This window comes from Burkholderia multivorans ATCC BAA-247 (genome assembly GCF_000959525.1).
GTDB lineage: Bacteria > Pseudomonadota > Gammaproteobacteria > Burkholderiales > Burkholderiaceae > Burkholderia > Burkholderia multivorans.
The window spans coordinates 1,200,562-2,123,307 of record NZ_CP009831.1; the positions used below are offsets into that span (position 1 = coordinate 1,200,562).

Annotated in this window: 780 protein-coding genes, 1 tRNA gene, 10 pseudogenes and 1 riboswitch (2 of these 792 cut by a window edge); of the genes and pseudogenes, 364 read left to right on the forward strand and 427 right to left on the reverse strand. The window is 67.7% G+C overall.

Translation table 11 applies throughout. The annotated features are described in order from the left end of the window. Positions 1 to 218, forward strand: the final stretch of a protein-coding gene (polX, locus tag NP80_RS07580; RefSeq protein ID WP_006410422.1) for a DNA polymerase/3'-5' exonuclease PolX. Its footprint begins 1,546 nt before the window's first position; 218 of the gene's 1,764 nt are visible here — the last part of the coding sequence; its start codon lies off the left edge, out of view; the stop codon is at positions 216 to 218. Between the two features lie 36 nt (positions 219 to 254). Here polX and ald read toward each other — a convergent pair whose 3' ends face one another. Then, positions 255 to 1,370 carry an alanine dehydrogenase gene (gene ald, locus NP80_RS07585; RefSeq protein WP_006403699.1) on the reverse strand — a complete coding sequence of 372 codons (1,116 nt, stop codon included), beginning with the start codon at positions 1,368 to 1,370 and terminating at the stop codon, positions 255 to 257. A 313-nt stretch (positions 1,371 to 1,683) separates the two neighbouring features. Between ald and NP80_RS07590 the strand changes: the two genes are divergently transcribed. The 5 genes from NP80_RS07590 (at position 1,684) to NP80_RS07610 (ending at position 8,355) form a co-directional block, all read left to right on the forward strand. Continuing rightward, the gene (locus NP80_RS07590) at positions 1,684 to 2,100 is read left to right on the forward strand and encodes a DUF3995 domain-containing protein (protein WP_006410420.1); all 417 of its coding nucleotides are present in this window, start codon (positions 1,684 to 1,686) and stop codon (positions 2,098 to 2,100) included. A gap of 471 nt (positions 2,101 to 2,571) precedes the next feature. Continuing rightward, positions 2,572 to 3,312, forward strand: a complete 741-nt coding sequence (locus tag NP80_RS07595; protein ID WP_006402393.1) for a gluconate 2-dehydrogenase subunit 3 family protein — start codon at positions 2,572 to 2,574, stop codon at positions 3,310 to 3,312. Continuing rightward, the gene (locus NP80_RS07600; RefSeq protein ID WP_006410419.1) at positions 3,312 to 5,090 is read left to right on the forward strand and encodes a GMC family oxidoreductase; all 1,779 of its coding nucleotides are present in this window, start codon (positions 3,312 to 3,314) and stop codon (positions 5,088 to 5,090) included. Before NP80_RS07595 ends, NP80_RS07600 begins: the two co-directional genes overlap by 1 nt. After that, positions 5,087 to 6,496: a c-type cytochrome gene (locus NP80_RS07605; protein ID WP_045593315.1), complete on the forward strand. Its 1,410-nt coding sequence runs from the start codon at positions 5,087 to 5,089 to the stop codon at positions 6,494 to 6,496. The genes NP80_RS07600 and NP80_RS07605 overlap by 4 nt, the downstream gene beginning before the upstream one ends. A gap of 143 nt (positions 6,497 to 6,639) precedes the next feature. After that, positions 6,640 to 8,355 (forward strand): cation:proton antiporter domain-containing protein, encoded by a 1,716-nt coding sequence (locus NP80_RS07610; protein ID WP_006403691.1) that lies wholly within the window; start codon positions 6,640 to 6,642, stop codon positions 8,353 to 8,355. A gap of 35 nt (positions 8,356 to 8,390) precedes the next feature. On the opposite strand, the gene NP80_RS07615 is transcribed toward NP80_RS07610, so the two are convergent. Both NP80_RS07615 and NP80_RS07620 read right to left on the reverse strand, forming a co-directional pair. Continuing rightward, positions 8,391 to 10,247 carry a peptidoglycan D,D-transpeptidase FtsI family protein gene (locus tag NP80_RS07615; RefSeq protein WP_006409452.1) on the reverse strand — a complete coding sequence of 619 codons (1,857 nt, stop codon included), beginning with the start codon at positions 10,245 to 10,247 and terminating at the stop codon, positions 8,391 to 8,393. Positions 10,248 to 10,640: 393 nt separating this feature from the next. Continuing rightward, complete coding sequence (locus NP80_RS07620; protein WP_006403688.1) at positions 10,641 to 10,988, reverse strand: DUF3564 family protein; 348 nt, start codon at positions 10,986 to 10,988, stop codon at positions 10,641 to 10,643. Between the two features lie 584 nt (positions 10,989 to 11,572). Between NP80_RS07620 and NP80_RS07625 the strand changes: the two genes are divergently transcribed. After that, positions 11,573 to 12,769, forward strand: a complete 1,197-nt coding sequence (locus tag NP80_RS07625; protein ID WP_006409455.1) for an SDR family oxidoreductase — start codon at positions 11,573 to 11,575, stop codon at positions 12,767 to 12,769. A 55-nt stretch (positions 12,770 to 12,824) separates the two neighbouring features. Here NP80_RS07625 and hpaR read toward each other — a convergent pair whose 3' ends face one another. After that, the gene (gene hpaR, locus NP80_RS07630; protein ID WP_006402383.1) at positions 12,825 to 13,271 is read right to left on the reverse strand and encodes a homoprotocatechuate degradation operon regulator HpaR; all 447 of its coding nucleotides are present in this window, start codon (positions 13,269 to 13,271) and stop codon (positions 12,825 to 12,827) included. Positions 13,272 to 13,421: 150 nt separating this feature from the next. Between hpaR and NP80_RS07635 the strand changes: the two genes are divergently transcribed. The 9 genes from NP80_RS07635 to NP80_RS07675 all read left to right on the forward strand — a co-directional run bounded on the left by NP80_RS07635 (position 13,422) and on the right by NP80_RS07675 (position 20,464). Then, positions 13,422 to 14,111: a fumarylacetoacetate hydrolase family protein gene (locus NP80_RS07635; protein ID WP_006409440.1), complete on the forward strand. Its 690-nt coding sequence runs from the start codon at positions 13,422 to 13,424 to the stop codon at positions 14,109 to 14,111. Further along, entirely contained in the window at positions 14,108 to 14,872 is a 765-nt protein-coding gene (locus NP80_RS07640) for a fumarylacetoacetate hydrolase family protein (protein ID WP_006403684.1), read from the forward strand. Before NP80_RS07635 ends, NP80_RS07640 begins: the two co-directional genes overlap by 4 nt. Positions 14,873 to 14,894: 22 nt before the next feature. Next, positions 14,895 to 16,358, forward strand: coding sequence for a 5-carboxymethyl-2-hydroxymuconate semialdehyde dehydrogenase (gene hpaE, locus NP80_RS07645; RefSeq protein WP_006409448.1), 1,464 nt, complete (start codon positions 14,895 to 14,897; stop codon positions 16,356 to 16,358). A gap of 42 nt (positions 16,359 to 16,400) precedes the next feature. Continuing rightward, on the forward strand, positions 16,401 to 17,249 hold the full coding sequence (gene hpaD / locus NP80_RS07650) for a 3,4-dihydroxyphenylacetate 2,3-dioxygenase (RefSeq protein ID WP_006409439.1): 849 nt from the start codon (positions 16,401 to 16,403) through the stop codon (positions 17,247 to 17,249). Between the two features lie 35 nt (positions 17,250 to 17,284). Continuing rightward, on the forward strand, positions 17,285 to 17,677 hold the full coding sequence (locus NP80_RS07655) for a 5-carboxymethyl-2-hydroxymuconate Delta-isomerase (protein ID WP_006409445.1): 393 nt from the start codon (positions 17,285 to 17,287) through the stop codon (positions 17,675 to 17,677). 14 nt (positions 17,678 to 17,691) lie between these two features. After that, the gene (gene hpaH / locus NP80_RS07660; RefSeq protein WP_006402377.1) at positions 17,692 to 18,495 is read left to right on the forward strand and encodes a 2-oxo-hept-4-ene-1,7-dioate hydratase; all 804 of its coding nucleotides are present in this window, start codon (positions 17,692 to 17,694) and stop codon (positions 18,493 to 18,495) included. Positions 18,496 to 18,502: 7 nt separating this feature from the next. Further along, positions 18,503 to 19,309, forward strand: a complete 807-nt coding sequence (hpaI, locus tag NP80_RS07665) for a 4-hydroxy-2-oxoheptanedioate aldolase (protein ID WP_035487732.1) — start codon at positions 18,503 to 18,505, stop codon at positions 19,307 to 19,309. 115 nt (positions 19,310 to 19,424) lie between these two features. Further along, positions 19,425 to 19,892 (forward strand): helix-turn-helix domain-containing protein, encoded by a 468-nt coding sequence (locus NP80_RS07670; protein WP_035946227.1) that lies wholly within the window; start codon positions 19,425 to 19,427, stop codon positions 19,890 to 19,892. Further along, a complete protein-coding gene (locus tag NP80_RS07675) occupies positions 19,889 to 20,464 on the forward strand; it encodes a PIN domain-containing protein (protein WP_045593318.1) in 576 nt (191 codons plus the stop codon). Before NP80_RS07670 ends, NP80_RS07675 begins: the two co-directional genes overlap by 4 nt. 244 nt (positions 20,465 to 20,708) lie before the next feature. On the opposite strand, the gene NP80_RS07680 is transcribed toward NP80_RS07675, so the two are convergent. Next, complete coding sequence (locus NP80_RS07680) at positions 20,709 to 21,518, reverse strand: AraC family transcriptional regulator (RefSeq protein WP_006409450.1); 810 nt, start codon at positions 21,516 to 21,518, stop codon at positions 20,709 to 20,711. Between the two features lie 95 nt (positions 21,519 to 21,613). On the opposite strand from NP80_RS07680, the gene NP80_RS07685 reads away from it, so the two are divergent. Both NP80_RS07685 and NP80_RS07690 read left to right on the forward strand, forming a co-directional pair. Next, entirely contained in the window at positions 21,614 to 21,865 is a 252-nt protein-coding gene (locus tag NP80_RS07685) for a hypothetical protein (RefSeq protein WP_006409444.1), read from the forward strand. 78 nt (positions 21,866 to 21,943) lie between these two features. Continuing rightward, positions 21,944 to 22,909: a quinone oxidoreductase family protein gene (locus NP80_RS07690; protein WP_006409441.1), complete on the forward strand. Its 966-nt coding sequence runs from the start codon at positions 21,944 to 21,946 to the stop codon at positions 22,907 to 22,909. Between the two features lie 58 nt (positions 22,910 to 22,967). On the opposite strand, the pseudogene NP80_RS07695 reads toward NP80_RS07690, so the two are convergent. Beyond that, positions 22,968 to 23,078 (reverse strand): annotated as a pseudogene (locus NP80_RS07695) (porin); the annotation flags it as partial. A 386-nt stretch (positions 23,079 to 23,464) separates the two neighbouring features. Between NP80_RS07695 and NP80_RS07705 the strand changes: the two are divergent. Together NP80_RS07705 and NP80_RS07710 are read left to right on the forward strand one after the other, a co-directional pair. Continuing rightward, on the forward strand, positions 23,465 to 24,523 hold the full coding sequence (locus NP80_RS07705; protein ID WP_226823145.1) for a DUF6402 family protein: 1,059 nt from the start codon (positions 23,465 to 23,467) through the stop codon (positions 24,521 to 24,523). A gap of 13 nt (positions 24,524 to 24,536) precedes the next feature. Beyond that, positions 24,537 to 25,037, forward strand: coding sequence for a hypothetical protein (locus NP80_RS07710; RefSeq protein WP_226823143.1), 501 nt, complete (start codon positions 24,537 to 24,539; stop codon positions 25,035 to 25,037). A 135-nt stretch (positions 25,038 to 25,172) separates the two neighbouring features. Here NP80_RS07710 and NP80_RS07715 read toward each other — a convergent pair whose 3' ends face one another. The 5 genes and pseudogenes from NP80_RS07715 to NP80_RS31885 all read right to left on the reverse strand — a co-directional run. Continuing rightward, positions 25,173 to 26,255, reverse strand: coding sequence for a porin (locus NP80_RS07715; RefSeq protein ID WP_006409451.1), 1,083 nt, complete (start codon positions 26,253 to 26,255; stop codon positions 25,173 to 25,175). Positions 26,256 to 26,427: 172 nt separating this feature from the next. Next, positions 26,428 to 27,495, reverse strand: coding sequence for an ABC transporter ATP-binding protein (locus tag NP80_RS07720; RefSeq protein WP_006409454.1), 1,068 nt, complete (start codon positions 27,493 to 27,495; stop codon positions 26,428 to 26,430). Further along, complete coding sequence (locus NP80_RS07725) at positions 27,488 to 29,260, reverse strand: ABC transporter permease (RefSeq protein ID WP_006409438.1); 1,773 nt, start codon at positions 29,258 to 29,260, stop codon at positions 27,488 to 27,490. Before NP80_RS07725 ends, NP80_RS07720 begins: the two co-directional genes overlap by 8 nt. Before the next feature lie 98 nt (positions 29,261 to 29,358). After that, positions 29,359 to 30,459: an ABC transporter substrate-binding protein gene (locus tag NP80_RS07730; RefSeq protein ID WP_006403667.1), complete on the reverse strand. Its 1,101-nt coding sequence runs from the start codon at positions 30,457 to 30,459 to the stop codon at positions 29,359 to 29,361. A gap of 283 nt (positions 30,460 to 30,742) precedes the next feature. Then, a pseudogene (locus NP80_RS31885) lies at positions 30,743 to 31,000 on the reverse strand (response regulator); the annotation flags it as partial. Between the two features lie 152 nt (positions 31,001 to 31,152). Here NP80_RS31885 and NP80_RS07740 point away from each other — a divergent pair. Together NP80_RS07740 and NP80_RS07745 are read left to right on the forward strand one after the other, a co-directional pair. After that, positions 31,153 to 31,827: a response regulator gene (locus tag NP80_RS07740; protein ID WP_006403664.1), complete on the forward strand. Its 675-nt coding sequence runs from the start codon at positions 31,153 to 31,155 to the stop codon at positions 31,825 to 31,827. Then, a complete protein-coding gene (locus NP80_RS07745) occupies positions 31,824 to 33,245 on the forward strand; it encodes a sensor histidine kinase (protein ID WP_006409443.1) in 1,422 nt (473 codons plus the stop codon). Before NP80_RS07740 ends, NP80_RS07745 begins: the two co-directional genes overlap by 4 nt. 11 nt (positions 33,246 to 33,256) lie before the next feature. Here NP80_RS07745 and NP80_RS07750 read toward each other — a convergent pair whose 3' ends face one another. From NP80_RS07750 to NP80_RS07785, 8 genes are all read right to left on the reverse strand, one after another. Further along, the gene (locus tag NP80_RS07750) at positions 33,257 to 34,123 is read right to left on the reverse strand and encodes an MOSC domain-containing protein (protein ID WP_006409453.1); all 867 of its coding nucleotides are present in this window, start codon (positions 34,121 to 34,123) and stop codon (positions 33,257 to 33,259) included. 74 nt (positions 34,124 to 34,197) lie between these two features. After that, entirely contained in the window at positions 34,198 to 35,160 is a 963-nt protein-coding gene (locus NP80_RS07755) for an ABC transporter substrate-binding protein (RefSeq protein WP_006403661.1), read from the reverse strand. Between the two features lie 37 nt (positions 35,161 to 35,197). Next, entirely contained in the window at positions 35,198 to 36,379 is a 1,182-nt protein-coding gene (locus NP80_RS07760) for a c-type cytochrome (RefSeq protein WP_045593321.1), read from the reverse strand. Positions 36,380 to 36,438: 59 nt separating this feature from the next. Beyond that, positions 36,439 to 37,239, reverse strand: coding sequence for an ABC transporter ATP-binding protein (locus NP80_RS07765; RefSeq protein ID WP_006408741.1), 801 nt, complete (start codon positions 37,237 to 37,239; stop codon positions 36,439 to 36,441). After that, positions 37,233 to 38,324: an ABC transporter permease gene (locus NP80_RS07770; protein ID WP_045593540.1), complete on the reverse strand. Its 1,092-nt coding sequence runs from the start codon at positions 38,322 to 38,324 to the stop codon at positions 37,233 to 37,235. The genes NP80_RS07765 and NP80_RS07770 overlap by 7 nt, the downstream gene beginning before the upstream one ends. Before the next feature lie 4 nt (positions 38,325 to 38,328). Then, positions 38,329 to 39,363 (reverse strand): ABC transporter substrate-binding protein, encoded by a 1,035-nt coding sequence (locus NP80_RS07775; protein ID WP_006403657.1) that lies wholly within the window; start codon positions 39,361 to 39,363, stop codon positions 38,329 to 38,331. Positions 39,364 to 39,398: 35 nt separating this feature from the next. Next, entirely contained in the window at positions 39,399 to 40,238 is an 840-nt protein-coding gene (locus tag NP80_RS07780; protein ID WP_045593324.1) for a class II aldolase/adducin family protein, read from the reverse strand. A 20-nt stretch (positions 40,239 to 40,258) separates the two neighbouring features. Next, positions 40,259 to 41,344: an LLM class flavin-dependent oxidoreductase gene (locus NP80_RS07785; protein WP_006412102.1), complete on the reverse strand. Its 1,086-nt coding sequence runs from the start codon at positions 41,342 to 41,344 to the stop codon at positions 40,259 to 40,261. A 387-nt stretch (positions 41,345 to 41,731) separates the two neighbouring features. Here NP80_RS07785 and NP80_RS07790 point away from each other — a divergent pair, with 387 nt between their 5' ends. After that, positions 41,732 to 43,054 (forward strand): acyl-CoA dehydrogenase family protein, encoded by a 1,323-nt coding sequence (locus tag NP80_RS07790; protein WP_045593328.1) that lies wholly within the window; start codon positions 41,732 to 41,734, stop codon positions 43,052 to 43,054. A 115-nt stretch (positions 43,055 to 43,169) separates the two neighbouring features. Here the strand turns inward: NP80_RS07790 and NP80_RS07795 are convergent, their stop codons facing one another. Further along, complete coding sequence (locus NP80_RS07795) at positions 43,170 to 44,081, reverse strand: LysR family transcriptional regulator (protein WP_006409147.1); 912 nt, start codon at positions 44,079 to 44,081, stop codon at positions 43,170 to 43,172. A 74-nt stretch (positions 44,082 to 44,155) separates the two neighbouring features. Between NP80_RS07795 and NP80_RS07800 the strand changes: the two genes are divergently transcribed. Continuing rightward, positions 44,156 to 44,722: a cysteine dioxygenase family protein gene (locus NP80_RS07800; protein ID WP_006409148.1), complete on the forward strand. Its 567-nt coding sequence runs from the start codon at positions 44,156 to 44,158 to the stop codon at positions 44,720 to 44,722. A 73-nt stretch (positions 44,723 to 44,795) separates the two neighbouring features. Further along, positions 44,796 to 46,424 carry a rhodanese-related sulfurtransferase gene (locus NP80_RS07805; protein WP_045593331.1) on the forward strand — a complete coding sequence of 543 codons (1,629 nt, stop codon included), beginning with the start codon at positions 44,796 to 44,798 and terminating at the stop codon, positions 46,422 to 46,424. An 86-nt stretch (positions 46,425 to 46,510) separates the two neighbouring features. On the opposite strand, the gene NP80_RS07810 is transcribed toward NP80_RS07805, so the two are convergent. Beyond that, on the reverse strand, positions 46,511 to 47,656 hold the full coding sequence (locus NP80_RS07810; RefSeq protein WP_006410497.1) for a glycerophosphodiester phosphodiesterase: 1,146 nt from the start codon (positions 47,654 to 47,656) through the stop codon (positions 46,511 to 46,513). 336 nt (positions 47,657 to 47,992) lie between these two features. Here NP80_RS07810 and NP80_RS07815 point away from each other — a divergent pair, with 336 nt between their 5' ends. Both NP80_RS07815 and NP80_RS07820 read left to right on the forward strand, forming a co-directional pair. After that, positions 47,993 to 49,048 (forward strand): phytoene/squalene synthase family protein, encoded by a 1,056-nt coding sequence (locus NP80_RS07815; protein WP_035948684.1) that lies wholly within the window; start codon positions 47,993 to 47,995, stop codon positions 49,046 to 49,048. Positions 49,049 to 49,501: 453 nt separating this feature from the next. Next, on the forward strand, positions 49,502 to 50,701 hold the full coding sequence (locus NP80_RS07820) for a porin (RefSeq protein WP_035487722.1): 1,200 nt from the start codon (positions 49,502 to 49,504) through the stop codon (positions 50,699 to 50,701). A 109-nt stretch (positions 50,702 to 50,810) separates the two neighbouring features. Here the strand turns inward: NP80_RS07820 and NP80_RS07825 are convergent, their stop codons facing one another. From NP80_RS07825 to pdxR (NP80_RS07835), 3 genes are all read right to left on the reverse strand, one after another. Continuing rightward, positions 50,811 to 51,233 carry a cupin domain-containing protein gene (locus NP80_RS07825; RefSeq protein WP_035948682.1) on the reverse strand — a complete coding sequence of 141 codons (423 nt, stop codon included), beginning with the start codon at positions 51,231 to 51,233 and terminating at the stop codon, positions 50,811 to 50,813. 10 nt (positions 51,234 to 51,243) lie between these two features. Further along, the gene (locus NP80_RS07830) at positions 51,244 to 51,681 is read right to left on the reverse strand and encodes a carboxymuconolactone decarboxylase family protein (RefSeq protein WP_006403645.1); all 438 of its coding nucleotides are present in this window, start codon (positions 51,679 to 51,681) and stop codon (positions 51,244 to 51,246) included. Between the two features lie 93 nt (positions 51,682 to 51,774). Continuing rightward, positions 51,775 to 53,262 (reverse strand): MocR-like pyridoxine biosynthesis transcription factor PdxR, encoded by a 1,488-nt coding sequence (gene pdxR, locus NP80_RS07835; protein ID WP_006412219.1) that lies wholly within the window; start codon positions 53,260 to 53,262, stop codon positions 51,775 to 51,777. 582 nt (positions 53,263 to 53,844) lie between these two features. Between pdxR (NP80_RS07835) and NP80_RS07840 the strand changes: the two genes are divergently transcribed. From NP80_RS07840 to NP80_RS07855, 4 genes are all read left to right on the forward strand, one after another. Next, entirely contained in the window at positions 53,845 to 54,531 is a 687-nt protein-coding gene (locus NP80_RS07840) for a type 1 glutamine amidotransferase domain-containing protein (protein WP_006412218.1), read from the forward strand. Positions 54,532 to 54,655: 124 nt separating this feature from the next. Continuing rightward, the gene (locus NP80_RS07845) at positions 54,656 to 55,765 is read left to right on the forward strand and encodes an NADH:flavin oxidoreductase/NADH oxidase (RefSeq protein ID WP_006411632.1); all 1,110 of its coding nucleotides are present in this window, start codon (positions 54,656 to 54,658) and stop codon (positions 55,763 to 55,765) included. A gap of 104 nt (positions 55,766 to 55,869) precedes the next feature. Beyond that, the gene (locus NP80_RS07850) at positions 55,870 to 56,940 is read left to right on the forward strand and encodes an AI-2E family transporter (protein WP_006411634.1); all 1,071 of its coding nucleotides are present in this window, start codon (positions 55,870 to 55,872) and stop codon (positions 56,938 to 56,940) included. A gap of 135 nt (positions 56,941 to 57,075) precedes the next feature. Then, positions 57,076 to 57,432 carry an osmotically-inducible lipoprotein OsmE gene (locus tag NP80_RS07855; protein WP_006403636.1) on the forward strand — a complete coding sequence of 119 codons (357 nt, stop codon included), beginning with the start codon at positions 57,076 to 57,078 and terminating at the stop codon, positions 57,430 to 57,432. Positions 57,433 to 57,451: 19 nt separating this feature from the next. Here NP80_RS07855 and NP80_RS07860 read toward each other — a convergent pair whose 3' ends face one another. Next, positions 57,452 to 58,246 carry an SDR family NAD(P)-dependent oxidoreductase gene (locus NP80_RS07860; RefSeq protein WP_006403635.1) on the reverse strand — a complete coding sequence of 265 codons (795 nt, stop codon included), beginning with the start codon at positions 58,244 to 58,246 and terminating at the stop codon, positions 57,452 to 57,454. Between the two features lie 170 nt (positions 58,247 to 58,416). Between NP80_RS07860 and NP80_RS07865 the strand changes: the two genes are divergently transcribed. Then, entirely contained in the window at positions 58,417 to 59,265 is an 849-nt protein-coding gene (locus NP80_RS07865) for an AraC family transcriptional regulator (protein WP_006411630.1), read from the forward strand. Positions 59,266 to 59,299: 34 nt separating this feature from the next. Here NP80_RS07865 and NP80_RS07870 read toward each other — a convergent pair whose 3' ends face one another. The 7 genes from NP80_RS07870 to NP80_RS07900 all read right to left on the reverse strand — a co-directional run bounded on the left by NP80_RS07870 (position 59,300) and on the right by NP80_RS07900 (position 68,967). Continuing rightward, entirely contained in the window at positions 59,300 to 59,887 is a 588-nt protein-coding gene (locus NP80_RS07870) for a LysE family translocator (RefSeq protein ID WP_006403632.1), read from the reverse strand. Positions 59,888 to 59,983: 96 nt separating this feature from the next. Beyond that, complete coding sequence (locus NP80_RS07875; protein ID WP_006411633.1) at positions 59,984 to 61,441, reverse strand: heavy metal sensor histidine kinase; 1,458 nt, start codon at positions 61,439 to 61,441, stop codon at positions 59,984 to 59,986. Beyond that, the gene (locus NP80_RS07880; protein ID WP_006403630.1) at positions 61,438 to 62,136 is read right to left on the reverse strand and encodes a heavy metal response regulator transcription factor; all 699 of its coding nucleotides are present in this window, start codon (positions 62,134 to 62,136) and stop codon (positions 61,438 to 61,440) included. The genes NP80_RS07875 and NP80_RS07880 overlap by 4 nt, the downstream gene beginning before the upstream one ends. 11 nt (positions 62,137 to 62,147) lie before the next feature. Then, complete coding sequence (locus tag NP80_RS07885) at positions 62,148 to 63,656, reverse strand: efflux transporter outer membrane subunit (protein ID WP_045593334.1); 1,509 nt, start codon at positions 63,654 to 63,656, stop codon at positions 62,148 to 62,150. Continuing rightward, positions 63,653 to 64,882, reverse strand: coding sequence for an efflux RND transporter periplasmic adaptor subunit (locus NP80_RS07890; protein ID WP_035945993.1), 1,230 nt, complete (start codon positions 64,880 to 64,882; stop codon positions 63,653 to 63,655). The genes NP80_RS07885 and NP80_RS07890 overlap by 4 nt, the downstream gene beginning before the upstream one ends. A gap of 27 nt (positions 64,883 to 64,909) precedes the next feature. Further along, positions 64,910 to 68,077, reverse strand: a complete 3,168-nt coding sequence (locus NP80_RS07895) for an efflux RND transporter permease subunit (protein ID WP_006409181.1) — start codon at positions 68,075 to 68,077, stop codon at positions 64,910 to 64,912. Between the two features lie 146 nt (positions 68,078 to 68,223). After that, on the reverse strand, positions 68,224 to 68,967 hold the full coding sequence (locus tag NP80_RS07900) for a Crp/Fnr family transcriptional regulator (protein ID WP_006409179.1): 744 nt from the start codon (positions 68,965 to 68,967) through the stop codon (positions 68,224 to 68,226). Positions 68,968 to 69,131: 164 nt separating this feature from the next. Between NP80_RS07900 and NP80_RS07905 the strand changes: the two genes are divergently transcribed. Then, a complete protein-coding gene (locus NP80_RS07905; protein ID WP_006409182.1) occupies positions 69,132 to 70,784 on the forward strand; it encodes an acyl-CoA synthetase in 1,653 nt (550 codons plus the stop codon). A 22-nt stretch (positions 70,785 to 70,806) separates the two neighbouring features. Here NP80_RS07905 and NP80_RS07910 read toward each other — a convergent pair whose 3' ends face one another. The 3 genes from NP80_RS07910 to NP80_RS07920 form a co-directional block, all read right to left on the reverse strand. Continuing rightward, a complete protein-coding gene (locus NP80_RS07910) occupies positions 70,807 to 72,786 on the reverse strand; it encodes a methyl-accepting chemotaxis protein (protein WP_035945994.1) in 1,980 nt (659 codons plus the stop codon). Positions 72,787 to 72,937: 151 nt separating this feature from the next. After that, positions 72,938 to 73,369, reverse strand: coding sequence for a YqaA family protein (locus tag NP80_RS07915; protein ID WP_006409178.1), 432 nt, complete (start codon positions 73,367 to 73,369; stop codon positions 72,938 to 72,940). Between the two features lie 71 nt (positions 73,370 to 73,440). Next, complete coding sequence (locus NP80_RS07920) at positions 73,441 to 74,085, reverse strand: LysE family translocator (protein WP_006409180.1); 645 nt, start codon at positions 74,083 to 74,085, stop codon at positions 73,441 to 73,443. Positions 74,086 to 74,364: 279 nt separating this feature from the next. Between NP80_RS07920 and NP80_RS07925 the strand changes: the two genes are divergently transcribed. After that, a complete protein-coding gene (locus tag NP80_RS07925) occupies positions 74,365 to 74,847 on the forward strand; it encodes an Lrp/AsnC family transcriptional regulator (RefSeq protein ID WP_012217040.1) in 483 nt (160 codons plus the stop codon). A gap of 72 nt (positions 74,848 to 74,919) precedes the next feature. Here the strand turns inward: NP80_RS07925 and NP80_RS31310 are convergent, their stop codons facing one another. Together NP80_RS31310 and NP80_RS07930 are read right to left on the reverse strand one after the other, a co-directional pair. Next, positions 74,920 to 75,063 carry a hypothetical protein gene (locus tag NP80_RS31310; RefSeq protein ID WP_162097061.1) on the reverse strand — a complete coding sequence of 48 codons (144 nt, stop codon included), beginning with the start codon at positions 75,061 to 75,063 and terminating at the stop codon, positions 74,920 to 74,922. Positions 75,064 to 75,311: 248 nt separating this feature from the next. Next, entirely contained in the window at positions 75,312 to 76,958 is a 1,647-nt protein-coding gene (locus tag NP80_RS07930; RefSeq protein ID WP_045593337.1) for an IclR family transcriptional regulator, read from the reverse strand. 176 nt (positions 76,959 to 77,134) lie between these two features. On the opposite strand from NP80_RS07930, the gene NP80_RS07935 reads away from it, so the two are divergent. From NP80_RS07935 to NP80_RS07945, 3 genes are all read left to right on the forward strand, one after another. Beyond that, positions 77,135 to 78,094 carry an MBL fold metallo-hydrolase gene (locus NP80_RS07935; protein WP_006403618.1) on the forward strand — a complete coding sequence of 320 codons (960 nt, stop codon included), beginning with the start codon at positions 77,135 to 77,137 and terminating at the stop codon, positions 78,092 to 78,094. A gap of 174 nt (positions 78,095 to 78,268) precedes the next feature. Continuing rightward, positions 78,269 to 79,618, forward strand: a complete 1,350-nt coding sequence (locus tag NP80_RS07940; protein WP_006403617.1) for an MFS transporter — start codon at positions 78,269 to 78,271, stop codon at positions 79,616 to 79,618. Positions 79,619 to 79,718: 100 nt separating this feature from the next. Then, entirely contained in the window at positions 79,719 to 81,074 is a 1,356-nt protein-coding gene (locus tag NP80_RS07945) for an MFS transporter (protein WP_006403616.1), read from the forward strand. A 25-nt stretch (positions 81,075 to 81,099) separates the two neighbouring features. Here NP80_RS07945 and NP80_RS07950 read toward each other — a convergent pair whose 3' ends face one another. After that, a complete protein-coding gene (locus NP80_RS07950; protein ID WP_006403615.1) occupies positions 81,100 to 81,900 on the reverse strand; it encodes an SDR family NAD(P)-dependent oxidoreductase in 801 nt (266 codons plus the stop codon). Between the two features lie 154 nt (positions 81,901 to 82,054). Here NP80_RS07950 and NP80_RS07955 point away from each other — a divergent pair, with 154 nt between their 5' ends. Further along, positions 82,055 to 83,026 (forward strand): GlxA family transcriptional regulator, encoded by a 972-nt coding sequence (locus NP80_RS07955; RefSeq protein ID WP_035488135.1) that lies wholly within the window; start codon positions 82,055 to 82,057, stop codon positions 83,024 to 83,026. Positions 83,027 to 83,061: 35 nt separating this feature from the next. On the opposite strand, the gene NP80_RS07960 is transcribed toward NP80_RS07955, so the two are convergent. Beyond that, positions 83,062 to 83,553 (reverse strand): 2,4'-dihydroxyacetophenone dioxygenase family protein, encoded by a 492-nt coding sequence (locus NP80_RS07960; RefSeq protein ID WP_006411213.1) that lies wholly within the window; start codon positions 83,551 to 83,553, stop codon positions 83,062 to 83,064. 144 nt (positions 83,554 to 83,697) lie between these two features. On the opposite strand from NP80_RS07960, the gene NP80_RS07965 reads away from it, so the two are divergent. Further along, positions 83,698 to 84,177 (forward strand): MarR family winged helix-turn-helix transcriptional regulator, encoded by a 480-nt coding sequence (locus NP80_RS07965; protein WP_006411215.1) that lies wholly within the window; start codon positions 83,698 to 83,700, stop codon positions 84,175 to 84,177. 120 nt (positions 84,178 to 84,297) lie between these two features. Further along, positions 84,298 to 85,548: an MFS transporter gene (locus NP80_RS07970; RefSeq protein WP_006411212.1), complete on the forward strand. Its 1,251-nt coding sequence runs from the start codon at positions 84,298 to 84,300 to the stop codon at positions 85,546 to 85,548. 42 nt (positions 85,549 to 85,590) lie between these two features. Here NP80_RS07970 and NP80_RS07975 read toward each other — a convergent pair whose 3' ends face one another. Then, positions 85,591 to 86,556 carry a LysR family transcriptional regulator gene (locus NP80_RS07975; protein ID WP_045593340.1) on the reverse strand — a complete coding sequence of 322 codons (966 nt, stop codon included), beginning with the start codon at positions 86,554 to 86,556 and terminating at the stop codon, positions 85,591 to 85,593. A gap of 105 nt (positions 86,557 to 86,661) precedes the next feature. Between NP80_RS07975 and aptA the strand changes: the two genes are divergently transcribed. Both aptA and NP80_RS07985 read left to right on the forward strand, forming a co-directional pair. After that, positions 86,662 to 88,020, forward strand: a complete 1,359-nt coding sequence (aptA, locus tag NP80_RS07980) for an omega-aminotransferase AptA (RefSeq protein WP_035487715.1) — start codon at positions 86,662 to 86,664, stop codon at positions 88,018 to 88,020. A gap of 55 nt (positions 88,021 to 88,075) precedes the next feature. Further along, positions 88,076 to 89,593: a CoA-acylating methylmalonate-semialdehyde dehydrogenase gene (locus NP80_RS07985; RefSeq protein WP_006403608.1), complete on the forward strand. Its 1,518-nt coding sequence runs from the start codon at positions 88,076 to 88,078 to the stop codon at positions 89,591 to 89,593. Positions 89,594 to 89,677: 84 nt separating this feature from the next. Here the strand turns inward: NP80_RS07985 and NP80_RS07990 are convergent, their stop codons facing one another. After that, positions 89,678 to 90,052 (reverse strand): COG4315 family predicted lipoprotein, encoded by a 375-nt coding sequence (locus NP80_RS07990; RefSeq protein ID WP_006397138.1) that lies wholly within the window; start codon positions 90,050 to 90,052, stop codon positions 89,678 to 89,680. Between the two features lie 268 nt (positions 90,053 to 90,320). On the opposite strand from NP80_RS07990, the gene NP80_RS07995 reads away from it, so the two are divergent. Then, positions 90,321 to 91,172 carry a dienelactone hydrolase family protein gene (locus NP80_RS07995; protein WP_035948715.1) on the forward strand — a complete coding sequence of 284 codons (852 nt, stop codon included), beginning with the start codon at positions 90,321 to 90,323 and terminating at the stop codon, positions 91,170 to 91,172. Positions 91,173 to 91,269: 97 nt separating this feature from the next. Here the strand turns inward: NP80_RS07995 and NP80_RS08000 are convergent, their stop codons facing one another. Continuing rightward, the gene (locus tag NP80_RS08000) at positions 91,270 to 92,070 is read right to left on the reverse strand and encodes a helix-turn-helix transcriptional regulator (RefSeq protein ID WP_006412258.1); all 801 of its coding nucleotides are present in this window, start codon (positions 92,068 to 92,070) and stop codon (positions 91,270 to 91,272) included. A gap of 123 nt (positions 92,071 to 92,193) precedes the next feature. Here NP80_RS08000 and NP80_RS08005 point away from each other — a divergent pair, with 123 nt between their 5' ends. Further along, positions 92,194 to 93,600 carry an APC family permease gene (locus NP80_RS08005; RefSeq protein WP_035948717.1) on the forward strand — a complete coding sequence of 469 codons (1,407 nt, stop codon included), beginning with the start codon at positions 92,194 to 92,196 and terminating at the stop codon, positions 93,598 to 93,600. A gap of 73 nt (positions 93,601 to 93,673) precedes the next feature. Continuing rightward, positions 93,674 to 94,783, forward strand: coding sequence for a DmpA family aminopeptidase (locus tag NP80_RS08010; protein WP_006412256.1), 1,110 nt, complete (start codon positions 93,674 to 93,676; stop codon positions 94,781 to 94,783). 128 nt (positions 94,784 to 94,911) lie between these two features. Here the strand turns inward: NP80_RS08010 and NP80_RS08015 are convergent, their stop codons facing one another. Together NP80_RS08015 and NP80_RS08020 are read right to left on the reverse strand one after the other, a co-directional pair. After that, positions 94,912 to 95,121: a hypothetical protein gene (locus tag NP80_RS08015; protein ID WP_006412244.1), complete on the reverse strand. Its 210-nt coding sequence runs from the start codon at positions 95,119 to 95,121 to the stop codon at positions 94,912 to 94,914. A 137-nt stretch (positions 95,122 to 95,258) separates the two neighbouring features. Beyond that, complete coding sequence (locus NP80_RS08020; RefSeq protein ID WP_006412243.1) at positions 95,259 to 97,442, reverse strand: FUSC family protein; 2,184 nt, start codon at positions 97,440 to 97,442, stop codon at positions 95,259 to 95,261. Between the two features lie 199 nt (positions 97,443 to 97,641). Here NP80_RS08020 and NP80_RS08025 point away from each other — a divergent pair, with 199 nt between their 5' ends. Further along, complete coding sequence (locus NP80_RS08025) at positions 97,642 to 98,589, forward strand: LysR family transcriptional regulator (RefSeq protein ID WP_006397130.1); 948 nt, start codon at positions 97,642 to 97,644, stop codon at positions 98,587 to 98,589. A gap of 176 nt (positions 98,590 to 98,765) precedes the next feature. On the opposite strand, the gene NP80_RS08030 is transcribed toward NP80_RS08025, so the two are convergent. Together NP80_RS08030 and NP80_RS08035 are read right to left on the reverse strand one after the other, a co-directional pair. Then, the gene (locus NP80_RS08030; RefSeq protein ID WP_006412260.1) at positions 98,766 to 99,068 is read right to left on the reverse strand and encodes a DUF4148 domain-containing protein; all 303 of its coding nucleotides are present in this window, start codon (positions 99,066 to 99,068) and stop codon (positions 98,766 to 98,768) included. A 196-nt stretch (positions 99,069 to 99,264) separates the two neighbouring features. Continuing rightward, entirely contained in the window at positions 99,265 to 100,407 is a 1,143-nt protein-coding gene (locus NP80_RS08035) for a porin (RefSeq protein WP_006412262.1), read from the reverse strand. Positions 100,408 to 100,695: 288 nt separating this feature from the next. On the opposite strand from NP80_RS08035, the gene NP80_RS08040 reads away from it, so the two are divergent. From NP80_RS08040 to NP80_RS08055, 4 genes are all read left to right on the forward strand, one after another. Beyond that, entirely contained in the window at positions 100,696 to 101,157 is a 462-nt protein-coding gene (locus NP80_RS08040; protein WP_006397126.1) for a VOC family protein, read from the forward strand. A gap of 118 nt (positions 101,158 to 101,275) precedes the next feature. Continuing rightward, positions 101,276 to 102,517, forward strand: a complete 1,242-nt coding sequence (codA, locus tag NP80_RS08045) for a cytosine deaminase (RefSeq protein ID WP_035948718.1) — start codon at positions 101,276 to 101,278, stop codon at positions 102,515 to 102,517. Positions 102,518 to 102,665: 148 nt separating this feature from the next. After that, the gene (locus NP80_RS08050) at positions 102,666 to 104,006 is read left to right on the forward strand and encodes a chloride channel protein (RefSeq protein ID WP_035948721.1); all 1,341 of its coding nucleotides are present in this window, start codon (positions 102,666 to 102,668) and stop codon (positions 104,004 to 104,006) included. A 186-nt stretch (positions 104,007 to 104,192) separates the two neighbouring features. After that, entirely contained in the window at positions 104,193 to 105,515 is a 1,323-nt protein-coding gene (locus NP80_RS08055; protein WP_006412259.1) for a TIGR00366 family protein, read from the forward strand. Positions 105,516 to 105,585: 70 nt separating this feature from the next. Here the strand turns inward: NP80_RS08055 and NP80_RS08060 are convergent, their stop codons facing one another. The 4 genes from NP80_RS08060 to NP80_RS08075 form a co-directional block, all read right to left on the reverse strand. Next, on the reverse strand, positions 105,586 to 106,914 hold the full coding sequence (locus NP80_RS08060; RefSeq protein ID WP_006412252.1) for an MFS transporter: 1,329 nt from the start codon (positions 106,912 to 106,914) through the stop codon (positions 105,586 to 105,588). A 223-nt stretch (positions 106,915 to 107,137) separates the two neighbouring features. Then, positions 107,138 to 108,070 carry a 3,5-dioxohexanoate:acetyl-CoA acetone transferase gene (gene kce / locus NP80_RS08065; RefSeq protein ID WP_006403591.1) on the reverse strand — a complete coding sequence of 311 codons (933 nt, stop codon included), beginning with the start codon at positions 108,068 to 108,070 and terminating at the stop codon, positions 107,138 to 107,140. Between the two features lie 35 nt (positions 108,071 to 108,105). Then, on the reverse strand, positions 108,106 to 108,903 hold the full coding sequence (locus tag NP80_RS08070; protein WP_006397115.1) for an SDR family oxidoreductase: 798 nt from the start codon (positions 108,901 to 108,903) through the stop codon (positions 108,106 to 108,108). Between the two features lie 56 nt (positions 108,904 to 108,959). Continuing rightward, a complete protein-coding gene (locus tag NP80_RS08075) occupies positions 108,960 to 109,670 on the reverse strand; it encodes a GntR family transcriptional regulator (RefSeq protein ID WP_006412264.1) in 711 nt (236 codons plus the stop codon). A gap of 389 nt (positions 109,671 to 110,059) precedes the next feature. Between NP80_RS08075 and NP80_RS08080 the strand changes: the two genes are divergently transcribed. After that, positions 110,060 to 110,791 (forward strand): class I SAM-dependent methyltransferase, encoded by a 732-nt coding sequence (locus NP80_RS08080; RefSeq protein WP_035948723.1) that lies wholly within the window; start codon positions 110,060 to 110,062, stop codon positions 110,789 to 110,791. 32 nt (positions 110,792 to 110,823) lie between these two features. Here the strand turns inward: NP80_RS08080 and NP80_RS08085 are convergent, their stop codons facing one another. Then, complete coding sequence (locus NP80_RS08085) at positions 110,824 to 112,242, reverse strand: cytochrome-c peroxidase (RefSeq protein ID WP_035948726.1); 1,419 nt, start codon at positions 112,240 to 112,242, stop codon at positions 110,824 to 110,826. Positions 112,243 to 112,336: 94 nt separating this feature from the next. Continuing rightward, the gene (locus tag NP80_RS08090) at positions 112,337 to 114,007 is read right to left on the reverse strand and encodes a phospholipase C (protein ID WP_006403585.1); all 1,671 of its coding nucleotides are present in this window, start codon (positions 114,005 to 114,007) and stop codon (positions 112,337 to 112,339) included. A gap of 338 nt (positions 114,008 to 114,345) precedes the next feature. Here NP80_RS08090 and NP80_RS08095 point away from each other — a divergent pair, with 338 nt between their 5' ends. Further along, positions 114,346 to 115,203 (forward strand): EamA family transporter, encoded by an 858-nt coding sequence (locus tag NP80_RS08095; protein WP_006412248.1) that lies wholly within the window; start codon positions 114,346 to 114,348, stop codon positions 115,201 to 115,203. A 132-nt stretch (positions 115,204 to 115,335) separates the two neighbouring features. Here NP80_RS08095 and NP80_RS08100 read toward each other — a convergent pair whose 3' ends face one another. Beyond that, on the reverse strand, positions 115,336 to 115,809 hold the full coding sequence (locus NP80_RS08100; protein ID WP_006397107.1) for an Lrp/AsnC family transcriptional regulator: 474 nt from the start codon (positions 115,807 to 115,809) through the stop codon (positions 115,336 to 115,338). A 313-nt stretch (positions 115,810 to 116,122) separates the two neighbouring features. On the opposite strand from NP80_RS08100, the gene NP80_RS08105 reads away from it, so the two are divergent. The 4 genes from NP80_RS08105 to NP80_RS08120 all read left to right on the forward strand — a co-directional run bounded on the left by NP80_RS08105 (position 116,123) and on the right by NP80_RS08120 (position 119,751). Continuing rightward, positions 116,123 to 117,508, forward strand: a complete 1,386-nt coding sequence (locus NP80_RS08105) for an amino acid permease (RefSeq protein ID WP_006403583.1) — start codon at positions 116,123 to 116,125, stop codon at positions 117,506 to 117,508. A 45-nt stretch (positions 117,509 to 117,553) separates the two neighbouring features. Then, positions 117,554 to 118,756 carry an amino acid aminotransferase gene (locus tag NP80_RS08110; protein ID WP_006412261.1) on the forward strand — a complete coding sequence of 401 codons (1,203 nt, stop codon included), beginning with the start codon at positions 117,554 to 117,556 and terminating at the stop codon, positions 118,754 to 118,756. A 146-nt stretch (positions 118,757 to 118,902) separates the two neighbouring features. Further along, complete coding sequence (locus NP80_RS08115) at positions 118,903 to 119,301, forward strand: DUF488 domain-containing protein (RefSeq protein ID WP_006403581.1); 399 nt, start codon at positions 118,903 to 118,905, stop codon at positions 119,299 to 119,301. A gap of 210 nt (positions 119,302 to 119,511) precedes the next feature. Continuing rightward, the gene (locus NP80_RS08120) at positions 119,512 to 119,751 is read left to right on the forward strand and encodes a hypothetical protein (protein ID WP_006397102.1); all 240 of its coding nucleotides are present in this window, start codon (positions 119,512 to 119,514) and stop codon (positions 119,749 to 119,751) included. Positions 119,752 to 119,812: 61 nt separating this feature from the next. On the opposite strand, the gene NP80_RS08125 is transcribed toward NP80_RS08120, so the two are convergent. The 3 genes from NP80_RS08125 to lhpI form a co-directional block, all read right to left on the reverse strand. After that, a complete protein-coding gene (locus NP80_RS08125; RefSeq protein WP_006412254.1) occupies positions 119,813 to 120,592 on the reverse strand; it encodes a helix-turn-helix domain-containing protein in 780 nt (259 codons plus the stop codon). Positions 120,593 to 120,609: 17 nt separating this feature from the next. After that, complete coding sequence (locus NP80_RS08130; protein ID WP_006397100.1) at positions 120,610 to 121,014, reverse strand: response regulator; 405 nt, start codon at positions 121,012 to 121,014, stop codon at positions 120,610 to 120,612. A gap of 177 nt (positions 121,015 to 121,191) precedes the next feature. Further along, complete coding sequence (gene lhpI / locus NP80_RS08135) at positions 121,192 to 122,139, reverse strand: bifunctional Delta(1)-pyrroline-2-carboxylate/Delta(1)-piperideine-2-carboxylate reductase (RefSeq protein ID WP_006412255.1); 948 nt, start codon at positions 122,137 to 122,139, stop codon at positions 121,192 to 121,194. Positions 122,140 to 122,372: 233 nt separating this feature from the next. Between lhpI and NP80_RS08140 the strand changes: the two genes are divergently transcribed. The 6 genes from NP80_RS08140 (at position 122,373) to NP80_RS08165 (ending at position 129,293) form a co-directional block, all read left to right on the forward strand. Beyond that, the gene (locus NP80_RS08140; RefSeq protein WP_035487703.1) at positions 122,373 to 123,107 is read left to right on the forward strand and encodes a FadR/GntR family transcriptional regulator; all 735 of its coding nucleotides are present in this window, start codon (positions 122,373 to 122,375) and stop codon (positions 123,105 to 123,107) included. 117 nt (positions 123,108 to 123,224) lie between these two features. Next, a complete protein-coding gene (locus tag NP80_RS08145; RefSeq protein WP_035948728.1) occupies positions 123,225 to 124,346 on the forward strand; it encodes a branched-chain amino acid ABC transporter substrate-binding protein in 1,122 nt (373 codons plus the stop codon). 66 nt (positions 124,347 to 124,412) lie between these two features. After that, positions 124,413 to 125,420, forward strand: coding sequence for a trans-3-hydroxy-L-proline dehydratase (gene lhpH, locus NP80_RS08150; RefSeq protein WP_006397095.1), 1,008 nt, complete (start codon positions 124,413 to 124,415; stop codon positions 125,418 to 125,420). A 112-nt stretch (positions 125,421 to 125,532) separates the two neighbouring features. Beyond that, positions 125,533 to 128,091, forward strand: coding sequence for a penicillin-binding protein 1A (locus NP80_RS08155; RefSeq protein ID WP_045593543.1), 2,559 nt, complete (start codon positions 125,533 to 125,535; stop codon positions 128,089 to 128,091). Positions 128,092 to 128,333: 242 nt separating this feature from the next. Next, entirely contained in the window at positions 128,334 to 128,648 is a 315-nt protein-coding gene (locus NP80_RS08160; protein WP_006403573.1) for a DUF4148 domain-containing protein, read from the forward strand. A 237-nt stretch (positions 128,649 to 128,885) separates the two neighbouring features. Next, complete coding sequence (locus NP80_RS08165) at positions 128,886 to 129,293, forward strand: lysozyme inhibitor LprI family protein (protein WP_006411124.1); 408 nt, start codon at positions 128,886 to 128,888, stop codon at positions 129,291 to 129,293. 34 nt (positions 129,294 to 129,327) lie between these two features. On the opposite strand, the gene NP80_RS08170 is transcribed toward NP80_RS08165, so the two are convergent. Further along, entirely contained in the window at positions 129,328 to 129,975 is a 648-nt protein-coding gene (locus NP80_RS08170; RefSeq protein WP_006411121.1) for a response regulator, read from the reverse strand. Continuing rightward, complete coding sequence (locus tag NP80_RS08175) at positions 129,972 to 132,083, reverse strand: PAS domain-containing sensor histidine kinase (protein ID WP_167338150.1); 2,112 nt, start codon at positions 132,081 to 132,083, stop codon at positions 129,972 to 129,974. Before NP80_RS08175 ends, NP80_RS08170 begins: the two co-directional genes overlap by 4 nt. A gap of 205 nt (positions 132,084 to 132,288) precedes the next feature. On the opposite strand from NP80_RS08175, the gene NP80_RS08180 reads away from it, so the two are divergent. Then, positions 132,289 to 132,768, forward strand: a complete 480-nt coding sequence (locus tag NP80_RS08180) for a universal stress protein (RefSeq protein ID WP_035947634.1) — start codon at positions 132,289 to 132,291, stop codon at positions 132,766 to 132,768. Between the two features lie 66 nt (positions 132,769 to 132,834). Here the strand turns inward: NP80_RS08180 and NP80_RS30710 are convergent, their stop codons facing one another. After that, complete coding sequence (locus tag NP80_RS30710; RefSeq protein WP_059939664.1) at positions 132,835 to 133,017, reverse strand: hypothetical protein; 183 nt, start codon at positions 133,015 to 133,017, stop codon at positions 132,835 to 132,837. Here NP80_RS30710 and NP80_RS08185 point away from each other — a divergent pair. The 6 genes from NP80_RS08185 (at position 133,016) to NP80_RS08210 (ending at position 140,710) form a co-directional block, all read left to right on the forward strand. Continuing rightward, complete coding sequence (locus NP80_RS08185) at positions 133,016 to 133,522, forward strand: cupin domain-containing protein (protein ID WP_035947636.1); 507 nt, start codon at positions 133,016 to 133,018, stop codon at positions 133,520 to 133,522. The two genes, NP80_RS30710 and NP80_RS08185, sit on opposite strands and share 2 nt — an antisense overlap. 160 nt (positions 133,523 to 133,682) lie before the next feature. After that, the gene (locus NP80_RS08190) at positions 133,683 to 134,708 is read left to right on the forward strand and encodes a DedA family protein/thiosulfate sulfurtransferase GlpE (protein ID WP_006403567.1); all 1,026 of its coding nucleotides are present in this window, start codon (positions 133,683 to 133,685) and stop codon (positions 134,706 to 134,708) included. Between the two features lie 591 nt (positions 134,709 to 135,299). Next, positions 135,300 to 136,679, forward strand: coding sequence for an amino acid permease (locus NP80_RS08195; protein WP_006411119.1), 1,380 nt, complete (start codon positions 135,300 to 135,302; stop codon positions 136,677 to 136,679). Positions 136,680 to 136,910: 231 nt separating this feature from the next. After that, positions 136,911 to 137,849, forward strand: coding sequence for a universal stress protein (locus NP80_RS08200; RefSeq protein WP_006403564.1), 939 nt, complete (start codon positions 136,911 to 136,913; stop codon positions 137,847 to 137,849). A gap of 623 nt (positions 137,850 to 138,472) precedes the next feature. Further along, entirely contained in the window at positions 138,473 to 138,730 is a 258-nt protein-coding gene (locus NP80_RS08205; protein WP_006403563.1) for a DUF3562 domain-containing protein, read from the forward strand. A gap of 180 nt (positions 138,731 to 138,910) precedes the next feature. Further along, the gene (locus NP80_RS08210) at positions 138,911 to 140,710 is read left to right on the forward strand and encodes a methyl-accepting chemotaxis protein (protein ID WP_006411120.1); all 1,800 of its coding nucleotides are present in this window, start codon (positions 138,911 to 138,913) and stop codon (positions 140,708 to 140,710) included. On the opposite strand, the gene NP80_RS08215 is transcribed toward NP80_RS08210, so the two are convergent. Further along, a complete protein-coding gene (locus NP80_RS08215; RefSeq protein ID WP_238542557.1) occupies positions 140,697 to 141,719 on the reverse strand; it encodes a sigma-54 interaction domain-containing protein in 1,023 nt (340 codons plus the stop codon). The two genes, NP80_RS08210 and NP80_RS08215, sit on opposite strands and share 14 nt — an antisense overlap. A 572-nt stretch (positions 141,720 to 142,291) precedes the next feature. Here NP80_RS08215 and NP80_RS08220 point away from each other — a divergent pair. The 4 genes from NP80_RS08220 (at position 142,292) to NP80_RS08235 (ending at position 146,021) form a co-directional block, all read left to right on the forward strand. Further along, the gene (locus tag NP80_RS08220; RefSeq protein WP_006403560.1) at positions 142,292 to 144,253 is read left to right on the forward strand and encodes a hybrid sensor histidine kinase/response regulator; all 1,962 of its coding nucleotides are present in this window, start codon (positions 142,292 to 142,294) and stop codon (positions 144,251 to 144,253) included. A gap of 56 nt (positions 144,254 to 144,309) precedes the next feature. After that, positions 144,310 to 144,720, forward strand: coding sequence for a BON domain-containing protein (locus tag NP80_RS08225; RefSeq protein WP_035488126.1), 411 nt, complete (start codon positions 144,310 to 144,312; stop codon positions 144,718 to 144,720). An 81-nt stretch (positions 144,721 to 144,801) separates the two neighbouring features. Further along, positions 144,802 to 145,347 carry a hypothetical protein gene (locus NP80_RS08230; RefSeq protein ID WP_006403558.1) on the forward strand — a complete coding sequence of 182 codons (546 nt, stop codon included), beginning with the start codon at positions 144,802 to 144,804 and terminating at the stop codon, positions 145,345 to 145,347. Further along, a complete protein-coding gene (locus NP80_RS08235; RefSeq protein WP_045593346.1) occupies positions 145,344 to 146,021 on the forward strand; it encodes a DUF4142 domain-containing protein in 678 nt (225 codons plus the stop codon). Before NP80_RS08230 ends, NP80_RS08235 begins: the two co-directional genes overlap by 4 nt. 45 nt (positions 146,022 to 146,066) lie before the next feature. Here the strand turns inward: NP80_RS08235 and NP80_RS08240 are convergent, their stop codons facing one another. The 3 genes from NP80_RS08240 to NP80_RS08250 all read right to left on the reverse strand — a co-directional run bounded on the left by NP80_RS08240 (position 146,067) and on the right by NP80_RS08250 (position 147,708). After that, positions 146,067 to 146,567 (reverse strand): PRC-barrel domain-containing protein, encoded by a 501-nt coding sequence (locus tag NP80_RS08240; protein ID WP_006403555.1) that lies wholly within the window; start codon positions 146,565 to 146,567, stop codon positions 146,067 to 146,069. A 116-nt stretch (positions 146,568 to 146,683) separates the two neighbouring features. After that, positions 146,684 to 147,115 carry a CBS domain-containing protein gene (locus NP80_RS08245; protein WP_035488124.1) on the reverse strand — a complete coding sequence of 144 codons (432 nt, stop codon included), beginning with the start codon at positions 147,113 to 147,115 and terminating at the stop codon, positions 146,684 to 146,686. A 341-nt stretch (positions 147,116 to 147,456) separates the two neighbouring features. After that, positions 147,457 to 147,708, reverse strand: a complete 252-nt coding sequence (locus NP80_RS08250) for a hypothetical protein (protein ID WP_006397067.1) — start codon at positions 147,706 to 147,708, stop codon at positions 147,457 to 147,459. Positions 147,709 to 147,848: 140 nt separating this feature from the next. On the opposite strand from NP80_RS08250, the gene NP80_RS08255 reads away from it, so the two are divergent. The 5 genes from NP80_RS08255 to NP80_RS08275 all read left to right on the forward strand — a co-directional run bounded on the left by NP80_RS08255 (position 147,849) and on the right by NP80_RS08275 (position 153,927). Next, a complete protein-coding gene (locus NP80_RS08255) occupies positions 147,849 to 148,148 on the forward strand; it encodes a hypothetical protein (protein WP_006403550.1) in 300 nt (99 codons plus the stop codon). 314 nt (positions 148,149 to 148,462) lie between these two features. Continuing rightward, on the forward strand, positions 148,463 to 148,774 hold the full coding sequence (locus NP80_RS08260) for an ATP-binding protein (protein ID WP_006397065.1): 312 nt from the start codon (positions 148,463 to 148,465) through the stop codon (positions 148,772 to 148,774). Positions 148,775 to 148,804: 30 nt separating this feature from the next. Then, positions 148,805 to 149,842, forward strand: a complete 1,038-nt coding sequence (locus NP80_RS08265; RefSeq protein ID WP_006411829.1) for a MipA/OmpV family protein — start codon at positions 148,805 to 148,807, stop codon at positions 149,840 to 149,842. Positions 149,843 to 149,926: 84 nt separating this feature from the next. Then, positions 149,927 to 151,630: a VRR-NUC domain-containing protein gene (locus tag NP80_RS08270; RefSeq protein WP_006411824.1), complete on the forward strand. Its 1,704-nt coding sequence runs from the start codon at positions 149,927 to 149,929 to the stop codon at positions 151,628 to 151,630. Continuing rightward, positions 151,627 to 153,927, forward strand: coding sequence for an ATP-dependent DNA helicase (locus tag NP80_RS08275; RefSeq protein ID WP_006411821.1), 2,301 nt, complete (start codon positions 151,627 to 151,629; stop codon positions 153,925 to 153,927). Before NP80_RS08270 ends, NP80_RS08275 begins: the two co-directional genes overlap by 4 nt. A 38-nt stretch (positions 153,928 to 153,965) precedes the next feature. Here NP80_RS08275 and NP80_RS08280 read toward each other — a convergent pair whose 3' ends face one another. Continuing rightward, positions 153,966 to 154,736 (reverse strand): IclR family transcriptional regulator domain-containing protein, encoded by a 771-nt coding sequence (locus NP80_RS08280; RefSeq protein WP_006403543.1) that lies wholly within the window; start codon positions 154,734 to 154,736, stop codon positions 153,966 to 153,968. Between the two features lie 139 nt (positions 154,737 to 154,875). On the opposite strand from NP80_RS08280, the gene NP80_RS08285 reads away from it, so the two are divergent. Both NP80_RS08285 and NP80_RS08290 read left to right on the forward strand, forming a co-directional pair. Continuing rightward, a complete protein-coding gene (locus NP80_RS08285) occupies positions 154,876 to 155,121 on the forward strand; it encodes a type II toxin-antitoxin system ParD family antitoxin (RefSeq protein ID WP_006397060.1) in 246 nt (81 codons plus the stop codon). Continuing rightward, on the forward strand, positions 155,111 to 155,410 hold the full coding sequence (locus NP80_RS08290; protein WP_006411826.1) for a type II toxin-antitoxin system RelE/ParE family toxin: 300 nt from the start codon (positions 155,111 to 155,113) through the stop codon (positions 155,408 to 155,410). The genes NP80_RS08285 and NP80_RS08290 overlap by 11 nt, the downstream gene beginning before the upstream one ends. A gap of 108 nt (positions 155,411 to 155,518) precedes the next feature. On the opposite strand, the gene NP80_RS08295 is transcribed toward NP80_RS08290, so the two are convergent. Beyond that, positions 155,519 to 156,820, reverse strand: a complete 1,302-nt coding sequence (locus tag NP80_RS08295; protein WP_006403538.1) for a UDP-N-acetylglucosamine 1-carboxyvinyltransferase — start codon at positions 156,818 to 156,820, stop codon at positions 155,519 to 155,521. Between the two features lie 223 nt (positions 156,821 to 157,043). Next, the gene (shiA, locus tag NP80_RS08300; RefSeq protein ID WP_006411823.1) at positions 157,044 to 158,351 is read right to left on the reverse strand and encodes a shikimate transporter; all 1,308 of its coding nucleotides are present in this window, start codon (positions 158,349 to 158,351) and stop codon (positions 157,044 to 157,046) included. Positions 158,352 to 158,705: 354 nt separating this feature from the next. Here shiA and NP80_RS08305 point away from each other — a divergent pair, with 354 nt between their 5' ends. Beyond that, positions 158,706 to 159,833, forward strand: a complete 1,128-nt coding sequence (locus NP80_RS08305; RefSeq protein ID WP_006403536.1) for a 4-hydroxyphenylpyruvate dioxygenase family protein — start codon at positions 158,706 to 158,708, stop codon at positions 159,831 to 159,833. Positions 159,834 to 159,932: 99 nt separating this feature from the next. Here the strand turns inward: NP80_RS08305 and NP80_RS08310 are convergent, their stop codons facing one another. The 3 genes from NP80_RS08310 to NP80_RS08325 form a co-directional block, all read right to left on the reverse strand. Beyond that, the gene (locus NP80_RS08310; RefSeq protein ID WP_006411827.1) at positions 159,933 to 161,267 is read right to left on the reverse strand and encodes a type II toxin-antitoxin system HipA family toxin; all 1,335 of its coding nucleotides are present in this window, start codon (positions 161,265 to 161,267) and stop codon (positions 159,933 to 159,935) included. A gap of 2 nt (positions 161,268 to 161,269) precedes the next feature. Then, on the reverse strand, positions 161,270 to 161,755 hold the full coding sequence (locus NP80_RS08315; protein ID WP_006403534.1) for a helix-turn-helix transcriptional regulator: 486 nt from the start codon (positions 161,753 to 161,755) through the stop codon (positions 161,270 to 161,272). A gap of 463 nt (positions 161,756 to 162,218) precedes the next feature. Beyond that, positions 162,219 to 162,878: a cation diffusion facilitator family transporter gene (locus tag NP80_RS08325; protein WP_006411822.1), complete on the reverse strand. Its 660-nt coding sequence runs from the start codon at positions 162,876 to 162,878 to the stop codon at positions 162,219 to 162,221. A gap of 262 nt (positions 162,879 to 163,140) precedes the next feature. Between NP80_RS08325 and NP80_RS08330 the strand changes: the two genes are divergently transcribed. From NP80_RS08330 to NP80_RS31390, 11 genes and pseudogenes are all read left to right on the forward strand, one after another. Beyond that, positions 163,141 to 164,154 carry a DNA-binding protein gene (locus NP80_RS08330; RefSeq protein ID WP_045593349.1) on the forward strand — a complete coding sequence of 338 codons (1,014 nt, stop codon included), beginning with the start codon at positions 163,141 to 163,143 and terminating at the stop codon, positions 164,152 to 164,154. A gap of 124 nt (positions 164,155 to 164,278) precedes the next feature. Then, the gene (locus tag NP80_RS08335) at positions 164,279 to 164,899 is read left to right on the forward strand and encodes a TetR/AcrR family transcriptional regulator (RefSeq protein ID WP_006408872.1); all 621 of its coding nucleotides are present in this window, start codon (positions 164,279 to 164,281) and stop codon (positions 164,897 to 164,899) included. Between the two features lie 217 nt (positions 164,900 to 165,116). Beyond that, entirely contained in the window at positions 165,117 to 166,160 is a 1,044-nt protein-coding gene (locus tag NP80_RS08340; RefSeq protein ID WP_006408871.1) for an NADP-dependent oxidoreductase, read from the forward strand. Between the two features lie 78 nt (positions 166,161 to 166,238). Further along, positions 166,239 to 166,538, forward strand: a complete 300-nt coding sequence (locus NP80_RS08345; RefSeq protein ID WP_006403529.1) for a putative quinol monooxygenase — start codon at positions 166,239 to 166,241, stop codon at positions 166,536 to 166,538. Between the two features lie 123 nt (positions 166,539 to 166,661). Beyond that, on the forward strand, positions 166,662 to 167,117 hold the full coding sequence (locus NP80_RS08350) for a (2Fe-2S)-binding protein (RefSeq protein ID WP_006397045.1): 456 nt from the start codon (positions 166,662 to 166,664) through the stop codon (positions 167,115 to 167,117). A gap of 1 nt (position 167,118) precedes the next feature. Further along, complete coding sequence (locus NP80_RS08355; RefSeq protein WP_006408867.1) at positions 167,119 to 169,338, forward strand: xanthine dehydrogenase family protein molybdopterin-binding subunit; 2,220 nt, start codon at positions 167,119 to 167,121, stop codon at positions 169,336 to 169,338. A 14-nt stretch (positions 169,339 to 169,352) separates the two neighbouring features. Then, on the forward strand, positions 169,353 to 170,657 hold the full coding sequence (locus NP80_RS08360; protein ID WP_006408869.1) for a c-type cytochrome: 1,305 nt from the start codon (positions 169,353 to 169,355) through the stop codon (positions 170,655 to 170,657). 193 nt (positions 170,658 to 170,850) lie between these two features. Further along, positions 170,851 to 172,296, forward strand: coding sequence for an NAD-dependent succinate-semialdehyde dehydrogenase (locus NP80_RS08365; RefSeq protein WP_006403526.1), 1,446 nt, complete (start codon positions 170,851 to 170,853; stop codon positions 172,294 to 172,296). Positions 172,297 to 172,503: 207 nt separating this feature from the next. After that, positions 172,504 to 173,133, forward strand: a pseudogene (locus tag NP80_RS29070) (ISNCY family transposase); the annotation flags it as partial. 127 nt (positions 173,134 to 173,260) lie between these two features. After that, the gene (locus NP80_RS08370; RefSeq protein WP_006408874.1) at positions 173,261 to 174,235 is read left to right on the forward strand and encodes a DUF72 domain-containing protein; all 975 of its coding nucleotides are present in this window, start codon (positions 173,261 to 173,263) and stop codon (positions 174,233 to 174,235) included. Next, positions 174,232 to 174,402 (forward strand): hypothetical protein, encoded by a 171-nt coding sequence (locus NP80_RS31390; RefSeq protein WP_006397039.1) that lies wholly within the window; start codon positions 174,232 to 174,234, stop codon positions 174,400 to 174,402. The genes NP80_RS08370 and NP80_RS31390 overlap by 4 nt, the downstream gene beginning before the upstream one ends. A 66-nt stretch (positions 174,403 to 174,468) precedes the next feature. On the opposite strand, the gene NP80_RS08375 is transcribed toward NP80_RS31390, so the two are convergent. The 5 genes from NP80_RS08375 to xylA all read right to left on the reverse strand — a co-directional run bounded on the left by NP80_RS08375 (position 174,469) and on the right by xylA (position 181,287). Continuing rightward, positions 174,469 to 175,686, reverse strand: coding sequence for a sugar ABC transporter permease (locus tag NP80_RS08375; protein WP_006397038.1), 1,218 nt, complete (start codon positions 175,684 to 175,686; stop codon positions 174,469 to 174,471). Beyond that, positions 175,683 to 177,242 (reverse strand): D-xylose ABC transporter ATP-binding protein, encoded by a 1,560-nt coding sequence (xylG, locus tag NP80_RS08380; protein ID WP_006409871.1) that lies wholly within the window; start codon positions 177,240 to 177,242, stop codon positions 175,683 to 175,685. Before xylG ends, NP80_RS08375 begins: the two co-directional genes overlap by 4 nt. Positions 177,243 to 177,311: 69 nt before the next feature. Beyond that, positions 177,312 to 178,340, reverse strand: a complete 1,029-nt coding sequence (gene xylF, locus NP80_RS08385; protein WP_006397036.1) for a D-xylose ABC transporter substrate-binding protein — start codon at positions 178,338 to 178,340, stop codon at positions 177,312 to 177,314. A 141-nt stretch (positions 178,341 to 178,481) separates the two neighbouring features. Next, a complete protein-coding gene (gene xylB, locus NP80_RS08390) occupies positions 178,482 to 179,960 on the reverse strand; it encodes a xylulokinase (RefSeq protein WP_006409867.1) in 1,479 nt (492 codons plus the stop codon). 4 nt (positions 179,961 to 179,964) lie between these two features. Then, positions 179,965 to 181,287: a xylose isomerase gene (gene xylA / locus NP80_RS08395; RefSeq protein WP_006409872.1), complete on the reverse strand. Its 1,323-nt coding sequence runs from the start codon at positions 181,285 to 181,287 to the stop codon at positions 179,965 to 179,967. Positions 181,288 to 181,556: 269 nt separating this feature from the next. Here xylA and NP80_RS08400 point away from each other — a divergent pair, with 269 nt between their 5' ends. The 5 genes from NP80_RS08400 to NP80_RS31395 all read left to right on the forward strand — a co-directional run bounded on the left by NP80_RS08400 (position 181,557) and on the right by NP80_RS31395 (position 186,688). Further along, the gene (locus NP80_RS08400) at positions 181,557 to 182,750 is read left to right on the forward strand and encodes a XylR family transcriptional regulator (protein WP_006403516.1); all 1,194 of its coding nucleotides are present in this window, start codon (positions 181,557 to 181,559) and stop codon (positions 182,748 to 182,750) included. A 26-nt stretch (positions 182,751 to 182,776) separates the two neighbouring features. Further along, complete coding sequence (locus tag NP80_RS08405; RefSeq protein WP_006403515.1) at positions 182,777 to 183,865, forward strand: aldose epimerase family protein; 1,089 nt, start codon at positions 182,777 to 182,779, stop codon at positions 183,863 to 183,865. A 314-nt stretch (positions 183,866 to 184,179) separates the two neighbouring features. Next, entirely contained in the window at positions 184,180 to 185,436 is a 1,257-nt protein-coding gene (locus tag NP80_RS08410; RefSeq protein ID WP_035946595.1) for a porin, read from the forward strand. Positions 185,437 to 185,718: 282 nt separating this feature from the next. Continuing rightward, the gene (gene pal, locus NP80_RS08415; protein WP_006409874.1) at positions 185,719 to 186,210 is read left to right on the forward strand and encodes a peptidoglycan-associated lipoprotein Pal; all 492 of its coding nucleotides are present in this window, start codon (positions 185,719 to 185,721) and stop codon (positions 186,208 to 186,210) included. 316 nt (positions 186,211 to 186,526) lie between these two features. After that, on the forward strand, positions 186,527 to 186,688 hold the full coding sequence (locus tag NP80_RS31395; RefSeq protein ID WP_006409870.1) for a hypothetical protein: 162 nt from the start codon (positions 186,527 to 186,529) through the stop codon (positions 186,686 to 186,688). A gap of 80 nt (positions 186,689 to 186,768) precedes the next feature. Here the strand turns inward: NP80_RS31395 and NP80_RS08425 are convergent, their stop codons facing one another. From NP80_RS08425 to NP80_RS08435, 3 genes are read right to left on the reverse strand one after another with little or no spacing between them, the layout of a single operon-like run. Continuing rightward, positions 186,769 to 188,025, reverse strand: coding sequence for a cytochrome c (locus NP80_RS08425; RefSeq protein WP_006409873.1), 1,257 nt, complete (start codon positions 188,023 to 188,025; stop codon positions 186,769 to 186,771). Then, the gene (locus NP80_RS08430; RefSeq protein ID WP_006397024.1) at positions 188,022 to 188,690 is read right to left on the reverse strand and encodes a (2Fe-2S)-binding protein; all 669 of its coding nucleotides are present in this window, start codon (positions 188,688 to 188,690) and stop codon (positions 188,022 to 188,024) included. The genes NP80_RS08425 and NP80_RS08430 overlap by 4 nt, the downstream gene beginning before the upstream one ends. Further along, positions 188,687 to 191,566 (reverse strand): xanthine dehydrogenase family protein molybdopterin-binding subunit, encoded by a 2,880-nt coding sequence (locus tag NP80_RS08435; RefSeq protein WP_006409060.1) that lies wholly within the window; start codon positions 191,564 to 191,566, stop codon positions 188,687 to 188,689. Before NP80_RS08435 ends, NP80_RS08430 begins: the two co-directional genes overlap by 4 nt. A 418-nt stretch (positions 191,567 to 191,984) precedes the next feature. Between NP80_RS08435 and NP80_RS08440 the strand changes: the two genes are divergently transcribed. The 15 genes and pseudogenes from NP80_RS08440 (at position 191,985) to otsA (ending at position 211,198) form a co-directional block, all read left to right on the forward strand. Beyond that, positions 191,985 to 193,526: a sensor domain-containing diguanylate cyclase gene (locus NP80_RS08440; RefSeq protein WP_167338149.1), complete on the forward strand. Its 1,542-nt coding sequence runs from the start codon at positions 191,985 to 191,987 to the stop codon at positions 193,524 to 193,526. A gap of 205 nt (positions 193,527 to 193,731) precedes the next feature. After that, entirely contained in the window at positions 193,732 to 194,004 is a 273-nt protein-coding gene (locus tag NP80_RS08445) for a hypothetical protein (RefSeq protein WP_006403506.1), read from the forward strand. A 100-nt stretch (positions 194,005 to 194,104) separates the two neighbouring features. Continuing rightward, on the forward strand, positions 194,105 to 195,139 hold the full coding sequence (locus tag NP80_RS08450) for a succinylglutamate desuccinylase/aspartoacylase family protein (RefSeq protein WP_006397017.1): 1,035 nt from the start codon (positions 194,105 to 194,107) through the stop codon (positions 195,137 to 195,139). 119 nt (positions 195,140 to 195,258) lie between these two features. After that, positions 195,259 to 195,553 (forward strand): annotated as a pseudogene (locus NP80_RS08455) (type II toxin-antitoxin system MqsR family toxin). A gap of 1 nt (position 195,554) precedes the next feature. Further along, positions 195,555 to 195,956, forward strand: coding sequence for a type II toxin-antitoxin system MqsA family antitoxin (locus NP80_RS08460; RefSeq protein ID WP_006403504.1), 402 nt, complete (start codon positions 195,555 to 195,557; stop codon positions 195,954 to 195,956). A 288-nt stretch (positions 195,957 to 196,244) separates the two neighbouring features. Further along, on the forward strand, positions 196,245 to 196,805 hold the full coding sequence (locus NP80_RS08465) for a GNAT family N-acetyltransferase (protein WP_006409062.1): 561 nt from the start codon (positions 196,245 to 196,247) through the stop codon (positions 196,803 to 196,805). 65 nt (positions 196,806 to 196,870) lie between these two features. Continuing rightward, complete coding sequence (locus NP80_RS08470; RefSeq protein WP_006409064.1) at positions 196,871 to 197,812, forward strand: ABC transporter substrate-binding protein; 942 nt, start codon at positions 196,871 to 196,873, stop codon at positions 197,810 to 197,812. Between the two features lie 31 nt (positions 197,813 to 197,843). Then, the gene (locus NP80_RS08475) at positions 197,844 to 198,905 is read left to right on the forward strand and encodes an LLM class flavin-dependent oxidoreductase (RefSeq protein WP_006403500.1); all 1,062 of its coding nucleotides are present in this window, start codon (positions 197,844 to 197,846) and stop codon (positions 198,903 to 198,905) included. Further along, positions 198,902 to 200,254, forward strand: coding sequence for an LLM class flavin-dependent oxidoreductase (locus tag NP80_RS08480; protein ID WP_006409061.1), 1,353 nt, complete (start codon positions 198,902 to 198,904; stop codon positions 200,252 to 200,254). The genes NP80_RS08475 and NP80_RS08480 overlap by 4 nt, the downstream gene beginning before the upstream one ends. 84 nt (positions 200,255 to 200,338) lie before the next feature. Continuing rightward, positions 200,339 to 202,120: an amino acid ABC transporter permease/ATP-binding protein gene (locus NP80_RS31890; protein WP_080939077.1), complete on the forward strand. Its 1,782-nt coding sequence runs from the start codon at positions 200,339 to 200,341 to the stop codon at positions 202,118 to 202,120. A 41-nt stretch (positions 202,121 to 202,161) separates the two neighbouring features. After that, a complete protein-coding gene (locus NP80_RS08495; RefSeq protein ID WP_045593353.1) occupies positions 202,162 to 203,100 on the forward strand; it encodes an ABC transporter substrate-binding protein in 939 nt (312 codons plus the stop codon). Between the two features lie 502 nt (positions 203,101 to 203,602). Then, positions 203,603 to 205,048, forward strand: coding sequence for a sialidase family protein (locus NP80_RS08500; protein ID WP_035948391.1), 1,446 nt, complete (start codon positions 203,603 to 203,605; stop codon positions 205,046 to 205,048). A 412-nt stretch (positions 205,049 to 205,460) separates the two neighbouring features. Beyond that, entirely contained in the window at positions 205,461 to 207,554 is a 2,094-nt protein-coding gene (locus tag NP80_RS08505; protein WP_172488723.1) for a TonB-dependent receptor, read from the forward strand. A gap of 340 nt (positions 207,555 to 207,894) precedes the next feature. Continuing rightward, a complete protein-coding gene (locus NP80_RS08510; RefSeq protein ID WP_006403490.1) occupies positions 207,895 to 209,529 on the forward strand; it encodes a methyl-accepting chemotaxis protein in 1,635 nt (544 codons plus the stop codon). A gap of 268 nt (positions 209,530 to 209,797) precedes the next feature. Then, the gene (gene otsA, locus NP80_RS08515; protein ID WP_006403489.1) at positions 209,798 to 211,198 is read left to right on the forward strand and encodes an alpha,alpha-trehalose-phosphate synthase (UDP-forming); all 1,401 of its coding nucleotides are present in this window, start codon (positions 209,798 to 209,800) and stop codon (positions 211,196 to 211,198) included. A 67-nt stretch (positions 211,199 to 211,265) separates the two neighbouring features. Here otsA and NP80_RS08520 read toward each other — a convergent pair whose 3' ends face one another. Then, a complete protein-coding gene (locus NP80_RS08520; RefSeq protein WP_006412015.1) occupies positions 211,266 to 211,733 on the reverse strand; it encodes an OsmC family protein in 468 nt (155 codons plus the stop codon). A gap of 152 nt (positions 211,734 to 211,885) precedes the next feature. Next, on the reverse strand, positions 211,886 to 213,853 hold the full coding sequence (gene ftsH / locus NP80_RS08525; protein WP_045593355.1) for an ATP-dependent zinc metalloprotease FtsH: 1,968 nt from the start codon (positions 213,851 to 213,853) through the stop codon (positions 211,886 to 211,888). A gap of 350 nt (positions 213,854 to 214,203) precedes the next feature. Here ftsH and NP80_RS08530 point away from each other — a divergent pair, with 350 nt between their 5' ends. Beyond that, positions 214,204 to 215,868 carry an acid phosphatase gene (locus tag NP80_RS08530; RefSeq protein ID WP_035946874.1) on the forward strand — a complete coding sequence of 555 codons (1,665 nt, stop codon included), beginning with the start codon at positions 214,204 to 214,206 and terminating at the stop codon, positions 215,866 to 215,868. Between the two features lie 174 nt (positions 215,869 to 216,042). Here the strand turns inward: NP80_RS08530 and NP80_RS08535 are convergent, their stop codons facing one another. Beyond that, the gene (locus NP80_RS08535) at positions 216,043 to 217,908 is read right to left on the reverse strand and encodes a phosphoenolpyruvate carboxykinase (GTP) (RefSeq protein ID WP_006410216.1); all 1,866 of its coding nucleotides are present in this window, start codon (positions 217,906 to 217,908) and stop codon (positions 216,043 to 216,045) included. An 871-nt stretch (positions 217,909 to 218,779) separates the two neighbouring features. On the opposite strand from NP80_RS08535, the gene NP80_RS08540 reads away from it, so the two are divergent. The 4 genes from NP80_RS08540 (at position 218,780) to NP80_RS08555 (ending at position 221,911) form a co-directional block, all read left to right on the forward strand. Continuing rightward, a complete protein-coding gene (locus NP80_RS08540) occupies positions 218,780 to 219,475 on the forward strand; it encodes a helix-turn-helix transcriptional regulator (protein ID WP_006410215.1) in 696 nt (231 codons plus the stop codon). A gap of 61 nt (positions 219,476 to 219,536) precedes the next feature. After that, positions 219,537 to 220,517: a threo-3-hydroxy-L-aspartate ammonia-lyase gene (locus NP80_RS08545; protein WP_006410211.1), complete on the forward strand. Its 981-nt coding sequence runs from the start codon at positions 219,537 to 219,539 to the stop codon at positions 220,515 to 220,517. A gap of 90 nt (positions 220,518 to 220,607) precedes the next feature. Next, entirely contained in the window at positions 220,608 to 220,844 is a 237-nt protein-coding gene (locus NP80_RS08550; RefSeq protein ID WP_006403480.1) for a hypothetical protein, read from the forward strand. 248 nt (positions 220,845 to 221,092) lie between these two features. Continuing rightward, positions 221,093 to 221,911 carry a class I SAM-dependent methyltransferase gene (locus NP80_RS08555; RefSeq protein WP_006410213.1) on the forward strand — a complete coding sequence of 273 codons (819 nt, stop codon included), beginning with the start codon at positions 221,093 to 221,095 and terminating at the stop codon, positions 221,909 to 221,911. Between the two features lie 22 nt (positions 221,912 to 221,933). On the opposite strand, the gene NP80_RS08560 is transcribed toward NP80_RS08555, so the two are convergent. Then, complete coding sequence (locus NP80_RS08560; RefSeq protein ID WP_006396988.1) at positions 221,934 to 222,233, reverse strand: hypothetical protein; 300 nt, start codon at positions 222,231 to 222,233, stop codon at positions 221,934 to 221,936. On the opposite strand from NP80_RS08560, the gene NP80_RS08565 reads away from it, so the two are divergent. The 3 genes and pseudogenes from NP80_RS08565 to NP80_RS30720 form a co-directional block, all read left to right on the forward strand. Further along, entirely contained in the window at positions 222,166 to 222,435 is a 270-nt protein-coding gene (locus NP80_RS08565; protein ID WP_006403476.1) for a hypothetical protein, read from the forward strand. The genes NP80_RS08560 and NP80_RS08565 overlap by 68 nt on opposite strands. 19 nt (positions 222,436 to 222,454) lie before the next feature. Continuing rightward, a riboswitch (cobalamin riboswitch) is annotated at positions 222,455 to 222,648 on the forward strand. 282 nt (positions 222,649 to 222,930) lie between these two features. Then, complete coding sequence (locus tag NP80_RS08575; protein ID WP_006409086.1) at positions 222,931 to 224,859, forward strand: TonB-dependent receptor domain-containing protein; 1,929 nt, start codon at positions 222,931 to 222,933, stop codon at positions 224,857 to 224,859. 50 nt (positions 224,860 to 224,909) lie between these two features. Next, positions 224,910 to 225,050, forward strand: a pseudogene (locus tag NP80_RS30720) (3-hydroxybutyrate oligomer hydrolase family protein); the annotation flags it as partial. Positions 225,051 to 225,125: 75 nt separating this feature from the next. Here NP80_RS30720 and NP80_RS08580 read toward each other — a convergent pair. From NP80_RS08580 to NP80_RS08590, 3 genes are read right to left on the reverse strand one after another with little or no spacing between them, the layout of a single operon-like run. Next, a complete protein-coding gene (locus tag NP80_RS08580; RefSeq protein WP_006409085.1) occupies positions 225,126 to 225,470 on the reverse strand; it encodes a copper-binding protein in 345 nt (114 codons plus the stop codon). Positions 225,471 to 225,502: 32 nt separating this feature from the next. After that, positions 225,503 to 226,294: a DUF2182 domain-containing protein gene (locus NP80_RS08585; protein ID WP_006403471.1), complete on the reverse strand. Its 792-nt coding sequence runs from the start codon at positions 226,292 to 226,294 to the stop codon at positions 225,503 to 225,505. Further along, positions 226,291 to 226,935 (reverse strand): DUF1326 domain-containing protein, encoded by a 645-nt coding sequence (locus NP80_RS08590; RefSeq protein WP_006408462.1) that lies wholly within the window; start codon positions 226,933 to 226,935, stop codon positions 226,291 to 226,293. Before NP80_RS08590 ends, NP80_RS08585 begins: the two co-directional genes overlap by 4 nt. A gap of 225 nt (positions 226,936 to 227,160) precedes the next feature. Between NP80_RS08590 and NP80_RS08595 the strand changes: the two genes are divergently transcribed. After that, positions 227,161 to 228,585 carry an MFS transporter gene (locus NP80_RS08595; RefSeq protein ID WP_006409087.1) on the forward strand — a complete coding sequence of 475 codons (1,425 nt, stop codon included), beginning with the start codon at positions 227,161 to 227,163 and terminating at the stop codon, positions 228,583 to 228,585. 128 nt (positions 228,586 to 228,713) lie between these two features. Here NP80_RS08595 and infA read toward each other — a convergent pair whose 3' ends face one another. The 3 genes from infA to NP80_RS08610 all read right to left on the reverse strand — a co-directional run bounded on the left by infA (position 228,714) and on the right by NP80_RS08610 (position 230,430). Continuing rightward, entirely contained in the window at positions 228,714 to 228,980 is a 267-nt protein-coding gene (infA, locus tag NP80_RS08600; protein WP_006396979.1) for a translation initiation factor IF-1, read from the reverse strand. A 103-nt stretch (positions 228,981 to 229,083) separates the two neighbouring features. Next, positions 229,084 to 229,287 (reverse strand): cold-shock protein, encoded by a 204-nt coding sequence (locus NP80_RS08605; RefSeq protein ID WP_006396978.1) that lies wholly within the window; start codon positions 229,285 to 229,287, stop codon positions 229,084 to 229,086. Positions 229,288 to 229,593: 306 nt separating this feature from the next. After that, complete coding sequence (locus tag NP80_RS08610) at positions 229,594 to 230,430, reverse strand: FkbM family methyltransferase (protein ID WP_006403467.1); 837 nt, start codon at positions 230,428 to 230,430, stop codon at positions 229,594 to 229,596. 240 nt (positions 230,431 to 230,670) lie between these two features. Here NP80_RS08610 and NP80_RS08615 point away from each other — a divergent pair, with 240 nt between their 5' ends. After that, positions 230,671 to 232,059 (forward strand): DHA2 family efflux MFS transporter permease subunit, encoded by a 1,389-nt coding sequence (locus NP80_RS08615; protein ID WP_006403465.1) that lies wholly within the window; start codon positions 230,671 to 230,673, stop codon positions 232,057 to 232,059. 25 nt (positions 232,060 to 232,084) lie between these two features. On the opposite strand, the gene NP80_RS08620 is transcribed toward NP80_RS08615, so the two are convergent. After that, the gene (locus NP80_RS08620) at positions 232,085 to 232,462 is read right to left on the reverse strand and encodes a DUF4377 domain-containing protein (protein ID WP_006403464.1); all 378 of its coding nucleotides are present in this window, start codon (positions 232,460 to 232,462) and stop codon (positions 232,085 to 232,087) included. Between the two features lie 309 nt (positions 232,463 to 232,771). Between NP80_RS08620 and NP80_RS08625 the strand changes: the two genes are divergently transcribed. From NP80_RS08625 to NP80_RS08640, 4 genes are all read left to right on the forward strand, one after another. Then, complete coding sequence (locus NP80_RS08625; protein WP_035487658.1) at positions 232,772 to 233,965, forward strand: tyrosine-type recombinase/integrase; 1,194 nt, start codon at positions 232,772 to 232,774, stop codon at positions 233,963 to 233,965. A 154-nt stretch (positions 233,966 to 234,119) separates the two neighbouring features. Continuing rightward, entirely contained in the window at positions 234,120 to 235,808 is a 1,689-nt protein-coding gene (locus NP80_RS08630) for a purple acid phosphatase family protein (RefSeq protein WP_035487655.1), read from the forward strand. Between the two features lie 116 nt (positions 235,809 to 235,924). Further along, a complete protein-coding gene (locus NP80_RS08635) occupies positions 235,925 to 236,185 on the forward strand; it encodes a hypothetical protein (RefSeq protein WP_006396970.1) in 261 nt (86 codons plus the stop codon). Positions 236,186 to 236,463: 278 nt separating this feature from the next. Then, positions 236,464 to 236,766 (forward strand): DUF4148 domain-containing protein, encoded by a 303-nt coding sequence (locus tag NP80_RS08640; protein ID WP_006403459.1) that lies wholly within the window; start codon positions 236,464 to 236,466, stop codon positions 236,764 to 236,766. Positions 236,767 to 236,943: 177 nt separating this feature from the next. Here NP80_RS08640 and NP80_RS08645 read toward each other — a convergent pair whose 3' ends face one another. From NP80_RS08645 to NP80_RS08655, 3 genes are all read right to left on the reverse strand, one after another. Then, positions 236,944 to 238,893 (reverse strand): bifunctional diguanylate cyclase/phosphodiesterase, encoded by a 1,950-nt coding sequence (locus tag NP80_RS08645; protein WP_035487652.1) that lies wholly within the window; start codon positions 238,891 to 238,893, stop codon positions 236,944 to 236,946. Further along, on the reverse strand, positions 238,890 to 240,014 hold the full coding sequence (locus NP80_RS08650) for an ABC transporter substrate-binding protein (RefSeq protein ID WP_006403457.1): 1,125 nt from the start codon (positions 240,012 to 240,014) through the stop codon (positions 238,890 to 238,892). The genes NP80_RS08645 and NP80_RS08650 overlap by 4 nt, the downstream gene beginning before the upstream one ends. 336 nt (positions 240,015 to 240,350) lie before the next feature. Then, complete coding sequence (locus NP80_RS08655; protein ID WP_006396965.1) at positions 240,351 to 241,073, reverse strand: FadR/GntR family transcriptional regulator; 723 nt, start codon at positions 241,071 to 241,073, stop codon at positions 240,351 to 240,353. Positions 241,074 to 241,346: 273 nt separating this feature from the next. Between NP80_RS08655 and uxuA the strand changes: the two genes are divergently transcribed. The 3 genes from uxuA (at position 241,347) to NP80_RS08670 (ending at position 245,409) form a co-directional block, all read left to right on the forward strand. After that, positions 241,347 to 242,405 (forward strand): mannonate dehydratase, encoded by a 1,059-nt coding sequence (gene uxuA, locus NP80_RS08660; RefSeq protein WP_006412064.1) that lies wholly within the window; start codon positions 241,347 to 241,349, stop codon positions 242,403 to 242,405. A gap of 75 nt (positions 242,406 to 242,480) precedes the next feature. Further along, positions 242,481 to 243,791: an MFS transporter gene (locus tag NP80_RS08665; RefSeq protein WP_006412063.1), complete on the forward strand. Its 1,311-nt coding sequence runs from the start codon at positions 242,481 to 242,483 to the stop codon at positions 243,789 to 243,791. A 151-nt stretch (positions 243,792 to 243,942) separates the two neighbouring features. Then, positions 243,943 to 245,409, forward strand: a complete 1,467-nt coding sequence (locus NP80_RS08670) for an aminotransferase-like domain-containing protein (RefSeq protein WP_045593359.1) — start codon at positions 243,943 to 243,945, stop codon at positions 245,407 to 245,409. A gap of 114 nt (positions 245,410 to 245,523) precedes the next feature. On the opposite strand, the gene NP80_RS08675 is transcribed toward NP80_RS08670, so the two are convergent. From NP80_RS08675 to NP80_RS08685, 3 genes are all read right to left on the reverse strand, one after another. Further along, positions 245,524 to 246,804, reverse strand: a complete 1,281-nt coding sequence (locus NP80_RS08675) for a virulence factor family protein (protein ID WP_006403451.1) — start codon at positions 246,802 to 246,804, stop codon at positions 245,524 to 245,526. Next, complete coding sequence (gene mprF, locus NP80_RS08680; protein ID WP_006403450.1) at positions 246,801 to 249,395, reverse strand: bifunctional lysylphosphatidylglycerol flippase/synthetase MprF; 2,595 nt, start codon at positions 249,393 to 249,395, stop codon at positions 246,801 to 246,803. The genes NP80_RS08675 and mprF overlap by 4 nt, the downstream gene beginning before the upstream one ends. Before the next feature lie 314 nt (positions 249,396 to 249,709). Further along, the gene (locus NP80_RS08685; RefSeq protein WP_172488728.1) at positions 249,710 to 250,618 is read right to left on the reverse strand and encodes a LysR family transcriptional regulator; all 909 of its coding nucleotides are present in this window, start codon (positions 250,616 to 250,618) and stop codon (positions 249,710 to 249,712) included. Positions 250,619 to 250,756: 138 nt separating this feature from the next. Here NP80_RS08685 and NP80_RS08690 point away from each other — a divergent pair, with 138 nt between their 5' ends. After that, on the forward strand, positions 250,757 to 251,533 hold the full coding sequence (locus NP80_RS08690; RefSeq protein WP_006403447.1) for an SDR family oxidoreductase: 777 nt from the start codon (positions 250,757 to 250,759) through the stop codon (positions 251,531 to 251,533). A 28-nt stretch (positions 251,534 to 251,561) separates the two neighbouring features. Here the strand turns inward: NP80_RS08690 and NP80_RS08695 are convergent, their stop codons facing one another. Genes NP80_RS08695 through NP80_RS08710 form a run of 4 tightly spaced genes read right to left on the reverse strand, consistent with a single transcriptional unit; the run spans position 251,562 to position 260,087 of the window. Further along, the gene (locus tag NP80_RS08695; RefSeq protein ID WP_045593362.1) at positions 251,562 to 255,773 is read right to left on the reverse strand and encodes a bifunctional nitrate reductase/sulfite reductase flavoprotein subunit alpha; all 4,212 of its coding nucleotides are present in this window, start codon (positions 255,771 to 255,773) and stop codon (positions 251,562 to 251,564) included. Positions 255,774 to 255,789: 16 nt separating this feature from the next. Next, a complete protein-coding gene (gene nirD / locus NP80_RS08700; RefSeq protein ID WP_006403445.1) occupies positions 255,790 to 256,134 on the reverse strand; it encodes a nitrite reductase small subunit NirD in 345 nt (114 codons plus the stop codon). Positions 256,135 to 256,166: 32 nt separating this feature from the next. After that, entirely contained in the window at positions 256,167 to 258,740 is a 2,574-nt protein-coding gene (nirB, locus tag NP80_RS08705; RefSeq protein ID WP_006409092.1) for a nitrite reductase large subunit NirB, read from the reverse strand. Between the two features lie 21 nt (positions 258,741 to 258,761). Continuing rightward, a complete protein-coding gene (locus NP80_RS08710) occupies positions 258,762 to 260,087 on the reverse strand; it encodes an MFS transporter (RefSeq protein WP_035945924.1) in 1,326 nt (441 codons plus the stop codon). Positions 260,088 to 260,433: 346 nt separating this feature from the next. Here NP80_RS08710 and NP80_RS30730 point away from each other — a divergent pair, with 346 nt between their 5' ends. The 7 genes from NP80_RS30730 (at position 260,434) to NP80_RS08745 (ending at position 266,138) form a co-directional block, all read left to right on the forward strand. Then, positions 260,434 to 260,736 (forward strand): hypothetical protein, encoded by a 303-nt coding sequence (locus NP80_RS30730; protein WP_140401777.1) that lies wholly within the window; start codon positions 260,434 to 260,436, stop codon positions 260,734 to 260,736. Continuing rightward, positions 260,733 to 261,494, forward strand: a complete 762-nt coding sequence (gene cobA, locus NP80_RS08720) for a uroporphyrinogen-III C-methyltransferase (RefSeq protein ID WP_006403441.1) — start codon at positions 260,733 to 260,735, stop codon at positions 261,492 to 261,494. Before NP80_RS30730 ends, cobA begins: the two co-directional genes overlap by 4 nt. A 126-nt stretch (positions 261,495 to 261,620) precedes the next feature. Next, positions 261,621 to 262,226 carry an ANTAR domain-containing response regulator gene (locus NP80_RS08725; RefSeq protein WP_006396953.1) on the forward strand — a complete coding sequence of 202 codons (606 nt, stop codon included), beginning with the start codon at positions 261,621 to 261,623 and terminating at the stop codon, positions 262,224 to 262,226. Then, the gene (locus NP80_RS08730; protein ID WP_006409094.1) at positions 262,223 to 263,266 is read left to right on the forward strand and encodes a CmpA/NrtA family ABC transporter substrate-binding protein; all 1,044 of its coding nucleotides are present in this window, start codon (positions 262,223 to 262,225) and stop codon (positions 263,264 to 263,266) included. The genes NP80_RS08725 and NP80_RS08730 overlap by 4 nt, the downstream gene beginning before the upstream one ends. Before the next feature lie 154 nt (positions 263,267 to 263,420). Continuing rightward, positions 263,421 to 264,020 (forward strand): uracil-DNA glycosylase family protein, encoded by a 600-nt coding sequence (locus tag NP80_RS08735; protein ID WP_006409090.1) that lies wholly within the window; start codon positions 263,421 to 263,423, stop codon positions 264,018 to 264,020. A gap of 81 nt (positions 264,021 to 264,101) precedes the next feature. Continuing rightward, positions 264,102 to 265,025: a helix-turn-helix transcriptional regulator gene (locus NP80_RS08740; RefSeq protein WP_035945920.1), complete on the forward strand. Its 924-nt coding sequence runs from the start codon at positions 264,102 to 264,104 to the stop codon at positions 265,023 to 265,025. A gap of 414 nt (positions 265,026 to 265,439) precedes the next feature. Continuing rightward, on the forward strand, positions 265,440 to 266,138 hold the full coding sequence (locus NP80_RS08745; protein ID WP_006403438.1) for a fumarylacetoacetate hydrolase family protein: 699 nt from the start codon (positions 265,440 to 265,442) through the stop codon (positions 266,136 to 266,138). A 277-nt stretch (positions 266,139 to 266,415) separates the two neighbouring features. Here NP80_RS08745 and NP80_RS08750 read toward each other — a convergent pair whose 3' ends face one another. From NP80_RS08750 to pdxR (NP80_RS08765), 4 genes are all read right to left on the reverse strand, one after another. Then, the gene (locus NP80_RS08750; RefSeq protein ID WP_006409686.1) at positions 266,416 to 267,684 is read right to left on the reverse strand and encodes an MFS transporter; all 1,269 of its coding nucleotides are present in this window, start codon (positions 267,682 to 267,684) and stop codon (positions 266,416 to 266,418) included. A 173-nt stretch (positions 267,685 to 267,857) separates the two neighbouring features. Then, the gene (locus tag NP80_RS08755; RefSeq protein WP_045593369.1) at positions 267,858 to 269,987 is read right to left on the reverse strand and encodes a trypsin-like peptidase domain-containing protein; all 2,130 of its coding nucleotides are present in this window, start codon (positions 269,985 to 269,987) and stop codon (positions 267,858 to 267,860) included. A 255-nt stretch (positions 269,988 to 270,242) separates the two neighbouring features. After that, positions 270,243 to 272,009 carry an ATP-binding protein gene (locus tag NP80_RS08760; protein ID WP_006403436.1) on the reverse strand — a complete coding sequence of 589 codons (1,767 nt, stop codon included), beginning with the start codon at positions 272,007 to 272,009 and terminating at the stop codon, positions 270,243 to 270,245. A gap of 248 nt (positions 272,010 to 272,257) precedes the next feature. Further along, positions 272,258 to 273,730, reverse strand: coding sequence for a MocR-like pyridoxine biosynthesis transcription factor PdxR (gene pdxR / locus NP80_RS08765; RefSeq protein ID WP_035945729.1), 1,473 nt, complete (start codon positions 273,728 to 273,730; stop codon positions 272,258 to 272,260). Positions 273,731 to 273,875: 145 nt separating this feature from the next. Between pdxR (NP80_RS08765) and NP80_RS08770 the strand changes: the two genes are divergently transcribed. Continuing rightward, the gene (locus tag NP80_RS08770) at positions 273,876 to 275,075 is read left to right on the forward strand and encodes a GNAT family N-acetyltransferase (protein ID WP_006408789.1); all 1,200 of its coding nucleotides are present in this window, start codon (positions 273,876 to 273,878) and stop codon (positions 275,073 to 275,075) included. 55 nt (positions 275,076 to 275,130) lie between these two features. Here the strand turns inward: NP80_RS08770 and NP80_RS08775 are convergent, their stop codons facing one another. Together NP80_RS08775 and NP80_RS08780 are read right to left on the reverse strand one after the other, a co-directional pair. After that, positions 275,131 to 275,550, reverse strand: a complete 420-nt coding sequence (locus NP80_RS08775; protein ID WP_006408790.1) for a DUF3331 domain-containing protein — start codon at positions 275,548 to 275,550, stop codon at positions 275,131 to 275,133. A 40-nt stretch (positions 275,551 to 275,590) separates the two neighbouring features. Further along, the gene (locus NP80_RS08780) at positions 275,591 to 276,805 is read right to left on the reverse strand and encodes an MFS transporter (protein ID WP_045593375.1); all 1,215 of its coding nucleotides are present in this window, start codon (positions 276,803 to 276,805) and stop codon (positions 275,591 to 275,593) included. Between the two features lie 118 nt (positions 276,806 to 276,923). On the opposite strand from NP80_RS08780, the gene NP80_RS08785 reads away from it, so the two are divergent. The 4 genes from NP80_RS08785 (at position 276,924) to NP80_RS08800 (ending at position 280,330) form a co-directional block, all read left to right on the forward strand. Further along, positions 276,924 to 277,163 (forward strand): hypothetical protein, encoded by a 240-nt coding sequence (locus tag NP80_RS08785; protein ID WP_053298478.1) that lies wholly within the window; start codon positions 276,924 to 276,926, stop codon positions 277,161 to 277,163. A gap of 286 nt (positions 277,164 to 277,449) precedes the next feature. Beyond that, complete coding sequence (locus tag NP80_RS08790; protein WP_006409386.1) at positions 277,450 to 278,511, forward strand: 2,3-butanediol dehydrogenase; 1,062 nt, start codon at positions 277,450 to 277,452, stop codon at positions 278,509 to 278,511. A 187-nt stretch (positions 278,512 to 278,698) separates the two neighbouring features. Then, a complete protein-coding gene (locus NP80_RS08795; protein ID WP_006409383.1) occupies positions 278,699 to 279,355 on the forward strand; it encodes a VC0807 family protein in 657 nt (218 codons plus the stop codon). A gap of 108 nt (positions 279,356 to 279,463) precedes the next feature. Beyond that, positions 279,464 to 280,330, forward strand: coding sequence for a CPBP family glutamic-type intramembrane protease (locus NP80_RS08800; protein WP_006409389.1), 867 nt, complete (start codon positions 279,464 to 279,466; stop codon positions 280,328 to 280,330). A 35-nt stretch (positions 280,331 to 280,365) separates the two neighbouring features. On the opposite strand, the gene NP80_RS08805 is transcribed toward NP80_RS08800, so the two are convergent. The 6 genes from NP80_RS08805 to NP80_RS31400 all read right to left on the reverse strand — a co-directional run bounded on the left by NP80_RS08805 (position 280,366) and on the right by NP80_RS31400 (position 286,424). Beyond that, on the reverse strand, positions 280,366 to 281,346 hold the full coding sequence (locus NP80_RS08805; RefSeq protein ID WP_012216916.1) for an aldo/keto reductase: 981 nt from the start codon (positions 281,344 to 281,346) through the stop codon (positions 280,366 to 280,368). Positions 281,347 to 281,487: 141 nt separating this feature from the next. Beyond that, a complete protein-coding gene (locus NP80_RS08810; RefSeq protein ID WP_006396931.1) occupies positions 281,488 to 282,159 on the reverse strand; it encodes a MarC family protein in 672 nt (223 codons plus the stop codon). A gap of 151 nt (positions 282,160 to 282,310) precedes the next feature. Beyond that, the gene (locus NP80_RS08815; RefSeq protein WP_035946170.1) at positions 282,311 to 283,111 is read right to left on the reverse strand and encodes an enoyl-CoA hydratase-related protein; all 801 of its coding nucleotides are present in this window, start codon (positions 283,109 to 283,111) and stop codon (positions 282,311 to 282,313) included. Between the two features lie 50 nt (positions 283,112 to 283,161). Continuing rightward, positions 283,162 to 284,484: a phenylacetate--CoA ligase PaaK gene (gene paaK / locus NP80_RS08820; protein ID WP_006409384.1), complete on the reverse strand. Its 1,323-nt coding sequence runs from the start codon at positions 284,482 to 284,484 to the stop codon at positions 283,162 to 283,164. Positions 284,485 to 284,533: 49 nt separating this feature from the next. Beyond that, positions 284,534 to 286,090 carry a 3-hydroxyacyl-CoA dehydrogenase PaaH gene (gene paaH, locus NP80_RS08825; RefSeq protein ID WP_045593378.1) on the reverse strand — a complete coding sequence of 519 codons (1,557 nt, stop codon included), beginning with the start codon at positions 286,088 to 286,090 and terminating at the stop codon, positions 284,534 to 284,536. Positions 286,091 to 286,250: 160 nt separating this feature from the next. Beyond that, positions 286,251 to 286,424 (reverse strand): hypothetical protein, encoded by a 174-nt coding sequence (locus NP80_RS31400; protein ID WP_006411451.1) that lies wholly within the window; start codon positions 286,422 to 286,424, stop codon positions 286,251 to 286,253. Positions 286,425 to 286,601: 177 nt separating this feature from the next. Here NP80_RS31400 and NP80_RS08830 point away from each other — a divergent pair, with 177 nt between their 5' ends. Next, positions 286,602 to 287,690 (forward strand): calcium:cation antiporter, encoded by a 1,089-nt coding sequence (locus tag NP80_RS08830; RefSeq protein WP_006403419.1) that lies wholly within the window; start codon positions 286,602 to 286,604, stop codon positions 287,688 to 287,690. Positions 287,691 to 287,811: 121 nt separating this feature from the next. Here the strand turns inward: NP80_RS08830 and NP80_RS08835 are convergent, their stop codons facing one another. Next, the gene (locus NP80_RS08835; protein WP_006411447.1) at positions 287,812 to 288,720 is read right to left on the reverse strand and encodes a LysR family transcriptional regulator; all 909 of its coding nucleotides are present in this window, start codon (positions 288,718 to 288,720) and stop codon (positions 287,812 to 287,814) included. A gap of 113 nt (positions 288,721 to 288,833) precedes the next feature. Between NP80_RS08835 and NP80_RS08840 the strand changes: the two are divergent. Next, positions 288,834 to 289,097, forward strand: a pseudogene (locus tag NP80_RS08840) (hydroxyacid dehydrogenase); the annotation flags it as partial. Positions 289,098 to 289,292: 195 nt separating this feature from the next. On the opposite strand, the gene NP80_RS08845 reads toward NP80_RS08840, so the two are convergent. Next, on the reverse strand, positions 289,293 to 290,264 hold the full coding sequence (locus NP80_RS08845; RefSeq protein WP_006403417.1) for a LysR family transcriptional regulator: 972 nt from the start codon (positions 290,262 to 290,264) through the stop codon (positions 289,293 to 289,295). A gap of 370 nt (positions 290,265 to 290,634) precedes the next feature. Here NP80_RS08845 and NP80_RS08850 point away from each other — a divergent pair, with 370 nt between their 5' ends. From NP80_RS08850 to NP80_RS08860, 3 genes are all read left to right on the forward strand, one after another. Continuing rightward, positions 290,635 to 291,804, forward strand: a complete 1,170-nt coding sequence (locus NP80_RS08850) for an HPP family protein (protein ID WP_012467947.1) — start codon at positions 290,635 to 290,637, stop codon at positions 291,802 to 291,804. 102 nt (positions 291,805 to 291,906) lie between these two features. Further along, positions 291,907 to 292,320 carry a MarR family winged helix-turn-helix transcriptional regulator gene (locus NP80_RS08855; RefSeq protein WP_006396919.1) on the forward strand — a complete coding sequence of 138 codons (414 nt, stop codon included), beginning with the start codon at positions 291,907 to 291,909 and terminating at the stop codon, positions 292,318 to 292,320. Between the two features lie 20 nt (positions 292,321 to 292,340). After that, complete coding sequence (locus tag NP80_RS08860) at positions 292,341 to 294,128, forward strand: chloride channel protein (RefSeq protein ID WP_006411452.1); 1,788 nt, start codon at positions 292,341 to 292,343, stop codon at positions 294,126 to 294,128. Between the two features lie 175 nt (positions 294,129 to 294,303). Here NP80_RS08860 and NP80_RS08865 read toward each other — a convergent pair whose 3' ends face one another. Further along, entirely contained in the window at positions 294,304 to 294,720 is a 417-nt protein-coding gene (locus NP80_RS08865) for a hypothetical protein (RefSeq protein WP_035947906.1), read from the reverse strand. 408 nt (positions 294,721 to 295,128) lie between these two features. After that, entirely contained in the window at positions 295,129 to 307,857 is a 12,729-nt protein-coding gene (locus tag NP80_RS08870) for an autotransporter-associated beta strand repeat-containing protein (protein WP_045593381.1), read from the reverse strand. Positions 307,858 to 308,590: 733 nt separating this feature from the next. Here NP80_RS08870 and NP80_RS08875 point away from each other — a divergent pair. Next, on the forward strand, positions 308,591 to 309,049 hold the full coding sequence (locus NP80_RS08875; RefSeq protein ID WP_006409563.1) for a (2Fe-2S)-binding protein: 459 nt from the start codon (positions 308,591 to 308,593) through the stop codon (positions 309,047 to 309,049). Positions 309,050 to 309,070: 21 nt separating this feature from the next. Continuing rightward, positions 309,071 to 311,554 (forward strand): annotated as a pseudogene (locus NP80_RS08880) (xanthine dehydrogenase family protein molybdopterin-binding subunit). A gap of 400 nt (positions 311,555 to 311,954) precedes the next feature. Here the strand turns inward: NP80_RS08880 and NP80_RS08885 are convergent. From NP80_RS08885 to NP80_RS08910, 6 genes are all read right to left on the reverse strand, one after another. Further along, positions 311,955 to 312,974, reverse strand: coding sequence for a transglutaminase family protein (locus tag NP80_RS08885; protein WP_006409564.1), 1,020 nt, complete (start codon positions 312,972 to 312,974; stop codon positions 311,955 to 311,957). Beyond that, positions 312,968 to 315,574: a circularly permuted type 2 ATP-grasp protein gene (locus tag NP80_RS08890; RefSeq protein ID WP_045593382.1), complete on the reverse strand. Its 2,607-nt coding sequence runs from the start codon at positions 315,572 to 315,574 to the stop codon at positions 312,968 to 312,970. The genes NP80_RS08885 and NP80_RS08890 overlap by 7 nt, the downstream gene beginning before the upstream one ends. A gap of 187 nt (positions 315,575 to 315,761) precedes the next feature. Next, complete coding sequence (locus NP80_RS08895; RefSeq protein ID WP_006409458.1) at positions 315,762 to 319,202, reverse strand: transglutaminase family protein; 3,441 nt, start codon at positions 319,200 to 319,202, stop codon at positions 315,762 to 315,764. A gap of 87 nt (positions 319,203 to 319,289) precedes the next feature. After that, a complete protein-coding gene (locus NP80_RS08900; protein WP_006409460.1) occupies positions 319,290 to 320,279 on the reverse strand; it encodes a transglutaminase family protein in 990 nt (329 codons plus the stop codon). An 8-nt stretch (positions 320,280 to 320,287) separates the two neighbouring features. Beyond that, on the reverse strand, positions 320,288 to 321,229 hold the full coding sequence (locus NP80_RS08905; RefSeq protein WP_006396908.1) for an alpha-E domain-containing protein: 942 nt from the start codon (positions 321,227 to 321,229) through the stop codon (positions 320,288 to 320,290). A 62-nt stretch (positions 321,230 to 321,291) separates the two neighbouring features. Continuing rightward, positions 321,292 to 322,707 carry a circularly permuted type 2 ATP-grasp protein gene (locus NP80_RS08910; RefSeq protein ID WP_035488112.1) on the reverse strand — a complete coding sequence of 472 codons (1,416 nt, stop codon included), beginning with the start codon at positions 322,705 to 322,707 and terminating at the stop codon, positions 321,292 to 321,294. 336 nt (positions 322,708 to 323,043) lie between these two features. Here NP80_RS08910 and NP80_RS08915 point away from each other — a divergent pair, with 336 nt between their 5' ends. Next, complete coding sequence (locus NP80_RS08915; RefSeq protein ID WP_035946235.1) at positions 323,044 to 323,370, forward strand: hypothetical protein; 327 nt, start codon at positions 323,044 to 323,046, stop codon at positions 323,368 to 323,370. 86 nt (positions 323,371 to 323,456) lie between these two features. Here NP80_RS08915 and ppnP read toward each other — a convergent pair whose 3' ends face one another. Together ppnP and NP80_RS08925 are read right to left on the reverse strand one after the other, a co-directional pair. Then, entirely contained in the window at positions 323,457 to 323,777 is a 321-nt protein-coding gene (gene ppnP, locus NP80_RS08920; protein ID WP_006403397.1) for a pyrimidine/purine nucleoside phosphorylase, read from the reverse strand. A gap of 133 nt (positions 323,778 to 323,910) precedes the next feature. Continuing rightward, positions 323,911 to 324,813 carry a LysR substrate-binding domain-containing protein gene (locus NP80_RS08925; RefSeq protein ID WP_006403396.1) on the reverse strand — a complete coding sequence of 301 codons (903 nt, stop codon included), beginning with the start codon at positions 324,811 to 324,813 and terminating at the stop codon, positions 323,911 to 323,913. Positions 324,814 to 324,993: 180 nt separating this feature from the next. Between NP80_RS08925 and NP80_RS08930 the strand changes: the two genes are divergently transcribed. Both NP80_RS08930 and NP80_RS08935 read left to right on the forward strand, forming a co-directional pair. Continuing rightward, the gene (locus NP80_RS08930; RefSeq protein WP_006403395.1) at positions 324,994 to 326,178 is read left to right on the forward strand and encodes a M20 aminoacylase family protein; all 1,185 of its coding nucleotides are present in this window, start codon (positions 324,994 to 324,996) and stop codon (positions 326,176 to 326,178) included. Positions 326,179 to 326,219: 41 nt separating this feature from the next. Beyond that, positions 326,220 to 327,533 (forward strand): MFS transporter, encoded by a 1,314-nt coding sequence (locus NP80_RS08935; protein ID WP_006409459.1) that lies wholly within the window; start codon positions 326,220 to 326,222, stop codon positions 327,531 to 327,533. Positions 327,534 to 327,652: 119 nt separating this feature from the next. Here NP80_RS08935 and NP80_RS08940 read toward each other — a convergent pair whose 3' ends face one another. The 5 genes from NP80_RS08940 to NP80_RS08960 all read right to left on the reverse strand — a co-directional run bounded on the left by NP80_RS08940 (position 327,653) and on the right by NP80_RS08960 (position 332,812). Further along, positions 327,653 to 328,756: a porin gene (locus NP80_RS08940; RefSeq protein ID WP_006409462.1), complete on the reverse strand. Its 1,104-nt coding sequence runs from the start codon at positions 328,754 to 328,756 to the stop codon at positions 327,653 to 327,655. A 56-nt stretch (positions 328,757 to 328,812) separates the two neighbouring features. After that, positions 328,813 to 329,232 carry a DoxX family protein gene (locus tag NP80_RS08945; protein ID WP_006412656.1) on the reverse strand — a complete coding sequence of 140 codons (420 nt, stop codon included), beginning with the start codon at positions 329,230 to 329,232 and terminating at the stop codon, positions 328,813 to 328,815. Between the two features lie 174 nt (positions 329,233 to 329,406). Then, a complete protein-coding gene (locus NP80_RS08950) occupies positions 329,407 to 330,684 on the reverse strand; it encodes a cytochrome c (protein ID WP_006403391.1) in 1,278 nt (425 codons plus the stop codon). Positions 330,685 to 330,686: 2 nt separating this feature from the next. Then, positions 330,687 to 332,306 (reverse strand): GMC family oxidoreductase, encoded by a 1,620-nt coding sequence (locus NP80_RS08955; protein ID WP_006396898.1) that lies wholly within the window; start codon positions 332,304 to 332,306, stop codon positions 330,687 to 330,689. Next, entirely contained in the window at positions 332,306 to 332,812 is a 507-nt protein-coding gene (locus tag NP80_RS08960; RefSeq protein WP_006396897.1) for a sugar dehydrogenase complex small subunit, read from the reverse strand. The genes NP80_RS08955 and NP80_RS08960 overlap by 1 nt, the downstream gene beginning before the upstream one ends. A gap of 275 nt (positions 332,813 to 333,087) precedes the next feature. On the opposite strand from NP80_RS08960, the gene NP80_RS08965 reads away from it, so the two are divergent. From NP80_RS08965 to NP80_RS08975, 3 genes are all read left to right on the forward strand, one after another. Continuing rightward, positions 333,088 to 339,129 carry an alpha-2-macroglobulin family protein gene (locus NP80_RS08965; RefSeq protein ID WP_045593388.1) on the forward strand — a complete coding sequence of 2,014 codons (6,042 nt, stop codon included), beginning with the start codon at positions 333,088 to 333,090 and terminating at the stop codon, positions 339,127 to 339,129. Then, positions 339,126 to 341,372 carry a penicillin-binding protein 1C gene (pbpC, locus tag NP80_RS08970; RefSeq protein WP_045593553.1) on the forward strand — a complete coding sequence of 749 codons (2,247 nt, stop codon included), beginning with the start codon at positions 339,126 to 339,128 and terminating at the stop codon, positions 341,370 to 341,372. The genes NP80_RS08965 and pbpC overlap by 4 nt, the downstream gene beginning before the upstream one ends. A gap of 312 nt (positions 341,373 to 341,684) precedes the next feature. Beyond that, positions 341,685 to 342,374, forward strand: coding sequence for a hypothetical protein (locus tag NP80_RS08975; protein WP_006410351.1), 690 nt, complete (start codon positions 341,685 to 341,687; stop codon positions 342,372 to 342,374). Between the two features lie 13 nt (positions 342,375 to 342,387). On the opposite strand, the gene NP80_RS08980 is transcribed toward NP80_RS08975, so the two are convergent. After that, on the reverse strand, positions 342,388 to 343,635 hold the full coding sequence (locus NP80_RS08980; RefSeq protein WP_006410346.1) for a multidrug effflux MFS transporter: 1,248 nt from the start codon (positions 343,633 to 343,635) through the stop codon (positions 342,388 to 342,390). Between the two features lie 340 nt (positions 343,636 to 343,975). Between NP80_RS08980 and NP80_RS08985 the strand changes: the two genes are divergently transcribed. From NP80_RS08985 to NP80_RS08995, 3 genes are all read left to right on the forward strand, one after another. Next, on the forward strand, positions 343,976 to 344,500 hold the full coding sequence (locus NP80_RS08985; protein ID WP_006408460.1) for a hypothetical protein: 525 nt from the start codon (positions 343,976 to 343,978) through the stop codon (positions 344,498 to 344,500). A 271-nt stretch (positions 344,501 to 344,771) separates the two neighbouring features. After that, on the forward strand, positions 344,772 to 345,632 hold the full coding sequence (locus tag NP80_RS08990) for an urea carboxylase-associated family protein (RefSeq protein ID WP_006410352.1): 861 nt from the start codon (positions 344,772 to 344,774) through the stop codon (positions 345,630 to 345,632). Between the two features lie 73 nt (positions 345,633 to 345,705). Further along, positions 345,706 to 346,380 carry a GntR family transcriptional regulator gene (locus NP80_RS08995; protein WP_006403383.1) on the forward strand — a complete coding sequence of 225 codons (675 nt, stop codon included), beginning with the start codon at positions 345,706 to 345,708 and terminating at the stop codon, positions 346,378 to 346,380. A gap of 66 nt (positions 346,381 to 346,446) precedes the next feature. On the opposite strand, the gene NP80_RS09000 is transcribed toward NP80_RS08995, so the two are convergent. From NP80_RS09000 to NP80_RS09020, 5 genes are all read right to left on the reverse strand, one after another. Next, positions 346,447 to 346,845 (reverse strand): ectoine synthase, encoded by a 399-nt coding sequence (locus tag NP80_RS09000; protein WP_006403382.1) that lies wholly within the window; start codon positions 346,843 to 346,845, stop codon positions 346,447 to 346,449. A 61-nt stretch (positions 346,846 to 346,906) separates the two neighbouring features. Next, positions 346,907 to 348,253: an amidase family protein gene (locus NP80_RS09005; RefSeq protein WP_006410344.1), complete on the reverse strand. Its 1,347-nt coding sequence runs from the start codon at positions 348,251 to 348,253 to the stop codon at positions 346,907 to 346,909. A 19-nt stretch (positions 348,254 to 348,272) separates the two neighbouring features. After that, on the reverse strand, positions 348,273 to 349,775 hold the full coding sequence (locus NP80_RS09010; RefSeq protein ID WP_006403380.1) for an amino acid ABC transporter permease/ATP-binding protein: 1,503 nt from the start codon (positions 349,773 to 349,775) through the stop codon (positions 348,273 to 348,275). 94 nt (positions 349,776 to 349,869) lie between these two features. Next, positions 349,870 to 350,712 (reverse strand): ABC transporter substrate-binding protein, encoded by an 843-nt coding sequence (locus NP80_RS09015; RefSeq protein ID WP_006410350.1) that lies wholly within the window; start codon positions 350,710 to 350,712, stop codon positions 349,870 to 349,872. A 478-nt stretch (positions 350,713 to 351,190) separates the two neighbouring features. Then, positions 351,191 to 352,087 (reverse strand): glutamate/aspartate ABC transporter substrate-binding protein, encoded by an 897-nt coding sequence (locus NP80_RS09020; RefSeq protein WP_006410345.1) that lies wholly within the window; start codon positions 352,085 to 352,087, stop codon positions 351,191 to 351,193. A 267-nt stretch (positions 352,088 to 352,354) separates the two neighbouring features. Between NP80_RS09020 and NP80_RS09025 the strand changes: the two genes are divergently transcribed. The 3 genes from NP80_RS09025 (at position 352,355) to NP80_RS09040 (ending at position 358,250) form a co-directional block, all read left to right on the forward strand. Beyond that, entirely contained in the window at positions 352,355 to 353,998 is a 1,644-nt protein-coding gene (locus NP80_RS09025) for a S8 family peptidase (RefSeq protein WP_035487601.1), read from the forward strand. Positions 353,999 to 354,688: 690 nt separating this feature from the next. Further along, on the forward strand, positions 354,689 to 357,451 hold the full coding sequence (mgtA, locus tag NP80_RS09035) for a magnesium-translocating P-type ATPase (RefSeq protein ID WP_006410280.1): 2,763 nt from the start codon (positions 354,689 to 354,691) through the stop codon (positions 357,449 to 357,451). Positions 357,452 to 357,509: 58 nt separating this feature from the next. Next, positions 357,510 to 358,250: a transporter gene (locus tag NP80_RS09040; protein ID WP_006403306.1), complete on the forward strand. Its 741-nt coding sequence runs from the start codon at positions 357,510 to 357,512 to the stop codon at positions 358,248 to 358,250. A 55-nt stretch (positions 358,251 to 358,305) separates the two neighbouring features. On the opposite strand, the gene NP80_RS09045 is transcribed toward NP80_RS09040, so the two are convergent. Both NP80_RS09045 and NP80_RS09050 read right to left on the reverse strand, forming a co-directional pair. Then, positions 358,306 to 358,590 (reverse strand): transcriptional regulator, encoded by a 285-nt coding sequence (locus NP80_RS09045; RefSeq protein WP_172488722.1) that lies wholly within the window; start codon positions 358,588 to 358,590, stop codon positions 358,306 to 358,308. 87 nt (positions 358,591 to 358,677) lie between these two features. Further along, positions 358,678 to 359,565 (reverse strand): LysR family transcriptional regulator, encoded by an 888-nt coding sequence (locus tag NP80_RS09050; RefSeq protein ID WP_006403304.1) that lies wholly within the window; start codon positions 359,563 to 359,565, stop codon positions 358,678 to 358,680. A 51-nt stretch (positions 359,566 to 359,616) separates the two neighbouring features. Between NP80_RS09050 and NP80_RS09055 the strand changes: the two genes are divergently transcribed. The 6 genes from NP80_RS09055 (at position 359,617) to NP80_RS09080 (ending at position 364,248) form a co-directional block, all read left to right on the forward strand. Further along, positions 359,617 to 359,898: a hypothetical protein gene (locus NP80_RS09055; protein WP_006410274.1), complete on the forward strand. Its 282-nt coding sequence runs from the start codon at positions 359,617 to 359,619 to the stop codon at positions 359,896 to 359,898. 240 nt (positions 359,899 to 360,138) lie between these two features. Continuing rightward, positions 360,139 to 361,233 (forward strand): serine hydrolase, encoded by a 1,095-nt coding sequence (locus NP80_RS09060; protein WP_006410281.1) that lies wholly within the window; start codon positions 360,139 to 360,141, stop codon positions 361,231 to 361,233. Positions 361,234 to 361,274: 41 nt separating this feature from the next. After that, positions 361,275 to 361,523 carry a DUF7661 family protein gene (locus tag NP80_RS09065; RefSeq protein ID WP_035946940.1) on the forward strand — a complete coding sequence of 83 codons (249 nt, stop codon included), beginning with the start codon at positions 361,275 to 361,277 and terminating at the stop codon, positions 361,521 to 361,523. Between the two features lie 190 nt (positions 361,524 to 361,713). Beyond that, positions 361,714 to 362,157 (forward strand): MarR family winged helix-turn-helix transcriptional regulator, encoded by a 444-nt coding sequence (locus NP80_RS09070; protein ID WP_006410277.1) that lies wholly within the window; start codon positions 361,714 to 361,716, stop codon positions 362,155 to 362,157. A gap of 76 nt (positions 362,158 to 362,233) precedes the next feature. After that, positions 362,234 to 362,797 (forward strand): isochorismatase family protein, encoded by a 564-nt coding sequence (locus tag NP80_RS09075; RefSeq protein ID WP_006396870.1) that lies wholly within the window; start codon positions 362,234 to 362,236, stop codon positions 362,795 to 362,797. Next, on the forward strand, positions 362,794 to 364,248 hold the full coding sequence (locus NP80_RS09080; protein ID WP_006410276.1) for a DHA2 family efflux MFS transporter permease subunit: 1,455 nt from the start codon (positions 362,794 to 362,796) through the stop codon (positions 364,246 to 364,248). The genes NP80_RS09075 and NP80_RS09080 overlap by 4 nt, the downstream gene beginning before the upstream one ends. A gap of 58 nt (positions 364,249 to 364,306) precedes the next feature. Here NP80_RS09080 and NP80_RS31935 read toward each other — a convergent pair whose 3' ends face one another. Beyond that, positions 364,307 to 364,618: a hypothetical protein gene (locus NP80_RS31935; RefSeq protein WP_370445542.1), complete on the reverse strand. Its 312-nt coding sequence runs from the start codon at positions 364,616 to 364,618 to the stop codon at positions 364,307 to 364,309. Between the two features lie 287 nt (positions 364,619 to 364,905). Here NP80_RS31935 and NP80_RS09090 point away from each other — a divergent pair, with 287 nt between their 5' ends. Beyond that, complete coding sequence (locus NP80_RS09090) at positions 364,906 to 366,180, forward strand: mechanosensitive ion channel family protein (RefSeq protein WP_006403297.1); 1,275 nt, start codon at positions 364,906 to 364,908, stop codon at positions 366,178 to 366,180. 25 nt (positions 366,181 to 366,205) lie between these two features. Here the strand turns inward: NP80_RS09090 and NP80_RS09095 are convergent, their stop codons facing one another. Continuing rightward, on the reverse strand, positions 366,206 to 367,627 hold the full coding sequence (locus NP80_RS09095) for an aminotransferase-like domain-containing protein (protein ID WP_006403296.1): 1,422 nt from the start codon (positions 367,625 to 367,627) through the stop codon (positions 366,206 to 366,208). A 152-nt stretch (positions 367,628 to 367,779) separates the two neighbouring features. Between NP80_RS09095 and NP80_RS09100 the strand changes: the two genes are divergently transcribed. The 14 genes from NP80_RS09100 to NP80_RS09165 all read left to right on the forward strand — a co-directional run bounded on the left by NP80_RS09100 (position 367,780) and on the right by NP80_RS09165 (position 382,044). Beyond that, complete coding sequence (locus NP80_RS09100; RefSeq protein WP_006403294.1) at positions 367,780 to 370,104, forward strand: FdhF/YdeP family oxidoreductase; 2,325 nt, start codon at positions 367,780 to 367,782, stop codon at positions 370,102 to 370,104. Between the two features lie 12 nt (positions 370,105 to 370,116). After that, positions 370,117 to 371,037, forward strand: a complete 921-nt coding sequence (locus NP80_RS09105; protein ID WP_006410057.1) for a bestrophin family protein — start codon at positions 370,117 to 370,119, stop codon at positions 371,035 to 371,037. 176 nt (positions 371,038 to 371,213) lie between these two features. Next, on the forward strand, positions 371,214 to 371,543 hold the full coding sequence (locus NP80_RS09110) for a hypothetical protein (RefSeq protein ID WP_035488099.1): 330 nt from the start codon (positions 371,214 to 371,216) through the stop codon (positions 371,541 to 371,543). A gap of 255 nt (positions 371,544 to 371,798) precedes the next feature. Further along, entirely contained in the window at positions 371,799 to 372,131 is a 333-nt protein-coding gene (locus NP80_RS09115) for a sugar ABC transporter ATPase (protein WP_006396861.1), read from the forward strand. 100 nt (positions 372,132 to 372,231) lie between these two features. Continuing rightward, positions 372,232 to 373,821 carry an ABC transporter substrate-binding protein gene (locus NP80_RS09120; protein WP_006410063.1) on the forward strand — a complete coding sequence of 530 codons (1,590 nt, stop codon included), beginning with the start codon at positions 372,232 to 372,234 and terminating at the stop codon, positions 373,819 to 373,821. Between the two features lie 348 nt (positions 373,822 to 374,169). Next, positions 374,170 to 375,045 carry a sap1 transcriptional regulator SapR gene (gene sapR, locus NP80_RS09125; RefSeq protein ID WP_006403289.1) on the forward strand — a complete coding sequence of 292 codons (876 nt, stop codon included), beginning with the start codon at positions 374,170 to 374,172 and terminating at the stop codon, positions 375,043 to 375,045. A gap of 16 nt (positions 375,046 to 375,061) precedes the next feature. After that, positions 375,062 to 375,625, forward strand: coding sequence for a D-alanyl-D-alanine dipeptidase (gene ddpX, locus NP80_RS09130; RefSeq protein ID WP_035946761.1), 564 nt, complete (start codon positions 375,062 to 375,064; stop codon positions 375,623 to 375,625). A 55-nt stretch (positions 375,626 to 375,680) separates the two neighbouring features. After that, positions 375,681 to 377,282 carry an ABC transporter substrate-binding protein gene (locus tag NP80_RS09135; RefSeq protein ID WP_006410055.1) on the forward strand — a complete coding sequence of 534 codons (1,602 nt, stop codon included), beginning with the start codon at positions 375,681 to 375,683 and terminating at the stop codon, positions 377,280 to 377,282. 10 nt (positions 377,283 to 377,292) lie between these two features. Beyond that, the gene (locus tag NP80_RS09140) at positions 377,293 to 378,363 is read left to right on the forward strand and encodes an ABC transporter permease (RefSeq protein ID WP_006408454.1); all 1,071 of its coding nucleotides are present in this window, start codon (positions 377,293 to 377,295) and stop codon (positions 378,361 to 378,363) included. Between the two features lie 63 nt (positions 378,364 to 378,426). Then, a complete protein-coding gene (gene nikC / locus NP80_RS09145; RefSeq protein ID WP_006410058.1) occupies positions 378,427 to 379,344 on the forward strand; it encodes a nickel transporter permease in 918 nt (305 codons plus the stop codon). Between the two features lies 1 nt (position 379,345). Next, the gene (locus NP80_RS09150) at positions 379,346 to 380,251 is read left to right on the forward strand and encodes an ABC transporter ATP-binding protein (RefSeq protein ID WP_006403282.1); all 906 of its coding nucleotides are present in this window, start codon (positions 379,346 to 379,348) and stop codon (positions 380,249 to 380,251) included. Further along, positions 380,248 to 381,009 (forward strand): ABC transporter ATP-binding protein, encoded by a 762-nt coding sequence (locus NP80_RS09155; protein ID WP_006403280.1) that lies wholly within the window; start codon positions 380,248 to 380,250, stop codon positions 381,007 to 381,009. The genes NP80_RS09150 and NP80_RS09155 overlap by 4 nt, the downstream gene beginning before the upstream one ends. 117 nt (positions 381,010 to 381,126) lie before the next feature. Then, entirely contained in the window at positions 381,127 to 381,381 is a 255-nt protein-coding gene (locus NP80_RS09160) for a GlsB/YeaQ/YmgE family stress response membrane protein (RefSeq protein WP_006410062.1), read from the forward strand. A gap of 336 nt (positions 381,382 to 381,717) precedes the next feature. Then, positions 381,718 to 382,044 carry a type 1 fimbrial protein gene (locus tag NP80_RS09165; RefSeq protein WP_006410056.1) on the forward strand — a complete coding sequence of 109 codons (327 nt, stop codon included), beginning with the start codon at positions 381,718 to 381,720 and terminating at the stop codon, positions 382,042 to 382,044. Positions 382,045 to 382,069: 25 nt separating this feature from the next. Here NP80_RS09165 and NP80_RS09170 read toward each other — a convergent pair whose 3' ends face one another. The 3 genes from NP80_RS09170 to NP80_RS09180 form a co-directional block, all read right to left on the reverse strand. Continuing rightward, on the reverse strand, positions 382,070 to 382,942 hold the full coding sequence (locus NP80_RS09170) for a LysR substrate-binding domain-containing protein (RefSeq protein ID WP_035487593.1): 873 nt from the start codon (positions 382,940 to 382,942) through the stop codon (positions 382,070 to 382,072). Positions 382,943 to 383,049: 107 nt separating this feature from the next. Beyond that, complete coding sequence (bla, locus tag NP80_RS09175) at positions 383,050 to 383,946, reverse strand: class A beta-lactamase (RefSeq protein ID WP_045593556.1); 897 nt, start codon at positions 383,944 to 383,946, stop codon at positions 383,050 to 383,052. Between the two features lie 210 nt (positions 383,947 to 384,156). Next, on the reverse strand, positions 384,157 to 385,020 hold the full coding sequence (locus NP80_RS09180) for a peptidoglycan DD-metalloendopeptidase family protein (protein ID WP_035946512.1): 864 nt from the start codon (positions 385,018 to 385,020) through the stop codon (positions 384,157 to 384,159). Positions 385,021 to 385,513: 493 nt separating this feature from the next. Between NP80_RS09180 and NP80_RS09185 the strand changes: the two genes are divergently transcribed. Both NP80_RS09185 and NP80_RS09190 read left to right on the forward strand, forming a co-directional pair. Beyond that, on the forward strand, positions 385,514 to 386,410 hold the full coding sequence (locus NP80_RS09185) for a LysR substrate-binding domain-containing protein (protein ID WP_006409764.1): 897 nt from the start codon (positions 385,514 to 385,516) through the stop codon (positions 386,408 to 386,410). 64 nt (positions 386,411 to 386,474) lie between these two features. Beyond that, the gene (locus NP80_RS09190; protein ID WP_006409772.1) at positions 386,475 to 386,861 is read left to right on the forward strand and encodes an ester cyclase; all 387 of its coding nucleotides are present in this window, start codon (positions 386,475 to 386,477) and stop codon (positions 386,859 to 386,861) included. Positions 386,862 to 386,922: 61 nt separating this feature from the next. Here the strand turns inward: NP80_RS09190 and NP80_RS09195 are convergent, their stop codons facing one another. Both NP80_RS09195 and NP80_RS09200 read right to left on the reverse strand, forming a co-directional pair. After that, a complete protein-coding gene (locus NP80_RS09195; RefSeq protein ID WP_006403268.1) occupies positions 386,923 to 387,663 on the reverse strand; it encodes a sulfite exporter TauE/SafE family protein in 741 nt (246 codons plus the stop codon). Between the two features lie 356 nt (positions 387,664 to 388,019). Then, positions 388,020 to 389,030, reverse strand: coding sequence for an aldo/keto reductase (locus NP80_RS09200; protein ID WP_006409774.1), 1,011 nt, complete (start codon positions 389,028 to 389,030; stop codon positions 388,020 to 388,022). 139 nt (positions 389,031 to 389,169) lie between these two features. Between NP80_RS09200 and NP80_RS09205 the strand changes: the two genes are divergently transcribed. Next, on the forward strand, positions 389,170 to 390,081 hold the full coding sequence (locus tag NP80_RS09205; protein WP_006403266.1) for a LysR family transcriptional regulator: 912 nt from the start codon (positions 389,170 to 389,172) through the stop codon (positions 390,079 to 390,081). 24 nt (positions 390,082 to 390,105) lie between these two features. Here NP80_RS09205 and NP80_RS09210 read toward each other — a convergent pair whose 3' ends face one another. Then, the gene (locus NP80_RS09210; protein WP_006409788.1) at positions 390,106 to 391,260 is read right to left on the reverse strand and encodes a porin; all 1,155 of its coding nucleotides are present in this window, start codon (positions 391,258 to 391,260) and stop codon (positions 390,106 to 390,108) included. A gap of 380 nt (positions 391,261 to 391,640) precedes the next feature. On the opposite strand from NP80_RS09210, the gene NP80_RS09215 reads away from it, so the two are divergent. Further along, positions 391,641 to 392,738, forward strand: a complete 1,098-nt coding sequence (locus tag NP80_RS09215) for an OpgC domain-containing protein (RefSeq protein ID WP_006409779.1) — start codon at positions 391,641 to 391,643, stop codon at positions 392,736 to 392,738. A 58-nt stretch (positions 392,739 to 392,796) separates the two neighbouring features. Continuing rightward, complete coding sequence (locus NP80_RS09220) at positions 392,797 to 393,720, forward strand: alpha/beta hydrolase (RefSeq protein WP_006409767.1); 924 nt, start codon at positions 392,797 to 392,799, stop codon at positions 393,718 to 393,720. Between the two features lie 60 nt (positions 393,721 to 393,780). Here NP80_RS09220 and NP80_RS09225 read toward each other — a convergent pair whose 3' ends face one another. Next, positions 393,781 to 395,019 (reverse strand): SfnB family sulfur acquisition oxidoreductase, encoded by a 1,239-nt coding sequence (locus tag NP80_RS09225; RefSeq protein ID WP_035946510.1) that lies wholly within the window; start codon positions 395,017 to 395,019, stop codon positions 393,781 to 393,783. A 285-nt stretch (positions 395,020 to 395,304) separates the two neighbouring features. On the opposite strand from NP80_RS09225, the gene NP80_RS09230 reads away from it, so the two are divergent. Together NP80_RS09230 and NP80_RS09235 are read left to right on the forward strand one after the other, a co-directional pair. Next, complete coding sequence (locus tag NP80_RS09230; RefSeq protein WP_035487588.1) at positions 395,305 to 396,555, forward strand: acyl-CoA dehydrogenase family protein; 1,251 nt, start codon at positions 395,305 to 395,307, stop codon at positions 396,553 to 396,555. Further along, positions 396,552 to 397,943 (forward strand): LLM class flavin-dependent oxidoreductase, encoded by a 1,392-nt coding sequence (locus NP80_RS09235; protein ID WP_006409762.1) that lies wholly within the window; start codon positions 396,552 to 396,554, stop codon positions 397,941 to 397,943. Before NP80_RS09230 ends, NP80_RS09235 begins: the two co-directional genes overlap by 4 nt. 42 nt (positions 397,944 to 397,985) lie before the next feature. Here the strand turns inward: NP80_RS09235 and NP80_RS09240 are convergent, their stop codons facing one another. Then, a complete protein-coding gene (locus NP80_RS09240) occupies positions 397,986 to 399,413 on the reverse strand; it encodes an MFS transporter (RefSeq protein ID WP_006409769.1) in 1,428 nt (475 codons plus the stop codon). A gap of 292 nt (positions 399,414 to 399,705) precedes the next feature. On the opposite strand from NP80_RS09240, the gene NP80_RS09245 reads away from it, so the two are divergent. From NP80_RS09245 to NP80_RS09255, 3 genes are read left to right on the forward strand one after another with little or no spacing between them, the layout of a single operon-like run. Further along, positions 399,706 to 400,698 (forward strand): aliphatic sulfonate ABC transporter substrate-binding protein, encoded by a 993-nt coding sequence (locus NP80_RS09245; protein ID WP_006409784.1) that lies wholly within the window; start codon positions 399,706 to 399,708, stop codon positions 400,696 to 400,698. A 1-nt stretch (position 400,699) separates the two neighbouring features. Further along, positions 400,700 to 401,563, forward strand: coding sequence for an ABC transporter permease (locus NP80_RS09250; protein ID WP_006409780.1), 864 nt, complete (start codon positions 400,700 to 400,702; stop codon positions 401,561 to 401,563). Further along, positions 401,560 to 402,390, forward strand: a complete 831-nt coding sequence (locus tag NP80_RS09255) for an ABC transporter ATP-binding protein (RefSeq protein WP_006409782.1) — start codon at positions 401,560 to 401,562, stop codon at positions 402,388 to 402,390. Before NP80_RS09250 ends, NP80_RS09255 begins: the two co-directional genes overlap by 4 nt. A 299-nt stretch (positions 402,391 to 402,689) precedes the next feature. On the opposite strand, the gene NP80_RS09260 is transcribed toward NP80_RS09255, so the two are convergent. Beyond that, positions 402,690 to 403,904: an FAD-dependent monooxygenase gene (locus tag NP80_RS09260; RefSeq protein WP_006409770.1), complete on the reverse strand. Its 1,215-nt coding sequence runs from the start codon at positions 403,902 to 403,904 to the stop codon at positions 402,690 to 402,692. Positions 403,905 to 404,078: 174 nt separating this feature from the next. Here NP80_RS09260 and NP80_RS09265 point away from each other — a divergent pair, with 174 nt between their 5' ends. Further along, the gene (locus tag NP80_RS09265; protein WP_006409763.1) at positions 404,079 to 405,023 is read left to right on the forward strand and encodes a LysR family transcriptional regulator; all 945 of its coding nucleotides are present in this window, start codon (positions 404,079 to 404,081) and stop codon (positions 405,021 to 405,023) included. Between the two features lie 95 nt (positions 405,024 to 405,118). Then, positions 405,119 to 405,877 (forward strand): SDR family oxidoreductase, encoded by a 759-nt coding sequence (locus NP80_RS09270; protein ID WP_006403252.1) that lies wholly within the window; start codon positions 405,119 to 405,121, stop codon positions 405,875 to 405,877. Positions 405,878 to 405,991: 114 nt separating this feature from the next. Here the strand turns inward: NP80_RS09270 and NP80_RS09275 are convergent, their stop codons facing one another. The 3 genes from NP80_RS09275 to NP80_RS09285 form a co-directional block, all read right to left on the reverse strand. Further along, positions 405,992 to 406,318: a hypothetical protein gene (locus tag NP80_RS09275; RefSeq protein ID WP_006408453.1), complete on the reverse strand. Its 327-nt coding sequence runs from the start codon at positions 406,316 to 406,318 to the stop codon at positions 405,992 to 405,994. 205 nt (positions 406,319 to 406,523) lie between these two features. Beyond that, on the reverse strand, positions 406,524 to 407,618 hold the full coding sequence (locus NP80_RS09280; RefSeq protein ID WP_006409766.1) for a potassium channel family protein: 1,095 nt from the start codon (positions 407,616 to 407,618) through the stop codon (positions 406,524 to 406,526). Positions 407,619 to 407,678: 60 nt separating this feature from the next. Beyond that, entirely contained in the window at positions 407,679 to 409,013 is a 1,335-nt protein-coding gene (locus tag NP80_RS09285; protein WP_006409771.1) for an NAD(P)/FAD-dependent oxidoreductase, read from the reverse strand. Positions 409,014 to 409,250: 237 nt separating this feature from the next. Between NP80_RS09285 and NP80_RS09290 the strand changes: the two genes are divergently transcribed. Both NP80_RS09290 and NP80_RS09295 read left to right on the forward strand, forming a co-directional pair. Next, positions 409,251 to 410,105, forward strand: a complete 855-nt coding sequence (locus tag NP80_RS09290; protein ID WP_006396823.1) for a helix-turn-helix domain-containing protein — start codon at positions 409,251 to 409,253, stop codon at positions 410,103 to 410,105. Between the two features lie 84 nt (positions 410,106 to 410,189). Continuing rightward, positions 410,190 to 411,857 (forward strand): ATP-binding domain-containing protein, encoded by a 1,668-nt coding sequence (locus tag NP80_RS09295; RefSeq protein ID WP_006409761.1) that lies wholly within the window; start codon positions 410,190 to 410,192, stop codon positions 411,855 to 411,857. Between the two features lie 19 nt (positions 411,858 to 411,876). Here NP80_RS09295 and NP80_RS09300 read toward each other — a convergent pair whose 3' ends face one another. Beyond that, a complete protein-coding gene (locus NP80_RS09300) occupies positions 411,877 to 413,436 on the reverse strand; it encodes a methyl-accepting chemotaxis protein (RefSeq protein WP_006409765.1) in 1,560 nt (519 codons plus the stop codon). A 227-nt stretch (positions 413,437 to 413,663) separates the two neighbouring features. Between NP80_RS09300 and NP80_RS09305 the strand changes: the two genes are divergently transcribed. From NP80_RS09305 to NP80_RS09345, 9 genes are all read left to right on the forward strand, one after another. Continuing rightward, complete coding sequence (locus tag NP80_RS09305) at positions 413,664 to 415,178, forward strand: MDR family MFS transporter (RefSeq protein ID WP_006409781.1); 1,515 nt, start codon at positions 413,664 to 413,666, stop codon at positions 415,176 to 415,178. A gap of 145 nt (positions 415,179 to 415,323) precedes the next feature. Further along, positions 415,324 to 415,884, forward strand: coding sequence for a GNAT family N-acetyltransferase (locus tag NP80_RS09310; protein ID WP_006396819.1), 561 nt, complete (start codon positions 415,324 to 415,326; stop codon positions 415,882 to 415,884). Positions 415,885 to 415,893: 9 nt separating this feature from the next. After that, positions 415,894 to 416,733 (forward strand): MerR family transcriptional regulator, encoded by an 840-nt coding sequence (locus NP80_RS09315; RefSeq protein WP_012216835.1) that lies wholly within the window; start codon positions 415,894 to 415,896, stop codon positions 416,731 to 416,733. Positions 416,734 to 416,854: 121 nt separating this feature from the next. Continuing rightward, entirely contained in the window at positions 416,855 to 417,835 is a 981-nt protein-coding gene (locus NP80_RS09320) for a sulfonate ABC transporter substrate-binding protein (protein ID WP_035946506.1), read from the forward strand. A 179-nt stretch (positions 417,836 to 418,014) separates the two neighbouring features. Then, positions 418,015 to 418,686, forward strand: a complete 672-nt coding sequence (locus NP80_RS09325; protein ID WP_035946514.1) for a lysoplasmalogenase — start codon at positions 418,015 to 418,017, stop codon at positions 418,684 to 418,686. 247 nt (positions 418,687 to 418,933) lie between these two features. Further along, positions 418,934 to 420,511 carry a flavin-containing monooxygenase gene (locus NP80_RS09330; protein WP_006409775.1) on the forward strand — a complete coding sequence of 526 codons (1,578 nt, stop codon included), beginning with the start codon at positions 418,934 to 418,936 and terminating at the stop codon, positions 420,509 to 420,511. Positions 420,512 to 420,531: 20 nt separating this feature from the next. Continuing rightward, a complete protein-coding gene (locus NP80_RS09335; RefSeq protein WP_006403242.1) occupies positions 420,532 to 421,470 on the forward strand; it encodes an SDR family NAD(P)-dependent oxidoreductase in 939 nt (312 codons plus the stop codon). Further along, the gene (locus NP80_RS09340) at positions 421,467 to 422,372 is read left to right on the forward strand and encodes a metal-dependent hydrolase (protein ID WP_006403241.1); all 906 of its coding nucleotides are present in this window, start codon (positions 421,467 to 421,469) and stop codon (positions 422,370 to 422,372) included. The genes NP80_RS09335 and NP80_RS09340 overlap by 4 nt, the downstream gene beginning before the upstream one ends. 4 nt (positions 422,373 to 422,376) lie before the next feature. Next, positions 422,377 to 423,288: an alpha/beta fold hydrolase gene (locus NP80_RS09345; RefSeq protein ID WP_006409786.1), complete on the forward strand. Its 912-nt coding sequence runs from the start codon at positions 422,377 to 422,379 to the stop codon at positions 423,286 to 423,288. Here NP80_RS09345 and NP80_RS09350 read toward each other — a convergent pair. Next, positions 423,249 to 423,806 carry a putative glycolipid-binding domain-containing protein gene (locus NP80_RS09350; protein WP_006409777.1) on the reverse strand — a complete coding sequence of 186 codons (558 nt, stop codon included), beginning with the start codon at positions 423,804 to 423,806 and terminating at the stop codon, positions 423,249 to 423,251. The genes NP80_RS09345 and NP80_RS09350 overlap by 40 nt on opposite strands. A 121-nt stretch (positions 423,807 to 423,927) precedes the next feature. Here NP80_RS09350 and NP80_RS09355 point away from each other — a divergent pair, with 121 nt between their 5' ends. The 5 genes from NP80_RS09355 (at position 423,928) to NP80_RS09375 (ending at position 431,313) form a co-directional block, all read left to right on the forward strand. Then, positions 423,928 to 424,824, forward strand: a complete 897-nt coding sequence (locus NP80_RS09355) for an urea transporter (protein WP_045593390.1) — start codon at positions 423,928 to 423,930, stop codon at positions 424,822 to 424,824. Beyond that, the gene (locus tag NP80_RS09360; RefSeq protein WP_006403237.1) at positions 424,799 to 425,575 is read left to right on the forward strand and encodes a class II aldolase/adducin family protein; all 777 of its coding nucleotides are present in this window, start codon (positions 424,799 to 424,801) and stop codon (positions 425,573 to 425,575) included. Before NP80_RS09355 ends, NP80_RS09360 begins: the two co-directional genes overlap by 26 nt. 59 nt (positions 425,576 to 425,634) lie before the next feature. Continuing rightward, on the forward strand, positions 425,635 to 425,823 hold the full coding sequence (locus NP80_RS09365; protein WP_006411948.1) for a 4-oxalocrotonate tautomerase: 189 nt from the start codon (positions 425,635 to 425,637) through the stop codon (positions 425,821 to 425,823). A gap of 198 nt (positions 425,824 to 426,021) precedes the next feature. After that, on the forward strand, positions 426,022 to 426,243 hold the full coding sequence (locus NP80_RS09370) for a hypothetical protein (protein WP_006403235.1): 222 nt from the start codon (positions 426,022 to 426,024) through the stop codon (positions 426,241 to 426,243). 228 nt (positions 426,244 to 426,471) lie between these two features. Then, a complete protein-coding gene (locus NP80_RS09375) occupies positions 426,472 to 431,313 on the forward strand; it encodes an NAD-glutamate dehydrogenase (RefSeq protein ID WP_006411946.1) in 4,842 nt (1,613 codons plus the stop codon). A 3-nt stretch (positions 431,314 to 431,316) separates the two neighbouring features. Here NP80_RS09375 and NP80_RS09380 read toward each other — a convergent pair whose 3' ends face one another. The 5 genes from NP80_RS09380 to NP80_RS09400 all read right to left on the reverse strand — a co-directional run bounded on the left by NP80_RS09380 (position 431,317) and on the right by NP80_RS09400 (position 434,477). Further along, entirely contained in the window at positions 431,317 to 432,177 is an 861-nt protein-coding gene (locus NP80_RS09380) for a class I SAM-dependent methyltransferase (RefSeq protein WP_006411949.1), read from the reverse strand. 10 nt (positions 432,178 to 432,187) lie between these two features. After that, on the reverse strand, positions 432,188 to 432,547 hold the full coding sequence (locus NP80_RS09385) for a VOC family protein (protein ID WP_006403232.1): 360 nt from the start codon (positions 432,545 to 432,547) through the stop codon (positions 432,188 to 432,190). Between the two features lies 1 nt (position 432,548). Next, positions 432,549 to 432,722: a ribbon-helix-helix domain-containing protein gene (locus NP80_RS09390; protein ID WP_006403231.1), complete on the reverse strand. Its 174-nt coding sequence runs from the start codon at positions 432,720 to 432,722 to the stop codon at positions 432,549 to 432,551. Positions 432,723 to 432,847: 125 nt separating this feature from the next. Beyond that, positions 432,848 to 433,678 carry an arylamine N-acetyltransferase family protein gene (locus tag NP80_RS09395; RefSeq protein WP_006411945.1) on the reverse strand — a complete coding sequence of 277 codons (831 nt, stop codon included), beginning with the start codon at positions 433,676 to 433,678 and terminating at the stop codon, positions 432,848 to 432,850. Positions 433,679 to 433,793: 115 nt separating this feature from the next. Then, positions 433,794 to 434,477, reverse strand: a complete 684-nt coding sequence (locus NP80_RS09400; protein ID WP_006403229.1) for a hypothetical protein — start codon at positions 434,475 to 434,477, stop codon at positions 433,794 to 433,796. Positions 434,478 to 434,773: 296 nt separating this feature from the next. On the opposite strand from NP80_RS09400, the gene NP80_RS09405 reads away from it, so the two are divergent. Next, a complete protein-coding gene (locus NP80_RS09405; RefSeq protein ID WP_006403227.1) occupies positions 434,774 to 436,231 on the forward strand; it encodes a carbohydrate porin in 1,458 nt (485 codons plus the stop codon). Between the two features lie 65 nt (positions 436,232 to 436,296). Here the strand turns inward: NP80_RS09405 and NP80_RS09410 are convergent, their stop codons facing one another. Continuing rightward, entirely contained in the window at positions 436,297 to 437,781 is a 1,485-nt protein-coding gene (locus tag NP80_RS09410) for an amidase (RefSeq protein ID WP_006403226.1), read from the reverse strand. A gap of 363 nt (positions 437,782 to 438,144) precedes the next feature. On the opposite strand from NP80_RS09410, the gene NP80_RS09415 reads away from it, so the two are divergent. The 4 genes from NP80_RS09415 (at position 438,145) to NP80_RS09430 (ending at position 442,283) form a co-directional block, all read left to right on the forward strand. Then, complete coding sequence (locus NP80_RS09415) at positions 438,145 to 438,579, forward strand: universal stress protein (RefSeq protein ID WP_006410811.1); 435 nt, start codon at positions 438,145 to 438,147, stop codon at positions 438,577 to 438,579. Positions 438,580 to 439,200: 621 nt separating this feature from the next. Then, the gene (locus NP80_RS09420) at positions 439,201 to 439,449 is read left to right on the forward strand and encodes a hypothetical protein (protein ID WP_006403221.1); all 249 of its coding nucleotides are present in this window, start codon (positions 439,201 to 439,203) and stop codon (positions 439,447 to 439,449) included. Positions 439,450 to 439,706: 257 nt separating this feature from the next. Continuing rightward, complete coding sequence (locus tag NP80_RS09425; protein WP_006403219.1) at positions 439,707 to 440,993, forward strand: NRAMP family divalent metal transporter; 1,287 nt, start codon at positions 439,707 to 439,709, stop codon at positions 440,991 to 440,993. A 48-nt stretch (positions 440,994 to 441,041) separates the two neighbouring features. After that, on the forward strand, positions 441,042 to 442,283 hold the full coding sequence (locus NP80_RS09430; protein WP_006410809.1) for a DUF2252 family protein: 1,242 nt from the start codon (positions 441,042 to 441,044) through the stop codon (positions 442,281 to 442,283). 33 nt (positions 442,284 to 442,316) lie between these two features. Here the strand turns inward: NP80_RS09430 and NP80_RS09435 are convergent, their stop codons facing one another. The 15 genes from NP80_RS09435 to NP80_RS09505 form a co-directional block, all read right to left on the reverse strand. Further along, the gene (locus NP80_RS09435; protein ID WP_035488090.1) at positions 442,317 to 442,721 is read right to left on the reverse strand and encodes a PPC domain-containing DNA-binding protein; all 405 of its coding nucleotides are present in this window, start codon (positions 442,719 to 442,721) and stop codon (positions 442,317 to 442,319) included. 239 nt (positions 442,722 to 442,960) lie between these two features. Continuing rightward, on the reverse strand, positions 442,961 to 444,361 hold the full coding sequence (locus NP80_RS09440) for an MFS transporter (protein WP_006403216.1): 1,401 nt from the start codon (positions 444,359 to 444,361) through the stop codon (positions 442,961 to 442,963). 37 nt (positions 444,362 to 444,398) lie between these two features. Further along, complete coding sequence (locus NP80_RS09445; RefSeq protein ID WP_006403215.1) at positions 444,399 to 445,634, reverse strand: NAD(P)/FAD-dependent oxidoreductase; 1,236 nt, start codon at positions 445,632 to 445,634, stop codon at positions 444,399 to 444,401. Next, positions 445,631 to 446,593, reverse strand: a complete 963-nt coding sequence (locus NP80_RS09450; RefSeq protein ID WP_006403214.1) for a VOC family protein — start codon at positions 446,591 to 446,593, stop codon at positions 445,631 to 445,633. The genes NP80_RS09445 and NP80_RS09450 overlap by 4 nt, the downstream gene beginning before the upstream one ends. An 18-nt stretch (positions 446,594 to 446,611) precedes the next feature. Next, the gene (locus NP80_RS09455) at positions 446,612 to 448,102 is read right to left on the reverse strand and encodes an aldehyde dehydrogenase (RefSeq protein ID WP_006403213.1); all 1,491 of its coding nucleotides are present in this window, start codon (positions 448,100 to 448,102) and stop codon (positions 446,612 to 446,614) included. Between the two features lie 61 nt (positions 448,103 to 448,163). Then, complete coding sequence (locus NP80_RS09460) at positions 448,164 to 448,994, reverse strand: aspartate dehydrogenase (RefSeq protein ID WP_006403212.1); 831 nt, start codon at positions 448,992 to 448,994, stop codon at positions 448,164 to 448,166. Next, the gene (locus NP80_RS09465) at positions 448,987 to 450,654 is read right to left on the reverse strand and encodes a thiamine pyrophosphate-binding protein (protein WP_006403211.1); all 1,668 of its coding nucleotides are present in this window, start codon (positions 450,652 to 450,654) and stop codon (positions 448,987 to 448,989) included. The genes NP80_RS09460 and NP80_RS09465 overlap by 8 nt, the downstream gene beginning before the upstream one ends. After that, positions 450,647 to 451,444, reverse strand: coding sequence for an SDR family oxidoreductase (locus NP80_RS09470; RefSeq protein WP_006409174.1), 798 nt, complete (start codon positions 451,442 to 451,444; stop codon positions 450,647 to 450,649). The genes NP80_RS09465 and NP80_RS09470 overlap by 8 nt, the downstream gene beginning before the upstream one ends. After that, positions 451,441 to 452,295, reverse strand: a complete 855-nt coding sequence (locus NP80_RS09475) for an IclR family transcriptional regulator (protein ID WP_006396780.1) — start codon at positions 452,293 to 452,295, stop codon at positions 451,441 to 451,443. Before NP80_RS09475 ends, NP80_RS09470 begins: the two co-directional genes overlap by 4 nt. Then, entirely contained in the window at positions 452,292 to 453,188 is an 897-nt protein-coding gene (locus NP80_RS09480) for an alpha/beta fold hydrolase (protein ID WP_006403210.1), read from the reverse strand. Before NP80_RS09480 ends, NP80_RS09475 begins: the two co-directional genes overlap by 4 nt. An 18-nt stretch (positions 453,189 to 453,206) precedes the next feature. Next, positions 453,207 to 453,734 carry a cupin domain-containing protein gene (locus tag NP80_RS09485; protein ID WP_006396778.1) on the reverse strand — a complete coding sequence of 176 codons (528 nt, stop codon included), beginning with the start codon at positions 453,732 to 453,734 and terminating at the stop codon, positions 453,207 to 453,209. A gap of 27 nt (positions 453,735 to 453,761) precedes the next feature. Continuing rightward, entirely contained in the window at positions 453,762 to 454,532 is a 771-nt protein-coding gene (locus NP80_RS09490; protein WP_006408452.1) for an SDR family oxidoreductase, read from the reverse strand. Next, a complete protein-coding gene (locus NP80_RS09495; RefSeq protein WP_006403208.1) occupies positions 454,525 to 455,595 on the reverse strand; it encodes an aromatic ring-hydroxylating dioxygenase subunit alpha in 1,071 nt (356 codons plus the stop codon). Before NP80_RS09495 ends, NP80_RS09490 begins: the two co-directional genes overlap by 8 nt. 47 nt (positions 455,596 to 455,642) lie before the next feature. After that, the gene (locus tag NP80_RS09500) at positions 455,643 to 455,954 is read right to left on the reverse strand and encodes a recombinase-like helix-turn-helix domain-containing protein (protein WP_006403207.1); all 312 of its coding nucleotides are present in this window, start codon (positions 455,952 to 455,954) and stop codon (positions 455,643 to 455,645) included. Between the two features lies 1 nt (position 455,955). Further along, complete coding sequence (locus NP80_RS09505) at positions 455,956 to 456,273, reverse strand: non-heme iron oxygenase ferredoxin subunit (RefSeq protein ID WP_006396774.1); 318 nt, start codon at positions 456,271 to 456,273, stop codon at positions 455,956 to 455,958. A gap of 436 nt (positions 456,274 to 456,709) precedes the next feature. Here NP80_RS09505 and NP80_RS09510 point away from each other — a divergent pair, with 436 nt between their 5' ends. Beyond that, entirely contained in the window at positions 456,710 to 457,789 is a 1,080-nt protein-coding gene (locus NP80_RS09510) for a porin (RefSeq protein ID WP_006409825.1), read from the forward strand. A gap of 103 nt (positions 457,790 to 457,892) precedes the next feature. On the opposite strand, the gene NP80_RS09515 is transcribed toward NP80_RS09510, so the two are convergent. The 4 genes from NP80_RS09515 to NP80_RS09530 all read right to left on the reverse strand — a co-directional run bounded on the left by NP80_RS09515 (position 457,893) and on the right by NP80_RS09530 (position 461,518). Continuing rightward, complete coding sequence (locus NP80_RS09515; RefSeq protein ID WP_006409827.1) at positions 457,893 to 458,825, reverse strand: IclR family transcriptional regulator; 933 nt, start codon at positions 458,823 to 458,825, stop codon at positions 457,893 to 457,895. Positions 458,826 to 459,096: 271 nt separating this feature from the next. Then, positions 459,097 to 459,303 carry a hypothetical protein gene (locus NP80_RS09520; RefSeq protein ID WP_006403204.1) on the reverse strand — a complete coding sequence of 69 codons (207 nt, stop codon included), beginning with the start codon at positions 459,301 to 459,303 and terminating at the stop codon, positions 459,097 to 459,099. A 321-nt stretch (positions 459,304 to 459,624) separates the two neighbouring features. After that, complete coding sequence (locus NP80_RS09525) at positions 459,625 to 460,236, reverse strand: alpha-ketoglutarate-dependent dioxygenase AlkB family protein (RefSeq protein ID WP_006409830.1); 612 nt, start codon at positions 460,234 to 460,236, stop codon at positions 459,625 to 459,627. 133 nt (positions 460,237 to 460,369) lie between these two features. Continuing rightward, entirely contained in the window at positions 460,370 to 461,518 is a 1,149-nt protein-coding gene (locus NP80_RS09530) for a metallophosphoesterase (protein ID WP_006403202.1), read from the reverse strand. A gap of 461 nt (positions 461,519 to 461,979) precedes the next feature. Between NP80_RS09530 and NP80_RS09535 the strand changes: the two genes are divergently transcribed. Further along, a complete protein-coding gene (locus NP80_RS09535; protein WP_006403201.1) occupies positions 461,980 to 462,687 on the forward strand; it encodes an MgtC/SapB family protein in 708 nt (235 codons plus the stop codon). 27 nt (positions 462,688 to 462,714) lie between these two features. Here NP80_RS09535 and NP80_RS09540 read toward each other — a convergent pair whose 3' ends face one another. Continuing rightward, a complete protein-coding gene (locus NP80_RS09540; protein WP_006409826.1) occupies positions 462,715 to 463,434 on the reverse strand; it encodes an autoinducer binding domain-containing protein in 720 nt (239 codons plus the stop codon). A gap of 74 nt (positions 463,435 to 463,508) precedes the next feature. Here NP80_RS09540 and NP80_RS09545 point away from each other — a divergent pair, with 74 nt between their 5' ends. From NP80_RS09545 to NP80_RS09555, 3 genes are all read left to right on the forward strand, one after another. Next, the gene (locus tag NP80_RS09545; RefSeq protein ID WP_035946557.1) at positions 463,509 to 463,952 is read left to right on the forward strand and encodes a DUF4902 domain-containing protein; all 444 of its coding nucleotides are present in this window, start codon (positions 463,509 to 463,511) and stop codon (positions 463,950 to 463,952) included. A 205-nt stretch (positions 463,953 to 464,157) separates the two neighbouring features. Then, positions 464,158 to 464,766: an acyl-homoserine-lactone synthase gene (locus tag NP80_RS09550; RefSeq protein ID WP_006409828.1), complete on the forward strand. Its 609-nt coding sequence runs from the start codon at positions 464,158 to 464,160 to the stop codon at positions 464,764 to 464,766. 49 nt (positions 464,767 to 464,815) lie between these two features. Further along, positions 464,816 to 465,568: a hypothetical protein gene (locus NP80_RS09555; RefSeq protein WP_045593393.1), complete on the forward strand. Its 753-nt coding sequence runs from the start codon at positions 464,816 to 464,818 to the stop codon at positions 465,566 to 465,568. A gap of 206 nt (positions 465,569 to 465,774) precedes the next feature. Here NP80_RS09555 and NP80_RS09560 read toward each other — a convergent pair whose 3' ends face one another. After that, entirely contained in the window at positions 465,775 to 466,938 is a 1,164-nt protein-coding gene (locus NP80_RS09560; protein WP_006410473.1) for a M20 aminoacylase family protein, read from the reverse strand. Between the two features lie 209 nt (positions 466,939 to 467,147). Here NP80_RS09560 and NP80_RS09565 point away from each other — a divergent pair, with 209 nt between their 5' ends. Continuing rightward, the gene (locus tag NP80_RS09565) at positions 467,148 to 467,615 is read left to right on the forward strand and encodes an Lrp/AsnC family transcriptional regulator (protein WP_006403194.1); all 468 of its coding nucleotides are present in this window, start codon (positions 467,148 to 467,150) and stop codon (positions 467,613 to 467,615) included. 12 nt (positions 467,616 to 467,627) lie between these two features. On the opposite strand, the gene NP80_RS09570 is transcribed toward NP80_RS09565, so the two are convergent. From NP80_RS09570 to NP80_RS09590, 5 genes are all read right to left on the reverse strand, one after another. Beyond that, positions 467,628 to 468,875, reverse strand: a complete 1,248-nt coding sequence (locus NP80_RS09570) for a diaminopropionate ammonia-lyase (protein ID WP_006410477.1) — start codon at positions 468,873 to 468,875, stop codon at positions 467,628 to 467,630. 53 nt (positions 468,876 to 468,928) lie between these two features. Continuing rightward, the gene (locus tag NP80_RS09575; RefSeq protein ID WP_006410470.1) at positions 468,929 to 470,173 is read right to left on the reverse strand and encodes a Zn-dependent hydrolase; all 1,245 of its coding nucleotides are present in this window, start codon (positions 470,171 to 470,173) and stop codon (positions 468,929 to 468,931) included. A gap of 168 nt (positions 470,174 to 470,341) precedes the next feature. Next, positions 470,342 to 471,127 (reverse strand): HvfC/BufC N-terminal domain-containing protein, encoded by a 786-nt coding sequence (locus tag NP80_RS09580; RefSeq protein ID WP_006410479.1) that lies wholly within the window; start codon positions 471,125 to 471,127, stop codon positions 470,342 to 470,344. Continuing rightward, positions 471,124 to 472,116: an MbnB/TglH/ChrH family RiPP precursor modification enzyme gene (locus NP80_RS09585; RefSeq protein WP_006410472.1), complete on the reverse strand. Its 993-nt coding sequence runs from the start codon at positions 472,114 to 472,116 to the stop codon at positions 471,124 to 471,126. Before NP80_RS09585 ends, NP80_RS09580 begins: the two co-directional genes overlap by 4 nt. Further along, positions 472,113 to 472,415 carry a DUF3331 domain-containing protein gene (locus NP80_RS09590; RefSeq protein WP_006403188.1) on the reverse strand — a complete coding sequence of 101 codons (303 nt, stop codon included), beginning with the start codon at positions 472,413 to 472,415 and terminating at the stop codon, positions 472,113 to 472,115. The genes NP80_RS09585 and NP80_RS09590 overlap by 4 nt, the downstream gene beginning before the upstream one ends. Positions 472,416 to 472,810: 395 nt before the next feature. Between NP80_RS09590 and pdxR (NP80_RS09595) the strand changes: the two genes are divergently transcribed. Further along, a complete protein-coding gene (pdxR, locus tag NP80_RS09595; RefSeq protein ID WP_172488726.1) occupies positions 472,811 to 474,232 on the forward strand; it encodes a MocR-like pyridoxine biosynthesis transcription factor PdxR in 1,422 nt (473 codons plus the stop codon). A 96-nt stretch (positions 474,233 to 474,328) separates the two neighbouring features. Here pdxR (NP80_RS09595) and NP80_RS09600 read toward each other — a convergent pair whose 3' ends face one another. The 10 genes from NP80_RS09600 to NP80_RS09650 form a co-directional block, all read right to left on the reverse strand. Further along, positions 474,329 to 474,835, reverse strand: coding sequence for a YkgB family protein (locus tag NP80_RS09600; protein ID WP_035487560.1), 507 nt, complete (start codon positions 474,833 to 474,835; stop codon positions 474,329 to 474,331). A gap of 183 nt (positions 474,836 to 475,018) precedes the next feature. Beyond that, positions 475,019 to 475,255 (reverse strand): hypothetical protein, encoded by a 237-nt coding sequence (locus NP80_RS09605; protein WP_035947178.1) that lies wholly within the window; start codon positions 475,253 to 475,255, stop codon positions 475,019 to 475,021. 147 nt (positions 475,256 to 475,402) lie between these two features. Then, positions 475,403 to 476,359 carry an AraC family transcriptional regulator gene (locus NP80_RS09610; RefSeq protein WP_006403183.1) on the reverse strand — a complete coding sequence of 319 codons (957 nt, stop codon included), beginning with the start codon at positions 476,357 to 476,359 and terminating at the stop codon, positions 475,403 to 475,405. A 102-nt stretch (positions 476,360 to 476,461) separates the two neighbouring features. After that, the gene (locus NP80_RS09615) at positions 476,462 to 477,670 is read right to left on the reverse strand and encodes a GNAT family N-acetyltransferase (protein ID WP_035947181.1); all 1,209 of its coding nucleotides are present in this window, start codon (positions 477,668 to 477,670) and stop codon (positions 476,462 to 476,464) included. Positions 477,671 to 477,686: 16 nt separating this feature from the next. After that, complete coding sequence (locus NP80_RS09620) at positions 477,687 to 478,313, reverse strand: FMN-dependent NADH-azoreductase (RefSeq protein ID WP_006410467.1); 627 nt, start codon at positions 478,311 to 478,313, stop codon at positions 477,687 to 477,689. 22 nt (positions 478,314 to 478,335) lie between these two features. Beyond that, positions 478,336 to 479,031, reverse strand: coding sequence for a glutathione S-transferase N-terminal domain-containing protein (locus NP80_RS09625; RefSeq protein WP_006410468.1), 696 nt, complete (start codon positions 479,029 to 479,031; stop codon positions 478,336 to 478,338). 143 nt (positions 479,032 to 479,174) lie between these two features. Then, positions 479,175 to 479,720: a carboxymuconolactone decarboxylase family protein gene (locus NP80_RS09630; protein WP_035947187.1), complete on the reverse strand. Its 546-nt coding sequence runs from the start codon at positions 479,718 to 479,720 to the stop codon at positions 479,175 to 479,177. Between the two features lie 143 nt (positions 479,721 to 479,863). Beyond that, on the reverse strand, positions 479,864 to 480,499 hold the full coding sequence (locus tag NP80_RS09635) for a nitroreductase family protein (RefSeq protein ID WP_006403178.1): 636 nt from the start codon (positions 480,497 to 480,499) through the stop codon (positions 479,864 to 479,866). 376 nt (positions 480,500 to 480,875) lie between these two features. Beyond that, entirely contained in the window at positions 480,876 to 481,829 is a 954-nt protein-coding gene (locus tag NP80_RS09645) for an AraC family transcriptional regulator (protein WP_035947190.1), read from the reverse strand. Between the two features lie 316 nt (positions 481,830 to 482,145). Next, entirely contained in the window at positions 482,146 to 482,562 is a 417-nt protein-coding gene (locus tag NP80_RS09650; protein ID WP_006403173.1) for a cupin domain-containing protein, read from the reverse strand. 247 nt (positions 482,563 to 482,809) lie between these two features. On the opposite strand from NP80_RS09650, the gene NP80_RS09655 reads away from it, so the two are divergent. Next, positions 482,810 to 484,207, forward strand: coding sequence for a dihydrolipoyl dehydrogenase (locus tag NP80_RS09655; RefSeq protein ID WP_006410480.1), 1,398 nt, complete (start codon positions 482,810 to 482,812; stop codon positions 484,205 to 484,207). 53 nt (positions 484,208 to 484,260) lie between these two features. Here the strand turns inward: NP80_RS09655 and NP80_RS09660 are convergent, their stop codons facing one another. Continuing rightward, on the reverse strand, positions 484,261 to 484,971 hold the full coding sequence (locus NP80_RS09660) for an SDR family NAD(P)-dependent oxidoreductase (protein ID WP_006411109.1): 711 nt from the start codon (positions 484,969 to 484,971) through the stop codon (positions 484,261 to 484,263). A 281-nt stretch (positions 484,972 to 485,252) separates the two neighbouring features. Here NP80_RS09660 and NP80_RS09665 point away from each other — a divergent pair, with 281 nt between their 5' ends. Next, positions 485,253 to 485,744 (forward strand): DUF3788 domain-containing protein, encoded by a 492-nt coding sequence (locus NP80_RS09665; protein WP_006411110.1) that lies wholly within the window; start codon positions 485,253 to 485,255, stop codon positions 485,742 to 485,744. A 50-nt stretch (positions 485,745 to 485,794) separates the two neighbouring features. Here NP80_RS09665 and NP80_RS09670 read toward each other — a convergent pair whose 3' ends face one another. Continuing rightward, complete coding sequence (locus NP80_RS09670; protein ID WP_006403168.1) at positions 485,795 to 486,226, reverse strand: GNAT family N-acetyltransferase; 432 nt, start codon at positions 486,224 to 486,226, stop codon at positions 485,795 to 485,797. A 91-nt stretch (positions 486,227 to 486,317) separates the two neighbouring features. Here NP80_RS09670 and pdxR (NP80_RS09675) point away from each other — a divergent pair, with 91 nt between their 5' ends. Beyond that, complete coding sequence (gene pdxR / locus NP80_RS09675; protein WP_006411113.1) at positions 486,318 to 487,748, forward strand: MocR-like pyridoxine biosynthesis transcription factor PdxR; 1,431 nt, start codon at positions 486,318 to 486,320, stop codon at positions 487,746 to 487,748. Between the two features lie 248 nt (positions 487,749 to 487,996). On the opposite strand, the gene ribA is transcribed toward pdxR (NP80_RS09675), so the two are convergent. Then, positions 487,997 to 488,647: a GTP cyclohydrolase II gene (gene ribA / locus NP80_RS09680; RefSeq protein ID WP_012216771.1), complete on the reverse strand. Its 651-nt coding sequence runs from the start codon at positions 488,645 to 488,647 to the stop codon at positions 487,997 to 487,999. Between the two features lie 178 nt (positions 488,648 to 488,825). Here ribA and NP80_RS09685 point away from each other — a divergent pair, with 178 nt between their 5' ends. Beyond that, a complete protein-coding gene (locus tag NP80_RS09685; protein ID WP_006411114.1) occupies positions 488,826 to 489,287 on the forward strand; it encodes a CBS domain-containing protein in 462 nt (153 codons plus the stop codon). Between the two features lie 156 nt (positions 489,288 to 489,443). Here NP80_RS09685 and NP80_RS09690 read toward each other — a convergent pair whose 3' ends face one another. Beyond that, a complete protein-coding gene (locus NP80_RS09690; RefSeq protein WP_006396741.1) occupies positions 489,444 to 489,773 on the reverse strand; it encodes a DUF4148 domain-containing protein in 330 nt (109 codons plus the stop codon). A 514-nt stretch (positions 489,774 to 490,287) separates the two neighbouring features. Between NP80_RS09690 and NP80_RS09700 the strand changes: the two genes are divergently transcribed. Next, positions 490,288 to 490,686 (forward strand): GreA/GreB family elongation factor, encoded by a 399-nt coding sequence (locus tag NP80_RS09700; RefSeq protein ID WP_006403165.1) that lies wholly within the window; start codon positions 490,288 to 490,290, stop codon positions 490,684 to 490,686. Between the two features lie 183 nt (positions 490,687 to 490,869). On the opposite strand, the gene NP80_RS09705 is transcribed toward NP80_RS09700, so the two are convergent. Beyond that, a complete protein-coding gene (locus NP80_RS09705; RefSeq protein ID WP_006396739.1) occupies positions 490,870 to 491,961 on the reverse strand; it encodes a porin in 1,092 nt (363 codons plus the stop codon). A 576-nt stretch (positions 491,962 to 492,537) separates the two neighbouring features. Between NP80_RS09705 and NP80_RS09710 the strand changes: the two genes are divergently transcribed. Then, entirely contained in the window at positions 492,538 to 492,879 is a 342-nt protein-coding gene (locus tag NP80_RS09710; protein WP_006403163.1) for a YXWGXW repeat-containing protein, read from the forward strand. Positions 492,880 to 493,048: 169 nt separating this feature from the next. On the opposite strand, the gene NP80_RS09715 is transcribed toward NP80_RS09710, so the two are convergent. Further along, positions 493,049 to 493,660 (reverse strand): cysteine hydrolase family protein, encoded by a 612-nt coding sequence (locus tag NP80_RS09715; protein WP_006403162.1) that lies wholly within the window; start codon positions 493,658 to 493,660, stop codon positions 493,049 to 493,051. 906 nt (positions 493,661 to 494,566) lie between these two features. Next, complete coding sequence (locus NP80_RS09725; RefSeq protein ID WP_006411112.1) at positions 494,567 to 496,012, reverse strand: citrate-proton symporter; 1,446 nt, start codon at positions 496,010 to 496,012, stop codon at positions 494,567 to 494,569. Positions 496,013 to 496,282: 270 nt separating this feature from the next. Here NP80_RS09725 and NP80_RS09730 point away from each other — a divergent pair, with 270 nt between their 5' ends. Then, positions 496,283 to 497,200 (forward strand): LysR family transcriptional regulator, encoded by a 918-nt coding sequence (locus NP80_RS09730; RefSeq protein ID WP_035947627.1) that lies wholly within the window; start codon positions 496,283 to 496,285, stop codon positions 497,198 to 497,200. A gap of 53 nt (positions 497,201 to 497,253) precedes the next feature. Here the strand turns inward: NP80_RS09730 and NP80_RS09735 are convergent, their stop codons facing one another. The 4 genes from NP80_RS09735 to NP80_RS09750 all read right to left on the reverse strand — a co-directional run bounded on the left by NP80_RS09735 (position 497,254) and on the right by NP80_RS09750 (position 504,953). Beyond that, positions 497,254 to 498,771, reverse strand: coding sequence for a purine-cytosine permease family protein (locus NP80_RS09735; RefSeq protein WP_226823139.1), 1,518 nt, complete (start codon positions 498,769 to 498,771; stop codon positions 497,254 to 497,256). A gap of 320 nt (positions 498,772 to 499,091) precedes the next feature. Further along, on the reverse strand, positions 499,092 to 500,567 hold the full coding sequence (locus NP80_RS09740; RefSeq protein ID WP_006409848.1) for an efflux transporter outer membrane subunit: 1,476 nt from the start codon (positions 500,565 to 500,567) through the stop codon (positions 499,092 to 499,094). Further along, a complete protein-coding gene (locus NP80_RS09745) occupies positions 500,564 to 503,737 on the reverse strand; it encodes an efflux RND transporter permease subunit (RefSeq protein ID WP_006409851.1) in 3,174 nt (1,057 codons plus the stop codon). The genes NP80_RS09740 and NP80_RS09745 overlap by 4 nt, the downstream gene beginning before the upstream one ends. A gap of 13 nt (positions 503,738 to 503,750) precedes the next feature. Beyond that, entirely contained in the window at positions 503,751 to 504,953 is a 1,203-nt protein-coding gene (locus NP80_RS09750; protein WP_006409853.1) for an efflux RND transporter periplasmic adaptor subunit, read from the reverse strand. Positions 504,954 to 505,032: 79 nt separating this feature from the next. Here NP80_RS09750 and soxR point away from each other — a divergent pair, with 79 nt between their 5' ends. Further along, on the forward strand, positions 505,033 to 505,512 hold the full coding sequence (gene soxR, locus NP80_RS09755) for a redox-sensitive transcriptional activator SoxR (protein WP_006396726.1): 480 nt from the start codon (positions 505,033 to 505,035) through the stop codon (positions 505,510 to 505,512). Positions 505,513 to 505,551: 39 nt separating this feature from the next. Here the strand turns inward: soxR and NP80_RS09760 are convergent, their stop codons facing one another. Beyond that, positions 505,552 to 506,313, reverse strand: coding sequence for an SDR family NAD(P)-dependent oxidoreductase (locus NP80_RS09760; RefSeq protein WP_035946568.1), 762 nt, complete (start codon positions 506,311 to 506,313; stop codon positions 505,552 to 505,554). Between the two features lie 108 nt (positions 506,314 to 506,421). Between NP80_RS09760 and NP80_RS09765 the strand changes: the two genes are divergently transcribed. Further along, complete coding sequence (locus tag NP80_RS09765; protein WP_006409842.1) at positions 506,422 to 507,333, forward strand: LysR family transcriptional regulator; 912 nt, start codon at positions 506,422 to 506,424, stop codon at positions 507,331 to 507,333. A gap of 24 nt (positions 507,334 to 507,357) precedes the next feature. Here NP80_RS09765 and NP80_RS09770 read toward each other — a convergent pair whose 3' ends face one another. Beyond that, positions 507,358 to 508,011, reverse strand: a complete 654-nt coding sequence (locus NP80_RS09770) for a TetR/AcrR family transcriptional regulator (protein WP_006409835.1) — start codon at positions 508,009 to 508,011, stop codon at positions 507,358 to 507,360. Between the two features lie 148 nt (positions 508,012 to 508,159). On the opposite strand from NP80_RS09770, the gene NP80_RS09775 reads away from it, so the two are divergent. Beyond that, a complete protein-coding gene (locus NP80_RS09775) occupies positions 508,160 to 509,452 on the forward strand; it encodes an NAD(P)/FAD-dependent oxidoreductase (RefSeq protein WP_006409847.1) in 1,293 nt (430 codons plus the stop codon). Between the two features lie 43 nt (positions 509,453 to 509,495). Continuing rightward, positions 509,496 to 509,894 (forward strand): DUF3331 domain-containing protein, encoded by a 399-nt coding sequence (locus NP80_RS09780; protein ID WP_006409845.1) that lies wholly within the window; start codon positions 509,496 to 509,498, stop codon positions 509,892 to 509,894. A gap of 394 nt (positions 509,895 to 510,288) precedes the next feature. Here the strand turns inward: NP80_RS09780 and icmH (NP80_RS09785) are convergent, their stop codons facing one another. From icmH (NP80_RS09785) to tssH, 25 genes and pseudogenes are all read right to left on the reverse strand, one after another. Continuing rightward, positions 510,289 to 511,506 (reverse strand): type IVB secretion system protein IcmH/DotU, encoded by a 1,218-nt coding sequence (icmH, locus tag NP80_RS09785; RefSeq protein ID WP_035946564.1) that lies wholly within the window; start codon positions 511,504 to 511,506, stop codon positions 510,289 to 510,291. A 19-nt stretch (positions 511,507 to 511,525) separates the two neighbouring features. Next, a complete protein-coding gene (tssM, locus tag NP80_RS09790; protein WP_006409843.1) occupies positions 511,526 to 515,623 on the reverse strand; it encodes a type VI secretion system membrane subunit TssM in 4,098 nt (1,365 codons plus the stop codon). A 25-nt stretch (positions 515,624 to 515,648) separates the two neighbouring features. Beyond that, complete coding sequence (gene tssL, locus NP80_RS09795) at positions 515,649 to 516,953, reverse strand: type VI secretion system protein TssL, long form (protein ID WP_035946566.1); 1,305 nt, start codon at positions 516,951 to 516,953, stop codon at positions 515,649 to 515,651. A 2-nt stretch (positions 516,954 to 516,955) separates the two neighbouring features. Then, a complete protein-coding gene (locus tag NP80_RS29190; RefSeq protein ID WP_006409839.1) occupies positions 516,956 to 517,237 on the reverse strand; it encodes a PAAR domain-containing protein in 282 nt (93 codons plus the stop codon). A 24-nt stretch (positions 517,238 to 517,261) separates the two neighbouring features. After that, positions 517,262 to 519,637, reverse strand: a complete 2,376-nt coding sequence (locus tag NP80_RS09800; RefSeq protein WP_006409837.1) for a T6SS phospholipase effector Tle1-like catalytic domain-containing protein — start codon at positions 519,635 to 519,637, stop codon at positions 517,262 to 517,264. Further along, positions 519,615 to 520,166 (reverse strand): DUF3304 domain-containing protein, encoded by a 552-nt coding sequence (locus NP80_RS09805; RefSeq protein WP_045593402.1) that lies wholly within the window; start codon positions 520,164 to 520,166, stop codon positions 519,615 to 519,617. Before NP80_RS09805 ends, NP80_RS09800 begins: the two co-directional genes overlap by 23 nt. Positions 520,167 to 520,324: 158 nt before the next feature. After that, a complete protein-coding gene (locus tag NP80_RS29195; RefSeq protein WP_080596185.1) occupies positions 520,325 to 520,864 on the reverse strand; it encodes a DUF3304 domain-containing protein in 540 nt (179 codons plus the stop codon). Positions 520,865 to 521,024: 160 nt separating this feature from the next. Next, positions 521,025 to 521,567, reverse strand: coding sequence for a DUF3304 domain-containing protein (locus tag NP80_RS29200; RefSeq protein WP_080596186.1), 543 nt, complete (start codon positions 521,565 to 521,567; stop codon positions 521,025 to 521,027). Beyond that, positions 521,564 to 522,448 (reverse strand): DUF4123 domain-containing protein, encoded by an 885-nt coding sequence (locus NP80_RS09810; RefSeq protein ID WP_045593404.1) that lies wholly within the window; start codon positions 522,446 to 522,448, stop codon positions 521,564 to 521,566. The genes NP80_RS29200 and NP80_RS09810 overlap by 4 nt, the downstream gene beginning before the upstream one ends. Positions 522,449 to 522,458: 10 nt before the next feature. Then, positions 522,459 to 524,990 (reverse strand): type VI secretion system Vgr family protein, encoded by a 2,532-nt coding sequence (locus NP80_RS09815; protein ID WP_045593405.1) that lies wholly within the window; start codon positions 524,988 to 524,990, stop codon positions 522,459 to 522,461. Positions 524,991 to 525,110: 120 nt separating this feature from the next. Continuing rightward, a pseudogene (gene icmH / locus NP80_RS09820) lies at positions 525,111 to 525,926 on the reverse strand (type IVB secretion system protein IcmH/DotU); the annotation flags it as partial. 138 nt (positions 525,927 to 526,064) lie between these two features. Further along, positions 526,065 to 526,346 carry a PAAR domain-containing protein gene (locus NP80_RS29205; protein WP_080560084.1) on the reverse strand — a complete coding sequence of 94 codons (282 nt, stop codon included), beginning with the start codon at positions 526,344 to 526,346 and terminating at the stop codon, positions 526,065 to 526,067. A gap of 11 nt (positions 526,347 to 526,357) precedes the next feature. Further along, positions 526,358 to 527,242, reverse strand: coding sequence for a DUF4123 domain-containing protein (locus NP80_RS09825; protein WP_035946643.1), 885 nt, complete (start codon positions 527,240 to 527,242; stop codon positions 526,358 to 526,360). Between the two features lie 67 nt (positions 527,243 to 527,309). Further along, positions 527,310 to 529,535: a T6SS phospholipase effector Tle1-like catalytic domain-containing protein gene (locus tag NP80_RS09830; protein WP_035946645.1), complete on the reverse strand. Its 2,226-nt coding sequence runs from the start codon at positions 529,533 to 529,535 to the stop codon at positions 527,310 to 527,312. Further along, the gene (locus tag NP80_RS29210; RefSeq protein ID WP_080596192.1) at positions 529,535 to 530,125 is read right to left on the reverse strand and encodes a DUF3304 domain-containing protein; all 591 of its coding nucleotides are present in this window, start codon (positions 530,123 to 530,125) and stop codon (positions 529,535 to 529,537) included. The genes NP80_RS09830 and NP80_RS29210 overlap by 1 nt, the downstream gene beginning before the upstream one ends. A 145-nt stretch (positions 530,126 to 530,270) precedes the next feature. Then, complete coding sequence (locus tag NP80_RS29215) at positions 530,271 to 530,870, reverse strand: DUF3304 domain-containing protein (RefSeq protein ID WP_226823217.1); 600 nt, start codon at positions 530,868 to 530,870, stop codon at positions 530,271 to 530,273. Positions 530,871 to 531,006: 136 nt separating this feature from the next. Then, complete coding sequence (locus tag NP80_RS29220) at positions 531,007 to 531,600, reverse strand: DUF3304 domain-containing protein (protein WP_080596194.1); 594 nt, start codon at positions 531,598 to 531,600, stop codon at positions 531,007 to 531,009. A 144-nt stretch (positions 531,601 to 531,744) separates the two neighbouring features. Then, positions 531,745 to 532,338, reverse strand: coding sequence for a DUF3304 domain-containing protein (locus NP80_RS29225; protein WP_080596195.1), 594 nt, complete (start codon positions 532,336 to 532,338; stop codon positions 531,745 to 531,747). Positions 532,339 to 532,469: 131 nt separating this feature from the next. Beyond that, positions 532,470 to 534,992: a type VI secretion system Vgr family protein gene (locus NP80_RS09835; RefSeq protein ID WP_045593407.1), complete on the reverse strand. Its 2,523-nt coding sequence runs from the start codon at positions 534,990 to 534,992 to the stop codon at positions 532,470 to 532,472. 61 nt (positions 534,993 to 535,053) lie between these two features. Beyond that, positions 535,054 to 536,400 carry a type VI secretion system baseplate subunit TssK gene (gene tssK, locus NP80_RS09840; protein WP_006410794.1) on the reverse strand — a complete coding sequence of 449 codons (1,347 nt, stop codon included), beginning with the start codon at positions 536,398 to 536,400 and terminating at the stop codon, positions 535,054 to 535,056. Positions 536,401 to 536,431: 31 nt separating this feature from the next. Beyond that, positions 536,432 to 536,935 carry a type VI secretion system lipoprotein TssJ gene (tssJ, locus tag NP80_RS09845; RefSeq protein ID WP_006410792.1) on the reverse strand — a complete coding sequence of 168 codons (504 nt, stop codon included), beginning with the start codon at positions 536,933 to 536,935 and terminating at the stop codon, positions 536,432 to 536,434. A 78-nt stretch (positions 536,936 to 537,013) separates the two neighbouring features. Continuing rightward, the gene (locus NP80_RS09850) at positions 537,014 to 537,499 is read right to left on the reverse strand and encodes an Hcp family type VI secretion system effector (protein ID WP_006396709.1); all 486 of its coding nucleotides are present in this window, start codon (positions 537,497 to 537,499) and stop codon (positions 537,014 to 537,016) included. 90 nt (positions 537,500 to 537,589) lie between these two features. Beyond that, entirely contained in the window at positions 537,590 to 539,083 is a 1,494-nt protein-coding gene (gene tssC / locus NP80_RS09855) for a type VI secretion system contractile sheath large subunit (protein ID WP_006410784.1), read from the reverse strand. 27 nt (positions 539,084 to 539,110) lie between these two features. Then, positions 539,111 to 539,650, reverse strand: a complete 540-nt coding sequence (gene tssB, locus NP80_RS09860; protein ID WP_006410787.1) for a type VI secretion system contractile sheath small subunit — start codon at positions 539,648 to 539,650, stop codon at positions 539,111 to 539,113. A gap of 36 nt (positions 539,651 to 539,686) precedes the next feature. After that, positions 539,687 to 542,368 carry a type VI secretion system ATPase TssH gene (tssH, locus tag NP80_RS09865; RefSeq protein ID WP_006410790.1) on the reverse strand — a complete coding sequence of 894 codons (2,682 nt, stop codon included), beginning with the start codon at positions 542,366 to 542,368 and terminating at the stop codon, positions 539,687 to 539,689. A 480-nt stretch (positions 542,369 to 542,848) separates the two neighbouring features. Between tssH and NP80_RS09870 the strand changes: the two genes are divergently transcribed. From NP80_RS09870 to NP80_RS09890, 5 genes are all read left to right on the forward strand, one after another. Next, positions 542,849 to 543,553 (forward strand): TagK domain-containing protein, encoded by a 705-nt coding sequence (locus NP80_RS09870; protein WP_006410785.1) that lies wholly within the window; start codon positions 542,849 to 542,851, stop codon positions 543,551 to 543,553. A 109-nt stretch (positions 543,554 to 543,662) separates the two neighbouring features. Next, positions 543,663 to 544,229 carry a type VI secretion system baseplate subunit TssE gene (gene tssE, locus NP80_RS09875; protein WP_006410793.1) on the forward strand — a complete coding sequence of 189 codons (567 nt, stop codon included), beginning with the start codon at positions 543,663 to 543,665 and terminating at the stop codon, positions 544,227 to 544,229. Between the two features lie 35 nt (positions 544,230 to 544,264). Further along, positions 544,265 to 546,154, forward strand: coding sequence for a type VI secretion system baseplate subunit TssF (tssF, locus tag NP80_RS09880; RefSeq protein ID WP_006410786.1), 1,890 nt, complete (start codon positions 544,265 to 544,267; stop codon positions 546,152 to 546,154). After that, positions 546,154 to 547,227: a type VI secretion system baseplate subunit TssG gene (tssG, locus tag NP80_RS09885; protein ID WP_006410791.1), complete on the forward strand. Its 1,074-nt coding sequence runs from the start codon at positions 546,154 to 546,156 to the stop codon at positions 547,225 to 547,227. Before tssF ends, tssG begins: the two co-directional genes overlap by 1 nt. Beyond that, the gene (locus NP80_RS09890) at positions 547,224 to 548,342 is read left to right on the forward strand and encodes a type VI secretion system protein TssA (RefSeq protein WP_006410789.1); all 1,119 of its coding nucleotides are present in this window, start codon (positions 547,224 to 547,226) and stop codon (positions 548,340 to 548,342) included. The genes tssG and NP80_RS09890 overlap by 4 nt, the downstream gene beginning before the upstream one ends. A 50-nt stretch (positions 548,343 to 548,392) precedes the next feature. Here NP80_RS09890 and NP80_RS09895 read toward each other — a convergent pair whose 3' ends face one another. Together NP80_RS09895 and NP80_RS09900 are read right to left on the reverse strand one after the other, a co-directional pair. Next, positions 548,393 to 549,745 carry an ABC transporter ATP-binding protein gene (locus tag NP80_RS09895; RefSeq protein ID WP_045593412.1) on the reverse strand — a complete coding sequence of 451 codons (1,353 nt, stop codon included), beginning with the start codon at positions 549,743 to 549,745 and terminating at the stop codon, positions 548,393 to 548,395. Positions 549,746 to 549,756: 11 nt separating this feature from the next. After that, a complete protein-coding gene (locus tag NP80_RS09900) occupies positions 549,757 to 551,508 on the reverse strand; it encodes an ABC transporter permease (RefSeq protein WP_006411586.1) in 1,752 nt (583 codons plus the stop codon). A 285-nt stretch (positions 551,509 to 551,793) separates the two neighbouring features. Between NP80_RS09900 and NP80_RS09905 the strand changes: the two genes are divergently transcribed. The 3 genes from NP80_RS09905 to NP80_RS09915 all read left to right on the forward strand — a co-directional run bounded on the left by NP80_RS09905 (position 551,794) and on the right by NP80_RS09915 (position 554,349). Further along, a complete protein-coding gene (locus NP80_RS09905; RefSeq protein ID WP_035948030.1) occupies positions 551,794 to 552,732 on the forward strand; it encodes a metallophosphoesterase family protein in 939 nt (312 codons plus the stop codon). Positions 552,733 to 552,749: 17 nt separating this feature from the next. After that, on the forward strand, positions 552,750 to 553,091 hold the full coding sequence (locus tag NP80_RS09910; protein ID WP_006396696.1) for a cupredoxin domain-containing protein: 342 nt from the start codon (positions 552,750 to 552,752) through the stop codon (positions 553,089 to 553,091). Between the two features lie 118 nt (positions 553,092 to 553,209). Continuing rightward, positions 553,210 to 554,349, forward strand: a complete 1,140-nt coding sequence (locus NP80_RS09915; RefSeq protein ID WP_006411582.1) for a patatin-like phospholipase family protein — start codon at positions 553,210 to 553,212, stop codon at positions 554,347 to 554,349. Positions 554,350 to 554,365: 16 nt separating this feature from the next. Here the strand turns inward: NP80_RS09915 and NP80_RS09920 are convergent, their stop codons facing one another. After that, positions 554,366 to 555,244, reverse strand: coding sequence for a LysR family transcriptional regulator (locus NP80_RS09920; RefSeq protein WP_006411590.1), 879 nt, complete (start codon positions 555,242 to 555,244; stop codon positions 554,366 to 554,368). 147 nt (positions 555,245 to 555,391) lie between these two features. Here NP80_RS09920 and NP80_RS09925 point away from each other — a divergent pair, with 147 nt between their 5' ends. The 3 genes from NP80_RS09925 (at position 555,392) to NP80_RS09935 (ending at position 558,250) form a co-directional block, all read left to right on the forward strand. Next, positions 555,392 to 556,636: an MFS transporter gene (locus NP80_RS09925; RefSeq protein WP_006411592.1), complete on the forward strand. Its 1,245-nt coding sequence runs from the start codon at positions 555,392 to 555,394 to the stop codon at positions 556,634 to 556,636. A gap of 163 nt (positions 556,637 to 556,799) precedes the next feature. Continuing rightward, positions 556,800 to 557,108, forward strand: a complete 309-nt coding sequence (locus tag NP80_RS09930) for an ArsR/SmtB family transcription factor (protein WP_006411579.1) — start codon at positions 556,800 to 556,802, stop codon at positions 557,106 to 557,108. An 80-nt stretch (positions 557,109 to 557,188) separates the two neighbouring features. Beyond that, positions 557,189 to 558,250 (forward strand): alkene reductase, encoded by a 1,062-nt coding sequence (locus tag NP80_RS09935; RefSeq protein WP_006411589.1) that lies wholly within the window; start codon positions 557,189 to 557,191, stop codon positions 558,248 to 558,250. Between the two features lie 18 nt (positions 558,251 to 558,268). Here the strand turns inward: NP80_RS09935 and NP80_RS09940 are convergent, their stop codons facing one another. Then, positions 558,269 to 558,802 (reverse strand): GNAT family N-acetyltransferase, encoded by a 534-nt coding sequence (locus tag NP80_RS09940; protein ID WP_006411584.1) that lies wholly within the window; start codon positions 558,800 to 558,802, stop codon positions 558,269 to 558,271. A 74-nt stretch (positions 558,803 to 558,876) separates the two neighbouring features. On the opposite strand from NP80_RS09940, the gene NP80_RS09945 reads away from it, so the two are divergent. Beyond that, positions 558,877 to 559,488, forward strand: a complete 612-nt coding sequence (locus NP80_RS09945; protein WP_006411585.1) for a LysE family translocator — start codon at positions 558,877 to 558,879, stop codon at positions 559,486 to 559,488. Between the two features lie 84 nt (positions 559,489 to 559,572). On the opposite strand, the gene NP80_RS09950 is transcribed toward NP80_RS09945, so the two are convergent. From NP80_RS09950 to ypfJ, 9 genes are all read right to left on the reverse strand, one after another. Next, positions 559,573 to 560,790, reverse strand: coding sequence for a YeeE/YedE family protein (locus NP80_RS09950; RefSeq protein ID WP_035948031.1), 1,218 nt, complete (start codon positions 560,788 to 560,790; stop codon positions 559,573 to 559,575). A 115-nt stretch (positions 560,791 to 560,905) separates the two neighbouring features. Next, positions 560,906 to 562,111, reverse strand: coding sequence for a porin (locus tag NP80_RS09955; RefSeq protein WP_006411591.1), 1,206 nt, complete (start codon positions 562,109 to 562,111; stop codon positions 560,906 to 560,908). Between the two features lie 142 nt (positions 562,112 to 562,253). Further along, the gene (locus NP80_RS09960) at positions 562,254 to 563,273 is read right to left on the reverse strand and encodes a helix-turn-helix domain-containing protein (RefSeq protein WP_006411583.1); all 1,020 of its coding nucleotides are present in this window, start codon (positions 563,271 to 563,273) and stop codon (positions 562,254 to 562,256) included. A gap of 70 nt (positions 563,274 to 563,343) precedes the next feature. Further along, positions 563,344 to 563,928 carry a DUF3156 family protein gene (locus tag NP80_RS09965; RefSeq protein WP_045593414.1) on the reverse strand — a complete coding sequence of 195 codons (585 nt, stop codon included), beginning with the start codon at positions 563,926 to 563,928 and terminating at the stop codon, positions 563,344 to 563,346. After that, a complete protein-coding gene (locus NP80_RS09970; protein ID WP_035948302.1) occupies positions 563,925 to 565,424 on the reverse strand; it encodes an APC family permease in 1,500 nt (499 codons plus the stop codon). Before NP80_RS09970 ends, NP80_RS09965 begins: the two co-directional genes overlap by 4 nt. Positions 565,425 to 565,611: 187 nt before the next feature. Further along, on the reverse strand, positions 565,612 to 566,952 hold the full coding sequence (locus NP80_RS09975; protein WP_006411937.1) for an aspartate aminotransferase family protein: 1,341 nt from the start codon (positions 566,950 to 566,952) through the stop codon (positions 565,612 to 565,614). A 42-nt stretch (positions 566,953 to 566,994) separates the two neighbouring features. Beyond that, the gene (locus NP80_RS09980) at positions 566,995 to 568,497 is read right to left on the reverse strand and encodes an aldehyde dehydrogenase family protein (RefSeq protein ID WP_035948305.1); all 1,503 of its coding nucleotides are present in this window, start codon (positions 568,495 to 568,497) and stop codon (positions 566,995 to 566,997) included. A gap of 218 nt (positions 568,498 to 568,715) precedes the next feature. Further along, a complete protein-coding gene (locus tag NP80_RS09985; protein ID WP_006411939.1) occupies positions 568,716 to 569,450 on the reverse strand; it encodes a helix-turn-helix transcriptional regulator in 735 nt (244 codons plus the stop codon). A 328-nt stretch (positions 569,451 to 569,778) separates the two neighbouring features. Then, positions 569,779 to 570,654 carry a KPN_02809 family neutral zinc metallopeptidase gene (gene ypfJ, locus NP80_RS09990; RefSeq protein WP_035947687.1) on the reverse strand — a complete coding sequence of 292 codons (876 nt, stop codon included), beginning with the start codon at positions 570,652 to 570,654 and terminating at the stop codon, positions 569,779 to 569,781. Between the two features lie 257 nt (positions 570,655 to 570,911). Between ypfJ and NP80_RS09995 the strand changes: the two genes are divergently transcribed. The 5 genes from NP80_RS09995 to NP80_RS10015 all read left to right on the forward strand — a co-directional run bounded on the left by NP80_RS09995 (position 570,912) and on the right by NP80_RS10015 (position 575,842). Beyond that, positions 570,912 to 571,703 (forward strand): SDR family NAD(P)-dependent oxidoreductase, encoded by a 792-nt coding sequence (locus NP80_RS09995; RefSeq protein WP_045593416.1) that lies wholly within the window; start codon positions 570,912 to 570,914, stop codon positions 571,701 to 571,703. A 142-nt stretch (positions 571,704 to 571,845) separates the two neighbouring features. Then, positions 571,846 to 572,931, forward strand: coding sequence for a LysR family transcriptional regulator (locus NP80_RS10000; protein WP_006409550.1), 1,086 nt, complete (start codon positions 571,846 to 571,848; stop codon positions 572,929 to 572,931). Between the two features lie 99 nt (positions 572,932 to 573,030). Continuing rightward, positions 573,031 to 573,714: a DUF4286 family protein gene (locus tag NP80_RS10005; protein WP_006409557.1), complete on the forward strand. Its 684-nt coding sequence runs from the start codon at positions 573,031 to 573,033 to the stop codon at positions 573,712 to 573,714. Positions 573,715 to 573,774: 60 nt separating this feature from the next. After that, complete coding sequence (locus NP80_RS10010; RefSeq protein ID WP_006403089.1) at positions 573,775 to 575,094, forward strand: MFS transporter; 1,320 nt, start codon at positions 573,775 to 573,777, stop codon at positions 575,092 to 575,094. 46 nt (positions 575,095 to 575,140) lie between these two features. Then, positions 575,141 to 575,842, forward strand: a complete 702-nt coding sequence (locus tag NP80_RS10015; RefSeq protein WP_035946307.1) for a DUF2848 domain-containing protein — start codon at positions 575,141 to 575,143, stop codon at positions 575,840 to 575,842. Between the two features lie 45 nt (positions 575,843 to 575,887). Here the strand turns inward: NP80_RS10015 and NP80_RS10020 are convergent, their stop codons facing one another. Further along, on the reverse strand, positions 575,888 to 576,898 hold the full coding sequence (locus NP80_RS10020; RefSeq protein ID WP_006409551.1) for an NAD-dependent epimerase/dehydratase family protein: 1,011 nt from the start codon (positions 576,896 to 576,898) through the stop codon (positions 575,888 to 575,890). Positions 576,899 to 576,991: 93 nt separating this feature from the next. Between NP80_RS10020 and NP80_RS10025 the strand changes: the two genes are divergently transcribed. Continuing rightward, the gene (locus tag NP80_RS10025; RefSeq protein WP_006409556.1) at positions 576,992 to 577,891 is read left to right on the forward strand and encodes a LysR family transcriptional regulator; all 900 of its coding nucleotides are present in this window, start codon (positions 576,992 to 576,994) and stop codon (positions 577,889 to 577,891) included. A gap of 455 nt (positions 577,892 to 578,346) precedes the next feature. Here NP80_RS10025 and NP80_RS10030 read toward each other — a convergent pair whose 3' ends face one another. Further along, positions 578,347 to 579,222 (reverse strand): LysR family transcriptional regulator, encoded by an 876-nt coding sequence (locus tag NP80_RS10030; RefSeq protein ID WP_006396669.1) that lies wholly within the window; start codon positions 579,220 to 579,222, stop codon positions 578,347 to 578,349. Between the two features lie 125 nt (positions 579,223 to 579,347). On the opposite strand from NP80_RS10030, the gene NP80_RS10035 reads away from it, so the two are divergent. Beyond that, positions 579,348 to 580,811, forward strand: a complete 1,464-nt coding sequence (locus tag NP80_RS10035) for an MFS transporter (protein ID WP_006409549.1) — start codon at positions 579,348 to 579,350, stop codon at positions 580,809 to 580,811. 25 nt (positions 580,812 to 580,836) lie between these two features. Here the strand turns inward: NP80_RS10035 and NP80_RS10040 are convergent, their stop codons facing one another. Next, positions 580,837 to 581,034: an oxidoreductase-like domain-containing protein gene (locus NP80_RS10040; RefSeq protein WP_006396667.1), complete on the reverse strand. Its 198-nt coding sequence runs from the start codon at positions 581,032 to 581,034 to the stop codon at positions 580,837 to 580,839. A 559-nt stretch (positions 581,035 to 581,593) separates the two neighbouring features. Here NP80_RS10040 and NP80_RS10045 point away from each other — a divergent pair. Further along, the gene (locus NP80_RS10045) at positions 581,594 to 581,896 is read left to right on the forward strand and encodes an H-NS histone family protein (RefSeq protein ID WP_006409555.1); all 303 of its coding nucleotides are present in this window, start codon (positions 581,594 to 581,596) and stop codon (positions 581,894 to 581,896) included. A 48-nt stretch (positions 581,897 to 581,944) separates the two neighbouring features. Here NP80_RS10045 and NP80_RS10050 read toward each other — a convergent pair whose 3' ends face one another. From NP80_RS10050 to NP80_RS10065, 3 genes are all read right to left on the reverse strand, one after another. Beyond that, a complete protein-coding gene (locus tag NP80_RS10050) occupies positions 581,945 to 582,658 on the reverse strand; it encodes an SDR family NAD(P)-dependent oxidoreductase (RefSeq protein WP_006403081.1) in 714 nt (237 codons plus the stop codon). A 722-nt stretch (positions 582,659 to 583,380) separates the two neighbouring features. Continuing rightward, positions 583,381 to 584,190, reverse strand: coding sequence for an SDR family oxidoreductase (locus NP80_RS10060; protein ID WP_006409922.1), 810 nt, complete (start codon positions 584,188 to 584,190; stop codon positions 583,381 to 583,383). Further along, complete coding sequence (locus tag NP80_RS10065; protein ID WP_006409928.1) at positions 584,187 to 585,017, reverse strand: MoaF C-terminal domain-containing protein; 831 nt, start codon at positions 585,015 to 585,017, stop codon at positions 584,187 to 584,189. The genes NP80_RS10060 and NP80_RS10065 overlap by 4 nt, the downstream gene beginning before the upstream one ends. Before the next feature lie 168 nt (positions 585,018 to 585,185). Here NP80_RS10065 and NP80_RS10070 point away from each other — a divergent pair, with 168 nt between their 5' ends. The 3 genes from NP80_RS10070 (at position 585,186) to NP80_RS10080 (ending at position 588,200) form a co-directional block, all read left to right on the forward strand. Next, on the forward strand, positions 585,186 to 585,980 hold the full coding sequence (locus NP80_RS10070) for an AraC family transcriptional regulator (RefSeq protein WP_006409930.1): 795 nt from the start codon (positions 585,186 to 585,188) through the stop codon (positions 585,978 to 585,980). A gap of 490 nt (positions 585,981 to 586,470) precedes the next feature. Then, positions 586,471 to 587,421, forward strand: coding sequence for a DMT family transporter (locus NP80_RS10075; protein ID WP_172488721.1), 951 nt, complete (start codon positions 586,471 to 586,473; stop codon positions 587,419 to 587,421). Positions 587,422 to 587,624: 203 nt separating this feature from the next. Then, complete coding sequence (locus tag NP80_RS10080; protein WP_006409927.1) at positions 587,625 to 588,200, forward strand: hypothetical protein; 576 nt, start codon at positions 587,625 to 587,627, stop codon at positions 588,198 to 588,200. A gap of 93 nt (positions 588,201 to 588,293) precedes the next feature. Here NP80_RS10080 and NP80_RS10085 read toward each other — a convergent pair whose 3' ends face one another. Further along, positions 588,294 to 588,428 (reverse strand): entericidin A/B family lipoprotein, encoded by a 135-nt coding sequence (locus tag NP80_RS10085; protein ID WP_006409923.1) that lies wholly within the window; start codon positions 588,426 to 588,428, stop codon positions 588,294 to 588,296. Between the two features lie 232 nt (positions 588,429 to 588,660). On the opposite strand from NP80_RS10085, the gene NP80_RS10090 reads away from it, so the two are divergent. Further along, positions 588,661 to 589,956 carry an aspartate carbamoyltransferase gene (locus tag NP80_RS10090; protein WP_035487510.1) on the forward strand — a complete coding sequence of 432 codons (1,296 nt, stop codon included), beginning with the start codon at positions 588,661 to 588,663 and terminating at the stop codon, positions 589,954 to 589,956. Between the two features lie 132 nt (positions 589,957 to 590,088). On the opposite strand, the gene NP80_RS10095 is transcribed toward NP80_RS10090, so the two are convergent. Beyond that, complete coding sequence (locus tag NP80_RS10095; protein ID WP_006409935.1) at positions 590,089 to 590,508, reverse strand: type II toxin-antitoxin system VapC family toxin; 420 nt, start codon at positions 590,506 to 590,508, stop codon at positions 590,089 to 590,091. Next, on the reverse strand, positions 590,505 to 590,678 hold the full coding sequence (locus tag NP80_RS10100; protein WP_174328801.1) for a FitA-like ribbon-helix-helix domain-containing protein: 174 nt from the start codon (positions 590,676 to 590,678) through the stop codon (positions 590,505 to 590,507). Before NP80_RS10100 ends, NP80_RS10095 begins: the two co-directional genes overlap by 4 nt. Before the next feature lie 283 nt (positions 590,679 to 590,961). Here NP80_RS10100 and NP80_RS10105 point away from each other — a divergent pair, with 283 nt between their 5' ends. The 3 genes from NP80_RS10105 to NP80_RS10115 are packed head-to-tail and all read left to right on the forward strand — an operon-like array spanning position 590,962 to position 594,647. After that, positions 590,962 to 593,208: a TonB-dependent receptor gene (locus tag NP80_RS10105; RefSeq protein ID WP_006403070.1), complete on the forward strand. Its 2,247-nt coding sequence runs from the start codon at positions 590,962 to 590,964 to the stop codon at positions 593,206 to 593,208. Positions 593,209 to 593,211: 3 nt separating this feature from the next. Continuing rightward, complete coding sequence (locus NP80_RS10110; RefSeq protein WP_006403069.1) at positions 593,212 to 593,967, forward strand: tetratricopeptide repeat protein; 756 nt, start codon at positions 593,212 to 593,214, stop codon at positions 593,965 to 593,967. Next, on the forward strand, positions 593,964 to 594,647 hold the full coding sequence (locus NP80_RS10115) for a Fe2+-dependent dioxygenase (RefSeq protein ID WP_006409924.1): 684 nt from the start codon (positions 593,964 to 593,966) through the stop codon (positions 594,645 to 594,647). The genes NP80_RS10110 and NP80_RS10115 overlap by 4 nt, the downstream gene beginning before the upstream one ends. Positions 594,648 to 594,660: 13 nt before the next feature. Here the strand turns inward: NP80_RS10115 and NP80_RS10120 are convergent, their stop codons facing one another. Continuing rightward, entirely contained in the window at positions 594,661 to 594,864 is a 204-nt protein-coding gene (locus tag NP80_RS10120; protein ID WP_006403067.1) for a hypothetical protein, read from the reverse strand. A gap of 588 nt (positions 594,865 to 595,452) precedes the next feature. Here NP80_RS10120 and NP80_RS31220 point away from each other — a divergent pair. The 4 genes from NP80_RS31220 (at position 595,453) to NP80_RS31410 (ending at position 598,892) form a co-directional block, all read left to right on the forward strand. After that, complete coding sequence (locus NP80_RS31220) at positions 595,453 to 595,596, forward strand: hypothetical protein (RefSeq protein ID WP_006409932.1); 144 nt, start codon at positions 595,453 to 595,455, stop codon at positions 595,594 to 595,596. Positions 595,597 to 595,689: 93 nt separating this feature from the next. Next, complete coding sequence (locus NP80_RS10125; RefSeq protein WP_006409926.1) at positions 595,690 to 597,717, forward strand: S9 family peptidase; 2,028 nt, start codon at positions 595,690 to 595,692, stop codon at positions 597,715 to 597,717. Positions 597,718 to 597,957: 240 nt separating this feature from the next. Beyond that, positions 597,958 to 598,542, forward strand: coding sequence for a nucleotidyltransferase family protein (locus NP80_RS10130; protein WP_006403062.1), 585 nt, complete (start codon positions 597,958 to 597,960; stop codon positions 598,540 to 598,542). A gap of 203 nt (positions 598,543 to 598,745) precedes the next feature. Next, on the forward strand, positions 598,746 to 598,892 hold the full coding sequence (locus NP80_RS31410; RefSeq protein ID WP_012468001.1) for a hypothetical protein: 147 nt from the start codon (positions 598,746 to 598,748) through the stop codon (positions 598,890 to 598,892). Positions 598,893 to 598,972: 80 nt separating this feature from the next. Here NP80_RS31410 and NP80_RS10140 read toward each other — a convergent pair whose 3' ends face one another. From NP80_RS10140 to panE, 8 genes are all read right to left on the reverse strand, one after another. Then, positions 598,973 to 599,719, reverse strand: coding sequence for an SDR family oxidoreductase (locus tag NP80_RS10140; protein WP_006408902.1), 747 nt, complete (start codon positions 599,717 to 599,719; stop codon positions 598,973 to 598,975). Further along, the gene (locus NP80_RS10145; RefSeq protein WP_035945807.1) at positions 599,716 to 601,263 is read right to left on the reverse strand and encodes an FGGY-family carbohydrate kinase; all 1,548 of its coding nucleotides are present in this window, start codon (positions 601,261 to 601,263) and stop codon (positions 599,716 to 599,718) included. Before NP80_RS10145 ends, NP80_RS10140 begins: the two co-directional genes overlap by 4 nt. A 27-nt stretch (positions 601,264 to 601,290) precedes the next feature. Next, entirely contained in the window at positions 601,291 to 602,379 is a 1,089-nt protein-coding gene (locus NP80_RS10150) for an erythritol/L-threitol dehydrogenase (protein WP_006408907.1), read from the reverse strand. Between the two features lie 55 nt (positions 602,380 to 602,434). Further along, a complete protein-coding gene (locus tag NP80_RS10155) occupies positions 602,435 to 603,448 on the reverse strand; it encodes an ABC transporter permease (protein WP_006408908.1) in 1,014 nt (337 codons plus the stop codon). After that, positions 603,435 to 604,955: a sugar ABC transporter ATP-binding protein gene (locus NP80_RS10160; protein WP_006403055.1), complete on the reverse strand. Its 1,521-nt coding sequence runs from the start codon at positions 604,953 to 604,955 to the stop codon at positions 603,435 to 603,437. Before NP80_RS10160 ends, NP80_RS10155 begins: the two co-directional genes overlap by 14 nt. A gap of 50 nt (positions 604,956 to 605,005) precedes the next feature. Then, complete coding sequence (locus NP80_RS10165; RefSeq protein ID WP_012216633.1) at positions 605,006 to 605,947, reverse strand: ABC transporter substrate-binding protein; 942 nt, start codon at positions 605,945 to 605,947, stop codon at positions 605,006 to 605,008. 177 nt (positions 605,948 to 606,124) lie between these two features. Continuing rightward, positions 606,125 to 607,084: an AraC family transcriptional regulator gene (locus NP80_RS10170; protein WP_006403053.1), complete on the reverse strand. Its 960-nt coding sequence runs from the start codon at positions 607,082 to 607,084 to the stop codon at positions 606,125 to 606,127. Positions 607,085 to 607,450: 366 nt separating this feature from the next. Then, complete coding sequence (gene panE / locus NP80_RS10175; RefSeq protein WP_006408904.1) at positions 607,451 to 608,389, reverse strand: 2-dehydropantoate 2-reductase; 939 nt, start codon at positions 608,387 to 608,389, stop codon at positions 607,451 to 607,453. A gap of 244 nt (positions 608,390 to 608,633) precedes the next feature. Between panE and NP80_RS10180 the strand changes: the two genes are divergently transcribed. Next, positions 608,634 to 610,187, forward strand: coding sequence for a methyl-accepting chemotaxis protein (locus NP80_RS10180; RefSeq protein ID WP_006403051.1), 1,554 nt, complete (start codon positions 608,634 to 608,636; stop codon positions 610,185 to 610,187). A gap of 115 nt (positions 610,188 to 610,302) precedes the next feature. On the opposite strand, the gene NP80_RS10185 is transcribed toward NP80_RS10180, so the two are convergent. After that, on the reverse strand, positions 610,303 to 610,998 hold the full coding sequence (locus tag NP80_RS10185) for a LuxR C-terminal-related transcriptional regulator (protein ID WP_006403050.1): 696 nt from the start codon (positions 610,996 to 610,998) through the stop codon (positions 610,303 to 610,305). Positions 610,999 to 611,365: 367 nt separating this feature from the next. On the opposite strand from NP80_RS10185, the gene NP80_RS10190 reads away from it, so the two are divergent. Beyond that, the gene (locus tag NP80_RS10190) at positions 611,366 to 611,854 is read left to right on the forward strand and encodes a hypothetical protein (RefSeq protein ID WP_045593421.1); all 489 of its coding nucleotides are present in this window, start codon (positions 611,366 to 611,368) and stop codon (positions 611,852 to 611,854) included. A gap of 130 nt (positions 611,855 to 611,984) precedes the next feature. On the opposite strand, the gene NP80_RS10195 is transcribed toward NP80_RS10190, so the two are convergent. From NP80_RS10195 to NP80_RS31730, 7 genes are all read right to left on the reverse strand, one after another. Then, positions 611,985 to 613,406: a sigma-54 dependent transcriptional regulator gene (locus tag NP80_RS10195; RefSeq protein ID WP_035946319.1), complete on the reverse strand. Its 1,422-nt coding sequence runs from the start codon at positions 613,404 to 613,406 to the stop codon at positions 611,985 to 611,987. 102 nt (positions 613,407 to 613,508) lie between these two features. Continuing rightward, positions 613,509 to 614,093: a hypothetical protein gene (locus NP80_RS10200; RefSeq protein WP_006409562.1), complete on the reverse strand. Its 585-nt coding sequence runs from the start codon at positions 614,091 to 614,093 to the stop codon at positions 613,509 to 613,511. A 147-nt stretch (positions 614,094 to 614,240) separates the two neighbouring features. Continuing rightward, positions 614,241 to 615,731, reverse strand: a complete 1,491-nt coding sequence (locus NP80_RS10205; protein WP_045593423.1) for a hypothetical protein — start codon at positions 615,729 to 615,731, stop codon at positions 614,241 to 614,243. 44 nt (positions 615,732 to 615,775) lie between these two features. Then, positions 615,776 to 616,057, reverse strand: a complete 282-nt coding sequence (locus NP80_RS10210) for a hypothetical protein (protein WP_006411470.1) — start codon at positions 616,055 to 616,057, stop codon at positions 615,776 to 615,778. Positions 616,058 to 616,137: 80 nt separating this feature from the next. Next, positions 616,138 to 616,725, reverse strand: coding sequence for a hypothetical protein (locus NP80_RS10215; protein WP_006396623.1), 588 nt, complete (start codon positions 616,723 to 616,725; stop codon positions 616,138 to 616,140). A gap of 110 nt (positions 616,726 to 616,835) precedes the next feature. Further along, positions 616,836 to 617,162 carry a hypothetical protein gene (locus NP80_RS10220; RefSeq protein WP_006396622.1) on the reverse strand — a complete coding sequence of 109 codons (327 nt, stop codon included), beginning with the start codon at positions 617,160 to 617,162 and terminating at the stop codon, positions 616,836 to 616,838. 1,325 nt (positions 617,163 to 618,487) lie between these two features. Further along, a complete protein-coding gene (locus tag NP80_RS31730; protein WP_226823213.1) occupies positions 618,488 to 619,156 on the reverse strand; it encodes a hypothetical protein in 669 nt (222 codons plus the stop codon). 136 nt (positions 619,157 to 619,292) lie between these two features. Between NP80_RS31730 and NP80_RS10230 the strand changes: the two genes are divergently transcribed. Genes NP80_RS10230 through NP80_RS10245 form a run of 4 tightly spaced genes read left to right on the forward strand, consistent with a single transcriptional unit; the run spans position 619,293 to position 625,418 of the window. Further along, complete coding sequence (locus NP80_RS10230; protein WP_006411479.1) at positions 619,293 to 620,300, forward strand: UDP-glucuronic acid decarboxylase family protein; 1,008 nt, start codon at positions 619,293 to 619,295, stop codon at positions 620,298 to 620,300. Continuing rightward, positions 620,297 to 621,286 carry a UDP-glucose 4-epimerase GalE gene (gene galE / locus NP80_RS10235; protein ID WP_006411472.1) on the forward strand — a complete coding sequence of 330 codons (990 nt, stop codon included), beginning with the start codon at positions 620,297 to 620,299 and terminating at the stop codon, positions 621,284 to 621,286. Before NP80_RS10230 ends, galE begins: the two co-directional genes overlap by 4 nt. Positions 621,287 to 621,321: 35 nt before the next feature. Continuing rightward, on the forward strand, positions 621,322 to 622,743 hold the full coding sequence (locus tag NP80_RS10240) for a UDP-glucose dehydrogenase family protein (protein WP_006411474.1): 1,422 nt from the start codon (positions 621,322 to 621,324) through the stop codon (positions 622,741 to 622,743). Between the two features lie 32 nt (positions 622,744 to 622,775). Further along, positions 622,776 to 625,418, forward strand: a complete 2,643-nt coding sequence (locus NP80_RS10245; protein WP_006411471.1) for a glycosyltransferase — start codon at positions 622,776 to 622,778, stop codon at positions 625,416 to 625,418. An 80-nt stretch (positions 625,419 to 625,498) separates the two neighbouring features. On the opposite strand, the gene NP80_RS10250 is transcribed toward NP80_RS10245, so the two are convergent. Further along, entirely contained in the window at positions 625,499 to 626,422 is a 924-nt protein-coding gene (locus NP80_RS10250; protein ID WP_006411469.1) for an AraC family transcriptional regulator, read from the reverse strand. Between the two features lie 182 nt (positions 626,423 to 626,604). On the opposite strand from NP80_RS10250, the gene NP80_RS10255 reads away from it, so the two are divergent. The 7 genes from NP80_RS10255 to NP80_RS10285 all read left to right on the forward strand — a co-directional run bounded on the left by NP80_RS10255 (position 626,605) and on the right by NP80_RS10285 (position 645,371). Further along, positions 626,605 to 627,066, forward strand: coding sequence for a (2Fe-2S)-binding protein (locus NP80_RS10255; protein ID WP_006411480.1), 462 nt, complete (start codon positions 626,605 to 626,607; stop codon positions 627,064 to 627,066). Between the two features lie 2 nt (positions 627,067 to 627,068). Continuing rightward, positions 627,069 to 629,285, forward strand: a complete 2,217-nt coding sequence (locus tag NP80_RS10260; protein ID WP_045593426.1) for a xanthine dehydrogenase family protein molybdopterin-binding subunit — start codon at positions 627,069 to 627,071, stop codon at positions 629,283 to 629,285. 621 nt (positions 629,286 to 629,906) lie between these two features. Continuing rightward, positions 629,907 to 630,305, forward strand: a complete 399-nt coding sequence (locus tag NP80_RS10265; protein WP_006410752.1) for a winged helix-turn-helix domain-containing protein — start codon at positions 629,907 to 629,909, stop codon at positions 630,303 to 630,305. Between the two features lie 347 nt (positions 630,306 to 630,652). After that, positions 630,653 to 631,810: a type III secretion system cytoplasmic ring protein SctQ gene (gene sctQ / locus NP80_RS10270; protein WP_045593427.1), complete on the forward strand. Its 1,158-nt coding sequence runs from the start codon at positions 630,653 to 630,655 to the stop codon at positions 631,808 to 631,810. Positions 631,811 to 631,813: 3 nt separating this feature from the next. Then, entirely contained in the window at positions 631,814 to 632,488 is a 675-nt protein-coding gene (gene sctR, locus NP80_RS10275) for a type III secretion system export apparatus subunit SctR (RefSeq protein ID WP_006411600.1), read from the forward strand. Then, positions 632,485 to 633,291: a lytic transglycosylase domain-containing protein gene (locus NP80_RS10280; protein WP_045593428.1), complete on the forward strand. Its 807-nt coding sequence runs from the start codon at positions 632,485 to 632,487 to the stop codon at positions 633,289 to 633,291. The genes sctR and NP80_RS10280 overlap by 4 nt, the downstream gene beginning before the upstream one ends. 200 nt (positions 633,292 to 633,491) lie before the next feature. After that, positions 633,492 to 645,371, forward strand: a complete 11,880-nt coding sequence (locus tag NP80_RS10285) for an LWXIA domain-containing protein (RefSeq protein WP_045593429.1) — start codon at positions 633,492 to 633,494, stop codon at positions 645,369 to 645,371. A gap of 21 nt (positions 645,372 to 645,392) precedes the next feature. Here NP80_RS10285 and asnB read toward each other — a convergent pair whose 3' ends face one another. The 15 genes from asnB to NP80_RS10360 form a co-directional block, all read right to left on the reverse strand. Further along, positions 645,393 to 647,360: an asparagine synthase (glutamine-hydrolyzing) gene (gene asnB, locus NP80_RS10290; protein ID WP_006410981.1), complete on the reverse strand. Its 1,968-nt coding sequence runs from the start codon at positions 647,358 to 647,360 to the stop codon at positions 645,393 to 645,395. 213 nt (positions 647,361 to 647,573) lie between these two features. Next, entirely contained in the window at positions 647,574 to 648,605 is a 1,032-nt protein-coding gene (locus NP80_RS10295; RefSeq protein WP_006410980.1) for an EscU/YscU/HrcU family type III secretion system export apparatus switch protein, read from the reverse strand. A gap of 25 nt (positions 648,606 to 648,630) precedes the next feature. Beyond that, on the reverse strand, positions 648,631 to 649,440 hold the full coding sequence (sctT, locus tag NP80_RS10300; RefSeq protein ID WP_006410982.1) for a type III secretion system export apparatus subunit SctT: 810 nt from the start codon (positions 649,438 to 649,440) through the stop codon (positions 648,631 to 648,633). After that, positions 649,434 to 650,150: a hypothetical protein gene (locus NP80_RS10305; RefSeq protein ID WP_045593430.1), complete on the reverse strand. Its 717-nt coding sequence runs from the start codon at positions 650,148 to 650,150 to the stop codon at positions 649,434 to 649,436. The genes sctT and NP80_RS10305 overlap by 7 nt, the downstream gene beginning before the upstream one ends. Beyond that, positions 650,143 to 651,531: a type III secretion system ATPase SctN gene (sctN, locus tag NP80_RS10310; protein WP_006409965.1), complete on the reverse strand. Its 1,389-nt coding sequence runs from the start codon at positions 651,529 to 651,531 to the stop codon at positions 650,143 to 650,145. The genes NP80_RS10305 and sctN overlap by 8 nt, the downstream gene beginning before the upstream one ends. Further along, positions 651,528 to 652,157: a type III secretion system stator protein SctL gene (gene sctL / locus NP80_RS10315; protein WP_006409966.1), complete on the reverse strand. Its 630-nt coding sequence runs from the start codon at positions 652,155 to 652,157 to the stop codon at positions 651,528 to 651,530. Before sctL ends, sctN begins: the two co-directional genes overlap by 4 nt. Beyond that, positions 652,139 to 652,870 carry a SctK family type III secretion system sorting platform protein gene (locus NP80_RS10320; RefSeq protein WP_006408403.1) on the reverse strand — a complete coding sequence of 244 codons (732 nt, stop codon included), beginning with the start codon at positions 652,868 to 652,870 and terminating at the stop codon, positions 652,139 to 652,141. The genes sctL and NP80_RS10320 overlap by 19 nt, the downstream gene beginning before the upstream one ends. A 10-nt stretch (positions 652,871 to 652,880) precedes the next feature. Further along, entirely contained in the window at positions 652,881 to 653,762 is an 882-nt protein-coding gene (gene sctJ / locus NP80_RS10325; protein WP_035955342.1) for a type III secretion system inner membrane ring lipoprotein SctJ, read from the reverse strand. 55 nt (positions 653,763 to 653,817) lie between these two features. Then, positions 653,818 to 654,321, reverse strand: a complete 504-nt coding sequence (locus NP80_RS10330; RefSeq protein ID WP_045593431.1) for a hypothetical protein — start codon at positions 654,319 to 654,321, stop codon at positions 653,818 to 653,820. A 139-nt stretch (positions 654,322 to 654,460) separates the two neighbouring features. After that, positions 654,461 to 654,673, reverse strand: a complete 213-nt coding sequence (locus tag NP80_RS10335) for a hypothetical protein (RefSeq protein ID WP_006396586.1) — start codon at positions 654,671 to 654,673, stop codon at positions 654,461 to 654,463. A gap of 143 nt (positions 654,674 to 654,816) precedes the next feature. Further along, on the reverse strand, positions 654,817 to 656,151 hold the full coding sequence (sctD, locus tag NP80_RS10340; RefSeq protein WP_045593432.1) for a type III secretion system inner membrane ring subunit SctD: 1,335 nt from the start codon (positions 656,149 to 656,151) through the stop codon (positions 654,817 to 654,819). After that, entirely contained in the window at positions 656,132 to 658,168 is a 2,037-nt protein-coding gene (gene sctC / locus NP80_RS10345) for a type III secretion system outer membrane ring subunit SctC (RefSeq protein ID WP_006406218.1), read from the reverse strand. Before sctC ends, sctD begins: the two co-directional genes overlap by 20 nt. Beyond that, on the reverse strand, positions 658,168 to 658,446 hold the full coding sequence (gene sctS / locus NP80_RS10350) for a type III secretion system export apparatus subunit SctS (RefSeq protein WP_006396581.1): 279 nt from the start codon (positions 658,444 to 658,446) through the stop codon (positions 658,168 to 658,170). Before sctS ends, sctC begins: the two co-directional genes overlap by 1 nt. Next, positions 658,443 to 660,632, reverse strand: coding sequence for a type III secretion system export apparatus subunit SctV (gene sctV / locus NP80_RS10355; protein WP_035947929.1), 2,190 nt, complete (start codon positions 660,630 to 660,632; stop codon positions 658,443 to 658,445). Before sctV ends, sctS begins: the two co-directional genes overlap by 4 nt. 284 nt (positions 660,633 to 660,916) lie before the next feature. Next, complete coding sequence (locus NP80_RS10360; protein WP_006409313.1) at positions 660,917 to 661,750, reverse strand: helix-turn-helix transcriptional regulator; 834 nt, start codon at positions 661,748 to 661,750, stop codon at positions 660,917 to 660,919. A gap of 292 nt (positions 661,751 to 662,042) precedes the next feature. Between NP80_RS10360 and NP80_RS10365 the strand changes: the two genes are divergently transcribed. Further along, complete coding sequence (locus NP80_RS10365; RefSeq protein WP_006406215.1) at positions 662,043 to 662,939, forward strand: helix-turn-helix transcriptional regulator; 897 nt, start codon at positions 662,043 to 662,045, stop codon at positions 662,937 to 662,939. 80 nt (positions 662,940 to 663,019) lie between these two features. Here NP80_RS10365 and NP80_RS10370 read toward each other — a convergent pair whose 3' ends face one another. Beyond that, positions 663,020 to 664,666 (reverse strand): NRAMP family divalent metal transporter, encoded by a 1,647-nt coding sequence (locus NP80_RS10370; protein ID WP_006409316.1) that lies wholly within the window; start codon positions 664,664 to 664,666, stop codon positions 663,020 to 663,022. 116 nt (positions 664,667 to 664,782) lie between these two features. Then, complete coding sequence (locus NP80_RS31415) at positions 664,783 to 664,920, reverse strand: hypothetical protein (RefSeq protein ID WP_006406213.1); 138 nt, start codon at positions 664,918 to 664,920, stop codon at positions 664,783 to 664,785. 239 nt (positions 664,921 to 665,159) lie between these two features. Here NP80_RS31415 and NP80_RS31315 point away from each other — a divergent pair, with 239 nt between their 5' ends. Next, positions 665,160 to 665,504 (forward strand): hypothetical protein, encoded by a 345-nt coding sequence (locus tag NP80_RS31315; protein ID WP_162137808.1) that lies wholly within the window; start codon positions 665,160 to 665,162, stop codon positions 665,502 to 665,504. 111 nt (positions 665,505 to 665,615) lie between these two features. Here the strand turns inward: NP80_RS31315 and treA are convergent, their stop codons facing one another. Further along, positions 665,616 to 667,334 carry an alpha,alpha-trehalase TreA gene (gene treA / locus NP80_RS10375; protein WP_006409301.1) on the reverse strand — a complete coding sequence of 573 codons (1,719 nt, stop codon included), beginning with the start codon at positions 667,332 to 667,334 and terminating at the stop codon, positions 665,616 to 665,618. A 296-nt stretch (positions 667,335 to 667,630) separates the two neighbouring features. Between treA and NP80_RS10380 the strand changes: the two genes are divergently transcribed. After that, positions 667,631 to 669,019 carry an MFS transporter gene (locus NP80_RS10380; RefSeq protein ID WP_044582764.1) on the forward strand — a complete coding sequence of 463 codons (1,389 nt, stop codon included), beginning with the start codon at positions 667,631 to 667,633 and terminating at the stop codon, positions 669,017 to 669,019. A 455-nt stretch (positions 669,020 to 669,474) separates the two neighbouring features. After that, a complete protein-coding gene (locus NP80_RS10385) occupies positions 669,475 to 670,686 on the forward strand; it encodes a winged helix-turn-helix domain-containing protein (RefSeq protein ID WP_006409290.1) in 1,212 nt (403 codons plus the stop codon). A 24-nt stretch (positions 670,687 to 670,710) separates the two neighbouring features. Here NP80_RS10385 and NP80_RS31735 read toward each other — a convergent pair whose 3' ends face one another. Both NP80_RS31735 and NP80_RS31740 read right to left on the reverse strand, forming a co-directional pair. Next, positions 670,711 to 670,929 carry a DUF1653 domain-containing protein gene (locus NP80_RS31735; RefSeq protein ID WP_006406207.1) on the reverse strand — a complete coding sequence of 73 codons (219 nt, stop codon included), beginning with the start codon at positions 670,927 to 670,929 and terminating at the stop codon, positions 670,711 to 670,713. Positions 670,930 to 670,986: 57 nt separating this feature from the next. Next, complete coding sequence (locus NP80_RS31740) at positions 670,987 to 671,430, reverse strand: GNAT family N-acetyltransferase (RefSeq protein WP_006409302.1); 444 nt, start codon at positions 671,428 to 671,430, stop codon at positions 670,987 to 670,989. Between the two features lie 228 nt (positions 671,431 to 671,658). On the opposite strand from NP80_RS31740, the gene NP80_RS10400 reads away from it, so the two are divergent. Beyond that, the gene (locus tag NP80_RS10400) at positions 671,659 to 672,282 is read left to right on the forward strand and encodes an HAD hydrolase-like protein (RefSeq protein ID WP_006409312.1); all 624 of its coding nucleotides are present in this window, start codon (positions 671,659 to 671,661) and stop codon (positions 672,280 to 672,282) included. A gap of 370 nt (positions 672,283 to 672,652) precedes the next feature. Continuing rightward, entirely contained in the window at positions 672,653 to 673,222 is a 570-nt protein-coding gene (locus NP80_RS10405) for a DUF4142 domain-containing protein (protein ID WP_006396565.1), read from the forward strand. 60 nt (positions 673,223 to 673,282) lie between these two features. Here NP80_RS10405 and NP80_RS10410 read toward each other — a convergent pair whose 3' ends face one another. Together NP80_RS10410 and NP80_RS10415 are read right to left on the reverse strand one after the other, a co-directional pair. Continuing rightward, complete coding sequence (locus NP80_RS10410) at positions 673,283 to 673,882, reverse strand: GNAT family N-acetyltransferase (RefSeq protein WP_006409298.1); 600 nt, start codon at positions 673,880 to 673,882, stop codon at positions 673,283 to 673,285. A gap of 87 nt (positions 673,883 to 673,969) precedes the next feature. After that, positions 673,970 to 674,917, reverse strand: a complete 948-nt coding sequence (locus tag NP80_RS10415; RefSeq protein ID WP_006409318.1) for a LysR family transcriptional regulator — start codon at positions 674,915 to 674,917, stop codon at positions 673,970 to 673,972. Positions 674,918 to 675,019: 102 nt separating this feature from the next. On the opposite strand from NP80_RS10415, the gene lysA reads away from it, so the two are divergent. Then, the gene (gene lysA / locus NP80_RS10420) at positions 675,020 to 676,258 is read left to right on the forward strand and encodes a diaminopimelate decarboxylase (RefSeq protein ID WP_006406201.1); all 1,239 of its coding nucleotides are present in this window, start codon (positions 675,020 to 675,022) and stop codon (positions 676,256 to 676,258) included. A gap of 103 nt (positions 676,259 to 676,361) precedes the next feature. On the opposite strand, the gene NP80_RS10425 is transcribed toward lysA, so the two are convergent. Continuing rightward, positions 676,362 to 677,249 (reverse strand): DMT family transporter, encoded by an 888-nt coding sequence (locus tag NP80_RS10425; protein WP_006409288.1) that lies wholly within the window; start codon positions 677,247 to 677,249, stop codon positions 676,362 to 676,364. Between the two features lie 126 nt (positions 677,250 to 677,375). Between NP80_RS10425 and NP80_RS10430 the strand changes: the two genes are divergently transcribed. Together NP80_RS10430 and NP80_RS10435 are read left to right on the forward strand one after the other, a co-directional pair. Further along, on the forward strand, positions 677,376 to 678,839 hold the full coding sequence (locus tag NP80_RS10430) for an aminotransferase-like domain-containing protein (RefSeq protein ID WP_006409300.1): 1,464 nt from the start codon (positions 677,376 to 677,378) through the stop codon (positions 678,837 to 678,839). Between the two features lie 140 nt (positions 678,840 to 678,979). Continuing rightward, positions 678,980 to 679,438 (forward strand): SRPBCC family protein, encoded by a 459-nt coding sequence (locus NP80_RS10435; RefSeq protein ID WP_006406197.1) that lies wholly within the window; start codon positions 678,980 to 678,982, stop codon positions 679,436 to 679,438. Between the two features lie 416 nt (positions 679,439 to 679,854). On the opposite strand, the gene NP80_RS10445 is transcribed toward NP80_RS10435, so the two are convergent. Then, positions 679,855 to 680,346, reverse strand: a complete 492-nt coding sequence (locus tag NP80_RS10445; protein WP_223852637.1) for a MarR family winged helix-turn-helix transcriptional regulator — start codon at positions 680,344 to 680,346, stop codon at positions 679,855 to 679,857. A 180-nt stretch (positions 680,347 to 680,526) separates the two neighbouring features. Here NP80_RS10445 and NP80_RS10450 point away from each other — a divergent pair, with 180 nt between their 5' ends. The 3 genes from NP80_RS10450 to NP80_RS10460 all read left to right on the forward strand — a co-directional run bounded on the left by NP80_RS10450 (position 680,527) and on the right by NP80_RS10460 (position 684,104). After that, positions 680,527 to 681,963, forward strand: coding sequence for an MFS transporter (locus tag NP80_RS10450; protein ID WP_226823211.1), 1,437 nt, complete (start codon positions 680,527 to 680,529; stop codon positions 681,961 to 681,963). A 41-nt stretch (positions 681,964 to 682,004) separates the two neighbouring features. Further along, positions 682,005 to 682,943, forward strand: a complete 939-nt coding sequence (locus NP80_RS10455) for an alpha/beta hydrolase (protein ID WP_006409292.1) — start codon at positions 682,005 to 682,007, stop codon at positions 682,941 to 682,943. Positions 682,944 to 683,027: 84 nt separating this feature from the next. Continuing rightward, positions 683,028 to 684,104, forward strand: a complete 1,077-nt coding sequence (locus tag NP80_RS10460; protein WP_006409306.1) for a porin — start codon at positions 683,028 to 683,030, stop codon at positions 684,102 to 684,104. 29 nt (positions 684,105 to 684,133) lie between these two features. Here NP80_RS10460 and NP80_RS10465 read toward each other — a convergent pair whose 3' ends face one another. The 10 genes from NP80_RS10465 to NP80_RS10510 form a co-directional block, all read right to left on the reverse strand. Further along, positions 684,134 to 685,066 (reverse strand): amidohydrolase family protein, encoded by a 933-nt coding sequence (locus NP80_RS10465; RefSeq protein ID WP_006409295.1) that lies wholly within the window; start codon positions 685,064 to 685,066, stop codon positions 684,134 to 684,136. A 2-nt stretch (positions 685,067 to 685,068) separates the two neighbouring features. Further along, the gene (locus NP80_RS10470) at positions 685,069 to 686,391 is read right to left on the reverse strand and encodes an MFS transporter (protein ID WP_006406190.1); all 1,323 of its coding nucleotides are present in this window, start codon (positions 686,389 to 686,391) and stop codon (positions 685,069 to 685,071) included. An 11-nt stretch (positions 686,392 to 686,402) separates the two neighbouring features. Further along, a complete protein-coding gene (locus tag NP80_RS10475) occupies positions 686,403 to 687,641 on the reverse strand; it encodes an MFS transporter (protein WP_035946080.1) in 1,239 nt (412 codons plus the stop codon). Then, the gene (locus NP80_RS10480) at positions 687,638 to 688,918 is read right to left on the reverse strand and encodes an MFS transporter (RefSeq protein WP_006409296.1); all 1,281 of its coding nucleotides are present in this window, start codon (positions 688,916 to 688,918) and stop codon (positions 687,638 to 687,640) included. Before NP80_RS10480 ends, NP80_RS10475 begins: the two co-directional genes overlap by 4 nt. Then, complete coding sequence (locus tag NP80_RS10485) at positions 688,915 to 689,961, reverse strand: amidohydrolase family protein (RefSeq protein WP_006406187.1); 1,047 nt, start codon at positions 689,959 to 689,961, stop codon at positions 688,915 to 688,917. The genes NP80_RS10480 and NP80_RS10485 overlap by 4 nt, the downstream gene beginning before the upstream one ends. Positions 689,962 to 689,971: 10 nt before the next feature. Next, a complete protein-coding gene (locus tag NP80_RS10490) occupies positions 689,972 to 691,123 on the reverse strand; it encodes a porin (protein WP_006409293.1) in 1,152 nt (383 codons plus the stop codon). Between the two features lie 43 nt (positions 691,124 to 691,166). Further along, positions 691,167 to 692,546 carry an MFS transporter gene (locus tag NP80_RS10495; RefSeq protein ID WP_006409303.1) on the reverse strand — a complete coding sequence of 460 codons (1,380 nt, stop codon included), beginning with the start codon at positions 692,544 to 692,546 and terminating at the stop codon, positions 691,167 to 691,169. Positions 692,547 to 692,633: 87 nt separating this feature from the next. Next, positions 692,634 to 693,563 (reverse strand): SMP-30/gluconolactonase/LRE family protein, encoded by a 930-nt coding sequence (locus tag NP80_RS10500; RefSeq protein ID WP_006409289.1) that lies wholly within the window; start codon positions 693,561 to 693,563, stop codon positions 692,634 to 692,636. Between the two features lie 22 nt (positions 693,564 to 693,585). After that, entirely contained in the window at positions 693,586 to 694,533 is a 948-nt protein-coding gene (locus tag NP80_RS10505) for an NAD(P)-dependent oxidoreductase (RefSeq protein WP_006409308.1), read from the reverse strand. Continuing rightward, on the reverse strand, positions 694,533 to 695,231 hold the full coding sequence (locus NP80_RS10510; RefSeq protein ID WP_006406182.1) for an RraA family protein: 699 nt from the start codon (positions 695,229 to 695,231) through the stop codon (positions 694,533 to 694,535). The genes NP80_RS10505 and NP80_RS10510 overlap by 1 nt, the downstream gene beginning before the upstream one ends. Before the next feature lie 165 nt (positions 695,232 to 695,396). Here NP80_RS10510 and NP80_RS10515 point away from each other — a divergent pair, with 165 nt between their 5' ends. Then, positions 695,397 to 696,110: an IclR family transcriptional regulator gene (locus tag NP80_RS10515; protein ID WP_006406181.1), complete on the forward strand. Its 714-nt coding sequence runs from the start codon at positions 695,397 to 695,399 to the stop codon at positions 696,108 to 696,110. 140 nt (positions 696,111 to 696,250) lie between these two features. Further along, on the forward strand, positions 696,251 to 697,006 hold the full coding sequence (locus tag NP80_RS10520) for a YoaK family protein (RefSeq protein ID WP_006409294.1): 756 nt from the start codon (positions 696,251 to 696,253) through the stop codon (positions 697,004 to 697,006). Positions 697,007 to 697,071: 65 nt separating this feature from the next. On the opposite strand, the gene NP80_RS29290 is transcribed toward NP80_RS10520, so the two are convergent. Continuing rightward, entirely contained in the window at positions 697,072 to 697,506 is a 435-nt protein-coding gene (locus tag NP80_RS29290) for a hypothetical protein (RefSeq protein ID WP_226823209.1), read from the reverse strand. A gap of 562 nt (positions 697,507 to 698,068) precedes the next feature. On the opposite strand from NP80_RS29290, the gene NP80_RS10530 reads away from it, so the two are divergent. Together NP80_RS10530 and NP80_RS10535 are read left to right on the forward strand one after the other, a co-directional pair. Then, a complete protein-coding gene (locus tag NP80_RS10530) occupies positions 698,069 to 699,844 on the forward strand; it encodes a hybrid sensor histidine kinase/response regulator (RefSeq protein ID WP_006409315.1) in 1,776 nt (591 codons plus the stop codon). 328 nt (positions 699,845 to 700,172) lie between these two features. Continuing rightward, entirely contained in the window at positions 700,173 to 700,802 is a 630-nt protein-coding gene (locus NP80_RS10535) for a response regulator (protein ID WP_006406176.1), read from the forward strand. Between the two features lie 66 nt (positions 700,803 to 700,868). Here the strand turns inward: NP80_RS10535 and NP80_RS10540 are convergent, their stop codons facing one another. Next, complete coding sequence (locus tag NP80_RS10540) at positions 700,869 to 702,197, reverse strand: right-handed parallel beta-helix repeat-containing protein (protein ID WP_035946084.1); 1,329 nt, start codon at positions 702,195 to 702,197, stop codon at positions 700,869 to 700,871. A gap of 98 nt (positions 702,198 to 702,295) precedes the next feature. On the opposite strand from NP80_RS10540, the gene NP80_RS29300 reads away from it, so the two are divergent. The 3 genes from NP80_RS29300 to NP80_RS10550 all read left to right on the forward strand — a co-directional run bounded on the left by NP80_RS29300 (position 702,296) and on the right by NP80_RS10550 (position 703,538). Continuing rightward, entirely contained in the window at positions 702,296 to 702,595 is a 300-nt protein-coding gene (locus tag NP80_RS29300; RefSeq protein ID WP_226823207.1) for a hypothetical protein, read from the forward strand. A 161-nt stretch (positions 702,596 to 702,756) separates the two neighbouring features. After that, on the forward strand, positions 702,757 to 702,984 hold the full coding sequence (locus NP80_RS10545) for a hypervirulence associated TUDOR domain-containing protein (protein WP_006396550.1): 228 nt from the start codon (positions 702,757 to 702,759) through the stop codon (positions 702,982 to 702,984). Next, positions 702,981 to 703,538: a DUF488 domain-containing protein gene (locus tag NP80_RS10550; RefSeq protein ID WP_006409299.1), complete on the forward strand. Its 558-nt coding sequence runs from the start codon at positions 702,981 to 702,983 to the stop codon at positions 703,536 to 703,538. The genes NP80_RS10545 and NP80_RS10550 overlap by 4 nt, the downstream gene beginning before the upstream one ends. 59 nt (positions 703,539 to 703,597) lie before the next feature. Here NP80_RS10550 and NP80_RS10555 read toward each other — a convergent pair whose 3' ends face one another. The 4 genes from NP80_RS10555 to NP80_RS10570 all read right to left on the reverse strand — a co-directional run bounded on the left by NP80_RS10555 (position 703,598) and on the right by NP80_RS10570 (position 716,935). Further along, positions 703,598 to 704,770 carry a beta-barrel domain-containing protein gene (locus NP80_RS10555; protein WP_006406170.1) on the reverse strand — a complete coding sequence of 391 codons (1,173 nt, stop codon included), beginning with the start codon at positions 704,768 to 704,770 and terminating at the stop codon, positions 703,598 to 703,600. After that, positions 704,767 to 706,995, reverse strand: coding sequence for a type I secretion system permease/ATPase (locus tag NP80_RS10560; protein WP_045593434.1), 2,229 nt, complete (start codon positions 706,993 to 706,995; stop codon positions 704,767 to 704,769). Before NP80_RS10560 ends, NP80_RS10555 begins: the two co-directional genes overlap by 4 nt. Then, positions 706,988 to 708,595, reverse strand: coding sequence for a TolC family protein (locus NP80_RS10565; protein WP_006406168.1), 1,608 nt, complete (start codon positions 708,593 to 708,595; stop codon positions 706,988 to 706,990). Before NP80_RS10565 ends, NP80_RS10560 begins: the two co-directional genes overlap by 8 nt. A 225-nt stretch (positions 708,596 to 708,820) precedes the next feature. Continuing rightward, positions 708,821 to 716,935, reverse strand: a complete 8,115-nt coding sequence (locus NP80_RS10570) for an Ig-like domain-containing protein (protein ID WP_045593435.1) — start codon at positions 716,933 to 716,935, stop codon at positions 708,821 to 708,823. On the opposite strand from NP80_RS10570, the gene NP80_RS30775 reads away from it, so the two are divergent. Both NP80_RS30775 and NP80_RS10575 read left to right on the forward strand, forming a co-directional pair. Then, a complete protein-coding gene (locus NP80_RS30775) occupies positions 716,910 to 717,425 on the forward strand; it encodes a hypothetical protein (protein ID WP_139094081.1) in 516 nt (171 codons plus the stop codon). The genes NP80_RS10570 and NP80_RS30775 overlap by 26 nt on opposite strands. Positions 717,426 to 718,236: 811 nt before the next feature. Beyond that, the gene (locus tag NP80_RS10575; RefSeq protein ID WP_006410604.1) at positions 718,237 to 718,974 is read left to right on the forward strand and encodes a sulfite exporter TauE/SafE family protein; all 738 of its coding nucleotides are present in this window, start codon (positions 718,237 to 718,239) and stop codon (positions 718,972 to 718,974) included. A 100-nt stretch (positions 718,975 to 719,074) separates the two neighbouring features. Here NP80_RS10575 and NP80_RS10580 read toward each other — a convergent pair whose 3' ends face one another. From NP80_RS10580 to ftrA, 5 genes are all read right to left on the reverse strand, one after another. Beyond that, positions 719,075 to 719,653, reverse strand: a complete 579-nt coding sequence (locus NP80_RS10580) for an NnrU family protein (RefSeq protein WP_006410594.1) — start codon at positions 719,651 to 719,653, stop codon at positions 719,075 to 719,077. Between the two features lie 277 nt (positions 719,654 to 719,930). Then, positions 719,931 to 720,332, reverse strand: coding sequence for a TfoX/Sxy family protein (locus NP80_RS10585; protein WP_006410611.1), 402 nt, complete (start codon positions 720,330 to 720,332; stop codon positions 719,931 to 719,933). Positions 720,333 to 720,345: 13 nt separating this feature from the next. After that, positions 720,346 to 721,455: a malate/lactate/ureidoglycolate dehydrogenase gene (locus NP80_RS10590; RefSeq protein WP_006410601.1), complete on the reverse strand. Its 1,110-nt coding sequence runs from the start codon at positions 721,453 to 721,455 to the stop codon at positions 720,346 to 720,348. Between the two features lie 87 nt (positions 721,456 to 721,542). Next, positions 721,543 to 722,997: a M20 family metallopeptidase gene (locus NP80_RS10595; RefSeq protein WP_006406157.1), complete on the reverse strand. Its 1,455-nt coding sequence runs from the start codon at positions 722,995 to 722,997 to the stop codon at positions 721,543 to 721,545. A 126-nt stretch (positions 722,998 to 723,123) separates the two neighbouring features. After that, on the reverse strand, positions 723,124 to 724,098 hold the full coding sequence (gene ftrA, locus NP80_RS10600; protein WP_006406156.1) for a transcriptional regulator FtrA: 975 nt from the start codon (positions 724,096 to 724,098) through the stop codon (positions 723,124 to 723,126). A 110-nt stretch (positions 724,099 to 724,208) separates the two neighbouring features. Between ftrA and NP80_RS10605 the strand changes: the two genes are divergently transcribed. After that, positions 724,209 to 724,634 (forward strand): rhodanese-like domain-containing protein, encoded by a 426-nt coding sequence (locus NP80_RS10605; protein ID WP_006410607.1) that lies wholly within the window; start codon positions 724,209 to 724,211, stop codon positions 724,632 to 724,634. An 84-nt stretch (positions 724,635 to 724,718) separates the two neighbouring features. Beyond that, positions 724,719 to 725,045 carry a superinfection immunity protein gene (locus NP80_RS10610; RefSeq protein WP_006396528.1) on the forward strand — a complete coding sequence of 109 codons (327 nt, stop codon included), beginning with the start codon at positions 724,719 to 724,721 and terminating at the stop codon, positions 725,043 to 725,045. A 12-nt stretch (positions 725,046 to 725,057) separates the two neighbouring features. Here the strand turns inward: NP80_RS10610 and NP80_RS10615 are convergent, their stop codons facing one another. The 5 genes from NP80_RS10615 to NP80_RS10635 all read right to left on the reverse strand — a co-directional run bounded on the left by NP80_RS10615 (position 725,058) and on the right by NP80_RS10635 (position 729,122). Beyond that, the gene (locus NP80_RS10615) at positions 725,058 to 726,236 is read right to left on the reverse strand and encodes a cytochrome P450 (protein WP_006410589.1); all 1,179 of its coding nucleotides are present in this window, start codon (positions 726,234 to 726,236) and stop codon (positions 725,058 to 725,060) included. Positions 726,237 to 726,335: 99 nt separating this feature from the next. Beyond that, the gene (locus NP80_RS10620) at positions 726,336 to 726,602 is read right to left on the reverse strand and encodes a YodC family protein (protein WP_006410602.1); all 267 of its coding nucleotides are present in this window, start codon (positions 726,600 to 726,602) and stop codon (positions 726,336 to 726,338) included. Positions 726,603 to 726,877: 275 nt separating this feature from the next. After that, the gene (locus NP80_RS10625; RefSeq protein ID WP_035947288.1) at positions 726,878 to 727,738 is read right to left on the reverse strand and encodes an isocitrate lyase/PEP mutase family protein; all 861 of its coding nucleotides are present in this window, start codon (positions 727,736 to 727,738) and stop codon (positions 726,878 to 726,880) included. A 116-nt stretch (positions 727,739 to 727,854) separates the two neighbouring features. Then, the gene (locus NP80_RS10630; protein ID WP_006410616.1) at positions 727,855 to 728,715 is read right to left on the reverse strand and encodes a MurR/RpiR family transcriptional regulator; all 861 of its coding nucleotides are present in this window, start codon (positions 728,713 to 728,715) and stop codon (positions 727,855 to 727,857) included. 53 nt (positions 728,716 to 728,768) lie between these two features. After that, on the reverse strand, positions 728,769 to 729,122 hold the full coding sequence (locus NP80_RS10635) for a NirD/YgiW/YdeI family stress tolerance protein (protein ID WP_006410600.1): 354 nt from the start codon (positions 729,120 to 729,122) through the stop codon (positions 728,769 to 728,771). 236 nt (positions 729,123 to 729,358) lie between these two features. Between NP80_RS10635 and NP80_RS10640 the strand changes: the two genes are divergently transcribed. Beyond that, positions 729,359 to 730,021, forward strand: a complete 663-nt coding sequence (locus tag NP80_RS10640) for a response regulator (protein ID WP_006410590.1) — start codon at positions 729,359 to 729,361, stop codon at positions 730,019 to 730,021. Continuing rightward, the gene (locus NP80_RS10645; protein ID WP_006410593.1) at positions 730,018 to 731,388 is read left to right on the forward strand and encodes an ATP-binding protein; all 1,371 of its coding nucleotides are present in this window, start codon (positions 730,018 to 730,020) and stop codon (positions 731,386 to 731,388) included. The genes NP80_RS10640 and NP80_RS10645 overlap by 4 nt, the downstream gene beginning before the upstream one ends. Before the next feature lie 613 nt (positions 731,389 to 732,001). Here NP80_RS10645 and blaPEN-A read toward each other — a convergent pair. Beyond that, complete coding sequence (blaPEN-A, locus tag NP80_RS10650; RefSeq protein WP_006410605.1) at positions 732,002 to 732,910, reverse strand: PEN-A family class A beta-lactamase; 909 nt, start codon at positions 732,908 to 732,910, stop codon at positions 732,002 to 732,004. A gap of 127 nt (positions 732,911 to 733,037) precedes the next feature. Between blaPEN-A and penR the strand changes: the two genes are divergently transcribed. Continuing rightward, positions 733,038 to 733,940 (forward strand): beta-lactamase transcriptional regulator PenR, encoded by a 903-nt coding sequence (penR, locus tag NP80_RS10655; protein WP_006410591.1) that lies wholly within the window; start codon positions 733,038 to 733,040, stop codon positions 733,938 to 733,940. Positions 733,941 to 734,409: 469 nt separating this feature from the next. Here penR and NP80_RS10660 read toward each other — a convergent pair whose 3' ends face one another. From NP80_RS10660 to mreB, 3 genes are all read right to left on the reverse strand, one after another. After that, a complete protein-coding gene (locus tag NP80_RS10660; RefSeq protein WP_006406141.1) occupies positions 734,410 to 734,661 on the reverse strand; it encodes a hypothetical protein in 252 nt (83 codons plus the stop codon). A 95-nt stretch (positions 734,662 to 734,756) separates the two neighbouring features. Continuing rightward, positions 734,757 to 736,979 carry an amylo-alpha-1,6-glucosidase gene (locus NP80_RS10665; RefSeq protein ID WP_006410608.1) on the reverse strand — a complete coding sequence of 741 codons (2,223 nt, stop codon included), beginning with the start codon at positions 736,977 to 736,979 and terminating at the stop codon, positions 734,757 to 734,759. 180 nt (positions 736,980 to 737,159) lie between these two features. After that, a complete protein-coding gene (gene mreB / locus NP80_RS10670; RefSeq protein WP_006406139.1) occupies positions 737,160 to 738,194 on the reverse strand; it encodes a rod shape-determining protein in 1,035 nt (344 codons plus the stop codon). A 256-nt stretch (positions 738,195 to 738,450) separates the two neighbouring features. On the opposite strand from mreB, the gene NP80_RS10675 reads away from it, so the two are divergent. Further along, complete coding sequence (locus NP80_RS10675; RefSeq protein WP_045593436.1) at positions 738,451 to 740,859, forward strand: patatin-like phospholipase family protein; 2,409 nt, start codon at positions 738,451 to 738,453, stop codon at positions 740,857 to 740,859. Positions 740,860 to 740,872: 13 nt separating this feature from the next. Here the strand turns inward: NP80_RS10675 and NP80_RS10680 are convergent, their stop codons facing one another. Both NP80_RS10680 and NP80_RS10685 read right to left on the reverse strand, forming a co-directional pair. Next, complete coding sequence (locus NP80_RS10680; RefSeq protein WP_006406137.1) at positions 740,873 to 742,003, reverse strand: ATP-binding protein; 1,131 nt, start codon at positions 742,001 to 742,003, stop codon at positions 740,873 to 740,875. Between the two features lie 70 nt (positions 742,004 to 742,073). Continuing rightward, on the reverse strand, positions 742,074 to 742,781 hold the full coding sequence (locus NP80_RS10685; protein WP_006406136.1) for a response regulator: 708 nt from the start codon (positions 742,779 to 742,781) through the stop codon (positions 742,074 to 742,076). Here NP80_RS10685 and NP80_RS10690 point away from each other — a divergent pair. Further along, on the forward strand, positions 742,780 to 743,004 hold the full coding sequence (locus NP80_RS10690) for a hypothetical protein (protein ID WP_035489042.1): 225 nt from the start codon (positions 742,780 to 742,782) through the stop codon (positions 743,002 to 743,004). The two genes, NP80_RS10685 and NP80_RS10690, sit on opposite strands and share 2 nt — an antisense overlap. A gap of 4 nt (positions 743,005 to 743,008) precedes the next feature. Continuing rightward, positions 743,009 to 743,923, forward strand: a complete 915-nt coding sequence (locus tag NP80_RS10695) for a glutaminase (RefSeq protein ID WP_006410610.1) — start codon at positions 743,009 to 743,011, stop codon at positions 743,921 to 743,923. Positions 743,924 to 744,190: 267 nt separating this feature from the next. On the opposite strand, the gene NP80_RS10700 is transcribed toward NP80_RS10695, so the two are convergent. After that, the gene (locus tag NP80_RS10700) at positions 744,191 to 745,147 is read right to left on the reverse strand and encodes a LysR family transcriptional regulator (protein WP_006406134.1); all 957 of its coding nucleotides are present in this window, start codon (positions 745,145 to 745,147) and stop codon (positions 744,191 to 744,193) included. Positions 745,148 to 745,305: 158 nt separating this feature from the next. Here NP80_RS10700 and NP80_RS10705 point away from each other — a divergent pair, with 158 nt between their 5' ends. The 5 genes from NP80_RS10705 to NP80_RS10725 all read left to right on the forward strand — a co-directional run bounded on the left by NP80_RS10705 (position 745,306) and on the right by NP80_RS10725 (position 749,073). Beyond that, entirely contained in the window at positions 745,306 to 745,866 is a 561-nt protein-coding gene (locus NP80_RS10705) for a flavodoxin family protein (RefSeq protein WP_006406133.1), read from the forward strand. Then, positions 745,863 to 746,162: a hypothetical protein gene (locus NP80_RS10710; protein WP_006406132.1), complete on the forward strand. Its 300-nt coding sequence runs from the start codon at positions 745,863 to 745,865 to the stop codon at positions 746,160 to 746,162. The genes NP80_RS10705 and NP80_RS10710 overlap by 4 nt, the downstream gene beginning before the upstream one ends. Before the next feature lie 133 nt (positions 746,163 to 746,295). After that, positions 746,296 to 747,321 (forward strand): aldo/keto reductase, encoded by a 1,026-nt coding sequence (locus tag NP80_RS10715; RefSeq protein WP_006406131.1) that lies wholly within the window; start codon positions 746,296 to 746,298, stop codon positions 747,319 to 747,321. Further along, positions 747,322 to 747,864 carry a putative quinol monooxygenase gene (locus tag NP80_RS31745; protein WP_006410615.1) on the forward strand — a complete coding sequence of 181 codons (543 nt, stop codon included), beginning with the start codon at positions 747,322 to 747,324 and terminating at the stop codon, positions 747,862 to 747,864. A 588-nt stretch (positions 747,865 to 748,452) separates the two neighbouring features. Then, complete coding sequence (locus NP80_RS10725) at positions 748,453 to 749,073, forward strand: cysteine hydrolase family protein (RefSeq protein ID WP_006410617.1); 621 nt, start codon at positions 748,453 to 748,455, stop codon at positions 749,071 to 749,073. 10 nt (positions 749,074 to 749,083) lie between these two features. Here NP80_RS10725 and NP80_RS10730 read toward each other — a convergent pair whose 3' ends face one another. Further along, positions 749,084 to 750,487, reverse strand: coding sequence for an HdeD family acid-resistance protein (locus NP80_RS10730; RefSeq protein WP_006406128.1), 1,404 nt, complete (start codon positions 750,485 to 750,487; stop codon positions 749,084 to 749,086). 512 nt (positions 750,488 to 750,999) lie between these two features. Here NP80_RS10730 and NP80_RS10735 point away from each other — a divergent pair. After that, a complete protein-coding gene (locus tag NP80_RS10735; protein ID WP_006406126.1) occupies positions 751,000 to 751,557 on the forward strand; it encodes a helix-turn-helix domain-containing protein in 558 nt (185 codons plus the stop codon). 134 nt (positions 751,558 to 751,691) lie between these two features. Then, positions 751,692 to 752,270: an HD domain-containing protein gene (locus tag NP80_RS10740; protein ID WP_006410613.1), complete on the forward strand. Its 579-nt coding sequence runs from the start codon at positions 751,692 to 751,694 to the stop codon at positions 752,268 to 752,270. A gap of 100 nt (positions 752,271 to 752,370) precedes the next feature. Here the strand turns inward: NP80_RS10740 and NP80_RS10745 are convergent, their stop codons facing one another. Beyond that, a complete protein-coding gene (locus tag NP80_RS10745; RefSeq protein ID WP_006410596.1) occupies positions 752,371 to 753,909 on the reverse strand; it encodes an MFS transporter in 1,539 nt (512 codons plus the stop codon). Between the two features lie 178 nt (positions 753,910 to 754,087). Here NP80_RS10745 and NP80_RS10750 point away from each other — a divergent pair, with 178 nt between their 5' ends. After that, positions 754,088 to 755,008: a LysR family transcriptional regulator gene (locus NP80_RS10750; protein ID WP_006406123.1), complete on the forward strand. Its 921-nt coding sequence runs from the start codon at positions 754,088 to 754,090 to the stop codon at positions 755,006 to 755,008. A gap of 46 nt (positions 755,009 to 755,054) precedes the next feature. Here NP80_RS10750 and NP80_RS10755 read toward each other — a convergent pair whose 3' ends face one another. The 6 genes from NP80_RS10755 to NP80_RS10780 all read right to left on the reverse strand — a co-directional run bounded on the left by NP80_RS10755 (position 755,055) and on the right by NP80_RS10780 (position 762,597). After that, entirely contained in the window at positions 755,055 to 756,194 is a 1,140-nt protein-coding gene (locus NP80_RS10755; protein ID WP_006410588.1) for an enoyl-CoA hydratase/isomerase family protein, read from the reverse strand. After that, positions 756,191 to 756,982 carry an enoyl-CoA hydratase gene (locus NP80_RS10760; protein WP_035947285.1) on the reverse strand — a complete coding sequence of 264 codons (792 nt, stop codon included), beginning with the start codon at positions 756,980 to 756,982 and terminating at the stop codon, positions 756,191 to 756,193. The genes NP80_RS10755 and NP80_RS10760 overlap by 4 nt, the downstream gene beginning before the upstream one ends. Beyond that, the gene (gene mmsB / locus NP80_RS10765) at positions 756,982 to 757,881 is read right to left on the reverse strand and encodes a 3-hydroxyisobutyrate dehydrogenase (RefSeq protein ID WP_035947284.1); all 900 of its coding nucleotides are present in this window, start codon (positions 757,879 to 757,881) and stop codon (positions 756,982 to 756,984) included. Before mmsB ends, NP80_RS10760 begins: the two co-directional genes overlap by 1 nt. 73 nt (positions 757,882 to 757,954) lie before the next feature. Further along, entirely contained in the window at positions 757,955 to 759,484 is a 1,530-nt protein-coding gene (locus tag NP80_RS10770) for a CoA-acylating methylmalonate-semialdehyde dehydrogenase (RefSeq protein WP_006410598.1), read from the reverse strand. A 98-nt stretch (positions 759,485 to 759,582) separates the two neighbouring features. After that, complete coding sequence (locus NP80_RS10775) at positions 759,583 to 761,289, reverse strand: AMP-binding protein (RefSeq protein ID WP_006410597.1); 1,707 nt, start codon at positions 761,287 to 761,289, stop codon at positions 759,583 to 759,585. A gap of 174 nt (positions 761,290 to 761,463) precedes the next feature. Then, positions 761,464 to 762,597, reverse strand: a complete 1,134-nt coding sequence (locus NP80_RS10780) for an acyl-CoA dehydrogenase family protein (RefSeq protein ID WP_006410592.1) — start codon at positions 762,595 to 762,597, stop codon at positions 761,464 to 761,466. Between the two features lie 136 nt (positions 762,598 to 762,733). On the opposite strand from NP80_RS10780, the gene NP80_RS10785 reads away from it, so the two are divergent. The 7 genes and pseudogenes from NP80_RS10785 (at position 762,734) to NP80_RS10820 (ending at position 769,134) form a co-directional block, all read left to right on the forward strand. Next, positions 762,734 to 763,771 carry an AraC family transcriptional regulator gene (locus NP80_RS10785; RefSeq protein ID WP_035947287.1) on the forward strand — a complete coding sequence of 346 codons (1,038 nt, stop codon included), beginning with the start codon at positions 762,734 to 762,736 and terminating at the stop codon, positions 763,769 to 763,771. Between the two features lie 115 nt (positions 763,772 to 763,886). Then, entirely contained in the window at positions 763,887 to 765,455 is a 1,569-nt protein-coding gene (locus NP80_RS10790) for an NfeD family protein (RefSeq protein WP_045593437.1), read from the forward strand. Next, a complete protein-coding gene (locus tag NP80_RS10795) occupies positions 765,452 to 766,225 on the forward strand; it encodes a slipin family protein (RefSeq protein WP_006406114.1) in 774 nt (257 codons plus the stop codon). The genes NP80_RS10790 and NP80_RS10795 overlap by 4 nt, the downstream gene beginning before the upstream one ends. 46 nt (positions 766,226 to 766,271) lie before the next feature. Continuing rightward, on the forward strand, positions 766,272 to 767,369 hold the full coding sequence (locus NP80_RS10800; RefSeq protein ID WP_006411894.1) for an Abi family protein: 1,098 nt from the start codon (positions 766,272 to 766,274) through the stop codon (positions 767,367 to 767,369). A 248-nt stretch (positions 767,370 to 767,617) separates the two neighbouring features. Further along, a pseudogene (locus NP80_RS10810) lies at positions 767,618 to 768,129 on the forward strand (metal-dependent hydrolase); the annotation flags it as partial. A gap of 68 nt (positions 768,130 to 768,197) precedes the next feature. Further along, positions 768,198 to 768,485 carry a hypothetical protein gene (locus NP80_RS10815; RefSeq protein WP_006396466.1) on the forward strand — a complete coding sequence of 96 codons (288 nt, stop codon included), beginning with the start codon at positions 768,198 to 768,200 and terminating at the stop codon, positions 768,483 to 768,485. A 253-nt stretch (positions 768,486 to 768,738) separates the two neighbouring features. Further along, positions 768,739 to 769,134, forward strand: coding sequence for a DUF2917 domain-containing protein (locus tag NP80_RS10820; RefSeq protein WP_006406110.1), 396 nt, complete (start codon positions 768,739 to 768,741; stop codon positions 769,132 to 769,134). Between the two features lie 163 nt (positions 769,135 to 769,297). On the opposite strand, the gene NP80_RS10825 is transcribed toward NP80_RS10820, so the two are convergent. Further along, positions 769,298 to 769,579: a hypothetical protein gene (locus tag NP80_RS10825; RefSeq protein ID WP_006406109.1), complete on the reverse strand. Its 282-nt coding sequence runs from the start codon at positions 769,577 to 769,579 to the stop codon at positions 769,298 to 769,300. 933 nt (positions 769,580 to 770,512) lie between these two features. On the opposite strand from NP80_RS10825, the gene NP80_RS10835 reads away from it, so the two are divergent. Continuing rightward, complete coding sequence (locus tag NP80_RS10835; RefSeq protein ID WP_006406107.1) at positions 770,513 to 771,814, forward strand: NCS2 family permease; 1,302 nt, start codon at positions 770,513 to 770,515, stop codon at positions 771,812 to 771,814. Between the two features lie 124 nt (positions 771,815 to 771,938). Here NP80_RS10835 and NP80_RS10840 read toward each other — a convergent pair whose 3' ends face one another. Both NP80_RS10840 and NP80_RS10845 read right to left on the reverse strand, forming a co-directional pair. Beyond that, entirely contained in the window at positions 771,939 to 772,247 is a 309-nt protein-coding gene (locus tag NP80_RS10840) for a DUF1488 family protein (RefSeq protein WP_006396460.1), read from the reverse strand. Between the two features lie 244 nt (positions 772,248 to 772,491). Further along, positions 772,492 to 772,767 carry a DUF2964 family protein gene (locus NP80_RS10845; RefSeq protein ID WP_006396459.1) on the reverse strand — a complete coding sequence of 92 codons (276 nt, stop codon included), beginning with the start codon at positions 772,765 to 772,767 and terminating at the stop codon, positions 772,492 to 772,494. Between the two features lie 275 nt (positions 772,768 to 773,042). Between NP80_RS10845 and NP80_RS10850 the strand changes: the two genes are divergently transcribed. From NP80_RS10850 to NP80_RS10860, 3 genes are all read left to right on the forward strand, one after another. Further along, a complete protein-coding gene (locus NP80_RS10850) occupies positions 773,043 to 774,998 on the forward strand; it encodes a sigma-54-dependent Fis family transcriptional regulator (protein ID WP_006411904.1) in 1,956 nt (651 codons plus the stop codon). A 68-nt stretch (positions 774,999 to 775,066) separates the two neighbouring features. Continuing rightward, on the forward strand, positions 775,067 to 775,369 hold the full coding sequence (locus tag NP80_RS10855) for a 2Fe-2S iron-sulfur cluster-binding protein (protein ID WP_006396457.1): 303 nt from the start codon (positions 775,067 to 775,069) through the stop codon (positions 775,367 to 775,369). 92 nt (positions 775,370 to 775,461) lie between these two features. Continuing rightward, the gene (locus tag NP80_RS10860; RefSeq protein WP_006411901.1) at positions 775,462 to 775,956 is read left to right on the forward strand and encodes an SRPBCC family protein; all 495 of its coding nucleotides are present in this window, start codon (positions 775,462 to 775,464) and stop codon (positions 775,954 to 775,956) included. Positions 775,957 to 776,019: 63 nt separating this feature from the next. On the opposite strand, the gene NP80_RS10865 is transcribed toward NP80_RS10860, so the two are convergent. Then, positions 776,020 to 777,348: a leucine-rich repeat-containing protein kinase family protein gene (locus tag NP80_RS10865; RefSeq protein WP_006411905.1), complete on the reverse strand. Its 1,329-nt coding sequence runs from the start codon at positions 777,346 to 777,348 to the stop codon at positions 776,020 to 776,022. A gap of 135 nt (positions 777,349 to 777,483) precedes the next feature. On the opposite strand from NP80_RS10865, the gene NP80_RS10870 reads away from it, so the two are divergent. Continuing rightward, positions 777,484 to 777,568: transfer RNA gene (locus NP80_RS10870), tRNA-Leu, on the forward strand. Between the two features lie 235 nt (positions 777,569 to 777,803). Here NP80_RS10870 and NP80_RS10880 read toward each other — a convergent pair. The 4 genes from NP80_RS10880 to NP80_RS31225 all read right to left on the reverse strand — a co-directional run bounded on the left by NP80_RS10880 (position 777,804) and on the right by NP80_RS31225 (position 781,246). Beyond that, positions 777,804 to 778,142, reverse strand: coding sequence for a hypothetical protein (locus NP80_RS10880; RefSeq protein WP_006396454.1), 339 nt, complete (start codon positions 778,140 to 778,142; stop codon positions 777,804 to 777,806). After that, a complete protein-coding gene (locus NP80_RS10885; RefSeq protein WP_006411903.1) occupies positions 778,139 to 779,344 on the reverse strand; it encodes a hypothetical protein in 1,206 nt (401 codons plus the stop codon). The genes NP80_RS10880 and NP80_RS10885 overlap by 4 nt, the downstream gene beginning before the upstream one ends. Further along, a complete protein-coding gene (locus tag NP80_RS10890; protein WP_006406101.1) occupies positions 779,341 to 780,780 on the reverse strand; it encodes a UbiA family prenyltransferase in 1,440 nt (479 codons plus the stop codon). Before NP80_RS10890 ends, NP80_RS10885 begins: the two co-directional genes overlap by 4 nt. A gap of 292 nt (positions 780,781 to 781,072) precedes the next feature. Next, the gene (locus NP80_RS31225; protein ID WP_157160136.1) at positions 781,073 to 781,246 is read right to left on the reverse strand and encodes a hypothetical protein; all 174 of its coding nucleotides are present in this window, start codon (positions 781,244 to 781,246) and stop codon (positions 781,073 to 781,075) included. Positions 781,247 to 781,452: 206 nt separating this feature from the next. Between NP80_RS31225 and NP80_RS10895 the strand changes: the two genes are divergently transcribed. Together NP80_RS10895 and NP80_RS10900 are read left to right on the forward strand one after the other, a co-directional pair. Next, positions 781,453 to 782,310 (forward strand): AraC family transcriptional regulator, encoded by an 858-nt coding sequence (locus tag NP80_RS10895; RefSeq protein ID WP_006411907.1) that lies wholly within the window; start codon positions 781,453 to 781,455, stop codon positions 782,308 to 782,310. Between the two features lie 44 nt (positions 782,311 to 782,354). Continuing rightward, complete coding sequence (locus tag NP80_RS10900) at positions 782,355 to 782,762, forward strand: DUF2000 domain-containing protein (protein WP_006411908.1); 408 nt, start codon at positions 782,355 to 782,357, stop codon at positions 782,760 to 782,762. A 39-nt stretch (positions 782,763 to 782,801) separates the two neighbouring features. On the opposite strand, the gene NP80_RS10905 is transcribed toward NP80_RS10900, so the two are convergent. From NP80_RS10905 to NP80_RS31845, 7 genes are all read right to left on the reverse strand, one after another. After that, entirely contained in the window at positions 782,802 to 783,152 is a 351-nt protein-coding gene (locus tag NP80_RS10905; RefSeq protein ID WP_006411910.1) for a VOC family protein, read from the reverse strand. Positions 783,153 to 783,347: 195 nt separating this feature from the next. After that, complete coding sequence (locus tag NP80_RS10910; protein WP_006396443.1) at positions 783,348 to 784,049, reverse strand: ABC transporter ATP-binding protein; 702 nt, start codon at positions 784,047 to 784,049, stop codon at positions 783,348 to 783,350. Continuing rightward, a complete protein-coding gene (gene livG, locus NP80_RS10915) occupies positions 784,049 to 784,822 on the reverse strand; it encodes a high-affinity branched-chain amino acid ABC transporter ATP-binding protein LivG (protein WP_006406097.1) in 774 nt (257 codons plus the stop codon). The genes NP80_RS10910 and livG overlap by 1 nt, the downstream gene beginning before the upstream one ends. Continuing rightward, positions 784,819 to 786,090 carry a high-affinity branched-chain amino acid ABC transporter permease LivM gene (locus NP80_RS10920; protein WP_006413862.1) on the reverse strand — a complete coding sequence of 424 codons (1,272 nt, stop codon included), beginning with the start codon at positions 786,088 to 786,090 and terminating at the stop codon, positions 784,819 to 784,821. The genes livG and NP80_RS10920 overlap by 4 nt, the downstream gene beginning before the upstream one ends. Before the next feature lie 11 nt (positions 786,091 to 786,101). Continuing rightward, the gene (gene livH / locus NP80_RS10925) at positions 786,102 to 787,028 is read right to left on the reverse strand and encodes a high-affinity branched-chain amino acid ABC transporter permease LivH (RefSeq protein WP_006396440.1); all 927 of its coding nucleotides are present in this window, start codon (positions 787,026 to 787,028) and stop codon (positions 786,102 to 786,104) included. Between the two features lie 184 nt (positions 787,029 to 787,212). Next, a complete protein-coding gene (locus tag NP80_RS10930; protein WP_006396439.1) occupies positions 787,213 to 788,331 on the reverse strand; it encodes a branched-chain amino acid ABC transporter substrate-binding protein in 1,119 nt (372 codons plus the stop codon). A gap of 652 nt (positions 788,332 to 788,983) precedes the next feature. Then, complete coding sequence (locus tag NP80_RS31845; protein ID WP_254914523.1) at positions 788,984 to 789,109, reverse strand: hypothetical protein; 126 nt, start codon at positions 789,107 to 789,109, stop codon at positions 788,984 to 788,986. Positions 789,110 to 789,135: 26 nt separating this feature from the next. Here NP80_RS31845 and NP80_RS10935 point away from each other — a divergent pair, with 26 nt between their 5' ends. Both NP80_RS10935 and NP80_RS10940 read left to right on the forward strand, forming a co-directional pair. Then, a complete protein-coding gene (locus NP80_RS10935) occupies positions 789,136 to 789,747 on the forward strand; it encodes a hypothetical protein (protein WP_035948274.1) in 612 nt (203 codons plus the stop codon). 152 nt (positions 789,748 to 789,899) lie between these two features. Further along, complete coding sequence (locus NP80_RS10940) at positions 789,900 to 791,027, forward strand: aminotransferase class V-fold PLP-dependent enzyme (RefSeq protein WP_035489030.1); 1,128 nt, start codon at positions 789,900 to 789,902, stop codon at positions 791,025 to 791,027. A gap of 233 nt (positions 791,028 to 791,260) precedes the next feature. On the opposite strand, the gene NP80_RS10945 is transcribed toward NP80_RS10940, so the two are convergent. The 14 genes and pseudogenes from NP80_RS10945 to NP80_RS10995 form a co-directional block, all read right to left on the reverse strand. Continuing rightward, on the reverse strand, positions 791,261 to 792,520 hold the full coding sequence (locus NP80_RS10945) for an IS256 family transposase (RefSeq protein WP_045593438.1): 1,260 nt from the start codon (positions 792,518 to 792,520) through the stop codon (positions 791,261 to 791,263). A 23-nt stretch (positions 792,521 to 792,543) separates the two neighbouring features. Beyond that, the gene (locus NP80_RS10950; protein ID WP_045593439.1) at positions 792,544 to 792,780 is read right to left on the reverse strand and encodes a PAAR domain-containing protein; all 237 of its coding nucleotides are present in this window, start codon (positions 792,778 to 792,780) and stop codon (positions 792,544 to 792,546) included. Then, positions 792,777 to 793,745 carry a DUF6708 domain-containing protein gene (locus NP80_RS31515; protein WP_170933563.1) on the reverse strand — a complete coding sequence of 323 codons (969 nt, stop codon included), beginning with the start codon at positions 793,743 to 793,745 and terminating at the stop codon, positions 792,777 to 792,779. The genes NP80_RS10950 and NP80_RS31515 overlap by 4 nt, the downstream gene beginning before the upstream one ends. A 385-nt stretch (positions 793,746 to 794,130) precedes the next feature. After that, positions 794,131 to 794,329: pseudogene (locus NP80_RS31750) on the reverse strand (integrase core domain-containing protein); the annotation flags it as partial. A 35-nt stretch (positions 794,330 to 794,364) separates the two neighbouring features. Then, on the reverse strand, positions 794,365 to 794,649 hold the full coding sequence (locus NP80_RS29350; protein ID WP_080596238.1) for a PAAR domain-containing protein: 285 nt from the start codon (positions 794,647 to 794,649) through the stop codon (positions 794,365 to 794,367). Beyond that, positions 794,646 to 795,614: a DUF6708 domain-containing protein gene (locus tag NP80_RS29355; RefSeq protein ID WP_080596239.1), complete on the reverse strand. Its 969-nt coding sequence runs from the start codon at positions 795,612 to 795,614 to the stop codon at positions 794,646 to 794,648. Before NP80_RS29355 ends, NP80_RS29350 begins: the two co-directional genes overlap by 4 nt. An 11-nt stretch (positions 795,615 to 795,625) precedes the next feature. After that, entirely contained in the window at positions 795,626 to 798,187 is a 2,562-nt protein-coding gene (locus tag NP80_RS10960) for a T6SS effector BTH_I2691 family protein (RefSeq protein ID WP_035947463.1), read from the reverse strand. Positions 798,188 to 798,217: 30 nt separating this feature from the next. Further along, the gene (locus NP80_RS29360) at positions 798,218 to 799,021 is read right to left on the reverse strand and encodes a DUF4123 domain-containing protein (RefSeq protein WP_080596240.1); all 804 of its coding nucleotides are present in this window, start codon (positions 799,019 to 799,021) and stop codon (positions 798,218 to 798,220) included. 10 nt (positions 799,022 to 799,031) lie between these two features. Further along, positions 799,032 to 801,584: a type VI secretion system Vgr family protein gene (locus tag NP80_RS10970; RefSeq protein ID WP_006410890.1), complete on the reverse strand. Its 2,553-nt coding sequence runs from the start codon at positions 801,582 to 801,584 to the stop codon at positions 799,032 to 799,034. Between the two features lie 1,149 nt (positions 801,585 to 802,733). Beyond that, positions 802,734 to 803,246, reverse strand: coding sequence for an outer membrane lipoprotein YfiB (gene yfiB, locus NP80_RS10975; protein ID WP_035489071.1), 513 nt, complete (start codon positions 803,244 to 803,246; stop codon positions 802,734 to 802,736). A 44-nt stretch (positions 803,247 to 803,290) separates the two neighbouring features. Next, positions 803,291 to 804,559: a diguanylate cyclase DgcN/YfiN gene (dgcN, locus tag NP80_RS10980; protein WP_006410891.1), complete on the reverse strand. Its 1,269-nt coding sequence runs from the start codon at positions 804,557 to 804,559 to the stop codon at positions 803,291 to 803,293. After that, complete coding sequence (gene yfiR / locus NP80_RS10985) at positions 804,556 to 805,266, reverse strand: regulatory sequestration protein YfiR (protein ID WP_045593441.1); 711 nt, start codon at positions 805,264 to 805,266, stop codon at positions 804,556 to 804,558. The genes dgcN and yfiR overlap by 4 nt, the downstream gene beginning before the upstream one ends. Positions 805,267 to 805,560: 294 nt before the next feature. Next, entirely contained in the window at positions 805,561 to 807,810 is a 2,250-nt protein-coding gene (locus NP80_RS10990; protein WP_045593444.1) for a xanthine dehydrogenase family protein molybdopterin-binding subunit, read from the reverse strand. 1 nt (position 807,811) lies between these two features. Continuing rightward, positions 807,812 to 808,306: a (2Fe-2S)-binding protein gene (locus tag NP80_RS10995; RefSeq protein ID WP_006396429.1), complete on the reverse strand. Its 495-nt coding sequence runs from the start codon at positions 808,304 to 808,306 to the stop codon at positions 807,812 to 807,814. 123 nt (positions 808,307 to 808,429) lie between these two features. Between NP80_RS10995 and NP80_RS11000 the strand changes: the two genes are divergently transcribed. Then, positions 808,430 to 809,323 carry a LysR substrate-binding domain-containing protein gene (locus NP80_RS11000; RefSeq protein WP_006406085.1) on the forward strand — a complete coding sequence of 298 codons (894 nt, stop codon included), beginning with the start codon at positions 808,430 to 808,432 and terminating at the stop codon, positions 809,321 to 809,323. A gap of 1 nt (position 809,324) precedes the next feature. On the opposite strand, the gene NP80_RS11005 is transcribed toward NP80_RS11000, so the two are convergent. Further along, positions 809,325 to 810,215 carry a LysR substrate-binding domain-containing protein gene (locus NP80_RS11005; RefSeq protein WP_006406084.1) on the reverse strand — a complete coding sequence of 297 codons (891 nt, stop codon included), beginning with the start codon at positions 810,213 to 810,215 and terminating at the stop codon, positions 809,325 to 809,327. A gap of 242 nt (positions 810,216 to 810,457) precedes the next feature. Here NP80_RS11005 and NP80_RS11010 point away from each other — a divergent pair, with 242 nt between their 5' ends. The 8 genes from NP80_RS11010 (at position 810,458) to NP80_RS11045 (ending at position 819,939) form a co-directional block, all read left to right on the forward strand. Beyond that, entirely contained in the window at positions 810,458 to 811,360 is a 903-nt protein-coding gene (locus tag NP80_RS11010) for an amidohydrolase family protein (RefSeq protein ID WP_006411333.1), read from the forward strand. 34 nt (positions 811,361 to 811,394) lie between these two features. After that, a complete protein-coding gene (locus tag NP80_RS11015) occupies positions 811,395 to 812,300 on the forward strand; it encodes an amidohydrolase family protein (protein WP_006406082.1) in 906 nt (301 codons plus the stop codon). A 77-nt stretch (positions 812,301 to 812,377) separates the two neighbouring features. Further along, positions 812,378 to 813,772, forward strand: coding sequence for a UbiD family decarboxylase (locus NP80_RS11020; RefSeq protein WP_006411329.1), 1,395 nt, complete (start codon positions 812,378 to 812,380; stop codon positions 813,770 to 813,772). Next, positions 813,769 to 814,371, forward strand: coding sequence for a UbiX family flavin prenyltransferase (locus tag NP80_RS11025; protein WP_006406080.1), 603 nt, complete (start codon positions 813,769 to 813,771; stop codon positions 814,369 to 814,371). Before NP80_RS11020 ends, NP80_RS11025 begins: the two co-directional genes overlap by 4 nt. Next, positions 814,368 to 815,504, forward strand: coding sequence for a CobW family GTP-binding protein (locus NP80_RS11030; protein WP_006411322.1), 1,137 nt, complete (start codon positions 814,368 to 814,370; stop codon positions 815,502 to 815,504). The genes NP80_RS11025 and NP80_RS11030 overlap by 4 nt, the downstream gene beginning before the upstream one ends. A 60-nt stretch (positions 815,505 to 815,564) precedes the next feature. After that, positions 815,565 to 816,938, forward strand: coding sequence for a nucleobase:cation symporter-2 family protein (locus tag NP80_RS11035; RefSeq protein WP_006411334.1), 1,374 nt, complete (start codon positions 815,565 to 815,567; stop codon positions 816,936 to 816,938). Between the two features lie 88 nt (positions 816,939 to 817,026). Beyond that, a complete protein-coding gene (locus tag NP80_RS11040; protein ID WP_006411325.1) occupies positions 817,027 to 818,409 on the forward strand; it encodes an amidohydrolase family protein in 1,383 nt (460 codons plus the stop codon). A gap of 288 nt (positions 818,410 to 818,697) precedes the next feature. Further along, positions 818,698 to 819,939 carry an NAD(P)/FAD-dependent oxidoreductase gene (locus NP80_RS11045; RefSeq protein ID WP_006411328.1) on the forward strand — a complete coding sequence of 414 codons (1,242 nt, stop codon included), beginning with the start codon at positions 818,698 to 818,700 and terminating at the stop codon, positions 819,937 to 819,939. A 26-nt stretch (positions 819,940 to 819,965) separates the two neighbouring features. Here the strand turns inward: NP80_RS11045 and NP80_RS11050 are convergent, their stop codons facing one another. The 9 genes from NP80_RS11050 to NP80_RS11090 form a co-directional block, all read right to left on the reverse strand. Beyond that, positions 819,966 to 820,727, reverse strand: coding sequence for a FadR/GntR family transcriptional regulator (locus tag NP80_RS11050; protein WP_006411326.1), 762 nt, complete (start codon positions 820,725 to 820,727; stop codon positions 819,966 to 819,968). Positions 820,728 to 820,795: 68 nt separating this feature from the next. Then, complete coding sequence (locus tag NP80_RS11055; RefSeq protein WP_035947821.1) at positions 820,796 to 821,686, reverse strand: L-fucono-1,5-lactonase; 891 nt, start codon at positions 821,684 to 821,686, stop codon at positions 820,796 to 820,798. A 73-nt stretch (positions 821,687 to 821,759) separates the two neighbouring features. Next, positions 821,760 to 822,701, reverse strand: coding sequence for an ABC transporter substrate-binding protein (locus NP80_RS11060; RefSeq protein WP_006406073.1), 942 nt, complete (start codon positions 822,699 to 822,701; stop codon positions 821,760 to 821,762). 68 nt (positions 822,702 to 822,769) lie between these two features. Further along, entirely contained in the window at positions 822,770 to 823,807 is a 1,038-nt protein-coding gene (locus tag NP80_RS11065) for an ABC transporter permease (protein ID WP_006406072.1), read from the reverse strand. Between the two features lie 21 nt (positions 823,808 to 823,828). Further along, positions 823,829 to 825,367: a sugar ABC transporter ATP-binding protein gene (locus NP80_RS11070; protein WP_006411331.1), complete on the reverse strand. Its 1,539-nt coding sequence runs from the start codon at positions 825,365 to 825,367 to the stop codon at positions 823,829 to 823,831. An 18-nt stretch (positions 825,368 to 825,385) separates the two neighbouring features. Then, on the reverse strand, positions 825,386 to 826,162 hold the full coding sequence (locus NP80_RS11075) for an SDR family oxidoreductase (RefSeq protein WP_006406070.1): 777 nt from the start codon (positions 826,160 to 826,162) through the stop codon (positions 825,386 to 825,388). Positions 826,163 to 826,220: 58 nt separating this feature from the next. Continuing rightward, on the reverse strand, positions 826,221 to 827,498 hold the full coding sequence (locus NP80_RS11080) for an L-fuconate dehydratase (protein ID WP_006411324.1): 1,278 nt from the start codon (positions 827,496 to 827,498) through the stop codon (positions 826,221 to 826,223). Between the two features lie 23 nt (positions 827,499 to 827,521). Beyond that, the gene (locus NP80_RS11085) at positions 827,522 to 828,364 is read right to left on the reverse strand and encodes an ureidoglycolate lyase (protein WP_006411332.1); all 843 of its coding nucleotides are present in this window, start codon (positions 828,362 to 828,364) and stop codon (positions 827,522 to 827,524) included. 32 nt (positions 828,365 to 828,396) lie between these two features. Then, complete coding sequence (locus NP80_RS11090; RefSeq protein WP_006411321.1) at positions 828,397 to 829,161, reverse strand: SDR family oxidoreductase; 765 nt, start codon at positions 829,159 to 829,161, stop codon at positions 828,397 to 828,399. A 672-nt stretch (positions 829,162 to 829,833) separates the two neighbouring features. Here NP80_RS11090 and NP80_RS11095 point away from each other — a divergent pair. Together NP80_RS11095 and NP80_RS11100 are read left to right on the forward strand one after the other, a co-directional pair. Next, the gene (locus tag NP80_RS11095; RefSeq protein ID WP_006396408.1) at positions 829,834 to 830,124 is read left to right on the forward strand and encodes a DUF3331 domain-containing protein; all 291 of its coding nucleotides are present in this window, start codon (positions 829,834 to 829,836) and stop codon (positions 830,122 to 830,124) included. 256 nt (positions 830,125 to 830,380) lie between these two features. Further along, entirely contained in the window at positions 830,381 to 830,680 is a 300-nt protein-coding gene (locus NP80_RS11100; protein ID WP_006396407.1) for a DUF4148 domain-containing protein, read from the forward strand. A gap of 189 nt (positions 830,681 to 830,869) precedes the next feature. On the opposite strand, the gene NP80_RS11105 is transcribed toward NP80_RS11100, so the two are convergent. The 13 genes from NP80_RS11105 to NP80_RS11165 all read right to left on the reverse strand — a co-directional run bounded on the left by NP80_RS11105 (position 830,870) and on the right by NP80_RS11165 (position 842,576). Then, complete coding sequence (locus tag NP80_RS11105) at positions 830,870 to 831,850, reverse strand: alpha/beta hydrolase (protein WP_006406065.1); 981 nt, start codon at positions 831,848 to 831,850, stop codon at positions 830,870 to 830,872. 17 nt (positions 831,851 to 831,867) lie between these two features. Next, positions 831,868 to 832,356 (reverse strand): thioesterase family protein, encoded by a 489-nt coding sequence (locus tag NP80_RS11110; RefSeq protein WP_006409132.1) that lies wholly within the window; start codon positions 832,354 to 832,356, stop codon positions 831,868 to 831,870. 6 nt (positions 832,357 to 832,362) lie between these two features. Continuing rightward, the gene (locus tag NP80_RS11115) at positions 832,363 to 833,328 is read right to left on the reverse strand and encodes an L-carnitine dehydrogenase (RefSeq protein WP_006406063.1); all 966 of its coding nucleotides are present in this window, start codon (positions 833,326 to 833,328) and stop codon (positions 832,363 to 832,365) included. Positions 833,329 to 833,413: 85 nt separating this feature from the next. Further along, the gene (gene cdhC / locus NP80_RS11120) at positions 833,414 to 834,343 is read right to left on the reverse strand and encodes a 3-dehydrocarnitine:acetyl-CoA trimethylamine transferase CdhC (protein WP_006396403.1); all 930 of its coding nucleotides are present in this window, start codon (positions 834,341 to 834,343) and stop codon (positions 833,414 to 833,416) included. 73 nt (positions 834,344 to 834,416) lie between these two features. Beyond that, positions 834,417 to 835,370: a choline ABC transporter substrate-binding protein gene (locus NP80_RS11125; RefSeq protein ID WP_006406062.1), complete on the reverse strand. Its 954-nt coding sequence runs from the start codon at positions 835,368 to 835,370 to the stop codon at positions 834,417 to 834,419. 362 nt (positions 835,371 to 835,732) lie between these two features. Beyond that, positions 835,733 to 836,956, reverse strand: coding sequence for a porin (locus tag NP80_RS11130; protein WP_006409138.1), 1,224 nt, complete (start codon positions 836,954 to 836,956; stop codon positions 835,733 to 835,735). Positions 836,957 to 837,066: 110 nt separating this feature from the next. After that, positions 837,067 to 838,572, reverse strand: coding sequence for an aldehyde dehydrogenase family protein (locus NP80_RS11135; RefSeq protein WP_006409136.1), 1,506 nt, complete (start codon positions 838,570 to 838,572; stop codon positions 837,067 to 837,069). Between the two features lie 37 nt (positions 838,573 to 838,609). Beyond that, positions 838,610 to 839,083, reverse strand: coding sequence for a c-type cytochrome (locus tag NP80_RS11140; RefSeq protein WP_006409122.1), 474 nt, complete (start codon positions 839,081 to 839,083; stop codon positions 838,610 to 838,612). Between the two features lie 32 nt (positions 839,084 to 839,115). Continuing rightward, on the reverse strand, positions 839,116 to 839,616 hold the full coding sequence (locus NP80_RS11145; protein ID WP_006406058.1) for a c-type cytochrome: 501 nt from the start codon (positions 839,614 to 839,616) through the stop codon (positions 839,116 to 839,118). Beyond that, positions 839,613 to 840,158: a methylamine dehydrogenase light chain gene (locus NP80_RS11150; protein WP_006409135.1), complete on the reverse strand. Its 546-nt coding sequence runs from the start codon at positions 840,156 to 840,158 to the stop codon at positions 839,613 to 839,615. The genes NP80_RS11145 and NP80_RS11150 overlap by 4 nt, the downstream gene beginning before the upstream one ends. A 39-nt stretch (positions 840,159 to 840,197) precedes the next feature. Then, positions 840,198 to 840,833: a methylamine dehydrogenase accessory protein MauD gene (gene mauD, locus NP80_RS11155; RefSeq protein ID WP_006406056.1), complete on the reverse strand. Its 636-nt coding sequence runs from the start codon at positions 840,831 to 840,833 to the stop codon at positions 840,198 to 840,200. Continuing rightward, a complete protein-coding gene (locus tag NP80_RS11160) occupies positions 840,830 to 841,411 on the reverse strand; it encodes a MauE/DoxX family redox-associated membrane protein (RefSeq protein WP_006409125.1) in 582 nt (193 codons plus the stop codon). The genes mauD and NP80_RS11160 overlap by 4 nt, the downstream gene beginning before the upstream one ends. Positions 841,412 to 841,418: 7 nt before the next feature. Next, positions 841,419 to 842,576 (reverse strand): amine dehydrogenase large subunit, encoded by a 1,158-nt coding sequence (locus NP80_RS11165; protein WP_006409121.1) that lies wholly within the window; start codon positions 842,574 to 842,576, stop codon positions 841,419 to 841,421. A 242-nt stretch (positions 842,577 to 842,818) separates the two neighbouring features. Here NP80_RS11165 and NP80_RS11170 point away from each other — a divergent pair, with 242 nt between their 5' ends. The 3 genes from NP80_RS11170 (at position 842,819) to NP80_RS11180 (ending at position 845,290) form a co-directional block, all read left to right on the forward strand. Next, positions 842,819 to 843,781, forward strand: a complete 963-nt coding sequence (locus tag NP80_RS11170; RefSeq protein WP_035489022.1) for a helix-turn-helix domain-containing protein — start codon at positions 842,819 to 842,821, stop codon at positions 843,779 to 843,781. Positions 843,782 to 843,876: 95 nt separating this feature from the next. Beyond that, complete coding sequence (locus NP80_RS11175) at positions 843,877 to 844,821, forward strand: GlxA family transcriptional regulator (protein ID WP_006406052.1); 945 nt, start codon at positions 843,877 to 843,879, stop codon at positions 844,819 to 844,821. A 100-nt stretch (positions 844,822 to 844,921) separates the two neighbouring features. Continuing rightward, on the forward strand, positions 844,922 to 845,290 hold the full coding sequence (locus tag NP80_RS11180) for a YbjQ family protein (RefSeq protein ID WP_006396390.1): 369 nt from the start codon (positions 844,922 to 844,924) through the stop codon (positions 845,288 to 845,290). Positions 845,291 to 845,321: 31 nt separating this feature from the next. On the opposite strand, the gene NP80_RS11185 is transcribed toward NP80_RS11180, so the two are convergent. The 7 genes from NP80_RS11185 to betC form a co-directional block, all read right to left on the reverse strand. Beyond that, complete coding sequence (locus tag NP80_RS11185; protein WP_006409127.1) at positions 845,322 to 846,023, reverse strand: PepSY-associated TM helix domain-containing protein; 702 nt, start codon at positions 846,021 to 846,023, stop codon at positions 845,322 to 845,324. Then, entirely contained in the window at positions 846,020 to 846,703 is a 684-nt protein-coding gene (locus NP80_RS11190) for a Fe2+-dependent dioxygenase (RefSeq protein ID WP_006409129.1), read from the reverse strand. Before NP80_RS11190 ends, NP80_RS11185 begins: the two co-directional genes overlap by 4 nt. A 45-nt stretch (positions 846,704 to 846,748) precedes the next feature. Next, entirely contained in the window at positions 846,749 to 848,953 is a 2,205-nt protein-coding gene (locus tag NP80_RS11195) for a TonB-dependent receptor (protein ID WP_006409146.1), read from the reverse strand. A gap of 563 nt (positions 848,954 to 849,516) precedes the next feature. Next, positions 849,517 to 850,767 (reverse strand): MFS transporter, encoded by a 1,251-nt coding sequence (locus tag NP80_RS11200; protein WP_035489067.1) that lies wholly within the window; start codon positions 850,765 to 850,767, stop codon positions 849,517 to 849,519. Between the two features lie 203 nt (positions 850,768 to 850,970). Continuing rightward, positions 850,971 to 852,110, reverse strand: a complete 1,140-nt coding sequence (locus NP80_RS11205) for a porin (protein WP_006396383.1) — start codon at positions 852,108 to 852,110, stop codon at positions 850,971 to 850,973. 266 nt (positions 852,111 to 852,376) lie between these two features. Next, positions 852,377 to 853,339, reverse strand: a complete 963-nt coding sequence (choX, locus tag NP80_RS11210) for a choline ABC transporter substrate-binding protein (protein WP_006409142.1) — start codon at positions 853,337 to 853,339, stop codon at positions 852,377 to 852,379. Between the two features lie 45 nt (positions 853,340 to 853,384). After that, positions 853,385 to 854,920, reverse strand: a complete 1,536-nt coding sequence (gene betC, locus NP80_RS11215; protein WP_006409134.1) for a choline-sulfatase — start codon at positions 854,918 to 854,920, stop codon at positions 853,385 to 853,387. 228 nt (positions 854,921 to 855,148) lie between these two features. Between betC and NP80_RS11225 the strand changes: the two genes are divergently transcribed. Continuing rightward, positions 855,149 to 856,081, forward strand: a complete 933-nt coding sequence (locus NP80_RS11225; protein WP_006409131.1) for a choline sulfate utilization transcriptional regulator — start codon at positions 855,149 to 855,151, stop codon at positions 856,079 to 856,081. A 143-nt stretch (positions 856,082 to 856,224) separates the two neighbouring features. On the opposite strand, the gene NP80_RS11230 is transcribed toward NP80_RS11225, so the two are convergent. From NP80_RS11230 to NP80_RS11240, 3 genes are read right to left on the reverse strand one after another with little or no spacing between them, the layout of a single operon-like run. Next, the gene (locus NP80_RS11230; RefSeq protein ID WP_006406038.1) at positions 856,225 to 856,983 is read right to left on the reverse strand and encodes an ABC-2 family transporter protein; all 759 of its coding nucleotides are present in this window, start codon (positions 856,981 to 856,983) and stop codon (positions 856,225 to 856,227) included. A 1-nt stretch (position 856,984) separates the two neighbouring features. Beyond that, complete coding sequence (locus NP80_RS11235; protein ID WP_045593449.1) at positions 856,985 to 857,791, reverse strand: ABC-2 family transporter protein; 807 nt, start codon at positions 857,789 to 857,791, stop codon at positions 856,985 to 856,987. Further along, positions 857,784 to 858,692, reverse strand: a complete 909-nt coding sequence (locus tag NP80_RS11240; protein WP_006406036.1) for an ATP-binding cassette domain-containing protein — start codon at positions 858,690 to 858,692, stop codon at positions 857,784 to 857,786. The genes NP80_RS11235 and NP80_RS11240 overlap by 8 nt, the downstream gene beginning before the upstream one ends. A 645-nt stretch (positions 858,693 to 859,337) precedes the next feature. Here NP80_RS11240 and purU point away from each other — a divergent pair. Continuing rightward, on the forward strand, positions 859,338 to 860,222 hold the full coding sequence (purU, locus tag NP80_RS11245; RefSeq protein ID WP_006406035.1) for a formyltetrahydrofolate deformylase: 885 nt from the start codon (positions 859,338 to 859,340) through the stop codon (positions 860,220 to 860,222). A 187-nt stretch (positions 860,223 to 860,409) separates the two neighbouring features. Here purU and NP80_RS11250 read toward each other — a convergent pair whose 3' ends face one another. The 15 genes from NP80_RS11250 to NP80_RS11320 all read right to left on the reverse strand — a co-directional run bounded on the left by NP80_RS11250 (position 860,410) and on the right by NP80_RS11320 (position 883,418). Continuing rightward, on the reverse strand, positions 860,410 to 861,597 hold the full coding sequence (locus tag NP80_RS11250) for an ADP-ribosylglycohydrolase family protein (RefSeq protein WP_006406034.1): 1,188 nt from the start codon (positions 861,595 to 861,597) through the stop codon (positions 860,410 to 860,412). After that, positions 861,597 to 866,201, reverse strand: a complete 4,605-nt coding sequence (locus tag NP80_RS11255) for a DUF6531 domain-containing protein (protein WP_006409133.1) — start codon at positions 866,199 to 866,201, stop codon at positions 861,597 to 861,599. The genes NP80_RS11250 and NP80_RS11255 overlap by 1 nt, the downstream gene beginning before the upstream one ends. Positions 866,202 to 866,212: 11 nt before the next feature. Next, positions 866,213 to 866,635, reverse strand: a complete 423-nt coding sequence (locus tag NP80_RS11260) for a DcrB-related protein (RefSeq protein ID WP_006406032.1) — start codon at positions 866,633 to 866,635, stop codon at positions 866,213 to 866,215. Positions 866,636 to 866,656: 21 nt separating this feature from the next. Further along, positions 866,657 to 868,780, reverse strand: a complete 2,124-nt coding sequence (locus tag NP80_RS11265; RefSeq protein WP_006406031.1) for a type VI secretion system Vgr family protein — start codon at positions 868,778 to 868,780, stop codon at positions 866,657 to 866,659. A gap of 381 nt (positions 868,781 to 869,161) precedes the next feature. After that, complete coding sequence (locus NP80_RS11270) at positions 869,162 to 870,817, reverse strand: trimethylamine N-oxide permease (protein ID WP_006409124.1); 1,656 nt, start codon at positions 870,815 to 870,817, stop codon at positions 869,162 to 869,164. Positions 870,818 to 870,995: 178 nt separating this feature from the next. Beyond that, entirely contained in the window at positions 870,996 to 871,859 is an 864-nt protein-coding gene (locus NP80_RS11275; protein ID WP_006406029.1) for a glycine betaine ABC transporter substrate-binding protein, read from the reverse strand. Between the two features lie 131 nt (positions 871,860 to 871,990). Then, the gene (locus tag NP80_RS11280; protein ID WP_006406027.1) at positions 871,991 to 873,139 is read right to left on the reverse strand and encodes an FAD-binding oxidoreductase; all 1,149 of its coding nucleotides are present in this window, start codon (positions 873,137 to 873,139) and stop codon (positions 871,991 to 871,993) included. Positions 873,140 to 873,168: 29 nt separating this feature from the next. Further along, the gene (locus NP80_RS11285; RefSeq protein WP_006396366.1) at positions 873,169 to 874,410 is read right to left on the reverse strand and encodes an aromatic ring-hydroxylating oxygenase subunit alpha; all 1,242 of its coding nucleotides are present in this window, start codon (positions 874,408 to 874,410) and stop codon (positions 873,169 to 873,171) included. A 45-nt stretch (positions 874,411 to 874,455) separates the two neighbouring features. Then, positions 874,456 to 875,241 carry an electron transfer flavoprotein subunit beta/FixA family protein gene (locus tag NP80_RS11290; RefSeq protein ID WP_006396365.1) on the reverse strand — a complete coding sequence of 262 codons (786 nt, stop codon included), beginning with the start codon at positions 875,239 to 875,241 and terminating at the stop codon, positions 874,456 to 874,458. Then, entirely contained in the window at positions 875,238 to 876,407 is a 1,170-nt protein-coding gene (locus NP80_RS11295; RefSeq protein WP_006409130.1) for an electron transfer flavoprotein subunit alpha/FixB family protein, read from the reverse strand. The genes NP80_RS11290 and NP80_RS11295 overlap by 4 nt, the downstream gene beginning before the upstream one ends. Before the next feature lie 4 nt (positions 876,408 to 876,411). Beyond that, complete coding sequence (locus tag NP80_RS11300) at positions 876,412 to 878,337, reverse strand: (Fe-S)-binding protein (protein WP_006409141.1); 1,926 nt, start codon at positions 878,335 to 878,337, stop codon at positions 876,412 to 876,414. A 2-nt stretch (positions 878,338 to 878,339) separates the two neighbouring features. After that, complete coding sequence (locus tag NP80_RS11305) at positions 878,340 to 880,403, reverse strand: NADH:flavin oxidoreductase (RefSeq protein WP_006396362.1); 2,064 nt, start codon at positions 880,401 to 880,403, stop codon at positions 878,340 to 878,342. Between the two features lie 60 nt (positions 880,404 to 880,463). Beyond that, complete coding sequence (locus NP80_RS11310; protein ID WP_006396361.1) at positions 880,464 to 880,997, reverse strand: DUF5943 domain-containing protein; 534 nt, start codon at positions 880,995 to 880,997, stop codon at positions 880,464 to 880,466. Between the two features lie 140 nt (positions 880,998 to 881,137). Beyond that, the gene (locus tag NP80_RS11315; protein ID WP_006396360.1) at positions 881,138 to 882,109 is read right to left on the reverse strand and encodes a dipeptidase; all 972 of its coding nucleotides are present in this window, start codon (positions 882,107 to 882,109) and stop codon (positions 881,138 to 881,140) included. A 34-nt stretch (positions 882,110 to 882,143) separates the two neighbouring features. Continuing rightward, positions 882,144 to 883,418 carry a serine hydroxymethyltransferase gene (locus NP80_RS11320; protein ID WP_006410995.1) on the reverse strand — a complete coding sequence of 425 codons (1,275 nt, stop codon included), beginning with the start codon at positions 883,416 to 883,418 and terminating at the stop codon, positions 882,144 to 882,146. Between the two features lie 9 nt (positions 883,419 to 883,427). Here NP80_RS11320 and NP80_RS11325 point away from each other — a divergent pair, with 9 nt between their 5' ends. Together NP80_RS11325 and NP80_RS11330 are read left to right on the forward strand one after the other, a co-directional pair. Continuing rightward, positions 883,428 to 883,634 (forward strand): hypothetical protein, encoded by a 207-nt coding sequence (locus tag NP80_RS11325; RefSeq protein ID WP_226823199.1) that lies wholly within the window; start codon positions 883,428 to 883,430, stop codon positions 883,632 to 883,634. A gap of 230 nt (positions 883,635 to 883,864) precedes the next feature. After that, positions 883,865 to 884,890: a GlxA family transcriptional regulator gene (locus NP80_RS11330; protein WP_006396357.1), complete on the forward strand. Its 1,026-nt coding sequence runs from the start codon at positions 883,865 to 883,867 to the stop codon at positions 884,888 to 884,890. A 91-nt stretch (positions 884,891 to 884,981) separates the two neighbouring features. Here the strand turns inward: NP80_RS11330 and NP80_RS11335 are convergent, their stop codons facing one another. Beyond that, positions 884,982 to 886,397 (reverse strand): discoidin domain-containing protein, encoded by a 1,416-nt coding sequence (locus NP80_RS11335; RefSeq protein WP_006410999.1) that lies wholly within the window; start codon positions 886,395 to 886,397, stop codon positions 884,982 to 884,984. A 266-nt stretch (positions 886,398 to 886,663) separates the two neighbouring features. Between NP80_RS11335 and NP80_RS11340 the strand changes: the two genes are divergently transcribed. The 3 genes from NP80_RS11340 (at position 886,664) to NP80_RS11350 (ending at position 890,022) form a co-directional block, all read left to right on the forward strand. Next, the gene (locus NP80_RS11340; RefSeq protein ID WP_006410998.1) at positions 886,664 to 888,085 is read left to right on the forward strand and encodes an aminotransferase-like domain-containing protein; all 1,422 of its coding nucleotides are present in this window, start codon (positions 886,664 to 886,666) and stop codon (positions 888,083 to 888,085) included. Between the two features lie 7 nt (positions 888,086 to 888,092). Then, positions 888,093 to 888,956 (forward strand): PhlB family protein, encoded by an 864-nt coding sequence (locus NP80_RS11345; protein WP_045593452.1) that lies wholly within the window; start codon positions 888,093 to 888,095, stop codon positions 888,954 to 888,956. A 178-nt stretch (positions 888,957 to 889,134) separates the two neighbouring features. After that, positions 889,135 to 890,022 carry a DMT family transporter gene (locus NP80_RS11350; RefSeq protein ID WP_006410870.1) on the forward strand — a complete coding sequence of 296 codons (888 nt, stop codon included), beginning with the start codon at positions 889,135 to 889,137 and terminating at the stop codon, positions 890,020 to 890,022. Here NP80_RS11350 and NP80_RS11355 read toward each other — a convergent pair. Then, positions 890,011 to 890,943: a LysR substrate-binding domain-containing protein gene (locus tag NP80_RS11355; protein ID WP_006410884.1), complete on the reverse strand. Its 933-nt coding sequence runs from the start codon at positions 890,941 to 890,943 to the stop codon at positions 890,011 to 890,013. The two genes, NP80_RS11350 and NP80_RS11355, sit on opposite strands and share 12 nt — an antisense overlap. Positions 890,944 to 891,122: 179 nt before the next feature. Beyond that, positions 891,123 to 892,319: a formaldehyde dehydrogenase, glutathione-independent gene (gene fdhA, locus NP80_RS11360; RefSeq protein ID WP_006396349.1), complete on the reverse strand. Its 1,197-nt coding sequence runs from the start codon at positions 892,317 to 892,319 to the stop codon at positions 891,123 to 891,125. A 315-nt stretch (positions 892,320 to 892,634) separates the two neighbouring features. Between fdhA and betI the strand changes: the two genes are divergently transcribed. From betI to NP80_RS11390, 6 genes are all read left to right on the forward strand, one after another. After that, complete coding sequence (gene betI, locus NP80_RS11365) at positions 892,635 to 893,219, forward strand: transcriptional regulator BetI (RefSeq protein ID WP_006396347.1); 585 nt, start codon at positions 892,635 to 892,637, stop codon at positions 893,217 to 893,219. Between the two features lie 30 nt (positions 893,220 to 893,249). Continuing rightward, on the forward strand, positions 893,250 to 894,719 hold the full coding sequence (gene betB / locus NP80_RS11370; protein WP_006410879.1) for a betaine-aldehyde dehydrogenase: 1,470 nt from the start codon (positions 893,250 to 893,252) through the stop codon (positions 894,717 to 894,719). 22 nt (positions 894,720 to 894,741) lie between these two features. Further along, positions 894,742 to 896,442: a choline dehydrogenase gene (gene betA, locus NP80_RS11375; protein ID WP_006406015.1), complete on the forward strand. Its 1,701-nt coding sequence runs from the start codon at positions 894,742 to 894,744 to the stop codon at positions 896,440 to 896,442. 429 nt (positions 896,443 to 896,871) lie between these two features. Beyond that, positions 896,872 to 897,816, forward strand: a complete 945-nt coding sequence (locus tag NP80_RS11380) for an ABC transporter ATP-binding protein (RefSeq protein WP_006406013.1) — start codon at positions 896,872 to 896,874, stop codon at positions 897,814 to 897,816. A 5-nt stretch (positions 897,817 to 897,821) separates the two neighbouring features. Next, positions 897,822 to 898,592, forward strand: a complete 771-nt coding sequence (locus NP80_RS11385; protein ID WP_006396342.1) for an ABC transporter permease — start codon at positions 897,822 to 897,824, stop codon at positions 898,590 to 898,592. Positions 898,593 to 898,735: 143 nt separating this feature from the next. Then, positions 898,736 to 900,157, forward strand: coding sequence for an MFS transporter (locus tag NP80_RS11390; protein ID WP_006410876.1), 1,422 nt, complete (start codon positions 898,736 to 898,738; stop codon positions 900,155 to 900,157). Positions 900,158 to 900,303: 146 nt separating this feature from the next. Here NP80_RS11390 and NP80_RS11395 read toward each other — a convergent pair whose 3' ends face one another. Next, the gene (locus NP80_RS11395; RefSeq protein WP_006396340.1) at positions 900,304 to 900,534 is read right to left on the reverse strand and encodes a hypothetical protein; all 231 of its coding nucleotides are present in this window, start codon (positions 900,532 to 900,534) and stop codon (positions 900,304 to 900,306) included. Positions 900,535 to 900,719: 185 nt separating this feature from the next. Between NP80_RS11395 and NP80_RS11400 the strand changes: the two genes are divergently transcribed. Continuing rightward, positions 900,720 to 901,151, forward strand: coding sequence for a YciI family protein (locus tag NP80_RS11400; protein ID WP_006410874.1), 432 nt, complete (start codon positions 900,720 to 900,722; stop codon positions 901,149 to 901,151). A 174-nt stretch (positions 901,152 to 901,325) separates the two neighbouring features. Next, positions 901,326 to 902,204 (forward strand): alpha/beta hydrolase, encoded by an 879-nt coding sequence (locus tag NP80_RS11405; protein ID WP_006410882.1) that lies wholly within the window; start codon positions 901,326 to 901,328, stop codon positions 902,202 to 902,204. A 114-nt stretch (positions 902,205 to 902,318) separates the two neighbouring features. Here NP80_RS11405 and NP80_RS11410 read toward each other — a convergent pair whose 3' ends face one another. Further along, on the reverse strand, positions 902,319 to 903,032 hold the full coding sequence (locus NP80_RS11410; RefSeq protein ID WP_006406008.1) for an SDR family NAD(P)-dependent oxidoreductase: 714 nt from the start codon (positions 903,030 to 903,032) through the stop codon (positions 902,319 to 902,321). A gap of 129 nt (positions 903,033 to 903,161) precedes the next feature. On the opposite strand from NP80_RS11410, the gene NP80_RS11415 reads away from it, so the two are divergent. After that, complete coding sequence (locus tag NP80_RS11415) at positions 903,162 to 904,121, forward strand: LysR family transcriptional regulator (protein WP_006410880.1); 960 nt, start codon at positions 903,162 to 903,164, stop codon at positions 904,119 to 904,121. A gap of 15 nt (positions 904,122 to 904,136) precedes the next feature. Here NP80_RS11415 and argC read toward each other — a convergent pair whose 3' ends face one another. After that, a complete protein-coding gene (gene argC / locus NP80_RS11420) occupies positions 904,137 to 905,066 on the reverse strand; it encodes an N-acetyl-gamma-glutamyl-phosphate reductase (RefSeq protein WP_006410872.1) in 930 nt (309 codons plus the stop codon). Between the two features lie 129 nt (positions 905,067 to 905,195). Between argC and NP80_RS11425 the strand changes: the two genes are divergently transcribed. After that, positions 905,196 to 906,080: a LysR family transcriptional regulator gene (locus NP80_RS11425; protein WP_006410873.1), complete on the forward strand. Its 885-nt coding sequence runs from the start codon at positions 905,196 to 905,198 to the stop codon at positions 906,078 to 906,080. A 73-nt stretch (positions 906,081 to 906,153) separates the two neighbouring features. Here the strand turns inward: NP80_RS11425 and NP80_RS11430 are convergent, their stop codons facing one another. The 6 genes from NP80_RS11430 to NP80_RS11460 form a co-directional block, all read right to left on the reverse strand. Beyond that, positions 906,154 to 906,987, reverse strand: coding sequence for an OmpA family protein (locus NP80_RS11430; RefSeq protein WP_006410875.1), 834 nt, complete (start codon positions 906,985 to 906,987; stop codon positions 906,154 to 906,156). A gap of 17 nt (positions 906,988 to 907,004) precedes the next feature. Continuing rightward, complete coding sequence (locus tag NP80_RS11435; RefSeq protein ID WP_006410883.1) at positions 907,005 to 911,063, reverse strand: YadA-like family protein; 4,059 nt, start codon at positions 911,061 to 911,063, stop codon at positions 907,005 to 907,007. Positions 911,064 to 911,712: 649 nt separating this feature from the next. Beyond that, positions 911,713 to 914,070: a CHASE2 domain-containing protein gene (locus tag NP80_RS11440; protein WP_006411481.1), complete on the reverse strand. Its 2,358-nt coding sequence runs from the start codon at positions 914,068 to 914,070 to the stop codon at positions 911,713 to 911,715. 39 nt (positions 914,071 to 914,109) lie between these two features. Then, the gene (locus NP80_RS11445) at positions 914,110 to 914,889 is read right to left on the reverse strand and encodes a response regulator transcription factor (protein ID WP_006411483.1); all 780 of its coding nucleotides are present in this window, start codon (positions 914,887 to 914,889) and stop codon (positions 914,110 to 914,112) included. Between the two features lie 1,227 nt (positions 914,890 to 916,116). After that, positions 916,117 to 916,347, reverse strand: a complete 231-nt coding sequence (locus NP80_RS11455) for a hypothetical protein (RefSeq protein ID WP_006405996.1) — start codon at positions 916,345 to 916,347, stop codon at positions 916,117 to 916,119. A gap of 176 nt (positions 916,348 to 916,523) precedes the next feature. Beyond that, positions 916,524 to 917,429, reverse strand: a complete 906-nt coding sequence (locus NP80_RS11460; RefSeq protein ID WP_006405993.1) for a hypothetical protein — start codon at positions 917,427 to 917,429, stop codon at positions 916,524 to 916,526. A 79-nt stretch (positions 917,430 to 917,508) separates the two neighbouring features. On the opposite strand from NP80_RS11460, the gene NP80_RS11465 reads away from it, so the two are divergent. The 3 genes from NP80_RS11465 to NP80_RS11470 all read left to right on the forward strand — a co-directional run bounded on the left by NP80_RS11465 (position 917,509) and on the right by NP80_RS11470 (position 921,366). Continuing rightward, entirely contained in the window at positions 917,509 to 917,847 is a 339-nt protein-coding gene (locus NP80_RS11465; RefSeq protein ID WP_006396323.1) for a helix-turn-helix domain-containing protein, read from the forward strand. 12 nt (positions 917,848 to 917,859) lie between these two features. After that, complete coding sequence (locus tag NP80_RS30795; RefSeq protein WP_139094079.1) at positions 917,860 to 918,285, forward strand: hypothetical protein; 426 nt, start codon at positions 917,860 to 917,862, stop codon at positions 918,283 to 918,285. Between the two features lie 93 nt (positions 918,286 to 918,378). Beyond that, positions 918,379 to 921,366: an amino acid adenylation domain-containing protein gene (locus NP80_RS11470; RefSeq protein ID WP_006411482.1), complete on the forward strand. Its 2,988-nt coding sequence runs from the start codon at positions 918,379 to 918,381 to the stop codon at positions 921,364 to 921,366. 67 nt (positions 921,367 to 921,433) lie between these two features. Here NP80_RS11470 and NP80_RS11475 read toward each other — a convergent pair whose 3' ends face one another. Beyond that, complete coding sequence (locus tag NP80_RS11475) at positions 921,434 to 921,916, reverse strand: OsmC family protein (RefSeq protein ID WP_006405990.1); 483 nt, start codon at positions 921,914 to 921,916, stop codon at positions 921,434 to 921,436. Positions 921,917 to 921,970: 54 nt separating this feature from the next. Further along, on the reverse strand, positions 921,971 to 922,746 hold the 3' portion of the coding sequence (locus NP80_RS11480; RefSeq protein ID WP_006411486.1) for a 2-hydroxyacid dehydrogenase. Its footprint extends 154 nt past the window's final position; only the last 776 of its 930 coding nucleotides appear in the window; its start codon lies off the right edge, out of view; the stop codon is at positions 921,971 to 921,973.

Sequence of the window (922,746 nt, forward strand, 5' to 3'; positions counted from 1 at the left end):
GCCGCGAGGCCGCGAAGGCCGGCGTGCCGGTCGCGATCGGATCGGACGCGATGAGCGCGGACGAACTCGGCTATCTCGACGGCGGCGTCGATCAGGCACGGCGCGGCTGGTTGACGCCGCGCGACGTGCTCAACACACGCACGCTCGCGCAGCTGCGCCCGCTGCTCGCGCGCGCGGCGGACAGAAGCCCGGCGCAGCGCCGCCGCAACGGCACGTGAACGCAACGGGTCGGCGCGTGCCGCGCCGTCGCGCGATCACGCGAGCACGTCGATCGCCGGCACGTACGGCAGCCGCAGCGCCTGTGCAACTGCTTCGTACGTGATGTGCCCGTCGCAGACGTTCAGCCCCGCGCGCAGATGCGGATCGTCGATCATCGCCTGTTTCCAGCCCTTGTCGGCGAGCGCGAGTGCGTGGCCGAGCGTCGCGTTGTTCAGCGCGAACGTCGACGTGCGTGCGACCGCGCCCGGCATGTTCGCGACGCAGTAGTGAACGACGCCGTCGACGACGAAGGTCGGATCCGCGTGCGTGGTCGGATGCGAGGTCTCGAAGCAGCCGCCCTGATCGATCGCGACGTCGACGACGACCGCGCCGGCCCGCATCGTCGCGATCATGTCGCGCGTGACGAGCCGCGGTGCCGACGCACCGGGTACCAGCACCGCGCCGATCACGACGTCCGCATCGCGGATCGCTTCGTCGATCGTCTGCGCATTCGAGCAGACGGTCGCGATCCGGTTCGCGAAGATCAGGTCGAGCTGCCGCAGCCGGCTCACGTTGGTATCGAGCACCGTCACGCGCGCGCCGAGGCCGACCGCCATCTGCAAGGCGCCGGTGCCGACGACGCCCGCGCCGAGCACGACGACGTGCGCAGCGGGCACGCCGGGCACGCCCGCCATCAGCATGCCGCGCCCGCCGCGCGGGCTTTCGAGATGCGTGGCCGCGACCTGGATCGACATGCGGCCGGCGACTTCGCTCATCGGCGCGAGCAGCGGCAGGCCGCCGCCGGGCCCGGTCACGGTTTCGTAGGCGATGCACACGGCGCCAGACTTCACGAGTGCGGCCGCCTGTTCCGGATCGGGCGCGAGATGCAGATAGGCGTACAGAACCTGGCCGCGCCGCAGCATCGCGCATTCGGCGGGCTGTGGCTCCTTCACCTTGACGATCATGTCGGCGCGCGCAAACACTTCCTCGGCGCCGTCGCACAGTGCTGCGCCGGCGGCGACGTAGTCGTCGTCGAGCAGGCCGATCGCGGTGCCCGCACCGCGCTGCACGAGCACCTTGTGGCCATGCCGCGTGAGCTCGCGTGCACCGGCGGGCGTCAGGCCGACGCGGTATTCGTGGTTCTTGATCTCTTTCGGCACACCGATCAGCATGAGTCGTCTCCAACGGTTGTCGTTATCGTCGCCGTGCCGCGGATCGATGGGGCGATGCAGTTGCGTTCGCGCGTGTCGTTGTGCGACGCGCGTTCCGTCGGCCGGACGCTGCGCGCGCGTCGTGCGCGCGACTGCAGCACAGCTCTAAAAGGTAGCGACGGGCTGACCGAAGTCAAGCCGCAGTGCGGCACGGCTCGCGCGTGTCGATGCACGAACGGCGGCGTTTCGATATCGTGATGCACACGCGTTGCGTGTGCGCGCCGAAGCGGCACGACGCGAAGCACTTGTCACACGATACGAGGAACCGCGCGACATGATCGCTGCGTATTTCAGCGTGCCGACGCTCTGCGCGATCGCGCTTGTCCACGTCTATTGGGCATGCGGCGGACGGCGCGGCAAGCGTGCGGCGATACCCGAACACGACGGCGTGCCGTTGCTGCATCCGAGCACGGCCGGCACCTGCACGATCGCGGCCGCGCTGCTCGCAGCGGCATGCGTCGTCGCCGCGCACGCAGGGTGGGTGTGGCCGGGCCGTTATCCGGGCGCGAGCGGCATCGCGATCGTCGTACTCGCATTGATGTTCGCGGTGCGCGCCGTCGGCGATTTCCGTTACGTCGGCTTTTTCAAGCGGATTCGCGGCTCGCGCTTTGCCCGGATGGACACGCTGTACTACTCGCCGCTGTGCGCGGCGCTCGCGCTGTCGATCGCGTCGATGGCGTGGCGGCGCTGAGCGCTGCGGCGAGCTGCAGCCCACGTGGCCGCCGCCCCGTTTTTTCAATTGTTGCGGTTTTCGCTGCAATCAATTGCATCTGTTTCGATAGAAATGGAACCGGTTCCATATATAATGCGCGGCACTCGTCGCCCATGTCTCGAATGAGGGTCGTGCACGTTGCGCTTGCGACACGCAAGTGCGGCGTCTAAGTTGAATGAGAGCCATGGCGACGACGGACGGACGCGGCCGGCAGGCCCGAGCCGTCCGCCAATCAGGCCCGTGAAGAGGTCGAACCCGCCGCGCGCCGCCGATCGAGCGCGTGGCAGCGTGAGAGGGCGCCGCCGCCTGCGCGGTCGGCGCCCGTGTCGAATTTGCTCGCAGCACACGGAAAAAACAACGACGGCCTGCCGTACGCGGCCGGTCCGTCGGGCACGCCGCATGCGGGATGCGCGTGTTCGAACAACGGTCTCCAACGCCCAACATCCGACCATGTCTACCCCATCTGACAAACCCAATTCGCGCCGCCGGTTTCTGCGCACGTCGGTCGCGCTCGTGCCGATCGCGTCGGTCGCCGGCTGCGACCTGCGTTCGTCGCCGTCTTCCGCGACGACGGCCGGCCACGCGTCGGCTGCGTCGGCCGACGCCGAACGTTCGCCGTACAAGCCGACCTTCTTCGATGCGAAGGAGTGGGCGTTCGTCCAGGCCGCGGTCGACCGGCTGATTCCGGCCGACGCCGAAGGCCCGGGCGCGCTCGACGCCGGCGTGCCGGAATTCATCGATCGCCAGATGGAAACGCCGTATGCGCACGGTGCGACGTGGTACATGCAGGCACCGTTCCAGCAAGGCGTGCCCGAGCTCGGCTATCAGCTGAAGCTCGTGCCGCGCGACGTGTACCGCCTCGGCATCGCGGCCGTCGATCGCTATTGCGAGAAGACGCACGGCAAGGCATTCGCGGATCTCGACGCGGCGACGCGCGACGCGGTGCTCGGCGCGCTCGAAAAGGGCAGCGCGCCGATCGACGACGTGCCGCCCGGCGTGTTCTTCGGCCAGCTGCTGCAGAACACGCGCGAAGGCTACTTCTGCGATCCGGTGCACGGCGGCAATCGCGGCATGGCGGCATGGAAGATGATCGGCTTTCCGGGCGCGCGCGCCGATTTCATGGATTTCGTCAACCAGAACGGCAAGCCGTATCCGTACGGCCCCGTGTCGATCAACGGGGAGCGTAGCTGATGGCCGCAGAGAAAAAGCCGCATGTCGATGCGGTGATCGTCGGCTTCGGCTGGACCGGCGCGATTCTCGCGAAGGAACTGACCGAAGCAGGACTGAAAGTCGTCGCGCTCGAGCGCGGCGAATATCGCGATACCTATCCGGACGGCGCGTATCCGAACACGATCGACGAGCTGACCTACAACATCCGCAAGAAGCTGTTCCTTGACCTGTCGAAAACGACCGTGTCGATCCGCCACGGCATCAGCGACACGGCGCTGCCGTATCGCCAGCTCGCCGCGTTTCTGCCGGGCGAGGGCGTCGGCGGCGCGGGGCTGCACTGGTCCGGCGTGCATTTCCGCATCACGCCCGAGGAGCTGCGGCTGCGCAGCCACTATGAAGAGCGCTACGGAAAGAAATTCATTCCGGAAGGGATGACGATCCAGGACACCGGCGTCAGCTACGACGAACTCGAGCCGCATTTCGACTTCGCGGAGAAGGTGTTCGGCACGTCGGGGCAGGCGTACAAGGTCGGCGGCAAGGTGGTCGGCGACGGCAACGTGTTCGAGGCGAACCGCAGCGATCATTTTCCGCTGCCGCCGCAGCTCAACACGTATTCGGCGCAGCGCTTCTACGATGCCGCGAAGTCGCTCGGGCTGCATCCGTACCGGCTGCCGTCGGCGAACACGTCGGGTCCGTACACGAATCCGTACGGCGTGCAGATGGGGCCGTGCAACTTCTGCGGCTACTGCAGCGGCTACGCGTGCTACATGTATTCGAAGGCGTCGCCGAACCTGAACATCCTGCCCGCGCTGAAGCAGACGCCGAACTTCGAGCTGCGCTCGAAGTGCCACGTGCTGCGCGTCGACCTCGACGACACGAAGAAGCGCGCGACCGGCGTCACCTACGTCGATCCGACCGGCCGCGAAGTGCATCAGCCGGCCGATCTCGTGATCGTTGCCGCGTTCCAGTATCACAACGTGCATCTGCTGCTGCTGTCGGGCATCGGCAAGCCGTACGATCCGATCTCCGGCGAAGGCGTCGTGGGCCGCAATTTCGCGTACCAGAACCTGTCGACGATCAAGGCGTTCTTCGACCGCGATACGTTCACGAACCCGTTCGTCGGTGCCGGCGGCAACGGTGTCGCGGTCGACGACTTCAACGCGGACAACTTCGATCACGGCCCGCTCGGCTTCGTCGGCGGCTCGCCGCTGTGGGTGAACCAGGCGGGCGTGAAGCCCGTCAGCGGGATCGCGGTGCCGCCCGGCACGCCCGGCTGGGGCTCCGCGTGGAAGAAGGCGGTGAAGGATTACTACGCGCACACGATCTCGATGGACGCGCACGGCACCAACATGTCGTACCGCGACGTCTATCTCGATCTCGATCCGACCTATCGCGATTCGTACGGGCAGCCGCTGCTGCGGATGACCTTCGACTGGAAGGACAACGACATCCGGATGGCGCAGTACGTGACGGGCCAGATGAAGAAGATCGCGGAAGCGATGGGGCCGAAGGCGATCAGCGTAACGACGCGCGAGTTCGGCAAGCACTTCGATACGCGTGCGTACCAGACGACGCACCTGGTCGGCGGCGCGGTGATGGGCACCGATCCGAAGACGAGCGTGCTGAACCGCTATCTGCAGTGCTGGGACGTGCACAACGTGTTCGTGATGGGCGCGTCGGCGCTGCCGCAGGGCATCGGCTACAACCCGACCGGCATCGTCGCGGCGCTCGCGTACTGGTCGGCGCGCGCGATCCGCGAGCAATACCTGAAAAATCCCGCACCGCTGGTGACCGTATGAAGAGGATCGTGACCCACCGTATCGCGCGCCGCCTGTCGCGCGCATTGGCCGCGAGCGCTGCATGCGCGGCGCTCGGCTTCGGCAGCGCGGCGGCCGTCGCGCAACCTGCGGCGACGCCCGCCGCCGCATCGGCCGCGGCTGCAGCCGCGCCGCAGTCCGCCGATGCGCTGGTCGCGCGCGGCGCGTATCTTGCGCGCGCGGGCGACTGCGTCGCCTGCCACACCGCGGTCGGCGGCAAGCCGTTCGCGGGCGGGCTGAAGTTCGACACGCCGATCGGCGCGATCTATTCGACGAACATCACGCCGGCGCAGAAGACCGGCATCGGCACGTGGTCGCTCGAGGACTTCGACCGCGCGGTGCGCGCCGGCGTGCGCAAGAACGGCGACACGCTGTATCCGGCGATGCCGTTTCCGTCGTACGCGCGCTTGACCGACGACGACGTGAAGGCGCTGTACGCGTACTTCATGCACGGCGTCGCGCCGGTCGAGCACGAGAACCGCGCGGTCGACATCGTCTGGCCGCTGTCGATGCGCTGGCCGCTCGCGATCTGGCGCAAGATGTTCGCGCCGTCGCCGAAGCCGTTCGACGCGACGCCGTACGCCGATCCGGTGCTCGCACGCGGGGCCTACCTCGTGCAGGGGCTCGGCCACTGCGGCGCGTGCCATACGCCGCGTGCAGTGACGATGCAGGAGCGCGCGCTGACCGACGCGGACGGCCTCGACTTCCTCGCCGGCGGCGCGGCGATCGACGGCTGGGTGCCGACGAGCCTGCGCGGCGAACCGCGCACCGGCCTCGGCACGTGGAGCGAAGGCGAGATCGTGCAGTTCCTGAAGACCGGCCGCACGCTGCGCACGGCCGCGTTCGGCGGGATGACGGACGTGGTCGGCCACAGCATGCAGCACATGAGCGACGACGACTTGACCGCGATCGCGCGCTATCTGAAGACGCTGCCGCCGCGCGTGCAGGGCGAGCAGCCGCACGTCTACGATGCGGCCGCCGCGAAGGCGCTGCAGACGGGCGACACGAGCAAGCCCGGCGCGGCCGTGTACCGCGACAACTGCATGGCCTGCCACCGCAGCGACGGGCACGGCTATACGCGCGTGTTCCCGGCGCTGGCCGGCAACCCGGTCGTGCAGGGCGACGATCCGACGTCGCTGATCCACGTGGTGCTCGAAGGCAGCGCGCTGGTCGGCACGCGCACCGCGCCGTCGACGTTCACGATGCCGCCGTTCGGCTGGCGCCTGTCGGATCAGGAAGTGGCCGACGTGTCGAACTTCATCCGCACGAGCTGGGGCAACACCGGCTCGCCGGTGACGGCCGCGCAGGTCGCGAAGGTGCGCAAGAGCGTGCCGTCGACGCGCCCCGAGCCGCCGCCGGGCGCGCGCTTCCCGCAAGCCGCGCGCTGAGCGGGCGCGGCGGCCTGCCGCGCTTCGCGTCCGACCCGCGCCGCCGCGTGAATTTTTCGCGGCGGCGCGCCATTTGCCCGCCTCATCCCTTATCCTTTCGTTCTTGAACCTTACTAAAGCGTTACACGAACCAGGGAGGGGGGATGCCTCATGACGTCAGCCTGATTGCGTTGCTCGCGGCCGGTTTCGGTCTCGCGATGATCTTCGGTTATCTCGCGTCGCTGCTCAAAATGCCGCCGCTCGTCGGCTATCTGCTGGCCGGGATCGTGATCGGCCCCGGCACGCCGGGCTTCGTCGGCGATCTGTCGCTCGCGCAGCAGCTGGCCGAAGTCGGCGTGATGCTGCTGATGTTCGGCGTCGGCCTGCATTTCTCGCTCGGCGATCTGCTCGCGGTGCGCAAGATCGCGCTGCCCGGCGCGATCGTGCAGATCACGGTCGCGACGCTGCTCGGCGGCGGCCTCGCGCTCGCGTGGGGCTGGAGCATCGGCGCGGCGCTCGTGTTCGGTCTCGCGCTGTCGGTCGCGAGCACGGTCGTGCTGCTGCGCGCGCTCGAAGGGCGCGGGCTCGTCGAAACGGTGAACGGACGGATCGCGGTCGGCTGGCTTGTCGTCGAGGATCTCGTCATGGTGCTCGTGCTCGTGCTGCTGCCGCCCGTCGCGGGGCTGCTCGGCGGCTCGCCGCCGGGTGGCGAGCATGCGGCCGGCGGCGGCGTGTGGAGCACGCTCGGCGTCACGATGCTGAAGGTCGCCGCGTTCATCGCGCTGATGCTGATCGTCGGCAAGCGCGTGTTTCCTCGCATTCTGTGGCTCGTCGCGCGCACCGGCTCGCGCGAACTGTTCACGCTCTGCATGATCGCGGCCGCGGTCGGCATCGCATTCGGTGCGGCGAAGCTGTTCGACGTGTCGTTCGCGCTCGGGGCGTTCTTCGCCGGGATGATGATGCGCGAATCGGAATTCAGCCGCCGCGCCGCCGACGAAACGCTGCCGTTGCGCGACGCGTTCTCGGTGCTGTTCTTCATTTCGGTCGGGATGCTGTTCGATCCGAAGGTGCTGCTCGACGAGCCGCTGCACGTCGTCGAGGTCGCGGCGATCGTGCTGATCGGCAAGACGCTGGCGGCCGTCGCGCTCGTCGTCGCATTCCGCTATCCGCTGAACACCGCGCTGATCGTCGGCGCGGGGCTCGCGCAAATCGGCGAATTCTCGTTCATCCTCGCCGGGCTCGGCCGCTCGCTCGGGCTGCTGTCGGCGGAAGGGCAGAACCTGATTCTCGCGGTCGCGCTGATCTCGATCGCGCTGAACTCGGTCGCGTTCGCGGCGATCGATCCGGCGCTCGCATGGATCCGCAAGCGCTCGGCGTTCGCGCGCCGGCTCGAGGCGCGCGACGATCCGCTCGCCGCGCTGCCGATGTCGACGCCGCAGACGCATCTGACCGGGCAGGTCGTGATCGTCGGCTACGGCAAGGTCGGCACGCGGATCGCGCGGGCGCTCGACGAGCACGGCATCGCGTACGTCGTCGTCGAGCAGAACCGCGAGATCGTCGAGAAGCTGCGCGCCGGCGGCGTCGCCGCGGTGTCGGGCGACGCGATCGAGCCGATCGTGCTCGTGCAGGCGCATATCGCGCGCGCGGGGATGCTCGTCGTCACGCTGCCGGACGTGTTCGACGTGCGGCAGATCGTCGAGATTTCGCGCACGCTGAATCCGACGCTCGAAGTCGTGCTGTGCACGAACAGCAGCGACGAAGCCGCGCTGCTGGCGAGCGAGGGCATCGGCACCGTCTTCATGGGCGAGACGGAACTTGCGCGCGGCATGACCGAGCACGTGCTCGGCAGGATGGCGAAGCCGGTCGCGGCTTCGCATTGACCGCGGGCGGGGCGGCCCGCCGTTTCTTCACGCAATCAGCCGGCTGCAGCGGGTCTCCGCGCCGCGTCGCCCGATTGCGTGGCCGTTCGTACCGGCGCCGCGGCCTTCGGCGCCGCGACCGTCTTCTGCGGCACCTTTCTCGTCGGCGTCTCCGTATCGGCTTCGACCGGTGCGTCGGGCGGCACGCCGAGCAGTTGCAGCGCGCCGCTCGTCACCGACGCAAACACGGGGCCGGCCACCGTGCCGCCGTAATAGCCCTTGCCGCGCGGCTCGTCGATCATCACCGCGACGATCAGGCGCGGGTTGCTCATCGGCGCCATCCCGGCGAACAGCGCGCGATACTTGCCCTTCGCATACGACGAGCCGACCTGTTTGCGCGCCGTACCGGTCTTGCCGCCGATCCGGTAGCCGTCGACGCGCGCGCGCCGCCCGGTGCCGCCTTCGCCGACCGCCATCTCGAGCATCGAACGGATCGCGGCCGCCGTCTGCGGCGACGTCACGCGATGGCCGCGATGCGCGTCGATCGTCTGCTGGTCGGTGCCGTTTTTCAGCAGCGACACCGGATGTAGCGTGCCGTCGCCGGCATACGCGGTATACATCTGCGCGATCTGCAGCAGCGACATCGAGAGCCCGTAGCCGTAGGCCATCGTCGCCTGCTCGATGGGCCGCCAGCGCTGGTAGCTGCGCAGCCGCCCCGACGCGACGCCGGGGAACGTGAGTTCCGGCGCGCGGCCGATCCCGTATTCCTGATATTTGTTCCAGATCGTTTCGGCCGGCAGGTTCAGCGCCAGCTTCGCGAGTGCGATGTTGCTCGACTTCTGCAGCGCCTGCGCGACGGTCAGCGAACCGTGGTTCGACGTGTCGTGGATCACGGCCGGGCCGATCTTGTACGTGCCCGGCGACGTGTTGATGATCGTGTTCGGCGTGACCTTGCGCTGGTCGATCGACAGCGCGACGACGAGCGGCTTGATCGTCGAGCCCGGCTCGAACGTGTCGATCACCGCGCGGTTGCGCAACTGCTGGCCGGTGAGCCGCGCGCGGTCGTTCGGGTCGAACGTCGGATAGTTCGCGAGCGCGAGGATTTCGCCGTTCTGCGCATCGAGCACGACGACGCTGCCGGCCACCGCGTTGTTCTCGAGCACGGCGGCCTTCAGCTGGCTGAACGCGAGCTGCTGGATGCGCCGATCGATCGTCAGCTCGATCGTCGCGCCGTGCTGCGCGGGCACGAGTGGCCGCGTGTCCGACACGATCCGGCCGAGCCGGTCGCGAATCACCTCGCGCTGGCCCGACGTGCCGGACAGCAGCGCGTTCGCCGCGAGCTCGACGCCTTCCTGCCCCTGATCCTCGACGTTCGTGAAGCCGACCACGTGTGCGGCCGATTCGCCTTCCGGATAGAAGCGCTTCGAATCGGCGATCTGCGTGATGCCGTCGATCGCGAGCTTGTCGAGGCGGCTCGCGGTCTCGGCGTCGACCTGACGCTTGAGCAGCACGAACGTACGGTCGTTGCCGAGGCGGCGCTTCACTTCGGCGAGCGGCATGTCGAGCAGCTTCGCGATTTGCGGATAGTCGGTGTCGGATACCTGCTTCGGGTTCGCCCAGATCTCGTAGGTCGCGAGGCTGACCGCGAGCATCGCGCCGTTGCGGTCGACGATGCGCCCGCGCATCGCGTCGAGCTCGATCGTGCGCTGGTAGCGCTTCTGGCCTTGACCGACGTAGAAATCCTGATTCGCGACCTGCACCCAGAAGGCGCGCACGATCAGTGCGGCGAACGCCACGAACACGAGAATCACGACGAGCTTCGAGCGCCACATCGGCAGGCGCGACGCGAGCATCGGATTCTTGGTCGCGGACGCGTACGGGTCGACGGGGTGGGGCTTTTTCTTCGCGCTCATGCAGGGGCCAGGGTCGGTCGCCGGGAGACGGCGGGTCAGTCGGAATAATGGGATTGTAATAAATGAGTAAAGATCATGTGAGGAAACTGTGCGCGCGCGACGCGCATGGGCGTGAAGGCAAGCGGCGATCGCGGTGAAAACGGCGGGTAAACGACGACGTGGGCGCACGATTGCATCGATGCAGTCGCGAACGGCGGCCGGGCGGCGGGGCGGTGGCGTGGACGGAGACGCTGGGCGGTGTCGGTGCGCTACGCCCCATTGGGCACGCATCGGAATGGTGCCGGAATAAAAAAGCGCCTCGGAAACGAGGCGCCAATTTACTGAATATCGAAATAAAAAATCGCCGGGCGGAATAAGCGATTAAATCTGAATCTGATTTTCGTCAACGAAAAACTAGCGGGCCACCGTGATGAATTCCTGATATTCCGGCGAGGTGGTGCAGCGGTCGACCGCCTGCAGGCGCCACGCGCCTTCGCGATGCTCGCCCGCGAGCACCGCCGTGCCCTGGTCGCGCTGCGTTGCGTCGAACGACAGGCCCTGCAACTCGCAAACCGCGTTCCCGCTGTCGGCGGCGCACAGTGCCATCGCGCCCTCGACGTCGCGGACCTTGCCCCAGGTCGGCAGGTCGATGCCCTGATGTGCCTCGCGTGACCACAGCCCTTCGTCGGTGTCGACCCACAGCACTGCGAACGACTGCCGGGTTGCCGCTTCGCTGCCATTAATGCGAATGGTGAGGCGCATTGGATCGTCTCCTGAGAAATGACAAATTGGACCGTTTGAACTTGAACAGTCTAGATAGACTGTGCTGAAACGCAAGTGATAACCGACAATAAATGCGCATTGCGTTTATTCGAGATTCGGATGAAACGACGTCAGACGAGGCTCGTCTAATTTGGCGACAGAATGCGCGCGCAGACACGACGGCGCCGACGGGGGTGCGACCGCCGATCGTGCGCGCGAGGAGATCGGATGACCGCAAGCGCGTGCGACCGGAGCGAGTCGCCCACCGCCCAAGTGCGGCACAGCGAACGCGCGCGCGACGCGTCCGAACGCCGCGCGACAGAGCCGGACAATCCCGTACAAATCCACACATTTTTACGAAACTTTCAGCACAGACTTCCGCGCGATCGCGCCCCACACTGCGCATTGCCCGACGCTGCGCGCACGGCAACGTATCGCGACCTCCGCGCGGCGCGACGTGTTCGCAGCAGCGGCCGGTCGCGATCGCCGACGGCGTACATGCCCGTCGTGCGGCTCGCCTCCGCGCAGTGCGCGACTGCCCTGCGCGCGTCGCCGGTCGGGCCGCTTCCTCGAAGGAGACTACCGTGCTGATCTGGAAAACCGCGCTGCCGCTGAACTGGCGCACGAGCCTCGTCTCGCCCGCGAGCGCGCCGGTCGCGGCGGCGAACGTCGAGCGACTCGTGCTGACCGGTGCAACCGGTTTCCTCGGCAGTACCGTGCTGACGGCGCTCATCAATGCGGGGCTGCTCGAACGCGTCGTCTGCATCGTGCGCGCGCAGGACCGCGGACACGCCGTCGCGCGGCTGCGCGATGCGGCGCTCCGCGCGGGCCTCGCGCCGTACTGGGCGGCGCGCATCGGCGATTCGAACGTCATCGTCGGCGCGCTCGACGACGTGTGGGACCGCGCCGACGCGGGGCGCCTCACGGCCGCGACGCACGTGATTCATTGCGCGGGGCACGCGTCGGTCGCCGACGGCGCGCATCTGCAGACCGATCTCGACAGCACGCTGCGCTTTGCCGCGCGCTGCACGCAGGCGCCGCATCTGCGGCGGTTCGTCTACGTCGGCACTGCATTCGCGGGCACGGCCGGCGCCGGCGTCGTGCAGGAAGAGCCGGAGCGTGCGCCCTGCACGGGCGAAACGCCGCGCGGCGCAGTGCTCACAGCCCGCTATCTGCACGCGAAGGCGGAAACGGAGCGGCGGCTGCGCGCGCTCGGGTTGCCGCTCGTCGTCGTGCGGCCGTCGCACGTCGTCGGTCACACGGTGCTCGGCACGCGGCCGGCGCCGAATTCGTTCTGGATGTTTCGCGTCGCGCACGCTGCGCGTCGCTTCACCGCGCGGCCGATGACGCGCATCGACATCGTGTCGGTCGACGACGTCGCGCGTGCGACGATGCTGCTGGCCGTCAAGCCGACGCTCGCGCATCGCGTCTATCACGTGTCGGCGGGCGAGGATGCACCGATGGTCGCGCAGATCGTGCGCGCGATGGACGAGGCGGTCGGCATCGCGGACGCGCCGCGCTACGCGGCGTGCGCGCCGGCCGATCTGCCGCAGGTGGTGCGCACCGTGCTCGGCCGCGCGGACCCGGCGCGCGAGCGCGTGATCGGCGACGCGATGCGGCGTTTCGCGGAATTCGCGACGGTCGACCGCGTGTTCGACAACCGCCGCCTGCGCGACGAAATCGATTTCGAGCCGTTGCCGTTCGTCGATTATGTGGAAGCGTGCATGCGCACGTCGCGCGGGATCCCGGTGACCGACCTGATGCGCGGCGCGCGAGACTGACGGTACCACGCGCGTACGTACCGTTCACGCACGGCCACGCCGGCACGCAAGGACGTCACGACGACATGCCGTTGCCGAGCTCGATCAAGCGGTCGAGCGCGCGATAGATGTCGTCGAGGCCGTCCTGGCCGAAGCGCGCTTCGAGCAGCCGATACTGTTCGTCGATGCGCGGGCCGATCTCCGTGACGAGCTTTCGGCTTTGCGGCGTCAGGCTGACCACGAGCCGACGCTGATCCTCCTGAGCGCGCGTGCGCGTGATCAGCCCGTCGCGCTCCATGCGTTCGAGCACGCCCGTGAGGCTCGGGCTCAGAATGCAGCAGCGCCGCGCAATCTGTCCCGCTTCGAGGGACTGCCCCGGCTCGCCGTCGAGCACGCGGATGATCCGCCATTGCTGCTCCGTCAGTGCAAATTCCTTGAGAATGGGGCGGAACAGGCCCATCAGCGTTTCGCGGGCCTCGAGCAGCAGCATGGCCAGATTGCGATGGTCGAGCGTACGGTTCATCGGGGGATGCGGTGAATGGGACGGATGAATCTTAACAGCCGACGGTGGTGAAATTCGTCTATCAGGGTAATCGAGGTTGTCAGCGTCGCTTTGTTTACTTAAGATGTTAAGTATTGACGATGCGCCGCGACGCGCGGCAGAGGAGTCCCGATGGAGCTGTGTTGCACGACCGCCGCGGCGCCGCCGCTGCCGGTCGCGGTCGGTACCGTTTATGGCGCACTGCTGAACGAGCGCGCGGCGCTCGCCGCGCTCGGCGACGCGGTGCATGCGGCGCCTTACGGGCGTCCGCCGCAGGCGCCCGTGCTCTACATCAAACCGGCCAATACGCATGCGTCCGACGGCGCGGCCGTCGTCGTGCCGGCCGGCGTCGAGGCGCTGGAGATCGGCGCGTCGGTGGCTGTCGTGTTCGCGCGCCGTGCGACGCGCGTGCCGGCCGCCCGCGCGCTCGACTACGTGCACGGCTTCACGCTGGCCAGCGACGTATCCGTTCCGCATCCCGACTACTATCGGCCGGCCGTGCGCTTCAAATGCCGCGACGGCTTCTGTCCGCTGGGCCCGGCGGTCGTGCCGGCCTCCGCGCTCGCCGACGTCGACGCGATCGCGCTGAGCGTGCGGATCGATGGCGAAGTCGTGGCGCGCACGTCCACCGCGACGCTGATTCGCCCGGTGCGCGAACTGATCGCCGACATCAGCGCGTTCATGTCGTTCGACGCCGGCGACGTGCTGTTGCTCGGCGTCGCGGGCGGCGCGCCGCATGCACGCGCGGGCAGCACGGTCGAGATCGCCGCCGACGGCATCGGCACGTTGCGCCACACGCTCGTCGCGGAGGCGGCACGATGAAGACGGCACGCGTCATCTACAACGGCGCCCTGCATGCAGCCGAACCGGCCGGCGACGGCGCGATCCGCCTCGATACCGGGCGCGTGCTCGCCGAGGAGGCGGTCGCGTGGCTGCCGCCCGTCGCGCCGCGCACGACCTTCGCGCTCGGCCTCAACTACGCGGATCACGCGAAGGAACTCGCGTTCAACGCGCCGAGCGAGCCGCTGATCTTCCTGAAAGGACCGAACACGTTCATCGGCCACCGGTCGCAGACGGTGCGGCCCGCCGATGCGACGCACATGCACTACGAGTGCGAACTCGCCGTCGTGATCGGCCGGCCCGCGCGCAACGTCGCGCGCGCGCAGGCGATCGACTACGTGGCCGGCTATACGGTCGCGAACGACTACGCGATCCGCGACTATCTGGAGAACTACTATCGGCCGAACCTGCGCGTGAAGAATCGCGACACGTGCACGCCGCTCGGGCCGTGGTTCGTGAGCCGCGACGAAGTCGGCGACGCCGGCGATCTCGCGCTGCGCACGACGGTCAACGGCCACGAGACGCAACGCGGCAGCACGCGCGACATGATCTTCGACGTGCCCGCGCTGATCGAATACATCAGCGGCTTCATGACGCTCGCGCCGGGCGACCTGATTCTGACCGGCACGCCGCAGGGGCTCGCCGACACGAAGCCCGGCGATGTGGTGGTGACGGAAATCGAACGAATCGGCCGGCTCGTGAACACGATCGTCGGCGAAGCGGACTACTATCGCGCGGGCTGAGCCCGTCGCACAAGGAGAGCAGATGACCATCAAGCACTGGATCGACGGCCGCGAGGTCGACAGCCGCGACAGGTTCGCGACGCTGAATCCGGCGACGGGCGACGTGATCGACGAAGTCGCGTCGGGCGGCGAGGCCGAAGTCGACGCGGCCGTGCGCGCGGCGAAGGAAGCGTTTCCGAAATGGGCGAACACGCCCGCGAAGGAGCGCGCGAAGCTGATGCGCAGGCTCGGCGAGCTGATCGAGAAGAACGTGCCGACGCTCGCCGCGCTGGAAACGCAGGACACGGGCCTGCCGATCGCGCAGACCGGCAAGCAGCTGATTCCGCGCGCGTCGGAGAACTTCCATTTCTTCGCGGAAGTGTGCGTGCAGATGAACGGCCGTACGTATCCCGTCGACGATCAGATGCTGAACTACACGCTGTATCAGCCGGTCGGCGTCTGCGCGCTGATCTCGCCGTGGAACGTGCCGTTCATGACCGCAACCTGGAAGACGGCGCCGTGCCTCGCGCTCGGCAATACCGCGGTGCTGAAGATGTCGGAGCTGTCGCCGCTGACGGCCGACCAGCTCGGCCGGCTCGCGCTCGAGGCCGGCATTCCGCCGGGCGTGCTCAACGTCGTGCAGGGCTACGGCGCGACGGCCGGCGATGCGCTCGTGCGTCATCCCGACGTGCGCGCGGTGTCGTTTACGGGCGGCACCGTCACGGGCAAGCGGATCATCGAACGCGCGGGACTGAAGAAATACTCGATGGAGCTCGGCGGCAAGTCGCCGGTGCTGATTTTCGACGACGCCGATTTCGATCGCGCGCTCGACGCGTCGCTGTTCACGATCTTCTCGATCAACGGCGAACGCTGTACCGCGGGCTCGCGCATCTTCGTGCAGCGCACGATCTACGACCGCTTCGTGCAGGAATTCGCGCGGCGCGCGAACCAGCTCGTGGTCGGCGATCCGTGCGATCCGTCGACGCAGCTCGGTGCGATGATCACGCGCCAGCATTGGGAAAAGGTGACGGGCTATATCCGCCTTGGCGAACAGGAAGGCGCGCGGATCGTCGCGGGCGGGGCCGACCAGCCGGCCGGGCTGCCCGAGCGGCTGCGCAACGGCAACTTCGTGCGGCCGACCGTGTTCGCCGACGTCGACAACCGGATGCGCATCGCGCAGGAGGAAATTTTCGGGCCCGTCGCGTGCCTGATTCCGTTCGACGACGAAGCGCACGGGCTGCAGCTTGCAAACGACACGGCGTACGGGCTCGCGTCGTACGTGTGGACGCAGGACGTCGGCAAGGTGCATCGCCTCGCGCGCGGGATCGAGGCCGGCATGGTGTTCGTGAACAGCCAGAACGTGCGCGATCTGCGCCAGCCGTTCGGCGGCGTCAAAGCGTCCGGCACCGGGCGCGAAGGCGGCGAATACAGCTTCGAGGTGTTCGCGGAAGTGAAGAACGTCTGCATCTCGATGGGCTCGCATCACATTCCGCGCTGGGGCGTCTGACGCGCGCCGTTGCGCCGCGACAAGAACGATACGGAGACTACGATGGGCAAACTGTCCCTCGCCGCGAAAATCACGCATGTGCCGTCGATGTACCTGTCGGAGCTGCCCGGCAAGCATCACGGCTGCCGCGACGCGGCGATCCGCGGCCATCGGCTGATCGGCGAGCGCTGCCGTGCGCTCGGCGTCGACACGATCGTCGTGTCGGACGTGCACTGGCTCGTCAATGCCGGCTATCACGTGAACTGCAATGCGCGCTTTGCCGGCACGTACACGAGCAATGAGCTGCCGCATTTCATCCGCGACATGCATTACGCGTATCCGGGCAATCCGGCGCTCGGCCGGCTGATCGCCGAGACGGCGAGCACGCGCGGCATCGCGACGCGCGCGCACGAGATCGACAGTCTCGAGCTCGAATACGGGACGCTCGTGCCGATGCGCTACATGAACGGCGACCGGCACTTCAAGGTCGTGTCGATCGCCGGCTGGTGCATGTGGCACACGCTCGACGACAGCCGCCGCTTCGGCGAAGCGCTGCTCGAAGCGATCGAAAAGAGCGATGCGAACGTCGCGTTTCTCGCGAGCGGTTCGCTCTCGCATCGTTTCAACGACAACGGCAGCCCCGAGGAATCGATTCACGAGATCAGCCGTGAATTCTTTCGGCAGGTCGATCTGCGCGTCGTCGAACTGTGGAAGCAGGGCGACTTCAAGACGTTCTGCGCGATGCTGCCCGAGTACAACCAGCACTGCCACGGCGAAGGCGGAATGCACGACACCGCGATGCTGCTCGGCCTGCTCGGCTGGGATCGCTACGACCAGCCGGTCGAAATCGTCACCGACTACTTCGCGAGTTCGGGCACCGGCCAGATCAACGCCATTTTTCCGCTGCGCTGAACGCGCACGCATCCGAGATCCGACCGGAGACTGCCATGCCGCACATCGTCGTCGAATATACGGCGAACATCCGCGCCGACGCCCGCATCCCCGCGCTGCTGCGCACGATCAACGCGACGTTGATCGCGCAGGGCGGCGTGTTTCCGATCGGCGGGATTCGTTCGCGCGCGATCGAACTGCACGACTACTGCGTGGCCGACGGCACCGAAGACGACGCGTTCGTGCACGTGACGCTGAAGATCGGCGCCGGGCGCAGCGAGGCGACGAAGCGCGCCGCATGCGACGCGTTGTTCGATGCGATCAAGGCGCATTTCGCCGAGCTGTATGCGAAGCGTTATCTCGCGCTGTCGATGGAGCTGACCGAGTTCAGCGAAAGCGGCTCGTACAAGCACAACAACATCCACGCCCGCTACAAGCGGGCCGACTGAATCCGAACCCCACCATGCTCGATACCGCCACCATCGATGCGCTCGCGCAGCGTCTGCACGACGCCGAACGCGAACGCACGCAAATCCGCCAGATCTCGCTCGACCATCCGGACATCACGATCGACGACGCATATGCGATCCAGCGCGCGTGGGTCGCGCTGAAGCTCGCGGAAGGCCGCACGCTGAAGGGGCACAAGATCGGCCTCACGTCGAAGGCGATGCAGAACACGTCGCAGATCGACGAGCCCGACTACGGCGCGCTGCTCGACGACATGTTCTTCGAAGACGGCGGCACGATTCCGACCGATCGCTTCATCGTGCCGCGCGTCGAGGTCGAACTCGCGTTCGTGCTCGGCAAGCGCCTGAGCGGCCCGAACTGCACGATCTTCGACGTCTACGACGCGGTGGACTACGTGGTGCCCGCGCTCGAGATCATCGACGCGCGCAGCCAGTCGATCGATCCCGACACGCAGCGTCCGCGCAAGGTGTTCGACACGATCGCCGACAACGCGGCGAACGCGGGCGTCGTCATCGGCGGGCGGCCGGTGAAGCCGCACGACGTCGATCTGCGTTGGGTCGCGGCCATCATGTCGCGCAACGGCGTGGTCGAGGAAACGGGCGTCGCGGCGGGCGTGCTGAATCACCCGGCGAACGGCGTCGCGTGGCTCGCGAACCGGCTCGCGCGCTTCGACGTCGCGCTCGAGCGCGGCCAGATCGTGCTCGGCGGGTCGTTTACGCGGCCGTGCGCGGCGCGCCGCGGCGACACCTTCAGTGTCGACTACGGCCCGCTCGGAACGATTCAGTGCTACTTCGGGTGAACTGACGATGCAGATGCCGACGAATACGTTCAAGGCCGCGCTCGTGCGCGGCGACGCGCAGATCGGGCTGTGGCTCGGTCTGGCCAATCCGTACAGTGCCGAAATCGTCGCGGGCGCCGGTTTCGACTGGCTGCTGATCGACGGCGAGCACGCGCCGAATACCGTGCCGTCGATCGTCGCGCAGCTGCAGGCGATCGCGCCGTATCGGTCGCAGCCGGTCGTGCGCGTGCCGTGGAACGATCCGGTGATCGTCAAGCAGGTGCTCGATCTCGGTGCGCAGACGCTGCTCGTGCCGATGGTGCAAAGCGCCGACGAAGCGCGCGCGGCGGTGGCCGCCACACGCTATCCGCCACACGGGATTCGCGGCGTCGGCAGCGCGCTCGCGCGTGCGTCGCGGTGGAATCGCGTGGGCGACTACCTGCATCGCGCGAACGACGAGATGGCCGTGCTCGTGCAGGTCGAGACGCGCGCGGGGCTCGACGCGATCGAGGCGATTGCGCGTGTCGAAGGGGTGGACGGCGTGTTCATAGGGCCCGCGGACCTGGCCGCCGATCTCGGGCACCTCGGCAATCCCGGGCATCCGGACGTGCAGGCCGCGATCGACGGCGCGATCCGGGCGATCAAGGCGGCCGGGAAGGCGCCGGGGATTCTCAGTGCGGATGAGGCGGCGGCGCGGCGTTATCTGGAAGCGGGGGCGCTGTTCGTGGCGGTCGGCGTCGATACGACGTTGCTGGCGAGGAGTGCGGAGCGGTTGGCGGCGCAGTTCAAGGGGAAGGCGGGCGAGGTTGTGAAGAAGGGGGATGGGACGTATTGAACGATGAAGCCGGCTGCGCTCGGAGTATTTGGGGTTCGTTCAATTTTCGTTTATTGCGAATTTCGTTTATTTCGAATAGACTGCTGAAATCCTGAAATTCCGATTGGAGAACGCAATGCATCACGCCACGACACCCGACATGATCTTGCCCGTCGAGCGCGAGATGCAGGCGGCCGTCGAGGGGCAACGCATGCTGGCGGCTTATCTCGCAACACGGACCGATACGCAGCGCATTCAGATTTTTGATGACGAGAACCGAGCCCATCAGGTCGAGCTGCCGACGTCCGCACTTCGTCTGCTGGTGGATATTCTCGCGGAATTGGCGGATGGCAACGCTGTCAAGGTTGTGCCGGTTCATGCGGAATTGACGACGCAGGAAGCGGCAGATCTGCTCAATGTCTCCCGCCCGCATCTGATCAAGCTGCTTGAGTCGAATGCATTGCCCTATCACCGGACGGGCAAGCATCGGCGCGTGCGGTTTTCGGATCTGATGCGCTACAAGGCTGAGCGCGACCAAGAGAGTGCTGACGCAATGGAAGAACTGAGCAAGCAGGCACAGGATCTGCGGATGGGCTACGAATGACGCATTCGCCATTTACGGCGATCTACGATGCCTGTGTGCTTTATCCCGCGCCGCTTCGCGATTTCCTGATGCGGCTGGCGTTGAGTGGATGTTTCCGGGCGCGGTGGAGCGCACATATTACCGACGAGTGGAAGCGCAATCTGTTGGACAACCGTCCGGATTTGACAGCGGAACAGCTTGATCGAACCTCAAGTTTGATGGATCGAGCGATACCGGATGCCGTCGTGACCGGTTATGAATCGTTGATTGCCGGGCTTGTTCTCCCGGATGCCGACGATCGTCACGTGCTTGCCGCTGCAATCCGTTGCAACGCCAGCGTGATCGTGACGTTCAATCGAAAGGACTTTCCGGAAGAGGCGTTGTTGCCGTACGGCATCGAGGCCCAGCATCCAGACGAGTTCGTCGATGATCTTTTCGACCTCGAACCCGCGGTGGTCGTTGCGGCCGCGCGACGACAGCGAGAGGCGCTTAAACAACCACCGTTGACTGCAGACCGGTACCTCGAGATCTTGCGACGACAAGGCATGGTGCAGACGTGTCAGTCGCTCGACGCCTATCGAGCACTTCTTTGAACGGGTGTTGTGCGGTGCGCGGATTCAGTAATGTCATGTGACCGCGCGTCGATGCTTTCGCCATCTAACGTCCATACGTTCCGGCCGGCGTCGTGTTCTGCGATTGCCGTCACCGGTATGCTTCGCGATCACGAACGCGGCGCACGGGTGGCGAACGACGAATTCGCTGCTTGCAGTTTTCAACAATGCCGTGCGCGTTACATTCGGCGCCGTCTAGCCGATCGGCACCGGCGCTGCATGTGAATCATGACGAAGTTCGCTCCTTGCTGGCTTCAAGTCGCGTCAGCTCCCCATACTTCCCCGGCGTCGTCCCGAGCGCACGCCGAAACATGTCGATGAACGCGCTCACGTTCTCGTAGCCGAGATCGAGCGCGATCGTCGTGACCGGCACACCGTCGGCCACTTTCTCGAGCGCGCGCATCAGCCGCGCCTGCTGACGCCACTGCGCGAACGTCAGCCCCGTCTCCGCGACGAAGCGCCGGCTCAGCGTGCGCGCGCCGAGCCCGGCCCAGCGCGCCCAGTCTTCGAGGCGGCGGTTGTCGGCCAGATCGGCCGCGAGCGCATCGGTGATTCGCACGAGCCGTGGGTCGCGCGGCCGCACGAGCCCGAGCGACTGCGCGTCCGCCGCGGCGATCTCGTCGACGATCACCTCGGCGATCCGCGCCTGCGCGGCGTCGAGCGCCGATCCATCCCAAGTCGCGGCGCGCCGCACGGCTTCGCGCAGCAACGGCGTCGTGCGGATCGCGCGCGGTTCCGACGGCAAGGCGCCGCAGCGCGCCTCGGCCACGAACACCGACCATCCCGAAAACGGTCCGAACGACTGCAGCCCGTGCCGGCAGTGCGGCGGAATCCAGATCGCATGGATCGCCGGTACGACCCAGTCCTGATCGTCGAGCCCGATCGACAGCAGTCCGCTCAGGGCGCCGACGAGCTGCCCACGCGCATGCGCATGCGGCGCGGTCGTACGCGCATCGCGCTGCGTGAGCACGGCCGCGGCGACGAACGGACCATCGTCGCCGAGCACGAGCCGCGCGGGAAGAAGGGGGGCGGACATGGCCGAATCTCCGTATCGAATGGCTTTTATACCGGAGATCGGCAGCGGCCGCACGCGTAAATTGGGCGCTTCAATCACAGACATGGAGCCGGACGATGCGAGCCGAACAATTGCTTCCCGACGATCAGGACCGGCTCGATGCCGGCGACACGACGATCCGCAAGGGCACCGTCGGTGCGTTTCTGATCAACGCGCGCGTGCTGACCGACCCGCATGCGTCGACGGCCGAGCGCGCCCGAGCAGAAGCCGACGTGCTCGACGCGTTGCCGGCGCTGCGCGCGCTCGGGCTGTTCGATGTGCTCGACGTGCGCGATCGCGCGCTGCGCGCGTGGCTTGACGTGCATTGAGGGTTGCGCCGCAGCGCGACATCAGGCGTACGCGTGCGGCCAGCCCGGTATTCACATCAGCACATTCGAGGAGTCGACATGAAGGCAGCAGTCGTGAAGGGTCCGGGCGAAGGGCCGGTCTTTATGGAATTCGACGCGCCGCACGCGCAGCCGGCTCACCGGCTGATCGACGTGACGGCGTCGGCGGTGAGCCGGCTGGCGCAGGGGCGCGCGTCCGGCGCGCACTACTCGTTCGACGGGCGCTATCCGTTCGTCGTCGGCGTCGACGGCGTCGGGCGGCTCGACGACGGGCAGCGCGTCTACTTCTTCAGCGCCGCGGCGCCGTTCGGCGCGATGGCCGAGCGCACGATCGTGCCCGATACGCAGTGGGTGCCGCTGCCGGACGATCTCGACGACGTCACGGCCGCCGCGATCGCGAATCCGGCGATGTCGTCGTGGGCCGCGCTGACCGAACGCGCGCGCATGACGGTTGGCGAGACGGTGCTCGTCAACGGCGCGACGGGCACGTCGGGCCGGCTCGCGGTGCGGGTCGCAAAGCACCTCGGCGCCGCGACGGTGATCGCGACGGGACGCAACACGGCCGCGCTCGATGCGTTGCTGGACGCCGGTGCGGATGCCGTCGTGCCGCTGCAGCAGGACGCGGCCGCGCTCGCGCGTGCGCTCGAGCCCCACTGGCGTGCGGACGTCGACGTCGTGCTCGACTATCTCTGGGGCGAGACCGCGCGCACGCTGCTGGTGAGCGCCGCGCAAAACATGCCGGCGGGCCGCACGCTGCGCTTTGTGCAGATCGGCTCGATGGGCGGCGGCGACGTGTCGCTGCCGGGCGCCGTGCTGCGCGCCGCGGCGATCGAACTGATGGGCAGCGGGCTCGGCAGCGTGCCGCTGCCGCGGTTGATCGCGGTCGCGCGCGGCGTGTTCGACGCCGCCGCACGCGCACGACTGACGCTCGACACACGCGTGGTGCCGCTGTCGGCGGTCGGCGCACACTGGAACGATACGAGCAGTGCCGTTCGTACGGTGTTCACGATGGGAGCGGAACGCTGACCGCCGTGCGGCGCCGTGGGCGACATGCGTGCCGTCGCCCGCGTCGTCCAGCGAGGCGTCAAAACCGCTGCTGAATCCCCGCCGTCACGCCCACCTGTGTCGTGCCATACCCGGCGAAATCGCGCGACACGCCGACCTTCTGGTCGTGCTTCGCGATTGCAAACGCGTTGGACAGGCACCGTATGACGAACTCGCTGTTTGCAGTTGTCGACAATGCTCGTGCGCATTACATTGAGCCGTCCGCTTCTCCACCGGATGTTTCAGGAAATGCGTTTCCTCGCGAAAAGGGCGAGCGTATGCGCGATACCTCTATGCAGAGCCGAAAAGACCCTCGTGCGGGACTCGATCGTGTTGCCCATTCCTGATAAATGGCGGTTGCGCGACATTGCAAGGTTCGGTAAGACGTTCTAAGGTTTCGGATTCTACAGAGCGAATAAATATATGAAACGCGATATTGATAGGATCCCATATTTAAAGATCAACAAGCTCGTTTGAAAATGGAAACTCTGCGAGGGGCAGGACGGAGGAATCCCGGTGTGCGATGTCGGTCTGTCAATGGCAATGGCTCCCCCGTGGAAAGAGTTGCCCGTCAAGCAATCGGCACCCGTTGTCCCGGCCGGTAAGCGCGACTCGCTCGACAAGATGGTGGACGACATCGAAAGGATTGCGAATGCATTTTCACGCTTCCGAAAGTGGCTGGATACGCCTGTCCCACCCGACCAACCGAAGGCGGAAGGAAATAAAAAAGAAGTGCCGCCTTTTGACATTCAGCAGATTCCTGATGCTATGCGCAAAGAGCATATGCCGATTTCTGCAAGGTTGATGGAACGATGGTTTTCCGGGGAACTTAACTATTCGGTTACGTTGGAGGATCAGCGTAACGAGATCAATCAAAAAGGTGAACTCTATTCTGAATCGATGATCGATCGGACCACCATAAAAATGGACTGGGTTCTCAGGCATGCGCGCGCAAAGAAGCAATACGATCGTCTCGTAAATTTCGATATATATGGCTTGCGTGCGTATGAAACCCTTAAGGATATCCTTGGTCGTTACCGTAGTCGCGGAGACGTATCGCCTTGGACGGTCAGCGACTACGATATCCGCAAGCTACACAGGGAATTCCAGTTCCAGCGAGCGGCGGTAGAGAGTTCCTTTGAACAGAAGGCTTTGCAGGCCGCGAGACGTCTACCCGATGCTGGTGTCCCTGACGATCTGACGGGCGCGTTGGGGGCGTTCAACTTCTATGCTGCGGTAGCGGGCGTTACTTTCGACGTCGGTAACAGAAAAGCGACGGTCACGCACATTGTCGTATATGTCCGGGACGGTTATTCCTTTGAAGGGGCCGCGGATTCGCGGTCGCAGTACTTGGGCCACTGGAGCAAAAACGGTGTGGCGATCGTACCGAGCTACGTTGCAGCAAATCTCGCGGATCAGCCGTGGTTCGACTTTCCGATAGTAGTAGGCAGTACGATCGCTAATCTCTATGAGCCAGGGAAAGTCTACTATCCTGTCCGGAATCGCTCGTTCCGCGAATTGCAAGCCACGCACCGTCAAGGCGGCGACTTCATCATATTTTCCGACTATAGGCCGATCATGTTGAATAAACCATAACGGTGCATTTCGAATGAACGGATTGGCGATAGGTGTGCAAGCGGCCGGCATGATCGCACTCGCGGCCGTCGTGCTGCTCGGAATCACGGTAGGTCTGTTGATCGTCGTCCTATACAGCTTCTCGCGCCATGAGGGACGCCTCGAACGAATGAAGTCGGGAATGAAAGCGCTCGGTTCCGCTCTGGCAATTGTCATCTTGCTGTTCTGCGCCGGCGTCTACTACAAGGACGCTCGATTACGCGCACGCGCGACGCAGTTCGTCACCGAACCTTCCCGGGGCGACGGGGGACGCTACACCGCGCGATATGCGTACCTCGGAGGGGAGCGAATCCTTTTGCGGCTCTATCGGACCTCCGATATGCGATTGCTTGCCGAGCGCACGTACGCGTACCCGGATGCCGTTCGCTTGATATGGACCAAGGAATCGCTGATCTTCGATACCGCCGTCGACCATGATGGCGAGATCCCGTTGCCGCCCACCGGCTTTGATCGACTCAAAGCCATGTTGCCGTAGTAGGCGGCGCTCCTGCGTGAGTGACTTCTTGCGAGCGCGGAAGGGCAGCGCACGGCGGCGCGCGAGCGCAAGTGACCGCATCGCATGGAGGCACGGGCGACGTGCGTGCCGTCGCCCGCGTCGTCGAGCGAGGCGTCAAAACCGCTGCTGAATCCCCGCCGTCACGCCCACCTGCGTCGTTCCATACCCGGCGAAATCGCGCGACACGCCGAGCTTCTGGTCGTGCTTCGCGATCGCGAACGCGCCCGACAGATACAGCATCGTACGCTTCGACAGCGCGTAATTGGCGCGCATCGACACGAGCGTCGGATCGGCGTCGGTGCCGCCCTTGATGTCCTGGTGATAGACGGCTGCGATCAGCGAGAACGTCGGCGTGAACTGGTACGATCCGCCGAGCCAGTACGTATCGCTCAACTGGTTCGCGGCACTCGTGTGAAACGTGCGCCGATAGTTGCGATAACCGGCCATCGTCTTCAGGTTGCCGAAGTCGTAGCTGAGGCCCGCGTGGATCCCCTGGATGTAGTTGACCGTGTCGGCGGGCGTCACGCTGTCGGCCGCGCCGTTTTGCCGGTCGAACGTGACCACGGCCGCGAACGGTCCGCTCTCGTAGCCGAGCGCGACGTCGTATTTCGAGCTGGTCTTCACGCTGCCCGGCACGTTGCCGAAGCCGTACAGCGCGCCGAACTTGAAGCCGCTGAACTCGCCGTCGTAGCGCACCGCGTTCGACGAGCGCGTGAACATGCCGTCCTTGCGGCCGCCGGTCGCCATCGACGCGCTCGCCCACGAGTAGTTCTGCGCATAACCCATCGGGTCGAACGGCAGCAGGTAGTCGTAGGTGACGGTGTAGTTGCGGCCGAGCGTCAACTCGCCCCATTTGCCTTTCAGGCCGACCGTCGCACGGCGCGCGAAGATCGAGTCGGGGCCGTCGTCGAGTGCGCCGTTCGCGAGATCGATGCCGCTTTCGAGCCGGAATACGGCCTTCAGGCCGCCGCCGAGATCCTCGACGCCGCGCAAACCCCAGCGCGACGTGTTCTTGTTGCCCGACTTCAGCTTGACGGAGCTGCCGCCTTCTGGCGCCGCGTGGTTCGTGTACTCGATGCCGGCATCCATGATCCCGTACAGCGTGACCGACGATTGCGCGTGCGCGGCGCCGGCCGCGAGACCGGCGACGGCGGCCGAGCCGGTCAGGACGGCGGCGCGAAGGGAACGTGACTTCATTGACGGTGTCTCCTTGGTTCTTGTGGTTGAGGTGAAACGGATGCGGCGCGCAGCCGACCGCGGCGGACGCCGCCGGCCGTCCGCGCGCAAATGTGCACAAGCGCGTGGTGCGATGGGGGGCGGCGTGCAGACGTGCGGCGTGCATACGTGCGCCACGCACACGCCGCCCGGTTCAGCCCGCTTTCGCGAACGCCCAGCAGTCGTTGGCCGGAAACTCGATCCAGTGCTTGCCCGCCGCACGCGGCGCGTGGCCGAACGCGCGCAGCCGCATGTCGCCGCAATGGAACAGGTATTCCCAGCGATCGCCGAGATACATCGACGTGACGAGGTCGGCCTGCAGCCGGTTGGCGCCGGGGCCGTCGGCGACCTGCACGCGTTCGAGGCGGATCACGGCCTGCGCATCCTGGCCCGGCGCGAGCGTGTCGCGCGCGAGCGCGCGCAGCTCCCAGCCGTCGCCGGCGAGCGTCACGCAGTCGCCGTCGACGGCCGCGACACGCGCGTCGATCCGGTTGTTGCTGCCCATGAACTCGGCCGTATACAGCGAGCGCGGCGCGCCGTACAGCTCGGCTGGCGTGCCTTCCTGCTCGATGCGGCCGTTGCGCAGCAGCAGGATGCGGTCTGACATCGCCATCGCCTCGGTCTGGTCGTGCGTCACGCAGAGCGCGGACAGCCCGAGCGACACGATCAGCTCGCGCAGCCACGCGCGCGCTTCCTCGCGCAGCTTCGCGTCGAGGTTCGAGAGCGGCTCGTCGAGCAGGATCACGGGCGGGTTGTAGACGAGTGCGCGCGCGATCGCCACGCGCTGCTGCTGGCCGCCCGACAGCTGATGCGGAAAGCGTTCCGCGAGGTGCGCGAGGCCGAGCTGCTCGAGCGCGTTCTGCACGCGGCGTTTCTGTTCGGCCGCGGCGACGCGGCGCAGCTTCAGGCCGTAGCCGACGTTGTCGGCGACGGTGCGATGCGGCCACAGCGCATATGACTGGAACACGAGGCCGAGCGAGCGCTGCTCGACGGGCAGATCGACGCGCTGCGCGCCGTCGAAGAACACGCGATCGTCGAGCTGGATGCGGCCGTCGGACGGCTGTTCGAGGCCGGCCACCGCGCGCAGCAGCGTCGTCTTGCCGCTGCCCGACGCGCCGAGCAGACACACGACTTCGCCGGCCTTCAGTTCGAACGACACGCCTTTCAGGATCGGATTGGCGCCGTAGCTGAGATGCAGATCGTCGACGATGAGCTTATCCATGAAGTTTCACTCCGAAACGCAGGGCCACGCCGAGACCGACGCCGACCATCGCAATGTTGATGACAGAGAGCGCGGCGACCTGATCGACCGCGCCGGTCGCCCACAGCGACACGAGCAGCGCGCCGATCACTTCGGTGCCGGGCGACAGCAGATAGACGGCGGTCGAGTATTCGCGCTCGAAGATCATGAAGATCAGCAGCCACGCGGCGAGCAGCCCGAAGCGCACGAGCGGCAGCGTCACGTCGAGCGACACGCGGCTGCGCGTCGCGCCGACGCTGCGTCCGGCTTCCTCGAGCTCGGGGCCGACCTGCAGCAGCGCGCTCTGGATCAGCCGCATCCCGTACGCGAGCCACACGACCGTATACGCGATCCAGATGCTCCACATCGAGTTCTTCAGCTCGCGCAGCCCGGGCACGAACAGGAAAATCCAGAGGAACGCGAGACCGGCGAGCAGGCCCGGCACCGCGCGCGGCAGCAGCACGACGTAGTCGAGCAGCTTCGTCGCCCAGTCGTGGCGGCGATGGCCCGCGAACGCGACCAGCGAGTAGAAGCCGACCGCGAGGGCGCCGCCGATCACGCCGATGCCGAGCGTGTTGACGATCGCGCGCACGAGGTTGTCCTGTTCGAACAGCTCGGTGAAGTTCGCGAGTGTCAGCACTTCGCCGAGCGCGACGCCTTCGCCCCAGTTGGTGACGAACGCGCGCAGCACGATCCCGGAGATCGGCACGATCACGGTCAGCGCGAGCCACAGCGCGACGATCGCGAGCGCGACCCAGCGCCACACGCCGAGCGGCAGCACGGTCGAACGGCCGGCCTTGCCCTTCACGGTGACGAAGCGGTTGGCCGTCTTCAGCAGGCGGCGCTGCAGCAGCACGAGCGGAAACGTGATCGCGACGATGCACACCGCGACCGCGGCCATCAGGTGATACGACGGCACGCCGAGCTTGTTGGTCAGCTTGTACAGATAGGTGGCGAGTACGAGATGGCCTTCCGGATCGCCGAGCACGAGCGGCAGCCCGAACACCTCGAAGCCGAGGAAGAACACGAGCACGCCGGCGAACAGCAGCGCGGGCATCGTCATCGGCAGGCTCACGTCGAGCGCGACGCGGAACGGCCGCGCGCCCGTCACGCGCGCCGCTTCCTCGACGTCCGAGCCGAGGTTGCGCAGCGCGGCCGACGAGTACAGGTACACGTGCGGCACGTGCGTGAGGCCGACGATTACCGTGATCGCGAAGATCGAATAGACGTTCCACGGCACGCTCTGCGCGCCGAACAGTTCCTTGAACCACACCGAGTAGAAGCCGACCGGGCCGGCCGCGACCACGTAGCCGAACGCGAGCACCATCGGCGACACGAACACGGGCGTGAGCAGCAGCGGTTCGAGCCAGCGGCGGCCGGGCAGGTCGGTGCGCACCATCAGGAATGCGAGGATGCCGCCGAGCGGGATCGAGATGAACAGCATCCCGCCGGCGATGATGAACGAGTTCTTCACGGCCGACCAGAAGTCGGGGTCGCGGAAGATGAAACGGAAGCCTTCGATGCCGAGCGTCTTGCTGGCGTCGAAGAACGGCGCGGACAGCAGGCTCTGGAACAGGATGAAGCCGAGCGGCAGCGCGACCGCGACGGTCAGCACCGCGACGACGATCCAGCGCAGCATGCCGGCGAGCGGCTGCAGGCTGCGTGCGGGCAGCGCGGGAATCGCGTCGCCGTTGCCGGCGTGAGGCGGAACGGCGGCGGCCGCTCCGCGTGTGCTGGTTGAAAGCATGAGTTCGCCCCTGCGGCCATCGGAATGGCCGCCGCAAGGAAAATCGGAAAGGGGAAGGGTGCGGCCCGCGCGGCGTCGCGCGGGCGGCCGTCAGCGGATCAGCGCTTGATCGCCTGCTGCCATTGCTTCAGGAAGGCGAGCCGCTTCGACTGGTCGAGATAGACGAGCAGGCCCGTGCCGATCGGGATCGGCTTCAGCGAATCGCCGAGTTCCTTCGTGAGGCTCGCGGCCGACGTTTCGCCGGTCACGTCCGTGCGGATCGCGTACAGGTTCGCCTGGTTCGCGATCAGCGTCTGGCCGCGCTTCGACAGCAGATAGTCGACCCACAGCTTCGCGGCGTTCGGATTCTTCGCCTTCTTCGAGATCGTCGCGAGACGGCTCACGACCTGCGTATAGTCCTTCGGAAACACGTAGCCGATCGACTTGTCCTTCTTCGCCTTCGCGTACGCGTAGGAGCCGATGATGTTGTAGCCGATCAGGTTCTCGCCCGACGAGATCCGCTCCATCATCGCGCCCGTGCTCGACTGCAGCTTCGGGCCGGTCGCGCCGATTGCCTTCACGAGCTCCCACGTGACCTTCTCGTTCAGGTGCGCGTCCTGCGTCAGTGCGTTGAAGCCGACGCCGGACTTCTCTACGTCGTACGTCGTCAGCTTGCCCTTGAACCTGTCGGGCTGCGACGCAAGGAGCTTGATCAGGTCGGTGCGCGTCTTCGGCACTTCGTTTTCGGGGATGAGCCGCTTGTTGTAGACGATCGCAAGCGGCTCGAACGTCGTGCCGTACGCCTGCTTCTGGTATTGCGCCCACGACGGTACGTGCGCACTTTCCGGCGAGTCGTACGACGCCATCAGGCCGTCGTTGACGAGCTTCACCTGCAGGTCCATCGCCGAGCTCCACAGTACGTCGGCGCTCGTGCTGCTCGCCGCGTTCTCGCTGATATAGCGGTTGTACAGCTCGGTGCTGTTCATGTCGTTGTACTCGACCTTGACGCCGTACAGGCTTTCGAAGTCCTTGATCAGCGGCCGCACGAGGCCCGTGTCGGTCGTCGAGTAGACGATCAGCTTGCCTTCCTGCTTCGCGGCGTCGATCACGCCTTGGTAGTTGCCCGGATACCCGGCCGGGACCTGCGCGGCTGCCGTGCCGGCGGCCGCGCCCGTGACGATCGCCAGCGCGGCGGCGAGATGCTTCGGTGCAAACGGCATGTCTTCCTCCAGTTACGTTTTCTGTTGTGTCGTTCGAGTGACGCGGATGTTAAGTGCGATGCACTTTCAGCCTGCTTTCATTTCCGTTGACGATTGTGTCGTCCGCGTCATGGATTTCCCGAGGTCGATGCGGCGAGGCCGCAGTTTGTCGCGGCTCGCGGCAGGGATGGCGGGCAGGGCAAGGGGGCGCGTGCCATGCGCACGGCGACGGCACGGCGAGCATCGGCGCGAAAGCCGCCAACGCGCGCGACGCGCGGCCAACGCGTCGCCGCGAGCCGTTACCGACGCCGCGCAATCGATAGCCGCCGCCGCACATGACTTCCGGCATGGCCGAAGCGCCCGCGCATTGGAGCCTCCTGCGCAGCCGGCCGATATGACTGTCGACGGTGCGCTCCAGCGCGTCGGCATCCGCGTCCAGCCCGCGCAGAATCGTGCGGATGCGCGCCACGACGTCGGCCCGGTCGAACGGCTTCGTGATGTAGTCGTCGGCGCCGAAGCGCAGTCCTTGCAAGCGATCGAGGCGATGGCCTGCCGCGGACATGCTTCGATCTGCTTCGCGAGCGCCGTTTCGTGCGTGACTCGCCGGCGATCGGCTGCGCTGCATGCGACCGCGCAACCGGGGTTTGTGCGAGGCGTCGGTGCGGAAAGGATCATGTAATGTAGCGGCCTGACGTTTGCCTGACCGGAATCGCCATGCGTGTGCTGCTCGTCGAAGACAATCCCCTCCTTGCGCAGTCGCTGAACGACGCGCTGAGTGCCGCGCGGTTCGCGGTCGACCACATGGCGGACGGCGAGGCGGCGGACCACGTGCTGCGCACACAGGACTACGCGCTGGTGATCCTCGATCTCGGGCTGCCGAAGCTCGACGGGCTCGAGGTGCTGCGGCGGCTGCGTGCACGCCGCAATCCGGTGCCGGTGCTGATCCTTACGGCGCACGGATCGGTCGAGGATCGCGTGAAGGGTCTCGACCTCGGCGCCGACGACTATCTCGCGAAGCCGTTCGAGTTGACCGAGCTCGAGGCGCGCGCCCGCGCGCTGATCCGGCGCAGCCTCGGCCACGAGCATTCGCGCGTCGAATGCGGGCCGCTCGCCTACGACAGCGTCGATCGCAGCTTCCGGCTCGCCGACGAGCCGCTGCCGCTCACGCCGCGCGAGCGCTCGGTGCTCGAGGTGCTGATCCTGCGCAACGGCCGCGCGATCAACAAGGAAACGCTGTCGGAAAAGATCTTCGGCCTCGACGAATCCGTCAACGCCGACGCGATCGAGATCTACGTGTACCGGCTGCGCAAGAAGCTAGAGAACAGCGGCGTCGCGATCGTCACGCTGCGCGGGCTCGGCTATCTGCTCGAAGCGAAGGCCGACGCGTGAAGCAGCCGAACCTGCGGGCCCAGGTCGCGCTGTGGTTGCTGCTGCCGCTGCTCGGCCTGCTCGCCTTCGATTCCTGGCTCACATACCAGCGCGCGATGAGCGCCGCACACGTCGCGTTCGATCGCACGCTGTCCTCGTCGCTGAAGTCGATCCGCGAAGGCGTACGGCTCAACGATGGCGACATCGAAGTCGACCTGCCGTATCTCGCGCTCGAGATGTTCGAATCCGGCGACGGAGGCAAGATCTACTACCTGATCCGCGAGGACAACGGCCGCACGATCACCGGCTATCCCGACCTGCCGCTGCCGCCCGGCGACGACGCGGCCGGCGATCGCACCCTGTTCGTCACGCACTACTACGACGTCGTCTATCGCGGCGAGCAGCTGCGCATGGCCGCGCTGCGCGTGCCGGTGCACGACGTGCCGACCGCACAGACGCGCATCGTCTGGGTGATGGTCGGCGAGACGATCGAGGCGCGCCAGGCGCTGGCGCGGCAGATTCTCGTCGGCTCGCTGCTGCAGGAAGGGCTGCTCGTCGTGCTCGCGCTCGGCATCGTATGGCTCGGCGTCGGGCGCGGGCTGCGGCCGCTGAATCGGCTCTCGGCGACGGTCGCCGCGCGCAGCGAGGACGACCCGACGCCGCTCGATACGGGCGGGATGCCGAGCGAACTCGCGCCGCTCGTCGAGTCGATCAATCAGTACATCGGTCGCACGCAGCGGATGCAGGTCGCGCGGCGGCGCTTCTTCGCGGACGCCGCGCATCAACTGAAGACGCCGCTCGCGGCCGTGCAGGCCGGCGTCGAACTGGCGCTGCGCCCCGACGAGCAGCCGCGCGTGAACGTGCATCTGCGTCGCGTGAACGGCGCGGTGCGGCAGGCCGCGAAGATCGTCCAGCAACTGCTGTCGTTGTCGCGGCTCGATTCGGACAGCGGCCATGCGGTCGCGCACAAGACGGTCGCGCTGCATCGGCTCGCGCGCAGCGTGACGCTCGACTGGTCGCCGGTCGCGCGCGCACGCGACATCGATCTCGGCTTCGAGCACGATGCGGACGTCACGGTGCTCGGCCAGCCCGATCTGCTCGGCGAGATGATCGGCAACCTGATCGACAACGCGATCCGCTATGCGGGCGACCGCGCGGTGATCACGGTGCGCGTGTCGCGCGAGGGCGAGTGCGCGCGGCTCGACGTGATCGACAATGGGCCCGGTATTCCCGAAGACGAGCGCGATGCCGTGTTCGAGCGCTTCCATCGCGGCAGCACGACGCAGACGGTGGAAGGCACGGGGCTCGGGTTGTCGATCGTGCGCGAGATCGCGCGCGTGCATCGAGGCAGCGTGGCGCTGGCCGGTGCGGCGGGCGGCGGGTTGATCGTCACGGTGAGTTTGCCGGCAGTGGACGACGAGGCGTCGCGCGTGCGCTGAGCGCGACTAAATTAATCGCCGAAGCCGATCTCCGCATCGAGCGGCTGGCCGACCTCGAGCCACGCACCAGCGCCTTCGACGACGATCGCGTTGATGCCGAACGTCAGCGCACCGTCGTAGTTCGGATTCGCGCGATAGGTCTGCAGCGTATCGGTCGGTTCGTGCGGCCATGCCGGATCGGGCGCGCCGGTGCGCTGGTCGATCGTCGGCATCGGGCAGCGCGTGCAGAGCTTCACGAGACGCAGCCGCACGCGCGTCGCGCCGTCGGCATCGAGGTGCTCGACGAAATCCTCTTCATACGCCTCGAGGTCGGACACGACGAGGTTCGGCCGGAAGCGGTTCATCGGAATCGCGGGCGCGCCCTTTGCGGCGAGTCGCGCATTCAGATCGTCGAGCGACGCCTGCCCGATCACAAGCAGCGGATAGCCGTCGGCGAACTGCGTATGCGCGTCGACGTCGCCTGTCCATTTGGCGCTGCACGCGCGCCGCGCGTCGCGCGCGAAGCGCACGAGTTTCGCGGGTTCGCCGAGCCATTCGCTGAACCACGCCGACGTGTCCGTGCCGGTATCGATCGCATCGACGGTGTCGCGCCACACGGTGGCGGCGATCGTCGGCGTGGCCGGCGTCGCGTCGCCGTCGAGCGGCGTGCGCAGTTCGCGCATGCCGGGCGCGTTCAGCACGAGCGTGTCGCCGTCGAACGCGGGCTGCACGAGCGCGAGGCGCGGATGCGTGCGCTGCGTGATCATTCGGCCGTGCGCGTCGGTCACCATCCAGTGGCGGTCGTACGCGAGGCCGGTATCGAGCAGTTGCGCACGCGGCAGCGCGATACCGCCGCAGGATTTGATCGGATAGACGTGGAGTTCGGCGATGGCTGGCATGACGCTGGCTGAGGTGGACGAAACGGTCGAGTCGCGATTGTGCCAGATCGCACGACGGCCGTCCGTGCGGGCGGTCACGCGAGCGGGAAGCCGAGATCGAACGTCGTGCGCACGTCGAGCGGCTGGCGCAGCAGCCCGGACTTGAGGTAGAAATCCGCGGTGCGCTGCTGTTCGGCGATCACCGTTGCATCGATCGCCTGCCAGCGCGTGGCGCGACGCTGGAACTGCAGTTTCGCGGCTGCCGGCGGAATGCCGATGATCCGCGCGAGCGTCGCGGAATACGTGTCGACATGCCGGTACGACCATTGCTGCGCGCGCACGACGCGTTGCAGGAAATCGCGCAGCACGTCGCGCTTCGATGCGATCGCGGCGTCGGTCGCGGCGAGGTAGCTGAGCCCCGACCACAGGCCGCGGCCGTTGACGAGCACGCGCGCGCGGCCGCTCGTTTCGGCGAGCGCCGTATAGGGCTCCCAGGTCGCCCACGCGTCGATCGAGCCGGTCGCGAGCGCGAGCATCGTATCGGCCGGCGGCAGGAAGCGGAACGACACGGCGTCGGGCGGCAGGCCGGCCGCGTCGAGCGCCTTCAGCGTGACGAAATGGCCGATCGATCCGCGCGTGGTGCCGATCTGCTTGCCTTTCAGATCGGCCGCCCGTTTCAGCGTCGCGTCGGGCCGCACGAGCACCGCGGTGCCGAACGGATCCGAGCGGTTCGCGCCGATCACCTTGATGCGTGCGCCCGAGGCGAGCGCGAAGATCACCGGCGCGTCGCCGATCGGCCCGCAATCGACGGCCGCCGCATTCAGCGCTTCGGCGAGCGGCGCGGCCGCCGGAAATTCGGTCCACGCGATGTCGTAGGCGAGGTCGTGCAGTTCGCCGGCCGCTTCGAGCAGCGCGCGCAGCCCGCCTTTCTGGTCGCCGGCACGCAGCAGCGGTCGTGCACCGGCCTGCGCGCGCAGCGCGGCGGGCGCGACGGTCAGCGTGGCGGCGGTGGCGAGCGCACCGGCGTGCGCGAGGAAGTGGCGTCGGGTCGGATTCATCGTCAGGAGCGATCGTCGGAGAGAGGGTTCGGGGAAGTCAATGCGGCAGGCCGGCCTGCACGTCGCGTACGGGTTCGGCGTCGATGCGCAGCAGCAGCGCGGTCAGCGAATCGGCGGCGCCCGTTGCGCGCGACGGGCCTGCGCCGGCGTCCGCGCCGCAGAGCAGATCGGCGGTCGACCAGCCCGTGCTGCCCGGCAACGCACGCATCCGCAGCCAGCCGCGGCGGTCCGCGAACAGCTGCGTGCCGCCGAGCGCATCGGCCGGCACGCCGGCGATCGTCGCGAACGTGCGCCACGCGCCGGGCGTCGCGGCGACGCAGTTGGCCCGCGCGGCCGTCGACGGCGGCATCGGCGCGTCGTCGGTCGTGACGAGCAGCGTCTGCCAGCGCGGGTCTTCGGGCGGCGGCGCGCTGCCGGGCCGCAGCGCGACGATGCGTACGCGCTGTCCTTCGCGCCAGCGCGCGAGCGGCTGCGCCGTCGCCTCGCCGCAGCGCACGTCGAGTGCCGGCAGCGGGACCGGCACCGGCCACGCGCCGGCCGTCCGCGCGCTGCTGCCGGCCGACAGCGCTTTCAGGTAATCGAGCACGGCCCACGTGTCGGCGGCATCGAGCGTCGCGGCGAAGCCGGGCATCGACGGCGCATCGTGCGCGTCGCGCATGCCGTGCCGCACGTGCCAATACAGCTCGCCGTCGAGTCGCCGCGCGAGCAGCGTGCCCGCGAAGGTCGGCGGCCAATGCGCGAGCGTCGCGGCGAGCGGCCCTTCGCCGCGGCCGTCCGCGCCGTGACAGGCCGCACAGTGCCGCGCATACAGATTTGCGCCGTGCATCACGGTCGCGACCGAAAACGGCACCGGGCTGCGCTGGAAACTCGTCGGCACGGCCGGCGCAAGCCACAGCGACGCGGGCGGCCACGGCGTGCACCACGCGAGCGCGAGCGCGCCGATCGCTGCGGTCACGCGCCATCTGCGCGAAGCGACCGCGACGCAGCCGAGCGCCACCGCGAGCGCCGTCGCCGCACAGGCGAGCGCCAGCTGTCGCGTGAGTCCCGCATCGATGCGCAACGTCTCGAGCGCGATCCGCCGTGCCCACGGCCACGCGGCCTGTCCGTCGGCGTCGCCGGTCAGGCCGACCGCGTGCAACGCGCGCGCGAGCGCGACCTGCGCGCGATACAGCGACTGCAGGAACACGAGCGCCCAGTCGGCGAACGGCGGCACCGTCATCGGCGCTCCGATTGCCGCGCACGGCCGATGCTGTCTACCCGGCGAACGACAGCCCGCATCTACCAGCTCGCATCAAGCCCGAGATGCCGCAGCGCTTCGTGACGCAGCGCTGCGAGGCGTGGGTCGCCGCGATGGCGCGGATACGGCAGGTCCACCTGCAGTTCGGCGACGATGCGCGCGGGACGCGGCCCGAACACGATCACGCGCTGCGCGAGGAACAGCGCTTCCTCGACGTCGTGCGTAACGAGCAGCGCGGAGAAACCGTCGCGTTGCCACAGCGCGGTCAGCTCGGCCTGCATCGTCAGCCGCGTCAGCGAATCGAGCTTGCCGAGCGGCTCGTCGAGGATCAGCAGGCGCGGATCGTTGACGAGCGCGCGGGCGAGGGCGACGCGCTGCGCCATCCCGCCGGACAGCTGGTGCGGAAACGCGTTCGAGAACGCCTGCAGCCCGACGCGCGCGAGCGCGTCGTCGACACGATACTGCGCCGTACGCGCCATGCCGCGCGCTTCGAGGCCGAGCGCGACGTTGGCGCGGACGCGGCGCCACGGGTAGAGCGTCGGATCCTGGAACACGACGATGCGCGACGGGTCGGGGCGCGCGATCGGCACGCCGTCCTGCGCGATCGTGCCGGCGCGCGCGGCGTCGAGGCCGGCGACGAGCCGCAGCAGCGTCGACTTGCCACAGCCGCTCGGCCCGAGCAGCGCGACGAATTCGCCGGCGCCGACCGACAGCGACACGTCGTCGAGCACCGGCAGCGAGCCGTCGGGGCCGTCGAATGCATGGCTCACGCGACGAATGTCGATGCGCGCGCCGCGCGGCACGGCAACGGCGGGCGTAATGGTGGGGGCGGCGCTTACCATTGGACGGTTCCCTTTTGCCAGGCGAGCACGCGGTCGCGCAGCGCGAACAGCAACGCGATCAGGCCGGAAAACAGCAGCGCCATCACGATCAGCGCCGCATACATGTTCACGTACGACGCCCAGCCCTGCGCCCAGCTCAGATACCAGCCGAGCCCCGATTTCACGCCCATCATTTCGGCGACGACGAGCACCGTGAACGACGCGCTGAGTCCCATGAAGATGCCGACGAACACGTGCGGCAGCGCGGCCGGAATCGCGACGCGCAGCACGAGGAATCGCGCGCTCGCGCCGAACGTGCGCGCGACGTCGTAGTACTGCCGGTTCACGCTCGCGACGCCGGACCACGTGAGCACGGCGACCGGAAAGCCGGTGGCCAGCGCGATCAGGAACGCGGCGGCCGAATAGCTGGTCGGGAAGAAGTAGAACGTCAGCGGCAGCAGCGCGGTGGCCGGCACGGGGCCGAGCACGCGCAGCACGGGATGCACCCAGTAGCCGATGCGGCGCGACCAGCCGATCGACACGCCGACCGCGAAGCCGACGGCGACGCCGTACGCGAAACCGAGCGCGAGCAGTTTCAGCGTGTTGACGGCGCTGCCCGCGAGGCGCGGCCAATCGTCGACGTAGACCTCGATCAACGCCTGCGGCGGCGCGAAGAACGGCGTAGGCAGCCAGCCGGTCTTTGCGGTCGCGATTTCCCAGGCGGCGAGCACGAGCGGCAGCGCGACGAGCCAGGGGCCCGCACCGTGCACGCGCGCGAGCGGCGCGCGTACGGCCCGCACGAGCGGCCCGAGCGTCGCGGCGACGAGCAGCAGCACGGCGAACGCGCCGGCGGCGATCGCGAACGTGTCCGTGTAGGCCCAGTCGGTGAAGCCGACGACGCGGTTCGGCCACAGCTGTGTGACGGCCGCGAGCAGCGTCCATGCGAGCGCGGCCGCGATGCCGGCGGGCCACACGCGCGTGCGCCGCGCGTCGGCCGCGGATGCCGCGTCGCACGCGCTGCATGCGACGCGCGACGCTGCGGCGCCAGCGCCGCCGGCGGGTGCCGGCGCAGTGCGTGCGGAGGAAGCGGATTCGATCGTCGACATCGCGTCACCCCAGCACGTTTGCATAGACCTGCTGCGCGAAGCGCTGCGGATCCGTGCTCTTTTTCAGCACGTTGATGCGACGGAAATCGTCCGCATAGAACGCGATTTCCTGCTGCAGGTCGACGTTGGTCGGGTGGTGCGTATAGGTCAGCGTCGCATAGAGCTTGCGCAGGTCTTCCGTACTGATCTTCGGCGAATACTTCGCGAATACCTTGGCGGCTTCGTTCGGATTGTCGTGCGTGTATTCGGTCGCCTGCACGATCGAGCGCGCGAGCGCGGCGGCCGCCGGGCGGTCGTTGCGCACGAGATCGCCGCGCGCGCCGATCACGCAGCAGACCTTGCGCGCATATTCGCCGGACAGGTTCGTCGCGAGCTCCGCATAGGCGCCCTGGCTGCGCTTCTCGAGCAGATAGAGGTTCGGGTCGCCGTCGGCGATCGCCTGGATCTCGCCCTTGTCGACCGCGACGCCGAGCAGGTCGGCCGGATACTGCCGCCACGCGATGTCGCGTTCGGGATCGATGCCGTTCTTCGCGAGCAGGATCGAGAAGAAGTGCTTGCCGGGCGCGGCGAGATCGCTGACGCCGACCGTCTTGCCCTTGAGCGCCTGCAGCGACGTCACGCCGGCGGCTTTGGCGCCGACGAGCCGCACGCAGCCGCCGTGCGAGCTGCCGATGATCTTCACGTCGAAGCCGGCTTCGAGCGGCTTCAGCCAGCGATGGATCATCCCGACCGCCGCATCGGCCTTGCCGGTCGCGATCGATTCGAGCAGCTGGTCGGTCGAGCCGCTGTAGTTGATGAGCTCGACCTGCAGGCCGTTGCGTTCGAAGAAGCCGCGCTCCTGCGCGACGACGATCGGCGTCAGGCAGAACGCGTTCTGGTTCCAGGCGAACGTGAGCTTCTTCAGCGGCGGCGCCGACCACGCGCGGCGGCCGAGCGTGATCGCCGGCGCGGCGAGCGCGGCGGCGCCGGCCGCGCGCAGCAGCCGGCGGCGTGTGGCGTCGTGCGCGTCGGAACGCGCGAGAACGGGGGTATCGGTCATCGTGGGTCTCCGGGGCCGGTCGTGCGGAACGGCGCTCAGTCGAGCAGGTCGGGTTCGTCGGCAACGACGCGCGCGTACAGGCTGTCGAACGCATGCAGCGCGCCGTCGGGGCCGCCGATCTGCCCGTGCGTGTGACGCGCGGTCGCGTGATCGATCGGCTGCGGCGTGCCGGCCGCTTCGGCGAGCAATTGCGTATGCGCGGCGTTGTCGAGCGCGATGTACCACCATGCGGCAGCCTCGACCGTCGGGCCGGCCGTCAGGATGCCGTGATTCTTCAGAATCACGCCCTTGTGCGTGCCGCCGTCGGGCTTCGCGAGCGCATGCGCGATGCGCGCACCTTCGCTCGTGTCGACCACCATCCCCGTGAAATCGTCGAACAGCGCATGGTCTTCGTAGAACACGCAGGCGTCCTGCGTGAGCGGATCGAGCGGACGACCGAGCGTCGACCATGCCTTGCCGTAGGTCGAATGCGTATGCGCAGCGGCGACGACGTGCGGATGCGCGTCATGAATCGCGGCATGGATCGCGAACGCGGCCTTGTTGAGCGGCCGCGTGCCGATCACGGTTTCGCCGCGCGCGTTGACGAGCAGCAGATCCGACACGCGGATCTGCGAGAAATGCACGCCGAGCGGATTCACCCAGAAGTGATCGGGCAGCTCCGGATCGCGTGCCGTGATGTGGCCCGCGAGCCCCGACGCGAAGCCGAAGCGCGCGAACAGGCGGAACGCGGCCGCCAGCCGCTCCTGCCGGTGACGGCGCTCGGCCGCGACGTCGATGCGCGGTGCGGACGGATCGAACCAGAAATGCTGGCGCGGCGTATCGGCGAGCACGAGGCCCGACGCGGTGCGCGTGGGCGGGGAAAGGACGGCGGACATCGTCGGCGTCTCCCGTGGAATCAGGCTGCGCGGCGCGACGCGTCGCGTGCGGCGACGGCGCTGCGCACGCGCGGAATCAGTTCGCGGCCGTAGTCGATCGCGTCTTCGAGCGGATCGAAGCCGCGGATCAGGAAGGTCGTCACGCCGAGGTCGTAATAGTCGAGCAGCGCATCGGCGACCTGTTCGGGCGTGCCGACCAGCGCGGTGGAATTCGAGCGCGCGCCGGTGAGCTTCGCGATCTCGGTCCACAGCCGCTTGTCGACGCGCGAGCCGCGTTCCGCGGCGGCGAGCAGGCGCCGCGCGCCTTCGCTCTGCTGCGGGCTGCCGGCGCCGAGGCCGGCCGCTTCGCGCAGCCGGCGCGCTTCGTCGAGGATCCGGTGTGCGCGCGCCCACGCGGCGTCCTCGGTCGCCGCGAGGATCGGGCGGAACGACACCGAGAACCGGACCTGTCGGCTGTGCTTCGCGGCTTCCGCGCGCACGCGCGTCGTCAGGTCGCGCACCTGGTCGAGCGATTCGCCCCACAGCGCATAGACGTCGGCATGCTTGCCGGCGACCGCGAGCGCCGCGTCCGATGCGCCGCCGAAATAGATCGGCACATGCGGCTGCTGGAACGGCTTCACCTCGGAAAAGCCCTGCGTGAAACGGTAGTACGTGCCGGCGTGATCGAACGGCTGGGGCTCGGTCCAGATGCGCCGCAGGATGCCGAGATATTCGTCGGTGCGGGCGTAGCGCGCATCGTGATCGAGAAAGTCGCCGTCGCGCTGCTGTTCGCTGTCGGAGCCGCCGGAGATCACGTGCACCGCGAGCCGGCCGCCGCTGAACTGGTCGAGCGTCGCGATTTGCCGCGCGGCGAGCGTCGGGGCCGTAAAGCCCGGGCGATGCGCGAGCATGAAATGGATGCGCTCGGTCGCGGCGGCCGCGAACGCGATCGTCAGCGTTGCCGACGGGCCGGTCGAATGATGCGGAACGAGGATCCGGTCGAAGCCGGCCGCTTCATGCGCGCGGGCGAACTCGCGCACATAGTCGGGATCGACGACGCGGCCGGACGGCGGATGGATTTCCGACTGCTTCTGGCTCTGGATCATGCCGATGAATTCGACGCTCATCTGGGTCTCCGGGAGAGGTACACGGCCCGCGCGGCCGTCGTCGGCCGCCGGGCGGGAATGGAGCGCAGATTACCGCCGCCATCATGCGGAATGGAAATAATCAATCCCGATTTGAATATCAGATTTGCATGGTTTGGGTGCGAGGGCGTTACGCATACGCTGTGCGCTCGCGATGTCATGTCGGTCGAGACCGAGATCGAGATCGAACCGCTCGCGGAACCGGCACACGGGCCGTTCGTGCCCGGCGGCCGTGAATCGATGAAGATCGTGCGTCGGCCGCGACGCGCACGCAGGCACTGCGTCCGATCGAGGGCGGCGCTGCCGCCGGTATTGCCGTCGTACGCCGCCGCATCCTCCAATTCCCCGTTATCGAGAGAACCCGTACCGATGTCCGTCAGCCTTGCCGCTTCGCTGCCGTCGCGCGAGTCGTCGCTGCGCCGCCTGCCCGACGACGAGACGCGCCTCGCCGCGCTGCTCGACCGTCTCGTGCCCGAACTCGCGGGCGATGCCGCGCGCAACGATGTCGACGGCCGTTTTCCGCACGAGAATCTCGCGCGGCTGCAGCGCGCGGGGCTGATCGCGCAGGTGGTGCCGCGCGAGTTTGGCGGCGCCGGCGCGACGCTCGCGCGCGCGAGCCGGATCGTCGCGGCCGTCGCACGCGCCGACCCTGCCACCGCGCTCGTCCTGACGATGACATATCTGCAGCACCGCGCGCTCGGCCGGCCCGACAACCGCTGGCCCGCGCAGGTGCGGCGCGCGGTGTTCGACAGCGCGGTCGCCGACGGCGCACTGATCAACGCGCTGCGCGTCGAGCCGGCGCTCGGTTCGCCGTCGCGCGGCGGGCTGCCCGACACGATCGCGCGTCGCGACGGCGACGGCTGGCGGCTGTCCGGTCACAAGCTGTACAGCACCGGCATTCCGGCGCTGCGCTGGCTGGCCGTGTGGGCGCGCACCGACGAACCGCAGCCGCGTGTCGGCGTGTTCCTCGTCGGGCGCGATCCTCACGTGGACGACGCACGGATCCGCGTGATCGAAAGCTGGGATCATCTCGGCCTGCGCGCGTCCGGCAGCCACGAGGTCGTGTTCGACGACGTGCGGCTGCCCCTCGATCATGCGGTCGACGTGCGTACGCCCGACGCGTGGTCGGTGTCGGCGGCCAGTCATGCGGACGTCGACGCGCAGACCGACCAGCAGGCGTGGATGGTCGCATTGCTCGGCAGTCTCTACGACGCGGTCGCGCGGGCCGCGCACGACTGGCTGCTCGCGTTCGCGACGACGCGCACGCCGACCGGCGTCGGCGCGCCGCTCGCGACGCTGCCGCGCGTGCAGGAGGCCGTCGGCGAGATCGAGGGCTGGCTGCATGCGAACCGTGTGCTGCTCGACGATCACGTCGCGCGTACCGATGCGGGCAATGCGCCGGCCGTGACGACGAGCGGACTCGTGAAGCGCACGGTGACGGAGCAGGCGATCCGCGCGGTCGAACAGGCGCTGAAGCTGTCCGGCAATCACGGCCTGAGCCGCCGCAATCCGCTCGAACGCCACTATCGCGACGTGCTGTGCAGCCGCGTGCATACGCCGCAGGACGACGCGATCGCGGTCGCGGCCGGACGCGCGGCGCTCGACGCGGCGGCGCGGCGGACGGCAGGCGAGGGCGCGGGCGAGGGCCGGACAACGCCTCGCGCATCGGCATCGGGCCGCTCCGATGCGTGAGCCTCGGGCGAGACGACGTCTCACGCGCGAGTATCGGGCCGACGCAATGCGCGAGCGTTGGCGAGCGACCGCCGGAGAGCGTCGCGCGACGCACGACGTGTGCGCCGGCCGCCGCTTACGCGGCTTCGTCTTGTGCGCTCGGCGTGAACGCTTCGCGCGCCTGCGCGGCGATCGCGTCGAGCGGTGCCGCGAAGCGCGCCGCATCCTGGCGGCGCAGCAGCCACAGATCGATCTGCGGCTTGAAATCGGCGAGCGGCACGATCTCGAGCGCATCGCGCAGCGGACTGCATTCGACGAGCGGCATCGGCATCAGACCGATGCCGATGCCGTTGGCGACGCTCTGCAACTGCAGGTCGCGGCCGTACGCGTCGAGCGCGACCGGCATCGGCAGCCCTTGCGCGTCGAGTGCGCGGCGCAGGCCTGCGCGAAAGCCGCAACCGTCCGGATTGAGCACCCAGCCGCGCGCATGGCAGTCGGCGAGCCGATAGCTGCGGCGCGGCCAGTCGCCCTTGCGGCCGACAGCGACGAGCCGCGTCGCCAGCAGTCGTTCGCCTTCGACTGCCGGCGGCAGCACCATTTCGCGCGCGAGAAACACGAGCGCGGCGTCGAGCTCGCGCCGCGCGATGCGCTCGACGAGCACGCCGCCCCAGGCGGTCGTGACCTGCGTCGCGAGCGCCGGCCATCGGCTCGCGAGCCGCGCGATCAGTTCGGGCAGCATGCGCTCGCCGAGGCCCTGCGTGATGCCGATGCGAAATTCGCCGGCGGGCGGCCGCCGTGCGGCCGTCAGCTCGCGCAGCGCGTCGACTTCGCGCAGGATCGCGCGGCACTGGTCGAACACCTGCCGGCCGATGTCGGTCGGGCGCGGCGGTTTCGTGTTGCGGTCGAGCAGCGTCACGCCGAGCGCTTCCTCGAGGTTCTGCACGCGCCGCGTGATCGCGGGCTGCGTCATGCCGAGCTCGGCCGCGGCCTGGCTCAGCGTCTGGCAGCGAACGACCGCTGCAAAAGCGTCGATATCGCTAATTTTCATGTTTGTTCTGCATGGTATTTCCGGTGCATCATGACGATCCATCATGGTGGCCATCATATTCGAGGAGCCGGTCGATGAGTACGCTTTCGTTGCATCAGTCGCCGCTGGGCCCGTTCGTCGACGGGTTGCGCGCGTTGCTCGCGTCGGGCGCGGACGAGGCGCGCGTCGTCGACGAGGGCCGTGCGCTGCTCGCGGCGCTCGTCGCGCGCGACGACTGGCTGCCCGACGCGTTCGCGCAGCCCGATCCCGAGCGTTATCGCCAGTACCTGCTGCATCTCGACCGCGACGAGCGTTTCTCGGTCGTCAGTTTCGTCTGGGGGCCCGGTCAGTCGACGCCGATTCACAACCATACGGTGTGGGGGCTGATCGGCATGCTGCGCGGCGGCGAGCTGTCGCAGCCGTATCGGCTCGACGAAGGCGGCCGGCCGGTGCCGGCAGGCGACGCGACGCGGCTGCGCCCGGGCGACGTCGAGGCCGTGTCGCCGCGCATCGGCGACATCCATCGCGTGACGAATGCGTTCGCGGATCGCGTGTCGATCAGCATCCACGTGTACGGTGCGAACATCGGCAAGGTCGAGCGCGCGGTGTTCCTCGACGACGGCACCGTGAAGCCGTTCGTATCCGGCTATTCGAATCCGTGACACCGCCTCCTGCACGCAGGAGGCCGCCGTTTTTTCCGTTTTTCCGACATCCCGTTCAACCGACAGAGACATCGTGACGCCAACCGCCGATTCCGTTTCCCGCTTTCCCGTCGCGTCGTACCACGACGTACGCGCACGCCTGCTCGCCCGCGACGAAATCGCGCTGATCGACGTGCGCGAGGAAGATCCGTACGCGCAGGGCCATCCGCTGTGGGCCGCGAACTTTCCGCTGTCCAGGCTCGAGCTCGACGCGTGGACGCGCATTCCGCGCCGCGACACGCCGATCGTCGTGTACGGCGAAGCGGACGGCGAGGATCTCGCGCCGCGCGCGGCCGCCACGCTCGCGCGGCTCGGCTATACCGACGTGCGGCTGCTCGACGGCGGTCTCGCCGGCTGGCAGGCCGCGGGCGGCGAGCTGTTCATCGACGTGAACGTGCCGAGCAAGTCATTCGGCGAATGGGTCGAGGCCGAGCGGCATACGCCGTCGCTGTCCGCGCAGGAAGTGCAGGCGCTGATCGACGCGCGTGCCGACGTCGTGATCGTCGACGCGCGCCGCTTCGACGAGTATCGGACGATGAACATCCCGACGTCGACGAGCGTGCCGGGCGCCGAACTCGTGCTGCGCGTGCGCGCGCTCGCGCCGAACCCGTCGACGCGGATCGTCGTGAACTGCGCGGGCCGCACGCGCAGCATCATCGGCACGCAGTCGCTGATCAACGCGGGGCTGCCGAACCCGGTGGCCGCGCTGCGCAACGGCACGATCGGCTGGACGCTCGCGGGCCAGACGCTCGAGCACGGCGCGGCGCGCCGTTTTCCCGACGAGATCGATCCCGCCTTGCGTGCGGAAGCGCGCCGCGCGGCGCGCGCGGTCGCCGAGCGCGCGGGCGTGGCGCGGATCGCGCTCGCGGACGTCGACGCGCTCGCCGCCGAGCCGGGCCGAACGCTCTACCGCTTCGACGTGCGCAAGCCGGAGGAATACGAGGCCGGCCATCTGCCGGGCTTCCAGAGCACGCCGGGCGGCCAACTCGTGCAGGAGACCGATCATCACGCCCCGGTGCGCGGCGCACGGATCGTGCTCGCGGACGACGACGGCGTGCGCGCGGACATGACCGCGTCGTGGCTCGCGCAAATGGGCTGGGACGTGCGCGTCGTCGAACCGGCGGGCGACGCGGCGTTCGTCGAACGCGGCGAGCCGCCGCGCAATGTGCCGACGCCGCCCGAGGCGCAGGACGTGTCGCCCGCGACGCTCGCGGGCTGGCTCGAAGCGGGCAAGCGCGACGACGTCGCGATCGTCGACGTGACGGCCAGCGCGAACTACGTGAAACGCCATATCCCGGGCGCGTGGTTCGCGGTGCGCGCACAGTTGCGCGACGCGCTCGCCGCGATCCCGCCGGCAACGCGCTATGTGTTCACGTGCGGGTCGAGCCTGCTCGCGCGCTTCGCGGCCGCCGACGCGCGCGCGTGGCTGCCCGACGGCGCGGCGGTGTTCGTGCTCGCGGGCGGGACGGCCGCGTGGATCGACGCGGGGCTGCCGCTCGAAAGCGGCGAAACGCGGCTCGCGTCGCCGCGCATCGACCGCTACCGGCGGCCGTACGAGGGCACCGACAACGCGGCGGCCGCGATGCAGGCGTATCTGGACTGGGAATACGGGCTCGTCGATCAGCTGAAGCGCGACGGGACGCATCACTTCAGCGTGATTTGACCGCGACGGGGCGCGCGGCCGCGCGCCGTGCGAGACGGTGCGTGGCGGATGCGGTGCGCATGTGCCGCACCGCATCCGCCGCCGCTTCAGCGCTTGAACGTGTCGACGGCCGTCCGGCCGACCGCCGGATCGTCGGTAAAGAAGCCGTCGATGCCCGCGCGCAGGTACGCCTGGATCTCGCGCACCGAGCCCGCCGTATTGCGCGTGTCGGGCGTCCCGCCGTCCTTCAGCGATGCCGGCAGGAAATTGTTCTCCGGCCGGAACGTGTACGGATGCACGACGAGCCCGGCTTCGTGCGCGTAGCGCACGTAGGGCGTCGGCTGCTGCAGCGTGCCGTCCGCGGCAACGGCGATGATCGAGGTCTTGTACGGGCCGACGCCGTTCGCGTACGTCGCGATCTCGCGCATCCCGTCGCGCGTCGACAGGTCGCCGTAGGTGCGCTTGTCGTTTGCCTTCACGAAGTCGTACGGGCGCTGCGCGGCTTCGTCCATCAACTGCACGAGCTTCCAGTTCGGCTGGCCCGCGCCGATCCGGTTGCGGATCGCCTTCAGGTTCGCGACCTCGAAGGACTGGATGTAGACGGTCGCCGTGCGCGACGTGTACGGATCCTTCAGCAGCGCGTCGACGAGGCGGTCCTCGAGCGGCAGGCCGATCGACTGGAAGTAGGTCGGATGCTTGGTTTCGGGATAAAGATGAATCGTGCGGCCCGTCTGCGCGGACATCTGCTTCGCGAGCGCGACGATTTCGTCGAGCGTCGGAATCTCGAACTGGTCGTTGTACGCGGCGTTCGCCGGGCGGATCTGCGGAATGCGCTCGCGTGCGCGCAGCGTCTTCAGCTCGGCGAGCGTGAAGTCCTCGGTGAACCAGCCCGTCAGCTGCGTGCCGTCGATCGTCTTCGTCGTCTTGCGGCTCGCGAACTGCGGCAGCGTCGACACGTTCGTCGTGCCCGAGATCTCGTTCTCGTGGCGCGCGACCAGCACGCCGTCGCGCGTTGCCACGAGGTCGGGCTCGATGATGTCCGCGCCGTCCTCGATCGCCTTGCGGTACGACGCGAGCGTGTGCTCGGGACGCAGCGCGCTCGCGCCGCGGTGGCCGACCACCTGGATTTTTGCGGAGATCGGCTGCGTCGGGTCGGGCGTCAGCGTATCGTCGCCGCCGCACGCGGCGAGCACGAACGTGGCGGCACAGGCGAACGGGACGCAGCGCAGGACGCTCGGGCGCTTGAAGAACATGGCGATGGACCTTCGAATCGGGAGCCGGAAAAGGACGCGGTTGCGGCGGCGCGATGCATCATGCCGCGCCGCGCGGCATCGAACGGGACGCGATCGTCGCATCGCATCATTACATATGTATTACTTGTGCCTTTCTTGTTTTTGACGCCCGGCGTGCGTCGAACCGCCGTCGCCCGCGGGGCCCGGCGCCGGATGCACTAAACTTGCGGGAATTTTGCATCGCCGCGCCGGCCCGCGACGCCGTGCGGGCGCGACGATGCGGCGACTCGCGGGCCGGCGCGGGCGCCCATGCGCCGGACGTGCGCGGGTGCCGCGCCGGCCGATTTTTCCGAATCCATGACGACTCATACCGATCCCGCCTATCTGCTCGGCGACCTGCTGAAGAACGTTTCCCGCTCCTTCTATCTGACGCTGCGCGTGCTGCCCGACGGCATGCGCGAGCCGGTCGGTCTCGCGTATCTGCTCGCGCGCGCGGCCGACACGATCGCCGACACGGCGCTCGTCGTGCCCGAGCGGCGCGCGGCGCTGCTGAACGCGCTGCGCGACGAGATCGAGCGGCTCGGCGACGGCGTCGCGCTGTCGGCCGCACTCGACGACGTGACGCGGATGCAGACCGATTCGCACGAGCACGTGCTGCTCGGCTCGATGCAGCCGATGCTCGCGCTGCTGCGCGCGCAGCCGGACGCGGATCGCACGTCGATCCGCAAGGTCGTCGCGACGCTGACGTCGGGCATGGAATTCGACCTGCGCACGTTCCCGGACGAGCAGTCGGGCCAGCTTGCGGTGCTCCCGACGCGCGACGTGCTCGACCGCTATACGTATCTCGTCGCCGGCTGCGTCGGCGAGTTCTGGACCGACATGACGGCCATGCACACGCGCGCGGCGCGCGGCTGGGACGTGCCGGCGATGCGCGAGCGCGGAATCCGCTTCGGCAAGGCGCTGCAGATGACGAACATCCTGCGCGACTGCGCGAAGGATCTGCGGATCGGCCGCTGCTATCTGCCGGAGGACGCGCTCGCCGCGCACGGGCTGAGCGCGGCCGATCTGCTCGCACCCGACGCGTATCCGCGCGCGCGCGGCGTGCTGTTCGACCTGCTGCGCGTCGCGCTCGACCAGTATCGCGATGCCGGTACGTATACGGTGGCGATTCCGCGTCGCTTCGTGCGGCTGCGGCTCGCGTGCCTGTGGCCGATCCTGATCGGCCTCGAAACGCTCGAACTGCTGGCCGGCCACGACGGCTGGCTCGATCCGGCGAAACCGGCCAAGGTGCCGAGAAAGCGGATCTATCGAATCATGGCGTCGTCGCTCGCGTTCGTCGGATCGAACGCGGCGATCCGCGCGCGCATCGCGGCGCTCGTCGACGCGGTCGACGCACGGATCGCATCGCGGTAATCGGCACGGCAAGCATCGCGCGGCGGCGCGGTTGCCGCCGGCGTTCCTCTCTCGCGGCCCGCGTTCGCCGGGCCGCCGCGTTTCCTCCGACCGCGGTCGCCCGACCGCGTTTCGCACGACGATTCGGCTGCCGAAACGGAGGTGTCACGATCGTCAGCGATCCTGCGCGGTTGCGAGCCGCGAAGGCGTCTGACGACTTCGCGCACTCGATGTGCAGCAGTAAAAATGTAAAGCTAGGGTTTTCACCGGGAAATGCCGGAAACGCCCGCGCTGTAAGCGTTTCCGCGCCTTATGTAACCGTTTGGTGAACCCGCGCGTTGCGTCGATCATACGATGACCGACCGCGCGTATTGGGAAACAATCGGTAATCCGTCAGAATTGCGCCGGCATGTACTCGCACATGTGTCACAAGACCACACCAGAAAAGAATCATTCTTTGAGGACGGAGAATCAATGAAAAAGCGCGTCGTCGTCGCCATGACGGCAGCCGGCCTTGCGGCCGCTACCGCCGCCCACGCTCAGAGCAGCGTGACCCTGTACGGTATCGTCGATAACGGTCTGGCGTACCAGAATAACGCGGCACCGTCGACCGGCGCGACGAGCGGCGGTCATTCGAAGGTGTCGATGTCCACCGGCGTGTGGGCAGGCAGCCGCTTCGGCCTGAAGGGCAACGAAGACCTCGGCGGCGGCACGAAGGCGATCTTCCAGCTCGAAGCCGGCGTGAACACGGCAACGGGCGCATCGCAGTGGACGGGCGGCATCTTCACGCGTCAGGCGTGGGTCGGCCTGACGAACGCGGCGTACGGTACGCTGACGGCCGGTCGCCAGTACACGGCGTACTACACGCTGCTGTCGCCGTACAGCCCGACGACGTGGCTGACGGGCGCATACGGCGCGCACCCGGGTGATATCGACTCGCTGGATACGAGCTACCGCGCGAACAATTCGCTCGTCTACATGTCGCCGAAGTTCTACGGCTTCACGGTCGGCGGCTCGTACTCGTTCGGCGGCGTGCCGGGCAGCGTGAACCGCGGCTCGACGTGGAGCGCGGCGATCCAGTACCTGAACGGCCCGGCAGGCATCGCGGTCGGCTATCAGCGCGTCAACAACTCGACGCTCGGCGGCGGCGCGTGGGGCGACAACTCGACGGTCACGAGCGGCGGCCAGCCGGCCGTGTCGGCGATCAACAACGGCTACGCGACGGCGCAATCGCAGCAGCGCCTCGGCGTGACGGCCGGCTACCAGTTCACGCCGGCGTGGGACGTATCCGTGTCCTACACGAACGTCCAGTACATCCCGGGCATCGGCTCGTCGTTCCACAACACCGCGATCTTCAACACGGCCGGCGCCGTGCTGCACTGGAAGGCAGCGGCTCAGTGGGACTTCGCGGCAGGCTACTCGTACACGGCCGCAACGAAGTCGAACGGCATCTCGAGCTCGGCGAAGTACCACCAGGTCACGCTGTCGCAGTACTACAGCCTGTCGAAGCGCACGGGCCTGTACGCACTCGAGGCGTACCAGCACGCGAGCGGCAATACGCTGAGCCGCGCGGGCGCGATCCAGTCGGCAACGACGCAAATCGGCGACGGCGTGGCAGCAGGTGCCGGCCAGAACCAGATCGCCGTCGGCGTCGGCATGATCCACCGCTTCTGATGTCGCGCGGCGCGTCAGCGCCGCCGCGGCCAAGCGGTACGCAGTACGGAAAAACCGGCCTTCGGGCCGGTTTTTCCATTGGTATCGGCACATCGCGCGCGACGCGCGCTCACCGCTCCATCGGCGACTTCAGCGGATCGTGCTCGCCGGTCAGTGCGAACACGACGAGCTGCGCCGGCTCGCTCTCGCTCGCATTGCGCGACACCTGGTGGCGCGCGCCCGGCGGCTCGTACCAGCCTTCGCCGGCGCGATAGCGCCGCAGCGGGCCGTCGTTGACTTGCGACAACACTTCGCCTTTCGACACGACCGCGAAGACCGAGCCGAGATGCCGATGCGGTTCGGATGCCTGACCGGGCGCATAGTCGACGATTGCGACGACCGCGAGCTTGCCCGGCGCTTCGGGCACGGTCTGCCGCATGATCGCGTGCGCGGCGTCGCCTGTCTCGTGTGCGTGCGTCGGCACGACCGACACGGCGCCGAGCGCGAGCACCGCGCCGACGAGCGCGCGGCGCAAGGAGGTGCGGGTCGTCATCGTGCGCACCTCACTCGGGCATCTTGCGGAACGCGATCGCAAAGCGATTCCACGCGTTGATCGTCGCGATCAGCAGCGACAGGTCGAACAGCTCCTCGTCGCTGAAGTGCGGCTTCACCGATTCCCACACCGCATCGGGCACGTGGTCCTCGGCGATCAGCGTCAGCGCCTCGGTCCATTCGAGCGCGGCGCGCTCGCGTGCGGTGAAGAACGGCGTTTCGCGCCAGGCGACGACGGTCGCGAGGCGGCGATCGGTTTCGCCGCCTTTGCGCGCGTCGGTCGTATGCATGTCGACGCAGAACGCGCAGCCGTTGATCTGCGACGCGCGCAGGCGGACGAGCTCCGCGAGCGGCTTTTCGATCGAGCTTTTCGCGAGGAAGTCCTCGGCGTTGCGCATCACCTTGATCGCATTCGGGCTGGCGGCATAGAAGTTCAGACGCGGTTGCATCGCAGGTCCTCTTTCGGTTGGAGCGCACGGTGGCGCGACGGACCTACTTTACGAGTCCTACTGGCCTGCTTGAATGGCCAATTTCCGGAAATATCAGGTGACCACCGGCGTGCGCCGGCTGGCGACGCCTTCGTCGAGCATCGCGGCGAGCCGCGTGAGCGTCGCGTCGATGCGTACCGCGTCGATGCCGCCATACCCGAACAGGAGCCCCGCGCGCACCGGCACGTCGACGTGAAACATCGAGATGCCGTACAGCCCGATGTCCTGCGTGCGCGCCGCGCGGATCAGCGCCGCTTCGTCGAGGCCCGGCTTCAGCAGCGCGGCGAGGTGGATGCCGGCGCTGGGCACGATCGCGTCGAACCACGGCGCGAGCGCGCCGCGCAGATGCGCCACCACCATCTTGCGGCGCGCGTCGTAGTGCTTCTGCACGCGGCGCAGGTGCCGCGCAAAATCGCCGTCGAGCATGAAGCGCGCGAGCGCCGCCTGCGTCAGCGTGCACGTATGCCAGTCGACGATCTGCTTCGCCTTGCAGAGCGCGCCGCGCAGCGCGCGCGGCGGAATCGCATAGCCGATCCGCAGGTCCGGGAAGATCGTCTTCGAGAACGTGCCGACGTAGGCGACGAGCCCCGTGCGATCGAGGCTCTTCAGCGATTCGACGGGCCGCCCCTCGAAGCGGAATTCGCCGTCGTAGTCGTCCTCGATGATCACCGCGCGCCGACGCTGCGCCCATTCGAGCAGCGCGATGCGCCGCTCCAGCGACATCGGCATCCCGAGCGGGAACTGGTGCGAGGGTGTGACGTAGACGAGCCGCGCCTCGTCGGGCAGCCGCTCGGTCACGAGCCCGTGCGCGTCGACGGGCACGCCGATCACCGTTGCACCGACCGACGCGAACGCGGCGCGGGCCGGCGGGTAGCCGGGATCTTCGACCGCGACGATGTCGCCGGGCCGCACGACGACGCGGGCAAGCAGATCGAGCGCCTGCTGCGCGCCCTGCGTGACGATCACGTCGTCCCAGTTGCAGACCACCGCGCGCCGGAAGCCGACGTAGCGCGCGATCGCGCCGCGCAGCTGCGCATCGCCGGCCGGATCGTGATATTGGCCGCGCACGCGCGCCTGCTGGCGCAGCGCGTGATGCAGACAGCGTCGCCACGTGTCGAACGGGAACAGCGTCTTGTCGGTGACGCCGCCGCGGAAGTCGTCGCGCGGCGTGTCGGCCGGCATCGGCATCGGCAGCGCGTCGGGCAGGTCGTTCCACCATGCGCGCGCATCGACCGCGTCGGCGCGCGGCGTGTCGCGCACGAGCGACGGCCCCGGCGCCTCGGCCGCATGCGGGACGCGCGCGAGCCCGTCGGCGACGAACGTGCCGTCGCCTGCGCGCGTGTGCAGATAGCCTTCGGCGACGAGCCGTTCGAACGCATCGAGCGTCGTCTTGCGCGACACGCCGAGCTGCTTCGCGAGATCGCGCGTCGACGGCAGCCGTGCGCCGCCTTCGAGCCGCCCGTCGACGATCGCGGTGCGCAGCTGGCGGTAGATCTGGCCGGTCAGGTCGTGTCGGCCTTCGATGCGGATGGCGATGTCCATCGCAGTGGTTACCTCGATTTGGTCGTTTTGCGGTCGATCGGCATACCGCGAGTATGCACCGGACAGGACGCCGATCGCGACCGTCGCCGCGCGCGGCACGGAGGCAAAGATGAAACCCTGCGGACGGCAGGGTCGAACGGCCGTTTACTAGACGACCGGTCTAATCAGCGGCTATGATCCGAGCTCCTGAACCGGACGAGCCGAACCGTGCGACATGCGGCGCGCCGGATGACGGGACGCGTGCGGCACGCAGACGTGCGCGCGCGGGAAGGGCGGAGCGGCAAAGCGACGCGCTGCCGGCGGCGCACGCCGTGGCGCGACAGGCGCACAATCGGGCTGATGCGGCAACGCAGTCGCCACCGATGCGCGCCGACACCGCGGGTCGCGCGTGGCTTGTAGACGACTGGTCTAATACAGCGACCGGTTTTGTGTATCGCTGCCGCACGTTGCCGCACGAGCGCGGACTAACGGGCACGCACCGCGCGCATGCGGCGCCGCGCGTCGTGCGCCGGCATGCCCGATGCGCGACACGGCTGCCGCCCGTGCGGCCTGTTCCCGTCAATTTCATAGGAGTGTCCGATCATGAAGATTCTGGTTGTCCTGACCTCGCACGACACGCTCGGCGACACCGGCAAGAAAACCGGCTTCTGGCTCGAGGAACTGGCCGCGCCGTACTACGCGTTCAAGGACGCGGGCATCGAGCTGACGCTCGCGTCGCCGAAGGGCGGCCAGCCGCCGCTCGACCCGAAGAGCAGCGATCCGTCCGCGCAGACCGATGCGACGCGCCGTTTCGATGCCGATCCGGCCGCCAAGGCCGAACTCGCGGCGACGCGCAAGCTGGCCGACGTGTCGATCGACGACTACGACGCGGTGTTCTACCCCGGCGGCCATGGCCCGCTGTGGGATCTCGCCGAGGATCTGCATTCGATCGGCCTGATCGAACGCACGCTCGCGGCCGGCAAGCCGGCGGCGCTGGTCTGTCATGCGCCGGGCGTGCTGCGCCACGTGAAGGACCCGAAAACCGGTGAGTCGGTCGTGCGCGGCAAGCGCGTGACCGGCTTCACGAACAGCGAGGAGGCGGCCGTCGGGTTGACCGAAGTCGTGCCGTTCCTCGTCGAGGACATGCTGAAGACCAACGGTGCGCAGTTCGAGCGCGGCGCCGATTGGGCGCCGCATGTCGTCGCCGACGGGCTGCTGATCACCGGGCAGAACCCGGCGTCGTCGGCGCCCGCGGCCGAAGCGCTGCTCGCCGCGCTGAGCCGGCGCTGAACGCGCCGCTGGCCAGGCGCCGTCGCGTCGCGCAAGCGGCGCGGCGGCATCCGTTTCGCGCCGTCGTGCAGCCGCACGACGGCTCAACCCGCCGTTTCGCAGGACCAAGCAAAAGGAGTCGTGGATGTCTGCCTTGTTCGAACCGTTCAAACTGAAGGATGTCACGTTGCGCAACCGGATCGCGGTGCCGCCGATGTGTCAGTACGTCGCCGAGGACGGCGTCGTCAACGACTGGCATCACGTGCACCTGGCCGGCATCGCCCGCGGCGGCGCGGGCCTCGTGATCGCCGAGGCGACCGCCGTGTCGCCGGAAGGCCGCATCACGCCGGGCTGCGCCGGACTCTGGACCGATGCGCAGGCCGAAGCGTTCGCGCCGTCGGTCGCGGCGATCAAGGCCGCGGGCGCGGTGCCCGGCATCCAGATCGCACATGCGGGCCGCAAGGCGAGCGCGAACCGTCCGTGGGAAGGCGACGACCATATCCCCGAAGGCGATCCGCGCGGCTGGCAGACCATCGCGCCGTCGTCCGTGCCGTTCGGCGCGCATCTGCCGAAGGTGCCGCGCGAGATGACGCGCGACGACATCGCGCGCGTGCAGGCCGATTTCGTCGCGGCGGCCAGGCGTGCGCGCGACATCGGCTTCGAATGGCTCGAACTGCATTTCGCGCACGGCTATCTCGGCCAGAGCTTCTTCTCCGTGCACTCGAACCGGCGCACCGACGAATACGGCGGCTCGGCCGAGAATCGCGGCCGCTTCCTCGTCGAGACGCTGGCCGCGGTCCGCAAGGTCTGGCCCGAGCATCTGCCGCTGACCGCGCGTTTCGGCGTGATCGAATACGACGGCCGCGACGAGGAGACGCTCGCCGAATCGATCGCGCTCACGCAGCGACTGAAGCAGGAAGGGCTCGACATGCTGAGCGTGTCGGTCGGCTTCTCGACGCCCGATGCGCAGATTCCGTGGGGCCCGGCGTTCCTCGCGCCGGTCGCCGAGCGCGTGCGCCGCGAAGCGGGGCTGCCGGTGTCGTCCGCGTGGGGCATCGACACGCCGCAACTGGCGAACCGCGTCGTCGCCGACGAGCAGCTCGATCTCGTGATGGTCGGCCGCGCGCATCTGGCCGACCCGCACTGGCCGTACTATGCGGCCAGGCAGCTCGGCGTCGAGCGTCCGTCGTGGACGCTGCCCGCGCCGTATGCACACTGGCTCGAGCGCTATCGCGTCGCCGAGAAGGCAGCGTAAGCCCGCGTCGCGCCGCGCCCATGCGCGGCATCGATGGATAGAATGGCGGTTCGCGCAGTGAGGTTGCTGCGCGAACCGCCATTTTTTCTTTCGACAGAGGTGCGATGGGCACTCACGTTTCGTCGTCCCGCGATGCGGCCGCGCGGCCGCGCGCGCAACAGATCGCGCGCGCCGTGCTGTATGCGGCGCTTCTCGCGCTTGCGCTGTGGGTGATCCGCGCATTCATTCCGGCGATCGCCTGGGCCTGCGTGATCGCGATCGCGATGTGGCCGCTGCTGCAGCGAATCGAGGCGAATGCGCTGCTGCGCAACCGGCCGACGCTGGTCGCGACGATCGTCACGGCGGCCGTGTCGCTGCTGGTCGTGCTGCCGGTCGCGATCGCGCTCACGCAGGCGATCGTGCAGGCGCACGACCTGCGCGAATGGTTCCAGTCGATCCGCGACAACGGCATTCCGCTGCCGGACGTCGTGAACCGGCTGCCGTACGGCGCCGCGCAGATCACGCAATGGTGGCAAACCAACCTCGGCCATCCGCTGCATGCGGCCACCGCGATGCACGGCGCGAGCGGCGAGAAGGTGCTCGCGTTCGGGCGGCAGTTCGGCACGCGCGTCGCGCATGCGGTATTCGAATTCGGCTTCATGCTCGTCACGCTGTTCGTGATCGTGCGCGCCGGACACCGGCTGGCCGGCGAACTGCTGCAGGGCGCGCAGCGCGCGTTCGGCCACGACGGCGCGCATCTGATCGAGCGGATGGTCGCCGCGGTGCAGGGCACGGTCACGGGCCTCGTCGTCGTGGGGCTCGGCGAAGGCGCGCTGCTCGGCGTTGCCTATGCACTCGCCGGCGTCCCGCATGCGGCGCTGCTCGGCGTCGTCACCGCCGTCGCCGCGATGCTGCCGTTCTGCGCGCCCCTCGTGTTCTGCGGCGCCGCGCTGTGGCTGTTCGTGCAGGGCGCGACCGCGTGGGCGGTCGTGATCGCCGTGCTCGGCTTCGTCGTCGTGTTCGTTGCCGAACACTTCGTGCGGCCGATGCTGATCGGCAACTCGGCACGGCTGCCGTTCCTGCTCGTGCTGTTCGGCATTCTCGGCGGCGCCGAAACGTTCGGCCTCATCGGCCTGTTCGTCGGCCCCGCGCTGATGACGGTGCTGACCGTGCTGTGGGCCGAATGGCGCGCGTAAGCGTTGCATCCGGCACGCCGCGCACACCGAATTCGACATTTCTTTGCGATCCGAACCCCAAAGGTCGAGTAGCATGGGGCTTTCGGTCGCGCCGGCAGGCGCAGCAGAACTCTTCCCAGCATGCGATTGATCCGGATGTCCCGTCCCGCTGCAACGCTTTCTCTGGCCGCCGGCTGCCTGATGCTGCACGGCTGCGCGTGGTTCGATGCATGGCTGCCGTTCTCGTATTCGCGGATGCCGGTGCCGAAGGCCGCGTCGCGGCACGGCGCGACGCGCGACACGGTCGTCCACGCCGGCGGCAATCCGCGCAGCGTGTGGATGGTGCGCAACGGCAGCGGCGTTTGCTACAACTATCTGCTCGAACACGGCGACGAGCGCCGGCCGTACTTCGTCGTGTTCGATCGCGCCGGCGCGGTCACGCACCACGGCTTCGACACCTGCATGAACGCCGACCGCAGCGGCCGGCTGCAGGCGCGCAACGGCGGCGCGTAGCGCTGCGGCCGCCGGCGCGCTAGGCGATCGTGTCGACGACGCCGCCGTCGACGCGCAGCGCCGCGCCCGTCGTCGCCGATGCCTGCGGCGAACACACGTAGACGACCATGTTCGCGACTTCCTCGGGCGTCGCGGGCCGCTGAATGATCGAACTCGCGCGATGCTCGCGGACGAAGTCGACCGCGACGTCGTCGACGCTGCGACCGGTCTGATCGGCCGTCTCCTGCAGCATCGTGCGCACGCCTTCCGACAGCGTCGGCCCCGGCAGCACCGAATTGACGGTCACGCGCGTGCCGGCCGCGAGCTTCGCGAGACCGCGCGCGATCGACAGCTGGGCCGTCTTCGAGAAGCCGTAATGAATCATGTCGACGGGAATGTTCAGTCCCGACTCCGACGACACGAACACGACGCGGCCCCAGTCGCGTTCGAGCATCCCTTTCAGGTAGTGCCGCGCGAGCCGCACGCCCGACATCACGTTCATCTCGAAGTAGTGCGTCCATTCGGCATCGTCGATGTCGAAGAACGGCTTCAACCCATAGATGCCCGCATTGTTGACGAGGATGTCGGCGTTCGGCGTGTGCTGCGCGATGCGCGCGGCGCCGGCGGCGCCGGACAGGTCGGCGGCGACGCCGTCGATAGCCGCGCCGGGCGCGGCCGTGCGCAGGTGGGCGATCGCCGACTGGACCGACGCGTCGCTGCGTCCGTTGACGACGACGCGTGCGCCTGCGCGCGCGAGCCCTTCGGCGATGGCGAGTCCGATGCCGGCGGTCGAAGCGGTGACGACCGCGGTCTTGCCTTTCAGATCGATGTGCATGAGCGTACCGGAAGAAGAGGGAACGGAGCCGCCGGCGCATGCCGCAGCGGCCGGAGTTCCAAGCTTAGGCGAAACCGCGCGCGCCGGCAGCGAAGCGATGCGCGCGGCTTGCGCGGTGCGACGCAGTCTTGTACGGTGTGCACTCGTCATTCGCTCCGGGAGGCCGCCGCGTGCGCCGTACTACCGTCCGCTCGTCCACGACGCCGTCGCCGTTCTGGCGCGACGCCGCGCTGCCGTTCATCGAAGCGCGCACCGTCGACGACGGGCGCGAACTCTGCTACGTGAAGCACACGCACGACACGTTCTCGATCGGCGCGATCGTCGGCGGCACGAGCACGTACGTGAACGGCGCGACGAACCAGCACGTCGGGCGCGGCGTGCTCGTGATCATCGATCCGGAGCAGGTGCATGCGTGCAATCCGTACGGGCCCGACAACTGGGCGTACCGGATGGTGTACGTCGACGTGCCGTGGCTCGCGCGGCTGCAGCATTCGCTCGGCCGCGACGCGAACACGGATTTCCACGGTTTTTCGCCGAAATGGACGCAGCGGCGCGATCTGTTCGCGCAGTTCGGTCGTTTCTACCGGACGCTCGTCGCGCCCGGCGTCGACGCGCTCGCGAAGGAGAGCGCGGCCGTCACATTCTTCACGCGGCTGCACGGCGCGCTCGACCGCGCTGTGCCCGACGCGCGGCGCGGGGACGACAACGCGAAGCTCGCGCGGGCGGCCGACTACATCGCCGCGCACTGCCGGCAGCCGCTGACGCTCGACGCGATCTGCGCAGCGGCCGATCTGTCGCCGTCGTATCTGATCCGCGCGTTCGGCGCGCGCTACGGCATGACGCCACATGCGTTCCTGATCGACCGTCGCGTGCAGTACGGGCGTGCGGAACTGCGCCGCGGTCGTCCGATCGCCGACGTCGCACTCGACGCCGGTTTCGCCGATCAGGCGCATTTCCAGCGAGCATTCCGTCGGATCGCGGCCGCGACGCCCGGCCAGTATCGCGGCGCGGCCCGCTGAAGCGCCGCGCGCGCCGCGTGGCGAGGCGTCGCGATTACACGTCGAGCAGATACAACGCGCTTCCCGCCAGCAGCAACGCCATCAGCCGATTGAATACGCGCATCCGGCGCGCGCTCGCGAGCCGCTGCCGCAGCGACGCGCCCGCATACGCCCAGCAGCCGATCGACGCGAAACAGATCACGAGATACAGCGCGGCGAATTGCCAGACCTGCGCGCGATCGCCGTTGGCCGCATACGCGCCCATTGCCGCGACGCACGCGAGCCACGCTTTCGGATTGAGCCACTGCATCGCCGCGCCCGACGCCGCGGACGGCCCCGTGACTTTCGTATCGGCCGGCAGCCGGCCGTCGTCGAGTGCGAGGCGCCATGCCATGTAGAGCAGGAACGCGATACCGGACCAGCGTGTCGCGCTCGTCAGCGCGGGCCAGCGCTCGAGCGCCGCGTGCAGGCCGAGGCCGGTCAGCAGAAACAGCGCGACGAAACCGAGCGTCGCGCCGGCCGCATAGCGCAGCCCCGCGCGCAGCCCGTGACGCGCGCCCGCGCCGAGCGCGACGATGTTGACCGGACCGGGCGTGATCGACGAAGCCAGCGCGAACGCGGCCATCGAAACCAGCATGCTCATCGAATCTCTCCATGCGAATGTCGGAACTCGCATCGAGAGTAAGCATGCGGCGCGCGCGCGTATTGAAGAAAACTGCCGTCGGCGCGTCGCGCGAACTCAGTGCGCCGCGCGCGACGGGCGCGCGTGCGGCAGCGTCGCCGACGCCGGGTGGCCGGATGCGTCGTGCGCGCGCGCCGGTGTGTCGGCGGAAGGTTGTGCGCACACCGAGAAGCCGAACGTATTGACGCCGTCGGCGCACGTGACGAACACGCTGCCGCCGTGCATTTCGGCGACGGCCTTCACGATCGACAGCCCGAGCCCATGATTTTCCATGCTGTTCGCACGCGCTTCCTCGAGCCGGTAGAAACGCTCGAACACATGCGCGCGCCGCGCGGGATCGATCGGCTCGCCGGGGTTCGCGACCGATACGTCGACGAGCGTGTCGCGCGGCGCGATCGTCACGTGCAGCGTCGCGCCGGGCGCCGAATGCTGGATCGCGTTGATCAGCAGGTTCGTCATCGCGCGCCGGAACAGCGACGGATCGACGGCCGCACGCGCGTCGCCGTGCAGTTCGGCGCGCAGTTGCGCTTCGTCGAGCGGGATTTCGAGGAAGTCGAGCATCCGCTGCACCTCGTGCGCGAGCGACACGTATTTCAGATCGGTCGCGCGTTCGCCGCGGTCGCTGCGCGACAGGAACAGCATGTCGTTGATGATCACGCGCAAGCGCTCGAATTCCTCGAGATTCGACTGCAGCGTCTGGCGCAGCCGGTCGGCGGAACGGTCGCGGCTCGTCAGCGCGACCTGCGTCTGGCCGATCAGGATGCTGACCGGCGTGCGCAGCTCGTGCGCGACGTCCGCGTTGAATGCTTCGAGCCGCTCGTAGGTCTGCTGGATGCGCTCGAGCGCGCCGTTGAACGAGGCGGCCAGTTCGCGCAGCTCGGCCGGCAGCGCGTCGGTCTGCAGTCGCTGCCGGCGGTTCGCGACGCTGACGGCCGCCGCGTCCTGCGACAGCCGGTCGAGAGGCGCGAGCCCGAAGCGCGCGACCGCGCGGCTCAGCATCAGCGTGAGGACGGTCGCGGTCGCGATCAGCGCGGCGAGCGTCCAGCCGAAGCGGCGCAGCATCCGCTGCGTGCGCTCGCACGAACTCGCGACGATCAGCTTCAGCGTCGGTCGCGCGCCGCTACCGGCCACCGTGACGGTTTTCGTCATGACGTCGTAGCTGCTGTCGTTGAGCGCGTAGCGCTGGAACGCGCCGAGCGGTGCGCCGACCGGCACGCCGTCGACGGGGCGGCCGAAGCGGAAGTCCGGATTCGGCGTGTCGACCTGATAGCGCGTCGAGCCGTCGGGCGGCTCGAGGTCGGCCAGCTTCTCCTTCATCAGCCGGCCGCGTTCGGGCGTGAGCGCATGCGACACGATCATTTCGGCGACCTTCGCGCGCGTGTCGAGCGTCGCGCGCAGCTCGGCGAACAGCTGGCGCTCCATCATCACGAACAACCCGCAGCCGACGAGCGTAAACACGAGCAGCGACACGATGCCGAACATCGTCGACAGCCGCAGCGCGATCGAGCGTTTCATGTGCGCTTCTCCGCGTCGCCGCCGTCGTCGCGCGCTTCGAGCACGTAGCCCATGCCGCGAATCGTATGCAGCAGCTTCTCCGGGAACGGGCCGTCGAGCTTCGCGCGCAGCCGCTTGATCGCGGTTTCGACGACGTTTGCGTTGCTGTCGAAGTTCACGTCCCAGACGAGCTCGGCGATCGTCGTCTTCGACAGCACCTCGCCGCTGCGCCGCGCGAGCACGCCGAGCAGCTGGAATTCCTGCGCGGTCAGATCGAGCCGCGTGCCGTCGCGCGTCGCGCGGCGGCCGATCAGGTCGACACGTAGGTCCCCGATCGAGATCAGCGTCGATTCCTGCACGCGCGCGCGACGCGTCAATGCGCGCAGCCGCTCGATCAGTTCGAGGAACGAGAACGGCTTGGTCAGATAGTCGTCGGCGCCGCCGCGCAGCCCGCGTACGCGGTCGTCGACGCGGTCGCGCGCGGTCAGCATGATGACGGGCGTCTGCTTCTGCGCGCGCAAGGCGCGCAGCACGCCGAAGCCGTCGAGCTTCGGCAGCATCACGTCGAGCACGACCACGTCGTAGTCGAACTCGACCGCCTTCCAGGCACCGTCCTCGCCGTCGAGCGCGGTATCGACGACCCAGCCTTCCTCGGTCAGTCCGCTCTTCAGATATTCGACGACTTTCGGTTCGTCTTCGATGATCAGTACTTTCATGTTCGGATCCGTTATCGCGTGACCGCTGACGGGCGCGTGCCGGCGGCGTCCGCGGCCGCCATGTCGGAGGAGGCAGCGGCCGCGCCGTTCCAGCCGCCGCCGAGCGCCTTCGCGAGAAAGACCACGAGCGCCGCGCGCTGCCCCTGGATCTGCACGGCCTGCCGCTCGCTCGTCAGCAACTGCTGTTCGGCCGTCAGCACGTCGATGAAGGGCGCGAGCCCGCCCGCGTAGCGGTCCTGCGCGAGCGACACGAGCCGGCGCGCGTCGTCGACGGCGGCGGACGCCTGCTGCGCGGCGTCGGCGAGCACCGACAGCCCGGTCACCGCATTTTGCACCTCCTCGAACGCGGTGAGCACCGTCTGCCGATAGTTGGCCTGCGCGGCGACGTAGCCGGCCTGCGCGAAATCGACGCCGGCCCTCAGCTTGCCGCCTGCGAACAGCGACTCGCTCGCCGACGCGCCGATCGACCACAGCAGCGCCGGCACCGTGAACAGACCGGAGAAGCGCGTCGCGTCCCAGCCGATGTCGGGCGACAGCGCGATGCGTGGAAAATACGCGGCGCGCGCGATGCCGATCTGCGCGTTGGCGGCGGCCATCGCGCGCTCGGCCGACGCGACGTCCGGGCGCCGCTCCAGCAGATCGCTCGGGATGCCGGTCGGCAGCGCGGGCGCATTGATCGGCACCACGCGCGGCGGCAGCGAGAACGCAGGCGCCGGTGTGCCGACGAGCGTCGCGATCGCGGTTTCGACCTGCGCGCGCTGCCGTGCCAGCAACTGCGCCTGCGTGCGCGTCGCGTCGAGCTGCGCGCGCTGCTGCAGCAGGTCGAGGCCCGACACCGCACCGAGATCGTGGCGCGCGCTCACATAGTCGAGCGCCTTCTGCTGCAGCGCGATCGAGCGCTGCACGACGTCGATCTCCGCGTCGAGCTCGCGCAGCGCGAAATAGCTCGACGCGAGATCGGCGCTCAGCACGACGCGCGCGTTCGCGAAATCGTCGCGCGCCTGGTCGGTATTCGCCTCGGCGGCCTCGACCGTGCGCCGCACGCGGCCGAACAGGTCGAGCTCGTAGCTGACGCTCGCGCCGATCTGGATGTCGTTCTGCACCGTCGATACGTTCTGCGTCGCGTAGTTCGTCTGCGGCCTATCGGCCGAGATGCGAAAGCGCTGGCCGCTCGCGTTCAGCGAGACGGCCGGATATTGCGCGGACGCGACCGATGCGAGCGTGGCCTTCGCCTGGTCGTAGCGCGCGGCGACGGCCTTCAGGTTCTGGTTGTTGCGCTGCGCCTCGGCTTCGAGCGCGTCGAGCTGCGGATCGCCGAATGCGGTCCACCAGGTCGCGTCGAGCGGCGCGCGCGCCGGCGCGGCCGGATGCCAGTACGCGTCGGCCGGATCGACGTGCCACGCGGCCGGCGTGTCGACCGCGGGCCGCCGGTAGTCGGGACCGACCGTGCAGCCGGCGAGGGCGGCCGCCGCCGCGATCGCGCAGGCGGCGACGGCGCGGCGCGGGCCGGTCGCGATCACGATCGGGCTCCTGCGGCGGCCGACGCCGGTTGCGCGGTCGGCGTCGACACGACGACCGTGTCGCCGTTCGCGAGCGCGTCGCCCGGGTTCGCGACGAGCCGGTCGTCCGGCGTGAGCGCGCCGTCGACTTCGAGCGTCTGGCCGATCGTGCGCACGACCGTCACGGGCTTCAGATGCACGCGGCCGTTCGCGTCGACGCTCGCGACGGTCGGCCCTTCCGCGCGGAACAGCAGCGTGCTGGCCGGAATCTGCAGGCGGCCGACCGGCGTCATCGGCAGCGTGGCCTGCACGTAGGCGCCGGGCAGCAGCCGCTCGTCCGCGTTCGGCAGCGTGATCTCGACCTGCAGCGAGCGCGTCGCGACGTCGATCGCCTGCGCGGTGCGCGTGATCGTGCCGTCGAACGTGCGCCCCGGCAGCTCGGCCTGCGACACGCTCACGTGCTGGCCGACCTTCACCTGCTGCGCGTACGCCTGCGGCACCTGCACGTACAGGCGCAGCCGGTCGGCCTGCACGACCGTAAACAGCGCGCGCCCCGCGTTGCCGGAGCTGACGAGATCGCCGACGTCGACGTTGCGCTGCGTGACGACGCCGTCGATCGGCGCGACGATGCGCTGGAAGCCCTTCAGCTCGGTGAGCCGGCGCACGTTCGCGTCGGCCGCCGCGAGATTCGCGGTGCCCTGGTTGAACGCGCCCTGACGGTCGTCGAGTTCCTGTTGCGACACCGCATCGCGCTCGCGCAACTGCTGCGCGCGCTCGAACGACGTCCTTGCGAGCGCGAGCGCCGCCTGTGCCTGCCGCCGTTGCGCGCCGGCCTGCGCGAGTTCCTGATCGAGCTCCGGCGTATCGAGTTCGGCGAGCAGCTGCCCTTGCTTCACGTGCGAGCCGATGTCGGCGTGCCAGCGCAGCACGTAGCCGCTCGCGCGCGCGTAGATCGGCGCCTCGACGTAGCCGCGCAGCGTGCCGGGCAGCGTCAGGCGGCCGCCGCTTGCCGCATCGACGGGATGCACGACGGTCACGTATTGCCGCGTGTTCTGCTCGGCGACGGCGTCGAGCCGGCCGCGGTTCAGCACGTTGACGACGATCGTGCGCGCGGCGCCCGCGGCGAGCAGCACGCCGATCACGATCAGCACGATCCGCGCGCGTCGCGACACGGCCGTGCGGGACGGCAGGTGCATCCCGTGGTCGTCCACCTGGATGCCGACGCTGCTGTGATGTTTCTCTTCCATGAATTCAACCGGTCAGGATGCGAGAGGTTAGGGTGCCGCGCGGCGTTCGCGCCGGCGCGCGAGCCGCGCATGCACGCCGCCGAACACGAGCGGCACGAACAGCAGCGTCGATACGGTCGCGAACAGCAGTCCGCCGATCACCGCGCGGCCGAGCGGCGCGTTCTGTTCCGCGCCTTCGCCAAGCCCGAGCGCCATCGGCACCATTCCGATGATCATGGCGAGCGCGGTCATCAGTACGGGGCGGATCCGCGTCGCGCCGGCCTCGAGCGCTGCCGCCAGCGGCGGTGCGCCGGCCGCGAGCCGCTGCCGCGCGAACGACACGACCAGAATGCTGTTGGCCGTGGCGACGCCGACCGTCATGATCGCGCCCGTCAGCGCAGGCACGCTCAGGTGCGTGCCGGTGATGAACAGCATCCAGGCGATGCCCGCGAGCGCGGCCGGCATCGCGCTGATGATGATCAGCGGGTCGAGCCACGACTGGAAATTGACGACGATCAGCAGATAGACGAGCACGATCGCCATCGCGACGCCGGCGCCGAGCCCGAGATACGAGCTGCGCATCGTCTCGATCTGGCCGCGCATCGTCAGGTCCGTGCCGCGCGGCAGCGTCGCGCGCGTGTCCGACACGATGCGCGCGATGTCGCTCGCGACCGAACCGAGATCGCGGCCTTCGACGCTCACGTACAGATCGATCGCCGGACGGATGTTGTAGTGCGTGACGATGGCCGGCCGAGCTTCCGCGCGCATCTGCACGAGGTTGCCGAGCAGTTGCGCAGGCGTGCCCGTACGGCCGTTCGCGGCGACCGGCGTGCCGAGCAGGTCGTCGACCGACGCGATGTCGTATTGCGGGGTCTGGATCGACAGCGGGTACTGCACGCCCGTTCTCGGATTGATCCAGAACGACGGCGTGGTCTGCGAACTGCCGGACAGCGAGATCAGCATGTTCTGCGCGACGTTCTGCGCGGACAGGTTCAGCTGCTGCATGCGCGTACGATCCATGTCGGCCAGCAGGGTCGGCTCGTCATTGCGCTGCAGCACGTGCACGTCGACGGCGCCGGGAATGCGCCTGACCTCTTTCATCAGGCGGCTCGCGATGGTCATGTTACTCGCGAGATCGTTGCCGAGCACCTGCACGTCGATCGCGGCCGGCTGACCGAAGTTCAGGATCTGCGTGATGATGTCCGACGGCTGGAAGAAGAATTCGACGCCCGGAAAGCGCGCCGGCAGCGCCGCGCGCAGCGCGCGCACGTACTCCTGCGTCGAGCGGTGGCCGGGCTTCAGCGCGATCAGGATCTCGCCGTCGAGCGAGCCGATCGTGCCGGCGTTGCTGTACGACAGATTGATGCCGCTCACCGGCAGCCCGAGGTTGTCGACGATCGCGCCGAGCTCGTCGGGCGGCACGATGTCGCGCACGGCACGCTCGACGCGATCCGCGAGGCGCGCGGTCTCCTCGATCCGGTAGCCGGTCGGGGCGCGCATATGCAGGCGGATGTTGCCGGAATCCGCATTCGGGAAGAAATCGCGGCCGAGCACGAACACGAGGCCCGTCGACAGCAGGCAGAAGCCGAGAAAGCAGGTCGCGTAGAAGCGCCGGCGCACCAGCAGCATGCTGAGCAGCACGATGTACCACGCGCGCAGCCGCTCGAAGGCCGCGTTGAACGCGCGATGCAGCCGCGCGAAGCGGCCCGTCGCGCGCTCGGTGCCGACGCTCGCCTGCTGCGGCCGGAACAGCAGCATCGCGAGCGTCGGCACGAGCGTGCGCGACAGCACGTAAGACCCGAGCATCGCGAACACGACGGCCTCGGCGAGCGGCACGAACAGGTAGCGCGCGACGCCCGTCAGGAAGAACATCGGCACGAACACGATGCAGATGCAGAGCGTCGACACGAACGCGGGCACCGCGATCTCGCCCGCGCCTTCGAGGATCGCGTCGTGCAGATTGGTGCCGAGATGCAGATGGCGCTCGATGTTCTCGATCGTCACCGTCGCATCGTCGACGAGAATCCCGACCGCGAGCGCAAGCCCGCCGAGCGTCATGATGTTGATCGTCTCGCCGAGCGCGGACAGCACGATCAGCGACGTGAAGATCGACAGCGGAATCGAGATCGCGATGATCAGCGTGCTGCGCCAGTTGCCGAGAAACAGCAGGATCATCATCGCGGTCAGCACGGCCGCGATCAGCGCCTCGTGGATCACGCCCTGCACGGCGGCGTTCACGAACACCGACTGGTCGAACAGCGGCGTGATCGTCAGCCCTTCGGGCAGCGTCGGCTCGACGCGCGGCAGCAGCGCCTTCAGGTCGGAGACGACTTTCAGCGTCGACGCGTCGCCGCTCTTCTGGATCGATACCAGCACGCCGCGCTGGCCGTTCTGCCGGACGACGTTGGTCTGCGGCGAGAACCCGTCGCGCACCGACGCGACTTCGCCGAGATAGGTCGTCGCGCCGTTCACGGTCTGGATCGGCAGGTGCGTGATGTCGGCGATCGTGTCGGCCGACGCGTTCGTGTCGATCCGGTATTCGGTCGGGCCCATCTTCGCGGTGCCGGTCGGCAGCGTCAGGTTCTGGGCGTTCACGGCATTGACGACGTCGGCCGGCGTCAGGCCCTTCGCGCGCAGCGCCTGCGGATCGATGTCGATCGCGACGACGCGCGTGCGGCCGCCGTACGGAAACGGAATCTGCGCGCCCGGAATCGTGATCAGCTGCGGGCGCAGGAAATTCAGCGCGATGTCGCCGAGCGACTGCTCGCTGAGCGTCTTGCTCGACAGCCCGAGCTGGATCACCGGAATGCTCGACGCGGAATACGTGATCACGAGCGGCGGCGTCGCGCCCTGCGGCATTTGCCGGACGATCGCCTGCGCCGACGCGACCGTCTGCGCGATCGCGGTCTGCACGTTGGCGCCGGGCTGCAGGAACACCTTGACGACCGCGATGCCCGGCAGCGACGTCGACTCGATGTGCTGGATGTTGTTGACGGTCGTCGTCAGCGAGCGTTCGTGCACGGACGTGATGCGGTCGCTCATCTCCTTCGCGGAGAAGCCGTTGTACGACCAGATCACGCTGACCACCGGAATGTTGATCGACGGCAGCACGTCGACGGGCGTGCGCATCAGCGCAAGCGGCGTGGCCAGCACGATCATGATGGCCATCACGATGAACGTGTACGGGCGCCTGAGCGCGAGATTGACGATCCACATGGAGGGGAGGCGGGCAGGCGGCGGTCAGGCGGCGATGACGGGAACCCGAATGATAGGGGCGCACGCGCGACGGTTTGCTGGCGCGAAACTGGCGCAGCCGTCAGTTTCGCGCGCGATGCGCCGGCCGGCGTCGATCGCTTGCACGGTCAGATCTGTTCGAGCCCGACACGCGCGAGCGCGGCCGGATCGACGACGTCGATCTGGTTGTACGCGAGCCGCAGCACGCCGCGTCGTTCGAGCTGCTGCAGCGCCTGGTTGATCCGCTGCCGCGACACGCCGACGAGCATCCCGAGCTCCTCTTGCGAGATCGCGAGCGAGCGGCCGGTGTCGGGATACAGATCGGGGTTGAACAGCTGCGCGAGCGCTTGCGCGACGCGCGCGTCGACGTCGAGCAGCCGGCTGTTCTGGATCGACGCGATGAACTCGCCCATCCGGTTGTTCAGCTGATGAATTACGAAGCGCGTAAACGGCAGGCTGCTGCCGAGCAGCGCGTGGAACGTGTCGGCCGGCACGAACAGCACGGTCGAGCGCTGGATCGCGACGACTTCGTACTTGCGCGGCTCGCGCTTGATCACGCTGCCTTCGCCGAACCAGCCGCCGGACGGCACGCCGGAAAACGTGCAGCCGCGCCCCGACGCGTTGAAGATCGCGAGCTTCAGCAGCCCGCGGTGTACGCCGATCCAGTATTCGGACGGCGCGAGCCGCTGCGCGATCACGCTGCCCGCGTCGTGACGCTCGGCGCGCGACTGCGCGAGCACGCGCGCCTGATCGGCCGGCGCGAGCGCACGAAACCATGCGCAGGCGCCGAACAGCGCCGACAGCGGCGGCAGCGGGCCCGTTTCCGCGGGGAGGTCCGCGGTGCGGAGGCAGGCGTCGGATGCGTCGTGCATGAATGCGGGTTTGCGAGGATAGGGATAACGCGAGGCGCCTGGTCGGCACTCTGTCGTTTCGATGACAGACGGCTCACAATAGCGCCCGTTAGGCTGTCGGCAATTGAACCACATCAAAACGATCCGGGGGGCAGGCCGTTCGGATCGACACGGGAGACAGGATCATGACGCAGATGTTCGAGGCCGGGCTCGGCCGCCGCGAGGCGAACTACGTACCGCTGACGCCGATCGATTTTCTGGTGCGGTCGGCCGAAGTCTATGGCGATCGCGTCGCGATCGTGCACGGCGACGTGCGGCGCACCTGGGCCGAAACCTATGCCCGCGCGCGGCGCCTCGCGAGCGCGCTTGCGGCGGCGGGCGTCGGGCGCGGCGAGACGGTCGCCGCGCTGCTGCCGAACATTCCCGCGATGGTCGAAGCGCACTTCGGCGTGCCGATGGCGGGCGCGGTGCTCAATACGATCAACACGCGGCTCGACGCCGCGTCGGTGCTGTTCATGCTGCGTCACGGCGAAGCGAAGGTGCTGATCGTCGATACCGAATATGCGGACATCGCGCAGCGCGCCGCGCTCGAATTGCCGGCGCTGAAGATCGTCAGCGTCGCCGACGCGATGCCGGCCGACCCCGCGCGCTTCGCGCGCGCGGTTGACTACGAAGCGTTCGTGGCCGCCGGCGATCCCGACTACGCATGGACGCCGCCCGCCGACGAGTGGGAAGCGATCGCGCTGAACTACACGTCGGGCACGACCGGCGATCCGAAGGGCGTCGTCTATCACCACCGCGGCGCGTATCTCGCGGCGATCAGCAACATCCTCGAATGGGACATGCCGAAGCACGCGGTGTATCTGTGGACGCTGCCGATGTTCCACTGCAACGGCTGGTGCTTTCCGTGGGCGGTCGCCGCGCGCGCGGGCGTGAACGTCTGCCTGCGCAAGTTCGACGCGAAGACGGTGTTCGACCTGATCCGCCGCGAGCGCGTCACGCATTACTGCGGCGCGCCGATCGTGCAGAGCGCGATCGCCAACGCGCCGGCCGAGCTGCGCGAGGGCATCGACCATACCGTGCACGCGATGGTAGCCGGCGCGGCGCCCGCGCCGGCCGTGATCGCGAAGATGAAGGAGATCGGCTTCGATCTGCTGCATGTGTACGGACTGACCGAGGTGTACGGCCCGGCCACCGTGTGCGCGAAGCAGGCGCACTGGGACGCGCTGTCCGACGACGAGCGCGCGCGGCTGAATGCGCGGCAGGGCGTGCGCTATCACCTCGAAGCGGGCGCGACGGTGCTCGATCCCGACACGATGGCGCCGGTGCCGGCCGACGGCGAGACGCTCGGCGAAATCATGTTCCGCGGCAACATCTGCATGAAGGGCTACCTGAAAAACGAGAAGGCGACCGACGAAGCGTTCCACGGCGGCTGGTTCCATACCGGCGATCTCGGCGTGCTGACGCCGGACGGCTATATCCGCATCAAGGATCGCCGCAAGGACATCATTATCTCGGGCGGCGAGAACATTTCCAGCATCGAGGTCGAGGATGCGCTGTACCGGCATCCGGCCGTCGCGGTCGCGGCGGTGGTCGCGATGCCGGACCCGAAGTGGGGCGAGGTGCCGTGCGCATTCGTCGAGCTGCGCGACGGCGCGAGCGCGACCGAGGAGGAGATCGTCGCGCACTGCCGTCAGCTGCTCGCCGGCTTCAAGGTGCCGAAGGCCGTGCGGTTCGGCGAACTGCCGAAGACCTCGACCGGGAAGATCCAGAAGTTTCAGCTGCGCCATGCGGTCGGTTCGGCCGGCGCGATCGATCTGGCCGGCGACAAGAAATAGGCGCGCGGCCGCGCGGCGCTGCTCACGCGTCCTGCGCGAGGCGGAACACGCTGACCGCATCGGACAGCTGCGCGGCCTGGTCGCGCAGCGCGACGGCCGCGCGCTCCGCATCGGAGATCAGCGTCGCATTCTGCTGCGTCGCTTCGCCGATCTGCGCGACCGCGACGTTGACCTGCTCGATGCCGGTCGATTGCTCGCGCGACGCGGCGCTGATCTCGCCGATCAGCGTGCGGACCTGATCGACGCGCGCGACGATGTCGCGCATCGTGCCGCGTGCGGCTTCCGCGATCCGATAGCCGTGTTCGACGGTCGTCGACGATTCGGCGCTCAGCGCGTCGATTTCCTTGACGGCCGCCGCGCTGCGCTGCGCGAGCGCACGCACCTCGGCCGCGACGACCGCAAAGCCCTTGCCGTGCTCGCCGGCGCGTGCCGCTTCGACGGCGGCGTTCAGCGCGAGGATGTTGGTCTGGAACGCGATGCCTTCGATCGCGCTCGTGATTTCGGCGATCCGGCGCGTCGTGCGGCCGATCTCGTCCATCGTCGCGACGACGCGCTGCACGGCCTCGTCGCCGCTCGTCGCGGCGACGGCGGCGTCCGCGACGAGCGTGTTCGCCTGCGCCGCGTGCTCGGCGTTCTGCTGCACGGCCGCCGTGATCTGCTCCATGCTGGCGGCCGTCTGCTCGACGCTGCTTGCCTGCGTCGCGATTCGCGCGGCGATGTCGCCGCTGCCGGCCGCGATGCCGACCGTGCCGCGCGCGATGTCGGCCGAGCCGCTGCGCACTTGCGCGACGATCTGCGCGAGCCCGTCGCCGATCCCGTCGACCGCCTGCACGAGCCGGCCGATCTCGTCGTGGCCGATGGCGCCGTGCGCGGCGCCGTCGCGGATCCGCACGCTGAGATCGCCGGCCGCGTAGCGCTCCGACGCGCGTGCCGCCGCATCGAGCGGCCGGCTCACGACGCGGCGCACGACGAACGCGAACAGCACGGCGAACGCGACGACGAGCACCGCGCCGATCAGCAGGAAGCGGTTGCGCGTCGCGCGCATGTCGGCGAGCAGTTCGTCGTCGAGCGCGACGCCGCCGACGAGCCACTGCCACTGCGGAATCGTCGTAAACGACACGAATTTGTCGGTCGGCCCCACGTCGTGCGCGGCCGGATCGGTCGACGTGTACGCGAGACGGCCTTCGCCGGCCGCGAGCATCTGCGTGTACGGCGCGCGGGCGTCGTCGGCGCGCTTGCCGGCCGCGTCGGGGTGAACGACGAACGTGCCGCGCGATGCGCCGTGCGAGGCGTCGAGCACGAAGTAGTAGCCGTTGTTGCCGATCTTCAGCGCGCGGATGCCGTCGCGGACGAGTTGCAGCTCGGCGCCGACGTCGATGCCGACGAACAGCGCGCCGATCACGCGGCCCGTCGCGTCGGTCACCGGCTTGTACTGCGTGATGTACGGGCGGCCGAACAGGTTCGCGAGGCCCGTGTAGGTGCGCCCGGCGACGAGCGGCGCATACGCGGGGCCAGCGCGGTCGAGCCGCGTGCCGATCGCGCGCGTGCCGTCCTGCTTCTTCAGCGACGTCGTCACGCGGACGAAGTCGTCGCCGTCGCGCGCGAAGATCGTCGCGATCGCGCCGCTTTTCTTCAGGAACGCATCCGGAATCGTGTAGTCGAGGTCGAGCACCTGGCCGCCTGCGGACAAGGTCGGCGCGGCCACGCCGTCGATGTCGACGGTGCGCGTCGGATCGAGTGCGAAATCGGGCGGAAGGAAGCTCTCGAATAGCGACATCGCGCGCGTCGCTTCGGCCGACAGCGCATTGTCGAACAGCCCGACCATCGCGCGGATCGACTGCTCCTTGTCGGCGATGCGCGCGTGCGCTTCTTCGGCGAGCTGCCGGCCCGCGAAGTGGGCGAGCGCCCATGCGAAAACGGTGAACAGCAGCGCGACCAGCACGCACGCCAGCGTGGCAAGGCGAGTGCCGACGCTCACCCGGCCCAATTGAATTGTTCTCATACGGCATCCTGAGTGGGGAGGGAGAGGGGCGGAACGCACGCGTCACCGCTCGTCGCCGTTTCAACGGCAAGTTCGGCGGATTCTTTAGCGGGGGCCGCGCGCGTGCGCGGATGCAAGGAGGATCGGCGGGCGCAGCGACGGCCGGCTGCACTCAGTGCAGCACGAGCCACGCGATCGCGAGATACCGCCCGACCTTCGCGATCGTCACGATCGCGAGGAAGCTCGGCAGCGGCTCGCGCAGTACGCCGGCGATCATCGTCAGCGGGTCGCCGATCACCGGCGCCCAGCTGAGCAGCAGCGACCAGCGGCCGTAGCGCGCATACCAGCGCTCGGCGCGCGCGAGCGCCGATGCCTTGACGGGAAACCAGCGGCGCTCGCGGAACCGTTCGATGCCGCGGCCGAGCGTCCAGTTGATCGTCGAGCCCGCGACGTTGCCGACGCTCGCGACAAGCACCAGCGCCCACACGGGTTCGCGCCCGGCGAGGAGCAGGCCGGCGAGGACGGCTTCGGATTGCAGCGGGAACAGCGTCGCGGCGAGCATCGATACGGCGAACAGGCCGCCGTAGGTGAGCAGTTCGGGCATCGCGCGATTGTACCGGGCGCGCTGCCGGCGGCGCGGACCGTGTCTTCGAACGGCGACGCGCGATCGCGCGCTCAGTTCCAGCCGGCCATGATCGCGCCCATGCCGACGAGCAGCCCGCCCGTCACGCGGTTCATCGCACGCATCCGCGCGGGCCGCTGCAAGGTGCGGCTGAGCCGGTGCGAGAACAGCGCCATCGACGCGACGCCGCCCGCGAACAGCAGCGCGAACGTCGTCGCGAGCAGCAGGTACTGGGCGTTGAGGCTCCAGCCGGCGTCGGGGTGGATGAATTGCGGAAAGAACGACGGGAAGAACAGCAGCGTCTTCGGATTGAGTCCGGACGTCGCGACGCCGCGCCAGAACAGCGCGCGGTCGGTGTCGGGCGGCGCGGCGTCGGCCGCGGCGGTCGCATTGGCGGCGGACGCGGTCGCCGGCGTGCGGCTCAGCCATTGCTTCGCGCCGAGCCAGACGAGATAGGCGGCGCCGGCCCAGCGCAGCACGGCGAGCGCGCGCTCGTCGAGATGGACGAGCGAGTTCAGGCACAGCGCGGTGAGTGCCAGTTGCAGCAGCACGGCGAGCGTGCCGCCCCAGACGCACGGCAGCGCGCGACGCCAGCCCGCGCGCAGCGCCTGGTTCATCGTGAGCAGGTTGACGGGGCCGGGGGCGTAGACGAGAACGACGGAAGCAGCGACGAACGACAGGTAAAGCTGGAACGACATGACAGGAAGCGCAGGAACGGGACGGGCGCCGCGCGACCGATCGGATGGATGGGCGCGCGGCGGGCATTCGCACGCCTGCGTGACCGGCGCCGCAACTCGTGATCGCGGCCGCGCGTTCCGGGCGAAAGGGTCGTCGCGGGGAACGTGCCGGGCAACAGGCATGGAGAAAATGTATCAGTCGCGCCGGTTAAAAGGCTTCCTGTTTTCCAGCAAAACGACACCGAAACCGGAAGGTCGTTCAGATAGAATCGGGATTTTCAGTAGAAGATTCTTTTGATCATGGCTACACGCGAACGCTCGCCGAAAACGCTCGACAGTCAGGACCGCAAGATCTTGAGCGCGCTGCAGAAGAACGCGCGGCTCTCGAACGCGGAACTCGCGGAACAGATCGGCATGTCGACGACCGCATGCTGGAACCGCACGCGGCAACTCGAACTCGACGGCTATATCGACGGTTATGTCGCGCTCGTGAACCAGCGGATGCTCGGCTACGCGGACATCGTGATTCTGGAGGTCACGCTCGACCGGCACGAGGACGACGCGCTCGCGCGCTTCGGCGCCGAGCTCGCGGCGCTGCCGGAGGTGCTCGAGGCGTATCTGGTGTCGGGCGAATACGACTACTGGATCAAGGTCGCGGTGGACGGCACCGCCGGCTACGAGCGGTTCCTGCGCGAAAAGCTCTACCGGATATCGAGCATCCGGCACAGCCGCTCGATGTTCGCGCTGCGCTGCATGAAGGACGTGCCGTCGATCCAGGTCTGAGCGCAGCGGCGCGCGACGGCGCGGCGAGCGCGAAAAGGCCGGCAAGCGGGCTGCCCGCCGGGCCGTGGCCGCTCAGCGCGGCAGGCGCGCGTGCGCTTGGGCGATGACTTCGCAGTTTTCGAGGTGCAGGGCCCAAGCTTCGGCAAGCAGCGCGCCCAGACGCGACAGCCAGCCAGTCGATTCGGTGGAACGGTCGGAGACGTTAGTCGTTTGCATCACGAAGCCTCATTGAGGTGGTGAGTTAGGGAATACCCTAATGATAGAGAAAACTCACCGCTTTGTGAAATGCGATTTCGTTATATGAGAATTTCTAACGATTTGTGTTGCTGCTTCGCAACATGAACGGACGTCGCCCGGATGGCGCCGTGCCATGCGGGCGCAGGGGGCTGCCGCGGCGGCCGCGCTGCCTGCGCGCGGCGGCGTACGTCGATCGAAAGAGATAGGAGAAGCGCGGCGCCGCGGCCTTACGCGCCGATCCAGCCGAAGCGCCACGACAGCCGTCGCGTCGCGGCCAGCAGCGTCTGCGCGAGCGCGCTGTCCGGCCCGCGCGGGAAGCCGTGCGACGACCCGATGATCGCGATCACGAGCCGGATGCTGCCCGTGTGATCGAATACCGGCGCGGCGACCGTCGCGATGCCGGGCACCGGCGCATCGAACGCGAAGTCGACGCCGGCCGCGCGAATCGCCGCAAGCCGCTCGCGGAATGCCGCGTCGGGCGGCGTCGCGCGGCCGGCCAGCCGTACCGGCTCGTTCGCGAGCAGGCCGTCGAGCACGTCGTCGGACATGCCGGCCGCGAAGCTGCGGCCGATCGCCGTATGGACCAGCGACATCACGGTGCCGACCTGCAGGCTCACATGCTGCGGCCGCGCCGATTCCTCGAGCCGGATCACGGTCGGGCCGAGCGGCCCGAGCGTCGCGGACGCGACGCTCAGGTCGGTCGCCGCCGCGAGCGCGACGATTTCGGCTTCCGCGTCGCGCGTCGGCGATACGCGCTGCATCGCGATCAGGCCGAGCGCCTGCGCGAGCGGGCCGCCGTCGAAGCAGCCGGCCTCGTCGCGGCTCAGCAGGCCGATCTTCTGCAGGCTGACCAGATGCGGGAATGCCTTCGCGGCCGGCATCGCGGCGGCGGCCGCGAGATCGCGCAGCGGCAGCGCGCGGGCTGCCGACACGAGCGCGAGCAGCAGTTCGCCCGTGCTGTCGAGCGCGTTGATCCCGCGCTGCGCCTTCGCATCGTCGGCGAGCGCGGGCGGCACGCGCGCGACGCTCGCCGCCGCGGCCGGCGGCGCGATGTCCGGTGCGGCGCCCAGCGACGCGGTGGCCCGCCGCGCCGCGTCGCGCAGCGCGGCCGCGATCGGGCCGTCCCAGCCGACGTCGATCGATTCCGACGAACCGATGACGGTCAGCGCGAGCTGCAGGCGTCCGTCCGCGTCGAACACGGGCACGCACATCGCGCTGACGCCCGGGCTCGGCAAATCGACACTGCGCTCGATGCCGCGCGCACGGATCGCGTCGAGTTCGGCCTGCCGCGCGCCGGCGTCCGGCGCCGGCTGCGGCGTGCGCTCGAAACCGGCGAGCGCATCGCCGGCGCCGGCCTGGCTGGCGGCCATTGCCGCGAGTTGCGCGGGATCGCCGAACGCGCGGAATACGCGGCCCGTCGCCGTCGTGTCGAGCGACATTACCGACCCGACATGCAGGTTCACATGCAGCGGATAGCCGCCGTGCTCGATCCGCACGATCGTCGGGCCGAGCGCACCCGGCACCGACAGCGCGACGCTGAGCCCGACCGTTTCCGCGAGCCGTGCCGCGTGCGGCAGCGTCGCGCGATACGCGGGCTGACGCTCGATCGACATGAGCCCGAGCCGCAGCGAGAGCGGCCCCGGCTCGTAGTTGCCGGTGATCGCGTCGCGCTTCACGAGCGCGAGCCGCGTCAGACTGACCAGATACGTATGCGCCTGCGCAGTGGACAGATCGGCCGCGGCCGCGAGCTCCGACAGGCCGAGCGGCTTGCGCCGGCGCGCGAGCGCATCGAGCAGCCGGCCGCCGACCTCGACGCTCTGGATGCCGCGCTGCGCCTTCGGCGCGTCGTCGGCGCTGACTTCGTGGTTCTGCACGCGTTGATCTTCCGTAAACGAAACCCCGCATGGTATCCGACGCCATTTGCAGCGTCGGTCCACAGGTTTACCCGTATTAGACAATAGCAAGCGACTTTGTCATTGACAAATAATCGTTGCAAGACGATGATCGGCCCATTCCCCTCAACACATGGCTCGCAGCCACGGAACGCAACATGGCCAAAGCATTCGCCTCCCAAGCCGATCTCGAAGAGAAGAAGATCACCTGGACGCAGCTGTCCGAGAACGCGTACGCGTACACCGCCGAAGGCGACCCGAACTCGGGCGTGATCATCGGCGACGACAGCGTGCTGATCGTCGATACGACCGCGACGCCCGCGATGGCGCAGGATCTGATCGCGAAGATCCGCAGCGTCACCGACAAGCCGATCAAGCACGTCGTGCTGTCGCACTATCACGCGGTGCGCGTGCTCGGCGCGTCGGCGTACTTCGCGGAAGGCGCGCAGCACGTGATCGCGAGCCGCGGCACGTACGAGATGATCGTCGAGCGCGGCGAGGCCGACATGAAGTCGGAGATCGAGCGCTTTCCGCGCCTGTTCGCGGGCGTCGAAACGGTGCCGGGGCTGACCTGGCCGACGCTCGTGTTCGAGCGCGAGATCACGCTGTTCCTCGGCAAGCTCGAGGTGAAGATCATGCACGTCGGCTCGGGCCATACGAAGGGCGACACGATCGTCTGGCTGCCGTCGCAGAAGGTGCTGTTCTCGGGCGACCTCGTCGAATACGACGCCGCGTGCTACTGCGGCGACGCGCAGCTCGAGCAGTGGCCGGCCACGCTCGAGGCGCTGCGCGCGCTCGGCGCCGAGAAGCTCGTGCCGGGCCGCGGCCCCGCGCTGCTGAATCCGGCCGAAGTGAACCGCGGCCTCGACTACACGAAGGACTTCGTGACCACGCTGCTCGCGCAGGGCCGCAAGGCGGTCGAGCGCAAGCTCGATCTGAAGGCCGCGATGGCGCTCACGCGCGAAGCGATGGATCCGAAGTTCGGCCACGTGTTCATCTACGAGCACTGCCTGCCGTTCGACGTGTCGCGCGCCTTCGACGAAGCGAGCGGCATCACGCATCCGCGCATCTGGACCGCGGAGCGCGACAAGGAAATGTGGGCCGCGCTGCAGGACTGAGCCGCCTCCGGCGGCGCGCCGCGCCGCCGCCTTGCCGCGATGCCGTCCGGCCGCCGCGCAGCGCGGCGGTCCGCACGGCCTGACCCGCTCTCATAGAAAGCAGGGCGCACGAACGCCCTCGGGAGAGCGCTGCCGCGAAACGCGCAGTCCGTTCGAAGAGTTTGGAGAGAGACAATGTCCCGATCGCTTCCCGCCGAAGCGACGCTCGCGCACGCGAGCGCGCCGGCTTCCGCGTCCGCCGACGCGCAGCTGTTCCGCAAGATCGCATCGCGGATCGTGCCGTTCCTGTTCCTCTGCTACGTCGTATCGTTCCTCGACCGCATCAACATCGGCTTCGCGCAGCTGCAGATGAAGCACGACCTCGGCTTCAGCGATGCGATGTATGGCCTCGGCGCGGCCGTGTTCTACATCGGCTACGTCTGCTGCGAGGTGCCGAGCAACATGCTGCTCGCGCGCTTCGGCGCGCGCCGCACGTTCACGCGGATCATGCTGCTGTGGGGCCTCGCGTCGACGGGCATGATGTTCGTGTCGCAGCCGTCGCATTTCTACGTGCTGCGCTTCCTGCTCGGCGTGTTCGAAGCCGGGTTCTTTCCCGGCATCGTGCTGTACCTGACCTACTGGTTTCCCGCGAACCGCCGCGCGGCCGCGATCTCGGTGTTCTTCGCGGGCGTCGCGGTCGCCGGCGTGCTCGGCGGCCTCGTGTCCGGCTGGATCATGCGCGACATGAGCGGCGTGCTCGGGCTGCACGGCTGGCAGTGGATGTTCGCGATCGAGGGCGCACCGGCCATCCTGCTCGCGTTCGTCGCGTTCGCCTGTCTCGTCGATCGGCCGCAGGACGCGGCCTGGCTCAGTGCCGAGGAAAAGGCGCGCGTCGCCGCGCTGTGCGCGCACGGCAGCACGCACGGCGCCGCATCGCACGGGCACAGCGCGCGCAGCGTCGCGGCCGCGCTCGCGAACCCGCGCGTGTATCTGTTCGCGTTCATCTATTTCTCGCTGACCTGCGCATCGCTGACGCTGAACTTCTGGATGCCGCTGATGATTCGCGACTTCGGCGTGACCGACGTCGTCGCGGTGAGCCTGTACACCGTCGTGCCGAATGCGGTCGGCGCGGTCGGGCTGGTTCTGATTGCGCGCCGCTCCGATCGTACCGGCGAGCGGCGCCGGCACTTCGCGGTCTGCACGATCGGCGGCGGCCTCGCGCTAGCCGCGCTGACGCTGCATCTGCACAGCTTCGTTGCGATGCTCGCGTGCCTGTCGGTCGCGGCGACGCTGATCTTCGCCGCGCTGCCGATCTTCTGGGCGGTGCCCACGCGCTATCTGTCCGGCAACGCGGCCGCGGCCGGCATCGCGCTGATCAGCAGCATCGGGATCACGAGCGGCATCGTCAGCCCGTGGGCGATCGGGCTGATCCGCACGCGCACGGGCAGCATGGATCTTGCCGTCTACCTGCTCGCCGCGCTGCTCGCGCTGAGCGGCGCCGCGCTGATGCTCGGCGTCAAGGACGAGCCGGCGCCGCGCGCGTGAGCTCCGCCGGCCGCGGCTCGACGGGCCGCCGCGGCCGGCGCTTCGCGTTCGCGCCCGTCTGTCCGTTCATCCGTTCATCCGTTCGTCGAGGAGACACACGATGTCATCGCCCCTTCAAGCGGACGCCGCGCGCACCGTCGCGCCCGGCGCCGCCGCCGACGATGCGCTGTACCGCCGCATCGGCACGCGTATCGTGCCGTTCCTGTTCGTCTGCTACATCGTGTCGATCCTCGATCGCAGCAACATCGGTTTCGCGCAGTTGCAGATGCGTGAGGATCTCGGGCTGACCGATGCGATGTACAGCCTCGGCGCGGTGCTGTTCTTCGTCGGCTACGTGCTGTTCGAAGTGCCGAGCAACGCGCTGCTGCGCCGCTTCGGGGCGCGGCGCACGTTCGCGCGGATCATGTTTCTGTGGGGCAGCGTATCGGTCGCGATGATCGCGGTCGACAGCGCGAAGCACTTCTATGTGTTGCGTTTCCTGCTCGGCGTGTTCGAGGCCGGCTTCTTTCCCGGCGTCGTGTTCTATCTGACGTACTGGTATCCGGCGCGGCGACGCGCGTCGGTGCTGTCCGTGTTCTATGCGGGCGTCGCCGTGGCCGGCATGATCGGCGGGCTGTTGTCGGGCTGGATCATGCGCGGGATGTCGGGTGTGCTCGGCTTGCACGGCTGGCAATGGATGTTCGCGATCGAGGGCGCGCCCGCGGTCGTGCTCGGCGTGATCGCGTGGTTCTGGCTGTGCGACCGGCCCGAGCACGCGCGCTGGCTGTCCGACGACGACCGGCAGCGGCTCGCCGCCGATCTCGCCGCCGACCGCGCGGCCGCGCCGGCCGGCGGCGCGCGTTCGCTGCGACAGGTCCTCGCGGAGCCGCGCACGTATCTGTTCGCGTTCATCTACTTCTCGCTGACGACCGCACTGCTGATGCTGCTGTTCTGGATGCCGCTGATGATTCGCGAATTCGGCATCCGCGACGTCGTGCAGATCAGCCTGCTGTCGATCGTGCCGAACGCGATCGGCGCGGCCGGCCTGATCGCGATCGCGCGACGCTCGGACCGGCGGCGCGAGCGGCGCCGGCATTTCGCCGCCTGCGCGCTCGGCGGTGCGGTCGCGCTCGCGCTGCTGACGCTGCACCTGCCGAACCTCGTCGCGATGATGGCGCTGCTGTCGATTGCCGCGATGCTGATCTTCGCCGCGCATCCGGTGTTCTGGGCCGTGCCGTCCGCGTACTTCTCGGGCGCCGGCGCGGCGGGCGCGATCGCGCTGATCAGCAGCATCGGCGTGTCGAGCGGGATGATCACGCCGTGGATCGTCGGTGTGATCCGCACGAAGACGGGCAGCATGGATCCGGCGATGCTGATGATCGCCGCGTTGCTCGCCGCCTGCGCCGTGGCGATGCTGATCGGTGTGCGCGCCGCGCCACAGGGCAGCGCGGACGCGCGCGGCTCGGCGGCCGTTTGACGCCGATGCGCGGCGGCGGGCGGCGTCAGCGCGCGGCGGCGTAGCGCGGCGCCGGTGTGTCGGACGACAGGTGCGGCGCCATCGCACGGCGCGCCGCGTCGTAAGCGTCCCATTGCTCGCCCGCGTGCAGCGACGGAATCGTCACGAGTTCGCGCCGCTCGAAGCCGACCAGCGCCGCGTCGACCATATCGGACGCGGACATCACGATCGACTTCGGCAGATGTTCGATCGGCAGGCCGCCCGTCTGCCAGAACTCGGTCGCGGTCGCACCGGGCAGTACGGCCTGCACCTGCACGCCCTTGTCCGCGAGTTCGTGATGCAGCGACTGCGTGAACGCGAGCACGAACGCCTTGCTGCCGCCGTACACGCCGTTCAGCGTTTCCGGCGACAGCGCGACGATCGACGCGATATTGATCACCGCGCCATGCCCGCGCGCGACGAAGCCCGGCACTGCCGCGTACGTGAGGCGCGTGAGCGCGGTGACGTTCAGGTCGATCATCCGCGTCATCGCGTCGACGTCGCTCTCGAGCAGCGGCGTATGCGTGCCGATGCCCGCATTGTTGACGAGCAGCGTGATGCTCGCATCCTGCTTCAGCTTCGCTTCGACGACGGTGAGCGCAGCGCGGTCGTTCAGGTCGGCCTCGATCACTTCGACGCCGCGTCGCGTGTCGCTCGTGATCCGCTGCGCGAGCGCGTCGAGCCGCGTGCGGCTGCGCGCGACGAGGATCAGATCGTAGCCGCGGCGCGCGAGCCGGTCCGCATAGATCGCGCCGATGCCGGACGATGCGCCGGTGACGACGGCGGTACCGCGATGAACTTGACTCATGGTGTCGCTCCGTTCGAGTAAGGGTGGGGTGGAGGCATTCTGGCGCCGAACGCGTGCGACACAAATGACGTAGATGGGTATGATTCAGGACATCGCGCCGACGGACGGTCCGCCGCGCACGCGACGCGCGGCGCACGGCGCGGGAGCAACGGGCATGCACCGGATCGGCTTTCTGATCAGCGACGGGTTTCAGATCATGGCGCTCGCCGCGCAGTCGGTGTTCGAGTACGCGAATCTCGGCATCGGCGAGCCGTTCTATGCGGTCGATCTCTACTCGGTCGATGGCGGCGACGTGCGCTCGTCGCTCGGGCTCGCGATCGCGACGCGGCCGTTGAACCATCGGCTGCGCATCGATACGTGGATCGTCGCCGGCGTCAACGATCCGCTCGCGTCGCCGCCGCCGGACGGCGTCGTCGCGTTTTTGCGGCGTCCGAACGCGCGCGCGCGACGGATCGCCGGCATCTGCACGGGCGCGTTCGTGCTCGCGGAGGCGGGGCTGCTCGCGCAGCGCCGTGCGACCACGCACTGGGCGTACGGGCGCGCATTGCGCGAGCGCTTCCCGGACGTGCGCGTCGAGGACGACCGCATCTTCATCGTCGACGGCCCGGTGTGGACGTCGGCCGGCATGACGGCCGGGCTCGATCTCGCGCTCGCGATGGTCGAAAAGGATCTCGGCGCGGAAGCCGCGCGCTCGACCGCGCACAAGCTCGTGATGCAGCAGCGGCGTGCGGGCGGCCAGTCGCAACACTCCGAACTGCTGACGCTCGCGCCGAAATCGGACCGCATCCAGAATGCGCTGAACTATGCGCGGCAGAACCTGAAGCGCGCGTTGACCGTCGAGGAACTGGCCGACGCCGTCCATCTGAGCCCGCGTCAGTTCAGCCGCGTGTTCACGCTCGAAACCGGCCAGTCGCCGGCCAAGGCGATCGAGCGGCTGCGGCTCGAGGCCGCGCGGCTGATGATCGAGCGCAGCCGGCATTCGCTCGACGTGATCGCGAAGGAGAACGGGTTTCGCGACCGTCGGCATCTGCGCGACGCATTCGTGCGCAGCTTCGGCCTGCCGCCGCAGGCCGTGCGTCGCGACGCGCGCGCCGGCCTGGCGGCGGACGGAGAGGGTGCCGCATAGCGTGCGCCGCGGATCATCGCGCGACTATCGCATGACTATTTCGTGACGAACGGCGCCGCGGCGTCGGGCGCGCTGCGCGCATGCCGGCGCTGGCGCAGCAGCGCGACGCGGCAATTCTCGCGCGCCGTTTCGCGGCCGTCGTCGTCGAGCAGCACCAGATCGCCGCGCATCACGTTGAGCGTGATCACGTCGTCGCCCGGCGCGCCGAGCGTTTCGGGCGTATGCACGGACCCGGCCGGCTCGAGCACCGTCGAGCCCGCCTGCGCGACCCAGTCGTATTCGCGGTACCGCCATGCGCCGCGCAGCGTATAGACGAACACCTGGCCGTCATGACGGTGGCGCGGCAGCGCGCGGCCGGCCGGCATCTTCAGCAGTGCCGTCAACGTGTCCTGCGCCGCATCGATATGCAGATACTTGATCGCGAGGCCGGGCAGCGCGTCGCTCATCGGCAGCCACGGCAGCGCGTCGTCGGGCAGGCACGAGATCGGCGGAAGGTCGGTCGGGAGCGGGGCGCGAGGCTGCGTCATGGTGCGGGACGGCATGGGAACGAAGAGCCGGCATTATCGCAGAGCGCGATGCGCGGGCCGAGGATCGTCGCGTGCCTGCGGCCGGCGTGCGGATATATACAGATAAACTGTACAGTTTCACTGCCGGTGTGCTAGCGTACGCCAATGAACCCGCGCGCCTTCCCTCCCGACACGCCTGACACGCCCGATCCGGCCACGCTCGCCGGCGAACTCCGCATCTCGGTCGGCAAGCTGATGCGGCGCATGCGGGAACAGACCCACGCGAACGACCTGACTTCGTCGCAGAAATCGGTACTGCTGCGGCTCGATCGCGACGGCCCCGCGACGGTGTCCGCGCTCGCGCGCGCGGAGAGCGTGCGGCCGCAGTCGATGCGCGTAACGGTCGCCGCGCTCGAAGCGATCGGCGCGGTCAGCGGCGCACCCGATCCGGCCGACGGCCGGCAGACGCTGATTGCGCTGACGCCGGCGTTCCGCCGGACGCTGCAGGCGAACCGCGCAGCCAAGGACGACTGGCTGTTGCGCGCGCTGCAGGCGCAGCTGTCCGGGCAGGAACGCGCCGAGCTCGCATCGACCGTGAGGCTGCTGCAGCGGCTCGCCGAGTTCGGCGAGCCCGGGCGCCGATGAGCGGCGCCGGCGCGTGCCGCGGGAGGCAACGATGAACGAACGGTTCGGGCACCAGGGGCACCAGGAAACATCGACGATGGGCCGCCGCAGGCCGCGTCGCCGCCTGCGGCGGGAGCGGTCATGAGTGTGCCGTCGACGGGCGTGTTCCGGTCGCTGCGCAGTTTCAACTACCGCGTATGGGCGGCCGGCGCGCTGGTGTCGAACGTCGGCACGTGGATTCAGCGCACGGCACAGGACTGGCTCGTGCTCACGCAGCTGACGCATCACGATGCGTCCGCGGTCGGGATCGTGATGTCGCTGCAGTTCGGGCCGCAACTGCTGATGCTGCCGTGGACGGGCTACGCGGCCGACCGCTTCAACCAGCGCCGGCTGCTGATGACGACGCAGGCGCTGATGGGCGCGCTCGCGCTGGCGCTCGGCGTGCTGACCGTGACGGGCGTCGTGCGGCTGTGGCACGTCTATCTGTTCGCGTTCCTGTTCGGCTGCACGTCGGCCTTCGATGCGCCGGTGCGGCAGACCTTCGTCGCCGAACTGGTCGGCGACCGCGAGCTCGCGAACGCGGTCGCGCTGAATTCGACGTCGTTCAACGCGGCGAGGATGATCGGGCCGGCCGCGGCGGGCTTCATCATCGCGTGGGTCGGCACCGGCTGGGCGTTCCTGACGAACGGGATCAGCTTCGTCGCGGTGCTTGCGTCGCTATCGCTGCTGCGTACCGGCGAACTGCGCGAGAGCGCGCGCGCCGTGCATTCGCGCGGCAGCCTGCTCGAAGGCTTTCGCTACGTATGGGCGCGCGCGGACCTGAAGGCGACGCTCGTGATGCTGTTCCTGATCGGGACGTTCGGCCTCAATTTCCCGCTGTTCATCTCGACGATGGCGGCCGGCGTGTTTCACGTCGATGCGCGCGGGTACGGGATTCTGTCGTCGATGATGGCGGTCGGCACGATTTCCGGCGCGCTGCTGGCCGCGCGCCGCGACCGGCCGCGGTTCCGGCACTTGTGGGCGGGCGCCGCGCTGTTCGGCGTCGGCTGCACGCTGGCGGCGCTCGCGCCCGGCTACTGGCTGTTCGCGGCGGCGCTCGTGCTGACCGGGATCGCGGCGATGACCTTCACGAACTCGACGAACGCGCTGATGCAACTGTCGACCGAGCCCGCGATGCGCGGGCGCGTGATGGCGCTGCGGCTGGCCGTCGCGTTCGGCGGCACGCCGATCGGCGCGCCGGTCGCCGGTTGGGTGGCGAATCACCTCGGCCCGCGCTGGGCGCTCGGCGTCGGCGCGGCGTCGGGTTTCGCGGCGGCAGGCGTCGCACTCTATTTCCTCATGCAACTGCGCGCGCAGCGGCGCAGCGGCGGCGTGCGCGACGACCGCGCGTGACCGTTCGCGGACCGCGCACGTCGAGCCGGCCGGCGCGCGCCGCTACGACGCGCTGCCGCGCGGCTCCCCGCGCGGCGCCGCGTGCGCGGCTTCGAGGCACGACTGGAACAGCAGCGCGGCGCGCGACGGCCGCGGCGAGCGCCGCAGCAGGCTGACGAAGCGGCACAGGTAATTGAAGCGATGCGGCGCGACCGGCTGCATCAGCCCCTTTTTCTCGAAGCTTTCCGCGTAGTGGTCGGGCAGGAAGCCGAGATAGCGCCCCGACAGAATCAACGTCGCGATCGATTCCTGGTCGGACGCGGTCGCGCTGCGCGTGAGCTTCGCGCGATGGCTGAGCTCCATGTTCGGCGAATGGAAGCCGAGCCCGGCAAACGCGTGGTTGCGGATCGTCGTCCAGGTCAGCTTGCCGTGCGGCGCATCGAACAGCGGATGCTGACGGCCGCAGTACAGCAGCATCCGTTCGTCGAACAGTTCCGAATAGACGAGGCTGCCCGAGCTGCGGTGGGCGGGGATGATCCCGACCTGATAACTGCCGTCGATGATCCCGCGTTCGACCTCGTTGATCGACGCGACGTGCAGGTTCAGCGCGACGTCGGGCGCCTCGTCCGCGAACTGGCGGATCGCGTCGCCGAGCCGCGCGCTCGGATTCGTCGCGGTCTTGTCGAACACCGCGACGTGCAGTTCGCCGCCCATCCGGTCGTGAATGCCGTCGATCCGGCTGCGAAACGCCTCCATCGACGCGAGCAGCCGCAGCGTCTCCTCGTAGACGGTCTGGCCTTCGGGCGTCAGCGTGAAGCCGGCGCGGCCCCGCCGGCACAGCACGAGCCCGAGCCGCGTCTCGAGATCCTTCACGTGCCGGCTGATCGTCGAGATGCCGATATTCAGTTCCAGTTCGGCCGCCGCCATTCCGCCGCACTGGACGACGCCCTTGAAGACCCGCAGCAGCCGCAGATCCATGTCGCTGAGCTGCCCGAGCAGCGCGCGGCTCTTCGGTTTCTTTGCTTGCATAGTTGCGCAAGTGAACATTGATATTGCGATATTCAAAAGACTAATTGGCGTCCCGACAATGCGCAACATCATCACGAGGAGGAGGGGCGCGCCGCGCCGACCGACATGACCGACACCATCACCGCTCCGCAACAGGAACAGACGCCCGTGCGCACCGACGCCGCCTGGCTCGACGCGCACTGGATGCCGTTTACGGCGAACCGCCAGTTCAAGTCCGACCCGCGCATGATCGTCTCCGGCAAGGGCGCGTACTACACCGACGCCGAAGGCCGCAAGATCTTCGACGGGCTGTCCGGCCTCTGGTGTACGGGCCTCGGTCATGGCCGCGGCGAAATCGTCGAAGCGGTGAGCCGCCAGGTCGCGCAGCTCGACTACGCGCCGGCATTCCAGTTCGGCCATCCGAAGTCGTTCGAGCTCGCGAACCGGATCAAGGAACTGACGCCGGCAGGTCTCGACTACGTGTTCTTCACGGGCTCGGGCTCGGAAGCGGCCGACACGTCGCTGAAGATGGCGCGCGCGTACTGGCGCGCGAAGGGCAAGGGCACGAAGACGCGGCTGATCGGCCGCGAGAAGGGCTATCACGGCGTGAACTTCGGCGGCATCTCGGTCGGCGGCATCGGGCCGAACCGCAAGCTGTTCGGCCAAGGACTCGACGCCGATTTCCTGCCGCATACGCAGCTGGCCGAAAACAAGTTCTCGCGCGGCATGCCCGAGCGCGGCGCGGAACTCGCCGATCGCCTGCTCGATCTGATCGCGCTGCACGACGCGTCGAACATCGCCGCCGTGATCGTCGAGCCGTTCGCGGGCTCGGCCGGCGTGATCATCCCGCCGCAAGGCTACCTGCAGCGGCTGCGCGAGATCTGCACCGCGCACGACATCCTGCTGATCTTCGACGAAGTCATCACGGGCTTCGGCCGCGCGGGCGCGATGACGGGCGCGGAAGCGTTCGGCGTGACGCCCGACATCATGAACTTCGCGAAACAGGTGACGAACGGCGTGCAGCCGCTCGGCGGCGTAGTCGCGACCAAGGAAATCTACGACACGTTCATGGCCGCGGGCGGCCCCGAGTACATGCTCGAATTCCCGCACGGCTACACGTACTCGGCGCATCCGGTCGCCTGCGCGGCCGGTGTCGCGGCGCTCGACCTGCTCGTGAAGGAAGATGCCGTGGCGCGCGTGCGCGAGCTCGCGCCGCATTTCGAGGCGGCCGTGCACGGGCTGAAGGGCCAGCGTCATATCGCCGACATCCGCAACTACGGGCTCGCGGCCGGTCTGACGATCGCCGCGCTGCCGGGCGAACCGGCGCGCCGTCCGTACGAGATCGCGATGCGCTGCTGGGCGAAGGGCTTCTATGTGCGCTACGGCGGCGACACGATCCAGCTCGCGCCGCCGTTCATCGCCGAAAAGCGCGAGATCGACAATCTGATCAACGCGGTGTCCGACGCGCTGAACGAAGTGGACTGAGGCGCGCGCCGCACGATCCCGACCGTTGAATTGAATTCACGAAAGAGTCTGAACGATGAAACACGATAGCAACGTCACTTCCACGCTGGGCCACCTGATCGACGGCAAGCGCGTCGACGGCGGCAGCCGCGTGCAGCCGGTGTTCGACCCGGCGACCGGCGAATCGGACAAGAGCGTCGCGCTCGCCGACAAGGCGACCGTCGAAGCCGCGATCGCGTCCGCGCAGGCGGCGTTCCCCGCATGGCGCAATACGCCGCCGCTGAAACGCGCGCGCGTGATGAGCCGCTTCAAGACGCTGCTCGAGGAGCATGCGGACGAGCTGTGCGCGCTGATCACGGCCGAACACGGCAAGGTGCTCGCCGATGCGATGGGCGAGCTGCAGCGCGGGATCGAGAACGTCGAATACGCGACCTACGTGCCCGAGCTGCTGAAGGGCGAGCACAGCAAGAACGTCGGCCCCGCGATCGATTCGTGGAGCGAGTTCCAGGCGCTCGGCGTCGTCGCGGGCATCACGCCGTTCAACTTCCCGGTCATGGTGCCGCTCTGGATGTGGCCGATGGCCGTCGCCTGCGGCAACACGTTCGTGCTGAAGCCGTCCGAGCGCACGCCGTCGTCGACGCTGCGCATGGCCGAGCTTGCGCTCGAAGCCGGCCTGCCGCCCGGCGTGCTGAACGTCGTGAACGGCGACAAGGAAGCGGTCGACACGATCCTGACCGATCCGCGCGTGAAGGCGGTCAGCTTCGTCGGCTCGACGCCGATCGCCGAATACATCTACTCGACCGGCTGCGCGCACGGCAAGCGCGTGCAGGCGCTCGGCGGCGCGAAGAACTTCGCGGTCGTGATGCCCGACGCGGACATCGACAATGCGGTGAGCGCGCTGATGGGCGCCGCGTACGGGTCGTGCGGCGAGCGCTGCATGGCGATTCCGCTCGTCGTCGCGATCGGCGAGGACACGGGCGATCGCGTCGTCGCGGGGCTGAAGGCCGAAATCGCGAAGATGAAGGTCGGTCCGGGCAACGGCGCAGGCGTCGACATGGGCCCGCTCGTCACGAAGCAGCACTTCGAGAAGGTGACGGGCTTCGTCGAGGCCGGCATCGAGGCCGGCGCGACACTCGTCGTCGACGGCCGCGCGGTGAAGGTCGACGGCCACGAGAACGGCTACTACCTCGGCCCGTGCCTGTTCGACCACGTGAAGCCCGGCATGCCGATCTATCAGCACGAGATCTTCGGGCCCGTGCTCGGCGTGATCCGCCTGAAGTCGCTCGACGAGGCGATGGCGCTGATCGACGCGCACGAGTACGGCAACGGCACCTGCCTGTTCACGCGCGACGGCGAGGCGGCACGCTACTTCAGCGACAACATCCAGATCGGGATGGTCGGCATCAACGTGCCGCTGCCGGTGCCGGTCGCGTATCACTCGTTCGGCGGCTGGAAACGCTCGCTGTTCGGCGATCTGCACGCATACGGCCCGGACGCCGTGCGCTTCTATACGAAGCGCAAGACGATCACGCAGCGCTGGCCGTCGGCCGGCGTGCGCGAGGGCACGGTGTTCAGCTTCCCGTCGAACCGCTGACGTCGACGTCGCGCGCGCATGGCGTCGCGCGGCGCACGCCCGCACGGATCGGCCGATCCGCGCGGGCTTTTTTACGGGCGGCGCCTACGGCGTCACCAGGTGCCACATGTTCTTGAAGTTGTCGCCGTTGCGGTCGCCCTGTTTCATGTCCTTCGAGAAGAAGTACAGCGGCTTGCCCTTGTACGCCCATTGCGGGCTTCCGTCGTCGCGCTTGACGATCGTGTAAGGGCCGACCGGCACGTCGGTCGCGCTGGCCTTGTACGGCGGCCAGAAGGTTTCGCACTGGCCGGTGCAGGCGCTGGTGCCGGCGTTGGGCGTGTCCTTGTCGAACGTGTAGACCGTCATGCCGTTCGCGGCGACGAGCGCGCCGTTTTCGACTTTGGTGATCGAGCCTTGGGCCGACGCCGAGGCCGAGGCGATCGCGAGCAGGGCGGAGCTGACGAGCAGCGCGGCTTTCATGATTCCCTCCTTGTAGTCCGGTGGACGGCCGCGCGTCGCGCGCACGGGCGGCGTGCGCACGGAACGCGCGAATGGTGCCGGAACGCGGCGCCGCGCCCGCCGGTGCGAGCGACACGGGGTCGAGTGGCGGCAAGCGGCGCGCTACTTTCACGATAGGCGGTTTTTTGCGGCGCTGCGAGCACAACCGATTCGCGTCGCGCGGTGCGCCGTGTCAACGCGTTCCGGCCCGGTGCCGTTGTGGAGTGATCCGATTCCGCCGGAGTTCCCGATGCGCAAGTGGCTGATGCTGACGATGCTGGGCTGCGCGTGTGCCGCCGCGAGCGCGCAGACGCTCGTTCATTTCCCGTCGACCGACGGACCGCCCGCGACGATGCTCGACGGCTACCTGTTTCCGGCACCGGGCGCCGGCCGTCATCCGGCGCTCGTGTTCCTGCACGGCTGCGCGGGCATGTTCGCGCGCTCGGGCCGCGTGACGGCGCGCGAACGCGACTGGGCCGCGCGCTTCAACGCAGCGGGCATCACGGTGCTCGAAGTCGACAGCTTCACGCCGCGTCATCACGGCCAGATGTGCTCGCCCGCCAGCTTCGACGCCGCGATCTATAGCGCGCGGCCGTTCGACGCCTATGGTGCGTTGCGGTATCTGCAGTCGCTCGAGACGGTGATGCCCGACCGCATCGGCGTCGTCGGCTGGTCGCAGGGCGGCGGCACGGTACTGAGCGCGATTCGCGCATCGAGCACGGCCCGGCCCGCATCGCTGCCGGACGGCGATTTCCGCGCGGCCGTCGCGTTCTATCCGGCACGCTGCAGCACGAAGGCGCAGGGCGCCGAGTGGCAGAGTACGGTGCCCTTGCTCGTGCTGATCGGCGAACAGGACGTATGGTCGCCGTTTGCCGCGTGCAAGGCGTTGTTCGATTCGGTCGCGCCGGGCACCGATGCGACGTTTCATGCGTATCCGGGCGCGTACCACGATTTCGACTGGCCCGACATGCCCGTGCATATGGTGCCGGCGTTCACGACGCGTGCGGGTGTCGTGCCGATCGAAGGTACCGATCCGGCCGCGCGTGCCGATGCCCAGCAGCGCGTGCTCGACTACGTCGGCGCGCATCTGCTCGGAAACTGACAAGCATGCAAGGCACGGCCCGTGCATCGACGTCGTTCGTTGCATCGTCGCGTCGACCAGACAAGCCGCCTGCACTCGGCCTTCACGTTCGACGCGTTTATCGGGCGGCGTCTTCGCCCAACGCCTCGATGAACCGCGAAAACAGTTCGGGCTGCGACGAGATGCCGAGCTTCGCGTAAAGGTGGCGGCGATGCACCTTCACGGTCTCCGGTGAAATCGCGAGCCGTTCCGCGATCGCCTTCGACGAATTCCCGCGCAGCACCATCCGCGCGATCGCCATCTCGCGATCGGTCAGCACGCCGGCGCCGAAGCGCGCGAGCGCATGCTCGACGCGCGCGCCGAGATCGTCGTCGCGCGTCGCGCGCGCGGTGTCGCCGATCAGGCGCCAGTGCTGCCGCATCGTCGCGAGCACCCACGGCATCGCGGCCGTGAGCTTGCCGAGCGGCTCGACGTCGAAGCGCGCGGCCGCGCCGAGCGACAGCGACAGCAGCGTGTCGGCGTTCGGGCGCACGAGGATCTGGATTTCGTCGTCGCCGACTGCATCGCGAAAGTAGCTGAGGAAATACTCGCTCTGCCGGAACAGGTCCGGCGCGACTTCCTCGAGCCGGTAGCAGCCGTCGGCGAGCCCGTCGTGCGCGGCCTGCAGGAACGGATCGAGCAGATATAACCCGTTCAGGTAGAGCGGCACCGGCGACGCGCTGTCGCTGCCGCCCGCATCGTATTCGTCGAGCACGAGCGGCACGCCGTCGCGGCCGATCGCGGTCGCGAGCGCGTTGTCGAACGGCACCATCTCGTTGAGCAGCAGTACGAGAAAACGCCAGAAGCGCGGCTGGCCGAGATGGTCGATCGTACGGCCGAGCGCCTGATGCATCGCGATTTCGGAAAACAGACGGTCCATGCCAACTACCGAAGGGCGTAACACGAAGGGGGAATAGCGGTCCTGAATTTGGCTTCCTAGACTGCCACGCAATTCACCGGCCCGAGTATGGGCGTTCAAAAAAGCGCAGCATAGGAGAACGAGATGGCGATGATGTCGGAATCCACGGGCACGCTGCAAGCGACGCCCGACACGCACGACGCGCCGCGCGCGCTGACGCAGACCTTGAGCGTGCGCGACGCGGTGATGATCACCGTGTCGGGCGTGACGCCCGCAAGCTCGATCTTCGTGATCGCGCCGTTCGCGATCCAGCAGGCCGGCAGCGGTGCGGTGCTGTCGTTCGTGCTCGGCGGCGTGCTCGCGTTCGCCTTCGCGCTCTGCTATGCGGAGCTGTGCGCCGCGCATCGCAGCGCGGGCGGCGAATACGTGATGGCCAAGCGCGTGTTCGGCACGCTGCCCGGCTATCTGACCTTCATTGCGGTGCTGTCCGTCAGCGTGTTCATTCCGGCCGTGCTCGCGAGCGGCGCCGCGCCGTACCTGAACAGCGCGCTCGGCACGCATTTCGGCAACCAGTCGGTCGCGCTGACGATCGTGCTGCTCAGCTACGTGCTCGGCATGCTGAACATCAAGACCAATGCGTGGATCACCGGTGCGTTCCTGCTCGTCGAGATCGCGGTGCTGATGCTGATCGCGGCGCTCGGCTTCGGTTCGCCGCATCGCGGCGCCGACGTGCTGATCGCGCCGGTCGTCGCGAGCGGCAACGCGCTCGTGCCGGCGACGCTTGCCGCCATCGTGCCGGCGATCGGCACGGCGATCTTCTGCTACAACGGCTTCGGCTCGGCGGCCTATCTCGCGGAAGACCTGCGCGGCGGCAACCGCAACGTCGCGAAGGCCGTGCTCTATTCGCTGCTCGTGATTCTCGTCGTCGAACTGGTGCCGCTCGCGGCCATCGTGATCGGCGCGCCGTCGCTCACCGACATGGCGAAGAGTGCCGATCCGATCGGCTATGTCGTGCGCTCGCTCAGCAATCCGGTCGTGTCGCGTGTCGTGAGCGGCGGCATCTTCCTGTCGGTGTTCAACGCGATCATCGCGATCGTGATCGCGATGGGGCGCCTGCTGTACAGCAGCGGCCGGCACGCGCTGTGGTCGCGCACGTGCAACCGCGCGTTCTCGGCGATCCATCCCCGCTTCGAATCGCCGTGGCTCGCGACGCTCGCGCTCGCGGTGCCGTCCGCGGGCCTCGTGTTCGTGTCGAGCCTCGACGAGCTGACGGCGTTCACCGTCGACCTGCTGCTGCTGATCTATCTGGTCGTCGGGCTCGCGGCGCTCGCGAGCCGGCTCGTGCGCCGCGACGTGGAGCATCATTACCGGATGCCGCTCTGGCCCGTGACGCCGCTCGTCGCGGTGGCAGGTGCCGCCTACACGCTCTACACGACACTGTCGAGCGCGACGAAGCCGACCGATCTGCTGATCATCGCGGGGCTGCTGGTCGCCGCGCTCGCGATGTACGCGGCATGGGCGCGTCACAGCGACACGTTCCGCGCGCTTTGAGCATCGCGCCCACCGGCTTGAACAGCGACTCTAGCGAGCTTTGAAACAACCGCCACACGGGAGGATTCGCATCATGCGCACGAGGGATCTCGGCATTCGCATCGGACTCGGCACGCCGGGCCGCTTCAACGCAATCACGGACGTACCGGGCGTGCGCGTCGGCCACTGCACGCTGAACGTCGACGACGGCGACGCGTCGGTGCGCACCGGCGTGACGGTGATCGAGCCGCGCGCGGGTGCGGCGCACGCTTCGCCGTGTTTCGCCGGCGTGCACGTGCTGAACGGTAACGGCGACGCGACCGGCCTCGAATGGATACGCGAAGCCGGCCTGCTGACGACGCCGATCGCGTATACGAACACGCATAGCGTCGGCGCGGTGCGCGACGCGCTCGTCGCGAACGAACGCGACGCGGCACGCGGGCGCGTGTACTGGTGCATGCCGGTCGTGATGGAGACCTACGACGGGCTGCTGAACGACATCTGGGGGCAGCACGTCGATGCGTCGCACGTGCGCGCCGCACTCGCGGCCGCACGGTCGGGGCCGGTCGACGAAGGCGGCGTCGGCGGCGGGACCGGCATGATCTGCCACGAGTTCAAGGGCGGCATCGGCACCGCATCGCGCGTGCTCGCCGCGAACGCGGGCGGCTGGACGGTCGGCGCGCTCGTGCAGGCGAACTACGGCGTGCGCGAGATGCTGCGCGTGGCCGGCTATCCGGTCGGCGACGTGCTGCGCCACGTGCAATCGCCGTTTCGCGCGCCGCAGGCGCAGGGCGAGGCCGGGATGGGTTCGATCGTCGTGACGCTCGCGACCGATGCGCCGCTGTTGCCGCATCAGTGCACGCGGCTTGCGCAGCGCGCGAGCGTCGGACTCGCACGCGTCGGCGGTGGCACCGAGGATTCGAGCGGCGACATTTTCCTCGCGTTCGCGACCGGCAACGACGGGCTGCCGGCTGCCGACTACGGCAGCAAGGGCGCCGCGACGACGAACGTGAAGATGGTCAACAACGATCATATTTCCGCGCTGCTCGCCGCCGCCGCCGAAGCGGTCGAGGAGGCGATCGTCAATGCGCTGGTTGCGGCGCGCGATGTCGAATCGCGTGGCGCGCGCGTCGAAGCGATCGGGCACGCGCGGCTGCTCGACGCGTTGCGCGAAGTCGGTTGGCGGCCGGGGCGCGGCGTGTAGCGCGAAGGGGCGACGCGCGCGTTCGTGAGATCGATCGGCGCGCGATGCAGACCGGTCATGTGTGACACGGACATCGCAGGCGGCGCGGCTGCATCGCATGCCGCGCGAACTCGCCCGCCGCGCGCCGCTCAGCTGCCGAAGTAGACGTTGCAGAAGCTGACCGGGCCGACGCAGGCATTCGGATCTTCCGGATTCGATTGCGAACGGTCGACGCGGCCCGCGGCCTTCATCGATTCGGCACGGGGCGCCTGTTGCGGCACGTCGGCCGGCGCCGGTTGCGCATGAGCGACGGCGGCGGCAAGCGACAGGGCAACGACGGCGAGATGCAGCGGCTTCATGGTGACTTCTCCTGGGTAATCGCCAGTCCTGCTGGCAGTGCCCCGACTATAGGCGCGCGCTGCCTGAAGATTAATCACCGGCGCTGGAGAGCATATTTCCATCGTGTACAACGATGCCGTTGCGCACGCATCGATCGTCAGCGGCGCGCGCGGTTGTACGGCGCATCCTTGTCGAGCAGCGCGCTGCGGATGAAGTGCAGGCAGCCGACGATGCGCCGCATGCTGCGACGCTCGTCGGGCACCGCATGCCAGGCGTTCAACGCATGCTGCGTGGCGCGGATCGCGAGATTCACCGATTTCAGCGTGCGCGCATGGCGGTGCGGCGCCGGATCGTCGAAAAAGCGCGGCAGGTCGCGCAGCACCGGGTCGATCGACGCGGTCCATTGCAGCATCTGCGGCGGCTTCGAGGCACCGAACGCGTGCAACTCGTCGCGCAGGTCGATCACCGCATGACCGACTTCGAGCGTCGCGAGCATCCAGCGCAGCGCGTCGCGATGCTGGCGCGTGCGCCGCACGAGCAGCGTGCGCAGCTGCGCCATCAGATCGTGCGTGCTCGACTGAAAGCGTTGTGCCAGGCCGTCGCGCGCGCCTTCGCACGCGAGCGTCACCTGGCGCCGCAGATCGTGTGCGATGCGTGCGGTGAGCCAAGGCATGTGCGTCGGGAACACGACCGCGAACACGATCGCGCACATCAGCATCGCCACCACGACGGCGAGCCCGTTGTTGACCAGCAGCTCAGGGGTATAGGCGATCGTATTGTCGGGGCCGGCAAGCAGGCAGAAGAACACGGCGAAGCCGATCCCGTAGCCGGACAGCCCGGGCCGCGTCGCGAGGAACGCGCCGACGCCGAGCACCGGCGCGAGCGCCGCGCATAGCAGCGGAAAGCCGTCGATGTTCGGATACACGTAGCAGAGAAACAGATAGCCGGCCGCGGTCGCGCACGCGGCGCCGGCAGCCATTTGCGCGACGAACTTCGATGCGCGCGGCGACGTCGAGCTGAGCGCGCAGGCGATCGCCGTCGCGATTACCGCGAGCGCGCCGCTCGGCCATTCCGACGCGATCCAGAAGCAGCTCATTGCGCCGACCGCGACGACCGTGCGCAGAAACGTGAAGCCGATGAAGAACGCATTGGTCTTCACCGCGTAGCGCGTGACCGAACGCTCGAGCGCGTGGTCGTCCCGATCGAGCGACGCGAACGTATCGGCATAGCCGAGATACTCGCCGATGAAGCGGAACATCAGTTCGATCGCGGTATCGAAGTCGAGCAGCCCGCCGGCCGCATGATCTTCGATTGCGCGCCGCGACGCGCGTGCCGCCTTCGGCAGCGCACCGTGAAAGCGGCGCAGTTCGAGCAGCGCGCCCGTCGTCGACGCGACACCGCGCCGGCGCTCGTCGCGCAGCGCTGCAAGCCGTTGCGCGAGCCCGTCGATATGCGGCGCGAGCGCATCGAGCACGGCGTCGGCGCGGTTCGCGCGCACGCGCTTCAGCAGCTGATGCAGCGCGTGCAGCCGCGTGCACGCATTCATGAATTCGCTGTTCAGCCGCGCGAGCCGGCGGCTGCGCGCACGCATGTGCGGATCCTCGAAAGACGCGAATGCGCGGTTCGCCTCGAAGCCGACGATCTCGTCGACGAAATCGGCGAAGCGGCGCTCGAGATCGCCGCGCGCGACGTCGCCGACGAGCGCATCGACCGCGAACGCCGGGAAATTCGCATGACGCGCGCTCAGCGAACGCATCAACGCCTTCGCGGCGCTGAGCGGCAAGATCAGCGCACTGACCGCGCCCGAGCAGGCGATGCCGAGCGCGACTTCGCCGGCGCGCGTCAATGCGGATTCGAACAGCGTCTGCGGCGTCATCACGGCCGGCAGGCCGATCAGCGCGGCCGTATAACCGGCGAGCACGAAGCCGTACCAGCGGAAATGGCGATAGCGGACCGCGAGTGCGATGCAGCCGCCGATCCACAGCGTGATACCGGCCATATAGAGCTCGGGCTGCTGCGCGAACAGGCCGCCGAGCGCGAGTGCGGCGACGAGGCCGGCGGCCGTGCCGAGCACGCGATAAAAGCTTTTCGCGAACACCATGCCGGACATCGGCTGCATCAGCACGAAGACGGTCGTCATCGCCGTGCGCGGCTGCGACATTTCAAGGCGCATCGCAATGCCCATCGCGAGCAGCGCGGCCAGCACGGTTTTCGCGAGATGCAGCCAGATCATCCCGTCGGTGGCAGCCCAGTCGCGTGCGGCCTTGCCGAGCGGATCGAGCCGGGCGCTCCATCGTGGCGGTTCGACGGAAGATCGCTCGATCGCAGAATGTGGCTTCATGAAAGGAGGGGGCGCGCCGCGCGCCGGGCCGTTGCCGCAGCGCCTGCGAACGTGCCCGTTCGACTGATGAGGCGCCGATTGTAGGAGCGCGGCCGGCCGGCATTAACGCAGCTGCGGGGAAACGATAGTTGCAGCGCAAGTAACAATCTGCCGCACAGGCTGGAGGAAAATGGCGGCTCCGCTCTACGTGTGAACAGGAATGGATACGCTTCAAAACATGCGGGTGTTTACGCGCGTGGTCGAGACGGGCAGTTTCACCGCGGCCGCGCAATCGCTGAATTCGACGACCGGCGCGATGTCGCGTGCGGTGTCGGAGCTCGAGGCGCGGCTGCGCACCCGTCTGATGAATCGCTCGACGCGTCGTCTCGCGCTCACGTCGGCCGGCGAGAACTATCTGCGGCGCTGCCGACAAATCCTCGCGGACGTCGATCGCGCGGAAGAAGAGGCCAGCTGCGCGCACGAGCGGCCGGCGGGCGTGCTGCGGATGCACAGCTTTGCTAGCGTCGGGCATCACTATGTCTTGCCGGCGCTCACGCGCTATCACGCGCAGTATCCGGAGGTGTCGATCGAGCTGTCGCTGTCGCAGCGGATGCCGGACCTGTTCGACGGTACGAGCGACATGGCGGTCGTCACGGCGTCGTCGCTGCCCGATTCGGAGCTCGTGTCGCACCTGCTCGGCTCGACGTTCAGCATTCTCTGCGCGTCGCCCGACTACGTGCGGCGGCACGGCGCACCGGCACGCCCGCAGGAACTCGCCGCGCATGCCTGCCTGACGCTGCGCACGCCCGCGTTCCCGACGCACGAGTGGGTGCTCGAAGGGCCGGACGGCGTCGAGCAGATTCACGTGAGCGGGCCGGTGCAGACGAATACGGCCGAATCGCTCGCGCTCGCGATTCGCGACGGGATCGGCATCGGCATGCTGCCGCTCTATGCCGCGATCGATGCGCTGAGCGACGGCACGCTCGTGCGCGTGCTGCCCGAGCACATCCTGCAGAAGATGAACGTGTATGCGCTCTATCCGTCGCGCCGCTACATCGACGCGAAGGTGCGCACGTGGGTCGAACTGCTGCGCGCACAGGTGCCCGCGATGATCGAGCGCGACGTCGATACGCTGAACGCGATCGGTCGCGCATCGCAGGCCGCATGACGGCGATTGCGGCGCGCAGCGGCACGCGGCGCGCAATGGAACGGCAACGTTGAAGCGCCGCGCGCGGCAGGTTTCGTCGCGGCGCGACCGACGCCGCGTACGCGATCGAAGGTTCGCCTGCGGCGCCGATCATCGTGCCCTCGGTGCGCTCGGTGCCCTCGGTGCCCTCGGTGCGCTCAGCGCGTCGGCTTCGCGGCCGGACCCGATTCGGTCGCCGCGACGCCGGCCGGACCGTACGCGGTCTGCGCGACCTTGCGTTCGGCGATGCGCTTCGCTTCGAGCCGTTGCTGCGCGGCGAGCAGGTCGTCGGGATAGTTGCCCGCGTCGCCGAGCGCCGGGTTGTAGCCGACCGACTCGAGGTCGTACAGCTCCTGCAGCACCTGCGCGCGCGTGACGGGCGACTTCGCGGCTTGCGCGAACGACAGCGCCGGTGCGGCGAGCAGAACGGCGGCAGTAGCGGTGACGACGAGCGATTTCACGATGTTCTCCTGTAGGAAAAAGAGCGTTCGGCGCGGCCTCGGCCGGTCGGCTCGAACGATGATTCGACGTCAGTCTACGAAGCGCGGCCGCGCGCAAACAGCCCGATTCCGTGCAAGCTCCCTTCCAGCGCGCGCAACATTGGCGTCGGCGCGCACGCGCGCCGGTACGCGTGCGCCGCCGACGCGCGTGTTCGCGTCAGAACCGCGTGCGCATCCCGATCGTGCCGACGATCTGATTCGGCGTGCTCGACGCGCCGCCGGACCCGTTGATGAATGCCTGGTAGCCGCGGCCGGACGCGTGCTGGTACATCGCTTCCGCATAGACGTCGGTGCGGCGCGACAGCTTGTAGACGGCCTGCAGGTCGACCTGATGCCATTTCGGATCGGTGCCGTGCCGGCTGTCCGGGTTCGACACGCTGGCGTCGGTGTAGACATAGGCGGCGCCGAGGCTGAAGGCCGGCGTGAGCGCATAGCGCAGGTTCACGTCGAAGTTGTTGAACGCGATCTGGCCGGTCGAGCCGAACGCGCCGGTGTTGTCGTACTGCGCGCGCGTATAGACGAAGCCGACCGTCGCGGGCCCGAACGTGTAGCCGATGCCGCCGCCGTACGAGCGCATGCGGTCGGCGCCGATCGACCAGCCGCCCTGATTCACGCCTTTCGCTTCGGCCGCATCGGTCGCGCCGGCGCTCGCGCTCGTCGTGCCCTTGGTGCCGTTCATCTGCAGGTAGGCGCCGGCCAGTTTCAGCGGGCCGTTCGTATAGCTGACGGCCGCGCTGTACGCGCGATTCGCGCCGAAGTTCGTCGCATTCGAGAACGCGTACATCGCGCCGACCTTGAAGCCCGCCACCGTCGGGCTTGTGTACTTGACCGCGTTGTTGATGCGTAGCGAATGGTTCAGGTTGTCGTTGTCGAACGGATGCGCGAAGCCGGCATCGCCGAAATCGCCGGCCGTTGCCGACAGCGGCGCGACGAAATCGACCATCGTGTCGTACTGGCGGCCGAGCGTCAGCGTGCCGTACGCGTCGTGCGTGAGCCCGACGTACGCGTGACGGCCGAACAGCTTGCCGTCCTGACCGAGCGCGCCGTTGTTCGCGTTGAAGCCGTTTTCAAGCACGAACAGTGCCTTCAGGCCGCCGCCGAGGTCCTCGGTGCCGCGAAAGCCGATGCGGCTGCCGTTGATCGTGCCGCTGGTCATGCGCCACTGCGACGCGCCGTTCGCGTTGTTCGTATATGCGATGCCGGCGTCGATCAGCCCGTACAACGTGACGGCGCTTTGCGCGTGGACGACCGGGGCGAACAATGCGGCGACCGATGCGCCGGCAATAAGCGTTTTCTTCATCTCAAGACTCCTGCGTGTGGGATCGAAACGGGCGCAAGTATAGGAACGCGCACCGTGCGTGCGGCGCGCGTGCGGGCGAGCGGTCCTTTGCGGATCGAACAAGAGTCGTTCACAAAACCGACACGTCGAGCGGCGCGCGAGCGATGCGGGCCGTTGTCGCGCAACGGCGCGCCGCGCACAGGGTTCCGCTGTCGCATCGCCGCAACACGCGTGCGTCGGCCGACGACGGTTGATCGGCGCGACCGACGCGCGGAGAATGGGTGTCGTCCCCACCGATTGGAGGCAACGATGCCCACGCCAGCGCCCCTTCCGCCGATCAGTCCCGCCGTCTACTACCGCGATCCGCGTGCCGCGCTCGAATGGCTGGAGCGCGCGTTCGGCTTCGGGCGCGGGATCGTCGTCTATACGCCCGACGGCCAGGTCACGCATGCCGAACTGACGCACGCAGGCGGCGTCGTGATGATCGGCGGCTACTGGGCCGAGTTCGTCGCGAGCCCGCCGGACGTCGGCGGCCGCAACACGCAGAGCGTGCACGTGCAGCTCGCGACCGGCATCGACGCGCACTGCGAGCGCGCGCGGCAGGCCGGCGCGGACATCCTGCAGGAGCCGGCCGACCAGTTCTACGGCGACCGCACGTATCGCGCGCGCGATCCCGAGATGCACGTATGGACCTTCGGCCAGCACGTGCGCGACGTGACGCCGGAAGAAGCTGCCGCGCAAACGGGACTCAAATTCGAAGGGTGGTCGTGACGCGCGGCATCGCGCGTCCGGTTCACCCGTGTTCGTTCGATCGGGTTCACCGCATCCGGCTGCCGCGGCGCGCGTCGATGCGCGCGCGGCCGCTCCGCATCCACGAGGAGAGTTCCGCATGAATCTGTTCAATGCACGCCTGCGCGGCCGCGACGGGCTGTTTACGATCGGCATCGACGCCGGCACGATCGCGCGAATCGACGCGCAGCCTGCGCCGATTGCACCGACCGGCGCCGACGATCTCGACGCGGGCGGTCGCCTCGCGATCCCGCCGCTCGTCGAACCGCACATCCATCTCGATGCGGTGCTGACGGCTGGCGAGCCCGCATGGAACATGAGCGGCACGCTGTTCGAAGGCATCGAGCGCTGGGCCGAGCGCAAGGCGACGATCACGCATGACGACACGAAGGCGCGAGCGCACGCGGCGATCGCGATGCTGCGCGATCACGGAATTCAGCACGTGCGCACGCACGTCGACGTGACCGATCCGTCGCTCGCCGCGCTGAAGGCGATGCGCGAAGTGAAGGACGAGGCGCGCGGCTGGATCGACCTGCAGATCGTCGCGTTTCCGCAGGAGGGGATCGAATCGTTCGAGGGCGGCCGCGCGTTGATGGAGCAGGCGGTCGAGATCGGCGCGGACGTCGTCGGCGGGATTCCCCATTTCGAGAACACGCGCGAGCAGGGCGTCAGTTCGATCCGCTTTCTGATGGATCTCGCGGAGCGCACGGGCTGCCTCGTCGACGTGCATTGCGACGAAACCGACGATCCGCATTCGCGCTTTCTCGAAGTGCTCGCCGAAGAAACGCGCGTGCGCGGGATGGGCGCGCGCGTGACGGCCAGCCACACCACCGCGATGGGCTCGTACGACAACGCGTATTGCTCGAAGCTGTTTCGGCTGCTCGCGCGCGCGGGGCTCAACTTCGTCTCGTGCCCGACCGAGAGCATTCATCTGCAAGGGCGCTTCGATACGTTTCCGAAGCGGCGCGGCGTCACGCGCGTCGCGGAGCTCGACCGGGCGGGGCTGAACGTCTGTTTCGGCCAGGACTCGATCCAGGATCCGTGGTATCCGCTCGGCAACGGCAACATCCTGCGTGTGCTCGATGCGGGCCTGCATATCTGTCACATGATGGGCTATCGCGATCTGCAGCGGTGCCTCGATTTCGTCACCGATCACAGCGCGACCGCGCTGCAGCTCGGCGAGGGATACGGGATCGCCGTCGGCCGGCCGGCGAATCTCGTCGTGCTCGACGCCGACAGCGATTACGAGGCCGTGCGCCGGCAAGCGAAGGCGACGCTGTCGATCCGGCACGGCAACGTGATCATGCGGCGCGAGCCGGAGCGGATCGCGTATCCGGGCTGAGCGCCGGCATGGCGGCAGCGGTATTCGTCGAGCGCATGAATCGATTCTAAAAATACGTTTGTCTCATGGTGGGCGCGCGCCTACGATTCGGTGCTGACGGCGGCGCGCGCGGTGCGCGCCGTGTCGATTTACTCCGGTCACCGAACTCATGCGCGCCGATCTGCCGTCCGCTCCGTCCTCATCGTCCTCCGCTCCCACCGTGAGCCCGTTCACGCGGATCGCGGCCGTCACGATCGTCACCGGCATCGGCGCTGGGCTCGGCGGCATGCTGCTCGCGCTGCTGCTGCACGCGATCCAGCATCTCGCGTACGGCTATGGCGCCGCGCATCTGGTCGGCACCGAAAGCTTTCTCACCGGCGTGACCGACGCCGATCCGCTGCGTCGCGTCGCGGCGATGATCGTCTGCGGCATCGTCGCGGGCGGCGGCTGGTGGACGCTTTACCGCTACGGGCAGCCGCTCGTCGGCATTCGTCGCGCGGTGCAGGCCGGCGACCCGCGGATGCCGGTCGTCAGCACGACGATGCATGCGCTGCTGCAGATCGTCACCGTCGCGCTCGGCTCGCCGCTCGGCCGCGAAGTCGCGCCGCGCGAGATCGGCGCACTGATCGCGGGCCGGCTCGCGCATCGCGCGGGGCTGACGCGCGACGATTGCCGCTTGATGGTCGCGTGCGGCGCGGGCGCCGGCCTTGCGGCCGTGTACAACGTGCCGCTCGGCGGCGCGGTGTTCGTGCTCGAGGTGCTGCTCGGCACGTTCGCCGTGCGCGCGGTGGCCGTCGCGCTCGTCACGTCGACGCTCGCCGCCGTCGTCGCATGGATCGGGCTCGGCAACGAACACCAGTACACGATCGCGCCGTTCGTGACGAGTGCGCCGCTCGTCGCGTGGTCGATCGTCTGCGGGCCGCTGTTCGGCTTCGCTGCCTACGGCTTCGTGCGGCTCACGACGCGGGCGCGCGCCGATGCGCCCAAGGACGTACGGCTGCCGATCCTCTCGCTCGTCAATTTCGCGGTGATCGGCGTGCTCGCGATGCGCTTTCCGTCATTGCTCGGCAACGGCAAGGGGCCCGCATCGCTCGGCTTCGACGGCACGCTGACGATCGGCATCGCCGCGACGCTGCTCGTGCTGAAGGTCGCGATCGAAGCGGCCAGCCTGCGGGCCGGTGCCGAAGGCGGCCTGCTGACGCCGGGTCTCGCCAACGGCGCGCTGCTCGGCGTCGTGCTCGGCGGGCTGTGGAGCGCCGTCTGGCCCGGCGCGTCGCTGGGCGGCTGCGCGCTCGTCGGCGCGACCGCATTCCTGGCCGCGTCGATGCAGATGCCGATCACGGCCGTCGTGCTGCTGCTCGAGTTCACGCGCGCGAATCACGACAGCCTCGTGCCGATGCTGCTCGCGGTGGCCGGTTCGCTCGTCGCATACCGGTTTGCGCAGCAGCGCGCCGAACGGCGCGCGACGACACGCGCCACGCTGGTGACGCGCGCGACCGCCGCGCGCTGATGCGCTGATGCGCTGACGCACGATCGCGGCGGCACGCTCGGCCGCTTGGCGCCTGCCTCGTTTCCCGTCCACGCCGGTTCGCGCGTCGAAGCGCATCGCGCGGTTCTGTGCAAGAATCCGCGCGACCCGCGCTTTCCCATAACCACATGCGCGCGGACGTCCCTATCAGGAAACGAGGAGTACAAGTTGATTCAACGCATTGCCCGCTTCTTCACGCAGGTGGTTCACCGCGTGCTGCCCGACCCGTTGATTTTCGCGATCCTGCTGACGATCGTCACGTTCGCGCTTGCGTTCGGCCTCACGCCGAATTCGCCGGTGCAACTGACGACGATGTGGGGCTCGGGCTTCTGGAACCTGCTCGCCTTCTCGATGCAGATGGTGATGATTCTCGTCACGGGCCACGCGCTCGCGAGTTCGCCGCCCGTGAAGCGGCTGCTCGTCGCGCTCGCGAGCGCCGCGCGCACGCCCGCGCAGGGTGTGATGCTCGTTGCCTTCGTCGGCGCGCTCGCGTGCGCGATCAACTGGGGCTTCGGGCTCGTGCTCGGCGCGATGCTCGCGCGGGAAGTCGCGCGCCGCGTCGCCGGCAGCGACTATCGGCTGCTGGTCGCGTCGGCCTACATGGGCTTTCTGAGCTGGCACGGCGGCCTGTCGGGCTCGGTGCCGCTCGTCGCCGCGACGAAAGGCAATCCGATGGAAAAGACGATCGGCCTGATCCCCGTGTCGCAGACGATCTTCACCGGCTACAACGCGTTCATCACGATCGGGCTGATCGTGATGCTGCCGTTTCTCGCGCGGATGATGATGCCGAAACCGGGCGACGTCGTCAGCGTCGATCCGGCACTGCTCGCCGAGCCGCCGAGCGTCGAGCGCACGCTCGGGCCCGACGCGACGCTCGCGGAGCGCCTCGAGGAGAGCCGCGCGCTGTCGGTGTTCGTCGCTGCGCTGTGCGCGGCGTTTCTCGTGCTGCGGTTCGTGCAGAAGGGCTTCGCGCTCGACATCGATACGGTGAACCTCGCGTTCCTCGCCGCCGGCATCCTGCTGCACCGCACGCCGATGGCTTACGCGCGCGCGGTGGCCGGCGCCGCGCGCGGCGCCTCGGGGATCATGATCCAGTTCCCGTTCTACGCGGGCATCCAGGCGCTGATGGACCATTCGGGCCTCGCGGGCGTGATCACGAAGTGGTTCGTCGACATCGCGAACGTGCACACGTTTCCGCTGCTCGCGTTCCTGAGTTCGGCGGTGATCAACTTCGCGGTGCCGTCGGGCGGCGGTCACTGGGTCGTGCAGGGGCCGTTCGTGATGCCGGCCGCGCAGGCGCTTGGCGCCGATCTCGGCAAGGCCGCGATGGCGATCGCGTACGGCGAGGCGTGGACCAACATGGCGCAGCCGTTCTGGGCCTTGCCCGCGCTCGCGATCGCGGGGCTCGGCGTGCGCGACATCATGGGCTACTGCGTGACGACGCTGCTGTTTTCGGGGGTCGTGTTCGTCGCGGGGATGTATCTGTTCTGAGCGCGTTCGGAACGGCCGGTGCGCGCGGGCGAGCGTCGGTTCCCACGCGCGCCGGCCCGCGCCGCACCCGTCATGCGGCCGAACGCGCGCGCTGCCGTTCGTGTCCGTGACGCAGCGCCAGGCTCGCGAGCGCCGCGACGACGAGTGCGGCCGCCAGCAGCGTCAGGCCGTTCTTCGCATCGCCGGTCGCCTGTTCGATTGCGCCGACGACGGTCGGACCGACGAAGCCGCCGAGCAGGCCGCAGGTATTGACGAGGCCGAGGCCGCCGGCGAGCGCACTGCCGGCCAGCCGCGAGGCGGGAAACGTAAACACGATCGACTGGACGACGAAGAACATCGACGCGGCGACGCACACGCAGAGCAGTCCCGCGAGCGGGGAGGCGTGCGCGGCGCCGACCATGCCGGCTGCCATCACGACGAGGCCCGCGCACAGCAGCGCGCGCGAATGCCGCGATTCGCGCGCGAAGCGCGGCAGCGTCGCGGCGCCGAGCGCGGCGGCCAGCCATGGCAGCGCCGTGAGCAGGCCGACCGCGATCGGCGACAGCCGGCCCGATGCGCCGATGATCGCCGGCAGAAAAAAGATCACCGTGTAGATCGTCAGCTGATGGCAGAAGTACACGAAGATCGCGAGCCAGATCTGCGGGTCGCGCAGCGCGGCGCCGAATGCGTGGCCGCCGTGCGACCCGGCGCCGGCGTCCTGTTCCGCGGCGAGCGCGCGCTCGAGCGCACGACCCGTTTCCGGCGCGAGCCACGGCGCGGCGCTCGGACGGTCCGGCAGCCGTGTCCACACGACGAACGCGAGCAGGATCGCCGGAATCCCTTCGACGACGAACAGCCATTGCCAGCCGTGAAAGCCCAGCGTGCCGTCGAGTTCGATCAGCGCGCCGGCCAGCGGGCCGCCGACCACGTTCGCGATGCACACGCCGAGAAGGAAATAGCCGGTCGCGCGGGCGCGCTGTTCGCGGCCGAACCAGTACGTCAGATACAGCATCACGCCGGGAAAGAGCCCGGCTTCGGCTGCGCCGAGCAGCAGCCGCATCACGTAGAACGATGTTTCGCCGCGCACGAACGCCATCGCAACCGACAGCGCGCCCCACGTGATCATGATCCGCGTGATCCAGAAGCGCGCGCCGACGCGGTGCATGATCAGGTTGCTCGGGATTTCGAATAGCGCGTAGGTCAGGAAGAACAGTCCGGCGCCGAGGCCGTAGGCGGCGGACGAGATGCCGAGATCGACGCCCATCGAATGCTTCGCGAAGGCGATGTTGGTGCGATCGAGAAAGCTGATCACGTAGGCGGCGATCAGCAGCGGCATCAGTTTGCGGAACAGCAGCCGGTTCAGCGACGCGCTTGCGTCTTGCGCGGCGGACGGCAGGGCCTGAGCGTGATGAGTGGACATGCGGACGACTCCGTTAAGGGCGAACCGGCGCGCACGGCAAGCACGACGTGCCGCGTTCGACAGAGGCCGCCGCGCGGGGCGCGGCGAACGAGCAGACGACGGAGCCGCGCGCCGGCGGCGCTCGACGGGAGCGGGGCGATATCGGGCGTCCTGGCGCCGGTTCGGGCCGGCGCCGCGTCTCTGCGCTTGCGAGTCCTGCGTGAGTGGGCGTGCGAGCGCGCGATCAGAAGTTCACTGCGTCGCCGCCCTTGAGCGCGAGCATCGCGCGCGCCTCGGCCGGCGTCGCGATCTCGAGCGACAGCCCTTCGAGCACCTGCCGGATCTTCAGCACCTGCTCGGCGCTCGATTCGGCCAGTTTGCCGGGCCCGATCCAGAGCGAATCCTCGAGCCCGACGCGCACGTTCGCGCCCTGCGCGGCGCCGATCGTCGCGAGCGGAATCTGGTTGCGGCCCGCGCCGAGGATCGACCATACATAGTCGCGGCCGAACAGGCGATCGGCGGTGCGGCGCATGTGCATCAGGTCCTCCGGATGCGCGCCGATGCCGCCGAGCAAACCGAATACGCTTTGCACGAAGAACGGCGGTTTCGCGAGCCCGCGGTCGACGAAGTGCGCGAGGTTGTACAGGTGCGAAATGTCGTAGCACTCGAATTCGAAACGCGTGCCGTTGGCGCCGCAGCGCGTGAGGATCGTCTCGATGTCGGCGAACGTGTTCTTGAACACGAGATCGCGGCTTTTCTCGAGATGCTCGCGCTCCCATGGGTGCTTCAGTTCGCGAAAGCGCTCGAGCATCGGATACAGGCCGAAGTTCATCGAGCCCATGTTCAGCGAGGCGATTTCCGGCTGGAAATGCAGCGCGGGACGCAGCCGCTCCTCGACAGTCATGTGCGGACTGCCGCCCGACGTGAGGTTGATGACGGCATCGGTCTGCGCCTTGATCCGGGGCAGGAATTCCTCGAAGACGGCCGGATCCTGCGTCGGCTTGCCGTCGGACGGATTGCGCGCGTGCAGATGGAGGATCGCCGCGCCGGCGCGGGCGGCCGCAACCGCGGCCGTCTCGATCTCGTGCGGCGTGACGGGCAGATACGGCGACATCGACGGCGTATGGATCGCGCCGGTCGGCGCACAGGTGATGATGACTTTGCGAGCGTTTGCCACGGATCGGTTCCTTTCGTTGGACGGTGCAGGAGGGCTCAGAGCACTTCGACGTTGCCGCAGACGGAGATCGCCTGGCCGGTGATTCCGTGCCCGCCGGGCGAGCACAGGAACAGCGCGGTCGCCGCGATTTCGGCCGGCTCGGTCATCCGGCGCAGCGAGATCCGTTCGAGATAGCGCTGCTCCATCTCGTCGTAGCCGATCCCGAGCTGTTGCGCGCGCGCTTCGATCACGCGGCGGATGCGCGGGCCGCGCACGATGCCGGGCTGGATCGCATTCACGCGAATGCCGAGCGGCCCCAGTTCGATCGCGAGGCTCTTCACGAGACCGACGACCGCCCATTTGGTGGCCGCGTAAGGCGTGCGGTACGCATAGCCGAGCCGGCCCGCGACCGACGACAGCGCAATGATCGCGCCGCCGTGCTTCGACTCGCGCAGCAGCGGCACGGCGCGTCGCGCGAATTCGAATTGGGCGTTCAGATTGATGGCGACCGTCTGCTCCCACTGCGCGGGATCGATCTCGTCGATGCCGCCCGTCGGGCCCGCGATGCCCGCGTTGTTGACCAGTACGTCGAGGCCGCCGAGCGTGGCCGCGACGTCCGCGAACACGCGCTCGACCGCCGCGCGGTCCGATACGTCGGCAAGCGTTGCGCCGATCGCGGCACGCGACGGCCGGTCGGCGAGTGCCGCGATCGCGGCCTGCGACGCGTCGCAGACATGCACGCGCGCACCGCATTCGGCGAACGCATCGGCGATCGCGAGGCCGATGCCGGATGCGCCGCCGGTCACGAGGACGCGAAGGCCGTCATAGGGTTTGAGCAGGTCGGAAGCGGTCATGCGCGGTTGTCTCCATCGTTGATGTTGTCGGATGCGGCGCGCCGCTGCGCGCGGCGTTACGGCTTTGCGTTCGCGCGGCGCGGCGCCTGCTCGGCACGCAGCGTCGCGGCCAGATCGTGCGCGGCACCGCCGATGTCGAGCGCGATGCCGGCGCGCACGCCGGCGCCGTCTCGCCGCTCGAGCGCATCGACGACCGCGCGGTGCGCGTCCATCGAGCGCCGCATGTGCGGGATGTCGAGCGCGACCATGTTCAGGAACGGCCCGACGCGCATCCACAGGTTCTCGACGATCGCGAGCGTGCTGTCGCTCGCGCCGTGCGCATAGATCGCGCTGTGAAACGCGAAATTGCTTTGCAGATATGCGCGCGACCGGCCGGCTTCGGCGTGCGCCTGCATGGCCTCGCAGGTCTTGCGCAGGGCGGCGATCTGGGCGTCGGTCATGCGTGCGCACGCGCGTTCGGCGATGCAGCCTTCGAGCGCGATGCGCACGTCGCGCAGTTCGTCGAGCATCTCGAGCGTCATCGGCGGCACGACGAGCGCGCGGTTCGGGCCGTCGACGAGCGCGCGTTCCGCGTGCAGCCGCGTGAGGGCCGCGCGCACCGGCATCGTCGACGAGCCGACGGCCTCGGCCACGCTGCGCAGGCTCAGCGCCTGGCCCGGTGCGAAGCGGCCGCTCATCAGCGCTTCGCGCAATTGGCGATAGACCTTGTCGGCCATCGTTTCCTGTTCGATGGCCTTCAGTGCGGGCGGGACGATGCGAGGCGCCAAGGTACGGTTCTCCTGGTTTGATCTGCGATCTGTGATCACACTTGCGATGGAGGAAGTGTCGGCGATGAGGCGGGGGTAGTCAAGGCGAAAGGGATTGGGGAAAACGTGGGGGTGGGGAGGGATGGCCGTCATGCGGGACGCATGCGAGGCGGTCGGCGCGTCGTGCTATCGGCAGGCGTCGCCGGATTCGCTGGCCAAGGTGGGCCTGGGCGCGGTGCCGCGAGCCGTCGCGTCGACGCGCGCCTGTGCTGCAGACGCAGAGCAAGCCGATTCCAGCGTCCGGATCGAATTGCGGACGCCGCCTTTCCTGACACGCGCACGCCACCCGATCGCCAGCCGCCCATCGATCATGCAGAATCGAACCCTTCGTGTCCCCCGACAAGCACGCCATGACCGATCGGACCGATGCTCCCGGCCGCCGTGCGTACGCTGAATTTGCCCAGCGCTACGCCGACATCGCGCCGACCAAGCCGCACAACGCGCTTTACGAACGGCCGGCGACGCTTGCGCTGCTCGGCGACGTCGCCGGCCTGACGGTGCTCGACGCCGGCTGCGGACCCGGCATCTGCAGCGAGCTGCTCGCACGGCGCGGCGCGACCGTTCATGCCTTCGACGTGACGCCCGAAATGGTCGCGCTCGCCAGCGCGCGCTGCGCGGGGCTCGCCGTCGATGTCGCGCACGGCGATCTCGCCGCGCCGCTCGACTGGCTGCCCGATGCGTCATTCGACAAGGTGCTGTGTTCGCTCGCCCTCGACTACGTGCGCGATCTCGCGCCGACGCTGCGCGAATTCGCGCGCGTCGCGCGTCCCGGCGCGACGCTCGTGTTCTCGATGGCACATCCGATGCGCGACTGGATCGACGAGCGCACGCGCGGCGATCGCCCGTACTTCGAAACGTCGCGCTTCGGCATGTACTGGTCCGGATTCGGCGAGCCGAAGCCCTATGTCGAGGCGTGGCGGCGGCCGCTTGCCGACATCCTGAACGCGGTCGCCGACGCCGGCTGGCGGCTCGACCGCTTCGTCGAGCCGCAGCCGCTGCCCGAGATGCAGGCCGTGGCGGAGCGGCTGTACGCGGAGCTGTCGCTCGCGCCCGCGTTCCTGTGCGTGCGCGCGCGACGCTGATCACGCGCGTCGTACGACGCGCCCAGCTTCGCTCAGTGCCCCGGCTCGTCGGTCAGCGTGGCGAGGAACGCCTCGATGTCCTTGATGTCCTGCGCCGTCATCGCCGGCGTGTCGCCCGGCTTGCGATCGAATGGCGCGTCGGTCACGTCGACGTTCGCGCGGTACTTCGGCGGAATGTCGTCGTATTGGTCGACCTTGCCGTCCGCGAGGCGCGCATAGAACTTCTGCGGTGCGATGCTGCGTTCGTTGTAGAACGCCATCACCTGATCGAGCGTGTGGTACACGCCGTTGTGAAAGAACACGTGGCGTGTCGCCGCGTTGCGCAGCGTCGGCGTCAGGAACATCCCGCAATATTGCGTCTGGTCCTTCAGATCCTCGCGGAACGGTCCGCACACGCCGAGATCGTAGAACGACGGATCGCGGTTCTGCGCGAGCTGCCGGTTGCGCGGCACGGCGAGCGCTTCGTACTGGTAGTCGGTAAACATCGGCGGCAGCCCGTCGGCGCCGGGCTTCGACAGATGACAGCCCGCGCAGTTCGCCTTGTGCGGATCGTTGAACAGCCGCAGGCCGCGCAGCTCCGCCTGCGTGAGGCGCGCGCGGCCCTCGAGCCAGCGGTCGTACTTGCTGTTGTACGGATGGAACGACGGATCCTCGACCTGATAGCGCGCGATCGCGAACATCGCTTCGGACACCGCGAGTTGCGGACTGTCGAACACGCGCGGGCCGAACAACTGCAGGAACTGCGTCCGGTGCGACGACTGCGAAAGCTTGTGCGCGACCTCGTCGACGCTCGCATTCGCCATCTCGACGGGGTTCAGCAGCGGACCGAATGCCTGCTGCTGCAGCGTGTCCGCGCGGCCGTCCCAGAACATTCCGCCTTGCGGTACGAGCTGCGGTGCAGCCGAGGTGCCGGCCACCTTCTGCGCCTTCACGACGCCGGCCGCCGCGGCCGCCTGCTGCGCGACGCTCGGTGCGTCGTCGTTTTCGCCGGCATCGGGGCCGATGCTGAAGTTCGGCTGTCGATACAGGTACATCAGCGACGGCGGCGGCCGATAACCGTGCTGCGTCATCGCGAGGCCGCCCGGCTGCACGTCGAGCGCGTTCGGCGGCCCGTAGGCGTGATCGGGGTTGTGGCACGACGCACACGACTGCTTGCCGGACGCCGACAGCGACGCATCGAAGAACAGCGCGCGGCCGAGCTGCGCGACCGCGGACAGCGGCTGCACGGGCGGCCGCTGCAGCACGATCGGATGCGGATTCGCGCCGGTCCAGTCCGCGACGATGTCGCCGATCGCGGCCGGCGTATGTGCGGGAAACGCGATCGCGAAGGCGCCGTAGCCGATGACGGCCGCGCCGAGCGCGAGCGCCGCGCGGCGTGCGAAGCGGAAAGGGGCGCGCGGCGCGGCGGCGCCGGGCGTGTCGGGAGACGGAAACGCGGAACGGACTGTCATGCTGTCGCTCGGGAATCGAAGGCCGCACGAGGCGGCGCAATAAAACGAAAACGGCCGGCGCACGCAGCGCCGGCCTGCTGCGCGACGACGCCCGTCAGATCGACGGCGCGGCGCTCAGCGTGGTGCCTTGCGTCGGATCGAGATAGAGCGGCGCGGTATTCGGCTTCGATGCGAAGTCGAACAGCCCGCGCAGGTCGCCCGCCGATGCGTCGAACGAACCGCCGCCGATGCGCTGCCCGCCGAGCCAGTTGTCCTCGATGAAGCGCACGACGGACGCCTGGTCGATCATCGTGTGGTCGACGTAGTTCTGCTTCGCGTACGGCGAGATCACGACGAACGGAATGCGCACGCCGGGGCCGCAACGGCCGTTCACGGTGCCGCCGTTCACGCCGGTCGTGCCGCCGCTGCCGCACTGGCCGTTGCCGCTGACCTGGTCGACAGCGTCCGACGACGCGCGGGTGGGCGCCGTGTACGCATGGTCGTACCAGCCGTCCGAGTCGTCATAGGTGACGATCACCGCAGTGTTCTGCCAGTCGGGCTGCTGCTGCAGGAAGTTGACGACCTTCGTGACGAACGCCTGCTCGTCGAGCGGATCCGAGTAGCCGGCATGGCCGTCCTGCGCGGCCGGCGCCTTCAGGAAGCTGACCGACGGGAAGTTTCCGGCCTTCACGGCGGCGAAGAAGTCGTCGGTGTCGTACTGGTGATTCGCCGGTTCGGGCGTCTTGCCGTCGGTTTCGACGCTCGAGCCGATCGCTGCGATCGAGCTCGGACGCGTGTGCTGCGGATTCGCGGTCGACGCGTAGTACTGGAACCAGTTGTGATGCGGGATGTAGTCGGCGGTCGCGGCGTTCACGGCGGTCGCGACGGTGCTGCGGTTGCAGCCGGTCGTGCCGTTGCTGTTCGTCGTCGACAGGTTGAAGCCGCCCATGAAGCCGCCCCACGTGATGTGGGCCGCGTTCAGCAGGTCGCCGATGTTCTTGCCGGACATCATCGCCTGATCGGTCGTGCTCGAGCAGACGTCGTAGCCGGGATCGACGTCGTTGATCATCGTGTAGCCGCCCTGGCCGTCGTTGATGTAGTACGAGCTCTTCGCGAGCGTCGACGGCTGCGCGGACGTCTTCACGATCTGCATGCCGTTCGTCTGGCCCGACACGACGTTCAGTGCACCGGGCGTCGACGGACCGTAGACCGTCGTGTACGCGTTGTCGCTCATCGCGAAGCGCTGCGCATAGTTCCACAGCGCGGTCACCGTATTGCCGTCGAAGTAGCCCATCACCTGGCCCTTGGTGCCGAACGCGCCGGCGCCGCCGGACGAGCCCTTGCCCGTGTATTTCGGGAACAGGTCGGCAAGGCCGTTGTCCTCGGCCTGCTGTTCGGCCGTGTACGCGTGGTTCTGGTCGGCGGTCGCCGCTTGCGTGCGGTCGAGACGGAACGGGTTCGCGGCGTCGGTGCCGTTCGCCGTGTTCGTAAAGTTCGGGTTCGCCGTGAGCAGCGTGCCCGTCAGGCCGTTGACCGTCGGCGTGCCCGCCTTGGCCGTAAACGCCGGCTCGCCGGCCGGGTTCGTCGCGTTCGGATAGGTGCCGAAGTAGTGGTCGAACGAGACGTTTTCGCCGTAGATCACGACGAGGTGCTTGATCGGCGTGGCGGTCTGCAAGGCGTCCTGCGACGAGACGGGCGTCGCAGTCGGATCGTCGCTGCCGCCGCAGGCGAACAGCGTCAGCGCTGCGCCTGCGCAGGCGGTAACGAGCAAGGCTTGACGGAACATCGGGAAACTCCGGGTAGGTTTTCGACGGTGGAAGCGGCGCCGTCGCCGGGGCGTTGGACGCGGCGCGCGCGATAGAGCACCGGCATTGAAACAGCCTGACGTGAAGATATGGGGACGGATTGGTTTCGCCTGCATTGCGCTGCGGTATCGATTTCATTACTTCGTCGCGCGCGGCGAAAGACAACGGAAAGGGCGAACGGCGCGCGGGGCGCATGATGGGGAGCAGGCGTCGGCACCCGACATGAGCGAGAGGCGGTTTTTGACAACAGCGTGACAGCTTCATAGGATGAACACCCGCCGCGGCGACTTCGCCGTGCGCGTCATCCGGAGCCGTCAGCGTGCCGATCCCCGTCCTGTTTGCCGTTCTGTGTGCCGCCTTCCTGCACGCATCGTGGAATGCGCTGGTGCGCAGCCGCGGCGACCGGTTGCGCTCGGCCACCGTCCTGCAGATCGCGATCGGCGCGTTTGCGCTGCTGTTCCTGCCCGCGGCCGCGCCGATCGCGCCGGCGAGCTGGCTTTATGTGATTGCGTCGGCCGTGCTGCACGTCGTCTATACGCTGCTGCTCGTGCGCGCGTACGAGCACGGCGATCTCAGCGTCGCGTATCCCGTCGCGCGCGGCACGGCGCCGCTGCTCGTCACGCTCGGTGCGGCGGCATTCGCCGGCGAACATTTGAGCGCGGGTGCGCAGGCCGGGCTCGTGCTGATCTGCGCGGGCATCATGGCGATCGGACTCGAGCGCGGCCGCGCCGCGACGCACGCGATGGCGCAGGTCCTGCCGACGGCATTCGCGACCGGCGTGTCGATTGCCGCATACAGCGTGGTCGACGGAATCGGCGTGCGCGAAAGCGGCAGCACGGTCGGCTATACCGCATGGATGTTCGTGCTGACGGGTGCGCTGATGGCCGCGTACTATCGGCTGCGCGCGGGACCGCTGCGAGTTCTGCAGGATGGGGCGGAAACGGCGAAGGCGGCGTGCGGCGGCGTATTCGCGGCGCTCGCGTACGGCATCGTGATCTGGGCGATGGACCGCGCGCCGATGGGGCCCGTATCGGCGCTGCGCGAAACGAGCGTCGTGTTCGCTGCGCTGATCGCACGCGTATATCTCGGCGAGCGGCTGACGCCGCGTAGGGCAGCCGGATGCGCCGTGATCGCGGCCGGTGCGCTGTTGATCAGTACGTTCGCGGCCGTGCGCTGAGTCGCGCGGAATAGTGCGGAATGGCGCGGCGGGGTCGGCGGCCGATGCTCAAACGGAAAGACCGGGCGCCCCGCACATCGCGAGACGAAAGAGCACGACCGCCCGTGCCGCGGCAACGCGCACGATCGCCCGTCACTCTTCGACCGGCATCGCGCTCGTGCACTTGATTTCGTCGAGACAGACGCTCGAATGCACGCCGCTGACACCGGGAATGCGCATCAGCGTCTCGAGCAGGAACCTCGACAGCCCCTTCAGATCGTGGGCGACGACCTTCAGCACGTAGTCGATGTCGCCCGTCACCGAAAAGCACTCCTGGATCTGCGCGAGATCGGACACGAGCTTCTGGAACTTCGACAGGTCGCGGATATGCCCGCGCTCCATCGTCACGTGCACGAACGCCGTGACGCCGAAGCCGAGCGTATCGGGGCACAGCCGCGTCTCGTAGCGGCGGATCGCGCCGATCTCCTCGAGCCGCCGGTGACGCCGCAACGTCTGCGCGGGCGACAGTCCGACCGCTTTGGCCAGTTCGAGATTCGACGCACGGCCGTTCTCCTGCAGGATCGCGAGCAGGTGGCGATCGATGCGATCGAGAACCGGTTCAGGCATCTTTGTTTCCTCATCTGTCTCCTGGATGCAATCTTATCTCATAATGTAGGGTTTGCATGAACGGGTTACGAAACCCGATTTCCCGACCGCGACGCTAAACTGACGCCGGATTTTCGTGTGCGCCCGCCTGCTGCAGCGGCGGGCGACGGCCCGGCGACCGTGCGCAGACACGGCGACGGGCATCGGGCACCGCCACGCGAAGATTGCAGTCCCCAACCCGGCGGCTCCACGAACGGCCGCCGGCACAGCAAAACAGCGCCCGGCACCCCGAAGGCGCACCGCTTCCGGCGGAGGCGGACAGAGTGGAGAAGACATGGTTTCTGGAAACGAGAAGGACGGCCTGAAGCGTGGGCTGAAGAACCGGCACATCCAGCTGATTGCGCTGGGTGGCGCGCTGGGTACGGGGCTGTTCCTGGGCATTGCGCAGACGATCAAGATGGCCGGCCCGTCCGTGCTGCTCGGCTATGCGGTGGCCGGCGTCGTCGCGTTTTTCATCATGCGTCAGCTCGGCGAGATGGTCGTCGACGAGCCCGTCGCCGGCTCGTTCAGCTATTTCGCAGACAAATACTGCGGGCACTTCACAGGTTTCCTCTCCGGCTGGAACTACTGGGTGCTCTACATCCTCGTCAGCATGGCCGAGCTGTCGGCCGTCGGCATCTACGTGCAGTACTGGTGGCCCGGCGTGCCGACGTGGGTCTCCGCGCTCGTGTTCTTCGTCGTCATCAACCTCGTCAACCTGACCAGCGTGAAGTCGTACGGCGAGACGGAATTCTGGTTCTCCATCATCAAGGTCGCCGCGATCGTCGGCATGATCGGCTTCGGCGGCTGGCTGCTCGCGAGCGGGCATGCGGGACCGGAAGCGAGCGTCGCGAACCTGTGGCAGCACGGCGGCTTCTTCCCGAACGGCGTGTCGGGCCTCGTGATGTCGATGGCCGCGATCATGTTCTCGTTCGGCGGGCTCGAACTGGTCGGGATCACGGCGGCCGAAGCCGACGATCCGAAGCGCAGCATTCCGCGCGCGACGAACCAGGTCATCTACCGGATCCTGATTTTCTACATCGGCGCGCTCGGCGTGCTGCTGTCGCTGTATCCGTGGCAAAAGGTCGTGTCCGGCGGCAGCCCGTTCGTGCTGATCTTCCATGCGCTGAGCAGCGACGTGGTCGCGAACGTGCTGAACGTCGTCGTGCTGACGGCGGCGCTGTCGGTGTACAACAGCGGCGTCTACTGCAACAGCCGGATGCTGTTCGGCCTCGCGAAGCAGGGCAATGCGCCGAAGGTGCTGTGCTCGGTCAACCGGCGCGGCATTCCGCTCGCCGCGCTCGGCGCGTCGGCACTCGCGACGGGCGTCTGCGTGCTGGTCAACTACTTCATGCCGGGCAAGGCGTTCGAAGTGCTGATGGGGCTCGTCGTGTCGGCGCTGATCATCAACTGGGCGATGATCACGCTGATCCATCTGAAGTTCCGTCAGGCCAAGCGGGCAGCCGGGGAGGAGACGTCCTTCCGCAGTCTGGGCTATCCTTTCACGAATTACCTGTGCCTGGCGTTCATGGCCGGCATTCTCGTCGTGATGTACCTGACGCCGGATCTCCGCCTGTCGGTGTACCTGATTCCCGTGTGGCTCGCGGTTCTCGCGGTCGGGTATCGCTTCCGTCAGAAGAATGCCGGCTATGCGCTGCGTAACGGCGCATCCGCACGCTGACGCGCGCCGCGCCCGATCATTCCTCCAAACGAGACCGACATAGCCATGTTCGAACATATCGAAGCGTATCCGGGCGATCCGATCCTCACGCTGAACGAGAACTTCCAGAAAGATCCGCGCGACCGCAAGGTCAACCTCAGCATCGGCATCTATTTCGATGCCGATGGGCGGATTCCGGTGATGGGCGCGGTACGCGAAGCCGAAACGGCGCTGCAGCGCGAGAGCGGCCCGAAGCCGTACCTGCCGATGGTCGGTCTGGCCGCGTATCGCGACGCGGTGCAGGCGCTCGTGTTCGGCGCCGATCATCCGGCGCGTGCGGCCGGTCGCATCGCGACCGTGCAGACGCTCGGCGGCTCGGGCGCGCTGAAGGTCGGCGCGGATTTCCTGAAGCGCTATTTCCCCGACGCGCAGGTATGGCTGAGCGATCCGAGCTGGGAAAACCACCGCTTCATCTTCGAGCGTGCGGGCTTCACGGTGAACACGTATCCGTACTACGACGAAGCGACGGGCGGTCTGAAGTTCGACGCGATGCTCGCGGCGATCGACGCGCTGCCGGCGCGCAGCGTCGTGCTGCTGCATGCGTGCTGCCATAACCCGACCGGCGTCGATCTCGACGAAGGTCAGTGGGAAAAGCTGATCGACGTGATCGAAGCGCGCGAACTGCTGCCGTTCGTCGACATGGCCTACCAGGGCTTCGGCGCGGGGCTCGACGCCGATGCGTTCGCGGTGCGCGAACTGGCGCGGCGCGGCGTGCCGGCGCTGGTCGCGAATTCGTTCTCGAAGAACTTCTCGCTGTATGGCGAACGCGTCGGCGGGCTCAGCGTCGTCTGCGAAGATGCGGCCGCCGCCGAGCGCGTGCTCGGCCAGCTTGCCGGCGCCGTGCGCTCGAACTACAGCAACCCGCAAACGTACGGCGCAAAGGTCGTGTCGGCCGTGCTCAATACGCCCGCACTGCGCAAGCAATGGGAAGAAGAACTCGCGGCGATGTGCCGCCGCATCGCGCGCATGCGTCAGGCGATCCACGACGGGCTGCGCGATCACGTCAGCGGCGAAGCGCTCACGCGCTACGTGAAGCAGCGCGGGATGTTCACGTATACGGGCCTGACCGAATCGCAGGTCGAAGCGCTGCGCGAAGTGCACGGCGTGTACATCCTGCGCTCGGGCCGCATGTGCGTGGCCGGGCTGAACGATTCGAACGTCGGCATCGTCGCGGATGCGATCGGCCAGGTGCTGAAGAGCGGCGTCTGAACGCGGTTGCATGCGTCGCGAAAACCGGCTGTCTCCTCGACGGAGGCAGCCGGTTTTTTTATGCTGCCGTCCGCCGCCGCCCCCCTGTCGCGGTCGCAGGCACAGCAGTACGATCACGGAATCGTACGCAGATCGACACGGAACGCATGGGTATACGGATCGTACAGTTGGGATCGCCGCGCGCAGCGGGCGAAGGGGTGCGGATCGGCACGGTGCGGCGGCCGCCGCGCGGCGTGCCGAAAGCCGAATTCGCCTCGCGCGATTATTACGACGTGTGGCTGCCGACGCTGTCGCCGAGCGCCGAACTCGTCGCGCAGGCGCAGGCCGCCGAAAGCGACGCCGAATGGCGCGCGTTCAAGCGTCACTTCCGTGCCGAAATGGCGCATGGCGATGCGGCGAAGGTGCTCGATCTGCTCGCGGCGCTGTCGGCGACGACCGCGTTCTCGATCGGCTGCTATTGCGACGACGAAAACCGCTGCCACCGCAGCGTGCTGCGCGAACTGCTCGCCGAACGCGGCGCGACGATCGAACCGGCTGCACGATGACGGCGCCGCCCGCTTGACGCAGATCAAGCGTGCGGCGGCACGCGCCACTATGCTCACGTGAACGGATGCGGGCGCCCGCCCGCGCAGGCGCGGCCGCCGATCGCGCCGCCGGGCACGGCGAATGCTCGACGAAACCGACGGCCGGCCCATGCCGCAGCTTCAGGCGGCGCGGCCATCGCCGGTTCGACGGCCGACACCGCAGGAGGAGTCATGACACTGCAGGGCAACATTCACGAGCGCGACTGGTCGGTCGAAGTCGAGACGCGCCCGTGCGAATCGGGCGAGTTCCGCTGCCGCGTATCGGTCGAGCACGGCACGGGTGCCGGGCGATTTCACCATACGTTCGAGCACAGCCACGCGTATCCGACCGAGCACGAAGCGATGATCGAAGGTTTGCGCGCCGGGATGACGTGGATCGAACTGAAGATGTCGCAGGCGTTCAACGTCTGAGGTTCACAGGCGACCGCCGGCGGCTGGCGGGCCGCCGCAGCCGCGCGTCGGTTCGCGTGCGTCACACGCGGGAGAGCGCCTGCGCGTCGAGAATGCGCACGCGTTTGCCGCGCGTTTCCACGAGCGCGTCGCGATGGAAGCGCGAGAACATCCGGCTGACCGTTTCCAGCTTCATCCCGAGATAGCAGCCGATTTCCTCGCGCGTCATCCGCAGATTGAATTCCGAGGCCGAATAGCCGCGCGCCTGGAAGCGCGACGACAGATTCAGCAGAAAATGCGCGACGCGCTGCTCGGCCGACATCGTGCCGAGCAGCAGCATCTGGCTCGATTCGCGCACGATCTCGCTGCTGAGCAGCTGATAGAGGAAGTGCTGCATCGGCTTGATCTCGCGGCACGCCGCTTCGAGCGCGTCGAACGGGATGATGCACACGACGCTGTCCTCGAGCGCGATCGCGTCGCAGCAGTGCCGGCCGCTGCCGATGCCGTCGAGGCCGAGCGTTTCGCCGGCGATCTGGAAACCCGTCACGTGCTCGCGGCCGTCGCGATGCATCATCACCGTCTTGAACGAGCCGGCGCGTACCGCGTACAGACTGTGGAACGGATCGTCCGCGCGGAACAGCGCATCGCCCTGACGCACGTGGCGCGTCGCGCAGATGATCGCGTCGAGGCGGCTGTACTCGGCCGCGGTCAGGTGCGGCGGCAGGCACATCGCGCGCATCGCGCACGCGGAGCAGCGCGCGGCTGCCGGCTTGGCCGAATCGGCGCGCGCGATGGCCCGGAACGGGCTCGGTTGCGGGCCGATCACGGGCGCGTCGAGGACGCTGGCGGTAGCAGTGGACATGAGACACTCCGGCACGGTCAGGGTCGGTGCGCGCGTGCGTGCACCAGCGATTCGATCAGGCGGCACGCGGCGTCGAATTCGACGGTCTTGTCGAAGAAATAATCGGCGCCGGCAGCCGCGCACGCCTGTCTGAATGCCGGCGCGGAATGGTTCGTCAGCACGATCGTGACGATGCGCGGGACGGCCTTCGACAACATTCCGATCAGGTCGAGGCCGCTGCCGTCGGCCAGCCGCAGATCGACGATCACGACGTCGGCCCGGCTGCGGTGAATCTGCGTCCACGCGCGCTGGCCGTCCTCCGCTTCGCCGACGACCGCGACGCCGCGGATCGCGCCGACGAGCAGCGCGATCCGGCGCCGCACGGGCACGGCATGGTCGACGAGGAATACCCGCAGCACAGCGGGCGACGGACCGGCATTCATCGAGCCAGTATCGTGCTGCGCCGCGGAAAAGGAAATCGGCGGAATTGGAAGTTGGCGTAGGCCGCTTCGTCGCGTTGTAGGGGTTTTCCTACAACGGATGCGGCGCGACGAACGCGTGCGCGCAGCGGTCACCGCATGCTGCGTGCCGCGGGCGCGGCTCGGCGCCGCGTCGGCAGCTCAGTGTTGCGGGACGTTCAGCGCTGCGCGCGCGGCGAGCGCATCGCGCGCGGTGCGGCATGCGGCGAGATCCCATGCCGCGCAGCCGACCGTCTTGAACAGCATTGGGCCGCCGCGCGCGAATGTGCCGTTCAGCACGTCGGCGAGCGAGGCGACCTGCTGCCAGTCGACGTTCGCGACGATCAGGTCGCCCGCTTCATGGCGTGCGCCGGCCGGATCGTCGACGACGAGCCGGCTGTGCCGCACGGTGTCGGCCGCGATTTCGGCCGCATCCGCCGTGAACGCGCCGACGCCGACCACGAGCCGGCCTTCGCGCGCCGCGTCGCGATAGACGGGCGTGCGGCTCGTCGTCAGCGTAACGACGACGTCGATCGCATCGGGAATCGCATCGCCATCGAGCGGCACGAGCTGGGGCGCGTGCGCGCGATGTGCCGCGCAGAATTCGGCCGCGCTCGCGGCCCGCGAACCGCGCACGTGCAGCCGCGCGTCGGGAAAGAGCGCCGTGAACGCCTCCGCGTGATTCGCGGCCTGCTTGCCCGTGCCGATCAGCAGGATGTCGCGCGGCGTGCCGTGCAGCGCCTGGACGCCGAGCGCGGTGACGGCTGCCGTGCGGCGACCGGTGACGGTCGGGCCGTCGAGCACGAAGCGCATCTCGCCGGTCGTCGCATCGCACGCGATCACCTGGCCGAGGATCGTCGGCAGCCCGCGCGCCGCATTGCCGGGACACACGTTGACGAGCTTGTGGATCGCGAGATCGTGCGCGCTGGACGGCATCGACAGCATCACGCCGCCGGCCTGCAGCGGCACGACGAGCCGCTCGGGGCTGACGATCTTTCCGGCCGCGTAGTCGGCGACGGTGCGGGCGAGCGTGGCGAGCAGCGCGTGGTAGTCGAGCAGCGCGGCCGTATCGGCAGCGTCGAAAACGGGAGTCCGGGAGAGAGCGGTCATCGTAGGCGTCGGTGAGCGTGGACGAGCGCGCGGTGCGCGCGACGGGCTGCCGGATACCGCGACAGGTGGCAGGCTGGATCGAATTTATACCAGTTTGCCGCGCGGCGGCAAGTCCGGAAACCGAGCGTCCGGTCGAGTTTGGTTCTAATATCTGTCCACCGATCGCTGTCGCGCGCCGCGCGGGCGATCGATCCGTTTCGATTCTCATCCGACCACGCAGGAGCCCCCAGACGATGTCCGCGCGTCCCGAATCCCCCGAAGGCGGTTTCCGCCCGCTGCAAATCTACGAGCAGGTTGCGGAGAAGATCCGGGACGAGATTCGTGCCGGACGCTATGCGCCCGACACGCGGCTGCCGTCCGAGCGCGAGCTCGCGGCGCTGTTCCAGGTCGGGCGGCCCGCGGTGCGCGAAGCGATCGGCGCGTTGCAGAACGAGGGGCTCGTGTTCACGAAGCGCAATTCGGGCACCTACGTCGTGTCGTCGCCGCTCGACGTGCTCGCGCAGCGCGGCGACGCGCGCGATCCGTCCGAAGCCGACGTGAGCCCGACGTCGACGCTCGACGTGCGGTTGATCCTCGAACCCGCGATCGCACGGCTCGCCGCCGCGCACGGGCGCGCCGATCCGGTCGCCGAGCGCTATCTCGCGCAGATGGAAACGATCAGCGACATCGACGATCCGCGGCAGCGCGCGCTATGGAACGAGAGCGACCGGCTGTTCCATCGGCAACTCGCGCTGATGACCGGCGACGCATTGATCGTGAAGATCGCCGACGAAGTCGCGAAGACGATGGATCAGCCGTTGTGGAAGCGGCTCAAGGACGACGGCATCTACGACGCAGGCCGGATCCGGCTCTACGTGTCCGAACACCGGCTGATCTACGAAGCGATCGTGTCCGGCGATGCGGACGCGGCCGCGTTCTACGTCGAGCAGCACATCCGGCGCGTTCGACGCGACATCGCGCCGAAATAGCGGCGCGCCGATCTGGTCGTCGCCGGAACCAGATTGCTACCGATTATTTTGAAATTGCTTGCGGGCCGACCACGCGTCGTCTACATTGGTTGCGATCCAACCAGTCGGGAGCGCGTCATGCGATACCTCGTTACCGTGCTGTCGGTTGCCGTCGCGGCCGGCACGCTCGCGTCGGCTCATGCGCAGGAAGTCGTGACGATCGGCCACTCGGCGCCGCTCACGGGCCCGCAGGCCGCGAACGGCAAGGACAACGAAAACGGCGCGCGGCTCGCGGTCGACGAACTGAACCGGGCCGGCGTGAAGGTCGCGGGCAAGACGGTCACGTTCCGGCTGCTGTCGGAGGACGATCAGGCCGATCCGAAGGTCGGCGTGCAGGTCGCACAGAACCTCGTCGACAAGGGCGTCGTCGCGGTGCTCGGCCCGTACAACTCGGGCGTCGCGATTCCGGCGTCGCGCGTGTATGCGAACGCCGGCGTGCCGATCCTGCCGGTCGCGTCGAATCCGGCGCTCACGCGGCAGGGCTTCAAGAACATCTTCCGGATCGGTGCGAGCGACGAGCAGCTCGGCGGCACGATGGCCGCGTTCGCCGCGACGACGCTGAACGCGAAGACGGCCGCGATCATCGACGATCGAACCGCATACGGGCAGGGGATCGCCGAGCAGTTCGCGAAGGTCGCGCAGGCCAACGGCATCCGGATCGTCGACCAGGAATACACGAATTCGTCGGCGACCGATTTCCTCGGAATCCTCACGAAGATCAAGGCCGGCAATCCGGACGTGATCTTCTTCGGCGGCTATGCGGCGCAAGGCGCGCCGATGGCCAGGCAGATGAAGCAGCGCGGGCTGCGCGCGAAGCTACTCGGCGGCGACGGCATCTGCTCGGCCGACATGGGCAAGGTGGCGGGCGAGGCGGCGTCGATCGTCTACTGCGCGCAAGGCGGCGTCGCGCTCGACAAGACGCCGGCCGGCCGCGCATTCCTGAAGAAGTATCACGACACCTATCACACCGACACGCAGGTGTACGCCGTGAACTATTACGACGGCGTGAAGCTGCTCGCCGATGCGATGGCCAAGGCCGGCACGACCACCGACAAGGCGAAGCTGATCGCGCAGCTCGCGAAGTCGGACTACGCGGGCGTCGCGGGCACCTATTCGTTCGACGCGAACGGCGACCTGCAGGGCGCGCCGACGACCGTCTACGTGATCCGCAACGGCTTGCCCGAGCCCTACGCGCGATAGCCGTACGCCCGTCACCGGCGGCGCGCCGCGCCGCCGTCGTTTCGCGTTCACGTTCTCGAATCGATCATGAAGATTTCCCGATCCCTGTCCACCGTCGAAGTCCATACGGGCGGCGAAGCGTTCCGCATCGTCACGAGCGGGCTGCCGCGTCTGCCGGGCGACACGATCGTGCGGCGCCGCGCATGGCTGAAAGAGCACGCCGACGAGATCCGCCGCGCGCTGATGTTCGAGCCGCGCGGCCACGCCGACATGTACGGCGGCTATCTGACCGAACCCGTGTCGCCGAACGCGGATTTCGGCGTGATCTTCGTGCACAACGAAGGCTATAGCGACCATTGCGGGCACGGCGTGATCGCGCTGTCGACCGCGGCGGTCGAACTCGGCTGGGTGCAGCGCACGGTGCCGGAAACGCGCGTCGGCATCGATGCGCCGTGCGGCTTCATCGAGGCGTTCGTCCAGTGGGACGGCGAGCACGCGGGCCCCGTGCGTTTCGTCAACGTGCCGTCGTTCATCTGGCAGCGCGACGTGTCGGTCGACACGCCGTCGTTCGGCACCGTGACCGGCGACATCGCGTATGGCGGCGCGTTCTATTTCTACGTCGACGGCGCGCCGTTCGATCTGCCCGTGCGCGAATCGGCCGTCGAACGGCTGATCCGCTTCGGCGCGGAAGTGAAGGCCGCCGCGAACGCGAAGTATCCGGTCGTGCATCCGGAGATTCCGGAAATCAATCACATCTACGGGACGATCATCGCGAACGCACCGCGCGACCCACGCTCGACGCAGGCGAACTGCTGCGTATTCGCGGACCGCGAAGTCGATCGTTCGCCGACCGGTTCCGGCACCGGCGGCCGCGTCGCGCAGCTCTACCAGCGCGGCTTGCTCGCGGCCGGCGACACGCTCGTCAACGAGTCGATCGTCGGCACCGTGTTCAAGGGGCGCGTGCTGCGCGAGACGACGGTCGGCGGGATGCCGGCCGTGATCCCGGAAGTGGAGGGCAGTGCGCACATCTGCGGTTTCGCGAACTGGATCGTCGACGAACGCGACCCGCTGACCTACGGTTTCCTCGTGCGCTGAACGCTTGCGCCGCCGGGCGTGCGCCGCGCGGCGGGGCGTCGCGCGAGTTTTGGTACGATGCTGCCTTTCCAGCAGATCCCCGACCCGCGTGAATCGCCGAAACGAGTCGTCCGTGCGCGACCTTCTTGCCCAATGGGTTGCGCGCGCGCAACCGGCCGCGGCCGCCGCCGCCGTGCCCGTCAAGCGTATGCTGGCCGCCGGCTGGCACCATCTCCGTCATCCGACGCGCCGCGGCGTGCTGCTTGCGGCCGCCGCCGTGCCTGCACTATTCGCGTTGTACGTCCTGGCGCTCGTCCCGTTCACGCCCGGCATCGGCGACATCCGCAAGGCGCGCGTCGATCAGCCGGCGCGCGTGCTGTCGGCGGACGGCAAGCTGCTCGCCGAGTTCAAGCCGTCGAACCGCGAATGGGTGCCGCTCGCGCAGATCTCGCCGCACGTGGTCGATGCGCTGATCGCGACCGAGGATCACCGGTTCTACCAGCATCACGGCCTCGACTGGCGACGCACCGCGTCGGCCGCACTCCACACGTTCTCCGGCGACCGGCAGGGCGGCTCGACGATCACGCAGCAGCTCGCGCGCAACCTGTATCCGGACGAGATCGGCCGCGCGCCGACGCTCACGCGCAAGCTGAAGGAGGCGATCACCGCGCTGAAGATCGAGGCCGTGTACAGCAAGGACCAGATCCTCGAGACCTACCTGAACACGGTGCCGTTCCTCTACAACGCGTACGGCGTCGAGATGGCCGCGCGCACCTACTTCGACAAGTCGGCCGACGAACTCGACGTGCTCGACAGCGCGACGCTCGTCGGCATGCTGAAAGGCAACAGCTACTACAACCCGGTGCTGAACCCGGAACGCGCGCTGCAGCGGCGCAATACGGTGCTCGGCCAGATGGTGAAGTACGGGAAGCTGACGCCCGCGCAGTTCGCGCAACTGCAGCGCCGGCCGCTGCGGATCGACTTCGAGCGGCAGAAGGAGCCGCCGGGGCCGGCGCCGCACTTTGCGCAGCAGCTGCGCAAATGGCTGATCGCGTGGGCCGACCGCAACGACTACAACATCTATTCGGACGGGCTGATCGTCCGCACGACGATCGACGCGCGGCTGCAGCAGATGGCGACGCAGGCGCTGATCCTGCAGACGAACGAACTGCAGCGCATCGCGAACAACGCCTGGAGCGGCCGCGACGGCTGCGGGACCGACAACGAAGTGTTCCGCACTTTCATGCGCGAATCGCCCGAATACAAGGCCGCGCAGGATGCCGGCAAGGACGACGCGGCCGCGATGAAGGCGCTCGCCGCGGATCGCGGCTTCATGCGTGCGCTGTGCAAGGCGAAGACCGACGTGCAGGCCGGCTTCGTCGCGATCGATCCGCGCGACGGGCAGATCCGCGCGTGGGTCGGCAGCCGCGACTTCGCGAGCGAGCCGTTCGACCATGTCGCGCAGGCGCGGCGGCAGCCGGGCTCGACGTTCAAGGCGTTCGTGTACGGCGCTGCGTTCGAGCGCGGCATGAAGCCCGACGATACCTTCGTCGACCAGCCGGTGGAGATCCCGCTGAAAGGCGGCGAGGTATGGCGGCCGAACGACGACGTGCCGCCGACCGGCAAGCCGATGACGCTGCGCGATGCGCTTGCGCTGTCGCGCAACCGGATCACGGCGCAGGTGATGGAGAAGGTCGGCCCTGCGGCGGTCGCGCGGCTCGCGCGCGACATGGGTGTGCGCGAGAGTCCGCTCGAGCGCGTGCCGTCGCTCGCGCTCGGGACGAGCCCCGTGACGCTGAAGGAGATGGTCGCCTCGTACGCGACGATCGCGAACGACGGGCTGTACGTCGAGCCGCAGATGGTGACGCGGATCGAGAACCGCAACGGCGACGTGCTGGCCGAGTTCGCGCCGGCGCCGCCGGAACGCGCGCTCGATGCGGAAGCCGACAAGACGCTGCTCGACACGATGCGCAACGTCGTCACGCGCGGCACCGGCGCGAGCATCCGCACGCGCTTCGGCGTGCGCGGCGACGTGGCCGGCAAGACCGGTACGACGCAGGACAACGCGGACGGCTGGTTCATCCTGATGCAGCCCGCGCTCGTCGCCGGCGCGTGGGTCGGCTTCGACGACGGCCGCGTGACGCTGCGCAGCGACTACTGGGGGCAGGGCGCGCACAGCGCGCTGCCGATCGTCGGCGATTTCTTCCAGCGTGCACAGCGTGCTCGGCTGATCGATCCGAAGGCGACTTTCGATACGGAGCCGTCGCCGGGCTGGTTCGCGTCGGTGCGCGAGCGCGTGACGGATCTGTTCGACACGTGGTTCAGACCCGAGCCGAACAAGGCAGCCGCGCCGGTCAAGGTTCAGCGGACGCCGCGCAAGCCCGAGCCGGCCGATGCCGGTGCGGCGTCGAGCGAAGCGGCCGCGTCGGCCGCCGGTGCCGCGTCGGACGGCATCGTCGAAGAATGGGTGCCGGCGTCCGAAGTGGCGGCGTCCGCTGCCGCGCTATCGGGCGCGGGTTCTGAGCCTTCGGTGCTGCAGCCGCCGCAGGTTCAGCCGCCTGCGTCGCCCGCGCCGGTCACCGCGACACCGGGCGGCGCGGGCGGCGGCAGCGCGGCGTCGCCGGTCGCGCCTGCGGCGCCGCTGCAGCCGTCGACGCCCGGTGCGCCGGACGCCGGCGACGGCGCACAGTAAGGGCGGTCGCGACACCCAGGCGACCGGCGCGTCGAGTCGGTCGTCGCTTCGAAGATTCATATCGTCCACGACGATAATTGTCAGAAGATTCGACTGCGCGATCGGCGATTGTATGTATCTCGTCAACAGTGAATTCGCGATTTAAGTATTTACCCTGATTGCGTGCACTCCTAGAATTCCACACATGCGCAACGACGTTCGTGTCCGAAGCGCCCGACAAAACAATCTGGAGGTAACGCATCATGAAATCGCTGATCAAGGCAGTTGCACTGGCCGCATTGGTTGCCGCACCGGTCGTTTCGTTTGCACAGTCCAACCAGCAGCCGCTGACGCGTGCGCAAGTGCGCGCGGAGCTCGTGCAGCTCGAAAAGGCCGGCTACAACCCGAACGACTGGTTGAACTATCCGGAAAACATTCAGGCCGCGCAGGCGAAGATCGCTGCCGCGAACGGCGATGCGACGGGCTACGGCGCGAACGCCGCAGCGGCATCGCAAGCGGGCCAGCGCGTTGCCGTGCCGGCCGCGGCCGACCGCTCGTCCGTCTACTTCGGTCACTGAGCGTCGTACGGCGGCCGCTCGGCCGCCGAAGCTACCGGCCGAACAAAGCCCGCACTCGATCCGGATCCGAGTGCGGGCTTTTTTGCGTCCACCGCGCGCGCCGACGGGCCGTTGCACGACGACGCTGACATTCGCACGCGCGTGCGCTAGCATCCCGGACGGTGTCGCCGACGCGCGGCACGCGGCCTCCGTCCGTACCGGACTCCACGACGTCAACCAACAACAAGGAGCGATCCCATGCGTGTCCCGACCGCCGTGCTGCTGTGCCCGCTGATGCTGGCGGCGAGCGTCGCCCATGCGCAGGCGAATTGCGCGAATGCGTCCGACCAGGCGACGCTGACCGCGTGCGCCGAGCATGCGTACAGGCAGTCCGACGCGGTGCTGAACCGCACGTACCAGACCGTCACCGCGCGATTGCGCGACGCACGGCCGGTTGCCGACAAGCTGGTCGCCGCGCAGCGCGCCTGGATCGCATATCGCGATGCCGAATGCCAGTTCTCGAGCGCGAACGCCGACGGCGGCAGCGCCTATGCGATGGTGGTCGCGACCTGCCTCGACGATCTGACCAAGGAGCGCACCGAAACGCTCAAGGCGTATCTATCGTGCGAGGAGGGCGATCTCGCGTGCCCGGTGCCCGCGAAGTAGCGATACGCGCGCTCGCGCGGTGGCGCGTCATGCGTCATATGTCGTCGGCCTCGTCGACGAGCTTGTGCCGCAGCGCGTAGCGCACGAGTGCCGCTTCGTGCGGCATCTGCATCTTTTCCAGAATCCGCGTCTTGTAGGTGCTGACCGTCTTCGCGCTCACGCATAGCGCCTGCGCGATGTCGGTCAGCGTCTGGCCGGCCGCGATGCGCCGGAACACGTCGAACTCGCGGTCGGACAGCCGCTGATGCGGCAGCGTGTCGGCCGGCTCGTTGAGGCTTTGCGCGAACTGCTCGGCCATCGCGAGACTGACGTACACACCGCCGGACGCGACCTTCGTGACCGCGCCGACCAGCTCCGCACTGGCACTTTCCTTCGTCAGATAGCCCGACGCGCCCGCGCGGAACGCGCGCACCGCGTACTGCTGTTCGGCGTGCATCGTCAGCACGAGCACGCGCAGCGCGGGTTTCTCGTCCTTGATCTGCTTGATCAATTCGACGCCGTTGCGGCCCGGCATCGACAGGTCGAGCACGAGCACCTGCGCAGGCGTCGCGCGGACGAGCGCGATCGTCGACGGGCCGTCGCACGCTTCGCCGGCCACTTCGAAACCGGTCGCGTTCTGAAGGATGTGCCGCAGACCGTCGCGCACGAGCGTATGGTCGTCGGCGATGAGCACCTTGATCATGAGATGGGGTTGTCCTGTTCAACGTTGCCGAGCGGCAGGGCGACGGTGATCGAGAAGCCGCGCGCCGGCGCGGTATCGATCGTTACGGTGCCGCCGAGCATGTGCGCGCGCTCGCGAATGCCGATCAGCCCGAACGATTTGTCCTCGTGTGCGGGGCCGCCGGGCGGTGCGCCGTGGCCGTTGTCGGCGACGCGCAGCACGCAGAAGCCGTCTTCGACGTCGAGCCGCAGCGCGACGCGCGTCGCATCCGCATGGCGCGCGACATTCGTCAGCGCTTCCTGGACGATGCGGAACAGCGTGGTCGCCCCCGCGTTCGTGAAGGCGATGCCGCCCGTTTCGACATGGCGTTCGACGTCGATGCCGTAGCGGTTCGTGAAATCGTTGGCGAGCCATTCGATCGCCGGCACGAGGCCGAGATCGTCGAGCATCACGGGCCGCAGATCGGCCGCGATGCGCCGCACCGACGCGACCGTCGCGTCGATCAGCTTGCGCATGCCCTGCAGATGCGCGAGCACGGTCGCGTCGGGCGCCGCGTCGGCCGGCGTGCGCAGCCGCTGCTCGACAACCGACAGATCCATCTTCAGCGCGGTGAGCTGCTGACCGAGATCGTCGTGCAGTTCGCGCGCGATGCGCGTCTTTTCCTCTTCGCGCACGTTCTGCAGATTCGCGGAGAGCTCGCGCAGTTCTTCGCGCGACTGCCTCACCGCGTTCTCGGCGCGCAGCCGCTCGGTGATGTCGCGCAGCATCACCGTGTACAGCTTGCCGGAGCCGTCGCGGATCTGCGAGATCGACGCTTCGATCGGAAATTCCTCGCCGTTCGCGCGCAGGCCGAACAGCACGCGCTGGCGTCCCATTTGCCGCTCCGACACGCCCGTCACGCCGAACTGGTCGACGTGCTTCGCATGCGCCGCGCGAAACCGTTCGGGGATGAAGCGCGACAGCGGCGCGCCGATCGCTTCCATCGCCGAGACGCCGAACACCTGCTCGGCCATCGGATTGAAGATCACGACCGTCTGCTTCTCGTCGATCGTGATGATCGCCTCCATCGACGGGCGGATGATGCCCATCATTCGCGCTTCGTTCAGATGACGGCTGCCGGCGCCCGCGTCGCCCGCGGCGGCCGCGCGGCTACGCATCAGTGCATGGACGAGCCCCGCGAACGCGATCGACGCGAGCAGCCCGGCCGCAAGCACGGTGGCGGCCGCGCGCTGCGCGCCCGTTGCGCTCGGCCGCCCGTCGGCCGAATACGCGAGCGTGAGCGCGGTGCCGCCGAAATTGAGGACCTCGGTGCGCCGCATCAGGTATGGCGACGTCGCGGCCTCGTCGGTCGTCGTCTCGGCGCTGACGATCGGGCGCGGATCGCTGCCCGCGCCGATCTTCAGGTCGATCCCGCGTTCCGCGTCGAGCGCGCGGTCGATCAGCCGCTGCGGGCTCAACGCGGCGAACAGGATGCCGTCCGGCTCGAGGTCGCTCGCGACGGACGGTGCGCCGGCAGCGCGCCGCGTAGCGGCAACCGGCACGAACAGCGTCAGCGTGCGTGCGTCGTAGGACAGATCGTCGTCGGCCGGATGCACGCCGAGCGCAACTTCGCCGGTACGCAGCGTGCGCGCGAGCGCCTGTGCATCCGGTGCGCCGAAGCGCACGACCGGCGCGACGGACGGCGGCGCGCTGAGCGTCGCGGTCGCGAGCGGGCCGGCCGGCATCGACGCGTGTCCGGCGAGTGCGGCGCGCGTCGCATCCGACAGCGGCGCGTAGCCGAGCTGCCGAACCGGCGAGCGGCTGGCGTCGAGATCGAGCGATTGGGCGTAGCGCGTCCATTGTTCGGGCGTCATCTGCGGGACGAGCGCAAGCGCGCCGCGCGCGCTGTCGAGTATCCCGACGCCGGCCAGCAGTTCGTGGCGCAGCATCGCGGTCACGCGCGCGGTACGGCGCTCGAAGCGCGCATGGACGGCGTCCTGCCACTCGTCGCGCACCAGCAGCGCGACGCCGAGCGACAGCGCCGCGCCGATCACGAGCGCCGCGGTGCCGGCCGCAAGCGGCTGGCGTAACATGGTCCGGAAGCGCGCGGGCTCTCGGGCGCCACGGGTTGGGGTTCCTCTGGCGGTCATTGGCTGGCCATTCTGTTGTCCGCCACCCGGGCACTCGGGCGACGCGCGCTGCCCGGGCGAGAGCCGCGCCCGGCACAGTCGATGTGTTTTCAACGCGAAATTGTGCTTGCTTTGGGCGTTTTTTGTAATAGGGTCGGTTAAATGGGGCGCGGGCCGGCCGGTGCTCGCGTGCAGGATGCGCGTCGGCGCGATCGGAGGGACGGACATGTACAAGCGGATTTTCGTCGGGCTCGACGGCAGCCCGAGTGCGCGTCTCGCACTGAACGAGGCGATCCGGATCGCGGCCGCCTCCGGCGGCACGATCACGTGTGCGTACGTAGTCGAGCATCGGCCGCGGCTCGTCGACGTCGGCGCCGGTTTCCCCGAGACGCCGGACGACGACGCAGCGGCCGCCGGTGTCGCGACAGCCGTGCTCGACGAAGCAAAAGCAGTGCTCGCGCAGCGGCAGGTGCCGGGCACCGTGCGCGCGCTCGACGCATACGGCGAGGAGGTCGCGGCGGTGCTGATGCGCACCGCGGCCGAAGCCGATGCCGATCTGATCGTGATGGGCACGAGCGGCCGGCACGGGCTGCGTCGGCTGCTGCTCGGCAGCGTGGCCGAATCGCTGCTGCGCGCGGCCGATCGCCCCGTGCTGCTGGTCCGGCACGACGAGCCGGTGCCGGCGCCGGCGCCGACTCGCACGTAATCGCGCGTAATCGCGCTCGGCCGCGGTACGTGCCACGCAGCGGCGCCGGCGGTTGCATCGCGGCTATCACTTCTGGCAGGATCGGCCCAAGCCGCCGATCGTCGTCGCGTTGTCTGCGTCCGCGATGCGGGCCTCGCGCGCATGGCCGCGGCGCCCGATGCCGTGCCGCATTCGTCGGCGTGCGGCCGGTCTCGCGACCGTCCGTTCGCCGGATGCGGATTCGCCCCACTTACCGTTCTTCGTCGCCATGCCGATTTCCGCCGCGGACCTGATCCGCCAGTTCGACCTGCAGCCGCATCCCGAAGGCGGCTATTTCCGCGAAACCTACCGCGCCGCCGACACGGTCGTGCGTCCGTCCGACGACGCGCGTCGCGCCGCCTCCACCGCGATCTACTACCTGTTGTGCGATGGCGCCTATTCGTCGTGGCACCGGATCCGCTCCGACGAGGTCTGGCACTTCTATGCCGGCGATCCGCTCGAGGTATGGGTGCTCGACGAACGCGACGGGCTGACGATTCATCGGCTCGGCAATCCGCTCGTGCATCCGGGCACCGTGTTCCAGGCCGTCGTGCCGGCCGGACGCTGGTTCGGCGCGCGCTGCGCGTCGCCCGAGCAGGTCGCGTTCGTCGGCTGCACGGTGGCGCCGGGCTTCGAATTCGCGGAATTCGAGCTCGCCGACGCCGACGCGCTGGCCGAGGCGTTTCCCGAATATGCGCAGCACGTCGCCCAACTGGCGCCGCGCGCGCCCGGTTGAAGCGGGGCAGGGCGCCGGCCGGCATGCGCGCGGCGCCGGCGAAACCCGTTTAGAATGCGCGTCATGTAGTGCCGGTGCGCCGAGGTGGGTGCCGGCATTGCACAGCCGTATCGACGGCCGCCGTCGTCGCCCGGTCCGCATGTCATCCAGGAGCGCCGTCGTGTGGCATTTCCCGATCGCAATTCCATCGTCGCTCGGCCCGTGGGCCGTGTTCGCGAGCGTGCTGATCACGCAGCTCGGCGTGCCGGTGCCGGCCGTGCCGATGCTGATTCTCGGCGGCACGATGGCGGCGATGGGACAGGCCTCGTGGGCCAGCATGTTCGTCGCGGCCATCGGCGCGACGATGCTGGCCGATTCGCTGTGGTTCTTCATGGGCCGCACGCGCGGACGCCGGCTGCTGAATGCGCTCGTGCGCTTTTCGTTGTCGCTCGATACGACGTTGCGCTTCGCGCGTAACGTATTCGAAAGGTATGGCGCGCCGCTGCTCGTGCTGTCCAAATTTCTGCCGGGGCTCGGGCTCGTGTCGGCGCCGCTGCTCGGCACGACCGCCATCGGCGTCGGCGTGTTTCTGTTCTGGGATCTGGCGGGCGCGTCGCTGTGGGCGGCGTTCTGGTTGATCGGCGGCGCCGCGGTTCACGACCAGATCGTCCAGTTCGTGCTGTGGGTGCGCGCGAGCGGCGGCACGATCCTCGACGCGTTTCTTGCGATCTTCATCACGTTCGTGCTGTACCGCTGGGTGCGGCGGCTGCAGTTCCGCCGCTGGCTCGCGCAGGTGCGCATCTCCCCGCCGCAGCTCGTCGAGATGATGACGTCGAGCGAACCGCCGCTGATTTTCGACGCGCGGCCGCGTGCGATCCGCGAGCGCGAACCGTACCGGATCGCCGGCGCGGTGCCGCTGGATCTCGAGTCGCCCGATCTGCTCGACCCGGAAGTGCTGAAGCGGCCGATCGTCGTCTATTGCGTGTGCCCGAACGAGGCGACGGCCAAGCGCATCGTCGCGCAGCTGCAGCGCAAGAAGATGATCCACAACATCCGCGCGCTGAAGGGCGGCCTCGATGCGTGGGAGAAGCACGGCTATCCGGTCGAGCCGATTCCGGTCGATCTCGATACGTCGCGTTATTTCGTGCGGCCGGAGCATGCGGCGCTGGGCGGCGAATATACGGTGCGCGCGACGTTGAGCAAATGACGATGCGGTTGCGGGTTGGCGTTGTTTTGGGCGTGGCTTGGGGCTGCTGGGGGCGGTGAGCACACGCGGTCGCGTCGGAGCCCTTTCTGCTTTCGTGTTAATCGGCGTGCAGCAAGTAATCGAGTTTTCTCTCCGATGCTTTGCTCATGCGCCGATTCGAATGCACCCGCCACCCAATCGAATTTCATCTCCATTTCCCGCACCCTCACGGCGAGAAAATCGGCTGGCGTAAAACCGCCGATCTTTCTTATAATCGCGCCTTCCTATTGGGTGCCGCCAATCGCGCACCCATCACGCGCGATTGTTCGCGCCGAAAGCGGTGGATTCCGTCGCCGCTCGCCGCCGCGCTCAGCCGCGCCGCGCGGGCCGCGCGCGGTTTCCGTGAAAGGCCCGACCGGTCATTCCGGATTGTTCCGGAAATCGCCGGTAATTCGCGGCGATTCCCGAAGGATGGACGCACTATCCGTATCGCTTTCCAGTCGGAAAGCGGTCGCGCCGGTTTTTCGTTTTCGGCACCGATAACGGCATCGACGCTCGCGCATCGACCTCGACACAATGACGCGGCCGCCGTGCGGCCGCGAGGAGACGGACTTGAAACAGCAAGAAGACCAGCTTCGCCGCGGGCTGGAAGAACGGCACATCAACCTGATGGCGCTCGGCGCGACGATCGGCGTCGGCCTGTTCCTCGGCTCGGCCACCGCGATTCGCGCGGCCGGCCCCGCGATTCTGCTGACCTATCTGCTCGGCGGCATCGTGATCTTCCTGATCATGCGCGCGCTTGGCGAAATGGCGATTACCAATCCCGTCGCGGGCGCGTTCAGCCGCTATGCGCGCGACTATCTCGGCCCGCTCGCGGGCTATCTGACCGGCTGGACCTACTGGTTCGTCTGGATCGTGACCTGCATGGCCGAAATCACCGCAGTCGGCGTCTACATGCACATGTGGTTCCCCGCCGTACCGAACTGGATCTGGGCGCTCGCCGCACTCAGCGCGATGGGTGCCGTGAACTTCATCGCGGTCAAGCTGTACGGCGAATTCGAATTCTGGTTCGCGCTGATCAAGATCGTCACGATCGTGCTGATGATCGTCGGCGGCGCGCTGATGATCGTGTTCGGCATCGGCAACGGCGGCGTCGCGACCGGGATATCGAACCTCTGGACGCATGGCGGCTTCATGCCGCACGGCATCGGCGGCGTGATCGATGCGCTGCCGATCGTGATGTTCGCGTATCTCGGCGTCGAAATGCTCGGCCTCACCGCGGGCGAAGCACGCAATCCGGAGAAGTCGCTGACGAAGGCCGTGAACTCGGTGTTCTGGCGCGTGCTGATTTTCTACATCGGCGCGCTGTCGGTGATCATGTCGATCTATCCGTGGGACCAGATCGGCACGCAGGGCAGCCCGTTCGTGATGACGTTCTCGCGGCTCGGCATTCCGGCCGCGGCCGGCATCATCAACTTCGTCGTGCTGACGGCGGCCCTGTCGTCGTGCAACAGCGGCCTGTTCAGCACCGCGCGGATGCTCTACAACCTCGCGCAGCAAGACCAGGCACCGCGCGTGCTCGGCCGCGTCAATGCGAGCGGCGTGCCCGTCTATGGCGTGATCGTCTCGGTCGCGCTGCTGCTGGTCGGGGTGCTGCTGAACTACCTCGCGCCGCAGCACGTGTTCGTGTGGCTCACGTCGGTGTCGACGTTCGGCGCGATCTGGACGTGGTGCGTGATCCTGACCGCGCAGATGCGCTTCCGCCGCACGCTGTCGGCCGACCGCGTCGCGCGCCTGCCGATTCGCGTGCCGTTCTATCCGCTCGGCTCATACGCGGCGCTCGCGTTTCTCGCGTTCGTCGTCGTGCTGATGGCGTTCACGCCCGATACGCGCGTCGCACTCGTGATCGGCCCGCTGTGGATCGTGCTGCTCGGTATCGCGTACACGGTGTGCTACGCGAAGCGTCCGGCCGTATCGACGCCGAAGTCCTGAGCGGCCGGCGCCCGCGCGCGTCCTGCGTGCGCCATCCGGGCCCGCGCGTGCGCTGATCTCGATCATGCACGCACGGGCCGATACGCTTTATCCTGTCCCGATCGCTGGTCCGCGCTTCGCGTGGCCATCCGCCGATTCGTTCCGCGCCGGTCGTCCGTGGCCGCCGCGCGCGGCGCTGCGCGAAGCTCCCGTCGTCGTTGGCGACGACGCGTACGCACGGAGGCCTTCGCCATGCAGCCTGCCCAGTCCGCCCGGTCCATCGCGCGCGTCGCGCTCGCGATCGACCCGACACCCGAATCGCTGTCCGCCGCCCGCTATGTCCGCACCTTGCTGCGTCCCGGCATGCAACTGCGAATCGTTTGCGCGATCGACAACCCGCGCCTCGTGCTGCCCGACATTCCGCGCATCGATGCGTTGCTGACGTCGGCGCGCAAGGAAATGACGCACGACGCGCAGGCGACGATCGAACGCACCCTTGCACTGTTCGCGGACAGCGACGTCGAGCTCGAACCCGCGATCGTCGATACGTCGATCACCGGCGGCTCGGTCGCCGACGCGCTCGCGAACGACACCTCGCAGTGGGGCGCCGACGTGCTCGTAGTCGGTGCGAATCCGCATCACGGGCTGCTGCGGCTCGTGGAAGGTGCGATGTCGGACACGCTCGCGACGCGGGCGCATTGCGCGCTGCTGCTCGTCCCTGCGTCGTATGCGCGCGAGTCGGACGGCCCGCTGCAGCGGCTGATGTTTGCCGTCGACGGCAGCGAGCCGTCGCTTCATGCGGTCGAGGTGGGGCTCGGCTTCGCGGCACCGCAGACGCTGCTCTACGCGGCCTACGTCGTGGACCGCGCCGTTCGGCTCACCGACATCGTGCCGGTGCGCGCGCTCGAGAACGCCTATCGCGCCGAAGGCGAGGATGCGCTGGCGCGTGTCGCGCCGATGCTGCATGCGACCGGCAACCCGACGCGGCGCGGCATCGTCGAGACGCGCCCGACGAGCGACGACGTCGCGCACGCGCTGATGCGCGATGCGGTGCACTGGCATGCGGAACTGCTCGTGGTCGGCACGCACGGCCGGCGCGGCATTGCGGCATGGCTGATCGGCAGCGTCGCGCGGCGTGTCGCGCATCTGGCCGAGGTGCCCGTGCTGCTCGTACGCGGACAAGGCCGCTGAAGGCGCACGAAACGCGCAGCGCTTGATCTGCGTCAGAAACGGCGCACGGCGCGCATGCGACAGTGGCAGGCCATTCGACGCAGCGCGCCGCACCGTGCATGCGCAGCGGCAACGATGCAGCGCGGCGCGCGCCGGGCATGCGGCACACCGCCGAATCGTCACCGCCGCATGCTGCGCCGCTTGCACGCACGGACCGTCTTTTTCTGCGACCGGCCGCATCGCCCGCCACCGACGAATCGCGAACTCTCTGGCACGAGGGTAGGCTGCCGCAAGGCGGCCCTGGAAGAAGGGCGGGATGCCGCGCATCCCGCCCGCTTTCCGGCATCGCCGGCATCGTATGCGTGCGCGGTCCGGGCGATCGCGACCCTTGACGTCGCATTTCGGCGAGTCTAAGTTGCACGCTACGGCGACGCGCCGACATGCACGCGGTGCATGTCCACCCGCCGCGACGCGTCCGGGGTGGCGCGACATGTTCATCGATCCTGCGCGAACGGCCTGCCTCGGCCGCCTTTCATTGATCGCGCGCAAGCAAGCCGCGGCGCACCGCACGCCGCACGGCTTCCGACTCGTTACGCTTTCCTTGCCGTTCCGTTTCCGTCACTTCGACCGTCAGGAGTCCGTCGATGTCACAGGACGATTTACTCGATTCGCTGAAGGAAGCTGCCGCGCGACGTGCGATCGACGCGGAGCAATTGCACGCGATGCTCGATGCCGAGATACGCGCGCTGTCGTCCGGCGCGCGCGTGCACGACTACATCCGCGTGATCGCGATCCGCCATCTGCGCGAACGGATGCGCGAGAACGCGGATATCGTGCCGGATCCCCGTTCACGTGGTGCCGGCGACGATTCCCCCGGCGCCGACGCACGTTCGGGTCCCTGACGGTCCCGGCATGACGTGACGCGCGCCGAGGCTCGGCCCGAACGGACCGAGCACCGAGCGCGCGCGTTTCGTCAGACGTTTCATCGATTTGTCACGGACCGCTCAAGTCGGCGACGCACGTGCCGTTTACCCGGTGAATCCCTCCACCGGGCGTTTGTGCACCCTTACCGAGTCGTCGCCATGTTTTCGTCCATCCGCACCCGCATCCTCGCCGCGTGCGTCGCCATCGTCGTGTTCGCGCTCGTCGCTACCACCCTCATCAACTATTTCATTGCGCGCGCGTACAACAACGATGCGATCGATCGCAACCTGACGTCGGTTGCCAGCGGCCACGTAGTCGGGATCGCGGACTGGGTCGCGACGCGGCGCCGGATGGTCGAGTCGCTGCAGGACGCCGCGCTGTCCGCCGATCCGCTGCCGGTGTTCAAGCAGATGGCGGCCGCGGGCGGCTTCACGAACGTCTATGCGGGCTATGCCGACAAATCGTTCCGGTTTTCCGATCCGACCGGCATTCCCGCCGACTACGATCCGACCGGCCGGCCGTGGTACCGGCAGGCGGCGCAGGCCGGCAAGCCGGTCGTGACGCCGCCGTATGTGGATGCGGGCACCGGCAACCTGGTCGTCACGTTCGCGGTGCCGATTCTGCGCGACGGCGCGCTGAAGGGCGTCGTCGCGGCCGACGTCGGCATGGACAGCGTGATCGCGAACGTGAAGTCGATTCATCCGACGCCTGCCAGCTTCGGCATGTTGATCGACAGCAGCGGCCACGTGGTGGCGCATCCCGACTCGAAGCTGACGCTGAAGCCGGTCGCCGACCTGTCGCCCGATCTCGGTGCGATTCCCGCGGCGTCGCTCGCGGGTGCGAGCGCGCCGGTCGAGGTGCACGTCGGCGACGACGCGAAGCTCGTGCGCGCGCAGCCGGTGCCGGGCACAGACTGGTACGCGCTCGTCGCGCTCGACAAGGCCGATGCGACGGGCGGCATGCGCTCGCTGCTGACCGCTTCGCTGATCACGATGATCGTGATCGTCGCGGTCGCGTCGTTGATCGTCGGCGCAATCACGACGACCGCGTTTCGCCGCCTGTCGCAGGTGCGGCTCGCGATGGCCGAGATCGGCTCGGGCGGTGGCGATCTGACGCAGCGGCTGCCGGCCGAGGGCCGCGACGAAGTGGCCGACATCGCGCGCTCATTCAACCGCTTCGTCGACAAGCTGAGCGACGTGATCCGGCAGATTCGCGACGCGAGCGAATCGGTGCGCACGGCGGCGAACGAGATCGCGGCGGGCAATCGGGATCTGTCGTCGCGCACCGAATCGGCGGCGGCGAGCCTCGAGGAAACGGCCGCGTCGATGGAGCAGATCACCGCGACGGTCGGCCAGTCGGCAGCCGCAGCCGGTCAGGCGGACGAGCGCGCGGCCGCCGCGTCGCGGATCGCGTCGCACGGCGGCGCGGTCGTGTCGGACGTCGTCGCGACGATGGCGAAGATCGAGGAAGCGTCGGGCCGGATCGGCGACATCATCGGCGTGATCGACGGCATCGCGTTCCAGACCAACATCCTCGCGCTGAACGCGGCCGTCGAAGCGGCGCGCGCGGGCGAGCAGGGGCGTGGCTTCGCGGTGGTCGCGCAGGAAGTGCGCAGTCTCGCGCAACGCAGCGCGCAGGCCGCGCGCGAAGTGAAGGTGCTCGTCGAATCGACGGTCGACAGCGTGTCGGCCGGCTCCGGGCAGGTGCGGCAGGCTGGCGAGACGATGCGCGAAATCGTGTCGAACGTCGCCAACGTGACGACGATCATCTCCGAGATCACGCATGCGGCGAACGAACAGACGCGCGGTATCCAGGAAGTGAACCGCGCGGTCACGCAGCTCGACGAGATGGTTCAGCAGAACGCGGCGCTGGTCGAACAGTCGACCGCGGCGGCGTCGGCGCTGCAGACGCAGGCGAACGCGCTCGCGTCGACGGTCGGCCAGTTCAGGGTCGCGTAGCGCGTTCGCCGGACGCCGGGCGCGCGGCGTCGTCGCCGGCCTCGCGCATCAGCGCGAGCCGGTTGTACAGCGTCTTCAGGCTGATGCCGAGCGCCTTCGCCGCGAGCGGCTTGTTGCCCTCGAAATGGCGCAGCGTCGCGGCGATGAAGCGTTGCTGCGCATGATGCAGCGTCGCCCCGAGCGGCAGCGAGATCGCGTCGTCGTGCATCAGGTCGGCCGGCACCGGTTGCTTCGGCAGCGTGACGTCGATTCCGTCGTCCGCCAGGATGTACGCGCGCTCGATCGTATTGCGCAGTTCGCGCACGTTGCCGGGCCACGAGTACGCACGCAGCGCGGCGATCGCCGCATCGGTCAGCCGCTTGTCGGACCGGTGCCGCGCATTGAGCGCCGCGACGAACTCCTGCGCGAGCACCTCGACGTCGCCCTCGCGCTGACGCAGCGGCGGCACGACGAGCGCGAATGCGGCGAGCCGGTAGAACAGGTCTTCGCGCAGGCGGCCGTCGCGCACGGCGTCGGCCGGATTGTGGCGCGTCGCGGATACGATCCGCACGTCGAGCGCGATCGCTTCCGTGCCGCCGACGCGCAGGATCGTGTTCGACTCCAGCGCGCGCAGCAGCTTCACCTGCAGCGCGGCGGGCATTTCGGCGATTTCGTCGAGCAGCAGTGTGCCGCCGCGTGCGGCTTCGAAGAAGCCGGTGTGCTGCGCGGTCGCGCCGGTGAAGCTGCCTTTTTCGTGGCCGAACAGCTGCGACTCCGCGATGTCGGGCGGAATCGCGCCACAGTTGACCGCGACGAACGGCCCGTTGCGCCGCGGGCTCAACTCGTGCAGCCGACGCGCGACGATGTCCTTGCCCACGCCGCTTTCACCCGCGATCATCACGCTCGCGCCGGTCGGCGCGACTTTCTCGATGCGCGCGAGCAGCGCACGCATTGCGGCCGAGCGGCCGGACAGCCGGCGTTCGTCTGCGCGTTTCGCGCGGGACGACGTTTCCCGCGGCGGCTTCAGCATGTCGGTTGGCACTTCGATGTCACGCAATTCGTCCATTTGGAATACCGGGTATCGACAACGCGGGCGGCGCGAAGGTGCCGGCGCATAGAAATTTCCAATGCGCACGGCGCTGGCGATCGCTCGCGTGCCTTTTTTTGATCGACAGCCGCCTGGCATGCACGGTCGGGGGCAGGATTTCAAAACGATCCCATGCTTTTTTACAGAAAGCTAATGAAAAAACGTGCGTCCTGGCGCGTGCTTTGCGGCGACCGAGGTATCGCAGCGGGATAGCGGGGCCCCATCCGCGACGAAACGCGCTGTCATCTTCGCATGGCGCGCGCCGCGACATGGCGCAGCGTTGCACATCGCGGCCCGGCAACGCGCGGTGCGCGCCGTCCCGCGCCCGTGCGTGCGCCGCGCCGTGCCGCTGCCGGCCGCCGCAGGCTGCGGCGCTCGGACCGTTGCGGTGGTGGCGTCGGCAGGTATGACGGTTGCTTGCCGCGTGTCGCTCGCCCGGCCCGTTCGACGGTATGCCGGACCGCCCGGGCGGCACGCCGCCGCGCGAAGGATGCCGGCGCGAATGCAGGAACGCAATGAGGACCGTTACCCGTGAACTATTCCGGCAGGGTGCATGGGTCGTGCTGGCCGTCGGCGTCGCGTGCGCGCTGCAGGCGGGCGCGATTCGCGTGGTCGGCGCGCATGCGCCGTTTGCGCCGTTGCCTTTTTATGCAGGCGTCGCCGCCGCCGCGTGGCTGACGTCGCTCGCCGGCGGCCTCGCCGCGATCGTCGCGAGCACCGTCGTGATCGCTGCGCTCTGGTGGCGCGACGCGCCGACGGCGACATGGCTGGCCGACGCCGGCACGTTCGTCGCGATCGGCGTGATCGAATGCGCGCTGATCGCAGCCGTCAGGCCGTTGTTCGCGCGCACGCGTGCGGTCGACGACGCGCGCGACGCACGCCGGGAGCCGGCGGCTGCACCGCCTCCATCCGAGGACGTGCTGTTGCGCCGCGTGGTCGATGCGTCGCCCGACGCGATCGTCGGCGTCGACGGCGCGCGGCGGATCGTCAGCTGGAACCGCGCGGCGCAGCGCATCTTCGGCGCCGACGCGGCGACGATGATCGGCCGCGATGTAACGACGCTGTTCGCGCCGCGCTGGCTGCGGCGTCAGCCGGTGCCCGCGTCGATCGACGAGGTACACGCGCCGGTCGGGCCGATCGACGTGCTGTGCATGCGGCAAGACGCACACTGCTTTCGCGCGACGTTTGCGGCATCGCCGATCGTCGATGCGAACGGGCATGTCGACGGCCTCTCGATGACGCTGCGCGAGGCGCGCGAGCGCCGTCGCGACGAGCGGCGTGATCGCCTGTCGCTGCGCGGCGCGCGCGACGCCCGTGTGCAGGCCGACACGGCGAACCGGCTGAAGGACGAACTGCTCGCGACCGTGTCGCATGAATTGCGCACGCCGCTGAACGTGATCTACGGCTGGGTCGAGGTGCTGCGCAGCGTCGACGGGCAGGGCTTCGCGCAGCAGGCGGTCGACGCGATCGATCGCAGCGCGCGTTCGCTCGCGCGGATGGTCGGCGATCTGCTCGACGCGTCGTCGCTTGCGACCGGCAAGCTGCGTCTGGAGCGTACGCCGGTCGACGTCGCGCGCGTCGTGCACGACGCGGCGCGCGAGTTCGGCGCGCCCGCGCATGCGAAGGGCATCACGCTCGTCACGGAAGGCGCGGGCACGGCGTGCGTGATCTCCGCCGACGCGGAGCGGCTGCATCAAGTGCTGTCGAACCTGCTGTCGAACGCGATCAAGTTCACGCCGAGCGGCGGACGCATCGTCGTGTCGCTCGCACGCGTCGACGCGCACGTCAGTCTGTCGGTGGCCGATACGGGGCAAGGGATGGCGCCCGAAGCGCTGCCGCATCTGTTCGATCCGTTCAACCGTCCGGCCAATGCGCCGGCATCGCCGCAGCGCGGCCTCGGGCTCGGCCTGTCGATCGTGCGCAACATCGCGGAGCTGCACGGCGGATCGGTGGAGGCGGCCAGCGAAGGGCCCGGTCGCGGCCTGACCGTCACGGTCACGCTGCCGGCCGGCTGGGAGGCGGACATGGCGGTCGTTCCGCTCGGCGCCGTGGACAGCGTGCCGGCGGCGGCACTCGAACACCAGCGCGTGCTCGTCGTCGACGACGAGCCGACGTCGCGCGCGAGCCTCTCGGCCGCACTGCGGACGCTCGGCGCGCAGGTGTCCACCGCGCAGTCGGGGCGCGACGCGCTCGCGAGCATCGAGCGCGATCCGCCGACCGTCGTGCTGTCGGACATCGCGATGCCCGACGGCGACGGATTCTGGCTGATCGAGCGCGTGCGGCGTCTGCCCGGGCGCCACGCGCGCATGCCGGTGGTCGCCGTGACCGCGCATGCGGGCGTCGCGGATCGGCAGCGGGTGATGGCCGCCGGCTTCGACGCGTATCTGTGCAAGCCGGTCGACGTGCCGACGCTCGCAAGCGCGATCGACGACGTGACGGCCCGTCGTACGCGTGAGAAGGACGGACCGGAACGGTAATGACGGCAAGCGCGGCCGGGCGGTCGCGCGCCGACAGCGGAGGACGGGAGGACGACATGAACGAAACGAAACACGCGCCGCGCGCGAATGCGCAGCCGGCGCCGCCGCGCGTCGAGCGTCGGCCGCCGGTTGCCGCAATCGCGCGCATACTGGTGTTGTCGTGTGCATGGATCGCGGTGCCTCGTCCGGCGGCGGCCGAGCAGGGCGTCGGCGCGAAGCTCGCGAGCCAGGCGTCGGCCGTCGGCAGCCAGCTGCGCGACGCGACGATCGCGTCCCGCGTCAGGGCCGCGCTCGTCGCGGAGCGCGGGCTCGCGTCCGGCGACATCGACGTGCAGGTACGCGATCACGTGGCCGAGCTGACGGGCACCGTGCCCGACGATCGGCAACGCGCGACCGCGCTCCGCGTCGTACGCGACGTGGACGGCGTACGCGGCGTGCGCGACAAGCTGCAGATACGCCCGAAGTAACGTGATGCGCGGGCAAGCGCCGGGCCGATCGGGCGTCGCGCGCCTTGCGGCCCGGCGCGGCACCGTGCAGGAGGGTTCGACATGGACACCATCATCGCGGGCCGTTTCTCGACGCTCGAGCAGGCGGAACGCTGCGCGCAGCAGCTGCGCGGCCACGCCATGCATCGGGACGACGTGAAGGTCTTCTTTCTCAATCCGCCGGGCCAGCATGCGCTGTTCTGGCTCGGCGGCGACGTCTATGCGGATTCCGCCGCCCGGCCGGGCGGGCTGGGCGCGCTCGAAGGCGTCGCGATCGGTGCTGTCGTCGGCGCGGCCGGCGCGGCGGTGCTGTCGATCGGCGGCCTGCATTCGTCGTTCGTATGGCTCGGCGTGCCGCTCGTCGGCGCGTATATCGGCGCGCTGTGCGGGGCGCTCGGCCGGATGCGCGGCGATGCGCCCGAAGGCCGCGGCGCGCTGCGCGAGTGCGAACACGGCGTCGTGCTGGCCGCGCACGTGACGCGGCGTACGGCCACGTTCGCGCAACGCACGCTCGTGGCGAACGGCGCGCTGTCGGTGGAGCGCGTCGACGGCGCATGGGATCACGGCGCGTGGACCGACTTCTTCACGTCGGGGCATCGGCCGGCATGACGGGCACCGGCGCCGGCCGCAACACCGCTCGCCGCGCAGCCGCGCTGCGTTGGGCGCGGCCGCGCGTCCGGCGGCGTGCGCGATATGCGGCGTGTGCGGTGGGGCTAGCGGCGGCGGGCTTGCTGACGGCGGCCACGGCGGAGGCAGAGGCTTCGCCTGTGTCGTCGGCGCACGTCGCGCCCGGCGTCGTGAGCCCCGCGCCGACCGGCGACGAGGCCGACATGGCGCGCCGGCCGTCCGGCATCGATGCGGAGTTCGTCGACAAGGCCGCGATGCTCGGCAAGACCGAACTGCTCGCGAGCGAGCTCGCGGCCGAGCGTTCGTCGAACGCAGAGGTCAAGGCGTTCGCGCGAAGGATGATCGACGAACACGAACGGATCGCGCGCGAACTGCGCCGGCTCGGCGCGGACAAGGGCGTACCGGTCCAGACGCGAATGCTCGTCGATCCGGCGCTGAACACGTTGCGCACGCTGAGCGGCCCTGCGTTCGACCGCGCGTACGTGCAACTCGCGGGGCCCGCTGCACACGAAGAGGCGATCCGGGCGTATGAAGCAGAGGCGCGCGACGGACACGACGCACAACTGCGTGCGTTCGCCGCGCGCACGTTGCCGATGCTCAAAAATCATCTTGCCGCGGCACGCGCGCTCGCGAACGCCGTTGCGGGCGCGCGCTGATGGCGGCCATGCGCGAGTGCCGGCACGCGCCGGCGCGCCCATTCGCTAGCGACGCCGCGCTTCGTCTTCCGGGCCGCCCGGCGATGCTTCGTACGGCGGCGAATCGATCGCCGTTTCGCCTTCCTCGATGACCCAGTACGGCGTGCTGCCGTAATACGCGTGGACGGTCTCGGCCCAGGTCGCATCGGCCATCGCCGGCCAGTGGTCCTTGTCGAAGCCGGGCGCATCGCGCACGCGCTCCGCGGTGACCGGCAGCACGAAACAGCGGCGCTCGGCGTCGAGCGTGAGCCGGTTCCACGGCACCGCGAGCAGCTTGTCGCCGATCCCGAGCAGGCCGCCCGACGATACGACCGCGTACGCGATATGGCCGGATCGGACATCGAGCATGATGTCGGCGATCTTGCCGATGTCGTCGCCGTCCGTCGTCACGACGCGGTCGCCTTGCAGCGTACCGGCGGCCATCACGTCGGGCCCCGGTCCGTTCGAGCGCCGGCCGGCGCGACCGACGATGCGGGCACCTTCGGCGGGTTGTCTGTCGGCTGTCATCGCGTACCTCCTGTTCGAAGTGCGAAGTTCGAAGCGAACGGCATCGGCCGCGGCGCGCGTGGCGGGCCACCTCGTCGGCTGTGGTCGACGCGCCGCTGGCAGCGGCGATCGCCGGCTCAATGGCGACGCGGCAGCGACACGTCCTCGAGCGTGTTGACGAGTTCGTCTCGCGCCGGGCCGCCGGCGCGCGTCGCGATGTCGCCGAGCGACACGATGCCGACCACGCGGCGGTGCCGGTCGAGCACCGGCATCCGGTGCAGCTGCACGTCGGCCATGCGCTGCTGCACGTCGCCGACGCCTTCGTCTTCCGTACACCATTGCACGGGCTCGGACGCGACCGCGCGCACCGGCGTGTCGGGCGAGCGGCCGTGCGCGAGCGCGCGTACCGCGATGTCGCGGTCCGTCACGATCGCGACCAGCTCGCCGTGATCGCAGACGGGCAGCACGCCGATGTCGAACCGCTGCATCAGTTCGGCCGCGTGGCGAATGGTGTCGGTCGGTGCGACGCACACCACGTCGCGCGACATGATCTCGTTGACGCGATACATGAACGCCTCCTTCGGGTCCGGGCGGCTGAACGGGCAAACGAGCACGGTGCGTGCCGGCTGCATGCGGCGCGCATGGCACCGCGCCCGTCACGGGACGGAGAAATTTGCCAGCCTGCTTGTACATCTTCCACGGCCGGCCGCGCGGCAGCGCGGCGGACCTCAGTGGCCGACGCCGGTGATCGCGACGATCGCGAACACCACTGCGCTTTCGATTGCGGCCAGTGCGGCGACGCCGGCTGCGCCGCTGATTTCATGCCACCTGCGTTCAATGCGTTTCATCGATCTGCTCCGGATTGCCGGCCCGACGACACGCTGCCGCGCATGCGGGCCGGGTGCCGCCGTCAGCCGTGATCGCGGGGCGGGGACGGGACATCCGGCGTGCGACGCGCGCGTTCGCCGGACGGTTTCGCGGGGTCGACGCGCGTGCCGCCGCCGACGGCGGGCGGATCGCTGGCCGGAAACGTCTCCTCGAGTCCCTCGTCGATGCGTTCTTCCGTCTTGTCGTCGGACGGCTTGCGCGACGCGGCGAGAGCGCGGAGCGGGCCGGCGGCCGGTGACACGGCGTCGCGGCTGCCGGTGGCGTGAACGGTCATGGTCGAACCTCCTTTTCGTGACGAAAGCCGCAACGGGCGTGCCTGCGCGCCGGCGACGGCATGGCCCTTGCGGGCCGCTGCGGCCGGCAGCGCGCGGGCGTAATGCGCGCCGCGGCCGGCGTGGACGAGAGGACAACGCGATGAATGCACCCACGGAAAGAATACGTTACGAGGCCAACGTCTGCGGCGGCGATTTCAGCCACGTGCGCGAACGCTTCGCGACCTGGAAGCGCGAATCGCTGATCTACCGGCCCGAGCGCCGGATGTTCGACGGCAAGGACGAAGTCCGCCAGCTCGACGACACGATCTACGACGGCCCCGAGAGCGCGCAGCGCGCACTCGCTGCATGCTGCCGGCCGTCGGACCGCTACGCGCTCGCCGTGCAGCTCGCGGCGGAAGGGCGCACCATGTGGCTCGTGATGGCGGCATACGCCGACTGAGCGGCTGGATGCGCGGCCCGGCAAACACGGGCAGCCGCGTCCGGGCACGCTGCTTGCGTAAGTCGCCGCGCCATTGACACGCGCGAGCCGTCGCGCAGGAGAGTCATGAAGACGCCATCCATGCTGCACCGTCCCGAACCGACGCCCGACGACTACCCGGAGCCCCCGACGCCCGGACACGACGATCCGGTCGATCCGCCCGTTCCCACGGGCCCGCCGCAGGGCGATCCGCCGTCGCAGCCGCCGCCGATGCGGATGCCGGGCGGAGGCGGTGCGCCGCAGCCGGCCGCGCGATCGCTGAAAGGAGGACCCTCATGGACATTCACGTGCAATCGCCCGACAAGCGCGCGATCGCCCAGGTGCTGGGCCGCTATTTCGAATCGCGCTCGCTGCGTTATCAGATCGAGGAACTACCGGGCGGCGTGCTGCACATCGGTTTTCATGCGAGCGGACGGCCGGCTGCGGTCACCGTCTCGTTCGACGATGCCGCGTACGACGCCTTCACGCATTGGGATGCCAGTCAGAAGCAGCTCGCGCTCGGCCGTCTCGGCGACAGCTTTTCGCAGATGATGGCGCAGCGCAACCCCGCCGCGCCCGGCGCCGACTATCACGTCGAGCGCTTCTGAGTACCGCGCGCCGCATGGACGCAAGGCAAGGTGCCCGCACTCGACGGGCGCTTTGCGGCCGTGCGCCGCGCGGGTAGGATGTTCGTTAATTCAGCGGACGCTACGTTCGCATGGCTGCTGCCCGCAGGCAGCGGCCGGCGCACGCTGCGTCCTTCATCAGGCATTCCTTTGCGAACCGACGGAGACTTCATGGCCCCTGTGCGCCCGTTGCTGTCACCCGGCTCACGCCGATTCGTGTTTGGCCTGTCCGCCTGCGCGGCGCTCGCGATCGCGGGCGCACGCGACGCGTCGGCCCAGACGCCTTCGCCGCTCGGCGAGTGGCAATACTCGGCGGGCGTCCCGCTTCAGAAACTGTACGAGCCGACCATGCCGACGTGGCAGGTCAGTGTCGGCGCCGCGATGACGCTGCAGCCGCGCTATGCGGGCTCCGACCGCTATCACGTGATGGGCGGCCCGAACCTCGACGTGCGCTATCGCGACCTGTTCTTCCTGTCGACGGGCGAGGGGCTCGGCGCGAACGTGCTGCGCGGCCCGAACTGGCGCGTGAGCCTGTCGGTCGGATACGACCTCGGGCGTCGTTCGGCCGACGATCTCGGGCATCTGAACGGGCTCGACAACATCAACGCGGCCCCCGTGATGAAGCTGTCGGCCGACTACGTGGTGTCGAAGGACTTCCCGCTCGTGCTGCGCGCGGACGTGCGACGCAGCATCGGCGGCTCGAACGGCTGGGTCGGCGACTTCTCCGCGTACATGCCGATGCCCGGCAGCAACGAACACTTCTTCTGGTTCGCCGGGCCGACCGTCTCGTTCGCCGACTCGCGCTACATGAACAGCTGGTTCGGCGTGAACCAGGGCGCGTCCGCGCGTTCGGGGCTGCCGGTGTATTCGTCGCGCGCCGGAATCAAGTCGGTCGGCGCCGGCGTGACGATGGTCTGGTTCGTGAACAAGCACTGGTTCGTGACGATGGACGGTGCGATCGAGCAGCTGGTCGGCCGTGCGGCCCGCAGCCCGATCACGCAGCAATCGACGAACGGCGTGTTCGACATGTCGGTCAACTACCGCTTCTAGCCGCGCCGGTGGGTCCGCGCGTGCGGCGCGGCCGTCACATTTGCTATGATTCGGACCTGTACAAACGTACAGTGATCGAACCCCGTGACGCCATCCTCGCCGCAGCCGCCGGCCTTTTACTACCTGACGAACTTCGAACGCGCGCTCGCCTGGCTCGGCGAGCGCTACGACGACCTGCTCGACGCGGCCGAGCACGCGTTTCTTCGGCATTTCGCGACGCTGCCGCGGGCGTCGCGCGCGTTGCTCGTGCGGATGCTGATGCGCAACGGGGCCGATTTCCGCGCGAGCAAGCTGGTCTACGACGAGATCGGCTGCCCGCTCGATGCCGCGGCGCCGCTCGTCGAATGCGGGTGGGTCGATCCGGCGCCGGCACTGACGCTCGACACGCTGTTCGCGCTGTCGACGAAGGCCGAACTGCTGCAGACGTTTCCGTCGCTCGCCGCGCATGCGGCCGAACGCAAGGCGGACTGGCTCGAGCGCTTGCGGCCCGCACACGATATCGCGCAGACGCTCGACGCGTGGTGCCCGACGAGCGGCGATCGCGTGCTGCGCGTGACGGTCGGCGCGCTCTGCGACCGGTTGCGGCTGATGTTCTTCGGCAATCTCCATCAGGACTGGAGCGAGTTCGTGCTCGCCGATCTCGGCGTGTTCCAGTACGAAACCGTACCGTTCGGGCCGTCGTCGCGTGCGTTCCGGCAACGCGGCGACGTCGACGCGTATCTCGCGCTGCACGCGTGCCGCGAGGCGCTCGACGCATGGCCCGACGATCGCTCGTTCGACGCGCTGCTCGCTGCGATCGACGCGATCGACTGCGCGGAGCAGCCGTGGCTCGCGACGCGCCGCGCGAAGCTGCTGTTCGCGCTCGGGCAGACCTGCGAACGCCGCGCGGACTGGGACGGCGCGCTCGACGCCTATGCCCGCAGCGCGTGGCCCGGCAGCCGACATCGCCGCATTCGCGTGCTCGAACGCGGCGGACGCGACGCCGATGCGTTCGCGCTCGCGCTCGAGGCACGCGGCGCGTACGAAAGCGACGAGGAGCGTCAGCGCGTCGAACGCATGCTGCCGCGTCTGCAGCGGCGGCTCGGCCGGCCGGTCGAGCGCGCGGCCGCGGCGCCTGCGGTGCCGCGCGAAACGCTCGTACTCGTGCGGCCCGACGTGCCCGCCAGCGTCGAGTACGTCGTGCGCGATCACCTCGCGCAGCCTGAAGCACCGGTCCACTACGTCGAAAACACGCTGATCAATTCGCTGTTCGGGCTGCTGTGCTGGGAGCCCGTGTTCGCGGCCGTACCCGGCGCGTTTTTCCACCCGTTCCAGCGCGGCCCCGCCGATCTCCACGCACCCGATTTCGCCGCGCGCCGCGCCGACGCGTTTGCCGCGTGCTTCGCGCAACTCGAATCGGGCGCGTATCGCGACACGATCCGCCGCCATTACGCGACGAAAGCGGGATTGCAGTCGCCGTTCGTGTTCTGGGGCGTGCTGACCGACGAACTGCTCGAGCAGGCGCTCGCGTGTCTGCCGCCCGATCATCTGCGGCTCTGGTTCGTCCGCCTGCTCGCCGACATTCGCGGCAATCGGTCGGGGCTGCCCGATCTCGTGCGCTTCTGGCCCGACGAGCGCCGCTACGAACTGATCGAAGTGAAAGGCCCGGGCGACCGCCTGCAGGACAACCAGACGCGCTGGCTCGCCTATTGCGTTGCGCACGGGATGCCGGTGCGCGTCGTCGACGTCGAATGGGCCGACGCGCGCGTCGCGCACGCGGGGGCCGCCGCGATGGAGTGGTCCGCGTGAGCTACGTCGTCGCGGTGCGGGCGATGTGCGAGTTCACCGCGCGGCGCGGCGATCTCGACCTGCGTTTCACGCCCGCGCCGACCGCGCTCGAAGGCATCGCCGGCCACGGCGCGGTCACGTCGAAGCGCGGCGCGGGCTACGAAACCGAGATCGCGCTGAGCGGCACGTGGGGCGTGCTGACCGTGCGCGGCCGGGCGGACGGCTACGATCCGGTGTCGAACCGGATCGAGGAAATCAAGACCTATCGCGGCAGCCTCGACGCGATGCCCGCGAACCATCGCACGCTGCACTGGGCGCAGGCGAAGGTGTACGGGCATCTGATGTGCGCGGCGCGCGGCCTCGCGCAGATCGACGTCGCGCTCGTCTATTTCGACATCGTCTCCGAGCGCGAGACCGTGCTGACCGAAACGCTGAGCGCGGACGCGCTCGCTGCGTTTTTCGCCGAGCAATGCGCGTGCTTCGTCGGCTGGGCCGAGCGCGAGACCGCGCATCGCAGCGCGCGCGATGCGGCGCTGCGTGCGCTCGCGTTTCCGCATGCGCAGTTTCGCAGCGGGCAGCGTGAGCTTGCCGTGGCCGTCTATCGCGCCGCGCGCGACGAACGCTGCCTGATCGCGCAAGCGCCGACCGGCATCGGCAAGACGCTCGGCACCGTGTTTCCGCTGCTGAAGGCGTGCGGCGAAGGCGAAATCGACCATGTGTTCTTCCTGACCGCGAAAACGCCCGGACGCGCGCTCGCGCTCGAGGCCGCGACGACGCTCGGCGCCGGCACGCCCGCGCTGCCGCTGCGCGTGCTCGAACTGGTCGCACGCGACAAGGCGTGCGAGCATCCCGACCTCGCGTGCCACGGCGACGCGTGTCCGCTCGCGCGCGGCTTCTACGACCGATTGCCGGCCGCGCGCGACGCGGCGATCGACGCGGGGCTGCTCGATCGCGATACGGTGCGCGCGGCCGCGCTCGCGCACGACGTGTGTCCGTACTACCTCGCGCAGGAGCTCGCGCGCTGGTCCGACATGGTGATCGGCGACTACAACTACTACTACGACGGCAGCGCGATGTTGTACACGCTCGCGCAGCAGAACCAGTGGCGCGTCGGCGTGCTCGTCGACGAGGCGCACAACCTGCTCGATCGCGCGCGCAAGATGTACAGCGCGTCGCTCGATCCGTTTGCGTTCGCCGCCGCGCGCGATGCGGCTCCGGCGCCGCTGCGCAAGGCGTTCGACCGGCTGGCGCGCGCGTGGGGCACGCTCAATCGCGCGCAGACCGCGCGTTATGCCGCGTATCCGCAGATTCCGGGGCCGATCGTGTCGGCCGTGCAGAATCTCGTCGCCGCGGTCGGCGAGTATCTGGCGGACGCGCCGCGCGCGAACGGCGACGCATTGCTGCGCTTTCATTTCGACGCGATCCAGTTCGGCGTGCTCGCCGACGCGTTCGACAGTGCGTCGATCTTCGACGCGACGCTGCACGGCGAACCGGTCCCGCGTCAGCCGGCGCTCGACGGCGTCGTGCCGGCCGGCCGCCGGCGCCGCGTGCAATCGACGCTGTGCGTGCGCAACGTGATCCCCGCCGGCTTCCTCGCACCGCGCTACGACGCCGCGCGTGCGACCGTGCTGTTCTCGGGCACGCTCAGTCCGTTCCACTTCTATCGCGACACGCTCGGGCTGCCGGCCGATACCGGGTGGCTCGACGTCGACGGGCCGTTCCGCGCGGAGCAACTGACCGTGCGCGTCGCGAGCCACGTGTCGACACGCTGGCGCGACCGCGACCGGTCGCTCGAGCCGATCGCCGACCTGATCGCCGCGCAGTATGCGGCGCGTCCCGGCAACTATCTCGGCTTTCTGAGCAGCTTCGACTATCTGCAGCGCGTGGTCGCGCTGATGCAGGCGCGGCATCCGGACGTGCCCGTGTGGGCGCAGGCGCCCGGCATGGCCGAGAGCGAACGCGACGCGTTTCTGGCGCGCTTCGATGCCGGCGGCCGCGGCGTCGGTTTCGCGGTGCTCGGCGGCGCGTTTTCGGAAGGCGTGGATCTCGTCGGCGAACGGCTGATCGGCGCGTTCATTGCGACGCTCGGACTGCCGCAGGTCAACGACGTCAACGAGCAGATGCGGCGTGCGATGGACGCCCGTTTCGGCAACGGCTACGACTACATGTATCTGTATCCGGGGCTGCAGAAGGTCGTGCAGGCGGCAGGGCGCGTGATTCGCACCGAGCAGGACGAAGGCGTCGTGCATCTGATCGACGACCGCTATCGACGACGCGAGGTGCGCAACCTGCTGCCGCGCTGGTGGCGGATCGGCTGACGCGCTCGACGCGGCAGCATCGCCGCATCGGGCGCGCGTTACAGCACGTTCAACATCGCGAGCGCGGTTTCCTGCAGAAACGGCAGCACGCGCCGCACGGCCGCTTCGGTCGTTTCCGCACCGATCGGCATGTTCGTGCTCAGCGCCGCGACGACTTCGCCGTGACGGTTCTTCAGCGGCACGGCGATCCCGCGCACGCCGACCTGCAACTGCTGCTCGATCACCGCAAAGCCGGCGTCGCGCGCGCGATCGACCTGTTCGAGTAGACGCGCCTTGTTCGTGATCGTATGCGGCGTGAACGGCGGCAGTTCGGTGCGGTCGAGCCAGGCGCGCACGGCTTCGCGGTCCGGATGATGGGCGAGCAGCACGACGCCCGGCGACGTCAACGGCGCCGGCACGCGTGCGCCGAGCACGAAGCCCGTCGTCATCACGCGCGACACGCCGTTGCGCGCGATGAACACCAGCTCCCATTCGTCGAGCACGCTGACGTAGGCCGATTCGTTCAGCGACGCGCTCAGTTGCTGCAGATACGGCTGCACGGTGCGCGGCAGCCGCGCGGAATCGAAATACGACCAGCCGACGCGCAGCACGCGCGGCGTCAGACCGTAGAGCTTGCCGTCGGTATAGACGTAGCCGAGCGATTCGAGCGTCAGCAGATAGCGCCGCGCGGCCGTGCGCGTCAGGCCCGTGCGCGCGGCGGCCTGGGTCGGCGTCATGCGCGCATGCTGGCTGTCGAACGCTTCGAGGATCGCCAGCCCTTTTTCGAGGCCGGCAATCCAGTCGCGTCGGTCGAGTTCGGGCTTTTTCATCGTCGGAAGGCGGTGAGGGGGTGCGCGGTGATCGCGCGGAATTGGGCGATTATCGCGCAGATTTGGCGCAGGATGCGAACCGGTCGGTGGATACCAAAAATTGGTATATCATGGAACGGTGATGACGAGGAGGTATGTGATGGCACGAAATACATCGATCTCGCTGGGCGATCATCTGACCGAATTTGTCGACATGCAGGTCGCGTCCGGCCGCTACGGCTCGGCTAGCGATGTCGTGCGCGCGGGCCTGCGCCTGCTCGAGACACAGGAAACCGAGCTGCGGGCGCTGCAGGAAGCGTTGAAGGCGGGCGAGGCATCGGGCACACCGGCTCCGTTCGACAGCCAGGCGTTCCTGGCCCGGATGCGGGCCAAGCATGCCGGTTAAGGCGCGCACGGTACGCCTGACGCCGCTGGCGGAGGCCGACCTCGAGGCCATCTGGTCTTACACGTACAAGCGCTGGTCGCTCGACCAGGCTGAGCGCTATATCGGCGAGCTGAGCGCGGCGTTCGAGCGGCTGGCGCGCCGGGAGTCGGTAGGGTGGCCGAGCCGCGCGGGCGGCAACTATTCGCGGTACCTGGTCGGTTCGCACGTGGTGTTCTATCGGGAAACGACCGAAACCCTTGACGTCATTCGCGTGCTGCACCAGCGGATGGATGTCGACCGACATCTGTAAGCCAGATCGACCCGCCATCGCAGGCATGAAGCGCCACGTCACCGCCGCCGATCGAACGTGACAACCGGATGCGGCACGAACCTCATGCGCGCCGCATCCTGCACTGCATTACTCGCTGCTCGTCCACTCCACATTCGCGCCGACCGAGCGCAGGTTCTCGACGAAACGCGGATGCGCGCGCCGGATCGGCAGCGCGTTCATGATTTCGGAGCGGCCTTCGATGCTCGCGGCGACCATCAGCAGCGCAATCGCGACGCGGATGATGTACGGGCTCTCGACACGCGCCGGCGTCAGTTGCAGCCCGCCGAACGTGATCAGCCGGTGCGGATCCGACAGCAGCACGTGCGCGCCGAACTTCGACAACTCGCCGGACCAGCCGAGCGCGCCGTCGTAGACCTTGTTCCAGAACATCGCGCTGCCTTCGGCGCGTACGCCGAGCGCGATGAAGATCGGCAGCAGATCGACCGGCAGGTACGGCCATGGCGCGGCCTCGACCTTGGTCAGGATGTTCTGCGTGAACGGCCGGCGCACGCGCAGCGGGCCGTCGCGCTCGGCGCGCGACCAGCCGTCGCGGTGCGTGACCTGAACGCCGAACTTCGCGAACGTGCGGTCGATCAGCGGAAAGTGCTCGGGCGACGAGTTACGCACGGTGATGTCGCCGCCGGTGATCGCGCCGAGCGCGAGGAACGTTGCGATCTCGTGGAAATCCTCGGCGAAGCGGAATTCGCCGCCGCCGAGCTTGCTGCCGCCCGTGACGCAGAGCCGCGACGTGCCGATGCCCTCGACCGCGACGCCGATCATCGCGAGGAACTGGCAGAACTCCTGCACGTGCGGCTCGGACGCCGCGTTCATCAGCGTCGACGTGCCGTTTGCCGCCGTCGCGCACAGCGCGAAGTTTTCGGTGGTCGTCACGGACGCATAGTCGAGCCAGTGATCGTTGGCCGTCAGCGGGCCGTCGGCACGTACGATCAGCGAATCGGACGTGCGCTCGATGTGCGCGCCGAAGCGCTCGAACACCTCGACGTGCGGATCGATTTCGCGCACGCCGAGCGTGCAGCCTTTCACGTCGTTCTCGAGCCGCGCGACGCCGAAGCGCGCGAGCAGCGGCGGAATCAGCATGATCGACGAGCGCATCGCCTCGGGCAGGCGATGGACGGCCGGGTCGAACGTCGTGTTGCGGTGATGGAGTTCGAGCAGGCCGGTCGTGAAATCGACCGACACGTCGCTGCCGAGCGTGCGGAAGATATCGAGGATCTTGCGCACGTCGGTGATGTCCGGCACGCCGATCAGCCGCAGCGGCTGGTCGGTCAGCAGGGTCGCACAGAGGATCGGCAGGACGGCGTTCTTGTTCGCGGACGGCTTGATGTCCCCGCGCAGCGGGGTGCCGCCGTGGACGATGAGATTCGACATGATATGGGGGCGTATCGGTGGCTGACGTAGGCCCATATGATGCCATTGGTCGGCGCAGGGCGTGGAGGGTTCGGACGGGAAAAGCGGCTATCTGCCTGCGGGTTGACAGTGTTTGACTGCTGCATTGCACGTTGCGCCGCACTTGCGAGGCGCGCGCCGCCGGCGAGCAAAAAAGCAGCGGCCGGCCACGATCAGGGCCGGCCGTCGCGTTATCGCAAAGCGATCACTGCGCAGCCCGCATCCGCGCTGCCACCACGAGCGAAATCAGGCAGCCGGCCGCTAGATAACCGGCGACGAGGTGCCACGAGCCGCCGGCCAGGCTGACGAGGCCGACCGCGATGAACGGCGTGAACCCGCCGCCGACGACGCTCGCGAACTGGTAGCCGACGCCCGCGCCGCTGTAGCGATACTCGGCGCCGAACAGTTCGGTGAACAGCGGCTGCTGGACGCTGACGACCATGTCGTGCGCCGCGTTCGCGAGCAGGATCGAGAACAGCACGATCCATACGATCGACCGCGACTCGAGCGCGACGAAGAACGGCACCGCCGATGCAAGGCCGATCAGCGCGCCGATCAGATAGATGCGGCGCAGCCCGAAGCGATCGGCGAGCCACGCGAAGCACGGAATCGTCACGCAGCTCACCGCGCCGACCAGCAGCCCGATGTTCAGGAACAGATCGCGCGACATGCCGAGGTTCGACGTCGAATAGCTGAGCGCGAACGCGGTGACGATGTACATCGTGAACAGCTCCGCGAGCCGCAGCGCGACGATCAGCAGAAACGCCTTCGGATGACGCGTCAACGCTTCCAGTACGGGCAGCCGCAGCTTGCGGTGGCCGTGCTCGACCTTCTCGACGAACTCCTGCGACTCGTCCATGCTCTTGCGCACCCACAGCCCGATCAACACCAGCACGATGCTGAACACGAACGGCAGGCGCCAGCCCCAGGTCTTGAACGCGGCGTCGCCGAGCGTGTGGCTCAGGATCGACACGATGCCGGTGGCGAGCACGAGCCCGACGCCGTAGCCGACCTGGACGCCGCTGCTGTAGAACGCCTTCTTCTGCTTCGGCGCACTTTCGACGGCCATCAGCGCCGCGCCACCCCATTCGCCGCCGACCGCGAAGCCCTGGATCGCACGCATCGCGACCAGCAGCACGGGCGCCCACCAGCCGATCGTCGCGAACGTGGGTAGCAGCCCGATCGCGACCGTCGACAGCCCCATCAGCATCACGGTCAGCACGAGCATTCGCTTGCGGCCGAGCCGGTCGCCGTAATGGCCGAACACGACGCCGCCGAGCGGACGGAACAGGAAGCCGACGCCGAACGTCGCGAACGCCGCGAGCGTCCCCATCGTCGGACTTACTTTCGGAAAGAACTCGGCGTTGAATACGAGCGCGGCCACAATCCCGTACAGCAGGAAGTCGTACCAGTCGACGACGGCGCCGACGAAGCTGCCGATCGCGGCCTTGCGGGCCTGGGTGCGTGCCCGGGCGCCGGCAGCGGCGTCGAGGGTGTCGAAGGTCGGGGTCATGTTGATGTCTCCTGGCACGGGCGCATCAGGCTCGCGGGCCGGTGCCGCGCCGATGCTGCATTGAGTCGATGAGTGAACGGAGAATAGGGCGCGCGCCGCACGCCGGCAATTGGCCGATCGGTCGAGTTGCGCGATTATCGTTCAATTGCGTGCGTTTATCGAACGCTTTTGGGGTTTGCACTGAGCGGCCCCGGCAGTTGGCCGTTCGGCCAGGGTGTGCCGCCGTGAACGATCTGGTTAAAATCTGCACCATCGAAAGTTCGCCCGGCGCCGGCGGATGTCGGCCGTCTCGGCGGCCCGACATGCGGTTGCGCCGGGCCTCGTCCCCATAGAATGCATCCCTCGGAGACTGGAATGTCCGGCAATCCCCATCCACTGTCCAGCGATACGCCGCCCGTCGACGATCCGGCCGCCAATCCGCTCGGGATGGCGGGGCTCGAGTTCGTCGAGTTCGCGGCGCCGGTGCCGGACGCGCTCGCGCAGCGTTTCGAACAGCTCGGCTTCAAGGCGATCGCGCGGCACGTCAGCAAGGCCGTGACGCTGTATCGGCAGGGGCAGATGCATTTCCTGATCAACGCGGAACCGGACTCGTTCGCCGCGCGCTACGCCGAGGAATACGGGATGGGCGTCTGCGCGATCGGCATCCGCGTCGCGAATGCGCGGCGGTCGTTCGAACGCGCGATCGAACTGGGCGCGTGGGCGTTCGAGGGCGAGCGCGTCGGCGTCGGGGAGCTGAAGATTCCGGCGATCCAGGGCATCGGCGATTCGCATCTGTACTTCGTCGATCGCTGGCGCGGGCGCAACGGCCAGCGCGGCGGCGTGGGCGACATCTCGATCTTCGACATCGATTTCCGGCCGATCGACATCGCCACCGCGCACACCGATCTCGATTTCGCGGGCACCGGGCTGCAGCAGGTCGACCATTTCACGCAGACGGTCGGCGCCGGGCGCATGCAGGAGTGGCTCGACTTCTATCACGATCTGCTGCACTTCCGCGAGATTCACGAAATCGATGCGCACTGGCACGTGTCCGAGGAGTCGCGCGTGATGGTGTCGCCATGCGGCGCGCTGCGGATTCCGGTGTACGAGGAAGGCACGCGCCGCACCGAGCTGATGCACGCGTATCTGCCCGACCATCCGGGCGAGGGCGTGCAGCACATCGCGCTCGCGACGGACGACATCGTTGCGTCGGTCGACGCGTTGCGGGCGAACGGCGTCGAGTTCATCGAGCCGCCCGCGCGCTACTACGACGAGGTGGACCGGCGGTTGCCGGGGCACGGCGTCGATCTGGACGCGCTACGCCGCCGCGCGGTATTGATCGACGGCGAGATCGGGGAAGACGGCGTGCCGCGGCTGTTCTTCCAGACGTTCGTCAAGCGCCGGCCCGGCGAAATCTTCTTCGAGATCGTGCAGCGCAAGGGGCATCACGGTTTCGGCGAAGGCAATCTCGCGGCGCTCGCGCGCGCCCGCGACGCAAGCTGAACGCAGGCGCCGCCTGCTGCGCCCGGCCGGTCGGTCCGGCCTTCCGCGCTTTGCCGATGCGTGTGCGGGCGTGCGGGGAGGCTGCCGCGCCGCGCCGCGCTACGCGGCGATCAGCTTGCGGCTCTGGCGTCGCATGCCGTCGAAGATCGCATCGGCGACATCGGCCGGAAAATCGGCCGGCAGGCGTGCGCCGACTTCGGCAATCACCGGTTCCGTGCGCGCCGCGACGGCGGCGAGCGCGGTACGTACGTCGTCGTCGGACAGGCCGACGCGCCGTCCCTGCGCGATCCAGTGGCGCGGCTGGATGTCGGCGATCGCGTAGTGACGATTCTTGCCGCTGACGGCCATCGCGAGTCGCGCGCGACGCGGTGCCAGCTGGTTGCGGCGCGTGCCGATGATCGGATGCGCGGACAGCACGTCGTACAGCGGCGTGCTGCGATACGTGTTGCCGGGCAGAAGCGCGATGCTGAAATTCTTGGCGTGGCCGTCGATCGCCGCGAGTACCCAGAACACGAGCTGCGCGACGAAGAAGTTCATCCGGTCGCGCGCGGCATCGACCGAATTCGCGAGGATGCCCATGATCGTGTCGATGCCGGGGCCGCCGTCCGATTCGTATTTCGCGGCCGGCGGCGTGCCGGTCGCCTGGCACATGTCTTCCTGCGGCAGCCGCAGGATCCACGTGCCGTCGCGCGACAGCCGGCGATCGAAGCGCTCGACGATCAGCACCTTCTGATCGTCGAACTGGCCGATGTCGCAACGCGCGACCGGCAGGCCATAAGCGGCGACGATCTTCGAGCACAGCCACTCGTTTTCGACGGACGTGCGCATGTCGGCCTGCATGTTGCCGACGCGCCCGAGCGGCAGCTTGAAGATGTGCGTCGTCGGCGTGCTGCCGGACGGCACGAGCCAGCGGTTGCCGTGACGCAGCAGCGCCGTCTTTTCCTGCGCGCCGGCGATCGACAGCCGCAGGTCGGCCTCGTGTTCCGCATGACCGGGCAACGGCGCGGCGGTCGACTGGCGCAGCACATCGGCGACCGCCGCGTCGTCGAGCACGGTGCCTTCGATCGTGTCGAGGTCGACCGGCGTTTCGTCGGGCGGCAGCAGTTGCAGGGCGCCGACGCAGTCGCGGCCGATCGACGCAAGCAGCTCGAACGGCGAGGTCGAGCCGAGCCGGTAGCGTTGCGCGATGCGGCGTCGAATCGGCTGACTGTCCGGCAGCAGGTTGTCGAAGTAGCCGGCGACGACCGCGCCGTGATGCGGCTGGTTGCCCGGCGTGAACGGCAAAGACAACGACAGCGGTCGCCCTTGCGGATCGTCGATCCATGTCGGCAGATAGACGAGGCGCTCGACGCCGCGCCAGACTTCCCAGTAGCCGACCGGGATGCCGTTCATCCATAGATCGAGGCGATCGTGGCGGGTGGTGCGGACGACCATCGTTACCAGTCCTCCCGCTTTGCGACGCGGCGTTTGCGCGGCGTGGCGGGCGTCCGTTTGCCGGCGGCGCCGACGGGCGTTTTCGCTGCGGGTGCGGTTGCAGCCGTGCCGGCAGCGGCCGGTGCGGACGACGAACGCCGGCGCGCCGGCCGTTTGTTCGGTGCAACCGGTGCATCGGGGAGGGGCGCGGTGTCGGCCGGTGTCGAGTCGCGTCGGCTATTCGCGCGCGTCCGAGCGTTGGCGGTAGCGGCGGTTTGCGCGACACCGGCCGAAGCGGCCGGATCGAGCGACAGACGCACGCCGAGCACGTTCAGCACTTTGAAGAGCCGTTCGATGCTGACTGCAGACGGATTCGCTTCGAGCTGCGCGTACGTTTGCTGCGTGACGCCGAGGCGGGCCGCGAGTTGCGCCTGCGTGAGCCCGGCCGATTTGCGGAAGCCGACGAGGATCGGGCGCAATTGGGCCAACGTCTGAACGGGGAAGGACATGGGCGCTCCGGCGAAATACAGGCGATCGTTTGTCATCGAAGAATACAGTCTATGGTGTGTATCGGCAAAATACAAACTACAACCTGTATTCGACAAAAACAAACGATAGCCTGTCAGATCGAAGCGCGTGATACGACGAGACGAAACGCCGCGCAACGGTTCGCGGCTGTCCGAGCGACCGTCGTGGCGTCAGCGAGCCATGGCAACGTCATCGTCGAGTGACGCCTTGCCGGCACCCTCGGCTGCCCAAGCGGACTACGCAAACTGTTGCCGCAGCCGCAGGAAGTGCCGCTGTTTCGGCGGTATCAAATGAAGAAAAGGAGGGCGGCGACCGGTGCCTTGCTCCGGCTGTCGACAATCGATGCCGTCACCGCCGTGCGATGACGGCAGGCGCCGCGCTCGATCCACCGCACCGCCTCGACAGAACGATTCCGCCCGCTCGCCGTCCGTATCGACGTCACGATCACCGGATCGAACGGCTCGCCCACGCCGCCAGACCCGGCCAATACGCGCAGGCCCGCCGAACGAAACCCGCGCCGGTCCGGATCACGATCGCGCCGATCGCCAGCGCGGCGAGATCGTCGATGCGGCCGAGTCCCACCCACGCCGCACTCATCGCGACCGTCGCGAGCAATGCCGACAACGCGTCGGCGCGCACATGCCAGCCGTTTGCTTCGAGGAGCGCCGAACCCGTTTCCCGCGCCCTGGCGAGCAGCCACCGCGACAGCGCGACCTTGCCGACGAGCGTCACGACTACCAGTGCCAGCGGCACCGCGCCGGGCGCTACGCGCGGCGGCGTGTCGAAGTGCGTCGCCGCCTGCCAGATCATTTGCAACCCCATCGCGACGAGCAACGTGCCAAGCCCGGCAAGGGCGATCGGCTCGAACGTCGGTCGGCGCTCCGGCGGCAGCCGTGCGTCCATGCGGCAGGCGACGAGAAGCAGCGCGTCCGCGGCGAGATCCACCGCGGCGTGAAGCGTGTCGGCGAGCAGGCCGGATGAGTGCGCCGCCCATCCGGCTATGAGTTCGGTCGCGAGCAACAAGGCGTTGATCGCGAGACCGATGGCGAGGGCGCGGGAAGTGGCGGTGTGGAGATGAGGCGTGACGCGTGTCGGACGCTGCATGGCGAATTCGTCTGTCGAATCGGGAGCAGCCTCGAACGCTACCGGCCGATGGTGGCACGCGCATGACGGAGCGCAGCGAACGACCTGGAACCGGCGCGAAAGGAAGGAGGTGCCATGGCGACGCCGATGCAGACTCGCCACCGCGCGAAGCGGCATAGCGAATTTCGACATTATAGAAGTAATGTCAAATACTGCGCCCGAAATAATTGAAAATCCAACGGATTACGTTATATTATTCACGAAAATCCTCCGCGCACCCGCCATGTCCGACCTGACTGCCGACGAATCCCGCCTCATCGCCGAAATCGACCGCCTGAAGGCCGCCTTCCCGAAAACCCGCGAGCTTTACCGCGAGGTCTGCGCGCTGCTGTTCTTCCGTTTCGGCATCACGCCGACTGCGAACCGTCTGTATCAACTCGTCCGCAAAGGCAGCATGAGCACGCCGACGGCCGTACTCGGCGAGTTCTGGGCCGAATTGAGGGAAAAGAGCCGCGTGCGCATCGAACACCCGGACCTGCCGGCCGACTTGCAGGCCGCCGCCGGAGAATTGGTCGCGACGTTGTGGAGCCGATCGTCGGCCGATGCGGCCGCCGCGCTCGACGCACTGCGCGCCGAAGTCGAAGCCGAACGGGCAGCGGCCAAGGCCGACGTCGCCGCCTTGCAGTCGGAGCTGGCCCGCACCGAAACCGCGCTCGAGCAGCGCACGGCCGCGTTGCTCGCGGCACAGGTGAGGATTCAGGAGCTGGAGCAGGCGAGGGCGGCCGACGACGCCACGCGCCGCGCCCAGCAAGCCGAAATCGAACGCCTGAAGGCCGATAACGCGGAAGGCGATCGCGCGCTCGCCCAGGCGCGCGCCGACTTCACCGCACAGCTCGATCGGCTGCGCGACGATGCGAGCCGGGCGGAAGAGCGTCTGCGCGCGTCGGAGCGGCGTGCGCTGCAGGAAATCGATCGCGAGCGGCAGGCGGCCGCACGACTGCAAAAGGAACTCGACGCGACGAACGCGCGCGCCGACGAGCGCGACGCACACCTTCGCCGCGAAATCGGCGCGCTGCAGGCGCAGCTTGCCGACAGCCAGCATCGCTGCGGCGTACTGGAAGGGCAGCTCGACGGTGCACGCGCTGCACAGGCGGCAAGCGCCGCCGAGCTCGACGCGCTGCGTGCCGAGCGGGCGTCGGCATCGCGCGTGACGGCGCGTCGCGGCCCGATCCGGCCGATGTCGGCCGTACGCCCCACAAAACCGATCGCGCGGCGCCGCGTGCCCAAACCGGCATGAGGCAAAACAAACCGGAAGCAGGCCAACGTTCACGGCGACCCACAAGGCGACCAAACTGCAACGCGCGAGACGTCGCGCCAACGGCGTTAGACGACCGGTCTAATCGCTGCTACCATACGCCATCATGAATGCATCCTCGGGCGCGGAAGTCCGCCAGCACATCCTCAATATCGCGAAGCCGATCATGCTCCACAAGGGGTTTTCGGCGGTCGGGCTGAACGAGATTCTCGCTGCGGCGGGCATCCCGAAGGGGTCGTTCTACCATTACTTCGGCTCGAAGGAGGCGTTCGGCGAAGCGCTGCTCGAGTCGTATTTCGAAGGCTACCTGGAGCATCTCGACAACCTGTTCGAGCGCCAGCCCGGCACGGGCGCCGAGCGGATGATGACGTACTGGAGCAATTGGCTGCACACGCAGTGCGCGGACGATCCCGAGGGCAAGTGCCTCGCGGTGAAGCTGGGCGCGGAAGTGTCCGACCTGTCCGAGGCGATGCGCGCGGTACTGCGACGCGGCACGAGCCACATCGTCGAACGGCTGGCGGCATGCATCGAGGCCGGCCTCGCGGACGGTTCGCTGCGCGGCATCGAGGATCCGCCGCACACCGCCGCGCTGCTGTATGAGCTGTGGCTCGGCGCGACGCTGCTGGAGAAGATCCACCGCAACCGCAAGCCGCTCGAAACCGCGATGGCCGCGACGCGGCAGCTGCTGAACCTGCCGCCGTCCGCGCCCGACGAGGTGCGGACATAAGCGGGCGCGCTACGGCGCGCCTTGTTTTTACCTATCACACTAGACGACTGGTCTACTCATGGCGATCGCGATTCCTCCCCCGTTTTTGCCCTCGCAGCATTCGCGCCCGCAAGGGCAGCGGGGCGATCGCAGCGCATCGTGGATCGCGCGTAGTCCGCTCGTCCTTTCCTGATTCGATCGCGTGCGTGCACACGCATCCTTGTTGACGGAGGCTCACATGTCGCAAAGCAAGACCGCAAACCGCCGTATCGTCCTCAATTCGCGCCCGGTCGGCGCGCCCACCGCCAACGACTTCCGCCTCGAAACCGGCGACGTGCCGACGCCCGGCGCCGGGCAGGTGCTGCTGCGCACGGTATGGCTGTCGCTCGATCCGTACATGCGCGGCCGGATGAGCGACGCGCCGTCGTATGCGCCGCCCGTGCAACTTGGCGACGTGATGGTCGGCGGCACGATCAGCCGTGTCGTATCGTCGAACCTGCCGGCGTTCCGCGAGGGCGACCTCGTCGTCGCGGCGGGCGGCTGGCAGGACTATGCGCTGTCCGACGGCAGCGACCTGATTCCGCTCGGCCGCGATTTCCCGCATCCGTCGCGCGCGCTCGGCGTGCTCGGCATGCCCGGATTCACCGCGTATACGGGGCTGCTCACGATCGGCGAGCCGAAGGCTGGTGAAACGGTCGTCGTCGCGGCCGCGAGCGGTGCGGTCGGCGCTGTCGTCGGCCAGATCGCGAAGCTGAAGGGTTGCCGCGTGATCGGCGTCGCGGGCGGCGCCGACAAATGCGCGTACGTGACCGGCACGCTCGGCTTCGACGCGTGCATCGACCATCGCGATCCCGCCTTCGCGAGCCAGTTGAAGGCAGCCTGCCCGAACGGGATCGACGTGTACTTCGAGAACGTCGGCGGCGCCGTGTTCGACGCGGTCTGGCCGCTGCTCAACAACCACGCGCGCGTGCCGGTGTGCGGCTTGATCGCGCATTACAACGACACCGCGCTGCCGGCCGGCCCCGATCGTCTGCCGAAGCTGATGACGACGATCCTGAGCAAGCGCATCCGCATGCAGGGTTTCATCATCCTCGATTACTATGCGACCGGCTATGCGCCGTTCCTGAAGGACATGAGCGAATGGGTCGCGCAGGGCAGCGTGAAGGTGCTCGAGGACGTGATCCCCGACCTGACCGACGCGCCGGCCGCACTGATCGGCCTGCTCGCCGGCAAGAACTTCGGCAAGGTCGTCGTGCGCGTCGGCCCCGACGAACTCGTGTAACCGTTCCACGCATTCGCGGACCGGCGCCGGAAGACGTCGGCCCGCTACGTTGTCGATCGCTTTTTCAAAGGAGAAATCATGGCGCTCTACGTGATGGCCTCGCTGTTTCCGAAACCCGAACACGCGCAAGCCGTCGAGGCCGAACTGCGCAGCATGGTCGCGAAGACGCGGACCGAACCGGGCAATCGCCAATACGACCTGTTCCGCGAAGAGGGCGGCTCGCCGAACCTGCATCTGTTCGAAGTCTACGACGACCAGGCCGCGTTCGACGCGCACCTCGCGAGCCCGTACTTCGTCGCGTTCCGCGACAAATCCGCCGACTGGTTCGCGTCGCCGCCGGTGATCAAGGTGCTGAGCGGCATCGACGTCGCCGACTGACGTATCGCGTACCGCGCCCCGTCGCGACGGGGCCGCATGCAGCCGCCGCGCCCGCGCGCGGCGGCGACGACGACACGGCGCATCCAGCGCGCCGCTTCCCCACACACCGGCCCCGGAGGCTGAATGGTCACTCTGAACATCAACGGCGAGACCCGCACGGTCGACGCCCCCGACGACATGCCCTTGCTCTGGGTGCTGCGCGATCTGGTCGGCCTGACCGGCACCAAGTTCGGCTGCGGCATCGCGCAGTGCGGTGCGTGCACCGTGCATCTCGACGGCGTCGCCGCGCGCTCGTGCGTGTTGCCGGTCGCGGCGGTCGCGGGCCGCAGGATCACGACGATCGAAGCCGTCGGCGCGACGCCGGCCGGCCAAAAGGTCCAGCAGGCATGGCGCGCACTCGACGTCGTGCAGTGCGGCTACTGCCAGTCCGGCCAGGTGATGGCGGCCGCTGCGCTGATTGCGTCGAACCCGAAGCCGAGCGACGCCGACATCGACGCCGCCATGGCCGGCAACATCTGCCGCTGCGGCACGTACCATCGGATTCGCGCGGCGATCAAGCAAGCCGCGCAGGAGGCCTGACATGTCGCGCGGACTGATCGAAGCAGGCCATGCCGGCGCCGCCATGTCGCGCCGTTCGTTTCTGCGCTTCGGCATGTCGCTCGGCGCGGCGGCCGGCGGCGGACTGCTGCTCGGCTTCAGCCTGCCGGCCGCGGGCGACGATACGCGGCGCTCGGTGATCGGCGGCGACGCGGACGAACCCGCGCGGGCGGGCGTGTTCGCGCCCAACGCATTCGTGCAGATCGACCGCAGCGGCCGCGTCACGCTCGTGATGCCGAAGGTCGAGATGGGGCAGGGCGTTTACACCGCGCTGCCGATGCTGATCGCGGAAGAGCTCGAGGTGCCGCTGTCGAGCGTGACGCTGGATCATGCGCCGCCGAACGAAAAGCTGTTCCTCGATCCGCTGCTCGGCGGCCAGTTGACCGGCGGCTCGACGTCGGTGCGCTACGCATGGGAGCCGCTGCGTCGCGCCGGTGCGACCGCGCGCGTGCTGCTGGTGTCGGCGGCCGCGAAGCAATGGAACGTCGACCCGGCTGCCTGTCACGCGGAGAACGGCGAGGTGCGCCATCCGCCGAGCGGTCGCCGCGCATCGTACGGCGAGCTCGCGGACGCGGCTGCAAAGCTGCCGGTGCCGACAGACGTCGCGCTGAAAAAGCCCGAGCAGTTCAAGCTGATCGGCACGCCCGCGAAGCGCCTCGATTCGCCGGAGAAAGTCGACGGTGTCGCGCAGTTCGGACTCGACGTGCGGCTGCCCGGGATGCTCTATGCGGTGATCGTGAACAGCCCGGTGTTCGGCGGCACCGTTGCGAGCGTTGACGATACGGCCGCGAAGAAGATTCCCGGCGTGCGTCAGATCGTGCGCGTCGACGACGCCGTCGCGGTGGTCGGCGATCACACGTGGGCGGCCAAGCGCGGCGCATCGGCGCTGGTCGTCAAATGGAACGAAGGCGCGAACGCCAACGTGTCGACGAAGGATCTGTTCGCCGATCTCGCGCAGGCTGCCGCGAACGGCAAGGGCGCGGTCGCTCGCAAGGACGGCGACGTCGACCATGCCTTCTCGAACGCGAAGACGCGCGTGGACGCGGTGTACGAACAGCCGCTGCTCGCGCACGCGACGATGGAACCCGTGAACTGTACCGTGCACGTGCGCAGCGACGCCTGCGAGGTGTGGGTCGGCACGCAGGTGCCGACGCGCGCCCGCGACACCGCGCAGCGGATCACCGGCCTGCCTGCCGAGCGCATCGTCGTGCACAACCACCTGCTTGGCGGCGGCTTCGGCCGCCGGCTCGAAACCGACATGATCGGCCAGGCCGTGAAGATCGGCAAACAGGTCGGCGCGCCGGTGAAGGTCGTGTGGACGCGCGAAGAGGACATCCAGCACGACATGTACCGGCCGTGCTACCACGACCGGATCTCGGCCGCGCTCGACGCGAACGGCAAGCCGATCGCATGGCGGCACCGGATCGTCGGCTCGTCGATCCTCGCGCGCTTCGCGCCGCCGGCTTTCAAGGACGGTGTCGATCCCGACGCGGTGGAGGTGGCGATCGATCTGCCGTACGACGTCCCGAATCAGCTGATCGACTACGTGCGACAGGAGCCGCGCCATGTGCCGACCGCGTTCTGGCGCGGCGTCGGGCCGACGCGCAGCACCTTCGTCGTCGAAAGCTTCATCGACGAACTCGCCGCGCAGACCAAAACCGACCCGGTCCAGTACCGGCGCGCGCTGCTCGACAAGACGCCGCGTGCGCGCAACGTGCTCGACATCGCGACGAAAGCGGCCGGGTGGGGCGCGGCCTTGCCGCAAGGGCAGGGCCGCGGCGTCTCGGTGATGCATGCGTTCGGCAGCTTCTTCGCGATCGTCGCGGACGTCGCGGTCGACGACGGTGAAGTGCGCGTGACGCGCGTCGTCTGCGCGGTCGACTGCGGGATGACCGTGAACCCGAACACGATCGAGGCGCAGGTGCAAGGCGGCATCATCTTCGGCATCACGGGCGCGCTGTACGGCGAAGTGACGATCGAGAACGGCCGCGTGACGCAGCGCAACTTCACCGACTATCGCGTGCTGCGGATCAACGAGACGCCGCCGATCGACGTGCATATCGTGAAGAGCGGCGAAGCGCCGGGCGGGATCGGCGAGCCCGGCACCGCGGCGACGGCCGCGGCCGTCGCGAACGCGATCTTCGCGGCGACCGGCAAGCGGCTGCGCAAGCTGCCGATCGGCAACCAGCTGAAAACGGCCTGAGGGGAGCGGCGACCATGCGAAACCTGGACCTGAGTGCGCGTGCGCTTTGCGCGTCGTTGCTCGCGCTGTCGGCACTGGTGACCGCGACGACCGCACACGCGGCGCAAGCGGCGCCCGCCGACAGCGCACTCGTCGCGCGCGGGGCCTACCTCGCGAAAGCCGGCGACTGCGTCGCGTGCCACACCGCGCCGCGCGGCACGCCGTTCGCGGGCGGCCTGAAGATGGTCACGCCGATGGGCGCGATCTACACGACGAACATCACGCCCGACACGGAAACCGGTATCGGCGGCTATACCGAAGCGGAGTTTGCCGACGCGTTGCGCAAGGGTGTCGCGAAGGACGGCCATCGGCTGTATCCGGCGATGCCGTACCCGTCGTACGCGAAGCTGAGGGACGACGACGTGAAGGCGTTGTATGCGTACTTCATGCACGGCGTCGAACCGGTGAAGCAGGCGAACCGGGCGTCCGACATTCCGTGGCCGCTCAACATGCGCTGGCCGCTCGCGTTATGGAACATGGTGTTCCTCGACACGACGCCGTACGCGGACAAGCCGGCGAAGGACGCGATGTGGAACCGCGGCGCCTATCTCGTGCAAGGGCTCGGCCACTGCGGCTCGTGCCATACGCCGCGCGGTGTCGGCTTCCAGGAGAAGGCGCTCGACGAAAGCGGCACGGCGTTCCTGTCGGGCGCGTCGATCGACAACTGGTTCGCGTCGAACCTGACGGGCGAGCACAATACGGGGCTCGGCCGCTGGAGCGAGGCCGACGTCGCGCAGTTCCTGAAAACCGGCGCAAACCGGCACGCGACGGCGTTCGGCTCGATGGTGAGCGTGATCAACCACAGCACGCAGGAACTGACCGGCGACGATCTGGCGGCGATCTCGCGCTACCTGAAGTCGCTGCCCGCGGCAGGCGGCACGGGCGCGCCCGAGTACCGCTATGATGCGAAGGCGACGCAGGCTGCACTGGCGCGACCGTCGGCCGATCCGGGCGCAAAGGTCTATAGTGCGTACTGCGCGCATTGCCACGGCACGGACGGGCGCGGCTACGCGCCGCTGCTCGCACCGCTCGCCGGCAATCCGAACGTGCTCGAACGCGATGCGTCGTCGCTGATCAACGTGACGCTGAACGGCAGCGACACGCTCGTGATCGACGGCGTGCCTTCCGCGTATCCGATGCCGGCGTTTGCCGGCCAGCTGAACGACCGGCAGATCGCCGACGTGCTGACGTTCATGCGTGCCGGATGGAGCAACGGCGCGCCGGCCGTGCAGCCGGCGGATGTCGCGAAGCTGCGCAAGGCGACCGCCGCCGCACAATGAGTGCCGTGCGGATCGTCGGCGACACCGATCCGCGATCGCATGCCGGCCAGTGCCGGCCGGCATGCCGACCGAACCGCGGGCGACGAGCCCGCACCGAACGCCGCCGCGCGCATTGCGCCGGCGACGCCCCTGATAACCGGCGTGCCGCCGTCCGCGGCGGCACGCTTTTTCGACGTAAAGCAGAGGTGTCTGGATGGCAAACGTGACTTATACGGATACGCAACTCCTGATCGACGGCGAGTGGGTCGACGCCGCGAGCGGCAAGACGATCGACGTGGTAAACCCGGCGACCGGCAAGGTGATCGGCAAGGTGGCCCACGCGGGCATCGCCGATCTCGATCGTGCGCTGGCCGCCGCGCAGCGCGGCTTCGAAGCATGGCGGAAGGTGCCCGCGCACGAACGCGCGGCGACGATGCGCAAGGCCGCGGCGCTGGTGCGCGAGCGCGCCGATACGATCGCGCAACTGATGACGCAGGAACAGGGCAAGCCGCTTACGGAGGCGCGGATCGAAGTGCTGTCAGCGGCCGACATCATCGAATGGTTCGCGGATGAAGGGCGTCGCGTGTACGGGCGCATCGTGCCGCCGCGCAACCTCGGCGCGCAGCAGACGGTCGTGAAGGAGCCGGTCGGCCCGGTCGCCGCGTTCACGCCGTGGAATTTCCCGGTGAACCAGGTCGTGCGCAAGCTGAGCGCTGCGCTCGCCACGGGCTGCTCGTTCCTCGTCAAGGCGCCGGAAGAAACGCCCGCATCGCCGGCCGCGCTGCTGCGCGCGTTCGTCGACGCCGGCGTGCCGGCGGGCGTGATCGGCCTCGTGTACGGCGATCCGGCCGAGATCTCGTCGTACGTGATTCCGCACCCGGTGATCCGCAAGGTCACGTTCACCGGTTCGACGCCGGTCGGCAAGCAGCTCGCGGCGCTCGCCGGTCAGCACATGAAGCGCGCGACGATGGAGCTCGGCGGTCACGCGCCGGTGATCGTCGCCGAGGACGCGGACGTCGCGCTGGCGGTGAAGGCGGCCGGCGGCGCCAAATTCCGCAACGCGGGGCAGGTCTGCATCTCGCCGACGCGTTTTCTCGTCCACAACAGCATTCGCGACGAATTCACGCGCGCGCTCGTCAAGCATGCGGAGGGGCTGAAGGTCGGCAACGGGCTCGAGGAAGGGACGACGCTCGGTGCGCTCGCGAACCCGCGCCGGCTGACTGCGATGGCGTCGGTCGTCGAAAACGCGCGCAAGGTCGGCGCGAGCGTCGAAACCGGCGGCGAGCGGATCGGCTCGGAAGGCAACTTCTTCGCGCCGACCGTGCTCGCGAACGTGCCGCTCGAAGCGGACGTGTTCAATAACGAGCCGTTCGGTCCGGTCGCGGCGATCCGCGGCTTCGACAAGCTCGAGGATGCGATCGCCGAAGCGAACCGGCTGCCGTACGGTCTGGCCGGCTACGCGTTCACGCGCTCGTTCGCGAACGTGCATCTGCTGACGCAGCGGCTCGAAGTCGGGATGCTGTGGATCAACCAGCCGGCGACGCCGTGGCCCGAAATGCCGTTCGGCGGCGTGAAGGATTCGGGTTATGGCTCGGAGGGTGGTCCGGAAGCGCTCGAGCCGTATCTCGTCACGAAGTCGGTGACGGTGATGGCGGTTTGACGGTGGTTTGATGAAGGACGGACGCATGCGCCGCCGGTGGGTGGCGTGTGCGGTCTGTGGGGATGGAGTTCTGGTTTGTTTTGGGAGATTCATAATTTGACATAAGGTGAATTATCACACCAAACGGTTGTAGCGGCTAAGTTGTAATGTCCGCTTTCGTGCCGCGTAAGCTATCCGGCCGCCGGTTGTCCGGCGCCGGGAGCTTCGATGGCTGCGACAGAACGGATCACGATGACGATGCGAGAACTGGACCGATTCAAGGTTATTCAGGACGTGGCGGACGGCAAGCTCAAGCCGTGGCGCGCGGCCGAGCGACTCGGACTGACGACGCGGCAGATTCGGCGACTGGTTGGCCGACTGCGGGAGCACGGGCCGCAAGGTCTCGTGTCGCAGCGGCGCGCGAAGCCCAGCAATAACCGATTGGACGCCGTGACGGCCGACCGGGCACTCTCGATCATCCGCGAACGCTATACCGACTTCGGGCCGACGCTGGCCTGCGACGAGCTCCGGGAATGCCACGGCGTCCCGCTCGCCAAGGAAACGGTACGGCGGCTGATGACGGACGCTGGCTTGTGGATTCCGCGCCGGCAGCGTCCGCCGAAGGTCTACCAGCCGCGGGCGCGACGCGCGTGCCTGGGCGAGCTGATCCAGATCGACGGCAGCGAGCATGCGTGGTTCGAGGATCGGGCGCCGCAATGCACGTTGCTGGTGTACGTCGACGACGCGGCCAGCCGGCTGATGCAATTGCACTTCACCGCGACCGAGTCGACGTTCAGCTACTTCGAGGCGACACGCGCGTACCTCGAGCGCCACGGCAAGCCCCGTGCCGCGTGGGCGCTCGAAGCCCGCATAGCGACGCGCGACCCAATGCAGGCGCACTCGGTGCCCGCCCCGCATGCCGTCCCAGGAACGACCCTTGCTCACCTGATCCCGATCGAGACCCCATCGACATTCGAACATCGACGTGAAAAAGACATCAGGCGAGATTCGAATCGGCATTTCAGGCTGGCGCTACGCGGGATGGCGCGGCACGTTCTACCCGCAAGGACTGAAGCAGGCAGCGGAGCTGCGCTACGCGTCGAGCCTGATGCAGACGATCGAAATCAACGGAACGCATTACAGCCTGCAATCGCTGGACAGCTGGCAGCACTGGTACGCACAGACACCGCCGGGATTCACGTTCAGCGTAAAAGGCGCCCGCTACCTGACGCATCTGCTGCGCTTTCGCGACGAAGCGGCGACGGTCGGCGCCGCCAACTTCTTCGCACAGGGCGTGCTTGCGCTGAAAGACAAGCTCGGCCCGATCCTGTGGCAGTTCCCGCCCTCCCTGCGCTTCGACGCGGAGCACATCGAGCGCTTCCTGACACTGCTGCCGCACGATACCGAAGCGGCGCTCGCGTTCGCCGAACGGCATGACGCGCGCGTGAAGACGCCCTACCTCAGGATCGACCGCAAGCGCCGCTTGCGTCACGCGATCGAGGTGCGCCACGAGAGCTTCATGGATCCGGCGTTCATAAAGCTGCTGCGCCGCCACAAGGTCGCACTCGTCGTGTCGGATTCGACCGAGCCATGGCCGCAGTTCGAGGATCTGAGCGCGGATTTCGTCTATATGCGGCTGCACGGCACCGAAACGAAATATTCGGGCGAATACTCGGATGCCGCGCTCGACCGCTGGGCGAACCGAATCGACGCATGGCGCCGCGGCACGCAGCCTGCCGACGCACGGCTCGCCGCGCCGGAACTGCCGCCGCCGCGCGCGCAGACGCGCGACGTGTACTGCTATTTCGACAACGATGCGAAAACGCACGCGCCGTTCGACGCGCAGCGTCTGATGGAGCGCCTCGGCCTGCATGCACACGCGGCGGCGACGGCCGACGACGGCGCCGCCGCGGCCGTCGCCGAACACGATGAACCCGAACCGCAAGGAGAAAAACGATGACTCTGCTTATCTACCTGGTCGGATGGATCATTTTCATCGGCGGCGTCGCATGGGGATTGATGACGCTGCATGTGTCGCAGCACATCATCGAGATCGTCGCCGTCATCCTGTTCGGCATCGCCGTGATCACGGGCGCGACGCGCGCACGCAATCGCGACCGGTCCTAGCGCGATGCGTGCGTGCGCACGACCGCTCTGCGCACGCACGTCGCATCGTTCGCGGCCCACCACGTCTCAGCGCCGGTTCGATCGCGACACGACGTCGATCCACACCGCGAGCACCAGCACCGCGCCCTTGACGATCATCTGCCAGTACGCGTCGACGTCGAGCATCGACATCCCGTTGTCGAGACTCGCCATCACGAGCGCGCCGATCAGCGCGCCGTACACGGTGCCCGACCCGCCGCGCATCGACGTACCGCCGATAAAGCACGCGGCGATCGCGTCGAGTTCGCCCATCGTGCCGGCAGACGGCGATCCTGCAGCGAGCCGCGCGGTGTTCACGATCCCCGCGAACGCGCACATCAGCCCCATCAGCGCGAAGATCGCGAGCTTCACGCGGTCGGTGTCGACGCCGGACAGCCGCGTCGCCTCGAGATTCGATCCGACCGCATAGATGCGCCGGCCGAACACGGTCTGCGTCGCGATCCACGAGAACACGCCGAGCAGCGCGAGCAGCAGCAGGACCGGCACCGGAATGCCGCCGTAACGGTCGAGCGTCGCAACGAACGCGAACAGCACGGCACCCGCGCCGACGACCTTCGCCGCGTCCTGCCACACCGGCGCGACCGCGAGCCGGTAGCGGCGCCGCGTGCCGCGCTGACGCACGACGAGCAGCGCGACGAGCGCGAACAGCAGCAGCGCGAGGCCGTCGCCGACGGCGCGCGGCAGATAGCCCTGCCCGATGAACACGAAGCCGTCCGAGACCGGCGCGATGGTCGAACCGCCGGTCACGCCGAGCAGCACGCCGCGAAACGCGAGCATCCCGCCGAGCCCGACGATGAACGACGGCACGCGCCGATAGGTCGACCACCAGCCGTTGAACAACCCGATCAGCACGCCGAGCGCGAGCACGGCGGGCACGGTCGCGGCTACGGGCCAGTGGCGGTTCACGTCGAGAATCGCCGCGACGCCGCCGAGCAGCCCGAGCAGCGAACCGACCGACAGGTCGATCTCGCCCGCGATGATGACGAACACCATGCCGCACGCGAGCATCCCGGTGATCGACATCTGCCGCAGCAGGTTCGACACGTTGCGCGGCGTAACGAACGCGCCGTCGGTCAGCACCGAGAAGAACAGCCAGATCGCGGCGACCGCGAACAGCAGCGCGAGCACCTTGTAGCGGACGAAGATCTGCCGCAGCGGCCGGCCCGCGCCGCGGCGCGCGTCGGCACCGGGCGCACCGCCCGGCGCGCCGGCGGAAGACGAAGAGGAAGACAGTTCGGTATTCATGTCGCACTCGTTGCGGTGGGTTCGGTCGGGCGCCGGCCGGCTTTCAGCGCGGCGCCGAGAATCTGTTCCTGCGTCAGGCCGTCGTTGACGAAATCGCCGCGCAGCTCGCCCTCGCCGATCACGAGCACGCGATCGGCAAGCCCGAGCACCTCGGGCATCTCCGACGACACGACGATCAGCGCGACGCCGCGTTTCGCAAGCGCGAAGATCAGCCGGTAGATCTCCGCTTTCGCACCGACGTCGACGCCGCGCGTCGGCTCGTCGAGAATCAGCACCTGCGGGTCGGCGAGCAGCATGCGCGCCAGCACGGCCTTCTGCTGATTGCCTCCGGACAGGCTCGCGATCGGCAGGAACGGATGCGCGGCACGCACGGACAGCCGCTGCATCTCGGTGCGGATCGCGTCGAGTTCGGCGGCCTCGTCGATCCGCCCGCGCGCCGCGAAGCGCCGCAGCACCGACAGCGTGATGTTGTGGCCGACGCCGAGCTGCGGAACGATGCCGTGCCGCTTGCGGTCCTCGGGCACCATCGCGATGCCCGCGCGGATCGCATCGCCCGGCGCACGGATCGCGAGCGGCCGGCCGTTCATCCGTACGTCGGCCGCGCACGCGCCCGGATACGCGCCGAAGATCGCCTGCATCAGCTCGGTACGCCCGGCGCCGACGAGGCCCGCGACGCCGAGGATCTCGCCGCGCCGCACGCTGAACGACACGTCGTCGACGCGCTTGCGGCGCGGGTTCGTCACGTCGTAGCAGGTCACGTTGCGCACATCGAGCACGACGTCGCCGATCTCGTGTGGCTCGCGCGGATACAGGTTGCGGATCTCGCGGCCGACCATCATCGAGATGATCCGGTCGGTCGTCAGCGCACGCATCGGCTCGGTCGCGACGTGGCGGCCGTCGCGGATCACGGTGACCGTGTCGCAGACGGCTTCGACCTCGTCGAGCTTGTGCGAGATGTACACGCACGCGACGCCGCGCCGTTTCAGATCGCGGACGATGTCGAGCAGGATGCGCGTCTCCGACGCGCTCAGCGACGACGACGGTTCGTCGAGAATCAGCAGCTTCGCGCGCTTGTTCAGCGCCTTCGCGATCTCGATCAATTGCTGATGGCCGCCGCCGTAGTTCATCACGGGCTGCGCGACGTTGATCGCGTCGATCCGCAGTTCGCGCAGCAGCGCCTCGGCGCGTCGCACCATCTCGGCATAGTGCATGCGCCCGCCGGGCAGCGTGATCTCGTTGCCGAGGAAGATGTTCTCGGCCACCGACAGTTCGGGCACGAGCATCAGCTCCTGGTGAATGATCACGATGCCCGCGCGCTCGGTATCGCGCACGCCGGATGCGACGAGCGGCGCACCTTCCCAGCGGATCTCGCCCTCCCACGTGCCGTGCGGATAGACGCCCGACAGCACCTTCATCAGCGTCGATTTGCCCGCGCCGTTCTCGCCGCACAGCCCGACGCATTCGCCGGGCCGCACGGTCAGGTCGATTCCGTCGAGCGCCTTCACGCCGTCGAAATCCTTGACGATGCCGCGCATCGTCAGCAAGGGTTCGGTCATACGTTCGTGCCTCGCAGTGTGCGCGCGGCCGCACCCGGCACCCGCGGCCGGCCGCGCGCGTCGCGCCGCTTACTGGCTCGCCAGCTGCGCCTGGGTGTAGAAGCCGTCCTTCACGACGACGTCGACGTTGCGCTTGGTCAGCAGCGTCGGCTGCAGCAGCACGGTGTCGACCTTCTTCTTGCCGTTGTCGTATTGCGCGTTGTACGCGGGCTTCGTACCCTTCGCGAGATCGACCGCGAGCTTCGCCGCTTCGCCGGCGATCAGCTTCAGCGGCTTGTAGACGGTCATCGTCTGCGTGCCGGCGATCACGCGCTTGACGGCCGCGAGATCGGCGTCCTGCCCCGACACGGGCACCTTGCCGGCCAGATGCTGCGCGGCGAGCGCCTGGATCGCGCCGCCCGCGGTGCCGTCGTTCGACGCGACGATCGCGTCGATCTTGTTGTTGTTCGCGGTCAGCGCATCCTCGACGATCCGCAGCGCGGTCGATGCGCTCCACTCCGGCACCCACTGCTGGCCGACGATCTTGATGTCGCCGCGGTCGATCGCGGGCTTCAGCACCTTCATCTGGCCGGCGCGCAGCATCTTCGCGTTGTTGTCGGTCGGGGCGCCGCCGAGCAGGAAGTAGTTGCCCTTCGGCTTCGCGTCGATCACGCCCTGCGCCTGCAGCTCGCCGACCTTCTCGTTGTCGAACGAGATGTATGCGTCGACGTCCGCATCGAGAATCAATCGGTCGTACGACACGACCTTGATGCCGGCCTTCTTCGCTTCCGCGACGACGTTGCCGAGCGTCTTCGAATTGAACGGCACGATCACGATCACGTCGACGCCGCGCGAAATGAGGTTTTCGATCTGCGAGATCTGCCGCTCCTCGCTCGCGTCGGCGGACTGCACGGACACCTTCGCGCCGAGCTTCGTCGCGGCGGCGACGAAATAGTCGCGATCGCGCGACCAGCGCTCGACGCGCAGATCGTCGATGCAGAAGCCGATCTCGGGCTTGTCCTTGCTCGCGTGCGCGAGCGGCGCGCCAAGCGCGAGGACCGCCAGCGCTGCGGCGCCGGCGAGCGAACTCAATACGGTACGACGCGTCACGGATCTCATGTCTCCACTCCTCTTTATTGGACTACCTCGATACGCCGGGCGGGCGCCGGAATGCGCCGCCCGCTTCGAGCCATTGCAGGCCCCGCGCCATCGCGCGGCAGCCCCGCCGGCGGCCCGAGTTCCGGCGGTGCGAACGGTGCGTCACGCGCCGGCCGCGAATACGGGTTCGAGCGCGCGATACAACGCGCGAAACGTCGGCCGCCGCACGTCGCGATACCACGCATGGCGCGCGCGGTCCGGCTCGCGTACCGCCAGCACGGGCGGCTGCGGACACACGATGTCGAGCGGCACATCGGGTTCGACCGCGAGCCGCGCAAGCCGCGCGGCACCGAGCGCCGGGCCGACGTCGCCGCCCGCGCGCAGCGTCAGCGCGCGGCCGGTCAGATCGGCGAGCATCTGCGTCCAGTACGCGCTGCGCGAGCCGCCGCCGATTACCGTGATGCCGTCCGGCACGAGCCCCGCCGCATGCAGCGCGTCGATGCCGTCGAGCAGCGCGAAGCCGACGCCTTCGAGCGTCGCGTTCGCGAGATCGGCGCGCCGCGTATCGGCCGTCAGCCCGTAGAACACGCCCTTCGCATTGACGTCGTTGTGCGGCGTGCGCTCGCCGCTCAGGTAAGGCAGGAACCATGGGCGCGCATCGCGCGCGTTCGCCTCGGCATCCGCGAGCAGCGCCGCGACGCCGTCGTAGCCGGCGAGCTGCGCGGCAAAGTCGATGCAGCCCGCCGCGTTCAGCATCACGGACATCAGGTGCCACGTGTCGGGCAACGCATGGCAGAAGCTGTGCACCGCCGATTCGGGATTCGCGCGAAAGCCGTCCGACACCGCGAAGTAGACGCCCGACGTGCCGAGCGACAGCAGCGCATCGCCGGGCCGCACGATGCCGACGCCGACCGCGCCGGCCGCGTTGTCGCCGCCGCCCGCAATAACCGGAATCTCGCGCAGCCCGAGCGTGCGCGCGACGTCGGGCAGCAGCATGCCGGTGATCCGGTTGCCTTCGAACACGGCCGGCATCTGCGCTTGCGACAGTCCGCAGGCCGCGAGCAGCGTGTCGTCGTACGCGCGCTTCGCGACGTCGAGCCACAGCGTGCCGGCCGCATCCGACGGATCGGTCGCGAACGCGCCGGTCAACCGGTAGCGCAGATAGTCCTTCGGCAGCAGCACGTGCGCGATCCGCGCGAACACGTCGGGTTCGTGGCGGCGCACCCACAGCAGCTTCGGCGCGGTAAAGCCCGGCATCGCGATGTTGCCGGCGACCGCACGCAGCGACGGCGCCGCGCGTTCGAGCTCCGCGCACTCCGCATCCGCGCGGCCGTCGTTCCAGAGAATCGCGGGACGCAGCACGTCGCCGCGCGCGTCGAGCAGCGTCGCGCCGTGCATCTGGCCCGTGAGCCCGAGCGCGGCGATGTCGCGCGCGTCGATGCCGGCCGCACGTGCATCGGCGACGAGCGCCGCGAGCGCACCGCACGCAGCGTCCCACCAGTCGTGCGGCGCCTGCTCCGACCAGCGCGGCTGCGGCCGGCTCACCGTCAGCGGCCGCGTCGCGCTCGCGCGCACCGTGCCGTCGCGGTCGAGCAGCACGGCCTTTACGCCCGACGTGCCGAGATCGAGTCCGATGTACATGGCGTCAGCGCAGCGCGTAAATCGCCTGATTCACGATGTTCTCGAGCCGCTCCTGCGCGCCGCTCGCATGCTGCGGGTTCACGCCGCGCGCGAGCGCGTCGGCCGCGAGCGATTCGAGCGTATAGCCGCCCGACAGGATCTTGCGGCCGAACGCGTCGTCCCACTGCGCGTAGCGCTGCCGGCGCATCGCTTCGAGCCGGTCGTTCTCGACGAGCACGGCCGCGCGTTCGACGGCGAGCGCGAGCACGTCGATCGCGCCGACATGTCCGTAGAACAAATCTTCCGGATCGACACTCTGACGTCGCACCTTCGCGTCGAAGTTCATGCCGCCGGTCGTGAATCCGCCGTGACGCAGGATCTCGTAGAACGCGAGCGTGAGCTCCTCGACGCTGTTCGGAAACTGATCGGTGTCCCAGCCGTTCTGCGGATCGCCGCGGTTCGCGTCGACGCTGCCGAACACGCCGAGCGCGAACGCGTTCGCGATTTCGTGATGGAACGAATGACCGGCGAGCGTCGCATGGTTCGCCTCGATGTTCACGCGGATCTCGTCCTGCAGCCCGTATTGCGTGAGAAAGCCGTGCACGGTCGCGACGTCGTAGTCGTATTGATGCTTGGTCGGCTCCTGCGGCTTCGGCTCGATCAGCAGCGCGCCGCGAAAGCCGATCCGGTGCTTGTGCTCGACGACCATCGACAGGAAGCGCGCGAACTGCTCGCGCTCGCGCTTCAGATCGGTATTGAGCAGCGTTTCGTACCCTTCGCGGCCGCCCCACAGCACGTAGTTCTCGCCGCCGAGCCGGTGCGTCGCGTCGAGCGCATGGCGCACCTGCGTCGCGGCCCATGCGAAGACGTCCGGGTTCGGGTTGGTCGCGGCGCCCGCCGCGAAGCGCGGATGCGAGAACAGGTTCGCGGTGCCCCACAGCAGCCGCACGCCGCTCGCCTGCTGGCGCTCGCCGAGATAGTCGACCATCCGCGCGAAGTTGTCGACGTACTCGCGCAGGCTGTCGCCTTCCGGCGCGACGTCGGTGTCGTGGAACGTGTAGAACGGCGTGCCGAGCTTCGTGAAGAACTCGAATGCGGCATCGGCCTTTTGCCGCGCGCGCTCGAGCGCGTCGCCCGGCTGCTGCCATGGCCGCCGGAATGCGCCCTGCCCGAAAATGTCGTGACCGGGCCACACGAAGGTGTGCCAGTAGCAGACGGCGATCCGCAGATGTTCCTCGAGCGTCTTGCCAAGCACGCGCTTCGTGCGGTCGTAGTGGTGATAGGCCAGCGGGTTGTCCGACTGCGGCCCTTCGTAGCGAATCGCGGGAATGTGTTCGAAATACGACATGGCGTCTCCGTCCGGTGTCTTGTTGCAGCGCAGCGTGCGTCGCGTCGACGCGCGGCGCCGGGTTGCGGTCTGGCAGGATCGTGCCCGTGCGCCTGCCGGCCGGCAATTGCGAAATTGCGCAGCACGCTTAACGTTTCTTGCCAGCCGCGCGCGCGGCACGCGGATTCCGTCCTACAATCGCCGGACATCGAACCGTCGCGCGCCGCCCGCCGGACGCGCGCCCCAGGAGACAACGGCACGGCGCCCGCGGCGCCGGCCCCGAGACCGAGATGAACCGCGCCCGTTCCGCCCCGACACCGCACCGCATTGCGCTGCTGTTCAACGCCAACAAGGTCTACGACCGCGAAATCATCAGCGGGATCGGCCAGTACCTGCACTCGACGCGCGTCGTGTGGGACCTGTTCCTCGAAGACGACTTCCGCTGCCGGCTCGCCGGCATCGAGCGCTTCGACGGCGACGGCATCATCGCGGATTTCGACGATCCGGCGGTCGCCGACGCGCTGGCCGGCTCGCCGCTGCCGATCGTCGCGGTGGGCTCGTCTTACGAGGATCCGTCCCACTATCCGGACGGCGTCCCGTACATCGCGACCGACAATCCGAAACTCGTGTCGCTCGCCTATACGCATCTGATCGGCGCGGGGCTGCCGCATTTCGCGATGTACAGCCTGCCGGCCGCGCAGGAAAACCGCTGGGCGCAGCAGCGCGAGCTGGCGTTCGACCGGCTCGCGCGCGCGGACGGCCTCGACGCGCCGATCTACCGCGGGCTGCCGACGACGGCGTCCGGCTGGAACCATGCGATCGAGCAGCTGATCGACTGGCTGAACGCGCTGCCTAAGCCGGTCGGCGTGATCGCGGTGACCGACGCGCGTGCGCGGCATCTGCTGCAGGCGTGCCTGATCGCCGGCATCGCGGTGCCCGAGCAGGTCGCGATCATCGGGATCGACAACGATCCGCTCACGCGCACGCTGACGCGCATTCCGCTGTCGTCGGTGATCCAGGGCACCGAGGAGATGGGCCGCACGGCCGCGCACCTGCTGCACCGGATGCTGCGCGGCGCACGCTTTCCGGGGCAGCGCATCCTCGTGCCGCCGGTCGGCATCAACGTGCTCGAATCGACGCGCCATCAGCCGGTCGCGAGTCCGCACGTGATGCGGGCGCGGCACTTCATCCGCCAGTACGCGTGCCAGGGCATCAAGACCGAGCAGGTCGCCGACTATGTCGGCGTGTCGCGCTCGCTGCTCGAAGAACACTTCCGGCGCGAACTGCAGCGCACCGTTCATCAGGAAATCCTGCGTCACAAGCTCGAGGCCGCGCAGGCGCTGCTCGCGAGCCGCAATGCATCGAGCGCCGAGGTCGCGATCCGCTGCGGATTCACGTCGCTGCAGTACATGTATGCGGTGTTCCGGCGCGAACTCGGCTGCACGCCGCGCGAATACCAGGAACGCGCGGTGTCCGCGCACTGACGCTCATCGTCGACGACCGACTACTCATGACCTTCGATACCGATTCTTCCCGTACCGCGTCCGACGTCGCCCGCATTCCGTCCGAGCCGTGGGGGTCGCTGCCCGGCGGCGATCCGGTGCGGCGCTATACGCTGCGCAATGCGCACGGGATGCGCGTCGTCGTCAGCGACCTCGGCGCGACCGTCGTGTCGTGGCTCGCGCCCGACCGCACCGGCCGCTTCGCCGACATCGTGCTCGCGCACGACACGCCGGCCGACTATCTCGCGTCCGGCGCGTATCTCGGCGCGACGGTCGGCCGCTGGGCGAACCGGATCGCCGGCGCGCGCTTCACGCTCGACGGCATCGACTACCCGCTCGATCGCAACGAGAACGGCAATCTGCTGCACGGCGGCGCAAGCGGTTTTCATCGCGAACGTTGGGACGTGATCGACGATCGCGGCGGCCTTACGCTGCGGCTCGATTCGCCCGAAGGCGATGCGGGGTTTCCCGGCAACGTCAGCGTACAAGTGCGCTATACGCTCGACGACGACGGCACGCTGACGATCGACTACACGGGCACGAGCGACGCACCGACGCCGCTGAACCTGACGAATCACAGCTACTTCAATCTGAGCGGCCGCGCGGGCAGCGACGTGCGCGGCCACGTGCTGAGGATCGATGCGGACGCGTTTCTCGAAGTCGACGACGCGCTGATTCCGACCGGCCGCGCCGACGTGACGGGCACCGCGTTCGATTTCCGGCAAAGCGCGCCGCTCGGTGCGCGCCTCGATTGGCCGCACGCGCAGCTTGCGCGCGGCCGCGGCTTCGACCACTGCTACGTGCTGCGCGACGACCTGCACGGCGTGCGGCCGGTGGCGAGCATCTACGATCCGGAAAGCGGCCGCGAGCTGACCGTGTCGACCGATCAATGCGGGCTGCAGCTCTATACCGGCAACTATCTCGACGGCCTGCGCGTCAGCGGCGGCACGACCTGCGTGCGGCATGCGGCACTGTGCGTCGAGGCCGGCTGCTTTCCGAATCAGATCAACATGGCGGAGCTCGCCGACGCCACGATCGTACGGCCCGGCGATACGTATCGGCAGACGACGCGCTATCGCGTCGCCGTGCGCGCGTAATCGCCGCGCGCGGTACGGCCGCGTAATCCGCGCGCCGTCGCAGGCCGCGATCGTTCGCGCGGCGCGCCGCGTCCGGCCATCGACCTGAGGGCAGCGCACGCCCTCCGCCCCCTTCCCTTTCTGCGCCGGATGTCGCACACGGCATCCAGCGACGCATGCGCGCCGCACACGATTGTGCGAGATCGTGCAGAAGACCTTTCCTGTGCAGCCGCTTAATCGCGCGTCGGGCGATCTTCAATAATGCGCGCTCGATCCGTCGGTCTGCCGCCGACGCGCCTGCCGGCTTCGCGCCGGGCCAACGACAAGAACACACAATGCATTCCAATCAGACCACCCCGCGCGCGCGCACGCGTGGCCGCACGACCTCATCGACGCGTCGCGCGCGCCGGACCAACGGGATCGCCGGCGCGCTCGTCGCCGCCTGCACGGCGGCCATCGCACCGACCGCCGCACAGGCACAGAGCAGCGTCGGGTTGTACGGGCTGATCGACACGTCGATCACCTATGCGAACAACCAGCGCACGCATGGCGCGGGCTCGCCCGGCAGCGGCAGCGTCGCGATGACGAGCGGCGCATTGAATGCGGCGCGCTGGGGACTGCGTGGCCGCGAGGATCTCGGCGGAGGTCTCTCGGCCATCTTCACGCTCGAGAACGGCTTCTCGGGCACGACCGGCGCGTTGTCGCAGAAAGGCGTCGACCTGTTCGGCCGGCAGGCATGGATCGGCGTGCGCTCGAACACGGCCGGCACGCTGACGTTCGGCCGCCAGTACGACCTGATTCTCGACTTCGTGACGCCGCTCGGCGCGTCGGGGCCCGGCTGGGGCGGCAATCTCGCCGTCCATCCGTACGACAACGACGACTCGAATCGCAACCTACGGATCAACCACGCGGTCAAGTACACGAGCCCGACCTATCGCGGGCTCACGTTCGGCGCGATGTACGGATTCTCGAATACGGCCGGCGCGTTTTCGAACAATGCCGCGTGGAGCGCGGGGCTGTCGTATGCGAACGGCCCACTGAAGCTCGGCGCCGGCTATCTGAAGATCAGCCGCGACCGCCATGCGCCGAATCCGGACGGCGCGCTCAGCACGGTCGACGGCTCGGCGACGATCACGGGCGGCAACCAGCAGATCTGGGCGCTCGCCGCGCGCTATGCGTTCGGCCCGCACTCGGTCGGCGCCGCGTGGTCGCATTCGGCCACGGACGGCGTGACCGGTGTGCTGCAAGGCAGCGGCATCGCGCCGCTGAAAGGCGAATCGCTCGTGTTCGACAACTTCTCGGTCGATGCGCGCTACTTCGCGACCGCCGCCTTCAGCGTATCGGCTGCTTACACCTACACGATGGGCCGCTTCGATACGCGCGCGGGCCAGACTCGCCCGAAGTGGAACCAGCTCGTCGCGCAGGCCGACTACGCGTTCTCGAAGCGCACCGACGTCTATCTCGAAGGCGTATATCAGCGCGTGAGCGGCGGCAACGGCAATCCGGCGTTCAACGCGACCGTCTGGACGCTGACGCCGTCGGCGAACGGCAATCAAGTCGTCGTCGCGCTCGGGCTGCGGCACAAGTTCTGAAGCGCGCCGCGCACGCGCCGGGCCTCGTCATGCAACGTTCGTTCCCGAGCGCGTGCGGCAACGTACGATGCCTGCGTGCGCATCCTTTCTCGTCCATCGTCTCGGTCAATGACGGAGAAACTGGTCACGCTGTGACATTTTTCCTAATCTGATTGCAGCAGCATCGCGATCTGGCACGCCGATCGTCACAGTCTTTCAGATCGTGTGCCGCCGGCTTGCGAAAGCATGTCGCGTGGGTCTCGCGCGCCCGCTGTCAACGCAGTCAACCGCAGGAGAAAAAGGATGAGCAAAACGAATCGGTTTGCGGTCATTGCAGCGCTCGCGCTGCTCGGCGGCTGTCATCAGGCCGCGAAGACGCCCGAGAACACCGGGATGGCGCCGACGCCGTCGAGCGAGGCCGTCACGACCGTGACGGCCGACGATCTCGACAATCCGAACAGCCCGCTCGCCAAGCGCAGCGTGTATTTCGACTTCGACAGCTACACGGTGAAGCCCGAGGACCAGTCGCTGCTGCAGGCCCATGCGAACTACCTGCGCAGTCACCCGTCGCGTCACGTGCTGATCCAGGGCAACACCGACGAGCGCGGCACGTCCGAATACAACCTCGCGCTCGGCCAGCGCCGCTCGCAGGCCGTGATGAGCGCGCTCGAAACGCTCGGCGTGCCGGCGTCGCAGCTCGAAGCCGTGAGCCTCGGCAAGGAAAAGCCGGTCGCGCTCGGTCACGACGAAGCCGCGTGGGCGCAAAACCGCCGCGCGGATCTCGTCTATCGTTGATCGCGCCGTGTCTGCCGCCGCGTTCGCGCCAGCGTGGCGGCCCTCCCGAGCCGCCGCGTCGCAACGCGTCGCCTACGCCAACGGCAGATCGAGCTCCACTTCCGATGCAGATATCGTCCTGCGGCGACCACGTTGCGAGGTTGCGCAACGGTCGCGAGGACGCACCGCGCGATGCATGACGCCGTGCGCGTGCCGCGGCGCGATATGCAAAAACAATGGAATAACGGCCGGCGCCAAGTCGTTCTGTGATCGTCCAGACGCCCGGTTCGCACGAACCGGCGTCGTCCGGCGGACTGCGCACCGAAAGGAGATCGACATGAAATCGGCAACGTTGGCCGCGGCGCTGATCGCGGCGCTCGCGCTCGTGCTGTCGGCGGGCTGTACGTCGTCGGGCGGCGGCCCCGCGCAGGGGCCCGGCATGAGCCGCTACGGCGGCTCCGGAGGCAACGGCGGTGGAGGTGGCGGCGGCGGTTACTGACGCATCGCCGTCGAGATGTCGGGCGCACAGCGCGCGGCGGCCGGCAACCGGCCTGCCCGCACGCTGCATCGCCGCACGGTTCAGCGCATCGCCTTGACGTCGGCCGGCGTGACGCTGGCCGGCTGGCCGCCCCATGTCGCGCGCAGATAGTTCGCGAGCTGTGCGACTTCCTCGTCGCCGAGCGTGCCGGCGAAGCCCGGCATCGCCTGCATGTTCTCGACGCCGGCGAACTTCTGTTCGTCGATGCCGTCGAGCACCGCGACGAGCAGGTTGCGCGGATCGTGCTGACGCACGGTCGAGTTGCCGGCCATCGGCACCGCGACGTGCGGCTTGCCCTCGCCGCTCAGCCCGTGACAGCCCGCGCACACGGCGACATAGACGGAACGGCCGGCCGCGAGCTGGGCCGCATCGGCCGATACCGGCTTCACGGGCTGCGGCGCGGGCGGCGTGTCGCCGAGCAGATAGACCGACAGCGCGCGCAGGTCGTCCTTCGTCAGGTATTGCGTGCTCAGGTGCACGACCGGATACATCTCGCCGAACGCCGAGCCTTGCGGCGCGATCCCGACGCCGAAGAAGGTCTGCAGGTCGGCACCGGTCCAGCCGCGCGCTGCGAGGCCGGCCGGCGTGATGTCCGGCGCGGCGACGCGGCCGAGCGCAGCGCCCGCGAACGGCTTCGCGCCGTCGAGCTGGCCCGTGAACGCGCGCGGCGTGTGGCACTCCGCGCAGTGGCCGAGCGCGCCGGCCAGATAGCGGCCGCGCTGCCAGTCGGCGGACTGGCCCGTCGATGCGTCCGGCAGGCTGTCCTTCAGGAACGCAAGGTCCCACAACGCCATCCCGAACCGCAGGTTGTACGGGAACTTCAGCTCGTGCTCACGGTTGGCCTGCGCGACCGGCCTGATCGTCATCAGGTACGCGTACATCGCGTCGGTGTCCGCGCGCGTGAGCTGCCGGTACGACGTGTACGGCATCGACGGATAGAGCCGCTTGCCGGGCGCCTTGCCGTCGTGCAGCGCCGCATAGAAGTCGTCCGCGCTCCAGCGGCCGGTCCCGTGATCCTTGTCGGGCGTGATGTTCGATCCGTAGAACGTGCCGTACGGCGAATCGAGCTTCGCGCCGCCCGCGAACGGCGCGCCGTCCTTCGCGGTATGACATGCGGCGCAGTCGGCCGCCTTCACCAGATAGCGGCCGCGCGCGATCTGGTCCGCGCCCGGTGCGCCGGAGCCGGCCGTCGACGCCGGAGCGTCGCCGCCGCACGCGGCGAGCGTCAGTGCGCACGCCGCGGCGAGCGCAGGCAAGCCGGCGAAGCGCGCGATACGATGAGCGAGTGTACGTTTCATGCGGCGTCCTTCACGAGTCCCGGCGTCGTCATCACGACGTCCTTCACGGCTTCGTAGTAGCGGACGTAGCCCGTGCAGCGGCACAGATGCGCGTTCAGCGCCTCGGTGATCGTGCGCTCGACGTCGGCCTTCGCGACCGGCTCGCGCTTCAGCCGCTCGATCAGCACCGTCGCCGCGTTCACGAAGCCGGGCGTGCAGTAGCCGCACTGGAAGCTGAAGTGCTCGAGGAACTTCTGCTGGATCGGCGACAGCTCGACCACTTCGCCGGCTTCGTTGCGCTTCGCATGGCCTTCGACCGTGCGGATCGCGCGCCCGTGGAAGAAATGCGCGCCGGTGATGCAGGTGCGCACTTCCTCGCTCGTGCCGTCCGGCTTGTCGAGAATCACCACGCACGCGTGGCAGATCCCCTGCCCGCAGCCGAGCCGCGAGCCCGTGAGCCCCGCATACTCGTGCAGGAACTCGATCATCATCAGCCCTTCCGGCACCTGCATCGGGCCGACGGCCTTGCCGTTGATGTTGACCGACAGCGGCTTCTGCTGGAAGCGGACCAGCGGACGCTCGACGGCGGCCGCAGCGGGTGCGGCCGAAGCCGCGTTCGGCGCGGACGCGCCGGTCGCTGCCGCGGCGGCGCTCGCGCCCGACGCGGCGGTTTGGGCGGTCGTCATGCGAGCACCTCCTGAATCTTTTGCGGGGTCACCGGCAGATCGGTGAAACGATGGCCGATCGCGTGTGCGATGCCGTTCACGATCGCGCCGACGACGGGAATCATCACGACTTCGGCGACGCCCTTCGGCGGATCGGTCTCCGACAGCGGCGGCAGCACGTCGCCCGTCTGCGTCCATACGGCGACGTCGGTCGCGCGCGGCAGCTGATAGCGGTTGAAGTTCCACGTGCCGTTGCCGGGGCCGTCCTCGTAGAGCGGCAGATATTCGTGCAGCGCGTGGCCGATACCCATCGCGAGGCCGCCCTGCAACTGGCCCGATACGAGCTGCGGCGAAATCTGGTTGCCGCATTCCATGATCGAGTGATGCGTGAGCAACTCGACCTTGCCGGTCGCTTCGTGCACGGCCAGCTCGACGAGCGTACCGACCGCCGTGTAGTACGTGACGGCCGCGTTGTTGCGGCTCATCGGCGGAATGAACACGCGCTTGCGGTCGAGCACGCGATAGCCGTTCGCGGTCGGCGGCAGCGTGCCGCGCACCGCGGTCGCGCCGGCCGGCACGGCGGTGCCCGGTACCGGTCCGTGCTCGTCGCCCGTCTTCGGCGCACCGATGCGCAGCGACAGCCCGTCGATCGGCAAACGCTCGACCGTGCCGCCGATTTCGAAGTCGGCGTCGGTCCATTGCCAGCGGTTGAACACGTGCACGACGGCGCCCGTCGGCAGGCCGAGCGCATGCGCCTGCTTCGCAAGCTGTTCGAAGCTGAGCGGCTCGAGCCCGTCGGCGGTCAGCTTGCCGTCGACCCAGCGCGCGTCTTCGATGCGTACCGTGTACGGCGCGGCCTGACCGCCGCCGAGGCCGCGCGACCAGATCGACATCGCGGCCGGCCACAGGCCGTAGCGGAATACGGCGCGCGCGGCTTCGCGCGTGCTGTGCGTGAAGTAGAACGCCGAGTTCGTCGCGCTCGACGGCGACGCATAGCTCGGCGACCAGCGCGGATTCGCGCTCAGGCGATCCTGGTCGGCCTGCGACATCGTGTACGGGTCGCCGCTCGTCTCGACCGGCAGATCGGGCCATTCCGTCACGGCGACGCGCACGTCGGTCGCCGGGCGGCCGAGCCATTTCGCGACCGCGACCGCCTGCGACGTCGACATCCCGGTGCCGATCTCGGCGGCCGTGTGATGCAGCGTGACCTTGCCGTTCTCGTCGAACTCGACCTTCGCGAACGATGCTTCGGCGCCGGTGCCGAAGTCCTTCTGCACGCAGGCGAAGCCGACGCCGTAGCGCTTGCCGGGATTCGCGGCCTCGAATTCGGCCTTGCGCGCGGCGCGCCGCGTCCACAGCGGGTGCTGCTTCGCGCGCTCGAGCACTTCGTCGACGCGCAACGCGCCGGCCGGAATCGCGCCCTGTGTGTTCTTCATGCCGGAGCGCAGCGCGTTGCGCAGACGGAAATCAATCGGATCGAGGTTCAGCTGCGCGGCGATCTCGTCGATTGCCATTTCGGTCGCGGCCATGCTTTGCAGCGTGCCGTAGCCGCGCGCGGACCCGGCGTCGATCGCGCGCGACGCGATCGCGACCGCCGCGAGATCGCTTTTCGGGAAGTAGTAGATCGACTGCGCGGCCGTCGCGCCGACCATCGCGACCGAAGGCGAGAAGTTCGAGCGCCCGCCGCCGTTCGCTTCGAAGTCGCCCTTGAACGACTGCAGCAAGCCGGTATTGCGGTCGACCGCGATCCGGTAATGCATGCGGAACGCGTGACGCTTAAGCGACGTCTGGAACTGCTCGTAGCGGTCGTTCGCGAAACGCACCGGACGGCCGTCCGCATAGAGCGCGCACACGAGCCCGTAGAACGGCACGTTGCAGTGATCCTTCGATCCGTAGCCGACCGTGTAGCACGGATGCACGAACAGCTTCTTCACCGGGAAGCGGCATTTCGCGACCATCGCGGCCGCGTTCTCCGCGACCTCGAGCGGCGACTGGCTTGCGACCACCAGATGCAGCGACTGCGTCGCGGCGTCGTACCAGCAGTTCGCGTTGTCCGGCTCGAGCGCGGCCGTATCGACCGACTGCGTGCTGTACTCGCGATCGAACACGAGCCAGTCCGCGGACGGATGCTCGAGCTCCGCCGCGATCTGCCCGGCATGGAACATCCCCTGCTCGTCGAGCTTGCCGTGTTCCTTGCCGTCGGGCCAGACCGGTTGATGCTTGCGCATCTGGCTCGGGAAGATCGGCGCGTCCTTCAGGCTCGAATAGACATCGTCGTCGTACGCGGTCTTGCCGCCCACGCGCACGTAGCGGAACGTGCCCCACGGATCGCGCTCGAGCGGCCCCGTGACGGCGCCGTAGCGGATCACGTCGTCGCGGAACTTCAGCGCGTTCTTCGCGAAGCGGAAGCGCGCGAAGTCGTGATAGATCAGGATCGCGACCGCATGGCCGAGATAGGCAGGCGTCTTGCCGGCGGGCAGCAGCATGTCCTCGCCGTAGAACGCCGGGAATGCGACGCCGTCGCGCGCGAGATCGTCGGCGGTGACGACGCGGTCCGGCTTCAGTTCGTCGCCGAGCCGCGACAGGTCGAATCCTTCGTAGATGCGGTCCGCCTGCGTGACGCGCAGGATCAGCGCATGCGACTGCTGCTGCGGCCAGTGCGGCATGTCGGCGGCACGCACGTCGCGGGCGAACACTTTCGAGCCCGTGACCTTCGCCATGCCGTCGATGCGGAATCGGGGGATGCCGGTGACGCTATCCCATTTGACCGGAGTGAGGAGTTTTTCTTCGAAGAGCGCCGCGAATGCGCGGCTGCCCAGCGGCGCGACATACACTGCAACGCCGGCCAGCACGCTGGCTTTCAGAAAACCCCGCCGTGACAGGCCGTGGTTTTTCATTGGGGGGAACCTCCTGATGCGGCTCGTACGGCGATCGGATGTCGCGGCGTTCGGAGCGGCGCGCATTCTGGCATTTTTTACGAGATATCGCCTATAGTATTTTTCACATGCAATAGTTATTGAATTTCTTATAACGAGATTCGGCCGCGGCGCGGCGTGCGGTCGCGGCATCGATCGCAAGCGTGTGCGGACGTGCCGGCCATGCGCCGCATATCGTCCCGTGGACAACGATCGTGCCGCTGCGCGCGCGGCGCCGCAAGCGTCTTTTCTTCGCGTGCGGCAGCCGTTCGAACGGCCAAGCACCGGTGCGCCGCGCGGCGCGCGTTCATGGTAATGTCGTGCGCATCCCGGCTTGCCGGCACCCGGCCCCGTGCACGGATCCGCCAGCCATCGCGATATCGTGTCGAGGTCGATAACCATGGCAGTCAGGGCACGTCTCCTGCACTCCGTTCTCGCCACTCCCCCGTCCGGCAACCACTGCGTGACGGACGCGCTGCGTCCGTCGATGCTCGTCACGTTGTTCGAGGACGTGCGGCCGATGGCGCTGTCCGGCCTCGCAAGCGGCTTCGTCGCGGCCGTTGCGCTGCTTCGTCTGCATGAACTCTGGTGTGCGCTCTGGCTCGTCCTCGACGTCGGGCTGCTCGCCGCGCGGCTCGCGATCGCGCGCGCTTACGTGGTCGAGCGCAACGCCGGCCGCGATCGCGCCGAATACTGGGCGATGCGCTACGCGCCCGTGTCGCTGCTCGCCTGCTTCGTGCTCGGCCTCGGCGCGATGGGCTGCGTCGATGCGGCCGACGTCGAGCTCGGCACGCTCGCGGTGATGATCGCGGGCGGCGTGTTCGGCGGCATCGCGTCGCGCAATTCGGCGCTGCCGCGCCTCGCGATGACGCAGGTCACGCTCGGCGTGCTGCCGATCGGCGTCGGCGCGCTGCTCGCCGAGCGGCCGGGTGCGTGGCTGCTGGTGCCGCCGCTCGCGATCTATCTGGCCGCGATGCGCACCGTCGTGCAACGCCACTACCGCGTGCTCGTCGCGCTGATCGCGGCCCGCCAGCGCAATGCGGAGCTCGTCGCGCGCTTCGACGCCGCGCTCACCTACATGCCGCACGGCCTCTGCATGATCGACGGCGACAGCCGCGTGATCGTCGCGAACCGGCGCACCGCGCATCTGTTCGGTTCGCCGCGCGACATCATGCTCGATACGCCGCTGCCGGACGTCGTCGCAGCGCTCGGCACCGACGCTGCGCAGCCGGACGCGGCCGTTCTCGCGGCCCGCTGCGCGGACTGGCTCGCACACGACGCGGCGCCGTTCGACATCACGCTCGCGAGCGGCCGGCAGCTCGAACTGACGCGCCATCGCGTGCCGGACGGCAACGCGGTGATCATCGTCGAGGACGTGACCGCGCGGCGTCTGACCGAACAGCACATCCGCCACCTCGCGCGGCACGATGCGCTGACGGGGCTGCCGAACCGGCACGAGCTGCATGCGGAGCTCGAACGGATGCTGTCGCGGCCGCGCCGGCCCGACACGGCGGTCGCGGTGATGTATCTCGATCTCGACGGCTTCAAGGCGATCAACGACCGCTTCGGCCATCAGGCCGGCGACGAGCTGCTCACGCAGGTCGCCGAACGGCTCGGCCGCACCTTGCGCGACGGCACGCTCGCGGCGCGCATCGGCGGCGACGAGTTCGTCGTGGCCGTCGACGATACGACGATGGACGCGTGCTCGCGCGTCGCCGCGCAGCTCATTGCGCAGATCTCGGCGCCGTACACGCTGTCGATCGGCGAGACGGTCCGCTTCGGCATCAGCATCGGCATCGCGCTCGACGACGGGCACGGCACGCCTGACGAGCTGATCCGCCAGGCCGACAGCGCGCTCTACGACGCGAAGTCTGCCGGCAAGGGCCGCTATCGATTCTATTCGAGCGGCAGCCGGCCCGTCGCGCCGGCCGCCGCAAACTGACCGCGCCGCGCGCGACTGTTTCAGTTTCGAAACGCTTTTCGCGTGCGCGGCGCGTGCCGATGTCACGTGACGTGTTCCGTAACATCGCCCGCGATACGCCGCGACGTTACGTGCAGAAGGCTGCACGATCGGCGCAGTGCGCCGCATTTCTCTCTGGCACCGTTATTGCTTCATCACGGGAAACAGACTGCCGGAGAGTGCTGCCATGAATACCGTCGAAGTGATGAGCCGCCGCGAAACGATCGACGAACTCGACGTGATCGACGGCGCATCGCTGATCCGCCGCCTCGTGTCCGGACGCCGCACGCCCGCTCGGGAAGCCTGCTGCGTCGACAATCCGCCGCTGACGCTGTACGGCGCGTATCGGCAAGGCGTCGCCGACTACGCGGCCGGCCGCGCGAATCCGTATCGTGCGGGCAGCCGGTTCTGGGCGCTGTGGGAAGAAGGTCGTATCGAAGCTGAAACGTCGGGGCGGTAGCGCACGCAAGTCCGCGCGCGCGCGACACGCGGCTCGCGCGCGTCGCGCCGCGGCCGTTTCCCGATAAGATGGCAGATCCCGTCCATCGCACGACGTTGCCATGACCGCCTCCTCCCCGTTCCGCAATCCCATCCACTGCGAAATCGATCTCGACGCGCCCGGCAAGCAGGCCGGCTATCTGCGTCTTCCGCATTCCGTGCATCGCTCGGCATACGGCTGGCTGCCGATTCCGATCGCGTCGATCCGCAACGGCGACGGCCCTGTCGCGCTCGTGATGGCCGGCAATCACGGCGACGAATATGAAGGGCAGATCATCGTGTCGCAGCTGATGCGCGAGATCGAGCCCGACATGATTAGCGGCCAGCTGATCCTGCTGCCGATGGCGAACTTTCCGGCCGCCGATGCGGGGCTGCGCGTGTCGCCGCTCGACAACGGCAACCTGAACCGCAGCTTTCCCGGCGATCCGGCCGGCACGCCGACGCAGATGATCGCGCATTACATCGAGCACGCGCTGCTGTCGCGCGCGCAATACCTCGTCGACCTGCATTCGGGCGGCAGCTCGCTGCTGTATAGCGGCGGCAACATGCTCGCGATCGATCCGCTCGACGCGGACGAGGCCGCGAAGCTCCACGGGCTGCTCGTCGCGTTCGGGCTTCCGAACGCGCTGCTGCATGGGCCGAACCCCGTGCATTCGGCGTCGGCCGCGCGCCGGCAAGGCGCAATCTCGATCGTCACCGAACTCGGCGGCGCCGGCATGGCGGATCCGTCGCTGATCCGGCTCGGCCGTCACGGGCTGCTGCACTATCTCGGCTATATCGGCCTGCTGCACGGCAAGCTCGTGCCGGATGCGCCACCGACCGTCACGCGCTTTTTGCGGGTCGACGGCGACCGGCATTTCGTCTACGCCTACGAACGCGGGCTCTACGAACCGCTCGTCGAACTCGGCGACCGCGTGACGGCCGGGCAGCCGGCCGCCTGGGTCCACTTCCCCGATACGCCGCTGCGCGAGCCCGTGCTGCATCGGTTCAAAGGCGACGGCGAAGTCGTCTGCAAGCGCGTGCCCGCGCAAGTGCAGCGCGGCGACTGCCTGTTTCAGCTCGCGGAACCCACCGACCCGCCGAGCATCGGCCGATAGGGCCGGTTCCGGACCTCTCCTTTTCCCGTGCTGTCTGCCCTGTATGGCGGACGGCACGCGTGCGCCATTAACCAACTTGACAAATTAACCTACTTGGTTACACTCGCGCATGGATACCTATGGAAAAGCGAACGCCGCACTGCAAGCTGCCGCGTCAAGGCGCTGATCGAAGCCGGCAAGGTCCGCCTGACCGCAAGCGCCGTCATCGGCGCCCGCCTGATGGGCTTCACCGAAGCGGAAGCGATCGACGTGGTGAGGGCGCTGACACCGTTCGAATTCCACAAGAGCATGACGACCTACGCCGACCACACGATCTGGCAGGACGTCTACCGGCCTTGCACGATGCGCGGCGACGTGTACCTGAAACTGACCGTCGTCGACGATGTGCTGATCGTGTCTTTCAAGGAGCGATAAAATGAAATGTCCTGCATGCGGTGCTGCCACGCTGGTCCGCGACACGCGCGACATCCCGTACACCTACAAGGGCGAATCGACCGTGATCCCGCACATCACCGGCGAGTTTTGCCCCGCGTGCGGCGAGTCGGTGCTCGACGTCGACGAGGCGACCCGTTTCGGCGAAGCGGTGTCGGCGTTCAACCGGCAGGTGAACGCGACACTCGTCGATCCGAAGTTCATTGCGACGGTACGCAAGAAGCTGAAGCTCGATCAGCGCGAGGCGGCCGAGATTTTCGGCGGCGGCGTCAACGCGTTTTCCCGCTACGAGACCGGCAAGACCAATCCACCGCTGGCGCTCGTGAAGCTGCTGAAGATTCTCGACCGTCATCCCGATCTGCTCGACGAAGTGCGTGCGGCATAAACGGCCTGCGCGCGTGCATCGATGATCCGCCGCGCACGCGCACTTTCGCGCCTCATCCCCCCGCTTTCGCTGCAAGCCTTCTGACGCTTCCCGCGAAATCCTTATCGAAATTGCTTCGTTCGTCTTCGCGCGCCGCCCCGCTAACGTATCCGAAACGGCGGCGGCCCGCCCAATGCATCGCACCGCGCACAGCGGCTGCCGCCCTCACGACAACCGCGTCGCGATAACGAACGAAATGGCCGGACCGCGTGCCTGCCGCGTCCGCATCGCGCGCCTTTCGCGATGCCCATGGCCACGACCGACCGCATCATCGACACGACCCCGCTCGACGCGCGTGCCCAGCCGCTGATCGACGCGCTGATCGACGAATACGCCACGCGCTACGACGCGTACCGACCCGACAGCCGCGCGTCCGCGCGCGAAGAACTCGCACGCTATCCGGCCGAGCTGTTCGCGCCGCCCGAAGGCGCGTTCGTGCTGCTGCTGCGCAACGGCGAGACGATCGGCGGCGGCGCATTCAAGCGCTACGACGCACAGACGGCCGAACTCAAACGCATCTGGACGCGCGCCGACCAGCGCCGCCAAGGGCTCGCGCGCCGCATCGTCGACGCGCTCGAGCAGCGCGCGCGCCGGCAAGGCTATCGCCGCGTGTATCTGACGACCGGCTTTCGTCAGCCCGAAGCGTGGGCGCTGTACGACCGCGCGGGTTATGCGCGTCTGTTCGATGCATCGATCGATCCCGAAGTGCTTTTCCATCTGCGCTTCGGCAAGGATCTCGTCGATCCCGCGCGCACGTCGACGCTCGCCGATCTGTGGGCGCCCGCGCCCGAAGCGGCCCTGCCGCGCTGACGGTCGGCCGCGGTCCACGCGCGCATCGCATTCCCCGCTTTCCACGACAACGACAGGACGTCTTCATGCCATACCGCGTTCGCCGCGCTTCGCGCGCCATCGTCACCCTCGCCGCCGCGCTCGTGGGCCTGACGGCCTTCGCCGCCGCGGCCGCCACGTTCGACCTGAGCCCCGAGCAGCGCGGCCGTCCGCGCGGCGTCGCCGATCCGGCGGTCGAGCGCGCGGTGCCCGCGTCGTTCCGGTTCGCCGAACCCGACACGCTGACGATCGGCATCGCGCCGAGCCTGCCGCCGATCAGTACGTATGCGACGGACGCGCGCACGGTCGTCGGCTTCGATGCGGACGTCGGCCAGCTCGTCGCCGACACGCTCGGACGCCGGCTGAAGATCGTCGCGCTCGCGTGGGCCGACTGGCCGCTCGCGCTCGAATCGGGCAAGGTCGACGCCGTGATCGCGAACGTGACCGTCACCGAGGAACGCAAGCAGAAGTTCGATTTCTCGACGTACCGCAAGGATCAGCTCGGCTTCTACGTGCGCAACGACAGCGCGATCCGGGCGATCCGCGAACCGAAGGACGTCGCCGGGCTGCGCATCGTGACCGACGCCGGCACCAATCAGGAAAAGATCCTGCTCGCGTGGGATCGCGACAACGTCGCGCACGGGCTCAAGCCCGTGCAGGTGCAGTACTACGACGATCACGCGATGCGGATCGTCGCCGTGCAGTCCGGTCGCGCGGACGCGGTCTTCAGCGTGAATTCGGTGCTCGCGTATCAGAGCGCGCAGCAGGGCAAGACGCGGCTCGTCGGTGCGATCAGCGGCGGCTGGCCGCGCACGGCCGACATCGCGATCGCGACGCGCAAGGGCAGCGGGCTCGCGCAGCCGCTGACGGCCGCACTGAATACGCTGATCGCGAACGGCCGCTACGCGCAGATCCTCGATCGCTGGAACCTCGCGTCCGAAGCGATCGACACGTCGCGCACGAATCCGCCCGGCCTGCCGAAGAGCTGAGCGCCGCCTCCTTTCACGCACGTCGTTCACCATGTCCTATTCGCTTTCGCTGCTCGACAAAAGCCCGATCGCCGACGGCGGCAGCGCCGCCGACGCGCTGCGCTTCACGACGACGCTCGCGCGGCGCGCCGAGCAGCTCGGCTACGCGCGGTTCTGGGTCGCCGAGCATCACGGCGCGCCGGGCTTCGCGAGCTCGGCACCGGAGATCGTCGTCGCCCACCTGCTCGCGCAGACGTCGCGCATCCGCGTCGGTTCGGGCGGCGTGATGCTGCAGCACTACAGTCCGTTCAAGGTCGCCGAGACGTTCCGGCTGCTCGCGGCCCTCGCACCCGGCCGCGTCGATCTCGGCATCGGCAAGGCGCCGGGCGGACTGCCGCTGACCACGCGCGCGCTGCAGTGGTATCACGACAAGGCCGCGAAACCCGACTTCGCGGGCCAGCTCGCCGCGCTCGACGCGTTTCTCGGCTGGGGCGTCGACGAGGATCACGCACTCGCGGGCGCGATCGCGCTGCCCGAACCGCCGCAGCCGCCGCAGCGCATCCTGCTCGGCGGATCGCCGGACAGCGGCGCGCTCGCCGCACGCCACGGCTGGCACTTCTGCTATGCCGGCCATTTCAACGGCGACGAGGCGAACCTCGAACGCTCGCTCGAGGCCTACCGAAGCGCAGGCGGCACGAAGCCGCTCGTCGCGCTGTACGCGGTCGCGGCCGAGACGCGCGATGCGGCCGAGCGGCTGACCGGGTCGCTGAAGATCTTCCGGCTGCGGCTCGCGAGCGGTCAGAGCTTCAACCTCGCGAGCGCGCAGGCGGCCGCCGAATTCGCGCGGCAAAGCGGCGCGTCCGACTACCGCATCGACGAACTGCGCCCCGCCGTGCTCGCCGATACGCCCGAGCGCGTGCATCGCGCGCTCGACGCGCTGAGCCGGCGGCTCGGCGTCGACGAGTTCGTGATCGATGCGCCGACCGCCGACCATGCGGCGCGACTCGCGTCGGTCGAATGGCTCGGCGGCGTGCAGACGACCACGCCCGCGCACATCGCACGCGCCGCGACGCACGGCGCCCCTTCCCTCGACCGCGACACGCCACACCCATGACGACTCCACGCCCGATTCCCTTCGGCCTGATGCTGCAAGGCGCAGGCAGCCACATGAACGCATGGCGGCATCCGAGCAACCCGCCGGATGCGAGCATCAACGTCGATTTCGCGATCGGCATCGCGCGCAAGGCCGAGGCGGCCGGGATCGCGTTCGCGTTCGTCGCGGACGGCCTCTACATCAACGACAAGTCGATCCCGCACTTCCTGAATCGCTTCGAGCCGCTGACGCTGCTGTCCGCGCTCGCGGCCGCGACGACGAAGATCGGGCTTGCCGGCACGATCTCGACGTCGTACAGCGAGCCGTTCACGGTCGCGCGCCAGCTCGCGTCGCTCGACGCGATCAGCGGCGGCCGCGCCGGCTGGAACGTCGTGACGACGCCGCTCGAAGGCACCGCGAAGAACTTCGGCAAGACGCATCCCGATCACGCGCTGCGCTACGAGATCGCCGACGAATTCCTGAGCGTCGTGCAGGGCCTGTGGGACAGCTGGGACGACGACGCATTCGTGCGCGATCGTGAGACCGGGCGCTTCTTCGATCGCACGAAGCTGCATACGCTCGATCATCGCGGCCGCTTCTTCCAGGTCGCCGGACCGCTGAACATTCAGCGCTCGCGCCAGGGGCAGCCGGTGATCTTTCAGGCCGGCTCGTCCGACGACGGCATCGCGCTCGCCGGCAAGTACGCGGACGCGGTATTCACGCATTCGCCGTCGCTCGACGAAACCGCGGCCTTTTCGCGGCGCGTGAAGCAGAGCGCGATCGACCACGGCCGTCGGCCCGACGACGTGAAGATCTTCCCCGGTATCGGGCCGATCGTCGGGCGCACCGCCGCCGAAGCCGAAGACAAATACCGCGCGATCCGCGATCTGTTGACGATCGACGACGCGCTCGCCTATCTCGGCCGCTATTTCGACCACCACGACTTCACGCAATACGCGCTCGACGCGCCGTTCCCCGAGCTCGGCGACATCGGCCGCAACAGCTTCCGTTCGACGACCGACCGGATCAAGGCCGACGCGAAACGGCACGGGCTGACGCTGCGCGAAACCGCGCTCGCCGTCGCGACGCCGCGCCCGAACTTCATCGGCACCGCCGAGCACGTCGCCGACGAACTGATCCGCTGGTTCGACGCGGGCGCGGCCGACGGTTTCATTCTCGGCTTTCCGGTGCAGGCGCAAGGCGTCGACGATTTCGTCGAACTCGTGATTCCGGCGCTCGAAGCGCGCGGCCGCTATCGGCGCGAGCTGCCCGGCAGCACGCTGCGCGATCACCTCGGCCTGCCGCGCAAGGCGAGCCGCTACGCGCCGCCCGATGCGACGCGCGCGCCGGCCGATGAAGCGCATGCCTAGTACGCCGCGTGCGTCGCGCGCCGTCATGCGTGCCGAGCAGCCGACGTACCGATTCGACGACCCATTCGAGGACCCTGCATCGACATGAGCGATACGACCCATCTCGGCGGCGCCGTGCCGCCGCTGCCTTCCAGCGCGCCGCGCGACACCGGCGCCGGCGCGCGCGTGCGCATCGTGCCCGCGCGCCACCGCTCGAGCCTCGCGGGCACCGTGCTCGCGGTCGCGTTGATCGCGCTCGCGCTGCACTCGATCCTGACGAACCCGCGATGGGGCTGGCCGGTGTTCGCCGAATGGTTCCTGTCGCCGCCCGTGCTGTCCGGCCTGGCACGCACGCTCGTGCTGACGCTGCTCGGCGCCGTGTTCGGGTTCGCGCTCGGCGCATTGGTCGCCTTTGCGCGGCTGTCGCGCTCGCGGCTGCTATCGGCCAGCGCATGGGCGTTCGTCTGGCTGTTCCGCTCGATCCCGCTGATCGTGCTGCTGCTGATCCTGAACAACCTCGGCTACCTGTACGAGCACGTGCGGCTCGGCGTGCCGTTCACCGGCATCGTATGGTTCGACGCGCCGACGACGGACCTGATCAGTCCGTTCGCGGCGGCCGTGCTCGGTCTCACGCTGAATCACGCGGCGTTTTCGGCGGAAGTGATCCGCGGCGGCATTCTTTCGGTCGATCAGGGGCAGCTCGAAGCGGCCGCCGCACTCGGCCTGCCGCACGGCCGGCAGACCGCGCGCATCGTGCTGCCGCAGGCGATGCGTGCGATCCTGCCGACCGCGTTCAACGATCTGATCGTGCTCGCGAAAGGCACGTCGATGGTGTACGTGCTCGCGATGCCCGAGCTGTTCTACACGGTTCAGGTCATCTATCGCCGCAATCTCGAAGTGATTCCGCTGCTGATGGTCGCGACGGTCTGGTATCTGATCATCCTGACCGTGCTGTCGGCGATCCAGGTGCAGGTCGAGCGCCACTACGCGCGCGGCGCGCTGCGCAACCCGCCGCCGTCGGCGCTGACGTTCGTGCTCGCACGCGCGGGCGCGCTGTGGCGGCGCGTCGTCGCGCGCCGCAGCGTGCCGGCCGCCGGCGCCCGCGACGACGCGGTCGTGCCGCAAGTCGGCGGCGAAGTGACCGTGCATCGCGTATCGAAACGCTTCGGCACGCAGCGCGTGCTCGACGACGTGTCGTTCGTCGCGCCGCGCGGCAGCGTGACCGTGATCGTCGGCCCGTCCGGCTCGGGCAAGTCGACGCTGCTGCGCACGATCAATCATCTCGAACGCGTCGACGACGGCATCATCGACATCGACGGCGAACTGATCGGCTATCGCCGCGACGGCGACGTGCTGCACGAACTGAAGGAGCGCGACGTGCTGAAGCGTCGCAGCGGGGTCGGGATGGTGTTCCAGACCTTCAACCTGTTCCCGCATCTGACGGTGCTCGAGAATCTGATCGAAGCGCCGCTCGCGCTCGGCACCGCGACGCGCGAGGCGGCGGAACGGACCGCGCGCGCGTTGCTCGCGCGTGTCGGCCTCGCCGACAAGGCCGACGCGTATCCGCGCCAGTTGTCGGGCGGCCAGCAGCAACGCGTCGCGATCGCGCGGGCGCTCGCGCTGCGACCGAAGGTGCTGCTGTTCGACGAGCCGACGTCCGCGCTCGATCCGGAACTCGTCAACGAAGTGCTCGACGTGATCAAGGAACTTGCGCGCTCCGGCACGACGCTCGTGATCGTCACGCACGAAATCGGCTTCGCGCGCGAAGTCGCCGACAACGTGCTGTTCATGGAACGCGGACGCATCGTCGAAGCGGGACCGCCGGCGGTCGTGCTCGACGCGCCCGCGCATCCGCGCACGCGCGCGTTCCTGTCGCACGTGCTGTAACGCCTGCGGCGCGCGATCCATTCGCTATCGAACCCGACGACATGACGATCGACCGACGACAGTTCATCGCCGCCGCACTGGCCGCGGCATCCGGCTGCGCGCCGTGGCGCGCGGCGCACGCGGTGGCCGCGACCGCGGACCTCGATCCACGCCAGCCCGGCCGCGTGCGCGCGCCGCGCGACGACGCCGCGATCCGCGCGGCAAGTACCTACCGATGGGTGCGCGACGGCGCATTCACGGTCGCGATTTCGCCGCATGCGCCGCCCGTGTCGACCTACGCGACCGATGCGCGTACGGTCGTCGGCGCCGATCCCGACTATGCGCAGCTCGTCGCCGACGCGCTCGGCCGCACGCTGGTGCTGGCGCCCATCGCGTGGGCCGACTGGCCGCTCGGCCTCACGTCGGGGAAATACGATGCGGTGATCTCGAACGTCGGCGTGACCGAAAAGCGCAAGGAGAAGTACGACTTCACGACGTACCGGCTCGGGCTGCACGGCTTCTATGTGCGCACCGACAGCCCGATCCGCGCGATCGCCGAACCGAAGGACGTCGCCGGGCTGCGCATCATCACCGGCGCGGGCACGAGCCAGGAGCACATCCTGCTCGAATGGAGCCGGCGCAACGTCGCGCACGGCCTGAAGGCGACCGAGCTGCTGTACTTCGACGACGATGCGGCCGCGCGCGTCGCGCTGCTGTCGGGCCGTGCGGACGCCGAGCTGAATCCGAACGCATCGCTCGCCTACGAAGCCGCGCGCACGGGCAAGATCCGGCGCGTCGGCGTCGTCAATGCGGGCTGGCCGGCGAATGCGGACGTCGCGATCGCGACGCGTCGCGGCAGCGGGCTTGCGCCCGCGCTGACGCTTGCGACCAACACGCTGATCGCGAGCGGCCGCTACGGACAGGCGCTTGCGCGATGGGGGCTGCAAAGCGAAGCGATCGCGCGTGCCGAAACCAATCCGCCGGGACTGCCGTCGTACTGAACCGCACATCGATGCGTGCGCATGCATCGATGCGCGCGTCCTTCGCGCTGCGCCACGCGCGTTTCATCGCAACCGGAAGCGATTCCGATTCGCGTTCTTCATTCGATTTCATCGCGTGTTCGACGGCCGCCGCGGTAAGTTTTGCGCGCGCATGCGCGCCGCATCCGGCAACGCTTGCCGGCGCACGCGCTGTTACAAAAATCGCCTCTCGCCCCGCGCGCGGATCGCCTACATTGCAACCACTTCGACGCAATCGTCGGATGTCTGCACGGGCTTCGACGGCGGTCGGTATCGCACGCCGGGCCGATGGCAAAGAAAACGAAAAGGTGTCTCGACCGACGCGCTGGCGGTATCCAGCGTACGCGGCTTGCGATGGCTGAAACGGTTTCCCCGAACGATACGAGGCGATCCGCTGCGCGGCATCCGTTGCCTGCGCACGCGCGTCGCGTCGTCGATCGGTCGGGCCGCGCCGTCGCAGCCGCACGTCAATGAGGAGCAGTCCATGCGACGCATCACCGTGCCTCACTTGCTCGTCACCCGTCTGTCAGCCGCGCTTGCCTGCGCGGCCGCCGCCGCGGCGCACGCGGACCCGGTCGTCGTATCGGGACCGAGTCCGTTCGCGGCGTGCACGATCGGCGGCCCCGGTACCAACTACGTGAACGCCGAAGTCGAACCCTGGCTCTCGGTTAATCCGGCCAATCCGTTGAACATGATCGGCGTATGGCAGCAGGACCGCTGGTCGAACGGCGGCGCGCACGGGCTCGTCGCGGGCTACACGTTCGACGGCGGCGCGACGTGGGCGCGCACGCCGCAGCCGTTCAGCGCGTGTGCGCCCGGCGGGCTCAAGTACGAGCGCGCCTCCGATCCGTGGGTGTCGTTCGGGCCGGACGGCACCGCGTACTCGGTGTCGATCTCGTTCAACCAGTCGAACAACGGCAACGCGGTGGCCGCGTCGGTATCGACGGACGGCGGGCAGACCTGGAGCAGCCCGGCCGTGCTGATCGCGAACGACGAACCGACCACGCAGTTCTTCAACGACAAGGAATCGGTCACCGCGAATCCGGTGAAGGCCGGCACCGCCTATGCGGTGTGGGACCGGCTCGAACTGCCGAACGGCAATCCGTACGCGAACCTGCATACGGCCGCGTATCGCGGGCCGACGCTCTTCTCGAAGACGGTCGACGGCGGCCGCACGTGGAGCCCCGCGAAGGTGATCGTCAGCGTCGCGTCGCGGCAGCAGACGATCGGCAACCAGATCGTCGTCGGTCCGAAGACGGGCACGCTGTACGACTTCTTCGACCTGATCCAGCCGCCGTTCAGCAAGGCGGCCGGCAAGGTCGCGTTCGTGAAGTCGACCGACGACGGCGCGACGTGGAGCAAGCCGCAGGTGATCGCGCGACTGCAGACGGTCGGCGTCACCGATCCGAACACCGGCGCGCCGGTGCGGACCGGCGACATCATTCCCGAGCCGGCGATCGACTCGGCGTCGGGGCAGCTGTACGTCGTGTGGCAGGACAGCCGCTTCAACGGCGGCCAGTACGACGAGATCGCGCTGTCGACGTCGAAAGACGGCGGCGCGACCTGGAGCGCGCCGCTGCAGGTCAACACGCCGACCGGGCGCCCGGCGTTCAACCCGTCGGTGCGCGTCGACAATGCGGGCACCGTGATGGTCACGTACTACGATTTCCGCGACCTGCAGGCCGGCAACACGACGACGCTGCCGACCGGCTTCTGGCGCAAGGTGTCGCATGACGGCGGTGCGACGTTCGTCGACGAACGCCGTGTCGGCGGGCCGTTCGACATGATGCTCGCGCCGTACGCGGAAGGGTTCTTCATCGGCGACTATCAGGGGCTCGACGTGCTGCCGTCGTCGTCGTTCCATCCGCTGTTCGTGCAGACGAATTCGGGCAATTTGACGAACCGCACCGACGTGTTCTTCGCGCCGTAAGCCGGCGTACGCGCCGCGCCGCCGCCGCGATGCAGGCCGTCGCGCGGCGGCCGTGCTGCATTCGACCATGCGCGGCCGCTCGGTTCCCGACGCGGCCGCCGCCCGCGTTCTCCGCCTTCCCCGCCTTCCCCGCCTTCCCCATCTCCTCCGCTATCTGCTCGCCGTGCATCGCGCGGCGGCGTCGGCCGTTGTCCGTTCGGTCGGCTTGGAGCCCGAAATGATATAACGTATCATTCACGATCTCGATCGTCCGATGCCGCCTGACCGGCGTGGCGGCCGAATCGAGCGATGTTCCAGCGGGTCGCTGCGCGCCGCAAACGCAACAATATATCGTATCGACATGAAACCGATTCGCGGCGCGCCGGGCTTGCCCCCGATCCGATTCCGACAGACTTCAACCGACTCATCGACCATGCGCGACCTCCCACGTCTTCCACGTCTTCCGCTCCGCCCACTCTCGCCCGTTTCGCTGATGGCGCTCGCCGCCCTTGCCCATGCGCAAACCGACACGTCCGCAATCGCTACGTCGCCGTCCTCGAACGGCGCGCCGCTCGCGCCGATTTTCGTCACCGCGAATCCGCTCGGCGACGCCGAGCTGATCGCGCCCACCGCGCAGCTGTCGGGCGATGCGCTGCTGCGCCGCCAGGCCGATTCGCTTGGCGAAACGCTGAACGGCCTGCCCGGCGTATCGACCACCACGTACGGGCCGATGGTCGGCCGCCCGATCGTGCGCGGCATGGACGGCGACCGGATCCGGCTGCTGCAGAACGGCGTGGCTGCCTACGATGCGTCGTCGCTGTCGTACGACCACGCCGTGCCGGAAGACCCGCTGTCGATCGAGCGCGTCGAGATCGTGCGCGGCCCGGCGGCGCTGCTGTACGGCGGCAACGCGATCGGCGGCGTCGTGAACACGATCGACAACCGGATCCCGCGCGAGGCGATCGATGGCCCGACCGGTGCGCTCGACGTCCGCTACGGCGGCGCGAACGCCACGCGCGCGGGCGCCGCGCAGGTCGAAGGCGGCAACGGCCGCTTCGCGTTCCACGTCGATGCATTCGATCGCGAAACCGGCAAGCTGCGGATTCCCGGCTATGCGCGCAGCGATACGCAACGCGCGCTCGACGGCCCCGACACGCCGCAGCCGGTCGGCAGCGTGCCGAACAGCGACGGCCGCGTGCACGGCGGCGCGGTCGGCGCGTCGTACACGTGGGCCGACGGGTTCGCGGGCCTGTCGTACAGCGGCTACGAATCGAACTACGGATCGGTCGCCGAAGACGACGTGCGGCTGCGCATGCGGCAGGAGCGTCTCGCCTTCGCGTCGGAGGCGCGCAATCTGCCCGGGCCGTTTTCGACGCTGAAATTCGACTTCGCGTACACCGATTACCGCCACAAGGAAGTCGACAACGGCGAAACCGCGACGACGTTCCGCAATCGCGGCTACGAGGCGCGCCTCGAGGCGCGGCACCGCAAGATCGGGCCGCTCGAAGGCGCGATCGGCGTACAGTTCGGCGGCAACACGTTTTCCGCGCTCGGCGACGAAACGCTCGTTCCGTCGACGCGCACCAACAGCGTCGCGCTGTTCGGCCTCGAGGAATGGCAGGTCGATCCGGCGCTGAAGCTGAGCCTCGGCGGACGCATCGAGCATGTCAACGTCGATCCCGATCCGGCCGGCGTCGAGAAATTCGCGGGCGCGCAATCGCGCACGTTCAACGCAGGCAGCGTGGCGGCCGGCGCGCTGTTTTCGCTGACACCCACCTGGTCGATCGCCGCCAACGTCGCTTACACCGAACGCGCGCCGACGTTCTACGAGCTCTATTCGAACGGTCCGCACGATGCGACCGGGCAGTTCCTGATCGGCAATCCGAACGCGTCGAAGGAAAAAGCCGTGTCGACCGACCTGTCGCTGCGCTATGCGAGCGGACCGAATCGCGGCAGTGTCGGCGTGTTCTACAACCGCTTTTCGAACTATCTGGCCGAATACGCGACCGGCCGCATCGTCGACGGCGACGGCGATCCGGTGCCGCGCGGCACCGACGACGCGCTCGCCGAGGCCGTCTATCGCGGCGTGCGCGCGGAGTTCTACGGCGTCGAGCTGGACGGCAAGTATCGCGTCTATGCACACAGCGGCCACACGGTCGACCTCGAGCTGACGGCCGACTATACGCATGCGCGCAACGTCGACACCGGCGAGCCGCTGCCGCGCATCGCACCGCTGCGCGCGACGCTCGCGGCCGACTACGGCTACGGCCCCTTCGGCGCACGCGCGCAGCTCACGCACGCGTGGTCGCAGCATCGCGTGCCCGCCGACGATGAACCGACCGCCGGCTATACCTCGCTCGGCGTGATGCTGACATACAAGTTCCGCGTCGGCGCAACGCACTGGCTCGCGTATCTGCGCGGCGACAACCTGACGAACCAGGACATCCGCTACGCGACCTCGGTGGTGCGCGGTTTCGCACCGCAAGGCGGACGCAGCGTGATGGCCGGATTGCGCACGACGTTCTGATTGCACTCGCCGCTCCGATTCGCATCATATCGACACTGCAATACCGGTCATTCGTCGATCGAGCGAATCGGAACGGCCGATCGTTCAATGACGAATACCGGTTTTGCCAAATGCAACGAAGCCGGTTTCATTATCCGGATATGAAACGAATGAATCGCCGGTGATTGCCTCTCGGCGCACGAATTGGCGTTGCAGCACGGCGTTGCCGAATCGCGGTTGAATTAATAGAAATAAAAATCAGGGTTTCGACGGGTAAAGAAATGACTGCGAATACCCGTTAAATGCGGCATCGGCCTGCTACGGCCGAATTCCGTTTCCCCATCCGCGCAAGAGGGCCATTGTGAAAATCACCAGAATAACCATCCAGGCAAAGCTGCTCGGCGGCTTCGGCATGCTCGCCGCCATCGTCGTCATCGTGTCCGCGATGGCGCTCAATGCACTGTCCAACGCCAACGACGAATTCTTCCGCTACATGAACGGCATCAGCGCACGCGCGCAATTGTCCGAGCAGATTCGCGAGGCCGTCGACCGGCGCGCGATCGCCGCGCGCAATCTCGTGCTCGTGACGAAGCCGTCCGACGTCGAACTCGAACTCGCCGACGTGCAGCGCGCGCACAAGGACGTGCAGGATCGCATCGCGAAACTGCAGGCGCTGATCGCGAATGCGCACGATACGACCGATCGCGCGCGCGAACTGGTGGCCGCCATCGCGCGCATCGAGCGCAGCTACGGGCCCGTCGCGCTGAACATCGTGTCGCTCGCGCAGGCCGGCAGGAAGGACGAGGCGGCCGCCGACATCGACGATCGCTGCCGGCCGCTGCTCGCGCAGCTCGTGCGGGCGACCGATGCGTACGCAACCTATACGCGCGAACGCGAACATGCGATCGCGGAATCGTTCGGCGATCGCTACGTGCGCGAACGCAACCTGCTCGCCGGCATCTGCATCGGCTCGCTGCTGCTCGCGATCGGCGGCGGCCTGTGGATCACGCGCCGGATCACCGCGCCGATCGCGGTCGCGGTCGACGTCGCGCGCACCGTTGCGCAGGGCGATCTCGGCAGTCGCATCGCCGTAACGGGCAACGACGAGACGCGCGACCTGCTCGATGCGCTCCGCACGATGAACGCACGACTGATCGACATCGTCGGCCGCGTGCGCGACTCGTCCAATAGCATCGCGCACGCCGTCGGCGAGATCGCGGCCGGCAACCTCGATCTGAGCCAGCGCACCGAGGAGCAGGCGGCGTCGCTGCAGGAGACGGCCGCGACGATGGAGGAATTCACGTCGACGGTACGGCTCAACGCGGAGAACGCGCAGCAGGCGAGCGCGCTCGCCGCGAATGCGTCCGACGTCGCGCAGCGCGGCAGCGCGGTGGTCGGCCGCGTGGTCGACACGATGACGGAGATCGGCGACAGCTCGTCGAAGATCGCGGACATCACCGGCATCATCGAAGGCATCGCGTTCCAGACCAATATCCTTGCGCTGAACGCGGCCGTCGAAGCCGCGCGTGCCGGCGAACAGGGGCGCGGCTTCGCGGTCGTCGCGAGCGAAGTGCGCAGCCTGGCGCAGCGGTCGTCCACCGCGGCGAAGGAGATCAAGGCGCTGATCGGCGCGTCGGTACAGACGATCCGCGACGGCTCGGCGCTCGCCGACGAAGCCGGCAGGACCATGGCCGACGTCACGCAGGCGGTCGCGCGCGTGACCGACATCATGGGCGAGATCGCGGCGGCGTCGGCCGAACAGAGCCGCGGCATCGAACAGGTGAACCTGACGATCACGCAGATGGATCAGACGACGCAGCAGAACGCGGCCCTCGTCGAACAGGCGGCCGCTGCGTCGAAGTCGCTCGACGCACAGGGACGCGAACTGTCGCAGACGGTCGCCGCGTTCCGGATGCCGGCCGGTGCGCCTGCGCAAGCGAGCGACGGCAGCACGCCGCCGCACGCCGCGTCTCGCTGGCAGACGGCCGCTGCATAACGCTGCACGCCGGCGAGCAAATTCCGGTCCCGCGCCTGCATCGTACGCCGCACGCCGCATGGGCGCGGCGTACGCGTATGGATGCAGACTTTTAAAACGGACGATTGGCGAGTATCCTAAAAAAGCACTCCTCGTTCGGGCTGCGAGCCGCGTGCCCCTGGCTCCGGTCCGATCGTACTGCGGTCCCGTCGCGCGCGTCGCGACCTTGGCGGCATCCGCTGCGCGCCCGGCCGCACGACCTTTCCCTCAACAACCGTCAGGAGAGCTGGTGAGCCGTCTCGTCGTCGTATCGAATCGCATTGCAGATCCCCGTAAAGCCGCGGCCGGCGGTCTCGCCGTCGCCGTGAAAGACAGCCTGCAGGAAACGGGCGGCGTCTGGTTCGGCTGGAGCGGCAAGCTACGCAGCGCCGACGCGCAGCCCGCACACGGCGACGACGTGCAGATCCAGAACGTCGGCGGCATTCAGCTCGCGACGATCGATCTCGACCCGCAGGATTACGACGCGTACTACCTCGGCTACTCGAACAACGTGCTGTGGCCGGTGTTCCATTACCGGCTCGATCTCGCGCAGTTCGACCGCCGTTTCGCCGACGGCTACCGGCGCGTGAACCAGCTGTTCGCGCGTCGGCTGCGCACGCTGCTGCGGCCCGACGACGTCGTGTGGGTTCACGACTATCAGCTGATTCCGCTCGCGGCCGAATTGCGCGCGATGGGCTGCACGAATCCGATCGGCTTCTTCCTGCACATCCCGGTGCCGCCGCCGCCGATCATGGCTGCGATCCCGGAGCACGAATGGCTGATGCGCTCGCTGTTCGCGTACGACCTCGTCGGCTTCCAGACCGAGGCCGACCTGCTCCACTTCGAGCATTACGTCGAAGCGGAAGCCGGCGCCGCGCGCCTCGCGGACGGCCGGCTGCGCGCCTTCGGCCGCACGCTGTCGGCCGGCGCGTTTCCGATCGGCATCAACGTCGACGAATTCGCGGCGCTCGCCGACGATCGCGACGGCATCGACATGTTCGAGCGGATGCGCGACGAGTATTCGCGCCGACAACTGCTCGTCGGCGTCGACCGGCTCGACTACACGAAGGGACTGCCGCAGCGCGTGCATGCGTTTCGGCAATTGCTCGAACAATATCCGGAGAACCGCAATCGCGCGACGCTGATCCAGATCGCGGCACCGAGCCGCGAGGATCTCGGCGCATACGACGATCTGCGCCGCGAAATGGACAGTCTGTGCGGCGCGATCAACGGCGACTACGGCGAGCTCGAATGGATGCCGATGCGCTACATCCATCGCACGGTCGCGCGCAAGCGGCTGCCGGGACTCTATCGCGCGAGCCGCGTCGCGCTCGTGACGCCGCTGCGCGACGGGATGAATCTCGTCGCGAAGGAATTCCTCGCCGCGCAGGACGAAGCCGATCCCGGCGTACTCGTGCTGTCGCGCTTCGCCGGTGCGGCCGAGCAGCTGAAGGAAGCGCTGCTCGTGAATCCGTACGACACGCAAGGCACCGCGCAGGCGATCCAGCGCGCGCTCGCGATGCCGCTCGACGAGCGCCGTCAGCGTCATGCCGCGCTGATGGCGACGTTGCGGCGCACCGACGTGCAGTGGTGGCGCAAGCGCTTTCTCGAAGCGCTCGCGGAAGCGGCCGAAGTCGCGGATGCGACGTAGCGCGTCGCGCGTCGACGGGCCCGCTTCGTCTGCGTCCAATCGCTCGCCGCATCGCGGCGTCACGGCTTTAAGTCCCCGTCTGTTCGCTGACCAGCAACGCGCCGTTCGCGTCGCGCACGTCGATCGAGATCGGAATGCCGGCCCGCACGCTTTCGGTCACCACGCAATACACATCGAAGCGCTCGAGCGCCTGCGCCGAGGTCGCGAGTTCGGCCCACGTGCGGCCGACCGAGAGGCGCACCGCCATCGCGCCGACGCGCACGGCGCCCGCGTCGTCCTGAACCATGTCGACGTCGACGTGTGCGCCGACCGGCTGCGGATCGACGCGCTGCCGCTCGAGCGCGAACAGCAGGCTCGCCGCGAGACAGCTCGCGACGGACGCCGCCAGCAGCCGGACCGGGTTCGGTCCGCGGCCTTCGCCGAGCGGCGGCGGCTCGTCGGTCACGACCGGCGCCAGCGTCGTGCCGGCAAACGTCACTTCGAAGCTGAAACGCGCGCGCTGCGCGACATCGATCGATACGTGCACCTCGCTCATGGCGACTCCGTCTAAGGCAAGGAAGGACAGGAAGACCGGTGCGTCGCGGCGCCGCGGGCATCGCTTGCGCGACGGGCGAACCGTATGCGGCGACGCGCGCGCAGCCGGCGGCGACCGGCGACGGGCGGCCGCCTCGAAGGCGAACACCTTCTTCAGCGATCGGGCTCGCGCGGCGGCCCGTACGCGACGAACTCGCGCTCGACTGCCGACGCGCGTTCCGGCGCGCGCGCCGGGCCGAGCGTCGCGGCACCCGCATCGCCGGCGCCGGCCGGCGGGTCGGCGCGACCGTCGATCAGCGCCTGCAGCGCGTCGTGCTCGACCACCTCGCACTGCAGCAGCCGGCGCGCGATGCGCTCGAGCGCGTCGCGCCGTTCGCCGAGCGTCGCCGCGACGCGCGCATGCGCATCGGCGAGGAGCGTGCGCACCTCGTCGTCGATCAGACGCGCGGTATGTTCGCTGCAACGGCCGTCGCCCGGATGCCAGGCATTCGCGCTTCCGGTGCGGCCGTCGCCGTCGTCGAACGTCGCAAGCCCGAGCCGCTCGCTCATCCCGTACTGCATCACCATGTGGCGCGCCATCGCCGTCGCGCGTTCGAGATCGTTCTGCGCGCCGGTCGACACGTCGCCGAACGCGAGCTCTTCCGCGACGCGTCCGCCGAGCAGCACGTCGAGACGATCCATCAGTTCGCTCTTGCGCAGCACGTAGCGGTCCTCGGTCGGCACCTGCTGCGTGTAGCCGAGCGCCGCGACGCCGCGCGGAATGATCGACACCTTCTTCACCGGATCGCAGTGCGCGCGGCACTGCGCGACGAGCGCGTGGCCGGCCTCGTGATAGGCGATCGTCGTCTTCTCCTGTTCGTTCATCACGCGGCTCTTGCGCTCCATGCCCGTCATCGCGCGGTCGATCGCCTCGTCGAAGTCGTCCATGCCGATCGCCGCGCGCCCGAGCTCGGCCGCGTGCAGCGCGGCTTCGTTCACGACGTTCGCGAGATCGGCGCCGACGAAGCCCGGCGTGCGCGACGCAAGCTCGCCGAGATCGACGTCGGCGGCCAGCTTCACGCGCTTCACGTGCACGCCGAGAATCTGCCGGCGACCGTTCAGATCGGGGCGATCGATCGCGATGTGCCGGTCGAAGCGGCCCGGACGCAGCAGCGCGGGGTCGAGGATCTCGGGCCGGTTGGTCGCGGCCATGATGATCACGCCGGAATTGGCCTGGAAGCCGTCCATCTCGACGAGCAGCTGATTGAGCGTCTGCTCGCGCTCGTCGTTGCCGGACATCGGGCCGACGCCGCGCACCTTGCCCAGCGCATCGAGCTCGTCGACGAACACGATGCACGGCGCCTTCTGCTGCGCCTGCTCGAACAAATCGCGCACGCGCGCGGCGCCGACGCCGACGAACATCTCGACGAACGCCGAGCCGCTGATCGAGAAGAACGGCACCGCGGCCTCGCCGGCGACCGCACGCGCGAGCAGCGTCTTGCCCGTGCCCGGTGCGCCGACGACCAGCACGCCCTTCGGAATCTTGCCGCCGAGCCGCTGATAGCGCTCGGGATTGCGCAGGAACGCGACGATCTGCTGCAGCTCGGCCTTCGCTTCGTCGATGCCGGCAATGTCGTCAAACGTGATGCCGGTTTCCTGCTGCACGTAGACGCGCGCGCGGCTCTTGCCCATCCCCGTGAAATCCTGCAGCCCGCCGCGTCGTCGCAGCATCAGCGTCCAGACGAACGCGAACGCGGCCAGCGGCAGCAGCCACGACGCGAGCGAGACGAGCCAGCTCGTATCCGGCGCGCCGCGGTAGCGGATGCCGGCTGCCGTCAGCGTATCGATCAGCCGCTCGTCGGGCACGCGCTCGGTCGTGAAGCGCCACGGCGCGCCGGCCGTCTTCGCGGCATCGGCATCGGACGCCGGCAGCATCGCGGCCGCCTTCGGCATGCGCAGCGTGCCCGAGATCGACGCGGAGCCGATCTCGAGATCGTCGACGAGCCGCGCATCGACGAGCCGGTGGAAATCGCTGTATGCGATCGACGTCGCCGCCGGCCGCAGCGTCAGCAATTGCGCGGCGAACAGCACGAAGAAACCCGCCGCGATCAGCAGCCCCGGGTAGTCGAATTTCCTGTCCATGGCATCGGCATGCGCGGCGAAGCCGCACGTCGTGCGCTTCGTCGTCGTTTCGTTTCGTCGCATCAATGACGCCGCGGCGTCGCCGCGGGCCTGCGCCGCCGCGCGGCATTCGCGCCGGCCGCCCGTCGCGACGCGCGGCCCGTCGATTCCAGTCTAGTTCGCGCACGCGCGTCGCGCATGCGCGGCCGCAGCACGCCGCGCGCGCCTTTCGCTGCCGGGCGCGGTCGCGCTATAGTCGCGTTCATGACAATTTCATGACAACGGCCGCCCGGTGCGGCGGCCGCAACCGCGCGGCGTCGGCCGAACGCCGGCGCATCGAGCGACATCCCAACCCGCGAGGAGCACACGACGTGAACGACACCCCCGATCGCCCCGACGACCTTCCCGACGATCCCGACCGCCGCCGTGTGCTCGGCGGCCTCGCCGCACTCGGCGCGGGCCTCGCGCTGAACGGCTGCGAAACCGCGCCCGGCGGCGCGCCGCGTTCCGCGGCCGACCTGCGCGTCGACGCAGCGCTGCGCCACCATGTGCGCCACATCGTCGTGATCTACGCGGAGAATCGCAGCTTCGCGAATCTGTACGGCGATTTCCCGGGCGTGCGCTATCCGTTGAGCGCGGTGGCGCCCGAGCAGGCGCAGCAGCTCGACCGCGACGGCAAGACGCCGCTGCCGGTGCTGCCGAAGATCTGGGGCGGCCTCGTGCCGCAGGCGCAGGAAGTGAACGGCAAGCGCTACATGATCGGCGAGCGCGACATCGACAAGCTGCCGAACGGGCCGTTCCAGCTGACGGACAAGGACCGCAAGCCGCTGCCGAACGGCGTGATCACGCGCGACCTGTGGCACCGCTTCTATCAGAACCAGATGCAGATCGCGGCGGGCCGCAACAACCAGTTCGCCGCATGGGCCGACTCGGGCGGCCTCGTGATGGGCCATTACCGCAATTCGGCCGACACGTTGCGCCTATGGAATCTCGCGCGTCAATACACGCTGTGCGACAACTTCTTCATGGCCGCATTCGGCGGCTCCTGGCTGAACCATATGTACCTGATCGGCGCACAGCCGCCGCGCTACCCGGATGCGCACAAGCACCCGCACGCGGCAAAGCTGCTGTCGGTGCTCGACGGCGACGATCCGGCCGGCACGCGGCTGAAGCTGGCCGCCGATTCGCCGGCGTCGGCGCTCGACGGCCCGCCGAAGTTCGTCGGCGACGGCCCGCTGACGCCCGACGGTTACGGCGTGAACACGATGGCGCCGCCGTACCAGCCGAGCTACGTGCCGCCGCCCGCGAACGGCAACTCCGCGTTCGCCGATCCGGACGACCATCGCGTGCTGCCGCCGCAGGTCTACGCGACGATCGGCGACCGGCTCTCGGAGAAGCAGATCGACTGGGCGTGGTATAGCGGCGCGTGGCAGTACGCGCTCGAGCATCGCGACACGGGCACCGTGCCCGATTTCCAGTACCACCACCAGCCTTTCAACTACTTCGCGAACTACGCGCCCGGCACCGAAGCGCGCCGCCGGCATTTGCGCGATGCAGGGCTCGGCGACGATCCGTCGACGAACCGTTTCATCGCCGACATCGACGCGGGCCGCCTGCCCGCCGTCGCGTTCTACAAGCCGCAAGGCAACCTGAACATGCATGCGGGCTACGCGGACGTCGAGTCGGGCGACCGCCACATCGCGACCGTGATCGAGCATATCCGGCGCGGGCCGCAGTGGGAGAACACGGTGATCGTGATGACACACGACGAGAACGGCGGCTGGTGGGATCACGTCGCGCCGCCGGTCGGCGACCGCTGGGGCCCCGGCTCGCGGATTCCCGCGCTCGTGATCGCGCCGTTCGCGAAAAAGGGCTACGTCGACCACACGCTGTACGACACGAACTCGATCCTGCGCTTCATCAGCCGCGTGCACGGCCTCGCGCCGCTCGACGGAATCGTCGCGCGCAACCAGGCATTCGCGGCACGCGGCGCGACGCCGCCCGGCGATCTGACCAACGCGCTCGATCTCGGTTGAGCATCTGTCGTCGTGCCGCGCGTGCGATCGACGAAGCGGCTCGCGGGACATCGTGCGCCGCGTCCCGCGGCAGTCGCATCCGCCGTCGCATCGCGTCGCCTTTCGTGTCGCTGAAAAAAACGCCCCGCTGCCGGTTCGGTGCCGACAGCGGGGCGTCGCGGACGATGCCGATTGTCAGGCGTCGAGACGCTGCTCGATCTTCTTCATCGTGTCGGTCAGTTCAGCCGGCAGCCGCAGCTTCAGCGTATCGAACAGCGCCGCGTGCAGCTTCAGCTCTTCGCGCCATTCTTCCGCGTTCATCGACGTGACCGCGTCGAACTGCTCGCGCGTGAAGTCGAGGCCGTCCCAGTGCAGATCGTCATACGCGGGCGACACGCCGAACGCATGCTCGCTGCCGCCGCCCTCGCCTTCGAGACGATCGAGCATCCACTTCAGCACGCGCATGTTCTCGCCGAATCCCGGCCATACGAAGCGGCCGTCCGCGTCCTTGCGGAACCAGTTCACGCAATAGATCTTCGGCAGCGTCGCGCCGGCGCGCTCCAGCTGCTTGCCGAGCTTCAGCCAGTGCGCGAAGTAGTCGCTCATGTTGTAGCCGCAGAACGGCAGCATCGCGAACGGGTCGCGCCGCACGACGCCCTGCTGGCCGGCGGCTGCAGCCGTCGTTTCGGAACCCATCGTCGCGGCCATGTACACGCCTTCGACCCAGTCGCGCGCTTCGGTCACGAGCGGCACCGTGGTCGAGCGGCGTCCGCCGAAGATGAATGCGTCGATCGGCACGCCGGCCGGGTTCTCCCAGTCGGCGTCGATCGACGGGCACTGCGCGGCCGGCGCGGTGAAGCGCGAGTTCGGATGCGCGGCCTTGCGGCCCGTTTCCTTGCCGATTTCCGGCGTCCACGTATTGCCTTGCCAGTCGGTCAGCTTCGCCGGCGGCGTGTCGGTCAGCCCTTCCCACCATACGTCGCCGTCTTCGGTCAGCGCGACGTTCGTGAAGATCACGTTTTCCTTCAGCGTCGCGAGCGCATTCGGATTCGTCTTCTCGCCGGTGCCGGGCGCGACGCCGAAATAGCCGGCCTCCGGGTTGATCGCGTAGAGCCGGCCGTCGGCGCCCGGCTTCAGCCACGCGATATCGTCGCCGATCGTCGTGACCTTCCAGCCGTCGAAGCCCTGCGGCGGAATCAGCATGGCGAAGTTCGTCTTGCCGCATGCGGACGGGAACGCGGCCGCGACGTGATACTTCTTGCCGGCCGGAGACGTCACGCCGAGGATCAGCATGTGTTCGGCGAGCCAGCCCTGATCGCGGCCCATCGTCGATGCGATCCGCAGCGCGAAGCATTTCTTGCCGAGCAGCGCATTGCCGCCGTAGCCGGAGCCGAAGCTCCAGATCTCGCGCGTCTCGGGGAAATGCACGATGTACTTGACCGGATTGCACGGCCACGACACGTCCTGCTGACCAGGCTCGAGCGGATGACCGACGCTGTGCACGCACGGCACGAATTCGCCGTCTTCGCCGAGCACGTCGTATACGTCGCGTCCCATGCGCGTCATGATCCGCATGTTCACCGCGACGTACGGACTGTCGGACAGCTCGACGCCGATATGCGCGATCGGCGAGCCGAGCGGGCCCATCGAGAACGGCACGACATACAGTGTGCGACCGCGCATCGAGCCGCGGAACAGCCCGTCGAGCGTTTCGCGCATTTCGTCGGGCGCGATCCAGTTGTTGGTCGGGCCGACGTCGTCGCGCGACGCGGCGCAGATGAACGTGCGGTCTTCGACGCGCGCGACGTCCGACGGATCGGACTGCGCGAGATACGAGTTCGGGCGCTTCGCCGGATTCAGGCGCTTGAGCGTGCCCTGATCGACCATCGCCTGACACAGCGCGTCGTATTCGGCCTGCGAGCCGTCGCACCAGACGACGCGTTCGGGCTCCGTCAGTTCGGCGATGCGCGCGACCCAGTCGATCAGTTTGCGGTGTTTGACGAAAGCGGGGGGAGCGATCAGCGGGCCGTGTGTCGCTTCGGCCAGATTGTTGTGCGACATGATGACGTCTCCAGATTTATTGGGCGGGGATCGGGGATGCGGGCGAGGCCCGCGAGATGCGGAATGCGTGCGGAGGGCAGGATGCGGCGACGCGCAGGTCGGAGCGCGCGGATTCAGCGCGTGTCGATGCCGCGAGGCGTGCGAGAGAAAGTGAAGTCTCTTGAGAGGGTGCGAACGCGAGTTTCGCCATGCATGCAACCTGCCGAACAACTCCATGACGGCCAGCATACCATCGCCGATTTGGCCCGCGCGTTGCGTTGCAACAAGAAACAAATCTGACGAACCGTCGGCACGCGCGTTGCGTACCGGTCGTTTTTACTGCTTCGCTGCGCACCGCACGTCGGACGAAACGGCCGGAACGTCCGCCGCACAAGGGTTTCGCGGACGCGGCAATTTCGGCCTGTCGCGCAGCGACGCGTGCGCGACATCGACGGGTGGCGCGTGTCCGTGTTTTCGCTACTCAGGCAAACCCTGAATTAGGTTGCGTACACAAACATCTCTCTCGCGCGTACCCGATCAAAGCGGCGCGACAGACAATCGGGAGTAACACGCATCTCTTCGACCGCGTCATCGCGTTGCCCGCGCGTAGCCGTCGACTTCGAGCGACATCGACGGGACGAATCGCTGCACACCGCGCGATATTTTGCATGCCGTGACAAAACGTCTATACTTGGACGAACTGTCAAACAGGGAAAATCGCGCGTATCGGTCGCCTGTGGCCGCGCGTTGCGACTCCCGTTTCATCCTGCCGGACCGACATGCACGATCGCCCTGCTTTGCACTCTCGGTGTAGCCTGCCGAACCGAAACGGCATCCGCTTTCACGCCGGCGCGCGCATCGCAATCTCGCCGCACGCATGCGGAGTGCGTCGATGAAGCCGAAAGCGCGAACGTCCGCCGTTGCGCAAGCGAAGCGCACGAGCCGCCGGCCCGCCGCATCGGCGGTGTCGTTGAAATCGGAGCAGGCCTCGCTGATCGAACAGGTGCAGCGCATCGCCGAAGGGCTCGGCCAGATGTTCGCGCCGTTCACCGAAGTCGTCGTGCATGATCTGCGCACGCCGAAGCAGGCGATCCTCGCGATTCACAACAATCTGTCGGGCCGCGCGGTCGGCGAGCCGGCTACCGAACTCGGGCTCGCGCGCATCGCGGACGACGATTTCCCGCCGGTGCTCGCAAACTACCCGAACCGCTTCGCGGACGGCCGCACGGCGAAGAGCACCTCGATCGGTATCAAGGACTCGAGCGGGCGCTACGTCGCCGCACTGTGCCTGAATGCGGACGTCACGCTGTTCCGCGGCTTTCAGCACATGCTCGCGCAGTTCTGCAGCACCGACGGCGACGCGGTGCCCGACACGCTCGACCCGGCGGGCGCCGATGCGATCCGTCAGCGGATCGACGCGTTCGCGACGCGGCTTGCCGCCACGCCACGCGAGCTGAAGACGGAGCAGCGCCGCGAACTGATGCAGACGTTGAAGGCGGACGGTTTGCTCGAGATCCGGCGCGCGATGGAGATCGTGTCGCAGCATCTCGGCGTGTCGCGCGCGACGGTGTACAACGATGCGAAATGATGCACGGGCGCGGCATGCCGCCGTGCCCGGCTGTTGACGGACTCTTTCACTCGAGCGACTCATGAACAAATTGCCCCTCCCCAGCTTCGACGACGTTGCCGCCGCGGCGGCGAGAATCGCCGGCCACGCGCACCGCACGCCCGTGATGACGTCGCGCACGGTCGACGACGCGCTCGGCGCGCAGGTGTTCTTCAAGTGCGAGAACCTGCAGCGCATGGGTGCTTTCAAGTTCCGCGGCGCATTCAACGCGCTGTCGCGCTTCGATGCGGAGCAGCGCCGTCGCGGCGTCGTTGCGTTTTCGTCGGGCAATCATGCGCAGGCGATCGCGCTGTCCGCGCGCATGCTCGGGATTCCGGCGACGATCGTGATGCCGCAGGATGCGCCGGCCGCGAAGATCGCCGCGACGCGCGGCTACGGCGGCATCGTCGTCACGTACGACCGCTACACCGAGGATCGCGAGCAGATCGGCCGTGAACTCGCGGAACGGGACGGGCTCACGCTGATTCCGCCGTACGATCATCCGGACGTGATCGCCGGTCAGGGCACCGCGGCCATCGAGCTGTTCGACGAAGTCGGCCCGCTCGACGCGGTATTCACGCCGCTCGGCGGCGGCGGTCTGCTGTCGGGCACCGCGCTCGCCACGCGCGCGCTGTCGCCTAACGCGCGGCTGTACGGCGTCGAACCCGAAGCCGGCAACGACGGTCAGCAATCGTTCCGCTCGGGCGCGATCGTCCACATCGACACGCCGCGCACGATCGCCGACGGCGCGCAGACGCAGCATCTCGGCAACATCACGTTTCCGATCATCCGCCGCGACGTCGACGACATCCTCACCGCGACCGACGACGAGCTCGTCGAATGCATGCGCCTGTTCGCGTCGCGTATGAAGATTGTCGTCGAGCCGACCGGTTGTCTGTCGTTCGCAGGCGCGCGACGCATGAAGGACGAGCTGAAGGGCAAGCGCGTCGGCATCGTGATCAGCGGCGGCAACGTCGATCTCGACGCGTTCAGCGCATTGCTCGCCAGCCGGCCGCAAGACTGAGCGAAGCGGCAACGCACCCTTCACGTCGCGTTAAGTTTCGCGACCTAGACTGACGAGGTGATCCCCGCAGTCCGTCGTGAAGGAGTTGCCATGAACACGCATGCGATCGTCGCCGCCGCATTGGCGGCCGCTTCCCTGTCGGCGTTCGCTCAACCGGCCGCCGTGCCGTCCGGTGCACCGCTCGCCGCACCGTGCGCCGCCGCGCCCTGCACGTCGCGCGCGTTGCCCGCGCCGCGCTTCGTCCTGGCGAAGATCGATCAGAACAATACGCCGCCCGATCGCGGCGGCGATCCGTCCGGCCGCTCGCACGGCGCGGCGCATCTGTAATGGCACAGACGGCGAACGCGAGTATCGGCCGTTCGCCCGCCCTGTTCGAGAAGCGATGCAGCCTGCGGCAAGCGAACCTGCATCATGCGTGCCCGACCCGCGTCGCGCGTTGCGCGTGCATACGCCCGCGTACCGACGCGCGCAGCACGACCATGCAGGAAAACGAGCGTGGCCGCACGCCACCGTGCAATCTACGCTGAGAGAACCGGCTCGTCCAACGGCGCGCATGTCGCGCAAAGGCGGCACCGATGCAACCCCATGATGCGGACACGCTGTTCGCCGGCTCGATCCCGGCGCTCTACGACACGCTCCTCGTGCCGCTGCTGTTCGAGCCGTACGCGATCGATCTCGCGAGGCGCGCCGCGATCATTGCGCCGACGCGCGTGCTCGAGCTCGCGGCCGGCACCGGCGCGCTGACGCGGGCGTTGTCCCGCGCGCTGCCGGACGGCACGACGCTCGTCGCAACCGACCTGAACCGGCCGATGCTCGATCGCGCGGCGGAAGTCGGCACGTGCTGGCCGGTCGTCTGGCAACAGGCCGACGCGCAGCGGCTGCCGTACGGCGACGCGAGCTTCGATCTCGTGATCTGCCAGTTCGGTGCGATGTTTTTCCCGGACAAGCCGCGCGCGTTCGCGGAAGCGCATCGCGTATTGAAACCGGGCGGCACGTTGCTGTTCAACGTGTGGGACCGGATCGCCGAAAACGAATTTGCCGACACCGTCACGCAGACGCTCGCGCGGCGCTACCCCGATCGTCCGCCCACGTTTCTCGCGCGCACGCCGCACGGCTACCACGATCGCGCGACGGTCGAAGCCGACGTGCGCGCGGGAGGCTTCTCGTCGCTGCTCTATTGCGACACGGTGCCGGCGCACAGCCGCGCAGCGACGCCCGGCGTGCCGGCGATCGCGTACTGCCACGGCACGCCGCTGCGCAACGAACTCGAGGCGATCGGTCCCGACACGCTGGCAGACGCGACCACCGCATGCACGGAGACGATTGCCGAGCGGTTCGGTGCGGGGCCGGTGGACGGCAAGATCCAGGCGCACGTGTTCGGCGCGAGCCGCTGACGGCCGGCGCAGCCGGCGCGCACTACAGGATCAACGACGCAAGGATGCTGCACCACACCGCGATCGCGCCGCCGAGAAACACGCGCCGCGCGACCGCGATCTGCGTTTCGTCGTCCGCGCGCTTCATCGGCGACGTCGCGAAAAACGGCACGCTCCCGAGGCAGGCGAAGCCGGACAGCGCAAGCGCGATCACGACGTAGTCGCCGAACTGCCACGGCGTTTGCTCGTGCAGCCCCCAGTAGCCGAGGAACAGCATGCCCATCGAAAACATCGTCGCGGCGGCCGAACTGAGCGCGGTCACGGATCCTGTCGGAAATTGCATGGGCATCCTCCTGCGCGCATCGCGCGCGCCGCGTCATTATCCGGGCGCGCAGCAGGGCAGCGCAACGGCGCTGCGCCTGTCGTCGAGTGCGTTCCGCGACGATTCGTCATACCAAACGGGTGGCACGGCGCGTCGCAAATGCGGACCCGATGCCAGCCGCGGCGCGTGGTTTTTTCGCGCCGGTGCGTGCATGAAAGATTGACGCGCGAAAGCCCTGCCCCTTACCCTTGCGCGCTGATGGTTCCCGCGAGACGGGATCAAATGGGAACGCAGTGACGGCGCACGCCGGAATCTGCGGCTGCCCCCGCAACTGTAAGCGGCGAGTCCGTGCCCTTCGCGCCACTGGGAAACCGGGAAGGCGGGCACCGGGCGGCGACCCGCGAGCCAGGAGACCAGCCATCGACCGAGGTCCAAGCAGCCGCAACGGGCGGGGTGTCCCGATGCGCAAGCGCCGCCGCCGGCGGTCGCCCGTTGCAAGGACGGCCCGACCTCAGGATCCGTCAGATGTCCACCGCTTCCGCATCCGTTTGCCCGCGCACGGCACGCACGCTGCCGTGCGCGCGCGTTCGCGCGCCTGCATGCAGCCGGTTCGGCGACACGAGCCGGCCTCGCCGGGCCACGCCACCGCCGCGCGACGGCGGCGCGCCCTGCGCCCACGTCGCCGCCACGCCCGCATCACGATAACGACTCACGCTTCATGAATCTCCGACATCTCCTTGCCACGACCACCGCCACCGCGTTCCTGTCGCCGCTCGCGCACGCCGCCGGCGACGGCGCGGCGCAGCAGCCGGCGCAGCCGTCGAACGACGCCGCGCTGCCGGCCATCACCGTTACCGACACGCGCCATCTGCCCGAATCGTTCGATCGCCGCTATGCGAGCACGCAGGTGCTCACGCGCGACGATCTCGACCGCCTGTCGCCGAGCGATCCGAGCATCACGCAGGCGCTCGCGACGCTGCCGGGCATCACGGTCTCGCAGAACGGCGGGCCGGGCTCCACCGCGTCGGTCAGCATCCGCGGCTCGTCGGCGAACCAGGTCGCGGTGTTCGTCGACGGCATCCGGATCGGCTCGCCGACCACCGGCATCGCGCCGTGGTCCGACCTGCCGACCGAGGCATTCGAACGCGTCGAGGTGATTTCCGGGCCGGCCGCCGCATCGTTCGGCGCGAACGCGATGGGCGGCGTCGTGCAGTTGTTCACGCGCCGAGCGTCGAACCAGCCGAACCGCACGACGGTGTCGTTCGGCGGCGGCTCGAACAAGACGTTCGACACGCAGCTGCGTACGTCCGGCACGGTGCCGTCGACCGGACCGCTGGCCGCGCTCGGCGGCCTCACCTACTCGCTCGGCCTGCACGATTACGCGACGGCCGGCATCGACGCGACGCGGCCGTTCGCATACGGTCACGAGGACGGCCGCAATCCGTACCATGCGCAGGACGTCGACGCGCGGCTCGGCTACGCGCGCGACAACTGGTCGGTCTCGACGTTCGCGCTCTATCACCGCTCCGATCTGTCGTACGACAATGCCGGCGGTGCGAACCGCGAGCTCGATCATCAGCTGACGACCGGCGTATCGCTCCACGTCGACATCACACCCGACACGCAGTTCGATCAGTCCTTCGGTTATGCGAACGATCGGCAGTTCTTCTATGCGGGCGATCGGACCATCGCGACCGACCGGATCGATTCGCAGCGAATCAGCACGTCGACGTCGCTGACGCATCAGACGCGCGGGCTCACGCTGCTCGGGCAGCCGCTGTCCGGCGAGACGAAGCTCGCGTACGACTTCACGCGCGAGCAGGCGTTCCTGCCGAATGACGTGGCGGGCGGCGTGCCGACGCGCAACGACTCCGCGTTCTCGCTGCATCAGTCGATCACGCTCGGCAAGGTCACGATGTTCATGGCGGGCCGTCACGAGATCATCGCCGGCCGCGCGGTCAACACCGGCAACGCGGCGCTCGCATGGGCGATCACGCCCGTCTACACCGCGCGCGTGTCGTACGGCAACGCGTTCCGGCTGCCAACCTTCAACGATCTGTACTACCCCGGCTACGGCAATCCGCGGCTCAGTCCGGAACGCAGCAATTCGGTCGAGGCGGCAGTCGACGCAAGCACGGCAATCGGTACGTTCACGGCCGCGCTCTACGACACGCGCGTTCACAACCTGATCGCATACGATCCCGTCACGTTCGGGCCGATCAATATCGGCCGCGCGCATATTCGCGGCATCGATCTGTCGTACAAGGGCACGCTCGGCCGCTCGACGCCCGTCAGCGTCGCGGTCGGCTTCCTGAATCCGCAGGACGTGACGAATCGGACATGGCTGAACCGCCGGCCGCGTCAGACCGTGAGCGTCAGCATCGATCACTCGTGGGACGAACTGCATCTGCATGCGCTGAGCACCGGCGCATCGCTGCTGTACGGCGGCACGACGTTCGACGATCCGGCCAACGCGACGTATCTGCCGTCGTATCTGAGCGTAAGCCTGCGTGCGTCGTACCGGATCAATTCGCATCTGACGGTGTCGGCGCTGCTGTCGAACCTGTTCGACCGGCAGTACATGACGGCGTACGGTTACAACACGGTCGGCCGCACCGCGTTCGGCAAGATCGCCTATACGTTCTGATCGGACCGGGCGCGCTTAGGGACGCTTCGCTGCGCGGCGTGGCTCGAGTCGGTCATCTCGTCGATTTTGATTTGCTGCATGCATCGATGTGCGGCTCGCAGGCGATCGCCGCGACCTCGGTCACGTATGCGAATGCGTCTACGCGCTCGCGCGTGACCGACAATCTCTGCAATTTCAGTTTCACGACTACACGCTGGCGGTGTTACGTAGCGTCGTGGCGCGCGCGGGCGGCCCCGCATCGCGTCGACGACGATCAGGCCATCGCCTCAACGCACATTCACGAGCGTCACGAGCGTCAGCGTGCCGTTCACGCGTTCCACGCGCACCTTCACATGGTCGCCGACATGAACGCCGCCGAGCATCGCGGGATCGGCCGCCTTGAACGCCATCGTCATCGGCGGCATTCCGACGTTGCGCAACGCGTCGTGCTTCAACGTGACCATCCCGCTGCCGGCATCGATCCGCGTGACTTCGGCATCCGTCAGCGCGGCGTCCTGCGCCGACATCGTCGGCTGGCCGCCCTTCATATCGGCCATGTCGTCGGCCGCGGCCGGCACCGGCACCGCGGCGCTGATCGCGATCGAGACCGCCGCAACGCATCCGCTCTTCATCGACTGTCTCCCCGCGCATCCGCACGATGCGCTCAAACCAGCAACGTCGCGATCGCCCATCCGATCAGCACGATCCCGAGCGCACGACCGAACCGTTCGCCGCGCGGCGCGACCTTCTCGACGACGACGATCAGCGACAGCGCGGCAATCCAGACGACGTTCATCGCGCCGCCGACGAACAGCAGCGCCATCAGCAGCCAGCAGCAGCCGACGCAATAGAGCCCGTGCCGCACGCCGAGCACGAAGCTGCCGGCGAGCCCCGGCCGCCAGTGCGCGGTCAGAAAGCCGACCGGGGAGCGGCACTGGCGCAGACACGCGCGCTTGAGCGGCGAGAACTGATAGAGGCCGGCGAGTGCGAGCACGAGCGCCGAGAGCACGGCGCTTTTCGACCACAGCATCATGCCGGAGATGAGGCCGGCCGGCTGCAGTCCCTGCTGAAGCCATGCGGCCAATACGGAGAACGCGAGCCACGCAACCAGATAGCCGGCCAGCAGACACGCGGACAAGCGCGCCGATGTCCGCGCATCCGCGCCGCGATGCCGCAGCACGCGCCGGTACAGCAGCACGAGCGGCGCCGCACCGGGCGTCATCATCGCGATCATCATCGTCCACCACATCAGGATCACGGTCGGCAGCGACGGCGCCATGCTGCCCGGATCGTCCGGCAGCCGATGCGGAAAGAGCGCGACCGTCGTCATTTCGAGCGCGGACATGCCGGTGCCCGCGCCCGTCCACACGTAAAACCAGCACAGCGCGGCCACCGCCGCCATCGCAAGCAGCGTGACGGCGCGCTCGCGTCCGAGCAGCGGGTCTGCCGGGATCATGCCGCGACGCGATGCCGGATCAATCCGTGGTTGTTCAGGTGCAGTCGCGCGAACTGCGCATAGGTTCCGTCGAGGGTCAGCGCGATGTTGCCTTGCGAGCGACCGGTGCCCGAGCCGACTTCCGCCAGCTCGTATTCGAAGCCGTGCGGCAGATCGATCCGCACGCGGTGCGCGGCGCCGGTGACCGGGTTGCGGATCGGTTCGCCCGTCAGGTCGAACACGCCCTCGACATGAACGCGGCCGCGCCGTTCGTCGACGTCCACGTCGAAGTCGATCGTCGTGAAGATCGGATCGTACGCATGCTCGAGCGTCGAGGCGAACACCGCGAACATCGTCGCAAAGGGATCGGTGTCCTGACCGGTCATGATTTTCAGCACCGCGTCGCGCTGCGCGGGATCGGCGCGCGCATCGACGATCGGCTGGCAGCGCCCGTGGCCTTCGTGAATCGGCCCCGGCCACTGAAACACGACCGCGATCTTCACGCCGTCGAGCACCACGTCGCCGTAGTGGCCGCTGTCGATCGAAATCGCACCCATCGCTTCGCAGCCGCCGTGCGTCGGCGGTGCGTTGAACTGACAAGGGCAACCGTATGAGCAATTGCAGTTGATCAATTCGGTTCCCTGAATTTCCCAAGGCGTCATGGCTCCACCTCGCGCGCGCGGTGACACGTGTCACGCTTCGAAATCTAGTGCACGGCACCGGGAAAGCAAGGGCGCATCGGCCGCGCTCGCATGCCGCGTCTGTCCGACGAAATCCTGTTGCCGGTACGCGAGCGCGACACGCGTCGCGTGCGACCTTGCGCAGCGCGCGCGATGCGCCGCGTCCGTGCCCTGCTCCTGACACGACGGTGTCAGGAGCACCGCGCTATGCTGAATCCATTCCAGTTCGCGGAGCGCTTCATCGTGCCGAACGACGGACATCCTTCTTCGCCCGCGCCGACGCGCGCCACGCATCCCGGCTTCACGCTACTGACCCTCTGTATCGCGGTGCTCGTCGCACAGATCGACACCGCCGTCGTGAATCTCGCGACGCGCGCGATCGGCGACTATTTCCACGCAGGTGTCGGCGCGCTGCAATGGGTCGTCGACAGCTACAACCTCACGTACGCGGTGCTGCTGCTGACCGGCGGATTGCTCGCCGATCTCTACGGGCGCCGCCGGATCTTCATCGCGGGCACCGCGCTGTTCACGGTCGCGTCGCTGCTCTGCGCATTCGCGCCGACGGTCGGCGTGCTGATCGGCGCGCGGGCGCTCGCCGGCGTCGGCGCGGCGCTGCTGCTGCCGGCCTCGCTCGCGATCGTACGCGTGGTATGGCGCGATCCGGTCGAACGCGGCCGCGCGCTTGGCATATGGGCTGCGTGCAACGGCGTCGCGATGGCGATCGGTCCGACCGTCGGCGGCGTCCTGATCCGGCACTTCGGCTGGCGCAGCATCTTCTTCGTCGTCGTGCCGCTCAGTGTCGCCGCGATGCTGTTCGCGATACCTGCCGTGCCCGAATCGTCGGACCGGCGCGGCCGGCACGTCGACGCAGGCGCGCAGGCCGCCGGTGCGCTCGCGCTCGGCGGGCTCGCCTATGCGGCCATCGTGCTTCGCGATACGCCGGCCATCGCCGCGATCGGCTTCGCCGTCGCGCTCGTCGCGTTTCGCGTCTTCGTCGCGATCGAGCGCCGGCACGGCGCGGCCGCGCTCGTGCCGCTCGATCTGTTCCGGCTGCGCGCGTTTCGCGGCGCGATCGCGGCGACGACCGGCATGACGTTCGGCATGTACGGCGTGCTGTTTCTGCTGCCGCTCACCTGGCAGAGCGTCGGGCGACTCGACGCGACGGGCGCGGGCCTCGCGCTGCTGCCGATGGCGCTCGTGTTCGTCGCAGTATCGCCGTGCTCGGGCCGGCTGTCCGAGCAGCTCGGACAGCGCGCGACGACGGCCGGCGGCGTAGCGGTGATTGCAGCGGGGCTCGGCGTGATCGGCGCATCGGCGGCGTCGCCGGCATTGATCGGCACCGAGATCGGCCTGGGCCTGACAGGACTCGGGATGGGGATTGCGACCGGGCCGTTGATGACGGTCGCGGTCGGCGCGGTCGATGCCGCGCGCTCGGGCACGGCCAGCGCGCTCGTCAATGTCGCGCGTATGGCGGGCGCAACGCTCGGCATCGCGGTGCTCGGCACGCTGTTCGCGGTGCTGCACGGCGGTCCGGCCGGGTTGCGCATCGCGATGTTCGCGGGCGCGGCGGTTCAGCTCGCCGGCGCAGCGGCAGCGGCCGTCGGCGTGCGGCGCGAGCGCAAGCTCGCGTGATGCGGGTCGCGCGGAATCGCGATCGAAACGGGGAAAAAACGGCGCGCTCCCGTCCCTTTGCGGTCACGGTGCGCGCAGACCGACGCGGCCGACCGAAGGTCGGGGACGGCGGTCGAGCGACAGGACGCTCAGCGGCGCGGCTGCCCGCTGCGCGGCGGGCGCGCAGGCGCGCGATCGTCCTTGTGGCGGAAGTTGATGCGGCCCTTCGTCAGGTCGTACACCGACAGTTCCAGCGTCACGCGGTCGCCCGCGAGAATGCGAATATGGTTCTTGCGCATGCGGCCCGATGCGTATGCGCCGACCACAGCGCCGTTTTCCAGCGTCACGCGGTATTTGCTGTCGGGCAGCACTTCGTCGACGATTCCGTCCAGTTCCAGCAGTTCTTCTTTGGCCAAGCCGATTCCTCCAGACAACGTGAATGATCGCAAGCTGCAACGCGGCCTGCGCGACGCCGGCATGCAATGCGGGCGGGCCGCATGGCCGCACCCGCGCGCGGTCTTACAGCGGCGTGATGTTCGACGCCTGCAGACCTTTCGGGCCGCGCTTCACTTCGTAGCTGACCTTCTGGTTGTCGGTGAGCGTCTTGAAGCCCGTACCGCGAATTTCCGAAAAGTGCGCGAACAGATCGTCGCCGCCGTTATCGGGACTGATGAAACCGAAACCCTTCGTTTCGTTGAACCACTTGACCGTACCGGTATCCATGCATGCTTCCTTGATGCGAATGAGTGAACGCACGCCCGCGACGGGCGCGAAAGAGAATCAAAGAGGGAGAGACCAACGACTGCCGCGTGCGACGCGGAGAAAGATGAGCAATCGAGCTTCTTGACGACTTCGATGTCGGACACTACCCGGTATTGCGTGCCGCGTCAAGGATTGCGGGTGCGGCGTTGGCGCGCAGCCGGTTCTCGCGCGCGGTGCGGTCCTCGCCCTGCCGCACGGAAACGCGGCGGCGGAACCGACGATGCCCGCCCGCATCGCTTCGCTTCGATCGCCGCCGCCGCCAGCATGTTACGCAGGCGCGAACCGCACGCGCCGCCACGCATCGGGATCGCGGCAGACGCCTTCGCTGTCGCGCGTCACCTCGACGAGCCCATGCATCTCGCCGCGTTCGCGCGGAATGCAGACGAGATCGAACGACCATACGCCGTCGAACACGTTCTCCGGATTGCCGGCGAAATTCAGCCGGTTGAACAGCGGCGTGATGAAGTACCACACGCGATAATCGAGCGCGGCGAACACGTCGAGCATCGCCTTCGACATGTCGCCGGCGTAATGGCTCAGATACTCGACGTAGACGATCGGACGCAATGCGCGCAGCGTCTCGCGCGCACCGCGGATGACGTTCATCTCGAAGCCCTCGACGTCGGCCTTCAGGAAATCGAGCCGCGTCAATCGCAGCGAATCGATCGTGCGCAGCGGCACGGATTCGGCGCGCGGCGCCGGATGAAGCAGCGACGACGCACCGAAGTTGTTCGGCGCACGCGGATCGACGAGCGGAAATTCGACGACGCCGTCCGCATCGCCGATCGCGTACTGATACGCCTGCACGTTGAGGCGCTCGTTCAGCGCGAGATTCGCGCACAGCAACTGGAACGTGTGGCGTTGCGGTTCGAACGCGAACATCGTGCCGCTATCGCCCACCGCACGCGACAACATCACCGTATGCGAGCCGAGGTTCGCGCCGGCTTCGACAACAGTATCGCCTTCGCGGATCATCTGTGCGAACAGAAACGGCTCGGGCTCCGACCATTCGCCGTACAACGCGAGACTTCGGCCGACGAATTCGTCGTTGGTGTTGAACAGCATCGTGCCGTAGCGGCATCGTTGTTGCGCGTACAGTGGCATCGCATCCCCCGATGATTGTCATTGTCCGCGCGATTATAGGCGGCGCGGTTGCCCGATGAACAGCGCGCGGCGTGGCGGGCGGCGCGATGCCGCACGCCGACGCATGACGGCCGCGCCGGCTCGAGCGTATTGCGCTCGGCACCTTCCCGAGCGCCACCGGAATCGGTACCATCGACTGCTTGAAACACCGGTCGCACGCCGCACTGGCGTTGCGCCGAACGCCGCACGCCGAATTTCGCCATGTCCCGGGACGCTTCTCACACCGCGCTGCTCTGGATCGTCGCTGCTGCCTTCTTCATGCAGTCGCTGGATACGACGATCGTCAATACCGCCTTGCCCTCGATTGCACAGGGCCTGCATGCCTCGCCGCTCGCGATGCAGCCGGTCGTGGTCGTCTATACGCTGACGATGGCGATGCTGACGCCGGCGTCCGGCTGGCTCGCGGACCGCTTCGGCACGCGCCGCGTGTTTTCGCTCGCGATCTTCGTGTTCGTGCTTGCGTCGATCGGATGCGCGGCATCGCATACGCTCGGTCAGCTCGTCGCGGCGCGCGCGTTGCAGGGGGTCGGCGGCTCGATGCTGCTGCCGATCGGCCGGCTCGCGGTGCTGCGCCGCGTGCCGGGCGAACAATACGTATCGGCGCTCGCGTTCGTCTCGATCGCGGCGCAGCTCGGGCCGATCGTCGGACCGACGCTCGGCGGCTGGCTCACGCAGGCGATCTCATGGCACTGGGTATTCATCGTCAACGTGCCGGTCGGCGCGATCGGCCTCGTCGCCGTGCAGCGCTTTCTGCCGCACGACCAGGCGACGCAGCCGCCGCCGTTCGACTTCATCGGCTGTGCGCTGCTGTCCGTCGCGATGGTAGCGCTGTCGCTCGCGATCGACCCGCCGATGGCCTCGCAGCGCGGTGCGTGGGCGGCTGCGCTCGCCGTAGTCGGGCTTGCCAGCGCGCTCGCCTATCTGCCGCATGCGCGCCGGCGCGCGCAGCCGCTGTTCCGCCTCGGGCTGTTTCGCGAGCCCAATTTCGGTGCGGGGCTGCTCGGCAATCTGCTGTGCCGGATCGGCACGAGCGCGCTGCCGTTCATGCTGCCGCTGCTGATGCAGGTGCAGCTCGGCTACACGCCGTTGCAATCGGGGATGATGATGCTGCCTGCCGCGATCGCGGGCGTCGTCGCGAAGCGCTGGATCGCACCGCTCGTCCGGCGTTTCGGCTACGCGGCGTTTCTCGTCGTGAATACGGGCATCGTCGGCAGCGCGATCGCCGGCTTTGCGCTGGTGTCCGCGCGGCCGGCGCCCGTGCTCGAGATCGCGCTGCTCGTCGTGTTCGGCGCGGCGAACTCGATGCAGTTCGCGGCGATGAACAGCGTGACGCTCAAGGGGCTGTCGCACGCCGATGCGGCGAGCGGCAACAGCCTCTTCACGATGATGCAGATGCTCGCGATGGGTCTCGGCGTATCGATCGGCGGCGGACTGATCAACCTGTTCGCCGCGCGCCTCGGCTCGACCGCGAGCGGCTTCATGCTCGCGTTCGTCTGCATGGGCGCGGTCACGCTGCTGTCGTCGCTCGTGTTTCGGCGCATCGATACGCCGGCCGTGCCGCGTCCCGCGACGTCGCGGCCCGCCGCGTGACGCGCGCGGCACGCCCCGGCCGCGTTCAGTTCGCGGGCCGTCGGTCGATGACGCGCTTGAGCACCCAGCGGATCGACGAGCGGTCCGCCGGCGGCTGCGCGACGCGATATTCGTCGATCTGCAGCGTGTACTTGTATCCGGGCTGATACGCGAAGCCTTCGATACCGGCATACCACAACGTCCACGGCGCGTTCGGGTCGCTGCGCACCTGCAGGCAGTCCATCGGCGCGACGCCGGTACAGCGCACGGTCTGCGGCGCGACGTAGACGGTTTTCGTGACGGGTCGGTCCTCATCGGCACGCGCGGCCGCGGCAGTCGTCGCCGCGCCGGTCTGGCAGCCGGTCAGCAGCGCGCCGGCGGCAAGCGCGAGCGCGCCGAACAGCAGGCGGGAGTGTCGAATCATCGGGTGTTCCTCCAAAAGCAAAAGGCGCAGTTAGACGAGTGCCGCGCCCGATCGTTCATCGATCGACGTCGAACGTGCCGCATCGCGGTCCTTCGCGCAACGTCGACACGCGATGCGCATGCGTCGGTCCGCTCGCTGCGCCATCGATGCCATACGACGCGCCGCAGCCGTCATCGCGGATCGCCGGCCGCGCATGCATCGTGTACCATCGGCGCTTCCCGATCGACGCGGCCGCGCGTGCATCCGACGACGATGGCGATCGCGATCGCGACGTTCGCCGTTTCATCCGCCGCGCCCTCATCGCTTCATATGACTTCACCCGTTCCGCCCGACCGTGCGCTGCGCCCGCTGCCGATCGACACGCTGACCGTGCCGGCCGCGCTCGACGGGCGCACGGGAGCGAACCGCGCGACCGGCGCGCGTGCGCAGATCGCGGCGACGAACGATCTCGACGCGGTGCGCGCGTGGCTCGCGCGTTTCGTCGATACGCCGACGACCTTCCAGAACTATCGCAAGGAAGCCGAACGCCTGCTGCTGTGGGCCGTGATCGCATGCGGCAAGCCGCTGTCGTCGCTGACGCACGAGGATCTCGTCGCGTATCGGCAGTTTCTGCTCGCGCCCGCGCCCGCCGACGTCTGGTGCGCGAACGGCGGCCGCAAGCATCCGCGCGGCGACCCGCGCTGGCGCCCGTTCTATGGACCGCTGTCGCCGGCGAGCCAGCGTCAGGCGATGGTGATCCTGAACGCGATGTTCTCGTGGCTCGTGCAGGCCGGCTATTTGGCCGGCAATCCGCTCGCGCTGTCGCGACAACGACAGCGGCGCCCCGCGCCTCGCATCACACGCCATCTCGGGCCGCCGCTCTGGCAGGCGGTGAAGGACGCGATCGCCGCGCTGCCGCGCGACGATGCGCGCGCGTCGTTCCATGCGGATCGCGCGCGCTGGGTCTTCACGCTGCTGTATCTCGGCGGGCTGCGCATCACCGAAGCCGCCGAGACGACGATGGGCCGGTTCTTCTGCCGGCGCGATGCGAGCGGACGCGATCGCTGGTGGCTCGACGTGACGGGCAAAGGCGGCCGCCGCCGGCTCGTGCCGGCGACCGACGAACTGATGACGGAGCTCGCGCGCTACCGGCGCGCGCACGGTCTCGCACCGCTGCCCGTCGCCGACGAAGACACGCCGCTCGTACTGCCGTTCGGCCAGGCGCGCCGGCCGCTCACGCGCGCGGCGCTGCACCGGATCGTCAAGCAGGTGTTCCGCCACGCGGCCGACCGCCTGCGCACGCAAGGCGACGCCGGCGCCGAACAAGCGCGCGTGCTCGAACAGGCGTCGGCTCACTGGCTGCGTCACAGCGCCGGCTCGCACATGGCGGACGGACGCGTCGACCTGCGGCTCGTGCGCGACAACCTCGGCCACGTGTCGCTGACGACGACGAGCCAATACCTGCACGCGGACGACGACTGGCGACATCGCGAAACCGAGGAAAAGCACCGCATCGACTGGTAGACGGCGCGTGCCGCGAGGCTGTCACATCGCGGCAAAACTGTGCGCCGACAATGCGCGTCACCGGGATCCCGCTCGTTTCCGGCTCGTGCTCCGGCCGCGCGCACGCTTGCGCGGCCGCGTGCTTGCGCATCCTCGTGCCCAACCCAGAACGATCATGTCGAACCACGACCCTTCCTCGCTTCCGCCGAACGAGCCGGCCACCTCCGTGTCGCGCCGCGGCTTTCTGAAACTCGCCGGCGTGTCCGGCTTCGCGACCGCCGCAGGCGGACTCGCGGCCGCCGGCAAGGCCGCCGCCGCGAATCCGGACGGCACGCCCGAACAGATCCACCTGACGTGGGGCAGCGACCCGACGTCGGAAGTCGTGATCTCGTGGGCATCGCTCGCACCGGCCGTCAATCCGCGCGCACGCATCGTCGCCGACGGCGAGCCGCCGCGCACCGTGCACGGCGTGCAGCGCCTGTATACGGACGGGCTGAACGGCGACACCGTGTTCACGTACCACGCACGCGTGCACGGGCTGAAGCCGAACACGCGCTATCGCTACGAAGTCACGGCCGACAACGACAGCAACGCCGCGCAGCCGTTCGCCGCGGCGTTTACGACCGCGCCGCGCGGGCGCGCGCCGTTCCGCTTCACGAGCTACGGCGATCTCGCGACGCCGAATGGCGCCTGGGTGCTGTCGTCGCCGCAGAGCCGCTTCGCGGTGCAGGCGGTCGAGCAGTTCCAGCCGCTGTTCCATCTGCTGAACGGCGACCTCTGCTATGCGAACCTGAACCCCGCGCATCAGCCCGACGTATGGCGCGATTTCGGCAACAACAACCAGACGTCGGCCGCGAATCGTCCGTGGATGCCCTGCCCCGGCAATCACGAGATCGAGTTCAACAACGGCCCGCAGGGGCTCGACTCGTATCTCGCGCGCTATACGCTGCCCGACAACGGCACGCGCTTTCCGGGGCGCTGGTACAGCTTCCGCGTGAGCTCGGTGCTGTTCATCTCGCTCGACGCGGACGACGTCGTCTATCAGGACGCGGCCGCGTTCGTCGCCGGGCCGGACCCACTGGTGCCGGCCGCGAGCACCGGCCGCCCGCCGATCGCGCCCGGCACGTCGTTCTACGTGCGCGGCTACAGCCAGGGCGAGCAGACGCGCTGGCTCGAGCGCACGCTGCGTCACGCGTCGCACGACGACGGGATCGACTGGATCGTCGTGCAGATGCACCAGGACGCGCTGAGTTCGTCGAAGACGGGCAACGGGTCGGACAAGGGCATCCGCGAAGCCTGGCTGCCGCTGTTCGACCGCTACGGCGTCGATCTCGTGCTGTGCGGTCACGATCACGACTACGAGCGCAGCTTCCCGGTACGCGGCTGCAATCACCGCGCGGGCGTCGATGCGAAGACGGGCGAAGTGGTCGACACGCTGCAGCCGCGGCCGGTCGGGCCGACCGATCCGGATCGCAGCCAGTTCGACACGAGCCACGGGACGATTCACCTGATTCTCGGCGGCGGCGGCACGAGCGCGCCGCTCGACGTGTACGGCGAAAACCCGGCGACCGGCTATGCGCAGGCGAAGGTCTTCACGAAGCCGAATCGACCGGTGCCGGGCACGGCGCCGAACACGTTCGTGCGCGCGGCGGCCGATGCGCTCGAGGACGCGATCTGGTCCGCGCGGCGCGACACGGGCACAGGCTACGGCATCGCGGTGTTCGATCACGATCCCGGCGAGCCGGGCGGACACACGACGATCACGATGCGCTACTACCACGCGCCCGGCGCCGATCAGCACCCGACCGCGCAATACGAACTGTTCGAGACGATCCAGCTGACGAAGAAGCGGCGCGATCGCTGACGCGCGCCCGCTCGCCGCGCCGCCTGCCGCGCCTCGCGCGCGGCCGGCGGCCGGCCAGTCGGCGCGGCACGCGGCGGTGTCGGCAGCGTTGCGCCGACACGCGTTAGACTGTCTCGATGGAACAATGCCGCTACTGCCACCGAATCCGCGATGAATGGGATTGCCACGGCGACGAATGCCGGCGTGCAATCGCGAAGGCGCTGCGCCGGCAGCGCGCAGGGCTGCCGATGGTGCCCGATCGCATCCGCAACGAAATTCCGTCCGGCGCGCCGACCCAGCAGGTGATCGCCGTGCTGTCGCGCCAGCGCCTGCGCGCACGGCGCGGCAACGAAGAACGCCGCGAGCGCAAGGAAATCGACGACGCGGACAGCGTCTGACCCGTTGCGGCCGGCTGGCCCTCATCCGGGCTGCGGCCCAACCCGTTCATCGACCTCACGCGAGGTCTCACCCGCGGGCCCGCCCGCGCGCCACGCCCTTGCACGGTCTGCAATACGTCATGGGGACGGATCGCATTTATCCCGAAATTGTTGCGTTGCAGACAAGGATCTTTCGTCCAAATCCACGTTTACCCTAGGTCGCCCGACGCCTACGATGTAATCAACCGCTGACGACATGGTGTCGGACGCGGAAAGCCAATACAACATCGGAGGTCATCATGAAATCGCTCGTTTATGCAGTCGCTGCCGCCACCGCCCTGTTCGCTTCGTTCGGCGCTTTCGCGCAAAGCACCGTGACGCGTGCGCAGGTCCGCAACGAACTCGTGCAGCTCGAACAAGCCGGCTACAAGCCGAGCCAGGCCAGCCCGCACTACCCGGCCGACATCCTCGCCGCGCAAGCGCGCGTGAACGCCCAGGCCGACAACAGCGGCTACGGCGTCCAGCCGGCGCCGGTCGTCCAGGGCGGCGCGCCGGCCGCGAAGGTGCAGAACCCGCGCGACTCGGTCTACTTCGGCCACTAAGCCGCGCCTCGCGCGCCGCGCACGCGGCGCCGCAGATGCAACGAGCCCGTCCCTGGGACGGGCTCGTCGTTTGTCCGGCGCACGGTCGCGCAGCACCGGCGCGGAGCGAGCGGCGCCGTCAGCGTAGCGCTCGCCGGCCAGCGTCGCATCGTCCGTTGCCGTTACGGCGCCATCCCGTCAGTTTCCGTCGCGCCGCGCACTGCGCACGTCGTCGAGGCGCGTGAGCGTCGCGCCGATCCGCGCGACGCTTGCGCCGCCGCGCGTCGTCGGCACGTCCGGTGCGCCGGCGGCCGCACCGTCGTCCTCTGCAATCGCGTCGTCTGCCGCACTCGCATCGTCTGCTGCGCTCGCGTCGGCCGGAGCACTCACGTCGGCCGCTGCACTCGCCTCGGCCGGCTGAATCGCACCGAGCAGTTCGCGATAGCGCACGCATGCGCTCTGCCCGCTCGCCTTCGCCGCATACATCGCCGCATCGGCCTTCATCAGCAGTTCCTCGGCCGACGCGCCGTCCGCCGGATATTCGCTGACGCCGATGCTCGCGCCCACCGCCATGCGACGCTCGCCGAGCTCGAGCTCGGCGGCCATCACGCGCTGGATGCGCGACGCGACGTCGGCGATCACGGCGGGCGAGCGCAGGTCCGAGATCAGCACGACGAATTCGTCTCCGCCGAGCCGCGCGACCATGTCGCCGCTGCGCAGCACCTGGCTCAAGCGCTTCGCGACCAGCGCGAGCATCCGGTCGCCGACCGAGTGCCCGTGCTGATCGTTGATCTGCTTGAAGCGGTTCAGATCGACGAACATCACCGCGAACGCCGCATCGACCGCGGCCGCATGGCGGATCGCCGCATCGAGGCGCTCCATGAACAGCATGCGGTTCGGCAGCCCGGTCAGCGGATCGTGACCGGCCAGATGCGCGAGCTCCCGCTGCTTCGCGCGCAGCATCGCGACCTGCGTGCGGATCTCGTCGCGCATCGCATCGAAGCAGCGCGCGAGCACGCCGATTTCGTCCGTGCGCGCGACCGGCAACCGCTCGGCAGCCGGCTCGTCGAATACATGCGTCGCCGCGCGCGCCAGCGCCTGCAGCGGCCGCGTGATCGCGCGCGCGAACAGGATCGCGAGGATGCCGGCGAACACGCTCGAGACGAGCACCATCCGCACGATGCGATCGCCGAGCCGGTTGGCCGGCGTCAGTACGTCGGTCAGCGGCCGCGCGAGGCCGAGCACCACGAAGCGATTGCCTTCGTCGCTGCCGAACGGCGTGCGCACGAACGCGTGCATACGGCCCGCCGACGCGTCGCGCTGCGCGAGATCGCTGAGCGACACGTTGGTGCGCGCACCGTCGAACAGCGCGCGCGTCGCCGGGAAGCTGTCCTGCATCAGCACGCGCCGGCCGCGGTCGAAGCCGAAGGTCTGCGACGGGTCGGGATGGACGAGGAAGTCGCCCCACTCGTTCGCGAGATAGACCGCATAGTCTTCGGGCAGATCGCGTTCGAGACGCTCGAACACGCGCGACAGTTCGATATCGACGACGAGCGCGCCGACCGTCTGCCCGCGCGCATCGACGACCGGCGTGCCGACGCGCAGGATCGGCATTCCTTCGGCCGCATGCGAGCCGGTTTCGTGATTGATCGCGATCGGCGACACGTAAATATGCCCGGGCGCCGTCGCGAGCGTATCGAACACGTAGGAAAACTGCCCCTTCTCCTGAAACGCGCTTTCCGGCAGCACGACGATGCCGTTCGCATCGCGATCGACGCGGATCCGCTCGAGCCCGAAATGCCCGCGTTCGATCAGACGAATCTGCAGATATTCGGGATGATTCGCCATGAAGCTGCGGTACACCTGCTCGAGCCGAGCGCGCGGCGCCGCGACGCGCCCCTCGCCGCGCGCGATGCCGACCGACGACGGCAGCTGCGCGAGCACGAGCGCATCGGCGGCGACGTCCGCGAGCGCGCTCGTGAAGCGCTGCGCGAGCAGGTGCGTCGACATCAGCAGGCTGTGCTGCGCTTCCTGCGCGAGCATCGTACGGTTCGCGCGATACGTGTAGTAGCCGGTCGAGCCGGATGCGATCACGCCGATGCACGCGAACAGGATCGACAGCTTCGAGGTGAGCCCGAGTCGGATCATGTGCGGAAGTGTTCCGGTCGGTCGCCCGATACGATGCGGCTCCACAGCGCCTCGCGTCGGGCGATGTTCTCGACGGGCTGTATCCATACCAGATGCTGTCCGGCGACGTCCGCGCCGAGCGGCGGGGCGAGCGTGTTCGCGAGTCCCTGGCGTTCGGTGAGCAGCGCGCCGATCGCGGGTTCGAGCATGTAGTTGATCCACGCGAACGCGAGGTCCGGCCGGTCGGCACCGCGCGTGACGGCCCAGCAGTCGAGCCACGCGAGCGCGCCTTCGTCCGGAATCGCATAGCCGACGTCCGCGCCGGCGCGGCGCAGCAGCTGCACCTGCTGCGTGCCGTAGTTGCCGAACATCAGCGCCGCGCGATGTTCGACGAACAGCGCGGTCGCTTCTTCAGGAAGCGTGTAGTACGTGAGCAGATTGCGGCGCAGGTCGACCAGCTTGCGCGCGACGACGAGCGTCTGCGCAGGCGTCAGCCGAAACGGATCGCGATAGCCGAGCGCGAGCGCGGTGAACGAGAAATTGTGCTGCGCGCTGTTGAAGTCGAGCACCTTGCCGCGATAGCGGCGATCCCACAATGCGAGCATCGAACGCGGTGCGGCAGGTACCTGCCGGCGATCGTAGATCACGCCCATTGACGAATACGTGAACGGAATCCCGTAGACCGCATCGCCCTGCGCCAGCCCGCCGATCGCGGCGAGTTGCTGAAACGCCGGCAGTTGCCGCCGGCGGTTCGGAATGCGCGACAGGTCGATCGGCGCGAGCAGCTTGCCGCGCGCATAACGCTGGATCTCGGCCGTGTTCGCCGCGAGCACGTCGTACGGCGGCGGCGACGCGCTATGCATGCGTGCCCACAACGCTTCGTCGGAATCGACGAACGTCACTTCGACGCGCGCCCCGAACTGCGCTTCGAATGCGGCGACCGCGTCGCGATCGGCGTAGCCCGGCCACGCGAGCACGCGCAGCACGTTGCGGTTCGCAGCTTCGGCGGAGAACGCGACGATCGGCGGGCACAGCAAGCCGAGCGCCAGCTTCACGAACATGCGACGCGCCGCGCCGCGTTCAGGCGAACGCACGCCGATTCTGCTGATCAATGGATCCCCGCTTGAATCGCTCGGCTGCATTCGACTGTCCTTTTTTCGAGTCGATGCGATATGCGCAAACGACACCATAAAAAGCACGGCCGCGCAATCGGAACAAGCCGCACGACACGGCGCCCGATACGGTCGGGATCGGACACCGCATCGGACACCGCCACGGACCCACGCGCGAGCGAGCGCCTCCGAACGTTGCGCACGCATCGAGCGCTAACGCATCGCGCGGTGCATGGCGACGGCCGCACACATTCCTCTGATCGTTCAATCGTACGGGCGGAGCGGGCGCATGACCGATCGCCGGTCGAGGGCGGCGAGGTCCGACAGCGGCACAGCGTCCCGCACCCAAGCGACGTCGACGCCGCGCTAACGCCACGCCTGCGTAAATTCCGCGATCACGCGCGACAGATGTGCACGCATCGCCTCGCGCGCGCCGTCCGCATCGCGCGCCATGATCGCCGAGAAGATTCGCTGATGATCTTCCTGCGACGCCTCGCGCAATGCGGGCGAATGAAAGTGCTGCTCGATCTTGTCCCACAGAGGATCGCTGCGCGCACAGTCCCACATGGCCGTGACCATATGCAGCAGCACCGTATTGCCCGTGGATTCGGCAATGCGCAGATGAAACTGGCGGTCGGCCGCGTGGTAGGCGGCCTTGTCGCCCATCTGCTCGCGCATCGTCGTCAACGAGAAAAACAGCCGGTCGAGATCCGCGTCCTTGCGCTCGGTCGCCGCGAGCGCCGCGACCTCCGCCTCGATCAGCCCGCGCGCGCGCAGCGTCTCGATCGGCCCCGGTCCGCGAGGCAGCTCGAACGAGACGGGCCGCGCGGCATCCGCCGCCGACACGTAGATCCCCGAGCCGACGCGCACCTCGACGATGCCCTGCACCTCGAGCGCAATGATCGCCTCGCGCACCTGCGTGCGGCTCACGCCGAACTGGTCGGCCAGGCTGCGCTCGGACGGCAGCCGCGCGCCCGCTTCGAGCGCGCCGGACGCGATCATCGCGTGAATCTGCCGTGCGAGACCGATATAGGAACGGTCGGCGGCATCGGTATCGCGGGAAGTGGGCAGGCTGGAAAGATCGGTCATCGAAGGCTCGTCACGGGCGGGCCGGCATCGTCGCGGCGCCGGGTCGCGAAAATGGTACACCAATTTTCGCTGCCACCCTACTCGCGTCGGTTCTCATCATGTGGGAATCCACGGCGTCGGCGCCCTATGCGATCGCGGATTTGGCCGGACAACTGGTAAACCACTATCCCGCCAGATTGGCATACCAATCATAATGCGCTCACCGACGACGGAGGTCGCGCCGGTCGCGGCCGCCCGTCGCTCATCCCTCACCGCCCATCAGGAGCCGCTCCCGTGAAGATGTCTTTCCGCTGGTACGGCGAGTCCGATCCGGTCTCGCTGCAGTACATCCGTCAGATTCCCGGCGTCACGCATATCGTGTCCGCGATCTACGACGAACCGGTCGGCGAAGTGTGGCCCGCGCAGAAGATCGACGCGCTGAAGGCGACGATCGAGCGTGCCGGGCTGCGCTTCGAGGTCGTCGAGTCGGTGCCCGTCCACGAGGACATCAAGCTCGGCAAGCCGAGCCGCGACCGGCTGATCGACAACTACCGTCAGACGATCCGCCATCTCGGCGCGGCCGGCGTGCGCGTCGTCTGCTACAACTTCATGCCGGTGTTCGACTGGACGCGCACCGAGCTGTCGAAGACGCTCGACGACGGCTCGACGTGTCTCGCATTCAGCACCGAGGCGGTCGAGCGGATCGACCCGAGCGCCGGCATCGCGCTGCCGGGCTGGGACACGAGCTACGGGCCCGATGCGCTGCAGGCGCTGCTCGCCGAGTATCGCGACGTCGACGAAGCCGCGCTGTGGGCGAATCTCGAATACTTCCTGAAGGCCGTGATCCCGGTCGCCGAAGAAGCAGGCGTCAAGATGGCGATCCACCCGGACGATCCGCCACGTCCGATCTTCGGGCTGCCGCGCATCGTGAAGGACCGCGACGATCTCGCGCGGATCCTGCGCATCGTCGACACGCCCGCGAACGGCCTCACGCTCTGCTCGGGCTCGCTCGGCGCGGGCCCGCAGAACGACGTCGAGGCGCTGGTGCGCGAGTTCGGCGCGATGGGCCGCATCCACTTCGCGCACATCCGTAACGTGAAGGTCGACGCGGCCGGCAATTTCGAGGAGACGGCGCACCTGTCGAGCTGCGGATCGCTCGACATCGCCGCGATCGTGAAGGCGTATCACGACACGGGCTTCACCGGCTACGTGCGGCCCGATCACGGCCGGATGATCTGGGGCGAGACCGGCAAGCCCGGCTACGGCCTCTACGATCGCGCGCTCGGCGCGGTCTATCTGAACGGACTGTGGGAAGCGCTCGCGAAATTCGACCGCGCGCCGCAGCCGGCGTAACCGTCATCGCCTTCGAGGCGGCCGGCGCCGCGGATCGCCGGTCGCCCGCCACGACATTCCGCGCGGAGACACCTCATGCCACGCATCCGATGGGCCATGATCCTGATGTGCTTTCTGGCCAACGTCATCAACTTCATCGATCGCGCGAACCTCGCGATCGCGGCGCCCAGCATACGCGCGGATCTCGGCCTCGACGCGGTCGGCATGGGTCTCGTGCTCAGCGCCTTCTTCTGGACTTACGCGTTTCTGCAGCTGCCGGCCGGCTGGTTCATCGACAAGGTCGGCGTACGCGTGAGCCTCGCGCTCGCGGTCGGCTGGTGGTCGCTGTTTACGGTCGCGACCGGCGCGGCGCGCGGGCTTGCCCAGCTCGTCGGCGTGCGGCTGATGCTCGGCGTCGGCGAAGCGGCCGCGATCCCGTCGTTCGCGAAGGTCGCGTTCAACTGGTTCCCGCGCAGCGAACGCGGCCTCGCGAGCAGCATCTTCGACAGCGGCTCGCGCGTCGGCTCCGCGCTGTCGCTGCCGCTCGTCGCATGGCTGATCTCGATCGTCGGCTGGCGCGGCTCGTTCGCGGTCACCGGCGCGATCGGCATCGTGTGGACCGCTGCATGGTGGTTCGTCTATCGCGACCCGGAACGCTACCGCCACATCGCGCCCGATGCGGTCGACGCGCTGCTTGCGCAGCGCGGCGCACCGGCCGTCGCCGACACGGCCGACCTGCCGACCGTGTCGTGGCTCGACCTGTTCCGCTACCGCACCGTGTGGGGCATGATGATCGGCCTGTTCTGCCTGAACTTCGCGATCTACTTCTTCATCACGTGGTTCCCGAGCTATCTGCTGCAGTCGCGCGGCTTCTCGCTCGCGTCGCTCGGCACCTGGGGCATGCTGCCCGCGCTGCTCGCGATTCCGGGCGGCTGGCTCGGCGGCTACGTGTCGGACAGCCTGTTCCGTCGCGGCTGGAGCGCGACCGCCGCGCGCAAGACCTGTCTCGTGCTCGGGATGCTGCTGTCGTCGTCGATCGCGCTGTCCGCGTTCGTCGACAACGTGTGGGTATGCCTCGCGCTGTTCGCGCTTGCCTATGCGAGCCTGTCGTTCGCGGGTGCGAACGTGTGGACGCTCGTCGGCGAAGTCGCGCCGACGCCCGCGCACGTCGCGTCGCTCGGCGGCATCCAGAACTTCGCGGGCAATCTCGCGGGAATCTTCATCACGACGTTCACCGGCGTGATGCTGTCGCTGACCAAGGGCTCGTTCGTCGTGCCGCTCGCGGTGGCCGGCGCGCTCTGCGTGGTCGGTGCGCTGTCCTACCTGTTCATCGTCGGCAAGGTCGAGCCGCTGCCGGTCCCGCGCGATCGCGCAGCCGCGCGCAACGCGGAGCCGAACGCGGCTTAATGCGTGAGGCCGGCGGCGCGCGGCGGGGATGGGCCGCCCGCGCGTCGCCGCGTCGCTTTCCTTTTCCGCGCACGCATCGGACAATGGCTCGCGCTCGCCGGCGCGGCCTTTCCCTGGGCCCGCTCGGCGGCACCGCCGCCTGCCCAGCCCGATGAAACGCTACGAAACCCTCGCGCATACGATCGCCGACGAAATCCGCCACGGCAACCTCGCCGCCGGCACGCGGCTGCCCTCGCTGCGGCAGATCATCGCGCAGCACGGCGTCAGCCAGTCCACCGTGTTTCGCGCGTACTACCTGCTCGAACAGTGGGGCCTGATTCGCGCGCGCGAACGTTCGGGGTACTACGTCGCGCCGGGCGCCGTTGCGCCGGGCGCCGTCGCGCCGGGCGCCGCCGCGCCCGGGCCTGCGTCGTCGGAATCGCGCGCGTCCGGCGGCGCCGCATCCACGCGCAAGGTCGACATCAGCGATCTCGTGTTCTCGGTGCTCGACGCCGCGACGCAGCCCGGCATCGTGCCGCTCGGCTCCGCGTTTCCGTCGCCGCAGCTGTTTCCGCTGCCGCGCGTCGCGAAGTCGCTCGCGCAGGCCGCGCGGCGCATCAGCCCGTGGAGCACCGTCGTCGATCTGCCGCCCGGCAACGAAGCGCTGCGCCGGCAGATCGCGCTGCGCTATCTCGCGACCGGCATCGCACAACCGATCGACGAGCTGGTCGTCACGAACGGCGCGCTCGAAGCGCTGAATCTGTGCCTGATGGCCGTCACGCGGCCGGGCGACGTGGTGGCCGTCGAATCGCCCGGCTTCTATGCGGCACTGCAGGCGATCGAGCGGCTCGACCTGCGCGCGGTCGAGATTCCGGTCGATCCGCACACGGGCCTCGATCTCGATGCGCTCGCGAATGCGCTCGATCGCCACGACGTACGCGCATGCTGGTTCATGACAAATTTCCAGAATCCGACCGGCGTCACGTTGTCGATCGAGAAAAAGCGCGCGCTCGTCGAACTGCTCGCCGCGCGCGACGTGCCGCTCGTCGAGGACGACGTCTACGGCGAGCTGCATTTCGGTCCCGACTATCCGCTGCCGGCCCGCGCGTTCGACCGCCACGGCCTCGTGATGCATTGCAGTTCGTTCTCGAAGACGCTGGCGCCCGGCTACCGGATCGGCTGGGCGGCGGCCGGCCGGTTCGCCGAGAAGGTACAGCGGCTGAAGCTGATGACGACGCTGTCCGCCAGCATTCCCGTGCAGGCCGGCATCGCGAACTACCTCGAATACGGCGGCTACGATCGCCATCTGCGCAAGCTGCGCGGCGCGTTGCAGGCGCAGCTCGACCGCATGGAAGACGCGCTGCGGCGCTGGCTGCCGCCCGGGGTCGACTGGGTGCGCCCGGAAGGCGGCTATTTCCTGTGGCTCGCGTTCCCCGATGCGATCGACGCGATGGAGCTGCATCGGCAGGCGATCGCGCGCGGCCTCAGCGTCGCGCCGGGGCCGCTGTTCTCCGCCGCGCGCGATTTCGCGCGCTGCGTGCGCGTGAACTTCGGCCATCCATGGAGCGGCGACATCGAACGCGCGATCCGCGTGCTCGGCGAACTCGCCGCCGGGGCGGCCGTGCGCCGCGAGGGCTGAGCGGCCGCGTGTCCGCCGATTCGTTCAGATGAAAAAAACGGGCCGCCCTCAGGCAGCCCGTTCGATCTCGCCGGCGCCGGCCGGCGCTGTCCCGATGCGCGCGCCGGCGCGCCTTCAGCGCGCGGCGACCGGCCGCTCGAACGCGCGCAGGATCTTTTTCTCGAGCGCGATGTAGTCGCGACCGAAATGATGATCGCCGCCGGTGCGGATCACCTCGACGCCGGTATTCGCGAGTGCCGGGCACATCGTGTCCTGCTCTTGCGCGCCGTAGAAGCACTGGACGATCTGCGGCGGCACCTTCGCGATTTCCGGCGCGACCTTCAGCGCATGCTCGCTCGCCGGCATCCCGAGCCAGCCCGTGACGCGGATCTGGAAGTCGGCCGCCGGCGCGAAGCCGAGCAGCGACATCACCGACACCTTGTCGCGCAGATCGGCCGGCAGCCGGTTGTACGCGAACGGCATGACGTCCGCGCCGAACGAGTAGCCGACGAGCGCGACGCGGCTCGCATGCCAGCGCTTCATGTACGTGCGCATCACGCGCGCGAGATCGCGGCTCGTCTGCGCGGGCGGCTTCTCGCTCCAGAAGTAGCGCAGGCTGTCGATGCCGACCACCGACACGCCGTCGCGCTGCAGCGCTTCGGCGATCGTCTTGTCGAGATCGCGCCAGCCGCCGTCCCCCGAGATCACGATCGCGAGCCGGTCGCTGCCGCCGTTGGCCGGCAGTTCGACGAGCGGCAGGTCGGACACGTCCTGCTCGTCGGCACTGCCGTCGTCGTGCAGATGCGCCGCGACGAGCGACACGAGCTTCGCCGTATCGCCGGCCGGCACCATGTCGACGAAGCCCGGCATCGCGCGGCGCACGATCGTCGGATCGGGCGGGCACGGCTTGAAGCGCGGATCGAGCTTCGCGGCCGGCGCGACCGCGACGACGCCGGCGATCGTGTTCTCCGGCGCCATCGCGAGAATCTGCTTCGCGATCGCGCCGCCCTGCCCGACGCCCGCGACGATCGGCGTGTAGTAGCGCGACGACTGCGCGAGCCGTTCGAGCTGATGGCTGACCGCCTCGGCGTCGCCGTCGAGATGGTGGCAAGTCTCGGCCTTCGCGGCGAGCGTCTTCGCATAGCGCTCCGCATCGACGCCGACCGTCATCGCGCCGGCTTTCGCGAGCGCGTCGGCGGCCTGCTGATCGGCGGCCGTCCAGCCGGCCTCGCGCGAGAACAGCACGACGAAGCCGCGCAGCGGGCCGTTCGGCTTCGTCACCGTGACGGGCCCGTAGCGGCCGCCGGGCACCGTTTCGGTCTTCGTCGCGACCGGCTGCGCGGCGAGCGCGGCGCCGGCCAGCATCCATCCCGCGCAGGCGATTGCGGCCCGCGCGATTCCCTTCTTCGACATCATGAGCGCCGACCTCCAGCCAGCAATGACAGATCCGCGAGCGTGACGAACACGCCGACCGAACCGGACGCCGCGAGATAGCGCGGTTCCCAGTGCGGTTCGAACTTGCTCTTGAACGCACGCAAGCCGCGGAAGTTGTAGAAGCGTCCGCCGAAGCGCCACACCATCAGCCCGACCCGGTGCCACGGCGACGGCATCTTCGCCGCCCCCATCCCCGAGAACGGCGCGATGCCGAGGCTCAGCTTGCGGAAACCCGCTTCCTTCAGATGCAGCGCGAGCTGCGTAAACAGATACTCCATCGCGTACGGCGACGCCTCCGGCAGATGGCGCATCACGCCAACCGTCGCCTCGGTATTGAGGTCGGTCGTCATGAACGTGACGAACGCGATCGGCTTGTCGGCCTGGCGCACGAGCATCACCGATTGCGTCGCGAGATAGCCGTCGTGGAACGCGGCGACCGAAAAGCTCTTCTCGCGCGCGTCGCGCGTGTCGAGCCACACGTTCGATATCTCGCGCAGCACCGGCAGCGCGGCCGGCACGTCGGCCGGTGCGATGACCTGGACCGACAGCGCGTCCTTGTCGCCGCGACGCAGCGCATAGCGCAGATGCGAGCGATGCGAGCCCTTCAGATCGAACTCGTCGAGCGCGATATGCGCTTCCTCGCCGAGCTTCATCAGCGTGAGCCCGGCATCGAGATACAGCGGCAGCGCGTTCGCGCGCACCTGATAGAACGCCGCGCGCCCGCCGTGACGGTGCGCAAGTGCGATGAACTTGCCGATCAGCGCCGGCCACTCGTCGCGCGGGCCGACCGGATCGTAGAGCGCGGCCCACGTGCGGCCGTACTTCGCATACATCAGGAACGCGCGCCGCGAGTCCGAGAACAGGAACGACTTGTCGCCCATCAACGCGAGACCGGCATCACTGCACTCCTGCGCGCGGACGATTCGCTCAGCGTCGAGCAGATCCTGCGGCGTGGGCTTGGTGAAGCGGCCGGGCGCCGGACGCAGCAGCTGCCACAGCGCGAACATCGCGACGAACACGCCGGCCGCGAGCGTCGCGCGCAGCGCCCGCGGCGCGCGCGCATCGAACGAGAAATGCGACCAGAGCTCGCGCGTGTAAGGCACGTCGCGGAACGCGAAGCACAGCACCCACACCGCGAGGATCAGCACCATCGTCACGGACACGAACCAGCTCAGCGTGAAGCGCTCGGCGAGCAGCGACGAATGACGGTTGAAGCGGCGCCGGCTCACGAGCAGCAGGACCAGCAGCGTGCCGAGCACGCCCGCCTCGACGAATGCGAGTCCCTTCGCGAGCGACAGCGCGAGGCTTGCGAGCGTCAGCACGAAGGTCATCCACCACGCGCCGTCGAGCCGGCGCAGCAGCCCGCGCGCGACGAACAGCAGCGCGACGCCGAGCACGCTGCAGATCACCTGCGAGCCTTCGAGCACCCAGAGCGGGATGACGTTGCGCAGGATCGCGATGCGATGCCAGAACGCGGGCGTCGCGCTCGAGATCACCAGCATGCTGCCGACCGCGAACGTGACGAGGCTCAGGAACAGCGGCGCGAGCTGCGACACGCGCGCGGCCTGCCGCGACACGAGCCGGCGCCGCAGCGCGCGGCCCTCGAACGCGGCGAGCAGCCCCGCGGACAGCACGAGCGGCACGCCGAAGTAGATCGCGCGATAGGCGATCAGCGCGGCCAGCATCGCATGCGCGGGCACGGCGCTGCCGAGCGTGAACACCATCGCCGCTTCGAACACGCCGATCCCGCCCGGCGTATGACCGATCATCCCGAGCAGCAGCGCGGCCGCGTAGACGGTGATGAACGTCGGGAAGCCGACCGGCGCGGCCGGCAGCAGCACCCAGAGCGTGAGGCCCGCGGCGATCACGTCGAACACCGCGGATACGATCTGCGCGACGAAGTCGCGCCGCGCGGGCACGTCGAACGCGAGCCACTTGAAGCGCGTCACGACCGGCCGCGCGGCGGCGCCGCACATCATCGTCATCGCGGCCAGCACGACGAGCAGCACGATACCGATCGCCGTCATCGCACCGGGCGCGACGTGCAGCATCGCGCCGAGCGTGCCGGGCACGCACACCATGCCGATCGCCGTCATCCATATCAGCGCGAGCGCGAGCGTGGCGCTCGTGAACACCGTCATGCGGCCGATCTGCGCGGGCGTCACGCCCGACACGCCGTACACGCGCGCGCGCACCGCGCCGCCCGTCAGCGCGCCGAAGCCGGTCGCGTTGCCGAGCGCGGAGCCGGCGATCGCGCCGATCCACAGCGCCGCACGCGGCACCTTCGCCGCGACGTAGCGCAGGCCGACCGCGTCGCGCGCGACGAGCGCGACGTAGCTGAGCGCGGTCGCGGCGAGCGACGCGCCCCATTCGCCGGCGGACATGCGGCGCAGCTCGCGGATCACCGACCGGTAATCGACGGATTGCGACAGGTGCTGGAAAACCAGGATCAGCAGCACGCCGATGCCGAGCGCGAGCAGCGGCGACAGCACGCGCTCGTTGCGGATCAGCGCCGCGACACGGCCGATCGCCGACGCGGCACGGCCGGGCGAACCAGGGTGGCGGGAGGACATAGATTATTCGCGGTGATGCATAGCGGTCGCGGCGCGGATGCGAGGCGGCGACGAATCGGGTTGTTCTGCTTGGGCGGCCAACTGCGGAGCCACGCGAGCGGCGCCTGGATCAGAAACGGCGAGTATACGAAAACTACATTACAAAATCTTTCAGTCTGGGCGGGCGGCCGCGTCGTGAGCCACGCGGCGCGATCGTCCGGCCCGCACACGTCAAACATGCGCACGGAGCGCATGATAGCCGGAATCGGCCGCGTTGTTTCATCGGATGAATCGTATGCGCGTGATCGCGGAGCAATCGGCGCGGGAGCGGCGTGCTAGGCCGGCCTCGCCTGTTCCCGCAGCACGTCGATGAACGCGCGGAGCTTCGCGGGCACGTGCTTGCGGTTCGCGTAATAGAGCCACATCGGCGGCAGCGCGCGGCACGCGCCCGGCAGCACCTCGACGAGCGTGCCGTCGCGCAGGTCGCGCTCGACGCGCGCGCGGATGAACGCGAATGCGATCCCGACGCCCGCGCGCGCCGCATCGATCACCGCATCCGCGTCGTTGGTGATGAACGCGCCTTCCGGGTCGAGATCGACTGCGCGCCGGCCGTCGCGCAGCAGCCACTTGTGCAGCCGTCCGCTCTCGGGGAACCGGAACCGGATGCATGCATGCGCGTCGAGTGCGGCGACCGACGCCGGCGCGCCGCGACGCGCGAGGTAATCCGGCGACGCGACGAGCGCGCACGACAGCGCGGGCGCGATCCGTACACCGATCATCCCTGGCTGCAGCCGGTCCGCGAGACGAATGCCCGCATCGAAGCCGTCGTTCACGATGTCGACAAGCGCGTTTTCGTAACGGATCTCGAGCCGGACCTTCGGATAGCGCCGGTGAAACGTCGCGAGCATCGGCGCGATCACCTGCGTGCGCGCGAGCGGCAGCGCGGTCACGCGCAGCAGCCCGCTCGGCTCGTCGTGCGCGGCGTTCAGCTCGTCGCGCGCCTGCGCGATCTGCCGGTATGCGGCCTCGGTGCGCTGCAGATAGCGCTGCCCCGCTTCGGTCAGGCTCACGCCGCGCGTGCTGCGGTTGAACAGCTTCACGTTCAGCTCGCCCTCGAGCTGGCCGATCGCGAGGCTGACCGCGGCCGGCGTGAGCCCCAGCGCGGCCGCCGCGCGCGTGAAGTTGCCGGACGTCGCGACGCTCATGAATACGTGCAGCCCGGCCATCGGATCGCGTCTTCTCATCATTAAAAAAACTTGAAACGCTTGCGAGCGGAATGCCGATTTTCGCATATACGGGAACGCCCTACACTCGTGCCGTCGTCTTCGGAACCGGTTACCTCGGCGATCGGTTCGGCCACCTTCCACACAACGAGGTCACACATGGCACAGAAACGCATTCTCATTACCGGCGCGGGCAGCGGGTTCGGCCGCGAGGTCGCGCTGCGGCTCGCGCAGCAGGGTCACGACGTGACGGCCGGCGTGCGCGTCGCGTCCGAAATCGCGACGCTGACGGAAGCCGCGACGCAGCGCAGCACAGCGCTGCGCGCGATCAAGCTCGACGTGACATCCGCGTACGACCGCGCACGCGCGGCCGACGCGGAGATCGACGTGCTCGTGAACAACGCGGGTGTCGGTGAAGCGGGCGCGCTCGTCGACCTGCCGGTCGAGATCGTCCGCGAGCTGTTCGATGTAAACGTGTTCGGCCCGCTCGATCTCACCCAGCAGGTTGCGCGCGGGATGCTCGCGCGCAAGCACGGCAAGATCGTCTTCGTCTCGTCGATCGCGGGGCTGATCACCGGCCCGTTCACCGGCGCGTACTGCGCGTCGAAGCACGCGGTCGAATCGGTCGCCGAAGCGATGCACGCGGAACTCGCGCCGCACGGCGTGCGCGTCGCCGTCGTGAATCCCGGCCCGTACAGCACCGGCTTCAACGACCGGATGATGGAAACGCCCGCGCGGTGGCGCGATCCGGCCGTGCATTTCGTGACGCCGTCGCGGCTGTCGTTCCCGCTCGAACAGCACGATCCGGAAGAAATGATCGCCGCGATGATCCGCGTGATCGTCGGCGAAGGCGGCGCATTCCGTACGCTGCTGCCGAAATCGGCCGAAGCGTTCGTGCGCGAGGAGCAGGCGCACGCGTGGACGCGCATGCAGTAACGGCCGGCGCGGCCGCGCGACGAGCCGCTCAGTACACGTCGCGCACGTAGCGCCGCGCCTTCGCGAGCCGCGCGACGTAGTCGTTCGCGGCCTCCTCGGACATCCCGCCGTGCTCGGCGACGACCGCCTTCAGCGCCGCGTCGACGTCCTTCGCCATCCGCGCGGCGTCGCCGCACACGTAGAAGTGCGCGCCCTCCTCGAGCCAGGCGAACAGCTCGGCGCCGTGCTCGCGCATCCGGTCCTGCACGTAGATCTTGTCGGCCTGATCGCGCGAGAACGCGAGATCGAGCCGCGTCAGGAAGCCGCTGTCGCGCATCGCGGTCAGTTCGTCGCGATAGTAGAAGTCGGTCTGCGCATGCTGCTCGCCGAAGAACAGCCAGTTGCGTCCGCGTGCGCCGCACGCCTGCCGCTCGTGCAGAAAGCCGCGGAACGGCGCGATGCCGGTGCCGGGGCCGACCATCACGATCGGCACGTCGCCGTTCACCGGCGGCCGGAAGTGCGCGGACTTCTGCACGAACACCGGCACGCGGCCGTCTTCCGCGCGATCGGCGAGAAACGTCGAGGCGACGCCTTTGCGTGCGCGCCGCCCGTTGTGATAGCGGACGGCCGACACCGTCAGATGAATCTCGCCCGGATGCGCGCTCGGGCTCGACGCGATCGAGTAAAGCCGCGGCTGCAGCCGCTTCAGCATGCCGACCAGCTCCGCGCCCGACAGCTCGACCGGAAACTCGTGCAGCACGTCCGCGAGCTGCTGCCCCCACAGCCACTGCTTCAGCTCGGCCTTGCGGTCGTCGCGCAGCAGCGTCTTCAGTGCGCCGTTTGCGCTGCGCGACGCAATGAACGCGAGCGTGTCCGGATGCGGGCGCGTGATGTCGAAGTGGCGCGCGAGCGCGTCGCCGAGGCGCGTGTCGCCGACGCCCGGCACCGACACCGGCGTATCGGCCTTCAGCGCCGTGACGGCCAGCAACTCGTCGACCAGTTCGGGGCAGTTGGTCGGCCACACGCCGAGCGCGTCGCCGGTTTCGTATTCGAGGTTCGCGCCGTCCGTCGACAGCGACACGTAGCGCGTATCCTTCGCGGCGCCCGGACGGTTCAGCCGCAGGTTCGCGACGAGCTTCGACGGCGCCGGATGCGCCTTGGTCGGCAGCAGCCCCGCTGCGTTGTCGGCGCCGGCCGGCACCGCGTGCAGCGCGGCGTCGGTGTCCTTGATCCGAGCGACCACGCGTTCGAGCCACTGGTCGGCGTCGCGCTGAAACTCGACGTCGCAGTCGACGCGCGCGCAGAGCCGCGTCGCGCCGAGCTCCGCGAGCCGCGCATCGAGCCGGCGCCCGTGGCCGCAGAACTGGTCGTAGTTGCGGTCGCCGAACGCGAGCACCGCGAAATGCACGCCGTCGACGCGCGGCGCCGCGTCGCCGGCGAGCGCGTCCCAGAACTCGCGGCCGTTGTCGGGCGGGTCGCCGTCGCCGAACGTGCTCGTCATCAGCAGCACGTATTGCGCGCTCGCGAGCGACGCGACCGGATAGTCGGCCATGCACGCGGTGCGGATCTCGAAGCCGGCGTTCATCAGCTGCGTCGCGTAATCCTCGGTCAGCGACTCGATGTTGCCGGTCTGCGATGCCCACAGCAGCACGACCTTGGGCCGCGTGCGCACGATCCGCACGCCGCCCGGCGCGGGCGCGGAGGCGTCCGCCGGCCGGGCGCGCGGCGCGGCGTCGGCCGCATCGGACGGCGTCGCGCGGCTGAACAGCCCCGCCAGCATGCCGTCGAGCCAGTAGCGCACGGGCGGCGCGAGCGGCGCCAGCGCGGGCAGCACCGGCACGCCGCCTTCGCGGCGGCCCGCGCTCGCCTTCAGCCCGCTGACGAGGCCGGCCACGTACGACCGCTCCGCGTCGGTCAACGGCGGCGGCGCGAAATCGGCCACGCCGAGCGCGGCCGCGAATGCATCGATGTCTGCCATGTCGAATTCCTGGGTAGCGGCGGCCGGCACCGGCGGCGTCGCCGGCGCGCTGCCGACCTCGTCGGCGTCGGCCCGTTGCATCGCCTCGGGCTCGGCCGCGAACGCGCCGGTGTCGACGCGGCGCAGCGCGACCGCGCAGTATTTCAGTTCCGGCTGCTGCGATTCGGCGTCGATCGCGTCGTGCGTAACCGCGTTGATGCAGAGGTCGTCGCCGTACACGTCGTTCCAGTGCATCGGCGCGAAGCACTGGCCGCGCTGGACGCGCTCGGTCACGACGGCCGGCAGCACCGCGCGCCCGCGCGCCGAACGAATTTCGACACCGTCCTTCGCACGCACGCCGAGCGCACGCGCGTCGTCGGGGTGCAGCTCGACGAACGGCCGCGCATTGAGCTTGTTCAGCATCGCGACCTTGCCGGTCTTCGTCATCGTGTGCCACTGGTGCTGCAGCCGGCCGGTGTTCAGCACGATCGGGAACGTATCGTCGGGCAGTTCGGCCGGCGCGACGTGCGGCCGCGCGAAAAAGCGCGCCTTGCCGGACGGTGTCGGAAACGCGAGACGCGGCGCGCGCGCGGCATCGCCCTCGCCTTCGGCCGCGTGTGCGGTGCGCAGCGTCTGACTCACGCCGTCGTTCAGATAGCGCAGCGGATGGCGCTCGCGCGCCGTGCCGGGCGCGACGGGCCATTGCACGGGCCCTTCGCGCAGCACCGCGTGGCTCGCGCCGCGCAGGTCGTAGCCGGTCGCCGGATTCGAAAAGCGCACGATCTCGTCGAACACGTCGGCCGCCGACGCGTAGTCGAACGCGTCCTCGAAGCCCATCGCGCGCGCGACCTCGGCGACGATCCGCCAGTCGGGCAGCGCATCGCCGGGCGGCGCGACCGCCTGCCGCATCAGCGTCATGTTGCGTTCCGAGTTCACCATCACGCCGTCGCCCTCGGCCCACAGCGCACCGGGCAGCAGGATGTCCGCGTAGCGGTTCGTTTCGGTATCGAGAAACGCATCCTGCGCGATCACGAGCTCGGCGGCCTGCAGCGCGGCGATCACGTTCTGGCGATTCGGCACGGTCGCGACCGGGTTGGTGCCGATGATCCAGCACGCCTTCACGTCGCCGGCCTGCATCCGCGCGAACAGGTCGACGGTGCCGCCGCCCGCCTCCGCGCGCAGCGTGCCGTGCGGCACGCGCCATAGATCCTCGACGAACCGGCGGTCCGCTTCCGACAGCGTCGAACGCTGGCCCGGCAGCCCGGGCCCCATGTAGCCCATCTCGCGGCCGCCCATCGCGTTGGGCTGGCCCGTCAGCGAGAACGGGCCGCTGCCGGGCCGGCAGATGCGGCCTGTCGCGAGATGCAGATTGCAGATCGCGTTCGTGTTCCAGACGCCATGCGTGCTCTGGTTGAGCCCCATCGTCCAGCAGCTCGTCCACTCGGGCGCGTCGCCGATCCACTGCGCGGCCGTGCGGATGTCGGCTTCCGCGAGGCCCGTGATCGCGGCGACGCGCTCGGGCGTGTAGTCCGCGAGAAACGCGGGCATCGCGTCCCAGCCTTCGGTGAATTCGCCGATGAACGCGCGATCGATGCGGCCGTTCGCGTGCAGCAGATGGAGCAGCCCGTTCATCAGCGCGAGATCGGTGCCGGGCCGGATCTGCAGGAACAGATCGGCCTTGTCGGCGGTGCCCGTGCGGCGCGGATCGACGACGATCAGCTTCGCGCCGGCCTTCACGCGATCCATCATGCGCAGGAACAGGATCGGATGACAGTCGGCCATGTTCGCGCCGATCACGAAGAACAGGTTCGCGCGATCGAAGTCCTGGTACGAGCCCGGCGGGCCGTCCGCGCCGAGCGACTGCTTGTAGCCGGTGCTCGCGCTCGCCATGCAGAGCCGCGAATTCGACTCGATGTTGTTGGTGCGCACGAAGCCCTTCGCGAGCTTGTTCACGAGGTACTGCGCCTCGATCGACAGCTGCCCGGATACGTAGAACGACAGCGCGTCCGGGCCGTGCGTGTCGAGCACCGCGCGCAGGCGGCGCGCGGTCTCCGCGATCGCGTCGCGCACCGGCAGCGGCACGTGATCTTCGTCGCGCGCACGCCGCACGAATGCGCGGTCGAGCCGCCCGGAGCGGCGTAGCGGGACGTGCGCCGACGAGCCCTTCGTGCAAAGCCGCCCGAAGTTGGCCGGATGATCGGGGTCGCCCGAGACCTTGACGACCTCGCCGTCCTCGACGTGCAGCACCATCCCGCAGCCGACGCCGCAGTACGGGCATACGCTCTTCACGCTGGTGGCGGTCATGCGCGCTCCGCGATGGTCAGGCCGCGACCCACACGTAGCCGTCCTCGACGCGCGACGGATACGCGTTGACCGACTGCTCGGGCGCTTCGACGCACTCGCCGGTGCGCAGGTCGAAGTGGTGCTTGTACAGCGGCGAGGCGACCACCACGCGCTCGCCGAGGCTGCCGATCAGCCCGCGCGACATCACGGCCGCGCGCGAGACCGGATCGACGTTGTCGATCGCGTACACGCCGCCGTCGCCGTGCGCGACGTGGAAGACGGCGACCTGTTCGCCGTTGACGAGTGCGCAGACGCCGGTGTTCGGCACGATGTCGTCGAGTGCGCAGACGCGCGTCCAGGACAGCGGAAGACGATCGTTCATCGGACTCTCCTTGAAGATGACAGTGGCACGGATCAGACGGTTTCGGATTCGGCAACCCGCTCCGCCGCGACGACCGGGATCGCGACGCGTTTGCCGCCGACGCGTTCCTCGGGCGTGGCGGGCCGGATCTGGCCGCGCGTTTCGACGAACGCGATGGTCGTGTCCGGCGCATCGCTGTTGACGAAATGGCGGAAGCGGCGGCGCGTGTCGGGATCGTTGACGGCCTTCTTCCACTCGCACTCGTACGTGTCGACGACGTGCTGCATGTCGGCCTCGAGTTCGGCCGCGATGCCGAGCCGGTCGTGCACGACGACGTCGATCAGGTAGTCGAGGCCGCCTTCGAGGTTGTCGCGCCACACGCTCGTGCGCTGCAGCCGGTCGGCGGTGCGCACGTAGAACATCAGGAAGCGGTCGATATAGCGGATCAGCGTGTCGCGATCGAGATCGGCGGCGAGCAGCTCCGCATGCCGCGGCTTCATCCCGCCGTTGCCGCAGACGTACAGGTTCCAGCCCTTCTCGGTCGCGATGATGCCGACGTCCTTGCCCTGCGCTTCCGCGCATTCGCGCGTGCAGCCCGACACGCCGAACTTGATCTTGTGCGGCGCGCGCAAGCCCTTGTAGCGGTTCTCGATGTCGATCGCGAGCCCGACCGAATCGTCGACGCCGTAGCGGCACCACGTCGAGCCGACGCACGACTTCACGGTGCGCACGGCCTTGCCGTACGCATGCCCGGATTCGAAGCCGGCCGCGATCAGCTCTTCCCAGATCGACGGCAGCTGCTCGACGCGCGCGCCGAACAGGTCCACGCGCTGGCCGCCGGTGATCTTCGTGTACAGCCCGTACTTCTTCGCGACCTGCCCGACGGCGATCAGCCCTTCGGGCGTGACCTCGCCGCCCGGCATGCGCGGCACGACCGAATACGTGCCGTCGCGCTGGATGTTCGCGAGGTAGTAGTCGTTCGAATCCTGCAGCCCCGCATGCTCCTTCTTCAGCACGAATTCGTTGAAGCACGACGCGAGAATGCCTGCGATCGCTGGCTTGCAGACGTCGCAGCCGAGCCCGCGGCCGTGCTTCGCGAGCAGATCGTCGAAGGTCCGGATCCGCTCGACGCGCACCAGATGGAACAACTCCTGCCGCGAATACGCAAAGTGCTCGCACAGATGGTTGTTGACGGCGAGCCCTTGCTTCTTCATCTCGGCCTTCATGATCTGCGTGACGAGCGGCACGCAGCCGCCGCACGACGTGCCGGCGCCCGTGCACGACTTCAGCGCGCCGAGACTCGTCGCGCCGTCGTTCACTGCCGCGCAGATCTGCGACTTCGACACGTTGTTGCACGAGCAGATCTGCGCGCCCGCGGGCAGCGCGTCGACGCCGAGCGCAGGTTTCGCCGCGCCGTCCGACGACGGCAGGATCAGGAATTCGGGCTGCTCGGGCAGCTCGATGCGGTTCAGCATCATCTGCAGCAGCGTGCCGTATTCGGTCGCGTCGCCCACCATGACGGCGCCGTGCAGGAACTTGCCGCAGTCGGACACGACGAGCTTCTTGTAGATCTGCCGACGCTCGTCCGCGTACAGATAGGTGCGGCTGCCGGCCGTCGTGCCGTGCGCGTCGCCGATGCTCGCGACGTCGACGCCCATCAGCTTCAGCTTCGTGCTCATGTCGGCGCCCGCAAACACGGCGGTTTCGCCGGTGCGGCCCGCGAGCTGCTTCGCGACCACGCGCGCCATGTCGTAGCCGGGCGCGACGAGCCCGTACACGGTGCCGTTCCACGCCGCGCATTCGCCGATCGCGTAGATGTCGGCATCGCTCGTACGGCACGCGTCGTCGATCGCGACGCCGCCGCGCGGGCCGATCTCGAGCCCGCAGGCGCGCGCCAGTTCGTCGCGTGCACGGATGCCGGCCGAGAACACGATCATGTCGGTATCGAGATGCGTGCCGTCCGCGAACACCATGCGATGCGTACCCTCCTCGCCGTCGACGATCTCGAGCGTGTTCTTGCCGGTATGGACCGTCACGCCGAGCGCCTCGATCTTCGCGCGCAGCATGCGGCCGCCGCCGTCGTCGACCTGCACGGCCATCAGCCGCGGCGCGAATTCGACGACGTGCGTATCGAGCCCCATGTCGCGCAGCGCCTTCGCGCATTCGAGGCCGAGCAAACCGCCGCCGACCACGACGCCGCGCTTCGCGCGCGCGCCGCACGCCTGCATCGCTTCGAGATCCTCGATCGTCCGGTACACGAAACAGTCCGCGCGATCGTGGCCGGGCACCGGTGGCACGAACGGGCGCGAACCTGTCGCGAGCACGAGCTTGTCGTACGCGAGCGTGTCGCCCGACGCGAGCGTGACCGTGTGCGCGGCGCGGTCGATCGACACGACGCGCGCATTGAGCCGCAGGTCGAACTGCGGATGGCGCGCGAAGAAGCCGGGCTCGACGAGCGAGAGGTCGTCCGCCGATTTGCCCGCGAAGAACTCGGACAGATGCACGCGATCGTAAGCCGGACGCGGCTCCTCGGCGAGCACGGTCGCCTGCACCGCCGCGGTTTCGGCGGCGACGCATTCGAGGAGCTTGTGGCCGACCATCCCGTGGCCGATGACGATGAGTTTCATGATGGCGTTTCCTTCGGTCGATCAGTTCGCGGCGTTCGCGGCAGCGAGTGCGCGGTCGCGCAGCTCGGCCTCGCGCGCCTTGTGTTCTTCGCTAAAGCGCACGGCCATCGCGCACAGCGCAGTTGCCGTGACGGCGAGTCCGAGCAGGCTCAGCGCGTGCTGCACGTCGCCGACGCCCTTCAGCAGGAAGCTCGCGGCGACCGCGCCCACGTTGCCGCCCGCACCGACGATCCCGGCGACGCCGCCGAGCGCCTTGCGGTCGATGAACGGCACGAGCGCATAGGTCGCGCCGCACGCCATGTGCGTGAACAGGCCGAAGGTCAGCATCGCGACGAGCGCGATGCCGACGCTCTGGGCGTGCGAGAACCAGATCAGCCCGAGTCCTTCGCCGACGATCAGCGCGCAGAGCAGCGTCGCACGCACGTCGAGGCTGCGGCGCGCGGCGACCTTGTCCGACAGCCAGCCGCCGAGTGCGCGCGCAAACAGCGCGAGCAGCCCGAACAGGCCGGCCGCGAGGCCCGCATCCTTCAGCGACAGATGGAAGTGATCGACGTAGTAGAGCGCGGCGATGTTGTGGATGAACACTTCGACGCCGAAGCACGCGCCGTACGTGACGAACAGCATCCACACGCGATAGTTCGCGCACGCGGTAAAGAAGCTCGCCCAGCCGCCCTTCTTGCCGCTGTCGATCGTCACGCCCGCTTTGCGCAGCGCGATGAAGTCGCCTTGCGGGCAGTCCTGCGCATAGCGCCAGTACGCCCATGCCATCGCGAGCATCGCGATGCCGGGCACGACGAGCGCGGCGCGCCATGCCGAATCGTCGCCGAGGCCGAGCATCAGGCCGGCCGCGACGAGCAGCGGCATCAGCGCCTGCGTCGCGCCGGCGCCCGCGTTGCCCCAGCCGGCCGTGGTCGCATTCGCGGTGCCGACGACGTTCGGCGCGAACATCACCGACGTGTGGTACTGCGTGATCACGAAGCCCGCGCCGATCGCGCCGATCCCGAGCCGGCAGATCAGGAACGACAGGTAGTCGTGCGTGAACGACACCGCGAACACCGGAATCGCGCCGAGCACGAGCAGGCCGACGTAGACGCGGCGCGGACCGAAGCGGTCGCACAGCGGGCCGACCAGCAGCCGCACCGCAATGGTCGCGGCGACGGCGGCGATGTTGATGTTCGCGACCTGTGCGGCGCTCAGATGGAATTCACGTGCGATCAGCGGCATCAACGGCGCGCACGCGAACCACGCGAAGAAGCAGACGAAGAACGCCATCCACGTCAGATGGAACGCGCGCATCGGCGCGGTGCGGAGGCTGAAGAGATCGATACGGGTAGCTTTGTCGGTCATGTCATCCGCCAAACGAAAAACGGCGTCCTGCGCACACGGTCTCGTTAGTCGAGAGCCGGTGCGTAGGACGCCGTTGCCCATGAAGCCCGTTGCCGGGCGCGTCGGTATTCGGTACTGCGAGCCGGATCGCCGTTGATCCGCCCGGACGCTGTTACGCAAGCGCCGTGCCAATGACGCGGCCAGCGCGCCGCAACGCCCGCCGCGCAAGGCGCGCGCGGCATCGGACCATGCGCGCGGCGCCCCTGCTGACGACGCACGCCGACGCAGCGAGGCACAGATGTGGTGCGATGCAGCACTGAAGCCGTGCGACATCGCGGTGCGCGGCAGCCGCCAACGATGCACGTCGATGCGGCATCGCGTCGGCTCGCATCGCGCGGCCCTGCACGCGCACCGCGCGATTGCGCCACGCATCGCGATGCGCGCGATACCGGTTGGCCCGGATATTGCTGAATCGAAAGCGGACATCGGCAACGACGCCGATGTGCAGTGTCGGAACGAGCGGCCCGTCGATGCGGACGGGCAAATCGGGACAACGGCGTCCGTTGCGTGCGCGGCATCGCCGGGTGCGGCCGTCATATCGGCTGCCGACGCTGCCGCAATGACCGCGTTAAACGACCGCCCGCCCGGGCGGCGATGGAATACGACATGACGACTGGAAAAGTCACGCTGCTGGGCGCCGGGCCCGGCGATCTCGATCTCCTCACGCTGAAGGCCGTGAAAGCGCTGGCGGCCGCCGACGTGCTGCTGCTCGACGATCTCGTCGACGCGCGCATCGTCGAACTCGCGCCGCATGCACGCGTCGTGCGCGTGGGCAAACGCGGCGGCTGCCGCTCGACGCCGCAGGCATTCATCGAGCGGCTGATGCGCCGCTACGCGCTGCGCGGCGCGCACGTCGTGCGCGTGAAAGGCGGCGATGCATTGCTGTTCGGCCGCGCCGGCGAAGAACTCGCGACGCTGCGCGCCGCCGCGATTCCGGTCGAGATCGTGAACGGCATCTCCTCGGGCTTCGCGGCCGCCGCGAGCCTTGGCGTGTCGCTGACGCACCGCGAGCATTGCCAGGGCGTCACGTTCGTGACCGCGCATCGGCAGGATCACGGCGAGCCCGACTGGGCGCAACTCGCGGCGACCGGCACGACGCTCGCGATCTATATGGGAATGAGCCGCATCGAGCGCATCGCCGCCGGGCTGCTCGCCGCATTGCCCGCGTCGACGCCCGCCGCAGCCGTGCAGTGGGCCGGCACGCCTGCCGAACGGCGCTGGATCGGCACGCTCGGCGCGCTGGCCGACGGCGTCGAAGCGGCAGGGCTCGGCAGCCCCGCCGTGATTCTCGTCGGCGCGGCGATCGGCGAAGCGGGCGCGCTCGCGCTCGATGCCGATCGTGCCGCCGCCCTGTCGCGGGCCGCGTAGCATGCGCGGCGTCATCCCGCCTCTCGTCGAATCCCGCGTGCGGGCTGGCTGCGGCACGCGACGCCGATACGTCGTCGCGTGTCCGATTCCGTCCGCCATCGATCCGCAACCGTTCCCGTTCGTGCAATGAGCTCGCCCGTTCTGTCCGGCCGCTTGCGCGTGCTGCTCGTTACCGACACCGACAAACCGATCGGCGAACTGCGCACCGCGCTCGCGCAGCGCGGCTACGACATGCTCGCCGACGTCGCGACGCCCGCGCGTCTGCCCGCCGCCGTGGAGGAGCAGCGTCCCGACGTCGTGATCATCGATACCGATTCGCCGTCGCGCGACACGCTCGAACAGCTCGCGGTGATGCACGCGACCGCGCCGCGTCCGGTCGTGATGTTCAGTCACGACGCGGATCAGGCGCTGATCCGCGCGGCCGTGGGCGCGGGCGTCAGCGCGTATCTCGTCGAAGGGCTGTCGGCCGAGCGGCTCGCGCCGATCCTCGAAGTCGCGCTCGCGCGCTTCTCGCACGACGATGCGCTGCGTCGCCGGCTCGCCGACGTCGAGCGCGAGCTCGCGGAGCGCAAGCTGATCGACCGCGCGAAGCGCCTGCTGATGGATCAGCGCAGGCTGTCCGAGCACGACGCATACGCGACGCTGCGCAAGCGCGCGATGGATCAGGGGCTGCGCATCGTCGACGTCGCGCGCCAACTGCTCGATGCGTCACCTTCGTCTTCCTCGTCATGAATACTTCGCCCCCCGCAGCGCCCGAACGCTGCCATCTCCGCATCGGCTTCGTCGCGCTCAGCGACGCGGCACCGCTGATCGTCGCGCAGCGCCTGAAGCTCGGCGCGGCGTACGGACTCACGCTCGAACTGAGCCGCGAGCCGTCGTGGGCCGCCGTGCGCGACAAGCTGCTGAGCGGCGAGCTCGACGCCGCGCATACGCTGTACGGGCTCGTGTGCGGGCTGCAGCTCGGCATCGGCGGCCCGCAGGCCGACATGGCCGCGCTGATGGTGCTGAACCGCAACGGTCAGGCCATCACGTTGTCGCGCACGCTCGCCGACGCCTATCGCGCGCACGGCAGCGTGCGCGACGCGTTCGCGACGCTCGGCCGCAAGCCGCTGCTCGCGCAGACGTTCCCGACCGGCACGCACGCGATGTGGCTGAACGCCTGGCTCGCGTCGCACGACGTCGATCCGCTGCACGACGTGCGCAGCGTCGTGATTCCACCGCCCGAGATGGTCGCCGCGCTCGCCGGCGGCGAACTCGACGGCTTTTGCGCCGGCGAGCCCTGGCATGCCGTGGCCGATGCGTGCGGCGCGGGCCGCACGGTCGCCGTCACCAGCGAGATCTGGCCCGACCATCCGGAGAAGGTGCTCGCGAGCCGGCGCGATTTCGTCGCGCTCTATCCGGCGACGTCGCGCGCGCTGATCCGCACGCTCGTCGACGCGTGCGCATGGCTCGACAGCGCCGCGCACCGGCGCGAAGCGGCCGACTGGCTCGCGTCGCCGGACGCGCTCGGCGTGCCGGCCCGGCTGATCGCACCGCGCCTGCTCGGCGACTACGGAGCGGGGCCGTTCGCGCAGCCGCCGTTGCCGATCCGCTTCCACGACGGCGGCGCGGTCAACCGGCCCGATCCGCGCGACGGCCGCTGGTTCCTCGCGCAATACCGGCGCTGGGGCATGCTCGATGGGCCGCACGACGACGCGGGCATCGCCGCGGCGATCGCGCAGACCGCGTTGTATGATGCTGCGGTCGCCGAACGCGGCACGACCGGCGCGTGATGGGCCGAACGCGCTGCACCGCGCGCCGGCAAGCCGGCATGGGGGCGCGGCCTCACGCGCGTCGTTGCGCAAGTGCAGGCCCGCCACGGCTGGCACGCGCCGCCGCCGTTCGGGACGACGCCGTACCGCCCGCTCCGTCCCCCGATCCGAACCGATGCCGAAACGATCGCGCACAACGCTCGACGTGCTGCTCACCGAGATCCGCGCCTGCCGCGCATGCGAAGCCGACCTGCCGCTCGGCCCGCGCCCCGTCGTGCGCGCGCACCGCGATGCGCGCATTCTGATCGTCGGCCAGGCGCCCGGCGCGCGGGTCCATGCGAGCGGCATTCCATGGGACGACGCGAGCGGCAAGCGGCTGCGCGACTGGCTCGGCGTCGACGCCGACACGTTCTACGACGACACGCGCTTCGCGATCGTGCCGATGGGCTTCTGCTATCCCGGCCGCGGTGCGAGCGGCGACAATCCGCCGCGTGCCGAATGCGCGCCGCTGTGGCTCGAGCGGCTGCTCGCCGAGCTGCCGTCGATCCGGCTGACGCTGCTGATCGGCCAGTACGCGCAGCGGCATTTCCTGCGCGACACGCGCAAGCCGACGCTGACCGATACCGTCGCCGCATGGCGCGACTACGGTCCCGACGTACTGCCGCTGCCCCATCCTTCGCCGCGCAATCAGGCGTGGTTCAAGCATCATCCGTGGTTCGACGCCGAAGTCGTGCCGGAGCTGCGGCGGCGCGTCGCGCCGCTCGTCGCCGGCTGAGCGCGGGCCGCGCCGATTCCGGCCACGCGCGGTTCGCTGTACCATCGCGGCTCCACAGCGTCACGAACCGCAGAATCCGTCATGTCCTCCCACGCCCCGCCGCGCCTGTACGGGATGCCCGAACGCAGCGACCGGCTCGACTTCTACATCCGCGATCAGGCGTCGCGGCAGGCGATCACCGAGCCGCACCGGCACGCGTATTTCCAGATCCAGTTCAATCTCGGCGGCGACACCGAGCAGCGGATCGGCGGCGTCACGCGGCCGTTTCCGCGCGGCGCGCTCGCGTTCGTGCTGCCGTATCGCGAGCATCTGATTCCGCATCCGGAAGGCGCGCACTTCATCGTGATCAACTTCAGTCAGGCGTTCCTGCGCGCGGATCTCGACGTCGATCCGCTCGATCTCGAGGACGTGCCCGCGCACCGTTTTCCCGAACTGACGCCGTTCCGCTTCCAGGAGCATCTCGATTTCATCCTGACCGGCGACACGTTCGACGAGGCGCGCCGCCTCGCGCTGTGCATGATCGACGCGGACCGCGCGCGCACGTTCGGCTCGACGACGCTGCTGCGCGGCTACCTGCTGCAGCTGATCGGCCTCGTCTGCACGCAGTACGCCGGTGCGCTCGACAAGCTCGCGCAGCGCGGCGCACAGCGCGCGGGCCGGCGCGATGCGCTCGCGCGCGTGCTGCGCCACGTGCGCGCGAACCTGACGCGCGAGGATCTGACGCTCGCGGCGACCGCGGAAGCGGCGTTCCTGTCGCCGAACTACCTTGCGCATCTGATCCGCAAGGAAACCGGCAGCACGTTTACCGATCTCGTGACCGAGCGCCGGATCGCGCTCGCGCAGTCGCTGCTCGCGCATACGAGCCGACGCATCGCCGACATCGCGCGCTCGGTCGGGTTTCGCGACGAAGGCTATTTCGCGCGGCGGTTTCGCGCGCGTGTCGGGGTGTCGCCGAAGGCGTACCGCGATGCGAACGCGGCGCTGCCGGTTGACGACGACGCGTGAGCGGCAAAGGCGTGAGCGGCGCGGGGTTGATGGGGACGGTCGGCGAGTGGACGGCGCGTCTCGGACCGCGGGCGGGCGATCGGTGCGGTTGCCGCATGTTGCGTGCTGTTCGGCGATTTTGATTTTCTGACTTGCGCCTTTCGCGGGTCGCCACTCGCCGGTCACCATTGGCCTGCCGCTTTCGCGCTTTCCGCCTTTCGCTTTCCACCTTTCGCTTTCCACCTTTCGCTTTCCGCCTTTCACCGCCCGCTTTCCACTTCCTGGTTTCCGCTCCCCGCCCCGCGCGCGTAGTTTTGTCCCGGTAAACCGCAAATGCGTCGCATCCGGCCGCGCGCGGCTCGGGTATCGTTCAGGCATGCCGGCCCGCGCGTCGCGCGCGCCGCTGTCCGTCTTTCTGTCGAACGAGGCCATCCGATGTCCGAAACCGTCATCGACGCTCCCGAGCGTCCTTCCGTCGAAGTCGATCAGTCGTCCGCGCGCTTTCCGCTGCGCCGCGTATTCTGCGTCGGCCGCAACTATGCGGATCACGCGCGCGAAATGGGCGCCGATCCCGACCGCGAACCGCCGTTCTTCTTCATGAAGCCCGCCGACGCGATCGTGCCCGCGCGCGGCACGGTGCCGTATCCGCCGCTGACGCAGGACCTGCATCACGAAATCGAGCTGGTCGTCGCGATCGGCACCGGCGGCCGGTCGATCGACCCCGCGAACGCGCTGTCGCACGTGTGGGGCTACGGCGTCGGCGTCGACCTGACGCGCCGCGACCTGCAGGCCGAAGCGAAGAAGCTGAGCCGTCCGTGGGACTGGGCGAAAGGCTTCGACGCGTCGGGCCCCGTGACTGCATTGCGCCCCGCATCGGCGATCGGTCATCCGGCGACCGGCCGAATCTGGCTTGCGGTGAACGGCGACACGCGCCAGCAAGGCGATCTCGCCGACATGATCTGGGGCATCCCGGACGTGATCGCCTACGTGTCGCGCTCGGTCGAGCTGAAGGCCGGCGACCTGATCTTCACCGGCACGCCGGCCGGCGTCGGCGCGCTGCAGCCGGGCGATCGCGTGACGGGCGGCGTCGACGGCGTCGCGACATTCGAGTTCACGGTCGGCGTGAAGCCTTAAGCGCTGTGCACGCACGTTGCCGATGTGAATCGGTTGCGTGCGCAATGAACTTGCCGCGGCGTGTGCGTAGCCGATTGCGGGGCATACCGCGGCACCCTTCCGGACGTGTTTCAAGTACGGCGCGATTGCGTTCGCGCTGGCTGTGTCGCGCACATCGAACGCGCGCACGGCACGCGGCGGGCGACGAGGCCGAAGCAACAACCGCATGCGGCTGCGGCTTTCGCCCTTGAAGCGCCTCACGCGGAAATCGGCAAGCGTCGTCACCTGCCGAGCGGCGTCACTCCGCCGCGATCGCATCTGCGCCGGCCGCGTCGCGCGCATCGAACGACCGCACACAGCACGCGGCGAGCAGCGCCGCCGCCGCGGACAGCAGCATCATTGCAAGCGGCGCATAGGCGGCATTACGCGGCGTCACGACCGCGCTCGTCAACGACGACAGCGCAGCGCCGCCCGCGATCGTCATCGCGCCGGCAAGCCCGGACGCGCTCCCGGACAGCTCCGGTCGCACCGACAGCGCGCCCGCATGCGCGCCGGGGTTCGTGAACCCGTTGCCGAGCCCGACCAGCACGCACGGCCCGAACCACGCAGCCGCATGCGTTGCGCCGCCGACCTGGAGCGCCAGGGCGATCAGTGGCCCCGCGCACGCGACGATGCGGCCATACAGAATCGTCGTCGCGAGCGGATAGCGATGCGCGACGCGGCCCGCAAGAAAGCTGCCGCATACGAAACCGGCCGTGATCGTCCCCATGCAGACGCCGAGTTCGGCCGGCGCGATCGCGAACACCGCGCGGGCCGCGAGCGGCGCGCCGGCGAGGAACGCGTAGAACGTACCGGTCGAAAACGCCATGCACAGCACATACGCCCAGAAGCGGCGCGCGCGGAGCAGCGCCGGATACGCGCGGAACTGGTGGGCGAGCGTCGGCGACCGGTTCGTATGGGTTTCGGCGAAATCGAACATACACCACGCGCACAGTGCGACGCCGACGGCGCCGAGTAGCCAGAAGTTCGCGCGCCAGCCGGCCGCCTGTTCGAGCGCGCCGCCGAGCGTCGGGCCGATCATCGGCGCGAACGCGGCCGCCATCGCCGCATAACCGATCCGGCTCGCCGCGCGGCTGCCGCCGGCGGCGTCGCGGATCGTCGCCATCGAGACCGGATACACCGACGTGATCGCGGCCTGCATCAACCGGCACGCGAGAAACGTGCGGATGTCGGTCGCCAGCGCGCAGCCGATTGCGCCGAGCGTGAACACGCCGACGCTCGTCAGCACGATCGGGCGCCGCCCGAAGCGGTCCGATAGCGGCCCCATCAGCAATTCGAGCGATGCGGCGAGTGCCGCGTAGCCGCCGATCGCGAGCCCGACGAGCGCATAGTCCGCACGCAGGTCGCGCGCGATGGCCGGCAGCGACGGCAGGAACAGACTCAGCGGCAGCACCGAGAACGCACACAGCAGCATCAGCGTCGTGCGCGCGGGCGCGCCGGTGGCCGGACCGAACGGATTCGATTGCAAGCGAATGCCCTCCGCGCACGCGCGCGAGGCCGTGCGCAAACACCAGAAAATCCCGATCGAATCGGGAAGACGGGGATGCGGCGCACACAGAGCCGCGATCGGCGGGTGCGTGCGCGGGAAGCGGCAGTCGAACGGGTCGCGCAGGCCGGATCGGCGCTGCGCGACGCTGCACGCGATGATGGTAGACAGGCGCGGCGACCGCCGTCAACGCGCTATCGCATGCGCACCGACACGAACCGGCGTGCGTGGTTGCGCTGGATCAGCACCGCGATGACGTCGCCGCCGTTCGCCTCGAGCGCCGGCACGTCGGCCGGCGATTCGAGCAGCGTGTCGTTCAGCTCCAGCACGACGTCGCCCGGCTCGATGCCCGCACGCGCCGCCGGGCCGCGCACCGCGTCGACCATCATGCCGACGGGCAAGCCGGTCGATCGCCGTTCGTCGTCGGTCAGCGGATGCATCGTCAGCCCGAGGCGGTCGCCGTGCTGCGGCGGCCGCACGGCGGTACGCGTGACGGTCGCGGTCCCGACCGGCGCGGCGGCCGTCTGCATGGCCGGTGCCGCGCGCGCGGCGGTTGCCGCGGGAACGACGTCTTCGCCGTCCGTGCCCGCTGTACCGGCTGCGCGCAACGCGGGCGCGCCGGCGTCGGTCGCGCCCGAGCCGGCGGAGCCCAGGCCGGCCGCCCCTACGCCGGCCGCGCCAGCGGCGGCCGACCGCGTCGCACTTGAGCTGGCGGCGCTTGCCCCAGCCGCGCGTGAGCCGGCTGCAACCGAGCGGCTCGTACTTGAGCCGGCTGAACCGGCCCCGGCTGCGCCCGAGCCGGCGGCGACCGCGCGGGTCGTCCCTGAGCCGGCCGCGCCTGGGCGCGTCACGCTCGAGCGGGCCGCACTTTGGCCGGCCCCCAGATCAGCATTCGATCTAACGACGCGTGATCCGGCCGTATCCGGGCCGGCGCCAGTTGCGCGGACCGCGCCTGAACCAGCCGCATGCAAATGGGTCGCAGCTGCCCCGGCCGTCCCAGCTCCGGCCGTCCCCGCTCCGGCCGTGCGCGAGCCGGCCATACCCAAGCCATTCGCACCCAAGCCCGTCGCCCCGCTCTCGTCCTCGCCACCGCTCCCACCGGCAACACCGGTCACACCATCGGTGCCGACCGCATTCGCGCCTCGATCGTCGTTAACCGCGACCGTCAGCACGACCGGCGCGCGATTGCGAATCAGCCGCATCGGCGCCTGCTCGCCCGGCGCCAGCGTCGTCGCGAGGTCGTTCAACTCGGCCGCGCCCGCGACCGGCCGATCGCCGAACTGCACGATTACGTCGCCCGCGCGCACGCCCGCCACCGCGGCAGGCGAACCGGCCTCGACGCCGTCGACGAGCGCACCGGAGGCGCGAGGCAGCCCAAGCGCCGCCGCCAGCCCCGCGCCGACGTCCTGCACGTCGAGGCCGAGCGCATTGGCGCCCGACCCGCGCGCCGCCTGCGCCGGCGGCTGCAGTTGCGCACGCAGCTTCGCGCTGAGCGCGATCGGGATCGCGAACGTGAGGCTCGCGTAGCGATCCGCGCCCGTATAGACCTGCATCGCGATACCGACCACGTTGCCCGCGCGATCGAACACCGGGCCGCCGGAGTTGTCGGGATTCACCGCGATGTCGGTCTGCAGGAACGGGAACGCGCTGCCGTCCGGCAGCCGGCGCGGCGTCGCGCTCACGATGCCGGCCGTGACCGTGTTGCCCGCGCCGTCCGACGCGCCGATCGTCATCACGGGCTCGCCGGCACGCACGCGTGTCGCTTCGGCAATCGGCACGTAAGGCAGCCGCGTGCCGTCGATCCGCAGCACCGCGACGTCGCTCTGCGGATCGACCGCCACCACGGTCGCGCGGAATTCGCGGCCATTGGCGAGCCGCACCGTCGCATCGGTCGCGTCCCCGATCACGTGGGCGGACGTGAGGATCGCGCCATCGGGGCTGACGATGAAGCCGGACCCGCTACCGGTAATCGCGCGCGGCGACGTATCGGGCGCCGGCGGCTGCGGGCCCTGCGCGCGCGGCGGCGCACCGCGTCGGAAGAATGCGGCGAGCGGATCGTCGGGATCGAGAATTGCGAACGTCGGCTCGCCGGTCTGCGGATCGAACGCGCTCGTGCGGATCGTGACGACCGCCGCGCCGTAGCGGTCGACGATCGCCGGAAAACCGTCCGACGCGACGTCGGATGCCGCGGGCGAGCCGCCGCCGTTGTCGACAGGCAGTGCGAGCGTCGCCGCGAGGCCGGTCGGCGGCGGCGAGGCGACGGCGAGCGCGAGCGCGGGCAGCGCGGCGCGAAGGACGGCGCGGGCAAGCGTCTGGCGAACCACGGTGCACCTCCCCCGGGCAGTCGCGGCAACGCGCTGCGCGACACGCGCAGACACCCGACAAGCACCGGTACACGCCTCCATTTATAGCTCACGCGCGTCTGTCGAGCAGCCGGACGCAACCCGTACGCCGGGTCCGCGTCGCGCCGCAAAACCGTAATGGCATTCGTTCCGGACAAAGTCCGCGGTTCGTCAATCCGAACATTCACCGCGCACGATGCACGACCACGACGCGAGGCGCAGATGACGCACCGGCACTTATTCGGGCCATGCGGTCGCGCGGCGATCGAGCGCGTCGCGTACCGCGCGGGCGAGATCGTCGAGCGCATAAGGCTTGCCGATCAACGCGACGCCTTCGTCGAGTTTGCCGTCATGGAAGATGATGTCGCGCGTATAGCCGGACGCGAACAGCACGCCGGCGCGGTACGGCGGCGCGCTCGCGATCCGCGCGAGTTCGCTGCTGCGCACGGCGCCCGGCATCACGACGTCGGTAAACAGCAGATCGAAGCGCTGCCCGCTCTGGATCAGGCGCAGCGCCGCATCGCCGTCCTGCGCGGACAGCACCTTGTAGCCGAGCCGTGCGAGCATCTCGATCGCCGCGAGCCGCACGTCGCAATTGTCCTCGACGACGAGAATCGTCTCGCCGCCGCGCGTGGCCGGCGCGCTCGCGGGCTTGTCGGGTTCGCGCTCCGTATCGAGACAGCGCGGAAAGTAGAGATCGACGGTCGTACCCTCTCCTTCGGCGCTGCTGATATGCACGCAGCCGGCGCTCTGCGATACGAACCCGTGCACCATGCTGAGCCCGAGACCGGTGCCCTGTCCTTCCGCCTTCGTCGTGAAAAACGGTTCGAACGCGCGCAGCTTCACGCGCTCGGGCATGCCGTGACCGTCGTCGGCGACCGACAGCCGCACGTAGTCGCCGGCCGGAACGCCCGCCTGCGCCGCGCGGCGGTCGGTCGACGCATCGACGGCGGCCACGGCGATCCGGATCGTGCCGCGCTCGTCGATCGCGTCGCGCGCATTGATCACGAGATTCAGCAGCGCGCTTTCGAGCTCGTTCGGGTCCGCGTAGATGTGCCAGCCGTCGTACGCATCCTCGATCGACAGCTCGATCGACGCCGGCAACGTACGCCGCAGCATCTCGGCCATCGCTTCGACGAGCCGCATCGGATTGAGCACGGTCGGCACGAGCGGCTGCCGGCGCGCGAACGCCAGCAGCTGCGACGCGAGCTTCGCGCCGCGCGACACCGCATTGCTCGCGACGGCGACGCGCCGTTCGAGTTCCGCGTTGCCCTGCGCCAACAGCTGAATCAGCTGCAGGTTCGCCGCGATCACCTGCAGCACATTATTGAAGTCGTGCGCGACGCCGCCGGTCAGGCTGCCGATCGCCTCGAGCTTTTGCGCCTGCCGCAGTTGCGCCTCCATCGCGACGCGGGCCGCAACCTCTTCGGCGACCCGCTGCTCGAGCGTCTGCGTGAGCTGCATCAGCGCGTATTCGGCCTCGTGGCGCCGCGCCTCCGCCACGACCTTGGCGGTCGTCTCGAACACGATCGCGATGACGCCGGCCGGCTGCCCGTCGTCGTCGAATACGGGGCTGTAGCCGAGGTCCATCCAGACGTCCTCGGGGCGGCCCTGGCGATACAGCACGAGCTGCTTGTCGCGATAGGTCAGCGTGCCGCCGGCCAGACAGGTGTCGACCACGTGCCGGTTGAACGACGCGACTTCCGGCCAGCCGACCTCGACCGGCTTGCCGAGCAGGAACGGATGGCGCCCGCCGGCAAACGACGCATAGGCGTCGTTGTAGAGCATCGTGCCTTCGCGGCCCCACAGGATCACCAGCGGCGACGGCGACGCGAGCACGAGCCGCACCGCGGCGGCGAGGCTCGGCGGCCACGTCGAACGCGGCCCAAGCGGCGTGTCGCTCCAGTCGAACGTCGCGACACGACGCGCCATCTCGCCGCCGCCCAACTCCGGACTGCCGCTCACCGACAGTGCAAACTCCGACTCGACAGAAATTTCGCTCATACGGTAACGCTCACGCGATCTGGAAACTTTTGCACGACCCAACGTCGATCCGTTGCCCGCCGGCCGCTCCGGCGGCCTGTCCCGCCGCATCGGCACAAGGGCTGCAGCGTGCAGCAAGCACCGTTCCCGCGACGCTTCCGCGGTTCGATCTTCGCCGCCCGCGGAGAGGCGGCCGACGTGACGAGCGTGTAACCGCATCGCGGGCGCTCCGGCTGGACGCACGCATCTCGCTCCGCGCGCGACGCGCGTCACGCGCCGCCGATCCGCTTCGCGATCGCGGACAGCGTGCGCAGCATCGGCGCGAACGCATCGGCCGACGTATTGCCGAAGCCCAGCACGAGCCCGTTGCGCGACGATTTCGCGTGCATCGAAAACGCGGACAGCGCAAACGGCCCGATGCCGTGCGCCCGCGCCGCGTCGACGATCGCGCGGTCGCGATAGCGCGCCGGCAGTTGCAGCGCGAGATGCAGCCCGCACGGGCCGCCTTCGACGCGATGTTCGACGCTGAGGCTGTCGTCGAGCGCCGCGAGCAGCGCGTGGCGCCGATCGCGATAGAGCCGGCGCATGCGGCCGAGATGCCGGCCGTATTCGCCGGTCTCGACGAAATCGGCGAGCGCGATCTGCACGTGGCGCGTGCCGCCGCGCAGCATCTCCGGCAGCGCCGGCCGCACGGCGGCGAGCAGCGCGTCGGGCAGCACGAGGAAGCCGATGCGCAATGCCGGAAACATCGTCTTGCTGAACGAGCCGAGATAGACGACCGGCGAATCGGCTGCCAGTCCATACATCGCGCCGATCGGTTCGCCGGTATGGCGGAACTCACTGTCGTAGTCGTCCTCGACGATCCATGCGCGATGCCGGCGTGCGGCATCGATCAGCGCAAGCCGCCGCGAAATCGACAGCACCGCGCCGGTCGGGAACTGGTTCGACGGCGTCGTATAGACGACGCGCGGCGTCCGCTCGCGCCAGTCCGCCTCGGTCGCGCGCAGCCCTTCCGCGTCGACCGGCATCGGCACGACGTCGAGGTTGGCCGTCTGCATCGCGGTGCGCGCGCCGCGGTAGCCGGGATCCTCGACCCACACCGTATCGCCGGGATTCGTCAGCAGCTGCGCGCACAGCGCGATTGCGCCCTGCGCGCCTTCGGTGATCACGATCTGCTCGGGATCGCAGCGCACGCCGCGCGTCACCGCCAGATGGCGCGCGATCGATTCGCGCAGCGCGGGTTCGCCGAGCGGATCGCCGTAGGCGAGCAGGTCGCGGCCCGTGCGGCGCAGCGCGCGGTCGATCGCGTGCCGCCACGCGTCGATCGGGAAATGCGACAGCGCCGGCACGCCGGGCCGAAAGCCGTGCGTGTCGTCGCTGTCGCCGACGCTCGGGCGAATCCGCTCGAGGCGCTGCGCAACCGCGGGCGGCGCCGTTCGCCGGCGCGGCGCCGCCGGCCGCGACAGCCCGACCACGCGCGTGCCGCGACGATCCGACTGCAGAAAACCCTCTGCGACAAGCTGCTCGTACACGGCCGCGGTCGTATTGCGCGACACGCCGAGCAGGTCGGCGAGCGCGCGCGTGCCCGGCAAACGCGTACCGGCCGGCATCGCGCCGCCGAGAATCGCGCCGCGCACGCGCTGCAGCAGTTGTCGCTGCAACGAAGGCGCGCCCGGCGCGCGGGACAGCGGCGCATCGAGCGGCATCGGCGAAACGGAATCGAGAGGCGGAACGGTCGTCATCGGAGCGGGCGAAGGCAAGCGGTCGGCGCCACGCGCGTGGCACCATAAATTCGGCGGCGTCTGGCACTTCTCATGGTACCTCGACGCGACTACGATCGTCTGCACGCCGGCATGTCGCCGGCCGCCAACCGACGCGAGACCGACCTTGCCCACCCTGACGAACGCCTATCGACAGCCCATCGGCCAACCGCTTCCCGACTGGTCCGCGCGCCCGCGCCCGGAGCGCATCGTGCTCGAGGGACGCTACTGCCGTCTCGAACCGCTCGACGCCGACCGTCATGCCGCCGATCTGTACGCCGCCTATGCGCAAGCGCCGGACGGCAGCGACTGGACCTATCTCGCGCACGGCCCGTACGACGACGAAGCGAGCTACCGCGAGTACGCACGCGGCGCGGCGACGAGCGCCGATCCGCTGCACTACACGGTGATCGACCGCGCGACGAACCGCGCGGTCGGCACGCTCGCGCTGATGCGCATCGATCCGGCGAACGGCGTGATCGAGGTCGGCTCGGTGACGTTCTCGCCGCTGCTCAAGCGCACGCCGGCGTCGACCGAAGCGCAGTACCTGCTGATGAAGTATGCGTTCGACACGCTCGGCTACCGGCGCTACGAGTGGAAGTGCGACGACCTGAACGCGCCGTCGCGCAAGGCGGCCGTACGGCTCGGCTTCCGCTACGAAGGGACGTTCCGGCAGGCGATCGTCTACAAGGGCCGCAATCGCGACACCGCGTGGTATTCGATCGTCGACGGCGAATGGCCGGCCGTCGCGGCCGCGTTCGACGCGTGGCTGTCGCCGGACAATTTCGACGCCCAAGGCAGCCAGCGCCAGTCGCTGACGGCGATCCGCGCCACGCAGGCAAACGCGCGCGATGCCGCGCGCCGCGCGAACGAGGCGACGCGCGTCACGGTGCGGCCGCTCGTCGCCGCCGACGAAGCGGCATGGCGTCCGCTGTGGCAGGCTTATCAGGCGTTCTACGAGACCGCGCTCGGCGATGCGGTATTCGCGACCACGTGGGCTCGGCTGATGGATCCGGACGAGCCGATGTTCGTGCTCGGCGCGTTCGACGCGTCCGGCGCGCTGATCGGCATCGTGCATGCGATCTACCACCGGTCGTGCTGGACCGAAGCGCCGTATTGCTATCTGCAGGACCTGTTCACCGCACCCGACGCACGCGGACAAGGCGCCGGTGCCGCGCTGATCGAGGCCGTGTACGAACGCGCGCGCCGCGACGGCGCGAGCCGCGTGTACTGGCTCACGCACGAGACGAACACCACCGCACGCGCGCTGTACGACCGGCTCGCGAACAACGCGGGATTCATTCAGTACCGCAAGGACCTGAAGTAATCCCGCAAAGGACTGAAGCAACGCGATGGCCGCGCCGCAACGCGCGGCATTGCGTTCAGCCGAACGCGTCGGCCGGCTCGTCCATGGGCTCGCTCGCGTCGACGCGTGGCGTGTCGCGCGGCAGCGACGCCGGGCAGATCATCTCGTCGCCGTTCGCCGGCACCGGGCGGCGCACCGGCCGGAACACGGGCTCGCCCGGCGCGATCGGCCGCCCCGAGATCGCGCAGCGGCCCGGCTGCACCGCGGTTCGCAGCCGCCAGCGCTGCTCGCCGTAATGACAGCGGCCGCTCTCGACCCAGCGTACGAGCAGGCTGTCGTCGGCCGCTTCGAGCACCGCGACGAACAGTTGCGCGCGCAACGGAGAGGCGATCGCGCCCGCGTGCTCGCCGACGTCCGCGTGCGGCGGCGAAACGGGCGGCGCGGCGGCGGCATCCGGCGTCGCTGCGCGGACCGGTCGTTCGATGCGGTTCGACATGCTTGATGCTACTCCCTGAAAGAGTGACTCGGATCGACGCTCAGCGCCGCGCGGCCGGTTCGCGCAACAACGACAGGCCGAGCGCCGCACCGACGACGGCGGCGGCGATCATCAGTGCGATCCCGCCCGACCAGCCGAGCGCGCCGACGATCGTGCCGATCGCGAGCGGCCCGATCACCTGGCCGAGATAGTTGCCCTGCACGACCCATCCGATGCCGAGCGGCGCGAGAGACGGCGACGGCACCGACATCGGTGCGCACGCGAGGATCGTCGCGGGCAGCAAACCCGCGATCGCCGAAAACGCGAAGCCGAGCGCGACCGCGACCGGCGCGGGCGTTGCCGCCGCGAACAGTCCGGCGCCGGCCGCGCCGATCGCCACCGACGTCGCGGCCATCACGATGCCGGGACGCGCGCCGCGCGCGAGAAGCCAGCCGGCCGTGAGATTGCCGATCACGCACGATGCGACGATCGCGGCCGCGATCAGTCCCGCCGCACCGACCGATACGCCGAGACGCTGCATCAGGAACACGGGCAGGAACGTCATCGCCGCGAAGAACTGCACGTTGTACGTCGCGAAGGCAAGCGCGAGCAGCGTCGTCGCGCGCGATGCGACCACGTCGCGCAGCGCGGCGCCGAGGCGCGGCGCGTGCGCATGCGCGTCGTCCGGCGGGTCGGCGGACGTCGTCATCGGCAGCGCGGCGGCCGCGGCGAACGTCAGCACCGCGGCGGCGACCCAGCCGCTGCGCCAGCCGCCGAGCAGCGGCCCGACGACCATCGAGAGTGCGATGCCGGCCGGCATGAAGGTGCTCCACAGGCCGAACACGACCGTGCGCGACGCGGGCGGCGTCACGCGGTTCAGCACGGCCGGCGCCGCGACGACGACGATCACGAAGCCGACGCCTTCGGCGACGCGCGTGGCGAGCAGCACCGCGAAGCTGTCCGCGACTGCGCCGGCGACGCTGGCGACGCCGAGCGCGACGAGTCCCGTCACCAGCAGCCGCCGATCGCCCCAGCGCCGCACGAGCAGCCCGGCCGCGATTCCGCCGAATACGCCGACGAACGGAAAGACCGACATGATGGCGCTCAGCGACGCGAGCGAGCCGCCGAACTGTTGCTGAAGCGACGGCAGCGCGATCGTCGCCTTGCCGACGTGCAGCGCCGACACGATGCTCGCGAGCACGACGTTGACGACGGCCGCGCGATAGCCGCGCGACGGCGTGGCGGCGACCGACGCCGCGACAGACGATTCGGTCATCTGCGATCTCCGTTGTAAGCGGTCGCGCGCATCGGCGTATCCGTTGCGGGCACGAGCGAACCGGCGCCCATCATACAAATTGAAGTTCACTTCAAGTAAAGGGGTGCAGCGCGCAACGATGCGTTTCGCCGATCGAGGCAATCGGCGTAATGGTGCGGTCGAGCCAATCGGCGTAATCGGCGTAATCACCGCAATCGAGCCGATCGACGCAATCGGTGCAATCACCGCGTATTGCTGCGATGCAGGCCACGCGTATGCGCGCCGCGCGACGACCGGTGCGCAATCGACCGCGCGGTTCTCGGCCGCGACACACCACAGTCGACGCGCATCCGTCTCGCAAACCGTCTCAATCGGCTGAGACGAACGTCCCAGCGTCTCACCCGCCGCCCGATGCGCACGTGCAGCACCGCGCGTCGGCGCATTCGCACGGCGCCTTGGCCGGCGCGGCTGCGCACGATGGTGCGCCGCCCATCGCCTGCCCCGCGCCGCGCTCGCACGCCACACGCAGCACGCTGGCCCCGTTCCTGCATGCGGTGCGTCGCGCGATCGCACAGCGCGCCACGGTGCCGCGCATCGCGGCACGACGACAGACAACCCACGGAGACAACAACATGAGTACACCCGCATCGAGTTCCGCCCGCAGCATGAAGGCCGCCGTGTGGCGCGGCCGCCGCGACATCCGCGTCGAAGAGGTTCCCGTGCCCGAGCGGCCGCCGGCCGGCTGGGTGAAGATCCGCGTGCACTGGTGCGGGATCTGCGGCTCGGACCTGCACGAATACGTCGCCGGCCCCGTATTCATTCCGGTCGACGCGCCGCACCCGCTGACGGGCCTGAAAGGTCAGTGCATCCTCGGTCACGAGTTCAGCGGCGAGATCGCCGAGCTCGGCGACGGCGTGACGGGCTTCGCGATCGGCGACCGCGTGACTGCCGACGCCTGCCAGCATTGCGGCACCTGCTGGTACTGCACACACGGGCTCTACAACATCTGCGAAAACCTCGCGTTCACCGGACTGATGAACAACGGCGCGTTCGCCGAATACGTCAACGTGCCCGCCGAACTGCTGTACCGGCTGCCCGACGGCTTCCCGACCGAGGCCGGCGCGCTGATCGAGCCGCTCGCGGTCGGGCTGCACGCGGTGAAGAAGGCCGGCAGCATCGTCGGGCAGACCGTCGTCGTAGTCGGCGCGGGCACGATCGGGCTGTGCACGATCATGTGCGCGAAGGCAGCCGGCGCGGGCCGCGTGATCGCGCTCGAGATGTCCGACGCGCGCAAGGCGAAGGCGCTCGAAGTCGGCGCGAGCGTCGTCATCGATCCGAAGACCTCGGACGCGATCGCCGAGGTGAAGGCGCTGACGGGCGGCTACGGCGCCGACGTGTCGTTCGAATGCATCGGCCACACGACGACGGCGAAGCTCGCGATCGACGTGATCCGCAAGGCCGGCAAGTCGGTGATGGTCGGGATCTTCGAGGAGCCGGCGCCGTTCAACTTCTTCGACATCGTGTCGACCGAGAAGGAAGTGATCGGCTCGCTGGCCTACAACGGCGAGTTCGCGGACGTGATCCGCTTCATCGCCGACGGCCGGATCGACGTGCAGCCGCTGATCACCGGCCGCATCGCGCTCGGCGACATCGTCGCGCGCGGCTTCGAGGAACTCGTCCATCACAAGGACCGCAACGTGAAGATCATCGTGCAGCCGGCGACGTAGCCGGCACGGCGCGGTCGGCGCGGCCGCGCGATGCCGGCTGTTTCCTGCCGTGCACCGCCGCACCCGGCATCAGGCGATTCTTCGATATACTGGACCGCACAACTTTCGCGCATGCCCGCCCGGCGGGCGCCTTGGTCCGCCCGGCCTCCGCATGCGCGTCCTGTCCACACACACGCGAGAGTCGCCCGTGAAACCGCGAGCCGGCCTGATCCTCGAATTCGTCGTGAACCTGCTGCTGCCGTGGGTTGCCTACCGCGTCGCGCATCCGTATTTCGGCGAAACCGGCGCGTTGTATGCCTCGGCGGTGCCGCCCGTCGTCTGGTCGATCGTCGAGTTCGTGCGGTCGCGGCGCGTCGACGCCGTGTCGCTCGTCGTGCTGTTCGGCATCGCGCTGTCGATCGTCGGGATGGCGCTCGGCGGCAGCGCGCGGACGCTCTTGATGCGCGAGTCGCTCGCGTCCGGCGCGATCGGCGTGGTGTTCCTGCTCTCGCTGTTCCGTGAACGGCCGCTGATCTTCTATCTCGCCCGCGCGACCGTCGCACGCGAGATGGCCGGCGGCGCGGCGCGCTTCGAGGCCGTCTGGGCCGAACAATCGGGGCTGCGGCAGATGCTTCGGCTGATGACGTTCGTCTGGGGCGTCGGGATGACGCTCGAGATGCTGCTGCGCTGCTGGATGGTCGCGACGTGGCCGGTCGAGCGCGTGCTGGTCGTGTCGCCGATCATCGGCTACGCGGTGTTCGGCGGGCTGCTCGCCTGGACGTTCTGGTACCGGCGGCGGATGCGCGCCCGCAACAGCGTCGACATCCCGACCCGCGAAGGGCTCACGGAAACCGCAGGCCCCTGAAGAGCGGCCGGTTCCCGGCCGGTGCGGCCTCGCAGCGGCGCACGGCCGCCTGCCTGTATCGCTGCGGTATGATGCGCGCCATCTTGTCTGACGAATCCGCCGCGCCGCATGACCGCCCTCTCTTTCCCCTTCGTCGCGACGTGGTTCGCGCTGTTCGCGTCCGCCGCGCTCGCGTGGCATCGTCCGCTGCGCCGCGCGAGCCTCGTGCTGGCCGTGCTCGGCTATGCGGGCGCGCTCGCGCTCGGCGAACTCGCGCCGATCGCGCTGCTGCCGCTCGCCCTGCTGGCCGCGATTGCGTGGAGTGTCGCGCCGGGCCGTCCGCCGACGCTGCGCATCGTCGCGCACGTCGCCTTTGTCGCGCTGGCGATCGCATTGAGCCTGCATCTGCTGCCGGGTTTTCATAATCTCCGCGTGATCGGCCCCGTGCGCTTCACGCCCGATGCGGTGCCGTTCACGATGTACCTGAACCTCGACAAGCCGCTCGTCGGACTCTGGCTGATGTGGGTGCTGCCCCGGATCGCGCCCGCCGTGCCGATCTCACGCGCCGTGCGCGTCGGTGCCGCCGCAGCCGTCGCGACGGCCGGCGCCTGTCTCGCGGGCGCACTCGCGTTCGGCCTCGTCGGCTGGGCGCCGAAATGGTCGTCGTCCGGCTGGCTGTGGCTCGCGAACAACGTGCTGCTCGTCACGCTCGCCGAAGAGGCGCTGTTTCGCGGCTATCTGCAAGGCGGGCTCGAACGCGTGCTGCGCCGGTTCTCGTGGGGTGCGCCCGCGGCGCTCGCGATCGCCGCGCTGGCGTTCGGCGCCGCGCACGCGGCCGGCGGCTGGCCGTGGATCGTGCTCGGCACCGTCGCGGGCATCGGCTATGGCATCGCCTGGCGACGCGGCGGGCTGTTCGCCGCCGCGCTCGCGCACATCGGGCTGAATCTCGTGCACTTCGCGCTGTTCACGTATCCGATGCTCGCCGCCGCGCGCTGACGGCAAGCGGCGCCGCGCGATGCGTGACGGCGCCGTCAGTTGAACCCGGCGACCGCGTGCGGCACGTACGGACGTTCGAGCGTCGCGATCTCGTCGTCGGTCAGCTTCAGGTCGAGCGCGGCGAGCGCGTCGTCGAGCTGAGGCAGCTTCGAGATGCCGACGATCGGCGCGGTAACGCCGCGCTTCTGCGCCACCCAGGCGAGCGCGACCTGCGCGCGCGGCACGTTGCGCGCGGCCGCGATCGCGGCAACTGCATCGACGATCGCGCGATCCGCATCGGCCGTCGCATCGTACAGCCGCTGGCCGACCGCATCGCTCTGCTGCCGCTCGGACGATTCGTCCCAGTTGCGCGTCAGGCGCCCGCGCGCGAGCGGGCTCCACGGAATCACCGCGATCCCTTCGGCTTCGCAGAGCGGCAGCATTTCGCGCTCCTCCTCGCGGTACAGCAGGTTCAGGTGATTCTGCATGCTGACGAAGCGCGTCCAGCCGTGCTGCCGCGAGGTGTAGAGCGCCTTCGCGAACTGCCACGCGTACATCGACGACGCGCCGATATAGCGCGCCTTGCCCGCCTTCACGACGTCGTGCAGCGCCTCGAGCGTCTCCTCGATCGGCGTGCTGTCGTCCCAGCGGTGGATCTGGTACAGGTCGACGTAGTCGGTGCCGAGCCGCTTCAGGCTCTGGTCGATGTCGGTCATGATCGCCTTGCGCGACAGCCCCGCGCCGTTCGGGCCCGGCCGCATCCGGTAGAACACCTTCGTCGCGATCACGACCTCGTCGCGTTTCGCGAAGTCGCGCAGCGCGCGACCGACGATCTCTTCGGACGTGCCGTCCGAGTACATGTTCGCGGTATCAAAGAAGTTGATGCCGGCTTCGATCGCGCGGCGGATGATCGGGCGGCTTTCCGCTTCCGGGAGCGTCCACGGGTGCGTGCCGCGCGACGGTTCGCCGAACGTCATGCAGCCGAGCACCAGCTTCGACACTTCCAGTCCTGTGGATCCGAATTTCACGTATTCCATCGTCTGCCTCGCCAGTCGGGTTGAGCTTGCGGCCGATGCGCGCGGAAACACGACGAAGCGTACGCACGCGCAGCGGCCGAAACGTCGCATGTTATACCGGCCCGCGCGCGCCTGCAGGCGCGCGGATCGGTGCGGCGGACGTCAGCGGATCTGGTCGGCGATCGGCCGCAGGAATTCGGAGAAGCCGGTCAGCATGATCTGCACGCCGACGCACAGCAGCAGGAACGCGGACACGCGCATCGCGACCTTCGTCCCTTCGGTGCCGAGATAGCGCGCGAGCAGCGCGGCACGGCTGTACGTGAGCCAGATCACGACGCCGATCAGTGCCGACACCGCAACCGATACGATGCTCGACAGCATGAATTCGGAGAGCTTGTGCGTGCGGTTCGCGTTCAGCGCGATCGCGGTCGCGATGGAGCCCGGGCCGACGGTCAGCGGCACCGTGAGCGGGAAAAACGCGCGCGTCATGATCGCGTTCGCGTCGATCGGCTTGACGGGCGTATCGCCGCCGCCCGGCACGTCCGGTTCGTTCAGCATCTGCCAGCCCGACACCGCGACCGCGAAGCCGCCGCCGATGCGCAGCGCCTCCATCGAGATCCCGAAGAAATGCAGCACCGGCGTGCCGACGAAGAACGCGACCATCAGCACGATGAACGCGTTGAACGCGACCTTCTTCGCGAGCAGATGCCGCTCGTGCTCGGTCAGCGTTTCGGTGCGTTCGAGAAACAGGAAGGCGATGCCGATCGGATTGATGATCCCCATCAGGCCGGTGAAACCGAACAGGATCTCGGAGATAAGGCGGTGAACGATCATCGGCGCGAACAAACGGTCGGGGCTGGGCCGGCGGCGTGCCGGGGGTCACGCATTGTAGAGCAAGCGCCTGGCGCCGCGCGCAAATCGCGCACCGTGCATGTTGCGCGCGAGGCGGGCGCGTGCGGCGCGAGCGCGAGGCGCGGCCCTGCGCTTATTCCGCAGCGGGCTCCCACGCAGGCGGACGCTTCGCGAAGAACGCGGCGAAACCCTCCTTCGCTTCGTCGGTCGCGCGCACGCGCGAGATCGTCTGAGCGGTGAACGCCGCGCGGGCGTCCGACGGCGGATACTCGCCGATCGCATCGAAGAAGCGCTTGATCTCCATCAGCGCGTTCGGGCCGTTGCGGCCGAGTTCGGCGAGCGTCTTGTCGAGCGCGTCGTCGAGTGCATCGAGCGGGACGGCCTGATGGATCAGCCCGATCGCGACCGCGTCGTGCGCGCTCAGCTGCGTCGCCGTCAACGCGAGCCGGCGCGCCTGACGCTGGCCCACTGCCTCGACCAGATACGGACCGATCACGGCCGGCAGAATCCCGAAGCGCGCCTCGCTGACCGCGAACCGCGCGTGCTCGCTCGCGATCACGATGTCGCAGGCCGCGCAGAGGCCGACGCCGCCGCCGAACGCGTGGCCCTGCACGCGCGCGACGGTCGGCTTCGGACACTGCCGGATCGCGCGCATCATCGCGGCGAACCGCTCCGCGTCGCGCAGGTTCGCGGCAGCGTCGTTCGCGCTCGCACGCTGCATCCACTGCAGGTCGGCGCCGGCGCAGAACGCGCGGCCGTCCGAGCGCAGCACGATCGCACGCACACCGTCGCGCGCGCCGAGCACGGTAAACGCGTCGGTCAGCTCGGCGATCATCGTCTCGTCGAATGCGTTCAGCACGTCGCCGCGCTGCAATGCGACGGTCGCGATGCCGCGCGCATCGACCGTCACGGCCAGAGTCTTCAATCCATCCATCGAACAGGTTTCCTCGCTAAAAGACAGCAGCGCCCGCCACGGCGCCGCGATTACGCGGCGATCCGCCGGTCGACCACGCGTCGCGCCTTGCCGGTCGCGCTCGCCGGAATGCCGCCCGCGGCCAGCACGGTCACGCCGGCCGACACACCGATCATCGTCTTGATGCGATGCTGCAGCGCGCGTGCGATCTCGGCTCGTTCGCCGTCGGTCGTGCTCGCGGTCGCTTCGGAGCGCAGCTCGACCGCGAGGTCGAGCCGGTCCATGTGCCCGTCGCGCGACAGCGTGATCTGGAATTGGCCGGACAGCTTCGGCTGCGCGACCACGAGTTCCTCGATCTGGCTCGGGAACACGTTCACGCCGCGCACGATCAGCATGTCGTCGGAGCGGCCGGTGATCTTCGCGAGGCGGCGCATCGCGCGCGCGGTCGGCGGCAGCAGCGCGGTGAGATCGCGCGTGCGATAGCGGATCACCGGCATCGCCTCCTTCGTCAGCGACGTGAACACGAGTTCGCCCTCGCTGCCGTCCGGCAGCACCTCGCCCGTCACCGGATCGACGATCTCCGGATAGAAGTGGTCTTCCCAGATCACCGGGCCGTCCTTCGTCTCCACGCATTCGCACGCGACGCCCGGGCCCATCACTTCGGACAGCCCGTAGATGTCGAGCGCATCGATGCCCGCGCGCGTCTCCACTTCTTCGCGCAGCGCCTGCGTCCACGGCTCGGCGCCGAAGATGCCGATCTTCAGCGACGACTGCGCCGGGTCCATTCCCTGCCGCACCATCTCGTCGATCAGGTTCAGCATGTACGACGGCGTGACGAGGATGATCTTCGGCTCGAAGTCGCGGATCAGCTGTACCTGCTTCTCGGTCTGGCCGCCCGACATCGGCACGACCATGCAGCCGAGCCGTTCCGCGCCGTAGTGAATCCCGAGCCCGCCGGTGAAGAGTCCATAGCCGAACGCGTTGTGCAGCGTGTCGCCGGACCGGCCGCCCGCCGCGCGGATCGACCGTGCGGTGACGTTCGCCCACGTGTCGATGTCGCGCGCCGTGTAGCCGACCACGGTCGGCTTGCCGGTCGTGCCGCTCGACGCGTGCACGCGCACGACCTGCTCGCGCGGCACCGCGAACAGCCCGAACGGATAGTTGTCGCGCAGATCGTGCTTCGTCGAGAACGGAAACTTCGCGAGATCGGCAAGCGTTTTCAGATCGTCCGGACGCACGCCCGCCGCGTCGAACGTGCGGCGATAGTGCGCGACGTTGTCATACGCATGGCGAAGCGACCATTTGAGGCGCTCGAGCTGCAGCGCCTGCAGTTCGTCGCGGCTGGCGGTCTCGATCGGCTCGAGCGCGGCGGCGGGGTGCGTCGGGTAAGTCATCGGGGTGCTCCTCCAAGGGAATATGTCGTTGTCGTGATCGGGATCGCGGCTACGCGCGCAACGACCGGCCGGCCGCGTGCCGCGCGGCGATGCGCGGCGAGACGCGATAGCGGTCCTCGCCGTAGCTCGCGGCGAGGTTCGACAGCACGCGGTACACGCGGCCGACGCCGATCGCGTCGGCCCACGCGAGCGGGCCGCACGGGTAGTTGACGCCCTTCTCCATCGCGAGATCGAGATCGGCGGGCGAGCAAACGCCCTGGTTCACGGCGTCGGCCGCCTCGTTCGCGAGCATCGCGACCGTGCGCATCGCGATCATTCCCGGCACGTCGCCGAGGCCGATCACGCGGAAACCGGCCTGCTGGAACAGGCCGACCGCGTCCGCGTACGCGGCGTCGCTGCATTGCAGCGCACGCGCGAGCGCGACGACGCCGGCCTGCGTGTAATCGCGCGCGAGATCGACGAGCACGAGATCGGCCATACCGGTTTGCGCGGCGCGCTCGGTCGCGGTGCGGCCGTCCGTCAGCGCGATCGACGCGCGGCCCGCCGTCGCGATCAGCTCGTGCGGATGCGCATCCTGCACGCGCGCGCCCGCGATGCGCTCGGCCAGGCGCGCATGCAGCGCGGCGGCCGGGCCGTCGACGGCGAACAGCACGACGTCGACCGGCGCGTCGCGCGGCGGTTCGACCTCGGCGACGGGCGGCGCAGCGCCGTCCGCATAGGAATAGAAGCCGCGCCCCGACTTGCGGCCGAGAAAGCCCGCGTTCACGAGCTCCTGCTGGATCAGCGACGGTGTGTAGCGCGGATCGTTGAAGTACGCGCGGAACACCGATTCGGTCACCGCGAAGTTCACGTCGTGGCCGATCAGGTCCATCAGTTCGAACGGCCCCATCCGGAAGCCGCCGGCGTCGCGCAGCACCGCGTCGATCGACGCGGGCGTGCCGCCCTGTTCGTTCAGCACGCGCAGCGCCTCCGCGTAGTACGGCCGCGCGACGCGATTGACGATGAAGCCGGGCGTCGACTTCGCCATCACGGGCTTCTTGCCCCACGCGGCCGCGGTCGCGTAAAGCGCCTGCGCGACCTCGGGCGCGGTCGCGAGCCCGCTGACGACCTCGACGAGCGCCATCAGCGGCGCCGGGTTGAAGAAATGCAGGCCGGCGACGCGCTGCGGCGCGCGCAGCCCGGCCGCAATCGACGTGATCGAGATCGACGACGTGTTGGTCGCGAGCAGACACGCATCGTCGACATGACGTTCCAGCGTCGCGAAAATCTCGCGCTTCACGTCGAGCCGCTCCGCAGCCGCCTCGACGATCAGCGCCGCGGGCGCGAAATCGGCGAGCGCGCGCACGGCGCAGATGCGGCCGCCGGCGGCTTCGGCCTCGGCCGGCTCGAGCCGCCCTTTCTCCGCGAGCCGCGCGAACTGCGCACGAATGCCGGCCAGCGCCTTGTCGCAAGCGGCTTCGTTCAGGTCGTACAGCAAGACCGTGTGGCCGGCCGCGGCCGCGACCTGCGCGATACCCGCGCCCATCGCGCCGGCGCCGATCACGCCGACGACGGCCGACAGCGGCAACGCGCCGGGGTTCGTCGAATGTGCAGAAGAAACAGCCATCGCTTGCGATCCGTCATCAAGTGGAAGTGCGAGCGATTATAAACCGACCGGTCGGTAGATTTATGTCAGGGCGAGCCCGAATTTGTCGGGCAACGCAGCATGACGGAAGCTGCGACGACACAAAATCGACATGGCCGGGCACTTTTTTCGAACAGAAAGGTCAATGTAAGCGTTCGAAAACGAGATAACGGTCCCGGAACGCCTGATAAGATTCGACGAATCGCCGGCTTTCGGGGGAAAACCGCGTGTCGAGCCGACATCGGCGCCCGGCGTCGATCATGCGGGGCCGGAACGGCGCCGCCGCCGAGCCGCCGGCCGCATCGAACCGTTTCATCCAGCGACGGGCTCCGGCCCGCCCGCACCCGTCGCGGCCTCGCGGCCGCACACCTCGGCGACGCTGCCGCGCCGCCATCCTTCAGCTGCATCGTCCTCGTTCGGCGGATTGTCCGGCCGGGCTTCGTCAACCCGTGGCGACGCATCGCGCGTCGCCACTCGAATAAGGAAACCCTCCATGCCGATCTCGTCCAACCAGCTCCCACGCTGGACCCTCTGGGCCCCGCTTGCCGCCTGGCTGGTGCTCGCGCTATCGCGCGTCGTGCCGGCCGAAGGCCTCGTCATCGCGCTTTTCGCCGCCGCGCTCGCGGGCGCCGTGTTCGCCGCCGTTCACCATGCCGAAGTGGTCGCGCATCGCGTCGGCGAGCCGTTCGGCACGCTCGTGCTCGCGGTCGCCGTGACGGTCATCGAAGTCGCGCTGATCGTGTCCGTGATGCTGGGCGCCGGCCCCGAGAAATCGGGCCTCGCGCGCGACACCGTGTTCGCCGCCGTGATGATCATCTGCAACGGCATCGTCGGGCTGTGTCTGCTCGTCGGCGCCTGGAAGCACGGCGAACAGGACTTTCAGGGGCGCGGCGCGAGCAAGGCGCTCGCGGTGCTCGCGTCGCTGTCCGTGTTGTCGCTCGTGATGCCGAACTATCTGAGCGCGGCGCCCGGCCCGATGCTGTCGAAGTCGCAGCTCGCGTTCGCCGGCGTGTCGTCGCTCGTGCTGTACGGCGTCTTCGTGTTCGTGCAGACGGTGCGCCATCGCGACTACTTTCTCGCCGATCACGACAGCGCGAACGAGGCCGTGCATGCGGCGCCGCCGAGCGGCCGCACCGCACTGATCAGCCTCGCGCTGCTGTTCGCGAGCCTCGTCGCGGTCGTACTGCTCGCGAAGCTGCTGTCGCCGGCCGTCGAGCATGCCGTGATGAAGCTCGGCGCGCCGGAAGCGGCGGTCGGGATCGTGATCGCCGCGCTCGTGTTGCTGCCGGAAGGGCTCGCGGCCGTGACGGCCGCACGCGCGAACCGGCTGCAGACCAGCATGAATCTCGCGCTCGGCTCCGCGCTCGCGAGTATCGGGCTCACGATCCCGACGGTCGCGGCCGTGTTCATCTGGGTCGGCCAGCCGCTGACGCTCGGCATCGGTCCGATGGAAACCGTGCTGCTGGCGCTGACGCTGCTCGTCAGCACGCTGACGCTGAGCCAGGGTCGCACGACCGTGCTGCACGGCGTCGTGCATCTGTCGCTGTTCGCCGCGTATCTGTTTCTGTCGGTCACGCATTGACCTGTCGCCGGGCCTGGCCGCACGTCGATTCAAGCGTGCGGCCGGGCCGGCGCTCTGCCCCTTTCCCCTCGCCTTTTCGCTTTGAGCCTTCCTGCGTCGCACTCGCTCGCCGGCGCGCCCCTCACGCGATGCCGCCGTCCGCGCTTTCCGTCAGAAACCGTTCGACCATCGCATTGAATACCGGCAGCGCCGGATTGTCGTTGTCGGTCCGCCACGCGAGATACAGTTCGGCCGCGACGTCGACGTCCGCGAGCGGACGAAACACGACGCCGTCCACGTGCAGCTCGCGCGCGGACGCCGGCACGAGCGCCGCGCCGAGCCCCGCGCGTACGAGGCCGAGGATCGTATGCGTCTGCCCGACGTAATGCAGGTAGTTCGGCAGCCGCCCGGCGCTCGCGAACATCCCGGAAATCATGTCGTGGAAATACTTGCCTTCGTTCGGCGAATACGCGATGAACGGCTGGCGATCGAGATCGTCGGGGCCGATCCGTTTGTGCACGGCGAGCGGCGCGCCTTCTGCGACCGCGACGAGCATCGGCTCGCGCTGCACGAGCCGATATTCGAGCGGCTGGCGCGCGGCGCGCTGGCGCACGAACCCCGCATCGAGCATCCGCGACGCGAGCGCGTCGATCTGCACCGTCGACACCATCTCGCGCAACTCGACGTCCACGTCCGGCAAGGCGTGCGCCGCATGCGCGAGCAGCATCGGAATCATCCGGTATGCGCTGACCGCCGTGAAGCCGAGCGTGATGCGGCCCGCGCCGCCGTGCGCGACGCGCTGCGCGGCCTGTTCGGCCCGCGCCGAGAATTCGAGGATGTGCCGCGCGTCGCGCAGAAAGCGTTCGCCGGCCGCGGTCAGACTCACCTGCCGGCTGCTGCGCTCGAGCAACGCGATGCCGAGCGCATGTTCGAGCAGCTGGATCTGCCGGCTCAGCGGCGGCTGCGTCATGAAGAGCCGCTTCGCCGCGCGCCCGAAGTGAAGTTCCTCGGCGACCGCGACGAAGCAGCGAAGCTGGTGCAGTTCGATCATTCAAGCGTTGAATCAATCAATAGGCGTTTGATGTTAGGCCAACATCGATGCGATTCCTATACTCGGTTGCACCCGATGCGCGACCCGCGCCGCGCACGCCGACCGAGACTCTGATGACCATCGATATCCTGCTTACCCAGCCGCTTCCCGAATCGATCGACGCCGAACCGTCCGCCCGCTACGCGGTGCATCGGCTATATGCGACCGATGAGCCGGACGCATTGGTCGCGCGCGTCGCACCGCGCATCCCGGGCGTCGTGATCGGCGGCGTCGACGGCTTGTCCGCCGCGCTGATGGACCGGCTCGGCGCGCTCGAAATCGTCGAGATCAACGGCATCGGCACCGACGCCGTCGATCTCGAACGCGCCCGCGCACGCCGCTCGTGATCGGCTACTTCGTCGCGCACACCGGCTCGTTTGCCGGCGCCCTGTGGTTCGTCGCCGCGCACGGGCTGATCGGCATCGCCGCGTACGCGTGGCTTGCGGGCCGCTTCTAGCGGATTCGCGTCGCAGCGGACGGGTGATCGCCGCGGTTCAGGATCGCGCGTTCGGGCGATACGCCCGCGCGCCGCATCACGCTCGCTTCAGGCCGCCGCTTTGCGCCTGCTCGGTCGTCAGCCGGTCGAGCTCGCGCAGGTCGTTCTCCAGCGCCGGCGTCAGCGTCGTGCGCAGATGGTCGAGGAACGTGCGGATCTTCGCGTCGAGATAGCGGCGCGTCGCATAGACCGCATAGACGCTGACGGTCTGCAACCGGTATTCGGGCAGCACGCGGATCAGACGCCCTTCGCGGATATCGTCGAGCACCGTATAGAGGGCGACGCAGGCGATCCCGCGCCCGGCGCGCACCGCGACGCAGAGCGCGTCCGGCACGTTGACCTGGAACGGCGCGGGCTGCAGTTCGTACACGGTCTCCTCGCCGTCGGCGCGTTCGAGCCGCCACTCGCTCGCGGGCGACGCCGGTGTGTCGAGACGCAGGCACACGTGATTCGGCAGATCGTCCGGCGTCTGCGGCGTGCCGTGCCGCGCGAGATAGTCGCGCGACGCGACGAGCACGCTGCAGCTCGTGCCGCAGGTCTGCGCGACGTAGCCCGAATCGGGCAACTGCGACGCCGTGACGATCGACACGTCGTACCCTTCCTCGACGAGGTTCGGCATGCGCTGCGCAAGCGTCAGCTCGACCGACACCTCGGGGTTGTCCTCCTGATAGCGGACGATCGACGATACGACATGACTCTGCCCGAGCCCCGTCATCGCATGGATGCGCATTTTCCCGCTCGGCCGCAGCAGCGCATTGCGCGCCTCGGCGTTCGCGTAGTCGATCTCCGCGAGGATCGATTTCGCGCGCTCGAAATAGCGCTCGCCGCTTTCGGTCAGACCGAGATGACGCGTCGTGCGATGCAGAAGACGCGTCTGCACGTGCGCTTCGAGATTCGACACGGCGCGCGACACCTGCGCCGTGGTCGCATCGATCTCTTTCGCGACCGCGGTGAAACTGCCGGCTTCGACAACGCGCACGAACAGGCGCATGTTTTCGAGCATGTCCATTGAATTGGCTTCGGGAGAGTCTGTGGGGAGAAGGCGTCGGCCGCGTGCGCGTCAGCCGGGCGATGCAGCACGGCCGCGAACCGCGCGACATCGCTCACCGTGCCGGGGAGAAGGCGGGAGAGCGGGCATGGCGGACGGGGTTCTGACATAGCGGGGATTCGGTGGCCGGAATTGTACGCCGCCGCAGACAAATTTGCGCAATGACGCACGCGGCGGCTTTCATCGAATGAAAGGTTGCCGCAAGGAACGCGCGTCGCCTGCGCGCAACGCGTTGATGCAGCGCGACAATTTGTATCACGACGCGATATAATTCCGGCCCGGCCCGCGGCATGCCGCCGCGATGCGTCCGATCTTTTCAACCGTTACGTCCATGTCGTCAGGCTCCTCCCCGTCGCGCCGCACGCTGCGCCAATGGCTGCACAGCTTCATTCCCCACCCGATGACGCTCGGCTGGCGCGAGCGCCTGCGTTCGTGCACGGGCGCGCTCGTCGGCATTGCGACGGTCGGCGTCACGATGCGGCTGCTGCCGGGCGTGCCGGGCCTCGTGCCGCTGCTGGTCGCGCCGATGGGCGCCTCGGCCGTGCTGCTGTTCGCGGTGCCCGCGAGTCCGCTCGCGCAGCCGTGGTCGATCATCGGCGGCAATCTCGTCGCCGCGACCGTCGGCGTCGCGTGCGCACAGTGGATCGCGGATCCGATCACGGCGGCCGCGGTCGCGATCGCCTGCGCGATCGGCGGGATGTTCGTGCTGCGCTGCGTGCACCCGCCATCGGGTGCGGTCGCGCTCACGGCCGTGGTCGGCGGCCCCGCGATCCATGCGCTCGGCTTCGGCTTCGTGCTCGAACCGATTCTGCTGCAATCGGCGATCCTGCTGTCGGCCGCGCTCGTGTACCACGCGCTGACCGGCCACCGCTATCCGCACGGCAGCGCGCGCGGCGACGCGAAGCCGCAGGCGGCGACGCCGGCACGCGGCGGCTTCAGGCGCGAGGATCTCGACGCGGTGCTCAAGCGTCGCAGCGAATGGCTCGACGTCGATCCGGACGATCTCGAAACGCTGCTGCGCGAAACCGAAATGCAGGCCTATGCGCGCACGTTCGGCCAGCTCACGTGCGCGGACCTGATGACGAAGAACGCGATCAGCATCGCGCCGTCGACGTCGATCACCGCGGCCCTCACGCTGCTCGACCGTCATCGCGTGAAGGCGCTGCCCGTCGTCGACGCGGACGGCCGGCTGACCGGCATCGTCACGCGCGCGGACCTCACGCGCCCGCTGCGCCGGCCTGCCGCGCTTTGGCAGCGCCTGTCCGCGCGGCTGCCGGAATCGTTCGGCGGCCAGCCGCCGAGCGTGTCGACCGTGATGACGCGCGACGTCGCGTCGGTGCCGCAGACGCTGCCGCTGACCGCGCTCGTGCCGCTGTTCACGCATTCGGGCCACCACCATATTCCGGTCGTCGACGCGTCGCGCCGGCTCGTCGGCATCATCACGCAGACGGACCTCGTCACGGGCCTGTACCAGCAGACGCAGATACTCGAAGCCGCGTAACGCGCGGGAAAGCCGAACAACGCAAACATCGTTCAAATACGGTCATTTATATCATGTTGTGATATATTGGCGCGCTATTGAAACCGACCTTCCGCCCCTGCGATGACCGATAGCCGACGTGCGCTGACCAAAAGCGACTTCCAGCAACTGTCCGAATTCCGCTACCAGATGCGGCGTTTCGAACGCTTCTCCGAGCGCGCCGCGCAAAGCGAAGGCGTGACGCCGCTGCAATACCTGCTGCTGCTGCACATCAAGGGCTATCCGCACCGCGAATGGGCGACCATCGGCGAACTCGCCGAGCGGCTGCAGGCGCAGCATCACGGCGTCGTCGCGCTCGTCACACGCTGCGAGGCGCTCGGCCTCGTGAAGCGCAAGCCGAGCGAAGCCGATCGCCGGCAGGTCGAGGTGCACCTCGAGCCGGCAGGCGAAACGCTGCTCGCGCGCCTCGCGGCGATGCATCGCGCCGAGCTGAAGTCGCTCAAGGGCGCATTCCAGGTTCCCCAGATCGATTACTGACCTCCGTTTTTCCGACTCCGATGAACGCACCGCACAAACGCGATTTCTCGACCAACGAACGCCTGCCCAGGATCGCGTTGCTAGCCGCCGTGATCGGCCTGCTCAGCACGCTCGCGGCGTTCGTGCTGTTGAGCCTGATCCATCTGTTCACGAACCTGTTCTTCTTCCAGCAGTTCTCGTTCGCTGACCGCTCGCCCGCCGGCAACATGCTCGGCGCATGGGTCATCGCCGTACCGGTGATCGGCGCGCTCGTCGTCGGCCTGATGGCGCGCTTCGGTTCGGAGAAGATCCGCGGGCACGGCATCCCCGAAGCGATCGAGGCGATCCTGTTCGGCAAGAGCCGCATGTCGCCGAAGGTCGCGGTCCTCAAGCCGCTGTCGTCGGGCATCGTGATCGGCAGCGGCGGCCCGTTCGGCGCCGAAGGCCCGATCATCATGACGGGCGGCGCGCTCGGCTCGCTCATCGCGCAATGCGTGCACGTGACGGCCGCCGAGCGCAAGACGCTGCTCGTCGCCGGTGCGGCCGCCGGCATGACGGCCGTGTTCGGCACGCCGGTCGCCGCGGTGCTGCTCGCCGTCGAGCTGCTGCTGTTCGAATGGCGGCCGCGCAGCTTCCTGCCGGTCGCGCTCGCCTGTGCGGTCGCCGGCTTCGCGCGCGCGCTGTTCTTCGGCGTCGAGCCGCTGTTTCCGCTGACGACGGCCGCGCCCTCGCCCGTCGCGCTGCTGTCGTGCCTCGTCGCGGGCCTGCTGTCCGGCGTGCTCGCCTGCGGGCTGTCGGCGGCGCTGTATCGCGTCGAGGATACGTTCGCGAAGCTGCCCGTGCACTGGATGTGGTGGCCCGCGCTCGGCGCGATCGTGATCGGCGTCGGCGGCTGGCTCGAGCCGCGCGCGCTCGGTGTCGGCTACGACGTGATCGGCGATCTGCTGCATCAGCACATCGCGCTGCAGATTGCACTCGCGTTGCTCGTCGTGAAAGCCGTGATGTGGGTCATCGCGCTCGGCTCGGGCACGTCGGGCGGCGTGCTCGCACCGTTGCTGATGCTCGGCGCGGGCCTCGGCACCGTGCTGTCGCCGGTGCTGCCGGGCGGCGACCCGGCGCTCTGGCCGCTCGTCTGCATGGCGGCGACGCTCGGCGCAACGCTCGGCGCACCGCTGACCGCGATCGTCTTCGCATTCGGACTCACGCACGACGCGAATGCGCTGCTGCCGCTGCTCGCCGCGACGCTTGTCGCGCACGGCTTCGCGACGGTCGTGATGAAGCGCTCGATCATGACCGAGAAGATCGCGCGCCGCGGCTATCACATCTATCGCGAGTACGGCGTCGATCCGCTCGAACGGCACGACGTCGGCGAGGTGATGACGCCCGCCGACTCCCTCGTCGCGATCGACGGCACGGCGACGCTCGAGACGGTGGCCGCGCAGTTCTTCGGCGCGCAGCAAACGCATCGCGCCTATCCGGTCGTGCAGAACGGCCGGCTGCTCGGCGTCGTCGATCGCGCGTTCGTCGACGCGCAGCGCGCGCAACGCACGCCCGACACGTCGATCGCGACCGCGCTCGCCGATCGCGCGCCGGCGATCGCGCTGGCGCACGAGACCTGCCGCCTCGTCGCGTCGCGCCTCGCGATGCTCGGGCTCGAGCGGCTGCCGGTCGTCGACGATCCGCAATCGATGCGCCTCACCGGGATCGTGTCGCGCAGCGATCTGATCAAGCCCGCGCTTCAGCATTTCGACGACGAACACAAGCGCGAGCGCTTCCGTCCGATCGTGCCGGCGAATCTGCGCGATCCGGGCGCGCGCAAGGCGGGCTGATGCGGTCGCGGGGCCGGGGCCGCATTGCCGCGTTGCGCTGCCCCGCGCCGCACCGTCGCTGCGTTTAAAGTTGGTTGACAATTAAGCAGACGAAAATTTGTCATCATGGCACTCATGCGACGGGGCCATCAGCGGTCTTCCCAGCCATTCCAACCTCGCAGTTCGATAACGACAATCAACGATCCGGCGCGCGACGCGGCATGGCGGCAACGCATGCTGCGTCGCGATCGCCGCGATCGTCGCGTTGCCCGATCGCCGAACGCGGCGCGTTCGTCGATGCGCAGCTCGTGAAAAACGGATGCCGCAATCGGCCGGCGAGCGTGCGCCCGTTCGACAAGGACGTCTCGGCAACCGCCAGCACTTTCCCCGGTAGAACGAAACGCGCGATCAGCGCCCGCTTGCGACGCACTCGCAATCCATCGGCGCCTGCGCACGAATGCTGCAAGGCGATCTTCGAATTCCCATACGTGAATGAGATGACGCGCGGTACGAACTGCGCGGCATCACTTAGCGCGCCTATCGTTTTCGTACTCGCCCGGCCGGTATTGCGCGCCACTCTGCGATGGCGGACCTGCGGCGCGAGAAACGGCATTGGCGAACGCCTGCCGTTGAGTGCATTTCAATTGCACGCAAGATCGCGTCGACCGGAATGGCCGGCAAAATTTCGGAAGGACGCGACGACGAGAGTTGGCGCAACCAGCCGGCCACCCTGCTGACAAACACGTCGGCACACGACGCGCTCGAAGGCGCCCGGGAAACGGCCGCCGCGCTGCTGCAGGTCTCCGCGCGAAGCGCGAAGCCCACCCTCATCGCGACCTCCACACCCGACGATCCGACGACGATCGACGCGATGACGCACGCGTGCGCCGCTTCCGCTTGCCCATGCCGCGCCGCTCGATCGGCACACCGTACTTTCGGCGGTCGGACCGCGCGACTGCCGCACCGTCGAGCGCGAAACCGGCCGCTCGCGAACACCGCACCGCGAGCGGCCGCCCCACCTTCAGAACTTCCACAACAGGTTGCCGTACAACGCGTGATCGCTGACGTGGCCGCCGACCTGGCCGCTATACGACAGTCCCACCGACAGGTTCTTCGTGACGGCCGCATCGACGCCGACTTCGAGCACCGCAGCGTCACGCGCGACCGGCACGCCGACCACGTTGAACGGCGTCCCGCCGCTCGCGAACGACAGCGTCGAACCGGGCTGCGTATTGCCGAACGCATGCCGCCAACCGACCGTGCCGTACGCGGAGACCTTGCCCTTCGTCGTGACCGCCAGATCGGTCGACGCACGCACGCCGAGCGTCGAGAAGCCGAGCCCGCTCGTGCGCGATTCGCCCTGCAGCGCGGCCGCGCCGCCGCTCTCGTTGAAGCCGCCGGTATGCACGCTCGCGTAGGCGAGGCCGACGAACGGCTCGAGCGCGACGTTGCGAATCGCGGTCGAGTAGCCGATCTCGGTGAACACCTGCGTCGCGTTCGCGTCGTAGCTGGCGGTGTCGTGATCGGCGAAGCTGCCGAACGACGGATTGCGCTCGCTGTGCACGCGATACCACGACTGCGCGAGGCCGCCCCGGATGTTCCACGCGTCGTATCGGCCGCTCGCGTACAGCGCGATCGTCTCGCCGTTCACCTTCGCCGATTCGTTCTGGTCGGTATTGAGCAGGCTGCGCGATGCGCCGCCCGCGATACCGACGCGCCAGTGGCTGCTGACTTCCGCGTCCGTACCGACGATGAAGCCATACAGGTTGCGGTCGATCGATGCGACGTCGTCGCCGTCGAAGCGGCTGTGCGAGCCGTAGATGCGGCCCCACACCGCCGGCTTGAACGACTTCGCCGGCGTACAGCCGTTCTCCGCCGCAAGCCGACGATCGAGCGACGCCGCATGATCGTCCGCCGACACCGGCGCCTCGCAGCCGCACAACGCCCCGCCCGGCTGCGAGCCGAGACGCGCGCGATCGAGCACCGCGTCACGCACGTAGCGGCTGTCCGACAGCAGCACGCTACGCGTGCTCGGATACAGATCGCCGGCCAGTTGCGCGAATGCGCGGCTCGCGGTCGGCGCATCGGCCGTCAGCACCGTATCGAACAGCGGGTTGCCGGCGCCCAGCGTGCCGACCGCGCCGGCCGCCGCCTGCCCGTCGGGCGTCGAAGCCACCGAGGCAAACGGCGTGCCGTTCGGCGCGAGCGACAGCAGCACGCGCGATGCGTCGTACTGGAGCGTCGGCGTGAGGAACGCATACGTCGAGTTCACCGCGCTGAATTGCCCTTGCACGCCTGCGCCCGCATTGACGATCGTATAGAGCTTGCCCGGCTGATACTGCCCGGTCGCCGCGACGACCTGCACCGTCCCGCCGTTGAGCGCGGCCGAACCCGTCACGTCGAGGCCGCCGCTTTGCTGCGGCGTGGCGCCGACCTGCAGCGTCGAGCCGGGCTGGAACGTCGCGTTGCCCGCCACCTTCAGCGGCTGGCCGAGCTGCAGCACCGATGCGGTGCCGCCGCCCGACACGACCAGACCGCCGATCGTGCCCGTTCCCGTGACCGTCGCGCCGTTGCCGACCGTCACCGGCGAGTTCGCCAGCGAACCGGTGACGGCGAGCGTGCCGCCGGTCACGTTCGTCGGGCCGGACAGCGTGTTCGTCCCGCTCAGCACTTGCGCGCCCGTGCCGGCCAGCGTCAGCGGGGCGGTGCCCGACAGCGTGCCCGCGAACGTACCGGTGCCCGCCGTGTTCACCGTCAGCGGCGTGCTGCCGAGGTTCACGTTCGAGCCCGTCGTGCCCGACAGCGCGCCGATCGACTGCGGTGCGGCCGAGCCCGCCAGGTTCAGCGTCGCGCCGCTGCCCGCGAGCGTCACCGGGCTCGTCGGCGCGAGGCTGCCTGCGCCCGACAGCGCGAGCGTGCTGCCGCTGCCGATCGTCGTGCCGCCGGTGTACGTGTTCGCGCCGGTCAGCGTCTGCGTGCCGCCGCCCTGCACCGCGAAACCGCCGCTGCCGGCGATCGTGCCGCCGAACACGCCGCCCGCGGGGCCGGCCACGGTCAGCGTATTGCCGCCGAGGTTCACGGTCGAACCGGCCGTGCCCGACAACGCGCTTGCCGTCTGCGGCGTCGTGGCACCGCCGACATCGAGCGTCGCACCGTTACCGGCCAGCGTCAGCGCGCTGCCGGCCGACAGGCTGCCGGTGCCGCCGACGGCCAGCGTGCTGCCGGTGCCGATCGTCGTGCTGCCGGTGTACGTGTTCGCGCCGCTCAGCGTCGTCGTCGACGGGCCGTTCACCGCGAGGTTGCCGCCGCCCGAAATCGGGCCGCTCAGGCCGAGGTTGTTCGCGCCGCCGACCGTCAGCGTCGAGCCCGTGCCGAGGTTCACCGCGTTGCCGAGCGTCGTGCCGGCCACACTGGTGCCGAGCGTGCCGCCGCTGCCGCCGACGCTCAGCGTGCCGCTGCCGAGCGCCGTCGGCGTGCCGGCCACCAGCGTGCCGCCACCCGTGACGAGCGTGCCGCCTGTGTAGCTGTTGGCGCCGGAAAGCGTCGTCGTCGCCGGGCCCGTGAGCGCGAGCGTGCCGCTGCCCGAGATCGGGCCGCTCAGGCCGAGGCTGTTCGTGCCGCCGACCGTCAGCGTCGAACCGCTGCCGAGATTCACCGCGTTGCCCAGCGTCGTGCCCGGCGTGCTCGCGGCCAGCGTGCCGCCCGCGCCGCTCGTGTTCAGCGCGCCCGTGCCGAGTGCCGTGTTGCTGCCCGCGATCAGCGTGCCTCCGCCCGTCAGGTTCGTGCCGCCCGTGTACGTGTTCGTGCCGGTCAGCGTTTCGGTGCCCGTACCCGACAGCGTCAGGCTGCCGCCCGTGCCCGCGATCGTGCCGCCGTACGTGCCGTTGCCCGTGCCGCCCAGCGTCAGGTTGTTGCTGCCGAGGTTCACCGTCGAACCGGCGACACCCGAGAGCGTGCCGGTTGTTTGCGGCGTGGTCGCGCCGCTCACGTCGAAGGTCGCGCCGGCACCGGCGAGGTTCACCGGGCTGCTCGACGAGAGGCTGCCGTTGCCGCTGATCGCCAGCGTGCCGCTGTTGATCGTCGTCGCGCCGGTGTAGGTGTTGTTGCCCGTCAGCGTTTCAGTGCCCGTGCCCGACAGCGTCAGGCCGCCCGTGCCGCCCACCGTCCCACCGAACGTGCCGTTGCCCGAACCGCCGAGCGTCAGCGTGTTGCCGCCGAGGTTCACGGTCGAACCCGACACACCCGACAACGCGCCCGTCGATTGCGGCGTCGTCGCGGCGCTTACATCGAGCGTGGCGCCCGTGCCGGCCAGATCGATCGCGCTGCCGCCCGAAAGACTCCCGCCCGCACCAACGGCGAGCGTGCTGCCGCCGCCGATCGACGTGTTGCCGGTGTACGTGTTGGTGCCGGTCAGCGTCGTCGTCGACGGACCGTTCACGGCCAGATTGCCGCTGCCCGAGATCGTGCCGCCGAGGCCGAGGTTGTTGGCACCGCCGACCGTCAGCGTCGAACCCGAACCGAGATTGATCGCATTGGTCAGCGTCGTGCCTGCGACGCTCGTGCCGAGCGTGCCGCCCGCGCCGCTCGTGTTCACCGCGCCGGTGCCGAGCGCCGAGCTGTTGCCGGCCAGCAGCGTGCCGCCGCCCGTCAGGTTCGTGCCGCCTGTGTAGGTGTTCGTGCCCGTCAGCGTCTCGGTGCCCGTACCCGCCAACGTCAGGCTGCCGCCTGCACCCGCGATCGTGCCGTCATACGTCCCGCTGCCCGAACCGCCGAGCGTCAGCGCATTGCCGCCGAGATTCACGGTCGAACCCGCGACACCCGAGAGCGCGCCCGTCGATTGCGGCGTCGTGGCGGCGCTCAGGTCAAGCGTCGCGCCGGCGCCGCCCAGATTCACCGCACTGCCGCCCGACAGAGCGCCCCCCGCACCGACAGCGAGCGTGCTGCCGTTGCCGATCGTCGTATTGCCCGTGTACGTATTCGTACCGGTGAGCGTCGTCGTCGACGGGCCGTTCACGGCCAGATTGCCGCTGCCCGAGATCGTGCCGCCGAGGCCGAGGTTGTTAGCACCGCCGACCGTCAGCGTCGAACCCGCACCGAGATTGACCGCGTTGTTCAGCGTTGTGCCTGCCACGCTCGTGCCGAGCGTGCCGCCTGCGCCGCTCGTGTTCAGCGCGCCCGTGCCGAGTGCCGCGCCGTTGCTCGCGATCAGCGTGCCGCCGCCCGTCAGGTTCGTGCCGCCCGTGTAGGTGTTGTTGCCCGTCAGCGTTTCGGTGCCGGTGCCCGCCAGCGTGAGGCTGCCGCCCGCACCGGCGATCGTGCCGTCATACGTGCCGCTGCCCGTGCCGCCCAGCGTCAGGTTGTTGCCGCCGAGGTTCACCGTCGAACCCGCGACACCCGACAGCGTGCCCGTCGTCTGCGGCGTGGTCGCGCCGCTCAGGTCGAACGTTGCGCCCGCACCCGTCAGGCTCACCGGTGTCGTCGCCGACAGGCTGCCGCCCGCGCCGATCGCGAGCGTGCCGCTGTTGATCGTCGTCGCACCGGTGTAGGTGTTGGCGCCCGTCAGCGTTTCCGTGCCCGTGCCGCTCATCGTCACGCCGCCGGTGCCGGCGATGTTGCCTGCGTAGGTGCCGTCGCCCGACCCGCCGAGCGTCAGGTTGTTGTTACCGAGGTTCACCGTCGAGCCCGCCACGCCCGAGATCGTGCCCGTCGATTGCGGCGACGCGGCGCCGCTCAGGTCGAGCGTGGCGCCGGCCGCCGTCAGGCTCACCGGGCTGCTCGACGAGAGGCTGCCGTTGCCGCTGATCGCGAGCGTGCCGCTGTTGATCGTCGTCGCGCCGGTATACGTGTTGTTGCCCGTCAGCGTTTCGGTGCCCGTGCCCGACAGCGTCAGCCCGCCCGTGCCGCCGATCACGCCCGCATACGTGCCGCTGTCCGCGCCGGCGAGCGTCAGCGTATTGCTGCCGAGGTTCACGTTCGTGCCCGTGCCGCCCGACAGCGCGCCGGTCGTCTGCGGCGACGTGGCCGCGCTCAGGTCGAGCGTCGCGCCCGTGCCGGACAGGTCGATCGTGCTGCCCGACGACAGCGTGCCGCCCGCCCCGACCGCCAGCGTGCTGCCGCCGCCGATCGTCGTGCTGCCCGTGTAGGTGTTGGTGCCCGACAGCGTCGTCGTCGCCGGACCGCTGACGGCCAGATTGCCTGCGCCGGAAATCGCGCCGCCCAGCCCGAGATCGTTCGTGCCGCCAACCGTCAGCGTCGAGCCGCTGCCGAGATTCACCGCGTTGCCCAGCGTCGTGCCCGGCGTGCTCGCGGCCAGCGTGCCGCCCGCGCCGCTCGTGTTCAGCGCGCCCGTGCCGAGTGCCGAGCTGCTGCCCGCGATCAGCGTGCCGCCGCCGGTCAGGTTCGTGCCGCCCGTGTAGGTGTTCGTGCCCGTGAGCGTTTCGGTACCCGGGCCCGACAGCGTCAGGCTGCCGCCCGCGCCCGCGATCGTGCCGCCGTACGTGCCGTTGCCGGTGCCGCCCAGCGTCAGGTTGTTGCTGCCGAGATTCACCGTCGAACCGGCGACACCCGACAGCGTGCCCGTCGTCTGCGGCGTGGTCGCGCCGCTCACGTCGAAGGTCGCGCCGGCACCGGCGAGATTCACCGGGCTGCTCGACGAGAGGCTGCCGTTGCCGCTGATCGCCAGCGTGCCGCTGTTGATCGTCGTCGCGCCGGTGTAGGTGTTGTTGCCCGTCAGCGTTTCGGTGCCCGTGCCCGACAGCGTCAGGCCGCCCGTGCCGCCGACCGTCCCGCCGAACGTGCCGTTGCCCGAACCGCCGAGCGTCAGCGTGTTGCCGCCGAGGTTCACGGTCGAGCCCGCAGTGCCTGACAACGCGCCCGTCGATTGCGGCGTCGTCGCGGCGCTTACATCGAGCGTGGCGCCCGTGCCGGCCAGATCGATCGCGCTGCCACCCGAAAGACTCCCGCCCGCCCCGACCGCGAGCGTGCTGCCGCCGCCGATCGACGTGTTGCCCGTGTACGTGTTGGTGCCGGTCAGCGTCGTCGTCGACGGACCGTTCACGGCCAGATTGCCGCTACCCGAGATCGTGCCGCCGAGGCCGAGATTGTTCGCACCGCCGACCGTCAGCGTCGAACCCGAACCGAGATTGATCGCATTGGTCAGCGTCGTGCCTGCGACGCTCGTGCCGAGCGTGCCGCCCGCGCCGCTCGTGTTCACCGCGCCGGTGCCGAGCGCCGAGCTGTTGCCGGCCAGCAGCGTGCCGCCGCCCGTCAGGTTCGTGCCGCCTGTGTAGGTGTTCGTGCCCGTCAGCGTCTCGGTGCCCGTACCCGCCAACGTCAGGCTGCCGCCTGCACCCGCGATCGTGCCGTCATACGTCCCGCTACCCGAACCGCCGAGCGTCAGGTTGTTGCTGCCGAGGTTCACCGTCGAACCGGCGACACCCGACAGCGTGCCCGTCGTCTGCGGCGTGGTCGCGCCGCTCACGTCGAAGGTCGCGCCCGCACCGGCGAGATTCACGGGGCTGCTCGCCGACAGGCTGCCGCCCGCACCGATCGCCAGCGTGCCGCTGTTGATCGTCGTCGCGCCGGTGTAGGTGTTGGTCCCCGTCAGCGTTTCGGTGCCCGTGCCCGACATCATCAAGCCGCCGGTGCCGCCGATCGTGCCCGCAAAATTGCCGTTGCCGGAACCCGCCAGCGTCAGCGTGTTGCCGCCGAGGTTCACGCTCGTGCCCGACACGCCGGACAGCATGCCGCTCGTCTGCGGCGTCGTCGCCGCGCTGATGTCGAGCGCCGCGCCGGTGCCGGCGAGATCGAGCGCGCTGGCCGCCGACAGACTGCCGCCCGCGCCGACCGCGAGCGTGCTGCCGCTGCCGATCGTCGTATTGCCCGTATAGGTGTTCGTGCCGGTGAGCGTCGTCGTCGACGGGCCGCTGACCGACAGACCGCCGTTCCCCGAAATCGCACCGCCGAGGCCGAGATCGTTCGCGCCGCCGACCGTCAGCGTCGCGCCTGCGCCGAGATTCACCGCATTGCCGAGCGTCGTGCCGGCGACGTTCGTGCCGAGCGAACCGCCGTTGCCGCTGACGTTCAGCGCGCCGGTCCCAAGTGCGCTGCCGTTGCCGGCGATGAGACCGCCGCCGCTCAGCGTCGTGCCGCCGTCGTACGTATTCGTGCCGGTGAGCGTCGTCGTCCCGCTGCCGGTCTGCGCGAGGCTGCCGCTGCCGGAAATCGTGCCGCTCAGGCCGAGATCGTTCGCGCCGTTCAGCCCGAGCGTCGCGCCCCCGCCGAGCGTGATCGCGTTGCCGAGCGTCGTGCCGCTCACGCTCGCGCTCAGCGTGCCGTTGCCGGTCACGTCCAGCGCGCCGGTACCGAGCGCGGTGTTGCTGCCGACGCTCAGTCCGCCGTTGCTCAGCGTCGTCCCGCCGCCGTAGGTGTTCGCGCCGCCGAGCGTAGTCGTGCCGCTGCCCGACTGCACGAGGCCGCCCGCACCGGAAATGATGCCGTTCAGCCCGAAGTCGAACGCACCGCCGAGATTCAGCGCCGAACCGGCGCCGAGATCGACCGCGTTCGCGAGCAGCAGGTTGGCCGTGCTCGCGCTGAGCGTGCCGCTCGTGCCGGTAACGCTGAGCGTGCCCGTGCCGAGCGCCGTGTTGTTGCCGACCGACAGGCCGCCGGCATTCAACGTCGTGCCGCCCGAATAGGTGTTCGCGCCGGTCAGTGCCGTCGTCCCCGTGCCGCTTTGCGCGAGACTGCCGCCGCCCGAGATGATGCCGCTCAGACCGAGGTTGTTCGTACCGCCGAGCGTGAGCGCCGAACCCGTGCCGAGGTTCACGGCGTTGCCGAGCGTCGTGCCGGCGCTGCGCGCGGCGAGCGTGCCGCCCGCGCCGCTCGTGTTCAGTGCGCCCGTGCCGAGCGCCGACGCGTTGCCGGCGACGAGCGTGCCGCCGCCCGTGAGGCTCGTGCCGCCCGTGTACGTGTTCGCGCCGTTCAGCGTTTCGGTGCCGGTGCCGGAGAGCGCGAGGCTGCCGCCCGCGCCGGCGATCGTGCCGTCGAACGTGCCGCTGCCCGTGCCGCCGAGCGTGAGGCTGTTGCCGCCGAGATTGACGGTCGCGCCGGCCACACCGGACAGCGCGCCCGTCGTCTGCGGCAGCGTCGCGCCGCTCAGGTCGAACGTCGCGCCGGCGCCGGCCAGGTTCACCGTGCCGTTCGCGGCCAGGCTCCCGGCGCCGCCGATCGCCAGTGTGCCGCTGTTGATCGTCGTGCCGCCCGTATAGGTGTTCGCGCCGGTCAGCGTCTCCGTGCCGGTGCCGGACATCGCGAGCCCGCCTGCGCCGCCGATCGTGCCGCCGAACGTGCCGTTGGCGGTGCCGCCGAGCGTCAACGTATTGCCGCCGAGATTCACGGCCGAGCCGGCTGCGCCGACCAGCCCGCCCGTCGTCTGCGGCGACGTGGCCGCGCTGAGGTCGAGCGTCGCGCCCGCGCCTGCCAGATCGAACAAGCTGCCGCCGGACAGGCTGCCGCCCGCACCTACCGCGAGCGTGCTGCCGTTGCCGATCGTCGTGTTGCCGGTGTAGCTGCCCGCCCCCGTGAGCGTCGTGATCGACGGGCCGCTCACCGCGAGATTGCCGCCGCCCGAAATCGCGCCGCCCAGGCCCAGGTTGTTCGCGCCGCCGACCGTCAGCGTCGCGCCCGCGCCCAGGTTCACCGCATTGCCGAGCACCGTGCCGCCGACGCTCGTGCCGAGCGAGCCGCCTGCGCCCGTCACGTTCAGTGCCCCTGTGCCGAGCGCCGAGCCGTTGGCCGCGATCAGCCCGCCGCCGCTCAGCGTCGTGCCGCCCGTGTACGTGTTGGCGCCGAGCAGCGTCGTGATGCCTGCGCCGGTCTGCGCAATGCCGCCGTCGCCGGCGATCGCGCCGCCGAGGCTCAGATCGGCCGCGCCGTTCAGGCCGAGCGTCGCGCCGGCGCCGAGGTTCACCGCGTTGCCGAGCAAGGTGCCGGCGACGTTCGTGGCGAGCGTGCCGCCCGCCCCGCTGACATTCAGCGCACCGGTGCCGAGCGCCGCGCCGTTGCCCGCGATCAGTCCGCCGCCGCTCAGCGTGGTGCCGCCCGTGAACGTGTTCGCGCCGAGCAGCGTCGTCGTGCCGGTGCCGGTTTGCGCGAGGCTGCCGTTGCCCGCGATCGTACCGCTCAGCCCAAGATCGTTCGCGCCGTTCAGCCCCAGCGTGACGCCGGCACCGAGATTGACCGCATTGCCGAGCGTCACGCCCGGCACGCTCGCGCCAAGCGAAGCCGAGCCGTTGACGTCGAGCGCGCCGACGCCGAGCGCCGCGCCGCTGCCGACGATCAGGCTGCCGCCCGTCAGCGCCGTGCCGCCTGCGTAGGTGTTCGTGCCGATCAGCGCTTGCGAGCCGGTGCCGGAAAGCGTCAGCCCGCCCGCACCGCCGATGTTGCCCGCGAAAACGCCGCTACCGCTGCCTGCGAGCGTCAGGTTGTTCGAACCGAGATCGATCGTCGAACCCGCGACACCGGACAGCGTGCCGATCGACTGCGGCGTGGTTGCACCGGCGATGTTGAACTGCGCGCCAGCGCCCGTCAGGTTGACGGGACTCGACGCGGCGAGGCTGCCGCCCGCGCCGATCGCGAGCGTGCCGCTGCCGATCGTGGTGCCGCCGGTAAACGTCTCGGCCGCGGTGAGCTTCGTCGTACCCGGGCCGCTCACGGACAGACCGCCCGCGCCGGAAATGATCCCGCCCAACTCGAGATCGTTCGCACCGCCAACCGTCAGTGCCGCGCCCGCGCCGAGCTGGATCGCATTGCCGAGCACCGTGCCGCCGACGGTCGTGCCGAGCGAGCCGCCCGCGCCCGTCACGTTCAGCGCGCCCGTGCCGAGCGCGCTGCCGTTGCCGGCCAGCAGCCCGCCGCCGCTCAAGGTCGTGCCGCCCGTGTACGTGTTCGCGCCGAGCAGCGTCGTGATGCCCGTGCCGGTCTGCGCGAGGCCGCCGTCGCCGGCGATCGTGCCGCTCAGGCCGAGATCGTTCGCGCCGGTCAGCGCGAGCGTCGCGCCCGCGCCGAGGTTCACCGCGTTGCCCAGCGTCGTGCCGCTCACGCTCGCGCCGAGCGCGCCGCCGGCGCCCGCGACGTTCAGCGCGCCGCTGCCGAGCGCCGTATTGCTGCCCGCGAGCAGCGTGCCGGCGCTCAGCGTCGTGCCGCCGCCGAAGGTGTTCGCACCGGACAGCGTCGTCGTCCCCGCGCCGCTCAGCACGAGGCCGCCGGTGCCACCGATCGCGCCGCTCAGCCCGAGGTCGTGCGCGCCGTTCAGCGTCAGCGACGCACCGTTCAGGTTGATCGCATTCGCAAGCGACGCGCCGGCGGCCAGATCCGCGCTCAGCGAACCGCCGAGGCCGCTCACGTTCAACGCGCCGCCGACGCCGAGCGCGCTGCCGCCTTCGACGATCAGGCTGCCGCCGCCGGTCAGGCTCGCGCCGCCGGTAAACGTGTTCGCGCCGGACAAGGTCGTCGCGCCAGTGCCGCCGAGCGCCAGGCCGCCCGCGCCCGAGATCGCGCCGCTCAGGCCGAGATCGGCCGCGCCGTTCAGCCCGAGCGTGGCGCCCGCGCCGAGGTTGACCGCATTGCCGAGCACCGTGCCGCTCGCGTTCGTCGCGAGCGAACCGCCGGCGCCGATCACGTTCAGCGCGCCCGTGCCCAATGCCGCCGCATTGCCGGCGACGAGGCCGCCGGCACCGAGCGTCGTGCCGCCGCTAAACGTGTTCGCGCCGAGCAGCGTCGTCGTGCCGGCGCCGGTTTGCGCGAGGCTGCCGCTGCCGCCGATCGCGCCGCCGAGGCTCAGGTCGACCGAGCCGTTCAGGCCCAGCGTCGCGCCGGCGCCGAGATTCACCGCATTGCCGAGCAGCGTGCCGGCCGCATTCGTCGCGAGCGTGCCGCCGGTGCCGGTCACGTTCAACGCGCCCGTGCCCAACGCCGCCCCACTGCCCGCGACGAGCCCGCCACCGCTCAGCGTCGTGCCGCCGCTGAACGTGTTCGCGCCGAGCAGCGTCGTCGTGCCGGTGCCGCTTTGCGCGAGGCCGCCGTTGCCGCCGATCGCGCCGCCGAGGCTCAAGTCGGCCGCGCCGTTCAGGCCGAGCGTGGCGCCTGCGTCGAGGTTCACCGCGTTGCCGAGCAGCGTGCCGCTCGCATTCGTCGCAAGCGAGCCGCCCGCGCCGCTGACATGCAGCGCGCCCGCGCCGAGCGCGGAGCCGTTCCCGGCGATCAGTCCGCCGCCGCTCAGCGTCGTGCCGCCCGTGAACGTGTTGATGCCGGTGAGCGTCGTCGTGCCCGTGCCGGTTTGCGCGAGACTGCCACTACCGCCGATCACGCCGCCGAGGCCGAAGCTGGCCGAGCCGTTCAGGCCCAGCGTGACGTTCGGGTCGAGATTGACCGCATTGCCGAGCACCGTGCCGCCGACGCTCGTGCCGAGCGAGCCGCCCGCGCCCGTCACGTTGAGCGCGCCGCTGCCGAGCGCGCTGCCCGTGCCGACGACGATGCCGCCCCCGCCCGTCAGATTCGTTCCGCCCGTGAACGAATTGGCGCCGTTCAGCGCCAGCGTGCCGGTGCCGTTCACGTTCAGCGCACCGCTGCCGCCGATCGCCCCCGACAGCGCGAGCCCGTTCCCGCCGTCGATCGTGAGGCCGCCGTTCAGGCCGCCGTTCAGCGTCACGTTGTTGAGCAGATTGACGCCGGCCGCGCCGGCCTCGAGCGTGCCGCCGCCGGCGACGATCGTGCCGGTGCCGAGCGCCCCGGTGCCATGAACGATCGCGGTGCCGCCCGTCAGCGACGCGTCGGTCGCGGTCGACGCGCCGGTGATGTCCCACGTGCCGCCTTGTACGGCGAGGTGATTGAAATTGGCGAACGTATCGACCGCGATGGCGCCGTTCGTCGCGCCGCCGGCGGCCGTGTTCAGTTGCAGGTTGAGCGTGTTGTTGCCGCCCAGCCCGGCGTCGACGCCGAGCCCGACCGACGACCCGGTCAGCGCATTGAACGTGTTCGACGTGCCGAGCGCCGCGCCCAGCGAGACGTTGCCCGTGACGGTGCCGGCATTCGTGAACGTGTTCCCTGCGCCCGGCGTGCCGCTGGGCGCGAGCACCACCGACCCGTTGATCGTGCCGCTGCTCGCGTTGGTGAAGTTGGTCTGCGCGCCGCCCGACGTGGTCACGACCTGCGCGGTCGGCCCCGCGCCGAAGCCGAGCAGGCCGGTCGTACCGATCATGCCGGCGTTCGTGATGTTGGTCGTGCCGCCGATGCCGTTGTTTACGGTCAAAGCCGGCCCGTTCACCAGCGAGCTCGTCGACCCCATCATCACGCCCGTGCTGGTGTTCGTGACGTTGACGGTGCTCGCCGACGCGCTATTGCCGACCACCGTGCCGTTCGACACGACACTCAGCCCGGACAACGCGGGGTCGATCCGGCCGTTGTTGGTCAGCGTGACGCCGCTGCCCGTCAGCGACAGCGCGGTGCCGCCGAACAACGGCACCACGGAAATGGTCGCGCCGGACTCGACGGTCAGGTTCAGATTGTTCGTGCCGTTCGAATAGGACGTGCTGGCTCCGGTACAACTGACGGACGTCGTTCCGGTGCAGGCAGCCAGGGCGTCGGCGGGGACGATCCCGGCGCCGATCAGCGCGACCAGCATGCCGGTCGGGACGAGGAATTTCGGACGTGCTTCCGCGCGCTTTTTATTCGATCCCATGCGCATACGCATAATCACACCTTCCCATTAAAGAGCATCAACGACACAGAGCCATTCCTTTCACACACTCAAATCGGAAGGAAAATACCGGCATGCGTTAATCGATATTTTTGGCAAATACCTTCCCGCCGCCAATTCGGAACGGATGGCATGGATTAACAACTGACGAGAATCAATCGACGAGCATTATTCGATCTTCATTTTTTTGCTTTTACGCCCCCTCCGGTAATTTTTTCCCTCTTCACGGTTTGCTGTTTCGCGCGAAACGGCTTTGCCGCCCGTTCGTCCGCTCCTCGTGCATCGCTCGATACGAATCAAACGGCATCCGAACGTGGATCGACGCTGCGTCGGGGCGCTCCCGCCCGTAAGCGAACACTGAGTTCAGCAGTGAAACAAGCGAACTTCAGCCGTTCCGCATGTCGATTCATTAATGAATGCCGCTTGAGCCGCGCGCCTCCCGTGTTGATCGCGAGTCAAATATAGGCCCGAGTCGCAAACGTTTTCCACGAACTGGAAAGCATTTTGTCAAAACTCAACAATCTTTCCGTGCGATGTAATCACTTGTATGCTCGATGTAAATCTAATGCCGTAACTACGCGCCGCCGATCGTTAAAAAAGGCAAAAAAATCGAATTCCCGGACGCCGGCCTTTTGCTTAATCTGCTTTAATCGATTTACATCACATCCGACGCATTACGATTTTCGTCTCGCGAACGATAACGACGTGTCCAAGGGAGAATTTCACGATGGTGACGTTGAACATCAATAACCGGCGGGCGGAAGTCGACGCCGATCCGTCGACGCCGGTGCTCTGGGTGCTGCGCGACAACCTCGGGCTGACGGGCACCAAGTTCGGCTGCGGGACGGGCGACTGCGGCGCATGTACCGTGCACGTCGACGGCCGGCCGGTGCACAGCTGCACGCTGGCGCTGTCGTCAGTGGGCAGCGCGCGCATCACGACCTCCGAGCACCTGGCCGACGATGCGGTCGGCAAGGCCGTCCTCGATGCGTGGCTTCGGCACGACGTCGCGCAATGCGGCTACTGCCAGAGCGGCCAGATGATGAGTGCGGCCGGCCTGCTGCGCAGCAACAAGGCGCCGAGCGATGCCGATATCGACAGCGCGATGGCCGGCAATCTGTGCCGTTGCGCCACCTACCAGCGCATCCGCGCCGCGATTCACGATGCGGCACGGGCACTCGCCTGAGCCTGCCGGGAGATAGCGATCATGCGTATTGGCACTGCCGGGCGTCCGGCGCTTAGCGACGTCGTCCACGCCGAGGCTTCTCCTGCAACCGGCGCCGCGGCGCCGATGCCGGGCCGGCGCGGCTTCCTGAAACTCACGATGGCGGCGAGCGGCTGTCTCGCGCTCGGTATCCCGCCGCTGCGTGCGCGCGCCGAAGCCGGCGCCGTGCTGCGGAGTTCGCCACCGCAAGCATTCCTGATCATCGCGCCGGACAACACGGTGACCGTCGCCGTGAACCGGACCGAGGCCGGCCAGGGCGTCAGCACCGCGCTGCCGATGGCGTTGGCCGACGAACTCGACGCCGACTGGCCCAACGTGCGCACGGTCCTCGCGCCGGCCGGCGAGCCGTACAAGGATCCGGTGACCGGTATCCAGATGACCGGAGGGTCCACGTCGGTCAATCATTCGTTTACGCAATACCGCGAGCTCGGCGCGTCCGCGCGCGCGATGCTGGTCGCGGCGGCCGCGCAGCGCTGGAACGTCGATCCGGCCACCTGCCGCACCGCGAACGGCGTCGTGACGTCGGGCAATCATCGCGCGACCTACGGCGAGCTGGCGCCGGACGCAATGGCGATGCCGGTGCCGCAGCACGTGACGCTGAAGTCGCCCGACTAGTTCCGCCTGATCGGCAAGCCGACGCCGCGCGTGGATGCGCGCGCGATGCTCGACGGCTCGCTGAAGTACGGAATGGACTGGCGCCTGCCGGACATGATGGTGGCCGTCGTCGCGCGTCCGCCGCGTTTCGGCGGACAGGTCGCGAGCTACAAGGCGGCGGCGGCACGGGCCGTCAAGGGTGTCGTCGAAGTCGTCGAGATTCCGACCGCGCGCGGCGGCACGGGCGTCGCCGTGATCGCGAACGGCTACTGGCCGGCCAAGCTCGGCCGCGATGCGCTGCAGGTCACGTGGAAGGACGCCGGCTCGACCGTGTCGTCCGCCGAACAGATGCAGGCCTACAAGCAGCTCGCCGGCACGCCGGGCACCGTCGTGCGCACGGCCGATGCCGGCACCGCGCCGGCCGCGGCGACGCGCATCCGCACCGACTACGAATTTCCCTATCTCGCCCACGCGCCGATGGAACCGCTCAGCTGCACGGTCGACGTCGGGCCGGCGAGCTGCGCTTGCGGAATCAAGATCTGGGGCGGCTCGGCGATGCAGACGACCGATCGCGCGGCGGTGGCGAAGGCGCTCGCCGTCGCCCCGGAGAAAGTGCAGATCTTCACGCTGACGTCGGGCGGCGACTACGGGCGGCGCTCGACGCCGACCTCCGACTACGTGGTCGAAGCGGCGCACGTAGCGGCCGCGTATCTGGCGGCCGGTCATCTCGGCCCCGTCAAGACGATCTGGACGCGCGAGGACGACCTGCGCGGCGGCTACTACCGCCCGATGGTGCTGCATCGCGTCGACATCGGCGTCGACGGCAGCGGCGGCGTGCGCGACTGGCAGCATGTCGTCGTCGGCCAGTCGGTGCTGAAGGGTTCGCCGCTCGCGCCCGCGACGATGCGCAAAGGCGGCACCGATCCCGATCTGACCGACGGCGTCGCCAACAACCCGTACGGCTTCCCGATGCAGCTATCGGTTCATCAGCCCGACGTCGACGTCCCGGTCCAGTCCTGGCGCTCGGGCGGCCATACGCATACGGCCTTCGTGATGGAAACGCTCGTCGACGAGCTCGCGCACGCGGCGCATCAGGACCCGGTCGCGTACCGGATGGCGCGGCTGTCCGGTCCCGAGCATGCGCGCCATCGCGAGGCGCTCGCGCTCGCCGTCGACAAGTCGGGTTACGGGACGCGCACGCTGCCGGCCGGGCATGCGTGGGGCGTCGCGATGCACGAAACGGCCGGTACGGTCGTCGCCTACGTGACCGAGGTGTCGATTCAGGCGCAGCAGCCGCGCGTGCATCGCGTGACGGCCGGCGTGTATGCCGGGCGCATCGTGAATCCGACCGGCGCGGAAGCGCAGATTCAGGGCGGTGCGCTGTTCGGCCTCGCGACGACGAAGCCCGGTTTCGCGATCGACGTCGACCACGGCGCCGTCCGCAACGCCAGCTTCGTCGACTACCCGCCGGTGCGGATGCAGGAAGCGGCGCCGGTCGACGTGTTCTTCGTGCCGTCCGACGCGCATCCGACCGGCTTGAGCGAAGCCGGCGTGCCGCCGATCGCGCCGGCGGTCGCCAACGGCGCGTTCGCGCTGACCGGCCAGCGGATGCGCGCGCTGCCGTTCGCGCCGATGCTGGTCGCCTCGACGGCGCCGACGCTGCCGGCCGCGGCTGAGGACGATCCGTACGCCGACCTGCCGGCCGGCGGCTGCCGGCTTCCGCGCAAGGCGAAGTCGGCGGCGCTCACGCCGAAGGTCAATCACAGCCAGGCCGGTGTCGGGCAGCCGAGCGCGGTGCCGAAATTCCTGCGGCCCAAGCGGCGTGCCGGGATTCCGTGTATCGATGCGCTGAAGAAGGGGACGGTCACGTAACGGGCAAGCGGCGAGACGGACCTGCCGGTGGTGGCGCATACCGGGCGCGGCAGGTTCGTCGCGAGGTTCTCGAGCGGCGACGGTGCGCCGCCCTTGCCGATCGTGGCGTACCCTTCGGGCCGGTCGATACGCACGTCGACGAGACGAGACGAGACGACACGGCACGACGCAGGCTGGCTCACCTACCGATGCCGCGCCCGGCGCGCCGGCATCGCGACGAAAAACAGGCGCCCGTTCATTCGTTTGCGACCGGAACGTGAACCGAACGCGAACGGAACGCGTGGCGGAACTCACACGCGCAACGGTGCGAAAGAATCCGCGCCTTATCGGCTAGCGCCCTCGCTCCACCGCCCACGCCGCGCCCCACGCCATCATCGCCGCGCCGATCGACACGACACGCTCAATCGTCCAGCGGCTCGACCGTCACGGCGACCTTCAGCTCCTGCCCCGCCCCGCCCCCGCGAATCACGCCGCGCAGCGGCGCCACGTCCGCATAGTCGCGGCCGATCGACAGCATCACGTAGTCGTCGCCGGGCGCGCGATCGTTGGTCGGATCGAGCTGCAGCCAGCCGCCGTCTTCGGGCCACGCCGGGTCGTACACGGCGGCCCATGCATGCGACGCGTCCGCGCCGATCAGGCGCGGTTGCCCGGGCGGCGGCTGCGTCAGCAGATAGCCGCTGACGTAGCGCGCGGCGAGCCCCAGCGAGCGCAGCGCGCCGATCATCACGTGCGCGAAATCCTGGCACACGCCTTTACGCAGCCGCAATGCATCGAGCGCGGTCGTCGTGATGTCGGTGCTGTTCGGCGTGTACGCGAAGTCGGCGTGAATGCGCCGCATCAGATCCCATGCGGCCTGAACGAGCGGCCGACCGGGCGTGAAGCTCGCGGCCGCATACGCGGCGAGCGCCGGATCGCACGGCACGTGCGGCGACGCGAACACGAACTCGCTCGCCGCATCGTACGGCTGCCCCGCGCGAAACTGCAGGCGCTCGCGCACGGCTTCCCAGGCGGTCGCATGCGCGGCGGCGGGATGCGCGATAGCCTGCGGCGGCTTCCCGCGCGCGCCCTTCGACCAGGCGGGCGCGCTCACGCGCACGGTGCTGCGGCTGCGCACGAACAGCGCATCGTGCGGCTGATTCAGCGCAAACGACGCACGCGCGTTGCCGAACGCATCGATCTCGGTGCCGATCGATTCGGGCGCGGGCTCGATGTCGAGCGAGAACGACAGCAGCTGCTGGCGCGGCGTCGCGAGCGGCTGCAGCCGCGCCTGATGCTGCGCCGATTCGACGCGCGCCGCATAACGGTATTCGGTATCGTGCGTGACGCGCAGCAGCCGGCCCGGCGCGGCATCCGCCGTGGCGGGCGGCGTCGCGTCGACCGCTCCGGCCGGCGTCTTCGTTGTGTGTTTCGACGTCACCATAGCGCTCTGCCCGCCTCGCGCACGTGGCTGAAATAGCGCTCGCCGATGCGGTTCGACAGTTCCCACACGGCCTTCGCCGTCGCATCGAGCGCGGCGAGCAGCGCCTCGTGCCGGCCGTCGTCGCCGGTCTCGCAGAGCTCGTGCAGCGACCATGCGGCGACGTCCGGAATCGTTTCGGCCAGTTCGGACAACGCATAGCCCTCGCTGCGCTCGACCTTCGTCAGCCGGCCGCGCAGCGCCTGCACGACCCAGCCGAGCGAACGCGGGTTGTCGGTGTCGAGCACGACGAGCGACAGCAGCGGCGCGACGTCGAAACCGCGCTGGAACCGCGAGCGGAACGTGATCGTGCTGTCGAACAGTTCGAGCACGAGCTCGAAGCCGTCCTGACGATGCACGGCGCCGCCGTCGAACGCGAAGCGCAGCACACTGCACAGAAAGTCGAGGCGGTCGATCTGCCGGCCGATCGACAGCAGCCGCCAGCCGTCGTCGCGCGTCATGTTGTCGGTCTGCGCGCCGGTGATCGCGCCGAGCAGCAGGCCGAGGCGCTCGAGCAGCTGCAGCGCTTCGTTGCCGATCTGCTCTTCGGCTTCCGGATGATCGGCGCTGTCCGCGAACAGTTGCGTCGCGTCGTCGATCAGCCGCCACTGGTCGCTCGACAACCGCTCGCGAATCGCGGCGGCCGCGCCGCGCATCCCGAACAGGCAGGCCGCGATCCCCGACGTGCGATCTGCACCGCGCGTGAGCGACGTCGCGAGCGCGTGCTGAAACGCGCCCGGCGCATCGACGGCATTCGGCGCATCGGCCGCGACGAGCCCCGTGTCGCGGCACAGCGCGTCGATCAGCTCGAGGTGCGCGGGGCTCTCGACATCGTCTTCGCCGCGCAGCCGCTCGAGCGCCGCGCGCGCGAGCCGCATCAGGTTGGTCGCGCGTTCGGTGTAGCGGCCGAGCCAGAACAGGTTCTCGGCCGCCCGGCTCGCGATCGCGCGCGGCCGTTCGACGAGATCGTCGGGGCCGAGACGCGTCTGCAGCAGCGTCGTCGAATCGACGATGCCCTCGGTCATCACCCACGTATCGACGGTGCTGCCGCCGCGCGGCATCGGCGCATTGAACAGCGCGTCGCGCGTGCCGACGCGCGACAGCCCGCCCGGCAGCAATCGCCAACGCTGCGCGCCATCGGCGAGCGCGAACACGCGCAGCAGCAGCGGCTTCGGCACGATGCGCGCGCTGCCGTTGCCGTCCGGCGCGCCGTGCGTGCGCCACGTCGGCGCCTGCGACAGCGGCAAGTCGGCCTGCACCGTGTATTGCTCGGGCCGCGCGAGAATCCGCGCGCGCCATTCGGCAAGCTGCGCCTGCGTGAGCCGCGCGCCGATCACCGGTTCCTGCACGCCGGCCGACGCGCCGTCGGCCGGATACGACGGCCGTACGATGCTGCGCGCGAGCTGCGGCAACGCGTCGTCGCACGCGGCCGCTTCGCCGCACCACCACGAATGCACGGCCGGCAGCGTGAGCGTCTCGCCAAGCACGGCTTCCGCCAGACGCGGCATGAAGCCGAGCATGCCCGGCGATTCGAGAAAGCCGGAACCCGGCGCATTCGCCAGCAGCACGTTGCCCGCGCGCACGGCCTGCAGCAGCCCCGGCACGCCGAGCAGCGAATCGGGGCGCAGCTCGAGCGGATCGAGCCACGCGTCGTCGACGCGCCGCAGGATGCCGTGCACGGGCTCGAGCCCGCGCAGCGTCTTCAGGAACACGCGGTTGTCGCGCGCGGTGAGGTCGCCGCCTTCGACGAGCGTGAGGCCGAGGTAGCGCGCGAGGTACGCATGCTCGAAATAGGTCGCGCTGTGCGGCCCCGGCGTCAGCAGGACGATGCGCGAATTGCGCCGCGCCGGGCTGAGCGCCTGCAGGCTCTGCAGCAGCGACCGGTACGCGGACGCGAGCCGCTGCACGCGCAGCCCGCGAAAGCCGCGCGGAAAGAGCCGCGACACGATCAACCGGTTTTCGAGCAGATAGCCGAGGCCGGCCGCGCCCTGCGTGTGCTGCGCGACCATCCGCCACTGGCCGTCCGGCCCGCGCGCGAGATCGAAGGCGACGACGTGCAGCCAGGTATCGCCCGGCACGCGCGCGCCGCGCATCGCGCGCAGATAGCCGGGATGTCCGGTGACGAGCGCGGGCGGCAGCAGGCCGCGCGCGAGGATCGTCTGCGGGCCGTAGAGGTCGGCCATCGTCGCGTTGAGCAGCCGCACGCGCTGCAGCACGCCGCGCTCGATCGCGACCCAGTCCTCGGGCGTGACGATCATCGGCAGCAGGTCGAGCGACCACGGGCCGGCCGCGCCGTCGCCGGCGCGCTGTTCGTGCAGCTGATAGAACAGGCCGTTCTCGCGCATGCGCCGCTGCAGTGCGTCCGCGCGGCGGTCCAGATCGGCAACGCCGTCGCTGCCTATCGCGGTGAAGAAGCTGCGCCACGCCGGCGCGAGCGCGGGCGCATGGAGGCCCGCCACGCTGCCGCGCAGTTCGTCGTAGCGGCCGGCGGCGGCCGGCGCGGCGAGCGCGGCGGCCAGCTCGGCCGCATCCGGGTGTGCGCCGGTATCGAAGAGCGTGGGCATCGCGTCGGCGAGAGCGTCGGGGTGAATGGGCGACACGGTGTCGTTCCGTCGTCAGCGGGCAGGCGCGCGCGTGCGTGCCCGGATCGGCAAGCGGCGGGCGGCCGCAGCCTGCCCGCATCCTAGCACTGCGGCCCGTGCGCCGCGAGGTCGAAAGCCGTGCATCGTCGTCGGTTCCCTCATCGGCCGCTCAGGGCCGGCGCAAGTCGAGCGTGAACGGGAATTCGCGGCTCGGCGCGGCCGCCGCGACGTCCATCCGCCCCGGCGTGTGTCCCATCGCGACGAAACGCGCGAGCCGGCGGCTTTCGGCTTCGTAGGCATTGACCGGAAACGTCGCGTAATTGCGCCCGCCCGGATGCGCGACGTGATACCGGCAGCCGCCGAGCGAGCGCTGCAGCCACGTATCGACGACGTCGAACGTCAGCGGCGCATCGACGCCGAGCGTCGGGTGCAGCGCCGACGGCGGCGACCACGCCTTGTAGCGCACGCCCGCGACATATTCGCCGGCCGTGCCGGTCGGCTGCAGCGGCAGCGCGCGGCCGTTGACGGTCACGACGTGCCGGTTGTCGTTCAGCCCCGTCACGCGCACTTCGAGCCGCTCGACCGACGAATCGACATAGCGGACGGTGCCGCCCACCGCGCCCTCCTCGCCCATCACGTGCCACGGCTCGAGCGCGCCGCGCAGCGTCAGCTGCATCCCGTTTACGGCGATCTGGCCGAACAGCGGGAAGCGGAATTCGAAGTGCGGCGCGAACCACGCGGCGTCGAACGCGAAGCCGCTGTCGCGCAGTTCGTTCAGCACGTCGTCGAAGTCCATCTTCACGAAGGCGGGCAGCATGAAGCGATCGTGCAGCGCGGTGCCCCAGCGCGTGAGCGGCGTCGTATACGGCGCGGCCCAGAAGCGGGCGATCAGCGCGCGCAGCAGCAGTTGCTGCACGATGCTCATCCGCGCATGCGGCGGCATCTCGAACGCGCGCAGTTCGAGCAGGCCGAGCCGGCCCGTCGACGAATCGGGCGAATACAGCTTGTCGATGCAGAACTCGCTGCGGTGCGTGTTGCCGGTCACGTCGATCAGCAGGTTGCGCAGCACGCGATCGACGAGCCAGGGCGGCGTCGGCTCGCCGCCCTGCACGTGACGCCGGATCGCCGCGAACGCGATGTCGAGCTCGTAGAGCTGATCGTTGCGCGCTTCGTCGACGCGCGGCGCCTGGCTCGTCGGCCCGATGAAAAGCCCGGAAAACAGATACGACAGCGACGGATGGTTGAGCCAGTACGCGATCAGGCTCGCGAGCAGATCCGGGCGGCGCAGGAACGGGCTGTCGGCCGGCGTCGCGCCGCCGAGCACGACGTGGTTGCCGCCGCCGGTGCCGACGTGGCGGCCGTCGACCATGAATTTCTCGCTCGAAAGCCGCGACTGCCACGCGGCGTCGTACAGGAATTCGGTCTGCGCGACGAGGTCGTCGAAATTCGCGGCCGGATGAACGTTCACCTCGATCACGCCGGGATCGGGCGTCACCTGCAGCATCTTCAGCCGCGCGTCGCGCGGCGGCGGATAGCCTTCGAGCACGAGCTTCACGCCGAGCGCCTGCGCGGTCGCCTCGATTGCCGCGAGCAGGTGCAGGTAGTCGTCGAGCGCGGCGAGCGGCGGCATGAACAGATACAGGATGCCGTCGCGCACTTGCGCGCAGAGCGCGGTGCGCGTGACCCACGCGGCCGATTCGAAGCGGTCGGGGTAGCGCGATGCGTGGGTGTCGTGCGCGTCCTGCGCGTCCTGCGCGTCGTCGCGCTTGCCGTCGTCGAGCCACTGCATCACCGTCTGCGCCGGCGCTTCGCGATGCACACCGGGCACGTAGCGCGGCGCGGCGCCCGCATCGGCCGACGCGGCCGGGCCGCCATAGCGCGCGCGCAATGCGGCGGCATCGGGCAATGCCTCGGCCGGCGCGAACGGATCGCGTTCGTACAGATGCGGATAGTCGCCGGCCGCCACCCACGGCAGCGAATCGAGCGGCAGCCGGTAGCCCATCGGCGAATCGCCCGGCACCAGATACATGCGCTCGTCGCGGAAGAACCACGGGCCGGTCTGCCAGCGCGGACCGTCGAGCGGCGGCGGGCCGTCCGCGCGCCGGATCGGCAGCACGTAGCCGACGACGCTGTCGAGCCGCTGGTCGAACACCTTGCGTAGCCGCGCCCGTTCGAGCTCGTCGTCGACGCGCGAATCGAACGGATCGACGTTGACGGGCAGCCGGCGTTCGCGCCACAGGTAATACCAGACGTCTTCGTAGCCGGGCCGGATGAACTCGCCGCTCAGCCCGAGCCGTGCCGCGAGCGTGTCGATGAAGCGCTTCGCGTCGGCGGTGCTCAGCGCGGACGGCTCGCGTTCGTCCGCGAACAACGACGGGTCGTCCCACACAGGCTCGCCGTCCGCGCGCCAGAAGATCGACATCGCCCAGCGCGGCAGCTGCTCGCCCGGATACCACTTGCCCTGCCCGACATGCAGAAAGCCGCCGCGGCCGTATTCGGCGCGCAGCCGCTGCACGAGCGCCGTCGCATAGCCGCGCTTGGTCGGCCCCAGCGCGTCGGTGTTCCATTCGGCGCCGTCGCGGTCGTCGATCGACACGAAGGTCGGCTCGCCGCCCTGCGTGAGCCGCACGTCGCCGGCCGCGAGCGCGCCGTCGACCTGCGTGCCGAGCGCGCGCACCGCCTGCCACTGCGCGTCGGAATACGGCTTCGTCACGCGCGGCGATTCGTACACGCGCGTGACGGTCATCTCGTGTTCGAACGCGACCTCGCATTCGTCGATCAGCCCGTCGACCGGCGCCGCGCTCGTCGGCTGCGGCGTACAGGCGAGCGGAATGTGCCCTTCGCCGGCGAGCAGGCCCGACGTCGGATCGAAGCCGATCCAGCCGGCGCCCGGCAGATAGACCTCGCACCACGCATGCAGGTCGGTGAAATCGACCGACGTGCCGCTCGGGCCGTCGAGCGACTTCTGGTCGGGCGCAAGCTGGATCAGATAGCCGGACACGAAGCGCGCGGCGATGCCGAGATGCCGGCACAGCTGCACGAGCAGCCAGCCGCTGTCGCGGCACGATCCCGAGCCGAGCTCGAGCGTCTGCGCGGGCGTCTGCACGCCGGGCTCCATCCGCACGAGATAGCGGATGTCGCGCTGCAGCCGCTGATTCAGCGCGACCAGGAAATTCACGGTGCCGGCCGGCGTGCGATCGACGCCGTCGAGATACGCGCGGAACGCCGGCGCGGCGCTCGTCTGCGGATCGCAGGCGAGATACGGCGCGAGTTCGATCTTCAGCGCCTCGTCATAGCTGAACGGATACTGCTCCGCGCTGCTTTCGAGGAAGAAGTCGAACGGGTTGTACACCGACATCTCGGCGACCAGATCGATCGTGATGTCGAAATGGTCGGTGCGTTCGGGAAACACGAGCCGCGCAAGATGGTTCGAGAACGGGTCCTGCTGCCAGTTGATGAAGTGCCGGGCGGGCTCGACCGTCATCGAATACGCGACGATCGGCGTCCGGCAGTGCGGCGCGGGACGCAGCCGCACGATCTGCGGGCCGAGATTGACGAGCCGGTCGTAGCAATAGCGGGTGGCGTGGTGCAGCGCGACGTGGATGGGCATGGGAGCTCGGATCGGGGTTGGGTCGGGCCGGCGTCGCGCCGCCTCGACGCGTCGCGCGCGGCACGGCGGTGGCGACGCGCGGGTGCGTCAGACAAGTTCCGGAGACTGCGCGACGCTGATGTCGACGCCCACGGCGATCGCGCCGATGCCGGTCACCGGCTGCGCATCGCGGCAGTCGAGCCCGACCGCGATGCGCACGTAGCGCTCGTCCGGGCAACGGTTCATGAACGGATCGAAGCCGACCCAGCCGAGCCCGTCGACATGCGCCTCGGCCCACGCGTGACCGGCCGGCGGTTGCATCAGCGCGACGGGCTGCGGCCGCGCATCGAGCGCCGCCTGCGCATGCGCCGGGCCTTGCGATTGCGACTGCGACTGCCCGGCGTGCGATGCGCCGAGCACCTGCTGCATGCCGTCGCCGATCTGCAGCGCAAGCGCCTTTTCGCGTTCGCCGCCGGCGTTCTGCTTCGCGTCGGCGACGCGCTGCATCGCGCCGTCGGCCAGCACATAGCCGGAGACGAAGCGCGCCGGGATCTTCAGCGCGCGCGCGGCCGCGATGAACGCATGCGCATGGTCGCGGCTCGTCCCTTCGCCGCTTTGCAGCGCGGTCTCCGCATCGACCGGCGTGTCGGTGCCGTCCCGCGCATAGGCGATGCGCTCGTGCACCGCGGTCATCAACCAGTGCAGTGCGTCGAGGCTGCGCGGCTCGAGCGGCAGCGCGCCGGCCAGCGCGCGCACGACGTCGCCCGCTTTCGTCAGCACGGTGTCGCGCTCGAACAGCCACGGCGGCGCATAGCCGTCGGGATCGCCGACGATGCCGGCCCGGTCCTGCGTCTCGACGACGCCGGCCGCGACGACGACGATCTCCGGTTTCGCGCCGCGATCGTGCCGCACGAGATCGATGCGGTTGCCGAGGCCGTCGGCGTAGGACAGCGTCGGCTCGGCGCCGTCGATCGTGACCTGCCAGGCGCGCACCGTCTGGCCGGGCCCTGATTGCGGGCGCAGCCGCAGGCGCTGCAGCGCGTGCGTCGCCCGCTCGTCGAACTGGTAACGCGAGATGTGTCGGATCGCGAGTCGCATGGCAAGCCTCAGTCGAAGTTGTATGCCTCGGCGATGTCGACGCCGAGGTTGTTGTTGCGGCCGATGAAATCGGTCAGGAATTCGTGCAGCCCGCTCTTGAAGATCCGCTCGACCGACGTGTCGGACAACATCTGCAGAATCTTCGCCGCCGTGTCGTGACACGGATGCGTGACGCCGTAATCCTTCGCGAGCAGGTTCAGGCTCGACACGACGCGCCCGTAGCAATAGCGCAGCGAACGCGGCATGCGGCCGTTCAGGATCAGGTAGTCGGCGATGTTCACCGGCTTGTACTGCACGTCGTACACCCAGCGGTACGACCGGTGCGCGGCCACGCAGCGCAGGATCGTCTCCCATTGGTAGTTGTCGAGAATCGTGCCGACGTGCGACACCGACGGCAGCAGCAGGTGGTACTTGACGTCGAGGATTCGCGCGGTGTTGTCCGCGCGCTCGACGAACGCGCCGATCTGCGCGAAGTCGAAGATCTCGTTGCGCAGCATCGTGCTGTAGAAGCTGCCGAGGATCATCGCGGTTTCGCGCTTCACCTCGTCGAGCACCGCCGGCAGCGCGCTTTCCGGCACCGGCTGCGCGAAGGCACGCCGCAGCGCGAGCCACGCGCCGTTCACGCTCTCCCACGCCTCGCGCGTGAGCGCCGTGCGCACCATCCGCGCGTTCGAGCGCGCGGCGTCGATGCACGACAGCACGCTCGACGGGTTGTCGCGGTCGCGCAGCAGATAGTCGGTCACCGTATCGGCCGCATACGCGTCGTATTTCTGCCGGTAGCCGTGGTCGGCGCCCGAGCTGACGAGCACCGACGACCATTCGGCGGGCGCGTCCGACGTGCGCGTGAGCGCCATCCTCAGCCCGGCATCGACGATGCGCGCGATGTTCTCCGCGCGCTCGATATAGCGGTACATCCAGTAGAGGCCGCTCGCAGTCCGTCCCAGAAGCATCTCGTGTCCACTCCGTGTTCGTTCGATTCGCGCGGCGCGTTCGGCGCGCGCGTGCGTCGCACTCAGTCGGCCAGCACCCAGGTGTCCTTGGTGCCGCCGCCCTGGCTCGAATTGACGACCAGCGATCCCTCCTTGAGCGCGACGCGCGTGAGCCCGCCCGGCGTGATGCGGATGCGGTCGGACACGAGTACGAACGGGCGCAGATCGACGTGCCGCGGTGCGAGCCCCGCTTCGGTGAGGATCGGCGTCGTGGACAGCGCGAGCGTCGGCTGCGCGATGTAGTTCGCGGGACGCACGCGCAGCTTCGTTGCGAACGCATCGAGTTCGGCCTTCGATGCGCACGGCCCGACGAGCATCCCGTAGCCGCCGGAGCCGTGCACTTCCTTGACCACCAGTTCGTCGAGATGATCGAGCACGTACTTCAGGCTGTCGGCGTCGCCGCAGCGCCAGGTCGGCACGTTCTGCAGCAGCGCCTTGCGGCCCGTGTAGAACTCGACGATCTCCGGCATGTACGAATAGATCGCCTTGTCGTCGGCGATGCCGGTGCCGGGCGCGTTCGCGATCGTGATGTTGCCGGCGCGGTAGACGTCCATGATCCCCGCGACGCCGAGCACCGAATCGGCGCGGAACGTGAGCGGATCGAGAAACGCGTCGTCGACGCGGCGATAAAGCACGTCGATCGGCTGGAAGCCCTCGGTCGTGCGCATCGCGACGCGCCCGTCGATCACCTGCAGGTCGCTGCCTTCGACCAGATGCACGCCCATCTGGTCGGCGAGGAACGAATGCTCGTAGTAGGCCGAATTGTGGATGCCGGGCGTCAGCACGGCGACGGTCGGGTTGTCCGCGTTGCCGCCCGGCGGACAGACGGCCGCCAGCGACTGGCGCAGCATCTGCGGATAGGTTTCGACCGGGCGCACCTTCACCTGCTGGAACAGCTCCGGAAACAGCTGCATCATCGTCTCGCGGTTTTCCAGCATGTAGGACACGCCGGACGGCGTGCGCGCGTTGTCCTCGAGCACGTAGAAGTCGTTCTCGCCGGTGCGCACGATGTCGACGCCGATGATGTGCGTATAAACGTTCCCCGGCGGCCGGAAGTCGATCATCTCAGGCAGGAACGCATCGTTGTGCGCGATCAGGTGTTTCGGCACGATGCCCGCGCGAACGATCTCCTGGCGGTGATAGATGTCGTCGAGGAACGCATTGAGCGCCATCACGCGCTGCTCGATGCCGAGCGACAGCCGGTTCCATTCCGCGCCCGAGATGATGCGCGGAACGATGTCGAACGGAATCAGCCGCTCGGCGGCCTCCGCGTCGCCGTAGACGGCGAACGTGATGCCCGTCCTGCGGAACACGCCTTCCGCGTCGTGGGCTTTCTGGGCGAGGCTCGCGGGGTTCTGCGTGTCGAGCCATTGCTTCAGGCGCGCATAAGGCAGCCTGACCGTGTCGCCGGATTGCAGCATTTCATCGAACGGTTTCATCGACTTGTTCTCCATCGTTCTGCCGGCATTACGCATGCCGGACCGGCGTACACAGTGCCCTGCAAGGAGCGTGCCTTCCGGATCCCCCGCTTTCGCGCCGCATCGGCGCCGCCGGGCATGCCGCCGCACCACGGCGGTGCAGCGTTCGCCGCGAAGCGCCGCATCGATGCGCCGCGATCGCGCACGCGCGCGTGCATCGCGGCCGGCATTTTGCAAGCGCGTTAACAACTTGTTTCGGAATTGTCGGAACCGCGTCCGACGACGGCGACTCTCACTTCCACGCAGCGTCGCTGCGCTTCCCACTCAATCAATCACGACTCGAGGGAGATAACGAACGTGAAATACTTACCGCTCATCGCATTGACCGTGGCAATTTCTGCTCATGCAGCCGGCCCTGCCGTGCAGAATGTGGGACAAAGCCAGAAGCCGGCAGAAGACGTGTCGGCCTGTATCGCCAAGACGTGGGCCGACAAGTCGCAGCAGCAGGTGATCTCGCAGAACGTGCTCGCGAACGGCCTCGCAACCGACGTGTACGTGCCGGGTCAGCAGCCGCCGAACGGCGCCGCCGCGATGGTGCGTCCGTCGTGGCAGGCCGGCGCGAAGACGTGGGTGGGCCTGCGCGGCGACGCAGCGGCCGCCAGCGACATCAACGCGTGCCTGTAACGGCCGGCGCCGGACGGCGTTGCGCCGTCCTTGCACAAACAGCGAGCCCCGCTTCGGCGGGGCTTTTTTTGCGGTGCGATGCGCGCTTACAGATAGCTGCACACGTAATCGAGCGTCTCGATCACCTCGATGTCGAAGCGGCTCTTGCCCGGCACCGAGAACGATTCGCCCGCGCCGTAGGTCTGCCATGTGTCGCTGCCGTCGAGCTTCACGCGGCACTTGCCGGCCTGCACTTCCATCAATTCGGGGGCCTCCGTGCCGAAGTTGAGCGCGCACGGCAGGATCACGCCGAGCGTCTTGCGCGTGCCGTCCGGAAAGAGCACGGTATGCGACACGCACTTGCCGTCGAAATAGACGTTCGCGCGTTTGACGACCGACACGTCGTCGAATTGGGTAGCACTGGTCATGAAATGTCTCTCGTTGCTGAATGGAAACGCCTGAACGGCGATGAATCGCAGGCCGGCCGCGACGGCAGGCCGGCCGTCATGATACCGGCTCGCGGTCGCGGCCTGTTCGTGGAACCCGCATACGCGTCGCGCCCTAGCGCAACCCCTTGCGACGTGCGGAGTCGCGCAGGCAGTCGAGCAGCATCGCGGCGGCCGGCGTCAGTGGACTGTCGCGGCGCGTGATCACCTGCACCGACACGGCCGGCAGACGCTCGCGGATCGGCAGCACCGCGAGCCGGTCGCGCGCCCATTCGACCTCGAGCAGCTGCTCGGGCATCGACGCGAGCAGATCGGCGCCCGTCATCAGGCTGTGCGCGAGACCGAAGCTCGGACATTCGACGACGCGCGTCGGCACCGGCAGCCCGTACGCGACGAACGAATTGAACAGCACCTGCGTCGAGCTTTCCGGCGACGGGTTCATCAGCCAGTCGGCGTCGACGAGATCGGCGAGCGACGTCGCCGACGCGAGCGGATGCTCCTTGCGCGCGACGATCAGCGAACGGCTCGCGTACAGCTCGGCGTGATCGAATTCGGCCGCGAGCAGTTCGGGCACGACGACGGCCACCGCGAAATCGAGCGAGCCGTCGTGCAGCCGCGGCAGCGCGACGCCCGGAAATCCTTCGACGAAACTCACGCGCGCGACCGGAAAGCGCCGGCGAAACGCGCGAAACGCGTCGGGCAGGATCGTGACCGCCGCGGCCGGCGTGATCGCCGCGGCGACCGAGCCCGTCATCGCGCCTTGCGCCTGTTCGATGTCGTCGCGTGCGCGCTGCATCTCGGCGACGATCAGCCGCGCGCGCACCTGCAGCTGCTGACCGAATGCGGTGAGCTGCACGCCGCGCGCGGTGCGCACGACGAGCGACACGCCGAGCGCGATCTCCAGCTCCTTCACGGCCTTCGTCAGCGCGGCCGGCGACACGTTCAGCCGGCGCGCGGCCGCGCGAATGCTGCCCTCTTCCGCGACGGTGACGAACGCTTTCAACTGGTGATATTTCATGGCGGCAATGCGCGATTCGTGGAAACCCGAAGCTGTCCGGCCGCGCCGCGTCAGGGTATTCCCGGCGGCAACCGGCGGTAAGCACCGAAGCAATTTATCAGCTTCTGGTACGCAAAAGAAATTTATATGCTTGCGGGTCATAAGCGCATCAAACGCCTCACCCGCCCCACCGGAGACACCATGCCCGCAGCCGTGAACCCCGTCATCCCCGGCATCGCCGCGATCGCGCCCGAACTCATCGACGTGCGGCGCCGCATCCACGCCCATCCCGAACTCGCCTTCGAAGAAACGCTGACGAGCGATCTCGTCGCCGAGCTGCTCGCCGGCTGGGGCTACGAGGTGCATCGCGGGATCGGCAAGACCGGCGTGGTCGGCGTGCTGCGCGAAGGCCAGGGTGCCCGCACGGTCGGCCTGCGCGCCGACATGGACGCGCTGCCGCTCGCCGAAGCGACCGGGCTGCCGTATGCGAGCCGTCACGCGAACAAGATGCATGCATGCGGCCACGACGGCCATACCGCGATGCTGCTGTGCGCGGCGCGCCACCTCGCGGCCACGCGCCGCTTCTCCGGCACGCTGAACCTGATCTTCCAGCCGGCCGAGGAAAACTTCGGCGGCGCGAAGGCGATGATGGACGACGGGCTGTTCGACCGCTTCCCGTGCGATGCGATCTTCGCGATCCACAACATGCCGGGCCGCGCGGCCGGCGACATGGCGTTCCGCAGCGGCGCGACGATGGCGTCGGCCGACCGCGTGACGATCACGCTGCGCGGCGTCGGCGGTCACGGCGCGATGCCGCACTACGCGCGCGATCCGATGTCGGCGGCAGGCAGCATCATGGTCGCGCTGCAGACCATCGTCGCACGCGAAGTCGATGCGCAGCACGCGGCGGTGATCACGGTCGGCAGCGTGCAGGCCGGCGAGACCTTCAACGTGATTCCGGAAACGGTCGTGATGAAGCTGTCGGTGCGCGCGCTCGACGCCGACGTGCGCGCGCTGCTCGCGCGCCGCATCGAAGCGCTCGTGAAGGGCCAGGCCGAGAGCTTCGGCGTGACGGCCGACGTCGACTACGACTACGGGTATCCGGTGCTCGTCAATCATGCGGAGCCCACGGCCTTCGCGGCCGACATCGCGCGCGGCATGCTCGGCGACGATCGCGTGCAGATCGACGCGCCGCCGCTGATGGGCAGCGAGGACTTCGCGTTCATGCTCGAAGCGCGGCCCGGCTGCTATGCGTTCATCGGCAACGGGATCGGCAGCAAGGGCGGCTGCATGGTGCACAACCCCGGCTACGACTTCAACGACGACATCCTGGCGATCGGCGCGAGCTACTGGGTGCGCGTCGCCGAAGGCTGGCTCGCGGCCTGACGGCCTGTTCTCACGCCGCTGTGCGCTTATCGGGAAATCCCATGGAAACGTCTACCCTTTCGTTCGCCGGTACGCCGGCCGATGCACCGACCGCCGCGAAAAAGCGCCGCCTGATCGCGGCGGCCGCCGTCGGCAACGCGCTCGAGTTCTACGATTTCACCGTCTACAGCTTCTTCGCGATCCTGATCGGCAAGCTGTTCTTTCCGGTCCATTCGTCGTTCGGGCAGCTCATGCTCGCGGTCGCGAGTTTCGGCGTCGGTTTCGTCACGCGGCCGCTCGGCGGGCTCGTGATCGGCATGTACGCGGATCGCGTCGGCCGCAAGAAAGCGATGATCCTGACGCTGCTGCTGATGGCGCTCGGCACCGCGATGATCGCCGTCGCGCCGACCTTCGCGCAGATCGGCATCGCGGCGCCGCTGCTGCTCGTGCTTGCGCGTCTGCTGCAAGGATTCGCGTCGGGCGGCGAAGTCGGCGCATCGACGACGCTGCTGCTCGAACAGGCGCCGCAGCATCGTCGCGGGTTCTACGCGTCGTTCCAGTTCTCGAGCCAGGGGCTCGCCGCGCTCGCGGGCGCGCTGACCGGCGTCGCGCTGACGTCGACGCTGAGCGCCGCGCAGCTCGAAAGCTGGGGCTGGCGCGTGCCGTTCGTGATCGGCACGCTGTTCGTGCCGCTCGGCTACTGGCTGCGCCGCACGGTCGAGGAGGTGCCGTCGGCCGCGCACGCGCCTGCCGAGAAAGTCGCGTCGCTGCCGCTCGCGGACGTGCTGCGCTATCACGGCAAGGCGGTGTTCGCGGGGCTCGGCGTGACGATCGGCGGCACGTCGATCCACTACATCATCGTGTTCTACATGGCGATCTACGGCGTGCAGGTGCTGCATCTGCCGACCTGGCTGTCGATGACGGCCGGCTGCGTCGCGGGCGCGATCCTGATGCTCGCGACGCCGATCGGCGGCTATCTGTCCGACGTGGTCGGCCGCAACCGGATCGTCTGGTGGACGCGCGTTGCGCTGATGCTCGCGATCTACCCGGCCTTCATCGCGCTGAACCGCTGGCCGGGCGCCGTGTCGCTGCTGTCGATCATCGCCGCGCTGTCGGTCGTGCATGCGATCAACATCGGCGCGACCGGTGCGATGCTCGGCGAACTGTTCCCGCGTGCGGTGCGCGCGACGGGCGGCGCGCTCGTGTACAGCGTCGGCGTCGCGATCTTCGGCGGCTTCGCGCAATTTTTCGTCACCTGGCTGATCGCGGCAACCGGCAACCCGAACGCGCCGGCGTGGTATGCGATCGGCTGCGGCGTGCTGACGCTGATCGCGGTGCGGTGCATGGACGAAAAGGCCGGGCACCCGCTCGACTGACGAGCGGGCGCCCGAAAGCTGCACGACGGCCGCAGACGCGTACGGCACGCAGTGCGCCGCGCTGCCATGCCAAGGACACGGGCCCGCCGGGCCCGTGTGTCTTTTATGGCATGTGCCGCTCAGAACGTATGCATCATCCCCACGTAGGCGCCCGTCTGCGATTCGCCCGTCATCGGGCTCGTGTTCGGCGACGCATCGCGCGGCGTCGCGAGCAGCGAGAAGTTCGAGTTGCCGCCGTTGCGCACGTACGCGACCGTCCCGTACAGGAACGTGCGCTTCGACAGGTTGTACGTGGTGCCGAGCACGTACATGATCGCGTGGCCGGACGGATCGTGCGACGCATCGCCGCCGCCGTCGCCGACCTTCACGTAGTAGCCGCCCGCCGTCATCGCCCATTGCGGCGTCGCCGCATAGGTCGCGCCGAGCCAGTAGTGATCCGCGCGATCGGCAACGCCGGCCGGGCTGTCCGGCGCCTGGTAGTGCGTATAGGCGCCCTGGATCTTGAACTTCGAAATCTTGACGTTCGCGCCGACGAAATACTCGCGCGATGCCGTGAAGATGTTGCTGAACTTGCCGTTGTTGTCGCGCAGCTCGTCGTAGATGCCGCGCACGTCGAGCACCGGCGAATGGTACGAGATCATGATCCCGTCCGAGCGGCCGAAATCGTCGGCCGCGCCGTAGTTGAAGCCGCGCGACTGGTTGCCGAACGCGTACTGCGCCTGCAAGTCGAACCCGCCGATCACCGGGCTGTGATACTCGATGTTGTTGCTCGTCTGCTGCCAGTTGCGGCCGCGCACGAGCGACGCCGATGAAAACGCCTGCTGCACGAACGGATCGAATTCCCACACGCCGTCGCTGTCGATGAACAGGTTGCGGCCGGCCTGCAGCTGGCCCCACGTGTCGCTCTTCAGCCCGACGTACGCGCGCCGCGACCAGAGGCGGCCGCCACCGGTGCGGCCGTTCATTACCTGGAACGCGGTCTCGAGGTTGAACACGGTCGACATCCCGCCGCCGAGATCCTCGACGCCCTTCAGCCCGAACATGCTGGTACCCCAGTCGCCGCCTTCGGCGCTCCAGCGCGTCGCGCTGCCGTTCGGCGTCGCGATGTGGTTCAGGTATTCGACGCCGCCGTCGATACGGCCGTACAGCGTCACGCTGGTCTGCGCGATCGCCACCGCCGGTGCGACGGCCGCGATCAGCGATGCGAAGTATGTGAGTCGCAAAGTGATGCCCCCTCGGAGTCTCGACCGTCCGACGCGCGCCCCATGCGCGCGCCCGGTCATCCGCGATCGATCGAAAACCGACCGGGCCCCGCCGCGCACAGCGCGAGCAAGCCGCCCGAGATCGCGATGTTCTTGTAGAAATGAATCATGTTGTTGATCTGCTCGCCGCCCGTCATCGTCCAGTAGCGGTGGCCGATGAGCGCGGTGCCGATCGTGTACAGCGCAAGCAGCAGCGCGAGCGGCCGCGTCTGGAAGCCGACCAGGATCGCGATCCCGACGACGAGTTCCATCACGACCGCGATCGCGGCGGACACGATCGGCGCAGGCGCGCCCTCGGTGCCCATGAATGCGATCGTGCCGGAGAAGTCGACGATCTTCTTCCAGCCGAACATCACGAACAGGATCACGAGCAGGATACGGGCAAGCAGCAGCAGCACATCGCGCTGAGACGCGAGAAACGGTTGGTTCGGTGTCATGGTATTGATCAGCGAAAGACGATGCGCGTGATGCGCACCGCATTGCGAACGAACCGGAGCGGGCGGCCGCACGTGCCGCCCGCCCCGCTCTGCAACAACCGGCATCGGGCCCGCCCGATGTGCTGTGCTCCTCCTGTTCCTATCGGTTGCGCCGTGTCGGCGCGCCCGACTATGTCAGCGCAGCTTCGCGACGTCCTGCTCCGTCACCTTCGCCGCCGGATTGCCGAACTGCGCGGTCACGTAGTTCGTCAGCGCGGCGATCTGCGCGTCGTTCAGATCGTAGCGGAAAGCGGGCATCCCGATATCCTCGCTGCCGATCTTGCGCTGCACGCCGTTCAGGATCACCTGCACGAGGTTCGACGGATTCGACGCGCCGACGGTGGAGTTGTGGAACAGCGACGGGTAATAGCCGTCCGGCGTGCCCTTGCCCTGCATCTGGTGGCACGTCGCGCAGTTGCCGAGATACAGCCGCGCCGGATCGATGCCCGACGACGCGAGCGCGACACCGCGCAGCTTCAGCCCGTCCTCGGCCGGCTTGCCCCACGACGACCGCGGCTGCTTCGCGTTGCTGTCGGCAACGGCCGGCACCGTGCGGACGTACGTGGCGATCGCACCGATGTCCGCTTCGGTCATCTTCGAGAAGCTGTGCTCGACCGCCTCGGCCATCGGCCCGGCCGCCTGCGCGACGCCCGGCACGCTGCCGGTGCGCAAATACTGCACGAGCTGCTGCTGCGTCCAGCTGCCGATCCCCGCATTCGGGTCCGACGTGATGTTGTAGCCGTCCCAGCCGGCGAGCACCGACCCCGCGAGGAAGCTGCCGCCGGTTTCGTCGAGCGACTTCTCCTGCATCGCGATGCCGCGCGGCGTGTGGCACGTGCTGCAGTGCGCGAGACCCTGCACCAGATACGCGCCGCGATTCCATTCGGCGCTCTGCGACGGCTTCGGCTGGTACGGGCCGTCCTTCAGGAACAGCCAGTTCCAGATCTTCAGCGGCCAGCGCATGCTGAGCAGCGCGGGAATCTCGTTCTTCGGCGGCGCCTGCTTGACCGGCTCGACGCCGTGCATGAAGTAGGCGTACAGCGCGCGTACGTCGTCGTCCGTGATCTTCGCGTACGACACGTACGGCATCGCCGGATACAGGTTGTCGCCGTTCTTCGACACGCCGTGCCGCACCGCGCGCTCGAAGTCCTCGAACGTCCATTTGCCGATGCCCGTATCGGGATCGGGCGTGATGTTGCTCGTGTAGATCTTGCCGAGCATCGGTACCGGCATGCCGAGGCCGCCCGCGTACGGCTTGCCGCCCTTCACGGTGTGGCAGGCCATGCAGTCGCCGGCGGTCGCGAGGTATTCGCCGCGCTTGACCAGCGCCGGATCGGCCGCATCGGCCGCGCGCGCGAAGCCCGGCAACGCGAGGCAGCCGGCGATGAGGAAAGTGAGAGTAGATTTCCGCACGGTCAGACTTCCTTCTTCAGCGTGTCCGACATCCGCAGCGCGAGCGCGGCGATCGTCAGCGTCACGTTTACGGTACCGACGGTCGGCATCGTCGCGCTGCTCGAAATGAACAGGTTCGGATGGTCGAACGTGCGGCAGTCCTTGTCGACGACGGAGTCGCGCGCATCGGCGCCCATGATCGTCGAGCCCGTGATGTGATTGTTCGGCGCGAATTCGTCGTTGAACACGACGTCCGTGCCGCCGAGCACCTTCGCGGCGGTCGCGTAGACCTCGCGCGTATGCGCGGCGCCGCGCTTCACGTAGTCGTCGATCGCATACGTGATCTCGGGGCGCGGAATGCCGATCGCATCGGTCGCCGTCTTGCTCGGCACGATGCGGTTCTCGGGTTGCGGCAGGATTTCGTGGAAGCAGTCGAACTGCACGTAGCGTGCGGAACGGTCGCGGATCTGCGCGTCGAGCTCGTCGGGCTTCATCAGCTTGCCGGCCTTGAAGATCTTCTGCGTCTCCTGGTCGATGCGCGACAGGTTCGACAGGTGGATCTTCTTCGCCGCTTCGGTCGCGCGGAACGGACCGTCGCGGAAACCGATCAGCGACGTCATCTCCTGCGGGCCGCGGCCCGGCCACAGCTTCTCGCTCGCATAGAACGACACGCCGGTGCCCGGATGGTCCATCAGGTTGCGGCCGACCATGTCCGAGCTGTTCGCGACACCGTTCGGGAAATCGCGGTTCGCGGACATCAGCAGGATCTTCGGCGTCTCGATGCCGTTCGCGGCGAGCACGAAATACTTGCCTTCGACGCGATGCTCGGCGCCCGTCTTGTCCTTGTAGAGCGCTGCGACGATGCGCTTGTCCGGGCCCGTCTCGAGCTTGTAGACGACCGCGTTCTCGATCAGCTTCGCGCCGGCGCGTTCGGCCTTCTCGACGTGCACGATGCCGTTGTACATCGCGCCGATCGGGCAGATCGGCATGCAGTTGTTGTTGCCGCAACAAGTCGGGCGGCCGTCGTACGGGCGGCTGTTGCGCGCGACCGGCTCGGTCACGACATGGAACTTCGGATCGTAGTTGTTCAGCGCCGTCTTGATGGTCTGCTCGTTGAACGACAACGGCAGCGGCGGCATCGGATACGGCTGCTTGCGCGGCGAGTACAGATCTTCCTCGGGGCCCGGGCCCCACACGCCGAGCTCTTCCTCCGCGCGCTGGTAGTACGGCTCGAGATCGTCGTACTGGATCGGCCAGTCGCGGCCGACGCCGTACACGCTCTTCATCTTGAAGTCGTTCGGAATGAAGCGCCACGCCGACGCGGCCCAGTGCCACGTCGTGCCGCCCACCGCGCGGATGTACTGCGAGTTGAACTTGTGCTCGCCCTTCAGGATCAGGTAGTCGTTCGGCGGGCCGTACTCGGGATGCGGCGCCCAGGGGCTCGACGGGTACGGCGCCATGAAGTCCATCTTGTCGGGCTGATTGCGGAAGCGCTCGACGATTTCCCAGCGCGGCATGCGCGGGCCCGCTTCGAGCAGGATCACCGCCTTGCCCGCCATCGCGAGCTGATGCGCGACGATCGCGCCCGCGACACCCGATCCAACGACGACGACGTCGGCCTTTTGCGTATCGGTATCGGCCATCAGGCTTGCCTCTCGATCGGTTTGTCGGCCCAGAAGCCGGGTTTGTTGGGGCAATACGAACGGATCACGAGCGTATCGGACACGACGCCGAACATTAATGCTTCCTCGTACGTAATCACGACGTTGTCGACGATGCCGAGATACCAGGCCTCGAGGATCGTCAGTGCGAGCGATTCCTGTTCAGGCGTCAGCGAACCGGACGCGAGCGCGCCGGCGAGCTGCGGCAGGCTGTCGGCCGTCTTGAACGAGCCCTTCTGCAGCGCCTGCAGCAGGCGCTCGCCGATCACGCGGCTCAGCCCTTTCTTGCCGGTCAGCGATTCGGAAAGCGTCATGAACGTATCGAGCGGCGCAGTGCCGGGGTTGTCTGCAAGCGCCCGCAATGTCAGCGAACCCGTGAGGCCCGCTGCGGTCAGCGCCAGCGCGCCTTGCAACCATTGACGCCGCGTGATGCCTGATGCGGCTGCGTCGCCGTGGCGACGCGAGTGGGGAGTGTTGTCGTTGTGCATGTTTCCTTCTCTCGAACACCGGATTCGGGAAAACCACGCTTGATATTTCTCAAAAATCGGCGCGGACCTGAAATGTACGCGCACATTCCGGAACGGACAATGGTTTTATAGTCCATTCAATGTGTCGCCATTCGTAACGATCGCCATTTCGCTGCATTTTTGTGTCGTCGGCGCGACACGTGTGCGACACGAAGCATGTCGCGTTCCGCCTCACAGACGCTCGGTTAGAATCGCGTGCAATCAAACAGAAAGCTTCCCTCCGAGGGCATCGAGCGATGAAGCAACGCAAACACGATAACAAACCTGAGCGAATCCATCATCCCGATCGCGCTCGTCGTCTCTGGCAGGCAGGCGCACTCGCGGCGCTCGCCGGCGCCGCGGCGCTGTCGCTGCATGCGGGCGCGGCGCGCACCGTCAGCGTCTCGCCGCAAGGCACCGTCACCGAAGTCCGGCAGGCCGTCGTCAAGTTCGACGAAGCGATGGTCGCGTTCGGCTCGGCGTCCGCGCCGAATCCCGCGCGCGTGACCTGCACCGACGCGGCTGCCGCGCGCGGCCAGGGCCATTGGCTCGACGACAAGACGTGGGTCTACGATTTCGAAAACGACCTGCCGCCCGGCGTTCGGTGCGCGGTCGCACTGAACGACACGCTGCGTTCGGTCGCGGGCAACGCGCTCGGCGGCCCGCATCGCTTCGCGTTTCAAACGGGCGGACCGTTCCCGGTATCGGTGCGGCCCGGCGCGCGCGAGATCGAGGAGCGGCAGGTGTTCGTGCTGAAGCTGAACGGCCCGGCCGACGAGCGCTCGGCGCTCGCGAACATCTGGTGCGAAGCGGCCGGCATCGGCAACCGGATCCCCGTCGCCGCCGCGGACGGCGCGACGCGCACCGCGCTGCTCGACCACTTCGGCTGGAAGCGCGACGCCGCGCGCGTGCTGACGCTGCAATGCGCGCAGGCGCTGCCGGCCAGCGCGAAGATGCAGCTCGTGTACGGCAAGGGTGTCGCGAGCCCGAGCGGCATCGCGAACGAGACGGAGCGGCGCTTCGACTTCACCGTGCGTGCGCCGTTCGCCGCGAGCTTTTCGTGCGAGCGCGAGAACGCGAACGCGCCGTGCACGCCGCTGCGTCCGCTGACGCTGACCTTCAATGCGCCGATCGCGCGCAAGGACGCGGAAGCGATTCGGCTGCGCGGGCCGGACGGCGCACTGTCGCCGACCTTCGCGGCCGACGACCGCAGCGACGAAGTGACGACCGTCACGTTCGCCGCGCCGTTGCCCGCGCAGGCCGCGCTGACGATCGAGCTGCCGACGCGGCTGCACGACGTGACGGACCGCCCGCTCGCGAACGCGGACCTGTTCCCGCTCGCGACACGCACCGCGCCGATGCCGCCGCTCGCGAAGTTTTCGTCGGGCACGTTCGGCATCGTCGAGCGTTTCGCCGAGCCCGATACGCCGGCACTCGTCCCCGTCACGCTGCGCAACGTCGAAGCCGATCTGCACGTCGCGGGCCTGAACGCCGGCGATGCGCAATTCTCGAACCTGAAGGTCGACGACGACACGGCGATCCGCGAATGGATGCGCAACGTCGAGCGCTTCGACAACTGGGCGATGACGGCCGGCGCGATCGACGAACGGATGCCCGGCCTGCTGACGCGCAAGGGCCAGCACCCTGTCTACGTGCCGCTCGCGGCCGGCGAGCGAATGCCGGCGCCGAAGGATCGCCGCATCGACGTGCGCTCGCTGTCGCTGCTCGGCGGCGAGCGCGGGGTGCAGACGCTCACGCTGCCGAAGGCCGACCCGAAGACGCTGCGCCCGTTCGAGGTCGTCGGCGTGCCGATCGACAAGCCGGGCTTCTACGTGCTCGAACTCGCGTCGCCGGCGCTCGGCCGCTCGCTGCTCGCGAAGCCGTCGACGATGTACGTGCGCACCGCCGTGCTCGTCACGAACCTCGGCGTGCATCTGAAACAAGGCCGCGACAACAACCTCGTCTGGGTCACGACGCTCGACAAGGGCAAGCCGGTGCCGAACGCGCAGATCCGCGTATCGGACTGCAACGGCGACGAGATCGCGGCCGGCAAGACCGACGCGCAAGGCCTGCTGAAGATCGACGGGCCGTTCGAGCCCAAGCGTGAATGCCGCTCGTCGGATACCTTCAACGACTACTTCGTGTCGGCACGCGTCGACGATCCGAAGACGGGCCGCGACATGGCCTTCGTCAGCTCGAACTGGAACCGCGGGATCGAGGCATGGCGCTTCAACGTGCCGACCGACACCGACCATGCGCCGACCGTGCGCGCGCACACGGTGTTCGACCGCACGCTGCTGCGCGCGGGCGAAACTGTCTCGATGAAGCATTTCGTGCGCACCGAGACGCTGCAGAGCCTCGCGTTCCCGTCGCAGTATCCGACGCGCGTGACGATCCGCCATCTCGGCAGCGGCCAGACCTACAAGCTGCCGCTCACGTGGGCCGCCGACCATAGCGCGGACACGCAGTTCGCATTGCCGGCCGCCGCGAAGCTCGGCGAATACAGCGTCGAGCTCGAAGACGGCCCGGACGATGCGCCGACCAGCAGCATCTACAGCGGCAGCTTCCGCGTCGAAGCGTTCCGGCTGCCGGTGCTGAAAGGCACGATCGGCGCGCGCGATGCGCAGACGAGCCCGCTCGTCGCCGCGAAGGAAGCGCCGCTCGACGTGCAAATCGACTACGTGTCGGGCGGCGGCGCATCGAACCTGCCGGTGCAGGTGTCGGCGCTGATGAAATGGGCCTCGCCGCCGTTCGCCGACCGCTTCGAGGATTTCAGCTTCACGCCGTATCGTCCCGACACCGGCGACGGCATGGCCGACGACGATGAACAGGACGACGACGACCGATCGTCCGCGAACGGCGATCCCGACGCGACGAAGCTGATCGCCGACAAGCTGCCGCTGACGCTCGACCGCAACGGTGCTGGCGCGATCACGCTGAAGGGGCTGCCCGCGATCGACGCGCCGAAGCGCATTGCGCTCGAAGCGACCTTCGCGGACCCGAACGGCGAAGTGCAGACGATCCGCGGCGACACGATGCTGTGGCCCGCCGCGGTGGTGGCCGGGATCAAGGCCGGCCGCTGGGTGTCGGTCGGCCAGCGCGTGCCGGTGCAGGCGCTCGCGGTCGACTTGCAGGGCAAGCCGCGCGCATCGGTGCCGATCGAGATCAAGGGCGTCGCACGGATCACGACCTCGTCGCGCAAGCGGATGGTCGGCGGCTTCTACGCGTACGACAACAAGAGCGACACGCGCGATCTCGGCGTGCTGTGCTCGGGCAAGACCGACGACAAGGGCCGCATGGCCTGTGACGCGACGCTCGAACAGGCCGGCAACGTGCAGCTGATCGCCGTCGCGAAGGACGGCGACGGCCGCACGTCGAACGCCTCGACGTCGGTATGGGTCACGCGCGAGGACGAACTCTGGTTCGGCGGCGACAACACCGACCGCATCGACGTGATCCCGGAGAAAACCGCGTACGAGCCCGGCGAGACCGCGCGCTTCCAGGTGCGCATGCCGTTCCGCTACGCGACCGCGCTCGTCGCGGTCGAACGCGGCGGCGTGATGGAAACGCACGTCGTCGAGCTGAACGGCAAGAATCCGACGGTCGACCTGAAGGTCGACGCAAGCTGGGGGCCGAACGTCTACGTGTCGGTGCTCGCGCTGCGCGGCCGGATTCGCGAGGTGCCGTGGTATTCGTTCTTCACGTGGGGCTGGAAGGCGCCGGTCGAATGGGCGCGCGCGTTCTGGCGCGAAGGCCGCCACTACGAGGCGCCGACCGCGTTCGTCGATCTGTCGAAACCCGCGTTCCGCTACGGTCTCGGCGAGATCAAGGTCGGCACCGGCGTGCACCGGCTCGGCGTTACGGTGACGACCGACGCGACGCGCTATACGGTGCGCGGCACCGCACGCGCACAGGTCAAGGTCACGCTGCCGAACGGGCAGCCGGCGCCGGCCGGCACGCAGATCGCCGTCGCGGCCGTCGACGAGGCGCTGCTCGAACTGATGCCGAACGCGAGCTGGGATCTGCTCGACGCGATGCTGCGGCGTCGCGCATACGGCATCGAGACCGCGACCGCGCAGATGGAAATCGTCGGCCGCCGGCACTTCGGGCGCAAGGCCGTGCCCGCGGGTGGCGGCGGCGGCAGCGCGCCGACGCGCGAGCTGTTCGACACGCTGCTGCTGTGGAACCCGCGCGTGACGCTCGACGCGAACGGCAGCGCGACCGTCAACGTGCCGCTGAACGATGCGCTCACGCGCTTTCGGATCGTCGCGATCGCGGCGGTCGGCGCCGATCGCTTCGGCACCGGCAGCACGTCGATCCGCAGCACGCAGGATCTGCAGCTGATCTCCGGGCTGCCGCCGCTCGTGCGCGAAGGCGATGCGTTCCGCGCGCAGATCACGCTGCGCAATACGACGGACCGCGCGATGCAGGTCGCCGTGACGCCGCGCGTGACGGGGCTCGACCTCGCACCGCAGACCGTCTCGATCGCGGCGAACGCGGCCGCCGAGGTCGGCTGGACCGTGACCGTGCCCGAGCAGGCGCTCGACGCAACGGGCGCGCTGAACTGGCGCATCGAAGCGGCGGAGCAAGGCGGCAAGCGCGCGTCCGATGCACTGGCCGTCGCGCAGAAGGTCGTGCCCGCGTTGCCGGTGACCGTGCAGCAGGCGACGCTCGCGCAGGTCGACGGCACGCTGACGGTGCCCGTTTCGGCGCCGGCCGGCGCCGTCGTCAATGCGCAGGGTGCGCCGCGCGGCGGCATCGCGGTGTCGCTGCAGTCGAAGCTGGCGGACGGCCTGCCCGGCGTGCGGCGCTGGTTCGAGCGCTATCCGTACCGCTGCCTCGAGCAGCAGACGTCGCGCGCGATCGGCCTGCGCGATGCCGCGCAATGGCAGGCGCTGGTCGCGCGCATGCCCGTTTATCTCGACGGCGACGGGCTCGCCAGCTACTTCCCGCCGGCGTCCGACGACGCGCACTCGGGCAGCCCCACGCTGTCGTCCTATCTGCTCGTCGTATCCGACGAAGCCGGCCGGCTCGATCCGCGCTTCGCGCTGCCGGAAGACCTGCGCACGCAGCTCGAGGCCGGGCTCGCGCGCTTCGTCGACGGACGCATCGAGCGCAACAGCTGGGCGCCGCGCCAGGACCGCGACCTGCGCAAGCTCGCGGCGATCGAGGCGCTGTCGCGCTACGGCGCCGCGCAAGCCCGCATGCTCGGATCGATCGAGATCGCCCCGAACCAGTGGCCGACGTCCGCGCTGATCGACTATCACGCGATCCTCACGCGCGTGAAGGACATTGCGCAGCGCGACGAGAAACGCGCGCAGGTCGAGCAGATCCTGCGCGCGCGCCTCACCTATCAGGGCACGCAGCTCGTGTTCTCGACGGCGCGCGACGACGATCTGTGGTGGCTGATGACGAGCAACGAGACCAACGCCGCACGCCTCGCGCTCGAATTCGCGGGCGATCCGGCGTGGAAGGACGAGATGCCGCGCGTGACCGCCGGCCTGCTCGCGCTGCAACGTCAGGGCGCATGGCAGACGACGACGTCGAACGCGCTCGGCCTGCTGGCCGTCGAACGCTTCTCGCGCACGTACGAGAGCGCGCCCGTCGCCGGCACGACGAAGATCGCCCTCGGCGACAACGAGCGCACGATCGCGTGGTCGCAGCCGCCCGCGGCCGCCGACGCACCGGCATCGGCCACCGCCGCGACGCGCGCGGCCGCTGCGCGCAGCGTGCTGATGCCGTGGCCGCGCACCTCGCAGGCGCCGGCCACGCTGTCCGTCACGCAGGACGGCACGGGCCGCCCGTGGGCGACCGTCGAAAGCCTCGCGGCCGTGCCGCTGCGCGCGCCGTTCGCGGCCGGCTACCGGATCACGAAGACGGTCACGCCCGTGCAGCCGGCCGTCAGCGGCGTGCTGACGCGCGGCGACGTCGTGCGCGTGCATCTCGACATCGACGCGCAGAGCGACATGACGTGGGTCGTCGTCAACGATCCGATTCCGTCCGGCGCGACGATCCTCGGCTCGGGCCTCGGCCGCGATTCCGAAGTCGCGACGCAGGACGAGAAGCGGCCCGACGGCGCCTGGCCCGCGTTCGTCGAACGCGACTTCGACGGCTACCGCGCGTACTACGACTATTTGCCGAAGGGCAAATTCTCGGTCGAATACACGGTGCGGCTGAACAACGTCGGCACGTTCGGGCTGCCGCCGACGCGCGTCGAGGCGCTGTACGCGCCGTCGGTGTATGGGCTGTGGCCGAATCCGCCGGTCACCGTGAAGCCGGCCGCCGCGAGCCGCCCATGAGCGCGACGCGCGCGCCGAAGTCGCCGCGGTTCGCGCGCATCGCAGGCCGCCTGCTGCTTGCGACCGCGCTCGCGTTCGCGGCGCCGGCCATCGCGCACGCGCTGCCGAGCTACGACGACGTACGCGGAGCGTGGCGCAGCACCGACTGGGTGCTGCTTGCCCGCGACGGCACGCCGCTGCAGCGCACGCGCGTCGACCTCACCGAGCGGCGCGGCGACTGGGTGTCGCTCGCCGACGTCTCGCCCGCGTTCCGCGAAGCGATCGTCGTGTCCGAGGACAAGCGCTTCTACGCGCACAGCGGCGTCGACTGGCGCGGAATCGCGGGTGCCGCGTGGGGCAATCTGTGGAACGAGCGCACACGCGGCGCCTCGACGGTGACGATGCAGCTCGCGGGCCTGCTGGGCGATTCGCCGCGTCGTTCGGGGCAGCGCTCGCTGCCGCAGAAGGCCGTGCAGGCGATGGACGCGCTGCGCCTCGAGCGCAGCTGGCGTAAGGACCAGATTCTCGAGGCTTATCTGAACCTCGTGCCGTTTCGCGGCGAGACGGTGGGGCTCGCCGCGCTGTCGCAGGTGCTGTTCGCGAAGGCGCCGTCCGGCCTCGATACGCGCGAGGCCGCGATCGCCGCCGCGCTCGTGCGTGCGCCGAATGCAACGCCGGCGAAGGTCGCCGAACGCGCGTGCCGGATCCTGCGCGACATGCGCGCCGCCGACGCTTGCACGTCGCTCGACGGCTACGTGCAGCTCGTCACGGCGCGCCCCGCCGCCGCGGTCCGCGACGACGGCGCGGCGCTCGCGCCGCATTTCGCGCGGCGCATCGCCGCCGAAGTACGGCCGGCCGCGGGCGCGCGCGTGCGCTCGACGCTCGATGCGTCGCTCCAGCGCTTCGCGCGCGATACGCTGACGCGTGCGCTCACCGAGCTGAACGCGCCCGCGCACCGGCGCAACGTGCAGGACGGCGCGGTCGTCGTGCTCGACAACGCGACGGGCGAAATCCGTGCGTGGGTCGGCTCGTCCGGCGCGCTGTCGAGCGCACGCGACGTCGACGCCGTGCTCGCGCCGCGTCAGGCCGGGTCGACGCTGAAGCCGTTCCTGTACGCGCAGGCGATCGACGAGAAGCGGCTGACCGCGGCGTCGCTGCTCGACGACGCACCGATCAACCTCGCGGCCGGCGGCGGACTGTACATCCCGCAAAACTACGACAAGGACTTCAAGGGCTGGGTCAGCGTACGCAGCGCGCTCGGCGGCTCGCTGAACGTCCCGGCCGTGCGCACGCTCGTGCTCGTCACGCCGCACCGCTTCGCGCGCACGCTGACCGCGCTCGGCCTGCCGCTCGCGCAGGAAGGCGACTACTACGGCTTCAGCCTCGCGCTCGGCAGCGCGGACGTCACGCTGCTGTCGCTGACGAACGCCTACCGCGCGCTCGCGAACGGCGGCGTCGCGCGCAAGGTCGTCGACCTGCCGGCGCCGGCGTCCGGCGCCGCGTCGCCCGCGCGCGCAGCGGACGGCACGCGCGTATTCAGCGAAGCCGCCAGCTTCATCGTCACCGACATCCTCGCCGACAACAACGCACGCGTGCGCACGTTCGGCTTCGACAACCCGCTTGCGACGCGCTTTTTCTCGGCGGTGAAAACCGGCACGAGCAAGGACATGCGCGACAACTGGACGATCGGCTATACGTCGCGCTATACGGTCGGCGTGTGGGTCGGCAATGCGGACGGCTCGCCGATGTGGGACGTATCCGGCGTGACGGGCGCCTCGCCGGTCTGGTCGGCGATCGTCGGCTATCTGCACCGCGACGTACCGAGCCGCGCGCCGCGCGCACCGTCCGGTGTCGAAGCGCGCCGCATCGCGTTCGAGCGCGACGTCGAGCCGCCGCGCAACGAATGGTTCGTCGCGGGCACCGCGCTCGACACGATCCGCCTGGCGGCGCCGGTCACGCCCGACAAGAACGGCACGCGCGCGCCGTTGACGATCGGCGCGCCGACCGACGGCACGATCTTCGCGATCGATCCCGACATTCCGCCGAAGCACCAGCGGATCTGGTTCGAGCGCACGGCCGGCCGCGCGGCGCGGTTCGCGTGGCGGCTCGACGACAAGATCATCGGGCACGGCGATCGCATCGCATGGATGCCGTGGCCGGGGCGGCACCGGCTCGAACTCGTCGATGCGCGCGGCAACGTCGCCGATGCGATCGGCTTCGAGGTGCGCGGCGCGTTCGCCAAACCCGACGCGCGCAAGCCGTAAGGTCGGCGCGCGTCGGTTCGCGGGCCGCGCGCGGAAGCCGGGGGGCCCGCGTGGGCGACATTGCGGCTTGCTGCCGTTGCCCGACGCTGCATTGCGCGCCGCCGCCGAGTTTTTTGGTCATCCCTCATTCGCGCGCCGCGCGCCGAAGCCGGGTGCCGGCGTGGGCGGCAGTGCCGCTTGCTTCGGTTACCTGACGCCGCATCGCGCGTCGCCGCCAAGACAGACAAGCGTCGCGCACATCCCGGACATAGAATAGGAGCGGCGCCACGCGCGCCCCACTCCGGCTGCCCCTTTCCCCGAGCGTCCGCGACCATGAACCCTCTCGCCCTGCGCTTCATCCGCTCCGCGCTGAGCACCGGCTGCGCTGCCGCGCTGACGACGCTCGCGGCCTGCAACGGCGACGCGTGCTTCGGCCTCGACGTCTGCTTCAACGACGGCACGCAGCCCGTCGCGGTGTCGGGCACGGCCGCGACCGGCCATGCGCTCGCCAGCGCACCGGTCACCGTCAGTTGCGCGCAAGGCTCGGCGACGACGCTGACCGACGGCGGCGGCCACTACCGCGTCACCGTCGACGCGACGCTGCCCTGCGTGATCGCCGTGACGTCGGGCGGCACGACGCTGCATTCCCTCGCCTATGCGGGCGGCACCTTCAACACGACGCCCGAAACGGAATTGCTGCTCGTCTACCTGGCCGCGCAGCTCGGCACGAATACGGCCGGCCTGATCGGCAATTTCCAGGGCACCGCACGCTATCGGCAGGCGATGGGCAGCGCGGACGCGGTGCAGGCCGCGCAATCGGCAGTGGTCGCGAATCTGCAGCAGCAATACACCGTCACGCTCTCGACACCGACGTTCCTGACGACGCCGTTCACGGTCGGTCAACCGGGCGTCGACGGCGATCTCGACGCGCTCGCAAAGGCCGGCGCGATCGACTCGACCGGGATGCCGGCTGCGGCGGCCGTTGCGCTGCTGACGCAGTCCGGCGCGGCGCATCCCCTGTGAACGCTGCGCGCGCTTACGCGGTCTCGCCGCTCCCGCATGCGACGGTCGCGGCCTGCTGCTGCGTCAGATAGCGCAGCAGCTTCGTCACCATCCAGACGACGACGAACGACAGCGCGACGAAGAACAGCGCGAGCGGCGTCAGCACCTGCACCGAGACGAAGCCGGCGAGCCCCATCATCGCGGACGACACGAGCAGCAGCGCGCAGCCGAGAATCGCGCTGGTGAGCCCCGCGATATGCGGGAACAGCGAATTGCCCTTGGCCATCAGCGTCGGATACATCGCGCCTGCGCAGAAGCCCATCACGAGCACCGGCGTCGCGAGCGTCCAGACGCGCAGGCCGACGGTCAGCGCGAGCACGAGCATCGCGACGGCCGCGCACGCCATCGCGCGTGCGCCGATGCGCAACCGCTGCTCGGCGCTCGGCAGGCCGCGTCCGTGAATCCGGTTCGACAGGCCGCCGAGGAAATACATCAGCCCGATGCCGAGCGCGAGATAGCCGAAGAACGTCGGCGGCTGGTGCAGCGTGTTCTGCACCATGAACGGTCCGACGATGTTGAACACGAGCAGGATGCTGTAGCACAGGCCTTGCGCGAGGAAGCAGCTCTGGAATACCGGGCTCGCCAGCACCTTGCCCGCATTCGCGATCAGCGTGCGCGGCTCGAGATGAACGGGCTTCGGCAAGGTCTCCCGGTAGCGCCACAGCAGCGCCCACATCACGAGCGAATACACGAGCAGGAACACGAGGCACGCGCGCCAGCCGAACCAGGTCTGCAGATGCGCGCCGATCACCGGCGCGACGATCGGCGCGAGCCCCCACGCGATCGACATGTAGGTGAACGCGTGCATCAGCGCCTGCCCCGAGAACGAATCGGTGATGATCGCCTTCGCGAGCAGGTTCGTCGTCGCGATCCCGAAGCCCTGCAGACAGCGCGCGAGCACGAAGGTCTCGAGGTTCGGCGCGCCGAGCGACAGCAGGCAGCCGATCGTATAGATGACGAGACCGAACGCGAGCACGCGCTTGCGGCCGTACGCGTCGGCGATCGGGCCGAAGATCAGCTGACCGAGCGCATACGCGGCCATGTAGCCCGACACGCTCGACTGGATCGCCTGCGGCGTCGTCGCGAACGAGCGTGCCATGTCGGGCAGCGCGGGCACGTAGATGTCGATCGCGAGCTGGCCGGCGGAAGCGAACAGGCAGATCAGGAACAGCAGGAAGCGCGGCGAGTTCGACTCGCGCGCGGAAGCGAGTGTGGGATTCATGAGGACGGGAACGATTCGAACGGCGGCGACGCATCGCCACGTCGTTCGAAATGCGAACACGTGTGCGCGGCGCGTGGGTGCGTATTGTGCCTGTTGTTGCGCGGCACGATGCGATTCTCCCTGGCACCGGTGCGGTTGAACCCGGATTGCGGCGGCCGGCCGTGCGTGCATCGCCCCGCCCGCAGCCCTTGCGCCCCGCCATGCCGCCGCGGCTCGGCGCCTGTCCCGATTTTTAATTCTGACTTAAGCTTGCCGACGCATAGTCACGGTGGCTCGCTGCGCGAGCCGCACGATGAAGTGGAATGTCATTCGATCAGTTTCGCTCGATGGAGAAACAACTATGCGATTCCGTTCGTACATGGCGGCGGGCGCGCTGGCACTGATGCCGGTCCTCGCTCTGGCCGGTCAGGCAGCAACGGCCCCCGCCGCGCAACCGATGTTCGTCAATGTGAACGGGCAAGCCGTGCCCGTGAAGGCCGAGACGCGCGTCGTGCAAACGGCCGCCGGTCCGATGAAGGTCAGCACCTGGAGCTGGCATAGCCCGAACGGCAGTGCGAGCTTCGAGATGCAGACCTCGACCGGCGGCATGCCGCCGGCCGCCGCGCTGCGGCAAATCCAGGCCGCCGAGCTGCAGATGCGTGCCGCCCAGGCGCAGATGATCGCGATGCAGCAGCAGATGATGGCGCTCCAGCATGTCGCGCTCGCAAATGCGTTCGCGATGCCGATGCCGCAGCCGGTCGCCTTCGCGATGCCGATGTGGGCGATGCCCGAGCCGGTCGTCGTGCTCGTGCCGGCGCAGCCGCCCGCGAAACGCCCGGCTGCACCCGCCGTGCCGGCCGCGCGCGGCCCGCAGGTCAGCATCTGACACTGCGTACGCATCGCATGCCAGAACCGCCGGCGCGTGCCGGCGGTTTTTTTATCTCCTCCCGCAGCGAGCGCGCCTGCACGCCCGCGCCGCGCGCGGTACTTCTCGGTACTTTCCGCCGGTTGACACGCGGCCCCGCCCTCCGCCTATACTCCTCGCAGCGCCAACGGATTGTTGAACAATCCACCATCCGAATTGACGCCTGACCGGCCACTGCAAAGGCTTCCGGCCGACCGCCCGTATCCGCCACCTTCGTCGAGAGCAACGCGTCATGTCCAGCTATCCCGCCGCTTACCAGGTCACCAAAGGCTCCGTCCTGAACGTCGACAAATCGTTCTATGCCGCGATCGCGCAGCGTCGCGACGCGCGCGAGCGCATCGAATCGCACGTCGTGCCGATCCGCAGCGGGTTCGCCTGGACGGTCCCGGCCGGCCACGTGTTCCGGATCGTCACGCTCGAGGGGCCGCAGGTCGCCGATCTGAACATGTGGAACCTGCACAATCCGCGCGAGCGGATGTGGGCGTCGCGCACGCGTCAGTTGCAGGCGGCGCACGTGACGACGTTCGATCGCCTGTGGTCGACGCTGCCGTATCTGCGCCCGATGGCGACGATCACCGACGACACGCTCGCCGACTACGGCGTCGACGGCGACGGCGGCCGTGTGCACGACCTGCTCGGCACACGCTGCGATCCGTACGTCAACAAGCTGCTGACCGGCGAGGACTTCCATTTCCACTGCCACTCGAACCTCGTGCGCGCGGTTGCGCCGTACGGGCTGACCGAATTCGACGTGCACGACGTGCTGAACGTGTTCCAGTGCACGGGCCTGAACGACGACGACAAATACTTCATGAAAGCCTGCCCGGCGAAACCGGGCGACTATCTGGAGTTCTTCGCCGAGATCGATCTGTTGTGTGCGATGTCGACGTGCCCGGGCGGCGATCTGTCCGTGCCGATGTGGGGGCCCGACGCACGCGATCCGATCGACGTGTGCCGGCCGCTCGGCGTCGAGATCTACCGGCTCGATTCGAGCCTGCTCGCAGGCTGGTCGTCGCCGGCCGTCGCGCCGTATCGCGGCCAGCACGGGATGCAGCCGCCGCAGGCGAGCTGGCAGCACGACGGCACGGCGTGACAAAGCCCGTAGAATGGCGAAACGCCGCCGGCCGGCCACGCCGGCGGCGATCGGACAGGAGCGAACGGACAGCATGGCAAGCGAAAAAGCGAGAGGACAATCGGTCGCCGACCGGATCAGCCATCAATTGCGCGAGCACATCATCAGCGGCAAGCTGCCGCCCGGCACCGCGCTGATCGAGATGGACCTCGCCGCCGAATACGGCACGTCGCGCAATTCGCTTCGCGAAGTCCTGCATCAGCTTGGCCGCGAGGGGCTCGTCACGTTCGTGCGGCACAAGGGCGTGGTCGTGCGCACGCTCAATCGCCAGGACGTACGCGATCTGTACGTCGCGCGCCGCACGCTCGAACTGCATGCGCTCAATACGGCCGAGCTTGCGCAACCGGTGCTGCTCGACAAGATGCAATCGGCGATCCGCGCGGCCGAGCGCGAACTCGCGAAAGAGAACTGGCAGGCCGTCGGCACGCATAGCCTGCGGTTTCATCAGCATATCGTCGCGCTGCAGAAGTCCGCGCTGCTCGACGAATTCTTCCGGACGATCTCTGCGCAGCTGCGTCTCGTGTTCGCGTCCGATCCCGACGAGAAACGCGTGCAGACGCCCGACTGGATCGAACGCGAATACCGCATCTACGATCTGCTCACGCAGAACCGCCGAAGCGAAGCCGTGACGGTGCTCGCACGCTATCTCGACGATTCCGAGCGCATGCTCGTCGACGCGATCCGCCGCACCCATCGCGACGCCGCGTAGCGCACGCAGCGCACGCCGCATGCATGCCGCGCGATGCGGCACGCATGCGACGACGGCGGGCCAGCCTTACACGTCGTCGCCGGCCGGCAGCGCATAGCTGCCGTCTTCGCGATGCGTTTCGCGCCCCGTCAGCGGCGGATTGAACACGCAGACCAGATGCAGATCGCCGCGCGTCGCGCGCAGAATGTGCGCGTCGTTCCGGTTCAGCGCGTAGACCGTGCCCGGCGTGATGCGGTGCACGTCGCCGGTTGCCGTATCGACCACCTCCCCTTCGCCTGCGACGCAATAGTTGGTCTCGAAGTGATGCTTGTAATGCAGATGCAGCTCCGCGCCTTCGTGCACGCGCGTTTCGTGAACGGAATAGCCGACGCCGTCCTGCTTGACGATCATCCGCTTGCTGTCCCAACCAGGCCCGCTTGCGTGGCGTTCGGTGTGGGCAATGTCGGCCGATCTTACGACGATCATGAGCACCTCGGAATGGTGACGATGAAAAACGGCAGGGCGTGCCCCGCCGACGGGAAACGGTTCATCTGCATGCGTCCAGCGCGTGTTCGACGCGCACTGCCGCATCGAGCAGGCTTGCATCGCCGCCGCGGCGTCCGGTCATCAGCAGCCCGATCGGCCTGTTCCGCCGGCGGTCCGCCGGCACGCTGATGCTCGGCAGATCGAGCCGGTTCGCGAACTCGGTGAGCCGGAATGCGCGCGCATTCTGCGCGAGATAGACGGCGGTGTCGGCCAGCTCGGGCATACGCGGCGGCAGCATCGGCACCGTCGGCGTGAGCACCGCGTCCGCTTCGCCGAGCGCCGCGTCGTACGAGTCGGCCAGTGCGCGCAGACGCACCAGCGCAGCCGCATAGTCGTGCGCACGCACCTGCTCGCCCGCAGTGATGCGTGCGGCGACGAGCGGGTCGTAGCGATCCGCGCACGCCGCGAGCCGCGCGCGATGCAGACTGAACGCCTCGGCCGCGATGATGCCGCCCTCGCGCGCAGCCGCACCGGCCTCGACGATGCAATCGAGCCGCTTGCGCTCGATGCGCGCGCCGCACGCGGATAGCCGCGACAGCCACGCGTCGAACGCCTGCGCGACCGCTGCATCGGTGTCGTCGGTCGCGAAGCGTTCCGGCACGACGAAATGCAGGTCGCCGATTCGCGCAGGCATAGGCGCAGCCGCACCAATCGCACGGCCGTGCAGCGCGGCGTCCGCATCGCGGCATCGCGCGGCCGTCGCGGCGATCAGGCCTGGCACGTCGAACGTCGTCGACAGGAATTGCATGCCCGCATCGGGATAGCGGCCGCGCGAGGGCTTGAACCCCGCCACGCCGCAGAATGCGGCCGGAATGCGAGCCGATCCGCTCGTGTCCGAGCCGACCGACAGATCGGCGACGCCCAGCGCGATCGACACCGCGGCGCCCGAGCTCGACCCGCCTGCCACGCGCTCGCGATGCGCGTCGAGCGGCGTCGCCGGCGTGCCGTAGGTGCGGTTCACGCCGAGCGCGCCGTACGCGAACTCCGTCATCGCGGTCTGCGCAATGAGCACGGCGCCGGCGCGTCGCAGCGCCGCGACCACTGCCGCGTCGGTGCGCGCCGGCGGATCGTCGGCGAGTACGCGCGAGCCTGCATGCGTGACCCAGCCTTCGCAGTCGAAACACGCCTTCACCGTCAGCACCGCACCGGCCAGCGGCGCGGCGCCGCCGTGACGCGCGCGCCGGTCCCATTCGTGCGCCTCGGCGAGCGCCGCCGCGTCGCGACGCGCCAGCCATGCGGTGCCGATGTCGTCCGGATGCGCGGCCGCACGGGCAATGCATGCGCGCAACCGGTCGACGCAGGGGCGCGCGTCGCGCCGTTCGTCGTGCGGAAAATCGAAGCCGTTCATGCGTGAGCCTCGCGTCCCATCATGCGAAGTGAACATGCCGCAGAAAATCCTTCACGCGTGCGTCGCCGCTCGCCCGTATGCGCTCGGGCGGCACGTCGTAGAGGATGCGGCCGTTCTCCATGAAGACGATGCGGTCGGACACCTTGAACGCGAAGTTCATTTCGTGCGTGACGATGATCATCGTCATCCCTTCCTTCGCGAGCGTCTCGACGACTTTCAGTACTTCGCCGACCAGCTCCGGATCGAGCGCCGACGTCGGCTCGTCGAACAACATGATCGACGGGCGCGTCGCGAGCGCACGCGCAATCGCGACGCGCTGCTGCTGGCCGCCCGACAGCTGGTGCGGATACTTGTTCGCATGCTCGAGCATCCCGACCTTCGACAACAGCGACAGCGCCTGCACGCGGATCGCATCGGTATCGGCCTGGCGGTGATAGCACGGCGCCATCATCACGTTCTGCAGCGCGGTGCGATGCGGAAACAGGTTGAAGCTCTGGAACACCATGCCGATATCGAGGAGGCGGTCGTTCGGCACGCGCGGCGGATGCGCGCCCGCCGCACGAATGAACGGCGCGCCGTACAGCTCGATCTCGCCCGCGTTCAGCGGCGCCAGCCCATTGATCGTGCGGATCAGCGACGTCTTGCCGGACCCCGACGGCCCGATGATCGACACGACTTGCCCGGGCGCGACGTCGAGATGAATGTCCTTCAGCACTTCATGGCGGCCGTAGCGCTGCTGGATGCCCTTGAGCCGCAGTGCGAACTCGGCGGTCGCACGCGGCCGTGGCGCGGCGGCCGCTGCCGACAGCGGCAGCGCCTCACTCGCCGGCGCCGGCTGCGCCGCCGTGCGGCGGCTGACGTCGAGATGCCGTTCGAGATAGCCGAGCAAACGGCTGAATACCGTGACGATCAGCACGTAGTAGAACGCGACGGCCAGCATCGTTTCGAACACGAGGAAGTTCTGCGTGTACAGCCGTTGGCCGACGAGCAGAATCTCGGCGAGCGAAATCACCGACACGAGCGAAGTGAGCTTCACGATCGTGATGAACTCGTTCGCGAGCGCCGGCAGCGCGATGCGGATCGCCTGTGGCATCACGATCATGCGCTGGATGCCGGTGAAGCGGATGCCGAGCGCACGGCCGGCCTCGAGCTGCCCGCGCGGCACCGACAGAATGCCGCCGCGATGGATCTCCGCGAAATACGCCGTCTCGCTGAGCACCATCGCGATCAGGCCGGCCGTGAACGGATCGGACAGCACGGTGCTGGTCGCGGGAAACACCTGCGGCAGGTTGTAGATGAACACGAGCAGTACGAGCAGCGGCAGGCTCCGGAAGAACCAGATATAAGCGGCCGCAGCGCGTTTGAGCGCCGGCTGATGCGACTGCCGCGCCAGCGCGACCGGAAAGCCGAGCAGCACGCCGAACACCCACACCGACACGCTGAGCTTCACGACGACGACGCATGCGCGCCAGAAATCCTTGTCCCACAACAGCTGCAACGCATAGTGCCAATCGAACTGCATCGGAGACTCCTCAACCGGCGGAAGGGAAAGCGGCCGCCCGCGCATCGCGCGAGGCGAACGGCCGCCGCTGCGGCGTACGCGCGAACGCGTGCGGCTACTTCGCGGTGCCGAGCGCGGCCGCGACGTCGGCGGCCGTCGGCTCCTGCAGCCCGTACTTCTTCACGAGACTGCCGTATTCGCCGCTGCGCTTCGCGTCGTTCAGCGCACCTTCGAGCGCGTGCTGCAGCCCGCCGTCGCCCTTCGTCACGCCGAGGCCGATCACGATCGGATACAGCAGCGTCGTGGAGCTCGGCTCGACACGCCCGTTCGTCTGCTTCGGAATGCCCTGCGCGACGGCCGCGTCCTCGATCTGCACGTCGACGGCCTTCGACATCAGCGCGGACGTCGCCTCCGGCGACGTCGGAAATTCGAGGATCGCGATTTCGCCGCGGCCCGCCGGCTTGCAGGTGTCGGTCGAGATCGCGCGCAGCTTCGGCGTCCACGACGCGCCCTTGATCGAGCCGACGCGCTTGCCGCAGAGTTCGTCGGGCGTTTTCGGCCGATACGCGCTGCCCTTCGCGACGAGCAGCGATGCGCCCGTCTTCAGGTACGGCACGAAGTCGACCTGCTTCACGCGATCGGGCGTCACGTACAGCGCGGAGGCGACGACATCGAAGCGGCGCGCCTTCATGCCGAGAATCAGATCGGGAAAGCGCGTGTCGAGGAAGACCGGCTCGAGCTTCAGATGCGTCGCGAGCATCCGCGAGAACTCGGCATCGAAGCCGGCCGGCTTGCCGCCGTCGAGATAGGCGTACGGCGGATAGGTGAGATCGGAGCCGATCAGCAGCGTGCCGGGCTTCACCGTCTGCAGCGGCGCCGCCGATGCGAGCGAAGCCGCGAAAGCCAGCGGCACGAGCGCGCCGCGAAGGAAACGTCGAAGCGAAGACTGACCGGACATGGCGTGACTCCCGATTTTTCGGCTATCGCGCAAACGGCTCGCAACTGCGCCTGCGCGCCGCCCCATGCGGCTCCGCAGGTTTTTACGCCGAAAATTGTTGAACAATTTCGGCCGATTCTGACCAGTTCAAATTGAAATCTGAATCCGGGTTTACGCCCGGACCCGATGCGGGCATGCGGAGCGTGCGCGCATGCATGCGATCGCGCGGCGTGCGGGCGCGTGTGGGAACAAAAGGGAATCAACGATGGGTGAACACGACGCGGATCGGCGGTTCAGCTGCGTCGCGCGGAGGGAACGGCACGTGCATCGGCAAGCGACGTCGCGCGGGCTGCGCGCGCCGCGTTGCAGGCTATGCAACGGATCGTGAGACGGCCGCACCGGCATCGGACGGCCGCGATGTTTCGCCGATCATACGACGCATGCGTCGTGCGTGCCGAACGGCGCACGCATGCGATACGACGCGCCGAGCGCGTGCGAATCAGTACTGCGCCTGATCGGTAGGATTCTTGAAGAGCTGCTTCATCTCCGGCGACAGCGGATAGTTCAGGCTCACGCCCTTCGGCGGGATCGGCTGCATGAACCAGCGATCGTAGAGCTTCTCCGCTTCACCGGATGTCTGCATCTTCGCGATCACGCCGTCGACGACGCGCTTGAACGCCGGATCGTCCTTGCGCATCATGCACGCGTAGTTCTCGTGCATCAGCGGCGTGCCGGTCACCGTATAGGCGCCCGGATTGCGATCCTTCGCGATCTCGCCGTACAGCAGCGGCTCGTCCATCACGAACGCGACGGCGCGGCCGGTCGTCACGTTCATGAACGCTTCCGCATGATCCTTCGCGCTGATGATCGTCATGTTCATCCCCTTCTCCTCGTTCAGCTTGCGCAGCAGCCGCTCGTCCGACGTGCCCGCCGTCGTCGCGACCGTCTTGCCCGCGAGGTCCGGGAAGTCCTTCACGCCCGAGTCCTTCCGCGTGCTGAAGCGGATGCCGTACAGAAAGATGCTGTTCGAGAACGCGGCCTGCTTCTGCCGTTCGAGCGTGTTCGTCGTCGATCCGCATTCGAAGTCGATCGTGCCGTTCTGCAGCAGCGGAATCCGGTTCTGCGACGTGATCGGAATCTCCTTCACCGTGAGGCCCGGCAGGCTCAGGTCCGCCTTCAGCTGATCGATGATCCGCGCGGCGATGTCGCGCGAGTAGCCGATATTCTTCTGCTGATTGTCCGAGTAAGAGAACGGCACCGACGATTCGCGGATGCCGAGCGACACGACGCCCGTGTCCTTGATCTTCTTCAGCGTGCCGGTCAGCGCCTGGGCATGCGCGGCGCCGGCCAGCGCACAGGACAACGCGACAGCGGCCCAACGAAAGCGGCGATCCATGCTTTTCTCCTGACAAAACGTTGATCGAACCGCGATCGTACGCCCGACAAAATTCGCGTCGCATCAGGGAAAGCGTAAGGAAACGCAACCGTTTGCCGTCGCGCACGCATTTCTGTGCGAATCGCCTCAAGAAGCCGCCGCGGCAGCCGTTACCCACAGCAAGGCGCACGCGGCATCCCGCCGCCGCGCCCGCAGCAACGGGTCCGGCGCGGCCGGCCCGGGTTCCACGCCGGCACGACGGCTTCCTAACGAGGATCGAGTTTCAACATGAGCGCCAAACGTCTCAACCTTGCCGTGGCACGCGCTGGCCACGCGCGCATGCTCGCCGGCATCCTGTCGGCCGCCGCCCTCCTTCCTCTCGCGGGCTGCGGCGGAGGCGGCGGCGACGGCGGCACGACGCCGCCGTCGAACGCGTCTCCGGCACCGACGCCGACGCCCGCGCCGGCACCGAGCGCGCCGCCGGCATCGTCGGGCAACGGCGCGTGCACGACCTCGCAAGCCGCCGCGCAGATGGCCGCTCAGAGCGTCGCGCCGACCGAACCGCCGGTCGATCATCTGATCGTTCGGCTGAAAACGTCGACCGCCACGCATGCAATGGCGGCCGCCGACACCGCATCGCGCTTCGACGCCGTGATCCAGCGCTCGATCGCACGCTGGAATGCGCCGGTCGGCACCGCGCGCGCCTATGCGAGCACCGCCGCGCAGACGTCGCTGAACGTGCAGGTCGAGCGCACGATCTCGAACGGCGCGGCCGTGCTCGCGCTCGGCCAGCGCATCGCCGCGGCCGACGCCGACGCGCTCGCGCAGGCGTTCGCGGCCGATGCCGACGTCGACTACGCGGAACCCGATCACCGGATGAACGTGCGCGACACGCCGACCGACCCCGACTACAACCAGCAGTGGTATCTGTTCGATCAGACCGGCGGCGTCGATCTGCCGGCCGCCTGGGATCGCACGAAGGGCTCGCCGAGCGTCGTCACGGCCGTGCTCGACACCGGCTATCGGCCGCACGAGGATCTCAACGCGAACCTGCTGCCCGGCTACAGCTTCATCTCCGACATCAACGTCAGCAACAACGGCAAGACGCGCGGCAGCGACGCGACCGATCCCGGCGACTGGGTCACGCAGCAGGAACTCGACGATCCGAACGGCCCGTACTACCACTGCGAAAGCCAGCCGAGCAACAGCACGTGGCACGGCACGCGCGTGATGGGCGTGATCGGCGCAAACGCGAACAACGGCATGGGCATCGCCGGCGTGTCGTGGCTCGGCCGCATCCTGCCCGTGCGCGTGCTCGGCAAATGCGGCGGCTCGACGAGCGACATTGCCGATGCGATGCGCTGGGCGGCCGGCATCCCCGTCAACGGCGCGCCGAACAATCCGACGCCCGCGAAGGTGATCAACCTGAGCCTCGGCGGCACCGGCGCGTGCAGCACGACGTTCCAGCAGGCGATCGACGACGTGACCGCGAAGGGCGTGACCGTCGTCGTCGCGGCCGGCAACGACGGCCAGTCGACCGCGCTCGACCAGCCCGCGAACTGCCGCGGCGTGATCGCGGTCGGCGCGACCGATTCGACCGGCCGCCGCGCGTCGTTCAGCAACTTCGGCTCCGACGTCGCACTGAGTGCACCGGGTGTCGGCATCGTGTCGACCGCGAATTCGGGCACGACGACGCCGGGCACCGACACGTACGGCCCCGCGAACGGCACGAGCTTCGCCGCGCCGCAGGTGAGCGGCGTCGCCGCGCTGATGCTGTCGGTGAACGGCAACCTGACGCCCGCGCAGATCCAGCAGAAGCTGCAAGGCGGCACGCGCGCCGCGAAGCTCGCCGCGGGCACGTCGTGCACGGCGGCGCCGGCCGGTTCGGGCATCCTCGACGCAGGCGCGGCGGTCGCGTCCGCGGCACCGTGACGCACGCGAGACAGCCGCGCACGCATCGCGTCTCGCGGCTGTCTCGCGGCCTGTATCGCGGCCTGTCTCGCGGGCACCGCCCCCGCGCGAAGCATCGAGCGGCCGGCAAAAAGGGTTGACGCTTAGCAGCACGAGCTATTACCATCGCCCCCGTCTGATTACATGGAGTGTTCTGTGAACACCGATGCGAGTTGTAGTTGGCGCTTGGCCAACTTGACTGCTGCCTGAGGAAACTGCGCAGAGCCTCGTCTTCTGCCGCATCCCGGGAAGCAGGATGCGGCGCCCTTCCGGCCTGACCGGCCCGATTCCCCGCCGAATTTTTCGATGATGTCGAACGACACGCGTGCGCCGTCGCGCGCGTGCGTTCGTGCCGCGCGCGGCGTTGCCGCGTGCGTTTTCCGTTCGCGCGCCGACCGGCCGCATGCGTTCGCGCATGCGTGGCCGCCGTTCGGCCGTGCCGTTGACCCGTTACCGACAGGAGCGCAGATGAACCCGGACGACAGTAGTCGATTACCGCTCGCCGGTGCGCCGTGGCGCATCGTCCGATCGGTCGCGCCACGCGCGCCGGCGAGCGTTTCCGCCGTTACCGAATCACCCCCGATCGCGCGCGATGCGACGCGGCGGGCTGCGCGCGTGCGTCGCTGACGTCACGGTCGCTCCCGCCGCCGCGCCGCGCGCCAGGAGCGACCCATGACACAACGCATTCCAACGAAGAAGAAACAGCGCGGCTTCGTCGCGGCCGGCACAGCTGCACGCCACGATACGCAGATCGTGCGCGCTGCGCAGTATGCGGCGCAGCCGCTCGACGAGCTGCTGAAGATCCTGCAAACGACCACGCGCGGTCTCACCGAAGCGCGGGCCGCCGAGCGTCTGCAGGACGACGGCCCGAACGAAATCGCGCACGACAAGCCGCCGCACTGGACGATCCAGCTGCTGCGCGCATTCCACAGCCCGTTCGTCTACGTGCTGCTGGTCCTGGCCGCGATCAGCTTCCTGACCGACGTGTGGTTCGCGGCGCCCGACGACCGCGATTACGTCGGCACCACGATCCTGCTCACGATGGTCGTGATCAGCGCGGTGCTGCGCTTCGTGCAGGAATTCCGCTCGCTGCGCGCGGCGGAAAAGCTGAAGGCGATGGTGCGCACGACCGCGACCGTGCTGCGCGCGACGACGGCGACGGCGGAACCGGCGCGCCGCGACGTGCCGATGCGCAACGTCGTCGTCGGCGACGTCGTGCATCTGTCGGCCGGCGACATGGTGCCGGCCGACGTGCGGCTGCTTGCGTCGCGCGACTTGTTCATCAGCCAGGCCGTGCTGACCGGTGAAGCGCTGCCGGTCGAGAAGTACGACACGCTCGGCGCGGTCGCCGGCAAATCCGCGAACGCGCATGCGCCGGGCGACGCCGGCAACGTGCCCGTGTCGCCGCTCGATCACGAGAACGTGTGCTACATGGGCACGAACGTCGTCAGCGGCACCGCGACCGCCGTCGTCGTCGCGACCGGCGAAGACACGTACCTCGGTTCGCTTGCGCGCAACGTCGTTAGCCACAAGCGGATCGAGACGAGCTTCGACCGCGGCGTCGCGAGCGTGAGCTGGCTGCTGATCCGGTTCATGTGCGTGATGGTACCGATCGTGTTCATGATCAACGGGCTGACCAAAGGCGACTGGCTCAGCGCACTCACGTTCGCGCTCGCGGTCGCGGTCGGCCTGACGCCGGAAATGCTGCCGATGATCGTCAGCGCGAACCTCGCGCGCGGCGCGGTCGCGATGGCACGCCGCAAGGTCGTCGTCAAGCGGCTCAATGCGGTGCAGAACTTCGGCGCGATGGACGTGCTCTGCACCGACAAGACCGGCACGCTCACGCAGGACCGCATCATCCTCGAGCATCATCTCGATGCGTCCGGCTATCGGAACGAGGACGTGCTGCGCCTCGGCTGGTTGAACAGCTTCCATCAGAGCGGCCAGAAGAATCTGATCGACGCAGCCATCGTCGCGCGCGCGGACGAAATCGGCGACTCGGTGAAGCCGCACGGCTACCGCAAGATCGACGAGCTGCCGTTCGACTTCGTGCGCCGCCGCCTGTCGGTCGTCGTCGCGGACGCGCACGGCGCGCATCTGCTGATCTGCAAGGGCGCGGTCGACGAAATGCTCGCGGTATCGACGCATGTGCAGGACGAGCACGGGCTGCGTCCACTCGACTTCACCGCGCGCCAGCGGCTCCTCGAACAGGCGAACGCATACAACGAGGACGGCTTCCGCGTGCTCGTGCTCGCGACGCGCGCGATCGCGCGCGGCGACGAGCGCGAACAATACCGCACCGCCGACGAACGCGATCTCGTCGTGCGCGGCTTCCTGACCTTCCTCGATCCGCCGAAGGAATCGGCCGCGCCGGCGCTCGCGGCGCTGCGCGAGAACGGCGTCGCGGTGAAGGTGCTGACCGGCGACAACGCGATCGTCACGATGAAGGTCTGCCGGCAGGTCGGCCTGTCGCCCGGCACGCCGTTGCTCGGTCCGCAGATCGACGCGCTCGACGACACGGCGCTCGCCGATGCGGTCGAACGCACGACCGTGTTCGCGAAGCTTACGCCGCTGCAGAAGGCGCGCATCGTGAAGGCGCTGCAGGCGAACGGCCATACGGTCGGTTTTCTCGGCGACGGGATCAACGATGCGCCCGCGCTGCGCGATGCCGACGTCGGCATCTCTGTCGACACCGGCGCGGACATCGCGAAGGAAACCGCCGACATCATCCTGCTCGAGAAGAGCCTGATGGTGCTCGAGGAAGGCGTGATCAAGGGCCGCGAGACGTTCGGCAACATCCTGAAGTATCTGAACATGACCGCGAGCTCGAACTTCGGCAACGTGTTCTCGGTGCTCGTCGCGAGCGCATTCCTGCCGTGGGAGCCGATGCTCGCGACGCAGCTGCTCGTGCTGAACCTGATCTACGACACGTCGCAGATGCTGCTGCCGTGGGACCGGATGGATCCCGAGTTCCTGAAGAAGCCGCGCAAGTGGGAGGCCGGCAACATCCGCCGCTTCATGCTGTGGGTCGGCCCGACCTCGTCGGTATTCGACATCACGACCTACGTGCTGATGTGGACCGTGTTCGGCGCCGGCGCGATGTATCACCTGCACGGTGGCAGCGGCGGCCAGATCGTGATGAATTCCGGCTGGTTCATCGAAAGCCTCGTGTCGCAGACGCTCGTCGTGCATCTGCTGCGCACGCAGAAGATCCCGTTCCTGCAGAGCACCGCGTCGCTGCCGGTGCTGCTGTCGACGATCACGGCGATCGCGATCGGCTGCTGGCTGCCGTTCTCGCCGTTCGCCGACGCGCTCGGCTTCATCCATCTGCCCGGCAGCTACTGGCTGTGGCTCGTCGCGACGATGGCCGGCTACATCGTGCTCGCGCAGATCGTGAAGACGATCTACGTGCGCCGCTACAAGCAGTGGTTCTGAATTTCCGCGCATCGATGCGGCCGGCGCGCGCCGGCCGCCCCATCCGACAGGTGATCCAATGAAAAGAATTCTTCCGTACGCGGCCGCGGGCGCGCTGCTCACACCGCTCGGCGCGATGGCCGCGCATCCGCTCGTCAGCGACGATACCGGCACGCAGGGCAACGGGAACTGGCAGTTCGAACTGAATGCCGAGCAGACGCCGCGGCAGCCCGACACCGGCTACCGGCAACTGTGGAACGCGACGCTCACGCGCGGCTTCGGCGAGCGCGTCGATGTGTACGTGAACGCGCCGTATACGAACCTCGAGACGCGCACCGACGACAGCGGGTCCGGTTTTGGCGACGTCGAAATCGGGATGAAATGGCGCTTCGTCGAGCGCGGGCCGCTTACGCTCGCGTTGAAACCGAAGTTCACGGTGCCGGTCGGTAACGGCCGGCGCGGCCTCGGCACGGACCGGCTCGGCGCGGGCACCACGTTGCTCGCGCAGTTCGACGTCGCGCGGTTCTCGTTCCTCGCGAACGCCGGCCTCACGTATCAGCCGACGCGCGAGCACGATCTCGCGTCGATCTGGGCCGTGTCCGGCGCGGCCATCTACCATGCGACCGACCGGCTGCAACTCGCGCTCGACGTCGGCACGTCGCGCAATCCGACGCGTGGCGCCGGTGCGAATCCTGCGTTCGCGATCGCCGGCGCGATCTATTCGCCGACGCCCTGGCTCGATGTCGACGTCGGCTATCGACGCGGGCTGAACGACCAGACCGATCACGCAGTGATGGCCGGCGTGACCGCTCGCTGGTGACGCGCGCGCGATGCATCACCGTGCCGCACGCGCGCCGCGCGTGCGGCACGCCTCTTCATTGCGCGTCGTTCGCGCCGAACAGCTGCGCGCACACCGCGCGCCCTTCGTCGGTCAGCGCGGCGCTGCCGGTGCCGTCGTCGTGTACGTCGGTCGCCGTCAGGCCGGCCGCGTCGAGCTGCGTGAGCACGCGGCGCAGCCTGCTCATCGGCAATTGCGCGCGCTTCGCGATCTTCGGCAGCGACCATCGCTTGCCGGACGGATCGGCGGCGGCATCGTTGAGCGTCGCGAGCGTCGCGACGAATGCGGGATCGAGCGGGGTGTCGTCGGATTCGGAGGTCATCGGTTCGTGACCGGCGGCGCGGCCGGCAAAGTCGTTCGGCAAGCGACCGGCCGGTTCGCGCCGGTCGCGCACACTATACCGCTTCGTTCATACGCGGCCGCGCGGCGGCTGGATCGCAGCGCGCATGAACGTGACGAAACGCGTCGTCACGGGATCGTCGCGCTCGGATACCCACGCGAGCCCGACACGCCATTTCGCGTCGCGGCCGTCGAGCGGCAGCACCGTCGCGTCGCGCAGCAGATACTGCGCGCCCGACGGGATGAACGCGACGCCGACACCGGCCGCCACCGACGTCAGCACCGACTGCACGTCCTCCGCCTGCTGCGTCACATGCGGCACGAAACGGCGCGCCATGCACCATCGATCGATCTGCGCGGCGAGCCCGGCCCCGCGTGCGCGCTGCAACGCGATGAAGCCGAGTTCGTTCAGCACGTCGAGATCGGCCGGCACGCGCTTGAAGCCGAGCTGCGGCGGCACCGCGAGCGCGAGCGACTCGTCGATCACGCGGCACGACGACAATCCGTCGTCGGCCGGCAGCCGCAGAAAACCGGCGTCGAGCTTGCCCGCGCGCAGGCGGCGCGTCTGCTCGGCCGACGACAGGTCGCTCAGCGTCACCGCGATGCCGGGATTCAGCCGCCGGAACTCCGCCACGAGCCGCGGCACCAGCGTCAGCACCGACAGGCAGATACCGAGCCGCAGATGGCCACGCTGTCCGCTCGCCGCTTCCCTTGCGCGCGCAACGATCTCGTCGGCATCGCGCACGAGCGCCTGTGCATCGGGCAGGAAGCGCTCGCCGAACGGTGTGAGTTCGGCACCATGCCGCCCGCGCTCGAACAGCTTGCCGCCGAGGCTCGCTTCGAGCGCGCCGATCTGCTTGCTCAGTGCCGGCTGGCTCATATGCAGCACATCGGCCGCCCGACTGAAATGGCTCTGCTCGGTGACGGTCAGAAAGGTTCTCAGCAGCTTCAGTTCCATTCTTGAAGGGAATCGAAACGATCGAAATATTCATTTTACTGATTGAATGACATGGCGTTCAATGGAGGCAATCCCTTTCCGGACTATCCCGTCATGACCTTTCATCCTGCGTCCGCGTGCCCGAACGATGAGTCGTGCGAGCCGATCGTCGCGAACGAATGTGCGATCGCACCCGATGTGCCGGCGCCCGCGCGCGAAGCCCGGCGCGCCGACGGACGCCGCGGCCGCTTTCGCCTCGACGACGCGCCACCGGACGAGGCACGACCGCGCATCGTGACGGGATCGATTGCGGTCAGCTTCGCGATCGTGTCGCGGCGCAACTGGCCGCGTTAAGGCCGGGCGCGCGATCGCGCCACGATCGCGTCGCGCGTCTCCATAGCGCGCGCGTATTCGCCCGCATTGCGCCGCCCTCGTCCTCCGCACGGCAGTAAAAACGCCCGATCTCTGCGAAAAATCGCCTCCCTTTCCCGCTGTCCATCGTCATCGCGCCGCGATCGACCGTATAATTTTCCGCTCCCCTGACCGCTCAACCATGCCACGCTGCGTCGTCGCGCGTGAAAAGGAGCTTTTCGCTTGACCGGCCTCATCGCGCGCCTGCCTCTCGCCCGGACCACCCTGCTCATCGCGTTGTCGATCCTGACGTTCGCGTTCGCGACGAACGCATCGTCGGCGCAACGCCACCCGCCCCAGCGCGCGGCGCATGCCGTGCCGCATGCGAAAGCCGTCAAGAAAACGGTCAAGAAAAAACCTGTCCAGCGCAAGAAAAAGGCCGTCAAGCATCGCCGCCCGCGCGTGAAGCACCACGCAATCAAGCGCCACGCGGCACCGGCTCCGCAGCAGCGTCGCGCGAAACGCACGACGGCGGCCCGTCCGCATCCCGCCGCGAAACCGCGCCTGCTGGCGAGCTGCGGGTACAACCCGCGTGCGGTCCGATCGCTCCATTCGCGCGCCGCCTACGTGCTCGACGTCGATTCCGGCACGCCGCTGCTGGCCCGGAATGCGCGCACGGTGCGACCGATCGCGTCGATCTCGAAACTGATGACGGCCGTCGTCGCGCGCGATGCCGATCGACCGCTGAACGGCGTGCTGCGCGTCACCGCGAACGATCGCGACACGATCAAGTTCACCCGTTCGCGCCTGCAGGTCGGCTCGGAGCTGTCGCGCCGCGACATGTTCCATATCGCGCTGATGTCGTCGGAGAACCGCGCGGCCGCCGCGTTGAGCCGCGACTATCCGGGCGGCCGCGCCGCCTTCGTCAAGGCGATGAATCGTGAAGCGCGCCGGCTCGGCATGCGCCATACACATTTCAGGGAACCGACCGGGTTGTCCCCGCACAACGTGTCGACGGCCGAGGATCTCGCACGGCTCGTCGACGCGGCCGCACAGGATCCGCTGATCCGCTACTTCTCGACCGACAGGTCCACGACCGTGCGCCCCGGCGACGGCGAACTGCTGTATGTGAATTCCGATCCGCTCGTCCGCTATCGCCGCCTGCCGATCCGCCTGCAGAAAACCGGCTTCATCAACGAATCGGGTCACGGCGTCGTGATGCGCATGCGCGTGAAAGGTCGCCGCACGACCGTCGTGCTGCTCGGCGCACCGACGCGCGCCGGCGTCTCGAGCGACGCGATCAGGATCCATCGCTGGCTGGCCTGCTCGATTCAGTAAACGTGCAGGCAGCCGGCGCATTCATCTTCGGGAGCAATGCGATGCCGGACGAATACCGCTTCAACGCATTCGGACGCCATCTCGCCGTCGTCCGCCGAAGCGACGGCTGGGCCGTGTTCGATCTCGGCGTCGAAGGCAAGCGACGCCCGGCCGACCTGCATATTCCGCCCACGCTCGCCGCCGACGAACTCGCGCAGTATCTCGGCGATCTGCTGCATGAAGCCGCCACGCCGGGAAACAGCGAGGTCGTGCCCATCGCGCCGCCCGATCGCGACGGTAAATCCGGCTGAGCGCATCGCGGCGCCCGCCTGCTGTCGTTGCAGTCATCGATGGATCGACGTCCGGCCGCCCCCCGACCGCTTCAATTCCTGAACCCGCCTGTCTGCCGCCTGCTTTCGTCGCGACGCGCATCGCGCTGCATCGTCGATAATTAGACAGTTAAACTTGCAAGTCTAACTGTCTTGTCCTAAGATCCGCCTCATGAACGCCGCACGCAAACCGAACCTCACCGCCGATGCCGTTGCCACCGAGCTGACGCTCGCCGTCGGCCAGCTGATCCGCCGGCTGCGCTCGGAAGTCGCGTCCGACGGGCTCGGCATGTCGCAGACGAGCGCGCTCGCGCGGCTCGAATCGAACGGCCCGATGACGACCGCCGATCTCGCCCGCGCCGAGTCGATGAAGCCGCAATCGATGAAGGCGATCCTCGCGAGTCTCGAAGAGGAAGGTCTCGTCGAACGCGAGCCGCATCCGACCGACGGTCGCCAGATCCTGTTCCTGCTGACCGCGGCCGGCCGCGAGGCGCGCCGCAAGCGCAGCGCGGCCAAGCACCGCTGGCTCGGCGCCGCGATCGAGCGACTCGATCCCGAAGAAATCCGCACGCTCGCCGCCGCGATCCCGCTGATCAGGCGGATCGGCGACAAGTGAGCCACGCGCGCGGCGATGCCGCCGCATCCGTTCGCGCGCCCTTCCCGTTCCCCGTCCATTCCATGGAGTCCCCATCATGAGCGCAACCCGTCTCGACACAAACACGGCGCTGGTCGTCATCGACCTGCAGAAAGGCATCGTCGCGCTGCCCACCGCGCATCCGGTCGGCGGCGTGATCGAACGCACGCGCGAACTGCTCGACGCATTCCGCAGCCGCGGCCTGCCGGTCGTGCTCGTCAACGTCGCGGGCGGCGCACCGGGCCGCACGCAGCAGCAGGTTCGCCTCGACGCGCTGCCGGCCGACTGGACCGAGCTCATCGCCGAACTCGACCGGCAGCCCGGCGACCATCTCGTCACGAAAAAAACCTGGGGCGCGTTCACCGGCACCGATCTCGACGCTTACCTGAAGGCGGCCGGCGTCACGCAGATCGTGCTGGCCGGCGTCGCGACGAGCATCGGCGTCGAATCGACCGCGCGGCAGGCGCACGAACTCGGCTACAACGTGACGCTCGCCGTCGACGCGATGACCGACCTCAACGCGGACGCCCATGCGAACAGCGTCGAGCGCCTGTTCCCGCGCCTCGGTGAGACGGGTTCGACGCAGGACATCGTCGCGCTGCTCGACCGGCGCGGCGCGTGAGCGACGAACGTACGCAACCGGCGCCGGCCCGCGCGGGCGGCGGACTCGATCCGTCGATCTGGAAGGTCAGCGCGGTGGCGATGCTGGGCTCGCTGCTGTCGCAGCTCGACGCGACGATCGTCAACGTGTCGCTGTCGAGCGTCGCGACGGATCTGCACACGAGCCTGTCGACGATCCAGTGGGTCACGAGCGGCTATCTGCTCGCCCTGACGCTGGTGCTGCCGCTGAACGGCTGGCTCGTCGACCGGATCGGCGCGAAGGCGCTGTACTTGTGGTGCTTCTCCGCGTTCACGGTGACGTCGGCGCTGTGCGGGCTCGCGTGGTCCGCGCCGTCGCTGATCGCGTTTCGCGCGTTGCAAGGCATGAGCGGCGGACTGCTCGCGCCGATGGCGCAGATGATGATCGCGCGCGTCGCGGGCCAGCAGATGGCGCGCGTGATCGGCTATGCGGCCGTGCCCGTGCTGCTCGCGCCGATCCTCGGCCCGGTCGTCGCGGGCGCGATCCTGCAGCACATGTCGTGGCGCTGGCTGTTTCTCGTGAACCTGCCGGTCGGCCTGCTCGCGCTTGCGCTCGCTGCCTGGCTCCTGCCCGGCGATCGCGAAGAAACGCAGCCGCGAGCGCTCGACTGGATCGGGCTGTCGCTGTTGTCGCCGGGGCTCGTACTGTTCCTGTACGGCGTCGAGCGCATCGGCGAGGCGCTCGGCATCGCGGCACTCGCCGCCGCGGCGCTGCTGCTCGTTGCCTTCCTGCGCGTCGAAACGCGCAAGGGCGATCGCGCGCTGCTCGATCTCGCGCTGTTTCGCCGCAAGGTGTTCGGCGCGGCGGCCTCGACGCAGTTCCTGTCGAACGGCGCGCTGTTCGCGGGCCAGATGCTGATTCCGGTGTTCCTGATCCAGGCGTGCGGCCGTTCGCCCGGCGAGATGGGCTGGCTGCTCGCGCCGATGGGACTCGGCATGCTCGTCACCTATCCGTCGATGGGCGCGCTGACGGGCTGGTTCGGCGTGCGGCGGCTCGCCGCCGCGGGCGCGATGCTCGCGCTGCTCGCGACACTGCCGTTCGTCTATCTCGCACTGCGCGGCTACGATCCCGTCGTGCTCGTGCCCGCGCTATTCCTGCGCGGGATGGGACAGAGCGCGATCGGCGCGCCGTCCATTACGGCTGCTTATGCGTCGGTCGAACGCCGCGACCTGCCGATGGCGACCACGTCGCTCAATATCGTGCAGCGCCTCGGCGGGCCGACGTTGACGACGCTCTGCACGCTGTTTCTCGCATGGCGGCTGCGGGTCGATCACGCGGCGGGCGGCGACGCGCACGGTACCGCTTACGCCTGGGCGTTCGGCCTGCTGTGCGTGCTGCACGCGTCGAGTTTCGTCACCGCGCTGCGCCTGCCGCTGTGGTCCGCCGGCGCAGGCGGCCGCCGCGCGGCACCGGCATCAAACGACTCGCGTTGAACGCGCCGGGTCGCACCACGTCGCGCACGCCTGCGCGGCGACGAACGGCGCGACCGCGTTACGGCAGCCACATCGGCACGATCGCCCCTACGAGCAGCAGGCCGAGGCCGACGTTCAGGCGCCGCCACTGCCGCTCGGTGCGCAGCATGCGCGCGAACAGCAGGCCGGCGAAACACCACAGCGACAGCGGCCGCGCCGATCCTGAAAGGCTTTGCGCGCGTGCGCACGGCTCCTGGCAGCGGCAGCACGCCGCGGGAACACCACCGTGAAGCCGCCCGCGACGGCCGGCATACCGACGATTCGCGCATAGCCGGGCACGTCCCGCATGTCGGTCGATGCGAGGCGAGACGCCCGCGAGGATGTCGCGCATCGCCACCCTGCGGCGCGCCGCCAGAATCGCTCGGCACGCGTATGCGCGGCGCCACGCTTGCACGGCTATCCGTCATACGCGGCGACGATGGGCGAGCCCGTTGCGCGCGTCGCGCCTCATACAAGCATCGAACGGCCGCCGCGGCGACTGTCGCCGCTGACTGCGACCGTCGCAGCACACGCCCGGAACCCGATGGCACAATCGCTGTCCCTTTCAAGTGCCCTTCAGCGGGCACGCGCCGCATCGCGGCGCCGATTCCATGCAACAGAAGGACCGCACCACCCGCTATGACTTTGAATGAATCCTGGTTCGCGCCGCTCGTCGGCACGCTCGTCCTGCTCGCTGCCGCCGGCGTCGTCACCGCGGCCGTCCATTTCCTGCTGTTTCGCGTCGTCGCGCGGCTCGCGCGGCGCTCGGCCACGCGCATCGACGATGCGCTGTTCCAGTTCGGCGCGTTCAAGTGGCTGAACCGCATCGTCCCGTTCGTCGTGATCAAGCTCGGGCTCGGCGCGGTGCCCGGCCTGCCGGACGCCGCCGCGCAGGCCGCCGACAAGGTGCTGTTCGCGCTGATCGTGTTCGTCGTCACGATGACGATCAGCGCGACGCTCTCCGCGCTCGAGCATACGTACCGCACGACGCGCCGCGAACAGCCGCGCCTGTCGCTGAAAGGCGCAATGCAACTCGTCAAGCTCGTGATGTTCATCACGGCCGCGCTCGTCGTGATCGGCGACGCGACCGGCAAGCAGATCGGGCTGCTGCTGTCCGGCATCGGGGCGATGTCGGCGGTGCTGATGCTGATCTTCAAGGACACGCTGCTCGGGCTCGTCGCCGGCGTGCAGCTGTCGTCGAACGACATGCTGCGAATCGGCGACTGGATCACGATGCCGTCCGCCGGCGCGGACGGCACGGTGATCGACATCACGCTGAACACCGTGAAAGTCGCGAACTTCGATCACACGATCATCACCGTGCCGACCTGGAAACTCATCACCGAGAGCTATCAGAACTGGCGCGGGATGACCGAAGCGGGCGGCCGCCGGATCAAGCGCGCGCTGTTCATCGACGCGACGAGCGTGCGCTTTCTGACGAACGACGAGATCGCGCGGCTCGAACGGCTCACGCTGCTGAAGGACTATCTGGACGAAAAGGTCGACGCGATCGCTCAATGGAACGGCGCGCTCGGCGCGGCGGCCGAGTGCCCGGCAAATCGCCGCCAGCTGACGAACCTCGGCACGTTTCGCGCATACGTCGCGAACTATCTGCAGTGGCATCCGCGCATCCGCCGCGACATGACCTGCATGGCGCGCCAGCTGCCGCTCACCGCCGAGGGCATTCCGCTCGAGCTGTACTGCTTCACCGACACGACGACGTGGGTCGACTATGAAGCGATCCAGTCGGATCTGTTCGACCATCTGATCGCGGTGCTGCCGGAGTTCGGGCTGCGCGTCTACCAGCATCCGTCGGGATTCGACATGCGCGAGATGACGGGTGCCATGCGTGCCGATGCACGCCGCGCCGCCGCCGAATCGAGCGACGACCCGGAAACCGCGATCGCCGCATAGCGGACAGCCGCGCCGCGCGGCGTGCTCACGCGGCCGCGCATTCGGCGGCGAGCCGCCCGAGCACCTTCAGCGCCTCCTCCATCTGCCGCGACCATGGATAGCTGTAGTTGAGCCGGATGAAGTGCCGGTAATCGGCGCCCGCCGAGAACATGTGGCCCGGCCCGACCGTGATCCGCTGCGCGAGCGCGAGGCGGTACAGCTTCATCGCATCGACCTGCGGCGGCAACTCGACCCACAGCACGTAGCCGCCCTGCGGCTGCGACAGCCGCGTGCCGTCCGGGAAGAATCGCCGCACCATCGAGCTCATCAGATTCGCCTGCTGCGCGTAGTGCTTGCGCATGCGCCGCAGATGGAAATCGTAGCCGTCGTATTTCAGATATTCGGCGATCGCCAGTTGCTCGATCGCAGGCGTCGCGAGCGTGTTCAGGAATTTCAGCTTCTCGACCTGGTCGCGATAGCGGCCCGGCATCGCCCAGCCGATCCGGTAGCGCGGCGACAGGCTCTTCGTAAACGACGCGCAATGCAGCACGAGCCCGTCGCGGTCGAACGACTTCAGCGCGCTCGGCGTCGCGTCGCCGTAGTGCAGCTCGTGATAGACGTCGCTCTCGATCGCCGGCACGCCATGCTTCGCGAGCATTTCGACGAGCGCGCGCTTGCGTGCATCGGACATCTGGAAGCCGAGCGGATTCTGGAAGTTCGGCATCACCATGCAGGCGGCGATGCGCTCGCGTTCGAGGATCCGTTCGAGCGCGTCGAGATCGATGCCGTCGACCGGATGCGTCGCGACTTCGAGCGCGCGCATGCCCAGCCGCTCGATCGCGTGCAGCATCGCGTAGAACGTCGGCGATTCGACCGCGATCGTATCGCCCGGCTTCGCGACCGCCTGCAGGCACAGGTTGATCGCTTCGGTCGCGCCGATCGTCATCACGATCTCGCCCGGCTCGACGACGACGCCGCGCTCCGCATAGCGGCGCGCGATCTGGCGGATCAGTTCCTGGTTGCCGGGCGGCAGATCGTCGATCACGCCCCAGCGCGTGCGGCGCCGGCCGATCGCCTGCGCGTAGCGCGCGAGCCGCTGCACCGGAAACTGCGACGCGTCGGGATACGGCGAACCGAGCGGCACCGCATCGTCGCGCGCGATCGAACGCAGCGTCGACAGCACGAGCCGGCTCACGTCGACCGCTGACGGCTCGGCCGCCGGCGTCGACGCATGCAGCTCGGCCTGCGCCGGCGCGTCGAGACGCGCGCGTACGAAATAGCCCGACTGCGGCCGGCTTTCGATCAGGCCGCGGCTTTCGAGCAGCAGATACGCGCGCAGCACGGTCGTCACGCTGAGCCGGTGCTGGCGGCTCGCGTGCCGTACCGACGGAATCCGGTCGCCGGGCCGATAAACGCCTCGTTCGATCTGCGCGTGCAGATCGTCGGCCAGTCGTTCGTAACGCTTCACGCGCCTCCCTTTCAATCCGCCTTCAACCACACAGCTGCGATGCGCACTGTGCGAATCGCCGCAACTGTACTCTTTTTTGAAGTGAACAGGTGTACACACAGCGCATGCGGTGCCGCGCGTACTGTGCACGCATCGATCCCGACAGACGCATCATGAGAAAGAAATCCGCCACCGCGCGCATCGAGCCGTACACCCACCCCGCCGCCGGCTGGGGCGCGCTGAAAGCCGTCACGATCAACCTGATCAAGGAGAAGGTCGCCGGCGGCAACTACCGCACGCTGCTGCGTCAGAACCAGCCCGACGGCTTCGACTGCCCGGGCTGCGCGTGGCCCGATCGGCAGCACGCATCGACCTTCGAATTCTGCGAGAACGGCGTGAAGGCCGTCGCGGCCGAAGCGACGAGCAAGCGCGTGACGCCGGCGTTCTTCGCCGAACACACGGTGACCGAACTGCTCGAACAGTCGGATTTCGAACTCGAGCAGCACGGCCGGCTCACCGATCCGATGGTGTACGACGCGCAGACCGACCGCTACGTGCCGATCGCGTGGGACGACGCGTTCGCGCTGATCGCGCGGCATCTGCGCGCGCTGCCCGACCCGAATCAGGCCGCGTTCTACACGTCCGGCCGCGCGAGCAACGAAGCGGCGTTCCTGTATCAGCTGCTCGTGCGGATGTACGGGACCAACAACTTTCCCGACTGCTCGAACATGTGCCACGAGGCGACGAGCCGCGGGCTGCCGGCGTCGGTCGGCGTCGGCAAGGGCACGGTCACGCTCGACGATTTCGAACATGCGGACACGCTGCTGATCTTCGGTCAGAACCCGGCGACCAACCATCCGCGCATGCTCGGCGAACTCCGTGAATGCGCGAAGCGCGGCGCGACGATCGTGTCGATCAATCCGCTGAAGGAGCGCGGGCTGGAGCGTTTCGCCGATCCGCAAAGCCCGCTCGAGATGCTGACGATGTCGGGCACGCGGATCGCCTCGACCTTCATCCAGCCGACGCTCGGCGGCGACTTCGCGCTGATCAAGGGCGTCGCGAAACGCGTGCTCGAACTCGACGACGCGGCGCGCGCCGCCGGTGCACCGCGCGTGCTCGACACCGCGTTCATCGACGCGCACACGGCCGGCTTCGACGCGTTCGCCGACGATCTGCGCGCCGAAAACTGGGCCGCGCTGACCGCCGAAAGCGGCGTGCCGTACGAGCAGATCGACGCGCTCGCGCAGCTTTACGCGCGCAGCGAGCGCGTGATCGCGACGTGGGGCATGGGGATCACGCAGCACAAGCATTCGGTCGCGACCGTGCAGATGCTGACGAACCTGATGCTGATGCGCGGCAACATCGGCCGGCCCGGCGCGGGGCTGTGCCCCGTGCGCGGCCATTCGAACGTGCAGGGCAACCGCACGGTCGGCATCGAGGAAAAGCCGACGCTGTCGTTCCTCGAACGGCTCGGCCGCGTGTTCGACTTCGAGCCGCCGCGCGAACACGGGTACGACGTCGTCGAGACGATCGAGGCGATGCTCGACGGCCGCGTGAAGGTCCTGATCGGCCTCGGCGGCAACTTCGCGATGGCGACGCCCGACACGCCGCGCACGTGGGAAGGGATGCGCCGCTGCAATCTGACGGTGCACATCACGACGAAGCTGAACCGCAGCCATCTGATCCACGGCCGCGACGCGCTGATCCTGCCGACGCTCGGTCGCACCGAGGTCGACCTGCAGGACAACGTGCCGCAAGGCGTCACCGTCGAAGATTCGATGAGCATGGTGCACGTCTCGTACGGGATGAACCGGCCCGCGTCGCCGAACCTGATGTCGGAGCCCGCGATCGTCGCGCATATCGGTCACGCGCTGTTCGGCAGCGACAAGGTCGACTGGCTCGCGTACAAGAACGACTACGCGAAGATTCGCGACGCGATCGAAGCGACGCTCGACGGCTTCTACGACTACAACGCGCGCATCGCGCGGCCTGGCGGCTTTCATTTGCGCGTCGCATCGCGCGACCGCGAGTGGCTGACGCCGAACGGCAAGGCGAACTTCATCGCGCACGCGCTGCCGACCGACACGCCGATCCAGCGCGCACGTGCCCTGCACGGCGAGCGGCTGATGACGCTGATGACCACGCGCTCGCACGACCAGTACAACACGACCGTCTACGGTCTCGACGACCGCTATCGCGGCGTGTTCGGCCAGCGTCGCGTCGTGTTCGCGAACCGCGACGATCTCGCGATGCTCGGCCTGAAGGCGGGCGACTGGGTCGACATCGAAACCGTGTGGCACGACGGCATCGAGCGCCGCGCGAACGGCTTCCTGCTCGTCGAATACGACATTCCGCGCGGCTGCATCGGCGCGTACTACCCGGAAACGAATCCGCTCGTGCCGCTCGACAGCGTCGGCGACGTCTGCAACACGCCGACCTCGAAATCGATTCCGGTGCTGCTGCATCGCGCCGCCGCGCCGACCCCGGTCGCCGCGTGACGGAGTGCCGCGATGATCGTTCGTCCGCGCGAGCACTGGCTGCGCATGCTGCTGGTGTGGAACGGCTCGGTGCTGCCGACGATCCTGCCGCAGCTCGTGCTGACGCTCGTCATCAGCCTGGTCGCTGTCTGGGGCGGCGGCCGCGTGCTCGGCGAGAAGGTGCCGCTGAACCCGACGCCATTTACGCTGATCGGCCTGACGCTCGCGATCTTCGCGGGCTTCCGCAACAACGCCAGCTACGATCGCTACCGGGAGGCGCGGCAGCTGTGGGGCGGCGTGCTGACCGCCGCGCGCACGCTGACGTCGCAGGCGCTCTGCTACGGCGCGGTTTCGGCCGACGCGCATGAGCGGCGCGCGTTCGTGCGCCGCGTCATCGCGTTCGTCTATGCGCTCAAGCACCAGTTGCGCGGCACCGATCCGGCCGACGATCTGCGCCCGCTGCTCGACGACGCGACCCACGCGCGCGTCGCCGCCGCGCGGTTTCGTCCCGTCGCGATCGTGCACGAGCTGCGCGCCGCCTTCGCGGCGCGCGCCGACGCTGGCCGGCTCGCCGAGACGCGGCTGTGGATGCTCGATGCGCGTCTCGACGATCTCGTCTCGATGGTCAGCGGCTGCGAGCGCATCGCGTCGACGCCGATCCCGTTCTCGTACGACGTGCTGCTGCATCGGACGATCTACGCATACTGCGTGCTGCTGCCGTTCGGCCTCGTCGATTCGATCGGCGCGGCGACGCCGTTCGTCACGGTATTCGTCGCCTACACGCTGATCGCGCTCGACGCGATCGCGCATGCGATCGCCGAGCCGTTCGGCGACGGGCCCAACCATCTCGCGCTCGATGCGATCGCGCGGCAGATCGAGCGCACGCTGCTCGAACTGAACCGCGAGCCGCTGCCGGCGGAAGTGACGCCGGTCAAGGCGTATCGGCTCAGCTGAGACGGCACCGCGCGATCGTTGCGCCGGGCCGGCTCGCGCCACCGGCGCGGGCCGGCAATCACCCGACGTAATAAACGCTTGCAATCGACACATTTCGAGCGTCAACAGGCGGCGACGGCCGCGCGTTTTTTCGTCAAGCGCCCACGATCCGGATGCGCAACGACAGGAGAAACATCATGCGAGCCCTTATCCGCCCTCTCGCGATCGCCGCCACGCTGATGTCGGTGCTGACCGGCACCGCTTTCGCCGACACGCCGTGGCAGCACGCGCATCCGCGCCGCGAACAGGTCGACCAGCGCCTCGCGAACCAGAATCGCCGCATCCATCGCGAAGTGAGGGAGGGCGAGATGTCGCACGCACAGGCCGCGCGCCTGCACCGTGACGACCGCCAAATCCGCCAGGAAGAGCGGGACATGGCCGCGCAGGATCGCGGCCACATCACCAAGAGCGAACAGCATGTGCTGAACCGGCAGGAAAATGCGGTCAGCAACAGGATCGGTCAATAAGCGTCCACGACAGACCGATCGATCCGCGCCGAGTCGCCACCGTCTGAACACCCGCTGCCCGATGCGGCAGCGGGTGCTTGTTGTATCGAATCGTTTCAGCTCGCCATCCGTGTCGGATGCCGCGGGTATACTTCGTCGTCAACCGCGCGCGTCGCGCTTCGAAAACGACGCAATGCGCCGCGGTTTCGTCGCGAAGCTTCGCGTTTCGCCTTCCCCGCGCCCCAGCCTCGACACGAGAGACACGACGATTCGACCATGAAACGATTCCTGCTGCTCCTGCCCGCCGCCCTGCTCGCCGCCTGCGGCTCGACGCCTTCGTCCGATTCGGCCGCGTCCGGCGCGGCGCCGATGATCTACGTGTCGTCGCAGCGCCCTGCCCATGCGATCGCGAGCTGTCTCGACAACCGCCTGTCGAGCACCGAACAGTCGCAGCACAACGGCGTGACAGACATCACGGTCGGTTCGCGCGCGTACTTCGTCACGCTGACGCCGTCGGGCAGCGGCTCGGTCGTCAAGGTCGTGCGCGGCTCCGGCAGCGAGCCCGCCGAAGAAGCGATGCGCTTCGCGATCGCGCGCTGCGTGATCTGAGCGCGCCCGTGCCGGCGCGAGACGCGCGGCATCGAATACTTTCGTCCGGGCTGCAGTCGATGAGAGAATCGCACGACGATTCCCTTCCGATGGAGCCCGCATGAAGCATCTGCTGTCCCGGCTGTTCGTCAGTGCCGCGCTCGTCGCGCTCGTTCCGGCGCTGCCGGCCGACGCGGCGACGCCGCCCGGCATCTTCGTCGTCGCCACCCAGCTCGGCGAATTCACGACGCTCGATCCGAGCCAGATCTACGAGCTCGTGCCGTCCGAGTATGTCGCGAACACCTACGAACGGCTCGTGCGCGTCGACCTGAAAGACCCGACGCGCTTCAACGGACAGATCGCGCAGTCGTGGACGGTCGGCGCCGACGGGCTCACCTACACCTTCAAGCTGCGCCCCGGCCTCACGTTCCACTCCGGCAATCCCTTGACCGCCGACGACGTCGCGTGGTCGCTGCAGCGCACCGTGCTGCTCGACAAGGGGCCGGCCGGCGTGCTCGCCGATCTCGGCCTGACGAAGGCCAACGTCATGCAGAAGGTGCGCGCGGTCGACGCGCAAACTTTCGTGCTCGAGACGGACCGTGCGTACGCGCCGAGCTTCGTGCTCAACGTGCTGAGCGCGTGTCCGGCATCGGTGCTCGACAAGAAGCTGCTGCTGTCGCACCAGCAGGGCGACGACTTCGGCAGCGGATGGCTGAAGACCAACGATGCGGGCTCCGGCCCGTACCGGCTCGTCAAGTGGACGCCGAACGAAAGCATCGTGCTGCAGCGCTTCGATCAGTACCGCACGCCGTATCCGATGAAGCGCGTCGTGCTGCGCCACGTGCCGGAGGCATCGGCGCAGCGGCTGCTGCTCGAGAACGGCGACGTCGACGCCGCGCGCAATCTGAGCCCCGACAGCCTCGCCGCGCTGACGAAGGCCGGCAAGATCAAGGTCGCCGCGTGGCCGGTGTCCGCGCTGCTGTATCTGAGCCTGAACACGAAGAATCCGAATCTCGCGAAGCCGGACGTGCAGCAGGCGATCAAGTGGCTCGTCGATTACGACGGCATCCAGCGCAACATCGTCAGCACGACGTACAAGGTCCATCAAACCTTCCTGCCGGAAGGCTTCCTGGGCACGCTGAACGCGCGGCCCTACAAGCAGGACGTCGCGAAAGCGAAGGCGCTGCTCGCGAAGGCCGGGCTGCCGAACGGCTTCGACGTGACGATGGACATGCCGAACGACTATCCGTACATCGAGATCGCGCAGGCGCTGCAGGCGAACTTCGCACAAGGCGGGATCCGCGTGAAGCTGATCGCCGGCGATGCGAAGCAGGCGATCGGCAAGTACCGTGCGCGCCAGCACGACATCTTCATCGGCGAATGGTCGCCCGACTACATGGACCCGAACAGCAACGCGCGCGGCTTCGCGTGGAATCCGGACAATTCGGATCAGGCGAAGACGAAGATGCTCGCGTGGCGCAACAGCTGGGACATTCCGCAGCTGACGAAGGACACCGAGGCCGCGCTCGTCGAGCCGTCGCCCGCGAAACGCGCTCAGCGCTACGAGGCGCTGCAGAAGGCCGTCCTCGCGAATTCGCCGTTCGTCATCATGTTCGAGAAGGTCGTGCAGGTCGCGACGCGGCCGGGCGTGACGGGCCCGGAGATCGGGCCGATCAACGATCTCGTGTCGTACCGCACGCTCGCGAAGTAAGGCGCGCGGCGCGGCTCGCGCGGATCGGCGCGGCCGCTCGCAGGCGGGCCGCGTCGCGTACCGTTGCGGCGGTCGTTCGGTTTAACACTGCCCGCTGCGGATACACGTTCGGCGCGGCGGCGGCGACGGTCGTCGTCGTCGCCGCCGCCGGACGCCTCCTCACTGGCCGACGTCGCGCGCGACAGCAGCCGTCTACGCCTTCGGCCCCTGCGCCGGCGTCGTGGTTAACCGCCTCGATCGCGCTCTATCGCCACCGCCCCTCGATAGTTTTTGTCCACTAGCGCGAATGTTTTTGGCTTTGTTAGATACGTGACATTCCAATGTCAAACGACAACGATCTAACATCCGATGGCTTGCACGTTCGTCCGTACCGTCGAATCGCGCTTTGCCGAGCTGACGCCGACCGCGAAGCGCATCGCGAGCTACATGCTCGCGAACGTCGACCGGCTCGGCCTCGAAACGGCCGACCAGATCGCGCAGCAGACCGGCACGAGCGGCATCTCGGTCGGCCGCTTTCTGCGCAGCGTCGGCTATCGCAATCTCGACGACCTGAAGCGCGAGCTGCGCGGCGCGAGCGACCGGCCGTGGATGATCACCGACCGTCTCGACGAATATCGCCGGATAGCGCGCACCGCGCCGAGCGGCGACGCAGGCGGCGAGAACGCGCTCGCCTCGTCGCTCGAACGCGAGCTCGATGCGATCCGCCACGTGTACCGGCTGGCCGAAGGCCCGGTGTTCGCGCAGGTCGCCGACCGCATCGCGCATGCCGATGCGGTGTTCATCGTCGGGATCCAGTCGACGCGCGGCATCAGCAACGCATTCAGCAGCTACCTCGAATATCTGCGCCCGCGCGTGTTCTATTCGGACGGCCAGTCCGGCTCGTACGTCGATTCGCTGAACTCCGAATTCGAGCGGCCGTACTCGATCGTCACCGACACGCGTGCGTATTCGCGCACCGCGCGCCGCTACTGCGAAACGGCGGCCGAACTCGGCCAGCCGTTCGCGCTCGTCACCGATCTGTATTGCCCATGGGCACGCGACTGGCCGGCCGACCTGCTGCAGGTCAAGACCGACGTCGGCCAGTTCTGGGATTCGCTCGCGCCGCTCACGTGCCTGTTCAACCTGTTGATCACGGCCGTCGTCGACCGTCTCGGCCCCGCCATCGACCGGCGCGTCGCGCGCAACCGCGAATTGCAGCGCACCTTCGATCAATTCGAATCCTGAGAGAACCCATTTGCCGATGAACGATCACCGCCTCGTCGAAATCACGCCCGCCACGCATCGCGTCGAGATCGACCTCGTCTATGCGACCGAGCGCAATCTGACCGGCAAGCCGATCTACCGCCGCGCGCACTGCCTGTTGCTCGCGCCGGCCGAAGCGGCGCTGCGCCGCGCGGTGGACGTCGCCGCGCAGGCCGGCTTCACGCTGCGCATCTACGACGCGTATCGGCCGCCGCAGGCGCAGCAGGTGCTGTGGGACTTCCTGCCCGACCCGAACTTCGTCGCCGATCTCGGCCGCGGCTCGAATCATAGTCGCGGCACGGCGCTCGACCTGACGCTCGTCGGCACCGACGGCGAACCGCTCGACATGGGCACCGGCTTCGACGAGATGGTGGCCGCATCCGGGCACTTCCACGCGGGGCTGCCCGAGGCCGTGCAGCGCAACCGGCTGCTGCTGCTCGGCGTGATGCATGCAGCCGGCTTCGCGCATATCGACAGCGAATGGTGGCACTACGAGCTGCCCGGCTCGCGCGCGCTGCCGCTGATCGACAACGACGCCAGCGGCCCGTGGCGCCTGATGTGACGCACGTCCCCCTTTCCGTTCACGTTCAACGACATCAACGACAGATGGAGCGCCCATGAAACCCCTGACATCCCGGCTCGTCAGCGCCGCCGTGCTCGCCGCCGCACTGACCTCCGCACCGTTTTCCGCCGCACGCGCGGAAACCCCGAAGGACATGTTCGTCATGGCCACGCTGCTGGACGAATTCATGACGCTCGATCCGGCCGAGATCTACGAGCTCGTGCCCGAGGAATACGTCGCGAACACCTACGACCGGCTCGTGCGCGTCGACCTGCGCGATCCGTCGAAATTCAACGGCGACGTCGCGCAGTCGTGGACGATCAGCGCGGATGGCCTCACCTACACGTTCAAGCTGCGCAGCGGGCTGAAGTTCCACTCGGGCAACGCGCTGACGGCCGACGACGTCGTCTGGTCGATCCAGCGCGCGGTACTGCTCGACAAGGGCCCCGCCGCGGTGCTGACCGGCATCGGCTTGACGAAGGCGAACGTGGCCGCGAACGTGAAGAAGCTCGACGACCAGACGGTATCGATCACGACCGACCGCAAGTACGCGCCGACCTTCGTGCTGAACGTGCTCGGTTCCTGGCCGGCCTCGGTCGTCGACCGGAAGCTGCTGCTGTCGCACCAGCAGGGCAACGACCTCGGCAACGCATGGCTGAAGACCAACGAGGCCGGCTCCGGCGCCTACAAGCTCGCGAAGTGGACGGCCGGCGACAGCATCGTGCTGCAGCGCTTCGACGGCTATCGCCTGCCGCTCGCGATGAAGCGCATCGTGCTGCGTCACGTGCCCGAGGCGGCCAGCCAGCGGCTGCTGCTCGAGAACGGCGACGTCGACGCCGCGCGAGACCTGAGCCCCGACGATCTCGCGGCCGTCGTGAAGTCCGGCAAGGCGAAGGTCACGGCATCGCCTCAGGCGACGCTGCTCTATCTCGGCCTGAACACGAAGAACGCGACGCTCGCGAAGCCCGAAGTGCAGGAAGCGCTGAAATGGCTCGTCGACTATGCGGGGATCCAGCACAACGTCGTGAAGACGACCTACAAGGTGCATCAGACCTTCCTGCCCGAAGGCTTCCTCGGCGCGCTGAACACGAACCCGTACAAGCTGGACGTCGCCAAGGCGAAGGCGCTGCTCGCGAAAGCCGGGGTGCCGAACGGTTTCTCGGTGACGATGGACGTGCGCAACGACTATCCGTACACGGAGATCGCGCAGGCCGTGCAGGCGAACTTCGCGCAGGCGGGCATCAAGGTGCAGCTGATTCCGGGCGACAACAAGCAGACGCTCGCGAAATACCGCGCGCGCCAGCACGACATCTATATCGGCGAATGGTCGGCCGACTACATCGATCCGCACAGCAACGCGCAGGGCTTCGCATGGAACCCCGACAACGGCGACAAGTCGCCGTACAAGATGCTCGCCTGGCGCAACAGCTGGGACATCCCGAAGCTGACGAAGGAAACCGACGCGGCACTCGCCGAACCGACCGCCGCCAAGCGCGCGGCGCTGTATCAGGCGATGCAGAAGGAGCTGCTCGCGCAGTCGCCGTTCGTGATCATGTTCGAGAAGGTCGCGCAGGTCGCGACGCGGCCCGGCGTCAGCGGGCTCGAAGTCGGACCGATCAACGATCTCGTGTCCTACCGCAACCTCAAGAAGCAGTAACGGCCGCCGCATGTCGACTCCCGTCTCCACTCTCGAAGCGCTCCGCACGCTGCCCGCGCGGCGTCCGGCCGTCCGCTGGATGCTGCGCGTGCTGCGCTGGGCCGTCACGCTCGCCGTCACGTTCGCGGGGCTGCTCGCGCTGACCTTCGTGATCGGCCGCAAGGTGCCGATCGATCCGGTGCTCGCGATCCTCGGCGATCGCGCGTCGGCCGAAGCGTACGCGGCCGAGCGCATCGCGCTCGGACTCGACAAGCCGCTCGTCACGCAATTCCTGATCTACGCGCGCGACGTGCTGCACGGCAATTTCGGCGTCTCGCTGCTGACGTCGAACCCCGTGCTCGACGATATCAAGCGCGTGTTTCCCGCGACGCTCGAACTCGCGACAATCGCGACGCTGATCGGCATCGCGATCGGCGTGCCGCTCGGTGTCGCGGCTGCGGTGAAGCACAACCGGCCGATCGATCACATCGCGCGCTTCATCGGGCTGATCGGCAATTCGGTGCCGGTGTTCTGGCTCGGGCTGATGGGGCTGCTGCTGTTTTATGCGCGGCTGCATTGGGTCGCCGGGCCGGGCCGGCTCGATCCGGTATACGACGGGATGGTCGACACGCGCACCGGCAGCCTGCTGATCGACGCGGTGCTCGCCGGCGAATGGGACGTGTTGCGCAATGCGCTCTCACACATCGCGCTGCCGGCCGCGATCCTGGGCTACTACTCGGTCGCGTATCTGAGCCGGATGACGCGTTCGTTCATGCTCGATCAGCTCAGCCAGGAATACATCGTCACCGCGCGCGCCAAGGGCCTCTCCGAGCGCCGCGTGATCTGGCGTCACGCGTTCGGCAACATCGCGGTGCCGCTGCTGACCGTGATCGCGCTCACGTACAGCAACCTGCTCGAAGGCTCGGTACTGACCGAGATCGTGTTCGCGTGGCCGGGCCTCGGTTCATACCTGACGGGCGCGCTGCTGAATGCCGACATGAACGCGGTGCTCGGCGCGACGCTCGTGATCGGCGTGATGTTCATCACCGTCAACCTGCTGACCGATGCGCTCTACCGCGTGTTCGATCCGCGTGCACGCTAAGGACCGCTTTGCCATGCCCGCTTCCCCGCTGCTTCCGTTTCACTCGCTTCCGAAGGTCGACCGATGACGAATGCCGACCGTGTCACGCTGCGCGCGTGGCTGCTTTCCGATGCGCCGGCGTCGCGCTCGCAGGCCGCGCTCGGGCTCACGTATCGCCGCTGGCGCCGCTTCGCGACGAATCCGCTCAACCTGTTCGGGCTCGCGATCCTCGTCGCGCTGATCGTCGTGGCGATCGTCGGCCCGCTGATCATGCCGCACGATCCGCTGCGCCAGGTGCTCGGCGATCGCCTGCTGCCGCCGGGCTCGCCGACGCACTGGCTCGGCACCGACCAGCTCGGCCGCGACATCCTGTCCCGGCTGATCGGCGGGTCGCGGCTCACGCTCGGCATCGCGCTGCTCGTCGTCGCGATCGTCGTGCCGATCGGGCTGGCGATCGGCACGACGGCCGGCTATTGCGGCGGCTTCGTCGACAGCGTGCTGATGCGCATCACCGATATCGCGCTCGCGTTCCCGAAGATCGTGCTCGCACTCGCGTTTGCCGCGGCGCTCGGGCCGGGCGTCGTCAATGCGGTCGTCGCGATCTCGATCACCGCGTGGCCTGCCTATGCGCGGCTCGCGCGCGCCGAGACGATCCGCATCGCGCAGGCCGACTACATTCATGCCGCGCGGCTGCAAGGCGCGTCGGGACCGCGCATCCTGCTGCGCTACATCGTGCCGCTGTGCATGTCGTCCGTGATCGTGCGCGCGACGCTCGACATGGCCGGCATCATCCTGACCGTCGCCGGCCTCGGCTTCCTCGGCCTCGGCGCGCAGCCGCCGAGCCCCGAATGGGGCTTCATGGTCGCGTCGGGCCGCAACGTGCTGCTCGACGCATGGTGGGTCGCGACGCTGCCCGGCGCGGCGATCCTGCTCGTGAGCCTCGCGTTCAACCTGCTCGGCGACGGGCTGCGCGACGTCTTCGATCCGCGACATGGAGCGTGACATGCAAACCACTTCCACCGTCGCAACCGCCGCGCCGCTGTGCGAGATCGACGGCCTGAAAATCGGCTTTCGCGGCCACGACGGTACCGTCATCGACGCGGTGCGCGACCTCTCGCTGACGCTCGCACCGGGCGAGCGGCTCGGCATCGTCGGCGAATCGGGTTCCGGCAAGTCGCTGACGGGCCGCGCGCTGCTCGGGCTGCTGCCGGACGCCGCGCGCTGCTCGGCACGGACGATGCGCTTCGCGGGCCACGACCTGCTCGCGATGTCGCCGCGCGAGCGCCGGCGCCTGTGCGGCAGTCAGATGGGCATGATCCTGCAGGATCCGAAGTATTCGCTGAACCCGGTGATGACCGTCGCGAAGCAGATGGGCGAAGCGTTCCGGCGCCACGAGCCGGGCCTGCGCGGCCGCGCGCTGCGCGAGCGGATCGTCGAGGCGCTCGCGGCCGTGCAGATCCGCGATCCCCAGCGCGTGGCCGACGCGTATCCGCACGAGCTGTCCGGCGGGATGGGCCAGCGCGTGATGATCGCGATGATGGTCTCGACGGGGCCGCGGCTGCTGATCGCCGACGAGCCGACGTCCGCGCTCGACGTTGCCGTGTCGATGCAGGTGCTCGCGGTGCTCGACGCGATGATCGCGCGGCACGATACGGGGCTGATGTTCATCAGCCACGACCTGCCGCTCGTGATGTCGTTCTGCGATCGCGTCGCCGTGATGTACGCGGGACGCGTCGTCGAGACCTGTGCCGCGCGCGATCTGCAGCATGCGACACATCCGTACACGCGCGGGCTGCTCGCGGCCAACCCGCCGCTCGCAAATCCGCCCGTCGAGCTGCCCGTGCTGCAGCGCGATCCGGCATGGCTCGACGCGCCCGCGCGCGCCATTCGACAGGAGGCTGCACGATGATCGACGTCGATCACGCATCGATCCGTTTTCCGACTCGCACGGGCCATGTCGACGCCGTGCGCGACGCGAGCTTCGCGGTGCGCGACGGCGAGGTGTTCGGCCTCGTCGGCGAATCGGGCTCCGGCAAATCCACGCTGCTGCGCGCGCTGACCGGCCTCGTTCCGCTCGCGTCCGGCCGGCTCTCGATCGACGGGCGGCCGATCGCCGGCACGCCCGATCGCGCGTTCCGCCGCCGCGTGCAGATGGTGTTCCAGGATCCGTACGCGTCGCTGCATCCGCGCTTCACGGTGGATCAGACGCTGCGCGAGCCGCTGTCGATCCATCGGATCGGCGACGCCGACGCACGCATCGCGCGTGCGCTGTCCGAAGTCGGGCTCGGCCCCGCGTTCCGCTTCCGCTATCCGCATCAGCTGTCGGGCGGCCAGCGACAGCGCGTCGCCATCGCACGCGCGCTGATCCTCGAGCCGCGCGTGCTGCTGCTCGACGAGCCGACGTCCGCGCTCGACGTCTCCGTGCAGGCCGAGATCCTGAACCTGCTGCGGCGCCTGCATCGCGAACGCAACCTGACGATGATCATCGTCAGCCACAATCTCGCGGTGATCGGCTTCCTGTGCCAGCGCGTCGCGGTGATGCAGCACGGTGCAATCGTCGAACAGCTGCGGATCGAGGACGTGCGTGCCGGACACGTCGCGCGCGACTACACGCGCACGCTGCTGCAGGCGACCGAAGGCTATCGGCGCCTCGCGCCGGCCGCCTGACATCCCGGCGACGCAACGGCATGCGATACTGCGCCCGCCGCCGATGCACGGAACCCCGATGCGCCGCGCGGGTCCATTCCGTTTCGATAACCGCTGAACAGCGATAGGGAGGCATCCATGCTGCAATTCATCGAAACCCTCGTAGTCGGTCTGATCGTCGGCCTCCTCGCCCGTGCGCTCAAGCCGGGCGACGACAAGATGAGCCTGCTGATGACGACGATCGTCGGTATCGTCGGCTCGCTGATCGCCGGCTACGTCGGCCGCGCCGCCGGCTGGTATGCGCCCGGTCAGGGCGCGGGCTGGATCGCGTCGATCATCGGCGCGATCGTGCTGCTCGTGATCGTCGGCGCGGTGCGCAAGCGCGCGACCTGAGCGCCGGCGCGCCGGCGCGCCGCTTCGGCATGCCGTACGGCCGCTCGTTACGAGCGGCCGTTTTTTTTGCCGCGGCCGACAGCCGTTGCGCGCGCAACCGCACGCGCCGGACACCTGCTCGTGCACGACGCGACGCCGCACGATCCCGACTTGCGAACGCGCCGATTCCGTCTACATTGATTGAAACAGCCGCACGCCGCTTGTGCGGTTTCAAGATTTCGTCTTTTTCACTCAAGAGGTCCGATGCCGTTGCCGTTTACGTATTCAGCATCGCCGCGTTGACGGGCTGCCGTCCGAGCGGCCCCGCCGCGATGCGCTGCCACTCTGGAGCCTGTCATGAAGCATCGCGTGACCGCCGCATCGTTCGTCCTGGGTGCGTCGCTTCTGGCCTCGTCCCTGTCTTTCGCCGGCGCGACGTCCGGCGTCATCCATTTCTCCGGCATGATCGTCGAGCCGCCGTGCTCGTTCGCGCTCGATGCGCCGGCCGCGCACGTGCGACCCGACTGTCCGCGTCCGACGGCCGGCCGCATCGAGTTCGTCGACGCGGCGACGTTGCAGCCGGTACGGACGACGACCTTTACGCAGGCGTCGCGCGCAATCGTTTTACCGACGCGCCCGGGCGGCGAACGCTCGCCGATGATCGCGATCGTCACGTATCAGTAAGCGGGCGGCCGCGCGCCGCACCGCATCAATCGCGATTGCGCGCGATCCAGTCGCTGAACGCGCGGATCTTCTGCTGGCTGCCGCCGCTCTCCGGGTACACGAAGAAGTAGCGCGCGCCCGTCTCGAGCACGATGTCAAACGGCCGTTCGAGCCGGCGCGCGCTGACGTCGTCGTCGACGAGCGTCACGTCGCCGATCGCGACGCCGAAGCCTTGCATCGCGGCGTTCGTCGCAAGATCGAGCGTGTCGAAGGTCGGCCCGCGCTCGGGATCGACCGTGCGCACGCCCGCGTGCTCGAGCCATGCGCGCCAGTCGCGATGGTCGCGCGTCGGATGCAGCAGCGTATGGCGCGCGAGGTCGTCGACCGCGTCGAGCGGCGCCGTTTGCCGCAGCTCGGGCGCGCACACGGGCGTGAGCCGCTCGCCGAACAGCGGCAGCGCGACCACGCCGGCGCCCGGCGACGTGCCGTAGACGATCGCTGCGTCGAACGGCTCGGACGAGAAGTCGACCACGTGCTGCCATGCGGTCGTGATCTGCACGTGCAGATCGGGATGCTCGCCCTGAAAGCGCATGATGCGCGGCAGCATCCAGCGCATCACGCAGGTCGGCACCTTTAACGCGAGGTCGGTGCGCTGCCGCGTGAGCTTCGACGAAATGTCCTCGATCCGCGCGAAGCTCTCATTGACGACCGGCAGCAGCTGTTCGCCTTCGGCCGTCAGCGTCAGCCCCTTCGCATGCCGCTTGAACAGCGGGAAGCCGTAATGCGCCTCGAGCGTCTGGATCTGCCGGCTCACCGCGCCCTGCGTCACGCACAGCTGCTCGGCCGCGCGCGTGAAGCTGCCGTGACGGGCGACGGTCGAGAAGATCTGCAGCGCGTGCAAAGGCGGAAGTCGGCGCATGGCGAAGCGAAGTGAGCGGAAAGACGGCGCGCCGGCGGCGGCACGCGCTGCCGACACGATAAGGCAAACGCCCGCTCGACGCGAGTGCCGGCGCCGCGCCGGGCGCGCTATGCGGTTGCCGTCAGCGCGTTCGCGACGATCCGCGCGGCCGAGGCGATCACGTCGCTGCGCGGCGCGGCATCGGCGCGCGGCTGCGTGAACGACACGGCCATCACGATCGGCGCACGCGACGGCGGCCACAGCACCGCGACGTCCGTCGTCGTGCCATAGCCGCCCGCGCCACGCTTGGCGGCCACGCGCCAGCCCGGCGGCACGGCCGCGGCAGTGCCGTCGCCGCGCGCGCCGGCCGTCATCCAGTCGATCAGCTGCGCGCGCTGCGGCTCGCGCAGCGCATCGCCGAGCAGCAGCCGCTGCAGCGTGTCGACCATCGCGACCGGCGTCGACGTGTCGCGCACGTCGCCGGGCCCGACCGCATTCAGCTCGGGCTCCCAGCGATCGAGACGGAAGGTCGTATCGCCGCTTTCGCGGGCGAACGCCGTCACCGCCTGCGGGCCGCCGAGTACGTTCATCAGCAGGTTGCCGGCGCCCTTGTCGCCGGACTCGAGCATCGCCGCGCAGAGCTGCGCGACGGTCATGCCGGTGTCCGCGTGGCTTTCGGTCACCGGCGAGCCCGCGACGATCCCGTAACGGCGGTAGAGAATGCGGCGCGGCAGCAGCGATGCGTCGAGCGACGCACGCGCGAGGATCGCGGCGGCCGCGACGACCGCGTACGTGCCGCACAGCGGAAAGCGCTCGCGCGCGTGGTGCGCGATGCGCGCGCCGGTCGACGTGTCGAGCGCGGCGACGCCGAGCCGGCCGTCCGACGCCTTGTCGAGCGCGGCGAGTTCGGATTGGGCGCGATGCACGCGTCCCTGGTCGGCGACGGGCGCCGACGTGCACGCGGCGACGAACGGTGCCGCAACGGCGGCAAGCAACAGCGAGCGGCGTGTCGGTGAGTGTTCCATGAATGGCGTGATGTTCTGTCGGAATCGATCGCATCGCACGGCGCACATCGACGATGCGCGCGCCTTCGCATCGGCGCATGCTTCGCGGCGGCAGCCGCCGCCCACCGCGAACGCACGCACCGACGGCCTCACCCGTGAGGCGCGATGAACAGACCCTAGCGTATCAGCGAGCGCCGCCGCGTTCCAGCGGCGCGGCTGCGCGTTCGCGCCTCAGCCCTGCGGCGCAGGCAGATACGGCAGCGGATTGACCGGCTTGCCGTCGCGCCGCACTTCGAACAGCAGCGCGACGCGCGAGTTGTCGAGGTCGCCCATCTCGGCGATCTCGTCGCCCTGATGCACGACGTCGCCCGTCTTCACGAGCAGCTTGCGGTTGTGCGCGTACGCGGTCAGGAAATCCGCGTTGTGCTGGACGATGATCAGGCTGCCGTAGTCGTTGAGCCCGGTGCCCGCATACATCACGCGGCCGTCGGCGGCCGCGCGTACCGGGTCGCCGGGGCGGCCCGCGATCTGGATCCCCCGGTTCTGGCCGGGGCGGAACGGTTCGACGATCCGGCCGTGCGCGGGCCAGGCGAGCGCGACGCCGCGCGCGTGACGCTTCGTCTGCTGGACGACCTCGCGATCGCTGGCGCTCGACTCGCTCGACTCGCTCGGCCGCGCGGCGGCCGTCGCGTCGCTCGCGGCGGCCGGTGCCGTCGCCTGCGTGCTGCCCGTCGTCGCCGACGGCCGCTGCACGTCCTGCTTCACGATCCGCAATACCTGCCCGGTGCGCAGCCTGCTGCGCGCGCCGAGCTTGTTCCAGAGCCGCAGATCGGCGACGCTGCAGTCGTTCGCGTTTGCAATGCCCGTCAGCGTGTCGCCGCGCTTTACCACGTAGTCGTGCGCGACCAGAATCGGCGCAGGCGCCGGCACAGTTGCCGATGCCGCGGCGGGCTGCGCCGGCGCCGCCTGTCGCGCGGAGCCGGCAAGCGTATCGCTCGGCGGAACGGGCGGCGTGCTCGCGCAGCCGGCCATCGCGAGCACGGCAGCAAGGCCGGATGCCCATGCCGCGCGGCGATAGAGTCGATGCTTTTCCATCGTCGAACCGGTGCTACCGGTGTCCGTTTTACAAGCTTTCAAGCATCTCAAAAACGGAACGGCCGACGTGTAACCGGATGCAAACAATGATGACAAACGATCACCGGTCGTGGAGCCGGACGATATGGGTGACCCGCGCCCCGTGCGATTCAGGTAGCGATGACCGCGTCTTCTCGGAAAATCGGCATGATTTTCCGCCGCGTCGGCGGGCCGCCAACGCGGGCGCTCAGCGCATCCAGTCGATCAGTTCCGAGCACGCGTAGGCGATGCCGATGCAGAGGAACAGCAGATGCAGCGCGATCTTGAACGACACGCCCCACAACGAATCGATTTGCATGACGGTCTCCCCTTCGCGTTTGACGTCAGCATCATCGGTCGCCGGCCGTATCCTGAAAATGCGGAAGCGGCGAATCGCGTCTCAGGCAGCGCCTGAGCATCGCGCGCCCGATTCCCTGCTACCTTATCGGCGATCACACAACAACCCGGCCCCGCCATGCGCTTCGACCTGACCGACCTGCGGCTTTTCCTGAACATCTGCGAGGCCGGCACGATCACGGGCGGCGCCGAGCGCACGCACATCACGCTGCAGGCCGCGAGCGAGCGCATTCGCGGGATGGAGGACGAGCTCGGCGTGCCGCTGCTGCACCGGACCAAGGCGGGCGTGCATGCGACCGACGCCGGTCATGCCCTCGAACACCATGCGCGCACGGTGCTGCAGCAGATCGACCACATGCGCGGCGAACTGCAGCAGTACGGGCTCGGGCTGCGCGGCCATATCCGGCTGCTGTGCAACACCGCGTCGCTCAGCGAATATCTGCCCGACGCGCTGGCCGAGTATCTGCCGCGCCATCCGAAGCTGTCGATCAGCGTCGAGGAACGCTCGAGCCAGGAGATCGTGCACGCGATCCGCAGCAAGACGGCGGAGCTCGGCATCGTCGCCGATTCGGTCGGACTCGGCGGCCTCGAGCAGAAGCCGTTTCGCGAGGACTGGCTGATCGTCGTCGTGCCGGCCGCCCATCCGCTCGCATCGCGCGACGCGGTTGCGTTCGACGAGATCGTCGATGCGGATTTCATCGGCCTCACCGACGGCAGCGCGCTGCAGGTCCATCTCGCCGATCAGGCTCGCGCGCTCGGCAAGCGGATCCGCTATCGTGTGCAGTTGAAGAGTTTCGACGCGATCTGCCGCGTGATCGAAAGCGGTGTCGGGATCGGCATCGTGTCGCGCCACGCGGCGGAACGCGCGATGCAGACGATGGACGTGCGGCTCGTCGAGCTGTCCGATTCGTGGAGCCACCGGAAGCTGACACTCTGCGCGCGGTCGTTCGACGCGCTGCCGAAATATACGCGCGAGTTCGTCGCGTTCCTGTCGGGGGATACGCCGACGCAATGAATACGGTCGACGGCAGCGCGACGGCCGGCACGATGCCACTGTCGACCGACGACGAGGTACACAGATGACCGATACCGATCTTGCCGCGCACTACCGCGCGTATATCGACTGCCTCAACCGGCAGGACTGGGCGGCGCTCGGCCGCTACGTCGGCGACGACGTGATCCACAACGACCGGCCGCTCGGCCTGTCCGGCTACCGCGCGATGCTCGAGCAGGATTTCCGCGACATTCCGGATCTGCATTTCGAGATCGCACTGCTCGTCAGCGCGCCGCCGCACATCGCGTGCCGGCTGCAGTTCGCGTGTTCGCCGGCCCGCACGTTTCTGGGGCTGCCGGTCAACGGTCGAAAGGTGACGTTCTGCGAAAACGTGATCTATGCGTTTCGCGACGGCAGGATCCGGCGGGTCTGGTCCGTGATCGACAAGGCGGCGATCGAGGCGCAGCTGTAGCGCGGCCGCGTCGTGCGCCGGCGTGCCTGTTCGCGCGGCGCGGACGACGCGCACGATGCGCTCAGCGCCAGCCGGACGCGGCCATGTACGCGCCGAGCGCGAGCAGGCCGATGAAGAAGCATCGCCTGAACGCCTTCTCGCTCATCACGCGCCGCGCGTACTGGCCGCCTGCCATGCCCGCGAGCGCCGGCACGAGCGCGAGCGCCGACATGCCGAGATCGACCGTCTGCAGCGCACCCGAGACGCGCAGTTGCAAGCCGAGCGCAATCGTCGACGCGGTAAACGACAGGCCGAGCGCCTGAATCAGGTCGTCCTTCGATAGCCGCAGCGCCTGCAGATACGGGACGGCCGGCACGACGAACACGCCGGTCGCCGCGGTGACCGCGCCGGTCAGATAGCCGACGACCGCCGACAGCCATCGTTCGTGGCGACCCGGCGCCGGCAGCCGCGCGGCGGCGAGCCCCCACAGTCCATAGAGGATCAGCACGACGCCGAGCGCCGCATGCGTCCATCGGCTGCCGGTCGCGAGCGCCGGCAGGCCGCCGGCCAGCGTGCCGAGCGTCAGCCCCGCGAGCAGCGGCCACAGCCGGCGCAGCAGCGGCCCGAACGACGGACCGATCGCGAGCTGCCAGACGTTCGTGACGAACGACGGCACGAGCAACAGGCTCGCGGCCGCGGACGGCGGCATCGCGAGCGTCAGCAGCCCCATCGCGATCGTCGGCAGGCCGAGGCCGATCATTCCCTTGACCGCGCCGGCGAGCAGGAAGATCGCCGCGACGACCGTCAGCGTGTGAAGTGGCATGTGCAGGTTCATCCGTCCCGATGGATACGCGGCGTATCGTGCACGGTGGCGCAGCGGGGGACTATCTGGTTTTGCCTGACGCTGGCTCGGGGCGGTGGGTCGTGGGTCGCGGGCTAGGACCGACGGCTGCGACTCGCGGGCTGCAGGTTGCAGGCTGCTCGCGAGTCGCAAGATTGCGGGTCGCGTGGAGGCCGCGGACGGCGTGCGACTGGTCGCCGGCCGCCAGTTGCCGTGCTGTGCGGGTCAAAGGTCGATTCCGCGAATTGCCTGTCGCGGCTGCGAATCACACCGGCGAATCACCGGCCGCCGCGAGTGGCCCCTACGCCCTCCACCCCCACCCCGCACGCACCACATCGTCACGCGTGCCGGCCGCCGCCCTGCTCGCTATCGAGGTGCGCCATCTGTGCGGCCGGATAGCGTTCGCCCGCGGCCGCCCCGGCGGGAACCGCCGCTTCGATGCGTGCGATGTCATCGACCGTTAGTTGCATCGAGGACGCCTGCAACGCGTCTTGGAGCTGCGTGCGCTTGCGCGCGCCGATCAACGGCACGATGTCGTCGCCGCGCGACAGCACCCAGGCGATCGCGATCTGCGCCGGGTTGCTGCCCTTTTCGTCGGCAATCGTGCGCAACGCGCCGACGAGGGCAAGATTGTGTTCGAGATTCGCGCCCTGGAACCGCGGGCTCGCTGCGCGGAAATCGCGCTCGCGCGGCTGCGCCGTACTCCAGCCGCCGCCCAGCAGGCCGCGCGACAGCACGCCGTACGCGGTCACACCGATGCCGAGTGCACGGCACGTCGGCAGGATCGCGTCCTCGATCCCGCGCGACAGCAGCGAATATTCGATCTGCAGATCCGCGATCGGCGCGACGGCCGCCGCGCGGCGAAGCGTGTCGGCGCCGACCTCCGACAAGCCGATATGGCGCACGTAGCCCGCCTTGACGAGATCGGCGATCGCGCCGACCGTCTCCTCGATGGGCACCGCCGGATCGACGCGCGCCGGCCGGTAGAGATCGATGTAGTCGGTGCCGAGCCGCTTCAGCGTATAGGCGACGAAGTTGCGGATCGCGACCGGCCGCGCATCGTAGCCGGCGAAACCGCCGGCCGGATCGCGCAGCGCGCCGAACTTCACGCTGATCAGCACCTGCTCGCGCGTGCGGCCGCGCAGCGCATCGCGGATCAGCATTTCGTTGTCGCCCATCCCGTAGAAATCGCCGGTGTCGAGCAGCGTGATGCCGTGATCGAGCGCGGCGTGCAGCGTCGCGATGCTCTCGCCGCGGTCGGCCGGCCCGTAAAGATCCGACATGCCCATGCAGCCGAGCCCGATCGCCGATACCTGCGGGCCCGTGCGGCCCAGTTGACGTGTGTTCATATGCGTTCCTTCGCGTGGTGACCGATGGACCGCATTCTCGACGGAACGCCGCGCGCGATAAACGCGAAACGCGCAACCAAATCATTCGACGCTGATTAACAATGGAGGCTGTCCCAACCCGCCGGCTTTCGCTCCCCGCATGGATCATCTGCAAGCAATGCGCATCTTTGCGCGCGTCGCCCATCTCGGCAGCTTCACGAAGGCGGCCGAGCAGCTGCAACTGCCGCGCCCGACCGTCAGCAACGCGGTCCAGTATCTGGAAAAGCATCTGAAGGTGCGACTGCTGCAGCGGACGACGCGTCGCGTCGGGCTGACCGCCGAAGGCACGACCTACTACGAGCGCTGCGTGCGGCTGCTCGCCGATCTCGACGACGCGGAAACGCTGTTCGAGGAGGCTGGCGCGTCGCCGCGCGGCGTCGTTCGCGTCGATCTGCCCGAGCGTTTCGCGCTGCATCGCGTGATCCCGGCGCTGCCGGATTTCCACGCGCGCTACCCGGACCTGCGCGTCGTGGTCAGCACGACCGACCGCTTCGTCGACCTCGTCGCGGACGGCATCGACTGCGCGGTGCGCGTCGGCATGCTCTCCGACACGTCGCTGGTCGCGCGGCGCATCGGCGAGATGGCGCAGCTCAACTGCGCGTCGCGCGACTATGCGGCGCGCCACGGGTTGCCGCGTACGCCCGACGAACTGCCGGACCACGTCGCGGTCGGCTATTTCTCGAGCCGCACGGGCCGCGAACTGGACTGGGAATACACGGACATGGACACCGGCGACGTCCACACGGTGAAAATGCGCAGCATCGTGTCGGTGAACAGCTCGCAGGCGTATCTCGCGTGCTGCGTCGCGGGCCTCGGAATGATCCAGGCGCCGCGCGACGGCCTCGAGCCGCTGCTCGCGGACGGCACGCTGGTCGAGGTGCTGCCGGAATGGCAGGCGCCGCCGCTGCCGGTTGCGGTGGTGTTTCCGCACGGCCGCCATCTGGCGCCGCGCGTGCGGATCTTCGTCGACTGGCTCGCCGAGACGCTCGGCGACGTGAGCCGCGCGACCTGACGGGCCGCGTCGCGCGGCCGCCCGTCAGAACTTGTGACGAATCGCGGCGCGCACCGCGAACTGGTTCGAGGACGACGACGGGCCGTCGGTCCCGACCACGTAGCCGCCGTCGGCCGCGGTACCCGTGCGATCGCCGGCCACCTTTTGCCACGCGCCCTGCAGGTAGACGTCGGTGCGCTTCGACAGGCTGTAGTCGGCCATCAGCCCGACCGTGTGGTACTTCGGCTTGATCGACCCGGTCGCCGCATCGAACTTGCCGTCCGTATACACGTACTGCGCGCCGACGTAGAAAGCGGGCGTCAGCTGATACTTGCCGTTGACCTCGAAGTTGTCGAACTTCGTCGCGCCGAGCCCGAGGCCCGCGAACGTCGACGCCGGCAGATAAACGGTCGACACCGGGTTCTTCACGTCGGTCTTCGTGTAGACGAAGCCGACCGTCGCGGGCCCGAACGTGTAGTTCAGGCCGCCGCCGAAGACCCGCAGCCGCTCGGCGACGAAGTTCGCGTCGTCCGCGGCGATCGCACCCGCACCGCCGGCGCCCGGATGGTTCGCCTGCAGGTACGCGGCCGCGACCTGCAGCCCGGCGAGCGAATACTGCGCGCCGAGGCTGTACTGACGGTTGTTCGAGAAGCCCGTGCTATTGCTGAAGCTGTACGTGCCGCCGACCGACAGCCCGTTCCAGTCTGGGCTCGCGTACTTCACCGTGTTGTTCACGCGGAACGAGTTGTCGGTGTTGTCGTTGTCGAACGGATGCGAGAACAGCGTGCCGCCCCAGTTGCCGTTCGCGGTCAGCGGCGCGAGATAGTCGACGACCGAATCGTACTGGCGGCCGAACGTCAGCGTGCCGAAACGCGACGCGCTGAGGCCGACGAACACCTGTCGGCCGAACATCCGGCTGCCCTGCCCGAGCCGGCCGTTGTTCACGTCGAACCCGCTTTCGAGCGTGAAGATCGCCTTCAGCCCGCCGCCAAGATCCTCGCTGCCCTTGAGCCCCCAGCGGCTGCCCTGCGCATAGCCGCTCGCGAGCTGGTAGTCGGCCTTGCCCGCGCCGTTGACGCTCACGTTGTTCGTGTAGTTGAAGCCCTCGTCGATCACACCGTACAGCGTCACGCTGTCCTGCGCGAAGGCCGGCGCGGCAAACGCGGCGAGCGCGGCGGCAAAAATGACGTGCTTCCTCATGTCGGATCTCCGGAACCCGGCACCGGGCTGGCATGTGCCCGGCAATTGTTGGTTTGTTGTATGGCTGGTCCGCGCGGCGGACCGCGCGGCGTGCAGCCGCGCGACGACGAAATGGTGTCACGTCGAAATCCGGCCGTCCACCGACGCGCATGCCTGGCAGACAAAGCGTTGCGCCCTTCCAACTGCGTGTCCGGCCGCCCGCCGCGGCTGCCTTGCGGGCCGCGGCGCGGCGGGCCGCCATTCGCGTAAACCCGGAAGCGGCCGCATCGGTGGCACAATGCGCATCCATCATCATTTCGTCACGCAGTCATGCTTCACCCCGAACCCCGCGCGGCCCGTTGCCGCCGTGCCTGCGCCCGCGCCGGCCGCGAGGACGCGCGATGACCGCGCCCGCCCGGGCCGGCCGCTATGCCGAACTCGATTTCTTCCGCGGCCTCGTGCTGCTCGTGATCGTCGTCGACCATATCGGCGGCAGCATCCTGTCGCGCGTGACGCTGCACGCGTACGCGCTGTGCGACGCGGCCGAGGTGTTCGTATTCCTCGGCGGCTTCGCGACCGCAATCGCCTACAACTCGCTCGCCGAGCGCCACGACGAATCGGCAGCGCGCCAGCGCTTCATCCGGCGCGCGTTCGAGATCTACCGCGCGTTCCTCGTGACGGCCGGGCTGATGCTGCTGATCACGGCCGTGCTGAACGCGTTCGCGATCGACGGGCCGAACATGCCGACCAACGATCTCGACGGGCTGCTGCACCGGCCGCTCGCCGCGCTGCGCGACATCCTGCTGTTTCGCCGTCAGCCGTATCTCGCGTCGGTCCTGCCGATGTACGCGTTCTTCGCGCTGCTCGCGCCGCTCGCGCTGCCGCTCGCGCGCACGCAGCCGTGGCTGCTGCTCGCGTTCAGCGGATCGCTCTGGTACGCGGCGCCGCATGCGGCGCGCTTCCTGCCGACCGTCGACGGCGTACCGTGGGATTTCAATCCGTTCGCGTGGCAGTTTCTGTTCGTGCTCGGCGTGATCTCGCGCTGCCAGCCCGTCTACCAGACGCTCGCGCCGAAGCCGCAGGGCTGGCTGCTGAGCGTCGCGGCGCTTGCGATCGTCGCCGCGGGCGCGTATTACCGGCTGCGCATCGAGCCGTTCCCGACCGATCCGTCGATCAAGCAGAACCTCGGCGCGCTGCGGCTCGCGAACTTTCTCGCGATCGCGTGGCTCGCCGCGAAGCTCGTGCACCTCGGCTGGATGAAGAAGGTCGCGCACGCGATGCCGTGGATCGGCACGATCGGCCGGCAGGGGCTGCTGTGTTTCGTTGCCGGCACCGGAATCTCGCTCGCGGTCGATTCGGTGCTGTATCAGGCGACCGACGGCTATCTGAACGTGCCGCTCGGGCTCGCCGCCGACGTCGTCGCGATGGGGCTGCTGTATCTCGTCGCGAAACTCTATGCGCCGCTCATCGCGCGGCTGCCGTTCGGTTCGCGGCGCTGACATGCGGCGCCCTCGTCTGCTGCTACGATAGGCGGCGCCTTTTCTGACCCGATTCGCCATGCGTCGACTCGCCGTTCCGCTCGCCCTTGCCCTGATCGCCGGTTCCATCGCCACCGCGCGCGCCACGCCCGTCGCGTCCACCGCGCCATCGGGCGCGGCTGCGTCGTCGATCGCCACGCCGGCCGCGTCGGGCGCGACCCTCAACCCCGGCAGCAGCATCGTGCTGCGCACGTTCCGTTCGGCGTCGCTGCAGCGCGATTGGTCGTATACGGTCTACCTGCCGCCCGGCTACAACGCGGAAGGCGCGCGCTATCCGGTGATGTATCTGCTGCACGGCAACGCGGGCAACGCGAACGACTGGATCACGCAGGGCCGGCTGCAGGCGACGGCCGACACGCTGATCGAACGCCACGAGATTCCGCCGGTCGTGATCGTGATGCCGCAAGGCGGCACCGACTGGTACGTCGATCGCAAGGAGAAGATGCAAAGCGCGTTTCTGAACGACCTGCTGCCCGAAGTCGAGATGCACTTCGCGGTATCGAATCAGCGCGCCGGCCGCGCGATCGGCGGCGTGTCGATGGGCGGCTTCGGCGCGCTGCGCTTCGCGCTGCTCGAGCCGGGGCTGTTCTGCGGCGCGATGCTGCTCAGCCCCGCGATCTACGCGAACGAGCCGCCGCTCAATTCGGCGGCGCGTTACGTCGGCGTGTTCGGCGATCGCCAGTTCGACGCGCGCGTGTGGCACGAGCTGAACTATCCCGCGCTGATGCGCGGCTATTTCGCGCGCACGTGGCGCGTGCCGATGTTCATCGCGGCCGGCGACGACGATCTGACGATCCAGGCCGAATCGAGCCTGCTCTACACGCATCTGCGGCGCGCGCAGAATCCGGCCGAGCTGCGCATCGTCGACGGCGGCCATACGTGGGACGTGTGGCGCGGGCTGCTCGCGCCGGGGCTCAAGTACACGCTCGACTGCGTGAAGTAACGCGATGCGGCGCGTGCGCGATACGGCCGCATGCGCCGCGCTGCGCGTCGCCACGCGATGTCAGTTCCACGCGTGCCGCGCGGGCCGCACGCCGTTCAGATAGTAGTTGCCGACCAGATGGTATTTCCAGCGCACCGGATCGTGCAGCGTGTGCGTGCGCGCATTGCGCCAGTGTCGGTCGAGACCGTGCTCGGCGAGTGTCGACTGCGTGCCGGCCAGTTCGAACAGCTTCTCGCCCGCACGCAGGGCGATTTCGGTCGTCAGCACCTTCGCTTCGCCGACCGCGACCGACGCGCGTGCGACGTCGTCGTCGGTCACCGTGTCGCGCGCGCGAATTTCGTCGAGCGTGCGCGCCGCGCGCTCGAGCAGCGCTTCCGCCGCATGCAGCTCGATATGCAGACGGCCGACTTCGCGCAGCAGCAGCGGATCGTCCGACGCACGCTCGACGCCGCTGTCGACCCACGGCCGCGTACGCGTGCGCACGAACGCGAGCGTATCGTCGATCGCGGCCTTCGCGATGCCGGCATCGATTGCCGCCTGGATGATCTGCGATAGCGGACCGTTGAGCGTCGGCTCGTCCGACACACGATGCGCGGGCAGCACATGCGACGCAGGCACGCGCACGCCGTCGAGCACGACAGTGCCGCTCGCGGTCGTGCGCTGCCCGAACCCCGACCAGTCGTCGATCACGGTGAGCCCGCGTGCGGGCTGCGGCACGTAGGCGAGCCACGCGCGCTGCGCATCGTCGAGGCCGAGCACCGGCACGTAATGCGCGAACAGCGCACCGGTCGAGTAGAACTTCGTGCCGTCGACCACATAGTCGTCGCCGTCGCGACGCACGCGTGTCTTCAGATCGAGCACGTGCTTCGTGCCCTTCTCCGAGAAGCCGTTGCCGAACCGTTTGCCGCGCAGCACTTCGCCGAAGAAGTAGCGCTTCTGCGCGTCGGTTCCGGTCAGCGCGATTACGTCGACGAGCCCGAAATGGTTCTGCGGCAGTTGCCCGAGCGACGCGTCGGCTGCCGCGACGATTTTCACGACTTCGGTCAGCGTCAGATGCGACACGCCTGCACCGCCGTATGCCTTCGGCACCGTGATCGCCCACAGCCCCGACTGCGAGAACCATTCGATTTCGTCGTACGGCAGCCGCCGCTCGCGATCGCGATCGGCGGCGCCTGCCGCGAGCCGCTGTGCGAGCGCATGCGCGGCAGCGATCGCCTGGGCATCGTCGGCGATCACGCGGGCGGTCTGCGCTTGCGTATCGGCCGGCGGTTCGTGAATCGTCGCGCTCGTGTCTGACATCGGGCACTCCTGTCGAATCGGGAAAGCCTTCAATCTAGCAGCGCGCGTCGGCACGGCCAACCGAGCGATCGTCGTAACGATATTCGTTCGGATCACAAACGACAGGCTGCCGTCCGCCTGCGCGCCATGACGTCGCAATCGCTGCTCGAGTGTCGCCGCGGCGCGCAGCGCGCGCGTCATGCCTGACGACGATAACGATGTGCGAATCCGTTATTGGAATGCGCGCGGCGCGCTTCCTATACTGGCCTGCCCGGCGCGACCGCGCCGCCTTTCGAGGAACGCCGCATGACTTCGTCGCACATCGACACCGACCTCTCCGCGGGCACCGACTACGACACGCTCGCGCGCCGCTTTCGCCCGATCTTCGACCGGATCGCCGCAGGCGCTGCCGATCGCGAACGCCGTCGCGAACTGCCGCACGAAGCGATCGGCTGGCTGAAGGCCGCGGGCTTCGGCGCGGTCCGGTTGCCGGTCGGCGACGGCGGTGCAGGCGCATCGCTGCCGCAGTTGTTTCGTCTGCTGATCGAACTCGGCGCCGCCGATTCGAATCTGCCGCAGGCGCTGCGCGGACACTTCGCCTTCGTCGAGGACTGGCTGAACGCGCCGCCCGGCCCCGCACGCGCGACATGGTTCGACCGCTTCGCGAGCGGCCAGCTCGTCGGCAACGCGTGGACCGAGGCCGGCGACGTGCCGCTCGGCCGGACCGTCACGACGCTATCGGCCCGCGACGGCCGGCTCGTGCTGAACGGCCGGAAGTTCTACAGCACCGGCAGCCTGTTCGCCGACTGGATCGACGTCTTCGCGCAGCGCGAGGACGGCAGCGACGTGATCGTCGCGGTCGCGACCGCACAGCCCGGCGTGATCCGCGAAGACGACTGGGACGGCTTCGGGCAGACGACGACCGGCAGCGGTACGACGCGCTTCGTCGATGCGGCGGTCGACGCCGACGACGTGATCGACTTCGCACGCCGCTTCAAGTATCAGACCGCGTTCTACCAGCTCTTCCACGTCGCGACGCTGGCCGGCATCGGACGCGCGATCGTGCGCGACGCGGGCGAGCGCGTGCGCGGCCGCACGCGCGTGTACAGCCACGGCAATGCCGCGCGCGCGGCCGACGACGCGCAGCTTCAGCAGGTGATCGGCGAGATCGCGTCGTGGGCGTACGGCGCCGAGGCGCTCACGCTGCGCGCCGCGCAATCGCTGCAGCTCGCGTACGACGCGCACTTCGGCGGCGACGATGCGGCCGAGCTGGCCGCGAACGTTGCGGCCGAAATCGAATCCGCGCAAAGCCAGCTCGTCGTGTCCGATCTCGTGCTGCGCGCGGCGACGCGGCTGTTCGACGCGCTCGGCGCGTCGGCGACACGCAGCGCGACCGCGCTCGACCGCCACTGGCGCAACGCACGCACGGTGTCGTCGCACAACCCGCTCGTCTACAAGGCGCGGATCGTCGGCGACTGGGTGATCAACGGCCGCACGCCGCCGTTCGTCTGGCGTGTCGGCAACGGCACGGATGGCGTCGCGGGAGCGGCGCGATGAGCAAGACCATTCGCTTCAACGCGTTCGAGATGAACTGCGTCGGCCACCAGTCGCCGGGGCTGTGGGCGCATCCGCGCGACCGCTCGTGGCAGTACAAGGATCTCGACTACTGGACCGACCTTGCCCGCGTGCTCGAACGCGGGTTCTTCGATGCGATCTTCATCGCCGACGTGATTGGCTACTACGACGTCTATCAAGGCAGTCACTACCATGCGCTGCGCCAGGCCGCGCAGATTCCGGTCAACGATCCGCTGCAGCTCGCCGCGCCGATCGCGATGGCGACCGAGCATCTCGGCATCGGCATCACGGCGTCGACGACGTTCGAGCATCCGTATACGTTCGCGCGCCGGCTGTCGACCGCCGATCATCACACGAAGGGCCGGCTCGCATGGAACATCGTCACGTCGTACCTCGAAAGCGGCGCGAAGAACGTCGGCGATCGCGGGCTGCGTACGCACGACGATCGCTATGCGGTCGCGGCCGAATACGTCGAGGTGCTGTACAAGCTGTTCGAGGGGAGCTGGGAGGACGGCGCGGTGGTCCGCGATCGCGACGGCCGCGTGTTCACGCATCCGGAGAAAGTGCACGACATCGGCCACAAGGGGCGGTTCTTCGAGGTGCCCGGCTGCCATCTGTGCGAACCGTCGCCGCAGCGCACGCCGGTGCTGTTCCAGGCCGGCGCATCGGGCCCCGGCAAGGCGTTCGCCGCTCGGCATGCCGAATGCGTGTTCGTCGCCGCGCCGACGCGCGCGCAGCTTGCGCGCTACGTCGCCGACATCCGCACGCAGGCCGTCGCGGCCGGGCGCGACGCGCGCAGCGTGCTGATCTACACGCTCGTCACGGTGATCGTCGGCGAGACCGACGCCGAGGCGCAGGCGAAGTTCGACGAATACCGCCGCTACGTCTCGTACGACGGCTCGCTGGTGTTCATGTCCGGCTGGACCGGCATCGACTTCGGTCAGTACGCGCGCACCGATCCCGTTAAGCGCGTCGACACGAACGCGATCGTGTCGGCGGTCGAGCATCTGGCCGGCGGCGATACGACGTGGACGATCGAGGAGCTCGCGGCGTGGGGCGGCATCGGCGGCATGGGGCCAGTCTTCGTCGGGTCCGCACAGACCGTCGCCGACATCCTGCAGGAGTGGGTCGACACGACCGACGTCGACGGCTTCAATCTCGCGTATGCCGTCGCGCACGAGACGTTCGAGGACGTCGTGCGCTATCTGGTACCGGAACTGCAGCGACGCGGCGTGTACCCGAACGCATACGCGCCCGGCACGCTGCGGGAAAAGCTGTTCGGCGGCTCCGCACGACTGCCGGACACGCATCCGGCCGCGCGCTTTCGCGATCTCGCGCGCAGCGAGCGTGACGCACATGCATCCGTTTGACCGCCGCAGGGCATCGGCGGCCGCGGCCGCCGATGCCGCCGCTCATGCGTGCGGATCCGCATCGATGTCGCGCGCGGTCGGCTCGTAGCGCACGATCAGCAGGAACACGATCGGCGTGATTGCGCTGACCGCCACCACCCAGAACATGTCGGTACCGAGCCGCGCCTGCAGGATCGGCAGTACGAACAGCGCCAACGCCTGACCGATCCCGCACAGCGAGCGGCCGAAGCCGACGCCGGTGCCGCGGATCGTCGCCGGATACGACAGCGTCGGATAGATCATCATCTGCGCGCCGGGGCCGAAGCCTTCCGCGAACAGCCAGGTGCCGAGCATCAGCAGCACGAAGCCGACCGCGAGTGCACCGTGCGGATGCCCGGCCAGCGCGAGCGCGACGAGCGCGACGAACTGCAGCGCGAAGCCGGCGATCGCGACGTGCCGCGAGGGATAGCGGTACGCGAGCCGCATCCCGAGCAGGCCGCCGGTGAACGCGAACAGCACGTTCAGCGCGAGCGACGCGGCAATCGTCTCGAACGCGCCCGCACCGAGGAACTGCGACAGGATCGACGGCAGGAAGAACGCGATCGCCGTGTATTCGAACGGGATGCACAGATTCATCACGCTCGCGACGATCGTGCGGCCGAGATACGGCCGCTCGAACAGTGCGCGAATCCGCACCGGCGGCGCGCTCGGCTCGCGCGGCCGGTCCTGCGCTTCGTGCGCGTGAATCCCGTACGACTCGCGCAGAATGCGCGCCGCGTTCGCGAGATCGCCTTGGTTGGCGGCCCACAGCGGCGATTCGTTCATGAAGCGGTTGCGCACGAGAATGATGGCGAGCGCCGGCACCGCACCGAAAATCAGCGACGCGCGCCAGAGCCACCCGGCATGCTCGGCCGGCAACAGAAAGTACAGGCCGAAGATCAGCAGAAAGCAGACCGACGACGCGACGTACCACATCGGGCACCACGCGGCCAGCCGCGACGCCTTGTTGCCGCGGCCGCCGAACTTCGAAAATTCGGCGAGAAACGCCATCGCGACCGGCAGGTCGATGCCGACGCCGAGCCCCATCACGAAGCGAGCGCCGATCAGCACCCACACGTTCGGCGCGAGGCCGGCCGCGATCGCGGCGATCACGAAAAACAGCATGTCGGCCATGAAGACCTGATAGCGGCCGATGCGGTCGGTCAGCCAGCCGCCGAGCAGGCTCCCGAAGATCGTGCCGATCATGATCGCGGAACCGACGAGCCCGGTCAGCGCGGGTGTCAACGCGAACTCGCGCGCGACGTCGTCTATGCCGTACGACAAGGTCGTCAGGTCGTACGCATCGAGAAACACGCCACCGAGCGCGAGCAGCACGATCATGCGCGCGTGGCTGACGGACGCATCCGTCGTGTTGATCAGACGCGCGACATCGCTTGCGGAGCGAATCGGCGTGGAAACCGGCGTGATGGCATTCAGATCGATCGAACTCATTGCACTCCCTCGTTGCACCGGCGAACCGGCGGTATCGGCACCGCGCGATCGGCGCGCATGCGCCGCGCGCGTGTGCGGGCAGCGAAGATTCTGGGCGGTCGGCGTCGGTATCCCAACCGATATAAATCGATAAATTTTTCGGCGTGCACGATAACGGCGCGCGCGTCGCGCTTAGCAGCCGCACGCATGTGCAATCGCGGATTTCTTGGTTATCGCCGCGCCGGCGCTTCGGTACAGTGCTCGGTCATCCTGCCTGTTCGCGGCACGTTGCCGCCCTTCCGGAGATCTCACGATGAAGCTGTCCTGGTTCCGCGCGTGGCAAGCCGCGGCCGCTTTCGCCGTCGCGCTCGCCGCTGTCGTGTCGCCGTGTGCGCACGCGGCCGCCCCCGCGGAAATTCGCGTCGACTACGCGTACTACTCGCCCGAAAGTCTCGTGATCCGCCATTTCGGCTGGCTCGAAGACGCGTTCAAGGCCGATCGCACGTCGGTGCGCTGGGTACTGAGCCTCGGCAGCAATCGCGCACTCGAATACCTGAACAGCGGCGCGGTCGACTTCGGGTCCGCAGCGGGTCTCGCATCGGTGCTCGCGCGCGCGAACGGCAATCCGATCCATGCCGTCTATGTGTTCTCGCGCCCCGAGTGGACCGCACTCGTCGTACGCAAGGATTCGCCGATCCGCTCGCTGGCCGATCTGAAAGGCAAGAAGATCGCCGCAACGCGCGGCACCGATCCGTTCCTGTTCACGCTGCGCGCCTTGCATACCGTCGGCTTGACGCGCGACGACGTGGAACTCGTGAACCTCCAGCATCCGGACGGCCGCACCGCGCTCGCGAACGGTCAGGTCGACGCGTGGGCCGGCCTCGATCCGCATATGGCGGCCGCGCAGCTCGACGACGGCGCGCGCCTGCTGTATCGCAACGTCGCGTTCAACACGTATGGGCTGCTCAATGTGCGCGACGCGTTCGCGCGCCAGTATCCGGAGGCCGTCACGCGCGTGCTGCAGGTCTACGAGCGCGCGCGCGAATGGATCGTCGCGCATCCGGACGAAACCGCGCGAATCGTCGCCGACGAATCGAAGGTGTCGCTGCAGGTCGCGACGCTGCAGCTGCAGCGCAACGATTTCGGCGACCCGGTGCCCGGCGAGCGCCAGCGCGCGGCGCTGAAGGCCGCCGCACCGGTCCTGACGGCCGAACAACTGATCAAGCCGGGCGTCGATCCCGCGAAGATCGTCGATACGCTGATCGATCCGGCGTTCGTGCGCCCGATCGCCACCGCGTCGCACTGACATGTCGCGGCTCTCGCCTACCGTCGCGCGCGACGACGCGCTCGTCCGCCGCCCTTGCGCGCCGCCGCGTGCGCCGTGCCGCGACCCGTTGCGCGCGTGGCGCATCGCCGGCATCGCGCTGCCGTTCGCCGCGCTCGCGCTGATTGAGTTCGGCGTGCGGCGCGGCGGGTTGCCGGCCAATCTGGTGCCCGCGCCGAGCGAGATATTCGATACGCTCGCGCGAATGGGCGCCGCGCGCGTCGCGCGCCACGTCGGCGCGAGTGCGTTGCGGGTGGCCGCCGGCTTCGCGATCGGCGCGTCGCTCGCGCTCGTCGTCGGCGCGGCGATGGGCGTGAGCCGGCGCATCGACGCGCTGCTCGAGCCGACGTTCCAGGCGCTGCGCGCGATCCCGTCGCTCGCGTGGGTGCCCGTCCTGCTACTCTGGCTCGGCATCGACGAAGCGCCCAAGATCACGCTGATCGCGATCGGCGCGTTCTTCCCCGTTCATCTCGCCGTGGTCGCCGGGATACGCAACGTGGATCGCAAGCTGATCGAGCTCGGCGCGCTGTACCGCCTGCGCCCGCTCGCGCTGTTCCGCCGGATCCTGCTGCCGGCCGCGCTGCCGCAGATCGTCACGGGCCTGCGCACGGGCCTGAGCCTCGCGTGGATGTTCATGGTCGCGGCCGAGCTGATCGCGGCCACGCGCGGCCTCGGCTTTCTGCTCAGCGACGGCCGCGAAACCGGGCGCCCCGATCTCGTATTCGGCGCGATCCTGCTGCTCGCGCTACTCGGCAAGCTGACCGACGGCGCGATGCGGCGCATCGAGCTGCACTGGCTCGGCTGGCGCGACGCGACCGCCGGCACGTCGCGGGACGCATCGCGATGAGCGCGCGCCTGCCGTCGCCCGATGCGGCCCGCGCGACCGATACGCCGCTGCTCGACCTGCGGATCGCGCACAAGTCCTACGGCGACCGCCCGATCCTCGCCGACATCGCGCTGCAGCTCGCGCACGGCGAGATCGTCTGTATCGTCGGCCCGAGCGGCTGCGGGAAGAGCACGTTGCTGCGGATCGTCGCCGGTCTCGATACCGCGTTTCGCGGCCGCGTGACGCTCGACGGCGTCGCGCTCGCCGCACCGTCGCCGCGTATCGGGCTGATTTTCCAGGAGCCGCGGCTGCTGCCGTGGCTGTCGATCGCCGACAACGTCGGCTTCGCGGCCGGGCCGCGCGGCGGACGTGCGCCGAGCGTCGCACGGCTGCTCGACGAAGTCGGGCTGGCGGATGTCGCGCAGCAGCTGCCGGCTACCTTGTCGGGCGGGATGGCGCAGCGCGCGGCAATCGCACGCGGGCTGTTCGGCGAACCCGATCTGCTGCTGCTCGACGAACCGTTCAGCGCAGTCGACGCGATCACGCGGATGCGCCTGCAGCGGCTGCTGCTCGACGTCGTCCGCCGACGCCGGATGGCGGCGATCGTCGTCACGCACGATCTCGACGAAGCGTTGTATCTCGGCGATCGCGTGCTGCTGCTCGCGCCGAATCCGGGCCGGCTCGACGACGCGTTTCGTGTCGATGTGCCGCGGCCGCGCGACCGCGGCGATCCGCGGCTCGGCGCGCTACGTGTGAGGCTGCTGCATGCGTTCGCGCGTTTCGACGAAGCTGCGCAGCGCGCCGACGACGAGGTACAGGCGTCCGCATCCGGCATCCGGGCCGACTGAACGACGACGAGCGCAACTGCGCTCGACGCAGCCGATCCGTTTGCGCGCGATCGCCGAGCAGCCTCGTCACGCCGAGCGATGCATCGTCGACAGCGGTCATACGCGGGACGTGCGGCGCGGGCTGCTCGGGCAGGGCTTGACGTCTGCGCTGGCGTGCGTGAAGCGAGACGGGCAGCGCTGGCCGCCCGTTTTTCATCGCGCCCGACGTCGATCGGCCATGCGCCGAACTGCCCATCCGGATAATGCCGGCCGCCGCGGCGCACCGCGGCGTCACGGTGCCGATATCGTGTCTGCCCGGCTCACAGCCACGTCCCGCCCTGCCGCTCGCTCGGCGTCTGTTCGAGCGCGTCGAAATCATGAATCCAGTCGAGGTGATGCAGCACGCGATCGCGCTCGGCGAGACGCGCATTGCGCGCCTGCGCGGCGGGCCCGTCAGGCAGATGCAGCACGTCGGCGGCAGAGATCGATGCGTACTGCACCTTGCGCGTACGACCGCGGCGCAGGCGCTCGTAGGCTTCCTGCGCTTCGCGCCAGTTGCCGGGCCCGGCCTTTGCCAGTTGCGCCGCCAGCACGACCGCATCCTCGATCGACTGGTTCGCGCCCTGCCCGTGATGCGGCACGAGCGCATGCGCGGCATCGCCGATCAGCGTCACGCGTCCGCGGCTCCAGCGACCGAGCGGCGGCCGATGGAACAGGCCCCAGCGCTGACTGATCGGCACGGCGGTAATCATCTGCACGACCGCCGGATGCCAGTCGCGGAACAGTCGCAGCTGCTCGCCCTCTTCTGCCGGCATGACCCAGTCGCGCGACGGCCACGGCGACGGGTGGCGCTCGACCAGCAGGAAGTTCTGATCGCCTTTGTCGCCGATCGGATAGTGCAGCAGATGCCCGTGCGGCCCGATCCAGAACTGGATGGTCTCGGGATCCGGCAGCAGGTCCATGCGTTCGGCCGGCACCACGCCGCGAAAACCCGAGCAGCCCGAATACAGCACGTCGTCGTAACCGAGCATCCAGCGCCGCGTGATCGAGCGCGCACCGTCTGCGCCGATCACGAGATCCGCCTCGACGCGCCGGCCGTTGTCGAAACTCAGCGTGACGTGATCCGGATGCTGCGCGAGATCGACGAGACGATGGCCGAGATGGATGCAGTCGAGACCGACCGCCTTCGACAGCACGGCCTGCAGATCGGCGCGATGGACGCCCCAGTACGCGCCGCCGAATTGCCGCCGATAGCTCGGCTCGCCGCGATGATGGCCGATCACCGCGCCGCTGCGTCCGTCGCGATAGACGAGAGCCGGAATCTCCGCACACGCCGCGTCGAACTGCGGACGCAATCCCATGCGTTCGTAGAAGCGCGTCGCGTTGGCCGACAGCGCGACGGCCGCGCCGACTTCGCGCAACTCGCCGGTCTGTTCATAGAGCTGCGCGTCGATGCCGTGCTCGCGCAGCGCGAGCGCCAGCGTCAGGCCGCCGATGCCGGCGCCGACGATCGCGATCGTCAGATTCGTCTGCATGATGAAGGTGTCTCCGATATTCAGATTGTGGGTTCCGCAGGGACGCGGCGGACGCCGCAGTCAGGTCGAACGCAGGCGTCGTACCGGTATTGTCGGAAGCAGGGTTTCATCCCACAATAAAATGCATGGAATCCGCTTCATCACTGAATGAAATAATCGGGAGCCACGCCAACCATGGAACTGAGCGACCTCGATCTCAATCTGCTGTTGCTGTTCCAGCGGCTGATGCAGGAACGGCGCGTGTCGACCGTCGCCGAGCAGATGAACATGAGTCAGCCGGGCGTGAGCAACGCGCTTGCGAAGCTGCGTCGACGGCTCGGCGATCCGCTCTTCGTGCGCGGGCCGGGCGGTGTCGTGCCGACGCCGTTCGCGCTGCGTCTGGCCGAACCCGTTTCGCACGCGCTCGCGACGCTGCACGCCGCGCTCAATCCCGAGACCGGCTTCGACCCGCAGCACGCCGTGCGCACGATCACGATCGGCATGACCGATATCGGCGAAGTCGTGTTCCTGCCGGCGTTGCTGGAACGCCTCTCGCAGACAGCGCCCGGCATCGTGCTGAACACCGTGCGCAACACGAGCGTGAACCTCGGCGACGAAATGGCCGAGGGTCGCGTCGACCTCGCGATCGGGCTGCTGCCGCAACTGCAGGGCGGCTTCTATCAGCGCAGGCTGTTCGATCAACGGTATGTGTGCCTGTTTCGGCGCGGGCATCCGCTCGAGGCCGCGCCGCTCACGCTCGACGCGTGGCGCGACGCCGGGCATCTGGTCGTGGTGTCGGCCGGGACCGGCCATGGACAAGTGGACGAATGGTTGAAGCGGCGTCGCGTGACGCGCAACGTGCGGCTGACGGTGCCGCACTTCATGAGCGTCGGCTATATCCTGCAACGCACGGACCTGATCGCGACGGTGCCGGAGCATCTCGCGCTGCAGCTCGCGACGCCGTTTTCGCTAAGCTGGCGTGCGCTGCCGGTGACGCTACCCGGCGCACCGATTCATATGCTGTGGCACGCGCGGGTGAATCAGGACGAGTGCAACCGCTGGCTGCGTGACGTCGTCGTCGAGTTGTTCGCGGAGGCCGGCGCGCGCCAGCGGAAATCGGGACCGGCGCGAAAGAAATAGGCGCGTGTACGATGTCGCGTCACAGGCGACGGAAGCTTGCGACGACATCGCGCGTGCGTCTGCGCCCCCCCTTCAACCTAGCAGGAATTCAAGCCATGTCTGTCTCGAAGCAATTCGCAGCCGTCACGGGCGCCGGATCCGGCATCGGTCGTGCGGCGGCCGTCGCGCTCGCCGGCGCGGGATTCACCGTCGCGCTGATCGGGCGTACGGAAGCGTCGTTACGCGAAACGCAAGAAGCGATTCACACCGCGGGCGGCGACGCGCACGTGTTTCCCGCCGACGTCACCGACGAAGTGTCGGTGGACCACGCGTTTGCGCAGATCGAGCAGCAGTTCGGCCGGCTCGACGTGCTTTTCAACAATGCCGGACGCAACGCGCCGCCCGTTTCCCTCGACGCATACGAGCTCGACGTCTGGAACGCCGTGGTTGCAACCAATCTGACCGGCGTGTTCCTCTGCGCGCGGGCGGCCTGGCGCATCATGAAGGCGCAGACGCCGCAAGGCGGCCGCATCATCAACAACGGCTCGATCTCGGCGTACTCGCCGCGCCCCGAGACGATCGCGTACACGGCCACCAAGCATGCGGTGACCGGAATCACGCGGTCGCTGGCGCTGGACGGCCGCGCGTACAACATCGCCTGCGGTCAGATCGACATCGGCAACGCGGCGACCGCGCTCACGGAACGCATGACGCAAGGCGTGCCGCAGGCGGATGGCAGCATGGCGCCGGAGCCGCGCATGGACGTCGCGCATGTCGCGAACGCGGTCGTGCAGATGGCCAGCCTGCCGCTGGACGCGAACATTCTGAACATGACGATCATGGCGACGACGATGCCGTTTGTGGGGCGTGGGTAGGTTTGGCCGCGCGGCACGACTGCGCCCGTTCATCGCCCGACGCATTGCCGAGCATCGAGCGTCGACATCGCGAGACCGGATACGTGAGGTCGTGCCGCGCTCGGCGGCGCCAGGTCAGATCGCGCGGACTACCGCAATCTTGCCAATCAGGACGAGATAGGAAATCGGCCAGAATATCAGCGCGCGGACTTTAGTCGAGAATACGTTGTGTAGCGTGTTATAGACCGGATGGAACGTGATCAAATTTCGCAACACCGTACGGTTCAAGAAAATACCGCAGGCGAAGTAAACGACAAAGTAGACGATCACTGCCTTGCTTATGCCAGCGATCACTGCGCCAGCAATCAATGCGACCACGGCTCCCACGTAGAACCCGAAAGCCTTACCAAGTGACATCAGCCCGCCGCCCCCCTGAACGGCGTCGTCGCTCGCGATACTCATTTTTTCTCCTTATCGAATTGAACGGGTTATTTCGGGCGGCCCTAATTCGGCTGCCCAACCCGGAAGTATCGGCATACGGAGGGAAAACTTTAGGGCGATACGATATTGTCCGATTGAACGCGTCCGACGATTTCAGACTGGCTGTGAAGCTTGGATTTTCTATGAGAGGTTCTCATAGGCTCAACCGGCATGTTTTAAAAAACCTTCAAACATCCGCATCCGGAATCCGCGCCGACTGAATGACGACCAGCGTATCGCCCGCCTCGATCCGGCACGGCGGATCCTCGTAGAACGACTGGATCTTCCCGCAGCGATCGAGGCCGACGACGATCGCGCCCGGCACCATGTTCGTCATGCAGCCGACCTCGTGCGGCAGCGCCTCGCGCTCGACCAGCGTCGCGCGCCCGCGCGTCGACAGCATGTCGTTCACGAACGGCACGATATAGCGGCTATGCACGGCATCGGCCAGCAGCAGCGCGCCGATCTTCGTCGACGACACGATCACGTCCGCGCCGGCCTGCCGCAATTGCCGCTGATACAGATTCTCCTGGATGCGCACGACGATCTTCGTCTCGGGCGCGATGCTACGTACCGACAAGGTCAGCAGAATCGCGGTCGGATCGTCGGTCACCGAGATGATCACGGCTTTCGCCGCGCGCACCTGCGCCTGGCGCAGCAGATCCTCTTGCGCGGGATCGCCGAGCAGCCCCGTCACGCCGAGCGCGGTCGCCGCTTCGAGCGCCTGCTGCTGCGCATCGATCACGATGATCGTCGAGGGCTCGACGCCGCTTTCGAGCAGCTCGCGCACCGCGATCGACCCGGACAGCCCGTAGCCGCACACGACGATGTGATCGGTCAATTGCTTTTGCAGCCGTTTCATGCGGAATTCCTCGATGACGCGCTGGATCACGAACTGATACGCCGTGCCCAGAAAGATGAACCAGATGACGATGCGGATCGGCACGATGAAGAACGCATCGATCAGCCGCGCACGCGCGGTGACGGGTACGATGTCGCCGTAGCCGACCGTCGCGACCGTCACCATCGTGAAATAGACGAGATCGGCGATGCTCATCGGCGTGCTTTTCGTCGAATCGCGCAGCCCGTCGCGATCGAGATACAGCGCGAAGAACGCGAGCACGCACAGCAGCAGCACCGCGCCGAGGCGAAACAGCAGCGTGCGGCGCGGCGACGTCGCGGGACGCGTAAACAACGTGCGTGTGCGCGGCGCCTGCCACGGATCGCGCGCGCGGCGCAGCCGCGAACGCAGTGAACGACGCTGGGCGGAAGGCGAAGCCAACGGGAAGTCTCCTGAACGATGCGGGCTCGATTCTACGATGCGGCGGCGCGCACGCGTCCGTCACAGCATGCTGCGCGGCGGCACCATCGTGCCGTCGACGAAACGTCGCGCGCGAAACGCCGACAGATCGAGCGACGGTGCGCCCGTGTCGATCCATTCGGCGAGCAGCCGCCCGACGATCGGCCCCATCGCGAAGCCGTGACCGCAGAATCCCGTCGCGATCGTGAGGCCCGCCGGCGTGTCGGGTGCGTCGATCACCGGAATCCCGTCCGGCAGCACGTCGATCAGCCCGGCCCAGGCCTCGACGATCTGCGCATCCTTCAGCACGGGGAAGATCGCCTTCAGCTTTTCGAGCGCGCGCGGCGCATGCGAACGGTTCGGTTGCGGCAACGGATCGCGCGGCTCGATCGCGTCGAGGCCGCCTGCGAGCCGCGCAAGCACGTCGCGCCACGCGGCGCCGTTCAGATGCAGACGGAATTTCTCGCGCTGCGACCAGAACGCCGGCCAGAACAGGCTAAGCCCGCGCAAGTGGCCGAGCGTCAGATCGACGTCGACCTGCATGTCGTCGGCGAGATTGATCGCGCCGTTCTTGCGCTGCCGGATGCCGAGGCCATGCCCCCAGATCGTCGACGCGGATACCGGCGGCACCACATTGGTGCGCATACAGGTGCCGCGCACCGCCTGCTGCGGCAGCCGGATGCCGACGCCGTCGAGCAGCCGGAAACTCGTCGCGCCGGCCGCGCAGATCACGCGCCGCGTGCGGATGGTGCCGCGCTCCGTGGCCACGCCGGTCACCGCGCCGCCGCCCGTCTCGATCGCGGTCACGCCGCAGCCTTCGAAGAAGCGCGCGCCGGACTCGATCGCGCGCGCGGCGAACGCGGCGGCCACGCGGCGCGGTTCGGCCTGGCCATCGCTTTCGGTATAGAGGCCGCCGAGCGTGCGCGCATCGGTCGACAGCCCGCGCACGCGCTCGTCGATCTGCGCGCGCGTCAGCGTGCGCGTATCGAGCCCGTGCTCGCGTGCGACGGCGAGCCACGCCTGAAACGACTGCCAATCCGTTTCGTTGTCCGCAATATAGAGACAGCCGCCTTGCCGCCATTCGAGATCGAAACCGAGCGTTTCCTCTAATTTTTCCCAGATGCGCATGCCTGCCATCATCAGCGGCACTTCTGCCGATTCGCGCCCCTGCTGCCGCACGAAGCCCCATGCACGCGTCGACTGCTGCCCGGCGATGCGCGACTTGTCGAGCACCACGGCCTTCAGGCCGCGCTGTCCGAGGTAGTACGCGGCCGCACACCCCATGATGCCGGCGCCGGCGATCACGACGTCGGCTTCGGTCGGAAACGGCGCGTCGGCGCGCGTGAGCGCATCGTGCAGCGGGTAAATTGTCGTCATTATTTCTTGTTCGGTAGGAATGTCCGGCTAACGCATGCCCGGCCGTAATGCCGGGATACACCTTTCACAGAAACGCACCGATCTGCACAAGGAGCGAAAGCCATTTTGCGGTAAAGTTATCTTTTCTGCGCGTGGCCGGTCGGCTCGCCACTGGACATCCGTCAGGACTGTCCGCCGAGACCGCCGCAAGGCGTCGTTCTGAACGTCATTCGATTCGACCCGATCCGCTCCCGTAGCATGACCACCGAAGCAATCACCACGGACTCCCTCGCGGTTGCCGAGCGCGTGCGCGAGCTGATGACCCGCAACGGCATCGGCAAGCGCCAGCAGACCACCGAGCTGTGCCGCATCCTCGACCTGAGTTTTTCACAAGGCCACCGCAAGCTGCGCGGCAGCAGCCCGTGGACACTCGCGCAGATCAAGAAAGTCGCCGAAGCGTACGGCGAACCGGCCGCCCAGCTGTTCGGCGCCCAGACGCTCGACCCCGGCATGGTCGGCGCGTGCTCGCAAGACGCGATTCTCTATGCCGGTGTCGCCGAGATCCCGTGCACCGCATGGATCGGCGCGCCGCTCGAAGCCGGCGCGCGCCCCGAATTCGTCGCGTACGAACAGAACGGCCGCTGGCGCGTGCTGCGCCACACCGGCGTGTTGTACCAGAACGCGTACGACGTGCACAAGATCGAAATCTATCCGCGCCGTGCGGAAAGCGACAAGCTCGTCGTCGCGGTCATCGATCCCGATCGCGTGAGCGCGACCGAGCTGTGCCGCTATCTCGAGCGCCAGGGCTTCGCGACGGCGTCGTTCGACGGCTTGACCGCCTTCGTCGATGCGCTGCAGGGTCAGGCGTTCGACGCGGTCGTCACCGAGTGGCTGTTCGACGACTGCACGGCCGCGACCGCGATCAAGGCCGTGCGCACCTCCGACAATCCGGGCGCGCCGATTTTCGTGCTGACCGGCGATCTGCTGACGGGCCGCGCGAGCGAAGCCGACATCAGCGAAGTGATCCGTACGTTCGACGTCGTCTGCTACGAGAAGCCGGCGCGCATGGCGATCCTCAGCGCCGATCTCGCGAAGCGGCTCGCACGCGGATAACACCGCACACGGCGGCCGCCCGCGGCTTCGTCAGTACAATAGCCGGACCCGTTCACGCGACGCCGGCATCCGCCGCCCGACTCCATGGCCCGCCTCATCCCTGACGACTGGAAAAATCTCGCCGCGACCGGCGCTGCCGAACGCGAACGCGAAACGCTCGCCGCACTCGAACACGCGCTGCCCGACGGCTACACCGTCTACCACGGCGTGCACTGGACGCGCGCCGACCAGGGTTTTTCGGTGTTCGGCGAGACCGCGTTCGTCGTCGTGAGCCCGGCCGGCCGCGTGCTGCTGATCGAACTGAAGGCCGGTTTTCTGCGCGAGACGCCGAAAGGGCTCGTGAAGGTGTATCTGCAGACCGAGCGCAACGTCGCGATCCAGCTCGCGCGCACGCAGGAAACGCTGCATCGCCGGCTGACGGCCGCGTTCGGCGCCGGCGTCTACGGGATCGACGCGCTGCTGTATTGCCCGGACTACGCGATCCGCCAGACCGCGATCGCCGGCGTCGCGGCCGACCGCATCGTCGATGCGTCGCGCAAGGCGCAGCTCGCGCAGGTGATTTTGCAGATCCTGCCCGAAGACGAAACGCCGCTGCCGAACGCCGCCAGGATCCACCACTTTCTCGCCGACGAGCTGGCGCTGACGCCCGACACGAGCGCGCTCGTCGGCCAGGCCGGCACGCTCGTCACGCGGCTGTCGGGCGGCCTTGCCGCCTGGGCGCGCCAGCTCGAGTTCACGCCGTTCCGGCTGCGCGTGACGGGCACCGCCGGCTCCGGCAAGACGCAGCTCGCCGTGCAGGCGATGCGCGATGCGGTCGCGGCCGGCAAGCGCGTGCTGTACGTCTGCTTCAACCGGCCGCTCGCCGACTACATCGCGCGGATCGCGCCGGCGGGCGCGACGGTCGCGAACTACCACCAGCTGTGCGACTGGGTCGCGCGCGACGGCGGCTATGTGCCGGACTTCCAGGCGCCCGGCGCGTTCGAGCAGCTCGAAGCGCGTTTCGCGCAGACGCCGATCGCCGGCCGCTGGCGCTTCGACGTGCTGATCGTCGACGAAGGACAGGATTTCCACGCGTCATGGGCCGCCGCGCTCGAGCGGCTGCTCGCCGCGGACGGCGCATGGTGGTGGCTCGAGGATCCGCTGCAGAACCTGTACATGCGCGAGCCGGTCGCGCTGTCGGGCTGGGTCACGCTGAAGGCGCTGACGAACTACCGCAGCCCGCGCGACGTGCTCGAATTCGTGCGCGACATCGTCGGGCGCGTCGAACCGCTCGCGAGCGAACTGCGCTCGGGCAGCCCGTTCGACGGGTCCGATCCGTCGGTGTCGGCATACGGGGAACCGGATGCGTCGGCCGACACGCTCGCCGACGCCTGCATCGACGCGACCAAGCGCGCGATCACGCACGCGCTGTCGCTCGGCTTTCGCAAGCAGGACATCGCGGTGCTGTCGTACCGCGGCCGCGAAGGGTCGGTGCTCGCGCCGCTCGACCAGCTCGGCCCGCACCGGCTCAAGCGCTTCACCGGCACGTACGACCTGTTCGGCAACCCCGAGTATCGCGACGGCGACGTGCTGCTCGATTCGATCCATCGCTTCAAGGGACAGTCGGCGCCGTGCGTGATCCTCACCGAGGTCGACTTCGCGTCGCTCGACGCGCGCGCGGCCCGCAAGCTGTTCGTCGGCGCGACGCGCGCGACGATGAAGCTGCTGATCGTCGCGTCGGCGCGCGCCGCCGCGCAATTGACGGCCGCCTGACGCGGCCGCGTGCGCCGGCTCAGGCGACGCGGAACGCGCCGACCGCGCGCCGCAAGCCCTCGGCCTGCTCTTCGAGCGACGCGGCGGCAGCCGCCGCCTGCTCGACGAGCGCAGCGTTCTGCTGCGATACCTGATCCATCTGCGACACGGCGCGATTGACCTGCTCGATGCCGTCGCGCTGCTCGTTCGACGCGGCCGCGATCTCGGTCATGATGCCGGCGACGCGCGCGATCGCCTGCTGAATGTCACGCATCGTTTCGCCCGCGACGCCGACGAGCCGCGATCCGTTCGCGACGCGCTCGACCGACTCGCCGATCAGCGTGCGGATTTCCTTCGCCGCGGACGCCGAGCGCTGCGCGAGCGTACGCACCTCGCCGGCGACCACCGCGAAGCCGCGGCCCTGCTCGCCCGCGCGCGCGGCTTCGACCGCGGCATTCAGCGCGAGGATGTTGGTCTGAAACGCGATGCCCTCGATCGTGCCGATGATGTCGGCGACCTTCTGCGAACTCTGGTCGATCTCGCCCATCGTGCCGATCACTTCGCCGACGACCGTCGCGCCGCGCGTCGCGATCTCGCGCGCGTCGTCGGCGCAGGCCTGCGCCTCGAGCGCGTGATCGGCGTTCTGCTTCACGGTCGCGGTCAGTTGCTCCATGCTCGCCGCAGTCTGCTGCAGCGCGGCCGCCTGTTCCTCGGTGCGTTGCGACAGGTCCGTATTGCCGGCCGCGATCTGGTGCGTCGCGGTCGAGATCGCGTCGGAGCCGTGCGCAACCTGGCGCACCGTATCGGCGAGGCTGCGCTGCATGCCGGTCACGCCCTTCACGAGTTCCGCCATCTCGTCGCGCGACGTCCAGCGCACTTCCGACGTCAGGTCGCCGTCGGACAGCCGGCGGAAATGCATGAGCAGCCGGTTGACCGGCTGCGTGATCGCGAAGTGCAGGCCGATCGCGCAGCCGAGACACGCGGCAACGCCGAGCGCGATGCCGGCGATCGCGCCGGCGCGCAGCCAGTCGTAGCGCGTTTGCGCGGCGTCGTAGACGGCGCGGCCGCGTGCGGCCTGAAACGTGTCCAGCGCATCGGTCGCGCGCGTCAGCGCGACCGACAGCGGCGGCGCGACCGACATCAGCAGCCGGTCCGCGTCGTCTCGCCGGCCTTCGCGGATGGCATCGGCGAGCGGCTTCAGCGCCTGTCCGATCAGCGCCTGGCGCGCGGCGTCGAGCCGGCTCGCGAGTGGCGCTTCGTCGGCATCGTGCGGCATCGCCGCGTACGTGCCCCATGCGGCATTCGCCTTCGCGAGGTAGTTCTCGGCCTTCGCGACGAGCTCGGGCAGGTCGGGCGCCTCTGGATGCAGCACGGCGCGATCGAGCGTGGTGCGCACGATCGTCAGGTTCAGCGTGGCGGCCGCCAGCGCGGTCTTTGCGGCGAGCTGGCGCGTGTACGCCTCGTCGAGTGCGCGGTTCGAGCTTTGCATGCCGGCGAGGCCGATCAGCCCCGACACGACGAGCAGCCCCGCGACGAGGCCGAGCGTGGAAAAGATGCGGGTGCGGATCGAGAAACGGGAAAACAGGGCGTTCAGATTCATGACGGCACGGGATCGAGAAAAGCGCCGCGACCGGCGGACGCGGCACTCTGGATTACGGTTCGCCTTCAGAAAACTTGAGTCCGGCCCCGTTTCGCCCTGATCTCGATCAATTTGGCAAGTCGGCAACGCACCGTTACGACTGCAACAATTCGAGCCCAAGCAGAAATTGACTAGTCATCTATCGACGACTATATTTCGAGCAACTTCCTGCCATGGCAGATAATTCAATGCAAACCGATATCCTTCCCTCGCCGTCCGTCGACACCGTCGCGCGCCGCGATGCGCCGACGGCGCCGATCATGGCGGCGCTGCTGCTGGTGATGCTGTTGTCCGCGCTCGATCAAACGATCGTGTCGACCGCGCTGCCGACGATCGTCGGCGAACTCGGCGGGCTCGACCGGCTGTCGTGGGTCGTGACCGCATACCTGCTGTCGTCGACCGTCGTGCTCCCGCTCTACGGCAAGCTCGGCGATCTGTACGGCCGCAAGATCGTGCTGCAGGTCGCGATCGCGCTGTTCCTCGCGGGATCGGCGCTCTGCGGGATCGCGCAGGACATGACGCAGCTGATCGCGCTGCGCGCGCTGCAGGGCCTCGGCGGCGGCGGCCTGATGGTCGTCACGATGGCTGCGATCGGCGATCTCGTCCCGCCCGATCGCCGCGCACGCTATCAGGGGATGTTCGGCGGCGTCTACGGGCTCGCGACGATCGTCGGGCCGCTGCTCGGCGGTTTTCTCGTCGAGCATCTGTCGTGGCGCTGGATCTTCACGATCAACCTGCCGCTCGGCTTTCTCGCGCTCGCCGTGATCGGCATCGCGTTCCGGCCGCATACGGCGCACGTGAAGCACCGCATCGACTACATGGGCGCCGCGTTCCTCGCGACCGCCCTCACCTGTGTGATCCTGTTTACCAGCGAAGGCGGCTCGTTGCTGCCGTGGTCGTCGCCGCAGCTCTGGATGACGCTCGTGCTCGGGCTCGTCGCGATCGGCGGGTTCGTGTACGAGGAACGGCTCGCGGCCGAGCCGATCATGCCGCTCGAGCTGTTCCGGCATCGCACCTTCGTGCTGTGCTGCGCGATCGGCTTCGTCGTCGGCGTCGCGCTGTTCGGCTCGGTCACGTTCATTCCGCTCTATCTGCAGGTCGTGAAAGGCTCGACGCCGTCGCAGGCCGGCATGCAGCTGCTGCCGATGATGGGCGGGATGCTCGCGATGTCGGTCGCGAGCGGCCGGCTGATCGCGCGGCTCGGCTCGTACCGCGCGTTTCCGATCGCCGGCACGCTGATCGGCGGCGTCGCGATGGTGCTGCTGTCGACGCTGTCGCTCGACACGCCGCTGCACACGATGTACGCATACATGGCGCTGCTCGGCATCGGCCTCGGGATGGTGATGCCCGTGCTCACGCTCGCCGCGCAGAACACCGTCGCGTTCCGGCACATGGGCGTCGCGACGTCCGGCGCGACGCTGTTCCGCTCGATCGGCGGCTCGATCGGCGTCGCCGCGTTCGGTACGCTGTTCTCGCACGGCCTGCGCGCGCGGCTGATCGATGCGCTGCCGGCCGGCACCGAGCTGCCGGCCGCGCTCGGTCCCGGCACGCTCGGGGAGCTGCCCGAGACGGTCCGCAGCGCATACCTGCATGCGTTCGCTGGTTCCCTGCATGTCGTCTATCTGGCCGCGGCGACGGTGATCGCGATCGCGTTCGTGCTTGCCTGGTTCGTCGAGGACGCACCGCTGCGCACGCGCGGCTGACGGATGCGGCGGCGCCGCTTCGCACGGCCGCCGACACCCGGGCCAGCGCCGCGCCCGCCGATCGCGGAGCAGGCGCCGGTGCCGCCCGCTTTACCTGCCGGCCGCGCGCCCGCATAGTAGCGGTTTCGTCCGATCCGACTTCGCCATGTCCGCTGCTCCCGCCTGTACCGTCCGCGACGCGACCGACGCCGATCTCGCGGCGATCCAGGCGATCTACGCGCATCACGTGCGCCACAGCGTCGCGTCGTTCGAGGAAGTCCCGCCCGACGTCGCCGAACTCGCCGCGCGCCGCGACGCGGTGCTGCGCCACGGGCTTCCGTATCTCGTCGCCGAATGCGACGGCCGCGTCGCCGGCTATGCGTATGCGACGCCGTACCGCCCGCGGCACGCCTACCGATACACCGTCGAAGATTCGATCTACATCGACGACGCGCAGCGCGGCCGCGGCATCGGCCGCGCCCTGCTCGCCGCGCTGATCGCGCGCTGCGAGGCGGGCCCGTGGCGGCAGATGATCGCGGCGATCGCGGACGGCGGCACCGGCGGCTCGACGTCGCTGCATCGCGCCTTCGGCTTCGCGCCGGCCGGCACGCTGCAGGCGGTCGGCTTCAAGCACGGCCGCTGGATCGACATCGCGCTGCTGCAGCGCCCGCTCGGCGAGGGCGCGGCCACGCTGCCCGCCTCGCCCGCGCAAGGCGCGTCGCGCTAGAATGGCCGCATGCCGAAACAGACTCCTCCTCCGTCCGACACCGCCGCCGACGAAACCCGCAACGAGTACACGGTGGACGAACTCGCGCGCGTGTCCGACACGACCGTGCGCAACGTCCGTGCATACCAGGATCGCGGGCTGCTGGCGCCGCCCGAGAAACGCGGGCGCGTCGGCATCTACGACGATACGCACGTCGCGCGCCTGAAGCTGATCAATCATCTGCTCGCGCGCGGCTATACGCTGTCGAACATCCAGGATCTGATCAAGGCGATCGACGAAGGCCACGACCTGCGCTCGATCCTCGGCCTCGAAAACGCGATCGGCGGACGCTGGTCGCACGAACGCCCGAAAACCTATTCGCTGGCCGCGCTCGCGCAGATGTTCGGGCCGCAGACGCCCACGCAGCTCGCGCGCGTGACCGAACTGGGGCTGCTCGAGCGGCGCGGCATGTCGTTCGTCGCGAAGAGCCCCGCGCTGCTCGAAGCGGCGGCCGCGATGACGAAGGAAGGCATTCCGCCGCGCGAACTGCTCGACGTGATCAGCCTCGCGCGCCCGCACTTCGACGCGGTCGCGCGGCTGCTCGTCGATCTCGTCGTCAAGCAGCTCGACCGCTACGATGCGGGCACGCTGCCGCCGGCAACCGACGTGCCGGCGCTCGTCGACGCGATCTGGCGTCTGCGTCCGCTCGCGGCCGTATTCGTCGAGGCGGAGATGAACCGCGCGCTCGAAAACGCGGCCAGCGCGTACCTCGGCGGCCGCGTCGCGACGATTCTCGATCGCAAGCTCAGCGACGAAGCCGCGCGGCAGGCCGGTGCGCCCGAGGCGCACGGCAGCGGCGGCAAAGCATAAGCGCGCCGCTTTCATATTCATATCGGCATTGCTTCGTTGGCGGGCGCGAACGCCCATGCGACGATTCTTCCACCCGAGCGGCATGCCGCTCTCCGAAGACGTCACGCATGGAGTTCGTTCGATGATTCGTTTCCCCCGCTGGATCGCCCGCACCGTCGCCACCGCACTCGTCGCACTGTCGGCCGCGTCCGTCTGCGCGCCGGCGAGCGCCGGCCAGGTCGTACGCATCGGCTATCAGAAGGCCGGGCTGCTCGCGATCATCCACGCGCAGCATTCGCTCGAAGCCCGGCTGAAGCCGCTCGGCTACGACGTGCAATGGTTCGAGTTTCCGGCCGGCCCGCAGCTGCTCGAAGCGCTGAACGCGAACGGCATCGACTTCGGCTATACGGGCGCGCCGCCGCCCGTGTTCGCACAGGCGGCCGGCGTGCGCTTCGTATACGTCGGCGCGGAACCGCCGGCGCCGCACAACGAGGCCGTGTTCGTGAAGGCCGATTCGCCGATCCGCTCGGTGGCCGAGCTGCGCGGCAAGCGCGTCGCGCTGCAGAAAGGCTCGAGTGCGAACTACCTGCTGCTCGAAGCGCTGAACAAGGTCGGCGTGCGCTACGACGAGATCCGCCCGGTCTACCTGCCGCCCGCCGATGCGCGCGCCGCCTTCGAAAGCGGGCACGTCGACGCGTGGGCCGTCTGGGACCCGTATTACGCGGCCGCGCAAAACGCGCTGAAGATCCGCACGCTGTCCGACTACACGGGCCTCACGCCGACCAACAACTTCTACGAAGCGACGCGCGATTTCGCGCAGCAGCATCCCGACGTGGTTGCCGCGATTCTCGCGCAGGCGCGTGAGACCGGTGCATGGGTGAACAGTCATCCGGCCGAGACGGCCGCGCTGATCGCGCCGACTGTCGGCATGCCGGCGCCGCTCGTCGAAACCTGGATCAAGCGCGTGCCGTTCGGCGCGGTGCCGGTCGACGAGAAGATCGTCGCGGTTCAGCAGCGTGTCGCCGATGCGTTTCTCGCGGCGAAGCTGATTCCGCAGAAGCTGAACGTCGCCGACAATGCGTGGATCGACCGCCGCGTCGCGGCCGCGCTCGCCGCGAAGTAGACCTGACGCGTGCCGACGGGCGGCACGACGCGCTCGCGAGCGCCCGGCGGCGGAAACCGGCGCACTAGAAGGATTCGCCGGTTTCGGCCCGCCCGTTGTTGCGGATAATGGCCGTCGATCCGCGCGTCGGCGCTACCGGCTGCCGCCACGCGTCGACAACGACGATCCGGAGACCGCGCTTGCTCGCCACGCTTCCCGCCACCTATCGCCGACTATGCCCGCTGGCCGTCGCCGCCGCGCTGCTGTACGGCGTGTCGCTCGCCGCTGCGCCGTATCGCGGACAGTTCGCCGCAAAAGCCGCGATGGGCATCGTGCTGCTGGCCGCCGGCAGCACGCTGCGCGCACCGCGCGAACGCGCGTGGCTCGTCGCGGCGCTCGCGGCCGCCGTGCTCGGCGACGTGCTGCTCGCGCTGCCCGACTCGCCGTTCACGTTCATGGGCGGCCTCGGCGCGTTCCTGCTGACCCATCTGTGCTACTGCGCGATCTTCTTGCGCTGGCGTGCCCGGCCGCACGGCGGGCGCGTGGCGGCGCTCGTCGTGCTCTGGATCGCGGCGCCCGCGTTCTATGCCGCGTTCTTCCCGCATCTCGGCCAGCTCGCGGTGCCGGTCGCGGTCTATATGCTCGTGCTCGTCGCGATGGCGAGCTTCGCGCTTGCCGCCGATACGCATGCGCCGCTCGTCGCGATCGGCAGCCTGATCTTCGTCGGCTCGGACACGCTGATCGGCGTCGAGCGCTTTCTCGGCAGTTTTCCCGGCATCGGCCCCGCGATCTGGGTGCTCTATGCGCTCGCGCAAGTCGTCATCGTGACCGGGGTTTTCCATGAGACGACCGCCCGCACGGTCCGTCCCTGATTCCGTTTCAAACAGCCGTCCCGTCCGTTCTCGCGCGAAACCGCGGCCGTTTTCCGGCCTGCGCCGGGCGTCCGCGCGCTTTCCGCAGTGCGGAAAGCCGTCCGTTCCAAACCGCGCTGCGCCTTGCCGGGCGCGGCTTCCGGCCCTTAGAGCGGCGCTTCTAGTGGCTTGCGATTTCCCGGCTCACCCACTATCGTTACATCAACCAATGTAACATTAAAAAATGAGCCCAATCGGAGACACCCGGATGAATGCTCGCACGTTGCCTTTCGGCCCGCCCGGCCATGACGGCCCGGACGAAACCATCGACATCGCCATCATCGGCACCGGCTTCGCCGGGCTCGGGATGGCCATTCGCCTGCGGCAGACGGGCGTCACGGATTTCGTCGTGCTCGAGAAGGCGGCCTCGGTCGGCGGCACGTGGCGCGACAACCACTATCCCGGGTGCGCCTGCGACGTGCAATCGCACGTCTACTCGTTCTCGTTCGCGCCGAATCCGCGCTGGACGCGCATGTTCGCGCCGCAGCCCGAGATCCGCGCGTATCTCGAAGACTGCGTGCAGCGCTTCGGGATCGGCCCGCATCTGCGGATGAACCACGAACTGCAGCGCGCCGAATACGACGAGCGCGCGCAGCGCTGGCGTCTGACGTTCTCGAACGGCAAGCGGCTGTCGGCGCGCGTGCTGGTGTCCGGCATGGGCGGCCTGTCGCGCCCCGCGCTGCCGGCGATTCCGGGCGTCGAGGATTTCCGCGGCCGCGCGTTCCACTCGCAGCAGTGGGATCACGCGTATCCGCTCGAAGGCAAGCGCGTCGCGGTGATCGGCACCGGCGCGAGCGCGATCCAGTTCGTGCCGCAGATCGCGCCGCGCGTGAAGTCGCTCGCGCTGTTCCAGCGCACGCCGCCGTGGATCATGCCGAAGCCCGACCGCAGCCTCACGCGGTTCGAACAATGGCTGTTCCGCACGCTGCCGTTCACGCAGAAGCTCGTGCGCAGCGGACTCTACTGGATGCTCGAATCGCGCGTGCTCGGCTTCGCGATCCATCCTGGGCTGATGAAGAACGTGCAGAAGCTCGCGCTGCGCCATATCCGCAAGCAGGTGCCGGACCCGGCGCTGCGCCGCGCGGTCACGCCCGACTACACGCTCGGCTGCAAGCGCGTGCTGATCTCGAACGACTATTACCCGGCGCTGTCGCGCAGCAATGTCAGCGTCGTGACGACCGGCATCGCGCGCATCGAAGCGGACGCGGTCGTGACGACCGACGGCACGCGTCATGAGGTGGACTGCCTGATCTACGGCACCGGCTTCCAGGTCGCCGATCCGTTCCCGCGCGGCGCGATCGTCGGCCGCGGCGGCCTCGACATCGTCGATGCATGGCGCGACGGCGCGCACGCGTATCTCGGCACGACGCTGCCCGGCTATCCGAACTTCTTCATGATCGTCGGCCCGAACACCGGGCTCGGTCACAACTCGATGGTGTTCATGATCGAGTCGCAGATCGAATACATCCTCGGCGCGCTGCAGGCCATGCACCGCGAGCGCGCCGATGCGATCGAGGTGCGCCCGACCGTCGAGGCGCAGTTCAACAGCGAGCTGCAGCGCAAGCTGAAGAAGGCGATCTGGTCGACGGGCGGCTGCAAGAGCTGGTACCTCGATCCGCGCACCGGCAAGAACACGACGCTGTGGCCGGGCTTCACCTGGCGCTTCCGCCAGGCGACCGCGCACTTCTCGATCGCCGATTACCACGCGTATCGCGCGCCGCACGATGCCGCGCACGCGGCCGCGGCGCCCGCCCCTCGCGCTTCCGCTTCGGCCGAAGCAGCCTGACCCGGACAAGGAGCAAGGACATGAAAGATTTTGCCAACAAGGTCGCGGCCATCACGGGCGCCGGCTCCGGAATGGGCCGCTCGCTCGCGGTGCAGCTTGCGCAGGCCGGCTGCCACGTCGCGCTCGCGGACAAGAACGGCGTCGGCCTCGCCGAAACCGAACGGATCGTCCGCGCGATCGCGCCGAACGTACGCGTGAGCTCGCGCGTGCTCGACGTCGCCGATCGCGACGCGATGTTCGCGTGGGCCGACGATACGGCGCGCGAGCACGGCAAGGTCAACCTGATCTTCAACAACGCGGGCGTCGCGCTGTCGAGCACGATCGAGGGGATGGACTACGCCGATCTCGAATGGATCGTGAACATCAACTTCTGGGGCATCGTGCACGGCACGAAGGCGTTCCTGCCGCATCTGAAGGCCGCCGGCGAGGGCCACGTGATCAACACGTCGAGCATCTTCGGCATCTTCGCGCAGCCCGGCATGAGCGCGTACAACGCGACCAAGTTCGCGGTGCGCGGCTTCACCGAATCGCTGCGGCAGGAACTCGACATGATGAAGTGCGGCGTGTCGGCGACTTGCGTGCATCCGGGCGGCATCCGCACCAACATCGCGCAGTCGAGCCGGATCGCGAAGAACATGGTCGGCTTCATGATCGAAAGCGAACAGCAGGGCAAGGACGACTTCGAGAAGTTCTTCATCACGAGCGCCGACGATGCCGCGCGCACGATCCTCGCCGGCGTGCGCAAGAACAAGCGCCGCGTGCTGATCGGCCGCGACGCGAAGGCCGCCGACTGGATGGCGCGGATCCTGCCGGCCGCCTATCAGGCGCTCGTCGTGCTCAAGTCGCGTCAGGAGGCCGCGAAGGCGCGCCGCCGCGCGGCACGCTTCGGCACGCCGGCAAGCGCCCCGCTCCACGCCACCTACAACAACGCAGGCAATCAAGGAGGAAAACAGTCATGAGCACTCCGCAGATGATGCCGGTGCGGCGCGACGTCCGCTTCGCGCTGCCGCCCGAGCGCGCGCGCGACTGGCACGTGCAGGGCGTGCCCGTCACGCATTTCATGAACGCGCTGTCGCTGCTGTTTCCGGCCGGCGAGCGATTCTTCATGGATTCGGTGCGCAACTATCGCGACCGCATCGACGATCCGGAGCTGAAGAAGCAAGTGCTGGGCTTCATCGGACAGGAAGCGATGCATACGCGCGAGCACATCGAGTACAACGATCTGCTGCAGGCATCCGGTCTGCCGGCGCACAAGCTCGACAAGCGCCTGTGGACGATCCTCGGCTGGTTCAAGAAGGTGCTGCCGCATTCGATGCAGCTCGCGATCACGATCGCGCTCGAGCACTACACGGCCATTCTCGCGAACCAGCTGCTGTCCGGCCACGAGCATCGGATCGACGGCTCCGTCGAAGGCTATCAGCAGATGTGGATGTGGCACGCGATGGAAGAGACCGAGCACAAGGCCGTCTCGTACGACGTGTGGAACGCGGTGATGAAGCCCGGCATCGGCCGCTATCTGCTGCGCACCGGCACGATGCTGATCACGACCGTGATTTTCTGGACCATCGTGTTCGACTTCCATGTACGGCTGATGCTCGCGCATCGTCGCCGTCACGGCAGGTTCGGCGGCATGTGGCGTCTCGTCAAGTATCTGTACGGGCCGAAGCACGGCGTGTTTCCGAGCATCGCGCGCGAATGGCTCGACTATTTCCGGCCGGGCTTCCATCCGTGGGATCACGACAACCATCAGTATCTGCAGGGACTCGACACGCTGCTCGCGAACATCGACGCGACCAACGCGCGCTATGCGGCACAGGCCGCGCCGCGCCGCGTGCCGCTGCATCCCGTCGCGCAGGCATGATGCGATGGCGCGCGATCGCGACATGCTGACCGTCCGCTCCGGCGACGTGAAACTCGCCGTCTACGTCAGCGGCCCGCGTCGCGCGCCGCCGCTGATTCTCGTGCACGGCTATCCCGATTCGGCCGCCGTGTGGGCGCCGATTCGCGCACGGCTTGCCGGGCGCTATCGCGTGATCGCCTACGACGTCCGCGGCGCGGGGGCGTCCGATGCGCCGCGACACCGCGCCGACTACGCGCTCGCGCGGCTCGCGGACGACTTGAAAGCGGTTGCCGATGCGACCTGCGGCGACCGTCCGTTTCATCTGGTCGGCCACGACTGGGGGTCGATCCAGTGCTGGGAGGCTGTGACCGACCCTGCGTTTCGCGGGCGGATCGCGTCGTATACGTCGATCTCGGGCCCGTGCCTCGATCACGTGTTCCGCGCGAGGATGCGGCTCAAGCAGAGCCTGAAATCGTGGTACATCGCGTTCTTTCATCTGCCGATCGTGCCGTCGCTGGTCTGGCGACTCGGCGGCGCCGCGCTGTGGCCGCGTTGGCTGCAGCTGACCGAACGCGTGCGCGTCGAACGCGATCCGTCGCAATTGAAGAATGCGCTGAACGGGTTGCAGTTGTACCGCGCGAACTTCATCGCGCGCGCTAGCAAGCCGCGCGAGCGGTATGCGCAGGCGCCGGTGCAGATTCTCGTGCCGGTGCGCGACCGCTACGTGACGCCCGAGATGACGGTCGATCTCGATCGCTGGCTTGGCGAGCATGTGCGCGAGGAAATCGACGGGGCCCACTGGATCGTGCTGCGCGATCCCGACCTGATCGCGTCGCGGATCGACCGCTTCGCGTCCGCGCAGGAAGGCAAGACCGCGCCGGCGCCCGCGGCCGCCGCTCAGCCGGGCGTCGGCAGACGGCTGAACAGCGTCTCGTAGTCGATCACGAGGCCGTCGTCGTCGACGTCCATCTCGGCCGTGAAGTTGCGGAAGATCCCTTCGTAGCGATAGCGCCGGCCCGGCTCGATGCAGGTGTACGCCTGCTCGACGCGCGTCGCGGTCAGGTCGGGCACCGACACGTAGACGACATCGATCGGCTGCCGCTCGCCGCGCGCGAGCGCGAGGCGGCCGATCGGCAACGCATTCGTAAACGGCGTCGCCGCGATATCGATGTCGATGCAGCCGTCCAGCGCGGGCAGCGCCTCGCCCGCTCCGTCGCGCCAGTGGCCGGCGCCGTCGCCGTGCAGCTCGAGCGTGCCGCCGCCCATCACCTTGAGCACCGCGTAGGTCACGCGCCATCGCGGATCGCAGACGAGCCGATACGCGAGCCCATAGGCCCGGCCGTACCGCTGGCCGACCACCGCGCTTTCGACCACGATGCCGTCGCCGCTCCGCTCGAACGTCAGATGTTCGATGCCGTCGCCTTCGAGCGACGCCCAGCGCACCGCTTTCGTCATTCCGCCTCCTCGCACGCCCCACGGTGGGGCATCGCGCACAAATTCCGACTATCCAGAATTCCCTATTCCGGTGCATGGGATTGTGTCCTATGCTCGCGGCTCGTCCTGCTCCGCCGCCATCATGTTCACCGCACACTCTGCCACGCTGTCGATCGATCTGCGCATCCTGCTGCGCAGCATCGGCCAGATCGTGCTGCAGGCGAACGCGCTCACGGGCGCGCTGCTGCTCGCGGCGCTGGCGCTGACCGACCCGCGGCTCGCGTGCGCGGCGCTGCTCGGTGCGGCCGCCGCCAACCTGACGGCGGTGCTGACGGGCGCGCGTCGCGACGATCTCGAACAGGGCTTGCACGGTTTCAACGGCGCGCTCGCCGCGCTGGTCGCCGCCGTGTTCGCGCCCGATCCGCTGCTCGGCGTCGCGCTGTCGCCGTTGCCCGCCATCGGCGCGGCACTCGTGCATCGCGCGATGCGCGGGCCGCTCGCGAAATGGCGGCAGTGTCCGTATTCGAGCCCGTGCCTCGCGGTGTCCGCGCTCTGGCTGCCGTTTTTTATTGCGACGCAGCATGCGGATGGCGCGATCGGCGGCGCGGCGCCGACCTGGTCGGCCATCGGCCCCGCGCTGCTCGCCGGCGTCGCGCAGACCACGTTCGCGCAGGGCGCGTGGGCCGGCGCGCTGATCGTCGCGGGCATCGCGGCCGAGTCGCGCCGCGCGGCTGCATTCGCACTGGCGGGCGCGGTCGTGTCGACCGTGCTGCTGACCGCGCTCGGCGCCGACGCGGCATCGCTGACGAACGGCCTGCTCGGCTTCAACGGCGCGCTCGCCGCCCTCGCGCTGTTGCCGCGCGGCACGCGCGCGGCGCTCGCGGCTGCCGCGCTGGCCGCGCTGATCCAGTGGCTTGCGATGCGCGCCGGCCTCGTCGCGCTCACCGCACCGTTCGCGCTCGCGTCGTGGATCACGGTGGCCGTCGCGCGGCGCTTTACCCTCGGAGAACCCGATGTCGTCATTCGCACACCGTCCTGATGCCGTCAAACCGGGCGGCCCGATCTCGGACGCCGAACGCCGGCTGCGCGTGGACCTCGCAGCCGCATACCGGCTCGTCGCGCTGAACGGCTGGGACGACCTGATCTACACGCATCTGTCCGCGACCGTGCCGGGCGAGCCCGGTCATTTCCTGATCAACCCGTTCGGTCTGGCGTTCGACGAAGTCTGCGCATCGAATCTCGTGAAGATCGACCTCGCCGGCAACCGGATCGGCGACGGCGAGCACGCGGTCAACGTGACGGGCTTCGCCCTGCATGCGGCCGTGCATGCGGCACGCCCCGACGCGGTCTGCGTGATGCATCTGCACAATACCGCCGGCATTGCGGTGTCGATCCAGCGCGACGGGCTGCTGCCCGCGTCGCAGCATGCACTGCGGTTCCACGGCGATCTCGCCTACCACGACTACGAAGCACTTGCGTTCTCTCCGGCCGAGGGCGCGCGGCTGACCGCGAGTCTCGGCGCGAAATCCGCGATGCTGCTGCGCAACCACGGCACACTGACGGTCGGCCGCACGGTCGCCGAGGCGTATGTCCTGATGGATACGCTGATCAAGGCCTGCGACATCCAGCTGCGCGCACAGGCAGGCGGCGGGCCGCTCGTGCTGCCGGAGCCGGCCGTCGCGGACCGCACCGCCGAGCAATTGCGCGACGGCGGCGCGATCGAAGGCGAACTGGAATGGCCGGCGTTACTGCGGAGGCTCGACCGGATCGATCGGTCGTATCGCGATTGAGCGCGGCGGCGACGGCATCCGCGGAATCGATTTTTTCAAACCCAACCGGAGGTTTTTCCATGCCGACTTTCAATATCCAGTTGTTCGAGGGCCGCACGGTCGAGCAGAAGCGCCAGTTCGTCGAAGCGATCACGCGCGTGACGTGCGAAACGCTCGGCTGCGAACCCGGCTCCGTCGATATCATCCTGACCGATGTGAAGAAGGAAAACTGGGCGACCGGCGGCAAGCTGTGGAGCGAGCCGCGCTGAGCAGCGTTCCGGAATCAGCGTGTGTTCGGTGTCTTGGGCACACGCTAGGCCGATACCCGTTTTCCTTCTCGGCAATGTCATCGGCAAGCCGAATTGGCTGAAGCCGGCCGGCTGCCTCTACCGGTAGCCGCCGATTCGGATTCCGGCACGGCGTCAACCGCTGCAATGCGTTGGCGGGATGCTAAACAGGACGCGTAAATGATCTCCGACAAGCAAGTCGCAAGCGCTCTGAACGACATGATCCTGCAAATGGGAGCCGACCTGGATCGATCCCTGCTGACGGTTCAGGCATCATGTCCGGAATCGGAGTTCGTCGCCTATCGCGAATTCGTCTCGCAAGTAATGAGCACGATGCTGACCGACTTCATGAACCCGCTCTACACGCGGCATCCCGACCTCAAGCCGCCCGAACTGACTTGACGGTCGCTGGCCGAGTGATGGTGGGCGAAGCCGAGACTCGCAAGAACCCGGCCCTGCCCCGCCGCCGCGACCGCCGCGACCGCCACGACCGCCACGACCGCCGCGTCCACCGCACACAGCGCACGCCGCACCCGTTGTGCACTCGCACATCGCGTTGTCACGCAATCGGCGCATAATGCCGGGCAGACGCAGCAGCAACCGATGGCTCCACCCGACGAGGAGATCGCCATGGAAGCGAAGAACGAGGAAGTCGTCGCCCACCTGCTCTCCGACGTCGTCGAATTCGCGCGCGCGCGGCTTCCGGAAACGACGTTCCGCATCGTCGAGCCATTCCTGCGTCACTACTACGATTTCGTCGACGCGGACGATCTGCAAAACCGCAGCATCGCCGATCTCTACGGCGCCGCGATGGCGCACTGGCAGACCGCGCAGAAATTCGTCCCGGGCAGCGAGCGGCTGCGCGTCTACAACCCGATCCTCGAACAGCACGGCTGGCATTCCGATCACACGGTGATCGAGATCGTCAACGACGACATGCCGTTCCTCGTCGACTCGGTGACGATGGCCGTCAACCGCCTCGGCCTCGCGCTGCATTCCGCGCTGCACCCGGTATTCCGCATCTGGCGCGGCGGCAACGGCACGATCGAGCGCGTCGACGCCGGCGGCGCAACGCCCGACGACGGCCGTTCGCAACTCGCCTCGTTCATCCACTTCGAAGTCGATCGCTGCGGCGACGCCGCGTTGCTCGACACATTGCGCGACGACATCGGGCGCGTGCTCGGCGACGTACGCGCATCGGTCGAGGACTGGCCGAAAATCGTCGAAATCGCGCGCGCGACGATCAAGGACATGAAGACGCGCGAAGCGACGGCCGAGGACATCGAAGCGCGCGCGTTCCTCGAATGGATGCTCGCCGATCACTTCACGTTCCTCGGGCAGCGCGACTACGCGCTCGTGTCCGAGGGCCCCGGCTTCGCGCTGCGCGGCATCGAAGGCTCGGGCTTCGGCATCCTGCGGGAATCGCTGCGCTCGCCGGGCGCGCCCGACGTGACGCCGCTGCCGCCGGCCGCCGCGGCCATCATCTCCGGCGCATCGCCGATCTTTCTGACGAAGGCGAATTCGCGCGCCACCGTGCATCGCCCCGGCTATCTCGACTACGTCGGCGTGAAGCTCGTGGGCGCCGACGGCAAGGTGAGCGGCGAGCGCCGCTTCCTCGGGCTCTACACGTCGACCGCGTACATGGTGTCGAGCGCCGAGATACCGATCGTGCGCCGCAAGTGCGCGAACATCGTGCGGCGCGCCGGCTTCTTGCCGAAAGGCCATCTCGGCAAGTCGCTCGTGACGGTGCTCGAAACCTATCCGCGCGACGAGCTGTTCCAGGCCGACGAGGATCAGCTCTACGACATCGCGCTCGGCATCCTGCGGCTGCAGGAACACCAGCGCACGCGGTTGTTCGTGCGGCGCGACCGCTTCGACCGGTTCGTGTCGTGTCTCGTGTTCGTGCCGCGCGACAAATACAACACCGACCTGCGGCGGCGCATCGCGAAGCTGCTCGTCGATGCGTACAACGGCGTGAACGTCGAGTTCACGCCGCTGCTGTCGGAATCGGCCATCGCACGCATTCACTTCGTCGTGCATGCGGAGCCCGGCACGATGCCCGACGTCGATACGCGCGAGCTCGAAACGCGGCTCGTGCAGGTCACGCGGCGCTGGCAGGACGATCTCGCGGACGCGCTGCTCGACGCGTTCGGCGAGGAGCAAGGCAATCGTCTGCTGCAGCGCTACGCCGACTCGTTCCCGGCCGGCTACCGCGACGACTATCCGGCGCGCACCGCAGTGCGCGACATCGAGCTGATCGAGCGCGTGAAAGCGTCCGGCCAGCTCGCGATGAACCTGTACCGGCCGATCGAGGCCGGGCCGCGCGCGTTCCGCTTCAAGGTCTATCGCGCGGGCGAGCCGATCGCGCTGTCGCGTAGCCTGCCGATGCTCGAGCATCTCGGCGTGCGCGTCGACGAGGAACGTCCTTACCGCATCCAGACGCAGGATGCGGCGCCGGCATGGGTGCACGACTTCGGACTCGAGCTCGCCGACGATACGGAGTTCGACATCGAACGCGTGAAAGGCCTGTTCGAGGATGCGTTCGACCGGATCTGGAGCGGCCGGATCGAGAACGACGATTTCAACCGGCTCGTGCTGCGCGCGCATCTGAGCGCGCGCGAGGTCACGATCCTGCGCGCGTATGCGAAGTACCTGCGGCAGGTCGGCTCCACCTTCAGCGACGCCTATATCGAACGCGCGCTGACCGGCAATCCGGCCATCGCGCGGCAACTCGTCGAGCTGTTCGTGCTGCGCTTCGATCCGCGCATCGGCGACACGCGCGACGTGCAGGCCGAACGGCTGCTGAAGGCCATCGAGACCGCGCTCGATCAGGTGCCGAACCTCGACGAGGACCGCATCCTGCGTCAGTTCCTCGGCGTGATCAACGCGACCGAGCGTACGAACTACTTCGTGCACGACGCGAACGGCGAGCCGAAGCCGTACCTGTCGTTCAAGTTCGCGCCGGCGCGCGTGCCGGGGCTGCCGGAACCGAAACCGATGTTCGAGATCTGGGTGTATTCGCCGCGCGTCGAAGGCGTGCACCTGCGCGGCGGCCGCGTCGCGCGCGGCGGGCTGCGCTGGTCCGACCGGCGCGAGGATTTCCGCACCGAGGTGCTCGGGCTCATGAAGGCGCAGATGGTGAAGAACGTCGTGATCGTGCCGGTCGGGTCGAAAGGCGGCTTCGTCGTGAAGAATCCGCCGCCGCCGAGCGATCGCGAAGCGTGGATGCGCGAAGGCGTCGCGTGCTACCAGACGTTCCTGCGCGGGCTGCTCGATCTGACCGACAACCGCGTCGGCAACGCGATCGTGCCGCCGCGCGACGTCGTGCGCCACGACCCCGACGATCCGTATCTCGTCGTCGCGGCGGACAAGGGCACGGCCACCTTCTCCGACTACGCGAACGCGATCTCGCACGAGTACGGGTTCTGGCTCGACGACGCGTTCGCGTCGGGCGGCTCGGTCGGCTACGACCACAAGAAGATGGCGATCACCGCGCGCGGCGCGTGGGAATCGGTGAAGCGGCACTTCCGCGAGATGGGCGTCGACACGCAGACGACCGACTTCACGGTGGTCGGCATCGGCGACATGTCCGGCGACGTGTTCGGCAACGGGATGCTGCTGTCGCCGCATATCCGGCTGATTGCCGCGTTCGATCACCGGCACGTGTTCCTCGATCCGGCTTCCGACCCGGCGACGAGCTTCGCCGAGCGCAAGCGGCTGTTCGCGCTCGAACGCTCGAGCTGGGCCGATTACGATCCGGCCGCGATCTCGGCGGGCGGTGGCGTCTATCCGCGCACCGCGAAGACGATCCCGCTGTCGCCGGCCGTGCAGGCCGCACTCGGCATCGACGCGCACGCGCTGCCGCCGACCGAGCTGATCCGCGCGATCCTCCAGGCGCCGGTCGACCTGCTGTACAACGGCGGCATCGGCACCTACGTGAAGGCGACGCACGAAACGCATCAGCAGGTCGGCGACCGCGCGAACGACGCGGTGCGCGTCAACGGCGCGGACCTGCGCTGCAAGGTGGTCGGCGAAGGCGGCAATCTCGGCTTCACGCAGTTCGGCCGCATCGAGTTCGCGCAGCGCGGCGGGCGGATCAACACCGACGCGATCGACAACTCGGCCGGCGTCGACTGTTCGGATCACGAAGTCAACATCAAGATCCTGCTCGGCCTCGTCGTCGCGGACGGCGAGATGACGGAGAAGCAACGCAACGCGCTGCTCGCCGAGATGACCGACGAAGTCGCGCTGCTCGTGCTGCGCGACAACTACTATCAGACGCAGGCGCTGTCGATCGCCGGCCGCTACGGCGTCGAGCTGCTCGATGCGGAAGCGCGGCTGATGCGCTGGCTCGAACGCGCGGGGCGCCTGAACCGCGTGATCGAATTCCTGCCGACCGACGACGAGATTGCGGAACGGCAGGCCGCGAAGCTCGGTCTCACCTCGCCGGAGCGCGCGGTGCTGCTCGCGTACAGCAAGATGTGGCTCTACGACGCGCTACTCGAATCGGACCTGCCCGAAGACCCGCTCGTGGCCGCGATGCTCGTCGACTACTTCCCGAAACCGCTGCAGCAGCGTTTCAGCGAGCCGATGCGTCGCCATCCGCTGCGCCGCGAAATTCTCGCGACGCATCTGACCAATGCGCTCGTGAACCGCGTCGGCTGCACGTTCGTCCATCGGCTGATGGAGGAAACCGACGCGAAGCCGGGCGACATCGTGCGCGCCTGCATCGTCGCGCGCGACGTGTTCGATCTCGATGCGGTGTGGCGCGACATCGACGCACTCGACAACCGCGTCGCCGACGACGTGCAGGCGCGGATGTTCGTCGACGTCGCACGGCTGCTCGAACGCGCGGCGCTGTGGTTCCTGCGGCATCTGCATACGGGTGCGGGGGCCGGCGACGGCATCGCCGCACTGCTCGCGCGGTGTCGCGACGCGGTCGAGCGGCTCGCGCCGCAACTCCCCGCGCTGCTGCCGGCGGACGACCTCGACGCGCTGTCCGCGCGCCGGCGCGTGCTGACCGACGCCGGCGTCGATGCGGCGCTCGCCGCGCGTGTCGCGAGCGGCGACATCTCGGCCGCGCTGCTCGACATCGCGGACGTCGCGGCCACCTCGAATCGCGAACTCGAACTCGTCGCGGGCGTGTACTTCGCGCTCGGCACGCTGCTCAACTACGGATGGATCGGCGAGCGCGCGGCGTCGCTGCCGACGCCGACGCACTGGGACATGATGGCGCGCGCGGCGGCGCTCGCGGAAGTCGCGCGGCTCAAGCGCACGCTCGCGACGAGCGCGCTGGCGGAATCGCCGGAGTCGACGTCGCCGGAAACGATCGTCGCTGCGTGGCGCGTGCGCCGCGAAGCCGCGCTCGAACGTTACGGCCAGTTGCTCGCGGAACTGCGCGCATCGGGCGGCGCGAGCCTGGCGGTGCTGCTCGTCGTCGTGCGCGAGATCGCCGTGCTCGAGCGCGCGTAGCGTTTATACGGTCGCGACCAGCAACTCTTCCGCGCTGTTCGGCGGCCGCAGGCCGTCCGCACGCCCGGCGAAATAGCGCCGAGTCAGATCGGCGGCCGATACGTGCCCGGCCGTCGAGAAACCCGCTTCGAGTGCGAGCGCGCGGATCTCGGCCGGCATGAAGAAACTGATGAACGGCGTGCCGCTCGCGCGCGCGCCCTTGTCTGCCATTTCGAGACCGGGTCGCACGTCGGGATCGGCGTGCTGCAGCGGCATCAGGAACGTCATCGCGAACGTGGTGCCGCGCGCGAGCGTCGCGACTTCCCGCAGCGTCGCCGCATTTGCTTCGCGCGTCAGATACATGCTGACGCCGGTCGACACGACGACGGCCGGCTTGCCCGGATCGAAGCCCGCATCGACGAGCGCGTCGCGCCACGAGCGGCCTGCCTCGAAATCGACGGGCACGAAGCGCAGCCAATCCGGCACGCCGAAGCCGAGTTCGTTCAGCCGGCGGCGCTTCCATGCCTGCGGGCCCGGCCGGTCGACTTCATAGACGGTCACGCGCGCCGCCATGTCGGGGCGGCGCTGCACGAAGCTGTCGAGCCCCGCGCCGAGAATCACGTACTGACTCGCGCCATGCGCGGCCTGCTCGACGACGAGATCCTCGATGAAACGCGCACGCGCGACGATCGATGCGCGAAACGGCCGCGTGAATTGCGGATCCATGTCGCCGCGCTGCTGCCAGTCCGGCCCCGGCGCGAGCAGCTGCAGCCCCACTTCGTCGGCGAGCACGTGCGGCGGCGCATCGCATTCGACATGCAGCGCGCGCCAGAGCGCGACGCGCGCGGCGGTGCTGTCGGGGCCCTGGTCGACGGTGTCGTTCATCGCCGCGCCCTCACGCGTTCGACTGGCCGGGCCGCCCCGGCGCCTGCAGTCGCCATACGCGACCGTCCGGATCGCGCACCGTCATCTCGCGCGTGCCCCAGTGCGTGTCCTCGAACGGCGTGACGACGTCGACGATCGGCTGCGGCCGCACTGCCGCCTCGTCGGGCACCTTCAGCACGACCTGCATGTCCGTCTTTTCGCCGGGCGGCACTTCGGCGATGAACAGATACGGGCCGTCGCCGTTGCGAAGCTGGCCCGACTGGTGATCGGTTTCGAATTCCAGCGTAAAGCCCAGCGCCTGGAAGAACTTCGCCGATTTGCCCCAGTTGTGCGTGGTCAGGAAAACGGCTTCGATTCGCTCGGACGACATGTCATTCCTCCGTGGTGGACGCGTCCGCCGGCGGCGGCGCGGCGAGATACGCGCGCAATGCGTCGGCTACCAGCGCCGACAGCGACTGTTCCGTTTCGATTGCGCGATGCTTGACCTGCCGGATCAGACTCAGCGGCAGATACACGTTGAACTGCTTCACTTCTTCGTCGGTCATGGTGCTAGTATGCTAGCAAACTAGGAAAAGTCAAATGCCCGTGGCGGGTATCCGCGCGGCATGCAGCTCGCGCGAAACGCGGCGCGCACCGTCGCCTCGCGCCGCGTGCAGGACGGCGCCGTCGTTCATGCGTCACGCACGCGGGCCGCCGCGCGCACGAACAGCGCGTCAAGATCGAAGCCGGTGGTATCGATGCCGATCGTGTCGCGCAGGCACGCGGCCCACGCGGCCCGATCGTCGAACGTGACGGTCTGCGCTGCGCCCGTCGCGTCGCGTACGCTCAGCACCGTGTTGAACAGCGTCGCCTGCCCCTCGGGCAGCACGCGGCAGGCGATCAGGTCGTTCACGAACAGCGACTCGGGGTAGGTCGACGTGAACCAGTTCGCGGCATCGTAATCGACCCACTCGGCCGGCTTCAGCGCGAAGCGATACATCGTCTGCCAGCCGTCGCGCGTCTCGCACTGCATGTCGAATTCGTCCTCGCCGTGCGCGTCGATCCGGAACGCGCCGTGCGGCGTCGTTTGCCGCTCGCCGGGCGCGAACCGCATCGGCGCGGTCAGCGTCGCGGTGCCGAAGCCGACGTCCGCGAACCACACCGTGCCGTCAAGATCGACGCGCAGCAGCATATGCGTCTTCGCCGTCGCGACCTCGGGCGGCCGCATCCAGCGCACGCGCGCGATCAGCGGCGTCACGCGAAAGCCGATCGTCGTGAGCGCCGTGTAGAACAGCTTGTTGAGTTCGAAGCAGTAGCCGCCGCGACCGCGCTCGACGAGCTTGTCGACGACGGCCGGCAGGTCGAGCGCGACGCGCGTGCCGGTCAGCGGATCGAGGTTCTCGAACGGAATCGCACGCGGATGCCGCAGATGCAGCGTACGCAGCACGTCGAGCGTCGGCTCGGCGGGGCCGTCGTAGCCGATACGCGCAAAGTAGCGCGCGAGGTCGAACGAATCGGTCATGGGACTGCACCAAGGAGGGGAATGCGCCACGATAGCATCGTGCGAAATCCCCGTGGTGCGCGAAACGACCGTTCGGCGACGCACGCCGCGATCGGGCGGCGGGCCGCGCCTCGCGCTACGGCAGCAGCTTCAGCGCCGAGGACGCGACCGACGGCACCGAAATGCCCTGGCTCGTCGCGAACTGCACGGCCTGGCTCAGCGTCGTCGCGAGCGACTGCAGCTGACCGGGCGCGCTCTGCGCGATATACGACGCGGCCTGCAGGTTCTGCGGATTGAGCCCGGCCTGCAGCAGCGACGCCGGATTCGTCGAGCCGAGGCCGCCGAGCGCCGGCTGCAGCTGCGAGTACTGCGTGAGCCCTTGCCCGAGCGAGGCGAGGCCGTTGCTGAACGCCTGCTTGTCGACCGCGCCCTGCGTCGCGCCGCCGCTCGCGAATGCCTGATCGAGCGCCTGCGACACCGACTGCTGCGCGCCGCCCATCTGCGACAGCGCGGCCGGCGTCAGCGCATCGCCGTTGCCGAGCACGGCCGCCGCTTGCTGCGCCTGGCCCGCCGCACCGCTGAGCCCCATCGCCGACGCGAGCGACGACTGGCCGGCGAGCACCTGCCGGTTCGCGCCGACGTAAGCCTGCAGCAGCTGCGCGACGCCGCCCTGCGCGGGCGCCGCCTGCTGCCCGCCGCCGAGCAGCGACGAACCGATCGACTGCAGATCGAGCTGCGCATGGGCGGCGCCGCTCAGCAGCATGCCGAAAGCGATGCCGGCGAAGGCGAGATGTCTGCGCGCCGCGCGGATGTGTTTCATACGTTGTCCTCGTGCCCGAATGGTGGAGCCCGATATTGTCGAAGCGCGTCGCACGCGATCGCAACGACTGAAACACATCGAAACGAATCGGACGGCACGCGCGCGTGCATTGATCGGAATCGACCGCGCGAAATCAAGCCTTGCGTCGCGATTCGTTCCTTTTCCGCATCAATGCGCATGCTTGCGCGTCGCCGCGATTGACGCCGCCCCCGCCGTTTCTTACGATTCGCCCCGCTTCGCGCTGCTGTGTCCGCACCGCGCGCGGTTCGTCCACCGTCCGTCCCGCAAGGAAAATCATGCCGCCCGTTTCGCTGCCCGGAACCTCGCCCGCCGCCCTGTCCGTTCGCGTTCCGCGTCGCCTGTGCATCGCGGCGCTGGCCTGCACGGCGCAGCTGCTCGCGGGCGCCGCCGCCGCACAGCAGGCACCGGCCGCCGCGGCCGCGCCGACCTCGCCCGTGCCGGGCGCCGAGGCAGACAGCCTCTGGACGCGCGACACGCTGCTCGGCGACATCGGCGGCCTTCGTCCATGGCTCGGCAAGTACGGCGTCACGCTCGCGGCGACCGAAACGAGCGAGCTGCTCGCGAACCTGCACGGCGGGCTGGAGCGCGGCGTCGGCTATCACGGCGTCACGACGGTGACGCTCGGGCTCGACACCGAGAAGGCATTCGGCTGGAAAGGCGGCAGCTTCAACGCGAGCGCATTGCAGATCCACGGCCGACAGTTCAGCCCGAGCCATCTCGGCACGTTGAACACCGCGAGCGGCACCGAAGCCGACGCCGCCACGCGCCTGTGGGAACTCTGGTATCAGCAGTCGCTGCTCGACGATCGCGTCGACGTGAAGATCGGCCAGCAGGCCGTCGATCAGGAATTCCTGACGAGCACGTACTCGGCGACGTTCATGAACACGATGTTCGGCTGGCCCGCGCTGCCGTCATACGATTTGCCGAGCGGTGGCCCTGCGTACCCGCTGTCGGCGCTCGGCGTGCGCGTGCGCGCAAAGCTGACGCCGTCGCTGACCGCGCTGGCCGGCGTGTTCGACGGCGATCCGCTCGGCAACCATCCGGACAATCACAGCGGCACCAATTTCAACCTGCACAACGGCGCGCTGTTCATCGGCGAACTGCAGTACGCGATCAATCAGGACGGTGCGGCCGGCGGCGCGGCGAAGTCGGGCGCGCTGCCCGGCACGTACAAGCTCGGCGTCTGGTATCACAGCGGCAGCTTCGCGGATCAGCGCGACGACACGGCCGGCCGTTCGCTCGCCGGCGCCGATTCGACCGGCATCGGCCGGCCGCATCGCGGCGACTACAGCGTCTATGCGGTCGCCGATCAGATGGTATGGCGCGCCGGCCCCGACAGTCCGCGCAGCGTGGGCGTGTTCGCACGCGTGATGGCGGCGCCCGGCGACCGTAACGTCGTCAGCGCCGCCGCGAACCTCGGCGTCGTGCTGAAAGCGCCGTTCGCCGGCCGCGACAACGATTCCGCCGGCCTCGCGCTCACCTACGTGAAAGTCGGCCGCCATGCACGCGCGCTCGACGAGGATGCGCGCGCATTCGGCGGTGCGCCGTACGGCGTGCGCGGCAGCGAAACCGCGCTCGAAGCGACCTACAACTACCAGGTCGCGCCGTGGTGGCAGATTCAGGCCGATGCGCAATACACGTTCAATGCGGGCGCAGGCCAGAATCCGGACGATCCGCGCGCGCCGCTGCACAACACGTTCGTGCTCGGCGTGCGCACGACCATCACGTTCTGACGGCGGCCCGCGCGCACGCGCGGCGTGCGGCCTGCGCGCGGCCGACCGCGAACCGCCTCATCGCGTCACGCGGCCATCCACGCCGGCAGCCGGCGACCGACCCAGTCGGCCGCGCGCTCGTAGCCGCGCGCAAGCTGCAACACGGCGAGATCGGCGCGCGGACGCCCGATCAGCTGCATCCCCATCGGCAGCCCTGCCTCGTTGAAGCCGACCGGCACGCTGATCACCGGGCAGCCGGCCAGCGTCCACGGGACGACCGTTTCCATCCAGCGATGATAGGTGTCCATCGCGCGCCCCGCGATTTCGTTCGGCCAGCGCTGCTCGACGTCGAACGGAAATACCTGCGCAGTCGGCGCCGCGATGAAGTCGTAGCGATCGAAAAAACGCAGCACGGCCTGATGCCACGCGGTGCGCTCGACGCTCGCGTCGAACACCGCGGCGCCCTGCATCGCGAGCAGCCCTTCGACCTCGTAGATCGCTTCCGGCTTCAGCAGCGCACGGCGCGCCGGGTCGCGATAGTGCGCGAGCAGCCCGCCGCCCGACAGCAGATGCCGATGCGCGAGCCACAGGCGCCAGATGCGCTCCGGCGCGAATGCGGGCAACGCCGCATCGACGTCGCAACCGATGTCGCGCAGCGTCGCGAGCCCCTGCTCGCACTGCGCGAGCACGCCGGGCTCCGTCGCGAGATAGCCGTTCCAGTCGCCGACCCAGGCGATGCGCGTGCCCTTCACGTCCGCCTCGAGCGGCTGCGCGAACACGGCCGGATCGTCGGCGAGCGACAACGGATCGTTCGGATCGTAGCCGGCCTGGATCGCGAGCAGTTGCGCGACGTCGCCGACCGTGCGGCCCATCGGGCCTTCGATGCCGAGCTGCTGCATGTAGACGTCGACGCCCGGCCAGCGCGGCACGCGGCCCTGCGACGGGCGGAAGCCGTAGATGTTGCAGAACGCGGCCGGATTGCGCAGCGAGCCGCCGAAGTCGCTGCCGTCGGCCACAGGCAGCATCCGCGATGCGAGCGCGGCGGCCGTGCCGCCGCTGCTGCCGCCCGCGCTCTTCGTCAGGTCGTACGGATTGCGCGTCGCGCCGTATACGTCGTTGAACGTGTGCGAACCGAGGCCGAACTCCGGCGTATTGGTCTTGCCGATGAAGATCGCGCCGGCCGCGCGCATCCGCGCGACGCCGACCGAATCGGCCTGCGGCACGTGATCGCTGAAGATCCGCGAGCCGTAGGTCGTCACGAGCCCCTTCGTCATCGCGAGATCTTTCGGCGCCTGCGGCATCCCGTGCAGCCAGCCGTGATATTCGCCGCGCGCGAGCGCCGCGTCCTTGTCCGCGGCTTCGCCGAGCAGCGCGTCGCGGTCGCGCAGCGCGACGATCGCGTTCACGGCGCCGTTCACGCGCTCGATGTGATCGAGATACGCGCGCATCGTCTCGACGCACGACACGGCCTTGCTGCGGATCGCCGAGGCGAGCTCGCCGGCCGACAGGCGCACGATCGGGTCGACGGTGATGGAAGCGGGAGCGAGAAGCTGCGGGGCGCCGTGCGGCATGCGGGTCTCCTGAAATCGAATGGGAAGCCGGACCGTATCGTGACGGCCGCGCGTCGCGGCGGGCGCGGCGCGCCGGTCGTCGTCGCTCTACTCTACGCGACGCGCGCGGCGCGACCTCCGATATTTTCCACGGACATTCATCGAGAATCCGACTGAATCGGCGCAGCAATCGAGCCGGTCGCTATGCCGCGCAGCCGATCGGTGAAATCGTTTATGCGCATAAAGTTAAATTTCTTATATTTCCAATAAGCGCAACACGATCGTCAGCGTTGACGACATTTTTACGCGACCGTGCGGACTTTTTAGACCGCTCGCTGCGATCGCGCATTACGCTGAAAGCCTGTCGATTACGGGATACCGTCGATGCTCAAGCTGCTGGTTCCGGTCGGTCATGCTCCCCGTTCGCTTCAGGCGGTTCGCCATGCGGCCTTCCTCTACCGCGAACGGTGCGCGTCGGAAGTCGTGCTGGTCAACGTCCAGCCGCCGCTCGAGGCCACACGGCTCGAGGCGTTTCATCCGCTGTCGCGGCTGCGGTCGATCGAGGAAAAGTTCGCGAACGACGACCTCGCGAGCGCTCGGCGGATCCTGCAGGAAGCCGGCGTTCGCTACAGCGTCGTGCAGAAAGTCGGGCCGGTGGCCGCGTCGATCGCGGCAGCAGCCGCCGAGACGGGCTGCGATGAAATCGTCGTCGTGGCGCCGAAGCGTGATCCGTTTCACACCGTCATGTCGATGTTCAGACGCAGCGTGATAGACCGCCTCATGCGCATCTCGAACGTGCCGATCACGACGGTGCGATGAGCGTCGCGGTGCGCCGGATTGGGGAGCGCGTAGTTCGCGCCGACGTCTGACGCGCTGCATCGCGAACGAGACTGCCGGCGCACGCGTGCCGATGCCCGCGATGCCGGCGGACCGACTCCGGTCGGCCGTTGGCCGTCGCGCAATGCGCGCCGTCGCGCTTACTTGATTGCCTTGCGCCAAAACACGAGATAGGTCGCCGCGGAAGACGCGAGCAGCAGGATCGCCCACAACGGCGCCATGCTGATCAGGACGGAAGTGACGTTAAGCATTTGGATTCCTCACTGTTCGATAGCGATAGGTTGGACACGTACACGCTCGACCGGAACCGGAGCGCATACGCTTACCGCTTGTCGCCCACTGCGTTCCGTCAGCGCATGAGCTCATGCTATCGCCGCGACCGGCAATACGACCGTCTCGCGCTTCCCGCACTCTGATATTCGTCAAACTGGCGTCGATCTCCGCGCCCTTGCGCGCCGGCTCCGCTACCCGCGAGCCGCCGTAGCGAAAAAACGGCCGGCGCAAGGCACCGGCCGCGCCCTTTCAACAGACGTTTACCGGGGGAAGCCCCAAGTGCTCGGCGTGGTGCGTCCGCGTTACGCTTGGACCATAAGGAGACGAACCATGAGACGAGCCGTACACATCGCATTTTTCGCGCTGCTGGTTTATCTGATCGGCGATCGCGCGATGCTGCACGCGCAAGGCCGCGACGCCGGCCCGGCCGCGTGTGCGGAGCGGGCCGAACAGGTGCGGTACGACGCGCTCGGCCGCGGCTTCGGCAGCGCCGCGGCCGACAGCCAGCGCGAAGCGTTCATGTCGGGCTGTCTCGTCACCGGGCGTGCCGATCAGGACGTCGCGATGGCGGCTCGCTGACGCCGCACGCCGACCGGCGTCGGCCGGCCGGCACGCTCCCACGCCTCCCGCCGACGATGCAAAGCGACGGCGACTGCGCTCGCCGTCGTCGTCGTCTTTTCCCGCCGCACTGCCCGTTCAACTGAATCCGCGACGATCACGCCGTGCGCCTTGTCCGGCGCGCTCTGCTTCCTGAAAAAGCCGCCGGTACCATTGCCCGCCGTGCGCGCGGGCACAGGAATTGCCCCTCGATTGGCCCCTCCCCACGGGCCGCGATCATGAACGACACCGAGTCCAGCAATCCGCCGGCGGATCGCCCTCACGCCGCAACGTGGCTGCGACGCCTGGGGCCGGGACTCATCACCGGCGCTGCCGACGACGATCCGTCCGGCATCGGCACATACTCGCAGGCCGGCGCGCAATTCGGGTTCGAACTGCTGTGGTCGCTGCTGCTGACCTATCCGCTGATGACGGCCATCCAGCTCGTCAGCGCGCGCATCGGCCGCGTGACCGGCAAGGGCCTCGCGTCCAACATGCGCACGCACTATCCGCGCTGGCTGCTGTATGCGACCGTCGCACTGCTGCTGATCGCGAACGTGATCAACATCGCGGCCGACCTGTCGGCGATGGGCGCCGCCGTCGACCTGCTGCTGCACGGCCCGCAACAGCTGTACGTCGTCTGTCTGGGCGGCGTGTCGGTGCTGCTGCAGATCTTCGTTCCGTACGAACGCTACGCGCGACTGCTCAAATGGATCGCGCTGGTGCTGCTCGCGTACGTGGCGGTGGCGCTGATCGTGCCCGTGCCCTGGAGCGAAGTCGGTCGCGCCCTCGTGCGGCCGCACGTGCAGCCAAGCGCGGCCTACTTCACGACCGTCGTCGCCGTGCTCGGCACCACGATCAGCCCGTACCTGTTCTTCTGGCAGGCATCGCAGGAAGTCGAGGAACTGGAGGCCGCACCGCACGCGCACTCGCTGCGCCGCGCGCCGCATCAGGCACCGGCGCAATTGCGCCGCATCAGCGTGGACACGTGGGTCGGCATGGGCGTATCGAATCTGATCGGGTTCTTCATCACGCTGACGGCGGCCGCCACGCTGAACGCGCATCACATCGACGTCAAGACGTCCGCCGATGCCGCACGCGCGCTCGAACCGCTCGCCGGACACTTCGCCTACGTGCTGTTCGCGCTCGGCATCATCGGCACCGGGCTGCTGGCGCTGCCGGTGCTCGCCGGATCGGCTGCCTATGCGGCGGCCGGCACGTTCCGCTGGCGCAACAGCCTCGCACTCGAGTTCGGCGTCGCACGCGAGTTCTACGCGGTCATCGCGCTGGCGATCGTCGGCGGCATCGCGATCACCTTCATGCATTTCGATCCGATCCGCGCGCTGTACTGGAGCGCCGTGATCAACGGCGTCACGGCCGCGCCGATCATGGTCGTGATGATGCTGATGGCCGGCAGCACGCGCATCATGGGCGAATTTGCGGTGAAAGGCGCGCTGAAATGGGGCGGATGGATCGCGACGTTCGCAATGGCGATCGCCGCGCTCGGCGTGTTCGTGCCGGGCTAGGCCGCGCGCGCTCGGCGCTCGACGGACGACATCAAAACGGAGGGGATCGTGCCCAGGAAGGCCAGAAAAACCGCGCGATCGGCGCTGCCTGCCAGCGACGCGCGCGCGCAGGTTCTCGCGAGCCTGCGCAGCCGCAAGATGGCGCGCTCGATCCACACCTTCACGCGTGGCAGCGCCGAGCGCTTCTATGCGTGGCTCGCGGAGCACCGGTCGGGCGCGGTGCCCGAGGGCCCGGCCGTCTGGATCGGCGGCGACTGCCATCTCGGCAATCTCGGCCCCGTTGCGGACAAAACCGGCGAAGTCGCGGTGCAGATTCGCGATCTCGACCAGAGCGTGATCGGCAACCCGGCGCACGACCTGCTGCGGCTCGGCTTCTCCGTCGCGACCGCGGCGCGTAGCTCCGATCTGCCCGGCATCATCACGTGGCGAATGATCGAAGCGCTGATCGCCGGCTACGAGCAGGCGTTCGATCCTCGCCGACGCAACGACGGCGAGGGCGACGCGCGTCCGGCCGCCGTGAAGATCGCGATGAAGGCGGCGTTGCATCGTTCGTGGCGCAAGCTCGATCGGCAGACGATCCGCGATGCCGCGCCGCGCATTCCGCTCGGCAAGCGCTTCTGGCCGCTGTCCGACGACGAGCGCGCCGCAATTCACGCACTGTTCGAATCGGCCTCGGTGTCCCCGATCGGCGCGGCGCTGAGCCCCACCGCGCGCGGCAACGCGAAGATGAAAGTGCTCGACGCCGCGTATTGGGTCAAGGGCTGCAGTTCGCTCGGGCGGCGGCGCTTCGCGGTCATGCTCGATATCGACGACGGCTGTGCGGACGGCCACCCGCCCTGCCTGATCGACATCAAGGAGGCCGCGGCCGCCAAGGCGCCGATGCATCGCGGCGCGCAAATGCCGCGCGATGCGGCCCAGCGCGTGGTCGAAGGTGCGCGCCATCTGTCGCCGATGCTTGGAAGCCGGATGTGCGCGGCGCGCCTCGACGGGCATTCGGTCGTGATTCGCGAACTGATGCCGCAGGATCTGAAGCTCGAAGCGGAACGGCTGTCGGAGGACGATGCGATCGCGGCCGCGCGTTATCTGGCGCGCGTGATCGGCCGCGCGCATGCGGCACAGATGGACGGCGCGACGCAACGGGCATGGCGCGCGGCGCTGCGCAGCCAGCATGCCAAGACCGTCGACGCGCCTTCATGGCTGTGGCGCAGCATCATCGAATTGATGGCCACGCACGAAGAAGCCTATCTCGAACATTGCCGGCGCTACGTGCTCGGCACGACGCTCGGCTGAGCGGACGACACGCATCGCTCGCGGCCCGCGCGATCAACGGCCGTCGTTCGTGCGAATCACGAGTTCGTCGAAACCGGTGCGCACGTCCGGTTCGCGCGAGAAGCGATGCTCGGGCAACAGCGCGAGCAATATCTCGGCCGTCGTCCGCACGATGCAGCCGTGCGCGACGTGGCCGCCCGATACGTGGCCGTGCGCGTCCGACACCGACATATGCAGATGCGCGCCGTGCGGCGAGACGGAGCCGGCCAGCGTGAGGATTTCCAGATCGCCGCGCAGTTCGGTCGGCGCGTCGACGCCGGCGAAACGCAACTGCGCGGCGTCGAGACTGCCGATGCCCTGCAGCACGAAGGCCGCGTGCGCGCCGAGCCGCCGCAGCGCGTGCTCGATGGACGCGCGCAGATCGTCGCCGGGGGAAAGACGCAGAGGATGGGCTTGCATCGTCGATACCTGCGAAAGGAAGGCGTCGACCAAGCGTACGTTCGACGCTGCGATCGGGCAAGTGCGCCGCCCGAGCACATACGGCAGCGCATGGGCGCGAGCAGCGGAGCGACGTGACACCGATACGGCGACCGCCGTTCGCCGCGCACGCTCGCGAGTGCGCGAACGCAACGAGGCTAGGACCAGGCCCGGACCTTTCGCGTTTCGTGCGGCAAGCCGGCCATCGCGGCCGGCTGCGCTTACGCCTCGAGCGCTTCGAGCACCTTGCCCTTCGTCTCGATCCCGACGAAGTACACGGTAACGGCCGCAATCAGCGGCACCGCGCCGAGCAGATAGAACGCCGGGCTCAGATCGCCGCCAATGATCGCGTGCGGGACGATCATCGGCGCCGCGAACGATGCGATCTTCAGCCACGCGCTGCCGAGCCCGCAGCCCGACGCGCGGATGCTCGTCGGATACTGCTCCGGCGTATAGACGTACGCGGTAATGAAGCCCGACGCCATCAGACCGAGCGACAGCGAGCAGAACGTCGCGACGACGTAGACCGACGATGCGTGATAGATGCCCGCGAGCGCCAGCGACAGTGCGCACAGCACGAACGACCACACGATCACCGGCTTTCGGCCGAGCTTGTCGACGAGCAGCGCCGACGCGAGCGAACCGAGCACGCCCATCACCGAGCCGATCACCGCGAGATTCAGCGCGAGCTGCAGCGGTGCGTGATAGAAGTTCTTGTAGATGGTCGGCAGCCACGTCGACAGCCCGTACTGGATGAACCCGCAGGTTGCCCACAGCGTCGCGATCGCGAGCGTGCGCTTGCGGTACGCGCGGCTGAACAGGTCGAGCATCCGGCGCTTCGGATGCTGGCGCACCATTTCGTCGAACGCGGCCGTCTGCGTGACGGGCGGCAGCTCGCCGCGCACCGACGTCTCGAACGCGCTCACGGCGCGGCCGGCTTCGGCCAGCCGCCCGCGCGACGCGAGCCAGCGAGGCGACTCGGGCACGACGTGCGTGAGCACGAGCGCCAGCAGCAGCGGCAACCCGCCGACGAAGTACATGATCTCCCAGCCGAAGCGCGGCACGAGCCACGCGCCGAGCGCCATCGACACGAGCAGACCGATCGGGAACACGATCTCGTACAGCAGCACGAAACGGCCGCGGCCATGTGCGCGCGTGATCTCGTTGATGTAGGTCGCGGCGACCGGCAATTCACCGCCGAGCCCGAGCCCCTGCAGGATCCGCAGCAGCACGAATACTTCGAACGTCGGCGCGAAGCCGCAGGCGATGCTCGTGATGCCGATCACGGCCGAGCTCCACGCGATCGCCTTCACGCGGCCGTGCTTTTCCGCGAGTGCGGGAAACAGGAAGGCGCCGATCAGCTGACCGATCGCGCCCGATGCGATCAGCATGCCGATCTGCGTCGGCGACAAGCCCCACTTGTGAATCAGCAGCGGCAGCGTCGCCGCGATCGTGATCACGTCGAAGCCGTCGAAGAACGTCGCGGTACCGATCAGTATGCGCGCGCGGATTTGCATCGCATTGGCCGGAAGCCGCTCGAGCCGCGCGATGATCGCGCCGGGCGTGGAGGCGGCAGCTTCCATCGCGGCCCGACCGGCCACGACGTTGTCGAAAGTGCTCATGCGGGAACTCTCCTGGATCTCGTGTGGGTCTGGCCGCTCAGGCAAGCGCCTTGGTCGTGTCTGCCAGGGCTTCCCTATCCACTGCCCGGCCCTGGTTCATCCACTTGCGCGCGAGCTTCAGTTCGCGCGCGTTGTTGATGGCGACGACACCTCTCACATGCCCGTCGCCGAGGAAAAACAGCGTTGCGCGGCGCGCGGCGAGATCGCCGCGCACGACGAGCTGCGCATCGGCCGGCAGATCGCCGAGGATCTGCAGGTTCACGTCGTACTGATCGGACCAGAACCAGGGAATCTCGGCGTACGGTGCGCGCACGCCGAGCACCGCCTTCGCGGCCGCGATCGCCTGGTTCTGCGCATTGGCCCACGATTCGAGCCGCACGCGCCGCTTCAGCCAGCCGTTGTGATGATTCGCGACGTCGCCGCACGCGAAGATCGCCGGGTCGCTCGTCGCGCCGAACTCGTCGACGACGATGCCGTCGTCGACGGCCAGCCCCGCGTCGCTCGCCAGCGATGCGTTCAGCGCGAGACCGATGCCGGCCACCGCGAAATCGGCGTCGATCGTCGTGCCGTCGGTGAGCGTCGCGCGCACTTTCGACGCGTCGTCCGGTTGCGCGTCGAGCGATGCGAGCGCAGCACCGAGCCGCACGTCGACGCCGTTCGCGCGATGCAGGTCGCAGAGAAAATCCGACACGATCGGCGGCACCGAGCGGCCGCACAGCCGCGGCGCGCCTTCGACGACGACCGCGTCGACGCCGAGCTTGCGCGCGGTCGCCGCGACTTCGAGGCCGATCCAGCCGCCGCCGATCACGAGCACGCGCCGGCTCGCGCGCAGCTTCTCGCCGAGCGCGGCCGCCTCGTCGAGTGTGCGCAGGTAGTGCAGGTTCGACGTATGGACGACCGCGTCGGGCAGCCGTCGCGACGTGCCGCCGGTCGCGATCACGAGGCGGTCGTATTCGGTCTCGCGACCGCTCGCGGTCTTCACCACGCGCCGCGCGCGGTCGATCGATTCCGCGCGTTCTGGCTGCCAGGCCTCGACGTTCAGTGCGTCGAACTCGTCCGGGCGCACGACGCGCACGGTCTCGATGTCCGCGTCGCCGGCCAGCACGGCCTTCGATAACGGCGGGCGCTCGTACGGCAGATGCGGCTCGTCGGCGATCATCACGAGACGGCCCGCATACCCTTCCGCGCGCAGCGTCTTCAGTACCCAGCCGGCCGCCTGCCCGCCGCCGATCACGACGATCGTGCGCGGCGCATCGGTGTTCGCGTCGGTCATGATTTGCGCTCCGTCATGAACTTGCCTTCCGGCGCCTTGGCGTCCTTCTGCCGGCGCGTGTTGCCGTCGAGGCCGCCGTCGACCGCCCACTCGGCGAACACGGTCGGGCCCGGCTCGAATTCGCGCGGCTGCCAGTCGGGCGTCAGCACGTCTTCGTCCGCGTAGTACTCGATCAGGCCGCCGGCCGGATTCTGGAAATACCAGAAGTACGCCGACGACACCGGATGACGGCCGGGCCCGAGCTGCGTCTGCCACCCGCAGCGGTCGATGTGCATGCCGCCGCCGAACACTTCGTGGATGTCGCGCACGGTGAACGCGACGTGGTTCAGGCCGCGCTTGCCGTTCGGCAGCGCGAGCAGGAACAGGTCGTGATGGCCGCCGTGCGGCGCGCAGCGCATGAACGCACCGCGGCCCGGATAGCGGTCCGAGGTCTCGAAGCCGAGCAGGTCGTGATAGAAGCGCTCCTGCTCGTCGAGGCAGTTCGTGAAGAACACGACATGCCCGACCTCGACCGGCTCCGCGCGCGCATAGACGGGGCTCGGCTGGTCGACGCGCAGCGCCTTGCCCCATACGTTCGACGGCGAACCGGTGATGTCGAGCGCACGCTTGCGCGTGACCTCGATGCGGATCGCCATCCCGTTCGGATCGATGCAGCCGATTGCATCGTCGTGCGCGTAGTAGCCGGGCTGGCCGGCGAGCTTGCCGCGCAGCGCGTCGAGTTCCGGCTGCGTCGCGACGCCCCACGTGACCTCGCGCAGCGTCGGGCCGCTCTCGAACGCGGGCGGCAGCGCCGGATCGTCGGCCTTCACGACGCGCACCGTACAGCCGTTCATCGTCTCGAAGCGCGCGTGCGTCGCGTCATGCGCGACTTCCTTCAGTCCCCAGTCCGCGAAAAAGCGGCGGCACGTCGCGAGGTCGTCGACGCCGTACGTGATCTGCTCGATACCCAAGATGGTCATTGCGTAATTCCCCTTCGCTCAGTTCGCCCACGGCAGCGGCGCGTCGTTCAAGCCCCAGTACAGGCTCTTCTGCTGCATGTATTCGCGGATCCCGAGGCGGCCCTTCTCGCGGCCCATCCCGCTCTCCTTCCAGCCGGAGAACGGCGTCGAGATCGAGAACAGCTTGTACGTATTGATCCACACGGTGCCCGTCTCGAGCGCGCGCGCGACGCGCCACGCACGCTTGTAGTCGCGCGTCCAGATGCCGGCCGCGAGGCCGAACACGCTGTCGTTCGCCTGCTCGATCAGCGACGCCTCGTCGTCGAACGGCATCGCCACGAGGACGGGCCCGAAGATTTCCTCCTGGCAGATGCGCGCGCGATTCGACAGGCCTTCGAGGATCGTCGGCTGATAGAAGAAACCGTTCTCGCGCCCGTCGCCGGTCGGCCGTTCGCCGCCGCAGAGCAGCCGCCCGCCCTCGTCGAGCCCGAGCGCGACGTAGCGTTCGACCGACTCGCGATGCTTCGCGGTGATCAGCGGCCCCATCTGCGTGTCGGGCCGCGCCGGATCGCCGACGCGCAGCTTGCGCGCGCCGTCGACGAGCCGCTTCATGAACGCGTCGTACACCGAGCGCTGTACGAAGAGCCGCGAGCCCGCGATGCACGCTTCGCCCGACGAGCTGAAGATGCCGTACAGGACGCCGTTGACCGCATGATCGAGATCGGCGTCGTCGAACACGATCGTCGGCGACTTGCCGCCGAGCTCGAGCGACACCGGCATCAGCTTCTCCGCCGCAATGCGGGCGATCCCGCGACCGACCTCGGTGCCGCCCGTAAACGACACCTTCTTCACGAGCGGATGACGCACGAGCACGTCGCCGATCACCGAGCCCTTGCCCGGCAGCACGCTGAGTACGCCCTTCGGCACGCCGGCTTCCTCGCAGATCCGCGCGAGCGCGAGCGAGGCGAGCGGCGTGACTTCGGCCGGCTTCAGCACGACGGCGTTGCCGCCCGCGAGCGCCGGCGCGAGCTTCTGCGCGTCGGACGCGATCGGCGAATTCCACGGCGTGATCGCGGCGATCACACCGATCGGCTCGTAGACGCTCATCGTCAGATAGTCGCCGCGCGACGGCGTCAGCTCTTCGTCCAGCGTTTCGAGGCACGCCGCGTAGTAGCGGAACGTATTCGCGGCGCTCGCGACCAGCACGCGCGTCTCGCCGATCGGCTTGCCGTTGTCGCGGCGCTGCAGATGCGCGAGCGCTTCATGACGCTGCATGATCAGATCGGCGATCCGGTACAGCACGAGCGCGCGCTGATGCGGCTTGAGGCCGGCCCAGTCGGCACGGCGCCACGCGGCGTCGGCCGCGACGATCGCGTCGGCCGCGTCTTCGGCACTGGCGGTCGACACTTCCAGGTTCAGCGACTGATCGGCCGGATAGACGCTCGCATACGGCGCGCCGCGGCCGCGCCGCCATTCGCCGCCGATCAGGATGTCGCCGTTGGGTACGAGGCTCGTATCGAATGGAGTCATTTCACAAATCCCAGGTCTTTCGGTGCGCGCGGCGGCGCGAACGGGTCGGTCGGCCGCATCGTCAGATCACGCAGCGGGCCGCGCGATTGCGCAGCGCGCGGATCGCGCTGAATGCGGTCAGCGCGGACGTCTTCGGGTTGTCGGGCAGCGGCTTGCCGCTCATTTCGAGCGACATCTCGCCGAACGCACCGCGTGCGGTGATGCGGTGCACGTTGCGCGCGACGGCCGGATCGGCGATCAGGCGCACGCGCGTCGCATCGAGGCCGACGCCGGCCAGCGCAACGGTCGCCGCGACGTTCGCGTTCTTCGGATACAGCCGCGCGGCATCGCGCGCGGTGCCTTCGAAGATCACCTTTTCCTCCGTCATCGTGCGCAGGTCGCACAAGGCTTCGGCCGGCGTGCCGAGCCAGCCGAGCGGCGGCTTGCGGCCGACGTACAGCACCTCGTCGAGGCCGCCCTGCCTCGCGGACGCGAGTGCGTCGATTCCGCCGATCGCGCCCGAGAGCAGCGTCAGCGTCGCGTCGCCTTCGTCGGCGGCCTGCGACAGCGCGTCGAGCAGCGCGAGATCGGACAGCGCGCCGATCGACGCCACCGCGCAGTCGGTGCCCGACTTCAGCAACGGCACGACGTGATCGACGAGCGCGCTGTGGCCCGCGCATTCGAGCGCGAACTCGGGGCGGCGGGCCAGCGCGTCGACCGACGACACGACCTCCACCGCGCCGCCGAGATCGCGCTGCACGGCGTCACGCTGATGCTCCGGCACGATCACGTGCGCGACGCGCAGCGACGCGTCGTGCTCGACCGCGCGATAGACGGCCGCGCCGATCGCACCGAAGCCGATCATCGCGACGTCGACGGGCGCATGCCCGTGGTGCGCGTGGCCGTTACGCATACTGGCGCTCCTCCGGCGCTTCCTTCTTCACCGGCGGGCCCGCGAACGCGGAAGCGAACGAGCCGACCGACAGCATGTCGACTTCGACCATCACCGGGCCCTGCTTCGCGAGGCCTTCGCGCACGACCGCTTCGGCCTGGTCGAGCGACGTGATGCGGTAGTGCGTCAGGCCGAAGCTTGCGCAGAACTGCGCGAAATCGGGCTGATGCAGTTGCACGAAGCAGCGGCGGCCGCCGTAGTGCGCGTCCTGGATGTTGCGGATCACGCCGTAGCACTGATCGTTCATCAGCACGATCATCACGTTCGCGTTTTCCTGCACGGCCGTGACGAGCTCGCCGACGTTCACCATCAGCCCGCCGTCGCCGACCAGGCATACCGTCTTCGCGGCGCTGCCGGCGAGCGCTGCGCCGATCCCCATCTGGATGCCCTGGCCGATGCCGCCGCCGAGCGCATGCACGCCCGCACGCGGCTCGAAGATCTTCAGCAGCCGGTTGCCCCACGTGCTGTTCGAGATCGTCACGTCGCGCACCCAGTTGTAGTCGCGTCCGACCGCGCTCTGCAGCGTGTCGACGAGCTGCTTGTACGGCCCGAGTCCCTTCGACACGTCGGCCACAGCCTGTTCGCGCGCGCCGGCCAGATCGACCGCGAACTGCGGATCGACCGACAGCCGGCCTTCGAGACGGTCGGCGAGTTCGGCGAGCACGCGCTTCGAATCGCCGTGCACGAACAGCGCGTTGCGATAGCCGCGGTTGTCGGCGAGCGCATCCGCGTCGATGCGGAACAGCGGCTGCGGCAGTGCGAGCTTGTACTTCAGCGTTTCGTTGCCGCGCAGCCGCGAACCGACGACGACGAGCGCATCGCAGGTCTTGTAGAACGCTTCGACGGCCGCATGCACGTTGAACGCGCCGAGCGTGGCCGGATGATCCTCGGGCAGCACGCCGCGCCCCTGCACGCTGGTGACGACACCGAAGCCGAGCTTCACCAAGCGCTCGACTTCGGCGCGCGCATGCCGCGCGCCGCCGCCGAGCCACAGCAGCGGACGGCGCTTCGAGGCGAGCGCGTCGGCGAGCTTCGCGACGCGCGCGCTGTCGTGCTCGCGCACCGCGACGTGCGCGGGCGCGAGGTCTTCCGGCCATTCGATCTCGGCCGCCTGGATGTCGATCGGAATCTCGACCGACACGGGGCCCGTCGGCGCGGTCTGCGCGATGCGCACCGCTTCGCGGATCGTCGGCAGCACGGTTTCGACGGTCCGCACGCGGAATGCGGCCTTCGAGATCGCGTCGAGCATCGTCAGCTGATCGGGCGCTTCGTGGATATACGCGAGATCCTGATCGAGGTACGGCGTTTCGATCTGCCCGGTGATGTGCAGCAGGGCGGTGCCGGCCGTCAGCGCCTCGACCATCGCGCCGGCCGCATTGCCCGCCGCCGTGCCGGTGCTCGTGAACGCGACGCCGAGGCCGCCCGACACGCGCGCGAGGCCGTCGGCCATGTTGACCGCGCCGGCTTCGCCGCGTGCGCCCACGTAGCGGATGTTGCCGCGCGTGTTGATCGCGTCGAGGATCGGCATGTTGTGGATCGAGATGACACCGAATGCGGTCTTCACGCCGCACTGCTCGAGAAAGGCGGCAATCAGCTCGCCAACCGTGGTTTTTTTAGACATGGCGTGCAAAGCCTCCAGAAACGTCGATATGGCTGCCCGTCGTGTAGGACGACAGATGCGTTGCGAGATAAAAAAGCGCCCAGGCGGCCTCGTCGGGCTTGCCGAAGCGGTTCAGCGGAATGTTCTTCTTGCGCGCGAGCGCGCCGGTCCAGTCTTCCCAGCTTTCGCCGGGCTGCGCCTGCGCCTCGTAGCGGCGGCGCCACTGGCCGGACTCGACGATTCCGATCAGGATCGAGTTCACGCGGATCCGCTGCGGCGCCAGTTCCGTCGCGAGCGACTTCACGAGGCTCAGCACGCCCGCGCGCGCGGACGAGGTCGCGACCATGTGCGGCTCCGGCTGCAGCGCGAGCAGCGAGTTCACGCACGTGATCGTCGGCGCAGGCGCGTCGCGCAGCATCGGCAGGAACGCGCGCGTCGGGCGGATGATGCTGAAGTACTTGAGCTCGAGCTCGTCGCGCCACGCGTCGTCGGTCGTCTCGGCGAACGTCGACACGCGGCCCTGGCCGGCGTTGTTGACCAGCATGTCGGTGCGGCCGAAGCGGTCCGACACGGCCTGCGCGAACGCGCTCACGTCGGCTTCGTCGAGCACGTTGCAGCGCACGGCGAGCAGCGGCGCGCCCGGATACCGTTCGCCGAGCATCGTCTCGGCGCGCGCGAGACGTTCGCCGTCGCGGCCGCAAATCGCGATCGACGCGCCGGCCTGCAAGAACCGTTCGGCCGTCGCGAGGCCGATGCCGGACGAACCGCCCGTCACCACCGCGACCTGCCCGGTCAGATCGATCTGAATCATCGGAGTCCCAAAGCCTTCAAAAACGTGTGTTCGTCGTCCGAGCGGTAATTGAGCCGCCGCGACAGTTCGGCCGCCGCGCGCCGCACCTTGTCGATCAGCCCGTCGGCGATCAGCGTCGCGTCGATCTCCGGGCGCGGCACCGTCACCGTGATGCAGGCGACGATCTTCTGCGTGTCGTTGCGTACCGGCGCGGTGACGACCGAAATGCCGCGCTCGAACGACGAATTGCTGATGCCGTATCCGCGCAGCGCATCCTCGCGGATCATGGTGTACAGCGCGTCGACCGTGTCCGGCGTCGCGTTCGTCATCCGCGGCAGCGTGCCTTCCGGATACAGCGCGCGCAGCTCGTCCAGCGACAGGTCGCCCATCAGCACGTGACCGTGCGTCGTCGCGTGCGCGGGCAGCCGCGTACCGACGTTCACGCGAATCGAACTGAACACGGGCGCCTCGCTCTGCGCCTTCGCAACGAACACGACGTCGCGGCCGTCGCGGATCACGATGTGCGTCGTGAAGCCGGTCGCATCGCGCAGGCTTTCGATCACGGGCAGGCCGAGATCGGTCAGCTCGAGCGAGCTCAGATATTCGAAGCCGAGCCGCAGCACCGCGATGCCGAGCTTGTAGTTGCGGTCCTTGTCGGCGCGCTCGAGAAAGCCGAGCGATTCCAGCGTCTGCAGCAGACGGAATACGGTCGTGCGCGGAATGCCGAGCCGCTTCGACAGCTCCGGCGCTCCGAGTACCGGTTCGCGCGGCGAGAATTCGGCGAGAATCCGCAGCCCGCGCTCGAGGCCGGGCACGACGTAGCTCGCTTCGGCCTTCGCAGGTTCGGCCGCGCTCTGCAACGGTTCGCTCATGCCGCCCTCCGCTCGATGTCGCACTGCCGGCAGAACGCGTCGATCAAGGCCGAATAGACGTCGGGCGCCTCGACGTAGCCCGCGTGGCCGGCCTGCGGAATCACCTGCAGTCCGACGCCGGCGGCCGCCGCGATGCGTTCGCACGCCGCGGGCGGCGTAATCGCGTCGTTCGCGCCCACGGCCACCGCCGTGCGGCCGCGGAACCCGGCGAGATCGGCCGCGAGATCGGCATTGGCGAGCAGATGCGTGGCCTGCGCATAGCCGGCCGGCACGATGCGCGCCATGTTCCAGCGCACCCATGCGCGCGCGTCTTCGGTCGCGAAGCCCGACAGCATGTTGCCGCTGCGCTGCGCGGCGAGCCCGGCAGGCCCGAGTTCCGCGAGCATCGCGAGCCGCGCGTCGCGGCGCGACGCGCGCGTCTCGGCCGGCGCGCTGCCGTAACCGCCGGCCGGCGAAATCAGCAGCAGCCCCGCGATCCGCTCGGGCTTCACGCGCACCATGCCGCCCGCGACGATCGCGCCGAGCGAATGCCCGACGAGCACGCAGCGCGCGATGCCGAGCGCGTCGAGCCACGCGTCGAGCGACGCCGCATAATCGACGGCCGACGGCGATGCGCCGTGCACCGGCGTCGATGCGCCGTAGCCGGGCGCGTCCCACGCGAGCACGCGGCGCGAAGCGCCGAGCGCGTCGAGCTGGCGCACCCACGACGCGGCGCCCGAGCCGATCCCGTGCAGCAGCACGACGGGCAGCGCGGCGCCAGCCTGCTGCGCACCGGCCTCGCGATAACCGATCGTGCCCGCCGCGCCGGCGGCGCAGCGCTGCTCGGGAAACCGCTCGAGCAGCGTGGCGAACGCCGCGGTGCGGTCGCGTTCTCGTTTGTCGACGACACTCATCGCTTCATCCGCTCCGTGTCAGCGCTTGATCTTCGCGAGCGGCGAATCGGGCGGATACGTCGGCGTGATCGGCTTCGGCGAACCGAGCATCACGCACATCAGCGCGTCTTCCTCGCCGATGTTGATCTCCGTGCGATACACGCCGGGCGGCACCGAAATCAGATCGCGCTCGCCGAGAATCGCTTCCCACGTTTCGCCGTCGCGCTCGCAGATCACCTTCATCTTGCCGCGCAGCACGAAGAAGATTTCCTCGACGTCGATGTGAATATGGCTCGGGCCGATGTTGCCGGCCGGGATCACCATCGTCGAGAACGTGAAGTTGCCGGCCGGCACCGTGTTCACGTCCTTCGCGACGCCCGTGCCGCCCGTGCCGACATAGCGCATCTGCGCGCGGCGATACTTCGGGTCGTAGTCGGCCTGGAACTTCAGCGCATCCCAGTCGTAGCGGCGCGTCGCATAGCGCGCGACACGCCCTTCCATCCACTCGCCGAACGTTGCGCCTTCCGGCTGATCCCACGATTTGCGTTCGATATCGGCGTCCGCCATCGTCATCTCCTCAAAGAGTGAAAACCATCAATTCATTACGAAGCCGCCGTTGACCGGCAGCAGTTGACCGGTCACGAAGCGCGCGGCGTCGGACAGCAGGAACAGCACGGGGCCCGTCACGTCGCCCGGCACCTGCGCACGCGTGAGCGCACGGCCCTGCAGGTAATACGCGTGCCGCTCCGCGGGCACGTATGCGGTCGCCTCGACTTCGGTGAGACCCGGCGCGATCGCATTGACCGTCACGCCGTGTGCGCCGAATTCGCGCGCCTGCGCGTGCGTCATCGCGATCACGGCGCCCTTGCTCGCCACGTAGGCGAGCAGCTTCGGCGCACCCCACAGCGCGGTATCCGAGGCGAGGTTCACGATCGCACCGCGGCCCGATTGCGCGAGGTGCGGCAGCGCGGCGTTGCTGACGAGCCAGAGGCCGCGCACGTTCACGTTCATCACCGCGTCCCATGTCGGCACGTCGAGTTCCGTCGACGCCTTGCCGCCCGAGTTCGTGATCGCCGCGTTGTTGATCAGGCCGTCGATGCCGCCGAGCGCCGTGGCGCATTGCGCGACGAATGCGTCGATGCCGGCCGCGTCGGCGAGATCGAGCGCGAAGAAATGCGCGGCATGGCCGCGCTGCGCGAGCGATGCGGCGAGCGCCCGGCCTTCGTCGACGAGCACGTCGCCGAACGCGACTTGCGCGCCCGCGTCGACGAGCGCCGTCACGAACGCGGCGCCGAGTCCGCGCGCGCCGCCCGTCACGACGACGCGCCGCCCGGCGAGCGACACGACCCGTGCGTGCTCAGCCATGCGCGGACTCCGCTGCGGCCTGCGCCGCGCGATGCGCATCGAGCGCCGACAGATGTTCCTGTGCACGCTGGCGCAGCATCCGGCGCACGCGCGTGATGCCGACGTCGTGCTGATACAGATATTCGTGATCGCGCGCGTTCGGCGCGAGGCTTTCGAGGACGTAGCGGTCCTGCTCGAGCACGTCCCAGTGCAGACCTTCGAGGCGGTTGCGGTACATGAAGCGCCACACATCGCGCTGCCAGCCGACGACCTTGCGCGTGCGCCAGAAGTAGACCTGGCAGTGGTCGTCGTCGACCGGCGTCGCAAAGCCGATGATCCCGAAGTTGCCGCCGGGGCCGAACTTCTGCTTGTACGGAATCGCGAGGCGCATCCAGAGGCAGCCGGTTTCGCCGAGTTCGACCCAGTCGAAGTTCACGTCGCGCTGGCCGATCTTTTCGAACATCAGCCCCGTCTCGGTCTTGCGCACGCGCATGTCGGCCTGCTTGTCGCCTTCGGCCATCGAGTGCGACGTCGCGTGCAGATACGCGCCGTGCATCGGATCCATCACGTTGTCGATCGCGTACTGGTAATTGCACTTCCAGTTCGACATGCAGAGGAAATGCGCGTATTCGTCGGCGACCAGTTCGACCGGCAGATTCAGCGGTGCGGGTTCCGGATGCGCGTCGTCGCCGAACCACAGGAAGATCGCGCCGGCCTTCTCCTCGACCGGATACGACTTCACGCACTTCGTGCCTTCCAGCGGGCAGTTCGCGACCGCCGGCACCTTGTTGACCGTCCCGCTGCCGTCAACTTCGATGCCGTGATACCAGCATGCGACGCTGCCGCCGAGGTTCCAGCCGAGCGACAGACGTGCGCCGCGATGCGGGCAGCGATCTTCGAGCGCGTGGACCTTCCCGTCCTGATCGCGCCACAGCACGATCTGTTCGGACAGGCGCGTAATGCCGACCGGCGCGTTCGATACCTGCCAGCTCGGCGCGACGGGATACCAGTAGTTCTTGATGCCGCGGTCGAGATAGTCACGGACCGGGTCGTGTTGCGATGCGTGTTGTGCGGGGGACGTCATCAGTGTGCTCCGGATGCGGTTGTCTGTCGGTCGCTCGGCGCGCGCGGTCATTCCGCGAGCGACGCCATTTCGGCGCAGAAGCGCTCGGCGGTCCACGGCGCGCCGTCGGGCATGCGAAAGCCGATCCGGTTCAGGCCCGCGACCACGTCGTCGAGCTCGGTCGCGCCGGCCTCGAACACGCGTTCCAGTGCATCGCCGAGGTCGTTCTCGTACTGGGTGGGTTCGGCCTTGCGCGTCTGCCAGATCCGGTTCTCGACCTGACCGGGGATCTCGATCTGCCCCTTGCCGGCGACGTTGTTCGGCTGCGGCGCCACCCACGGCTTCAGGAACGGGTTGAAGTTCACGCTCGCTTCTTTCATGTCATTCCACCTTGATCTGGATTTCCTCGCCGGCGAGGCGTACCGCGTACTGCTTCAGTGCACGGCCGCCGGGCCCCTTCAGGCATTCGCCCGTCCTGATGTCGAACACGGCTTCGTGCAGCGGGCATTCGACCGTGCCTTCGTCGACGAAACCCTGCGTCAGCAGCGCGTATGCATGCGGGCACACGTTCTCGAGCGCGTACACCTCGTCGCCGACGCGATAGATCCCGATCTCGACACCGTCGGTCCGCTTGAACTCGATCGGCGTGTCTTCCGACAGCGCGCCGGCGTGCCCGGCGCAAACCCATTGTTCAGACATCTCACACCCTTCCTTCTGATCGACTCTCGATTTTTGTTCCATATTAGGAACAGCAGTTTATGGATGGTGATTATAGGAGCGACTTTCGGCGATCAAAATAAAAAGCTGCTCGTCCTAGGGAAAACACCGACTGCCGATTCGACGATCGTGCGAAAGCACGGCCATTTACCGAATTTTTCTTGTGTGACGGGGATTTATCGCGTTCGCGCGCGGAAAGCGAGCCGCCGGTGGCGCGCCACGCGACATGCATCCGCCCCGAAAAATTTATTTTTTTCCGGCATTGTGGCGCCCCTATACTTCATTCCATCAGAGGCACGATGTTCCTTATATGGAACACATGAACCGCCCGTCGGGTGAGGGACTCGCGTGACGGCCGGTCGTCCATGCGCGCAGTACCACCGCCCGTTTTCATTCGGATGGAGAGTCAGGAGATCACATGGTCAAGCATGCGGTAGCAGCAGCGGTCGTCGGGATGGGCGCCGCGTCGGGCGCGTGGGCGCAGAGCAGCGTGGTGCTGTACGGGAGCCTCGATGCGGGCGTCGCGTACGTGAACAACGTCGGCGGCCACGCGAAGTGGGCGATGATCCAGGGCAATACGCAGCCCGATCGCTGGGGGCTGAAGGGCAAGGAAGATCTGGGCGGCGGCCTGTCGGCGATCTTCCAGCTCGAGAACGGCTTCTATACGAACAACGGCCAGTTCGCGACCGCGAACACGATCTGGAATCGCGCCGCCTACGTCGGCCTCAGCTCCGAGCGCCTCGGCACGCTGACGCTCGGCCGCCAGACGCCGCTGATGTTCGACTATCTCGATCCGCTCAGCACCGCCTACCTTGCGATGAGCTGGTTCGCGTTCCACCCCGGCAACATCGACGGGCTCGCCGCGACCGGCAACGTGCCGTACAACAACGCGATCAAGTACCGGTCGCCGAGCTTCGCGGGCTTCTCGGCCGCGGCGACGCTCGCGCTCGGCAATACGACGAACTTCTCGACCGGCAAGTCGGTCGGCGTCGCGCTGAACTATGCGAACGGGCCGTTCAAGGCGGCCGCCGTCTACTCGAGCGAGCACGACCGCTCGGTGCTGATCTCGCAAACCGGCATCGCGTCGTTCCAGGGGCAGAACACGGCGAACGGCTATCTCGCGAACAAGGTCGAGAACATCGGCGCCGGCGCGTCGTATCAGTTCGGCGACTTTCTCGTGCACGGGCTGTACACGCGCACGAAGATGCAGTCGAACGGCTATTCCGACACGTTCCAGAGCTACGATGCGGGCGTCAACTACCGCAGCAGTCCGTTCAACACGATCGCGGGCGGCGCCGCGACGACGACGCTCGCCGGCCGCCGCTGGACGCAGGTCGAACTCGGCGACATCTATGCGCTGTCGAAACGCACGCAGCTCTATGCAAACGTGCTGTACGAGCATGCGTCGGGCGGCGCGCACGCCGCGTTCTTTACGGCCGGCGTATCGAGCACCGCGAACCAGCTGATCGTGCTCGCGGGGATTCACCACTCGTTCTGACCGGCCGCCGCGTGTCCCGACGCGGCATCCGTAAACGACGAGAGCGGCCCGCGGGCCGCTCTGCTGTTTTATCGACGGCCGCCGCCGCGGCCGAGCGTGCGCATCAGAACATCGCGACCTTGTGACGCGCATGCGCGAACGTCGGATCGCTGTCGAGCGGACGGTAGTTCAGACGCTGGGACAGATCGACGGCCGCGCCGCACACGGCCTCGACGAGCCGCTCCTTCTCGGCCGCGTCGCCGATCTCGGAGCGCGGCACCGTCGCGGTGATCGCGGCCACGATCGAGCCCGAATGATCGCGCACCGGCGCGGTGACCGCCGAAATCCCGCTTTCGAACGCGGCCTCGCTGACCGCATAGCCGAGCCGCGCGTACTGACGCACGCGCTCGTACAGCTCGTCGACGGTGGCCGGCGTGCGGTCGGTGAACTGCTCGAGCCGCTTTTCCGGATAGAGCTGGCGCAGCGCGTCGCGCGTGAGGTCGCCCATCAGCACGTGGCCATGCACGGTCGCGTGCGCGGGCAGCCGCGTGCCGACATGCACCTTCACCGAGCCGAACATCGACGCGTTGCTCTGCGCTTTCGCGACGAACACGACATCGCGCTGATCGCGGATCAGCAGATGCGTGGACAGGCTCGTCGCATCGCGCAGCCGTTCGAGCACCGGCGTGCCGAGATCGGTCAGCTCCAGCGAGTTCAGATATTCGAAGCCGAGCCGCAGCACGCCGACGCCGAGCCGGAAATAACGATCGCCGTTCACGCGCTCGAGAAAGCCGAGCGCCTCGAGCGTCTGCAGCAGACGGAACGTCGTCGTGCGCGGAATGCCGATGCGCTTCGACAGCTCCGGCGCACCGAGCACCGGCTCGCGCGCCGTGAATTCGGCGAGGATCCGCAGCCCGCGTTCGAGACCGGGCACCAGATACGACGATGCGCCGGCGGCCGGTTCGTCGTCGCCCGCTGCGGGCGGCGGCAGTTCGTCGCGTTCGGCGTCGCGCGGCGCGCGCGACGGCCGGGCCGACGGTTTCGGTACGCCGCTCATCGTTGTATTGCCTCACTGCACATGGACGAAATGGAATCGCTCACGAGATACCCGCGATGAAGAATTATGGATGGGCGGTCCGGCCGGATCAACACGACCCGGCCGGCCCCGCGCGTCGTGCCGGCGCGCTGCGCGCGACGACGGCCGCATAGGCTGACACGATCGAAAGAATATCAGCGATAGACGGGGATGCGCACGGGCGCCGGGGAGAATGTCCGCGCCGAGAACGCGCGGCTGCGCCGGCGTTGCGACGGACCGACGCGCTGCGCGCTCAGGCTGCGACGGCGTCGACGTACTCGGTGCGGGCGCGCTGGCCCGCCGCGTGCGCGTCGGCTTCGTGTGCAAAGCCCTGCTCGCTGAACGCGACGACCTTGACGCCGACGCCGGACGCACGCTTCACCGTCAGCGCCCATTGCCATCCGCCGTCTTGCTCGAAGACGTGCAGCGAGGGTTCGAGGGATTCATGCAATGCGCTCACGCGGTGTGCTCCTGCCTGTCCGCGCTGGGCCCGCAGCGCATGAGGCATGTTGTAGAAATGGGCGCCGGCTCCCGGCGCGCTATCAGCCATTCGATAGTCTAGTCAGAATTTGTTGCGACGCACCATCAGAGGTTTCACTCAGCTATCGGAACCGGGCGGTCGATGAATCGATCCCCGGCCCTGCCGGCGCGGGCTTCTGCGGAAGTGTGTGCCGGTTCGCCGACATGCAGCGGAGCGCCTCTGTGCGGCAACGTGCCGCACGATTTCCCGCGCGTGCGGGCGCTGTACGCGCGCTCGTCTGCCCAAGCGCCGGTTCGTCCGTTATCGGTCGGTCGCCTTCGCCGCCGGATACACGTACCGGAACGTCAGGTTCACGCGTTCGCCGCGCACTGACGGCGCCTTCGGCACGCGGTGCTGCCATTCGACCTGCGTGCGCCCGCGCATCACCAGCAGGCTGCCGTGTGTGAGCCGGTACGCGTGCGTGGCGCCCGATGCGCGGTGGCGCAGGTCGAACACGCGCATCGCGCCGAGGCTGACCGACGCAATCACGGGCGCGTCGCCGAGTTCGGGTTCGTTGTCCGCATGCCAGCCTATCCCGTCCTGCCCGTTCCGATAGCGGTTGAGCAGCACGCTGTTGAACCGCGCGCCGCACGCCGCCTCGACGCCGCGCTTGAGCTCCAGCACGGCCGGCGTCCATGGCGCCGGCACGTTGCGAATGCCCGAATACACGTAGACAGCGTCGGGCTCGCCCTGCCATGCAGTCAGCCGCGGCAGAGGAATGCGTCCGCGCGGTGTGCGGATCGTGTCCTGGCGCCACGCCACTTCGTCGATCAGCGCCGCGAGCAGCCGATCGGCATCGGACGATGCGAGCCAGTCCGGGTACCAGTCGACGTCGGGCGCGGGCGTCTCGTCAAAAAGATCGGGGGTCGACATGCGGGGCGATACGGGAGCGGTATGTCTGCATACTAGCCAACGGCGGGCGGCGCTGCCATGCGCATCCGTCGCCGGCTTCCGGAAAAGCGCGCGCATGCCGCGCATCGACGCGGCCCGCGCGACGCCGCGTCCCTCATGCGCTGCGCGCGAGCCGGATCAGCGTGATCTCGGACGGCACGCCGAAACGGTTCGGCGGCCCCCAGTAGCCGGTGCCGCGGCTCGTATAGAGCCACATGTCGCCGAACTGCGTGAGGCCGCCGATCACCGGCTGCTGCAGGCGCACGAACGGCGGCCACGGCAGGAACTGGCCGCCGTGCGTATGGCCGGACAACTGCACCGAGAAACCCGCGCGACTCGCCTGTTCCGCGCTGCGCGGCTGATGCGCGAGCAGGATCCGCGTGCCGACGTCGGCCGGCGCGCCGGCGAGCGCACGCGCGGGATCGCTGCGATGCGCCGGGTCGAATCCGCCGGCCGTGAAGTCGGTCACGCCGGCGAGCACGAAGCGCGCGCCGCCGTGCTCGATCACCACGTGCTCGTTCAGCAGCACAGTCAGCCCGATGCGCCGGAACTCCTCGATCCATGCATGCGCACCCGCGTAATACTCGTGGTTGCCGGTCACGAGAAAGCTGCCGTACCGCGACTGCATCCGCGCGAGCGGCGCCGTATGTTCGCGCAGCCGCGGCACGGAACCGTCGACCACGTCGCCCGTCACGACGACCAGATCCGCATCGAGCGCGTTGACCGCGCGCACGATGCGCTCGACATACGGCCGCTTGATCGTCGGGCCCACGTGGATGTCCGATAGTTGCACGATCTTCAGCCCGTCGAGCGCCGCGGGCAGCCCCGTCACGGGAATCGCCACACGCTTGATCGCCGCGGTACGACGCGCGCCGACGAAGCCGATCGCGGTGACAAGCAGCGCACCGATCACCACGCCGAGCGCGGTATCCGGCGCGGCACCGGCCCACGCGCCGCCGTGGCCGGCCTGCCGCCACAGGTATGCGCCGAGCAGCACGAATTCGCGCAGAAACGTCAGTACCAGCACCGACGAGAAGAAGCCCATCGCGATCGAACCGGCCCAGCCGAACAGCGTCGCGGGCCACCCTTCGTCGAAGCGGCGCGAGAACATGCCGACCGGAATCAGCACGCAGAAGCCGGCCAGCACGAGCGCGGCCAGCGTGCGCGCGACCGGTGAAGCGAATGCGTCGGGGATGATCCGTAACCCGACGTACAGATGGAACATCACGCCGATTGCAATGAACCGGACAAAGAAACTTCGCATGGAACGCTCACCCTCGTTGCGGTACCGCACCGCGACGCGTCGAACGGAGCCTCGATGCCCCGCGCGCGCATGTCGCGTCGTAAGGCGATGGTACACAGATCCACGCGACTCGATCGGGCGGCGGACCGCCATGCGCGACACGCTGCGCTTGCCGGTGCGGCCTGCCGCCGCGGGTTGACGAGCCGACGCGGCGCCCACTAGAATGCCGGCCAGTCTTTCTCCTAGGAATCATCGTGGACAGTTGCAGCACTTCGTTGCGTGCTCCGCTTGCCGCCTGAACGCCTGTCCGCCGCAGTCCTGCTGCCCCGGCTCGCGTTCCGCGAGCCATGCACGCCTCCCGTTTCACACAGCATTGCGCATTCGCACGGTACAGTACCGCGCGACGACGGCCATCGCGCGTCGTCCGGCCTCGCGCCGCGACCGCGCGGGCCCGCATGCGCCTCTTGCACGGCAGGACACACATGACCTTCGAATTCGCACTTCGACTTTTCACCGCGTTCGCATGCGGCGTCGCGATCGGCCTCGAGCGGCAGATCCGGCAGCGCACCGCGGGCCTGCGCACGATCACGCTCGTCGCGTGCGGCGCGTGCCTGTTCATCACGCTCGGCGTCCTGACCGGCGACGGCATCGAAGGCGTCACGCGGATCGCCGCGTACGTCGTATCCGGCGTCGGCTTTCTCGGCGGCGGCGTGATCATGCGCGACAAGGGCTCGATCCAGGGCATCAATACGGCCGCGACGCTGTGGTGTTCCGCAGCCGTCGGCGTGCTGTCCGGCACCGGGCACTTCGGGCCTGCGCTTGCGGGCACCTGCATCGTGCTGCTGACCAATACGCTGCTGCGCGGCGTCAGCCATTCGATCAACGCGCAGCCGGTATCGAACGCGGACCTCGTGCGCGAATACCAGATCGCGGTGATCTGCCTGGGGTCCGACGAAGTGCACATCCGCACGCTTCTGTCGAACCTGATGTATGCGAAGCCGCTGTCGTTCCAGAGTCTGACGAGCGAGGACGTGCCCGACCAGCCGGAGCGGCTCAAGGTTACCGCCACGCTGAAGCTGCATCCGAAGGATCAGCAGAAGCTCGAACAGATCGCGAGCCGGATCAGCATGGAAAAAAGCATCTCGAGCGTGAGCTGGACCGCGAAGGAAGCCGAGCCGATGATGGAATAGCGCGCGCGGCACCACGTCGCACGGGCATCACGGGGTATCGATGAGCCCCGCCGAAATCGCCTTCACGACCGCCTGCACCTTGTTCGACGCGCCGAGCTTCTCGAGGATGTTGTTCACGTGGAAGTTGACCGTACGTTCCGAGATGCTGAGGATCTGGCCGATCTCGCACGCGGTCTTCCCTTCGGCGGTCCAGCACAGCACCTCGCGCTCGCGCGCGGTCAGCGTGACGCGTGCCTCGGGCGACAGCTTCGGCACCATGAAGCGGCTCATCAGCGAATGCGACAGGTTCGCGAGCCAGTTCGTCTGCAGCGTCAGCATGTTGATTTCGGCCGGCGTCAGACGATCCGCGTGGCGCGCGATGCTCAGCAGGCCGAATGCGCCGCGCGCCGCCCAGCTCGACTGCGCGACGCCGACCGACAGCCCGAAATCGCGCGCGTCGCGCCACAGCGGACACGGCTCGATCTTGTCGACGTCGGGCCACACGATCATGTTCGTGCTCAGCGCGCCGTCGCGCACCGTCGAGTCGATCTCGATGTAGTTCTGCGCCTGATAGTGCGCCATCCAGCCGTCGGGATAGGTATCGAAGATCGCGACCGCCGGCTTCGACACCGGCAGCGGCACGCGGATGCCGTAGCAGCAGTATTCGAAGCCGAGCCGTTTCGAATAGGCGGCGATCCGCTGGAAGAGTTGCTGCTCGTCTTCCGCGGCGCTGAATTCATCGTAGGCATCCTGCCAGCGCAGTTCCATTCTTTCTCCGACAACGTCACGCTGTCATACTTGTCAGGTTCCAGCACCGATGGGCGCCTGATACATTCCAACGCATGACTTCTTCTTTGCTGCACGCGGTCCGCGGTCCGTCTCCGGACGGCTATGTGCGCCTCTCGGAAAGCGCGCTGGCCGCGCTCGCGCTCGACCACGTCGCAAGCGGCCTCGATCCTGCACTGCTCGCCGAACTGCGCGACAGCGCGATCGACGCGCGTCTCGCCGGCTATACCGAATGGCAGCGTCCGGCCGGCCCCGGCGTCGCGTACGTGACGGTCGGCTGGGACTGGTACCTCGAACGCGCATCGGGCACGTTCGTCATTCTCGACGGCGACGTGCGCAGCAACGCGATGGGCATCGACGCGAGCGGCGCCGACATCGGCATGCGCGGTACCGCTGCCGCGCTCGCGGCCCGGCTCGCATGCATCGACTGGGCTGCCGCCGTCGCGGCCGCGATTCTCGGGCGCGACCCCGTCCATCATGCCGGTCCGGCGCTGCAGTGACAATCACCGCATTCCTCTGACGTTTCCGCGATTCCGGCGCTCTTTATAAGCAAAAGCGCGCGCGTTTTCAATCCCGGCGCCCGGGAAACCGTTACCGCGTCGAAATTGGCGTTTCCGCGCCGCAATACTGTAAGAGTTACCAGTTACCGCCGCCTCGGGACGCGCGCTGTAATGCACGCATACCAAAACACATCCGAGGACATCCATGCAGACCTTCGTTCACGAGGGAAGGCAGTTGCCGATCGCCGAGGCGACGGAGCTCGCGCGCTATCGGCACCGCGTCTTCGTCGAGCAGCTTGGCTGGACGCTGCCGTCCGCGGACGAAGGAATCGATCGCGACGCGTTCGATCACGACGACACGGTGTACGTCATCGCGCGCGACGGCAGCGGCGAGCTGTGCGGTTGTGCGCGGCTGCTGCCGACCACGCGTCCGTACCTGCTCGAAACGCTGTTCGCCGATCTGATCGCGCCCGACCTGCCGCTGCCGCGCTCGACCGCGGTGTGGGAGCTGTCGCGGTTCGCCGCGAGCGGCGCCGACGGCGGCGCGACGGGCGCCGATTGGGCCGTGCGGCCGATGCTCGCGGCGGTCGTCTCGTGCGCGGCCGAGCGCGGCGCGCGACAGCTGATCGGCGTGACGTTCGCGAGCATGGAACGACTGTTTCGCAGGATCGGCGTGCACGCGCACCGCGCGGGGCCGCCGAAGCAGGTGGACGGGCGTCTGGTCGTCGCCTGCTGGATCGACCTCGATCCGCAAACGTTTGCAGCACTGGGAATCGAGCCGGAGCGCATCGCCCGGCCCGCCATTGCCGCCTGATCCGGCACGCGTGTCCGGCCGGGCGGCATCGTAACGAAGGAGAAACCACGTGGACCAGTCTCAGGTCTTTCGCGCGATGATGCCCGGATTGACGAGCGCCGACGGCGCGCGCATTGCAATCGCCTATCCCGCGTATGCACGGCCGCTGCCGCTCGTGCGGCTCGACCGCCGCGGGCTCGTGTTCCGCGCCGCCGGCGCCGCGCCGCTCGTTTGCGGCCTGCCGCGCGCGGCGACGCTGCTCGTCGCCGACGAGCCGCTCTGCTCGCTGCGCGTCGTGATCCGCGACGTCGCGCCCAGCGGCGACGGCCGTCACGACCTGACCATGCAGCCGTCCGGCGCGGCCGGCGACGAATTGCTGTGGCACGCGCTGCGCGACCGCGCGCCGTACCGGCGGATCCAGCAGCCGCTCGCGCCGGTCGATGTCGCGGCTGCCGGCGGCGCGCATGCGCCGGCCGACGACGTGCCGCGCCCGTCGCGCAGCGCCGCGTTCCGGCTCGCGTGCCGCAGCGACGCGCTGTTTTTCGCCGACTGGATCGAATATCACTTCGACGAGCTGCGCGCGCTGTCGCAGCAGCATGGGCCGCAGCTGAAGCTGAACGAGGTGAAACGGCAGGTTTCCGACGACGAGGTCGACGTCCGTTTCGTCTACGACGTAGAAGGCCACGCAACGCGGCACGTGCTGAACGACTGCGCGCGCGAAGCCTGTACTTGGATCGAGACCGAAATGCGCGACAAGTACGCGCTGCCGATCGCGCAGGAGCGGTTCCGGTCGCACGCCGCGCACGCGCGCGCGGGCGCCTGAATATGCAGCCCGGCCGCACGTTGCACGGATACAACAGCGCGTCGGCGGGGCTTGCTCGTTTCAGGGTTTTCCCTTAAATTGACGTCTGTCTCCTCCATGTCTCCAAACATGGTTTCGGCCCGCTCCAGCAGCGGGCTTTTTTATTGCCCGCGCGCCGGCTCGATGCGACACCGGCGGCGGCAAGCCGCCCCACCACTGCGCCGTCGTCAGGCGCTTGCGAGCGCGATGCGCGCCACTTCCGCAAAGTACCGCGCGCCCACCGGCAGGATGTCGTCGTTGAAGTCGTACGTCGCGTTGTGCAGCGGCACGCCGCCGCGCTCGCCCGCGCTCCCGTTGCCGATGAAGATGAAATTGCCGGGAACGACCTGCAGGAACGCGCCGAAGTCCTCCGAAATCATCATCGGCTGCACGTTCGCATCGACGTGCTGCGCGCCCGCGACGCGCGTCGCCGCCGCCACCGCGATATCGACGTAGTCCGGCGAATTGACGGTCGGCGCGAACTCGTGCGTGTACGCGAATTCGCATTCGACGCCATGCATCCTGCACATTCCCTCGCTCACTTCGCGCATCCGTGTCGCCAGTAGGTGCTGCACGTCGGGCGAATAGCTTCGCGTGTCGCCCTTGATCGTTACCGTCGACGGAATCACGTTGCGCAGCCCGTCGGTCAGAATCTCCGTACACGAAATCACCGCGGGCAGGCTCGGATCGAGATTGCGGGAAACGATCGTCTGCAGCGCGAGCACGATCTGCGCCGCGATCACGATCGGATCGACGCCCATATGCGGGCGCGCCGCATGCGTGCCGCGCGCATTGATCCGAATCACGAAGTTGTCTTCGCTCGCCATGATGCCGCCGGGACGCGTCGAGAACGATCCGGCCGGCATCCCCGGCATGTTGTGCGCGCCGAAGATCGCGTCGATCGGAAAGCGCTCGAACAGCCCGTCGGCCATCATCGCCTTGGCGCCGCGACCGTGCTCTTCCGCCGGCTGAAAAATGAACCGCACGGTCCCGTCGAAATCGCGTTGCTCGGCGAGCAACCGCGCCGCGCCGAGCACCATCGCCATATGGCCGTCGTGTCCGCACGCATGCATCTTGCCCGGCACGCACGACGCATGTGCGCGCGCCGGCACGTTCTCGACGATGTTCAGCGCGTCCATGTCCGCGCGCAATCCGATCGCGCGCGGACTCTCGCCCACCTTCAGATTGGCGACGACGCCGGTGCCGCCGATGCCGCGATGCACGTCGAGCCCGAAGCTTTCCAGAAGGGCCGCGACGTAGTCGGACGTCGCGACTTCCTCGAAGCCGGTCTCGGGGTGGCGGTGAAAGTGATGCCGCCAATGTTTCAACTTCGATTGCAGTGTGCTTTCCATGCTCGCGCTATCCGTCAAATCGCCGAATGGACCCGGCGCCGGCCGCGCGCTTGCGTCGCCCGATACGCGCGGACCGCCTGATCTCGACAGACGCGCGTCACGTTGACGTCGCGTTGTCCCAAAAATAATATTTCAAGGCGCGTCGAATTTCGGCGCATTCTTCGCCGCCGTTCTGCAAGAAAATTTCGTCTCTCCACCCCACCGCCCCGATGCTAGACAACTACGATCTGAAGCTCCTGAGCGAGATCCAGCGCGACGCCGATACGCCGCAAAGCGAACTTGCCGCGCGCGTGAACCTGTCTCCGGCGGCCGTGAACCGCCGGTTGCGGCGGCTCGCCGACGAAGGCGTGATCGACCGCTATACGGCGATCCTCGCGCCCGAGAAGGTCGGCTACCCGCTGACGATCGTCACGACGATCGAAGTCGAAAGCGAACAGATCGACCTGCTCGATGCGATGAAGCGCACGTTCGAGTCGTGTGCGCAGATCCAGCAGTGCTACTACGTCGCGGGCGAATGGGACTTCGTGCTGATCTTCTCCGTGCGTCACATGGAGGAGTACAACGACCTGACGCGGCAACTTTTCTTCGCCAACAACAACGTGAAGCGGTTCAAGACGCTCGTCACGATGAGCCGCGTGAAGGCGGGGCTCGAGATTCCGATCGGCCCCGCGAGCTGACGCGCGGCCGACTCAGACGTGAGTCGCCGCCCGGCTCGGCGCGCCGGCCGCCCGGGCCGCCTGTCGCGCCAGCACCGCGTCGGCCGTCTCGCCGACCAGTTCGCGATACGTATCGGGCGCGGTCGCGCCTTCCGTATTTACGACCAGCACGCGCGAATCGCGATCGAGCCCGACGCGCTCGGCCTGCGCGCGATCCTTCAGCAGCACGGCGACGCCGGCGAGCCCCGCGGCACCCGACTCGCCGGCAACGATCGGCACGTCGCCGTCGCGGCCTGTCGCCAGCACGCGCATTGCATCGATCGCATCGGCGTCGGCGATCGTCATGAAGTCGTCGACGGCCGGCTGCAGGAATCGCCACGCGAGCGGCGACGTCTCGCCGCACGCGAGCCCGGCCATCACCGAATCGACGGAGCCCGTCGCGCGCGACGGTTTGCCGGCGACCGCGCTCTGGTACAGACAATCGGCCTGCTGCGGCTCGACGACGACGAATCGCGGCCGATGCGCGCCGTGAAACTCCCATAGATAGCTGACGATGCCCGCCGCGAGACCGCCGACGCCGCCCTGCAGGAACACGTGCGTATAGGCCGGCCGATCGGGTCGGGCGCCGCTCTGCTCGACGAACTCCGCGGCGACGGTGCCGTAGCCCTGCATCACGTCGCGCGGAATGTCTTCGTAGCCGTCGTACGACGTATCGGACACCACGTGCCAGCCGTTCAGCGACGCGAGCCGCGCGGCTTCCTCGACCGATGCGTCGTAGTTGCCGGCGATCCGGACGATCTGCGCGCCATACGCAGCGATCGCCCGCTCGCGTTCGATGCTGACGTTCGCATGCAGCACGATCACGCATCGACAGCCGAGCGTCTGTGCAGCGGCCGCGAGCCCTTTGCCGTGATTGCCGTCCGTTGCGCTGACAACGGTAAAGCCTGCGAGCAACGCGCGATAGCGGCCGTCGAACAATGCGCGCGGATCGAGATCGTGCGCCGGCCACAGCCGGAGAATCAGGCGCACGAGCGCGATCGGCGCGCCGAGCGCCTTGAAGCTGCCGAGCACCGAGCGCGCGGACTCGTCCTTCACGCTCAGGCTCGCGATACCCGACGCGGCGGCGAACGCAGGCAACGTGCGCAACGGTGTAGGTGCAGGCGCAATCTTGTCCCAACAGGAGAGCCACGCGCGACTCTCCTTCGCTTTCTCGATGCTCAGGATGCGCTTCAGCGCGTCCGGGTATGGTGCGCGCGTCGCGCGCGGATTGGCGATCAACATGTCGTGAAATTTCAGCAATGAAGGGTTGGGATAAGGCGGCGCGTTCGGTGCAATTACGCGGCCGCCAGACGATCGAGCACGACGTCGAGCAGCAGACGGGCGCCGTCGACGAGTTGGCTGTCGTCCGTATGTTCGCGCGCGTTGTGGCTGATGCCGCCGCGGCTCGGCACGAAGATCATCGCGGCTGGCGCGATGCGCGCGATCATCTGCGCGTCGTGGCCGGCGCCCGACGTCATTCGGCGATACGAAAAGCCGCGGCGCGCAGCGGCTTTTTCGATCGCGTCGACGAGCGCGGCATCGAACACGACCGGCTCGAAACGCGCGAGCCGCTCGGTCGAAATCTGCACGCCTTCGAGTGCCGCGAGCTGCTCGAGATGGTCGGCGAGACGCTGCTCCGCTTGCTGCAGCCGCTGCTCGTCAGGGTCGCGCAGGTCCACCGTCAACACGGCCTTGCGTGGGATCACGTTGATCACGTTCGGCTCGATGCGCAGCATGCCGATCGTCGCGAGCGTCGTACCGGACGACACCGCGAGTTCGCGTAGAAACGTGGCGATCGCGGCCGCGACCCAGCCCGCATCGTGGCGCAGATGCATGGGCGTCGTGCCCGCATGGTTCGCGTTCCCCTGTACGGTGATCTGCTGCCACGAGATACCCTGCAGGTTCTCGACGACGCCGATACGGACGTTCTCCGCCTCGAGGATCGGCCCCTGCTCGATATGCAGCTCCAGATACGCATGCGGGACGATCGCGCCCGGTTCCAGGTCGCCGGCATAGCCGATGCGCGCGAGCTCGTCGCCGAGGCGCGTGCCGTCGATGCCGATCGTGTTCAGCGCGTCGTCGATCGACAGGCCGCCCGCATGGACGAGCGAGCCCATCATGTCGGGCTGATAGCGGATGCCTTCCTCGTTCGTAAAAGCGGCGACCGTGATCGGGCGTGCCGGTTCGATGCGCGCGTCGCGAAACGCGCGCGCGACCGCAAGACCGGCGAGCACGCCGTAGCAGCCGTCGAGCGCGCCGGCGTTCTTTACGGTGTCGATATGCGAGCCGATCATCAGCGGCTGCCGGCCCGCGGCCGCCGGGCCGGCGTGCAGCGTGCCGAAGATGTTGCCGATGCGGTCGATCCGGACGTCGAGGTCCAGCTCGCGCATCCACGCGACGACGCGGTCGCGGCCCGCGCGCTCGTCGTCGGTCAGCGCGATGCGCGTGCGGCCGCCGAGCTCGCGGTCGGCGCCAATCTCGCCGAGCTCGCGCAGTTGACGCAGAAGGACTGCGCCGTCCAGTTGCAGCGACGTGTTCATCCGGTGCTTCCGTCAAAAAGAACCGCGCCGGGTGGCGCGGGTGCGTGGAAGCAATGTTATTTCGGATGGGGTGGGATTTTTACTCGATGTGATGGGGTGCCGTGCAAGGTTCTTGCGTTTTTGCGGGGGTGTTTGCAAGGGGCGTGGGATGCGATGACGGCGACACTCTCAGGCCGCTATCCCGACGTCCACCGCGACGATGATTCCGTGCTCGACCCACGTCTGCCAGTTGCGCTCGAAGTCGAAACCGGCGTCGCGCGCGAGCGCGGCGTCGTAGGCATCGCCGATTGTGGTGCCGTCGCGCAGACTGGACAGCATCGCGAATGCGTTCCGCGATACCGCGATCACCTCCGGCATCCATTGCGGCCGGGCGACGATCATCCACTGCGGTCGGTCGACGTCGTCCGGATCGAACGCCTGACCGGACGCATGGAACGCGAGCCAGCGATCCGCAGCACGCGTCGACGTGTGAAGCAACTGCACGGCCGGATGAAGCCGAACCGAGCAATGCGCCAACGTGTCGCGCGTACATTGCGCCCATGGGTCCGGCAGTCGCGTCGTCGCGTCCGCAGCAAAACAGGCGCGATGGACCAGCCACTCGAGACGCGCGACGTCGGCGAGATGGCGACAGGTCGCCGTCGGCGGCCACGCCTCCAGCAACTCCGCCATGCGGCTGCCGAACCGGTTCAGATCGCCTGACCGGATCGGATCGGCGATGCCGTATTCACGCGACAGCGTCAGAAAGAAGTCGTCGCCCATCAGACCGCGCAGCACGGGATACGCGCAGGCCAATACGCGGTGCCACGTGTTCCATAGTCGAGCCCGGTAGCGCGCGACGCGCTCCCGGTTGTTGGCTTCATCGCCGACCAGCGCACCGAGCAGACGCTGTTCCGCATCCGGGTGCAGCAGCGACGTCACGAATTCGAGCTGCACGTGCTTCAGCCGCTCGCTCATCGCGCTCTCCTCGAGGCGAACGCATCGGCCACGTTTCTCGCCGTCGCGGCTTCGTCCAGAAGAATCGCGATCGGCGGAACGTCCGCATCACATTCGATCAGCGTCGACACGGTGCCGAATCGCTCGACCGCATAGCCGTAAAGCTGCCACACATCGGTCGGCACTCGGCGACCGCGATGGTTCGCGTCCGCGCGATGCCGGCATCGATACGCGCGCACATGGAGCTCCCTGACGGCATCTGCCGGAAACCGCCCGAGCGCCTCGAACGCATCTTCACCATGGTTGCACTGATTCACGTAGAGGCTCGTAACGTCGACGAGCAACGCACATCCCGTTCTTCCGACAAGTTCGGAAATGAAGTCGGTTTCCGTCATCTCGTCCTGTCGAAACGACACGTCGCGCGCGACGTTTTCGATCAACACGGTCCGCTTCAATGCGTGCTGCAAGCGGTCGACGTTCCGTACGACCACGTCGAGCGACTCGGACGTGAGCGGCAACGGCAGCGACTCGTGCAAGCGGCGTGTCAGCGCGACCGACCAGGACAAGTGCTCGGACACGAGTGCCGGCTGGAATCGATCGACCAGCGATGCGACGCGCTCGAGATGGCCGCCATCCAGCGGACCGGCCGAGCCGATGCTGAGCCCGACACCGTGGAAACTCAACGGATAGTCGCGTCGCACCTGCTCGAGCACATGAAGATCGTAGCCGCCGGCGCCGAGATAATTTTCGGTATGGACCTCGAGCCAGTCGACCGGCTGCGCTGCAGCCAGAAAGTCACGATAGTGGACGTCGCGAAGACCGACGCCCACGCCAAGATCGCGATTGATCCGTGCCGCAGCGTCCGCACGATCGCGCGCCGATTCGGGCAAAGCCTGTTCTGTTGCCATATTGCGTGATGTCTCCTTGACGGACAGATGCGTCGCGACCCTGGTCGATGGTGTGATGGAGGGCTTGCCGCCCGTCGAGACGCATCGACGCGGCGTGCTCATGTCTCGGCGCCTTCTGACGGATTCGATGAGGGAAAAAGACCGGCGATTGCAGAAGCCAGAATCATCCGATCGTGGTTGATCGGCACATGCGGACCCCTCACGCGCGGGCGAAACACGGCATCGCCGGGCCGTATCGACACACCCGACAGCATGCACACGGCGCTCCTGCGTGCAAGACCGATGCGCCAGACCTGGTCCGTGTAATGGCCCATGCAGGGATTGCTCCAGCTGATGCTGATCAACGTCGGCGACAGTTGCTCGACGGTCGAGATATGCAGCGGCGACGGGGCGTTTTCCATGATCGGGGACGTGTCAGCGAGATCCTGTCGGAAAGCCGAGAACGTCGTCGGCCTGGATGATTTGCATCGCGAATCTTTTTATCGAAGGCGCAACGTTACGATCGCATCGAGTTCCGGTCGTGCCGAACGCTCGTCGCACAATCTCCCGATCGAACGACGCGCACAACGAGCGACGCGCGATGGTCGTTTCGTCGTCCGGCACGCTTGCGGCGCGCTTTGTCGGCGAGGACACGGCCGTCCGCGCATGAACTTCGATCGCGCTTTCATACGTGCATCGATGCCGCTTTTCATACGCTCCGCCCTTACATCGGCCGCCTCGATCGTGCGAAGATTCTGTGCATTCGACGACAAGAATAGTAGAACCAAGATTTCCCATTTTTGTGTGTACCAAGCGGATGAATCGAGATTTTCAAATTCAGCTCGACCGGACGGCGAAGCTGTCCCTGGCAGAACAAATCCACATCAGTATCAGCAGAGCGATAGAGTCGGGCTTGCTCGCCCCCGGCACACGCCTTCCTTCATGGCAAGACCTCGCAGCGCAGCTCGGCGTCGCGCGCGGCACCGTGCAATCGGCGTACGAGCGCCTGTCCGACGCGCAAATGATCGAAACCTTCGGCGCCAGAGGGACGCGCGTTGCGCCACGATCGCGCGTCGTGCTGTCGCGGCCGCAGGTGCCGCCAGCCGGCGAGTTCATGAAGGCCTACGACGAGATGAACGCGGGGCCTGCGATCTTTCAGCTCGGCATTCCGGCATTCGAAGGGCTGCCGGAGAAGCTGTTCTCCCGTTCGCGCTCGTCGAACCTGCTGAAGGCCGGATCCTTGTCGTCGTTGCTCTATCCCGATCCGCGCGGCGAACTCGAACTGCGCACAGAGATCGCCGCGAATCTGGCGATCACGCGCAACTTTCACTGCCACCCCGAGCAGGTGTTCGTTACGTCCGGCTACGTGGCCGGCCTGGGACTGGCACTGCGCGTGCTGGGCATCGACGGCAGAAAAGTCTGGATGGAAGAGCCGGGATTCATGGTCACGCGCAAAGGACTCGAGCTCGCGCGTCTGAAGATCGTGCCGGTGCCGGTCGATGCAGACGGCATCAACGTCGATTACGCGCTCGCGCAAGCACCCGACGCCGCGCTGGCCGTCGTGACACCCGGGCAGCAGGCGCCGCTCGGGTCGACCCTCTCGTTGCGACGGCGTCTTCAGATGCTCGAATGGGCACGCACGAATCATGCATGGATCATCGAAGACGACTATCTCGGCGAGCTTCAGCTGCAAGGCCGGCCGGCACCGGCAATGGCGTCCCTCGACGAAGGCAAGCGCGTGATTCATGTCGGCTCCTTCAGCAAGACCATCAGCCCGGCGCTGCGGCTCGGCTTCGTCGTCGCGCCTGTCGAACTCGTCAATGCGTTCTCCGAAGTCACCGCAACGCTCGCCCCTGCACCGTCGCCGGTCATCCAGCTCGCCACGGCCGAATTCATGCGGCGCGGCCACTACATCCGTCGCGTGCGTCGGCTCAAGCGCCTCTATTCCGCACAGCGCGACGCACTCTGCGATCAGTTGAGAATGCGCAATGCGGAATGGATAACGGCCGGCCTATCCGTCCTGCTCAGGCTTCCCGATGGCGCGCCCGACACGAAAATCGTCAGGGAGGCGATGACGGTCGGCATCGCGCCGTCGCCGCTGTCCGCGTGGTTCGCGACGCCTTCCTGGACGAGGCCCGGCCTTCTGCTCAGCGTCGCCACCGCACCCGAGCAGCACGTGGCGACCTCGTGCCGCCGGCTGTTCGACATCATCGAACGCCACTGCGGAAAGACGCGGTAGCGACAGGCCGCCAGCGATCGCGGCAGGCCGTCGACGCCGCCCCGCCGCGCCCGACCCCATCGGTTCCCGCACGCGATGCGTGCCGGCCGTAACCGGTCACTGCCGGTCGATCCCGGGCTCCGCGCTTCGTACAGACGCGACGAGCAGACAAAGCGACGCGGCGAGCAGCACCAGGTCCTTGAGCAGGAACTGGCCAGGCAGCGCCGAGATGGCCGGAAAGCCGCCGGCCGTCGCTTCCGCGACACCCGGTGTGCTCAGGAAGAACGTCAGCGTGATCAGATAAGTCGCGGCCGACATCGCCGCACCCAGCGCGGACAGCACGGGCTGGAACGCACCGGCGATCAGCGCCGCAGCCGTCGAGAGTTCGAGCACGCCGATCACGTTGCTTGCGCCTTGAACGCCGAACGACGCGTTCAGCCAACTCATGATCGGGCTATTGACGACGAACGGTGCGATGCCGTTGGCTTCATAGCCGGTGAACTTCATGCCGCCGAACCACAGAAAGATGACGACGAGCGCCCATCGGAGCAGCGCAAGAAGCGACAGCGACCCAACACCCTTCTCAGCGATCTGCAGACGAAACTGATTTGCACGCGTGCTCATATTCGATATCCGATTCAAGTGAGAACTGACTTCGTTGACGAGAAAACTCACGCGCGGCCGCTCGAGCGATCGCACGTTTGCGGCACGGCCGACATCCGGACCAGCGCGGCGTTGCGTTGTCGAGTTAAGGAGCGAACGGGAAACGACTGTGTTGCGCCGTTTCGTCCTCGGGGCGGACCGACGCTATGGAAAGAAGGTGGGCGACGTTCGGTCGAGGCGTTTGAGGACCTTAGCGACCACTGCAATCGCAACGGCCGGCGAAATGTCGGCGAGGCTCGCCGCAGCCGTCGTACCGGCGAAGTGGAGCACATGGACCCCGTTCGCGGCCTCGACCGCGCGCAAGGCGGCAAACGGTTTGCCGGCGCGCACGTCGCGCGTTGCGGCAAGCGACCCGAGGGCTGGACTGGCGATGCGGTTCATGGCGTGCCTCGTTCGTCAGTGGGCTAGGAGTCTCCACTTTAGAGGCCGCCACTACGGATTTCGAGACTGCGGGGGCTCAACAACATGCCTGAAAGGATCAAACGCCGGCACGGTCCATTCGACGCCACCTGCCGCGTGCAAGGCGCGCTATTCGCCTTCGTTCGCGAGACGCCGCCATTGTCCGGGCGTCATCCCCATCTTGTCGGTGAACACACGCCGGAATGCCGCGACCGATCGATAGCCGATCGCCTCGGCCACGGCCTCGGTGCTCATCGTCGGCTTCTTCAGCTCGTTTGCGGCCAGTGTCATCCGGATGTCCGTGAGCAGGTCCGTGGCCGAGCGGCCCAGTTTGTCCTGGAAGTGCCGCATGAAGGTCGCGCGCGACATGTTGCACAGATCGGCCAGCTCGGGCAGGCTCCACGGTCGCGCGGGGTCGGCGAACATTGCCGAAATGGCCGGCGCCAGCCGCGGATGACCGGCCAGCGCGAGCAGCCCCGCCGGCGCCTGCCCCGATTCGCTGGCCGCGCGCAGCACGAGCGTAAAGAGCGCGGAAGTCAGGGCATTGAGGATCGCGTATCCGCCCGGCTTCTCGCCGGCCGACTCCATGCGCATCAGCGCGACGAGACTGGCGAGCTGGTTCGACGCAGAGCCGTTGCCGTCGTCGCTGCCGCCATCCGCGGAGCGCACGGTCAGTGTCGTCGGCAGGTAGTCGCGGATCAGCCGGTCATGCGGCGGCCGGATGAAGAAGCGTCCGCACAGCATGTCCAGGCGTTCGCCGCGACCGTCGTTCTCGCTGAGCATCCATCCGGCGAAACCCTGGCGATTATGCGCGCGGCCCGGCGTATGGCCGCTGCCGTCGTGCAGCACGTGCGCGGCACCGTGCGGCAGCAGCACGATGTCGCCGCTCGCCAGCTCCCTGACCGTCCCCGACTCGGTATCCTCGAGCACGGCACGCCCCTCGAGTACGACGTGGTACGGAATCTCGTGCGCGGCCGATCGATCCCACGCGACCTGCCACGGCGCACCGTACACGCAGCGGACCTCCACCCGGCCGGTGACGGTGATCATTTGCAGAAGATGGCTCAGCCAGTCGATGTCGGACATGGGATTTCAAAACCGGAAGCGTTCAGGCGGTTCGGGCATTTTATGGCGGTTTCGCGCGACCGTACGCGCGTGCGATAGCGCCTTCGACGGCGCGCGAACGGGTCAGACGAATCGCTTCCTGTACTGGACGAAATCCGATCGCTCGGCGACGCGATCGTAAAGCTGCATCGCCCGATAGTTCGTCTTGTGCGTCAGCCAGTACACGCGCGGTACGCTGCGACGCGCCGCGTCGGCATAGACGTGCTCGATCAGCGCGCGGCCGGCTCCGCGACCGCGCGCGTCGTCCGCGACGAACAGGTCCTGCAGATAGCAGTAGTCGTCGGTCGTCCACGTCGATCGGTGATACAGCCAATGCACGAGCCCGAACACCTGTTCGCCGGCGACCGCGAGCGCGGCATGCATCAGCTCGGACGGATCCATAAAGCGCGCCCACGTCGCCTGCGTCACGGAGTCCGGAATATCGACCTCGTAAAAGCGCTGATAGCCCTTCCACAACGAATACCAGACGTCGAAATCGCCGCGCTCGACCGGTCTGATGTCGACGCGCGGCAGCGAGCGCGCCCGATCGTGCGCACCGCGCAGCCACGCATCCAGACCGATACGGCCGACACGCGCTGCGCGCGACGGCACCAGCGAATCGTGCTGGAGCCGTCCGCCGAAATATCTCGCATCCGCATCCTTGGCGACGCTTCGCCGGTCGCCGACCGACCTCAGGCAGCGCGCGACGATGTCGTCGAACGGCGCCCGCTCGGGGCCCGCGATTTCGACGATCGCGTTCCGTGGCGTCGCGAGCGCCACTTGCGCGACGATGGCCGCGACGTCGTCGGCCGCGATCGGTTGAAGCAGCGCCGACGGCAGTCTGACGACGTCGCCGTCCGTATGCGCGTCTGCGATATCGCGCAGGAACTCGAAGAACTGCGTCGACCGAACGATCGTATACGGGATGCCCGATGCCTCGACCTGATTTTCCTGGGTCATCTTCGCGCGGTAATAGGGCTGATCCGGCACGCGGTCCGTGCCGACGATCGACAGCACGACATGATGCCGCACGCCCGCCGCCGCTTCCGCCGCAAGCAGGTTGCGACCGGCCGTCTCGAAGAATGCCTGCACGGCCGCTGCGTCGGACGAACGCCTGTCCGACAGATCGATCACGACGTGTGCGCCGGCGACGGCTGCGTCGAGGCCGGCGCCCGTGAATACGTCGACACCCCGTTTGCGCGACGCTGCTACCACCTCGTGTCCGCCGGCCTGCAGAACGGCAACCGTCTTCGCACCTATCAGGCCGGTGCCGCCGATCACGACTATCTTCATGATTGCCACTCCCTGTTCAATGGCCCGACACGGCCGCCCGAATCGCCGAAACGTCGATTGCCGCGAGGGCCTGCTCGACTGCAGATGCCGCTTGGTCCGGCGACAGAAACGCAGTGCCCTGCACCGGAAGAAACTGCAGCGAGTTCAACCCGATACAGCCGAATGCGGCCGATAGATACGGCGTCAGGAAATCCGGCTGATTCGCGCGTTCGCCGCTAAAGACGCCGCCGGCAGCGACGCCCACGAACACCGGACGGTCGCGGAGCAAGCCGATCTTGCCGGTCGGCGTCGACTTCATCGTCCGCCCGACGCGCAGCACATGGTCGATCCACGTCTTGAAGCCTGACGGAATCGTGAAGTTGTTCATCGGCGTACCGATCGCGATCACGTCGGCCGCCTCGACATCCCGAATCAGCGTTTCGGAGAGCGCCAGCGCCGCCTGCGGCGGATTGGCCAACGTCGCGGGCGTCGAGAGCGCAGTCGCATAGCCCGACGTCGCGTGCGGCAACGGAACGGCACCGAAGTCGCGCCGGCTGATGCTCGCACCCGGCGAAATCTCGAGCAGCTTCGCGACGATCGCCGCCGACAGCTGGCGGCTGTACGATTCCGCTCGCGGGCTGAAATCAATATGAAGAATGTTCATGCGATCGATTCCATTCGTTCCGTCAGCTCGCCGCCACCTGCAGCCCGCGCTGCACCGCCGGTCGCGCGAGACCGCGTTCGAGCCACGCGTTCACGTGAACAAAGCGGTCGAAGCCGACCAGCTCGCGCGCTTCGTAAAAGCCGATCAGATTGCGCACCCAGCCGAGCAGCGACATGTCCGCGATGCTGTAATCGGCACCCATCACCCAGTCGCGGCCCGCAAGACGTTCGTCGAGCACGCCGAGCAGCCGCGCGGACTCCGTGACGTAGCGGTTCAACGGACGCTTGTCTTCATACGCTTTACCGGCGAACCGGTTGAAGAAGCCGACCTGACCGAACATCGGCCCGACACCGCCCATCTGCCACATCAGCCACTGCAGCGTCTCGTATCGCGTGTGCGGATCGGCCGACAGGAATTGCCCGGTCTTGTCGGCGAGATAAATGAGGATCGCGCCGGATTCGAATAGCGCAAGCGGTCGGCCGCCCGGTCCGTTCGGATCGTAGATCGCCGGAATTTTGCAGTTGGGGTTGAGCGCGACGAAGGCCGGCTCGTGATGCGCGTTCGCGAGAATGTCGATGCGATGCGCCTCGTACGCGAGGCCCGTCTCTTCCAGCATGATGCCCACCTTCACGCCGTTGGGCGTCGGCAGCGAAAAGAGCTGGAGCCGATCGGGATGGCGCGCCGGCCAGCGCGTGAAAACGGGATGATCGAGTGTCACTTTCTTGCTCCTGCATTTGCAGGTCGAACGCGCGGCCCGGATACTACCTGCATGCCTTCGTGGTCGCATCCGGGCGCGTCGGCGCTATACCTGCATTGCGTCGACGTTCCGCCAGCGCGCGAAGCCGCGCGCCATGACGGCGGTCAAATCGCGCCCGCCGGCGGAACGGCCGGAAAATCCTGCTCGGGATCGAACACGTTGTTGAAAAAATTTGTCAGCGAGTACATCGCCACGAGCGCGACGATCTCCATCACGTTCGCATCCGTATAGCCGGCGTCGCGAACGGCCTTCAGATCGGCGTCGTCGACTTTGCCGCGCGTTTCGATCACCTTGCGCGCGAACTGCACGGCGGCGTCACGCTTCGGATCGGTCGCGTGCCCCTTGCGCGCCAGAATGATTTCATCGGCAGGCAGCTTGGCCATGTGCTCGGCGGTCATGCTGTGAACCGTCAGGCAGTAGTTGCAGCCGTTCACTTCCGACACGGCCAGGCCGATGCTATCGCGCGTCTTGACGTCCAGCGCCTTGCTCAGCGCACCGAGCAGCGTGGCCCATGCATTGAACGCGATCGGGCTTTGCGCGAAGCTCGCCATCATGTTCGGCGTAAAGCCGATGTTCTTCGTAAACGCGGCGAGCGTCGGCTTCGATTCTGCCGGCACCTGTTCCGGCGTGAGCACTGCAGTCCTTGCCATCATCATCTCCGTGAGTGACTCGTATCACTGATCGACGAAAGCCCGTGCAGGCGCCGTCCGTCGGGTTGCTTCGTCCCCGGGTGTCGGGGCGAAATGGGTTCTCGAGCGGGTAGCCCCGCTGCGATTGACGCGGTCGCGGCCGTCTAGACGAGGTCCAGCACTTCGGTCACCGGACGGCGCGGCTTCTGCGCCCAGTTCCCCGGACGCTCGGCACCGATCGCCAGCAGCATCACCGGCACTTCGTCGTCGGCGAGTCCGAACTCGCGGTGCACCGCATCGGCATCGAAGCCGATCATCGGCGTCGAACCGAGCCCGAGCGAGCGCGCCGCGTAGATCATCGCGGCTGCGCCGAACGTCGCGGTGCGCACGGCTTCGTCGCGGCGGCGTTGCGGATACTCCATGTACAGGTTGCGCGCGGGGATTTCCCACTCCGCCACCATCGATGCCGGCATCACGCCCGCTTCGACTAGCGGCGCGAGACGCTCGGGAATCACGCTGGTCTCGACGAGCTGGCCGCAGACGATGAAGGTCACGGCGGCCTCGGTGACCGCCGGCTGATTCCATGCGATCGGGCTCAGGCGCGCCTTCGCTTCGCGCGTGCGCACGGCGATGAAGCGCCAGTTCTGCAGGTGAAAGGACGTCGGCGCGCTGGTGCCGATTCGCACGAGCTCCCGGATCTGGTCGTCGGTCAGCGTCGCGTCCGGGTCGTAGTATTTCGCCGCGCTTCGGCTCAGGATGCACTCGATCACGGCGTTGGTCGTGGCAGTTCCGTTGCTCATGGTCACTCCTTGGGTGAGGAAATCGGTTCGACTACTCGTATGCTGCGGCGCTGCTCGATCGCGCGGGTCGCGATGCGGGTCGTTGCGCGCCTCGTTCGGCAGCGAGCGAGGAGTCTCCACTTTAGAGTTCGCGGATACCGATTTCGAGACTGCGCGTGCTCAATAAAATGCTCGAAAGGATCAAACGCGAAAGACATCCGTTCGCTGCCTGCGGAGCCGTGCCGCGCACGCCACTTCGTGCGGACAGCACCGGCATTCGGCACGCTGCGGACGACGACGAACGCGGTAACGATCGTTCGCATCCGACATTCGAGCGCCGCTCGGTATCGAGCCCGCTACGCGGTTCGTTCGGACTGTAGACCGGCGTGCAGACGCGTCATTCGACTTCGTCGGTCCGACGCCGCCACTGTCCCGGCGTCATCCCCATCTTGTCGGTGAACACGCGCCGGAATGCCGCGACCGATCGGTAGCCGATCGATTCGGCTACCGCCTCGGTGCTCATCGCCGGCTTCTTCAGTTCGTTGGCGGCAAGCGTCATCCGGATGTCGGTGAGCAGATCCGTCGCGGAACGGCCGAGCTTGTCGTGGAAGTGGCGCATGAACGTCGCGCGCGACATGTTGCATAGATCGGCCAGCTCGGGCAGGCTCCACGGTCGCGCGGGGTCGGCGAACATCGCGGCAATCGCGGGCGCCAGCCGCGGATGGCCGGCCAGCGCGAGCAGCCCCGCCGGCGCTTGCCCGGCTTCGCTTGCCGCGCGCAGCACCAGCGTGAACAGCGCGGAGGTCAGCGCGTTCAGCGTCGCGTATCCGCCCGGTCTGTCGCCGATCGACACCATCCGCATCAGCTCGACGAGACTCGCCAACTGGTTCGATGCGGAGCCGCTGTCGTTCTCGCCGCCGCTCACGTAACGCACCGTCAGCGTTGTCGGCAGATAGTCGCGAATCAGCCGGTCATGCGGCGGTCGGATGAAGAACCGTCCGCACAGCAGGTCCAGACGCTCGCCGGAAGCATCATCGCTGCTACGCGGCCGTCCGCCCGAGCCATGACGGTTGCAGGTGACGCATCGCACCTGTCGGCTGCCGTCGTGCAGCACGTGCGCGGCGCCGTGCGGCAGCAGTACGATGTCGCCGCCGACCAGTTCCGTGATCGCTCCCGTGCCGGCATCCTCGAGCACCGCGCGTCCGTTGAGCACGACGTGGTACGGAATCTCGTGTGCGGCGGCCCGGGCCCACGTCAACTGCCACGGCGAACCGTAACCGCAGCGCACCTCGAGCTGGCCGGTGACGGTAATCATTTGCAGAAGCTGGCTCAGCGAGTCGACTTGGGACATAGGTTTTTGGAATTCGAGTTGGCCGTGCACTGCGTGGGCATCGAAGCGGACCATCGTCGCGGCGCCGTGCATGTCGCCGCGTAGTGCGCGCGGGCGCGGTCTCCACGTCCATACGCTTCGCGCCGCGCATTTCCGGCACGGCGCCGTGCCTGCGCGGTACGCGTTGCGTGCATGCGGACGCTGCCCGATCGAACACGCGACCGGCCGCGCCGACAACGCGCCCTCGTCGTCAATGACGCACTTCGCGTCGACGTTCACAACGCAACCGGACTGCTGCCGTTCGTATGCGGCTGCTATTCGGCTGCTCGGATCGCGCTTATCTGATCGGTGTGGTGAGCTTCTTGTCGTCGCTGTCGACGACGAACACGGCGAGCAGCTTCGCCGGCTCGGTCCTGCTCGCGTTCCGGCTGATCGAATGAGTCGCACCGGGCGGTTCGGACCAGCTCTCGCCGGCGCGGTACACGCGCACGTCGCCGTCGTTCACCTTCGACTCGATTGCGCCCGACACCACATACGCGTAGATGAAAGCGGACTTCGCGTGCACGTGTGGCGCGGAAGCGGCGCCCGGCGGATACTCGACCTCTACCGCGACGAGCGACTTGCCCGGCAGGTTCGGGATCGCTTGTTCGAAATTCGGCTTCACGATTTCGCCGGCGCGATGGGCGGCAGCGAAGGCGCTCGCGACGATGACGGATGTCGCGAATGCCGCAATCAGAATCGGACGGACGTTCATCGTCGGCTCCCCCGTGTTGGCGTTCGCATTCTGTACCAACCATGGTACGAACTGAAGAACCAAGAATTCCGGATTTTGTGTGTACCAAGGCGCGCATCGAATGAGACGATCGAGCAGCAGGTTGCGCCTTTCATGCATTCACGAACCGATGCGCGTTGCCTACACTGCACGCAGGCCGTCAGCGACGGATCGCGACAGCAAACGCGATGCGATCGTCGCATGCGGCCGCTCGATCAGGAGTCAGGCAATGCGCACGATCACCACGAATGTCGCCGTCATCGGCGCTGGCACGGCGGGCCTCGCCGCTTATCGCGCGGCGCGGGCCGAAGGTGCGTCCGCCGTCATTATCGAAGGCGGCCCATACGGCACGACCTGTGCGCGCGTGGGCTGCATGCCGTCGAAGCTGCTGATCGCGGCCGCCGAGGCCGCGCATGCGGCGAACCACGCCGCACCGTTCGGCATCGCGGTCGGCAACGTGCGCGTCGACGGAGAAGCGGTGATGGCGCGCGTGCGGCGAGAACGCGATCGTTTCGTCGGATTCGTCGTCGACGGCGTCGAAGCATTGCCCGTTGAAGATCGACTGGTCGGGTACGCACGCTTCGTCGATGACGGTCTGCTGCAGGTCGACGATCACACGCGGGTGCGTGCGGCGAGCGTCGTGATTGCGACGGGCTCGACGCCGACCATTCCGGATGTCCTGAGCGGCGTTCGCGATCGCGTCGTCGTCAACGACGACGTGTTTGCGTGGACGACGCTGCCGCGCAGCGTCGCCGTAATGGGGCCCGGCGTGATCGGCCTCGAACTCGGGCAGGCGCTCGCGCGGCTCGGCGTACGCGTGAGCGTGTACGGCGCGCGCGGCAGCGTCGGTCAACTGACCGACCCGAAGCTCGTGGAGGCCGCACGCGCGATCTTCGGCGACGCATTTCATTTCGAGCCGAGCGGCACGATGCTGAGTGCGACGCGCGTCGACGACGGCGTCACGCTACGCTACCGCCGCGCCGACGGATCGACGATCGACGCGACATACGAGTACGTGCTCGCCGCCACCGGCCGGCATCCCGACGTCCGCAATCTGGGGCTCGCGAACACGTCGATCGAACCGGGCGAGCATGGCGTGCCGCAATTCGATCCGCAGACGCTGCAGGTCTACGGTCACCCGGTGTTCATCGCCGGCGACGCGAACGGCGTCCTGCCGCTGCTGCACGAAGCAGCCGACGAAGGGCGCGCGGCCGGCCGCAACGCCGCACGCTATCCGGACGTTGCAAAAATCGAGCGGCGTGCGCCGCTGGCGATCGTGTTTTCCGATCCGCAGATCGCGCTCGTCGGCGCACGCCATCGCGAGCTGCGTGCGGACACGTTCGTGACGGGCGAGGTGAGCTTCGAAGACCAGGGACGCAGTCGCGTGATGTTGAAAAATCGCGGGCGCGCGCATGTCTACGTCGACCGCGCGACACGGCGATTCGTCGGCGCAGAGATGCTGGGCCCGTCCGCCGAACATATCGGGCACTTGCTTGCGTGGAGCTTGCAGATGGAACTCACCGTCGATGCGATGCTGGCGATGCCGTTCTATCACCCGGTCGTTGAAGAGGGATTGCGTACCGCGCTCAGGGATGCCGCGGCCAAACTTGGCACGCGGCAGCAGTAGCGCATTGCGCGGATCGCGCGACCCTCTCGCGGGCGTTCGGCACGTGGTGCATCTCAGTGGCCCGCGCTCTGACCGCCGTCGACATGCAGGATCTCGCCGGTGATGAACGGTGCTGCATCGAGAAACAGGATTGCGTCGGCAATATCGCCCGCTTTACCGAGGCGGCCGACAGGATTGAACGCGCTTAGCGCTTCGTGAATTTCCGGTGCGTGCATCGGTGTATCGATGTTGCCCGGTGCCACAGCGTTGACGCGGATGCCCTTCTTTGCATATTCGATCGCGAGCGATTTCGTCGCAGCGTTGATGCCGCCCTTCGTCAGCGCAGCCAGAACCGAGTACACGCCGCCGATCGCGACCTGGTCGATGCTGGCCGTGACGCTGACCACGTGGCCGCTTCCCTGCTTCTCCATCTCGGCGATCGCGAGCTGCGTGACGTGATAAAAACCCGCCATGTTGACCTTCATCACGGCTTCGTAGTCTTCGACCGTGTGTTCGGTGAACGGCTTGCCGATGTAGATGCCCGCGTTGTTGACCAGCGTATCGATTCGACCAAACCGCGCGACGCCTTCGTCGATTACGCGTCGTGCCGTCGCCCGATCGCCGATGTCGCCGGCGATGCATAAAACGTTGTCGTCGTTCGACGGCTTGATCGAGCGCGACGTCGCGACGATCCGGTAGTCGAGCTGTCGAAACGCGTCGACGACTTTCGCGCCGATGCCCTGCGACGCGCCGGTAACGACGACAACCTTCTTCGATGTGCTCATGCTTTACCCGCGAGAATCGGTCAAGGAACCACGGTTGCACTCCGCCGTGCCGTCTTGTCATTCTTCGTCATCGACTGTGCGCGCGGAAGAACCAAGATTGCCGCTTTTCGTGCGTACCAAACGCACGCTTCGGGCGCTGCCATTCCGCTCGGCCGCGCTGCGTTGATCCTTTCGAGCATGTCATTGAGCCGGTTCAGTCTCGAATCCGTTATTCGACCGCACTACAGTGGAGACTCGTTAACCGCTGACGCGAATGTCCTGCGAGGAGGCGCTGTCGAGCCATGAAACAAGTCCACCAGATCGGTGACCGGATCACCGACCCATCCATACCGCCCGATGAAGACACCGTGCGCGCGTGGCTCGGGCCGAAGGCTTTCAAGCATTGGCGCGAACTGCAAAGCTGGATCGACGCGTCGTACCCCGGTGTTTTCGAACCGGACTGGATTTACGGCGGCAGGAAACGCGGCTGGTCGCTGCGCTACAAGAAAACGAGAGCGCTGTGTACGCTGGTTCCGTCATACCGGCACTTGTCGGTGCTCGTGGTCCTGGGAAAAGCCGAGCGCGAGAAGTTCGACGAGCGACGCTATTCGTGGAGCCCGCAACTGGTCCAACTCTACGACGAAGCGCGCGCGTATCCGGACGGCAAATGGTTGACCATCGAAATCGCGTCCGCGGACGGTAGACGCGAGTTGACGGACCTGATCGGGATGAAACGCGCCCCCGTCGATCAACCGTTGAAGCGCGCCGTGCCGTTACGTGCCTCACGCATTTGATCGTCGGCACCGATGCGTGCATTCGGCACGATCGCATGCTTCGTATGCCTCTATAGCTGCTGGCGGAAATGCATGCCGAACGACAACAGACCCTGACGGAAATAGAAGCGTTGCGCGCGCGCATTCCCGAGCCCGGTATCGAGCACGAAGTTCGCGCACTGTTGCCTTCGGGCTTCGTCGCGCAACGCGTCGATCAGCATCGCGCCAAGCCCGTGCTGACGGGCACCGGCGGTCGTCACCAGATCGTCGACGTAGAGAAACCGTCCGTACAGCAGGTTCTCCTGCACGCGATAACCGGCGAGTGCCGCTACCTGTCCGTCTTGCCACACGGCCAGCAGCCGATACCCGTGCGCGGCCTGGCGACGCACCTGCGCGGCAAACGCGGCGGCATCCGTCAGGTGAGGGCGCAGTTCGCGCATCACACTGAAAGCGGCCTCGTAGTCCTGCTCGCTGTCGAGATGATTCAGTCGGAAAGGCGTCATCGGTGTTCCTCGTCGTCCTGCGATCAAATTTACAAAACCGATGATCTGCCCGACAGGGACAAGAACGGACCGATTGAATGGGACATGATCGATGGACTGGCCATATGTCGAATCGCCTCGGGAAGACGATGCGCCCATCTACCTGCAGCTCTATCGCCGCTACCGCGACGCGATAACGGCCGGCAAGCTGCGCCCGGGCGACCGAGTGCCGTCCGTGCGCAGCCTCGCGAGCGAACTGAACCTTGCGCGCGGTACGGTCGAGGCGGCCTACCAGATGCTGTCGAACGAAGGATATTTCGTGACGCTCGGTGCCGCCGGTACGCGAGTCGCGCCGGCTCTCGCGGATCCGGCCCAGACGGTCGCCCGCCACGCGAAGGTGCGCGTCGTTCGCGAATCGCTGCACGCGCCGACCGTCACGAGCAATGTGCGGCCGTTCCAGCTCGGCGTGCCCGCACTCGACGCGTTCCCGAGGAAGACCTGGGCGCGTATCGCGGGACGCAGCCTGCGCACGCTCGACGCAGCCGCGATGATGTCGCCCGATCCGGCCGGCTACCTGCCGCTGCGGCGCGCCATCGCGGCCTATCTGCAGATCTCGCGCGGCGTCGCGTGCACGTACGAGCAGGTATTCGTGACCGCCGGCTATCGCGGCGCACTGGAACTCGTGCGCCGCACCTTACTGCATGCCGGCGATCTCGGGTGGTACGAGGATCCGGGATACGCGCTTGGCCGGCACTACCTGGAACTCGCGGACCTGCGACTCGCACCGGCACCGGTGGACGACGAGGGGATCGACGTCGCGGCGGCGCTGCGGCGCGCGCCGCAGGCGCGCTTTGCAGTAGTCACGCCGGGTCGCCAAAGCCCGACCGGTGTCGCGCTGTCGCCGACACGCAGGCTGGAACTGCTGGAATGGGCAACGCGCCGCCGCGCATGGATCGTCGAGGACGATTACGACAGCGAGTTTCACTACCACGGCCGCCCTGTGCCGGCGCTGCAGCATCTCGATCGCGATGGACGCGTGCTTTACACCGGCACGTTCAGCAAGGTGCTGTTGCCCGGACTGCGGCTCGCCTATCTGGTCGTTCCGGAGGTGCTGGTCGGCCGATTCGCGCACGTGGCCGGCCGTCTTCCGGGCCCCGGATCGATCCTGCCGCAGGCGACCGTCGCCGCTTTCATGGAGCAAGGGCACTTCGCTCGCCACTTGCGCAAGATGCGCGCGCTGTATGCCGAGCGGCGCGCGTTTCTGGTCGATGCGCTCGCCCGGACGCTTGACGAACATCTGCACGTCCGGCCGCAGGCAGGCGGCGTACACGTACTCGCGTATCTGAGCGACCGGCACGACGACAAGCGCGTCGCCGCGGCCGCCGCAGCCGACGGGCTTGGCGTGCAGGCATTGAGCGACTGGCGGATGCGCGCGTCCGCGCAAGGCGGGCTGCTGATGGGGTTTGCGAACTTCGCAACGGCGGAAGACGCGCGCGCTGCCGTACAGCGCTTGTCGGCGCATCTTGTCGAGGGAAAAGGCTGACGCGTGTGCGGACCGCGCGCGTGTTCGACCGCACAGCCGGCTGGCAAACGGCTTGAGGAAGCCGCGCATCGCCGATTGTCAGGCGAGCGCGGGCGTTCTGCGCTGCGGCACGAGAAAGCCGCGCCGGCGCGGCGGAGCCCGGCGATACGAAGACGACCGCCAGCGCCGCGATAGCGGCGCGACGAAATCGCTCGGTGTCCCTTTAAATCGCCTGCTTACAAAATGCGACCGGCCTCGCGGCGACTCGACTACTCGTTTTCCTCGAAGTAATGCCCGAACTTCACCTGCTTGGTCCGGATATAGCGCTCGTTTTCCTCGCGCACCGGTACCGCGAGCGCGACGCGTTCGCAAACGGGAATGCCGTGCTTCACGAGCGTGTCGAATTTCTTCGGGTTGTTGCTCATCAGGCGCACCGACGTCACGCCGAGCATACGAAGAATCGCGGCGGCCGAATCGTATTCGCGCGCATCGTCCGGCAGCCCGAGGTCGAGGTTCGCCTCGACGGTGTCGCGCCCCTGCTCCTGCAGCGCATATGCGCGGATCTTGTTGCTAAGGCCAATGCCGCGCCCCTCGTGGCCGCGCAGATACAGCAGCACGCCGCGCCCTTCGGCCGCGACGTAGCGCAATGCCAGATCGAGCTGTTCGCCGCAATCGCAACGATACGAGCCGAACACGTCGCCGGTGAGGCATTCGGAATGCAGCCGCGTCAGCACGGACTGCTCGCCGGTCACGTCGCCCATCACCAGCGCGAGATGTTCGGCATCGCTGCCCGATACGCGAAACGCGTAAGACGTGAACGTACCGTAGCGCGTGGGCAGCGACGCGGTGGCAACGAGCGTCACGCACTCGTCGGCGTGGCCATTGCCCGGCGCGGGCGATTGGGGACGCGAAGACATCATGGATTCAATCGAAACGAACAGGAATGTAGGAATTTTCTGGATGGTGCGTGACGGGAGTTTACCGCTAATCTGCAAACGTCACGCGACTGCCGCTGCCTGCCCGGCTATACTGGGTTTCATCGGGTGACGCGCATCACGCCCTGCCTTCCCTGGATCGTCCCGCATACGGAGAAAGCGAATGAGCACGACTGTGGCGCAAATTCTCAAGGCCAAGCCGGATTCCGGTCGCACCATCTACACCGTCACGAAAACCGATCTCGTGTACGACGCCATCAAGCTGATGTCGGACAAAGGCATCGGCGCGCTGCTCGTGATGGACGGCGACGACATCGCGGGCATCGTCACCGAGCGCGATTACGCGCGCAAGGTCGTGCTGCAGGATCGCTCGTCGAAAGCCACGCGCGTCGAGGAAATCATGACGACGAAGGTGCGCTACGTCGAACCGTCGCAGACGAGCGACGAGTGCATGGCGCTGATGACCGAGCACCGGATGCGCCACCTGCCCGTTCTCGACGACGGCAAGCTGATCGGCCTCGTGTCGATCGGCGACCTGGTGAAGAGCGTGATCGCCGATCAGCAGTTCACGATCAGCCAGCTCGAGCACTATATCCACGGCACGCCGGCCGTCACGTCGACCTGACCAGCCCCGCTCCAACAAAAAGGCCCAGACGCGCGAGCGCCTGGGCGGAAAGCCGCCGGGATGCGGCGACGGAGGTTCTGCTCCTGCGGACGGACGATGCGGGCGGGGCGCGTCGTCGATTGACCGGTGCGCGCGGGCAGAGCCGGGGCGTGCGTTTTAGTGACCGAAGTAAACCGAGTTCACCGGGTTCGGCGCTTCACGCGTGATCGGGCGGCCCGACTGTGCTGCGCCCGTCGCGGCGGCACCGTAGCCGCTCGTATCGGCATGGGCGAGCATCGGCTGGTTCGGCTGAACGCGCTGTTCGGCCGCGAGGATGTCGTTCGGGTATTGCGAATCGCTCGCCTGCGGCTTGTAGCCGTTTTGTTCCAGTTGCACGAGTTCGGCGCGGACCTGTTCGCGGGTCAGCCCTTGCTCGGATTGCGCAAACGACGCGATCGGGGTGGCGATAACGGTAGCGGCAATCGCTGCGTAGATGATCGACTTCATGATGGACCTCCGAAATGTGTTCTGTTTTGCCTTCGCCTCGGGCGGAATTGTCTGAAGCGAATGACTGTAGTCTAGTCGGCGTTCCTCCAAGGGAAAACCCTTAGTTAGCATATACAGTGTTGCGATTTTGGAAAGGATTTGCGCCCTTTGGCCAAGCCGAACTGCGACATTTACGTTACTGACAGAACAATCGCTGACGAAGTGCTGACGAATCGATCGCGTCGCCGCAAGCTTGTGTTGTAGAATCGAAAGGTTTTCATCGCCAGCCGATACGTCCGCTCACTCACCATGTACGCGCCCACGCCCCTGAAGCTTTCGCCGTCCGGTCCGGCCGGCGTGCGTGCGCGCGTCGGTCGTCTGGCGCGTCCCCTCGCTCGACCCTCGGCCCAAGCGCCGCTCGCCGCCGCCCGGCGCCTGATCTGACGCCCGCTCTCCCCGGAGCCGGTCAGACAGGCTCCGGGCGATCACTTGAAGGCGCGTCCCGCCTGCCCTGCCGATCATTTGGAGAACCGTCATGAAGCAACGCCTTTACCAGCTCACCGAACTCGATGTCGCGCGTCTCGAAAAGTACGCGGAACACAACCCGCGCTTTCAGGCGATGCTCGACACGCTGCTCGAACGCGCCGAAATCGTCCGATCGGACGCGATCAAAGCCAACGTCGTCACGATGAATTCCCAGATCACGCTGCTCGACGAAGCGACCCAGGAGCCGGCCACCTGGACCATCGTGTATCCGGATGCCGCGAACCTCGAACTCGGCCGTCTGAACGTGTTCTCGCCGGTCGGGATGGCGCTGTTGGGCACGCAACGCGGCCAGTCGGTGAAAGTGATGCAGCCGAGCGGCACGGAAAAGCTGATGAAGGTCGCGGAAATCGTGTTCCAGCCGGAAGCGAACGGCGAATACACGCGCTGACGCCGCGCGGTGGCGCGACGGCGGAGCGCCCGCGGGCCGAAAATGAAAAAGCGAGGCATGAGCCTCGCTTTTTTTGTGCGTGCGCCGCGATGAGGCCACCGCACAGACCGGTTCTGCCCGGCACATGCGAAAAAAAGGCGCCCGAAGGCGCCTTTTTCGAAGCTGGTTACCCAGCCGTCACGCTTAGAAGCGGTGACGCAGACCAACCGTTGCTGCGGTTTGGTTGATCGACGAGCTCGGCAGCGTGTCGATGTTGCCGTTGTAGATCGACGCGTTCGCGCCGCTAGCACGCTGGTACACAGCCTGTGCGTACACGTCGGTACGCTTCGACAGTGCGTAGTCAGCCTGCAGGCCAACTTGGTGCCAGTGAGCGCTGTCCTGACCCAGACGCGCGTTCGAGTACGTGTAAGCAACGCCCAGACCCAGAGCCGGCGTCAGGTTGTACTTGCCGTTGACTTCGTAGTTATCGATGCGAACCGACGTACCGGTCGCGCCCGTGTTGTCCAGACGAGCTTGCGTCCATGCCGCGCCGACTTGTGCCGGGCCGAATGCGTAGCCAGCAGCTGCGCCGTACGTACGGACGCGGCCTTGCGTTGCCAGCGTGTCAACTGCGCCGCCGGTCGTTTGGCCCGGGTTGTTCAGTTGCGAGTACGCACCTGCGATCTTCAGGCCTTGGAACTGGTACGACACGCCGCCGCTGTAAGCACGGTTGTTGCCGAAGTTCGTGTTGTTCGAGAACGAGTACGTGCCGCCGAATTGCAGGCCAGCGTAGTTAGCGCTCGTGAACTTGATGCTGTTGTTCGGCGAGTAGCCACCGTTCGTGCTCAGGTTGTCGAAGTTGCCGACGTGCGCGAAGTACGTACCACCCCAGCTGCCCGTTGCGGTCAGCGGAGCCAGGTAGTCTTGAACGGAGTCATACTGCTTGCCCAGCGTGACGGTGCCGTACTGGCTCGACAGACCGACGAAAGCCTGACGGTTGAACATGCCGCCGTTGTTACGGAAACGGCCGTTGCCGATGTCGAAGCCGCTCTCCAACGTGAAGATCGCCTTCAGGCCACCACCGAGGTCTTCCGAACCACGCAGGCCGAAGCGGCTCTGGTCAATGCCCGAGCCCATCGACCACAGCGACTTGCCAGCCTGGCCCGGGGCCGGCTGAACGTTGCTTTGGTACGTGATGCCTGCGTCCAGCACGCCGTACAGCGTGACGCTGCTTTGCGCGTGAGCGACGGTTGCGAACGATGCTGCAGCTGCTGCAACGATCAGAGTCTTGTTCATTCGTGGAGCTCCCTTCTAAAAAGAGGCAGGTCTCGCGACCTTGTTTCATAAACGGTCTCAACCGCCCGGGAACGCCATCGGTCCTGCTGGCTGCGCCCGGATAGTTGCCCGTTTGGGAACCGTGAGTTTAGGGGTGTACCCTAGGGGAGCGATCCGCAAATAAAGAAATAAGCTTTTCCAGAACTAGAAATAATGAAAGTGGGGTCTAGTTATAAGTATTTGTTTTGCCTTAGTTTTTTGACTTCTTGACGAAAGCATTTTGGTCGCTTCTATCGCACCATTCTTTCATGTCACCGTCTTGACGGTTGCATAGAAACAACAGGCGGATCCGAGCCGACAGCGCCAAATCGGTACTTTTTACCCGATTCTGTCTCAAATTCTGGGTGGCAAGACCTAAAACCAGTGGTTCCGCTTGGTAAACAGGAGGCCCATCGCACGAACGGGCCGCACATGCCCGGCGAGCGCTCCGACGTTGCGCGCGTGACACACCGTAACACCGCTGGCAGCCGTCGTAACGCGCCCGCGCGGCCGGCACGCTAATGTAATGCGGCATCCGACATTCGAACAGGACATCCCATGAATCGACGCTCGTTGTTGCGCGCGATCGGCTTGACTGCTGCGTTCGTCGGCTCGGGCGGTTCGCTACGCGCGGCCTGGGCTCGGCCGGCGCCGCCCGATCGGCCGCCCCGTTCGAACCGTCCCGATCGCGCGCCGCCGCCGCCGCGTCACGATCGTCGGCCTCGACCGCCGCGCCCGCACGGCTATATCTGGACGGACGGCTACTGGCGCTGGCAGCACGGCCGCTATATATGGGTGCCGGGCCGCTGGGTCGCGCGACGCCCGGGCCGCCGCTGGGTGCCCGGCTACTGGCGCCGCCAGGGACACGCGTGGATCTACGTCGACGGCTACTGGCGGTAGCCGCGAGCAAACGGCGCGACCGCAATCGGGATCGCGCTTGGGCCGGATGGCGGTGTCGTACACGCGCCTGGGGATACGCGCCTCGCCCGTGACGCCCGTGACGCCCGTGACGCCCTGACGCCCTGACGCCCTGACGCCGCCGCGGCGGCCGAATCGGCCGCCGCGGTCCTTAACCCACGCGCAGCGCGAGCAGCTGCTCGGTCGTCAGCACGTCGGCGAACGTATCGGACAGCGCGGCGAGCGTCGCGCGATGAAGGTCGCGGTGCGCGACGGTACCGCCGTCGGCCATGTCGAGGTCGCGCGTCGCGCACGCATCTTCGATGACGATCGCCGAATAACCGAGCGGCACTGCATCGCGCGTCGCGCCGGCGACGCACGCGTGCGTCATCAGTCCGGTGACGATCAGCGTGTCGATGCCCGCCGCCTTCAGCCGCGCGTCGATGTCGGTCGTCGGAAACACGCTGACCGACGTCTTCTTCACGACCGCGTGATGCGGCGCCGGCTGCAGGTCGGCATGGAAGCGAAAACTGTCGCTACCGTCCGCAAAGAGCGGGCCATCGGCCGGACCGACGTGCTGCACGTGAAAGACCGGCATCCCGGCCCGATCGGCGAACGCGACCACGCGCTGCGCGTTCGCGAGCGCGCGCGAGCCTTCGGGAATGGGCAGGCGTCCGCTGAAATATTCGTTCTGGAAATCGATCACCAGCAGCGCGGTGCGGGCAGCGTCGATCGACGTCGGCGCCGTTGCGCCGGCAAGGTTACGGATGGTCGGATGTTGCATGGTCGTTCTCTCGGTTGGCACATCGTACGGAGCGGCGGCCCGGCGCTGCCGGCGCCGCCACGCGCGGCGGGCGAGCCGTTCACACCGGAAACGGGCTCGCGTCGACCGCGAGGCGCCAGTGTCGGTCCGCACGGCCGGGCGCGACAGTGGCCCGCGGGACAAGCTCCGACAGGATTGGGCCAAGCCGTGCGGCAGGCGCCGGCGCACGACAGCGCGACCGCTCTCGCACCGCCTTATGCGTCCCCGTACGCAACGGTCATCAGGAGGCCGAGTACCAAGCCGGCGCCGCCGGTCAGCAACGGGCCGGTTTCGCCGCGCGCCGGCAGCAGGCTCATGCGCGCCCATCACAACCGACGCGACAGCCGTCACCGAGCCGGCGATGCCGAGCACCGGCCTTGCCGCTCCTCGCTGACGGCATCCGGGAACGCGGTGTATACACAGCACAGGCGGATGAGGCCGTCGAGATGAAATTCGGTCGCAATTTCGACAAGATGCGCCGCGTGCTCGCGCGTCGCGTGCTATCTGGAGCGCGCCGGCGATCGTCGTATGGGCAACCATGTCGATGCACCGACGACCGCCGCGAGAGCGCACGCAGCGCGGGCTCGTGCGGAAACACCCGACGATCGCTGAATATCGCGGCCCTCATCGACAGTGCACGAGCCCGAAGCCCATCGCCGCCATCGCGATGGCGAGCAGACAGATGCCGAGCAATGTGCAGTCGAGCCGGGACATACCAGTGGTCCGAACCGCGTCCGAATAATCGCCAGCGTCACGATCGGCCGGCGGCCCCAGTAGACTGCACCTGCGATGCTAGCCATCGAACGGTCCGATACCGATAGTCGCCCTGCGGCCCGCGCCGAGGCCATGACCGCGCGGCCAGCCGCCCGGCGCGGGCGCCAAGCCGCTTTACTCGGCGCTGGTCACCGGCTCACGGCGAAACTGCCGCCGCGCGAGCACGCACGGTGCGCCGTCGCGCATGAACACGCTCGCGGCCAGCCCGAACGACGCCGCGAACAGTACGTACCAGGCAGGCGCGACGGGCGAGCCGCTCGCGCGCGTCAGCCATGTAACGATGAACGGCGCGAAGCCGCCGAAGATCATCACCGCGATGTTGTACGCGAGCGCAATACCGGTCGAACGCATGCGCGTCGTGAACTGCTCGGCGAGCGCCGTCGGCGCGGGACCGTAGGTCACGCCGATGATCGTGCAGATCACCAGCTGCATCACGAGCAGCCGGCCGATGCTCGGCGCGGCGGCCAGCCACGAGAACAGCGGATAGGTGACCGTCAGCAGCGCCAGCATGCCGGCGAGCAGCACCGGCCGGCGGCCGATACGGTCGGACACCATCGCCGCCACCGGGATCGTCAGCGTCAGCAGCGCGACCGCCGCCATCTGCGCCTGGAACACCTCGTCGAGCGGCAGCCCGAAGGTCCGGTTCACGAACGTCGGCATATTGACGAGCATCACGTAGAACACGGCCGTGCCCGTGATCGTCTGCCCCATCGACACCAGCACGCCGCGCAGATTGTCGCGCAGCACGCGCGCCACGCTGGCGGGCGGCTCGGCCGGCGACTTGCTGGCTTGGACGAACGCATCGGTCTCTTCCATGTGGCGGCGGATCCACAGGCCGACCGGCCCGATCAGCAGCCCGAGCGCGAACGGCACGCGCCAGCCCCAGCTGTCGAGCGCACCGGCCGACAGCGACTGCGTCGCCCACGCGCCGATCGCCGCGCCCGAGAATACCGCGAGACACTGGCCGATCAGCTGCCACGATCCGTACAGGCCGCGCCGGTGCGCGGGCGCACTTTCGACGAGGAACGACGTCGCGCTCGCGTATTCGCCGCCGGTCGCGAAGCCCTGCAGCAGCCGCGCGATCACGATCAGGATCGGCGCGGCAGGGCCGATCGCCGCATACGTCGGCGCGAACGTGATCATCGCGATCGACAGCGTCATCAGCAGGATGATCAGCTGCATCGCCGCCTTGCGGCCCTTGCGGTCCGCATAGAGCCCGAGCAGGATGCCGCCCACCGGACGCATGAAGAAGCCGACGCCGAACGTCGCGAGCGACATCAGCAGCGATGCGTACTGGCTGTCGGCCGGAAAGAACAGTCTCGCGATGATGGCGGAGAAGAACCCGTAAACGATGAAGTCGTACCACTCGAGGGTATTGCCGATGACAGCGGCAACCACTTGCCGATGTCGCGTGCTCCGACCTGAATCAGCGCGCATGCGTATCTCCTGCAGTCTCATGAGGCCGCGCCGCGCGATGCGTCGCGCCATGCCGCCGGCACGACGCGTGCGGCCTGCCTGTTTGGTGTACGCCGGCCCGCGCGGCGCGACACACGCCCGCATCCAGCCGCCCTCTGCCGGTATAGGTCCGACGTGAACCGATGATAGGCACGCAGCAAATGCGCATCAATTAAGCCGGATGGCGAAGCATTAGCCGCAGATTAAATGTCGGCACCGGCCGCGAACGAAGTAGCCGCGATCGCGTTCACGCGGCCGCCGTCCCGCTCTCGCGCGAACGGCCCACTTGCGCGCCGTTCGCCCGGCTTTTCGCGCATTGTGACGACCGCGGTTCTCGGGCAGAATTTTCGATCGACCTGCTTCCGCCGTCCGACCATGCGCAATCGCATCAACGAAGAGATCACCTTCCGCAAGCTCGAGGTGCTACTCGCGTTCATGGAAGCCGGCAGTCTCGCGAAAGCGGCCGAAGCGCTGGGCGTCAGCACGGTGAGCGTGCACCGTGCGCTGCATACGCTCGAAGAAGGCATGCATTGCGCGCTATTCCGTCATGAAGGCCGCAACCTGCTCCCGACCGAAGCCGCACAGGTGCTGGCCGAAGTCGCCGACGAAGTGATCAAGACGATGACCGACGGGATTCGCGCGACGCGCGAGGCGGCCGGCTACGGCGCGGGTCAGTTGAAGATCGGCTCGCTCTATTCGCTCACGATCCGCACCGTGCCCGAAGTCGTGATCGCGCTGAAGGAGCGCCGTCCGCAGCTGCAAGCCGAGCTCGTGCTCGGCTCGAACGCGGACCTGCTCGACAAGCTCAGGCAAGGCGCAATCGACGCGACGCTGATGGCACTGCCCGAGCCCGACGCGGAAATCGAATCGATCGCCCTGTTCGAGGACGAGATGTTCTTTGCCGCGCCGGTCGATTCGCCGTATGCGCGCTGCGATGCGATCGATCTCGGCGCTTGCCGCGACGAGCCGTTCGTATCGCTCGGCGACGGCTTTGCGACGCATCAGGGCTTCACGGAAGCGTTCCGCGCCGCCAGCATTACGCCGAACATCGCGATGCGGGTGGGCGACATCTTCTCGCTGATCAACCTCGTGTCGGGCGGCGTCGGCTATTCGCTGCTGCCGGGCCGCGTGCGCGACCTGTTCGCGCACAAGATCACGCTCGTGCCGATCGCCGGGCACACGATCCGCCAGACGATCGGCCTGAGTTTCCTCCATCGTCGCGAACGCGACCCGAACCTGCTCGCGCTCGCGACGGTCTGCAGGCTGACGGTCAAGGCGTCGAATCGGGGCTGACGCGCGCGGCGGCATCATTGGCGAACGCGACGCAGCGTAGCGAAACGCGACGCTCAGTACCCCTTCGGCTGAATCGCCGGCGCGCCGCCGCTGCGCGCGGACGCCGTTCCCCCGCGCACGAAGCGGCGCCCTTGCGGCCCGTATACGCCGTCCGGCTCCGGATACAGTGTCAGCAGCAAGATATACAGCGCGGCACCGACCACGAACGACACCGGCACACTCAGGTCGAGCCCGCCGGCCAGACGACCGAGCGGCCCCACGAACTGGCCCGGCAGGTTCACGCATGCGAGACCGACGAACGCGGCCGGCAGCCATGCGCCCATCGCGCGCAGATTCCACCCGTGCGCGAACCAGTAATGCCCGCCGCGCAAACCGCGGTTGAACACCTGCAGGTCGTCCGCGAGGTAGTAGCCGCGTCGCGTCACGTAGCCGATCACCATGATCGCCATCCACGGACAGCTGAACGTGCAGATCAGCGTCGAGAACGTCGACACGCTTTCGACGAGATTGAACCAGAAGCGGCCGATGAAGATGAACGCGATCGCGATCGTGCCGATCAGCAGCGTCGCGCGCACGCGCGTCAGCAAGCGCGGGAACATGCTCGACACGTCGAGCCCGGTGCCGTACAGCGCCGTCGTGCCGGTCGACATCCCGCCGATGATCGCGATGAGGCACATCGGCAGCAGAAACCAGCGCGGCGAGATCGCAAGCAGGCCGCCGACATAGTCGTTCGACGCGATGAACGCAGGCGCCTTCGATGCGATGATCGTCGCGGTCGCGAGGCCGAAAAAGAACGGCACGAACGTCGCGATCTGCGCGGCGAACACGGCGCCCATCACGCGACGCTTCGGCGTGTGCTGCGGAATGTAGCGCGCCCAGTCGCCGAGCGTCGACGCGAACGACACCGGATTGCTGAGCGCAACGAGCACCGCACCGACGAACGCGGCCCAGAAACCCGCGCTGCCGTCGTGCAGCGTACCGGCATAGTTCACGTCGAACAGCCCGGCAAAAGCGAACAGCCCGGCGACGAACAGCATGCTTGCCGCCCACACCGCGATCTTGTTGACCCACAGCATGAAACGAAATCCGTAGATGCAGACGATCAGCACGAGCACGGCGAACACCATGTACGCGGCGCCGAGCGTGAAGCCGTTGACCGGCACGCCGACCATGTCGTGCGCGCCGCCGACGAGCGCATCGCCGGAACTCCACACGGCGAGCGAGAAAAACGCGATCGACGTGAGCAGCGCGAGAAACGAGCCGACGATCCGGCCGTGGATGCCGAAATGCGCGCCGGACGATACCGGGTCGCTCGTGCCGTTGCGCGGCCCGAACAGGCTCATCGGCGCGAGGATGCAGGTGCCGGCGAGCACGCCGAGCACGATCGCGCAAACGCCGGCCTTGAACGACAGCCCGACGAGCACCGGAAAGCTGCCGAGCACCGACGTGGAAAACGTATTGCAGCCGCCGAACAGCAGCCGGAACAGATCGATCGGCCGCGCGTAGCGCGACGCGTCGGGGATGCGCTCGAAACCGAACGACTCGACTTGCGTAATCCTGCCTTCAGCCATTTGTCTCCTACTCCTCTGGTGCATCGGTACGGTCCGCTGCTGCGGCCGCACGACGCATCGTCATCGATTCGCGGCCACTCTAAACCAGATCGGTACGCGCAAATATTGCGCATTTGAGACGTTTACGACGAAGGAGAACAATGTTTTCCCGGCGGGCGCGCACGCGGCACGACGCGCTCGGGATATCGCGCCGGATGGCGGGCGAGCGTTCGCTGCGGCGGCGGGCGCGAGCCGGTCGTCCGCACGCGGCGCGCCCGCTACGACGACCTGGCCACCTGGCGACCCGGCGACCGCGACCAGCGCACCCGCCGCAACGACCGCTAAGGCCGCGCGTCGGCCCGCTGCGCCGGTTCGCGCGCCCCGGCCGAAGGCGGCCATCCGCCGGCGAGTGCCTTGTACAGCGCGACCGTCGACGCGGCGCTGCGCATCCGGCCGTCGGCCGCCGCATCCTGCGCCTGCAGCAGCGTGCGCTGTGCATCGAGCACTTCGTAGTAGTCGATCGCACCGGCAGAAAACCGCGTCTGCGCGAGCTGCGCGGCGCGCGCGCTGTCGGCGGCCGCGCGCGTCAGATGCGCGGTCTCGTCGCGCGTGCGCGCAACGCGCAGCAGCGCGTTCTCGGTCTCCTCGAGCGCGCCGAGCACGGTTTGCCGGTATTGCGCGAGCTGTCCCGCCGCTTCGGCGTCGCTTGCGGCGATGCGCGCGCGCACGCGGCCGACGTCCAGAAACGACCAGTCGATGCCGAGTGCGATCAGGTTCGTGTCGCTGCCCGCACGGAAAAATCCGTAGTTGCTCGTCGCGCTGCCGAGCAGGCCCGACAGCGTGAAGCGCGGAAACAGATCGGCCGTCGCGACGCCGATCCGTGCGGTCGCCGCGTGCAGTCGCGCCTCTGCCGCCGCGACGTCGGGACGCCGGCGCAGCAGGTCGCCCGGCGTGCCGGGATCGACGTCGGCGGCAAGCGTCGGCAACGGCGCGCCGGCCGGCGCGTCGAATCGACCGACCAGCGCATCGGGCCGCTGTCCGGTCAGCACCGCGAGCCGATGCTCGTCGACGCCGATTGCCGCTTCATAGACGGCGATCCGCGAGGTCGTCGCCTCGTACTGCGCGCGTGCGCGCGCCGCATCGAGGTCGGAGCCGCGGCCCGCGGCGACGCGCGCATTGATGAGCGCGAGCGTCTGCTGCTGGTTCGCGGCGTTGTCACGCGCGATCCGCAGCCGCTCCTGCGAGCCGCGCAAGTCCACGTACGTGGCCGCGACCTCGGCCGCGATCGCGACCCGCACGGCCCGCACGTCGGCCGCGCTCGCGGTCGTTTCGGCGCGCTGCGATTCGATCGAACGGCGCACGCGGCCGAACAGATCGAGCTCCCAGCCGGCGTTGATGCCGACGCTCGAAATCGGCGTGTCGCGCTCGCTGCGCGGCGCGCCGAACGCCTGATCCTTGCTCGTCAGCTGATGGCCGATCCGGCCGCTCGCGGTGACCGTCGGATAGCGATCGACGCGCGCCTGCGACAGCAGCGCGGTCGATGCGTCGTAGCGCGACACCGCCAGTGCCAGATCCTGATTCGCGGCAAACGCGGCATCGATCAGCGCACTCAGCGCCGGATCGCCGAAGCCGCGCCAGAATGCGGCGTCGGCATCGGCCGACGCATCGGGCGGCGAGCCGTCCTGCGTCGCCGGATGCGCGTCGCGCGCGAAGCGTGCGGCCGTGACCGTATCGGGCCGTACAAAGTCCGGGCCGACCGCACACGCCGACAGCATCGCGGCCAGCGCGAGCGCTGAAAATCGGAATGCGGCGCTCATCGGTTCTCTCCTTCCAGCGTGCCGTGCTGTTCGTGCCACACGGTCGGCGTACCGCCGGCGAGCTTGCGGATCGTCACGTAGAACACCGGCGTCAGGAACAGCCCGAACAGCGTGACGCCGAGCATCCCCGCGAACACGGTCACGCCGGTGGCCGCGCGCACCTCGCTGCCGGCACCGCTGCCGATCAGCAGCGGCACCGAACCGGCGATGAATGCAACCGAGGTCATCACGATGGGACGCAGACGCAGCCGGCACGCTTCGAGCGCCGCGTCGATCGTGCGCTTGCCCTGGATCTCGAGCTCGCGCGCGAATTCGACGATCAGGATCGCGTTCTTGCACGCAAGTCCCATCAGCACGACGAGACCGACCTGCACGAATACGTTGTTGTCGCCGCCGGACAGCCACACGCCGAACAGCGCCGCGCACATACAAACGGGCACGATCAGGATCACCGCGAGCGGCAGCGTCCAGCTCTCGTACAGCGACGCGAGCACGAGGAACACGAGCATCACCGCGAGCGGAAACACGACGATCGCTGCATTGCTCTGCGTGACCTGCTGATAGCTGAGGTCGGTCCATTCGAGCGTGATGCCCGGCGGCAGCACGTCCTTCGCGATCTGTTCGAGCTTCGCGATCGCCTGCGACGACGACATCGTCTTCGGATCGGTGTCGCCGATCAGGTCGGCGGCGGGATAGCCGTTGTAGCGTACGACCGGGTCCGGCCCGTACGCGGGCACGACCGTCACCATCGAGCCGATCGGCACCATCTCGCCCTTCGCGTTGCGCGTGCGCAGGTTCGCGATGTCGGCGGCCGTCTGCCGGTGGCCGGCATCGGCCTGCGCCATCACGCGATACACGCGGCCGAACGCGTTGAAGTCGTTCACGTACATCGAGCCGAGATAGACCTGCAGCGTGCTGAACAGATCGGTCAGCGCGACGCCCTGCGCCTTCGCCTTCAGCCGGTCGACCTTCACTTCGAGTTGCGGAATGTTTGCCTGGTATGAGCTGACCGGATAGGTCATCCCCGGCGTCTTCGCGACCGCGGCCTGGAACGCGACGAGCGCGTTTTGCAATGCGCCGTAGCCGAGCCCCGCGCGATCTTCAAGATACAGCGCATAGCCGGACCCGTTGCCGAGCCCCTGAATCGGCGGCGGCATCAGCGCATACGTGATGCCGCCGCCGATCGTCGCGAACCGCGCGTTCAGCTCCGCATTGATCTGCGCGGCGCTGCGGCGCCGCTGATCGAACGGCTTCAGGATCACGTACGCGTTCGTGACGTTCGGCGTGTTGACACCCTGCAGCGCGTTGAGCCCGGCAAATGCCGGCACCACCTCGACGCCGTCGGTCTGCAACGCGAGCTTCGTCATCTGCTCGGTGATCGCGCTCGTGCGTGCGAGCGATGCGCCCTCCGGCAGCTTCGCGCCCGCGAACAGGTACAGCTTGTCCTGCACGGGGATAAAGCCGCCCGGCACCGCGTGCAGCAGCAGTGCGGTCGCCGCAAGCAGCGCCGCGTAGACGGCGAACACCGCGCCGCGCCGCTTCAGCGCGCGAGCGACGACGCCGTGATAGCGATCGGAACTGCGCTCGAAGAAGCGGTTGAACGGACGAAACAGCCAGCCGAAGCCGCGGTCGAGCGCGCGCGTCAACGCATCCGTCGGCGCGCCGTGCGGATGCAGCAGCTTCGCCGCGAGCGCCGGCGACAGCGTCAGCGAGTTGATCGCCGATATCACGGTCGAAATCGCGATCGTCACGGCGAACTGCTTGTAGAACTGGCCGGTCACGCCCGACAGGAACGCCATCGGCACGAATACCGCGCACAGCACGAGCGCGATCGCGACGATCGGCCCGGAGACCTCGCGCATCGCCTGATGCGCGGCGTCGCGCGGCGTCAGCCCCTGCGCGATGTTGCGCTCGACGTTCTCGACGACGACGATCGCATCGTCGACGACGATCCCGATCGCAAGCACGAGCCCGAACAGCGTCAGCGTGTTGATCGAATAGCCGAGCAGATAGAGCCACGCGAACGTGCCGACCACCGACACCGGCACCGCGACGAGCGGAATGATCGACGCACGCCAGGTCTGCAGAAACAGGATCACGACGAACACGACGAGCACGACCGCCTCGATCAGCGTGTGCTGCACCGCGCGGATCGATTCGCGCACGAACACGGTCGGATCCCACACGGGCCGGTATGCGACGCCGGGCGGGAAGCGCTTCGACAGCTCGTCGAGCTTCGCATACACAGCCTTCGCGACGTCGAGCGCGTTGGCGCCCGGCGACAGGAAGATGCCGACCACCGCCGAATGCTTGTCGTTGAAATACGAGCGCAGCGTGTAGTCGCCGGCGCCGAGCTCGATGCGCGCGACGTCGGACAGCTTCACGACCTGCCCGTCGTCGCCCGTGCGCAGCACGATGTCGCCGAACTCCTGCTCGGTGCGCAGACGGCCGCGCACGTTGATCGACACGAGGAAATCGTGCGCCTTCGGCGTCGGCTCCGCACCGAGCTGGCCGGCCGACACCTGCACGTTCTGCTCGCGCACGGCCGCGATCACGTCGCTCGCAGTCAGCCCGCGCGAGGCGAGGCGGTTCGGATCGAGCCAGAGCCGCATCGCGTAATCGCCGGAGCCGTACACGCCGACGTCGCCGATACCGGTGAGCCGCGACAGCTCGTCCTTCACGTGCAGCGTCAGATAGTTGCGCAGATACAGCGAATCGCGGCTGTTGTCCGGCGAATAGAGGCTCACGTACATCAGCGGCGTCGGCGACTGCTTCTGCGTGGTCACGCCGTACTGTCGCACCTCGTCGGGCAGACGCGAAAGCGCCTGGCTCACGCGGTTCTGCACGCGCACGGCCGCCGTGTCGGGATCGACGCCCGGCAGGAACGTGACGACGACCTGCAGGCTGCCGTCCGACCCGGCAACCGACTTCATGTACATGATCCCTTCGACGCCGTTGATCGCTTCCTCGAGCGGCTCGGCCACCGATTCGGCGATCTCCTTCGGGTTCGCGCCCGGATAGGTCGCGCGCACCACGACGCTCGGCGGCACGACTTCCGGATACTCGCCGGCCGGCAGCATCGGGATCGCGATCAGACCGAGCGCGAAGATCACGATCGACAGCACGACCGCGAAGATCGGGCGGTCGATGAAGAAACGGGAGAAATCCATCGCATGCCTCCCGTTATTGCGCGGCCGGCCCGCCGGCATCGGCGACGGCCTGCGCGCCGCCGCCCGGTTCCGCATCGGCGCGCGCCGGTTGCGGCTTCGGCTTGACCTGCGCGCCCGGATAGTAGATGCGCTGCACGCCGTCGACGACCACGCGATCGCCGGCGTTCAGCCCCTTCTCGACGATCCGCTGGCCATCGAGATCGCGGCCGATCGTCACGTCGCGGCGCAGCGCCTTGTCGCCGGGGCCGATCACGTAGACGTACTTGCGGTCCTGATCGGTCAGCACGGCCTTGTCGTCGACGAGCAGTGCGCTCCGCTCGCGCCCGCTGACGAGCTGCACGCGTGCGTACAGCCCCGGCGTGAAGGTGTGGTCTGCATTCGGCAGCCGCACGCGAGCGCGGATCGTGCCGGTTTGCGGGTCGAGCCGGTTGTCGAGGAAGTCGACCGTGCCCGCGTGCGGGAAGCCCATTTCGTTCGCGAGGCCGACACGCACGGGATCGGCGCCGATCGCACGATGCGCCGGATCCGCGCGCTGTGCGTTGTAGCGCAGATAGCTCTGTTCGTCGCAGTCGAAGTACACGTAGACGGGATCCTGCGATACGACGGTCGTGAGCAGCGTGTCGTCCGCACGCGCGAGATTGCCGGCCGTCGCGAGCGCACGGCCGACGCGGCCCGAGATCGGTGCGCGCACTTCGGTGAAGCCGAGGTTCAGCTTCGCGTCGGCGACGGCCGCATCGGCCGCCTGCAAATCGGCGCGCGCCTGCTCGGCCGCCGTACGCGCATTGTCGAGTTCTTCCTGCGACGTCGCATGCGCGTCGATCAGCGTCTGCACACGCTGCAGCTGCACGCGCGCGAGGTGCTCGGCGGCACGCGCGCGCTGCTGCTGCGCGATCGCGCGATCGAGCGCGATCCGGTAAGGACGCGGATCGATCTCGAACAGCACCGCGCCCTGCGCGACGAGATCGCCTTCCTTGTATCGGATCCGTTGCAGATAGCCGCTCACGCGCGGCCGCAATTCGACCGCATCGACGGCTTCGACGCGGCCGTTGAATTCATCCGCGATCCTCACGGTACGCGGCACGACGGTCGCAACCCCGACCTCGGGCAACGGCGCGCTCGGGGCGCCGCCCTGGCCGTCGTGACAGCCGGACAGCGCCAGCAGCAGGACACAGGCCGCGCTCAACGGCGAGGTCCTGCGGAAAGAGAGGGAGAGCATGTTGCCTCGCGACGGGTTAAACTGCCGCGTAGCTTAAAAGTTCAAGTTAACTTCAAGTCAAGCTTTCCCGGAGGGCATCATGGGTATCCAGGAAGTCCCGCAATGGCCGCTGATGTCGATCCGCGAAGTCGCCGCGCGCAGCGGCGTGCCGGCTTCGACGCTGCGCTTCTATGAAGCGCGCGGACTCATCAAGTCGCACCGGAACGGGTCGAGCCACCGTCACTATTCGCGCGCCGTGCTGCGGCTGATCGCATTCATCGTGTTCGCGCAGAAGATCGGCTATACGCTCGACGAAATCGCCGAGCAGCTCGTGAGCCTGCCGGAAGATACCGCGCCGACGAACAAGGACTGGCAGCGGCTGTCGCGCGGCTGGAAGCAGCGCGTCGCAAGCCGCATCGAAGAATTGCAGCGGCTTTACATCAATCTCGACGAATGCATCGGCTGCGGCTGCCTGTCGCTGAAGCGCTGCAAGCTGACCAATCCCGAGGACCGCGCGGGCCGCAACGGGCCCGGCGCGCGGCGCTGGCTCGGCGATCCGCCGCCGGCCGATCCGGAATGAAGTGCGTGATGCGGATCACGGCAGGCGCCGGCCGGCATGTCACCCCACCCGCCAGCCGCCGTTCACCGCGATCGTCGCGCCCGTGACGAACGCCGCGCGCGGGCTCGCGAGCCAGGCGACCGCATCCGCGATATCGGCAGGATGCCCGGCGCGGCCGACCGGCGTCTGCTCACGGATGGTCGCTGCGATGTCCGACGCGACGCCGCCGTCGCCGAAAAAGCGCGTATCCGCGATATAGCCCGGCGCGACCGTATTGACCGTGACGCCGCGCGGCCCCAGTTCGCGCGCGAGCGCGACGGTGAACCCTTCGACGCCCGCCTTCGCCGCCGCGTACGCGAGGCCGCCCGGCAGCAGGCTGCCCGCGCGCGCAGCGATCGAGCCGACGTTGACGATGCGCGCGTCGTGCGCGGCCAGATGCGGCAGCACGGCCAGCGTCGTGACGAACGCGCTCTTCAGGTTCGCTTCGATTACCGCATCCCATGCCGCCTCGGCATCGTCGGGCGGCGTATCGGCGCTGACTCGCCGCGTCAGGCCCGCGTTGTTGACCAGCACGTCGATGCGCGGCCAGCGCGCGACGATTGCGGCGACGGCCGCTTCCGCGTCGCGCCGCACGCTGAGGTCCGCCGCGTGCCCGAGTGCCGCGTCGCCGAGTTGCGCGACCGACGCTGCCAGCCGCTGCGCGTCGCGCGCCACGATCGCGACGCGATAACCGTCGTCGATCAAGCGCCTCGCGATCGCGAAACCGATCCCGCTCGACCCGCCCGTCACCAGCGCCGTGCGCTGCGGTTCAATACCTGTCATGACCTGCCCTCCCGAACGTCGATAATGAATGACACCGGAAGTCTGGCCGACGCCGCGCGATAGATAAAATACGAATTCGATGATCAACTGATACATGGAAGGTATCGCATGATCGATCTGCGCCAGTTCCGGCAATTCATCGCCGTCGCCGAGACGCTCAGCTTCCGGCGCGCCGCCGAGCGCCTGCACATGGCACAGCCGCCGCTCAGCGCAGCGATCCGCAAACTCGAGGACGAACTCGGCGTCATGCTCCTCGCCCGCGACAATCGCGGCACGGCGCTCACGCCGGCCGGCGACGCGTTCCTGCTCGAAGCGCGGCGCGCGCTGGAGCAGGCCGAGCGCGCGATGATCGCAGCCCGCCGTGCCGGTGCGGGCCTCGGCGGCACGCTGCGGTTGCGGTTCGTCGACAGCACCGTCAATGCACTGCTGCCCCCGATTCTGCGCGCGTTCCAGGAGCGGCATCCGCACGTCGATTTCCAGCTCGAGGAAGACACGACCGCCGAGCAGGTGCTGGCGCTGCGTCAGGACCGCACCGATGCCGGGCTTGTCGTGTTGCCCGTGCCGGATGCCGGCGACATTCAGATCGAGCCGCTCTTGCGCGACCGCATGGTCGCCGCGCTGCCAGATGGACACCGGCTGGCGCGCCGCCGGCGCATCGCGCTCGCGGAACTGGCGGATGAACCGTGGGTGCTGTTTGCCGCGCATCACGGCCCAGGCATGCATGCGCGGATCGTCAGCGCGTGCGCGCAGGCCGGCTTCACGCCGCGCGTCGTGCAGCAGCCGCGTCAGATGCAGACGACGGCCGGGCTCGTCGCCGGCGGTATCGGTGTTGCGCTGATGCCGCGCCTGTTCGTGCCGGTGCAGCCGCCCGGCATTACGTTTTGCGAATTGAAGGGCGCCGGCTGCCCGCTCCCGTACGAACTGGCGCTCGCCTATCGCACGTCGTCGCCGCTCGTCGATGCCTTGCGCGACACGGCGCGGCACGCGGTGCGCGAGCTGGGGCTTATCGCGGCGACGTGAGCGCGCGCGTGGCGCGCGTGACGCTCAATCGCCGAGCAGATTCAGCGCGACTTCGAGCACGGTCCGTTTGAACTCGGCCTGACGCGTCGGCAGCGCCGTGTACTCGAGCATCATGTGGCTGTACGAAACGGTCATGCCGATCGCGCTTGCGACCATGAAGAACAGCACGTTCGGATCGGTCCGGCGGATCGCGCCGGCCTGCATCGCCTCGTCGAGCAACGGCACCATCGCGTCGTGATACGGGCGCACCAGCCGCTCCTGCAGCCGGTCGAGCCGCGCGCCCTCTTCGGTCGCCGCCGTTGAAAAAAACATGCCCATGTCGGGCTCGTCGAACTCGTGATCGACGCATAGCTCGATCGCACGCCGCACGCGCTCGCGATGCGGCAGCGACGACGTGCGCAGTGCGCGCAGCGCATCGAACATCGGTTCGGCCAGTTCGACGATCTGTTCGACGACGGCCAGCCAAAGCGTTTCCTTCGAGCCGAAATGATGGGCGATCAGCGCCGCGTCGACGCCAAGTTCGCGTGCGACTTCGCGCACGCTCGTCGCGTCGTAGCCGCGCTTCGCGAACGTGCGGCGCGCACTGCGCAAGATCACATCCGGCCCGACGGTCTGGCCCGCCGACGGCCGCCCGCGCGTGCGCCGCTTCGATGACGCGCGCTCAGTAACTTCAACCACGTGTTGCCGCTCCTGTCGAGTGGTTCGATCGCCGGTGTTCAGCCCCCGTTTCATGCGATCAGAAAAACGGGCGCCCGCTCCACTCCGTTGACACCCGGAGCCGGAAAGCGCTAGGATCATACATTATTCATCACGTGATGATTTATTCATGACAACCCCTACTCGCATCGTGATCGTCGGCGGCGGGATCGCCGGATTGCAGCTCGCCACGCGTCTGGGCGAGCGGCTCGGCAAGTCCGGCCGCGCGCAGGTCACCGTCGTCGACCGCAGCCCGACCCACGTGTGGAAGCCGATGCTGCACACGATCGCGGCCGGCACGCGCGACGTGCAGCAACAGCAGGTGATCTTCGTCGCGCATGCGTGCGAGCACGGTTACACGTATCAGCCCGGCGAGCTTCAAGGGCTCGACCGCAGGCGTCGGCGCGTGCGGCTCGGCGAGATCCGTTCGCAGGACGGCGCACTGGTGCTCGAGGCGCGCGAACTCGAATACGACGTGCTGATCCTCGCGCTCGGCAGCCAGGCCAACGACTTCGGCGTACCGGGCGTGCGCGAGCACTGTTACTTCATCGACAGCCAGCGTCAGGCCGAAGCCTTCAACGAAGCATTGCGGATGCGGGTGTTTCGCAGCGTGGCGCGCGACGAAGCGCTGCGCGTCGCGATCGTCGGCGCGGGCGCAACCGGCGTCGAGCTCGCGGCGGAACTGAGCCGGCTGCTCGAAGTCGCGCAGGCGTACGGCGATGCAACGGTGCGCGAGCGGCTGCAGCTCACGCTGCTCGAAAGCGGCCCGCGCATCCTCGCCGCGTTTCCGCCGAAGATTTCCGCGTCGGCGCAGCAACAGCTCGAACGGATCGGCTTCCGGGTGCTGACGTCCACACGCGTGACGTCGGCCGCGCCGAACGGCTTCCACTACGGCGACGATTCGTTTGCCGAAGCGGATCTGATGGTGTGGGCGGCCGGCGTGAAAGCGCCCGAGTTCATGCAGGCGCTCGGCGGCCTCGACACGAATCGCGCGAACCAGATCGTCGTCGGCCCGACGCTGCAGGCAACGGCGGACGAGCACATCTTCGCGATCGGCGATTGCGCGAGCCTGCTGCCCGACGGCCAGGAGCGGCCGCTGCCGCCAACCGCGCAGGTCGCGACGCAGCAGGCCGAACATCTGGCGAAGCACCTGCCGGCATGGCTCGACGGCAAGCCGATGCCGGCTTTCGCGTTCCACGACTTCGGTGCGCTCGTATCGCTGAGCGACTACGACGCATTCGGCACGCTCGGGCAGTTCGGCTTCTTTCGCGGCGGCTTCATTCGCGGCCGGTTCGCGCAGCTCAGTCATCTGATGCTGTACCGGCGACACCAGCAGGCGCTGCACGGGTTCCGCAAGGCCACGATGCTGTGGATCGCCGAACGCATCAACGGCTGCGTGCAGCCGCGCATCCGCCTGTCCTGATGCCGCGCGCCCGGCATCGCGTAGTGTTTCGAGGAAAACAGACATGGACAACAGTGCAACATCCTGGATCAGAACCGTCGCCGAGATCGGCAGCTTCGACATGCCGCCCGCGTCCTGGCAGGCGCCGCGGCGCCGCACGGTGACGCGCGACCGGCTGCCGCCCTGGGATCCGGCGAGCCGGCCGACGATCAGCGTACTCGAGCGGCCGACGCCGGACACCGCGATGATTTCGTGGCGAGATGCGTGTACCGGGCATTACGGGTATCAGAAGTGGCGGTTGTTTACGACGCGGCGACGGGGCGTCTGTGCGCTGTCGGGGCAGCCGATCGAGATCGGCGATAGCGTTTATGCACCGCAACTGCTTGGATCGACGCCCGGGAATGCGGCTGCAATGGTGCTGGCGACGTGCCTCGATGCGGCTCGCACCGCCGAAGCGGCGTAAATGGCGTGAAGCCTTGAAGGTCTGATGGCCTGATTGCCCGCGCTCGGGCGGCCGTGATGCGATGCGCGCGATGGGTCAGTTCGTCGCAGCGCGCCTCGACTTCGGCTTCGACTTCGGCTTCGGCTTCGGCTTCGGCTTCGGCTTCGGCTTCGGCTTCGGCTTCGGCTTCGGCTTCGGCTTCGGCTTCGGCTTCGGCTTCGGCTTCGGCTTCGGCTTCGGCTTCGGCTTCGGCTCCCGGCATCATCTCGCATTCGCGGTCGCCGCGCCCGCGATCGGCCTACCCGCCGCGTTCGTGGCCTCCCGGCTCGAGTCGACCAGCGCATCGACACCGACGATCAATAGCATTCGATATGGTATCGATCGCGGAGAATCGCCAGCGCCACGTTTTCCCGCGTTATTCCGCGACGATGACTTCGACGCGACGATTCCTCGCCCTTCCCGACTCGGTACCGTTGTCCGCCAACGCGTCTGCATCCCCGCGCCCTTCCACGCGGAGGCCATGCGCCGGTACGCCGGCCGCGACAAGAATGCGGGCGACATCTTCAGCACGTGCTTCGGAAATTGCCTGATTGGAGATCTGACGCGCGGACCCGGCCGGCGCGCTGTCCGCGTATCCCACTACCCGGACGACCGCACCTTCAGCGATCGAGGCAATTTCCCGCCCAGCCGACGCCACGACGGAAGCACCCCAAGGGGCCACCGTTACCGCGCCCGGTACGAACATGCCGGCAAAGCGGAGCGTCAACACATGGTGTGCGGGATCCCGGATCAGTTCGACATTCCCTGCTGCGACTTCGTCACGGAGCCGCCGTTCCAGATTGCGAGCCAGCGCATCGAACGGCGACAGGCGTTGCGCCTCTCTCGAGACGACCCAACGGTCCACAGCGGCATATCCGGCGGCTCCGAGCAGCAACGCCGCGGTTATGGCGACGACAGCCCCGACGCGCGACGATCGCCGCATCGCCAATGGACGCACCCAAGGGTCGACCGTCCGCCGCCATTGTCGAAGCGGCTCCCTTGCGAAATTCGCGCCCACCCCGCCCGTCACGACCACGTCGTGCACGCGCTCGCGAACGCGCTTCAAGCGTTGCTGTCCGTCGCGCTCGAATCGATAACGCCCGCGAAAGCCGAGATCGAGGATGTTCTGGTACAGCTCGATCAGATCAAGGTTCTCGCGCGGGCTGCATAACGCCTCGTCGATCAGCTCGAAAACGCGGTCGCCGCCTTGACGATCGTGACCCATCGCCGCGGCGAGCCCATCGACTTCCCATGCGACGCCGGTTGCCTCTCCTTTGCCCCAACGCGTCTGCATCGCAGACTCGTCGAGCGCCGAACACAGGCAATAGCTCGCGCTCCCGATATGCTCCGGCGGGAGCCCGAGTTCAGCGCCGAGCCGCGCAAATAGCCGGAGTTCATGCTCGAGCCACCGTCGCCGCCGGGCTACCGAATCGGCATCGAGCACATCGGGCGTATCCGCCAACGCGCTCAACAGGACGCGCGCCGCTTCGAGCAGCGGGTTGACCGACTGCTCCGCCCGCTTGAGCCTCGTCGCGACGGACGGCAACGCCAGGCTCCCGCCCTGGCTTTGCGGATCGGCTGTGATCAGACTCATCTTGATCGCCCCTCACGATTCAACGGGAAACGCTTCCGGCGTTCATCGGCAACATGCCGTGTGGCAATCCCGGCGGCGGACCGCTGTCCGGCAAACTGAACGTCGCCATCGAGGTGGGGCACCGGAACGTCTTCAACACATCGCTCGTCAACGGATTCGCGACACTGCCGGCGCTTGCGACGTCGAGCACCGCTTCGCGACCGTCGAAACTGAACGCGACACGCGTGCGGCCCGGCGTGGCCGTCGCGATCACCTTGCCTTTCTGCAGCAGCCTCATCAACGCCCAAGGCCCATCGGCGGAAATCGTCGATGTGTCCGGCCGGATCCGCGGGCTGGCCGTGATCTCGGCGTGCGCGCCGCCGCGCGGCCCCGGCCACGCAATCGGGAACGGCGCGACCGGACCGTGCTGGTAAAGCGTCGTCTGCCCGTCGATGTCGAGCGACAGGCTCATGATCGTCGGCGTGAGCTCCGGAACGCGGATGTCGGCCTTCCACGTCATCTGCTTGTGGTCCGGATCGTTGAAGAAGATGTCGCGAATCGCCTTCGCATGCTCGAACGGCTCCAGGCTCGGCCCCTGCACGGGTTCCGTCGCGCCCGGCAGCGTTCGATAGCGCCACGGTTTCGCGGACGTATCGACAAACGGCGCCAGCGTCTTCACGAAGAAATCGTCGATCACGCCGCCCTGTGCGAACACGCGCGTGAAGTCGTCGATTCCGACGTCGCGCTGGCTGTCCGGAGAGAACGGATAGTTTCCTTCGATCGTCAATCGGCAGGTATCGCCGACTACCGCCTGCATCTGGCGCGACAACAGTTGGCCGATCCCATGATTGACCTCGCGCGACCCGTCGGCCGCGAGCTTGAGCAATATCGCGCGGAACGGCGCAGGCATCGTGTCGGCGGCCATCTTGAGCTTCGCGGCCGTGTCGCTCGCCGGCGGCATGCTGTTGTTCGACAGCGCGTTATCGGCGACGGTCAGCGCCGTGTAGTAGTCGTTCAGCAGATTGACGACGCCGTCGAGTCCCGTCTTGTCCGCCCGGGTGCCGGCCGAGTGCGCGTCGGGCAGTGCATCGGCGCTTCCCGTCACGACCTCGCGCAACGCCGCGAAACGATTGTCGACCAGTTCCCGCTCGACACGCTCCGAGGCTCGAATGCCAAGCGCCTTGTCGGCTTTCTGGTTCAGTTGGTCGGCCGCCTTTTGCAACAGCGAACCGTTCGACGCAACCGGTTGCTGCGTGAGCGTCGTCTCGCGCACTGCGGCACGGGCAAGACGCGCAAGCGGCGAATCGGGCGCCGCGAAGCTGCGCAGCACTTTCAGATTGAACGCGAGACTCGTGCCGCTCACGGTCCGGATGTCGTCGAGAAACGCCGCCCACTGTTGCGCATACTCCGTCAGGTATTCGCGGCGAACGGCGTCGGTCAACGCGTCGTCCGCACCGGCCGCGCCATTGACGATCTCAGCCGTTTTTTTTTGAGCCTCGCCGAGATACGACCGCCCCATCACCCAAGCGTCGTCGTCGCGTGCGAGTTGCACGAACTCGCGCAGTCGCTTGTCGAACAGATTCCGATAGCCGTCGAACGTGAAGAGACCCGACACGCCGCGCGACAACGGCGCGTCGCTCGCTCGCGTGAACACCGTTCCGGCCTGCGGGCCGACCGCGCGCAGCAACGTGAACTCGTCGGGTGCTTCCATGAGCATCGCGGCCTTCGCGCGCTGGTACAGACGATCGGTCGCATTGCTGCCGTCAAGGAACGCGCGCGTCTGCCGTACCAGCGCGTCGTTGCGGATCAGCGAAGACTGCACGACACGCTCCCCGGAGAAGAGCTGTTGCACGTGCTCGATCATCGACGCCCTGCCGCCGAAAGCGGCGGCGCTGTCGTTCTTCGCCCAGTCGTCGAGTACCCATGCCTTGACGTCGCCGGCATTGAACTTCGCCTTGTCGTAGAGCATCAGGTATACGCGAAGCGCGTCGTACGCGGCCTTTGCATCCTTGTTCGCGATCGCACCGGACATGACGTCTTCCAGACGATGCACGATCTGCGGCAGCAGCAGGTTGTCTTCCAGTACGTCGTAAGTGCGGCGACTTTCGGCGGCAATGTCCGTCGGCGTGTACAGACCGTAGCGCCATGCACTGTCCGGATCGGACAGGTCGAGCCCCGAAAACGTGGGCAGATTGCGCGCCTCGGTCAACGTGTCGGGCACGGCTTGCAGTTCGCGCGTCTTGTACAGCGCCGCGACGCGGGCGGCAAGCGCCTGCGCCTTGCGGCCCATCGCGTCGAGATAATCGCTGTTGTTGCCATAGCTCACGCGCAAACCGGTCGCCAGCCAGACGAACAGCAGCAGCGCCAGCGTGTGGCCGATCAGGCGCAACAACCTGTAGCGATATTCCCAACGCAGGTTGGGGCTCACGAGATGCGCCTCGGGGAACACGACACGGGTCAGCAGATCGTGCAGGAAGAATCCCTGGTTCCCCTCCGCGCGCGACGGTGCGACCGCGGCGGGCTTCTCGGTCGACAGAAGACGTTGAACGACCGTATGGCGTTCCGCCACGATCTCGCTGCCCTGTTGCCGGGCACTCGTGAAATACACGCCGCGCAACGTCGAATGGAGCTGCGTATTGTCGTAGCGGGAATCGAGGAATACGCGGTCGATCAAGTCGAGCAGCGGTTCGAGCAGTGCCGAAAACGCCTCAGGCAACGCGGCAAGCTTTCGACGCTTGGTCAGGTCGTATTCGTCCTGCAGATGCGTATCGATCGAGCCCGTCAACCGTTGCACGAGTTGCGCGAGTTCGTGGTGACAACGCGCACGCAGCCCTTCCTTCGCAACCGTTTCCTTGCCGTATGGAAGCGTGAAACCCCAGACTTGCGCCCGCCCCTCGGACGTGAGCGTCCCGAAATACTCGGCAAAGCCCGCGAGGCGGTCCATCTTCGTGATCGTCAGGTAAACGGGGAAGCGAACGCCCAGTTCCTCTCTCAGTTCGGCCAGCCTTGCGCGCAATGCGACAGCCTCGGCGACGCGCGCCTGTTCATCCGCGCTTGCCAGCGTCGCAAGATCGACCGTCAGCAATGCGCCGTTGATCGGCGCACGAGGCCGGTGTCGACGCAATAGGCCGAGAAAGCCGAACCACTCCGCGCGATCGATCTGCTGCGGAAGCTCGCGCCTGTCGGCAGCACGCGGTACGACATCGACGCTCGACTTCGAGCCAGCCGTCGCCTCCGATTTCGCAGGCGCGCCCTGTTGCGTGCCATCGGCGGAACGTTCCGGGCTCGCCTGCGCGTTGGCGGCATCCTTGTCGGCCACGTCAGCTGCCGGCTTGTCCTGTTCTGCGACGCGTGTATCGGCGGCCTCGGCCGTCGACATGCCATGACGCGTGTAGTAGCCGGTCGTGTCGATCAGCACTGCGTCATTCGTCAGCCACCAGTCCACGGCGGCGGCATCGGCAGCCGGTTTCGCGGCCGCGCGCTGCATCTGCTCGGCAACGGGAAATGCCAGCCCGCCGTTCATCAGGATGCTCGTCTTGCCGGATCCTTGCGAGCCGAGCGTGATGTACCAGGGCAGCTCGTACAAATAGCGCTTGCCCTGGAACAGCTTGCCGAGGCCGCGTGCTCCGGTACGCATCGATTTCAGGCGCGCGAGCGCGCTCGTCACGCCGCCTTCGACTTTCTCAAGACGTGAAGCCGCGAGCGGGTCCGCCTTCTTGCGATCCAGACGCAGCATCTTCTTCATGAACGCAGCGTCTTCGCGCATTTTTTGCCAAATGCGGAACATGCCGACGACGACGAAAACGGCTGCCACCACGGCGATCGCGCCAAGACGTGCCGACGCCGATTCCAGCGGCGCCGTGCGACCCAACGCAAGCAATGGGCCCGCGTACCAGATCAGCAAGCAAAGCAATGCCGCCAACACGATGCTGATCGACCATCCGACGAGCCAGAGCAGCACGCCGGCGAGCAGCAACGCGATCAGCAGCGCACGCATGCCGGCATCCGCGAATGGCTTGAGCCCGCCAAATGTGAAGAACGGACCGACGAACCAGATCACCAGTGCGACGACGATCAGTGCGAGGAACGCGAGGAACTGGCGCGAGGCCAGAAACGGCAGGAACGGAAACTTCTTCATGGATTATTCCGGAAACGGATCTGGCTTATCGTGCGACGTCGATCTCGACACGGCGGTTTTGCGCGCGGCCCTGCGCGGTGCGGTTGTCGCCGACCGGATCGGAATCGCCCTTGCCAACGGCTTCCAGGCGGTTCGCCGGTACGCCGGCGGCTTGCAGCATCTGCATGACCTGGGTGGCCCGCTCTTCCGACAGCGCCTGATTCGACGCGAACTGGCGGCTGCGAATCGGCACGTTGTCCGTGTAGCCGACGATCGTGACCTTGCCGGGAACCTTGGCGATCTCTGCCGCGATCTTCGCGATCAGCGGATTCATCGAGGCCTGGACCGAGGCGCCACCGGGCCGGAACATCGCGTCGCCGCGGAACGTGACGACGCTGCGGCGAGCGTCCTCGTCGACGCTGACCGTGCCGGCGGCGATTTCATCCTTGAGCAACTGCTTGAGGTGCAGTTGCGGCGGCGGCGCAGGCGGCGGCGTCATGCGGGCAATGTCGGCAATCTGCTTCTGAACGTCCGCGCTGTGATTGGAGAGTTCGTACTTGAACCATCCGAACAGGCCGAGCAGGACCACCGACAAAAGCGTTGCGGTAATCCACACGGGGAAATCGTGGAACGACGGGCGCCTGCCCTTTGTGCCGGGTTGCCAGTGGGGCGACAAAGTCAGCGGCACGGGGTCGCGTTGCGATGTGATGACGTTGTAGAGCCTCTGGCGAATCGCATCGTGCTTGCGCGTGCCGTCGGCTCCGCCGCGGTAGCGCCCTTCGAAGCCGAGACTGAGCGTCCGATAAATCACTTCGAGCAGGTCTCGATGCTCGTGCGGATCTTCGAGTAGACGTCCGATCAGCAGGTAGACCTTGTCGCCTCCGGCGAGATCGCCGTGGAACGTCGTGGCCAGCCCGCCTTTGATCCATGCAATCCCCGCCGATCCGGCTTTGCCCCAGGCGGTTTGCGTGGCCGTCTCGTCCAGCGCCGTGCACAGGCAATATCGGGCGCCGATCATATGATCGCGACGGATGTTGGCCTGCTCGCATAGCTTCTCGAATGTCCGAACCTCCTGCTCGAGAAGCGCGCGTAACGACGCGACCGCATTCTTCGACGCGAATTTCTCCGGCATGTCGGCCTGTGCGCGCAGCAGGACGCGCGATGCCTCGAGCAATGGATTTGATGCCGCCTTCACCTGGATCAGGCGCTGCTCAAAAGCCTCCGGAGGTGCCATGTCCTCGCTAGTCGACGCATCGTCTTCCCGGTTGAGCGCAGTAGCCAGCGTCTCCGGCTCGTCCAGCGACGTGTGCAAGGAATCGATCGGTGCGCTGGATTTCCTTGGAGTCGACATGATTAGCGCCCTACCTTCGCCGTTGACGTGGCAATCAGCCGGCAACCACATTCGGTCCGGTGACCATGCAGTGCCACGTAGCGACCACCGACACTGAGCGTCGGATGTGCTTCGATGATCTTGTTGATGCCGTGCGGACGACCGTCCGGATAGGTTTCCGGGCAATCGACGAGATCATGTAGGCGGGCAATTTTCCTGCCGCCGATCGTGTGCGTATCAGAGCCGGTAATGATCCGGCCGCCATGGTCGGTTGCGTCTCCGACGACTGCGATGCTGATTGACATGGTGCTATCCGTAGGCTGGCGCGCTCAAAAGCGCGGAAACGTGCTGAAGTCGACTTTCACCGGCGGCGGCAATCTTCCGGACTGCTCGGCGAGGTAGTTGCCGCGATCCGCCGCCGCTACCCTGGCACGCTCGGCGGCAATGTGCGCGGCATCGTTCTTCAGGCCGAGCGACCGAACGCGCCTGTCGTTGCCGACGAAGAACGTCCGCGCCCAGCCGTAGCCACCCGGTGCATATTCATGGAAATAGGGCACGCGGAACCATGCGCGGCTATCGTGTACGAAATCGTCGAGCAAACGGATCACGGCACGAGGCAGCTTTCGCACCGCTGCCTCAGACGTGTGCTCGAGCAGGAACGGCAGCATTTCCTGGGGCGGCGCGAGAACATAATCCAGGACTGGTTGATACGGGGCCAGGGCACCAAGCAGCTGCAGCACGCGATCATGTCCTCCCATCCAGACAGCCGTCGACCCTTGCCGACGGCGCATGGCAACGTCCTTCCGTTCAACCGTCAAGTAATAGGCATTGACGTCCTGTTCCAACGCAAACGGCCCGCTGGCCCTTCCCATCTTCACGTTCAACTTTTCCGCCGGCGGGTGAGCCCAGTACACCTGCCAGCGCCAGCGCTGATCGGGATACAGGTATGCCAGCAAGAGTCGGAACTCCTCCGCGGCTTCGAGCAGGTCGGTCTTGTCGTTGGTCGTTATGTCCGTCGTACCCTCGCCGGGCCGCGGCGGTTTGCCTGCTGCAGCCGCCATGATCTCGGCGTCCTTCTTCTTGATCTGTTCACCAAGTTCGGCCGCGCTTTTCCTGAAGGGATTCGCCAGTGCTGGAATCGCAAGCATGCTGAGCGCAGCGGCCTCGAGGCCCGCCCTTTTTTTCTCGAGCTCGCTCTTCTCGCGCTTCAGATTATCAAGCCGAGAATTCGATGCTGCCTTGCTCGCGACTCGCGTCTCGAGTCCGTAGGGCGTGACCTCATCCTCTGGCGCATGACGGAAGAAGGGCTGCGACGTCACGTAGGCTTGCGGATTTCCATAGTCGGCCCGCAAGGTACGCCATGCGAGCGACTGGCCCATGCCTATGCGAAGTGCCGATTCGATGCTGTCGAGGGGTTTTTGATTGACGGTTGAGAGCCAGTCGTTGAAGGCGCGGGCGACGGATGACGAGATTCTGAAATCATCTTCCATGACTTTCGGAAGCGGTGATTCCTCGGCCTGCACAGATAATGGCACGCCGGCTTTCAATGCTTCGATATACATGTTGTGCAAGGTGATCTGACTAAGCTTGCTACCGTCACCGTCTCGAGATTTGCCCTCTTCATTGAACGCGTAACCGCCGCCCACGTCCGAATGCACACCCGGGTAAGCGACCTCAATTCTGCGCGGCGCGCCGACAGGATAGGCATGCCGCTCGCGAATGGAATCGAGCGGGAAGCTCATCCGCTGTTCGTGAATCGAGAAGAAATGCACACACTTCTTCACCGAAGCGGGAATATTAAGGGCACCGTTAGCGGTCCATACCCAATGCCCGTCCAGATCTGCGATATCGATTGCCGCAGTGACGGTATCCGGCAACCCAACCGACGCGACTGTATCGAAAATTCCGAGAAAATTGACCTCGTACGGAATCGCACCCGCGATCATGCCACCCGGTGCCCAGGTATTGAGGAGACGGTTAACGAATACGCGTGCGCCTGCCGCACCGCGCGAGAATCCGAATACGTTCACCCATACCTTTTTGATCGAACGATTCAACTGACCACCCGGTCCGCCATGCTTCTTCTGCAGGGCGAACAGTGCCCCGTGAAGACGCTCCAGCTGCGCCCGCGATTTGTATCCGTAGTACGCCTGCGACGCCGTTACTACAGGACTCGCCATGGGGAACGCCTTGGACGCCGCTCCAACAATTTGAGGCAGCTTGCCGTTCGAGGCCGTGACGTCAGTGTCAATCAACGAGCAAAGAGCACGGGCCTCTGGGTCATCCAGCAATCGACTTCCCGTCATAGCGATGTGCAGAGCGTTTAACAAGCGGGTATATCCCCATGCAACGCGCATACCGAAACCAAGGGCGAATGCCTTGCCTTCAGATGTGAAAACCATTTCGCCAATTTCATAAAACGGTGTACCAACACCAGGAACGTACTCGGAGAAAATTCCTGCCTCTTTTTTTTGTGGGCAAGCACGAAACAATCTCGCGACATTACTATGCGTCGGCCGGTCCAAATTCTTGGCATCCCATTCCCGATTGTTATTCGTACCGTCGAAAAACAGATTAACGTGGAGCACCAGCCGGCAGTCCGATGGTTCCCCCGCTAGCGCGCTCTTGCCCATCGCTCCGGCCGCTTCGCCCTCGTCCAGACGCCCCTGTTCGTTGAATGGCTCAGGCCATCGAATGACGCTCATCGTCCTCGCCTCGTTTCTTGTTCAATTCCGGATCGAGTACACCATGTACGATGTATGGATCGTTATCCGCGGGTTTCTTTGCCATTGCCGGTTTGTCCTCAATCTCCACACGAATTCGGTCTCCGGGCAGGAAATGCACCACGAAACCGTAAGTCCGCGGCCCATACGGCGGCACCTCGGTGGTCGCCGTGTACCAAGTACCAAGATGCTTTCCATCCAACACTTTGTCGACATTCCACTTGACGACCAGCTTCATGTTTGGACGCCAGCGGGCGGGTATACCGATACAGCACGATCCACCGCTTTCCGAGCGGAGCTTTCCTGTCTCCTTCGGCAAAATATTTGAACCACCCGCCGACATTTCGTGCCCCTCGCCCGCGATCAGAAATTGATCAATGTAATAGTCGGTGTAGTTGTATCCGCTGACGCTCGACGGATTCCTTTCATTCGAATCCGAGCAACCGATCATCGTTAGCAACAGCGAACCGATAAGCAAGAGAAGGAAATATCTCCGAACAGTGATGTTCATCTCAAATAAATCTCCTTTTATTCAGGACAAAGACGACCCGTAGCGTCTGCGCGCAGCAACAGAACCGCCTGCCAATGCACTCTTACCCGTTGCTCGAGCTGCTTCGCCCTCACCCAAACGTCCCTTTTCGTTGAATGGCTCAGGCCATCGAATGACGCTCATCGTCCTCCTCCTTGTTTCTTGTTCAACTCCGGATCGAGTACACCCTGCACGATGTATGGATCGTTATCCGCGGGTTTCTTTGCCATTTCCGGGTTGTCCTCAATCTCCACACGAATTCGATCTCCGGGCAGGAAATGCACCACGAAACCGTAAGTCCGCGGCCCATACGGCGGCACCTCGGTGGTAGCAGTAAGCCATTGATCACCGCTGCGATCTTTGTCGTAGGGTCTACTGTCCCGCCGCCACTTGATCACGAGCTTCACGTTTGGACGCCAGTGGGCGGGAATACCGATACAACATGATCCGCCACTTTCGGAGCGTAGCTTTCCGGCATCCTTAGGATAAATATTTGAACCGCCAGCCGATAATTCGTGACCTTCGCTCGTAATAATAAATTGATCAATGTAATAGTCGGTGTAGTTGTATCCGCTAACGCTGGACGGATTGCTGTCATTCGACTCCGAGCAACCGATCGTCGTTAGCAACAGTGAACCGATAAGCAATAGAAGGAAATATCTCTTAACGGTGTCATTCATCTAAAGTAAATCTCCTGTTGTTTATTCAGGACAAGTACGACCGTAACGTCTGCGCGCAGCAATAGAACAGTCTGCCAATGCACTCTTGCCCGTTGCTCTGCAGGTTCGCACTCGCCTAAACGTCCCTGTTCGCTGAATGGCTCAGACCATCGAATGACGCTCATCGCCCTCTCCTCGTTTCTTGTTCAATTCCGGGGTCCAGTACGCCCTGTACGATATAGGGATCGTCATCGTCGATTTCCGGAAGAATTCCTCTCTCATCCCTGATCTGGATTCGAATCCGATCGCCCGACAGAAAATGCACCACAAAGCCCGCTGTGCGTGGTCCATACGGCGGCACCTCGGTGGTCGCAGTAAGCCATTGATCACCGCTGCGATCTTTGTCGTAGGGTTTCGTGTCCCGCCGCCATTTGATCACGAGCTTCATGCCCGGATGCCAATGGGCAGGAATGCTGACACAGCACACGAATCCCCCTCCTCCCGAACGCATCTGACCGTCCTTTTTAGGAAAAATATTCGGCCCACCCGCGGGGAACTCGTCGCCTTCACTCCCGACGCGGAATCCCGTGATGTAATAGTCGGTATAGTTGTAACCGCTCAGTTCTGACGGGTTACTCTCGTTTTCGTCCGAGCAACCAAGAATCGTTGCCAGAGAGAAAACAATTGAAAGACCGGCAAAGCGTTTCAAAACGAGCACGATCATCTTTCATCCTCCTGTCCATCTGGAGGCTTCGCTCGACTGCCGACATCACGCATCAAATCTCGCCAGATATATGCGGGAACCAGCTCAAACGCTTGCAGCAACGACGCCTCGTCGGCAACAGCCAATCGGATTGCCGATCGAATATCACCCTGCCGGTCGAACGCCTCGCCATACTGATACGAGGCCACGCAGAATGCGTGACGGTCTGCCCGAAGAGTCAGCCCCCATTGAATCGCGCGATCATATCGGCGAAGAAAATCCCGGTACCTGATGGCATATGGCTGATTTGCATCGATCAAGCCAAGGTCGCTCAACTCGCTCATGAGCGCATGCGGCTCGTCGTGCTTTTCCAACGCATCGAGTTGCCGCTGATCGAGTGACAGCGAAAACTGCCCTACATGGTCGCCGTGCGAATGGTCGTCAATAGCGAGGTACTGCCACTCCGAGTTCGCACCGCGGTACATCCATGTGGTTATCGGGTGCATGAGTTCAATGCTCGCTGCTTTGCCGAAGACATCCACAATCGACGGAAGCGAGCGTGGATCGAACCAGCGAAGCAGAACCTGCATGCCTTCGCCGATGTCCGCAAAAAGAAAGCGTTGAAAATGAATCTTGAGCCCATCGATATCGAGCGCACTGCGCATCACCGTGAAGCATGGTCGATACCGATCCATCAGATCGACATGACGAACCCATTCACTATGCGCGTCGTCGATCTCGAAAAGAATCGGCGCCGCGTGCCCGGCCTCCTCCTCAGGCAACCCTTCAAATAGCGACCGCACCTCCGGCGAAAACTCGAGCACCCATGTAGCAAGCGCCTCCGGGTACTGCGCCCCATCGGCCAGTCCGTAGAGTTTTCCGTTGTCGTCTGCTGTTTTCATACGACCAGTCTCAAAGCCGCGGCACAATCGATGCACCGCTCTTCGCAGCTTTCAGCAGACATTCGATGCATACCTTGGGAACGTGAAGCTCAACGGGTACTTCGTCGGGTTTCGGGAAATAGTGGGTCGCTGCATGTGCCACCCAGACACCGCTGGTGCCGCTTTTGATGCTGCCCTGCTCAAGCTCGATATAGCTTCCGCCACCGTTGAGAACCAGTTTCTTCCGGGCCTTGATATGGATCGTGTCGCTGGTGACGTTGATCTCGAGTAGAGCCAGCAGATTGATCGCTTTCTGCAGTGCGTGTATGTCGATATCGCCATCCGCCGCGACGGACTTCATGCCTCCACGCGCTGCAAAATGACGCACCGAGTCCTGAGCGCTGACGAGGACGCTCTCGCTCGCCGATGCCGCAATGTGTGCCCCGCTCGTCAACGCGACGTGCTGACCGCTCGCGATATGCGTTGTCGCGGGGGTGGTGGTCTGGATACCGGCCGCGCCGGCAATGACGACGTGCGGCGCACCCAGTTCGGGAAAAACGTCGTCGGCGCGGCTTTGAGGTCCGCGTACGGCGGCGTTCTGTTTGGCCAGCGCCTCGGCGACTTCTTCCTGATGGGCGTTCGTGTCTTGCGCCGTGGCCTGTTGCGCAAGTTGAGCAATCGTCGACTGCCAACGCGCGGCCTCCTCCAACCGTGCAGTCGTTTCGCTCATGTCGGTCATATGGGCTTGCGCATTCGGACGTGTTTCCGTTGTAAGCAGCATCCCTCGTCCCGCACGAAACACGCCGTGGCCGTCCGTCCGCAGCTCCACCCCGCGCCCCCGCTCCTCCTGCCGCCCGGCATTCCCCGCAATACGCGTGATGTACCCCAGATTCAACTGCGAACACCCTTCATCGCTCGACAGATGCGTCTGGATCTTGCCGTTCGTATCGTCGAAAGCCAGCGTATTCGCTCGACGGCCGCCGATTTCCTTGCTGCGATAGCCGGCGAGCGCCTGATTCGCCGGCAAGGCGAACGGCGGCATGTTGAATGCGTTCACCGCGCTTCCCACGACGATCGGCAAGTCCGGATCGCCATTGACGAAGGCAACCTCGACCTCCTGCCCCCGACGCGGAAGAAAAACGCCGCCGAACTGATCGCCGTGCCACGCGCCGGCAACGCGCACCCAACAACTGGAACGCTCGTCGTTCTTGCCGAGCCGGTCCCAGAGAAACTGCAGCTTCACGCGCCCGTAGGCATCGGTCCAGATTTCCTGGTTGTCGGGACACGTCACGACGGCATACTCGACGCCGTTCATCCGCGGCTTCGCAATCGTGCGCAATAGACGAAACGGCTCATTGGTCGGCTGCACCGTGAACTGCGCTTCGCACCGATACTGCTGACCGGCCCCGGAAGCTTCGCCGATCTCTTCGATCGTCAGCCGGCAAGCAATCACGGCATACTCGCGATTCGCCGCCTCTTGCGGGTAGTGCGAGAGCACGAACGTCTGCCCGGCGACCATGCCGCGCAAATTGCCCTTGCCGTGTGCCCTCAATCCCTGACACCGCCACGCCTGCATCTGCACCAGCGTGAGGTATTCCGCTTCGGTGCGCGGCTCGTTGTGCGCGCCGGAGAGTCCGGCCGCACCCGCTTGCGGCTGTGCATAGTCACCCCACGAATAGCGCTCCTGATGGGCGAGGCCCGTATCGCGAGGATCTTCGCGCGTCACGGTCAGATTCGCGCGCGGCAACGTGTAGTCGTAGTCGACAGCCGTCACCGCGCCCGTCGTCAGCGCATGTGACACCGAGAATTCGTGGATATGTTCCTCGTCGATGCGCCGATTGTTCGGCGGTTCGTAGCGAAGCTCGGCATAGGCGTCGCCGAGCGGCTGGAGCGCGCCCATCGAATCGCAAAGTACGAGCCGATGCTTGCCTTCGCCGTGCTCGAAGAAGTAGTAGATGCCCCACTCTTCCCACAACCGTTGCAGGAACGTCCAGTCGCTTTCGAAATGCTGGCGCTGAATGTCGCGCTTGGGCCATACCTTGTTCGGCCGAGGCGTCGTCAGCCGTTTATCCACCGGAAACGGATAGACCGACAGCACGGCGTCCGTGATCTCGACAACCGACATGTCCTGGAAAATGCGGCAGTCGCTATTCTTGGTCGCATGCCAGAGCCACGGTCGCAGCGTCAGCGCATAGACGATCGATCGGCCGTCTTCGCGAACGATCATCGCCTGACTGACAATGCCGGTGATCTCGCGCATGCCTGCGCCGATATTTCCCATTCCGGCACCACCGGCAAGGCCCGGAATGAAATGCCCACGGCCCTCGAGCTGAATCGATACGGTCACTTCCGTGCCGATCAACGCATCGAGATCGACGTTCGCCGCGATGCTCGGCGAGAACGCGAGCGCGTCCGGCGTCTTCAGTTCCAGGACGTATTCGAACAACTCGCCTATCGTCTCGCCGCCCGTGAGCCTCACCGGCGTCAGGAGCGATTGGCCACCGTACGTCGGCAACGCCGCGCCGGAAACCGATAGCGTCCGTGATGCGTCAAACAAAGCCATTCCGATATCTCCGTCGAATCACCGATTAGCGACTGCGTCCGGCCCGTTCGTGCCCAGTCGCTTACGCACGGACACCCCAAAGTTCCAGCTTGAGCGACGGAAACTCTCCCGCCACATGCCGCTCACCGTGCCGACTGCGACTTCATCCTTGAGCAACTGCTTGAGGTGCAGTTGCGGCGGCGGCGCCGGCGGCGGCGTCATGCGGGCGACGTCGGCAATCTGCTTCCGAACGTCCGCGCTCTGACTGGAGAGTTCGTACTTGAACCATCCGAATAGGCCGAGCAGGACCACCGACAAGAGCGTTGCGGTAATCCACAGGGGGAAATCGTAGAACGACGGGCGCTTGCCCTTTGTGCTCGGTTGCCAGTGCGGAGACAACGTCAACGGCACGGAGTCGCGTTGCGATGTGATGACGTTGTAGAGCCTCTGGCGAATCGCGTCGTGCTTGCGCTTGCCGTCGGCACCGCCGCGGTAGCGCCCTTCGAAGCCGAGACTGAGCGTCCGATAAATCACTTCGAGCAGGTCTCGATGCTCGTGCGGATCTTCGAGTAAACGTCCGATCAGCAGGTAGACCTTGTCGCCTCCGTCGAGATCGCCGTGGAACGTCGTGGCCAGCCCGCCTTTGATCCATGCGATCCCCGCCGATCCGGCTTTGCCCCAGGCGGTTTGCGTGACCGTCTCGTCCAGCGCCGTGCACAGGCAATATCGGGCGCCGATCATATGGTCGCGCCGGATGTTGGCCTGCTCGCATAGCTTCTCGAATGTCCGAACCTCCTGCTCGAGAAGCGCGCGCAACGACGCGACCGCATTCTTCGACGCGAACTTCTCCGGCATGTCGGCCTGTGCGCGCAGCAGGACGCGCGATGCTTCGAGCAATGGATTTGACGCCGCCTTCACGGAGGCGAGTCGTTCGGCAAACGACTCGGGCGGCGGCATCTCCTTCGACGGCGCCGAGTGGCTCGCAGAGTTTTCGATCGCCGCTTTTACGCTTGCGGACGATGTCGATTCACGGGCATGGACCGCGTCCTCATCCAAGACCGCGGACTCCACGGTTCCTCTCACTTTTGCCATACCTTAGTCCCCTACGCTCGCCGTACCGCTACCAATCAGCGTGCAACCGCATTCGCAGCGGTGGCCGTGCAAAGCGACTCGCCGGCCATTGATCGTGAACGTCGGATGAGCCTCGATGATCTTGTTGCGGCCATGTGGACGTCCATCCGGATACGTCATGGGGCAATCGACCAAATCGAAAAGGCGTGCGATGCCCTTGTCCCCGACCAGATGTGTTTCAGAGCCGGTTACGACGCGTCCACCGTGTGATGTGACGTCACCGACGACAATAATTTGCAACGCCATGTTGTTCTCTCTCATGAGGAGGTACCGCTGGACGACCGGGAACGTGAACGGCTCTCGCGATCGAGCTCACGCCAGACGTGCGATGGCACTTCGTCCATCGCCGAGTAAAACGTCGTACCAAGCTGCGTTCGCCTGTCCAGCGCTTCCGCAATTTGCGGATTCCGATCGAACGCGATTCCATATCGATATGTTTCCCGGCAGAAACCGAGTTTGTCGGACGGCTCGGTCAGCATCCAATTCAGCGCTCGTTCGTAGCGCGGCATGAAGTCGGCCAGTCGATCGAGATAGGGCAGCGCACCGTCGACCAGACCAGCGTCGGTCATCACCGCGAGCAATTCGTCCGGCTCGGTGTGCGCGGTCAACGCATCGACATCCTCCTGTTCGAGTTCGATCAGGATGGAGCGGCAAATTTTTGCGCCATGCAGCGTGTCGTTCTCGACGCGCTGCCAGTCGCGGTGCCGCCCGCGATACATCCACCGGTCGATCGGCCCCATGAAAATGTCGCGAATCGATTCGCCCCATACGCTGAACACGGCGCCGGTGTTACGAGGGTCGAAGAATCTGACCATTGCCGTCACACCATCGCCGATGTCCGCGAACAGAAAGGCACGAAGGTGAACCGCCAATTGATCGATCGGCACACGCCCCCAGACGACCGACAGACAGGGAGAATGCCGATCGATACGATCGAGCTCGGCTACCCATGCCGCCTCCGGATCCTCCACGGGCACGAGAAAGAGCGACGCCAACCCGGACTCGGCCTCCGGCAGTCCCTCGTAGACGTTCACGAACTTCACGCCGGCTTGCTCGCGCACGGCTTGCAGTCGTTCAGGGGCCGCCGCGCCATCAATGAGCGCGAATAGACGAATATGCGTTTCGTCGAATTGGGATTGCATGTATCTGACCGATATTGCTGTTTCGAATGGCGCTGTTTCGGTTGCGCGATGTGTCGCGGAAACCACGTCAAGCAATCGCCGCTTCTGCTCCGTCAAACTCTCGGAGCGCGACCGCGAGCGGATCCTGGCCAAGCCATGACAGGCGTTCCTTGCCGACAAAGACCACGCGCGGCCATCCGTATCCGCCCGGCGCGTATTCGTGGAAATACGGCACGCGGAACCAGCACCGGCTGTCGTGGACGTAGTCGTCGAACAGTTTGACTGCGGCTTGGGGTAGCGAACTGAGCGCGTGCATCGATGTGTGCTTCTTCAGAAACGATTCCACTTCCGCGACGGGCTTCGGCAACACGTCGTCAGCAACGTTGTACGTTTGCATCAAGGAAGTACGCGTCGCATGAAACTTGATCGCGCCGACGTCTACCAACGACATTCGCGGCGAATCGACGTCGGAAGCATCGTCGAGCGGGGGTGCGTGTCGCACCGAGAGAATCCGCTTCGGTTGCGCATCCCCGTCATGGCTCGGCGGTATAACGGTCGCGTCGGATACGTCGACTGAAAGATCGGTACGCTGTTCAGGGTGAAGATGCGCCAATAGCAAACGCATTTCCTCCGCGCCCTGGAGCAGATCCGTTTTGTCGTTGGCCGTGATATCGCCTTCCCCTTCTCCTGGGCGGCCCGACCGCGGACGCTTGTCCTGAGCGACGTCGGCGTAGGCAATCTCCGCGTAGATCTCTTCCAGCCGGCTCCGGATCTCGAGGTCTACGGCATCAAGTTCTTTCTGGGCGGCATCGATCGCAGGAATATGCTGCGGATACGGTCGACTTGTTTTCGCATGCCACAACTTTGCCAATGCCTTATTGCGCTTGGCATTCAACTCCCGAAGGCGCGCATCATTCGGTTTGGCCTTCTCGACCGCCTGCGTCATCTTGCGCGGCGTCAGCCGATCTTCTCGCGCGCGCTTGTAAAAGCCCTGGTTCGTGACATAAGAGCCCTTCGTGAACTGTGCCCGCAATGCACGCCAGCTCAGCATCTGAGACATACCGAAGGACATGGCTTCCTCGACGCTACTGATCGGGCTGGTTGTTTTCAGCCAGGCATTGAAGGCTGCGATGGTGTCGGCGTGGAGTTTGAAATCCTCGGCCAAATAGTCAATTGCGAGAATATCGCTCGCCTTCATCATCGGCACGCCGTACCGAAGGGCTGCGATATACATGTCGTGCAGCGCAATCTGGCTGAGCTTTCTTTCGTCCATTCCGTTTCCGGACTCATCGCAGCCCTTGCCCTGGTCGCCCGGTCCATATCCACCACCCACGTCCGAATGCACGCCCGGATATGCGATCTCTCGACGCACCTCACCGCCGGTGTAACCGCCACCCTGCCGAATGGAGTCAAGCGGAAAACTCATGCGTTGCTCGTGAATCGAGAACGCGTGGACGCAACTGCGAACCCAGTCGGGAATCGCCAGACCATCATCGCTGGCGAAATGCGCATGTCCATCGAGGAGGTCCAGATTCAACGCGGTACGAAAAGAATCTGGCAATCCTACGGATGCAACCGTGTCAAACAGGCCCATGAAGTTCACCTGATAGGGCAACGTTGGACCGTGCTCCGGCTTCCCCAGCATGCCGCTCGGCGCCCATTCGTTCACGAGTTTGTTCACGAACGCTCGCGCCGCAGCCGCGCCACGGGAAAAACCGATCGCGTTGATCCAGATCTTCTTGATCGTGTTTTCCGTTTTTGCGTTGGCATGTGCGACTTGGAGTATTTTCAGTCGATCATCGAAGTGCAGGTCGAACGTGGTTTTGTCGCAGAAAGCGCCGATGTTGCTCAGTTGTTTTGCGTCATCGTCAGGAATTAGCTCCCATCGCGAATCTTCCAGAATTGCGCCGTAGACTGAATTGAGTACGCGCGTGTACGCCCATACGCATCTTTGATTGAATCCTTTCGCAAGCGCCTTACCGTCTTGAGAATACGTGCCTTCACCAATTTTCTCGAAAGGCGTGCCAACACCCGCGATGTAGTATTTATATATACCGTCATTGGGCTCAAAAATCGCCGCCTTGTACAGTCGTGCGACGTTTGTATGACACCAGGTGTTGGAGTCTCTCCACCTCGGATTATCTTCGTCATCGTTGTTGTTCGTACCGTCAAAGAACAACGAAATATGCAAACTCCGTTGACACGACATCACCGAACCCGCGACATGGCAATACCCCGTCACCCACGCATCGTCCGCTTCGTGGTTCGTCAACCGCCCGCCTTCCGACATCGGTTCCGGCCATTTCAGGTTCATTATTGAATCCCCCGCATCACACCCTTCGGATACTCATAATTCCATTCTTCATCGGGAGCGCCCTGTACCACGTACGGATCGCTAGCTGATGGTGGCCCAGCGTTGGGCGCAAGATCAGATGCACTGGGATTCCCAACTACAATCTTTACACGATCTCCTGGGAGAAAAATCGCCCACACACCCGCTGTCTGACCGGTGATATAGGGCTCAATTCGAACATTCTCGGCCTTGTACCAACCCGACGTCTTCTTGTTCTTTTTGTCGACCAACCACCGGATCGTCAACCGGAGGTCAGGCTGCCATTCTCTCGGGTAGCGCGTGCAGCATTGGCCTCCCGCTTGACCTGGGCTACCGTCCTCCCTCATCGCACGCATATTCCCACCTCCGCCACCGATTCTTGTTCCCTTTGGCCCAGAGATCGAGAATTTATGGATGTACCACGGCGTATAATTCATCGAACGCGAGTCACCACTGCTCAGCTCGATTCTCTTCGGAATCTCGACCGTAGACGACTCATCGGCATGCAGGCCAGCGCATCCCGCGAGAAGCACCAGCAACACCACCACACCAATAAATCGATTCGTTTTCATTCATCAACCTTGTATATGTTTTCAAACCGTCATCGAGCAGGAATAACTGCTTCTTTCGCGGGCACGACATCGTGGATTGATCGCAATGTCGCTTGTGTGTGCCGTTTAAGTGGCCACGCTCTCTCCAACGTTCCATCCACGTTCATTATTTAATCCTCCGCATCACGCCCTTCGGATACTCATAATTCCATTCTTCGTCGGGAACACCCTGCGCCACATCAGGATCGTCGTCTCCCGGACGTACCGCTACCGAATTACGACCATTGGCGTTGCCGTCAGCCACCATAAGCTTGACCCGATCTCCCGGTAAAAAGATCGCCCATACGCCCCCTGATCGGCTTCCGTCATACTGCGGAATTCGAACATTCTCGGCCTTGTACCAACCCGACGTCTTCTTGTTCTTTTTGTCGACCAACCACCGGATCGTCAACCGGAGGTCAGGCTGCCATTCCATCGGATAACGCATACAGCATTTGCCTCCGGATTGCCCCGGATTACCGTTGTCATCCATCGGCGACATGTTCCCACCTCCACCACCGATTCTTGTTCCCTTTGGCCCAGAGATCGAGAATTTATGGATGTACCACGGCGTATAATTCATCGAGCGTGAATCACCACTATTCAGCTCGACTGTCTTCGGCATCTTGACCGTAGACGGCTCATCGGCATGTAGGCCAGCGCATCCCGCGAGAAGCACCAGCACCAGCACCACCGCCACTACACCACTAAATCGATTCTTTTTCATTCGCATTCCAAATCATTACCCCCTGAAGCTAACAAGAAACGTCGAAACATATCATGCCTACTGCAAGCTTTAATATCCGGTTTTCAAAACACCTTTCGAGCAACTGCTTTCCGGCATCGATACCGCACGCTTACGTTCATTTCTTCGATCCGCGGTAACGATACAAGCGATTCCATTCCTCATCGAGCGTACCCTGTACGACGTATGGATCGCTAGCCGCCGGTGGTCCTGCATTGCGTGCAAGATCGCGCGCGTTCGGGTTACCGACTACGAGCTTGACGCGATCACCAGGCAAGAAAATCGCCCATACCCCCGACGTCTGACCGGTGATATATGGCTCAAGTCGAACATTGTCGGCCTTATACCAATAACCCGGAGTTTTGCCGTCCATCTTCTTGTCGACCTTCCATCGCACCGTCAACCTCAGGTCAGGCTGCCATTCTCTGGGGTAGCGCGTACAGCATTGGCCTCCGGAATGCCCTGGATAACCGTCCTCTTCCATCGGCCACATGTTCCCACCTCCACCACCGATTCTTGTTCCGTTCGGCCCAGAAATCGAGAATGTGTGGATGTACCACGGCGTATAGTTCATCGAACGCGAGTCACCACTGCTCAGGTCGACTCTCTTCGGCGTCTCGACCGTAGGCAACTCATCGGCATGCAGGCCAGCGCATCCCGCGAGAAGCACCAGCAACACCGCCACCACACCACTAAATCGATTCGTTTTCATTCATCAACCTTGTATATATTGTTCAAACCGTCAACAAGCAGGAATAACCGCTTCTTTCGCGGGAACGGCATCGTGGATTGATCGCAATGTCGCTTGTGTACCGTTTAAGTGTCCACGCTCTCTCCAACGTTCCATCCACGTTCATTATTTAATCCTCCGCATCACGCCCTTCGGATACTCATAATTCCATTCTTCGTCGGGAGCGCCCTGCACCACATACGGATCGCTAGCTGCTGGTGGTCCGGCGTTGGGTGCAAGATCAGATGCATTGGGATTTCCAACTACAACCTTCACGCGATCTCCTGGGAGAAAAATCGCCCACACACCCGCTGTCTGACCAGTGATATATGGTTCAATTCGAACATTCTCGGCCTTGTACCAACCCGACGTCTTCTTGTTCTTTTTGTCGACCAACCACCGCACCGTCAACCGGAGGTCAGGCTGCCATTCTCTGGGGTAACGCGTACAGCATTGGCCTCCCGAATGCCCTGGATAACCGTCCTCTTCCATCGGCGACATGTTCCCACCTCCACCACCGATTCTTGTTCCCTTCGGCCCAGAAATCGAGAATGTGTGGATGTACCACGGCGTATAATTCATCGAACGTGAATCACCGCTATTCAGCTCGACTGTCTTCGGCATCTCGACCGTAGACGACTCATCGGCATGCAAACCAGCGCATCCCGCGACAAACACCAGCAGAACCACAAGAACCCCACTCAATCGATTTGCTGTCATTCGATACCTCTATCGCTAGAGAACTACACTCACGCCTCAGCGCGTTGTGCGATTTTCCCGACCGCCTCGTTAAGGTTCTTGGCGTCCAAGCGTCACATCATCAGAAAACTTCACTTTCCAGGTCTCCCCGTCTATCTCAATACAAGTGCCGTCCCACTTCGCGCTGCCTTCATCAAGCATTCGATACAAATCTTCTTCGGAGCGAGATCGACTGCCTGGCTCAAAGGCCCCGGAAGCTGGTGAAACGACGCATGGGCAAGAAATTTTCCGGACGTGCCGTGCACGATTCCCGACGCATCCATATTCGTGAAACTACCGTTGACCTCGAAACGGATTTTTCGCTTCCCGCGCAAGATGATTTCGTCTGCCTCGAGAAGGATCTGCTTCTGCGCACGCGCAACGATCGATTGCGTCAACGCGTGAAGCACGATATCGCCGGCCGCTGAAACAAATTTCACGATCCCCTTTTGGGCGACAAAACGGATGGTGTCGCGTATGCTCGCGAAAAAACTGCTACCGCTCGCGATCCCGATATGCCCCTCGCTGGTCACGGCGACCTGTTGCGCAGCGACGTGCGCGGTGGCGGGCGTAACGAGTTGAACGCCCGCCTTGCCGGCAATCACGAGATGCGGCTCGGCCAATTCGGCAAACGGATTCGCCTCGCTTGCTCGGCCGCGAATCTGTTCGTTCTGTCGGGAAATCGCTTTGGCCACATCCGACTGGTGCCCGTCGACATCCTGCGCCTCCGCCTCCTGAGCCGCCTTGCTCATGAAGTCGTGAAGCCTATGGGCGTCGTCGAGTTGGGACAGCGTCTCGGACATGCTCTTTACTTGCCCATCCGCTCCCGGCCTACCTTGGGTGGTAATCAGCATTCCCATCGCCGATCGCACTACCCCCCACAAACCCGTTGCAAGCTCAAAGCCTCGACCCCGCTCCTCCTGCCGCCCCGCATTCCCCGCAATACGCGTGATGTACCCCAGATTCAACTGCGAACACCCTTCATCGCTCGACAGATGCGCCTGGATCTTGCCGTTCGTATCGTCGAAAGCCAGCGTATTCGCCCGACGGCCGCCGATTTCCTTGCTTCGGTAGCCGGCGAGCGCCTGATTCGCCGGCAACGCGAACGGCGGCATGTTGAATGCGTTCACCGCGCTTCCCACGACGATCGGCAAGTCCGGATCGCCATTGACGAAGGCAACCTCGACCTCCTGCCCCCGACGCGGAAGAAAAACGCCGCCGAACTGATCGCCGTGCCACGCGCCGGCAACGCGCACCCAACAACTGGAACGCTCGTCGTTCCTGCCGAGCCGATCCCAGAGAAACTGCAGCTTCACGCGCCCGTAGGCATCGGTCCAGATTTCCTGGTTGTCGGGACACGTCACGACGGCATACTCGACGCCGTTCATCCGCGGCTTCGCAATCGTGCGCAATAGACGAAACGGCTCATTGGTCGGTTGCACGGTGAAATCCGCTTCGCACCGATACTGCTGACCGGCCCCGGAAGCTTCGCCGATCTCTTCGATCGTCAGCCGGCAAGCAATCACGGCATACTCGCGATTCGCCGCCTCTTGCGGGTAGTGCGACAGCACGAACGTCTGCCCGGTGACCATGCCGCGCAAATTGCCCTTGCCGTGGGCCCTCAATCCCTGACACCGCCACGCCTGCATCTGCACCAGCGTGAGGTATTCCGCTTCGGTGCGCGGCTCGTTGTGCGCGCCGGAGAGTCCGGCCGCACCCGCTTGCGGCTGTGCATAGTCACCCCACGAATAGCGCTCCTGATGGGCGAGGCCCGTATCGCGAGGATCTTCGCGCGTCACGGTCAGATTCGCGCGCGGCAACGTGTAGTCGTAGTCGACAGCCGTCACCGCGCCCGTCGTCAGCGCATGTGACACCGAGAATTCGTGGATATGTTCCTCGTCGATGTGCCGACTGGTCGGCGGTTCGTAGCGAAGCTCGGCATAGGCGTCGCCGAGCGGCTGGAGCGCGCCCATCGAATCGCAAAGTACGAGCCGATGCTTGCCTTCGCCGTGCTCGAAGAAGTAGTAGATGCCCCACTCTTCCCACAAACGCTGCAGGAACATCCAGTCGCTTTCGAAATGCTGGCGCTGAATGTCGCGCTTGGGCCATACCTTGTTCGGCCGAGGCGTCGTCAGCCGTTTATCCACCGGAAACGGATAGACCGACAGCACGGCGTCCGTGATCTCGACAACCGACATGTCCTGGAAAATGCGGCAGTCGCTATTCTTGGTCGCATGCCAGAGCCACGGTCGCAGCGTCAGCGCATAGACGATCGATCGGCCGTCTTCGCGAACGATCATCGCCTGACTGACAATGCCGGTGATCTCGCGCATGCCTGCGCCGATATTTCCCATTCCGGCACCACCGGCAAGGCCCGGAATGAAATGCCCACGGCCCTCGAGCTGAATCGATACGGTCACCTCCGTGCCGATCAACGCATCGAGATCGACGTTCGCCGCGATGCTCGGCGAGAACGCGAGCGCGTCCGGCGTCTTCAGTTCCAGGACGTATTCGAACAACTCGCCTATCGTCTCGCCGCCCGTGAGCCTCACCGGCGTCAGGAGCGATTGGCCACCGTACGTCGGCAACGCCGCGCCGGAAACCGATAGCGTCCGTGATGCGTCAAACAAAGCCATTCCGATATCTCCGTCGAATCACCGATTAGCGACTGCGTCCGGCCCATTCGTGCCCAGTCGCTTACGCACGTACACCCCAAAGTTCCAGCTTGAGCGACGGAAACTCCCCCGCCACATGCAACGCGATCCCGCCGTGACGCACCACCTCCTCCCACAGCGCCCCGCCCTGTGTCAGCTCGTAATAGATATATCCCGCGTTGAACGGAATCTGCCGCGGCGGCACCGGCAGCGCCTGCATGCCGATACCCGGCAAATGACTGCGCACGAGGCTCGGCAGCTTTTCCGACGGCCCCGCCTTCACCTGCGCGAGAAACTGCTGACGCAGCACGTCGGGCGGCATCGCCGCATGCACGGCGAGCACCAGCGAAGCGAAACCCTGCATATCGGCCGGATCGACCACCGCATTGCGCATGCCGTGCCCCCGATCCTCGAGCGCGATGCTCTGCGCGCTACGCACGAGCACGGCATTGAGCAGCCGGTGCGTGTCGTCGACGAGCGGCTTCAGGCAAAGATGCGGAGTCGTATGCCGATAAGGCGGATGCGTATCGAGCGGCCGGCGCGTGTCGGTGCGTAGATGGGTCGACAGCTCGCCCGCCATCGCGATCAGCAGCGTGTAGACCTCCGCCGGCGACGTGGTCGGCACGCGCAGCATGTGCTGCAGCAAGGGCTCGTACCGGTTGAGAATCTGCAACAGCAGGTAATCCGTAACCGTCGCCGCGCTCGCGGTCGTGTCGTCCGTGCCGGCCAGCCGCTGCGACAGCGCATTTGCGCGCAGATGAGCGAGATCGTGGATCTTCGTGACCCAGCTCGTCAGCAAATCGCTCGCGCCATAGCCCGATACGGGCGGCACGATCGTGTCGTCCAGTTCGATGCTGCCGTCCGCGCGAATGGTCTTTACACTCGTCAGTGCAAGACCGATCCATGCGTTGCCGAGTTCCTTCTCCGGCACCAGACGCAGCCGCAGGTTCGACAGCTGGACGGACTCAGGCGCCAGCCCGACCGAATTCGAGTCGCGCAGCTCGGCATCGAACACTTGATAGCGCGCCATCGAATCGGGCGTATCCTCGAACGTCGTTTCCTCGCAGTTCGGCAAACGTACCGGCACGGCCAGATAGATCACCTGGTCGAGGTGTTCCGGACGAACGGTCAACGGCGGCGGCAGCGGCGTATTGCCCGGCGCATCGAACGGCGTGCCGTCGGCGAACACGCCGGCGGCCGACTTGACGATCACTTTCCCGAGCGCGAGCGACTCCAGATCGAGCGCGTAATGCACGAAACCGAAGAAAAACGGCGACAGCGGCGCCGCACGCATGTGCGCGTATCTCTCGAAGTAGCGCTCCTGTTGCTGGAAAAGCTGCGGTCTGAAAAACAACCCTTCCTGCCAGGCGACCTTGGCGTACCAGCTCATACGTCTCGTCCGTTTCGTTGCACGACGTGTTTCATTTCTTCGTTTCCTCGATCGCGACGGCCTTGGCCGAGAGATCGACAGTCAGTTTCAGCTTCGGTGTAACAAGCCGGTACCACGCCTTGTCGGGCGCGGCAGGCATCGTGTAGACCGACCGCCATACCGCATTCGGCAGATCGCGATAGGCCGCGATCACGCCGATGGCAGTCGTTTCCGGATCGGGCCGCCGGACAACCTTCCGATGCTCGCCGGGGCGCAACTGGAACTGGTCGCGCTTGACGACGTCGGCCGCCAGCACCGTCTTCTCCTGTGTTTCCAGCGAAAAGAAATCCGCCGCTTCGAATGCGTTGCCGTTCTTCAGCTCATAGAGACGCACCAGAATCGGCGCCGCGTGCCCGCGATCGTCCGGATTCACGTCGGATGCCGCGTTGATGGCCAGTTCGAGCCGAATGGGCGCCTTCGGCTTCGGTTCACCGCTCGCGCAGGCGGAGAGCAGCACGGCGACGGCGAGCGAAGCGGCGGTCAGAATCGAACGCATACGGAATTCACCTCGATGAACTGCCAATGCGCCGCACGCGGAGAACGCGAATGCGCTGCCGCGCGCGACGCATCGCGCTTACGCTTCCTTGTTGCCCTTGATGTCGAAGCTCGCCGTGACGGCGCCGCCGCTGCCGCCCTGTGCGTTCTGCACGACATACTCCTGCTTCACCTTCGAGAACGACAGCGACACCGTCTCGCGGCTCTTTTCCTCGCCGGCCTTGCTGCCCGACGGCTTTACGCGCGTAACGATCACGTCGCTCATCGTGAGCTTCAGGTATTCGAGCGGGTTGCCGCCGGCCTTGCGCATCACCAGCACGGCCTGGTCGATGTGCTTGCCCGTCAGCGCGTACTTCATCAGGTTCGGGCTCGCGCGGTCGATGTTGTGTTCGAACGTGAGATCCTTGACGGTCGCCTTCCCGGCGCCGCCGCCGCTACCCGAATGCATCGACGATTCCTGCAGGATTTCCCAATCCCAGTTCAGGATCTCGATCTCGTCCTTGTGCTTGTCGTCGAGCGATTCGCCGTTGATGCCGTCGATCTTCAGAAAAATGTCCTGTGCCATGCGTAGTACTCCTTTTAGTGAACGTTGGAATCGGGCCGATCGTCGTCTGCCGAAGGCGTCCGATGCGGCCCTGCGGGATCTGCCGGGTGCTTAAGCGGCTTCCTTGATCGACGGCAGCTTCGTCACGAGCCGCAGCGAAACGGTCAGCCCTTCGAGCTGGAAGTGCGGACGCAGGAAGAACTTCGCCTGGTAGTAGCCGGGGTTGCCTTCGACGTCCTCCACCAGCACCTCGGCCGCCGCGAGCGGCCGGCGTGCCTTCGTGTCCTGCGACGAGTTCGCGGGGTCGGCGTCGACGTAGTTCATGATCCATTCGTTGAGCCAGCGCTGCATGTCTTCGCGCTCCTTGAACGCGCCGATCTTGTCGCGCACGATGCACTTCAGGTAATGCGCGAAGCGCGAGCAGGCGAACAGGTACGGCAGGCGCGCCGACAGATTCGCATTCGCGGTTGCGTCGGGATCGTGATACTCGACCGGCTTCTGCAGCGACTGGGCGCCGATGAAGGTCGCGTGATCGGTGTTCTTGCGATGCACGAGCGGGATGAAACCGTTCTTCGACAGCTCGGCCTCGCGACGATCCGAAATCGCGATCTCGGTCGGGCACTTCATGTCGACGCCGCCGTCGTCGGTCGGAAACGTATGGCACGGCAGGTTGTCGACCGTGCCGCCTGATTCGACGCCGCGGATCAGCGAGCACCAGCCGTACTGCTTGAACGAGCGGTTGATGTTGACGCCCATTGCATATGCCGCGTTCGCCCAGCCGTAGCGGCTGTGGTCGGAGCCGTTCGTGTCTTCCTCGAAGTCGAATTGGTCGACCGGATTGGTCTTCGCGCCGTACGGCAGCCGCGCCAGGAAGCGCGGCATCGCGAGGCCGACGTAGCGCGCGTCCTCGGTGTTGCGCAGCGAATTCCACGCGGTGTATTCGAGGTTCTGCGTGAAGATCTTCGTCAGGTCGCGCGGGTTCGCCAGTTCCTGCCACGACTCCATCTGCAGCACCGAAGGCGCCGCACCGGTCACGAACGGCGTGTGTGCGGCCGCCGCCACCTTCGCGATCGAACCGAGCAGATCGACGTCCGGCGGCGTGTGGTCGAAGTAATAGTCGGCCACGATGCACCCGTACGGCTCGCCGCCGAGCTGGCCGTATTCCTGTTCGTAGATCTGCTTGAAAAGCGGGCTCTGATCCCACGCCAGCCCCTTGTAGCGCCGCATCGTGCGATGCAGTTCGGCCTTCGACACATCCATCACGCGGATCTTCAGGTGCTCGTCCGTCTCGGTGTTCGACACGAGATGGTTCAGGCCGCGCCACGCGGATTCGAGCGCCTGATAGTCGTCGTGATGCAGGATCAGGTTGATTTGCTCGGAAAGCTTGCGATCGATCTGCGCGATGATGGCCGCGATGCTCTTGTAGGCGTCGTCGCTGATCGTGATCGACTGCGTGAGCGCCTGCTCCGCGAGTGTCTGCACCGCATGTTCCACCGCCGCGCGGGCCTGATCCGTCTTCGGCCGGAATTCCCGCTCGAGCAACTGCGTGAAATCGGATTGGGTCGCGGCCTGCGCCTCGACGGCGTGCACTTGCTGTTTTGCCATTTTGGTCGTCCTCGATCGGTTTGTCGGTCAGCTCGCGTCGGCAGGATCGGCCGCGCCCGCTTCGTGCCGCTCCGGCCGCGGCGCCGCAGCCAGCGACTTCAGCAGCGCCGGGTCCTGCAGCAGCTGGGTGACGAGCGCCTCCGCGCCCGACTTGCCGTCCATGTACGTCTGCAGGTTCGCCAGCTGCGTACGCGCCTGGAGCAGGCGGCGCAGCGGCTCGACCTTGTCGGCGATCGCGGCCGGCGAGAAGTCCTCCATGCTTTCGAACGTCATGTCGACCATCATCTGGCCTTCGCCCGTCAGCGTATTTGGCACGGCAAACGCGACGCGCGGCCGGATCGCCTTCATCCGCTCGTCGAAGTTGTCGATGTCGATTTCCAGAAACCGACGCTCGGACACCGCCGGCAGCGGCTCGACCGGATGCTTGCCGGAGAGGTCGGCCAGTACGCCCATCACGAACGGAAGCTCGACTTTCTTCTCCGAGCCATACACTTCGACGTCGTATTCGATCTGCACACGCGGCGCACGATTGCGCGCGATGAACTTCTGCGAACTGCTAGCGGACATGAACGGTCTCCTGACAGGGGTTGGCGGATATCGAGCTCAACGACGCGGCTCGAGTAGATGAGAAGGGGTGGCCTCGAACGTCAGCGCCTGTGCGGGCAACGCGGAGGAGTCGGTGACGCCGATCGCGATGCGCGCGAGCGGCACGCGCGATGCGAACGCATCGAGCCAGAGCGCGGAAAGGCGCGGCAGCACGTGCTGTTCGATGAAGCCGATCAGCACGCGCGCGCCTGTCTCCTGAACGAGACAACGGCCGACGATGTAGTGCACGACTGCGTCGTCGCAGACAAGCGCGATGTCATGGGTGTCTGCCATGCGTTTCGCGACGCGGTCCAGATGCAGGCGGACGATGTTGGCAAGCGCGTCGGTGGCGAGCGGCCGGTACGGCACGACGGTCACACGCCCCATGAACGCCGCCGGGAATACCTTCAGCAATTCCGGCGCAAGCGCGTCGCGCAGGCCGTCGAGATCCGGTGACAGCGCCGGATCTGCACACAGGCTCGCGCTAAGCTCGGCGCCGGCGTTGCTCGTCAGCAGGATGGTGGTATGGCGGAAGTCGATATGGCGGCCGTCGCCGTCTTCCATGTAGCCCTTGTCGAACACCTGGAAGAACATTTCGTGCACGTCGCGATGCGCCTTTTCGATCTCGTCGAGCAACACGACCGCGTAGGGCCGCCGGCGCACCGCTTCGGTCAGCACGCCGCCCTCGCCGTAGCCGACATAACCGGGCGGCGCGCCTTTCAGGCCCGACACGGTGTGGGCTTCCTGATACTCGCTCATGTTGATCGTGATCAGGTTCTGCTCGCCGCCGTATAGCGCCTCGGCCAGCGCCAGCGCCGTCTCGGTCTTGCCGACGCCGGACGGCCCCGCCAGCAGAAACACGCCCAGCGGCTTGTTCGGATCGGTCAGGCCCGACCGCGCGGTCTGCACGCGCTCGCCAATCAGGTTCAGCGCATCGCTCTGCCCGATCACGCGTGCCGCGAGCGTTTCCGGAAGGCGGCGCACGGCGACGATCTCGTCGGTGACCATGCGGCCGACCGGGATGCCGGTCCAGTCCGAGACGATCTCGGCGACGATGGCGGCGTCCACTTCGGGAAAGACGAGCGGCGCATCGCCCTGCAGCGCGGCCAGCGTCCGTTCGAGTTCACGCAAGCTGTCGAGCGATACCGGCGAACCCGCCTCGCCCGCGATCGCGGCTTCGCGCGCGGAAAGCAACGCCTGAGCGGCCTGCGCCTGTGCGCGCCAGCGATCCGCGAGTGCCGCTTCTTCCGTCGCCAGTGCGTCGATGCGCGTGCGCACGCGATGCAGCGCCTTGTCCGCATCGAGACCGATACGGGCCTCCTGTACCAGCAGCGTTTCTTCGGTGCGCGCGGCAGCCAGGCGCTGCCGCACGTCGTCCAGCTCGCGCGGCGTCGCGTGCTGCGACAGCGCGACGCGCGCGCACGCGGTGTCGAGCAGGCTGATCGCCTTGTCCGGCAATTGACGGGACGGAATGTAACGATGCGACAGCGTTACGGCAGCGCGGATCGCTTCGTCCCGTACGACGACGCCGTGATGCGACGAAAACGTCGATGCGAGGCCGCGCACCATGTCGGCCGCCGCCGCTTCGGACGGCTCTGCGACCTGCAACACCTGAAAGCGCCGCGTCAGCGCGGGATCCTTCTCGATATGCCGCTTGTATTCGGCCCAGGTCGTCGCGCCGATGGTGCGGATCGTGCCGCGCGCGAGCGCCGGTTTCAGGAGATTCGCGGCGTCGCCGGTGCCGGCTTGCCCGCCCGCGCCGATCAGCGTATGGATTTCGTCGACGAACAGGATGATGGGGGCGGCCGAGCGTGCTGCGGCCTCGAGGACGTCCTTCAGGCGGGCCTCGAACTCCCCCTTCATGCTGGCGCCCGCCAGCAGCGCGCCGACATCGAGGCTCAGCAATTTGACGTCGGCCAGATTCGGCGGCACGTTGCCCGCGGCGATCGCATGCGCCAACCCCTCCACCACCGCGGTCTTGCCGACACCGGCCTCACCGGTGATCAGCGGATTGTTCTGCCGCCGACGCAGCAGCACGTCGATCACGGTGCGGATTTCCAGTTCGCGGCCGATAACGGGATCGATTTCGCCGGCGCGTGCTCGCGCGGTGAGATCGAGGCAATACCGCTCGAGCGCGTTGCCCTTCGGCGCGTCCGACACGGCACCGGAGGCCTCGCCCGGCAGCGCCGGCGCCAGCTTGCTGCGATCGTACGGCTCGTCCGACGCCTCCGGCGACCCGTCGATCCACGCGGGAAGCACGTCGCCAAGATTGGCCACGGGGATCTTGCCGAACTCGGCGGAAATGGCGAGGAGCACGCGCCGCAGTTCGGGTGTCGAGACCAGCGCTGCGATCAGCCATGCGCCGCGCACGCGACGATCGCCATGGCCCAGGGTCGCCAGCACCCAGCCGCGCTCGATGGCCGTTTCGATGTGCCAGGAAAAATCGCTGATCGAACTCGCGCCGGCCGGCAGCGCAGCCAGCGCCCGCGCCAGGTCGCACTCGAGCGCATCGCGATCGATATCCGCATGGCGCACGATCCGCTGCAGGTCGCCGTCCGGCTGCTGGAGCAGTTGGTGCAGCCAGTGGACGAGTTCGACGAACGGGTTCCCGCGCAGCTTGCAGAAACGCGTCGCCGATTCGATTCCCCGGTAGAGCTCGACCCCGAGCTTGCCGAACAAGGTCTGGCGTGAAACGTTCATGGTGGTCCGGTTTTGTTCGTTAGCGTGTTGCGAACGAATCCGTCATGGCGATGAGGACTCCTCGATGGTCGCCACGCCGGACGCGATCTCGATCGCTCGAAACACGCTTCTCTCTCTCCGATTCAAAAAAACGGCCGACTCGAATCAGGAGCCAAATTATCAACACGAAAAAATAAATACGTCAATGCATTAATCGACTCGATTAAATTTAATGCAAATTCGTACAAATCCTATATTTCATCGCGTCGAGCGCATTTGCAAGCCATCTATCGGACTCGTACGAGCCACTCACCGCGTCAGGGCGAGCCATTCCCTCAAGTCGTTGTTATTTCGAGATAAACAACGAAGCAACACCATACTGGACATGAAAAAAGACACCAATCTTTTGATTCGAATCACATTTCCTTTTCGGCGTTGCATTATTTAACGATCGATTTTTAAGTCACCCCGCGATATTTTGTTGACCGGGTATTTTTTGAGATGAAAGATTCATCGATACTCTCGTTTTATTTCCCGATCTTTCGCAAATCGAACCCGTTCATGCGCTTCCTTCGCCTGTCCCGGCATCGTCGATCGAACACCTTGCTCGTCGCACCCGCGCCGGAGAAAACACATCGGGAGTCCGTTGCCGAAGCATTGCGGCTGGACGGCACCCTCGATTGCGCGCGCGCCGACGACGACATACTCGGCCTGCTCGGCATCGGCACCCGGGAAGGCGCTACGCGCGCGCACGCCGCCGAGAACGCGGCCGACATCGAATCCGGTCACACCGATGCGCTGATCGACGCACTGCATGCGCAGTACTGGCGCGCCCTCGCCGACCCTGACGCACCGCCCGCTTCGACATGGATCCCATCGGGGGACGACACGCTCACGGCCGAGATCGCGCCGGATCACGCGCACGACCTCCCTGCCCGCGAAAGCCAGCGGCATTCGGACTCGATCGAAACGTTCCTGTCCGGCAATCTCACGATCGAGGATGCCTTCGGTCATCTGGACAGACACGCGGAAGCGATGACCGATGACGGAGCCGTTCCGGAAATCCTGCGCCTGTTCGCGCCGCCCGAGTTTCATGCCGAGGCCGCGCACGGCGCCGCCGCCCTGCCGCCGCTGACCCGGCGCGAGCACCACGCGCTCTCCGTGGACAGTCCGCTCGCCGCCCCCTTGCGCAAGGACTCGGCATGACGATGCTCGTCTTCGTCGATACAGCCGCCACGCGGCGTGCACGTCACGTCCCGCCCGCCGATCAGATCGCGCACATAGACGCGCGTATCCGCGCAACGCGAATCAAGCCATGAACGAACGCCGAAAACGCCAGCCCGGTGCCGATGCCCCGATCGCTCGTACGCCGCGGCGCGCCAGCTCGCATCTGATGCCGACGCTGCTCGACCGTCTGCGCGACGACGCCCCGCATCGACAAACCGAAGCGCCCGAGGCATACACGGCGACGCGCAAGCAGATGCGCGACATCGTCCAGCGCGATCTCGCCTATCTGCTCAATACGACGAGTATCGAAGACCGGATCGATCGCGCCCGCTATCCGCAAGCCGCCGCATCGACGGTCAATTTCGGCGTGCCGCCGCTCGCGGGCACCTTTATCGCATCGCGCCGTTGGAGCGACGTCGAATCGATGATCCGCCGCGCGATCGGCGATTTCGAGCCGCGCCTGATTCCGGAGTCGCTCGTGGTATCGCCACGCGCCGATACCGATGCCGATACCGCCGGCGAACATCGCAACGTGCTCGCCTTCGAAGTGCGCGGCCTGATCCACATGGATCCGTATCCGCTCGAATTCATGGTGCAAAGCTCGCTGGACCTCGAAACGAGCGAAATCCGGATCACCGGCATGCGCGCCGGCTGAGCACGGCACACCCCGACCACAACGAGGCCTCTCCGATGGACCCGCGACTGCTCGACTACTACAACCAGGAACTCATCTACATGCGCGAGCTCGCCGCCGAATTCGCGCATGCGCATCCGAAGATCGCGCGTCGGCTCGGCATGCAGGCCGGCGAGGTGGCGGACCCGTATGTCGAACGCCTGATCGAATCGTTCAGCTTCATGGCCGCGCGCATGCAGATCAAGCTCGATGCAGAATTTCCGCGCTTCACGGAACGGCTGCTCGAGGTCATCTATCCGAACTACGTCGCGCCGACGCCGTCGATCTCGATCGCTCGCGTGTATCCCGGACAGACCGAAGGCAGCCTCGTCGACGGCTATCGCCTCCCGCGCGGCACCACGTTCACAGCGCAGGTTCCCGACGGCGAGCGCACGGCCTGCCGCTTCACGAGCGGACAGGACGTCACGCTGTGGCCGCTCGCGATCACCGACGCGCGGCTGACCGGCATTCCGCCGGATATCCCGGCGCTGGCGCGCTATAGCGCGCCCGATACACCCGTGCGCGGCGCGCTTCGAATCAGGCTCGCGAGTACCGGCAACGTGCGGATCGCCGACCTGAAAGGACTCGACCGGCTCCCGGTCTATCTGGCTGGCGACGAACAGGTCGCGTCGCATCTGTTCGAATTGCTGCATGCGGGCGCGATCGCCTCGGTCATCGGCGCACCGGGCGAATTCGGCAGGCCCGGCCGCGCGCCGGCGGCCGTCACCGAACGCGCGGTCGAACACGAGGGGCTGGGCACCGATCAAAGCCTGCTGCCGCTGAACTGGGCCAAGTTTCACGGGCACAATCTGCTGCACGAGTACTTTGCCTGCCCCTCGCGGTTCTGGTTCTTCGCGTTGAACGGCCTTGCCGAAGGGTTCTCGCGCATCGACGGCCGGGAAGTCGAGATCGTCGTGCTGCTCGACCGTGCGCCGGGGCCGCTCGCCAATCTCGTCGATGCGTCGCGCTTCGCGCTCTTCTGTACGCCCGTCGTCAATCTGTTCCGCAAGCACACCGACCGCGTCGAGATTTCGCCGCGCGACACCGAATTCCATCTGGTTCCGGCTCGACTCACGCCGCTCGACTACGAGGTGTTCTCGGTCAGCGCCGTCTACGGTCAGGTCGCCGCCACGTCGTCCGAGCTCGAATTCCGGCCGCTCTATCAGACGCTGAACAACGACGAGGGCAATCACGGCCGCTATTTTTCGGTGCGGCGCGAACGGCGCCTGCTGTCCGATTCGGCGCGCCGCTACGGCACACGCACGCCGTACGTGGGAACGGAGGTGTTTCTCTCGCTCGTTGACCAGGCCGAGGCGCCGTACAGCGAAAACATCCGCTTCCTGTCCGTCGACGCGCTCTTGACGAACCGCGATCTCGCCACGCTCGTGCCGCGCGACGGTGTGCGCGACCTCGAGACCGCGCAATCCGCGCCGGTCGACAGCATCGGTTTGATCCGGCCGCCGAGCGCACCGTTGCCGCCGTATGCCGAGCGGGAAACGGCATGGCGTCTGATCCGCCAGCTGAACTTCGACCATCTGCCGCTCGAGGCGCTCGATCACCGCGAAGGCGGGCAAGGCCTGCGCGACCTGCTGCGCCTGTATCTCGTGGATGGCGACTCCGGGCAAAGCCGGCAGGTCGAAAGCCTCGTCGGCGCGAAGACTCGCCCCGTGACGCGCAAGCTGCCGGGAACCGGCCCGATGACCTTCGGCCGCGGCATCGAATGCACGCTGACCGTCGACGAGACGGGCTTCTCGGGCGTGAGCCCCTATCTTTTCGGCACGATCCTCGAACACTGGCTCGCGCGGCACGTGTCGATCAACAGCTTCACGCAGACGGAGCTTCATTCGATGCAACGCGGCCGGATCGCGCGCTGGCCGGCGCGCACCGGCACGCGCGGAGCGCTGTGATGCAGCGCGCCGCGTTTCCCGCACCGCTGCGCGGCAATGCGCTGTCGGCGGAACTGCTCGACGCCCTGCTGGCCGAGCCCTGGCGTTTCGGCTTCCTGTCGTTGATGCGGCGGATCGGCGCGAACGCCGCACTCGATCCGATCGGCACCGCGCGCCGGCCGCAGGCCGAACCGTTCCGACTGGGCCAGCAGCCGAGCCTGGCGTTCGCACCGCGGGAAATCGCGAGCGCGCACGAAACGGCCGGGCAACTGAAGGTGCGGCTGTTCGGCCTCGGCATGCTCGGCCCCAACGGCCCGCTGCCCATCCACGTGACCGAAATCGCGCGGGATCGGGAAAGCAGCCGCCGCGATACGACCACGGTCGACTTCTTCGACATCTTCCATCATCGGTTCTTCACGCTGTTCTATCGTGCGTGGGCCTCCGCACAGGCGGCTGCGGGCCTCGACCGCAAACACCGCGAACAGTTCTCGTTCTATGTCGCCAGCCTGGTCGGGCACGAGCTCGGCGAGATCGAACGCCGCCCCCTTCCGTCGCATGCGCGCCTGGCCGCCTCGGCCCATCTCATTCGCGAATCGCGCAATCCGGACGGGCTGCGCGCGACGCTCGAGCATTATTTCGGTGTCCCGGTTGCGGTAGAGGAAAACGTCTTTCACTGGATCGAAATCGATCCGGCCGACTGCGGACGCATGGGCTATCCGGGCGCATCCGCGACGATGGGCCGCGGCGCCGTGCTCGGACGCGTCGCCCCCGACCGCCAGCACCGGTTCCGCATCGTGATCGGCCCCGTCGATCTCGACGCGTACCTGCGCTTCACGCCGCAGGGCGAAGACCTGCCACGACTCGTCGAGTGGGTGCGCGCCTTCGTCGGTCGCGAGCTCGAATGGGAACTCGAGCTTCGCATCCAGCCCGAGAGCGCGCCCCCGGCCGTGATGGGCGGCCGTCAGCGCTTGGGCTGGTCCGGCTGGCTGGGCCGGCCCGCACCCGACAAGCCGATCACCGGCATGCGCTTCGAGCCCGAACGCCATCCACGCCACTTCAATCGCCGCCATATGGCTTCCGGACATCGACCATGAGCAGGAAATCGTCGACCACAAAAAACACGGCCGGCCGGGTAGCCGTCGCCGATACGCCGCACGAAAACTGGCTCGCGCCGTTGAGCGAGTCGGCGCCATGCGGCCCCGATCTCGAATACGACCACGATTTCGTCGTGCTGTTTGCCGGCACCGCGCCGAGACAGGACGTGCAATACGGTGGCTTCGTCGGTTCGCCCGAGCCGCTGAACTGGAGCGAGATCGAGCGAGACTGCCGGCGGCTGATGACGCGAACGAAGGACATGCGCGTCGCCGTGCTGTATGCGCGCTGTCGCACGCGCCTGGCCGGCGTGGAAGGTCTTGCGGATGGAACGGGGCTATTGGCTGCCTGGTTGCAGGCGTTTCCGGAGCAGGTGCATCCGCGAGCCGATATCGACGACGATCGCCATGTCGCGCTGGAAATGCGGATGAACGCGCTGCAAGCGCTGGCGGATCCGGAAGGCTTGCTCGCCGACGTGCGCGAAATCGTCCTGACGCGATCGACGGCCGCCCGGCTGCAGGTACGCGACGTCGAGCGTGCGTTCGCTCATCCGCGGCCGGTCGATGCGCTTGCACCCGATTCGGTCGCGCTACAGTTGCAGAACCTGCGCGAACAGCAACCCTCGACGGTGAAGGGCATCGACGACGCGATCGCGAATCTCTGCGCCATCGATGCGTGGTGCGCGACGCACCTCGAAACGTCGCTGCCGGATTTTTCCCCGTTGGTCCGCCTGCTTCGGCTCTTTCAGGTTGGCGACGCGCCGGTCGGCACGCGGTCCGACACCTTGCCTTCGGCCGAGCGCGAGGCATGCGAGGCGCCGGTGCCGCCGGTGTTCGGCGACGCGCCTTCTGCCCCGCCCCGTGTGGACGACGCACAAACGGCTGCGCCCACCTCGACGTCCGTCGTCGCGCCCGCTTCGCTCGCGCCGACAGACCGGCAGGCAGCGCTGGCGTTGATCTGCGCGGCACGCCGCTGGTTCGAAACGCACGAACCGAGCAGCCCCATTCCGGTGCTGCTCGCACGCGCCGAACAATTCGTCGGAAAGCGCTATGTCGATGTCGTCAAGGCGATTCCGACGGAGCTGCTCGCCCAATGGGAAGCGGCAGACGAATCATGATCGCGGCCCGTCGCGCTTCGGCGTAACGGGCCGCGACGCATGCGCGGCGTTCAGTTCTCGACATCCTCGAGGCTGAACACTTCGGTCTTGTCGTTATACGAAAACACTTCGCCGTACCGCCCCCAGTCGATCACCGCGTCGAGCGTTTCCTCCGCCGCGCCGTCCGACAGGAAATCCTCCAGCTCCTGCTCGAAGCGCACACGCGGCGCGCGATGGCCCGGCCGCTCGTTCAGCACCTTCTTGATCCGCGCGGCCAGCGGCACGTGCTTGAGCAGATGGTCCGCGAACATCAGCTTGCGCTCCTGCGTGCCGAATTCCGCGAACACGCGCCCCGGCGGCGTCAGGAACACGTCGCCTTCGCGCACGTCCGCAAAGCCCAGATGCTGCAGCACTTCCGCGATCGGGAACAGATCGTCCACCTCGAGATGCAGCGAGCGCGCGATCTCGGGCATATCGGCGCGGCCGTGATACGGCGCCATCGCGAGCGTCTCGATCAGACCCGCCATCAGGTTCGTCGACACCTGCGGCAGCCAGCTGCCCAGTTCGAGCCCCTTCTTCGTCGCCTCGCCGATCTGGCGCGCGGTCATCTTCGCGTAGATGTCGTCGACGAGCTTGCGGAATGCCGGATCCAGCCGGTTGCGCGGATGCTTGAACGGCACCTTGATCTCGGCGATCACGCGCCCCGGATTCGACGACAGCACGAGAATCCGGTCGCACATGAACACCGCTTCCTCGATGTTGTGCGTGACGATCAGCACCGACTTGATCGGCATGCGGCCCTGCGTCCACAGATCGAGCAGATCGGTACGCAGGGTTTCGGCCGTCAGCACGTCGAGCGCGGAGAACGGCTCGTCCATCAGCAGGATCGTCGGATCGACGACGAGCGCGCGCGCAAAGCCCACGCGCTGGCGCATGCCACCCGACAGCTCGCGCGGATACGCGTTCTCGAAGCCGTCGAGGCCGATCAGGTCGATCGCGGCGAGCGAGCGCTCGCGCCGCTCGCGTGCGCCGACGCCGAGCGCCTCGAGGCCGGCCTCGACGTTCTGCAGCACGGTGAGCCACGGGAACAGCGCGAACGTCTGGAATACCATCGCGACGCCTTCGGCCGGCCCGCGCAACGGCTTGCCGAGATACGTGACTTCGCCGCCGGTCGGCTCGATCAGCCCCGCGATGATGCGCAGCAGCGTCGACTTGCCCGAGCCCGAGCGGCCGAGCAGCCCGACGATTTCGCCTTCGCGCAGCGACAGGTTCGCGTCGTCGAGCACGAGCAGTTCGCCCTGCGTCTTGTTGAAGCCGCGGCAAACGTGCTCGACGCGCAGGATTTCTTCGCCGACATGCGGCACCTGCGACGGCGGCGTAGACGGCATCTGCACGGGGGCGTTCACAACGGTCGGGTTTTGCATCGCGCTTACTCTCAGTCCAGACGAAGCCGGGATTCGGCATAGGCGTACATCGGACGCCACAGCAGACGGTTGAACAACGTGACGAACAGCGACATCACGGCGATGCCGAGGATGATCTTGGGGAAATCGCCGGCGGCCGTCATCTCTGCGATATACGCGCCGAGGCCGTGCGCAACGACTTTCGTGTCGCCCCACTGCACGGCTTCGGACACGATGCTCGCGTTCCACGCGCCGCCCGACGCGGTGATCGCGCCCGTCACGTAATACGGAAAGATGCCGGGCAGCATCGCCTGCCGCCACCACTGCCAGCCGCGGATCCGGAAGTTCTTCGTCGCTTCCTTGTAGTCGTTCGGGTAAGACGTCGCGCCGGCGATCACGTTGAACAGGATGTACCACTGTGTGCCGAGCACGATCAGCGGCGACAGCCAGATATCGGCATTCAGATGCCAGCGGACGATTGCAATCACGAACACGGGAAACAGCAGGTTCGCCGGGAACGCTGCAAGGAACTGCGCGAGCGGCTGGATCTTCTCCGCGAGCGCCGGACGCAAGCCGATCAGCACGCCGAGCGGCACCCACACCACCGACGCGATCGCGATCAGCACGATCACGCGCAGCAGCGTGATCAGCCCGAGCACGACGACGTGTCCGACGTCGGCGATCGTCACACCGGTGCTCACATACGACACGACGCGCGCAGCGACGTAGACGGTCAGCACGACTACGGCGGCTGCCCAGACGAAGTCGCCGAACCGCGACGGGCTGCGCTGCGCCGTCTCGCGTGCACGCATCGCATCGAACGCGCGCACGCGCAGCGGCACGCGCGCGGCCTGCGACAGCAGCCAGCCCGCCGGCACGAGCAGCTGATGAATCGCGCGCGTGCGGCGCAGCAGGTCGAGCAGCCACGATTGCGGCGCATCGCCGGCGCTCGTGTTCTCCATGCGGAACTTGTCGGCCCACGCGACGAGCGGCCGGAACAGCAGTTGGTCGTAGGCGAGGATCACGACCGTCATCGCGACGATCACCCAGCCGACCGCGCCGAGATTCTGTTCGGCGATCGCCTGCGCGAGGTAGGCGCCGATGCCCGGCAGCGTGATCGTCCGGTTGCCGACCGTGATCGCCTCCGACGCGACGACGAAGAACCACCCACCCGACATCGACATCATCATGTTCCAGATCAGCCCCGGCGTCGAGAACGGCACCTCGAGTTTCCAGAAGCGTTGCCAGCCGGTCAGATGGAAGCCGCGCGACACTTCATGGAGATCGCGCGGCACCGTGCGCAGCGACTGGTAGAAGCTGAACGTCATGTTCCACGCCTGGCTCGTGAAGATCGCGAAGATCGCCGCGAGTTCGGCGCCGAGCACGCGGCCCGGGAACAGCGCAAGGAAGAACGTGACCGTAAAGGAGATGTAGCCGAGCACGGGCACCGACTGCAGGATGTCGAGGATCGGAATCAGCACCATCCCCGCGCGACGGCTCTTCGCTGCGAGCGTGCCGTAAATCAGCGTGAACGCGAGCGACGCGACCATCGCGGCAAGCATCCGCAGCGTCGTGCGCAGCGCGTATTCGGGCAAGTTCGACGGATCGAGCGAGATCTTCTGCGTCTGCAGCGTCGCGATCGGCGCGAGCGTCTCGCGGAAACCGACGATCGCCATGGCGAGCACGCAGATGATCAGCGGAAACGCGACGGCATCCCAGCGGTTGGGCACGACGCGCCACGCGGACGCGTTCGCGGTGCGGTTCGGATCGAAGCTGATGGCCATCGGTAGCGTGTGTTCCGTTCGATTGAAATACGGCGTCCTGCCGGTGCCGCGCTCGGCGACACCCCCGTCGTCGCGACGCCGAACCGGTCACGCAGCCTATCGGGCGGCGGTGACGCGAATATGACGTGCCGATTACAAGACATTGACGCGTCACGGATCAATGCATCAAGCGCCGCCGCGCGCGGGAATAAATCGGCCGCTCGCCCGGTATCGCATGCGCAATGCGCCGGTCATTCCGCGGACGCTCCGGCCGTCCCGCTTCCGTCACACGATTGCGAGGCTCACATGTCTTCATCGAATCCTTCCCGCCCGTCGCGTCGCCGCGCGATCCAGTGCATGGCGTTCGGCGGGCTCGGCACGCTGTTCATGCTGTCGGGCGGCGTGCTCACGCCGCTCGATCTCGCACGCGCGCAGGCCGGCACACGCTCGGGCGCGGGCCAGCCGCTGTTTCTGCAGATCAGCGACACGCACATCGGCTTCAACAAGGACGCGAATCCGGACGTCGCCGCGACGCTCGCGCAGACGATTGCGCTCGTCAACGCGATGCCCGAGACGCCCGCGCTGGCGATCCACACGGGCGACATCACGCATCTGTCGAAGCCCGACGAGTTTGACCGCGCCTCGCAGCTGCTGTCCGGGCTACGCGTGCCCGAGCTGCACACGGTGCCTGGCGAACACGACGTGACGGACGGCTCGGGCGCCGAGTACTTCCGCCGCTTCGGCCGCGCGTCCGACAATCGCGGCTACTACAGCTTCGATCATGCGGGCGTGCACTTCGTCGCGCTCGTGAACGTGATGCATTTCAAACCGAACGGACTCGGCAGCTTCGGCGACGATCAGCTCGCATGGCTCGCGCAGGATCTGAACGGCCGCACGTCGAGCACGCCGATCGTCGTGTTCTCGCACATGCCGATGTGGACGATCTACGAACCGTGGGGCTGGGGCACCGGCGATGCGCCGCAGGCGCTCGCGCTGCTGCGCCGCTTCGGCTCGGTCACCGTGCTGAACGGGCATATCCACCAGATCGTGTCGAAGGTCGAGGGCAACGTGACCTTTCATACCGCGCGCTCGACCGCGTTCCCGCAGCCGACCGCCGGCAACGGGCCGGGCCCCGTGCCGCTCACGGTGCCGCGCGAGCAGCTCGCGAAGATGCTCGGCGTGACGACGGTCGAGTTCAGCGGCGCGCCGGCGGCATCGGCACTGCATGACGCAACGCTCGCGTGAACCACGGGGAGACCGACATGAACCGCCTGTTTCCATCGCGCGCCCTCGCCGCGTGGTTCGCCTCGGCAATCGTCGCCGGCATGCCGTGCGCGGCCTCCGCGCAATCGACCGCCGGCCCGCTCGTGACGATCCGCAACTTCATGTTTTCGCCGATGTCGACGACGATCAAGGCCGGCACGACGATCACCTGGAAAAACCTCGACGCCGAACCGCACACGGTCGTCAACGATGCCGGGATCTTCCATTCGAGCGCGCTCGACCAGAACGATACGTACGCGTACCGCTTCGACAAGCGCGGCGTCTATCACGTGTTCTGCGGGATTCATCCATACATGAAGGAGACGATCACCGTCGAATGACGCTGCGCGGCCGGTGCGCGTGTGCGCTCGCCGAGCGCGGACCGCGCGCGCGATCGATCGCCTACACTGGTTCCATCCGGCCGGAACCCGCCGGCCGTCACCGACGACGAGGCAAGCGATGACGGCAAATCAACCTTCACCCCCGAAGCTGCCCGGGCAGGTCGTGCTCGTGCTGCAGGGCGGCGGCGCGCTGGGCGCCTATCAACTCGGCGTGTTCGAAGCGATGGACGCGTCGGGCATCGAACCCGACTGGGTGATCGGCACGTCGATCGGCGCGATCAACGCGGCGTTGATCGCGGGCAACCGGCGCGCGCAGCGTGCGCAACGGCTCGCCGAGTTCTGGCGCCGCGTGACGGAGCGCCCGGCCGCGTACGTGCCGGGCTTCCCGGCGAGCTGGGACAAGATCTGTTCGGAACTGGCCGTGATCGGCGCGGGCATCCCCGGCTTCTTCCGGCCGAATCCCGATGCGTGGCTGGGCCCGCTCGCGCACGTCGGCGTCGATCGCGCGTCGTACTACGTGGTCGAGCCGCTGCGCGACACGCTCGCGTCGCTGATCGATGCCGATCTGCTGAATGCCGGACGTCCGCGGCTGACGGTCGGCGCCGTGAACGCGTGCACCGGCGAGATGCGCTATTTCGACTCACGCGACCAGCGACTCGGCATCGATCACGTGATGAGCTCGGGCGCGCTGCCGCCCGCGTTTCCGGCCGTGCGCATCGACGACGCGCCGTACTGGGACGGCGGCATCTATTCGAATACGCCGGTCGAGGTCGTACTCGACGATTCGCCGCGCCGCAGCTCGATCATCTTCTCCGTGCAGATGTGGAACCCGGTCGGCCCGGAGCCGCAAAGCATCTGGCAGGTATCGGAACGTCAGAAGGACATCCAGTACGCGAGCCGCACCGACAGCCATATCGCGCGCCAGCAGCAGATCCACCGGCTGCGCCACGTGATCCGCGAACTCGTGATGCGGCTGCCGGAAGCGGAGCGCTCGTCGCCGGACGTGCAGGCGCTCGCCGCGTGGGGCTGCCAGACGACGATGCGCGTGATCAAGCTCGCGGCGCCGCGGCTCGACGGCGACGACCAGTGGAAGGACATCGACTTCACGCCGTCCGGCATCGCGGCGCGCCGGCAGGCCGGCTTCGAAGCGGCGATGCAGGCGATCGCCGCACGGCCGTGGGAGATGCCGATGGATCCGACCGAAGGGCTGACCGTCTACAGCCCCGAAGAAAACCGCGTCGGCGAACGGCACGCCTAAGCGCGCAACGCCTGCGCTAGCCGAGCGCGAGCTGCAGAAAGTTGCGCACGACCGGCGACGGATCGTCGGCGCGCGACGCGACGCCGAGCCGCGCGCGCAGCGCGGCGTTCGCGATCGGACGATAGACGACGCCGGCAATCCGCACCTGCGTGATCGCGTCGGGGACCAGCGAGACGCCCAAGCCCGCGGCGACCAGCGTGACCGCAGACGCCATCTGCGGGGCCGGCTGCGCCATCCGCGGCTGGAACCCGGCCGCATTGCACGCGGCGACGATGTCGTCGAACAGCGTACTCCCGGCCTCGCGCGGGACCTGCACGAACGACTCGTCGGCGAGCTCCGCGAGCGCGATCTGGCGCCGCCGCGCGAGCCGATGCGCGACCGGCAGCGCGACGAACATCGGCTCCTCGTCCCACTCCGCGATGCGCAGCACGGGAGCGATCCGCTGCCGCGGCCGCACCAGCGCGACGTCGAGCCGCCCCGCTTCGAGCTCGGCGAGCAGCACGCCGGACGTCGCTTCGAGCAACGTGAGCTCGGCCTGCGGAAACGCTTCGCGGAAACGGCGCAGCAGATCCGACACCTTCGAATTGAACGCAGCCGTCCCGGTGAAACCGACGCGCAGATGCCCGATTTCGCCGCGTGCGGCGCGTCTTGCCGCGCGCGATGCGCGTTCCGCGTCGTCGAGCACGCGGCGCGCCTCGTCGCGAAACACTTCGCCGGCCGTCGTCAGCTCGGCGCCGCGCGCGGTGCGCCTGAACAATTCGACGCCAAGCTCGTTCTCGAGCGCCTTGATCTGCTGACTGAGCGGCGGCTGCCCGATTCCGAGCGTTTCCGCGGCCTTCGTGAAATTGGACGTGGCGGCCACGGCCAGAAAATAACGGAGATGCCGAAGTTCCATGCGTTGCGTCCTGCGCCCGTGGCGGAGATGCCGATTGGCACGCCGCCGCCAGTGGAAAAACATATGGCTGCGGTTCTTTTCATATATTGGACATATGTTCCGGTGCGCGCAAGAATACACGCATTCCCTGCCACATCGGACCTGTCCATGTCTTCGTCCACGATTGCGTCGTCTGCGCACGGCGCGTCGAAAGTCGCACCCGACGCGCTTCCGGCCGGCGTGTCGCCACGCTCGGCCGCATACAAGCGCATCGCATTTGCGCTGTTTCTTGCCGGCTTCTCCACGTTTTCGCTGCTGTATTGCGTACAGCCTCTGCTGCCCGCATTCGCGCGCGAATTCGGCCTCGGCGCGGCGTCCAGTTCACTCTCGCTGTCGCTGTCGACCGGCGCGCTCGCGGTGTCGATCCTCTGCGCGGGCGCCTTGTCCGAGCGGTTCGGCCGCCGCGGGCTGATGTTCGCGTCGATGACGCTCGCGGCCGCGTTCAACCTGCTCGCGGCGCTCGCGCCCAACTGGCAGCTGCTGCTCGTGTGGCGCGCACTCGAAGGGTTCGCGCTCGGCGGCGTGCCGGCCGTCGCAATGGCCTATCTGGCCGAGGAAATCGCGGCCGAAGGGCTCGGTTTCTCGATGGGTCTGTACGTCGGCGGCACTGCGTTCGGCGGCATGATCGGGCGAATCGGGATGAGCGCGCTCGAGGAATATTTTTCGTGGCGCACCGCGATGCTGACGATCGGCATCGTCGACCTGATCGCCGCGGTCGCGTTCGTGCTGCTGCTGCCGCCGTCGCGGCGCTTCGTGAAGCGCACCGACCTGACGCTGCGTCATCATCTGCGGCTCTGGCATGCGCAGCTGCGCCACGCGCGACTGCCGTTCGTGTTCGCGATCGGCTTTCTCGTGATGGGCGCCTTCGTGACCGTGTACAACTACGCCGGCTTCCGCCTGATGGCCGCGCCGTTCAACCTCCGTCCGGCCGTATGCGGGCTGATTTTCGGCGCGTATCTGTTCGGGATGGTGTCGTCGTCGACGGCCGGCGCGCTCGCCGACCGGCTCGGCCGCGCACCGGTGCTGACGAGCGGCATTCTCGTGTTTGCCGCGGGCCTCGCGCTGACGCTTTCGCATTCGCTCGTCGCGATCGTCGTCGGGATCGTGCTCGTCACGATCGGCTTTTTCGTCGCGCATTCGGTCGCGAGCGGCTGGGTCGGCTATCTTGCCGGTCCGGCAAAGGGGCACGCGGCATCGCTGTACCTGCTCGCCTACTACGTCGGCTCCAGCGTGCTCGGCTCGCTCGGCGGCACGTTCTGGCAACGCGGCGCGTGGACGAGCGTCGCCGCTTACGTCGCGGTGCTGCTCGTGCTCGGGTTGCTCGCCGCGCGGCGCCTCACGCGCGGTAAGTAACGTCGAGTTGGAGAAACGGGCCCACATCGCAGCGATTTGACCCTCGCGACGCGCGGCCTATCAACCCCATTGAGACCAGTGCTTTCAAATATATCGGGAAAATCCGATATAAGATTCGGCCATTGACGATATCCGTTGCCCTTCGATCGCCACCTGCCGATCCATGCCGACCGAACCCGACATCGACGCGATCCTGAAAGCGCTCGCGAATCCCGTGCGCCGTGAAATCCTCGTATGGCTGAAAACGCCGGACGTGCATTTCCCGGATCAGACGCTGCCGTACCACCACGGCGTATGCGCCGGGCAAATCGACGCGCGCTGCGGGCTGTCGCAGTCGACCGTCTCCGCGCATCTCGCGACGCTGCAGCGCGCGGGGCTCGTGACGTCGACGCGGGTCGGCCAGTGGGCGTTCTTCAAGCGCAACGAGGCCGTCATCGACACGTTTCTCGACGCACTGCGCCGAGAACTCTGACCATCCGGCCGAATCGGCCATGCGGGCCCGCGCCGCGCGACGCGCACGCCGATCCCGCCCTTCGTGAAGAGGTAATCCGTATGCCTACGCTGTTCGACCCCGTTACCCTCGGCGACCTGAAGCTGCCGAACCGCATCGTGATGGCACCGCTGACGCGCAGCCGCGCCGGCGACACGCGCATCCCGAACGACCTGATGGCGCGCTACTACGCCGAACGTGCGTCGGCGGGCCTGATCATCAGCGAGGCGACGTCGGTCACGCCGCAAGGCGTCGGCTATGCGGGCACGCCCGGCATCTGGTCGGACGAGCAGGTCGAAGGCTGGAAGCGCGTGACGCAGGCCGTCCATCGCGCGGGCGGCCGCATCGTGCTGCAGCTCTGGCACGTCGGCCGGATCTCCGATCCGATGTTCCTGAACGGCGATCTGCCGGTCGCGCCGAGCGCGATCGCGGCGGGCGGCCACGTGAGCCTCGTGCGTCCGCAGCGGCCGTTCGTGACGCCGCGCGCGCTCGAACTCGACGAGATCCCCGGCATCGTCGCGGCCTACCGCAAGGGCGCCGAAAACGCGAAGGCGGCCGGCTTCGACGGCGTCGAGATCCACGGCGCGAACGGCTATCTGCTCGACCAGTTCCTGCAGGACAGCACGAACCGCCGTACCGACGCATACGGCGGCCCGATCGAAAACCGCGCGCGGCTGCTGCTGGAAGTCGTCGACGCGGCGATCGACGTGTGGGGCGCCGGGCGTGTCGGCGTGCACCTCGCGCCGCGCGGCGATGCGCACACGATGGGCGATTCCGACCCGGCCGCGACGTTCGGCTATGTGGCGCGCGAACTCGGCCGCCGCCGCATCGCGTTCATCTTCACGCGCGAGTCGTACAGCGGCGACCACCTGAGCCCGCAGTTGAAAGAGGCGTTCGGCGGCCCGCTGATCGCGAACGAGCAGTTCACGTTCGACAGCGCGCAGGCCGCACTCGCGCGCGGCGACGCCGACGCGATCGCATGGGGCAAGCTGTTCATCGCGAATCCGGACCTGCCGCGCCGCCTCGAACTCGGCGCGCCGCTGAACCAGCCGGTGCCGGAAACCTTCTACGCGGAAGGCGAGACGGGCTACATCGACTATCCGGCGCTCAGCGACGCCGCCTGAGCGTCGTCCTTCGCGTGTTCACGCGCGCACGTCCGCGCGCATGAACACGCGCTGCGTCTCGTCGAGGCCGCGCGCGACGTGATGCGCGCGGATCGCGCGCAGCGTGTCGTCGAGCGTCGCGTCGTCGAGCACGCGAAAGCCGAGCCGCGCGTAATACGGCGCATTCCACGGCACGTCGCGAAACGTCGACAGCACGATCTGCGCGATCGCCTGTTGCGCCGCGCACGCCATTACGTGCTTGATCAGCCGCGCGCCGATCCGCCGCCCGGCGTGGGACGGCGCGACGTCCAGTTCCTCCAGATAGAGCCGCTGCGCATCGAGCAGCCGATAGAACGCGAAGCCGACGCAGGTGTGCTGCGCGTCCGTGTCGACCGCGACGTACGCGTGCCCGGCATCGATTCGCGCGAGCACGTCCGCTGCGTCGGTCGCGCCGCCGTCCGCGATGCCGTGCATGCCGAGCGCGCGAAAACGGTGCGCGGCGGCAATCTCGACGGCGGCCATCGCAGGGGCGTCTTCGCGGGTGGCGGGTCGAATGCGGATCGAATCGGTCATTGCGGCAGTACACGGTCTGGAACGCCCGTCACTATAATCGAACGTTCCGAATGCGTTCGTCCCCGAGGTTCGCCATGTCGCTGTCCGCGCTTGCCGTCTTTGCCTTCGCACTGCTCGTCACCGCCGGCACGCCCGGCCCCAGCGTCGCCGCGCTCGTCGCGCGCGTGCTGACGAACGGCGTGCGCGACGTGCTGCCGTTTCTCGCCGCGATGTGGATCGGCGAAGCGCTGTGGCTGACGCTCGCGGTCGCCGGGCTGTCCGCATTCGCGCGCACGTTCGAGACGGGGCTGCTCGTGCTGAAGTTCGCGGGCGTCGCCTACCTGCTGTTTCTTGCGTGGAAGATGTGGAGCGCACCGACCGACGGCGGTGCCGACGAGCTGCCGCGCGGACAGTCGCCGGTACGGATGTTCGTCGCCGGCGCGCTGGTCACGCTCGGCAACCCGAAGATCATGCTGTTCTATCTCGCGCTGCTGCCGACGATCGTCGATCTGACGCACGTCGGCGTCGTCGCGTGGGCGGAACTGGTCGGCACGATGCTCGCGGTCCTGATCTTCGCCGACTGCTTCTGGTCGCTGCTGGCGATGCGCGCGCGGTCGTTCCTGACGTCCGCGCGTGCGAAACGGATCGCGAACCGCACGAGCGCGACCGCGATGGCCGGTGCGGCGGTCGCGATCGCGACGCGCTGACGCCCTTGCCCATCCGCGGCGCGCGCACGAACGCGCGTCGCCATGCGCCGCGGGAGTGCGCGCCCGGCGGGACGCGCGACGCGTTCAGCAGCCCGACGCGCGCGGCACGCGCTCCACCTCGAGCCCGAACCACGGCCGCACACGCGTGCCGATCACGTTGCCGGCAAACGCGGCGACGAGCCACAGCCAGCCGTGCAGGCTGCCCGACACGATCCCGCTGAAATACGCGCCGATATTGCAGCCGTACGCCAGCCGCGCGCCGTAGCCGAGCAGCAGCCCGCCGACGACGGCCGCCGCGAGCGAGCGCAGCGGCACGCGCCACACCGGCGCATAGCGTCCGGCGAGCGACGCGGCGAACATCGCGCCGATCACGATGCCGATGTCCATCATCGACGTCACGTCGCGCGTGACTGGCGCGGCGAGCGCGGCCGCGTTCGCTTTCGCGGTCCAGTACGGCCAGCTTGCGACGTCGACGCCGAGCGCCGCGGCAACCTTGGCGCCCCACAGCGCGAACGCGGACGTGACGCCCCACGGCCGGCCGGACAGCGCGAGCGTCGCGAAGTTGAGCACCGCGAGCGCGATCGCGCCGCCGATCAGCGGCCACGGCCCGTAGAGCCAGCGCGCGGATGCATTGGCGCGCAGTTCCGGCGCGACGAGCCGCCCGTGGCGCCGCTTTTCGACGACGACCGTGAGCGCCGCAATCGCCGCGAACAACAGCCAGCTGCCCGCGAGCGCCGGCAGCGCGCCGAACGACTTGACGACCGAAACCGGCGGCAGCGACGGCAGCGCGGTCCAGAACGGCATATGCGCGGTCGCGATCACCGAGCCGGCGACGAACGCGGCGAGCGTGACGAGCATCCGCGTCGAACCGCCGCCGACCGTATACAGCGTGCCGGACGCACACCCGCCGCCGAGCTGCATCCCGATCCCGAACAGGAACGCGCCGACGACGACCGACGTCCCCGCGGGCGACACGAGCCCCGTCACCGGCTTGCCGAACAGCGTGCCGGCCGCGAGCGCCGGAAAGAACAGCGCGGTGCCGATCGCGAGCATCACCATCTGCGCGCGCAGGCCGGCGCCGCGACCGTCGGCGATGAAGACGCGCCATGCGGACGTGAAGCCGAACGCCGCGTGATACAGCGTGACGCCGAGCAGCGCGCCGACGACGAACAGTGCGGCGATCCGCGCGTCCGCCACGCGCGCAAGATAGGTTGTACCGACAACGATCGCGATCGCCGCGACCGCGAGCGATTTCGCATTGACGTCCGCGCGACGCGGCATGGACGATGCCAAATCCGACATGACTTCTCCCCTGTGAAGCGCTTGAATACGCAAAACCGCCATTTTCGCGCGTTTGCGCGCACTTCGCAGGGGGCCGGAACGACGCGCGTTGCATGGGCGACCGCGCGTCGGCGATTCAGAAATTCACCCGGATCCCGCCCATGACCGCCAGTTGCCGGTTCGAATTGCTGTTCGCGAGTACCGGAATCTGCGCGTTGTTCACCGGCTGCCCGTTCGCGTCGGTGCCGAGGCCGGTGCCGCTCGCGAGCTGGCCGATAGCGACTGCATACAGCGCGGTCCGCTTCGACAGGCTGTAGTTCGCGCCGACGTTGAGCTGATGGAAGCGCGTCGTGCCGCGCGTGTCGGTATGCGCGGCATTGAAGAGGTACGCGATGCCGCCCTGCAGCGCCGGCGTGAACAGATACGTGACGTTCAGCTCGCCGATGTCGAACGTGAACGCATGCGGCCGCGGCTGCGCGGCCGTCGTCAGATACCGGCTGTCGTCGAGCCGCGTATGCGTATAGGTCAGCGCGATCGTCGCCGCGCCGAGCGTCAACGAACCGCCCGCGCCGAACGCGCGCATCGAACGGGCGTCCTGCAGCAGGCACAACATCGCGCCCGGGTTGCTGCATGCGAAATCGCCGATATAGCCGTTCGCGCCGCCGAGCGCCGCATCGAGCGGCTGCCGCAGGTTCAGATAGCCGACCGACAGCGCGACGGGCGCGCGGCTGTACGTCGCGGCGAGCGCATAGCCGCGCTTCGCGGCGAAATCGCCGGCCTGCCCGCCGAAGCTGAACGTACCGCCGAACGTCAGCCCGCGAAAATCGGCGCTCGTGAACTTCACCGCGTTGTTGAAGTTGAAGGCGGCGTTCAGGTTGTCGACGTCGCCGAGATGCGACCCGTACGGCGTCGCCCAGTTGTTGCTCGACACGTACGCGCCGAGCATGTCGGTATACGAGTCGTACTGGCGGCCGAGCCCGAGCGTGCCGATCCCGTCCTGCCGCAGCCCGGCCCATGCCTGGCGGCTGAAGGCGGTGCCGCCCTGCAGCGCCTGCCCGTTCGCGGACAGGAACTGCTGTTCGAGCGTGAATACCGCGTCGAGGCCGCCGCCGAGCGGCTCGGCGCCCTGCAACCCGAAGCGCGACGGCACGAGATTGCCGCCGCCCATCTGCCACGCATGACCGCCGCCCGTGCTGCCGTCGGCGCGCGTGAACTGCTGGTTCGTCGAATAGAGAATGCCGGTATCCACGGTGCCGTACAGCGTCACGCTGCCCGAGGTCTGCGCGTGCGCATGCGAGCAGCCGAGCGCGGCAACGGCCGCGGCGAGTCGTCCGATCTTCATGTCCCGTCCCTCTGATGGAGTCGATCCGGACTCCGGATCGATTGCGTTGTCGATGTGACGGGACTCTATCCAGCGAAAATTCGCGACCTCTATCGCAAATCGGCAAACCGTCGCGTGCGCGACGGACGACGCGCGGCGCGCATCATTCGGTGCGCTGCGTCTGCGACGGCAGCTCGCCGAACAGGTCGCGATATTCGCGCGCGAAATAGCCGAGATGCGTAAAGCCCCAGCTCGCGGCCGCTTCGCCGACGCCGAGTTGCTGCGCCGACGTCGTGCGCAGCAGGCGTCGCACCGCATTCAGCCGGATCGTGCGCAGATACGCGACCGGCGTGACGTCGGCGACGCGCTGGAAGCTCGTCTGCAGCGTCCGACGGCTGCAGCGCAGCGCGCGGCACAGCTCGAGCACGGTCACGGGTTCTTCGGGCCGATCGCGCAGATACTTCTCGCAGCGGCTGACGATGTCGCTGTAGGTCGCGTGCGTGATGTCGCGCCGCTCGACGCCGATGCCCTGGTCGAGCGCGTCGAGAAACACGCCGAGCATCGCGTCGCGGAACATCTTGCGCGTGGCCGCGTATTCGAGGCAGCCGGGGTTGCGCTGCGCCTCGTCGATCAGCGACGACAGCCGCGCACCGAGCGCGACGCCCTGTTCGTCGGACAGGCGCGTCACGTGCCGCAGCCTGCGGGCGTCGGTGGCGGTTGCGCAAGAGCGGGCACCGCGGGGGCCGGCCGCGCCTACGCCGGCAGCGCCTACGCCGGCAGCGCCTACGCCGGCCGCGCCAAATTCCACCTCGCACAGCTCGTCGATCATGTCCGACGCCGCGCTGATGCCGACGAGCCCCATGCCCTCCGGCGTATGGAATTCGAAATCCTCGCCCGCGCGCAGCGCGAGCAGCGCATAGCCGTCGACCGGCTGGCGCTGGAACGTGCCGGCGAGCGGCACCGACAGCGGGACCGCGAGCGACGTGCGGCCGGCCGGCGCGAGGCCGGTCTGCGCGACGCGCCGGTTCGTCGTTTCGCGAAAGAAGTGGAAATCGTCGTACAGCACCTGCGTGACGGTGCCGCGGAACCGGCCCGGCGTCATCTGGCGGTAGACCTGGTGCCAGCCCGCGATCGCGAGCCCGTGGTCGTGCACGTCTTCGTGCGAACGTGACTGGAACAACATCGGCGCCTCCGGTAAAACCCTGATCCCTGCTCGCGGCCGCCGGACTGCGGGCGGCGCGCCACGCCACAGCTTACCCGTGCAAAATCCCGTGCAGCGCACCTTCGAACGCGGCGCATGCAGCGTGCAGCGCGGCCGCCTGCTCGTCGATCAGGCGCACATAGCGGCGAAACGACGGCATCCGGTTCACGACCTCGCTGCCGCCGAACGGCACGATCGCGAGCGTCCAGCGCCCGTCGTGCGCGTCGATCGTGCACGTGCTCAGATGAAGCCGGCGCAGCGCGCCGGCGAGCGCTGCATCGGCGGCCAGCGCGGCGAGCGCGCGGCAGAAGCGCGGATCGCTGCCCGACGCCGCGACGATACGGATGCCGGTGCGGCGCACCCAGCCCGTCTGCTGCACCTGCGCGCGACCGCACGCGGCCGGTCCGCATGCGGCCGTCGCGATCGTCACGCTCACCGTATGCATCAGGAACTGGCGCTCGATTCTTTCGGTCAGCGTCACGCACACACCGTTCGGCAGCCGCGCGGCGCCCGGTTCGTCGCGCGCGTCGTGCACGGCCTGCAGATCCGCGCGCACGCGCGCGGCCACCGCGCCAGGCCGATGGCCGGCCGGCAGCGCGTCGTGTCCCGCGCGGCGCCGGGCGAATACGGCGTTCATTGCGCGACGTGTTCGTTGCGCAGCACGTCCTCGACCGGAACGGGCCGGAACGGATGCCGGCGCTGCACGACGACGGTCCAGAACAGCGCATACAGCGCCGTCAACCCGAGCATTGCGCCGAACGGCACGTAGACGTCGCGCGCGTTCATCCCCGGCGGTGTGATGTACCAGATCGCGAGCACGATGCCGACGCTCGACACGATCTGCGGCAGCGGAAACCACGGCGAACGGTACGGACGCGGCAAGTCCGGGCGCCGGATGCGCAGCATCACGACCGACGCCGTCACGAGCAGATAGGCGGTGCCCCATGCGCAGGTCGCGGCGAGCACGAGATGCAGGATGCTGTCGAGGTTGCCGTTGATGAGCCATGCATGAACGATCGGCACCGCGGCGGCGGCCACGATTCCGACCACGGGCGACCTGAAGCGCGGATGCAGATACGCGAAGCAGCGCGGCAGCGCACCGTCGATCGCCATGCCGTACAGAATCCGCGGCAGGCCGGCCATCAGCGTATTGATCGTCGCCGCGCCCGCGCAGAGAAACGCGATACCGAACCAGATGCGGCCGAACGGGCCGAGCACCTGCAGCGCGAACGCGGGAATCGCGCCCGGTGTGTCGAGCAGATGCGTGAGGCCGTCCGCGCTGACCGGCACGTTCGGCACCTGACGGCGAATCGCCGCGCCGTACAGGAACATGCAGAGCGCGACGCCGACGAGCCCGAGCGCCATCGCGCGCGGAATCGTGCGGCCCGGCGCCTTCATCTCCGGCGCGAGCGGCGTGACGAACTCGCAGCCGACGAACATGAACATCGCCATCCCGACCAGCGACAGCACGGCCGGCACCGACGTGCCGACGGTCGAGCCGCCGAACCAGCCGTCTAGATGCACGGCCGGCGCCGCCGCGAGCCCGAGAATCCCGAAGATCATCAACGACAGCCACATGCCGGCCGTCAGCACGATCTCGAGCTTGCTGAACACCTTGATGCCGATGATGTTCGTGATCGCGAACGTGATCACGAGGCCGACGCCGACGAGCCACGAGCTGTTGTGCTTCTCGAGCGCGGCATTCAGCGATTCGAAATTGACGAGCGCCATGATGCCGCTGAGGATCGTCTCCGCAGTGCCCGCGAACACGTGTACGAGGAAATACGCGGAAATCGTGCCGGTGATCGCGCAGAAGCGGCCGAGCCCGCACGACAGGTAATCGTAAACCGAGCCGGCCGTCGGCAGCATCGCGGCAGCCTCCGAGAACGTGGTCGCCTGCGCCTGCATCATCACGAACGCGATGATCATCGCGACCGCGAATGCCCAGCCGCCCATCCCGAAACCCGAGGTCGCGGTGAGGATCACCGGGCTCGCCATGATGAGCCCGACCGCACTTGCCAGCGCGGTCGGAAATCCGACCGCCCCCGCCTTCAGCGCGGCGCCGCCGGTTTGCGCCGCTGCGCCCGTCGACGCGCCGGCCGCCGCGTCCGTCATGCCAGACCATCCCGACATCTTCGTCTCCTTCGTTCATTGAGCGGCCGCCGCGCTTCTAGGCGCGCGGCGTGCCGTCGATCCGACCTTCATCCGATGTCGAAAAAATACGCAGGCAAAAATGCGGCGGGATAGCGCAAATCGGCAAACCGGTGGGCGGACGCGGGCCGCGGCACCTGCGCAATCCACGACGCCCGCGCCGGCGCCGTCATGCGACCGGTACGGCCTCGAAGCCCGCGGCGAGCGCGTCGACGATCCGGTCGAGTTCCGGCCGCTGGATCACGAGCGGCGGCGACAGGATGATCTTCGTGCCGACCGGCCGCACCAGCACGCCGTGCTCGCGCGCGACTTCGGCCACCGCGTTCGCATAACCCGACAGCGGATCGATCGGCTCGCGCGTCGTCTTGTCCGCGACCAGATCGAGCGCGAGCATCAGCCCCTTGCCGCGCACCTCGCCGACCGCCGCGAAGCGCTGCACGAACGGCTGCAGCGCTTCGAGCAGATAGGCGCCCTGCTTCGCGGCGTTCGCCGGCAAGTCTTCGTTCACGACGATGTCGAGGCTCGCCAGCGCTGCCGCGCAGGCGACCGGATGGCCCGCGTACGTGTAGCCGTGCATGATCGCGCCGCCGAAGTCGGCGTTCTGCGCGAAGGCGTCCTCGATCCGCGCGTTTACGGCCGTCGCCCCGAGCGGCACGTAGCCTGACGAAATGCCTTTCGCGAGACACATGATGTCCGGACGCACGCCCCAGCCGCGGCTGCCGAACAGGCTGCCGCTGCGGCCGAAGCCCGTGACGACTTCGTCGGCGATCAGCAGCACGCCGTAGCGGTCGCAGACCTCGCGCACGAGCGGCCAGTAGTTCGCCGGCGGCACGATCACACCGCCCGCGCCCTGGATCGGCTCCGCGATGAACGCGGCGACCGTATCGGGGCTCTGGAACTGGATCTCGCGTTCCAGCAACGCCGCGCAGATGCGGCCGAGTTCTTCCGGATCCTGCGTGAACGGGTTGCGGTACAGCCACGGCGTCTCGACGTGGAAGCACCCCGGCAGATTCGGCTCGTAGTTGCGGCGAAACACCGTGTTGCCGTTCACCGACGCGCCGCCGAAGTGCGTGCCGTGATACCCCTGCTTCAGCGAAATGAACTTCGTGCGATCGGCCTGGCCGCGCACCTTCCAGTACTGGCGCGCGATCTTCAGCGCGGTCTCGACCGAGTCGGAGCCGCCCGAGCTGTACAGCACGCGGCGCATGCCTTCGGGCTCGAGCAGGTCGATCAGCCGCTTCGACAGTTCCTCCGCGCGCGGATGCGTGATCCCGTCAAAGAGCTGGAAGTATTCGAGCTCGTCGAGCTGGCGCACGATCGCGTCCTTCACTTCGCGGCGGTTGTGCCCGACGTTCACGTTCCACAGGCCCGCGACGCCGTCGACGAGCGCTTTGCCGTGCTCGTCGAACACATAGCAGCCGTCGCCGCGTACGATGCGGATCGGCTTGCGCCGCTTCATTTCGTTCGGATGCAGCATCGGGTGCCAGAATTTCGCTTCGTTGTAGCTCATTGCAGTCTCCAGTTCGGATGGTTGGGTGCCGGCATCGCGCGATCAGTGCGCGATGCACACGGATTTGGTTTCGGTGAAGCCTTCGATCGCGTACTGGCCGAATTCGCGGCCGATGCCCGATTGCTTGTAGCCGCCGAACGGCATCGACGGATCGAGCGGGATATGGCAATTCACCCAGACGGTGCCGGCCTCGATCTGCGGCACGAGGTTCATCACGCGCGTCAGATCGTTGCTCCAGATGCTCGCCGCGAGCCCGTACGGCGACGCGTTCGCGAGCCGCACCGCGTCGGCTGCATCGTCGAACGGCAGCACGACGATCACCGGGCCGAAGACCTCGTCGCGCACGATCGCGCTGTCCGCACGCGGATCGGCGATCACGGCCGGCCTCACGTAATAGCCCGGCAGTTCGTCGACGCGCGTGCCGCCCGCGAGGAACGTGACGCCGTCGCGGCGCGCCTGCTCGATGTGCCGGACGACCTTGTCGCGGTGCTGCGGCGACACGAGCGGGTTGATCTGCGCAGTCGTGTCGAGCCCCGCCCCGAGCGTCATCGCGCGCGCGTGCTCCGCGAGTCCGTTGGCGAGCTGCGCGAATTTGCTGCGATGCACGTAGATGCGCGACGCGGCCGCGCAGACCTGCCCCTGGTTGAAGAACGCGCCGGCCGCGACGCCGTCGAGCGCCTGTCCGACGTCGACGTCGTCGAGCATCACGATCGGGTTCTTGCCGCCCAGTTCGAGCGAGAAGCGCGTCATGTTCTGCACGGCCGCCGCGCCGACCAGCTTGCCGGTCTCGGTCGAGCCGGTGAAGGAAATCTTCGCGATCGACGGATGGCGCGCGAGCGCGGCGCCGCACGTGCGGCCGCCGGTGACGACGTTGAACACGCCGGGCGGCACGCCGGCCTCGAGCGCGAGTTCGGCAAGGCGCAGCGCGGTGAGCGGCGTCTCGGGCGACGGCTTCAGCACGACCGTGCAGCCGGCCGCGAGCGCGGGAATCAGCTTCCATGTCGCGATCATCAGCGGGAAATTCCACGGCACGATCGCGGCGACCACGCCGACCGGCTCCTTGCGCGTGTACGCCGTATAGCGCGCGCCGGGCGGAAACGGAATCGACACGTCGAGCGTCTGCCCCGTGATCTTGGTCGCCCAGCCGGCCATGTAGCGCACGTATTCGACGCTCGCGCCGACCTCGACCGCGCGCGACACGTGGATCGACTTGCCCTGGTTCAGCGTTTCGAGCTGCGCGAGCGTTTCGGCATCGCGTTCGATGAGGTCGGCGAGCTTCAGCAGGATCCGCTCGCGATCGGCCGGGCGCAGCCCGCGCCATACGCGCGCATCGAACGCGCGCTTCGCGCTCGCGACCGCACGGTCGACGTCGTGCTCGTCGGCATCGGCGACGGTCGCGAGCCGCTCGCCGGTGGCCGGGTCGTACACGTCGAGCCGCGCGGCCGCATGCGCGCGCTGCATTGCGCCGTCGATGAAGAGGCCGAAGTCGCGCGCGACGAAAGTGCGCACGGTGTCGCTGACGGCGACGAAATTCGTGGTGCTCATGGGCGTCTCGAAGAATGTCGTGGCGGGAACCGCGTGCACCGCGGCACGCGGGTGTCGCACCACTGTATCGAGCGCGTCGGACGGCAGTTAGCGCAAATTGGCAGCGCGTGGAAGGAAGGAAAGCGGGCCTGCACGGCGCGCGGCACGGCCGGCGGAAAGGTGCGCCGATGCGCGTCGCGAGGTGCCGACGCACATCGGCGAAAGGCGGCGCGCGGCGCTTACAGAAACAGCGCGCCGACGAGTTCGGTGCGGTTCGACACGCCGAGCTTGCGATACATGCGCATCAGGTGGGTCTTGATCGTCGGCTGGCCGAGCGCGAGATCGCGCGCGATCTCCTTGTTCGAGCGACCATCGCGCACGAGCCGCGCGATCTGCTCCTCGCGATAGGTCAGGCGCGCGTCGCACTCGATCCGGTGAATCCCGCGCCGCGTCCGCAGCAACGGGCTCAGCGCCGCTTCGGCGAGCGGCTGCAGGCGCGCGAGCGCATCGATTTCGCCGGGCGCGAAGCGCGCGCTTGCGCCGTCGCCGCCTCGCGCCGCCCCACGCGTTTCGAAGCGCAGCAGCGAGAACGCGCCGACTGTTCGGCCGTCGTCGCGCAGCCATATTTCGACGACGTCGGCGACGCCGTGCCGCCGCAGAAAGCGCGTCCAGTACGCGGACGCGTCGCGGCATTCGTCGGGCAACTGCGATGCGAGCGTGACGACCGTGCGCGCGTCGGCCGCGCAGCGCGACGGATGCAGCGGATCGAGCATCCGGTAGCGCGCGACATAGGTGCGGTGCATCGACTCCGGCATCCCGAACAGCTCGAAATCGGCCGGTTCGCCGCTCGCGTCGAGCCGGTAGAAGACGGTCGCCGACGGGCTCGCGAACGCGTCGAAGGCGTCGACGCACGCGCGCAGCGCGCGCTGCCAGTCGACGACGTCCGCGTTGGCGGAAGGATCGGGAAGCGGCATGGTCGGGCCCGGCGCGGCCGGCGAACGTGACGGAATCCGATCGAGCCTAATGGCGGCGTCGCGCGGCGGTGAGCCCAAATCGGCAATTCGGCTGCGTGCCGCGTGCCGGCCCGCTTCCCGTCGCCCACCACTAGTCAGTAGCCAGTAGCCAACGGCCACCCGCCGCCCCGTTGCCCGTTGCCCGTTGCCCGTTGCCCGTTGCCCGTTGCCCGTTGCCCGTTGCCCGTTGCCCGTTGCCCGTTGCCCGTTGCCCGCCACGCCGCCGCCCGCCGCCCGCCGCACGGCGGGCGGCGGCGTGGCGGGCGGCAAGGCCGTACGTCTCAGTCCGTCAGTGCGCGTTCGCGGCGAACGTGTCGCAGGCGCTCAGCTCGCCCGACTCCATCCCGCGCCGCAACCAGTACATGCGCTGCTCGCTCGTGCCGTGCGTGAAGCTTTCCGGCACCACATAACCCTGCCCCTGCTGCTGCAGCCGATCGTCGCCGATCGCGGCCGCCGTCTTCAGCCCCTGCTCGAAGTCGCCGGGCTCGATCAGCCGCTGGTTTGCGCGCTGCGCGTTGTTGGCCCAGACGCCCGCGAAACAGTCGGCCTGCAGCTCCATGCGCACCGACAGCGCATTCGAGCGCGCCTCGCTCGCGCGCCGGCGCGCGGCGTCGACCTTCTCGGAAATGCCGAGCAGGTTCTGCACGTGATGGCCGACCTCGTGCGCGATCACGTACGCCTGCGCGAAATCGCCGCCGGCGCCGAACCGCTTGCGCAGTTCGTCGTAGAAGCCGAGATCGATATAGACCTTTTGGTCGCCCGGGCAATAGAACGGCCCCATCGCGGTCTGACCGGTCCCGCATGCGGTCGGTGTCGTATTCGTGAACATCACGAGCTTCGGCGGCGCGTACTGCGCGTGCAGCTGCGTCGAGAAGATCGTCGTCCAGGTCCGCTCGATGTTGCCGAGCACCTTGCGCGTGAAGACGGCGCCGGGGTCGGTGGCCGGCGCACCCTGGCGCTGCGCCGGCGCCTGCTGCGTCTGCTGACCCTGCAGCATCGACGCGCCCTCGAGCACGACGCGCGGGTCGATCCCGAAGAAATACGACGCGGCCAGCGCGACCACGATCGTGCCGATGCCGATCGTCGCGCCACGTCCTCCACCGAAGCCGCCCGCACCACGGCGATCCTCGACGTTCATGCTCTCTCTTTCGTCGTCCAGCCTCATTGCCGGCCCCTCCCGTTCTTGTCGATCCGGCCGTCGCACCGATGCGCGGCCCGTCCGCGCTATTTTGCCGGGCTTTCGTCGACTGTCTCAAAAAATTCGAGGATAGAGCGATTCGGCCGCGGACAACGTCAGCCTTTGCAAAACGCGCGGCGTCCGCGCCGGCCGGCCGCCCCGCGCGCGTTCATCCTTTCGGCCGATACCGGCGCGCGCGCGCCGCGCCTACAGTGCGCGGACACGACCCTTTTCCGGAGAACGACATGCGCGCTGCACGCCCCCGTACGATCGTCATTACCGGCGCCGGCACCGGCATCGGCGCCGCCTGCGCACGCCGTTTCGCGCGCGGCGGCGACCGCGTCGTGCTGATCGGCCGGCGGCCGGCGCCGCTCGAGGCGCTGGCCGCCGAAACGGGCGGCCTCGCGCTCGCGGGCGACGCGGCCGGCACGGCCGACTGGGCACGCTTCGTGCCCGCGATCGCCGCGCGCTTCGGCCGCATCGACGCGTTGATCGCGTGCGCGGGCGGGCACGGCCTCGGCCGCGCGGACGAAACCGGCGACGCGCAGTGGCGCGACGCGATGCATGCGAACCTCGACACCGCATTCGTCAGTGCACGCGCATGCCTGCCGGACCTGATCGCGCAACGCGGCAGCATCGTGCTGGTGGCGTCGATCGCGGCGCTCGCGGCCGGCCCCGGCGTATGCGGCTATACGGTCGGCAAGCATGCGCTGCTCGGCCTCGCGCGCTCGCTCGCGCGCGACTACGGGCCGCACGGCGTGCGCGCGAACGCGGTATGCCCGGGCTGGGTCCGCACGCCGATGGCCGACGCGGAAATGCAGCCGCTGATGGACGCGCACGGCGACACACTCGAGCGCGCTTACGCGCGCGTAAGCGCCGACGTGCCGTTGCGGCGCGCGGCGGATCCCGACGAGATCGCGGCGGTCTGCGCATTTCTGGCGTCGCCGGACGCGTCGTTCGTGACGGGCGCGACGCTGGTCGCGGACGGCGGCGCGAGCGTCGTCGACGTGCCGACGCTCGCGTTCGACGCGCGATGACGCGACGTGCGCCGTGCACGGCACGAAGGGCGCCGCACGGACGGCGCACGGGCGGCCCACGCGTGCTGCACGCGGCGCAAATCGATTACCATCGGCCGGATTCCGCCGCCTCGGCGCGGCCCCGCTCCCCGTCCGGCACTCGATGAACATCCGGTTTCTTGAAACCTTCGTCTGGCTCGCGAAGCTCGAAAATTTCCGCCTGACCGCCGAAAAGCTGCATACGACGCAGGCGGCCGTGTCGAGCCGCATCGCGTCGCTCGAAGAAGCGTTCGACGTGCGCCTGTTCGACCGCAACACGCGCTCGGCCACGCTCACGCCTGCGGGCCGCCGCATGCTGGCGTACGCCGAGCGGATCGTGCGGCTCGACCACGAGATGCGGCGCGAGATCCCGTCCGCGAGCGACGTGGGCCCGATCCGCATCGGCGTGATCGAGTCGATCGTGCACAGCTGGTTCCCGGCGCTGATCGCGCGGGCGCGCGAGCACTATCCGCGGCTCGACGTCGAAATCACGAGCGACACGACGCTGCACCTGACGCGGCTGCTCAGCACCGACGGCGTCGACCTGATCCTGCAGACGGACACGGTGCCCGGCCCCGACTTCACGAACCTGCCGCTCTGCGAGTTTCCGGTGCGCTGGGTCGCGAGCCCGCGCCTCGGGCTCGGCGGCGAACGGCTCGACGTCGCGCAGCTCGCCGAATTTCCGGTGATCAGCTTCTCGCGCCATTCGGGGCCGCACGCGACGATCGAGCGGCTGTTCGCGGCCGTCGAACGACCGGCGAGCATCAACTGCATCACGTCGGTCGCCGCGATGATCCGGCTCGTCGCGGACGGCTTCGGCGTCGCCGCGTTGCCGCCCGCGATCATCGGACGCGAACTGCAGGAAGGCGCGCTCGAACTGCTCGACGTCGAACCGGCGTTTCCGGCGCTGCCGCTCGTCGCGACGTATCGGACGCAAGGGCTGCCGCTCGCCGCGCGCATCGCCGAACTCGCGAGCGAGGTCGCGCGCGCGACGCCGTCGATGCCGATCGATACGACCGCCGGCACGTCGATGCGACGCGGCGCTGCAGGTCGCGCGGAGGCGCCCGACGTGCGCGCGGAAACCGGGAAAGAGGCCAAGGCGGCCAAAGGCGCCAAAGCGGTAAAGGATGCTGGCCGCGCCCAACGCGCGGCCGAACCGTCGACGATCGGCGCGCCGGCCGCCGCGAAACGCCGGCCGCGCCGCTCATAAGAAAACCTGTTCACCGCGAATTTGTTTTCTTGTTGGACGCGCCCGGCGCGCGTTCGGGACACTGCGGGTTCCGACTCATCCGTCACGAGGATCTCCGCGATGACCCGCCCTTCCCTTCCACACGGCCAGCTCTGCGTCTGGACGGACATCGATCCCGCACATGAAGCGGACTTCAATGCGTGGTACGACCGCGAGCACATGCAGGAACGCGTCGCGATTCCCGGCTTCACGCATGCGCGGCGCTTTCGCGCGACCGATCGCGGCCCGCGCAAATACCTCGCGCTCTATGTGACCGACACGCTCGACGTGTTCCGCGGCGACGCATATCGCCGCGCGTTCGCGCAGCAGACCGCGTGGTCGCTCGCAAACTTCGAACGGATGACGGGCACGCAACGACGCGTCGGCGAGCTGACCATCGAGGCCGGCGACGGCGAAGGCGCGCATCTCGCGCTGTTCGTACTGCCGCCCCAGCGCATCGACGTGGCGCAACTGAGCGCGCGCTTCGATGCCGCCCTGCGCGAGCCGGGCGTGCATGCCGCGCGGCTGTTCCGCACGACGCCCGAGCTGTCGGCACCGATCGGCGCGGATGCCGCCGCACGGCCGGCCGCCGATGCGCTCGTGCTGATCGAAGGCAGCGACGCAGCGGCTGCGCGCCGCGTCGCGGCGGCGCTCGCCGGCCACGACGAGGTGCGCACGTTCGAGCTGCTGTGGCGCGCGGCTGCACCCTTGCCTGCCGCGCGCGGCGAGCCTGCACCGCAAGCGGCCGCCGCACTGCCCGCCTGAGCACCGAAGTGCCGGCGCACGTCGCCGGTTCCCGTACGCCCGCCCCGAGTTCGACACGACATGCCCGACACCATGAGCACGCTCGCCCAACCCGCCGTCCACGCACCGCACCGCGCCCGCAACAGCCGACTCGCGACCGCGAGCATGATCGGCACGTCGCTCGAGTGGTACGACTTCACGATCTACAACACGCTCGCCGCGCTCGTCTTCAATCGGCTGTTCTTTCCGTCCGTCGATCCGCTCGCCGGCACGATCCTCGCGTTCTCGACCTACGCCGTCGGCTACGTGTCGCGTCCGCTCGGCGGCTTCGTGTTCGGCAACCTCGGCGACCGGATCGGCCGCCGCGCGGTGCTGATGCTCACGCTCGTGCTGATGGGCGTGACGACCGCGCTGATGGGCGCGCTGCCGACCTATGCGACGGCCGGCATCCTGAGCCCGATCCTGCTCGTCGCGCTGCGCTTCGTGCAGGGTGTCGCGCTCGGCGGCGAATGGGCCGGCGCCGTACTGCTGTCGGTCGAGCACGGCGATCAGAGGCGGCGCGGACTGTCGGCGTCGTGGACCCAGGTCGGGCCGTCCTTCGGCACGCTGCTCGGCACCGGCTGCATCGCGCTCGTCACGCTGTCGACGACGCCGGACGGCTTTCTCGCATGGGGCTGGCGGCTGCCGTTCGCGGCCAGCGCGCTGCTCGTCGCGTTCGGTTTCTGGGTGCGGCGCGGCGTCGACGAAACGCCGCAGTTCGAGCAGCTCGCCGAGTCGCACGCGACGGCCGACGTGCCGGTCGCCGAGGTGCTGAAGTGTCACTGGCGCCGGCTGCTCGTCGCCGGCGGCGCGCGGATCGGCTCCGACGTGCTGTACGCGCTGATCGTCGTGTTCACGCTGACCTACGTGACCGCCGTGCTGCATCTGTCGCGGCCGCTCGCGCTGACCGCAGTGATGATCGGTACCGCGTGCAACGCGATCGCGGTGCCGTGCTTCGGCGCGCTGTCGGACCGCTTCGGCCGCCGCCCCGTCTATCTGGCCGGCGCGTTCGCCGGGATCGTATGGGCGTTCGCGTTCTTCGCGCTGCTCGATTCGGCGCGGCCCGTCGCGATCGTCGCGGCCGTCGCGATCGGTCTCGTGATCCATGCGGTGATGTACGGGCCGCAAGGCGCGTTCGTCACCGAACAGTTTCCGACGCGCGTGCGCTACGCGGGCTCGTCGCTCGCGTACACGCTGGCCGGCATCGTCGGCGGCGGCTTTGCGCCGCTCGTGATCGCCGCGCTGTTCCGGCAGACCGGCACGACGACCGCCGTATCGCTGTATGTGTCGGCCGCGCTCGCGGTGACGGCCGTCGCGCTCGTCGTCGCGCGCGAAACCGCGCACCGGCCGCTCGCCGATTGACCGCGGCCGCGTGCCGTTCTCTCGCGTTTCATCCGGATACCTGGCCATGCAAGTCTTGTCGTTCAACGTGATTCCCGTACACCAGCCGCCGGCCGCCGTCGACGTCGAGATCGAACGCGTCGTGATCGCCGGCTGGGCCGGCCGCGACGCACGCGCGATTCGCGCACATATCGACGAACTCGCGGCGCTCGGCGTCGCGCCGCCGTCCGCGACGCCGTGCTTCTATCGCGTCGCGCCGGCGCTCCTCACGCAGGCCGCGTCGATCGGCGTGCTCGGCACGCGCTCGGGCGGCGAAATCGAATGCGTGCTGATCGACAGCGCGGCCGGCACGCTCGTCACCGTCGGCTCCGATCACACCGATCGCGAAGTCGAAGCCTACGGCGTGGCCGTGTCGAAGCAGGTCTGCGCGAAGCCGCTCGGCCGCGACGCGTGGCGCTACGCGGACGTCGCCGCGCACTGGGATGCCATCGAGATGCGCGCCTGGCTCGTTTCGCGTGACGGCGAGCGTATCGCGTACCAACACGGCGCGACGAGCGGACTGCTCGCGCCGGACACGCTCTGGCAGCGTTTCGACGATCGCGGCACGATGCCCGCGCGCTGCGCGATGTTCGGCGGCACGGTCGCGGTGCATGGCGCGATCGCCGCGATGAGCGACGGCGACGCGTTCGAGATGGAGCTGCACGATCCGGTGCTCGGGCGCAGCCTGCGGCACCGCTATGCGGTCGACGTGCTGCCGGTTGTCGCGTGACGGCGGTGGCCGCCGTGAAGCTGGTTGGCCCGACGCCGGGTTGCGTTATGCGTTCCGCGGTTGTCGCGCGTCGCGTGTGTGCAGACAACCGAGCTCGGTCAGCGCCGCTTCCACCGCCGTGTCGAGCGGCGTCAACGGCTCGCGTCCCAGCACCGCCGTGATCCGCGCGTTGTCCATCCGCAGCGGTTCGCGCCACAGATAGCGCATCTCGAGCATTTCGCGCAGCGTCGTGACGAACGGCGCGGCCGCCCACACGAGCCACCACGGGAAACGCCGCACCGCCGGCCGCATCCCGTGCCGTTGCGCGACGCGACGCACGGCCTGCGCGAGTTGCGTACCGTCCGCGTCCCAATGGCCGCCGAGATGAAAACGCGCGAACGGCTCCAGCGTGTCGCGTCGTTCGATCAGCTCGACCATCGCGCGTGCCACGTCCGGTACGTACGACCATTGATGGCCGACTCCGGGCCGGTTCGGCACGCGGATCGCGGTCACCGGCTGCCCGGCCTTCACGAGCGCCTGGCCGAACCAGGTGTTGCCCGCATGCGCGCCGAAGAAATCGCCGGCCCGCACGACGATCGTCCGCACACCGTGCGCGCTCGCGGCCGCCAGCCGCCGCTCCAGCTCGACGCGGATCGCGCCCTTGCGCGTGACGGGCCGCTGCGGCGCGTCCTCGCGCAACAGCGGAAACGCGTCGGGCCCGAAGTTGTAGATCGTGCCCGGCAATACGACCGTCGCGTGCGCCGCCGTCGCCGCCGCGATCGTGTTGTCGATCATCGGCAGCACCTGTTCCGCCCAGTTCCGGTAACCGGGCGGGTTCACCGCATGGACGATCACGCTGCAGCCGCGCGCGGCGCGCACCACCGCGTCGCGGTCGAGCGCGTCGCCGCGGATCCAGGCGATACCGTCGCGCTCCGCCGCCTCCGACGCGAGGCCACGCTTGAGCGCGCGCACCTGCCACCCAGCGTCGCGCAACTGCCGCGCGACCTCGCCGCCGATTCCCCCGCTCGCGCCGAGCACGAGTGCCTGTCCACATGCCGCACCTGCATTTGCCGCCATTGCCGTTCTCCTCGATCGTGACGGCTTGCATTCTGGCCCGCGCCGGGATAGCAAGGAATTGCTCAACATCGTCCATCAGCTATACATTTATGCATGACCGCCGATTTGAACTGGGAACGCTATCGCACCTTCCTTGCCGTGTTGACGGAAGGCTCGCTATCCGCCGCCGCGCGTGCGCTCGGCATCACGCAACCGACCGCCGGCCGCCATATCGCGGCGCTCGAAGCCGCGTTCGGCCAAACGCTGTTCACGCGCTCGCCTTCCGGGCTACTGCCGACCGACGCGGCGCTTGCGCTGCGCGGTCATGCGGAGGCGCTGCGCAGCGCGGCCGCCGCATTCGAGCGCGCGGCGGCGAGCCATGGTGCGGGCGTGCGCGGTACGGTACGGATCTCCGCGAGCGACGTGATCGCGGTCGAGGTGCTGCCGCCGATGCTCGCACAGTTGCGGCGCGAGCATCCGGGGCTCGTGATCGAGCTTGTCCCGACCGACCGCATCCAGGACGTGCTGAACCGCGAAGCCGACATCGCGGTGCGGATGGCATCGCCGTCGCAGGACGCGCTGGTGGCACGGCGCATCGGCGAACTCGAAGTCGCGCTGTACGCGCGCGACGACTACCTGGCGCGCTACGGCGCGCCGTCGACGCTCGACGCACTCGCACATCACGCGCTGATCGGGTTCGATACGGTCACGCCGTTCGTCCGCTCGGCCGGGCGCGGGCTGCCGTCGTGGACTCGCGAAGCGTTCGCGCTGCGCACCGACAGCAATCTCGCGCAGTTCGCGATGATCCGGGCCGGCTACGGAATCGGCTTCTGCCAGAGCCGGCTCGCGCAACGCGACGCGCGGCTCGTGCGCGTGCTGCCGGACGGCCCGGCGGTGAAGCTCGAAACGTGGGTCGTCATGCATGAAGATTTGCGCGCGAGCCCGCGCTGCCGGGCGGTGTTCGACGCGCTCGCGAACGGGCTGCGCGCGTATGCCGAAGGGACGGGCGAGTAGGTGGTGTGTTCGCCGTGCGTTCGGCGAGCTTGCGCGCCGGCGAACGCGGCGCGGCGGTACGGATTCTTCGGAAGAGTCGTCAAAGCTCAACCCGACGTTCCGCCGTTTCCATCCGATCGATCAGTGCCTTACGCTACGCGCCGTCGCGTTGTCTTGCCGGTCGGGCGGCGGGTTCGAGCCCCGTTGGGTTGGCCGACAGCCGCGCACGTCGCTCGGACTGATCGGCAGCATGACGGCGCCGACTCAGGCGGCTTGCTCGAGAGGTAGCCGCGTCTCGACGATCCGACCGTAGCTCGTGACTGCGTAACGCGCAGTCAATGAATCGGCGAGCGTGCACCGCGCCCGCAGCGTTCCGGTGCCTGCTGCAACCGCGGCGCTACCGCTTTGCGCGCTCGCCGTTCGTGCGTTTTCGCGCCGGCCGCGAATGCGCAGCGGACGCACCGCGCGCCACGACGTCACACCAGCAGTTGCCGCGACAGCACCTCGCGCGCCTGCGTGACCGTTTCGCGCTCGCCCGGCATCGGCGGCGTCAGCGAGAACACCGCGTCGGGCAGCGCCGGCAGCCGGTACTTCGCGCCGCCGAGCCGCATCAGCCCGTCGCCGATCGCCGACGCGCACAGGCAGCCGACGCCGAGCCCCGCCGCAAGCATCGACTGCAGCCCCGCGACGCCGGACGCGCTATGCACGAGCTCGTACGGGATGCGCTGCTCGTCGAGTGAGCGCACCGCGATCTGATGCATCATGCAGTCGTCCGGCAGCAGCACGAGCGGCAACCGTTCGGGCAACTGCTCGGCGAGTGCCGGCGACGTCACCCACGACAGCGGCTCGCGCCGCAGCACCCAGCGCGTATCGGCCGATGCGGGCCGAAACGGTCCGCTCGACAGGTGCATCACGACACCGAGATCGATCTGCCCTTTCGCATACGCGGCCTCGATGTCGGCGCTCTTCATCGCGCTCACGTGCAGGCTCAGTTGCGGGTAGCACTCGCGCAGCCGCGCGAGCATGCCCGCGACTTCGTGCGTGCGGTAGTAATCGGTGATCGCGACGCGCAGCTCGCCCTTGATGGCCTGGCCGCGCAACTCGTCGAATGCCGCCTCGTTCAGCGCCACGATGCGCCGCGCGTGATGCAGCAGCCGCGCACCGGCCGGCGTCGGCTCGACGCCGCGCTTGCTGCGCACGAACAGCGGCACGCCCGCCCGCGACTCGAGCTTGCGCACCTGCTCGCTGACCGTCGACTGCGACAGATGCAGCAGCGGCGCGGCGGCCGTCAGGCTGCCGGCGTCCGCGACGGCCGCGAACGTGCGCAGCTGATCCAGATCGAAACCGCGCATCGAACCCTCCATCCATCGGATAACGCGATGGATACTACCACCATTTCCCGCTTTTCCGATTCATCGACGATGCGCACAATGTCCGCTCGACGGCCGCTTGCGGCCTTTTTCTCTGGACTTCCTCAATGACGGACAACCTTCTTGCCCGCTGCGCGCCCGCCGGCGCCGCGCCGGCGGCCACGCCGCACAATCGCCACGGCTGGGCGCTCGTCGTGCTGCTGGTCGGCGCGATCCTGCCGCCGCTCGACTACTTCATCGTCAACCTCGCGCTGCCGGCGATCCGCGACGGCATCGGCGCGCGGCCGGCCGAGCTGCAGCTCGTCGTGTCGGCGTATGCCTGCGCGAACGCGGTCGCGCAGATCACCGGCGGCCGTCTCGGCGATCTGTACGGCCGCAAGCGGATGTTCATGCTCGGCATGGCGGGCTTCGTCGTCGCCTCGACGCTGTGCGGGCTCGCCGACAGCGGCGCCGTGCTGGTCGGCGGTCGCGTGCTGCAGGGCCTGTTCGCGGCGATCCTTGCGCCGCAGGTGCTCGCGACGATCCGCAGCGTGTTTACGCCGCAGGAGCAGGTGCGCGTGATGGGCTTCTACGGCTTCGTGTTCGGCCTCGCGGCGGTGATCGGCCAGCTCGGCGGCGGCGCGCTGATCGACCTGCATCCGTTCGGGCTCGGCTGGCGCGCGATCTTCCTCGTCAATCTGCCGATCGGCGTACTTGCGCTGCTCGGCAGTTGGCGCTTCATCCCGGAAAACCGGCCGCCGCGCGGCCAGCGCATCGACGTGCCGGGCACCGTGCTGCTGTCGCTGTTCCTGCTGATGCTCGTGTACCCGCTCACGCACGGGCGCGACGCCGGCTGGCCCATGTGGATGGTCGCGTGCGCGATCGGCGCGCTACCGATGCTCGCGGCGCTGCTCGCCGTCGAAGCGCGGCAACTCGCCGCCGGCCGCGATCCGCTGCTCGACCTGCGGCTGTTCCGGCATCCCGTCGTCGCACTCGGTCTCGCGTTAGCGTTCCTGTTCTACATGCTGAGCGCGTTCTTCCTCAGCTACGGCATCTACCTGCAGGGATGCCTGCATTGGTCGCCGCTCGCGTCCGGCGCGGCGATCCTGCCGCTCGGCATCGGCTTTCTGTCGAGCCCGCTGCTGATGCCGCGGCTCGTCGGACGCTTCGGCGGCTATCGCGTGCTCACGCTCGGTTTCGCGATGCTGACGGCAGGCGTCGCCGCAGCGGCCGCGCTGGCTGGCAGCGGCGCGCCGGGCATCGGCTTCTATGCGGGCATCGCGGCGATCGGCATCGGACAGGGCCTCGTGCTGCCGTCCGTCGTGCGGATCGTGCTCGCCGAAGTCGATGCGTCGCGCGCGGGTGTCGCCTCCGGGATGGTCACGGCGGCACTGCAGATCGGTGCGGCCGTCGGCGCCGCGACGCTCGGCGGCATGTTCTTCGCGCAGCTCGGCGCGACGCCGGGCCCGCTCGACTACGTGCGCGGGTTCCGCACGTCGATGTTTGCGCTGAGCGCGATCCTCGCCGTATGCGTCGTGCTGTCGGCCGCGCTCGGGCCAATCCACCGACGGCTGCATGCCGCGGCCGCGTAGGTGCGCGACTGGCGCGGCCGATGCGTCAACGATGCGATTCGGGTTTCGCGTGCCGCGCTTCCCATGCGGCGAGCGCGGCGCGATATTCGTCCATCGCCTCGTAGTACAGGTCGAAGATGCACGGCGAACAACCGCTGTTGCAGCACTCTTCGAGTTCGGGCTGGCGCGGCGGCGTGGGACGCGGATCGTCGGTCGACGAATCCGGAGAGACAGCGTTTGACAAGGTGCGACTCGAATGGCGGGAAAAGACAAGTATAAGCGCGTGGCGAGCGACGCGCGGCGCCGTCTGCGTCGATTGCCGTCGGCGCGATTGCCGTGCATCGCGCTGTTCCCGCATCCTCAATGACTTCGCACTGGAAAAATCTTCCGATTTATTGGTGACCATTCTCGTCCGAAGCGTACCGCCCGCGTCTCTGGCGAATTGGCCGCCTATGCCGGCTTATTTCGATACTTCGCGCAACGACGTTAAAAATCCGCATTGGCGAATAGCCGCCGCAGGCAATCGAGCGCGTTGTAATCCATACAAAAAATCGATATGCGCTTGCAAATGCGTGCGCAACGATTTTCCTTGCCTCAGCCCCGGTTCACGGCCTTTTTGCAGAAGATACGGGCTTTTCCGCTGGCTCGCAAACCTTGCACGGTTTATGCAGACATCTCGCGTCGCATGCAATTGATGCTCGCAGGCGAGCCGACACGGGAATTCATCGATTCTGGCGACCTCAATGGATGGCATAATTTGCGCGCCGCGAATCGACGCGGCCGACAACAATGGAGATGACTCTATGCCGACGAAAAATTACAGGGACCTGAAGGAGCAGCTTGCAAAATTGCAAAAAGAAGCGGAAGCCGCGCGCATTGCGGAAATGGAAGCCGTGATCGCGGAGATCCGCGAAAAGGTCGCCGAGTACGGCATTACATCGGAGCAGATTTTCGGACGGCAGCGCGCCGGCAGAACCAAGGCCGCCACGCCGTCCGCGCCGAAGTACCGCAACCCGAAGACGGGAGAAACATGGACCGGGCGCGGCCGCGCACCGGGCTGGATCAAGGACGTGAAGAATCGCGATCGCTTCCTGATCCAGGAATGAGGTGCCGCGCAGGCGGCGCGCACCGGCGTGCCGCCGAGCGCGCAATCGTTACAGGACGCGCCCGCCGACCGGAATCGAGGCGCCCGAGATTGCCTGCGCTTCCGGCGACAGCAGAAATCCGATCGTCGCCGCGATCTGCTGCGGTTGCACCCAGCGCGTGAAATCGGCGTCGGGCATGTCGCTGCGATTCGACGGCGTGTCTATGATGCTTGGCAGGACCGCGTTCACCGTGATGCCGCGATCGAGCAGCTCGGCCGCCAGCGCCTCGGTGAGCCGGGCGACGCCGGCCTTCGCGGCGGCATAGGCGCCCATGCCGGTGCCCGCCTTCGATGCCGCGCCCGCGCCGATATTGACGATGCGGCCGGCGGCGCTCTGCAGCAGATACGGCAGCGCGGCCTTCGACGCATTCAGCGCCGTTTTCACGTTCAGCGCGTACATGCGGTCCCAGGTGTCGACATCGCCGTCCGCGATCGTTTGCCACACGAATGCGCCCGCGATGTTGAGCAGCGCGTCGACCCCGCCGAACTGGCGATGCACGGCGTCGAGCGCGTGCACGGCGGCCTGCGGATCGACGAGATCGATGCCGCCGAGCCGCAGCGCGGTGGCCGGCACGTCGGGCAGCGCGTTCGCGTCGGGCGCGGCGCCGCGGCCGATCAGCGCGACGCGGGCGCCTCGCGCGCCGAGCCATGCCGCCGTCGCGACGCCGAGATGGCCGAAGCCGCCGGTGATCGCGACGACTTTTCCGTTGATATGTTGCTCCATCGAATTGCTCTCCGTGATTGATCGGGTTCGCGTGCCGCGCGTGTATGCGGTGCGCGGGGGGCGGCGTAGGACGACGGACGGGTCACGCTGGATGTGACCTCGGCGGCCGACGCCGTCACGGCGCACGGCCGGTGTGCCGAACTACCGACCTGTCGAACTGCCAACCCGCTGAGCTGCCGAGCTGTCTATCTGCCGACGTGCCGATCTGCGACCGCCAACTCGCCGAGCTGTCGACCTGCCGCGCTGTGACTTGCCGACCTGCCGACGTGCCGACCTGCCGACCTGCCGACCTGCCGACCTGCCGACCTGCGGACCTGCGGACCTGCGGACCTGCCGACCTGCGGACCCGCGGATAGCGTACCGCGACTCGCGCGCTGCGTGCGCCGCACGACGCACGCGCGGCTCTTGCACGCGTTGCCGAGATGCGAACCGGACCGGAGCATCGCGAAACGCGCGCTCGCCGTCAACCCGCCGATGCACTGGATCGCCGAATGCGCACCGATCGCGGCCCATCCGGGCTGCCGCATAACGGCGTTGCCGGCACGGCAGTGCGTTCGACGCGAATCGCGCGTCGTCGCGCACACGGCCATGCACTGACCGAAAATCAGGACGGTCCTCGTCGCTCGGGCTTCGACACGGCGCCCGCGTCGACCTGTCCGCACCGCACCCGAACGACGACCCGAACCCTCGCCGCGCGTCGCGCGGCGAAACGCGCCCTTGCGCTATATCGCATCGAGCGCGGCGCCGCTTTCGGGCAGCGTCGCACCGCCGTCGACGACGATCGTCTGCCCGGTAACGTACGCGGCATCGGCCGACGCGAGATAGAGCATCGCGTTCGCAATATCGTCCGGTTCGCCCATTCTCGCGAGCGGAATGTCGCGCGCGATGCGCGCCGCAACCGATGCATCGCCGAGATTGCCGGCCGCCGAGGTGCGGATCATCCCCGGCTCGACGCCGTTGACCGTCACGTTGCGGCGCGCCAGCTCGAGCGCTGCCGCACGAATGAAGCCGTTCACGCCGGCCTTCGATGCCGCGTAGTGCGCGAGCCCGGGAAACGCGACGCGTGGCCCCGTCACCGACGACGTCACGAGCAGCCGCCCGCCTCCTGCACGTTCGAATGCGGGCAGTGCCGCCTGCGCGAGCCAGAACAGTGCCGACAGGTTGACCGACAGTGTGCGTTCGAGCGTCTGCACGTCGATGTCGACGAACGGCGTCAGCGGAAAATACGCGGCATTGTGGACGACGACGTCGAGCCGTCCGCCGTCGCGCTCCACCGCGCGAACGAGTGCACAAAGCTCGTCGCGGTTTCCCGCATCGACGCGGTACGCGCGTGCGGCGCCGCCTGCGCGCGCGATCGCATCGACCTGCGCGACGGCGGCGGCTTCGTCGAGATCCGCGAGCGCGACGAACGCGTCGGATTCCGCGAAGCGTCGCGCGATCGCGGCGCCGATGCCGTGCGCCGCGCCCGTCACGAGCACGACGCGGCCGGTGAAGTCCGCGCGCACGCGGCCGCTACCGAGCGCGGCCGTCATCGCTGCACACCGTCGAGCGGATGCACGGTTTCGTTCAGCACCTGCGCATGCGCACCGACGGGGAAGTTCGACAGCGTGCCGAAGTCGTCTTGCGCGTAGCCGAAGATCTTGCCGTCGGTCTTGTGCTGCGCGAGATCGATCAGCACGACGCCGAGCGTCGGCACCACTTTCTCGCGCCACACGAACAGATAGAGCGCCTCTGCGATCCGGAAGTAATGGCAGCGGTCGACGTCCGCGAGCCCGCTTTCGACGCCCTGCAGGCACTGCCACGCATAGAAGTGCTCGTTCAGATAGATGTGCTCGTAGCATTCCGTGGGGCTGTAGCGATACATCGCGCGCTTGCCGATCAGCTCGCGCGTCGGCGCGTGCAATGGCCCGGGCTGCGCGTGGCCCGCTATCGTGCCGTGCCGGAACGCGACGTCGACGCCGGTCAGCGGTCGGCCGAGCATGACGCGCGTGAAGGCGTCGACGCGCGTGTCGGCCTCGGTCGGCAAGGTGCCGACGACCGACGTCCACACGCCGCGGTCGAGATCGATCACGAGGCTGATCGACGTTGCGCGGGCGCGCGAATCGACGTAGTCGACGAACAGCAGCCCGTCGCGCAGCCGCGTCACGCGGCAGGGCTCGAAGCCGCCGTCGCCGCTCGCCGCATCGCGCCAGCGCAGGACGCCCGGCTCGAACGCATAGACACGCGATTCGCCGCCGGCCGTGTCGAGCGTCAGCGTGCGCCCGGCCAGCGTGTCGACCGGCGCGAGAATGTTGGCCTCGGGCGCAAAACCGTCGGCGAGCGCGCCGACCTGAATGAATACCGGATCCTGTCGTTCCATCTGCCGTCTCCCATGCAGCTTCAGACCCGGCGGGCCGTCTACGCTGCTCACGCACATCGTGCCGGCTGTGCACGCCGCGCGGTATCGGCCAAACGGATGAAGCGCGCGCGGCGCCGGAACGCGCTAAAGTGCACGGCATCTGCGCCGCGGCCGGCGCGAGGAGCCCCCATGCATCGTGTCACCCATTACCGGCGAAGCGGCGACGGAATCGAAGCGATCAGCCTCGAGTCCGACCGCACGTTCCCGCGCCATGCACACGACGAGTTCGGCGTCGGCGTGATCGTCAGCGGCGCGCACCGGTCCTGGAGCGGCCGAGGGCAAGTCGACGCGCGCGCCGGCGACGCGGTCATGGTGAATCCGGGCGAGATGCACGACGGCATGCCGATCGGCACGCGAGCGGCGCGGCGCTGGCGAATGCTGTATCTCGCGCCGTCGCTGGTTGCCGGCATCGCGGCGGAGGAAGGGCTCGGCGGCATCGAACTCGCGCATCCGGCGGTGCGCGACGCGCGGCTCGCCGCGGCGGTGGTGCAGCTGCATGCACGTATCGTCGAATCCGCCGACGCGCCGCTGGCTCGCGACGAAGCGATCGTGACGGTCGTCGCACATCTGCTGGCGCGTCATGCGAACCGCACGCTGCCGAGCGCCGGCGTCGCGCCGGCCGTGCGAGCGGCGCGCGAGCGGCTCGACGCGGCGCCTGCTGAGCCCGTGTCGCTCGCCGAACTCGCGACGCTCAGCGGCGTCAGCCGCTTTCAGCTCCTGCGCGGTTTCGCGCGCGAACTCGGCATTACGCCGCATGCCTATCTGCTTCAGTCGCGCACGCGGCTCGCCCGTGCGCTGCTCGCGAGCGGCCGCCCGATCGCGGAGGCGGCGGCCGAGGCCGGCTTTGCGGACCAGAGCCATCTGACGCGCGCATTCGGGCGACAGTTCGGCATTACGCCGGGGCGGTTCGCGCAGGCGGTGTGATCGGCCGCACGGCGTCATCATGCAGGACGTCGGCCGCGCAACAGGCCGCTACACGTTGACGATTGCGCGATCGACGGTCATGCGCTTTGCCGTCGACGTGGCCGATGCAAGCCGGCGCGTGCGACGGCACGACGGCCCCGCGCGGGTCAGAGGATCGCGACGGCCAGCATCGCGCGGCATCTGGCCAGCTGCATCGCAACCGCATTGCCACCACATCGGCACCGGTTGGCTTCTGCTTGGCTTCCGCTGGCCCTTGCTTGGCCCTTTGCTTGGCCCTTTGCTTGGCCTTTGCTTGGCTCTTGCTTGGCCTTGCTTGGCCTTGCTTGGCCTTGCTTGGCCGCTGCATCGCCGCTTCATCGCCTCTGCGTCCCCTCCGCATCGCCTCCGCATAGCCGCCCCATCGCCACCGCATCGCGCCCACATCACCGCTCCTTCACCGCTGCAATTTCGTTCAAGACGCCGCACCGCGCCACACGCGACGATGCGGCGCATGAAGACACGACTGATCGGCTATCTCTATCTCGCCGCCGCAATGGCAGGCGTCGGCAGCACCGTCATCGCGAGCCGCGTGGCGGCCGGCGGCCTTCCGCCGTTCACGGCGACCGCGCTGCGTTTCCTGATCGCGACGCCGTTGCTGATCGCGCTGATGCGCATGCGGCGGCTTCGCTGGACGCGGCCGTCCACGCGCGACGCCGTGCTGCTCGTGATCCAGGCGGCCGCCGGCGGCGTCGGCTATACGGTGCTGCTGATCTGCGGCACGAAGCTCGCGTCGCCGATCGACGCAGGCGTGATGTTGGGCACGCTGCCCGCGATGTCGACGCTGATCGCGGCCGTCGTACTGCGCGAGCGGCAGACGCGGCGCGACTGGGTCGCCGCGGCGCTTGCCACGTCGGGCGTGCTGTTCGTCACGTTCGCACCCGGCCATGCGATGCCGTCGCTGCGCGCGCTCGTCGGCGATGCGCTCGTGCTCGCCGCGGTCGCGTGCGAAGCGGTGTTCATTCTGCTGAACCGGCGGCTGACCGCACCGCTGCCGCCGCTGACGCTGTCCGCCGCGATGTCGGCGCTCGGCTTCGTGCTCGCGCTGATACCGGCCGCGTTCGAATGGCGGGCCGTCGTGTCGGGCTGGACGTTTGGCGCAGTGTCGGCGATTGCCTATTACGCACTGGTGCCGACCGTACTCGGCTACGTGTGCTGGTATGCGGGCTCGGCGCGCACGAGCGGCACCGAGGCCGCGCTGTTCACGGCGATCGCGCCGGTGTCGGCCGTGCTGTTCGCGGTCGCGCTGTTCGGCGACGCATTGACCGCGACGCGCCTCGCCGGCATCGCGCTCGTCGTGGCGGGCGTGCTGGTCGGCGCGACGCGGCGGCGCGATTCGTCGACGAACGCGGACGCGCAGTGCCATGCCGACCCCGCGCCGCCAGCGCGCGCCGCCGCGGAATGACGCGCCGTCGCCCTGCACGAAGCACGCGACGCTGCGGTGCTCGCGCGTCGCGCGATGCGGCGATGCGCCGATGCGCCGATGCGCGTTCACCACGACTGTAGGAATGTTTCCGCGCGCCGCAAAACCGTTGCGTCGCCTCCCGCGAGGTGCAATATTCGCGTGGCCGGGCCTTTTGACCACTGTCGACAACCATCCGTCACGCAATGAACAAGAAGGAAGCGAAAGCAAAAATCGCGGCGCTGCTCGCCGGGGGAACGATGAAAGCCGAGGTGCTCGCAGATCTGTCCGGGCAAGGTCTCAAGGATCGCGTGCTCGCGCGGCTGATTGCATCACGGCCCGATCCGGAACGATGCCGACGCAACAAGGTGCACGTCCGGATCCTGATCGGCATCGCGGTCGTGCAGTTGGTGATCAGTCTCGATATCGCCTATTCCCTGTTCGAACTCGCCGGCCGGCTCGGCTCGTCGCGCGGGAGCGGCCAGAGCGTCACGCTGCTCTTTGTCGCGCTGACCGTGCCGCTGGCGCTGCTGTTTATCTGGGGATTCGCGACACACCGCGTCGGCGCGTATCACGCGTTCATCGCGCTATCGCTGCTGCAGCTGCCGAAGACCATCGCGGACCTGACGCACGATCCGTCGACCGCGCTGCCGACGCTCGCGGTCACGGCCGTGCTGATCGGCTACGTATGGTTCGTCCGCAACCGGATGTTCCCCGACTACGGCTGGTTCACGCCGCGCAAGGTCGACGGCCGCTATGCGTTCGTCGATCGCGCGTCGTAACGGCGCCGCGCATTTCGTACGCACAAGCAAAAGCGCCGTGCCGCCCGCGATCGCGGGACGGCACGGCGCTTTTGCGTTCGACGGGCAGCCGGCTTACTTCGCCTTTTCGGCCGTGTTGCTGATTGCCTGACCGCCCTTCGAAATGTCCTCGCCCACGCCGGCGACCGTGTTGCAGCCGGCCATTGCGGCAGTCATCACCAGCAGCATCGCAGCAATCGTACGCGTCATTCTCGTTCTCCTTGTAATCAGTGCACCCGAGCGGGCAAACGGTTGGCGGCATGGCGCCCTGCACGATGCAGGACACGGGGCCTGACCTGATTATACGGAGCCGTCCGCCGCACGCCAGTACGAACGCGCACCGTATCGTGCGCGCGACACGGTCCGGCGCGAGATTTTTCTTGACTTCGGCTCATGCGCGACTAATATACGCACCGCGTATATTTTTCATCAGGTGCCGCCGATGCCCGTTCCTCAGCAAGCCTTCCTCCGCGACGCGATGCGCCGCCTCAACATGACGCGCGAAGCGTTCGCGAACCGTATCGGCGTGAGCCGCCGTGCGCTTGATACGTGGCTGCTACCCGACGATTCGCAGGAGTCGCGCGGCATGCCGGAAATCGTCGAGCGGTTCGTGTCGGAGATCGTCGAGCGCGCGGCGCCGGAAGGCGAAATCTATACGCAACGCGTAGATAACCAGGGGCTCGCGAAGCAGTTCCTGTTCGAAGGCAAGCCGCAACTACTATCGGTCGACCAGTTCTCGCGCGAGTCGGTCGAGGCGCTGTTCCGCGTCGCCGACGTCATGCAGCCTATCGCGCGCCGCCACAAGATTTCGCGCGTGCTCGAAGGCGCGGTGCTCGGCAACCTGTTCTTCGAAGCCAGCACGCGCACGCGCGTGTCGTTCGGCGCGGCGTTCTGCCGGCTCGGCGGTTCCGTCTGCGATACGACCGGGTTCACGTTCTCGTCGATGGCGAAAGGCGAGTCGATCTACGACACGAGCCGCGTGATGGCCGGCTACGTCGACGCGCTCGTGATCCGCCATCCGGAGAAAGGCTCGGTCGCCGAATTCGCGCGCGCGACCAATCTGCCGGTGATCAACGGCGGCGATGGCCCGGGCGAGCATCCGAGCCAGGCGCTGCTCGATCTCTATACGATCCAGCGCGAGTTCTCGCGGCTCGGCAAGATCGTCGACGGCGCCCACATCGCGCTCGTCGGCGACCTCAAATACGGCCGCACCGTGCATTCGCTCGTCAAGCTGCTCGCGCTCTACCGCGGGCTCAAGTTCACGCTGGTGTCGCCGCCGACGCTCGAAATGCCCGCCTACATCATCGATCAGATCGCGACGAACGGGCACGTGATCGAGCAGACGAACGACCTCGCGGCGGGGCTGCGCGGCGCCGACGTCGTCTATGCGACGCGAATCCAGAAGGAGCGCTTCACCGACGAGTCGTTCGAAGGCTATACGCCCGATTTTCAGATCAATCAGGCGCTCGTCGACACGGTCTGCAAACCCGACACGCTGATCATGCATCCGCTGCCGCGCGACAGCCGGCCCGGCGCGAACGATCTCTCGACGGACCTGAACCGCGATCCCCGTCTCGCGATCTTCCGGCAGACCGACAACGGCATTCCGGTGCGCATGGCGATCTTTGCGGTGCTGCTCGGCGTCGAAAACCTCGTCCAGCATTCGATGCGCGACGCGACGTGGCGACCGCCGGCATACCTGGGGCCGGAGGATGCCGTGTTTCACGGGATCGACTGATATCCGGGGAATCGTCCGGCCGGGACGCGATTGCGTCGGGCCGGCGTGCCGCGCACCGCATCGTGAACAGCGCGCCGGGCCACCGGCGCGCTGTTTTAATTTCGACGCGATACCTTGACGCGCTGGCGCGCCCTATGACGCCCACGGATCGATCACGCGCAGGCCCGCGGCCTCGAACGGCGCGACGTCGCGCGTCGCGACGATCAGGCCGTTCGCCTCGGCCGTCGCGGCAATGTAGCCGTCGGCCGGCGCGATCGCGTTGCCGACGGCACGGGCGTGCGCACGAATGCGCGCATAGGCTTTGCCCGCGGCATCGTCGAACGGCAGGATCCGGCCGCGAAACACCGGCACGACACGATGCTCGATGCTTTGCTCCAGCCAGTCCCGCCGGCGTCCTTCCGGCAGCGCCGCGACACCGAAGCGCATTTCGGCGAGGCTGATCGCGGCCAGGAACAGCGTCTCGACGTTCTGGGCGTCGAGCCATTCGATCACGGCCGCGCTCGGCTCGCGCCGCAGCGGTTCGAAAATGACGTTCGTATCGACAAGGATCATTCGAAGCTCATCGGGTCGGTTCGCGTCTTGTCACGCTGGATGTCGAGATCGACACCGCCTGCCTCCCGCCCGATTTCCGCCAGCAAGGTTCCCAGCTTCACGCGCCCTTCCGACAACACGGCCTGCTCGAGGATGTCGCGCACCTCTGCCTCGGTACTGCGCCCGTGCAGCGCCGCGCGGACCCGAAGGGCGCGATGCTGTCGCGATGGATAGCATCACGTCCGAATACTCTGGCCCGCGCGGCCGCACCATCCCAGTCGGCCGTTTGGCCGCCATCCGTCGCCCACGATTGCTACAACGCACGTTTTCCTTACAAACGAGAACAAGAACGCTTCTCATTTAATAGAAAATTACATAGAATGCGCGCTGAAAAGAATTCGTAATAATTCCCGGCGGCATGCAGGATCCTGCAGCAGTTCGCCTCCGGGGCACACAGCGAGGTCGAAGCGCATCATGAAGTCCCGTTCCGACGAGTCGAAGCTCGGAAAATTCACCACCCTGTGCAGCGTGCTCGCCGCCAGTCCCGCGTTCGCCGCCGACGGCGCACCGCCGCCCGCGCCCGCGGACGCCGAAGGCCATCTCGCGCCGATCGAGATCAAGGGCCGCGCCGAGCACAGCTACAAGGCCGATTTTTCCGCGTCGGCCAAATTCACCGCGCCGCTCGTCGACACGCCGAAATCGGTCACCGTGATTCCGCAGGAGTTGATTCAGACCAGCGGCGCGTCGACGCTGACCGAAGCACTGCGCACCGTGCCCGGCATCACGTTCGGCGCCGGCGAAGGCGGCAACCCGCTCGGCGACCGCCCGTTCATCCGCGGCTACGACACGCAGGGCAGCATGTTCGTCGACGGCATGCGCGACACCGGCGCGACCACGCGCGAAATCTTCAACACCGAACGCGTCGAGATCACGAAAGGCTCGGACGGCGCATACGGCGGGCGCGGCGGCGCGGGCGGCAGCATCAACCTGATCACGAAGGCGCCGCACCTCGGCACGACGGCCGCCGCGAGCGCCGGGCTCGGCACCGATCGCTACCGTCGCTTCACCGCCGACGGCAACTGGCAGTTCGCCGATCATGCGGCGTTCCGGCTGAACCTGATGAGCCACAACAACGACGTGGCGGGCCGCGACGCCGTGAACAACGAACGCTGGGGCGTCGCACCGTCGATCGCGTTCGGCCTCGGCACGCCGACGCGCGTGACCGCGAGCTACTACCATCTGTCGACGGACGACCTGCCCGACAGCGGCATTCCGTACTTCTACACGACGACGAACAAGCCCGCGAACGTCGACACGATCTATCCGGCGCCGGTCGATCGCCACAACTTCTACGGCCTGATCGACCGCGACTTCCGCAAGACGACGTCGGACATCAGCACGCTGCGAATCGAGCACGACATCACGCCGGCGCTGACCGTGCGCAACACGACGCGCTACACCGAATCGACGCAGGACTACATCTGGACGCAGCCCGACGACAGCCAGGGCAACGTGATCAACGGCAAGGTCTGGCGCCGCAACAACAACCGCAACAGTTCGATCAACAGCATCGCGAACCAGACCGAGCTGTTCGGCGAGTTTCGCACCGGCCCGTTCAAGCACAGCTTCACGACCGGCATCGAGCTGTCGCGCGAATGGGGCAAGCGCGACACGTACAAGGTCGCGACCGGCACCGGCGCGATCTGCAACAACGGCATCGGCGCACCGTCCGGCTACAACTGCACGAGCCTGTGGTCGCCGAACCCGGCCGATCCGTGGGCCGGTTCGATCTCGCGCAACAACGACTATGCGCATGCGCGCACCACGACGAAGTCGATCTACGGCTTCGACACGATCGAGCTGACGCCGCGCTGGCAGCTCAATGCCGGCGTGCGCGTCGACGATTATTCGACGCGCTTCACCGATACGAAGGCGAACGGCGGCAAGACCTACACGCGCGACGACACGCTGTTCAACTGGCAGCTCGGCGCGGTGTTCAAGCCCGCGCAGAACGGCAGCATCTATGCGTCGTACGCGACGTCGTCGACGCCGGCCGGGATGCTGCTCGGCGAAGGCAGCGAGACGCAATCGCTCACGCCGGGCCGCGGCGGCGTCGGTTCGAACGCCGATCAGCTGTCGCCCGAGAAGAACCGCAGCATCGAGGTCGGCACGAAGTGGAACGTGCTGAACGACAAGCTGTCGCTGACGGCCGCGCTGTTCCAGATCGACACGACGAACGCGCGCGTGACGCTGCCGAACAACCAGTACGCGATGGTGGGCAACAAGCGCGTGCAGGGCCTCGAGCTCGGCGTCGCGGGCCAGCTCACGAAACAGTGGCAGGTGTTCGGCGGCTACACGTACATGAAGAGCGAACTGCGCGACAACGGCAAGGACACCGCGAACAACGGCCATCGCTTCCCGAATACGCCGAAGCACAGCTTCACGATGTGGACGAACTACGACGTCACGCCGAAGTTCACGGTCGGCGGCGGCGCGTTCTACATGTCGGAAGTGTTCGGCGATCCGGCTAACCTGCGCGCGGTGCCGTCGTACTGGCGCTTCGATGCGATGGCGCAGTACCGCATCAACAAGAAGCTCGACCTGCAGCTGAACGTGAACAACCTGTTCAACCGCACGTACTTCGATCAGGCGTATCCGGCGCACTACGCGTCGATCGCGCCGGGCCGCTCCGCGTTCGTCACGCTGAACGCACGCTACTGATCGATGGAAGCCGTATCGCTGAAGGCGCTCGCATCGGTCTCGCCGCGCGAGTTCGCCGCGATTCTGGCCGGGCCGCCCGAGCGCGCGGCCGCGTGGGTCGCGGCGGCCGCCGACAACGGCATCGTCGAGGCGCAGGCCGTCTACGGGCAGTACCTGCTCGACGGCCGCGGCGTGCCGCGCGATCCGGCCGCCGCGTTCCGCTGGTTCGCGCACGCGGCGCGGGCCGGTCATCCGATGGCGATGAACATGCTCGGGCGCTGCTACGAATTCGGCTGGGGCACGGCCGCGTGCGCGCCCGTTGCCGTGTACTGGTATCGCCTCGCCGCGCAAGCGGGGCTCGACTGGGGCATGTACAACTACGCGACCGCGCTCGCGCTCGGCAACGGCATCGACGAGAACCGCGCGGAAGCGCTCGACTGGTTCCGGCGCGCGGCCGCGCTCGGACACGCGAAATCGATCAATCTGATCGGCGGCTTCTATGAAGACGGCTGGGTCGTCGACGTCGACCGCGACGCCGCGTTCGACCACTATCGCCGCGCCGCCGAAGCAGGCGATTTTCGCGGGCAATTCAACTATGCGCGGCTGCTCGGCGAGCGCGGGCGCATCGACGAAGCACTCGCGTGGCTCGCGCGCGTGCCCGCCACCGCCACGCCCGCGTTCGTCGCGAAGATGCGCGCCTATCTCGCGTCGTCGCCGCTCGACGCATTTCGCGCGGCAGCCATGCAGCTGTCGTCGCACGACATGGAGTCCGCCACATGATGCTGCACGTTCCGGGCGTGCTGACCCAAGCGCAGGTTGCACGCTGTCGAGAGATGCTCGATGCGGCCGAATGGATCGACGGCAATGCGACGTCGGGTGCGCAGTCCGCGCTCGCGAAGCGCAACCGGCAGCTGCCCGAAGGCTCGCCGGTCGCGCGCGCGGTCGGCGATGCGATTCAGGACGCGCTCGCGCGCCATCCGCTGTTCTTTTCCGCTGCGCTGCCGCTGAAGGTGTTTCCGCCGCTGTTCAATCGCTATGCGGGCGGCGAGGCGTTCGGCACGCACGTCGACAATGCGATCCGGCTGTTGCGCGGCACCGATTTCCGCGTGCGCAGCGATCTGTCGGCCACACTATTTCTCGCCGAGCCCGACACGTACGACGGCGGCGAGCTCTGCGTGGAAGACACGTACGGCGTGCATCGTGCGAAGCTGCCGGCCGGCGATCTCGTGCTGTATCCGGCGTCGAGCCTGCATCACGTGACACCCGTGACGCGCGGCGAGCGCGTCGCGTCGTTCTTCTGGATTCAGAGCATGGTGCGCGACGACGGCGACCGCACGCTGCTGTTCCAGCTCGACACGCAGATTCAGACGCTGTCCGCCGAAAAAGGCGCGAAGGATCCGACGGTGATCGCACTGACCGGCATCTATCACAATCTGTTGCGCAAGTGGGCCGACGCCTAGCGCGGCGCAGCGCTCACTCGCCCGGTTTGCGGCCCGCCGTATTGCCCTGTCTCCACTGCGCCTTGCCGGCCTCCGACAGTTCGCCGCTGCTATGTGTCGCGTCGGGCATCGTGCCCGGCACGGCCATGTCGCCGCCCGGCTGCTCCTGCGCGGCGACGGGCTTGCCCTTGCGCGCCGCGACGCGTTCGTCCTGAGACTTCCCGGCGTAATCTTCCATTCGCTCTCTCCATGAAGGGTCCGGTCGTCACGCAACGGCCGCGGCGTTCAATAACGCGATCCGGTTGCGTCGACGATGCTGACAACGCACGCAGCAGCGATGCCGCGTGCCGACAATGATTCGTGCCGAGAGCGTACGGCGGGCATCCGCGGCAAGCGGCGTGTGTCCCTTTCGCGATGCGCGCCGGCACGTCGCGCACGCGGATCGCGCCCTTTCGAGAACACGAACTCGAACACAAACACGCGTACGCTCGCGCGCACACCTGCACGTTTCCGATCACGGCCTACGGTGTCGAGCATCGCCCATACCCACAGTGCCGCGATGCCGGCGTGGTCGGACGGTCACCCGATTCCCGCGCAAAACGCGTATCGGAACGCCGACCGATGCAAATTCTGCAATACGAAATGTAATGCGGGCGGCACGCGATCATGGGTTTCCCTTGTTCCGCTTCACTTGGATTCACGTACACGGTCGATTCACGTCGCGCATGCAGATTCGCCCGTCGGCTTCGACATCGCCGCTCGGCGGCACGCGCGATGCTCTATCCGTTCCGCGTCCATCGACGCGCTCAACCACTGGAGAAGGATCATGGCGAATCAGGAACACCAGCACAGCGAGCGGAAAGAACGCAGCGAGCATCACGAAAAGGAGCGCAACGAGAAACAGGAGAATCGTAACGAGAAGCGCAGCGAAAACCGTCAGGAAGAACAGCGTCGCAACGAAAAGAAGTGACGTTATGCGGTCGCCGCTAGAACAGCAACAAGCCCCCCGCGCGCTGCGGGGGGCGACTCGCCTGCCGGGCCCACTTCGCCGGAGATCACGACCATGCCGCAACCATTCGAGCCCGACGATCTCTATCTCTACCGCGACATCGTCGATTTGCAGTGCCGCTTCGAGGGCGATCTGGCCGTCTGTGAACTGTCGACGCCCGATCGCGATGCCGACGACTACCGCAGCGCGCTATGGCTCGTTGATATCGACGGCGGCCGGCCGCCTCGACAACTCACGTTCGGCAACGCCGATTCGCATCCGCGCTGGTGTCCCGGCGAACAGGCGCTGGCATTCCTGTCGGACCGCGGCAGCGGCCGCCAGATCCACGCGATCCGGACCGACGGCGGCGAAGCGCGACGCGTGACCGATCTGCCGTCGGGCGTGATGTCGTTCGAATGGTCGCCGGACGGCAAGCAGCTGCTCGCGTTGTGCACGATCGCGGCGGACCCCGAGCAACGCGGCAACACGCACGACGATAGCGACGAAGCCGCCGACCGCCCGGCCGACGCGCCGCGCGTCGTATGGCGGCTGCCTTACAAGCTCGATGGCGTCGGCTACACGCTCGACACCGAGATCCACCTCCATACGATCGACGCGCAAACCGGCGCATCGCGCCGGCTGACGCGAGGATCGTTCGAAGTGAGCGAGGCCGACTGGTCTCCCGACGGCCAACGCATCGCGTTCACGCGCACGCGCGACGGACGCTTCGCGCATCGCACGGACGTGTGGGTCGTCGACGCGGACGGCGGCAATGCGCGACAGCTGACGTCGACGATCGCATCGGCCGCCTTTCCGCGCTGGTCCCCCGACGGCCGCTTCATCGCGCTGATCGGCAGCGAACACGACGGCGACGCGCAGATGCGTCTGTGGCTGCACGACGTGCGCACAGGCGACACGCGCGCGCTCGGCGACGACGACATCGAGATCGTATCGGGCCGCACGGTCTTCTGGTCGCACGATTCCACGCGCCTGTACTTCGTGCTCGCGCACCACGGACGACAGGAAGTCGCGTCGATCGCCGTGGCCGACGGCACACTTCGGCGCGTCATAACCGGCGACCGCCAGGTCGGCCGCTTCGCACTCGGCGCGAACGGTCTGCTCTACACGTCCGACGACGCGCGCACGCCGGCCGACATCTGGACCGCCGCGCTCGACGGCAGCGGCGAGCGACGCCTGACCGACTTCAATCCATGGTGGCGCGACAGGACGATGCCGGACGTCACGATGCGCCGGTTCGACGTGCCTGATGAACGCGGCGGCACCGAACGTGTTGACGGATGGTGGCTGACCGCGCCCGGCGCGAAAGGTGCGCGGCCGGTTCTCGTCGACGTGCACGGCGGCCCCGCGAGCTACGCGTTGCTGAGCTTCAACTGGCATGTCTACTGGCCGATCCTGATTTCGCGCGGATGGGCGGTGCTCGCGTTGAATCCGGTCGGCTCGAGCAGCTACGGACGCGACTTCAGTTCGCGCGCGCGCAAGAAGTGGGGCAAGTGCGACCTCGATCAGCAGCTCGCGGCCGTCGACGCGCTGCGCAACGAAGGCTGCGCCGACGAACGCGTCGCGATCGCCGGTAAATCGTACGGCGGCTTCCTCGGCGCATGGGCAGTCGGCAATACGACGGCATTTCGCGCGGCGGCCGTCTGCGCGCCGGTCGCCGACATCGAGTCGCACTTCGCGGTATCGGACAGCGGCTACTACTCCGACTGCTACTCGATGTACGGCGAGCTGAGCGTCAAACGCGACGCGATGCGCGACCTGTCGCCGCTCAGCTACGTCGAGCACGTGCGCACGCCGACGCTGATCCTGCAGGGCGAGCGCGACGAACGCTGCCCGGTGTCCCAGGCCGAGGAGCTGTTTACCGGCATCATGAGTGCGACCGCCACGCCGGTCGAACTCGTCACCTATCCGGGCGGCAGCCATCACTTCTTCGAGTCCGGGCGGCCGTCGCATCGCAAGGACATGCTCGAGCGCCTGATCGGCTGGCTCGAAAAATGGATCGACCGGCCGCTGCATCCCGACGGCGAACACGGCAGTGCCGCGCAGGCGGAAGCGTCCGGTCGAACGACGTCGCGCGCGTCGTAGCGGAAACGCCGATCGCGGAAATCCGCGTTTTCATGCGACGAAACCGTCACGCACGATTGCGCAACCGTGCGACACATTGCGACGGACGCGTGAGCGCGCATCGGCTATCGACCGCGCACCGCCGATCGAAACGCGCGCCGGCATTCTTTCCACCCGTCACATCCGATCGGTAACATCGGCACTTGCCGATCGTGGCCCGCTCCCGCACAATCGGGCCACCTTCTCCCGCCCCCTCCCGCGATGTCCTATGCGTCACTCGCCACCGGCGTGCTGCTCGCCGGCGGTCTCGGCCAACGTTTCGATCCGAGCGGTCTGCAGAGCAAGCTGCTCGCGCCGCTGCCCGACGGCACGCCGGTCGCGGTGGCCGCCGCGCGGCGCCTTGCGGCGGCGACGGCCGACGTCGTCGCGGTCGTGCGTCCGGGCGCGGAACAACTCGCGATGCTGCTGAACGATGCCGGCTGCCAGGTCGTCTATGCGCCCGACGCGCTGCGCGGCATGGGCGCAAGCCTCGCGGCCGGCGTCCGCGCGTGCGCGGACGCACCCGGCTGGCTCGTCGCGCTCGGCGACATGCCGTGGATCGCGGCATCGACCTACGAAGTACTGACGCGCGCGCTCGACGCCGACGACGCCTCGATCGTCGCGCCGTCCCATCGCGGCGTGCGCGGCCATCCGGTCGGCTTTGCCGCTCACCATTACGATGCACTCGCGGCGCTCGACGGCGATACGGGCGCCCGCGCGCTGTTCAAGACGGCGCCGGTCAGACTTCTGGACGTCGACGATCCGGGCGTGCTGCGCGACGTCGATACGCCCGCCGACCTGCGCTGAGCGCGCGCCGCGGCCCGCCGGGCCGTGCGACGCGCATGCCGGCCTGCAGCGGACACCGGCGGCACGACGCCATGCGCGGCACGCGGCGCGCGCCGACCGCTCGACGAATCGCACTGCAAACGCGCGCGCGATTGCCTATAACGAAGAACGAAGACGAGGCGCGGCCGCCGCGCCGCCGCCGTTACGAATCGCACGAGCGCGCCATGACCGACCACACCACCCCAATGCCCGAGCCCCCGGCGGACCCGAACCGGGATCCGGAAGACGATCCGCTGTCGCCGCCGTCTCCGGGCCATCATCACGACAATCCGCAGCAGCCGGACGGGCCGCCGAGCAAGGATCCCGTTTAGCCGCGCGCGGGTCCAAGCGGTTTTGCGGGCATGGGCGATGCACCGATGTCGCGGCGCCGCACGATCGCGCGCGAGCGCCGCTACCGCGCCGTATAGCCGCCGTCGATCGCGAGCGACACGCCGCTGATCATCGACGCCGCGCCGCTCAACAGAAACATCACCGGCGCGACGACTTCATCGGGCTGCGCAAACCGCCCGAGCGGAATTGCCGCGAGCATCGGCGCGCTTTTCGCCGGATCGCTCCACGCGAACTGCGCCATCGGCGTCAGCGTCACGGTCGGATTCACGCTGTTCACGCGGATCCCGTGCGGGCCGAGCTCGATGCAGAGCACCCGTGTGATCGCATCCATCGCGGCCTTCGACGCGCAGTAGCTCAGATGCGCGGGCAGCCCGACGAGCGCGGCCTGACTCGACACGTTGACGATGCTGCCGCCGCGCGCGGAGCCCTGCTCGATCATCCGGCGCGCGACCGCGCGGGCGACGAGCGCGGCGCCGCGCGCATTGACGGCCATCACGCGATCGAAGCTGGCCGCGCCGACGTCGAGCGCCGATTCGAGCGAGGCGACGCCCGCGCAGTTCACGAGCCCGTCGAACGCCGCGAACCGCGCGAGCGCGGCATCGATCGCCTGCTCGTCGCCGCCGACGTCGAGGCGTACCGTGTCGCAGCCCGTTTCGCCGGCGAGCGCCTCGAGCGCCGCCATGTCGCGCGCGGCCGCGACGACCTGCGCGCCCGCCTGGGCGAGCGCCACCGCACAGGCGCGGCCGATCCCGCTCGATGCGCCGGTGACGAGCACGCGCGCACCGCTGAAGTCGAATTGCGTGTTCATGATGCGGATTGCAGCGCGTGCATGATCGGCTTGAGCGCCGGGTACAGCGCCGTGTAGAGCGCGAAGCGCGCCGCATATGCGGCCGCGCGCGCGGGATCGGGACGCGCACGCTCGACGAGCGAGACCCAGCCGCCCTGCGCGTCGTCGTGCGACACGATGCCGACGCCGAACGCGGCGAGCAGCGCCGCGCCCATCGCGGCTTCGACGTCCTGCTCGATGGTCCAGACCGGAAAGCCGGTGACGTCCGCGACGATCTGCATCCACAGGGCCGAATGCGCGGCGCCGCCGACGACGATCAGCTTGTCGTCGAGCGTCGCGGCCCCGCGGCGACCGGCATCGATGTTGTGCCGCAGCGCGAACGCGACGCCTTCGAGCACCGCGCGATACAGGTGCGCGCGCGTATGCGCGAGACTGAGCCCGACGAACGCGCCGCTCGCCTTCGCGTCCCATACCGGGCTGCGCTCGCCCATCAGGTATGGCAGGAACAGCACGCCGTCGGCGCCGGCCGGCACGCGCGCGGCCGCTTCCTCGAGCAGCACGTGCGGATCGCCGTGCGGCAACGCGCGCGTGGCCTCGCACTCCGCGTGGCAGAACTGGTCGCGAAACCACGCAACCGACGCACCGGCCGTGATCGCTCCGCCGAACACGTACAGATCGCGCTGTCCGTCGAACACATGCGGCATGCTGACCAGCCCGTGCCGCGCATCCGCGTGCTGCGTCACGTAACCCCAGCACATGCTGGTGCCGATCATCGCGACATGCTGGCCCGCACGCGTCGCGCCGGCCGCGAACGTCGCGACGGCCGCATCGACGCCGCCCGCGACGAGCGGCGTGCCCGCGCGCAGCCCGAGCCGCTCGGTCCATTGCGACAGCAGCCCGCCGACGATCTCCGTCGACTCGACGAGCCGCTCCGGCATCATCGTCGCCGGAATGCCGAGCATGTCGAGCGCTTCGTCCGACCATTCGCGGCGCGCGATGTCGTACACGCCGCCGATGTTGCCGGCCGAACTGTGGTCGACCGCGATTTCGCCCGTCAGCAGATAGATCACGTACGCGTTCGGCGGCAGGAAGTAGCGCACGTTCGCCCAGACCTCCGGCCGCTGTTCGCGCAGCCACAGCATTTTCGTGAACCCGTAATAGCTGTCGATGCCGTTGCCCGTGATCGCGCGCAGCCGCTCGACGTCGACGTCGGCGTTCACGCGCTCGACTTCCGCGGTCGCGCGCCGGTCCATCCAGATCAGGCAGGGATGAATCGGCCGCATGTCGCGGTCGACCGGAATGCCGGAGCCGCCGTACAGGCTGCTCACGCATACCGCGCGGATCGCATCGGCCCGCACGCCGCGCGTGCGCGCCTCGTCGACGCAGCCCGCGATGCAGTCGAGCACCGCGTCGAACCAGACCTGCGGCCACTGCTCGGCCCACAGCGGCTTCGGCGTATCGGGCCGATAGCCTGCCGCGCGCTGCGCGACGATCGTACCGTGCCGGTCGACGAGCAGCGCCTTGGTGCTCTGCGTGCCGATGTCGACGCCAATCACGTATTCCATGATGCCTCCCGTCATGCGCGCGATCGCTCAGCGCGCGGGCTTCAACAGCACCTTGATCGATTCCGGCGATTTCGCGATGCGGATCGCCTCGTCCCAGTCCTCGAGCGCGAAGCCGTGCGTGACGATGCCCTTCGACGTGACGAGCCCGCGCGCGAGCAGATCGATCGCGATCGGATAGCAGTATGGGCCGAGATGCGCGCCGCGCACGTCGAGTTCCTTGCGATCGCCGATGATCGACCAGTCGACCGTCGCATCCTCGCCGAACACGCTGAACTCGACGAAGCGCCCGAGCTTGCGGATCAGCTCGAGCCCCTGATTCACGCCGACCGGCGCGCCGGTCGTTTCGATATAGACGTCGCAGCCGTAGCCGTCGGTCAGCGCCCGCACGATCTCGCGCGCATCGTCGCGCTGCGGGTTGATCGTCACGTCCGCGCCGTACTGCCGCGCAAGCTCGAGCCGCTCGTCGATCAGGTCGATCACGACGAGCTTCTTCGGCGTTTTCAGATGCGCGACCTGCGTCATCATCAGCCCGAGCGGGCCCGCGCCGGCGATCACGACGACGTCGTCGAGCTGGATATCGCCGCGATTCACGGTATGGATCGCGCACGACAGCGGCTCGATGATCGCCGCGTCCTCGAGCGACACGCCGAGCGGAATCCGGTGCACGATCGCGGTCGGCGGAATGCGCATGTACTCAGCCATTCCGCCGTCGGCCACCTCGCGCTGGAAGCCGAAGATGTTGTGCACCTCGCACATCCAGTACTGGCCCGACTTGCAGTAGCGGCACTTGCCGCACGGCACGATCTGCTCGGCGATCACGCGATCGCCGAGCGCGACGCCGAAGTGCTCGGCCGCGCCGTCGCCGAGCGCTTCGACGTAGCCGAAGAATTCGTGGCCGGGAATCACGGGCGCCTTCACCCACGGGTTCGGGCCGCCCCAGAACATCTTCGCGCCCGTATAGCATTTGCAGTCGCTCGCGCAGATGCCGCAGGCGGCGATCCGGATCACGAGTTCGTTCGCGCCCGCGCGCGGCTTTGCGACTTGTTCGACGCGATAGTCCTCGGGGCCGTGGCAGACGACCGCGGTCATCCGCGGCTGGGCTTCGGGTGTCGTCATGAGTTGTCTCGTTTCGGTCAAGGAGAAAGGTTGGAGGGCCGACGAAGCGCCCGCGTCACCGCGAACGTTCGCGGCTGATGTAGATCGCGAGCAGGATGATTCCGCCCTTGATCACGTTCTGCACGTAAGGGTTCACGCCGATCATGTTGAGCCCGTTGTTCAGCACGCCGAGCAGCAGCGCGCCCACCAGCGTGCCGAGGATCGCGCCGCGTCCGCCGGAGATCGACGTGCCGCCCATCACGACCGCGGCGATCGCATCGAGCTCGAAGCCGACGCCTGCGTTCGGTTGTCCGCTCATCAGCCGCCCGGTCAGCACGATCGCCGCGAGCGCGGACGTGACGCCGGCCAGCGTGTAGACGATCAGCTTCACGCGCGCGACGCGCACGCCGGTGAGCCGCGTCGCCTGCTCGTTGCCGCCGATCGCGTACACGTAGCGGCCGAACGGCATGCGCTCGAGCAGCAGCCACGCGATCGCATAGACGACCAGCATGATCAGCACGGGCGCCTGGATGCCGAACACCTTGCCGCTGCCGAAGAACGCGACCCAGTCGGGCAGCCCGTCGATCGGATAGCCGCCCGTATAGATCAACGCGAGGCCGCGCGCGATGCCCATCGTCGCGAGCGTGACGATGATCGGCGGCATCCCCGCGAACGCGACGAACACGCCGTTCAAAAAGCCGAAACCGAAGCCGACCGCGATCCCGATCGCGAGCGCGGCGACCGCGTTCAACCCCGCGACCATCAGCCCGGCCGCGAGCGTGCCCGACAGCGCCATGACCGAGCCGACCGACAGATCGATCCCGCCCGTCAGGATCACGCAGGTCATCCCGACCGCGATGATCGCGTTGATCGACACCTGGCGCAGCACGTTCTCGAGGTTCGCCGCGGACAGGAAGCTCGGGCTCGCGATCATCATCGCGATGCAGACGACGATCAGCCCGACGAGCGGATAGAACAGCGTCGAGCGCCGCAGCTGCGCCCACTTCGCGCGCGGCGGCGGCAGGGCGTCGGCCGCCGTGCCGGCGAGCGTCGTCGAAGGCGTGGAAGAAGAGGAATCAGGCAGGTTCATGGGTCGCTCCTCGCGTGCCGGCCGTGGCATAGGTCATGACCGTGTCGGGATCGATCTCGTCGCCTTCGAGCGTCGCCTCGATGCGGCCCTGCCGGAACACGGCGACGCGATCGCACATGCCGACGATCTCCGGCAGCTCGGACGAGATCATGATGATGGCGTAGCCGCGCGCGGTCAGTTCGCGCATCAGCCCGTAGATTTCCGCTTTCGCGCCGACGTCGATGCCGCGCGTCGGCTCGTCGAAGATCAGCACCGTCGCGTGATGGTTCAACCAGCGCGCGATCACGACCTTCTGCTGGTTACCGCCGGACAGCGTCGCGACTTCCGCGTGGATCGACGGCGCCTTCACGCCGACGCGGCGCATCACGTCCTCGGTCGTGCGCGCCTCGCCGCGCCGGTCGATCAGCCAGCGCAGCGACCGGTACTTGCCGAGGTTGTTGAGCGAGATGTTGTCGCGAATCGAGAACGACGTGACGAGCCCTTCCGTCTTGCGGCTTTCCGGCAGGATGCCGATGCCGGCACGCAGCGCATCGGCAGGATCGGCCAGCTTCGCGGGCGCGCCGTGCACGCGCACCGTCTTGCGGTAGGCGCGCGTCGCGCCGATCACCGCGAGTGCGGTTTCGGTGCGGCCCGAGCCGACGAGCCCCGCGAACCCGAGGATCTCGCCCGCGTGCAGCGCGAAGCGGTTCACGGGGCCGCCGCGCTCGAGCTGCAGCGCGTCGACCTCGAGCACCGCCGGCGCGTCGGCGCGTCGCGCGGGCTTCGGCGGAAAGCTGCTCTCGATCCGCCGTCCGACCATCATCCGCACGAGCTGCTCGACGTCGGTGTGCGCAACCTCCGTCGTCGCGACGTACTGGCCGTCGCGCAGCACGGTGATGCGATCGCACACCGCGAAGATCTCGTCGAGGTGATGCGAGATGAAGATCATCGCGACGCCCTGGCGCTTCAGCTCGCGCATGATCGCGAACAGATGCTCGGCCTCGGCCGGCGTCAGCGTCGCGGTCGGCTCGTCGAGAATCAGGATCCGCGCGTCGAGCGACAGCGCCTTGCCGATCTCGACGAACTGTTGCTGCGCGACCGAGAGCGTACGGATCGGCGCATCGAGATCGATCGACACGCCGAGCCGCGCGAAAATGCCGGCCGCCGTGCGACGCATCCGCGCGCGGTCGCGCACGCCCCAGCGGCCGCGCAGCTCGCGGCCCAGAAACAGGTTGTCGACCGCGTCGAGATGCGGGATCAGGCTGAATTCCTGGAACACGATCCCGACACCGGCGGCGACCGCATCGTGATAGTTCGCAAAATGGCGCTCGACGCCGTCGATTTCGATCGTGCCCGCGTCGGGCTGATGGATCCCGCACAGGATCTTCATCAGCGTCGACTTGCCGGCGCCGTTCTCGCCGAGCAGCGCATGAATCTCGCCGCGCGCGATCTGCAGATCGATGCCGGACAGCGCCTTGACGCCCGGAAAGCTTTTCGTGATCTGGCTGAGCCTCAGTATCGTATCCATCGGCTTCTCCGCGCGAAGGGCGCACGCGCCCCTCGCATCGCGTCGCACGTTCACCAGCTGAAGCCCTTCGCGTTGCCGCGGTCGACGACCTTCACGTCGACCGGAATCGCCTTCGGCACCGTCGCGCCCCACTTGCGCGCAATCGCGATGCCAAGCGCGATGCGCACCTGGTCGGCCGGGAACTGCGCGGTCGTCTCGATGAACTTCGAGTTCGGCTTCTGGATCGCGGCGATGGCCTCCGGTGCACCGTCGACGCTCGTCAGCTTGATGTCCTTGCCGGAACTCTCGATCGCGGCAAGCGCGCCCATCGAACCGCCGTCGTTCACGCTGAAGATGCCCTTCAGCTTCGGATGCGCGGAGATCATGTTCTCGGTCACCGATAGCGCGGTGGCGCGCTCCTGCTTGCCGTTCTGCGTGTCGACGAGCTTCACGTTCGGATATTTCGCGAGCCCGGCCTTGCAGCCGCGCACGCGCTCGAGGATCGGCACGACCGGAATCCCGTCGAGGATCGCGACCTCGCCGCTGCCGCCGATCGCTTTCGCGAGGTAGTCGCACGACATCACGCCGGCGTCGTAGTTCTTCGAGCCGACGAACGAATCGACGGGGCCGTTCGCATTCGCGTCGACGGCCACGACGACCGCACCGGCCTTCTTCGCCTGCGTGATCGCGGACTGGATGCCGGTCGAATCGGTCGGATTGACGAGCAGGATGTCGATCTTCTTCTGCAGCATGTCCTCGACGTCGCTGACCTGCTTGGTCACGTCGTGGTGCGCGTCCGTGACGACGACCTGCGCGCCGATCGACGCCGCCGCCTCGTTCAGCGCCTTTTGCATCGTCACGAAGTACGGGTTGTTCAACTCCTGGAAGGTCATGCCGATCCGCAGCGGCGCCGCCTGCGCGGCGGCGGGCAGCACGGCCGCGACGGCGAGCGCCGCGACAGCCGCGACGCGAACGGTGCGGCCGAACGGTGAAGCAAACGAGGGTTGCATCATGACGGTGTCTCCTGGGTCTTCGATATCGGCCGGAATCGGCGCGGGCGCGCGTGCTCCGGTCTCGTGCAAAACCGCGACGTCGATTGTTCGCGGACAAGCGAACCCCGCGCGTCGATCGTCGACGCGAACGGTTCGGTAAAACGGCGGAAAAGCGTCAGGCGGACGCCGGCGCGGCGATCATCCGGGGTGCGCGGCGAAACCGGGCGCGCCCGGCGTGACGACGCGCGGCGGCATCGGATTGCCGGTCGGCGCCGCATGCAGCGCGAGTTCGCGGCTGCGCGCGTTCAGCCGCTGCAGCGCGCGGAATTCGGACGGCGCCATCCCCTTCACCGCGCGGAACTGGCGGTTGAAGTTCGACACGTTGTTGAAGCCGGCCTGGAAGCAGATGTCGGTGATGTTCGCGCGCTCGTCGAGCAGCATCTGGCACGCGGCCTCGATCCGCAGCCGGTTCACGTACTGGACGAACGGCATGCCGGTGTGGCGATGGAACGCGCGCGAGAACGCGCTGACGCTCTGCCCGGTCAGCTGGGCGAGATCGGATTCGCGCAGGTCCGATGCGAGGTTCTTGCCGATATACGACAGCGCGTGGCTCAGGCGCGTCGGCGTCACGTGCGTCTGGTCGTAGGCGGGGCTCGCGAGCAGCGTGCGCTCGGCCGCCGCGCAGAGCCGCTCGAGGATCGTCATGAACAGCGCGATGCGGCGCATTCCGCGCGCGCCCAGCAGTTCGTCGAACAGCGGCGCGATCGCGGCGCTCGTCGCCTCGTCGAAGCCGACGCCGCGCCGCGCTTCGTCGAGCAGCGTCTGCGCGTCGCGGCATTCGGGAAACGCGTTCATGCAGCGGTCCACGAACGACTGGTCGAACTGGATCACCAGATTGCGGCGCTCGACGGTTTCGCCTTCGGCCATGTCGCTGACCCAGTTGTGCGGCAGGTTCGGGCCGAGCAGCACGAGATGACCGGGCTCGAAGGAGCCGATGTGATCGCCGACGAAATACTTGCCGCGCGTCGCGACGATCAGGTGCAGTTCGAATTCGGGATGGAAATGCCAGCGGATCGTGCGATACGGATAACCGTGCGACCACACCTTGAACGACTCGTCGCGTCGCACGTCGACCACTTCCAGATCGGGGTGCATCATCTTGGCGTCTCCATTCCCATGTCTCGTCGACCGGCCTGCCGGCAGCGCGTTCGTCTGCCGTCCGTCTCGCGCGGCGCGCCGACCGGTCGCATGGGAAGCAATGTAGGTCGATCGCGCACGCGGCTCCACCAACTTTACGCCCGATTTTCGATACTTTTTTGCGCTTTCGGACCGTAAACGGCGCCGTTGCGCAAATTTGTGCAGCGCGGAACGGCGTGCGCGGGCCGGCGCGCACGGCTCGGCGCGCGCGGCTCGGCGTGAGTGGGCCTGCGCGAAGGCCAAGCCGGAGACAGCGCGACTCGGGCCGGACGCGCCGACACGGTCCACGCAGAGCGCCGCCGCCGAGCCCGCGCCCGGCCGCCGCCGTTACGCGGCTGCCCGCTCGCGCGCGACGCGCGCCTCGTAGGTCTTCAGATGGTTGTATGCGATCCGCAGCAGCGACAGCGCATCGCCCGCGTCCGGATCGCGGCGCGCGAGCAGATCGCCGATCACGTGGTCGGCCTCGACGCGCGCGCGGTTCTCGATGTCGCGCAGCATCGATGCGGTGAGCGGCGACGGCGTCAGCACCATCTGCTGCATCCGCGCGATCGCGGCCGGCTCCGGCCGATAGCCGTTGTGCGCCGCGATCGCACTGCATTCGTCGAGCATCGTTTCGAGCAGACGGCGGCCGTCGGGCGCCGAGAGGATGTCGCCGACCGAGCCGCGGAACAGCGACGTGCTCGCGGCCAGCGTCGCGAGGAACACCCACTTGTCCCACATCCGCGCGACGATGTCGTCGCTGAGCGTCGCGTCGAAGCCGGCGTTGCCGAGCACGTCGGCCAGCGCCCGCATGCGCGGCGAATCGCCGCCGCCCGGCTCGCCGAACGACAGCCCGTGCGTATCGTTCAGATGCACGATGTGCTGCTCGCGATCGAGCGTCGCCGCGATCACGCACAGCCCGCCGAGCACGCGCGCCGCGCCGAACCGCTCGCGCAGCACGTCGAGATGGCGCATCCCGTTGAGCATCGGCAGGATCAGCGTCGACGGTCCGACGAACGGCGCGAACGACGCGATCGCATCGTCGAGGCTGTACGCCTTGCAGCTGAGCAGCACCAGATCGAACGGCGCGGCGCTGTCGCCTGCGCGTACCGTCTGCACGTCGCGCAGCGTCAGGTCGCCGCGCGGGCTGCGGATCACGAGCCCGTCGCGCGCGAGCGCGGCCGCGCGGCCGTCGCGCACGAGAAACGTCACGTCGCGCCCCGCCGCCGCGAGCCGGCCGCCGAAATATCCGCCGACCGCGCCGGCCCCTACCACCAGAATTCGCATCGCTGCCTCCTTTCGGCTTCATTCGGCGCCGCGCCGCCGCCCGCCCGGGCCGCCCGCACGACGCCATCGCCCGACAGTATAGCGACGCACCTTATGTATATGCATAGATGCCCGCACCGCCGGTGCCGGCTTCCGTCGCTCTAAGGGATTTCCCGCCTACGCCGGCCGCCGCCGCGCGCCGTCAAAAGACTCATCCCGTCACGCCGTTGCGGCACGCCCCGTTCGACCGACCGACTCAACCACCATGCGCACTCTCACCCTCAATCAGAAACTGGCTTCGATGATCGTCATTCTGTGGCTCGGCCTGCTCGTCATCGCCGGGATCGGCGCGTGGCAGACGCGCGCCTCGATGATCGACGACCGCCGCGACCAGCTCGCGTCGCTCGTCGCGCAGGCGACGAGCGTTGCCGATCACTACTACAAGCTGTCGCAGCAGAACGCGATGCCGGAAGCCGATGCGAAGCAGAAGGCGCTCGAAGCGATCGCCGCGATGCGCTACGGCAGCGACGGCTACATTTCGATCAACGATTCGAAGCCGGTGATCGTCATGCATCCGATCAAGACCGAGCTGAACGGCAAGGACGTGTCGAACTTCGCCGATCCGAACGGCAAGCACCTGTTCGTCGAGATCGTGAAGGTCGGCAATGCGGCAGGCGGCAAAGGCTTCGTCGAGTATCTGTGGCCGAAACCGGGCGCCGACAAGCCGCAGGACAAGACGAGCGCGGTCCAGCGTTTCGCGCCGTGGGACTGGTATCTCGTGACCGGCATGTACATGGACGACGTGCGCTCGGCCGTGCTCGCGAGTATCGGGCGCTGGTTCGGGATGACGGCCGTGCTCGGCGCGATCGCGACCACGGTGATGGTGCTCGTGCTGCGCAGCGTGCGCGCGAACCTCGGCGGCGAGCTCGAAGTCGCGGTCGACACCGCGCGCCGCATCGCGCAGGGCGACCTGACCGCACACGTCGACGTGAAGCGCGACGATCGCGGCAGCCTGCTGCACGCGCTGCATACGATGCAAAACGGGCTGATCGACATGGTGTCGCGCGTGCGCGCCGGCACCGAAAACATCAACGTCGGCGCGAGCGAAATCGCGTCGGGCAACACGGACCTGTCGCAACGCACCGAGGAACAGGCGGCCGCGCTCGTGCAGACCGCGTCGAGCATGGACCAGATGACGGCCAACGTGAAGCAGAACGCGGAAAGCGCCGCGCAGGCCGCATCGCTCGCCGATCAAGCGGCGCAGGTCGCGACGCGCGGCAGCGCGGTGGTCGACGACGTCGTGCGCACGATGAACGAAATCACCGACCGCTCGCACAAGATCGGCGACATCATCGGCGTGATCGACGGCATCGCGTTCCAGACCAACATCCTCGCACTGAACGCGGCGGTCGAAGCCGCGCGTGCCGGCGAACAGGGACGCGGGTTCGCGGTGGTCGCAGCCGAAGTGCGCTCGCTCGCGCAGCGCTCGGCGACGGCCGCGAAGGAAATCAAGTCGCTGATCGTGTCGTCGAACGAGACGGTCGAGCAAGGCGCGACGCTCGTCACGCACGCGGGCGAGACGATGGCCGAGATCGTGCAGTCGGTGCGCCGCGTGAACGAGATTCTCGACGAGATCAGCCACGCGTCGCGCGAACAGAGCGCGGGCATCGAGCAGGTCAATCGCGCGGTCGGCGAAATGGACCAGGTCACGCAACAGAACGCGGCGCTCGTCGAACAGGCGGCGGCCGCCGCGCACTCGCTGCGCGATCAGGCCGAAGCGCTGCGCGACGCCGTCACGCGTTTTGCGCTGCCGGCCTGATCGGGGAGCAGCGCCGCGGGCGCGCGATCGTCACGGCGAGCTCGACGACCGCGTGCCGGCCGATTCCGCGCGTCGCGCATCGTGCGAACCGCCGTGTACGCGCCCGCGCCCGGCGTCAATCGTCGGCGCGCGCCGCGCCGCGCACGCGCGGCACGGTGGCGTCGAACGTCGTGCCGCCGAGCCCGAGCCCAGCCGCATAGCGGATCAGCTCGACGTCGTTATGCGCGCCGAGCTTCTTCATCGCGCTGATTTTCTGCGCGCTGACCGTCTGCTTGCCCTTGTTCAGCCGCTGCGCGATCGCCTTGATCGGAATGCCGCTCAGATAGAGCCGGATCACCTCGACCTCGCGCGACGACAGCTTCGCCGGCGCGGGCTCGCTGCCGCTCGCGTCGAGCGCGCGCCGCACGAGCGGCGACAGATAGCGCCCGCCGCTGTAGGCGGAATGGACCGCGGTGACGATGTGCCCGACGTCGTCGCCCTTGCTGACGACGCTCGTCGCGCCGTGCGCGAGAATCGAACGCAGGATCACCGGACTCTCGTTGCGCACGAGCGCAACGATCCCGACCTCGGGCCGCACGCGCGTCAGCCGTTCGAGCAGCGCGAGCCCTTCGATGCGCCCGTCGCCGCGCAGCGAATAGTCGACGAGCAGCACATGACAGTCGACGGTGTCGAACGCCGCGACGAGTTCGGCCGCCGTCGGATAGGCGGCGACCAGGTCGATCGCGCAGCCGGCGGCCACTACATGCTCCATCCCGACGAGCGCCAGTGGCCAGTCGTATGCGAAAACGGTGCGAACGCTGAATTTCCTCATGCCCTTTCCATCTGGTTCGCCGGCCGGACGGATCGACCGCGCGGCCGGCCGGATTGCCGGTGAATGTCGGTTCAGGCGATATTTAGCCTGAAGACATTCTATGAAGCGGTATCCGCATCCGGAATCGGACAGTCACTCGAACGGCGCGCCGAAACGTAATACGAGTTTGAAATCCGCGACGAAACGCTCGGACTGCGATCGCGCGCATTGGCCGGACGGCCGACGTCGCGCGCTTCGCCGGGCGAGCCGGCGGATCGGCGGGTAAAATTGCGGCCTTTGCATACGCTCTGCGATTCCGGGCAGCGGCGGCACGCGACGGCGCATGCGCCGCTCGCCCGCCGCACCGCCCGTTCATGCCGCCCGACCCATGACCGATTCCGATTTCCCCACCGACGACACCCGCATCCACGAAGACGGCCTCTGGCGCGACAACGGCTGGACGGCCCGCATCATCAAGAACGAAGACGACGACGGCTGGGCCGTCGAAATGATCAAGGACGGCGAGGCCGAGCCTGCGCTCGTCGGCCCGTGGACGATGGGCCGCGACAAGAAGAATCCGAAGCCGATGGACGCGGCCGCGTTCCGCACGCTCGTGAAGACGGCGACCGAAGTGCTGATGCGGCACGAACAGCAGCGGCGCGCGATGCTGCACAAGCAGGTGACGGTCTGGGCCGGCGACAGCGAGGTGTCGGTCACGCTCGACATCGTGCCGGACGAGCTCGAGCCGTATGCGGAACTGAAGGCGTTCGATCCGTACGGCGAACTGCTCGCCGACGCGAAGGTGTCGGCCGCGTTCCAGCTGAACAAGGCAAGCGCGACGCGCTGGGTCGAATCGGGATACGCGCGGCCGGCGTGACGCGCGGCACGGCGGCCGCGCGCCGGGCGCGCGGGGCGCGCCGGGCGCGTTGGGCGCGTTGGGCGCGTTGGGCGCGTTGGGCGCGTTGGGCGCGTTGGACACGGCGCGCGCCGCCCTGCGCAAGCGCGCGTTACGCGTGCAGCCCGTGCGCGGTCATCAGCCGGTACAACGTCGCACGCGACACGCCGAGCGCCGCAGCGACGTCCGCATGCTGGTGGCGATGGCGCATCAGCGTCTCCTCGATCGCGCGCCGCTCGGCCTGCCGGCGCGCTTCGGCCAGCGTCGGCGGCCGTTGCGACGTATACGCACCGAGCTCGAGATCGGCTGCCGTGATCGTCGAGCCGTTCGTCATCACGATCGCGAAGCGGATCCGGTTGATCAGCTCGCGCACGTTGCCGGGCCACCCATAGTTGTAGATTGCCTCCACCGCGCACGGCGCGAAGCCGCGGATCCGGTGCGCGCAGTCGCCGCGAAACCGATGCAGCATGTGCTCGGCGAGCAGCATGATGTCGCGGCCGCGCGCGCGCAGCGGCGGCTCGTCGATCCGCATCACGCACAGCCGGTAGTAGAGGTCAGCGCGGAACCGCCCGTCCTGCATCGCCGCTTCGAGATCGACGTGCGTCGCCGACACGATCCGCACGTCGACCGGAATCGACGCATGGCCGCCGAGACGTTCGATCGTCCCCTGCTGCAGAAAGCGCAGCAGGCTCGCCTGGCTCTCGAACGGCATGTCGCCGATCTCGTCGAGAAACAGCGTGCCGCCGTGCGCGGCCTCGATGCGGCCGATCTTGCGCTGATGCGCGCCCGTAAACGCGCCGCGCTCGTAGCCGAACAGTTCGGCCTGCAGCAGCGTCGGCGGAATCGCCGCGCAGTTGACGGGCACGAACGGCCCGTGCGCGCGCGCCGACTGCTGGTGGATCGCGGCGGCCGTCAGCTCCTTGCCGGTGCCCGACTCGCCGGCGACGAACACCGCCGCATCGGTGTTCGCGACCTTGCGGATCGTCGCGAACAGCCGGCGCATCGCGTCGCATGCGCCGATCATCGTGCCGCCCGGCGCGTCGGTCTGCCGGTCCGGAGCGGCTTCCGCGAGCTTCAGCATGCCGTACGCATGGCCGACGAGATAGCCGATCGTCGTATACGCGCTCGCGTTGCGCACGTAGTCGAAGCAGCACTGGCGAATCAGCCGGCACAGCGCGACGTCCTTCAGCCGCTCGTCGCCGGCCAGCGCGACCCAGCCCACGCGCGGATCGCGCAGCACCGCCTCGAACGCGGCGACGTCGAGCGCGGCGAATCCGTCGAAATCGACGATGCCCGCATACAGCCGATTTCCGCGCAGGTAATTGAGTGCGTCCGCAACGGTCTTCGCGTGCCACACGTCCCATCCGTTCGACGCGAGACAGTCGACGAGCGCGGCGTCGGGGCGCGGCGACAAATAGACGAGCGGCCGCGCCGGCACCACGCGGTTGCGCCGGAGCGCCGCGAACGACGGCGGGCACACGAGCGGCTCGCTGTGCTGCGAGGCGGAGAAACTGATCGGGCAACGGTTGTTCACGGTGGCCTCGCCGCAAGGCGGAATCGGCTGCGCCGGTGCGGTACGGCGCGCTGTCGCGCCGCCGCGTCGCGCAATACCGGCGTGCGCCGGGATCAAGGGGCGTTATCGGCAGAAGATCACGCGCTGCGTGTAAATCTGCGGCTCGACGACGGGCGGTGCGGTATGGTTCAGATCGTCGCGGTACGCGCGATAGGTCTTGCCGTTGACGATCACCTCCGACGCGCGCGCGGTTTCGATCGTGTTCAGCTTGCTGCTCTGCCATTCGCTGACCGTGCTCGACGCGGTCACGCTCGCGTCGCCGGCGATCTTCTGCGTGATCGCACTGCTGTCCTCCCACGGCTGCGTCTGCATGTCGTGCGCATGCTGCATCGCGCCGACCGTCTTGCCCGTCGGTACCGGCCCGCGCTGCGCGTCGAACGGCACGCCGCGCTCGTACGACGGCGATTGCCACGACGGCGCATGACCGGCCTCGGGCACCATGTACACCACCTGCGGATCGCCGACCATCATCATCGGCACGCAGGCCGTGTTGTCGGGCCGGCCGAGCGTCGTCAGCGCCTGCTGCACGCTGGCCGCATTCGCGAGCGTCTGTTCGCTGAGAATCACGAAGACCGCGGGGTTCTGAAATACCGCCTGTGCGGCGGCCTGCACGCTGTACAGCAGCAGAGCGACCAAAAAGATCCTCATGATTGAGGCCTCCTTGCATCCTCGTCAGGCAAAAAGAGGTGTTGACCTCGGGGATGGGACCAACACCCGTCAAACCGCAGCGATCGTCGTGTCGCGCGCCCGGTCCCGCGCGGCCGGCGTACCGGTCGCACGGGGCCGGGCCGCCGTTCACGACGACGTGCTAGTCGACACCACCGTCGGCATCGGCGCGGCCGGCGCCGCCGGAGCGGCCTGGTCGATCGCGGCCGGCACGGCGTCCTTCGCCGGCTCGGCGAGCGCCGGGACATCAGCGGCCTGCGGCGCCGGTGCGGCAGCCGGTTCGGTGGCCGGTTCGGCGGCGACCGGCGTATCGGCGGCCGCAGGCTGCTGCGCGGCTTCCGGCATCGGTTCCGCCGGTGCGGCAGCGGTCGACTGCGGGGCGGCGGCCGGCTCGGCTGCCGGCTGCGCCGCGGCATCGGCCTTCGCATCGACCGCCGGTGCGGCGGCTTGCGCGGCCGGTGCGGCAACGACTGCGGCGGCCGGCGTCGTGTCGGCTGCAGCCTGCGCGGCTTCCGGCGCCTTCGTGTCGACGGCCGGCGCGGCCGCCGCTTGCGCGGCCTTGTCGGTCGCGGCCGGCACGGGCTCGGGCGCCTTCGTCTCGGCAACCGGCGCAGCCTTCTCGACAACGGCCGGTGCGGCGACGACCGCGGCCGCCGGCACTGCGCTCGCCGCCGATTGCGCAGCGGACGGCACCGCGGCCGCAGCCGGTGCGACGGCAGCCGGGATCGCCGCCGCGGCCTGCGCCGCCTTCGCGACGGCGGGTGCCGGCGCGGGCATCGACAGCGGCGCACTCTGCACGGCGCTCGTCGCGATCGGGCGCGTCGCCGCCGCTGCCGGCACGGCCGCGTCGAGCGGCGGCAGGCCGAGGCGGCTGCGCACGAGCGGATCGCGGTACTTGATGTCGTCGGCGACGGTCGCTTCCGCCGACGGCGCGACGTTCGAGCGCGCGAGCGGTGCGGTCGTGCCCGGGCACAGATGGCCGGTGGCTTCGACCGCGCGCCGGTTCGCATCGCTCTGGCAGAGCAGCGCGAGTGCGACGTCGGTCAGGCCCATCGCACGGAATTCGCGCGCATCGAGACGACGCACGCAGGCCTGGTCGACGAGCGTCGTGCCGCCCGTCGCGCCGAATCCCGGGAACGACACGCCGACGCTCACCGAACCCATGCAGGTGTCGGACAGCGTGGTCGTGAGGCCCGGTGCCTGGATCGCCGGGTTGGTCTTGATCGTCTGCGTGCCGGAATAATTGACGTTTTCGGTCGTCTGCGTGTTGTACGGACTCGTGCCCGGTGCGCCGGCCGACGCGAGCGTATTGACGCCCTGCGGCTGATTCAGGCCGCCGCTCGCCGCGGACGGCATCGTCACGTTCACCTGCACGTTCGAATTGCCGCTGCCCCGAACCCCGCTCGTGCTGGTGGCATTGCCGCCGCGCGAAGTCGACGTGGTCGTGTTGTTGTTCGTGTTGTTGTTCGTGCTGATGCTCGAGCCGCCACCCAGGCTGACTGCCGTTGCCGTGCTCGACGACTGCGAACCCGAGTTCGAGTCGGCCGTTTGCGCGTGGGTACCGATCGTGGTCATCGCGAACAACGCCGCACATGCCACCTTGATCTTGTTGCTGTTCATTTCACTCTCCGGACGAGGATTGACCTCCCACCCAGGCAACCGTGCTAATTCCCCTGAATGATTTCAGCTTTTCCCGCTTCCCCGAACTGTTTCCAGCCGCTGCCGAGCTGGGACCACGAGCCGTCCGCCATTCCCTGCCATTGCTGGGAAGTCGGTCCGCCGATGGCACCGCCCGCCGAAAGCGTTTGTTGTTCTGACGGTTTGGTTGTCTGGGCAAGGTCGTTTGACGTCTGCATATTCGATTGCACGTCCTCGGCAGCACGGTCAGCGCCATACGCCGTCAAAGACGCGAGCATCAGAGCGGCGGCAATCAGTTTGTGCTTCATGCCAACTCCTTACCTAACGTGACAACAATGCGGGAAAAGAGACCAGCGTCACTGCGAAACTGGTCCCCCCACATCTCCTGCTAATGACTGCCTGCGTTCGCGCCTGAACCTGCCTGACTGCCGCCCGAGGCGGACGGCGAGCCGGCCGGGCCGGTACTCCACACGGTCGACGAGTTGAAGTGATTCGAGCCCGCGATCGTGCCCGAGCCGCCGGGACCGGAAACGGCCCCCGCCCACCCGTTCGCGTTGCCCTGATCGTTCGCCCCCGTTGCCGTGTAGTGGTTTGCGCCGAGAACGATCGTGGCGGTCACCCCTCCCGACAATGCATTCGCGTTCACATTCGTGCTGCTGTTTCCGCCGTACGACCCTGCGGCACCGATACCGCCGCCTGCCGCAAACGCGCCCCCGTTCGTGCCCGAACCGCTGGCCGTCGAGGTCGAGTTGTGAAAGGCGGATGCCGTGCCGGCGGACCCGGCGGGTGTCACGGTGCTTCCTGCGTTCGCGCCCGCTACCGAATTCGAGTTGCTCGTATAGCTGCCGGAGCCGACCAGTACCGATCCGGACACGCCCGCCGCGACGGACTGTGTCTGATTGGTCGTCGACCCGGCCGCCCATACGACCGATGAAATGGCGGTGAGCGCTGTCGCTAAAATGACGTTGGCTTTCATAGCAATTCCTTGCTGTGAGGAAGTTTGGCGGTAGCGGGCCGGCCCCGCCCGCATCGGGCGAAACCGGCACTCGCTGCCACCAGCCAATGACGAACGCTACGCGCCGCGACTTAGTGGTGGAACGTCGTCCAGCCGATCGAGCCAGCATTCGCGCCGCTTTGGCCGCCGGCCTGTGCGCCGCCGAAGCCGTAGCCGCCGACCGTCGACGTATTCGTATGGTTCGTGTACGAGATCGAGCTGCTGCCGCCATAGCCGGCGGTTGCGCCGGCTGCGCCGAGCGCCGAGCCCGAATCGGTCGCGGTGAAGTGGCCGAACCCGACGACGCCGGCCGACGTGCCGCCGACGCTCGACGAGCTGCTGCTCGAAACCGTGCCGCCACCTGCGAACGCTGCACCCGAAACCGCCAGAACTGCTGCTGCAATCAGAAGCTTCTTCATGGTCGACTCCATAACGGCGTGGACGGAACAGGCAGGGAAGGTCGCACGCCGACAACCGTCCCTGCTTCAAGCAATCCCTTCGAACAGGATTACTTTTTAATTAACCGTATTCACATTCCTTTAAATCGATTTGCTTATCTATTTTTGGTCAGCCGAAGTGTAGTTTCACGTTGTTCAGTTGTCCAAATATCGTTGTTAGGTGTTTTCTATTAGTTTGCTGAACATTAAAACCAATTCGAAAACACCTTAATTCATACCGCCTTTAATCGCGCGCACTGCCCCATTCCGCCTTTTTCGAATATCGTCCGGGCGACTGCCTGAATACGACAGTGCGATGCGAATCGAAAACGGGCGAAACAGAATCGGTACGATGAAATCCGGCCGTGCCGGAACGCGCTGTTCAGCCGGGCGCGCGCGGTCCCCCATTGCGATCAGGCGGCATGGTTTCTCCCTGAGCGATCGACGGAACGGGTTCCGGAAAAGCGTGCGACGGTACGCGGCCTAGTCGAGCCGACGCCGGCATGCGGGCGGCGCGCTTGGTATCGCGCGGCACGGTCGAACACGGAACGGTATCGGGCCGTTCGGAATGAACGGGCCGGCGCTGCGGAGCGAGCGGAATGGAGCGCGACACCGGATGCGCTCGAGCGCCGCCGCGAACGGCAAGCCCTCCAGGAGCCGGAGCACGCGGATGCCGTCGAATCGGCGAGCAGAGACCCGCGAAGCTGGCACCGCGTCGCGAGCAATACCCCGATTCTTTCGACTTCCCCACTGTTGCGCGTGAATCGCGCGGATCAAGCTACTGCTGTTGGTCTTCATCGCCGTTTCCCCGACTGGCTTATTGACGAGTTGGTCGCCCCACATCTTTGTCGCGTCGCGTCGACCGCTCGCCGGTGCGTCCCATACCGCAAACCGCGTGCCATGCGTTGTGCCATCGGACGCTGCGCGCGGCCTCTCGCCGCAACGCGCGGGCGCGCCGTCGGGAATGGCGCTTTTTGTTTCAGGAATGTATCGCAATAACGGCCGCGCGCCGCCGGCGATCGTCAAGCGCGGCGAAGCAATGGCGGGAAAAGGCTGAGAAATCGGCTGGCGCGACGCGCGCACGCCGTCGTCGGAACAAGTGTTTCAAACTTGAGATGCGCACGCCTGCGTCGCTCGCGCGGTACGCCGCGCGCGGCAAGCCAATCGGTCGCCGCGCGCGCACGACGTCGCGCTTGCGTGCACACGAATGAAAACCGGAGGCGGACGGCCGGACCGAAAACCGCCGCGTCGCCGGCCTCGGCGTGCGAACGACGCACGCACATCGCGCCACGCCGCGCGCATTTGATTCATTCGTGAAAACACGGCGCGGTCGAATCGAGAAAATCGATCGAAACAAATCGGCGCAAAACCGAAATTCGCCCATCGATCAGCGCGCTTTCCCACATAACGGCGACTCCAATGAATTGACGTAGATCAATTCGGATCGAATCGTCGCGTGGGCGACTTTCCGTATCGATCGATGACGCATCGTCGATCTCGAATCGCAGATCCCGCGTTGCATCCAATGAACACTTTCCGTGCTTCAGCGCGGTTCGAATCTCAACTTTGAAACATCCGCATTCGGCACGCGTGGCGTCGCATGTCGTGCTGCGCGCCTTGGCGCGGCGCATGCCGAATGGTGCCGGTTCGCCCGAATGCGCGCATCGCGCCGCACGCCCATCCTGTCCCCACGATACACGCATGAAACAAGCGCGCGTGCCGCGCCGCCCGCTGCGCGCGCAACGACACGTCGGCGCATGCACGGCGACGGCCGGACCGCAGCCGCATCGCGGTTGGCATGCGGCTTGCCTCATGTCCGGTTCAGGCAGGCGGCCTGCACGACCCGAAAAACGGGCGGCAGCCGCCCGCTCATAAGCCACGTCGGGGAAGCGGCAATGAAGACCATCAGCGAACGGGCGACGCGTGCGTCGGCCCAGCATCAACGGGGAAGTCTGCGCAATCGAAGCGTCGTTCACGGCGCTTCGTCGACATCAGCGGAGCAGCAACGGCACGTGCCGGCACTGCGTCCCTGCAGCGACGCAGGCATCGTGCGCGCGTGCGCCGCAGCGCTCGCTGTCCGGCTCCCGGCGATGTGCGACGAAGGAGAAGACCATGAATGACCGGGTAGCGATCGAGACGCGCGTCGGCCAGCGCGTGCTCGTGACGGGCGGCGCCGGATTTCTCGGCAGCTATGTATGCGAGCGCCTCGTCGTCGAGGGCGCGCACGTCGTCTGCGTCGACAGCCTGCTGACGGGACGCAAGCTGAACGTCGCCGACCTGAAGGCGTCGGGTCGTTTCGAGTTCCTCAAAGCCGACGTCACGCTCGGCCTGCCGCAGCTGCAGGTCGACGAGATCTGGAATCTCGCCTGCGCGGCATCGCCGCCGACGTATCAGCACGATCCGGTCCACACGATGATGACGAACGTGCTCGGGATGAACCACTGTCTCGCGCTCGCCCGCAAGACCGGCGCGCGCGTGTTCCAGGCCTCGACGAGCGAGATCTACGGCGACCCCAGCGTGCATCCGCAGATGGAAACGTATCGCGGCAACGTCAATACGATCGGCCCGCGCGCGTGCTACGACGAAGGCAAGCGCGCCGCCGAGGCGCTCTGCTACGACTACTACCGCACGTACGGCGTGGACGTGCGCGTCGCACGCATCTTCAATACGTACGGGCCGCGAATGTCGCCGCGCGACGGCCGCGTCGTGTCGAACTTCATCGTCGGCGCATTGAACGGCGAGCCGCTCGAGATTTACGGCGACGGCCTGCAGACGCGCTCGTTCTGTTTCGTCAGCGATCTGATCGACGGCTTCTTCTGCCTGATGGGCGCCGAGCGCAACGTCGGGATGCCGGTCAACATCGGCAATCCGGTCGAATTCACGATGATCGAGCTCGCGCAGAAGGTGCTCGCGCTGACCGGTTCTCAATCCGAGATCGTATTCCGCCCGCTGCCGATCGACGATCCGCATCAGCGTCGCCCCGACATCTCGGTCGCCGCGACCGAGCTCGGCTGGCGGCCATGCGTCGATCTCGACGAGGGGCTGCGCCGCACCGTCGACTACTTCGCCCGCGAACTGTGGATCGCGCCGATGCTGCAGATGACCGGAGCGGCCGCATGAAAGTATTCGTCACAGGCGGCGCCGGCTATATCGGCAGCCATACGTGCAAGGCGCTCGCGGAGGCCGGGCATGCGCCGGTCGCGTACGACGATCTGTCCACCGGCCATCGCGACGCGGTGCGCTGGGGGCCGCTCGTCGTCGGCAGCATCCTCGACCGCGACGCACTCGGCCGCGCGCTCGCCGCACATCGGCCCGACATCGTGATTCACTTCGCGGCGCTCGCGTACGTCGGCGAATCGGTGCTCGCGCCCGATCGCTATTACGCGACGAACGTGACAGGCACCTGCACGCTGCTGAACGCGATGCGGACGGCCGGCGTCGGCCGGATCGTGCTGTCGTCGTCGTGTGCGACGTACGGGATTCCCGATGCGCTGCCGATCTGCGAACACACGCCGCAGCATCCGATCAACCCGTACGGCTTCACGAAGTACGCGATGGAGAGGATGGCGGCCGACTTCGAGCGCGCCTACGGATTGCAGTGGGTCGCGCTGCGCTACTTCAATGCAGCGGGCGCGGACCCGGACGGCCTGCTCGGCGAAAACCACGAACCCGAAACGCATGCGCTGCCGCTCGCGATCCGCGCGGCGCTGGGTACCGGCCGCCCGTTCACGGTGATGGGCACCGACTATCCGACGCCCGACGGCTCGGCCGTGCGCGACTACGTGCACGTGAGCGATCTCGCCGATGCGCACGTCAAGGCCACCGCGTATCTGTGCCGTGGCGGCAACAGCGTCGCGCTGAATCTCGGTACGGGCACGGGCACGTCGGTGCTCGAGCTCGTACGCGCGGTCGAAACGGCGACCGGATCGCGCGTGCCGACCGTCATGGCCGCGCGCCGCCCCGGCGATCCGCCGGCGCTGTATGCGGACGCGACGAAAGCCGCGCTCGTGCTCGGCTGGCGCCCGCGCTTCGCCGGGATCGAGCCGATGGTCGAGCATGCGGTGCGGTGGTTCCGTCAGGAGCTGCCGCTCGTGTCGAACAAGTAATACCAGGCGTCGTTCAACCAATCACGGGGATAACCATGAATGTGCGGATCGCCATCGTCGGCACCGGCTATGTCGGGCTCGTCAGCGGCGCGTGTCTGGCGGAGCTCGGACACGACGTCGTCTGCATCGACAACAATCGCGGCAAGATCGACGCGCTGAACCAGGGCTGCATGCCGATCTACGAGCCCGGCCTCGACGCGCTCGTCGCGCGCAACGTCGGACGCGGGACGCTGCGGTTCAGCAGCGATCTCGCCGCGAGCGTGCGCGACCGCGACGCGGTGTTCATCGCGGTCGGCACGCCGACGCTGCCGGGCACCGATCGCGCGGACCTGCAGTACGTCGAAGCCGCCGCGCGCGACATCGCATCGAACCTGAACGGCTTCACGGTCGTCGTCACGAAATCGACGGTGCCGGTCGGCACGAACCGGCGCGTGCAGGACATCGTCGAGCGTCATGCGCCGCCCGGGATCGGCACCGCGATTGCGTCGAACCCCGAGTTCCTGCGCGAAGGGTCGGCGATCGACGACTTCATGCATCCGGATCGCGTCGTGTTCGGCGCCGAGCATCCGCGCGCGATCGAGATCATGAACGCGATCTATGCCCCGCTCGCCGCGGCCGGCCATCTCGTGCTCGCGACCGAGATCGAGACGGCCGAACTCGTCAAGTACGCGGCCAATGCGTTTCTCGCGGTGAAGATCAGCTACATCAACGAGATTTCGGACCTCTGCGAAGCGGTCGGCGCCGACGTCGAGCTCGTCGCGAACGGAATGGGCCTCGACCGGCGGATCGGCGCGGCATTCCTGAAGGCGGGGCCCGGTTGGGGCGGCTCGTGCTTTCCTAAGGACACGCGCGCGCTGAAGGCGACCGCATCCGAACACGCGGTGCCGCTGCGCATCGTCAGCGCGGCGATCGAATCGAATGCGCTGCGCAAGGCGCAGATCCTCCAGCGGATCGAAAACGCGTGCGGCGGCTCGATCAAGGGCAAGCGCATCGCGGTGCTCGGCCTCACGTTCAAGGGGCAGACGGACGACGTGCGCGAAAGCCCGAGCATCGACGTGATCCAGCTGCTCGTCGGCGCGGGCGCGCATATCCGCGCCTACGATCCCGCGCGGCCGCACGAGGCGTCGCGGCTGCTGCCGCAGGTGTTCATGGAAAGCTCGGCGGTCGACGCGGTGCGCAGCGCCGACGCCGTCGTCGTGATGACCGAGTGGAAAGCCTTCGAGACGCTCGATCTCGCGGATCTCGCCGACCACATGTCGGACCCGGTGATGCTCGACATGCGCAACCTGTTCGACGAACGGCGCGCGGTCGACTGCGGCTTTCGCCGCTACGAGCGCGTCGGCCGCTCGTGCAGCGCACGCACGCCGGCCGACGCCGCGCGCGGCCGCGTGCCGGTCGCCGACGATACGACGGCTGCGCCGCAGCCTGCTTCAAAGCTGATGATCGACTCGAACTAACTCGCGTATGCGAGACCGTTGGGGGGAACACCATGGAGAAGCTCGTTGCGTCGCTCGCCGGCGGCGCGGCGTCGGAGGCGTCCGACGCCCAGGCCGGCCGCGCCGAAAGCGCCGAAACCGATGTGCCGCTCGTGGTGCCGCTGATGGACAGCGGCACGCGCACGATCTTTCATCTGCTCGCGCTGTGCTGGGTCGCCGCGCTCGCGATCTTCTGGCGCTGGTGGCTGCGCGACGAGCATTACGTCGATGCGTTCCGCTTCGGCGTCAACTGCTTCATCCTGTTCTGGACCACCTTCATTCCCGGCTACTTCATCTTCATCATCCGCTCCGCGGTCGTGCCGAACCCGGCGCTCGACGTGCCGCGCGGCTGGCGCGTCGCGATGGTCGTCACGAAGGCGCCGTCCGAGCCGTTCGAGGTCGTGCGCACGACGCTGCTCGCGATGCTCGATCAGACCTACCCGCACGACACCTGGCTCGCCGACGAGGATCCGACTCCGGCCACGCTCGAATGGTGTCGCCTGCACGGCGTGCGCGTGTCGACGCGGCGCGGCGTCGCCGACTATCACCGCGCGAGCTGGCCGCGCCGCACGAAATGCAAGGAAGGCAACCTCGCGTACTTCTACGACACGTACGGCTACGACAACTACGATTTCGTGTCGCAGCTCGACGCCGATCATGTGCCGACGCGCACGTATCTCGAGGAGATGCTGCGTCCGTTCGTCGATCCGGCGGTCGGCTACGTGTCCGCGCCGAGCATCTGCGACAGCAATGCCGCGCTGAGCTGGAGCGCGCGCGGGCGCGTGAACGTCGAGGGCCCGCTTCACGGCACGATGCAGGCCGGCTATGCGGGCGGTCTCGCGCCGCTCTGCATCGGCTCGCACTACGCGGTGCGCTGCCGCGCGCTGCGCGAGATCGGCGGCCTCGGCCCCGAACTCGCCGAAGATCATTCGACGACGATGATCTTCAACGCGCACGGCTGGCGCGGCATGCACGCACTGAACGCGATCGCGAACGGCGAAGGGCCGCGTACGTTCGCCGATCTCGCCACGCAGGAATTCCAGTGGTCGAAGAGCGTGATGATCATCATGCTGCGCTACACGCGCCGCTATTTCGGCGGGCTGCCGCTGAAACTGAAGGCGCAGTTCCTGTTCTGCCAGCTGTGGTATCCGCTCTGTGCGCTCGCGATGGCGGGCGGCGTCGCGATCCCGGTCGCCGCGCTGCTCACGGGGCGCGTGTGGGCGCACGTCGACTACATTACGTATCTCGCCTACGCGGTGCCGCTCAGCGTGCTGATCCTCTGCGTCGTCACCTGGTCCACGCACGCGACGCAGTCGTGTCGGCCTCTGAACACGAAGCTGCTGTCGTGGGAAGGCCTGTCGTTCGTGTTCGCGCGCTGGCCGTGGGTCGTGCTCGGCTGCCTGTCGGCGATCGTCGACTGCATCCGCGGCAAGGAATTCGCCTTCAAGGTCACGCCGAAGGGCGGCGCGATCGAGCAGGACGCGCCGCTGCGCGTCGTCGCGCCGTATCTGCTGATCTCGCTGTTCTGCAGTTCGCCCGTCGTCGCGATCGAGAATCCGCACAACGCCGGCGGCTTCTATCTGTTTTCGACGCTGACGAGCATCCTGTACTTCGTGATCGCGGCCGTGGTCGCCGTCAATCACGGCAAGGAACAGGGGCGCGCCGCGTCTGCGCCCGCGCAGATGTTCTTCAGCCGCCTGCCGGTGCGCAACGCGCTGTTCGTGTTCGCGCTCGCGATGCTGGTCGCCGGCATCGCGCTGCGCGCGCCGAAGGGCTGGCAGGCCGTCACGTGGCGCTCGGGCCTGCCCGCCGTGCTCGCGCCGGCGCCGGGGCAGCCGGTCAAGCAGCCCGCACTCGGCGTCTACGACCCGGACCGCGTGTTCGCGTCCGACGCGAACCTCGCATTCGATCATGTGTTCGTGTCGTGGAACGCGCCCGACCTCGACACGCAGATCGACGACGCGTATCGCACCGCGCACGCGCGCAACCGCGCGCTGATGGTGACGGTCGAACCGTGGGCGCTGCCCGGCAGCCGCACAGGCGCGCTGCTCGACGATATCGCGCACGGCCGTTACGACGCGCGCATCGCGGCGACCTGCTCGGCGCTCGCCGCACTGCACGCGCCGGTGTTCGTGCGCTGGGGCCACGAGATGGAAACCGACACCGGCCGCTATCCGTGGGCGAGCGGCGACGCGTCCGGCTATATCGACGCGTACCGGCGCGTCGTCGATGCGTGCCGCGCGATGACCGACCAGCTGCGCTTCGTGTGGTCGCCGGCCGGCAACCGCAACCTCGACGACTATTTCCCCGGCCCCGGCTACGCCGATGCAGTCGGCCTGTCGGTGTTCGACTGTCCGCGTTGCGCGGTGTGGCCGGCGGGCGGGCGCGCGTCGGCCGAAAACATCCTGCGGACCAAGTACGCGCGCGTCGCCGACTACGGGCTGCCGGTGATGGTCACCGAACTCGGTGTCGACGGCTCGGACGCGCGCAAGCGCGACGCGCTCGACGAATTCCAGCGCTCGCTGTGGCGCTATCCGCTGCTGAAGGCCGTGGTGTATTTCAATGCGGTCGACACGCCGGGTGCCTGGCCCGCCCGCTACGTGCCGGACTGGCGGATCGCGCCGTCGTTCCTGCAGGCGGAAGTCGTCGCGAAGTAGGTGCGAGGTGCCGCCGGCAAGTGCGGCCGGCGAGGTGCGGCCGGCGAGGTGCGGCCGGCGAGGTGCGGCCGCCCGTTTCCTCAGCCAAGCAGCTCGCGCCGCCGCAAGTGCGCAACGTCGCGCATCGGCGGCGCGCCGAACAGCCGGCTGTACTCGCGGCTGAACTGCGACGCGCTCTCGTAGCCGACGCTCGCGGCGACCGAGCCGACGTCGCCGCCCTGCTGCAGCAGCAGCCGGCGCGCCTCGTGCAGCCGCAGCTGCTTCTGGTACTGCAGCGGGCTCAGCGTCGTCACGTGCTTGAAATGATGATGCAGCGACGACACGCTCATGTTGACCGCGTTCGCGAGCGTCTCGACGCGCATCGGCTCCGCGAAGTGCGCACGGATCCATTCGATCGCGCGCGCGATCCGGTGCGTCTGGCTGCCGGCGACGGCCATGTGCCGCAGCCGCGTGCCCTGTGCGCTCGTCAGCAGCCGGTACAGCATCTCCTTCTCGATCAGCGGCGCGAGCACCGGGATGTCGGCCGGCGTGTCGAGCAGCCGCACGAGGCGCAGCGCGGCATCGAGCAGCGGCGGCGTCAGCTCGGCGAGCGCGATGCCCTCGCCCTCCGGGCCGGACTCCGGCTCCGGTAGCCGCATCTCGGCCGCGAGCTCGACGATCCGCTGCGGATCGAGCGTCAGCGACAGGCAGAGGTATGGCGCGTCGGCCGACGCGCGCGTCACGCGCGACAGGATCGGCAAGTCGATCGACGTAATCAGGCAGTTTTGTGCATCGTATTCGTACGCGTGGCCGCCCACGATCACGCGCTTCGCGCCCTGCGCGGCAATCACGAGCGCCGCGCGCGACACGGCGCAGCCGAGATCGACGGGCCGCACGTGCTTGTGCAGCATCAGGCCCGGCACCGCGGTCGCGTGCGAGCCGTCGACCGGCGCAAAGCGGCCGATCAGCGACGCCAGTTCGCGCTGCCCGGCCGCGCGCGACGCGGCGATGTCGGTCATGTCCATCACGAGATCCTCGAATCGGTTTGCCCTGTCGCGCGAGCATAGCGAAAGGTCTGTCGCCGCGCGCGGGATTTGCAGGATTGTTCAAGAAATTTGCAGGATTGGGTAGACGAAAACGGCGGCGGCTCGCGCACACTGCCGGCTATCCCGGCCCGGCGCCGGGTTATCCCCACGGAGACACCCCCATGGCCACTACGTTTGTCCTGAACGGCAAGAGCGTGACGCTCGATGCCGATCCGTCGATGCCCGTCCTCTGGGCGATCCGCGAGCACGCGGGGCTGACCGGCACGAAATTCGGCTGCGGGATGGCGCAGTGCGGCGCGTGCACGATCCACCTCGAAGGCCAGGCCGTGCGCTCGTGCGTGCTGCCGCTCGCCGGTATCGCCGGCAAGCACGTGACGACGATCGAAGGCCTGCAGAGCAAGCCCGCGCAGGCCGTGCAGGCCGCCTGGGTGAAGCTGCAGGTGCCGCAATGCGGCTACTGCCAGTCCGGGCAGATCATGTCCGCCACTGCGCTGCTGGAGCACAACCCGAAACCGACCGACGCCGACATCGACGCGGCGATGAACGGCAACCTGTGCCGCTGTGCGACCTACGCGCGGATCCGCGCGGCGATCCACGACGCGGCCGCGACGCTGGGAGCGTGACCATGACGATCGAACTCGATACGCGCGATTCGGTGCGTCCGTCGCGCCGCACGTTCCTGAAGGCCGCGGGCGCAGCGGCCGCGGTCAGCCTGACGATCGGCTTCGAATGGGCCGGCCTGGGCCGGCGCGCGGCGGCCGCGACGGCCGCGCCCGAAGCCGGCGCGTTCGCGCCGAACGCGTTCCTGCGCGTCACACCCGACGGCGCCGTCACGGTGATCGCGAAGCATGTCGAACTCGGCCAGGGCGCCTACACGGGCATCGCGACGATCGTCGCCGAGGAGCTCGACGCCGACTGGTCGAGCGTGCGCGTCGAAAGCGCGCCGGCCGACGCGAAGCGCTACGCGAACCTCGCGTTCGGCACGATGCAGGGCACGGGCGGCAGCTCGGCGATGTCGAACTCGTGGCAGCAGCTGCGCGAAGCCGGCGGCAAGGCGCGTGCGATGCGCGTGTCGGCGGCCGCCGCGCGCTGGAACGTGCCGGCAAGCGAGCTGACGACCGCCAACGGTGTGGTCACACATGCGAAAAGCGGCAAGACGGCCGCCTACGGCACGCTCGTCGCCGATGCATCGAAGCTGCCGGTACCGGACAAGGTCGTGCTGAAGCAGCCGGCCGACTTCAAGCTGATCGGCCATCGCATTCCGCGCGTCGACGCGTCGGCGAAATCGAACGGCACCGCGCATTTCACGCTCGACACGACGTTCCCCGGCATGCGCGTCGCGCTGCTGCAGCGCCCGCCGCGCTTCGGCGCGACGGTGAAGTCGTTCGACGCGACGGCTGCGAAGGCCGTGCCGGGCGTGGTCTCGGTCGTGCAGGTGCCGGGCGGCATCGCGGTCGTCGGAACGGGCTTCTGGGCGGCGAAACAAGGCCGCGACGCGCTGAAGGTCGAATGGGACGAAACGAACGCCGAAAAGCGCGGCTCGGACGAGATCATGCGCGAATACCGGCAGCTGGCCGCCAAGCCCGGCGCATCGGCGCGCAAGGACGGCGATGCCGACGCGGCGATCGCAGGCGCCGCGCGCAGGATCAGCGCGAGCTACGAGTTCCCGTATCTCGCGCATGCGCCGATGGAGCCGCTCGACGCGGTCGTCAAGCTGACCAAGGACAGCTGCGAGATCTGGGCCGGCGATCAGTTCCAGACGGTCGACCAGGGCAACGCGGCCAAGGTCGCGGGCCTGAAGCCCGAGCAGGTGCAGATCCATACGCTGTACGCGGGCGGCAGCTTCGGCCGGCGCGCGAATGCGTGGTCGGACTACGTCGTCGAGGCCGTGTCGATCGCGAAGGCACTCGGCGCGGACGGCAAGCCGGTCAAGCTGCAGTGGACGCGCGAGGACGACATCCAGGGCGGCTTCTATCGCCCGATGTACTTCCACAAGCTCGACGCGGGACTGACCGCCGACGGCCGGCTGGTGGGCTGGCGTCACCGGATCGTCGGCCAGTCGATCCTCGCCGGCACGCCGTTCGAGGCCTTCATGGTCAAGAACGGCATCGACGCGACGTCGGTCGAGGGTGCGGCGAACCTGCCGTACGCGGTGCCGAACGTGTCGGTCGAACTGACGACCACCAAGGTCGGCCTGCCCGTGCTCTGGTGGCGCGTGGTCGGCAGCTCGCACACGGCCTACGCGGTCGAGGCCTTCATCGACGAAGCCGCGCACGCGGCCGGCAAGGATCCGTACCTGTTCCGCCGCGACCTGCTGGCCAAGGAACCGCGCATGCGGGCGGTGCTGGAACTGGCCGCGCAGAAGGCCGGCTGGGATCCGGCGAAGCCGCTGCCGAAAGGTCGCGGACGCGGGATCGCGGTGGCCGAGGCGTTCAAGAGCTATGTCGCGCAGGTTGCCGAGGTATCGGTCGATGCGGACGGCAAGGTGAAGGTCGAGCGCGTGGTCTGCGCAGTCGACTGCGGAATCGCGATCAATCCCGACATCGTCGCCGCGCAGATGGAAGGCGGTATCGGCTTCGGGCTCGGCGCAGCGATGCACAGCGCGATCACGCTGAAGGACGGGCGCGTCGAGCAGCGCAACTTCGACGGCTATCAGGTGCTGCGGATGGCCGAGATGCCGAAGGTCGAGGTGCATATCGTGCCGTCCGCCGAAGCGCCGACCGGCGTCGGCGAGCCGGGCGTCGCGCCGGTCGGGCCGGCGGTCGCGAACGCGATCTTCGCGGCCACCGGCAAGCGGCACTACGTGCTGCCGTTCGATTCGGGCAGGAACGCGAGCGCTTGACGGGGCTGGATCGCTTGCGCCGGTCGGCCGCGCACACCGCGCGGCGGCCGGCGCGGCTGCTGCCCTCGTCGCCTTCGCTGGCTTCGCTGTCTTTCCGCCGTCTCGGCGTCACGCTGTCACGCTGTCCCGGTGTCACGCTGTCACGCTGGCGCAACTGGCCTCGGCTCGTTGCGCCCCGCCGCCTGCCGCTGTCCCCATCCGCCTCCCACTGCTCATCTCCTCCCGCTGCCCCATCGCCTCCCGCTGCCGCGCCGTTCGTTGCCGTCCGTAGTCATCCGCTGCGATGCGCGATCAACGTCAGCGCCCGCTCACCGCGACCGGCGCTTCGCTACCCTTCGCACCCGCAGCAACACTCGCCCGGCGCGCTCTCCTCCCCTTCCGCGCTCGCTACGTTACGTGCGCCGTAACGTGCGTAACGTTTGCGCGGCCGCGCTACGTAACAATCCTTCAAGATTGCCCGCCGCCCGCGTACCGCCCCGCGCCTGCAAAGTACCGAAAGTGCGTTTGAATTCAACGCCCGCGCGCGATTCGCCCACGGGCGCACGTCGCCGTCGATCCGTCTGGCCCGGAAGTTGCAGTAAACAGCTCGCCAACAATCCTTTACGGACAGCGAGGGCCATCATGGATTGCAAATACCTGTACATCGACAACATAAAAATCAACTTTGTGCGGCGCACCATCGAGATCGACGAGAAACCCGTCGACGTCACGCCGCGCGAATTCGACGTCGTCGAATTCCTGCTCGACAACATGAACAAGATCGTGCCGCGGCAGGCGATCCAGGAGGCCGTGTGGGGCCGCGAGCTCGCGGTGTCGTCGCGCACGCTCGATACGCACATCTCGCGGATCCGTTCGAAGCTGCAGCTCGATCACGACAAGAACCTGCGGATCATCCCGATCTACGCGGTCGGCTATCGCCTCGTGCTGTTCGGCGCGGCGATGACGCACGTGGAACGCCACGACGCGGCGCCGCTCGTGCGCACCGCGCAGCAAGCGGCAATCTCGGCCGACTACCTGTAACGATCGGCCGGGGCGCCGCGCGATGCGGCGTGCCGGCCGCCGCTCCCCCGCAGCGACACACACGATGCGACGCGCATCGCGCGGCTCGCCTGCCCTGCGATACGTTCCCGTCGCGACACGGTCGCCGCCTTAGGGCGGCGATCGCCTTCCAACGGCCGCGCAAAGCGCCGCTCATGGCGCCTCGTAAATCCGCGCCCACCGCGCGACGACACGGCGCACACGACTACGGATTCCGGTGCGACACGCGCACGGCCGCCTCCCTACAATCGACGCAGCAGCCGCGCGCGACCTGCGCCACCGGCCACAACAACCCGTCGAACTCACGCCGAATTCGCTCCGATCCCGCCGTGCCTGCGCTGTTCCTGACGAATGCCGACGACGCCGCGGACCGCGCCGCGCTGTCCGCTGCCACGACGCGTGCGACGCCGCCCGCCGCCGTGCTGGCGCTCGACGCGTCGCCCGCGCTGCCGCGCGTGTCGGCCGCGACCGCACGCGGGCTGTCGCATGCATACGGTGCGACGGCCGCCGTGCCGATCGCGCTCGGCGAACACGCGTACGCGGTGCACTGGCGCGTCGACGCGGAGCCGGCGGCCGACGCGCACGCCTACCGGTTCGTCGTCGGCCCCGCCACCGGCACGTTGTGGCTCGACCCGCTCGCCGAAACCGAATGGCTCGGCGACGCCGCCGATCCGGCCGTCCCGGCCGTGATCCGCGCGGCGCTGCTCGCCGATCTCGGCGCGCCGTTTGCGGCGACGCTGCAGGCCGCCACGCGCCAGCGCGTCGAACTGCTGCCGCCTGCCGAACCGGCGCCCGCGTGGCACGCGTCGCCGGCCGCGCTGCGCTTCGAGCTGCGTCGCGCGGACGGTGCGTGGCGCTGCCATGGCGCCCTGCTGTTCGACGCGCCGGACGCGCTCGCCGTGTTCTTCGCGTCGGCGCCGGCCGCGCCGCCCGATGCGGCGGCCCTCTACGCGAACCTGCCGGTGCCGCTCGTGTTCGAAATCGGCCGCACCGAATTGACGATGGCCGAGCTCGCGGACGTCGTCGGCGGCGACATCATCGCGATCGAGCGCTGGCACGCGCACGAGCAGAACCTGCTGTGCGTCGCGCGCGTGCCGGCCGCGCCCGCGTGGGAGATCACCGGACGGCCGTCGGGCAGCCGGCTGACCGTCGAACGAATCAGGGAGATGCCTTTGGAACCGACCCGCACCGATACCCCGCCCGCGACCGGCGCCGCGCACGACGCATCGCCGGCCGATGCGCCGCGCGCGCTCGACGGCCTCGCGGTCGACCTGCGCTTCGAGCTGCCGCCGACGTCGATGCCGCTCGGCGAGCTGAGCGCGCTGCAACCCGGCGCCGTGATCGAGCTGCAGCAAGGGATCAACCAGAGCGTGATCCATCTCGTCGCCAACGGGATGCTGATCGGCACCGGCCATCTGATCGCGGTCGGCCAGAAGCTCGGCGTGCGCGTCGTCACGCTGACGCAACCCGCGCCGCGCGAGCGCTGACCGATGGGCAACCTGCCGAATCCGGTCGCGCTGATCGCGGTGATCGCCGCGCTCGGCATCGCGCCGTTCGCCGCGCTGATGGTGACGAGCTACACGAAGCTCGTGGTCGTGCTCGGGCTGCTGCGCTCCGCGCTCGGCATCCAGCAAGTGCCGCCGAATCTCGTGCTGAACGGGATCGCGCTGATTCTGTCGCTGTTCATCATGGCGCCCGTCGGGATGTCGATCCGCGACGCGCTGCAGGCGCGCCACTTCGATACGTCGGGGCAATTGTCGACGGCGGACGTCGGCGTGCTCGCGGACGCCGCGCTGCCGCCGATCAAGGATTTCCTCGTGTCGCACACGCGGCAGCGCGACCGCGACTTTTTCGTGCGCACCGCGACGTCGGTCTGGCCGAAGAACCGCGCGGACGACATCAAGGACGACGATCTGCTCGTGCTCGTGCCGAGTTTCACGCTCGCCGAACTGACGAAGGCGTTCCAGATCGGCTTCGTGATCTACATCGTGTTCATCGTCGTCGATCTGCTGGTCGCCAACATCCTGCTCGCGCTCGGGATGCAGATGATCTCGCCGACCACGATCTCGGTGCCGTTCAAGCTGCTGCTGTTCGTCGCGCTCGATGGCTGGTCGCTGCTCGTGCACGGGCTCGTGCTGTCGTACCGCGTCGCGGGGGGCGGATGAGCGCGCGCGGTACTCGCCCGTCGGCGGCATGGCTTGGCGCGCTGGCCGCGCTGGCGCTGGCGCTCGCGATCGCGCTCGGCTGCCTGCAGCCGCGGCCCGCGCATGCGGCCGGCGGCACGGCCGGCTTCGCGTCGCTCGCGCGCGCGTGCGCACCGAACGTCGATCCGGACACGCTCGCCGCGCTGGTGCGCACCGAATCGGGCTTCAATCCCTATGCGATCGGCGTGGTCGGCGGCCATCTGACGCGCCAGCCGGCATCGCTCGACGAGGCGCGCGCGACGGTGCGCGAACTCACGGCGCGCGGCTTCAGCTACAGCGTCGGCCTCGCGCAGGTGAACGAGCGCAATTTCGCGAAATACGGCCTCGACGACGCGACGATGTTCGAGCCGTGCCGCAATCTGCGCGCGGGCGGCGCGATCCTCACCGACTGCTTCGCACGCTCGGCCGGCACGGGCCGCGCGCCGCAGGCCGCGTTGCGCGCGGCGCTGTCGTGCTACTACAGCGGCAATTTCACGACCGGTTTTTCGAGCGGCTACGTGAGCCGCGTCGTCGCCAGCGCACAGCGCAACGCGCGCGAAGGCGGCGTCGCGCCGATTCCGGTCGTGCCCGACGTGCCGCCGCCCGCGCGCCAGCGGCGGATGGACGCGGCCGCCGCCACGCCACCCGAGCGCGCGCGCCGCCTGCCGTCGCCGGCCGCCTCCGCCGACGCGCCGTCGTGCCACGCACGCCCCGTCATGATGATGTGCCGCGGGCTGCCGCCGAGCCAGGCGAAGCGGCTGTGCGTGCGCTGTCTCGACCAGTGAGCGGGCGGCGCAAGCGCGGCAGCCGGATGCGCGCGCGTCGTTCGTAGCGTCGGCGCGGCCGCCGCCGCGTAGCGGCGATGCGCTACGAAACGCCTCGCACGCACGCCGCACGCGCCCTTTTAGACTCTTCGTCTAGGCTGAAGGCGCCCGCTGCCGGGCAGCGGCGCGCCCCTCTGCCCGGCATCCGACCGGAGGGCTTCATGCTGGACATCGACGGCGTTGGAATGGGCGTCAACTGGATGATGTTTCTCGAGCGCACGCTCGAGGCGGAGCGCGCGAAAGCAGCGAGCCAGGCCGCGCAGCAGTCGAGCGATCCGGTCAAGCAGCGCGTCGACACGCCGCCGCCGGCCGTCACCGTGCAGGTCACGCCCGATACCGATCCGTCGAACCCGACCAATGCCGAGATCGCGTCCGCGACCTCGCTGATCCGCAGCCTGGCCGAACAGTATCGGCCGAAGCCGCCCGACATCACCGTCGACGATCCGCTGACGAAGGCCGCGCAAACGGCGATCCAGGGCGCGCAGACGAAGTACGACAACGCGCTGAAGGACGAAGCGCAGAAGCAGACGGCGCTCACGAATGCGCAGAACGATCCGTCGTCGACGAAGGATGCGATCGCGCGCGCGCAGACCGACTACGACCACGCGCATGCGGCGACGGCGAACGCCGAAAAAGAGCTGAACGTGACGACCGACGCGGGCTACATGATCGCGTACGCGCAGCAGGCCGATCACGACAAGCAGGCGCTCGATCCGCACCGCGCCGGCTCCGCACAGTCGGACGCGAATGCGGCGCTCGCGCAGTTGAAGGCGGCCGTGCCGGGGCTCGGCGACGATCCGACGCAGGCGTCGCAGGCGCACTGGACGCCGCAGCAGAAGCAGGCGTACGACGCCTGGCAGCGCGCGGACGCGAAGCTGTCCGCCGCGAAGGCGCGGCACAACGCGGACATCGCGAACTCGAATCTCGCCTATGCGCAGCTGCAGTCGTACGCGTCGGACGGCGACCTCGCCGATGCGATGAACGCCGGCATCGCGCGCGTCAACGACGCACTCGCGCCGCTCGGCCGCGTGATCGACGTGCCCGAACGGCTGAAGCCCGACGAAGCGCGCGCGAATCTCGCGAGCGCCGTCGACGACGCGAACTACGCGAATGCGTGCGTGAATGCCGCGAGCGACGCGGCCGACGTCGCCGATATCCAGATCACGTACAACGCGGTATCGGGCAAGTACGGGCCGACCGTGATGTCGACGACGGTCGGCGCGCAGCAAGACCGCCTCAACCATGCACAGGCGAGCGCGCGCATGAGCGCCGGCTATCTGCAGATGCTGTATGCGAACCGGCAGGTGAAGGAACTGCAGGGCCGCTACGATGCCGCGCGGCAGGATGCGACGCAGTTGCGCCCGGACGGCACGCGCGTGCCGGTGCGCGACCCGGACGCCGCGCGCGGCGTCAGCGATGCGTACGCGGCGCTGACGAAAGGGAAAGAGGCAGCGAGCATCGCGCACGACGGCTTCGTCTCCGCGTACGGCAATGCGCTCGCGATCCATTACGACGACGTGGCCGCGGGCGTGCAGGACCGCTACGATCATCGGACGATGTGCGTTGCGAACGATCCGACGCCGCTCGAGATCAAAGGCTTGAAGACGATCGCCTCGTCGCTGCACGGCGCGACCGACCGGATGACGGCCGTCGTCAACGAGCGCGCGATCAAGCAGACGCTCGCCGACGCGCAGGCGAAGCAGGCCGGCCTGAAGGCGAAGGTCGACGATTTGCAGCAGCAGTACGACGCATGGAACCGCGATCACGGCGCGGGCCCGACGCCTTCGCTGCTCGCGGTCGCGAAGCCGCAGGACGGCGTGCCGAAGAACATTCCGCTGACGGCGCCCGTGCCGTTCGTCGTGAACCCGTATGCGCAGCAGCTGTCCGACGCGCGTGCGGCGCTCGACCAGGCGAACAAGGATGTCGACCGCACGCGGCTGATCGGCGAAACGCTGCACCAGCAGGTGCTGTTCAACGAATTCGACGCGCACCTCGACGAACGGCTGCGCGCGCGCAAGACCGAGGGCGACCAGAAGGATTACGCGAAAGCGCTGTCCGAGTTCTTCGGCGCGCACCGCAGCGAACTGTCGCAGTCGCTGCTCGACAAGGCCGGCGAAGCGACGCAGCACGGCGGCACGATCGACTTCGGCAAGCTCGACGCCACGCAGCAGCGCAACCTCGTCGGCGTCGCGATCGGCCTGTCGCCCGACGCCTCGAGCGATGCGCCGCACGCCGCGCAGTTCACCGACGGCCAGAAGCTCGCGTCGATCGACAAGGTGCGCGACGAATTGCTGAAGCTCGGCGGCGGCGACGGCACGCGCGTGAACGTAATGCCGATCGTCTACGCGTCGAAGGACGCCGGCCTCGTGACGAGCGCGATCTTCAAGGTGACGAACGCGAGCGGCGACACGCACTACGTCGACGATCAGGGCTCGAAGTATTCGAGCATCGACAACTTCATCGACGACAACGAGCTCTCGTCGGACGGCACGCTCGACATCGCGACCGGCTACGGCGCGAACGGCGTCGCGCAGATCGATCATCGCAACAGCGCGCACGACGACAGCTGGTGGGAAAGCGTGATGCACACGTTCGGCTCCGGCGACGTCAATCTCGGGATGCTGCTCGGCGGCCTCGCGCTCGAAGTCGGCGGCGGCCTGCTCGATGCGACCGTGTTCGGCGCACCGCTCGGCATCGCGCTCAATGCGGTCGGCACCGGGATGATGTACACGTCGGCCGCCGCGGCCGTCGCGAACTCGGGCTACGACCTCGTGAACCGCATGCAGCACGACCGCACGATCAATCCGCTCGACGCGGGCGCGCGCGCCGACTATCTGAACCTCGTGCCGCTCGGCGTCGGCGGCGTCGGCAAGGTGCTGGCATTCGGCAGCAAGACGGCGACGGTCGCCAAGCTCGTCGAACGCGCCGGCGGCGACGCGCAGACGTTCGCATCGCGCGTCGCGACCGGCACGTCGTTCGCGACGAAGGCCTCCGCGTACGGCGGCGCCGCCGATGCCGCGGCCCAGTTCGGCTACGACGCGGCGACGGGCCACACCGACCGGCTGGCCGACGACGCGACGTCGTTCCTGCTGAACGCCGGGCTGGCCGCGGGCCCGCAGCGGATCAAGGCGCTGTCGACCGGCATCGTGCGCCGCACCGGCAGCTTCGGCGCGCGCGATCTCGGCAATCAGGCGGTGCGGATCGGCGACGAGCGCGTGACGGTCGGCCAGGACAAGTATGCGGCAGAGAGCACGCTGCGGATCGGACGCCAGCAGGCGACGCTGGATGGCAAGACCGTGACCGTCGCGGCCGACGGCACGCTGCGTGCCGGCAACCGGATCCTGACGTACAAGGGCGTGCCGATCCGCGTGCTGAACCGCGGCAACGCGGTCAATACCGGCGCGCGCAGCCGGACGGAATCGACGGCGTTTCTCGATCAGGACGGAACCATCACGCTCGGCGAGCGCGTGAAAGGACTCGCGCTGACGCGTTTCGATCGCTACGCGACGGATGCGCGCATCACGGCCGACGAGCACGGCGGGCTCAGCGTGTCCGACGGCATCGAGCTGAAGTACGCGCACGAAATCGCGCCGCCGCGCACGGCGACGACGCCCGACGAGACCGTCCCGCACGACGACGCGCCGCCGCCCGACGCGCGTCCGGCCGCGGCCGAGCCCGCGCAGCCGGGCGACGCGGCGCCGACGCGCACGACCGCCGCCACGTCGGCCGACGAACCGGCCGCGACGGCCGCGCGCGATACGTCGCAGATCCGGCGCGCATCGGCGAGCGTGCGCGAACGCTCGGCCGAGAACGATCACGACAACCGGCTCGTCTCGCACGCGGACCGGCAAAGCGCCGACACGCGCGCGATCCGCTACCGGCGCGTCGTCGAACCGGCGGACGGCGGCACGTCGAAGCCGCTGACGTTTCGCCAGCGCGTCGCATGGACGCTGCTGAACGCCGTCGATGCGTCGCCGCTGTCGGGCGGCTTCGTCGCACGCGAGGCCGACGTCACGCTGACGTCGCGCCGGCCGCTCGTCGAGCAACACCAATACGGCGGCCGCACGCTGTACGTGGTGCGCAACGACGCGAACAACGGCGCGTTCGCGACGAAGGCCGGCGCCCCGCTGAGCGGGCACGAACTCGCGCTCGATGCGCGCTACGCGTTTCGCGCACCGGCCGACATGCCGGAACCGATCGTGCTGATCGCCGAGCACGCCGATGCGCAACTGGCGCCCGAACTCGCGAACGTGTGGAACCGGTCGGTGTTCGTCGCGCCGCGCGGCGCACTCGCGGCGGACGGCACGCTGCGCGCGACGAGCGGCTACCTGCGCTACGATCCGGCGCCGCATCCGGAGGTCGAGCTCGGCGCGCTGCATACGGACGGCACGACGGTATTCCACGCCGACACCGGCAAGCCCGTCGACCTCGACGAGCATCTCGGCGCGCTGATCGCGTTCGGCAACGAGAAAGGCGGCTTCGCGCTCGGCCGCGGCGCGGTGGTCGGACTATACGAGGACCTGACGAGCACGCGCGCCGCGCAGCACGACGCGGCGCTCGGCGAGAAGGCGGCGCTCGCGTTGCTGAACAAGCGCTTCGCGCTGCCGACGGTATCGATGGACGGCCCGTTCTCGCATGCGAATCGCGTCGCGGTGCTGTATCAGCCGCGCGGCGCACTGCATACGCACGACGTCGAGCGCGGCGTGCTGCCGCGCACGCTGAAAGCCGACACGCTCGACCAGCTGCGCGCGCTCAAGACGCTGATCGCGGAGAAGCAACTCTACTTCGACGTGCAAGGCGTCTATCACGACGGCCGCCTGCTGATGACCGATCCGGGCCGGATCGAAACCGGCAGCGACGGCTACCGCGGCACGCACGACCGCGTCGACGATCAGCTGCAGCTACTCGAGCGCGGCGTCGAACGCGGCGACGTGACGCTCGCCCATCCCGAGATCGCCGAGACCGGCCAGGACGCCGCCAAGCCCGGCCTCCTCGCGCGCGTGCAGATGCGCTTCGGCGGTGCGCCGTTGCCGAGCGAGGTCAGCGCGCTTGCGCAGCAGTCCGGCACGCTCGCGCAGCAGCTGCGCATGCTCGACGACAACGGCTGGCGCGTGCGCGTCGGCAAGCGCGGCGGCGGCAGCGGGATCGATACGCGCAAGAAGCAGGTCACGCTCGACGGCGCGCTGTCGCATCCCGAATCGATGACCTACACGCTCGCGCACGAAGCGAAGCACGCGGTCGAGGCGATCGACGGGTCGCTCGGCCTCGACTACGGCGGCCGCCGCCGCTTCACGCGCAAGGCGCTCGAAGCCGAAGCGCGCGCGCAGATCAATGCATTCGAAGCGCGCTACGAGATCAAAATGTCGAGCGGCGTCGATATCGGCGCGCACGTCAGGCTGCCCGACGCGGTCCAGCGCATCGCGGACAGCTGGCAGCCGTCGCACGATTACGCAGGCACGGTCGCGTCGCTCGCCGACGCGTTCGCGCGCGCACCGGTGTCGGGCGCCCGCGGCCGCGATTACGAAGCGTTCTACGGCAACGCGTTCGATCGCGACGCCGCGCACGCCGGCCATGCGATGCCGGCGCCCGAAGCCGCGCCCGCGCCGCGCGACGAGCCGCGCTCGATGCGCGACATCCAGGCGCAGCGCGTCGCCTGGACGCAGGCGCACGTCCAGCGCAACGCGGCGCCGTTCGGTGCGGCCGAACCGTCCTCGCCCGCGACGATGGCGTTCGTGCGCGACGGCAACGTGCTGATCGACCGGCACGAGCGTGTCGCCATCGTGCCGGCCGAGTCGCGACGCGACGGCACGCTGCTCGGCCCCGACGGGCGTCCGGTCGATCCGCATACGTTCACGCTGCTCAACCCGCCGCCGCCCGATCCGGGCTACACGACGATCCTGTCTGCCCGCCATGCGAACGAAGGCGCGGCCGCGCAGCTCGCGAATCTGTGGCAGCGGCCGGTCTATGCCGCGCATCCCGATGCAGTCGGCCACGCCGGCGCGCTGTCGGACCTGTCGGGATTGAACCGCTACGTGCCCGCCGCGTACCGGCAGCCTTCGCTCGGCGAACTGGCCGTCGATACGCGGCACGATCGCCTGCATGTCGCGGGCGATCCGGCGCGCACCGTCGATCCGGCCGACTTCCTCGGTCCGGTGCTCGGGGCGGGCGTGGAGAAGACGGTATTCGACGCCGGCGCCGGTCAGGCGATCGGCATTTACCGCGACGGCTCGCGCGACGGGATGCTCGATGCATACGAGGCGGTGGAACTCGACCGGCGCGGGCTCCACACGCTGAGTGAAACGTACGGGTTGCCGACCAGTACGACCGACGGCCCGTTCACCGTGCTCAATCGTATCGGCGTGGTGCTGAAGCCGTCCGCGCAGCTTAGCAGCGACGACATCCAGCTCGGCGCGAAACTGCCGGACATCGTCTCGCGCGCCGGCCTCGCCGATCTCGCGAAGATTCGCCGCGTCACGCAGATGCACCGGCTGCTGTATGACTTTCAAGTCCTGTTCGGCCGCAACGGCGACGTCATGCTGCACGATCCCGGCGAAGTCCGGCCGGGGCTCGATCGAGACGGCATCGTCGTCTCGCAGATCGACAATGTCGCCGCGAAACTCCACGATGGCCTCGACAACGGACGCATCCGCCTCGCCCATCCGGCGATGACCGAGCAAGGCGCATACGCCCCGCGCGGCGGCACGATCGAGCGCGTCGTCATGCGGTTCCGCGGCGCCGTACTGCGCATGCGTGCCCATGCGCTCGCGTCGCGCTCGCCGACGCTCGCCGCGCAGCTGCGGCTCGCGAAAAGCGACGGCTGGAAGATCAGGCTCGGCGCGCGCGGCGAAGGTCATTACGTGGACGCCGAGCGGCGCACGATCGTGCTCGACGGCAACACGCGTCATGCGGGCACGCTCGTGTTCGCGCTCGCGCACGAGGTGCAGCACGGTGTCGACGTGACGACCGATGCGCTCGGCCTCGATCACGGCAGTCCCGAAGCCTACGTCCGGAGCCTGCTGCTGGCCGAAGCGCGTGCGCAGGTGAACGCGTATCGCGTACGCGACGAGATCCTCGCGGCCGGCGGCCGCGACATCGCGGCTCACGTGCAGTTGCCGGACGCGCTCGCGCGCGCCGCGCGCCATGCGTACGAGAGCGGCGACGCCGCGGCGCTGCAGGCGCTCGCGGACCGCTTCGGCGACACGCGCACGTCGCTGCCCGGCAATCCGACCTATCGCGTGCTGTACGCCGACTACGCGCGTGCGCTGACCGGCGACGCGCGGCTGCCGAGGCTCGCCGCGCCCGGTACGGGCAACCGGCCGGCCGGTGCGAACGGCGGCAACGCGCGCGAAAGCGCACGCATGAATCGGGCGCGCGCCTGGTTCGACGAGCGCGGCCTGCGTACGCTGACGCGTATCGAAGGCGCCCATCTGCCGGCGCTGCGCGATCTCGCGCGCGAGACCGGACGCAGCGCGCATTTGCTGATCGCGCGCGCCGATCCGGCGCCGAGCGCGGACGCGCCGCCGCATTTCATCGCCGAGGCCGAAGTCGACGTACACGGCGCGATCACGATCACGCGATACGATCGATCGCTGGCGCGCGACGAGCGGCGCGCGCTCGACGACGCAGTGTCACGCACGCGCGATGCGAATGCACGCGACCGGGCGGCCGCCGCGCGCCGCGACTTCGATTTCTATCGATCGCCGGTCACGGCCGCGGAGCTGGACGCGATGGGCGGCCCGTCGAAGATCGAGCCCGCGCACGGCGGCGACCCGGTTCGGCTGTCGCGCGTCGGGCGCGTCGACGACGCGCTGGCCGCCGCGATCGACGCGCTCGGCTCGGTCAAGCACTACTCCAACGCGAACAAGGCGATCGCCGGCGCGCGCAACGCGGACACGATCTACGCGGTCGATCGGAAAACCGGCGACATCGTCGGCCATGCGACGCGCCATCCTGACAGCGGCGTCTGGTACTACGACGAAAATTCGCCGGTCGACGGCGCACGTGTGCAGACGCGCACGCTCGACGACGCGTTCCAGCGGCGCATCGATGCGCGTGTGCGGCGACGCGGCGCGCGTCACCGGATTCCGCTGTCGCGTGCGCGCCGGCGCGGCATTGCGTTCGTCGTGACCGAGATCGGCCCCGACATGATGGCGCGCATCGGCCGCTTCGATCCGATCCGCGCGCCGAAGAAGGACACGACGTACCGGTTGCCGTCGCGCGTGCGGCCGCGCTATCTGAGCCACGCGTCGCTCGCGTGGACGATGGATGCCGGCCATCGCGTCGCGCTGCTGACGCGTGCGCGCGCGGCTGCGCTGCTGCGGCGGTCGTCGGCGGCCGGCGCCTTGCCGCCGGGCACGGCCGCCACGCGCACGCCGGACCCGGCCGCGGCTGCGTCGGCTTCGTCCGCATCGACCACCTCGACCACTGCGAGCGCTTCGCTGCCTGCGACTGCGCGCGGCACACGCGCGGCATTGCACGACGCACTCGTCGCCGCCCACCTGCTGCCCGCCGATGCCGGCCACGCGCTCGACTTCAGCGGCCACAACGCGGTGCATCTGCTCTCGCTCGCCGAACGCGGCGCGCTGTCGCCCGACACGCATCGCGTCTACATGTACCGCACGAGCGATCCGATCGCGCACCGCCTCGCGAAACCCGACGGCGTGCTGGTGCCCGACGCGCACGGCAACCTGCTGTGGCACGAGAACTGGCGCGACACGAGCGGCACGGGCGTGCCGCTCGACGCGTCGCCGCTCGGCCGCGGCCCGTACGGCGCCGACGTGCATCTACTGCTGACCGAACTACCGCCCGACGGCATCGACACCTACGCACCGGGCACGCGTCTGCATGCGCTGAACAAGCGCGTCGAACGTCTCGAACGGCTGCAGCATGCGTCGGACCGCACCTGGGCGAACAAACTGCGCGACTGGGCGCGCAACGAGAAAGCGACCGCGATCCGCGAGCGCGACGCGACACAGCGGCAGATCGACCGCGCAGAGGCAGCCGCCCGCACGCAGAATGCGCCGCCGCCCGCGCATCCGGTGCTCGAGATCAAGCCGTACCAGCCGGCGCTCGTCAGCTCGACACAGATCGAATGGAAGCAGCGCTACGGCGACGGCGGCATGCCCGATCCGCTCGCGTACGTGACGCGTCTGAAGACGTTCATCGCGCGCGAAGGCAAGACGCGCGCGGGCCCGCTCGAGCTGCAGGACCGGCCCGGCGACGCGCCGCCGCCGGTCGTGATGGCCGACGCGCAGGGATGGCGCTGGCTCGGCAAATGGCTGCACGTCGCGCGCGACTACGCGGCGGGCGGCGCACGCTATGCACCCGTGCCGCGCTGGAAGGATTGGCAGCGCAAGCTGAGCGCGGCCGCGACGGTCGATCGGCAGATCATCAAGTCGTTCTTCAAGTCGAGCCGCGACGTGCAGTATCGCGTCGCGCCGATGAGCCGCGCGTATCGGCTGACCGACGATCCGCAACTGTTCCTCGAGCAGATTCGCCGCAACGGCGCGGCCGGCGCGGCCGTCACGATCGTCCTCGATCCGCATACGCTCGCGGCCGCGCAGGGCAAGAAGCACGAGCAGGAATTCGTCAACGACGTGAAGCGGCTCGGCGACCAGACGCGCGCGAAGATGAACTACGCCAACGCGACGATCACCGGCGAGAACGGCCATGTAGTCCACCTCGACGAACTGACCGAACAGCGCCTGCATGCCTGGCTCGACGCGGCCGCGGAAGGCGGCTTCCTGCTGCGGCTCGAAACCGCATCCGGACGCGCGCTGGTGTCGCGCGTCGACGAGCGCTTTCAGGCCGGCACGAACGATCAGTATCACGACTACGTGCGGCTCGCGTCGCTGCTCGAGAAATGGGCGGCGAAGCACCCGCGCGAGCGCGCGCCGCACGTGATGATCACGTTCCACGGTTGGGATGCAGTGCCGGAATCGGTGCCCGGCGCCGGCCACGTCGAGCTCGTGAACCAGCTGCTCGACCGGCCGACGCTGCAGTGGGTGCACGTCGGGCTGTCGTACGCGACGCACGGCTCCGACTTCATCGCGAACCAGGAACTGACGACGGCGCTCGCCAAGATGCTCGTCGCGCGCGCACGTGCGCGCGGCACGTCGACGTTCGAGCGCATCCACGGCGCCGATGCGCTGACGCGCGTGTTCGAACGGCTCGAGCCCGACGCGCTCGTCGAACAGCACCGCATGCTGCTTGCCGAAATCGACCGCATCGGCCGCGACAACAAGATGACGCCCGCCGAAATCGACGCGCTCGTCGAGCGCCTGTACGAAGGCAACACGACCAAGCTGCTGAACCGCGCGCGCCATGCGGTCGCCGCGTATGCGACGCGCGCATGGGAAGCGGACCCTGCGCGCGCACCGGCGCCCGATTCCGAGGCGCGGCGCTTCACCGAAGACTGGCAGCGCGACATCGGCAGCAAGCTCGACCGCCCGGAACAGCTGAAACTGCCCGCGCGACGCCGCTTCTCGGCTGCCGGACCGAAGTGGACCGACATCGTGCAGAAGCCGGAGCTGATCGTCGACGATGCGAAGCCGCTCAGCGACAGCCGTCTCGTCAGCGCGCAATCGAGCCGCGAGCAGGAGATCGGCCCGCAAGAGCCGATCACGCCCGAACAGGCCGCGCACGCGGAGCTGAACGCATTGCGGCTGCAGCAGGCAGGCCGCCTGCGCACGTGGTTCAACCGGGAAAACCTGCTGTCGATGGCGGTCGGCCTCGGCGTCGGCTTCGGCGCGCACCATTTCGGGCTGACTTCGCCGGCATTCAAGGAGACGAGCAACGCGCTGTTCGTCGGCGCGCGCACCGGCCGCCTCGTGCAGGCGCTGCATCAGGATTCGGTGCGCGCGCTGCAGGGCGGCGATCCGCGCCTGTTCCGGCGCGTGCTCGACCGCTTCGTGCGCGGGCTCGAGAGCCAGCTCGACGCGCACGAGATGGACAAGCCGATGCGCGGCGCGTCGCTGCAGCTGCTGGCCAACGAGGCGCGCGTGAAGGTCGACGGCCTGCTCGCGCTGCACGCGAGCCAGAAGATTTCGGCCGAGGACGCGGTCGCATACACGAAGCTGATCGCGAACGACATGATCGCGCAGATGCAGGGCGTGCTCGGCGGCACCTCGATCCAGCAAATGCACCACGGCAACCCGCGGCGCTTGTTCGGCAAGCTCGGCCGCTCGGCCGCGCTCGCCGGCTATGTCGGGCTCGGCGAGATCGCCGTGCACAACTTCATGGCGAACCACGGCGTCGCGCCGCTGCTCGGCGGCATCGGCGCGGTGGTCGGGCTCGGCTACACGGCGGCGATCCATCTCGGCGCGACGCGCAACCTGTCGCTCGACCGGCGCAGCCGCGTCGTCCGCGCCATCGACGCAACGTCGGACATCGTGACGATCGCGGCCGGCTATGCGACCGTGGCGAGCGGCGTCGCCTGGCCGCTCGCGGTATCGGGCAGCATATCGGCGACGCTCCTGGCGCTCGCGCGCGTCGACACGCACTTCCCGAATCTGACGAAGGCCGTCACCGGCCGGATTCCGACCGCGATCGTGCTCGCGCCGATCGCGATCTACGTCGGCAACTGGCTCTATACGTATTTCGACGACGACAAGAAGAAGCCCGCGCAGCCGTCGAACCTCGTGCCGCCGACCGGCGGTGCATCGCAATCGCCATCGCCGTCGCCGTCGGCCACGAGCCCGTCGCCGAGCGCCGCGCCGCCGTCGGCCGGTCCATCTGCCGTGCCGTCGCCCGCACCGTCGACGAGTGCGACGCCCTCCGCGCCGGCGTCCGGTCAGCCGGGCAGCACGCCGACGGCGCCGCCCGCACCCTACTTCGTCGTCGACGGCGATTCGCTATGGGTCATCGCCCAGCGGCACCGCGATACGCTGCTCGACGCCGCGCACGTGCCGGCCGCCGATCGCCGCACGATGCCGGAAAGCGAGCAGGCGCTCGCCGCGTTCCGCGAGATTCTGCAGCTCAATCCGTCGGCCGCGCGCGATCCCGCGCATTTGCCGATCGGCAAGCCGCTGAACGTCGGCTGAGCAGCGGCGCGCACCGCCTCGTCAGGCGGTGCGCTGCGCGTCGAGCCACGCCTGGAACATCAGCACCGTCCACAGCTGATGCTGCCAGTTCATGCGCCCAGCCTGATGCTGGCGCCAGAGCCGCTCGACCGCGGCCGCGTCGAAGAAGCCCTCGTCGCGCAGCCGCGACGGCTGCAACAATGCGTCGGCCCAGTCGCGCAACGCGCCGCGCAGCCAGTGATCGATCGGCGCACAGAAGCCCTGCTTCGGCCGGTCGATCAGCTCGGTCGGCACGTACCGGTCGAGCAGCCGGCGCAGCAGCGCCTTCGATTGCCCTTCGGGCAAGCGCAGCGATGCGGGCAGCCGCCACGCGAATTCGACGACGTGATGATCGAGGAACGGCATCCGCGTTTCGAGGCTGACCGCCATCGCCGCGCGGTCGACCTTCGTCAGGATGTCGGTCGGCAGATAGGTGAGCGTGTCGATCGCCATCGCCTGCTCGGCAAAGCTCAGATGCGCGGGCCATGCGGACACCGTATCGAGCGGCGTCGGCGGCTCGTGCCCGGCGAGCGCGATGCGCTCCGGATGATGGACCGACGACATCAGCAGCCGGTACAGCCCGATCCGGCTGTCGGCCGTCATCACGTGGCCGAGCTTGTGCAGCCGGTCGCCGATGCGCGTCGGCGATTCGCGCAGTTCGCCGGCGCCCCAGGCGCCCTGCGCAACCGCCGCGAGCTGATCCGCATGATCGGGGCGCAGCGCGTGCAGCGCGCCGGCGATCCGCGTACGCACGGCCGCCGGCACGCGATGCAGCTTGCGCCACAGGCGTGGCGTCAGGAAGTAGCGCGTATAGCCGCCGAACAGCTCGTCGCCGCCGTCGCCCGACAGGCTGACCTTCACGTGCCGGCGCGTCAGTTCCGCGACGAGGAAGGTCGGAATCTGCGACGCGTCGGAGAACGGCTCGTCGTAGATCGCCGGCAGCTTCGGCACGACGTCGAGCGCATGATCGGCCGTCACGTACAGCTCGGTATGGCGCGTGCCGAGATGGCGCGCGACGGCCTTCGCGTAGCCGGCCTCGTCGTAGCCCGCTTCGTGAAAACCGATCGTAAACGTGTCGACGGGCGCGGCCGACTGCGCCTGCATCAGCGCGACGATCGCCGACGAATCGACGCCGCCCGACAGGAACGCGCCGAGCGGCACGTCGGCCTCCATCTGCCGCGCGACGGCCTGCCGCAACACCGTGTCGAGCCGGTCGACGGCCTCGGCCGCCGTACCGGCGAACGGCTCGTGATGGCCGGCATCGATGGCGTGCTCGAGCGCCCAGTACGTGCGGATTCGCGGCGTGTCCTGCGCATGCTCGAACTGGATCCAGCTGCCGGGCGGCAGCTTGCGGATGCCGCGATAGATCGTATGCGGCGCGGGCACCGCGGAATGCCGCAGATACAGACACAGCGCGTCGCGATCGATCTCGCCGTCGAAGCCCGGATAGGCGCGCAGCGCCTTCAGCTCCGACGCGAATACGAGCGCGTCGCCGATCCGCCCGTAATACAGCGGTTTCTCGCCGATGCGGTCGCGCGCGAGCGTCAGCACGCGCGACTCGCGGTTCCACAGCGCGAGCGCGAACATCCCGGTCGCGCGCCGTAGCGTCGCGTCGACGCCCCACGCGGCGAACGCGGCGAGCAGCACTTCGGTGTCGGAATGGCCGCGCCACGCGGGCGCGCGTCCGACGCGCTCGAGCTGCGCGCGCAGTTCGCGGTGGTTGTAGATCTCGCCGTTGAAGACCATCACGTAGCGGCCGCACGCAGACGCCATCGGCTGCCGGCCGTGCACCGACAGGTCGACGATCGCGAGCCGCCGGTGACCGAGCGCGATCCCGGCCGCCGGATCGACCCACAAGCCCTGTGCGTCCGGTCCGCGATGCGCGAGGCTCGCCGTCATCCGCGCGAGCGTGCCGCGCGCTGTCTCCTCATCGAAGGCGACGCTATTCAGAAAGCCGTCGATTCCGCACATGTATCCTGTCCGCCCCTATTGACTACCCGCCCTGCGCGACGCGACCCTGCGGCCCGCCGTTCGGCATGACGGTCGCGCCATCTTACGAAGAAATAATTCAGCAATAATTCCGCGGTAAACGGCACGCAGGGCCGGAAAAAAACCGGCGTCAAGCGCCGTCGTGCACGGTAGTGCAAGGGGACATATCGAGGCGGCCGCGCCCGCTGCCGCGCGTCACGGCGCGCCGGTCGCCCATTTCAGCAGCTGCGCGACCTCGCGGAAATGCTGCGGCTGGATCGTGCCGTTCTCCGGCGTCGTGTCGTAGAGCGCCTGCGCGAGGCCGACGTTCGCGAGCGTCGGACGCAGCGCATCGCGCGCGAGCCGCACGATCCGCTCGGCCGCATCGCCCTCGCCGCGTGCGAGCACCCACGGCAGCGTGCCGATTCCGCCGTAGTGGAGCGCGACCGCGACGCGCGGCGAATAGACGACCACCGAGGCGAAGCCGATCCGGTCAGGCAGCGACGCGAACTGCACTTCGCGCGCGAGCTGCCGGCGCTTCGCCGCGATGTGCGGATCGCCTTCGTCTTCCTTGTGCTCGCGCCGCACTTCGTCGATCGACATCTTCATCTTGCGGTTGAACTCGTGCCGCTGATGGACGATGTCGATCAGCGCCATCACGACGTAGATCAGCGCGGCCCAGCCGAACAGCAGCATCAGCAGCTTCACGATCAGCGCGAGGATCGACATCGGCCGCGTGAAGCCGGACTGCACGGACGGATCGAGCGATTCGACGATCAGCCAGCCGAGCGTCGCGACGAGCAGCGCCGTCTTCAGCAGCATCTTCGCGAGATTCACGAGGTTGCGCAGCGACCAGAGGTTCTTCAGGCCCTCGGCCGGATTGAGCCGCGACAGCTGCGGTACGAGCCGGCTCCACGCCATCACGCCGCCGACCTGCACGAAGCCCGCGAGCACGCCGAGCAGCAGCCCGGCCGCGACGATCTGCGCGGACAGCGTCGCCCAGTCGCGCGCGGCCGCGTCGATCAGCGCCGCGATCCGCGCGGACGGATCGGCCGCGCCGACGGCGTCGAACACGAGCCGGAACAGCGCCTGCAGCCGCGCGAACAGCGTGCCGACGCCGACCGCGAGCGCGACGCAGACACCGACGAAGAATGCGGACGAGATCGTCTCCGCGCTCTTCGGCACGTCGCCTTTTTCGCGCGCCTCGCGCAGGCGCTTCGCGGTCGGCGGCTGGTTCTTCTCGCTCATGCTCGCTCTGCTGTGCGTCGCACGCTCATGCGCCGCCGTGCGCGGCGAACAGCGCGCGCAGCAGTGCAACGAGGCCGCTGTCGGGACTCAGCAGCGCGTGCAGCGACGCATAGACGACCGGCAGGAACAGCACCATCATCAGCACCGCGAGCGCGCTCTTCAGCGGCTGCGAGAACACGAACACGTTGAGCTGAGGCACCGCGCGGCCGACGAGCCCGATGCCGAGTTCGACAAGCACCAGCACGATGATCACCGGCGCCGCGAGCTTCACCATCCATTCGAAGATCGTGTCGGTCTGCCGCACGACGAAGGTCTGCAGCATCGACGAGAAGTCGGGGCCGAGCGAGCCGATCGGCCACCACGCGTACGACTGTGCGAACAGCTGCACGAGCACCTGCAGCCCGCCCGTCGTGACGAACAGCGCGATCGCGACGAAGTTCAGGAATCCCGACGTCGGACCGCCTTCGTGACCGCCCATCGGATCGAAGAATGCGGCGCTGCCGCTGCCGGTCTGGAAGTCGATCAGGTAGCCGACGCCCTGGATCGCGAACAGCACCGCGCTGAACGCACCGGCGAGCAGCATCCCGACCACCGCCTCCTTCGCGACCAGCACGCACCACGTGACGAACGGCAGCGACGCGACCTGCGCGGCATCGATCGCGGGCGCGACGAACGCGGCGATCACGACCGCGAGGCCGTTGCGCACGAGCCCCGTGACGATCTGCTCGTTGAACACCGGCACGACGAACATGATCGGGAGCAGGCGCGGCATCACGTACAGCAGCGGCCGCAGCGTGCCGGCGAGGTCGTTGAAGCCCGACGCGTGATCTAGCATCGGCGCTCCGCGGCGGCGGCAGCGGCGGCGGCAGCGGCGGGCTGCGCGGCGGCATCGGTCGTGCCGGCCTGCGCCGCGTCCGACGGTTTCGCGGCGGCGTCCAGCGTGCCCGCCTGCGCGTCCGCCCGTTTTTGCGCGCTCATGGCGGCGTCGAACGCGGCGGCCTCCGCGTGCGTGTCGCGATGGGTATCCGGATGTCGGCCGGCGTCTGCCGCCCACACACCGGGCGCCGCGAAACGGCGCACCGCGTACGCATCGGCGACTTCGTCGGCATCGCGCTCGACGCGCGCCGCGCGCGCATGCCGCGCTTTCTCGCCGGCGCGCTCGAGCTTGTCCTCGGCCGCCTTCGCCTTGCGCGCCGCGCGCTGCAGCTCGGCAAGCGTCGCCTCGTGGCCGCGATGCACGTGCGCCGCCTGGTTGACCGACGCACTCGCCGCGCCGATATGCCGGTCGAACGTGCGCGTATCGGCAGCGGCGTTCTGCAGCGTGCGTGCGTCGCGCGCGTCGTCGGCAAGCCGCGTCTGGATCGCCGCTTTCGCGGCCAGCTGCCGCGCGAGCTGCGCGTGCGCGGCATCGAGCGCGTGCCGGCTCTGCGCGGCGATGCGCTGCTGCCGCGCGGCCGCGACGCGCGCGATCTGGCTGCGCATCTCGCGCACGCGCTTCAGGCGCGCGAGCGTCGCGAGCACGCGGCGGTCGTCGGCTTCAGACATGATCGTTCGCCAGTTTCGTCAGTTTCGCGAGCAGCGCGTCGAAGCGCACGTCCTCGTGCTGCGCCTGCGCGCAGAACGCGCCAATCGCCTCGCGCGCACGCAGCGCGAGATCGCCGAGCCGGTCGCTGCCTTCGCGATACTCGCCGATCTGCACGAGCAGCTCGATCTCCTGATACTTCGCGATCAGCTCGCGCACGCGCGCGGCCGCCTGCTGATGTGCGCGGCTCGCGACGAGCGGCATCACGCGCGACAGGCTCGCGAGCACGTCGATCGCCGGATAGCGGTTCGCAAGCGCGATCTTGCGCGACAGCACGATATGGCCGTCGAGAATCGAGCGCACCTCCTCCGCGATCGGGTCGGATTCCTCGTCGCCTTCGACGAGCACCGTGTAGAGCGCCGTGATCGAGCCGGCCGCGCCTTGCCCCGCGCGTTCGAGCAGGCGCGGCAGCACCGCGAACGTCGACGGCGGAAAGCTGCGGCGTGTCGGCGGCTCGCCGCTCGCGAGGCCGACCTCGCGCTGCGCCCGCGCGAAGCGCGTCAGCGAATCGACGAGCAGCAGCACGCGCTTGCCCGCATCGCGGAAATGCTCGGCGATCGCGGTCGCGACGAGTGCGGACTTCACGCGCTCCATCGCGGGCCGGTCGGATGTCGATACGACGACGATCGAGCGTGCACGCACCTCCGGCGACAGCGCATGTTCGATGAATTCGCGCACCTCGCGCCCGCGTTCGCCGACGAGCGCGATCACGTTCACGTCGGCCTGCGCGCCGCGCGCGATCATCCCGAGCAGCGTGCTCTTGCCGACGCCCGACGGCGCGAAGATCCCGACGCGCTGCCCGACGCCGAGCGTCATCAGCCCGTCGATCACGCGCACGCCGGTCGGAAACGGCGTGTCGATCATCCGGCGCGCGAGCGGGTTCGGCGGGTCCTGCTGCGTCGACACCCAGGTCGCGCCGGTCACCGGCCCGCGATCGTCGAGCGGCCGGCCGAGGCCGTCGAGCACGCGGCCGAACAGCGCCTCGCCGACCGGAAACACATGCTCGCGGCCGGACGGCACGACGGTCGTCTCCGGCGACAGGCCGGCCACGTCGCCGAGCGGCGTGAGCAGCGTCGTCTGCCGCGAGAAGCCGACCACCTCGGCGAGCAGCGTCGGCTGATTCGGCGTGCGCAGCTCGCAGATCTCGCCGAGCTTCGCGCGGATGCCGGTCGCGTTCAGGATCTGCCCGACCGCGTGATTGACGCGGCCCTGCACCGACACCGGCGAGAAAAACGCGAGCGCCGCATCGAGATCGCCGACGAGCCGGCCGCGGTCGAACGGCGCATCGGCCGCGTCGGCCGCATGGTCGCCGGGCGGCGGCGTTTCGTCGTGCGGCGCGTTCATCGTGCGGCTCCGAACGACGCGTCGCGGCGAATCGCCTGGCGCAGCGCGTCGATCTGCAGATCGAGGCTCGCGTCGATGCGCCCGGACGGCGTTTCGACCGCGCAGGCGTCGCGCGCGAGTTGCGCATCCTCGACGATGCGGATCTTCTGCCGGTTCGTCTGCGCGGCGAACGCGCGCTCGAGCGCGTCGCGCATTTCGTCGCTGCGGCCCGGCGCGACGCGCACGGTCACGAACGCCTCGTCGCGCACGAGCGGCGCGATGCGCGCGAGCGCGGCCTCGTACAGCTTCTGCGTGCTCATCTCGCCGACGATCGCGCGCACGGCCTTCACGACGATCTCGGCCATCGCGTCCTTCATCGACTCCATCGTGCGCGCGGCCGCGAGCGCCTGCGCGTAGGTCTGCGCCGCCTGTTCGCGCTGCGCGCGGCGCATCCCTTCCTCGTAGCCGGCCGCGTGGCGCCGCTCGAACTCGCGCTGCGCATCGGCGACGATCCGCTGCGCTTCGTCGCGCGCGGTCGCGATCACCGCGGACGCGTCGAGCAGCGCCGCGTATTCGCGCTCCTTCAGCACCTTGCGCTCGGACAGCAGCTGCAGGTTGTCGCTCGTGATCAGAAAAGCCAGTCCCATGACGCAAGCCTCTCGGGAATCAGAAACAGGAACAGCAGTTCGCCGAACTGGTCGCGCTGCGCGCGATTGAGCCAGTACGGCGCTTCGTCGTCGATCGCGCGGTTGAACTTCAGCCGCACGCGGCGCGCGACCGCGTCGCCGGCCGCGCCGATGAAGTCGGCCAGCAGCCGCCCGCCGCGCGCGCGAATCACGGCGGGCAGCATGGCCGGCTCGGCGCGCCACGGTTCGAGCGTATCGGCGAGCGCGCCGAATTCGGGCGCGCGTTCGAGCGCGAGCGTCAGCGCATCGCCGCCGAGTTTCGCGGCGACTTCCGCGCGGATGCGCCGCACGGTCAGCGCGTCGCGCAGCCAGCCGCGATGCAGCAGCAGCCCCGCATACGCGGCGAGCTGCTCGAGCGCCGCGCCCGGCAGCAGCGCCACGCGCGCGCACGCGTTCGCGACGTCGAAGTCGTGACGGCCCGCCACGCCATGCACGGCCAGCAGATGGCGCGCGAGCAGCTTGCGGCCGGCCGCGCCGAACGCGTCGGGCGAGCGGTAGCGCGCGGGCCAGTCGTCCGGCACGCGCGTCACGTGCAGATAGCGGTCCGGCCGCAGGTTGAACTCGCAGACGAGCGCGTGAAACGCGGCGCGCCGCGCGGCCGGCGGCGGCGCGAGCGGCTGCAGCCACGGCAGCGGATCGGCCGCGTCGGGCGGCGGCACGCGTGCGTCGTTCATGCGCCGTCGTTCATGCGCCGTCGCGGGCGCCGTCCGGCGTGCGCAGCGCGCCGGCGTCCGGCGGCGCGTTCGACGCGCCGTTGCCGCCGCGCGGCGCACCAAGCAGCGCCGCGAGCCGCGCGCCGAACATCCCGCGCCGTGCCGCCGACAGCGCGATCACCGCGCAGGTCAGCAGGATCAGCGCGAACACGAGCCAGCCGAGCGGCGAGCGCAGCCGCACGATGTCGGACACCGCGCTGCCGATCCCGTCGACGCGCGGGGCGCGCGCGGCGGCCGGCTGCAGGAACAGCGACACGTTGTCGTACTGCAGCCCTTCGATGCTGTGCGCGACGAGATCCTTGACCATCGGCGCCATCGCGCGCAGATCGACGCCCGGCCGATAGCGGATGTACACGGCCGCGGACGACGGCTTGATCTTGTCCGCGAGCGGATCGTTCTCCGGGATCACGACCTGCACGCGCGCGACGATCACGCCTTCGATGTCCTGCAGCGTGCGCGACAGATCCTGCGACACGCCGTACAGATAGCGCACGCGCTCCTCGGCCGGCGTCGACACGAGCCCCTGTTTCTGGAACAGCTCGCCGAGGCTCGCGTAGCTCGGCTTCGGCAGCCCGTTCGCCTGCAGCACGGTCAGCGCCGACTGCATGTCGCCGTCCGCGACGCTGACCTGCCACGCGTTGCGGTCCGACGCATCGCGCGCGTCGTTGTCCTTCGACGCGCTGATGCCCGCGTCGCCGAGCACCGCGATCATCTGGTTCGCGTCGTGCTCGGACAAGCCCGAATACAGCTCCTTCTGGCAGCCGGCCAGCAGCGCGAGCGCGCCCGCGAGCAGCGCACGCGCCGCCCGGCTGCGCCACGCGCCTGCGCGCGGCGTCGAATCGATCGTCGTCATCGTTGATCCGCTTCGTCGCGCGCGCGGCCCGTGCCGGCCCGCACGCGCGCGTTCGTCACTCCTGCGTCTTCAGCACCGTATGCGTGAAGCCGTTCGCCGCCTGCGCGACCGACAGGCTCAACTGGTATTCGGAAATCGTCGTGGTCGCCGTCCACTGGAAGTCCATCGCCTGCACCATCGTCATCAGCGGATCGCTGCGGTTGTCCGCCATCGACGTCAGCATCTCGGTGCGATGCTTGTCGATGTTCGCGTAGCGCGCATCGAGATCGTTGCCGTACGCACGCAGCCGCTCGACGAGCGACGACGCATTCGCCTGCGCGGGCGTCATCTGCACCGCGGGCGCGGCGTCGTGCGCCGCCGCCGACATCGCCGCCGCCGACATCGCCGCCGCCGACATCGCCGCAGCCGGCGGCGCCGCATCGGCCGACGCGGCGCGCGGCTGCATCAGCGCATCGAATTCGCGCACCTGCGCCGGATCGGCCGCCGCCCCCGGCTGCTGCGCGGCGCCCGCCAGCGCGACCGCACCGGGCGGTGCCGCGCCTACGCCTATCACTGACATGATCGCTGCCCTCCTTCGCTCGCAAGTTGCCGATCGGCCTGCGCGACGCGGGCCGGCCGCCGCTCACGCGCGCCGCGCCGCGCGCCGCACGCGGGCGGCCCGGATGCGCGACAGCGTGCGCCGCGGCCGGCGGCCCGCATCATGCGCGGCCGGCCGAACTCAGGTGTTGCGCGACCTGCGCGTTCGCCGTCCCCTCCTGCGCGGTCACCGCGTTGCTGGTTTCGAACGTCGCCGTCGATTGCTGCACCTGGAAGTTGATCTTCGTCAGTTCGAGCTGCGTCTTGGTCAGATCGTCCGCCTGCTTCTGGACGTCGCTCGTGTTCGTCACACCACCTGCTGCCGAGGCACCCATGCTTCGCTCCTTTACGTGAAGTTCACCTTCGTCCGGCGGCGGCCCCATGCCGCCCCGGCTCACACGGCCTGCCGCACCGTTGCGGCGTGCCGCGTCATGCCCGCGCCGCGCTCGCCGCGCGGCGCGCATGATCTGCCGCGACGCTAATGCGCCGCGTCGTTCGTCACGGCCGACGCCGGTCGCGCCTGCGGCAGCAGCGTCGGGCCCGGCATCGGCTGCGCGATGCCGGCCGCCGCGCCGCTTGCCAGAGGCGGCACGGGCGGCGCCGGCACGCGGGCCGGCGCACCGGCCGACGTGCCGCCGAGCGGCATCGTGATGCGCTGGCCGTTGCGCTCGAACACGACTTCGTCCGGCCCGATCGACACGACCGTCGGCCCTTCCTTCAGCCGCGCGCCCTCGAAATAGCGGCTGCCGTCGACCGTCTCGATATAGCGCTGGTCGCCGTCGCCGGCGAACACCGTCGTGATCTCCGGGATGCCGGCCGAGCCGCCGAGCGTCGTCGTCGTGCGCGGTGCGTCGGCTTGCGCGTCGCGCACGTGGTCGACGACTTCGAGCGCCGGCCGCGCGTCCTTCATGTAGTTGCGGATGCGCGGCTCGAGCTGCGCGCGCGGCGCCGTGCCGGTCAGCTCGATGCGGCCGCGCCCGAGATACGCGACCGTCAGCGCCGTGTCGCTGAAATAGGTCTGCGCGGTCGCGACGAGATCGCTGACCACGTAGACGGTGCCGAGCGCCGCGTTGTCGACGCCCGCCACGATCTGCGCGACGCGTTCGCGCGCGGCCGGATCGGCGACGTAGCCCGATACGATCACGCCGTCGTCGCGCGGCGCGACCGCGAGTTCCGGATAGGCGTGCAGCAGCCGCTGCAACCGGTGCGTGCGCGCGAGCACCGACTCGTGCTGCCACGGCAGGCGCCCCGACCAAGCGACGAAACCGTAGCCGAGCGCGCCGAGCAGCACGCCGACCCAGAGCGCGACCAGCGCGATGACGAGCCGGCGGCTGCCAAGCCGGCGCAGCCCGCCCGTCAGCCAGCCGAGCCACGGTGCGGCGGGCGCGACGTCGGGCGCGCCGGTGTCGTCGGGCACCGCGACGCTCGCCTGCGCGTGCCGCGCGATGCCGAAACGGATCGAGCCGACCGTCACGACGTCCTGCGGCGTCAGCGACCGACGGCCGCTGCCGAGCGGTTCGTCGTTGAGCAGCACCGGCGCGCCCGTGTCGCCGCCGTGGTTCTGCACGGTGACCGCGAGCGCGCCGACCTGCAGGCACACCTGCTTCGCGCCGATCTCGCGATCGGGCAGGATCACTTCGCAGTCGGCCGCGGTGCCGACCCAGTTCGCGCCGCGTGCGAGCGACATCGTGCGGCCGTACATCGGGCCGCTCAGAAAGCACAGATTCCACGGCGACGCGGGCGCGGCCGCGCCGCTGCCCGCCCCGCCGGGCAATGCGCCGTCGCCGTGCGGTTCAATGATGCTCGTCGACATGGACGGACGCTCCTGCGGTCGTCGCCATCGGCTGCGACGCCGCGTCCTGGGCGGGCGGCGGCAACGCGGGCGGCCCGAACTTCGTGCCGGGCAGCGGGCGCGGCGTCAGCGGCACCGCGATGTCGTTGTCGGGCGGCCGGTACATCGACACGCCGTTCGGGTCGGCCGGCGCATCGACGCCCGGATTCACCGGCGAGCCGTCCGGCGCGTACATCGACGCGCTCGACACCACGCGAGGCGTCAGCAGATAGAAGCGCTCCATGTGGTTGCCGGACTTGTCGGTGTACTTGAACAGGTTGCCGATCAGCGGAATGTCGGACAGCCAGGGCACGCCGCTCTTGTTCAGGCGCACCTCGTCGTCGTTGAAGCCCGCGATCAGCAGGCTCTTGCCTTCGTCGATCATCGTCTTCGTGACGATGTTGCGCTGCTGGATCACCGGCACGTTCGACACCGCCTGCCCCGGCACGATGTTGCCGTCCTGGATGTCGATCGACATCATCACGCTTTCCGGACGGCCCGACACGGCGGCCGCATTGCGGATCGCATCGTCGACGATCATCGGCGTCACCTTGATACTCGTGCCGGTCGTCACGCTGTACAGCGACGAATCCTGATAGCCCTGCACCTGCACGTAGAACTGCGTGAGGTTCTCGAGAATCGCCTCGGTGTTGTCGAGCGCGAGCACCTTCGGCTTCGAATGCAGCTGCGCCTGCCCTTTCTGCGCGAGCGCATTTACGCGCGTGAGCAGGTAGTTGCGCAGCGATCCGCCGATCGATGCGGTGAGCGCGATGCCGGTCGGCATGAAGGTGCCCGTCTGCCCGGACTCGCTCGCGCCGATCCCGAACGTCAGCGGCGGATTGCCGGCGCCGTTGTACTGCGTATTGCCGTTCAGCGGGTTCGCGCCGTTGCCGATCTGCACGTCGCCGTGCGTCGTGTGCAGCCGCCAGTCGATCCCGAGGCTGTCGAGCGAATCCTCGTTGATGTCGATGATCGTCACGTTGATCTCGACGATCCGCGGCCGCTCGTCGAGCTGCGCGATCAGCGACTGGTAGCGGTACATGTTCTCCGGCAGGTCGCGCACGATCACCGCGTTGATCGCCGGATCGGCCTCGATCTGCGGCAGCGTGTCGCCGCCGCTCGCGAACGGCGAGAACGCGCTGCCCGCGGCCGATTCGCCGCCGTAGCCGCCGCTGCGCGGGCCGCCCGACAGATCGGGGAATTCGAGGCGCGGCACCGCGATCGTCAGCCCCGAGCCGAGCTTCACCTGCCGCGCGGCCTGGCCGAGCGGCGCGCTCGTCGGCATCGGGCCAGTACCGCCGCCCTTGCCGAACAGCCGGCGCAGGATCGTCGCGACGCCCGGCACCGTCACTTCCTTGCCCGAGCGATTGATCGTGAAGTCGGACGCCCACGCGTACTTGAGCCGGAACGCGCGGATGTCCGCGTGCTGGCCGTTCGCCGACGGATCGCCGACGCTGCCGATCGCCTGCCGCACGAGCTCGACGTAGCGGCGCGGGCCGGCCACGTACACGCTGTTCGCGCGATCGTTGATCACGAGCGTGTAGCGCTTGTCGGGAATCTGCATCGCCTGCAGCGCGCGGCCGATCTCGCCGCCCGCGTTCGGCGGAATCGGGATCATCTGCGTCTGCGACTGGTCGGCCGGATCGACGTAGAGGAACGAGCCGTCGTAGTACCACGTGAGTCCGTACGTCGAGCAGATCGTGTCGAGCGTCTGCTGCGGCGTGCCCGAGAAGCGCCCGCTGATCACGCCGTCGACCTTCGGATCGACGACGGCCGTCACGCCCTGCGACGACGCGAGCTCGCGAATGAAGTCGCCGATCTTCTTGCCGTTCGCGACGATCGTGAACGGCTTGTTGCGCCAGCGCAGGTCGGCCGCGCGCGCGGGCTGCGCGATCGTCATGCAGAGCGACGCCGCAAGCAGCGCGCTCGCGCACATCGCGAGCGCCGCGCGCGGCAGGCTGCGCGGCTGAAACCGGATCGGGACGACGCGTCGACGCATCAAAACACTCCTGTGGAAGAAACGAACATCCGTTCGAGCGCCTGCTGCGCAAAGCGCAACACCTCGCTGCCGAGCCAGCCGGACAGCAGCACCAGCGCGACCATCACCGCGATCAGCCGCACCGCGATCCCGATGTTGGCGTCCTGCACCTGCGTGACCGCCTGCAGGATCGCGACGACGAGGCCCGTGACCGTCGCGATCAGCACGATCGGCAGCGACAGCAGCAGCACGAGCATCAGCGCCTGCCGCGTGAGATCGAGGATCGTCGAGCTCGTCATTGCGCGACGCCCGGTGTACGCACGTCGGCGCCGGCGCCGGCCGTGCCGTCGTCCGGCGGGTTCTTCACCCAGCCGACCGTATGCAGCTGCACGTCCTCCTCGATCTCCTGATACGACAGCACCGGAAGATCGGGCAGCATCGGCTGCAGGATCGTCTTCACGTAGCGCCGCGCGCCGAGCGCGACCATCACGGCGAGCCGCGCGGCGCCGTGCGCGCCGCTCGCGTGCGCCGATTGCACGATCGCGCGCACCTGCTCGCCGATGTCCTGCTTCACGGCACTCGACAGCGCAAGGAAATTGCCCTGCTTCGTACGCATCACCGCGTTCTCGATGCGCTCCTGCAGGTTCTGCTCGAACAGCACGACGCGCAGCTGGCGCGCGGCGCCCGCGTGGCGGTCGGTGATCATCCGGCGCAGGTCGACGCGGACGAGTTCGACGAGCGCGATCACGTCGTCGGGCTCGTTCGGCGCCCACGTGATCAGGCTTTCGAAGATCACGCGCAGATTGCGGATCGGCACCTGCTCGGCCAGCAGCCGGCGCAGCACCTCGGTCACGCGCTGCAGCGGCACGAGCCGCGTCAGCTCGCCGACAAGCTCCGGGTGATCGCGCCGCACCAGATGCACGAGCGCCTGCGTCTCCTGGATGCCGAGCAGTTCGTCAGCGTGCCCGCGCACGATCTGCTCGACGTGCGCGGCGAGCGCCGCCTCGCTCGTCAGCCACTTGCCGTCCGGCGGCGCGCCGTCCGGCTTGACCCACAGTGCCGTCGCGAACGGGCCGAACGCTTCGGCCGGCTGACGCTCCGCGCGCTCGGGCAGCGGCGCGACGCCGTCCCACAGCAGCCAGCCCGGCTTCAGTGCACCGTGCGCGGCGAGCACGTCCTGCAGATAGATGCGGTACGTGCCGTTCGGCGCGCGCTCGTCGTCGTTCAGCGTGATGCGCGGGAACACCGTGCCGATGTCCGCGTCGACGCGCGCCTTCGCGTTCGACAGCGCGGCCTGCAGCTGCGCGAGGTTCAGCGCGCTGCGCAGATCGTCGGCCAGCGACACCGCGATCAGCGACGTGACGCCCGCCGCGTGCGACACCTTCGCCGGCTGCCCGTCGTCGGCCGCGCCGACGCGTCCGGCCACGTGGATCAGGTTGAAGCTCGGTGCGGTCGTCCTGCGCTTGAGCTGCGTCAGCGCGAACGCGCCGAGCGCCACCGCGATCAGTGCGAACGACCATTTCGGGAAACCGGGCACGACGAGGAAGCCGGCCAGCACGAGCGCCGCGATCAGCAGCGCGCGCGGATGCGCGCCGAGCTGTTCGCCCAGCTGCTCGCCGAGCTGGCGCTGCCGCGCGTCGCGCGTCGCGACGCGCGTGGTCACGATACCGGCCGCGATCGACACGAGCAGCGACGGAATCTGCGACGCCATGCCGTCGCCGACCGTCAGGATCGCGTAGCGCTGCAGCGCGGTGCCGATGTCCATGCCGTGCATCAGCGTGCCGACCGCGATGCCCGCGACGATGTTGATGAACGCGATCACGAGGCCGGCGATCGCGTCGCCCTTCACGAACTTCATCGCGCCGTCCATCGCGCCGTGCATCTGCGATTCCTGCTCGAGCTTCTCGCGGCGCTCGCGCGCTTCGTCCGCGCTGATGATGCCGGCGCGCAGATCCGCGTCGATGCTCATCTGCTTGCCCGGCATCGCGTCGAGCGAAAAGCGCGCGCCGACCTCGGCCACGCGCTCCGAGCCTTTCGCGATCACGATGAACTGCACGACGGCGATCACGAGAAACACGACACCGCCGACGACGACGTTGTTGCCGACCACGAGCCGCCCGAACGCGTCGATCACGTGACCGGCGTTCGCGTGCAGCAGGATCAGCTTGCACGACGCGATGTTCAGCGCGAGCCGGAACAGCGTCGTAAACAGCAGCAGCGCGGGAAACGACGAGAAGCTGACCGCCGACGGCACGTAGGTCGACACCGTCAGCAGTACGACGCTTGCGGCCAGGTTCAGCGAGATCATCCCGTCGAGCGCGGCCTGCGGCAACGGCAGGATGAACAGCGCGACGACCGCGACGATGAAGGCGGCCAGAAACAGATCGGCGCGCGGCGAGGCGCCGATCCGGCGATGTCCGGACACGCCGCGGCCGACGGAAAACATCCGCTGCCAGTCGCGGGGAAGCGCCTTCGGTTCTGCCATCGTGCCGTCGTCCTGTCGTTATGGGCGGCAGGCGCGGGCAATCGCAGCCCCCGCCTGCGCGGTGCATCGAATGCGACGAGTGTAGCGACGGGAAAAGGGGGAAAAACGGGCGCGCCTCGTAGCGCGCGGGCGGCAGGCCGAATCGTCTGAAGGTACGACTACGAAACGCCGCGGCGCGAAGTCGGACGGCGCCGCGGAACCGCTTCCATCGCGCCGCGCGGCGCGGCGGGCCGCGGCGGGCCGCGGCGGCCCGGTGCGGGAGGGCGCGGCGCGTCAGCGCCGGCTCACGAAGACAGCCGGCGCGCCGCGAGGTACGCGAGCTGCGCGCGATTTTGCACGTTGAACAGTTTTTCGAGCGAGCGGATGTGATGGCCGACCTTGTGCAGCGACGTGCGCAGCGCGCTCGCGATCTCCTGGTCGGACAACCCGTGCACGAGCCGTTCGAGCACCTGCTGCTGCTCGTCGCCGAGCGCGAAGCCGCGCATGCGCGCGACGCGCGCTTCGAGAAACGGCAGCGCGATGCGATGCACGGCGAGACTCACCGCCAGCGCGCCGCCGATCACGCGATCGTCGATCCAGTCGGTGCCGTGCGTCTCGGACGTCAGGTTCACGGCGACGCGCAGATCGAGCCGCGGCGCCGACAGGCTGAAGATCACGCCGCTGTTCATTGCGTGCGCACGCAAGTGACCGGCGAGTGCGAGCACCTTGCGATCGCCGCCGCGCTGCGCGGCCGCCTCGATCTCGTCGAGCCGCCACGCGACCGGAAAGCCGCTTTGCCGCACCTGCGCGAAACGCGGATCGCTTTCGTACAGCGCGCCTTCGATATACGGCTGCATGAACGACGGCGGCGCGAGATCGCGCAGCAGATGCGCGCAGAGAATGCGCCGGCCGATCATTTCATACGCGCCATAACCGAGCGTACTGAAACCGATTTGCCGCAGGCGCGCATGGTATGGCGAAAAATCGATTGCGCTCAGGTCGCTTTTACCGGATCCGAATTGAATGCCGGTAAAAACGTCGCGTTCGATCGCGGGAATCCCATTCGAATAAGCGGCGGCTGCCGCAATATCGGCGTGCGTGAACCATTCGACGCGTGGCGCGCCGTCAGCATGTGTCATGAGGAGCCCACCCTTTCCCAATATGTGAATCAAGCCCCGTCACGTCATGGTCTTTTTGTCGTGATTTTTCGGTCTTGGGAACGGGCGTGCGTTTATCGAATCGGCACACCGCAACCTTTCGCCGAAATTAGTATTACGGCATATTACGCGCACACCGGCATTTTTGTACAATGCCCCCGCGTTTCGTCAGGATCACGATTCGCCTATCAATACGATGCTTCGATCGCACCGCCGCCCGCCGTGCACGACACGGCCGTCCTGCGCGCTGCGCGTCGATTCCGAGGGATGGCTCATGTCCGATATTGCGTTGCACGAAGAAGCAGTCGCCTCAACCCTTGCCGGCCGGCCGCATGCACGCGTGTCCGCCCGGCGCGAGCGCCCGGTGCAGGTCGTGTGGTGCGACGATGTGCGACGCGGCGACGTCGCGCAGCCGAACGCGCCGAAGCTCGGCGTCGCCGACACGCTCGCCCACGCGCAAAGCACGGCCGAGCGCAACCGGATCGTCACGAGCCTGCTGCATCTGACCGGTTTCTCGACGTTTGCCTATTTCGCGCTCGAGTTTGCGCACGAGCGCGTCGAGAGTCTGTATCTGCATGAAGCGTTCACACCGTCGACGTATCGCGGCGATTACGTGCGGCACAACCATCACGACGTCGATCCGCGCACGCTCGGTGCGCGCGTCTGCAACATGCCGATCGTATGGGACCTGCAGCAGCTGCGCCGCGATCATCAGCCGCGCGACGACGATGCGTCCGACGCACCGGCCGCGCTCGACGGCTTCCTGCAGACGATGCAGGACGACGGAATGTGCAGCGGCATCATGTATTCGATGGCGGTGCCCGGCACGCGGCTGCACGCGTTCATGAGCTTCACCGCGCCGCGCCGCACGCGCGAGTGGATCACGCCCGCCACCGTCGAGCAGGCGCTGTCGATCGGGCTGTCGGTGCACAAGTTCGCGTCGCCGCAGCTGATCGCGACGTCGCGCGAGCGCGCCGTCAACGGGCTCACGCCGTTCGAGCAGGAACTGCTGATCGGCATCGCGGAAGGCGCATCGGACAAGGAAATCGGCCGGCGGCTCGACACCAGCGCGCACAACGTCGACTACCACCTGAGAAAACTGCGCAAGCGCTTCGGCGTCGCGAACCGGATTCAGCTCACGTACCTGACGTCGAAGCTCGAGCTGATCTGATACGCGCGCGTTGAGCGTGCGCGCAGCGCAACGACGATGCCGGCCGCGCGGGCCGGCATGCGCCGCTGTGTCGGCCCGCGCTACTTGAGCAGCGTCATCTGCACGACCTTGACGATCACGAGCCCGACCGCGACCACGAGATAGCCGCGCAGCACGCCCATCCAGATTCGCGTCGCGAGCGTCATGTGCTGCGGCTCGAGCGTATCGAGCGGCGGCATGCGCCAGGTCGCGCGCGCCGCGCGGTCGATGCCGGGCTCGACGACGCGACGATTGCGGCGGAACAGCACCGTCGCGAGATAGCCCGCAATCGCGAGCACCGTGCCGCCCACCAGCACGTCGACGATCGCTTCGCCGCTGATGTCGGGATACATCACCGACGCGGTCAGGATGATCGACAGCAGCACCAGCACCCAGACGACCGCGCCGGTGAACACGTTCAGCTTCGTCGAGTTGACCCACGGGCCGAGCACCTGACGGTCGTTGCAGAGCACGAGCAGAAACACGGTTGCGCTCGGCAGCAGCACGCCCGCGAGCGTCTGCACCGCTTCGGTCAGCAGCCCGAGCGGGCTGCCGGGAATCAGCACGAGCGTGGCGGCCGCCGCGACGATCGCGAAGTACACGAGATAGAAGCCCTTCGCGTCCGACACGCCGCGATGCAGCGAATGACGGATCTTGAAGACGTCGCCGATCGCATAGGCCGTCGACAGCGACACGGCCGCCGCGCCGATGATGCACGCATCGAGCAGTGCGATCGCGAACAGCGTGGCGCTCGTGCGCCCCGCATATTTTTCGAGGCCCGCGATCACGCCGCCCGCGTCGGTGAACCCGCCCGCTTCCGGATGGCCGTGGAACAGCGCGGCGCTGAAGCCGATCATCGCGACCGCGCCGATCAGCACGAACGCAATGCCGATCCACAGATCGACCTTCTCGTACTTCATGAAGCGCGGCGTGATCCGCTTGTCGATCACGTAGCTCTGCTGGAAGAACAGCTGCCACGGCGCGACCGTCGTGCCGACGATGCCGATCACGAGCAGCATCACGTCGGACAGCTTTGCGTGCGCGGGCCAGTTCGGCACGAAGAAATCGCGCGTCATCTGCGACATGGGCGGATGGATCGACACAAGCACCGGCACGAGCAGCAGGCTCAGCGCGCAGAGGCCGACCGCGAAACGCTCGAAGCGCCGGAAGTCGCCGGTACTCACCGCGGCCATCGTCAGCGCGGCGGCGACGCAGACGCCGGCCACCTTCGGCAGCCCGAAGAACGCGAGCACGAACGTGATGCCGATGAACTCGGTGACGATCGTCAGCGCGTTCAGCAGGAACAGGTCGATCACGCTGAATGCGCCCCAGAACTTGCCGAAGCGCTCGAAGATCAGCCGCGCGTGCCCGACGCCCGTCACGGCGCCGAGCCGCAGCACCATCTCCTGGTTCACGTACAGCACGGGGACGAGCAGCAGCAGCGTCCACAACAGCGTCGTGCCGTAGTTCTGCCCGGCCTGCGTATAGGTGCCGAACGCGCCGGCGTCGTTGTCGCCGACCATCACGATCAGCCCGGGCCCGATGATCGCGAGCAGCGTGCGCAGGCGCGCCCACCACGTGCCGCGCGCGCCCGTGTCGTGATGCGCGATCGTGCCGAGCGCGCCGCGAATGTCGCCGAGATGGGCTTCGTCGAGCACCGCGCTGCGCTCGGCGGCAATCGGCGAAGAAACGTTGGAGGGTGTGGACATGATGACTTCCGTACGACTAAGGGTTATCCGGTGAGCGTGTGACCTTGGCATGCGCGCGGGACGGCGGCTTCGCGGCGGCGTCCGTGCGCATGCCGAGGCATGCTCGGCGCGGTCGGTCAGCGGATCAGCGACGCCAGGCGATTGAGCAGGCGCGCAAGCGGACGCGGGCGCGCATCGAGCGCGAGCATCGCGTCGTAGTGGGCGCGCGATTCTTCGACGCGCGGAAAGGTCGACAGCAGAAGGCCGAAGTTCATGGTCTGGCTCCGTGCGGCGTCGGCATGCGTGCCGGCCGCGTCGTGGGGTGCGGGCGCCAGTCCAGGGCCTGAACGAGCGGTCAGGCTAGCGGGCCGGCGTGTCCCTGCGACCCCGATTCAAAAGGGTCTGTGCTTGCAACGGGCATAAGGGACAACTGTCGCTGTCGTTCATGGCGGCTCCTGTACGGTGTTCGGACGAACACGGTTGACCGCCGTCCGGCGCGCGGGCCGCGCACGCGATGCGAAAACGACGCATGCGCGAACGCGGCCGCCTGCCGGGCGGCGTTGAAACCGGACTGCGCATGCGCGAACGCATCACGCCGGCCGGCGCGAATCAGGGTGCACGAAGGAGTTGCTGCGAAATACTGCTGCGCGCACCGTTTGCCCGAGAGACAAACGGCGGCTTCGATGAGGCGCGGACGTCGGTCGCTCAGGCGGAAATTTGGTTCGAAGATCGACTACTGCAGGCGTCCAAGGCGGCGGCCCCAAGAGTGAAGATGCTGGATTCTATGGACCGGCGGAAAGTGAAGTCAACCCCGCGCGGACGGGTTTCACGAAATAATTTTCCATGCGCGCCGCACTGAAAGATTCGACCGCGAAAATGCGCGCCGAAACCTTTCATCGGGTGTCGGCGGCGCGCTGCGCGCGATGCGCGAAAGCAACGGCACGGCCGCCGCGCGGCGGCCGTGCGCGTGTCACTCGCCATACATTTCGAGCAGCTTCAGCGTGACGCCGTTGGTCCAGCCGAAGCCGTCCTGCAGCGGATATTCGCCGCCGCCCCCGCCGCCCTGCCCGGCCCCTTCGACGACGTATTTCTCGACGAGCTTGCCCTCGGTCGCGTAGACGTGCTTCACGTCGGCCAGGAAGCGCGTGCCGATGTCCTTCGCGAGCGCCGGCTCGCCGTAGCGGCGCAACCCCTCGATCGCGATCCACTGCAGCGGCGCCCAGCCGTTCGGCGCATCCCATTGCTGGCCGGTCGTCTCGGTCGTCGTCGCGAGACCGCCGGGCTGCAGCAGCGTCTTGCGCACTTGGCGCGCCGTCGCCTTCGCGCGCTCGGGCCACGCCACGCCCGCGAACAGCGGGTACAGCGCGGCCGCCGTCACGCCGTCGCGCGGCTTGCGCAGCTGCCAGTCGTAGTCGCCGTAGTAGCCGCCGCGATTCCACAGCCAGCGATTGATCGCGAGCGCGCGCCGCGCCGCGCGGCCCGAGAAGTCGATCACGCATCCGACGTCGTGCGTGACCGTGCAGCCCTTCACGATCGTCCGTTCGAGATGGAACATCAGGCTGTTCAGGTCGACCGGCACGATCGACGTCGTGCGGATCGTCGCGAGCGTCTTGCCGTCGCCGAGCCAGCGCGAGCTGTAATCCCAGCCGCTCTCCGCGCCGGCCCGCAGGTCGCGGTACACGTCGTTCGCGGCACGGCCCGACGCCGCCTTCGCCGTCGTCACGTCTTCCAGATACGATTCGTCGCGCGGCGTGTCGCTCGCGTCCCAGTAGCGGTTCAGCACCGCGCCGTCCGGCATCGCGACCACGTGGCGTGCGGCCTGCCCGCGCGGCGTCGTCGATTCGCCCTGCATCCAGTACGCATATTCCTTGCGCAGCGCCGGCAGATATTTCTGATAGACCTTGTCGCCCTCGGCCTGCGCGGCGAGCGTCACCATGTACGCGAAGAACGGCGGCTGCGAGCGGCTCGCGTAGTACGTGCGATTGCCGTTCGGGATGTGCCCGACCGTATCGATCAGATGCGCGAAGTTGTCGAGCATGTCGTCGACGAGATCCTCGCGGCCCGACACCTGCAGCCCGAGCATCGTGAAATAGGTGTCCCAGTAATAGCCTTCGCGGAAACGGCCGCCCGGCACCACGTACGGTTTCGGCATCGGGATCAGCGAGCTGTACGGTGGCGCCGTCGTCGTCGTGCGCGTGAGCTGCGGCCACAGCCAGTCGATATGCTCGCGCAGCGTCTGGTTCGGCGGCGGCGTCACGCCGCCTTGCGCCGGCGGCGTAAAGTGCTGCTCGACAAATGCCTTCAGCGAGAAACCCGGCTGCGCTTTCTGTTGCTGATACAACTGCATGATCGTCGCGGGATCGGTGTCCGGCGTCGCATCGACGAAGGTTTTCTGGTCCGGATAGACCGAGGCCGTCTGCACCGCGACGAACAGGTCGCCGTACAGCTGGCTCGGCGGCGGCAGCAGCGTGGCCGCCGTCGCGTTCGGCACCGTCGCCGCGGGCGACGCGGCCAACTGGGTTGCGGCGTGGTTGGCGCTGTCCGCCTGCGCGGCGCAGCCGGCAACGGCCAGATAGGCGACCGCCAGCGCGGCGGCCCAGCGAACGCGCGGCGCGGCGGGCGCGGCCGGCGCGCAATGCGATGCAGTCGATGCGGCGGATACGATCGATTCGGCACGACGTGACGTCATGGCGTGTCCCCTCCTTTCGATGGTGAGTGGATCGGCATGGTCTCGTCGCGTGCGCGCCCGTCTCGATGGCCGTCGAGCGATGCGCGTCGTGATGTTGAAGCAGAGTGGATCGACTGTCGCATGAAACGTCCGCGGCGTGCAAGCTCCGAGCGCGGCGGCGCAGGTTGCGCGCGCAGTCGTCCTTTTTCCGCGCGCGGTGCAGGAACGACTATTGCAACATGCGGAACAAGCGTTGTCGTACGTGACGCGGCGACAACAATATGGGCATAATGGCGCCTTTACCGCGCGCCCAGCCCATGTCGCCCGTCTTCCTAGCACCGCTCATCGTTGCCTGTGCGTTGTTCATGGAAAGCGTCGACGCGAACATCATCGTCACCGCGCTGCCCGCGATGGCGAGGGACTTCGGGCACAACCCCGTCACGCTGAACATCGCGATCACGGCCTACGTGGTCGGCCTCGGCGTGTTCATCCCGATCTGCGGCTGGCTCGCCGACCGCTTCAGCGCACGCGCGGTGTTCCGCACCGCCATCGGCATCTTCGTCGCCGGCTCGCTGCTCTGCGCCGCATCCAATTCTCTCGGCCTGCTCACGTTCGCGCGCTTCGTGCAGGGCGTCGGCGGCGCGATGATGGTGCCGGTCGGCCGGATCATCATCTTCCGCGCGGTGCCGCGCTCCGATCTCGTGCGCGCGATGAACTACCTCGCGATTCCCGCGCTGTTCGGGCCGACCGTCGGGCCGCTCGTCGGCGGCTTCATCACGACATATCTGCACTGGCGGATGATCTTCTTCATCAACGTGCCGATCGGTCTGTACGGGATCTACCTCGCGACGCGGCACATCGCGAACACGCACGAGCCCGATCCGGGGCCGCTCGACTGGTTCGGCTTCCTGCTCTCGGCAAGCGGCGCCGCGCTGCTGCTGATGGGGCTCACGCTGATCGACGGTGCGCTGACGACGCGCACGAACGCGCTCGCGATGTGCGCGACCGGCGCGGTGCTGCTCGCGCTCTACGTGCCGTACGCGCGGCGCAAGGAACGGCCGGTGCTCGATCTGAGCTTCCTGAAGATTCCGACGTACCACGCGAGCGTCGTCGGCGGGTCGCTGTTCCGCATCGGGCTCGGCGCGGTGCCGTTCCTGCTGCCGCTCGCGCTGCAGGAAGGACTCGGCATGAGCGCGTTCCATTCGGGGCTGATCACCTGCGCGTCGGCGCTCGGCGGCGCCGTGAGCCGCTCGACGGCCACGCATACGCTGCGCCGCTTCGGCTTTCGTACCGTGCTCATCTACAACGCCGCATTCGCGGGCCTCGCGATCGCCGCGTACGGCGTGTTCCATCCGGGCATGCCGACGTGGGCGATCTGGGTCATCGTGCTCGTCGGCGGGATTTTCCCGGCGCTGCAGTTCACGAGCCTGAACTCGATGATCTACGCGGACATCTCGCCGCGCGACGCGGGTCGCGCGACGAGCCTCGGCAGCGTCGTGCAGCAGATGTCGCTCGGGCTCGGCGTGACGGTCGCCGGTCTCGTGCTGCATCTGTCGCACTGGCTGCAGGGCCATCAGGCGATGGTGTGGTCGGATTTCTGGCCGGCGTTCGTCGTGGTCGGGCTGTGCTCGTTCGCATCGATTCCGATCACGCGCCGGCTGCCGCCCGGTGCCGGCGACGAAGTCGCGCGCGGCAAGCGGCAGTAGACGCCCGCACGGGCGAGCGGCCGAACGCCGAACGCTCGAACGCTCGAACGCGCTCGCTGCAGAAACGGAATCGGAAAAAATCAGCGGACATCCACATGGGGCCGGTGCACAGCCGTGTGGATATCCGCTCAGGGCTCCGGGCTTCTCGTTGGGGGTTGAGACACCCGGATTCGCTTCCTGCGTGCCATGGACATATGTGCGTCGGAAGCGGAATCGTTGCGCGTTTGTCGTCGCGCCATGTCCTGCACTATAGGGAATGTTTGCGGATGCATCTGTCAAGCATTGTCAGATGCGTGTCGGCTACGCCGTGCGCGGTGCGACGCGATTGAAGTGGTGCACGATCGGGCGTGGCGGCTGTCGCGCCCACGGCTTACCGCCGAATCACCGGCCATACCACGCGCAGGCAAACTCCGCTTACGATGTACGCGTTGCCGACTCCGCTCCCGATCGCTTCGATGCCCACCCTCTCGCTTGCCGCCGCCCGCGCGCTGCATCTCGCCGCGCAGGGCCTGCTCACGCCGCCGCGCCGCAAGGCGACCAAGGCCGACGTGCTCGACACGATCCGCCGCATGGCGCAGTTGCAGATCGATACGATTCACGTCGTCGCACGCAGCCCCTATCTCGTGCTGTTCGGCCGCCTCGGCGCGTTCCGGCCGCAATGGCTCGACGAACATCTGGCCGAAGCGCGGCTGTTCGAATACTGGTCGCACGAAGCGTGCTTCCTGCCCGTCGAGCAATTCGGGCTGATGCGTTACAAGATGCTCGATCCGTCCGGAATGGGATGGAAATACGCGGCCGACTGGCATGCGCAGCACCGCGACGAGATCGCGCGGCTGCTCGACAGGATTCGCTCGGAAGGCCCGGTGCGCTCAGCCGATTTCGTGCGCGCGGACGGCATGAAAGGCAACGGATGGTGGGACCGCAAGCCGGAGAAGCGGCATCTCGAAGTGCTGTTTACGACCGGCGATCTGATGGTCGCCGAGCGCCGCAATTTCCAGCGCATCTACGACGTGCGCGAACGCGTGCTGCCCGACTGGGACGACGCGCGCGACCTGCCGCCGCGCGAAGCCGTGCTGCCGACGCTGCTCGATTACACGTGCCGCGCGCTCGGCATCGTCCGCGCGGACTGGGTCGCCGATTACTACCGGCTGCCGCGCCGCTCGTATCGCGCGGAACTCGAACGGCTCGCGCAGGCCGGCGAGCTGATTCCGGTGCAGGTTGCAGACTGGAAGGAACCGGCCTACGTGCATCGTTCGCTCGAGGCGCTGCTGCCCGCGGCGGCCGCCGACACGCTGCGCTCGACCGTCACGACGCTGCTGTCGCCGTTCGATCCGGTCGTATGGGATCGTCGCCGCGCGGCGACGCTGTTCGACTTCGACTATACGATCGAGTGCTATACGCCCGCGCACAAGCGGCGTTACGGCTATTTCTGCCTGCCCGTGCTGCATCGCGGCCGCCTGATCGGCCGCGTCGACGCGAAAGCGCATCGCGCGCTCGGCACGTTCGAGCTGAAGTCCGTGCATATCGAGCCTGGCGTGCGCGTCGGCAGCGGGCTCGCGGCCGATGTCGCGAAAGCCGTCAGAAAACTCGCGGCCTGGCACGGCACGCCGCAGATCACCGTCGCGCACGCGCCGCCCGAACTGGCGCGCGCGCTGCGCGATGCGTGACGGCGAGTCGAACGCCGCGGCAATTCAGTCGCGCAGCTTGCGAAAACGCGGCGTGCCGTCCGGCAGCGTCTCGTTGAACATTGTTTCCGGACGCACCCACAGACCGCGCGCATGCGGCCACAGGTGCTCGTAGACGACGAGCGATTCCTCGGTTTCGGAGTGACGGGCGACACCGATCACGCGATACAGTCCGCCCTTGTAATGGCGGTGCGTCGCGAGCTGTTCGGCTTCCTGTTCGGTCATGGCGGGCGCTCCCTTCGGCAAATCGGAAAGCGCGTATTGTATGCGCGGTGCCGCGCGTCAGCGTTTCGTGTAGATGTCGGGGCGGCGGATCTCCATCACGCGCTCCGGATGCGCGATGGCCTCGAAACCGACCGTGCGATACAACGCGTGCGCGTCCGACGTCACGAGCATGATCCGGCGCAGCTGCGCAAGCATCGGCTGCGCGAACACGTGATCGATCAGTGCGCGGCCATAGCCGCGGCCGCGCTCGGCCGGCAGCACGAACACGTCGCAGAGATACGCGAACGTCGCATGGTCGGTGACGAGCCGCGCGAATCCGACGAAGCGATCGCCGACGTACGCGCCGAAACAGAGCGACCCCTCGATCGCGCGCTCGACGACGTCGCGCGGAATGCCTTTCGACCAGTACGCGTCGCGATGCAGGAAATCGAAGATCGCGTCGACGTCGAGTTCGCGCTTGTCGGTCGAAAATCTGAGCGTGGCATCGGCAGCAGCAGGCACGGCGGTTCTCCGGCATCACGGAACGAAGCGTCGACGATACCGCGCCGCGCCGTGCGCGACAAGCGCCCGTCGCCGGCCGTCGCGATCGGCTACCATGGCGGCGCGGCACGCCGTGCCGCCGCAGATCGACACCGACCCGGCACACATGCACCGACACCCCGTCCCTTCCGCCGTGCCAGCGCACGCACTTCCCATGCACGCAACCCGCCCACCGACCGCCTACACGCGATGACGTACCGGCTCGTCGCTTTCGACTTCGACGGCACGCTTGCCGATTCGCTCGACTGCTTTCTCGCGGCGCTGTCCGATGCGTCGCGCCTGCACGGGTTTCGCGATGCGGATCCCGCGATGCGCGCGACGCTGCGCACGATGTCCGCGCGCGACATCGTGCGTGCGCTCGACGTACCGGTGTGGAAGGTGCCGCGCGTGACGATCGACATGCGTCGACTGATGCGCGCACGTATCGCACACGTCGCGCTGTTTCCCGGTGTCGAGACGACGTTCGATGCGCTCGCTGCGCGCGGCATCCGCATCGCGATCGCGACGTCGAATGCCGAAGACGTCGTGCGCGACCGGCTCGGCCCGCACGCCGCTGCGCGTGTCGATCATTTCGCATGCGGGATTCCGTTGTTCGGCAAGGCGCGTCGGCTGCGTGCGCTCGCGGGCGAAGCCGGCGTGCGCGCGGACCAGATGCTGTACGTCGGCGACGAGATCCGCGATGCCGACGCCGCGCGTCGCGCGCGCATCGCGTTCCAGGGCGTCGCGTGGGGCTACACGGCGCCGCACGCATTGCAGCCGCACTGCGCGACGCCGCTGCTGCCGCATCTCGACGCGCTGCTCGATCGCGTGTGATCGCTCGCGCGCAATGCGCGCGCAAGCACACGCGTTCAGCGGATCGCCGCATGCTGCGCGCCATGTTGCACGCGCAATCTTGGCCGCGCATCGCGCACGAAAAAATTTCCGTTGCGCGACGCGCGGCGGTACACGCTACCGACATATCGCCGACACGCATCGCGCGGTCTTACCATCCGTTACAGAAGCCACAGCACCGTTGCACCTGCGACACGCACGGCCTCCTAGAATCGGTCGGGCCGGTGATCGCTTCGACCGGCGCCGCGGCAGAGCGGCGGCCGAAGCCGGCCCGGGCGCATGCCCGGTCTCTCGCACAGCATCGGATCACGCGATCCGTCGTTCAATCAGAGCCCCGATGAAAGGAGGTCCCATGAACCGCTTCTCCCCCGTTTCGCGCCTCGCCCTGTCTGCCGTTGGCCTGCTTCTCGTCGCCGCGACGGCGACCGCCCAGACCGCTCAGCCGGCCGCGTCCGCACCCGCAGCCGCGACGACGCGCATCCACGAAGCCGACCAGGCGTTCATCACGGACGGCACGAAGACGGTTTCGACGCAGCACGACGCGGCACGCATCGCCGACGCGCGCACGTCGGACAGCCAGGTGAAGGCATTCGCGCAGCGCGTGTCGACCGACGACGAGAAGATCATTCAGGCGATGCGCGCCGCGAGCCCGCGCGGCGTCGACGTGCCGGCCAACGACCCGGACACGACCGTGCTGAACAGCATCAAGAGCCTGCGCGGCGCCGAGTTCGACAAGGCATACATCGAGCAGGTCGCGCTCGCGGGGCAGCAGAAGACGATCTCCGCCTTCCAGGCCGAGATCGCATCGGGCCGCGATGCGAAGCTGAAGGAAGTCGCGCGTCAGGCGCTGCCGATCCTGCAGGCCCACTACGCGGACGCGCAGAAGCTCGCGCAACGCCACCATCTCGCATCGGCGCAGTAACGCGATGCCCCGCGCCGCCGCGTCGTGCCCGCGGCGCGGCGCGCGCGTTTACGTCCCGAGTTACGTCCCGAGCTTCGCGCGCAGTCGCGCATCCACTTCAGGCCACTCGTCGTCGATGATGCTGAAGCGCACCGAATTGCGCTTGCGGCCGTCCGGCATGATGCGCTCGTGACGCACGATGCCTTCCTGCTTCGCGCCGAGCCGCAAGATCGCGGCGCGCGACCGTTCGTTCAGTTCGTCGGTCGTGAACTGCACGCGCACGCAGCGCAGCGTGTCGAACGCATACGCCAGCAGCAGCCACTTCGCTTCGGTATTCACGTGCGTGCGCTGCATCGACGCACTCAGCCACGTATGACCGATCTCCAGCTTGCGATTGCGGCGGTCGATCTTCCAGAAGCGCGTGCTGCCGACCACACGGCCCGAGCCGCGATCGACGATCGTATAAGGCATCACGGTGCCCGTCGCGCGTCCGTCCAGCGCGGTCGCGAGATAGGCGTCGATCGTCTGCGCGTCGGGCACGACCGTCACCTTCAGATTCCATAGCGCGCCGTCCGCGGCGGCGTCCAGCAGCGCATCGCGATCGGCCGTCGCGAGCGGACGCAGTTCGACGCGCGGCCCGGTCAGTGTCGGTTGTTCGAGCAGCGGCGAGGCATCGGTCATGATGGATTCCGTTGAAGTAACGACAGGGTCGGCAGGGACGGCACATCCGCGATCATACGAGCGTCGCGTGACGGCCGCATCGCGGCCTTACACACGTGGTGCATGCGCGGCACGTGCGCCGAGATGCGCGGCAAGCCGCTCGCGAATCGCCGTCGCTTCGCCGCGCAGCGCGTCGGCAAACGCATCGACGAGCAGGCTTTTCGGTCGGTGCTCGGGGACGATCACGCTGACGCGATACGGAAACGAACGCGTGAGCGGCCGCACGTGCAGGTCGCGGCCGACGAAATCGAGCGCGGTCAGCGGATTGACGATCGCCGCGCCGAGCCCTTGCCGCACGAACGCGCAGACCGACACGGCGGACGGCGTCTCGACGACCGAGCGCGGCGCGACGCCGAGCTGCGCGAACGCATCGTCGATCATGACGCGGTACGGATCGTTCAGCGACAGGCTGACGAACGGGCGATCGGCGAGATCGGCGAGATCGATCGCCTTGCGCGCGAGCAGCGGATGGCCGTCCGGCAGCACGCAGACCTCGTCCACCTCCAGGAGCGGCGTCAGCAACGTGCCGGGCGGCGCGACGTCGTGTTCGGTCAGTCCGACGTCGTAACGCTGCGCGGTCAACCACTCCTCGAGCACCGGCGACTCCTGCGTCGCGACCGATACGCTGACGCCCGCATGCGCATCGCGAAAGCGCCGGCAAGCGCCCGGCAGGATCGCATGCGCGAACGCGGGCAGCGCAATCACCGACAGCTGGCCGTCGCGAAACTCGCGCAGCCGCGCGGCCGTCGCCGCGACGCGTTCGAGCCCCACATACGCGAGCCGAACGTCGTCGAACAGCGTGAGCGCGGCCATCGTCGGCCGCAGCCGCCCGTGCGTGCGCTCGAACAGCGCGAAGCCGACGATCTGCTCCATCCGCGCAAGCTCGCGGCTGATCGTCGGCTGCGACGTATAGAGCATCTCGGCCGCGCGCGTCGTGCTGCCGCTCAGCATCAGCGCGCGAAACACCTCGATATGACGATGCGTGAGCGAAGCCACCTATATCCCGAATGAATTGAATGTCGATAAATCGGCATTTTACTGCATAGCAGATTGCGCGCATCATCGCGACTGTCCGTTCATTCGACCGATCCATCCGTCATGTCCCTCGATTCCCGCCAGCTCGCTGCGCTCGCGCAGCAATACGGCACCCCGCTGTGGGTGTACGACGCCGACATCATTCGCGACCGCATCGCGCAACTGCGCCAGTTCGACGTGATCCGCTATGCGCAGAAAGCGAACTCGAACGTCCATATCCTGAAGCTGATGCGCGACGAAGGCGCGTGCGTCGACGCCGTGTCGCTCGGCGAAATCGAGCGCAGCCTCGCGGCCGGCTTCAGCCCGGCGGGCGAGCCCGAAGGCGTCGTGTTCACCGCCGATCTCGTCGATCGTCCGACGCTCTCGGCCGTACTGAAGCACGGCGTGACCGTCAACGCGGGCTCGCTCGACATGCTCGAGCGCGTCGGCCAGCATGCGCCGGGCCACCGCGTGTGGCTACGTGTAAATCCGGGCTTCGGTCACGGGCACAGCAACAAGACCAATACCGGCGGTCCGCAGAGCAAGCACGGGATCTGGATCGACGACGTGCCGCGCGCGATCGCGCTCGTGCGTCAGTACGGGCTGAAGCTCGTCGGGATCCACATGCACATCGGCTCGGGCGTGGACTACGGTCATCTGTCGCAGGTGTGCGACGCGATGGTCGACCTCGTCACCTCGCTCGGCCACGACATCGACGCGATCTCCGCGGGCGGCGGGCTGTCGATTCCGTATCGCGACGGCGAGCCGCGCGTCGATGTCGATCACTATTTCCGTCAATGGGACGCCGCGCGCAAGCGCATCGAACGCCATCTCGGCCACGCGGTGCGCATCGAGATCGAGCCGGGCCGCTTCCTGGTGGCCGAAGCCGGCACGCTCGTCACCGAAGTGCAGGCCGTCAACCGCCGGCCGAAGCACGACTTCGTGCTGATCGATGCCGGCTTCAACGACCTGATGCGTCCGGCGATGTACGGCAGCTATCACGCGGTGTCCGTGCATGCGCACGACGGTGCGCTGCCCGCAGGGCGGCCGCAGGTCGACATCGCGATCGCGGGGCCGCTGTGCGAATCGGGCGACGTGTTTACGCAGGACGCGGGCGGCGTGGTCACGCACCGCAAGCTCCCGCAGCCGCAGATCGGCGACCTGCTGTTCCTGCACGATGCGGGCGCGTACGGCGCATCGATGTCGTCGAACTACAATAGCCGGCCGCTCGCGCCGGAAGTGCTCGTCGATCGCGGCACGCCGCGGCTGATTCGCCGCCGGCAGACGATCGGCGAATTGCTCGCGCTCGAAACGTTCGAATAAGGCGCGCGCGACGACGTACGGCCACACTCGCTGATGCGGGCGAGTGTGGCTGTTTTGCTTTTCGGCGGGCGGGCCGCACCCTGCCCGTACGCGTGCCGCGCCATCACCCCGCGCGCTGCACCGGCACCGCCTTCGAAAAATACTTCGCGCCCGCGACGCAACCGACGACGATCGCGGTCACGGCCACCATCGACGGCGGCACCGTCTCGTGCAGCACGCCGGCCGCGAGCACGAACCCGAAGAACGGCTGCAGCAGCTGCAACTGGCCGACGCCCGCGATCCCTCCGAGCGCGAGCCCGCGATACCAGAACACGAAGCCGATCAGCATGCTGAACAGCGACACGTAAGCGAGCCCCCACAACGCAGCCGTATCGATGCCGTCGAACGTCGCGGGCCGCGTGATCCATGCGAGCGGCAGCATCAGCGGCAGCGACAGCACGAGCGCCCACGAGATCACCTGCCAGCCGCCGAGATCGCGCGACAGCCGCGCGCCTTCCGCATAGCCGAGCCCGCACGCGACGATCGCGGCGAGCATCAGCGCATCGCCGAGCGCCGACGCCTGCCCGCCGTTGCGCAACGCGAACGCGGCGACCGCGCCGCTGCCGAGCAGCGAGAACGCCCAGAACGGCGCGCGCGGCCGTTCGCCGCCGCGCCATACGCCGAACAGCGCGGTCGCGAGCGGCAGCAGCCCGACGAACACGATCGCATGCGCGGACGTCACATGCCGCAGCGCGAGCGCGGTCAGCAGCGGAAAGCCGATCACGACGCCAAGCGCCACGACCAGCAACGACGCCGCTTCGCCGCGCGTCGGCCGCTTCTGCTTCAGCGCGCCCAGCAGCAACAGCCCGAGCGCGCCCGCGATCGTCGCGCGCGCGAACGTCAGGAACAGCGGGTCGAGCCCCTGCACGGCGACACGCGTCGCGGGCAGCGAGCCGCTGAATATGATCACGCCCAGCAGCCCGCTGAGCCATCCGTCGGTCGTTTTTTGCACGGCACATCCTGAACGGGAAAAGTGGATGACCGATGATCCGCCACGCGTGAAATGCGCGTAAGCTACACCGCAATACAATTCCGACAAACTGTACTGGACAACCGGCCGTACAGTTCACCGCCGACCATGATCCGTTCCGCCCCGAACCCGGCTCCGCCCGCCGCGTCGCGCACGCGCGTCGAAACCGTGATGGATACGCTGCGCGCACGCATCTCGAGCCGCACGTTGATGCCGGGCGCGCGCGTGCCGTCGATCCGCATGATGGCCGACGCGCTGCACGTGTCGAAGTCGACCGTCGTCGACGCATACGAGCGGCTCGCGAGCGAAGGCGTGCTCGTCGCACGCCGCGGCTCGGGCTTCTACGTGTCGGGGCACGCGCCGCCGCTCGCCCTGGCGGATCTCGGCCCGCGGCTCGACCGCGAGCTCGATCCCTTATGGCTGACGCGTCAGTCGCTCGAATCGCTGCCGAGCGCGATGAAGCCCGGCTGCGGATGGCTGCCGTCGTCGTGGCTGCCCGACGAAAGCCTGCGCCGTGCACTGCGCGCCGCGTCGCGCGACGAGTCCGACGCACTGACCGATTACGCGACGCCCGCCGGCCTGCCCGCGCTGCGTCAGCAGCTCGCGTGGCGTCTCGCGCAGCACGGTGTCCACGCGGAGCCCGCGCAGATCATGCTCGCCGACAGCGGCACGCAGGCGCTCGATTTCGTCTGCCGGCTGCTGCTCGAACCGGGCGACACGGTCGTGCTCGACGATCCCTGCTATTTCAATTTCCAGGCGCTGCTGCGCGCGCATCGCGCGCGGATCGTCAGCGTGCCGTACACGCCGAACGGCCCCGATCTCGCGCGCTTCGAGCAGACGCTCGTCGAGCACCGCCCGCGCCTCTACATCACGAACGCCGCGCTGCACAATCCGACGGGCGCGACACTGTCGCCGCCCGTCGCGCACCGGCTGCTGACGCTCGCGGCCGATCACGGGCTGCTGATCGTCGAGGACGACATCTTCGCGGATTTCGAAAGCACGCCCGCGCCGCGGCTCGCCGCCTTCGACGGGCTGCAGCGCGTCGTATCGATCGGCAGCTTCTCGAAGACGCTGTCGGCCGCGATCCGCTGCGGCTACGTCGCCGCGCGGCCCGAGTGGATCGACGCGCTCGTCGACCTCAAGCTGGCGACATCGTTCGGCCATGCGCAGATCGGCGCGAACGTCGTGCACCGGCTGCTCGTCGACGGCACCTATCGGCGCCATCTGGACGGTCTGCGTGCGCGTCTGGCGGATGCGATGGGCGAAACGATCCGCCGGCTCGCACGCGCGGGGCTCGCGGTCTGGACCGAGCCGCGCGGCGGCCTGTTCGTGTGGGCGCAGTTGCCGGACGGGCTCGATGCCGCGCGCGTCGCGCGGCATGCGCTCGACGACGATGTCGTGCTCGCGCCCGGCAACGTGTTCAGCGTGTCGCATGGCGCGACGTCGTATCTGCGCTTCAACGTGTCGCGCTGCAAGGAGCCGGCAGTGTTCGACGCGCTCGCGCGTGCGATGGATGCGACGCGCGCGTCGACGGCTGGAGCGCGCACGGCCGAGCGGCACGATACTGCGTAGTCGCGCAGTCGACGGCGCGCGGGGCTGTATCGATGAAACCCGCGCTCGACTTGACGAAATCTGAACAACGGCGCGATTTTGGCGCGCTACACTCGGCTTCGTCCCCATCCCTTCCCGTCCATCCGGTTTCGGTCGCCGTCATGAGAATCTCTGTCAGTCGCATCGTCGGCGTCGATCGCAGACGCCTCTTCACGTGGTCGCAGGACTACGGGCGGCGACTCGTATGGGACAGCTTCCTCGCCGACGCGTACCTGCTCGACGAGACGACCGTCGAGGTCGGCGTCGACGCGTTCTGCCGCAGCCAGTCGGGCGCGACGATGGTGTCGCGCTACGTGGCGTACCGGCCGCCGCAGGTCGCGGCCATCGAAATGGTCGATGGCCCGAAAGTGCTCGAACGCTTCAGCGGCATCTGGAACTTCACCGAACGCACGGCAGGCTCGACCGAGGTGAAATTCACCTACAGCTTCCGCGCGCAGCCGACCTGGCTGCGCTGGCTGCTCGAGCCGCTGATCGCGGCGTTCTATCTGGTGCACACGCGCCGGCGTCTCGATTCGTTCAAGCGCTGGGCGGAGGCTGAAGCGCTGCCGTCGCGGCCGTAGCACCGGCGCGCGCCGCACGCTGCCGTACCGCCGTTGCGCGGCGCGCGGCGCGCGGCGCCCGCCATAATCGCGCCACATTCCGACTGCATCCGCAGGCCGACAGCCCCAGCGCTCGCCCTACGCGCCTGCGTGGCCGGTGCGCGAGGCAAAGGAAAATCGCATCGACGCTGCGATGCGGCTGATGCCGAAGGGATGCCGCCCCGCCGCTTCCGGAACGCTTGCGATCGCGCGACTGCGCGCGCGTTGGAAGAGGCAGGCGTGCCGACCGTGATCGTCGATGCGGACATGGTGGACGCGCGCCACCGGGATCGCGAATCTTCGCCGGCTCAAATCGACGCGTTCTTACGCGATCGAGTTTGCCTGTAGGTCATCGGCCAAACGTTGCCGCATCGGACAACAGCAGCGCCCGCCGGCTGTCAAAGCATCTCGTCCACGCGTCTGAAGTGATCGATCAGCTTGCGCGCGAGCGCCGTAAATTCGCTCATCTCCTGGTCCGTGAGCACCGACGAGAGCGCTTCGAGCTGCCGATGTTTCGCGTCGAGCTGCGATTCATACGCAGCCTGTCCCGCAGCGGTCAGACGCAGTTCGATACGCCGGCCATCGGTCGGATGAGGCGCCGATTCGACGAAACCGCGCGTCTTCAGCGTGCGCAATGCACGGCTCACGGCGACCTTGTCATAGACCCAATACTGCGCAAACTCGGCCGCGGTAATGCCGGGCGCGCCGCCGATCGCCTCCAGCAGTCGCCATTCGAGCAGCGGCAAATCGTGCAGCGGCAGCATCTGTTTCGAATAGATGCGCCCGAGCAACGTCGAAAGAATCTGCACCTGCGAGAGTTCGTAACGATAGGTGTCGGGCGGAAACGCGCTGACGGCCGGGCGCTGCCCGTCCGCCACCAGCCGTTTCATCAGTGTCTCCGCTTTATGCGTTTCCTCGCTGTGCACGCGCGTCTTCAAAGCTTGCTCCTGTTTTGCCCGCATCGGTCGGTTTGACGACAGTATAGCGGCGCCTCGGTGCGCTCCATGCCGCGCCCCAACGCGCGCGACACGCGTAAACCACTAGCCGGGCGCCATTGCATTTAGTTTCACGTGACACGATACTCGTTACATACGAAACTAAATGGCGGCGCCTGGAACGACGTCGCCGCAACAGGAGACGTCATGCCTGCTCCATCCCACTCTCCGCGCAAAGCTGCGCTCGCCGATCCTTGCTTCGACGCGCGCGCGCCGGAGCGCGCGTCCGCCGGGCTGCGCCGCTGGATCGCGGTCGCGCTGTTTTCGGCGGCATTCGCGCTCGCCTATCTCGACCGCCAGATTCTCACGCTGTTGATCGACCCGGTACGTCAGAGTCTCGGCCTGTCGGACACCCAGGTGGGGCTGCTGCAAGGCCTGGCGTTCGCGCTCTGCTTTGCGATCGGCGGCATACCGCTTGGCTGGCTTGTCGACCACTGCAACCGCGTACGGGTCGCTGCCGGCTGTATTGCGCTATGGAGCGTCGCGACCGCGTCGTCCGGACTTGCGGGAAGTTATGTGCAGCTGCTCGCCGTGCGCTCGGTCACTGCGCTCTCCGAAGCCGGCTGCTCGCCTGCGGCGTTGTCGATCTTTGCGGACCAGTTTCCGCCGCGCCAGTTGCCGCGCGCGACGGCGATTTACACGGCCGCGCCGTACATCGGCGGCAGCGCATCGTTGATGGCCGGTGGCGTCCTGCTTGGGTACTTCAGCCGCACGGGCGGGCTCGATCTGCCGTGGCTCGGTCATCTGCAGCCGTGGCAGGCGGTATTCACCGTCGTCGGCGTGCCAGGGCTGATACTCGCGCTACTGATACTGGCGGGAGTGCGCGAGCCGAGCCGCGTCAACGATATGCGGCTGCCCGAAGCGCGAGTCAGCCTCGGCGACGTGTCGCGGTTCGTGGCCCAAGATGCGCCGCATCTGCGCGGCTATTTCTGCGCGTATGCGTGCATTCTCGCTGCGTTCTTCTCGGTGCTGACCTGGTATCCGACCTTCGCTGTCCGCAACGGCTTCGGTCCCGGTGCGTCGCTCGGTCCGATGCTCGGCACGATGTTCCTCGTCTGCGGACTGGCGGGATCGCTGTCGGGCCAGTGCTTCGTCGGGCGAGTCGCCGACAGCCAGATCGTTGCTCGCGTCATGCGCGTCACAAGCGGCGTCACCGCATTGCTGATTCCGGCGGCGATCGTACTCGCACTGGTTCCGCGGTTCGCCGTTTCGCTCGCCGGTTACGGTGCGATGGTGTTCCTGATCAGCATGACGACGTCGTTGATGCCTATCCCGCTGCAAGTGGGCGTGCCGAACCGGATGCGCGGGCGCGTAATCGGCTGCTTCATCTTTGGCGTCAACGTGGTCGGCACGGGAGTCGGGCCGCTCGCTGTCGGCGCAATCAGCGACCACATTGCAGGCGGCCGCATGGACGGGCATGCGCTCGCCGTGGCGCTTGCGATCGTCGTCGTCGTCAGCGCATCCGGTGCCTTCATCGCAATGCGACGAGCGCTTGCCCGACAGATTCGATAAGCGCATCTCCCACGCCATTCCACGCCTTCAGGACGATTCAGATGATGACCATACGATACTTCGCCGCGGGCGACGACGACCGCCGTTTCGTCGACACGCTGCTCGGCGATCGCGTTTTCTCGACCGTGTACGCCGGGCCCCGATCGGCCGACGCCATGCGCGCAGCGACGTCGTCGATCCTCGCGACGCATGCCTATTCGATCGACGCGCCCGGCCTGGACATCGCGCCGTGCGACATCGCAGGCGTACCGTGCGAACGCATCGCGGCCGGAGTGGCGGATCGCGAGTCATCCGAACTCGTCGTGTTTCTGCATGGCGGCGGCTTCGTCCGAGGCAGTCTCGCACTTGGCCGCCGCAGCGCAATCGAGCTCGCGGTACTGACGCGGCGGCCGGTACTGGCGATCGGCTATCGACAGGCGCCCGAGCATCGCTTTCCCGCAGCAGGCAACGACATGCTCGCCGTCTATCGCAGCCTGGTCGATCAGGGCTACGACGCGCAGTCGCTCGTCGTCGTCGGCGAATCGTCGGGCGGCTGTCTCGCATTGACGCTGCCGGAATGGCTTCGGCGCAACAGGTGCCCGGCGCCGGCCGGCATCGTGGGCATTTGTCCGATGGCGGATCTGCGCATGGACAGCGTGTCGTGGTATGTCAACGCCGCGCGCGACATCGCCACGCGCGAGATGGGGGCCCGCATGATCGAGCTGTATATCGACGCCGGCTCGACCGCCGATCCGCTCGCGGCACCGCTGTTCACGCCGTACGACGCAACGGCAAACGTATTGCTGTGTGTCGGCGCCAACGAGGTGATGTTGAGCGACGTCGAGCGCTTCGCCGATCATGCCGCGCGTGCCGGTGCGACCGTCGCCTTGAATCTTTACGAAGCGATGCCGCATGGCTTCACGAAGTTCGATACGCCGCTCGCGCGCAGTGCGATGCAGCACGTGGCGGCGTGGTGCGTCACGCGGCTTACACGGCGTTAAGCCAGACGCACATCTCATCTCATGCCCATATCGGCAGCAGCCGCGCATCGCGTAGAACCACAACCCTGACTGGTTGGAGACACCATGAAAAGAACGCTGGCGAGCGTCGCGCTCGCAACGGCATCGGTTTCGCTCGTCCATGCGCAAAGCACGTTGACGCTGTACGGCATCGTCGATGCCGGTATCACGTGGGTCAGCAATCAGCGCGGTCATTCGGCAATACTGGAAGACACCGGTATCGCACAGGCGAATCGCTGGGGATTGCAGGGCGCGGAGGATCTGGGCGGCGGAACGAAGGCGGTCTTCACGCTGGAGAACGGCTTCACCCTCGGGAACGGCGCATTGGGCCAGGGTGGCGCGATGTTCGGCCGTACCGCCATGGTCGGCCTGGCCGGCCGCTTCGGCACGCTGACGCTGGGCCGCCAGTATGACTTCATGGTCGACAACCTCGTGTTCAATACGGCGATCGCGCGCTTCGGCGGCGTCTACGCCGCACATGGGCTCGACGTCGACCGGCTTGCGGGCGAACAGGTGAACAACGCCGTCAAATATGCTTCGCCAAAATTCCGGGGTGCCAGCGTCGGGGCGATGTACGGCTTCAGCAACGTCGCCGGCTCGTTCGGCGGCACGACAGGCGCACCGCGTTTCAGCAGCTTCGGTTTCGCGTACGACAACGACGGCCCTTTCGCGATCGGGTTGGCGTATACGAACGCGAACGGCACGGGCGCGTCGGTCGCCGAAGCGGCGCTGCTCGGTACAGCGGTGCGCAACGTGGGGATCGGCGCACGCTATCGCGTCGGTCCCGTCACGGTCTTCGGCAACTACACGAACAACCGGATTCAGCGCGGAAGCGGCGCACCGTCGATTGTGGCAAGCGTCGTCGAGGCGGGCATCGATACGTCGTTCGCCGTCGATACGTTCGCCGGCATCAGCTACATCTACAACCACTATCCGGACGGGCAGGTCAGTCAGCTCAGCACGGCGATTCACTACTTCCTGTCGAAGCGCACCGATCTCTATGCCAGCGTGAACGTCGCCCATAGCAATTCGCCCCAACAGCCTGCCGGGATTTTCCTGATCGTCAATCCCGCGACCAACGTCGGCTATTCGACGAGCCGGAACCAAATCGCGCTGCGCGTCGGATTGCGGTCGAAGTTCTGAGTCGCTCCTCTGTCGACGTCCTGCCCGCGCTACGCAAATCCGTACAGCGCCGCAGGGTTGGTGACGAATATCCGTTGCTGCCAGTCCGGACGCCCGATCCAGCCCGCGATCACGTCCAGCATGCTCGCGTCGTCAGGCTTGTCCGTTTTCTGCGTCGGGTGCGGCCAGTCGGTGCCCCAAAGCATGCGCTCCGGCGCCATGTCGATCAGCGCCTTCGCGACCGGGGCGACGTCGTCGTACGCAGGTGCGCCCGTCTTGCTGTCCACGTAGGGCCCTGACAACGTGATCCACGTATTGCCCTTATCCACCAGACGTTGCGCAGTACGGAACGCGGCCGACGCCAGCCCGCCCGGCTGCGGCACATGCGCGATATGGTCGATCACGAGCGGACAAGGCAGCACCGCGAGATGCCGCTCCAGCTCCGGCAGCCGCGCGCCCTGAACCACCAGCTCGATATGCCATCCGAGGTTCGCGATACGCGCGGCGAGCGGCGCGAGCATGTCGAGCGTCGTCGCGCCCGGATAGCTCAGGTTGAACCGGATCGCACGGATGCCGCCGCGATCGAGCGTCCGCAATGCATCGTCGGTCACGGTGCTGTCGACGACGGCGACACCGCGCGCGTCGGCGCCGAACTGCGCGATCGCCGCCAGCGTGCAGCGATTGTCCGTCCCGTACGTCGACGGCGTCACGACCACGTTGCGCTTCACACCGATACGCGTCTGCAGGCGCCGGTATTGCGCGACGGTCGCATTCGGCGGCCGCAGCGTCGTGCCGGGCGCGACCGGGAATCGATCGTCGTAGATGTGCATATGACAATCGATCGCCCCTTCGGGCAACCGGAACGCCGGCCGCTCGATGCCGCCCGACCCTGTTTCGTCGGCAGCGGCGCGCCTCGGCAATGCAGCCGAAGCCAGCGTCGCGCCAGCGATCCGCAGGAAACCGCGCCTCGCTATCCGCGCCATGATCAGAGGGTCTCCGTCGTGGCGAGCAGCTTTCCGCCCGTATGATTGCGCGTGAGCAGCAGCAGCGTCGCGACGCTCACGAGCGTGAGGATCGCAAGCGGCATCAACGCGAGCGCGTAGCTGCCCGTCGCGGCCTTCACCCACCCGTACACGTTCACCATCAGCCCGCCGCCGAGCAGGTTCGCGATCGCGTTGACCGTCGCGAGCCCCGCCGCCACGGTGCTGTTGGACAGCATGTCGGTCGCGAGCGCCCAGAACGGACCCTTGAACGAATACGCGCCGACCAGCACCGCGCAGAGCATGCAGATCGTCGGCAGCAGCGATCCGCTCAGCGACGTCGCGAACAGGCCTACGCCGATCAGCAGCATCGGTACGACCGTGTGCCAGCGCCGTTCGCCGACGCGGTCCGAGTGCCGGCCCCAGTAGACCATCAGGACCGACGCCAACGCGTACGGCACCGAATTCAGCAAGCCGGTCTCCATCACGGTCAGGCCGAACGACTTCAGCAGCTGCGGCTGCCATACGGACAGCGTGCTGCCTGCCGCGGACGCGCACGTATCGACGAGCGCGAGGCACAGCACGTAGCGGTTGCGGAACAGTTGCGTGAGCGGCAGCGACGGCACCTTCTTATGCGTTTTGTGGCCGGCGGCAAGTGCGCTCGATAGCCACGCGCGCTCGTCGACGGCGAGCCACTTCGCATCGTCCGGCTTGTTCGTCAGCATGGAGAGGCACGCGATGCCGAGCAGCACGGTCGGAATGCCTTCGAGGATGAACAGCCAGTGCCATCCACGCAGGCCCCACACGCCGTCCATCTGCAACAGCAGCGCGGAGATCGGCGAGCCGATGAAGCTCGCGGCCGGAATCGCGACCATGAACGTCGCGACGATCCGTGCACGATACTGCGATGGAATCCAGTACGACAAATAAAGCAGCACGCCGGGGAAGAAGCCGGCCTCGGCCGCGCCCAGCAGGAAGCGCAGCACGTAGAACGTCGTCGCGTTATGCACGAGCGCGGTCGCCGCCGACACGATGCCCCACGTGATCATGATCCGCGCAATCCAGATCCGCGCGCCGTACTTCTGCAGCGCGAGATTGCTCGGTACTTCGAAAAAGAAGTACGAAATGAAGAACAGGCTGCTGCCGAAGCCGAACACCGTCGCCGACATCCCGAGGTCGTGGTTCATCTGCAGCGACGCCATCCCCACGTTGCCCCGGTCGATAAAGGCAAGCAGGTAGCAGATCATCAAAAAGGGAATGAGCCGCCAGACGACCTTTCGCATGGTCCGACGCTCGATCGCGGACGCTTCCATGAAACCCGTTTGCATGTTGTCTCCGTTTATTGTGCGCCTGAGCGCGTTCCTGTGAACCGTTGCCATGCGATGACCGCAATGACGCCGCACGCGAGCACCGCGGCCATGGCCGCGAAGGTGTGTCGCACGCCGAGCGCCTCGGACGCGCTTCCGACCAGCAGATAACCGAACGGCATCGTGCCGTTGTAGGCCATCCCGTACATCCCGACGAGTCCACCGCGGACGTGGTCCGGACACTGGCGCTGAATCGTCGCGTTCGTCGACGTGGCCGCGAACGTGAGGCTGAAGCCGAGCGCATAGAAAGCGGGGATCGAGCTCGCCGCATCGGTCGTCGCGGCCAGCACGGCCAGCGCGCCGACTGCCGTCCACGGCGCATACGCGATGAACCGGTACGACGCGCGCGGCCCGAACGCCGACGACAGCAGGACCGCCGCGCTCAGGGAGCCGGCGCCGGCGCACGCGAAGAACACGCCGGTAAAGCGCGCCGCGTCGTGAAAGCCCTGGTCCGCGAGCAGCGGCACGAGCGTCTGGTAGCTGCCGGCGAACAGGCCGATGCACGCGAGAATCGGCAGATAGCGGGCCGAGAACGGATCGGACAGCACGTAGCCGACCGCGTCGCGCAGGCCGCTCTCCGCGCGCGTCGGGCGGCCCGCCGATGCGGTGCGGATCGACCGCACGCATGTCGCCATGAAGCACAGCGCGAGCGCATAGATCGCAAACGACGTCCTGGGCCCCAGCGTCGGATAGACGAATCCGGCAATGGTCGGGCCCACCATGCGGCCGACGTTGTAGACCATCGTGTTCATCGCGACCGCGTTGGACGTGTGTGTCGCATCCTGCAGGCTCGTCAGCAGCAGCACCTGCCGCGCGGGCGTTTCCACCGCACTCGACACGCCGATCGCGAGCGCATGCGCGAGGATCAGCTTCACGCCGAGCAGGCCGAGCAGCGACAACGTGAACAGGCTGCCCGTCAGCAGCAGCGACGTCATCAGCACGCATAGCGTCACGCGGCGCGCATTGCCCGAGCCGATCCGCGAGCCCGCCACCGGCGCGACGATCAGCTGCGGCCCGTACAGCAGAAAGTTGAGCAGCGCGAGAATCGCCGCCGAGCCGGACAGGTGATAGATCAGCAGATTGAGCGTCACGTTCTGCGTCCAGCTGCCGAGCACCGACGCGACCTGTCCGCTCAGGTAGCGCCGCAGCGATGCCTCCGACAGCGCCGGAAACAGCCTGTTCACCCACCCTGCTTGCGTTGCCACGTTCATGACAGCGCCTTGCCGCGCGTTTCGGGCGCGAACAGCACGACCGCGGCCGCGGCGATGAACGCGACGATCGTCGTCGCGAGCCCGAGCGCAAAACCGCCCGACGTCGACGCCAGCGCACCGATGATCAACGGCGCGACGAAGCCGCCGAGCCGCCCGCCGTTGTATGCGAGGCCCATGAAGAACCCGCGCGATGCCGTGTTGCCGATGATCTCCGCGAGGAACGGACCGGCGCCTGCGAAGATGCCGTTCACGCTGAAGCCGGTCAGAAAGATCGCGGTCATCAGCAGCAACGGATTCGCCGACACGATGTACACGCCGACGGCCAGCGCACCGACCAGCAGGTAGGCCAGGAACATCGGCCGCCGGCCGAGCCGGTCGACCCATGCCGAGAACAGCAGGAACCCGGCGATCGCGCCGAACTGCAGCGCCAGCACGAACGTCAGGCTATGCACGAAGTCGAGGTGCTTCACCGTGACGAGGAACGTCGGCGTCCACGTGAATACGCCCCAGTAGAGGTACTGCAGAAAGAAGATGAAGCAGAACGCGGTGAGCAGCCCGCGCACGTTCAGCTTCTCGCGACTTGCCTTGTCGAGCGGGCGAGCCTGCGCCTTCGCGTGCCTGCGTTCGAGCCAGATCGGCGATTCCGGCGTCTTGCGCGCGACCCAGAACAGAATGAAGAACGGCGATGCGCCGATCAGGAACAGCACACGCCAGCTGTCGCCGGCCAGTCCGCCATGCGCGGCACCGACGATGCCAGAGATCGCGATCGCGAGGATCGCGCCGATCGGCAGGCCCATCTGCATCAGCGCGCCGCCCTTGCCGCGCCGGCTCGGATGCCAGGTCTCCGCGATCAGCGCGGCGCCGGCGGTCCAGGTGCCGCCCATGCCGAGCGCGCCGAAAAAGCGCAGCGCGGCAAACCAGTGCGCGTCGGGCGCACACGCGATCAGGCCGGAGAACAGCGAGTAGATGCCGACGCAGAGCAGCGCGGTGCGCACGCGCCCGATCCGGTCCGATACGAAGCCGAACAGAATGCCGCCGGCAATTTGTCCGGCCGCCGTCACGCTCGTGAACATCCCCAGCTGCGCCTTGCTCAGCCCGAACTGCAGCGCGAGCGTCGGCAGCAGCAGCGACAGCAGGAACGAGTCGTAGCTCTCGAATGTCCAGCCGAGCCCCGCGAGCGCCAGCGAACGCCATTCGATACCGGTCACGCGCGTCAATCTTTGTTCGGCGGCTGCGGACTCGGTGTCCTGCGTCGCCACGGTGGCATTCGTCTTCATCGGTTGTCTCCGGGAATCGCGATGCGATACGTCGATGCGGCCGTCCGGCTGAACAGCGCGGCCTTTTCGTCGGCCGACATCGCGGACGCGAGTCGTTTGAAGGCGTTCCACAGCACGCGATAGCTGAACATTCCCTTGTCGACGGGGAAGTTGCTTTCGAACATGCAGCGGTCGACGCCGAAGCATTCGACGCAGGTGTCGAAATACGGCTGCCACGCCGACGCGAGTTCCTGCGACGACGGCGGCAGATCGCGCGCGGCGAAGTCGAAACCGAACACGGTCATGCCCGCGCCGCCGAGCTTCATGCGCGTGTTCGGCAGCGTGGCCAGACGCGCGAGTTGCCGTTTCCACTGCGCATGAACTTCCGCGTGCCGCCCGGCGTGCGGGCCCACGCCGAGCGGCCCGCCGAAATGGTCGATGACGACGACGACGTCCTCGCATGCACGCGCGAGTTCGTACAGTTCGTCGAGCTGCGTGTGATAGACCCACGCGTCCAGCGACAAGCGGTAGCGAGCAAGCGTCCTCACGCCTTGCCGGAAAGCCGGATCCGACATCCGGTCGCGCGGCGGCGTCACCGGGCTCGATCGCACGTCCGGGCTCGCATGCCAGGCGAGCGGATTGCGGATCCCGCGCAGCCGCCCGCCGGACACCTCCAGCATCGTGTCGAGCACCGCCCCGAGTTCCGCGCCGAGCGACAGATCGGCGCCGCCGACGATGGCGTCGCAGCATCGCGTCGGGCCGTATGCGCCGCTGTCGAACATCGCGGCGATGCCGCTCGCGAACTGCACTTCGCCAACCGGCTTGAACGCATCCGGCCCGCTTTCACGCAACATCGAGCGGCACTGCACGTAGACCGTCGACACGATCCGGTGCCCGCTGCGCACGTCGGCGCCGAACTCGTCAGCGAGATAGCGTCCGGTCTGGCGGTCCCACAGGTGATGATGGGCGTCGACGATGGCAAGCGCGGGTTCGAGCACCGGCTCGTCGCGCAATGCGAGCCACTCGGGCCTGACGGGAAGATGGGGCGCGTGAACAATCTGCATCGCACTCGCCTCAGAACTTCTGGCGCATGCCGATCACCACGCCCGTCTGGTTGCGATCGGGCGCGACCGTGCCGTAGCCGTTCACGCCCAGCGCGGAGCCGCCCTTGTTGCGCGCGAAACCGGCCGTCGCGTAGATATCGGTGCGCTTCGACAGCAGATAGTCGGCACAGAGCACGGCGAGCCACGGATCGGCGCTCGTCGAATGCACGTCCTGGTAATAGGCCGTTGCCGTGACGACGAACGCCGGCGACACCGTGTATTGCGCACCGGCCCAGTACAGGTTCGCCGCACTGGCCTCGGCACCGTTCGCGACGCGAATCGGGTTCGCCGGCAGGAACGCGTTCGATGCACGCAGATAGCGATAGCCGACGAAGCCCCTCACCGGGCCGATCGCGTACGACGCGGCGGCCGTTGCGCGACGCTCGGTGCCCGTGTTCGTCGCAACGGTATTGCTGTTGCGCTGCTCGTACGACAGGCTGGCGGCGAACGGTCCTTGTGCGAAAGTCAATGCGCCGCTGAAGAAGCGGCCGGTGAGCTGTGCACCCGGCACCTCCGGGCCGTACCCGGTGTCGTAGCGCGTGCTGTACATCGCCTGCGCGGTCAACGGCCCGAACACGCCCGTGTACTTCGCCGAGTTATCGATACGCGCGGCCGCTGCGTAGTCGAGCGACAGCACGGAGTATCGCGACGACGCGCCCATCGGATCGAACGCCACGGCCTGCTCGTAGAAGAGCGAGTTCTGGCGGCCGAACGTCAGCTGCTGACCTCGGTACGACAGTCCGACCCATGCCTGCCGGCCGAACAGCCGCGACGTCGTGGCGGCGTTCGGACCGAGGCCTTTCGTCGACTGCGCGGTCGTGCCGTCATTGACGTTGAAGCCGTCTTCCAACTGGAAAATCGCCTTCATGCCGCCGCCGAGATCTTCGACGCCCTTCAATCCCCAGCGCGAGCCTGACAGATTGCCCGACGCTTCGCGCGTCTGCGCGCCGCCCGTACTCGTATTGTTGATGTGCTCGATCCCGACGTCGACGATACCGTACAGCGTGACGCTGCTTTGCGCATGCGCGGCGCCGCACCACAAGGTCGCGCTCGCGACGGTGACGGCGCCCAGCACGAAGCGGGATGACGGGCGGGCATTCTGGCTGGCCTGATTCGACAACATGGAGTCTCCAAACTTTTTTGTGGGTAGGTCTGAGAAACAAGATTCACGTCTTGCGGGCTGCGGGCGCTTCGCCGGCACCCGAGCCCGGATCGCCGAGCCATGCAATCGTCAGTGCGCCGAGCAACAGCACACCCGACACGGCGAAGAGCGGCACGGTGAAGCCGCCGGAGAATTGCTTGAGCGCGCCGATCATCGACGGCCCGACGAAGCCGCCGAGGTTGCCGACCGACACGATCAGCGCAAGCCCGCCCGCGGCGGCACGGCCGGTGAGGAATCCCGACGGGATTGCCCAGTACGTCGCCTGGAACGCGAGGATCCCGCTCACCGTGACGCACAGTGCGAACAGCTTGAACACCGGTGCATGAATGAACGCGCTAGCGCACAACGCCACGGCAGCGACGGCCAGCGCGCCGGCGACATACGGAACGCGACTGGCCGCGCGATTGGCGATGCGCGCCCACCAGAGCATCACGACGGCACCGATTGCATACGGAATGGCCGTCAGCCAGCCGACCACCGTGTGATCGACGCCGAACTGCTTGATGATCTGCGGCATCCACAGGCCGACGCCGAGCGAGCCGACGATCCCGCAGAAGTTGATGAACGCGAGTACGAACACGCGCCAGTTCGTCATCGCGTCGCGCAGTTTGCTGCCGTGCTTCGCGCCGATGTCACGCTGCTCGAGAGCGAGGCGCTTCGCGAGCGATGCCTTCTCTTCGTCGCTGAGCCACGCAGCTTTCTCGGGACGGTCGGCCAGCACGAACAGGCACGCGATGCCGAGCATCACCGCAGGCACACCTTCGATCAGCAGCAGCCACTGCCAGCTGCGCAGTCCGTGCAGGCCGCCGAGTTCGAGCAGCGCGCCGGAAATCGGCGAGCCGATCATGTTCGCGACGGGAATGCCGACGAGGAATGCGGCTGTCACCTTCGCGCGCCACTTGCCGGGGAACCAGTGCGTGAAATACAGATAGATGCCCGGCGTGAAGCCCGCCTCGGCGAGCCCGAGCAGAAAGCGCGCAGCCGCAAAGCTCCTCGGTCCGACGACGAACGCCGTCGCCATCGAGAACAGGCCCCACGTGATCATGATTCTCGCGATCCACACGCGTGCGCCGACCTTCTGCATGATCAGGTTGCTCGGAATCTCGAACAGGAAATAGCCGATGAAGAACAGGCCGGCACCGACACCGAACTGCTCGGCCGTCAGACCGAGATCCTTGTTCATCGTCAGCGCGGCAAAACCGACGTTGGTTCTGTCGAGATAACTGATCACGTAGCAGACGAAGATGAACGGCAGAATGCGCCGGAACGCCTTCGCGAGCGTGCGCTCGCTGGCCGCGTAATCGTCGTCGGCCAGGTGCTGCGCGGATCGCGCGTCGGCGCGCGGTGCGTCGTCGCCGGCACGCAGCGCATGCGAAATCGTCATGCTTGTCTCCTTCTTCGCGCGGCTGGCGGCGCGATTTTTCCGTATAGGGGCCGGAAAGCCGACGAGCGGCTTCCCGGCTCGTGGGCCTCAGTCCTTCTTCGCTGCCTGTTTCGGCAGCGGGCCGGCAATGCTCATGTCCGCCTTCAGGATGGAACCGGACGTCGATTCGGTGATGAAAAGCGTCTTCATGTCCGGCCCGCCGAAGCACACGCTCGTGAGCGACGCCCCTTTCGGTCCGGTCAGGATCTCGACGGGCTCCGCGCAATGGTTGAGTACCCATACGCGGCCGAGCCCCGGGTTCGCGACGAACAGGCGGCCTTCGAGATCGACGGTGAGGCCGTCGGGGCCGCTCGGTCCATAGGACGTGAAGAACTGGCTGACCTTGGTGACCGAGCCGTCGGCCTGCAGCGGCATGCGCCACACGGCATTGCCGCGCGTCATCGCGACGAACAGCACGTTCTCGTCGCGCGACAGGACGAGCCCGTTCGGGCTCGGGCAGGTGCCGAGCAGCATGTCGAGCTTGCCGTCGGGCGACAGCCGATACACGCGTCCCGTCGGATCGTGCAGGCCCGTCTGCCCCTGGTCGGTGAAATAGAGGTTGCCGGCCGAGTCGAACGTCAGGTCGTTCACGCCCTTGAAGCGCTCGGTGTTGCGGCGCTCGAGGTACGGATGCACTTCACCGCGCTCGATATCGACCAGCATCAGGCCGTTCCGGTAGTCGGTGACGATCAGATGCGATGCGTCGAAGCGCTTCATCCCGTTGGGCTCGCCGTCGTATTCGACGACGAGATCCCAGTCGCCCGACGGCGAAATGCGGAAGATGCGCCCGTGCGGAATGTCGGTGACGAACAGATAGCCGTCCGGATCCCAGACCGGTCCTTCGAGAAAGGAATCCGTGACCATGCCGCCGCGGTTCGCGCGCGCCCATTCGGTGCGGACGTCCGGCTTGCGAAACTTCTCCGGCATGCGCGTGAATACTTCAGCTTCGCGCACGTCGGGACTCGTCAGATAAAACATGCGTACCTCGATGTCCAGGAGTTCAAGCCGCGCTGTGCGCGCGTTCGTTCAGCACCGCGAGCACGTTGGCGGCCGCGCCCTTCCCCATGTTCACGTACGCGGCGTCGCTCACGCCGCCGACATGCGGAGACAGAATCACGTTCGGGATCTGCTGGAACGGGTGCGGCGACGTCATCGGCTCGACGTCGAAGCTGTCGAGCCCGGCCGCGCGCAAGTGGCCGCTCGCGAGCGCGTCGGCAAGCGCGGCTTCGTCGATCAAGCCGCCACGGGCGGTATTGACGAGAATCGCGCCACGCTTGAAACGCGCGAGCGCGTCGCGGTTGAGCATCCGGCGGTTGTCGGCCGTCAGCGGACAATGCAGCGACACGACGTCCGACTCCGCGTACAGCGTGTCGAGCGGCACGAGCTTCACACCGGCGGGCGCCTCCTTCGCGAACGGATCGAATGCGAGAACCTTCATGCCGAACGCCGCGCCGATTGCGGCGACGCGGCGGCCGATCGCGCCAAGTCCGACGAGGCCGAGCGTGCGTCCGTCGAGCTCGACGGACTTGTGCGTCGCCTTGTCCCAATGGCCTGCGCGCATGCGGCTGTCGAGCTGCGGAACCGACTTCGCGCACGCGAGCATCAGCGCCCACGCGTGCTCGGCGACGGCGGCCGCATTCGCGCCGACCGCGGCGCGCACCGCGATGCCGCGTGCGGCGGCAGCGTCCTGATCGATCACGTCGATGCCGCTGCCGTGCTTCGAAATCACCTGCAGGTTTTCGGCGGCGTCCATGATGCGCGCGTTGATCTTGCCGTACCGGACGATGATCGCGACCGGCTTGTGCTGGGTGCACAGCGCCACGATGTCGCTTTCGGTCGGTTGCTTGCCGGCGAACACGACGTCGAACGGCGCAAGCATCTCGAGCGCTTGCGGCGCAAGGTCGGCGGCGGTCACGAGGACCACGGGCTTATGCGAAGCGGTCTGCATCACAGTGCCTCGCCTTCGGCCAGCATGCCGGCTGCGCGCAGCTCTTTCTCGATCCATCCGGGACGAACGTCGCCCTTGTGGATCGCCGCGATACGCGCGGTTTCGACGTCGAGCTTTTTCTGCGCGAGATCGACGATGCGCGCGACGTCGGCGCGCGCAATCACGACGACGCCGTCGGCATCGCCGACCACCAGGTCGCCCGGATTGACGGGCGTGCCGCCCAGCGAGATCGGCGCATTCACGCGTCCTGCGACGCTTTTGGTCGGCCCGCACGGATTGAGGCCGGCCGCGAAGATCGGATAGTCGCCATTGGCCAGTTCGTGTGCGTCGCGCACCGCGCCGTCGATGACGATGCCGGCGATGCCGGTCGCCTTCGCCTGCGTCGCCATGATTTCGCCGAGCAGCGCGCACGAGATGTCGCCCTTGCCGTCGACCACGACGACGTCGCCCGGCTTCGCGACGGCGAGCGCCGCATGGATCGCCAGGTTGTCGCCCACACGGACTTCCACCGTGATCGCGGGGCCAGCGACCTTCATCTTCGGCGACAACGGCCGCACGCGACCATGCACCGTGCCGCGTCGGCCCGCGACGTCGGCCAGGATCGCAGCTTGATAGCGCGCGGCAGCCTGAACGAGTTCGGGCGGGACGCGTTCGATGTCGCGATTGATCGGAGAACTGCTGACGAATGGCTTGCTCATGATTCGACCTCGAGTTGTGCGTTGTACTGTGTACAACGTTGGTGTACGTGGTGAAATCACTATAACCATCTGGCGCCGACCACGGCACTGGCGTTTACCCTTTTACGTGGTAAATCAGCGTTTTACTCTGTACAATTCCGGCTGAATGTCGACGGGAGAAAGGGAATGGGAAATGACGGGGTGGTGGCTGTGGAAAAGGCGCTTTCGCTGCTGGACTGCTTCAAGCCCGGCGCCGAATCGCAGTCGCTCGCGATGCTGTCGCAGGCGTCCGGCATGCACAAGACGACGGTCTATCGCTTGATGAATTCGCTGGAGCGAATGGGCTATGTCGTGCGCGCGCAATCCGGCAACTATTCGCTCGGACATCGCGTGCTGTACCTTGGGAAGCTGTACGAGCAGTCCTTCCATCTGTCCACGGTCGTTGAACCGGCGCTGCATGCGCTGGCCGCGCTGACGAAAGAAAGCGCATCGTACTACGTGCACGACAACGGGCAGCGGCTTTGCCTGTTTCGCGTCGAGCCGTCCGAAGGACTGCGTGAAACGCGGCTCGCGGGGACGGCGCTGCCGCTCGACGATACGGCGATCAGCCACGTGATTCGCTTCTGGGGACTCGGCGAACCGATCTACGACAAGCCGCCTGCACTGCCCCTCTTTACCGCGGGCGCGCGCGATGTGCACACGGCAGCGTTCGCGGTGCCGATCTTCGGCGCCGGCGACAAGTTCATGGCGGCGCTGACGCTTTCCGGTCCTGCATCTCGGCTCAGCGTCGCGCACGAGTCGGGCGAACTGGATCGACCGCAACTGGAGGCGGCCGCCGATCTGTCACGGAAGCTGGGCGCGAGTGCCGCGTTCTGCGAGAACATCTACGGAAAGCGTTGAATGGCGGACGGCAGCAGACTCTGATCATCGCTCGCACAGATCCGCCAGGTCAGACTCCCGCAGTCGCAGAGACGTGCATGCTACGATCAGTCGGTCGGCGTCGACCTCTGACCGCTCACTCCTCGACTTTGAGGGTAACCGTGCCCATCGATTATCTCCGCGCATTCACTATCCCCGAACGCAGCGACGCCGCGAATCGCCGTCTCGGCCGATCGCTGGCGTTCGTCGCGGGCGCGGCCAACGCCGGTGGATTCTTCGCTGTCGGGCAGTACACGTCCCACATGTCCGGCATCGTGTCGTCGATGGCCGACAACCTCGCGCTTGGCGACATCGGCGTCGTCGTGGCCGGCTTCAGTTCGTTGCTGTCGTTCCTCGTCGGGGCCGCCACGTCGGCGATCCTGATCAACTGGGGCCGCCGCCGGCATCTGAGCAGCCAGTACGCAATGCCGTTGATTCTCGAGGCGACGCTGCTTCTGCTCTTCAGCCTTCTAGGATCGGGGCTCGAGACGCACCAGGTGCTGTTCGTACCGGCAACCGTCTGCCTGCTTTGTTACGTGATGGGCCTGCAAAACGCGATGATCACGAAAATCTCGAAGGCGGAGATACGTACGACGCATGTCACCGGCCTGGTAACGGATATCGGAATCGAACTCGGCAAGCTCCTTTATTGGAACCTTGGAACAACGCACCGGGATCTCGTCCGCGCAGACCGGCAGAAACTCCTTCTGCTTGGATCGCTGCTGCTGTCGTTCCTCGTCGGCGGGCTCGCAGGCGCGGTCGGCTTCCGCCACGTCGGCTTCATGTCCAGCGTTCCGCTGGCCATTGTCCTCGTCACCCTCGCTGTCGTTCCGATCTTCGACGATATGCTGGCCCGACGCCGTTGGCCGAAACGGTAGCCGTCGCCGGCCGGCATGGTCGCAGCGGTCCACACGATCGGTCACCGCTTTTCCCACCGATGTACTCAACGTCGCTGCGTAACCGGACTCTCGGCGTCGACAGCCCCAGCCGCGTGGAGCGAGCCGCCAACGGCGATCGGGCCACGCACTTCCAGATCGCCGTATACGGTCAGCGGCCCATGCACCGTAAGCGGGCCATGGAATGTATTGTTTCCACCGCGTTTGCGTATGGCGTGACCGTCGGCGGGATTCCGTTCGATCGAGGCTGCCGTGATCGGGCCGTGAGCGGAGATGTCGCCGGCCACCGTCAGCGAACCGTCGACCGTCACCGGCCCGAGGACGACGAGCGATCCATCGACGTTCAGCGGCCCCGTGACGACCGGCTCCGCGTGGGCTGACGCGACAGCGATAAAGGACGCCAGCACGACAACGCTCGCTATGGCGCTCGCTGCCGGCCTGCATGCCATGCGCCTTCCTGGCGCCGGATTGAAGCGTTTCACGTGTCCTCCTGGTCGTTGCACCCTACACGGGCGCTAGCGGTTCGCTGGCCCGCGACAGTGGCCGGCCATTGCAGCAGCTTCGGTTCCTGCATGGTCGTCATGCGTAGCGACGTGACGTCGGCAGGGCTGCCGCAGCGGCTTGAGCGAATCACACGGAGTCCGCTCCGCATCCCGTTGTCTGGAAAATTTTCCGACGCTCGTATCGTTGGCGCAACATGTTCGGCGGCCTGGAGTCGTGGACGCACGCCGGCTCGAGGAACTGAAATCGGAGAACGATCGGCGTCCGGGCAAACGGGCTGATTGCATCCGCGCAGACAAACGTCGCCTATCCGTGCCGCGATTTTCAATGCGTAGATGTGAATCGGCGCCGTCGACCGCCGATTGCGTATCGATGCTTCATTCATCGTTCCGGACTCCGTATGGTGCGCAACAATCCCGCGTGAAGGTTCACCGCATTTCATACGAATCGGCTCGGCGGCGACTATTCTGTCTAAAGGATCGACTGTCCGCGCACATCGTTCGCCGCCCGCCTCGCCCGCGCGCGACGAACGCGCGCAGCCCCATGCGCCCGCACCGCCTCTTTTCCATCGACTCGACCGACGTCGCGCACGACGCGGCCACGGCGAGTGTCGTCGCCACCGCGCTGCTGGCCGTCGCGCTCGCGAGCGCGCTGCATCGGCTCGGCAGTCTCGACGCGACCGTCGGCACCGTGTGGGCGTCTTACGTCGCGGGCAGCGCGGCCGGTCTCGCGATCATCGCGCACCGCGATCGGCGCTCGGCCATGCGCGCCGGCGATCGCACCGTTTCGATCGCGTGGAGCGTAGCGTTCGGCGCCGCGGCCGGCATCGGCTGGGGATCGGCCGGCCTTCACGCGGCCGCCGTCGCCGACGCGCACGCGCAGGTCGCCGTCGCGATGGCGACGCTCGCGGTCGTCACGGCCGCCGCACCGCACTTCAGCCCGTCGACTCCCGCGCTGCTCGCCTTCGTCCTGCCGGCGACCGTACCGGGCGTCGTCGCCGCCGCGCTATCTACACACGCCGCACAACGCGCGCTCGCGCCGACGCTGCTCGCGATCGCCGCGCTCGCCGGCATCGTCGCACTGCTCGCGCACCGCGCGATCGCGCGCCACGGCCGGCTGCGGTCGGACGCCGAACGGCGCGCCGCCGAGCTGCAGCGCGATCGCGACGCCGCGGTGCAGCGCGCGGTCGAGCTGCGTCGACAGAAGCTGCGCGCGGAAGCCGCGAATCTCGCGAAGTCGCGGCTGCTTGCCGCCGCGAGCCACGATCTTCGCCAGCCGTCGCACGCGCTCGGCGTGCTGGTCGGCGCGCTGCGCGGCGTACCGATGCCGGCCGACGGTCAACGGCTGCTGCAGCAGATCGAGCTGTCGACGCGCGCGCTCGACACGCTGTTCGGTGCACTGCTTGACGTGTCCCGTCTCGATGCCGGCGTCGTCGACGTGCATCGGCGACCGTTCGCGATCGACACCGTGCTCGGTCGCGTATGCAACGAATATCTGCTCGATGCGGCCGCAAAGGGCCTGCGTCTGTCGCGCGTGCCGTGCCGCGCGATCGTCGACTCCGATCCGGTGCTGATCGAGCGCGTCGTGCGCAATCTCGTCGGCAATGCGGTGCGCTATACCGACGCGGGGCGCATCGTCGTCGGCTGCCGCTACCGCGGCGCGCGCATCGCGATCGAGATCCACGATACGGGCCGCGGCATCCCGCGCGATCAGCTCGAACTCGTCTTTCGCGAGTATTACCGCGTCGACGGCGCCGCGTCGGACCACGACGGCGGATTCGGGCTCGGGCTCGCGATCGTGCGCCGCCTCGTCGCGCTGCTCGGATGCCGGTTGTCGGTGTGGTCGGAACCGGGGCGCGGATCGTGTTTCGTCGTGTCGGTGCCGCGCGCGCGGACCGCGGGCGGCGTGGGCCGGCACGCCGCGCGGGCCGCCGCGTTCGTGGTCGTCGTCGACGACACACGCGCCGTACGCGACGCGATCGCACGACGGCTCGTGCGATGGGGTTACGACACGCTGTCGGCACGCTCGGCCGACGAAGCGATCGAACGGCTGTCGCGGTGCACGACACGCCCGAGCGTGTTCGTCAGCGCGTTGCATCTGCAGGGTACGGAGACCGGCATCGACGTGATCGACCGTCTGCGCGCCGAATACAATCTCGCGATTCCGGCGCTGCTGATCGGCGACGCATCCGATACGGCGCCGCTCGCCGATGCAAACGGCTGCCTGCTGCTGCACCGCCCAATCGAGAACGGGCAGTTGCGCGCGGCCATCGCGCAACTCGTCGCGGCCGGTGCACCGGTCGAAGCGGTCGATGGCTGACGCGCGGGCGCGCACAGATGTGCCGCAACCCGCCCGTTTATGTCATCGAGAAATATATCGACGCCGGCGCGGGAAGCGACGCGCCCGCTTCCCGCAAACGCGCAGCAGCATCGATCTCGGGCCGGCGACAAGCGAACAGCCTTGAGCATGGGAGGCACTGCACCTGCATTACGCACCGCGACGACCGAGTTCGCACGATTTCCGGTCGAATCGCAACGCGGCGTTGAACGCGCGAACATTTCGATCGGCCGACGCATCCAACATCGGGACACCTGCCGGTAAGATCGGTCGATCCGCTCAACCGGTTCTTGCCGCGAACCCAGACGCCATGAAAATTCTGATCGTCGACGATCATCCGGTGCTGCGCGACGGCGTCGAGGCGCTGCTGCGTCGCAACGATGCGGCGCTCGCGGTCGTCCAGGCCGCGAGCGCCGACGACGCGATGCAGATGCTCGACCAGCACGCGGACATCGACGCGATCGTGCTCGACCTCAAGATGCGCGGCACGAGCGGCGTCGACGCGATTGCCGCGCTCGCGCGTGCGCGCCCGGCGCTGCAGATCATCGTGCTGTCATCGTCCGAGGATCCGCGCGACGTGCGCGCGGCGTTCGCGCACGGCGCGCTCGGCTACGTGCCGAAGTCGGCGAGCGCGCATACGCTGCTGTCCGCCATCGTGATGGTGCTGAACGGCGAGCGCTACGTGCCGCCGCTGCTGCTCGACGACGGCGCGGCCTACGCGATCGAACCGACACGCCACGCCGCCGGCGCGCCGCTGACGCCGCGTCAGATCGAGGTGCTTCGCTATCTCGCGGAAGGCGTGCCGAACAAGGTGATCGCGGATCGGCTCGGCTTGTCGGAAAAAACCGTGAAGGCGCATATCACCGCGATCTTCCGGACGCTGCACGTGCTGAACCGCACGCAGGCGGCCGCTGCCGGCAGGAAGGCCGGGCTGATCTGACGCGGTGCGTGCATGACCTGCATTGCATGCCCCGCGCGCATCGCTGCCGGCAGCGGGCCGCGGCCGTCAGCGGTGCTTCGGCATCCGCGTGCCGCTCGTCTGCATCAGCTCGGTACGCACGGTCGGCAGGCTGGTCGTCACGGCGCCGCCGGCCGGAATCGTGCCGGACGTCGAGGCGCCGATCGAGGGCGGCAGTGCGACGCCGCTCAAGGTATTGCCGTACACGACGATCGCGCTCGCCGGGCAGGCGTTCGTCAGCAGCGACACCGGCGCATCGGCGATCGACGTGAACGCGTTGTCGATCACCGCGAACTGGCAGACGTTCCCGTACGCACGAAAGCCCGCAAAACCGGACCGCGACACGCGATTGCCCTTGACGACGCCATACGACACGGAGCCCGACCACGTATCGAGCTCGATCGCGGCCTGGTGCGTCGGCGGCAATCCGTTGTTCGCGTTCGTGCCGTCCTGAATCGCATCGACGACGTTGTTCTCGATCCTCACGTCCGTCACGCCGTACGTGTGCCAGCTGTCCTCCTGCGCGACCAGAATCCCGGCCGCCTTCTGCACGCCGACCACCGTATTGTTCGAGATCGTCACCGAGCGGCCGCCGACGACCGAGATGCCGCGTCCCCACGGATTGCCCGATACCGAATTGCCGTCGATCAGCACGTTGCCGCTGAGGCGGCCGTCGGCTTCATAGCTGACGACCGCGATCAGATCGTCGCCGGTGCCCGTCACCGTGTTGCGCTGCACGCGCACGTCGGTCGAGCCGTTCGTCACGTGGATGCCGTCGGCGAGCGTCGCGCTTACCGCATTGCCGACGATCGCGACCTGACGACCGCCGTACACGAAGATCCCCGCACTCGCGCCGCCGCGTATCGTCACGCCGAGCACCTGCACGCCGCTGCCGGTCACCTGCACCTTCGTCGACTCGCGCGTCGCGAGCCGCGTCGTGCCGGTGCCGATCAGCGTGATGCCGACGAGCGTCGATCCGCTGCCGCTCATCGTCAGCGTCTGATCGCCCGCCGTCGTCGCGATGAGCGTCGCGCCGTAACCGGAGATCACGACGTCCGCTTTCGAGACCGTCAGCGAGCGTCCGACCTCGTAGCGCCCGGGCGCGAGCACGAGACGCTGGCCCGGCTGCAGCGCGTCGAACGCGGCCTGCAGCGCATCGGCCTGATCGCCGCCGTTCGCGCTCGGCTGAATGGTCGCGACCGGCAACGCACCGGCGGCACGCGACGCGCGCGCATACCGGTCCGACACGCGCGTATGCCAGGCGTCAAACCGCGTCGGCCAGCCGGACGCGGGCGATTCGGCAACGGCCGGCCATGCGGCCCAGCAGCCGGCGCAAAGGAGCACCGCGGCCGGCGCGGGGCCGCGGGCGTGCAACATGTTTTTCATCGCATGTCTCTTTCGCGCGGCCGCCGACGACGGCCGGCAGACGGCCGCGAGTGGTCCGCGCATCGAAACGGCCGATCGGCGCATGGCACATGCGCGGAACGACCGGACTTCAAGCCTTGCTTGCTCCGCCGAGATGGCGGCACAACGGCAAATGGCGCATCGCCGCGCGCGGCGGCCGATACGCGATCGCACGTTCGCCCGCCGGCGCACGTTGCGTGGTCCCCCGTAAAGACGGCTCGATCGCGGCGGCGCCGGCACTGCGTGCCGCGATCGAACCGATCAATTGGCCCTGCGTTCCCGAGCGTGGCTGGATGATCGGCTTGCCCCCAAAACTCGCCGATTCGTTCCGTCCCTCATCAATCAGTCTATTTCGCGCGCATCGCGCGTAAATGCGACATAAGGCGCGCGACGTCGTAAGACCGCGGCACGGCAATTGCGCACGTGCGCAAGCATGCGCGCGCCTGTATCTTTTCCGGCACGCGGCGCAAGCCGATAATGACGGCCTCTCGCGTGCCGCGCGAGCGCGTATCGATGCAAGGAGGACGCTGTCATGACGACACGATTCCGGATCGGCGATCACGTCCGGTGGAATTCCGAAGCCGGCTATGTGACGGGCACGATCGTCGCGATCCATACGGAAGACTTCGACTACAAGGGTCATCGCCACCGCGCGTCGCCCGACGATCCGCAGTACGAGATCAGAAGCGACCGAACCGACCATATCGCCGCGCATCGCGGCCGCGTGCTCGAACGCATTTCCGGCAAAGGCGACACGTGAGACTGCCCTACTACACGATCGGTCATTCGAACCGTCCGCTCGACGAATTCATCGCGATGCTCGCCGACGCGGAGGTCGCGCTGCTCGTCGACGTCCGCAAGATGACGCGCTCGCGCGCGAACCCGCAGTTCAACGAGGCCACGCTGCCGGACGCACTCGCCGATGCCGGCATCGCGTATGCGCACATCGCCGCGCTCGGTGGGCTGCGCGGCAAATCGCACGACGTGCCGGGCGACGTCAACGGCTTCTGGACCAACGCCAGCTTTCATCGTTATGCGGATTACGCGCTGTCCGACACGTTCCGCACGGGCCTCGACGAACTGATCGCGCTCGGCCAGCGGCAACGCTGCTCGATCATGTGCTCCGAAGCCGTGTGGTGGCGCTGTCACCGGCGCATCGTGTCCGACTATCTGATCGCGCACGGCGAGACGGTGCTGCACATCATGGCGCGCGGCCGCATCGAGCCGGCGCGGCTCACGGCGGGCGCCGACGTGCAGCCGGACGGCACGGTCGTCTACCCGCGCACCGAAGGCGCCGCGTCGTCGCAGGCGTAACGCCGTGGCGTAGCCGCGCATGCCGCGAACGGCGGGCTTCACGGCCCGCACGCCCGCACTCATCGCTCGCGCAGCGCCTCGGCCGCACGATTCAGCGGCTTGACCAGATACTCGAACACCGTCCGGCGCCCGGTGCGGATTTCCGCGGTCGCGACCATCCCTGGCAGGATCGGATGCCGCTTGCCGTCGCGCGTTTCCAGATACGCGTGCTGCGTGAGCACGTAGACGCGGTAGTAGTACACGCGGCGATCGACCTGGTCCTCGATCGTATCGGGCGAGATCCGTTCGACCTTCGCCGGCAGCGAGCCGTAGATCGACGGCTCGAACGCCGTGATCTTCACGGTCGCTTCCTGGCCCGGATGAATGAAGGCAATGTCGCGCGGGCTCAGCCGCGCCTCGATCAGCAATTGATCGTCGAGCGGCACGATCTCCATCAGCACGCCGCCCGGCTGCACGACGCCGCCGACCGTCGACACGCGAATGTCCTTCACGATGCCGCGCGCCGGCGAGCGGATCACCGTGCGCCGCAATTGGTCGGCCCGCCCTTCACGCACCTTCAGCAGCGGCTCGAGATCGGCCATCGTCTTCGAATAGTCGGCTTTCAGCGCGACGTAGTACTCGCTCTGCGTCGCCGCGAGCTTCGTCGAGAACTCGGCCGCCTTCTGCCGCAGCCGCAGCACCTCGACCTCGTTCGTCGCGCCGGTCTTCAGCAGCGGCAGCGCGATGCGCAGCTCCTCCTCCGCGAGACGCAGCTGCTCGCGCAGGTTCGCGACGTTTTCGCGAAACGCGCGCCGGTTCGCGACGAACAGCTGCCGTTCGCGCTCGGTCACGGCCTTCTCGTTCGCCAGTTCGGCCGGAAACGCGACGCTCGGCAAATCGTTCATCTCCGCATGCAGCCGCGCAGCGCGACCCTGCAACGCGGTGATGCGCTCGAGCGTCTCCTCCATCGACGAACGCGCGAGCACCGGATCGAGCGTCGCGAGCGTCTGCCCCGCATCGACGACGTCGCCCTCGCGCACGGCCAGTTCCGACAGAATGCCGCCTTCGAGGCTCTGGATGATCTGCCCTTTCGATGCGGGCGTCACCTTCCCTTCGCCGACCGCGACTTCGTCGAGCCCCGCAAACACCGACCAGACGAGAAATACGAATAGCGCCGCGACGATCAGCCACAGCACCGGGCGCGCATGCGCCGCTTCGCGCGCACCGCGCGCCGACCACGTGAAATCGCTCATCGTGCCTCCTCCGCGATAGCAGGCGGCAGTGAACCGCCGTCGCCGGCCGCCGCGCGCGCAGCGGCCGCGCCCGATTGCGCGGCCGTCGCCGCATGGCCGCGCAGCGCCTGCAGCACTTCGTCCTTGGGACCGTCGCGCACGATGCGGCCGCCGTCGATCACGATGATGCGGTCGACGATCGACAGCACCGGATAGCGGTGCGTCGCGACGATCAGCGTCCGGTTGCCGAGCCACTGCCGCAGCCGCTCGACGATCGCGCGCTCCGTTGCATCGTCGAGCGACGCGGTCGGCTCGTCGAGCAGCAGCACGTTCGGCGCGCGCAGGATCACGCGCGCGAGCATCAGCGCCTGCTTCTGGCCGCCCGACAGCCCGAGGCCGCTTTCGCGCAGCTTCAGGTCGAGGCCGTGCGGCTGCCGCAGCAGCAACTGATCCGCGCACGCGACCTTCATCGCGGCCAGGATCGCGTCGTCGGTCGCGAGCGGATTCGCGATCAGCAGGTTTTCGCGCAGCGTCCCGTAGAACAGGCTCGACTCCTGCAGCAGCATGCCGACGTCGCGCCGCACGTCGGCGACGTCGATCAGCGGCAGCGGCGTGTCGTTGAACAGGATGCGGCCCTGCACCGGCGTCGCGAGGCCGCCGAGCAGCCGCAGCAGCGTCGATTTGCCGGCGCCGACGCGGCCGAGGATCGCGATCCGCTCGCCCGGCTCGATCGACAGCTTCGGCACGTTCAGCACGGTCTTCTCCTGCGGATCGAAGCTGTACGCGACGTCCTCGAACCGATAGCGGCCGACGAGCGACGGCCGGTGATACGCATCGGCGGCCGGATCGTGATCGACCGGCAGCGCGAGCAAATTGTCGAGACCCTTCTTGCCGGCGCGCACGTTCTGGATTCGCGACAGCACGGCCGGAATCTGTCCGAGCGGCGCGATCGTGCGGCTCGTGAGAATCGAGCACGCGAGCACCGCACCGAACGACAGGCTCGAATCGAGAATGCCGTACACGCCCGCGATCAGCACGCCGACGTACGCGAGCTGCTGCACTGTCTGCGCCAGATTGACGAGCAGCCCGGCGATGCGGCGCTGTCGCAGGCCGACGTCCGCATTGACGCGGTTCGTGTGGTCCCAGAGCTGCCGGAAGCGCGGTTCGGCCTGCAATGCCTTGATGTCTTCCGCGCGATAGATCGACTCCATCAGGATGGCGTTGCGCATCGCCGATTCGGCAAGGCCCTGGTTCGACAGCTTCGCGAGCGGGATCTGCGCGAACACGCCCGGCAGGATCAGCAGCGGAATCGCCGCGAGCGGCACGAACGCGAGCGGGCCGCCGAGCATCCAGATGATGAACAGGAAGGTGACGACGAACGGGATGTCGATCAGCACGCCCATCGTGCTCGACGTCAGCAGCTCGCGCAGCTGTTCGAGATCGCGCAGCTGCGCGACGAGCGTGCCGGGCGAGCGTGGCCGCGCGTCGTTACGGATGTCGAGCACGCGCGCGAAGAACATCGCCGACAGCTTCAGGTCCGCCTGCTTGCCGAAGTGATCGGCGATCGACACGCGGGCGGTGCGCAGCACCAGCTCGAGGACGAGCGCGAGCGCGACGCCGGATGCCAGCACCCATAGCGTGTGCGTCGCGCGCGCCGGCACGACGCGGTCCCATACCTGCATCGCGAACAGCGACGTCGCGATCGCGAGCAGATTGCCGAACAGCGAACCGGCGCCGAGATCGAGCAACACTTTCCATTGGGCGGCGAACAGGTCGTGCAGCCACGTATCGGGCTTCGCGGACAGGTAGTCGTCGACACGCGCGTCGCGCATCGGAACGGACCGCTGCACGAGCAGCACGCGCGCGGCCCACGTCGGCGCCGGCGCGTTCACGTCGATCGCGCGCTCGACCGGTTGCCCGTCGATCGCGAACTGCACGATCGCGCGCCCGGCCGCGATCGACACGATCACGCCGACGTGCACTTCGTCGATCATGGCGAGCGCCGGCAGCATCGTCGACGTCAGCTTCGCGACCGGCAGCTCGACGAACTGCGCGGCCAGCCCGGCGGCTGCCGCGATGTCGACGATCGCGGTATCGGGCTCCGAACCGGCCGCCCACGCGGCCGTGCCGCGAACCTGTTCCGGCGATACGGTCAGCCCGAGATGACGGGCCGCAAACAACAGCGGGTCGACCCAGCGCGCAAGGTCCACGCAGCTGTCGCGCGCGGGGCGAAACGCATCATTCATGACGGCTCCCTTCTTGTTCACGCAGCAGTTCGACGAACTTGCCGACCGCGACGTATGCCTTCACGCGCGCGATCGAGCCGTCGGCAAGCGCATTGATCCACTCGACCTCCGATTCGAAGATGTCGCGTTCCGGATTCACGACGTCGGTCAGCGTGCGCTTGTTCAGGATGTATTCCTGCCAGTACAGGTCGCGCGAGGCGCGCGACAGCGCGATCACCTTCTCGTAGCTCGCGCGGCGCGCAGCCGCGCCCGACACTTCGATCTGCGCGGCCTTCAGCGCGCTGCGTGTGACGAGCCGCTGGTTCTCGAGGCTCTCGCGACTCGCGCGCAACTCCGCTTCGGCTGCCGCGATCTGATGCTTCGCGAGGCCGCCGAGCGAGTAGTTGCCGCTCACCGCGAGCCCGATCCACGTGTCGTTGCTCGCGTTCGGGCGGCCGCTCGAAATCGCGCGGCTCGCGCCGATGCCGATCGACGGAAAGCGCTCCGCTTCCGCGAGCCGCACACGCGCGTCGGCCGCGTCGACTGCCGCTTCCGCCGCGAGCACCGACGGCGTGTGCTCGACGTTGCCGCCGATGCTGCCGAGCCCGCCGACGAAACCGACCGTCCCGCCGAGACCCGCGACGCGGCGCGGGCGCGCGCCGATCAGCTCGGTCAGCTTCGCGGCCGCGACGTCGAAGCGCGTGTGCGCCTTCAGCACTTCGGCCTGTGCGTGCAGGATCGCGAGTTCGACGAGATTGCGGTCCGACGACACCGACAGGCCCGCGCGCACGCGATCGAGAATCTTCGCGCGCGTTTCGGTCAGCGCGGCGACCTGACGTTGTGCGGCCGCGATCACGTCCTGGCTCGCGGCGAGCTCGATGAACGTCGACGCCGTCTGATACGCGACCGTCTCGATCGTGTCCGCGAGCTGGAAGCGGCGCTGGCTCAGCGTCGAGTCGGCCGCGGAGATCCGGCTCGACGTGCGGCCGAAGTCGTACAGCAGTTGCGATACGCCGATCGACGCGCGCGTGCCGGTGCGATTGCCGTTGCTGCCGAAGCTGCCGCCGTAGCCGGGACGCACGCCGTAGTCGATCTTCGGATACCACGCGGCCTTCGCGACTTCGACTTCGGAAGTACTCTGCGCGACTTCCGCGTTCGCGCGGCCGATATCCGGATGGCGTGCAATCGCAATGCCGACCGCATCGCGCAGCGACAGATCGTCGAGCGCGATGCGCAGCGTGTCGTCCGACGCGCCGGCGGCGTCCGCGACGGGCGGCGTGTCGATGGGCGCATCGAGGGCGCCGTCGATTGGATCCGGATCGGGCGTGATCGTCGTCACGCCGTCGCGCGACGGTCGTACGGGCGGCAGCTCGTCGGACGACGCAAACGCACGCGACAGGTTCGACAGCACGATGCGCCGCATCGGGTCGGCCGGCATCGCGCGCGGCAACGGCGGCGCATCGAAACGGTGCGGCGCGGCGGGCGGCAACGCGCTCGGCAGCGGCACGACCGACGCATTCGATCGTGCGGCCGTGGTAGCCGCGACGGAAAGTCCGCCGGCGGACAGCGGCGGCGACGCCGACACGGCGGGCGCGATGCCGAGCCAGGCAGCGGCGAACAACAGGTGGCCTGAAAGCGAAACGGTGTGGGCCGCGCGCTCGGCGCGGCACCGGACGAATCTGAAACGAGCGGTTGTCTTGTGCATCATCAGGACGCCGACGGCGTACCATTCGGCGAATCAGGTTCCCGCGTCATGCCGGGACGATCGATTGCCGGACGCACGCGCTTCGACGGCGAGCGCGCGCGTCCGGTCGGGGAGGCAGGCCGGCCTCCCCGGGCGTGACGGTCAGACGATGATCTGATGGTTCGCGAGCAGGGTCTCCAGGTTGGTCGTCACGTTGTTCAGCGTGACGAGCGTTTCGGAACCGAACGCGGTGCCGGCACCGTCGCGGTCGATGCTGATCACCGTATCCGAGCCGACGTTGGTCACGTTCAGGTACTGGCCGATCGTGTCGCCCGAGTCGATCGTCGGGACGCCGTCGACGTAGTGCGCGGGGCCGTCGGCATCCGCGGTGTAGCCGACGAGCAGCTTCGACAGGTCGATCTTGTCGCCGCCGGTGTCGGACGGGCCGCTCGCGAGCTGGAAGTCGGTGATCGCGTCGTGACCGTTCCCGCCCGTGTTGTCTGCCGGCGTGACGACCTCCCACAGGAACACGTCGGTGCCGGCACCGCCCGTCAGCGTGTCGTCGCCGGCGCCGCCGATCAGGATGTCGTTGCCGTTTCCGCCGTTCAGCGTGTCGTTGCCCGCGCCGCCGCGCAGCAGATCGTTGCCGTCGCCGCCGTTCAGCACGTCGTCTCCGTTGTAGCCGTACAGACGATCGTTGCCCGACGTGCCGTTGACCGTGTCGCCGTTCTGCGTGCCTTCGACGATCGACGTCGACTGCGACGAGCCGAGCAGGTTCGCGTTCAGCAACTGGCCGGCCGTCGCCGAGGCGGACAGTCCCGTCTTGTCGGTCGCGGAGATCGTCACGCTGTCGAGCGCGCTGATGCTGATCGCGCCGCCCGTCAACGTGATCGAGCCGAGAAACTCGTTGAGCTTCAGGTTGTCGATCGCGCCGCCGTCCGCCGCGGTGATCGTCATGTCCGACGACGGTCCGATCACGCCGAGGATCCCGTTGTTGTTCACGACGTTGAAGCTCAGCCCGAGCTCGTTCGCGAGTGCCTGGTTCGCGCCGAAATGCAGCGCGCCGAGCCCGAGCAGCCCGCCGTAGTGCAGCGTGACGTGATCGATGTTGTTGTTGTAGTCGGATGCGCCGAACGCCTGCTGCGTACCCAGGTCGATCAGGTCCAGCAGGTTCGCGCCGACGATCCCGAGCAGGTTGCCGGATGCTTGCGCAGAGACGACCGGCGCGACGTTCGGATCGATCGTGAACGTCTGCTGCGACGAGCCGCCGATATTGCCGGCCGCGTCGACGACACGCACCGTCGCCGTATAGTCCGCCGCCGCAAGGACGCCGTCCGTGTACCACGTCCAGTTCGTGCCGTTAACGGTCGCCGCGCTCCAGTGTGCGCCGCCGTCGAGACTGACCTGCACGACTTCGCCCGCACCGAGCGCGCCGCTCAGCGTGCCGCCGAGAATCGGCGTCGTATCGCCCGTGACCCAGTCGTTCGGTGCGCCGGTGTTGTCGGTGAGCGTCGTGAGCGTTGCCGTCGCGGTCGGCGCGACCGTGTCGACGTTGATCGAGAACGCCGCGCTCGGCGTGCTGACGTTGCCGGACGCGTCGGTCGCGGTGACGGTCAGCGCGTGCGCGCCGTCCGAAAGACCGGTGGTCGGCGTGAAGGTCCAGTTGCCCGATGCGTCGGCCGTCGTCGTGCCGAGCAGCGTCGTACCGTCGTAGACGTTGATCGTGCTGCCGCCTTCGGCCGTGCCCGTGAGCGTCGGCTTCGTATCGTCGGTCGATGCGCCGTTTGTCAGTGCGCCGACGATCGAACCGACGTCGTCGGTCACGCTCGCGATAACGGGTGCCGCAGGGGCCGTGGCATCGCCGGTCACGGTCACAGTTGCGGACGGGCTCGTGTTGCCGGCTGGGTCGCTCGCCGTTACGCCGATCTGCGTGCCGATGGGCAGCGGTGTCGTGGGCGTGTAGGTCCATGCGCCGCTCGGGTCGGCTGTGACCGTTGCGTCCGGCGTGCCGTCGCCGTTCGTGTCGATCTCGATCGTCGCGCCTGCTTCGGCCGTGCCGGACAGAGAGGTGCCGTCCGTCGGGTTCACGGTCGGGGTCGACGGAGCGGTCGTGTCGACCGTCAGATCGAATGCTGCGCTCGGCACACTCACGTTGCCCGATGCGTCGGTCGCCGTCACCGTAATCGCGTGTGCGCCTTCACCGAGACCCGCCGCCGGCGTGAACGTCCAGTTCCCCGACGCATCGGCCGTCGTCGTGCCGAGCAGCGTCGTACCGTCGTAGACGTTGATCGTGCTGCCCGCTTCGGCCGTACCGCTCAACGTCGGCGTCGTGTCATCCGTGCTACCACCGGAAACGATTGCGCCAAGAACCGAACCAACGTCGTCAGTCACGCTAGCAATGATCGGCGCCACCGGCGCAGTGACATCACCGGTCACCGTCACCGATGCAGACGGGCTCGTGTTGCCCGCGGCATCGCTTGCCGTTACGCTGATTTGCGTGCCGACAGGCAGCGGTGCCGAGGGCGTGTACGTCCATGCGCCGGTCGGATCAGCCGTCACCGTCGCATCCGGTGTGCCGTCGCCATTCGTGTCGATCTGGATTGTTGCGCCTGCTTCGGCGGTGCCCGACAGAGACGTGCCGTCCGTCGGATTCACTGTCGGCGCCGAAGGTGCGGTCGTATCCACCGTCAGATCGAATGCCGCGCTCGGCGTGCTCACGTTGCCCGACGAATCCGTTGCCGTGACCGTCAGGCTGTGTGCGCCTTCGCCCAATGCAGTCGCCGGCGTAAAGGTCCAGTTGCCGGATGCATCGGCCGTTGTCGTGCCGAGCAACGTCGTACCGTCGAATACGTTGATCGTGCTGCCCGCTTCCGCCGTACCGCTCAACGTCGGCGTCGTGTCGTCGGTGCTGCCGCCGGAAACGATTGCGCCCGTGACTGAGCCAACGTCGTCGGTTACACCCGCAATAACCGGCGCTGCCGGCGCCGTGACATCGCCAGTCACTGTCACCGATGTAGGCAGACTCGTGTTGCCGGCAGCATCGCTGGCGGTCACGGTGATTTGCGTACCAACCGGCAACGGCGTCGAAGGCGTATACGTCCACGTGCCACTCGCATCGGCCGTGACGGTCGCATCCGGCGTGCCGTCGCCATTCGTGTCGATCTGGATCGTTGCGCCGGCTTCGGCCGCACCGGACAGCGACGTCCCATCCGTCGCGTTCACCGCCGGCGCAGCCGGTGCCGTCGTATCCACCGTCAGATCGAACGCGGTACTCGGCGTGCTCACGTTGCCCGACGAATCCGTTGCCGTGACCGTCAAGCTATGTGCACCTTCGCCCAATGCACTCGCGGGCGTGAAGCTCCAGCTGCCCGATGCATCGGCCGTCGTCGTGCCGAGCAACGTCGTACCGTCGTAAACACTGATCGTGCTACCCGCCTCTGCGGTACCCGTGAGCGTCGGCGTCGTATCGTCGGTGCTGCTACCGGAAACGATTGCGCCCGTGACCGAACCAACATCGTCGGCCACACCAGCAATAACGGGCGCAGCAGGCGCCGTCACATCGCCCGTCACCGTCACCGATGCAGACGGGCTCGTGTTGCCCGCTGCGTCGGTGGCCGTCACACTGATTTGCGTGCCGATGGGCAGCGGCGTCGAGGGGGTGTACGTCCATGCGCCGGTCGGATCGGCTGTAACCGTTGCGTCCGGCGTGCCGTCGCCGTTCGTGTCGATCTGGATCGTCGCGCCTGCTTCGGCCGTGCCGGACAGAGAAGTGCCATCCGTCGGATTCGCCGTCGGCGCCGAAGGTGCGGTCGTATCAACCGTCAGATCGAATGCCGCGCTCGGCGTGCTCACGTTGCCCGACGAATCCGTTGCCGTGACCGTCAGGCTATGTGCGCCTTCGCCCAATGCAGTCGCCGGCGTGAAGCTCCAGTTGCCCGATGCATCAGCCGTCGTCGTGCCCAGCAACGTCGTGCCGTCGTAAACGCTGATCGTGCTACCCGCCTCTGCGGTACCCGTGAGCGTCGGCGTCGTATCGTCGGTGCTGCCACCGGAAACGATTGCGCCGAGGACCGAACCAACGTCGTCTGTCACACCAGTAATAACCGGCGCAGCAGGCGCCGTAACATCGCCGGTCACCGTCACAGTTGCAGACGGGCTCGTGTTGCCGGCTGCGTCAGTGGCCGTCACCCCGATTTGCGTGCCGACAGGCAACGGCGTCGAAGGCGTGTACGTCCATGCACCGCTCGGGTCGGCCGTCACCGTTGCGTCCGGCGTGCCGTCACCATTCGTGTCGATCTGGATCGTCGCGCCTGCTTCCGCCGTACCAGACAGAGAAGTGCCATCCGTCGGGTTCACCGTCGGCACAGCCGGCGCGGTCGTATCGACCGTCAGATCGAACGCCGCACTCGGCGTGCTCACGTTGCCCGAAGAATCCGTTGCCGTGACCGTCAAGCTATGTGCACCTTCGCCCAATGCAGTCGCCGGCGTAAAGGTCCAGCTGCCCGATGCATCGGCCGTCGTCGTGCCGAGCAGCGTCGTACCGTCGTAGACGTCGATTGTGCTGCCCGCTTCGGCCGTACCGCTCAACGTCGGCGTCGTGTCATCCGTGCTACCACCGGAAACGATTGCGCCAAGAACCGAACCAACGTCGTCGGTCACGCTAGCAATGATCGGCGCCACCGGCGCAGTGACATCACCGGTCACCGTCACCGATGCAGACGGGCTCGTGTTGCCCGCCGCATCGCTTGCCGTTACGCCGATTTGCGTGCCGACAGGCAGCGGTGCCGAGGGCGTGTACGTCCATGCGCCGGTCGGATCAGCCGTCACCGTCGCATCCGGTGTGCCGTCGCCATTCGTGTCGATCTGGATCGTCGCGCCGGCTTCAGCCGTGCCCGACAGAGAGGTCCCGTCCGTCGGGTTCACTGTCGGAGCCGAAGGCGCAGTCGTATCCACCGTCAGATCGAATGTCGCACTCGGCGTGCTCACGTTGCCCGACGAATCCGTTGCCGTGACCGTCAAGCTGTGTGCGCCTTCGCCCAATGCACTCGCCGGCGTGAAGCTCCAGTTGCCCGATGCATCGGCCGTTGTCGTACCGATCAGCGTCGTACCGTCATAGACGTTGATCGTGCTGCCCGCTTCAGCCGTACCGCTCAACGTCGGCGTCGTATCGTCGGTGCTGCTGCCGGAAACGATTGCGCCAAGGACCGAACCAACGTCGTCCGTCACGCCCGCAACAACTGGCGCTGCCGGTGCCGTGACATCGCCGGTCACCGTCACAGTTGCAGACGGGCTCGTGTTGCCGGCTGGGTCGCTTGCCGTCACGCCGATTTGCGTGCCAATGGGCAGCGGTGTCGCGGGCGTGTAGGTCCATGCGCCGGTCGGATCGGCCGTTACCGTTGCATCCGCTGTGCCGTCGCCGTTCGTGTCGATCTGGATCGTCGCGCCGGCTTCAGCCGTGCCCGACAGAGAGGTCCCGTCCGTCGGGTTCACTGTCGGAGCCGAAGGCGCAGTCGTATCCACTGTCAGATCGAATGCCGCGCTCGGCACACTGACGTTCCCCGACGAATCCGTTGCCGTGACTGTCAGGCTATGTGCACCTTCGCCCAATGCGCTCGCCGGCGTGAAGCTCCAGTTGCCCGATGCGTCGGCCGTCGTCGAGCCGAGCAGCGTCGTACCGTCGTAGACGTTGATCGTGCTCCCCGCTTCGACCGTACCGCTCAAGGTCGGCGTCGTGTCATCCGTGCTACCACCCGAAACGATTGCGCCCGTGACTGAGCCAACGTCGTCGGTTACACCCGCAATAACCGGCGCTGCCGGCGCCGTGACATCGCCAGTCACTGTCACCGATGTAGGCAGACTCGTGTTACCGGCAGCATCGCTGGCGGTCACGGTGATTTGCGTACCAACCGGCAACGGCGTCGAAGGCGTATACGTCCACGTGCCACTCGCATCGGCCGTGACGGTCGCATCCGGCGTGCCGTCGCCATTCGTGTCGATCTGGATCGTTGCGCCGGCTTCGGCCGCACCGGACAGCGACGTCCCATCCGTCGCGTTCACCGCTGGCGCAGCCGGTGCCGTCGTATCCACCATCAGATCAAACGCGGTACTCGGCGTGCTCACGTTGCCCGATGAATCCGTTGCCGTGACCGTCAGGCTATGTGCACCTTCGCCCAAGGCAGTCGCAGGTGTGAAGCTCCAGTTGCCCGATGCGTCCGCCGTCGTCGTGCCCAGCAACGTCGTGCCGTCGTAAATATTGATCGTGCTGCCCGCCTCCGCGGTACCCGTGAGCGTCGGCGTCGTATCGTCGGTACTGCCCCCGGAAACGATTGCGCCAAGGACCGAACCAACGTCGTCGGTCACGCCCGCAATAACTGGCGCTGCCGGTGCCGTGACATCGCCGGTCACCGTCACAGTCGCAGACGGGCTTGTGTTGCCGGCTGGGTCGCTGGCAGTCACGCCGATTTGCGTGCCGACAGGCAGCGGTGTCGACGGCGTGTACGTCCACGCGCCACTCGGGTCAGCCGTCACCGTCGCGTCCGGCACGCCATCCCCATTCGTGTCGATCTGGATCGTCGCGCCCGCTTCCGCCGTGCCCGACAGAGAAGTACCATCCGTCGGATTCAGCGTCGGAGCCGAAGGCGCAGTCGTATCCACCGTCAGACCGAACGCCGCACTCGGCACACTGACGTTCCCCGACGAATCCGTTGCCGTGACAGTCAAGCTATGCGTGCCTTCACCGAGGCCCGTCGTAGGTGTAAAACTCCAGCTCCCTGATGCATCTGCCGTCGTCGTGCCCAACAACGTCGTGCCGTCGTAAACATTGATCGTGCTGCCCGCCTCCGCAGTACCCGTGAGCGTCGGCGTCGTGTCGTCGGTACTGCCTGCGGAAACGATTGCGCCGAGGACCGAACCAACGTCGTCTGTCACACCAGTAATAACCGGCGCAGCAGGCGCCGTGACATCGCCGGTCACAGTCACCGATGCGGCAGGACTCGTATTACCCGCCGCGTCGCTTGCCGTCACACCGATCTGCGTGCCGAGAGGCAATGGCGTGGAAGGCGTATACGTCCACGTGCCACTCGGGTCCGCCGTCACGGTCGCATCCGCCACGCCATCCCCATTCGTATCGATCTGGATCGTCGCGCCCGCTTCCGCCGTGCCCGACAGAGACGTGCCATCCGTCGGATTCACCGTCGGCGCAACCGGCGCCGTCGTATCGATCGTCAGACCGAACGCCGCACTCGGCGCACTGACGTTGCCGGCGATGTCGGTCGCCGTGACCGTAATCGCGTGGACGCCCTCACCGAGCGCCGCGGCGGGCGTCAAGGTCCAGTGCCCCGACGCATCGGCCGTCGTCGTACCGATCAGCGTCGTACCGTCGTAGACGTTGATCGTGCTGCCGGCTTCGGCCGTCCCGCTCAGCGTCGGCGTCGTATCGTTCGTCGCGCCGCCGCTGACGATCGGATGCTGCGCATCGTCGCTGACGGCCGTGATCGCCGGCGCGCCCGGCACCACCGTGTCGACAACCACGCCGACTGCAGCCGGCGCGCTGCTAGTGCCGTTGGCGTCGGTCTGCGTGACCGAGATCTGATGGCTGCCGTCGGGCAGCGTGCCGGGTGTGTACGACCAGCGGCCGCCGGCATCGGCGGTCACCGTTCCGACCGGCTGTCCATCGATGAAAATCGTCACCTTCGCGTTCGGCTGCGCGCCCGAGCCCGTGATCGTCGGCGTGCCGTGACGCGTCACGACGCTCGCGTTTCCGCCGATCGACTGCTCTGCAACCGACTCGATCGTGAGCCGTCCGGGCGCCGAGCCGCCGCCCAACCCGCCCACGCCACCGGAGCCGCCGCCGTCGCCGCCCCCGCCGCTGGCCGCAGCCGCCGCAATCCCGCCGGCCGCCGCAACGCCTCCGAGTATCCCGAGCAGCGCGCCGGTCGACAGCCCGTCGCCGATCGGCGCATATGCGACAGCCGACTCGACGATGCCGTCGCCGCTCGCCTGCAGCGCGGAGCCGAAGTGGACGAGAAAACGCCCGTCGTCCTGCACGAACACGAGATTGTGATAATCGGCGCCGTTTTCGAAGAACGCCTGCACGCGCAGCGTCCGGCCATCCTTGAATTCGACGATCAGGTCGTTCCCGGACCGCGCGTAATTGGCGACGTCCTCTTTATGAGCCGATAGCAGGAAATTGGCGGGACCGCCGGGCGACGATGCGCTTTGCGCGCCGGCAGCGACCGGGACATCGACGTGATTGCTCAAGACGGACGAGGAAACCATTGCCGAACTCCTTCTAATGGTGTGGCAAAACGCCGGCCCGCATCGTGCGGGCGATCATGCGGACACACGGTCGCGGCCGGCGCGGCCGCAACGCGACTCGCCTTGCGCAAGACGGACGGCCGCGCCGTACGGACGTGACGAGTCCGCCGCTCGCGCGAAGCGGCATACGACTGAATCGAGAAGAAAGAAAAGGGAGAGTGGGCTACGGACTCAGGAAACCGTCCGGGCCGCAATCGATACCGTTGGCCTTTCGAATCAGCACGGCGTTGAAGCCGCGATTCGAATCACCGGCATACCGCGGTTCGCCGGCCCCGATGCAGCGGATATTCGCCGCACGACGAATGCTGGTTTGATATTGAATGTGCATCTCTACGCCCTCGCCACATTTTTGTATCGACTGTTATCGCGAATCACCAACAATGCGCTTTTAAGAAGCGACTTGTTGCGGCGCACAAGCTTCCTTATCGTGCCCGCCTCGTGCCTGTATTGAGATTACACCGGTCTTTCATAGACATGATTGCACTTCGGCGACGTTTTTACAAATATTTTCATTCCTTCTTTCCGGCCGCTTCCGTGAAAAGCAAAAAGATAAACAATTTGCAAGATTGAGTCGGCTGTCGGCTTGTCGACGCAAGCATTTCGCCCCCTGTAAATCGCAAAATGTGAATACGTTTATCACCAGATTTAACGCCGCGATCGGCGCCGGCCGGGGCTGCGCGAGCGTAGGGGGCGCGATGCGTACTTGGCGTTGCCACCTTTTAAAACCCTAAAACCGTAAGGCAAAAGGAACATATCGGTAAGCTTTTACTGAATAACAGTTTGTCGGCCGTGGCTCGGCAAAAAATACCGAATCGATCGACAATCTCGTTACTTTCTTTCAGCCGGAGACACCAGGCAATGAAAAACCAGTCAACAATCACTTAGATACTTCATATAAAGGCAACCGAGATAATTTCCGAATCGAAAATGAAAACCACCCAACCCCTTTGGATTTTTGTTCAATGCCGTGCAGAAACGCCCCCTCACCGCTTCTCCATTAATTCAAGCGAAGCAGCGAATAACAAAATCTCCGTCTGGATTAATTCATCGAAGTAACGAATCCCCGGCGATAACGCCAGTCGGAGCGCACTCCAAAACTTCACGCGACGCGCAGGTGCCTCGCCACTCCGGCATTCGCACAAAAACCCGCCATCCGCTCACGCCCGAAGTGCATGCGCCGCTGTCCTGAATTACCATCGCTCATCCCCGCGCGGCACGCAGCACCGTCAAGCGGCCACTCTCGGCATTCGGGTTCATCCATCGTGCTTGCGCTCGTCATCCTCGCCGGTCTGTGGGCCGGTCTGCAAAACGCCCTGGCGGGCGGCGGCTCGTTCGTCACGCTGCCGGCGCTGATCGTGTTCGGCATGTCGCCGCTCGCCGCGAATATCACGTCGACAGTCGCGCTGTTCCCGGCGCAGGTCGCTACCGGCTGGGCGAGCCGCCGTATGGTGCGCGGGGCCGGCAAGCTGCCGTTTCGTGCGCTGTTCGCGATCAGCGTCGTCGGCGGCGCACTCGGCGGCCTGCTGCTGTTGAAAACACCGTCGTCGATCTTCTCGCGGCTCGTGCCGTGGCTCGTCCTGTTCGCGACGGTGCTGTTCGCGTGGGGCAGCTTCTTTCGCCGGCCGGCCGGCGAAGCCGCGCATATCGGCCCTGTCGCGGCCGCGATCTCGCAGTTTTTGATTGCAATCTACGGCGGCTATTTCGGCGGCGGCATCGGTTTCCTGATGATGGCCGCATTGACGATGGCGGGCCTGTCGCCACGTCACGCGACGTCGACGAAGAATGCGCTCGCGGGCGTGATGAATGCGTCGGCCGTCGTGCTGTTCGTGACGTCGCCGCAGCTGCATTGGGGCGCAGCACTCGCGCTCGGCGGCGGCGCCGTGGTCGGCGGCCTGCTCGGCACGTGGGCACTGCATCGCGTCAACGAACGCATGCTGCGCATTGCGATCGTCTGTATCGGCGCGGCGCTGACCGTCGCGCTGTTCGTCAAGCCGATCTGAGACGGCGCGGCGGCACGGCGGCGATGGTCGCCTGCCGGCGCGCCGCCAGGCGACGCGGATGAGCCCTTCCGCGCAAGCGCGCGAACGCGCCAGAGGCCGCTCAACCGAACGGCCGCACGCCGATCAGCCAGCCGTGCAGGAACGACGCGAACACCGCCCACGCGACGAGCCCGGCGACGACCGTGCCGACGTCGCCGGCGAGGCCGCCCGCCGGATACCGGACGCCATCGCGCCGATCGCGCGCGCGCAACACGACGAAGTCGGCGAGCGACCACACGAAGAACGCGCCGAACAGGACGACCGCATGCAACGTACCGTTCGCGAGCAGATGCGCGATCGCCCAGACCATCACGCCGGCGGCCATCGGATGCCCGACCAGCGTCTTGATGCGATTGCGCGGCACATACGCGGCGGCGAGCAGCACGAACGCGATCGCGGTCAGCATGCCGGTCAGATGACGCACACCGATGGGCGACACCCACAGCAGCGCCGCGTTCTCGCGCGCGAGGCCGTAGCCGCGGACGATCAGCACGAAGCCGACGATCGACACGATGGAAAAACGGGCCCGCCAGCCGTTGGCGCCGAATCGCGCGATCATCGCGGCGCGCCAGCCTTCGGCGACGATCCGGATCGAGTGCACACCGAGGAAGATCGCTAAACCGGCAATCAGGACCAGCATCGGCTGTCTCCGTCTGGAAGGGTCATTGGGGGAAAGACGTCCGCGCGGCGTTCGATGCGCCGTTCGCGGGCCGGCTGCGCGGCCGGCATGGGCGCGCCGCTGCGTCGGGAGCGGCCCGCGCCGATCATAAACGGCGCGGCCGTCATTGTGAAGCGCGGCCCATCACCGCTCGATCGCCGATGCGGGCCGCGTTGGCCGAGCGACCTGGCAAGTGCGGGCACGCGCGCGCTTCAGCGAGTTTCAGCGAAAGCGACGAAAACAGCAGACGCGACGGCGATCACGTGCGCTTGCGCGCCGTCACGCGCTTCGCTTTCGGTGCCGCGCGCGTGCGCCCCTTCGGCGGCCCGGCGAGCAGCGCTGCGCGATACGCGCTGCGGCACCAGTCGAACAGCGCGCCGGCATCCTCGAGCACGTCGGCCGGCGTTTCGTAATAGCCGTCGAGCGCGACGGTCCGCGTACGCCCCGCATACGAAAACGGCCCCATGCCGGCCGCGACGAACGCGGGGCGATTCACGTCGTCGACACGCAGAAACAGCGAACCGCGCGCGACGAAGCCGAACATCACACCGTCGAGCCGCAGCGCCGCGCCGCCGAACAATCGCGTGACCGTCACCGCGCCGAGACTCGACAACTGATACGCGATCTCGTCGCCGCGTGCCTTCTCCGCCTGCCAGCTCATCGCGTGTGCCTGCTCAGGCGCCGACGCAGCAGCGCTGCGTCCACGCATCGAGCTCCGCTTCGTCGAAGCCGACCGCGGCTGCGCTGTCGCGGATCTGCCGCCACGTCGCGCGGTCGACCGGAATGCCGGCTGCCGTGCGCGCGGCGCGGCTCGCTTCCTCGGGTTCGCCCGGCACGCGCACGGGCTCGTCGCCCGCCGGCGGCGACGCCTTCGCCCAGTCGACGAACGCGTCGGCTTCGCGCGCGGCATCGGCCGCATCGAATGCATTGGGGTCGATCAGCACCGACAGCATCCCGTTGACGATCGCGCTCGTCTTCTGCACGGTTTCGGCATACGTCGTATGCCCGCCCACCAGCGCACCGCCGAAGACTTCGCACATCGCCGCGAGCGCATAGCCCTTGTGCAGCCCGAACGGCAGCAGCGCGCCGAACGGCGGCACGTGCATCACGGCCGGGTCGTCGGTCGGCTGTCCGCGATGGTCGATCAGCGAACCGGCCGGCACGTGCCGGCCCTGGTTGTAGGCAACGCGCGTCTTGCCGTACGCGATCGCGCTCGTCGCGAAGTCGAGCAGCAGCGGCGGCTTGCCGGCGCGCGGATACGCGGCGCAGAACGGATTCGTGCCGAAACGCGCATCGGTGCCGTGCAGCGGCGCGACGAGCAGGTCGCCCGGCACGTTGACGAAGTGAAACGATACGAGGCCCGCACGCGCGCACTGCTCGGCCCAGTGGCCGATCCGGCCGAGATGATGGACCTCGCGCAGGCCGATCGCGCAGATGCCGATGCGCCGCGCGCGCTCGATGCCTTCGACCATCGCCTCGAACGCGACGACCTGGCCGAAGCCGCGCCCGCCGTCGATCGTCAGCACGGCGCCGCCGTCGCGCACGATCGAGGCATGGCCGTTCAGGCGCAGCCCTCCTTCGCGCCACGCCGCCACGTAGTTCGGGATCATGCCGATCCCGTGCGAATCGTGGCCCGCGAGATTCGCGCCGACCAGATGATCGGCGACGAGCCGCGCTTCGCGTGCGTGACTGCCGGCCCGCTCCCACAGCGCGGCGACGAAGGCATGCAGCGGATCGGCGCCCATGCGCAGCAGGTCGGTGTCGGCAGTCGGCGGCACGGTCATCGGCGTCTCCGTCGGGACGAGGGGAGTGAATGAAACGAATCGAACGGCAGACGGCGGCGGCCCGACGCCCGGGCCGCCGCGAGCGCATCAGCGCGCGGACGCGATCACGTCCGCCACTGCCGCCGTGAGCTTCTTCGCATACGGCACGTGCAGGAACTCGTTCGGCCCGTGCGCGTTCGACTTCGGCCCGAGCACGCCGCACACCATGAACTGCGCGGACGGGAAGCCTTCCTGCAGCACGTTCATCAGCGGGATCGTGCCGCCGAGGCCCATATACGCGCAGTCCGCGCCGAAGTGGCGACGCGACGCGGCGTCGAGCGACGACGCGAGCCACGGCGCGAGATCGGGTGCGCTCCAGCCGGTGGCCGCGCCGGCATCGGGCTTGAACGTGACCTTCGCGTTGTACGGCGGATCGACTTCGAGCAGTTCCTTCAGCTGCTGCACGGCCTGGGCGGCGTCGACGAGCGGCGGCAGGCGCAGCGACAGCTTGAACGCGGTGCGCGGCCGCAGCACGTTGCCCGCATCGGCCAGCGCCGGCAGGCCCGCCGCGCCGGTCACCGACAACGACGGCCGCCACGTCGAATTCAGCAGCGCCTCGCGCGGATCGGTCGTGGTCGGCAGCACCGGCTTGCCGTCCGCGCCGCATGCCCACGGCAATCCCTTCCACACCGCGTCGCCGAGAATCGCGGCGGCCGCGTCGGCCTCGCGCAGGCGGCTGGCCGGAATCTCGCAATGGAACACGCGCGGCAGCAGGTTGCCGTTCTTCGCGTCCTCGAGACGTTCGAACAGCTGACGCATGACGCGGAAGCTCGACGGCGCGATGCCGCCGTACACGCCCGAATGAATCCCTTCCTCGAGCACCTCGACCTGCAGGTCGCCGGACACGAGCCCGCGCAGCGACGTGGTCAGCCACATCTGGTCGTAGTTCCCGGCGCCGGAATCGAGGCAGACGACGAGCGATACCTGGCCGAGCCGGTCGCGCAGCGCGTCGACGTACGGCAGCAGGTCGTAGCTGCCCGATTCCTCGCAGGTTTCGATCAGGCCGACGCAGCGCGGCCGTTCGACGCCCTGCTCGTCGAGCGCGCCGAGCGCCGCGAGGCTCGCATAGATCGCGTAGCCGTCGTCCGCGCCGCCGCGGCCGTACAGCTTGCCGTTCTCGAACTTCGGCGTCCACGGGCCGAGATCGGCGCGCCAGCCGTCGAATTCGGGCTGCTTGTCGAGGTGGCCGTACAGCAGGATCGTGTCGGTGCTGCCCGAACGCGTCGCGGGCGTCTCGAAGAAGATCACGGGCGTGCGGCCCGGTAGACGGACGATCTCGAGCTTCAGCCCTTTCACCGGCTGGCGTTCGGCCCACTGCGCGGCGTCGGTGACGACACGCTCGAGATAGCCGCGCTTCGCCCAGTCGGGATCGAATGCGGGGCTCTTCGCGGGAATCGCGATGTAGTCGGTCAGGGCGTGGAGGATTTCATCGTTCCACTTGCGCTCGATAAAGGTGACGAGCTTGTCATGGTCGAGGACGGGGGTAGTGTCGACGGAGGTCATGGTGGGTGCCTGGATCGGGCTGACGAAAATCCAGATGATACGCCGATGCTCCGCCTGCGGCGGCCGTTTGCGGGTGCTTGGCGGCGCGCTGCGCGGGCGGTCGGCGCGCGCGGCGCCACGCGGTCGTCAGGCGTCCCAGCGTCGCGCGCCGCGATCCATGCCGCGCCGATAAGCGGCCGGACTCGTGGCCGCGATGCGCCGGAAATGCCGGCGCAGCGATTCTTCCGAACCGAAGCCTGCCCGCGCGGCAACCTGCGCGAGCGACAGCGCCGGATGCGTTTCGAGCAGATCCTTCGCGACATTCACGCGCTCGCGAATCAGCCACGCGAGCGGCGACATCCCTGTCGCATCCGCGAACTGCCGCTGCAGCGTGCGCGGGCTCATCGCGGCCTGCGCGGCGAGCGATGCCAGCGTATGCGGCTCGGCCGCGTGCGCGCGCATCCAGTCGATCAGTTTCGCGAGCCGGTCGGTGCCGCCCGGCGCAACGGGGCGCGGCACGAACTGCGCCTGTCCGCCGTCGCGATGCGGCGGCAGCACGAGACGCTGCGCGACGCGGTTCGCGATCGCACCGCCGTGATCGCGTCGCACCAGATGCAGCAGCATGTCGAGGCCGGCCGCCGATCCGGCCGACGTGATGATCTGCCCCTCGTCGACGTAAAGCGCGTCGGGATTCACGCGCAGCGCCGGATAGCGCGCCTGCAGCTTCTCCGCGTAGCGCCAGTGCGTCGTCACGGTGAGGCCGTCGAGCACGCCGGCCGCCGCCAGCACGAACACGCCCGAGCAGATCGAACAGAGCCGCGCGCCGCGACGATGCGCGGCGCGCAGCTTCTTCAGCAGCGGTTCCGGCGGCAGTTCGTCCGCATCGCGCCAGCCGGGGATCACGATCGTGTCTGCGCGATCGAGCATCGCGAGCCGGTACGGCGCGGCGACCGTGATGCCGCCTGCCGCGCGCACCGGCCCCGGCTCGCTCGCGCACACCGCGAAGCGGTACCAGTCGACGCCGAGTTCCGGACGGTCGAGCGCGAACAGTTCGACCGTGCAGCCGAATTCGAAGGTGCAGAGCCGGTCGTAGGCCAGCGCGACGACGCGATGATTTTTCATGACGCGATGTTACCGGAACTTGTCGATCGCGCCACTGCCGCGCGGCGCGCGAAACCGCGATACTGGCCTCCGATCGCGCACATCGCGCCCTTTTCGAGGAGAACCTGCCCATGTCTTTCGTGACCGACGTTCCTGCCGCCGACAGCGCCGCCGCGCTCGCCCACTTCGACGCGTCGCTGCGCTTCGAGACCGACTGCTGGGACGTCCACGACGCGCTCGCGTCCGGCGCGCCGGACTTCGTGCTGCTCGACGTCCGCAGCCCCGAGCTGTTCGCGGCCGGCCATGTGCCCGGCGCGCTGAACCTGCCGCACCGGAAGATCGTGGAGGGCAAGCTGGCCGGGTATCCGCGCGACACGCTGTTCGTCGTCTACTGCGCGGGGCCGCACTGCAACGGCGCCGCACGCGCCGCGAGCCGCCTCGCGTGGCTCGGCCGGCCGGTCAAGCTGATGATCGGCGGCATCACGGGCTGGCGCGACGAAGGTTTCGCGCTGAGCAACGATACGCGATCCGAAACGGCCGATTCGCCGCGACCGTGATCGAAAACGCAACAATCAATTGCCGGCACGTGAACGGAAAAAGCGCGACAATCGGCCTCATTGCAGTTCGGACGGAGCAGCACCATGCAGAACGAAGTCCTGATTCAAGTCGCCGGGTCGGTGGTCGCGATCGCGCTCTATTTCCTGCCCGCGATCGTCGCCGATCGACGCGGCCGGCACGACAAGCTGATCGTCGCCGTGTTCAACGCGCTGTTCGGCTGGACCGGCATCGGCTGGCTGATCACGCTGTACTGGGCCTGCCAGCCGAATCCGCAGGTCGACGTCGCGCAGACGATCCTCGCGAAACGCCGCGGCATCAGCATGCGCACGTTTTCGACGGGCCTCGTCGAACGCGTGCAGCGCCGCGTCGCCGCACAGGAACGATGGGCGGAAAAACAGGGGTGCCGCTGAACCGGCTTCCCGTCATCGCGCCGCGTCGAACTTCGGCATCCTGATATTGGCCGACGCGCGGTAGCTCCACTTCAGCGCTTCGCGCGGCGGCCAGCCGCCCGCGCGCAACAGCGCCCCGAACGCTCCCACCGTCACAGCCCGCGCGATCCGCGCGCCCGGACATTGATGCGGCCCCGTGCCGAAGCCGAAGTCCGGGCCCGGCGTGCGCGCCGGCACAAAGCGATGCGGATCGCGATGCACGGCCGGATCGCGGTTCGCCGCGGCGAGCACGACGAGAATCGCCGCGCCCGCGTCGAGCGTCACGCCTTCGAGCGTCGTGCGCGCGGCGACGAAGCGTCGCGTGTTCTGCACCGGTGTCTCGAAACGCGCGACTTCCGCGACGAACGCGTCGAGCGTCGCATCGTCCGGCACGTCGGCTGGCGACACCGATTCCGCAGACTGGCGATGCCACGCGACGATCGCGTTCGCCAGCCATGCGGCCGTCGCTTCGCAGGTCTGTGACAGCAGCCCGACGAGGTTCGCGACGAGCGCACCGCTCGCGTGCCACCCCGCTTCCGCGGCCGCGTCCTTGACCGCAGACACCAGCGTGCCGTCCCGAGCATGCGACTGCGCGACGCGCACCGTCATCCGGTCGAGCAACTGTCGCGCGGCGTCGCTCGCGCGCGCAAGCGATGCGGCGTCGGACAGCGGCGACAGCGCGGCGACGAAATCGACGACCGATGCGGCGATGTCGTCAAGCTGCGATTCGTCGAAACCGAGCAGGTCGGCCACCGCCCGAACGGGCGTGGCGATACACCATGCATTCAGCGCACCGGGATCGTCGAGCGCGGGCAACTGCGCGGCGGCAAGCGTCGCCGTGCGCCCGCGCGATGCCTGCACGTCGATCTGCGCAAGCGCCGCGTGCAGCGCCTGCTTCGGCACCTGATGCCGCAGCGCGCCGTCGTTCATGCGCACGAGTTCGCCGAACAGCGCGCCGGCGGACGTACCGCGCAGCGCGGGCGGCACCGGCAGATCGAGCGGACGCACGCGGCACGCCGGATGGCCGAGCACGGCCCTGACGCTCGCCGCGCGCGTCGCGACCCACAGGCCGAGCGACGCGTCGTACGCGAGCGGCGGCCCGTCGAGGAGCGCGGCGTAATACGGATAGGGATCGCGGTGCATGACCGCGGCAATCGGATCGGTCGGGTTCATGTCCGCAGTATCGGGCCGCTCGGCCGCCGCTTGTTTCGGGCTCGTCTGAAATGTCGCCGTACGGCGGCGCGCACGCGCTGCGGTCCGCAGGCGAACCGGCTACGCCGCCGACCGGCAGCGGCTCGCGTGCATCCGCATGCGCGCGCGGCCGGCCGAGATGGCGCGCGGCTCGGCCACGACGGTTTGGTGATGGAACATTTCCTGCCGGAAATGCCCGGCTTCGTCGAACCACTGGCAGATCAGCCAGTCGGCGTCGTCGAACACGACCGGCCCCGCATACGTGACTGTCATGCGCGGACCGCCGGTTTTCAGCGTGACGACGTCGCCGATACGAAATCGGCTGCGGTGATTTTCTCGGATCGTCATGGCTCTCTCAGGACTTTTTTATATATTGATTTTCCGGCCGCTTGCCGACCGGTTATTTCTCTGTCGCGCAGATTACCAATCCGGAAAATAACCGGCAACTCCCGTGTTTCAAACCGGACACGCCCGTCGAGCGCACCGGCGGCCGGCACGCATGGAGCAGCGCGCGACAGCACGGGAAAACGCGCTGCCGCGCCGATTCGCATCGTTTCAATATCGCGCGATGTGTGCCGATTATCGGCAATGAAGTTTTTGCTGAAAACGATTTTTCGGGCCGATTAAGGTTCGAATTCGACCGGCGGATTGCCGGACGCCGCAAACCAGCGATCGAGATCGCGCGACGGTACCGCGTGGGCGGCGAATTCGAACGTGCCGGCATGCGTGATCTCGCCGATCGCGCGCACGAACGCACCGAGTGCGGCACGCGCGAGCGCGCTGCCGACGCTGATGCGCTTCACGCCGAGCGCCGCCAGCGCATCGACGCTCAGCGCCGCGCCCTGCAATCCCATCACGACGTTGACGGGCACCTGCACGGCCCGCGTCACGGCCTCGATGTCGGCCGGATCGGTCAAGCCCGGCGCATAGAGCACGTCGGCGCCCGCGTCGCGATACGCGACGAGGCGCGCGATCGTGTCCGCGAGATCGCGCCTGCCGTTCAGATAGTTTTCGCAGCGGGCGGTCAGCGTAAACGGAAACGGCAGCGCGCGTGCCGCCGCGGCGGCGGCCGCGATCCGTTCGACCGCCGCGTCGCGCGGATAGATCGGCGCGTCGGCACGGCCGGTCGCGTCCTCGATCGATCCGCCGACGGCACCCGCTTCCGCCGCGAGCCGGATCGTCTCGGCGACGATCTCGGGCGCGTCGCCAAAACCGTTTTCGAGGTCGGCGCTGACCGGCAGCCCGCCGGCGGCGGCGATCACGGCAATGTGCTCGAGCATCGCGTCGCGGCCGATCGCGTTGTCGGGCAATCCGCGCGAATACGCATAGCCGGCGCTCGTCGTCGCGAGCGCGGGGAAGCCGGCCATCGCGAGCAGCCGCGCGGTGCCGGCGTCCCACGGATTCGGAATGACGAATGCGCCGGCGCGCGCGTGCAGCGCACGGAACGTTTCGGCGTGACGGGTCTGGTGAGCAGCATGCGGCATCGTCGTCTCCTCGGAATCGGAGACGTCAGCATACGCGCGCACGATGCGACGACGTTTCGCTGTGCGCTGAAGCGTCGCGGAAACAAGCACGGCGTGCGCAGCGGCCGCCGCCGAAGTCAAACGACGTAAGCGCCCTTCGCGTGCAGTTCGGCTTCGGCGCGCTCGAGTTCGGCGATGGCACCGCCGCCCTCGAGCGCGAGCAGTTGCGCGACGAGCGCCTCGGCCACCGCATGCGCGGCGACGAGCGACGGAAAGAACGACGGGCTGTCGTGCGTGAAGATCAGTTGCGCGTCGGCATGCAGCGCGATCGGGGATACCGCGCTGTCGGTGATCGCGACGACGCGGCTGCCCTGCGCCTTCGCGGCCTGCGCGACGCGCGTCGCTTCGGCCGAATACGGCGCGAAGCTGACGATGACGGTCGCACTGTGCTTGCCGATCGCGCGCAACTCCATTTCGAGCGACCCGGCGACACCGTTGAGCAGCGACACCGACGGGCGGAACAGCCGATAGCCGTACACGAACCCGAACGCGACCGGATAGCACGAACGGAACCCGGCGACATGGACGTGCGATGCCTTGCGGATCAGCTTCGCGGCATCGGCGAGCGCGTGCTCGTTGTGCGCGGCGGTGGCGACGAGATTCTGCTGCTGCGCGGCGAGCAGATCGTGCGCGAGCGACGCCTGTGCATCGGGCCGTACGAGCGAGCGCGCGCGCTGCGTGAGCGGCTCGGGCCGCGTGCGCACGCGCGCGACGCACAGATCGCGCAGCTCGTTCCAGCCGGGAAAGCCGAACTGCTGCGCGAGCCGCACGAGCGACGCAGGCTGCACCTGCGCACGCTGCGCGACCTTGCGCATCGAGGACATGGCCACTTCTTCGGGATGATCGAGCAGAAACGCCGCGCCCGCCTGGAATTGCGGGCTCAGCTCGGAAAATTGCGCCCGGATTCGGGACGCCAGTTCGTCGAAATTGTCGGCCATCGTGATGAAAGCGGGAACCGGTCGCTCATGGTATCACCGGCCCCGCGCGGCGATCAGCGCAGCACTTCGACGCGATCCGCATCGACCTTCACGCGGCCCGACCACTTGCGCTCGAATTCGCCGATGACTTTGACCTCGCTCTTGTCGCCGACGGGCGGGTTGCCGATCCAGAGCTTGTCGTCGATCTCGACGACGATCGAACCGGTCGCATCGGCGAACTCGTAGTCCTCGCCGCCGAGGTGCTTGACGATGCGCCCCTGCAGCTGCACGTGCTGATCGTCGCGGCCGTTCGCGAGCAGCTGCTTCACCGTCGTCGGCGCGAGCGCGGACGGCCCCGTATATTGCGCATGACCGACGGCGGGCAGCGCAGCGAGCGCGACGGTCAGAATTGCGGCCAGATGTTTCATGATTGCTTTCCTCTTCTTCGATGTAACGCCGCGCTCGACACGAACGCGGCCCGCCAAGATTACGGACCGTAAGATTAAGCAAACCTGAATGCGCTGCCGAAGCGACAAGGCGCCGCATAGGACAGGTCCTAAACGACTGGCGCGCAGTAGGACCGCGCGCATTAAGCTGCACCTAAGATGCGCGCGCTTATCATGGAGGTCCGGGCGCACGGCGCCCTCCAGGACCTACATCGAACATGCGCGTACTGCTCGTCGAGGACGATCCGCTGATCGGCAGCGGGCTCGAACAGGGGCTGAAACAGGAAGGCTTCGCGGTCGACTGGGTAAAGGACGGCGACGCCGCGTCGCTTGCCCTGCGCTCCACCGGCTACGGCCTGCTGCTGCTCGATCTCGGGCTGCCGAACCGCGACGGCCTCGCGGTGCTCGCGTCGCTGCGCCGCCGCGACGAGACGCTGCCCACGATCATCATCACCGCACGCGATGGCGTGCGGGACCGCATCGCCGGGCTCGACAGCGGTGCCGACGACTATCTGGTCAAACCGTTCGAGCTGGAGGAGCTGCTCGCGCGCATCCGCGCGGTGAACCGGCGCCATGCCGGCCGCGCGCAGACGACGCTCGCGATCGGCGCGCTGCGCCTCGATCCGGTCAAGCATCAGGTGTGGCTGCACGACGACGAGGTGCCGCTGTCGCCGAAGGAATTCGTGCTGCTGCACGAGCTGATGCGCGAGCCCGGCGCCGTGATTTCACGCGAGCAGTTCGAGGAACGGCTGTACAGCTGGGGCGAGGAAATCGAGAGCAACGCCGTGCAGGTGCACATCCACAACCTGCGCAAGAAACTCGGCCACGACATGATCCGCACGGTGCGCGGCGTCGGCTATCGGATCGGTGACGGCACATGACGCGCCTGCAACGCGCGATCGCGCGCTGGCGCGGCGTGTCGCTGCGGCGCCGCCTGCTGGTGTGGCTGCTGCCGGCGGCATGCGTGATCGGGCTCGCGGCGAGCGCCGGCACGTACTGGGGCGCGCTGCGCGAGCTCGACGATCTGCTCGACGACCAGATGCGCAGCATCTCGAAACAGATCGTCGTCGGGCCGAACGGCGAACTGTCGTTCCGCGACCGCGCCGACGACAAGCACGCGTTCAAGGCCGACGACCCCGACGCCGTGCTGCTGCAGGTCTGGCGCAACGGCACGCTCGTCTATACGACCGATCGCGAGGTCGCATTGCCGCCGCCCGCGCATGCGGGGACCGCGAGCGTCGACGTCGACGGCCAGCCGTGGCGCACGTACGTGACGCAGCGCGGCGGCACGACCATTCGGCTCGCGCAGGCTCGCCACGCGCGCTGGGAGGCGATCGCCGGCATTGCCGTGCATCTGCTGTGGCCGGTGTTCTCGATGCTGCCGGTACTCGCGATCGGGCTGTGGTTCGGCATCGGCGCCGGACTGCGGCCGCTGCGCACGATCGCGGCCGGCCTCCGGCGCCGAAATGCCGGCAACCTCGAACCCGTCGACGTGGCGGCGATGCCGAACGAGGTTCGCCCGCTTGCCGAAGCGATCAACGACCTGCTCGCGCGGCTCGACCGCTCGTTCACGCTGCAGCGGCACTTCATCGCCGATGCCGCGCACGAGCTGCGCACGCCGATCATGGGCCTGTCGATCCAGTCGCAGCTGCTGCGGCGTGCGGCCACGGCCGAGGAGCGCGAGCGGATCCTCGCGCAGATCCATGCGGGGACGACGCGTCTCGGCCATCTCGCCGAGCAGTTGCTGACGCTCGCGCGCCTCGAACCCGACGCGCAGGCGGCCGCCTTCGCACCGGTCGATCTCGCGGCGCTGTGCCGGTCGGTGGTCGCCGATCGCGCGCGCGTCGCCGATGCGCACCGCATCAATCTCGGCGCGATCGTGTCGTCGCCCGTGATCGTCGCAGGCCATACCGACACACTGCGCGTGCTGCTGAACAACCTCGTCGACAACGCGATCCGCTATGCGGGCGACGGCGCACGCGTCGACGTGTGCGCGCGCAACGACGGCACGACGCCCGTGCTCGAAGTCGCCGACGACGGCCCCGGCATCCCGGAAGCCGAACGCGCGCACGTATGGAAGCGCTTCTATCGCGGCGAAGGCGCGCAGGCCGCGACGTCGTCGGGCAGCGGGCTCGGCCTGTCGATCGTGAAGCGGATCGCGGAGCAGCATCGCGCGACGGTCGCGCTCGGCACGACGCACGGCGGACGCGGGCTCACGGTATCGGTACGTTTTCCCGAGCCGGCGTGACGGCTTGTCCACAGATTTTGTTGGCAAGCTTGTGGATATCCTGCGCATCGCGTCGCTAAGCCGTTGATCCGACGGACATTGGCACGCGTGATGCAGACGACGCACGCGCGCACGCCAGGATCCGCATCGACGCGCCGCATCGCGCATCGCGATGCCGCAACGCGGCCCAGCACGTCGCGCGGTTACCCACAGATTTTGTTGGCAAGCTTGTGGATAGGCTGCGCATACGACGCGCAAGCATTTGATCGGAAACGCTTTGTTCGCGTCGCTGAAAATGCGTCACGCGGGTCGTACGTGACGCCGCCCGGCGGCGACCGTCGCCGCCGCGCGCCGCGCGCTTGTCCACAGATTTTGTTGGCAAGCGTGTGGATAGCCTGCGCATACCGCGCTCAAGCGCTTGATCCGAAACGCCTTATTCGAATCGCCGCGAACGCGGCAACGCATCGCTTGGCCGGTGCGCGCGATGCATCGTCATGCGCTTTTCCACATTTTTTGTTGGCAAGGATGTGGATAGGCTGAGCATACGCGCGCCAAGTCGTTGATTGCACAACGTTTCGATGCGCAGATCACGACTGCGGCACCGCGCGCGCATGCTTCATTCACGGGCGGCCGCTCAGCCGAGCGTCGCGATCGCGATCCGCGTCGCGGTCGCGATCACGTCGTCCTTCGCCTTCGCATCGGCACGCGTCTGCGTGTAGTAGACGGCAAGCACGATCGGCGCGCGCGACGGCGGCCACAGCACGCCGACATCGTTCGTCGTCCCGTAGTCGCCGGTGCCCGTCTTGTCGCCGACGCGCCAGCCGGTCGGCACGCCCGCGCGGATACGCTTGTCGCCGACCTTGTTGCCGCGCAGCCATTCGATCAGCTGCGCGCGCTGCGCGGCCGGCAACGCATCGCCGAGCACGAGCACGCGCAGGCTCGCGGCCATCGCCGCGGGCGTCGTCGTGTCGCGAAGATCGCCCGGCAGCGCGGTATTCAGCTCGGTCTCCCAGCGATCGAGCCGGAAGGTGTCGTCGCCGATCGAGCGCGCATAGGCCGTGACCGCCGCCGGGCCGCCGATCAGCTTCATCAGCTCGTTCGCGGCCGTGTTGTCGCTGTACTGGATCGTCGCCGCGCAGAGCTCGGCGACCGTCATGCCGGTGTCGACGTGTCGCTCGGTCACCGGCGAGTAGCTGACGAGATCGGACCGGCCGTACGTCACGCGCTGCTGCAGCAGGCCGGGATGCGCGACGCTTTGCGCGAGCACCGCCGCGCCGAGCATCGCCTTGAAGGTGCTGCAGAAAGGGAAGCGCTCGTCCGCGCGATGCAACGCGCGCCGCCCGGTCGCGGTATCGATCGCGCAGACGCCGAGCCGGCCGCCGGCCGCGCGTTCGAGCGCGGCGAACGATGCCGGTGCCGCGCCGCCAGGCGACGCTGCGTTGTCCGTCGGCGCATCGCGCGCCGCGCATGCGCCGACGGACAACGCGAGCGGCGCCGCCGCGGCAGCCAGCAACAGGATTCGACGTTGAGATGAATGAGTCATGGCGAAGGTCTCGTGATGAAAGGGAACGCGAAACGAATGGGAAATGCCGGCCGGCGAGACAGCACTATCGTCACTTTACGGTTACCCGACAAGCAACGATAATTGAGCGCTGCCCAAAGAAAACCTTATGGCCAAGCTCCGCCCTCACCTTCCGCTCAATGCCCTGCGCGCGTTCGAATCGTCGGCGCGCCATCTCAACTTCACGCGCGCGGGCCTCGAGCTGAGCGTCACGCAGGCGGCGGTCAGCCAGCAGGTACGCGCGCTCGAAGAACGGCTCGGCTGCGCACTGTTCACGCGTTTGCCGCGCGGGCTCGATCTGACGGACGAAGGCCGCGCGCTGCTGCCCGTGCTCAGCGATGCGTTCAGCCGCATCGAGACGGTGCTCCAGCAGTTCGACGGCGGGCGGCTGCGGCAGGTGCTGACGCTCGGCGTCGTCGGCACGTTTGCCCTAGGTTGGCTAATGCCGAGACTGAAGCGCTTCCGCGATACGCATCCGTTCGTGGAGCTGCGGCTGCGCACGCACAACAACGTCGTCGACCTCGCCGCCGAAGGGCTCGACTTCGCGATCCGCTTCGGCCAGGGCAACTGGCCGGCCACGCGCAACGAGCGGCTGTTCGACGCACCGCTCACCGCGCTGTGCGCACCCGACATCGCGCGCCGCCTCACGCAGCCGGCCGATCTCGCGCACGAAACGCTGCTGCGTTCGTATCGCACGGACGAATGGCTCGGCTGGTTCGACGCCGCGCGGCTCGAACCGTGGACCGTCAACGGACCGGTGTTCGATTCGTCGCGGCTGATGGTCGAAGCGGCGATGCAGGGCGTGGGCATTGCGCTCGCGCCGGCCTGCATGTTCGAACGCGAACTGCAGCTCGGCCTGCTCGCGCGGCCGCTCGACATCGACGTGCACGCGGGCGGCTACTGGCTCACGTCGCTGAAGTCGAAATCGCTGACGCCCGCGATGACGCTGTTTCGCGACTGGATTACGGCCGAGGCATCCGCGGCCGCCTCGGCAGCTGCGGATGCCGACTGAGCGACGCGTCGCTTGTCCACAGATTTTGTTGGCAAGGATGTGGATATCCTGGGTATCCGGGCGCTAAGCCCTTGATCGCGCACGATTTACGGCGCCGACTCGGCCATCGGGCAGCGCGCGGGGCAACGGCCGAGCGCGATGTTGCGACGCGCCGGATTCCACGCTGAAGCGACATAATCGGCCGGCGCTTGTCCACAGATTTTGTTGGCAAGCCTGTGGATATCCCGTCGATGCGGGCTGTAACGTCTTGATACAAAGGGGGAATTTGCGGCGATGCCGCGGCGCGTCAACGCGGCGGCAGCGGGTGGCGGTTCGCGTGCGATGCGCGGCGCGGGCGCGCCGCGCGATGCCGGTTCTCCACAGTTTGTGTTGGCAAGCTTGTGGATATCCTGCGCATCGCGCACGTAAGGCATTGAGCGGACGGCGTTTTGCGATGTTTTCGCGGAAACGGGCAGCGGAGCCGCGCGGCTCAATGGCGCTCGAGGCCGCCGCGCAGTTCGTTCGCCTTGTCGCGCAGCGCTTCGTAGCCCGAGCGCGCATGCTCGGGCAGGTCCGGGTCGCCGATCAGCGCGCCGAGCGTTTCGATCAGGCTGAACAGAATGCCCTTCGCGGCACCGACCGCGATGCTCTGCGATTCGATCGACCTGTGCAGGTGGTCGACTGCCGCCTCGAGATTTTCGAGCTTGTGCTCGCCGTCGTCCGGCCGGTTGTCGGTCGCCATCGTGTTCCTCCGCGTGGGTTCAACGGTCATGTGTCGATTCTATGCCGCGCTGCGCGAACGTGGCGCGTCATCGCGCCACGCCCGCGCGGGCGCCGTTACAGCACGGCGACGACGTTCACGCGCCCCGGCTCCGACGCAGCCGCGACGACCTGCCCGTCGACGCGGCGGAACGTCAGCGACACGGTCTCCTCGCCCACGCGCAGATCGTCGATGCGCAGCCACGAAACACCTTCGGGCAGCGCCGGGCGTTCGACGCGCACTTCCAGGCGCGCCGCATCGATGCTGACGCCGAGACACGCCTGCAGCATCATGAACGGCGCACCCGCCGCCCACGCCTGCGGCAGGCACGCGACCGGATACGCGGTCGGCGGCTCGCCGCGCCGGCGCGGAAATCCGCAGAACAGTTCCGGCAGCCGCATCTCGAAGCTCACGGCCGCTTCGAACAGCGCACCGAGCAGGTTCACCGCGGCCGTCTTGTCGCCATAGCGCGCGAGCCCGCGCGCGATTAGCGCATTGTCGTGCGGCCACACGGACCCGTTGTGATACGCCATCGGATTGAAGCGCGGCTGGCCGGCCGCGAGCGTGCGCACGCCCCAGCCCGTCTGGAACAGCGTCGAGCCGAGCACGCCGGCGACCGCCGCGCCGCGCGCGTGCTCGGGCAGGCCGAACGCAAGCAGGTGCCCGGCGTTCGATGCGAGCACGCGGCACAGGTCGCCGTGCCCGTCGAGCGCGATGCCGTAGAAGCCCGACTCCGGCATCCAGAACAACGCTTCGACCTGCTCGCGCAGCGTCTTCGCACGCAATGCGTAGCGCGTCGCATCGGCCGAGTGGCCGCGCCGCCGCGAGCACGCGGCCATCGCGTCGAGCGCCGCGCACGCATACGCCTGCACCTCGACGAGCGCGATCGGGCCGTCCGGGAAACGGCCGTCCGCGTGGAACACCGAATCGTGGCTGTCCTTCCAGCCCTGATTGGCGAGGCCGCGCTCCGACGTGCGCTGATAGTCGAGCAGCCCGTACGGATTGCGGTCGCACTTGTCGATCACCCAGCGCGCGGCGCTCTCGAGCGCCGGCCACAGCTCGTCGATCAGCGTGTCGTCGCCCGTACGTTCGGCGTATGCGCCGGCGAGGACAATGAACAGCGGCGTGGTATCGACGCCGCCGTAGTAGAGCGCGAACGGCACTTCGCCGGTTGCCGCCATCTCGCTGCGGCGGAACTCGTGCATGATCTTGCCCGGCTCCGCATCGCGGAACGCGGACGTCTCGTGCGCCTGATGCGTGGCCAGAAAGCGCAGCACGCCGCGCGCGAGCGACGGCTGCAGCCACAGCATCTGCAGCGACGTGATGATCGCGTCGCGGCCGAACGGCGTCGAAAACCACGGAATGCCCGCATACGGGTACGGTCCCGTGTCGAGCTGCGTCGTCAGCAGCCCGAGATCGGCGAGCGAACGGTCGAGCCAGGCGTCGAACAGCGGGTTGCCGGTCCGCACGCGCGCCATCGTCTCGCGCCGCGCGCGCATCGCGCGATGCACGCCGACCAGCGCGGTGCGCAGCGCGACGCGGCCGCAGCCCGGCGCTTCTCCCGGCCGCTCGCCGACCGTGGCCGCGACGGTCAGATAGATCGACACGCAAGCCTGCGCGGCAATCGTCAGCGTGTAGTCGGCGCGGTCGACCGACAGCGCGTCCGGTGCCGGCGAGAAGTGCACGGTGACGTTGCGCTCGACGCCGTCGAGACCGTCGTAGCGCAACCGCACCGCGCCTTCGGCGACGCACGGCTCCGCAATCGTGCCGCGCTTCGGACGCGGCGTGCCGCGCACCTCGAACATGTCCTTGAAATCGGCCGCGAACGACAGCGACAGCGGCACTTCGGCTTCGGTCGCGCCGTAGTTGGTCAGCGTCAACGCCTCGTAGAGCACGTCGCCCTCGAGCACGCGCATCCGCTCGATATGGATCACGCCCTCGGGCGTCTCGCGGCCGCCGAGCGGCGGCAGCGGGCGGTTCGTCAGGTGCGCGGTGAACGACGCGTTGTCCGCGCTCGTCGCGCCGGACAGCAGCGACGGCGCACGGCCGCCGAACGTCAGCCGCCATGTCGACAGCACGCGCATGTCGTCGACGAACAGGCCGTCGTCGCGGCCGCCGATGTCGCCGAGCGCGTCGCTGACCACGAACGCGTCACCCGATTTCAGGACGTACTGGTTGTTGCGCGCCGGCGCCTGTGCATCGGCTTCGGGCGCAATGAACACGGGGCCCGACGCTTGCGCCGGGGGAACAGGCGCGACTTGCGGCGCCTGGGTGGTCGTTGCTTCGTCGTGATTCGCCATCGATGCTCCTGTGTCGAAGCGCGACGCGCGGCGCACGTCGCGTGTTTCGCACAGGATAGGTCAGATCGATGCATGCGCGCAGCGCGCGTGGCCGTATCGCGACGCGCAGGCGTGCGCCGTTGGCCGCTTGAAAGACACTCGATGGCGGCCGCTGCCGGCGCCGCGCGGCGCGTGCGGCCGTCAGCCGAGCGCGCGCACCGCGAGCCGCCCTCTCGCCTCGCCCGCGCCGCGCACCGCGCAGGTAGCGGGATCCTCGGCGATGCGCGCGTCCAGCCCCGTCTCGTCGCGCAGCAACCGCTCGAGATCGGCCAGCAGCGCGCCGCCGCCCGTCAGCACGATGCCGCGATGCGCGATGTCCGTCACGAGTTCGGCCGGCGCGTTCTCGAGCACCGACTTCACCGTGCCGATCACCTGCTTGAGCGGCGCCGCGAGTGCGTCCGCGACGTCGTGGTTCGACAGCTCGATCGCGCGCGGCAGGCCGTCCTCGACGCCGCGGCCGACCGCCGGCGCGGTCCGGCGCGGCACCGCGCGCGTCGCGGAGCCGATGGTCTTCTTCACGTGTTCGGCCGTCTGCTCGCCGAGCAGCACGCCGTGCAGACTGCGCACGTGGTTGACGATTGCTTCGTCGAACTGGTCGCCGCCGACGCGGATCGCCTCCCGATAGACGATCCCGCCGAGCGAGATCACCGCGACTTCGGTCGTGCCGCCGCCGATGTCGACGACCATCGAGCCGACCGGCTCGGTGACCGGCAGCCCCGCGCCGAGCGCCGCCGCGAGCGCCTCGTCGATCAGCGCGACTTCCGACACGCCGGCCGCGAACGCCGCCTCGCGCAGCGCGCGGCGCTCGACCGCCGTCGCATCGGACGGCACGCAGAGCGTCACCTCGATGCGGCGGCCGAACCGCGAGCGCGTGTCCGACATGTCGATGAACCGGCGAATCATCTGCCCGGCCGCGTGCGCATCGGCGATCACGCCGTGCTGCATCGGCCGCACGGCCTCGATATGCGCCGGTTCGCGGCCGAGCAGCGCCTTCGCGAGCTCGCCGACCGCCGCGAGCGTCGAGCGCGACGCGGCGCCGCCCGCCTTGCGGAAGCAGACGACCGACGGCTGATTCAGCACGACGCCGCGATCGTGCGTATAGATTCGCGTGCTCGCCGTTCCCGGATCGATCGCAACGGGTTGCGCAAACAACTTTCCGAACAGCGGTGTCGACATATCGAGCCTTTGTAGACGAAGGGAGCGCGCGGCCGGCCCGCACGCGGCCGCTTCCCGGCATTAGCGGCAATTCGTTCCGATACTTTAGGCAATTCTGATGATTTTTTCGCGACGAAATGACCGGAAACGCGCGGCCGAGCGCGTGCGACACCCGGCCGCCCCTCGCGCCGGGCGCGCAAAACACGTTAATCTCTCGGTCTTGCCTGCTCCCGGCAGGCCTCCGACGCCCGTTCCCGTCAGGTATTTCACAATGACAATGACAGCGACCGCCTCTTTCCGCCGGCCGGGGGTGCGCCACCTCTGCACGATGCTCGTCGCACTCTGGTGCGCTACGGCCGCCGCGCAGCCGCTGCCCGCCGCGGGCACCGCCGCGACCGTTTCGGTTTCCGGTTCCGCGCCCGCTTCCACTTCGGCCACTTCGGCCACTTCCACCGCTTCCACCGCTTCCGGGCCGACCGACGGCGCAGCGTCGCACGTCTGCGTCGCCGACGGCGGCCCGAGCGGCCGCCCGTCGATCGGCCTCGCGCTATCCGGCGGCGGCGCGCGCGGCTATGCCCATCTCGGGGTCCTGAAGGTGCTCGAGGACAACCGGATTCCGATCGACTGCATCGCCGGCACGAGCATGGGGGCGGTCGTCGGCGGGCTGTATGCGAGCGGGATGCCGGCGGAGGACATGCAGAAACGGCTGTCGCAGATCGATCTCGCGGACATCGCGTTCGACGTGACCGAGCGTGCGGACCTGCCGCAAAGCCGGCGCGAGGACGAACGCTATTACATCAACGGGCTCACGCTCGGCTTCGGCGCCAAAGGCGTGAAGGCGCCGGCCGGCCTCGTGCAGGGCAACCGGTTGCAGGCGCTGCTCGCGGACTGGACCGCCTCGGTGCCGACCAACCAGCCGTTCGACCGGCTGCCGATCCCGTATCGTGCGGTCGCGACCGACCTGCAGACCGGCCAGATGGTCGTGCTCGACCACGGTTCGCTGCCGCTCGCGATCCGCGCGAGCATGGCGATGCCGGGCCTGTTCGCGCCGGCCGAGATCAACGGGCGCGCGCTCGTCGACGGCGGGCTCGTCAGCAACCTGCCCGTCGACACCGCGCGGCGCATGGGCGCGGACGTCGTGATCGCCGTCGACATCGGCTCGCCGCTGCGTCCGCTCGATGCGCTCGCCTCGCCTGCGGACGTGATGCAGCAGATGGTCGGTATCCTGATCCGGCAGAACGTGACGTCGCAGCGCAAGCAACTGCACGCGGAGGACGTGCTGCTCACGCCCGATCTCGGCACGATCGCATTCACCGATTTCCAGAGCGCGAACCAGGCGATCGCCGCCGGGGCGGCCGCCGCCACCGCCGCGCTGCCGCGCCTGAAGCGATTCGCGCTGACGCCCGAGCAGTACGCGGCGTACAAGACCGCGCACGCGCAGCCGCTGCCGCCGCCGATCCGGATCACGAGCATCGACATCCGCACGAACGGCGGCGTGCCGAAACGCGTCGTCAACGATGCGCTGCACGTGCGGCCCGGCGATCTCTACGATCCGCAGGCCGTCAGCAAGGATCTGCTCGCGCTGACGACGAGCGGCAACTTCGAAAGCGTCACGCAGCAGGTGATCAGCGAAGGCGACGAGAACCGGCTCGTGATCGATGCGCGGGAGAAGTACTGGGGGCCGAACTTCCTGCTGTTCGGGCTCGGGATGTCGAGCAGCTCGACCGACGAGGGCGGATTCCGGCTGCACCTCGGCTATCGGCGGCCGTGGCTGACCGAATCGGGCCTCGAATTCCGCGCCGACACGACGCTCGGCAGCGATCGCCAGTCGGCGCGCGTCGAACTGCGCCAGCCGCTGTCCGCGAGCACCGGCCTGTACGTCGCGCCGTACGCCGAGTACCAGCGCCGCTTCGCAAACGTGTATCTCGACGACATCAAGCTCACGCAGTATCGGCTGCAGACCGAGCGTGCGGGCATCGACTTCGGGATACCGATCCGCCGGCTCGGCGATTTCCGGATCGGCCTCGCGTACGCGCACGGCCATGCGTCGCCGGACTACAACGTGCCCGCGGACTTCGGCCCGAACGGCGAACCGACCGCGTTCCTGTTCGACGGCACGAACGGCCGCCAGCTCAGCGCGCGGGCGCGGCTGCTGATCGATCAGCTCGACGATCCGCAATTCCCGCGCAAAGGCTATTTCGGCGAACTGCGCGTCGAGCGCTCGTTCGTGTCGAGCGAAGCGCAGCAGTACACGGAAGTGTTCGGCAAGGCGATGGTCGCGCAGCAGTTCGGGCGGCACAGCGTGAACGCGAGCATCGAAGCGGGCAAGAGCTTCGGCGGCGTCAGCCCGGTCAACCTGCTCGACTTCACGCTCGGCGGCTTCCAGCATCTCGCCGCGTATGCGGCCGATCAGCTGAACGGCAACGCGCTCGTGTACGGGCAGGTCACGTACATGAACCAGCTGATGACGTTCAACGCGTCGCCGGTCAAGGCGCTGTTCGTCGGCGCGAGCGCGGAACTCGGCAACGTGTGGTCGCTCGACAGCCCGGTCAGTGCGGGGCCGCTGAAGCAGAGCTATTCGTTCTTCACGAGCCTGACGACGTCGTTCGGGCCGCTCTACGTCGGTGTCGCGCTTGCGCCGGGCGGCCGCCACAACCTGTACTTCCAGCTCGGCCGAACCTACTGACGACGGCGCGCGCCTAGATCGGCCAGCTGATCTCGAACCGCGCGCCGCCGAGCTCGAGCGGATCGACGACGGCGATCCGCCCGTTGTGCGCGTGCAGCACCTGCCGCGAGATGGCGAGCCCGAGCCCGTAGCCGCCCGTACGGCGGTCGAGCCGCACGAACGCGTCGAAGATCCGCTCGCGTTCGTGCTCCGGCACGCCGGGGCCGTCGTCCTCGACGAACACGACGATATTGCCGTGATGGAGCGCGATCCCGACGACGATCCGCGACGCCGCGTACTTGCTCGCATTGCGCAGCAGATTGCGCATCGCGTACGACATCAGCCGCCGGTCCATCTTCACGCGCAGATCGGACGCGATCGCGATCCGCGATTCGATCGTCCGCTCCGGATACAGCAGCTGCGCATCGCTCACCTGATGCTCGAACCACGCGACCAGCGCCGTCATCTCGAGATTCGACTGCAGCGAACTGTATTCGAGGCGCGCATACGTGAGGCTCATGTCGATCAGCTCGTCGAGCTCGGTCACGTCCTGCGCAATGCTGTCGAGTGCGCTCCGGTATTCGGCTTCCGAGCCCGGCTCGCGCAGCATCTCGAGCGCGAAGCGCACGCGCGCGAGCGGCGTGCGCAGTTCGTGCGAGATGCCGTTCGTCAGATCGCGCTGCGCGGCGATCAGCCGCTCCATCCGCATCGCGAGCGCATTCAGCGTGCGTGCGAGCGGACCGATGATCACGCTGCGCGATTCGCGCGCGCGCGTATTGAAACGGCCGCCGGTAAAGTCGATCGCGCGCTCGCGCACCATCACGAGATCCGACCAGACCGGCCGCATCCATCGGTACGCGGCGAGCGCCGGCGCGACGAAGACGAACGCGAGCACGATCCAGATGTCGCCCGGCAGCGCGTCGAACGAATGCCACACGACTTCCGGCGACAGCACGATGCACAACGCGAGCGCCGGCACGAGCGCGGTCAGCAGCACGAGGCCGAGCAGATGCAGATAGGTCCGCAGGTAGAGGCGCGACCAGCTCGGGATGCGGTCCGAGCGCGTGTCGGTCCACGCGCGGCGGAAATGCAGCCAGCGCCATTTGACGTAGCGCAGCGGCGACAGCCGCGGCGCGTTCGGGTGCGAGCGAGGCGTACGGATCATCGCGGCGCCCCGCTGCCGCTACCGCGCGCGACGGCCGCGCGCCGATGCGGTTTGACGAGCGCGCGCAAGCTCATTCCCATGCGTGCTTGCTGAACTGGTAGCCCTTGCTGCGGATCGTCTTGATCCGCTGCGGGTTGCTCGCGTCGTCGCGCAGCTTGCGACGCAGCTTCGAGATGCGGCCGTCGATCGTCCGGTCGAGCCCGTCGAATTCGACGCCGCGCAGCTGCAGCATCAGGTCGTCGCGGCTCACCACTTCGCCCGCATGGCAGACGAGCACCCACAGCAGGTCGAATTCCGCCGAGGTCAGATCGGGCGTGCTGCCGTCGGGCAGCACGACGCTGCGGTCGGTGCGGTCGATCGAGAACTTGCCGAACGTGTAGCGCTCCGGCTGCGGCGCGCCTTCCGCGACGCGCGCGGGCGCGCGGCGCAATTGCGCCTTGATCCGCGCGAGCAGGATGCGCGGCTCGACCGGCTTGTGCACGTAATCGTCGGCGCCGATCTCGAGGCCGAGCAGCTCGTCGAACGGCTCGTCGCGCGCGGTGACCATGATGATGACGCCGTCGTAGTGCTGCCGCGCGTCGCGGCAGATCTCGAAGCCGTCCTTGCCGGGCAGGTTCACGTCGAGAATGACGAGATCCGGACGCGTGGACAGGATCGCCGGCACCGCGGCATCGCCGTGCAGCACAGTGTCGACTTCATAGTCGTTCTTGCGCAGATAGCCGGCGATCAGCGTGGACAGGCGGACGTCGTCTTCGACGAGCAGGATGCGGAAAGACATGGCTAACGGTGAATTCGTACGGGGAAACCGCGGCGGTGCGGACGGCGCCCGCTGCCGGCCCGCGGCCGAAACGTACCGCATGATACTGCGCTTGCGGACCGCCGGTGACGCGATCGGCAAAATCGGGGACAGGCGGCGCGACGCGGGCCTGCTTGACGAATCGACGCCGAAACGGTTCCATACGGGCTCGCCGGAATCCGGGCGGCGCGCCGCCCTTGCCTGATCTGATGAACTACCAACCGATTCTCGAACGCATCCATACCGAACTCGCCCCCTGGATCGGCCAGGGCCGCGTGGCCGACTACATTCCGGAACTCGCGAAAGTGCCCGCCGACAAGTTCGGGATGGCGGTCGTCACGCTCGACGGCAACGTCTGCACGGTCGGCGACGCGCAGGAGCGCTTCTCGATCCAGAGCATCTCGAAGCTGTTCGCGTGCACGCTCGCGTTCCAGCTGCTCGGCGACGCGCTGTGGGAACGCGTCGGCCGCGAACCGTCCGGCACCGCGTTCAACTCGCTCGTGCAGCTCGAAAGCGAGCGCGGGAAGCCGCGCAATCCGTTCATCAACGCGGGCGCGCTGGTGGTCACCGACGTGCTGTGCCGCCGCTTCGTGAAGGCGGAGACGGCGCTCGTCGAATTCGTGCGGCGGCTGATCGGCGCGAACGACATCGACTACGATTCGCGCGTCGCGCTGTCGGAATTGCAGCACGCGGAGCGCAATCGTGCGATGGCGCATTTCATGGCGAGCTTCGGCAACATGCAGATGCCGCCCGAAACGGTCGTCGATGCGTACTGCCGTCAATGTGCGATCGCGATGAACTGCGTCGAGCTCGCGCGCGCCGCGTTGTTTCTGGCGAATGGCGGTGTGGCGCCTGCGACCGGCGAGCGGATCGTCGATCCGAGTTCGGCGAAACGGCTGTCGGCGCTGATGCTCACGTGCGGCACGTACGATGCGGCCGGCGATTTCGTCTATCGCGTCGGGCTGCCGGCGAAGAGCGGCGTCGGCGGCGGGATCGTCGCGGTGCTGCCCGGCGAGATGGCGGTCTGCGTGTGGGCGCCGGGGCTCGATGCGAACGGCAATTCGTTGGCGGGGACGTTGGCGTTGGAGTGGTTGACGACGTATTCGGGGCGGTCGATCTTTTGAAGCATCGAAGTCAAGCACGCCTCGTGTGGCGCGACGGCGGCAGATTCCTGTCGGCGCGCGCCAGAGCGCTCAATGGGGAATTCTGCCATCGGCAGCAATCGGCCCAGAGCCGCCCTTCACCGCATCGGACGTGCCCCGTCGGTTTGTAGATCTTCAGCGGTCGCTCGATGAATACTTCCGGTCGTCGCGATGCTGCACACGCAGTTTCCACGCGGAACCACACGTTTAATAATGCAAGCCGAGGTCACACTGAACGATGGCTGGCTGCTACACGCTATAGATATCCAAGGCATCCGTAGGCACATGCAATTTGCTATCCGCCGTTAGCGCTTCCAGCAGATGTTTCACGGTGACTTGCACTCGTGGCGCGACAAGCGCCCGGTGTGGATACTGCATCACCATCTCATAGCTTCCGGGATGGTGAAACCTGTGGAGAATGACCTTCAGCGCACCGGAACGCAACCGATCCCACGCAAGATGCACCCCGACCTCCGCGATGCCAACGCTATCGCACGCCGCCTGCACCAGCGATTCCGGTGCGGATAGTGTCAGCATTGCCTTGCCGGAGGGGTCGATCGTCGTGATGCTTTTGTCGTCGCCCGTGAAGTTCCATGGCGCGACCTGGCCGCTCAGGAATCGCCGTGCAATGAGCCGGTGCGCGTGCAATGCATCCGGCGTTTCGGGCACGCCATGGTTCGCCAGATAGTCGGGAGACGCTACCAGTACCGTATTCAAGCGACAAATGGGGCGAGTCACGAGCGCGGAATCCGGGATGTTGCCGCCTCTCACCGCAATGTCGTAGCCGTCCCGGACAATATCGATGACCCGATCGTCGAAATCGACCTCGACCGACAGCGCCGGGTAGCGAGCGAGCAGCGCGGGCAGCGCCGGAAGCACGTGGTTATGCCCGAAGGCGGCACTCGTCGAAATCCGCACGCGCCCGGCCGGCTCGGCCCGCCGGGCGGAAACCGTATCGATCGCGGCATCCAGTGTTTCAAGTGCGATGCGCGCGTGGCGCAAAAAAGCCTCGCCTTCCTCGGTGAGTTTGAGTGTGCGGGTCGTCCGGTTCATCAGCCGCACACCCAATGCCTTTTCGAGGCCCGCCACGTTCTTGCTCACGGCAGCCGACGTCACGCCCAATTGTCGGGCCGCTGCCGCAAAACTTCCCGCATCCACAGCCTGGACGAGAGAAATGATGGCTCGAACACGCTGCGAAGAATCCACATTTCCTCCATGACCGACATCGCGCCGATCTGTCGTCGCGCAGCCGGATTCTAAACTTGCAGTTGAGGGTGGTTCAACCCTGCCAGAACTTCTCGTAATGAATAACGCTGGTGACAATGGTGGACATCGCCCCTCCTTCCGAAGCTTGCGAGTCTTCAATGCTCATCACGATCCTCTATGACAGTGGCTATGGCCACACCGCGAAACAGGCCCAAGCCGTTGCAGACGGCGTTCGTCGCGTGCCGGGTGCCGAAGCGCAGTTGATCGCCGTTGCAGATGGCGATACGCCCTGGGAAAAACTCGCCGCGAGCGACGCGATCATCTTCGGTTCGCCGACCTACAACGGCACCGTCAGCGCGAGGCTCAAAAAGGTGATGGAGGACTCGACGCGGCCCGCGTGGATCCCGCAGTCGTGGCGGAACAAGATTGCCGCAGGCTTCACGAATTCGGGCGCCATGCACGGCGACAAGCTGAATTCCCTCGTCACGATGGCGCTGTTTGCCGCCCAGCACGGGATGATCTGGGTCGGCCTCGATATCTTCCCGGGCAAGTCGCCGCAGGAGAAGAATCGTGTCGGCGGATGGCTAGGCGCGATGGCGCAATCGGACGATGCATCACCGGACATCACCCCCATCGAGAGCGATATCGATACCGCTGCGCATCTGGGCGAGCGCGTCGCTCACGTGACCAGCCAGTTCAAGCCAGGAGCCGCACGATGAAATTGCTTTGTCTCGACGTCCCGCTGCCGGGGGCCAGCCCGGACGCCTATCAGCCCCATCTTCTCGAAGAAGTGCGCCATGCGTGGCATCTGTATAAAACGGGCTTCGTGCGGGAAATCTCGTTCCGTCAGGACCGCCCGGGCGTCGCCATCATTGCCGAAAGCGATTCGATCGATGCCGCGAGACAGGCGCTCGCCGAGTTTCCGCTGGCCAAGGTCGGCCTGATCGACTGGGAGATCATTCCGCTCGGCCCGTTTGTCGGCTGGGAGTCCCTTTTCGCGTCGCGCGACGCTTGACTGCTTCGGCAGCGTCTATCGCGGTGTCGGTCCGTGGTTGTCGTGTAGCGGTGACACCGGACAGATCGTCAACCACGGGCCTGCCGCAGGCTGCCTATCGACGTGATGTGATCATAGATCTTCGAAGGTGAACATGGAATATGTCAATCTGGGCCGAACGGGCCTGAAAGTATCTCGTCTTTGCCTGGGATGCATGAGCTACGGGGAGCCCGCCCGCCTGCCCCAGCCTTGGTCCCTCGATGAAGCGGCCTCCCGCCCGTTTTTTCGGCAAGCGCTCGAGGCGGGCATCAACTTCTTCGACACTGCCAATATCTATTCGGGCGGAAGCTCCGAGGAGATCACGGGCCGAGCGCTCAACGACATGGCCCGGCGCGAAGAGGTCGTTGTCGCCACCAAGGCGTTCTTTCCATGGCGCAATTCACCCAATACCGGGTTTCTCTCGCGGAAAGCGCTGCTTCAGTCTATCGACGACAGTCTGACCCGCCTCGGCATGGACTACGTCGACCTCTACCAGATCCACCGTTTCGACCACGGCACGCCTGTGGAGGAAACGATGGAGGCGCTGCACGACATAGTGAAGTCAGGCAAAGCCCGCTACATCGGCGCATCGTCGATGGAGGCATGGCGCTTCGCGAAAATGCAGCACGTCGCGGAACGCAACGGCTGGACACGCTTCATCTCCATGCAACCGCAGTACAACCTGCTCTATCGGGAGGAGGAACGCGAAATGTTGCCTCTTTGCGCCGACCAGGGCGTCGGGGTCATTCCGTGGAGCCCGATGGCGCGCGGCAGGCTGACGCGCGACTGGAGCGAAACCACGCGCCGCACGCAGAATGATGCCTTTGCGCTGCAAATGTATCGGAACGCTGAAATCCAGGACCGGAAGGTGGTTGACGTCGTCGCGCGTATCGCCGAGGCGCACCATGTGCCGCGCGCGCACGTCGCACTGGCGTGGCTGTTGACGAAGCCGGCGATCACCGCGCCGATCATCGGGGCAACGAAGCCCGAGCATCTGGCAACCGCCATCGCCGCGCTCGACTTCTCGCTGACGCAGGACGAAATCGCCGCGCTCGAAGCGCCGTATGTCCCCCATCCGGTGGATGGCATCGTGCCACCGCTTCCGGAACATCCGCCGACGATTTCAGTGCCGCGGAACTGAATGTCGCGAGCGGCGGTACGTTCGATGGCGGTAGCTTGCGAACTCGCCGCCGCCGTTGAACGTACCGCCGCTGGACGAATATCGAATGCGAAAATAGATATGAAGGACCCGTTCATCGAGCGCCGACGCCTTATCCTCTTCGCGCTCGTTGTGATGTGTTGGGTACTGCCGTTGGGGCAACACGGTAACGTCCATGCGCAGGAGCCAAAAATGTTAGTCCGTATCTCCGAAATCGAGATATTCAATCAGCATCTCGAAGCATATCGGCGCATCTTGAACGAGGAGGCTGAGGCGTCGATGCGCGTCGAGCCGGGGGTAGTGTGCATTTTTCCGATGGCTCAAAAGGATAGCCCGACGCACATCAAGATTGTGGAAATTTATGCGAGCCACGATGCGTACGACGCACATATCCAGTCGCCGCATTTCAAGAAGTACAAGCGTTCGACGCTGGACATGGTGAAGTCCCTGCGACTGGTTGACATGGACGGACTGGATGCTGACGCAATGCCGCTCATCTTCAGGAAATTGAGGGGTCGGTCGTAACAAACACCGGCCAGATGGGAAGAATGGATCGCCATGAAAACGTGCGTGTCCGTTGTCGGAACTCGACCTGCCTAGCGGATGTCTTGTTGCTGTTGTTGGTCCACGACCGCTTTTGGCCGAACTCGGTCGCCGAAGGCAGCACGGCACTCGCCCGTCCGTCGGTACCGATGGAATCACATTGCGAGTTGATATATTCGTAGCGCAGGAACGTTGGCGTTGGAATGGTTGACGACGTATCCGGGGCGGTCGATTTTTTGATGCGGTGGGCGGGTGCCCGTCAGTGCGAAGACGAGTCCCCGGACAATCGGATTCTTTCTCATCACGGCGTTTACGGTCGCTTCCGACTGTTTCTTTAACAGCACGCGGAAAAATGAGTGCGTAGACCGAATCGCGCTGCAAAGCCCACCACGGCGGCCGGCAACGCCCCCCCTGATCGAGGATGAGGGAATCGGCACGTGTCGAGTACCCGACGCGACGCTGGACGATTTATATTCCCGTAGTCCGCCGCCGCGCACGCTCGGCCGACTGCGCGAGTTTTCGAAGCGCTCCATCTCCCGACACGCCTGAACGACGACCGGACCATCGCATATGACCCTGCACCGCGCACCCGCCGCCCGATCCGCCGCTCCTTCCGACGACAGCACGCCCGCCGCCCTCACCCCCGCACGCACCGCGCTGCTCGTCATGCATTACCAGACCGACATCCTCGGGCTGTTCCCGTCCGTCGCGCCCATGCTGCTCGCGAATACGCGCGCGCTCTGCGACGCCGCGCGTGCGAAAGGCGTCCGCGTCTATTTCGCGAATCTGGACTTCAGCCCCGGCTATCCGGAAGTCAGTCCGCTGAACAAGAACGGTCAGGGCATCAAGCGACTCGGGTTGTTCGTCGGCGACCGCACGTCGCCGGAACTCGGGCCGCGCGACGACGAACCGGTGATCGGCGCGCAGCGCGCGAGCGTCTTTTTCGGCACCGATCTCGAAGCGCGACTTGTCGCGCGAAACATCGACACGCTGATCATGGTCGGCATTGCGTCGACCGGCGTCGTGCTGTCCTCGGTCGCGTATGCGAGCGACGCGGACTTCCGGCTGTACACGGTCAAGGACTGCTGCTACGACCCGGACCCCGTCGTCCACGAACATCTGTTCGCGACCGCATTCGAATCGCGCACGAACGTGCTGTCGTTGCGGGATGCATTGACGCTGCTCGCATAGCCGCGGCTGCTCACTTCACCGAAGCCGTACGCGACCCGCCACCCGCGAGCGCCTCGTTGTCCTGCTCGCGCCACCCGCGGCGCAGCGCGATGATCGCCGTCACGGCCGAGCGCGCGACCTTCCACCACGCGAACGGCCGCGGATCGGCGAGCACGCTGAGCGCACGCGCGTAGTCGAGCGTGAGGCCCGGCGTCCACGCCATCGTCACCGCGCGTTTGCGGATTTGTGCGGCGACCCACAGCTCGGGCGTCAGCAGCAAGCGCACGAATGCGCCCCAGCCGGCGCGCGCGCCCTTCAGCCGCCACACCGCGCCGTCGAGCGCCGCTTCGAGCGCGTTCGACACGCTGCTCGAGCAGTTCCGGTGCGTCAGGTTGTACGTCGTGTTCTGCCGATACGTCGACCAGAACGCCGCGAGTTTTGCCGGATCGTAGTTGCGGATGCGCACGCGCACGGTCGACGGACACCACGCTTTCGACTCGGTCGCATAGTCGGGCTGGAACAGCCCCGGCACGTCGTTCTCGCGCGTGGCGCGCAGGATGCGCGTGAACTCGTCCGGCGAGCGGTCGATTTCGACTGCGGGATACAGGCTGATGTAGATGCCCTCCGGCGATTCGAGCGCGGCGTGCCCGGTCGAGATCACGCCGTTGACGTCGACCGCCGCGATGTAGCGGTCGATCACCGGATAGCGATGCGCCTCCGCCTTCGACGAACCGGTCGGCGTCCACACATGCACGGTCAGCGCGCGCTCGTCGTCGGCAGGCGGGCCGTCCCATTCGGTCTGCGTGAACGACGGCACCGCGCGCGTGTCGTCGAGATCGGGGGCGACCGACGGCGCGGGCGACGTCGCGAACGCCGGATTGCGCGTCAGCCGCCGCACGCGCGCGGCGAGGCTCAGCAGGTGCATGCCGCCGAACATCAGCAGCAGCCCGAGACAGTACGGAACGGTACCGACGTAGTGCGTCGGGTACGGCTGATAGAAGAAGACAGCGAGCAGGATCTCGACGGCCCCCCATGCGAACGCGACATGCCAGCGCCGGTAGCGCACCATCCACGCGGCCGTGCATTGCAGCAGCCCGTCGACGAGAAACAGCGTGCCGAAGATCATCGACAGCAGGAAGTGCCCATGGTGATGCCCGGCGAACACGAGCGTCGCGGCCGTCACGGCCGCAATGCCCTTCACGTAGCGCAGGATGCGCTGTCCGCCGACGCCGCTGCCCGCAACGGCGAGCGTCGCGAGTCCTTCGATCAGGAACAGCCACGCGAAGAATTCGATCGGAAAGTGCAATGCGCCATCGAGCGCGTCGACGAAGATGCCGACGCCGGCGACGACCCATAGCCAGCCCAGCGCCCTCAGTCCGCGCCAGCGCGTACGCAGATATTCAATGCCCAGCAGTAGCAAGACCAGTCGTACCATCGTGCCCTCGAATGTCCTTTTTTGAGAAACGCGGCCATCATGCGTTTCGTGTTGTGTGTCTAGCACGCACTGCGCTGCGCGTGCCGCAGCGCCGCAAGCGGTGGCGGCCTGTCGCGCGGCAGCGGCGCGTGTCGTTCTCGGCATGCATCGCACCGCGTCGAATAATAAGATATGACGCGGCGGGTTGAAAGGCGTGCCGAAATGGTCGGCCCACGTGCGGCGCTTCGCACAAAGGTGCGGTCGTATTCGACGGTTCGAATGCGATCGCCCGAGAATGACGGCTCCGCGTGCATGTGACGTCCACCGGCCGCCGCACCGCGCGCACCGATAACGGCAGCCGCCCTCGATCGCACGCCAATGCGCGACGCCCGCCCTGTCGCCCTCGGCGGCAACGTGCTGGCGCCGTTTGTCCGAATCGCGATGAAATCGAAAAGCACGTCCCGTGATCTAACGCGACGCCAACGCGCACCGCGCCGCGTTGAACGCAACGACTGTACCGACGGAGCACCGACATGCCCGATTCGCCGCTTCATACGCCGCCGCTGGGCCCGCAGCTGAAACGCTGGCGCCTGCTGCATCGCGTCAAGCAAAGCCATGCCGCCGAGCTGTTCGGCGTCGCGCAATCGACGATCTCGCGCTGGGAAGCCGGCGTCCAGCAGATGTCGCCCGACGAGCGCGCGACGGCCGAACGCCTGCTCGCCGCGCACCTCGACTCCGCGGGCGACCATGCGCTCGCGCGGCTGGTCGCAGGGAGCGCGGGCCGCATGCATCTCGTCTGCGATCTGACGCACCGGCTGCTCGCATGCTCGCCGTCTCGCGCAGCCGAGTTCTCGCAGCCGCTGTCGATGCTGCTCGGCACGTCGCTGTGGCGCTATGCGACAGAAGAGATCGTCCGGATGGAAACCGCACTGGACACACTCGGCTGGCACGATTGCGCAGGACCGCCGAGCGTCGAATTCGACACCGGCACGAACGCGTCGCGCGTCGTGCCGATCCACCGCAGCCGATGCCGCTGGACGCGGATCATGCTGTCGGACGGATCGGCGGCACGGCTCGTCGAAACGCTGTAGCAGCCGCCGGCGGCTTGCTTGCCGGTCTAAGCGACAACCGCGTCCACCGCATCCGATGTCCACGCATATTTCATGCGTGGACATCCCGCGCGCACGCAACGTACGCTGGACGCCCCTGCACACCAACCAGAACCATGAACCCCGACACGATCCGCGCACGGCTCGATTTCCTGCGCGAAGCCGAACGCCTGAAGGACGTGCTGCGCAGCGGCCGCACGTCGTCCGGTCGCCGCGAAAGCACCGCCGAGCACAGCTGGCGGCTGTGCCTGATGGCGCTCGTGTTCGCCGACGCACTGCCCGGCATCGACACGCTGAAGCTGCTCAAGCTGTGCGTCGTCCACGATCTCGGCGAGGCGCTGCACGGCGACATACCGGCGCCCGAGCAAGCCGCGCATCCGGACAAGAACATGCACGAACGCGACGACCTGCTCACGTTGACGGCCGCACTCGATCCCGTGCTGCGTAACGAGCTCGTCGCACTGTGGGACGAATACGACGCGGCCGCGTCGCCCGAAGCGCGCGCCGCGAAGGCGCTCGACAAGCTCGAGACGATTCTGCAGCACACGCAGGGCGCCAACCCGCCCGACTTCGACTACGCGTTCAATCTCGACTACGGCCGGCGCTATACGGATGCGGCACCGCTGTTCAGCGCGATCCGCGCGATCGTCGATGCGGACACGCAGCGCAGGATCGACGCGCAAGCACAAACGTAATCGCAAACGCAAACACAAACGCGCACGCGCCGCGCATAACCAGCATCGAAGGCCGCACACAACGCGGGCCACGCGGCAGCACATCCCACCGCTCGCGCGCTCACTCGCACACCGCCGCGCTGCGCCGCGCCGGCGCGAACGCGATGGCACTCGCGGTCGCCAGCACGGCCACGCCCACCGTGCCGTACACCATCACCCAGCCGAACCCGTGCACGAGCGCCGCATGCAGCGCCGCGCCGGTCGGGTCGGCCTGCGCGAGTGCCGGCGCAATCGCATGCAAATCTTCCGTGCGCCCCGCGGCGATTTCCTGCGCGAGCGCACGCAGCGGCGCATCGCCAATGGTCGCCGCAACACCGCCCTTCAGGCTCGCGACGATTCCAGCCACGAGCACGAAGCCCATCATCGCGATGTTCAACGCGAGCGAAATCATCCGCGCGCTCATGTCGATACCCGACGCCATCCCGGCCCGCGCGCTCGGCACCGCACCGGTCGTCGTGTTCGTGACCGGCGTGTTGGCGAGCCCGAGCCCGATGCCGGCGATCACGCAGCCGGGCAGCATCGTGAGCCAGCTCGCGTGTTCGGCCGCGCTGCCGATCCGCATCAGCGCAAACCCGGCCGCGATCGTGAAGAGGCCGCCCGGAATCACGACGCCCGGCCCGTAGCGCAACGCGAGCCGCTCGCCGAACGGCGGCGCGACGAGCGTCGGCAGCGTATAGGCGAGCAGCGCGAGGCCGGCCGTCACGCTGTCGTAACCGAGCGCGACCTGAAACCAGATCGGCAGATAGATCATGAACGGCCAGAAGCTGAAGTTCATCCCCATCGAGCCGAAGATCGCGCCGGTGAACGCACGAATGCGGAATACCGAGAAGTCGAACATCGGCCGCGCACTTCTGCGCTCCGCGACGACGAACGCGCCGGCTGCGAGCACGGTCGCACCGAGCACGCCGAGGCCGGCCGCGCTCGCGAGCCCGAGCGCCGCGCTCTGCGTGATATAGAACGCGAGGCCGAGCACCGCGAGCGACAGCGTGACGATGCCCGCGACGTCGAGCGTGCCCGCATGCGGGTCGCGCGACTCCTGCACGGTTCCGCCGATCAGCGCGAGTGCGACGGCGGCAAGCGGCGCATGCACGAGAAACACCCACGGCCAGCTCGCGACCGCGACGATCGCGCCGCCGACGATCGGCCCGAAGCCGAGGCCGATTCCGAACACGATCCCCCAGATGCCGAATGCGCGGCCGCGCTCGTGTCCTTCGCGAAACTGGTGCGACAGCACGGCAATCTGGCAGATCAGCATCGCGCCGCCGCTCGCGCCCTGCAGCAGCCGGCCTGAGACGAGCACCGGCACGTTCGGCGCAAGTCCGCACAGCAGCGACGTCGCGCCGAACAGCGCGGTGCCGATCACGTACACGCGCTTGCGGCCGAAGCGATCAGCGAGCGTACCGGCGGCCATCAGCACGGTCGTACACGCGATCGTGTACGCGTTCATGATCCACTGCATGCCGTTGAAGTCGCCATGCAGCACATGTTCGAGCGTCGGCAGGATCACCGGCACGCTCGAGATTTCGAGGCCGAACATCAGCGATGTGAGACAGACGGCCGCCAGCGCGACCGCATTCCTGCGGGATTCGGATAGCGTCATGCGTATTGCGCGCGGCCCGTCGCCGAGTCGTGCGCCTCCAGGTCAGAAGGATTCGCCGCGTGCGCGCCGGCGCCGCACGCTGGACGGGAATCGGTACTATAGTGAGAATTTCGATCCCCATTGACGCGTCCATTTCCCCGAACTGCGGAACACCAGGACGCAATCCCGCACAAATCCCATGACGGACAAACTCGACGGCGTGACGACCTTCGTGCAGGTCGTAGAATCGGGCAGCTTCGCGCTTGCCGCGGAGCGGCTCGGCATGACGCGCTCGGCGGTCGGCAAGGCGATCGCGCGGCTCGAGAAGCGGCTCGGCGCGCGGCTACTGCAGCGCACGACGCGCAGCCAGAGCCTGACCGACGACGGCCAGGCGTACTACGACCGCTGCGTGCGCGCGCTGGCCGAACTGGAGGCGGCGGAAGCCGATCTCGACTGTGGCCGCAACGAGCCGCGCGGCAAACTGCGGCTCAGCGTGCCGCTCGCGTTCGGCCATCATTGCGTGACGCCGATCGTGCTGGATCTCGCGCGCACCTATCCGCATCTGCGGATCGACGTGTCGATCACCGATCGTTTCGTCGACCTGATCGAGGAAGGGATCGATCTCGCAGTGCGGATCGGCCCGCTCGAGGACAGCACGAGCCTCGCGGTGCGGCGGCTCGGCACGCAATACGGCAGCCTCGGCGCGGCGCCGTCGTATCTCGCGCGCTACGGGATGCCGCAGTCGCTCGACGATCTGAAAAACCATCGAACGGTCGCGTATTCGCGCTCGGGCGTCGTTCAGCCCTGGTACCTGCGTGCGCCGGACGGCTCCACGGTCTACATCGACATGCCGCACCAGCTCAGCTTCGACGACGTGCAGGCGATCGCCGCGGCCGGCGCATCGGGCTTCGGGATCGCATGGCTGCCGAGCTGGCTGCTCGATCAATACGTGAAGCGCGGCGAGATGGTTGTGGTGCTCGACCGCTGCTTCGTCTGCGAAGGCGACATTCACGCGATCTGGCCGAAAACGCGCTACCTGCCGCGCAAGACGCGCTGCGTGATCGATGCGCTGGTGGAAGCCGTGCCGCCGATGATCGAGCGCGCGCCGGCGAACGCATGACGCAGACGAAGCCCGACGCGCGACGCGGCACGTCGGGCGCGCGCGATCACGCGGCCCCGAGATCGGCGAGCGGATGCGCGAACAGCTTCCACGGCGATGTCAGGAAATGCCGCACGCGTTCGGCACGCAGCTCGACGAGCGTCGCGGGCGCCCAGCGCGGCTTGCGATCCTTGTCGAGCAGATGCGCTCGCACGCCTTCGCAGAAGTCGCCTTCCTCGATCGCGCGCGCGACGATGCCGAGCTCCATCCGGAACGACTCCGCGAGCGTCATCTGCCGGCCGCGCAGCAGCGCTTCGCGCGTGACGGCAAGCATCGTCGGCGAATGGCCCGTCAGCGCGTCGAGCGTCGACTGCAGCCACTGACGCTGTTCGCGCGACAGCTCGTCGCGCGCGAGGTCCTGCTTCAGCGTCGCGACGATCCGCTCGACCGGCGAACGCTTGTCGAAGTGCCGGACGATCCACGGCAGTTGCGTGTCGAGCGCCGCGTGCGGGACGACGTTGCACGGCGGCTCGAACACCTTGCGCAGCGCGGGCAGCGCATCGCCGTCCCAGTTGACGCGCTCGATGCGCGTCTCGAACGTGTCGAGCCACGACGACGGCACGCAGAGGTCGGCGAGCTTCGCGCTCAGCGCATCGGCGCCCGACAGCGTCGCACCGGTGAGGCCGACGTACAGCTCGAGTTCGACGGGCATCCGCGCGAGAAAATGCGTCGCGCCGACATCCGGCACGAGGCCGATGCGCGTTTCCGGCATCGCGATCTTGCTGCGCTCGGTCGCGACGCGCAGCGCGGCGCCCTGCGCGAGCCCCATGCCGCCGCCCATCGTCACGCCGTCCATCAGCGCGACGACCGGCTTCGGAAACGTATGGATCGCATGGTCGAGCCGGTATTCGTCGACGAAGAACGGCAGCCACGTTTCACGCTGCGCGACCATGCGGTGCAGTTGCCGCACGTCGCCGCCCGCGCAGAAACCCTTGTCGCCGGCACCGCGCAGCACGACCGCGACGATCCGGTCGTCGTTACGGCAGCGTTCGAATAATGCGGCAAGCGCGCGCACCATCTCGTACGACAGCGCGTTCAGCGCGGAGGGACGATTCAGCGTGATCAACGCGACGCGGTTCACCACGCGAAACAGCACGTCCTGCGCGGGATCGGTGAAGGCATCCTGGTTCGTGGCCGGCGTGCTCATCGTGACTGCTCTCCTTCGGGTTGCCATTGCGGCGCGCGCTTGCCGAGAAACGCGGCCACGCCTTCGCGCGGATCGTTCGTCTCGAACAGATCGACGAAGCGCTCGCGTTCGACCGCGAGCGCCGCGCTGCGCGGCACGCCGCGACGCGCGAGGCCGATCAGCTCCTTGCTCGACGCGACCGCATGCGGGCTCTGCCGCGCGACGTTGCGTGCGAGCGCGAGCGCCGCGTCGCGCGACGTGCCCGTATCGACCACGTCCTCGACGAGGCCGATGCGCAGCGCGGTCGGTGCATCGACGCGCGTGCCGGCCAGGATGATCTTCTTCGCCCAGCCTTCGCCGACGAGCCAGGGCAGCGTCTGCGTGCCGAGCCCGCACGGCAGCAACCCGACCGACGGCTCCGGCAGCGCCATCTGCGCATGCGTCTCGGCGATCCGCAGGTCGCACGCGAGCGCACATTCCAGCCCGCCGCCCATCGCATAGCCGTTGATCGCCGCGATCGTCACGAAGCGCGCATCGTGCAGCGCCTCGAACGCCGCGCCGAAGCGCGCGGCCATTTCGCGCGCGACCGCGCGATCGCCGTCGGCGAACGTGTTGAGATCGGCGCCGGCGCTGAAGAATTTCGGGCCGTCTCCGGTGACGACGAGTGCGCGCACGCGTGCATTCGCGTTCAGCTCGGCGACGTACGCCTGCAATTGCCGCAGCCCGTCGGCGGTAAACGCGTTCGCGGGCGGACGCTTCAGCGTCGCGCACGCGATCGCGCCGTCGTCGACATAGTCCAGTTCGATCATCACGCGTCCTTCTTCGTTGCCGGTTGATACAGGCGGATCACCGCCGAGAAATCGAGCTGGCCGTCGCCGCGGCTGCTCATCGTCTGGTACAGCTGCTGCGCGAGCGCGCCGAGATAGACGGGCTGACGCGCCTGCTTCGCGGCATCGTTCGCGAGGCCCAGATCCTTCAGCATCAGGTCCGTGCCGAAGCCGCCCGTATAGCTGCGCGACGACGGCGCGGTCTCGATCACGCCCGGATACGGGTTGTACGTGTCGGAACTCCAGCAGCGGCCGGTCGACGTGTTGATGATGCCGGCCAGCACCTTCGGATCGATGCCGAGCGCGACGCCGAGCGCCATCGCCTCCGACACGGCTGCCATCGAGATGCCGAGCACGAGGTTGTTGCAGACTTTCGCGACCTGCCCCATGCCGGTCGCGCCGCAATGGACGATGTTCTTGCCCATGCCCGCAAGCACGGGCTTCACGCGCTCGAAATCGGCGTCGCTGCCGCCGACCATGAACGTCAGCGTGCCGGCCGCCGCGCCGCCCGTGCCGCCCGACACCGGCGCATCGACGAACGCGCCGCCGTGCTCGCGCACCAGCGCGCCGAACGCCTGCGCACTCGCCGGATCGATCGTGCTCGAATCGATCACGGTCGCGCCGGATTCGAGGCCGGCCAGCACGCCGTGCTCGCCGGTCAGCACCGAACGGACGTGCGGCGCGGCGGGCAGCATCGTGATCACGAATGCGGCGCCGCCGGCCGCGTCGCGCGGCGACGTCGCCACTTGCGCGCCGGCGTCCTGCAGCGCGCGCAGCGCATCGGCGCTCAGGTCGAACGCGCGCACGCCGTGGCCGGCCTTCAGCAGGTTCAGCGCCATCGGCGCGCCCATGTGGCCGAGGCCGATAAAACCGATCTTCATCGTTTGTCTCCCATCGTCGGGCGCCGCCGCTCGCGCCACGGCGCCCGTCCATCGTTTCGTCGCATGTGCGCGCTCAATGCAGCCGGATCGTCGTGTTGACGGGGCCCGCCGTCGTGTCGTCGTCGAACCAGCGTGCGGTGACGGTCTTCGTCTGCGTGTAGAACTGCACGACCTGCTTGCCGTACGGGCCGAGATCGCCGAGCTTCGAGCCGCGCGAACCCGTGAAGCTGAAGAACGGCACCGGCACGGGAATCGGGATGTTGATACCGACCTGCCCGATGTCGATCTCGCTCTGGAACTTGCGTGCGGCCGCGCCGCTCTGCGTGAACAGCCCGACGCCGTTGCCGAACGGGTTCGCGTTGACGAGCGCGATCGCGTCGTCGAGCGTGTCGGCCTCCATCACGACGAGCACGGGCCCGAAGATTTCGTGCGTATAGATCGACATGTCGGTCGTCACGCCCGAGAAGATCGTCGGGCCGATGAAGTTGCCGTTCTCGTAGCCGGGCACCTTCACGTCGCGGCCGTCGAGCACGAGTTTCGCGCCTTCCTTCACGCCCGCCTCGATCAGCGACAGGATGCGCGCCTTTGCGCCGCGCGAGACGACCGGGCCGACGTCCGTGCCGGGCTCGTGTCCTGCGTTGACCTTCAGCGCCTTCGCCTTCTCGACGATGTCGGGCAGCCAGTCGCGCGCCGCGCCGACGAGCACCGCGACCGACGTCGCCATGCAGCGCTGCCCGGCTGCGCCGAATGCGGCGCCGACGAGCGCGTTGATCGCCTGCTCGCGGTTCGCGTCGGGCAGCACGACCGCGTGGTTCTTCGCGCCCATCATCGATTGCACACGCTTGCCGTGCTGGCTGCCGAGTTGGTAGACGTGCGTACCGACCGCGGTCGAGCCGACGAACGAGATCGCCTTCACGAGCGGATGCGAGCAGATCGCGTCGACGACCTCCTTGCCGCCATGCACGACGTTCAGCACGCCCTTCGGAATGCCGGCCTCGAGTGCGAGCTCGACGAGTTCCATCGTCGTCATCGGGTCCTGCTCGGACGGCTTCAGCACGAACGTATTGCCGCAGACGATCGCCATCGGAAACATCCAGAGCGGAATCATCGCGGGGAAGTTGAACGGCGTGATGCCTGCGCAGACGCCGAGCGGCTGGCGCAGCGTGTACGTATCGACGCCGCCGGCGACGTTCTCCGCGAATTCGCCGAGCTGCAGCGTGCCGATCGAGCACGCGTGCTCGACGACTTCGAGCCCGCGGAAGATGTCGCCTTCCGCATCGGGCAGCGTCTTGCCCTGCTCGGCGGTCAGCGTCTTCGCGATGCGCTGCTGGTTCGCGCGCACGAGGTCCTGGAACTTCAGCATGATCCGCATGCGCGCGGCGATCGGCGTGTTCTTCCACGTCGCATAGGCGGCATGCGCGGCCTGCACGGCCGCGTCGACTTCGGCGACGGTCGCGAACGGCACGCGCGCGAGCACCTGTTGCGTGGCCGGGTTGACGATGTCGCGCCACTCGTTCGTGGCGGACTCGACGAAAGCGCCGTCGATCAGCAGCTTGACCGTCGGCACGTCTTGCCCCGTACGGGGCGTCGGATTCGCGTTCATCGATCCTCTCTCCTTCAGCGCGCCGCCGCGCGACGTGCGCGGACGGCAGGTTCAGGCCGGCCGCGCTGCGCGCACGCGGCGCACAGCGCGCGGCACGGTCATTTCAGTTCGGCGGAAAAATCCTCTTCCCAGTATTCGCCGGGCATGCGTGCGGTCGCGTCGTCGCCGCGCTCGATCTCGCGGCGGCGCAGCTCGACGCGGCGAATCTTCCCGGAGATCGTCTTCGGCAGCTCGGCGAACTGCAGCCGGCGGATGCGCTTGTACGGCGCGAGCTTGTCGCGCGAGAACCGGAAGATCTCGAGCGCGAGCGCCGCGCTTTCCTCGTAGCCCTGCCGCAGCGTGATGTACGTCTTCGGCACCGACAGCCGCACCGGGTCGGGGCTCGGCACGACTGCCGCTTCGGCGATCGCCGGATGCTCGATCAGCACGCTTTCGAGCTCGAACGGGCTCAGCCGGTAGTCGGACGACTTGAACACGTCGTCCGCGCGGCCGATATAGACGTAGTAGCCGTCGTCGCGACGCATCGCGATGTCCGACGTCCGGTAGTGACCGTCGCGCATCGCGTGCGCGGTCGCGTCGCGATTGTTCGCATAGCCCGTCATCAGCCCGACCGGGCGCGCGCCGTCCGCGTCGAGCGGCAGCGCGACCTCGCCCTCGCTCACCGGTGCGCCGTCGGGATCGAGCAGCGCGATCCGATAGCCGGGCAGCGGCCGGCCCATCGATCCGGCGACGACCGGCTGGCCCGGCGAGTTGCCGATCAGGCAGGTCGTCTCGGTCTGGCCGTAGCCGTCGCGGATCGTGATGCCCCACGCCTTCTTCACGCGCTCGATGATTTCCGGATTCAGCGGCTCACCCGCGCCGACGATCTCGCGCAGCGCCACGTCGAACGACGCGAGCGGCTGCTGCACGAGCATCCGCCACACCGTCGGCGGCGCACACAGCGTCGTCACGCGGTACTTGACGAGCGCGTCGAGCACGGCCTTCGCCTCGAAGCGCGCATAGTTGAACGCGAACACGCAGGCCTGCGCGTTCCACGGCGCGTAGAAGCAGCTCCACGCGTGCTTGGCCCAACCCGGCGAGCTGATGTTCCAGTGGATGTCGCCCGGCTGCAGCCCGATCCAGTACATCGTCGACAGATGGCCGACCGGATAGGTGCGATGCGTATGCTCGACGAGCTTCGGCTTCGACGTCGTGCCCGACGTGAAATACAGCAGCATCGGATCGTTCGCGTGCGTGACGGCGTCGGGCTCGAAGGCGGCGCTCGCCGCGTAGCCGTCGTTCATCGCGAGCCAGCCGTCGCGCGGCGCGCCCGCGACGATCCTCTGCGCGAGGCCGAGCCCCGGCTGCTCGAACTTCGCGGTTTCGTTCTCGTCGACGATCGCGTATGTCGCGCCGCCGATCTGCACGCGGTCGCGCACGTCGTCGGCCGACAGCTGCGTCGTCGCGGGCAGCACGATCGCGCCGAGCTTCATCGCGGCGAGCATCGCGTCCCAGAGCTCGACGCGGTTCGGCAGCATCAGCAGGATCCGGTCGCCGCGCCCGACGCCGATGCCGCGCAGCCAGTTCGCGATCCGCGACGAGCGCTCGGACATCTGCGCGAACGAATACGGCTCGCCGGTGCCGGTCGCGCCGTCGACGATCCAGAGCGCCGGTCGGTCGTTGCCGCGCGCCATCGGATCGAAGTAGTCGAGCGCCCAGTTGAACGTGTCGAGCACCGGCCATGCGAAATCGCGATACGCGGTTTCGTAGTCGGTGCGGTGGCGCAGCAGAAAATCGCGTGCGTCCAGGAATGCCTGTACCGTCATCGTGTCGTCTCCTGTCCCATGCCGGGCATGTCTCCATGCATCGCGCGACCGTCCGGCGCACGGCTGCGCACCGGACGGTTGCTTGTCGGGCGGCGCACGGTCACGTCGTTGCGTGCCGCGTTCACCGCGCTTCCCTCGTGCTCTTCAGGCCATCGTGACTGCGAACGGCGCGGCTCAAAGCTGCCGCGCGATCACCATCCGCTGCACTTCGCTGGTGCCTTCGTAAATCTGCGTGATGCGCGCGTCGCGATAGTGACGCTCGACTTCGTAATCGACGAGATAACCGTAGCCGCCGTGGATCTGGATCGCATCCGAGCACACGCGCTCGGCCATTTCCGACGCGTAGAGCTTCGCCTGCGACGCTTCGGACAGGCACGGCAGCCCGGCCGTGCGCAGCTTCGCCGCGTGGTGCACGAGCAGGCGCGCGGCGTTGATCTGCACGGCCATGTCGGCGAGCTTCTGCTGGATCGCCTGATGCTCGGCGAGCGGCTTGCCGAACTGCACGCGCTCGCCCGCATAGCGGCGCGCCTTGTCGAACGCCGCGCGCGCGATGCCGAGCGCCTGTGCCGCGATGCCGATCCGCCCGCCTTCGAGGTTCGACAGCGCGATCTTCAGCCCTTCGCCGCGGTTGCCGAGCAGGTTTTCCTCGGGAATCGCGCAGTTCTCGAGCGTGATCGGACACGTGTCCGACGCGCGGATCCCCATCTTCTTTTCCGGCTTGCCGACGATGAAGCCCGGCGTGTCGGTCGGCACCAGAAATGCCGAAATGCCGCGCTTGCCGGCGTCGGGATCGGTCATGGCAAAAACGATCGCGACGCCCGCGCGCTGGCCGTTCGTCACGAACTGCTTCGCGCCGTTCAGCACCCATTTGCCGTCGCGCAGCTCGGCGCGCGTGCGCAGGTTGTTCGCCTCGGAGCCGGCCTGCGGCTCGGTCAGGCAGAATGCGCCGATCACGCGCCCGGCGGCCATGTCGCCGAGCCAGCGCGCCTTCTGCTCGGGCGTGCCGAAGCCGAGGATCGGCCCGCAGCCGACCGAGTTGTGCACGCTCATCATCGTCGCGCAGGCGGCGTCGCCGGCCGCGATCTCCTCCATCGCGAGCGCATAGGCGACGTAATCGGTGTACGAGCCGCCGAGCTCCTGCGGCACGATCATCCCGAGCAGCCCGAGTTCGCCGAGCTGCGCGACGACCGCGTCGGGCAATTGCGCGTCGCGGTCCCACTGCGCGGCGTTCGGCGCCAGCACCTCGGTGGCAAAAGCGCGCGCGGCATCGCGAATCATCCGCTGGTCTTCGGTATAAAGCGCATCCATGGTGCGGCTGTCTCCTGCGGCCGCAGGGTGCGGCCGTCGTTCTGTTTCGATGCAATCAGTGTAGGCAAGCGTGCGCATCTGTTCGATGCTCGCGCCGCTCATTTACACTGAGCGTTTTTGCCATACCGGCACCGGGATGAAGCAGGAAGACAAGGGAACCGTCGCGATCGGTCTCGTCGCGTACAGCGTCGCGCTGGCCGTGCGCCGCGGCGTGGCGGCCGCGCCGCTGCTCGCGCAGGCCGGCATCGCGCCCGCGCTGCTCGAGCAGCCACGCGCACGCGTGTCCGCGCAGCAGTACGGCGCGCTGTGGAACGCGATCGCGCGTGCGCTCGACGACGAATTCTTCGGGCAGGACAGCCATCCGATGCGCAGCGGCAGCTTCGTCGCGATGAGCCAGGCGGCGCTCTCGGCGGCCGACGGGCTACACGCGATGGCGCGCGCGGTGAACTTCATGCACTGCGTGCTCGACGATCTGCACGCGGAACTCGACGCGAACCCGCAGCGCGTGCGGCTGCGTTTCGTGCATCGCAACAACGGCACGACGCCCGCGATGTTCACGTACGCGACCTATTTCATCATCGTGTACGGGCTGACCTGCTGGCTGATCGGCCGGCGCATCCCGCTGCTGCACGCGAGCTTCCGCTGCGATACGCCGCCGGCCGATCACGAGTATCCGTCGATGTTCTGCGACGACATGCGCTTCAACCAGCCCGATTCGTATGTGGATTTCGATCCCGAATTCGCGACGCTGCCTGTCGTGCAGAACGCGAAAACGCTGAAGACGTTCCTGCGCAACGCGCCGGCCAGTTTCATCGTCAAGTACCGCAATCCGAACGCGCTGGCGCCGCGCGTGCGCGCCGTGCTGCGCGGGATGCCGCCCGCCGCGTGGCCCGGCGCGGCCGGGATGGCCGCGCGGCTGTACGTCGCCGAAGCGACGCTGAGGCGCAAGCTGCATCAGGAAGGTCACGCGTATCAGTCGATCAAGGACACGCTGCGGCGCGATCTCGCGTTCGAGGCGCTCGCCGATCCGACGCGCACGATCGCGGACGTCGCGGCGGCCGCGGGCTTCGCGGAGCCGAGCGCGTTCTATCGCGCCTTCCGCAAGTGGAGCGGGCGCAGTCCGGCCGAATACCGCGACGAAGTGCTCGCGCGGGCGGGCAACGCGCGGCCCTGAGTCGCGCGGCGGCCGTCTTCCCGCTCTGCGCCGAAACCGCCTAATCTTTAAGCGTCGGGCCCAGCCCATTCCGCGAACCGGACGGCATGCGGCCGCGCGCCGCCCGGACGTCCCGATGCACGCTCCACGTCACGGACCGCCGCACGCCGCGCGCGGCGGCCGCCCTCGTCACCCGCTGTCCGCGCGGGTCGCGCGCGCCGCGCTGTTCGCGGTGCTGCTCGTCGTATGCGCGGCCGTCGCCGCGCCGCCGCCCGCGCCTGCGCCTGCGCCTGCGGGCCCGGCGCCTGTGATCGTGATTCCGCTCAACGGCGCGATCGGGCCGGCCAGCGCCGACTTCGTCGTCCGTTCGCTCCAGCGCGCAGCCCGCGAGCATGCGCCGCTCGCGATCCTGCAGCTCGACACGCCCGGCGGCCTCGACACGTCGATGCGGCAGGTCATCAAGGCGATCCTCGGCTCGCCGGTACCGGTCGCGGCTTTCGTCGCGCCGGGCGGCGCGCGTGCCGCGAGCGCGGGCACCTACATCGTCTATGCGAGCCATATCGCGGCGATGGCGCCCGGTACCAATCTCGGCGCGGCATCGCCGGTGCAGCTCGGCGTCGGCGGCGGTACGCCGGCCGCGCCGCCGCAGGCGCCGGCGTCGCGCGGCGCGAGCCCGTCTTCGGCATCGGGCACGCCGGCCGCGCTGCCGGCCGACACGCAGTCGACCGAGATCCGCAAGGCGACGCAGGACGCGGCCGCCTATCTGCGCGGCCTCGCGCAACTGCGCGGACGCAACGCCGAATGGGCGGAGCGCGCGGTGCGCGAGGCGGTCAGCCTGTCGGCGAACGAAGCGCGCGCGCAGCACGTCGTCGACCTGATCGCGCAGGACCCGGCCGATCTCGCGCGGCAGCTCGACGGCCGCAGCGTGACGACGGCCGCCGGCACGCTGCGGCTCGCGACCGCGCACGCGCCGCTCGTCGTCGTCGAGCCCGACTGGCGCAGCCGCTTCCTGTCGATCGTCGCCGATCCGAACGTCGCGCTGATCCTGCTGACGATCGGCATCTACGGGCTGTTCTTCGAGTTCGCGAACCCCGGCTTCGTGCTGCCGGGCGTCGCCGGGACGATCTGCCTGCTGGTCGGGCTGTTCGCGATGCAGTTGCTGCCCGTCAGCTATGCGGGCCTCGCGCTCGTGCTGCTCGGTCTCGGCTGCCTCGTCGCCGAAGCGTTTCTGCCGACCTTCGGCGTGCTCGGCTTCGGCGGCATCGTCGCGTTCGTGATCGGCGCGCTGATGCTGATCGACACCGACGTGCCCGGCTACGGCATTCCGTGGCCCGTCATCGCGAGCCTCGCGCTCGGCGGCGCGCTGCTCGTCGCCGGCGTGTCGAGCGTTGCGCTGCGCGCGCGGCGGCGGCCGGTCGTCACGGGCGGCGAGGCGATCGTCGGCAGCATCGGCGAAGTGCTCGACGACGGCCTGCACGCCGACCAGCCGCACGGGCCGAACGGCGCGGCGCCGCCGTCGGCGGCCGGATGGGCGCGCGTACACGGCGAGCGCTGGCGCGTCGCGTGCAGCGCGCCGCTCGCGGCCGGCTGCCGCGTGCGCGTGACCGGACGGCAGGGGCTGACGCTCACCGTCGCGCCGCTGTACGACGCGACGCCCGCGCCGCGCGCGCCGCTTGCATCGCCACCACAGGGAGACGCTCGATGATCGGTTATACGTTCGGCTTCGGCAGCGTTTTGATCGTATTCGTCGCGATACTGATCGCGTCGTCGATCCGCATCTTCCGCGAGTACGAGCGCGGCGTCGTGTTCATGCTCGGCCGGTTCTGGAAGGTCAAGGGACCGGGGCTCGTGCTGATCATTCCGATCGTCCAGCAGGTCGTGCGGATCGATCTGCGCACGGTCGTGTTCGACGTGCCGGCGCAGGACGTGATCACGCGCGACAACGTGTCGGTGAAGGTGAACGCGGTCGTGTATTTTCGCGTCGTCGATCCGGAAAAGGCCGTGATCCAGGTCGCGCGCTTTTTCGAGGCGACGAGCCAGCTCGCGCAGACGACGCTGCGCGCGGTGCTCGGCAAGCACGAACTCGATGCGCTGCTGGCGGAGCGCGAACAGTTGAACGCCGACATCCAGAAGACGCTCGACGCACAGACCGATGCGTGGGGGATCAAGGTATCGACGGTCGAGATCAAGCACGTCGACCTGAACGAGACGATGGTGCGCGCCATCGCGCGGCAGGCCGAGGCCGAGCGCGAACGGCGCGCGAAGGTGATTCATGCGGAAGGCGAACTGCAGGCGTCCGAAAAGCTGCTGCAGGCCGCGCAACGGCTCGCGCAGCAGCCGCAGGCGATGCAGCTGCGCTATCTGCAGACGCTGACGACGATCGCGGCGGACAAGAATTCGACGATCGTGTTTCCGCTGCCGGTCGATCTGCTGGGGGTGTTGCTGGAGCGGTGGGGAGGGAGGCGGGAGGAGTAACGCGGGTTCGGAGCGTGACCGTAAGTATTGGCCAACGCGGGCGGCCGTGCCGCATCAGCCGAACGGTATGAAAGGTGCCGCTGGCAGCGAGTTGGACGTATACATCGAGATCCATGCATGGCGGTACGGATCGACGATGGGCAAGAATCGAATCAGGAAGACAGCACCGGCGACGCCAACCAGAACGTACGGCAAAGTGGCGCTCAGCGCCGAGGAAACACTGCATCGCCTGTGGCAACGCGGCCTGCGCATCGACGATCGCCCCACGAACTTGCGCGTGCTCCGGTCGATCGGCCATTTCCGGCTGCAGGTCTACATGCGTCGGTTTCAGAACCCCGCTACGAAGCAGTTCTGGCCCAGAACGCGCTTCTCCGACATCGCTGAGCTGTACGCATTCGATCGGCGCCTGCGCTCGATCACAATGGACGCGGTCGAACGCATCGAGGTTGCGCTGCGTGCCGCCCTCAGCAATCCTCTCGCGATCGACTACGGCAGCCACTGGTATATCGAGAGGGAACGCTTCGTCGATCTGCGCCAGTATGCGCGCGTACTGGACCAGATTGCGAGCGAATGCGAAACCCGGAAAGCAGCGGCGCTCGCTCATTACTACCGGACCTACGCCAGACCCGACTTGCCGCCGATCTGGCTAGTCTGCGAGCGGCTCAGCCTGGGCGCCTTGTCGCGGCTCTTCAATGCGCTGTCGATACGTGACCGCAAGACCGCCGGGCGCCACATGTGGCCCGACATCCCGGACACGGTGCTCACCAGTTGGCTGCAATCGCTCACGGATCTGCGCAACGCATGTGCGCATCACGCCCGGCTGTGGGGAATGAAACTGACGGTATCGCCTCCGGCGAAGCCGGCCGCGCGCAATCTCGCCCGGTATGCAGCGGAAATGACACGGCCGGAGACGTTTTACGCGCGCGCGACGATGATCAAGGCCTTGCTCGACCCGCTCGGCCACGGAGACGAATGGCGCGAAACGTTGCGAACTGTTTTGGCGGGTTGCGAGCACGTGGCCCCATCGACGCATCTCGGTTTCACGACCGACTGGCATTTGACGCCGGCATGGCAACAGGCGCTGGCCCGACCCGATGGGGAATGCAATACGATGCACTTTGACATCCCGACGAAAGTTCGTTAGCATCTTCGACGACAACGCTGGGGACGCCTCTCGACGATGCGCAACACCTCAGACGGCAAAAGGACGCGCAAGCGTCCTTTTTTATTGCTGGCCGTTTTGTCCGCGTCCGTGTCCGTCTCGCAGCGCTACCTCCCTGACGCCACGATGGAGTCGATCAATTCGACTCCACCTTCAATGTCCTCGTTACCCTCGAATCGGGACACCTCCATGTCCGTCGTCGAACACGTCGATCTCGACACGTTGCCCGACGACCGTCACGGAAGGTGATCGCATCGCTCGAGCATTTCTTCGGCTATCTCGGCAACGGGGTGCTCAACGCGCACGGCCTCGACGCGGGCAAGGCCGACCCGACGATGGTCGATCTGCTGCGCTGGCACGGCGCGGAGGAACTCGAGCACCGCACCGTGGCTTCGACATCTACCGGCACATGGGCGGCTCGTATCCGGAGCGCTGCGTGCACATGGCGTTCGTGATCGTGCTGCTGCTCTACTACATCACGACGAGCGCGAAGTTCATGTATCGACGCGATCCGGACGCGGGCCGCTATCCGGGCTTCGTGCTGTCGTGGTGGCAAGGTTCGCGGCGCGGGCATCTACCGTCGTTCTGGAAGGTGATCTGCGCGGCGCTGCGCTATTTCCGGCCAGGCTATACGCCGCACGCCGAAGGCTCGACCGAACAGGCGCTCGAGTATCTGGCGCGCTCGCCTGCCGCGCAGGCGGCCGCGTACGGCGGCAACTGGCAAGCGCCCACGCGCGGCTGAGACGGCGCGCCGCGGCGGCCCCCGCCGAAATGCGTACAATCGCGGCTTCATTTCCCGGAGGTGCCGCGATGGCCATGAAGAAAACCGATCTCGAAAAGAACAAGGCGCTGAAGCTCACGCATGCGATGAAGCAGTCGAGCTCCGCGCGCTTCGGCAAGGGCGCCGAGGAAGCGGCCAAGCTCGATCGCCGCGCGCAGCGCAAGCTCGACCAGGAACTCGGCCTCGTGCCGTTCGCCTGCAAGCTGAACGCCGAGCTCGTCGAACAGCTGAAGGCACGCGCCGCGACGCATCCGAACGGGATGACGGGCCTGCTGTCCGAACTGCTCGTGAACGCGCTCGCGCAACGCGACGCATAATGCGCAATGCGCGCCACGTCATCTCAAAATAGTCGTTGACAACGCCGCGCGAGCGCGACACACTCGTTCGCATGCCTACGTTCAAGCTCATCGCCATCGCGATTAATTGCCCGGTGAACGCACACCATATCGGTGCGTCACGGGAGGCGCTTGCGCGTTAGCATTCAGGCAGTAACCGCATGTCACGCAAGGCCTCGCCGGAAACGGATGAGGCCTTTTTGTTGTGGTGCACGTCATCCGTCCGGCTCAACGAATGGAGAAGACGATGGACCAGGCAAGCTCGCTGTTTGTTCGTCCCGATCGCCGTCGCCCGGACGCGATCGCATTACCGACGGTCGTGATTCGTTTCGCCGTGGCGCCGCGCACGACGCTGAGCTGGCGCGCGCCGCGCGATGCGGAGGTGCGAGCGCACGGCGCACCACTGTGGATCACACGGCCACCGAGCGTCGACGATTACTGGGTGCAGCCGGGCGACGTGCTGCGCGTGGCGCGCGGCGAGCGCATCTGGCTCAGCGCCGACGACGATCGTCCGGCCGAAGCGTCGATCACGACCGCGTACGTGCCGGGCGGCGATCGGCTTCGGCGTGCGCTAGCGCTGGCGCGGCGCCTGCTCGTCGGCCGATGGCGAACGCGTGAAGCGCGGGAATGAACGTGATTGCGGGAGGCGCGCGCTCACGCGCGCGAGACGCGGCCAGGCCGCGCAGAACAATGCGCGCACCTGCGGCGTGTCGCGTCGCAGGTGCGTGTCGAAGGACGCGGCACGCCGGTGCGTGTCGCGCGCGATTGCACGCGGGGTGCGGCCAGCACGCACATCAGGTGCTGGCGGCGAGACGCGGGCCCGTGCTTCGGGGAGTCGAATCGAGCTCGGGCTTTTGCATCGCCGACTGCGAGGTGACCCAGGGATCGATGCCCTGCTTTTGTACTTCCTCGAGAAAGGACACACGCGTGCGCCAGTAGTCCGCCTGCAGCTTCGCGTCGATCACGCGCTGTTCGGCTGCGAACAGTTCCATGCGCGCCGTCACGAGCATCGACGCAGCGGTTTTTTCCGGCGTGGGGGCGTGTCGCATAGCCCAACGGCTGATCCAGTTCAACATGCTGACCTCCGTGATAACGGACGAACCCGCATCGGGCAATCGCAATCGGCCGTGTCTGCCCGAACGCACAACGGCCGCCACCGCGCTTCACCGCCTTCGCCCATACGTACTGCAGCTCCCCCGCGCCGACAGCAACCGGCCCGGCGTATGTGCGCGGTGTATCTATCCTAGAAAGAGTTGCCGGTTTACGCGATGGCCTCTTGCATTCTTTTACATAGAAAACCACAGTCGCGTCTGCGCGTCAGATGACAGTTGCGAACGCGACGGCTTCGGCGCACGATAACGCGATGCCTGCCGCGGCCTGGACTGACGAATGGGCGCATGCACGCCGATGCGCGCATCGGGTACGGCAGCGTGCGGGCGCGCGGCGTCGCGCCGCTCGCCTTCGTCGAGCATGCGGCGAGGGCGTTTCAGTCGCATGTCACGCGCGGAATCCGGAAGGCGGCCGTTGCATGCGCATCGGCCTGCAAAGCCTCGCAGGCTCGTCGGCGCGCATCGAGCGGCTTCGCGGTTTTCTCGCGCATTTCAGCCGATCGCCATGCTTCTCGCTCACTTCTCGCCCGCTTCTTCCGCGCTTCTCGTCCTCTTCTCGTCCGCCTCTTCCGCGCCTCTCCGCCGCTGCTCGCCTGTTTCGCGCTCCGTTCAGCCGCGATTCGTCGCCGTTCGTGCGCGCTTCGTCGCGGTGCCGGCGCCCGTTGTCGCCGAACCGGTAAAATGCGCGCCTTCTTCGCGCGGCATCGGGCGACCAGGCCGCCAGGTCGCTGTCGCGAAGATGCCGATCGTGCCCCGCGACTATATCGTCGGAGCTATCCGCGCTATTACAATCCGCCGATAGCCGAACAATAGTGGCTGGTTACAGTTAGCCGCCGCACGCAGCCTTACAACAATTCGGCACGACAAGCAATACGACAACCCGACCGGAGAAACGCCTTCATGGAATCCATCAAGCGGTATTTCGGCTTCGCTGAAGCCGGCACCGACTTCCGCACCGAAATACTCGCGGGCGTCACCACGTTCCTGACGATGGCCTACATCATCTTCGTCAACCCCGCGATCCTCGGCGACGCCGGCATGCCGAAGGAATCCGTATTCGTCGCGACCTGCCTCGTCGCGGCGCTCGCCTCGCTGATCATGGGGCTGTACGCGAACTATCCGATCGCGTGCGCACCGGGCATGGGGCTGAACGCGTACTTCGCGTATACGGTCGTCAAGGGGCTCGGGTTCTCGTGGCAAGCCGCGCTCGGCGCGGTGTTCATCTCGGGCTGCCTGTTCCTGCTCGTCACGCTGTTCCGCGTGCGCGAGGCGATCGTCAACGGCATTCCGAAATCGCTGCGCATCTCGATCACGGCCGGCATCGGGCTGTTCCTCGGGATCATCTCGCTGAAGACGTCCGGCGTGATCGTCGGCAATCCGGCCACGCTGGTGACGCTCGGCGATCTGCACAAGCACGACACGATCCTCGCGATCATCGGCTTCTTCACGATCGTCACGCTCGATCATCTGCGCGTGCGCGGCGCGATCCTGATCGGCATTCTCGGCGTGACCGTGCTGTCGTTCTTCTTCGGCGACAACCAGTTCCACGGCGTGTTTTCCGCGCCGCCGTCGATCGACGCGACGCTGTTCAAGCTCGACATCGGCGCTGCGCTGTCGACGGGCATCATCAACGTGATCCTCGTGTTCTTCCTCGTCGAACTGTTCGATGCGACCGGCACGCTGATGGGCGTCGCGAACCGCGCGGGGCTGCTCGTCGAAGGCAAGATGCACCGTCTCAACAAGGCGCTGCTCGCGGACAGCACCGCGATCGTCGCGGGCTCGGTGCTCGGCACGTCGTCGACCACCGCCTATATCGAAAGCGCCTCGGGCGTGCAGGCCGGCGGCCGCACCGGCGTCACCGCGATCACGGTCGCGGTGCTGTTCCTCGCGTGCCTGTTCATCGCGCCGCTCGCCGGCGTCGTGCCCGCCTATGCGACCGCACCCGCATTGCTGTACGTGTCGTGCCTGATGCTGCGCGAAATGGTCGACGTGCCGTGGGACGATGCGACCGAAGCCGTGCCGGCCGCGCTGACCGCGCTGCTGATGCCGTTCACCTATTCGATCGCGAACGGCGTGGCGTTCGGCTTCATTGCGTACGGCGGCCTCAAGCTGCTGACCGGCCAGGCACGCACGGTCAAGCCGATCGTGTGGATCATCGCAGCCGTGTTCCTGTTCCGCTTCTTCTATCTCGGCAGCGAGTAACGGACGCGGGCCGGCACGCGCCGGAGAAGGAAAACGAAACGCCACCCTTCGGGTGGCGTTGTCGCTTCAGCGTGCGGAAGGATGCGCACCGGCTACGGGCGCCGGCATACGGCGCCCGCTGCACTCACTGCCCGGCCGGCCGGTTCAGCGCGCCGTTCGCCTCGTAAAAACGCACGTAGCCGCTGCGCAGCGTCACGCATTGCGCGCGCGTTTCCGACAGCAGGCGTCGCGCCGCCGCCTCGATGCGCTCGCGATGCTGGTCGAACGCGCCGACCATGTCCTCGAAGCGCGGCGACGCCGCCCCGAAGTGATCCTCCATCGCCTCGGCCGTGATCTGACATTGGACTCGCTCGCCATTGACCAGCGCCGTAAACGCAAGCATCAGGTCGCGCCCCGAGTATTCGGGCGCCTCGTTCGTGAAATGGATCTGCATGGGAGCCGCCTCAGTCGTCCGGTAGAAAACGAATGACCGCGTCCGTCGTCCGCCACCGGTCGGACGAAATGGACACGGGCTCTCCGGCAGCGGCACTGCCCGCGGGGGTATGGCGCGGACAACGCATGCCGGTTGCATTCCACTTTAGACGGTTTCGCGCAGGAGGCAAAATTTACGGTGCGCGTCGCTTCGACGCGGATGTCGGGCGACCCGCGCGGGATCCGGCACCGTTTCGTTGCGCGCGTCAGTGGGGGTCGGTCGGCCACACGTTGAGCGCGATCGCGGCGGTCGTGACGCCGATCGTAATCGCGGCGGCGCCGTATCGTACGGCGTCCGCGACATCGAACAGCAACCCGTGGATCGCGACGGCAATGCCGCCCAACATGATGAAAGTGGCGATGGCCGCCAGCACGACTCTCAGTTCCGTCCGAACCATGATGGCTCTCCCGAACGGATGCATGTCGCGTCGCATGCATGTTGCAATGCGGAACACGGCGCGTGCGTGTTCCATTTCCATCATTGCAGGTAGACGCTTAAAAGCAAGGGGAATTTGTACGCGGTCGCATGTCGCGCGGGGCGCTTGTATGATGGCGAATACCCGTGCGCGTGCGTCGATGTGTCAGGTGCGCCACGCGCGGGAAATCATGAAGCGCCGGTATGCGTGAAAGCGCTGGGTGGTGGACGCGTGGTGCGTGGGGCGTTGGTAAGCGGTGAAGTGCGAACTGGTGCCGACTCGCGGTGCGTGGGGCCCCGGTAAGCGCTAAAGCGCTAACCGGGGCCGACAGGAGACAAGCGATGCCTCAATCTTCCATGCTGCCCGCCGCCGCGGGCCGCGTCGACCTGCTCGCGCAGGCGCACGCCCGATCGGCCGCGGTCGGCTTGCGCGCGCACGAGCGCCCCGATTTCTCGCCGCTGTCGCAGATCGCGCTGCGCGAACTGCTCGACACGAATCACGCACTGTTCGCCCATGCACGGCCCGTGATGGAAAACCTCCACGCACAGATCGCCGATACACAAAGCCTCGTGCTCCTCACCGACGCCGCCGGCGTCATCCTGCACAGCATCGGCGACGACGACTTCATCGAAAAAGCCAACCGCGTCGCGCTATGCACCGGCGTTTCATGGGCCGAACGCGCGCGCGGCACCAATGCGATCGGCACCGCCCTCGCGTCGGGACAGGCGATCGCCGTGCACGGCGCCGAGCATTTCCTGCGCGCGAACCACATCCTGACGTGCTCGTGCGCGCCGATCGTCGATCCGTTCGGCCGCACGCTCGGCGCACTCGACGTGAGCGGCGATCCGCGCGGCTTCAGCCCGCATACGCTCGCGCTCGTGCGCATGTCCGCGCAGTTGATCGAGAACCATCTGTTCGCGAACCAATGCGCGGAAGCGCTGCGCGTACGCTTTCATGCACACGAGGATTGCGTCGACTCGCTGTTCGCCGGACTCGTCGCGTTCGGCGCCGACGGCGGCCTGATTGCCGCGAACCGCAGCGCACAGTTTCAGCTCGGCGCACCGTTCGATGCGCTGCAGCATCAGGGTTGCGACGCGCTGTTCGGCATGCGGTTCGGCGAGCTTGCGCAACAGGCCGCGCGCGCGCCCGGCGCGATGCTGCGGCTCACGCTGTCGAGCGGCGTGCGCGTGCTTGCGCGCTGCGAATTCGCCGACGCGCAAAAAACCGCCGTAGCCGTCACGCCGCCGGCGCCCGCCACACACGTGCGCGCGCCGGACCCGGAGGCGATCACGTTCGCGACGCTCGATACCGGCGACGCGCGGATGGCCGCCGTGCTCGAACGTGTCGCCAAGATTCGCGGCCGCGACCTGCCGCTGCTGATCCTCGGCCAGACCGGCACCGGCAAGGAGTGGCTCGCCCGCGCGCTGCACCACGCGTCGCCGCGCGCGGACGGCCCCTTCGTCGCGGTCAACTGCGCAGCGCTGCCCGATACGCTGATCGAGGCCGAATTGTTCGGCTACGAAGACGGCGCATTCACCGGCGCGCGCAAACGCGGCAGTCCCGGCAAGATCGTGCAGGCCGACGGCGGCACGCTGTTTCTCGACGAAATCGGCGACATGCCGCTCGCGCAGCAGGTGCGGCTCATGCGCGTCCTGCAGGAACGCGCGGTGATGCCGCTCGGCGGCGCGCGCGCAGTGCCGGTCGACGTGCGCATCGTCTGCGCGACGCACCGCGACCTGCGCGCGATGATCGCGGCCGGCACGTTCCGCGAGGACCTGTTCTACCGCATCAACGGCCTCGCCGTCACGCTGCCGCCGCTCGCCGCGCGCACCGACCTGCCGGCGCTCGTCGAGCGCATCCTCGCGCGGCTCGCGCGCAGCGAACCCATGCCGCATCGCATCGCGCCGGACGTGCTCGATGCGTTCACGCGCCATCGCTGGCCCGGCAATCTGCGTCAGCTGACGAACGTGCTGCGCACGGCCGGCATGCTCGCCGAGGACGAAGACGAAATCGCACTCGCGCACCTGCCCGACGATTTCTGGCTCGACTGCGACGGCGCGCCGGCCGCCGCATCGGCTGCATCGGCTGCATCGGCTGCATCGGCTGCATCGGCTGCATCGACGGCATCGGCTCCGTCGACCATACCGCCCGCCCCGCGCGGCACGACGACGCTACAGGATCATCAGGCCGCCGTGATCGATGCGGCCGTTGCGCGGCACGGCGGCAACGTGTCGGCGGCCGCGCGCGAACTGGGGCTCGCCCGCAACACGGTGTACCGCTACCTGCGCCGCCGTTGACGGCGCTGGCGGCACACGGCTTCGGGTATGCTTGGCGCGTTTCCGCCCAACCGATGCCCGCTTTACCGATGACCGATTCCGATCGCCCTCCGCTCGTGCGTATCGAGCCGCTTGGCGCAAGCTTCGATGCGCCCGATTCGCTGACGCTGCTCGAAGCCGCGGCGTTCGCGCACGTGTCGCTGCCGCGCTCGTGCCGCAACGGCACGTGCCGCAGCTGTCTTTGCCGAATCGTCAGCGGGAGCGTACGCTACACCATCGAATGGCCCGGACTGAGCCGCGAGGAAAAGGCCGACGGCTATACGCTGCCGTGTGTCGCCGTCGCGACGTCCGACCTCGTGCTCGACGTACCCGACGCCGCCCTCATCGGCTGACGCCGATTCGTTCGCGCCACGGTCCCGGCTCGCAGCGCAGCGCCGTGACGCGCGGCATGCCGTCGACGATGGATACCCGGAGGGAGAAAGCGATGCCCCAGTCACCCGATCGCATCGAAAAACAGGTCCAGCTCGCCGCGCCGCTCGAGCGCGTGTGGGAAGCCGTCAGCAACGCCGGCGAATTCGGCACGTGGTTCGGCGTCGCGTTCGACGGGCCGTTCGTCGCGGGCGAGACGCTGTTCGGCCGCATCTCGCCGACGCGCGTCGACGACGACGTTGCAAAAGCGCAGGAGCCTTATGCGGGGTCGGTGTTCGAATTCGTCGTCGACCGCATCGAGCCGAAGCGGCTGTTCTCATTCCGCTGGCATCCGTTCGCGGTCGATCCGGCATTCGACTACGCGTCGGAGCCGATGACGCTCGTCACGTTCACGCTTGCCGAACAAGCGGGCGGCACGCTGCTGACGGTCGTCGAATCCGGGTTCGACACGATCGCCGCGGCGCGCCGGGAAAAGGCATACGAAATGAACGACGAAGGCTGGACCATGCAGATGAAGCTGATCGAGAAGTATCTGGCGCGATCGGCCTAGCGCGGCGACCGGGACGGCAACACGCAGTACGCAGTACGCAGCACGCACGCGCGATCGCGGCCGCTACCGCTGCGCGGCGTACACCGTCAGCGCGTCGACGATCTCGGCGAAGGACGGCCGCGCGTCGACATCCTCGTTCAAGCACGCGGCCGCCAGCGCTTCGAGCGCCGGCGCGCCCGCCCACCCGCGCGGCTCGCACCGTTCGAGCAACTCGCCGAGCAGGTAGCCGAACGCGCGCACTTCCAGCCGCTCGAACAGCGCCGTACACCACGCATCGCGCACGTCGTAGAGCGACGCCGCGCCGAAATCGCCGAGCAATGCAGGTTGGTCGTCGCCGTGCAGGATGTTGTGCGCATACAGATCGCCGTGCATGATTCCGCGCGCATGCAGGTGGCGCGCCACCGACGCGATGCCGCGCGCGATGCGCAGCGCGGCCGCGGGCTCGAAGCGCACATCGTCCGCATAAACGTCGCGCGTGCAGGTGGCGAAGTTCGGCGGCCCCGCGAGATTCGTCAGCGCAGGATCGACGAGCTCCATCACGAGGCCGTGCACGCCGTCCGGATGGCCGCGCACGCGGCCGATCACCGGAATCATGTTCGGGTGGCGTCCCGCGTGCAGGCAAGCGGCCATCTCGCAATCCGGCAGGCCATCGCTCGTCACCGCGCCCTTGAACAGCTTCACCGCGACCGGGTGCTCGCCCATGTCCGCCCGCCACCGCGCGCGGTAGATGACGCCCGACGCGCCCTCGCCGAGCTTCTGCTCGCGGGCGAGCGACGTCCAGTCGATGTCCGTCACGCCCGCATCGGCCGATGCAGCTGCTTCCGACGCGGCACCCAGCGGGTTGCCCGCGACGGCCAGCCAAGCGAGGCGCGGCAAACGCAGCAGCCAGTCCGGCAGCGCGTCGAGACGGTTCGCGGCCAGACGCACGAGTTCGAGCGCCCGGCACGCGGCCATCTCGTCGGGCAGCGATTGCAGCCGGTTGCCGGCGAGCATCAGCTTCTGCAGCCGCGAACAGTCGCCGATTTCGGGCGGCAGCGCGTCGATGGCGTTGTCGGTCAGGATCAGCCAGCGCAGCACACGCGGCAGCGCGGCGCCGGGCACGGTGCGGATCCGGTTCGCCTTGAAGCCGATCATCTCCAGTTGCGGACACGCGCCGAGCGCGCCGGGCAACTCGGTGAAGCGGTTGTCGGACGCGAACAGGATGCGCAGCCGATGCAGCCGCGACAGATCGTCGGGCAGCGACGACAGCGCGTTGCCGGACAGATCGAGCACCTCGAGCGTATCGGCAAGCTCGAAAATCTCGCGCGGGAATTCGGTCAGCCCGCATGCGAGCTTCAGTTGCCGGGCGCCCGCGAGGCGGCCGGCGCGCAGTTGTTCGAGGGTGGCGATCACAATGAAAAACGCTAGGCGGTTGCGAGGCTCGGACGAGCGATCGCGTGCATTCTACCGGCACCGCTTTCGCATCGACGCCGCGACTGTCACGCCCTCTTCACAAATGCGCGACGGGGCGCTAGAATGGCGCCCCTTGCCCAGGTGGCGGAATTGGTAGACGCACTATCTTGAGGGGGTAGCGCCGAGAGGCGTTCGGGTTCGAGTCCCGACCTGGGCACCAGATACCGCGCCGCGTGTTCCGAACACGCGGAAAAAACCCGCGCCAGCATCATGCTGCGCGGGTTTTTTGTTGGTGCGCGGCGCGGTGTGGTCAACCGTCGACGTACCGGCGATCTGGCCTTGCAAAGGCACGCTCACCAGCGACGCGCCGTTCATGCCGCTTTCCGTGCCGGCGCACGGCAAACACAAGCCCAAGAAACCGAGGCCGCGGCAGCGGATGCGGCTGCCGCTCCGCCTCACGCGTGTCGCGTGACCATCCAGACGCCGACCAGAATGACGACGGCCCCCATCGCCTGCATCGGCCGCAACACCTGTTCGTGCAGCGCCGTGAACGACAGCACCACGATCATCGACATCGCGACCATCGTCGGATAAGCGACCGCGAGCGTCGTCTTGCGCAACGCGAGCGCGTAGAGCACGAAGCCGATGCCGTACGCGGCGACGGCCGACGCGCGTGCGATCCACGGCAACAGGCTCGACTCGCCCAGCGCGGCACCCTTCAGCGCCGCGACGCGCAGCAACACGCCGGCAGCGCCGCCGAACACGCCGCTGGCCACTACGATCAGCCCGTTCACAGCACGGCCTCGGCGGCCCGTTCGACTTCGGCGTGACGCGGCGCACGCCCCGCGGTTTCCGCTGCGCCCGCGCGCTTGCCGAAGATCGCATCGAAGCGCGTCGCACCGTGTAACGCAATCAACACGACGGCCGGAAACACGACCGAGAAATTGCGAGCTTCATCGCGGCAGCCGAACAGCATGAACAACGGCAGCACCGGAAGGAACGCCGCAAGGAAGTATCGGCGATAGTGCGCGGGCGTATTGCGCCATGCGGCGCGGAAGAAGACGGCGAGCGGCACCAGCATCAGCGGGTTTTCGAGGCTCGGCGTAAAAATGCCCTTGCCGATCAGGTTGTAGAACGACAGATACGATGCCGGATTGACCCAGAACTTCAGGTTGCCCCAGAGCTGGAACGCGACGAAGTCGCCCGCATTGTGCGCATAGCCGCTCATGATGAAGTGACGCGTCGCGCCGCAGATCGCGAGCTGCACGGCAAGCCAGCCGACCCGTTTCGACAGCGGTACGTCGCGATCGTGCAGGAAGAACAGCGCGAGCGGGACGAGGAAAAACGTCTCCTTGTTCAGCGAGAAGATCGCGATCGTCGCCGTACACGCGATCATGCGTTGCCGCAGCAGGAAATAGCACGCGCCGAGCGCACCGAGAATTTCAAAGAAATCGTAGTAGTACGCGCCCTGCTGGAACGTCAGCGGATAGAGAAAGCTGAATCCCGCCAGAAAGCCCACCGATTGCCCGAAACTCAGTCCGTGCAGGCGCGCGAGCTTGTACACGAGCAACAGCGCGAACAGCGCAGACAGCACGATCGCGATGTAGGTCAGGTGATAGGTAATCGCGACGACCGGCGTCCAGTACTGTTTCGGCAAGTCGGAAAAATAGGCGTTGCGTAGCGAATCGTGACGCGTGATCGAGCGATAGAGCTTCTGTTGCGTATCGGGCTCGATGCGCTCCGCCAGCCATTTCGCCGCTTTCGGAAACGACGAGCGATAAACGAAAGGCTTCGGTGCGCCGCCGTCCATCATGCCGATCAGGCTGAACGTATTGCGCAGATCGTCTGCCTGCGCATCACGGAATCCCCACTTCAGCAGCACGCTGTTGGTGATGTTGCCCGCGCAGACGAACAGCAGCACGTACACGATCGAGAAGCGGCAAAACGCCAGCACGCGGTTTCGGTTCTTTTCCGTCATGGTGAAGATGCCGCTCACAGGGCGGGCAGAAAGTGAGCGGCCAGCACGGTCGCCACCATGGCGCACAACATGCCGAAGCTGCCGCGATTTTCGAGAAGATGGACGATCGGATCGTCGTGCATCGCGCCGCGCACCGTCGCGATCCAGAGACGGCCGAACAGGTAGATCAGGCCGATCTGGACCAGCCAGAGCAGCTGCGGCATCGCGTAGCGCTGCGCCGTTTCGGGCGCGTTGATGAACAGGCCGAACACGACGACCGCGGCGAGCGAAGAACCGATCCCGAAAGGCCAGAGCACTTCGAGATCGCCGACGCGATAATCGCGCCCGGCGGTCGCACGCTTGTCGCTCTGACGCAAGGACACGAGCTCCGAGCAACGCTTCACGAGCGCAAGGCTCAGAAACGCGAAGACGGAAAACGCGAGCAGCCAGCGGCTCACGACGATCTCGGCCGCTACCGCGCCGGCGACGATGCGGTACGTGTACAGCAGCGACAGGATCACCACATCGAGCAACACGATCGATTTCAGACGCCAGCTATATGCCGTCGTCAGCACGAGATAAAGCGCGAACATGCCGGCGAATCCCGGGGACACGGCGAATGCGAGCGCAAATGCGGCCGTCAGCAACAGCGCCGCGCAACCGAGGCCTTCCGTAATCGACAACGCACCGCTCGCGAACGGACGGTTGCGCTTGCGCGGATGCCGCCGATCGTTGTCCAGATCCCAGAGATCGTTGCCGATGTAGGTCGCCGATGCACCGAGCGACATCGACACGAAGGCGAGCGCAAGTGTCGCGACCTTGTCGATGTCGAAGAATGCAAACGCCGTCAGCAGCGGAACGAACAGCAGCAGGTTCTTCAACCATTGATGAACGCGCAGCGCGCCGAACCATGTCGCGAGGCTCGCGCGCGCATCCGCGAATTCGCGCTCGACCGGAACGCTGCCGCGCACGTTCGCGGCGACGTCGCGCGACGCGCCGGCGAGGACTGCCCCTTTTGCACCGGCCCAGACGGACAAATCGGCCTTGCTGTCGCCGGCGTAGACGAAGTCGTCGCCGATCTGCTCGCGAATGCGGTCCAGCTTGGCTGCGCCTTTCAGATTCGTTCCGTCGCAGGTCGCGATCACGCGGTCGAACAGGCCGAGATGCGCGCTGACACGATCGGCGATCGAAGCATGGGCGGCCGTGGCCAACACGATCGTGCGGCCGCCCTGGCGTTCGTGACGCAGGTAGTCGACGAGCGGCTGCCGATACGGCAGCGTCTCTGCCCGAAAATCGGCCTGCTCGGCGATGCGCGCCTTGAATGCGGCGCGGCCTTCGGCAAGCCAGAACGGCAAGCGCAGAACGCACGCAGGCTTTTTCCGTACGACCGCGATGACGGATTCCATCAAGGTATCCGACACCGTCAGCGTGCCGTCGAGATCGACGACGAGCGGAAGCGTTTTGGTCTCTCGCATGTGCTTCGAATTATTTTTTAATGAATTTCAACACCGATACTTTCTATTGCTTCGGAAATGCCCCGTTTGCATTTCCGTTATCCCCGTGTATCGCCTGTTTTCCTACGCGACACTGCATTCCTGAAATCGCTCTATGTATCGGCAAGCGATCGAAGCGTCGCGGATTGCACGACATTGCTCTACCGACATTCGGGGCACGGCACGATGCACGCGACGCCAGCCGTCCGCATCCTCATACGGAATGCCGATTCATTCTTGTCCGATTTGGTCAGAAACAGCCTTTGGCGCTGTCTCAATCTTGACGATTCCGGGAACGCGAGCCGACCACCTTTCGATTGGCCGCGCGGATCGTAACAGAAACGACTGCAATGCGCACCACAATAAGTGGCTCGAATCGTGATTTGATCGCTCGATTCCCGCGATCAAGACAATAAACGCCCCAATGCAGGACGAGAACCTGTTTCATGAAGGTTTTCGAATTGCAACATCGCGCCTGTGTGCTTGCGACGGATTCGGCATCGCGCGACCTCGCCGCACGCCACGACGTCGATGCCCGCACCGCCCGTGGGCGGCCCGTTCCGGACCGAGCCGCCGCGGCAACGCGCGCTCGAGCAGCACGACGCGCGCATGCGTACACTATCGGGCAGGCAACGACACGTAGCGACACGAGCGATGACGACCACGGCGCACGACATCGGCAGCTCCGATCACTGGATGGACGCACGGCGCGATCCCGAAACGGGGATCGAGAGCCTGCGCGCGCACTTCAGCGGTCATGCCTACGATCCGCACGATCATGACGACATGCTGATCGGCTATACGGAGCAAGGCGTCCAGCGTTTCCAGTGCCATCGGTCGCTACACACGAGCGTGCCGGGCCGCGCGATCCTGATCGAGCCCGGCGCATTGCACGACGGCCATGCGCCCGAACCCGGCGGCTTCACGTACGCGATGCTCTATCTGCCGCAATCGTGGGTCGAGCGCGCGGCGCGCCGGCTCGAGTTGCCGGGCCTGGCCGGCGTCGAAGCGGCGTTCGGGCATACGCTCGTCGACGACCGCGGCCTCGTCGACGCGATCCGGCACGCGTTCGCCGCGCTGCACGGCAACGAGGGCAAGCTCGCGCGCGACCAGACGCTCGATCGCCTGCTGATGCATCTGCGCGGGCAGCTGCGCGAGCCGCTCGTGCACGCAGCCGGCGCGGTGCCGCCCGCGATCGCGCGCGTGCGCGATCTGCTGCACGCGCGAATGGACGCGAACCTCGGCCTAGACGAACTCGCCGAACTCGCCGGCATCGACCGCTTTCGGCTGACGCGTCTGTTTCAGCGCGCGTTCGGCACGTCGCCGCATGCGTACCTCGTGCGCGTGCGGCTGCGCGCCGCGCGTCGTCTGCTCGCGGCCGGCCGCACGCCGGCCGAAGCGGCGGCGGATGTCGGCTTCGCCGATCAGAGCCATCTCGGCCGCTGGTTTCGCCGCGCGTACCGGATCACGCCGGCCGCGTATCGGCGCATGTGCACAAACGTTCCAGACTGAGCGCGCGCGCCGCCCGATCATGAGCGGCTCAACAAGGAGCCGTTATGTTCGATACCAAAGTGGCGCTGATCGTGCGCGATGATCTCGCGGCGTGGCAGAAACTCAACGTGGTCGCATTTCTGGCGACGGGCGTCGCCGCAGAAGCGCCCGAAGCGCTCGGCGAGCCTTACGAGGATGCGGCCGGGCGCCGCTATGCGCGCATGCTCGGTCAGCCGATATTGGTGTTCGCGGCCGATCTGAACGGATTACAGGCCGCTCATCGGCAGGCGCTGTCGCGCGAATTGACGATCGTGCCCTACGTGCATGCGATGTTTTCGACGGGCCACGATACGGCCAACCGAGAAGTGTTTCGCGCGGAGGATGCGGAGAATCTCGATCTCGTCGGCCTCGCGCTGCACGGGCCGAAGAAAGCCGTGGACAAGGCGGTGAAAGGGCTCGCGCTGCACGCCTGAGCGCTCGGCCCACGCGCGCATGATGCGCACGCTTGCGCGTCAGCGATGTGCGAGCACGTTGACGAGCTTGCCGAACGGATCGCGCACATAAAACCGACGCACGCCCCACGGCTCGTCGGCCGGGCCGTATTCGACGGCGATGCCGGCCGCGCGGATACGTGCAAGCGCTTCATCGAGATCGTCGACCTCTATCGACAGATCGGGCGTCGGCGTGCCCGATCCGCCCTGCGACGCGACACTGATCTGCACGGTCATCTGTTCGGCATTGCCGTAAGTCGCGATCCAGCCGTGATCCATCAGCACGTCGAGGCCGAACACGTCGTGGTAAAAGCGCTTTGCGTCGTCGATCGACCGCGTATCGATATTGGCGACGATTCGTTTGACTTTCATCGGTTGCCTCCGCAACGCATCTGCAAGCTTCGACTCGATGGTGTAGCCGATTCGACTACATTCGAAGCCAAAACAGCTACATCGATTGGACTGACAAAGCGGGCACCGCACACGCGTGCCGGTCGAGCGATCCGGCACGTGCCCCGCGCCGTCTCCGTCATCGACCCGGCCTAGCCGGATCGATGACGTTCCCGATCACCCGCCCAGATAAGCCTGCTTGATCCGGTCGTTCGCGAGCAAATTCGCGCCCGTATCGGCAAGCACCACGCGCCCCGTCTCGAGCACGTAGCCGCGGTCGGCGACCTGCAGCGCCTTGTTCGCGTTCTGCTCGACCAGGAACACCGTGACGCCTTCGTCGCGAATCGTCCGGATGATGTCGAAGATCTGTGCGATCACGAGCGGCGCGAGGCCGAGCGTCGGCTCGTCGAGCAGCAACAGACGCGGCTTGCTCATCAGCGCGCGGCCGATCGCGAGCATCTGCTGCTCGCCGCCCGACATCGTGCCGGCCCGCTGCGTCGCACGTTCCTTCAGGCGCGGAAACAGCTTGAACACGTGCTCGATGCCGTCGTCGATCTCGTGACGGCTCGCGAAGAAGCCGCCCATCTTGAGGTTCTCGAGCACGGTCAAGCTCGGGAACACGCGCCGCCCTTCCGGCGAAATCGCGAGCCCCTGCCGCATGATCTGGTGCGTCGACATCGCGGTGATGTCCTTGCCCTCGAACAGCACGCGGCCCGACGATGCGCGCGGCGTGCCGCACACCGTCATCATCAGCGTCGTCTTGCCCGCACCGTTGCTGCCGATCAGCGTGACGATCTCGCCCTTGTTCACCTCGATCGACACGCCCGCGAGCGCTTCGACCGCGCCGTAATGCGTGTGGACCTGTTCCAGCTTCAGCATCACTCTTCCCCCAGATACGCCTTGATCACGCGCGGGTCGTTACGGACCGCTTCCGGCGTGCCGATCACGATCGGCCGGCCGTGCTCCATCACGAGGATGCGGTCCGACACGCCCATCACGAGGCTCATGTCGTGCTCGATCAGCAGCACCGACACGCCGAACTCGCGGCGCAGCTTGTCGATCAGATGCTGAAGCTCGATCTTCTCCTGCGGGTTCAGGCCGGCCGCCGGCTCGTCGAGCATCAGCAGACGCGGCTCGGTGATCATGCAGCGCGCGATTTCCAGACGCCGCTGGTGCCCGTACGACAACGTGCCCGCCGGCCGGTTCGCGACCGAGGTCAGCCCCATCCGGTCGAGCCACACGGCCGCGCGCTCGAGCGCCTCCTGCTCCGCGCGGCGATACGCGGGCGTCGCAAACAGCCCATGCAGCAGGCCCGACTTCACCTTGCGATGCTGTGCGACGAGCAGGTTCTCGACCACCGTCAGCGACTTGAACAGCCGGATGTTCTGGAACGTGCGCACGAGGCCCTTCAGCGCGATCTTGTGGCTCGGCAGCCCCGCGATCCGGTGACCGTCGAGCACGACCTCGCCCGCCGTCGGCCGATAGAAGCCGCCGACGCAGTTGAACACCGTCGTCTTGCCGGCGCCGTTCGGCCCAATGATCGCGAACACCTCGTCACGGCGCACGTCGAAGTCGATGCCGTCGACCGCAAGCAACCCGCCGAAGCGCATCTGCAATCCGGCGACCTTCAACAGTTCTGCATTCGCGCTCATTGCGGCAACTCCACGTGGGGACGGCTCGCGGGCAGCAGGCCCTGCGGACGCCACATCATCATCAACACCATCACGAGACCGAAGATCAGCATCCGGTACTCGGCAAAGCCGCGCGCGACTTCCGGCAGCACGGTCAGCAGGATCGCCGCGAGGATCACGCCGAGCTGCGAACCCATCCCGCCGAGCACGACGATCGCGAGAATCAGCGCCGATTCGATGAACGTGAACGACTCCGGATTCACGAGGCCCTGACGCGCAGCGAAGAACGCGCCGCCGATACCGGCGAACGCGGCGCCGAGCGTGAACGCCGACAGCTTGATGCGCGTCGGATTCAGGCCGAGCGAACGGCATGCGATCTCGTCGTCGCGCAGCGCTTCCCATGCGCGGCCCATCGGCATGCGAATCAGGCGGCTCGTCACGAACAGCGTGAAGCCGACCAGCAGCAGCGCGAGCAGATACAGGAAGATCACCATGTGCTCGCCGCTGTATTCGAGGCCGATCAGTTCATGGAAGGTCTTCGCGCCTTCGACGCTTGCCGAACGCGCCATCTCGAAGCCGAACACGGTCGGCTTCGGAATGCCGGAGATGCCGTCCGGGCCGCCGGTGAGGCTCGTCAGGTTGTTGGCGAGCAGGCGGATGATTTCGCCGAAGCCCAGCGTGACGATCGCGAGATAGTCGCCGCGCAGACGCAGCACCGGGAAGCCGAGCAGGAAGCCGAACGTCGCCGACGCGATCGCCGCGATCGGCAGGCACTCCCAGAACGTCAGCCCGAAATACTGGTTCAGCATCGCGTACGTATAGCCGCCGACCGCGTAGAACCCGACATAGCCGAGATCGAGCAGCCCCGCGAAGCCGACGACGATGTTCAGCCCGAGACCGAGAATCACGTAGATCAGCGCGAGCGTCGCGACGTCGACTGCGCCGCGCGAACCGACGAACGGCCACACGAGCCCGACCGCGAGCAGCACCCAGATGATCGCGCGCTGCTGGCGCGCGCCCATCGCGGGCACCGCGGGCAGCTTCACTGCGGATTTCGCGCGCAGCAGCCACGGCTTGAACAGCTGGAACAGGAACACGGCCGCGACCGCGATCCATACCGGGCGCCAGTGGCGCTCGAGCACGACCTGATAACCGTCGAGCTTCAGCTGCAGCCCGAGCACCGGCACCGTGAGGATCGCCGTCAGGATCGCGGCGGCCACGGCATTCTTCAGCGCCTGGCCGAACGAAGCGTCGGCGGCCGGGCGGCGTACGGAAATGACTTGACTCATCTGCGTGTCCCTCAGACCTTTTCGATGTCCGACTTGCCGAGCAGGCCGGTCGGGCGGAAGAGCAGGATCAGCACAAGCAGGCCGAACGCGACGACGTCCTTGTATTCGGCCGGCATGTAGCCCGCCGCGAAGGTTTCGGCCAGGCCGAGCAGCACGCCGCCGAGCATCGCGCCCGGAATGCTGCCGATGCCGCCGAGCACCGCGGCCGTGAACGCCTTGATGCCGGCGACGAAACCGATGTACGGGTTCAGCTTGCCGATCGTCAGGCCGATCAGCACGCCGCCGACGGCGGCCAGCATCGCGCCGAGCACGAACGTAAACGAGATCACGCGGTTCGTATCGATGCCGAGCAGGTTCGCCATCTTCATGTCTTCGGCGCATGCGCGGCACGCGCGCCCCATGCGCGAATGCGAGATGAACAGCGTCAGCGCGATCATCAGCACGATCGTCACGCCGACGATCAGCAGGCGCGCATACGGCACCGTCACGTCGAAGTCGCCGCCGAGATGGATGTCGAAGGCGCCGGAGATCAGCACCGGCACGGACACGTCGCGCGCGCCCTGGCCGATCTGCACGTAGTTCTGCAGGAAGATCGACATGCCGATCGCGGAGATCAGCGGCACGAGCCGCGGGCCGCCGCGCAGCGGGCGGTACGCGACGCGTTCGACCGCGAAGCCGTACGCGCCCGTGACGATCACCGATACGATCAACGCCGCGCCGAGCACGAGCGGCAGCGGATAGCCGGCGGACACGCCGATCGCGGTAAGGGTGACGAGACCCACGTACGCGCCGATCATGTAGATCTCGCCGTGGGCGAAGTTGATCATGCCGATGATCCCGTAGACCATCGAATAGCCGATGGCGATCAGCGCATAGATCGCGCCCAGCGTCAGGCCGTTGACCAGTTGCTGGGCAAATTGCGGAAAGAAGTCAGTCATGTGCGGGAAGCTCCCGTTGGCGTCGCGCCGCCGGCCGCAGCCGGATCACGGCGCGGCCGTGCGCAACGCACGGTATCGTCTCGGTTCGCCCGCGGTCGCGCGATGCACGAATGCGCGGCGACCAATACGCACCCGCCCCGTCCGGATCTCGGACGGGGCGGGTGCGCGGGCGGGTAGTCCGTTGTTACTTGGCGGCGGTCTTCGTCGCGTCCTTGTGCCACGTGTAGACGACGAACTTGAACGCCTTCAGGTCGCCCTGCGCGTCATATGACACCTTGCCGATCGGCGTGTCGAACGTCGTCTTGTGCATGTACGCGGCGACCTTCGTCGGGTCGGTCGTCTTCGCTCCGGCGATCGAGTCGGCGATGATCTTCACCGCGGCGTACGCCGGCATCTGGAACGGGCCGTTCGGATCGCGCTTCTTGTCGGCGAACGCCTTCACGAGCGCCGCGTTGGCCGGGTCGGCCGAGAAGTCGGCCGGCAGCGTGACGAGCATGCCTTCCGATGCCGGGCCCGCGATGGCCGTCACGTCCTTGTTGCCGACACCCTCAGGCCCCATGAACGTCGCCTTCACGCCCTGCTCGCGCGCCTGGCGCAGCAGCAGGCCCATTTCCGGGTGATAGCCGCCGAAGTAGACGAAGTCGACGCCTTGCGACTTCAGCTTCGTGATGATCGCCGAGTAATCCGAGTCGCCGGCGTTGATGCCTTCGAACAGCACGACCGGAATCTTCGCCGCTTCGAGATCCTTCTTCACCGACGATGCGATGCCCTGGCCGTACGACTGCTTGTCGTGCAGCACGGCGACCTTCTTCGGCTTCACGTGATTGATGATGTACTGCGCAGCGGCCGGACCCTGCTGGTCGTCACGGCCGATCGTGCGGAAGATGAAGTGACGCTTCTTGCCTTCGGTCAACTGCGGCGCGGTGGCCGACGGCGTGACCATCACGATGCCTTCGTTCTCGTAGATGTCGGATGCCGGAATCGTCGAGCCCGAGCACACATGGCCGATCACGTACTTGATCTTCTGGCTGACGATCTTGTTGGCCACGGCGACCGCCTGCTTCGGTTCGCAGGCGTCGTCCATCATCACCACTTCGAACTTGTTGCCGCCCGCACCGCCTGCCGCGTTGATCTGCTCGATCGCGGTCAGCGCGCCGGCCTTCACCATGTCGCCATACTGGGCGACCGAGCCGCTCATCGGGCCGGCGATGGCGATCTTCACGGTTTCCGCTTGCGCGGCAGCGGCGCCGGCGGCGAACAGCACGGCGGCGACGGAAATGGACGTAAGACGGGACAGCGTCATCAGGAGCTCCTCGATGTTGTTTAGTCATACGGGCAAAGGCGGCATGACTTGCGCAATCGAACAGCACCCGGGGCGAGAACATGGGACACGCCCGAGACGCGGAGACGGACCTGCGGTGGAGAAATGCTTGCGGGGCCCGGCTCGTGAAGTCCCCGAAGGGGACGTCTGGTTCGGAAAGACAACGTGATGCGTCTTGCATTGCGCAAGCGTTTCGCCTGCCCCGCTTGCCGAACCGCTTCGTCGGAGGGATGGTCCGACAGCCGTTGGCAAGGCAGTCGAAATTATATGGGCGTTTCCCATTCCTCTGTCAAAAATGACCGCGGACCAAGGGAAAACACGGAGAACCTTCGCATGCTCGCGGTAGCGCTCGTGGCGCAACCGCGAAAGCGCGACAACGTTTGCGCGAGGCGCCATCCGGTTGCGCTCGGCGGTGTCGAGATGCGTGAACGCGTTGCGTGGCGCGGGTTTGCGGGAAGGTCTGCTGCTTGCGGTGCGGCCACGCTGTCGCTCTGCGCCGAATCGCCGCCGGCAATCGACTGAGGATTGTCGAGCGACCGAAGCACACGTCGGAAACCGGCTTCCTTTCGTTTTCCGACGTTTTCATCGAGCCAGAAAGCTTATCGTTATTTTCGTGAAATAATGCGAACCCGTTTCAGCAATCCAGCCAGCCTTCCCGCGATTCGCGTCTGTCGCGCGCCGGAGCCGCTTTGTCGTCGTTCCGCCTGCGCTTCTGCCGTGCAGCCGCCAGCCAGTGATCTGCCGTTTCTTGTTTCTTCATTGCACATCACCTGGATCCGATCGCCGATGACTCTTGCGTTCCGCCTTTCGTTGTCCGCCGCAACCGTCTGCGCGCTGGCGCTTGCCGCGTCCGCAGCCGCGTCGCCCGCGAGCGATGCGCTCGCCGACCGCTCTGCCGTCACCAACGTATTCCGCGTCGAGCGCCGTGCCGCTCGCGACAGCGATGCCGCACGCGACAGCACGCGCTACGCGCGGCCGGCCGCACGCAGCCCGTTCGAGACGGAAGACACGCGGCCGCTGCAGATCGACGGCGACCGGCTGACGCCGCAACCCTCGAACGCACGACCGGCCGACTCCGCGTGGGCCGACACGCGCGTCGCGCCCGGCCGCGACACCGCGGGACGTTTGCTGCCCGAAGCCGCACGCCGCAGCGCAGACTGGGACGCGTATCTGCGCGCGAACGGTTCGCTGTCCGCCGACGGTTTGTCGCCGGCGCGGCCCTATGCGCCGATGCGGCCGTTCGATGCCGTGCGCGGCGTGCCGGGCGCGCCGAACCCGTTCGATCCGTCGATTCCGCATCCGGAGACGCGCACGTTCTATGACGACGGCGCAGGCTCGCGCTGTACGGCCACCGGCGGCGCGGGCACGTCGCGCTCGTCGTGCAGGCTCGATTGGTGAGCGTTGCGCGCATCGCATTGCGCGTGCACGGGCGGCTTTCGTTAGAATCGGTCGTCGTCGCAGCAAACCGCAGATTTGCACGAGGCGGCTGGATTCGCTCGCGAACGCCGCGCGCGCTCATGACAGACTCATTCTTTCCCCCGGAGGCGAACGTGCCAGGATTACTTCCCGATGTCGACCGCGACGGACTGCTCGAATACTCGGTCGTCTACACGGACCGCTCGATCAATCACATGTCGCAGCGCTTTCAGCACGTGATGCGCGACATCTCCGACCTGTTGAAAAAGGTCTATCACGCGAAGTCGGTCGCGATCGTCCCCGGCAGCGGCACGTTCGGCATGGAAGCCGTCGCGCGCCAGTTCGCGACGAACAGGAAGTGCCTCGTCATCCGCAACGGCTGGTTCAGCTACCGCTGGTCGCAGATCTTCGAGATGGGCAGCATTCCGTCCGAGTCGATCGTGCTGAAGGCACGCCCCGTCGAATCGGGACGACAGGCCGCGTATGCGCCTGCGCCGATCGACGAAGTCGTCGCGGCGATCCGCGAGCACAAGCCCGATCTCGTGTTCGCGCCGCATGTCGAAACCGCATCGGGGATGCTGCTGCCGGACGCTTACCTGCGCGCGGTGGCGGACGCGGTGCATGAGGTCGGCGGCATGTTCGTGCTCGACTGCATCGCGTCCGGCACGATCTGGGTCGACATGGAGGCAAGCGGCGTGGACGTGCTGGTCAGCGCGCCGCAGAAGGGATGGAGCGCATCGCCGGGCTGTGCGCTCGTGATGCTGAGCCCGCTGGCGCGCGAGCGGATCGACGGCACGACGAGCACGAGCTTCGCGTGCGATCTTCGCAAGTGGCTGCAGATCATGGAAGCGTACGAGGGCGGCGGATTCGCGTATCACGCGACGATGCCGACCGACAGCCTCGCGACGCTGCGCGACGTGATCAAGGAGACCGACGCGTACGGCTTCGACAAGGTGCGCGACGAACAGCTCGAACTCGGCACGCGCATTCGCGCGCTGCTCGCCGAAAAGGGTTTCCGGAGCGTGGCGGCGGAAGGGTTTCAGGCGCCCGGCGTGGTGGTCTGCTACACCGACGACGACGACATCCGCTCGGGCAAGAAGTTTGCCGACGTCGGCGTGCAGATCGCGGCCGGCGTGCCGCTGCAATGCGACGAGCCCGCGGACTTCAAGACGTTCCGGATCGGGCTGTTCGGCCTCGACAAGCTGCATGATGTCGATGGCGCGGTGGCGCGGTTTGCCGATGCGTTGGAGCGGGTTTTGTAGGGTGGTTTTTCGCGGTTTCGGCGCGGCAGCGGGGGTGTCGCGCCAAGCGCGGCGGGATTGTCGAGGGCTATGAGTGGCGGTGACGTGGGGGGGATCGATCGAGCTGTCATATCGTTATGGACCCCAAAGTCTGCGACGCAATCAGCTTCGGTAACGGGTCGCATCGGCATTGGCACAAATCATCCTCCAATGCGGGAGGTATCCGGAATTCCGTGTGTGAGGCGGGTTGAGACTCAGATTCCAATGTTGAATCGTTCCGGGTAAAGCAGCGCGAACTGGGTCATCGCGCTCTTCCAATCGTGCCGAGAGCCGGTCCACTTGGCCACGACGTTGCGCAGCGCCAGCCAGATCAGTTTGAGCGCGGCCTCGTCCGACGGGAAGTGGCCGCGCGCCTTGATGATCTTTCGAAGCTGCATGTGCAGCGACTCGATCGCGTTGGTCGTATATACAATTTTCCGGATGTCAGGCGCGAAGGCGTAGAACGGAATCACCTGATCCCAGGCCCGGCGCCAGAGCGCGGCAATCGGAGGGTATTTCGTACCCCACGGGCTCGTATCGAACGCGTCCAGCGCCACGGCGGCCGCTTCGGCCGACGGTGCCCGATAGACCTCCTTGAGCGCCGCTGCGACCGATTTCCTGTCTTTCCAGCTGGCAAAGTCCAGCGAGTTCCGGATCAGATGCACGATGCAGGTCTGGACCGTCGTTTCCGGGAACACCGTGTTGATCGCTTCGGGGAAGCCCTTCAGGCCGTCGACCACGGCGATCAGGATGTCCTGCACGCCGCGCAGCTTCAGGTCGTTCACCACCCGCAGCCAGAACTTGGCGCCCTCGGTCTGCTCGATCCAAAGGCCCAGCACGTCACGTGTGCCGTCGCGGCGCACGCCCAGCGCCAGGTAGATCGCCTTGTTGCGCACCACGCCTTCGTCGCGGATCTTGACTCGCAAGGCGTCGAAGAACACGACCGGGTACATCGGCTCGAGCGGTCGCTGCTGCCATTCGCGCACTTCGTCGATCACGGCATCAGTCACCGTGCTGATGAAGTCCGGCGACACCTCGATGCCGTACATCTCCAGCAAGAAACCCTGAATCTCCCGCACGCTCATGCCGCGGGCATACATCGCGATGATCTTGTCGTCGAAGCCCGTGAAGCGTCGCTCGCCCTTGGCGATCAGCACCGGATCGAACGTGCCTTCGCGGTCGCGCGGAATCTCGACGTCGAGCAGGTCATTGTCGGTTGCAATGCGCTTGCGGCTGGTGCCGTTGCGATGGTTCGTGCGGCCTACCGGCTTGGCTTCGCCCTTCTCGTAGCCCAGGTGGTGGGTCAGTTCACCGCCCAGTGCACGCTCGAAGATTGCCTTCTTGAGCGCCGCGAGCTGTTCGTTGATCGTCGCCCGATCCAGCGTCCCGGGCACCAGTTGCTTGATCAGTTCCGGGTCCAGGTTCAATCCCTTGCCCGGTTCAATCGTCACTTCTTCCTTGCGTTTGCGTGGCATAAAGTGGCTCCTTGGCCATCAGTTTATGCCCACACACAAAAGATCGGATAGGCTCCCAATGCGACCTGCTTACCCATCATTGTCATCAGCCTCGGCGTGCCGTCGCTGATGATGACGCCCGTCGTGCCGCAAGCCGGGCACTGGACAGCGGCACCCAGATAAGCGACCGGTTGACCCTGAAAGGAGGTGTTGGCGATACCGTCGACCACCACACCGTTGCGGTCGGTCTTATCGCCTCGGAGAATGAAGCGGCGGTTCATGCTGGGAGCCCGGTGGTGGAAGCCTCGGCACTGCAAGCGCGTTTGATATTGTCCGGCCACACTGGCTCGCGGCAAGTCAATTGAGCAAGCCAATGCAACAAAGACTGAGCGAACGCGGGAAGCGATCCAACCGCCACAACGAGCCAAACCAGCGGATTGCCGGAACTAAGTAAGTCTGAGGTGCCATCGAAATTCAACCTCAGCGAATTGCGCAACGAAGCACCTTTCGGTAAGAATTCCGTGACGGGTGGCACCGACGCGGGGCCTTCTTGCATAAATCGCCGGTAGAACTCGAAGTCCTGGTAGAGCACATTCATGATCTCCTGCCCGGCAGCGCTTGACTCTTCGCAAGACAGCACGACGCGCGTTCCTACCGAAAACGTGTCCGTGACCATTCCGTTGTCGTCGAGAACCAGACAGCGAACCACCCGTGCTGCACTCCGCGTGGGGCCGCTTCTGGGCTTGCGTTCAACGTACAGAAAGGCCTTATCCCACGGCACTGACACAACACCGCCAGGACCGTTGTGCCTGAATGCATGAATCATCCGGTTGTGTCGATCAAAGAGAATGGGCTTGCACGTATAGTTGAAGCAGTCGCGCGTCAATGCCCAAATGCCAAGCGCCGATAAGCAAAGTCCGATGAACAGAAAAAAGCTCAATCCACCATATACGAGCCCAAGCTGCCCTCGCTGCTCATAGATCCGAGGTACATGCGTCAGCATCCAAAGTATGGTCGCCGTGAATGCCAACGAGCCGACCCCTGGCAACATAAAGGCAAAAACGCCCCAACCCTTCTCCGAATAGGTTCCATCCCGGACCTCAAGACAAGTATCGCTCATCGAGAATACGGAACGGTCCTCCTTCGGCGTGTCTGACGCAGGCTGTCCGACTGCGAGGCGAGCAGCCTGTTCTTCCTCGCTGACCGGCCGGTTCATGCGATACCAGGAGAGTCCATCGAATGCCATCTGTGTTCTCCATCACGAAAGCATTGCAGCAAATGCCCTTTGTCTTCAGCCAGAGTCAGAACCCGGTCTTTGTCCTCTCCCCCCAAAAGCATCGCTTGAGCCACCTATCCACTTCTTCACCTTTGAGGTAATTGACGATAATATCAATAAGGTCAGCGATAACCGGAAGTGGCAAGACAACAACAGCTGCAGCAGAGCTAGAAAGGAAGACGACCGAGAAAGCAAGACCAAGACCGATGACGTAGCCAGAGCCCCAGCACGCAGACGAACTAACTCTGAAACTTCCGCATAACGAAGGTCCCGTGGCGTGGCCCCTTCAGTAGGAGCAACCGGCTTCTAGCAAAGTCCTTTTAACCCGACTGCTGGAATTCAGCATGAGCATTCGCTATTTCCGATGTTTCGCCGTGAACTCTGCTGATGAAAGATGATTAAGTGCGCTATTAGACTTCTTCTCGCCGTAGCGTACGCGCCACGCGACGATGGTGCCGCGGGCATGCGCGAGACTCGTGAACCAGTGCTCGCGTTAAGGTATTCATCGCAGAACTTGCGGTTGAACGACTCATATACACACCCTGCGTCGGTTTAAACGGAGCAGAGGCCGGGTTTCGTAAGTGAGCCATCATGTCTTTTGGGAGCCCAAACTCTGTGACGCCACGAGCTTCGGCAACGGCTCACATTTGCATTGGCACAAGTCGTTCTCTAATGCGACCTGCTTACCCATCATCGTCATCTCACGATGTGAGCCATCGCTTATGATGATGCCAATCGTGCCGCAGGTTGGACACTGAACAGCGGCGCCCAGATAAGCGAAAGATTGGCCTTGCAGCGAAGTTCCCACGATACCGTCGATCACAGTACCGTTGCGGTCAGTTTTATCGCCCTGACGAATGAATCGTCGGCTCATACAGGAAGCCCGTCGGACGGCATCGCCGCGTTACACGCCTGCTCAACGTCTTCGGGCCATACTGGTTCCCGACAGGTCCGTTGCGCGATGTAGTAAGCAACCGCAAGGATGAATGTCGGTAGCGTAGCAATGGCCGTCACCAAAGACACAACCGGATTTCCCGATCTAAGTAGGTCCGACGCTCCGTCAAACTGCAATTTGAGAGAATTTCGGAGCGAGACTTCTGTGGTGAGGAATTCGGCCACCGGAGGTACCGCAGATGGTCCCTCTTCCATGAAACGCCGATAGTATTCAAAGTCTTGGTAAAGTTCTTCCATCGCCAGTTGTCCGGCCGGACTGTCTTCGTCAAATGCAAGTTCTACGTACTTTCCGATAGAGAACGTGCCGACAACCAGCCCCTTGTCGTTAAGCACGAGGCAACGAACCACGCGCGGTGCTGTTCCAGCGAGACCAGCTTTGGGCTTGCGTTCAATGTACAAAAATGCGTTATCCCAAGGAACTGACAAGACACCACCCGGCCCGTTGTGACGAAAGGCGTAAATCGTGCGGTTCAAGCGGTTAAACCGTATCGGCTTGCGAGTGTAATTGAAGCAATCGACGAGAAGCGCTCGCACGGTTACTGCAAGGCCTCCAACGCCAACTAATGTGAAGATGGCCAGAAGCGCGTAAACAATGCCCTCCTGCCCTTTTTCACGGACGGCGATTGGCATGTGTGTTGCTATCCACACAAACATCGCAACCAAGCAAAGAAAGAGGACACCAGCGGTAGAAAACGCCAGTAACCCCCAGCCCTTTTCACGATAAAGGCCGTCGCATACCTCGAGGTAGGAATCGGTTGCTTTGAAGGCTGTCCCCACGCTCTTTGCGTTATCGGCGTATCGTTCGTTGACATGTAGTCGCGCCGATGACTCCGTATCTGTCACCGGTCGATTGAGCTTATACCGGGAGTGTCCGTCGAAAGCCATACTGATTCCATTCAAGAAAAAATTGCTGTGAACGCCTTCCGGTCCTCTTCAAGCCGCTCAAATCTTTCGCTAGTCGACTTGATGCCGAAATAGCATTGCTCTAGCCAATCGTCCACTTCGCGACTTTTGAAATAGTTAATCAACACACCGATCAGAGCAGCGAGAAGGAGCAATGGCAACGTTAGAACACTTCCTACGAAGGCGGCAACGACCAAGGCTCCTCCAATAAGTGCCGATGTAGTATAGAGCGCAAACATAAGAATATTTCCGTGCTCGAGTTCGTCGTAGGCATGATATGCATCGATAGCCGCCGATACTAACCCGACGACAGCCCCACCGAACCTGCCAACGATGGCTAGGAATCGCCCAACCTTGGCCAGGCTCTCGGAGACCTTGACGCCCGCCTTCTCCATCTGCTCGAGCGCGGCTGAACCATATTGTGCGACGCCCGCAACGAGCCCACCGACCGCATTGTCGAACTTGATACCAGCTTCCGTCTGATTGAACCGATTCGCTTTCTTCAACTCCTCACGAGCGAAACGAAGATTGATGGCACTGAATATCGCCCCGATGCCAGCAAAACCCGGTTCGCCCTTCGTCATAAGCCGGAACTTCGGCATGTAAATCGTCTCGACTACGTCGGGCGTAAGCGTCGCGCCGGCCAACTTCTCAAAGCCGGGTCTGGCCTTGACGTTTGCCATGGCTGCGGCTTCTGCCGCCGGGCTTTCGACTGGCACGAATTGTCTCACCTTGACTTCCGGCTCGGCGCCTCTGCCTACAGTGGCCTTTTCCTGAAGTTGCTTTTTCAGGTCCCGCACACTGATTTTCTGCCGGCCTGGCATCATTTCCTGCATCTGACGGGCGATGTAATTCACCCACTGGTTTACCGAACCGTATACGGCCTTAAACTCGAACAACTGTTTCGTCCGCATGCTCAGCGTGACGTATAGCGTCTTTGTTGCCGCTGTCTCCACGCCCGTACTGACCGCTTGAACGATCGGTCCGCCGGTCTCGTGCAGCAGTCGCGCCAACGCCTGCGCAACCGCCACCTTGATGCCTTTATCCCTCGACTCCTCCACCTGCTCTATCTTGCTGTAAGACTCGATGAGCTTCGCCACAAACTCCCTCAGCTCCGCGTACGGGTAACTGGACGCCTCCTTGACCTTCTCGGCCAACACTGGACTATTCAAGACGAACGCACGTAGCAATGGATTGCGGGTATCGGATACGTTCCCTTCGGCCCATTTAACCAGCACATCAACGGTTTCTTTGCGATCCGCGGAACCTTCGATGCACCGGGTAAACGTGTTGGTATAGTTGAGGCCGCAACGCCAGCTTCCCGGCTCGTAGTCGAACTCGAACACATTGAGGAGCGCGGGACTGGACAGCCACGCCTGATGGTCTTGCGATAGCGGCACGAGCGTACTGGTTTGCTCCTGCTTCATCGCGTTTGCCATCTTTTTCCGAAAATCGACGATGGCCTGCTGCCGATAGTGCGTCGTATACGGCTTCCATGCCTCCGGTCCAGCCGTTGCAAGTTCAGCAGTCTTCTTTGTCTCAATGCTCTTAAGTTGCTTCTCCAGCGCCTTGCCACCATCGAATAGAGCACCGAGGCTCATTCCCTCATAGGTATTCGCTTCCAGCATGCCGGCCGCACGTTCGACGTCCTCTTTCGCCGAGACCGCGACCGCCTTTTGCAGTGCGTCGATCGCGCTGGCTGTCCAGATGCCGTGCTCATACGGTGCAAGCGCAGCGCCGAAAGCCACGCGCTGCTCGAAGTTGAGTTCCTGCGTGATGCCGACCGGGTCCCACAACGCAAAGAACAAGCCTTTGTTCGGCAGGACCGAGTCCATTGCCTTCTTCAAAGCAGGCTGCTGTCCCGCACGGTCGTGGTAAGGAAAGCAACCGGTGACGAGCGCATCGGGACGGCCGCCCTTGTACTCACTCAGTAGCCCCTCGAGATGGTCCACGCTATCGGCGTGCAACTGATTCATGTTGCCGTTATACCAGGCGGTCGCATCGAACTTCTGCATCCGCTTGTCACGACAGCCCATGAAGTTCTTCGCGTACATGTCGCGGACTTTCTGCGTCCAAAGCTCATCGCTGAACGCCAGATACACGGTTCCGGCATGTTCGGCGTCTTCAATGGTGATGCATTGGGCCAACTGCGCATGCCCGGGTTGATGACAACTGAACGGCTTCTCGAAGCTGCGATCGAGCTTGATGCCGACCGGATAGTCGTACAAGTATCCTTCCGCCGTGACTGCATATATCTGCCACCGCTGTGTTTTTGGATAGAAGATATATACGTAGCCGTAACGCAGAGTACGTAGCGTGTACTTCGCCCTCTTGAGCGGGACGCCCACGACGCCGTCGCCAAACTTTCCGCCCATGAGCGACATCGCGCCAGCAGCGCTGTGAGCCTTCGAGTTCGCCACGACCCCGTAACGGACAGGCAGAATCGGCAGTCCCTTCTTCTTGCACATGTTGCATGAATTCGGCGCACGCGAGCTTGTCTGCATCGCGGACTGCGTGAGCTGCGAAATGCTCGCAAAGTTCGTGTCGAGTGCCATTCTTTCTCTCTCTTGTGCCGTCACCCGGGCTCATTGATATTGGATGCTCTCGCGCGCAATCGCTTCCCAGTCCGCTGCGCTCCAGTTCGCCACTGCCTCAGCATACGGGCCTTTTCGTGGTGCCTGTAGAACCGCTTGAACACGAGGATGGCGGTCAAAGTATGGCGAAACGAGGGCGCCGTGAAGCGCAAATGCGATCAGGTTGCCGCCTGAGAGTCCATAGGCCTCGCCCTTTGCAAGCTGCACATCGAGCAACGCCGGCATATCGGGACGCGGCGCCGTACCGTTGCGTCTCAGCACATCGATCGCGCGCCGAACCAGTTCGATGCGCGCGATTTGCGCATGCTGGTCCGCCGTCACGGAGAAGGCTGCTTCCAGTTCGGTCGGGCCGTTGACTTCAGTCCAGCCGCCTATGGGGTCGAGGTATGTCCATGTTTTAATCGGCCCCAGAAGCGTCCCCTTCTGCTCTGCCGTCAAGATGCGACTCAAATGCGGAAACACGCGCGGGTCGTAGTAGCGGAAGACAGCATCGCCCGAAGTCGGCGCCTGCAGTATCAACCGGTCCGCCAAATGCTGCTGCAACCGGCCCGTTGCCTTACCGCATTCGACAATGGCGCAAACGACCGGAGGCAAGTCGCTCTTCAGGTCCGACTCGGCACGCTCCCTCAACGCCGGCAATTGCAGCTCGGGATGCTCGGCACAGTACAGGACGGGAGCCACGCCTTCGAGCTCTGGGCGTGCCAGAGGAACCAACTCGCCGACTTCATAGACCGGCGGCACACCAGACAACTCAAGCGCCCCGTTGACCGCTTCAACGATAACGTAGTGAACCATGCCGCTCACCCTACACGAGTGCTGAACCGGCCTGCGCTGCGGCAGCGAACTGCTGGGCGCACGACTTTGAAGGCGCAAGCTGTGCTGACGCGCTATCACCCTCCGGTCCGTCGAAGACGAGCGGACTGCCTTTTACCTCGACCAGTCCGGGCGCATGAATGAAAATTTTCCCCTCTGCGATGCGAATTGTTGCGCCACCGGCAGTGAGAGTGATCTCCTTCTGCGCCGTAACGTTCACCGAGTCGGAAGTAGACACGACCTTCACGGTCTTATCTGCCGTAAGTTCGATGTTGTCCGACTGCGCTTGCACTTCGACCTTGCCTTTCCCCGCAAACAGCTTGATACCGGCGTTCTGCACGAAGAAGCTCAGTTTCTCGCCGATACTGGCAATCCACGACTTGGCCGCCGAAACGTAGGTACTCTCGCCGCTGACCAGATTGACGTGCTGGGTGGCGGCTGCGTGGAGTGACTTCTGTGTCGACAGCCCCATATCGGCCGGGCTCGCAAGCAACATGACAGGTTGGGAAAACGCATTGGCGCTTCCGGTACCTCCACCCGCAGTCCTGCCGCCCGACATGGAGCCCTGCGCATCGCTCTGCGTCGCAGCAGCAAAGTCCTTGATGGCGTCCTGTGCGTCGTCCAATGTCTCGGCCTTGCCATCGGCCGCGGCGAGCGATCGATGCTCAATCACACCACTCGAATCGATGAGGTGCTGTGTCGCTTCCTTCACATCCAGCGCCTGACTCGACGTGCCGCCGCGGGCGTAGGTCGAAACGTAGAGCCCGCGGCCGGCCCGCAGTGCGCCCGACGCCTCGGTCTTCAACTCGAACCCAGTACCAAGGTAGTTGCCGCGCGTATTGCCAGTGTGGTCGATGAGATAGCCGATGTGCAGATACGAATTCGCCGTCGAGCTAAAAAGCTGAGCCCGGTTCTGCGACGTCGAATCGTCGAAAAGGAGCTGATTGAAACCCTGACCGCTGTACTCTTGCGACTTGAAACCCGACAGCAGGCCGTTCGAATGCCAGTGTGGCGTATTGACGGAGTGAAAGAGCACGCCGCTGACGACCGGACGATCGCAATCCCCGTCGAGGTAATTGACAGCCACTTCCTGCCCGATTCGCGGCACAAACACACCACCGAATCCCTTGCCGGCGTGCGGCAATATCACCCGCATCCAGCACGACGACGTCTCGTTATTGGTGCCGAGACGGTCCCAGTGCATCTGAACCTTCACCCGGTTCAGCTCGTCCGTGTACACCTCCTCGCCCGGCGGTCCGACGATGGTGGCCGTCTGCATATGCATGACGGGCTTTTTGTGCTCGAACGGGCTGCGAAATGGCACCGAACGGCGCTGAACCTCGATCTCGACCAGCACGAAGCTTTCATTACCTAACTGGTCTCTGGACACGAAGGCGGCCTGACGGTCCTTGTACTCGGCACGCAAACGCGACAGGCGCCGCTGCAGACTGCCCGGAAACGGCCGGCTATTGCCCAGCGGTAGATTGTTCTGGAAGGCCCAGCGCACGCCAAGAATCGCGAACTCGCGGTCCTCGGGCTTGCCTGCGTCATGCTCGGGATGGTCTTCGAGGGCGAACCATCGACCGGCATCCATGCACGGCACACTGCCCACTCCGAAAAACCGTTTGCTGCGGGAGACCATTTCTTCGAGCCGAATTCGCATAGCGCGCTCGCCACGATCATAGGACTCGCCGGTAACCGGAAAGCTATAGTGGCCTGCGTATTCGTAGACTTCCAGTTGCTGCGGGATATCGCCCTGGTCGGAGGACGAGCGGTCCGCGCGCAGCAACGGGCGTGACGGACGCTTGTAATCCGCCGTGCTGAACGCGTAGCCGACGCTTTGCGTCGTGCGCTCGGCGCCCCATTCGACGAGCGTGCCTGCTTGACCGTCTTGGTCGCCGCGGTAGAACGCTACTCGCTGAGTAGCGAGTGCCTTGCAACTGAAGAGGTCGTCGGTCACGACAACGGTATGGGACTTGCCGTCCTCCGCGTGCTCGATATACGTGAACCATCCCTCCGATTCCATCAATCGATGGACGAAATTGTGGTCGGTTTCGTACTGCGTGCAGTACGAGCGAACCGCGCCTGCGTCTGTCACATCGAGGCGGAAGTGGCCGCGTGCCTGCGGATGGCCGTTGAATATCTCTGTCAGGATGTCGGCTGTCGTCAGGTCCTGGAAGATGCGGGCGTCCTTGCGGTACTGCAGAAAACGCATCCAGGACGAGAATGAGAGCTGGTAGTAAACGAGCCCTCCGTCCGCCCCGAGACGTCGCGTTGCGTGGACGTAACCGTGCCACGGCAAGTACGACTCGTCGGTTTGACGCACCCATAACGTGACAGGTTGCGCCATCAACTTCTTTAGCTCGAGCGCTTGCTCACGCGAAACAACGTCGACCGTGAGCTCGAAATCCCGCCCCACGCGCGATTCGCCCATAGCACGCTGCGGCAGCAATACTTTCGTCCCGAGAGGAGTGTCCAGGATCAGTGTCCGGTTCGTCTGCTCGATACCGGCATCAAGCATCAACGAATTGGGCAACCTACCCATAGCAGATATCTCCTCGGAAATGCGAATGAATATAAGTAAGGGACGGGAAAATCGAAAGTGCGGCGATATTTTGCCACAGCGCATCGCCCTTTTTTATAACAAGCGTTAAACAACGATCGAGACACGCGCGAATTTCGCTTTGCGCGATGTCGCCCACGTCGCGGACGCGGCGGAATTTTCGCACGCCATTCCAGCGAGAACGAGCAACGATCCAACATCATTTTGGTCCGGAACGGAATTATATATGTCTCGCCGCCCTCTCAGAGACGGCAAGTCAAAATACTGAACACACGCCATTTTACAAATGATCGTCGGTATCAGTCCCGGTAAACTTGTAAAACTACTCTGTGCCTTTGATAGCTGTTATTCCCGAGCCGGGGCAGCTGTCAGAAATAGCAGGCTATGCGCTTTCGAGAACGCGTCGTCGCCTCGCACTCAAGGCCGCTCGTACGGCGGTCGTGCCGTGCCATATCGCCGTGGCCCGGCGGACTTCTTGACGCAACGTTGGAGTATCTGTTACCCAATCTGGATGGCCAAGTCAAAGGTCGATCTGGACAGGCCGGGTGTGAGGCCGTCGAGAAGGAAAGCTGTTTGAAGCTTCTCCGATTTCTCCCTCAAATCCATGCTGCACGCGGTGTAGCTCACGACCGGGTCGCGCAAAGCGCACGTCGAGCCGGTGCTCAATAGCATAAAGAGATAAATCAGTTCCGCACGCCACAGTCCCGTGCAGACAAGCGTGAGAGAAATTTTACGTTACCCCAAAATGCTTCTTGCTTCCGAATCGTAAACTGAAGCCATCTCGCCCCGACGATCGCACCAACGAACAAGTCAAGCTTGCTTAGCAGGAAGGTGAGGTGAAGACCCTTCGGACGGCGATTACACAAACTACATCGGCTCGACGACCCGCTCAGGTTATGGTCGAGCACGGGAAGCGCAGTGACTTAACATTTTTACATAATGATTTCACCCGGGGCTGTATTGCTCGACGCTGGTCAAGCCGAGCTGACGGTCGATTCGCGCCGATCTCGCTCGAAATAGACGTCCGCCGGACAAACCGCCCCTTTACCCCGCCGCCCCGACCAGAAGCGTCAAACATCGACCACGTGCGGCGCTGAAAAGAACCGTTCACGGTCGCACGCCCCGACAACCCTACCTCGGCGAAACCACAATCGCCGCCCGTCGATTCTGCGCCCTGCCCACCGGCATCCGGTTATCGCCCACCGGATCGTGCTTCCCTCTCCCCACGATCGCGATGCGTCGCGCATCGAGCCCGACGTCGACCAGTTCGATCGCGACCACCTCCGCACGCCGACGCGACAGCTCCATATCGTACGCATCGGTGCCCTCATCATCCGTATATCCGTACACCCGCACGCCATCGATCCCCGCCGAGTGCAGCGTGCGCCCGATCCGCTCGACGATCCGCCGCACGTCGGGCTTCAGGTTGTAGCGATCGAAATCGAACAGAATCGGGCCGGCCGCGCCAAATTCGAAGCCCTGCTCGGTCTCCTTGAAGCCGGCCGACTTGAGCGTCGTCACCTGCGTCTCGGTCAGACCGCGATGCGGCGGCGCCGTATGACAGCCCGAGCTCAGCAGCACCCCCAGCAGCGTCGCGCCGACGACCCACATGCGCCCCCGGCGCACCGGCAACGAGTGTCCCATCATCGCCCCCTTTCCACACGAATATGCGCGCGACGCCATCGGCGTCACGCCGGTCCCGCCGCCCCGCCCGCCGACTGCCACGATCCCGGTCGCGTGCGCTTCGCGCGATACATCGCGGCGTCCGCCGCGCGCAGCAAACCGGTCGCATCCGACGCATGATCGGGATACAGCGCGATCCCGACGCTCATCATCGTCGCGACCATGCGCCCGTCGGACAGCTCGATCGACGGCACCATGCCGGACAGGATCGCATCCGCGATCCGGCCGACGCTGCCCGCCTCGCGCACGGCCTCGAGCATCACCGCGAATTCGTCGCCGCCGAGCCGCGCGATCAGATCGGCGTCACGCAACTGTGCGCGCAGCCGCGCCGCGATCCCGATCAGCACCGCATCGCCGGCCTCATGACCGAAGCAGTCGTTGATCTCCTTGAAGCCGTCGCAGTCGAGATAGAGAATCGCGACGCGCTGCCCGGTCGCGCCGGCCTCGCCGAGCGCACGCGCGAGCCGCGACTCGAACTGCACGCGATTCGGCAGCCCGGTGAGCGCATCGTGCATCGCCTTGTGTGCAAGCGACGCGTTCTCGTGACGCAGCGTGTCCTGCCACTGTTCAAATTCGTCGAGCAACGCATTGAAGTCCGCGCCCAGCTGATTGAGTTCGTCGATCGCGACCGGCTCGACGCGTCGCCCGAACGCACGCTCGCGTCGCACGGCATGCGCGACGTCGGCCAGCGCGCGCAGCGGCGCGACGATGTTACGCATCAGCCGCTTCGAACTGACGTAAGCGCCGAGCACGCTGACGATCAGGCAGCCCAGAATGCCGCCGACGCCACCGAGCAGGAAACCGAAGAACTGTTGTCCGCGCCCGCGCACGACGACATGTCCGACGACGATGCCGTCGTGCAGCACCGCTACGCTCGCGGGCCCCGGCAGCGCGAAGTCCGCAACCGCGCGTTCGACGCGCGCGATCCGGCTGGGCGCACGCAACTGCCACGTTGCGAACGGCCGCCCGTCCGCATCGGTGACGATCACCTGCGCGACGTCCTCGTCCGCAGCAATCAGCGCGATCGCCTCTGCCGCCGCAACGCGGTCGCGAAACACGAGCGCCGCCTCGACCGTATACGCCAGCGAGCGCGCGAGCAGGTTCAGGTTGTTGCCGGCATACGCGCGCAATGCGATCACGGCGACGACGATCAGCGACACGGCGGCCATCGCGACGGCGACGAACGCGAGCCGCAGATGCGCGCGTCGCAACACGCTTTGCAGCGTCGGGCGCGGCACGCGCGAAGACGAAACGGGCGGCGCGGATCGGGTCATGGCATCACCGGCCGCCGCGCGAGATTGAGCACGTTCGGATGCACGCGCACGCCGCTGCGCGCCACCGCATCGAGATTGATGTCGAACGTGACGGGCTCGCCGTCGACGTTCAGACAGAACATGCCGCCCGCGATGCACGACGGATCGTGTTCCGCGATCGTCAGCACCGGATGCCCGGCGACGGCGCGCCTGACCTGCGCGCGCTCGTCGTCGCTCAGCATGCCGAGATAGACGACGTCGCACGCGCTGCCGAGCGCGCGTTCGTCGAAGCGGATGCGCTGCACGTCGAGCGGTGTCGTGCCGGCCTGCAGCGTGTCGATCAGTCCGCCCGCATAGTCGGGCCGGCCCACGATGCAGAGACGCAGCCGGGCCGGCTGCGTCGGCCAGCGCGTGAAGCTGACGATGCCGAGCACGACGCGCCGCACGGCGGCATCGTGCGGCGGCAGGGCCGCCTCGGCCTCGGCGGCGCTCGCGGGCGGCGCGGCGGCGATGCGCGCCGCTTCGTCGGGCGCGCCCGCGTATGCGGCAAATCCGGCGAGCGCGGCCGGCACGGCGCCGAGCGCGCACGCGACAGCGAGCAGCACATGGCGCAACGACGCGGCCCGGCCGCAGCGGCCGAACGTCGTCCGCGCGGCCGTCGCTGCCGCGCCCGCCGGCGCCGGTGCAGTCGGGCGATCTGCAGCCGGCGCGCACACTGTCGCAACCATGATCGAAACATCCGCTGGCGTCCTTCCCGGCGCAGCCGCCTGCACGTCGCCATGCGCGTGCAGCGGCACCGTATCGCGCGCACGGTTGCTTCCATCTTAGGTAGAAACGCGTGCGGCCAGCAGTGGGAAACACCCGCGAAAAATCGAAAGTGTGCGACAGCCGTCACGTGCAAGACGATGCACGCGCAATTGTTCAGCGGATTGAACGCAGGCGTGCATCAAACTTCATACGTTCATCGGCGTCGCCCGCATGCGCGATGCGCGACGCTCGACGCACGGCGATCGTTTCGCGCGCTACGAAACCGCCGACAAATCGAACGGTGTCTCGCGCAACCGTTTGCCGGCCAATCGGAACACCGCGTTCGCGATCGCGGGCGTAACGGCAGGACTCGACAGTTCGCCGACACCGCCCGGCTTCGCGCGGTCGCCCTGCACGATGTGAATGTCGGTGTCCGGCATGTCGTTCATGCGCATCACGCGATACGTGTCGAAGTTCGACTGCTGCACGCGGCCGTTGCGGATGTCGATCCGGTCGGACGTCGCGTGGCCGAGCCCCCACATCAGCCCGCCGTACAGCTGTTCCTCGACGCCGGCCGGCGACACCGCGATCCCGCAGTCGGCGACGCACGTGAGCTTGGCGACGCGCACCGCGCCGTCCGCATCGCGCGCGACACGCGCCACCACCGCGACGTAGCTGTCGTAGGCCTGATTCGTCGCGACGCCGAGCGCGACGCCGTCCGGCAGCGGCTGCCCCCAGCCGGCGCGCGCCGCGGCCTCGCGCAGCACGGCCGCGTGCCGCGGGCGGCCTTGCATGTGCGCGAGCCGGAATTCGACCGGGTCGCGCGCGGCCGCGTGCGCGGCCTCGTCCATCAGCGACTCGACCGCGAATACGTTCGGGATATAGCTGACCGCGCGATACCAGCCGGTCGGCACGCCGGTCTCCAGACGAATCCAGCCGATGTCGCGATGCGGCGCCGCATACGCGAACTCCCATTTGGTGAGCGCTTCGGTCGTGCTGAAGTCCATCCGGTCCGCGCGCTCGAGATAGCCGGGCTCCCATTGCTGCGGCGATGCGGGCATTACGGCGCGCAGCCACAGCGACGCGAGGTTGCCGCGCGCGTCGAGCACCGCGCGTGCACGATGGCAGCTTGCCGCGTGATAGAACAGCGCGCGCATCTCGTCCTCACGGCTGTTCATCAGCTTCACCGGCTTGCCGGTCTTCACCGCGAGCCAGGTCGCCTCGAACAGCCAGTACTTCGATTCGCGCGCACCGAAGCTGCCGCCCGATACGCGTTCATGCAGCGTCACGCGGTGCGCGGGAATGCCGCCGATCACCTGAGCGGCTTCCATAGCAGTGGACGGCACCTGCAGCCCACCCCAGTATTCCATTCCGCCGTCGCGCGCCCATACGGTCACGTTGATCGGCTCGAGCGGATTCGCCGCCTTGTACGGCATCGCATAGGTCGCGTCGACGGTGCGCGCGCCCGCGAGCGATGCATTGGCGGGATCGCCGTCGCGGATCGTCGGCACGACGCGCGCGGCCGGATCGTCGACCCACGCGGCCTGCCGCGCGGCCAGCGTGCTGCTGTCGAACGTCTCGAACAGGCTGTCCTCCCATTCGATCTTCAGCGCGGCCTGCGCGCGATGCGCGGACCAGTAGTCGTCGGCCAGCACCGCGACGCCGGCCTGGTTGCCGCCGAGCACGTCGGGGCGCGGCGGAATCTGCAGCACGTCGCGCACGCCGGGCATCGCGAGCGCTGCCTTCGCGTCGACGCTGCGCACGCGCGCGTCGATCACCGGCGCGCGCGTGACGACGGCGACCAGCATCCCCGGCAGCGATACGTCGATGCTGTACGGAAACGATCCGTCGGCCTTTTGCGCGGCGCCGCGCTTGCGACGCAGCTTGCCGATATAGCGGAATTGCGCCGGGTCCTTCAGCGCGACACGCTGCGGCGCCGGCAACCGTGCGGCAGCCGATGCAAGCGATCCGTACGTCGCGCGGTGTCCGCTCGCCGCATGCTGCACGGCGCCGTCGGCGGTCGTGCATGTCGACGCCAGCACGTTCCATTGCCGCGCAGCCGCTTCGACGAGCATCGCGCGCGCAGTCGCACCCGCCTCGCGCAGCCGGTCGTACTCCATCGCGACGCTCGTGCTGCCGCCGGTCGAGAACACCTTCCACAACGGATGGATGTAGTCGGCAAAGAACGGATCCTCGGGCGTGATCACCTCGACCCTGAACGGATCGACGTCCAATTCCTCCGCGACGAGTGCCGCGAGTGCGGTGCGCGTGCCGGTACCCGAATCGTGCTTGTGCACGACGAGCTTGATCGTGTCGTCAGGGAGCACGCGCACCCATGCGTTCGGCTCGAATTCGCCGGCGGCCGGATGCGGGTCGCCGCTCGCGCGTGGGGCGGCCGCCGTAGCATCGGCCAGCCGAAAACCGACGGCGACGCCGGCCGTGAGCAGCGCGGCGCTCCGCTTCAGAAAGCGGCGCCGCGGGGTGTCGTCGATGGGCGGCATCGGTGCGGTTCGATCGTGTCGCATCTCATGCCTCCTTGGCGTCGCCGGCCACCGCGTCGAGCGCGGGATCGCCCGACGCCGCGCGCTTGATCGCGCGATGAATGCGCGCATACGTGCCGCACCGGCACACATTGCCCGACATCGCGGACACGATCGCCGCGTCGTCGACGGGCCGGCCGCCATTCAGCAGCGCGGCCGCCTGCATCAGCTGGCCCGGCTGGCAATAGCCGCATTGCGGCACGTCTTCGGCGACCCATGCGAGCTGCAACGGATGCCGTCCGTCCGGCGACAATCCCTCGATCGTCGTCACTTTGCGGCCCTGCACCGCGACGGCCGGCATCACGCACGACCGCACGGCCTGCCCGTCGACATGCACCGTGCATGCGCCGCACAAGCCCTTGCCGCAGCCGAACTTCGTACCGGTGAGCTTGAGCCGGTCACGCAGCACCCAGAGCAACGGCATATCGTCCGGTACCTGGTCGAGCGAATGGCGTGTATCGTTCACGACGATGTCGATCATGCGCGGTCTCCTGAGTCGGGTCGTGGGGCCGCGCATCGCCGTGCGCGGTATCGCATTATCGAAACGCGGCACGCGGGCGCGCCAGCGATCATTTCGTCGATTCCCTGTCAGTCGGACTAACAGATGCTCAAGCGATACCCTTCGATCCAGTCGATGCAGGCATTTCTGCAGGCCGCGCGGGTCGGCAGCTTCTCCAGCGCCGCACGGCAGCTCGCGCTGACGCACAGCGCGATCAGTCAGCAGATCCGCTCGCTCGAGGAATTCATCGGCCAGCCGCTGTTCGTGCGCACGGGCGGCCGCGTGAGCCTCACCGATGCGGGCACGCTGCTCGCCCACCAGTTGTCGGACGGCCTCGAGCAGATCGATCGCGCGTTATCGTCCGTGAAGGGCCGCGCGAGCGCGCCGTCGCTGCGGCTCGACGTCGATCCCGAACTGATGCAGGGCTGGCTGCCGGCGCGCATGCCGGCACTGATGCGCGCGCTCGGCGGCACGACGCTGACGGTGCTGTCGGCGCCGCGCCACGATCGCGATGCGTTCGATCGCGTCGATGTCGCACTGCGCTACGGCTACGGCGAATGGGAAGGCGTCGACAGCGCGCTGGTCTGCCCGGACCGGCTGACCGCGATGGCCTCGCCGGCGCTGCTCGAACGCTACGGGTTGCGCGCGCCGCTCGCGCCGGCCAGCGTGCTGACGCTGCCGCTGCTCGGCTATACGAAACGCTCGTGGATTCCGTGGCTCGAAGCAGCCGGGCTCGCGCCGGTCGAACCCGACACGATCGCCGTGTTCGACAACGCGGCCGGGCTCGTCGCCGCGCTCGCCTCAGGGCTCGGCGCAGGCCTCGCACGCGGGCTGCTCGCCGCCGACGCTCGCCGCGACGGCCGCCTCGTCGAGCTGTGCACGATCGCGATTCCGACGCACTACAACCTCCATGCGATCTGGCCGCGCGAGCGGCACGCGCGCGTGAAGCCGCTGCTCGACGCGATCGGCGCGCTGGTCGCGCAAACGCTCGCGCGTTGAGTCACGCGCGGTATTCGGCCGCGACTTCGCGCACCGTATCGAGAAACGCGCCGAGCACGGCGGACGTGTCGTCCGCGCGGTAGCGCGCCTGCAGCGACACTTCGAGCTCGGGCGCGAGCAGCGGCACGAACGACACGCCGCCCGTCGAGATCTGTCGCGCCGACGCGGGCAGCAATGCGACGCCCAGCCCCTCGCGCACGAGCGACAGCAGCGTGTGCACCTCGACGACCTCATGCTCGATCCGCGGCGTGAAGCGCGCGTCCACACAACACTGTTGCAGGAAGCGCGCGAGCTGCGAATGGCGCAGCCCGAACGACACGAAGCGCTCGTTCGCAAGCTCGCCGAGCGCGATCGCTTCGCGCGACGCGAGTCGATGATCGAGCGGCAGCGCGGCCACCGCCGTTTCGCGCACGACGACCTCGCTGCGGATCGCCGGATCGTCCTGGAACAGCCGGAAGAAACAGACGTCGAGCCGCTTCTCCTTGAGCGCATCGATCTGCGCGGCCGGCGTCATCTCGTGCAGCGACCACTGCACGTGCGGATGCCGCTCGGCGAACACGCGCAGCGCGCGCGGAATCGGCGCGACCATCGCGGAGCTGATGATGCCGACCGCGACGCGGCCTTTTTCGCCGCGCCCTGCGCAGCGCGTCAGGTCGATCGCGCGATCGAACTGCGCGACGATCAGCGGCACCTGCTCCTTCAGTGTTTTCCCTGCCTCGGTCAGCTCGACGCGATGCTGCGAGCGCACGAACAACGCGGTGCCGAGCTGTTCCTCGAGCAGCCGGATCTGCTGGCTCAGCGGCGGCTGCGAGATATGGAGCCGCGCGGCCGCGCGCCCGAAATGCAGCTCGTCCGCAAGCACCGCAAAGTAACGCAACACACGCATGTCCATATCGGAAACGTATCAAGAGCGTCAGTAAAAAATATTGTACAGAGCGCATTTGGCTTGTGACACTCGGTCCCAAGCAGCAGTGCACGTCGCAGTGTGTCACTCGATGCCGGCGAGGGGAAGGCGCCAAAAAAGGACGCCTTGAAAAGGGCCGCGTGAATCCGACCGGAACGGTCGCTTCATCGACGTGCCTGCCCGCGACCCGGCAACCGGCCCTTCCGGTTCCTCTCAAGGAGATCGAGTAGATGATCATCGACACAAGCTGTTATCCGACGAACCTCGTCGACCTCGCCTGGCGCCACGACGGCGAGCCGTTCACCGGCGAGCGCCTGATCGACACGATGAACGGCCCGTTCCTCATCAACGGCAAGCCGCGCCGCATCGACAAGGCGTTCATCCAGCCGCCGCAGGGCAACACGATCTACACGTACACCGACGGCGAAAAGTCCGGCACCGAATCGATCGACGCGTACATGGCCTACACCGTCGAGATGGTGCGCAAGTATCCGGACCGCTTCATCGGCTGCTTCGTCTACAACCCGCGGTGCGGCGTCGAGAACGGCGTAAACGCGATCGGCCACTACGTGCGCAAGCTCGGCTTCAAGATGGTCCAGTTCCAGGCGAACATGCACGCGTACCGGCCCGACCGCGCGCTCGACTGGCTGCGGCCCGCGCTCAGGAAATGCGCGGAGCTCGGCGTGCTCGTGAAGCTGCATACGGGCGACGGCCCGTACAGCATCCCGACCGAATGGGTGCCGATGATCAAGGAATTCCCGACCGTCAATTTCATCATGGCGCACTTCGGCGTGCAGACGGGCGGCGTCTACTGCTTCGAGCCGTTCCAGCTCGCGATGGATTTGCCGAACGTGTACTGCGAATCCGGCTGGTGCCTGCAGTCGCGCATCGTCGAATTCGCGAAGGTGCTGCCGACGCACAAGATCCTGTTCGGCTCCGACACGCCGCCGAACGAACCGGGCATGTGGCTGCGCCTGCTCGAAGTGCTGTGCTTCGATCCGCCGCAAGGCATGAATCTCGACGAGGACACGCTCGAGGACTACCTCGGCAACAACACCGCGCGGATGATCGGCCTCGAACCGACGCCCGCGCCGCGCACCGTCGACGAAGCGAAAGCGCTGCTGGCCGCCTGACGCCGCATTCCCTGTCCCGATTCCGGAGCATTGCATGATCATCGATACGCACCTGCACCCGACCAACCTCGTCGACGAAGCGTGGCGCCACACCGGCGAGCCGTTTACCGGCGAACGCCTGCTGAAGATGATGGACGGCCCGTACATCATCAACGGCAAGCCGCGCCGCATCGACATGGGCTTCATCCAGCCGCCGCCCGGCAACACCGGCTATCGCGACGGCAACCGCCGCGGCCGCGAAGGCATTCGCGACTACATGGCCTATATCGCCGAACTGACGCAGAAGTACCCGGACCGCTTCATCGGCAACTTTACGTACAACCCGCGCTGGGGCCCGGAGAACGGTGCGGCGGAACTCGAGTTTCACATCAGGGAGTACGGCTTCAAGATGGTGAAGCTGCACGCGAACATGCACGGCTATCGGCCCGATCGCGCACTCGACTGGCTGCGGCCCGCGATGAAGGTCTGCGCGAAGTACAACACCGTCGTGCTGATTCACACCGGCGACGGCCCGTACACGATCCCGACGCAGTTCTACCCGATCATCCGCGAATTCCCGATGGTGAACTTCATCATCGGTCACTTCGGGATCCAGACGGGCGGCAACTATTCGTTCGAGGCGTTCTGGATGGCGATGGACACGCCGAACGTCTATTGCGAATCGGGCTGGTGCTACCAGTCGCGGATCGTCGAATTCGCGCGCCAGCTGCCGCGCCACAAGATCGTGTTCGGCACCGATTCGCCGCCGAACGAACCGGGCATGTGGCTGCGCGAGCTCGAGATGCTGTGCGGGCCGGCCCCGCAAGGCATGGATCTCGACGAAGACGGGCTCGAGGACTACATGGGCAACAACATCGCGCGGCTCGTCGGCATCGAGCCGACCAAACCGCCGAAGGACCTCGCCGAAGCCGAGAAGCGCCTGAAGGCGACGTACGTGTAAGCGCGCGCGGCCGGACCGCGCCGCGCACATGCGCGTGCGGTCCGGCCATTTCTGTTCCGTATCCGACGGAGTGCATCATGGCGTCGAGCCTTTTCGCCGAGCAGCAGGATTTTCATCACTTCGCGAACGCCTATCGCGCGCATTACCCCGACGACATGCTCGCGATCGCGCAGCCGTTGTCGGCGGACCAGGACGTGACGGCCGTCGTCGCGTCGCTCGCGGCGCGCGGGCGGCACGACATGCTCGTCTGCGAGCGCGTCGACGGTCTCGCGGTGCCGCTCGTCACGAACGTATTTGCGTCGCGCACACGCATCGCACGGCTGTTCGGCGTCGACGCGCACGATCTGTTCGATGCATGGCAGCGGCGCGCGAACGCGCCGATCGCGCCGGTCTTCGTATCGCACGGGCCCGTGCTCGATCACGTGGTCGAAGGCGACGCGGTCGATCTCGCGCAGTTGCCGATGATCCGCCACTTCGAAACCGATCGCGGGCCGTACGTGACGAACGCGGTGATCGTCGCGGAAGATCCCGAAACCGGCATCGCGAACCTCAGCTATCACCGTTCGATGCGCGCTGCGCGCGACGCGCTCGCGACGAGCCTGCATTCGCGCGGCCATCTGTGGCGGATGCTGCACGCGGCGAAGTCGCGCGGCGATACGCTGAAGGTCGCGATGGTGATCGGCGCGCATCCGCTGTTCATGCTGGCCGCCGCCGCGCGCGTGCCGTTCGGCGTCGACGAGCGCGCGATCGCGGGCGGGCTGTTCGGCGCGCCGCTGCAGCTCGTGCGCACGCCGCGTTACGGCATCGGTGTGCCGGCCGCGGCGGAGTTCGTGCTCGAAGGCACGATCGATCCCGACGCACACGCGCAGGAAGGGCCGTTCGGCGAATTCACCGGCTATTCGTCGGACCGATCGACGAACAACGTGCTGCGCGTCGACACGATGATGCGGCGCCGCGATGCGTGGCTCGTCGACGTGGTCGGCGGCCCCTATGCGGAGCACCTGACGCTCGCGCGGCTGCCGCGCGAAGCCGAGATGAGCGAGAAGCTGAAGGCGCGCTTTCCGGCCGTCACCGCGATCCACTATCCGAATTCGGGCACGCACTTTCACTGCTACGTCGCGCTGAAGCAGACGCGCGACGGCGAAGCGCGGCAGATCATGCTCGCGCTGCTCGGTTGGGATCCGTATCTGAAGAACGTCGTCGCGGTCGACAGCGACGTCGACATCACCGACGACGCGCAGGTGCTGTGGGCCATCGCCACGCACTTCCAGCCGCATCGCGACCTGTTCGTCGTCGACGGTCTGCCGGGCAGCCCGCTCGATCCGTCGTCGTCGGCCGACGGCACGACGTCGCGGATGGGCCTCGACGCGACGCGCGGTGCGCGCTTCGACGGTGTGCGCGCACGCGTCGGCGACGCCGCCATGAAGCGCGTGGCGCAGCTGGTCGCGCAACTCGACGGAGCCGCGCGATGAGCGCGCGCCGCCTCGTGGTCGGCATCAGCGGCGCGTCGGGCTTCGTGTACGGAATGCGGCTGCTCGCGCTGCTGCGCGCGCTCGACATCGAAACGCACGTGGTCGTATCGCGCGCGGCCGCGCTGACGATGGCGCACGAGACCGACTGCAAGCTCGCGGACGTCGCCGCGCTGGCCGGCGTGCTGTACCGCAGCGACGACATCGCGGCGCCGATCGCGAGCGGCTCGTTCCGCACGCTGGGCATGATCGTCGCGCCGTGCTCGATGAAGACGCTCGCGGAGATCGCGTGCGGTTTGACGTCCGGCTTGATCTCGCGCGCGGCCGACGTCGCGCTGAAGGAACGCCGCCGGCTCGTGCTGCTCGCGCGCGAGACGCCCTACACGCTCACGCACCTGCGCAACATGGCGGCCGTCACCGAAATGGGCGCGATCGTCGCGCCGCCCGTGCCCGCGTTCTACGCGCGCCCGGCATCGCTCGACCAGATGATCGATCACACGCTCGGCCGCGTGCTCGATCTGTTCGACATCGATTCCCGCACCGTCCATCGCTGGAAGGACAACGATTCGCAGCCCCATCGACTCAACGGAGACGCATCATGACGCATATCCACACCACGCACAGCGACGTCGAAAAGATCCCGGTCACCGTGCTCACCGGCTTTCTCGGCGCGGGGAAGACCACGCTGCTCAACTACATCCTGCGCGAAAAGCACGGCCGCAAGATCGCGGTGATCGAGAACGAGTTCGGCGAGATCGGCATCGACAGCGGCCTCGTGCTGGAATCGACCGAGGAAATCTACGAGATGACGAACGGCTGCGTGTGCTGCGTCGGCGCCGTGCGCGAGGATCTGGTGCGCATCGTGCGGATGCTGGTCGCGCGGCCCGACCGGCTCGATCACATCATCGTCGAGACGAGCGGCCTCGCCGATCCGTATCCGGTCGCGCAGACGTTCTTTCTCGACGATCCGATCGCGAAGGAGGTCGCGCTCGATGCGGTCGTCACGATGGTCGATGCGAAACACATTCGCGCGCATCTCGACGATCTCGTGCTCGACGGCCGCGACAACCAGGCGGTCGACCAGATCGTCTGCGCGGATCGCATCGTGATCAACAAGGTCGATCTCGTCGACGCGGCCGACGTCGAATCGCTGAGCGCGCGGCTGCGCGAACTGAACGCGACGGCCGAGATCGTCACGTCGAGCTACGCGCAGGTCGATCTCGATCGCATTCTCGGCGTCGGCGCGAACGAATTCGCGCAGATTCTCGTCGAGAGCGACGGGCTGCACGCCGACACGGACGCGCATGCCGACGGACATGCCGAGGAACACGCGGCGCACGACGCGCACGACGGCCACGATACGCACGCGCATCGCGACCACCCGAGCCACGACCGCCACGACGATCACGACGACCACGAACACGACGCGAGCGTGTCGTCGGTCGGGATCGAAGTCGACGCCGACGTCGATCTCGACGCGCTCGAAGCGTGGCTCGCGGAGCTGCGCGACGCCGACACCGCGAACCTGTTCCGGATGAAAGGGATTCTCGCGGTGCACGGCCGCGCGCAGCGCTACGTGCTGCAGGGCGTACACGGCGTGATCGAGCTGCGCGCCGCGCAGGCGTGGGGCACCGAGCCGCGTGCGTCGCGCATCGTCTTCATCGGCCGCGATCTCGATCGCGCCGCGCTGACCGACCGTTTCCATGCCTGTCTCGCCGCGCCGGTCGCGGCCTGACGGGGCGCCGGGCGCGCGCATGCCGCGCGCGCCGGATCACGAACATCAGGAGACACGCCCATGCACTCTGCCTCACATCCCGTCGACCGCATACTGCCGCGCCGTCAGATGCTGACGCTCGGCCTGCAGCACATGCTCGTCGCGTATATCGGCGCGATCGCCGTGCCGCTGATCGTCGCATCCGCACTGAAGATGTCGCCCGCCGATACGACCGTGCTGATCAGCACCGCGCTGTTCTGCTCGGGGATCTCGACGATCCTGCAGACGGTCGGCATCTGGAAGCTCGGCGTGCGCCTGCCGATCCTGCAGGGCGTCGCATTCAGCAGCGTCGGCCCCGTGATCGCGATCGGCCTCACGCCGGGCGTCGGCTTCGCGGGCGTGTGCGGCGCAGTGATCGGCGCCGGCATCGTCACGACGCTCGCCGCGCCGCTGATCGGCCGGCTGCGTCGGCTGTTCCCGCCGGTCGTCACCGGCTGCATCGTGACCGTGATCGGCCTGCAACTGTTTCCGGTCGCCTATCAGTGGGCGGGCGGCGGCGACGCGGCGAAGCTGCAGTTCGGCGAGCTGTCGTTTCTCGCGGTCGCGCTCGTCGTCGCGGTCTCGATCCTCGCGATCAACCGCTTTGCGAACGCGTTCCTGCGCAACCTGTCGGTGCTGATCGGGCTCGTCGCCGGCAGCCTGCTCGCCTATGCGCTCGGGATGGGCAATTTCACGAACGTCGCCGCGGCGCCGTGGTTTACCGTGCCGATTCCGTTCCACTTCGGCGCGCCGGTGTTCGCGATCGTGCCGGTGCTCACGATGGTCGTCGTGATGATCGTGCAGATGGTCGAGTCGATGGGGCTGTTCGTCGCGATCGGCGACATCGTCGAAAAGCACGTCAGCGAGGACGACGTCGTGCGCGGGTTGCGCGCAAACGGCGTGGCAAGCGCGATCGCCGGCACCTTCGCCGCGTTTCCGTTCATCGCGTTCATGGAGAACGTCGGCCTCGTGATCCTGACCGGCGTGCGCAGCCGCTGGATCGTCGCGGTCAGCGGCGTGCTGATGTGTGTGGTCGCGCTGGTGCCGAAAATCGGCGCGGTCGTCGCCTCGACACCATCCGCCGCGCTCGGCGGCGCCGGCATCGCGATGTTCGGCGTGGTCGTCGCGGCCGGCGTGCAAACGCTCGCGAAGGTCGACTTCGAAAACAACCGCTACAACGTGCTGATCGTCGGCTTCACGATCGCGACTGCGCTGATCCCCGTGATGGCGCCGAAAGTGTTCGCGCACATGCCGGACTGGACGCAGCCGTTCCTGCACAGCGGCGTCGTCATCGCGTGCATCGTGTCGGTCGTGCTGAACGCGCTGCTGAACGGCGTGCAGGCGGCCGACCCCGCACCGGCGCACGCCGCCGCCGACGCGGCGCACGGCGGCCCGATGGCGCGCGAATGCGACTGACCATGCGACTGAATTGCAGCGCGCTGCGCGCGGGCGCAGGCTCGCGTGCGGCGTGCGACTGCCCCTATCTTTACGAGGAAACCGAATCGTGAGTCTTCCGTCTGCTTCCCTGCTGATTCGCCGCCCGCTCGCGATCATGAGCGGCCGCACGGGCGCCGCCGCGCGGCTCACCCGCGCCGACCTGCGCGTCCGCGACGGCCGGATCGAAGCGATCGCGCCCGATCTCGCGCCGCAGCCCGGCGAGCGTGTGATCGACGCGCGCGACTGCGTCGTCTATCCGGGCTGGGTCAACACGCATCACCATCTGTTCCAGAACCTGCTGAAAGCGGTGCCGGCCGGCATCAACGCCGATCTGCAGGCATGGCTCGCGGCGGTGCCCTATCCGCGCGTCGCGCGCTTCACGCCGACGCTCGCGCGCATCGCCGCCCGGCTCGGCTTCGCCGAGCTGCTGCTGTCGGGCGTCACGACCTGCGCCGATCATCACTACCTGTATCACGCGGGCGGCACCACCGAGACCGGCGACCTGCTGTTCGACGAAGCGGCCGGCTTCGGCATGCGCTTCGTGCTGTGCCGCGGCGGTGCGCTGCAGGCGGCGGGCGATCATCCGGGATTTGCGGGCACCGCACTGCAGCCCGAGACGCTCGACCGGATGCTCGCGGACATCGAGCGGCTGAAGGCGCGCTATCACGATGCGGGCGATGCATCGATGCGCCGCGTCGTCGTCGCGCCGACGACGCCGACCTTCTCGCTGCCGCCCGACCTGCTGCCCGAAGTCGCGCGTGCGGCGCGCGGGATGGGACTGCGGCTGCACTCGCATCTGTCGGAGACGACGCGCTACGTCGATTTCTGCCGCGAGCGCTACGGGCAGCTGCCGGTCGAGTTCGTCGCCGAGCGCGAATGGCTCGGGCCCGACGTCTGGTTCGCGCATCTGGTCCATCTCGAGCCGACCGAGATCGCACTGCTCGCGGATACGGGCACCGGCTGCGCGCACTGCCCCGTCAGCAATGCGCGGCTCGGTAGCGGCATCGCGCCCGCGCCGCGGATGGCGGCCGCCGGCGTGCCGATGTCGCTGGGCGTCGACGGCGTCGCGTCGAACGAATCGGGCAGCATGACGCACGAAGCGAACTTCGCGTGGCTCGTGCATCGTGCGGCGCACGGCGCGTCGGCGACGACCGTCGAACAGGTATTGCACTGGGGCACGCAGGGCGGCGCACGCGTGCTCGGGCTCGACGCGGTCGGCACGCTCGACGTCGGACAGGCCGCGGATCTCGTGCTGTACGACGTCAGCGGGCCGCGCTTCGCCGGCTTTCACGACCCGGCCGTCGCGCCGGTCACGGCCGGCGAGCCGGCGCCGGTCAAGTACAGCATCGTGAACGGGCGCGTCGTCGTCGACGACGGCGAGATTCCGGGCCTCGATCTGCACGCCCTTCGCCGCGATGCGATCGATGCGGTGCGGCAACTGATCGATTGACCGTCGATCGCCGGTACGCGCAGTTCGGGATCGTCCGCGTCGCGTAACGGCAACTCGGGCTGCGCGAGAACGCGCCATGCGCGGCGATGCGCGACCGACGCATCGCCCACGCCCTCCATCACACCCTTCGCCCGCCCCGCTTCGCAAACGACCTGCCCACCCGCGCCTCTTGGTGCCGCACCCGCTCGCGAGTATGCTTGCAGTTCAAACGAATTCCGGCACAGGGCCACGCAACGGCGCTCACGTGCTGGCCGGCCAACCGCCTCTTCCGTCTATTACCACGCGTTCATGGATTTCGACGTCATCGTTCTCGGCGCGGGCATCGTCGGCGTGTCCGTCGCGCTGCATCTGCAGGACCGTGGCCGCAAGGTCGCATTGGTCGATCGTTCGGCCCCCGGCGAAGGGACGAGCTTCGGCAACGCGGGCCTGATCGAGCGCTCGTCGGTCGAACCGTATCCGTTCCCGCGCAGCCCGTTCACGCTGATGCGCTATGCGCTGAACCGATCGACCGACCTGTACTGGCACAGTGCATCGCTGCCCGCCTTCGCGCCGTGGCTCGCGCGCTTCTGGTGGGAGTCGGCGCCGCAGCGTCACGCAGCTGCCGCACGCGACATGCTGCCGCTGATCGAGCGCTGCATCGTCGAACACGACGCGCTGATCGCCCGCTCCGGCGCGGGCGAGCTCGTGCGCGCGAGCGGCTGGATGGAAGCGTTCCGCACGCCGGCCGCATTCGAGCGCGGCGCGGCCGAGGCGCAGCTCACCGCGCGCCGCCACGGGCTCGGCGTCACGCCGCTCGACGCGGCGGCACTGCTCGCGCAGGAGCCGAGCCTCGCGCCGGGCTTCTGCGGTGCGCTGCACTGGCGCGACCCGAAAAGCGTCGTCGATCCGTCCGCTTTGGTCAAAGCGTATGCGCGGCTGTTCGAGCAAGGCGGCGGCACGCTGCTGTCGGGCGACGCCGCAAGCCTCTCCGCCCGCTCGCCGGGCTGGGCGGTCGCGACCGAGCACGGCACGGTGGCCGCACCGGCCGTCGTCGTCGCGCTCGGCCCGTGGTCCGACACGGTGTTCGCGAAGTTCGGCTACCGCATTCCGCTGCGCGAGAAGCGCGGCTATCACATGCACTACGCGCCGTCCGCGCGCGGCGTACCGTCGGCGCCGATCGTCGATCGCGAATACGGCTACGTGATCGCGCCGATGCGGCGCGGGCTGCGGCTGACGACCGGCGTCGAGATCGCCCGCCGCCGCGTGCCGCCGACCGGCGTGCAGATCGAACGCGCGGAGCGCATCGCGCGGCCGGTGTTCGGCTTCGGCGAACGGCTCGATCCGCAGCCGTGGCTCGGCTTTCGGCCCTGCACGCCCGACATGCGGCCCGTGATCGGCCCGGCGCCGGCGCATCGCGGCATGTGGTTCGCATTCGGCCACAACCACCACGGGCTGACGCTTGGCCCCGTCACGGGCCGGCTGCTCGCGGAAATGATGACGGGCGACACGCCGTTCACCGATCCGGCGCCGTATCGCGCCGATCGCTTCTGACGCGGCGCACGCACGCGCACCGCGCGTCAGTCGAGCGCGCGCCCGAAGATCCGGATCACCTCGTCCAGATGCTCGGCCATCGCGCGGCGCGCGGCCTCGGGGTCGCGCGCGCGGATCGCGTCGAGGATCGCGCGATGTTCGAGTTCCGACCGATGCGGCATGTCGTGCGGCATGTACAGCGACTGCAATCGCTGAAACATCGGATCGTATTTATGCGCGAGCAGCTGCTTGACCATCAGCGCGTAGGCTGCGTTGTCGCTCGCCTCGGCGATGCGGATATGAAACAGCCGGTCGCCCGGATGCGTGACCGAGCCGCTGCGATTGTCCGCCTGATTGCGCTCGAACGCGGCGCCGATCGCGTCGATCTGCGCGTCCGAGGCATGCTTCGCGGCGAGCGACGCGGCTTCGGGCTCGATCAGACGGCGCGCCTGCAGCAGCGCGAACGGCGGGATTTCGGTATCGAGATCGAGCGCAATCCCCAGTTCGGGATCGATCTCGACGACCGCAAGCGGCGCGGCCTTCGCGGCGGCGGCAGGCGCGGGTGCCGTCGCGGCCTCCGGATGGCGCACCTTCACGCCGTCGCCGACACGCACGCTGACGCGCCCACCCACTTCGAGCGCGATCAGCGCCTCGCGCACCGACGTGCGCGACACGCCGAACTGCTCGGCCAGCTCGCGCTCCGGCGGCAGATAGCTGCCCGGCGGAAAATCGCCGGACTCGATCATCGCGGTGAGCCGGTCGGCGATCTGCTGGTAAAGGCGGCGGTTCTGAATCGGCTGGATGGACATACGTCGATGCGGAAAATCGGTTGCGTGGCGAACGGGCCGGCGAAGCGGGCGAATCGTGCGCGCGTATTTTATAGGCGCGCGCCGGACGGTTCCGGCAGCGCGTAGCAGCGCGCGGCCGTCCCGCCCCACAGCGCGCTGCGCTCGGCCGCCGACAGCCGCGACTCGGCCCATCGCTCGACGAGCGACGCCACTTCGTCGTACGACGCGGCCAGCAGGCACACGGGCCAGTCCGATCCGAACATCAGCCGCTGCGGGCCGAGCGCGTCGAGCGCCGCATCGAGACACTGCTCGATGTGCCGGATGTCCGACGCGCGCAGTCCGCGCCGCCAGTCGGCCTCGGTCACGAGGCCCGACAGCTTGCACACGACGTGCGGCAGCGCGGCCAGTTCGCGCAACGCGGCACGCCAGCGCGCGAGCGCCGTATCGTCGCGGTCGAATTCGGCGAGTGCCGGCTTGCCCGCGTGGTCGAGCACGAGCCAGTGTGCGTCGTGCCGCGCGCAGAACGCCTGCACGTCCGGCAGCTGGCGTTCGAACACGAGTACGTCGTACACGTAGCCGTTCGCCTGCAGCCACGCGACGCCGCGCGTGAAATCGGCATCGTCGACGAACGCGCGCACGTCGGCTTCGTCCTGCAGCTGATGGCGAAACCCGCGCAACTTCGTGCCACGCCACTCGGCGACGCGCTCGGCCAGTTGCGGCGCGCGCAAGTCCTCCCAGCCGACCACCGCCGCGATACGCGCCTCGTCGCGCGCGAGGTCGAGCAGGAACGCGGTTTCGTCGCGGCCCGCGCGCGCCTGCACGGCGATCGACGCGCCGAGCGCCTGCGCATGCATCAGCGGGTGCAGCGCGTCCGGCAGATAGTCGCGCGCGAGCACGCCCATCCCGGCACCGATCCACGGATAGTCGGCGGCCCGATAGCGCCAGAAGTGCTGATGGGAATCGATACGCAATGCGCCCATGATGTCCTCGTATGCCGTCGTTCGGCGCGACCGCACGCGTGCGCGACCGCGCGTGCGACGTCGCCCGCAACGTTCAGTCGTACAGCACCGCCTTGATCTTCGGGTCGTCGATGTTGGTCTTGTCGTACCAGTAGAAGCCGGTATCGATGACCTTCGGCAGCTTCTCGCCCTTGATCGCCTTCACGGCGGCCTCGACGGTCTTGTAGCCGATGCCGATCGGGTTCTGCGTGATCGCGCCGGCCATCAGCCCGCTGCGGATCGCGTCCTTCTGCTGCTTGCCCGAATCGTAGCCGACGATCACGACCTTGCGCTTCATCTCGCGCACGCCGTTGACGACGCCGATCGCCGAGCCTTCGTTGGTGCCGAACAGCCCCTTGAGCTTCGGATAGGCCTGCAGGATCGACTTCGTCACCTCGGTCGATTTCAATTGATCGCCTTCGCCGTACTGCACGGTGACGACCTGCACCTTCGGATGCGCAGCCTTCATCCGGTCGAGAAAACCGTCGCGCCGATCGATGCCGGTGCGGCTCGTCTGATCGTGCGCGACCACGGCGACCTGCCCTTCATCGCCGATCAGCGCGGCGAGCTTGTCGGCGGCGAGCGCGGCGGCCGCCTTGTTGTTGGTCGTCGCGGTGGTCACGGGGATGTCGCTGTCGACGCCCGAGTCGAATGCGATCACCGGAATCTTCTCCGCCTGCGCCTTCTTCAGCAGCGGCAGCGCGGCCTTGCTGTCGAGCGCGGCAAAGCCGACCGCGGCCGGTTTCTTCGCGATCGCGGCGGACAGCATGTCGATCTGCTTGTCGACCATTGCCTCCGTTTCGGGGCCTTCGAACGTCACCCTCACGTGGTAGTCGTTCGCGGCCTGCATCGCGCCCGACTTCACGGCCTGCCAGAACTGATGCTGGAAGCCTTTCGAGATCAGCGGGATGTAGCTTTCCTGCGCGTGCGCGCCGGTCGCGATGCCCGCGGCGAACGTCAGTCCGACGATCGCGTTCAACACCTTGCTCCTGATCACTTCGCGTCTCCTTGGTTATATCCGCTGGAATGCCGGCCCGGCCGGCGGTGATGCGCAGCCTGCGTGCGTCAGCGGCGTCGCCGGCGCAGGATGTCGACGTAGACGGCGAGGATGATGATCACGCCCGTCACGACGGTCTGCCATTCCTGCGCGACCGACATGATGCGCAGCCCGTTGGTCAGCACGCTCATGATGAACGCGCCGATGATCGTGCCGGCGATACTGCCCGCGCCGCCGGACAGCGACGTGCCGCCGATCACGACCGCCGCGATCGCGTCGAGCTCGTAGCCCTGCCCGAGCGCCGGCTGCGCGGAGTTCAGGCGCGACGCGATCAGCAGGCCCGCGATCCCGCATACCGCGCCACTGAACGTATAGACGGCGATCTTCCACGCGTCGACGTTCACGCCGGACAGCCGCAGCGCCTCCTCGTTGCTGCCGAGTGCGAACGTATAGCGGCCGAAGATCGTGCGATTCAGCACGATCGACGCGCCGACCGCGACGACGAACAGGATCAGCACCGCGTTCGGAATCGGCAGTGCCGGAACGAGATGGCCGATCAGCGAATCCTGCGCGATCGCGGTGAAGCCGGGCGTGTCGTTGAAATAGATCGGCCGAGTGCCGGAGATCACGAGCGACAGCCCCTTGAGCAGCATCATCATGCCGAGCGTCGCGATGAACGGCGGCACCTTCATCTTCGCGATGACGAAACCGGACACGCAGCCCGACAGCGCGCCGAAGCCGAGCGCGGCCGCGATCCCGAGCGGCAGCGGCATCCCCCAGTTCGTCAGCACGACGCCGGCCATCACCGCGCAGAACGTCATCAGCGTGCCGACCGACAGATCGATGCCCGACGTGATGATCACGTACGTGCAGGCGACCGCCAGCACGCCGTTCACCGCGGTGGCCTGCAGGATCGCGACGAGGTTGTCGACTTCGAGGAAGTTCGGCGATGCGGCGCCGAAGAACACGATCAGCAGCACGAGGCTCGCGAATGCGAGCAGGCGCTGCCGCGTCGCCGGATTGAACAGGCGCGCGCGAAGGCCCGACGCGGCGGCCGGCGCGTCGCCGGAAGCAAGGGGCGGAACGGGATGCGTATCGTTGGACATGACGGACCCTGAACGGCTGACTCACGACAAAACGGTCGACTCGCGCTGCGTCGCGAGCTGCATGATCTTTTCCTGCGTCGCCTCGGCGGCGCTCAGCTCGCCGGTCACGCGCCCTTCGCACATCACGAGGATCCGGTGGCTCATGCGCAGCACCTCGGGCAGTTCGGACGAGATCATCACGATGGCCTTGCCGTCCGCGGCGAGCGCGTCGAGCAATTTGTAGATCTCGCTTTTCGCGCCGACGTCGATGCCGCGCGTTGGCTCGTCGAAGAACAGGATGTCGCAGTCGCGCAGCAGCCACTTCGCGATCACGATCTTCTGCTGGTTGCCGCCGGACAGCAGCCTCACCGGCTGCGCGACCGACGGCGTGCGGATCGCGAGCTGGCGCACGTATGCGTGCGCGGTGTCGCGCAGCGCGCGCGCATCGACGAACAGGCCGCGGCGCACGAAGCGGCGCAGGCTCGACAGCGCGATGTTGTTCTGCACGTCCATCCCGAGCGCGAGCCCGAAGTGCTTGCGGTCCTCGGACAGATAGCCGATGCCGTGCGCGACGGCGTCTGCCGGCGTGCGGATCGTCACGCGCTTGCCGTGCACGCGGATCTCGCCCGCGTCGACCGGATCGGCGCCGAACACGGCGCGCGCGACCTCCGTGCGGCCCGCCCCCATCAGCCCCGCGAAGCCGAGAATCTCGCCGCGGCGCACCGTAAAGCCGACGTCGCGAATCGCACGGCCGCGCGTGAGGCCGCGCACGTCGAGCGCGACCGCGTTCGACGACGTATCGGGCGGCGTGCGAAACGCGCTGTCGAGCTGGCGGCCGACCATCATCGCGATGATCGCGTCCGTCGAGGTCTGCGCCATCGACACGGTCGCGACGTATTTGCCGTCGCGCATGACCGTCACGCGATCGGCGATCTGACGCAGCTCGTCCATCTTGTGCGAGATGTAGACGATGCCGACGCCGTGCGCGCGCAGCTCGCGGATGATGCGGAACAACTCGGCGATCTCGGCGTCGTTCAGCGCGGCGGTCGGCTCGTCCATGATCAGCACGCGCGAATCGAACGACAGCGCCTTCGCGATCTCGACCATCTGCTGCTTCGCGACCGTCAGCCGGCCGACCCGCGTGCGCGGGTCGAGATCGAGGCGCATCCGCGCGAAGATCGCGGCCGCGTCGCGATTCAGCTTGTCCTCGTCGACGAACACGCGCAGGCGCCCGCGCGGCTCGCGGCCGATGAAGATGTTCTGCGCAACGCTCAGATGATTCATCAGGTTCAGTTCCTGATGGATGATCGCGATGCCGTGCGCCTGCGCGGCGCGCGGATCGGCGATGTCGACTTCGCGGCCGTCCATCAGGATCTCGCCGGCATCCTTCGGGTAGACGCCCGCGAGGATCTTCATCAGCGTCGACTTGCCGGCGCCGTTCTCGCCCATCAGCGCGTGCACTTCACCGGCGTACAGCTCGAAGCGGCAATCGTCGAGCGCCTGCACGCCGGGAAAGCGCTTGCAGATGCCGCGCAGCGCGATCAGCGGCGCGGCGGCTTCGGCGTTCGGATCGGGTTGCATGAGGCCTATCCGTCGCGTTCAGACGAGCGCACGATCGAGATGCGTATAGCCGCCGTCGACGAACAGCCATTCGCCCGTCGTGTGCGACGCGCGCGGCGACAGCAGGAACACGGCCGTATCGGCGATCTCGTCGGGTGTCGTGAAGCGCTTGCCGAGCGGCACCTTCGCCGCGATCTCGGCGAGCTTCGCCTCGGGATCCTCGAACGTCGCGATCCAGTTCCGGTAGAGCGGCGTCATGACCTCGGCCGGAATCACGGCGTTCACGCGCACGCCGTGCTCGCGCAGCGCGACCGCCCATTCGCGCGTCAGCGCGAGCTGCGCGCCCTTCGACGCGCAATAGCCGCTCGTATTGCCCTGCCCGGTCACGGCCGTCTTCGACGAGATGTTGACGATCGCGCCGCGCGTCGCCTTCAGATGCGGCACGCAGTAATGCGCCATCGCGTAGTAGTGGATCAGGTTGCGCTCGAGCGATGCGACGAACGCGTCGCGCCCTGCGTCGAGCCCGATGCCGTCGTTGACGCCCGCGTTGTTCACGAGCCCGTCGAGGCGTCCGAACGTCGCGATCGTCTGAGCGACCGCGTCGCGGCATTGCGCATCGTCCTGCAGCTCGACCGGCAGATACGTCGCGCGCGGCTGCCGTTGCGCGAGCGCGTCGAGGAACGCGCCGTCGGGCGCGTGGCGCGCGAACACGACCGGAATCGCGCGTTCTTCGGCGAGCCGCATCGAGATCGCGCCGCCGATGCCCGACGCGCCGCCCGTCACGATCACGACCTTGTCCTGCAGATTCAGATCCACTTCGCGTCTCCGTCGTTCATGTCGCGGCCGTGCAGGCCGTCTGTCGGCCGCATTTGCGTCAGCCGCGGAACCGGTATTGCTCGAGCGAGGCGGGCTTCATCTCGATCGAGAAGCCCGGCGCGCTCGGCGGCAGGTACGCCGCGTCGCGCACGACGCACGGCTCGACGAAATGCTCGTGCAGATGATCGACGTACTCGGTCACGCGCCCCTCCTTCGTGCCCGCGATGCACACGTAGTCGATCATCGACAGGTGCTGCACGTACTCGCAGAGCCCGACGCCCCCCGCATGCGGGCACACGGGCAGCCCGTACTTCGCGGCCATCAGCATCACCGCGAGAATCTCGTTCACGCCGCCGAGCCGGCACGCGTCGATCTGCACGACGTCGATCGCGCGACGCTCGATGAACTGCTTGAACAGCACGCGGTTCTGGCACATTTCGCCGGTCGCGACCTGCACCGGCGCGATCGCCTCGCGGATCTTGCGATGCCCTTCGACGTCGTCGGGGCTCGTCGGCTCCTCGATGAACCACGGCCGCGCGAACGCGAGCGCACGCACCCAGTCGATCGCTTCGCCGACTTCCCACACCTGGTTCGCGTCGATCATCAGCTTGCGGTCCGGGCCGATCACGTCGCGCGCGATCGACACGCGGCGAATGTCGTCGTCGAGATTCGCGCCGACCTTCAGCTTCACGTGATCGAAGCCCGCGTCGACCGCTTCGCGGCAGAGCCGCTGCAGCTTGTCGTCGCTGTAGCCGAGCCAGCCCGCGGAGGTCGTGTAGCACGGATAGCCTTCGCGCTCGAGCACCGCGATCCGGTCGGCCTTGCCGGGCGCCTGGCGGCGCAGCAGGTCGAGCGCCTCGTCCGGCGTCAGGCAGTCGGTCAGATAGCGGAAGTCGATCGCGCGCACGAGCTGCTCGGGGCTCATGTCGGCGACGAGCCGCCAGAGCGGCTTGCCTTCGACCTTCGCCCACAAGTCCCACACCGCGTTGACGATCGCGCCGGTCGCGAGATGGATCGCCCCCTTGTCGGGGCCGATCCAGCGCAGCTGGCTGTCCGACGTCACGTGCCGCCAGAAGCGGCCCATGTCCTCGCGGATCCAGTCGAGATCGAGGCCGACGACGAGATGCCGCATCGCGGCGATCGCCGCGCAGCAGATCTCGTTGCCGCGCCCGATCGTGAACGTGAGTCCGTGCCCTTCGATCCCGTCGCGGTCTGTTTCGAGCACGACGTAGGCGGCCGAGTAGTCGGGATCGGGATTCATCGCGTCGGAGCCGTCGAGCTGGCGCGAGGTCGGAAAGCGCACGTCGAGCACGCGTATCGATCGAATGAGCGTCATGAAGAACCGTCCGCGAAAGAAGGTCAGGCTTGTACCGTGCGCTGGCGCTGCTCGCCCAGCCCGTCGATGCCGAGCGTCATCACCTGCCCGGCACGCAGATAGACGGGCGGCTTCTGGCCGAGCCCCACGCCGGGCGGTGTGCCGGTCGAGATCACGTCGCCCGGCTGCAGGCTCATGAAGCGGCTCAGATAGCTGATCAGGTGGGGCACGCGAAACACCATCGTCGCGGTCGTGCCGTCCTGATAGCGATGACCGTCGACCTCGAGCCACAGACGCAGCGCATGCGGATCGGGCACTTCGTCGGCCGTCACGAGCCACGGTCCGATCGGGCCGAACGTGTCGTTGCCCTTGCCCTTGTCCCACGTGCCGCCGCGTTCGAGCTGATATTCACGCTCCGACACGTCGTTGACGACGCAGTAGCCGGCGACGTGCGACAGCGCATCGGCTTCGGCGATGTAGCGGCCGCCGCGGCCGATTACGACGCCGAGCTCGACTTCCCAGTCGGTCTTCTCCGATCCGCGCGGAATCTCGACGTCGTCGTTCGGCCCCGAGATCGCGCTCGTCCACTTGCCGAACACGACGGGTTCTTTCGGCACGTCCATGCCCGACTCGGCCGCGTGATCCGAATAGTTGAGCCCGATGCAGATGAACTTGCCGACGCGGCCCACGCAGGCGCCGATGCGCGGTGTGCCTTCGACGAGCGGCAGCGACGACGGCGGTATGTCGCGCAGCCGCGCGAGCGACTCCGGTAGCAGCACGTCGCCGGCGATGTCGTCGACCACGCCCGACAGATCGCGGATCTGTCCGTGCGCATCGAGCAAGCCCGGCTTTTCACGATGTTTGTCGCCGAATCTGAGCAGTTTCATGTCGCGTCGATAGGAAAGGAGAATGGGAACGGTCAGTTGGACCAGCCGCCGTCGATCAGATGAATCGCGCCCGTCGTGAACGACGATTCGTCGGAGGCCAGATACAGCGCGAGCGCCGCGACTTCGTCCGGGCTGCCGATGCGGCCCATCGGCTGACGCGCGACGAACGCCTGTCGCACGGTGTCGACCGATACCTGCCGCGCCCGCGCCTGCTCGGCGATCCGCTGCTCGAGCGACGGCGACTCGATCGTGCCCGGGCAGATCGCGTTGCAACGAATGCGCTGCTCGACGAAATCGGCGGCGATCGACTTCGTGAGGCCGATCACGGCCGCCTTCGTCGTCCCGTAGACGAAACGGTTCGGCACGCCCTTCACGCTCGACGCGGCCGAGGCCATGTTGACGATCGACGCGCCACCGGCCGCGATCATCGCGGGCAGCAGCGCGCGCACGAGCCGGTACATCGACGTGACGTTCAGCTGCCACGCGAAGGTCCATGCCGCGTCGTCGCAGTCGAGGATCGAGCCGTGATGGACGTAGCCCGCGCAGTTGAACAGCACGTCGAACGCAGGTTCGGCTGCCGCCAGCGCCGCGATCGCCGTCGCGTCGGTCACGTCGAGCCCGCGCGTGGTCACACGCGTGCCGGCCGCGTCGGCGTCGGCCGCGAGCCGCGCGAGCGCGGCTTCGTCGATGTCCGTCGCCAGTACGTCGGCGCCTTCGCGCGCGAAGCGCAGCGCGGTCGCGCGGCCGATGCCCTGACCGGCGGCCGTGACCAGCGCGCGTTTGCCCTGCAATCTCATGAGCCGCTCTCCGATGACGTCGCCAACGCCCGCAGACCGCCGTACATTGGCGCAATGGACCAAAGGTCCAACCAATCATAGGAAGCGATCCGGCGTTTGTCACGGGCCGGCAATTCAGTGTTTTCCCGAGCGAACGGATCGCGCGACGGCGCCGCGATGCTGCCCTCTCCGGCACGGCGACAGGCTCGCCTCATTCGCCGCACAGCCAATACCGGCGCGGCTTTCAGGCCGTCGCCGCACGCCGCGTCGCGGGCCCTTTCGTCGAAACTGACCGAATCGTCATCTTCGCGTCAGGGTCTCAACGGGCCGCGCGCGCGATCATCCGAAGACCGGGCCGCGCGGTGCGTCGCCAGCGCCCGCCGCCGATCCCTGCGGGCGTCTCCGTCCCCCGGCGGCGCACCCCGTGACTGGGCGAGCAGACACGGTTGCGCGGGCCCGTTTTGCCGCCTCGGACGTTCGCGTCCGGGGCGTTTTTGTGCACGCGTGCGCAAGAAAATAAGCGTGGATTGTTTCTGAATCGGCAAAAGGTAATTCAATCCAGACAGGATGTTTTTTCACGTCACAGACGCTTACATTTACCGCACCACTCATGGAAACCCCTAACGGAAACGCCATCGGGCACTGAGACCTGTTGCCCGGGCGCACACCGCACGAGCTTTAGGAAACGGCACAATGAAGGCTTCCAAATCTTTGCCTGCGCTCGATCCCGCCGACGTCCACGTCGAAATCCTCGAACAGTCCGATACGCTGCTCGTCGTCCGCTGGGTCGAACCCGGCCGCTGCCACTACGGCGAGCAACGCTGGCGCCGCCGCTTCGCGCAGCGCACCGGCACCTGCGCGCTGTCGCGCCAGGTGATCCACCGCGGCGACGAAGTGTTCCGCCCCGCCGAGCGTCCGGCGCCCGCGAATGCCGGCGCGATGATCTCGGCGGCCGAAGTGCTCGGGCTGTCGAGCGGCAAGTAACGCGCTTCGTCGCGCACCGGCATCGCAGTCGCGCCATGCCGGCATGCCACGGCCGCCGCGCGCTTTTCTTCATACTTATTGCGCAAGTTGCAAAGAAAGGCGAATGAAAGATTTATTCTTGCGCCGACTGTTACGACCCAGGAAACAATTTATCGTCAAAATCAGCGTTTACCCTGAGATCGCCGGTCACTACCATGGAGTCAATCGCTCGAGACATGGTGTCGCGAGCGAAGCGAATAAAACACCGGAGGTCATCATGAAATCGCTCGTTATCGCCGTTGCTGCCGCTGCCGCCCTGTCCGCTTCGTTCAGCACGTTCGCCCAAAGCACCGTGACGCGCGCGCAAGTGCGCAACGAACTGGTTCAGCTCGAAAAGGCCGGCTACAAGCCCGGTCTGGCAAGCCCGTACTACCCGAACGACATCCAGGCCGCCGAAGCACGCGTGCATGGCGCGGACGCAAGCGGCTACGGCGCACAGCCGGCGCCGGTCGTCCACTCGGGCGCGCCCGCTGCCGCGACGTCGAACGCACGCGATTCGATCTTCTTCGGCCAGTAAGCCGAAGCGCCCCGAGCGGGCGCCGCGCGTTGCGCGATGAAGCTGTATCCGGACGAGCCCGTCATGCGGGCTCGTCTTTTTTTGCGAAGCACCGCATACCTCCGCCGCCCGGCAACGGGTGGCTTCGCCCGGGCGCATCGCGTCCGGGCGCTTTTTCGTCTGCGGCACGCGAGCCGCGCGGCCGGCCCGCTAGGTATCGGGCGCGAGCAGGAACGCGCCGACCATGCGGTGCAGGCGCGCCGCCTGCGGACTCGTCGCCAGCGCGCGCCAGCAGCCGTGCACGAGCCCCTCGCCCATCCAGTAGCGCGCACGGCCGCCGGCCGCGCGAATCCGTTCGACGTACGCGCGCGCATCGTCGCGCAGCGGATCGTGCTCGGCGCCGATCGCGAGCACCGGCGGCAGTCCGTCGAAACGCGCGGCCTCCAGCGGCAGCGATGCGCGCAGCAGCGGATCCGCGTGCGACGAACGATCGCCGGTGCGCGCCGTTGCCTCGCGTTCGCCCCAGTACCACGCGCGATAGCGATGCACGTCATCGAGCGTCAGCATCGGCGCATGCGCTTCCGTCTCGCGCGCCGGCGATTGCGGTTCGAAGCCGAGCATCGGATAGACGAGCGCGACGCCGTCGATGCCCTCGATGCCGCGCGCGTCCGCATCGCGCAGCACCGTCGCGACGGCCGCCGCGAGATTGCCGCCCGCGCTGTCGCCGGCGAGCGTCAGCGGCGCCGTGCACGGGCCGAACGGCAGGCGCGCATCGCGTGCCGCGCGCGCGACGGCCGCGCAATCCTCGAGCGCGGCCGGCGCACGATGCTCGGGCGCGAGCCGATAGTCGACCGCGATCACCGCGAGGCCCGTATCGGCCGCGAGCCGCGCGGTGATCAGCTGATGACTGTCGAGCGAGCCGACGACGAACCCGCCGCCATGAAAAAACAGCACCGTGCCGCGCGGCGCGCCGTGCGACGGCGCGTAGCGCCGCAGCGCGATCGCCTGGCCGTGCGGCGCGTGCCATACCGCGTCCTGCCGTGCGACGCCGGCCGGCAGCGTCGCGGGCGTCCACGCGGCCGCGAAGCGGTCGTACAGGCGACGCTGCTCGTCGGGCGTGCACGCGGCCGCGCCCGGCGGATACCAAGCGTCGACCGCCGCGACGAACGCCGCGATTTCCGCTTCGAGCATCGCGTGACCCGCGTACGTTAGCGGCGCGGCGGCAGCGCGATCACCCGGCCCGCATACGCGGGCGCCGCGCAATCGCGCTGCAACGCGTGAAGCTCGGCCACACGCGCGGCGACGTCGTCGTCGAACGGCGCCGATTTCGCGCCGCCGCGCGTATCGACGTGCAGCAGCATCTGCTCGCTCGCCGACACCGCACCGTCGTGCCCGTCCGCGAACAGCTCGAGATACAGATGCAGCCGCTTCGCGTCGTGCGCGAGCACGCGCGCATCGACGCGCACGCGCGTGCCTTCCTTGATCTCCTGCAGATAGTTGACGTGCGCTTCGAGCGTATAGACCGAGCGGCCGCACTCGCGACGCGCCGCGTCGTCGAGCCCGATGCGGTCCAGCAGCGCATCGGTCGCGAAGCTGAAGATCAGCAGATAGAACGCGTCGCGCAAATGGCCGTTGTAGTCGACCCACTCTGGCCGCACGACGTCGCGGTAAAGCGTCAGCGGGGTATCGCCGGTCATGTTCGTTCAGTCCTCGAATCGCATCCCATGCCGCGCCTTCACCGCGGCGATCGCCTTCAGCACCTCGGTAATGCACTCGTCGCGATAGCGTTCGAGTTCCTTGATGCTGCGCTTGCCCTGCTGCTCGCTCGTGCCGTCGACGACGCGATCGATCAGTTCGTCGGTCAGCGTCGGCGCGACGAGTTTCGTCCACGGCAGTTCGAGCGCGGGGCCGAACTGCTGCATGAAGTGTCGCATGCCCGCGTCGCCGCCGGCCAGCGTGTAGGTCAGGAACGTCCCCATGAAGGACCAGCGGATGCCTGCACCGAAGCGGATCGCGTCGTCGATTTCGCCGGTCGTCGCGACGCCTTCGTTGACGAGATGCAGCGCCTCGCGCCACAGCGCTTCGAGCAGCCGGTCCGCGATGAAGCCCGGCACTTCCTTGCGCACGTGCAGCGGCCGCATGCCGAGCTTCCGATAGATCGCCATCGCGGCCTCGACCGCTTCGGGCGACGTGCGCGCGCCGCCGAGCACTTCGACGAGCGGCAGCAGATACACGGGATTGAACGGATGGCCGACCACGCAGCGCTCCGGATGCGTCGCGCGCGCATAGAAATCGGTCGGCAGCAGTCCCGACGTCGACGATGCGATGATCGCGTCGGGCTTCGCCGCGCGGCTGATCTGCTCGTGCAGTTCGAGCTTCAGCGCTTCGCGCTCGGGCGCGCTTTCCTGGATGAAGTCGGCGTCGGCGACGCAAGCTTCGATCGTCGACTCGAAACGCAGCCGCGCGGGATCGGCGCCCGCTGCAAGACCGACGCGTTCGAGCGCGGGCCACGCGTTCGCGACGTTCGCCCGCAGCCGCGCTTCCGCGCCCGGCGCCGGATCCCATACCACCACGTCGAGACCGTGCGCGAGCGCGCGGGCGATCCATCCGCTGCCGATCACGCCGGTGCCGATGGCGGCGAACGTCTTGATGTCGGTTATCACTGCCATGTCAACGCATCCTTCAATTCGAGAGAAATCGGACGGCGCGCGCGCATCGTGCGCGCCGCCATGTCATATCGGTCGTTCAGCGCGCTCATGCAAATTCGGCGATCGCGCGGCGCTCGAGCGGACGTTCGCCGCGCGGCGGCAGCCCGAGCTTGCGGCGGCCTTCGGCCGGCGTCAGCACGCGTCCGCCGAGCCGCTCGACGATTTCGCGTGCGCGCTCGACGAGCGTGCCGTTGCTCGCGTGAACGCCGCGGTCGAGCCACAGGTTGTCTTCGAGGCCGACGCGCACGTGCCCGCCGAGCAGCATCGCCTGCGCGACCATCGGCATCTGCATGCGGCCGATGCCGAAGCCGGCCCAATGCGCACCCGGCGGCAGGTTGTCGACCATCGCCTTCATCGTGCCGGTGTCGGCCGGCGCGCCCCACGGAATGCCGAGACACAGCTGGAACAGCGGCGGATCGTCGAGCAGCCCTTCCTTCAGCAGCTGCTTCGCGAACCAGAGATGGCCCGTGTCGAAGATTTCCAGTTCCGGCTTCACGCCGAGTTCCTGGATCCGTTTCGCGCCGGCGCGCAGCTGCGCGGGCGTCGACACGTAGATGTAGTCGCCGTCGCCGAAATTGAGCGTGCCGCAGTCGAGCGTGCAGATCTCGGGCAGCAGCTCCTCGACGTGCACGAGCCGCGTGAGCCCGCCGACCAGATCGGTGCCCTTGCCGAAGCGCATCGGATCCTCGCCGGGGCCGATCTCGAGATCGCCGCCCATGCCGGCCGTCAGGTTGATGATCACGTCGACGTCGGCCGAGCGGATCCGGTCGACCACTTCGCGATACAGGTTCGGGTCGCGGCTGCCGCGGCCCGTTTGCGGATCGCGCACGTGGCAGTGCGCGACCGTCGCGCCGGCCTTCGCGGCCTCGATCGCGGCGGCCGCGATCTCCTTCGGCGTGACCGGAATCGCCGGGTGTTTGCCGACCGTGTCGCCTGCGCCGGTGACCGCGCAGGTGACGATGACTTCATGGTTCATGCTGTATGCCTCGCTTGAAACGGGTTGTGTCGCATTGCGCGGAAATCGTTGCGCGCGGCGCGCGCGCCGGCCGTCACAGGCCGAGATACGCCTTCACCGCGGGCAGGCCGTCCTTGCCGTCGAACGTCTTCACGCCCGCGAGCCACGGATCGAGCACCTGCGGATTCTTCTTCAGATACGCCTTCGCGGCGTCGGCCGGCTTCGTCTTGTTCATCACGGCCTGCATCAGTTGGTTCTCGAGCTGCGTCGTGAAGCGCAGGTTCGTCACGAGCTTGCCGGCGTTCGGGCAGCGCGTCAGGAAGTCGGGCGCGGTCAGCGTGTAGACGCGCGCTTCGCCGTAGTTCGGCCCGAACGCCGCGTCGCCGCCGGACAGATAGTTCATGCTGATCTGGATGTTCATCGGGTGCGGTTCCCAGCCGAGGAACACGACCCACTTCTTCTCGCGGATCGCACGCTCGACCGTCACGAGCATGCCCGCCTCGCTCGACTCGACGAGCTTGAACCCGCCGAGCCCGTACTGGTTCGTGTCGATCATCTTCTGGATCGTCGCGTTCGCGCTGCTGCCCGGTTCGATCCCGTAGATCTTGCCGTCGAGTTCCGCGCGGTGCTTCGCGATGTCGTCGAACGTCTTGAGGCCCGCCTGATATTCGTAGCTCGGCACCGCGAGCGTCGCCTTCGCGCCGGACAGGTTCGGCGGTTCGATGACGTTGATCGACTTGCTGTCGAGGAACGGCTGCAGCTGCTTCTGCTGCACGGGCCACCAGTAGCCGAGCGACACGTCGAGCTGCTTGCTCTTCAGGCCTGCGAACGAGATCGGCACGGAAGAGATCGTCGTCGTCGGCTTGTAGCCGAGCGCTTCGAAGACGGTCGACGCGAGCGCCGTCGTGGACGTGATATCGGTCCAGCCGATATCGGCAAAGCGGACGTTGCGGCAGGAGGCGGCATCCGCATCGGCGTGCGCCGCCTGCATGAATGCGCCTGTCGTCAGCATGACCGCGGCCAGCGCGGCGATCTTCGTCGACTTCATGGTCTCTCCCGGTTCAACCGATGGGCCGCGGGTGCGCAGGATTGCGTCCCGGCCTGCATCGTGGACTCAAAAGTAACGAGCCATATTGGCGGCGAGAAGCCCGGCGGCGACCTATTCTTGACTGGCTGCGACTATGAGTGGAAACCACTATGTTGCGCCCGATGCTTGCCGCACGGCGGTTTGCGCGCGGTTTCCGCGGATGCGGGTTTGTTTGGATGCGGCGTCGGGCGATTTGCGGCGGGCGGTCCGTGTCGGGTTGCGGCGCCGCGCGCCTGCGCGGTGCGCGAAGCGGCAGGGCGAAGACGGTCGGGGACCGCCGCCGGCATGCCGCGAGCGCGGCGTGCGGTGTGCGGCGCGACTGCTCAGAAGTTGTGCCGCACGCCCATCGTCAACGCCAGTTGCCGGTTGCCGTTCGCATTCGGCAGATTCGGAATCTGCGCATAGTTGGCCGGCGCGCCCGTCGCCGGATCGCGACCGATGCCGTGCCCCGCGGCCTGCTGGAAGAAACCGACCGCATAAAGCGCCGTGCGCTTCGAGAGGTTGTAGGTCGCGCCGAGATTGATCTGATGGAAGGTCGGCGAGCCGCTCGCGTCAGTCTTCATCGCGTTGTAGATGTATGCGGCACCGAGTGTCAGTGCCGGCGACACCGCGAACGCCGCATTCACCTCGACGATGTCGAAGCGTGCGTCGGCGCCGTGCGAATGCGCGGCATCGGCAAAGTACCGGCTGTCGTCGAGCGTCGTATGCGTGTAGACGAGGCCGAGCGTCAGCGGCCCGATCGTGTACGCACCGCCCGCGCCGATCGCCGTCAACGATCGCGCGTTCTGCAGCATGCAATACATCGCGGCCGGATTCGAGCACGCGAAATCGCCGATATAGCCGCTCGCGCCACCGAGTGCCGCGTCGAGCGGCCGGTTCAGATCGAGCACGCCCACGCCGAACGAGAACGGCGCGCGGTTGTAGCTCGCCGCCAAGGCCCAGCCGCGCCGCCGCGAGAAGTCGCCGGCCACGCCGCCGAACGAGAACGTGCCGCTGAACGAGAAACCCGCGAAGGTCGGGCTCGCGTACTGAATCGCGCTGTTCAGGTTGAGCGCCGCGTTCAGGTTGTCGACGTCGCCGATATGCGAGCCGTACAGCGTCGCCCACGGAATGCTCGATGCGTACGGCGCGAGCGTCGTCGTGTACGAGTCGAACTGGCGGCCGACGGTGAGCGTGCCGTAGCGTTCGTTCGTCAAGCCGACCCACGCGTTCTGGTTGAACAGCGTACCGGCCTGCAGCAGGCTGCCGCTGCCCGTCCAGAAGCTGTTCTCGAGCTTGAACGTCACGGCCGTGCCGCCGCCGATGTCCTCGCTGCCCGTCAAGCCGAGGCGCGACGGCGCGAGATTGCCGCCGCCGAGCTGCACGGCGCGGCCGCCGCGCACGCTGCCGTCGGCGCTCGTCGTCTGCTGATCGCTCGTGAATGTGATGCCGGCATCGACGTCGCCATACAGCGTGACGCTGCTCGATGCCTGCACGCCCTGCGCGACGGCGAGCGCCGCCACCGCCGCCGCGATCCGGCGCGGCGTCGTCAGTCTGTTCATCGTCATCCCCCTGATCGATCGCGTTGGTGTCGCGCGCGACGGACTGCGCATGCATCGGCCTGCCGTCGCCGGCGCACTGCTGAAGCGAGCGGGCACGCGCGCGCGTGCTGCAACGCTCACGCGTAGTTCATCATCACCGACTTCGTTTCCGTGTACTGGTCGATCACCGCGCGCCCGAGTTCGCGGCCGAAGCCCGACTGCTTCATCCCGCCGAACGGCATCGCGTTGTCGAGCAGCGAATGGCAGTTCACCCACACGGTGCCCGCCGCGATGCGCGGCACGAGCTTGTGCACGGCCGACAGATCGTTCGACCAGATGCTCGCGCCGAGCCCGTACGGCGTATCGTTCGCGAGCTGCACGGCCGTATCGATGTCGTCGAACGGCATCGCGACGAGCACCGGCCCGAAGATCTCCTCGCGCACGACGCGCATCGCATGCGTCGTGTCGACGAGCACGGTCGGCTCGACGAAGAAACCCGCGCCGTCGCGCGCGCGTCCGCCTGCGATCGCGCGTGCGCCTTCCTCGAAGCCGGACGCGATGTAGTCGCACACGCGCGCACGCTGCTTTGCCGACACGAGCGGCCCGATCTGCGTCGCCGGATCCATGCCGGGCCCGATCTTCAGACCGGCGGCAATCTGCGCGACGCGCTCCATCACGCGGTCGAATACCTTCGTATGGACGTAGGCGCGCGAGCCGGCCGTGCAGACCTGCCCCTGGTTGAAGAAGATCGCATTCGCGATGCCTTCGGCCGCCTTGTCGACGTCGACGTCGGGCAGCACGATGACCGGCGACTTGCCGCCCAGCTCGAGCGACATGCGCGTCATGTTGTCGAGCGCCGCGTGGCCGATCGCCTTGCCGGTCTGCGTCGAACCGGTGAACGCGATCTTGTCGATACGCGGATCGCGCGACAGCGCCGCGCCCGCCGTATGCCCGTAGCCGGCCACGATGTTGACGACGCCGTCCGGAAAGCCGGCGTCGCCGATCAGTTCGCCGAGCCGCAATGCGGTCAGCGGCGTATCTTCGGCCGGCTTCAGCACGACCGCGCAGCCGGTCGCGAGTGCGGGCGCAAGCTTCCACGCGGCCATCAGCAACGGAAAATTCCACGGAATGATCGCGCCGACCACACCGACCGGCTCCTTGCGCGTATAAGTGAACGTCTCGCTGCCCGGCAGATACGGCATGCCGGCGTCGATCACGCTCCCCTCGATCTTGGTTGCCCAGCCGGCCATGTAGCGAAAGCACTGCGCGGCCATCGCGACGTCGAGCCCTTGCGCGACGCTCACCGATTTGCCGTTGTCGAGCGATTCGATCTCGGCGAGTTCGCGCGCGTTCGCGTCGATGAGGTCGGCCAGCGTCAGCAGCAAACGCTCGCGGTCGGTCGTCTTCGCGGCACGCCACGGGCCCGTATCGAAGGCGCGGCGCGCGGCCGCGATCGCTCGCTGCACGTCGCGCTCGTCCGCTTCGGGCACACGCGCGAGCGTACTGCCGTCGGCCGGATTGACGACCTCGATCGTGCGGCCCGACGCGGCGTCGCTCCACTCGCCGCCGATCAGCATGCGCTTCGGCTTCGCGAGGAAGGCGCGCGTGGCGTCGAGCAGCGCAAAGTTGTCGTTCGTCTCCATCCTGGTTCTCCTGGAATCGGTCACAGCTGTGAGTGGTTCAGTAGCGGTCGGCGACGCCGTCGATGCCGCGCTCGTGCAACGCACGAACGAGCCTCGCGCGTACGGTCGCGACATCGGACAAGGCGGGACGCCGATGCGCAGCGACTTCGTCGGCCGTATAGGGCTTGAAGTCGCGCGGCAGCGCATCGCGATTCATCGTCGTCAGCACCCAGTTCAATACGTCGGCCAGTTCCTGATCGGACAGCGCCGAATTCGATGCGCCGGGCACGCGCATCACGTACTCGCGTCCGGCCGGCACATGCGTGAAATAACCGAGCGAGTTCGCGAGCGGCGGCACCTTGCCGGGAATGCCGCCGCCCGTCGCCGTATGGCAGCCCATGCAGTTGAGTACCCAGTGCTGCCGCGCGCGCGCGGCATCGGCAACATCGCCGGCCCATGCGTGTGCCGCCATCGCACACGCGGCGGCGGCAGACAGCCACCGTGCCGCGACGCGCGTGCCGACGCGACGCACTGCGCCGCGGCAGCCCCGTGCACGCGCGGCAGTCACAGCCCGAGCCCCTTCGTCACCGCCGCGCGCTGGGCGTGCACGGCCGCACCGTCCATCTCCTTCGCGCGCCCCGCGCGAATCTCGGCCGCGGTGAACGGCTTCGCATCGCCGTGCTGCACGCCGAGATCGAACACGATGTAGTTCAGCACGTGCGCGATATCGTCATCGCTCGCACTCGCAAACGACGGCATCTTGAAGTTGTAGTGTTTGTCGCGCACCGCGATCTCGCCGAACATGCCGTGCAGCAGCGTCGCGACGAGCTGCGCGCGACCCTGCTCGACGGTCGCGTACTTGCCCGGATAGTCGGTCAGCGGCGGCGCGAGACCGTCCTGCCCCTTGCCGCCCGCCTGATGACACACCGCGCATTGCGCATCGAACAGGCTCTTGCCCGCCGGGTAGTGCACGGCCTGCTGCGCGCCGGCCGCACCGGGCCACGCGAATGCGACGGCCGCCGCCACGCATGCGGCCCCCCACTTGCTTGCATCGATCGCCTTCATTGCTTTGCCGCTCCCAGCAGGACCGAAACCGAACAGTGATAGTTCGAGTTGCCGTTCGCCATGCACCAGTTGATGTCGTTGTTCAGCGACAGCTTGTAGAGCGGCTTCTCGCGCTCGTTCCGGTTGCAGAAGCACTTGCCGCACGAGGTTTTCCCGCAGCAGTCGTTGTACGACACGATGTAGTCCGACCCGTCGTGCGGATTGCGGCACGTGCCGATCCACGTGATCGGCGACGGCGTCGTGCCGGGCGGGCAGCTGCTCGACGTACCGCCGCAGCAGCTGCAGAGCCACCCGTCGATCGCGCAGTATTTCCAGTAGTCGCAGCTCGTCGGATCGTCGCTCGTGCCCGAGGCGGCCGCGCCGCCGGCACTCGACGCGCCGGACGCCGCATCGATCGCATACGCGGTGCGATCGACGGGCAACAGCGGCAGCATCGCGGATCCGACGAGCACCTTGCCGAGCTTCGCCATCGCGCTGCGCCGCGAGCTGTGCTGCGCGACGCCGCGCGCGGAGCGCTCGAACCATGAATCAAACAGCCCCATCTCGTTGTTCTCCCGTGACGTTGAAAAAGGTCCGGTCGCTCACGCGTGCTGCGCGTGCGCTTCGTGGCCGTGACGATCGCGATCGCCGTGCACGAACTGCTGCAGCGATGCGACGCCGCGCTCCTTCGCTTCGAACAGGCTCTCCAGATGCTCGCGCGTATTGACGAGCCCCTTCGCGCGCACCGTGCCCGTTTCGTCGAGCAGCACCGCGTAGGGCAGCTTGCCGATCTGATAGGCGAGGCCGAGCTCCTGCGACAGCACGTACGGGAAGCGTGCGAGGTCGTGCTTCTGCGCGAAGCGCGCATGCTCGTCGCGATCGCCGTCGCTGGCGAGCACGATGTCGACCGGCGTCGTTTCGCTCGCCTGCAGCGACGGCAGCAGCGGCAGCAGCTTCTTGCACACCGGGCAGGTCGGCGACAGGAAGAACAGCAGCGTCGAGCGGCCTGCCGTGTCGATGCCGCCGACCTTCACGCGCGTGCCGCGAATGTCGGTCAGCTCGAACGTCGGCGCGATTGCACCGACGGCCGGCCCCTTGTCGATCATCAGTGCGCCGGCCGGCATGATCCGTTCGTACAAGATGCCGATCTGACGGACGAGCGCGAGACAGATCGCGCCGAGCGCGACGACGGCAACCCACAACAGGGCGGTGGAAACGGCAAGAGCGGTTTGCATCATGAATTCCTCATAGCGGTCAGGCGCGGTACGTTGGCGAGCAGCACGTCGACGGTGAGCAGCGCGCAGACGATCAGCGGTACGGAAAAGAACAGCGTCAGATAGTCGAACCACACGACGGCGCGTGTGTCCGGTGCGAGCAATGCCGTCGCGATCAGCGCGACGATGAGCAGCACACGCGCGACATGCAGCCAGCCGATGCGGCGCGGCGCGGCGGCGCCCGACGCGTTGGCGCCCGGCACGGCGCGGACGCCGGCAAGCCCGGTGCAGCCGCAGTCGATGTCGGTGCGGCCGCGCAGGATGTTGGCGGCGAGCGCGGCAGCGAACGCGAGCAGCAGCGCGATCAGGCCGATCGCGGCGGCCGTACGCGTATCGGGGAACAGCAGCGCGGCGGCGCCGAGTGCTTCGGCAAGCGGGATCGCGAGCGCGGCCGGCGCGACGAGTGCGTCGGGCAACAGCCGGTAGCCGGCCACCGCGTCACGGAACGCAACCGGCGCGCGCAGCTTCGCAACCGCGCCGAGCAGCACGACGGCGGCTGCGCCGGCCTGCGCGCTGGTGGCGAGTACGGGATCGATCGTCATCGCGGCCTCACGGGTTGACGAGCAGCGTCGACGTGTTGCCGATCTGCTTCTCGACGTGCTGCAGCTTGCCGCTGCGCGCGTCGATCACGACGAGATCGGACGTCGCCGTCAGCCCGTAGAGCAGCGGCGCATCGTCGTCGCTCACCTGGATCGACACGAGCGGCTCGACCTTCTGCTGCGCGAGATCCCAGCGCGCGATGCGCTGCTTCGTCTTCAGGTCGTACACCCACACCTGCGTGCCGGGATCCTTGTGCGAGTGCGCGTCGCCCTGGTGCATCAGCACGTAGTAGCGGTCGAGCTTCGCGTGCACCGCGGTCTGCTGCATGCCGCCCGGACGCCATCCTTGCGCGCGCTCCGCATCGCTCAGCAGCGACCACGGCCGGCCGAACGACGGCTGATCGCCGCTGAAGTCCGCACGCCGCACGTTGCCGCCGAACGTCGTGAACAGATAGCCGCCGCGATACGGCGACGCATTCACGAATGCGGGGTCGCGATCGACGTCGATGAACGCATCCGACATCGTGCGCTTCACTTCGTGGCCGTTCGCGTCGAGCATGACCGTCAACGCCTTGCCGCTTTCGCAGAGCGAAGTAAAGCGATCGTTCGCGCTCGGATACGCGAGCACGCAGGCGGCCGTGTCGATTTCGGAGAGCACCTTCTTCGAGACCGCGTCGATCACCGTCACCGATGCGGCCGGCGTGATGTTCGCGACGTACAGCCGCTTGCCGTCCGCGCTGAACGCTGTGTTGTACGGCGACGGCACGTGCTGCGCATGCTTCGCCGGAATCGCGATCTCGCCGGCGTGATCGAGCGTCGTGTTGTCGGTCAGCTCGACGACGTCCGTGCGCGCGCCGTGCGAGCCGCGCGAGAAGTAAGTCGTCGCGACGTAGCTGGTCTTGTGATCGGGCGAAATCGCCAGGCCGGGCGCGAAGCCCGCGTCGATCTGGCCGAGCAGCTTTTTCGCGTCGGCGTCGTAGACGTAGATGCGTCCGTCGGTCATCGACGGCATCGAGATGTCGACGATGTAGATCTCGTGCGGATGCCATGGCGGCATCTTCTGCACGACCAGTTGCTCCGGTTTCTCTGCTGCGTGCGCGCCGCCGGCCGATGTCGCAGCGAGCGCCAGCGTCGCTGCGAGCGCCGCGCCTCGTCGCGTTGTCCTCATGTCGCCTCCAGTCGGAAAATCGTGTGATGTGGGGCGACTGTAGTTCGACAATAAATCGCGTCAGCACCCGGACCGGCAACGCGTGCGTGCCGATTCGGGATATTGGAAAACCGCCTGAAAGCCGCGCGTCGCGCGCACGCTCCGACCCTCGGCACGCGGCGCCCGGAATAACCCTCGGCCTTATTGCACCGGTCGGTCGGCCGGTTTAATCTTGCGCCGTTTGCACGCTACCGGGAGGCGCTGTGTTGGTGTTTCACCAGACGTTCGACGACGCAGACCGACATGCGGAGGCGCTGCGCGGCTGGAATCAGCGCTACGACCAGATCGGGCCGGGCGCGTATCGCAGCGCGGTCAAGCATCTGGCGCTCGAGGGCCTCGAGCTGTTTCAGGAAACCGCGAACGTCCGCATCACGCAGCGCGGCTGGCTGCCTGCCGGTCACACCGTGTTCGGCATGCCGCTCGCCGGCGCCGGCGCATTCGCGTTCGGCGGCGCGCGCATCGAACGCGGCACCATCGTGCTGGCGCGAGGCGGCGCCCCTTTCGAATTGCATTCACCCGACGACATGTCGCTGATCGGCGTGCTCGTCGATGCGGCGCTGATGGCGCAGATCGAGGAGGCCGCCGAGTTGCGCATCGACGAACGCACGCTGCGGCGCGGCGTGATCGATCTGCCGATGGCCGCGCGCATGCGCGCGGGCGTGCAGCTCGCGACGCTGCTCGAGCGCGCGCTCGCCGCGCCGGACGCGCTGCGCGACGCGCGCGTGCAGTGCGAGCTGCGCGGCGAAGTGGGCAACGTGCTCGTCGATCTGCTCACGTACTGGATGCCCGACGCGTCCAGCGGCCTCACGCAGGCGTGCCGCGCCGACATCGTGCGGCGCGTGCACGACTACGTGATCGCGCATCCCGAAGCGCCGGTCGACATCCTGAGCCTGTGCGCGCAGTTGCGCGTGAGCCGCCGCACGATGCAGAACAGCTTTCAGTCGGTCGTGCAGACGAGTCCGCTCAACTACGTCCGCTCGCTGCGCCTCGCGCAGGTGCGCCGGATGCTGCTCGATACGCGGCAGTCCGATCTGTCGATCGCCGATGCCGCCGCGCACTGGGGCTTCATTCATCTCGGGCATTTCGCGAACGCCTACAAGGCGCAGTTCGGCGAATTGCCGTCGACGACGCAGCGCCGCTCGGCGCGCGGTGCAAAATCGCACTGAGCCGGCCCGAAACCCGCGATAATCTGCGGCAGACCGTTCTGCCGTCGCGGCCGCGCCCCGCACGCGATCTATCGTCGACTTCTTCCTACGCTCCGATGCCCGAGGATTTCCACTTCCTGCTGCTGCCCGGCTTTTCCGCGCTCGGCTTCATGTCCGCGGTCGAGCCGCTGCGCGTCGCGAACCGGTTTCGCACCGAGCTTTACCGTTGGCACGTGCTGAGCATCGACGGTGGGCCCGTGCGCGCGAGTAACGGCATCCCGGTCGCTGCCGAAGCCGCTTGCGCGGACGTCGAGCGCGTCGATACGGTCTTCGTCGTGGCCGGCTTCGAACCGCTCGCCTGCTACACGCGCGCGCTCGGCGACTGGTTGCGCCGGCAGCATCGCCACGGTGCGACGCTCGGCGGCATCGATACGGGCAGCTTCGTGCTCGCGGAAGCCGGGCTGTTCGACGCGTCGCAGCCGCTGACCGTGCACTGGGAAGCGCTCGCCGCGTTCCGCGAGCGCTATCCGCGGCTGAAGGCGACGCAGGAGCTGTTCGAGATCGACGCGCGCCGTATCACGTGCGCGGGCGGCACCGCGTCGATCGACATGATGCTCGACCTGATCGGCCGCCGGCACGGCGCCGAACTCGCGGCCGTGATCTCCGAACAATTCGTCGTCAGCCGGATCCGGCAGCGCTCCGACAGCCAGCGGCTCGAGATCGCCGCGCGCTACGGCGTGCACAACCGCAAGCTGATCCAGGTGATCGGCACGATGCAGCGGCATATGGAGAACCCGCTCGGCTCCGACGCACTCGCGCAGGAAGTGTCGATCACGCGCCGCCAGCTCGAACGGCTGTTCAGCGCGACGCTGAACGACACGCCGACGCGCTTCTATCAGAACCTGCGGCTCGACCGCGCACGCGAACTGCTGCAGCAGACGGACATGAGCATCACGTCGGTGTGCGTCGCGTGCGGATTCGAATCGCCGTCGCATTTCTCGCGCGCGTATCGCGCGCGGTTCGGGACGAGCCCGCGCAACGACCGGTGCGCGACGCGCTGAAGCGGCCGGCGCTCGCCCGGCGTTCCGGCATCGGCGCCGGCACGCATGGCGGCCCGGCTACAATCGCCGTTCGACCCGCAACCGATGGACGGCTTTCCCGATGACCGACGCTCCCCGCTCTCCCGACGCGCTGTCGCCCGATCGCGTCACGACCGCATTCGACCTGCCCGGCCATACGACGGTACGCGCGCTCGGCGTCGCGCAAGGCATCGTCGTGCGCTCGCGCTCGATCGTCGGCACGTTCGGCGCGTCGCTTCAGACGCTGTTCGGCGGCAACATCACGCTCTATACGTCGCTGTGCGAAAAAGCGCGCCAGCACGCGTTCGACAAGATGCTCGACGACGCACGCCGGCTGGGCGCGAACGCCGTCGTCGCGATGCGCTACGACTCGACCGAGATCGGCTCGGGCGTCACCGAAGTCATCTGCTACGGCACGGCCGTGCAGGTCGCGCCCGACGCGGGTCGCTAGCGCCGGCTCGAAGCAATACGCGCCGGGCGCTTCAGACGCTCGCGGTGCACACGATCGCGACGATCGAGCCGACCACGAGCAGCGCACCGACCGTCTTGCGCTTGTTGAGACCCGTCCACAGCAGCACGCCGGTCAGCGACAGCAGGATCAGCGCGCCGGCGAGCGTATCGACGAGCAGCACCCAGCCGATGCTCATGCCGACGCCCTTGTGCAGGTTCGTCAGCCACGCGAGCGTGCCGTTGCCGGTACGCTTGAGCGTGATCGCGTCGCTGCCGACCCAGTAGTCGACCGCGACGTTCTCGCGCGGCGACGCGAACACGAGCTGCCAGTGCTCGGGCTGCACGGTCTCGCGATCGCCCCATGCGACCGGATGCGCGGGTTCCTGCTGCACGCGGCCCATGCGTGCCGGCAGATGCAGGTCAGGTTGCGCACGCAACCACTTCGCAAGTTCGCGCGGCGACGCGGGCGCCGGGACGGGCACCGCGAGCCGCAGCGTGTCGACGCGCGGCGCGCCGGTCTGGATGCGCAGCGGCGGCGCACGATGATTCAGCAGGAAGCCGGTCGTGCCGAACAGCAGCCCGAGCGCCGCGCCCCAGAGCCCGACCCAGCCGTGTATCTTGCGCAGCCATTGGAGGAACGTGCCGCGGCGCGAGCGCGCGCTGCCGGCCCGCGCGCCGGGCGCCGTCCGCGACACAGGCGTCGCTGCAATTTCGACAGAATCGATCACGCTCACATCTCGCTCCAGATTCGCAAAAGGTTGTGGTAGCAGCCGACGAGGCTGCGGCATGCCTGCGGATCGGCGCCACCGGCATTGAGCCGCTGGATCGCCGTATCCATGTCGAACAGCAGCGCGCGCTGCGCATCGCTGCGCACGAGGCTCTGCACCCAGAAGAAGCTCGCGACGCGCACGCCGCGCGTGACCGGCGTGACCTGATGCAGGCTCGTCGCCGGATAGACGATCATGTCGCCGGCCGGGAGCTTCACCTGCTGCACGCCGTACGCATCCTCGATCACGAGTTCGCCGCCGTCGTATTCGTCGGGCGCGGACAGGAACAGCGTGACCGACACGTCGGTGCGCAGCTTCACGCCGCTCGGCAGCACGCGCACCGCGCCGTCGACGTGGCTGCCGAACGTCATCCCGCCTTCGTAACGGTTGAACAGCGGCGGATAGACCTGATTCGGCAGCGCCGCGCTGATGAAGAGCGGATGGCGCTCGATCGCCGCCAGGATCACGTCGCCGAGCTCGCGCGCGATCGGCGAATGCTCGGCGATCTGCTGGTTGCGCTTGACCGGCGCGCCCGTATAGCCGGCCGTCGCGCGGCCGTCGACCCAAGCGTCGCCCGCCTGGTCGAGCCGGCCGCGGATCATGCGGACCTGTTCCGGCGTCAGCACGTTCGGAATGTGTACAAGCATCGTTTCACCTGTTTCGTCGATTGGCACGCCGGCCGCACGCGCCGCTCAGAAGCGGTAGTCGAGCGTCGCGAGGAACGTGCGCCCGATGCCCGGCACCGCGCGCCCGCCGTCCGACTGGATCAGCGCATCGTAATAGAACTTGTCGGTCAGGTTCAGCACGTTGAGCCGCAGATCCCACCGCTTCGCGTGATACGCGGCCGTCGCATCCCAGCGCGTGTAGCCGCCCACCTGCACGTAGTTCGTGTTGGCCGCACAGCGCCCCGACATGTAGGTCGGGCCGCCGCCGATTTCCCAGTGCGGCGTGAACGCGTACGTGGTCCACAACGTGAACGTGTTGCGCGGCGTATTCGCGAGCGTTTTGCCCTGCGTGCCGTCGCGCGCACTGAGGATCGTGCCGTTCATGTACGTGTAACTGCCGAACACCTGCCACTTCGGCGTGATATGGCCCGTCACGCTCGCCTGGAAGCCGCGCACGCGAATATCGCCTTCGAGCAGGTATTCGCCCGTCGACGTCTGCGTGCGTGCATTGCTCTTCTCCTGCTGGAACAGCGCCGACGTGACCGACAGGTTGTCGTTCAGCAGATCCCACTTGCCGCCGACCTCGTACGACTTCGTGTGTTCGGGCGACAGGTTCTGCGTGTTGTTCGTGACCGTCAGCGTCTCGAGCGACGGGTTGAACGACGTGCCGTACGAGAAGTAGTACGACTGCGATTCGGTCGGCTGATAGATCACGCCGGCACGCACGCTCGTGAAGTTGTTCGTCTGCGACGCGTAGCCGGGCGCGCTGATCGTGTTCGCGAGATGCGCGCGGAAGCGATCCCAGCGCAGCCCGCCGACGAGTTTCCAGTCGCGGCCGATCGATACCGTGTCGTTCAGATACGCGGCGAGCGTCGTCGCGCCCGATTCCGCGTGGTTGGCCGGCGTCTGCCGCGCGTTCGCCGCGCTCGACGACAGATATGCGGGATCGATCAGCGACAGGATCGGTAGCCCGCTGCGCGTGTATGCCTGGTTCGTATAGCTGTCGTGGCCGACTTCGATGCCCGCGATCAGGTCGTGCTTGACGAAGCCCGTGTCGAACTTGAAATGCGCCATCGTATCGTTGTCGATCGAATGGTTTTCGATCACGCGATCGTGGCTCGCGAGCCGCACGTACAGCGTCGACATCGGCAGCGACGTGTAGTTGCCGTTCGTCAGCGCGGTGCTCGACGACAGCGGCCCCGTCAGCACCGCGTTCGCGGCCGTCTCGCGCGCGTCCGTCATCGAATGCGAGAACGACGTGCGGTTGCTGATCGTCAGCGCGTCGTTCACGCGATGATCGATCCGCGCGGACACCGTCTGCACGTCCTGGATCGTGCGGTCGTCGGTCAATCCGTAGAACGTGTGCTTCGATACGGGCGCCGGATGGCCGTTCACGGCGAGCACGCCGTAATCGGGCATGTCGTAGTTGTGCTGGATCAGCGCGGACAGCGTGATCTCGGTCGGCGTGCCGATGCCGAAGCGCAGTTCCGGCGCGATCCCGTAGTCCTTGTTTTTCATCACGTCGCGCGTCGAGCCGAGCGACTGGCCGAACGCGTTGATGCGCAGCGCCGAGGTCGCGCCGAGCGGCCGGTTCAGATCGACGCTCGTGCGATAGCGGTCGTCAGTACCGATCGTCGTCGACACTTCCGCCGACGGCTTCAGGTTCGCCTTCTTCGATACCTGGTTGATCACGCCGCCCGTCGAGCCGCGCCCGAACAGCATCGAGGACGGTCCGTACAGCACCTCGACCGCATCGAGATCGAAGGTGTCGCGGTAGTACTGGTTGCGATCGCGAAAGCCGTCGAGATAGATGTCGTTCTGCGCGGTGAAGCCGCGCAGGTTGATGTTGTTGCCGATCTGCCCGCCTTCCGCGCCGCCGATCGTGATGCCCGGCGCATTGCGCAACGCATCCTGGAACGACGTGAGCCCCTGCGACTCGATCAGCGCCTTGTTGATCACCGTGACCGACTGCGGAATGTCGCGCAGTGCGGTCGGCGTCTTCGCGCCGACCGTCGAGCGCTCGGCCTGGAAGTCCTGCTGCACGGCTTGCCCGGATACGCTGATCGTCGGTAGCGCGTCGCGCACGGCGCTGGAAGCGGCCGGCGCCGTATCGCCGGGCGAGGCCGCAGCGGGCGAAGCGTCGACACGCGCACTCTGTGCGACGGCGGGCGAAGCAATAGGCAAGGCAAAGGCCAACGCGAGCGCGCTCGCGAACGGGGTCCTGTTCGGCATGGTAATTCAGTGTGGATGAACCGGCCGCGTGGACGCGCGGCGATACGCGCGCACGAGGCACGATGCGTTGGCTTGCCGGCCGCGGACGCTCGGAATCAGCGCCGACGAGGCTGGCTGGCTACGGTTGACAGGTGACCGGCGGCAGCGCCGCGGCGGTCATGCAAATGAGAATCGGTATCATTCCATGTATTTCTTTTTGTTTCAATTGATAACCGCATCATCAGACGAAAGCGAGTTGTTTCGGAAAATTACAGAAAGGGAAGCGTAATTTTAATAATGTTTTTGTAATGATCGCGCATCGATTCATCCGACGAAATGATCGCGTCAGCCTTTACCAGCAAGGCTTTGACGCATATGCCGTTTTGAATTCCACCCGCGCACTTGAAAGCTTCCGACAACGTTCTGCCGAATCGACATTCCGCATTCAGCTGCATGCGTTTTTTATCGGTCGGAAGATTGCACGGGCTAAAAATGTTGTTGATTCGAAAGAAATAAGAAGGCAATTTGAAATGAACCGCACGCAATATGTCCGCGGCCGTCGCCGCACCCGTTACCCGCGCGCGTTACCGATCGCGTTCGAGCGACGTCATGTTGCGCAGCGTCGGAAAGAGCCGCATCCACGCGAGCGCGACCGCGATCGTGGCCGCGCCGCCGACGACGATCGCCGCGGGCGCGCCCCACCACGCGGCCGTGACGCCCGATTCGAATTCGCCAAGCTGGTTCGACGTGCCGATGAACAGCGCATTGACGGCGCTGACGCGGCCGAGCATGTCGTCGGGCGTGCGCAGCTGCACGAGCGACAGCCGCACGACCACGCTGATGACGTCGGACGCGCCGAGTGCCGCGAGCGCGACGAGCGACAGCGCGACATGCCGCGACAGGCCGAACACGATCGTCGCGATGCCGAACGCGATCACGCCGCCGAACATCGCGCGGCCAGGCCGCGCCTTCAATGGAAAACGCGTGAGCCAGAGCGTGCCCGCGAGCGCGCCGACCGCGGGCGCCGCGCGCAGTGCGCCGAGCCCCCACGGCCCGACCTGGAGGATGTCGCGCGCATAGATCGGCAACAGCGCGGTCGCACCGCCGAACAGCACCGCGAACAGATCGAGCGACAACGCGCCGAGTATCGCCGGCTCGCGCCGGATGAACGCGATGCCGGAAAACACCGAGCGCAGCGTCACGGGCTCGCGCGCGGGCGGCGCGCTGCGCAGCGGAATCGTGCCGCTCAGCAGCGCGGCGATCGCGAACGCGGCGACGCTCGTGCCGAACGCGACCGGCGCACCGAGCCCGTACAACAGCCCGCCGAATGCCGGCCCGAGAATCTGTGCGGCCTGATTCGCGGAGGTCGACAACGCAGTCGCACGCGGCAGCTCGGCGCGCGGCACGACGGCCGGCAGCAGCGACGATACCGACGGCGACTCGAATGCGCGCGCGGTGCCGACGATCGCCGCGAGCGCATAGACGCCCGGCGCGGCGAGCCACCCTTGCGCGGCGCCGAGCAGAAACACGCCCGCGGCAAGCGCCTCCACGCTTTGGCAGATCGTCGCGATGCGCCGCCGGTCGAAGCGGTCGGCCACCTGCCCGACGACGAGCGTCAGCGCGAACATCGGCACGAACTGCGCGAGGCCGACGAGGCCGAGCGCGAACGCGCTGTGCGTGAGCGCGTACACGTACCAGCCGATCGCGACCGACAGGATCTGGAAAGCCAGCGACGACATCACGCGCGTGCCCCAGAACCGCCGGAACGGGGCGTGACGAAACAGATTGGCGGGCAGTTCGGAAGCGGTGCGGGCGTCGGGCAACGGAGCGGTCATCGATATCTCGGCTGGGCGGCACGGCGTGCCGCCGACCGCTTGGCCGGACGGCCCGATCGCGGCCAAGCCGCGATGATATGACAAATGCGCGCGCGCAGCCGGCCCGCCGTGCGCGCCGTGCCGCGCACATAAAAAAAAGCGCGAACCGCAGTTCGCGCGAAAGAGAGACCTCGCTGAAGACGTCGAACGAGCCGGTGCGCCGGTCAGAACGAATGCCGCATCCCGATGCGCACGTCGGCCTGCGTCTGCGTCGTGGACGGCGTGAAGCTGTAGCCGATCACCGCATCGACACCCTGCGATGCACGCAGGTAGTCGCCCGAGATGTACACGTCGGTGCGCTTCGACAGCAGGTAATGCAGGCCGGCCGTGCCCTGGTTCCAGTGGTGGCCTTCGAAGCGCGTGTGCTGATAGCCGGCGATGAAGCTCAGTGCCGGCGTGAACTGATACAGGCCGCCGCCTTCGTACACCTGCATGTGCGACGACTGGCCGAAGCCCTTGATCGTCGTGTACGAGTAGTTCGCATCGAGCGTCAGCTTGCCGATCGTATAGCTTGCGCCGACGCCGAACGTGCCCTGGCTGTCGACGTTCATCGCCGTGTTCGCGAACAGGTCGGTCCGCTGGCCGGTCGCCGGATCGACGGTCACCGTCTGCTGGCCGAGGAACGTGTGCGTGCCGATCATCGCGTACGGATCGAACGCATAGATGCCGTTCGGGTTGTTCAGGCGCGTGTAGGCCGCGCCGATCGAGAAGTCGCCCTTCGTGAAGCTGGCGCCCGCGCTCCATGCGCTGTTGCGGTGGAAGTTGCCGGCGACGTTGCCGAACGAGTACATCGCGCCGAACTTGAAGCCGCTCAGGTCGCTCGACAGGAACTTGACGGAGTTGGGCAGGCGATCGCCGTTGAAGCGGTCGAAGTCGCCCTGGTGGATCGCGTAGCCGCTGCCCCACGCGGAGATGTTGTAGATCGACACGAGCTCGTTGGTGATGTCGAGCTGATTGCCGAACGACAGCGTACCCCAGTTGTTCTGCAGGCCGACGTAGGCCTGGCGGCCGAATTCGGCGCCGCCGAAGCCGAGCTGCCCGTTGCCGAGACGGAAGCCGCTTTCGAGCGCGAACACGGCCTTCAGGCCGCCGCCCAGATCCTCGGTGCCCTTCAGGCCGAAGCGGTTTCCATATGCGACGCCGTCGTCGAACTTGAACACGTGCGAGCCGCCGGTGTTGTTCACGTACGTGACGCCCGCGTCGATGATCCCGTACAGCGTCACGCTGCTTTGTGCATGACCGATCGCGGGAACACACGCCGCGCATGCGAGCGCGACTGCCACGGCAACTTTCGATTGCTTCATTGTCGACCACCCTCCCTGACCCGTTCGATGGAAATAACCGCTGGTCCGGCGCGCGCCGCGATACGCCGGCTCAGGGTTGATATGTAATTCGGTAAATCGGATGGCTTCGGTATTTCGTTTTCCGCAATAGCGCAGCCATGGCCGAAAAATACAAACCCATATTTCCTGCGACCCGTCTGAACGCGACACCAAATGGTCTCGTTGCGACCGCTCGGGAAAACACGGATGCCGCGCGGCACGGTGCAACCGGCCGGCCGCGCAGCCGATCAATGGCCGTCGAGCGCCGCGCGCACGGCCGGCAGGCCCGGTGCGCCGGTAGCCGTCGTCACGCCGTCCAGCCAGCCGGCGACGAGCGACGGGTCGGCCTTCAGCGCGTGTTGTGCGGCGAGCGCAGGCGACGTCTTCTTTTCCAGCATGTCGGCGATCATCCGGTTCTCGACATCGACCGAGAACGTCATTTGCCGGAACAGGCGCGCGAGGTTCGTGCACTGATCGGCGAAGCCGGCGCGCGCCACCGTGTTGACCGTCGCGCCGCCGTAGTTCGGACCGAAATACGCGTCGCCGCCGGACAGATACGTCAGCTTGAACTTCGTGTTCATCAGGTGCGGCTCCCACGCGAGGAACACGATCCAGCGCTTGTCGCGCACCGCGCGCTCGACCTGCGTGAGCATCCCGGTCTCGCTCGATTCGACGAGCGACCAGTTCGCCGGGCCGAGCGCATGGTCGGACAGCATCCGCTTGATGTTCTGGTTCGCCGGCGCGCCGGGCTCGATCCCGTAGATCTTGTCGCCGAAGCGGTCCGCGTAGCGCGCGAGATCGGCGAACGTATGGACACCGGCCGCCGCCACGTACTCGGGCACCGCGAGCGTGAACTTCGCGCCGCTCAGATTCGCGTGCAGCACGTCGATCGATTTCTCGTCGACGAACGGCTTCACGAGCGGCGCCTGCGCCGGCATCCAGTTGCCGAGGAACACGTCGACCTGCCCTTTCTTCAGCCCCTGATACGTGATCGGCACCGACAGGTTCGCCACGTCCTGCCGATAGCCGAGCGCCTTCAGCACGACGCCCGCCATCGCGTTCGTCGCGTCGATGTCGGTCCAGCCGGGCGCCGCCATCCGCACGTCGCGGCACGTCTGCGGTTCGGCCGCATGCGCGGCCGTCATGCACGCGGCCGCGGCGAGCGCCGCACCGATCCGGATTGCTGCATTGCATTGCCGTTGCCGTTTCATCGTCCGCTTCCTCCGTCGTTTGTCAGTGATCGCGATGCGATACGTTCAGTGCCCGACGCGCGGAAAGCGCGCCATCGCTTCGAGCGTGTCGAGTTCGATGTGATTGCGCATATAGCGCTGGCTCGCATCGGTGAAAGGCTGCCAGTCCCACGGCTGGATCCGGCCTTGCGTCGTCGCCGCGTAATGAAAGCGGCGGCGACGCTGGCTCGCGCGCACCTGCCGGTCGAGTTCCGCCAGGTTCCAGCGCCGTGCCGCTTCCGCGCGGAAGGCAGCGAGCACGTCGGCCGCCTCCGGCGCCCCCGCGAGATTCGTCAGTTCGCGCGGATCGTCGGACAGGTTGTACAGCTGCTCCGGATCGGCCGGGCAATGCACGTACTTCCAGTCGCCGCGCCGAATCATCACGATCGGCGCGATCGCGCCTTCAGCCAGATATTCGCCGAGCGCGACATCGTGTGCGGCCGTGCCGCGCAGATGCGGGACGAGACTGGCGCCGTCCACCGCGTCGGGCCAGCCGCCTTCCGGCGTCGCGTTCGCGAGTTCGACGAGCGTCGGCAGCAGATCGAGATGCGACACGGGACCGCGCACGCGCGCCGCGTCGAAGCGGTGCGGCGCATGGACGATCAGCGGCACGCGACAGCCGCCTTCGAAGAACGTCATCTTGTACCAGAGCCCGCGCTCGCCGAGCATGTCGCCGTGATCGGACGTGACGATCACGATCGTGTCGTCGGCGAACCCGCACTGCTCGAGCGCCGCGAGCACACTGCCGAACTGCGCGTCGACGTACGACGTCGCGCCGTAGTAGGCGCGTCGCGCCGCGCGGATCTGCGCCTCGCTCGGCGGCGTGCGGTCGTTCTCGCAGACGAAGCGCAGCCGCTGCGAATGCGGATCGCTGTCCGATGCGCCGAGCTGCACGGCCGGCATGTCGATCTCGTCGTCGCTGTACAGATCCCAGTATTCGCGCGTGATCGCATACGGGTCGTGCGGGTGCGTCAGCGACACGACCATGCAGAACGGCCGTTCGTCGCGGCCCGCTGCGCGCTCGCGCGCGACGTCGTACAGCTTCTGCTTCGCGGCGAACGTCACTTCGTCGTCGAAGTCGAGCTGGTTCGTACGCACGCACGGGCCCGCGTCGAGCACCGAGCTCATGTTGTGATACCAGCTCGGCCGCTCGGTCGGGCGGTCCCAGTCGGGCACCCAGCCGAAGTCGGCCGGGTAGATGTCGGTGGTCAGCCGCTCCTCGAAACCGTGCAGCTGGTCGGGGCCGCAGAAGTGCATCTTGCCGGACAGCATCGTCCGATAGCCAGCCGCGCGCAGGTAGTGCGCGAACGTCAGCGTTTGCGCCGGCAATTCGGCGGCGTTATCGTAGGCGCCGATCCCGGACGGCAGCTTGCCGGTCAGCAGCGAGAAGCGCGACGGCGCGCAGAGCGGGCTTGCGCAGTAGGCGGCGTCGAACACCACGCCTTGCGCGGCGAGCCGGTCGAGCGTCGGCGTGCGCGCGACGCGGTTGCCGTAGGCCGGCAGCGCGAACGGCGTCAGCTGGTCGGCCATCAGGATCAGGATGTTGGGAGTCGGGTTCGTCATCGGCGTTCGTGAGGAAATCGCTGTTCGAATGGAACGGATCGACGCGCAGGCAGCGGCGCATCCGGCATCGCGGACGCAGCCTGCAGAAAGTGCCGCGCGCAGCGGCCGCGACTGGCTAGAATCGCGGAAGGCCTTGCGCGGCGCGGTGCCGCGCCGTCGGATGCACTATCTCCCGCCCGAATTCGCGCGGGAAGGCGTCCGGCTCTTATGGGGCCATTAGAGGGACTTATGTCGAAACCGGAACCGTTACCGTCGATGCAGGCGTTGCGCGCGTTCGAGTCGGCCGCGCGGCTCGCGAGCTTCACGGCCGCTGCGCGCGAGCTCGGCTCCACACAGCCGGCCGTCAGCCAGCAGGTGTTTCAGCTCGAGGCCGAGCTCGGCGTGCCGCTGTTCGAGCGCAGCCCGCGCGGCGTCACGCTGACGGCCGACGGCGAATGCCTGTACGAGGCCGTCCGGCTCAGCCTCGACACCCTGCGCGGCGCGACGGCGACGCTTCGCGCGCGCCGCGAGCACGGCACGCTGACGATCGTCACCGACTTCGGTTTCGCGACGTACTGGCTGATGCCGCGCCTTGCGGGGCTCAAGCGCGTGATGCCCGACGTCGACGTGCGCGTGGTCACGTCGCAGGACTACGACGCGCAGCGCGACCATGCCGACATCGCGATCCTGTTCGGCGACGGTCACTGGCCGTCGTGCACGGCCGCAAGGCTGTTTGCGGAGTCGGTCACGCCCGTCTGCTCGCCGGCGTTCCGCGATGCGCATCCGCACGTCTCGCGGCCCGAGCATCTGGCTGCGCTGCCGCTGCTGCACGTGCAGCCGACGCGCCCCGAGCGCTGGCTGTCGTGGGCCGGCTGGTTCGACGCGCACGGCCTCGACGCGCAGGCCGCGGCGCGCGGCGTGACGTTCAACAGTTACGCGCTCGTGATTCATGCGGCGCTGCTCGGCGAAGGCGTGGCGCTCGGCTGGTCGCCGCTCGTCGACGAGCTCGTCGCGGCCGGCCAGCTCGTGAAGCTCGTCGACGCGCCGGTCGTCACGTCGCGCGGTTATTTTCTGGTGCGGCCGCCGCCGCGGCCGGAGCCGGACGCGACGCATGTGTTCCGGCGGTGGCTGCTCGATGCGTGTGCGGGGGCGGGGGCGGGCGGCGGACAGGCCAGCGGATAGCCCGCCTGAGTGGGCTGGTCCGGCCGCGCCCGCTCTGCCGCGTCGGCGCTTGGCACGCGGACGAACCACCGCTCGATCCCAGGCGATCGCACCGTCATCAAGCTCCGACATTTTTGTATGCACTCCAGATCAGGGGCTTGACATCAGGCACCGGGTAGACTGAACGACCGCATCATGTGCGATTCGACGACGTAATGGAGAACGGCCAGCACAGACGTGCCTGCGGTGAGAACGACTGCTACGCGATAGTCGCCAGCGATCAGAATCGCGCCGGCGGCATTGGCGCTGAACAACAAGGGCAAGCCGATGCCCAGCGCGATTTGCCATGCGCCGCGCGGCATCACGCTCGGCGGAAGGAAAGCCATGCGACTTAACTCGGACACCACGAAGTCGGCTGGCGCCAGGCGTTGCGTCACGAGTGCAGTAAGCGAGATCACCGCAAATACCACGATGATGGAGAGCACACCAACCATTAGGATCGCGAGACCGGCTATCCAGGCTTCGAGCGAGCGTTGAGGCCGAGGATCGATTAGCGGCCAGCAGCACAGCAGCGCGACGACAGGCACCAGGAATCCCGGCTCCGACCAACGCAGCAACTGGAGTGCACGACGTCTTACCGGCATGACAAGCACGGGATCCAGAAGCCCGCGGACCAGCCGCTGGTAATACTGATGGATAGAGCAGATGAAGCATTCGGCCGTCAGGGTCACCATCGTCGCCAGATAAAACACGAAGATCGCCTGTTCCCGTGTCCATCCGTTAAGCGTCTCCGTGTAGGTGAATACCGAATGCAGGTAGAACAAGGTCAGCAGCTGTGTGACGGCCTGGATGGCTATATACGAAACATAATTCCCTAGATAATGAATCTGCTTTGCAAACGCCTTTTGAACCAGAACCAGCATGTCAACCCCCTCCCCCAGTGTAGGTGTTGACAGCGTGGCGCCACATCGTCCTGATAACGAGCACGAACATCAGGATGTAGAGCATTGCGACGCATAGCTCTGCCGCGCCGGCGCGCAGGTCGCCGCCGATGATCAGGGTGGCCGGCGCGGCAATGTAGTACTGGAATGGATTGAACGCCATGAGCGGGCGAATGAACGCCGGCCAGTAACTCGGCGGAATGATCGCTCCGCCCAGGAACGCGGTAATCGTGGTCAGACAGGCCAGCACGAAATCGGATTGCATGAACCAGAACGTCAGGATGCCGAGAACCGTACCGATGCAGAAGCTCAAGACTGTGCCCGCAACCAGGAAGCCGACAATCAATAACCCGTAGCAGACTAGTTCGCCGAAGGATTGGGGCAATCGCTCGGTGTTGTTCAACCAATAAACGACGCACATGATGAGTACCGGTATCGCATACAGTGCACCGCCGCCCAGATAGGCCGCGAATTTCTGTGTGATATAACCCACCGGCCTGGCTAGTTGTGTCTCCAGGCGTCCCTCGATGATTTCGTCGGAGATTTCCTGCACCAGGTCGTAGCAGTTGTTCAAGCGCGACAGGTAGATTGTGAAGGCGCAGTAGTAGAGCAGTTCCTCGAGCGTAAAGCCATGCAGCTCCTCGTGTGCGCCATAGACCGCGTTCCATACGAAGAACTGAATCAGGAAGGCGACGCCCGTTGCGATAAAAAAATCGACGAACAGGACGCCGCGGTCCACGAGCAAAAGGCGCAGACCATTGATGGCAAAAGGGCGAAGTCGATCAAACATCCTCGTCTCCCATACCGTTCACCGGCGCAGTGTTGCCGAGCGTGCGTCCCTCGTCTGGTCTCATTCCGCGCGCTCGAAAGGTCTCGATGAGGCGCGATTCCAGCAGACCGCCGTTGTCTCGAGACACGCCGAACTGTCGAAGCAGTTCGTCCATAGCCTCGATCTGGAACACGTTGCCGCCCTGAATGAACGCGATGTGTGTACAGCACGCCGTCAAGTCCGTCACATCATGCGTCGTGAGCAGGGTGGTGACGTGCCGTTCCTCGACAACGCGATTGATCAGCGTCCGGAGTTGCTGCTTGGACTCCATGTCGACGCCGATCGTGGGTTCGTCCAGCAGCAGGACGCGCGGCCGATGCGCCAATGCCAGCACCACTTCACATTTGATGCGCTCACCGAGGCTCAACTGGCGCACCGTGCGATCCATCAGTTTGTCGATATGGAGCATATCGGCAAAGAGGGCGACGTCTTCACGAAACGTGTCGACCGGCACCTGATAGATGCGTCGGATTGCGTCGAACGAGTGCCGTACTGGCAGATCCCACCAGAGGGATGTCTTGTGCCCGAACACCGCAGCGATCTGCGTGAGAAATTGCGACGACAGGCGGCCCGGTTCATGACCCAACACCGAAATTCGGCCGGACGACGGCTTCAGGAGGCCGGTCAACAATTTGATCATCGTCGACTTGCCGGCTCCGTTCGGGCCCACCAGCCCCAGGCACTCGCCGGCGCGAATCTGTAAATTCACGTCGTGGAGCGCCGTATAGGTGTCGAAAGTCGGCCGGAGCAGTTGCCGCCACAGCGGACCTTCGTGACGACGGGTACGATAAATCCGGGTGACGCCAACGACGTCGACTACGATGGTGCCTCGCTCCGGCCCGCGCCGCGCTTTTTCATTCATTGAGTGACTCCAGCCATAGTCTCTGGCTTCGCTCCCGGTCTAGCCACGCTCGTATTCGTTCTCCTCGTCCAGAACATGATGCGGATCGAGCACGATAATATTCACGCTGATCCAGTCCATCGAGTAAGCCAGCGGCTGCACAGAAGCGGTATACGAAGGGATGTTTCGGGCTTTTAATATTTGATGTCCATATAGGGTTCTGAGCTTGGAGCGACATGACGGACCAACGGGCTTGGGATGCAGCCCGTGCATCCGTGCGCAGCGCGGGTCCGAATGTCACCGAAAGCGATTGCTGCACTGTCATGGACTGTTACGCCGACCACAATGTCCACTGCCGGATGCTCGGGCCAACGCTCAGCATCCTGCCGGGTCATTGCCTCGCTGATTGCTTTCCGGGTTTACCTGGTGTCCGCTAAGGCACAACGGAGCAAGCTCCCTGTATCGCCGCGCCCATCCCGTATCAACCTTTCCGAGGGTCCACCACCACCCGCCCCGCGCTGGCGCGCCGATACCAGCCACACGGCGGGTTGGTTCTATCCGCGCCAAAATCGTCCTGATTAACTTGAGGCTCCCGCGGCCCGTGTCGCGCGGCGCCGTTGTGCGTCGCCGCACGGATTTCGCGCTCCATGACATTCGAGGAGTTTCATGACCGCCGACTCACGCCCCGATCAATTCGTCTTGACGCTGTCGTGCCCGAGCGCGGCCGGCCAGGTAGCCGCCGTCGTCGGCTTTCTCGAGCGCCATCGCTGCTACGTCGATGCGCTGAACGTGTTCGACGACGATCTCAGCAACCATTTCTTCGTGCGCTGCGTGTTTCATCCGACGGATGAAACCCTTCAGATCGACGCCCTGCGACAGGAGTTCGGGCCGATCGCGGCTTCGCTCGCGGGCGGCGCAGGCGACACGCAATGGGCCATCCACGACGTCAACGCACGTCCGAAGGTACTGATCATGGTGTCGAAGCTCGAACACTGCCTCGCGGATCTGCTGTTCCGCTGGCGGATGGGCGAGCTGAAGATGGACATCGTCGGCATCGTCTCGAACCATCCGGACTTCGAACCGCTCGCCGCGCAGCACGGGCTGCCGTTCCGCCACTTCCCCATCACGCCCGATACGAAGGCGCAGCAGGAAGCGCAGTGGCTCGACTTCTTCGAGACGAGCGGCGCCGAGCTCGTGATCCTCGCGCGCTACATGCAGGTGCTGTCGCAGGAGACGAGCGCGAAGCTCGCGAACCGCGCAATCAACATCCATCATTCGTTCCTGCCGGGTTTCAAGGGCGCGAAGCCGTATCACCAGGCGCATGCGCGCGGCGTGAAACTGATCGGCGCGACCGCGCACTTCGTGACCGACGATCTCGACGAAGGCCCGATCATCGAGCAGGTCGTCGAGCGCGTCGATCATGCGTTGCGGCCGGAGCAGCTGCTCGCGGTCGGACGCGATGTCGAATGCATCACGCTCGCGCGGGCCGTGAAGGCGTTTATCGAGCGGCGCGTGTTTCTGAATGGGGATCGGACGGTGGTGTTTTCGTAAGGCGCGAGAGGTTTTCCTTGCGGTCGCGGTCGGCCAAGGAACGCACGATACGCGTGTCGTGCGTTCTGCGTCCGGCCTGGAAATCTCTGAACCGATATCGGTCAAGCGCGCATTCGCTTCCCGTCCTTGCTGTTCCTCGAGACAGCGCTGGAACCTGTGGCTGCGGCTCAACGCTTTTTGCGCGCCTTCAATCCCCGGATTGATCCATGCGGGACGCTGCCAGCAAGTCCTCGGCAAAGTGATAAAACCCGTGTGCCGCGTGCGTATTGACAATCCATCTGACAGGAATCCGCGTCTCTCCGTAGCAGGCCCCGGCCACCTGCCCAAAAACCGCGCCGATGGTATCCGAGTCTCCCGCCAGATTAACCGCCGCAAGCATTCCCGGCTCGAAATCGTCATGGTGATAGAACGCCCACAATGCCGCTTCGAGCGTGTCGATCACGTAGCCCGACGACGAGATCTCGCTGCGGGATTTTTTCTTGTACGAGCCGCGCGCGATTTGCTCGACGGCCGGCGCGAGTGGATTTTCATCCCAATACCCCGGCAGAGGCGAGAATCGGTCACTTAAGATGTCTTCTTTTGAAAACCCCGCGAACGCGCCCCACATCAGCGCGGCAAAAAACCTGCAGGCATCGACGGCCTCTTTCGCCCCATGTGTAAGCCGGGAGTTTTCGGCCGCAAAATGCACCGCCTTCTCGAAATCGTTCGCATAGAACAGCACGACCGGAGCGAGCCGCATCAGCGATCCGTTTCCTGCCGAATGCGGATCGGTGTCGCCGGCGAACGCATTCCCCGTTTTCAAGAAACGATCGAGCGCTGCCCGGGTGGTACCGCCGATATCAAAACACTCTCCAGTCGGGCTGTATGCGCCGAATCGATACCAGTAGGAAAAAGCCAGCATCGCATGGTCGGGATCGAATCGATGCGAATGGAGAAGACTGTACGCGAGACAGCATGCCATGCTCGTATCGTCGGTCCAGTCGCCGGGCTTGAGATGAAAGGGGCCGCCCCCGACGATATCGGTAACCGTAGCGCTGTCTCTCGGCGAAAACTCGAGCGTCGTGCCTAGCGCATCGCCAATTGCCAGTCCCAGCATTGCGCCGCGAAACCGATCGATGATTTCCGAGCTGTCCGCGCCGATCTGCTGCTGAACGGCGCGCAACGCATCACGATCGGCCCGCGGATTCCGATTCCTGAACTTGAAATATTCGCTCAGCCATGGCGTCTTGAGCGTCACATCCGCGTTGGTGAATCGGCCGGAATAGGGCTGAAAACCCATATCCGCGGGATATCGGCTGCGTCGCGCCGCACGCGCGGCCGCACGCTCGACGGCCGCCCGCTGCTCTGCCGACAACGCTGCATCCTTATCGCTCATCACTGTTCTTCCAATGTGATATTCCAAGATCCCTTCGCGGGATCGTGAGTACGGTCGAGAACCTTGAACGGAGTATCAGGCTTGAACAATACCTCCGCTTCCCGAGGATATTCGGAAAGCGAGCTGACCGATACGCCGCTACGGGACGTGATATTCATCGTAACCTTGCCAGGGAATACGCCATCCAGGTCAGAAGTTGTCGACAGGAATGCCTTGTCCTGGAAAACACCGCCCACAGGGAACAATTGTTCAACCTGTTCATTGGAAAGGCGCAGGTTCCGCACGACGTCTCCTACATGCGCATAGCCATTGTCCGCAAGCTTGGTCAGTCCGTTAGACGCCTCCGCGGTCAAGCGGCCCCATTCGCCGGGGTTTCCGGCACGCAGTGCCGGATTGATTTCCTCGTACAGGTTGGAGGTATAGCCGCGTATCGCCAGGTACTCGTTGTCCGTCAGCAATTTGTCCAGTACAGCATTGCCGCGTTTTGCCGCCAGCGCGTCCTCGACGTCTTTGCTTCCCCACTTCTCCTTCAGGAATTCGCGGAACTCGCATCCTGCAAGACCGAGCGGGTCGATCCACTGGGTCGGATTCGCGACATAGCCGTGAGTGCGAATGCCGCCAGCCAGTCCTATCGGGTCGACTGACAGATACTGTCCCGAATCCGGGTCGTAGTACCGGTTCAGGTTGTAGTTGAGTCCGGTCTCGTCATCCGCCCACTGGCCGGGGAAGCGCAGCGCCGTATCGATCGACGCGCCGCATGCATCGTTCGCAGCCCCTCTAGCGGGCAGCAATTTCCCCCACAGCGAATACGAAGCCTTCCAAACGGACCGGCCACGTTCGTCGAATACCGCGGTCGGCAAACCCACCTGATCCGTCAGAATCGGGTACAGCCCGTCGTCGGTCTCCTGCGCGAGCGGGGAGAAAGTGCCCGGCTCGATATGCCATGTCACCACCTGTCCGGTCGTGCCATCCCGTTGCTCGACCCAGCGTTCCGCCACGGTGGAACCATCCCACAGAAACCTGACGGTTTCTCGGCTGCCGGCCTGCTGCTTCCCGACCCGGCGGTTGAACGCGTCGTAGCGATACAACCAGACACCGCGGTCGGGCGTCACGACCTTGACGAGACGGTTGAGACCGTCCCACGTGTATTGCCACGTCTTCGGCCGAAATCCGGGCTGCTCAATCGTTTTTTCGATCGTGCGACCGCGGGCGTCGTATCGATAGCGCGCATGGCCGATGCGTTCCGGCAGGCCGCCTCGACCGTAGTGGTGAACGTCGACCGGCGCCTGCCGTCCGTGCGCGGCGACGTTCATCGCCGCGTCATAGCGGTAGTGCTCGGCCGGCTGCAGCAGGCTGTCCGCCAGCACGACCTGACCGCGCACGTCACGTCGGTATGTGAGCGTATCGGCGTCGGTGTCGACGCGCTCCAGTTGCCCGGCCGCATCGTAGTGATAGACCTGTCGCGTCAACTGCTCCAGCGCATGCGCCGGGTCGGCCTGTAGGATCTCGATCGCTGCAGCGGGCCCGGCGACCTGCCGGCGAATTCGACCGAGCGCGTCGTATTGACGATGCGTGGCGAACTCGCCCGCCTGCCGGCCCGCCTCGCGCCCGAGGCCGTCGCGATGGATCGTCAGCCCGCCTACCTGCGTCAGCGCGCCCAATGCGTCGTACGCGTAGGCCGTCTCGCGGTGCGGAGTCATCCGCAGACGACGCTGCCCGTCGGTATCGTACATGTGCCGCAGCAATTCCCCGTGCTGATCCTCGGCGATTAGACGTCCGTTTCGATCGTAAGCGAAGCGCGTCACATGGGACTGCTCGCCTTGCACCTCCGCGGACGCCAGCCGGCCGGATCCGTCGTAGCGATAGAGCAGCTTCACGTCACCAGCGTCTACCTCGGTCAGCCGGTCCTGCGCATCGTACGCGTAGCGCCACTGGCCGCCGTCAGGCAGCGTCCTCGCGAGCAGGCGGCCGGCAGCATCGCGCTGGTACGCAGTCATGCGACCGCCCCAGTCGATTTCCTCCGCGAGACGTCCGGCCGCGTCGTAGCGATACGTGTAGACTTCGCCCAGCGCGTTGATAACTTTCGTCAGCCGCGTCGCGTGATCGTACTCGAACCGCGTTTCCTGGCCGGCGGCATCAATCGACGCCACCAGTAGATCGAACGGACCATAGGCCCGCCGAACCGTGCGCCCGAGCGGATCGGTCAAGCCGACCAGCAGGCTTTCGCTGTTGTATTGCGCCGTCGATACCGAGCCGTCCGCATGCACGAGCGCCCGCAGACGGCCGCGCGGATTGTCCGGACTGTCGGTATAGTCGAAGCGGGTCGTATGCCCGGCGGGCGATGTTTCCTCCAGCACCCGACCAAGCACGTCACTCCTGCGCCGCAGGCGCGCGCCGCCGGGCAATGTGATGTCGGTTAGCCGAAGTCGCCCGCCGTAGTCTAGCCGGATCTCGCGATCCCCCTGAACTACGCGCAGCAGTTCGCCGCGGGAACCGTAACGATAAGTCGTCTTGGCGCCATCCGTCTCAGTTCGCGCAACCAACCGCTGTGCGTGGTCGTATTCGAGCTGGATCCGGCCGCCGTTCCGCAAACCGACCGACGTCAGACGCTGCTCATCGTATTCCAGGTCAATCACCCGCCCAGAGCTTTCCGTGATCGAAACCAACTGGCCGATATCGTCATAGCGGTAGTCGGTCCGGCGCCCGAGTGGATCGATCCGCGCCATCAGACGGCCCAGCTCCCATTCGGAACGCGTGCAATGGCCCAGCGGATCGGTTTCGGCTGTCACCAGACCTTCGCCGTTGAACTCGTAGATCCACTCGCCGTCGGCGTCAATCACGCGCGTGCGGCCGGTCTCGTAGACGAACCGCCCCGTGTGGTAGCCCTGCCGCGTACCGGTCTCAACAACGCGCCCGGCCGTGTCGTATCGATAGCGAACGTCAGTCTGGTCCGTATCCCGCCACTGGGTCATCCACCCGTGCTTGTCGTAGGCGTAATGGAACTGCCCGAACTGAAAGCTCGCCACACGAGCAAGCATACCGTCCTGGTAACCGTAGTCCACGAGCGTGCGAACACCATCGTCCGGATCGTGAAGCACGATCCGCTGAGGCTGACCGTCCTGGCCGCGATATGCCACCTCCAGCCGATAGCCGTCGCTATGGGCCAAGCCGGTCAGACGCCCCGTCGCGTCGTAGGAGAAGACGATGGCGTTGCCGTCGAGATCCTCGATCCGCTCGAGGCGAGACGACCGGCCTTCGACCAGCGGCGAGAAAATCCGCAGTTGCCGCGTGTCGCGATCGAAGATGCGCGGTTCGAGCCGGCTGCCGACTAGCCGATAGCGCGGTTCGCGCAGGTTGATGCCGTCGAGCGCCAGTCCCAGCGGCGCATCGAAGCCAGTCACCAGGCCTGCGCCGTCGTGGAAATACACCAGCCGGCCCGCCTCGACGGTTAGGTGCTGCGACCAGTTGTCCGACCAGCGACGACCCAGCATGCCGCAATCGTCCGAGCGGGTCCGATAGCGCCGTCTGAGTTCCAGGGGCAGCACACCTGGAATCGCCAGATCGACGCGCATCTCCAGTACTTCGCCGGTCGCGACGTCTACCGGGTCGTTCACACATTTGCTCTGCTCGTCCTTGACACCGCGCTGCTCGGCCGATTCGGTCGATTTCGGCTTGAAACCCTTGCCGATGGTTCGGCCGACGGCGCCACCTGCCAGCGCGCCCAGCAGGCTGGCCCAGAATTCTTCGCCAGCGGTCAGCTCAGGACTTTTGGGACCGTATTGGGCGGTCGTCTTGTCGATCCAGATACTCTTTCGCCCTGCGTTGACCTTAGCGCTGCAATGCGTTTCATGACCGATCCGCACCAGCGGCAGCCCGTTCACGAATACGGTTCGACTGCCTTCGACGAGCGGTTGCGGCACGCCCGAGTGCTGGTCGCATTTGACCAGATCGGTGACGCGCGCCACCTGCCGCCCCTCGAAGTACACGTCATGCGAGCCGGTCAGGATCTGTCCGCAGTCGCTGCCCATCTGCTGACTCGCGGAGGCCAGCGCGCCGCCGAGGCTGAGGCCACCCGCCATGCATGCGCCGACGATTAAGGCGCCCGCGAGTCCGCCCGTCGCGACCGTTGCCACCACCGCCGCCGCGACGATCGCACCAACCGCAACGCCTACCAACATGCCGCCGAAGAGACCCCACGCACCCATCGAGTGCGCGACCGCATCGCCCACGCAAGCAGGATGCGGATCGCCGTGGCCGATCGTGAGGCCGAGCTCGTCGCCTACCCACACGAATCCGCGCGACATCGCGTCCGTGACGCCGAGCTTGTCCAGCGCCCACGCGCCGCCGATCGCGATCGCAACCGGTGCGAGCTCGACCGCCAGCGCGCCAGCAATCGCCGATCCCGATGCGCCCGCGGTGATCCCCGCGTCGAGGACGCTGGCCGTCGCCCAACCGATATCGCCGCCGAGCATTACATAATTGACGTTCTCATAGAATGGCTGCTCGGCGGCCTTGGTCGCCTCGCCATCCTCCAGATGGAGGAGGCGCTCCATACGCTCGGCGGCACTGCCACTCGGCTCGTCGTAAACAAGCGTGTCGGACATGGGACGCCCCGTTAATCCGGCGCGCGCAGTTGCAGGCTCTGGATCACCGCGTTGACCTGCTCACGCTGTGTATCGCTCAGCGCGCCCGGCGCCGTGAACGTCAGCATCATTACGACCTGCCCGTACTCGACCATCGTCAATTGCTGGTGAATCGACGCGCCGTTGTTGGTCCACGTAAACTCGTGGACATGCGCATCGCGGCCCGACACCGTCGTGCCTGCGCTCGACACTTCCGCGTAGTCGGGCACCTTCTTCGCGACCTTGCGCGTCTCGCTCGTCACATACTCGGCGAATTTCATCCCCCACGGCAGCCGCTCGCGCGTAATGACCATGCTCACGCCTTCGGTGCCGGTCGCCGCCGATACGAACACGTTCATCGTCTTGTCCTGCCACTCGACCGGCAGCGCAAGCGTGCCCTCATGCATCTGGTACATGTATTCTCGTCCTGTTGAAGATCAGCCGTTCTTAGGATTGATGTCGGTCCGCGACGCCTGGATGCTGATGTTCGCATCGTCGAGGTGGATCACCGACTCGCCCTTATATATGTCGATTCCGTCGGCCGTCATGTGGATCCGCGTACCGCCTGCGCCGCCGATCTTGATCCAAAGCTCCTTCGCCTCGATCGTATGAACGCCGAGCGGCGTCTGCTGCAGCGTATTGCCTTGCGACACCACGTCCGACAGATTGCCGACCGACACCGTCGTCGCCTGGTTGCCTTTCGCGACCTGAACAGTCCGGTCCCCTTTGAGCACCGCGGTCAGCTGCGCATCCTCGACGATGACGCTCATGTCCTTCTGCGCGTGCATGTACAGCATCTGCGCACCGGCGACGTCGCTCATCAACAGTTCGTTCGAGCCTTCGCCCTTGTGCGTCTGGCTTTTGATCCCCATGGTCTGCCCAGCAGCGCCATGGTACGGATTGCCCTGCTCGGCGTTGAACATGCGGCCGACGATCACCGGATTGTCCGGATCGCCCTGATTGAACGCGACGATCACCTCTTGCCCGATCCGCGGAATTGCGGCTGCGCCCCAGCCATTGCCCGCCCACGGCTGCGACACGCGAATCCACATGGAATCCGAACCATCGCGCTTGCCGCGCCGATCCCACAGGAAGTGCACCTTGACACAACTGCCGTTGGTATGAATCTCCTCGCCCTTCGGACCGACGACGATCGCGGACTGCGTGCCGTGAATCACCGGCTTCGGCGTAATGCGCGGCGCCCGGAACGGAATATTCATCGGCAGCAGCACGAAGCTGTTGCGGTACGGTAGTCGCGCAGCGTTCTGCGTGTAGTCGTTCACCGCCTCGTGGCGCACATGCAGGATCGCGTAGTCCTGATTGTTCGACTGCACCGGATGATCAACGATCTTGATCTGGCCCGCGGTGGTCATCCGCCACGCGTAGCCGCTGCCGAGGAAGCGATGTGCGATGGCCTCCTCCGCCTCCATCGCATAGCGTGCGTAGCGATTGCCGTCGTCGCCGTGATCGTAGAGCGACTGGTGCTCGAATCGCTCGGTCGACGCGAGCCGCGCATGATCGAGATTCTGCGGGCCGGCCTCGACCAGCATCAGCGGCGACGACGGCTGCTGATAATTGAAATCCTGGTAGGTGATCTTGCCGATGCCGAAACCCCGGCCCTCATCAAGCCGGTCGATACCGTTGAGCTCGCTCGATTCGGTATGGGAGAACGGCACCGTCCCAAGGCCATCGATCGGGCGGAACACAAGGTTGCTATCCGCAACGACGAGGATATGCTTGTCCTTCTCGTAGCGATGGGTCCAGATTAGCCCCTCCTGCTCCATCAGGCGTGCGCAGAAGTTGAAGTACGACTCCTGGTACATCACCACGTACTCGAGCGGCTTCTGCGTGCTCCGAATGTCGAACGTGAAATCTGGAAAGCCGTGCTCCTGAAAAATTTCGCGCAAGATGTCCTGCGCCGTCATATTCTGGAAGATCCGACAGTCGGTGGAGCGCGTCAGGAACCAGAACCACGGCACAACGGTCATCTGGTACTGCGTCACCTTACCGGGATTGCCGAGCCGGTCGAACGACGACACATATCCATCGAAGTGACGCGACGTGTCTCCCGCACCCGAAGCAGTGGCGCGCGCGAGGGACAGCAGCGTCGACTCCTGATCGAACTTGAGCCGCACCTGCTGCCCGATCAGCTCCTCGGGCGTCAGGTTGTTCCGGTGCGACAGCAGATCTAGATGGATCTCTGGCAGCCGGTTCACGTACTCGTCGACTATCGCGGCGCTGACGAGCAGCACGTCGGCGCCAAGCGGCGTATCGACCGTCACATAACGATTGAGCTGGGTCAAGCGCGCGGCACCGCCAGCCGCATCGTTCAATGCATCGGCGATCGCGCTTGGCGTCTTCTGCATCAGGGAAAAGCCCGTTTGCGCGAGTTGAAGCGCGCGCTGAACGGTGTCCATGTGGCCGGCCGCGCCGGCCAGGGGCCCGACGTTGCCCGCGATCGTGGATGCGACAGGACCGACCAGGCCGCCGAGCGCACTCAACGAGCCCAAGGGGCTGCCGCCGGGACCGCCCGGCAGGCCGCCATTCGGAGCAAAACTCATTGTTCTTCCTTTCCGTCTCAGGTTCTGCCCGGCGGGCCGCAGGCCCGAGGCACGCTAACTTTAGGGCAAATCGTTGCGGAGCGAAAGTGTAGCCGAAGTGGGCGACCGAGCCGGAAACCGGTCGGAGACGCCCCGGGCCGATGTTGCATCGCGCCGGCGCTTCCTTTGCATTCTTACGATGCAACCGGCGCACGCCGACCGGTCGCGCGAACTAACAGAACGCGGGAGGATGAGCGGAGAAAAAGACAATGCCGCAGAACGCAGCCGTAGAGATGAACGGTTCGGCCGGGGCGGCCTGTTACACCTGCCGTACCGCGATCGCGCGACAGCCCCGTGTGAGCTTTCCGGGACCGGCGCGCGAATCGGGCACGCGTGAAGCGCTCACTTCACCCAAGCAAAGTAATACGACAACCCGATCGTCAGCGCCGCGCCGACCAGCGCCGCATACGGCGCGAGATTCAGCCACACGCTGCGCTTCGGCACCTCGAGCTCCATGTCGCGCTGCATCTGCGCGGGAAAGCGCCCGCGATCCTGCCAGTAGTGGCGATACACGAACACCGGCACGATCAGCAGCATCGCGATCAGCCCGTTGCGCAGCGTGCCTTCGCCTTGCAGATTCGCGCCCGCGCCGACATACACGAGGTTCGCATACCCGCAGATCGAGCCCGCGACGAGCAGCCAGGTCGGGCAACGGAACGGACGATCCCAGCTGCCGCGATCCATCCGGTGGATCCAGCCCGACTGCAAATTCAGGAACACGAACAACATGTAGCAGACGTTGGAAATCGACAGCACCGTCATGTAGTCCGACATCATCAGCAACACGAGGTTGAAGCCGAGATCGGTCCACATCGCGCGCGTCGGCGCGCCGTGCTCGTTCACGTGCGACAGGAATTTCGGCAGCCAGCCGTCGACCGATGCCTGATAAAGCGTGCGCGACGAGCCCATCATCGACGTCATCACGATCAGCAGGATCGACAGCATCAGCATCACGACGACCGCATTGGCGACCCACGCGCCGCCGCCGACGATCTTCGCCATTGCGGCCGCGACGCCGGTGCCGTCGCCGATCGCCGGATCGAGCATCGCCTGCGTGCCGAGCGCGCCCTGAAACGCCATCGGCACGAGCGTCATCACGACGAGACAGAGCGCACCCGACCAGAAAATCGCCTTCGCGGTGTCGCGACGCGGATCGCGGAATTCGCGCGTATAGCAGACGGCCGTCTCGAAACCGTACGACGCCCAGCCCGCCATGAACATCGCGCCGAGCGCCATCACGACGCCCTGCCCGTTCCACGTACCGAACGTCGCGGCCGTCAGATTGCCGTGCGCGTCATGGCCGAGCGGCAGCAGCGGGAGCAGGTTCGACATCGGCACGTCGCCGGTGACGAACGGCACGATGCCGACGATCAGCAGCGGCGTCAGCGAAGCGATGCCGAGAATGCGCTGCGTGCGCGCGGCTTTCGACGCACCGCTGTGCTGAAGCTTGAACGTGATCAGAAGCAGGATCGTCGCGATGATGAACGTCGCGTTGATCCGCAATGACAGACCCGGCTTGATGAAACCGAGATCCGCGACCTTGAACTGCCAGTGCAGCACCGCTGCATCGGCCGGAAAGAGACTCGTGAGCGCATAGCTCGCGGCGAGACCGCAGCCGAGCGCGAGCATCGGAGACCATGCGAGCCAGTTGCACCACACGGAAACCGGGGCAATCAGCTTGCTGTAGCGAACCCAACCGATCGCGCCGTATACCGACGCGCCGCCCGATTTATGAGGAAATAGCCCCGATATTTCCGCATAAGTCGCGCTTTGGATCAGCCCCATCGTGATCGCGGCGATCCAGATCGCCCACGCGGGCTGGCCGATCGTCGCACATACCCCGCCGATCGTGAACAGCACGCCTGCCGGCACGCCGCTCGTCACCCAGAATGCGTCCTTCCATGTCAGGCCACGATGCAGCGTATGGCCTGTCGAATCATGTGAGATGGTTGCCTCGACATCACCGGTGCGGCTCGCACGCAGTCCTGCTTGACTCATCCAAATCCTCCTGTGATGACTCCGCACAAGCGCCGTAGTGTAACAACATGCGCACTTTCTTGCAGAATCGGTAAAAAAATTCCGGGATATGGGAGCAAGTCATCGCGATCGTTTCGGATTCCTGCTCGCCATTCCCGGCGTATTGTTTTGATGTTTCGGCTGACGAACCGTCAGCCGTTTACTGCGCGCCTTCGGTCCATGCGTTCACGCGGTCGGCATGCGCGGCGATCCACGCGTCGGCAGCCGCTTCCGGCTTCGCGCCGTTCTGGATCGCGAGCATCACGCTGTCGATCTCGCCCGGCTTCCACTGGAATTTCTTCAGGAAGGCAACGACCGGCTTCGCCTTCGTTTCGAGCTGCGGATTCACGACACTGTCGACGTGCTCGGCACCGCCGAACACCTTCTTCGGATCCTCGAGGAAGCGCAGCTTCCATTTCGCGAACATCCAGTGCGGCGCCCAGCCCGTCACGATCACCGGCTTGTTCGCGCTCACCGAGCGCGACAGTTCGGCCGTCATCGCGCTGCCAGAACTCGGCATCAGCGTATAGCTGAGCCCGTAGTTCTTGATCGCTTCGTCGGTCTTGCGCATCACGCCCGCACCGGCGTCGATGCCGACGATGCGGCCGCCGAAACTGCTCTTCTCCGCGTTCAGATCCTCGATGCTCTTCGCCTTCACGTAATCCGGGACGATCAGGCCGATCTTCGCGTCGGGAAAGTTCGCGCCGACGTCGACGACCTTGCTCTTGTATTCGCTCCAGTACGAGCCGTGCGTGACCGGCAGCCAGGCCGACAGCGTCGCGTCGAGATCGCCGCGCGCAACGCCCTGCCACATGATCCCGGCCGCGACCGGCACGAGCTGCACCTGGTAGCCGAGCTTCTTCTCGATCACGCGGGCCGCGACATTCGAGGTCGCGACGCTGTCGTCCCAGCCTTCGACGTAGCCGATCTTCAGCGTCGGTTTCGTATCCGCGAGCGCGGATGCACTCAACGCCACCATCGCCGACAGTGCGCCGGTCCACAACAGTTTTCCGAGTAGCTTCATGGTCGATCTCCTTGAAATGCGCACCCTGCGCGTTGTCTCTCTAGGTTCTTCAACCACAAATCCGCGGTAGCGTTTTTTTCCGACAGATGCTTGTCCGGATGCGACGCGGCGCGTCGCATCGCGGCCGGTCGTTACTTATCGATGACGAGATCCGAAAGCGGCTTGCTGCAGCACAGCAGCACCATGCCCTGGTCGATCTCGCGCTGGCGAATCCCGCCGTTGTGCTTCATGTCGACCTGACCCGACACCAGCTTTACCTTGCAGGTGCCGCACATGCCCTGCGTGCACGAGGCCGGCAGCCGCACGCCCGAGCGGCGCGCCGCATCGAGCACGTGCTGATCGGCGCCGCACGACACCTCGCGGTTGCTCTTCGCGAAGCTGACCGTGAACTGCTTCGTCGCGACCTCGGCGTCGTCGGCCACCGGCGCGAGCTCGGCGAGCAGCTCGTCGCTGGCCGTCTGCGCGAGCGTCTCGAACGAGAAGCTTTCCTCGTGATAGCGCTTGCGGTCGAAACCGGCTTCGTCGAGCAGGTCGCGCACGGCCTTCATGTACGGCGCCGGGCCGCACGTGAAGATCTCGCGCTCCATGAAGTCCGGTGCGATCAGCTTGAGCAGCGGCAGCGTCAGAAAGCCGGTGACGCCCGGCCAGTTCGTGCGCGTGCCGACGCGTTCGACGACGAACGACGTGCGGAAATTCGCGTGGTTCGACGCGATCAGATCGAGCTCGCGCGCGAAGATGATGTCGTCCGGCGTGCGTGCGCTGTGCACGAACACGATGTCGCGATCCTCGGCGAGATCGTGATGCGCACGGCTCATCGACATCAGCGGCGTGACGCCCGAACCCGCGGACAGGAACAGATACTTGCGCGCCGGATGCCGCGCGCAGGTGAACTCGCCGGCCGGCCCGAGCACGCGCACCGACGCACCCGGCTGCAGGTTGTCGTGCAGCCAGTTCGACACCTTGCCGCCCGGCACGCGCTTGACAGTGATCGAGATGGTGTGCGGCCGCGTCGGCGACGACGAGATCGTGTAGCAGCGATTGATCGTCTCGCCGTCGATGTCGAGCTCGAGCGTGATGAACTGGCCGGGCTCGAACGAGAACGTGCGGCCCTGCGGCGAACGGAAGAAAAAGCTCTTCACGTCGTGCGTTTCCTGCCGCACGTGGCAGCACACCAGCGTTTCCTCGACGTCGCTCGTCCAGCGCTCGGCAAGGGCGTTCCAGAAAGCCGGGCGCGTGACCCGGCTGTCGGTCGGCTCGAAATTGGCCGCATCTCGCATCATGTTTGACTCCGCTGCTAAATCGCTAATCGCTATGCGCCGGTCTTTTCGGCGAGCCGGCCGATGTACCACGCCGAGAATTTCTCGACGAGCCCTTCCGTGAACGGCGAGTACGGGCCGGGCTCGTATGCGCTGCTGTTCGCGCCGCGCTGCGAGAATTCGACGAGCGCGCGGTCCTGGTCGTTGGTCGCGTTCCACACGGCCGTCAGGTTCTTCACGTCGTAGTCGATGCCTTCCTTCGCATCCTTGTGCACGAGCCACTTGGTGCGCACGAGCGTCTTGCCGGCCGACAGCGGAATCACGGAGAACGTCACGATGTGATCGCTCATGAAGTGATGCCACGAGTTCGGCTGCGTCCAGAACGACAGCCCGCCGAGATCGGCCTGGCGGAATTCGCCGAGCAGCTTCTTCGAGGCGACCTTGGCGTCGAGCGTCTGCGACTCGCCGCTGCGATCGAGCGGCAGCCGCTGCGTGCGAAAGCCCGTCACGTCGAGCAGCTTCTCGATCTCGACCGACGGCAGGCCCATCTCGGCCCATTCCTTGCCGCGGCGGATGCAGGTTTCCGCAAAGGCGTCCATCCCTTCGGCGTTCGCCTCCGAGCGCTGATAGCCGAAGCCGTATTCGTACAGCGAGATCGTCAGCTCCGGATGGTTCGCGACGCAGTGATAGCACTCGCGGTTGTTCTCCATCGTGAGCTTCCAGTTGCCTTCCTCGATGATGTCGATCTGCGCGGCGATCTTCGTGTTCGGCAGATCGTGCGGCAGCAGGTACGGCTCCATCGCGGCGCGCATCTGCGCGAAGTCGGCGGGCGGCTCCTCGGCGAGGCAGATGAAGATCAGGCCCGCGAGGTTCTCGACGTGCACCGGCTTCAGGCTATGCTTGCAGCGGTCGAACTTCTCGCCCATGTGCTCGGCGAACATCAGCTGGCCCGTCAGGTTGTACGTCCAGCTGTGGTACGGGCATACGATGTTGCCGACCGAACCCTTGTCCTCGTTGCACAGGCGCGCGCCGCGATGGCGGCACACGTTGTGGAACGCGCGGATCTCCATGTCGTCGTCGCGCACGATCAGGATCGAATCGCTGCCGAGCTCGACCGTCACGTAGTCGCCCGGCTCGGGAATGTCGGGTTCGACCGCGACCTGGATCCAGTGCTGGCGGAAGATCGCTTCCATGTCCAGCGCGAAAATCTCCTCGCTCGTGTAGAACGGCGCCTCGAGGCTGTGGCCTTCCTTGCGTCGCTCGATCAGTGCACGAATGTCTGCCGATACTTTCATCGTTTGCTCCGGATTCCTTGCATCCCTGGGTTCTTGCCGACAGAATCAATAGTCGATGAGCTGATGCTCGCGCAAATACGCGAGGATCACTTGTGCTTTTTCGACCGAACTCCCCTCAATTACGACGTTGCCGCCACGGCTTTCGGTCGTCGTCGCCGACAGCATCCGGGCATGCCCGGAGCGCTTCTCGGCGGCCGCCAGCTTCACCGGCTTGCGCTCGATCGGGCCGACCTTCCATGCGGCCGTTTCGGCGTCGGCGCCGGTCACGGTGCGCGCCGGACGAATCGTCCCGGCACGCAGCCGGGCGTACGCGTAGCGCGGCTGCGCATTCGCGAGCGGATGGACCGCGACGACGGCCGGCAGCGCGGCATCGACACGGCGACGCAGGCCTTTCGGTAAGAATTGCCGCACCGTCGCGCGGCCGCCGTCGACCGACACGTCGACGGCCGATCCGACGAGCGGATAGCCGAGCGCCGCGGCGACGCGATACGGCAGCATCCCGCTGTCGAACGCACCTTCGGCGCGCGTGCCGGTCAGCACGAGGTCGTAGCCGTCGACGCGGCCAGCGAGCGCGCGCGCGACGTCTTCGCCGTCGTCGCAGACGAGCACGTCGACCGTGCGCGCACCGAGCGCAAGGTATTCGGCGAGCGCGGGATTCGCGGGATCGCCCGCATGAATCACGTCGAGCTGCGCGCGATGCCGTTCCGCGAGTTCGCGGCCGAGTTCGAGCGCGGCCGCATCGTTGCGGCTGTAGCGCGCGGTCCCGCTGACCGGATGCCGGCCGACGGACACGAGCACGGCGATGCGTTGCAACTGGCGAGGGGCGTTCATGCTGCGACTCCTTCCGGTTCACGAGCGCCGACCGCGGTCGGCGATTGTCCGCGCGCGGCACGCGCGGCCTGCACCTGTTCGATCAGCGCGGCGATCGTCGCCTGCGCGTCGCCGACTACCGTCAGGTTCGCGCGCTTCGCGATCGGCGCGCTGCCGTCGAGGTTGACCGCGATCACGTGGCGGCAATCCTTGATGCCCTGCAGATGCTGCACCGCGCCCGAGATCCCGAACGCGATATAGACGCTCGCTTCGACCGTCTTGCCGGTCGCGCCGACCTGCTTGTCGCGCGTGAAGTGGCCGTTGTCGACCGCGACGCGGCTTGCGCCGATCGCCGCGCCGAACGCGCCGGCCAGCCGCTCGAATGCGGCGATGTCGGTCACGCCGTTGCCGGCCGATACGATGAAGTCCGCTTCTTCGAGCGCGACCTGCGCGGCGTCGATTTCCTCGAGGCCGAGATCGCGATACGGCTGTGCGGCGTCGGCGGCCGGCCGGATGAAATCGGCGGCCAGCCGCTCGCCCGCGCCGACGAACGGCAGCTTCGCTTCGACCGCGTTCGGCGCGAGCAGGATCACGTCGGGCAGCGCGCGCGTCGCGAACGCGCGCTTCGCATGCACGTAGGCGCCGACGTGCTTCGCATCGATCTCGACGACGTTCGTCGCGACGCTTGCGCCGGCGACCGCGGCATAGCGGCGGCCGAGATCGCCGTCGCCCGTCGCGTTGTCGGGCACGAACACGTGTTTCGGCGCGAGCGCGGCGACGCAGGCCTGCAGCGCCTGCAGCTCGCTCTCAGGCGCGAACGCACGGCGATCGAAGCCCGCGAGTTCGACGAGCTTGTCGACACCGAGCTCGGCGATGTCGTCCTTCAGTTCGCCGAAGGCGAGCAGCGCGACTTCGGTCTGCGCGTCGGCGAGCAGCGCGGCCGCGGCGATCGCCTGGCGCGACAGGTCGTCGAGCGAGCCGCGTTCGGCATGCGCGACCACGAGCATCGTGTGCTTCGGGTCCTGCACCGCGCGGCGCGGCTTCGCGGCGGCGGCCGCATGGCCGTGGGCCGGCCATTGCGCGGCGCTCGCGTCTGCGCTGCCTTCCTCGCCGAGCGTGATGCGTTTCAGGCCGGCGGCCGTGATGACGAACGGCCGGCGCGGATCGATTCGTTTGATCTTGTTCATCGATTCACTCCAGCGAGGCAGCGACGAGTTCGGCCACGTCGAGCACGTCGGGGCGCGGGCCCACGACACCTTCGAGCATCGCCGTGCAGTTCGGGCACGCGACCGCGACCACTTCCGCGCCGACCGTGCGCGCGTCGGCGATACGGATGTCCGGAATGCGCTGCTTGCCGGGAATGTCGGTCAGCGGCGCGCCGCCGCCACCGCCGCAGCAGCGGCCGCGCATGCCGTTGCGCTCCATTTCGACGACCTGGATGCCGATCGTCTTCAGCAGCTTGCGCGGCGCTTCGATCTCGCCGTTATAGCGGCCGAGATAGCAGGGATCGTGATACGTGGTGCGCTTCTCGCGCAGCGCTTCGACGGCCTTCGGCGCAATCTTGCCGCTGTCCGCGAGTTCCGCGAGATAGGTCGTGTGATGCTTGACCGTCACGCGCAGCCCGAGCGCGCGGTATTCGTTGCGCAGGCTGTGCATCACGTGCGGGTCGGCCGTCACGATCTGCTTGTACGACAGCTCGCCGAGCGTGCCGATCAGGCGCTTGGCCATCTGCTGGAACGTCGCCTCGTCGCCGAGCCGGCGCGCGACGTCGCCCGTGTCGGTTTCGTCGGGGCCGAGCACCGCATAGTCGACGCCCGCCTTGTTCAGCACCTTCACGAACGCCCGCAGCGTGCGCTGATAGCGCATGTCGAACGCGCCTTCGCCGGCGACGAACAGCACGTCGACCGGCTTGCCGGGACGCGCGACCGGCGCATTGAGGTCGACCGACCAGTCGTAGCGCGCGGCCGTGTCGTAGCCGCCCATCGTGCCCGTCTCGCGCAGGTTCGCGAGCACTTCCTGGCCCTTGCCCGGCACCGTGCCGTGCACGAGCGTGCGGTTGCGGCGCATGTCGACGATCGCGTCGACGTGCTCGATCAGCATCGGGCACTCCTGCACGCAGGCGCGGCAGGTCGTGCACGACCACAGCGTCTGTTCCTCGATCAGCGCCGACACGATCGGGCCGTTCGGTTCGCCGCGATGCTGGCCGACCGGCAGGCCCGGCGTCGGGCTGCCCGCATAGGCAGCATCGGTGCCGCCCGCCATGCCGACGACGAGATCCTGGATCAGCTTCTTCGGGTTCAGCGGCTGGCCCGATGCGAACGCGGGGCACGCGGCTTCGCACTTGCCGCACTGCACACACGCATCGAAACTCAGCAGTTGATTCCAGCGGAACTCGACCGGCTTCGCGACGCCGTACTCCTCGTGCTCGATGTCGGGCAGCTTCAGCGCGGTCGGCGGCGTGGCGGTGCCGTTGCCCGTGAACGATTCGCGCGATGCGGCGAAACGCTCCTGGCGCGGATGGAACGCGAGGTGCAGCAGACCGGCGATCGCGTGCTTCATCGGGCCGCCCTTCGCGGCGCCGACCGTCATCGCGAATGCGCCGACGCCGATCAGCAGCGCGCAGAGCACCGCGAACGCGCCGGACATCGCGCCGGTCGGCACGAGCATGAACAGAACGAGGCCGAGCGCGAACGAACCGAGCAGCCACGGCAACGTATTCCACGGGCCGCGCGACAGACGCGCCGGCACGTTCTTCGCCGCGCGGCGGCGCCACACGAACACCGCGCCGACGAGCATGGCGAGCGCCGCGAGGAAGATCAGCTTGTCGAGCCACGGCGAATAGATCGCGAGGCCGTAGTTGACGAACACCAGCGCGAGCGCGGCGATCGCGCCGCCGGCGGTCGCGACGTGCGTCTTCGCGATGTACGGGTCGCGCGCGACCACGTGGTGCAGATCGACGAAGTAGCGCTTCGGAATCGCGAACAGGTTCGCTACGCCGAACGCGCCGGGCGCGGTGGCCCGCCCGAGACGCCAGTACGACGAGCGCTTCGCGACCGCGAACGCGAGCCCCGCCACCGACAGCCACAGCAACGCGGTAATCAGGAATGCCGGATTCATCGTCAGAAATCCTTCACGAGACGCAGCGAGTCGTAGATCGCACCGTGGACGTTGTGCATCGAGATGCAGTCGCCGACACGGAACAGCAGGAAGCGGCCGTTGCCGAGTTCTTCCGACAGGCACGGCTGCGGCTCGGCCGCGAACAGCGTGTGCGGATCGATCTGGCCGCGATTCACCGATTCCGGCTTCAGCTTCCAGTAGAGCTCGTCGTTCGGCGACGAACCGTTCTCGATCACGACCTGGTCGACCGCGCGCTCTTCCAGTTCCTCGGTGTATTCGTTGCGCAGCACCGCGATCTTCTTGCCGTCTTCCTCGTAGACGCGGTCGAGCATCGTGTTCGGCGTCTGGATCACGCCGAGCGCGTACAGCCGGCGATAGAAGATCGGGAACGTCGTGCCGCCGCAGTCGTCGGCGACCTTCACGTCGGGCGTGACGACCTCGACCTTCGAGCCGCGGCTCGCCATGAAGTCGGCGACGCCCGCGCCCGCATGCGTGCTCACGCCGTCGAACAGCAGCACGTTCTGCTTCGGCTCGACCTTGCCGGTCAGGATGTCCCACGAGCTGACGGCGAGCCCTTCGGCGACGCCCCACGCCGGCACCTGCCACGTGAAGCTCGAGCCGCCGGTCGCGAGCACGACGATGTCCGGCTTCTCGGCCATGATCATCTTCTCGTCGGCCGTCACGCCGAGACGCCGGTCGACGCCGATGCGCTTCGTCTCCATGTCGAACCAGCGGATGATCCCCGACATCTGTTCGCGCTGCGGCGCCTTCGCGGCGATCATCACCTGGCCGCCGACTTCCGCGTTCTTCTCGAACAGCACGACGTCGTGGCCGCGCAGGCGTGCCACGCGCGCCGCCTCGAGCCCGGCCGGCCCCGCGCCGACGACGACGACCTTGCGCTTCGGGCCGCGCGACTTCTCGATGATGTGCGGCATCGTCGCTTCGCGCGAGGTCGCCGCGTTCTGGATGCAGAGCACGTCGAGGCCGTTGTACTGGCGGTCGATGCAGTAGTTCGCGCCGACGCACTGCTTGATCTCGTCCTCGCGGCCGTCGCGGATCTTGATCACCATGTGCGGATCGGCGATCTGCGCGCGCGTCATGCCGACCAGGTCGATCATCCCGTTCGCGAGCAGGCGCTCGGCCTGCCCGGCGTCGCGGATGCTCTGCGCGTGCATCACCGGAATCTTGACGACCGACTTGATGCCGGCCGCGAGATGCACGAACGGCTCCGGCGGCAGCGCCATCGGCGGCATGCAGTTCGCGATCGTGTTGTGTGTATCGCCGCCCGAGCCGACGACGCTCAGGTAGTCGATCAGCCCCGTCTCGGCCATCGCCTGCGCGATTTCCTTCAGCGCTTCGTGGTCCAGGCCGTCCTCGTGAAATTCGTCGCCGCACATCCGCAGGCCGACGCAGAAATCCTTGCCGACCGCTTCGCGCACGGCCGTCAACACCTCGATGCCGAAGCGCAGCCGGTTCTGCAGGCTGCCGCCCCATTCGTCGGTGCGGTGGTTCGAACGCGGGCTCCAGAACTGGTCGATCAGATGCTGGTGTGCGGCCGAGATTTCGATGCCGTCCATGCCGGCCGCCTGCACGCGCTTCGCGGCCGCGGCGAAATCGCCGATGATGCGGCGGATCTCCTCGATCTCGATGATCTTCGCGTTGCCGCGGTGCACCGGCTCGCGCACGCCCGACGGCGACATCAGATGCGGCCAGTGCTCGCCGTGGAACGACGAGCGGCGGCCCATGTGCGTCGCCTGGATCATGATCTTCGCGCCGTGCTTGTGCATCGCGTCGGCGAGCCGCGTGAGCGGGTCGATGATCTTGTCGTTCGACAGGTTCACCGATTTCCACCAGCCCTGCGGGCTGTCGATCGACACGGGGCTCGAGCCGCCGCAGATCGCGAGGCCGACACCGCCCTTCGCCTTCTCCTCGTAGTAGCGGATGTAGCGGTCGCCCGGCAGGCCACCCGGCTCGGCATACACCTCCGCGTGCGCGGTACTGACGATCCGGTTACGCAGCGTCAGCTGATTGAGCTGCATGGGTTTGAACAGGTGGGGATAACGCATCGCTGGCGACCTCTGGCGTTCGAATGTCTCGTGTTGCGGGTGTTGTTCTGTTTCAGTGCATCAATGCGCGAGCGGCGACACTTCGAAGATGCAGCGGTCGTGATGCTCGGCCGCGCACTGCACTTCCTTCGACTGCGCGCGCGGCGCGCCCTTGCCTTCCGGCGTCGTGTCGTTCACCCAGTCCATCGCACCGGCGAACCAGCCGGCGAACATGTAGCAGAGCTTGCCTTCCTTGCCCGGCTGCTGGAGCACGAACGACGAATGGCGCAGCTCGATCTTCGCGCGTGCCGTGGCCGGGTCGGCCTCGACGATCGAGAACAGCCCCCAGCCGCGCTGCGACAGGCGCTTCAGGTAATGCTCGAACACGGCCATGCCGGCGATCCCGTGCTGCTTGGCTTCCTTGTCGCACCAGTGGTAAGCGGACTTGTAGCCGGCCTTGTACAGGATCTCGGCATAGGCCTCGACGCCGAGCGCTTCCTCGACCGCGACGTGGTTGTTCGTGAAGAAGTGGCGCGGCACGTACAGCATCGGCAGCGCGTCGGTGGTCCAGACGCCGGTAACGGGATCGACGTCGATCGGCAGTTGCGGTTGCATCGTGGTGACTCCGTGAGGAAAAGTGGCCGCGCGGCACAGGCGCAGGCACGGCATCGTCCGCGCGCCCGCACACTGTGTGCGGGCACGTCCGGATTGTTGTTGTGGTGTAAATCGCTGGCGGCGGCCGGCGTCGTGCGCGCTTACGCGCCCCAGACGTCCTTGAACACGCGCACCCAGTTCTCGCCCATGATCTTGCGGATCCGCGACTCCTTCCAGCCGTGGCGTTCCATCGCCGCGGTCAGGTTCGGGAATTCGCCGATCGTGCGGATGCCTTCGGGGTTGATCACCTTGCCGAAGTTCGTCAGCTGGCGATAGCGGCCCTTGTCGTGCGTCAGCATGTCGAAGAACTCCTTCGCGTAGTCCTGCGTGAAGTCCGTGCCGATGCCGACCGCGTCTTCGCCGATCAGGTTCACGACGTAGTCGATCGCCTCGATGTAGTCGTCGATGTTCGCTTCGATCCCGCGCTTCAGGAACGGCGCGAACATCGTCACGCCGACGAAGCCGCCCGCATCGGCGATCTCCTTCAGCTGGGCGTCGCTCTTGTTGCGCGGATGCTCCTTGAGGCCCGACGGCAGGCAGTGCGAGTAGCACACCGGCTTCTTCGAGAACGCGATCGCCTCGGACGACGTGTTCGCGCCGACGTGCGACAGGTCGACCATGATCCCGACGCGGTTCATCTCGGTGATCACTTCGCGGCCGAAGTCCGACAGCCCGCCGTCACGCTCGTAGCAGCCGGTGCCGACGAGGTTCTGCGTGTTGTAGCAAAGCTGGACGACGCGCACGCCCATGTCGGCGAACGCCTCGATGTAGCCGATGTTGTCCTCGAACGCATGCGCGTTCTGGAAGCCGAGGATGATCCCCGTCTTGCCTTCCTTCTTCGCGCGGAAGATGTCGTCGGTCGTGCGCACCAGCGTCAGCAGCTCGCTGTTGTCGCGGATCTTCTTCTTCATCACGCCGATGTTGTCGACGGTCTTCGCGAAGTTTTCCCACACCGACACCGTGCAGTTCGCGGCCGTGATGCCGCCCTTGCGCATGTCCTCGAACACCGGCTTCTCGAACTTCGAAATGTTCAGGCCGTCGATGATGATGCTGTCGTCATGCAGCGTGCTCATATCCTTCTCTCGCTCCAGTCTCGTCCGGTGTGGGTCAGTAAATCGGGAAGCGCTCGCAAAGCGCGAAGATTTCGCGGCGCACGCGCTGCTCGGTCGCGGCGTCGCCCTCCGGGTTCGCGCGCAGTGCGTCGAACACCTCGAGGATCAGGCGGCCGATCTCGCGGAACTCCGCGACGCCGAAGCCGCGCGTCGTGCCGGCCGGCGTACCGAGACGGATGCCCGACGTGATCGTCGGCTTCTCGGTGTCGAACGGAATGCCGTTCTTGTTGCACGTGATGCCCGCACGTTCGAGCGCCTGCTCGACCTGCGCGCCCTTCAGCCCCTTCGGGCGCAGATCGACGAGCAGCAGGTGGTTGTCGGTGCCGCCCGTGACGAGATCGACGCCGCCCGCCTTCAGCACTTCGCCGAGCGCCTGCGCGTTGGCGAGCACGTTGTCGATGTACGCCTTGAAGTCCGGCTGCAGCACTTCGCCGAACGCGACCGCCTTGCCGGCGATCACGTGCATCAGCGGGCCGCCCTGCAGGCCGGGGAACACGGCCGAGTTGATCTTCTTCGCGATCTCTTCGTCGTTGGTCAGCACGAAGCCGCCGCGCGGGCCGCGCAGCGTCTTGTGCGTGGTCGACGTGACGACATGCGCGTGTTCGACCGGGTTCGCATGGCGGCCGGCGGCGATCACGCCCGCGATGTGCGCCATGTCGACCATCAGCTTCGCGCCGACGCTGTCGGCGATCGCACGGAAGCGCGCGAAGTCGAGCGCGCGCGGATACGCGGAGAAGCCCGCGATGATGAGGCTCGGCTTGTGCTGCTGTGCGAGTTCTTCGACCTGGTCGTAGTCGATGCGCATCGTGTCGCGGTTCACGCCGTACTGCACCGCGTTGAACCACTTGCCCGACAGTGCCGGCTTCGCGCCGTGCGTCAGGTGGCCGCCCGCGTCGAGCGACATCCCGAGCACCGTGTCGCCCGGCTTGGCGAGCGCGAGCATCACCGAGCCGTTCGCCTGCGCGCCCGAGTGCGGCTGCACGTTCGCATAGCCGGCATTGAAGATCTTCTTCACGCGGTCGATCGCGAGCGCCTCGACTTCATCCGCGAACTCGCAGCCGCCGTAATAACGCTTGCCCGGATAGCCTTCCGCGTACTTGTTCGTGAGCACCGAGCCTTGCGCCTCGAGCACGGCGCGCGACACGATGTTTTCCGACGCGATCAGTTCGACCTGCGACTGCTGACGCTCGAGTTCCTTCAGGATGGCGCTGCGCACCGGCGCGTCGCGCTCTGCAAGGGGCTGCGAAAAGAAAGACTGGGTGTTCGACATAGTGCGTCCGTGACGAAGAATAAGGGGCTGCAACCGATGCTCAAGGGCCCGCCCTGCCTGGCTTTGCAGCGTGTTGCAGACAAGGTTGCCGACGGCTCTATTCTTGTCGTTCGGATTTTCGGCGGATTGATGAATTTAGACGCGTTCTTTGCCTTTTCCGCCATGCGCGTCCGTTTTACACAAGTGATCGATCGTGCTTTTTCGGATGGCCAATAAAAAGCGCGCTGGCAGTTCACCTATGAACAGGCACGCCGCTGGTGCCGGGCACGCGCGTCGGCAGTGCGCGCGGTCACGCTTTCGGTGCAGTGCAGCAACGCGCTTCAACGCAGACAACGTATGGAGCTAGGGTTTAGCCGTATGGCACGCTTGTTGCGCTCGCTCACACAATACTGCAGCCCGATTCGTGCCTCGGGCAGAAGCTATTAGAGATTCAAGGAACGCTCCCCATGTCGCCCGACCGTACAGCGTCGCTGTCCCACTTCGCGTTCATGCCTTTACCGAACTTCACGATGATCGCGTTCACGAATGCGATCGAGGTGCTTCGGATGGCGAACTACCTGAGCGGTCAGCCTCTGTATCGATGGTCGGTGATCAGCCCCGACGGCGGCCCGGTCACGGCGAGCAACGGCCTGACGGTCGACACCGGTCCGGCCGAATGCGTCGGGCAGCCCGACATCGTGTTCGTATGCGGCGGCGTCGACGTGCAACGCGCGACGACGCCCGCGCATCTGTCGGCGCTGCGCCGTTTCGCACGCGCCGGCATTCCGCTCGGCAGCCTCTGCACGGGCACCTATGCGCTCGCGAAGTCGGGCCTGCTCGCCGGCTACGCGTGCGCGATTCACTGGGAAAACATGTCGGCGCTGAAGGAAGAGTTTCCGGACACGCGCTTCCTGAAGGAACTGTTCGTCATCGATCGCGACCGCATCACCTGCACGGGCGGCGTTGCGCCGCTCGACATGATGCTGAACCTGATCGCTGCGCGCGTCGGCACCGCGCGCGTCACGCAGATCGCCGAGCAGTTCATCGTCGAACACGTGCGCGACACGAGCGCACAGCAGCGGATGCCGCTCGTCGCGCGCCTCGGCTCGGCGAACAAGTCGCTGTTCGAAGTGATCTCGCTGATGGAAAACAATATCGAGGAGCCGCTGTCGCGCGAGGAGCTCGCGCGGCTCGCGAACATGTCGCAGCGGCAGTTGCAGCGGCTGTTCCGCGAGCACCTCGGCATGACGCCGACGCACTACTACCTGACGCTGCGACTGCGCCGCGCGCGCGAGCTGCTGCTGCAGACCGACATGTCGATCATGCACATCACGATGGCCTGCGGCTTCCAGTCCGCGTGCCATTTCAGCAAGAGCTATCGCGATGCGTTCGGCGTCGCCCCGACGCGCGAGCGCCGCAAGCAGGTTGCACCGCTCGCGCAGGGCACGCCTCCCGGCGGCCCGGCGCTGCCGACGCTGGCGATTCACGCGTGACTTGACCGGCGCATCGCGACGAAAAAAAAAGTGACCTTTCGAGGTCGCTTTTTTCATCTGCAGCCGGCGCGCCGCGCCGGCACCGCACGGGTCACGACCCCCACACCTGCATCTGATACAGCGAGTAGCCCCACTGCGTCGCGCGCTTCGTGCCGAGCATCCGCACGTAGCGGCCGCGGCCGTTGAGGTTCGGCAAGGTCACGTGCTGGTACGACACGCCGTTGTTCGTCGAGTAGATCGTCGTCCAGTTCACGTTGTCGTTCGACGTCTGGATCTGGTAGACGAGCGCGCCCGCATCCCAGTACAGGTCGACGCTGTTGATCGTCTTCACCGCGCCGAGATCGACCGAGATCCACTGCGGGTCGACGCCCGTGCCTTCCGGCGAATCCCAGCGCGTGCTCGTCGTGTTGCCGTCGAACGCCTTGTCCGGCGTCATCGAAGCGTTGTAGCTCGCCGATGCCGCGGCCGGCCGCCCTTGCGACAGCAGCGTCGGCTGCGCCGCGGCCGGACCGCCGTAGTAGTTCGCGCCGAGCTTCGCCTTCGTCGAGTCGGCGTTCACGCCAAACGGCGACAGGCTCCAGCGCTTGCCGGTCGTCACGTCGCCAACGTAGAGCTGATAGCCGCCCGCCGTCGTCGACGAGAAGAACAGGTAGTTCGTGCCGTTCACGGGCGCCGGATCGGAGTTGTTGCTCACGCAGTCGTTGATCGACAGCGCGCTCGGCGTCGACGACGGGTCGGCGCTCTTCGCATAGATCTGGTCGAGCCCGCCGCTGTCCTTCCAGCGCGCGTAGAACACCATGCCGTCCGCGCGCACCATCGGATAGTAGGTCTGCAGTCCGGCCGGATGATCGAACGTGGCGGTCGCACCCGTCGCGATCGTGCGCTTCATCAGCCCCATGTTCGCGCCGGCGCCGGTCGCGTAGTAGACGGCGGTCGCGTCCGGCGACAGATACGGCATCGAATATTCGGCACCCGACGGCGCGTTGGTCAGGCTCACGATCGACGTGAAAACCGGACCCGCGCTCGTGAACGACAGCGTGCCCTGCTTCACGTCGCCGTTCTGTTTGAACACGAGCGTCTTGCCGTCGGGGCTGAACTTCGGATCCTCGTTGCGCGTCGCGCCCGTGCTGTGCGTCATGTCGACGGGCGGCGTGCCGGCGCCGAGCTGCAGCATGAACACGTTCCAGGCGCCGTTGCGGATGCCCATGAACGCGAGCCACTTGCCGTCCGGGCTGAACACGCCGTTCATCGGATCGGTGATGCCCCACGTGCTCTTGCTGAGCTGCGTGAGCGTGTGTGCGGAAAAGTCGTACAGGAAAAGCTGGCTCGTGCCGTCGCCGTACTTGACGTAGCTGTGATACACGAGCTTGCCGGTCAGCGCGGACGGAAACGATGCGCTCGACTGGGCAGGCGGATTGCTGATGCAGGCGGCGTCGGCGGTGCCGACGGAAAAAAGGTGAACGAGGGCGGCGGCCGCGATGCCGGCCGCAAGGGTCTTCAATTTCACAGAGCGTTTTCGGAGTGACGTGGAAAGGCCGCCGAGCCGCGTCCGTGCACGCGCGCACGCCGCGCGGCGCGGGCATCCGGCGGCGGGAACGCGGGTCGGTCGGGTCGGGAACGGGCGGGAACGAAAATTGCGCAAGGATGCCTTTGCGCAGACGGGAAGAAAAGGATCAGAGCCCGTTAAAAACGTACGGATCAGCGCGCGGCGTGCGGTTGCGCGGCATGGCGCGCGTGCTACTCTTTTTTTCAGTAATGCACCGGAGTGAGGGCATGAAACGATATGCGGCGCTGGCGCAGACGATTGCCGATTCGATTCGGCGAGGCGATCTGGCACCCGGCGAGCGCATTCCGACCGTGCGCGCCGCGTGCCGCGCGTATCGCGTCAGTCCGTCGACCGTGTTTCGCGCCTATTACCAGCTCGAGAGCGAGGGTCTGATCGTCGCGCGGCCGCGCTCGGGCTATTTCGTCGCGAATCTCGACGCGTCGCGGCTCCGCTCGACGCTCGATCCGCTGCGCAAGCCCGCCGCCGCGCCGCACGTCGCCGACACCGCGCTGTGCCGGCTGCTCGACTCGCTGAAACACGGCGACGTCGTCCCGCTAGGCTCCGCGTTCGCGAACTATTCGCTGTTTCCGATGAGCAGCCTGTGGCGCTACGTGCAGTCCGCGACGCGCAACATGGATCGCGTGACGATGCTGTCCGGTCTGCCCCCCGGCGAAGACGGGCTGCGTCGCCAGATCGCGCTGCGCTATCTGACGGCCGGCGCGGCGTTGCCGATGGACGAGATCATCGTGACGACCGGCGCGCTCGACGCGCTGATGCTGAGCCTGCAGGCGCTCACGCGTCCCGGCGAAGTGGTCGCGATCGAGCGGCCGGCGTTTCCCGCGGCGCTGCAGGCCGTGCAGCGGCTGCATCTGAAGGCGGTCGAAATTCCGGTCGATCCGCACACGGGGCTCGATCTCGATGCGCTGGCCGAGGCGCTCGACACGCACCCGGTGCGCGCGTGCTGGTTCATGACGTCGCTGCACAATCCGACCGGCGCGACGCTGTCCGACGAACGCAAGCGCGCCCTGATCGAACTGCTCGCGGCGCACCGCGTGCCGCTGATCGAAGACGACGTATACGGCGAGCTGCAGTTCGGCCCCACGCCCGTGCGGCCCGCGAAGGTGTACGACGACAGCGGGCTCGTGCTGCACTGCGGATCGTTTTCGAAATGCCTCGCGCCCGGCTTCCGCATCGGCTGGGTCGCGGCCGGCCGCTATGCGCGGCAGATCCGCCAGGCGAACTGCATGGGCACGCCGTCGGCCGACGTGCCCGCGCAGCTCGCGATCTCCAGCTATCTTCGGCACGGCGGCTACGACCGCTTCCTGCGCAAGCTGCGGCGCAATCTCGCCGCGCATCAGGCGCAGATGGTCGCCGCCGTGCACGCGTATTTTCCGCAGGGAACCGAAGTGTTCGCGCCCGGCGGCGGCTATTTCCTGTGGATCGAACTGCCGAAGCGCGTCGACGCGTTGCGCCTGTTCGGCGCCGCGCTCGAAAACGGCATCAGCATCGCGCCGGGCCCCATCTTCTCCGCAACCGGCGGCTTCCGTCGCTACGTGCGCCTCAACTACGGCCGGCCGTGGACGCCGGCCGTCGAGAACGCGATGCAGACGATCGGCACGCTCGCCGCACGACAACGACACCCGGAGTAGCTCCACCATGCGAATCCTGCCGAACCGGACCCTTCATGCACGCGACACGCTGCGCGGCGTCACGCACGCGCGCGCGGCCGGACGACGCAACGTCGTCTGCCGTTGCCGGCAATGTGGGTTCGTTGCCTTTCATCCGCTGCAGCGCTGCCCCGCTTGCGGGCGCGAAGGCTGGCCGTTCGAACCGCTGCACGCGCACGCGGGCGCGAACGCGTACGAAGCCGTCGAGGCGGCGCCGTCATGCCGCATCGAGCGCTGGGCCGCGCGGATCGCCGCCGCGCTGCGCGCCGCCGCCTTCCGACGACCGCGTGCGTCGACCGCGCCGCTGCTCAGCATCCTGACGCTCGTGCTGCTGGTCGGCGGCTACGTGCTGTCCGACCGGATGTGCAAGGCCGATCCGGCCTGCCGTGCGCCCGACGCGCGCGATACCGGTGCGCGTGCGACCCATCTGCTCGCGCAAGCGTCGGACGACACGACGGCGGCCGCCGAACCCGCGCTTCCGGTGCTGCCGGTGCCCGTCTATCCGTTCCATACGGGCGACGCGACGCAGCTCGCCTCCGATCCGCGCCGCGCGGCGCGCAGCGTCGATGCGGGGGTGCAATCGTCGCCGCCCGCAGCGGCGCAGGTCGCGCAATCCGTCGCGCAGTCCGTCGCGCCGAACCGCGCATCGGCCGACATGCGCGGCTGCGCGTCGCGCAACGCGAGCGGCTGTGCGCGCACTGCGCCGCCCTCGGTGCGCACGGCCGTCTGGCACGGCGGCCGCGACTCCGCGCATCGCGCGCGGGCGGTCCGCCGCGTCGGCACACACGTGCGCCACGTACGGCGCGCGGCGGCGACCGAGGAGCAAATGGCGCTGCTCTACCGCGGCCACTGAGCGCCGCGTGCGTCGCGCGTCTCGGCCGGCGTGCGCGCCGGCCGATTCATTTTTCTAAACCGTGGGCTGCAAAACGTCGTTTGTGCGGCGCGCACTCCGTGACGTTCAATAGGTCTCTCGGCCGGCCGGCGCGCGAGCGTGCCGGCCGGCTGTCCGAACCATCCACGGAGTCCGTTCGATGAATGCATTGCAGCTCGTCACCCTCGCGGCTATCTGGGGCGCGTCGTTTCTGTTCATGCGCATGGGCGCGCCCGAATTCGGCGTGATCCCGCTGATCGCGCTGCGCGTCGCGATCGCCGCCGTGCTGCTGTCGCCGGTGCTGCGCGACGCGAGCGCACGGCGCGAATTCCGCACGCATGCGGTGCCGCTGTTCGTCGTCGGCGTCGCGAATTCGGCGCTGCCGTTCTGTCTGCTGACATATGCGGCGCTGTTCGTCACGGCCGGCACCGATTCGATCCTGAACGCGACGACGCCGTTGTGGACCGCGCTCGTCGCCTACGTCTGGCTGCGCACGCCTTTGACGAAACCGCAGACGCTCGGGCTCGCGGTCGGTTTCGCCGGCGTGGTCGTGCTCGCCGGTTCGGCGGTCGGCGCCGGCGCGGCCGGCACGCCGGGCGCGATCGCGGCCGCGATGCTCGCGACGCTGTCGTACGGCTTCGCCGCCCATTACTCGAAGCGCAAGCTCGCGAACGTGCGGCCGTTCGTGTCAGCCTTCGGCAGCCAGCTGTTCGCCGCCATCGTGCTCGCGCCGCTCGCGGCGCCGCTATGGCCGCGCGGCGACGTTCACGCGTCCGCCTGGATCGCGGTCGTGCTGCTCGGCGCGGTCTGCACCGCGATCGCGTATCTGCTGTATTTCCGCTTGATCCGCAACGCGGGCGCGCAGTATGCGGCGTCGGTCACGTTCCTGATTCCGGTGTTCGGCGTCGTGTGGGGCGCGGTGTTTCTGCACGAGACGATCACCGCGCAGACGCTCGCCGGCTGCGCGATCATCCTGCTCGGCACCGCGCTCGCGACCGGCAAGCTGAACGGGTTCGCGACCGCGGCCGCGCGCGCGTCACGGCGCTAGCGTGTCGCGCGTATCGCGGCCTGCCGGCTCGCCGGCGCCGTCGCCGATTTCGCGCGCGAGCCAGTCGCGAAACGCCACGATCTTCCACTCGTCGCGCCGCGCTTCGTTGCACACGACGTAATACGACAGCTCCGTCGGCCACGGCCGCGCGAGCACGCGTACGAGGCGCCCGGCCGCGATTTCGTCGCGCGCATAGATGTCGCGCACGAGCGCGATGCCCTGCGACGCGACGGCGGCCTTGATCAGCAGCGCGTCGTCGCTGAAGCTCGCGCCGCGCTGCGCGCGCGGATCCTCGATGCCCTGCGCGCGCAGCCACAGCACCCAGTCCGCGCGGTCCGCGTCCTGCAGCAGCGGATACGCGAGACAGTCGGCCGGCTGCGCGATCGGCCGCGCCCGATCGAGCAGTTGCGGGCTGCATACCGGCCACAGCTCGGGCGTCCAGATGCGGAACGACGCGTGCCCCGGATAGCGGCCGAGCCCGTGCCGGATCGCGATGTCGACGTAGTCGCGGCGCAGGTCGACCAGTTGCGGCCGCGTGTCGATCGTGATTTCGATTTCCGGATAGTGCGCGTTGAACGCGCCGAGACGCTGGACGAGCCAGCTGTTCGCGAACGACGCGGTCGTCGTCACGGTCAGGCGCACCACGCGCCGGTTCGCGCCGTGCAGGTTGGCCCACGCGCTTTCGATTTCGCGGAAACCGCCGGCGAGCGCGTCGAACAGTGCGCGGCCGGTGCCGGTCAGTTCGAGTTCGCGGCCGTTGCGTTCGAACAGCCGCACCGCGAGGCGATCCTCGAGATGGCGCACGTGCTGGCTCACCGCGCCGGGCGACAGGCAGAGCAGATCGGCCGCCTGCTTCATGCTGCCGCAGCGCGCGACTTCGACGAACGTGTGCAGCGCTGCGAGGGGAATCGACTTGGCCATCCGGGTATCGGCTGCGGGCTGCCGCGAGAAGGTTCGGGAACTGGGCGTCGATTATCGCAGCAATCGCACGCGCGATGGCGCGCGGAAAAACGCACGGCCGCGCCGCGAAGCGGCCGCCACAGAACAAACGGGCGGCCCGTTTCCGGTGCCGCCCGCGTCGTGGTTGCGTGCGCTGCGCGTCAGGCCGCGAGCAGCCCGTGCGGATCGATCACGAATTTGCGCGGCGCGCCGCCGTCGAACTTCTTGTAGCCTTCGGGCGCGTCGTCGAGCGAGATCACCGTCACGTTGACGATCTTCGCGATCGGCAGGCGGTCGTACAGGATCGCCTGCATCAGGTTGCGGTTGTACTTCAGCACCGGCGTCTGGCCCGTGAAGAACGAATGCGACTTCGCCCAGCCGAGACCGAAGCGGATGCTCAGGCTGCCGTGCTGCGCGGCCTTGTCCTGCGCGCCCGGATCGTCCGTCACGTACAGGCCCGGGATGCCGATCGCACCGGCCGGCCGCGTGATTTCCATCAGCGAGTTCAGCACCGTCGCGGGCGCTTCCTCAGCATGGCCCGACGAGCCGTGGCCGTGCGCCTCGAAGCCGACGCAGTCGACCGCGCAGTCGATCTCCGGCTTGCCGAGGATCTGCGCGATCTGTTCGCCGAGCGTCGCGTCCTTCGACAGGTCGACCGTCTCGAAGCCCATCGCCTTCGCATGCGCGAGGCGTTCCGCGTTCATGTCGCCGACGATCGTCACGGCCGCGCCGAGCAGGCGCGCCGAGGCGGCCGCCGCCATCCCGACCGGGCCCGCGCCCGCGATGTAGACGGTCGAACCCGGCTTCACGCCGGCGCTGACCGCGCCGTGATAACCGGTCGGCAGAATGTCGGACAGGCAGGTCAGATCGCGGATCTTCGCCATCGCCTGATCGCGGTCCGGGAATTTCAGCAGGTTGAAGTCGGCATACGGCACGAGCACGTATTCGGCCTGGCCGCCGATCCAGCCGCCCATGTCGACGTAGCCGTACGCGCCGCCCGCGCGCGACGGGTTCACGTTCAGGCAGACGCCCGTATGCGTTTCCTTGCACATCGCGCAGCGGCCGCACGCGACGTTGAACGGCACCGACACGAGATCGCCGATCTTCAGCGTCTCGACGTCGCGGCCGACCTCGACGACCTCGCCCGTGATCTCGTGACCGAGCACGAGACCGACCGGCGCCGTCGTGCGGCCGCGCACCATGTGCTGGTCCGAGCCGCAGATGTTCGTGCTGACGACCTTCAGGATCACGCCGTGTCCGATTGCGCGGCCGCTCGGGTCGACCATCTTCGGATAATCGATCTTCTGCACCTCGACCTTGCCCGGCCCAAGATAGACGACACCTCGATTGCTGCTCATCGTATTGTCTCCATGTCTCGTTGGATGGCGCCGCTGCGCTGCGGCGGTTGCCGAACACGCGCGACGTGCTGTCCGAGAGTAGTCCGGGAGGCCGGGGCGCCGATGTCTCAAACGCGACATGGGTTTGAACGCCGCCGACATCGATGGCGGAAACACGAAAGTCGGGCCGCGCAACGCATGAAGGCGCGGCACGAAGGCGCGGCCACCGCGCCGGTCGTTGCCTCCGACCCCGCTTTTTTGTTGATTGAACGATCAATAAAAAACCGCTAAGCTGCGGACTTTCCATCGAGGCCCGTGCGGGCGACAGGAGTGACGATGCCGAAAGTCGGAATGCGGGAGATCCGCCGTGCGCAGTTGATCGACGCGACGCTGCGCTCGATCGACGAGGCGGGGCTGCCCGGCACGACGCTCGCATCGGTCGCGCAGCGCGCGAACATCTCGACCGGCATCGTCAGCCACTACTTCGGCGACAAGGACGGGCTGCTCGAAGCGACGATGCGGCACGTGCTGCGCGATCTGTGGTCGGCCACCACGCGCCGCCGCACGGCCGCGCGCAAGGATCCGCGCTCGCGGCTGCGCGCGATCGTCGCCGCGAACTTCGACGATACGCAGATCGCCGCGCCGGTGATGAAGACCTGGCTCGCGTTCTGGTCGCAGAGCATGCACGACCCGATGCTCAAGCGCCTGCAGCACGTGAACACGCGGCGCCTGCATTCGAACCTGTGCGCCGAGTTCGCGAAAGCGCTTCCGCGCGCCAAGGCGCGCGAGGCGGCCAGCGGCCTGGCCGCGCTGATCGACGGCCTGTGGCTGCGCGGCGCGCTCGCCGGCGGCCCGATCGACACCCGGGCGGCGCTGAAGCTTGCCCACGACTACATCGACCTGCTGCTCGCGTCCGACTGACGCACGGCAGGCGCCTTCAAGGAGATCCTCATGTCCGTATACGGTTTGCAGCGGCTCTACATCGGCGGCGGTTACGTCGACGCGACGAGCGGCAAGACTTTCGACACGTTCGATCCGGCGACCGGCGAACAACTCGCGCAGGTCCAGCAGGCGAGCGCTGCCGACGTCGATCGCGCGGTCGCGTCCGCACGCGAAGGCCAGCGCGAATGGGCCGCGATGACGGCGATGCAGCGCTCGCGGATCCTGCGCCGCGCGGTCGAGCTGCTGCGCGAGCGCAACGACGAACTCGCGGCGCTCGAGACGCGCGACACCGGCAAGCCGATCGCCGAGACGCTCGCGGTCGACATCGTCACCGGCGCGGACGTGATCGAGTACTACGCGGGCCTCGCGACCGCGATCGAAGGGCTGCAGGTGCCGCTGCGCGCCGATTCGTTCGTCTACACGCGCCGCGAACCGCTCGGTGTCTGCGCGGGCATCGGCGCATGGAACTACCCGATCCAGATCGCCTGCTGGAAGACGGCGCCCGCGCTCGCGGCCGGCAATGCGATGGTGTTCAAGCCGAGCGAAGTCACGCCGCTGAGCGCGCTGAAGCTCGCCGAGATCTACACCGAAGCCGGCGTGCCGGCCGGCGTGTTCAACGTCGTGCAGGGCGACGGCTCGGTCGGCGCGCTGCTGACCGGCCATCCGGACATCGCGAAGGTGTCGTTCACCGGCGGCGTCGAAACGGGCAAGAAGGTGATGTCGCTCGCGGGTGCGTCGTCGCTGAAGGAAGTGACGATGGAGCTCGGCGGCAAGTCGCCGCTGATCGTGTTCGACGACGCCGATCTCGATCGCGCCGCCGACATCGCCGTCACCGCGAATTTCTTCAGCTCCGGGCAGGTCTGCACGAACGGCACGCGCGTATTCGTGCACCGCTCGATCAAGGACGCCTTCACGCAGAAGGTGCTCGAGCGCGTGAAGCGCATCCGCGTCGGCAAGCCGACCGATGCCGATACGAACTTCGGCCCGCTCGTGTCGGCCGCGCAGCTCGACAAGGTGCTCGGCTTCATCGAAAGCGGCAAGGCCGAAGGCGCGAAGCTGCTCGCGGGCGGCACGCGGCTGACCGAGGGCCATTTCGCGAACGGGCAGTACGTCGCGCCGACCGTGTTCGGCGACTGCCGCGACGACATGAAGATCGTGCGCGAGGAAATCTTCGGGCCCGTGATGAGCCTGCTCGATTTCGAATCGGAGGACGAAGTGATCGTGCGTGCCAACGACACGCACTACGGGCTCGCGGCCGGCGTCGTGACCGAGAACCTGTCGCGCGCGCACCGCACGATCCACCGACTCGAAGCCGGCATCTGCTGGATCAACACGTGGGGCGAATCGCCGGCCGAAATGCCGGTTGGCGGTTACAAGCAATCCGGTGTCGGACGCGAGAACGGCATCACGACGCTCGAACACTACACTCGGATCAAGTCGGTGCAGGTCGAGCTCGGCCGCTACAACCCGGTATTTTGAGTCCTCAAGGAGTTCAACCGTCATGACGACACGCGAATACGACTACATCATCTGCGGCGCGGGCTCCGCGGGCAACGTGCTCGCGACGCGCCTGACGGAAGATCCGAATGTGACGGTGCTGCTGCTCGAAGCAGGCGGCCCCGACTACCGCTTCGACTTCCGCACGCAGATGCCGGCGGCGCTCGCCTATCCGCTGCAGGGCCGTCGCTACAACTGGGCGTACGAGACCGATCCCGAGCCGCACATGGACAACCGCCGGATGGAATGCGGGCGCGGCAAGGGGCTCGGCGGCTCGTCGCTGATCAACGGGATGTGCTACATCCGCGGCAACGCGCTCGACTACGACAACTGGGCGACGCACCAGGGCCTCGAGAACTGGACGTATCTCGACTGCCTGCCGTACTTCAAGAAGGCCGAGACGCGCGACATCGGGCCGAACGACTATCACGGCGGCGACGGTCCCGTGTCGGTGACGACCAGCAAGCCGGGCGTGAATCCGCTGTTCGAGGCGATGGTCGAGGCCGGCGTGCAGGCAGGCTATCCGCGCACGGAGGATCTGAACGGCTATCAGCAGGAAGGCTTCGGCCCGATGGACCGCACGGTCACGCCGAAGGGCCGCCGCGCGAGCACAGCGCGCGGCTACCTCGATCAGGCGAAGACGCGGCCGAATCTCGAGATCGTCACGCACGCGCTCGCCGATCGCATCCTGTTCGACGGCAAACGCGCATCGGGCGTCACGTATCTGCGCGGCAACGAGCGCGCGACCGCGCATGCGCGCCGCGAAGTGCTCGTGTGCAGCGGTGCGATCGCATCGCCGCAGCTGCTGCAGCGCTCGGGCGTCGGCCCCGGCGCTTGGCTGAAGGAACTCGACATTCCGATCGTGCTCGATCTGCCGGGCGTCGGCCAGAACCTGCAGGACCATCTGGAGATGTACATCCAGTACGAATGCAAGGAGCCGGTGTCGCTCTATCCCGCGCTGAAGTGGTGGAACCAGCCGAAGATCGGCCTCGAATGGATGCTGAACGGCACCGGCCTCGGCGCGAGCAACCACTTCGAGGCGGGCGGCTTCATCCGCACGCGCGACGACGATCCCTGGCCGAACATCCAGTATCACTTCCTGCCCGTTGCGATCAACTACAACGGCTCGAACGCGATCGAGATGCACGGCTTCCAGGCGCACGTCGGTTCGATGCGTTCGCCGAGCCGCGGCCGCGTGAAGCTGCGCTCGCGCGATCCGAACGCGCATCCGAGCATCCTGTTCAACTACATGGCCGAAGCGCTCGACTGGCGCGAATTCCGCGACGCGATCCGCGCGACGCGCGAGATCATGCGGCAGCCGGCGCTCGACCGCTATCGCGGCCGCGAGCTGAATCCGGGCGCCGACCTGAAGAGCGACAAGGAGCTCGACGCGTTCGTGCGCGCCCGCGCCGAAACCGCGTTCCATCCGTCGTGCTCGTGCAAGATGGGCTACGACGACATGGCGGTCGTCGACAACGAAGGGCGCGTGCACGGGCTCGAAGGATTGCGCGTCGTCGATGCGTCGATCATGCCGATCATCACGACCGGCAACCTGAACGCGCCGACGATCATGATCGCCGAGAAGATCGCCGACAAGATCCGCGGCCGCAAGCCGCTCGAGCGCGCGAACGTGCCGTACTTCGTCGCGAACGGCGCACCGGCGCGCAACGTCGCGAAGGCCGTGCGTCAGCCGGAAACGGTCTGAGTCGGCGGACGCGCACCGCGGCTTGCGGTGCGCGTCCCGTTGTTCGCTTCCCGCGCTTCCTACACTTCGCGCGCTTTCCACACTCCCCATGCTTCCGCCGCGCGCCGCCGATTGCGGCGCGCGCCGCGGCCCGCTTGACCCGATCGGGCAAAATCGCCACCCATTGTTCGTTCATTCCGAATAAATAGACCGGACATGTCGCGCGGCGCGCACCTTTCGCGCCAATCGCCGACGCAACCGCGGCGCCCTTTCCACGGAAATGCATTTACATCTGCCGATTGCTAAGATGGCGATCCTGCGATTCCGCACCCCGTGCGATCGACATCGCGCATGTGTGCCGCGTCGTGCCCGCGTTCGGCTGCCTTGTGCCGGCCGCGGGCCGAACGCGCCGCGCGTGCCGTCGCTGCGATCCGCCTGCCATCCGCGAGCATGCAACCGATCCTCTCGATTTCCGACCTCTCGAAAACATACGCGTCCGGCTTCCAGGCCCTGAAGCACGTGACGCTCGACATCCGCCCCGGCGAAATCTTTGCGCTGCTGGGTCCGAATGGCGCCGGCAAGACGACGCTGATCGGCTCGGTCTGCGGGATCGTCACGCCGACCGAAGGCCGCGTGACCGTCGGCGGCCACGACATCCGCGACGCGTATCGCGCCGCGCGCGAGCTGATCGGCCTCGTACCGCAGGAACTGACGACCGACGCGTTCGAGACCGTCTGGGCGACCGTGTCGTTCAGCCGCGGCCTGTTCGGCAAGGCGCCCGACCCCGCGCACATCGAGAAGACGCTGAAGGCGCTCTCGCTGTGGGACAAGCGCAATAACAAGCTGATCACGCTGTCCGGCGGGATGAAGCGCCGCGTGATGATCGCGAAGGCGCTGTCGCACGAGCCGCGGATCCTGTTCCTCGACGAGCCGACGGCCGGCGTCGACGTCGAACTGCGCCGCGACATGTGGAAGCTCGTCGATACGCTGCGCGAAGACGGCGTGACGATCGTGCTGACCACGCACTACATCGAGGAAGCGGAGGAAATGGCCGACCGGATCGGCATCATCCTCGGCGGCGAACTCGTGCTCGTCGAGGAGAAGCGCGAGCTGATGCGCAAACTCGGCAAGAAGCAGCTGACCGTGCAGCTCGAGCATCCGCTCGCGAGCGTGCCGGACGCGCTCGCACCGTTCGGGCTCGAGCTCGCGGAAGGCGGCGCCGCGCTCGTGTACACGTACGATTCGCAGCGCGACGACGCGAGCATCGCGACGCTGATCGCCGCGCTCGGCGCGGCCGGCATCGGGTTTCGCGACCTGCACACGACGCAGAGCTCGCTCGAGGACATCTTCGTCAGCCTGATCGACAACCGCCGCAACGGCGCACAACGGGCATAACCATCATGGCGCACATGAACTTCCACGCGATCCGCGCAATCTATCGCGCCGAAATGGCGCGCACGCGCCGCACGCTGATGCAGAGCATCATCGCGCCGGTGATCTCGACGTCGCTCTACTTCGTCGTGTTCGGGTCGGCGATCGGCTCGCGGATCAGCGACGTGAACGGCATCGGCTACGGCTCGTTCATCGTGCCGGGCCTCGTGATGCTGTCGCTGCTGTCGCAAAGCATCTCGAACGCGTCGTTCGGCATCTACTTCCCGCGCTTCACGGGCACGATCTACGAGGTGCTGTCGGCACCCGTGTCGCATTGGGAAATCGTGACCGCCTACGTCGGCGCGGCCGCGTCGAAGTCGATCCTGCTCGGGCTGATCATCCTCGCGACCGCCGCGCTGTTCGTGCCGCTGCATATCCTGCATCCGTTCTGGATGGTGTTGTTTCTCGTGCTGACGTCCGTCACGTTCAGCCTGTTCGGCTTCGTGATCGGCATCTGGGCCGACAGCTTCGAGAAGCTGCAGCTCGTGCCGCTGCTGATCATCACGCCGCTCACGTTCCTCGGCGGCAGCTTCTATTCGGTCGACATGCTGCCGCCCGCGTGGCGCGTGATCACGCTGTTCAATCCGATCGTCTATCTCGTCAGCGGCTTTCGCTGGTCGTTCTATGGGCTCGCGGACGTGCACGTCGGCATCAGCCTCGCCGCGACCTCGCTGTTCCTCGTGATCCTGCTCGCGATCGTCGCGTGGATGTTCCGCACCGGCTACAAGCTGAAGAACTGAGCGCGCACGCGTCGCCGGCGATGACGCATTTGTTCAAGCCGACGACGCTTTTCCTCCAATGCGGCCTTTTGTGGTCGCGTCTACTGAAAGCTCGAAGCCTTGAAGCCCGTCGCTTCGAGGCTTCCTTTCTTTCAGAGGACGCCATGCCCGCCGCCACTGCCCCCGCCTCCGCTGCCGCCCGGCTCGAACGCCTGCCGTTTTCCGGCTATCACAAGCGGATCTTCTTCATCATCGCGATCGCGTTCTTCTTCGATTCGGTCGACCTCGGCACGATGACCTTCGTGCTCGGCTCGATCCGCAAGGAGTTCGGGCTGTCGACGGCCGCCGCCGGCGTCGTCGCGAGCGCGAGCTTCGTCGGGATGGTGCTCGGCGCGGCCGTCGCCGGCCTGCTCGCCGATCGCTTTGGCCGCCGGCCCGTGTTTCAGTGGAGCATGGTGCTGTGGGGCGCCGCGTCGTATCTGTGCTCGACCGCACAGAGCGTCGACGCGCTGATCGTCTATCGCGTGCTGCTCGGGATCGGGATGGGCATGGAGTTTCCGGTCGCGCAGACGCTGCTGTCCGAATTCGTGCCGACCGAGAAGCGCGGCCGCCTGATCGCGTTGATGGACGGCTTCTGGCCGCTCGGCTTCATTACGGCCGGCATCGTCGCCTACTTCGTGCTGCCGCAGTTCGGCTGGCGCACCGTGTTCGCGCTGCTCGCGATTCCCGCAGTGTTCGTGCTCGTCGTGCGCCGCATCGTGCCCGAATCGCCGCGCTGGCTCGAGCATGCGGGCCGTCACGAGGTAGCCGACGCCGTGCTGCGCACGATCGAGGCGAAGGTGATGCGCTCGGCCGGCGTCGCGACGCTGCCGCCGCCGTCGCGGCTCGCCGAGCCGCTTGCCGCGCGCGGGCGCGGCGCGCTGCGCGAGATCTGGAGCGGCGCCTATCGCCGCCGCACGACGATGGTGTGGCTGCTGTGGTTCTTCGCACTGCTCGGCTTCTACGGGCTCACGTCGTGGCTCGGCGCGCTGCTGCAGCAGGCCGGCTTCGAAGTCACGAAATCGGTGTTCTATACGGTGCTGATCTCGCTCGGCGGCGTGCCGGGCTTTCTGTGCGCCGCGTGGCTCGTCGAGCGCTGGGGACGCAAGCCGACCTGCATCGCGTCGCTCGTCGGCGGCGGCATCATGGCGTACGCGTACGGACAAAGCGCGCTGTACGGCGGCAGCATGGCGCTGCTGATCGGCACCGGGCTCGCGATGCAGTTCTTCCTGTTCGGGATGTGGGCCGCGCTGTACACGTATACGCCCGAGCTGTACGGCACCGGCGCGCGCGCGACGGGGTCGGGCTTCGCCTCGGCGATCGGCCGGATCGGCTCGCTGATCGGCCCGTACGTCGTCGGCGTCGTGCTGCCCGTGTTCGGCCAGGGCGGCGTGTTTACGCTCGGTGCGCTGTCGTTTGCCGCCGCGGCGCTCGCCGTCTGGACGCTCGGCATCGAAACGAAGGGGCTCGCGCTCGAGGAACTGGCGTCGGGCGACGAAGGCGGCGCCGGCGGCCGGTATCCGGCGACGGCCGACAAGGTGTCGTGATCGGCGTGTGGCACGCGGACGCGGCGCCATGCATTGATTTGGGGGCCCGTGCAACGGACGACGTGCAACGGGCGCCTTGCAGCAGGTGACGGGCGACCCGCGCCGAGCAACCGCAAAACGCTCGGTACGCCGCGCCCCGCCGCCGCTCACGCATCGGCGACGATGAATTCCTCGGCCGCCTTGCGCTGAATCGCCGCCATCGTCTCGAGTTCATGCGCGGCACATGGCTCGCTCGAGACGACGCCCGTCGCGTGCTTCGCCTTCGCGCCGGGCGGATAGAACACGAACGACGCGCCGGCCGGCGCATCGGGCGCCGCGCGCAGACGCTTGTTCAGAATCTTCAGATATTTCTTCTTCGACACTACCTTCGCAGCCATGACACCCTCCGGCGTGACGTAATGGCGGTCAGCATACCAGTTCCGGGCGCGCGCCTGACGCGCACGCTTTTTTGTCGGTCGATGTCGATTTCCCGACGCGTCGTGCGTCGTGTGATTGCAAGCCCGCAGCCGCCGTCACGCGCGGCCGGCATGCGATCCACATTCATATCGAAGGAGAAACGACAATGCGCGTCATGGTGATCGTGAAGGCCACGGCCTATTCGGAAACGGGGGCGCTGCCCGATACCGAACTGCTGACCGCGATGGGACGGTTCAACGAGGAGCTCGTGAAGGCCGGCGTGATGCTCGCCGGCGAAGGGCTCCATCCGAGCTCGCGCGGCAAGCGCGTGCGCTTTGCCGGCGAAGGCCGGACCGTGATCGACGGTCCGTTCGCCGAAACCAGGGAGCTCGTCGCCGGGTTCTGGCTGTGGCAGGTGAAATCGATGGACGAAGCCGTCGAATGGGTGAAGCGCTGCCCGAACCCGATGCCCGGCGAATCGGAGATCGAGATCCGTCCGATATTCGAGGCGGAAGACTTCGGCGCGGCGTTCACGCCCGAGCTGCAGGCGCAGGAAGCGCGGCTGCGCGACGAGATCGACGCGCGCCACAAACCGTAGGACGTGGTCCCGGCGGCATGCGCCGACGTCGCTCGCCGGCACCTGACAACCCGTATGTTTCGCCGAAATTCGGTTGAAAGGCCCGGTTGCTAGAGTCGCTCGGCACGGGATGCCGAATGCCCGCTTTTCCGGTGAACGCGACGAATGCGACAAGTGCGACGAGTCCGACGATCGATGAAGCTGATGCGCGTGTGCTGGCTGCTTCTGCTGCTCGCAGCGGCCGGCCCCGCACGCGCGTTTCATACGCGCACCGTCGCGATTCCGAGCGCCGCGATGCGCGCGACGCTCGCGGCGACCGTCGTCCTGCCCGACGACTATCTGCGCGGCGGTGCGCACCGCGTCGAACGCTATCCGGTCGTCTATCTGCTGCACGGCTCGGGCGGCAACCACACCGACTGGACCGCGAACACGCGCATCGGCGAACTCGCCGACCGCTATCGCGTGATTCTGGTGATGCCCGACGGCGGACACGAAAGCTGGTACATCGACAGCCCGTTCGAGTCGGGCAGCCGCTACGAAACCTTCGTCGGCGACGAAGTCGTGTCCTACGTCGACGCGCATTTCCGCACGCTGGCGACGCGGCGCACGCGGGCGATCACGGGCCTCAGCATGGGCGGCTTCGGCGCGCTGCGCATCGCGCTCGACCGGCCCGACACGTTCGGCGCGGCCGGCAGCATTAGCGGCGCCGTCGACCCGCGCAACTGCGAGGACGAACCGGGCATCGACCATGTGTTCGGCGATCCGGTCCGCCATCCGTCGTTCTGGAGCCGCAACGCGATTGTCGAAAGCGCCCGCGCATTCGTGCACACGCATGTCGACTTGACGATCGACTGCGGGCGCGATGACTCGTTCATCGGCTCGAACCGCACGCTGCACGAACGGCTCGTCGCACTGGGCGTGCCGCACGACTATGCGGAGCGGGCGGGCGGCCACACGTGGGACTACTGGGCGCAGGCGATCCGTTATCAGATGCGCTTCTTCGCGACATCGTTCGAGCGTGGCCGGTACGCGATGCACGCGCATCCGTCGGCGGCTGCCGTGCGGCGCTCGTGATGCGCGCGGCGCGATGCGCGGCGTCGATCGCGGGGCCATGCACGGCAGTTGCATGACGGCAGCGCAGTCGCTGCGGACGACGCGTGCCCGTCCGCGTTGCGGAAACCGTGCCGCTCACCACCGCACGGTTCGACCACGATAGTCGAGATATTCGAGCCCCGCGCGCCCGCGTTTGGCGAGCAGCACGTCGACGACGCCCGGCACGCTTTCGTCGATCGACAGCCGCGCGTCCGGCCCGCCGAGCTCGGTGCGTACCCAGCCGGGCGCGATCAGCACCATCGCGAGCGGCGTCTGCGCATGACGCGCCGCGAAGCTGCGCATGAACTGGTTCAGCGCGGCCTTGCTGCCGCGATAGAGCTCGCGCTGGCCCGATTCGTTGTCGGCGATGCTGCCCTGCCCCGACGACATGATACCGATCAACCCGTCGCGCGGCACCAGGCCGGCCAGCGTCTCGACCACGCGCATCGGGCTCAGTGCGTTCGTGATCATCAGTTCGACGAAATCGTCGGTCGACACCTCGCCGATGGTCTGCGTCGGATCCGGATTCGTCGTCCCGGCATTGACGAACAGGATGTCGAAGACGCGACCGGACAGGCGCCCGGCCAGCGCGCGGATCTGCTCGGGCTGCGTGATGTCGAGCGTTTCGATCCGCAGCCGGTCCGGGTACGCCTCGGCGAGCGCGTGCAGCGGCGTGCGTCCGCGATCCGCGCGCACGGTGCCTACGACGTCCCAGCCACGCTTCAGGAACTCGGCCGCCATTGCGTGACCGAGGCCGCGCGACGCGCCGACGAGCAGGATCGTGGGACGAGGGTGAGAGGTATCGGGCATGGGCTACTCCTTTTCGACAGCGGCACCATGCATTGTCGGGATCGCGTCCGGTTTGCACCAGACGCGCCGCGTGCAATCGTCGATTGCATCGCACGCCATCCGTGCGGCGTTTTCGATTATGCTCGCCGCATGTCACGCGTCGACCTGAACCTGCTGACCGCGCTGGATGCGTTGCTGACCGAACGCAGCGTCACCGGCGCGGCGCGCCGCCTGAACCTGAGCGTATCGGCGACGAGCCGCACGCTCGCTCGCCTGCGCGCGCTGACGGGCGATCGCCTGTTGCTGCAGGCAGGCCGAACGCTCGTGCTGACGCCCTACGCGGAGCAGTTGAGCCGGCGCATTCCCGCCCTCGCGCGCGAAGCGGAATCGGTCTTGAGCCGCGCCGCGTACCGGTTCGACAGCGCGACGCTCGCGCAGCGCTTCACGTTGCGCGCGGGCGAAGGCTTCGTCGATCTGCTCGGCGCCGCGCTGACGAACCGCGTCCGCCACGCGGCGCCCGGCGTACAGCTGCGCTTCGTGCCGAAGCCGGACTGGAATGCGCAAGCGTTGCGCGACGGGCTCGTCGATCTGGAAATCGGCGTCGTGAAAACCGCCGCGCCCGAAATCCGCACGCGTGTGCTGTTCACGGATCGCTACGTCGGCCTGTGCCGGATCGGCCATCCGCTGCTCGCCGCGGGCGAGATCGACATGCAGCGATGGCTTGCGTACGACCACGTGACGATCTCGCGTACCGGCGAGGCGGACAATCCGATCGGCGCCCAGCTCGAATCGACCGGCGTGCCGCGCAACGTGCCGATCGTCGTGCCCTCCTATACCGGCGCGATGCAGCTCGTCCGTCATTCGGATCTGCTCGCCGTCGTCCCGCATTCCTGTCTCGGCAATACGTTCATGCCCGACTACGCGGCCGCGAACGGCGTGCAGTCGTTCGCACTGCCGCTGCCGTTGCCCGCGTTCAACATTTCGGCGATCTGGCATCCTCGGCTCGATCACGATCCGGCGCACCGCTGGCTGCGCGACGAAGTGCGCGCCGTCTGCGCGGCCGCCTATCCGGACAACACGCTGGCCGCTCCGTCGCGCATCGATCGCTAGACGCCCGGCCGGCCGCTATTGCCGCGCGAGCATCAGGTCCAGGTTCTGAACCGCGGCGCCCGAGGCGCCCTTGCCGAGATTGTCGAACACCGCAGCGAGCAGCACCTGCTCCTGCGCCGCGTCGTGAAAGACGCTCAACTGCATGTCGTTCGTGCCGTTCAGCGCCTGCGGGTCCAGATGGGTCGACGCGCGCGATGCCTCCAGCGGCAGCACGCGCACGTGCGCGGCCTGCGCATAGTGACGTGCGAGGCACGCGTGCAACGCGGGGCCGTCGACGCCGGGCGCCAGCAGGCGCACCGCGATCGGCACCGTCAGCACGATGCCCTGGCGGAACGCGCCGTATGCGGGCACGAAGATCGGGCGCTGCGCCAGCGTCGCGTGCCGTCGAATCTCCGGTGCGTGCTTGTGCGCGAGTGCCAGCCCGTACACCTGATAGGCACGCGCGTTCGCGGCGCTCGGCCCTTCGTGTTCCTCCACGCCCGCGCGTCCGCGTCCCGAGTAGCCGGATACCGCATGAATGGCGATCGGGTAATCGGCGGGAATGAGCCGCGCTTCCACGAGCGGACGCAGCAGGCCGACCGCGCCGGTCGGATAGCAGCCCGGGTTGCTGACGCGCCGCGCGTTCGCGATCTGCTCGGCCTGCGCCGGCGCCATTTCGGGAAATCCGTACGTCCAGCCCGGCTGCGTGCGATGCGCGGAGCTCGCATCGACCACGCGCACGGCAGGATTGACGATGGCGCTCACGGCCTCGCGCGCGGCGTCATCCGGCAAACAGAGGATCGCGATGTCGCAGCCGTTGATCGCCTCCGCGCGGCGCCGCGGGTCCTTGCGCTCGGCAGTGGGCAGCGTGAAGACGCGAATGTCGGTCCGGCCGCGCAGCCGGTCGTGAATCTGCAGGCCGGTCGTGCCTTGGTCGCCGTCGATGAAGACTACGGGCGTGCTCATGGTGGATGACTCCGCTGACTATGGGTCGTGACAGTTGAAAACGAGCCCCTATGTTGCGCGGACGTCTAGAATAGGAAAAGTTGAATTTCATGACCTACATATTCAACTTTTCTGAATCGGGACATCGCCATGCGTGAGATCAGCCTGGACCGCCTGCGCACGTTGGTCGCCGTGGCCGAGCGCGGCTCGTTCGCCGATGCGGCGCGTGCGCTGCACCTCGCGCCGCCGACGGTCAGTCTCCATATCGCCGAACTCGAAGCGCGCATCGGCGCGCCGCTGCTGTCGCGCAAGCGCGGGCACGTCGGGCCGACGTCGATCGGCGCGGTGCTGGTCGAGCGTGCGCGCCGCCTGCTCGCCGACGCCGAGCAGGCGCTCGACGACGTTCAGCGTCAGGTCGCGGGGCTCGAAGGACGCGTGCGCCTCGGCGCGTCGACGGGCGTGATCGCGCATCTGCTGCCGCAGGCGCTCGACGCGCTGCGCGCGCCCCATCCCGCCATCGACGTTCAGATCGCCGTGCTGACTTCACAGGAAACGCTGTCGCGGCTCGTGGACGGCACGCTCGACGTCGGGCTCGTCGCACTGCCGCAGCCGCCGGTGGCCGGACTCGTGATCAAGCCGTGGCGGCGCGACCCCGTGATGGCGTTCGTGCCGGCGCATTGGCGCTGTCCGGCGCGCGTGACGCCCGAATGGCTCGCTGCGCGGCCGCTCGTTCTCAACGATGCGACGACGCATCTGTCGCGGCTGACGGCCGAATGGTTCGCGGCCGCCGGACACCATCCGGCGCCGCGCATTCAGCTGAATTACAACGATGCGATCAAGAGTCTGGTGGCGGCCGGTTACGGTGCGGCGCTGTTGCCGCATGAGGCTGCGACGCCGCTAGCCGACGCGCGTATCGTGATGCGTCCGCTGCGCCCCGGCCTGTGGCGACGGCTCGGCATCGCGCATCGTGCCGGACACGTCGAGCGTGCGACGCAACACGTGCTCGACGCGTTGTGGGATTTGCGGCTCGCGTAGCGCACGGCCGCCTGCGCGACGGGTTCGCGCGATCGATCGCCGGCATGCGCGGGCGCGCATGCCGGTGCGAGCGTCAGTCCTGGCCGTACACGGTAATCGTCACGCGCCGGTCCTTCTGCAGGCAGGCGATGACGGCCGGCGTTTCGCCGGACGGACAATGCGACACAGGCTGCGACGATCCTGCGCCTTCGGCGCGGATGCGTGCGGCGTCGAGCCCGTGCGCGACCAGATAGCGCTTGACCGTCTCGGCCCGCGCACGCGACAGCGCGCGGTTGCTTTGATCCGAGCCGATGCGATCGGTGTGACCGACCACGTCGATGCGCGTCGTGCCGCGTTCCGCGCGGATTTTCGCGATCGCGTCGTCGAGTTCGGCGCGGCCGCCCGGCAGCATCGAGTCGAGGCTCGACTTCGCAAACGGGAACAGCGCCTCGCCTGCGATCGTGAACTGCGCGCGCGGTGCGGGTGCTGCCGCGGCCGCCGGCGCGACGGCCGGCGCAGCGGAGGGCTGCACGAACTCCGCACATTGCGGGTCGCGCCAGTACGTCGCGCTCACGCGCATGTTGCGGTCGAACTGCACCTGGTACTGACACGACACGACCTGATCGCTGCGACGGAAGTCGAACACGTAGTTCCACACGCGATTGCCGACGAACCACTCATGAAACTGCGGCGGTCCGATCAGATCGTAGAGCTGATCCTTGTTGAGCCCCGTACTCACATTGCGCAGATTCGCGACGTTCACGAACGTGCCGCCCGCGGGCGATGCGGACGCCGCATCGGGAAACTGCGGCGGCGTATGGGGCGTCGCACATCCCTGCAGCGCGGCGGCAGCCACGACGCACCCCGAAAGCAGCACGGCCTGTTTGAATTTCATGGTTCGCTGATTGTTCCGTTTGATGTTTCGCATCGACTCGCCTCGTCGCGTTACCACTGATAGCCCGCGCCGACCACGGCGCCGTACGTGCCGCGCGTATTCGTCGAGACGGCCGCCTTGTAGATCCAGTGGTTGTTCTCCGAAATCGTCGAGATGCCGAGCGCCTGCCCCGACTGCCCGCGATACACGCTGCCCGCGATCGCGACCATGCTCTTGCCCGGGCCGGACGGCTGCGGCAGCCCCGCGATGGCCATCGCCGTCGCCGTGCCACCGTCCGCATCGCGGCGATACGAGTCGAGGCTGTTGCGCAGGCCCGCGATCTGGCCGTCGGTGTAGCTGTTCGCCTGCGACAGCGTGTTGCTGAGGCCCGCGTTCAACTGGTTCACGTTCACCGCATCGGTGCCCTGCGTGCCGGCCGCGACGTTGACGATCTGACGCGCCGAATCCGCCGAGCCCACCGCGACGACGTTCGAGCGGCCGCCGTCGTTGCTGCCGTTGCCGATCGCCGTCGAGTTGTTGCCCGATGCGCTCGCGCCCACGCCGATCGCGGTCGAGCCGTTGCCCGACGCGAGCGCGTTATTGCCGACCGCCGTGCTGTTCGAGCCGGACGCCACCGCACCGGAGCCGCCCGCCGACGAATTGGGCCCCGTCGAGCCCGGCGGCACATTGGAGCCGTCCGGGTTCGTCGTGTAGCTGCCGCCGAGGTTCGACGTGCGCTGATCGATCAGCGTCGTCAACTGATCCGCGACCGCATTGAGCTGCGACACGTTGACTGCATCGGTGCCCGCCATCCCGGCTGCGAGGCCCGTGATCTGACGATTGCCGACGTTCACTTCGCCGGCCGACGATTGCGGCGTGCTCAACCCGTACGCGATGTAGTTCGTCAGCGCGCCGACCGTCGTCAGCGAGCCGGCGCCGAGCGCGACGCTGTTCGCGAACGTCGACGATGCGCCGGCGCCGAGCGCCAGTGCGTCCGTCGCGGTGCTGCGCGCGCCCGAGCCGAGCGCAACGCTGCCGACGCTGACCGCCACCGCGTTCGCGCCTTGCGCGACCGACTGCGCGCCCGTCGCCGTCGCGCCGCTGCCGAGTGCTATCGCATCGGCCTGCGCGGAGCTGGCCGCCTGACCGATCGCGACGCCGCCCGGTGCGGTCGAATCGACAATCGCGCCGTTGCCGATCCCGACGCCGTTGTCGCCGTTGACGACCGTCGTCGGGCCGACCGCGATCGATTCGGCGCCGACCGCGAGCGAATCGGCACGCGTCGAATTCGCGTGGAAGTACAGCTGGCCAGTCACCGCGAACGACTGCAGCGCGCCGGTCAGCTGCCGCACGGTCACTGCGTCCTGCTGGCCGGTGCCGTCCGCGACGTTCGTGATCTGACGATAGGTCTTGCTCGTCGCATCGCCGACCGAGACTGCGCCGAGCAGCGTCTGATCGGTCGTGTCGAACGGAATCGACGCGCTGCCGTTGCGCATGATGCCGGACGCCGGCACGGTTGCGCGATCGGCGACCGAGCCCGCACCGAGCGCGATGCTGCCGTCCACGCGCGAGATCGCGTTCGGGCCGATCGCGACGCTGTCGAGGCCGAGCGCCTGGCTGTCGGGCGCCGTCGAGTTCGCGTGGAAATACTTGATCCCGTGCTCGTTGATGTTGTCGAGGGCGGAGCCGACGTTGTTGTTGATCGTCGTCGAGCCGTCGGTGTTGTATGTGACGTACGACGGTGCGGAGATCGTGCCCGTCGTCGGGTCGTAGGTCGCGCCGCCGCCGATCGCGCCGGCCGTGCTGTTGCCGAGATTGTTGTTGTTCGACGTGATCGCACTGACGGTGGTGGACAGCGAGGCCACGTTGCTGGTCGTCGAGCTGAGGCCCGTCGACAGCGATGCGACGTTGCTGTTCGTCGAGCTGAGGCCTGTCGACAGCGATGCGACGCTGCTGGTCGTCGAGCTGAGACCCGTCGACAGCGACGCGACATTGCTGTTCGTCGAGCTGAGGCCTGTCGACAGCGATGCGACGTTGCTGGTCGTCGAGCTGAGGCCTGTCGACAGCGATGCGACGTTGCTGGTCGTCGAGCTGAGACCCGTCGACAGCGACGCGACATTGCTGTTCGTCGAACTAAGACCCGTCGACAACGACGTAATGCCCGACATCGTCGACGTCGACAGCGAATCGATCGCCACGTTCGTCGCATACAGCTGCGAGCCGTTGATCGCGTCGGTCGAACCGGCGGTGATCTGACCGGCCGCGACGTTCTGGATCTGACGCGGTGCAGTCGCCGAACCGACGCTCACGACGTCGCCGGCCGCCGGCGTGCCGCCCGCGAACGTATACGTGTTCCCGCCGATGACCGCGTTCGGCGTCTGCACGGCGGACGACACCGTCGACGCATTGCCGAGCACGACCGCGCCGTCGAAGCCGGTGGGCACGGACACACCGCTGCCCACGACGAACGCGTTGTTGGAATTGATCGTGTTGTTGTTGCCGAGCGAGTACGAACCCGAGCCGGTAATCGTGCTCGGATCGCCGATCGCCGCCGAATTCGCGCCGCTCACGACGTTGCCCGTGCCGATGCTGATCGAGTTCGCGCCGGACGCCTGCGCGCCCGTACCCATCGCGATCGCGTTGGCGCCCGACGCCTGCGCATTCAGACCGATCGACGTGGTGCCGCTCGCCGCGACGCCGATGCCCGCGTTCGTGCCGATTGCGACGTTGTCGTTGCCCGATACGAGGTTGCCCGCGGAAGCGGCCAGCGCACCGTTATACGTGACCGTGCCGTCGCCTGTGCCCATCGCGACGTTGCGGGTGCCGGTGACACCTGAGCCCGCGCCTCGCATCGCGCTCGCGATACCGCCGCCGACCGCGGTGTTCTGCGCGCCGCTGACGAGCGTGCCGGTTGCAAGACCGACGGCGACCGACCCGGTATTCGCGGTGGTCGAGCCCGCACCCGCACCCTGGCCCGCCGCGACGGTGCCGTCGCCGATCGCGATCGCCTGCCCGCCGATCGCGAGTGCCGTATTGCCGCTTGCTTTCGCGCCGTTGCCGACCGCCGTGGCGGCAGCGTTCGTCGCCTGCGCGTTCGGGCCCAGCGCAACGGCGTTGGCAGCCGTCGCCTGCGCGCTGATACCCATCGCCACACCGTAGAATCCGGTCGCCACGCTCTGCCACCCGAGCGCAATCGCATACTGGTCGGTCGCGCTGGCCGCGGTGCCCAATGCGATCGCACCTTGCTGCGTGGCCATCGCGCCTGCGCCGGCGGCGAACGCGTCCTGCGCCGACGCGATCGCGTTGCCGCCCAACGCGATCGCCTGCAGCGCGCTGGCCGATGCCGAATCGCCGATCGCGACCGACTGACCCGACCCGTGCGTGGCTGCTCCCGCGCCGCCCGACGCGAATGCGCCCGGGCCGATCGCGACGTTGTTGGTGTCGCTCGGCGCCGTCGTGCCGGCCGTCGCCGTACCGACCGCGACCGAGCCTGCAGTTACCGAATTCGCGAATGCGCCGAGCGCCGACGCATTGTCGCCCGATGCCGTGGCCCCTGCGCCGAGCGCAACCGACGTCACGCCGGACGAGCCGCTGTTCGTGCCGATCGAGATGGATTGCGTGCCGCTTGCCCTGGCGTTCGCCATCAGCGCCATCGAGTTCGTGCCGGACGCGGTCGACTGATAGCCGACCGCAACCGCATTACCGCTTGACGCGATTGAGTTACTGCCTAATGCGACCGCACCGGTTCCCGTCGCCTGCGCGACGGGTCCCAACGCCATTGCACCCGTATTGTTCGCGACTGCGCTCACGCCAACCGCGACCGAATTGATGCCGCTCGCTGTTGTCGTACACCCGATGGCAATGCCATTACTCGTCGTCGCTGTTGCCGTCCCCGGGCAATTCGTGCCGGAAACCGCCACCTGCGCTGCCGCGCCGCCGGACCACATCGCCATGCTGCCCAGCACAGCCAACGTCGCGGACTTCAGCGCGACCGTCGTGCCGGCGCCGGCCTGCCCCTTGCCGTTGGCCCGATCGAGTTCGGATACCGCGACGATCACGCCGCGTGCCGCGTTCCACACAGTTCGGTAAGTTCGATTCATAGATTTCTGCCGGTAAGCGGCGCGCGCCATTCACGCACTCGGTCGGGATGCGGACGCAGGCACGTACTGAATCTCCGTGAATCCGCGTCGCGTTCGTGCTGGCGCAAACCGGCCAGCCCCGAATGCCGGGGTGCGAGGAATGTCTGTCGAGCCGTATGAAAACTGTTTTTTTATCGGGGGACGAGGTCTTGCGGCAAAACGATTTCAGACGATCGATCGCACTCGACGGGCGAAAAATCCGCGATTTAAGACGCGCGAATTTTTAATGCCTTTTTTGGGGCATTTTCGATTAACCGAAACCGGCAAGAACCCGCTGAAACACAGAATAAGGGAAACCGATTCCGGCCAGAGAGGAGGCAAATCTGAACAATTGTGACTGAAATGTAAACAAAGAAAACGGTGGCGCTCCGATACCGGAACGGCGCGGCTTTGCGGCCGCTCTCACGCCCGCCCGGCGCGCCTGGAACGGCTGAACGCGATGGTTTTTCGCCACAGAATCGAGGCGCGGCAAATGGATTTTCGATAACGCGAGCGATGCGTTAAACTGTAAGATCTTTTCAAAGTCGCGGAAAATCCCTATATCGCTGCGCGACGCGATACGTATGCACTCGCTTTCGAGTGGACAGGGGAATCGGAAGAAAATTCCGGATGCGTGATTTCGGCGCGCGCGCGCCGGCGTTCAACTGTCGCGTCGCGCGACGTTGCGAGGCAGCAGCACGGTAAATACGGAACCGCGTCCGACCGCACTTTCGACGTGGATTTCGCCGCCGAGCGCATCGACCACCTGCTTGACGAACGCGAGCCCGAGGCCATGCCCGGCGGTCGCGCCACGCGCGTCGACACGGAAGAACTCGGTGAACAGATTCGGCAGCTGATGGGCCGGTATGCCGATGCCCGTATCGGCGACGCTCACGCACCAGCGTCCGTCGCGCTCGTCGGCCGATACGGTGACGGTCGCCCCTTCGGGGCTGAACCGCACCGCGTTGTCGATCAGATTCGCGAACGCGCGGCGCAACAGCAACGCATCGGCAACGACGAGCATGCCCGGTTCGGCGAACAGTCGGATCCTGACCCGCTTCGCGCTCGCATGCGCCCACAGGTCGTCGACCGCGTCGCCGAGCAGCGGCGCGAGGTCGACTTCCGTCGCTTTCGATGCGCGCGCCTGCGCGCGTGCCAGGAGCAGGAACTGATCGGCGAGCGTGAGCGTCCAGCGCGCATAGTGACCGACGAGATCGGCGAACTGCGCTTCGGACAAGTCGGCCGGCGTCTGACGACGCTGCTCGATCAGCGCGAGGATCGCGGCTTGCGGCGAACGCATGTCGTGCGACAGAAAGCGCAGCGCCGCATCGCGCTGGCGTTCGGCCGCCCGCATCGGCGTGACGTCCGCGACGTGGAAGATCACCATCGCGTCGCCCGCTTCGTGTGCAGGCACGATCGCGCATTTGACCAGCAGCGAGCGCTGTCGCGCATCGACGATCTCGAGGCCGTCCATCGGCGCGGCGGGCTCGCTTGCGGTCGCGGCGCCGCTGCGTTGCGCGAGCGTCTGCAGCGCGCGGCGCGCATACTGCGCTGCGTCGTCCGACGCCGTCATCTCGCGCAGCATCTGCGCCGCATGGCAGCCCGTCGCCGGCCGCGGCGAACTGCGCCGCTCAGGATCGACGCCGTAGAGCGCGAGCGCCCTGCGGTTCGCGAGCATGACCGCACCCGACGCGGATGCGACGAGCGTCGCTTCGGGCAGGCTGTTCATCCACTCGGAAATCAAACGCGCCGAACGCCGCAGCCGGTCGATCATCGCGCTCATCACGAGCACGCGCCGGCGGAACGGGTCGGTCGCGTTCGGGCAAATCGGCGCGTCGCCGGGCAGGCCCGGATCGGCCATCGCACACTCGGCTTCGCGCGTCAGATACTGCAGCAGCGCTTCCTGCCGCCGCCACGCACTGAACGCGTACGCGCACAAGCAGGCGGCCACCGCCGGCGCCGGAAAGAAGAACAGATGGGCCGTTTTCAGCATCAGCAGCGACATGCCGCCCGCAAAGACCGCCGTGCCGATCGATGCGAGCAGCGCGGCACGTGGACCGAGCATGCCGAGCGCCGCGCACAGCCACGGTAGCACCGACAGACTGAACAGCAACTGGCCGCCCCACGACGCGCGGCGCACGAGCGACCCGCTCGCGAGCGCGTACGTCGCCTGCGCGACGAACTCGACACCGGTGCGCGACCGCGGTTCGCTGCCCGGCGTGATGAAGTGCGTGTCGGCCGTGCTCGTGGTCGGCCCGATCAGCACGATCGCGTCCTTCAGCAAGCCGGGCGCGACGCGTCCTTCGAGCGCGTCGAGGAAAGCGATCGTCCGATACGACGGACGCGAAGCAAACGGCACATAGCGGCGGCACGCACCGCTCCAGCGCAGCATGTCGTGCTCGGGCCGCTCGCCGCAGCGCGCGAACGGCACGCCGCTCGCACGCAACAGCGCGACGCTCATATGCTCGTAGTCGGTATGCGGCGGCCCCTCGCGCAGATAAAAGCTGCGCGATACGCGATCCGCGTCCGGCACGGCGTTCACGTGTGCGACCGCGAATGCGGCCGCCGCGATCGGCGCGAGCGGCGGCACCGCGTTCGTCTCCCCGTCCTCGTCGACGGCGACCACCGGCAGCACCACGCGACCGTTGCGCTCGGCCGCGCGGGCAAGCCACGCGTCGCCGGCCGGCAGGATTCTGCCGGGATGCGTGAGCGCGACGTCGAGCCCGACAGCCGCGACACCGGCTTCGGTCAGCCGGTCGATCAGCGCCGCGTAATCGGCGCGCTTGACCGGCCATCCGCCGAGCGCCTTCGCGCTCGCAGCGTCGATCGCGATCAGCACGATCTTGTGCGGCGACGGTCGCTGCAGCAAGGGCTGCACGATGTCGAAGAAGAACAGGTCCGCGCGGCGCAGCACGCCCGTCGCGGTCAACGACACGCAGAGCAGCAGCACGAACGCGGCGATCGCGATGCATTCGCGCACGAAACCCGAGGGCCCGTGCGCGGCGTCGACGCGCATCATATGTCGCTCACGGCACGCACTCGCACGAAGGGGGCGGACTCATTCACACTCGAATCCCGCCGGGGTCAGCGGCCGCGCGAGCGCCGGCTGCAGGCTCGGCCGATGCGCGGCCGCACTGTCGTGTGCGCGGCCTGACGATACGATCTCGAGCCGATATCCGTGCGTGTAGACGGAACTGAGCCGCAAGCCGTTTTCAGGGCCGAGTTCGAGCTTTTGCCGGATCCGGTAGATGTGCGTATCGAGCGTGCGCGAGTCGGGATCGAGTTCGCGTCCCCACGTACTGATACAGACGACCTTGCGCGACAGCAGCTTGCCGATGTTGCTGAAGAAGAATTCGACGAGATCGAATTCCTTCGGCGTGAGCTTGATCGGCTCGCCGCGCAACAGGATCGTGCGCTCGCGCGGGTTCAGCACGTAGTCGCCGGCGCGGATCGCGCCGGTTCGCGCCGCATCGCGCGTCGAGCGCATCAGCAGCGCGCTCACGCGGCTCGCGAATTCGGCGACACGAAACGGCTTCACGATGTAGTCGTCGGCGCCGGCGTCCATCGCGAGCACGATGTCGTCGTCGAGTGACTTGCTCGTCACGAACAGCACGGCAGGCGTCGTACCGAGCGTGCGGCGAATCCAGTACAGCACTTCGAAGCCGCTCATCCTCGGCAGCAGCCAGTCCAGAATCACGAGGTCGAACGGCTCGGCGCGCAGCCGCTGCTGCGCGTGCTCGCCGTCGCCCGCCACGACCGCTTCGTGGCCGAGCGACGCGACGACGCGCGCCGCAGCCTGCGCATGGACGGGATCATCTTCGACTATCAGCACACGCATCAGTGGGTCATCCTTGTCATCAGCAGCCGGGCGCCGCAGCGCGCGTCGTCCATGCGCACCATCGCGCGTTCACACACGAGCGCACACGCCGCGCACGAGCGACACATGAGCCGACCGTCGACATGCGTCCGCATCTCGCGTCGCGGCGCGCCGGCCGTCGCGTTCGCACCGCGTCGCCGCGCTGCACGATACGCGGCGGGCAGCCGACGCAACGCCTCCGCTGCACGCGCGCACCCGGGCCCGTGATGAAGCGGCGAGCGCCGCCAATCGGCGCGCGACCTACTCGACCGAGATCGCACAGCGATTGCCCCGCCCCGCACGCGTCCGCTCGTGACGGACGTCCGCATGCGACGCATGATGTCGAGCGCCGCCAGCGCACGGGTTGCCTGGAAGCGTCCATTGAGGTAGATGACGTACCTTTTTTGGGTCGTTCAGCCGGGCTCTTCGCATCTGGATGTATAGGGGTTGACGCGCCCTCGTCGGGCTACATGTGTTTCGATTGCGCGTATCGCCCGGTTACGACGTCCGGACGTTTCCCGCGGCGGAGATCGGTTCTCTTCTTCGGGAACCTGGCAATCTTTTCCGATTCGACGATACGATTCGCTGTATCGGTAACACTTGGTAACCCAAGCGCTGGCGGATTTTCGCACATGGGTTTTTATTTGTCATGCGAATAGCTGTGTCACGTCAAACTTACCGGTCGCATGCGCGCAGGCGCCGAGCGCGCGATCGCGACGCCTGCGTCGTGCACGGTTGCACGATGGCGATGCGGCACCGAATGCGTTCGTCGCGTTATCAGGCCGAAGCAGGCCAGCCTGCCTCATCGCGATCATCGCGATCCGGATCGAACGGGCGGCGGAGTTTGGCGCTCGCGGATCGTCGGCTTCGACGCGGAGCTAACTGAATGAATGAAGCGCCGACCATGCGGCAATGACCGGTCGAACGCACGGCGGCGTTCGCGGCGCGCGCTTCAGTTCAGGCGGGGAAAGACATCGCGAGCAAATCGTCCGACCATGTAGCATGCGGCCACGAGCGCTTGCGAGACGACGAGGCAGCGCAGCTTCGTTTCATACGCACGAAATTAAACGCACTTCATCGCTGCAAACGCACGCGAGGAGCACGCGACTCACGCGCGGAATTCGAACGCGGCGCGACGCATTCGAAGCGGCGCCGATATGCGAGAGCGCACAGCGTCACGCCGCACGGACGCCCGGAAAAACACGCGCGTCAATTGCGGCGCGCAGCATCCGCGCTCACGACGTGATCGAAGAACGCCTGCGCACGCGCGAGTTCGTCGAGTGCACGATCGAGCCGCGACATCGCGGCCGCGTATTCGGTGGACGCGCGTTCGTCATCGCCCTCGCCGCGCACTGCGCGAAACGCCTGATCGACATTGCGCGTCGCTTCGACGAAGCGTTGCGCGGCCCGGGCTTCTCGTGAACAGATGTGGGTCGACATCGACACTTCTCCCTCAGGTTGCGTGACGAAGCGGGCCGGCGCCCGATAGGCGGCTGCATGCCGACGCATCGACCGCCGCGCGGCGCGCTTCGACCCGATTGTCTCTCTGCGCTCGCCGAATCGCCACGGCGAGATTGCAACAAATTCTTGCGCCGGCAACACCGCCGACGCGCGCGTCACGCGCGCCCGACGCGCGGATGCGCGAGCGCGCCGAACGCAGACGCTTCGCCGGGCGACAGATCGAACAGATCGCCGGTGAACCCGCGCGCATGATCGGCCACGGGCCGCGTGCGCAAACGCGCGACATGCGCGGGCGCGACATACGCGGCGGCTGTTTCGATCGGCGGCACGTCGAACAGATCGCGTGTGAAGCCGCGCACCGCATCGGTCGACGAACGGCCGCGCAAGCGCGCGACGAGCTCCACGAAACGCTCGAAGTCGCCCGCGCGCGTCGCCTTGTTGACCTCCGCGAGATCGCGCGCCTTCAGCACGCTCGGCTGCGCGAGCCGCACGAAATACGGCGCCTCGAGTTCAACCGACAACGCGAGCGGATAGCTCTTGCCCGTTTGCTCCTTCGCGCGCCCGACGCAGTCGACGACGGCCGCGCCTTGCGCAGCGCCGAGCGGCTTGCCGGTACTGACGCTGCGCAGATGCTCGGGAAACACGCGCAGCTGCGTGCCGACCGTCAGCGCGGTGGACGACATGCAGACGAGCGCGTAGTGCTGCTCGCGACGGCGCCCTGACGGCAGCGTTGCACGGCTCGCGATGAACGCATGCGGCGGCAGCTGCCGCACCTGCCCGCTCGCATCGATCCACGCGTTCCACAGCAATGCGTCCTCGCGCTTGCGCTCGCCGCCGCGCGAGCGTGAGGCGACCGGCGAAAACAGCGCGAGCAGCGAACCGGTGCGATGCGCGGCGACTTGCGCGCTGCTGCCGAGCGGCTGGTTGATGCCCCACAGAAAGCGCCCGCCGCCGAGCCTGCGCTCCCATTCCTTGCGGAGCACGACGGTCGGCAGTTCGTCGCCGGACTCGGTACCGATCTTCGTCCAGCAGAACGTGGGAGGGAGGTGTTTCAGTGTCATCGACTTTCTCGGATACAGCCGCTCGCTGCAGACAGCAAGCCCATTCAACAACCGTAACTGTATAGGTATAATGCATCTCATGGAAGCCCCGGACAATGATTTTCCTGTTCAAGACCTGTTGCGCCATCTGTTGGCAGATACGCGCTCGTCCAGCGAAATCGCGCGGCTTTCGGGCGTCAGCCAGCCCACGGTGTCGCGTCTGAGGCTGTCGAAAGGGCAGCGGCTGCGGCGCAGCGCGCCATTCAATAAGCTATGCAGTTTCTACGGCCTCGATACCGCTCCTGCGCGGCGCCGCTACAACGATCTGCTGCGCGACGCGATCGTCGACGCATGGGACGGCTCCGACGAGCACGGGCGTGCGCTGCTGGTCGTGATTCAGGGCCTGAAGGATCTGCAGGCGAAGGCCGACGACGGCTGACGGCGCGCGCGCGTGGACGCAAACGCGCACACGAGGCGTCGGCAGACGAAACGAAACGGGCGGTGGCGAACGCAATTCGCCGCCGCCCGTTTTTCATTGGCGCGCCATAAAAAAAGCGAAACGAAACCCCGCTTAATTCAAGAAAAATTAAAAGTGGAATTACGTTTGCATTTTTTCGAGAACAAGCATATAAAGCCTGTGCGCCATCGCTTCAAAACGACATCGACCAAGCAAACGCCTCGGGGCCACGCACATGAGTTAGTCGCGCTCGTTGTCCGCCATCAAGACCGCCGCGTCTTTTTCGATTCATCCCGTCAAGCCGTTGTCTCGCCTGCTCGTCCAGGCGCGGCCGCTCGCGCGCCGCGCGCTGACGCACGCGCGATCGCGGCGGGGAAAGCCGTCGTCGTCATCGAGAAAAAATCGCGCGAAATGCAGTGATCGTCTATTGGTCGATCATTTGCGCGTTATTTACCCAACGATTTTTCATCCGTATTTGAAACTCGCCCACTGCAGTATCAAAGGAGAATTTTCATGGGAATTGAAACCATCGAATCGACCGTTCTGCACGCCTTTTCCGCACGCGTCGCAGAAGCGCCGAATCACACCGCGATTCTCGCGCGCGATGCGTCGCTGACCTACGGCGAACTGGACGCGCGCAGCAATCGCGTCGCGCGGGCGCTGATCGCACGCGGCGTCGCGCCGGGCAGCCTGGTTCCGGTCGAAGCCGTGCGCTCCGCCGATTTCCTCGTGGCGCTGCTCGGCGTGCTGAAGGCCGGCGCCGCCTACATTCCGATCGACGATGCGTATCCGGCGGAGCGCAAACGCCACATCTACGAACAAAGCGGTGCGACCGTCGCGCTCCACGCGCGCGCCAATGCGGCCGCCGAACCGTCGAGCGCGGGCGTCGCGCCGCTCGCGGTGGCGTCGCTGATCGGCGACGATGCGCCCGACGGCGAGCTGCGCACACCGGCGCCGCACGATCTGCTCTACGTGATCTTCACGTCGGGCACGACCGGCCGGCCGAAGGGCGTCGAGATCGAGCATCATGCGGTCGCGCGGCTGGTCGACTGGCACAACCGCGAGTTCGGCGTGACGGCAGCGAGCCGGATGCCGCTGATGGCCGGACTGAGTTTCGACATCTCGCAGTGGGAGATCTGGTCCGCGCTGACGGCCGGCGCGACGCTGCTGTTGCCCGACGAAGAGATCCGCCCCGACGCCGATGCACTCGTCGCGTTTCATCGCGACCATGCGACGACGCACGCGTTCGTCCCGACCGTGATGGTGCCCGACTTCGTACGCGCATCGCGCGGCAGCGATCTGGCGCTGCGCTACCTGTTCACGGCCGGCGAAAAGCTGCAGCCGGTCGACACCGACGGCGCGACCTACACGCTGATCGATTTCTACGGACCGACCGAGACGACGATCTTCGCGACGATGCATCGCGTGCCGAGCGCGACGCTCGGCCGCCCTTCGTCGATCGGCCATCCGGTGCCCGGCGCGACGATCCATGTGCTCGACGCGCAACTCGCGCCGCTGCCCGACGGCCAGGTCGGCGAGCTCTGCATCGCGGGCCCGTGCGTCGCTCGCGGCTATCTGAACGACCCGTCGCTCACGCACGACAAGTTCGTCGCGCTGCCGCACGATCGCTCGCGGCGGCTGTACCGCACGGGCGATCTCGGACGCCGGCTGCCCGACGGCTCGATCCAGTATCTCGGGCGCATGGACGATCAGTTGAAGATCCGCGGCCACCGTGTCGAACTCGGCGAGATCGCATCGGTGCTGTCGACGCAGCCCGGCATCCGCAAGTGCGCGGTGATTGCCGTCGAGGACGCGTCGAATGCGAAGGACATCGTCGCGTTCGTCGTGCCCGACGCGGAGCACGCGAACGGCGACGTGATCGGCTCGATCCGCACGCGGATCCGCGCGTGCCTGCCGCACTACATGCGTCCGCGCCGCTACGTCGTGCTGCCCGAGCTTCCCGTCACGTTGAACGGCAAGGTCGACAAGGCCGCGCTGCGCGAACTCGACGACGGCAGCGCGGCGCGCGCATCGCACGCGGGCTGGCGCGACGACCGCATCGACACCGCGATCGCGCGGACGCTCGCACCGATCCTCGGCCATACCGATTTCGGGCCGGCCGACAATTTCTTCGACATCGGCGGCCACTCGCTGCTGATCGCGGAGTTCGTGCGTCGCCTCGGCGAAACGTTGCGGATGAAGGTCTACGTGCGCGACGTGTACGAGTGTCCGACGGGCGCCGCGCTGCGCGAGCGCCTCGAAGCACGGCTCAACGAGCGGCAGTCGCTGCTCGATGCGGAGCCGGCGCGCGCGCTGCGCGACGACATCGCGCTGCCGGACGGCATCGCGTCGTTCCGCCCGTTCGATACGCGCCGGCTCGAACGGCCCGCGCATATCCTGCTGACGGGCGCGACGGGCTTCGTCGGCGTGCATCTGCTGGCCGATCTGCTCGAGCGCACCGACGCGGTCGTGCACTGTACGGTCCGCGCGGCCGATGGCGCATCCGCCCGCGCACGCATCGTCGAACAGGCGCAGCGCTATCGCGTCGCGCTGCCCGACTCGTCGCGCTGGGTCGCACATGCGGCGGACCTGTCGCTGCCGCGGCTCGGCATGAGCGATGCCGATTACCGCACGCTGGCGGGCTGCGTCGACGTGATCTATCACTCGGCGAGCGCGGTCAACTTCATTCAGCCGTATTCGTACATGCGCACCGACAACGTCGACGGGCTCAAGCGCGTGCTCGCGTTCGCGGCGGACGGCCAGCCGAAGGCACTCATGCTGCTGTCGACGATTTCGGTCTACAGCTGGGGCCATCTGCACACCGGCAAGACGACGGTGTCCGAAGACGACGACATCGATCAGAACCTGCCGGCCGTGATGACGGACATCGGCTACGTGCGCAGCAAATGGGTGATGGAGAAAGTGGCCGATCTCGCGGCGTCGCGCGGGCTGCCGCTGATGACGTTCCGCCTCGGCTACGCGACGTTCCATCGCGACACGGGGCTCAGCGCGAACTATCAGTGGTGGGGCCGGCTCGTGCGCACCTGCATCGATCAGCAGCAGATTCCCGATCTGCGCAATCTGCGCGAAGGGCTGACGACAGTCGACTACATGACGCGTGCGATCGCGCATATTTCGCGCAATCCGTCGGCGCTCGGCCACAAGTACAACCTCGTGCATACCGACGACAACAACCTGACGCTCCGGCAGTTCTTCGAGCGCCTCGAACGGCATTTCGGATTGCGCTTCGAGACCGTGCCGTTCCGTCAATGGCTCGACGGCTGGCAGCACGACACGGCCGCGCCGCTCTATCCGCTGCTGAGCCTGTTCCGCGACGTGATGTACGACGGACGCTCCACCGTCGAGCTCTATCAGGACACGTACCGGTGGCGCTGCGACCGCGTGCAGGCGGCACTACAGGGCAGCGGCATCGAGGAGCCGACGTTTACGCGCGACGAACTCGCGCGCTATCTGACGGAGTCGATCGGCCATCGCGTGTAACACACGGCAGGACCGGCGCAGCACGCACGATCGCACGAGCGATCCTGCGTGCGCGTCTACGGTGCCCTCATTGCGCGCGATGTTCCCACGTCCCTTCGACGTCGATCGTCGTGCGCACCGAATTCGCGAGAAAGCAGGCGTCGTGCGCGGCGTGATGCAGCGCCGCGACTTCGTCGTCGGTCGGCGCACGCTCGCCGCCGAACGTGACGGCCGGCTTCAGCACGATGCGCGTCACGACTTCCTTGCCGGCGTCGTTTTTCGCCATCGTGCCTTCGGCTGCGTCGCGATAGCGTGTCACGACGAAGCGCCGCTGCGCGGCGATCGACAGAAACCACAGCATGTGACAGCTCGACAGCGCGGCGACGAACGCCTCTTCCGGGTCGACTGCAGCCGGATCGGAGAACGGCACGCGCACGACGTGCGGCGAGCTCGACGCAGGCACCGTCACGCCGCCGTCGAAACGCCATTCGTGCCGGCGGCTGTAGCGGTTGTCGACGAACTTGTCGTCGGGGGCGGCCTGCCATTCCACTTCAGCGATGTACGTCGACATCGGGATTCCTTCGTAGACGAAAAAAATGCGTGATGCGCGCGGCGGCGGCCGCACTCACAGCGGCGTGAGCAGCGGCTCGCCCGCGAAATGCCGCGCGGCGTTGTCGAGAAACTGCTGCACCGAACGATCGAGCGCCTCGGGCGACCAGCCGCCGAGGTGCGGCGTCAGCACGACGTTGTCGAGCGCGGTCAGCGCGCGCGGCGGTTCGGGTTCGCCTTCGTACACGTCGAGCGCCGCGCCCGCGAGGCGCCGTTCGCGCAGCGCGTCTGCCAAAGCAGCGGTATCGACGACGCTGCCGCGCGAAACGTTGACGAGAAACCCGTGCGGGCCCAGCGCATCGAGTACCGTGCGGTCGATCAGATGGCGCGTGCCCGCGCCGCCCGGCGTCGCGACGATCAGAAAATCGGCCCACTGCGCAAGCGCGTCGAGCCGTTCGAAGTAGCGGTACGGAACCTGCTTCGCCGCGCGGTTGTGATAGCCGATCTCGATGTCGAAGCCCGCCGCGCGCCGCGCGCATTTCTCGCCGATCCGGCCGAGCCCGACGATGCCGAGCCGCTTGGCCGACACGTTCGGCGGCATCGGCAACGCGTCGCGCCAGACGCCCGCGCGCGTCGCCGCATCGAGCCGCACGATGCCGCGTACCGCGGCGAGCAGCAGTGCGAACGCATGATCGGCGACGCAGTCGTCGTTGGTGCCGGCGCCGGTGACGACCGCGATCCCGCGCGCCTTGGCATGCGCGACGTCGATCTGCTCGTAGCCGGCGCCGAGCGCGCCGACGAGCGTGACCTGCGGCAGTGCATCGATCTCGTGCGCGGCGAGCCCCGTGCTGC

Excerpts from the sequence above, each read along its gene's own strand:
- ald (WP_006403699.1), bottom strand. The coding sequence starts at position 1,370 with ATGCTGATCGGTGTGCCGAAAGAGATCAAGAACCACGAATACCGCGTC.
- NP80_RS07590 (WP_006410420.1), top strand. The coding sequence starts at position 1,684 with ATGATCGCTGCGTATTTCAGCGTGCCGACGCTCTGCGCGATCGCGCTT.
- NP80_RS07595 (WP_006402393.1), top strand. The coding sequence starts at position 2,572 with ATGTCTACCCCATCTGACAAACCCAATTCGCGCCGCCGGTTTCTGCGC.
- NP80_RS07600 (WP_006410419.1), top strand. The coding sequence starts at position 3,312 with ATGGCCGCAGAGAAAAAGCCGCATGTCGATGCGGTGATCGTCGGCTTC.
- NP80_RS07605 (WP_045593315.1), top strand. The coding sequence starts at position 5,087 with ATGAAGAGGATCGTGACCCACCGTATCGCGCGCCGCCTGTCGCGCGCA.
- NP80_RS07610 (WP_006403691.1), top strand. The coding sequence starts at position 6,640 with ATGCCTCATGACGTCAGCCTGATTGCGTTGCTCGCGGCCGGTTTCGGT.
- NP80_RS07615 (WP_006409452.1), bottom strand. The coding sequence starts at position 10,247 with ATGAGCGCGAAGAAAAAGCCCCACCCCGTCGACCCGTACGCGTCCGCG.
- NP80_RS07620 (WP_006403688.1), bottom strand. The coding sequence starts at position 10,988 with ATGCGCCTCACCATTCGCATTAATGGCAGCGAAGCGGCAACCCGGCAG.
- hpaR (WP_006402383.1), bottom strand. The coding sequence starts at position 13,271 with ATGAACCGTACGCTCGACCATCGCAATCTGGCCATGCTGCTGCTCGAG.
- NP80_RS07635 (WP_006409440.1), top strand. The coding sequence starts at position 13,422 with ATGGAGCTGTGTTGCACGACCGCCGCGGCGCCGCCGCTGCCGGTCGCG.
- NP80_RS07640 (WP_006403684.1), top strand. The coding sequence starts at position 14,108 with ATGAAGACGGCACGCGTCATCTACAACGGCGCCCTGCATGCAGCCGAA.
- hpaE (WP_006409448.1), top strand. The coding sequence starts at position 14,895 with ATGACCATCAAGCACTGGATCGACGGCCGCGAGGTCGACAGCCGCGAC.
- hpaD (WP_006409439.1), top strand. The coding sequence starts at position 16,401 with ATGGGCAAACTGTCCCTCGCCGCGAAAATCACGCATGTGCCGTCGATG.
- NP80_RS07655 (WP_006409445.1), top strand. The coding sequence starts at position 17,285 with ATGCCGCACATCGTCGTCGAATATACGGCGAACATCCGCGCCGACGCC.
- hpaH (WP_006402377.1), top strand. The coding sequence starts at position 17,692 with ATGCTCGATACCGCCACCATCGATGCGCTCGCGCAGCGTCTGCACGAC.
- hpaI (WP_035487732.1), top strand. The coding sequence starts at position 18,503 with ATGCAGATGCCGACGAATACGTTCAAGGCCGCGCTCGTGCGCGGCGAC.
- NP80_RS07670 (WP_035946227.1), top strand. The coding sequence starts at position 19,425 with ATGCATCACGCCACGACACCCGACATGATCTTGCCCGTCGAGCGCGAG.
- NP80_RS07675 (WP_045593318.1), top strand. The coding sequence starts at position 19,889 with ATGACGCATTCGCCATTTACGGCGATCTACGATGCCTGTGTGCTTTAT.
- NP80_RS07680 (WP_006409450.1), bottom strand. The coding sequence starts at position 21,518 with ATGTCCGCCCCCCTTCTTCCCGCGCGGCTCGTGCTCGGCGACGATGGT.
- NP80_RS07685 (WP_006409444.1), top strand. The coding sequence starts at position 21,614 with ATGCGAGCCGAACAATTGCTTCCCGACGATCAGGACCGGCTCGATGCC.
- NP80_RS07690 (WP_006409441.1), top strand. The coding sequence starts at position 21,944 with ATGAAGGCAGCAGTCGTGAAGGGTCCGGGCGAAGGGCCGGTCTTTATG.
- NP80_RS07705 (WP_226823145.1), top strand. The coding sequence starts at position 23,465 with ATGGCAATGGCTCCCCCGTGGAAAGAGTTGCCCGTCAAGCAATCGGCA.
- NP80_RS07710 (WP_226823143.1), top strand. The coding sequence starts at position 24,537 with ATGAACGGATTGGCGATAGGTGTGCAAGCGGCCGGCATGATCGCACTC.
- NP80_RS07715 (WP_006409451.1), bottom strand. The coding sequence starts at position 26,255 with ATGAAGTCACGTTCCCTTCGCGCCGCCGTCCTGACCGGCTCGGCCGCC.
- NP80_RS07720 (WP_006409454.1), bottom strand. The coding sequence starts at position 27,495 with ATGGATAAGCTCATCGTCGACGATCTGCATCTCAGCTACGGCGCCAAT.
- NP80_RS07725 (WP_006409438.1), bottom strand. The coding sequence starts at position 29,260 with ATGCTTTCAACCAGCACACGCGGAGCGGCCGCCGCCGTTCCGCCTCAC.
- NP80_RS07730 (WP_006403667.1), bottom strand. The coding sequence starts at position 30,459 with ATGCCGTTTGCACCGAAGCATCTCGCCGCCGCGCTGGCGATCGTCACG.
- NP80_RS07740 (WP_006403664.1), top strand. The coding sequence starts at position 31,153 with ATGCGTGTGCTGCTCGTCGAAGACAATCCCCTCCTTGCGCAGTCGCTG.
- NP80_RS07750 (WP_006409453.1), bottom strand. The coding sequence starts at position 34,123 with ATGCCAGCCATCGCCGAACTCCACGTCTATCCGATCAAATCCTGCGGC.
- NP80_RS07755 (WP_006403661.1), bottom strand. The coding sequence starts at position 35,160 with ATGAATCCGACCCGACGCCACTTCCTCGCGCACGCCGGTGCGCTCGCC.
- NP80_RS07760 (WP_045593321.1), bottom strand. The coding sequence starts at position 36,379 with ATGACGGTGCCGCCGTTCGCCGACTGGGCGCTCGTGTTCCTGCAGTCG.
- NP80_RS07765 (WP_006408741.1), bottom strand. The coding sequence starts at position 37,239 with ATGGTAAGCGCCGCCCCCACCATTACGCCCGCCGTTGCCGTGCCGCGC.
- NP80_RS07770 (WP_045593540.1), bottom strand. The coding sequence starts at position 38,324 with ATGTCGACGATCGAATCCGCTTCCTCCGCACGCACTGCGCCGGCACCC.
- NP80_RS07775 (WP_006403657.1), bottom strand. The coding sequence starts at position 39,363 with ATGACCGATACCCCCGTTCTCGCGCGTTCCGACGCGCACGACGCCACA.
- NP80_RS07780 (WP_045593324.1), bottom strand. The coding sequence starts at position 40,238 with ATGTCCGCCGTCCTTTCCCCGCCCACGCGCACCGCGTCGGGCCTCGTG.
- NP80_RS07785 (WP_006412102.1), bottom strand. The coding sequence starts at position 41,344 with ATGAGCGTCGAATTCATCGGCATGATCCAGAGCCAGAAGCAGTCGGAA.
- NP80_RS07790 (WP_045593328.1), top strand. The coding sequence starts at position 41,732 with ATGTCCGTCAGCCTTGCCGCTTCGCTGCCGTCGCGCGAGTCGTCGCTG.
- NP80_RS07795 (WP_006409147.1), bottom strand. The coding sequence starts at position 44,081 with ATGAAAATTAGCGATATCGACGCTTTTGCAGCGGTCGTTCGCTGCCAG.
- NP80_RS07800 (WP_006409148.1), top strand. The coding sequence starts at position 44,156 with ATGAGTACGCTTTCGTTGCATCAGTCGCCGCTGGGCCCGTTCGTCGAC.
- NP80_RS07810 (WP_006410497.1), bottom strand. The coding sequence starts at position 47,656 with ATGTTCTTCAAGCGCCCGAGCGTCCTGCGCTGCGTCCCGTTCGCCTGT.
- NP80_RS07815 (WP_035948684.1), top strand. The coding sequence starts at position 47,993 with ATGACGACTCATACCGATCCCGCCTATCTGCTCGGCGACCTGCTGAAG.
- NP80_RS07820 (WP_035487722.1), top strand. The coding sequence starts at position 49,502 with ATGAAAAAGCGCGTCGTCGTCGCCATGACGGCAGCCGGCCTTGCGGCC.
- NP80_RS07825 (WP_035948682.1), bottom strand. The coding sequence starts at position 51,233 with ATGACGACCCGCACCTCCTTGCGCCGCGCGCTCGTCGGCGCGGTGCTC.
- NP80_RS07830 (WP_006403645.1), bottom strand. The coding sequence starts at position 51,681 with ATGCAACCGCGTCTGAACTTCTATGCCGCCAGCCCGAATGCGATCAAG.
- pdxR (WP_006412219.1), bottom strand. The coding sequence starts at position 53,262 with ATGGACATCGCCATCCGCATCGAAGGCCGACACGACCTGACCGGCCAG.
- NP80_RS07840 (WP_006412218.1), top strand. The coding sequence starts at position 53,845 with ATGAAGATTCTGGTTGTCCTGACCTCGCACGACACGCTCGGCGACACC.
- NP80_RS07845 (WP_006411632.1), top strand. The coding sequence starts at position 54,656 with ATGTCTGCCTTGTTCGAACCGTTCAAACTGAAGGATGTCACGTTGCGC.
- NP80_RS07850 (WP_006411634.1), top strand. The coding sequence starts at position 55,870 with ATGGGCACTCACGTTTCGTCGTCCCGCGATGCGGCCGCGCGGCCGCGC.
- NP80_RS07855 (WP_006403636.1), top strand. The coding sequence starts at position 57,076 with ATGTCCCGTCCCGCTGCAACGCTTTCTCTGGCCGCCGGCTGCCTGATG.
- NP80_RS07860 (WP_006403635.1), bottom strand. The coding sequence starts at position 58,246 with ATGCACATCGATCTGAAAGGCAAGACCGCGGTCGTCACCGCTTCGACC.
- NP80_RS07870 (WP_006403632.1), bottom strand. The coding sequence starts at position 59,887 with ATGAGCATGCTGGTTTCGATGGCCGCGTTCGCGCTGGCTTCGTCGATC.
- NP80_RS07875 (WP_006411633.1), bottom strand. The coding sequence starts at position 61,441 with ATGAAACGCTCGATCGCGCTGCGGCTGTCGACGATGTTCGGCATCGTG.
- NP80_RS07880 (WP_006403630.1), bottom strand. The coding sequence starts at position 62,136 with ATGAAAGTACTGATCATCGAAGACGAACCGAAAGTCGTCGAATATCTG.
- NP80_RS07890 (WP_035945993.1), bottom strand. The coding sequence starts at position 64,882 with ATGGAAGAGAAACATCACAGCAGCGTCGGCATCCAGGTGGACGACCAC.
- NP80_RS07895 (WP_006409181.1), bottom strand. The coding sequence starts at position 68,077 with ATGTGGATCGTCAATCTCGCGCTCAGGCGCCCGTACACGTTCATCGTG.
- NP80_RS07900 (WP_006409179.1), bottom strand. The coding sequence starts at position 68,967 with ATGCACGACGCATCCGACGCCTGCCTCCGCACCGCGGACCTCCCCGCG.
- NP80_RS07905 (WP_006409182.1), top strand. The coding sequence starts at position 69,132 with ATGACGCAGATGTTCGAGGCCGGGCTCGGCCGCCGCGAGGCGAACTAC.
- NP80_RS07910 (WP_035945994.1), bottom strand. The coding sequence starts at position 72,786 with ATGAGAACAATTCAATTGGGCCGGGTGAGCGTCGGCACTCGCCTTGCC.
- NP80_RS07915 (WP_006409178.1), bottom strand. The coding sequence starts at position 73,369 with ATGCCCGAACTGCTCACCTACGGCGGCCTGTTCGCCGTATCGATGCTC.
- NP80_RS07920 (WP_006409180.1), bottom strand. The coding sequence starts at position 74,085 with ATGTCGTTCCAGCTTTACCTGTCGTTCGTCGCTGCTTCCGTCGTTCTC.
- NP80_RS07925 (WP_012217040.1), top strand. The coding sequence starts at position 74,365 with ATGGCTACACGCGAACGCTCGCCGAAAACGCTCGACAGTCAGGACCGC.
- NP80_RS31310 (WP_162097061.1), bottom strand. The coding sequence starts at position 75,063 with ATGCAAACGACTAACGTCTCCGACCGTTCCACCGAATCGACTGGCTGG.
- NP80_RS07935 (WP_006403618.1), top strand. The coding sequence starts at position 77,135 with ATGGCCAAAGCATTCGCCTCCCAAGCCGATCTCGAAGAGAAGAAGATC.
- NP80_RS07940 (WP_006403617.1), top strand. The coding sequence starts at position 78,269 with ATGTCCCGATCGCTTCCCGCCGAAGCGACGCTCGCGCACGCGAGCGCG.
- NP80_RS07945 (WP_006403616.1), top strand. The coding sequence starts at position 79,719 with ATGTCATCGCCCCTTCAAGCGGACGCCGCGCGCACCGTCGCGCCCGGC.
- NP80_RS07950 (WP_006403615.1), bottom strand. The coding sequence starts at position 81,900 with ATGAGTCAAGTTCATCGCGGTACCGCCGTCGTCACCGGCGCATCGTCC.
- NP80_RS07955 (WP_035488135.1), top strand. The coding sequence starts at position 82,055 with ATGCACCGGATCGGCTTTCTGATCAGCGACGGGTTTCAGATCATGGCG.
- NP80_RS07960 (WP_006411213.1), bottom strand. The coding sequence starts at position 83,553 with ATGACGCAGCCTCGCGCCCCGCTCCCGACCGACCTTCCGCCGATCTCG.
- NP80_RS07965 (WP_006411215.1), top strand. The coding sequence starts at position 83,698 with ATGAACCCGCGCGCCTTCCCTCCCGACACGCCTGACACGCCCGATCCG.
- NP80_RS07970 (WP_006411212.1), top strand. The coding sequence starts at position 84,298 with ATGAGTGTGCCGTCGACGGGCGTGTTCCGGTCGCTGCGCAGTTTCAAC.
- NP80_RS07975 (WP_045593340.1), bottom strand. The coding sequence starts at position 86,556 with ATGCAAGCAAAGAAACCGAAGAGCCGCGCGCTGCTCGGGCAGCTCAGC.
- aptA (WP_035487715.1), top strand. The coding sequence starts at position 86,662 with ATGACCGACACCATCACCGCTCCGCAACAGGAACAGACGCCCGTGCGC.
- NP80_RS07985 (WP_006403608.1), top strand. The coding sequence starts at position 88,076 with ATGAAACACGATAGCAACGTCACTTCCACGCTGGGCCACCTGATCGAC.
- NP80_RS07990 (WP_006397138.1), bottom strand. The coding sequence starts at position 90,052 with ATGAAAGCCGCGCTGCTCGTCAGCTCCGCCCTGCTCGCGATCGCCTCG.
- NP80_RS07995 (WP_035948715.1), top strand. The coding sequence starts at position 90,321 with ATGCGCAAGTGGCTGATGCTGACGATGCTGGGCTGCGCGTGTGCCGCC.
- NP80_RS08000 (WP_006412258.1), bottom strand. The coding sequence starts at position 92,070 with ATGGACCGTCTGTTTTCCGAAATCGCGATGCATCAGGCGCTCGGCCGT.
- NP80_RS08005 (WP_035948717.1), top strand. The coding sequence starts at position 92,194 with ATGGCGATGATGTCGGAATCCACGGGCACGCTGCAAGCGACGCCCGAC.
- NP80_RS08010 (WP_006412256.1), top strand. The coding sequence starts at position 93,674 with ATGCGCACGAGGGATCTCGGCATTCGCATCGGACTCGGCACGCCGGGC.
- NP80_RS08015 (WP_006412244.1), bottom strand. The coding sequence starts at position 95,121 with ATGAAGCCGCTGCATCTCGCCGTCGTTGCCCTGTCGCTTGCCGCCGCC.
- NP80_RS08020 (WP_006412243.1), bottom strand. The coding sequence starts at position 97,442 with ATGAAGCCACATTCTGCGATCGAGCGATCTTCCGTCGAACCGCCACGA.
- NP80_RS08025 (WP_006397130.1), top strand. The coding sequence starts at position 97,642 with ATGGATACGCTTCAAAACATGCGGGTGTTTACGCGCGTGGTCGAGACG.
- NP80_RS08035 (WP_006412262.1), bottom strand. The coding sequence starts at position 100,407 with ATGAAGAAAACGCTTATTGCCGGCGCATCGGTCGCCGCATTGTTCGCC.
- NP80_RS08040 (WP_006397126.1), top strand. The coding sequence starts at position 100,696 with ATGCCCACGCCAGCGCCCCTTCCGCCGATCAGTCCCGCCGTCTACTAC.
- codA (WP_035948718.1), top strand. The coding sequence starts at position 101,276 with ATGAATCTGTTCAATGCACGCCTGCGCGGCCGCGACGGGCTGTTTACG.
- NP80_RS08050 (WP_035948721.1), top strand. The coding sequence starts at position 102,666 with ATGCGCGCCGATCTGCCGTCCGCTCCGTCCTCATCGTCCTCCGCTCCC.
- NP80_RS08060 (WP_006412252.1), bottom strand. The coding sequence starts at position 106,914 with ATGTCCACTCATCACGCTCAGGCCCTGCCGTCCGCCGCGCAAGACGCA.
- NP80_RS08070 (WP_006397115.1), bottom strand. The coding sequence starts at position 108,903 with ATGACCGCTTCCGACCTGCTCAAACCCTATGACGGCCTTCGCGTCCTC.
- NP80_RS08080 (WP_035948723.1), top strand. The coding sequence starts at position 110,060 with ATGACCGATCGGACCGATGCTCCCGGCCGCCGTGCGTACGCTGAATTT.
- NP80_RS08085 (WP_035948726.1), bottom strand. The coding sequence starts at position 112,242 with ATGACAGTCCGTTCCGCGTTTCCGTCTCCCGACACGCCCGGCGCCGCC.
- NP80_RS08090 (WP_006403585.1), bottom strand. The coding sequence starts at position 114,007 with ATGTTCCGTCAAGCCTTGCTCGTTACCGCCTGCGCAGGCGCAGCGCTG.
- NP80_RS08100 (WP_006397107.1), bottom strand. The coding sequence starts at position 115,809 with ATGCCTGAACCGGTTCTCGATCGCATCGATCGCCACCTGCTCGCGATC.
- NP80_RS08105 (WP_006403583.1), top strand. The coding sequence starts at position 116,123 with ATGGTTTCTGGAAACGAGAAGGACGGCCTGAAGCGTGGGCTGAAGAAC.
- NP80_RS08110 (WP_006412261.1), top strand. The coding sequence starts at position 117,554 with ATGTTCGAACATATCGAAGCGTATCCGGGCGATCCGATCCTCACGCTG.
- NP80_RS08115 (WP_006403581.1), top strand. The coding sequence starts at position 118,903 with ATGGGTATACGGATCGTACAGTTGGGATCGCCGCGCGCAGCGGGCGAA.
- NP80_RS08120 (WP_006397102.1), top strand. The coding sequence starts at position 119,512 with ATGACACTGCAGGGCAACATTCACGAGCGCGACTGGTCGGTCGAAGTC.
- NP80_RS08125 (WP_006412254.1), bottom strand. The coding sequence starts at position 120,592 with ATGTCCACTGCTACCGCCAGCGTCCTCGACGCGCCCGTGATCGGCCCG.
- NP80_RS08130 (WP_006397100.1), bottom strand. The coding sequence starts at position 121,014 with ATGAATGCCGGTCCGTCGCCCGCTGTGCTGCGGGTATTCCTCGTCGAC.
- lhpI (WP_006412255.1), bottom strand. The coding sequence starts at position 122,139 with ATGACCGCTCTCTCCCGGACTCCCGTTTTCGACGCTGCCGATACGGCC.
- NP80_RS08140 (WP_035487703.1), top strand. The coding sequence starts at position 122,373 with ATGTCCGCGCGTCCCGAATCCCCCGAAGGCGGTTTCCGCCCGCTGCAA.
- NP80_RS08145 (WP_035948728.1), top strand. The coding sequence starts at position 123,225 with ATGCGATACCTCGTTACCGTGCTGTCGGTTGCCGTCGCGGCCGGCACG.
- lhpH (WP_006397095.1), top strand. The coding sequence starts at position 124,413 with ATGAAGATTTCCCGATCCCTGTCCACCGTCGAAGTCCATACGGGCGGC.
- NP80_RS08160 (WP_006403573.1), top strand. The coding sequence starts at position 128,334 with ATGAAATCGCTGATCAAGGCAGTTGCACTGGCCGCATTGGTTGCCGCA.
- NP80_RS08165 (WP_006411124.1), top strand. The coding sequence starts at position 128,886 with ATGCGTGTCCCGACCGCCGTGCTGCTGTGCCCGCTGATGCTGGCGGCG.
- NP80_RS08170 (WP_006411121.1), bottom strand. The coding sequence starts at position 129,975 with ATGATCAAGGTGCTCATCGCCGACGACCATACGCTCGTGCGCGACGGT.
- NP80_RS08175 (WP_167338150.1), bottom strand. The coding sequence starts at position 132,083 with ATGACCGCCAGAGGAACCCCAACCCGTGGCGCCCGAGAGCCCGCGCGC.
- NP80_RS08180 (WP_035947634.1), top strand. The coding sequence starts at position 132,289 with ATGTACAAGCGGATTTTCGTCGGGCTCGACGGCAGCCCGAGTGCGCGT.
- NP80_RS08185 (WP_035947636.1), top strand. The coding sequence starts at position 133,016 with ATGCCGATTTCCGCCGCGGACCTGATCCGCCAGTTCGACCTGCAGCCG.
- NP80_RS30710 (WP_059939664.1), bottom strand. The coding sequence starts at position 133,017 with ATGGCGACGAAGAACGGTAAGTGGGGCGAATCCGCATCCGGCGAACGG.
- NP80_RS08200 (WP_006403564.1), top strand. The coding sequence starts at position 136,911 with ATGCAGCCTGCCCAGTCCGCCCGGTCCATCGCGCGCGTCGCGCTCGCG.
- NP80_RS08205 (WP_006403563.1), top strand. The coding sequence starts at position 138,473 with ATGTCACAGGACGATTTACTCGATTCGCTGAAGGAAGCTGCCGCGCGA.
- NP80_RS08210 (WP_006411120.1), top strand. The coding sequence starts at position 138,911 with ATGTTTTCGTCCATCCGCACCCGCATCCTCGCCGCGTGCGTCGCCATC.
- NP80_RS08215 (WP_238542557.1), bottom strand. The coding sequence starts at position 141,719 with ATGCTGAAGCCGCCGCGGGAAACGTCGTCCCGCGCGAAACGCGCAGAC.
- NP80_RS08220 (WP_006403560.1), top strand. The coding sequence starts at position 142,292 with ATGAGGACCGTTACCCGTGAACTATTCCGGCAGGGTGCATGGGTCGTG.
- NP80_RS08225 (WP_035488126.1), top strand. The coding sequence starts at position 144,310 with ATGAACGAAACGAAACACGCGCCGCGCGCGAATGCGCAGCCGGCGCCG.
- NP80_RS08230 (WP_006403558.1), top strand. The coding sequence starts at position 144,802 with ATGGACACCATCATCGCGGGCCGTTTCTCGACGCTCGAGCAGGCGGAA.
- NP80_RS08235 (WP_045593346.1), top strand. The coding sequence starts at position 145,344 with ATGACGGGCACCGGCGCCGGCCGCAACACCGCTCGCCGCGCAGCCGCG.
- NP80_RS08240 (WP_006403555.1), bottom strand. The coding sequence starts at position 146,567 with ATGACAGCCGACAGACAACCCGCCGAAGGTGCCCGCATCGTCGGTCGC.
- NP80_RS08245 (WP_035488124.1), bottom strand. The coding sequence starts at position 147,115 with ATGTATCGCGTCAACGAGATCATGTCGCGCGACGTGGTGTGCGTCGCA.
- NP80_RS08250 (WP_006397067.1), bottom strand. The coding sequence starts at position 147,708 with ATGACCGTTCACGCCACCGGCAGCCGCGACGCCGTGTCACCGGCCGCC.
- NP80_RS08255 (WP_006403550.1), top strand. The coding sequence starts at position 147,849 with ATGAATGCACCCACGGAAAGAATACGTTACGAGGCCAACGTCTGCGGC.
- NP80_RS08260 (WP_006397065.1), top strand. The coding sequence starts at position 148,463 with ATGGACATTCACGTGCAATCGCCCGACAAGCGCGCGATCGCCCAGGTG.
- NP80_RS08280 (WP_006403543.1), bottom strand. The coding sequence starts at position 154,736 with ATGAAAAAGCCCGAACTCGACCGACGCGACTGGATTGCCGGCCTCGAA.
- NP80_RS08285 (WP_006397060.1), top strand. The coding sequence starts at position 154,876 with ATGGCACGAAATACATCGATCTCGCTGGGCGATCATCTGACCGAATTT.
- NP80_RS08290 (WP_006411826.1), top strand. The coding sequence starts at position 155,111 with ATGCCGGTTAAGGCGCGCACGGTACGCCTGACGCCGCTGGCGGAGGCC.
- NP80_RS08295 (WP_006403538.1), bottom strand. The coding sequence starts at position 156,820 with ATGTCGAATCTCATCGTCCACGGCGGCACCCCGCTGCGCGGGGACATC.
- shiA (WP_006411823.1), bottom strand. The coding sequence starts at position 158,351 with ATGACCCCGACCTTCGACACCCTCGACGCCGCTGCCGGCGCCCGGGCA.
- NP80_RS08305 (WP_006403536.1), top strand. The coding sequence starts at position 158,706 with ATGTCCGGCAATCCCCATCCACTGTCCAGCGATACGCCGCCCGTCGAC.
- NP80_RS08310 (WP_006411827.1), bottom strand. The coding sequence starts at position 161,267 with ATGGTCGTCCGCACCACCCGCCACGATCGCCTCGATCTATGGATGAAC.
- NP80_RS08315 (WP_006403534.1), bottom strand. The coding sequence starts at position 161,755 with ATGTCCTTCCCCGTTCAGACGTTGGCCCAATTGCGCCCGATCCTCGTC.
- NP80_RS08325 (WP_006411822.1), bottom strand. The coding sequence starts at position 162,878 with ATGCAGCGTCCGACACGCGTCACGCCTCATCTCCACACCGCCACTTCC.
- NP80_RS08330 (WP_045593349.1), top strand. The coding sequence starts at position 163,141 with ATGTCCGACCTGACTGCCGACGAATCCCGCCTCATCGCCGAAATCGAC.
- NP80_RS08335 (WP_006408872.1), top strand. The coding sequence starts at position 164,279 with ATGAATGCATCCTCGGGCGCGGAAGTCCGCCAGCACATCCTCAATATC.
- NP80_RS08340 (WP_006408871.1), top strand. The coding sequence starts at position 165,117 with ATGTCGCAAAGCAAGACCGCAAACCGCCGTATCGTCCTCAATTCGCGC.
- NP80_RS08345 (WP_006403529.1), top strand. The coding sequence starts at position 166,239 with ATGGCGCTCTACGTGATGGCCTCGCTGTTTCCGAAACCCGAACACGCG.
- NP80_RS08350 (WP_006397045.1), top strand. The coding sequence starts at position 166,662 with ATGGTCACTCTGAACATCAACGGCGAGACCCGCACGGTCGACGCCCCC.
- NP80_RS08355 (WP_006408867.1), top strand. The coding sequence starts at position 167,119 with ATGTCGCGCGGACTGATCGAAGCAGGCCATGCCGGCGCCGCCATGTCG.
- NP80_RS08360 (WP_006408869.1), top strand. The coding sequence starts at position 169,353 with ATGCGAAACCTGGACCTGAGTGCGCGTGCGCTTTGCGCGTCGTTGCTC.
- NP80_RS08365 (WP_006403526.1), top strand. The coding sequence starts at position 170,851 with ATGGCAAACGTGACTTATACGGATACGCAACTCCTGATCGACGGCGAG.
- NP80_RS31390 (WP_006397039.1), top strand. The coding sequence starts at position 174,232 with ATGACTCTGCTTATCTACCTGGTCGGATGGATCATTTTCATCGGCGGC.
- NP80_RS08375 (WP_006397038.1), bottom strand. The coding sequence starts at position 175,686 with ATGAATACCGAACTGTCTTCCTCTTCGTCTTCCGCCGGCGCGCCGGGC.
- xylG (WP_006409871.1), bottom strand. The coding sequence starts at position 177,242 with ATGACCGAACCCTTGCTGACGATGCGCGGCATCGTCAAGGATTTCGAC.
- xylF (WP_006397036.1), bottom strand. The coding sequence starts at position 178,340 with ATGAGATCCGTGACGCGTCGTACCGTATTGAGTTCGCTCGCCGGCGCC.
- xylB (WP_006409867.1), bottom strand. The coding sequence starts at position 179,960 with ATGTACATCGGACTCGATCTCGGCACGTCGGGCGTAAAGGCCGTGCTG.
- xylA (WP_006409872.1), bottom strand. The coding sequence starts at position 181,287 with ATGTCGTATTTCGAACACATTCCCGCGATTCGCTACGAAGGGCCGCAG.
- NP80_RS08400 (WP_006403516.1), top strand. The coding sequence starts at position 181,557 with ATGAACCGCGCCCGTTCCGCCCCGACACCGCACCGCATTGCGCTGCTG.
- NP80_RS08405 (WP_006403515.1), top strand. The coding sequence starts at position 182,777 with ATGACCTTCGATACCGATTCTTCCCGTACCGCGTCCGACGTCGCCCGC.
- NP80_RS08410 (WP_035946595.1), top strand. The coding sequence starts at position 184,180 with ATGCATTCCAATCAGACCACCCCGCGCGCGCGCACGCGTGGCCGCACG.
- pal (WP_006409874.1), top strand. The coding sequence starts at position 185,719 with ATGAGCAAAACGAATCGGTTTGCGGTCATTGCAGCGCTCGCGCTGCTC.
- NP80_RS31395 (WP_006409870.1), top strand. The coding sequence starts at position 186,527 with ATGAAATCGGCAACGTTGGCCGCGGCGCTGATCGCGGCGCTCGCGCTC.
- NP80_RS08425 (WP_006409873.1), bottom strand. The coding sequence starts at position 188,025 with ATGAAACGTACACTCGCTCATCGTATCGCGCGCTTCGCCGGCTTGCCT.
- NP80_RS08430 (WP_006397024.1), bottom strand. The coding sequence starts at position 188,690 with ATGACGACCGCCCAAACCGCCGCGTCGGGCGCGAGCGCCGCCGCGGCA.
- NP80_RS08435 (WP_006409060.1), bottom strand. The coding sequence starts at position 191,566 with ATGAAAAACCACGGCCTGTCACGGCGGGGTTTTCTGAAAGCCAGCGTG.
- NP80_RS08440 (WP_167338149.1), top strand. The coding sequence starts at position 191,985 with ATGGCAGTCAGGGCACGTCTCCTGCACTCCGTTCTCGCCACTCCCCCG.
- NP80_RS08445 (WP_006403506.1), top strand. The coding sequence starts at position 193,732 with ATGAATACCGTCGAAGTGATGAGCCGCCGCGAAACGATCGACGAACTC.
- NP80_RS08450 (WP_006397017.1), top strand. The coding sequence starts at position 194,105 with ATGACCGCCTCCTCCCCGTTCCGCAATCCCATCCACTGCGAAATCGAT.
- NP80_RS08460 (WP_006403504.1), top strand. The coding sequence starts at position 195,555 with ATGAAATGTCCTGCATGCGGTGCTGCCACGCTGGTCCGCGACACGCGC.
- NP80_RS08465 (WP_006409062.1), top strand. The coding sequence starts at position 196,245 with ATGGCCACGACCGACCGCATCATCGACACGACCCCGCTCGACGCGCGT.
- NP80_RS08470 (WP_006409064.1), top strand. The coding sequence starts at position 196,871 with ATGCCATACCGCGTTCGCCGCGCTTCGCGCGCCATCGTCACCCTCGCC.
- NP80_RS08475 (WP_006403500.1), top strand. The coding sequence starts at position 197,844 with ATGTCCTATTCGCTTTCGCTGCTCGACAAAAGCCCGATCGCCGACGGC.
- NP80_RS08480 (WP_006409061.1), top strand. The coding sequence starts at position 198,902 with ATGACGACTCCACGCCCGATTCCCTTCGGCCTGATGCTGCAAGGCGCA.
- NP80_RS31890 (WP_080939077.1), top strand. The coding sequence starts at position 200,339 with ATGAGCGATACGACCCATCTCGGCGGCGCCGTGCCGCCGCTGCCTTCC.
- NP80_RS08495 (WP_045593353.1), top strand. The coding sequence starts at position 202,162 with ATGACGATCGACCGACGACAGTTCATCGCCGCCGCACTGGCCGCGGCA.
- NP80_RS08500 (WP_035948391.1), top strand. The coding sequence starts at position 203,603 with ATGCGACGCATCACCGTGCCTCACTTGCTCGTCACCCGTCTGTCAGCC.
- NP80_RS08505 (WP_172488723.1), top strand. The coding sequence starts at position 205,461 with ATGCGCGACCTCCCACGTCTTCCACGTCTTCCGCTCCGCCCACTCTCG.
- NP80_RS08520 (WP_006412015.1), bottom strand. The coding sequence starts at position 211,733 with ATGAGCGAGGTGCACGTATCGATCGATGTCGCGCAGCGCGCGCGTTTC.
- ftsH (WP_045593355.1), bottom strand. The coding sequence starts at position 213,853 with ATGGACAGGAAATTCGACTACCCGGGGCTGCTGATCGCGGCGGGTTTC.
- NP80_RS08535 (WP_006410216.1), bottom strand. The coding sequence starts at position 217,908 with ATGTCGCACAACAATCTGGCCGAAGCGACACACGGCCCGCTGATCGCT.
- NP80_RS08540 (WP_006410215.1), top strand. The coding sequence starts at position 218,780 with ATGAAGCCGAAAGCGCGAACGTCCGCCGTTGCGCAAGCGAAGCGCACG.
- NP80_RS08545 (WP_006410211.1), top strand. The coding sequence starts at position 219,537 with ATGAACAAATTGCCCCTCCCCAGCTTCGACGACGTTGCCGCCGCGGCG.
- NP80_RS08550 (WP_006403480.1), top strand. The coding sequence starts at position 220,608 with ATGAACACGCATGCGATCGTCGCCGCCGCATTGGCGGCCGCTTCCCTG.
- NP80_RS08555 (WP_006410213.1), top strand. The coding sequence starts at position 221,093 with ATGCAACCCCATGATGCGGACACGCTGTTCGCCGGCTCGATCCCGGCG.
- NP80_RS08565 (WP_006403476.1), top strand. The coding sequence starts at position 222,166 with ATGCCCATCGAAAACATCGTCGCGGCGGCCGAACTGAGCGCGGTCACG.
- NP80_RS08560 (WP_006396988.1), bottom strand. The coding sequence starts at position 222,233 with ATGCAATTTCCGACAGGATCCGTGACCGCGCTCAGTTCGGCCGCCGCG.
- NP80_RS08575 (WP_006409086.1), top strand. The coding sequence starts at position 222,931 with ATGAATCTCCGACATCTCCTTGCCACGACCACCGCCACCGCGTTCCTG.
- NP80_RS08580 (WP_006409085.1), bottom strand. The coding sequence starts at position 225,470 with ATGAAGAGCGGATGCGTTGCGGCGGTCTCGATCGCGATCAGCGCCGCG.
- NP80_RS08585 (WP_006403471.1), bottom strand. The coding sequence starts at position 226,294 with ATGATCCCGGCAGACCCGCTGCTCGGACGCGAGCGCGCCGTCACGCTG.
- NP80_RS08590 (WP_006408462.1), bottom strand. The coding sequence starts at position 226,935 with ATGACGCCTTGGGAAATTCAGGGAACCGAATTGATCAACTGCAATTGC.
- NP80_RS08595 (WP_006409087.1), top strand. The coding sequence starts at position 227,161 with ATGCTGAATCCATTCCAGTTCGCGGAGCGCTTCATCGTGCCGAACGAC.
- NP80_RS08605 (WP_006396978.1), bottom strand. The coding sequence starts at position 229,287 with ATGGATACCGGTACGGTCAAGTGGTTCAACGAAACGAAGGGTTTCGGT.
- NP80_RS08610 (WP_006403467.1), bottom strand. The coding sequence starts at position 230,430 with ATGCCACTGTACGCGCAACAACGATGCCGCTACGGCACGATGCTGTTC.
- NP80_RS08615 (WP_006403465.1), top strand. The coding sequence starts at position 230,671 with ATGTCCCGGGACGCTTCTCACACCGCGCTGCTCTGGATCGTCGCTGCT.
- NP80_RS08620 (WP_006403464.1), bottom strand. The coding sequence starts at position 232,462 with ATGATTCGACACTCCCGCCTGCTGTTCGGCGCGCTCGCGCTTGCCGCC.
- NP80_RS08625 (WP_035487658.1), top strand. The coding sequence starts at position 232,772 with ATGACTTCACCCGTTCCGCCCGACCGTGCGCTGCGCCCGCTGCCGATC.
- NP80_RS08630 (WP_035487655.1), top strand. The coding sequence starts at position 234,120 with ATGTCGAACCACGACCCTTCCTCGCTTCCGCCGAACGAGCCGGCCACC.
- NP80_RS08635 (WP_006396970.1), top strand. The coding sequence starts at position 235,925 with ATGGAACAATGCCGCTACTGCCACCGAATCCGCGATGAATGGGATTGC.
- NP80_RS08640 (WP_006403459.1), top strand. The coding sequence starts at position 236,464 with ATGAAATCGCTCGTTTATGCAGTCGCTGCCGCCACCGCCCTGTTCGCT.
- NP80_RS08645 (WP_035487652.1), bottom strand. The coding sequence starts at position 238,893 with ATGATCCGACTCGGGCTCACCTCGAAGCTGTCGATCCTGTTCGCGTGC.
- NP80_RS08650 (WP_006403457.1), bottom strand. The coding sequence starts at position 240,014 with ATGCAGCCGAGCGATTCAAGCGGGGATCCATTGATCAGCAGAATCGGC.
- NP80_RS08655 (WP_006396965.1), bottom strand. The coding sequence starts at position 241,073 with ATGACCGATCTTTCCAGCCTGCCCACTTCCCGCGATACCGATGCCGCC.
- NP80_RS08665 (WP_006412063.1), top strand. The coding sequence starts at position 242,481 with ATGCCACGCATCCGATGGGCCATGATCCTGATGTGCTTTCTGGCCAAC.
- NP80_RS08670 (WP_045593359.1), top strand. The coding sequence starts at position 243,943 with ATGAAACGCTACGAAACCCTCGCGCATACGATCGCCGACGAAATCCGC.
- NP80_RS08675 (WP_006403451.1), bottom strand. The coding sequence starts at position 246,804 with ATGATGTCGAAGAAGGGAATCGCGCGGGCCGCAATCGCCTGCGCGGGA.
- mprF (WP_006403450.1), bottom strand. The coding sequence starts at position 249,395 with ATGTCCTCCCGCCACCCTGGTTCGCCCGGCCGTGCCGCGTCGGCGATC.
- NP80_RS08685 (WP_172488728.1), bottom strand. The coding sequence starts at position 250,618 with ATGAGAAGACGCGATCCGATGGCCGGGCTGCACGTATTCATGAGCGTC.
- NP80_RS08690 (WP_006403447.1), top strand. The coding sequence starts at position 250,757 with ATGGCACAGAAACGCATTCTCATTACCGGCGCGGGCAGCGGGTTCGGC.
- NP80_RS08695 (WP_045593362.1), bottom strand. The coding sequence starts at position 255,773 with ATGACCGCCACCAGCGTGAAGAGCGTATGCCCGTACTGCGGCGTCGGC.
- nirD (WP_006403445.1), bottom strand. The coding sequence starts at position 256,134 with ATGAACGATCGTCTTCCGCTGTCCTGGACGCGCGTCTGCGCACTCGAC.
- nirB (WP_006409092.1), bottom strand. The coding sequence starts at position 258,740 with ATGAAACTCATCGTCATCGGCCACGGGATGGTCGGCCACAAGCTCCTC.
- NP80_RS08710 (WP_035945924.1), bottom strand. The coding sequence starts at position 260,087 with ATGACCGACAAAGCTACCCGTATCGATCTCTTCAGCCTCCGCACCGCG.
- NP80_RS30730 (WP_140401777.1), top strand. The coding sequence starts at position 260,434 with ATGCGGCATCGCGTCGGCTCGCATCGCGCGGCCCTGCACGCGCACCGC.
- cobA (WP_006403441.1), top strand. The coding sequence starts at position 260,733 with ATGACGACTGGAAAAGTCACGCTGCTGGGCGCCGGGCCCGGCGATCTC.
- NP80_RS08725 (WP_006396953.1), top strand. The coding sequence starts at position 261,621 with ATGAGCTCGCCCGTTCTGTCCGGCCGCTTGCGCGTGCTGCTCGTTACC.
- NP80_RS08730 (WP_006409094.1), top strand. The coding sequence starts at position 262,223 with ATGAATACTTCGCCCCCCGCAGCGCCCGAACGCTGCCATCTCCGCATC.
- NP80_RS08735 (WP_006409090.1), top strand. The coding sequence starts at position 263,421 with ATGCCGAAACGATCGCGCACAACGCTCGACGTGCTGCTCACCGAGATC.
- NP80_RS08740 (WP_035945920.1), top strand. The coding sequence starts at position 264,102 with ATGTCCTCCCACGCCCCGCCGCGCCTGTACGGGATGCCCGAACGCAGC.
- NP80_RS08745 (WP_006403438.1), top strand. The coding sequence starts at position 265,440 with ATGTCCGAAACCGTCATCGACGCTCCCGAGCGTCCTTCCGTCGAAGTC.
- NP80_RS08760 (WP_006403436.1), bottom strand. The coding sequence starts at position 272,009 with ATGAGCGAAATTTCTGTCGAGTCGGAGTTTGCACTGTCGGTGAGCGGC.
- pdxR (WP_035945729.1), bottom strand. The coding sequence starts at position 273,730 with ATGACGACCGTTCCGCCTCTCGATTCCGTTTCGCCGATGCCGCTCGAT.
- NP80_RS08775 (WP_006408790.1), bottom strand. The coding sequence starts at position 275,550 with ATGTCGAACCGCATCGAACGACCGGTCCGCGCAGCGACGCCGGATGCC.
- NP80_RS08780 (WP_045593375.1), bottom strand. The coding sequence starts at position 276,805 with ATGACCGAATCGTCTGTCGCGGCGTCGGTCGCCGCCACGCCGTCGCGC.
- NP80_RS08785 (WP_053298478.1), top strand. The coding sequence starts at position 276,924 with ATGCGTTTCGCCGATCGAGGCAATCGGCGTAATGGTGCGGTCGAGCCA.
- NP80_RS08790 (WP_006409386.1), top strand. The coding sequence starts at position 277,450 with ATGAAGGCCGCCGTGTGGCGCGGCCGCCGCGACATCCGCGTCGAAGAG.
- NP80_RS08800 (WP_006409389.1), top strand. The coding sequence starts at position 279,464 with ATGACCGCCCTCTCTTTCCCCTTCGTCGCGACGTGGTTCGCGCTGTTC.
- NP80_RS08805 (WP_012216916.1), bottom strand. The coding sequence starts at position 281,346 with ATGGAATACGTGAAATTCGGATCCACAGGACTGGAAGTGTCGAAGCTG.
- NP80_RS08810 (WP_006396931.1), bottom strand. The coding sequence starts at position 282,159 with ATGATCGTTCACCGCCTTATCTCCGAGATCCTGTTCGGTTTCACCGGC.
- NP80_RS08815 (WP_035946170.1), bottom strand. The coding sequence starts at position 283,111 with ATGGATGGATTGAAGACTCTGGCCGTGACGGTCGATGCGCGCGGCATC.
- paaK (WP_006409384.1), bottom strand. The coding sequence starts at position 284,484 with ATGACTTACCCGACGCACCCCGCCGCCGCGCTCGAGCCGATCGAGACC.
- paaH (WP_045593378.1), bottom strand. The coding sequence starts at position 286,090 with ATGGCTGTTTCTTCTGCACATTCGACGAACCCCGGCGCGTTGCCGCTG.
- NP80_RS31400 (WP_006411451.1), bottom strand. The coding sequence starts at position 286,424 with ATGAAACGGTTCGATGCGGCCGGCGGCTCGGCGGCGGCGCCGTTCCGG.
- NP80_RS08830 (WP_006403419.1), top strand. The coding sequence starts at position 286,602 with ATGCCGATCTCGTCCAACCAGCTCCCACGCTGGACCCTCTGGGCCCCG.
- NP80_RS08835 (WP_006411447.1), bottom strand. The coding sequence starts at position 288,720 with ATGATCGAACTGCACCAGCTTCGCTGCTTCGTCGCGGTCGCCGAGGAA.
- NP80_RS08845 (WP_006403417.1), bottom strand. The coding sequence starts at position 290,264 with ATGGACATGCTCGAAAACATGCGCCTGTTCGTGCGCGTTGTCGAAGCC.
- NP80_RS08850 (WP_012467947.1), top strand. The coding sequence starts at position 290,635 with ATGTCGTCAGGCTCCTCCCCGTCGCGCCGCACGCTGCGCCAATGGCTG.
- NP80_RS08855 (WP_006396919.1), top strand. The coding sequence starts at position 291,907 with ATGACCGATAGCCGACGTGCGCTGACCAAAAGCGACTTCCAGCAACTG.
- NP80_RS08860 (WP_006411452.1), top strand. The coding sequence starts at position 292,341 with ATGAACGCACCGCACAAACGCGATTTCTCGACCAACGAACGCCTGCCC.
- NP80_RS08865 (WP_035947906.1), bottom strand. The coding sequence starts at position 294,720 with ATGCCGTTTCTCGCGCCGCAGGTCCGCCATCGCAGAGTGGCGCGCAAT.
- NP80_RS08870 (WP_045593381.1), bottom strand. The coding sequence starts at position 307,857 with ATGCGTATGCGCATGGGATCGAATAAAAAGCGCGCGGAAGCACGTCCG.
- NP80_RS08875 (WP_006409563.1), top strand. The coding sequence starts at position 308,591 with ATGGTGACGTTGAACATCAATAACCGGCGGGCGGAAGTCGACGCCGAT.
- NP80_RS08885 (WP_006409564.1), bottom strand. The coding sequence starts at position 312,974 with ATGGTGACGTCGAAACACACAACGAAGACGCCGGCCGGAGCGGTCGAC.
- NP80_RS08890 (WP_045593382.1), bottom strand. The coding sequence starts at position 315,574 with ATGCCCACGCTCTTCGATACCGGCGCACACCCGGATGCGGCCGAGCTG.
- NP80_RS08895 (WP_006409458.1), bottom strand. The coding sequence starts at position 319,202 with ATGCCCATCCACGTCGCGCTGCACCACGCCACCCGCTATTGCTACGAC.
- NP80_RS08900 (WP_006409460.1), bottom strand. The coding sequence starts at position 320,279 with ATGCGACTCGCGATCCGACACATCTCGCGTTACCAGTTCGACGAGCGG.
- NP80_RS08905 (WP_006396908.1), bottom strand. The coding sequence starts at position 321,229 with ATGCTTCTGGGACGGACTGCGAGCGGCCTCTACTGGATGTACCGCTAT.
- NP80_RS08910 (WP_035488112.1), bottom strand. The coding sequence starts at position 322,707 with ATGAAACCGTTCGATGAAATGCTGCAATCCGGCGACACGGTCAGGCTG.
- ppnP (WP_006403397.1), bottom strand. The coding sequence starts at position 323,777 with ATGACCAGTGCTACCCAATTCGACGACGTGTCGGTCGTCAAACGCGCG.
- NP80_RS08925 (WP_006403396.1), bottom strand. The coding sequence starts at position 324,813 with ATGAAATATCACCAGTTGAAAGCGTTCGTCACCGTCGCGGAAGAGGGC.
- NP80_RS08930 (WP_006403395.1), top strand. The coding sequence starts at position 324,994 with ATGCCCGCAGCCGTGAACCCCGTCATCCCCGGCATCGCCGCGATCGCG.
- NP80_RS08935 (WP_006409459.1), top strand. The coding sequence starts at position 326,220 with ATGGAAACGTCTACCCTTTCGTTCGCCGGTACGCCGGCCGATGCACCG.
- NP80_RS08945 (WP_006412656.1), bottom strand. The coding sequence starts at position 329,232 with ATGACACCGAACCAACCGTTTCTCGCGTCTCAGCGCGATGTGCTGCTG.
- NP80_RS08955 (WP_006396898.1), bottom strand. The coding sequence starts at position 332,306 with ATGGCCGATACCGATACGCAAAAGGCCGACGTCGTCGTCGTTGGATCG.
- NP80_RS08960 (WP_006396897.1), bottom strand. The coding sequence starts at position 332,812 with ATGCACAACGACAACACTCCCCACTCGCGTCGCCACGGCGACGCAGCC.
- NP80_RS08965 (WP_045593388.1), top strand. The coding sequence starts at position 333,088 with ATGAAGCAACGCAAACACGATAACAAACCTGAGCGAATCCATCATCCC.
- pbpC (WP_045593553.1), top strand. The coding sequence starts at position 339,126 with ATGAGCGCGACGCGCGCGCCGAAGTCGCCGCGGTTCGCGCGCATCGCA.
- NP80_RS08975 (WP_006410351.1), top strand. The coding sequence starts at position 341,685 with ATGAACCCTCTCGCCCTGCGCTTCATCCGCTCCGCGCTGAGCACCGGC.
- NP80_RS08980 (WP_006410346.1), bottom strand. The coding sequence starts at position 343,635 with ATGAATCCCACACTCGCTTCCGCGCGCGAGTCGAACTCGCCGCGCTTC.
- NP80_RS08985 (WP_006408460.1), top strand. The coding sequence starts at position 343,976 with ATGCGATTCCGTTCGTACATGGCGGCGGGCGCGCTGGCACTGATGCCG.
- NP80_RS08990 (WP_006410352.1), top strand. The coding sequence starts at position 344,772 with ATGTCCAGCTATCCCGCCGCTTACCAGGTCACCAAAGGCTCCGTCCTG.
- NP80_RS08995 (WP_006403383.1), top strand. The coding sequence starts at position 345,706 with ATGGCAAGCGAAAAAGCGAGAGGACAATCGGTCGCCGACCGGATCAGC.
- NP80_RS09000 (WP_006403382.1), bottom strand. The coding sequence starts at position 346,845 with ATGATCGTCGTAAGATCGGCCGACATTGCCCACACCGAACGCCACGCA.
- NP80_RS09005 (WP_006410344.1), bottom strand. The coding sequence starts at position 348,253 with ATGAACGGCTTCGATTTTCCGCACGACGAACGGCGCGACGCGCGCCCC.
- NP80_RS09010 (WP_006403380.1), bottom strand. The coding sequence starts at position 349,775 with ATGCAGTTCGATTGGCACTATGCGTTGCAGCTGTTGTGGGACAAGGAT.
- NP80_RS09015 (WP_006410350.1), bottom strand. The coding sequence starts at position 350,712 with ATGTCCGGTCAGTCTTCGCTTCGACGTTTCCTTCGCGGCGCGCTCGTG.
- NP80_RS09020 (WP_006410345.1), bottom strand. The coding sequence starts at position 352,087 with ATGGATCGCCGCTTTCGTTGGGCCGCTGTCGCGTTGTCCTGTGCGCTG.
- NP80_RS09025 (WP_035487601.1), top strand. The coding sequence starts at position 352,355 with ATGAGCGCCAAACGTCTCAACCTTGCCGTGGCACGCGCTGGCCACGCG.
- mgtA (WP_006410280.1), top strand. The coding sequence starts at position 354,689 with ATGACACAACGCATTCCAACGAAGAAGAAACAGCGCGGCTTCGTCGCG.
- NP80_RS09040 (WP_006403306.1), top strand. The coding sequence starts at position 357,510 with ATGAAAAGAATTCTTCCGTACGCGGCCGCGGGCGCGCTGCTCACACCG.
- NP80_RS09045 (WP_172488722.1), bottom strand. The coding sequence starts at position 358,590 with ATGACCTCCGAATCCGACGACACCCCGCTCGATCCCGCATTCGTCGCG.
- NP80_RS09050 (WP_006403304.1), bottom strand. The coding sequence starts at position 359,565 with ATGGAACTGAAGCTGCTGAGAACCTTTCTGACCGTCACCGAGCAGAGC.
- NP80_RS09055 (WP_006410274.1), top strand. The coding sequence starts at position 359,617 with ATGGCGTTCAATGGAGGCAATCCCTTTCCGGACTATCCCGTCATGACC.
- NP80_RS09065 (WP_035946940.1), top strand. The coding sequence starts at position 361,275 with ATGCCGGACGAATACCGCTTCAACGCATTCGGACGCCATCTCGCCGTC.
- NP80_RS09070 (WP_006410277.1), top strand. The coding sequence starts at position 361,714 with ATGAACGCCGCACGCAAACCGAACCTCACCGCCGATGCCGTTGCCACC.
- NP80_RS09075 (WP_006396870.1), top strand. The coding sequence starts at position 362,234 with ATGAGCGCAACCCGTCTCGACACAAACACGGCGCTGGTCGTCATCGAC.
- NP80_RS31935 (WP_370445542.1), bottom strand. The coding sequence starts at position 364,618 with ATGCGCGACATCCTCGCGGGCGTCTCGCCTCGCATCGACCGACATGCG.
- NP80_RS09090 (WP_006403297.1), top strand. The coding sequence starts at position 364,906 with ATGACTTTGAATGAATCCTGGTTCGCGCCGCTCGTCGGCACGCTCGTC.
- NP80_RS09100 (WP_006403294.1), top strand. The coding sequence starts at position 367,780 with ATGAGAAAGAAATCCGCCACCGCGCGCATCGAGCCGTACACCCACCCC.
- NP80_RS09105 (WP_006410057.1), top strand. The coding sequence starts at position 370,117 with ATGATCGTTCGTCCGCGCGAGCACTGGCTGCGCATGCTGCTGGTGTGG.
- NP80_RS09110 (WP_035488099.1), top strand. The coding sequence starts at position 371,214 with ATGCGAGCCCTTATCCGCCCTCTCGCGATCGCCGCCACGCTGATGTCG.
- NP80_RS09115 (WP_006396861.1), top strand. The coding sequence starts at position 371,799 with ATGAAACGATTCCTGCTGCTCCTGCCCGCCGCCCTGCTCGCCGCCTGC.
- NP80_RS09120 (WP_006410063.1), top strand. The coding sequence starts at position 372,232 with ATGAAGCATCTGCTGTCCCGGCTGTTCGTCAGTGCCGCGCTCGTCGCG.
- sapR (WP_006403289.1), top strand. The coding sequence starts at position 374,170 with ATGGCTTGCACGTTCGTCCGTACCGTCGAATCGCGCTTTGCCGAGCTG.
- ddpX (WP_035946761.1), top strand. The coding sequence starts at position 375,062 with ATGAACGATCACCGCCTCGTCGAAATCACGCCCGCCACGCATCGCGTC.
- NP80_RS09135 (WP_006410055.1), top strand. The coding sequence starts at position 375,681 with ATGAAACCCCTGACATCCCGGCTCGTCAGCGCCGCCGTGCTCGCCGCC.
- NP80_RS09140 (WP_006408454.1), top strand. The coding sequence starts at position 377,293 with ATGTCGACTCCCGTCTCCACTCTCGAAGCGCTCCGCACGCTGCCCGCG.
- nikC (WP_006410058.1), top strand. The coding sequence starts at position 378,427 with ATGACGAATGCCGACCGTGTCACGCTGCGCGCGTGGCTGCTTTCCGAT.
- NP80_RS09150 (WP_006403282.1), top strand. The coding sequence starts at position 379,346 with ATGCAAACCACTTCCACCGTCGCAACCGCCGCGCCGCTGTGCGAGATC.
- NP80_RS09155 (WP_006403280.1), top strand. The coding sequence starts at position 380,248 with ATGATCGACGTCGATCACGCATCGATCCGTTTTCCGACTCGCACGGGC.
- NP80_RS09160 (WP_006410062.1), top strand. The coding sequence starts at position 381,127 with ATGCTGCAATTCATCGAAACCCTCGTAGTCGGTCTGATCGTCGGCCTC.
- NP80_RS09165 (WP_006410056.1), top strand. The coding sequence starts at position 381,718 with ATGAAGCATCGCGTGACCGCCGCATCGTTCGTCCTGGGTGCGTCGCTT.
- NP80_RS09170 (WP_035487593.1), bottom strand. The coding sequence starts at position 382,942 with ATGCGCCGACTTCCGCCTTTGCACGCGCTGCAGATCTTCTCGACCGTC.
- bla (WP_045593556.1), bottom strand. The coding sequence starts at position 383,946 with ATGGAACACTCACCGACACGCCGCTCGCTGTTGCTTGCCGCCGTTGCG.
- NP80_RS09180 (WP_035946512.1), bottom strand. The coding sequence starts at position 385,020 with ATGGAAAAGCATCGACTCTATCGCCGCGCGGCATGGGCATCCGGCCTT.
- NP80_RS09185 (WP_006409764.1), top strand. The coding sequence starts at position 385,514 with ATGCGCTTCGACCTGACCGACCTGCGGCTTTTCCTGAACATCTGCGAG.
- NP80_RS09190 (WP_006409772.1), top strand. The coding sequence starts at position 386,475 with ATGACCGATACCGATCTTGCCGCGCACTACCGCGCGTATATCGACTGC.
- NP80_RS09195 (WP_006403268.1), bottom strand. The coding sequence starts at position 387,663 with ATGCCACTTCACACGCTGACGGTCGTCGCGGCGATCTTCCTGCTCGCC.
- NP80_RS09200 (WP_006409774.1), bottom strand. The coding sequence starts at position 389,030 with ATGAACACACGTCAACTGGGCCGCACGGGCCCGCAGGTATCGGCGATC.
- NP80_RS09205 (WP_006403266.1), top strand. The coding sequence starts at position 389,170 with ATGGATCATCTGCAAGCAATGCGCATCTTTGCGCGCGTCGCCCATCTC.
- NP80_RS09210 (WP_006409788.1), bottom strand. The coding sequence starts at position 391,260 with ATGAGGAAGCACGTCATTTTTGCCGCCGCGCTCGCCGCGTTTGCCGCG.
- NP80_RS09215 (WP_006409779.1), top strand. The coding sequence starts at position 391,641 with ATGACCGCGCCCGCCCGGGCCGGCCGCTATGCCGAACTCGATTTCTTC.
- NP80_RS09220 (WP_006409767.1), top strand. The coding sequence starts at position 392,797 with ATGCGTCGACTCGCCGTTCCGCTCGCCCTTGCCCTGATCGCCGGTTCC.
- NP80_RS09225 (WP_035946510.1), bottom strand. The coding sequence starts at position 395,019 with ATGTCAGACACGAGCGCGACGATTCACGAACCGCCGGCCGATACGCAA.
- NP80_RS09230 (WP_035487588.1), top strand. The coding sequence starts at position 395,305 with ATGACTTCGTCGCACATCGACACCGACCTCTCCGCGGGCACCGACTAC.
- NP80_RS09235 (WP_006409762.1), top strand. The coding sequence starts at position 396,552 with ATGAGCAAGACCATTCGCTTCAACGCGTTCGAGATGAACTGCGTCGGC.
- NP80_RS09240 (WP_006409769.1), bottom strand. The coding sequence starts at position 399,413 with ATGAGTTCGATCGATCTGAATGCCATCACGCCGGTTTCCACGCCGATT.
- NP80_RS09245 (WP_006409784.1), top strand. The coding sequence starts at position 399,706 with ATGAAGCTGTCCTGGTTCCGCGCGTGGCAAGCCGCGGCCGCTTTCGCC.
- NP80_RS09250 (WP_006409780.1), top strand. The coding sequence starts at position 400,700 with ATGTCGCGGCTCTCGCCTACCGTCGCGCGCGACGACGCGCTCGTCCGC.
- NP80_RS09255 (WP_006409782.1), top strand. The coding sequence starts at position 401,560 with ATGAGCGCGCGCCTGCCGTCGCCCGATGCGGCCCGCGCGACCGATACG.
- NP80_RS09260 (WP_006409770.1), bottom strand. The coding sequence starts at position 403,904 with ATGCAGACGAATCTGACGATCGCGATCGTCGGCGCCGGCATCGGCGGC.
- NP80_RS09265 (WP_006409763.1), top strand. The coding sequence starts at position 404,079 with ATGGAACTGAGCGACCTCGATCTCAATCTGCTGTTGCTGTTCCAGCGG.
- NP80_RS09270 (WP_006403252.1), top strand. The coding sequence starts at position 405,119 with ATGTCTGTCTCGAAGCAATTCGCAGCCGTCACGGGCGCCGGATCCGGC.
- NP80_RS09275 (WP_006408453.1), bottom strand. The coding sequence starts at position 406,318 with ATGAGTATCGCGAGCGACGACGCCGTTCAGGGGGGCGGCGGGCTGATG.
- NP80_RS09285 (WP_006409771.1), bottom strand. The coding sequence starts at position 409,013 with ATGACGACAATTTACCCGCTGCACGATGCGCTCACGCGCGCCGACGCG.
- NP80_RS09290 (WP_006396823.1), top strand. The coding sequence starts at position 409,251 with ATGACCACCGAAGCAATCACCACGGACTCCCTCGCGGTTGCCGAGCGC.
- NP80_RS09295 (WP_006409761.1), top strand. The coding sequence starts at position 410,190 with ATGGCCCGCCTCATCCCTGACGACTGGAAAAATCTCGCCGCGACCGGC.
- NP80_RS09300 (WP_006409765.1), bottom strand. The coding sequence starts at position 413,436 with ATGAATCTGAACGCCCTGTTTTCCCGTTTCTCGATCCGCACCCGCATC.
- NP80_RS09305 (WP_006409781.1), top strand. The coding sequence starts at position 413,664 with ATGCAAACCGATATCCTTCCCTCGCCGTCCGTCGACACCGTCGCGCGC.
- NP80_RS09310 (WP_006396819.1), top strand. The coding sequence starts at position 415,324 with ATGTCCGCTGCTCCCGCCTGTACCGTCCGCGACGCGACCGACGCCGAT.
- NP80_RS09315 (WP_012216835.1), top strand. The coding sequence starts at position 415,894 with ATGCCGAAACAGACTCCTCCTCCGTCCGACACCGCCGCCGACGAAACC.
- NP80_RS09320 (WP_035946506.1), top strand. The coding sequence starts at position 416,855 with ATGATTCGTTTCCCCCGCTGGATCGCCCGCACCGTCGCCACCGCACTC.
- NP80_RS09330 (WP_006409775.1), top strand. The coding sequence starts at position 418,934 with ATGAATGCTCGCACGTTGCCTTTCGGCCCGCCCGGCCATGACGGCCCG.
- NP80_RS09335 (WP_006403242.1), top strand. The coding sequence starts at position 420,532 with ATGAAAGATTTTGCCAACAAGGTCGCGGCCATCACGGGCGCCGGCTCC.
- NP80_RS09340 (WP_006403241.1), top strand. The coding sequence starts at position 421,467 with ATGAGCACTCCGCAGATGATGCCGGTGCGGCGCGACGTCCGCTTCGCG.
- NP80_RS09345 (WP_006409786.1), top strand. The coding sequence starts at position 422,377 with ATGGCGCGCGATCGCGACATGCTGACCGTCCGCTCCGGCGACGTGAAA.
- NP80_RS09350 (WP_006409777.1), bottom strand. The coding sequence starts at position 423,806 with ATGACGAAAGCGGTGCGCTGGGCGTCGCTCGAAGGCGACGGCATCGAA.
- NP80_RS09355 (WP_045593390.1), top strand. The coding sequence starts at position 423,928 with ATGTTCACCGCACACTCTGCCACGCTGTCGATCGATCTGCGCATCCTG.
- NP80_RS09360 (WP_006403237.1), top strand. The coding sequence starts at position 424,799 with ATGTCGTCATTCGCACACCGTCCTGATGCCGTCAAACCGGGCGGCCCG.
- NP80_RS09365 (WP_006411948.1), top strand. The coding sequence starts at position 425,635 with ATGCCGACTTTCAATATCCAGTTGTTCGAGGGCCGCACGGTCGAGCAG.
- NP80_RS09370 (WP_006403235.1), top strand. The coding sequence starts at position 426,022 with ATGATCTCCGACAAGCAAGTCGCAAGCGCTCTGAACGACATGATCCTG.
- NP80_RS09375 (WP_006411946.1), top strand. The coding sequence starts at position 426,472 with ATGGAAGCGAAGAACGAGGAAGTCGTCGCCCACCTGCTCTCCGACGTC.
- NP80_RS09380 (WP_006411949.1), bottom strand. The coding sequence starts at position 432,177 with ATGAACGACACCGTCGACCAGGGCCCCGACAGCACCGCCGCGCGCGTC.
- NP80_RS09385 (WP_006403232.1), bottom strand. The coding sequence starts at position 432,547 with ATGTCGTCCGAGCGAATCGAAGCCGTTTTCCTGACCACGCACAACTGG.
- NP80_RS09390 (WP_006403231.1), bottom strand. The coding sequence starts at position 432,722 with ATGACCGACGAAGAAGTGAAGCAGTTCAACGTGTATCTGCCGCTGAGT.
- NP80_RS09395 (WP_006411945.1), bottom strand. The coding sequence starts at position 433,678 with ATGACCGATTCGTTCGACCTCGCGCGCTACTTTGCGCGTATCGGCTAC.
- NP80_RS09400 (WP_006403229.1), bottom strand. The coding sequence starts at position 434,477 with ATGAAACACATCCGCGCGGCGCGCAGACATCTCGCCTTCGCCGGCATC.
- NP80_RS09405 (WP_006403227.1), top strand. The coding sequence starts at position 434,774 with ATGCCGCCCGTTTCGCTGCCCGGAACCTCGCCCGCCGCCCTGTCCGTT.
- NP80_RS09410 (WP_006403226.1), bottom strand. The coding sequence starts at position 437,781 with ATGCCGCACGGCGCCCCGCAGCTTCTCGCTCCCGCTTCCATCACCGTC.
- NP80_RS09415 (WP_006410811.1), top strand. The coding sequence starts at position 438,145 with ATGCTCAAGCTGCTGGTTCCGGTCGGTCATGCTCCCCGTTCGCTTCAG.
- NP80_RS09420 (WP_006403221.1), top strand. The coding sequence starts at position 439,201 with ATGAGACGAGCCGTACACATCGCATTTTTCGCGCTGCTGGTTTATCTG.
- NP80_RS09425 (WP_006403219.1), top strand. The coding sequence starts at position 439,707 with ATGAACGACACCGAGTCCAGCAATCCGCCGGCGGATCGCCCTCACGCC.
- NP80_RS09435 (WP_035488090.1), bottom strand. The coding sequence starts at position 442,721 with ATGCAAGCCCATCCTCTGCGTCTTTCCCCCGGCGACGATCTGCGCGCG.
- NP80_RS09440 (WP_006403216.1), bottom strand. The coding sequence starts at position 444,361 with ATGAGCACTTTCGACAACGTCGTGGCCGGTCGGGCCGCGATGGAAGCT.
- NP80_RS09445 (WP_006403215.1), bottom strand. The coding sequence starts at position 445,634 with ATGACCGACGCGAACACCGATGCGCCGCGCACGATCGTCGTGATCGGC.
- NP80_RS09450 (WP_006403214.1), bottom strand. The coding sequence starts at position 446,593 with ATGACCATCTTGGGTATCGAGCAGATCACGTACGGCGTCGACGACCTC.
- NP80_RS09455 (WP_006403213.1), bottom strand. The coding sequence starts at position 448,102 with ATGACTCCATTCGATACGAGCCTCGTACCCAACGGCGACATCCTGATC.
- NP80_RS09460 (WP_006403212.1), bottom strand. The coding sequence starts at position 448,994 with ATGCGTAACGGCCACGCGCACCACGGGCATGCGCCCGTCGACGTCGCG.
- NP80_RS09465 (WP_006403211.1), bottom strand. The coding sequence starts at position 450,654 with ATGTCTAAAAAAACCACGGTTGGCGAGCTGATTGCCGCCTTTCTCGAG.
- NP80_RS09470 (WP_006409174.1), bottom strand. The coding sequence starts at position 451,444 with ATGATTCAGATCGATCTGACCGGGCAGGTCGCGGTGGTGACGGGCGGT.
- NP80_RS09475 (WP_006396780.1), bottom strand. The coding sequence starts at position 452,295 with ATGAGCGAACCGTTGCAGAGCGCGGCCGAACCTGCGAAGGCCGAAGCG.
- NP80_RS09480 (WP_006403210.1), bottom strand. The coding sequence starts at position 453,188 with ATGAGTGTCGTCGACAAACGAGAACGCGACCGCACCGCGGCGTTCGCC.
- NP80_RS09485 (WP_006396778.1), bottom strand. The coding sequence starts at position 453,734 with ATGGCGGACGCCGATATCGAACGCAAATCGTGGGATCAGCCGGAAGGC.
- NP80_RS09490 (WP_006408452.1), bottom strand. The coding sequence starts at position 454,532 with ATGGCTGAGCACGCACGGGTCGTGTCGCTCGCCGGGCGGCGCGTCGTC.
- NP80_RS09495 (WP_006403208.1), bottom strand. The coding sequence starts at position 455,595 with ATGACGTCCCCCGCACAACACGCATCGCAACACGACCCGGTCCGTGAC.
- NP80_RS09500 (WP_006403207.1), bottom strand. The coding sequence starts at position 455,954 with ATGAAAGAAGCGAGCGTGAACTTCAACCCGTTCCTGAAGCCGTGGGTG.
- NP80_RS09505 (WP_006396774.1), bottom strand. The coding sequence starts at position 456,273 with ATGTCTGAACAATGGGTTTGCGCCGGGCACGCCGGCGCGCTGTCGGAA.
- NP80_RS09510 (WP_006409825.1), top strand. The coding sequence starts at position 456,710 with ATGGTCAAGCATGCGGTAGCAGCAGCGGTCGTCGGGATGGGCGCCGCG.
- NP80_RS09515 (WP_006409827.1), bottom strand. The coding sequence starts at position 458,825 with ATGAGCGGCGTACCGAAACCGTCGGCCCGGCCGTCGCGCGCGCCGCGC.
- NP80_RS09525 (WP_006409830.1), bottom strand. The coding sequence starts at position 460,236 with ATGTCGACCCCCGATCTTTTTGACGAGACGCCCGCGCCCGACGTCGAC.
- NP80_RS09530 (WP_006403202.1), bottom strand. The coding sequence starts at position 461,518 with ATGCGAAGTTTCTTTGTCCGGTTCATTGCAATCGGCGTGATGTTCCAT.
- NP80_RS09535 (WP_006403201.1), top strand. The coding sequence starts at position 461,980 with ATGACCTTCGAATTCGCACTTCGACTTTTCACCGCGTTCGCATGCGGC.
- NP80_RS09540 (WP_006409826.1), bottom strand. The coding sequence starts at position 463,434 with ATGGAACTGCGCTGGCAGGATGCCTACGATGAATTCAGCGCCGCGGAA.
- NP80_RS09545 (WP_035946557.1), top strand. The coding sequence starts at position 463,509 with ATGACTTCTTCTTTGCTGCACGCGGTCCGCGGTCCGTCTCCGGACGGC.
- NP80_RS09550 (WP_006409828.1), top strand. The coding sequence starts at position 464,158 with ATGCAGACCTTCGTTCACGAGGGAAGGCAGTTGCCGATCGCCGAGGCG.
- NP80_RS09560 (WP_006410473.1), bottom strand. The coding sequence starts at position 466,938 with ATGGAAAGCACACTGCAATCGAAGTTGAAACATTGGCGGCATCACTTT.
- NP80_RS09565 (WP_006403194.1), top strand. The coding sequence starts at position 467,148 with ATGCTAGACAACTACGATCTGAAGCTCCTGAGCGAGATCCAGCGCGAC.
- NP80_RS09570 (WP_006410477.1), bottom strand. The coding sequence starts at position 468,875 with ATGTTGATCGCCAATCCGCGCGCGACGCGCGCACCATACCCGGACGCG.
- NP80_RS09575 (WP_006410470.1), bottom strand. The coding sequence starts at position 470,173 with ATGAACACGTCGCTGCAACTGGACGGCGCAGTCCTTCTGCGTCAACTG.
- NP80_RS09580 (WP_006410479.1), bottom strand. The coding sequence starts at position 471,127 with ATGAGCGAGCGGCTGAAGCACGTGCAGCTCGAATTCGTGACGTCGCTG.
- NP80_RS09585 (WP_006410472.1), bottom strand. The coding sequence starts at position 472,116 with ATGAGCACGCCGCGTCGATGCGTCTCGACGGGCGGCAAGCCCTCCATC.
- NP80_RS09590 (WP_006403188.1), bottom strand. The coding sequence starts at position 472,415 with ATGGAAAACGCCCCGTCGCCGCTGCATATCTCGACCGTCGAGCAACTG.
- pdxR (WP_172488726.1), top strand. The coding sequence starts at position 472,811 with ATGAATCGAGATTTTCAAATTCAGCTCGACCGGACGGCGAAGCTGTCC.
- NP80_RS09600 (WP_035487560.1), bottom strand. The coding sequence starts at position 474,835 with ATGAGCACGCGTGCAAATCAGTTTCGTCTGCAGATCGCTGAGAAGGGT.
- NP80_RS09605 (WP_035947178.1), bottom strand. The coding sequence starts at position 475,255 with ATGAACCGCATCGCCAGTCCAGCCCTCGGGTCGCTTGCCGCAACGCGC.
- NP80_RS09610 (WP_006403183.1), bottom strand. The coding sequence starts at position 476,359 with ATGTCCGACATCGACTGGCTGAGCCATCTTCTGCAAATGATCACCGTC.
- NP80_RS09615 (WP_035947181.1), bottom strand. The coding sequence starts at position 477,670 with ATGAAGATAGTCGTGATCGGCGGCACCGGCCTGATAGGTGCGAAGACG.
- NP80_RS09620 (WP_006410467.1), bottom strand. The coding sequence starts at position 478,313 with ATGAACATTCTTCATATTGATTTCAGCCCGCGAGCGGAATCGTACAGC.
- NP80_RS09630 (WP_035947187.1), bottom strand. The coding sequence starts at position 479,720 with ATGGCAAGGACTGCAGTGCTCACGCCGGAACAGGTGCCGGCAGAATCG.
- NP80_RS09635 (WP_006403178.1), bottom strand. The coding sequence starts at position 480,499 with ATGAGCAACGGAACTGCCACGACCAACGCCGTGATCGAGTGCATCCTG.
- NP80_RS09645 (WP_035947190.1), bottom strand. The coding sequence starts at position 481,829 with ATGTCCCAAGTCGACTCGCTGAGCCAGCTTCTGCAAATGATTACCGTC.
- NP80_RS09650 (WP_006403173.1), bottom strand. The coding sequence starts at position 482,562 with ATGAACGTCCGTCCGATTCTGATTGCGGCATTCGCGACATCCGTCATC.
- NP80_RS09655 (WP_006410480.1), top strand. The coding sequence starts at position 482,810 with ATGCGCACGATCACCACGAATGTCGCCGTCATCGGCGCTGGCACGGCG.
- NP80_RS09660 (WP_006411109.1), bottom strand. The coding sequence starts at position 484,971 with ATGAGCACATCGAAGAAGGTTGTCGTCGTTACCGGCGCGTCGCAGGGC.
- NP80_RS09665 (WP_006411110.1), top strand. The coding sequence starts at position 485,253 with ATGAAACAAGTCCACCAGATCGGTGACCGGATCACCGACCCATCCATA.
- NP80_RS09670 (WP_006403168.1), bottom strand. The coding sequence starts at position 486,226 with ATGACGCCTTTCCGACTGAATCATCTCGACAGCGAGCAGGACTACGAG.
- pdxR (WP_006411113.1), top strand. The coding sequence starts at position 486,318 with ATGGACTGGCCATATGTCGAATCGCCTCGGGAAGACGATGCGCCCATC.
- ribA (WP_012216771.1), bottom strand. The coding sequence starts at position 488,647 with ATGATGTCTTCGCGTCCCCAATCGCCCGCGCCGGGCAATGGCCACGCC.
- NP80_RS09685 (WP_006411114.1), top strand. The coding sequence starts at position 488,826 with ATGAGCACGACTGTGGCGCAAATTCTCAAGGCCAAGCCGGATTCCGGT.
- NP80_RS09690 (WP_006396741.1), bottom strand. The coding sequence starts at position 489,773 with ATGAAGTCGATCATCTACGCAGCGATTGCCGCTACCGTTATCGCCACC.
- NP80_RS09700 (WP_006403165.1), top strand. The coding sequence starts at position 490,288 with ATGAAGCAACGCCTTTACCAGCTCACCGAACTCGATGTCGCGCGTCTC.
- NP80_RS09705 (WP_006396739.1), bottom strand. The coding sequence starts at position 491,961 with ATGAACAAGACTCTGATCGTTGCAGCAGCTGCAGCATCGTTCGCAACC.
- NP80_RS09710 (WP_006403163.1), top strand. The coding sequence starts at position 492,538 with ATGAATCGACGCTCGTTGTTGCGCGCGATCGGCTTGACTGCTGCGTTC.
- NP80_RS09715 (WP_006403162.1), bottom strand. The coding sequence starts at position 493,660 with ATGCAACATCCGACCATCCGTAACCTTGCCGGCGCAACGGCGCCGACG.
- NP80_RS09725 (WP_006411112.1), bottom strand. The coding sequence starts at position 496,012 with ATGCGGGCGTGTGTCGCGCCGCGCGGGCCGGCGTACACCAAACAGGCA.
- NP80_RS09730 (WP_035947627.1), top strand. The coding sequence starts at position 496,283 with ATGCGCAATCGCATCAACGAAGAGATCACCTTCCGCAAGCTCGAGGTG.
- NP80_RS09735 (WP_226823139.1), bottom strand. The coding sequence starts at position 498,771 with ATGGCTGAAGGCAGGATTACGCAAGTCGAGTCGTTCGGTTTCGAGCGC.
- NP80_RS09740 (WP_006409848.1), bottom strand. The coding sequence starts at position 500,567 with ATGAGCGCCGCATTCCGATTTTCAGCGCTCGCGCTGGCCGCGATGCTG.
- NP80_RS09745 (WP_006409851.1), bottom strand. The coding sequence starts at position 503,737 with ATGGATTTCTCCCGTTTCTTCATCGACCGCCCGATCTTCGCGGTCGTG.
- NP80_RS09750 (WP_006409853.1), bottom strand. The coding sequence starts at position 504,953 with ATGCTCTCCCTCTCTTTCCGCAGGACCTCGCCGTTGAGCGCGGCCTGT.
- soxR (WP_006396726.1), top strand. The coding sequence starts at position 505,033 with ATGGGTATCCAGGAAGTCCCGCAATGGCCGCTGATGTCGATCCGCGAA.
- NP80_RS09760 (WP_035946568.1), bottom strand. The coding sequence starts at position 506,313 with ATGACAGGTATTGAACCGCAGCGCACGGCGCTGGTGACGGGCGGGTCG.
- NP80_RS09765 (WP_006409842.1), top strand. The coding sequence starts at position 506,422 with ATGATCGATCTGCGCCAGTTCCGGCAATTCATCGCCGTCGCCGAGACG.
- NP80_RS09775 (WP_006409847.1), top strand. The coding sequence starts at position 508,160 with ATGACAACCCCTACTCGCATCGTGATCGTCGGCGGCGGGATCGCCGGA.
- NP80_RS09780 (WP_006409845.1), top strand. The coding sequence starts at position 509,496 with ATGGACAACAGTGCAACATCCTGGATCAGAACCGTCGCCGAGATCGGC.
- icmH (WP_035946564.1), bottom strand. The coding sequence starts at position 511,506 with ATGAGTCTGATCACAGCCGATCCGCAAAGCCAGGGCGGGAGCCTGGCG.
- tssM (WP_006409843.1), bottom strand. The coding sequence starts at position 515,623 with ATGAAGAAGTTTCCGTTCCTGCCGTTTCTGGCCTCGCGCCAGTTCCTC.
- tssL (WP_035946566.1), bottom strand. The coding sequence starts at position 516,953 with ATGTCGACTCCAAGGAAATCCAGCGCACCGATCGATTCCTTGCACACG.
- NP80_RS29190 (WP_006409839.1), bottom strand. The coding sequence starts at position 517,237 with ATGTCAATCAGCATCGCAGTCGTCGGAGACGCAACCGACCATGGCGGC.
- NP80_RS09800 (WP_006409837.1), bottom strand. The coding sequence starts at position 519,637 with ATGAGCGTCATTCGATGGCCTGAGCCATTCAACGAACAGGGGCGTCTG.
- NP80_RS09805 (WP_045593402.1), bottom strand. The coding sequence starts at position 520,166 with ATGAACATCACTGTTCGGAGATATTTCCTTCTCTTGCTTATCGGTTCG.
- NP80_RS29195 (WP_080596185.1), bottom strand. The coding sequence starts at position 520,864 with ATGAATGACACCGTTAAGAGATATTTCCTTCTATTGCTTATCGGTTCA.
- NP80_RS29200 (WP_080596186.1), bottom strand. The coding sequence starts at position 521,567 with ATGATCGTGCTCGTTTTGAAACGCTTTGCCGGTCTTTCAATTGTTTTC.
- NP80_RS09810 (WP_045593404.1), bottom strand. The coding sequence starts at position 522,448 with ATGAAAACAGCAGACGACAACGGAAAACTCTACGGACTGGCCGATGGG.
- NP80_RS09815 (WP_045593405.1), bottom strand. The coding sequence starts at position 524,990 with ATGGCTTTGTTTGACGCATCACGGACGCTATCGGTTTCCGGCGCGGCG.
- NP80_RS29205 (WP_080560084.1), bottom strand. The coding sequence starts at position 526,346 with ATGGCGTTGCAAATTATTGTCGTCGGTGACGTCACATCACACGGTGGA.
- NP80_RS09825 (WP_035946643.1), bottom strand. The coding sequence starts at position 527,242 with ATGCAATCCCAATTCGACGAAACGCATATTCGTCTATTCGCGCTCATT.
- NP80_RS09830 (WP_035946645.1), bottom strand. The coding sequence starts at position 529,535 with ATGAACCTGAAATGGCCGGAACCGATGTCGGAAGGCGGGCGGTTGACG.
- NP80_RS29210 (WP_080596192.1), bottom strand. The coding sequence starts at position 530,125 with ATGAAAACGAATCGATTTATTGGTGTGGTGGTGTTGCTGGTGCTTCTC.
- NP80_RS29215 (WP_226823217.1), bottom strand. The coding sequence starts at position 530,870 with ATGAAAAAGAATCGATTTAGTGGTGTAGTGGCGGTGGTGCTGGTGCTG.
- NP80_RS29220 (WP_080596194.1), bottom strand. The coding sequence starts at position 531,600 with ATGAAAACGAATCGATTTAGTGGTGTGGTGGCGGTGTTGCTGGTGCTT.
- NP80_RS29225 (WP_080596195.1), bottom strand. The coding sequence starts at position 532,338 with ATGACAGCAAATCGATTGAGTGGGGTTCTTGTGGTTCTGCTGGTGTTT.
- NP80_RS09835 (WP_045593407.1), bottom strand. The coding sequence starts at position 534,992 with ATGGCTTTGTTTGACGCATCACGGACGCTATCGGTTTCCGGCGCGGCG.
- tssK (WP_006410794.1), bottom strand. The coding sequence starts at position 536,400 with ATGAGCTGGTACGCCAAGGTCGCCTGGCAGGAAGGGTTGTTTTTCAGA.
- tssJ (WP_006410792.1), bottom strand. The coding sequence starts at position 536,935 with ATGCGTTCGATTCTGACCGCCGCTTCGCTCGCCGTCGCCGTGCTGCTC.
- NP80_RS09850 (WP_006396709.1), bottom strand. The coding sequence starts at position 537,499 with ATGGCACAGGACATTTTTCTGAAGATCGACGGCATCAACGGCGAATCG.
- tssC (WP_006410784.1), bottom strand. The coding sequence starts at position 539,083 with ATGGCAAAACAGCAAGTGCACGCCGTCGAGGCGCAGGCCGCGACCCAA.
- tssB (WP_006410787.1), bottom strand. The coding sequence starts at position 539,650 with ATGTCCGCTAGCAGTTCGCAGAAGTTCATCGCGCGCAATCGTGCGCCG.
- tssH (WP_006410790.1), bottom strand. The coding sequence starts at position 542,368 with ATGAACGTTTCACGCCAGACCTTGTTCGGCAAGCTCGGGGTCGAGCTC.
- NP80_RS09870 (WP_006410785.1), top strand. The coding sequence starts at position 542,849 with ATGAAAGATTCATCGATACTCTCGTTTTATTTCCCGATCTTTCGCAAA.
- tssE (WP_006410793.1), top strand. The coding sequence starts at position 543,663 with ATGAACGAACGCCGAAAACGCCAGCCCGGTGCCGATGCCCCGATCGCT.
- tssF (WP_006410786.1), top strand. The coding sequence starts at position 544,265 with ATGGACCCGCGACTGCTCGACTACTACAACCAGGAACTCATCTACATG.
- tssG (WP_006410791.1), top strand. The coding sequence starts at position 546,154 with ATGCAGCGCGCCGCGTTTCCCGCACCGCTGCGCGGCAATGCGCTGTCG.
- NP80_RS09890 (WP_006410789.1), top strand. The coding sequence starts at position 547,224 with ATGAGCAGGAAATCGTCGACCACAAAAAACACGGCCGGCCGGGTAGCC.
- NP80_RS09895 (WP_045593412.1), bottom strand. The coding sequence starts at position 549,745 with ATGCAAAACCCGACCGTTGTGAACGCCCCCGTGCAGATGCCGTCTACG.
- NP80_RS09900 (WP_006411586.1), bottom strand. The coding sequence starts at position 551,508 with ATGGCCATCAGCTTCGATCCGAACCGCACCGCGAACGCGTCCGCGTGG.
- NP80_RS09905 (WP_035948030.1), top strand. The coding sequence starts at position 551,794 with ATGTCTTCATCGAATCCTTCCCGCCCGTCGCGTCGCCGCGCGATCCAG.
- NP80_RS09910 (WP_006396696.1), top strand. The coding sequence starts at position 552,750 with ATGAACCGCCTGTTTCCATCGCGCGCCCTCGCCGCGTGGTTCGCCTCG.
- NP80_RS09915 (WP_006411582.1), top strand. The coding sequence starts at position 553,210 with ATGACGGCAAATCAACCTTCACCCCCGAAGCTGCCCGGGCAGGTCGTG.
- NP80_RS09920 (WP_006411590.1), bottom strand. The coding sequence starts at position 555,244 with ATGGAACTTCGGCATCTCCGTTATTTTCTGGCCGTGGCCGCCACGTCC.
- NP80_RS09925 (WP_006411592.1), top strand. The coding sequence starts at position 555,392 with ATGTCTTCGTCCACGATTGCGTCGTCTGCGCACGGCGCGTCGAAAGTC.
- NP80_RS09930 (WP_006411579.1), top strand. The coding sequence starts at position 556,800 with ATGCCGACCGAACCCGACATCGACGCGATCCTGAAAGCGCTCGCGAAT.
- NP80_RS09935 (WP_006411589.1), top strand. The coding sequence starts at position 557,189 with ATGCCTACGCTGTTCGACCCCGTTACCCTCGGCGACCTGAAGCTGCCG.
- NP80_RS09940 (WP_006411584.1), bottom strand. The coding sequence starts at position 558,802 with ATGACCGATTCGATCCGCATTCGACCCGCCACCCGCGAAGACGCCCCT.
- NP80_RS09945 (WP_006411585.1), top strand. The coding sequence starts at position 558,877 with ATGTCGCTGTCCGCGCTTGCCGTCTTTGCCTTCGCACTGCTCGTCACC.
- NP80_RS09950 (WP_035948031.1), bottom strand. The coding sequence starts at position 560,790 with ATGTCGGATTTGGCATCGTCCATGCCGCGTCGCGCGGACGTCAATGCG.
- NP80_RS09955 (WP_006411591.1), bottom strand. The coding sequence starts at position 562,111 with ATGAAGATCGGACGACTCGCCGCGGCCGTTGCCGCGCTCGGCTGCTCG.
- NP80_RS09960 (WP_006411583.1), bottom strand. The coding sequence starts at position 563,273 with ATGTTGTTCCAGTCACGTTCGCACGAAGACGTGCACGACCACGGGCTC.
- NP80_RS09965 (WP_045593414.1), bottom strand. The coding sequence starts at position 563,928 with ATGAACGCCGTATTCGCCCGGCGCCGCGCGGGACACGACGCGCTGCCG.
- NP80_RS09970 (WP_035948302.1), bottom strand. The coding sequence starts at position 565,424 with ATGTCGGGATGGTCTGGCATGACGGACGCGGCGGCCGGCGCGTCGACG.
- NP80_RS09975 (WP_006411937.1), bottom strand. The coding sequence starts at position 566,952 with ATGAGCTACAACGAAGCGAAATTCTGGCACCCGATGCTGCATCCGAAC.
- NP80_RS09980 (WP_035948305.1), bottom strand. The coding sequence starts at position 568,497 with ATGAGCACCACGAATTTCGTCGCCGTCAGCGACACCGTGCGCACTTTC.
- NP80_RS09985 (WP_006411939.1), bottom strand. The coding sequence starts at position 569,450 with ATGCCGCTTCCCGATCCTTCCGCCAACGCGGACGTCGTCGACTGGCAG.
- ypfJ (WP_035947687.1), bottom strand. The coding sequence starts at position 570,654 with ATGAGGCTGGACGACGAAAGAGAGAGCATGAACGTCGAGGATCGCCGT.
- NP80_RS09995 (WP_045593416.1), top strand. The coding sequence starts at position 570,912 with ATGCGCGCTGCACGCCCCCGTACGATCGTCATTACCGGCGCCGGCACC.
- NP80_RS10000 (WP_006409550.1), top strand. The coding sequence starts at position 571,846 with ATGAACATCCGGTTTCTTGAAACCTTCGTCTGGCTCGCGAAGCTCGAA.
- NP80_RS10005 (WP_006409557.1), top strand. The coding sequence starts at position 573,031 with ATGACCCGCCCTTCCCTTCCACACGGCCAGCTCTGCGTCTGGACGGAC.
- NP80_RS10010 (WP_006403089.1), top strand. The coding sequence starts at position 573,775 with ATGCCCGACACCATGAGCACGCTCGCCCAACCCGCCGTCCACGCACCG.
- NP80_RS10015 (WP_035946307.1), top strand. The coding sequence starts at position 575,141 with ATGCAAGTCTTGTCGTTCAACGTGATTCCCGTACACCAGCCGCCGGCC.
- NP80_RS10020 (WP_006409551.1), bottom strand. The coding sequence starts at position 576,898 with ATGGCGGCAAATGCAGGTGCGGCATGTGGACAGGCACTCGTGCTCGGC.
- NP80_RS10025 (WP_006409556.1), top strand. The coding sequence starts at position 576,992 with ATGACCGCCGATTTGAACTGGGAACGCTATCGCACCTTCCTTGCCGTG.
- NP80_RS10030 (WP_006396669.1), bottom strand. The coding sequence starts at position 579,222 with ATGCGCGGTTTCGATCTGGATCAGCTGCGCACGTTCGCGGCCGTCGCG.
- NP80_RS10035 (WP_006409549.1), top strand. The coding sequence starts at position 579,348 with ATGACGGACAACCTTCTTGCCCGCTGCGCGCCCGCCGGCGCCGCGCCG.
- NP80_RS10045 (WP_006409555.1), top strand. The coding sequence starts at position 581,594 with ATGCCGACGAAAAATTACAGGGACCTGAAGGAGCAGCTTGCAAAATTG.
- NP80_RS10050 (WP_006403081.1), bottom strand. The coding sequence starts at position 582,658 with ATGGAGCAACATATCAACGGAAAAGTCGTCGCGATCACCGGCGGCTTC.
- NP80_RS10060 (WP_006409922.1), bottom strand. The coding sequence starts at position 584,190 with ATGACGGCCGCGCTCGGTAGCGGCCGCGTGCGCGCGGACTTCACCGGC.
- NP80_RS10065 (WP_006409928.1), bottom strand. The coding sequence starts at position 585,017 with ATGGAACGACAGGATCCGGTATTCATTCAGGTCGGCGCGCTCGCCGAC.
- NP80_RS10070 (WP_006409930.1), top strand. The coding sequence starts at position 585,186 with ATGCATCGTGTCACCCATTACCGGCGAAGCGGCGACGGAATCGAAGCG.
- NP80_RS10075 (WP_172488721.1), top strand. The coding sequence starts at position 586,471 with ATGAAGACACGACTGATCGGCTATCTCTATCTCGCCGCCGCAATGGCA.
- NP80_RS10080 (WP_006409927.1), top strand. The coding sequence starts at position 587,625 with ATGAACAAGAAGGAAGCGAAAGCAAAAATCGCGGCGCTGCTCGCCGGG.
- NP80_RS10085 (WP_006409923.1), bottom strand. The coding sequence starts at position 588,428 with ATGACGCGTACGATTGCTGCGATGCTGCTGGTGATGACTGCCGCAATG.
- NP80_RS10090 (WP_035487510.1), top strand. The coding sequence starts at position 588,661 with ATGCCCGTTCCTCAGCAAGCCTTCCTCCGCGACGCGATGCGCCGCCTC.
- NP80_RS10095 (WP_006409935.1), bottom strand. The coding sequence starts at position 590,508 with ATGATCCTTGTCGATACGAACGTCATTTTCGAACCGCTGCGGCGCGAG.
- NP80_RS10105 (WP_006403070.1), top strand. The coding sequence starts at position 590,962 with ATGAAGTCCCGTTCCGACGAGTCGAAGCTCGGAAAATTCACCACCCTG.
- NP80_RS10110 (WP_006403069.1), top strand. The coding sequence starts at position 593,212 with ATGGAAGCCGTATCGCTGAAGGCGCTCGCATCGGTCTCGCCGCGCGAG.
- NP80_RS10115 (WP_006409924.1), top strand. The coding sequence starts at position 593,964 with ATGATGCTGCACGTTCCGGGCGTGCTGACCCAAGCGCAGGTTGCACGC.
- NP80_RS10120 (WP_006403067.1), bottom strand. The coding sequence starts at position 594,864 with ATGGAAGATTACGCCGGGAAGTCTCAGGACGAACGCGTCGCGGCGCGC.
- NP80_RS31220 (WP_006409932.1), top strand. The coding sequence starts at position 595,453 with ATGGCGAATCAGGAACACCAGCACAGCGAGCGGAAAGAACGCAGCGAG.
- NP80_RS10125 (WP_006409926.1), top strand. The coding sequence starts at position 595,690 with ATGCCGCAACCATTCGAGCCCGACGATCTCTATCTCTACCGCGACATC.
- NP80_RS10130 (WP_006403062.1), top strand. The coding sequence starts at position 597,958 with ATGTCCTATGCGTCACTCGCCACCGGCGTGCTGCTCGCCGGCGGTCTC.
- NP80_RS31410 (WP_012468001.1), top strand. The coding sequence starts at position 598,746 with ATGACCGACCACACCACCCCAATGCCCGAGCCCCCGGCGGACCCGAAC.
- NP80_RS10140 (WP_006408902.1), bottom strand. The coding sequence starts at position 599,719 with ATGAACACGCAATTCGACTTCAGCGGTGCGCGCGTGCTCGTCACCGGC.
- NP80_RS10145 (WP_035945807.1), bottom strand. The coding sequence starts at position 601,263 with ATGGAATACGTGATTGGCGTCGACATCGGCACGCAGAGCACCAAGGCG.
- NP80_RS10150 (WP_006408907.1), bottom strand. The coding sequence starts at position 602,379 with ATGACGACACCCGAAGCCCAGCCGCGGATGACCGCGGTCGTCTGCCAC.
- NP80_RS10155 (WP_006408908.1), bottom strand. The coding sequence starts at position 603,448 with ATGAACCTGCCTGATTCCTCTTCTTCCACGCCTTCGACGACGCTCGCC.
- NP80_RS10160 (WP_006403055.1), bottom strand. The coding sequence starts at position 604,955 with ATGGATACGATACTGAGGCTCAGCCAGATCACGAAAAGCTTTCCGGGC.
- NP80_RS10165 (WP_012216633.1), bottom strand. The coding sequence starts at position 605,947 with ATGATGCAACCCTCGTTTGCTTCACCGTTCGGCCGCACCGTTCGCGTC.
- NP80_RS10170 (WP_006403053.1), bottom strand. The coding sequence starts at position 607,084 with ATGATGCACCCCGATCTGGAAGTGGTCGACGTGCGACGCGACGAGTCG.
- panE (WP_006408904.1), bottom strand. The coding sequence starts at position 608,389 with ATGCGAATTCTGGTGGTAGGGGCCGGCGCGGTCGGCGGATATTTCGGC.
- NP80_RS10180 (WP_006403051.1), top strand. The coding sequence starts at position 608,634 with ATGCGCACTCTCACCCTCAATCAGAAACTGGCTTCGATGATCGTCATT.
- NP80_RS10185 (WP_006403050.1), bottom strand. The coding sequence starts at position 610,998 with ATGAGGAAATTCAGCGTTCGCACCGTTTTCGCATACGACTGGCCACTG.
- NP80_RS10190 (WP_045593421.1), top strand. The coding sequence starts at position 611,366 with ATGACCGATTCCGATTTCCCCACCGACGACACCCGCATCCACGAAGAC.
- NP80_RS10200 (WP_006409562.1), bottom strand. The coding sequence starts at position 614,093 with ATGAGGATCTTTTTGGTCGCTCTGCTGCTGTACAGCGTGCAGGCCGCC.
- NP80_RS10205 (WP_045593423.1), bottom strand. The coding sequence starts at position 615,731 with ATGAACAGCAACAAGATCAAGGTGGCATGTGCGGCGTTGTTCGCGATG.
- NP80_RS10210 (WP_006411470.1), bottom strand. The coding sequence starts at position 616,057 with ATGAAGCACAAACTGATTGCCGCCGCTCTGATGCTCGCGTCTTTGACG.
- NP80_RS10215 (WP_006396623.1), bottom strand. The coding sequence starts at position 616,725 with ATGAAAGCCAACGTCATTTTAGCGACAGCGCTCACCGCCATTTCATCG.
- NP80_RS10220 (WP_006396622.1), bottom strand. The coding sequence starts at position 617,162 with ATGAAGAAGCTTCTGATTGCAGCAGCAGTTCTGGCGGTTTCGGGTGCA.
- NP80_RS10230 (WP_006411479.1), top strand. The coding sequence starts at position 619,293 with ATGAATGACCGGGTAGCGATCGAGACGCGCGTCGGCCAGCGCGTGCTC.
- galE (WP_006411472.1), top strand. The coding sequence starts at position 620,297 with ATGAAAGTATTCGTCACAGGCGGCGCCGGCTATATCGGCAGCCATACG.
- NP80_RS10240 (WP_006411474.1), top strand. The coding sequence starts at position 621,322 with ATGAATGTGCGGATCGCCATCGTCGGCACCGGCTATGTCGGGCTCGTC.
- NP80_RS10245 (WP_006411471.1), top strand. The coding sequence starts at position 622,776 with ATGGAGAAGCTCGTTGCGTCGCTCGCCGGCGGCGCGGCGTCGGAGGCG.
- NP80_RS10250 (WP_006411469.1), bottom strand. The coding sequence starts at position 626,422 with ATGGACATGACCGACATCGCCGCGTCGCGCGCGGCCGGGCAGCGCGAA.
- NP80_RS10255 (WP_006411480.1), top strand. The coding sequence starts at position 626,605 with ATGGCCACTACGTTTGTCCTGAACGGCAAGAGCGTGACGCTCGATGCC.
- NP80_RS10260 (WP_045593426.1), top strand. The coding sequence starts at position 627,069 with ATGACGATCGAACTCGATACGCGCGATTCGGTGCGTCCGTCGCGCCGC.
- NP80_RS10265 (WP_006410752.1), top strand. The coding sequence starts at position 629,907 with ATGGATTGCAAATACCTGTACATCGACAACATAAAAATCAACTTTGTG.
- sctR (WP_006411600.1), top strand. The coding sequence starts at position 631,814 with ATGGGCAACCTGCCGAATCCGGTCGCGCTGATCGCGGTGATCGCCGCG.
- NP80_RS10280 (WP_045593428.1), top strand. The coding sequence starts at position 632,485 with ATGAGCGCGCGCGGTACTCGCCCGTCGGCGGCATGGCTTGGCGCGCTG.
- NP80_RS10285 (WP_045593429.1), top strand. The coding sequence starts at position 633,492 with ATGCTGGACATCGACGGCGTTGGAATGGGCGTCAACTGGATGATGTTT.
- asnB (WP_006410981.1), bottom strand. The coding sequence starts at position 647,360 with ATGTGCGGAATCGACGGCTTTCTGAATAGCGTCGCCTTCGATGAGGAG.
- NP80_RS10295 (WP_006410980.1), bottom strand. The coding sequence starts at position 648,605 with ATGAGCGAGAAGAACCAGCCGCCGACCGCGAAGCGCCTGCGCGAGGCG.
- sctT (WP_006410982.1), bottom strand. The coding sequence starts at position 649,440 with ATGCTAGATCACGCGTCGGGCTTCAACGACCTCGCCGGCACGCTGCGG.
- NP80_RS10305 (WP_045593430.1), bottom strand. The coding sequence starts at position 650,150 with ATGTCTGAAGCCGACGACCGCCGCGTGCTCGCGACGCTCGCGCGCCTG.
- sctN (WP_006409965.1), bottom strand. The coding sequence starts at position 651,531 with ATGAACGCGCCGCACGACGAAACGCCGCCGCCCGGCGACCATGCGGCC.
- sctL (WP_006409966.1), bottom strand. The coding sequence starts at position 652,157 with ATGGGACTGGCTTTTCTGATCACGAGCGACAACCTGCAGCTGCTGTCC.
- NP80_RS10320 (WP_006408403.1), bottom strand. The coding sequence starts at position 652,870 with ATGAACGACGCACGCGTGCCGCCGCCCGACGCGGCCGATCCGCTGCCG.
- sctJ (WP_035955342.1), bottom strand. The coding sequence starts at position 653,762 with ATGACGACGATCGATTCGACGCCGCGCGCAGGCGCGTGGCGCAGCCGG.
- NP80_RS10330 (WP_045593431.1), bottom strand. The coding sequence starts at position 654,321 with ATGTCAGTGATAGGCGTAGGCGCGGCACCGCCCGGTGCGGTCGCGCTG.
- NP80_RS10335 (WP_006396586.1), bottom strand. The coding sequence starts at position 654,673 with ATGGGTGCCTCGGCAGCAGGTGGTGTGACGAACACGAGCGACGTCCAG.
- sctD (WP_045593432.1), bottom strand. The coding sequence starts at position 656,151 with ATGTCGACGAGCATCATTGAACCGCACGGCGACGGCGCATTGCCCGGC.
- sctC (WP_006406218.1), bottom strand. The coding sequence starts at position 658,168 with ATGCGTCGACGCGTCGTCCCGATCCGGTTTCAGCCGCGCAGCCTGCCG.
- sctS (WP_006396581.1), bottom strand. The coding sequence starts at position 658,446 with ATGACGAGCTCGACGATCCTCGATCTCACGCGGCAGGCGCTGATGCTC.
- sctV (WP_035947929.1), bottom strand. The coding sequence starts at position 660,632 with ATGGCAGAACCGAAGGCGCTTCCCCGCGACTGGCAGCGGATGTTTTCC.
- NP80_RS10360 (WP_006409313.1), bottom strand. The coding sequence starts at position 661,750 with ATGACACATGCTGACGGCGCGCCACGCGTCGAATGGTTCACGCACGCC.
- NP80_RS10365 (WP_006406215.1), top strand. The coding sequence starts at position 662,043 with ATGTCCGATATTGCGTTGCACGAAGAAGCAGTCGCCTCAACCCTTGCC.
- NP80_RS10370 (WP_006409316.1), bottom strand. The coding sequence starts at position 664,666 with ATGTCCACACCCTCCAACGTTTCTTCGCCGATTGCCGCCGAGCGCAGC.
- NP80_RS31415 (WP_006406213.1), bottom strand. The coding sequence starts at position 664,920 with ATGAACTTCGGCCTTCTGCTGTCGACCTTTCCGCGCGTCGAAGAATCG.
- NP80_RS31315 (WP_162137808.1), top strand. The coding sequence starts at position 665,160 with ATGCGAAAACGACGCATGCGCGAACGCGGCCGCCTGCCGGGCGGCGTT.
- treA (WP_006409301.1), bottom strand. The coding sequence starts at position 667,334 with ATGACGTCACGTCGTGCCGAATCGATCGTATCCGCCGCATCGACTGCA.
- NP80_RS10380 (WP_044582764.1), top strand. The coding sequence starts at position 667,631 with ATGTCGCCCGTCTTCCTAGCACCGCTCATCGTTGCCTGTGCGTTGTTC.
- NP80_RS10385 (WP_006409290.1), top strand. The coding sequence starts at position 669,475 with ATGCCCACCCTCTCGCTTGCCGCCGCCCGCGCGCTGCATCTCGCCGCG.
- NP80_RS31735 (WP_006406207.1), bottom strand. The coding sequence starts at position 670,929 with ATGACCGAACAGGAAGCCGAACAGCTCGCGACGCACCGCCATTACAAG.
- NP80_RS10400 (WP_006409312.1), top strand. The coding sequence starts at position 671,659 with ATGACGTACCGGCTCGTCGCTTTCGACTTCGACGGCACGCTTGCCGAT.
- NP80_RS10405 (WP_006396565.1), top strand. The coding sequence starts at position 672,653 with ATGAACCGCTTCTCCCCCGTTTCGCGCCTCGCCCTGTCTGCCGTTGGC.
- NP80_RS10410 (WP_006409298.1), bottom strand. The coding sequence starts at position 673,882 with ATGACCGATGCCTCGCCGCTGCTCGAACAACCGACACTGACCGGGCCG.
- lysA (WP_006406201.1), top strand. The coding sequence starts at position 675,020 with ATGTCCCTCGATTCCCGCCAGCTCGCTGCGCTCGCGCAGCAATACGGC.
- NP80_RS10430 (WP_006409300.1), top strand. The coding sequence starts at position 677,376 with ATGATCCGTTCCGCCCCGAACCCGGCTCCGCCCGCCGCGTCGCGCACG.
- NP80_RS10435 (WP_006406197.1), top strand. The coding sequence starts at position 678,980 with ATGAGAATCTCTGTCAGTCGCATCGTCGGCGTCGATCGCAGACGCCTC.
- NP80_RS10445 (WP_223852637.1), bottom strand. The coding sequence starts at position 680,346 with ATGAAACGGCTGGTGGCGGACGGGCAGCGCCCGGCCGTCAGCGCGTTT.
- NP80_RS10455 (WP_006409292.1), top strand. The coding sequence starts at position 682,005 with ATGATGACCATACGATACTTCGCCGCGGGCGACGACGACCGCCGTTTC.
- NP80_RS10460 (WP_006409306.1), top strand. The coding sequence starts at position 683,028 with ATGAAAAGAACGCTGGCGAGCGTCGCGCTCGCAACGGCATCGGTTTCG.
- NP80_RS10465 (WP_006409295.1), bottom strand. The coding sequence starts at position 685,066 with ATGGCGCGGATAGCGAGGCGCGGTTTCCTGCGGATCGCTGGCGCGACG.
- NP80_RS10470 (WP_006406190.1), bottom strand. The coding sequence starts at position 686,391 with ATGCAAACGGGTTTCATGGAAGCGTCCGCGATCGAGCGTCGGACCATG.
- NP80_RS10475 (WP_035946080.1), bottom strand. The coding sequence starts at position 687,641 with ATGAACGTGGCAACGCAAGCAGGGTGGGTGAACAGGCTGTTTCCGGCG.
- NP80_RS10480 (WP_006409296.1), bottom strand. The coding sequence starts at position 688,918 with ATGAAGACGAATGCCACCGTGGCGACGCAGGACACCGAGTCCGCAGCC.
- NP80_RS10485 (WP_006406187.1), bottom strand. The coding sequence starts at position 689,961 with ATGCAGATTGTTCACGCGCCCCATCTTCCCGTCAGGCCCGAGTGGCTC.
- NP80_RS10490 (WP_006409293.1), bottom strand. The coding sequence starts at position 691,123 with ATGTTGTCGAATCAGGCCAGCCAGAATGCCCGCCCGTCATCCCGCTTC.
- NP80_RS10495 (WP_006409303.1), bottom strand. The coding sequence starts at position 692,546 with ATGACGATTTCGCATGCGCTGCGTGCCGGCGACGACGCACCGCGCGCC.
- NP80_RS10500 (WP_006409289.1), bottom strand. The coding sequence starts at position 693,563 with ATGTTTTATCTGACGAGTCCCGACGTGCGCGAAGCTGAAGTATTCACG.
- NP80_RS10505 (WP_006409308.1), bottom strand. The coding sequence starts at position 694,533 with ATGCAGACCGCTTCGCATAAGCCCGTGGTCCTCGTGACCGCCGCCGAC.
- NP80_RS10510 (WP_006406182.1), bottom strand. The coding sequence starts at position 695,231 with ATGAGCAAGCCATTCGTCAGCAGTTCTCCGATCAATCGCGACATCGAA.
- NP80_RS10515 (WP_006406181.1), top strand. The coding sequence starts at position 695,397 with ATGGGAAATGACGGGGTGGTGGCTGTGGAAAAGGCGCTTTCGCTGCTG.
- NP80_RS10530 (WP_006409315.1), top strand. The coding sequence starts at position 698,069 with ATGCGCCCGCACCGCCTCTTTTCCATCGACTCGACCGACGTCGCGCAC.
- NP80_RS10535 (WP_006406176.1), top strand. The coding sequence starts at position 700,173 with ATGAAAATTCTGATCGTCGACGATCATCCGGTGCTGCGCGACGGCGTC.
- NP80_RS10540 (WP_035946084.1), bottom strand. The coding sequence starts at position 702,197 with ATGTTGCACGCCCGCGGCCCCGCGCCGGCCGCGGTGCTCCTTTGCGCC.
- NP80_RS29300 (WP_226823207.1), top strand. The coding sequence starts at position 702,296 with ATGCGCGGAACGACCGGACTTCAAGCCTTGCTTGCTCCGCCGAGATGG.
- NP80_RS10545 (WP_006396550.1), top strand. The coding sequence starts at position 702,757 with ATGACGACACGATTCCGGATCGGCGATCACGTCCGGTGGAATTCCGAA.
- NP80_RS10555 (WP_006406170.1), bottom strand. The coding sequence starts at position 704,770 with ATGAGCGATTTCACGTGGTCGGCGCGCGGTGCGCGCGAAGCGGCGCAT.
- NP80_RS10560 (WP_045593434.1), bottom strand. The coding sequence starts at position 706,995 with ATGAATGATGCGTTTCGCCCCGCGCGCGACAGCTGCGTGGACCTTGCG.
- NP80_RS10570 (WP_045593435.1), bottom strand. The coding sequence starts at position 716,935 with ATGGTTTCCTCGTCCGTCTTGAGCAATCACGTCGATGTCCCGGTCGCT.
- NP80_RS10580 (WP_006410594.1), bottom strand. The coding sequence starts at position 719,653 with ATGCTGGTCCTGATTGCCGGTTTAGCGATCTTCCTCGGTGTGCACTCG.
- NP80_RS10585 (WP_006410611.1), bottom strand. The coding sequence starts at position 720,332 with ATGAGCTGGCAGGCGGAGAAGGCACGCGGCGACGAGATCGCGTATCAG.
- NP80_RS10590 (WP_006410601.1), bottom strand. The coding sequence starts at position 721,455 with ATGACCGTGCCGCCGACTGCCGACACCGACCTGCTGCGCATGGGCGCC.
- NP80_RS10595 (WP_006406157.1), bottom strand. The coding sequence starts at position 722,997 with ATGACCTCCGTCGACACTACCCCCGTCCTCGACCATGACAAGCTCGTC.
- ftrA (WP_006406156.1), bottom strand. The coding sequence starts at position 724,098 with ATGAAAAATCATCGCGTCGTCGCGCTGGCCTACGACCGGCTCTGCACC.
- NP80_RS10605 (WP_006410607.1), top strand. The coding sequence starts at position 724,209 with ATGTCTTTCGTGACCGACGTTCCTGCCGCCGACAGCGCCGCCGCGCTC.
- NP80_RS10610 (WP_006396528.1), top strand. The coding sequence starts at position 724,719 with ATGCAGAACGAAGTCCTGATTCAAGTCGCCGGGTCGGTGGTCGCGATC.
- NP80_RS10615 (WP_006410589.1), bottom strand. The coding sequence starts at position 726,236 with ATGAACCCGACCGATCCGATTGCCGCGGTCATGCACCGCGATCCCTAT.
- NP80_RS10620 (WP_006410602.1), bottom strand. The coding sequence starts at position 726,602 with ATGACGATCCGAGAAAATCACCGCAGCCGATTTCGTATCGGCGACGTC.
- NP80_RS10625 (WP_035947288.1), bottom strand. The coding sequence starts at position 727,738 with ATGCCGCATGCTGCTCACCAGACCCGTCACGCCGAAACGTTCCGTGCG.
- NP80_RS10630 (WP_006410616.1), bottom strand. The coding sequence starts at position 728,715 with ATGGCCGACAATTTCGACGAACTGGCGTCCCGAATCCGGGCGCAATTT.
- NP80_RS10635 (WP_006410600.1), bottom strand. The coding sequence starts at position 729,122 with ATGAAACATCTGGCCGCAATTCTGACCGTCGCGCTCGCTGCGCTGCCC.
- NP80_RS10640 (WP_006410590.1), top strand. The coding sequence starts at position 729,359 with ATGCGCGTACTGCTCGTCGAGGACGATCCGCTGATCGGCAGCGGGCTC.
- NP80_RS10645 (WP_006410593.1), top strand. The coding sequence starts at position 730,018 with ATGACGCGCCTGCAACGCGCGATCGCGCGCTGGCGCGGCGTGTCGCTG.
- blaPEN-A (WP_006410605.1), bottom strand. The coding sequence starts at position 732,910 with ATGACTCATTCATCTCAACGTCGAATCCTGTTGCTGGCTGCCGCGGCG.
- penR (WP_006410591.1), top strand. The coding sequence starts at position 733,038 with ATGGCCAAGCTCCGCCCTCACCTTCCGCTCAATGCCCTGCGCGCGTTC.
- NP80_RS10660 (WP_006406141.1), bottom strand. The coding sequence starts at position 734,661 with ATGGCGACCGACAACCGGCCGGACGACGGCGAGCACAAGCTCGAAAAT.
- NP80_RS10665 (WP_006410608.1), bottom strand. The coding sequence starts at position 736,979 with ATGGCGAATCACGACGAAGCAACGACCACCCAGGCGCCGCAAGTCGCG.
- mreB (WP_006406139.1), bottom strand. The coding sequence starts at position 738,194 with ATGTCGACACCGCTGTTCGGAAAGTTGTTTGCGCAACCCGTTGCGATC.
- NP80_RS10675 (WP_045593436.1), top strand. The coding sequence starts at position 738,451 with ATGACAGCGACCGCCTCTTTCCGCCGGCCGGGGGTGCGCCACCTCTGC.
- NP80_RS10680 (WP_006406137.1), bottom strand. The coding sequence starts at position 742,003 with ATGATCCGTACGCCTCGCTCGCACCCGAACGCGCCGCGGCTGTCGCCG.
- NP80_RS10690 (WP_035489042.1), top strand. The coding sequence starts at position 742,780 with ATGGCTAACGGTGAATTCGTACGGGGAAACCGCGGCGGTGCGGACGGC.
- NP80_RS10685 (WP_006406136.1), bottom strand. The coding sequence starts at position 742,781 with ATGTCTTTCCGCATCCTGCTCGTCGAAGACGACGTCCGCCTGTCCACG.
- NP80_RS10695 (WP_006410610.1), top strand. The coding sequence starts at position 743,009 with ATGAACTACCAACCGATTCTCGAACGCATCCATACCGAACTCGCCCCC.
- NP80_RS10705 (WP_006406133.1), top strand. The coding sequence starts at position 745,306 with ATGCTCATCACGATCCTCTATGACAGTGGCTATGGCCACACCGCGAAA.
- NP80_RS10710 (WP_006406132.1), top strand. The coding sequence starts at position 745,863 with ATGAAATTGCTTTGTCTCGACGTCCCGCTGCCGGGGGCCAGCCCGGAC.
- NP80_RS10715 (WP_006406131.1), top strand. The coding sequence starts at position 746,296 with ATGGAATATGTCAATCTGGGCCGAACGGGCCTGAAAGTATCTCGTCTT.
- NP80_RS31745 (WP_006410615.1), top strand. The coding sequence starts at position 747,322 with ATGTCGCGAGCGGCGGTACGTTCGATGGCGGTAGCTTGCGAACTCGCC.
- NP80_RS10725 (WP_006410617.1), top strand. The coding sequence starts at position 748,453 with ATGACCCTGCACCGCGCACCCGCCGCCCGATCCGCCGCTCCTTCCGAC.
- NP80_RS10730 (WP_006406128.1), bottom strand. The coding sequence starts at position 750,487 with ATGGTACGACTGGTCTTGCTACTGCTGGGCATTGAATATCTGCGTACG.
- NP80_RS10735 (WP_006406126.1), top strand. The coding sequence starts at position 751,000 with ATGCCCGATTCGCCGCTTCATACGCCGCCGCTGGGCCCGCAGCTGAAA.
- NP80_RS10740 (WP_006410613.1), top strand. The coding sequence starts at position 751,692 with ATGAACCCCGACACGATCCGCGCACGGCTCGATTTCCTGCGCGAAGCC.
- NP80_RS10745 (WP_006410596.1), bottom strand. The coding sequence starts at position 753,909 with ATGACGCTATCCGAATCCCGCAGGAATGCGGTCGCGCTGGCGGCCGTC.
- NP80_RS10750 (WP_006406123.1), top strand. The coding sequence starts at position 754,088 with ATGACGGACAAACTCGACGGCGTGACGACCTTCGTGCAGGTCGTAGAA.
- NP80_RS10755 (WP_006410588.1), bottom strand. The coding sequence starts at position 756,194 with ATGAGCACGCCGGCCACGAACCAGGATGCCTTCACCGATCCCGCGCAG.
- NP80_RS10760 (WP_035947285.1), bottom strand. The coding sequence starts at position 756,982 with ATGATCGAACTGGACTATGTCGACGACGGCGCGATCGCGTGCGCGACG.
- mmsB (WP_035947284.1), bottom strand. The coding sequence starts at position 757,881 with ATGAAGATCGGTTTTATCGGCCTCGGCCACATGGGCGCGCCGATGGCG.
- NP80_RS10770 (WP_006410598.1), bottom strand. The coding sequence starts at position 759,484 with ATGAACGCGAATCCGACGCCCCGTACGGGGCAAGACGTGCCGACGGTC.
- NP80_RS10775 (WP_006410597.1), bottom strand. The coding sequence starts at position 761,289 with ATGACGGTACAGGCATTCCTGGACGCACGCGATTTTCTGCTGCGCCAC.
- NP80_RS10780 (WP_006410592.1), bottom strand. The coding sequence starts at position 762,597 with ATGGATGCGCTTTATACCGAAGACCAGCGGATGATTCGCGATGCCGCG.
- NP80_RS10785 (WP_035947287.1), top strand. The coding sequence starts at position 762,734 with ATGAAGCAGGAAGACAAGGGAACCGTCGCGATCGGTCTCGTCGCGTAC.
- NP80_RS10790 (WP_045593437.1), top strand. The coding sequence starts at position 763,887 with ATGCACGCTCCACGTCACGGACCGCCGCACGCCGCGCGCGGCGGCCGC.
- NP80_RS10795 (WP_006406114.1), top strand. The coding sequence starts at position 765,452 with ATGATCGGTTATACGTTCGGCTTCGGCAGCGTTTTGATCGTATTCGTC.
- NP80_RS10815 (WP_006396466.1), top strand. The coding sequence starts at position 768,198 with ATGGCCATGAAGAAAACCGATCTCGAAAAGAACAAGGCGCTGAAGCTC.
- NP80_RS10820 (WP_006406110.1), top strand. The coding sequence starts at position 768,739 with ATGGAGAAGACGATGGACCAGGCAAGCTCGCTGTTTGTTCGTCCCGAT.
- NP80_RS10825 (WP_006406109.1), bottom strand. The coding sequence starts at position 769,579 with ATGTTGAACTGGATCAGCCGTTGGGCTATGCGACACGCCCCCACGCCG.
- NP80_RS10835 (WP_006406107.1), top strand. The coding sequence starts at position 770,513 with ATGGAATCCATCAAGCGGTATTTCGGCTTCGCTGAAGCCGGCACCGAC.
- NP80_RS10840 (WP_006396460.1), bottom strand. The coding sequence starts at position 772,247 with ATGCAGATCCATTTCACGAACGAGGCGCCCGAATACTCGGGGCGCGAC.
- NP80_RS10845 (WP_006396459.1), bottom strand. The coding sequence starts at position 772,767 with ATGATGGAAATGGAACACGCACGCGCCGTGTTCCGCATTGCAACATGC.
- NP80_RS10850 (WP_006411904.1), top strand. The coding sequence starts at position 773,043 with ATGCCTCAATCTTCCATGCTGCCCGCCGCCGCGGGCCGCGTCGACCTG.
- NP80_RS10855 (WP_006396457.1), top strand. The coding sequence starts at position 775,067 with ATGACCGATTCCGATCGCCCTCCGCTCGTGCGTATCGAGCCGCTTGGC.
- NP80_RS10860 (WP_006411901.1), top strand. The coding sequence starts at position 775,462 with ATGCCCCAGTCACCCGATCGCATCGAAAAACAGGTCCAGCTCGCCGCG.
- NP80_RS10890 (WP_006406101.1), bottom strand. The coding sequence starts at position 780,780 with ATGCGAGAGACCAAAACGCTTCCGCTCGTCGTCGATCTCGACGGCACG.
- NP80_RS31225 (WP_157160136.1), bottom strand. The coding sequence starts at position 781,246 with ATGAAACAGGTTCTCGTCCTGCATTGGGGCGTTTATTGTCTTGATCGC.
- NP80_RS10895 (WP_006411907.1), top strand. The coding sequence starts at position 781,453 with ATGACGACCACGGCGCACGACATCGGCAGCTCCGATCACTGGATGGAC.
- NP80_RS10900 (WP_006411908.1), top strand. The coding sequence starts at position 782,355 with ATGTTCGATACCAAAGTGGCGCTGATCGTGCGCGATGATCTCGCGGCG.
- NP80_RS10905 (WP_006411910.1), bottom strand. The coding sequence starts at position 783,152 with ATGAAAGTCAAACGAATCGTCGCCAATATCGATACGCGGTCGATCGAC.
- NP80_RS10910 (WP_006396443.1), bottom strand. The coding sequence starts at position 784,049 with ATGCTGAAGCTGGAACAGGTCCACACGCATTACGGCGCGGTCGAAGCG.
- livG (WP_006406097.1), bottom strand. The coding sequence starts at position 784,822 with ATGAGCGCGAATGCAGAACTGTTGAAGGTCGCCGGATTGCAGATGCGC.
- NP80_RS10920 (WP_006413862.1), bottom strand. The coding sequence starts at position 786,090 with ATGAGTCAAGTCATTTCCGTACGCCGCCCGGCCGCCGACGCTTCGTTC.
- livH (WP_006396440.1), bottom strand. The coding sequence starts at position 787,028 with ATGACTGACTTCTTTCCGCAATTTGCCCAGCAACTGGTCAACGGCCTG.
- NP80_RS10930 (WP_006396439.1), bottom strand. The coding sequence starts at position 788,331 with ATGACGCTGTCCCGTCTTACGTCCATTTCCGTCGCCGCCGTGCTGTTC.
- NP80_RS31845 (WP_254914523.1), bottom strand. The coding sequence starts at position 789,109 with ATGAAGAAACAAGAAACGGCAGATCACTGGCTGGCGGCTGCACGGCAG.
- NP80_RS10935 (WP_035948274.1), top strand. The coding sequence starts at position 789,136 with ATGACTCTTGCGTTCCGCCTTTCGTTGTCCGCCGCAACCGTCTGCGCG.
- NP80_RS10945 (WP_045593438.1), bottom strand. The coding sequence starts at position 792,520 with ATGCCACGCAAACGCAAGGAAGAAGTGACGATTGAACCGGGCAAGGGA.
- NP80_RS10950 (WP_045593439.1), bottom strand. The coding sequence starts at position 792,780 with ATGAACCGCCGCTTCATTCTCCGAGGCGATAAGACCGACCGCAACGGT.
- NP80_RS31515 (WP_170933563.1), bottom strand. The coding sequence starts at position 793,745 with ATGGCATTCGATGGACTCTCCTGGTATCGCATGAACCGGCCGGTCAGC.
- NP80_RS29350 (WP_080596238.1), bottom strand. The coding sequence starts at position 794,649 with ATGAGCCGACGATTCATTCGTCAGGGCGATAAAACTGACCGCAACGGT.
- NP80_RS29355 (WP_080596239.1), bottom strand. The coding sequence starts at position 795,614 with ATGGCTTTCGACGGACACTCCCGGTATAAGCTCAATCGACCGGTGACA.
- NP80_RS10960 (WP_035947463.1), bottom strand. The coding sequence starts at position 798,187 with ATGGCACTCGACACGAACTTTGCGAGCATTTCGCAGCTCACGCAGTCC.
- NP80_RS29360 (WP_080596240.1), bottom strand. The coding sequence starts at position 799,021 with ATGGTTCACTACGTTATCGTTGAAGCGGTCAACGGGGCGCTTGAGTTG.
- NP80_RS10970 (WP_006410890.1), bottom strand. The coding sequence starts at position 801,584 with ATGGGTAGGTTGCCCAATTCGTTGATGCTTGATGCCGGTATCGAGCAG.
- yfiB (WP_035489071.1), bottom strand. The coding sequence starts at position 803,246 with ATGGGACACTCGTTGCCGGTGCGCCGGGGGCGCATGTGGGTCGTCGGC.
- dgcN (WP_006410891.1), bottom strand. The coding sequence starts at position 804,559 with ATGACCCGATCCGCGCCGCCCGTTTCGTCTTCGCGCGTGCCGCGCCCG.
- yfiR (WP_045593441.1), bottom strand. The coding sequence starts at position 805,266 with ATGGTTGCGACAGTGTGCGCGCCGGCTGCAGATCGCCCGACTGCACCG.
- NP80_RS10990 (WP_045593444.1), bottom strand. The coding sequence starts at position 807,810 with ATGCGACACGATCGAACCGCACCGATGCCGCCCATCGACGACACCCCG.
- NP80_RS10995 (WP_006396429.1), bottom strand. The coding sequence starts at position 808,306 with ATGATCGACATCGTCGTGAACGATACACGCCATTCGCTCGACCAGGTA.
- NP80_RS11000 (WP_006406085.1), top strand. The coding sequence starts at position 808,430 with ATGCTCAAGCGATACCCTTCGATCCAGTCGATGCAGGCATTTCTGCAG.
- NP80_RS11005 (WP_006406084.1), bottom strand. The coding sequence starts at position 810,215 with ATGGACATGCGTGTGTTGCGTTACTTTGCGGTGCTTGCGGACGAGCTG.
- NP80_RS11010 (WP_006411333.1), top strand. The coding sequence starts at position 810,458 with ATGATCATCGACACAAGCTGTTATCCGACGAACCTCGTCGACCTCGCC.
- NP80_RS11015 (WP_006406082.1), top strand. The coding sequence starts at position 811,395 with ATGATCATCGATACGCACCTGCACCCGACCAACCTCGTCGACGAAGCG.
- NP80_RS11020 (WP_006411329.1), top strand. The coding sequence starts at position 812,378 with ATGGCGTCGAGCCTTTTCGCCGAGCAGCAGGATTTTCATCACTTCGCG.
- NP80_RS11025 (WP_006406080.1), top strand. The coding sequence starts at position 813,769 with ATGAGCGCGCGCCGCCTCGTGGTCGGCATCAGCGGCGCGTCGGGCTTC.
- NP80_RS11030 (WP_006411322.1), top strand. The coding sequence starts at position 814,368 with ATGACGCATATCCACACCACGCACAGCGACGTCGAAAAGATCCCGGTC.
- NP80_RS11035 (WP_006411334.1), top strand. The coding sequence starts at position 815,565 with ATGCACTCTGCCTCACATCCCGTCGACCGCATACTGCCGCGCCGTCAG.
- NP80_RS11045 (WP_006411328.1), top strand. The coding sequence starts at position 818,698 with ATGGATTTCGACGTCATCGTTCTCGGCGCGGGCATCGTCGGCGTGTCC.
- NP80_RS11050 (WP_006411326.1), bottom strand. The coding sequence starts at position 820,727 with ATGTCCATCCAGCCGATTCAGAACCGCCGCCTTTACCAGCAGATCGCC.
- NP80_RS11055 (WP_035947821.1), bottom strand. The coding sequence starts at position 821,686 with ATGGGCGCATTGCGTATCGATTCCCATCAGCACTTCTGGCGCTATCGG.
- NP80_RS11065 (WP_006406072.1), bottom strand. The coding sequence starts at position 823,807 with ATGTCCAACGATACGCATCCCGTTCCGCCCCTTGCTTCCGGCGACGCG.
- NP80_RS11070 (WP_006411331.1), bottom strand. The coding sequence starts at position 825,367 with ATGCAACCCGATCCGAACGCCGAAGCCGCCGCGCCGCTGATCGCGCTG.
- NP80_RS11080 (WP_006411324.1), bottom strand. The coding sequence starts at position 827,498 with ATGACGCTCATTCGATCGATACGCGTGCTCGACGTGCGCTTTCCGACC.
- NP80_RS11085 (WP_006411332.1), bottom strand. The coding sequence starts at position 828,364 with ATGAAACTGCTCAGATTCGGCGACAAACATCGTGAAAAGCCGGGCTTG.
- NP80_RS11090 (WP_006411321.1), bottom strand. The coding sequence starts at position 829,161 with ATGAGATTGCAGGGCAAACGCGCGCTGGTCACGGCCGCCGGTCAGGGC.
- NP80_RS11095 (WP_006396408.1), top strand. The coding sequence starts at position 829,834 with ATGAAGGCTTCCAAATCTTTGCCTGCGCTCGATCCCGCCGACGTCCAC.
- NP80_RS11100 (WP_006396407.1), top strand. The coding sequence starts at position 830,381 with ATGAAATCGCTCGTTATCGCCGTTGCTGCCGCTGCCGCCCTGTCCGCT.
- NP80_RS11105 (WP_006406065.1), bottom strand. The coding sequence starts at position 831,850 with ATGCTCGAAGCGGAAATCGCGGCGTTCGTCGCGGCGGTCGACGCTTGG.
- NP80_RS11110 (WP_006409132.1), bottom strand. The coding sequence starts at position 832,356 with ATGACCGGCGATACCCCGCTGACGCTTTACCGCGACGTCGTGCGGCCA.
- NP80_RS11115 (WP_006406063.1), bottom strand. The coding sequence starts at position 833,328 with ATGGCAGTGATAACCGACATCAAGACGTTCGCCGCCATCGGCACCGGC.
- cdhC (WP_006396403.1), bottom strand. The coding sequence starts at position 834,343 with ATGAACCATGAAGTCATCGTCACCTGCGCGGTCACCGGCGCAGGCGAC.
- NP80_RS11125 (WP_006406062.1), bottom strand. The coding sequence starts at position 835,370 with ATGAAGTCGACGAAGATCGCCGCGCTGGCCGCGGTCATGCTGACGACA.
- NP80_RS11130 (WP_006409138.1), bottom strand. The coding sequence starts at position 836,956 with ATGACGATGAACAGACTGACGACGCCGCGCCGGATCGCGGCGGCGGTG.
- NP80_RS11135 (WP_006409136.1), bottom strand. The coding sequence starts at position 838,572 with ATGGAGACGAACGACAACTTTGCGCTGCTCGACGCCACGCGCGCCTTC.
- NP80_RS11145 (WP_006406058.1), bottom strand. The coding sequence starts at position 839,616 with ATGAAGGCGATCGATGCAAGCAAGTGGGGGGCCGCATGCGTGGCGGCG.
- NP80_RS11150 (WP_006409135.1), bottom strand. The coding sequence starts at position 840,158 with ATGGGGCTGTTTGATTCATGGTTCGAGCGCTCCGCGCGCGGCGTCGCG.
- mauD (WP_006406056.1), bottom strand. The coding sequence starts at position 840,833 with ATGATGCAAACCGCTCTTGCCGTTTCCACCGCCCTGTTGTGGGTTGCC.
- NP80_RS11160 (WP_006409125.1), bottom strand. The coding sequence starts at position 841,411 with ATGACGATCGATCCCGTACTCGCCACCAGCGCGCAGGCCGGCGCAGCC.
- NP80_RS11165 (WP_006409121.1), bottom strand. The coding sequence starts at position 842,576 with ATGAGGACAACGCGACGAGGCGCGGCGCTCGCAGCGACGCTGGCGCTC.
- NP80_RS11175 (WP_006406052.1), top strand. The coding sequence starts at position 843,877 with ATGCCCGAGGATTTCCACTTCCTGCTGCTGCCCGGCTTTTCCGCGCTC.
- NP80_RS11180 (WP_006396390.1), top strand. The coding sequence starts at position 844,922 with ATGACCGACGCTCCCCGCTCTCCCGACGCGCTGTCGCCCGATCGCGTC.
- NP80_RS11190 (WP_006409129.1), bottom strand. The coding sequence starts at position 846,703 with ATGCTTGTACACATTCCGAACGTGCTGACGCCGGAACAGGTCCGCATG.
- NP80_RS11195 (WP_006409146.1), bottom strand. The coding sequence starts at position 848,953 with ATGCCGAACAGGACCCCGTTCGCGAGCGCGCTCGCGTTGGCCTTTGCC.
- NP80_RS11200 (WP_035489067.1), bottom strand. The coding sequence starts at position 850,767 with ATGACCGCTCCGTTGCCCGACGCCCGCACCGCTTCCGAACTGCCCGCC.
- NP80_RS11205 (WP_006396383.1), bottom strand. The coding sequence starts at position 852,110 with ATGAAGCAATCGAAAGTTGCCGTGGCAGTCGCGCTCGCATGCGCGGCG.
- choX (WP_006409142.1), bottom strand. The coding sequence starts at position 853,339 with ATGAAACGGCAACGGCAATGCAATGCAGCAATCCGGATCGGTGCGGCG.
- betC (WP_006409134.1), bottom strand. The coding sequence starts at position 854,920 with ATGACGAACCCGACTCCCAACATCCTGATCCTGATGGCCGACCAGCTG.
- NP80_RS11225 (WP_006409131.1), top strand. The coding sequence starts at position 855,149 with ATGTCGAAACCGGAACCGTTACCGTCGATGCAGGCGTTGCGCGCGTTC.
- NP80_RS11230 (WP_006406038.1), bottom strand. The coding sequence starts at position 856,983 with ATGCTGGTTCTGGTTCAAAAGGCGTTTGCAAAGCAGATTCATTATCTA.
- NP80_RS11235 (WP_045593449.1), bottom strand. The coding sequence starts at position 857,791 with ATGTTTGATCGACTTCGCCCTTTTGCCATCAATGGTCTGCGCCTTTTG.
- NP80_RS11240 (WP_006406036.1), bottom strand. The coding sequence starts at position 858,692 with ATGAATGAAAAAGCGCGGCGCGGGCCGGAGCGAGGCACCATCGTAGTC.
- purU (WP_006406035.1), top strand. The coding sequence starts at position 859,338 with ATGACCGCCGACTCACGCCCCGATCAATTCGTCTTGACGCTGTCGTGC.
- NP80_RS11250 (WP_006406034.1), bottom strand. The coding sequence starts at position 861,597 with ATGAGCGATAAGGATGCAGCGTTGTCGGCAGAGCAGCGGGCGGCCGTC.
- NP80_RS11255 (WP_006409133.1), bottom strand. The coding sequence starts at position 866,201 with ATGTCCGACACGCTTGTTTACGACGAGCCGAGTGGCAGTGCCGCCGAG.
- NP80_RS11260 (WP_006406032.1), bottom strand. The coding sequence starts at position 866,635 with ATGTACCAGATGCATGAGGGCACGCTTGCGCTGCCGGTCGAGTGGCAG.
- NP80_RS11265 (WP_006406031.1), bottom strand. The coding sequence starts at position 868,780 with ATGAGTTTTGCTCCGAATGGCGGCCTGCCGGGCGGTCCCGGCGGCAGC.
- NP80_RS11270 (WP_006409124.1), bottom strand. The coding sequence starts at position 870,817 with ATGAGTCAAGCAGGACTGCGTGCGAGCCGCACCGGTGATGTCGAGGCA.
- NP80_RS11275 (WP_006406029.1), bottom strand. The coding sequence starts at position 871,859 with ATGAAGCTACTCGGAAAACTGTTGTGGACCGGCGCACTGTCGGCGATG.
- NP80_RS11280 (WP_006406027.1), bottom strand. The coding sequence starts at position 873,139 with ATGATGCGAGATGCGGCCAATTTCGAGCCGACCGACAGCCGGGTCACG.
- NP80_RS11285 (WP_006396366.1), bottom strand. The coding sequence starts at position 874,410 with ATGAAAGTATCGGCAGACATTCGTGCACTGATCGAGCGACGCAAGGAA.
- NP80_RS11290 (WP_006396365.1), bottom strand. The coding sequence starts at position 875,241 with ATGAACGCCCCTCGCCAGTTGCAACGCATCGCCGTGCTCGTGTCCGTC.
- NP80_RS11295 (WP_006409130.1), bottom strand. The coding sequence starts at position 876,407 with ATGAACAAGATCAAACGAATCGATCCGCGCCGGCCGTTCGTCATCACG.
- NP80_RS11300 (WP_006409141.1), bottom strand. The coding sequence starts at position 878,337 with ATGAATCCGGCATTCCTGATTACCGCGTTGCTGTGGCTGTCGGTGGCG.
- NP80_RS11305 (WP_006396362.1), bottom strand. The coding sequence starts at position 880,403 with ATGCGTTATCCCCACCTGTTCAAACCCATGCAGCTCAATCAGCTGACG.
- NP80_RS11310 (WP_006396361.1), bottom strand. The coding sequence starts at position 880,997 with ATGCAACCGCAACTGCCGATCGACGTCGATCCCGTTACCGGCGTCTGG.
- NP80_RS11315 (WP_006396360.1), bottom strand. The coding sequence starts at position 882,109 with ATGAGCACGCTGCATGACGACAGCATCATCATCGACGGCCTGAACATT.
- NP80_RS11320 (WP_006410995.1), bottom strand. The coding sequence starts at position 883,418 with ATGTCGAACACCCAGTCTTTCTTTTCGCAGCCCCTTGCAGAGCGCGAC.
- NP80_RS11330 (WP_006396357.1), top strand. The coding sequence starts at position 883,865 with ATGTCGCCCGACCGTACAGCGTCGCTGTCCCACTTCGCGTTCATGCCT.
- NP80_RS11340 (WP_006410998.1), top strand. The coding sequence starts at position 886,664 with ATGAAACGATATGCGGCGCTGGCGCAGACGATTGCCGATTCGATTCGG.
- NP80_RS11345 (WP_045593452.1), top strand. The coding sequence starts at position 888,093 with ATGCGAATCCTGCCGAACCGGACCCTTCATGCACGCGACACGCTGCGC.
- NP80_RS11350 (WP_006410870.1), top strand. The coding sequence starts at position 889,135 with ATGAATGCATTGCAGCTCGTCACCCTCGCGGCTATCTGGGGCGCGTCG.
- NP80_RS11355 (WP_006410884.1), bottom strand. The coding sequence starts at position 890,943 with ATGGCCAAGTCGATTCCCCTCGCAGCGCTGCACACGTTCGTCGAAGTC.
- fdhA (WP_006396349.1), bottom strand. The coding sequence starts at position 892,319 with ATGAGCAGCAATCGAGGTGTCGTCTATCTTGGGCCGGGCAAGGTCGAG.
- betI (WP_006396347.1), top strand. The coding sequence starts at position 892,635 with ATGCCGAAAGTCGGAATGCGGGAGATCCGCCGTGCGCAGTTGATCGAC.
- betB (WP_006410879.1), top strand. The coding sequence starts at position 893,250 with ATGTCCGTATACGGTTTGCAGCGGCTCTACATCGGCGGCGGTTACGTC.
- betA (WP_006406015.1), top strand. The coding sequence starts at position 894,742 with ATGACGACACGCGAATACGACTACATCATCTGCGGCGCGGGCTCCGCG.
- NP80_RS11380 (WP_006406013.1), top strand. The coding sequence starts at position 896,872 with ATGCAACCGATCCTCTCGATTTCCGACCTCTCGAAAACATACGCGTCC.
- NP80_RS11385 (WP_006396342.1), top strand. The coding sequence starts at position 897,822 with ATGGCGCACATGAACTTCCACGCGATCCGCGCAATCTATCGCGCCGAA.
- NP80_RS11390 (WP_006410876.1), top strand. The coding sequence starts at position 898,736 with ATGCCCGCCGCCACTGCCCCCGCCTCCGCTGCCGCCCGGCTCGAACGC.
- NP80_RS11395 (WP_006396340.1), bottom strand. The coding sequence starts at position 900,534 with ATGGCTGCGAAGGTAGTGTCGAAGAAGAAATATCTGAAGATTCTGAAC.
- NP80_RS11400 (WP_006410874.1), top strand. The coding sequence starts at position 900,720 with ATGCGCGTCATGGTGATCGTGAAGGCCACGGCCTATTCGGAAACGGGG.
- NP80_RS11405 (WP_006410882.1), top strand. The coding sequence starts at position 901,326 with ATGAAGCTGATGCGCGTGTGCTGGCTGCTTCTGCTGCTCGCAGCGGCC.
- NP80_RS11410 (WP_006406008.1), bottom strand. The coding sequence starts at position 903,032 with ATGCCCGATACCTCTCACCCTCGTCCCACGATCCTGCTCGTCGGCGCG.
- NP80_RS11415 (WP_006410880.1), top strand. The coding sequence starts at position 903,162 with ATGTCACGCGTCGACCTGAACCTGCTGACCGCGCTGGATGCGTTGCTG.
- argC (WP_006410872.1), bottom strand. The coding sequence starts at position 905,066 with ATGAGCACGCCCGTAGTCTTCATCGACGGCGACCAAGGCACGACCGGC.
- NP80_RS11425 (WP_006410873.1), top strand. The coding sequence starts at position 905,196 with ATGCGTGAGATCAGCCTGGACCGCCTGCGCACGTTGGTCGCCGTGGCC.
- NP80_RS11430 (WP_006410875.1), bottom strand. The coding sequence starts at position 906,987 with ATGCGAAACATCAAACGGAACAATCAGCGAACCATGAAATTCAAACAG.
- NP80_RS11435 (WP_006410883.1), bottom strand. The coding sequence starts at position 911,063 with ATGGCGCGCGCCGCTTACCGGCAGAAATCTATGAATCGAACTTACCGA.
- NP80_RS11440 (WP_006411481.1), bottom strand. The coding sequence starts at position 914,070 with ATGATGCGCGTCGACGCCGCGCACGGGCCCTCGGGTTTCGTGCGCGAA.
- NP80_RS11445 (WP_006411483.1), bottom strand. The coding sequence starts at position 914,889 with ATGCGTGTGCTGATAGTCGAAGATGATCCCGTCCATGCGCAGGCTGCG.
- NP80_RS11455 (WP_006405996.1), bottom strand. The coding sequence starts at position 916,347 with ATGTCGACCCACATCTGTTCACGAGAAGCCCGGGCCGCGCAACGCTTC.
- NP80_RS11460 (WP_006405993.1), bottom strand. The coding sequence starts at position 917,429 with ATGACACTGAAACACCTCCCTCCCACGTTCTGCTGGACGAAGATCGGT.
- NP80_RS11465 (WP_006396323.1), top strand. The coding sequence starts at position 917,509 with ATGGAAGCCCCGGACAATGATTTTCCTGTTCAAGACCTGTTGCGCCAT.
- NP80_RS11470 (WP_006411482.1), top strand. The coding sequence starts at position 918,379 with ATGGGAATTGAAACCATCGAATCGACCGTTCTGCACGCCTTTTCCGCA.
- NP80_RS11475 (WP_006405990.1), bottom strand. The coding sequence starts at position 921,916 with ATGTCGACGTACATCGCTGAAGTGGAATGGCAGGCCGCCCCCGACGAC.